The organism is Agrobacterium sp. 22094, assembly GCF_052046015.1.
GTDB lineage: Bacteria > Pseudomonadota > Alphaproteobacteria > Rhizobiales > Rhizobiaceae > Agrobacterium > Agrobacterium cavarae.
Genome location: NZ_JBQEPX010000001.1, coordinates 564,273 through 1,475,301 on the forward strand (window position 1 = coordinate 564,273; position 911,029 = coordinate 1,475,301).

At 58.0% G+C, this 911,029-nt stretch carries 856 protein-coding genes, 18 tRNA genes, 2 other RNA genes, 2 pseudogenes, 3 riboswitches and 1 other annotated feature (2 of these 882 only partly in view); of the genes and pseudogenes, 457 read left to right on the forward strand and 421 right to left on the reverse strand.

Translation table 11 applies throughout. From position 1 onward, the window contains the following. The 6 genes from ACTJK5_RS02710 to lgt form a co-directional block, all read right to left on the reverse strand. Positions 1-865, reverse strand: the 5' portion of a protein-coding gene (locus ACTJK5_RS02710) for a ribose-phosphate pyrophosphokinase (RefSeq protein WP_062426401.1). The gene continues 68 nt to the left of window position 1, outside the view; only the first 865 of its 933 coding nucleotides appear in the window; it begins with the start codon at positions 863-865; the stop codon falls past the left edge of the window. Positions 866-1,133: 268 nt separating this feature from the next. Next, a complete protein-coding gene (locus tag ACTJK5_RS02715) occupies positions 1,134-1,838 on the reverse strand; it encodes a hypothetical protein (RefSeq protein ID WP_343108638.1) in 705 nt (234 codons plus the stop codon). A 78-nt stretch (positions 1,839-1,916) separates the two neighbouring features. Further along, positions 1,917-3,068: a M24 family metallopeptidase gene (locus tag ACTJK5_RS02720; RefSeq protein ID WP_062598675.1), complete on the reverse strand. Its 1,152-nt coding sequence runs from the start codon at positions 3,066-3,068 to the stop codon at positions 1,917-1,919. A gap of 1 nt (position 3,069) precedes the next feature. After that, positions 3,070-3,864, reverse strand: a complete 795-nt coding sequence (pgeF, locus tag ACTJK5_RS02725) for a peptidoglycan editing factor PgeF (RefSeq protein WP_440611787.1) — start codon at positions 3,862-3,864, stop codon at positions 3,070-3,072. A 193-nt stretch (positions 3,865-4,057) separates the two neighbouring features. Further along, entirely contained in the window at positions 4,058-5,158 is a 1,101-nt protein-coding gene (locus ACTJK5_RS02730; protein ID WP_440611788.1) for a class I SAM-dependent methyltransferase, read from the reverse strand. 5 nt (positions 5,159-5,163) lie between these two features. Then, entirely contained in the window at positions 5,164-5,985 is an 822-nt protein-coding gene (lgt, locus tag ACTJK5_RS02735) for a prolipoprotein diacylglyceryl transferase (protein WP_112360350.1), read from the reverse strand. A 300-nt stretch (positions 5,986-6,285) separates the two neighbouring features. On the opposite strand from lgt, the gene ACTJK5_RS02740 reads away from it, so the two are divergent. The 4 genes from ACTJK5_RS02740 (at position 6,286) to ACTJK5_RS02755 (ending at position 8,795) form a co-directional block, all read left to right on the forward strand. Further along, the gene (locus ACTJK5_RS02740) at positions 6,286-6,549 is read left to right on the forward strand and encodes an accessory factor UbiK family protein (RefSeq protein ID WP_062426406.1); all 264 of its coding nucleotides are present in this window, start codon (positions 6,286-6,288) and stop codon (positions 6,547-6,549) included. Positions 6,550-7,011: 462 nt separating this feature from the next. Further along, positions 7,012-7,512 (forward strand): YbjN domain-containing protein, encoded by a 501-nt coding sequence (locus ACTJK5_RS02745; protein ID WP_062440311.1) that lies wholly within the window; start codon positions 7,012-7,014, stop codon positions 7,510-7,512. Between the two features lie 8 nt (positions 7,513-7,520). Next, entirely contained in the window at positions 7,521-8,336 is an 816-nt protein-coding gene (gene proC, locus ACTJK5_RS02750; protein WP_440612554.1) for a pyrroline-5-carboxylate reductase, read from the forward strand. 117 nt (positions 8,337-8,453) lie between these two features. Further along, the gene (locus tag ACTJK5_RS02755) at positions 8,454-8,795 is read left to right on the forward strand and encodes a tRNA-binding protein (RefSeq protein WP_112956711.1); all 342 of its coding nucleotides are present in this window, start codon (positions 8,454-8,456) and stop codon (positions 8,793-8,795) included. Between the two features lie 33 nt (positions 8,796-8,828). On the opposite strand, the gene ACTJK5_RS02760 is transcribed toward ACTJK5_RS02755, so the two are convergent. From ACTJK5_RS02760 to ACTJK5_RS02775, 4 genes are all read right to left on the reverse strand, one after another. Beyond that, positions 8,829-10,208: an ATP-binding protein gene (locus ACTJK5_RS02760; protein ID WP_333631788.1), complete on the reverse strand. Its 1,380-nt coding sequence runs from the start codon at positions 10,206-10,208 to the stop codon at positions 8,829-8,831. Positions 10,209-10,258: 50 nt separating this feature from the next. Beyond that, positions 10,259-10,969: a response regulator gene (locus tag ACTJK5_RS02765; protein WP_062426411.1), complete on the reverse strand. Its 711-nt coding sequence runs from the start codon at positions 10,967-10,969 to the stop codon at positions 10,259-10,261. Between the two features lie 2 nt (positions 10,970-10,971). Then, positions 10,972-11,469 (reverse strand): MarR family winged helix-turn-helix transcriptional regulator, encoded by a 498-nt coding sequence (locus ACTJK5_RS02770; RefSeq protein ID WP_440611789.1) that lies wholly within the window; start codon positions 11,467-11,469, stop codon positions 10,972-10,974. Positions 11,470-11,696: 227 nt separating this feature from the next. Further along, positions 11,697-12,299, reverse strand: coding sequence for a DUF1236 domain-containing protein (locus ACTJK5_RS02775; RefSeq protein ID WP_062426413.1), 603 nt, complete (start codon positions 12,297-12,299; stop codon positions 11,697-11,699). A gap of 234 nt (positions 12,300-12,533) precedes the next feature. Between ACTJK5_RS02775 and ACTJK5_RS02780 the strand changes: the two genes are divergently transcribed. Next, complete coding sequence (locus ACTJK5_RS02780; protein ID WP_440611790.1) at positions 12,534-13,232, forward strand: MBL fold metallo-hydrolase; 699 nt, start codon at positions 12,534-12,536, stop codon at positions 13,230-13,232. 90 nt (positions 13,233-13,322) lie between these two features. On the opposite strand, the gene ACTJK5_RS02785 is transcribed toward ACTJK5_RS02780, so the two are convergent. The 3 genes from ACTJK5_RS02785 to ACTJK5_RS02795 form a co-directional block, all read right to left on the reverse strand. Beyond that, positions 13,323-13,538: a cold-shock protein gene (locus ACTJK5_RS02785; protein WP_003494703.1), complete on the reverse strand. Its 216-nt coding sequence runs from the start codon at positions 13,536-13,538 to the stop codon at positions 13,323-13,325. A 429-nt stretch (positions 13,539-13,967) separates the two neighbouring features. Further along, positions 13,968-14,870 carry a DMT family transporter gene (locus ACTJK5_RS02790; protein WP_113227126.1) on the reverse strand — a complete coding sequence of 301 codons (903 nt, stop codon included), beginning with the start codon at positions 14,868-14,870 and terminating at the stop codon, positions 13,968-13,970. 240 nt (positions 14,871-15,110) lie between these two features. Further along, positions 15,111-15,374 carry a hypothetical protein gene (locus ACTJK5_RS02795; RefSeq protein WP_162686516.1) on the reverse strand — a complete coding sequence of 88 codons (264 nt, stop codon included), beginning with the start codon at positions 15,372-15,374 and terminating at the stop codon, positions 15,111-15,113. A gap of 447 nt (positions 15,375-15,821) precedes the next feature. On the opposite strand from ACTJK5_RS02795, the gene ACTJK5_RS02800 reads away from it, so the two are divergent. After that, a complete protein-coding gene (locus tag ACTJK5_RS02800; RefSeq protein WP_062426417.1) occupies positions 15,822-17,024 on the forward strand; it encodes a pyridoxal phosphate-dependent aminotransferase in 1,203 nt (400 codons plus the stop codon). Positions 17,025-17,072: 48 nt separating this feature from the next. Here ACTJK5_RS02800 and ACTJK5_RS02805 read toward each other — a convergent pair whose 3' ends face one another. Together ACTJK5_RS02805 and ACTJK5_RS02810 are read right to left on the reverse strand one after the other, a co-directional pair. After that, positions 17,073-17,576, reverse strand: a complete 504-nt coding sequence (locus tag ACTJK5_RS02805; RefSeq protein WP_440611791.1) for an N-acetyltransferase family protein — start codon at positions 17,574-17,576, stop codon at positions 17,073-17,075. A 33-nt stretch (positions 17,577-17,609) separates the two neighbouring features. Continuing rightward, positions 17,610-18,722 carry a calcium:proton antiporter gene (locus ACTJK5_RS02810; RefSeq protein ID WP_427928665.1) on the reverse strand — a complete coding sequence of 371 codons (1,113 nt, stop codon included), beginning with the start codon at positions 18,720-18,722 and terminating at the stop codon, positions 17,610-17,612. Positions 18,723-18,995: 273 nt separating this feature from the next. Between ACTJK5_RS02810 and ACTJK5_RS02815 the strand changes: the two genes are divergently transcribed. After that, positions 18,996-19,268 carry a DUF2188 domain-containing protein gene (locus ACTJK5_RS02815; protein WP_113178055.1) on the forward strand — a complete coding sequence of 91 codons (273 nt, stop codon included), beginning with the start codon at positions 18,996-18,998 and terminating at the stop codon, positions 19,266-19,268. Between the two features lie 122 nt (positions 19,269-19,390). Here ACTJK5_RS02815 and ACTJK5_RS02820 read toward each other — a convergent pair whose 3' ends face one another. Next, positions 19,391-20,335 carry a LysR family transcriptional regulator gene (locus tag ACTJK5_RS02820; RefSeq protein ID WP_062598664.1) on the reverse strand — a complete coding sequence of 315 codons (945 nt, stop codon included), beginning with the start codon at positions 20,333-20,335 and terminating at the stop codon, positions 19,391-19,393. 103 nt (positions 20,336-20,438) lie between these two features. Here ACTJK5_RS02820 and ACTJK5_RS02825 point away from each other — a divergent pair, with 103 nt between their 5' ends. Next, positions 20,439-21,464, forward strand: coding sequence for an NAD-dependent epimerase/dehydratase family protein (locus ACTJK5_RS02825; RefSeq protein WP_440611792.1), 1,026 nt, complete (start codon positions 20,439-20,441; stop codon positions 21,462-21,464). 23 nt (positions 21,465-21,487) lie between these two features. Here the strand turns inward: ACTJK5_RS02825 and ACTJK5_RS02830 are convergent, their stop codons facing one another. The 4 genes from ACTJK5_RS02830 to trxB form a co-directional block, all read right to left on the reverse strand. Further along, positions 21,488-22,600 (reverse strand): alkene reductase, encoded by a 1,113-nt coding sequence (locus ACTJK5_RS02830; protein ID WP_440611793.1) that lies wholly within the window; start codon positions 22,598-22,600, stop codon positions 21,488-21,490. A gap of 49 nt (positions 22,601-22,649) precedes the next feature. Continuing rightward, a complete protein-coding gene (locus ACTJK5_RS02835) occupies positions 22,650-22,940 on the reverse strand; it encodes an ArsR/SmtB family transcription factor (protein WP_062426423.1) in 291 nt (96 codons plus the stop codon). Positions 22,941-23,508: 568 nt separating this feature from the next. Beyond that, a complete protein-coding gene (locus ACTJK5_RS02840; RefSeq protein WP_062426425.1) occupies positions 23,509-24,405 on the reverse strand; it encodes a LysR family transcriptional regulator VtlR in 897 nt (298 codons plus the stop codon). 24 nt (positions 24,406-24,429) lie between these two features. After that, positions 24,430-25,404: a thioredoxin-disulfide reductase gene (gene trxB, locus ACTJK5_RS02845; protein ID WP_113178051.1), complete on the reverse strand. Its 975-nt coding sequence runs from the start codon at positions 25,402-25,404 to the stop codon at positions 24,430-24,432. Between the two features lie 238 nt (positions 25,405-25,642). Here trxB and ACTJK5_RS02850 point away from each other — a divergent pair, with 238 nt between their 5' ends. Beyond that, positions 25,643-26,110 (forward strand): Lrp/AsnC family transcriptional regulator, encoded by a 468-nt coding sequence (locus ACTJK5_RS02850; protein ID WP_062598662.1) that lies wholly within the window; start codon positions 25,643-25,645, stop codon positions 26,108-26,110. Between the two features lie 11 nt (positions 26,111-26,121). On the opposite strand, the gene ACTJK5_RS02855 is transcribed toward ACTJK5_RS02850, so the two are convergent. Further along, positions 26,122-26,859 (reverse strand): glycosyltransferase family A protein, encoded by a 738-nt coding sequence (locus ACTJK5_RS02855; RefSeq protein WP_113261762.1) that lies wholly within the window; start codon positions 26,857-26,859, stop codon positions 26,122-26,124. Positions 26,860-27,155: 296 nt separating this feature from the next. On the opposite strand from ACTJK5_RS02855, the gene ACTJK5_RS02860 reads away from it, so the two are divergent. Next, positions 27,156-28,388: a hypothetical protein gene (locus tag ACTJK5_RS02860; protein ID WP_440611794.1), complete on the forward strand. Its 1,233-nt coding sequence runs from the start codon at positions 27,156-27,158 to the stop codon at positions 28,386-28,388. Positions 28,389-28,416: 28 nt separating this feature from the next. Here the strand turns inward: ACTJK5_RS02860 and ACTJK5_RS02865 are convergent, their stop codons facing one another. Together ACTJK5_RS02865 and ACTJK5_RS02870 are read right to left on the reverse strand one after the other, a co-directional pair. After that, a complete protein-coding gene (locus tag ACTJK5_RS02865; protein WP_440611795.1) occupies positions 28,417-29,481 on the reverse strand; it encodes a glycosyltransferase family 61 protein in 1,065 nt (354 codons plus the stop codon). 78 nt (positions 29,482-29,559) lie between these two features. After that, positions 29,560-30,480, reverse strand: a complete 921-nt coding sequence (locus tag ACTJK5_RS02870; RefSeq protein WP_133178004.1) for a glycosyltransferase family 2 protein — start codon at positions 30,478-30,480, stop codon at positions 29,560-29,562. Positions 30,481-30,653: 173 nt separating this feature from the next. On the opposite strand from ACTJK5_RS02870, the gene ACTJK5_RS02875 reads away from it, so the two are divergent. From ACTJK5_RS02875 to ACTJK5_RS02895, 5 genes are all read left to right on the forward strand, one after another. Then, positions 30,654-31,613, forward strand: a complete 960-nt coding sequence (locus ACTJK5_RS02875; protein ID WP_112521333.1) for a UDP-glucuronic acid decarboxylase family protein — start codon at positions 30,654-30,656, stop codon at positions 31,611-31,613. Positions 31,614-31,655: 42 nt separating this feature from the next. Then, on the forward strand, positions 31,656-32,534 hold the full coding sequence (locus ACTJK5_RS02880) for a class I SAM-dependent methyltransferase (RefSeq protein ID WP_440611796.1): 879 nt from the start codon (positions 31,656-31,658) through the stop codon (positions 32,532-32,534). A 2-nt stretch (positions 32,535-32,536) separates the two neighbouring features. Next, entirely contained in the window at positions 32,537-33,331 is a 795-nt protein-coding gene (locus ACTJK5_RS02885; RefSeq protein ID WP_112521337.1) for a hypothetical protein, read from the forward strand. 78 nt (positions 33,332-33,409) lie between these two features. Then, a complete protein-coding gene (locus ACTJK5_RS02890; protein WP_112521339.1) occupies positions 33,410-34,165 on the forward strand; it encodes an FkbM family methyltransferase in 756 nt (251 codons plus the stop codon). A 4-nt stretch (positions 34,166-34,169) separates the two neighbouring features. Continuing rightward, positions 34,170-35,018 carry a hypothetical protein gene (locus ACTJK5_RS02895; RefSeq protein ID WP_112521341.1) on the forward strand — a complete coding sequence of 283 codons (849 nt, stop codon included), beginning with the start codon at positions 34,170-34,172 and terminating at the stop codon, positions 35,016-35,018. Between the two features lie 70 nt (positions 35,019-35,088). Here ACTJK5_RS02895 and fcl read toward each other — a convergent pair whose 3' ends face one another. Together fcl and gmd are read right to left on the reverse strand one after the other, a co-directional pair. Beyond that, a complete protein-coding gene (fcl, locus tag ACTJK5_RS02900) occupies positions 35,089-36,024 on the reverse strand; it encodes a GDP-L-fucose synthase (protein ID WP_440611797.1) in 936 nt (311 codons plus the stop codon). A gap of 2 nt (positions 36,025-36,026) precedes the next feature. After that, positions 36,027-37,097, reverse strand: coding sequence for a GDP-mannose 4,6-dehydratase (gene gmd / locus ACTJK5_RS02905; protein WP_440611798.1), 1,071 nt, complete (start codon positions 37,095-37,097; stop codon positions 36,027-36,029). A 234-nt stretch (positions 37,098-37,331) separates the two neighbouring features. Here gmd and ACTJK5_RS02910 point away from each other — a divergent pair, with 234 nt between their 5' ends. The 4 genes from ACTJK5_RS02910 (at position 37,332) to ACTJK5_RS02925 (ending at position 41,227) form a co-directional block, all read left to right on the forward strand. Continuing rightward, on the forward strand, positions 37,332-38,144 hold the full coding sequence (locus ACTJK5_RS02910; RefSeq protein ID WP_440611799.1) for a glycosyltransferase family 25 protein: 813 nt from the start codon (positions 37,332-37,334) through the stop codon (positions 38,142-38,144). 150 nt (positions 38,145-38,294) lie between these two features. Next, positions 38,295-39,329, forward strand: coding sequence for a glycosyltransferase (locus tag ACTJK5_RS02915; RefSeq protein WP_112360277.1), 1,035 nt, complete (start codon positions 38,295-38,297; stop codon positions 39,327-39,329). 10 nt (positions 39,330-39,339) lie between these two features. Further along, positions 39,340-40,131, forward strand: a complete 792-nt coding sequence (locus tag ACTJK5_RS02920) for a glycosyltransferase family 25 protein (RefSeq protein ID WP_440611800.1) — start codon at positions 39,340-39,342, stop codon at positions 40,129-40,131. Positions 40,132-40,183: 52 nt separating this feature from the next. Further along, the gene (locus ACTJK5_RS02925; RefSeq protein WP_440611801.1) at positions 40,184-41,227 is read left to right on the forward strand and encodes a glycosyltransferase; all 1,044 of its coding nucleotides are present in this window, start codon (positions 40,184-40,186) and stop codon (positions 41,225-41,227) included. Between the two features lie 76 nt (positions 41,228-41,303). Here the strand turns inward: ACTJK5_RS02925 and ACTJK5_RS02930 are convergent, their stop codons facing one another. Both ACTJK5_RS02930 and greA read right to left on the reverse strand, forming a co-directional pair. Continuing rightward, positions 41,304-42,353, reverse strand: a complete 1,050-nt coding sequence (locus ACTJK5_RS02930; RefSeq protein ID WP_440611802.1) for a glycosyltransferase family 4 protein — start codon at positions 42,351-42,353, stop codon at positions 41,304-41,306. A 32-nt stretch (positions 42,354-42,385) separates the two neighbouring features. Further along, entirely contained in the window at positions 42,386-42,862 is a 477-nt protein-coding gene (greA, locus tag ACTJK5_RS02935; RefSeq protein ID WP_062426441.1) for a transcription elongation factor GreA, read from the reverse strand. A gap of 221 nt (positions 42,863-43,083) precedes the next feature. Here greA and ACTJK5_RS02940 point away from each other — a divergent pair, with 221 nt between their 5' ends. From ACTJK5_RS02940 to ACTJK5_RS02950, 3 genes are all read left to right on the forward strand, one after another. Beyond that, positions 43,084-44,316 (forward strand): putative DNA modification/repair radical SAM protein, encoded by a 1,233-nt coding sequence (locus tag ACTJK5_RS02940; protein ID WP_440611803.1) that lies wholly within the window; start codon positions 43,084-43,086, stop codon positions 44,314-44,316. Then, entirely contained in the window at positions 44,316-45,767 is a 1,452-nt protein-coding gene (locus tag ACTJK5_RS02945; RefSeq protein WP_440611804.1) for a UdgX family uracil-DNA binding protein, read from the forward strand. Before ACTJK5_RS02940 ends, ACTJK5_RS02945 begins: the two co-directional genes overlap by 1 nt. A gap of 199 nt (positions 45,768-45,966) precedes the next feature. Then, positions 45,967-46,752: a YfdX family protein gene (locus tag ACTJK5_RS02950; RefSeq protein ID WP_440611805.1), complete on the forward strand. Its 786-nt coding sequence runs from the start codon at positions 45,967-45,969 to the stop codon at positions 46,750-46,752. A 90-nt stretch (positions 46,753-46,842) separates the two neighbouring features. On the opposite strand, the gene carB is transcribed toward ACTJK5_RS02950, so the two are convergent. Then, positions 46,843-50,328 (reverse strand): carbamoyl-phosphate synthase large subunit, encoded by a 3,486-nt coding sequence (gene carB, locus ACTJK5_RS02955; RefSeq protein ID WP_062440386.1) that lies wholly within the window; start codon positions 50,326-50,328, stop codon positions 46,843-46,845. Positions 50,329-50,587: 259 nt separating this feature from the next. Here carB and ACTJK5_RS02960 point away from each other — a divergent pair, with 259 nt between their 5' ends. Beyond that, positions 50,588-51,256 (forward strand): glutathione S-transferase, encoded by a 669-nt coding sequence (locus ACTJK5_RS02960; protein ID WP_440611806.1) that lies wholly within the window; start codon positions 50,588-50,590, stop codon positions 51,254-51,256. 74 nt (positions 51,257-51,330) lie between these two features. After that, positions 51,331-52,227 (forward strand): KPN_02809 family neutral zinc metallopeptidase, encoded by an 897-nt coding sequence (gene ypfJ, locus ACTJK5_RS02965; protein ID WP_111846866.1) that lies wholly within the window; start codon positions 51,331-51,333, stop codon positions 52,225-52,227. Positions 52,228-52,294: 67 nt separating this feature from the next. Here the strand turns inward: ypfJ and ACTJK5_RS02970 are convergent, their stop codons facing one another. Beyond that, on the reverse strand, positions 52,295-54,709 hold the full coding sequence (locus tag ACTJK5_RS02970; protein WP_440611807.1) for a YbcC family protein: 2,415 nt from the start codon (positions 54,707-54,709) through the stop codon (positions 52,295-52,297). 5 nt (positions 54,710-54,714) lie between these two features. Further along, entirely contained in the window at positions 54,715-56,295 is a 1,581-nt protein-coding gene (locus ACTJK5_RS02975; RefSeq protein ID WP_440611808.1) for a proton-conducting transporter transmembrane domain-containing protein, read from the reverse strand. A 124-nt stretch (positions 56,296-56,419) separates the two neighbouring features. Between ACTJK5_RS02975 and ACTJK5_RS02980 the strand changes: the two genes are divergently transcribed. After that, on the forward strand, positions 56,420-57,295 hold the full coding sequence (locus ACTJK5_RS02980; protein ID WP_440611809.1) for a LysR family transcriptional regulator: 876 nt from the start codon (positions 56,420-56,422) through the stop codon (positions 57,293-57,295). Here ACTJK5_RS02980 and ACTJK5_RS02985 read toward each other — a convergent pair. Both ACTJK5_RS02985 and mcpU read right to left on the reverse strand, forming a co-directional pair. Beyond that, positions 57,292-57,771, reverse strand: coding sequence for a DUF2938 domain-containing protein (locus ACTJK5_RS02985; RefSeq protein WP_130979058.1), 480 nt, complete (start codon positions 57,769-57,771; stop codon positions 57,292-57,294). The genes ACTJK5_RS02980 and ACTJK5_RS02985 overlap by 4 nt on opposite strands. Before the next feature lie 152 nt (positions 57,772-57,923). Then, the gene (gene mcpU, locus ACTJK5_RS02990) at positions 57,924-60,011 is read right to left on the reverse strand and encodes a methyl-accepting chemotaxis protein McpU (RefSeq protein ID WP_440611810.1); all 2,088 of its coding nucleotides are present in this window, start codon (positions 60,009-60,011) and stop codon (positions 57,924-57,926) included. Between the two features lie 317 nt (positions 60,012-60,328). Here mcpU and ACTJK5_RS02995 point away from each other — a divergent pair, with 317 nt between their 5' ends. Further along, on the forward strand, positions 60,329-61,732 hold the full coding sequence (locus ACTJK5_RS02995) for an MATE family efflux transporter (protein ID WP_440611811.1): 1,404 nt from the start codon (positions 60,329-60,331) through the stop codon (positions 61,730-61,732). 84 nt (positions 61,733-61,816) lie between these two features. On the opposite strand, the gene carA is transcribed toward ACTJK5_RS02995, so the two are convergent. After that, positions 61,817-63,022 (reverse strand): glutamine-hydrolyzing carbamoyl-phosphate synthase small subunit, encoded by a 1,206-nt coding sequence (gene carA, locus ACTJK5_RS03000; RefSeq protein ID WP_440611812.1) that lies wholly within the window; start codon positions 63,020-63,022, stop codon positions 61,817-61,819. A gap of 326 nt (positions 63,023-63,348) precedes the next feature. Between carA and ACTJK5_RS03005 the strand changes: the two genes are divergently transcribed. From ACTJK5_RS03005 to ACTJK5_RS03020, 4 genes are all read left to right on the forward strand, one after another. After that, positions 63,349-63,801 (forward strand): GatB/YqeY domain-containing protein, encoded by a 453-nt coding sequence (locus tag ACTJK5_RS03005; protein WP_062440409.1) that lies wholly within the window; start codon positions 63,349-63,351, stop codon positions 63,799-63,801. Positions 63,802-64,201: 400 nt separating this feature from the next. Next, on the forward strand, positions 64,202-66,187 hold the full coding sequence (dnaG, locus tag ACTJK5_RS03010; RefSeq protein ID WP_440611813.1) for a DNA primase: 1,986 nt from the start codon (positions 64,202-64,204) through the stop codon (positions 66,185-66,187). 494 nt (positions 66,188-66,681) lie between these two features. Then, complete coding sequence (rpoD, locus tag ACTJK5_RS03015; RefSeq protein WP_062426456.1) at positions 66,682-68,736, forward strand: RNA polymerase sigma factor RpoD; 2,055 nt, start codon at positions 66,682-66,684, stop codon at positions 68,734-68,736. Between the two features lie 96 nt (positions 68,737-68,832). Beyond that, complete coding sequence (locus ACTJK5_RS03020) at positions 68,833-69,837, forward strand: DUF930 domain-containing protein (protein ID WP_440611814.1); 1,005 nt, start codon at positions 68,833-68,835, stop codon at positions 69,835-69,837. A 34-nt stretch (positions 69,838-69,871) separates the two neighbouring features. Here ACTJK5_RS03020 and ACTJK5_RS03025 read toward each other — a convergent pair whose 3' ends face one another. Continuing rightward, complete coding sequence (locus tag ACTJK5_RS03025; RefSeq protein WP_440611815.1) at positions 69,872-72,424, reverse strand: HWE histidine kinase domain-containing protein; 2,553 nt, start codon at positions 72,422-72,424, stop codon at positions 69,872-69,874. A 298-nt stretch (positions 72,425-72,722) separates the two neighbouring features. Between ACTJK5_RS03025 and ACTJK5_RS03030 the strand changes: the two genes are divergently transcribed. Both ACTJK5_RS03030 and ACTJK5_RS03035 read left to right on the forward strand, forming a co-directional pair. Then, a complete protein-coding gene (locus tag ACTJK5_RS03030; protein ID WP_113266843.1) occupies positions 72,723-73,145 on the forward strand; it encodes a secondary thiamine-phosphate synthase enzyme YjbQ in 423 nt (140 codons plus the stop codon). 128 nt (positions 73,146-73,273) lie between these two features. After that, the gene (locus ACTJK5_RS03035; RefSeq protein ID WP_062426460.1) at positions 73,274-73,618 is read left to right on the forward strand and encodes a hypothetical protein; all 345 of its coding nucleotides are present in this window, start codon (positions 73,274-73,276) and stop codon (positions 73,616-73,618) included. 126 nt (positions 73,619-73,744) lie between these two features. On the opposite strand, the gene ACTJK5_RS03040 is transcribed toward ACTJK5_RS03035, so the two are convergent. Then, entirely contained in the window at positions 73,745-74,479 is a 735-nt protein-coding gene (locus tag ACTJK5_RS03040) for an SIMPL domain-containing protein (RefSeq protein WP_440611816.1), read from the reverse strand. 180 nt (positions 74,480-74,659) lie between these two features. Between ACTJK5_RS03040 and ACTJK5_RS03045 the strand changes: the two genes are divergently transcribed. The 4 genes from ACTJK5_RS03045 to ACTJK5_RS03060 all read left to right on the forward strand — a co-directional run bounded on the left by ACTJK5_RS03045 (position 74,660) and on the right by ACTJK5_RS03060 (position 78,402). Next, positions 74,660-74,735 (forward strand) — tRNA-Ile (locus tag ACTJK5_RS03045). 132 nt (positions 74,736-74,867) lie between these two features. Continuing rightward, on the forward strand, positions 74,868-76,163 hold the full coding sequence (locus tag ACTJK5_RS03050; protein ID WP_440611817.1) for an RDD family protein: 1,296 nt from the start codon (positions 74,868-74,870) through the stop codon (positions 76,161-76,163). Between the two features lie 220 nt (positions 76,164-76,383). Continuing rightward, complete coding sequence (locus ACTJK5_RS03055; protein WP_440611818.1) at positions 76,384-77,673, forward strand: RDD family protein; 1,290 nt, start codon at positions 76,384-76,386, stop codon at positions 77,671-77,673. Between the two features lie 276 nt (positions 77,674-77,949). Further along, on the forward strand, positions 77,950-78,402 hold the full coding sequence (locus ACTJK5_RS03060; protein WP_111846879.1) for a hypothetical protein: 453 nt from the start codon (positions 77,950-77,952) through the stop codon (positions 78,400-78,402). 164 nt (positions 78,403-78,566) lie between these two features. Here ACTJK5_RS03060 and ACTJK5_RS03065 read toward each other — a convergent pair whose 3' ends face one another. Further along, positions 78,567-79,814, reverse strand: coding sequence for an AGE family epimerase/isomerase (locus tag ACTJK5_RS03065; RefSeq protein WP_440611819.1), 1,248 nt, complete (start codon positions 79,812-79,814; stop codon positions 78,567-78,569). Between the two features lie 189 nt (positions 79,815-80,003). On the opposite strand from ACTJK5_RS03065, the gene metH reads away from it, so the two are divergent. Then, complete coding sequence (gene metH, locus ACTJK5_RS03070) at positions 80,004-83,777, forward strand: methionine synthase (RefSeq protein ID WP_440611820.1); 3,774 nt, start codon at positions 80,004-80,006, stop codon at positions 83,775-83,777. A 300-nt stretch (positions 83,778-84,077) separates the two neighbouring features. Here metH and ACTJK5_RS03075 read toward each other — a convergent pair whose 3' ends face one another. Both ACTJK5_RS03075 and ACTJK5_RS03080 read right to left on the reverse strand, forming a co-directional pair. Further along, positions 84,078-85,205, reverse strand: a complete 1,128-nt coding sequence (locus ACTJK5_RS03075; RefSeq protein ID WP_062440438.1) for an S-(hydroxymethyl)glutathione dehydrogenase/class III alcohol dehydrogenase — start codon at positions 85,203-85,205, stop codon at positions 84,078-84,080. Positions 85,206-85,293: 88 nt separating this feature from the next. After that, on the reverse strand, positions 85,294-86,232 hold the full coding sequence (locus ACTJK5_RS03080) for a DMT family transporter (RefSeq protein WP_440611821.1): 939 nt from the start codon (positions 86,230-86,232) through the stop codon (positions 85,294-85,296). A 203-nt stretch (positions 86,233-86,435) separates the two neighbouring features. Here ACTJK5_RS03080 and glmU point away from each other — a divergent pair, with 203 nt between their 5' ends. From glmU to ACTJK5_RS03110, 6 genes are all read left to right on the forward strand, one after another. Beyond that, positions 86,436-87,797: a bifunctional UDP-N-acetylglucosamine diphosphorylase/glucosamine-1-phosphate N-acetyltransferase GlmU gene (glmU, locus tag ACTJK5_RS03085; RefSeq protein WP_440611822.1), complete on the forward strand. Its 1,362-nt coding sequence runs from the start codon at positions 86,436-86,438 to the stop codon at positions 87,795-87,797. Between the two features lie 164 nt (positions 87,798-87,961). Continuing rightward, a complete protein-coding gene (gene glmS, locus ACTJK5_RS03090) occupies positions 87,962-89,788 on the forward strand; it encodes a glutamine--fructose-6-phosphate transaminase (isomerizing) (protein WP_440612555.1) in 1,827 nt (608 codons plus the stop codon). Next, positions 89,785-90,288, forward strand: coding sequence for a GNAT family N-acetyltransferase (locus tag ACTJK5_RS03095; RefSeq protein WP_440611823.1), 504 nt, complete (start codon positions 89,785-89,787; stop codon positions 90,286-90,288). The genes glmS and ACTJK5_RS03095 overlap by 4 nt, the downstream gene beginning before the upstream one ends. Before the next feature lie 115 nt (positions 90,289-90,403). Beyond that, the gene (locus ACTJK5_RS03100; RefSeq protein ID WP_062426471.1) at positions 90,404-91,072 is read left to right on the forward strand and encodes a DUF502 domain-containing protein; all 669 of its coding nucleotides are present in this window, start codon (positions 90,404-90,406) and stop codon (positions 91,070-91,072) included. Between the two features lie 73 nt (positions 91,073-91,145). After that, positions 91,146-91,304 (forward strand): hypothetical protein, encoded by a 159-nt coding sequence (locus ACTJK5_RS03105; protein ID WP_440611824.1) that lies wholly within the window; start codon positions 91,146-91,148, stop codon positions 91,302-91,304. A gap of 17 nt (positions 91,305-91,321) precedes the next feature. Next, positions 91,322-91,456, forward strand: a complete 135-nt coding sequence (locus ACTJK5_RS03110; protein ID WP_440611825.1) for a hypothetical protein — start codon at positions 91,322-91,324, stop codon at positions 91,454-91,456. Between the two features lie 48 nt (positions 91,457-91,504). Here ACTJK5_RS03110 and ACTJK5_RS03115 read toward each other — a convergent pair whose 3' ends face one another. From ACTJK5_RS03115 to ACTJK5_RS03150, 8 genes are all read right to left on the reverse strand, one after another. Next, a complete protein-coding gene (locus ACTJK5_RS03115; protein WP_062440447.1) occupies positions 91,505-92,839 on the reverse strand; it encodes an MFS transporter in 1,335 nt (444 codons plus the stop codon). A 198-nt stretch (positions 92,840-93,037) separates the two neighbouring features. Further along, entirely contained in the window at positions 93,038-93,898 is an 861-nt protein-coding gene (locus ACTJK5_RS03120) for a hypothetical protein (RefSeq protein WP_440611826.1), read from the reverse strand. A 5-nt stretch (positions 93,899-93,903) separates the two neighbouring features. Beyond that, the gene (locus ACTJK5_RS03125) at positions 93,904-94,947 is read right to left on the reverse strand and encodes a zinc-dependent alcohol dehydrogenase family protein (RefSeq protein ID WP_111846887.1); all 1,044 of its coding nucleotides are present in this window, start codon (positions 94,945-94,947) and stop codon (positions 93,904-93,906) included. Positions 94,948-95,003: 56 nt separating this feature from the next. Continuing rightward, the gene (locus tag ACTJK5_RS03130; protein WP_062440456.1) at positions 95,004-96,062 is read right to left on the reverse strand and encodes an ABC transporter ATP-binding protein; all 1,059 of its coding nucleotides are present in this window, start codon (positions 96,060-96,062) and stop codon (positions 95,004-95,006) included. A gap of 9 nt (positions 96,063-96,071) precedes the next feature. Beyond that, entirely contained in the window at positions 96,072-96,854 is a 783-nt protein-coding gene (locus tag ACTJK5_RS03135; protein ID WP_062426477.1) for an ABC transporter permease, read from the reverse strand. Beyond that, positions 96,851-97,741 carry an ABC transporter permease gene (locus ACTJK5_RS03140; RefSeq protein ID WP_062426478.1) on the reverse strand — a complete coding sequence of 297 codons (891 nt, stop codon included), beginning with the start codon at positions 97,739-97,741 and terminating at the stop codon, positions 96,851-96,853. The genes ACTJK5_RS03135 and ACTJK5_RS03140 overlap by 4 nt, the downstream gene beginning before the upstream one ends. A 96-nt stretch (positions 97,742-97,837) precedes the next feature. Continuing rightward, entirely contained in the window at positions 97,838-98,944 is a 1,107-nt protein-coding gene (locus ACTJK5_RS03145; protein ID WP_062440462.1) for an ABC transporter substrate-binding protein, read from the reverse strand. A 227-nt stretch (positions 98,945-99,171) separates the two neighbouring features. Then, the gene (locus ACTJK5_RS03150; RefSeq protein ID WP_062426480.1) at positions 99,172-100,053 is read right to left on the reverse strand and encodes a MurR/RpiR family transcriptional regulator; all 882 of its coding nucleotides are present in this window, start codon (positions 100,051-100,053) and stop codon (positions 99,172-99,174) included. Positions 100,054-100,230: 177 nt separating this feature from the next. Between ACTJK5_RS03150 and ACTJK5_RS03155 the strand changes: the two genes are divergently transcribed. The 7 genes from ACTJK5_RS03155 to ACTJK5_RS03185 all read left to right on the forward strand — a co-directional run bounded on the left by ACTJK5_RS03155 (position 100,231) and on the right by ACTJK5_RS03185 (position 108,167). Next, the gene (locus ACTJK5_RS03155) at positions 100,231-101,004 is read left to right on the forward strand and encodes an N-formylglutamate amidohydrolase (RefSeq protein WP_113177749.1); all 774 of its coding nucleotides are present in this window, start codon (positions 100,231-100,233) and stop codon (positions 101,002-101,004) included. A gap of 194 nt (positions 101,005-101,198) precedes the next feature. Continuing rightward, on the forward strand, positions 101,199-102,713 hold the full coding sequence (locus ACTJK5_RS03160; protein ID WP_113327969.1) for an amino acid permease: 1,515 nt from the start codon (positions 101,199-101,201) through the stop codon (positions 102,711-102,713). Between the two features lie 71 nt (positions 102,714-102,784). Next, entirely contained in the window at positions 102,785-104,152 is a 1,368-nt protein-coding gene (locus ACTJK5_RS03165; protein ID WP_062426482.1) for a glutamine synthetase family protein, read from the forward strand. Positions 104,153-104,169: 17 nt separating this feature from the next. Next, the gene (locus tag ACTJK5_RS03170; RefSeq protein WP_440611827.1) at positions 104,170-105,558 is read left to right on the forward strand and encodes an aldehyde dehydrogenase family protein; all 1,389 of its coding nucleotides are present in this window, start codon (positions 104,170-104,172) and stop codon (positions 105,556-105,558) included. After that, positions 105,555-106,700, forward strand: a complete 1,146-nt coding sequence (locus tag ACTJK5_RS03175) for an iron-containing alcohol dehydrogenase (RefSeq protein ID WP_130979021.1) — start codon at positions 105,555-105,557, stop codon at positions 106,698-106,700. Before ACTJK5_RS03170 ends, ACTJK5_RS03175 begins: the two co-directional genes overlap by 4 nt. A 127-nt stretch (positions 106,701-106,827) precedes the next feature. Next, entirely contained in the window at positions 106,828-107,304 is a 477-nt protein-coding gene (locus ACTJK5_RS03180; RefSeq protein ID WP_113177743.1) for a VOC family protein, read from the forward strand. 152 nt (positions 107,305-107,456) lie between these two features. After that, complete coding sequence (locus ACTJK5_RS03185; RefSeq protein ID WP_112956666.1) at positions 107,457-108,167, forward strand: ParA family protein; 711 nt, start codon at positions 107,457-107,459, stop codon at positions 108,165-108,167. A 90-nt stretch (positions 108,168-108,257) separates the two neighbouring features. Here the strand turns inward: ACTJK5_RS03185 and ACTJK5_RS03190 are convergent, their stop codons facing one another. Continuing rightward, entirely contained in the window at positions 108,258-108,653 is a 396-nt protein-coding gene (locus ACTJK5_RS03190; protein ID WP_113260356.1) for a helix-turn-helix domain-containing protein, read from the reverse strand. After that, entirely contained in the window at positions 108,653-108,949 is a 297-nt protein-coding gene (locus ACTJK5_RS03195) for a type II toxin-antitoxin system HigB family toxin (RefSeq protein WP_440611828.1), read from the reverse strand. Before ACTJK5_RS03195 ends, ACTJK5_RS03190 begins: the two co-directional genes overlap by 1 nt. A 166-nt stretch (positions 108,950-109,115) precedes the next feature. On the opposite strand from ACTJK5_RS03195, the gene ACTJK5_RS03200 reads away from it, so the two are divergent. Further along, positions 109,116-109,736 (forward strand): TetR/AcrR family transcriptional regulator, encoded by a 621-nt coding sequence (locus ACTJK5_RS03200; RefSeq protein WP_440611829.1) that lies wholly within the window; start codon positions 109,116-109,118, stop codon positions 109,734-109,736. 48 nt (positions 109,737-109,784) lie between these two features. Further along, a complete protein-coding gene (locus ACTJK5_RS03205; protein WP_440611830.1) occupies positions 109,785-111,014 on the forward strand; it encodes an MFS transporter in 1,230 nt (409 codons plus the stop codon). Between the two features lie 104 nt (positions 111,015-111,118). Here ACTJK5_RS03205 and ACTJK5_RS03210 read toward each other — a convergent pair whose 3' ends face one another. Next, entirely contained in the window at positions 111,119-112,573 is a 1,455-nt protein-coding gene (locus ACTJK5_RS03210) for a L,D-transpeptidase family protein (RefSeq protein WP_440611831.1), read from the reverse strand. 212 nt (positions 112,574-112,785) lie between these two features. Between ACTJK5_RS03210 and ACTJK5_RS03215 the strand changes: the two genes are divergently transcribed. The 3 genes from ACTJK5_RS03215 to ACTJK5_RS03225 all read left to right on the forward strand — a co-directional run bounded on the left by ACTJK5_RS03215 (position 112,786) and on the right by ACTJK5_RS03225 (position 114,469). Continuing rightward, positions 112,786-113,622: an aldose 1-epimerase family protein gene (locus ACTJK5_RS03215; protein ID WP_440611832.1), complete on the forward strand. Its 837-nt coding sequence runs from the start codon at positions 112,786-112,788 to the stop codon at positions 113,620-113,622. Positions 113,623-113,745: 123 nt separating this feature from the next. Continuing rightward, the gene (locus tag ACTJK5_RS03220; RefSeq protein WP_296015249.1) at positions 113,746-114,084 is read left to right on the forward strand and encodes a TIGR01244 family sulfur transferase; all 339 of its coding nucleotides are present in this window, start codon (positions 113,746-113,748) and stop codon (positions 114,082-114,084) included. Between the two features lie 43 nt (positions 114,085-114,127). After that, positions 114,128-114,469 (forward strand): RidA family protein, encoded by a 342-nt coding sequence (locus ACTJK5_RS03225; RefSeq protein ID WP_440611833.1) that lies wholly within the window; start codon positions 114,128-114,130, stop codon positions 114,467-114,469. A 105-nt stretch (positions 114,470-114,574) separates the two neighbouring features. On the opposite strand, the gene ACTJK5_RS03230 is transcribed toward ACTJK5_RS03225, so the two are convergent. The 4 genes from ACTJK5_RS03230 to ACTJK5_RS03245 form a co-directional block, all read right to left on the reverse strand. Further along, positions 114,575-115,339: a HugZ family protein gene (locus ACTJK5_RS03230; RefSeq protein WP_440611834.1), complete on the reverse strand. Its 765-nt coding sequence runs from the start codon at positions 115,337-115,339 to the stop codon at positions 114,575-114,577. Positions 115,340-115,834: 495 nt separating this feature from the next. Next, positions 115,835-117,499, reverse strand: a complete 1,665-nt coding sequence (locus ACTJK5_RS03235) for a thiamine pyrophosphate-binding protein (protein WP_440611835.1) — start codon at positions 117,497-117,499, stop codon at positions 115,835-115,837. Beyond that, the gene (locus ACTJK5_RS03240; RefSeq protein WP_296036190.1) at positions 117,496-118,701 is read right to left on the reverse strand and encodes a CaiB/BaiF CoA transferase family protein; all 1,206 of its coding nucleotides are present in this window, start codon (positions 118,699-118,701) and stop codon (positions 117,496-117,498) included. The genes ACTJK5_RS03235 and ACTJK5_RS03240 overlap by 4 nt, the downstream gene beginning before the upstream one ends. Positions 118,702-118,773: 72 nt before the next feature. Continuing rightward, entirely contained in the window at positions 118,774-119,739 is a 966-nt protein-coding gene (locus tag ACTJK5_RS03245) for a lysophospholipase (protein WP_440612556.1), read from the reverse strand. Positions 119,740-119,855: 116 nt separating this feature from the next. Here ACTJK5_RS03245 and ettA point away from each other — a divergent pair, with 116 nt between their 5' ends. Then, the gene (gene ettA / locus ACTJK5_RS03250) at positions 119,856-121,505 is read left to right on the forward strand and encodes an energy-dependent translational throttle protein EttA (RefSeq protein WP_440611836.1); all 1,650 of its coding nucleotides are present in this window, start codon (positions 119,856-119,858) and stop codon (positions 121,503-121,505) included. A 214-nt stretch (positions 121,506-121,719) separates the two neighbouring features. Next, a complete protein-coding gene (locus ACTJK5_RS03255) occupies positions 121,720-124,062 on the forward strand; it encodes a methyl-accepting chemotaxis protein (protein ID WP_440611837.1) in 2,343 nt (780 codons plus the stop codon). A 77-nt stretch (positions 124,063-124,139) separates the two neighbouring features. Here ACTJK5_RS03255 and ACTJK5_RS03260 read toward each other — a convergent pair whose 3' ends face one another. Continuing rightward, positions 124,140-124,610, reverse strand: coding sequence for a VOC family protein (locus ACTJK5_RS03260; RefSeq protein WP_440611838.1), 471 nt, complete (start codon positions 124,608-124,610; stop codon positions 124,140-124,142). 298 nt (positions 124,611-124,908) lie between these two features. On the opposite strand from ACTJK5_RS03260, the gene ACTJK5_RS03265 reads away from it, so the two are divergent. Then, complete coding sequence (locus tag ACTJK5_RS03265; protein ID WP_112360233.1) at positions 124,909-125,922, forward strand: ArsR/SmtB family transcription factor; 1,014 nt, start codon at positions 124,909-124,911, stop codon at positions 125,920-125,922. A 1-nt stretch (position 125,923) separates the two neighbouring features. Then, entirely contained in the window at positions 125,924-126,820 is an 897-nt protein-coding gene (gene metF / locus ACTJK5_RS03270) for a methylenetetrahydrofolate reductase [NAD(P)H] (RefSeq protein ID WP_062426501.1), read from the forward strand. A 422-nt stretch (positions 126,821-127,242) separates the two neighbouring features. Here the strand turns inward: metF and ACTJK5_RS03275 are convergent, their stop codons facing one another. From ACTJK5_RS03275 to ACTJK5_RS03305, 7 genes are all read right to left on the reverse strand, one after another. Then, entirely contained in the window at positions 127,243-128,469 is a 1,227-nt protein-coding gene (locus ACTJK5_RS03275) for a lytic murein transglycosylase (protein WP_113266815.1), read from the reverse strand. Between the two features lie 237 nt (positions 128,470-128,706). Beyond that, positions 128,707-129,498: a glycoside hydrolase family 25 protein gene (locus ACTJK5_RS03280; protein WP_116492215.1), complete on the reverse strand. Its 792-nt coding sequence runs from the start codon at positions 129,496-129,498 to the stop codon at positions 128,707-128,709. A gap of 155 nt (positions 129,499-129,653) precedes the next feature. Beyond that, positions 129,654-130,331: a class I SAM-dependent methyltransferase gene (locus ACTJK5_RS03285; RefSeq protein ID WP_440611839.1), complete on the reverse strand. Its 678-nt coding sequence runs from the start codon at positions 130,329-130,331 to the stop codon at positions 129,654-129,656. After that, a complete protein-coding gene (locus tag ACTJK5_RS03290; RefSeq protein WP_335322324.1) occupies positions 130,328-131,578 on the reverse strand; it encodes a DUF3419 family protein in 1,251 nt (416 codons plus the stop codon). The genes ACTJK5_RS03285 and ACTJK5_RS03290 overlap by 4 nt, the downstream gene beginning before the upstream one ends. A gap of 199 nt (positions 131,579-131,777) precedes the next feature. After that, a complete protein-coding gene (locus tag ACTJK5_RS03295) occupies positions 131,778-132,893 on the reverse strand; it encodes a lytic transglycosylase domain-containing protein (RefSeq protein WP_335322325.1) in 1,116 nt (371 codons plus the stop codon). A gap of 121 nt (positions 132,894-133,014) precedes the next feature. Beyond that, complete coding sequence (locus ACTJK5_RS03300; RefSeq protein ID WP_062426634.1) at positions 133,015-133,650, reverse strand: LysE family transporter; 636 nt, start codon at positions 133,648-133,650, stop codon at positions 133,015-133,017. 240 nt (positions 133,651-133,890) lie between these two features. Beyond that, positions 133,891-135,102 (reverse strand): pyrophosphate--fructose-6-phosphate 1-phosphotransferase, encoded by a 1,212-nt coding sequence (locus ACTJK5_RS03305; RefSeq protein ID WP_440611840.1) that lies wholly within the window; start codon positions 135,100-135,102, stop codon positions 133,891-133,893. A 309-nt stretch (positions 135,103-135,411) separates the two neighbouring features. On the opposite strand from ACTJK5_RS03305, the gene ACTJK5_RS03310 reads away from it, so the two are divergent. The 18 genes from ACTJK5_RS03310 (at position 135,412) to murB (ending at position 155,292) form a co-directional block, all read left to right on the forward strand. Continuing rightward, entirely contained in the window at positions 135,412-136,152 is a 741-nt protein-coding gene (locus ACTJK5_RS03310; protein WP_062426508.1) for a J domain-containing protein, read from the forward strand. Next, a complete protein-coding gene (locus ACTJK5_RS03315; protein WP_062426509.1) occupies positions 136,149-136,916 on the forward strand; it encodes an N-acetylmuramoyl-L-alanine amidase in 768 nt (255 codons plus the stop codon). The genes ACTJK5_RS03310 and ACTJK5_RS03315 overlap by 4 nt, the downstream gene beginning before the upstream one ends. 247 nt (positions 136,917-137,163) lie before the next feature. Further along, positions 137,164-137,700, forward strand: coding sequence for a lytic transglycosylase domain-containing protein (locus ACTJK5_RS03320; protein ID WP_062440532.1), 537 nt, complete (start codon positions 137,164-137,166; stop codon positions 137,698-137,700). A 177-nt stretch (positions 137,701-137,877) separates the two neighbouring features. Continuing rightward, positions 137,878-139,065, forward strand: coding sequence for an FAD-dependent oxidoreductase (locus tag ACTJK5_RS03325; RefSeq protein WP_111846918.1), 1,188 nt, complete (start codon positions 137,878-137,880; stop codon positions 139,063-139,065). A 114-nt stretch (positions 139,066-139,179) separates the two neighbouring features. Further along, entirely contained in the window at positions 139,180-140,373 is a 1,194-nt protein-coding gene (locus ACTJK5_RS03330) for an NAD(P)/FAD-dependent oxidoreductase (RefSeq protein ID WP_440611841.1), read from the forward strand. A gap of 84 nt (positions 140,374-140,457) precedes the next feature. Continuing rightward, positions 140,458-140,861, forward strand: an RNA gene (gene rnpB, locus ACTJK5_RS03335) — RNase P RNA component class A. A gap of 389 nt (positions 140,862-141,250) precedes the next feature. After that, positions 141,251-141,691, forward strand: coding sequence for a division/cell wall cluster transcriptional repressor MraZ (mraZ, locus tag ACTJK5_RS03340; protein ID WP_062426513.1), 441 nt, complete (start codon positions 141,251-141,253; stop codon positions 141,689-141,691). Positions 141,692-141,705: 14 nt separating this feature from the next. Beyond that, a complete protein-coding gene (gene rsmH, locus ACTJK5_RS03345) occupies positions 141,706-142,731 on the forward strand; it encodes a 16S rRNA (cytosine(1402)-N(4))-methyltransferase RsmH (protein ID WP_111846920.1) in 1,026 nt (341 codons plus the stop codon). A 1-nt stretch (position 142,732) separates the two neighbouring features. Beyond that, on the forward strand, positions 142,733-143,296 hold the full coding sequence (gene ftsL, locus ACTJK5_RS03350; RefSeq protein ID WP_062426515.1) for a cell division protein FtsL: 564 nt from the start codon (positions 142,733-142,735) through the stop codon (positions 143,294-143,296). Continuing rightward, positions 143,296-145,035 (forward strand): peptidoglycan D,D-transpeptidase FtsI family protein, encoded by a 1,740-nt coding sequence (locus tag ACTJK5_RS03355; protein ID WP_062426516.1) that lies wholly within the window; start codon positions 143,296-143,298, stop codon positions 145,033-145,035. The genes ftsL and ACTJK5_RS03355 overlap by 1 nt, the downstream gene beginning before the upstream one ends. A 58-nt stretch (positions 145,036-145,093) precedes the next feature. Further along, positions 145,094-146,554: a UDP-N-acetylmuramoyl-L-alanyl-D-glutamate--2,6-diaminopimelate ligase gene (locus tag ACTJK5_RS03360; RefSeq protein ID WP_440611842.1), complete on the forward strand. Its 1,461-nt coding sequence runs from the start codon at positions 145,094-145,096 to the stop codon at positions 146,552-146,554. Further along, positions 146,551-147,984 carry a UDP-N-acetylmuramoylalanyl-D-glutamyl-2,6-diaminopimelate--D-alanyl-D-alanine ligase gene (locus ACTJK5_RS03365; RefSeq protein WP_113327899.1) on the forward strand — a complete coding sequence of 478 codons (1,434 nt, stop codon included), beginning with the start codon at positions 146,551-146,553 and terminating at the stop codon, positions 147,982-147,984. Before ACTJK5_RS03360 ends, ACTJK5_RS03365 begins: the two co-directional genes overlap by 4 nt. Positions 147,985-148,101: 117 nt before the next feature. Continuing rightward, complete coding sequence (gene mraY, locus ACTJK5_RS03370; protein WP_062426519.1) at positions 148,102-149,202, forward strand: phospho-N-acetylmuramoyl-pentapeptide-transferase; 1,101 nt, start codon at positions 148,102-148,104, stop codon at positions 149,200-149,202. Between the two features lie 3 nt (positions 149,203-149,205). Beyond that, entirely contained in the window at positions 149,206-150,615 is a 1,410-nt protein-coding gene (gene murD, locus ACTJK5_RS03375; protein ID WP_440611843.1) for a UDP-N-acetylmuramoyl-L-alanine--D-glutamate ligase, read from the forward strand. Positions 150,616-150,619: 4 nt separating this feature from the next. Then, positions 150,620-151,774 (forward strand): putative lipid II flippase FtsW, encoded by a 1,155-nt coding sequence (ftsW, locus tag ACTJK5_RS03380; RefSeq protein ID WP_062426521.1) that lies wholly within the window; start codon positions 150,620-150,622, stop codon positions 151,772-151,774. Positions 151,775-151,781: 7 nt separating this feature from the next. Continuing rightward, positions 151,782-152,918: an undecaprenyldiphospho-muramoylpentapeptide beta-N-acetylglucosaminyltransferase gene (gene murG, locus ACTJK5_RS03385; RefSeq protein WP_062598587.1), complete on the forward strand. Its 1,137-nt coding sequence runs from the start codon at positions 151,782-151,784 to the stop codon at positions 152,916-152,918. Further along, positions 152,915-154,330, forward strand: coding sequence for a UDP-N-acetylmuramate--L-alanine ligase (gene murC, locus ACTJK5_RS03390; RefSeq protein WP_130979400.1), 1,416 nt, complete (start codon positions 152,915-152,917; stop codon positions 154,328-154,330). Before murG ends, murC begins: the two co-directional genes overlap by 4 nt. Continuing rightward, on the forward strand, positions 154,327-155,292 hold the full coding sequence (gene murB, locus ACTJK5_RS03395) for a UDP-N-acetylmuramate dehydrogenase (RefSeq protein ID WP_062426524.1): 966 nt from the start codon (positions 154,327-154,329) through the stop codon (positions 155,290-155,292). Before murC ends, murB begins: the two co-directional genes overlap by 4 nt. Positions 155,293-155,417: 125 nt before the next feature. Here murB and ACTJK5_RS03400 read toward each other — a convergent pair whose 3' ends face one another. Continuing rightward, entirely contained in the window at positions 155,418-156,722 is a 1,305-nt protein-coding gene (locus tag ACTJK5_RS03400; protein WP_062426525.1) for an MFS transporter, read from the reverse strand. Positions 156,723-157,248: 526 nt separating this feature from the next. On the opposite strand from ACTJK5_RS03400, the gene ACTJK5_RS03405 reads away from it, so the two are divergent. From ACTJK5_RS03405 to recN, 7 genes are all read left to right on the forward strand, one after another. After that, a complete protein-coding gene (locus ACTJK5_RS03405; protein ID WP_440611844.1) occupies positions 157,249-158,175 on the forward strand; it encodes a D-alanine--D-alanine ligase in 927 nt (308 codons plus the stop codon). After that, positions 158,163-159,092: a cell division protein FtsQ/DivIB gene (locus ACTJK5_RS03410; protein WP_313555313.1), complete on the forward strand. Its 930-nt coding sequence runs from the start codon at positions 158,163-158,165 to the stop codon at positions 159,090-159,092. Before ACTJK5_RS03405 ends, ACTJK5_RS03410 begins: the two co-directional genes overlap by 13 nt. After that, positions 159,089-160,423: a cell division protein FtsA gene (gene ftsA / locus ACTJK5_RS03415; RefSeq protein ID WP_062426528.1), complete on the forward strand. Its 1,335-nt coding sequence runs from the start codon at positions 159,089-159,091 to the stop codon at positions 160,421-160,423. Before ACTJK5_RS03410 ends, ftsA begins: the two co-directional genes overlap by 4 nt. Before the next feature lie 93 nt (positions 160,424-160,516). Further along, positions 160,517-162,277: a cell division protein FtsZ gene (ftsZ, locus tag ACTJK5_RS03420; RefSeq protein ID WP_062426529.1), complete on the forward strand. Its 1,761-nt coding sequence runs from the start codon at positions 160,517-160,519 to the stop codon at positions 162,275-162,277. 297 nt (positions 162,278-162,574) lie between these two features. Next, a complete protein-coding gene (gene lpxC / locus ACTJK5_RS03425; RefSeq protein WP_062440558.1) occupies positions 162,575-163,534 on the forward strand; it encodes a UDP-3-O-acyl-N-acetylglucosamine deacetylase in 960 nt (319 codons plus the stop codon). Positions 163,535-164,001: 467 nt separating this feature from the next. Then, a complete protein-coding gene (locus ACTJK5_RS03430; RefSeq protein WP_062426531.1) occupies positions 164,002-164,868 on the forward strand; it encodes an outer membrane protein assembly factor BamD in 867 nt (288 codons plus the stop codon). A 15-nt stretch (positions 164,869-164,883) separates the two neighbouring features. Then, complete coding sequence (gene recN / locus ACTJK5_RS03435) at positions 164,884-166,557, forward strand: DNA repair protein RecN (RefSeq protein ID WP_440611845.1); 1,674 nt, start codon at positions 164,884-164,886, stop codon at positions 166,555-166,557. Between the two features lie 26 nt (positions 166,558-166,583). Here recN and ACTJK5_RS03440 read toward each other — a convergent pair whose 3' ends face one another. The 3 genes from ACTJK5_RS03440 to ACTJK5_RS03450 form a co-directional block, all read right to left on the reverse strand. Beyond that, positions 166,584-167,351 (reverse strand): EAL domain-containing protein, encoded by a 768-nt coding sequence (locus tag ACTJK5_RS03440; protein ID WP_440611846.1) that lies wholly within the window; start codon positions 167,349-167,351, stop codon positions 166,584-166,586. A 110-nt stretch (positions 167,352-167,461) separates the two neighbouring features. Next, positions 167,462-167,824, reverse strand: coding sequence for a VOC family protein (locus ACTJK5_RS03445; RefSeq protein WP_440611847.1), 363 nt, complete (start codon positions 167,822-167,824; stop codon positions 167,462-167,464). Positions 167,825-167,840: 16 nt separating this feature from the next. Beyond that, positions 167,841-168,455 (reverse strand): LysE family translocator, encoded by a 615-nt coding sequence (locus ACTJK5_RS03450; RefSeq protein WP_333631556.1) that lies wholly within the window; start codon positions 168,453-168,455, stop codon positions 167,841-167,843. Positions 168,456-168,583: 128 nt separating this feature from the next. On the opposite strand from ACTJK5_RS03450, the gene ligA reads away from it, so the two are divergent. From ligA to ACTJK5_RS03470, 4 genes are all read left to right on the forward strand, one after another. Further along, complete coding sequence (gene ligA / locus ACTJK5_RS03455; protein ID WP_440611848.1) at positions 168,584-170,758, forward strand: NAD-dependent DNA ligase LigA; 2,175 nt, start codon at positions 168,584-168,586, stop codon at positions 170,756-170,758. Between the two features lie 48 nt (positions 170,759-170,806). After that, complete coding sequence (locus tag ACTJK5_RS03460; protein WP_335322347.1) at positions 170,807-171,709, forward strand: aminoglycoside phosphotransferase family protein; 903 nt, start codon at positions 170,807-170,809, stop codon at positions 171,707-171,709. A gap of 197 nt (positions 171,710-171,906) precedes the next feature. Continuing rightward, positions 171,907-172,959 (forward strand): sensor histidine kinase, encoded by a 1,053-nt coding sequence (locus ACTJK5_RS03465; RefSeq protein WP_440611849.1) that lies wholly within the window; start codon positions 171,907-171,909, stop codon positions 172,957-172,959. A gap of 67 nt (positions 172,960-173,026) precedes the next feature. Then, complete coding sequence (locus ACTJK5_RS03470) at positions 173,027-173,419, forward strand: response regulator (protein WP_335322349.1); 393 nt, start codon at positions 173,027-173,029, stop codon at positions 173,417-173,419. Between the two features lie 72 nt (positions 173,420-173,491). Here ACTJK5_RS03470 and ACTJK5_RS03475 read toward each other — a convergent pair whose 3' ends face one another. Next, positions 173,492-174,022: a GNAT family N-acetyltransferase gene (locus tag ACTJK5_RS03475; RefSeq protein ID WP_116492255.1), complete on the reverse strand. Its 531-nt coding sequence runs from the start codon at positions 174,020-174,022 to the stop codon at positions 173,492-173,494. A 206-nt stretch (positions 174,023-174,228) separates the two neighbouring features. Then, the gene (locus ACTJK5_RS03480; protein ID WP_440611850.1) at positions 174,229-175,146 is read right to left on the reverse strand and encodes a DMT family transporter; all 918 of its coding nucleotides are present in this window, start codon (positions 175,144-175,146) and stop codon (positions 174,229-174,231) included. Between the two features lie 129 nt (positions 175,147-175,275). Between ACTJK5_RS03480 and ACTJK5_RS03485 the strand changes: the two genes are divergently transcribed. Both ACTJK5_RS03485 and ACTJK5_RS03490 read left to right on the forward strand, forming a co-directional pair. After that, a complete protein-coding gene (locus tag ACTJK5_RS03485) occupies positions 175,276-175,866 on the forward strand; it encodes a 3'-5' exonuclease (protein WP_440611851.1) in 591 nt (196 codons plus the stop codon). Between the two features lie 64 nt (positions 175,867-175,930). Beyond that, positions 175,931-176,419: a CreA family protein gene (locus ACTJK5_RS03490; RefSeq protein ID WP_113226207.1), complete on the forward strand. Its 489-nt coding sequence runs from the start codon at positions 175,931-175,933 to the stop codon at positions 176,417-176,419. Between the two features lie 227 nt (positions 176,420-176,646). Here the strand turns inward: ACTJK5_RS03490 and ACTJK5_RS03495 are convergent, their stop codons facing one another. Then, positions 176,647-177,114 carry a chemotaxis protein CheW gene (locus tag ACTJK5_RS03495; protein ID WP_062426540.1) on the reverse strand — a complete coding sequence of 156 codons (468 nt, stop codon included), beginning with the start codon at positions 177,112-177,114 and terminating at the stop codon, positions 176,647-176,649. 219 nt (positions 177,115-177,333) lie between these two features. On the opposite strand from ACTJK5_RS03495, the gene ACTJK5_RS03500 reads away from it, so the two are divergent. From ACTJK5_RS03500 to ACTJK5_RS03510, 3 genes are all read left to right on the forward strand, one after another. Further along, entirely contained in the window at positions 177,334-177,492 is a 159-nt protein-coding gene (locus ACTJK5_RS03500; protein ID WP_162686510.1) for a hypothetical protein, read from the forward strand. A 151-nt stretch (positions 177,493-177,643) separates the two neighbouring features. Beyond that, positions 177,644-178,243, forward strand: a complete 600-nt coding sequence (locus tag ACTJK5_RS03505) for an SCO family protein (RefSeq protein WP_113226195.1) — start codon at positions 177,644-177,646, stop codon at positions 178,241-178,243. A gap of 188 nt (positions 178,244-178,431) precedes the next feature. Then, on the forward strand, positions 178,432-179,316 hold the full coding sequence (locus tag ACTJK5_RS03510) for a 50S ribosomal protein L11 methyltransferase (protein ID WP_113226208.1): 885 nt from the start codon (positions 178,432-178,434) through the stop codon (positions 179,314-179,316). A 137-nt stretch (positions 179,317-179,453) separates the two neighbouring features. On the opposite strand, the gene ACTJK5_RS03515 is transcribed toward ACTJK5_RS03510, so the two are convergent. Further along, positions 179,454-179,627: a hypothetical protein gene (locus ACTJK5_RS03515; protein WP_062426638.1), complete on the reverse strand. Its 174-nt coding sequence runs from the start codon at positions 179,625-179,627 to the stop codon at positions 179,454-179,456. A gap of 323 nt (positions 179,628-179,950) precedes the next feature. Between ACTJK5_RS03515 and ACTJK5_RS03520 the strand changes: the two genes are divergently transcribed. Further along, positions 179,951-181,780: an aminopeptidase P family protein gene (locus tag ACTJK5_RS03520; RefSeq protein WP_440611852.1), complete on the forward strand. Its 1,830-nt coding sequence runs from the start codon at positions 179,951-179,953 to the stop codon at positions 181,778-181,780. Positions 181,781-181,806: 26 nt separating this feature from the next. On the opposite strand, the gene ACTJK5_RS03525 is transcribed toward ACTJK5_RS03520, so the two are convergent. Together ACTJK5_RS03525 and ACTJK5_RS03530 are read right to left on the reverse strand one after the other, a co-directional pair. Continuing rightward, a complete protein-coding gene (locus ACTJK5_RS03525) occupies positions 181,807-182,121 on the reverse strand; it encodes an AzlD family protein (RefSeq protein WP_062426543.1) in 315 nt (104 codons plus the stop codon). Next, positions 182,118-182,834, reverse strand: a complete 717-nt coding sequence (locus tag ACTJK5_RS03530) for an AzlC family ABC transporter permease (protein ID WP_062426544.1) — start codon at positions 182,832-182,834, stop codon at positions 182,118-182,120. The genes ACTJK5_RS03525 and ACTJK5_RS03530 overlap by 4 nt, the downstream gene beginning before the upstream one ends. 198 nt (positions 182,835-183,032) lie before the next feature. Between ACTJK5_RS03530 and ACTJK5_RS03535 the strand changes: the two genes are divergently transcribed. After that, positions 183,033-183,281 carry a DUF2164 domain-containing protein gene (locus tag ACTJK5_RS03535; protein WP_440611853.1) on the forward strand — a complete coding sequence of 83 codons (249 nt, stop codon included), beginning with the start codon at positions 183,033-183,035 and terminating at the stop codon, positions 183,279-183,281. Positions 183,282-183,559: 278 nt separating this feature from the next. Here the strand turns inward: ACTJK5_RS03535 and pncA are convergent, their stop codons facing one another. Continuing rightward, the gene (gene pncA / locus ACTJK5_RS03540; protein ID WP_062440588.1) at positions 183,560-184,186 is read right to left on the reverse strand and encodes a bifunctional nicotinamidase/pyrazinamidase; all 627 of its coding nucleotides are present in this window, start codon (positions 184,184-184,186) and stop codon (positions 183,560-183,562) included. 424 nt (positions 184,187-184,610) lie between these two features. Here pncA and ACTJK5_RS03545 point away from each other — a divergent pair, with 424 nt between their 5' ends. After that, entirely contained in the window at positions 184,611-185,888 is a 1,278-nt protein-coding gene (locus tag ACTJK5_RS03545) for a DUF2778 domain-containing protein (RefSeq protein ID WP_440611854.1), read from the forward strand. A gap of 15 nt (positions 185,889-185,903) precedes the next feature. Here ACTJK5_RS03545 and ACTJK5_RS03550 read toward each other — a convergent pair whose 3' ends face one another. The 4 genes from ACTJK5_RS03550 to ACTJK5_RS03565 form a co-directional block, all read right to left on the reverse strand. Then, positions 185,904-186,326: a DMT family transporter gene (locus ACTJK5_RS03550; RefSeq protein ID WP_062426547.1), complete on the reverse strand. Its 423-nt coding sequence runs from the start codon at positions 186,324-186,326 to the stop codon at positions 185,904-185,906. Next, a complete protein-coding gene (locus ACTJK5_RS03555) occupies positions 186,323-186,796 on the reverse strand; it encodes a DMT family transporter (protein WP_111846941.1) in 474 nt (157 codons plus the stop codon). The genes ACTJK5_RS03550 and ACTJK5_RS03555 overlap by 4 nt, the downstream gene beginning before the upstream one ends. A 325-nt stretch (positions 186,797-187,121) precedes the next feature. Next, positions 187,122-188,030 carry a glycosyltransferase family 25 protein gene (locus ACTJK5_RS03560; RefSeq protein ID WP_440611855.1) on the reverse strand — a complete coding sequence of 303 codons (909 nt, stop codon included), beginning with the start codon at positions 188,028-188,030 and terminating at the stop codon, positions 187,122-187,124. 187 nt (positions 188,031-188,217) lie between these two features. Beyond that, complete coding sequence (locus ACTJK5_RS03565) at positions 188,218-190,692, reverse strand: UvrD-helicase domain-containing protein (protein WP_113226209.1); 2,475 nt, start codon at positions 190,690-190,692, stop codon at positions 188,218-188,220. A gap of 364 nt (positions 190,693-191,056) precedes the next feature. On the opposite strand from ACTJK5_RS03565, the gene ACTJK5_RS03570 reads away from it, so the two are divergent. The 4 genes from ACTJK5_RS03570 (at position 191,057) to ACTJK5_RS03585 (ending at position 200,704) form a co-directional block, all read left to right on the forward strand. Continuing rightward, positions 191,057-192,208, forward strand: coding sequence for an efflux RND transporter periplasmic adaptor subunit (locus ACTJK5_RS03570; protein WP_440611856.1), 1,152 nt, complete (start codon positions 191,057-191,059; stop codon positions 192,206-192,208). Then, positions 192,205-195,369 carry an efflux RND transporter permease subunit gene (locus ACTJK5_RS03575; RefSeq protein WP_440611857.1) on the forward strand — a complete coding sequence of 1,055 codons (3,165 nt, stop codon included), beginning with the start codon at positions 192,205-192,207 and terminating at the stop codon, positions 195,367-195,369. Before ACTJK5_RS03570 ends, ACTJK5_RS03575 begins: the two co-directional genes overlap by 4 nt. Before the next feature lie 122 nt (positions 195,370-195,491). Further along, positions 195,492-196,901, forward strand: a complete 1,410-nt coding sequence (locus tag ACTJK5_RS03580; protein ID WP_440611858.1) for an FAD-binding oxidoreductase — start codon at positions 195,492-195,494, stop codon at positions 196,899-196,901. A 95-nt stretch (positions 196,902-196,996) separates the two neighbouring features. Beyond that, complete coding sequence (locus ACTJK5_RS03585) at positions 196,997-200,704, forward strand: AsmA family protein (RefSeq protein WP_440611859.1); 3,708 nt, start codon at positions 196,997-196,999, stop codon at positions 200,702-200,704. Positions 200,705-200,757: 53 nt separating this feature from the next. Here ACTJK5_RS03585 and ACTJK5_RS03590 read toward each other — a convergent pair whose 3' ends face one another. The 4 genes from ACTJK5_RS03590 to ssrA form a co-directional block, all read right to left on the reverse strand. Then, positions 200,758-200,970, reverse strand: a complete 213-nt coding sequence (locus ACTJK5_RS03590) for a ribbon-helix-helix domain-containing protein (RefSeq protein ID WP_062426641.1) — start codon at positions 200,968-200,970, stop codon at positions 200,758-200,760. A gap of 475 nt (positions 200,971-201,445) precedes the next feature. After that, positions 201,446-201,643, reverse strand: coding sequence for a DUF4169 family protein (locus ACTJK5_RS03595; protein ID WP_335322358.1), 198 nt, complete (start codon positions 201,641-201,643; stop codon positions 201,446-201,448). Positions 201,644-201,690: 47 nt separating this feature from the next. Then, entirely contained in the window at positions 201,691-202,200 is a 510-nt protein-coding gene (locus tag ACTJK5_RS03600) for an SspB family protein (RefSeq protein ID WP_062426554.1), read from the reverse strand. Between the two features lie 190 nt (positions 202,201-202,390). Further along, positions 202,391-202,763: a transfer-messenger RNA gene (ssrA, locus tag ACTJK5_RS03605) on the reverse strand. Positions 202,764-202,897: 134 nt separating this feature from the next. Between ssrA and ACTJK5_RS03610 the strand changes: the two genes are divergently transcribed. From ACTJK5_RS03610 to ACTJK5_RS03660, 11 genes are all read left to right on the forward strand, one after another. Then, a complete protein-coding gene (locus ACTJK5_RS03610; protein WP_062441123.1) occupies positions 202,898-203,206 on the forward strand; it encodes a DUF2853 family protein in 309 nt (102 codons plus the stop codon). Positions 203,207-203,302: 96 nt separating this feature from the next. Then, the gene (locus ACTJK5_RS03615; RefSeq protein WP_335322359.1) at positions 203,303-204,097 is read left to right on the forward strand and encodes a thymidylate synthase; all 795 of its coding nucleotides are present in this window, start codon (positions 203,303-203,305) and stop codon (positions 204,095-204,097) included. Further along, positions 204,094-204,621, forward strand: a complete 528-nt coding sequence (locus ACTJK5_RS03620) for a dihydrofolate reductase (RefSeq protein WP_335322360.1) — start codon at positions 204,094-204,096, stop codon at positions 204,619-204,621. Before ACTJK5_RS03615 ends, ACTJK5_RS03620 begins: the two co-directional genes overlap by 4 nt. Positions 204,622-204,767: 146 nt before the next feature. After that, positions 204,768-205,916, forward strand: coding sequence for an FtsH protease activity modulator HflK (hflK, locus tag ACTJK5_RS03625; RefSeq protein WP_335322361.1), 1,149 nt, complete (start codon positions 204,768-204,770; stop codon positions 205,914-205,916). 1 nt (position 205,917) lies between these two features. Next, positions 205,918-206,868: a protease modulator HflC gene (gene hflC / locus ACTJK5_RS03630; protein WP_335322362.1), complete on the forward strand. Its 951-nt coding sequence runs from the start codon at positions 205,918-205,920 to the stop codon at positions 206,866-206,868. Between the two features lie 220 nt (positions 206,869-207,088). Beyond that, the gene (locus ACTJK5_RS03635; protein ID WP_062440619.1) at positions 207,089-208,636 is read left to right on the forward strand and encodes a Do family serine endopeptidase; all 1,548 of its coding nucleotides are present in this window, start codon (positions 207,089-207,091) and stop codon (positions 208,634-208,636) included. Positions 208,637-209,015: 379 nt separating this feature from the next. Next, the gene (locus ACTJK5_RS03640) at positions 209,016-210,368 is read left to right on the forward strand and encodes an LLM class flavin-dependent oxidoreductase (RefSeq protein ID WP_440611860.1); all 1,353 of its coding nucleotides are present in this window, start codon (positions 209,016-209,018) and stop codon (positions 210,366-210,368) included. 9 nt (positions 210,369-210,377) lie between these two features. Further along, positions 210,378-211,226, forward strand: a complete 849-nt coding sequence (locus tag ACTJK5_RS03645) for an ABC transporter permease (protein ID WP_440611861.1) — start codon at positions 210,378-210,380, stop codon at positions 211,224-211,226. 44 nt (positions 211,227-211,270) lie between these two features. Further along, on the forward strand, positions 211,271-212,251 hold the full coding sequence (locus ACTJK5_RS03650; protein ID WP_440611862.1) for an ABC transporter substrate-binding protein: 981 nt from the start codon (positions 211,271-211,273) through the stop codon (positions 212,249-212,251). A gap of 9 nt (positions 212,252-212,260) precedes the next feature. Continuing rightward, on the forward strand, positions 212,261-213,028 hold the full coding sequence (locus ACTJK5_RS03655) for an ABC transporter ATP-binding protein (protein WP_062598558.1): 768 nt from the start codon (positions 212,261-212,263) through the stop codon (positions 213,026-213,028). Positions 213,029-213,106: 78 nt separating this feature from the next. Beyond that, a complete protein-coding gene (locus ACTJK5_RS03660; RefSeq protein WP_112954307.1) occupies positions 213,107-213,853 on the forward strand; it encodes an SDR family oxidoreductase in 747 nt (248 codons plus the stop codon). A gap of 24 nt (positions 213,854-213,877) precedes the next feature. Here ACTJK5_RS03660 and ACTJK5_RS03665 read toward each other — a convergent pair whose 3' ends face one another. Continuing rightward, a complete protein-coding gene (locus tag ACTJK5_RS03665; protein WP_440611863.1) occupies positions 213,878-214,438 on the reverse strand; it encodes a GNAT family N-acetyltransferase in 561 nt (186 codons plus the stop codon). Beyond that, positions 214,435-215,325, reverse strand: a complete 891-nt coding sequence (serB, locus tag ACTJK5_RS03670) for a phosphoserine phosphatase SerB (RefSeq protein WP_440611864.1) — start codon at positions 215,323-215,325, stop codon at positions 214,435-214,437. The genes ACTJK5_RS03665 and serB overlap by 4 nt, the downstream gene beginning before the upstream one ends. On the opposite strand from serB, the gene miaA reads away from it, so the two are divergent. After that, positions 215,324-216,220, forward strand: a complete 897-nt coding sequence (gene miaA / locus ACTJK5_RS03675) for a tRNA (adenosine(37)-N6)-dimethylallyltransferase MiaA (protein WP_440611865.1) — start codon at positions 215,324-215,326, stop codon at positions 216,218-216,220. The two genes, serB and miaA, sit on opposite strands and share 2 nt — an antisense overlap. Positions 216,221-216,393: 173 nt before the next feature. On the opposite strand, the gene ACTJK5_RS03680 is transcribed toward miaA, so the two are convergent. Then, the gene (locus ACTJK5_RS03680; RefSeq protein WP_440611866.1) at positions 216,394-218,352 is read right to left on the reverse strand and encodes an ATP-binding protein; all 1,959 of its coding nucleotides are present in this window, start codon (positions 218,350-218,352) and stop codon (positions 216,394-216,396) included. Between the two features lie 387 nt (positions 218,353-218,739). Between ACTJK5_RS03680 and ACTJK5_RS03685 the strand changes: the two genes are divergently transcribed. From ACTJK5_RS03685 to ACTJK5_RS03695, 3 genes are all read left to right on the forward strand, one after another. Next, positions 218,740-220,533 carry an acetolactate synthase 3 large subunit gene (locus tag ACTJK5_RS03685; RefSeq protein WP_440611867.1) on the forward strand — a complete coding sequence of 598 codons (1,794 nt, stop codon included), beginning with the start codon at positions 218,740-218,742 and terminating at the stop codon, positions 220,531-220,533. A gap of 21 nt (positions 220,534-220,554) precedes the next feature. Continuing rightward, entirely contained in the window at positions 220,555-221,127 is a 573-nt protein-coding gene (gene ilvN / locus ACTJK5_RS03690) for an acetolactate synthase small subunit (protein ID WP_062426570.1), read from the forward strand. Between the two features lie 465 nt (positions 221,128-221,592). Further along, positions 221,593-223,515 carry a methyl-accepting chemotaxis protein gene (locus tag ACTJK5_RS03695; RefSeq protein WP_440611868.1) on the forward strand — a complete coding sequence of 641 codons (1,923 nt, stop codon included), beginning with the start codon at positions 221,593-221,595 and terminating at the stop codon, positions 223,513-223,515. Positions 223,516-223,642: 127 nt separating this feature from the next. On the opposite strand, the gene ACTJK5_RS03700 is transcribed toward ACTJK5_RS03695, so the two are convergent. Next, positions 223,643-224,488, reverse strand: coding sequence for an aldo/keto reductase (locus ACTJK5_RS03700; protein ID WP_440611869.1), 846 nt, complete (start codon positions 224,486-224,488; stop codon positions 223,643-223,645). Positions 224,489-224,630: 142 nt separating this feature from the next. Here ACTJK5_RS03700 and ACTJK5_RS03705 point away from each other — a divergent pair, with 142 nt between their 5' ends. Beyond that, positions 224,631-225,224, forward strand: coding sequence for a LysE family translocator (locus tag ACTJK5_RS03705; RefSeq protein ID WP_062598552.1), 594 nt, complete (start codon positions 224,631-224,633; stop codon positions 225,222-225,224). Between the two features lie 28 nt (positions 225,225-225,252). On the opposite strand, the gene ACTJK5_RS03710 is transcribed toward ACTJK5_RS03705, so the two are convergent. Both ACTJK5_RS03710 and ACTJK5_RS03715 read right to left on the reverse strand, forming a co-directional pair. Then, positions 225,253-225,738, reverse strand: coding sequence for a DUF2269 family protein (locus ACTJK5_RS03710; protein WP_440611870.1), 486 nt, complete (start codon positions 225,736-225,738; stop codon positions 225,253-225,255). A gap of 4 nt (positions 225,739-225,742) precedes the next feature. Next, entirely contained in the window at positions 225,743-227,023 is a 1,281-nt protein-coding gene (locus ACTJK5_RS03715; protein ID WP_440611871.1) for an SDR family oxidoreductase, read from the reverse strand. A 139-nt stretch (positions 227,024-227,162) separates the two neighbouring features. Between ACTJK5_RS03715 and ACTJK5_RS03720 the strand changes: the two genes are divergently transcribed. After that, positions 227,163-228,290: an ATP-dependent DNA helicase gene (locus ACTJK5_RS03720; RefSeq protein ID WP_062426576.1), complete on the forward strand. Its 1,128-nt coding sequence runs from the start codon at positions 227,163-227,165 to the stop codon at positions 228,288-228,290. A 25-nt stretch (positions 228,291-228,315) separates the two neighbouring features. On the opposite strand, the gene ACTJK5_RS03725 is transcribed toward ACTJK5_RS03720, so the two are convergent. After that, the gene (locus ACTJK5_RS03725) at positions 228,316-229,125 is read right to left on the reverse strand and encodes a MerR family transcriptional regulator (RefSeq protein ID WP_440611872.1); all 810 of its coding nucleotides are present in this window, start codon (positions 229,123-229,125) and stop codon (positions 228,316-228,318) included. Positions 229,126-229,327: 202 nt separating this feature from the next. On the opposite strand from ACTJK5_RS03725, the gene ACTJK5_RS03730 reads away from it, so the two are divergent. Together ACTJK5_RS03730 and ACTJK5_RS03735 are read left to right on the forward strand one after the other, a co-directional pair. Next, positions 229,328-230,083, forward strand: coding sequence for a pyridoxine 5'-phosphate synthase (locus tag ACTJK5_RS03730; protein ID WP_440611873.1), 756 nt, complete (start codon positions 229,328-229,330; stop codon positions 230,081-230,083). Positions 230,084-230,165: 82 nt separating this feature from the next. Then, on the forward strand, positions 230,166-231,452 hold the full coding sequence (locus ACTJK5_RS03735; protein ID WP_440611874.1) for an NAD(P)/FAD-dependent oxidoreductase: 1,287 nt from the start codon (positions 230,166-230,168) through the stop codon (positions 231,450-231,452). 63 nt (positions 231,453-231,515) lie between these two features. Here the strand turns inward: ACTJK5_RS03735 and ACTJK5_RS03740 are convergent, their stop codons facing one another. After that, positions 231,516-232,562: an NAD(P)-dependent alcohol dehydrogenase gene (locus ACTJK5_RS03740; protein ID WP_113177617.1), complete on the reverse strand. Its 1,047-nt coding sequence runs from the start codon at positions 232,560-232,562 to the stop codon at positions 231,516-231,518. A gap of 186 nt (positions 232,563-232,748) precedes the next feature. Here ACTJK5_RS03740 and ACTJK5_RS03745 point away from each other — a divergent pair, with 186 nt between their 5' ends. Further along, complete coding sequence (locus tag ACTJK5_RS03745) at positions 232,749-233,663, forward strand: AraC family transcriptional regulator N-terminal domain-containing protein (RefSeq protein ID WP_440611875.1); 915 nt, start codon at positions 232,749-232,751, stop codon at positions 233,661-233,663. A gap of 51 nt (positions 233,664-233,714) precedes the next feature. On the opposite strand, the gene ACTJK5_RS03750 is transcribed toward ACTJK5_RS03745, so the two are convergent. Next, positions 233,715-234,602: an SDR family oxidoreductase gene (locus tag ACTJK5_RS03750; protein WP_440612557.1), complete on the reverse strand. Its 888-nt coding sequence runs from the start codon at positions 234,600-234,602 to the stop codon at positions 233,715-233,717. Between the two features lie 110 nt (positions 234,603-234,712). On the opposite strand from ACTJK5_RS03750, the gene ACTJK5_RS03755 reads away from it, so the two are divergent. The 4 genes from ACTJK5_RS03755 (at position 234,713) to ACTJK5_RS03770 (ending at position 237,346) form a co-directional block, all read left to right on the forward strand. Further along, complete coding sequence (locus ACTJK5_RS03755; protein ID WP_313059074.1) at positions 234,713-235,141, forward strand: winged helix-turn-helix transcriptional regulator; 429 nt, start codon at positions 234,713-234,715, stop codon at positions 235,139-235,141. Between the two features lie 155 nt (positions 235,142-235,296). Next, positions 235,297-235,950 (forward strand): TetR/AcrR family transcriptional regulator, encoded by a 654-nt coding sequence (locus tag ACTJK5_RS03760; protein ID WP_062441132.1) that lies wholly within the window; start codon positions 235,297-235,299, stop codon positions 235,948-235,950. Positions 235,951-235,994: 44 nt separating this feature from the next. After that, the gene (gene ilvC, locus ACTJK5_RS03765; RefSeq protein WP_062440673.1) at positions 235,995-237,014 is read left to right on the forward strand and encodes a ketol-acid reductoisomerase; all 1,020 of its coding nucleotides are present in this window, start codon (positions 235,995-235,997) and stop codon (positions 237,012-237,014) included. A 134-nt stretch (positions 237,015-237,148) separates the two neighbouring features. Beyond that, complete coding sequence (locus ACTJK5_RS03770; RefSeq protein ID WP_440611876.1) at positions 237,149-237,346, forward strand: hypothetical protein; 198 nt, start codon at positions 237,149-237,151, stop codon at positions 237,344-237,346. A gap of 48 nt (positions 237,347-237,394) precedes the next feature. Here ACTJK5_RS03770 and ACTJK5_RS03775 read toward each other — a convergent pair whose 3' ends face one another. Then, positions 237,395-237,847: an RbsD/FucU family protein gene (locus ACTJK5_RS03775; protein ID WP_062440687.1), complete on the reverse strand. Its 453-nt coding sequence runs from the start codon at positions 237,845-237,847 to the stop codon at positions 237,395-237,397. A 241-nt stretch (positions 237,848-238,088) separates the two neighbouring features. Between ACTJK5_RS03775 and ACTJK5_RS03780 the strand changes: the two genes are divergently transcribed. The 6 genes from ACTJK5_RS03780 to ACTJK5_RS03805 all read left to right on the forward strand — a co-directional run bounded on the left by ACTJK5_RS03780 (position 238,089) and on the right by ACTJK5_RS03805 (position 245,299). Continuing rightward, a complete protein-coding gene (locus tag ACTJK5_RS03780) occupies positions 238,089-239,333 on the forward strand; it encodes an aminotransferase-like domain-containing protein (RefSeq protein ID WP_062440695.1) in 1,245 nt (414 codons plus the stop codon). Between the two features lie 165 nt (positions 239,334-239,498). Continuing rightward, the gene (locus ACTJK5_RS03785) at positions 239,499-240,332 is read left to right on the forward strand and encodes a PhzF family phenazine biosynthesis protein (protein ID WP_440611877.1); all 834 of its coding nucleotides are present in this window, start codon (positions 239,499-239,501) and stop codon (positions 240,330-240,332) included. 89 nt (positions 240,333-240,421) lie between these two features. Further along, entirely contained in the window at positions 240,422-241,408 is a 987-nt protein-coding gene (locus tag ACTJK5_RS03790) for an ABC transporter substrate-binding protein (protein WP_111846993.1), read from the forward strand. 9 nt (positions 241,409-241,417) lie between these two features. After that, positions 241,418-243,112, forward strand: a complete 1,695-nt coding sequence (locus ACTJK5_RS03795) for an ABC transporter permease (protein ID WP_440611878.1) — start codon at positions 241,418-241,420, stop codon at positions 243,110-243,112. Continuing rightward, positions 243,100-244,128 (forward strand): ABC transporter ATP-binding protein, encoded by a 1,029-nt coding sequence (locus ACTJK5_RS03800; RefSeq protein WP_440611879.1) that lies wholly within the window; start codon positions 243,100-243,102, stop codon positions 244,126-244,128. The genes ACTJK5_RS03795 and ACTJK5_RS03800 overlap by 13 nt, the downstream gene beginning before the upstream one ends. A gap of 61 nt (positions 244,129-244,189) precedes the next feature. Beyond that, positions 244,190-245,299, forward strand: coding sequence for an endonuclease/exonuclease/phosphatase family protein (locus tag ACTJK5_RS03805; protein ID WP_440611880.1), 1,110 nt, complete (start codon positions 244,190-244,192; stop codon positions 245,297-245,299). A gap of 49 nt (positions 245,300-245,348) precedes the next feature. Here ACTJK5_RS03805 and ACTJK5_RS03810 read toward each other — a convergent pair whose 3' ends face one another. Both ACTJK5_RS03810 and ACTJK5_RS03815 read right to left on the reverse strand, forming a co-directional pair. Continuing rightward, entirely contained in the window at positions 245,349-245,909 is a 561-nt protein-coding gene (locus tag ACTJK5_RS03810; RefSeq protein ID WP_440611881.1) for a DUF4269 domain-containing protein, read from the reverse strand. A gap of 95 nt (positions 245,910-246,004) precedes the next feature. Next, positions 246,005-246,238 (reverse strand): hypothetical protein, encoded by a 234-nt coding sequence (locus ACTJK5_RS03815; RefSeq protein WP_062599008.1) that lies wholly within the window; start codon positions 246,236-246,238, stop codon positions 246,005-246,007. A gap of 226 nt (positions 246,239-246,464) precedes the next feature. Between ACTJK5_RS03815 and ACTJK5_RS03820 the strand changes: the two genes are divergently transcribed. The 4 genes from ACTJK5_RS03820 (at position 246,465) to ACTJK5_RS03835 (ending at position 248,767) form a co-directional block, all read left to right on the forward strand. Beyond that, a tRNA-Thr gene (locus ACTJK5_RS03820) sits at positions 246,465-246,540 on the forward strand. A gap of 331 nt (positions 246,541-246,871) precedes the next feature. Continuing rightward, positions 246,872-247,354, forward strand: a complete 483-nt coding sequence (locus tag ACTJK5_RS03825) for a hypothetical protein (RefSeq protein WP_440611882.1) — start codon at positions 246,872-246,874, stop codon at positions 247,352-247,354. A gap of 195 nt (positions 247,355-247,549) precedes the next feature. Next, on the forward strand, positions 247,550-247,849 hold the full coding sequence (locus ACTJK5_RS03830; RefSeq protein ID WP_440611883.1) for a hypothetical protein: 300 nt from the start codon (positions 247,550-247,552) through the stop codon (positions 247,847-247,849). Positions 247,850-248,164: 315 nt separating this feature from the next. After that, a complete protein-coding gene (locus tag ACTJK5_RS03835) occupies positions 248,165-248,767 on the forward strand; it encodes a J domain-containing protein (RefSeq protein ID WP_062426650.1) in 603 nt (200 codons plus the stop codon). A gap of 105 nt (positions 248,768-248,872) precedes the next feature. On the opposite strand, the gene ACTJK5_RS03840 is transcribed toward ACTJK5_RS03835, so the two are convergent. Both ACTJK5_RS03840 and ACTJK5_RS03845 read right to left on the reverse strand, forming a co-directional pair. Continuing rightward, positions 248,873-249,424, reverse strand: a complete 552-nt coding sequence (locus ACTJK5_RS03840) for a DUF922 domain-containing Zn-dependent protease (protein WP_245495355.1) — start codon at positions 249,422-249,424, stop codon at positions 248,873-248,875. Between the two features lie 440 nt (positions 249,425-249,864). Further along, positions 249,865-250,341, reverse strand: coding sequence for a PRC-barrel domain-containing protein (locus tag ACTJK5_RS03845; protein ID WP_062440716.1), 477 nt, complete (start codon positions 250,339-250,341; stop codon positions 249,865-249,867). A gap of 441 nt (positions 250,342-250,782) precedes the next feature. Between ACTJK5_RS03845 and ACTJK5_RS03850 the strand changes: the two genes are divergently transcribed. Then, positions 250,783-252,252 (forward strand): hypothetical protein, encoded by a 1,470-nt coding sequence (locus tag ACTJK5_RS03850; protein ID WP_440611884.1) that lies wholly within the window; start codon positions 250,783-250,785, stop codon positions 252,250-252,252. Between the two features lie 43 nt (positions 252,253-252,295). Here the strand turns inward: ACTJK5_RS03850 and ACTJK5_RS03855 are convergent, their stop codons facing one another. The 3 genes from ACTJK5_RS03855 to ACTJK5_RS03865 all read right to left on the reverse strand — a co-directional run bounded on the left by ACTJK5_RS03855 (position 252,296) and on the right by ACTJK5_RS03865 (position 256,752). Beyond that, positions 252,296-253,249: an alpha/beta hydrolase gene (locus ACTJK5_RS03855; protein WP_440611885.1), complete on the reverse strand. Its 954-nt coding sequence runs from the start codon at positions 253,247-253,249 to the stop codon at positions 252,296-252,298. A gap of 82 nt (positions 253,250-253,331) precedes the next feature. Next, a complete protein-coding gene (uvrB, locus tag ACTJK5_RS03860; protein ID WP_112521554.1) occupies positions 253,332-256,322 on the reverse strand; it encodes an excinuclease ABC subunit UvrB in 2,991 nt (996 codons plus the stop codon). 307 nt (positions 256,323-256,629) lie between these two features. After that, entirely contained in the window at positions 256,630-256,752 is a 123-nt protein-coding gene (locus ACTJK5_RS03865; RefSeq protein WP_312930852.1) for a hypothetical protein, read from the reverse strand. Here ACTJK5_RS03865 and ACTJK5_RS03870 point away from each other — a divergent pair. Further along, positions 256,751-257,215: an N-acetyltransferase family protein gene (locus tag ACTJK5_RS03870; protein WP_440611886.1), complete on the forward strand. Its 465-nt coding sequence runs from the start codon at positions 256,751-256,753 to the stop codon at positions 257,213-257,215. The genes ACTJK5_RS03865 and ACTJK5_RS03870 overlap by 2 nt on opposite strands. Before the next feature lie 33 nt (positions 257,216-257,248). Here ACTJK5_RS03870 and ACTJK5_RS03875 read toward each other — a convergent pair whose 3' ends face one another. The 3 genes from ACTJK5_RS03875 to ACTJK5_RS03885 form a co-directional block, all read right to left on the reverse strand. Then, positions 257,249-258,697, reverse strand: a complete 1,449-nt coding sequence (locus tag ACTJK5_RS03875) for a PepSY-associated TM helix domain-containing protein (protein ID WP_440611887.1) — start codon at positions 258,695-258,697, stop codon at positions 257,249-257,251. A gap of 193 nt (positions 258,698-258,890) precedes the next feature. Next, positions 258,891-259,295, reverse strand: a complete 405-nt coding sequence (locus ACTJK5_RS03880) for a DUF2946 family protein (protein ID WP_440611888.1) — start codon at positions 259,293-259,295, stop codon at positions 258,891-258,893. Positions 259,296-260,017: 722 nt separating this feature from the next. Beyond that, positions 260,018-260,809, reverse strand: a complete 792-nt coding sequence (locus ACTJK5_RS03885) for a hypothetical protein (RefSeq protein ID WP_440611889.1) — start codon at positions 260,807-260,809, stop codon at positions 260,018-260,020. A 394-nt stretch (positions 260,810-261,203) separates the two neighbouring features. On the opposite strand from ACTJK5_RS03885, the gene ACTJK5_RS03890 reads away from it, so the two are divergent. Then, a complete protein-coding gene (locus ACTJK5_RS03890; protein ID WP_440611890.1) occupies positions 261,204-262,781 on the forward strand; it encodes a DUF1800 domain-containing protein in 1,578 nt (525 codons plus the stop codon). Positions 262,782-262,784: 3 nt separating this feature from the next. Then, on the forward strand, positions 262,785-263,966 hold the full coding sequence (locus tag ACTJK5_RS03895) for a DUF1501 domain-containing protein (protein ID WP_116492350.1): 1,182 nt from the start codon (positions 262,785-262,787) through the stop codon (positions 263,964-263,966). Between the two features lie 26 nt (positions 263,967-263,992). On the opposite strand, the gene mntR is transcribed toward ACTJK5_RS03895, so the two are convergent. The 4 genes from mntR to ACTJK5_RS03915 form a co-directional block, all read right to left on the reverse strand. Continuing rightward, positions 263,993-264,442: a manganese-binding transcriptional regulator MntR gene (mntR, locus tag ACTJK5_RS03900; protein WP_440611891.1), complete on the reverse strand. Its 450-nt coding sequence runs from the start codon at positions 264,440-264,442 to the stop codon at positions 263,993-263,995. A 240-nt stretch (positions 264,443-264,682) separates the two neighbouring features. Next, positions 264,683-265,987 carry an Nramp family divalent metal transporter gene (locus ACTJK5_RS03905; protein WP_440611892.1) on the reverse strand — a complete coding sequence of 435 codons (1,305 nt, stop codon included), beginning with the start codon at positions 265,985-265,987 and terminating at the stop codon, positions 264,683-264,685. Positions 265,988-266,209: 222 nt separating this feature from the next. Next, positions 266,210-266,620, reverse strand: a complete 411-nt coding sequence (locus ACTJK5_RS03910; RefSeq protein ID WP_062598528.1) for an acyl-CoA thioesterase — start codon at positions 266,618-266,620, stop codon at positions 266,210-266,212. Between the two features lie 50 nt (positions 266,621-266,670). Further along, positions 266,671-267,552, reverse strand: coding sequence for a TrmH family RNA methyltransferase (locus tag ACTJK5_RS03915; RefSeq protein ID WP_440611893.1), 882 nt, complete (start codon positions 267,550-267,552; stop codon positions 266,671-266,673). 223 nt (positions 267,553-267,775) lie between these two features. Here ACTJK5_RS03915 and ACTJK5_RS03920 point away from each other — a divergent pair. Beyond that, positions 267,776-267,860: transfer RNA gene (locus ACTJK5_RS03920), tRNA-Tyr, on the forward strand. A 25-nt stretch (positions 267,861-267,885) separates the two neighbouring features. Next, positions 267,886-267,959 (forward strand) — tRNA-Gly (locus ACTJK5_RS03925). 549 nt (positions 267,960-268,508) lie between these two features. Here ACTJK5_RS03925 and ACTJK5_RS03930 read toward each other — a convergent pair. Both ACTJK5_RS03930 and ACTJK5_RS03935 read right to left on the reverse strand, forming a co-directional pair. Beyond that, complete coding sequence (locus ACTJK5_RS03930) at positions 268,509-268,631, reverse strand: hypothetical protein (RefSeq protein ID WP_312809601.1); 123 nt, start codon at positions 268,629-268,631, stop codon at positions 268,509-268,511. Between the two features lie 245 nt (positions 268,632-268,876). Further along, on the reverse strand, positions 268,877-269,509 hold the full coding sequence (locus ACTJK5_RS03935) for a TerC family protein (protein WP_062426609.1): 633 nt from the start codon (positions 269,507-269,509) through the stop codon (positions 268,877-268,879). A 350-nt stretch (positions 269,510-269,859) separates the two neighbouring features. Here ACTJK5_RS03935 and tuf (ACTJK5_RS03940) point away from each other — a divergent pair, with 350 nt between their 5' ends. Then, positions 269,860-271,035 (forward strand): elongation factor Tu, encoded by a 1,176-nt coding sequence (gene tuf / locus ACTJK5_RS03940; RefSeq protein WP_111851116.1) that lies wholly within the window; start codon positions 269,860-269,862, stop codon positions 271,033-271,035. Positions 271,036-271,275: 240 nt separating this feature from the next. On the opposite strand, the gene ACTJK5_RS03945 is transcribed toward tuf (ACTJK5_RS03940), so the two are convergent. Continuing rightward, a complete protein-coding gene (locus ACTJK5_RS03945) occupies positions 271,276-273,291 on the reverse strand; it encodes a methyl-accepting chemotaxis protein (protein ID WP_440611894.1) in 2,016 nt (671 codons plus the stop codon). Positions 273,292-273,751: 460 nt separating this feature from the next. Between ACTJK5_RS03945 and ACTJK5_RS03950 the strand changes: the two genes are divergently transcribed. From ACTJK5_RS03950 to ACTJK5_RS03995, 10 genes are all read left to right on the forward strand, one after another. Next, positions 273,752-273,827 (forward strand) — tRNA-Trp (locus tag ACTJK5_RS03950). 187 nt (positions 273,828-274,014) lie between these two features. After that, complete coding sequence (secE, locus tag ACTJK5_RS03955; RefSeq protein ID WP_003523719.1) at positions 274,015-274,215, forward strand: preprotein translocase subunit SecE; 201 nt, start codon at positions 274,015-274,017, stop codon at positions 274,213-274,215. A 21-nt stretch (positions 274,216-274,236) separates the two neighbouring features. After that, positions 274,237-274,767, forward strand: coding sequence for a transcription termination/antitermination protein NusG (gene nusG, locus ACTJK5_RS03960; protein ID WP_062425174.1), 531 nt, complete (start codon positions 274,237-274,239; stop codon positions 274,765-274,767). Between the two features lie 217 nt (positions 274,768-274,984). Beyond that, the gene (gene rplK / locus ACTJK5_RS03965; protein WP_006316435.1) at positions 274,985-275,416 is read left to right on the forward strand and encodes a 50S ribosomal protein L11; all 432 of its coding nucleotides are present in this window, start codon (positions 274,985-274,987) and stop codon (positions 275,414-275,416) included. A gap of 2 nt (positions 275,417-275,418) precedes the next feature. Next, positions 275,419-276,114 (forward strand): 50S ribosomal protein L1, encoded by a 696-nt coding sequence (gene rplA / locus ACTJK5_RS03970; RefSeq protein WP_062425173.1) that lies wholly within the window; start codon positions 275,419-275,421, stop codon positions 276,112-276,114. Positions 276,115-276,474: 360 nt separating this feature from the next. Continuing rightward, positions 276,475-276,993: a 50S ribosomal protein L10 gene (gene rplJ / locus ACTJK5_RS03975; RefSeq protein ID WP_062425172.1), complete on the forward strand. Its 519-nt coding sequence runs from the start codon at positions 276,475-276,477 to the stop codon at positions 276,991-276,993. 58 nt (positions 276,994-277,051) lie between these two features. After that, complete coding sequence (gene rplL, locus ACTJK5_RS03980) at positions 277,052-277,429, forward strand: 50S ribosomal protein L7/L12 (protein ID WP_062425171.1); 378 nt, start codon at positions 277,052-277,054, stop codon at positions 277,427-277,429. Positions 277,430-277,688: 259 nt separating this feature from the next. Then, entirely contained in the window at positions 277,689-281,828 is a 4,140-nt protein-coding gene (gene rpoB, locus ACTJK5_RS03985; protein ID WP_062439234.1) for a DNA-directed RNA polymerase subunit beta, read from the forward strand. A 183-nt stretch (positions 281,829-282,011) separates the two neighbouring features. Continuing rightward, the gene (gene rpoC / locus ACTJK5_RS03990) at positions 282,012-286,220 is read left to right on the forward strand and encodes a DNA-directed RNA polymerase subunit beta' (RefSeq protein WP_062439232.1); all 4,209 of its coding nucleotides are present in this window, start codon (positions 282,012-282,014) and stop codon (positions 286,218-286,220) included. A gap of 259 nt (positions 286,221-286,479) precedes the next feature. Then, positions 286,480-288,063, forward strand: a complete 1,584-nt coding sequence (locus ACTJK5_RS03995; protein ID WP_440611895.1) for an ABC-F family ATP-binding cassette domain-containing protein — start codon at positions 286,480-286,482, stop codon at positions 288,061-288,063. Between the two features lie 114 nt (positions 288,064-288,177). On the opposite strand, the gene ACTJK5_RS04000 is transcribed toward ACTJK5_RS03995, so the two are convergent. Continuing rightward, on the reverse strand, positions 288,178-289,056 hold the full coding sequence (locus ACTJK5_RS04000; RefSeq protein WP_335322390.1) for a LysR family transcriptional regulator: 879 nt from the start codon (positions 289,054-289,056) through the stop codon (positions 288,178-288,180). Positions 289,057-289,154: 98 nt separating this feature from the next. Here ACTJK5_RS04000 and ACTJK5_RS04005 point away from each other — a divergent pair, with 98 nt between their 5' ends. Continuing rightward, positions 289,155-289,904: a sulfite exporter TauE/SafE family protein gene (locus ACTJK5_RS04005; RefSeq protein WP_335322391.1), complete on the forward strand. Its 750-nt coding sequence runs from the start codon at positions 289,155-289,157 to the stop codon at positions 289,902-289,904. Between the two features lie 47 nt (positions 289,905-289,951). Here ACTJK5_RS04005 and ACTJK5_RS04010 read toward each other — a convergent pair whose 3' ends face one another. Beyond that, entirely contained in the window at positions 289,952-290,245 is a 294-nt protein-coding gene (locus ACTJK5_RS04010) for a hypothetical protein (RefSeq protein WP_062425175.1), read from the reverse strand. A 558-nt stretch (positions 290,246-290,803) separates the two neighbouring features. Between ACTJK5_RS04010 and rpsL the strand changes: the two genes are divergently transcribed. From rpsL to rplQ, 31 genes are all read left to right on the forward strand, one after another. Beyond that, positions 290,804-291,175: a 30S ribosomal protein S12 gene (rpsL, locus tag ACTJK5_RS04015; RefSeq protein WP_003507760.1), complete on the forward strand. Its 372-nt coding sequence runs from the start codon at positions 290,804-290,806 to the stop codon at positions 291,173-291,175. Positions 291,176-291,251: 76 nt separating this feature from the next. Continuing rightward, positions 291,252-291,722 (forward strand): 30S ribosomal protein S7, encoded by a 471-nt coding sequence (gene rpsG, locus ACTJK5_RS04020; RefSeq protein WP_062425165.1) that lies wholly within the window; start codon positions 291,252-291,254, stop codon positions 291,720-291,722. A 33-nt stretch (positions 291,723-291,755) separates the two neighbouring features. Next, a complete protein-coding gene (fusA, locus tag ACTJK5_RS04025; RefSeq protein ID WP_062425164.1) occupies positions 291,756-293,855 on the forward strand; it encodes an elongation factor G in 2,100 nt (699 codons plus the stop codon). A 65-nt stretch (positions 293,856-293,920) separates the two neighbouring features. Further along, positions 293,921-295,096, forward strand: coding sequence for an elongation factor Tu (gene tuf, locus ACTJK5_RS04030; protein WP_111851116.1), 1,176 nt, complete (start codon positions 293,921-293,923; stop codon positions 295,094-295,096). A 419-nt stretch (positions 295,097-295,515) separates the two neighbouring features. After that, on the forward strand, positions 295,516-295,824 hold the full coding sequence (rpsJ, locus tag ACTJK5_RS04035; protein WP_003507767.1) for a 30S ribosomal protein S10: 309 nt from the start codon (positions 295,516-295,518) through the stop codon (positions 295,822-295,824). A 171-nt stretch (positions 295,825-295,995) separates the two neighbouring features. Next, positions 295,996-296,637, forward strand: a complete 642-nt coding sequence (gene rplC / locus ACTJK5_RS04040) for a 50S ribosomal protein L3 (protein ID WP_062427536.1) — start codon at positions 295,996-295,998, stop codon at positions 296,635-296,637. Positions 296,638-296,649: 12 nt separating this feature from the next. Then, positions 296,650-297,270: a 50S ribosomal protein L4 gene (gene rplD / locus ACTJK5_RS04045; protein WP_062427535.1), complete on the forward strand. Its 621-nt coding sequence runs from the start codon at positions 296,650-296,652 to the stop codon at positions 297,268-297,270. Then, positions 297,267-297,560 carry a 50S ribosomal protein L23 gene (locus ACTJK5_RS04050; RefSeq protein ID WP_027677427.1) on the forward strand — a complete coding sequence of 98 codons (294 nt, stop codon included), beginning with the start codon at positions 297,267-297,269 and terminating at the stop codon, positions 297,558-297,560. The genes rplD and ACTJK5_RS04050 overlap by 4 nt, the downstream gene beginning before the upstream one ends. A 44-nt stretch (positions 297,561-297,604) precedes the next feature. Then, entirely contained in the window at positions 297,605-298,441 is an 837-nt protein-coding gene (gene rplB / locus ACTJK5_RS04055) for a 50S ribosomal protein L2 (RefSeq protein WP_062427534.1), read from the forward strand. A gap of 15 nt (positions 298,442-298,456) precedes the next feature. Next, positions 298,457-298,735, forward strand: coding sequence for a 30S ribosomal protein S19 (rpsS, locus tag ACTJK5_RS04060; protein ID WP_027677425.1), 279 nt, complete (start codon positions 298,457-298,459; stop codon positions 298,733-298,735). Between the two features lie 2 nt (positions 298,736-298,737). Then, positions 298,738-299,127, forward strand: a complete 390-nt coding sequence (gene rplV / locus ACTJK5_RS04065) for a 50S ribosomal protein L22 (RefSeq protein WP_062427533.1) — start codon at positions 298,738-298,740, stop codon at positions 299,125-299,127. Further along, positions 299,127-299,858, forward strand: coding sequence for a 30S ribosomal protein S3 (gene rpsC / locus ACTJK5_RS04070; protein WP_062427532.1), 732 nt, complete (start codon positions 299,127-299,129; stop codon positions 299,856-299,858). The genes rplV and rpsC overlap by 1 nt, the downstream gene beginning before the upstream one ends. Positions 299,859-299,896: 38 nt before the next feature. After that, positions 299,897-300,310: a 50S ribosomal protein L16 gene (rplP, locus tag ACTJK5_RS04075; protein WP_027677422.1), complete on the forward strand. Its 414-nt coding sequence runs from the start codon at positions 299,897-299,899 to the stop codon at positions 300,308-300,310. Between the two features lie 12 nt (positions 300,311-300,322). Then, the gene (gene rpmC, locus ACTJK5_RS04080) at positions 300,323-300,523 is read left to right on the forward strand and encodes a 50S ribosomal protein L29 (RefSeq protein ID WP_027677421.1); all 201 of its coding nucleotides are present in this window, start codon (positions 300,323-300,325) and stop codon (positions 300,521-300,523) included. Positions 300,524-300,534: 11 nt separating this feature from the next. Beyond that, a complete protein-coding gene (gene rpsQ / locus ACTJK5_RS04085; RefSeq protein WP_027677420.1) occupies positions 300,535-300,771 on the forward strand; it encodes a 30S ribosomal protein S17 in 237 nt (78 codons plus the stop codon). A gap of 235 nt (positions 300,772-301,006) precedes the next feature. Then, positions 301,007-301,375 (forward strand): 50S ribosomal protein L14, encoded by a 369-nt coding sequence (gene rplN, locus ACTJK5_RS04090; RefSeq protein ID WP_027677419.1) that lies wholly within the window; start codon positions 301,007-301,009, stop codon positions 301,373-301,375. A 12-nt stretch (positions 301,376-301,387) separates the two neighbouring features. After that, a complete protein-coding gene (gene rplX / locus ACTJK5_RS04095) occupies positions 301,388-301,696 on the forward strand; it encodes a 50S ribosomal protein L24 (protein WP_062427531.1) in 309 nt (102 codons plus the stop codon). Beyond that, the gene (gene rplE / locus ACTJK5_RS04100; protein ID WP_062427530.1) at positions 301,689-302,246 is read left to right on the forward strand and encodes a 50S ribosomal protein L5; all 558 of its coding nucleotides are present in this window, start codon (positions 301,689-301,691) and stop codon (positions 302,244-302,246) included. Before rplX ends, rplE begins: the two co-directional genes overlap by 8 nt. Positions 302,247-302,279: 33 nt before the next feature. Further along, positions 302,280-302,585 (forward strand): 30S ribosomal protein S14, encoded by a 306-nt coding sequence (gene rpsN / locus ACTJK5_RS04105; RefSeq protein ID WP_062427529.1) that lies wholly within the window; start codon positions 302,280-302,282, stop codon positions 302,583-302,585. A gap of 12 nt (positions 302,586-302,597) precedes the next feature. Beyond that, positions 302,598-302,996, forward strand: coding sequence for a 30S ribosomal protein S8 (gene rpsH, locus ACTJK5_RS04110; protein WP_062427528.1), 399 nt, complete (start codon positions 302,598-302,600; stop codon positions 302,994-302,996). A gap of 42 nt (positions 302,997-303,038) precedes the next feature. Continuing rightward, on the forward strand, positions 303,039-303,572 hold the full coding sequence (gene rplF, locus ACTJK5_RS04115; RefSeq protein WP_062427527.1) for a 50S ribosomal protein L6: 534 nt from the start codon (positions 303,039-303,041) through the stop codon (positions 303,570-303,572). A gap of 12 nt (positions 303,573-303,584) precedes the next feature. Beyond that, a complete protein-coding gene (gene rplR, locus ACTJK5_RS04120; protein WP_062427526.1) occupies positions 303,585-303,947 on the forward strand; it encodes a 50S ribosomal protein L18 in 363 nt (120 codons plus the stop codon). 128 nt (positions 303,948-304,075) lie between these two features. Further along, a complete protein-coding gene (gene rpsE, locus ACTJK5_RS04125) occupies positions 304,076-304,645 on the forward strand; it encodes a 30S ribosomal protein S5 (RefSeq protein WP_062427525.1) in 570 nt (189 codons plus the stop codon). Positions 304,646-304,656: 11 nt separating this feature from the next. Beyond that, complete coding sequence (gene rpmD / locus ACTJK5_RS04130) at positions 304,657-304,863, forward strand: 50S ribosomal protein L30 (RefSeq protein WP_062427524.1); 207 nt, start codon at positions 304,657-304,659, stop codon at positions 304,861-304,863. A gap of 16 nt (positions 304,864-304,879) precedes the next feature. Beyond that, entirely contained in the window at positions 304,880-305,359 is a 480-nt protein-coding gene (rplO, locus tag ACTJK5_RS04135) for a 50S ribosomal protein L15 (RefSeq protein ID WP_062427523.1), read from the forward strand. 358 nt (positions 305,360-305,717) lie between these two features. Then, positions 305,718-307,058: a preprotein translocase subunit SecY gene (secY, locus tag ACTJK5_RS04140; RefSeq protein WP_062427522.1), complete on the forward strand. Its 1,341-nt coding sequence runs from the start codon at positions 305,718-305,720 to the stop codon at positions 307,056-307,058. Next, on the forward strand, positions 307,055-307,669 hold the full coding sequence (locus ACTJK5_RS04145) for an adenylate kinase (protein WP_062427521.1): 615 nt from the start codon (positions 307,055-307,057) through the stop codon (positions 307,667-307,669). The genes secY and ACTJK5_RS04145 overlap by 4 nt, the downstream gene beginning before the upstream one ends. Before the next feature lie 224 nt (positions 307,670-307,893). Beyond that, entirely contained in the window at positions 307,894-308,262 is a 369-nt protein-coding gene (gene rpsM / locus ACTJK5_RS04150; protein WP_062427520.1) for a 30S ribosomal protein S13, read from the forward strand. A 137-nt stretch (positions 308,263-308,399) separates the two neighbouring features. Further along, positions 308,400-308,789 (forward strand): 30S ribosomal protein S11, encoded by a 390-nt coding sequence (rpsK, locus tag ACTJK5_RS04155; protein WP_062427519.1) that lies wholly within the window; start codon positions 308,400-308,402, stop codon positions 308,787-308,789. Positions 308,790-308,974: 185 nt separating this feature from the next. Further along, a complete protein-coding gene (locus ACTJK5_RS04160; RefSeq protein ID WP_003495228.1) occupies positions 308,975-309,985 on the forward strand; it encodes a DNA-directed RNA polymerase subunit alpha in 1,011 nt (336 codons plus the stop codon). A 117-nt stretch (positions 309,986-310,102) separates the two neighbouring features. After that, a complete protein-coding gene (gene rplQ / locus ACTJK5_RS04165) occupies positions 310,103-310,528 on the forward strand; it encodes a 50S ribosomal protein L17 (protein WP_062427518.1) in 426 nt (141 codons plus the stop codon). A 594-nt stretch (positions 310,529-311,122) separates the two neighbouring features. Here rplQ and ACTJK5_RS04170 read toward each other — a convergent pair. Both ACTJK5_RS04170 and ACTJK5_RS04175 read right to left on the reverse strand, forming a co-directional pair. Next, positions 311,123-311,500 (reverse strand): hypothetical protein, encoded by a 378-nt coding sequence (locus tag ACTJK5_RS04170; RefSeq protein ID WP_112955088.1) that lies wholly within the window; start codon positions 311,498-311,500, stop codon positions 311,123-311,125. A gap of 187 nt (positions 311,501-311,687) precedes the next feature. After that, entirely contained in the window at positions 311,688-312,545 is an 858-nt protein-coding gene (locus ACTJK5_RS04175; RefSeq protein WP_153311613.1) for a DUF817 domain-containing protein, read from the reverse strand. A gap of 80 nt (positions 312,546-312,625) precedes the next feature. Here ACTJK5_RS04175 and ACTJK5_RS04180 point away from each other — a divergent pair, with 80 nt between their 5' ends. Then, positions 312,626-313,033: a DUF2809 domain-containing protein gene (locus ACTJK5_RS04180; RefSeq protein ID WP_440612558.1), complete on the forward strand. Its 408-nt coding sequence runs from the start codon at positions 312,626-312,628 to the stop codon at positions 313,031-313,033. Here ACTJK5_RS04180 and msrQ read toward each other — a convergent pair. From msrQ to ACTJK5_RS04195, 3 genes are all read right to left on the reverse strand, one after another. Further along, complete coding sequence (msrQ, locus tag ACTJK5_RS04185) at positions 313,005-313,664, reverse strand: protein-methionine-sulfoxide reductase heme-binding subunit MsrQ (RefSeq protein ID WP_440611896.1); 660 nt, start codon at positions 313,662-313,664, stop codon at positions 313,005-313,007. The two genes, ACTJK5_RS04180 and msrQ, sit on opposite strands and share 29 nt — an antisense overlap. A gap of 1 nt (position 313,665) precedes the next feature. Further along, a complete protein-coding gene (gene msrP / locus ACTJK5_RS04190; protein WP_440611897.1) occupies positions 313,666-314,607 on the reverse strand; it encodes a protein-methionine-sulfoxide reductase catalytic subunit MsrP in 942 nt (313 codons plus the stop codon). Positions 314,608-314,798: 191 nt separating this feature from the next. Then, entirely contained in the window at positions 314,799-315,251 is a 453-nt protein-coding gene (locus ACTJK5_RS04195) for a hypothetical protein (RefSeq protein ID WP_440611898.1), read from the reverse strand. A gap of 260 nt (positions 315,252-315,511) precedes the next feature. On the opposite strand from ACTJK5_RS04195, the gene ilvD reads away from it, so the two are divergent. Beyond that, positions 315,512-317,347: a dihydroxy-acid dehydratase gene (gene ilvD, locus ACTJK5_RS04200; protein ID WP_062440763.1), complete on the forward strand. Its 1,836-nt coding sequence runs from the start codon at positions 315,512-315,514 to the stop codon at positions 317,345-317,347. Between the two features lie 155 nt (positions 317,348-317,502). Here the strand turns inward: ilvD and ACTJK5_RS04205 are convergent, their stop codons facing one another. Next, positions 317,503-318,039, reverse strand: coding sequence for a GNAT family N-acetyltransferase (locus ACTJK5_RS04205; RefSeq protein WP_440611899.1), 537 nt, complete (start codon positions 318,037-318,039; stop codon positions 317,503-317,505). A gap of 104 nt (positions 318,040-318,143) precedes the next feature. On the opposite strand from ACTJK5_RS04205, the gene ACTJK5_RS04210 reads away from it, so the two are divergent. Beyond that, the gene (locus tag ACTJK5_RS04210; protein ID WP_440611900.1) at positions 318,144-318,821 is read left to right on the forward strand and encodes an SDR family oxidoreductase; all 678 of its coding nucleotides are present in this window, start codon (positions 318,144-318,146) and stop codon (positions 318,819-318,821) included. Between the two features lie 161 nt (positions 318,822-318,982). Then, the gene (locus ACTJK5_RS04215; protein WP_440611901.1) at positions 318,983-319,984 is read left to right on the forward strand and encodes a serine hydrolase domain-containing protein; all 1,002 of its coding nucleotides are present in this window, start codon (positions 318,983-318,985) and stop codon (positions 319,982-319,984) included. Here the strand turns inward: ACTJK5_RS04215 and ACTJK5_RS04220 are convergent. Continuing rightward, positions 319,981-320,334 (reverse strand): lysozyme inhibitor LprI family protein, encoded by a 354-nt coding sequence (locus ACTJK5_RS04220; protein ID WP_062440774.1) that lies wholly within the window; start codon positions 320,332-320,334, stop codon positions 319,981-319,983. The genes ACTJK5_RS04215 and ACTJK5_RS04220 overlap by 4 nt on opposite strands. 172 nt (positions 320,335-320,506) lie before the next feature. On the opposite strand from ACTJK5_RS04220, the gene ACTJK5_RS04225 reads away from it, so the two are divergent. Beyond that, complete coding sequence (locus ACTJK5_RS04225) at positions 320,507-321,913, forward strand: DegQ family serine endoprotease (RefSeq protein WP_440611902.1); 1,407 nt, start codon at positions 320,507-320,509, stop codon at positions 321,911-321,913. Further along, a complete protein-coding gene (locus ACTJK5_RS04230; RefSeq protein WP_440611903.1) occupies positions 321,910-323,226 on the forward strand; it encodes a replication-associated recombination protein A in 1,317 nt (438 codons plus the stop codon). The genes ACTJK5_RS04225 and ACTJK5_RS04230 overlap by 4 nt, the downstream gene beginning before the upstream one ends. A 64-nt stretch (positions 323,227-323,290) precedes the next feature. Here ACTJK5_RS04230 and ACTJK5_RS04235 read toward each other — a convergent pair whose 3' ends face one another. Further along, positions 323,291-323,602, reverse strand: a complete 312-nt coding sequence (locus ACTJK5_RS04235) for a DUF1883 domain-containing protein (protein WP_062427504.1) — start codon at positions 323,600-323,602, stop codon at positions 323,291-323,293. A gap of 273 nt (positions 323,603-323,875) precedes the next feature. Between ACTJK5_RS04235 and ACTJK5_RS04240 the strand changes: the two genes are divergently transcribed. The 4 genes from ACTJK5_RS04240 (at position 323,876) to ACTJK5_RS04255 (ending at position 329,207) form a co-directional block, all read left to right on the forward strand. Continuing rightward, positions 323,876-325,693, forward strand: a complete 1,818-nt coding sequence (locus tag ACTJK5_RS04240; protein WP_440611904.1) for a methyl-accepting chemotaxis protein — start codon at positions 323,876-323,878, stop codon at positions 325,691-325,693. A 244-nt stretch (positions 325,694-325,937) separates the two neighbouring features. Next, on the forward strand, positions 325,938-327,107 hold the full coding sequence (locus ACTJK5_RS04245) for an extensin family protein (RefSeq protein WP_440611905.1): 1,170 nt from the start codon (positions 325,938-325,940) through the stop codon (positions 327,105-327,107). 403 nt (positions 327,108-327,510) lie between these two features. Beyond that, positions 327,511-328,449, forward strand: a complete 939-nt coding sequence (locus ACTJK5_RS04250) for an ATP-binding cassette domain-containing protein (RefSeq protein WP_112358250.1) — start codon at positions 327,511-327,513, stop codon at positions 328,447-328,449. Next, entirely contained in the window at positions 328,446-329,207 is a 762-nt protein-coding gene (locus ACTJK5_RS04255) for an ABC transporter permease (RefSeq protein ID WP_062427500.1), read from the forward strand. Before ACTJK5_RS04250 ends, ACTJK5_RS04255 begins: the two co-directional genes overlap by 4 nt. 6 nt (positions 329,208-329,213) lie before the next feature. Here the strand turns inward: ACTJK5_RS04255 and ACTJK5_RS04260 are convergent, their stop codons facing one another. From ACTJK5_RS04260 to cobS, 3 genes are read right to left on the reverse strand one after another with little or no spacing between them, the layout of a single operon-like run. Further along, complete coding sequence (locus ACTJK5_RS04260) at positions 329,214-329,921, reverse strand: retropepsin-like aspartic protease family protein (protein ID WP_440611906.1); 708 nt, start codon at positions 329,919-329,921, stop codon at positions 329,214-329,216. Then, complete coding sequence (locus tag ACTJK5_RS04265; RefSeq protein ID WP_440611907.1) at positions 329,918-330,106, reverse strand: DUF1289 domain-containing protein; 189 nt, start codon at positions 330,104-330,106, stop codon at positions 329,918-329,920. The genes ACTJK5_RS04260 and ACTJK5_RS04265 overlap by 4 nt, the downstream gene beginning before the upstream one ends. Positions 330,107-330,115: 9 nt before the next feature. Further along, positions 330,116-330,898 carry an adenosylcobinamide-GDP ribazoletransferase gene (cobS, locus tag ACTJK5_RS04270; RefSeq protein ID WP_440611908.1) on the reverse strand — a complete coding sequence of 261 codons (783 nt, stop codon included), beginning with the start codon at positions 330,896-330,898 and terminating at the stop codon, positions 330,116-330,118. A 191-nt stretch (positions 330,899-331,089) separates the two neighbouring features. On the opposite strand from cobS, the gene cobT reads away from it, so the two are divergent. After that, complete coding sequence (cobT, locus tag ACTJK5_RS04275) at positions 331,090-332,115, forward strand: nicotinate-nucleotide--dimethylbenzimidazole phosphoribosyltransferase (protein WP_112519215.1); 1,026 nt, start codon at positions 331,090-331,092, stop codon at positions 332,113-332,115. Positions 332,116-332,122: 7 nt separating this feature from the next. Then, complete coding sequence (locus ACTJK5_RS04280) at positions 332,123-332,542, forward strand: diacylglycerol kinase (RefSeq protein ID WP_440612559.1); 420 nt, start codon at positions 332,123-332,125, stop codon at positions 332,540-332,542. A gap of 1 nt (position 332,543) precedes the next feature. On the opposite strand, the gene ACTJK5_RS04285 is transcribed toward ACTJK5_RS04280, so the two are convergent. After that, on the reverse strand, positions 332,544-334,079 hold the full coding sequence (locus ACTJK5_RS04285) for a sensor histidine kinase (protein WP_062427496.1): 1,536 nt from the start codon (positions 334,077-334,079) through the stop codon (positions 332,544-332,546). 141 nt (positions 334,080-334,220) lie between these two features. On the opposite strand from ACTJK5_RS04285, the gene ACTJK5_RS04290 reads away from it, so the two are divergent. The 3 genes from ACTJK5_RS04290 (at position 334,221) to ACTJK5_RS04300 (ending at position 335,976) form a co-directional block, all read left to right on the forward strand. Continuing rightward, entirely contained in the window at positions 334,221-334,766 is a 546-nt protein-coding gene (locus ACTJK5_RS04290) for a thermonuclease family protein (protein ID WP_440611909.1), read from the forward strand. A 1-nt stretch (position 334,767) separates the two neighbouring features. Next, entirely contained in the window at positions 334,768-335,421 is a 654-nt protein-coding gene (locus tag ACTJK5_RS04295) for a uracil-DNA glycosylase family protein (RefSeq protein ID WP_440611910.1), read from the forward strand. A 66-nt stretch (positions 335,422-335,487) separates the two neighbouring features. Next, the gene (locus ACTJK5_RS04300) at positions 335,488-335,976 is read left to right on the forward strand and encodes an Lrp/AsnC family transcriptional regulator (protein WP_062427493.1); all 489 of its coding nucleotides are present in this window, start codon (positions 335,488-335,490) and stop codon (positions 335,974-335,976) included. A gap of 59 nt (positions 335,977-336,035) precedes the next feature. Here the strand turns inward: ACTJK5_RS04300 and ACTJK5_RS04305 are convergent, their stop codons facing one another. From ACTJK5_RS04305 to ACTJK5_RS04325, 5 genes are all read right to left on the reverse strand, one after another. Next, the gene (locus tag ACTJK5_RS04305) at positions 336,036-336,860 is read right to left on the reverse strand and encodes a methyltransferase domain-containing protein (protein WP_440612560.1); all 825 of its coding nucleotides are present in this window, start codon (positions 336,858-336,860) and stop codon (positions 336,036-336,038) included. A 117-nt stretch (positions 336,861-336,977) separates the two neighbouring features. Next, entirely contained in the window at positions 336,978-337,244 is a 267-nt protein-coding gene (locus ACTJK5_RS04310) for an usg protein (RefSeq protein WP_062440802.1), read from the reverse strand. Positions 337,245-337,403: 159 nt separating this feature from the next. Next, on the reverse strand, positions 337,404-338,234 hold the full coding sequence (locus tag ACTJK5_RS04315; protein WP_112955053.1) for an ABC transporter permease: 831 nt from the start codon (positions 338,232-338,234) through the stop codon (positions 337,404-337,406). Beyond that, the gene (locus ACTJK5_RS04320) at positions 338,231-339,031 is read right to left on the reverse strand and encodes an ABC transporter permease (RefSeq protein WP_062427557.1); all 801 of its coding nucleotides are present in this window, start codon (positions 339,029-339,031) and stop codon (positions 338,231-338,233) included. Before ACTJK5_RS04320 ends, ACTJK5_RS04315 begins: the two co-directional genes overlap by 4 nt. A gap of 115 nt (positions 339,032-339,146) precedes the next feature. Continuing rightward, complete coding sequence (locus tag ACTJK5_RS04325; RefSeq protein ID WP_062427490.1) at positions 339,147-339,920, reverse strand: ABC transporter substrate-binding protein; 774 nt, start codon at positions 339,918-339,920, stop codon at positions 339,147-339,149. Positions 339,921-340,250: 330 nt separating this feature from the next. Between ACTJK5_RS04325 and ACTJK5_RS04330 the strand changes: the two genes are divergently transcribed. Beyond that, positions 340,251-341,516, forward strand: coding sequence for an MFS transporter (locus ACTJK5_RS04330; RefSeq protein WP_113260529.1), 1,266 nt, complete (start codon positions 340,251-340,253; stop codon positions 341,514-341,516). 259 nt (positions 341,517-341,775) lie between these two features. After that, on the forward strand, positions 341,776-344,001 hold the full coding sequence (locus ACTJK5_RS04335; protein ID WP_113260530.1) for an OmpA family protein: 2,226 nt from the start codon (positions 341,776-341,778) through the stop codon (positions 343,999-344,001). A gap of 72 nt (positions 344,002-344,073) precedes the next feature. On the opposite strand, the gene ACTJK5_RS04340 is transcribed toward ACTJK5_RS04335, so the two are convergent. Then, a complete protein-coding gene (locus ACTJK5_RS04340; RefSeq protein WP_113260531.1) occupies positions 344,074-344,997 on the reverse strand; it encodes a pseudouridine-5'-phosphate glycosidase in 924 nt (307 codons plus the stop codon). A 30-nt stretch (positions 344,998-345,027) separates the two neighbouring features. Further along, positions 345,028-345,966, reverse strand: coding sequence for a carbohydrate kinase family protein (locus ACTJK5_RS04345; RefSeq protein ID WP_440611911.1), 939 nt, complete (start codon positions 345,964-345,966; stop codon positions 345,028-345,030). A gap of 245 nt (positions 345,967-346,211) precedes the next feature. Here ACTJK5_RS04345 and recA point away from each other — a divergent pair, with 245 nt between their 5' ends. The 3 genes from recA (at position 346,212) to ACTJK5_RS04360 (ending at position 350,894) form a co-directional block, all read left to right on the forward strand. Next, a complete protein-coding gene (gene recA, locus ACTJK5_RS04350; protein ID WP_062427486.1) occupies positions 346,212-347,300 on the forward strand; it encodes a recombinase RecA in 1,089 nt (362 codons plus the stop codon). Positions 347,301-347,505: 205 nt separating this feature from the next. After that, the gene (gene alaS / locus ACTJK5_RS04355; protein WP_062427485.1) at positions 347,506-350,169 is read left to right on the forward strand and encodes an alanine--tRNA ligase; all 2,664 of its coding nucleotides are present in this window, start codon (positions 347,506-347,508) and stop codon (positions 350,167-350,169) included. Positions 350,170-350,705: 536 nt separating this feature from the next. Then, a complete protein-coding gene (locus ACTJK5_RS04360; RefSeq protein WP_062427484.1) occupies positions 350,706-350,894 on the forward strand; it encodes a hypothetical protein in 189 nt (62 codons plus the stop codon). Positions 350,895-350,984: 90 nt separating this feature from the next. Here ACTJK5_RS04360 and ACTJK5_RS04365 read toward each other — a convergent pair. After that, positions 350,985-351,069, reverse strand: a tRNA-Leu gene (locus ACTJK5_RS04365). A gap of 188 nt (positions 351,070-351,257) precedes the next feature. On the opposite strand from ACTJK5_RS04365, the gene lipB reads away from it, so the two are divergent. Continuing rightward, the gene (lipB, locus tag ACTJK5_RS04370) at positions 351,258-351,992 is read left to right on the forward strand and encodes a lipoyl(octanoyl) transferase LipB (RefSeq protein WP_062427555.1); all 735 of its coding nucleotides are present in this window, start codon (positions 351,258-351,260) and stop codon (positions 351,990-351,992) included. A gap of 86 nt (positions 351,993-352,078) precedes the next feature. On the opposite strand, the gene ACTJK5_RS04375 is transcribed toward lipB, so the two are convergent. The 3 genes from ACTJK5_RS04375 to ACTJK5_RS04385 form a co-directional block, all read right to left on the reverse strand. After that, entirely contained in the window at positions 352,079-354,196 is a 2,118-nt protein-coding gene (locus ACTJK5_RS04375; protein WP_062427474.1) for a sensor domain-containing diguanylate cyclase, read from the reverse strand. A gap of 236 nt (positions 354,197-354,432) precedes the next feature. Next, complete coding sequence (locus ACTJK5_RS04380) at positions 354,433-355,056, reverse strand: glutathione S-transferase family protein (RefSeq protein WP_062427473.1); 624 nt, start codon at positions 355,054-355,056, stop codon at positions 354,433-354,435. Between the two features lie 126 nt (positions 355,057-355,182). Continuing rightward, positions 355,183-356,397 (reverse strand): NADP-dependent isocitrate dehydrogenase, encoded by a 1,215-nt coding sequence (locus tag ACTJK5_RS04385; RefSeq protein ID WP_062427554.1) that lies wholly within the window; start codon positions 356,395-356,397, stop codon positions 355,183-355,185. A 214-nt stretch (positions 356,398-356,611) separates the two neighbouring features. On the opposite strand from ACTJK5_RS04385, the gene ACTJK5_RS04390 reads away from it, so the two are divergent. The 3 genes from ACTJK5_RS04390 to murI all read left to right on the forward strand — a co-directional run bounded on the left by ACTJK5_RS04390 (position 356,612) and on the right by murI (position 358,852). After that, on the forward strand, positions 356,612-357,142 hold the full coding sequence (locus ACTJK5_RS04390) for a hypothetical protein (RefSeq protein WP_062427553.1): 531 nt from the start codon (positions 356,612-356,614) through the stop codon (positions 357,140-357,142). A 77-nt stretch (positions 357,143-357,219) separates the two neighbouring features. After that, a complete protein-coding gene (locus ACTJK5_RS04395; RefSeq protein WP_062427472.1) occupies positions 357,220-358,053 on the forward strand; it encodes an RNA methyltransferase in 834 nt (277 codons plus the stop codon). Then, positions 358,031-358,852: a glutamate racemase gene (murI, locus tag ACTJK5_RS04400; protein ID WP_116493821.1), complete on the forward strand. Its 822-nt coding sequence runs from the start codon at positions 358,031-358,033 to the stop codon at positions 358,850-358,852. The genes ACTJK5_RS04395 and murI overlap by 23 nt, the downstream gene beginning before the upstream one ends. A gap of 863 nt (positions 358,853-359,715) precedes the next feature. Here murI and ACTJK5_RS04405 read toward each other — a convergent pair. Next, positions 359,716-360,885 (reverse strand): DUF2865 domain-containing protein, encoded by a 1,170-nt coding sequence (locus ACTJK5_RS04405; RefSeq protein WP_440611912.1) that lies wholly within the window; start codon positions 360,883-360,885, stop codon positions 359,716-359,718. Between the two features lie 257 nt (positions 360,886-361,142). Further along, positions 361,143-363,458 (reverse strand): NADP-dependent malic enzyme, encoded by a 2,316-nt coding sequence (locus tag ACTJK5_RS04410; RefSeq protein ID WP_062427468.1) that lies wholly within the window; start codon positions 363,456-363,458, stop codon positions 361,143-361,145. A 233-nt stretch (positions 363,459-363,691) separates the two neighbouring features. Here ACTJK5_RS04410 and ACTJK5_RS04415 point away from each other — a divergent pair, with 233 nt between their 5' ends. Next, complete coding sequence (locus ACTJK5_RS04415; RefSeq protein WP_440611913.1) at positions 363,692-364,522, forward strand: UDP-2,3-diacylglucosamine diphosphatase; 831 nt, start codon at positions 363,692-363,694, stop codon at positions 364,520-364,522. 8 nt (positions 364,523-364,530) lie between these two features. Here ACTJK5_RS04415 and dgcA read toward each other — a convergent pair whose 3' ends face one another. Continuing rightward, positions 364,531-365,514, reverse strand: coding sequence for an N-acetyl-D-Glu racemase DgcA (gene dgcA / locus ACTJK5_RS04420; RefSeq protein WP_113260537.1), 984 nt, complete (start codon positions 365,512-365,514; stop codon positions 364,531-364,533). 145 nt (positions 365,515-365,659) lie between these two features. Here dgcA and ACTJK5_RS04425 point away from each other — a divergent pair, with 145 nt between their 5' ends. The 4 genes from ACTJK5_RS04425 to ACTJK5_RS04440 all read left to right on the forward strand — a co-directional run bounded on the left by ACTJK5_RS04425 (position 365,660) and on the right by ACTJK5_RS04440 (position 369,681). Continuing rightward, entirely contained in the window at positions 365,660-366,820 is a 1,161-nt protein-coding gene (locus ACTJK5_RS04425; RefSeq protein ID WP_113260538.1) for an ABC transporter permease, read from the forward strand. Positions 366,821-366,830: 10 nt separating this feature from the next. Beyond that, a complete protein-coding gene (locus ACTJK5_RS04430) occupies positions 366,831-367,670 on the forward strand; it encodes an ABC transporter ATP-binding protein (RefSeq protein WP_312930102.1) in 840 nt (279 codons plus the stop codon). Between the two features lie 2 nt (positions 367,671-367,672). Then, positions 367,673-369,043, forward strand: coding sequence for an MlaD family protein (locus tag ACTJK5_RS04435; protein WP_062427463.1), 1,371 nt, complete (start codon positions 367,673-367,675; stop codon positions 369,041-369,043). 74 nt (positions 369,044-369,117) lie between these two features. Next, on the forward strand, positions 369,118-369,681 hold the full coding sequence (locus tag ACTJK5_RS04440; protein ID WP_113260797.1) for an ABC-type transport auxiliary lipoprotein family protein: 564 nt from the start codon (positions 369,118-369,120) through the stop codon (positions 369,679-369,681). Positions 369,682-369,772: 91 nt separating this feature from the next. Here the strand turns inward: ACTJK5_RS04440 and ACTJK5_RS04445 are convergent, their stop codons facing one another. Together ACTJK5_RS04445 and gltA are read right to left on the reverse strand one after the other, a co-directional pair. Then, positions 369,773-370,210 carry a PACE efflux transporter gene (locus ACTJK5_RS04445; protein WP_062440844.1) on the reverse strand — a complete coding sequence of 146 codons (438 nt, stop codon included), beginning with the start codon at positions 370,208-370,210 and terminating at the stop codon, positions 369,773-369,775. A 203-nt stretch (positions 370,211-370,413) separates the two neighbouring features. Beyond that, on the reverse strand, positions 370,414-371,703 hold the full coding sequence (gltA, locus tag ACTJK5_RS04450) for a citrate synthase (RefSeq protein WP_062440847.1): 1,290 nt from the start codon (positions 371,701-371,703) through the stop codon (positions 370,414-370,416). 258 nt (positions 371,704-371,961) lie between these two features. Here gltA and ACTJK5_RS04455 point away from each other — a divergent pair, with 258 nt between their 5' ends. Beyond that, a complete protein-coding gene (locus ACTJK5_RS04455; RefSeq protein WP_312930098.1) occupies positions 371,962-374,442 on the forward strand; it encodes a ComEC/Rec2 family competence protein in 2,481 nt (826 codons plus the stop codon). Between the two features lie 10 nt (positions 374,443-374,452). On the opposite strand, the gene ACTJK5_RS04460 is transcribed toward ACTJK5_RS04455, so the two are convergent. Further along, entirely contained in the window at positions 374,453-375,142 is a 690-nt protein-coding gene (locus ACTJK5_RS04460) for a glutathione S-transferase family protein (RefSeq protein WP_113260540.1), read from the reverse strand. A 261-nt stretch (positions 375,143-375,403) separates the two neighbouring features. Here ACTJK5_RS04460 and ACTJK5_RS04465 point away from each other — a divergent pair, with 261 nt between their 5' ends. Together ACTJK5_RS04465 and ACTJK5_RS04470 are read left to right on the forward strand one after the other, a co-directional pair. Next, complete coding sequence (locus ACTJK5_RS04465; RefSeq protein WP_113260541.1) at positions 375,404-375,802, forward strand: GFA family protein; 399 nt, start codon at positions 375,404-375,406, stop codon at positions 375,800-375,802. A 91-nt stretch (positions 375,803-375,893) separates the two neighbouring features. Then, positions 375,894-376,151 (forward strand): hypothetical protein, encoded by a 258-nt coding sequence (locus ACTJK5_RS04470; RefSeq protein ID WP_440611914.1) that lies wholly within the window; start codon positions 375,894-375,896, stop codon positions 376,149-376,151. On the opposite strand, the gene lexA is transcribed toward ACTJK5_RS04470, so the two are convergent. Then, positions 376,145-376,870 (reverse strand): transcriptional repressor LexA, encoded by a 726-nt coding sequence (lexA, locus tag ACTJK5_RS04475; protein ID WP_113260799.1) that lies wholly within the window; start codon positions 376,868-376,870, stop codon positions 376,145-376,147. The two genes, ACTJK5_RS04470 and lexA, sit on opposite strands and share 7 nt — an antisense overlap. Before the next feature lie 356 nt (positions 376,871-377,226). On the opposite strand from lexA, the gene ACTJK5_RS04480 reads away from it, so the two are divergent. The 3 genes from ACTJK5_RS04480 (at position 377,227) to eno (ending at position 380,253) form a co-directional block, all read left to right on the forward strand. Continuing rightward, positions 377,227-377,790, forward strand: a complete 564-nt coding sequence (locus ACTJK5_RS04480; RefSeq protein ID WP_162741841.1) for a hypothetical protein — start codon at positions 377,227-377,229, stop codon at positions 377,788-377,790. Positions 377,791-377,912: 122 nt separating this feature from the next. After that, the gene (kdsA, locus tag ACTJK5_RS04485; protein ID WP_113260544.1) at positions 377,913-378,761 is read left to right on the forward strand and encodes a 3-deoxy-8-phosphooctulonate synthase; all 849 of its coding nucleotides are present in this window, start codon (positions 377,913-377,915) and stop codon (positions 378,759-378,761) included. Between the two features lie 217 nt (positions 378,762-378,978). Then, a complete protein-coding gene (gene eno, locus ACTJK5_RS04490; protein WP_062427456.1) occupies positions 378,979-380,253 on the forward strand; it encodes a phosphopyruvate hydratase in 1,275 nt (424 codons plus the stop codon). Between the two features lie 129 nt (positions 380,254-380,382). On the opposite strand, the gene ACTJK5_RS04495 is transcribed toward eno, so the two are convergent. Genes ACTJK5_RS04495 through ACTJK5_RS04510 form a run of 4 tightly spaced genes read right to left on the reverse strand, consistent with a single transcriptional unit; the run spans position 380,383 to position 383,219 of the window. Beyond that, the gene (locus ACTJK5_RS04495; protein ID WP_113260545.1) at positions 380,383-380,802 is read right to left on the reverse strand and encodes an HIT family protein; all 420 of its coding nucleotides are present in this window, start codon (positions 380,800-380,802) and stop codon (positions 380,383-380,385) included. Positions 380,803-380,821: 19 nt separating this feature from the next. Continuing rightward, complete coding sequence (locus ACTJK5_RS04500; protein ID WP_113260546.1) at positions 380,822-382,012, reverse strand: GNAT family N-acetyltransferase; 1,191 nt, start codon at positions 382,010-382,012, stop codon at positions 380,822-380,824. Next, positions 382,009-382,752, reverse strand: coding sequence for a glycerophosphodiester phosphodiesterase (locus ACTJK5_RS04505; protein ID WP_162741842.1), 744 nt, complete (start codon positions 382,750-382,752; stop codon positions 382,009-382,011). The genes ACTJK5_RS04500 and ACTJK5_RS04505 overlap by 4 nt, the downstream gene beginning before the upstream one ends. Beyond that, positions 382,749-383,219: a RidA family protein gene (locus ACTJK5_RS04510; protein ID WP_062440866.1), complete on the reverse strand. Its 471-nt coding sequence runs from the start codon at positions 383,217-383,219 to the stop codon at positions 382,749-382,751. The genes ACTJK5_RS04505 and ACTJK5_RS04510 overlap by 4 nt, the downstream gene beginning before the upstream one ends. A 117-nt stretch (positions 383,220-383,336) precedes the next feature. On the opposite strand from ACTJK5_RS04510, the gene ACTJK5_RS04515 reads away from it, so the two are divergent. The 14 genes from ACTJK5_RS04515 to lpxB all read left to right on the forward strand — a co-directional run bounded on the left by ACTJK5_RS04515 (position 383,337) and on the right by lpxB (position 397,666). Then, positions 383,337-384,176: a cell envelope integrity EipB family protein gene (locus tag ACTJK5_RS04515; protein ID WP_062427451.1), complete on the forward strand. Its 840-nt coding sequence runs from the start codon at positions 383,337-383,339 to the stop codon at positions 384,174-384,176. Positions 384,177-384,366: 190 nt separating this feature from the next. After that, positions 384,367-385,134 carry a 30S ribosomal protein S2 gene (rpsB, locus tag ACTJK5_RS04520; RefSeq protein ID WP_062427450.1) on the forward strand — a complete coding sequence of 256 codons (768 nt, stop codon included), beginning with the start codon at positions 384,367-384,369 and terminating at the stop codon, positions 385,132-385,134. A gap of 269 nt (positions 385,135-385,403) precedes the next feature. Then, entirely contained in the window at positions 385,404-386,330 is a 927-nt protein-coding gene (tsf, locus tag ACTJK5_RS04525; RefSeq protein ID WP_062440869.1) for a translation elongation factor Ts, read from the forward strand. A gap of 200 nt (positions 386,331-386,530) precedes the next feature. Then, positions 386,531-387,253, forward strand: coding sequence for a UMP kinase (pyrH, locus tag ACTJK5_RS04530; RefSeq protein ID WP_113227251.1), 723 nt, complete (start codon positions 386,531-386,533; stop codon positions 387,251-387,253). 70 nt (positions 387,254-387,323) lie between these two features. Continuing rightward, positions 387,324-387,881 carry a ribosome recycling factor gene (gene frr, locus ACTJK5_RS04535; RefSeq protein WP_062427448.1) on the forward strand — a complete coding sequence of 186 codons (558 nt, stop codon included), beginning with the start codon at positions 387,324-387,326 and terminating at the stop codon, positions 387,879-387,881. 66 nt (positions 387,882-387,947) lie between these two features. Next, positions 387,948-388,691, forward strand: a complete 744-nt coding sequence (locus tag ACTJK5_RS04540; protein ID WP_062427447.1) for an isoprenyl transferase — start codon at positions 387,948-387,950, stop codon at positions 388,689-388,691. Further along, a complete protein-coding gene (locus tag ACTJK5_RS04545) occupies positions 388,691-389,524 on the forward strand; it encodes a phosphatidate cytidylyltransferase (protein ID WP_062427446.1) in 834 nt (277 codons plus the stop codon). The genes ACTJK5_RS04540 and ACTJK5_RS04545 overlap by 1 nt, the downstream gene beginning before the upstream one ends. A gap of 61 nt (positions 389,525-389,585) precedes the next feature. Further along, positions 389,586-390,707 carry an RIP metalloprotease RseP gene (gene rseP / locus ACTJK5_RS04550; RefSeq protein ID WP_162236286.1) on the forward strand — a complete coding sequence of 374 codons (1,122 nt, stop codon included), beginning with the start codon at positions 389,586-389,588 and terminating at the stop codon, positions 390,705-390,707. A 199-nt stretch (positions 390,708-390,906) separates the two neighbouring features. Then, positions 390,907-393,231, forward strand: coding sequence for an outer membrane protein assembly factor BamA (gene bamA, locus ACTJK5_RS04555; RefSeq protein ID WP_113226105.1), 2,325 nt, complete (start codon positions 390,907-390,909; stop codon positions 393,229-393,231). Positions 393,232-393,280: 49 nt separating this feature from the next. Further along, positions 393,281-394,345 (forward strand): UDP-3-O-(3-hydroxymyristoyl)glucosamine N-acyltransferase, encoded by a 1,065-nt coding sequence (gene lpxD, locus ACTJK5_RS04560; RefSeq protein ID WP_113260547.1) that lies wholly within the window; start codon positions 393,281-393,283, stop codon positions 394,343-394,345. After that, positions 394,338-394,805 (forward strand): 3-hydroxyacyl-ACP dehydratase FabZ, encoded by a 468-nt coding sequence (gene fabZ / locus ACTJK5_RS04565; RefSeq protein ID WP_062427442.1) that lies wholly within the window; start codon positions 394,338-394,340, stop codon positions 394,803-394,805. Before lpxD ends, fabZ begins: the two co-directional genes overlap by 8 nt. Further along, positions 394,802-395,614, forward strand: a complete 813-nt coding sequence (lpxA, locus tag ACTJK5_RS04570) for an acyl-ACP--UDP-N-acetylglucosamine O-acyltransferase (protein ID WP_113226106.1) — start codon at positions 394,802-394,804, stop codon at positions 395,612-395,614. Before fabZ ends, lpxA begins: the two co-directional genes overlap by 4 nt. A gap of 10 nt (positions 395,615-395,624) precedes the next feature. Further along, on the forward strand, positions 395,625-396,485 hold the full coding sequence (locus ACTJK5_RS04575) for an LpxI family protein (RefSeq protein WP_113226107.1): 861 nt from the start codon (positions 395,625-395,627) through the stop codon (positions 396,483-396,485). Continuing rightward, positions 396,482-397,666, forward strand: coding sequence for a lipid-A-disaccharide synthase (gene lpxB, locus ACTJK5_RS04580; RefSeq protein ID WP_440611915.1), 1,185 nt, complete (start codon positions 396,482-396,484; stop codon positions 397,664-397,666). The genes ACTJK5_RS04575 and lpxB overlap by 4 nt, the downstream gene beginning before the upstream one ends. Positions 397,667-397,720: 54 nt before the next feature. On the opposite strand, the gene ACTJK5_RS04585 is transcribed toward lpxB, so the two are convergent. Beyond that, positions 397,721-398,341, reverse strand: a complete 621-nt coding sequence (locus ACTJK5_RS04585; RefSeq protein WP_335322433.1) for a LysR substrate-binding domain-containing protein — start codon at positions 398,339-398,341, stop codon at positions 397,721-397,723. Between ACTJK5_RS04585 and ACTJK5_RS04590 the strand changes: the two are divergent. Next, positions 398,321-398,494 (forward strand): annotated as a pseudogene (locus ACTJK5_RS04590) (aldo/keto reductase); the annotation flags it as partial. The gene ACTJK5_RS04585 and the pseudogene ACTJK5_RS04590 overlap by 21 nt on opposite strands. A gap of 109 nt (positions 398,495-398,603) precedes the next feature. Here ACTJK5_RS04590 and ACTJK5_RS04595 read toward each other — a convergent pair. Both ACTJK5_RS04595 and ACTJK5_RS04600 read right to left on the reverse strand, forming a co-directional pair. Further along, a complete protein-coding gene (locus ACTJK5_RS04595) occupies positions 398,604-399,515 on the reverse strand; it encodes an agmatinase (RefSeq protein ID WP_113260550.1) in 912 nt (303 codons plus the stop codon). A gap of 191 nt (positions 399,516-399,706) precedes the next feature. Further along, positions 399,707-402,637 (reverse strand): Rne/Rng family ribonuclease, encoded by a 2,931-nt coding sequence (locus ACTJK5_RS04600; RefSeq protein ID WP_062598473.1) that lies wholly within the window; start codon positions 402,635-402,637, stop codon positions 399,707-399,709. Positions 402,638-403,287: 650 nt separating this feature from the next. Between ACTJK5_RS04600 and ACTJK5_RS04605 the strand changes: the two genes are divergently transcribed. From ACTJK5_RS04605 to ACTJK5_RS04620, 4 genes are all read left to right on the forward strand, one after another. Further along, positions 403,288-404,553: an N-acetylmuramoyl-L-alanine amidase gene (locus tag ACTJK5_RS04605; protein WP_274102493.1), complete on the forward strand. Its 1,266-nt coding sequence runs from the start codon at positions 403,288-403,290 to the stop codon at positions 404,551-404,553. A gap of 305 nt (positions 404,554-404,858) precedes the next feature. Next, positions 404,859-407,294 carry a penicillin-binding protein 1A gene (locus ACTJK5_RS04610; RefSeq protein WP_062598471.1) on the forward strand — a complete coding sequence of 812 codons (2,436 nt, stop codon included), beginning with the start codon at positions 404,859-404,861 and terminating at the stop codon, positions 407,292-407,294. A gap of 98 nt (positions 407,295-407,392) precedes the next feature. Then, positions 407,393-408,524 (forward strand): peptide chain release factor 2 gene (prfB, locus tag ACTJK5_RS04615; protein ID WP_162743293.1). Its coding sequence is split into 2 segments (ribosomal slippage): positions 407,393-407,461 and positions 407,463-408,524, totalling 1,131 coding nucleotides; the frame shifts between segments, so codons are not numbered across the junction. Positions 408,525-408,679: 155 nt separating this feature from the next. Further along, positions 408,680-409,144, forward strand: coding sequence for a hydrolase (locus ACTJK5_RS04620; RefSeq protein WP_335322434.1), 465 nt, complete (start codon positions 408,680-408,682; stop codon positions 409,142-409,144). Between the two features lie 100 nt (positions 409,145-409,244). Here the strand turns inward: ACTJK5_RS04620 and ACTJK5_RS04625 are convergent, their stop codons facing one another. Further along, positions 409,245-409,745: a hypothetical protein gene (locus ACTJK5_RS04625; RefSeq protein WP_418884829.1), complete on the reverse strand. Its 501-nt coding sequence runs from the start codon at positions 409,743-409,745 to the stop codon at positions 409,245-409,247. A gap of 14 nt (positions 409,746-409,759) precedes the next feature. After that, positions 409,760-410,683, reverse strand: a complete 924-nt coding sequence (locus ACTJK5_RS04630; RefSeq protein WP_335322436.1) for an NAD kinase — start codon at positions 410,681-410,683, stop codon at positions 409,760-409,762. A gap of 314 nt (positions 410,684-410,997) precedes the next feature. Between ACTJK5_RS04630 and ACTJK5_RS04635 the strand changes: the two genes are divergently transcribed. Continuing rightward, entirely contained in the window at positions 410,998-411,252 is a 255-nt protein-coding gene (locus ACTJK5_RS04635) for a hypothetical protein (protein ID WP_144620734.1), read from the forward strand. Positions 411,253-411,509: 257 nt separating this feature from the next. Here ACTJK5_RS04635 and ACTJK5_RS04640 read toward each other — a convergent pair whose 3' ends face one another. Both ACTJK5_RS04640 and ACTJK5_RS04645 read right to left on the reverse strand, forming a co-directional pair. Then, a complete protein-coding gene (locus tag ACTJK5_RS04640; RefSeq protein WP_112358287.1) occupies positions 411,510-411,692 on the reverse strand; it encodes a hypothetical protein in 183 nt (60 codons plus the stop codon). A 239-nt stretch (positions 411,693-411,931) separates the two neighbouring features. Next, positions 411,932-412,144, reverse strand: a complete 213-nt coding sequence (locus ACTJK5_RS04645; protein WP_062427426.1) for a hypothetical protein — start codon at positions 412,142-412,144, stop codon at positions 411,932-411,934. A gap of 45 nt (positions 412,145-412,189) precedes the next feature. Between ACTJK5_RS04645 and ACTJK5_RS04650 the strand changes: the two genes are divergently transcribed. Together ACTJK5_RS04650 and ACTJK5_RS04655 are read left to right on the forward strand one after the other, a co-directional pair. Next, a complete protein-coding gene (locus tag ACTJK5_RS04650; protein WP_335322437.1) occupies positions 412,190-412,732 on the forward strand; it encodes a hypothetical protein in 543 nt (180 codons plus the stop codon). A 222-nt stretch (positions 412,733-412,954) separates the two neighbouring features. Further along, positions 412,955-413,758: an FkbM family methyltransferase gene (locus ACTJK5_RS04655; protein WP_162741845.1), complete on the forward strand. Its 804-nt coding sequence runs from the start codon at positions 412,955-412,957 to the stop codon at positions 413,756-413,758. A 439-nt stretch (positions 413,759-414,197) separates the two neighbouring features. Here ACTJK5_RS04655 and ACTJK5_RS04660 read toward each other — a convergent pair. Both ACTJK5_RS04660 and ACTJK5_RS04665 read right to left on the reverse strand, forming a co-directional pair. Next, a tRNA-Lys gene (locus tag ACTJK5_RS04660) sits at positions 414,198-414,273 on the reverse strand. A 161-nt stretch (positions 414,274-414,434) separates the two neighbouring features. Beyond that, positions 414,435-414,686: a GlsB/YeaQ/YmgE family stress response membrane protein gene (locus ACTJK5_RS04665; RefSeq protein WP_062427424.1), complete on the reverse strand. Its 252-nt coding sequence runs from the start codon at positions 414,684-414,686 to the stop codon at positions 414,435-414,437. Positions 414,687-414,854: 168 nt separating this feature from the next. Between ACTJK5_RS04665 and ACTJK5_RS04670 the strand changes: the two genes are divergently transcribed. Both ACTJK5_RS04670 and ACTJK5_RS04675 read left to right on the forward strand, forming a co-directional pair. Further along, positions 414,855-417,434, forward strand: a complete 2,580-nt coding sequence (locus ACTJK5_RS04670) for a mechanosensitive ion channel family protein (RefSeq protein WP_440598656.1) — start codon at positions 414,855-414,857, stop codon at positions 417,432-417,434. A 165-nt stretch (positions 417,435-417,599) separates the two neighbouring features. Further along, the gene (locus ACTJK5_RS04675; RefSeq protein ID WP_440612561.1) at positions 417,600-420,113 is read left to right on the forward strand and encodes a GcvT family protein; all 2,514 of its coding nucleotides are present in this window, start codon (positions 417,600-417,602) and stop codon (positions 420,111-420,113) included. Between the two features lie 199 nt (positions 420,114-420,312). On the opposite strand, the gene ACTJK5_RS04680 is transcribed toward ACTJK5_RS04675, so the two are convergent. From ACTJK5_RS04680 to ACTJK5_RS04710, 7 genes are all read right to left on the reverse strand, one after another. Continuing rightward, entirely contained in the window at positions 420,313-421,530 is a 1,218-nt protein-coding gene (locus tag ACTJK5_RS04680; RefSeq protein ID WP_440611916.1) for a molybdopterin molybdotransferase MoeA, read from the reverse strand. A 76-nt stretch (positions 421,531-421,606) separates the two neighbouring features. Further along, on the reverse strand, positions 421,607-422,086 hold the full coding sequence (gene moaC, locus ACTJK5_RS04685; protein WP_440611917.1) for a cyclic pyranopterin monophosphate synthase MoaC: 480 nt from the start codon (positions 422,084-422,086) through the stop codon (positions 421,607-421,609). Then, positions 422,083-422,898, reverse strand: coding sequence for an indole-3-glycerol phosphate synthase TrpC (trpC, locus tag ACTJK5_RS04690; protein WP_440611918.1), 816 nt, complete (start codon positions 422,896-422,898; stop codon positions 422,083-422,085). Before trpC ends, moaC begins: the two co-directional genes overlap by 4 nt. Before the next feature lie 7 nt (positions 422,899-422,905). Beyond that, complete coding sequence (trpD, locus tag ACTJK5_RS04695) at positions 422,906-423,919, reverse strand: anthranilate phosphoribosyltransferase (protein ID WP_062427419.1); 1,014 nt, start codon at positions 423,917-423,919, stop codon at positions 422,906-422,908. Positions 423,920-423,937: 18 nt separating this feature from the next. Further along, a complete protein-coding gene (locus ACTJK5_RS04700) occupies positions 423,938-425,830 on the reverse strand; it encodes a peptidyl-prolyl cis-trans isomerase (protein WP_440611919.1) in 1,893 nt (630 codons plus the stop codon). A 422-nt stretch (positions 425,831-426,252) separates the two neighbouring features. Continuing rightward, on the reverse strand, positions 426,253-426,390 hold the full coding sequence (locus ACTJK5_RS04705; RefSeq protein WP_153311501.1) for a hypothetical protein: 138 nt from the start codon (positions 426,388-426,390) through the stop codon (positions 426,253-426,255). 35 nt (positions 426,391-426,425) lie between these two features. Next, complete coding sequence (locus ACTJK5_RS04710; protein WP_062427417.1) at positions 426,426-426,605, reverse strand: hypothetical protein; 180 nt, start codon at positions 426,603-426,605, stop codon at positions 426,426-426,428. Between the two features lie 394 nt (positions 426,606-426,999). Between ACTJK5_RS04710 and coaD the strand changes: the two genes are divergently transcribed. The 7 genes from coaD (at position 427,000) to ACTJK5_RS04745 (ending at position 433,899) form a co-directional block, all read left to right on the forward strand. After that, complete coding sequence (coaD, locus tag ACTJK5_RS04715) at positions 427,000-427,494, forward strand: pantetheine-phosphate adenylyltransferase (RefSeq protein WP_440611920.1); 495 nt, start codon at positions 427,000-427,002, stop codon at positions 427,492-427,494. 28 nt (positions 427,495-427,522) lie between these two features. Further along, positions 427,523-428,092 (forward strand): peptidylprolyl isomerase, encoded by a 570-nt coding sequence (locus tag ACTJK5_RS04720; RefSeq protein ID WP_062427415.1) that lies wholly within the window; start codon positions 427,523-427,525, stop codon positions 428,090-428,092. A gap of 67 nt (positions 428,093-428,159) precedes the next feature. Next, the gene (locus ACTJK5_RS04725; protein WP_062427414.1) at positions 428,160-428,669 is read left to right on the forward strand and encodes a peptidylprolyl isomerase; all 510 of its coding nucleotides are present in this window, start codon (positions 428,160-428,162) and stop codon (positions 428,667-428,669) included. A gap of 189 nt (positions 428,670-428,858) precedes the next feature. Beyond that, complete coding sequence (queA, locus tag ACTJK5_RS04730) at positions 428,859-429,941, forward strand: tRNA preQ1(34) S-adenosylmethionine ribosyltransferase-isomerase QueA (RefSeq protein ID WP_062427413.1); 1,083 nt, start codon at positions 428,859-428,861, stop codon at positions 429,939-429,941. Further along, positions 429,941-431,071 carry a tRNA guanosine(34) transglycosylase Tgt gene (tgt, locus tag ACTJK5_RS04735; protein ID WP_062427412.1) on the forward strand — a complete coding sequence of 377 codons (1,131 nt, stop codon included), beginning with the start codon at positions 429,941-429,943 and terminating at the stop codon, positions 431,069-431,071. The genes queA and tgt overlap by 1 nt, the downstream gene beginning before the upstream one ends. 21 nt (positions 431,072-431,092) lie before the next feature. Next, positions 431,093-432,256, forward strand: coding sequence for an aminodeoxychorismate synthase component I (locus ACTJK5_RS04740; RefSeq protein ID WP_440611921.1), 1,164 nt, complete (start codon positions 431,093-431,095; stop codon positions 432,254-432,256). Positions 432,257-432,411: 155 nt separating this feature from the next. Next, the gene (locus ACTJK5_RS04745; protein WP_062427410.1) at positions 432,412-433,899 is read left to right on the forward strand and encodes an esterase-like activity of phytase family protein; all 1,488 of its coding nucleotides are present in this window, start codon (positions 432,412-432,414) and stop codon (positions 433,897-433,899) included. Positions 433,900-434,006: 107 nt separating this feature from the next. Here the strand turns inward: ACTJK5_RS04745 and ACTJK5_RS04750 are convergent, their stop codons facing one another. Together ACTJK5_RS04750 and recG are read right to left on the reverse strand one after the other, a co-directional pair. Continuing rightward, positions 434,007-434,273: a hypothetical protein gene (locus tag ACTJK5_RS04750; RefSeq protein WP_440611922.1), complete on the reverse strand. Its 267-nt coding sequence runs from the start codon at positions 434,271-434,273 to the stop codon at positions 434,007-434,009. A 7-nt stretch (positions 434,274-434,280) separates the two neighbouring features. Beyond that, the gene (gene recG, locus ACTJK5_RS04755) at positions 434,281-436,386 is read right to left on the reverse strand and encodes an ATP-dependent DNA helicase RecG (protein WP_440611923.1); all 2,106 of its coding nucleotides are present in this window, start codon (positions 436,384-436,386) and stop codon (positions 434,281-434,283) included. 190 nt (positions 436,387-436,576) lie between these two features. Here recG and ACTJK5_RS04760 point away from each other — a divergent pair, with 190 nt between their 5' ends. From ACTJK5_RS04760 to ACTJK5_RS04770, 3 genes are all read left to right on the forward strand, one after another. Next, complete coding sequence (locus ACTJK5_RS04760; protein ID WP_062427408.1) at positions 436,577-436,888, forward strand: FAD assembly factor SdhE; 312 nt, start codon at positions 436,577-436,579, stop codon at positions 436,886-436,888. Between the two features lie 3 nt (positions 436,889-436,891). Beyond that, on the forward strand, positions 436,892-440,401 hold the full coding sequence (mfd, locus tag ACTJK5_RS04765; protein ID WP_440611924.1) for a transcription-repair coupling factor: 3,510 nt from the start codon (positions 436,892-436,894) through the stop codon (positions 440,399-440,401). Positions 440,402-440,539: 138 nt separating this feature from the next. Continuing rightward, on the forward strand, positions 440,540-440,860 hold the full coding sequence (locus ACTJK5_RS04770) for a hypothetical protein (protein WP_062427406.1): 321 nt from the start codon (positions 440,540-440,542) through the stop codon (positions 440,858-440,860). Positions 440,861-440,953: 93 nt separating this feature from the next. Here the strand turns inward: ACTJK5_RS04770 and ACTJK5_RS04775 are convergent, their stop codons facing one another. The 3 genes from ACTJK5_RS04775 to ACTJK5_RS04785 form a co-directional block, all read right to left on the reverse strand. Next, the gene (locus ACTJK5_RS04775; protein WP_113260565.1) at positions 440,954-441,898 is read right to left on the reverse strand and encodes a DMT family transporter; all 945 of its coding nucleotides are present in this window, start codon (positions 441,896-441,898) and stop codon (positions 440,954-440,956) included. A 76-nt stretch (positions 441,899-441,974) separates the two neighbouring features. Next, a complete protein-coding gene (locus ACTJK5_RS04780) occupies positions 441,975-442,646 on the reverse strand; it encodes a DsbA family oxidoreductase (RefSeq protein ID WP_062598452.1) in 672 nt (223 codons plus the stop codon). Positions 442,647-442,758: 112 nt separating this feature from the next. Then, positions 442,759-444,585 (reverse strand): extracellular solute-binding protein, encoded by a 1,827-nt coding sequence (locus ACTJK5_RS04785; protein WP_113260566.1) that lies wholly within the window; start codon positions 444,583-444,585, stop codon positions 442,759-442,761. A gap of 318 nt (positions 444,586-444,903) precedes the next feature. Between ACTJK5_RS04785 and ACTJK5_RS04790 the strand changes: the two genes are divergently transcribed. Then, positions 444,904-445,551, forward strand: coding sequence for an invasion associated locus B family protein (locus ACTJK5_RS04790; RefSeq protein WP_113260567.1), 648 nt, complete (start codon positions 444,904-444,906; stop codon positions 445,549-445,551). 80 nt (positions 445,552-445,631) lie between these two features. On the opposite strand, the gene hspQ is transcribed toward ACTJK5_RS04790, so the two are convergent. From hspQ to ACTJK5_RS04810, 4 genes are all read right to left on the reverse strand, one after another. Continuing rightward, the gene (gene hspQ / locus ACTJK5_RS04795) at positions 445,632-445,961 is read right to left on the reverse strand and encodes a heat shock protein HspQ (RefSeq protein ID WP_062437371.1); all 330 of its coding nucleotides are present in this window, start codon (positions 445,959-445,961) and stop codon (positions 445,632-445,634) included. Positions 445,962-446,035: 74 nt separating this feature from the next. Beyond that, complete coding sequence (locus tag ACTJK5_RS04800) at positions 446,036-446,953, reverse strand: DMT family transporter (RefSeq protein ID WP_113260568.1); 918 nt, start codon at positions 446,951-446,953, stop codon at positions 446,036-446,038. A gap of 161 nt (positions 446,954-447,114) precedes the next feature. After that, positions 447,115-448,524 carry a type I glutamate--ammonia ligase gene (glnA, locus tag ACTJK5_RS04805; RefSeq protein ID WP_062437373.1) on the reverse strand — a complete coding sequence of 470 codons (1,410 nt, stop codon included), beginning with the start codon at positions 448,522-448,524 and terminating at the stop codon, positions 447,115-447,117. Positions 448,525-448,590: 66 nt separating this feature from the next. Further along, positions 448,591-448,929: a P-II family nitrogen regulator gene (locus tag ACTJK5_RS04810; RefSeq protein ID WP_007753933.1), complete on the reverse strand. Its 339-nt coding sequence runs from the start codon at positions 448,927-448,929 to the stop codon at positions 448,591-448,593. 349 nt (positions 448,930-449,278) lie between these two features. Between ACTJK5_RS04810 and ACTJK5_RS04815 the strand changes: the two genes are divergently transcribed. After that, entirely contained in the window at positions 449,279-450,793 is a 1,515-nt protein-coding gene (locus ACTJK5_RS04815; protein ID WP_440611925.1) for an NAD(P)H-hydrate dehydratase, read from the forward strand. Between the two features lie 9 nt (positions 450,794-450,802). Here ACTJK5_RS04815 and ACTJK5_RS04820 read toward each other — a convergent pair whose 3' ends face one another. After that, complete coding sequence (locus tag ACTJK5_RS04820; RefSeq protein WP_062427397.1) at positions 450,803-451,855, reverse strand: LacI family transcriptional regulator; 1,053 nt, start codon at positions 451,853-451,855, stop codon at positions 450,803-450,805. A gap of 476 nt (positions 451,856-452,331) precedes the next feature. On the opposite strand from ACTJK5_RS04820, the gene ACTJK5_RS04825 reads away from it, so the two are divergent. The 3 genes from ACTJK5_RS04825 (at position 452,332) to ACTJK5_RS04835 (ending at position 456,429) form a co-directional block, all read left to right on the forward strand. Beyond that, complete coding sequence (locus ACTJK5_RS04825) at positions 452,332-454,788, forward strand: beta-mannosidase (RefSeq protein WP_113260570.1); 2,457 nt, start codon at positions 452,332-452,334, stop codon at positions 454,786-454,788. Positions 454,789-454,874: 86 nt separating this feature from the next. Then, positions 454,875-455,909 carry an L-glyceraldehyde 3-phosphate reductase gene (gene mgrA, locus ACTJK5_RS04830; RefSeq protein WP_112358300.1) on the forward strand — a complete coding sequence of 345 codons (1,035 nt, stop codon included), beginning with the start codon at positions 454,875-454,877 and terminating at the stop codon, positions 455,907-455,909. 190 nt (positions 455,910-456,099) lie between these two features. Beyond that, positions 456,100-456,429 carry an RcnB family protein gene (locus ACTJK5_RS04835; RefSeq protein ID WP_062427394.1) on the forward strand — a complete coding sequence of 110 codons (330 nt, stop codon included), beginning with the start codon at positions 456,100-456,102 and terminating at the stop codon, positions 456,427-456,429. Between the two features lie 50 nt (positions 456,430-456,479). On the opposite strand, the gene ACTJK5_RS04840 is transcribed toward ACTJK5_RS04835, so the two are convergent. Together ACTJK5_RS04840 and ACTJK5_RS04845 are read right to left on the reverse strand one after the other, a co-directional pair. After that, positions 456,480-457,685, reverse strand: coding sequence for a GTP-binding protein (locus ACTJK5_RS04840; protein ID WP_440611926.1), 1,206 nt, complete (start codon positions 457,683-457,685; stop codon positions 456,480-456,482). An 80-nt stretch (positions 457,686-457,765) separates the two neighbouring features. After that, a complete protein-coding gene (locus ACTJK5_RS04845; protein WP_113179700.1) occupies positions 457,766-458,836 on the reverse strand; it encodes a zinc ABC transporter substrate-binding protein ZnuA in 1,071 nt (356 codons plus the stop codon). Between the two features lie 103 nt (positions 458,837-458,939). Here ACTJK5_RS04845 and ACTJK5_RS04850 point away from each other — a divergent pair, with 103 nt between their 5' ends. Genes ACTJK5_RS04850 through zur form a run of 3 tightly spaced genes read left to right on the forward strand, consistent with a single transcriptional unit; the run spans position 458,940 to position 461,108 of the window. Then, positions 458,940-459,884 (forward strand): metal ABC transporter ATP-binding protein, encoded by a 945-nt coding sequence (locus ACTJK5_RS04850; RefSeq protein WP_113179699.1) that lies wholly within the window; start codon positions 458,940-458,942, stop codon positions 459,882-459,884. Further along, complete coding sequence (znuB, locus tag ACTJK5_RS04855; protein WP_113179698.1) at positions 459,877-460,692, forward strand: zinc ABC transporter permease subunit ZnuB; 816 nt, start codon at positions 459,877-459,879, stop codon at positions 460,690-460,692. The genes ACTJK5_RS04850 and znuB overlap by 8 nt, the downstream gene beginning before the upstream one ends. Positions 460,693-460,697: 5 nt before the next feature. Beyond that, on the forward strand, positions 460,698-461,108 hold the full coding sequence (zur, locus tag ACTJK5_RS04860) for a zinc uptake transcriptional repressor Zur (protein ID WP_207774018.1): 411 nt from the start codon (positions 460,698-460,700) through the stop codon (positions 461,106-461,108). A 35-nt stretch (positions 461,109-461,143) separates the two neighbouring features. Here the strand turns inward: zur and ACTJK5_RS04865 are convergent, their stop codons facing one another. The 3 genes from ACTJK5_RS04865 to ACTJK5_RS04875 form a co-directional block, all read right to left on the reverse strand. After that, positions 461,144-461,671 (reverse strand): gamma carbonic anhydrase family protein, encoded by a 528-nt coding sequence (locus ACTJK5_RS04865; RefSeq protein ID WP_113179697.1) that lies wholly within the window; start codon positions 461,669-461,671, stop codon positions 461,144-461,146. Between the two features lie 28 nt (positions 461,672-461,699). Beyond that, on the reverse strand, positions 461,700-462,389 hold the full coding sequence (locus ACTJK5_RS04870) for a fumarylacetoacetate hydrolase family protein (RefSeq protein WP_113179696.1): 690 nt from the start codon (positions 462,387-462,389) through the stop codon (positions 461,700-461,702). Between the two features lie 80 nt (positions 462,390-462,469). After that, positions 462,470-462,613, reverse strand: a complete 144-nt coding sequence (locus ACTJK5_RS04875; protein WP_162727935.1) for a hypothetical protein — start codon at positions 462,611-462,613, stop codon at positions 462,470-462,472. 217 nt (positions 462,614-462,830) lie between these two features. On the opposite strand from ACTJK5_RS04875, the gene dusA reads away from it, so the two are divergent. Beyond that, entirely contained in the window at positions 462,831-463,859 is a 1,029-nt protein-coding gene (dusA, locus tag ACTJK5_RS04880; RefSeq protein ID WP_113179824.1) for a tRNA dihydrouridine(20/20a) synthase DusA, read from the forward strand. 12 nt (positions 463,860-463,871) lie between these two features. On the opposite strand, the gene ACTJK5_RS04885 is transcribed toward dusA, so the two are convergent. Further along, positions 463,872-464,672, reverse strand: a complete 801-nt coding sequence (locus tag ACTJK5_RS04885) for a DUF72 domain-containing protein (protein ID WP_113179695.1) — start codon at positions 464,670-464,672, stop codon at positions 463,872-463,874. A gap of 44 nt (positions 464,673-464,716) precedes the next feature. Next, positions 464,717-467,638, reverse strand: a complete 2,922-nt coding sequence (uvrA, locus tag ACTJK5_RS04890) for an excinuclease ABC subunit UvrA (protein WP_062598439.1) — start codon at positions 467,636-467,638, stop codon at positions 464,717-464,719. A gap of 322 nt (positions 467,639-467,960) precedes the next feature. Between uvrA and ACTJK5_RS04895 the strand changes: the two genes are divergently transcribed. Both ACTJK5_RS04895 and ACTJK5_RS04900 read left to right on the forward strand, forming a co-directional pair. Then, on the forward strand, positions 467,961-468,503 hold the full coding sequence (locus ACTJK5_RS04895) for a single-stranded DNA-binding protein (RefSeq protein ID WP_113179694.1): 543 nt from the start codon (positions 467,961-467,963) through the stop codon (positions 468,501-468,503). 111 nt (positions 468,504-468,614) lie between these two features. Beyond that, complete coding sequence (locus tag ACTJK5_RS04900; protein WP_113179693.1) at positions 468,615-468,872, forward strand: hypothetical protein; 258 nt, start codon at positions 468,615-468,617, stop codon at positions 468,870-468,872. 74 nt (positions 468,873-468,946) lie between these two features. Here ACTJK5_RS04900 and ACTJK5_RS04905 read toward each other — a convergent pair whose 3' ends face one another. Continuing rightward, on the reverse strand, positions 468,947-469,354 hold the full coding sequence (locus ACTJK5_RS04905) for a DUF2000 family protein (RefSeq protein ID WP_113179692.1): 408 nt from the start codon (positions 469,352-469,354) through the stop codon (positions 468,947-468,949). Here ACTJK5_RS04905 and ACTJK5_RS04910 point away from each other — a divergent pair. After that, the gene (locus ACTJK5_RS04910; protein ID WP_440611927.1) at positions 469,326-470,240 is read left to right on the forward strand and encodes an AraC family transcriptional regulator; all 915 of its coding nucleotides are present in this window, start codon (positions 469,326-469,328) and stop codon (positions 470,238-470,240) included. The two genes, ACTJK5_RS04905 and ACTJK5_RS04910, sit on opposite strands and share 29 nt — an antisense overlap. Before the next feature lie 7 nt (positions 470,241-470,247). Here the strand turns inward: ACTJK5_RS04910 and ACTJK5_RS04915 are convergent, their stop codons facing one another. After that, positions 470,248-471,384 carry a multidrug effflux MFS transporter gene (locus ACTJK5_RS04915; RefSeq protein WP_113179690.1) on the reverse strand — a complete coding sequence of 379 codons (1,137 nt, stop codon included), beginning with the start codon at positions 471,382-471,384 and terminating at the stop codon, positions 470,248-470,250. A 287-nt stretch (positions 471,385-471,671) separates the two neighbouring features. Here ACTJK5_RS04915 and ACTJK5_RS04920 point away from each other — a divergent pair, with 287 nt between their 5' ends. The 9 genes from ACTJK5_RS04920 to lipA all read left to right on the forward strand — a co-directional run bounded on the left by ACTJK5_RS04920 (position 471,672) and on the right by lipA (position 479,867). Beyond that, the gene (locus ACTJK5_RS04920; RefSeq protein ID WP_062427380.1) at positions 471,672-471,989 is read left to right on the forward strand and encodes an FtsB family cell division protein; all 318 of its coding nucleotides are present in this window, start codon (positions 471,672-471,674) and stop codon (positions 471,987-471,989) included. A 151-nt stretch (positions 471,990-472,140) separates the two neighbouring features. Continuing rightward, on the forward strand, positions 472,141-473,187 hold the full coding sequence (gene pdhA, locus ACTJK5_RS04925; RefSeq protein ID WP_062427379.1) for a pyruvate dehydrogenase (acetyl-transferring) E1 component subunit alpha: 1,047 nt from the start codon (positions 472,141-472,143) through the stop codon (positions 473,185-473,187). A gap of 17 nt (positions 473,188-473,204) precedes the next feature. Then, positions 473,205-474,632, forward strand: coding sequence for a pyruvate dehydrogenase complex E1 component subunit beta (locus ACTJK5_RS04930; RefSeq protein ID WP_111850712.1), 1,428 nt, complete (start codon positions 473,205-473,207; stop codon positions 474,630-474,632). Between the two features lie 15 nt (positions 474,633-474,647). Further along, positions 474,648-476,042 carry a pyruvate dehydrogenase complex dihydrolipoamide acetyltransferase gene (locus tag ACTJK5_RS04935; protein WP_440611928.1) on the forward strand — a complete coding sequence of 465 codons (1,395 nt, stop codon included), beginning with the start codon at positions 474,648-474,650 and terminating at the stop codon, positions 476,040-476,042. Positions 476,043-476,102: 60 nt separating this feature from the next. Beyond that, on the forward strand, positions 476,103-476,750 hold the full coding sequence (locus tag ACTJK5_RS04940) for an SGNH/GDSL hydrolase family protein (RefSeq protein WP_440611929.1): 648 nt from the start codon (positions 476,103-476,105) through the stop codon (positions 476,748-476,750). A gap of 63 nt (positions 476,751-476,813) precedes the next feature. Next, positions 476,814-478,259: a dihydrolipoyl dehydrogenase gene (gene lpdA, locus ACTJK5_RS04945; RefSeq protein WP_440611930.1), complete on the forward strand. Its 1,446-nt coding sequence runs from the start codon at positions 476,814-476,816 to the stop codon at positions 478,257-478,259. 55 nt (positions 478,260-478,314) lie between these two features. Next, complete coding sequence (locus ACTJK5_RS04950; RefSeq protein WP_062598429.1) at positions 478,315-478,569, forward strand: GlsB/YeaQ/YmgE family stress response membrane protein; 255 nt, start codon at positions 478,315-478,317, stop codon at positions 478,567-478,569. Positions 478,570-478,611: 42 nt separating this feature from the next. Beyond that, positions 478,612-478,860, forward strand: coding sequence for a GlsB/YeaQ/YmgE family stress response membrane protein (locus tag ACTJK5_RS04955; protein WP_112519123.1), 249 nt, complete (start codon positions 478,612-478,614; stop codon positions 478,858-478,860). A 32-nt stretch (positions 478,861-478,892) separates the two neighbouring features. Further along, positions 478,893-479,867 carry a lipoyl synthase gene (gene lipA / locus ACTJK5_RS04960; protein WP_062427372.1) on the forward strand — a complete coding sequence of 325 codons (975 nt, stop codon included), beginning with the start codon at positions 478,893-478,895 and terminating at the stop codon, positions 479,865-479,867. A 187-nt stretch (positions 479,868-480,054) separates the two neighbouring features. On the opposite strand, the gene parE is transcribed toward lipA, so the two are convergent. After that, positions 480,055-482,130, reverse strand: a complete 2,076-nt coding sequence (parE, locus tag ACTJK5_RS04965) for a DNA topoisomerase IV subunit B (protein WP_440611931.1) — start codon at positions 482,128-482,130, stop codon at positions 480,055-480,057. Positions 482,131-482,313: 183 nt separating this feature from the next. On the opposite strand from parE, the gene ACTJK5_RS04970 reads away from it, so the two are divergent. The 7 genes from ACTJK5_RS04970 (at position 482,314) to ACTJK5_RS05000 (ending at position 491,645) form a co-directional block, all read left to right on the forward strand. Next, positions 482,314-483,195 (forward strand): dienelactone hydrolase family protein, encoded by an 882-nt coding sequence (locus ACTJK5_RS04970; protein ID WP_440611932.1) that lies wholly within the window; start codon positions 482,314-482,316, stop codon positions 483,193-483,195. A gap of 139 nt (positions 483,196-483,334) precedes the next feature. Further along, complete coding sequence (tpiA, locus tag ACTJK5_RS04975) at positions 483,335-484,105, forward strand: triose-phosphate isomerase (protein ID WP_440611933.1); 771 nt, start codon at positions 483,335-483,337, stop codon at positions 484,103-484,105. 118 nt (positions 484,106-484,223) lie between these two features. Then, a complete protein-coding gene (secG, locus tag ACTJK5_RS04980; protein ID WP_440611934.1) occupies positions 484,224-484,724 on the forward strand; it encodes a preprotein translocase subunit SecG in 501 nt (166 codons plus the stop codon). 149 nt (positions 484,725-484,873) lie between these two features. Beyond that, on the forward strand, positions 484,874-486,511 hold the full coding sequence (locus ACTJK5_RS04985; RefSeq protein WP_082546511.1) for a CTP synthase: 1,638 nt from the start codon (positions 484,874-484,876) through the stop codon (positions 486,509-486,511). Between the two features lie 78 nt (positions 486,512-486,589). After that, the gene (locus ACTJK5_RS04990; RefSeq protein WP_440611935.1) at positions 486,590-487,228 is read left to right on the forward strand and encodes a VOC family protein; all 639 of its coding nucleotides are present in this window, start codon (positions 486,590-486,592) and stop codon (positions 487,226-487,228) included. A gap of 203 nt (positions 487,229-487,431) precedes the next feature. Then, complete coding sequence (locus ACTJK5_RS04995; protein WP_440611936.1) at positions 487,432-488,514, forward strand: efflux RND transporter periplasmic adaptor subunit; 1,083 nt, start codon at positions 487,432-487,434, stop codon at positions 488,512-488,514. Positions 488,515-488,516: 2 nt separating this feature from the next. Beyond that, positions 488,517-491,645 (forward strand): efflux RND transporter permease subunit, encoded by a 3,129-nt coding sequence (locus ACTJK5_RS05000; RefSeq protein ID WP_440611937.1) that lies wholly within the window; start codon positions 488,517-488,519, stop codon positions 491,643-491,645. Positions 491,646-491,816: 171 nt separating this feature from the next. On the opposite strand, the gene ACTJK5_RS05005 is transcribed toward ACTJK5_RS05000, so the two are convergent. Then, on the reverse strand, positions 491,817-493,235 hold the full coding sequence (locus ACTJK5_RS05005; RefSeq protein WP_440611938.1) for a flagellar biosynthetic protein FliO: 1,419 nt from the start codon (positions 493,233-493,235) through the stop codon (positions 491,817-491,819). A 488-nt stretch (positions 493,236-493,723) separates the two neighbouring features. Between ACTJK5_RS05005 and cckA the strand changes: the two genes are divergently transcribed. The 6 genes from cckA to ACTJK5_RS05035 all read left to right on the forward strand — a co-directional run bounded on the left by cckA (position 493,724) and on the right by ACTJK5_RS05035 (position 501,903). Continuing rightward, positions 493,724-496,333, forward strand: a complete 2,610-nt coding sequence (cckA, locus tag ACTJK5_RS05010) for a cell cycle histidine kinase CckA (protein WP_440611939.1) — start codon at positions 493,724-493,726, stop codon at positions 496,331-496,333. A gap of 303 nt (positions 496,334-496,636) precedes the next feature. Continuing rightward, positions 496,637-496,990, forward strand: a complete 354-nt coding sequence (gene clpS / locus ACTJK5_RS05015) for an ATP-dependent Clp protease adapter ClpS (protein ID WP_062427364.1) — start codon at positions 496,637-496,639, stop codon at positions 496,988-496,990. Between the two features lie 10 nt (positions 496,991-497,000). Continuing rightward, positions 497,001-499,499, forward strand: a complete 2,499-nt coding sequence (gene clpA, locus ACTJK5_RS05020; protein ID WP_335322475.1) for an ATP-dependent Clp protease ATP-binding subunit ClpA — start codon at positions 497,001-497,003, stop codon at positions 499,497-499,499. Positions 499,500-499,799: 300 nt separating this feature from the next. Continuing rightward, on the forward strand, positions 499,800-500,555 hold the full coding sequence (locus ACTJK5_RS05025) for an AzlC family ABC transporter permease (protein ID WP_062427362.1): 756 nt from the start codon (positions 499,800-499,802) through the stop codon (positions 500,553-500,555). Continuing rightward, positions 500,552-500,893 carry an AzlD domain-containing protein gene (locus ACTJK5_RS05030; RefSeq protein WP_335322477.1) on the forward strand — a complete coding sequence of 114 codons (342 nt, stop codon included), beginning with the start codon at positions 500,552-500,554 and terminating at the stop codon, positions 500,891-500,893. Before ACTJK5_RS05025 ends, ACTJK5_RS05030 begins: the two co-directional genes overlap by 4 nt. 59 nt (positions 500,894-500,952) lie before the next feature. Further along, positions 500,953-501,903, forward strand: coding sequence for a phosphatase PAP2 family protein (locus ACTJK5_RS05035; RefSeq protein ID WP_440612562.1), 951 nt, complete (start codon positions 500,953-500,955; stop codon positions 501,901-501,903). 51 nt (positions 501,904-501,954) lie between these two features. Here ACTJK5_RS05035 and ACTJK5_RS05040 read toward each other — a convergent pair whose 3' ends face one another. After that, positions 501,955-502,224 carry a DUF982 domain-containing protein gene (locus ACTJK5_RS05040; RefSeq protein ID WP_111850728.1) on the reverse strand — a complete coding sequence of 90 codons (270 nt, stop codon included), beginning with the start codon at positions 502,222-502,224 and terminating at the stop codon, positions 501,955-501,957. 189 nt (positions 502,225-502,413) lie between these two features. Here ACTJK5_RS05040 and ACTJK5_RS05045 point away from each other — a divergent pair, with 189 nt between their 5' ends. Continuing rightward, positions 502,414-502,662 carry a BON domain-containing protein gene (locus tag ACTJK5_RS05045; RefSeq protein ID WP_062427358.1) on the forward strand — a complete coding sequence of 83 codons (249 nt, stop codon included), beginning with the start codon at positions 502,414-502,416 and terminating at the stop codon, positions 502,660-502,662. 132 nt (positions 502,663-502,794) lie between these two features. Here the strand turns inward: ACTJK5_RS05045 and ACTJK5_RS05050 are convergent, their stop codons facing one another. Further along, the gene (locus tag ACTJK5_RS05050; RefSeq protein ID WP_116493756.1) at positions 502,795-503,268 is read right to left on the reverse strand and encodes a DUF192 domain-containing protein; all 474 of its coding nucleotides are present in this window, start codon (positions 503,266-503,268) and stop codon (positions 502,795-502,797) included. Beyond that, positions 503,268-503,846, reverse strand: a complete 579-nt coding sequence (locus ACTJK5_RS05055) for a cold-shock protein (protein ID WP_062427356.1) — start codon at positions 503,844-503,846, stop codon at positions 503,268-503,270. The genes ACTJK5_RS05050 and ACTJK5_RS05055 overlap by 1 nt, the downstream gene beginning before the upstream one ends. Before the next feature lie 229 nt (positions 503,847-504,075). Between ACTJK5_RS05055 and gloA the strand changes: the two genes are divergently transcribed. Beyond that, positions 504,076-504,516 carry a lactoylglutathione lyase gene (gene gloA, locus ACTJK5_RS05060; RefSeq protein ID WP_113265771.1) on the forward strand — a complete coding sequence of 147 codons (441 nt, stop codon included), beginning with the start codon at positions 504,076-504,078 and terminating at the stop codon, positions 504,514-504,516. Positions 504,517-504,667: 151 nt separating this feature from the next. Continuing rightward, the gene (locus ACTJK5_RS05065) at positions 504,668-505,870 is read left to right on the forward strand and encodes a D-Ala-D-Ala carboxypeptidase family metallohydrolase (protein WP_440611940.1); all 1,203 of its coding nucleotides are present in this window, start codon (positions 504,668-504,670) and stop codon (positions 505,868-505,870) included. 5 nt (positions 505,871-505,875) lie between these two features. Here ACTJK5_RS05065 and ACTJK5_RS05070 read toward each other — a convergent pair whose 3' ends face one another. Together ACTJK5_RS05070 and ACTJK5_RS05075 are read right to left on the reverse strand one after the other, a co-directional pair. Then, entirely contained in the window at positions 505,876-507,057 is a 1,182-nt protein-coding gene (locus ACTJK5_RS05070; RefSeq protein WP_112358320.1) for a CBS domain-containing protein, read from the reverse strand. An 82-nt stretch (positions 507,058-507,139) separates the two neighbouring features. After that, positions 507,140-507,769, reverse strand: coding sequence for a MarC family protein (locus ACTJK5_RS05075; protein ID WP_062437434.1), 630 nt, complete (start codon positions 507,767-507,769; stop codon positions 507,140-507,142). Positions 507,770-508,023: 254 nt separating this feature from the next. Between ACTJK5_RS05075 and gyrA the strand changes: the two genes are divergently transcribed. Continuing rightward, positions 508,024-510,825 carry a DNA gyrase subunit A gene (gene gyrA / locus ACTJK5_RS05080; protein WP_111850733.1) on the forward strand — a complete coding sequence of 934 codons (2,802 nt, stop codon included), beginning with the start codon at positions 508,024-508,026 and terminating at the stop codon, positions 510,823-510,825. Between the two features lie 128 nt (positions 510,826-510,953). Here gyrA and ACTJK5_RS05085 read toward each other — a convergent pair whose 3' ends face one another. Together ACTJK5_RS05085 and ACTJK5_RS05090 are read right to left on the reverse strand one after the other, a co-directional pair. After that, the gene (locus ACTJK5_RS05085) at positions 510,954-511,214 is read right to left on the reverse strand and encodes a hypothetical protein (RefSeq protein ID WP_062427349.1); all 261 of its coding nucleotides are present in this window, start codon (positions 511,212-511,214) and stop codon (positions 510,954-510,956) included. A gap of 90 nt (positions 511,215-511,304) precedes the next feature. After that, complete coding sequence (locus ACTJK5_RS05090; RefSeq protein ID WP_113265775.1) at positions 511,305-512,765, reverse strand: D-alanyl-D-alanine carboxypeptidase; 1,461 nt, start codon at positions 512,763-512,765, stop codon at positions 511,305-511,307. Positions 512,766-513,034: 269 nt separating this feature from the next. Between ACTJK5_RS05090 and ACTJK5_RS05095 the strand changes: the two genes are divergently transcribed. From ACTJK5_RS05095 to ACTJK5_RS05105, 3 genes are all read left to right on the forward strand, one after another. Then, complete coding sequence (locus ACTJK5_RS05095; RefSeq protein WP_440611941.1) at positions 513,035-513,301, forward strand: hypothetical protein; 267 nt, start codon at positions 513,035-513,037, stop codon at positions 513,299-513,301. Positions 513,302-513,345: 44 nt separating this feature from the next. Then, positions 513,346-513,594: a hypothetical protein gene (locus ACTJK5_RS05100; RefSeq protein WP_440611942.1), complete on the forward strand. Its 249-nt coding sequence runs from the start codon at positions 513,346-513,348 to the stop codon at positions 513,592-513,594. 657 nt (positions 513,595-514,251) lie between these two features. After that, on the forward strand, positions 514,252-514,620 hold the full coding sequence (locus ACTJK5_RS05105) for a hypothetical protein (RefSeq protein ID WP_440611943.1): 369 nt from the start codon (positions 514,252-514,254) through the stop codon (positions 514,618-514,620). A gap of 177 nt (positions 514,621-514,797) precedes the next feature. Here the strand turns inward: ACTJK5_RS05105 and ACTJK5_RS05110 are convergent, their stop codons facing one another. The 6 genes from ACTJK5_RS05110 to ACTJK5_RS05135 all read right to left on the reverse strand — a co-directional run bounded on the left by ACTJK5_RS05110 (position 514,798) and on the right by ACTJK5_RS05135 (position 521,332). Continuing rightward, positions 514,798-515,193 carry a response regulator gene (locus ACTJK5_RS05110; RefSeq protein ID WP_062598408.1) on the reverse strand — a complete coding sequence of 132 codons (396 nt, stop codon included), beginning with the start codon at positions 515,191-515,193 and terminating at the stop codon, positions 514,798-514,800. Continuing rightward, complete coding sequence (locus tag ACTJK5_RS05115) at positions 515,165-518,593, reverse strand: CheR family methyltransferase (RefSeq protein WP_440611944.1); 3,429 nt, start codon at positions 518,591-518,593, stop codon at positions 515,165-515,167. The genes ACTJK5_RS05110 and ACTJK5_RS05115 overlap by 29 nt, the downstream gene beginning before the upstream one ends. A 2-nt stretch (positions 518,594-518,595) precedes the next feature. Beyond that, positions 518,596-519,195, reverse strand: coding sequence for a PAS domain-containing protein (locus ACTJK5_RS05120; RefSeq protein ID WP_062427343.1), 600 nt, complete (start codon positions 519,193-519,195; stop codon positions 518,596-518,598). A gap of 149 nt (positions 519,196-519,344) precedes the next feature. Then, entirely contained in the window at positions 519,345-520,178 is an 834-nt protein-coding gene (gene fghA, locus ACTJK5_RS05125; RefSeq protein ID WP_335322485.1) for an S-formylglutathione hydrolase, read from the reverse strand. Between the two features lie 26 nt (positions 520,179-520,204). Beyond that, positions 520,205-520,879: a DUF1345 domain-containing protein gene (locus ACTJK5_RS05130; protein ID WP_111850739.1), complete on the reverse strand. Its 675-nt coding sequence runs from the start codon at positions 520,877-520,879 to the stop codon at positions 520,205-520,207. Positions 520,880-520,885: 6 nt separating this feature from the next. Beyond that, entirely contained in the window at positions 520,886-521,332 is a 447-nt protein-coding gene (locus tag ACTJK5_RS05135; protein ID WP_062427341.1) for a YaiI/YqxD family protein, read from the reverse strand. 162 nt (positions 521,333-521,494) lie between these two features. On the opposite strand from ACTJK5_RS05135, the gene ACTJK5_RS05140 reads away from it, so the two are divergent. The 4 genes from ACTJK5_RS05140 to ACTJK5_RS05155 all read left to right on the forward strand — a co-directional run bounded on the left by ACTJK5_RS05140 (position 521,495) and on the right by ACTJK5_RS05155 (position 524,155). Further along, entirely contained in the window at positions 521,495-522,979 is a 1,485-nt protein-coding gene (locus tag ACTJK5_RS05140) for a PAS domain S-box protein (RefSeq protein ID WP_440611945.1), read from the forward strand. 147 nt (positions 522,980-523,126) lie between these two features. Next, the gene (locus ACTJK5_RS05145; RefSeq protein WP_440611946.1) at positions 523,127-523,306 is read left to right on the forward strand and encodes a CsbD family protein; all 180 of its coding nucleotides are present in this window, start codon (positions 523,127-523,129) and stop codon (positions 523,304-523,306) included. A gap of 25 nt (positions 523,307-523,331) precedes the next feature. Continuing rightward, positions 523,332-523,655 (forward strand): BON domain-containing protein, encoded by a 324-nt coding sequence (locus ACTJK5_RS05150; RefSeq protein ID WP_062427538.1) that lies wholly within the window; start codon positions 523,332-523,334, stop codon positions 523,653-523,655. Further along, positions 523,652-524,155 carry a DUF992 domain-containing protein gene (locus ACTJK5_RS05155; RefSeq protein WP_116493749.1) on the forward strand — a complete coding sequence of 168 codons (504 nt, stop codon included), beginning with the start codon at positions 523,652-523,654 and terminating at the stop codon, positions 524,153-524,155. The genes ACTJK5_RS05150 and ACTJK5_RS05155 overlap by 4 nt, the downstream gene beginning before the upstream one ends. A gap of 96 nt (positions 524,156-524,251) precedes the next feature. Here the strand turns inward: ACTJK5_RS05155 and ACTJK5_RS05160 are convergent, their stop codons facing one another. Genes ACTJK5_RS05160 through poxB form a run of 3 tightly spaced genes read right to left on the reverse strand, consistent with a single transcriptional unit; the run spans position 524,252 to position 528,313 of the window. Then, positions 524,252-526,105: an FUSC family protein gene (locus ACTJK5_RS05160; RefSeq protein WP_440611947.1), complete on the reverse strand. Its 1,854-nt coding sequence runs from the start codon at positions 526,103-526,105 to the stop codon at positions 524,252-524,254. Then, on the reverse strand, positions 526,092-526,577 hold the full coding sequence (locus tag ACTJK5_RS05165) for an FUSC family protein (protein ID WP_440611948.1): 486 nt from the start codon (positions 526,575-526,577) through the stop codon (positions 526,092-526,094). The genes ACTJK5_RS05160 and ACTJK5_RS05165 overlap by 14 nt, the downstream gene beginning before the upstream one ends. An 11-nt stretch (positions 526,578-526,588) precedes the next feature. Then, complete coding sequence (gene poxB, locus ACTJK5_RS05170) at positions 526,589-528,313, reverse strand: ubiquinone-dependent pyruvate dehydrogenase (protein WP_440611949.1); 1,725 nt, start codon at positions 528,311-528,313, stop codon at positions 526,589-526,591. Between the two features lie 95 nt (positions 528,314-528,408). Between poxB and ACTJK5_RS05175 the strand changes: the two genes are divergently transcribed. Beyond that, complete coding sequence (locus ACTJK5_RS05175; protein WP_440611950.1) at positions 528,409-529,347, forward strand: LysR family transcriptional regulator; 939 nt, start codon at positions 528,409-528,411, stop codon at positions 529,345-529,347. Positions 529,348-529,443: 96 nt separating this feature from the next. Continuing rightward, complete coding sequence (locus ACTJK5_RS05180) at positions 529,444-530,547, forward strand: hypothetical protein (RefSeq protein ID WP_440611951.1); 1,104 nt, start codon at positions 529,444-529,446, stop codon at positions 530,545-530,547. Positions 530,548-530,986: 439 nt separating this feature from the next. Here ACTJK5_RS05180 and ACTJK5_RS05185 read toward each other — a convergent pair whose 3' ends face one another. Both ACTJK5_RS05185 and ACTJK5_RS05190 read right to left on the reverse strand, forming a co-directional pair. Further along, a complete protein-coding gene (locus ACTJK5_RS05185; RefSeq protein ID WP_112519110.1) occupies positions 530,987-531,235 on the reverse strand; it encodes a hypothetical protein in 249 nt (82 codons plus the stop codon). A gap of 233 nt (positions 531,236-531,468) precedes the next feature. Further along, positions 531,469-531,558: transfer RNA gene (locus ACTJK5_RS05190), tRNA-Ser, on the reverse strand. A 267-nt stretch (positions 531,559-531,825) separates the two neighbouring features. On the opposite strand from ACTJK5_RS05190, the gene ACTJK5_RS05195 reads away from it, so the two are divergent. From ACTJK5_RS05195 to ACTJK5_RS05230, 8 genes are all read left to right on the forward strand, one after another. Further along, complete coding sequence (locus tag ACTJK5_RS05195) at positions 531,826-532,881, forward strand: septal ring lytic transglycosylase RlpA family protein (protein ID WP_440611952.1); 1,056 nt, start codon at positions 531,826-531,828, stop codon at positions 532,879-532,881. 111 nt (positions 532,882-532,992) lie between these two features. Beyond that, positions 532,993-534,165: a D-alanyl-D-alanine carboxypeptidase family protein gene (locus tag ACTJK5_RS05200; protein WP_440611953.1), complete on the forward strand. Its 1,173-nt coding sequence runs from the start codon at positions 532,993-532,995 to the stop codon at positions 534,163-534,165. A 110-nt stretch (positions 534,166-534,275) separates the two neighbouring features. Then, positions 534,276-534,944 (forward strand): dTMP kinase, encoded by a 669-nt coding sequence (tmk, locus tag ACTJK5_RS05205; RefSeq protein ID WP_440611954.1) that lies wholly within the window; start codon positions 534,276-534,278, stop codon positions 534,942-534,944. After that, positions 534,941-535,966 carry a DNA polymerase III subunit delta' gene (locus tag ACTJK5_RS05210; protein ID WP_440611955.1) on the forward strand — a complete coding sequence of 342 codons (1,026 nt, stop codon included), beginning with the start codon at positions 534,941-534,943 and terminating at the stop codon, positions 535,964-535,966. The genes tmk and ACTJK5_RS05210 overlap by 4 nt, the downstream gene beginning before the upstream one ends. A gap of 94 nt (positions 535,967-536,060) precedes the next feature. After that, positions 536,061-537,611, forward strand: coding sequence for a methionine--tRNA ligase (gene metG / locus ACTJK5_RS05215; RefSeq protein ID WP_113274031.1), 1,551 nt, complete (start codon positions 536,061-536,063; stop codon positions 537,609-537,611). Positions 537,612-537,619: 8 nt separating this feature from the next. After that, the gene (locus ACTJK5_RS05220; RefSeq protein ID WP_440611956.1) at positions 537,620-538,402 is read left to right on the forward strand and encodes a TatD family hydrolase; all 783 of its coding nucleotides are present in this window, start codon (positions 537,620-537,622) and stop codon (positions 538,400-538,402) included. A 3-nt stretch (positions 538,403-538,405) separates the two neighbouring features. Continuing rightward, a complete protein-coding gene (locus tag ACTJK5_RS05225; protein WP_113179657.1) occupies positions 538,406-539,236 on the forward strand; it encodes an MBL fold metallo-hydrolase in 831 nt (276 codons plus the stop codon). 18 nt (positions 539,237-539,254) lie between these two features. Further along, complete coding sequence (locus ACTJK5_RS05230; protein WP_113179656.1) at positions 539,255-541,036, forward strand: chloride channel protein; 1,782 nt, start codon at positions 539,255-539,257, stop codon at positions 541,034-541,036. Between the two features lie 188 nt (positions 541,037-541,224). On the opposite strand, the gene ACTJK5_RS05235 is transcribed toward ACTJK5_RS05230, so the two are convergent. The 4 genes from ACTJK5_RS05235 to ACTJK5_RS05250 form a co-directional block, all read right to left on the reverse strand. Then, a complete protein-coding gene (locus tag ACTJK5_RS05235) occupies positions 541,225-541,650 on the reverse strand; it encodes a hypothetical protein (RefSeq protein WP_113179655.1) in 426 nt (141 codons plus the stop codon). Positions 541,651-541,827: 177 nt separating this feature from the next. After that, a complete protein-coding gene (locus ACTJK5_RS05240; RefSeq protein WP_111850663.1) occupies positions 541,828-542,847 on the reverse strand; it encodes a GlxA family transcriptional regulator in 1,020 nt (339 codons plus the stop codon). 140 nt (positions 542,848-542,987) lie between these two features. Then, positions 542,988-544,004 (reverse strand): NADP-dependent oxidoreductase, encoded by a 1,017-nt coding sequence (locus tag ACTJK5_RS05245; RefSeq protein WP_113179818.1) that lies wholly within the window; start codon positions 544,002-544,004, stop codon positions 542,988-542,990. 443 nt (positions 544,005-544,447) lie between these two features. After that, positions 544,448-545,371, reverse strand: a complete 924-nt coding sequence (locus tag ACTJK5_RS05250; RefSeq protein ID WP_440611957.1) for an NADP-dependent oxidoreductase — start codon at positions 545,369-545,371, stop codon at positions 544,448-544,450. 147 nt (positions 545,372-545,518) lie between these two features. Here ACTJK5_RS05250 and ACTJK5_RS05255 point away from each other — a divergent pair, with 147 nt between their 5' ends. Both ACTJK5_RS05255 and ACTJK5_RS05260 read left to right on the forward strand, forming a co-directional pair. Then, the gene (locus tag ACTJK5_RS05255; protein WP_312930001.1) at positions 545,519-546,223 is read left to right on the forward strand and encodes a helix-turn-helix domain-containing protein; all 705 of its coding nucleotides are present in this window, start codon (positions 545,519-545,521) and stop codon (positions 546,221-546,223) included. 158 nt (positions 546,224-546,381) lie between these two features. Continuing rightward, positions 546,382-547,587 (forward strand): multidrug effflux MFS transporter, encoded by a 1,206-nt coding sequence (locus ACTJK5_RS05260; RefSeq protein WP_113260608.1) that lies wholly within the window; start codon positions 546,382-546,384, stop codon positions 547,585-547,587. Between the two features lie 15 nt (positions 547,588-547,602). Here ACTJK5_RS05260 and ACTJK5_RS05265 read toward each other — a convergent pair whose 3' ends face one another. The 5 genes from ACTJK5_RS05265 to crcB all read right to left on the reverse strand — a co-directional run bounded on the left by ACTJK5_RS05265 (position 547,603) and on the right by crcB (position 551,067). Next, positions 547,603-548,100 carry a hypothetical protein gene (locus tag ACTJK5_RS05265; RefSeq protein ID WP_113226143.1) on the reverse strand — a complete coding sequence of 166 codons (498 nt, stop codon included), beginning with the start codon at positions 548,098-548,100 and terminating at the stop codon, positions 547,603-547,605. Positions 548,101-548,183: 83 nt separating this feature from the next. Continuing rightward, positions 548,184-548,969, reverse strand: coding sequence for an ATP12 family chaperone protein (locus ACTJK5_RS05270; protein ID WP_113260609.1), 786 nt, complete (start codon positions 548,967-548,969; stop codon positions 548,184-548,186). Positions 548,970-548,981: 12 nt separating this feature from the next. Next, a complete protein-coding gene (locus tag ACTJK5_RS05275; RefSeq protein WP_113260610.1) occupies positions 548,982-549,638 on the reverse strand; it encodes an HAD-IA family hydrolase in 657 nt (218 codons plus the stop codon). Then, positions 549,635-550,627 (reverse strand): RluA family pseudouridine synthase, encoded by a 993-nt coding sequence (locus ACTJK5_RS05280; RefSeq protein WP_062425328.1) that lies wholly within the window; start codon positions 550,625-550,627, stop codon positions 549,635-549,637. Before ACTJK5_RS05280 ends, ACTJK5_RS05275 begins: the two co-directional genes overlap by 4 nt. Positions 550,628-550,689: 62 nt before the next feature. Continuing rightward, positions 550,690-551,067 (reverse strand): fluoride efflux transporter CrcB, encoded by a 378-nt coding sequence (crcB, locus tag ACTJK5_RS05285; RefSeq protein ID WP_062598390.1) that lies wholly within the window; start codon positions 551,065-551,067, stop codon positions 550,690-550,692. 200 nt (positions 551,068-551,267) lie between these two features. On the opposite strand from crcB, the gene ACTJK5_RS05290 reads away from it, so the two are divergent. After that, positions 551,268-551,540: a hypothetical protein gene (locus ACTJK5_RS05290; RefSeq protein WP_440611958.1), complete on the forward strand. Its 273-nt coding sequence runs from the start codon at positions 551,268-551,270 to the stop codon at positions 551,538-551,540. Between the two features lie 189 nt (positions 551,541-551,729). Then, positions 551,730-552,158 carry a plastocyanin/azurin family copper-binding protein gene (locus tag ACTJK5_RS05295; protein ID WP_113260611.1) on the forward strand — a complete coding sequence of 143 codons (429 nt, stop codon included), beginning with the start codon at positions 551,730-551,732 and terminating at the stop codon, positions 552,156-552,158. A gap of 66 nt (positions 552,159-552,224) precedes the next feature. Here ACTJK5_RS05295 and ACTJK5_RS05300 read toward each other — a convergent pair whose 3' ends face one another. Further along, positions 552,225-553,226 carry a copper chaperone PCu(A)C gene (locus ACTJK5_RS05300; protein ID WP_113260612.1) on the reverse strand — a complete coding sequence of 334 codons (1,002 nt, stop codon included), beginning with the start codon at positions 553,224-553,226 and terminating at the stop codon, positions 552,225-552,227. 77 nt (positions 553,227-553,303) lie between these two features. Next, positions 553,304-553,711 (reverse strand): hypothetical protein, encoded by a 408-nt coding sequence (locus ACTJK5_RS05305; RefSeq protein WP_312929993.1) that lies wholly within the window; start codon positions 553,709-553,711, stop codon positions 553,304-553,306. A gap of 119 nt (positions 553,712-553,830) precedes the next feature. Here ACTJK5_RS05305 and ACTJK5_RS05310 point away from each other — a divergent pair, with 119 nt between their 5' ends. The 5 genes from ACTJK5_RS05310 to ACTJK5_RS05330 all read left to right on the forward strand — a co-directional run bounded on the left by ACTJK5_RS05310 (position 553,831) and on the right by ACTJK5_RS05330 (position 560,069). After that, positions 553,831-554,016: a DUF3008 family protein gene (locus tag ACTJK5_RS05310; RefSeq protein ID WP_062598387.1), complete on the forward strand. Its 186-nt coding sequence runs from the start codon at positions 553,831-553,833 to the stop codon at positions 554,014-554,016. A gap of 127 nt (positions 554,017-554,143) precedes the next feature. Beyond that, a riboswitch (glycine riboswitch) is annotated at positions 554,144-554,231 on the forward strand. Positions 554,232-554,386: 155 nt separating this feature from the next. Further along, on the forward strand, positions 554,387-555,526 hold the full coding sequence (gene gcvT, locus ACTJK5_RS05315) for a glycine cleavage system aminomethyltransferase GcvT (RefSeq protein WP_162741848.1): 1,140 nt from the start codon (positions 554,387-554,389) through the stop codon (positions 555,524-555,526). Between the two features lie 15 nt (positions 555,527-555,541). After that, on the forward strand, positions 555,542-555,904 hold the full coding sequence (gene gcvH / locus ACTJK5_RS05320; protein ID WP_062437495.1) for a glycine cleavage system protein GcvH: 363 nt from the start codon (positions 555,542-555,544) through the stop codon (positions 555,902-555,904). After that, entirely contained in the window at positions 555,904-558,768 is a 2,865-nt protein-coding gene (gene gcvP, locus ACTJK5_RS05325) for an aminomethyl-transferring glycine dehydrogenase (RefSeq protein ID WP_440611959.1), read from the forward strand. Before gcvH ends, gcvP begins: the two co-directional genes overlap by 1 nt. 164 nt (positions 558,769-558,932) lie before the next feature. Then, the gene (locus ACTJK5_RS05330) at positions 558,933-560,069 is read left to right on the forward strand and encodes a GGDEF domain-containing protein (protein WP_113260615.1); all 1,137 of its coding nucleotides are present in this window, start codon (positions 558,933-558,935) and stop codon (positions 560,067-560,069) included. A gap of 36 nt (positions 560,070-560,105) precedes the next feature. Here ACTJK5_RS05330 and ACTJK5_RS05335 read toward each other — a convergent pair whose 3' ends face one another. Continuing rightward, a complete protein-coding gene (locus ACTJK5_RS05335; protein WP_112519090.1) occupies positions 560,106-560,606 on the reverse strand; it encodes a hypothetical protein in 501 nt (166 codons plus the stop codon). A 137-nt stretch (positions 560,607-560,743) separates the two neighbouring features. Between ACTJK5_RS05335 and ACTJK5_RS05340 the strand changes: the two genes are divergently transcribed. Next, positions 560,744-562,003, forward strand: a complete 1,260-nt coding sequence (locus tag ACTJK5_RS05340; protein ID WP_113260616.1) for an MFS transporter — start codon at positions 560,744-560,746, stop codon at positions 562,001-562,003. 68 nt (positions 562,004-562,071) lie between these two features. On the opposite strand, the gene ACTJK5_RS05345 is transcribed toward ACTJK5_RS05340, so the two are convergent. The 5 genes from ACTJK5_RS05345 to cysG all read right to left on the reverse strand — a co-directional run bounded on the left by ACTJK5_RS05345 (position 562,072) and on the right by cysG (position 566,994). Further along, the gene (locus tag ACTJK5_RS05345; RefSeq protein WP_062425338.1) at positions 562,072-562,884 is read right to left on the reverse strand and encodes a ferredoxin--NADP reductase; all 813 of its coding nucleotides are present in this window, start codon (positions 562,882-562,884) and stop codon (positions 562,072-562,074) included. Positions 562,885-563,029: 145 nt separating this feature from the next. Next, positions 563,030-563,536, reverse strand: a complete 507-nt coding sequence (locus tag ACTJK5_RS05350; protein ID WP_335322566.1) for a DUF934 domain-containing protein — start codon at positions 563,534-563,536, stop codon at positions 563,030-563,032. Positions 563,537-563,547: 11 nt separating this feature from the next. After that, complete coding sequence (locus ACTJK5_RS05355) at positions 563,548-565,218, reverse strand: nitrite/sulfite reductase (RefSeq protein ID WP_335322567.1); 1,671 nt, start codon at positions 565,216-565,218, stop codon at positions 563,548-563,550. An 8-nt stretch (positions 565,219-565,226) separates the two neighbouring features. Continuing rightward, positions 565,227-565,541: a DUF2849 domain-containing protein gene (locus ACTJK5_RS05360; RefSeq protein WP_062437505.1), complete on the reverse strand. Its 315-nt coding sequence runs from the start codon at positions 565,539-565,541 to the stop codon at positions 565,227-565,229. After that, a complete protein-coding gene (gene cysG / locus ACTJK5_RS05365) occupies positions 565,534-566,994 on the reverse strand; it encodes a siroheme synthase CysG (RefSeq protein ID WP_335322568.1) in 1,461 nt (486 codons plus the stop codon). Before cysG ends, ACTJK5_RS05360 begins: the two co-directional genes overlap by 8 nt. A 234-nt stretch (positions 566,995-567,228) precedes the next feature. Here cysG and ACTJK5_RS05370 point away from each other — a divergent pair, with 234 nt between their 5' ends. Then, positions 567,229-567,816 carry a nucleoside deaminase gene (locus ACTJK5_RS05370; protein ID WP_313592107.1) on the forward strand — a complete coding sequence of 196 codons (588 nt, stop codon included), beginning with the start codon at positions 567,229-567,231 and terminating at the stop codon, positions 567,814-567,816. Positions 567,817-567,835: 19 nt separating this feature from the next. Next, a complete protein-coding gene (gene mazG / locus ACTJK5_RS05375; protein ID WP_313592108.1) occupies positions 567,836-568,669 on the forward strand; it encodes a nucleoside triphosphate pyrophosphohydrolase in 834 nt (277 codons plus the stop codon). 16 nt (positions 568,670-568,685) lie between these two features. Here the strand turns inward: mazG and ACTJK5_RS05380 are convergent, their stop codons facing one another. The 9 genes from ACTJK5_RS05380 to dusB form a co-directional block, all read right to left on the reverse strand. After that, positions 568,686-569,867: a GGDEF domain-containing protein gene (locus ACTJK5_RS05380; RefSeq protein WP_313592109.1), complete on the reverse strand. Its 1,182-nt coding sequence runs from the start codon at positions 569,865-569,867 to the stop codon at positions 568,686-568,688. Between the two features lie 240 nt (positions 569,868-570,107). Next, positions 570,108-571,436 (reverse strand): GTPase HflX, encoded by a 1,329-nt coding sequence (gene hflX / locus ACTJK5_RS05385; protein ID WP_062425343.1) that lies wholly within the window; start codon positions 571,434-571,436, stop codon positions 570,108-570,110. 198 nt (positions 571,437-571,634) lie between these two features. Beyond that, positions 571,635-571,877, reverse strand: coding sequence for an RNA chaperone Hfq (gene hfq, locus ACTJK5_RS05390; RefSeq protein ID WP_027673217.1), 243 nt, complete (start codon positions 571,875-571,877; stop codon positions 571,635-571,637). A gap of 187 nt (positions 571,878-572,064) precedes the next feature. Further along, entirely contained in the window at positions 572,065-573,441 is a 1,377-nt protein-coding gene (gene trkA, locus ACTJK5_RS05395; protein ID WP_062425344.1) for a Trk system potassium transporter TrkA, read from the reverse strand. 46 nt (positions 573,442-573,487) lie between these two features. Next, positions 573,488-574,852, reverse strand: a complete 1,365-nt coding sequence (ntrX, locus tag ACTJK5_RS05400) for a nitrogen assimilation response regulator NtrX (protein WP_062425345.1) — start codon at positions 574,850-574,852, stop codon at positions 573,488-573,490. Continuing rightward, positions 574,842-577,106, reverse strand: coding sequence for a sensor histidine kinase NtrY-like (locus ACTJK5_RS05405; RefSeq protein WP_112358361.1), 2,265 nt, complete (start codon positions 577,104-577,106; stop codon positions 574,842-574,844). Before ACTJK5_RS05405 ends, ntrX begins: the two co-directional genes overlap by 11 nt. Positions 577,107-577,254: 148 nt before the next feature. Next, positions 577,255-578,706 (reverse strand): nitrogen regulation protein NR(I), encoded by a 1,452-nt coding sequence (gene ntrC, locus ACTJK5_RS05410; RefSeq protein ID WP_062425347.1) that lies wholly within the window; start codon positions 578,704-578,706, stop codon positions 577,255-577,257. Continuing rightward, positions 578,703-579,848: a two-component system sensor histidine kinase NtrB gene (locus ACTJK5_RS05415; RefSeq protein WP_062425348.1), complete on the reverse strand. Its 1,146-nt coding sequence runs from the start codon at positions 579,846-579,848 to the stop codon at positions 578,703-578,705. Before ACTJK5_RS05415 ends, ntrC begins: the two co-directional genes overlap by 4 nt. Then, positions 579,845-580,861, reverse strand: a complete 1,017-nt coding sequence (gene dusB, locus ACTJK5_RS05420; RefSeq protein WP_113260623.1) for a tRNA dihydrouridine synthase DusB — start codon at positions 580,859-580,861, stop codon at positions 579,845-579,847. Before dusB ends, ACTJK5_RS05415 begins: the two co-directional genes overlap by 4 nt. Before the next feature lie 254 nt (positions 580,862-581,115). Between dusB and ACTJK5_RS05425 the strand changes: the two genes are divergently transcribed. Further along, the gene (locus ACTJK5_RS05425) at positions 581,116-582,303 is read left to right on the forward strand and encodes a bifunctional 2-C-methyl-D-erythritol 4-phosphate cytidylyltransferase/2-C-methyl-D-erythritol 2,4-cyclodiphosphate synthase (protein WP_113260624.1); all 1,188 of its coding nucleotides are present in this window, start codon (positions 581,116-581,118) and stop codon (positions 582,301-582,303) included. Next, entirely contained in the window at positions 582,300-582,803 is a 504-nt protein-coding gene (locus ACTJK5_RS05430) for a CinA family protein (protein WP_440611960.1), read from the forward strand. The genes ACTJK5_RS05425 and ACTJK5_RS05430 overlap by 4 nt, the downstream gene beginning before the upstream one ends. Here the strand turns inward: ACTJK5_RS05430 and ACTJK5_RS05435 are convergent. From ACTJK5_RS05435 to ACTJK5_RS05445, 3 genes are read right to left on the reverse strand one after another with little or no spacing between them, the layout of a single operon-like run. Then, the gene (locus ACTJK5_RS05435) at positions 582,791-583,240 is read right to left on the reverse strand and encodes a type II toxin-antitoxin system RatA family toxin (protein WP_113274056.1); all 450 of its coding nucleotides are present in this window, start codon (positions 583,238-583,240) and stop codon (positions 582,791-582,793) included. The two genes, ACTJK5_RS05430 and ACTJK5_RS05435, sit on opposite strands and share 13 nt — an antisense overlap. Before the next feature lie 9 nt (positions 583,241-583,249). Continuing rightward, complete coding sequence (locus ACTJK5_RS05440; RefSeq protein ID WP_440611961.1) at positions 583,250-583,822, reverse strand: AAA family ATPase; 573 nt, start codon at positions 583,820-583,822, stop codon at positions 583,250-583,252. Between the two features lie 14 nt (positions 583,823-583,836). Next, positions 583,837-584,421 carry an AAA family ATPase gene (locus ACTJK5_RS05445; RefSeq protein ID WP_440611962.1) on the reverse strand — a complete coding sequence of 195 codons (585 nt, stop codon included), beginning with the start codon at positions 584,419-584,421 and terminating at the stop codon, positions 583,837-583,839. A 190-nt stretch (positions 584,422-584,611) separates the two neighbouring features. Between ACTJK5_RS05445 and ACTJK5_RS05450 the strand changes: the two genes are divergently transcribed. The 3 genes from ACTJK5_RS05450 (at position 584,612) to ACTJK5_RS05460 (ending at position 586,716) form a co-directional block, all read left to right on the forward strand. Next, positions 584,612-584,794: a hypothetical protein gene (locus ACTJK5_RS05450; protein WP_062425355.1), complete on the forward strand. Its 183-nt coding sequence runs from the start codon at positions 584,612-584,614 to the stop codon at positions 584,792-584,794. Between the two features lie 79 nt (positions 584,795-584,873). Further along, on the forward strand, positions 584,874-585,605 hold the full coding sequence (locus ACTJK5_RS05455; RefSeq protein ID WP_440611963.1) for an AraC family transcriptional regulator: 732 nt from the start codon (positions 584,874-584,876) through the stop codon (positions 585,603-585,605). Between the two features lie 178 nt (positions 585,606-585,783). Continuing rightward, a complete protein-coding gene (locus tag ACTJK5_RS05460) occupies positions 585,784-586,716 on the forward strand; it encodes a DMT family transporter (protein WP_062425357.1) in 933 nt (310 codons plus the stop codon). A gap of 28 nt (positions 586,717-586,744) precedes the next feature. On the opposite strand, the gene ACTJK5_RS05465 is transcribed toward ACTJK5_RS05460, so the two are convergent. Further along, positions 586,745-588,472, reverse strand: coding sequence for an ABC transporter ATP-binding protein (locus ACTJK5_RS05465; RefSeq protein ID WP_440611964.1), 1,728 nt, complete (start codon positions 588,470-588,472; stop codon positions 586,745-586,747). A gap of 222 nt (positions 588,473-588,694) precedes the next feature. Here ACTJK5_RS05465 and ACTJK5_RS05470 point away from each other — a divergent pair, with 222 nt between their 5' ends. Next, positions 588,695-589,909, forward strand: coding sequence for an AI-2E family transporter (locus ACTJK5_RS05470; protein ID WP_062437529.1), 1,215 nt, complete (start codon positions 588,695-588,697; stop codon positions 589,907-589,909). A 9-nt stretch (positions 589,910-589,918) separates the two neighbouring features. Here the strand turns inward: ACTJK5_RS05470 and ACTJK5_RS05475 are convergent, their stop codons facing one another. After that, positions 589,919-590,374: a GNAT family N-acetyltransferase gene (locus ACTJK5_RS05475; protein WP_440611965.1), complete on the reverse strand. Its 456-nt coding sequence runs from the start codon at positions 590,372-590,374 to the stop codon at positions 589,919-589,921. 101 nt (positions 590,375-590,475) lie between these two features. Between ACTJK5_RS05475 and ACTJK5_RS05480 the strand changes: the two genes are divergently transcribed. Continuing rightward, complete coding sequence (locus ACTJK5_RS05480) at positions 590,476-590,874, forward strand: hypothetical protein (RefSeq protein ID WP_440611966.1); 399 nt, start codon at positions 590,476-590,478, stop codon at positions 590,872-590,874. Positions 590,875-591,028: 154 nt separating this feature from the next. Here the strand turns inward: ACTJK5_RS05480 and ACTJK5_RS05485 are convergent, their stop codons facing one another. The 3 genes from ACTJK5_RS05485 to ACTJK5_RS05495 form a co-directional block, all read right to left on the reverse strand. Continuing rightward, positions 591,029-592,165 (reverse strand): DUF2336 domain-containing protein, encoded by a 1,137-nt coding sequence (locus ACTJK5_RS05485; protein ID WP_062598367.1) that lies wholly within the window; start codon positions 592,163-592,165, stop codon positions 591,029-591,031. Between the two features lie 149 nt (positions 592,166-592,314). Next, positions 592,315-592,920 carry a flavin reductase family protein gene (locus tag ACTJK5_RS05490; protein WP_440611967.1) on the reverse strand — a complete coding sequence of 202 codons (606 nt, stop codon included), beginning with the start codon at positions 592,918-592,920 and terminating at the stop codon, positions 592,315-592,317. After that, positions 592,920-593,501, reverse strand: coding sequence for a nitroreductase family protein (locus ACTJK5_RS05495; protein ID WP_440611968.1), 582 nt, complete (start codon positions 593,499-593,501; stop codon positions 592,920-592,922). The genes ACTJK5_RS05490 and ACTJK5_RS05495 overlap by 1 nt, the downstream gene beginning before the upstream one ends. 108 nt (positions 593,502-593,609) lie before the next feature. Between ACTJK5_RS05495 and ACTJK5_RS05500 the strand changes: the two genes are divergently transcribed. Continuing rightward, positions 593,610-594,590 (forward strand): hypothetical protein, encoded by a 981-nt coding sequence (locus tag ACTJK5_RS05500; RefSeq protein ID WP_062598365.1) that lies wholly within the window; start codon positions 593,610-593,612, stop codon positions 594,588-594,590. 98 nt (positions 594,591-594,688) lie between these two features. Here ACTJK5_RS05500 and thrS read toward each other — a convergent pair whose 3' ends face one another. The 4 genes from thrS to ACTJK5_RS05520 form a co-directional block, all read right to left on the reverse strand. Further along, positions 594,689-596,698, reverse strand: coding sequence for a threonine--tRNA ligase (gene thrS / locus ACTJK5_RS05505; protein WP_062425364.1), 2,010 nt, complete (start codon positions 596,696-596,698; stop codon positions 594,689-594,691). A gap of 109 nt (positions 596,699-596,807) precedes the next feature. After that, positions 596,808-597,242 carry a DUF2267 domain-containing protein gene (locus ACTJK5_RS05510; protein WP_113260633.1) on the reverse strand — a complete coding sequence of 145 codons (435 nt, stop codon included), beginning with the start codon at positions 597,240-597,242 and terminating at the stop codon, positions 596,808-596,810. A 9-nt stretch (positions 597,243-597,251) separates the two neighbouring features. Beyond that, the gene (gene yidD / locus ACTJK5_RS05515) at positions 597,252-597,614 is read right to left on the reverse strand and encodes a membrane protein insertion efficiency factor YidD (protein ID WP_113260634.1); all 363 of its coding nucleotides are present in this window, start codon (positions 597,612-597,614) and stop codon (positions 597,252-597,254) included. A 4-nt stretch (positions 597,615-597,618) separates the two neighbouring features. Beyond that, positions 597,619-598,065: an iron-sulfur cluster assembly scaffold protein gene (locus tag ACTJK5_RS05520; RefSeq protein WP_440611969.1), complete on the reverse strand. Its 447-nt coding sequence runs from the start codon at positions 598,063-598,065 to the stop codon at positions 597,619-597,621. A gap of 273 nt (positions 598,066-598,338) precedes the next feature. Between ACTJK5_RS05520 and folE the strand changes: the two genes are divergently transcribed. The 3 genes from folE (at position 598,339) to ACTJK5_RS05535 (ending at position 600,513) form a co-directional block, all read left to right on the forward strand. After that, on the forward strand, positions 598,339-598,965 hold the full coding sequence (folE, locus tag ACTJK5_RS05525; RefSeq protein WP_062425368.1) for a GTP cyclohydrolase I FolE: 627 nt from the start codon (positions 598,339-598,341) through the stop codon (positions 598,963-598,965). 32 nt (positions 598,966-598,997) lie between these two features. Continuing rightward, entirely contained in the window at positions 598,998-599,459 is a 462-nt protein-coding gene (hisI, locus tag ACTJK5_RS05530) for a phosphoribosyl-AMP cyclohydrolase (protein ID WP_440611970.1), read from the forward strand. A 103-nt stretch (positions 599,460-599,562) separates the two neighbouring features. After that, positions 599,563-600,513, forward strand: a complete 951-nt coding sequence (locus tag ACTJK5_RS05535) for a patatin-like phospholipase family protein (protein ID WP_440611971.1) — start codon at positions 599,563-599,565, stop codon at positions 600,511-600,513. 59 nt (positions 600,514-600,572) lie between these two features. Here the strand turns inward: ACTJK5_RS05535 and ACTJK5_RS05540 are convergent, their stop codons facing one another. Both ACTJK5_RS05540 and ACTJK5_RS05545 read right to left on the reverse strand, forming a co-directional pair. Then, complete coding sequence (locus ACTJK5_RS05540; RefSeq protein WP_062425371.1) at positions 600,573-601,007, reverse strand: CBS domain-containing protein; 435 nt, start codon at positions 601,005-601,007, stop codon at positions 600,573-600,575. A 129-nt stretch (positions 601,008-601,136) separates the two neighbouring features. Continuing rightward, on the reverse strand, positions 601,137-601,901 hold the full coding sequence (locus tag ACTJK5_RS05545; protein WP_440611972.1) for a rhomboid family intramembrane serine protease: 765 nt from the start codon (positions 601,899-601,901) through the stop codon (positions 601,137-601,139). A gap of 310 nt (positions 601,902-602,211) precedes the next feature. Here ACTJK5_RS05545 and ACTJK5_RS05550 point away from each other — a divergent pair, with 310 nt between their 5' ends. Next, positions 602,212-602,817: a PilZ domain-containing protein gene (locus tag ACTJK5_RS05550; protein ID WP_062425373.1), complete on the forward strand. Its 606-nt coding sequence runs from the start codon at positions 602,212-602,214 to the stop codon at positions 602,815-602,817. Between the two features lie 211 nt (positions 602,818-603,028). On the opposite strand, the gene ACTJK5_RS05555 is transcribed toward ACTJK5_RS05550, so the two are convergent. After that, positions 603,029-603,202, reverse strand: a complete 174-nt coding sequence (locus tag ACTJK5_RS05555; protein ID WP_440611973.1) for a hypothetical protein — start codon at positions 603,200-603,202, stop codon at positions 603,029-603,031. Between the two features lie 242 nt (positions 603,203-603,444). Here ACTJK5_RS05555 and ACTJK5_RS05560 point away from each other — a divergent pair, with 242 nt between their 5' ends. Beyond that, positions 603,445-604,056, forward strand: a complete 612-nt coding sequence (locus tag ACTJK5_RS05560) for a transglutaminase-like cysteine peptidase (RefSeq protein ID WP_440611974.1) — start codon at positions 603,445-603,447, stop codon at positions 604,054-604,056. Positions 604,057-604,271: 215 nt separating this feature from the next. Here ACTJK5_RS05560 and ACTJK5_RS05565 read toward each other — a convergent pair whose 3' ends face one another. After that, on the reverse strand, positions 604,272-604,706 hold the full coding sequence (locus ACTJK5_RS05565; protein ID WP_112358390.1) for a DUF1489 family protein: 435 nt from the start codon (positions 604,704-604,706) through the stop codon (positions 604,272-604,274). Between the two features lie 64 nt (positions 604,707-604,770). Then, the gene (locus ACTJK5_RS05570; protein ID WP_112358392.1) at positions 604,771-606,174 is read right to left on the reverse strand and encodes an L-serine ammonia-lyase; all 1,404 of its coding nucleotides are present in this window, start codon (positions 606,172-606,174) and stop codon (positions 604,771-604,773) included. A 768-nt stretch (positions 606,175-606,942) separates the two neighbouring features. Between ACTJK5_RS05570 and ACTJK5_RS05575 the strand changes: the two genes are divergently transcribed. Next, positions 606,943-607,296 carry a hypothetical protein gene (locus ACTJK5_RS05575; RefSeq protein WP_112358394.1) on the forward strand — a complete coding sequence of 118 codons (354 nt, stop codon included), beginning with the start codon at positions 606,943-606,945 and terminating at the stop codon, positions 607,294-607,296. Here the strand turns inward: ACTJK5_RS05575 and ACTJK5_RS05580 are convergent. Next, positions 607,291-608,046 (reverse strand): phosphodiester glycosidase family protein, encoded by a 756-nt coding sequence (locus tag ACTJK5_RS05580; protein WP_112358396.1) that lies wholly within the window; start codon positions 608,044-608,046, stop codon positions 607,291-607,293. The genes ACTJK5_RS05575 and ACTJK5_RS05580 overlap by 6 nt on opposite strands. A 235-nt stretch (positions 608,047-608,281) precedes the next feature. On the opposite strand from ACTJK5_RS05580, the gene ACTJK5_RS05585 reads away from it, so the two are divergent. Beyond that, positions 608,282-609,019, forward strand: coding sequence for a ParA family protein (locus ACTJK5_RS05585; protein WP_112358397.1), 738 nt, complete (start codon positions 608,282-608,284; stop codon positions 609,017-609,019). Between the two features lie 203 nt (positions 609,020-609,222). Here ACTJK5_RS05585 and ACTJK5_RS05590 read toward each other — a convergent pair whose 3' ends face one another. Then, the gene (locus ACTJK5_RS05590) at positions 609,223-609,384 is read right to left on the reverse strand and encodes an entericidin A/B family lipoprotein (RefSeq protein ID WP_062425379.1); all 162 of its coding nucleotides are present in this window, start codon (positions 609,382-609,384) and stop codon (positions 609,223-609,225) included. Between the two features lie 116 nt (positions 609,385-609,500). Further along, on the reverse strand, positions 609,501-610,451 hold the full coding sequence (locus tag ACTJK5_RS05595; protein WP_440611975.1) for a LysR family transcriptional regulator: 951 nt from the start codon (positions 610,449-610,451) through the stop codon (positions 609,501-609,503). Between the two features lie 196 nt (positions 610,452-610,647). Here ACTJK5_RS05595 and ACTJK5_RS05600 point away from each other — a divergent pair, with 196 nt between their 5' ends. After that, positions 610,648-610,848, forward strand: coding sequence for a hypothetical protein (locus ACTJK5_RS05600; RefSeq protein WP_062598358.1), 201 nt, complete (start codon positions 610,648-610,650; stop codon positions 610,846-610,848). Positions 610,849-610,984: 136 nt separating this feature from the next. Beyond that, positions 610,985-613,060 carry a glycogen debranching protein GlgX gene (gene glgX / locus ACTJK5_RS05605; RefSeq protein WP_062437558.1) on the forward strand — a complete coding sequence of 692 codons (2,076 nt, stop codon included), beginning with the start codon at positions 610,985-610,987 and terminating at the stop codon, positions 613,058-613,060. A 107-nt stretch (positions 613,061-613,167) separates the two neighbouring features. On the opposite strand, the gene ACTJK5_RS05610 is transcribed toward glgX, so the two are convergent. Continuing rightward, positions 613,168-613,578 carry a response regulator gene (locus ACTJK5_RS05610; protein ID WP_245495348.1) on the reverse strand — a complete coding sequence of 137 codons (411 nt, stop codon included), beginning with the start codon at positions 613,576-613,578 and terminating at the stop codon, positions 613,168-613,170. 94 nt (positions 613,579-613,672) lie between these two features. On the opposite strand from ACTJK5_RS05610, the gene ACTJK5_RS05615 reads away from it, so the two are divergent. Next, a complete protein-coding gene (locus tag ACTJK5_RS05615) occupies positions 613,673-613,963 on the forward strand; it encodes a hypothetical protein (protein ID WP_440611976.1) in 291 nt (96 codons plus the stop codon). Further along, positions 613,960-614,994, forward strand: coding sequence for a GlxA family transcriptional regulator (locus ACTJK5_RS05620; protein WP_062426109.1), 1,035 nt, complete (start codon positions 613,960-613,962; stop codon positions 614,992-614,994). Before ACTJK5_RS05615 ends, ACTJK5_RS05620 begins: the two co-directional genes overlap by 4 nt. Before the next feature lie 208 nt (positions 614,995-615,202). On the opposite strand, the gene gndA is transcribed toward ACTJK5_RS05620, so the two are convergent. The 5 genes from gndA to ccoG form a co-directional block, all read right to left on the reverse strand. Beyond that, positions 615,203-616,639 (reverse strand): NADP-dependent phosphogluconate dehydrogenase, encoded by a 1,437-nt coding sequence (gndA, locus tag ACTJK5_RS05625; protein WP_440611977.1) that lies wholly within the window; start codon positions 616,637-616,639, stop codon positions 615,203-615,205. Positions 616,640-616,772: 133 nt separating this feature from the next. Next, a complete protein-coding gene (gene ccoS / locus ACTJK5_RS05630) occupies positions 616,773-616,928 on the reverse strand; it encodes a cbb3-type cytochrome oxidase assembly protein CcoS (RefSeq protein WP_062437559.1) in 156 nt (51 codons plus the stop codon). Further along, entirely contained in the window at positions 616,925-619,225 is a 2,301-nt protein-coding gene (locus tag ACTJK5_RS05635; RefSeq protein ID WP_440611978.1) for a cation-translocating P-type ATPase, read from the reverse strand. The genes ccoS and ACTJK5_RS05635 overlap by 4 nt, the downstream gene beginning before the upstream one ends. Continuing rightward, on the reverse strand, positions 619,222-619,722 hold the full coding sequence (locus tag ACTJK5_RS05640; protein WP_440611979.1) for a FixH family protein: 501 nt from the start codon (positions 619,720-619,722) through the stop codon (positions 619,222-619,224). Before ACTJK5_RS05640 ends, ACTJK5_RS05635 begins: the two co-directional genes overlap by 4 nt. Then, complete coding sequence (gene ccoG, locus ACTJK5_RS05645) at positions 619,719-621,302, reverse strand: cytochrome c oxidase accessory protein CcoG (protein ID WP_440611980.1); 1,584 nt, start codon at positions 621,300-621,302, stop codon at positions 619,719-619,721. Before ccoG ends, ACTJK5_RS05640 begins: the two co-directional genes overlap by 4 nt. A gap of 112 nt (positions 621,303-621,414) precedes the next feature. On the opposite strand from ccoG, the gene ACTJK5_RS05650 reads away from it, so the two are divergent. Further along, positions 621,415-621,816: an SRPBCC family protein gene (locus ACTJK5_RS05650; protein WP_313556373.1), complete on the forward strand. Its 402-nt coding sequence runs from the start codon at positions 621,415-621,417 to the stop codon at positions 621,814-621,816. Between the two features lie 42 nt (positions 621,817-621,858). On the opposite strand, the gene ccoP is transcribed toward ACTJK5_RS05650, so the two are convergent. The 6 genes from ccoP to cobU all read right to left on the reverse strand — a co-directional run bounded on the left by ccoP (position 621,859) and on the right by cobU (position 626,860). Then, positions 621,859-622,722: a cytochrome-c oxidase, cbb3-type subunit III gene (ccoP, locus tag ACTJK5_RS05655; protein WP_112519076.1), complete on the reverse strand. Its 864-nt coding sequence runs from the start codon at positions 622,720-622,722 to the stop codon at positions 621,859-621,861. 4 nt (positions 622,723-622,726) lie between these two features. After that, a complete protein-coding gene (locus ACTJK5_RS05660) occupies positions 622,727-622,879 on the reverse strand; it encodes a CcoQ/FixQ family Cbb3-type cytochrome c oxidase assembly chaperone (protein ID WP_062425388.1) in 153 nt (50 codons plus the stop codon). 12 nt (positions 622,880-622,891) lie between these two features. After that, positions 622,892-623,623 (reverse strand): cytochrome-c oxidase, cbb3-type subunit II, encoded by a 732-nt coding sequence (ccoO, locus tag ACTJK5_RS05665; RefSeq protein WP_112519075.1) that lies wholly within the window; start codon positions 623,621-623,623, stop codon positions 622,892-622,894. An 11-nt stretch (positions 623,624-623,634) separates the two neighbouring features. Continuing rightward, positions 623,635-625,257: a cytochrome-c oxidase, cbb3-type subunit I gene (ccoN, locus tag ACTJK5_RS05670; RefSeq protein WP_440611981.1), complete on the reverse strand. Its 1,623-nt coding sequence runs from the start codon at positions 625,255-625,257 to the stop codon at positions 623,635-623,637. Positions 625,258-625,423: 166 nt separating this feature from the next. After that, complete coding sequence (locus ACTJK5_RS05675; RefSeq protein WP_113260649.1) at positions 625,424-626,101, reverse strand: hypothetical protein; 678 nt, start codon at positions 626,099-626,101, stop codon at positions 625,424-625,426. A 234-nt stretch (positions 626,102-626,335) separates the two neighbouring features. Next, a complete protein-coding gene (gene cobU, locus ACTJK5_RS05680) occupies positions 626,336-626,860 on the reverse strand; it encodes a bifunctional adenosylcobinamide kinase/adenosylcobinamide-phosphate guanylyltransferase (protein WP_113260650.1) in 525 nt (174 codons plus the stop codon). Between the two features lie 541 nt (positions 626,861-627,401). On the opposite strand from cobU, the gene ACTJK5_RS05685 reads away from it, so the two are divergent. After that, on the forward strand, positions 627,402-628,088 hold the full coding sequence (locus ACTJK5_RS05685; RefSeq protein ID WP_113260651.1) for a DUF599 domain-containing protein: 687 nt from the start codon (positions 627,402-627,404) through the stop codon (positions 628,086-628,088). A 79-nt stretch (positions 628,089-628,167) separates the two neighbouring features. Next, entirely contained in the window at positions 628,168-629,127 is a 960-nt protein-coding gene (locus ACTJK5_RS05690; protein ID WP_116493696.1) for a heparan-alpha-glucosaminide N-acetyltransferase, read from the forward strand. Positions 629,128-629,151: 24 nt separating this feature from the next. Here the strand turns inward: ACTJK5_RS05690 and ACTJK5_RS05695 are convergent, their stop codons facing one another. The 3 genes from ACTJK5_RS05695 to mgtE form a co-directional block, all read right to left on the reverse strand. Then, positions 629,152-630,891 (reverse strand): bifunctional diguanylate cyclase/phosphodiesterase, encoded by a 1,740-nt coding sequence (locus ACTJK5_RS05695; protein WP_440611982.1) that lies wholly within the window; start codon positions 630,889-630,891, stop codon positions 629,152-629,154. 372 nt (positions 630,892-631,263) lie between these two features. Continuing rightward, on the reverse strand, positions 631,264-631,650 hold the full coding sequence (locus ACTJK5_RS05700) for a MerR family transcriptional regulator (protein WP_062426111.1): 387 nt from the start codon (positions 631,648-631,650) through the stop codon (positions 631,264-631,266). 66 nt (positions 631,651-631,716) lie between these two features. Further along, positions 631,717-633,087, reverse strand: coding sequence for a magnesium transporter (gene mgtE, locus ACTJK5_RS05705; protein WP_113266447.1), 1,371 nt, complete (start codon positions 633,085-633,087; stop codon positions 631,717-631,719). A 386-nt stretch (positions 633,088-633,473) separates the two neighbouring features. Between mgtE and ACTJK5_RS05710 the strand changes: the two genes are divergently transcribed. The 3 genes from ACTJK5_RS05710 to ACTJK5_RS05720 are packed head-to-tail and all read left to right on the forward strand — an operon-like array spanning position 633,474 to position 636,603. Continuing rightward, positions 633,474-635,780 carry an FdhF/YdeP family oxidoreductase gene (locus tag ACTJK5_RS05710; RefSeq protein WP_440611983.1) on the forward strand — a complete coding sequence of 769 codons (2,307 nt, stop codon included), beginning with the start codon at positions 633,474-633,476 and terminating at the stop codon, positions 635,778-635,780. Then, positions 635,780-636,115, forward strand: coding sequence for a hypothetical protein (locus ACTJK5_RS05715; RefSeq protein ID WP_440611984.1), 336 nt, complete (start codon positions 635,780-635,782; stop codon positions 636,113-636,115). Before ACTJK5_RS05710 ends, ACTJK5_RS05715 begins: the two co-directional genes overlap by 1 nt. After that, positions 636,112-636,603, forward strand: coding sequence for a peptide deformylase (locus tag ACTJK5_RS05720; protein ID WP_440611985.1), 492 nt, complete (start codon positions 636,112-636,114; stop codon positions 636,601-636,603). Before ACTJK5_RS05715 ends, ACTJK5_RS05720 begins: the two co-directional genes overlap by 4 nt. Before the next feature lie 28 nt (positions 636,604-636,631). Here the strand turns inward: ACTJK5_RS05720 and ACTJK5_RS05725 are convergent, their stop codons facing one another. Continuing rightward, positions 636,632-637,054, reverse strand: a complete 423-nt coding sequence (locus ACTJK5_RS05725; RefSeq protein WP_335322588.1) for an OsmC family protein — start codon at positions 637,052-637,054, stop codon at positions 636,632-636,634. Positions 637,055-637,286: 232 nt separating this feature from the next. Between ACTJK5_RS05725 and ACTJK5_RS05730 the strand changes: the two genes are divergently transcribed. Beyond that, entirely contained in the window at positions 637,287-637,454 is a 168-nt protein-coding gene (locus tag ACTJK5_RS05730; protein ID WP_111850603.1) for a Thivi_2564 family membrane protein, read from the forward strand. A 169-nt stretch (positions 637,455-637,623) separates the two neighbouring features. Here the strand turns inward: ACTJK5_RS05730 and ACTJK5_RS05735 are convergent, their stop codons facing one another. The 5 genes from ACTJK5_RS05735 to pcsA all read right to left on the reverse strand — a co-directional run bounded on the left by ACTJK5_RS05735 (position 637,624) and on the right by pcsA (position 643,220). Further along, positions 637,624-638,697 (reverse strand): BMP family ABC transporter substrate-binding protein, encoded by a 1,074-nt coding sequence (locus ACTJK5_RS05735; RefSeq protein WP_062425400.1) that lies wholly within the window; start codon positions 638,695-638,697, stop codon positions 637,624-637,626. Between the two features lie 37 nt (positions 638,698-638,734). Continuing rightward, positions 638,735-639,655 carry an ABC transporter permease gene (locus ACTJK5_RS05740; RefSeq protein ID WP_062598324.1) on the reverse strand — a complete coding sequence of 307 codons (921 nt, stop codon included), beginning with the start codon at positions 639,653-639,655 and terminating at the stop codon, positions 638,735-638,737. After that, positions 639,655-640,743: an ABC transporter permease gene (locus ACTJK5_RS05745; RefSeq protein ID WP_062425401.1), complete on the reverse strand. Its 1,089-nt coding sequence runs from the start codon at positions 640,741-640,743 to the stop codon at positions 639,655-639,657. Before ACTJK5_RS05745 ends, ACTJK5_RS05740 begins: the two co-directional genes overlap by 1 nt. Further along, positions 640,733-642,322 carry an ABC transporter ATP-binding protein gene (locus ACTJK5_RS05750; protein WP_440611986.1) on the reverse strand — a complete coding sequence of 530 codons (1,590 nt, stop codon included), beginning with the start codon at positions 642,320-642,322 and terminating at the stop codon, positions 640,733-640,735. The genes ACTJK5_RS05745 and ACTJK5_RS05750 overlap by 11 nt, the downstream gene beginning before the upstream one ends. Positions 642,323-642,488: 166 nt before the next feature. Then, positions 642,489-643,220, reverse strand: coding sequence for a phosphatidylcholine synthase (pcsA, locus tag ACTJK5_RS05755; protein ID WP_062598080.1), 732 nt, complete (start codon positions 643,218-643,220; stop codon positions 642,489-642,491). 207 nt (positions 643,221-643,427) lie between these two features. Here pcsA and ACTJK5_RS05760 point away from each other — a divergent pair, with 207 nt between their 5' ends. Beyond that, complete coding sequence (locus ACTJK5_RS05760; RefSeq protein ID WP_313592142.1) at positions 643,428-644,642, forward strand: UbiH/UbiF family hydroxylase; 1,215 nt, start codon at positions 643,428-643,430, stop codon at positions 644,640-644,642. Here ACTJK5_RS05760 and ACTJK5_RS05765 read toward each other — a convergent pair. Both ACTJK5_RS05765 and ACTJK5_RS05770 read right to left on the reverse strand, forming a co-directional pair. Then, positions 644,620-645,564 carry an AEC family transporter gene (locus ACTJK5_RS05765; protein ID WP_440611987.1) on the reverse strand — a complete coding sequence of 315 codons (945 nt, stop codon included), beginning with the start codon at positions 645,562-645,564 and terminating at the stop codon, positions 644,620-644,622. The genes ACTJK5_RS05760 and ACTJK5_RS05765 overlap by 23 nt on opposite strands. Positions 645,565-645,601: 37 nt before the next feature. Then, positions 645,602-646,348 (reverse strand): cytochrome c biogenesis CcdA family protein, encoded by a 747-nt coding sequence (locus ACTJK5_RS05770; protein ID WP_111850599.1) that lies wholly within the window; start codon positions 646,346-646,348, stop codon positions 645,602-645,604. A gap of 183 nt (positions 646,349-646,531) precedes the next feature. Between ACTJK5_RS05770 and ACTJK5_RS05775 the strand changes: the two genes are divergently transcribed. The 4 genes from ACTJK5_RS05775 to ACTJK5_RS05790 all read left to right on the forward strand — a co-directional run bounded on the left by ACTJK5_RS05775 (position 646,532) and on the right by ACTJK5_RS05790 (position 648,050). Continuing rightward, positions 646,532-646,607: transfer RNA gene (locus tag ACTJK5_RS05775), tRNA-Lys, on the forward strand. A gap of 478 nt (positions 646,608-647,085) precedes the next feature. After that, entirely contained in the window at positions 647,086-647,514 is a 429-nt protein-coding gene (locus tag ACTJK5_RS05780; protein WP_440611988.1) for a hypothetical protein, read from the forward strand. Positions 647,515-647,566: 52 nt separating this feature from the next. Further along, positions 647,567-647,893, forward strand: coding sequence for a hypothetical protein (locus tag ACTJK5_RS05785; RefSeq protein WP_440611989.1), 327 nt, complete (start codon positions 647,567-647,569; stop codon positions 647,891-647,893). 84 nt (positions 647,894-647,977) lie between these two features. Next, positions 647,978-648,050 (forward strand) — tRNA-Leu (locus ACTJK5_RS05790). 46 nt (positions 648,051-648,096) lie between these two features. On the opposite strand, the gene ACTJK5_RS05795 is transcribed toward ACTJK5_RS05790, so the two are convergent. Further along, positions 648,097-648,276, reverse strand: coding sequence for a hypothetical protein (locus tag ACTJK5_RS05795; RefSeq protein ID WP_335322595.1), 180 nt, complete (start codon positions 648,274-648,276; stop codon positions 648,097-648,099). Between the two features lie 190 nt (positions 648,277-648,466). Between ACTJK5_RS05795 and ACTJK5_RS05800 the strand changes: the two genes are divergently transcribed. From ACTJK5_RS05800 to ACTJK5_RS05810, 3 genes are all read left to right on the forward strand, one after another. After that, positions 648,467-649,828: a hypothetical protein gene (locus tag ACTJK5_RS05800; RefSeq protein WP_440611990.1), complete on the forward strand. Its 1,362-nt coding sequence runs from the start codon at positions 648,467-648,469 to the stop codon at positions 649,826-649,828. A 47-nt stretch (positions 649,829-649,875) separates the two neighbouring features. Beyond that, positions 649,876-651,465, forward strand: a complete 1,590-nt coding sequence (locus ACTJK5_RS05805) for a hypothetical protein (protein ID WP_440611991.1) — start codon at positions 649,876-649,878, stop codon at positions 651,463-651,465. A 90-nt stretch (positions 651,466-651,555) separates the two neighbouring features. Then, positions 651,556-651,789, forward strand: coding sequence for a hypothetical protein (locus ACTJK5_RS05810; RefSeq protein WP_335322598.1), 234 nt, complete (start codon positions 651,556-651,558; stop codon positions 651,787-651,789). A 228-nt stretch (positions 651,790-652,017) separates the two neighbouring features. Here the strand turns inward: ACTJK5_RS05810 and ACTJK5_RS05815 are convergent, their stop codons facing one another. From ACTJK5_RS05815 to ACTJK5_RS05825, 3 genes are all read right to left on the reverse strand, one after another. Then, entirely contained in the window at positions 652,018-653,328 is a 1,311-nt protein-coding gene (locus ACTJK5_RS05815) for a homoserine dehydrogenase (RefSeq protein ID WP_335322599.1), read from the reverse strand. Between the two features lie 65 nt (positions 653,329-653,393). After that, positions 653,394-654,614, reverse strand: coding sequence for an LL-diaminopimelate aminotransferase (locus ACTJK5_RS05820; RefSeq protein ID WP_062425410.1), 1,221 nt, complete (start codon positions 654,612-654,614; stop codon positions 653,394-653,396). A gap of 290 nt (positions 654,615-654,904) precedes the next feature. Further along, a complete protein-coding gene (locus ACTJK5_RS05825) occupies positions 654,905-655,864 on the reverse strand; it encodes a nucleoside hydrolase (RefSeq protein WP_440611992.1) in 960 nt (319 codons plus the stop codon). A 276-nt stretch (positions 655,865-656,140) separates the two neighbouring features. Between ACTJK5_RS05825 and ACTJK5_RS05830 the strand changes: the two genes are divergently transcribed. Then, positions 656,141-656,944, forward strand: a complete 804-nt coding sequence (locus tag ACTJK5_RS05830; RefSeq protein ID WP_113179806.1) for a TSUP family transporter — start codon at positions 656,141-656,143, stop codon at positions 656,942-656,944. Positions 656,945-656,977: 33 nt separating this feature from the next. On the opposite strand, the gene ACTJK5_RS05835 is transcribed toward ACTJK5_RS05830, so the two are convergent. From ACTJK5_RS05835 to hemN, 9 genes are all read right to left on the reverse strand, one after another. Further along, positions 656,978-657,706: a PAS domain-containing protein gene (locus ACTJK5_RS05835; RefSeq protein ID WP_062425413.1), complete on the reverse strand. Its 729-nt coding sequence runs from the start codon at positions 657,704-657,706 to the stop codon at positions 656,978-656,980. A 169-nt stretch (positions 657,707-657,875) separates the two neighbouring features. After that, positions 657,876-658,568, reverse strand: coding sequence for a PAS domain-containing protein (locus ACTJK5_RS05840; RefSeq protein WP_062426114.1), 693 nt, complete (start codon positions 658,566-658,568; stop codon positions 657,876-657,878). A gap of 304 nt (positions 658,569-658,872) precedes the next feature. Continuing rightward, entirely contained in the window at positions 658,873-659,814 is a 942-nt protein-coding gene (locus ACTJK5_RS05845) for a lipid A biosynthesis lauroyl acyltransferase (protein WP_062425414.1), read from the reverse strand. Between the two features lie 3 nt (positions 659,815-659,817). Then, the gene (locus ACTJK5_RS05850) at positions 659,818-660,846 is read right to left on the reverse strand and encodes a zinc-binding dehydrogenase (RefSeq protein WP_062425415.1); all 1,029 of its coding nucleotides are present in this window, start codon (positions 660,844-660,846) and stop codon (positions 659,818-659,820) included. Positions 660,847-660,983: 137 nt separating this feature from the next. Beyond that, positions 660,984-662,270 (reverse strand): beta-ketoacyl-ACP synthase, encoded by a 1,287-nt coding sequence (locus ACTJK5_RS05855; RefSeq protein WP_335321871.1) that lies wholly within the window; start codon positions 662,268-662,270, stop codon positions 660,984-660,986. Positions 662,271-662,282: 12 nt separating this feature from the next. Then, positions 662,283-663,479, reverse strand: a complete 1,197-nt coding sequence (locus ACTJK5_RS05860) for a beta-ketoacyl-ACP synthase (protein WP_440611993.1) — start codon at positions 663,477-663,479, stop codon at positions 662,283-662,285. Positions 663,480-663,661: 182 nt separating this feature from the next. Then, positions 663,662-664,141: a 3-hydroxyacyl-ACP dehydratase FabZ family protein gene (locus tag ACTJK5_RS05865; RefSeq protein ID WP_113179552.1), complete on the reverse strand. Its 480-nt coding sequence runs from the start codon at positions 664,139-664,141 to the stop codon at positions 663,662-663,664. Positions 664,142-664,291: 150 nt separating this feature from the next. Then, positions 664,292-664,570, reverse strand: coding sequence for an acyl carrier protein (locus ACTJK5_RS05870; protein ID WP_027675812.1), 279 nt, complete (start codon positions 664,568-664,570; stop codon positions 664,292-664,294). 133 nt (positions 664,571-664,703) lie between these two features. Then, entirely contained in the window at positions 664,704-666,053 is a 1,350-nt protein-coding gene (gene hemN / locus ACTJK5_RS05875; RefSeq protein ID WP_440611994.1) for an oxygen-independent coproporphyrinogen III oxidase, read from the reverse strand. A 200-nt stretch (positions 666,054-666,253) separates the two neighbouring features. Between hemN and fnrN the strand changes: the two genes are divergently transcribed. Then, positions 666,254-666,979: a transcriptional regulator FnrN gene (gene fnrN, locus ACTJK5_RS05880; RefSeq protein WP_112519264.1), complete on the forward strand. Its 726-nt coding sequence runs from the start codon at positions 666,254-666,256 to the stop codon at positions 666,977-666,979. A 350-nt stretch (positions 666,980-667,329) separates the two neighbouring features. Continuing rightward, positions 667,330-667,385 (forward strand) — a sequence feature (sul1 is cis-regulatory element that is thought to sense ions involved in sulfur or methionine metabolism; They are found in Alphaproteobacteria). Positions 667,386-667,460: 75 nt separating this feature from the next. Further along, positions 667,461-668,948 carry a SulP family inorganic anion transporter gene (locus tag ACTJK5_RS05885; protein ID WP_440611995.1) on the forward strand — a complete coding sequence of 496 codons (1,488 nt, stop codon included), beginning with the start codon at positions 667,461-667,463 and terminating at the stop codon, positions 668,946-668,948. A 79-nt stretch (positions 668,949-669,027) separates the two neighbouring features. On the opposite strand, the gene ACTJK5_RS05890 is transcribed toward ACTJK5_RS05885, so the two are convergent. Next, complete coding sequence (locus tag ACTJK5_RS05890; RefSeq protein ID WP_246666335.1) at positions 669,028-669,369, reverse strand: hypothetical protein; 342 nt, start codon at positions 669,367-669,369, stop codon at positions 669,028-669,030. Positions 669,370-669,550: 181 nt separating this feature from the next. On the opposite strand from ACTJK5_RS05890, the gene ACTJK5_RS05895 reads away from it, so the two are divergent. The 6 genes from ACTJK5_RS05895 (at position 669,551) to ACTJK5_RS05920 (ending at position 676,204) form a co-directional block, all read left to right on the forward strand. After that, positions 669,551-671,407 (forward strand): PHA/PHB synthase family protein, encoded by a 1,857-nt coding sequence (locus ACTJK5_RS05895; RefSeq protein ID WP_440611996.1) that lies wholly within the window; start codon positions 669,551-669,553, stop codon positions 671,405-671,407. Between the two features lie 27 nt (positions 671,408-671,434). After that, on the forward strand, positions 671,435-672,154 hold the full coding sequence (sfsA, locus tag ACTJK5_RS05900; RefSeq protein ID WP_440611997.1) for a DNA/RNA nuclease SfsA: 720 nt from the start codon (positions 671,435-671,437) through the stop codon (positions 672,152-672,154). Between the two features lie 32 nt (positions 672,155-672,186). After that, positions 672,187-673,017 (forward strand): type I methionyl aminopeptidase, encoded by an 831-nt coding sequence (gene map, locus ACTJK5_RS05905; RefSeq protein ID WP_062598095.1) that lies wholly within the window; start codon positions 672,187-672,189, stop codon positions 673,015-673,017. An 18-nt stretch (positions 673,018-673,035) separates the two neighbouring features. Further along, on the forward strand, positions 673,036-673,866 hold the full coding sequence (gene radC / locus ACTJK5_RS05910; RefSeq protein ID WP_440611998.1) for a RadC family protein: 831 nt from the start codon (positions 673,036-673,038) through the stop codon (positions 673,864-673,866). A 192-nt stretch (positions 673,867-674,058) separates the two neighbouring features. Further along, on the forward strand, positions 674,059-674,472 hold the full coding sequence (locus ACTJK5_RS05915) for a TadE/TadG family type IV pilus assembly protein (protein ID WP_062425425.1): 414 nt from the start codon (positions 674,059-674,061) through the stop codon (positions 674,470-674,472). A 1-nt stretch (position 674,473) separates the two neighbouring features. Further along, on the forward strand, positions 674,474-676,204 hold the full coding sequence (locus ACTJK5_RS05920) for a TadG family pilus assembly protein (protein WP_440611999.1): 1,731 nt from the start codon (positions 674,474-674,476) through the stop codon (positions 676,202-676,204). Positions 676,205-676,270: 66 nt separating this feature from the next. Here ACTJK5_RS05920 and ACTJK5_RS05925 read toward each other — a convergent pair whose 3' ends face one another. Further along, the gene (locus tag ACTJK5_RS05925) at positions 676,271-677,647 is read right to left on the reverse strand and encodes a class II 3-deoxy-7-phosphoheptulonate synthase (RefSeq protein ID WP_440612000.1); all 1,377 of its coding nucleotides are present in this window, start codon (positions 677,645-677,647) and stop codon (positions 676,271-676,273) included. Positions 677,648-678,146: 499 nt separating this feature from the next. On the opposite strand from ACTJK5_RS05925, the gene ACTJK5_RS05930 reads away from it, so the two are divergent. After that, complete coding sequence (locus tag ACTJK5_RS05930) at positions 678,147-679,055, forward strand: LysR family transcriptional regulator (RefSeq protein ID WP_440612001.1); 909 nt, start codon at positions 678,147-678,149, stop codon at positions 679,053-679,055. Here the strand turns inward: ACTJK5_RS05930 and gor are convergent. The 3 genes from gor to rpiA all read right to left on the reverse strand — a co-directional run bounded on the left by gor (position 679,033) and on the right by rpiA (position 681,945). After that, on the reverse strand, positions 679,033-680,421 hold the full coding sequence (gor, locus tag ACTJK5_RS05935) for a glutathione-disulfide reductase (protein WP_116493849.1): 1,389 nt from the start codon (positions 680,419-680,421) through the stop codon (positions 679,033-679,035). The two genes, ACTJK5_RS05930 and gor, sit on opposite strands and share 23 nt — an antisense overlap. A gap of 211 nt (positions 680,422-680,632) precedes the next feature. Further along, positions 680,633-681,229 (reverse strand): DUF2059 domain-containing protein, encoded by a 597-nt coding sequence (locus ACTJK5_RS05940; protein WP_062437632.1) that lies wholly within the window; start codon positions 681,227-681,229, stop codon positions 680,633-680,635. A 17-nt stretch (positions 681,230-681,246) separates the two neighbouring features. After that, positions 681,247-681,945 carry a ribose-5-phosphate isomerase RpiA gene (gene rpiA / locus ACTJK5_RS05945; RefSeq protein ID WP_113327085.1) on the reverse strand — a complete coding sequence of 233 codons (699 nt, stop codon included), beginning with the start codon at positions 681,943-681,945 and terminating at the stop codon, positions 681,247-681,249. Between the two features lie 347 nt (positions 681,946-682,292). On the opposite strand from rpiA, the gene gph reads away from it, so the two are divergent. Further along, the gene (gph, locus tag ACTJK5_RS05950) at positions 682,293-682,982 is read left to right on the forward strand and encodes a phosphoglycolate phosphatase (protein WP_440612002.1); all 690 of its coding nucleotides are present in this window, start codon (positions 682,293-682,295) and stop codon (positions 682,980-682,982) included. A 120-nt stretch (positions 682,983-683,102) separates the two neighbouring features. Here gph and rpsD read toward each other — a convergent pair whose 3' ends face one another. Then, positions 683,103-683,720, reverse strand: coding sequence for a 30S ribosomal protein S4 (rpsD, locus tag ACTJK5_RS05955; protein ID WP_062425433.1), 618 nt, complete (start codon positions 683,718-683,720; stop codon positions 683,103-683,105). 436 nt (positions 683,721-684,156) lie between these two features. Between rpsD and ACTJK5_RS05960 the strand changes: the two genes are divergently transcribed. Further along, complete coding sequence (locus tag ACTJK5_RS05960; protein WP_062437637.1) at positions 684,157-685,146, forward strand: TerC family protein; 990 nt, start codon at positions 684,157-684,159, stop codon at positions 685,144-685,146. A 95-nt stretch (positions 685,147-685,241) separates the two neighbouring features. On the opposite strand, the gene ACTJK5_RS05965 is transcribed toward ACTJK5_RS05960, so the two are convergent. The 6 genes from ACTJK5_RS05965 to ACTJK5_RS05990 form a co-directional block, all read right to left on the reverse strand. Next, complete coding sequence (locus tag ACTJK5_RS05965; protein WP_440612563.1) at positions 685,242-686,759, reverse strand: helicase HerA domain-containing protein; 1,518 nt, start codon at positions 686,757-686,759, stop codon at positions 685,242-685,244. A 128-nt stretch (positions 686,760-686,887) separates the two neighbouring features. Next, a complete protein-coding gene (locus ACTJK5_RS05970) occupies positions 686,888-687,775 on the reverse strand; it encodes an EamA family transporter (RefSeq protein WP_062425435.1) in 888 nt (295 codons plus the stop codon). A 42-nt stretch (positions 687,776-687,817) separates the two neighbouring features. Further along, positions 687,818-688,453: a LysE family translocator gene (locus ACTJK5_RS05975; protein WP_440612003.1), complete on the reverse strand. Its 636-nt coding sequence runs from the start codon at positions 688,451-688,453 to the stop codon at positions 687,818-687,820. Between the two features lie 107 nt (positions 688,454-688,560). Further along, the gene (gene bluB, locus ACTJK5_RS05980) at positions 688,561-689,247 is read right to left on the reverse strand and encodes a 5,6-dimethylbenzimidazole synthase (RefSeq protein WP_440612004.1); all 687 of its coding nucleotides are present in this window, start codon (positions 689,245-689,247) and stop codon (positions 688,561-688,563) included. 91 nt (positions 689,248-689,338) lie between these two features. Then, positions 689,339-689,517, reverse strand: a riboswitch (cobalamin riboswitch). Between the two features lie 33 nt (positions 689,518-689,550). After that, positions 689,551-690,381 carry a TolB family protein gene (locus ACTJK5_RS05985; RefSeq protein WP_440612005.1) on the reverse strand — a complete coding sequence of 277 codons (831 nt, stop codon included), beginning with the start codon at positions 690,379-690,381 and terminating at the stop codon, positions 689,551-689,553. Positions 690,382-690,419: 38 nt separating this feature from the next. Then, on the reverse strand, positions 690,420-692,099 hold the full coding sequence (locus ACTJK5_RS05990; RefSeq protein WP_440612006.1) for an NAD+ synthase: 1,680 nt from the start codon (positions 692,097-692,099) through the stop codon (positions 690,420-690,422). A gap of 283 nt (positions 692,100-692,382) precedes the next feature. Between ACTJK5_RS05990 and ACTJK5_RS05995 the strand changes: the two genes are divergently transcribed. The 3 genes from ACTJK5_RS05995 to sthA all read left to right on the forward strand — a co-directional run bounded on the left by ACTJK5_RS05995 (position 692,383) and on the right by sthA (position 696,562). After that, positions 692,383-694,278, forward strand: a complete 1,896-nt coding sequence (locus ACTJK5_RS05995) for an LTA synthase family protein (RefSeq protein ID WP_440612564.1) — start codon at positions 692,383-692,385, stop codon at positions 694,276-694,278. A gap of 82 nt (positions 694,279-694,360) precedes the next feature. Further along, positions 694,361-694,906: a DUF1003 domain-containing protein gene (locus ACTJK5_RS06000; protein ID WP_440612007.1), complete on the forward strand. Its 546-nt coding sequence runs from the start codon at positions 694,361-694,363 to the stop codon at positions 694,904-694,906. A gap of 237 nt (positions 694,907-695,143) precedes the next feature. Then, on the forward strand, positions 695,144-696,562 hold the full coding sequence (sthA, locus tag ACTJK5_RS06005; RefSeq protein WP_440612008.1) for a Si-specific NAD(P)(+) transhydrogenase: 1,419 nt from the start codon (positions 695,144-695,146) through the stop codon (positions 696,560-696,562). 6 nt (positions 696,563-696,568) lie between these two features. Here the strand turns inward: sthA and ACTJK5_RS06010 are convergent, their stop codons facing one another. The 4 genes from ACTJK5_RS06010 to ACTJK5_RS06025 form a co-directional block, all read right to left on the reverse strand. Continuing rightward, entirely contained in the window at positions 696,569-697,222 is a 654-nt protein-coding gene (locus tag ACTJK5_RS06010) for a hypothetical protein (RefSeq protein WP_440612009.1), read from the reverse strand. Between the two features lie 399 nt (positions 697,223-697,621). After that, positions 697,622-698,146, reverse strand: coding sequence for a nucleoside kinase (locus tag ACTJK5_RS06015; RefSeq protein WP_440612010.1), 525 nt, complete (start codon positions 698,144-698,146; stop codon positions 697,622-697,624). Between the two features lie 162 nt (positions 698,147-698,308). After that, positions 698,309-699,784: a trigger factor gene (gene tig / locus ACTJK5_RS06020; protein WP_440612011.1), complete on the reverse strand. Its 1,476-nt coding sequence runs from the start codon at positions 699,782-699,784 to the stop codon at positions 698,309-698,311. A gap of 188 nt (positions 699,785-699,972) precedes the next feature. After that, positions 699,973-700,057, reverse strand: a tRNA-Leu gene (locus ACTJK5_RS06025). A gap of 552 nt (positions 700,058-700,609) precedes the next feature. Here ACTJK5_RS06025 and ACTJK5_RS06030 point away from each other — a divergent pair. From ACTJK5_RS06030 to trmFO, 3 genes are all read left to right on the forward strand, one after another. Then, positions 700,610-700,756 (forward strand): DUF1127 domain-containing protein, encoded by a 147-nt coding sequence (locus tag ACTJK5_RS06030; protein WP_082447210.1) that lies wholly within the window; start codon positions 700,610-700,612, stop codon positions 700,754-700,756. A gap of 429 nt (positions 700,757-701,185) precedes the next feature. Further along, positions 701,186-701,329: a DUF1127 domain-containing protein gene (locus ACTJK5_RS06035; protein WP_082447266.1), complete on the forward strand. Its 144-nt coding sequence runs from the start codon at positions 701,186-701,188 to the stop codon at positions 701,327-701,329. 295 nt (positions 701,330-701,624) lie between these two features. Further along, the gene (gene trmFO / locus ACTJK5_RS06040) at positions 701,625-703,094 is read left to right on the forward strand and encodes a methylenetetrahydrofolate--tRNA-(uracil(54)-C(5))-methyltransferase (FADH(2)-oxidizing) TrmFO (protein WP_112358460.1); all 1,470 of its coding nucleotides are present in this window, start codon (positions 701,625-701,627) and stop codon (positions 703,092-703,094) included. On the opposite strand, the gene ACTJK5_RS06045 is transcribed toward trmFO, so the two are convergent. From ACTJK5_RS06045 to yajC, 5 genes are all read right to left on the reverse strand, one after another. Then, a complete protein-coding gene (locus ACTJK5_RS06045) occupies positions 703,046-703,528 on the reverse strand; it encodes a hypothetical protein (RefSeq protein WP_062437659.1) in 483 nt (160 codons plus the stop codon). The two genes, trmFO and ACTJK5_RS06045, sit on opposite strands and share 49 nt — an antisense overlap. Positions 703,529-703,782: 254 nt before the next feature. Further along, positions 703,783-704,631 carry a phytoene/squalene synthase family protein gene (locus ACTJK5_RS06050; protein WP_113179533.1) on the reverse strand — a complete coding sequence of 283 codons (849 nt, stop codon included), beginning with the start codon at positions 704,629-704,631 and terminating at the stop codon, positions 703,783-703,785. A 13-nt stretch (positions 704,632-704,644) separates the two neighbouring features. Continuing rightward, positions 704,645-705,037, reverse strand: coding sequence for an Mth938-like domain-containing protein (locus ACTJK5_RS06055; protein ID WP_113179532.1), 393 nt, complete (start codon positions 705,035-705,037; stop codon positions 704,645-704,647). Beyond that, on the reverse strand, positions 705,037-707,598 hold the full coding sequence (secDF, locus tag ACTJK5_RS06060; protein WP_313059339.1) for a protein translocase subunit SecDF: 2,562 nt from the start codon (positions 707,596-707,598) through the stop codon (positions 705,037-705,039). Before secDF ends, ACTJK5_RS06055 begins: the two co-directional genes overlap by 1 nt. Positions 707,599-707,661: 63 nt before the next feature. After that, on the reverse strand, positions 707,662-708,018 hold the full coding sequence (yajC, locus tag ACTJK5_RS06065; RefSeq protein WP_062425451.1) for a preprotein translocase subunit YajC: 357 nt from the start codon (positions 708,016-708,018) through the stop codon (positions 707,662-707,664). 234 nt (positions 708,019-708,252) lie between these two features. On the opposite strand from yajC, the gene ACTJK5_RS06070 reads away from it, so the two are divergent. Together ACTJK5_RS06070 and ACTJK5_RS06075 are read left to right on the forward strand one after the other, a co-directional pair. Then, complete coding sequence (locus ACTJK5_RS06070) at positions 708,253-709,128, forward strand: ATP-binding protein (protein ID WP_440612012.1); 876 nt, start codon at positions 708,253-708,255, stop codon at positions 709,126-709,128. A gap of 152 nt (positions 709,129-709,280) precedes the next feature. Continuing rightward, complete coding sequence (locus ACTJK5_RS06075) at positions 709,281-710,180, forward strand: hypothetical protein (protein ID WP_062437668.1); 900 nt, start codon at positions 709,281-709,283, stop codon at positions 710,178-710,180. Positions 710,181-710,298: 118 nt separating this feature from the next. On the opposite strand, the gene dksA is transcribed toward ACTJK5_RS06075, so the two are convergent. Next, a complete protein-coding gene (dksA, locus tag ACTJK5_RS06080; protein WP_062425454.1) occupies positions 710,299-710,718 on the reverse strand; it encodes an RNA polymerase-binding protein DksA in 420 nt (139 codons plus the stop codon). A gap of 268 nt (positions 710,719-710,986) precedes the next feature. Here dksA and ACTJK5_RS06085 point away from each other — a divergent pair, with 268 nt between their 5' ends. The 4 genes from ACTJK5_RS06085 (at position 710,987) to ACTJK5_RS06100 (ending at position 714,832) form a co-directional block, all read left to right on the forward strand. Further along, entirely contained in the window at positions 710,987-711,496 is a 510-nt protein-coding gene (locus tag ACTJK5_RS06085) for a SixA phosphatase family protein (protein WP_113179529.1), read from the forward strand. A gap of 101 nt (positions 711,497-711,597) precedes the next feature. Continuing rightward, positions 711,598-713,073 carry a YcjX family protein gene (locus tag ACTJK5_RS06090; RefSeq protein ID WP_113179528.1) on the forward strand — a complete coding sequence of 492 codons (1,476 nt, stop codon included), beginning with the start codon at positions 711,598-711,600 and terminating at the stop codon, positions 713,071-713,073. After that, positions 713,070-714,146, forward strand: a complete 1,077-nt coding sequence (locus tag ACTJK5_RS06095; protein WP_113179527.1) for a YcjF family protein — start codon at positions 713,070-713,072, stop codon at positions 714,144-714,146. The genes ACTJK5_RS06090 and ACTJK5_RS06095 overlap by 4 nt, the downstream gene beginning before the upstream one ends. Positions 714,147-714,274: 128 nt before the next feature. After that, positions 714,275-714,832 carry a hypothetical protein gene (locus ACTJK5_RS06100; protein WP_062425458.1) on the forward strand — a complete coding sequence of 186 codons (558 nt, stop codon included), beginning with the start codon at positions 714,275-714,277 and terminating at the stop codon, positions 714,830-714,832. 6 nt (positions 714,833-714,838) lie between these two features. On the opposite strand, the gene folK is transcribed toward ACTJK5_RS06100, so the two are convergent. The 3 genes from folK to folP are packed head-to-tail and all read right to left on the reverse strand — an operon-like array spanning position 714,839 to position 716,593. Beyond that, entirely contained in the window at positions 714,839-715,375 is a 537-nt protein-coding gene (folK, locus tag ACTJK5_RS06105) for a 2-amino-4-hydroxy-6-hydroxymethyldihydropteridine diphosphokinase (protein WP_440612013.1), read from the reverse strand. Continuing rightward, positions 715,368-715,733: a dihydroneopterin aldolase gene (folB, locus tag ACTJK5_RS06110; protein WP_113179525.1), complete on the reverse strand. Its 366-nt coding sequence runs from the start codon at positions 715,731-715,733 to the stop codon at positions 715,368-715,370. The genes folK and folB overlap by 8 nt, the downstream gene beginning before the upstream one ends. Further along, positions 715,730-716,593: a dihydropteroate synthase gene (folP, locus tag ACTJK5_RS06115; protein WP_440612014.1), complete on the reverse strand. Its 864-nt coding sequence runs from the start codon at positions 716,591-716,593 to the stop codon at positions 715,730-715,732. The genes folB and folP overlap by 4 nt, the downstream gene beginning before the upstream one ends. Before the next feature lie 208 nt (positions 716,594-716,801). Between folP and ACTJK5_RS06120 the strand changes: the two genes are divergently transcribed. Beyond that, the gene (locus tag ACTJK5_RS06120) at positions 716,802-717,431 is read left to right on the forward strand and encodes a DUF922 domain-containing Zn-dependent protease (protein WP_113260693.1); all 630 of its coding nucleotides are present in this window, start codon (positions 716,802-716,804) and stop codon (positions 717,429-717,431) included. Positions 717,432-717,730: 299 nt separating this feature from the next. Here ACTJK5_RS06120 and ACTJK5_RS06125 read toward each other — a convergent pair whose 3' ends face one another. Together ACTJK5_RS06125 and ACTJK5_RS06130 are read right to left on the reverse strand one after the other, a co-directional pair. Continuing rightward, positions 717,731-718,051, reverse strand: a complete 321-nt coding sequence (locus tag ACTJK5_RS06125) for a 2Fe-2S iron-sulfur cluster-binding protein (RefSeq protein WP_113260694.1) — start codon at positions 718,049-718,051, stop codon at positions 717,731-717,733. Between the two features lie 160 nt (positions 718,052-718,211). Beyond that, entirely contained in the window at positions 718,212-718,580 is a 369-nt protein-coding gene (locus ACTJK5_RS06130) for an Hpt domain-containing protein (RefSeq protein WP_113260695.1), read from the reverse strand. Between the two features lie 480 nt (positions 718,581-719,060). Here ACTJK5_RS06130 and ACTJK5_RS06135 point away from each other — a divergent pair, with 480 nt between their 5' ends. After that, positions 719,061-726,041 carry a hypothetical protein gene (locus ACTJK5_RS06135; RefSeq protein ID WP_440612015.1) on the forward strand — a complete coding sequence of 2,327 codons (6,981 nt, stop codon included), beginning with the start codon at positions 719,061-719,063 and terminating at the stop codon, positions 726,039-726,041. 645 nt (positions 726,042-726,686) lie between these two features. Here the strand turns inward: ACTJK5_RS06135 and ACTJK5_RS06140 are convergent. Both ACTJK5_RS06140 and ACTJK5_RS06145 read right to left on the reverse strand, forming a co-directional pair. Further along, positions 726,687-727,622: a PopZ family protein gene (locus ACTJK5_RS06140; protein WP_440612016.1), complete on the reverse strand. Its 936-nt coding sequence runs from the start codon at positions 727,620-727,622 to the stop codon at positions 726,687-726,689. A gap of 197 nt (positions 727,623-727,819) precedes the next feature. Next, on the reverse strand, positions 727,820-728,491 hold the full coding sequence (locus tag ACTJK5_RS06145; RefSeq protein ID WP_082447213.1) for a protein-L-isoaspartate O-methyltransferase family protein: 672 nt from the start codon (positions 728,489-728,491) through the stop codon (positions 727,820-727,822). Between the two features lie 243 nt (positions 728,492-728,734). On the opposite strand from ACTJK5_RS06145, the gene ACTJK5_RS06150 reads away from it, so the two are divergent. Next, complete coding sequence (locus tag ACTJK5_RS06150; protein ID WP_082447214.1) at positions 728,735-728,887, forward strand: DUF3309 family protein; 153 nt, start codon at positions 728,735-728,737, stop codon at positions 728,885-728,887. 145 nt (positions 728,888-729,032) lie between these two features. Here the strand turns inward: ACTJK5_RS06150 and ACTJK5_RS06155 are convergent. Beyond that, positions 729,033-729,106: transfer RNA gene (locus ACTJK5_RS06155), tRNA-Cys, on the reverse strand. Positions 729,107-729,307: 201 nt separating this feature from the next. Between ACTJK5_RS06155 and ACTJK5_RS06160 the strand changes: the two genes are divergently transcribed. The 3 genes from ACTJK5_RS06160 (at position 729,308) to ACTJK5_RS06170 (ending at position 730,183) form a co-directional block, all read left to right on the forward strand. Beyond that, positions 729,308-729,598, forward strand: a complete 291-nt coding sequence (locus ACTJK5_RS06160; protein ID WP_062437692.1) for a hypothetical protein — start codon at positions 729,308-729,310, stop codon at positions 729,596-729,598. Positions 729,599-729,670: 72 nt separating this feature from the next. After that, positions 729,671-729,916, forward strand: coding sequence for a DUF982 domain-containing protein (locus tag ACTJK5_RS06165; RefSeq protein WP_113227592.1), 246 nt, complete (start codon positions 729,671-729,673; stop codon positions 729,914-729,916). Positions 729,917-730,054: 138 nt separating this feature from the next. Beyond that, on the forward strand, positions 730,055-730,183 hold the full coding sequence (locus tag ACTJK5_RS06170; RefSeq protein WP_274103640.1) for a hypothetical protein: 129 nt from the start codon (positions 730,055-730,057) through the stop codon (positions 730,181-730,183). Positions 730,184-730,478: 295 nt separating this feature from the next. Here ACTJK5_RS06170 and wrbA read toward each other — a convergent pair whose 3' ends face one another. Next, positions 730,479-731,078: an NAD(P)H:quinone oxidoreductase type IV gene (wrbA, locus tag ACTJK5_RS06175; protein WP_113260698.1), complete on the reverse strand. Its 600-nt coding sequence runs from the start codon at positions 731,076-731,078 to the stop codon at positions 730,479-730,481. A 245-nt stretch (positions 731,079-731,323) separates the two neighbouring features. On the opposite strand from wrbA, the gene ACTJK5_RS06180 reads away from it, so the two are divergent. Next, complete coding sequence (locus ACTJK5_RS06180; protein ID WP_113260699.1) at positions 731,324-732,097, forward strand: competence/damage-inducible protein A; 774 nt, start codon at positions 731,324-731,326, stop codon at positions 732,095-732,097. A 119-nt stretch (positions 732,098-732,216) separates the two neighbouring features. Beyond that, the gene (locus ACTJK5_RS06185) at positions 732,217-733,062 is read left to right on the forward strand and encodes a universal stress protein (RefSeq protein ID WP_062425470.1); all 846 of its coding nucleotides are present in this window, start codon (positions 732,217-732,219) and stop codon (positions 733,060-733,062) included. A 71-nt stretch (positions 733,063-733,133) separates the two neighbouring features. Here ACTJK5_RS06185 and ACTJK5_RS06190 read toward each other — a convergent pair whose 3' ends face one another. The 4 genes from ACTJK5_RS06190 to ACTJK5_RS06205 form a co-directional block, all read right to left on the reverse strand. After that, positions 733,134-733,907 (reverse strand): amino acid ABC transporter ATP-binding protein, encoded by a 774-nt coding sequence (locus tag ACTJK5_RS06190; protein ID WP_062425471.1) that lies wholly within the window; start codon positions 733,905-733,907, stop codon positions 733,134-733,136. 11 nt (positions 733,908-733,918) lie between these two features. Next, positions 733,919-735,076 (reverse strand): amino acid ABC transporter permease, encoded by a 1,158-nt coding sequence (locus ACTJK5_RS06195; RefSeq protein ID WP_440612017.1) that lies wholly within the window; start codon positions 735,074-735,076, stop codon positions 733,919-733,921. A 5-nt stretch (positions 735,077-735,081) separates the two neighbouring features. Further along, the gene (locus ACTJK5_RS06200) at positions 735,082-736,278 is read right to left on the reverse strand and encodes an amino acid ABC transporter permease (RefSeq protein WP_062598128.1); all 1,197 of its coding nucleotides are present in this window, start codon (positions 736,276-736,278) and stop codon (positions 735,082-735,084) included. Positions 736,279-736,384: 106 nt separating this feature from the next. Continuing rightward, positions 736,385-737,407 carry an amino acid ABC transporter substrate-binding protein gene (locus ACTJK5_RS06205; protein WP_113227420.1) on the reverse strand — a complete coding sequence of 341 codons (1,023 nt, stop codon included), beginning with the start codon at positions 737,405-737,407 and terminating at the stop codon, positions 736,385-736,387. A 340-nt stretch (positions 737,408-737,747) separates the two neighbouring features. Here ACTJK5_RS06205 and ACTJK5_RS06210 point away from each other — a divergent pair, with 340 nt between their 5' ends. Next, positions 737,748-738,935 carry a cystathionine beta-lyase gene (locus ACTJK5_RS06210; protein WP_440612018.1) on the forward strand — a complete coding sequence of 396 codons (1,188 nt, stop codon included), beginning with the start codon at positions 737,748-737,750 and terminating at the stop codon, positions 738,933-738,935. On the opposite strand, the gene ACTJK5_RS06215 is transcribed toward ACTJK5_RS06210, so the two are convergent. Together ACTJK5_RS06215 and ACTJK5_RS06220 are read right to left on the reverse strand one after the other, a co-directional pair. Then, the gene (locus tag ACTJK5_RS06215; RefSeq protein WP_440612019.1) at positions 738,932-740,101 is read right to left on the reverse strand and encodes an FAD-dependent monooxygenase; all 1,170 of its coding nucleotides are present in this window, start codon (positions 740,099-740,101) and stop codon (positions 738,932-738,934) included. The two genes, ACTJK5_RS06210 and ACTJK5_RS06215, sit on opposite strands and share 4 nt — an antisense overlap. Before the next feature lie 23 nt (positions 740,102-740,124). Continuing rightward, on the reverse strand, positions 740,125-740,370 hold the full coding sequence (locus tag ACTJK5_RS06220) for a zinc-finger domain-containing protein (protein ID WP_062425477.1): 246 nt from the start codon (positions 740,368-740,370) through the stop codon (positions 740,125-740,127). 152 nt (positions 740,371-740,522) lie between these two features. On the opposite strand from ACTJK5_RS06220, the gene ACTJK5_RS06225 reads away from it, so the two are divergent. The 4 genes from ACTJK5_RS06225 to ACTJK5_RS06240 all read left to right on the forward strand — a co-directional run bounded on the left by ACTJK5_RS06225 (position 740,523) and on the right by ACTJK5_RS06240 (position 743,121). Then, a complete protein-coding gene (locus tag ACTJK5_RS06225; RefSeq protein WP_062437706.1) occupies positions 740,523-741,311 on the forward strand; it encodes an alpha/beta fold hydrolase in 789 nt (262 codons plus the stop codon). A 133-nt stretch (positions 741,312-741,444) separates the two neighbouring features. Beyond that, complete coding sequence (gene cysE, locus ACTJK5_RS06230; protein WP_062437708.1) at positions 741,445-742,269, forward strand: serine O-acetyltransferase; 825 nt, start codon at positions 741,445-741,447, stop codon at positions 742,267-742,269. A gap of 184 nt (positions 742,270-742,453) precedes the next feature. Continuing rightward, positions 742,454-742,657, forward strand: coding sequence for a DUF3126 family protein (locus ACTJK5_RS06235; RefSeq protein ID WP_062425480.1), 204 nt, complete (start codon positions 742,454-742,456; stop codon positions 742,655-742,657). A 389-nt stretch (positions 742,658-743,046) separates the two neighbouring features. After that, positions 743,047-743,121, forward strand: a tRNA-Glu gene (locus ACTJK5_RS06240). Positions 743,122-743,281: 160 nt separating this feature from the next. Here the strand turns inward: ACTJK5_RS06240 and ACTJK5_RS06245 are convergent. The 4 genes from ACTJK5_RS06245 to ACTJK5_RS06260 all read right to left on the reverse strand — a co-directional run bounded on the left by ACTJK5_RS06245 (position 743,282) and on the right by ACTJK5_RS06260 (position 748,126). After that, the gene (locus tag ACTJK5_RS06245) at positions 743,282-744,079 is read right to left on the reverse strand and encodes a hypothetical protein (protein WP_440612020.1); all 798 of its coding nucleotides are present in this window, start codon (positions 744,077-744,079) and stop codon (positions 743,282-743,284) included. 119 nt (positions 744,080-744,198) lie between these two features. Beyond that, entirely contained in the window at positions 744,199-746,001 is a 1,803-nt protein-coding gene (recJ, locus tag ACTJK5_RS06250; protein WP_440612565.1) for a single-stranded-DNA-specific exonuclease RecJ, read from the reverse strand. A 385-nt stretch (positions 746,002-746,386) separates the two neighbouring features. Beyond that, positions 746,387-746,827: a YqaA family protein gene (locus ACTJK5_RS06255; RefSeq protein WP_440612021.1), complete on the reverse strand. Its 441-nt coding sequence runs from the start codon at positions 746,825-746,827 to the stop codon at positions 746,387-746,389. 39 nt (positions 746,828-746,866) lie between these two features. Continuing rightward, a complete protein-coding gene (locus ACTJK5_RS06260; RefSeq protein WP_440612022.1) occupies positions 746,867-748,126 on the reverse strand; it encodes a glycerate kinase type-2 family protein in 1,260 nt (419 codons plus the stop codon). A 186-nt stretch (positions 748,127-748,312) separates the two neighbouring features. On the opposite strand from ACTJK5_RS06260, the gene ACTJK5_RS06265 reads away from it, so the two are divergent. After that, positions 748,313-748,546 (forward strand): hypothetical protein, encoded by a 234-nt coding sequence (locus tag ACTJK5_RS06265; RefSeq protein WP_062425485.1) that lies wholly within the window; start codon positions 748,313-748,315, stop codon positions 748,544-748,546. A 52-nt stretch (positions 748,547-748,598) separates the two neighbouring features. After that, a complete protein-coding gene (locus ACTJK5_RS06270) occupies positions 748,599-750,161 on the forward strand; it encodes a phospholipase D family protein (protein WP_440612566.1) in 1,563 nt (520 codons plus the stop codon). Positions 750,162-750,219: 58 nt separating this feature from the next. Here ACTJK5_RS06270 and ACTJK5_RS06275 read toward each other — a convergent pair whose 3' ends face one another. The 5 genes from ACTJK5_RS06275 to ACTJK5_RS06295 form a co-directional block, all read right to left on the reverse strand. After that, entirely contained in the window at positions 750,220-751,059 is an 840-nt protein-coding gene (locus ACTJK5_RS06275) for a response regulator (protein WP_062425487.1), read from the reverse strand. Between the two features lie 152 nt (positions 751,060-751,211). Next, the gene (locus tag ACTJK5_RS06280) at positions 751,212-751,589 is read right to left on the reverse strand and encodes a response regulator (protein WP_062425488.1); all 378 of its coding nucleotides are present in this window, start codon (positions 751,587-751,589) and stop codon (positions 751,212-751,214) included. A 3-nt stretch (positions 751,590-751,592) separates the two neighbouring features. Then, positions 751,593-753,611, reverse strand: coding sequence for a GAF domain-containing protein (locus tag ACTJK5_RS06285; protein ID WP_440612023.1), 2,019 nt, complete (start codon positions 753,609-753,611; stop codon positions 751,593-751,595). 145 nt (positions 753,612-753,756) lie between these two features. Then, positions 753,757-754,461, reverse strand: coding sequence for an SDR family oxidoreductase (locus tag ACTJK5_RS06290; RefSeq protein WP_113260827.1), 705 nt, complete (start codon positions 754,459-754,461; stop codon positions 753,757-753,759). 23 nt (positions 754,462-754,484) lie between these two features. Further along, complete coding sequence (locus tag ACTJK5_RS06295) at positions 754,485-755,654, reverse strand: pyridoxal phosphate-dependent aminotransferase (RefSeq protein ID WP_113260828.1); 1,170 nt, start codon at positions 755,652-755,654, stop codon at positions 754,485-754,487. 157 nt (positions 755,655-755,811) lie between these two features. Here ACTJK5_RS06295 and ACTJK5_RS06300 point away from each other — a divergent pair, with 157 nt between their 5' ends. From ACTJK5_RS06300 to aat, 5 genes are all read left to right on the forward strand, one after another. Beyond that, complete coding sequence (locus ACTJK5_RS06300; protein WP_113179505.1) at positions 755,812-756,579, forward strand: DsbA family protein; 768 nt, start codon at positions 755,812-755,814, stop codon at positions 756,577-756,579. A 146-nt stretch (positions 756,580-756,725) separates the two neighbouring features. Next, positions 756,726-757,163: a type II 3-dehydroquinate dehydratase gene (gene aroQ, locus ACTJK5_RS06305; RefSeq protein ID WP_113260710.1), complete on the forward strand. Its 438-nt coding sequence runs from the start codon at positions 756,726-756,728 to the stop codon at positions 757,161-757,163. 27 nt (positions 757,164-757,190) lie between these two features. Then, positions 757,191-757,673 (forward strand): acetyl-CoA carboxylase biotin carboxyl carrier protein, encoded by a 483-nt coding sequence (gene accB, locus ACTJK5_RS06310; RefSeq protein ID WP_062425492.1) that lies wholly within the window; start codon positions 757,191-757,193, stop codon positions 757,671-757,673. 11 nt (positions 757,674-757,684) lie between these two features. Beyond that, positions 757,685-759,028, forward strand: coding sequence for an acetyl-CoA carboxylase biotin carboxylase subunit (gene accC / locus ACTJK5_RS06315; RefSeq protein ID WP_062425493.1), 1,344 nt, complete (start codon positions 757,685-757,687; stop codon positions 759,026-759,028). Positions 759,029-759,031: 3 nt separating this feature from the next. Next, positions 759,032-759,643: a leucyl/phenylalanyl-tRNA--protein transferase gene (aat, locus tag ACTJK5_RS06320; RefSeq protein ID WP_113260711.1), complete on the forward strand. Its 612-nt coding sequence runs from the start codon at positions 759,032-759,034 to the stop codon at positions 759,641-759,643. 143 nt (positions 759,644-759,786) lie between these two features. Here aat and ACTJK5_RS06325 read toward each other — a convergent pair whose 3' ends face one another. The 5 genes from ACTJK5_RS06325 to gatB all read right to left on the reverse strand — a co-directional run bounded on the left by ACTJK5_RS06325 (position 759,787) and on the right by gatB (position 763,476). After that, complete coding sequence (locus tag ACTJK5_RS06325; protein WP_113260712.1) at positions 759,787-760,224, reverse strand: DUF2155 domain-containing protein; 438 nt, start codon at positions 760,222-760,224, stop codon at positions 759,787-759,789. A gap of 143 nt (positions 760,225-760,367) precedes the next feature. After that, positions 760,368-760,766: an NADH:ubiquinone oxidoreductase subunit NDUFA12 gene (locus ACTJK5_RS06330; protein ID WP_062425496.1), complete on the reverse strand. Its 399-nt coding sequence runs from the start codon at positions 760,764-760,766 to the stop codon at positions 760,368-760,370. Between the two features lie 105 nt (positions 760,767-760,871). Further along, complete coding sequence (locus ACTJK5_RS06335) at positions 760,872-761,333, reverse strand: GNAT family N-acetyltransferase (protein WP_113260713.1); 462 nt, start codon at positions 761,331-761,333, stop codon at positions 760,872-760,874. A 4-nt stretch (positions 761,334-761,337) separates the two neighbouring features. Next, positions 761,338-761,835 (reverse strand): GNAT family N-acetyltransferase, encoded by a 498-nt coding sequence (locus ACTJK5_RS06340; protein ID WP_113260829.1) that lies wholly within the window; start codon positions 761,833-761,835, stop codon positions 761,338-761,340. A gap of 138 nt (positions 761,836-761,973) precedes the next feature. After that, positions 761,974-763,476, reverse strand: a complete 1,503-nt coding sequence (gatB, locus tag ACTJK5_RS06345; protein ID WP_062437727.1) for an Asp-tRNA(Asn)/Glu-tRNA(Gln) amidotransferase subunit GatB — start codon at positions 763,474-763,476, stop codon at positions 761,974-761,976. Positions 763,477-763,627: 151 nt separating this feature from the next. On the opposite strand from gatB, the gene ACTJK5_RS06350 reads away from it, so the two are divergent. After that, positions 763,628-763,912 (forward strand): DUF1294 domain-containing protein, encoded by a 285-nt coding sequence (locus ACTJK5_RS06350; protein WP_113260715.1) that lies wholly within the window; start codon positions 763,628-763,630, stop codon positions 763,910-763,912. A 575-nt stretch (positions 763,913-764,487) separates the two neighbouring features. On the opposite strand, the gene ACTJK5_RS06355 is transcribed toward ACTJK5_RS06350, so the two are convergent. Next, positions 764,488-764,997, reverse strand: coding sequence for an N-acetyltransferase family protein (locus tag ACTJK5_RS06355; protein WP_440612024.1), 510 nt, complete (start codon positions 764,995-764,997; stop codon positions 764,488-764,490). A 283-nt stretch (positions 764,998-765,280) separates the two neighbouring features. On the opposite strand from ACTJK5_RS06355, the gene ACTJK5_RS06360 reads away from it, so the two are divergent. Continuing rightward, entirely contained in the window at positions 765,281-765,538 is a 258-nt protein-coding gene (locus tag ACTJK5_RS06360; RefSeq protein WP_062425499.1) for a YjhX family toxin, read from the forward strand. Positions 765,539-765,635: 97 nt separating this feature from the next. Here ACTJK5_RS06360 and ACTJK5_RS06365 read toward each other — a convergent pair whose 3' ends face one another. From ACTJK5_RS06365 to ACTJK5_RS06385, 5 genes are all read right to left on the reverse strand, one after another. Next, on the reverse strand, positions 765,636-766,106 hold the full coding sequence (locus ACTJK5_RS06365; protein ID WP_062425500.1) for an SRPBCC family protein: 471 nt from the start codon (positions 766,104-766,106) through the stop codon (positions 765,636-765,638). 64 nt (positions 766,107-766,170) lie between these two features. After that, a complete protein-coding gene (locus tag ACTJK5_RS06370) occupies positions 766,171-766,662 on the reverse strand; it encodes an N-acetyltransferase family protein (protein ID WP_440612025.1) in 492 nt (163 codons plus the stop codon). Then, a complete protein-coding gene (gatA, locus tag ACTJK5_RS06375) occupies positions 766,653-768,134 on the reverse strand; it encodes an Asp-tRNA(Asn)/Glu-tRNA(Gln) amidotransferase subunit GatA (RefSeq protein ID WP_440612026.1) in 1,482 nt (493 codons plus the stop codon). The genes ACTJK5_RS06370 and gatA overlap by 10 nt, the downstream gene beginning before the upstream one ends. 57 nt (positions 768,135-768,191) lie before the next feature. Continuing rightward, positions 768,192-768,479, reverse strand: coding sequence for an Asp-tRNA(Asn)/Glu-tRNA(Gln) amidotransferase subunit GatC (gene gatC, locus ACTJK5_RS06380; RefSeq protein ID WP_062425503.1), 288 nt, complete (start codon positions 768,477-768,479; stop codon positions 768,192-768,194). Between the two features lie 125 nt (positions 768,480-768,604). Then, a complete protein-coding gene (locus ACTJK5_RS06385) occupies positions 768,605-769,309 on the reverse strand; it encodes a metal-dependent hydrolase (protein WP_113179499.1) in 705 nt (234 codons plus the stop codon). A gap of 80 nt (positions 769,310-769,389) precedes the next feature. Here ACTJK5_RS06385 and ACTJK5_RS06390 point away from each other — a divergent pair, with 80 nt between their 5' ends. Together ACTJK5_RS06390 and ruvX are read left to right on the forward strand one after the other, a co-directional pair. Next, positions 769,390-769,692 carry a zinc ribbon domain-containing protein YjdM gene (locus ACTJK5_RS06390; protein WP_440612027.1) on the forward strand — a complete coding sequence of 101 codons (303 nt, stop codon included), beginning with the start codon at positions 769,390-769,392 and terminating at the stop codon, positions 769,690-769,692. 13 nt (positions 769,693-769,705) lie between these two features. Continuing rightward, complete coding sequence (gene ruvX / locus ACTJK5_RS06395) at positions 769,706-770,194, forward strand: Holliday junction resolvase RuvX (RefSeq protein WP_440612028.1); 489 nt, start codon at positions 769,706-769,708, stop codon at positions 770,192-770,194. Here the strand turns inward: ruvX and ACTJK5_RS06400 are convergent. The 5 genes from ACTJK5_RS06400 to ACTJK5_RS06420 all read right to left on the reverse strand — a co-directional run bounded on the left by ACTJK5_RS06400 (position 770,137) and on the right by ACTJK5_RS06420 (position 773,889). Further along, positions 770,137-770,463, reverse strand: coding sequence for a DUF6105 family protein (locus ACTJK5_RS06400; RefSeq protein ID WP_113274198.1), 327 nt, complete (start codon positions 770,461-770,463; stop codon positions 770,137-770,139). The genes ruvX and ACTJK5_RS06400 overlap by 58 nt on opposite strands. Next, positions 770,460-770,609 (reverse strand): hypothetical protein, encoded by a 150-nt coding sequence (locus ACTJK5_RS06405; RefSeq protein ID WP_440612029.1) that lies wholly within the window; start codon positions 770,607-770,609, stop codon positions 770,460-770,462. The genes ACTJK5_RS06400 and ACTJK5_RS06405 overlap by 4 nt, the downstream gene beginning before the upstream one ends. A 231-nt stretch (positions 770,610-770,840) precedes the next feature. Next, positions 770,841-771,491 (reverse strand): TetR/AcrR family transcriptional regulator, encoded by a 651-nt coding sequence (locus ACTJK5_RS06410; RefSeq protein ID WP_162743437.1) that lies wholly within the window; start codon positions 771,489-771,491, stop codon positions 770,841-770,843. 131 nt (positions 771,492-771,622) lie between these two features. Continuing rightward, positions 771,623-772,237 (reverse strand): GNAT family N-acetyltransferase, encoded by a 615-nt coding sequence (locus ACTJK5_RS06415; protein WP_440612030.1) that lies wholly within the window; start codon positions 772,235-772,237, stop codon positions 771,623-771,625. Beyond that, complete coding sequence (locus ACTJK5_RS06420; protein WP_440612031.1) at positions 772,237-773,889, reverse strand: acyl-CoA dehydrogenase family protein; 1,653 nt, start codon at positions 773,887-773,889, stop codon at positions 772,237-772,239. Before ACTJK5_RS06420 ends, ACTJK5_RS06415 begins: the two co-directional genes overlap by 1 nt. A gap of 129 nt (positions 773,890-774,018) precedes the next feature. On the opposite strand from ACTJK5_RS06420, the gene ACTJK5_RS06425 reads away from it, so the two are divergent. The 10 genes from ACTJK5_RS06425 (at position 774,019) to rpmG (ending at position 786,012) form a co-directional block, all read left to right on the forward strand. After that, positions 774,019-774,960, forward strand: a complete 942-nt coding sequence (locus ACTJK5_RS06425; protein ID WP_062425511.1) for an aspartate carbamoyltransferase catalytic subunit — start codon at positions 774,019-774,021, stop codon at positions 774,958-774,960. After that, positions 774,957-776,249, forward strand: coding sequence for a dihydroorotase (locus ACTJK5_RS06430; protein ID WP_440612032.1), 1,293 nt, complete (start codon positions 774,957-774,959; stop codon positions 776,247-776,249). Before ACTJK5_RS06425 ends, ACTJK5_RS06430 begins: the two co-directional genes overlap by 4 nt. Positions 776,250-776,292: 43 nt before the next feature. After that, positions 776,293-776,910 carry a glycerol-3-phosphate 1-O-acyltransferase PlsY gene (gene plsY, locus ACTJK5_RS06435; RefSeq protein ID WP_440612033.1) on the forward strand — a complete coding sequence of 206 codons (618 nt, stop codon included), beginning with the start codon at positions 776,293-776,295 and terminating at the stop codon, positions 776,908-776,910. A gap of 31 nt (positions 776,911-776,941) precedes the next feature. Continuing rightward, positions 776,942-778,096, forward strand: a complete 1,155-nt coding sequence (dprA, locus tag ACTJK5_RS06440; protein ID WP_440612034.1) for a DNA-processing protein DprA — start codon at positions 776,942-776,944, stop codon at positions 778,094-778,096. Positions 778,097-778,339: 243 nt separating this feature from the next. Next, positions 778,340-781,030, forward strand: coding sequence for a type I DNA topoisomerase (topA, locus tag ACTJK5_RS06445; protein ID WP_440612035.1), 2,691 nt, complete (start codon positions 778,340-778,342; stop codon positions 781,028-781,030). Further along, positions 781,027-783,381, forward strand: coding sequence for a ribonuclease R (rnr, locus tag ACTJK5_RS06450; protein WP_335322642.1), 2,355 nt, complete (start codon positions 781,027-781,029; stop codon positions 783,379-783,381). Before topA ends, rnr begins: the two co-directional genes overlap by 4 nt. 73 nt (positions 783,382-783,454) lie before the next feature. After that, on the forward strand, positions 783,455-783,889 hold the full coding sequence (locus ACTJK5_RS06455) for a DUF983 domain-containing protein (protein WP_335322643.1): 435 nt from the start codon (positions 783,455-783,457) through the stop codon (positions 783,887-783,889). Positions 783,890-783,895: 6 nt separating this feature from the next. Continuing rightward, positions 783,896-784,573 (forward strand): NUDIX hydrolase, encoded by a 678-nt coding sequence (locus ACTJK5_RS06460; RefSeq protein WP_418884851.1) that lies wholly within the window; start codon positions 783,896-783,898, stop codon positions 784,571-784,573. Positions 784,574-784,582: 9 nt separating this feature from the next. After that, complete coding sequence (locus ACTJK5_RS06465; RefSeq protein WP_062425518.1) at positions 784,583-785,755, forward strand: MFS transporter; 1,173 nt, start codon at positions 784,583-784,585, stop codon at positions 785,753-785,755. Between the two features lie 89 nt (positions 785,756-785,844). Further along, a complete protein-coding gene (rpmG, locus tag ACTJK5_RS06470; RefSeq protein WP_003496403.1) occupies positions 785,845-786,012 on the forward strand; it encodes a 50S ribosomal protein L33 in 168 nt (55 codons plus the stop codon). Positions 786,013-786,705: 693 nt separating this feature from the next. Here the strand turns inward: rpmG and ACTJK5_RS06475 are convergent. Both ACTJK5_RS06475 and ACTJK5_RS06480 read right to left on the reverse strand, forming a co-directional pair. Then, on the reverse strand, positions 786,706-788,073 hold the full coding sequence (locus tag ACTJK5_RS06475) for a PleD family two-component system response regulator (RefSeq protein WP_062598161.1): 1,368 nt from the start codon (positions 788,071-788,073) through the stop codon (positions 786,706-786,708). 18 nt (positions 788,074-788,091) lie between these two features. Continuing rightward, on the reverse strand, positions 788,092-788,463 hold the full coding sequence (locus tag ACTJK5_RS06480) for a response regulator (protein ID WP_062425520.1): 372 nt from the start codon (positions 788,461-788,463) through the stop codon (positions 788,092-788,094). 129 nt (positions 788,464-788,592) lie between these two features. Between ACTJK5_RS06480 and ACTJK5_RS06485 the strand changes: the two genes are divergently transcribed. The 4 genes from ACTJK5_RS06485 to ACTJK5_RS06500 all read left to right on the forward strand — a co-directional run bounded on the left by ACTJK5_RS06485 (position 788,593) and on the right by ACTJK5_RS06500 (position 792,085). Continuing rightward, the gene (locus ACTJK5_RS06485) at positions 788,593-788,901 is read left to right on the forward strand and encodes a DUF3572 domain-containing protein (protein WP_062425521.1); all 309 of its coding nucleotides are present in this window, start codon (positions 788,593-788,595) and stop codon (positions 788,899-788,901) included. Between the two features lie 82 nt (positions 788,902-788,983). Continuing rightward, positions 788,984-790,267: a DNA polymerase IV gene (locus ACTJK5_RS06490; RefSeq protein WP_113260729.1), complete on the forward strand. Its 1,284-nt coding sequence runs from the start codon at positions 788,984-788,986 to the stop codon at positions 790,265-790,267. 151 nt (positions 790,268-790,418) lie between these two features. Continuing rightward, on the forward strand, positions 790,419-791,639 hold the full coding sequence (locus ACTJK5_RS06495; protein ID WP_376782017.1) for a L,D-transpeptidase family protein: 1,221 nt from the start codon (positions 790,419-790,421) through the stop codon (positions 791,637-791,639). A gap of 155 nt (positions 791,640-791,794) precedes the next feature. Next, positions 791,795-792,085, forward strand: coding sequence for a hypothetical protein (locus ACTJK5_RS06500; RefSeq protein ID WP_062437760.1), 291 nt, complete (start codon positions 791,795-791,797; stop codon positions 792,083-792,085). A 140-nt stretch (positions 792,086-792,225) separates the two neighbouring features. Here ACTJK5_RS06500 and dnaE read toward each other — a convergent pair whose 3' ends face one another. From dnaE to ACTJK5_RS06625, 25 genes and pseudogenes are all read right to left on the reverse strand, one after another. After that, positions 792,226-795,723: a DNA polymerase III subunit alpha gene (gene dnaE / locus ACTJK5_RS06505; RefSeq protein WP_335322647.1), complete on the reverse strand. Its 3,498-nt coding sequence runs from the start codon at positions 795,721-795,723 to the stop codon at positions 792,226-792,228. Positions 795,724-796,186: 463 nt separating this feature from the next. Beyond that, complete coding sequence (locus ACTJK5_RS06510; RefSeq protein ID WP_062437763.1) at positions 796,187-796,870, reverse strand: ABC transporter ATP-binding protein; 684 nt, start codon at positions 796,868-796,870, stop codon at positions 796,187-796,189. 15 nt (positions 796,871-796,885) lie between these two features. Continuing rightward, positions 796,886-798,193 carry a lipoprotein-releasing ABC transporter permease subunit gene (locus ACTJK5_RS06515; protein ID WP_062437764.1) on the reverse strand — a complete coding sequence of 436 codons (1,308 nt, stop codon included), beginning with the start codon at positions 798,191-798,193 and terminating at the stop codon, positions 796,886-796,888. 20 nt (positions 798,194-798,213) lie between these two features. Continuing rightward, positions 798,214-799,536: a proline--tRNA ligase gene (gene proS / locus ACTJK5_RS06520; RefSeq protein WP_062437766.1), complete on the reverse strand. Its 1,323-nt coding sequence runs from the start codon at positions 799,534-799,536 to the stop codon at positions 798,214-798,216. Between the two features lie 598 nt (positions 799,537-800,134). Continuing rightward, positions 800,135-800,404, reverse strand: coding sequence for a DUF1467 family protein (locus ACTJK5_RS06525; RefSeq protein WP_111848044.1), 270 nt, complete (start codon positions 800,402-800,404; stop codon positions 800,135-800,137). 232 nt (positions 800,405-800,636) lie between these two features. Then, positions 800,637-801,041, reverse strand: coding sequence for a methylmalonyl-CoA epimerase (gene mce, locus ACTJK5_RS06530; protein ID WP_440612036.1), 405 nt, complete (start codon positions 801,039-801,041; stop codon positions 800,637-800,639). A gap of 103 nt (positions 801,042-801,144) precedes the next feature. Beyond that, complete coding sequence (locus ACTJK5_RS06535; RefSeq protein WP_062425529.1) at positions 801,145-802,812, reverse strand: ribonuclease J; 1,668 nt, start codon at positions 802,810-802,812, stop codon at positions 801,145-801,147. Positions 802,813-803,007: 195 nt separating this feature from the next. Continuing rightward, positions 803,008-803,748 (reverse strand): biotin--[acetyl-CoA-carboxylase] ligase, encoded by a 741-nt coding sequence (locus ACTJK5_RS06540; protein WP_440612567.1) that lies wholly within the window; start codon positions 803,746-803,748, stop codon positions 803,008-803,010. Positions 803,749-803,774: 26 nt separating this feature from the next. Next, positions 803,775-805,217 (reverse strand): NADH-quinone oxidoreductase subunit NuoN, encoded by a 1,443-nt coding sequence (gene nuoN / locus ACTJK5_RS06545; RefSeq protein ID WP_062426130.1) that lies wholly within the window; start codon positions 805,215-805,217, stop codon positions 803,775-803,777. Positions 805,218-805,235: 18 nt separating this feature from the next. After that, positions 805,236-806,747: an NADH-quinone oxidoreductase subunit M gene (locus ACTJK5_RS06550; protein WP_440612037.1), complete on the reverse strand. Its 1,512-nt coding sequence runs from the start codon at positions 806,745-806,747 to the stop codon at positions 805,236-805,238. Beyond that, positions 806,747-808,744: an NADH-quinone oxidoreductase subunit L gene (gene nuoL / locus ACTJK5_RS06555; protein ID WP_440612038.1), complete on the reverse strand. Its 1,998-nt coding sequence runs from the start codon at positions 808,742-808,744 to the stop codon at positions 806,747-806,749. The genes ACTJK5_RS06550 and nuoL overlap by 1 nt, the downstream gene beginning before the upstream one ends. 7 nt (positions 808,745-808,751) lie before the next feature. Continuing rightward, complete coding sequence (nuoK, locus tag ACTJK5_RS06560) at positions 808,752-809,060, reverse strand: NADH-quinone oxidoreductase subunit NuoK (RefSeq protein WP_062425532.1); 309 nt, start codon at positions 809,058-809,060, stop codon at positions 808,752-808,754. Between the two features lie 29 nt (positions 809,061-809,089). Beyond that, a complete protein-coding gene (locus tag ACTJK5_RS06565) occupies positions 809,090-809,704 on the reverse strand; it encodes an NADH-quinone oxidoreductase subunit J (protein ID WP_062425533.1) in 615 nt (204 codons plus the stop codon). 137 nt (positions 809,705-809,841) lie between these two features. Then, positions 809,842-810,333, reverse strand: a complete 492-nt coding sequence (gene nuoI / locus ACTJK5_RS06570) for an NADH-quinone oxidoreductase subunit NuoI (protein ID WP_003502385.1) — start codon at positions 810,331-810,333, stop codon at positions 809,842-809,844. A 39-nt stretch (positions 810,334-810,372) separates the two neighbouring features. Continuing rightward, positions 810,373-811,416, reverse strand: coding sequence for an NADH-quinone oxidoreductase subunit NuoH (gene nuoH, locus ACTJK5_RS06575; RefSeq protein ID WP_062425534.1), 1,044 nt, complete (start codon positions 811,414-811,416; stop codon positions 810,373-810,375). Positions 811,417-811,428: 12 nt separating this feature from the next. After that, the gene (gene nuoG / locus ACTJK5_RS06580) at positions 811,429-813,510 is read right to left on the reverse strand and encodes an NADH-quinone oxidoreductase subunit NuoG (RefSeq protein WP_440612039.1); all 2,082 of its coding nucleotides are present in this window, start codon (positions 813,508-813,510) and stop codon (positions 811,429-811,431) included. Between the two features lie 159 nt (positions 813,511-813,669). Next, complete coding sequence (nuoF, locus tag ACTJK5_RS06585; RefSeq protein WP_062425536.1) at positions 813,670-814,974, reverse strand: NADH-quinone oxidoreductase subunit NuoF; 1,305 nt, start codon at positions 814,972-814,974, stop codon at positions 813,670-813,672. Positions 814,975-814,991: 17 nt separating this feature from the next. Beyond that, a pseudogene (nuoE, locus tag ACTJK5_RS06590) lies at positions 814,992-815,798 on the reverse strand (NADH-quinone oxidoreductase subunit NuoE); the annotation flags it as partial. Between the two features lie 16 nt (positions 815,799-815,814). After that, on the reverse strand, positions 815,815-816,069 hold the full coding sequence (locus ACTJK5_RS06595) for a hypothetical protein (protein WP_062426132.1): 255 nt from the start codon (positions 816,067-816,069) through the stop codon (positions 815,815-815,817). Between the two features lie 2 nt (positions 816,070-816,071). After that, positions 816,072-817,262: an NADH-quinone oxidoreductase subunit D gene (locus tag ACTJK5_RS06600; protein WP_062425538.1), complete on the reverse strand. Its 1,191-nt coding sequence runs from the start codon at positions 817,260-817,262 to the stop codon at positions 816,072-816,074. Continuing rightward, positions 817,262-817,693 (reverse strand): GFA family protein, encoded by a 432-nt coding sequence (locus ACTJK5_RS06605; protein WP_440612040.1) that lies wholly within the window; start codon positions 817,691-817,693, stop codon positions 817,262-817,264. The genes ACTJK5_RS06600 and ACTJK5_RS06605 overlap by 1 nt, the downstream gene beginning before the upstream one ends. Next, positions 817,690-818,292, reverse strand: coding sequence for an NADH-quinone oxidoreductase subunit C (locus ACTJK5_RS06610; RefSeq protein WP_062437778.1), 603 nt, complete (start codon positions 818,290-818,292; stop codon positions 817,690-817,692). Before ACTJK5_RS06610 ends, ACTJK5_RS06605 begins: the two co-directional genes overlap by 4 nt. A gap of 17 nt (positions 818,293-818,309) precedes the next feature. Beyond that, positions 818,310-818,894 (reverse strand): NuoB/complex I 20 kDa subunit family protein, encoded by a 585-nt coding sequence (locus ACTJK5_RS06615; RefSeq protein ID WP_062437779.1) that lies wholly within the window; start codon positions 818,892-818,894, stop codon positions 818,310-818,312. Then, on the reverse strand, positions 818,885-819,250 hold the full coding sequence (locus tag ACTJK5_RS06620) for an NADH-quinone oxidoreductase subunit A (RefSeq protein ID WP_062425542.1): 366 nt from the start codon (positions 819,248-819,250) through the stop codon (positions 818,885-818,887). The genes ACTJK5_RS06615 and ACTJK5_RS06620 overlap by 10 nt, the downstream gene beginning before the upstream one ends. 421 nt (positions 819,251-819,671) lie before the next feature. Continuing rightward, a tRNA-Asp gene (locus ACTJK5_RS06625) sits at positions 819,672-819,748 on the reverse strand. Positions 819,749-820,400: 652 nt separating this feature from the next. Here ACTJK5_RS06625 and ACTJK5_RS06630 point away from each other — a divergent pair. After that, positions 820,401-820,476: transfer RNA gene (locus ACTJK5_RS06630), tRNA-Val, on the forward strand. Positions 820,477-821,205: 729 nt separating this feature from the next. On the opposite strand, the gene ACTJK5_RS06635 is transcribed toward ACTJK5_RS06630, so the two are convergent. From ACTJK5_RS06635 to clpP, 5 genes are all read right to left on the reverse strand, one after another. Then, the gene (locus ACTJK5_RS06635; protein ID WP_440612041.1) at positions 821,206-822,108 is read right to left on the reverse strand and encodes a DMT family transporter; all 903 of its coding nucleotides are present in this window, start codon (positions 822,106-822,108) and stop codon (positions 821,206-821,208) included. Positions 822,109-822,236: 128 nt separating this feature from the next. Next, a riboswitch (FMN riboswitch) is annotated at positions 822,237-822,385 on the reverse strand. 138 nt (positions 822,386-822,523) lie between these two features. Continuing rightward, the gene (hupB, locus tag ACTJK5_RS06640) at positions 822,524-822,799 is read right to left on the reverse strand and encodes a DNA-binding protein HupB (RefSeq protein WP_062425544.1); all 276 of its coding nucleotides are present in this window, start codon (positions 822,797-822,799) and stop codon (positions 822,524-822,526) included. A gap of 201 nt (positions 822,800-823,000) precedes the next feature. Further along, positions 823,001-825,418 (reverse strand): endopeptidase La, encoded by a 2,418-nt coding sequence (gene lon, locus ACTJK5_RS06645; protein WP_440612042.1) that lies wholly within the window; start codon positions 825,416-825,418, stop codon positions 823,001-823,003. Between the two features lie 413 nt (positions 825,419-825,831). Further along, positions 825,832-827,109: an ATP-dependent Clp protease ATP-binding subunit ClpX gene (gene clpX, locus ACTJK5_RS06650; protein ID WP_062425546.1), complete on the reverse strand. Its 1,278-nt coding sequence runs from the start codon at positions 827,107-827,109 to the stop codon at positions 825,832-825,834. 359 nt (positions 827,110-827,468) lie between these two features. Then, positions 827,469-828,101, reverse strand: coding sequence for an ATP-dependent Clp endopeptidase proteolytic subunit ClpP (gene clpP / locus ACTJK5_RS06655; RefSeq protein WP_335322654.1), 633 nt, complete (start codon positions 828,099-828,101; stop codon positions 827,469-827,471). A 416-nt stretch (positions 828,102-828,517) separates the two neighbouring features. Between clpP and ACTJK5_RS06660 the strand changes: the two genes are divergently transcribed. Further along, positions 828,518-829,765: a GGDEF domain-containing protein gene (locus ACTJK5_RS06660; protein WP_440612043.1), complete on the forward strand. Its 1,248-nt coding sequence runs from the start codon at positions 828,518-828,520 to the stop codon at positions 829,763-829,765. A gap of 163 nt (positions 829,766-829,928) precedes the next feature. After that, positions 829,929-831,176: a cytochrome P450 gene (locus ACTJK5_RS06665; RefSeq protein ID WP_440612044.1), complete on the forward strand. Its 1,248-nt coding sequence runs from the start codon at positions 829,929-829,931 to the stop codon at positions 831,174-831,176. Here the strand turns inward: ACTJK5_RS06665 and ACTJK5_RS06670 are convergent. Further along, positions 831,166-832,152: a helix-turn-helix transcriptional regulator gene (locus tag ACTJK5_RS06670; RefSeq protein ID WP_335322657.1), complete on the reverse strand. Its 987-nt coding sequence runs from the start codon at positions 832,150-832,152 to the stop codon at positions 831,166-831,168. The genes ACTJK5_RS06665 and ACTJK5_RS06670 overlap by 11 nt on opposite strands. Positions 832,153-832,269: 117 nt before the next feature. Here ACTJK5_RS06670 and ACTJK5_RS06675 point away from each other — a divergent pair, with 117 nt between their 5' ends. Next, positions 832,270-832,932 (forward strand): glutathione S-transferase family protein, encoded by a 663-nt coding sequence (locus ACTJK5_RS06675; protein WP_335322658.1) that lies wholly within the window; start codon positions 832,270-832,272, stop codon positions 832,930-832,932. Positions 832,933-832,967: 35 nt separating this feature from the next. On the opposite strand, the gene ACTJK5_RS06680 is transcribed toward ACTJK5_RS06675, so the two are convergent. The 4 genes from ACTJK5_RS06680 to ACTJK5_RS06695 form a co-directional block, all read right to left on the reverse strand. Next, positions 832,968-833,324, reverse strand: a complete 357-nt coding sequence (locus tag ACTJK5_RS06680; protein ID WP_130977420.1) for a cupin domain-containing protein — start codon at positions 833,322-833,324, stop codon at positions 832,968-832,970. Between the two features lie 47 nt (positions 833,325-833,371). Beyond that, the gene (locus ACTJK5_RS06685) at positions 833,372-834,655 is read right to left on the reverse strand and encodes an O-acetylhomoserine aminocarboxypropyltransferase (RefSeq protein ID WP_113272261.1); all 1,284 of its coding nucleotides are present in this window, start codon (positions 834,653-834,655) and stop codon (positions 833,372-833,374) included. An 84-nt stretch (positions 834,656-834,739) separates the two neighbouring features. After that, complete coding sequence (locus ACTJK5_RS06690; RefSeq protein ID WP_112952656.1) at positions 834,740-835,174, reverse strand: CoA-binding protein; 435 nt, start codon at positions 835,172-835,174, stop codon at positions 834,740-834,742. A gap of 484 nt (positions 835,175-835,658) precedes the next feature. Next, positions 835,659-836,552 (reverse strand): LysR family transcriptional regulator, encoded by an 894-nt coding sequence (locus tag ACTJK5_RS06695; protein ID WP_440612045.1) that lies wholly within the window; start codon positions 836,550-836,552, stop codon positions 835,659-835,661. A 63-nt stretch (positions 836,553-836,615) separates the two neighbouring features. On the opposite strand from ACTJK5_RS06695, the gene ACTJK5_RS06700 reads away from it, so the two are divergent. The 4 genes from ACTJK5_RS06700 to rpsI all read left to right on the forward strand — a co-directional run bounded on the left by ACTJK5_RS06700 (position 836,616) and on the right by rpsI (position 839,682). Next, positions 836,616-837,293 (forward strand): NADPH-dependent F420 reductase, encoded by a 678-nt coding sequence (locus ACTJK5_RS06700; RefSeq protein ID WP_440612568.1) that lies wholly within the window; start codon positions 836,616-836,618, stop codon positions 837,291-837,293. 367 nt (positions 837,294-837,660) lie between these two features. Then, a complete protein-coding gene (locus ACTJK5_RS06705; protein WP_111847862.1) occupies positions 837,661-838,497 on the forward strand; it encodes a DMT family transporter in 837 nt (278 codons plus the stop codon). Between the two features lie 250 nt (positions 838,498-838,747). Further along, positions 838,748-839,212: a 50S ribosomal protein L13 gene (gene rplM, locus ACTJK5_RS06710; RefSeq protein ID WP_062425555.1), complete on the forward strand. Its 465-nt coding sequence runs from the start codon at positions 838,748-838,750 to the stop codon at positions 839,210-839,212. Between the two features lie 2 nt (positions 839,213-839,214). Beyond that, positions 839,215-839,682, forward strand: coding sequence for a 30S ribosomal protein S9 (gene rpsI / locus ACTJK5_RS06715; RefSeq protein WP_045018729.1), 468 nt, complete (start codon positions 839,215-839,217; stop codon positions 839,680-839,682). Positions 839,683-839,773: 91 nt separating this feature from the next. Here the strand turns inward: rpsI and ACTJK5_RS06720 are convergent, their stop codons facing one another. Next, positions 839,774-841,729 carry an acyltransferase family protein gene (locus ACTJK5_RS06720; protein WP_440612046.1) on the reverse strand — a complete coding sequence of 652 codons (1,956 nt, stop codon included), beginning with the start codon at positions 841,727-841,729 and terminating at the stop codon, positions 839,774-839,776. 273 nt (positions 841,730-842,002) lie between these two features. On the opposite strand from ACTJK5_RS06720, the gene speB reads away from it, so the two are divergent. From speB to ACTJK5_RS06735, 3 genes are all read left to right on the forward strand, one after another. After that, entirely contained in the window at positions 842,003-842,956 is a 954-nt protein-coding gene (gene speB / locus ACTJK5_RS06725) for an agmatinase (protein WP_113179481.1), read from the forward strand. Between the two features lie 71 nt (positions 842,957-843,027). Further along, the gene (gene argC, locus ACTJK5_RS06730) at positions 843,028-843,954 is read left to right on the forward strand and encodes an N-acetyl-gamma-glutamyl-phosphate reductase (RefSeq protein WP_113179480.1); all 927 of its coding nucleotides are present in this window, start codon (positions 843,028-843,030) and stop codon (positions 843,952-843,954) included. Next, a complete protein-coding gene (locus ACTJK5_RS06735) occupies positions 843,951-844,826 on the forward strand; it encodes an aminoglycoside phosphotransferase family protein (RefSeq protein ID WP_440612047.1) in 876 nt (291 codons plus the stop codon). The genes argC and ACTJK5_RS06735 overlap by 4 nt, the downstream gene beginning before the upstream one ends. On the opposite strand, the gene ACTJK5_RS06740 is transcribed toward ACTJK5_RS06735, so the two are convergent. Next, positions 844,816-845,934, reverse strand: a complete 1,119-nt coding sequence (locus ACTJK5_RS06740; RefSeq protein ID WP_440612048.1) for a COX15/CtaA family protein — start codon at positions 845,932-845,934, stop codon at positions 844,816-844,818. The genes ACTJK5_RS06735 and ACTJK5_RS06740 overlap by 11 nt on opposite strands. Positions 845,935-846,107: 173 nt before the next feature. Here ACTJK5_RS06740 and ACTJK5_RS06745 point away from each other — a divergent pair, with 173 nt between their 5' ends. Continuing rightward, complete coding sequence (locus ACTJK5_RS06745; protein ID WP_440612569.1) at positions 846,108-846,320, forward strand: DUF2842 domain-containing protein; 213 nt, start codon at positions 846,108-846,110, stop codon at positions 846,318-846,320. Positions 846,321-846,379: 59 nt separating this feature from the next. On the opposite strand, the gene ACTJK5_RS06750 is transcribed toward ACTJK5_RS06745, so the two are convergent. Beyond that, on the reverse strand, positions 846,380-847,006 hold the full coding sequence (locus tag ACTJK5_RS06750) for a hypothetical protein (protein ID WP_440612049.1): 627 nt from the start codon (positions 847,004-847,006) through the stop codon (positions 846,380-846,382). A gap of 219 nt (positions 847,007-847,225) precedes the next feature. Here ACTJK5_RS06750 and ACTJK5_RS06755 point away from each other — a divergent pair, with 219 nt between their 5' ends. The 4 genes from ACTJK5_RS06755 to ACTJK5_RS06770 all read left to right on the forward strand — a co-directional run bounded on the left by ACTJK5_RS06755 (position 847,226) and on the right by ACTJK5_RS06770 (position 850,279). Then, entirely contained in the window at positions 847,226-847,798 is a 573-nt protein-coding gene (locus tag ACTJK5_RS06755; RefSeq protein ID WP_440612050.1) for a polysaccharide biosynthesis/export family protein, read from the forward strand. 513 nt (positions 847,799-848,311) lie between these two features. Next, positions 848,312-849,628 carry an undecaprenyl-phosphate glucose phosphotransferase gene (locus ACTJK5_RS06760; RefSeq protein ID WP_440612570.1) on the forward strand — a complete coding sequence of 439 codons (1,317 nt, stop codon included), beginning with the start codon at positions 848,312-848,314 and terminating at the stop codon, positions 849,626-849,628. Positions 849,629-849,721: 93 nt separating this feature from the next. Next, positions 849,722-849,871 (forward strand): hypothetical protein, encoded by a 150-nt coding sequence (locus ACTJK5_RS06765; RefSeq protein WP_111847855.1) that lies wholly within the window; start codon positions 849,722-849,724, stop codon positions 849,869-849,871. 30 nt (positions 849,872-849,901) lie between these two features. After that, positions 849,902-850,279, forward strand: coding sequence for a hypothetical protein (locus ACTJK5_RS06770; RefSeq protein ID WP_440612051.1), 378 nt, complete (start codon positions 849,902-849,904; stop codon positions 850,277-850,279). Here ACTJK5_RS06770 and ACTJK5_RS06775 read toward each other — a convergent pair. From ACTJK5_RS06775 to ACTJK5_RS06800, 6 genes are all read right to left on the reverse strand, one after another. Continuing rightward, a tRNA-Pro gene (locus tag ACTJK5_RS06775) sits at positions 850,258-850,334 on the reverse strand. The genes ACTJK5_RS06770 and ACTJK5_RS06775 overlap by 22 nt on opposite strands. Positions 850,335-850,514: 180 nt before the next feature. Next, on the reverse strand, positions 850,515-851,504 hold the full coding sequence (locus tag ACTJK5_RS06780) for a ParA family protein (RefSeq protein ID WP_440612052.1): 990 nt from the start codon (positions 851,502-851,504) through the stop codon (positions 850,515-850,517). Then, on the reverse strand, positions 851,501-852,685 hold the full coding sequence (locus ACTJK5_RS06785) for an ATP-binding protein (RefSeq protein ID WP_440612053.1): 1,185 nt from the start codon (positions 852,683-852,685) through the stop codon (positions 851,501-851,503). Before ACTJK5_RS06785 ends, ACTJK5_RS06780 begins: the two co-directional genes overlap by 4 nt. Positions 852,686-852,887: 202 nt before the next feature. After that, on the reverse strand, positions 852,888-854,273 hold the full coding sequence (locus ACTJK5_RS06790) for a glycoside hydrolase family 28 protein (protein WP_440612054.1): 1,386 nt from the start codon (positions 854,271-854,273) through the stop codon (positions 852,888-852,890). Between the two features lie 323 nt (positions 854,274-854,596). Further along, positions 854,597-855,124 carry a dual specificity protein phosphatase family protein gene (locus tag ACTJK5_RS06795; RefSeq protein ID WP_440612571.1) on the reverse strand — a complete coding sequence of 176 codons (528 nt, stop codon included), beginning with the start codon at positions 855,122-855,124 and terminating at the stop codon, positions 854,597-854,599. A gap of 132 nt (positions 855,125-855,256) precedes the next feature. Continuing rightward, positions 855,257-855,844 carry a YqaA family protein gene (locus ACTJK5_RS06800; RefSeq protein ID WP_062425564.1) on the reverse strand — a complete coding sequence of 196 codons (588 nt, stop codon included), beginning with the start codon at positions 855,842-855,844 and terminating at the stop codon, positions 855,257-855,259. A gap of 536 nt (positions 855,845-856,380) precedes the next feature. Here ACTJK5_RS06800 and ACTJK5_RS06805 point away from each other — a divergent pair. Then, a complete protein-coding gene (locus ACTJK5_RS06805; RefSeq protein ID WP_062425565.1) occupies positions 856,381-857,028 on the forward strand; it encodes an exopolysaccharide biosynthesis protein in 648 nt (215 codons plus the stop codon). Here ACTJK5_RS06805 and ACTJK5_RS06810 read toward each other — a convergent pair. After that, the gene (locus tag ACTJK5_RS06810; RefSeq protein ID WP_440612055.1) at positions 857,015-857,308 is read right to left on the reverse strand and encodes a PGPGW domain-containing protein; all 294 of its coding nucleotides are present in this window, start codon (positions 857,306-857,308) and stop codon (positions 857,015-857,017) included. The two genes, ACTJK5_RS06805 and ACTJK5_RS06810, sit on opposite strands and share 14 nt — an antisense overlap. 176 nt (positions 857,309-857,484) lie before the next feature. On the opposite strand from ACTJK5_RS06810, the gene ACTJK5_RS06815 reads away from it, so the two are divergent. From ACTJK5_RS06815 to ACTJK5_RS06825, 3 genes are all read left to right on the forward strand, one after another. Beyond that, positions 857,485-857,559 (forward strand) — tRNA-Asn (locus tag ACTJK5_RS06815). Between the two features lie 212 nt (positions 857,560-857,771). Continuing rightward, a complete protein-coding gene (locus ACTJK5_RS06820) occupies positions 857,772-858,062 on the forward strand; it encodes an XRE family transcriptional regulator (protein WP_440612056.1) in 291 nt (96 codons plus the stop codon). Position 858,063: 1 nt separating this feature from the next. After that, entirely contained in the window at positions 858,064-858,324 is a 261-nt protein-coding gene (locus ACTJK5_RS06825; protein WP_440612057.1) for a hypothetical protein, read from the forward strand. Positions 858,325-858,533: 209 nt separating this feature from the next. Here ACTJK5_RS06825 and ACTJK5_RS06830 read toward each other — a convergent pair whose 3' ends face one another. Further along, a complete protein-coding gene (locus ACTJK5_RS06830) occupies positions 858,534-858,857 on the reverse strand; it encodes a DUF2934 domain-containing protein (RefSeq protein WP_440612058.1) in 324 nt (107 codons plus the stop codon). A 170-nt stretch (positions 858,858-859,027) separates the two neighbouring features. On the opposite strand from ACTJK5_RS06830, the gene ACTJK5_RS06835 reads away from it, so the two are divergent. Continuing rightward, entirely contained in the window at positions 859,028-859,273 is a 246-nt protein-coding gene (locus ACTJK5_RS06835) for a hypothetical protein (protein ID WP_062425570.1), read from the forward strand. A 120-nt stretch (positions 859,274-859,393) separates the two neighbouring features. On the opposite strand, the gene ACTJK5_RS06840 is transcribed toward ACTJK5_RS06835, so the two are convergent. From ACTJK5_RS06840 to ACTJK5_RS06850, 3 genes are all read right to left on the reverse strand, one after another. Then, positions 859,394-859,837, reverse strand: coding sequence for a TIGR02594 family protein (locus ACTJK5_RS06840; RefSeq protein ID WP_111847849.1), 444 nt, complete (start codon positions 859,835-859,837; stop codon positions 859,394-859,396). A 207-nt stretch (positions 859,838-860,044) separates the two neighbouring features. Then, positions 860,045-860,602, reverse strand: a complete 558-nt coding sequence (locus ACTJK5_RS06845) for a methylated-DNA--[protein]-cysteine S-methyltransferase (RefSeq protein WP_440612059.1) — start codon at positions 860,600-860,602, stop codon at positions 860,045-860,047. A gap of 233 nt (positions 860,603-860,835) precedes the next feature. Further along, a complete protein-coding gene (locus ACTJK5_RS06850) occupies positions 860,836-861,102 on the reverse strand; it encodes a DUF982 domain-containing protein (protein WP_062425573.1) in 267 nt (88 codons plus the stop codon). A 189-nt stretch (positions 861,103-861,291) separates the two neighbouring features. On the opposite strand from ACTJK5_RS06850, the gene ACTJK5_RS06855 reads away from it, so the two are divergent. The 4 genes from ACTJK5_RS06855 to sseA all read left to right on the forward strand — a co-directional run bounded on the left by ACTJK5_RS06855 (position 861,292) and on the right by sseA (position 866,087). Beyond that, complete coding sequence (locus tag ACTJK5_RS06855) at positions 861,292-862,740, forward strand: cryptochrome/photolyase family protein (protein ID WP_440612060.1); 1,449 nt, start codon at positions 861,292-861,294, stop codon at positions 862,738-862,740. Between the two features lie 120 nt (positions 862,741-862,860). Further along, a complete protein-coding gene (locus ACTJK5_RS06860; protein ID WP_062437857.1) occupies positions 862,861-863,898 on the forward strand; it encodes a cysteine synthase A in 1,038 nt (345 codons plus the stop codon). 12 nt (positions 863,899-863,910) lie between these two features. Next, positions 863,911-864,648, forward strand: a complete 738-nt coding sequence (locus ACTJK5_RS06865; RefSeq protein ID WP_440612061.1) for an alanyl-tRNA editing protein — start codon at positions 863,911-863,913, stop codon at positions 864,646-864,648. A gap of 17 nt (positions 864,649-864,665) precedes the next feature. Continuing rightward, entirely contained in the window at positions 864,666-866,087 is a 1,422-nt protein-coding gene (gene sseA, locus ACTJK5_RS06870) for a 3-mercaptopyruvate sulfurtransferase (protein ID WP_440612062.1), read from the forward strand. 98 nt (positions 866,088-866,185) lie between these two features. Here sseA and ACTJK5_RS06875 read toward each other — a convergent pair whose 3' ends face one another. Continuing rightward, positions 866,186-867,028 carry a DUF4344 domain-containing metallopeptidase gene (locus ACTJK5_RS06875; protein WP_440612572.1) on the reverse strand — a complete coding sequence of 281 codons (843 nt, stop codon included), beginning with the start codon at positions 867,026-867,028 and terminating at the stop codon, positions 866,186-866,188. 202 nt (positions 867,029-867,230) lie between these two features. Between ACTJK5_RS06875 and ACTJK5_RS06880 the strand changes: the two genes are divergently transcribed. After that, on the forward strand, positions 867,231-867,698 hold the full coding sequence (locus tag ACTJK5_RS06880) for a DUF1203 domain-containing protein (protein WP_111847843.1): 468 nt from the start codon (positions 867,231-867,233) through the stop codon (positions 867,696-867,698). 160 nt (positions 867,699-867,858) lie between these two features. Next, entirely contained in the window at positions 867,859-869,850 is a 1,992-nt protein-coding gene (locus tag ACTJK5_RS06885) for a bifunctional 2',3'-cyclic-nucleotide 2'-phosphodiesterase/3'-nucleotidase (protein ID WP_440612063.1), read from the forward strand. Between the two features lie 81 nt (positions 869,851-869,931). Here the strand turns inward: ACTJK5_RS06885 and ACTJK5_RS06890 are convergent, their stop codons facing one another. Then, the gene (locus tag ACTJK5_RS06890) at positions 869,932-870,888 is read right to left on the reverse strand and encodes a LysR family transcriptional regulator (RefSeq protein WP_113265950.1); all 957 of its coding nucleotides are present in this window, start codon (positions 870,886-870,888) and stop codon (positions 869,932-869,934) included. 135 nt (positions 870,889-871,023) lie between these two features. Here ACTJK5_RS06890 and ACTJK5_RS06895 point away from each other — a divergent pair, with 135 nt between their 5' ends. Next, on the forward strand, positions 871,024-871,638 hold the full coding sequence (locus ACTJK5_RS06895; protein WP_062425581.1) for an FMN-dependent NADH-azoreductase: 615 nt from the start codon (positions 871,024-871,026) through the stop codon (positions 871,636-871,638). A gap of 62 nt (positions 871,639-871,700) precedes the next feature. On the opposite strand, the gene ACTJK5_RS06900 is transcribed toward ACTJK5_RS06895, so the two are convergent. Together ACTJK5_RS06900 and ilvA are read right to left on the reverse strand one after the other, a co-directional pair. Then, entirely contained in the window at positions 871,701-872,009 is a 309-nt protein-coding gene (locus ACTJK5_RS06900) for an HlyU family transcriptional regulator (protein WP_062425582.1), read from the reverse strand. A gap of 66 nt (positions 872,010-872,075) precedes the next feature. Beyond that, a complete protein-coding gene (gene ilvA, locus ACTJK5_RS06905) occupies positions 872,076-873,326 on the reverse strand; it encodes a threonine ammonia-lyase (RefSeq protein WP_062425583.1) in 1,251 nt (416 codons plus the stop codon). 114 nt (positions 873,327-873,440) lie between these two features. On the opposite strand from ilvA, the gene ACTJK5_RS06910 reads away from it, so the two are divergent. Next, a complete protein-coding gene (locus ACTJK5_RS06910) occupies positions 873,441-874,901 on the forward strand; it encodes a TrkH family potassium uptake protein (RefSeq protein ID WP_440612064.1) in 1,461 nt (486 codons plus the stop codon). A 5-nt stretch (positions 874,902-874,906) separates the two neighbouring features. On the opposite strand, the gene ACTJK5_RS06915 is transcribed toward ACTJK5_RS06910, so the two are convergent. From ACTJK5_RS06915 to ACTJK5_RS06950, 8 genes are all read right to left on the reverse strand, one after another. Then, positions 874,907-874,988 (reverse strand) — tRNA-Leu (locus ACTJK5_RS06915). A 62-nt stretch (positions 874,989-875,050) separates the two neighbouring features. Continuing rightward, a complete protein-coding gene (locus ACTJK5_RS06920) occupies positions 875,051-875,761 on the reverse strand; it encodes a nuclease (RefSeq protein ID WP_440612065.1) in 711 nt (236 codons plus the stop codon). A 186-nt stretch (positions 875,762-875,947) separates the two neighbouring features. Next, positions 875,948-876,487, reverse strand: coding sequence for a MerR family transcriptional regulator (locus ACTJK5_RS06925; RefSeq protein WP_062425585.1), 540 nt, complete (start codon positions 876,485-876,487; stop codon positions 875,948-875,950). Positions 876,488-876,652: 165 nt separating this feature from the next. Then, the gene (locus tag ACTJK5_RS06930; RefSeq protein ID WP_062425586.1) at positions 876,653-876,991 is read right to left on the reverse strand and encodes an integration host factor subunit alpha; all 339 of its coding nucleotides are present in this window, start codon (positions 876,989-876,991) and stop codon (positions 876,653-876,655) included. Positions 876,992-877,240: 249 nt separating this feature from the next. Further along, positions 877,241-878,212, reverse strand: a complete 972-nt coding sequence (locus ACTJK5_RS06935; RefSeq protein WP_062437872.1) for a beta-ketoacyl-ACP synthase III — start codon at positions 878,210-878,212, stop codon at positions 877,241-877,243. A gap of 3 nt (positions 878,213-878,215) precedes the next feature. After that, a complete protein-coding gene (gene plsX / locus ACTJK5_RS06940; protein WP_062425588.1) occupies positions 878,216-879,277 on the reverse strand; it encodes a phosphate acyltransferase PlsX in 1,062 nt (353 codons plus the stop codon). Between the two features lie 99 nt (positions 879,278-879,376). Further along, positions 879,377-879,940, reverse strand: coding sequence for a YceD family protein (locus tag ACTJK5_RS06945; RefSeq protein ID WP_062437873.1), 564 nt, complete (start codon positions 879,938-879,940; stop codon positions 879,377-879,379). A gap of 8 nt (positions 879,941-879,948) precedes the next feature. Next, on the reverse strand, positions 879,949-880,488 hold the full coding sequence (locus tag ACTJK5_RS06950) for a ubiquinol-cytochrome C chaperone family protein (protein ID WP_440612066.1): 540 nt from the start codon (positions 880,486-880,488) through the stop codon (positions 879,949-879,951). A gap of 274 nt (positions 880,489-880,762) precedes the next feature. On the opposite strand from ACTJK5_RS06950, the gene ACTJK5_RS06955 reads away from it, so the two are divergent. Continuing rightward, complete coding sequence (locus ACTJK5_RS06955; protein WP_062437877.1) at positions 880,763-881,293, forward strand: outer membrane protein assembly factor BamE; 531 nt, start codon at positions 880,763-880,765, stop codon at positions 881,291-881,293. Positions 881,294-881,371: 78 nt separating this feature from the next. Here ACTJK5_RS06955 and ACTJK5_RS06960 read toward each other — a convergent pair whose 3' ends face one another. Continuing rightward, a complete protein-coding gene (locus ACTJK5_RS06960) occupies positions 881,372-882,268 on the reverse strand; it encodes a branched-chain amino acid ABC transporter permease (RefSeq protein ID WP_440612067.1) in 897 nt (298 codons plus the stop codon). Positions 882,269-882,328: 60 nt separating this feature from the next. Here ACTJK5_RS06960 and ACTJK5_RS06965 point away from each other — a divergent pair, with 60 nt between their 5' ends. Together ACTJK5_RS06965 and ACTJK5_RS06970 are read left to right on the forward strand one after the other, a co-directional pair. After that, positions 882,329-882,880, forward strand: coding sequence for a CGNR zinc finger domain-containing protein (locus tag ACTJK5_RS06965; RefSeq protein WP_440612068.1), 552 nt, complete (start codon positions 882,329-882,331; stop codon positions 882,878-882,880). Continuing rightward, on the forward strand, positions 882,877-883,377 hold the full coding sequence (locus tag ACTJK5_RS06970) for a hypothetical protein (protein WP_153311240.1): 501 nt from the start codon (positions 882,877-882,879) through the stop codon (positions 883,375-883,377). Before ACTJK5_RS06965 ends, ACTJK5_RS06970 begins: the two co-directional genes overlap by 4 nt. 100 nt (positions 883,378-883,477) lie before the next feature. Here ACTJK5_RS06970 and ndk read toward each other — a convergent pair whose 3' ends face one another. The 3 genes from ndk to ACTJK5_RS06985 all read right to left on the reverse strand — a co-directional run bounded on the left by ndk (position 883,478) and on the right by ACTJK5_RS06985 (position 885,567). Beyond that, positions 883,478-883,900: a nucleoside-diphosphate kinase gene (gene ndk, locus ACTJK5_RS06975; RefSeq protein WP_062425595.1), complete on the reverse strand. Its 423-nt coding sequence runs from the start codon at positions 883,898-883,900 to the stop codon at positions 883,478-883,480. 102 nt (positions 883,901-884,002) lie between these two features. After that, positions 884,003-884,692: a glutathione S-transferase family protein gene (locus ACTJK5_RS06980; protein ID WP_162741854.1), complete on the reverse strand. Its 690-nt coding sequence runs from the start codon at positions 884,690-884,692 to the stop codon at positions 884,003-884,005. Between the two features lie 116 nt (positions 884,693-884,808). Next, entirely contained in the window at positions 884,809-885,567 is a 759-nt protein-coding gene (locus tag ACTJK5_RS06985) for a class I SAM-dependent methyltransferase (protein ID WP_113260766.1), read from the reverse strand. A 114-nt stretch (positions 885,568-885,681) separates the two neighbouring features. On the opposite strand from ACTJK5_RS06985, the gene ACTJK5_RS06990 reads away from it, so the two are divergent. The 3 genes from ACTJK5_RS06990 to ACTJK5_RS07000 all read left to right on the forward strand — a co-directional run bounded on the left by ACTJK5_RS06990 (position 885,682) and on the right by ACTJK5_RS07000 (position 889,530). Next, the gene (locus ACTJK5_RS06990) at positions 885,682-887,565 is read left to right on the forward strand and encodes an ABC-F family ATP-binding cassette domain-containing protein (RefSeq protein WP_113225468.1); all 1,884 of its coding nucleotides are present in this window, start codon (positions 885,682-885,684) and stop codon (positions 887,563-887,565) included. Positions 887,566-887,661: 96 nt separating this feature from the next. Further along, on the forward strand, positions 887,662-888,504 hold the full coding sequence (locus tag ACTJK5_RS06995) for a polysaccharide deacetylase family protein (RefSeq protein WP_113265960.1): 843 nt from the start codon (positions 887,662-887,664) through the stop codon (positions 888,502-888,504). Positions 888,505-888,603: 99 nt separating this feature from the next. Continuing rightward, positions 888,604-889,530: a Gfo/Idh/MocA family protein gene (locus ACTJK5_RS07000; protein ID WP_112518968.1), complete on the forward strand. Its 927-nt coding sequence runs from the start codon at positions 888,604-888,606 to the stop codon at positions 889,528-889,530. Between the two features lie 146 nt (positions 889,531-889,676). Here the strand turns inward: ACTJK5_RS07000 and ACTJK5_RS07005 are convergent, their stop codons facing one another. From ACTJK5_RS07005 to ACTJK5_RS07050, 10 genes are all read right to left on the reverse strand, one after another. Then, a complete protein-coding gene (locus tag ACTJK5_RS07005) occupies positions 889,677-890,387 on the reverse strand; it encodes a ribonuclease activity regulator RraA (RefSeq protein ID WP_062425600.1) in 711 nt (236 codons plus the stop codon). A 33-nt stretch (positions 890,388-890,420) separates the two neighbouring features. Beyond that, entirely contained in the window at positions 890,421-891,221 is an 801-nt protein-coding gene (locus tag ACTJK5_RS07010) for an NAD-dependent epimerase/dehydratase family protein (RefSeq protein WP_335322682.1), read from the reverse strand. A 12-nt stretch (positions 891,222-891,233) separates the two neighbouring features. Beyond that, on the reverse strand, positions 891,234-892,958 hold the full coding sequence (araD, locus tag ACTJK5_RS07015) for an L-arabinonate dehydratase (RefSeq protein WP_440612069.1): 1,725 nt from the start codon (positions 892,956-892,958) through the stop codon (positions 891,234-891,236). Between the two features lies 1 nt (position 892,959). Next, complete coding sequence (locus ACTJK5_RS07020) at positions 892,960-894,042, reverse strand: ABC transporter ATP-binding protein (protein ID WP_335322683.1); 1,083 nt, start codon at positions 894,040-894,042, stop codon at positions 892,960-892,962. 22 nt (positions 894,043-894,064) lie between these two features. Continuing rightward, on the reverse strand, positions 894,065-895,108 hold the full coding sequence (locus tag ACTJK5_RS07025; RefSeq protein ID WP_313060229.1) for a carbohydrate ABC transporter permease: 1,044 nt from the start codon (positions 895,106-895,108) through the stop codon (positions 894,065-894,067). Beyond that, positions 895,101-896,069, reverse strand: coding sequence for a carbohydrate ABC transporter permease (locus ACTJK5_RS07030; protein WP_062425605.1), 969 nt, complete (start codon positions 896,067-896,069; stop codon positions 895,101-895,103). The genes ACTJK5_RS07025 and ACTJK5_RS07030 overlap by 8 nt, the downstream gene beginning before the upstream one ends. A gap of 57 nt (positions 896,070-896,126) precedes the next feature. Next, a complete protein-coding gene (locus tag ACTJK5_RS07035) occupies positions 896,127-897,401 on the reverse strand; it encodes an ABC transporter substrate-binding protein (RefSeq protein WP_062598216.1) in 1,275 nt (424 codons plus the stop codon). A gap of 117 nt (positions 897,402-897,518) precedes the next feature. Beyond that, a complete protein-coding gene (locus ACTJK5_RS07040; protein ID WP_112952364.1) occupies positions 897,519-898,598 on the reverse strand; it encodes a Gfo/Idh/MocA family protein in 1,080 nt (359 codons plus the stop codon). Next, the gene (locus tag ACTJK5_RS07045) at positions 898,595-899,611 is read right to left on the reverse strand and encodes a Gfo/Idh/MocA family protein (protein ID WP_113179457.1); all 1,017 of its coding nucleotides are present in this window, start codon (positions 899,609-899,611) and stop codon (positions 898,595-898,597) included. Before ACTJK5_RS07045 ends, ACTJK5_RS07040 begins: the two co-directional genes overlap by 4 nt. Continuing rightward, positions 899,608-900,657 (reverse strand): Gfo/Idh/MocA family protein, encoded by a 1,050-nt coding sequence (locus ACTJK5_RS07050; protein ID WP_113260774.1) that lies wholly within the window; start codon positions 900,655-900,657, stop codon positions 899,608-899,610. The genes ACTJK5_RS07045 and ACTJK5_RS07050 overlap by 4 nt, the downstream gene beginning before the upstream one ends. Positions 900,658-900,761: 104 nt before the next feature. On the opposite strand from ACTJK5_RS07050, the gene ACTJK5_RS07055 reads away from it, so the two are divergent. Together ACTJK5_RS07055 and ACTJK5_RS07060 are read left to right on the forward strand one after the other, a co-directional pair. Further along, on the forward strand, positions 900,762-901,475 hold the full coding sequence (locus ACTJK5_RS07055) for a GntR family transcriptional regulator (RefSeq protein WP_162741855.1): 714 nt from the start codon (positions 900,762-900,764) through the stop codon (positions 901,473-901,475). Positions 901,476-901,508: 33 nt separating this feature from the next. Next, positions 901,509-902,435: an SMP-30/gluconolactonase/LRE family protein gene (locus ACTJK5_RS07060; protein ID WP_313591502.1), complete on the forward strand. Its 927-nt coding sequence runs from the start codon at positions 901,509-901,511 to the stop codon at positions 902,433-902,435. Positions 902,436-902,447: 12 nt separating this feature from the next. On the opposite strand, the gene ACTJK5_RS07065 is transcribed toward ACTJK5_RS07060, so the two are convergent. Both ACTJK5_RS07065 and ACTJK5_RS07070 read right to left on the reverse strand, forming a co-directional pair. Continuing rightward, positions 902,448-902,897, reverse strand: coding sequence for a DNA polymerase III subunit chi (locus tag ACTJK5_RS07065; RefSeq protein WP_062437913.1), 450 nt, complete (start codon positions 902,895-902,897; stop codon positions 902,448-902,450). A gap of 29 nt (positions 902,898-902,926) precedes the next feature. Further along, the gene (locus ACTJK5_RS07070; RefSeq protein ID WP_440612573.1) at positions 902,927-904,417 is read right to left on the reverse strand and encodes a leucyl aminopeptidase; all 1,491 of its coding nucleotides are present in this window, start codon (positions 904,415-904,417) and stop codon (positions 902,927-902,929) included. 295 nt (positions 904,418-904,712) lie between these two features. Here ACTJK5_RS07070 and ACTJK5_RS07075 point away from each other — a divergent pair, with 295 nt between their 5' ends. The 5 genes from ACTJK5_RS07075 to pdxA form a co-directional block, all read left to right on the forward strand. Continuing rightward, positions 904,713-905,882 carry an LptF/LptG family permease gene (locus ACTJK5_RS07075; protein ID WP_440612070.1) on the forward strand — a complete coding sequence of 390 codons (1,170 nt, stop codon included), beginning with the start codon at positions 904,713-904,715 and terminating at the stop codon, positions 905,880-905,882. After that, the gene (gene lptG, locus ACTJK5_RS07080; protein WP_062598222.1) at positions 905,879-906,967 is read left to right on the forward strand and encodes an LPS export ABC transporter permease LptG; all 1,089 of its coding nucleotides are present in this window, start codon (positions 905,879-905,881) and stop codon (positions 906,965-906,967) included. The genes ACTJK5_RS07075 and lptG overlap by 4 nt, the downstream gene beginning before the upstream one ends. Further along, positions 906,967-909,327: an LPS-assembly protein LptD gene (locus ACTJK5_RS07085; RefSeq protein ID WP_144620954.1), complete on the forward strand. Its 2,361-nt coding sequence runs from the start codon at positions 906,967-906,969 to the stop codon at positions 909,325-909,327. The genes lptG and ACTJK5_RS07085 overlap by 1 nt, the downstream gene beginning before the upstream one ends. A 324-nt stretch (positions 909,328-909,651) precedes the next feature. Further along, positions 909,652-910,593, forward strand: coding sequence for a peptidylprolyl isomerase (locus ACTJK5_RS07090; RefSeq protein WP_440612071.1), 942 nt, complete (start codon positions 909,652-909,654; stop codon positions 910,591-910,593). A 115-nt stretch (positions 910,594-910,708) separates the two neighbouring features. Continuing rightward, positions 910,709-911,029: the beginning of a 4-hydroxythreonine-4-phosphate dehydrogenase PdxA gene (gene pdxA / locus ACTJK5_RS07095; RefSeq protein ID WP_440612574.1), read on the forward strand. The gene runs 696 nt beyond the window's last position; only the first 321 of its 1,017 coding nucleotides appear in the window; the start codon lies at positions 910,709-910,711; the stop codon falls past the right edge of the window.

Sequence of the window (911,029 nt, forward strand, 5' to 3'; positions counted from 1 at the left end):
CGGTGGTGATCACGCGGATGTTGTGGGCGGACTGGACGCCGGTGGTCGGCTGGATGCTGTCGGTGATGACGAGTTCGCGCAGCTTGGAGGATGCCACGCGGGCGACGGCGCCGCCGGAGAGAACGCCGTGGGTGATGTAGGCGGTGACGCTGGTTGCGCCGTTTTTCAGCAGCGCTTCGGCGGCGTTGCAGAGCGTACCGCCGGAATCGACGATGTCGTCGATCAGAATGCAGTCTTTGCCGGAGACGTCACCGATGACGTTCATGACTTCCGACTCGCCTGGGCGATCGCGACGCTTGTCGACGATCGCGAGCAGACAGTCGAGACGCTTGGCAAGCGCGCGGGCGCGAACAACACCGCCGACGTCCGGCGAAACGACCATGACGTTATTGGTGTCGTAGTGTTCCTTGACGTCGCGGGCCAGAATTGGCGCGGCGAAAAGGTTGTCCGTCGGGATATCGAAGAAGCCCTGGATCTGGCCGGCGTGAAGATCGAGCGTCAGGACGCGATCGGCGCCGGCTTCGGTGATGAGATTGGCAACGAGTTTTGCCGAGATCGGTGTTCTTGGACCAGCCTTGCGGTCCTGGCGGGCGTAGCCGAAATAGGGGAGAACGGCTGTAATGCGCTTTGCCGAAGAGCGACGCATCGCGTCGATCATGATCAGCAGTTCCATCAGGTGGTCGTTGGCGGGAAAGGATGTGGACTGGACGAGGAAAACGTCCTCGCCGCGTACATTTTCACCGATTTCTACAAAGATTTCCTGGTCCGCAAACCGTTTTACTGTGGCATTTCCCAGGGGAACATTGAGATACTTGCAGATCGCTTCGGCCAGATGCCGGTTCGAATTGCCTGCGAAAACCTTCATGGGTGCCGCCTGTTTTCCATGCCATCGCTTGAGCCCGGGATTTTTAAAGTCTGTCCGCGGCCACTGCGTCGTTCAACGGGAAGGAATACCCGGCCCAGAAGGGCGCCGGACATGCCGTTTTGCCATGGGCGCCTTAATAGCGCTGTTGCCTGTGAATGCAATAGCCGGAACCGCGTTACCCATGATTTTCGTGAAAACTTTGTGACTCGGCTGTTTTCAATGTCGCTTCAATCGATTGGATCGGCGCAAGCGCTTTCGACCGAATGACTTATCCACGCCCGCTCTGCCGCCATGCCTGGTAATCATCCAGCGTCTTGGCTGCGATCTTCTGCATCACGCCATCGGTGACGGCCGACCATGGGTCGCTTCCGCGCGAGGCCACTGATTCCTGTCCCTGGAGGCGATGAAGCCGCGCGCCATTGGCATCGAGAATATCCCAGACATAGACGATCGTAACCTTGCTGCCATCTTCGAAGGCGGACAGGTATCCCTTCAGGATGTTGTTGGCCGAGGTATCGGCGGAAGGCAGGATCGTCAGGCCCTTGGCGCGGGCTTCGGCCCCCAGTTGCCTGGAGAGCGGCGTGACGGCCTGGACCGGCGCGCCGATGATCGGCAGGAAGCGAATGCTGGCGCCACCCGACGGCGCAAGCGCTGCGGTCTGCTGCTGCGGTTGGGACGGTGGCTGCTGAGCCTGCCGGCTGACGGGCTGCCCATACTGAACGCCGCTCGTCATCGCCTGGGCCTGCGCCTGAAGCGTGTTCTGTGGCGCATAGGCCGGCACTTGCGAAGCGACGCCAGAGCCGGAGCGATCAGCGGCTGCCGCCATCTGGTCGAGATCGCCCTGATTGACGGGGGTCGATGGCGTCTGGTTGTGCCCGACATTGACTTGCGGGGTAAGCGCATCGCTGGTGTTGCATGCAGAAAGAGCCATCACGAGGCCGGGAACTGCAAGGACCGCACCGAGCCTCTTCATGCCTTGTATCTCTTCATCATTGGCTCCGTCCTCCCCAGGATTGCTGTGATTTAAGGGTGGTTTGGCTTCGGAGTCAAATCAGGCGGTCAGCATATCGAGGCTGTGACGGGACAGCGATTGTGGGGCGCCCTCGGTCGTCACATAGGTCTGACCCAGCGTCATGGCGATGCCGGCATCGCTATCCATGATGATCATATGCACGAAGAGTGTCATGTTCGGCAGGATTTCCTGGGTGTTGCCGGCATAGAACATCTGATGCTCCATCCAGGAGGGGGAGAAGCGCGCACCAAGCGAGTAGCCGCAGGCGTTGAGGCGGTGGCGGGTCAAGCCGCGCTCATCCATGATCTTGGCGTGCACGTCGAACACATCGCCGAAGGTGTAGCCGGGACGAAGGACCTCTTCGATGGCACGGATGTTTTCCGCACAGGCGTTGTAGAGTTCCTTGTGGCGAAACTCCGGTTCGCCGATGACGACGGTGCGCATCATAGCCGCGTGGTAATGGGCGCTCGCACCTGCCCATTCGAGCGTGATCTGGTCCTTGGCATCGAGCTTGCGGCGGCCGGCCTTGTAGCGGCACAGAAGCGCATCAGGGCCTGAGCCGATGATGAATTCGTTGGCGGGATAATCGCCGCCGCCGGAAAAGACCGCCCCCTGCATGGCGGCCAGAATGTCGGCTTCATCCGCGCCTGGCTTGATCAGGGCGATGGCCGCATCGAGCGCGTCATCGGCAAGCTCTCCGGCGCGTTTGGCATAGGCAATTTCGGCTGGGCTTTTTACCAGGCGAAGCGTGCTGACGAGGTAGGAGGCATCGACGATCTGGCAGAAGCTTGCCAACTGATTGTCCAGCAGGCGCGCCACGCGCCCGGTCATGCCATGCGTATCGAACTCGATGCCGACGCGGCAACCGAGCAGATCCATTTCGCTCATCAGGTTCTTGAGATCAAGCGTCGGATCGGCGTTGAGGCGATCCACCCAGATGACGATGTTCTCGATATTCGACGTATGACGGGCCTGACGCAGATCTGCGGAGCGCGTCAAAAGCGACACCGAGCCATCGGCCTTGACGATCAGCGTCTGAAAGAAGCAATAGCCGAAGGTGTCGTAGCCGGTCAGCCAGTACATGCTCTCCTGGGCAAAGAGCAGCACCGCATCCAGCTTTTCCTCTGCCATCTTCTCGATCAGGCGGGCACGACGGGCCTCGAATTCGGCGGGTTCGAAGTGTAGAGCCATCTTACGTCTCCAAAATTGCTATTGCTGAGATCTGCCGCCCGTAATCCGGTTCGGACAGATGCGTGGTCCTGCGGAAGGAAAAGAAACGCTTGTCATCCGGATAGGTGCAGAGATTGAGATTTTCGGCCCGGATGCCTGCTTTGGCGAGGCGATCCATGGTCAGTTGCTTGAGGTCGAAATAGGCATGGCCCTCATTTTTCGAAGGGGCGAAGTAGTGTTCGTAGGTGGGGTCGAGCCGCTTGAGGTCTTCGATACGCTCCGGTCCCACCTCGTAATTCTCCTGCGCGATGGAGGGGCCGAGTGCGGCAACGATGTTTTCGCGGCGTGCGCCAAGCGCGACCATGCTGTCGATGGTGTTTTCCAGAACGCCATGGACCGCGCCCTTCCACCCCGCATGGGCCGCACCGACGACACCGGACTGGCTGTCGGCAAAAAGGATCGGCCCGCAATCGGCGCTCAACACGCCAATGATGACGCCGGGCGTCGCCGTCACCATGGCGTCGGCCTTGGGCCTGTCGCCATCATAGGCTTCATCGATCACGACCACGTTGGGGGAGTGGATCTGGTGGACGGTTGCAAGCCGCTCTTCTGGAAGACCGAACCATTTGGCGACGCGGCTGCGATTTTCCAGTACGGACTGACGCTCGTCTTGCGAGCCGAGACCGACATTCAGACCGCGATAGATGCCCTTCGAAACGCCGCCTTCACGGGTGAAGAAACCATGGCGTATGCCGTTTTCAGATGCCGCCTCAAGCAATGTGCTCTGAACGGGAAGCGGCAGCGTGTCGTCCTGCATGGGGTGTTCAATCCTTTGCGGTGTCGCCGATTTTTCAGTGATGATTCTGAGCGAGTGTTTCCGATGGGCGCATCTCAAAAAGATGCCGTGCGGCAGATGTGCTCTGCTTCGAATTGACCCAATGTTGGCCCAAGCGGACGGCCCGTGTCAATCTCCTCTCAGGCGTCCGGCACGTTTCCACTCGTCAGCGGGCTCAATCCAGCGCGCGAAATGGCAGCAAATGAAGGGCGGGGCTGGAGACTGCAAGCACCTTGAAAAGCTCGCCCATCTTGCCTGCACCTTCGCCTGCGAGACGGTTGATGGCTTCGGCAATCGCGAGCGTCTGATCCGGCGTCGCGGTGGCCGCCAAAGCCTGTCCGCGTTCCTTGAGTCCCAAGCCGTAGAGGAAATCGCCCTGGTGCAGGCAACCGTTGACGTGAACGCCATTTGCCGTTGCCGTCTTCACCAGGCTTTCGAAATCCACATGGCTGGTCAGATCGGCCTCGCCTGGATGGGCGAGCACGGGATCATATTCATGCATTCTGAGTGCCTGCATGGTGTCGCCATAACCGGAGACCATATGGCCGTAGTCGATGATCAGCGCGGTGCCGCTATTGGCTTGCAGCCTCTCACAGAGTGCGGCCATGACGGCCTCGCGCGCAGGCGAATATTCGAAGATCGTGCCGAGCGCCTGACGCTCAGGCTGTGGAGGAAGAAGGTCCGGATCAATGCCTGCGGCGCCTGCGGTGAAGATCAGTTCGTCATCCTCATCAAGGTTGACGACCCGTTCCCTGAAGCCCTGGGGCGTCTTGACGAACTGGCGGATGGGAATGGCATCGAAGAGCTCGTTGGCGGCAATCAGCAGGAAGCCCGCCGGCACGTCGTCGAAGCTTTCGTGCCAGCTGATCTTGCCCTCATGCGCGGCGAGCGTCTTCTGCTGCGTCTCGGTCAGCAGCGGGCTCGTTTCGATGAGATGCACGCTCATGGCGTCATAAAGGGGGGAGGCGATCCGCTGGATGACCCGCAGCATATCCGCCGTCATCGTCCCACGGCCAGGGCCGATCTCGACAAGCCGGACATTGGCGGGCAGGCCATGACGCTGCCAGGCATGGATCATGAAGACGCCGAGCATTTCACCGAAAAGCTGGCTGACTTCCGGTGCAGTGACGAAGTCGCCCGTCCGGCCAAAGGGCTGGCGTGTCTTGTAATAGCCATGCTCGGGATCTGCCAGGCACAGCGAAAAATAATCGGTGACGCTTAAGGGGCCGTTGAGCCGAATAAGAGACTTGATGCGACGGGCAAGGGGCGTTGGCATGTCACTTATCCGTTCTGGCGGGCACGGGCAGCAAAGCGTGCCCGCAGGATTGCCCAGACGCCGAGCGCGAACATGGGCGCGGAGAGAACCATTCCCATGGTCAGCCAGTTCCCTGCCAGATAGCCAATCTGCGCATCGGGTTCGCGGAAGAACTCCACGAAAATACGCGACAGCGCATATCCGGCAACGAAGGTGCCCGTCACGGTGCCGGGTGTCTTCAGTGCCTTGAAGGCCCAGATCAGTACGGAGAGAATGATCAGCAGCACGATGCCTTCCAGCCCGGCTTCGTAAAGCTGGCTTGGATGGCGGGCGAAGGGTCCGCCGGTCGGGAAGACGACGGCCCATGGAACATCCGTCAGACGACCCCACAATTCGCCATTGATGAAGTTGGCAATGCGGCCAAAGAACAGGCCGACGGGTGCAACAGCCGCGATGATGTCGAACATGCTCCAGACGGGAATGGCGTTGCGACGGGCAAAGAGGATCATCGCGATCGTGGTACCCAGGAGGCCACCATGGAAGGACATGCCGCCATTCCAGATTTCGAAGGCGCGAACGGGGTTCGCCATGACCGCAGGCAGATCATAGAAAAGCACGTAGCCGATACGCCCGCCCAGCACGATGCCGGCTGCAGCCCAGATGATGAAGTCATCCAGATGGACCGGTGTCACCGGCGATTTGTCGCCCGGCCACAGCCTGTCCGTCATGCTCAGTTTACGCGCGTAATACCAGCCAAGAAGGATGCCGACGACATAAGCGATGCCGTACCAATGAATCGAGATCGGGCCGATGGAAAAGGCGATCGGATCGATATTGGGAAACGGCATGATCGAAAGCGAGGCAAGCGGTGAAAACAAGTCGCGTATTCCATTCTCTTGTTGTTGTCGAAAACACCGGGTTTTCGCACGGCAGGCAGTATTGGCACGATCTTTCCCGCCGGGCGAAAATGGCGGGTGAAAAGGGAGCGGTCAAGGCGATTCTTTGGCGCTTTCACGACTGTCACAAGTAAGGTTACTGCCCGTCATAATCCCGTTTTTGCTTGCAACGCGCCGAGGGAGTGCCTACCTGAAATGCATGAGCCGGATAGAGCAATATGTTTCTCCGGATGAAGACGAGGACACCGCGCCATGAGCACAACCGGAACGAACCGCATTTTCGATGAATTCGCGAAGCTGATGACTGATGCCGCAGGGGCGGCGCAGGGTGTACGCAAGGAAGTGGAACAGGCTTTTCACGCGCAGGCCGATCGCTGGCTGAACAGTCTCGACGTGGTCAAGCGCGAGGAGTTCGATGCCGTGCGCGAAATGGCGATCAAGGCGCGCGATGAGAATGACGCTCTGCGTGCCAGGATCGAAGCGCTTGAGGCAAAGCTTTCCGGAAACGCTTCCTAAGCCAAATCCGATCTTTGATTTCGGACTTCTGTCAGACAGGCCGTGCCCTCAAAAGGGGCGCGGCCTTTTCAATTCGCGTGCTACCAACCCCCAACCTACGCGAGTGCGGATTCGTACCCAAAGAGCAAGCATTTTCATCAGCATTTTTTTTCACTCTGTGGACACATCCAAAAAGCGCAATCGGCAGAGTCGGTTATGACTCCCAACTGATCCGACGCGCCAAGAGATATCCACGGTTCTCCCCGGAAAATGGGACGACGGGGGGTGGCGCTCGGACTCGCTCGTTATAGACTGATTTTAAATGATGATTCGAAACGAACTCGGTAAGCTCCAGACAGGTTCACTGCGTTAATCTGGCGGCGTCGGGCAATCGTCCTAAATTGATGTACCGGCATTTGTATGTGCGTTTTTGTGCTTTCGTGTGCGAAACAGAACATTCATCTCCGGCTGAAAAGGTGCCGTATGAGCCTAATAGAATTCGAAGTTGAACGTCTCTCCAACCCGGTCGATATGATCGAGTTCGTGGCGGCCGCCAACGATTGGTCTTTCGAGCGCTCGGGCGAGGACGAAATTGCCATGACGGTGGAAGGCCGATGGGCCGACTATCATATTTCGTTTTCCTGGATGGAACAGTTCGAAGCGCTGCATCTCGCCTGCGCCTTCGACATCCGGGTGCCCGACCATCGCGTCAATGAAGTGATCAGGCTTCTCTCGCATGTCAACGGCCAGACGCTCATGGGGCATTTCGACCTGTGGCGCCAGGAAGATGTCATCATCTTCCGTCAGTCTTTGCTTCTGGCAGGCGGTGCCGAGCCGACAAACCAGCAGGTCGAGGTTCTGTTGTCCAGTGCGCTTGAAGCCTGCGAGCAATATTACCAGGCCTTCCAGTTCGTCGTCTGGTCGGGAATGGATGCCAAGGCTGCGATGGATGCAGCCCTGTTCGAGACAGTGGGCGAGGCCTGATACGCGTGCTGTCCTTCGGTTCCAACCCTATCGTTCTCGTCGGCGCCGGCAATATGGGCGGCGCCATGCTTTCTGGCTGGCTGAAGAAGGGCGTTTCCGGCTCTTCGGTGATCGTCATCGATCCTCGCCCTTCCGATGCCATGTCCTCGACACTCAGCAAGGCTGGCGCTCGCCACTGCGAGAGCGCACCGGATGGCGTAACGGCCAGCATTCTGTTTCTTGCCGTCAAGCCGCAATTGATGGATGCGGTGCTGCCGGGCCTGAAAGGTCTGGTCGGTGAAGAGACGGTCATCGTTTCGATCGCCGCAGGCAAGACACTGTCGTCCATCGAGAGCCATCTCGGTGAGGCGGCGACCGTGCGTGCCATGCCCAACACACCCGCCATGGTGGGGCGCGGCGTGACCGGTGCTTATGCCAATGAGCGCGTTTCTGCCGACCAGCGTCAGCTGGTGGAAGAGCTTCTGAAAGTCAGCGGCCCGGTGGAATGGGTTGCGACTGAAGGGGATATCGACGCCGTCACTGCCGTTTCCGGCAGTGGCCCCGCTTATGTTTTCTATCTCGTGGAATGCATGGCAGAGGCAGGTCGCAAAGCCGGCCTGCAGGCGGACCTTGCCATGCGTCTCGCGCGAGAAACCGTCGCGGGGGCTGGTGAGCTTCTTTACCAGTCCTCCGACGATGCATCCAGGCTGCGCCAGAATGTGACGTCTCCCGGCGGCACGACGGCAGCCGCGCTTTCGGTGCTGATGGCCGAAGACGGCATGCAGCCCTTGTTCGACAGGGCGATTGCCGCAGCCAAGACGCGGGCAGAAGAACTGGCGAACTAAAGCATGTCGCGCAAAAGTGGTCACCGGTTTTGCGATAACGACATGCGACAAAACAAGGACTTAAAGCGTAAGGAGCGAATCTGAAAGATCGCGACACGCTTTAAAAGAGGGACACGTATGAGCGCTGAGATCACCTATGCGGATTTCGAAAAGGTCGATATTCGTGTCGGCACCATTGTCGAAGCCGAAGCCTTTCCCGAAGCGCGCAAACCGGCCTTCAAGCTGAAGATCGATTTCGGTCCCGAGATCGGGATCAAGAAGTCGTCCGCCCAGATCACCGTTCACTACACGCTGGACAATCTCATCGGTCGACAGGTGCTTGCCGTCGTCAACTTCCCACCACGACAGATCGGGCCGTTTCGTTCGGAAGTTCTCACCCTCGGTTTTGCTGATGCCAATGGCGATATCGTGCTCGCTGCCGTCGAGCGCGATGTGCCGAACGGTGAGAAGATGTGCTGAGCCCGCATCGCCGCTAAGATCATTCTGACACGGTCAGGCTGGAATTTTCACGATCACCCGTAGCCCACCCAGCGGGCTATCATCCAGCGTCACGTCGCCGCCATGGCTTCTGGCGATATCTCTCACGATCGAAAGACCAAGCCCGGTGCCGGATGCATTGAGGTTTCGCGCTTCATCCAGCCGGAAGAAGGGCTTGAAAACATCCTCTCGGGATTCCGGCGGAATGCCCGGACCGTCATCATCGAAAACCAGGCTGACCGATCGGGGTGCGCGCCGCAGCTCAATGGACAGCGTCTGCGCGTAACGTTGGGCATTGGCGGACAGATTACCGATCAGCCGCGAAAAGGCGTTGGGGCGAACGGAAAGATGTGAGACGCCGTTGAGTTGAAACGTCATCGTCTTGCCGACCATGTGGAAATCGCTCTGCAGTTTCTGCAGCAATGGCTCCACTTCCAGTGTGCCGACATCCTCTTCCGCATCATCGCGGGCGAAGGCGAGATAGGCTTCCAGCATCGACTGCATGTCATCGACATCCTTGTCGAGGCCTTCCAGATCCGGATTGTCGCTCGCAAGTGCGAGTTGAAGCTTGAAGCGGGTGAGGATGGTGCGCAGATCGTGGCTCACACCGTTCAGCATTGCGGTGCGCTGCTCCATCTGCCGCTCAATGCGTTCTCGCATCAGAATGAAGGCGAGGCCCGCGCGTCTGACCTCATCGGCACCCTTGGGCGAATAGGCGGTTATTTTCTGGCCGCGGCCGAAGCTTTCGGCGGCTTTGGCCAGCGCCAGGATCGGTCGGATCTGGCCGCGCAGGAAGAGGATGGAAATGCCCAGCAGAACGAGCGATGCGCCGACCATCCACACAAGGAAGATATGGGTGTTGGATGCATAGGTCTGGTTGCGGCGCGTGAAGATGCGCAACGTCTTATCGTTCAACTGGATGCGGATTTCGACGAGCGATCCATTGCCATAGGTATCGATCCAGAAGGGCCTGCCGATCTGGGCTTTGATCTGATCGGCCAGGATGGAATCGAGGATGGAAAAGAAGGGTTGAGGCCGAGCAGGCGGCAGTTCCGTCTTCGGCTCGATATAGACGCTGAGATCCAGCTTCTCGCGAGCAATATTGATGACGCGCTGATAGTCGTCCTTTTCAGGATCCGTCTCGATCAGTTCGATGATGGCGGCAATGTCGCGCGTAACGGCAGCAGAGAGACGCTCCGTCACCAATTGCCAGTGTCTTTCCATGAAGACAGCCGCGACGACCGCCTGCAACAGAACCATGGGCAGAATGATGATCAGCAGCGAGCGGGTATAGAGCCCGGTGGGCAGCCAGTGCCGCAGCCACCGCACGAAGAAGCGCCACCCTCGTGCCGGGGCGCTGTTTCGGGCGAAACTCATGAAATCGAGGCTTGCCATAGATCACCTGTCCATCCGGCTCTTTTCCGGACGCGCCAGAAGGGTGTGGTTCAATCCACGCTCAGACGGTAGCCGATGCCGCGCACCGTCTGCAAATAGACCGGGTTGGCCGGATCGTCCTCGATCTTGCGCCGAAGGCGATTGATCTGCACGTCGATGGTGCGCTCCCCGACATCCGCGTCCGCATCCACCAGTTCGTGTCTGGGAATGGTATCGCCGGCGCGCAGCGCAAAGAGCATCATGATATCCAGTTCGCGGTCCGTCAGTCGGATCATCTCTGCACCGCGTCGAAGCTCCTTCTTGTGGAGGGAGAAGTTGAACGGCCCGAAGATGATCTGGTCGATTTTTGGCGTGTCCGGCGAGGTGTTGCGTCGCAGGATATTGTTGATGCGCAGCACGAGTTCGCGCGGATCGAAAGGCTTGGCGAGATAGTCGTCGGCGCCCGCCTCAAGGCCGGCAATCCGCGAATCCGCCTCGGAGCGAGCAGTCAGAAGAATGACCGGCACGGTCTTGTTTTCGTTGAGGGATTTCGTCAGCGACAGGCCATTTTCACCCGGCATCATCACGTCGAGGATGAGGAGATCGAACTGGATGCCCTGCATCTTGCGGCGCGCTTCGGCGGCGTCTGCCGCAGCGGTTATGCGGTAGCCCTTATCGCTCAAGAAACGCTGGAGAAGATCGCGGATACGGGCGTCGTCATCGACGATGAGAAGATGGGGGGCGTCGTCATCCGCCGGCTGTTTTGGTGTGGCTGTGGCCATCGTCATTCTGCTCCCGTCGGTTCGTCGTCGCGCATTCTGGCGAGAAATTCAAGAACGCAGGTCCTTGCTTCCGTCGACATGCCCTCCAAAGCCCGCGCGATGCGGCGCGATTGCGGATCGCTCAAGGCAAGCGCCAGTTCACGGCCGGTCAATGTTGGGTAGAGCCTGCGCTGGCGACGGTCTTCGGGTCCCGCCATCTGGCGGATATAGCCGTCGTCGATCAACTGCTTGAGGACCCGTGCGAGGCTCTGCTTGGTGATCTGCAGCGTATCGAGAAGATCGGCGACCGTCATGCCGGGGTTGCGGCAGACGAAATAGACCACACGGTGGTGGGCGCGCCCATAGCCGAGCTTCTCCAGAATGGCGTCAGGATCGGAGACAAAGTCCCGGTAGGCGAAGAAGAAGGCCTCAATCGTGTCGAAGTCGATCTTTGCATCATCGACATGGGGCAGGGCCGGAGCCTGTTTGACGGCAGCCTTTTTCAACGATTGGGCAGGCACTGTTCTTCCTTCACATTACCGAATGTGGACCATCATTATCACGAGATTGGCCCAAATGGTGTCCGACCCGGGCGTCTCTCGATCATTTTCTGTTGCGTTCGATAATATGCCGCAGGTTGAACATCAATGCCGAAGCTCGGCCAAGGCATAGGCAATTGCATGCAAGCAAAAGAGCGCGGACGGGCCGCGCTCTTCGCTACTCATATACGGTGGTACTCTACGCGACTTTACTCGTACACATACACCACGCGGCGCGTGCTTGGTTCAACCAGAACGCGGCGATCGTTGACGCGGACGTAGCTGTACTCGTAGTCAGGAATGGCGACGAGTTCCGCGCTGGCAGGAACGGTCGTGCCGATGGCGACATCGCCCTCGACGCGCACGACGTTGCCCGGATGCTGATCGATATAGGTGATGACCTGCTCCGGCGGGTTTACCTCACCGACGCGACCGAGGTTCGGATCGCCTGGGTTCGGCTCTTCCTGCTGCACGCTGGCCGTCTTCTCGTAGGTCACGACCGGAACTTCGATGTCGGCGCGACGCTCGTGCAGAATGACCGGCGAGCCTTCATACATGACATTCAGGTAATCGGCATTGGCCCAGCCGCGAACGCCGTTGACTTCAATACGGCACCAGGCGCTGCCTTCGAGGCATCCGTCAAGAACCGCATTGCTGCCGCGCGTGGCAAGGCCCACTTCCGGGTAATCTTCGCCCGGGCCGGATCGCACGGAAATGTCAGATGCCGTGGTCGCAACCATGGCTGCATTGGCATAACCGGCGATCAAAGCGAAAGCGCCGCCAGCAATCATCAGTTTCAGCTTCTTGTCCATCTGTCTCTCTCCTTTGAAGACTGGGGCAAGAACGCAGCTTTTGCTTTTCCGTTCCCGGAATCGTGAACACTATGTTTGAAAAAGCACTATGCAGTCTGTTGTAAGGCGCTGATTTACTTACTCCTTTAACATTGTCGACAATGCTTTCCAAGCTTTGCTTTTTTTCACATTTCATTGTGCTGTTGCGCATGGGAGTCTATAGGGAGGGCGGTTTTTTGAAAGCAGGAGGTCATCATGGGAAAATTGCAGGCAGGGATCATTCCGGTCACGCCATTCGAGCAGAACTGCACCATTCTTTTCGATGAAGACACGAAGGAGGGCGTCGTCGTCGATCCGGGCGGAGATGTGGATGTCATCGTTCAGACCGTTGCCGAAAACGGCATCACGCTGAAGGAAATCTGGCTGACCCACGGTCATCTGGATCACGCGGGTGGCGCAAAGGAATTAAAGGAACGTCTGTCGCTGACGATCACCGGCCCGCATGAGGACGATCGTCCGCTGCTCGAGCGGATTGAAACCCAGGCACAGAAATATGGGATCACTGGTCTACAGAACGTGCTTCCCGATCGCTGGCTGAAGGATGGGGATGTGGTGTCTTTCGGCGACCACAGTTTCGAAGTCTATCATTGCCCAGGCCATGCGCCCGGCCACGTCATCTACTATAATCGCGCGCAGAGCTTCGCCCATGTCGGCGACGTGCTGTTTAATGGTTCCGTCGGTCGTACGGACCTGCCCGGCGGAAACCACGAGCAGTTGCTCGCCTCCATCCGCGACAAGGTGCTGCCTCTTGGCGACAATGTGGGGTTCATCTGCGGCCATGGTCCGGGCGGGCGTTTCGGTGAAGAGCGGCGCTCGAACCCTTACCTGCAAAATCTCGGGCCGATCGGGGCTGCGCCTGCGGCTCCACACGCGACTGGGAAAAGCGCAAACTGAAGAGAGGCGAGGGCACCGCTTCTCGATCAGATCCATAAAAAAACCCGGCATTCCTGCCGGGCTTCAACTAGAAGAGAAAGTCGTTGTGGCTCAGCCAGCAATCTGAAGATTGACGGCCTTGGGGCCCTTGCCGCGACGATCCGGTTCCGTGTCGAAGCTCACTTTCTGGTTTTCTGAAAGACCGGACAGGCCGGAAGCCTGTACAGCAGAGATGTGAACAAAGATATCAGCGCCACCATTGTCTGGCTTGATGAAGCCGAAGCCCTTGTCGGTATTGAAGAATTTAACGGTGCCAGTCTCGGCCATGCATCAGGTCCTTTTCGCTCTGCCCGTGTTCAGCTCCAGGCAGCATTACAGTTTTGCCCGCTAGGGCGTACGGCAGGCAGTTCTTGATGTTTGAGAGATTGAACCATCGCCGTGGAAGTCTTGACGTTCTGATCAACGTTTTGTTGTTCCCACCGCTCGAAGTATTGTCTCCGATGCATCTATTTCTAGGTCTTCCCACGCTCGCAAATTGCCCGAACGGCGACAGAGTGATGTGTTTATTTAAAATTGGCAAGCAAAAGTTTTTAGGCGCCAACCACGGTCAATCGGGGGCGTTTTGACGCGTATAACGCGTGGCGCGGAATTTTTTCCCGTCAGGGCGTGGTTAAGAAAACAAAACCATCGTTAGCATTGGAATTTCCGGCAATTTTCGCTCACAGTGATGAAGACTTCATCAACACATGGCTGAGTTCAGGCCATTTCGCCAAGTTTTCGTTGGCGTCTTTTCGTAAGTTCCGGCACCAATTCCACCAGCAAAATGGCGGCAAAGATGATGGCGCAGCCAATGTAACCCGCCGTCGGGATGATCTCTCCCAGAAACAGGGATGCAAAGAGGGCACCGAACAGAGCCTCGGAGGACAGGAAGATCGCCGCTTGTGGCGCGGTGGTATAGCGCTGGCCGATGACCTGGAGAACGAAGGCAAGACCGGACGAGACGAGCCCCACATAGAGGATCTCGCGGATCGAAGCGGCGATCGCCTGTGTATTGATCGGCTCGAAGCCAGCGCCGATGATCATGCTGAGAATGGCGCAGACGGAAAACTGGGCGCAGGAAAGGGCAAGCGGTCGATTGCTGGCCATGACCGCACGCCCGGCAAGTGTGATCTGCACAGCCCAGAAGAAGGCGCAGGTGATGCTGAGGAAATCCCCTGTCGTCAGACCGCTGAAGGCGCCGCCCGAGAGGAGGAAGATGCCGATCAGCATCATCGTGGCGCCCGGCCAGACGACCCAGTGCGGATAACGCCGATAGATCAGAACGGCGATGACCGGCACGAAGATGACGTAGAGCGCCGTCAGAAAACTGGAATTGGTGACGGAGGTGGTCAGCAATCCCACCTGCTGGGTGGTTGCACCCATGAACAGTGCCAATCCCACCAAGCCGAAGGCGCGGTATTCCGCCTTGCTGGGTTTTGAGCCCATACGGCGCGTTTCCATGAGCGCGAAAGGCAGGACCGCAAGGGCCGCTACGGCGAAGCGCAAGCCGACGAACCAGAACGGACCGATGGATTCCATGGCCGTGGACTGGGCGACGAAACCGCCGCCCCAGATCGCGGCAGCAAGAAGCAGTACGAGGTTTGCCTGAATGCGCGTCATTCTTCACCATCAGAAGCAACTGTCCGTTGCTTCATCGTCTTGTCGAAAAGGCGATCCGTTACCCCTCAGGCCCGACAAGCAGAGGTGCTCGGTAAAACCGGCGGTGTTGCATGGAGCAGCAGATCTTGACCCTGAAGATGGCGGAGATATCGCTACGTATCGTAGCAGGTGCCTCGGACAGCCATTTCATCGGTGCTCTATCAGCAAGGGCGGGGTTCGGCAAGGCACGGGCAGGCGCGGTCAGTCACGGTCGCGGCGCAGACGGCTTTCGCGAATGCTGCTGAGCGTCAAGAGCACGCCGCCGACCGCCATGGTGCCAAAGCCGAGCACCACGAGGCCGGTGACGAAGATGCGATCCGATGCCTTTGAAATTGGTGCGCTGGCAATGGCCGATGTCGTCATGGGATCGACCGCTTCCGAAGCGTCGGAAGAGGTCGCAAGACCCGCTGCCATGGTGAGGATGACCATGATGGCCGCAAGCGCCATCCAAAGAGAGAACAGCATCTTTTGTATCTTCAGCCGATCTGCCAAATTCCGGTCATTCGTAAGCATCGCCGTGGTCCTTGTCTCTTCTGCCCGCGTGTCAAAAAGAGGCTTGGAAGTGGACCCCTTGGAGACCGAATTTCGTCAGTCCGGCGTATTTATTGTGGCGAAAAAAAGACACCAGTTAACGGGAGGTTAAGGCTGGTAAATCTGCCGATTTTTTTGGCGTCTGCCCGTTTGTGGCGTCATGACCGGGCTCGCGTCGACACGATATCTTTCAGGCATGGACGCGGTTTCATGTGGGCGGGGCCAATCGCCCATTCTGCAACAAAGTAAATACGACTCATCTTATCTTTTGATGGGTTTTGACCTTGAAAGACTTTCGGTCTTTCGACATACCACTTGCCGCAGAGGGCGGCGTTCCGCCTGCAACTTCTGTCGATGTCAACTTCAATAGGACCGATAAAAATGGCCTTCCTTGCCGACATTCTCTCCCGCGTAAAGCCATCCGCCACCATCGCCGTTTCGCAGAAAGCTCGCGAACTTCAGGCACAGGGTCGCGATGTGATTGGCCTTGGCGCCGGCGAGCCGGATTTCGATACGCCCGACAATATCAAGGAAGCAGCCATTGCCGCTATCAAAGCGGGCAAGACGAAATACACGCCTGTCTCCGGTATTCCGGAACTGCGCAAGGCGATTGCCGAGAAGTTCAAGCGCGAGAACGGTCTGGACTACAAGCCCGAGCAGACGATTGTCGGCACCGGTGGAAAGCAGATTCTTTTCAACGCCTTCATGGCAACCCTTAACCCGGGCGACGAAGTCGTTATTCCAGCACCTTACTGGGTGAGTTATCCGGAAATGGTGGCGATCTGCGGCGGTACGCCGGTTTTCGTCAACACCACGCTGGAAGACAACTTCAAACTGAAGCCGGAAGCACTTGAAAAGGCGATCACGCCGAAGACCAAGTGGTTCATCTTCAACTCGCCATCCAACCCGTCGGGCGCGGCCTACAGCCACGATGAGCTGAAGGCGTTGACCGACGTTCTCGTCAAGCATCCACATGTCTGGATCCTGACCGACGACATGTATGAGCACCTGACCTATGGCGACTTCAAGTTCGTGACGCCGGTGGAAGTGGAGCCTTCGCTCTATGACCGCACGCTGACGATGAACGGCGTTTCCAAGGCCTATGCCATGACCGGATGGCGTATCGGCTATGCAGCTGGTCCGCTGCAACTGATCAAGGCGATGGACATGATCCAGGGTCAGCAGACCTCGGGTGCCACGTCGATTGCCCAGTGGGCAGCCGTCGAGGCTCTGAACGGTAGCCAGGACTTCATTCCGGCCAACAAGAAGATCTTCGAAGGCCGTCGTGACCTCGTCGTCTCCATGCTGAACCAGGCCAAGGGCATCAATTGCCCGGTTCCAGAAGGCGCGTTCTACGTCTACCCATCCTGTGCCGGCCTGATCGGCAAGACGGCACCGTCCGGCAAGGTGATCGAGACCGACGAAGATTTCGTCACCGAGCTTCTTGAAACGGAAGGTGTCGCGGTCGTTCACGGCTCCGCCTTCGGTCTCGGTCCGAACTTCCGCATTTCCTACGCGACGTCGGAGAAGCTTCTGGAAGAGGCCTGCAACCGCATTCAGCGTTTCTGCGCCAATTGCCGCTAAGCCTTGAAGTGAACTCTGAAAAGAAACCCGGCAGCGATGCCGGGTTTTTTATTGCTCGATGAGCTGGTCGATGTCGTCCCAGGCATAGACGATATTGTCCGAGCGCCAGATCGGCCCGGGGTCGCGAAACTCTCCGATCTTGCGTGCGCGAAGCGCTTCGTAAAATCTGCAGGCGGGCTCATTTCCCTTGACGACACTGAGGGCAACGGCGCCGTAGCCGATCGTTTTGGCGTGAAGTGCCAGGTCCTTGAGAAGACGCTTACCGATCCCCTGCCGTTGGAAGCTGGAAAGGATGTAGAGGTTCTTGATCTCTGCGCGGGACCCGAAGACCGGGTCCGACGGCTGGCCGATCGCGCCGATGCCGACGACCTCGCCTTTTACCTCCGCCATCTGAACCAGTTGGTGCGGCTCTGCCTCGGACAGTTTCCTCGTCCAATAGCGAAGCCGGTGCTCCTCATTGAGCGCTGCGATGACGGAAGGGGAGGCCAGCTCCCGCATCGTCTCCCTCCAGACGTCGACATGGAGACGCGCGATGGCCTGCGCATCGCTCAATTGGGCCCTTCTGACGTCAAACAACCTACGTCCTCACAGCCCAAGAAACAGCAGCATGATGAAGGTGGCAAAGAGGATCAGATGCGTCATGCCTTCGATGGCATTGGTTTCACCGTCATTGAGGTTGATGGCAGCGACAATGAGGGTGATGAAGACCATGACCGTCTGGACCGGTGTCATCGCCATGATGAAGGGTTGGCCGGAATAGAGCGCGATCGCTTCCATGACCGGAACGGTGAGGATGACCGTCGAAAGCGAGGCGCCCATGGCAATATTGACGACGGGCTGCATGCGGTTGCGCAAGGCGGCACGCATGGCGGTGAGGATTTCCGGTGCCGCCGAAATGGTGGCAACGACAACAGCCATCAGGCCCTCCGGCGCGCCGCTTCCTTCCAGCCCATGGGTGAGGAAGGTGGCCATGAATTCCGCCAGAACGCCGATCAGCACCACGCCGACGAGAATGACGCCGATCGAATAGGCGGCCGAATTGTCCTCTTCACTGTCGCCATGCGCATTGCCTTCCGGGGCGGCCTTTTTACGATCTGCACGCGGGTAGCTGTAGCTGAAGAAATAGCTGTGCGGGCCGACCTGCATTTTGAGGAAGAGGCCGTAGAGCGCGATCATCGCGACAATGGTGAAGGCGGAATAGAGGTGCCACTTCGCTTCCGGTACGAATTCCGGCACGATCATCGAAATGCCCATGGCCGTCAGGATCATCACGCCATAAGTGCGACCGGAGTCGTCATTGTAGGGTTGCTCCCCATGACGAAGCCCGCCCAGCAGTGCGGCCAGACCAAGAATGCCATTGATGTCGATCATCACCGCCGAGTAGATCGTATCGCGCACCAGGGTAGGGGAACTCGACTCGCTCATGATGATGGCGAGGATCAGCACCTCGACCGCGACAGCGGACAGGGTAAGGATCATCGTGCCGTAGGGGTCTCCGACCTTTGCCGCGAGGATTTCCGCGTGATGGGCAACCCGCATGGACACCGCGACGATCACGGCAATCAGCGCCGCCGCAACGACGAAGGAGAGTGCCTTGCTTGCTTCCAGCACGCTATGTTCTGCCAGATAGGCGACAATCGCGACTGGAACGGCCAGCAACAGCATGCGCTCCTGCTTCAAAGTGGTGGCGACGGACATCTTTCCTCCAGATCTCAGAGCCGTTCGGGAATACCGGCTCTGTTGCTGCAACTTTTCGGTCCTGCACATTTTCACGCCCAACTGTGAGCAGGCGAAAATGTTTTGGGCCGATGATCTTTTCAGTGACAGGTCGAGAGGCGGGTTTGCACTCTTGGCCATTTGGTAGGATAGTGAGCGCGAGGACATGATAACGAAACCGCGATCTCAGTCCTGAAATGCCTGTTTGCGGTATTGGTTGTCAATCTTCTCCAAGCATAACAGGAGGATATGCGCATGACCAAGGTGTGTTATGAAATCGTCGAGCACGATGGCGGCTGGGCGTACCGAATGAACGGTGCCTATTCCGAAGCCTTCCCCACGCACTCCGACGCCGTCCAGGCTGCGAAGATCGCCGCTGCCGAACAGCAGGTTGGCGGTGAGGACGAGGAAATCAGCTACCAGGACGAACGCGGACGCTGGCACGAAGAGTTCAGTCAGGGCGGCGACAGGCCGGAAGCTGAAGTCGTCGATACCTATGTCCAACGACAGGCTGGCACCCCCGGTTGACTTCTCTCGGGGGGACTTAAAGCGTGTCGCGATCTTTCAGATTCGCTCCATACGCTTCAAGCCCTTGCTTTGTCGCATGTCGTTATCGCAAAACGGGTGACCACTTTTGTGCGGACCATGCCTTAGCGCTTGGATGATGGCGCTTCGGGATCAGTTGCTTTCAGATGTGCTTTCAGCCCATCCACCAACGCAGTGAAGACCGCACGGCAGCGTGGCGAGGTCCGAAGATTTTCGTGCATGGCAACCCAGGTGTGAAGTGCCACTTCGAACTCCGGCAGGATGTGCTTTAGCCTCTCATCGCGTTTGGCCAGTCCGATCTGGCACATGCCAATACCCGCACCCGCGCGCACCAGCGCAAGTTGGGCCAGATTGCTATCGGCGCGCGTGGCGAAAGGAATTTGATCGGCGTCGGGGATCGCCGGATTTTCTTTCTTCATGTTCTGAAGAATGGCTCTGATAAAGGGCGTCTTGCGATCGAAGCCGACCAGCCGGTGCTCCTCCAGATCCTCTTTCTTCATCGGCGTTCCCATTTTCTGCAGGTAACTGCTTGTCGCGTGGAAGCCGACGCGAAAATTGCCGACATAGCGCATGACGATTGCATCCTGGACCGGCTCGGTCATGCGAATGGCGATGTCCGCCTCCCGCCGCAGCAGATCCTCGATGGTGTCGGAGAGCGAAAGCTCGATTTCGAGCTTTGGATAGGTGTCCTGCATCGCGGCGATGATGGGTGGCAGGACCTCCACCCCAATCACATCCGAGGCGCTGATGCGCACGGCACCTTCGATCTTGCCGACCTCGCCGGAGGCGGCACGCACAAGCGCCGCTGCGGTGGCAGACAGATTTTCCGCATAGGGCTTCAAGGCAATAGCGGCATCGGTGGGAACAAGGCCGTGGGGCGAGCGGATGAAGAGCTGATAGCCGATCGCTTCTTCAAGAGCACCAATATGGCGACCGACGGTTGGTTGTGTGATGCCAAGTTCTCTTGCCGCCGCTGACAGCGAGCCGTCTCGCAGCACGCTGAGGAAGGTACGGTAGTAATCCCAACTGATTTCGCGATCGACGATCATAATTTTTGTATGGCCGGTAAACGTGTTTAGCTAATTCTGTATAGCAATCTTTTCATCCATGCTCCAGTCCAGAAACAATTGCTTAGAAAGATTGGAGTTCATCATGGCCGAGGAAAAAGAGCGCGAGCAGCAAACAGCATTGGTTCTTGGCGCCCGCGGTGGCATTGGCGGGCACATTACCGAAGCTCTGCTTGGACGCGGCTGGAAGGTACGGGCGCTCGTCAGGGATAAGGTGCTAAGCTCTCACCACCCGATGATCGAATGGTGCGTCGGTGACGTGATGATAGCGGAAGATGTAGTGCGGGCCGCGCGAGGTGTCTCGCTCATCGTTCATGCGGTCAACCCACCCGGTTATAGAAACTGGGAGACGCTTGTTCTCCCCATGCTCGATAGTGCCATCAATGCGGCGGAGACAGTCGGTGCGCGCATATTGCTGCCCGGCACCGTCTATAATTTCGGCCCCGATGCGTTTCCCTTGCTGAAGGAGGACAGCCCGCAGACGCCGACGACGCGCAAGGGAAAGATCCGTGTGGAGATGGAAGAGCGGCTGCGCGCGGCATCAACGTGCGGCGTGCCGGTGCTGATTGTTCGCGCCGGAGATTTCTTTGGACCGAAGGCGCGCAACAACTGGTTCAGCCAGGGTCTCATTCAGCCCGGAAAGCCTGTGCGCGCCATCTCCAATCCGGGAAGACCCGGGATCGGCCACCAATGGGCCTATCTTCCGGATGTGGCGGAAACGATGATGCGTCTGCTTGAGCGTGCCGATGAGCTACCACCCTTCGCTGTCTTTCACTTGGAAGGCTTCTGGGACGCGAACGGGCGCCACTTGCCCGCCGCTATCGAGCGCGTCGTCGGGCACCACGTTAAGATGAAGCGCGTTCCATGGTGGTTGTTTCGCATCTGCGCACCCTTCGTCCCGCTGTTCAAGGAAGTCCTGGAGATGCGTTATCTCTGGCAAAAGGAAGTGCGGATGAGCAACGAGAAGCTTGTGGCGTTTCTTGGCGACGAGCCGTGCACGCCAATCGATGCGGCCGTCTTTGCGACGCTTCAGGATTTGGATTGCCTTGGGCCATATCCTGCCGGCTCAGGGATGGACCTGGCCCGCAACGAAAGCCGCGCACCCGTTTGAGGTGCGCGGCGTTCAATCTATGATCAGGCAAGCGCCGGATAGTCGGTGTAGCCTTCTGCGCCGCCGCCGTAGAAGGTCTGCTGGTTCGGTTCGTTCAGCGGCGCATTATCCTTCAGGCGCTGAACGAGATCCGGATTGGCGATGAAGGCCTTGCCAAAGGCAATGGCATCGGCCTTGCCGCTGTCTACGGCTTCGATGGCGGATGCGCGGTCATAGCCATTATTGGCGATCCACAGTCCCTTGCCGCCGGCTTCAACATAAGCGGCTTTCAGGGCAGCGTAATCGAAAGGCTTGTCGCCCTGCTTGAAATCACGCGGGCCACCGGTTGCGCCTTCGATCACGTGGATGAAAGCAAGGCCTCGGGAGCCAAGCTCTTTTACGACGTAGTCGAAGAGTGGCTGCGGGTCGGTCTCGACAATGTCGTTGGCAGGCGTGACGGGAGACAGACGAATGCCGGTGCGGCCCGCACCAATCTCCTTGGCAACGATGTCCACCACTTCCAGCAGGAAGCGTGCACGGTTCTCAATCGAGCCGCCATAGTTATCGGTGCGCTGGTTGGTGCCGGACTTCAGGAACTGGTCGATCAGGTAGCCATTGGCGGCATGGATCTCGACGCCGTCGAAACCTGCCTCTATGGCAGCACGTGCGCCCTTGCGAAAATCTTCCAGGATGACGGGAATTTCAGCGGTGCCAAGTTCGCGCGGCTCGGAGGTTTCGGCGAAGGACCCGGTACCGTCATCGTTGATGATGTAGGTCTTGGACTTTGCCTTGATGGCAGACGGTGCGACGGGCTGGCCGCCATGCGGCTGCAGCGAGGTGTGCGAGATACGCCCGACATGCCAGATCTGCGCGACGATCTTGCCGCCCACTTTGTGAACGCCATCGGTGACCTTCTGCCAGCCTTCAATTGCTTCCTGCTTGTAGAGGCCGGGAACATCGGCATAGCCCTGGCCCTGCTGCGAGACGGGTGTGCCTTCGGTGATGATCAGGCCTGCGGTTGCCCGCTGCTCGTAATAGGTGGCGTTGAGGTTGTTCGGGATCGCACCCGGGGACCGATTGCGGGTAAGCGGCGCCATAACGATGCGGTTTGCCAGGGCGATATCGCCAGCCTGCGCGGGTTCGAACAGTTTGGTCATGGTGCTTTCTCTTCCTGTTGATAGGGAGCGCAGCGATTGCGCCAATACGTCAAAGGGTTTCGTTCAGATAGGCCAGAAACTTGGCGATGTTTTCTTCGTCACGTTCATAGAAATTCCACTGGCCAACCTTGCGCGAGCGGACGAGACCGGCCGCCTGCAAGGCTGCGAGATGGGACGAGACAGTGGACTGCGACAGACCACTGATTTCGAATTGATGTGCACATACGCCCATGCTGAAAGGGTGCGCCTGGTTGAAGTGGTTCTCAGGCTTTTTCAGCCAGTTGAGAAACTTCAGCCGCACCGGATGGGCGATGGCTTTCAATGCGTCTTCGGGGTTCATCTCATTCCTGCATATCTAAACATCATGATATTTATATCGAGAATTTTCGATATCAAGGAATGGTGGGAATTTATCTCAAAAAAAAGGCCGCTGGATTTCTCCGCGGCCGACAGTTTTGAAGGTAAAAACCTCCAGAGGGGAACAGCACCGGACAACTGGAAAGCGTCGGGTGCTGATCAAGATATGGAGGCGGAATACGCTGGAAACAAGGGCAATTTCCCTTAATAATGCATTCAAATCCAGAAAATTATTGCGGGTAAAAAAAGAGGGCCGCCGGATTGCTCCAGGGCCCTTGTAATTGTGAAGGTCAAAAAACCTCCAGAGGGGAACAGCTGATGCGGCGGAACTGGGAGGAAAAGCCGCCGTGTGCATCAGCTATGTGCGATATGATGCTTTTATGGGCAGGCTTCAACTCTTTTTTGTGCAAGACAGGCATGCGTGCTGTGCATTGCTTGCCTGTTTTGTCATATTTTCTTCGCAAGGCTGCCACTGCGCCGAGATGAAATTCGGCACTATGGTACCGCTCATCGCCTTGTATTGGTTCATCTTTCAGGCACTGAGTGACGCGTCAGAAGTTCCAGTTGCGGGCCTTTGCCACGATGAAGTCGCGGAAGGCTTTCAGCTTGGCGGCGTTCTTCATCTCATCCGGGTAGCAGAAATAGGTATCGAAGGATGGGATATCGGCCGGAAGCGACAGCTGAATAAGGCCTGGATCGCGTCCCACAATATAATCGGGAAGGCAGGCAATGCCGATTCCCAGCAGACAGGCGCGCTTGATCGAGGTCTGGCTGTTGATCTGCAGGTGGGCAAGCCGCGTGTTGTCGGATGAGCGCCCGGCATTTTCCAGCCAGTTCACGTCCAGCAGGTAGTTGGGTGCAGGTTCGCCAAACGAGATGATCTTGTGGTTGTCGAGATCCTCGATCGACTGCGGCTCTCCATATCGGTTGATATAGGAGGGTGCAGCATAGACGTGCATGTGCACGGTGAAGAGCTTACGCTGAATGAGATCCGACTGCTGTGGCTGGCGTAGGCGAATGGCGCAATCCGCATGGCGCATGTTCACGTCCAGCTCCTCATTGTCGAGGATGAGCTGGATCGCCATTTCCGGATAAAGCTGGAGAAACTCCTGCACCTTGTCCGTCAGCCAGCCCTGGCCGAGGCCAACGGTGGTGGTGACGCGCAGTTTGCCGCTTGGCTTTTCGGTCGTCTCCGTCAGTTGCATCTTGACGGTTTCGAGCTTCAGCAAAACGTCATGCGCAGTTCGATAGAGCAACTCGCCCTGTTCGGTGAGGATCAGGCCGCGCGCGTGGCGATGAAAGAGCTTGACGCCGACATCCTGCTCCAGCGCGCTGACCTGGCGGCTGATGGCGGACTGGGACAGATGCAGCTTGTCCGCTGCGTGGGTGAAGGATCCAGCTTCGGCAGCCGCATGAAATATGCGCAGTTTGTCCCAGTCCAATGGCATAGGCATGCGGTTTGGTGCCCTTCTTTATTCGGCTGCAACAGCCAGCGGCGCCTGTGCCGCGAGATAACGTTCGGCTTCAAGAGCCGCCATGCAGCCCATTCCGGCCGCAGTGATGGCTTGGCGATAGGTATCGTCGGTGACGTCGCCTGCGGCGAAAATGCCTTCGACATCGGTTGCTGTCGAATCCGGTGCTGTCCACATGTAGCCGTTTGGCTTCAGCTTCAGCTTGTCCTTGAACAGTTCGACCGCCGGTGCGTGACCGATCGCCACGAAGACCCCGTGGATCGGCATTTCAGTGATTTCGCCGCTCTTGGTGTTGCGCAGGCGTGCGCCCGTTACCGATGGCGGCATGGGTGGCTTGGCCGGCGTGCCGGTGATTTCGGCGACTTCGGTGTTCCACAGGATTTTCACGTTCTCCTTGGCGAAGAGGCGCTCCTGCAAAATCTTTTCCGAGCGGAAGCTGTCGCGACGATGCACGACGGTGACCGACTTGGCGATATTGGCGAGATAAAGTGCTTCTTCCACGGCGGAGTTACCGCCGCCGACCACGATCACGTCCCTGTTGCGATAGAAGAAGCCATCGCAGGTGGCGCAGGCGGAAACGCCAAAGCCCTGAAAGTGCTGTTCGCTTTCGATGCCCAGCCACTTCGCCTTGGCGCCGGTGGAAATGATCAGCGTGTCGGCTGTCCAGACCGCGCCGGAGTCGGTCTTGACGGTGAAGGGGCGGACAGTCGTCTCGACCTCAGTGACCAGATCGTTGACGATCTCCGCACCGACATGCTGTGCCTGCTTCAGCATCTGATCCATCAGGAACGGCCCCTGGATCGGGTCGGCATAACCTGGATAGTTTTCCACATCCGTGGTGATCATCAACTGGCCGCCCTGTTCCATGCCGGCAATCAGCACAGGCTCCAGCATGGCGCGAGCAGCATAGATGGCGGCGGTATAACCGGCGGGGCCGGAGCCGATGATCAAAACCTTTGTGTGGCGGGCGGACATGGGACGGTTCCTTTCAACAGGGTGCAGGCAGCCGGATTCGAAGGTGGCGCCAGGATAGATACCCTTCTTGCGCAGCATTTAAGGGTGTCCAGTGCCGATATTCAAGGGCAGCCTTGCATTACCAACAGGGCAGTTGCGATAGAACACGTAATTTTGTGTCGCGAGCACGACGGATTATTGCGAATCCCGTCGCGTGGAGTAGAAGGAAGCACGTAACCGCTGACGAAGGAATGCATGCGTGGCCAGCGTCGAACTCGATGCCATCGATCTCAAAATCTTGCGTGAACTGCAGCGCGACGGCCGCATGACGAATGTCGAGCTCGCCGACCGCGTCGGCATCTCCGCGCCGCCCTGCCTGCGCCGCGTGCGCAAGCTGGAAGAGGCCGGCATCATCGAAGGCTACCACGCGATGCTGAATGCCCCCAAGCTCGGCTTCGATCTCGTGGCCTTCTGCATGGTGGGCCTGAAGCGCCAGTCCGAAGCCAACCTCAAAGCCTTCGCCGCCGCCACCGACCGCTGGCCGCTGGTGCGCCAGGCCTGGATGGTCTCCGGCGACAGCGACTTCCTGCTTCATTGCGTCGCCGAAAACCTCACGCAGTTTCAGGATTTCGTCATCGAGGTGCTGACCGCCGACGAGCATGTGGAGACGGTGCGGACGATGTTGACCATCCGGCAGGTGAAGCGGCTGGGATTGGTTGAGGTTTGAGAGGGAGGCGGTCAGCCTTCCTTTTCCCAGTTGGAAACGCCATCAACATAGGTCTTGGTCAACTTCCGCTCATCGCGCCACTCGCGCCCGATATCCGTGATGATAAAGCGCTTTTTCGCCCCGAGCATGTAGTTCTTGTAAGGACGCACGAAGTCCTCCATGGCCGGATTGATACCGTCATAGAACTGCTTTTCGGGATCGTAGCGATCATCCATGAGTGATGCCGCGGTTCTGGCAAAATCGGTTCTCAAGAAGGATGGCGAGGTTGCGAATAGCGGGAATGGCTTGCCGACCTTGAAACGGATGCCGAGGATGGTCTTTCTGTCCCAGCGGCGATGGAAATGCCCGTATCTGAAATTCCAGTGCTTGTGGTAATGGTTCAAGGATAATTGCGCCACGTCCTTATCGGAAAAGATGCGAAAGACTTCAGCTGGATCGAGTTGCTCATCAAGCAGCCAATCATCTTCGAGATGAAACAGGATTTCGGATTGCGCCTGCTGCCAGAGGTATTTCACCGCCTTGCAGAAGCCTGGTTGCTCTGGCGTGTGGATGTGAGCGTTCGGGAAGAAGGAGCGAATGACCGCGACTGTCGCGGCTTCATCATCGGCGTCACCAAAAATCGGATCGATATTGGCGTAGAAATTGGCGATTTCAAAACGATCGAACATCGAGGCCTTAAAGCTCTTCAGCGTTCTCTCAAGGAGCTCTGGCCTGCGGCCGGCGACAAGGCAGATATCGATAGGCGGCATGGGGTTATCTCTTCATCGCGTACAAAGCTTATGTTCGCTGACGTCTACCCATTTCGGCCTGCGCTTTCAATGAAGTCGTTCGATCAGCGTGTCAGTATGCCCAATTTCAACGAAACTCTCTGTCCAACACCTATAAAGGTCGGCGTGATCGGAGCCTCCTCGTTAAACGGGAGGATTGGTGGGATTAAGAGTGAAACGGGTTGCACGTCGTTGTTTCTTCCGCCAGAAGAAGTGCCGCGCAGGTTCTGAAGCCATTTGCATTTCGGTGCGCAGGTATCGACTAAGAAGGCATCCAAGTGACCCAAGGCTCCAATCAAAATGTCTTCAAACTTCTCATTGTCGAGCGCAGTTTGATCTCCAATCGGGGGCATCACCATACGCAGATCGGTGCCCTAAAATCCGTTTTCCCACAGGCCGAGATTCATATTGTCGCGGGTGAGGGGTATGACGGTTTTCTTGGCGAGGCAGTTGGGTTGATACCCGACAAGAATTTCAAGCTATCCAGATTGCGCGCTAAACGTTTGCACGGCTCTCTAAGGCAACGACTTCGCATAAATTTGAAAATGTTGTTCGCGGGTCACAAACAACTCGCTACATCGGCTTATGGGCAAGAACTACTCGACATCTGTTCGCGCTTAAAGATGTCGCGGAAAGACATGATCATCATTCCCACGGCTGATCTCGACTCGCTTGAATCCGCAGTAGATTTCAGCGGGCGGATGGGTGGAGCAGCGCCGACCGTCGCGTTGCGATTCCTGTCCGCGACCATGGGGGAAAACAATCCTCGCTTTTTCGAAAGCCGCCTGAATTCCTTCGTTGCTGATCTTCCTCCAAACATGAAGCTGTTCACCGAGACGGAAGAAATGGCGGAATTTTTCAGCAGCAGCTACAGGCTCCCTGTCACAGGTGGTTTTTTTATGCCTTGTAGTGTTGGTTTTGCGGACGATGATCATCACGCTCGCCGTGACGGAGGCACGTTTCGTGTGGGTGTTCTCGGAGCGCCTCGCTCGGAAAAGGGAAGTCACCGTATTCCTTCGATCGTTCGCATCACTGCTGAGCGCTGCGCGGGAGAAGATTCAAATCCCATCGATTTTGTTGTCCAAGGCTCGGCAAAAGATTTTTCGCCTAGCGGGGTTTATGGCGGACTTGCCGATGTTACGGGTACCGTTCGCGTGGAAGCAGTGAGCGACCGATTGTCTCCCGACGAATTCAAGAAAATGTTTGAATCTGTTGATGCCGTGCTTCTTCCATATGATGTTTCCGTCTACGGTCTACAGGGTTCCGGCGTCATCCAGGACGCCGTGCTTGCCAAGAAATTTTTGATTCACTCCGACGGAATGGCGATGAAGAGCTTTTTGGGCCACGGCAATGCCCTTTCAGCGGTAACTGATCGGGAGTTTGCAGATGCTATAGTGGCCGCCGCCCAGGAGCCATCTCAGTGGGCAAACGGCGTTTCTCTTGCCTGGCACTACTATCGTGAACGTTTAAAAACGCTTCCGATATCAAATCACCACAATCTTCAAAAATGAACTTAGTTCTTGTGCATTCGACACCAAGCTAGTCACGGCACACTGCTTCGAGTTGCTCCTGCAGTTTGGCTGGATCGACAATCATGTTGTCCAGATGGGAAGGGAGCGTGCTCGAAGCGGTGTTCGCCAACATGTAAAAGTAAGAGTGGTGGAAGGCCGACGCCATCGTGAAGTAGCAATTGTTTATCTTCGTATCGGCAGGATGAATTTCAAGGACTTTCGAGCCTTCGGGCATGAACATCGTGTTGACGAATCCAGCTCCATGAGGACCCGCTACAATCGCGGAATCGCTGAAGAGTTTGACCTGCTCCGAAAAAGAGAGATTCTCGCAATGAACGATCTCGAAACCGAAGCGAGAGAGTATCGGTTTTATTTCCGTTTCATTCAATACGTTTCGTACGGGCGCTTTGCTGCGACTGACATAAATTCTCCGCCCTTTCGGTTGCGATATCCCATAGTAACGTCTGTATAAATCCCCGACCTCCCTGATCACGTCTTCATTATAGTTACCTGTGTCAGCCACACGCGTCGGGAGCAGTAGCTTCCTTATGAGCGCGCCTTGACCTTGGCCAATAATACGTACCGCTCCAAGTCCCATTGGCTGAAGTGACTCTTTCGCATAACTGATGGTGTCATACATCGCAGGCAGTAAAATCTCTAAATCGGGCCGACCTCGAGTTGCAAGGTACAGCTTCGGAATAGCGTCTGTGAGCCAATGATAGTAGTTGCGGCTCCAGTTATCCGTTATCCAAACGCCGCCCTCTATTTTCATGGCGTTTGGCCTGTGGATCGCGCGCTTTGCTAAGGCTTTCAGGCGACGATAAGGACTTGGGTATCGGACGTGGGTAAAACTCTCCTTGAGCAAAGTATAGTCCTTGTAGAGCCATCCATCAGAATAGGCGGTTACATTTTCAAGCTCAAGCAGGTGGCTGGCTTCTCCGTCGTACTGAAGAAACTGCTGAAACAGATGTCGATCTTTTTCTTGAAAGTTCCGGGGTAGCGTCCGAAGCGAGGTAGTAGCGAAAGTTAGTTGCTGAACATTTATGGAGTAACGACACGCAGACTCAAAAAACATATCGCTTCTATTAACCACCTGAATAATCCGCGTAGTGCTCCCTCATGGGAGCCATTTAGTGTATCCGTCTAAACTTGGGAGAGTATGTGGAAGGATTTAGCGTACATTCCTTAGGCGATGAAGAATGCGCCTTAGGCGATTTTTTCGTTTTCTAGGTTTACAATTTTGTGCGCGGTAATGCGAGTCTGCTCCAACGTCTTCGTTAAAATCTTTGGGATGGACCAACGGGAACTCAATAGCTCTCCGGCTCATATTTGCGAGCTTGTGCTCTTCCTTCGTGTGGGTCGCATCAGGTCTAAAGCCAACATTGCTTATTAAATTTGTAGATGGTTGTATCGTCAATTGTCGCTGTTGCCAGAGCGTGAAAACGAGTTGGTAGTCCCAGGTATCAAAGCTCTCTTCGAAGACGCGGTCGAACGCTTTTCTCCAATGCTCACGCTCATTGTCTTCAGCTATTCCTTCCAGCCAGCGGCTATTCCTGATTTCGCCCCAGTGTGGGATGTCGACATCGTAATTCTCCCACACCCGCCGCCACGTCGCCCATCCCCAAACTAGCGGGTACTTACTAAAGTAGTACGATGCCAGAGTGCTCTGCGCTGTATTGTCGATGTTTGTTCCTGATATGCATCCTATGCGAGTGTCAGTCTCATAATGCTCAAGCAACGTGGTGCAGTAATCAAAAAAGCTTTGATCCGGTAGGCAGTCGTCCTCTAGGATTATAGCTCTATCAACGCGCTGAAAGACCCAGTCGAGACCAGAGGCGATACGATTCCTACATCCGAGGTTCTCCTCAGAGTAGTTTCGGAAAACCTCGCATGGCCAGCGAATGTCCTCCGTTAACTTCCGAGCAGCCGCACATTTTTCGCTTTCCCCAATTTTATCTTTCCGAGGACCGTCAGCAATTACGAACAATTTTTCGGGTTTAGCATTTGCGATAGCGTTCATGACCTGGGACGTCAGATCGGGCCTGTTAAAAATGATAAGAACCATCGGAGCTGGTGAAATATGTTCTGCCATCAGCAAACCTTTTAAGCGCGCACTTCAACTCTGCTTATTTACGCCTTGCCTTCCCGCATAACAAGCCACATCAACAGATGCCGACGAACGGTTTCATTCGAGTGCAGTGGGATTTTGACATCCCCACTAAACTCCCTTACACGAGCACGTCCTTGTGAAGGTGGGGAAAACGGATGATGAACAGAAAAGTGTTGGTGACAGGCGGGTCGGGCTTCCTAGGATCCCATCTAGTCGAAAGATTGTTGGAGCGCGGCGATGAAGTTTTGTGTGTAGACAATTTCTACACGGGCACGCGCCGCAATGTCGAACATCTCATAGGGCACAAGCGTTTCGAGTTGATGCGACACGACGTCTGTTTGCCGCTTTATGTGGAAGTTGATGAAATATACAATCTGGCTTGCCCAGCCTCACCTGTTCACTATCAACATGACCCTGTTCAGACGACTAAGACTTCCGTTCTCGGCGCTATTAATATGCTCGGATTGGCGAAGCGAGTAAAAGCTAAGATTTTGCAGGCTTCTACATCGGAGGTTTATGGCGATCCCGCCATACATCCTCAAAGCGAGTCCTATTGGGGTAATGTTAATCCTATCGGTATTCGTTCATGCTACGACGAAGGAAAAAGATGTGCGGAAACACTATTTTTTGACTACTGGCGACAACATCAACTGAAAATCAAAGTTGTTAGAATATTTAACACTTATGGTCCGCGCATGCATCCAGACGACGGTCGCGTAGTATCGAATTTTATAGTGCAGGCGCTTAGAGGCGACGACATCACATTATACGGGGACGGAAATCAGACGAGGTCTTTTTGCTATTGTGACGATCTGGTTGATGCAATGATCCGCATGATGGACACACCGGATTCCAATGTGGGTCCGATAAATATTGGTAACTCTAATGAATTTACTATTCGTGAGTTGGCCGAGTTAGTAGTTGAACTAACGGGTTCCAAATCAAAGATGGTGTTCAGACCGCTGCCTCAGGACGATCCCATGCAACGCAAACCCGAATTAGCATTAGCGAGCCAATTGCTGAACTGGGCTCCATCAACCCAACTTAGAGAAGGCCTAACAAAAACTATTGAATATTTTGATTCGCTTCTAACACAGGGCGACGTCGTACGCTAAAAGCTGTTTGAGCTGCGGAGCAGTTGCAAAGGAGACTCTCGTTTGAGTGATATCCATATTATGAAATGCAAAATCTGCGGCGATGCCAGTAAATCTCTGTCCAAAGAACAGGTCTTGGGCAAGCATTTCACGAACTTGTATGAATGCCAGTCCTGTAACTTCATCTTCATGGACCCAATTTACTGGCTGGATGAAGCTTATCAGCGCCCGATCACAGCGCTCGATCTTGGATATGTGGAACGCAATCTTCGCTCGGCAGATTTTGTTGAGCAGCTACTGGCCCCACTTCCACCTTCGTTGCTGTTCGTTGATTATGGCGGTGGAACGGGGATGTTCGTCCGGATGATGAGGGATAGAGGCTTTCGGTTTCACATCGTCGAGCCTTATACGGAAACGACTTTCGCGAACAATTGTGAAGCGAATGTAGACCGGTTCGGCCGATATGGGGCATTGACAGCGATTGAGGTCTTTGAACACCTCCCTAATCCTATCGCTTCGTTCAAAGAGATGCTTACGTTCAGTTCGGCAATACTTTTTACCACTGAACTCTACCCGAACTCTCGCCCTGCCTTCGGCACCTGGTGGTACAGTGGTCTTGAACACGGCCAACATGTGTCTTTCCACTCAGAAAAATCGTTGGAGGCCCTGGGTAGGCAGTTTGGATTGAAGTATAAGCGTCTCTCCTCAAATTGGCATCTTATCGCACCTGCAGATCACGCACTAATGAATTCTCCAACTAAATGGGGTGTATCGAAGTGGCGTAGACGTGTTACGAAACTATCTCACAAGGTAAAATTTTTATTCTCGAAGCCTAAGCGTCGACCATCTTTGTTGCAAGAAGACTATCGGCTAATGAGGCAAGCGTTTCGAAGCGGCACTCCTGAGCATACTCATTTGGATCACATTTGGGAGGAAGGCTGATTATGCTTGGAGGACGGGCACTAATCGTAGGGGCGGCGCGCGATTGCGCGGTGGGCCTGCTTCCGACGCTTCAGCGATTGGAGAAGCTAAAACAAACTTTCGATGAGGTGCGATTTGTCTTCATTACGAACGATTGTCGAGATGAAACAGAGCTTGTTTTGGCTGACTGGGCTAGCGATAAAACTAACGTGGAACTCATAAACCTTGACCACCTGTCAAATAATGCCCCTCAAAGAACTGCTCGTCTCGCAATCATAAGAAATATATGCCTGTCGAAGCTTTCTCGGCAGGGGAAACTTCCAGACGATTATTTCGTGGTTGCTGATCTCGACGGGGTTAATGCTGGCTTGGTGGATGAGCCAGGTCTGTCTGTTGCAATTGCAAACGCTCCCGTTGACTGGTGCGGTCTATTCGCTAATCAGCGGACACACTACTATGATGTGTGGGCACTAAGGCATGACGAATGGTGTCCAGGAGACTGCTGGCAGGAAGTAAGAAATGCTTCTAAGGGTATTTTCAGGAGGAAGGCTAGGGGCAGGCGCGCTGTCTTGAAATATGTCAAGCAACGTCAAGCGCATATTCCAAAAGATACGCCACCCATCAGAGTTGATTCTGCATTTGGTGGTTTTGGTTTATATAGGGTGTCTTGTATTCAGGAAGCATTTTATGTTGGGCTGACTGAGGACGGAAGAGAAATTTGCGAGCATGTGTCTTTCAACAAAATGATTAGCTCCAATGATGGCGCTCTATACGTATTGCCTGAGCTGCTAAATGACGCGCCGTCTGGTCACGTTTAGCGACTAGCGGAAAGTGCGATACCGCCTAGCGCATGCCAATAAATCGATGTTGTGCGATTACTAGAGAAGAGTGTTTGGATGACAAAAATGGGATTTGGATGGCTTAAACACGCCAACAATGTTCGCAAAAATCGAAGACGTGCTGACAAGGTGCTTCGTAAGGCGATGGACGGAACCGTAGCATACGGGCAAGAAGGTGAAGACCTAGTCTTAGCATCTATTTTTTTTCGCCTCAACGGGATGAAGAAAAAGACGAAGGGTTTTTATGTAGATGTTGGAGCTCATCATCCCTTTACCTATTCCAATACTGCAGTGTTTTCCAGCATCGGCTGGACTGGTATTAATATCGAACCCTCGCCGGACGCTATCCGCTTGTTTGATAAGTACCGACCTTTAGATCTGAATGTCCAGTCCGGAGTCGGAATCCAACGCGGTGAGTTGGATTACTTTATGTTCGTTGAGGCGGCGCTAAATACTTTTGATGCTGAGGTCGCTGCCTACCACAAAAATACTGGAAGAAAATTTTTAGGCGTAAAGAGGATATCTGTTAGACCTCTCTCAGATATCCTTGAATCGGCCGTCGATGTCTCGCAACCAATAGATCTTCTCAATGTGGATGTTGAGGGGTTCGATCTTCAGGTTTTGCAGTCAAATAACTGGGAAAAATTCCAGCCGCGGGTGGTTGCGATAGAGCAGCACGCTCTTGGTCTGGAGGATGTGCTGAGGAGCGAAGTTGCTCTTTATTTGAAGGGCTTCGGTTACACGGCATGGGCTAAAACGGCGAGCACAATACTTTACGTTTCTCCCGCCGATGTTAGATTTTTGAGGCCCTGAGTGAATGACTGAACATCTCGATGCTATTTTATGTCTAGTCCATAATGGTGACGCGAGAGCGCGGTTGGCTTTAAGGCAGCTGGAAAAGTTGGCTTGTATCGGCGCAAACTTGGATGCAAAAATCATCCAGTTCTCGTTCCAGCCGGTAATCGTGCCTCACAGCAAGCGGCATGCTTGGCGAAGAACATTGATATATAGACGTTTGGCAGAAGAATGGTCGCGCTATCGCAATCTTCCTCGCCCCAAAAAAAGATTGAGAGAGAAACTATCGTTCTACCGTAGGGCGCTAAAATCGTGGCGTAGAGAACGAGATACAGTCACGGCGTGGCAGCGTAGAAGCGCTATAGAGGTTAATGTAACCGATAAACATATTAGAGCGTGGTATAGTTTTCTAGAAACAGGGGCTGATTTTATACTGGTGATGGAGGACGACGCAGTTTTTGAAGTCGATACGTTGCTGTTATTTAAGGACGTCTTGCAATTTGTAAGAGAAAGAGTTGTTGAAGATAAGCCTTTATACATAGATTTGGCTGGCGGGTGTAGTCTGCAAGATCTTGAAATAGATTTTTTGAGGGGAGAAAAGGTTCTAAATAGATTTCGTATCTACAAAAGGCCTGTGACAAACACGGCTTGCTGTTATCTATTATCTCGTAGTTTAGTTGAGAATTTTGTCGCTACACTTATCGATCATCCAGAATACAGGCTCATTGGGATTGATTGGATGATGAATCAGTTATTCATTGATCTTTGGGCAAAAAACGTTGTGGTAGATTGTGTTCATGCAGAGCCTCCGATCATCCGGCACGGATCTGTCACGGGCGACTTCATTTCTTGGCAGCAACACTATAAGTGAATAAAAGAAGCGTTATAGCCGTCAACAGCTATACGATTGGAAACAACAGTTCATTAAACCAATCACCGTGTCACGGAAATTGGTCTAGGCTATTGCATAACGTCTTGAGTCCATAAGAAAGCTTGGTGGTTGGTTGCCACCCTAACGCTGTCAACTTCTCTACGCTCATCAATTTACGCGGCGTCCCATCCGGCTTGCTGAGATCGTGCTTGATCTCACCTTTGAACCCAATGATCCTGCAAACAAGCTTTGCTAGTTCGAGGATAGAGATATCTTCTCCGCTGCCAACATTGACGTGGCTTTCGTCGGAGTAATTCTTCATCAAAAAAACAAGTGCGTCTGCGCAGTCGTCCGCGTGGAGAAACTCACGTCGTGGGGTTCCGGTGCCCCAGATGACGATTTCCTTGTCACCGCGTATTTTTGCCTCATGCGCCTTACGAAGAAGGGCAGGCAATACGTGGCTGGAGTTGAGATCGAAGTTATCGCCTGGGCCATAAAGGTTCGTAGGCATTGCTGAGATGAAGTCGCAGCCGTATTGTTTACGATAGGCTTGTGTCAGTTTGATGCCCGCGATTTTGGCGATCGCGTACCATTCATTGGTCGGTTCAAGCGAGCCAGTCAGGAGGGCTTCTTCCTTGATCGGTTGTTCCGCGTACTTCGGGTAGATGCAGGATGACCCAAGGAAGAGCAGCTTTTCGACGCCAGCGCGGTAGGATGCCTCGATGATATTGCTTTCGATCATCAAATTTTCATAGAGAAATTCGGCCGGACGCGTGTCGTTGGCAAGAATGCCGCCGACTTTTGCTGCCGCCAGAAAAACCGCTTGTGGGCGGTTTTCCATTATCCATTCGCTCGTTTGCGCCTGGTTCGCGAGATCGACGGTATCGCGACCGACGGTCAGGACCTCGCAGTCTTCCTGTTCAAGCCGCCTGACGATGGCCGAGCCGACCATCCCGCGGTGGCCGGCCACCCAGACGCGTTTTCCTTGAAGGTTATAGATGCTCATGGCTATACGCCTTTTGCGATGGTGTCGGACTGCATGAGCCGCAAGTCCTCGACAACCATTTCTCTGGCCAGCTCCCGAACACTCGTCTCGTGCTTCCAACCCAGCTTCTCATGTGCCTTCGTTGGGTCGCCGATCAGGAGATCGACTTCCGTTGGGCGGAAGTAGCGGGGGTCTACTTCGACCAGTACCTTGCCGGTTGCTGTATCGATGCCCTTTTCGTCGACGCCTTCGCCTTCCCATCTCAGGGTGAAGCCAGCGTCGGCGAAAGCCCATTCCACGAAGGTGCGGACGGGGGTGGTTTCCCCGGTGGCGAGAACGTAGTCGTCTGGCTCGTCCTGCTGCATCATCATCCACATGCCGCGGACATACTCCCTCGCATGGCCCCAGTCGCGCTTGGCGTCGAGATTGCCGAGGTAGAGCTTGTCCTGCCGGCCGAGCTTGATGGCGGCGGCTGCGCGGGTGATTTTGCGGGTGACGAAGGTTTCGCCGCGCAGCGGGCTTTCATGGTTGAATAGGATGCCGTTGGAGGCATGCAGGCCGTAGGCCTCGCGGTAATTCACCACGATCCAGTAGGCGTAGAGCTTGGCTGCGGCATAGGGGCTGCGGGGATAGAAGGGCGTGGTTTCTCGCTGCGGCACTTCCTGCACGAGGCCGTAAAGCTCGGAGGTGGAGGCCTGGTAGAAGCGGGTCTTCTTTTCGAGACCCAGAATTCGGATCGCCTCCAGCAGGCGAAGCGTGCCTATGCCGTCGGCATTTGCGGTGTATTCCGGCGTTTCGAAGGAAACCTGAACGTGGCTTTGGGCGGCGAGATTGTAGATTTCGTCCGGCTGGGTTTCCTGAACGATGCGAATGAGGTTGGTTGCGTCCGTCATGTCGCCGTAATGCAGGATGAAGCGTGGGTTTTCCTCGTGCGGATCCTGATAGATGTTTTCGATACGGCCCGTATTGAAGGACGAGGAGCGGCGCTTGATGCCATGGACGATGTAGCCCTTGTCGAGCAGCAGTTGAGCCAAGTAAGCACCATCCTGGCCGGTGACGCCGGTAATGAGGGCTACTTTTGCTTTTTCGGACATCGGCTTGCTTTCATCTTTTCTTCGCGCTGGCGCGTCGAGCAGAAGCAGGCGCGCGTTCACGCTGCGATACCGCAAGTCGTCGGCAAAATAAACCGGGAAGTTGATGCCGATGTCTTGAGAGTATCGAGACCGGACCTTGCCGGCGACACATCTTGTGCTGTGATCGTTGAAAAGCCTATAGAGTCGCTGAGCTGCGAAGGCCTTGTTGGACTTCAAGAGTTGGAAGAGTGCGACATGAACCAGGCCATTCCCGTTTTCGTCATCAACCTTGCGCGTCGCGAGGACAGGCTGGAGCGCGTGTCGCATCATCTGGAAGAACGTGGCGTGGCGTTTACCCGCGTCGATGCCTGCGATGCGACGAAGGTGGATGAGGCGGTTCTGGATGGCGTCATTACACCTGCGGGGCCACTCGGTGCGCTGGGCCTTGGCGACCGGTCCTGCACGGTGAGCCATACCTATGCCTGGGAAGCCTTTTTGCAGACGGGCGCGCGGTTCGGTTTGATGCTTGAGGACGATGTGTTTCTCTCGGGCGATGTCTCCAGTCTCTTGCGGGCGGATGACTGGATTCCTCCTCATGTCGAGGTGATCAAGCTGGAGAAGTTCGGCTCCGGCATCTCCAGGGTTCTTTTGGGAGACGCCGAGATCAAGGTTCCTGGCACGGAGCGCGCTCTGCACCGTATGTATTCACGGCATGTCGGGGGCGGGGCGTATATTCTGTCGCGCCGGGCTGCGCAGATAGCGCTGTCCTATCGAGGGCGGATGAGGGTTCCTATCGATCATTTTCTTTTCAACGATACGGTGTCGCCGGTCTTCCGGCAGTTGAAGCCTTTCATCGTCCAGCCGGCAATGGCGACACAGCGGCACTATGAGTACAACTCCGATATTGCCAAGTTCGGGAAGGCCGCTCGCCCCACGGGCTGGCGGCTGAAATTGAGAAAGCTGCGTCGGGGCTGGAACGAGATCAGCCAGATCCACCGGCAGCTCGTGGTTTTCTTGACCAAGCGCGGCGCCATCAGAGAGATTTTCTGGAAAGATTCCGCGCCCTGACGGTCATTTGGTCTGCGTAAGCTTCAGTTTCTGGCTACCTTTATTGTGCGCAAGGCCGCCAAGCACGCTTTTGCCCTATAAGTCACGTGGACTATTATCGGACGCGGTTATATAGCGCTTAAGCATTGGCCGGGTGCGGAGCGATATTGGATGAGTGCCGAAAGAATTCTTCACATGCATTTCGGCAAGGAGGGCGGTGCCGAGCGCTTCTTCGTCAATCTGGCAACGGCTTTTGGCGATCGTGGGATCGAGCAGCGCTTTATCGTGCGTCCGGGCCGCATCTGGCGTGACGAGATCGCGGCCCTTGGTCCCACCATCGAAAGCGAGTATCGCCGCATCTCGCCAAAGGCGCTTTGGCTTCGCTGGCAGGTGAACAAAATCATGCGCGAATGGAAGCCGGATGTCGTCATGGCCTGGATGTCGCGCTCCTCGCGGCTTGTTCCAGCACATGGCAACAGCGTGCGGCTGACGCGGCTTGGCGATTATCCCCGTCATTTGAAGAATTTTCGTAACAACGATCTTATTGTCGCCAATGCGCCCGGTATTGCCGAGGCCTGCGTGCAATTGGGCTGGACGAAGCCGGTCAAGGTCGTCTCCAATTTCGTTCGTGAGACCACCATCAAGCCGGTATCGCGTGCCAGCATGGGTACTCCGGAAGATGCCTTCCTCGTTGTGGGTACCGGACGGTTCATCCGGCGCAAGGGGTTCGATGTCCTGATCAAGGCCGTGGCGCAGATTCCCGATGCCTGGCTGTGGCTGATCGGCGAAGGCGACAAACGGGCCGAGATGGAGCAACTGGTGCAGGAATTGGGCATGGCAGACCGCACCCGCTTCACCGGCTGGGTCGAAGAGCCGATGGATTATGTTGCCGCGGGCTCGATCTTCGTTATGCCATCGCGCCATGAGCCGCTTGGCAATGTGGTGCTCGAAGCCTGGCAGGCGGATGTGCCGGTGGTCTCCACCCGTTCCGAAGGGCCGTCCTGGTTCATCCGGGATGGCGAAGATGCGCTCATGTGTGACATCGACGATGTGGATGGCACCCTTGCGGCGATCAATCGTATCCGCACAGACGATCAACTGGCGGCGAAACTGCGAGAGCAGGGCAGGGCAAGGCTCGACGCCGATTTCCGCAAGGATGCGGTGGTGGATGCCTATCTCGATCTGTTCAAGCAGATGAAACGATAGGACGTTATTGATGGTCTCCAACTCAAACGACATCGCGCTGAATGCCGATTTCTGCTGCTACGTCATCAATCTGGATGGCAGCACGGAGCGTTTCTCACAGGTGTCGGCGTCGCTTGAGAAAGCCGGTGTCGCATTCGAGCGTCTCTCGGCTTTCGATGGGCGCAAGCTGTCCCTCGATACTGTTGCCGATTATGATGCCGCGGCTGCCAGACGCTATATGGGCCGCGAGTTGGTTGGTGGCGAAATCGGCTGCTATTACAGTCACTTGAATGCGGCGAAGGCGTTTCTTCGGACGGACAGATCCTACTGCCTCGTGATCGAAGATGACGCCGCACCGCATGAAGCCCTGCAGGCGATCGTGACGGAAACGATCGGTTTTCTCAATGCGCATGATCCCGAGTGGCGGATCGTGAACATGGGCAATGAGAAGCTTAAAATCTTCCGTCCACTGAAGACCATGAGCTTCGGGAAAAATATATTTACTCTTTGCTCCGCACACTATTTTCCGATGACGACAGGCGCCATTCTCTGGTCGAGGAAAGGTGCGCAGGAGTTCGTCGATGGACACCGTGTGATCTTCGCGCCGGTTGATAACTTCTTCCGCCATTGGATCACCCGGGTTGGCGGCGGCTATTCTTTCTTTCCAAGGCCGGTGTCCACCACCGATGCGGTCAGCGATATTGCGCATCCCGGAAAGATATCGAGAAGCCGTAATGCCCGCAGCTTCCTTTATGGTCTGCGCAAACAGCGGCGGCTTATGGTGGACAAGCTGATCGCCACCAAGCGGAAGTATTTTTCGTGAGTTCGAGCCGTTACAGTCACCTTACAGTCCAAGCCCGAGAAAGTGCGTTACGATGAGCGTGAAGCGGATATTTCATCTGCAATTCGGCACGGATGGCGGCACCGAGCAGTTTTTCCTACGCCTCACCCGCGCTTTTCACGAGCGTGGCATAGAGCAGCAATTTGCAATCCGGCCGGGCGTGACATGGCGTCACGAACTTGACGATCGGGGGACGGTGCATGAGGGTTACTATCTTCGCCGCTGGCCCAACTGGTGGCTGCGCACGCAGTTGCTGAAGCGATCCATGAAGCAGTGGCCAACCGATGTGGTGATGGGGTGGCGTGCGCCGACGGCGCGGCTGATGCCGGACGCTGGTCACGCCATACGCGTTGTGCGTCTGGGAGACTATCCGCACCACGTCCGCTATTTCGGCAACACCGATGCTATCGTCGGCAATGCGCCCAACGTCATCGAACACTGCCGTACACTCGGCTGGCAGGGTAAGACGACGATTATTTCCAATTTTCCGGGCGAGGTCGGCACTTCCGTGGTCAAGCGGTCGGATTTTTCGACGCCGGACGATGTTCCTCTGGTTTGCGGTCTTGGCCGCTTCGTTCCGACCAAGGGTTTCGATACCTTGCTGCGCGCGGTCGCGGCGACGCCTCACCTCTGGCTCTGGCTGGTTGGAGATGGCCCCGATAGAGCCGATCTGGAGCGGTTGGTGCAAGAGCTTGGGATTCCCGATCGTGTCCGCTTCATCGGCTGGGTTTCGGAGCCGGCGGCCTATATCAAGGCGGCGGATATGTTCTGCGTGCCGAGCCGACAGGAGCCGCTTGGCAACGTGCTACTCGAAGGCTGGAAGGCGGAAGTGGCTGTGGTGTCCACCAAAACCGAAGGGCCGTCCTGGGCTGCGACGCATGAGGAAAGCGCTCTCTTCACCGAGATCGACGATGTCGAGGGTATGGCGCAGGCGCTCTTGCGTCTGCAAGGGTCGCCCGAGCTTCGAGCGAAGCTGGTTCAAGGTGGGCGAGAGCAATTGGCCGCACGCTTTTCCGCAGAGCGGATCGTCGATCAATATCTGGAATTCTTCGAGGAATTGCGTAGCGGCAGGCGATGAAGGCGGTCGCGCTGTTTCAGCTCAGGCTGGGACGGCGCTGTCCAGTGTTGCGATCGGAAAAGCGATATTCGGCTGTCTAAACGCGCGCATAGATGTCGCCGAGAGACCGGGCTTCACCTTCAAGCGCGAAATTCTCCACTGTCGTCCGGCGTGCAACTGCACTTCTATGCTGCATCATCTCTGTATCGCTTAAGAAGCCCTTGGTCGCTTCAACCATTGCATCGAGATCATCGCGGCCAATGACGGTGCCGGTTTCGCCTTCGCGCACCAATTCCGGAAAGGCGCCGACATCCGTGGCGATCACGGGTACACCCGTCGACATCGCTTCCAGAGGGGTGAGGCCAAATCCTTCCCAGCGCTGGGGGGCGATGAAGAGGTCGAGCGCGCGGTACCATTCGTTGATGTTGGTATGCTCTCCGACGAAGAGGATGCGGTCGGCAAGACCTGCGGCTCGCACTCTTTCCTTCAAGCCATTCTCGAAATCCACATGCGGACCTGTCGCGCGTCCTGCAACGATGGCCGACCATTGCGGGTGGTCTGGCAGAACGCGGATCATCGTGTCAACGAAGAGATCGGTACCCTTCTGATGCCGTGTACGGCCGAAGCAGCCGGCATATTTGCGCTGAGGATCGAGGCCGCGTGCGACCTTTGCTTCAGCCTTATCGGTGGGCGGGGAGAAGCGATCGGTGTCGATCCCGTGCATGATGACCGTGCTCGGTACGTCCAGATAGGAGGCCGTCTGGCTATTGGTGGCAATCACACCGTCCATTCTGGAAATCAGAAATTTGGTCCAACCGGTGTGCCTGCGCTGCGAGGCGGAGGTGAAGACGATCTTCAACTTCATGCGCAGAATGTCGCGCATGATGATGGCCGGCAGCATCTCTATATTGCGGCGCGCATGCCAGACCCGCGCTCTGCCTGCCGGACCGTTTTGCCAGAGCCGCCACAGATCGCGGAAGCGCACATATGGCAGGCTTTCGGGCAGGCCGGGGCCGATGACGGCGATCTTCTGCCCGAGCCGGTTCTGCACCGGCACGAGCTGAATGATCGTGGATGTCACGCCCGAGAGCCTGCGCTTGAAGTTTGGCGTAAGGACGCGGACATCTCTCAGATCGACATGGGGCAAGTCTTGAAGTCTCGCAACGGGAGCGGGGGATTTCAGTTCCAGTTGACGGACAGGATCTCGTAGCCGCGCGAGCCGCCAGGCGCATTCACTTCAATGCTGTCGCCCACTTCCTTGCCGATCAGGGCGCGGGCAATGGGAGAGGAAATCGAAATGCGACCTTCCTTCACGTCGGCTTCCTGATCGCCAACAATCTGATAGGTCTTTTCTTCATCGGTGTCTTCATCGATGAGCTTGACGGTGGCGCCAAACTTGATCTTGGAACCGGACATCTTGGAGAGATCGATGATCTCGGCGCGGGCGGTCAGATCTTCGAGCTCGGAGATGCGGCCTTCATTGTGGCTCTGCGCTTCCTTGGCGGCGTGATACTCGGCATTTTCCGACAGGTCGCCATGGGCGCGCGCTTCGGCGATCGCCTCGATGATGCGCGGGCGCTCTTCCTGCTGACGCCAGCGAAGTTCTTCCTGCAACTTGACGTAACCGCCCTGGGTCATCGGTACTTTTTCTACCATCTTTTTATTCCTTCACATTCGCACCGCGGTAGTCGCAGACACAAAAAGAAACAGGTTCCGGAGCAAAACTTCGGAACCATGTCAAAATCACAATTTGTCGGACTATATCAGAAGAGCATCCTGAAATGCCAGCAAATTAAAAGGCCCGTAAAAAACAAGCATTTTCAACGTGCTCCGCTTGTGATTTGACTTTCGTCATTGGAACATATAGAGAACATACTATGAAGAAGTCAATCAAAGAGCGGCTTGCAGTTCTCTCCGATGCAGCGAAGTATGACGCCTCCTGCGCGTCCAGCGGGACCTCGAGACGCAACTCGGCGCAAAGCGGCGGGCTGGGGTCGACGGAGGGTTCGGGCATCTGCCATGCCTATGCGCCGGATGGTCGTTGTATCTCGCTTTTAAAGATTCTTCTGACCAATTTCTGCATTTATGATTGTGCCTATTGCATCAATCGTTCGTCCAGCAATGTCGAACGCGCACGCTTTACCGTGGAAGAGGTCGTGTGGCTGACGCTGGAGTTTTACCGGCGAAACTACATCGAGGGTCTGTTTCTTTCTTCCGGCATCATTCGCTCTTCGGACCACACGATGGAGGAGCTGGTGCGCGTAGCAAAGGAGTTGCGCGTCACTCACGGCTTCCGGGGTTATATCCACCTGAAGTCCATCCCTGAAGCATCGCCGCATTTGATCGAAGAAGCGGGGCTTTATGCCGATCGTCTCTCGATCAATATCGAACTCCCGACCGATAGCGGAATTGGCAAGTTCGCGCCGGAAAAGCAGCCAGGCAATATTCGTCGCTCCATGGCGGATATTCGGCTGAAGATCGAAGAAGCGGGCGAGCCGACGCTGAAGACGAAGCGGGTCAAGACTTTCGCGCCAGCAGGGCAGAGCACGCAGATGATTGTCGGTGCCGATGGCGCTGACGACGGCACGATTCTCTCGACCAGCGCGCGGCTTTACGGAAGCTATGGCCTGCGGCGCGTCTATTACTCCGCCTTCAGCCCCATTCCCGATTCGTCGAAAAACCTGCCGCTCATCAAGCCGCCCTTGATGCGCGAGCACAGGCTGTATCAAGCCGATTGGCTCTACCGTTTCTACGGCTTCGACATTGGCGAGATTACTTCGACGCAGCAGAACGGCATGCTCGATCTCGATATCGATCCCAAGCTCGCCTGGGCGCTCGGCAACCGCCAGAAGTTTCCTGTCGATGTTAATTCGGGTGAGAGAGAGATGCTGCTGCGCGTGCCTGGGTTCGGCGTGAAGACGGTGAACTCCATCCTGTCCTCCCGCCGCTTTCGGAGGCTGCGCTTGGAAGATCTGGCGCGCTTTGGCGTATCGCTGAAAAAGGTGAAGGCGTTTGTCGTCGCGGATGGCTGGACGCCGGGCAAGTTGACCGAGCGGCCCGACCTGCGCGCCATGTTCACACCGCCACCGGAACAGTTGTCGTTGCTGTGATGTATGCGGTCGAGCTAGAAGGCAGGGGCAATTTCGGCGAATGGCGCGATGCCGCGCGTTCGCTTCTTGCGGCGAGTGTGGCACCGAGCGATGTGGATTGGCGCTTGAAGAGCGACCGCGGCACGCGTCTTGATTTCGAGCAGCAGGCCTCTCTACCGGTGGCGAAGACACCAGCGCAGATCACGGTTCCATCGGCCTTTCTGCCGTTGGCGGAAGCGATTATCTGCCACAGCGATCCGGCGCGCTTTTCTTTGCTGTATCGTCTCCTGTGGCGGCTGCAGCAGGACCGGGCGCTGTTGCAGATCAAGGCCGATCCGGATGTTCAAGCGGCCCGGCAGATGGAGAAATCCGTCCGTCGCGACAGTCACAAGATGACCGCCTTCGTCCGTTTCAAGGAAGTGCCGGGCGAGGGCGCGCAGGCACGGCGCTGCTTTATTGCGTGGTTCGAGCCGGATCATTTCATTGTCGAGCGAAAGGCGCCGTTCTTCCAGCGGCGCTTCAACGACATGGATTGGCTGATTGCAACCCCGAAAGGGTCTGCGCGGTGGAATGGTCAGTTGCTTGAGACGTCGCGAGAGCCGGCGGAGCGGCCGGATATTTCCGATGAAACGGATGAGTTGTGGCGCACATACTATGCCAATATCTTCAATCCGGCGCGGCTGAAGATCAAAGCCATGACGGCGGAAATGCCGAAGAAGTATTGGAAGAACCTGCCAGAGGCCGATCTTATCCCGGAACTTGTCATCGGCGCGGAGGCGCGCGTGCTTGGCATGGCGGCCAAGGCTGCGACCGAGCCGCAGATGTTTCACCATCGTATCCAGGCGGCGGCCGGAGCCAAGCCACAGGAAGTGCTGCTGGATGCAAATACGCTCGCTGGCGTGAAGCGCGAAGCTCAAAGCTGTCAGATGTGCCCGCTGCATTGTGCCGCAACGCAAACCGTCTTCGGCGAAGGGCCCGAGAAGGCGCAGGTGATGATCGTCGGAGAGCAGCCGGGAGATCACGAGGATTTAGCCGGGCGACCCTTTATCGGTCCAGCGGGTAGGGTGTTCGATCAGGTCCTGGGGGAGACTGGGATTGAGCGTCAATCGCTCTATGTGACGAACGCGGTCAAGCATTTCAAATATGAGGCGCGGGGCAAGAAACGCATTCACCAAAGACCCAATGCCGGTGAGGTTGAGCGTTGCCGTTGGTGGTTGACGCGGGAGATCGATCTCGTTCAGCCCAAGCTCATCGTCGCCATGGGGGCGACGGCGGTTTATGCTTTGACGGGGATGAAAGAGACGCTTTCGAGCGTTCGCAGCCGGCCGATCCCCATGGAGAATTCACGCATCCTCTTTGCCACGGTGCATCCATCCTACCTGCTTAGAATTCCCGACCCGGCACGTCAGGCGCAGGAGAGGGCGCTCTTCGTCGAAGACTTGCGCGCCGTGCGGCGATTGTCCGAAGCGTGAGGTGAAGCGTACCCGCGTTTGGTTCTTGCTGCCGCAGTAGAACAGTTCGTCCTTTTCGAAAATGCGCTGTTTCTAAACATTAAAAGCCGTTCATGAAGTAATTGTAATGCGACTATCTCCATTTTTGGGAGTTTAATCAGCATCAACATCCAACGATGGTTAGGATGTTGTATGTGGAATTCATAAAAGGATTTGTATCATGTATATTCGTAATAATCTTGCTGTTATTCTTGTTGCCGGTACTATGCTCGGCGGAATTGCTTACACTGCCGAAGCTGCATCGACAACTGCAGCGCAGACGGAAACCAAGGGCGCTGTTGTTCCGAATAAGGCCATCGACAAGGATGTTGGTCGTCTCTCCCAGGACGGCGCACAGGCCTTGGCCGACATTCAGGCAACACGCCTGGCAATCTTCAACGCGAAGCCGGATGAGGCCAAGACCTTTATCAACAAGGCGAAGGACGAGCTGCAGAAGGCCTCCAAGGACGAAGCAGTCTTCATGAAGGCTGAAGCGGATCTGACGAAACCGACCAAGGCACCCGTTGCCGGTGATGCGAAGGCGGATGCAAAGCCCGCATCTGCGACGCCCATCCAATGGCTGCCAGTCGACTCGCAGTTGACGCTCGGTGAGGACTTCAAGGCAACGCCTGAAAAGGTCGCGGCCATCACCGAAGCCAACAAGAGCCTGAAGACCTCCGATCGCCAGGGTGCGCTTGAGAAGCTCGCTGTCGCGGATGTCGATGTCGAGTTCATCACCGCCGCCCTACCGCTCAATCAGACGGTCACCGATGTTGGCAAGGCTGCCGACCTGATCAACCAGGGCAAGTTCTATGAAGCCAATGCGGTGCTGAAGGATGTGACGGATAATGCGATGCTTAACATCGTCGATATCTACGGTCAGCCTTACAAGGCAAAGGCAGAAAAGCCTGCCAATGCCGCAGCGGTCACGCCTTCGACGGACAAGGCCGCTGCTCCAAAGGGCTAATTGCCCTTCCACATACTGCAACGAAAATGGCCTCCCCGGTTGGGGAGGCCTTTGTTTTGAACACTTTACCTTTCGAACGGAAACGGTGCCTTAGAAATAGCTCTGCAGCGGCTTCACTTCGAGATTGCCGGCCTTCAGCGCCTTGATGGCAAGGGCTGCGGCTTCCGCACCGGCCATGGTGGTGTAGTAGGGCACCTTCTGCATCAGCGTTGCGCGGCGCAGCGACTTGGAGTCGGAGATCGCCTTGTTGCTGTCGGTGGTGTTGATGACCAGCTGGACCTGACGGTTGCGGATGCCATCCTCAATGTGCGGGCGACCTTCCTGCACCTTGTTGATCTTCTCGGCTGCGATGCCTTGCTCCGCGAGGAAACGCTGCGTGCCGCCGGTTGCCAGAACCTTGAAGCCTGCTTCCACCAGAATGCGGATCGCTGGCAGAACGCCTTCTTTGTCCTGATCGCGGACCGAGACGAACACCGTGCCGGAGCGCGGCAGGTCGACACCAGCACCCAACTGCGACTTGGCGAATGCTAGCGCGAAATCGGTGTCGAGACCGATGACTTCGCCGGTGGAACGCATTTCCGGTCCGAGCAGAATGTCAACGCCGGGGAAGCGGGCGAAGGGGAAGACGGCTTCCTTGACGGCGATGTGCTTCAGGTTGCGTGGATCGGGCTTCTCGCCGTAAGCGGCGATCGCCGCATCGAGCTTCTCACCCGCCATGACGCGGGCTGCGATCTTGGCAATCGGCGCGCCGATGGTCTTGGCGACGAAGGGCACGGTACGCGACGCGCGCGGGTTGACTTCCAGAACGTAGATGGTGCCGTCCTTGATGGCGTATTGCACGTTCATCAGGCCGCCGACCTTCAGCGCCTTGGCAAGTGCTGCCGTCTGGCGTTCCAGTTCATCCAGCGTTTCGGGCGAGAGCGAGCGTGCAGGCAGCGAGCAGGCAGAGTCGCCCGAGTGGATGCCGGCTTCCTCGATATGCTCCATGATGCCGGAGACGAAGACGCTTTCACCGTCGCACAGCGCATCCACGTCCACTTCGACAGCATTGGTCAGGTAGCTATCGAAGAGCAGCGGGTTCTTGCCGAGCAGTGTGTTGATCTGGCCGGTCTTGTCGTTCGGGTAGCGCTGCTTGATGTCTTCCGGCACGAGGCCTGGAACGGTATCGAGCAGATAGGTCTGCAGCTGGCCTTCCGAATGGATGATCTGCATGGCGCGGCCACCCAGAACGTAGGAGGGGCGAACGACCAGCGGGAAGCCGATTTCGGAGGCGACGAGACGCGCCTGTTCGACAGAGTAGGCGATGCCGTTGTTCGGCTGCGCCAGATCGAGCTTCATAAGCAGCTTCTGGAAGCGGTCGCGGTCTTCGGCAAGGTCGATCATGTCCGGCGCGGTGCCGAGGATCGGAATGCCGTTCTTTTCCAGCGCTTCTGCGAGCTTCAGCGGTGTCTGACCACCGAACTGCACGATGACGCCGACCAGTTCGCCCTTTTCCTGCTCCGCGCGCATGATCTCGATCACGTCTTCAGCGGTCAGAGGCTCGAAATAGAGGCGGTCGGAGGTGTCGTAGTCGGTGGAAACCGTCTCCGGGTTGCAGTTGATCATGATCGCTTCGAAGCCTGCATCCTTCAGCGCGAAGGCGGCATGGCAGCAGCAATAGTCGAATTCGATGCCCTGGCCGATACGGTTCGGACCGCCGCCGAGGATCACGACCTTCTTGCGGTCGGACACTTGCGCCTCGGAGCGCAGTGCACCGACGAAAGGCATCTCATAGGTGGAGTACATGTAGGCGGTCGGCGAGGCGAACTCGGCAGCGCAGGTATCGATGCGCTTGAAGACCGGACGCACATTCAGGCTGTTGCGCAGCTCAGCCACTTCCTTCGGGCGCTTACCGGTCAGCGAGGCGAGGCGGGCGTCGGAGAAGCCCATGGCCTTCAGCATGCGCAGGTTTTCGGCATCGGTCGGCAGGCCGTGTTCGCGCACGCGCGCTTCCATATCGACGATTGCCTTGAACTGGGCGATGAACCATGGATCGATCTTGGAGTTCTCGTGCACTTCGGCTTCGGACATGCCCGTGCGTAGTGCCTGGGCAACCATGCGCAGGCGATCCGGCGTCGGCGTGCCGATGGCAGCGCGGATGGCGTTCTTGGAGCCTTCGCCTTCTTCGTAACCGGGGATTTCGATCTCATCGAGACCGGTGAGGCCGGTTTCCATGCCGCGCAGCGCCTTCTGCAGCGATTCGGCAAATGTACGGCCAATTGCCATCACTTCACCGACGGACTTCATGGCGGTGGTGAGGATCGGCGAAGCGCCGGGGAATTTTTCGAAGGCAAAGCGTGGGATCTTCGTCACGACATAGTCGATGGACGGTTCGAAGGAGGCAGGCGTTGCGCCTCCCGTGATGTCGTTGTCGAGTTCGTCCAGCGTGTAGCCGATGGCAAGCTTGGCCGCGACCTTGGCGATCGGGAAGCCGGTTGCCTTGGAGGCAAGCGCGGATGAGCGCGACACGCGCGGGTTCATTTCGATGACGACGAGGCGGCCATCCTTCGGGTTGACGGCGAACTGCACGTTCGAGCCGCCGGTTTCGACGCCGATCTCACGCAGAACCGCAATCGAGGCGTTGCGCATGATCTGGTATTCTTTGTCCGTCAGCGTCAGGGCCGGAGCAACGGTGATCGAGTCGCCGGTGTGAACGCCCATCGGGTCGATGTTTTCGATCGAGCAGATGATGATGCAGTTGTCCGCCTTGTCGCGGACGACTTCCATTTCATATTCCTTCCAGCCGAGAACCGATTCTTCGACCAGAACTTCCGTCGTCGGCGAGGCATCGAGGCCGCCAGAGACGATATCGAAGAATTCCGAGCGGTTATAGGCAATGCCGCCGCCGGTGCCGCCAAGCGTAAAGGAAGGGCGAATGATGGCTGGCAGGCCAACATGGTCGATCGCCTGGGCGGCGATTGCCATGGCATGCGCCATGTAGCGCTGCTTGCGGTCCGTCTCGCCGAGGTTCCACTGGTTTTCCAGCTCATCCAGTGCCTTGTCGAGGTCGGCGCCGGAAAGCTTGCTCTTCACCTCTGCGCGGGCTGCCTCATGCTTCTTGCGGTCGGCATCCTTGATCTCGGTGGCGTTTGCCAGCATCGAGCGCGGGGTTTCGAGACCGATCTTCGCCATGGCTTCGCGGAAGAGGGCGCGGTCTTCGGCCTTGTCGATTGCTTCCGGCTTGGCACCGATCATCTCGACATTGTAGCGGTCGAGGACGCCCATGCGCTTCAAGGAGAGCGCGGTGTTGAGTGCCGTCTGGCCGCCCATGGTGGGCAGCAGCGCATCGGGGCGTTCCTTGGCAATGATCTTGGCAACCACTTCCGGCGTGATCGGTTCGACGTAGGTCGCGTCCGCAAGGCCAGGGTCGGTCATGATGGTGGCGGGGTTGGAGTTGACCAGGATGACCCGGTAACCTTCTTCCTTCAGCGCCTTACAGGCCTGGGTGCCGGAATAGTCGAATTCGCATGCCTGACCGATGACGATCGGTCCCGCGCCAATGATGAGGATGGATTTGATATCTTGGCGCTTTGGCATGGCTCTCGTTCCGCTTTCGTGTTGCGCAAAAAACGGCCATGGTGAAACTTCACCGGCCGGGGCGCGCAATTCCAAATCTTTTCAGGCTAGAAGCGGCTTATAGGCAAATGTTTTGGCGAACGGAACCCCGAATCTTCGCTTTCCGCCAGGAAAGTTCTCGCGCCGCAAAAGGATCATGCCGGGTGATCCTTCGCGCGTTGTCAAACGTAAGCTTCTTCAACCGCTTAAATCGTCGCCTCCAACCGGATGCAGGATAATCATGATCATCGTTCATTACCTGGAAAATTCCCGCGCGCACCGCATTCTCTGGCTGCTGGAGGAACTTGAACTTCCCTATGAGGTGAAAACTTACAAGCGTGGGTCCGACATGCGCGCGCCGAAGAGCCTCAAACAGGTCCATCCGCTCGGCAAGTCTCCGGTGATCGAGGATCGGAACACGGTCTATGCAGAGAGCGGCGCGATCATCGAATATCTTCTCGATACCTATGGCGAGGGCAGGTTCCGGCCCGAGAAAGGCACGGACGGCTATCGGCGCTATCTCTACTGGCTGCATTATGCCGAAGGATCGGCCATGCCGCTTCTGTTGCTCAAGCTTCTTTTCTCGCGCCTGCCGAGCCAGATGCCGTTTTTCTTAAGACCCGTGGCGGGTATGATCTCCAAGGGCGTGGCGGCAAAGCTCATCGATCCGCAACTGATCGATCATGTGGCGTACTGGGAGGCCGAACTTTCCAGGGACGGTTATTTTGCCGCAGACACGTTGACCGGCGCGGATATTGCCATGAGCTTTCCGGTCGAAGCGGCGATGACCCGTGCGGATGGCGTTGGCGAAACGAAAGCGATCAGGCGCTTTCTCGATACCATACGCGCACGGCCTGCTTACCAGCGCGCGCTTGAGAAAGGCGGAGCCTATATCTACGCGCGCAGCTGACACGAGTACTCCTCTTGCGGGAACGCTTTGCGGTAGTTAGCGTTTAGCGCAAGCATATTAAAGGGGAGATTGCCATGCAGTGGAGAGGGCGCCGCCAGTCGGACAACATCGAAGATAGACGCGGCATGTCGACCGGCGGCATGGGCGGCGGCGGTGGTTTTCGCCTACCGACCGGCGGTCGTGGTGGCGGGATTGGTATCGGCGGTCTCGTCGTTATTTTGCTGATCAGCTGGGCACTTGGCATCAACCCGCTCGCCTTGCTCTCCGGTGATATGTCGACGGATAGCGGCAGTCAGCAACAACAGACCGGGACGCGCCCGCAAGGCCAATCCAGTGATGAGACGACGGCGTTCGTCCGCACCATTCTGGCAGAGACCGAAGACACCTGGGGCAAGATCTTCCAGGCCTCCGGGGAAACCTATCAGAAGCCGACGCTGGTTCTGTTCTCCGGCCAGGTTCGCTCTGCCTGCGGCAACGCGACGTCGGCATCCGGCCCGTTCTACTGCCCGGTGGACCGCAAGGTCTATCTGGACACCGACTTCTTCCGCGAGCTTTCACAGCGTTTCGGCGCCTCCGGGGATTTTGCCCAGGCCTATGTGATTGCGCATGAGGTGGGCCATCACGTCCAGAACCTCACCGGCGTGCTTCCGGAATTCAACCAGCGTCGCCAGTCCATGAGCGAGAGCCAGGCCAACGCGCTTTCGGTGAAGGTGGAACTGCAGGCCGATTGCTATGCGGGCATCTGGGGCAAGTCCACCCAGCAGAAGGGCATCCTCGAAGCTGGCGATCTGGAAGAGGCGCTGAACGCCGCCCACCAGATTGGCGACGATACGCTGCAGAAGAAAACGCAGGGCTATGTCGTTCCCGACAGCTTCAATCACGGCACATCGGCGCAGCGAGTCGAATGGTTCCGCCGCGGGTTTGAGAGCGGGCGCGTCGAGGATTGCGATACGTTCTCTGCTGATATTTGAGGGGCTTTCGATAGCCACGCCGTCCTCGGGCTCAGCCCGAGGACGTGGGTGCAAATTTGACTGGCCTTCAACTCGCCAGCCTCTGCGACGGAGCGTCTTTTTCTCCGCCGTCCATCTTCTCCCAAGTTCCACCGTTCCTGTAGCGCCATGCAAGCTGGCCTTGATCGTCGATGGTGATGAGCGCAAGCCAGCCATTGTCAAACAGCGCGCTCACCTGCGGATGCCGCTGCAGGATGTCGGTGATCGCCTCCTTCGGGGCCTCCACGGTGACAGTCAGCCGCAGCGGTTCATGGACCAGTTTTTCGCCATCATGCACCGATTGCCAGGGTAGCCCGGCGCGCAGATTGCCGCCATTGCCTTCGACCACGCCGATGCCGCCGACGACATTGTGCAGCAGCTTGTTGCCCGCACCGAAGAGGGAGGGCGCAACTGCGGAGCCGAAATATTGCAGGCTGATCCAGCTTGCGACGACCACGGGCGCTGTCAGGATGAGTTCGAGAATCTTGAAGTCCTCGTCCTTCTGCCAGACGTAGTCATGCAGGAAGGCCTGTCCCTCCAGCGATTTGCCCGCCGTGCGTGACCGTGGGGCGGCGATGAAGGCGCGGCATCCGGCAAGGCCGAATTCAGGCCGGGTCTCCGACCAGTCGCGGCTTCGCGCATGCAGGTTGTCCCCTGTCGCCCGCGGGAGGTTGCGTGCGCGCTCTGCTCTCGTTAGGCGGCCGGCATCCGCCATCCATTTGCGCAGTTGAGCCAGATCTTTCGAAGCGATGTTGCTGTCCGGATCATCTTCGAAGAGTGTGACGGCGTCGGTCGTCGTGTCGTGCAGGCCTGCAAGGAAGACAGTGTCGTCCGGAATGGTGATCCCTTTTGTAGTGAGGGCCTCACGCACCGCCCGATCGTTGATGAGATCGGCCAGCAGCCGGGCATTGACGTCACCCGCATGGCCGCCGCAGGCGCCGCAATGCAGCGCGCTGGCGTAAGGATTGTTGACGACATTGGCGCCGTGACCGCAGATCAGCACGAAGCGGCCGAAGCCCTCGGTCAGCGACATGGCTTTCAGCACCCTTTCCGCCATGGCTGCCTTCGTTTCCAGGTCGAGGTTTTGGACAAAGCGGGGCTTTGCCTTGTCGGGCTTCGCACCCTTGGTGAAATGCCATCCGTCGCGCAGAAGCTTGCCCGCATAGACGGGCCCCATTGCCTCAACGAAAGCGAAGGAGGAGACGGCGGCGAGCTTGAACCGGCCCCAGGCGCGGATGGCGCGCGCACCGAAGCGGGCCTTCTGGTCAGCCTTCTGATTGTCATCGACAGCACTGCAGGTGAAGACAGATGGCTTCAGCAGCACCGGCAGCCGGTGTTCTGCGACATCGGAGGCAAAGCCGTGATGGCTCGCGCCAAGGCCGAAGAAGCCGGCGAAGCCGATCGTCCGGATGGACGGGTCCATGCTTTCGAGCGACCGCCGGAAGACTTCGGAACGGACATCGATGCAGAAGGCTGCCTGCAGTATCGGCCGCTGGTCTGCCACGGTGGCGGTCGAAGGCGCGGCGAGAGCGGCGGCGAGCTTCCTCTGGGCCGCGTGTTCGGCCGCAGACTGCAGAATGCTGTCGATCTGGATGTCACGATTGGCGACAACAGGCTCCACATGGGCGGTGCGGACCTTCCGCCACTCGGCCTCGATATCTGTCTTGTGCTGCAGGTATAGCGCTTCTTCGAACACCAGTCGGATTGCGAGAAGCTCAAGCGCTGTTGTGTCGACGCCGCCGTCGACTTCGGCCCTGAACTGGATGTGGCGGGCATATTGCGCCCAGCCACCAAGCGTCAGCAGCAGCTGGTGGAAATAGGTGCCTGGCTCTGCGCCAAGCCCAAGCGAAACGACAGCCCGTTCGATGGCGGCATGCGGCGTTTCGGGGGTGTCCGACACATGGATGCCGAAGCCTTTGAGACCGAGGATTTCCGGGGTGAGGTCATGGGTCGCGAAGGCCCGCCAGGCGGCGTAAAGGCCGTTGCGTCTCGATGCCGCCCAAAGGGCCTGGCCCTGATCGAAGAAGCCCGCAGCAAACGTTCCGATCCGATCCGAGATCAGGCCCGGCCAATCCTGATCCGTCGCCTTTGCAGCAAGATCGGCAACGGTCGGCAGAGCGCGGATCGGTGATGCTTCGTTCGAGAGGGCAGCCTTGATCGCAGCCAGATCGATGCTCGGGTCGGCGGTGTTCGTGAGCAGTGCTGCGAGGATGTCCTCGTCCGTCATGGCACCCGTGGCAATCTTGTCCGTAAAATGCTTGCGGGGCAGAGCAAGCCGTACGCCGCCGATGCGGGCCAGCAGTGCCGCGGTCTGATCAAAGGTCTCGTTTGCCTGGCCGAGGAAAGGGTTGACGGCAACGGTCGCCGTCAAGGGCCAGGCTGGCGGAATGGCCCGCACGGCCTGATCTGCAGCTTTTGCCTGAGCATCGCCGTGAAGTGTATCGACTGGGGTTATGGTGGTCATGAGACTTACTCCTTCACGGAAGCGGAGGTTGTGGTGGAGGCGGTGAGTTTCCAGCCGCCGAGCAGGCGATCGAAGAGGGCATTGACGTAAAGCCCGTTTGCGAGGTGGACGCGCAGACCCGCTGCTGCCGGATGGTACGCCCAGAGAGGAAACAGCGACTGGGCAACCGCTACAAGGCCGAAGGTGACGACGGCCAGCAGCATCAGCGTCCATTCCAGTGGGCCAGGCTGGGGCGGAGGCGGGAGCGTGCCGTGCATCAGCCCGTCAGCGATCTTCTGCAAGGCGAAATAGGCGGTTGCGGCCAGGACAGCGTAGAGCGAGGTGCGCCAGGTGAGCGCCCACGGAGCGGCATCCGCCAGACCCTGGGCGATCAGATAGGCCACGCCGAAGATCAGGATTGCGCCGAGTGCCAGTGCCTGCGGTGGTTTGTCGGCAAAGCCGAAGAGGAGGCCGATCACCGCGAAGATGGCAAGAGCCAGCAGGAAGGCGCGACCGACGGCCTTGGCATTGGGGATGGTGATTGGGCCGGGACGCCGGATCGAGGCCACGGTTTCGATTGCCGATCCGGACGCCAGGAATGAGTGGGCCTTGTAGAGCGAGTGGGCGACGATGTGCAGCAGGGCAATCGGGAAGAGTGCCAGGCCGCATTGCAGGATCATGAAGCCCATCTGCGCCACTGTCGACCAGGCGAGCGACGTCTTGACCGCAGATTGGGTCAGCATCACCACACTGCCGAAGATCGCAGTGAAGCCGCCGACCATGACCAGAGTCGCAAGGACGATGGGAGCCTGCAGCATGACATCGGCGAAGCGGATCAGCAGGAAGCCGCCGGCATTGACGACGCCCGCATGCAGAAGTGCAGAAACCGGAGTTGGCGTCTCCATGACTTCCGTCAGCCATCCATGGGTGGGGAACTGTGCGGACTTCAGGAGGGCAGCGACAGCCAGCAATGCTGCAGCGGCCATCGTCAGCGGCAGGCCATGTCCCTGTTGTGCTTCGAGAAGGATGGTGGCGATGTCACTGGTCTTGAAGGCGACAGCAAGCAGGGCAACGGCGCCGATCAGGGCGAGATCCCCAAGCCGCGAGACGAAGAACTTCTTGCGCGCAGCGCGCCTTGCAGCAATCCGCTCCGGATAGAAGATCAGCAACTGGTGAAGCAGAAGACTTGCCGCACACCAGCCGATGACGAGTTGCAGCAACGTGCCGGATTGCACGAGCAGCAGAACCGCGGCAAGCGTTGCCGTCATCCAGCCGGTAAAGGGTCCTTGCCGGGTTTCGCCATCAAGAAAGGTCCCGGCATAGCGCAGCACGACCCAGCCGATGAAGGAGACGAGCAGAAGCATCACCAGGCTGACGAGGTCGAGCCTCGAGGCGAGCGCCACGTAGCCATAGCCGATCATCGGGCTCGTGCCCGGTCCGTAGAGAGCGAGGACGAGGCCTGAGAGGAGAGCGACGAGAATGGATGCGAGGGCGGCAAGTTCTGCGAGGCGGATTGCCGCGCGCGGACGAAGACCCGGTGCCTTGAAGGCGTTATATGAGGCGTAGGCGAGAAGAAGCGGCGCGAGGAGCGGTAGAGCGTAGATCACGAGAGTTCTCCGGTCTGTGGCTGCTTGGGGAGGATGAGCAGCGGCGTGTGACAGACGGATTATCAGGAACCGAAGCCCTATAAAAATTCATTGTTTCTCTTGAAACGTTCTATAAAATAGAACGATGTCCGATCTGAACTATCACCACCTCCGCTATTTCCGCGCTGTCGCTCATGACGGAAATCTGACGCGCACGGCAAAACGGCTGAACCTGTCGCAGTCGGCATTATCCATTCAGATCAAGCAGTTGGAGGAGCGGCTCGGTCATGCGCTCTTCGAGCGGCGAGGGCGGCAGCTTTACCTGACCGAGGCCGGTCGCATTGCGCTTGATCGCGCCGACACGATCTTCGCCGCTGGTGAGGAACTGATCGAGACTTTGAAAGAGACAGGACGCAGCCGCCGCGCCATCCGCATTGGCGCGCTCGCCACGCTATCACGCAACTTCCAGATCGAGTTTCTGCGGCCGATCCTCGGCCGTTCGGATGTCGACATGATTCTGCGATCGGGCAGTACGAGCGAGCTTTTGGGCGCGCTGGAAACGCTGAACCTCGATATCGTTCTCCTGAACCAGCCGCCGATGGCGGATTCCGTCACACCCTTCATCGCCCAACATATCTATCAGCAGCGGGTCAGCCTTGTCGGCAGGCCGTCCTTCGGCAAGCCGGGAGCAACGCTCGCTGATCTTTTGGCCGAGCATCCTGTGATCCTGCCGACGCTCGAAAGCAGCGTGCGTACTCAGTTCGAGGCTCTGACCGCGCGCCTTGGCCTCAGCCCTCAGATCGCAGCCGAAGTCGATGACATGGCAATGATGCGTCTTCTGGCACGCGAGGGGGCAGGGCTTGCGGTTCTGCCACCCATCGTCGTCAAAGGAGAATTGGAGGCCGGTACGCTGGTGGAGTTCGATGCGCTGCCGGGCATGGTCGAATCGTTTTATGCGGTGACGATCAAGCGCCGTTTCCCCAACCCGCTGTTGAAGCCGCTTCTGCAGGGTGAGAGTTAGACGATCAGCAACGCAGTGACAAACATACCAAGCGCGAAGATCGTATGAGCAACGAGGTTGAGCGCGCGCACTTTGTTGGGGTTGGGCGTCTTGGAGGCAGCCCACCCGATGCCGAGACCGGGTTGGAGCAGGAACCAGCCGGCACCCACGGTAACGATGCCGACGACGAAGGGTAGCAGGAAGGTCGGGGCCGCAAACCAGCCCGGTGGCACGATCAACGCAAGGATAATGCCGTAGAGAATGCCGACTGCATAATGGGCAATCCAGCCAATCGCGACCTCATTGGCGTGCGGTTCGGCCTTTGCAATGCTGTCGTGGAAGACTTTGCCCTTGGGCAGGTGCCAGAACCAACGGCCGACGGGACCCCAATTGGCGGCCGATTGGCCGAAGGCGCGGTGGAGGATGATCGCCCAGATATCCATGAAGAGCGTACCGCCAATCCCCATTGCCGCGCCGCGCCAGAGAATCTCCCACATCCGTTATCCCTCCCGAATCGTGATGTGGAGAAGATGGCTCGCGCCTCACGGGGAGACAAGGGCAGGCAGACCCTCTGACGTCTGGGTAAAAGAAAAAGGCCCGAAAACCGCTCGCGGTTCTCGGGCCTCGTTTGTCTGGTCTGTGCCGACGATCAGGCGGCCTGGCCGTAGCTTCTGTACTGGCTTTCATTCTGGGAGAGCTTGAACTGGGCAAGCAGCGTCTTCAGGGCCGCGGCTTCTGTCGCGAGGCCGTGGCTCGCGGCCGTCTGTTCTTCCACCATCGCGGCGTTCTGCTGGGTTCCCTGGTCGATCGTGTTGATCGCGGTGTTGATCTCCTGCAGACCGGTGGACTGTTCGCGGGTTGCAAGCACGATGGCGTCGATGTGCTTGTTGATCTCCTGCACTTCCGCAACGATGGTTTCCAGCGCCTTGCCGGCATTGCCGACCAGCGTCACGCCGGATTCAACCTGAGTGGTAGACGTGCTGATCAAGGTCTTGATTTCCTTGGCGGCATTGGCAGAGCGCTGAGCGAGTTCGCGCACTTCCTGGGCAACGACAGCAAAGCCCTTGCCTGCTTCACCGGCACGGGCGGCTTCCACGCCTGCATTGAGGGCCAGCAGGTTGGTCTGGAACGCAATCTCGTCGATGACGCCGATGATCTTGGAGATTTCGGTGGAGGAGTGCTCGATGCCCTCCATGGCCTTCACCGCATCGCCGACGACGACACCGGATTGTTCTGCGTTCTGACGCGCACGCTCCACAAGACGACCGACCTCTTCGGCCCGCTTGGCCGAATCCTTGACGGTGGTGGTGATTTCCTCAAGCGCAGCCGCTGTCTCTTCGACGGAGGCTGCCTGCTGCTCGGTGCGCTTGGAGAGATCGTCCGCCGAGTGGCGGATTTCGCTCGCACCGGCATCGATGGCATTGGCATTGTGGCCGACATTGACGAGGGCCGCATTGAGCTTGGCGATGGAGGCGTTGAAGTCGGAACGCAGGCGATCGACACGCGCAACGAAGGGCGTATTGATGCGGTGGTTGAGGTTGCCATTGGAGAGATGGGTCAGGCCCTCGGCCAGCGCATCGACGGCGAACTGGATATCGGCGCTGTCCTTGGCGGATTGGCGCTCGCGTTCGGCACGCTCCTGTTCGGTCATGGTGCGGTTGCGCTCGGCATCGCCCTCCAGACGCTGGCGCTCCAGCGCATTGGTGCGGAAGACGGCAACGGCGCTGGCCATCGAGCCGATCTGGTCGGTGCGCTCCTGGCCGGGAATGGCGATGTTGAGATTGCCGGCGGCAAGCTGTTCCATGGCGAATGTCATGCGCGTCACCGGTGTGATGACCACGCGGCTTAGAAGCAGAACCAGGCAGCCGATCATGCCGGCAACCGCGAGAGCCGTGGCGATGATCGCGGCAACGCGGAAGGTCGAAACGGAGGCGAAAGCGGCCTTGCTGTCGACGACGAAGCCCAGGTGCCAGCTGACCGAGGGCAGACCCGGCACTGGAATGAAGCTGATGATCTTATCGGCACCGTTCAACTGCGTCTGGCTGAGCGCCGTGCTGATCTTCGGCGTGTCTGTCGGGAAGAGATCTGCAAGTGTCTTGGAAATCACGCCCGCATCCGGGTGGATCAGGATCGTCCCGTCATTATTGACGAGGAAGGCGTAGCCATCCGGGCCGGCATTGATCTTCTTGATCATCTCGACAAGGCTCGTCAGCGTGAAGTCGCTTGCGGCGACGCCTGCGAGCTTGCCGTTGCGCTTCACCGGAATGGCGGCGCTGACGACCAGTTCGCTGGTGGAGGAATCGATATAGGGCTCGGTCAGGATCGGCGCGTTGACCGCAACAGCCGCCTGGTACCAGGGGCGTTTGCGTGGATCGTAGCCTTCCGGCATCTTCTCGTTTGGCCAAGTGGTAAACACACCGGCCTCATCACCGAAATAGGTGGACTTGAATTCGCGCACCAGAACGTCGTTCTCGAGCGCCTTGTCAAGCGTGACTTGGTCGGCGCCCTTGCTCAGCGCCGAAGCAACCATCTCGGTCATGATGACGCGACCGTTCAGCCAGTTGGCAATGCTGAGCGCTGCTTCTTCACCGGTAGAGCTCACCTTGTCGGAGACAAAGCTGTTGGCGGCGCCGCGCTGGAGGCTGTCGATATAGAGGGAGAAGCCGGCAAAGGCAGCGACGACAAGGCAGGATGCGGAAATGACGATCCGCGTCATCAAGTTCGATTTCGTGGACAAGATATGGTCCTCGGATGGCCCGGCATGAAGCCGGATTGACTGGAAACATGCCACTGGCAATTGCGGCGCGCGTCATGCACCCGAGAATTGATTTTCGTCAGTTAAGAAGCGTTAGAGTGAAAACTGTAAACATAAGCTTAAGCTGATGTTTTCCATAGGGCTTCGCTGATCGATCGACTTGATCTTCCGTAACGGCAACGGAAAGCTTGATGTTGAGGATGTGCGCCTTTTTGTTGCGCAGTTCTGCCAAGTCTTTTATGCATAGCATCGACCGCTTCCAGCATACTCTGGAAGCGGTTTCAGTTTGAGGTGAGATCATGTCTTCGTCGGTAGCTGTCGGGAACGCGTCGCAGAGCGGCAGTTCATGGGCCGCGCATTTGCGCGCTACGCTTGCATTGGGTATTCCGCTCATCGGAGCGCAACTCGCGCAGCTTGGCATCCATACGACCGACATGATCATCGTCGGTCAGCTCGGTGCAGAAAAGCTTGCTGCCATGGTGCTGGCCGGTCAGTTCTTCTTCGTTGTCTTCATCTTCGGCTCCGGCTTTTCGGTCGCGGTCGTCCCCATGGTTGCCAATGCCTACGGGCAAGGGGATGCGACATCTGCCCGGCGCGCGCTTCGGATGGGCATGTGGGTGGCGATTGTCTATTGGCTGCTGGCGCTTGGCATTTTTCACAATGCGGAGCGCATTCTGGTGGCGCTTGGGCAAAATCCGAATGTGGCGAAGCTGACGGGCGATTATCTTGCCATTTCCAAGTTTGGCATGCTTCCGGGCCTGCTTTTTTATGTGATGCGCGGTCTGGTCAGCGCAATCGGGCGTGCGAGCATTGTTCTCTATGCCACCATCGCCATGCTGCTGATCAACGGCATTCTGGCCTATGGCCTCGTTCTCGGCCATTTCGGCCTGCCCGCCATGGGCATGAATGGCGCTGCCGTGGTGGCGGTCATCGTCAATCTTTTCAGCCTCGTATTTATCGTCGTCTATATTCAGACCCAGGAGGAAACACGCCAGTACGAGCTCTTCGTGCGCTTCTGGAAGCCAGATTGGAAGGCGCTTGGCGAGGTGTTACGTCTCGGTCTTCCCATCAGCATTACCATTCTGGCGGAAGTCACACTGTTTTCGGCCGCTTCCATTCTGATCGGCCAGATCGGCACGATCGAACTTGCGGCCCATGGTATTGCGCTGCAGCTGGCATCACTCGCTTTCATGATCCCGCTTGGGCTGTCGCAGGCCGCAACGGTGCGTGTTGGCGTTGCCCATGGCAGAGGCGATTATCCCAACCTGATCCGTGCGGCGATCACCGTCTATGCGGTCGCCTGCGTCATTGCGATTTGCGGCGGGATACTGTTCGCGGCGATGCCTGAAAGGCTCGGCAGCCTGTTTCTCGATGAGCGGCTGCCGGAAGCCCCACAGGTGCTGGCTTATGCGTCGACGCTGATCATCATGGCAGGTCTGTTCCAGCTTGTGGACGGTATCCAGGCCGTGGCCGCGGGCCTGTTGCGCGGGTTGAAGGATGCACGCGTGCCAGCTTTTCTGGCTCTGATTTCCTATTGGCCGATCGGCTTTGGCCTTGCCTGGACCATGGCCTTTCCACTCGGCTTCGGGGGCGTGGGCGTCTGGTCCGGCTTTGTTGTGGGGCTGAGTGCTGCGGCGATCATGCTCACCACGCGCTTCTATCTGCTGGTGAAGCGGGAAATGAAAGCGGCAGGTAAAGCGTGAAATGAAAGCGGCAGGTAAAGCGTGAAACGAAAACGGCCCGCTTTGAGGCGGGCCGAGCATTATCTGGAATAAAGCCGAGTCTTATCAGCGCTCTGCGAGGGCCGGTTCGCCCTTCTTCTCACGCAGCAGGTTGACGAAGCGGCGGAAGAGGTAGTGGCTGTCCTGCGGGCCGGGCGATGCTTCCGGGTGGTGCTGCACCGAGAAGACCGGCTTGCCGGTGATGCGCAGGCCGCAATTGGTCCCGTCGAAGAGTGACGTGTGAGTTTCTTCAATGCCTTCCGGCAGAGACTTCGCATCCACCGCAAAGCCGTGGTTCATGGACACGATTTCCACCTTGCCGGTGGTGAAGTCCTTCACCGGGTGGTTTGCGCCATGGTGGCCCTGGTGCATCTTCTCGGTCTTGGCGCCAACGGCAAGGCCGAGCATCTGGTGGCCGAGGCAGATGCCGAAGATCGGCAGATCGGTCTTGATCAGGTTCTGGATGACCGGAACGGCATAGGTGCCGGTTGCGGCAGGGTCTCCCGGGCCGTTGGAGAGGAAGACGCCATCCGGCTTCAGCGCCATGATGTCTTCGGCAGAGGTCTGTGCCGGAACGACGGTGACCTTGCAATCCAGACCGGCGAAGAGACGCAGGATGTTGCGTTTCACGCCGAAGTCGACGCAGACGACATGGTACTTGGCATCCTGCTCACCGAGCGTGCCGTAACCTTCGCCCCAAACCCACGGCGTTTCGCTCCAGACGGAGGACTGACCGGAGGTGGCTTCAATGGCGAGATCGAGACCGACGAGGCCGCTCCAGGCCTTTGCTTCAACCTTCAGCGCTTCGATGTCGAAAACGCCGTTCGGGTCATGGGCGATCACTGCGTTGGGTGCACCGTTTTCGCGGATCCAGGCGGTCAGCGCACGCGTGTCGATGCCGCACAGCCCGATGATGCCGCGGCTCTTCAGCCAGTCGTCGAGATGCTTGGCAGCGCGATAGTTGGACGGGTCGGTGATGTCGGCCTTGAAGATGACGCCAACCGCGCCGTGGCGAGCTGCCGGCGTCAGGTCTTCGATGTCTTCGTCATTGGTGCCGATATTGCCGATATGCGGGAAGGTGAAGGTGACGATCTGGCCGAGATAGGATGGATCGGTCAGGATTTCCTCATAGCCCGTCAGCGCGGTATTGAAGCAGACTTCCGCCTGAACCTTGCCTGTCGCGCCGATGCCGGTTCCCTCGATCACGGTGCCATCTGCAAGAACGAGCATGGCGGTCGGTTTGCGTGTTGTCCAGGGAGCTGTCTCGGTCATCTCGTTTTCCGTTTCTGCCGGTCCGGCCCGCCTCTTGAAAGGCAGGACGAAAGCGGTCATGTTTTCTCGCGGAGCAAGGACGCGCGAAAGCCTTCGCGTCGTAACCTTCGTTAAATTCTCGTGCAGGTGCCGGAAAATAACGGAAGCGGTCCGTGCGGTCAACCGCGGGGCCGGTGAATCCGCAGGAATTAAAAGCAAGCTTCTTCAAAGACTTGAGCAAAGGGTTTGCCGATTGACGCCTGCTCGTTTATGTCACCCGCACAATTGTTAAGGAAAGTCCTGGGCTCGAAATATCTTCACGTCCGGCTTTCCAAGGAGAAACTGAGATGATCCGCGATACATTCGCAAGCGCCCTGAAAGAAGCCATGAAGGCCAAGGATGCCCTTCGCCTGTCGACGATCCGTCTGGTGCAGACGGCCATCAAGGATCGCGATATCGCCAATCGCGGCGTCGGCAAGGAGCCTGTTTCGGATGAGGAAATCCTGCAGATTCTCGCCAAGATGATCAAGCAGCGCGAAGAATCCTCTTCCATCTATGAGAAAGCAGGACGCGAAGAGCTTGCCAAGCAGGAGCGTGACGAAATCGCCATCATCAAGTCCTTCATGCCGGAAGAAATTCCAGAGGCGGAGGTTCGTGGCATCATCGAAGGCGTGATTGCCGAAACTGGCGCATCGGGCCTGCGGGACATGGGCAAGGTGATGGCTGTTCTGAAGGAACGCTATCCGGGCCGTATCGATTTTGGCAAGGCATCGGGACAGATCAAGGATCTGCTGAAGTAAATCCAGCCACCTTTGTAAGACGATGAAAATAAGAAAGGCAGGGCCTATGTGGGAGCCCTGCCTTTCTTTTATCGGAAGGTGCGCCTGCGGACTGGCGACCTCTTATCGGGCGAGCGGTGGGGGGATTTCGCCCGGGCCTTCCGATGGTACTCATCACTCTCGACCTCATGTCGATGATGAGAGATTGCCACGCGTCTCCGTCCTCTTCAAATTACAAATAGGTAATTTGGGGCGGTTGGTTTCTGCCGCAATTTCGCCCGAAGTTTCGATAGAGCCCCTGCTTTGCGTTCAATGGCGGACACTGTGAATAACGTGTACGAGGTCGCGGCAGGCTTGGTATTTGGCAGCCGACAGGCTTATATAGAAGATCGCCGGATGGCCGGCTGAGATTTCAGGTACAATGCGCTTTTCAAACTCCTTCCTCGACGAGATACGCGACCGGGTGAACATCTCCGATGTCATCGGCAAACGCGTGACGTGGGACAGGAAGAAGAGCAACGCCTCGAAGGGCGACTTCTGGGCCTGCTGCCCTTTCCATGGCGAAAAGAGCCCGAGCTTCCACTGCGAGGATCGCAAGGGTCGTTACCATTGCTTTGGCTGTGGCGTTTCCGGCGATCATTTTCGCTTTCTGACGGACCTCGACGGCATGGCCTTCCCGGAGGCCGTGCAGCAGATTGCCGATATGGCGGGCGTTGCCATGCCGCAGCCGGATGTGCAGGCCGAGCGGCGCGAGCGGGAACGCGCGTCGCTTCAGGACGTCATGGAAATGGCGACCCTGTTTTTCCAGGATCAGCTGCAGACGGCGGCAGGGGCGAGAGCGCGTGCCTATCTGCGGGATCGAGGGCTTAGCGGACGCACCATCGAGACCTTCCGGCTGGGTTATGCGCCGGAAAGCCGCAATGCGCTGAAAGAGCATCTTGCGGCCAAGGGCATCACCAAGGAGCAGATGGAGGCCTGTGGCCTTGTCGTGCATGAGAACGTGCCGGTCTCCTATGATCGTTTCCGCGACCGCATCATGTTTCCTATCCTGTCGTCGCGCGAAAAGGTCATCGCCTTTGGTGGTCGCGCCATGGCGGCGGATGCGCTGGCGAAATATCTGAATTCGAACGAAACAGAACTCTTCCACAAGGGCAGCGTCCTTTACAATTTTGCCCGTGCGCGCCGCGCCACCCAATCCGCCGGCACGGTGATTGCGGTGGAAGGCTACATGGATGTGATTGCGCTTTATCAGGCGGGCGTCGAAAATGTCGTGGCACCACTTGGCACGGCGCTGACCGAAAACCAGCTTGAGCTCCTCTGGAAGATGGCGTCGCAGCCGGTTCTCTGCTTCGACGGTGACGGCGCCGGTATTCGCGCGGCCAATCGTGCGGCGGATCTGGCGCTGCCCTATATCAAGCCCGGACGCTCTGTCAGCTTCGCGCTGCTTCCCGACGGCAAGGACCCGGACGATCTCGTGCGCCACGAGGGCAGGGCGCCTTTCGACCGCGTGCTCTCCGAGGCAAAGCCGCTGGCTGCGATGATCTGGAGCCGTGAGACGAGCTCGACCGCTTTCGATACGCCGGAAAAACGCGCCGAGCTGGAAAACCGGCTCCGCCAGATCGTGTCGGTGATTGGTGACGAAAGCGTGCGCCGCTTTTACCAGCAGGATATGCGCGACCGGCTGAATGCGTTCTTCCAGCCGCAGTTTCAGCGCGGCGGCAACAACATGCCGAACCGCAACTTCGGTCGCGGTGCGCAGCCGAATGGCAGGAATGGACAACGCGGGCAGGGTGCAGCCTCTCCAGGCGGTGGCGGCCGGATTTCCGAGCGGCTCAGCCAATCCGGTCTGGTCAAAGGCTATCTGACGGCGCCGGCGCTTCGCGAGAGCGTTCTGGCACTGACCATCGTCAATCATCCGCAGCTGCTGTTGGAGGAATATGACGAGATTGCCGCCATCGACTACGAGAACCGCGATCTTCAGCGTCTGTGGTCGCAGGTGCTGACCTATGCGGCGGAGAATGGCGCGGAGCTGTCTCGCACCGGGTTGATGGAGCGGTTGGAAGCACATGGTTTCGACGCGATGGTGAAGGCGATGAACCAGCAGGTGCGCAATGCGCGGCTCTGGACCGCGACCGAGCAGGCAGCACCTGAGGATGCGCGTGAGTGTTATATTCAGGCGCTATCGCTGCACAAGCGTACCAAGGCTCTGCGCTGGCAGATGGTCGATCTCGAACGGGAAATTGCCGAGGCCATTGAGGCCGGAGATAGCGAACGCGTCACTCTACTGATGCGCGCCCTTTCCGAGGTGCAGCTTGAGATCGGCCGGATGGAAAACCAGGAGGCGATCATCGATGGCTTTGGTGTGATGTCGGGCAGGGTGAAGGGTCCGGCTTACGGGCATGGGTGAAGCGTGTTTCGATGGTGGAGTTCTGTCGCTCAGGCGCTAGCGTCTTGGGTTGTTGCCCGCCGTTACCGCAAAATCGCGTGACGCATTCGTGCAGCGTGCATTCGTTGTTTCGACGCGCTCAGGCTTGCCTTTTGTAATTATTGCCCTAAATAGGGGATAAGTTGGTGAAGGCCCGCAAAATGTTGCCGCTATGACGGCTTTTTCGGTTTTTAACCCTAGGTCTGGCCGGAAAGGCTTGACGTAACGGGAAATAGCGGGAATCACCATTTCAGGAAAAGTAAGGTGGAATGGACCTTGGCGGATCGAAACTGCATGAGCATGTATTTCCGAATGCACTGTCTTAAGGTTCCTCCGGTAAGTGCCGCGTTTAATCGGCAGTTAAAGATCATTCCGTTAGGTGTTTGACGTGATTCGGGGCTGTCGCCGGAAACCTTTCCAAGGTGGACGGCGTTGGCCCAAGGCGGATGTGAGCGTCAGGGAAAGCGACGAGATAGATGGCAACCAAAGTCAAAGAAAACGAAGAAGCTGAAAACGAACGCGATGGCGCGACGGATGGGCCGCTTCTCGATCTTTCGGATGACGCGGTCAAGAAAATGATCAAGGCCGCCAAGAAGCGCGGCTACGTCACCATGGATGAACTCAACGAAGTTCTGCCATCCGATCAGGTCGATCCCGATCGCATCGAAGACATCATGGCGATGCTCAGCGAAATGGGCATCAACGTGGTCGAGGACGAAGACGCCGAGGAAGCTTCCCCCGAGGCTGACAACGACGATTCCGACAGTGACGAGTCCGAAGGTGGCGAACTTGCGCCTTCGAGCGGCACGGCACTTGCGGCTGCCAAGAAGAAAGAGCCGACCGACCGCACCGACGACCCGGTGCGCATGTATCTGCGCGAAATGGGCTCGGTGGAGCTTCTGTCGCGCGAAGGCGAAATTGCCATCGCCAAGCGTATCGAGGCCGGCCGCGAGACGATGATCTCGGGGCTGTGCGAAAGCCCGCTGACCTTCCAGGCGCTGATCATCTGGCGCGACGAACTGAACGAAGGCACGACGCTGCTGCGCGAGATCATCGATCTCGAAACGACCTATTCGGGTCCGGAAGCCAAGGCTGCTCCGCAGTTCCAGAGCCCGGAAAAGATCGAGGCTGACCGCAAGGCTGCCGAAGAAAAGGAAAAGACCCGCCGTGCCCGTAACCCGGGTGGCGATGACGACGTGACCAATGTCGGCGGCGAAGGTCTGCCGCCGGAAGAGGAAGAAGAGGACGACGACGAGTCGAACCTGTCTCTTGCCGCCATGGAAGCGGAACTGCGTCCGCAGGTCATGGAAACGCTGGACACGATTGCCGATACCTACAAGAAGCTGCGCAAGCTTCAGGATCAGCAGGTCGAAGCGCGTCTTGCCTGCACGGGTACGCTGTCCACCGGTCAGGAGCGTCGCTACAAGGAACTGAAGGATCAGCTGATCACGGCGGTGAAGTCGCTGTCGCTGAACCAGAACCGTATCGACAGCCTTGTCGAGCAGCTCTACGACATTTCCAAGCGCCTGATGCAGAACGAAGGCCGTCTGTTGCGTCTTGCCGAATCCTACGGCGTGAAGCGCGACAGCTTCCTTGAGCAGTATCACGGTGCCGAACTCGATCCGAACTGGATGAAGTCGATCGCCAACCTTGCAGCCAAGGGCTGGAAGGAATTTGCGCGCGAAGAAAACAACACGATCCGCGACATTCGTCAGGAAATTCAGAACCTGGCGCAGGAAACGGGTATCTCGATTGCCGAATTCCGCCGCATCGTTTCCATGGTGCAGAAGGGTGAGCGCGAGGCGCGCATCGCCAAGAAGGAGATGGTGGAAGCCAATCTTCGTCTGGTGATCTCGATTGCCAAGAAGTACACCAACCGCGGCCTGCAGTTCCTCGATCTCATTCAGGAAGGCAATATCGGCCTGATGAAGGCGGTCGACAAGTTCGAATATCGTCGCGGCTACAAGTTCTCGACCTACGCCACATGGTGGATTCGTCAGGCGATCACCCGCTCGATTGCCGACCAGGCGCGCACGATCCGTATTCCGGTGCACATGATCGAGACGATCAACAAGATCGTTCGGACATCGCGCCAGATGCTGCACGAGATCGGTCGCGAACCGACACCGGAAGAACTGGCTGAAAAGCTGGCGATGCCGCTCGAAAAGGTTCGCAAGGTTCTGAAGATCGCCAAGGAGCCGATCTCGCTTGAAACGCCCGTGGGTGACGAAGAAGATTCCCATCTCGGCGACTTCATCGAGGATAAGAACGCGCTTCTGCCGATCGACGCCGCCATTCAGGCGAACCTTCGCGAAACCACGACCCGCGTCCTCGCATCGCTGACGCCACGCGAAGAGCGTGTGCTGCGCATGCGCTTCGGTATCGGCATGAACACCGACCATACGCTGGAAGAAGTCGGCCAGCAATTCTCGGTGACGCGCGAACGTATCCGCCAGATCGAGGCGAAGGCACTGCGCAAGCTGAAGCATCCGAGCCGCTCGCGCAAGCTTCGCTCGTTCCTCGACAGCTGATCGGCAGTCGCACAAGATTTAAAACCCGGTCAGACGATGGCCGGGTTTTTTGCTTTCAACGGGTCCGATCTTCATTCGGCCAAGATATCACCGCCTATGGAAAAGCCACTGACACAGACGACGCGGCAAAGGAGTTGGACCGTTCCAATCTCCGTGCTGCTGCATGTCGTGGTGATTGGCGTTCTTTATTTTCAATGGCTTGAAACACCGCTCAAGCCTGCCGAGCCCGACAGTGTCAGCGTGGAACTCGTGGAGCCGCCCAAGGAGGAGCCACCGCCAGAAGCTAAGAAAGCGGAGGAAGCGAAGAAGCCTGAGCCGCCTCCACCTCCACCGGTTCAAACGCCTCAGCAGCCTGCACTGCCTTCGGCGCCGTCGCCGGCGATGCTGCCACCAGTCGCGCTTCGCCCTGAAGAGACGCAAGTCGATGAGAAGGACCAGCCGGGACGGCAGGAGGACACGGGCGGGGAGGCGAAGCCGGAGCCCAGTCCATCCAAGCAATCAGAAGCGGACACGAAAGCCGATCAGCCGACGGTCGAACAGGACGATGCTAAAGATGATCCGTTAAAGGCAGCGATGGAAGGTGTTCCTCAAGCTGCCACGGGCGAAATTGCAGCGGCTGAGACGCAGAGTGGTCAAGTAGCCGCTGTCGTTCCGACTCCCAAGCCTGAGGTGGATGAGACGAAAAGCGAGACGCAGAAGAAAGCCCCCGGTTCTGGCGACCCCAAGCTGAAGCCAGCACGAAAGATACTGTCCGGCGCTACTCTAGCGGACCCCATGTCCAGACAATTTCTCGCTGAACTCCCACCTCAGAAACGACTTGTTCAATTATGCACGGCTGAGGCCCTGGCTCAAATCTTTGCGGCTCGCGCCGGTCAAAGAGGACCAGGAGGACTTACGCCCTACACCGGAAAGGGTAGGGTGATTACCGCTAATGTTCTGGACGCACGCGGAGGGGCATTTAACGTCGGAACCGAGTGGTATGCCTTTGATTTCCATTGTGAGGCGGATATCGACAATTATGCAGTGACAGGCTTCAGTTACAATATCGGGAGCAAGCTGTCTGCTTCAGAGGCGAAGCAGCGAGGACTGCCTGCCCTCTAAGGCAGGCGATCCGATCACACTTTGTCGTTCGAGATCAGGCGTTGACTTTCTTGCCAACAAGCTTGCCGATGGACGACAGTAAGGAATCCTCGTCATAGGGCTTGCGGATGATCGGCACGTGCGCCAGTTCGCCCGGTACCATGATGCCGTCGGCGTAGCCGGTGGCGAACATGAAGGGGATTTCGCGTCTCAGCAACTCGTAGGCCACCGGGATTGAGGTATCGCTGCCGAGATTAATGTCGAGAATGGCTATGTCCGGCTTGGCCGTCTTGAGCTTTTCCAGCGCCATTGCGGAAGATGTCGCGGTTTCGATGTCGGTAATGCCATGCTGTTCCAGCATGTACTCCACGTCCATGGCGATCAGCATCTGATCTTCAACGAGAAATACGTTCAACTTTTCCTCCGGGGAATAGGATGCGAAATCGACTTTTCCGCCGATCTGCGTGTCGTTGGTCGTCTCCACGACACTGACCGAGGCATGGCGCGCGGGGATGAGAATTTGTGCTTCCAAGCCATGGGGCAGATAGTCGATACGGCTTTTGCCGCCGAGGTCATAGGGAACGCTGCGGCTGATGAGTGCCGTTCCGAAGCCGGTTTTTGCCGGCGGCGTTATTCTGGTGCGGGCTTTTTCCTGCCAGTCGAGCACGACGTCACGCCGCTCGTTGAGGCGCCAAGAAACAGACAACTCCCCGCCGGCGTGGGCAAGCGCGCCGTATTTGGCGGCATTGGTGGCCAGCTCGTGCAGGACGAGTGCCATGACCGAAAAGGCGCGCGAATCCAGCACCACGGCCGGTCCATCGAGCGTAATCACAGTTTCCGGCGAGCGATGAGGAGAAAGCTCTGCCTCCAGCAGATCCTTCAACATGCCACCACCTTCGCCGCGCACGACCTGATCATGGGCGAAGGAGAGCGCCTGGATGCGTCCCTTGAGCGCTGTCACATATTCCTGCAGGGTGCGGCCTTCCTGGGTGGGGTTGCCCACCAGAGATTTGATGATGGCCAGCACGTTCTTGACGCGGTGGTTCAGCTCTTCGTTCAGCATACGCTGGCGCACTTCTGCCTGCGCTCTCTCGTCTGCCATCAACTCGCTATGGCGGAATGCCACTTCCACCAGCGCCACGCGGGCCGCTTCTGCAATCTGCCGGTCTTCATCCGTCCAGGGCTGGGCCTGTTTGTGAACGGTTTCCTTCCAGATGGCAAAGCTCTTGCGCGGTGTCAGACGGTCGCCCATCGGGCCTGTCTGGTAGGATTTTTCCGGATTGCCACCCCAGTTCAGCGTCTGGATCAACTCCTTGCGGAAGAACAGGAGATAATCATTCTTCACCTGCGAGAGCGAAACGGCCATCAGGCCGGCCGTCACGCCGCTATACTCCTCGGCCTCGGGCAAGTGGTTGAAGAGCGCATGGGTTGCCCACACCTTGCCCTCTGCCACGGAGTGCAGGAGCCTGCCGATGTGCGGAATAGCGGTATCCGGCGGCGTGCTGCCGACGCTATACCAATTGTCGTTCATCAACAGACCGACGCCATCGCAGGGCATCAGTGTTTTGAAGTCATGCAGGTTGTCCGCCAGAAGCTCTTCGATATTCGTCTGGTGGGTGGCAAGACGCAGGAATCGATCGAGTGCTGCGTGCGCGTCCTGCGCGGTCATCAGCTTTTTCTGCTGCTTGAGTGCCTGCAGGTGGAGGGAAAAGAACTCGCCGAACATTTCCGCCGCAATGCGCACCGGCATGGGCAGGATTCGCGGAGAATAATGGTGACAGGCAATCAGCCCCCACAGCTCGCCCTCGACAATGATGGAAATCGACATGGAGGCCGACACACCCATATTGCGAAGATATTCCAAGTGAATGGGCGAGACGCTGCGCAGATGGGCGTAGGAAAGATCGAGATGCTCTCCGGATGCGTCGAGACGCGGGATGACTGGGACCGTTTCACCCTCTGTGTTGGAAATGATGCGCAGCGTGTTCTTGAGATACAGCGCGCGCGCCTGCTGGGGAATGTCGCTTGCCGGAAAGTACTGGCCGAGGAAGCTCTCGAGCGCGGGCTGCTTTGCTTCCGATATGACCTTGCCGGCGCCATCCTGCTCGAAGCGGTAGATCATGACCCGGTCATAGCCAAGCATTGCCTTGATCAGACGGGATGTACGGGAAATCAGACTGTCGACATTGTCGGCTTCGCGAATGCGATCGATCATCAACTGAGCCGTGTGAAGAGGCTGTGCCTCATCGGTCGCTGTTTCCAGCTCTATGATCGTGACGGACTTATAGCGATGGATCGCAACATCATAGGCTCTGTTATTGCCCATGCGAACATTGGGCAGAAGGGCGGCACGGTTGCTGTTTGCCGTCACCGTCAAGGCATTGCGCAGATCGTGCACGGCCGTATTGCCGAAGATTTCTTCGGTCTGGCGCCCGGTCAGGTCGCCTGCTATGCCAAGGAAGGCCTCGCAGTTCTCTGAATAGCGAAGGACTGTGCGCATTGCGTTATCGCACACGATCAAACATCCATGCGGCTGAATGCTGCCTGGAATGTGAATCGGTTCTCTATCGCAGTTTGTGAGATCGACCTTCTCGTCTAAAGGCATCATGGGTCAGTGTTCCAAGCGCAGTGTTATGCTGGACTGCAGGTGGGCCGCTCTTTGAAGGGAAGAGTTGGGCCAGTGGAAATCCCTTGTTATCTCTCTCCCTAAAGGAGAGGGTGCAAAGGTCCCAGAGCCGTTGTCTTGCATTTCGTCAAAAGTGCATATTCCAAGTTCTTCTGCGCTTGCAAGGCAATTCATAGATCGTCTCGTCCGTGGGGTGTGCGTCCAGTACGCACCGACTTTGCCCATAGTGAGCAATAACGGCCAGCTTTTACTTTGGTTCCAGCAGTAGGAAAGAATAATTATGCCGCAAAAGACGATTGAACTGAGCACGCGGGGACAGGGTCTTTACGAGTTTACCGATGAAGCTGCCGCGTTTGTCAGGAATGCCGGGATGGAGGAGGGACTTTTGACGGTGTTCGTGCGGCACACTTCCTGCTCGCTGATCATTCAGGAGAATGCCGACCCGGATGTGCAGCGTGATCTCAAGACATTCTTCTCGCGCCTCGTGCCGCCCTCCAGCGATCCGACGATGCGCTGGGTCGTCCATACGATGGAAGGACCGGATGATATGCCGGCGCATATCAAGGCGGCGCTGACACAGGTCTCGATCGGCATTCCAGTGTCCGCAGGCCGGATGATGCTTGGCACGTGGCAGGGCATCTATCTTTTCGAGCATCGGGATCGTCCGCACCGGCGCGACGTGGTGTTGCACCTTTCCGTTTGAGAGTTTCCCTTGCCTGAACGATGGGTGAATGGCCGGTTCTGATCATGTTCAGCAGCCCTTGATTAGTGTCTGCTCAATCGGTCCGGCGCAAATGCCAGGCCACGGTTTTTAAAAACGGAGCAAGACCCATGATTGGCAACTTTGTAAAAGCAGGTTTGGCAGCCCTTATCGCACTCGGCGGCGTTTCCGCCACAGCCACCAGCGCCTCTGCCGATGGTTTCCGGTACGGCATGTATGTTCAGGATGGCTATCGCCATGGCGGCCACGGTGGCCCGGGTTGGGGTCGTCCGGATCGCGGCCGTGATCGCTGCTCGCCTTGGCTTGCAGAAGAGAAAGCAAGCCGCATGGGCATTCGTCGCGCTCGCGTTGTCGATGTTTCGCCGCGCCGAGTCGTTGTCGCCGGCTTCGATCGCTACGGCCGCGACCGCGTCGTGTTCGCCAATGTTCGTGGCTGCCCGGTCATCCGCCGCTAATTCCTGATCGCTGATCCGATCAGAACAATGCCCCCGTCATGAGAATGGCGGGGGCACTTTTGTTTTGGCCGATATTTCAGCACCGAGTTGGGGAAGGGCGCGCTTGGAAGGCGCGCCCTCTCTGATTTATTGCTCGATAGCGAATGTCACATTGACATTGATGACATAGGTGTTTTCGCCTGCGGCAATCGGCACGCTGTCTTCCTTTTGCATGGTGGCGCGCATCATCGGTGCGGGAACCGGCAATGGGCGAGGGCTGTTCTCGCTGATCTCAAGAACGCGTCCGACCTTCACACCGGCTGCTTCGGCCAGCGTCTTTGCCTTGGCAACGGCGTTCTCCACCGCCTTCTTGCGTGCATCGGTGAAGACCGCTTCCGGATTGTCGTTGGTGAAGGTGATATCGCCACCCTGGTTGATGCCGAGCTTTACCGACGTGTCGAGGATGCCGCCGAGCTTGGTCATGTCGCGCACCCGCACTGTCAGTCCGTTCGTCACCTGATATCCGGTGATTTCCGGCGGGATATAGACGCCATCCTTCGGTTCGAACTGCTTATAGACGGGCTGCACCGAAAAATTGGAAGTCTGCAGATCGCGGTCGGCAATGCCGGCCTTCTTCAACGCTGCCTGAACTTCCGTCATCGCCTTGTTGTTTTCGCTCAAGGCCTCGTCGGCCGTTTGCGCCTGCTTCAGGACACTGAAGGAAAGAACGGCCATATCGGGAGCGGTAGAGGCGTTGCCTTCGCCCGAAACCGTAATCGTCGCTTCGCGCGGCTTGGCGTCTTGCGCAACGGCTGCGAATGGCGCGAGCGCGGCAAGCGTGACGGAGCCAATAGCGATCGAACGAGCCAGTCTGGATACCATGAAAAAGTCCTCTGTTGATGTCCCTCTACATCCTATGGCTTTAGATTATGAGACTATTACGGCATAGATTGTGTCCGCCGATTTTCAACGGCTTGTCGCACCGGAAAAATTGCGTTAGAGCGAAACCCACGCACCGGCTGGACCATTGCAGCCCTGCGGATCGATGACGTTGGCATCGAAGGGCCTGTAGCTCAATGGTTAGAGCCGGCGGCTCATAACCGCTTGGTTGGGGGTTCGAGTCCCTCCGGGCCCACCATTTTTCTTTTGCTTCAACTGGATAGCGCAAGCATCCTCTCACGAGATGAGAGCTTTGTCGTAGCTATTCTCGCAGCTTTACGGGTTGCTGCCGCCTTGTTAAAGCTTGCTCGGGGAAGCGGGGCTTAGCAGCATGACGATCTGGTACTACACTGTTGGGCAGGAACGCGAAGGGCCTGTCAGCAAAGAGCAAGTCCGCGCGTTGATCGCAAGCGGCAAGATTGTCCGCGATGCCTATGTCTGGCGGGAGGGGATGGCGAACTGGGAGATTGTCGGGACGCATCCCGAGTTTGCAGACACGTTCGTGGCGCCGCTCTCGGTTAAACCACCACCTCTGCCCTTCGCATCCAAAGCGCCGGATGGTGAGCAGAACGCGATGCGTCCTTGGCGGCGCTTCTGGGCAAGACTTGTTGACATCATGCTTCTGGGGCCTTTGCTTGCCGCAGCGATTGCATTCACTCTGGCGGCATGGGCGCCATCCGTCTACATTTACATCTCCTCGATGGAAAGACCGATGCTGGACGTCCTGCTTCTGGTCGCACTATTGCCGATTACAGCGGTGGCGCTGGCACTATGCATGACTCTCTTCGATACAACTCCAGGAAAGGCGCTTGCTGGCGTCCAGGGTCGTGTTCCGCATGGGACGAACAGACTTTTCTTCTATCTCGCACGCGAGTTCAGAGTATGGTTTTCTGGCCTTGGAATGGGTATTCCCGTTTTCTTGCCAATCGCTCTTGTAGTTCAATACCGGAGATTGGTATCCTGTCGTGCAGCAAGTTATGATACAGCTTCTCAGCCGATTGCCGTCAATGCACGAAGGTCTCTCATTCCTGCAATCGCTCTTGCGGTCGTTCTTTTCGCTGGTCACGTTTTCCTTTGGAACGAAGGCGACCGTGCTGCCACTTACTTCATTGGAAAACAGGTTTGGGCCAATCCGATCAACGGTAAAGAAACTCTGCTACCATCGTTCTGGAATTTCCAGCCGTTAAACTCCTCAAGCGAGACAGAGATACAATTCGCAACAGATGACTTGTTGGCACTGGACGCCTCGGCAAGAGCCCGAGGCAAGCAACATGCGGATGACTCGAACGCAGACGTCGGAAGCAGGCTCGTTTTATCGGCTTTATTCGGCCATGATACGCTCGGTTGGGATGGTATTACTCCTGAAAAATACGCGAGTATCATTGATGGCATGGCAGGCAAGCTTTGGACCCGCTCCTCCGACTGGCGCCCAGTGGAAATAGAGGGTTTCAAAGCGCTTCGCGCTACCGGCTATTCTCGGGATCCGTCCAGGGTCGATGTCGAAACCACTCTCATCGTTCAAGGTAGAGACGCTTGGCAGGTTTCAGTATCGACGTACGATAACAGCCCCGATCAATTGAGGGAGAGGGATCGGTTCCTAAGCGCGTTGCTCCAAACGATTAAGTGAGCAATCCGTTTGACCGACTTGAAACACACTTTGGAAGTGTCGCTCGCAGTCAACGGGCGACGGCCTGAAGGCTCGTTACTGGATCAGGTGAATGTGCCCTCCAAGCCCTCACATTCGACCGCATCTTGGCGAAAACCGCCGATCCGAGTTCCGTCATACAAAATTATCGTCCTGCTACGGTCTGCGAAAACGCAGCCGGGAAAACGAGGCGTGAAACGGTATGGCTGACTGGTATTACACCATCGGGCCGAAGCGCGCAGGACCCGTCGACGAGGAGATTATTCGCAGGCTGATCGAGACTGGTCATGTCACCCGCGACGACTACCTCTGGCACGAACAGATGACGGACTGGGAGAAGGCCGGTCTCAATCGCGTTTTTGCCGATAGTTTTGCATCACTGGCCCTCGGGTCTGAGGAACAGCGTGTCGCGCCGAAACCGTTCTTTTTGCCCGCGCGTCCTTGGCGCCGCCTATGGGCAAGGCTTTTCGATCTATTGATGATGTCACCTTTGTTCACGATCGTCGGACACGACATCTTGGTTGCTGCTTACCTCTATTTCCATGGGAACCGACCCGGTCTTCTCCTCGCTGCACTCGTCCTGTATCTAATGCTGATCTCTCTCGCAGCTATGATACCCGCAATATGCATGGCTTTATTTGGCACCACGCCAGGCAAGGCCATATTCGGCGTATGGGTGTTTGCGCCTCACGAGAGTTTTTGGCCACGTTTCAGATTTTATTTCGGTCGCGAGTACAGGGTGTGGTTTTGGGGGTGTGCGATGGGCATCCCGCCGTTGTTCATTCTCACATTCCTTTTTCAGTACAGGCGACTGAAGGTCGATCTGAACGCGAGCTATGACAGGGAACGCTCGAGTGTGTTGGTGCTTCGGCCAAGCCGCATCGCAGCCTTGATCATGGTGCCGGTTATGCTGCTTCTCATCGGTTGCGCTATTGTAAATGTGAGCGACTATCGCTCCGACGAAAGGATTACTGCGAGCCATGGCGCTCTTCCCGTGCCATCTTACGAAAGTGTCCCCTTCGATCGGATGGTCGTACCGAATTTGACACCGACCGGCTCAACCAAAACATGGGTGAATCCCAGGTCGGGCAGGGGCGCCAGGATCAGCAAAATCTGGGAGCACCCTTATAATGACTCCTCTAAAGACACCTTCGTCTTCCGGGCGCCGACGCTGGGGATGACAGCACTGGTTTCCCACGAGCTTATTGGGAATGACGGCGTCGATCCGACGGCTTATCTGAAGGATCTGGAAAGACGCGTCGACCATATTATGAAACCGACCTCCGATTGGGGGGCAGCCTATGTCAACGGAGTGCAGATCATGCGGGTATCCGGAATTGCCACGACTGCATCGGAAACACGCGCAGAACTCACGGTTTTCATGAGGGGTGGAAATGCCTGGCTGGCCTTGATAGTGACGCCAGGAAATTCCGAACTGCAGTCGATCGAAAGAAAGAATTTTTTGAGTGCGATATTCGGAACAGTCAATTGAGTGGACGTCCGTTCCCGTTGGCTCCTGGTCGCCCGATCCTGTATGGCGAAGGAAATCCGCCAGTTGTCGCGGATTCAGGCAGTTACGCCTCATCGTGGCGATCAAGAGCTCAATGGTCTTTTCGGTTCGGAGTGCTCCTGTCACGCCGACTTTACTGCGTCTGCCTGTGCGGCTTCGCGTTTAGGGCTATAAGGGGAGCTTAGCATGCGTTTTGTCGACGGCCTTGGGAGAAGAAACACTGACTAACATCATGTCGTATATCGCGGAGCGTCGTTCATGATCGTCGGCATCGTTCTGACGGTCGCCTTGCTGTTGTTTCTGATCGCTTTCCCGCGACATCTGAAACCTGTTGTGGCGGCACTTGCCGTGGTGTGGGCCTGCCTCGGAGGCTGGGTTTTGTTTGACTGGGTCCGCTCTGGCGAAAGGCTTGAGAAAATCATTGCCACGGCGGCCTATGACCCGACCTGTCGGGATGAGAATGCGCCGATCCGGGTGAGCTTTCAGAATACCAATGATGTGGCGGTCGAGCGACTGACCTATACGCTGGAAGGTTTTGAGCCCGCCTTCCGTGCGCCGATTTCGCTCGAGGCCTATCAGCCAAACGAAAGGCGGTTGGGGCCGCATGAGAGCTACGCTGCGTGCCGGCCATTTCGGTTGCGCAGCAATGAGCAGGCCGATCCCGCGCGGCTGGAATGGCGTGTGACGGTGAACTCAGCAGATTTCGAGTGAGCTTCCTGATGGCGCGGCGATACAGCATCGGCCCGAGAATCGGACTCGATTTTCGGAAAGCACGATGCGTCGATTCAAAAAGCTAAAGCGTCCTTTGTGCGTCCAATAGGACGCACGGCGCTTTAGAGTCTCTGCGCTTCGCCGTGCCATTTGTCATGCTTCAATCAGAAGCGCGCGCCTTTTTCGGCGATCATCTTCGTCAGGCTGCCAGCCGCCGGGAAAAGCGGGATGAGGCAGGCTTGAAGGGCGTGGTAGATGTCTCCCTTGCCGGGGAAGAGGGTGTTGGCCGGAGCGAGGTCTTCCGTCAGCTCTTCATGCCAGCCGCCGAATTGATGGTCGAGGAAGGTGTTGGCGATCGTGCTCCAGATGCGGCGGTAGCTGTCTTCGTAGAACTCGTCGGCGGGCAGATGCTCGTTGAGGAAGTGGGCCGCACCGGCGGCTTCGCACATCGGCCACCAGAGCTTTTCCGTCTTGGCAGGCGTGTTGTCCCAGTCGAGCGTATAGAAGAAACCGCCTTTTTCGCGGTCCCAGCCGAGCGCCATGGACTGGACGAAGAGTGACTTGGCGGCGGTCGGCATCCAGTCGTGCTTGCGCTCACCCAGGATCCAGAGTTGCAGGATGAGGCGCGACCATTCCAGCCAGTGGCCGGGCGTTGAGCCTGAGGGGCGGAACATTTCGTTGCCGCGATAATCCTTGTCCAGCACCCAGTTCTCATCGAAATGCTCCGGCACGCGGAAGTCCAGCGCGCCAGCGGCGCGGCGGATGATGAGGTCGGCGATGCGTTCTGCCTTGATGAGATAGGACGTGTCGCCCGTGGCCTCGAAGGCGGCCATCAGGGCTTCGGTCAGATGCATATTGGAATTCTGGCCGCGATAGTTTTCGATCGGCGACCAGTCTCGGTGGAACTCTTCATTGATGGCGCCGTGCTTCTCTTCCCAGAAGCGAGTTTCGAGAACCTCGGTCACATCGGCCAGCATCGCATCGGCCAGCGGATGACCGACGACCTTGGCGGAGGAGGCGGCGAGAAGCACGAAGGCGTGGCCATAACCCTGCTTGGTGGCGTCGGCAGGGCCGTTGTCATCCACCTGCCAGAAGTAGCCGCCATGCTCCTTGTCGCGGTGCTTGTCCCATAGATAGGTCATGCCATGGTCGACGATATCGCCGCAGCCGGGGCGACCAAGAAGGTGGCCGATGGAGAAGCAATGGACCATGCGGGCAGACGCGTGGATGCCGCGCACCGGATTGTCGGAGGAGAGGGGAGCGCCTTTCCGGTCGAGATCGAAGAAGCCGCCTTTGGGATTGACCGCGCGATACTGGAAGAAGTCGAAGAGGCCTTCCGCCTGCTTTACCAGCCATTGGCGGTGCCAGGGCAGCGTGCTCCAATAGGCTTTCGTGCTTTCCGTCTCGGTCATCCGTTCCTCCTTTGATGCGCTGTTGGAGCATACCTATATCTTTGAGGCGCAAGGGTGTCATCCACGGTCGGAATTTCGTAGCTTCCTTTTTAGTTCAGAACCGCGAATGCCAGATGATATGTTGACATAAAGATATCTTTATGTGACTTGATATCTTGCTGATTTGCAAAGAATGAGGAGTAAGTGCCGATGTTGGACGATCTGTTTGGCCCCCTGGGCGGCAAACGCGACGGCGCGGAAATTCTCAAGGCGCTGAAACAGGCGGCTGAAGAGCGCATCCTCATTCTCGATGGCGCCATGGGCACGCAGATTCAGGGACTTGGATTTGACGAGGACCACTTCCGCGGTGATCGTTTCATTGGGTGTGCCTGTCACCAGAAGGGCAATAACGACCTTCTGATCCTGACGCAGCCGGATGCGATCGAGGATATCCATTTCCGCTACGCCATGGCGGGGGCGGATATTCTGGAGACCAACACGTTTTCGTCCACGCGCATCGCGCAGGCCGATTACGAGATGGAAGGCGCGGTCTATGACCTCAACCGCGAGGGCGCCTTCATCGTGCGTCGCGCCGCTCAACGCGCCGAGCGCGAGGATGGCCGCCGCCGTTTCGTGGCAGGTGCCATCGGCCCGACCAACCGCACCGCGTCGATCTCGCCGGATGTGAACAATCCCGGCTACCGTGCCGTCAGCTTCGATGATCTGCGTCTCGCCTATGGTGAGCAGATCGACGGTCTGATCGACGGCGGTGCCGACCTCATCCTTATTGAAACCATCTTCGACACGCTGAACGCCAAGGCCGCGATCTTCGCCTGCGAGGAGCGCTTTGCTGCCAAGGGCATTCATCTGCCAGTGATGATTTCCGGCACGATCACCGACCTTTCCGGCCGCACGCTGTCGGGTCAGACGCCGTCGGCCTTCTGGAACTCGGTGCGTCACGCCAACCCGTTTACCATCGGCCTTAACTGTGCGCTTGGCGCAAACGCTATGCGTCCGCATTTGCAGGAACTGTCGGATGTGGCCGATACCTTCATCTGCGCCTATCCGAATGCCGGCCTGCCGAACGAGTTCGGCCAGTATGACGAAACGCCGGAGATGATGGCCGCACAGGTTGCCGAGTTTGCCCGTGAGGGACTGGTCAATGTGGTGGGCGGTTGCTGCGGCTCGACGCCGGAGCATATTCGCGCCATTGCGGACGCCGTGAAGGGTTTTGAGCCGCGCAAGGTGCCGGAACACAAGTCCCTCATGTCGCTGTCCGGCCTCGAGCCCTTCGTGCTGACCAAGGACATTCCCTTCGTCAATGTCGGCGAGCGCACGAACGTGACGGGCTCTGCCAAGTTCCGCAAGCTGATCACCGCTGGTGACTATACCGCTGCACTTGCCGTCGCCCGCGATCAGGTGGAGAACGGCGCGCAGATCATCGACATCAACATGGATGAGGGCCTGATCGACAGCCAGAAGGCCATGGTCGAGTTCCTCAATCTGATTGCCGCCGAGCCGGATATCGCCCGCGTGCCGGTGATGATCGACAGTTCCAAATGGGAGATCATCGAGGCTGGCCTGAAATGCGTTCAGGGCAAATCGATCGTCAACTCCATCTCGTTGAAGGAAGGCGAGGAGAAGTTTCTCGAGCAGGCGCGTCTGGTGCGCAATTACGGCGCTGCTGTCGTCGTCATGGCGTTTGACGAAGTGGGGCAGGCCGATACTTACGAGCGCAAGGTCGAGATCTGTACGCGCGCCTACAAGCTGCTGACGGAGAAGGCCGGGATTCTGCCCGAAGACATTATCTTCGACCCGAATGTGTTCGCCGTTGCGACCGGTATCGAAGAGCACAATAATTACGGCGTGGACTTCATCCAGGCCACCAAGACCATCCGCGAAACCATGCCGCTCGTGCATATTTCCGGCGGCGTCTCGAACCTGTCCTTCTCCTTCCGCGGCAACGAGCCGGTGCGCGAGGCGATGCATGCCGTGTTCCTGTATCATGCGATCCAGGTCGGCATGGATATGGGCATCGTCAATGCGGGCCAGCTTGCGGTCTATGAGAGCATCGATGCTGAACTGCGCGAGGCCTGCGAGGACGTGGTGCTGAACCGCAACCCCAACGCGACCGAACGGCTGCTTGAAATTGCCGAGCGTTACCGGGGTACAGGTGCCAAGGAAGGCAAGGTTCAGGATCTGTCGTGGCGCGAACTCCCCGTTGAGAAGCGGCTGGAACATGCGCTGGTCAATGGCATCACCGAATATATCGATGCGGATACGGAAGAGGCGCGCCAGCAGGCGGCCCGTCCGCTGCATGTCATCGAAGGTCCGCTGATGGCGGGCATGAATGTGGTCGGCGATCTCTTCGGTTCAGGCAAGATGTTCCTGCCGCAGGTGGTCAAATCCGCCCGTGTGATGAAGCAGGCTGTTGCCGTTCTTCTTCCCTATATGGAAGAGGAAAAGCGCCTGAACGGCGGCGATCAGCGCAAGTCGGCCGGCAAGGTGCTGATGGCGACGGTGAAGGGCGATGTCCACGATATCGGCAAGAACATCGTCGGCGTCGTTCTCGCCTGCAACAATTACGAGATCATCGATCTCGGCGTGATGGTGCCGACCACCAAGATTCTCGAAACGGCTGTTGCGGAGAAGGTCGATGTCATCGGTCTTTCCGGCCTCATCACGCCGTCGCTGGATGAAATGGTGCATGTGGCCTCCGAGATGGAGCGCATGGGGCTCGACCTGCCGCTTCTGATCGGTGGGGCGACGACGAGCCGTGTTCATACGGCGGTGAAGATCCATCCGCGTTACGAGAAGGGCCAGGCAATCTATGTGACGGACGCCTCGCGCGCGGTCGGCGTGGTGTCTGCACTTCTGTCGGAAGATCAGAAGCCAGCCTATATTGACGGCATTCGCGCCGAATATGCCAAGGTTGCCGATGCGCATGCGCGCAATGAACGCGAAAAGCAGCGCCTGCCGCTGTCGCGTGCACGCGAAAACGCGCAGAAGGTGGATTGGACAGGCTATCAGCCGGTCAAGCCGCAATTCATCGGTACCAAGACATTCGAGGGCTACGATCTCGAAGAGCTGTCGCGCTATATCGATTGGACGCCTTTCTTCCAGACCTGGGAATTAAAGGGTCGTTTCCCGGCCATCCTCGAGGATGAGAAGCAGGGAGAGGCAGCGCGCCATCTCTATGCCGATGCGCAGGCCATGCTGAAGAAGATCATCGAGGAAAAGTGGTTCCGTCCGCGCGCGGTGATCGGCTTCTGGCCAGCCAATGCGGTGGGTGACGATATTCGTCTGTTCACCGATGAGAGCCGCACCTCGGAGCTCGAAACCTTCTACACGCTGCGTCAGCAGCTTTCCAAGCGCGATGGACGGCCCAATGTCGCACTCTCGGATTTCGTCGCGCCGAAGGACAGCGGCATTGCCGATTATGTCGGCGGCTTCGTGGTGACGGCGGGTATTGAGGAAGTGGCCATTGCCGAACGTTTCGAACGGGCCAATGACGACTATTCATCCATTCTGGTGAAGGCGCTGGCCGACCGTTTCGCGGAAGCCTTTGCCGAGCGTATGCACGAACGGGTGCGCAAGGAGTTCTGGGGTTATGCGCCGGATGAGCGCTTCAGCAGTGAGGACCTTGTTGGAGAGGCCTATGCCGGTATTCGCCCGGCACCTGGCTATCCGGCCCAGCCCGATCATACGGAAAAGGATACGCTCTTCCGCCTTCTGGATGCGACAAACCAGACGGGCGTGGTGCTGACGGAGAGCTATGCCATGTGGCCGGGATCGTCTGTCTCCGGTCTCTATATCGGCCATCCCGAGAGCTATTACTTTGGCGTTGCCAAGGTGGAGCGGGATCAGGTGGAAGACTATGCTCGGCGCAAGGGCATGCCCGTGAAGGATATTGAGCGCTGGCTTGGGCCAGTGCTGAATTATGTGCCGGTGGATGCGGCAAAGGATGTTGAGACGGCGGCTTGATGGGGTGGGTTTGGGTCTTACGTAAAGCGTGAGACGCGACACCCCCCTCTGTCCTGCCGGACATCTCCCCCTCAAGGGGGGAGATCGGATGCGGCAGCCACCCGGCCATCTCTAATGTCGCGAATGGATTGAGGAGCTGTCTTCTTTGCGATTTCCCCCTTGAGGGGGAGATGCCCGGCAGGACAGAAGGCGTATCCTTCCGTCATCTCTGACGTCGAAAAGAAAGAGGGGCCTCGCAGCCCCTCCAAAACCTTCCAGCGCGAAAACCCTTAGCCGACCCCGCGCCAGCCATTCCTCACATCAATAGACGACGACGCCGCGGATGCTTTCGCCCTTGTGCATCAGGTCGAAGCCCTTGTTGATGTCTTCAAGCGGCATGGTGTGGGTAATCATCGGGTCGATCTGGATCTTGCCTTCCATGTACCAGTCGACGATCTTCGGAACGTCGGTACGGCCGCGGGCGCCGCCGAAGGCGGTGCCCATCCAGTTGCGGCCGGTGACCAGCTGGAACGGGCGGGTGGAGATTTCCTGGCCAGCACCTGCAACGCCGATGATGACCGATTTGCCCCAGCCGCGATGCGAGGCTTCGAGCGCCTGGCGCATGACCTTGGTGTTGCCGGTGCAGTCGAAGGTGTAATCGGCGCCGCCGATCAGATCGCCATTGCGCTTTGTCATGTTGACGAGGTAGGGCACGATATCGTCGCCGACGTCCTTCGGGTTGACGAAGTGCGTCATGCCGAATTTTTCGCCCCAGGCCTTGCGGTCATTGTTGATATCGACGCCGATGATCATGTCCGCCCCGGCAAGGCGCAGGCCCTGAAGCACGTTGAGGCCGATACCGCCGAGACCGAAGACGATCGCCGTCGAGCCGATCTCGACCTTGGCCGTATTGATAACCGCGCCGATGCCGGTCGTCACGCCGCAGCCGATGTAGCAGACCTTGTCGAAGGGCGCGTCGGGGTTAATCTTGGCAACGGCAATTTCCGGCAAAACCGTGTAGTTGGCGAAGGTGGAGCAGCCCATATAGTGATGGATCTTGTCCTTGCCGATGGAGAAGCGGCTGGTGCCGTCCGGCATCACGCCCTGGCCTTGGGTGGAGCGGATCGCGGTGCAGAGGTTGGTCTTGCGCGATGTGCAGGAATAGCATTCGCGGCATTCCGGCGTGTAGAGCGGAATGACGTGGTCGCCCTTCTTGACCGAGGTGACGCCGGGGCCGACGTCGACGACGATACCGGCACCTTCATGGCCGAGGATCGCGGGAAAGAGACCTTCCGGATCGGCACCGGAGAGGGTGAAATCGTCCGTATGGCAGATGCCTGTCGCCTTGACCTCGATCAGCACTTCACCGGCGCGTGGGCCTTCCAGCTGAACGGTCATAACTTCCAATGGCTTGCCTGCCTGAACGGCGACTGCGGCGCGAACGTCCATCGTCTCGTCTCCTTCGTGTTTTTGTCATTCGTGGAAGCACTTTTTGCCCGACGCGGGCCTCATGAACAAGTGCAGTTGCGGCAATTCCTCAAACTTCCGCGACCTCTGTCATCTTGGGGCGGCGGGCGCTCAGCCTTTCGCGCCAGATGATGAAGAGGCCGGATGCCACGATGATGACGATGCCGAGCCATTTGGACGGCGTCGGGAAATCGGAAAACAGCAGGTATCCCAGAATTGTGGCGGAGATGATCTCGAAATACTGAAAGGGGGCAAGCAGCGACACTGGCGCAAGCCGAAAGGCCTTGACCACGAGCAGATGCATGTAGCCGGAAATCGAGCCGAGAAGGATCAGCAGAACGAGCCCATGATCCCAGCCGGGCAGGGACATCTCGAAATTGGCGTCTCCGAAACCGGTGCCGATCAACAGGGCGCCGCCCATGAAGATCGTTCCGGCGATGCCGGCCATGGTCTGCATCACCAGCGGGCTGTCGCCATCGCCGATCGCGCGGTTGAGGAAAAGATAGAGGGTGAAGAGGAAAGCGCAGGCGACCGGCAGAAGCGAGGTGAGGCCAAAAAGCTCGAAGCTTGGCTGGATGACGATCATCGCGCCGATGAAACCCACGGCAATGGCGCTCCAGCGCATCCAGCCGACACGCTCGCCAAGAAACAGCGCCGACATGATGGTGAGCAGGAAGGGCTCGACGAAATAGATGGCGAAGACGTCGGCCAGCGGCATGTATTTGACGGCGGCAAAAAATGTCAGGCTCGCGGCGGCATGTAGCACGCCACGCAGCAGGTTGAGCCAGGGGCGCTTGGCATGGACCAGCGACTTCGGCGACATGACGAGCAACAGCGGCAGGGTGCAGACCAGCTGGAAGAAGAAGCGGTAGAAGGTGACCTGGCCGGGAGACATGCCGGCATGGGCCATATATTTCGCAATCGCATCCATCACCGGCAGCACGATCATGCAGGCCGCCATGATGAGCATGCCGCGGACCGGCTGGCTGACGCTGTGCGAAGAGGACATGGGAGATTTCCGCATTTCGGGATGGGGTGGTCGCGGCAGATTAGAGGATTCTTTGGCGGTTGAAAGCGCGTTCTCGCCTTTCACTTGCCTAACCACGCCGCCATCACGTCGCTTTTCAAGCCGTCACGCAATTTCCATGGTGTCTTTATCGTCGAGCGGTTATAGCGGGCAAAAGACATCCGATGCTTGGAATGGAGATATCAGTGGAACGCACCTGTCTTGCCGTCATTCTCGCCGCCGGTGAAAGCACACGCATGAAATCCTCCATGTCGAAGGTTTTGCATCCGGTTGCTGGCCGTCCGATGATTGCGCATGTGATGCAGGCGGTTTCCGGTGCTGGCGTTTCCGCTGCTGCTCTCGTCGTAGGTCGTGATGCGGACAAGGTGGCGGATGCTGCGCGGGTGGCGGGTGTTTCCGTCGAGCCTTACTTGCAGAAAGAACGGCTTGGTACGGGCAACGCCGTGCTTGCGGCGCGCGAAGCCATCGAGAAGGGCTTCGACGACGTTCTCATCGCGTATGGTGACGTCCCACTGCTGACGGCGGAGACGCTGAACCGGGCGCGTCAGGCGCTGACCGACAATGTCGATGTCGTCGTCATCGGGTTTCACACTGACAAACCAACGGGTTATGGGCGTCTTCTGGTGCAGGATGGTGAGCTGGTCGCCATCCGCGAGGAGAAGGATGCGAGCGACGACGAGCGCAAGGTCACCTGGTGCAATAGCGGCCTGATGGCGATCAATGGTCGCCGGGCGCTGGATCTGCTCGACCGCATCGGCAACAACAATGCCAAGGGCGAGTATTATCTGACCGACATCGTCGAGATCGCCCGCGCAGAGGGCGGCAAGGCTGTGGCCGTCGATGCCCCCGAAACGGAAATGACCGGCTGCAACAACCGCGCCGAACTCGCCATCATCGAAAGGCTCTGGCAGGAGCGGGCGCGCCATCAGTTGATGATCGACGGCGTCTCGATGATCGCGCCGGAAACCGTTTTTCTGTCCTGGGATACCAAGATCGGTCAGGACACTCTGATCGAGCCCAACGTGGTGATTGGCCCCGGCGTCACCATCGAATCGGGCGCGATCATCCACGCCTTCTCGCATCTGGAAGGCGCGCATGTCAGCGCCGGGGCGACCGTTGGTCCTTATGCGCGGCTTCGTCCGGGCGCCAATCTGGCGGCGAAATCCAAGGTCGGCAATTTCTGCGAAATCAAGAAGGCCGAGATCGGCGAGGGCGCCAAGGTCAACCACCTGACCTATATCGGCGATGCCTTCGTCGGCGCGGGCAGCAATATCGGCGCGGGCACGATTACCTGCAATTATGACGGCATCAACAAGCACGAAACGCGGATCGGCAAAAATGCCTTCATCGGCTCCAACTCAGCACTCGTGGCACCCGTGACCATTGGTGATGACGCTTACGTCGCGTCCGGCAGTGTGATTACCGATGATGTTCCCGGCGATGCGCTGGCCTTCGGTCGGGCACGCCAGGAGGTCAAGGAAGGCCGCGCCAGTGTGCTTCGCGCCCGCGCCCAGGCGATCAAGGATGCCAAGAAGAAACCGGCGTAACCTTCTGACAAAGGTAACGAATAGACACTGAAAGTGACCGCGGTTGCGATTGCGGTTTTCGCGGAAATCGCTACGACTTCCGCCCATTGAAAAAGCATCCGGATGAAGAGCCGACTCGGTTTTCGGATCATCGGATGTTCACCAAAAAATCTTTGGAGACCTGTATGTGCGGCATCGTCGGAATTGTTGGAACGCAACCGGTTGCGGAGCGCCTTGTTGATGCGCTGAAGCGGCTGGAATATCGGGGCTATGACTCCGCAGGCGTTGCAACGATCCATGATGGCGCAATGGACCGCCGCCGCGCCGAGGGCAAGCTCTTCAATCTTGAGAAGAAACTCTCCGAAGAGCCGCTTCCCGGCATCACCGGCATTGCGCACACCCGCTGGGCAACGCATGGGGTTCCGAACGAAACCAATGCCCATCCGCATTTCGTCGATGGCGTCGCTGTCGTTCACAACGGCATCATCGAGAATTTCTCCGAGCTGCGTGAGGAGTTGAAGGCTGAGGGCGCGACCTTCACCACCCAGACCGATACGGAAGTGGTGGCGCAGCTGCTCGCCAAGTTCACCCGTGAGGGACTGTCGCATCGCGATGCGATGCTGACGATGCTGAACCGCGTGACCGGCGCCTTTGCGTTGGTGGTGATGTTCCAGGACGAGCCGGGCACGCTGCTGTCCGCCCGTTCCGGTCCGCCGCTTGCCGTCGGCCATGGACGCGGTGAGATGTTCCTTGGGTCGGATGCGATCGCGCTTTCTCCTTTCACCAACGAGATCACCTATCTGGTGGATGGCGATTGCGCCATCATCACCGCAGCCGGTGCCGAGATCATCGATTTTTCCGGCATGCCGGTGCAGCGCCAGCGGCAGATCTCCCAGGCGACGGCCTATGTGGTGGACAAGGGCAACCACCGGCACTTCATGGAAAAGGAAATCTACGAGCAGCCGGAAGTCATTTCCCATGCGCTCAGCCATTATGTGGATTTTGCCGACAAGCGGGTGAAGGATGTCGATCCGGCGATCGACTTTTCCAAGCTCACCGGCCTGGCGATCTCCGCCTGCGGAACGGCCTATCTGTCCGGCCTAATCGGCAAATACTGGTTCGAGCGTTATGCGCGCCTGCCAGTGGAGATCGATGTTGCCTCCGAGTTTCGCTACCGCGAAATGCCGTTATTGCCGACGCAGGCCGCACTCTTCATCTCCCAGTCGGGTGAGACGGCGGATACGCTCGCCTCGCTTCGCTACTGCAAGGAGAACGATCTGAAGATCGGCGCGGTCGTCAATGTGCGCGAATCGACCATTGCGCGTGAATCCGATGCGATCTTCCCCATTCTGGCTGGCCCCGAAATCGGCGTTGCCTCCACCAAGGCCTTCACCTGCCAGCTTGCCGTTCTGGCGTCGCTGGCGATCGCAGCCGGTAAGGCGCGCGGCACGCTGACGGCGGTGCAGGAAACCGAGCTTGTCCGTCATCTGATCGAGATGCCGCGGGTGATGAGCGAAGTGCTGAACGCCATCCAGCCGCAGATCGAAACCCTGTCGCGCGATCTCTCGCGTTTCAAGGACGTGCTTTATCTCGGTCGCGGCACATCCTTCCCGCTGGCGCTGGAAGGCGCGCTAAAGCTCAAGGAAATTTCCTACATTCACGCGGAAGGCTATGCCGCAGGCGAGTTGAAGCATGGACCGATTGCGCTGATCGACGAGAACATGCCGGTCATCGTCATTGCACCGCATGACCGCTTCTTTGAGAAGACCGTGTCAAACATGCAGGAGGTGGCAGCCCGCGGTGGGCGCATCATCTTCATCACCGATGCGAAGGGTGCAGCGGCCTCGTCGCTGGAAACCATGGCGACCATCGTGCTGCCGACCGTCGATGAACTCATTGCGCCGATGGTCTTCTCGCTGCCGATCCAGCTGCTGGCCTACCATACAGCGGTCTTCATGGGCACGGATGTGGACCAGCCGCGCAACCTGGCAAAGTCGGTCACGGTGGAATGATGATCCGTTCGGAACAGGTCGGCGATCTCGACGCAATCGGCGTCGTGACGCAGGCGGCGTTCCGGGATGTTCCCTATAGTGACCATAACGAGCACCTCGTCATCGAACGCTTGCGGCGGGCCGGTGCGCTCGCTGTTTCGCTTGTGGCCGAGGAGAATGGGGCGATCACTGGCCATATCGGCTTTTCGCCTGTCGGACTTTCTGCAAGCAGCGACATCTGGTTTGGCCTCGGTCCGCTTTCCGTGTCGCCGGAACGGCAGGGGCGGGGTGTCGGTTCGGCGCTCGTTCATCGCGGCCTCGACGCATTGCGCGAACTGAATGCCGGCGGGTGCGTCGTCATGGGCGATCCCGCCTATTACCGTCGCTTCGGTTTTCGCCACGATGAGCGACTGAAGGCCGAAGGCATTGATGACGAATATTTCATGATCCTGCCCTTGCAGGGCGGAACGCCGTCCTGCATTGTTCGTTATCATCAGGCATTCTTCGGTGACATCGCCTAGAGCATTCCGGTGATAACGGGACCACCTTCAATGCTCTCGGTCTCTGTTTTACCGCATTGTCCGACGCCAAAGCGATCACGCTTCGGCTGGAGATGCTCCAACATTCAGTGAGTTGATGACGGATCACCCAATCAGAATTTCCTTCGCCACACGCCTGCGTAACAGCTTTCTGACTGGCGTTCTCATTCTGGCGCCCGTCACGATCACGATGTGGCTGGTCTGGACCTTCCTGCAATGGGCCGATAGCTGGGTGAAGCCCTATATTCCGACGCGGTACGACCCGGAAGAATATTTCAACGTCGCCATTCCCGGTTTCGGCCTGCTGATTGCCGTGATCGGCATCACGGTCATCGGCTTTCTCGGCAACAATCTGATCGGCAAATGGATCGTCGGTGTCGGCGAATCCATCCTCAACCGCATGCCGCTGGTACGTCCGATCTACAAGAGCATCAAGCAGCTGTTTGAATCGGTGCTGAAGGAGCATTCCAATTCCTTCAAGCGCGTCGGCATGATCGAGTTTCCGTCGCCTGGCACCTGGGCCATGGTCTTCGTCGCATCCGAGGCCAAGGGCGAGCTTGCTTTCCGCTTCAATGAGTTAGGCCAGGAAATGGTGGCGGTGTTCCTGCCGCCAACGCCGGTTCCGACGGCGGGCTTTTTGCTGTTTGTGCCGAAGGACAAGATCATCATGCTCGACATGTCGCCGGAGGATGCCGCGAAGCTTTTGATTTCCGGCGGTCTCGTCGCCCCCGATTTCGAGCCGCCCAAGGCGCTTGCGCCCGTCTGAAACTGCCTGCATCCGTGGCTGGATCGAATCACGAATTTCCCTCAATGTTGCCTCGAACATTTGGGGGAAACATATGCGCTTTATTCGAAACGGGGTCATTCCGGTCTTCTCGACGATCATCTTCGCCTTCTTCGGTCTCCTGCTGACCGGGTTGCCGGGATACAATATCGTGACGACGCTTGACGGACAGCCTGTCGCCGGTGCTCCTACACCTGCGCAGGTCGTGCCATGATTTCGCAAGGAAAGAGGATGGACAGCCACGTCGATTTCTATGGCGTCGTGCTGCCCGGCGAGCCCCTGTTCTGGACGATCGGGATCATTCTGGTGGCAGCGTTCATCGGCTACAAGCTCGGCTCGGCTTTCAAGATCCCGGCTGCCACATGATTGGTGGGGAAGGGCGCCACGCGCGCCGTTTCCCTTTCTGTCGTGTTGTTACCGCGCCTTAAGCGTCGCCAGTTCTTCCACCCCTACATGGCTCTCTACGGCGCTGCCGCGAAGGTGAAGGTAAAGCCCGATGAAGAAGGCGAGCACTGCGATGAAGACCAGGTACCAGGCATGCGCCATGGGGTTGATCGCAAGCGCTGAACTGACCGCGATTGGCGTCAAGCCGCCGAAGACGGCATAGGAGACGTTGTAGGCGAAGGAGAGGCCTGAGAAGCGGACCGATGCCGGGAAGGCGCGGACCATTACATAGGGCACCGCACCCGCCATGCCGACGGAGAGACCCATCACCGCGTAAAGCGCGAACATGGTGGTGAGCGACGTTCCGGCATAGCTGTAAAAGGTGAAGGTGGCGACGCCGAAGAAGATGCTGGCCCCCATGAAGAAGATGCCACTGCCGATGCGGTCAATCAGCGCGCCGGCGATGATCACACCGAAGATCAGGAACAGCGTGCCGAAGCTCGTGCCTGCCAGGGCCTGCGTCGGCGTGTAGCCGTAGAGCTTCTGCAGGAAGGTTGCCGTCATCAACGTCGTGACGACGATGGCCGCGGACAGCACCCAGGTCAGCAGCGCCGAGACCACGACACCGCGCATATGGTTCTTCAGGACAAGGCTGAGCGGCAGCTTGTCCGAGAGCGATTTGGAGTTCTTCATCTGCGTGAAGATCGGCGTTTCTTCCAGCCAGCGGCGCAGATAGACGGCGATCAGGCCGAAGATACCGCCAATGAGGAAGGGGATACGCCAGGCATAGCCAGACACGTCTTCCGGCGTGAAGATGGTGTTGATGGCAAAGGCGATGAGCGAGCCGAGCATGATGCCGAAGGAGAGGCCGGAGGTCAGCAGGCCACATGCAAGGCCGACATAGCGGAAGGGAACGTGCTCAGACACGAAGGTCCAGGCGCCGGGAACCTCGCCGCCGATGGCCGCACCCTGGAGCATGCGCAGCACGATGAGCAGGATCGGGGCTGCAACGCCGATCGTCGCATAGGTCGGCATCAGCGCCATGCCGAGCGTCGAGAGCGCCATCAGCAGGATCGAGAAGGCGAAGACGCGCTTGCGGCCATAACGGTCGCCATAATGCGCCAGGATGATGCCGCCGATAGGACGCACCAGGTAGCCGGCAGCGAAGATGCCGAAGGTCTGGATCATCACCAGCCAGTCTGGCATATCCGGCGGGAAGAAGAGGTGGCCGATCACGGTCGCGAAGAAGACAAAGATGATGAAGTCGTAGAATTCCAGTGCGCCGCCAAGCGCGGAGAGGCCAAGCGTTCTGTAATCCTGCGCATTCAGCGCGCGGGCGGGAACCGGGGTCGTGGTGGGAGACATGAGCGGTTTCTTCTTTCAGGGATCGTTCCCTGTGCCATGCGGTATAGCCGCCGCTAATTCAAGTCTTTTGTCAGCAGATGTCACAGGGTCTTTTGAGGCGCGTCGTAATCTTCCAGATTCGCTCCTTGCGCTTTAGTTGGTCCTTTTACCGCACGTCGTTATCGCAAAACCGCTGCACACTTTTGGGTGGACCGTGCTTTAGGTGATCCTGCACAGGATGGCGGTGGTATCGTCCGATTGTTTAAGGCGCGGGTATTTCAGGCCTTCTGGATCGATCTCCCGCTCCAATTGGCGAAGCTCCTTGATCAAGCTTGGCAAACCCGCGGTGACGGCGCGGCGGATGAGGGAGCCCGGCGTGTATTGCCCGTATAGGCTTACAAGATCGGCCAGCCCATCGGAGCAGATAATGGCCGTAGCGCCGCCGGCGATGTTGATCGTCGCGGTGGCAATGTGGTCAGCCGTTTCAGGAACGAGGCTTAAGGACCAGACGGTGCCGTCCGCCGTATTCTGTCTTTCGCGGTTGCGCCGAAGATCGGCGAGCGTCTTTGGATCGCTGGTTGCCATACCCGCTGCACCGATGCCACCCAGACGCGCGATATGGGCACTGGCGGCGGCCTGCTCTCGCTCGAAGGCGTCGGGTAGCGCCATCAGGTTTTCCTCGCCACCGTCATCGTGAAGAATGTAGACGACGCTATCGCCGAGGCCTGTGAATTGCATTCCGTTTGGGGTGACGCGCAAGCCTGCGAGTGCGGCGACCGGCCAGGCGTAGCGCGGCTGATCGCCGGCCAAGGCCTCGAAGCTGATCCTTGCATCTTCCGAGATGCGGCGAATGATGTCTGCGAAATCAACCTCGGGCGTAACCTCGCTCATCAGGCGCTTGGCCGCGAACTCGGCAATCCATGCTGCGTCGGAGCCGAAACCCGTCATGAACTGCTGGTCGCCGAGGCCGGTTGCGCCATCGACGACGAATGCGCTGGAAGCATTCCACGCCAGACGATCTTCGTTGGCGCGCTCTGGCTTGCCGGGATCGCTGATGCTGTCGATGACGTCAATCTGCATGGGTCTCACTCGAAGCGGTTGATGATGCTGATGCCGCTATCCTTGAAGCTGTCCATGGCGGGTAGAGCGGTGACGGCATCGGTGAGCGAAATATGTTTGCCGATAAGCTTTTGCGGCGAAAGCTTGCCGGTGCGGATCATTGCCAGCATATCGTCATAGCGCCAGGCCTGCATGCCGTGGCTGCCATAGATTTCCAACTCATGGGCGATCACACGGGCCATCGGGATCTGCGGCATGGAATGATCGGCCAGCATCAGGCCCACTTGAACGTGGCGACCGCGGCGGCGGAGATTGCTGATGGAGTTGCAGCAGGTTTGCGGATGTCCGAGCGCATCGACGGATACATGCGCCCCGCCGCCGGTCGCATCGCGTACGGCTTCGGTCACATCGGCAACATTGCGGCTATTGATGGTGACGGTGGCGCCGAGTTCCTTCGCCAAGGCCAGCTTGTCGTCAGCAATATCGATCGCGACGATCTGCGCGCCAAGCCCGGCACCGATCATGATGGCCGAGAGGCCCACACCGCCGCAGCCGTGAACCGCGAGCCACTCGCCACCCTTCAGGCGGCCCTGATCGACAACGGCGCGGAAGGAGGTGGCAAAACGGCAGCCGAGGCTTGCCGCGGTATCGAAGCTCATCTCATCCGGCATATGGACGAGATTCTGATCGGCGTAATCGATCGCGACATATTCGGCGAAGGAGCCCCAATGGGTAAAGCCCGGCTGGAACTGCGTTTCGCAAACCTGCTGGTTGCCCGAGCGGCACTCCTGGCAGTGGCCGCAGCCGGAGACGAAGGGAACGGTGACGCGGTCACCGACCTTGAAGCGCATGACATTCTTGCCGACGGCGGAAATCACGCCTGCGAATTCGTGACCCGGCACATGGGGCAGGTGGATGTCGCTGTCGTGACCCATCCAGCCGTGCCAGTCGCTGCGGCACAGACCGGTTGCCTTGACTGAAATCACCACGCCGCCCGGCGTGGGTTCAGGGTCCGGTAGGCTCGCAATTTTCGGAGCTTCGCCAAACCGTTCGTAGAATAATGCGCGCATAGGTGCCTCCTGATCTGGCCCGGAGTTACCCGGTTTTTCGGCCCCGAAACAGTGCGCTACTCTGCTACAATCATCAAATCTTCTGATGCAAAGTGCAGCGTGATCCTCTCGCCTATGGCAGGTGGCGCCGTGCCGGGATCGTTGAACATGTCGAAGGAAAGCACGCTGCCGCCGACATCGAGACGGGTTCGGATGACCGAGCCGAGGAAGTGGCTTGAGGTAACGACGCCGGAAATGGCGACATCGCCCTTGGCGCTTTCTGCAAGTGATCCTGCCTCCGGACGAAGCGCAACGGTGACCTTCTCACCATTGGCTTTTGCAAGCGGTTTTTGCAGCGATACTTTCTGATCGCCGATCAGAATCGTGCTCGTCGTTGCATCGACAACGGTGGCATCGATCAGGTTCAGCGTGCCGACGAAGGAGGCCACGAAGCGGGTGGCGGGGTTGTTGTAGATCTCGAAGGGCGAGCCGATCTGGTCTGCGCGGCCGGCATTCATCACCACGATGCGGTCGGAAATTGACAGGGCTTCTTCCTGGTCATGGGTGACGAAGATGGTGGTGATTCCAAGTTTGCGCTGGATCTGACGGATTTCTTCGCGAAGCGACACGCGGATCTTGGCGTCGAGTGCGGAAAGCGGTTCATCGAGAAGCAGGACTTCCGGCTTTGGTGCCAGCGCGCGGGCAAGCGCAACGCGCTGCTGCTGACCACCGGACATCTGGAAGGGGTAACGGTCTGCCAGATGTTCGAGATGGATGAGCGCCAGCATTTCCTTCACGCGCGCATCGATTTCCGACCTTGGCTTGCCCGCAACCTTGAGGCCGAAGGCGACGTTTTCGCGGACATTCATGTTGGGAAACAGCGCATAGGCCTGGAACACCATGCCGATATTGCGCTGATTGGGACGAAGCGTTGTCTGGTCCTTGCCATTGATAACGATGGCGCCATCGCTTGGCGTCTCGAAGCCTGCGATCATGCGCAGGACCGTCGTCTTGCCGCAACCGGATGGGCCGAGGAAGGAAACGAATTCCCCCTTCTCGATGGCCATGTTGAAGTCATGCACGACCTGCACCGGACCAAAGGACTTCTTAATGTGCGTGAGTGTCAAAAAGCTCATGTAAAATCCTCAGGCCTTGGGAGGCGCGCCCTTCTGGTAGCGGGAGACGAGTTGGATGAGACCGAGGCAACCCCAGGTGATGCCGAAGGAGATGACGGCAAGGGCAGCGGGCTCGTAGGCTCTATTTGCGCCGAGAAGCTGCATATAGGGGCCGAAGGCCGGTCGGTTCAAAAGCGCTGCCATGGTGAATTCACCGATGACGATGGCAAAGGTCAGGAAGGCGCCAGAAAGAACAGCCACCAGCACGTTCGGCAAAATGATCCGGGCAAGAATGGTGGTCCAGCCAGCACCAAGGCTCTGCGCTGCTTCGGTGAGCGTGCCGATATCGATGGTGCGCAGACCCGTATCAACGGCGCGGTACATGTAGGGCAGCGCAAGCGTCGTGTAACCGAACATCAACAGCAGGTTGGTACCGGAGGTCGTACCCGTCAGAGGTAGCCAGCTGGAGGTGTTATAAAGGCGGATATAGCCAAAGACGATGACGATGGCGGGGATGACGAGAGGCAACAGCGTGATGAATTCGATCACGGGGCGCAGTGTCGGCAGTTTCAGCCGTACCCAATAGGCGGTTGGCACCACCAGCAGCACACCGAAGACGATGGTGACGAGCGCCATGATGACCGAGTAGGTGAAGGTCTCCTGAAAGCGCGGATCGCTCAGGACCACGGCATAGGCATCGAAGGAGTAGACGCCGCGCCGCATCTTCAGCGAGAAGTTGGTCATGCCGATCAGCGGCAAGGCAAAATAGAGGATGCCGAAGAGGAGGGCGCCCCAGGCAAAAATCCGCTTCATTTCAGCCACCTCTCACTGCGCGTGCGCATCCAGATGTAAAGCGTGTTGGCGATACAGGTGACGATGATCATGCCGAAGGCCAGCGCATAGCCGAGATTGGGGTTGCCGAGAACGTCACCGCGGATCTGGGCAAAGAGCAGGATCGGAACGATGTTGAGCGACGAGCCGGTGAGCGCAATCGCGGTTGCGACGGCGCCAAAGGCGTTGGCGAAGAGAAGCGAGAAGGTGCCGAGGATTGACGGCAGCAGGATGGGAAACGCCACCATGCGCCAATATTGCCAGCCGCTGGCGCCGAGAATTTCGGCCGCCTCGCGCCATTCGCGCTTCAGGCCGTCGAGGGCTGGCGTGATGATGAGGATCATCAGCGGGATCTGGAAGAACAGATAGGTAATCGTCAGGCCCCAGAAGGACAGGATGTTGAAGCCCATCACGCGCAGGTCGATGCCGAGCTGGGTCTTGAGAAACAGCGTCACGAGGCCGACCGGGCCGAGTGTGGCGATGAAGGCGAAGGCGAGAGGCACGCCTGCAAATTGCGACGCGACACCGGAAAAGGTCAAAAGCGGCGCACGGATTTTCTGCGGCAAGCCGCCCAACACGACGGCGGAGGCCACGGCAAAACCAATCAGACAGCCAAGCGCTGCGGAGGCAACGCTGATCTTGATCGATATCCAGTAGGCCGCGAGAATGGAGGGCGTGAAGAGCCCGATGATGTTGTCAAAGGTGAAGCTGCCGTCCGGGCTCTGAAACGCGCCGATGACGATCTTCATCGTCGGCATGATCAGGAAAAGCAGGACAAAAATGGCGAAAGGCAAAATGCCGAGCCATTCGAGCTTCGGCCGATAGCGCCGTTTCACCGGCAGTGCTGTGCCAGTATCTGCTGATGACATGCTGTCCCCAATGCCGCGATCATCGCGGTCTCGTTCTTTATATGCAGCAGGCCGCCCCGGAGTTTTCATGCCGGGGCAGCCATTGGTCTTTACGTTTTACTTGACGTTCGCGCCGACAACCTTGTCCCAGCCGCCGGTAACCGCTGCCTTGTTGGCATCGACATCTTCCAGCGTCGGGAAGGTGGCCTTTTCATAGGCTGCCGGAGGCGGCAGGGCGTCGAGAAGGTCCTTCGGGATCTTGTTGGCCTTGGCAAGCGCGTTGAAGCGGATCGGATGGCAGAAGCCCTTCAGCCAGCCGAGCTGACCGTCGTCAGAGTAGAGGTGCTCCATCCACAGCTTCGCAGCGTTCGGATGCGGCGCGTAGGCGGAGATGCCCTGCACGTAGACGCCAGCCAGGACGCCCTTTTCAGGAACGACGACTTCGGTCGGCGGGTTGCCGTTCAGGGTCTTTGCCCAGCCGAGAGCGTTGTAGTCCCAGGCGATCACGATTGGCGTCGCACCCTGTGCCAGCGTCCCGGCCTTGCCTATGACGGGAACGAAGTTGCCAGCCTTGTTGAGGTCGGCGAAGTACTTCAGACCGGCTTCACCAGCTTCCTTGCCGTCCTTGGCGCCCGTGGAGAGGCCAGCGGCGAGAACGCCGAGGATCGCCTGGTTGGAGGCGCGTGGGTCGCCAGCAAGCGCAACCTGTCCGGCATATTCCGGCTTCAGAAGATCGGACCAATCCTTCGGCGAATTGCTGACGAGGTCCTTGTTCACGAAGAAGGACATGACACCGTAATAGTCGCCATACCAGTAGCCTTCGGCATCCTTGACGTTGTCTGGAATTTCGTCCCAGGTGGAGACCTTGTAAGGCTGCAGAAGGCCTTCCTTCTTTGCCTGCGGACCGAAGGCCAGACCAACGTCGATCACGTCAGGCGCCTGTGGGCCCTTGTTGTCCTTGTTGGCCTTGATGGCTTCGATTTCGTCGGCCGAGCCCGCGTCCGGGTTCAGCTCGTTCACCTGAATTTCCGGGTACTTAGCCTTGAAAGACGCGATGACGTCGCCGTATCCACACCAGTCGTGCGGCAGGGCGATGGTCGTCAGCATGCCTTCTTTCTTGGCAGCTGCGATGAGTTCTTCGCTTGGTGCTGCCGTGGCGATTGCCGTGGTGGCAAGCACGATTGCGGTGGTAAGCGAAAGCAGTCGGCGGCTGTGCGAGATCACTTTGGTTCTCCTCTTCGTGTCTCATGCGTCGGCGGACGCTGTACGTGGCTTGCATGAATGTGATGTGACGGTTGTAAGGGTGCTCATCGCGGTCACGCTAGCCCCGTTTGGGCCTCCTCGCCATCATTACGTCACTTTTTTGTCATGTTGCGGTGTGTGCGACATTTGTCGTTCTGCTTGCGTCTTCTCCCTTTTGTCCTCTTAGTCGGTTTCGATCGTCCGGCTTGTCACCCTCGATCGGGTTTTCTGAACAGGCGTGTCTGCTCGAAAAGGCCTTCAAGCGCGTTCATGCGCTGGCGGGTCTCGTCCCATCCATTGCTCTGCACCGCCTCGATCAAAGCTTCGACGACGAAGAGCGTGACGACCGAGCTGTCCCATGCGGACGGCGCTTCGATCTTCACCCGGAAGGTGTGTTTGGCAAAGCGGGAGACTGGTGATGTCCACTGGTCGGTGAACAGAAGAATGCTGACATCGTTGTCATGCGCCACCTGGGCGAGCGTCACCATATCCTGCTCATAGCGACGGATATCGAAGATCACCAACACGTCGCCGGCGCTCATGTTCAGCATATATTGCGGCCATGAGCTGGAGTTGGATGACATCAGTGCCGTCTTCGGGCGGATGACCTGCATATGGGTGAAGAAATATTCCGCAATCGCGCCGGTGATGCGCCCGCCGACGAAATAGATGCCGCGCTTTCTGTCCGAGAGAAGTGCGGCCGCATTGTCGAAATCGGCCGTATCCAGATCGCTCAGCGTATCGCGCAGATTGTTGGTGATGGCAGCGGCGAAGCGGTTGAGGATATGCAGGCCAGGCGCGTTGCTCGCCCATCTGTCATGCTTGGCAATCGGGTTGGAAATGGTGGCTTCCAGCTCCTGGTGGAGGCTTGCCTGAAACTCAGGGTAACCCTTGTAGCCGAGCTTCTGCACCATGCGGGCAACGGTCGGGGTGGAGACGCCAGCATTTTCCGCAACAGTGGTGATACTGCCAAGGCCGGACACGGGGTAGTTCGCAAGCAGGCTCTCCGCGAGCTGCCTTTCGGCACGCGTCAAACCCTCATAATGGGTCTGGATAACCTCCGACACCGTCGCAGACGACGTGTTGCTCAAATTCTTCCCCTTTTCCGGTTTTGTCACCGGGTTTTGCGCAGGATTAAGATACGCAGTTGCGGCGGAGTCAATCGGAAAAATGAAGAGAAAATTTCAAAAATCCATTTGACACTTTGGCGTATGTGAAGAATTCTCTTCGCGTCGTTGGGGAACGGCAAAACCAGATGGGGTACGACCATGACGGTTCGTTCGCAATTTTTCCACGCCGACGAAGGTGACGCAGTCGCGGTGGAAAACGAAACGGGGAAAAGCCGGGTGCTGCTCGTCTGCGAGCACGCCTCGAAAACGCTTCCCGCCCGTTATGGCGATCTCGGTCTTGCCGAGGATGTCTTGTCGAGCCACATTGCCTGGGACCCTGGCGCGCTTTCGGTGGCGCGTCTTCTGTCTCAGAAGCTCGATGCAGCGCTCATCTTTCAGCGGTTTTCGCGACTGATCTATGACTGCAATCGTCCGCCGGAATCGGCCTCCGCCATGCCGGTCGTAAGCGAGATCTATAACATTCCGGGCAACGCCGATCTGGATGAGGCCGAACGGTTTCTCCGAACTGCCGCCCTCTACGTCCCGTTCCATGAAGCCGTTTCCAGCCTCGTGGAAAAGCGGAAGATCCTCGGCATCGAGAGCGTCATCGTGACCATTCACAGTTTTACGCCGGTCTATCATGGGCGGGTGCGTGAGGTGGAAATCGGCATCCTGCATGACAGGGACTCGCGTCTTGCCGATGCGATGCTCGCCGACCGGGGAGGGGCCTCTTTCAAGGTTGAGCGCAATGAGCCCTATGGGCCTGAGGACGGCGTAACCCACACGCTCCGTCTGCACGCGCTGCCGGAGGGTCTGTTGAATGTGATGATCGAAGTTCGCAACGATCTCATCGCAGACAAGGCGGGACAGCGTGCCGCTGCCGACTATTTAGGTGAAAGCCTCGAAAGAGCGCTTGCCAGCATAGGAGACTAGACTTGGATGTCGGCAGGTTACCCTGCCGAAGATAATGTGCCGTGTGGTCCAGAACGCCAAAAATGGCGCACGCCAGACGGGATAGGGAACAGCAGATGCATGCGGCCGGTGGGAAGGTCCCGCCAGCCGAACTGGGGCAAAATCGGCCAATCCGGCTGACTGCCTGCTTTTTTCTTGATCAGGAGAGACAAGGCATGGACAGTTCATCATCCGGCGTCAGCTATAAAAAGGCAGACGCATCCTATTTCGAAAAGCGTGGACTATCGCGTTATGCGGGCGTCTGGTCGCTGTGGGCGCTCGGCGTCGGCGCCGTCATTTCCGGACATTTTTCCGGCTGGAATTTCGGCTTTGCCACCGGCGGCTGGGGCGGCATGCTGGTGGCGGGTATTATCATCGCCATCATGTATCTGGGCCTGACCTTTTCCATTGCGGAAATGAGCCCGGCGTTGCCGCACACCGGTGCGGCTTATTCTTTTGCGCGTACTGCGATGGGGCCTTGGGGAGGCTTCATTACCGGGCTTTGCGAGAACGTCGAATATGTTCTGACCCCCGCCGTCATCGTCACTTTCATCACGGCCTATGTGAATTCCATTCTCGGGCTCGATCCAGTCTATTCGCCGCTTCTGTGGGTGTTGTTCTACATCATCTTCCTGGCGCTCAACGTCTTCGGGCTTGAGCTCTCCTTCAAGGTGACATTGGTCATCACGCTGATTTCGCTCGGCGTTCTGGTGTTCTTCTGGATCAGCGCCATTCCCAACATCGATTTCTCCCGCTGGGCACTGAATATCGGCGTCGGGCCGGACGGCAAGGCAGTGGAATTGCCGGAGGGCAATGGCTCCTTCTTCCCGTTCGGCATTTCCGGCGTTCTGGCGACACTTCCGTTTGCCGTCTGGCTGTTCCTGGCGATCGAACAGTTGCCGCTCGCAGCCGAGGAGTCGGTCGATCCCAAGCGCGACATGCCGAAGGGCATCATTCTCGGCATCATCACGCTGATGGTTTCCGCCTTCATGATCGTGCTGCTCAATCCATCGCTTCCCGGTGTCGGCGCGTTCCACCTCAGTTCGGCATTGGAGCCGCTGCTGGATGGCTTCAAGGCGGTCTATGGCGATAGCGGCGTGGTGTTGCTGGGTCTCGTGGCTTTGACCGGCCTCATCGCCAGCTTCCACACCATCCTTTATGCGCAAGGGCGGCAGATCTATTCGCTCTCGCGCGCTGGCTATTTCCCGACAGCATTGTCCATCACCCACTCCAAGTTCAAGACACCGCATGTCGCCATGTTGACGGGTGCGATCGTCGGCTTGGGTGTCATGATGATCATCTGGTTCGCCCTCGGTGCGGAGCAGGGCGGCAGCATCATCGGCAGCGTGTTGCTGAACATGGCCGTGTTCGGCGCGATGTTCTCCTACATCATGCAGGCGATCTCCTTCATTCTGCTGCGCAAGAACCTGCCGCATATCGAACGGCCGTTCCGTTCGCCACTTGGCGTTCCAGGTGCGGTGCTCACCATCATCATCGCCGTCGTGACACTGCTTTATCAGGTGCAAGACCCGAACTTCACCAAGGGTGTCTTGTGGGTGGCGATCTGGTTTGCCGTGGCGATCGCCTATTTCGCCATCATCGGTCGTCATCGCCTGATCCTCTCGCCGGAGGAAGAGTTTGCGATGGAGCACAAGCAGGCTGCACTCAAAGCGTCTGCCGCGAAGGCCTGAAGATCAAACGAGAAGGGCGGCGCTGTTAGGGCCGCCCTTTGACAAAAACCAACATAGGGAACAACGAGATCATGACGACCTACACATTCGACGAGTTGAAGAAGGATGTCGCCGAAGGGCGCATCGACACGGTTCTGGCGTGCCTCGTGGATATGCAGGGTCGCCTGATGGGCAAGCGGTTCCAGGGGCAGTTCTTTGTCGAGAGTGCGTATGATGAAACGCATTGCTGCAACTATCTGCTCGCCACCGACATGGAGATGGAGACCGTCCCCGGCTATAGAGCCACGAGCTGGGAGAAAGGCTACGGTGACTACACGCTGAAGCCGGACATGGCGACGCTGCGTCGGGTGCCTTGGCTGGAAGGAACAGCGCTCGTTATCTGCGATGCCTATGATCATCACACCCACGCCGAAGTGCCGCATTCGCCGCGTGCGATGCTGAAAAGCCAGGTGGCCCGGCTCGAGGCCATGGGGCTCAAAGCCTATATGGCAAGCGAGCTTGAGTTCTTCCTCTTCGACCAGAGCTTCGAGTCGGTACGTGCCAGCGGCTATCGCAACCTCAATCCGGCCAGCGCCTATAATGAGGATTACCACATCTTCCAGACCACCAAGGAGGAGGAGGTGATGCGCGCCATCCGCAACGGTCTGCAAGGGGCTGGCATTCCGGTGGAAAACACCAAGGGCGAAGCGTCCGCCGGTCAGGAAGAAATCAATGTGCGTTATGCCGACGCACTGACTATGGCTGACCGCCATGCCATCATCAAGAATGCCACCAAGGAGATCGCCTGGTCCAAAGGCAAGTCCGTGACCTTCCTTGCCAAGTGGAACTATAGCGCTGCTGGCAGCTCCTCGCACATTCACCAGTCACTCTGGAGCCTGGATGGCAAGACATCGAAGTTCTTCGATAAGGATGCTGATCACGGCATGTCTGAGATGATGAAGCATTATGTGGCGGGGCTTCTGGCGCATGCGAGCGAGATTACCTATTTCCTTGCGCCGTATATCAACTCCTACAAGCGTTACATGGCCGGCACATTTGCGCCGACCAAGGCAGTCTGGAGCATGGACAACCGTACGGCAGGGTATCGTCTGTGTGGCGATGGCACCAAGGGCATTCGCATCGAGTGCCGTGTAGGTGGCTCCGATCTCAATCCACATCTTGCCATGGCAGCACTGCTTGCGGCCGGCATTGACGGCATCGAGAAGAAGATGGAACTTGAGCCGCAATTCGTCGGCGACGCCTATGGCGGAAAGGAAGTCCGGGAGATCCCGAAAACGCTTCGCGACGCCACGGATCACCTGAACGGTTCCGCCATGCTGCGCGGGGCTTTCGGGGACGACGTGATCGACCACTATGTGCGTGCCGCAAAGTGGGAACAGGAAGAATATGATCGCCGCGTGACCGACTGGGAAGTCGCGCGCGGTTTCGAAAGAGCATAACAGGCTAGGAACATATCATGGTCATGATCCAGAATATCTCGCCGATCGACGGCTCGGTCTATGCCGAACGGGAGGCGATGTCGCTGGATGCGGCGCGCGGCGCCGTGTTGAAGGCGCGGGCTGCGCAAAAAGCGTGGGCACGCCGCCCTTTGGAAGAACGCGTTCAACTGGTTTTGAAGGGCGTGGCGCGCCTCAACGAAATGGTGGATGAGGTGGTACCGGAACTGGCCCACATGATGGGCCGCCCGGTTCGCTATGGCGGGGAGTTCAAAGGCTTCAACGAACGCTCGAATTACGTCGCCTCGATTGCCGCCGACGCACTGGCGCCGCTTGTGATCGAGGAGAGTGGCAATTTCGAACGCCGCATCGAGCGCGAAGCGCATGGCGTGGTCTTCGTCATCGCGCCTTGGAACTACCCCTATATGACGGCGATCAACACGGTGGCGCCAGCGCTGATGGCCGGCAATACCGTCGTCATCAAACATGCGGCGCAGACGCTTCTTGTCGGCGAGCGCATGGTGCGCGCTTTTGTCGAGGCGGGTGTTCCCGATGATGTGTTTGTGAATGTCTTCCTCGATCACCAGACAACGTCTGCACTGATCTCAGAAGGGCTGTTCAACTTCGTCAATTTCACCGGATCGGTGGAAGGCGGGCGCGCCATCGAGCGCGCGGCGGCTGGCACCTTTACCGGTCTTGGACTGGAGCTTGGCGGCAAGGACCCAGGCTATGTCATGGAAGATGCCGACCTCGATGCGGCGGTCGATACGCTGATGGATGGGGCGACCTATAATTCCGGCCAGTGCTGCTGCGGCATCGAGCGCATCTATGTCAACGAAGCGCTCTATGATGCCTTTGTCGAAAAGTCCGTGGCCTGGGTGTCCAACTACAAGCTTGGCAACCCGCTGGAGCAGGAAACGACGCTAGGCCCGATGGCCAACAAGCGTTTCGCCAAGGTGGTGCGCCAACAGGTGGCTGACGCTGTTGCGAAGGGCGCCAAGGCGCTCGTCGATCCGAAGCTCTTCGCCGCTGACGACGGCGAGAGTGCCTATGTTGCGCCGCAGGTGCTGATCGATGTCGATCACTCCATGGAGTTCATGACGGAAGAGACCTTTGGCCCAGCGGTCGGCATCATGAAGGCGAAGAATGACGAGGAAGCCATCCGGCTGATGAACGACAGCAGATACGGCCTGACCGCCTCGCTGTGGACCCAGGATGCCGGACGGGCAGGGCGCATCGGCCGCGAGATCGAAACGGGCACCGTCTTCATGAACCGTGCGGATTATCTCGATCCGGCGCTCTGCTGGACAGGCGTCAAGGAAACCGGACGCGGCGGTTCGCTCTCCGTCATCGGCTTCCAGAACCTGACTCGTCCAAAATCATACCATCTGAAGAAAGTCACGAAATGAACATCGTCGCAAACTGGAGCTATCCGACCCCCATCAAGCTCGGGCGTGGCCGCATCAAGGAACTGGCGGATGCCTGCAAGACGCTCGGCATCAAGAAGCCGCTTCTGGTCACGGATCGCGGTCTTGCCGGCATGGCGATCACCGGCCATGCGCTGGATATTCTTGACGAGGCGGGACTTGGCCGCGCGATCTTCTCCGACGTCGATCCGAACCCGAACGAGATCAATCTCGAGGCGGGTGTGAAGGCCTTCAAGGATGGCGGTCACGATGGCGTCGTGGCCTTCGGCGGCGGGTCGGGCCTTGATCTCGGCAAGGCTGTCGCCTTCATGGCGGGGCAGACGCGACCGGTTTGGGACTTTGAGGATGTTGGCGACTGGTGGACGCGCGCCAATTCCGATGGGATCGCACCGATTGTAGCGGTGCCGACGACGGCTGGAACGGGTTCTGAAGTGGGACGCGCCAGCGTCATTACCAACTCCAAGACCCATGTGAAGAAGATCATCTTCCATCCAAAATTCCTGCCGGGCGTCGTCATCTGCGACCCGGAACTGACCGTCGGCATGCCGAAGGTCATAACCGCAGGCACCGGCATGGATGCGTTCGCCCATTGCCTGGAAGCCTATTCCTCGCCCTTCTATCACCCGATGAGCCAGGGTATTGCCCTGGAAGGCATGCGGCTGATCAAGGAGTTCCTGCCTAGGGCTTACAAGGACGGCACGGATATCGAAGCGCGCACCAACATGATGGCGGCAGCCGCCATGGGTGCGGTCTCCTTCCAGAAGGGTCTCGGCGCGATCCATTCGCTGTCGCATCCGATCGGTGCCGTCTACAATACCCATCACGGCATGACGAATGCTGTGGTGATGCCTGCCGTGCTGCGCTTCAATCGCCCGGCGATCGAAGACAAGATCGCGCGTGCGGCGGCCTATCTCGGCATTGAGGGCGGGTTCGACGGCTTCTACGATTACGTGCTGGAGCTTCGCAAGGAACTTGGCGTGCCTGAGAGCCTCACGGCCATGGGCATCAAGCCGGATCGTATCGACGAGCTGACAGCTGAGGCGATCAAGGATCCGAGCTGCGGTGGCAACCCGGTCGAAATGACGCTGGAGAACACCAAGGCCTTGTTCGAGGCTTGTTTCTGATCGATGGAGGCGGGACGTGCCGCGTCCCGCCTTGTCCATTTCCGGTACCAGAGTGCAAGCTCCATCCTCCAATATCGCCATATTCTGATAAACGCGCTATGATCCTTTCTCCACGGGAGGAAGGATCATGAGCAAGAATACGATCTGCATCTGGTACGACAAAGACGCCGAGGCTGCGGCCCGGTTTTATGCCGAGACCTTTCCGGACAGTTCGGTTGGCGCGGTTACACGTGCGCCCGGCGATTATCCGAGTGGCAGCCAGGGTGACATTCTGGTGGTGGAATTCACTGTCGCAGGCATCCCCTGCATCGGACTGAATGGCGGCCCGACCTTCAAGCACAGCGAAGCGTTTTCCTTCCAGATCGCAACCGACGATCAGGAAGAGACCGACCGCTATTGGAACGCCATCGTCGGCAATGGCGGGCAGGAAAGCGAGTGCGGCTGGTGCAAGGACCGGTGGGGCATTTCCTGGCAAATCACGCCGCGCACGCTGCTCGAAGCGTTGGCTGCAGGCGGAGGGGAAGCCAAGCGTGCCTTCGCGGCGATGATGACGATGAAGAAAATCGATGTGGCAACGATCGAGGCTGCCCGGCGCGGCGACTGACCTGTGGCATAGGTATCGATTCTAGATGAGGCCGCGCTGCTTCAGAGGTGTTTCCAATTTGTTAACCATATTGGTTAACACTCTATCAAGCACCATGCTTCGGTGCATTCCAGAGCATCGCATTACAAAGGCTCTGACATCTCGGGGTCACCATGACAGTCATCACATTCGCCAACACAAAGGGTGGGGCCGGCAAGACCACTGCGGTTCTTCTGCTCGCAACGGAACTGGCCCGCACAGGCCACCGCGTCACCGTTCTCGATGCCGACCCGCAGCTTTGGATTTCGCACTGGTTTGAAATCTCCGGCTCGATCAACAATCTCAGTGTCATATCAAACGTGACGATGGCCTCGCTGGAAGGCCATATCCGTGAGAACCGGTCCAATACCGACTGTTTTATCATTGATCTGCCTGGCACCAAGAGCCCGCTCTTGACGATGGCGCTCGGCATTTCCGACCATGTCTTGATCCCTGTGCAGGGTTCGGCCATGGACGCCCGTGGGGCAGCGGAAGTGCTCGACCATCTGGCATTTCTCGACGCGAAGATGGGCCGCAAGATCGATCATTCCGTCGTGCTGACGCGCGTCAACGCCATGGTCAGCACGCGTGCGCTGCTTCAGGTGAAGATGCTGCTCGAAAGCCGCAACGTGCGTGTGCTCAACACACCGATTGCCGAACGTGCTGCCTTCCGCGACATCTTCGACCACGGCGGCACGATTGCTGCGCTCGACTGTCAGAAGGTCAGCAATGTCGACAAGGCGCTGGAGAATGTGCGCCTCTTCGCGGCCGAGGTGCTGGCTCTTCTCCCGGCACGCGTCGTTCGTTCGGGTCGGGATTTCAGGTTCGGCCGCAGGGCTGCTTGATCGGCACTGCGATGCAAGCCAGGGCGCTCACCGTCCTGGTTTGCGGTGCCCCCTGTATGATCGCTTCCACGACAACGGGGGTGCTCTGACTTACGCAACGTCCCTTTGCTGGGCTGCGAGATGATAGGGCTTCACCAGACAATCTGCGGGAATCCCCCATTCCTTATGAAGCTTATAGATCATGTCTACGGTCAGGGCGCGCTTCTTGTTCAGCACTTCAGATGCGCGAGAGCGGGAGCCGAAAAGCGCGCCGAGATCCGACTGTGTCCGGCCGGTCATCTCCATATGCGACCTTATTAACTCCACCGGTTCAGGCGCATCGATCGGGTAGTGCGTATCTTCATAGGCCTCTATGAGAGCCGCCAGAATATCGAAGCGTTCCCCTTCAGGCGTTCCCCGTTCCGGCGGATTATCGAAGTAGGGTGAGACCTCGGCAATGGCCCACGCGAGGTCATCATTGCTCCTGATGGCGCGAATGTTATCCATTACACTGTCTCCGGGTTGATCTTGTCATATTCCTTGTGGGTGCCGATGAATTTTATCAGGACCCGTTTATACGCATAAGCAACATGCACGATCAGTCGATATTTGTTTCCCGCGATGTCGAATATGATCCTGTTGTCCGAGACAAAATCGACCGTAGCACCAAATGCGGCCTTTACGTCGGAGGGGCCAGTCCAGTCCGCTTTGCTGACAATTGCATGCCACGTCCTCAGCGGAGTCTCAGCTTGAGAGTGGTGCTCCCAGAAAGCCTTTAACGTTGATTTGGCGATGATCTGCATACATCACCACGTAACACAAAGGGCACGCTCGGGCAAGAAAATTCCCAAATCGGGAACGTTCTGTGGCCTTTTTGATAAGGGGAATTCTCTGTGAGGAGGCCATTCCATGACAAAGGCTGAAAACTTTCGCTTGATTTGGAAACGATCATTTCCTATATCTCGATCCATGACAGAGATTGCGTCTTCAGCATTACCCAATCGCCAGCGCGGCCGACCGCGTGAATTCGATGTCGATGCCGCTATCGACAGGGCGATTGGTGTGTTTTCCGAGCGTGGCTTCCATGCGACCTCGGTGAGTGATCTGACGGAGGCGATGGAACTGACGCAGGGCAGTCTCTACAAGGCGTTCAAGGACAAGAAGGATATCTATATCGCTGCGGTCGAGCGCTATAAGCTGGTGCAGACGAAGCGGTTCGAGGCCAAGGTGCAGGCCGGTGAAAATGGCCGCGAGAGGCTGAGGGCGGCGATGGAGTTTTATGCCGGCAACTCGGCGGGCTCGTCCGGTGAGCAGGGCTGCCTGATCGTCGGGGCTGCCGCCGATCTGGCGTCGCTCGATGCCGACGTGGCGCGCGTGGTGAGGAGCGCCATCGAGGCGCGCGAGAAGATACTGGCCCGCCTTGTGCGGGAAGGGCAGGCGGATGGCTCTGTTATGGGTCGGGGCGACGCGGACGTTTTGGCCAAGACGGCACTCTGCCTGCTGTACGGAATGCGGGTAGTCGGCAAGACCGGCCCCTCACGGGAGGATATGTCTTCGGTCGTGGATGCCGCCATGCGCATTTTCGATTGATCTTTTGTTTAATTTGGAAATGTTTGTTTCCTAATTTGGAGTGACGTTATGGCTTTGAAAGCTGTCGACACGAATGAAGCGGTGGCAGAGACGATGTCGTCCGCCATGATCTTCTTGCTGGCGAGCGCCTGTGGGCTCGTGGCAGCGAACATCTATTATGCGCAGCCCTTGGCAGGCGTGATCGGCCCTGAACTCGGCCTGTCAGCGGCAGCGACTGGATTGATCGTGACGCTGACCCAGATCGGCTATGGTCTTGGCCTTCTGTTCGTCGTGCCTCTCGGCGATCTGGTGGAAAATCGCAAGCTGATCGTCGGTACCGTTGCGACAGCGGTTCTGGCGCTGATTGCCGCGGCGCTCGCGCCGCATGCCGGGCCCTTTCTGTTTGCAATGTTCCTCGTCGGCGTCAGTTCGGTGGCGGTACAGATGATCGTACCCTTTGCCGCGCATATGACGCCGGCTGCGATCCGCGGTCGGGTCGTCGGCAATGTCATGAGCGGCTTGATGGTCGGCATCATGCTGGCGCGCCCGGTCTCCAGTGTTCTCTCGGAGTTCGTCTCCTGGCGTGGCGTCTTCCTGGTCTCTGCTGTGGCGATGGGTATTCTGGCAATGGTGCTCTATCGTCAGCTGCCACGGCGCATGCCGGATGCGAAGCTGCCCTATCGTGCGCTTCTGGCATCCATGGCGGAGCTTGCGCGCACGACACCGATCCTGCAGCGGCGGTCTGCCTATCAGGCGGCGATGTTTGGCGCCTTCAGCCTGTTCTGGACGACCACGCCGCTTTATCTGAGCGGCCCGGCTTTCCAACTGACGCAGGGGCAAATTGCGCTCTTTGCCTTGGCGGGTGCGGCCGGTGCGATTGCGGCTCCCCTCGCCGGACGTGTCGCGGATCGCGGCTGGACATGGGGGGCAACGCTCTTTGCGCTCATCACTGCTGCGACGTCCTTCCTCGTCACCCATATCGCACCGGAAGGATCCCATCTGTCTCTGGCGCTGCTGGTTGTCGCCGCCATCATCCTGGACTTTGCCGTCACCACCAATCTGGTGCTGAGCCAGCGTGCCATCTTTGCGCTCGGCGCAGAGTTCCGCAGCCGCCTCAACGGCGTCTTCATGGCAACCTTCTTCATGGGCGGTGCGGTCGGATCGGCGCTTGGCGGCTGGGCCTATTCCCACGGACAGTGGACAGCGGCATCCTGGCTGGGTTTTGCCCTGCCGGTCATGGCTCTCGGCTTCTTCCTGACAGAGCGCAGAAGTGAACAGCGGGCAGTAAGAGTGGGCTGAGGCTTCGGCTGGTCTCGATCATCTGCTGAGTCAAACAAACCGCTCAAACGAAAAATCCCCGGCCATGACCTGGCCGGGGATTTTTGTTCAAAAGGGGCCGGATACTATTCGGCAAATTCTACCACGACACCGGGGCGGACCATCTTCGCCAATTCCGTTGCGTCCCAGTTGGTCAGGCGGATACAGCCATGGCTGTTGGTCTTGCCGATCTTGGAGGGCTCTGGCGTTCCATGGATGCCGTAGGTCGGCTTGGAGAGCGCAATCCAGACTGTTCCGACTGGGCCGTTCGGGCCTGGCGGGATTTGTAGGATCTGAGTGTTCTGGCCCTGCTGGAAGTTGATCTTCGGATTATAGGTGTAGCCCGGGTTCAGCGCGATGCGCTCAACAGTATGTGTGCCGCTTGGCGAGGGCGTGTCTGAAGAACCGATGGTCGCCGGATAGGCAGCGATCAGCGTGCCGCTTTCGTCATAGGCAAAGACCTGTTTGATACCCTTATGCGCTACGATGCGGGCAACTTGGCCCTTCTTCGGTTCACCGGGGTTTGCAACCTTGATGATGGTGCCAGGAACGGTGAAATCGACGCCGGGGTTGAGTTCCTTCAAATAGGTCTCATCCATGTGGAAGCGCTCGGCCAGGGCTTCCGTCGTGGACGTGTAGGACATGGCGGGGAGAGCGGCCTTGGCGGCGTAGTCGTCTGGAATAGAGGCGACGTAAGGGCCCGCTGCATCGGCTGCTGTAATCGTGTAATCCACGATCGCCAGACCGCCGCTGTTGCGCAGGCGCTCCAGAATGTCGTCGGTATTGTTGGGATCCAGCCTTTCGCCGGTCATCTCCTGCCAAGCCGCAATTGCCTTGTTGACGTTGTCGCCCATCTTGCCATCGATCACACCGGGAGAGATGCCTTCGCGGTCTAGAAACACTTGAAGGGCGACAATCTCCTGGCGCGAACGATTGACCGGTGCTGTGACAGGCTGGTTGCGTTCGATCAGATGGTCTGGCTGGGGCACGGCAGCGGTGGTGCTTTCACCCGGCATGGGCTGACTCAAAGGACCGCTTTCGACATCACCACGGCGCGGCTCGACAGAGCCGGTGTAGACCCCGTCGCTGTTGCCATCATTGCGAAACTCGCGATAGTCGCGGTACTGGCCTTGGCCCTGATAGCGTTGATTTCCCTGGTACCCATAGCTCCGCCGTGGCTGCTCCGGCTCGCGATAACGACCGGGTGGCGGTGGGTAGTAGGTGTCCGGCTCGCTGTAATAGGGGTCGCGCTGTGCCTGATAGGGATCACGCGGCGCCTGCGGCTGTTGCTGAGCGCCGCCGGGCATCTGCGTGCCGACGAGATTGCCGTAGCGATCGTAATAAACGGTGCGACCCATGCGGTCACGGCTGATGACCACATCGTTCGGGTTCGGCAGATAATCCAGAACGGTGCCGTCGGGTGCGACCAGAACGCCCTGGTCCTGAGTGACATAGCGCTGTTGTGCGGACGCGTTCGACGGTGCAAGCACCGGCGACGCTGCGACTGCGAGACAGAACACGGCGTTAAGAAAAAGTTTCACGTTCTTGCGATCCCTTGGGTTAGTCCCAATAAACACACGGTAATCTTGACCCTATTGTGAAAAAGGTGAATTCGCGGTTAATGCAATCTTAATTTTACGCGGCTGCGATAGCTTTTGCGTGAGCGATGCGTCAATTGCGTCACGGAAGTTCCGCATTCTCGCAGGAAAACCCTGGTCGAGTGCGCCGCAGACATGCCTGGGAGGAGCCGCTGATGAAAGAATTCAAAGCCGGAAAGTCGCCGTCCATCTTTCTCGACGACACCTCCATGCTCGATATCGGCCCTTGCATCTTCGATGGTGTGAATATCGCACCTGAACGCGCCATTCCCGATGACGGCGATCCGAGAATCGATCACTCGCTTGAGGGGTTCTTGTTCACCTGCGGTCCTGATCATATTCGCCATCCCCAACCGATTGCAGGCGATGCGAGTGGACGGAAATACCCGTTGCATGGCTCTTTCTCCTCTCATACTGCGGAGATCACCCGATGGTCTCTGACCGACGGTAATGCCGAAGCTGCGGCGCGGGTTCCGGTCGGGCTGGCTGACGGCGGCACGGCGCTGCTGGAACGGATTTGGCGAATCGATGGTGCGACCGGAGAGGTAAGCCTAGAGGACCGCGTGACCAATACCAGCGATCACACCCGTCCTACCTTCCTCATGTATCACATGAACGTCGCTGCGAAGCTCTTCGACGACGCCGTGCGGCTGGAGAGCGCATCCTTTGAAGGTGGCGGCTTTGGCTGGCGTTTCGGCGAGGAGCCCGGCAGCGTCTTTTGTGTCCCCGCGCAGGCGGAAAACGGCTGGTCATCGCTGACACTTGGGCCAATTGCGTCGATTGGCGGCCGCACCCTCAAGGTTTCTTTTCGCGCCGACACATTGCCCTATCTGCAGATGTGGCGAAACCAGAAGAGCCCCGCCAATGTGCTTGGCATAGAGCCTGTTTCGCACCGGTGGGTCGACCGGGCTGAGTTGGAGCGTGAGGGCGAGTTCAACATGCTGCAACCGGGCGAAAGCCGCACCTATGGTTTGCGCTTTTCTATTCTTTAAACCGCTGTTTAATTGGAAAGGCCTGTCATTGACGCATCCGGCTCAACCCCTTACATCGGAGGCAGAATTCGTGAAATGGCGGTCCTGGAGCGCTGCGAAGCCGTTACCCTCGGAGGATAGAAGATGGATATCAGACGCATTGATGACGATTACTCCGTAACCGGACAGATCAGCGTGGCCGATCTCGACGAGGTGAAGGCGCTTGGCTTCAAATCCATCGTATGCCACCGCCCGGATGACGAGGAGGAAGGCCAGCCGCGTTTTGCCGATATCGCCGAACGTGCTGAAGAGCTTGGCCTCACCATCATGCATGTGCCGGTCGGCCGCTTTGGCGTCGATCCCGATGCCGTGGCCGGCATGGTGGATGCGCTGGATGAATTGCAGCGCCCCATGCTTGGCTATTGCCGCTCCGGCGCACGCTCCACTGCCATCTACGAAAAGACCCATCATCTGCGGGGCTGATCCCGCACCTCTTATCTAAAGCCTACCAAACAGGAGTTTTACTATGAGCATCAAGCGCATCGAACCCGGCAAGCGCATGAGCGGCGCGGTCGTTCACGGCAACACCGTCTACCTCGCAGGTCAGGTCGGCGAAGGCGCCTCCGTGACCGAGCAGAGCAAGTCCGCGCTGGCTGAAGTCGATCGCCTGCTGGCTCTGGCAGGCTCCGACAAGTCGAAGATCCTGCAGACGATCATCTACCTCTCCGATATGTCCACCTTCGGTGAGATGAACACCGTCTGGGAAGGCTGGATCGACCCGGCGAACCCACCGGCGCGCGCTACCAGCGAAGCAGCCCTGGCAACGCCGGACTACAAGGTCGAGTTCATCGTCACCGCCGCGATCTGATCGTCAGGCGATAGCTGTTTTGAAAGCCGGTCTTTAGGGCCGGCTTTTTTGTTGCGGCGAATATGTGAAGCCACAAAATCGTTTAAACCGAATCTCTTACTGCGATCAGTTCGAAGACTGATTCAGTGCCTTGGCAAGTTGATTCAAGTCCGTGACCCGCTCGGCAAACCACAGTCTTGCCAGATCCTGTAACGAGGCCAGATTGACGCCGTCAGGATCGATCGAGGTGACCTTCCATGCCCCGGGCTTCCTACCGGCCATGACGGCGAGCCGTGAGGCTTGGCCCTTGATCGCGTTGATGCGGGAAATCTCGTCATCAACCGCAGCGATCAAACTGTCTGCGCCGCTCAGATCCGTGCGCAGGTCGTCGGCAGTGATGTTACTGGCGTTGCGCGCAGGGCCGCCATTGATCTGCACACCGTCGATTCTCATCCGGTAAAGCTGGGTGTCCGGCAAACCGAGGTAGAGCTTGGCCTTTGGGTAGCGTGCGATATAGCGCGCCTTGGCGAGTGGTGTTTCCGCGTCGCTCATAAGTTCCGCCCGGCCGACCAATGTCAGACGGGGCAAGGTAAGGGCGTCGCCCTTGTTGAAGGGAGCCAGCACCAGCGAGATGCGGGGATCGGCCTCGATGTTGCGGGCATGAAGCGCCAGGCGCGCGGCGAAGAAGAACGGCGTTCCATCCGGCTCGACGGCGATGTTGGTGGCGGTATTGTAGGGGTAGCCGCTTGCGGGATCGAGAGTTGCCAGACCGCAGGTTCGGGATGTCAGCAGCACATCGCGTGCCACCCGGATGGCTTCGAATGGCGCACCAGCCGCAGCTTCGATCTTGGCATTGCGGGGTGTGATGACCGGGATTTTGCTGTTGTGCATGGCAGTCCGTGACGTCCTGTGCTTGTGTCCTACGTTGGACCAGTCTTAAATTCTTATGCACTCTCTGCACAATTTGCATTCCCCGATCATACGCAAGAAGCGAAGCGAATGATAAGAAACACTACCCGCAAAATGCGCAATACGTTCAAGTGGTGAAGGACATGCCAACCTGGGTTGCAACTCTCTTAGCCTTAAATGCACTTGCGGGTCTAATGCCGTTTTTCTACGCGCGGAAGCTTGCCCGCGAAGAAGGTGCATTGGATGAGGCTATGCCGAGGTGGTTCGGAGGGTTCCGTGATTACCGTCGGGTGGCCAGCATGCTGCGGAAGCATTCCCAAGAGGGAGATCGCTGGGCGCTGACGGCCTACTGGATCTATTGCTGCAGCTTTGTCATTGGACCAGCTACGATCGCATTGCTTTTCATTCAGGACCAGTGGTCGCGCTGATCTTCTTGCAACGCGACCAATGTTTCGATCCCGACGAAAGCTATTGTCCTCAGCTCTTGTTCCTGATCTGCGTCAGCGTGCGGGCAGGGGTAATCGCTTCTGCGTCGAGCTTGATCTCGATGATGGCCGCTTTGCCGCTGGCGCGTGCGCGCTCAAAGGCAGGACCAAAGTCTTCGGTCTTTTCCACCAGTTCCCCATGGCCGCCGAAGGCTTGGGCATAGGCGACGAAGTCCGGATTGACGAGATCGGTGGCGCTGACGCGGCCGGGATATTCCCGTTCCTGGTGCATGCGGATCGTGCCATAGGTGCCGTTGTTGACGAGCACGGTGATGATCGGCAGGCCGTAGCGTACGGCTGTAATGAATTCCTGGCCGTGCATCATAAAGCAGCCATCACCGGCAAAGCAGATGACTTCACGCTCGGGGAAGAGATGCTTGGCCGCAACGGCTGCCGGCAGGCCATAGCCCATGGAGCCGGAGGTCGGGGCGGCTTGCGTGTTGAAGCGGCGGAAACGGTGGAAGCGGTGGACCCATGTGGCGTAGTTGCCGGCGCCATTGGTGAAGATCGCGTCATCCGGCACATTGGCTTCGATCCAGTCCATGATCGGCCCCATCTGCACGTTGCCGGGACCGGTCTTGGGTGGTGTGGACCATTTCAGATAGGCCTCGTGCATGGCAGAGGTGCGTTCTGCCCAGGCTGGGTTTGCATCCACTTTGAGCTCTCTCAGAGCTTTGACGAAGTCCTCAGGCGCAGCGCAGATGGCGAGATCCGGGCGATATATGCGGCCAAGCTCCTCGGCTTCCGGGAAGACGTGGACCAACGTTTGAGACGGATAGGGAATGTCGAGCATGGTGTAGCCGGAAGACGGCATTTCCGACATGCGGGCGCCGACAAGCACGATGAGATCGGACTCCTTGATCTCCTTCGATAGCGCCGGATTGATGCCGATGCCGACATCGCCAGCGTAAGCGGAACTCGTGTGATCGAAGAGCATCTGGCGGCGGAAGGAGCAGCCGACTGGCACCTTCAGGCTTTCAGCAAAATTCTTGAAGGACGCAACGGCCTCTTCCGACCAGCGCGTGCCGCCGAGGATGAACATCGGACGCTTGGCGCTTGCCAGCAGTTCAGCGACTTTCGCCATCTGTTTTGGACCGGGATGATTTTCGACCGGCGTGTAGGCTTTGGCTGCGGGAGCCTCTACCTCTTCCACCAGCATGTCTTCCGGCAGCGTCAGCACCACCGGGCCGGGGCGACCGGATGTCGCGACCGCAAAGGCGCGGGTGACGAACTCGGGGATGCGTCGGGCGTCGTCGATTTCGCCGACCCATTTGGCAAATTCGGTAAAGGCGCGGCGATACTCGACTTCCTGGAAGGCTTCGCGCTCGCGGGCATCGCGCTGCACCTGGCCGATGAACAGGATCATCGGGATTGAATCCTGTCTTGCGACATGCAGACCGGCAGAAGCATTGGTTGCGCCCGGGCCGCGTGTGACCATACAGATGCCGGGCTCTCCCGTCAGCCGGCCCCAGGTATCGGCCATCATGGCTGCTCCGCCTTCCTGGCGACAGACGATGGTTTCGATGCCGCTTTCATAAAGCGCATCGAGAACCGCCAGATAGCTTTCCCCGGGCACACAGGAGACGCGCGACACGCCATTGGCCTTCAGCGCTTCGACGATCAGTTGGCCGCCGGTTCTCTTTCCCAAAGTCGTCATTGCGCGATGTTCCTTTCGATATCGTCCAGTTCGGCCAGAACTTCGGCCTGATGTTCTCCAAGGCGCGGGCTTGGACGGTTGTAGCGTAGCGGCGTTTCAGAGAGCACTATGGGCGTGCGAACGCCGGGGATGACTGTTCCATCCGCGGCTTCCAGGTCTATACGAAGACCGCGTGCCTGAACTTGTGGATCGGCAAACATTTCTTCGATGGAGTTGATCGGACCTGCTGGGACTGCGTTGCTTTCGCAAGCCGTCAGCAAATCGCGCTTCATCCATTTGAGCGTTTCTGTGGAAACGATCTGGCGGACCTCCAGCTTGTGCGCAACGCGTGCCTTGTTGGTCGCATAACGCTCGTCTTCAGCGATCGCATCGACACCGAGGATCTTGCAGAGGCGCTTGAACTGACCGTCATTGCCAACGGCGAGGATCAGGAAACCATCGGCTGTCGGCACCACCTCATAGGGCGAGATGTTCGGATGGGCATTGCCGAGCCTGACGGGTGGCCTGCCGGAAATCAGGTAGTTCATGTTCTGGTTGGCCAGCACCGCGGACTGCACATCCAGAAGTGCCATATCGATGTGCTGACCCTCTCCAGTGCGGAGCGTGTGGATGAGCGCCGCTTGGATCGCTGTCACGGAATAGATGCCGGTGAAGATATCGGCAACGGCAACGCCTGCCTTCATCGGCTGGCCGTCCGGCTCGCCGGTAATCGACATGAAGCCGGACATGCCTTGAACGATGTAATCGTAACCGGCAAAATCCGCATAGGGGCCAGTCTGGCCGAAACCGGTGATGGAGCAGTAGATGAGCTTTGGATTTAGCGCGCGCAGGCTCTGGTAATCGAGGCCGTATTTCTCCAACCCGCCGCGCTTGAAATTCTCGATCACCACATCGGCGGTCTTAACCAGACGCCGCACGGTCTGGCGGCCTTCCTCAGTCTTCAGGTCGACAGTGATGGAGCGCTTGCCACGATTTGTCGAATGGTAATAGGCGGCCGAAAGATTGTCGCCATCCTTGCTCTCGACAAAGGGCGGTCCCCAGGCGCGCGTATCGTCGCCACCATCCGGGCTTTCAACCTTGATGACATCGGCCCCCATATCGGCCAGCATCTGGCCCGCCCATGGGCCTGCCAGAACCCGGGCGAGTTCGATGACACGGATGCCCTTGAGGGGCGGCTCTTTCGACGATGATGGTTCGACCATGAGTTACCTTGCGCTTTCCCCAGCCTTATAAACGGGTGGGTCAAAGCGCGCATGTGAATTTATCTCATGGGTTTATTCCGTTTGGGCAACGTCACTTTTCTTTCCGTCCGTCACTCTCGCAGCCCAGGCCGCGAAATCCGCTGCAGGCTTTTCCCAGCCGATCTCGTTCAGTGTTTCGTGGCGCATGCCCTTATAGATCGTGTTCTCAACATCCGAGAAACCGGCGTTGCGAAACCTCTCCGCCAGCCAGTGGATTTCCCGCCCGTTATTAGTGGCCGCATCCTCGTCACCACTGACGAGGAGGACGGGAAGCTGTTTGGGTAGGCGCTCCATCAGCTTCGGGCCGCGATAAGACATCTCGAAGACATCCTGCCACAGCGAAACACTGGCTTCGAACTGGCAGAGCGGGTCGCCCACATAGGCATCGACAGCTGCTTTGTCATGACTCAGCCAGTCGGCAGTTGTGCGCTTCTCCGGCATACGCGCGTTCCAGATGCGAAAGGTGGCCTGCGGCAGAACGGCGCTTGGCACGTCCGAGCCCTTCAGCATTTTTTCGATGCGCAGCACCGCTTGCGCGAGGCGACCCATCACGCCGGTGTTGAAATTGGAGTTCCAGATGGAGAGAGCGTCGAAACGATCCGGGTGGCTGACGGCAGTGTTGAGCGCAATCAACCCGCCCATGGAGTGACCGAAGAGGATAACCGGTAGGCCAGGATGACGTCTCGCGATGAGATCTCGCATGGCGATGACATCCTCTACGACCTTGTAAAGTCCATCCTTGGGCGCGAAGCGTCCGACGGGGGCGTCCGCAGAGCGCGTGCGGCCGTGGCCGCGATGGTCATGCGCATAGACCTGGAAACCGTGGCTGGCCATGAAATCGGCAAAGTGCCTGTAGCGCCCGGCATGGTCCACAAGCCCGTGCAAGATCATCAGGACGCCGCGCGGTTCGCTTCTGGCAGCCTCATGACGATAGGCGAGTGTGGCGCCGGAAAGGCTCTCCAGCCGCTCGATTTTACCGAACATCAGATCGTCGCCCATGCGCTGTTCCACTTGCTTATTATTGGCCAAGAGGTTGCTCCTCAGCCCCGTTTACCTTACATAGCGGCAAATTTCCCAATCCGAATTTTCAAATCCGACGCGGAGCATTCGCTACAATGGCACGCCAATTCATCTATCACATGTCCGGGCTGAACAAGTCCTATGGCGCGAAGAAGATTCTCGAGAACGTGAACCTCTCCTTCTACCCTGATGCCAAGATCGGTATTCTCGGTCCGAACGGCGCCGGTAAGTCCACGGTTCTGCGCATTATTGCCGGTCAGGACAAGGAATTCACGGGCGAAGCTTGGCTGGCCGAAGGCGCGACTGTCGGCTATCTGGAGCAGGAGCCGAAGCTCGATCCCAACAAGAATGCTTTCGAAAACGTCATGGAAGGCGTGGCCGACAAGCAGGCCGTTCTCGACCGCTACAACGAACTGATGATGAACTATTCCGACGAGACCGCCGACGAAGGCGCCAAGCTTCAGGATATCATCGACAGCCAGAGCCTCTGGGATCTGGAACAGCAGGTCGAAATGGCGATGGAAGCGCTGCGCTGCCCGCCGAAGGATGCCGATGTCACCGTGCTTTCGGGTGGTGAGCGTCGTCGTATTGCGCTTTGCCGTCTGCTGCTATCGCAGCCGGACCTGCTGCTGCTCGACGAACCGACCAACCACCTTGATGCTGAAACGATCGCCTGGCTCGAAAAGCACCTGCGCGATTACCCCGGCGCCGTCATGATGATCACCCACGATCGCTACTTCCTCGACAACGTCACGGGCTGGATCCTCGAGCTCGATCGTGGCCGTGGCATTCCCTACGAAGGCAACTACTCTGCCTATCTGACTGCCAAGGCCAAGCGCATGCAGCAGGAAGCGCGTGAAGAAGCCGGTCGCCAGAAGTCGCTCTCGCGCGAACAGGAGTGGATTGCTTCGAGCCCCAAGGCTCGTCAGGCAAAGTCCAAGGCGCGTATCAAGGCTTACGAACAGCTGGTTGATGCGGCCGAGAACATCCGTCCCGGTGATGCGCAGATCATCATTCCTGTCTCAGAACGTCTCGGACAGGTTGTTATCGAGCTTGAAGGGATCAAGAAAGGCTTCGAAGGCCGCACGCTGATCAACGACCTGTCGATCAAGCTGCCGCCAGGCGGTATCGTCGGTATTATTGGTCCCAACGGTGCCGGTAAGTCGACGCTGTTCAAGATGATAACCGGTCAGGAAAAGCCGGATGCCGGTTCGATCCGCGTCGGTGAAACGGTTCATCTCGGCTATGTCGACCAGAGCCGCGATGCGCTCGATGCCGACAAGACCGTCTGGGAAGAAATTTCGGGCGGTGCAGAAGTCATCAAACTCGGCAAGTTCGACATGAACAGCAGAGCCTATTGCGGCGCCTTCAACTTCAAGGGCGGCGATCAGCAGCAGAAGGTCGGCAATCTTTCCGGTGGTCAGCGCAACCGCGTTCACCTGGCCAAGATGCTGAAGGCCGGCGGCAACGTTCTTCTCCTCGACGAACCGACCAACGACCTCGATACCGAAACGCTGGGTGCGCTCGAAAGTGCGCTTGAAGCATTTGCCGGCTGCGCCATTATCATCAGCCACGATCGCATGTTCCTCGACCGTCTGGCCACACACATCCTCGCCTTCGAAGGCGATGGCCATGTGGAATGGTTCGAAGGCAACTTCGAAGATTACGAACAGGACAAGATCCGCCGTCTTGGCCCTGATGCGCTGAACCCGGGCAGCCAGGCTTACAAGCGCCTGACGCGCTAAGTTCGATTGATGCTCTACAATTAGAACGAGGCATCGGCGAAAGCCGGTGCCTTTTTTCTATTGATCTGCAACCCTCTGTTGCTGTCATTGCGAAACTCGACCCGAGTTTACCAAATTTTATGCCGCACTCGCTTAGGTTGGGAAAGCACAGCATCAACCTTTCCCGCGCGGTCAAGATTTTCCAAATCGTGCGGCTCCGCTTTTTGAGGGACCCATGTTTTCTATCAGGAATATTCTTGTCGGTGCCTTTTTGCTTGTGAGCATCATGCTCTGTGGCATCGTCGGTTCTTTGACCTATTCGGCATACTCGCAATATAAGGTCAGCCAGTCGGTCAACGAGTTGGCAGACCTCGATCGCGCCCTATTCAATGTTCTGTTGAACTTTCGCAGCGAGCGCGGCGATAGTGCGACTGCTTTGACGATGTCGCGCGCCGCGGGCGCCACATCTTACGAATCCGTTCAGAAGGCGCGGGCTAAGGTCGATGCCGCGATCTCTCAAGCATTGGCTGGTAGCGAAACCGTGGCAACGCCAGAAATCGGTAGCGCCATGGCGACCACTCGCTCCATGTATGATAGGCTCGTTGCTCATCGAAAGAAGATCGACCAGGCCATCACGCTTGAACTGGAGCAACGGGAAAAGGGCCTCGACAAGGTAACGCTCGATCTGGGTACGGAATTCCTCAATTCGCTTGAGGCGTCCTCGCTGGCAATCGAAGGTGAGATGCGCAATCTCGATCCAAGCTCGGTTGCGTTGATCCAGATCCGTGCCCAGGCGTGGGCTGCGCGTGCCCTGGGTGGTACCGGTACGGTGGTGATGAACGGCGCGATCGCCGCCAACCGTGGTTTGAACCCGGCCGAGGTCATCAGCGTCACATCGGCGGATGCAGGTGTCGATTTCGCCTGGAAGTCCGTTCGTGTCCTCATCAATCACCCCGATGTCGCTCAGACCTTGAAGGATGAGTTGGTCAAAGCCGACAACGGATATTTCAAGGGTGATTTTGCTGGCTGGCGTTCGGCAATCGTCAGCAAGCTGAAGGCCGGTGAGCCTGGTGGCGTCTCCATCGACGAATGGCGCCCGAAGGTCACGGCTGCGCTGGGCACGATTGCTTCGGTCGCTTCGCTTGCCATGGACGAACTGAACCGCGTCGCCATGGCGCATGAAGCAGCCTATCTGCAGTCGCTTATCTTCTACTCCGTGCTTCTTGTTGCTGCTGTGGCGATCGGCGTCGCTGGTATCGTCATCGTCGTCAGCCGTGTGACGAAGCCTGTCTCGGCCCTGACCCGCAGCATGCGCCAGCTTGCTAATGGCGACCTCTCTGTTACGATCGACGGTGCGAGCCGCAACGACGAGATCGGCGGCATGGCGAGCTCCGTGGCGGTCTTCCGCGAAGCTGCGATCCGTAACAAGCAGCTGGAAGCGGAGGCCGAAGCCAATCGTGTTCGTTCGGAGAACGAGCGCGTGGCGATGCAGCGGCAGGCGGAAGAAGAGGCCGAAGCACGACTGGTGCAGGCCACCGGCACCTTCGCTTCGGCCATGAAACGCCTCGCGGCGGGAGACATGCTCTGCGAAGTCAATGAGCCTCTCGCTGCACAGTTCGAGGGACTGCGCCACGATTTCAACACCTCGGTCCGCCAGTTGCGCGAAGCCCTGGTAAGCGTCGGGGGCTCTGTCGATACAGTCACCGGCGGCTCCAGGGAGATATCGGACGCGTCCGACGATCTTTCCAAGCGCACGGAACAGCAGGCTGCTTCTCTAGAGGAGACGGCCGCTGCGCTCGAAGAGATCACGGCGAATGTGACGGCGACATCCAGACGCACGAATGAAGCCCGCGACGTGGTGCTCGAGGCCCGCAAGAAGGCCGATCATTCCGGTGAGGTCGTCGGCAACGCCGTTGCTGCGATGGAGCGGATCGAAGGGTCTTCGAAGCAGATCGGCCAGATCATCAGCGTCATCGACGAGATCGCGTTCCAGACGAACCTTCTGGCGTTGAACGCCGGTGTTGAAGCGGCACGCGCCGGTGAAGCTGGTAAGGGCTTTGCGGTCGTCGCGCAGGAAGTGCGCGAATTGGCGCAACGCTCCGCCAGTGCGGCCAAGGAGATCAAGCAGCTGATCAGCAACTCCGCCGTCGCGGTCAGCGAAGGTGTTCGCCTCGTCAGCGACACCGGTTCAGGTCTTTCGCAAATTGCCGAGCTAGTACAGTCGGTCAATATCCACATGGACGCCATCGCCACTGCCGCGCAAGAGCAGTCTGTGGGGCTGGCCGAAGTCAATCACGCCGTCAACCACATGGATCAGGCTACCCAGCAGAACGCCGCGATGGTGGAGGAGATGAGTGCGTCTGGCGCCGCACTTGCGCAGGAAAGCATCAAGCTTAAGGAGCTTCTCTCGCAGTTCGAGCTTGGCCACGCCGCACGCCAATTGCGCGGCATGGGCGAAACGATGCGTCACGCAGCATCTTCACGACCGGTGCCGCAGCCACAAGCCGCTCGCATGCGCTCGGCGCCGATGACGCATGGCAACGCAGCCGCCGCTGCAAATGAGTGGACCGAGTTCTGAAAGCGGCTCACGTCCTAGGATAATGAGAGAGGCGGGAGATCATTCCGCCTCTCTTTTTTTGTGGAGCGGTCTCTGCTTTACGATCGGCCAGCGGCAATTTGCTTCCAATCGGAGAAGGTCAGCGTCCCGGGTATGTCTCTGCGGGGCTGATCTGGCAGGAGCGCGATATACTCCAGTGAGTGGCCATCGGGATCATCAAAGTAGACGCTGGCAGCGGGCATCCAGGGGAAGATGATGGGCTCTTCGATCTCCGATCCCGAACCGTCGCGTGGAGTGATGTCCTTGGAGCGCAGATAGTCGGAAGACTTCAGCAATTGCTCAAGGCTTGTTTGGAAAGCGATGTGCAGCCGGTTTCGCAGTGGAGAACTGTGTATGGACCACAGGCCGAGCATAGAGGTCTCACGGCCTGCAACCAAGAAAAACGCCACGTTCCTTTCGGGTATGACATGCGCCAGCTCCAACCCGACGACATCGCGGTAGAAATCGATGGATCGATCGAGGTTTGAGACGGTCAAATGGGTTTCGTAGAGACCTTTGAGGGAAATCATGAGCGTACTCCTGGTTATGCGCCTGCTTCGAGGCTGGCTTGTGAGTTGCCCGTGTTGGTACGACCTCAACCTTAGTTGAGGTCAAGGCATTCTTTGCAGATATTTCCAGTGGCGGAAAGCCGCGGATCTTGGTGGAAGAAATCGTTGATGGCCTGCCGAGAGGTGTTCGGTCGCGGACGGAATATTTGGTGCTTGCTCTCTTCCGTTGGTTTTCGACTTCGGATGCAAGTCCAGTCTTGCATCTCTTTGCTAATCGTATAAAGATATCTTTATATGTTGATTGGATGAGGTTGCGGCTTTGGCGCTCGGGTTGGATAATCTGGTGGATCTGTTGAAGGCAGCGGGGGAGCCGACGCGCTTTCGCTTGCTGGCGCTGCTGTCTGCCGGCGATTTGACGGTGACTGATCTGACCGAAATTCTCGGTCAGTCGCAGCCGCGCATCTCGCGTCACCTCAAGCTTCTGGCCGAAGAAGATCTGATCGACCGGTATCAGGAAGGTGCCTGGGCTTACTTCCGCCTGAAGCAGGATGGCAAGTCTGCCGAACTCGTCAAGCAGTTGCTGTCGCTTGCGTCTTCTGCCGACGCCGTTCTCTCGCGGGACAATGAGCGACTTGCGGCCGTCAAGCGCGTGCGCGCAACGCGCGCGCAGGAATATTTCAGCCGTAACGCCTCTGCCTGGGACGAGCTTCGCCGCCTGCATGTCAGCGATGAGGCCGTCGATGCGGCGCTTCTGAAGCTCATCGGCACGACACCGGTCGATTCGATGCTCGATCTCGGAACGGGTACGGGCCGTATCCTGCAGCTTCTTAGCGGCATTTATCGCCGTGCCATCGGCATCGATGCCAGTCGCGACATGCTGGCTGTTGCGCGCTCCAATCTGGACAAGGTGGGTGTGGCGCATGCCTCCGTGCGCCACGGCGATATTCTCAACCTGCCGCTCGAAGGCCAGGATTTCGATCTGGTGGTCGTCCACCAGGTTTTGCATTTTCTCGATCATCCGGAAATGGCGATTGCCGAGGCGGCGCGCATGCTGCGCCCCAATGGCCGTCTGGTGATCATCGATCTGGCGCCCCATTCGCTGGAATATCTGCGGGAAGAGCACGCGCATGTCCGCCTGGGATTTTCGAACCAGACCATGGAAGAGTGGCTGAAGAAGGCCGGTCTCTCGCCGGAAAAGTCGATGGACTTGCATTCCGGCAAGGCATCCGCCCAGTCGCTGGACGTCACCATCTGGGTTGCACGCGACCCGCGCCTGCTGATTGCCGGGGATCAATCGGCAGAGCCTCAATTCGTTTCCGCCGGGAGGGCATGACATGACCAAGACAGAGATCGACCGCAACCCTTCCAGCGACTTCAAGCTCTCCTTCGAGTTCTTCCCGCCGAAGAGCCCCGATATGGATGTGCAGCTTTGGGAAACGGTGGAAGACCTCTCGCGCTGGAACCCGGACTTCGTGTCCGTGACCTATGGGGCAGGGGGCACCACCAAGGCGCCGACACTGGAAGCAGTGCGCCGGATGATCTCGGTGGCAGGCTTGTCGACAGCGTCGCACCTGACCTGCGTGGATGCCAGCAAGCGCGAGACACACGAGGTTGTGGAAGAGCTGCGCAATGTGGGCGTCAAGCATTTCGTTGCGCTTCGCGGCGATCCTGCAACGGGAATTGGTACGGCCTACAAGCCGCACCCGGAAGGATACGAGAACGCCGCTGCCCTGGTGCGCGGCCTGAAGGAACTGGGCGATTTCGAGATTTCGGTGTCCTCCTATCCGGAAAAGCATCCGGAGAGCGAAAGCAATGCCGTCGATATCGAGATGCTGAAGCTCAAGGCGGATAACGGCGCAACGCGGGCGCTGACACAATTCTTCTTCGACAATGATATCTTCGAGCGTTACATGGAGCGCGTCACCAAAGCCGGTATCAAAATACCGGTCGTGCCGGGCATCATGCCGATCCAGAACCTCACACAGTTGAAGCGTTTTGCCGGTCGCTGCGGCACCAGCATTCCAGCTTTCCTCGATGAACGCTTTGCCGGTTATGATGATGATCCGGTCGGTCGTGCCAAGGTTGCCGCCGATGTGGCTGCCGAGCAGATCTTCGATCTGCAGCGTCGCGGCGTTAACGAATTCCATCTCTACACGATGAACCGCGCACCACTGGTCAATGCCGTTCTTGAGAATGTCGGCTTCCGACCGGCGCGCAAATCTGCCGCCTGATCGAGCCGCGATCAAATGGACATAAAAAAGCGCAGGTAGAAAAACCTGCGCTTTTTTAATGGCTTATGAGGATCAACTTGCGGCCGGGCGTCCTAAACCCCAACGCTTCGTCAGATGAAAAGCATCAATCCGACAAACGCAAACGCCACGCCGACTGCCAAGGCATTAAGAGAATTTGTAAGTCCCATGCTCTGCCTCCTGTTCGTTGACAGTAAGCATTATGACCCTTTTGTGTCTTTTGAAAAGCGCTTTTTATGATGCGCTGCACACCAAACAGGCCGCTTCTGGGTGAAATTGCGGCAGCAATCCATTGAAAAACAACTTATATTACACGGTGAAGATTTCGTTATTCCGACGGTAAAAAAAGTAAATGGCCGAGGTTTCCCCCGGCCATTTTCATCGAATCCGATCGTCTCAGATCATTAAAGCTTGTCGAGGAGCTCGCGGGTCGGCCAGCCATCGGCGGGGAGGCCCAGACGCTGCTGTTCGCGCTGAACGGCGATGCGAGTACCGGAGCCGAGAATGCCATCGATCTTGCCGACATCATGCGTCTTGGCATCCAGCTTTGTCTGCAGTTCCTTCATCTCGGCATCGTTGAGGCCGGGCTCCGGGTTACCCTTGTTGTAGACCGGAGCGCCCATCAGACGTGTGGCGAAATAGGCCGCAGAGGTCGTGTAGATGAAGGACTGGTTCCACTCGAGATAGATGTTGAAGTTCGGGTAGGTGAGGAAGGTCGGTCCCTTGCGGCCCTGCGGCATGATGAGCGCTGCCTGGAGATTGGCGAACTTCTTGTCGCCATCGCGCGGGGTTACGCCGAGATTGAACCAGTCACCAGCGGTCATGGTGCCGCCAAGGCCGGATTTGTCCCACGGCAGGTTTTCCGGTACCGAGACCTCCTGGATCCAAGGCTCGCCCTTCTTGAAGCCGAGATGCTGGATGAACTTCGCGGCCGTCAGGATCGCGTCCGGCGAGCTACCCTTGACGTTGACGTGGCCATCGCCATCACCATCAACGCCGAATGCAATAATGTCCTTCGGCAGCATCTGTACCTGGCCGATTTCGCCGGCCCATGCACCGGTGTTGGTCGCAGGGTCGAGATCGCCATGCTGGACCATTTCGGTGAGTGCGATCAGCTGCGGACGGAAGAGCTCTGGACGGCGGCAATCATGCGACAGCGTGACCAGCGCATTGCGGGTGTTGAAATCGCCCTGTACGGCGCCGAAATCGGTTTCCATCGCCCAGAAGGCGGCGATGACGCCAGCGGGCACACCGAACTCGTCCTCGGCGCGCTTGAAGGTGGAGGAATATTCCTGAAGCTTCTTGCGGCCCATGTCCAGACGACCCTGGCTGACGGTGCGCTGTGAGAATTCGAGGAAGGTCTGGCGGAAGACGCCTTGGGCGCGGTCTCGCGAAAGAACCTTCTGGTCGATCTGGGCGCCGGCGAGCGCCTTGTCGACAGCCTCTGCCGATACGCCCTTGCCGACGGCTTCGTCCTTCACGCCCTTGAGGAAGGTCGAAAGATCGCCACCGCAGGGAACCTGCTTCGGATCATCGGGGGAGACGGTTGGGGTCACGGCGAGCGCGGAACCGCAGGACAAGGCAAAAAGAGTGGCAGCAAGAACCAGGCTGCGTTGCGAGAAGCTGAACATCAGAATTCCTCAAATGTGCGATTGGCCCACTGGTTTCCTTCCCTTTGTGGCGGAAGCATGGGCAAGATCGTGAAAGACAATCGCCGAGGTTTTGTTTCGTCGCCCCTGCGATTATTTCGTCGCACATCTGCCTGTATTGGCTCAAAAAGCAAGTCCAAAGCAGGTCGCGCAGAAGTAGTATGCGCTTTTGTGGCAACTGAACCCGCTACCCACGGCGATCTGGCGTTTCGTTCGTCGTCAACTGCGGGCGTTGGAGGCAGACGCGACCCATGTGCGCCAGTTCTTCTCGCTTCCAGAGAAGACGTTGATGTCGGTGGGGGTGCTGATGCCCGGAATGACGCCCGTGCCGGTATATTGCCAGAAAGCCCATTGGCGCTGCGGATAGATTTCCGATGGATGGGCTGCGACCGAACGAACCCAGAAATGATAGTTCTTGAACTGGCCGACCAGGTTGTCCCGGTGGAAATCGACGCTGGTGTAGATGATCGGCCGCTTGCCGTAGTAGTTTTCGATACGGGTGAGGAAGCGCTGGATTTCGGAACGAACCACGTCGGGTGACGGGCGCGTCTTGCAGGTCGGGGAGGCGGGGTTCCACTCCACATCGAGTACCGGCGGCAGCTTCATCGATTCCTTCGGAACGTTGCGGATGAACCAGTCAGCCTGCGCATCGGCGGGCGCGCAGAAGTAATAGAAGTGATAAGGCGCGTGCGGCACACCGGCGGCGGCCGCGCCGCGCCAATATTCTTCGAATCGGGAATCGAGACGATCGGTGCCTTCGGTCGCCTTGATGAAGGCGAATGATACGCCGGACTTGCGCACGGTCGCCCACTCGATCTCGCCATTCCACTTGGAAACGTCGATGCCGTGGACCTCGTGTCTGTGTGGCGATTCGCGGCCGAAATCGTGCGGATCGTTATCCTTGAACTTTGGTCGTGCGACGGAGGCAGTCTCGAGGAAATCGTAACTGGTCGAGGTGCAGCCACTAAGGACCAGCAAGGTGCCAAGAAGAGCCGGAATGAGCCGCCGCATGATGTTCCCAGTTGAATGAGTTCCCGCCGATTGCGCGGCCGGCTCATTGGCCGACGCGGCATATCGTTAATCCGTATTTACCATAACAGGGTAAACAAGCGGTTATGACAAGTGGACGGATTAAGAATTCATTCCTGAGCGGTGAGGCGGCTTTCTCAAATTCTCGGCATCGTCAGCACAGCACGCCATGCATAGCCGCGGGCGAGCGGCTCGAACTCAAGGGATGCATTATGGCTTCCGGCAAGCGTCTCCAGTACGTAGCGGAGGTTTGAACGCGGTGTGACGTGGAACTTCGTCAGCCACGCCTGCAGCAGGCTGCGGAACCAGACGGGCAGGTGCTCCTGCTGGCCGAAATCGACGATATGCAGCGATCCGCCCGGTGCCAGCGACAGGAGGGCACGTTCCACGGCCTTTTCCCATTCGGGAATCATCGAGATCGCATAGGAAATCATGATGCGATCGAACCCTTCGCTACGACCGAACTCTCCCAGCCTAAAGGTGGTGGCGTCGGAAACGCGCAGCGTTGGACGCGCCACCTTGCCCGAGAAGTTCTCTGCCGCCGTACTCAGCATCTCGGCGGAGATATCGAGACCGTAGAGCTTGGCGAGCGGAAAATGACGGGCGGCGAGCAGGAGATTGCGGCCTGTGCCGCAGCCGACCTCCAGAAGGCTGCCGCCATGGGGAACATCCAGACGTTCAATCGTGCGGTCACGGCCGAGGAGATAGTATTTGCGGGTGATGTCGTAGATGTGCCGCTGATGGCGGTACATTCTGTCCATCAGGGTCGCATGCTGGGCGTCTGCGAGGCCGACGCTGTCTCCGATGCTCTTCATGCCGATGCCCTCTGATAGATGTGGAAGCCGCCATAGATGGCCGATCGGTCCTTCGCGTTGAGCTCAAGCGAGCGGTCTTCGAGATAGGACCATTGGGCACGGATATCGTCAGATAGGCGGCCCTCGATGACACTCTTTTCTGCCGCCGTGCGGAAGATCACACGTGCGTCGGGTGTCGCCGTGCGGCTGATCTGCGCCCATAGCTCGTTGATCTGCACGTCGCTCATCCAGTCCTGCGCATCAAGCAGCACATAACGATCCACCGACGAGGCGGGTTTGGACGCCAGAAGCTCGGTGAAGGTGGCGTGATGGACAGTGACGCGATCGGCATTCTTGCGAATGGCGTCGTAATATTCGGGTTTCAGATAATCCGGTAGTGTCCCTTCGCCGGCATCTGGGTAGCGGCGGGCAAAGGCCTGCCAGGCAAAGTAATTGTCTTTCAGGGAGAAGTCGCAGGCGAGCTTTTCCAAGCGTCTGCGCAAGACGGGCGCGATGGTGTTGCCGTCCGAGAGGCTGGCCAGTTCGTCATATTGGCGCGGTGGAATCCCGAGGCCGAAGAGCGAGCTCTTGCGCTTGGTCAGCCAGCGGATCATCGGCTTGTCGAAGAGAGGTGCCACCTTCTCGTCGAAGAACTGGCGCTGCTCTTCCATCGAGCGGGTCTTTGCAATGTCCTGGAGCTTGACGCCGTGCAGGCGCGCCAAGAGGTGTCCGGCGCCGATGAAGCGGCCGAGCAGTCCGGTACGGTAGATGTTGCGATCGAAAACGGAGATGCGACGGCGTCCTGCAATCGTGCGCTTCGACCAATAAGCGCGCGTCTGCGCATCGAGGTTCGGGGCGATGAAGCGGTCGTAGCCTTCGCTGTTGGAGCCGATATTGGCCTTGCCGAATTGGCGCACGACATCGCCATGGCTCGGCAGGTGGCAGAAGGCAGCGAGCTTCAGCCGATTGAGAGCGATGTGGTGGGGGTTGAGATCGACGACGTCGATGCTTTTCGGGCTCTGCGACAGGTAGGCCAGCGCATTGCAGCCACCCGAACCGATGGTCACGATGCTATGACCTTCGCAAAGCTCCATGGCCTGCATGTCGACATCCGGGTCCTCCCAGATCTGCGGATAGACGAGGCCGGAAAACAGCATGCCGAACAGCCGCTCCGACAGGCCGCTGGTCGAAAGCGCCTTGTGCTGGAGAAGGGCGGCCTTGAGCTTGGTATTCTTGCTGAAGCCGGTTTTGGGGGCAGCACTCGTCATATGATTCCACCTATCGTTCGGGTGACAGGCGTGTAGCGTCAGGACGCAACAGTTTAATGACGGGAGGAGCGGGAGGCAGTCGCTCCGCTAGCACGCGTTGATACAAACGGTGCCCGGAGCAATGCCGCAGAAGGCGTTCAACTGCCCTTTGTTCAAGGGCGGGTCAGACCATAGACAATTGAGGGAATAGAGCGTTCTGCTACTGACGCAGGACGTGGAGCATGTTCTTGCGCTTGGCGTCGTAATAATAGCCGCGGGCATAAAGACGCACAGCGCCGTCACGATCGTTCTCAGATACCTTCCACGCACCGCTCAGATATTTGACGGCATAGCGCAGATTTGTCTCTGCATCGAAAAGACCGGAGGCGGGGCCACTGAAACCCATGGAACGGGCGGTGGCATGCTTGATCTGCATCAGGCCAAAGTGGCCACGATTATATGCGCCGGGATTGTAGCGGCTTTCGCGCATGACGACGCGGTGCACCAGATCTTCAGGGACGCTATACATGGTGGCGTATTTGGAGATCAGACCGCTGAGCTTCTCGCGACCGACGGGCTGCGGCCCGGTGCTGAGACCCTCGCGCGTGCTGATCGCAGCCAGCGCTGCATTCTGCGGGGCAGAAGCGTAGGCGAGAACGGTGCTGTCAGGCTTGGGCAGCGGCACGATCGTTTGCGCGCGCACCATGTCTTCCGTCAACTGCACAGGGGCCGCCGATGGCGTACCGGGTGGTGGCGGGGCCGGTGGGAAGGAGCCCTTGACGGCGACGACCTGCGGCAGGGATGCGGTGGCGGAGGTGTTTGCTGCGGCCTGAAGGCCGGCTGCGTGATTGGTAGTCATCGCCGTTGCTGCAACAGGCGTTGCGCCAAGCGATGCTGCCGTTGTGGCCGATGCCATTTGTGGCGTGCCAGTCGGCGATTGCATCTGCGCGGAAATCGCGGCTGCGGCTGCAATTTCTGCTGCCGGGGGAAGAGCGACACGACCGCCTTTGATGGCTGGTGTGGAGGGCGTAGGGGTTGTCGCGGAATTGGATGCGACCTGAACCGGGGAGGCCGCATCGGCTGCTGTCGGCGCGTTGGTCGCTGCCGCTGCTACGGTGCCGGGCTGATGGCCCTCGGTCGTAGTTTGCGTGCCGGGCGCTACCGTACCTGGCGCCGTTGCCGGCGCTGCGACGGGTGCGGCCGCAATCTTCGGGGAATGAACGTTGGAATTCGCTGAATATTCGACGCTGGTGCATCCTGCCAAGGCCAGCGTCAATCCCATGGTGGACGACAAAAGTGACGCCGATTTACGGCGCAAATTGCCAGAAAATATCATGCTGCCGCCTCTACTTTGCCTGCCCGTTGATGCCCCCGTATCAAACGAAGCACGCAGTCTCCTGGGCGGATCATTAACCTATCGTAAGGATTCCGGCAAGACGGGAGGCGTCATATGTGTTTCAGGCGGCGATGCGCCGGTAGCCGGCGGAGACGGCGCGGCCTGTAATGAAGCGCGTTCCGCGGTTGTTTCGGACCTTTTTCGTCACCGATGCACGACGCACCATGGCGATCGTCGAGCGGGCAAAAGTGGCCTGCAGAGTGAGGCAGAGAAGGGACAGGACCAAGGTCGCGGCCTGCATCTGCGTCAATGTTTCCACCACGTCGCGGGAGCGATTGATGAACTGCGACAGGAAGGCGATGAAGAAGGCGAAGTAGCGCAGGCGCAGCGCCGCCAGCACGAAGCAATCGACAAAGATGGCGCCAAGTGTTCTGGCGCGCAGATTGTCATTCTCCGCCTGTGACTCGCGCGCGGCAGGCGTTGCGATCGTCCACAGGCCGAACAGCATCAACCAGCCGATTCCAGCCCATTGGATGACATCAAGAAAGGAAGAGGGCACATAGGACGCGCCGGCCACCACGACGGCAGCCGCGGTAAATGTCGTCATGACGCCAAGCGTCGCGCCGCTGACCGAAGCGATCATGGTGCGCTTGCCGCGCACCGCTGCATAATTTGCAACCTTGAAAGCAATTGGCGATGGCAGCGCAAAAAGAATGGCACAGGCTGTGCAGAACACCAGCCAGACTTGTGCGGACATGACGACCTCCTTGCCCTTCACATCTTTTTACCAAGCGATGAGGCGATAATAAAGCCTTCGTCACGTGGAGTTTGGAACAATGCGGGCTTTCCCGCGCTGCGTTGTGCGAAAGCCACGCATTCCTCCAGGAGAAGACCATAGGGGAATAAAGCATCGGCCCGGAAACCAAAACGGATTTCCGGGCCGATGGATGCATCACGTCAATCACGTCTTCCTAATTATTTAGGGAGACAGGAACTGTTACGCCGCTTTGAAGGGCTGGCCGATATGGTCCATCACCTCGGAGAACCAAGGCGTCGAGATATCGAAATGCTTGCCGCCCTTGATGCGCGGGAACTCGATGGTGCGCAGCTTGCCGCCCTGATCTTCGTCATGACCGGTGACGCCTGAGACCTTGTTCAGCGCGCTTTCGACTGCCAGATCCACCATGCTGTGGATCAAGCGCAGGTCTTCGCCATTGGCCGGGGCCGAACGCGCATAGTAGCCCGACTTCTGAACCATGGTGCGCTCGGCGCCGATTAGGCTTGCAAACTGCTTCTGGAACCAGCCGCCGACATTGATCGTGTCGATCTTCACATGGCCGAAGGCATCGCGCTTGACCGCTTCGCCGGCTGCTTCACGCTCCGCCACGATCGAATCAAGGCCTGCACCTTCGGAGACGAAGAGGGTGACGAAGCCATTCTTCTCCATGATTTTCCTCAGACGGTTCGCTTCCGCCTGGATGTCGAAGGCCATTTCCGGCAGGTAAAGACCGTCGATGCGCTTCAATTCTTCGCCCATCAGCAGGCCCTCGACATAGTCGTTGCCCTTGACCTTCTGGATATAGGCGCGTGCGGTGGCCGCCGTGAGCCAGCCGCAGTGACGCCCCATGACTTCGTGGATGACGAAGGTCTTGGGCGCTGCACTCTGTTCATTGCTGACATTGTCGAAGAAATTTGCGCCGACTTCGGCTGCCGTCCAGGCGCCAAGCGACTGCTTGATCGGGACCACGTCATTATCGACCGTCTTGGGAAGACCGACGACGGTCAGATTATAGCCATTAGCGCCGAGATAGGCGGCAAGGTCTGCCGCGGTCGTGTTGGTGTCGTCGCCGCCAATGGTGTGAAGAATGGTGACGCCATCCTTGGCGAGGCGATCGGCGGCAACCTGCAACGGGTTTTCGCCGTCCTTCACCAGCCCGCGCTTGGCGCAGTCGGCGGCATTGGTGAGCTTTACGCGGCTGTTGCCGATCGGAGAGCCGCCATAGCGATGCAGCAGGGGAGCCTTCTCGCGCATCTCTTTGGTGATGGCGACGCTGTCGCCAAGAAGCACGCCCTGATAGCCGGAGCGGTAGGCCACGATGTCGATCTCGGGAGCGATGTCGGTGTAACGCTCGATCAATCCGCCCACGGCAGACGAGAGGCAGGGCGCCAGTCCGCCTGCGGTCAACATTGCGACTTTCTGTTTGGCCATTGGGGCTCTCCTTTGTCGGTTCTCAATGCGTGTTGGGGCAAATGGATGCGACAGCCTGTTTTGCATGTAAAGTGAATTTCTCAAGAAAAACGGGTATTTCGCGGTATTTTCGAATATCGGTGAACTGCTTGGCGAATATAATCGTTTCAATGCCAAGAAGTGTCGACGACCTCGGAACCGGCTTGTGGAAAAGCTGTTACGACGGTGTCAGACGATCAGCATAAAGCGAAGCTAAGATGACGAAAACTTAATGATCTGCGACCTTTATGCGTCTTGCATTCACACCATGGAGCCGTCATGCTGAGAGACATGATGTTCGATTTCGCCTGTTTGCACATTTCATCCCTCTGGGAGCGGCTGCTCGGCGCGATCGGCGAAGCGGCAGGAAATGTGCTGGGTCGAGTCATCGAAGCGGTTCGAACCGTTTTCGAAGGCGATCCGGAAACCCGCCGCAAGGTCTCCTTCTCCGTCGCGATCATTGCTCTTTCCGCCAAGATGGCGAAGGCCGACGGTGTCGTGAACGATGCCGAGGTGCGCGCCTTTCGCCAGATATTCGATTTTCCGGAAGAGGAAGCCAAGAACGTCGCAAGGCTTTATAACCTCGCGCGTCAGGACGTTGCCGGTTACGAAGCCTATGCCGAGCGGCTTGCGGGTCTCTGCGGTACGGGCCGTGAAAACTGCGAGATGCTGGAAAGCGTGGTCGATGGTCTGTTCCACATTGCCAAGGCCGATGGCCTGATTCACGAGCGTGAAATGGCCTTTCTCGGACGGATCGCGGAAATCTTCCGGATCACCGAGGATCATTTCGAGACGATCATGGCGCGCCATGTCCACATGGACGGTCGCGATCCCTACCGCGTCCTTGGCGTTTCGCCATCCGACGACTTCTCCGATATCCGCAAGCGCTACCGTCTGCTGGTGGCCGAGCATCACCCCGACAAGCTCATTGCCCGTGGCGTTCCGATGGAATTGCATGCGGCTGCGAATGAGCGTATGGCGGCACTCAATGCCGCCTATGCGGCCATCGAGAGAGAACGCCGCGTCGCATGAGTGACTTTCTGCCGGATTATGCCGGTGCCAGCGTCCAGCCCTCGCCAAACCATGGCGAGCGGGTGGGGGTAAGCGCACCCGACTCCATCATTCTTCACTATACGGGCATGGAAAGCGCCGAGCGCGCGCTGTCATGGCTTTGCGAGCCGGAAAGCCAGGTTTCCAGTCATTATCTCGTTTTCGAAGACGGACATGTCATTCAGATGGTGCCGGAGAGCCGCCGCGCCTGGCATGCGGGCAAGAGCTTCTGGGCGGGCGAAATCGATCTGAACTCCCGCTCGATCGGGATCGAGATCGCCAATGGCGGCCACCCTGCGGGACTGCCGGATTTTCCTAAAGCCCAGATCGACGCCGTTGCCGAATTATGTCGTGACTGTGGCGCGCGGTGGTCGATTGCGCCCGAGCGGGTGCTCGCGCACTCCGATATTGCCCCTGTTCGCAAAGTGGATCCGGGCGAGAAGTTCCCGTGGGACATCCTGTCGCAGAAGGGCGTCGGCCATTGGGTCCAGCCCGCGCCAATCGGCGGCGGACGCTTCTTTCAGCGCGGCGATAGTGGACAACCGGTTGAGGCCTTGCAGTCCATGCTGTCGCTCTATGGCTACGGCGTTGAAATTTCGGGCAGTTATTGTGAAAAGACGGAAGGCGCAGTTGCAGCTTTCCAGCGTCATTTCCGGCCTGCGCTGGTGGATGGCATCGCCGATTTCTCCACCATCGACACGCTGCACCGGTTGATTTCGCAACTGCCGAAGTTCAAGCGCGCGTAGGCGTCGTCCTCGATAAAAGTGGCGTGACCGACGCTGGTCCAGATTGCGTTCTCGGGCCCTTGCCACAGTAAATCCTTATTGGCCGACTTTAAACGCCGCATCGAAATGCGGCTGCCTGGTTGTTGTCCTAGACGCCGTCAATATCAATGACGAAGATTTTCCGGAGGATCGTCCCCGTGACTTTCCCGATGCGTGCCCTCGCGCGTCCATTACTGGATGTCTTTGTGACTGGAGACTATTTCTACTGATGAGAAGAGTGATTGTTGCTGTCTCGGTCTGCACCTCGATGCTGGCCGCGCAGACCGGAATTGTTGTTGCCAAGGATGACGTGAAAACCAAGACCGTGACGCTGCAGACCTATTTCCGTAAACCCGGTTACCCCATCCCTGAGCGAACCCTTCCTGCGACGCTGAAGAACGATTACTCCGACCTCATCGTCAAATATGCCAAGCGCTACGGCGTACCGACGAACCTGGCGCATGCGGTCGTTTCGGTGGAAAGCCGGTTCAATCCCAAGGCCCGCGGAAGTGCCGGCGAAGTCGGGCTCATGCAGATCAAGCCCGCCACCGCGCGGATGATGGGCTATCGCGGCACGGTGAAGGCGCTCTACGATCCGGAAACCAATATCCGCTGGGGTATGCAGTATCTCGCCACGGCGCACCAACTCGGCGGCGGCGAAGTCTGCAGCACCATTTTGCGCTACAATGCAGGTCATGGCGCAACCCGCATGAACCCGGTGTCAAAGGCCTATTGCGGCAAGGTGCAGGCGCTGCTCCAGGGATGATCGTGTCGGTGCGGTTTGGGCTTCTTTCTGCCGGCAGATTTTGTTAGTCGAGAACGGCGGCAGCATAGGCCCGAAAATCGGATACGATTTTCGGCAAGCACGATGCGTCGAGTCAAAAAGGGAAAGCGTCCTTTGTGCGTCCAATAGGACGCACGGCGCTCTACGAGGGAGCGCAGGATGACCGACTTCAGATACATCGTGATCGGAGCTGGAATGATGGGGGCTGCTGCGGCACGCCATCTTTCTTCGCAGACGGACGGCGTGGCGCTGATTGGTCCTGCCGAACCCACAGACCGCAAGAGCCACTACGGCGTCTTTTCCAGCCATTATGATGAGGCGCGGATCACGCGCGGTTTTGACGGCGACCCGGTATGGGCGGAACTCGCGAAGCGCTCGATCGAACGATATGCCGAGATCGAGCGAAAGAGCGGCATCCGGTTTTACCACGAGGTGGGCTGCCTCTTCACCGGCAATGGCAATGGGCTGGGCGGTGATTATGTCTCGGGCGCCATGAGCAGGAAAGACGCGCTGGGTCTGACAGTCGAGACCTACGAGCCGGACGCGCTTTCCTCTCGTTTCCCAATGTTCTCTCTGCCGGGTGATCATCGTGGCTGGTTCGAGCCGCACAATGCCGGTTACGTCAATCCACGCGCCTTGGTGAAGGCTCAAATCACGATTGCCGGGCAACAGGGTGCCTCGATCCTTCGTCAGACGGTGGTGAAGGTCTTCGATGGCGGTTCAGGCGTCGAAATAGAGACCTTGGAGGGCCATCGATACACGGCGGAGAAGGTAATCGTCGCAGCGGGCGGCTTCACCAATATGGCCGACATTCTGCCTGTTAAAGTGGACATGACGGCAACAGGCCGCACCATCGCCTTCTTCGAACTGAACGAGGAGAAGCAGGAAGCCTTTGCCGGCATGCCCTCCACCATTGTGCTGGCGGCGAGCGAAGACGACATCGTCTACATCCTGCCACCCGTTCGATATCCGGATGGCAAGGTCTATTTGAAGATTGGCGGGGAGAGCGAAAAGGGCAGGCTGGAAACGCTCGATCAGGCGGTCCAGTGGTTCCATTCCGACGGGACCGCAAGTGAGGTGGATTTCCTTGTCCGTCGCGCCATCGAGTTGATGCCTGCTCTCGCAGGATGTCCCGTGACGTCCGGCTCCTGCGTTGCCTCCATTACCCGCACCGGCTATCCCTATATCGGCTACACGTCGTCTTCCAATATTGCGGTGCTGACAGGTGGCAATTTCGTTTCGGCGAAATCTTCCGATGAGATTGGCCGGCTGGGGGCGGTGCTTCTTCTTGAGGGGCAGTTGAGCGAGGACAATTTTGCAGCGCAGATGGCGCCGGTGTTCGTCTGACGGCCCATGTGTCCGGAGGTAGTCCTTCATCAAGACACTCAAATCCCTCTGGCAGTGAATCAGGAAGCCGCTACAAGTCTTTGACGCAGAATCTGAAATCGGTTGAGAGTAGTTATGGCAGCGCAGTTCAAATATATCGTCGTCGGTGCGGGCATGATGGGGGCTGCTGCTGCCCGGCATCTGTCTCTCGAATCGGATGGAGTGGCGCTGATCGGGCCGCATGAGCCAGCCGACATCCAAAATCATCAAGGCGTGTTTGCCAGCCATTACGATGCGGCGCGGATCACGCGGACCATCGATGACGATGCGGATTGGGCGCGGCTCGCCAATCGCTCGATTGAGCGCTACCGGGAGATCGAGCGCGAGAGCGGGATAGGCTTTTACCACGAGGTTGGTTGTCTGATCGTCGGCAAGGCGCGTGGCACGGGTGTACCCTATATCGAGAATGTCTGCGCTGCGGCCGAGACGCTTGGGGTGGATACCGACGTTTTTGGGGATGCCGAGCTGATCCAGCGCTTCCCGTATTTTTCCTTCGAAAGCGGTTGCGAAGGTGTCTTCGAACGGCGCAATGCCGGTCACATCAATCCACGCGAACTGGTGCGGGCGCAAATCCTGGCAGCGGAAAAGCGCGGTGTGACGCGCTATGACGATATTGTCGTTTCGGTTCGGGACGCGGGCGGTGTGGCGACTGTCACCACTGCCTCCGGCAAAAGCTACACGGCGGAAAAGGTGCTCGTGGCTGCGGGCGGATTTTCGATTGCGGAAGGGCTGTTGCCGCAGGCACTTTCGATGAAGGTGTATGCTCGCACCGTTGCATTCTTCGAGGTCGATGATGCCGATCTTCGAGGCTTTTCAGAAATGCCGTCGCTGATCTATGAGCCGAGTGACCCTACCAAGCATATCTATCTTCTGCCGCCGGTCGTCTATCCCGATGGCAAGGCCTATCTGAAGATTGGCGGCGATCCGGAAAATATTCTGCTCGGTACGGATGCGGAGATCCGCGCCTGGTTCCGGACTGGCGGAAAGCCTGAGGTGCGGAATAATTTCGCAGCAATCATAGAGATGCTTGTTCCCAGCATCGATGTGACACGACTGTCGATGGCGGCCTGCGTCACATCCTATACGCCAAGCGGCTATCCGGCGATCGGTTATTGCGGGTCGGAGCGGATTGCGGTTCTGACCGGCGGCTGTGGCGCAGCCGCAAAGAGTTCAGATGAGATCGGGCGGCTCGGCGCGTTGCTGTTGGCCCAAGGCCATATCGCGGGCGAAGGTTACGAGACGGATTTCGCACCGGTCTTTGCCTCGTAAGTCTGGCGGCTCCCTTTAACCGCAGCCCAACTTGTGGCGATTTTCCGTTGGCTTTTCATCTTGAACCCGTCTAAGGAGCGCGTGCCAGTTGGCCGGGCAGCCGCGCTTTACCAATGTCGAAAGACGGTAAGGTGAGGAAAGTCCGGGCTCCACGGAAACACGGTGCCGGATAACGTCCGGCGGGGGCGACCCTAGGGAAAGTGCCGCAGAGAGTAGACCGCCACCTTTCAGGTGGTAAGGGTGAAAGGGTGGGGTAAGAGCCCACCGCGCCGCTGGTAACAGGGGTGGCATGGTAAACCCCACCGGGAGCAAGACCGAATAGGGATGACGTGGGGTGCCGCGAAAGCAGCGCCTACAGCCTGTTTCTGGGCGAGTCATCCGGGTGGGTTGCGCGAGGCGGCATGCAAATGTCGTCCCAGATGAATGGCTGCCACGTTCCGGGTCAAACCGGGGCCATACAGAACCCGGCTTACAGGCCAACTGGCGATTTCTCTCTTTTTCACTCCTCATGCGAAGCCGATTCCGGCGACCGCAATAGGTCATTGTTATCGTTCAATTATTTTTCATTAAAACTTCCGTTACGGAAGGCAGAGATGCCGCGTGAAACGGTTGCCGGTAAACCATTCGTTAAACTTAACGGGATATGAATATTCGAATCCGAAGTCGGTTCGCGCCGCCTTCTCCCATTGACGCCCATAGTGTCCCATGGTATCCCAAATGCACACCACAAGGGGTCGTGTTTTTGACCCGCAATCGCTGAAACGGAGACAAGGCCTTTCCAAGGCTGCAGGACTTTTTGTTCTGCCGGTCAGCGATTTGTCGTGCGTATCGGTGTCGCCTGAGCATGCGGCTTCAGGCGTTTCTGGCGAGTTGTCATATGGGGCGCTTTTTATCGAACGTGACGAACAGGATCGACGCCAAGGGGCGCGTTTCGGTTCCATCCGCGTTTCGTTCGGTGCTGGCACAACGCGACATCCAGGAGCTTTATTGTCTTCAGGATTTCGCTTTTCCGGCCATCAGCATTGGCGGGCCGGACCTGTTGGATCGCTACGAGCGGCAGATCGCGTCGATGGATGCGTTTTCGCCGGAAGCCAATGCAATGTCGCTGCTGGTTCACGGTGGCGGCGTGTTCATGAAGCTCGACGGGGAAGGGCGGTTGATGGTCACGGATTTCATCCGGGACTTCACCGCTATCACCACCGAAGTGACCTTTGTCGGTCGGGCGGATCATTTTCAGTTGTGGCAGCCGGAAGCGTTTCACGAGGCGCAGACGGCGGCAAGAACGGGGCGCAGTTTTTCTGCTGTTCGTCCCGTATAAGGCGGGGACACGGAATGGCGGCGAATTCTGGCGGACGATCTTCTGATGCCGGTGGCGGACCTGTTCGCCACATTCCGGTTCTCCTTCGCGAAGTTCTAAGCGCGCTCGATCCCGCTGAAGGCAAGGTCATTCTCGACGGTACATTCGGCGCTGGCGGCTATACCCAGGCGATCCTCGAGCGCGGTGCGAATGTCATTGCTCTTGATCGTGATCCGACTGCCATCGCTGGCGGCCAGCCGATGGTTGCCGCCAATGGCGGGCGGCTCTCTCTTATTCAATCGCAGTTTTCCGATCTGGCAGCGCATGCGCCTGCACAAGGCCTCGATGGCGTCGTCTTGGATATCGGTGTCTCCTCCATGCAGATCGATGAGGCCGAGCGCGGCTTCTCCTTCCAGAAAAACGGACCGCTCGACATGCGCATGTCGGCATCCGGCGTCTCTGCGGCCGATGTCGTCAATCGCTGCAAGGTCGGCGATCTGATCCGGATCTTCGGTTTTCTGGGTGAAGAAAAGCAGTCAGGACGCATTGCCCGTGCCATTGAAAAGAAGCGCGCGGAAGAGCCCTTCCGCACGACGCGCGACCTTGCCGGGCTGATCGAAATCGTCACGCCGCGCAAGGCGAAGGACAAGATCCATCCGGCAACCCGCGTTTTCCAGGCGCTGCGCGTCTTCGTCAATGACGAGTTGGGCGAGCTGGCAAAGGCCTTGTTTGCGGCCGAACAGGTGTTGAAACCCGGCGGACGCCTCGTTGTCGTCACCTTCCACTCGCTGGAAGACCGTATCGTGAAGAAGTACTTCGCCGACCGTTCCGGTCGCGCGGCAGGGTCTCGCCACATGCCGATGGTGGAAGACAAGCCGGCGATCTTCGATTCGCTCGGCAAGCCGATGATTGCAGCCAGCGAGGAAGAGGCAGAGTTGAACCCGCGCGCCCGTTCCGCCAAGCTGCGCGCTGGCATTCGTACCACCGCTCCGGCGCGTCCGGCAGACATTTCCATTTTCGAACTTCCCGATCTCGCCAGCCTTGAAAAGATGGGAGGCTGACATGCTGCGCACACTCGACCTCATTCTCGTCGGCGTGATGGTGTCAGCGGCCGTCGTCACCTATTCCATCAAGCACCAGGCCGATCTCAAGCTTGAATCCGTCAAGAAGCTTGAAGCCGAAATCAAACTCGAGCGCGATACGATCGATCTTCTGCGCGCCGACTGGGCGCTTCTGACACAGCCGAACCGGTTGCATCGTCTGGTCAATGCCTATCAGGCCGATCTTCAATTGACGCCGACGCTGCCAACGCAACTCGCACAGCCGCAGGAGCTGCCCATGTTGCGTTCGCAACTGCCCCAGCCGCCAGAGCCGGAGGGCATGAGCGTCGAGGATGTGATTGCTGCTGCGGTCAACGGCTCGAAGCCGGGCGCCACACTTGGTGGTGCCAAGCCGAAATCGGCACCTGCCGGCCAGATCGTCGCCACTGGCGGTAAGCCTGTTCCGGCACCGGCACCGCGCTCGCATGTGGCCCGTGTGCCCAAGCAGCCAATGCCTGCTGCGAAAGCGCCGATTGGCGACGAGTCCGGCGAAATGGATGAAACGATAACAGGATCGGTGGACTGATGTCTTTTCTCTCTCGCGTCATGGTTTTGAAGAGCAAGGCCCATTTCTCCGCCAGCACGATCGGTGGGGCGGACCATGCTGCCTTCGAGGGCGCACGCAAGAAGCGCGCTTCGCAGGCCAAGAGCCGCGTTGGCCTGTTGATCTTCGGCTTCGTCTGCTTCTATGGCGTCATCGGCGGTCGTCTGGTGCAATACGGCTTGGCCCAGCAGGAAACCGTTTCCAGTATTGCGCCCGCCGACAGGCTGATGGCCTCGCGTCCAGATCTTCTGGATCGCAATGGCGAAGTGTTGGCCACCGATATCCGCACCGTGTCGCTGTTTGCCGAACCGCATCGCATCGTTGACGTGGATGAGGCGATCGAGAAGCTGCGCACCGTTCTGCCCGATCTCGACACGCGCGGCACCTATCAGAAGCTGACGAACAATTCGCGCTTCCAGTGGTTGCGCCGTCAGTTGACGCCGAAGCAGCAGAGCCAGATCCTGGCGCTTGGCATTCCCGGCATCGGTTTCCGTCCCGAAAAGCGCCGCTTCTATCCGGGTGGCCCGACGGCGGCCCACGTCGTCGGTCACGTGAACATCGACAACCGCGGCGTTGCCGGCATGGAGCGCTATCTCGACAGCCAGGGGCTGGCCGATCTGACAGCGCTTGGCATGACCTCCGACCAGCCACTTGAGCCGGTGAAGCTTTCCATCGATCTGCGCGTCCAGGCGATCGTGCGCGAAGTGGTGGTCAATGCCATTCAAAAGTTCCAGGCGATTGGCGCAGGCGCCGTTGTCATCAACGTGCATACGGGCGAAATCCTCGCCATGGCGTCGCTGCCGGACTACGATCCGAACAACCCGGCGGAAGGCGCCAAGGAAGGCTGGCTCAACCGCATGTCGAACGGTACGTTCGAAATGGGCTCGACCTTCAAGTCCTTCACCATCGCCATGGGTCTGGACGAAGGCGGCATCTCGCTCGGCTCCACCTTCGATGCGCGCTTCCCGATCCGCATCGGTGGCTTCACCATCAAGGACTTCCACGGCAAGGGACGCATCTTGTCGGTACCGGAAATCTTCCAGTACTCGTCCAACATCGGTACGGCGAAAATTGCCGATACGGTTGGGACCGAGGGGCATAAGGAGTTCCTGACGCGCCTTGGCCTGCTGTCCCGGATGCAGACGGAATTGCCGGAAGTGGCGATGCCGACACAGCCGCGCCAGTGGAAGAAGATCAACTCCATTACGATCTCCTTCGGCCACGGTGTATCGACCACGCCGCTGCAGACGGCGATTGCCGGTGCGGCCCTCGTCAATGGCGGCAAGCTGATCGAACCAACCTTCCTGCCACGCACCGTCGAACAGGCCGACCTTGTGGCGAAGCAGGTGATCAAGCCGACCACCAGCCGCGACATGCGCTTTCTGTTCGAATGGAACGGCGTCAATGGTTCTGGCCGCAACGCCCGCGTCGAAGGCTTCAACGTTGGCGGAAAGACCGGAACGGCCGACAAGGTGGTCAATGGCCGCTATGTCCACGACAAGAACTTCAACGCTTTCCTATCGGCCTTCCCGATGGATAAGCCCGAATATGTGGTTCTCTCCTTCATCGACGAACCGAAGACGGACAAGGGCAATGGTGCGGCACTTGCAGGCACGTCCGCGGCCCCGATGGTGCATGACATCATCACCCGCTCGGCTGCGATCCTCGGCGTCAAGCCGAAGTTCGGCAAGGATGGCTCGGCCTTGCTCGTGTCTTATTGATTGGTACAGCTTATGATGGACCGGCGATTCGCGTCGGGGGGACATGACGGACACATCAATGAATTTGCGAGATCTATCGGGACAGTCGTTTCCGGAACTGAATGAATTGCTTCGCGCAGATGCCGGAGCGCTGACCATCACCTCGATCACGGCGGACAGCCGCAAGGTCGAGCCGGGCGCGCTCTTCGTCGCCGTTTCCGGCAACAAGGCGGATGGCGCGATCTTCGTGCAGGACGCGGTTGCCAAGGGTGCTGCCGCAATCGTTTCGGGCCAGCCCGTTTCCGCAGATGTGCCGGTTCTCGTCGTTTCCGATCCAAGATTGTATCTCGCGCTCGCTGCTGCCCGCTTCTATGGGAAGCAGCCTGAGACGATGGTTGCCGTCACCGGCACGGCCGGCAAGACGTCGGTTGCGTCCTTCACCCGACAGATCTGGGCTTTCGCCGGTCATCCAGCCGCGCAGATCGGCACGACGGGCGTGATTGCGCCCGGCCGCGAAGAATATGGTTCGCTGACGACGCCCGACCCGGTTTCGCTGCATGCGCTTCTGGCCGAGTTGGCATCGGAAGGCGTGACCCATGCGGCAATGGAGGCATCCAGCCACGGTCTTGATCAGCGTCGTCTGGATGGCGTGAAACTTTCTGCTGCCGGTTTTACCAATCTCGGTCGCGACCATATGGATTACCATCCGACGGTCGAGGACTATATGGCCGCGAAGATGCGGCTGTTCGATACGCTGCTGCCGAAGGGCTCACCCGTCGTCATCTTTGCCGACGATCCATGGTCGGCTCAGGCGATTGAGGTGGCGACAAAGGCCGGTCACGATGTGCGCACGGTTGGCCGTAAGGGCGATTATCTGGCGTTGAAGCGTGTCGAGCACTTCCGCCACAAGCAGATGATCGAGGTGCATCACGAAGGCGCAATCCACGAGGTGGACATTCCGCTTGCGGGCGATTTCCAGGTTGCTAATGCGCTGGTTGCGGTGGGTCTTGCCATGTCGACCGGCGTGTCCGCACCGGTGGCCATGAAGGCGCTGGAAAAGCTGATCGGCGCTGCCGGTCGTCTCGAACTCGTCGGACAGACGAAGAACGGCGCGCTGGCTTATGTGGATTATGCCCATAAGCCCGATGCGCTGGAAAACGTGCTGACCTCTGTGCGTCCCTTCACCTCGGGCCGCATCATCACCGTGTTTGGATGCGGCGGTGATCGCGACAAGGGCAAGCGTCCGATCATGGGCGAGGTAGCTACCCGGCTTTCGGATGTGGTGATCGTGACGGACGACAATCCACGCTCCGAGGAGCCTGCCACCATTCGATCCGAGATCATGGCAGCGGCACCCGGTGCCGTGGAAATTGCAGACCGCGCAGAGGCGATCCGCCATGCCGTGTCGATGCTGGGGAATGGAGACACATTGATCGTTGCGGGCAAGGGGCACGAGGAAGGTCAGATCATCGGCGGCGTGACGCTGCCGTTTTCGGACCATGAACAGGTGCGTTCGGCGCTGGAAGGATTGAAGATTTGAACTGGTTATGGACAGTTGCGGACATGATTGCCGTTACGTCGGGACGTCCGGTCGGCAATCTGCCGCAAGGTATCACGGGAATTTCCATCGACAGCCGCACGGTGCAGCAGGGCGAAGCCTTCTTCGCCATCAAGGGCGACCGCGTCGACGGCCATGATTATGCAAGTTTTGCCGTTGCCAATGGCGCGAGCCTGATGGTCGTCGCCGAGGCCAAGCTGCCGGCACTTGGACGCCTGACGGTGCCGATGATCGTCGTCGATGACGTTCTCTCCGCCCTCGTCAAGCTTGGTGTTGCTGCGCGTGAAAGAACCTCGGCACGCATCATTGCGGTGACCGGCTCGGTGGGCAAGACGACGACCAAGGAAATGCTGCGGCAGGTGCTGGCCCCATCGGGCAAGGTGCATGCGGCGGTCTCGTCCTTCAATAATCACTGGGGCGTACCGCTGACGCTGGCGCGTATGCCCGCCGATACCGAATTCGGCGTGTTCGAAGTGGGCATGAACCATCCGAACGAAATCCGTCCGCTGGTAAAGCAGGTGAAGCCGCATGTGGCCATCATCACCACCATTGCGGCGGCGCATCTCGGCAACTTCAACAGTCTCGAAGAAATTGCCGACGCAAAGGCTGAAATTTTCGAGGGTGTTCTGCCCGGCGGTGCGGTGATCCTCAACCGCGACAATGCGCAATTCGAGCGGCTCGAGGCGGCAGCACTTCATGTCGGCATCGACCATATTCTGACTTTCGGCCAGCACGCCAAGGCCGACTTCCGGCTTGCTGATTTCGAAAGCACGCCGAACGGCTCGACCATTTGGGCGATCATCAATGGCGAGACCAGCGAACTGAATATCGGCACGCCGGGTCGTCATGTCGCAGAGAATGCCATGGCTGCCCTTGGCGTTGTCGCTGTGACCGGTGCCAATCTCGATCGTGCTTTCCATGCGCTTGGCGATCTTCGAGCCGTCAAGGGCAGGGGAGAGCGCCACCGCCTGTCGGTTGGCGATGGGTCGTTCCTTCTGATCGACGAGAGCTATAACGCCAACCCGGCCTCCATGCGCGCGGCGATTGCGCTTCTGGCGCAGTCGGAAGTGCGCGGCAACGGACGGCGCATTGCGGTTCTCGGCGACATGCTGGAGATGGGCGAGTTTACCGCGGAGGTGCATGAAGAGCTATCCGGCCCGATCCTGTCTGCCGGCATCGAACATGTGTGGCTTGCCGGAGAATCGATGGCGCATCTTCGCGATGCGCTTCCCGAAAGCGTCAATGTGTCCTGGTTCCCGACGACCGCTGAGCTGGCTGACTTCGTGTTGAAATGGGTGCAGCCGGGCGATGTGGTGATGATAAAATCGTCACTTGGCATCGGTTTTGGCAAGATTGTCTCGGCTCTTCTTGACAAGTATCCGGCATTCCCCGAGACGGAGCGCCAGAATTAGGAAGCCTGAAAGCCCGAAATCTTCGGCTTTCTGCGCTCGATACGGAAACAAGGACCTTGAAGCGGCGCTGGCCTTACCTCCCGCCCGCCGCTTCGACCGCCTTTCGAAAGGGCAAACATGCTGATCTGGCTCGTTGAACTGTCGGACAAAATTCAAATCTTCAACCTGTTCAGGTACATCACGTTCCGGGCGGGTGCAGCGCTCTTCACCTCCGCTCTCATCGTCTTCCTGTTTGGACCGGCCATTATCAATTCGCTGCGAATTCGCCAGGGCAAGGGTCAGCCGATCCGCGCCGATGGCCCGCAGACCCACTTCAAGAAGGCCGGTACGCCGACCATGGGCGGCTTGATGATCCTCGCAGGCATCCTCGGGGGCTCGTTGCTCTGGGGCGATCTGTCGAATGTCTATGTGGTTGCGGTTCTTCTGGTAACGCTCGGCTTTGGTGCCATTGGCTTTTATGACGACTACCTGAAGGTGACCAAGCAGAGCGACAAGGGTTTTTCCGGCAAGGCGCGTCTCGGCATCGAATTCGTTATTGCTGCCATCGCCACCTTCTTCATGATGAAGATTGCGCTTGCCACGGCACCGCATGGCGGAACGCTTGGAAGCTCGGTCGCCTTTCCCTTCTTCAAGGAATTCGTGATCAATCTCGGCTACTTCTTCGTTCTCTTCGGCGCTTTCGTCATCGTCGCGGCCGGTAACGCGGTCAACCTGACCGATGGTCTCGATGGTCTTGCCATCGTGCCGGTGATGATTGCGGCTGCGACCTTCGGCGTGATTTCCTATCTCGTCGGTAATGCGATCTTTGCGAACTACCTTCAGATCAACTTCGTGCCCGGAACCGGTGAGCTTGCGGTGATCGTCGGTGCCGTGATCGGTGCCGGTCTCGGCTTCCTCTGGTTCAATGCGCCGCCCGCGGCCATCTTCATGGGCGACACCGGTTCTCTGGCGCTTGGCGGCCTGATCGGCTCCATCGCCGTCGCGGTCAAGCATGAGATCGTGATGGTGATCGTCGGGGGTCTGTTCGTCATGGAGACGCTCTCGGTCATCATCCAGGTCTTCTGGTTCAAGCGCACCGGACGGCGCGTGTTTCTGATGGCGCCGATCCACCACCATTTCGAAAAGAAGGGCTGGACGGAAAGCCAAGTGGTCATCCGCTTCTGGATCATCTCCGTCGGTCTGGCCATGCTCGGCCTCGCGACACTGAAGCTGAGGTAAGTGATGATCCCCGTCACCTCACTTGCGGACAAGAAGGTTGCTCTCTTTGGTCTTGGTGGCTCCGGCCTCGTGACCGCCAAGGCCCTGGTCGCCGGCGGCGCCGATGTCGTTGCCTTTGATGACAACCCTGACAGTGTTGCTAAGGCGCAAAGCGAGGGTATTCCGACTGCTGACCTGCGCACGCTGGACTGGTCGAAGCTTGCCGTTTTCGTGCTGGCGCCGGGCGTGCCGTTGACACATCCGAAGCCGCACTGGTCTGTGGATCTTGCCAAGGCGGCGGACGTCGAGGTAATCGGCGATATCGAGCTTTTCGTTCGCGAACGCCGCGCGCATGCGTCGAATTGCCCATTCATTGCCATCACCGGCACCAATGGCAAATCCACCACGACGGCATTGATTGCGCATATTCTGAAATCGGCAGGTCGCGACACACAGCTTGGCGGCAATATCGGCACGGCTGTTCTCAGCCTCGACCCGCCGAAAGCAGAACGCTTCTATGTCGTCGAGTGCTCGTCCTATCAGATCGATCTCGCTCCGACATTGAACCCGACCGCTGGTATTCTGCTCAACCTGACGCCGGATCATCTCGATCGCCACGGCACGATGCAGCATTATGCCGATGTGAAGGAGCGTCTGGTTGCAGGAAGCGATACCGCCATCGTCGGTGTCGATGATAGCTACTGCACGCTGATTGCCGATCGCATAGAACGTGCTGGCGTGAACGTCACGCGGATCTCCAAGCGCAATGTCGTGGCGGAGGGGCTTTATGCCGAAGGCAGCCGGATCATGAAGGCCGCGGGTGGCACGTCGTCGCTGCTCGTCGATCTTGACGGCATCCAGACGCTGCGCGGCAGCCACAATGCCCAGAACGCGGCCGCTGCGATCGCGGCTTGCCTGGCGGTCGGCATCTCCGAAGATGAGGTGAGGGCAGGGTTGACATCGTTCCCGGGCCTGAAGCATCGCATGCAGCCCGTTGGGCGGCGTGGCAATGTCACCTTCATTAATGACAGCAAGGCGACCAATGCAGACGCTTCGGCACCGGCGCTCTCGAGCTACGACCGGATTTACTGGATTGCCGGCGGCTTGCCCAAGGCCGGCGGCATCACCAGCCTGTCACCGCTCTTTCCCCACATCGCCAAGGCCTATCTGATCGGCGAGGCGGCGGCGGAATTTGCTGCGACGCTGGGTGAGGCGGTGCCTTACGAGATCTCCGGTACGCTGGACAAGGCGGTACAGCATGCCGCGACCGATGCCCTTGCCGATGGTGCGAGCGGCAATGTCGTGGTGCTTTCCCCGGCTTGCGCAAGTTTCGATCAATATAAGAATTTTGAAATACGTGGTGATTCGTTCGTTTCCCACGTCGCTGCACTCGATGGTGTGACGATGCTGGTGGAAGTGCAAAAGGAGCACTGAAGACATGGTAAGCCGTACTGACCGCGGTCCAGTCGCGGAGTGGTTCTGGACAATCGACCGCTTTTTCCTGGCGGCCTTCATTGCTCTCATCGGCATTGGCCTGATGTTGTCCTTTGCTGCGTCCCCCGCAGTTGCCGAGCGCATCGGTCTCAACAGCTTCTTCTTCGTCGAGCGCCAGGCGATGTTCATCGTCCCGTCGCTGGCGATCATGATCGGTCTGTCGTTTCTGTCGCCGCGCCAGGTGCGGCGCGTCGCCATCGTGCTGTTGATCGCCTCACTGCTGATGATGATCTTCGCTCTGTTCTTCGGCATCGAGGTCAAGGGTGCTCGCCGCTGGATTTCAATCGGCAGCTTTTCCATCCAGCCATCCGAATTTATGAAGCCGGCCTTCGTCATCGTCTGCGCCTGGCTTTTTGCCGAGCGCGCTCGTCATCCGGAAATTCCTGGCAATCTTTTCGCCATCATCACCTTCGGCATTGTTGCAGCCCTTCTGATTGCACAGCCGGACTTCGGGCAGACGATTCTGACATCCGTCGTTTGGGGCGGCATGTTCTTCATGGCTGGTGTGCCGTGGTTCTGGATCATCATGCTTGGCGGTCTTGGCGTCGGCGGCATCGTCACCGCCTATCTGATGCTGCCGCACGTTGCGGGTCGTATCGACCGTTTCTGGACGGGTGAGGGCGACACGTTCCAGGTGGACACGGCGCGTGAAGCGATCATTCGCGGCGACTGGTTCGGCCAGGGACCGGGTGAAGGCATCGTCAAGCGCATCATTCCCGATAGCCATACCGACTTCATCTTCTCCGTTGCTGCGGAAGAGTTCGGCATCGTCTTCTGCATGGCCCTGGTTGCGATCTTCGCCTTCATCGTGCTGCGCGGCTTAAGCCACGCCTTCAAGGAAAAGGACGATTTCGTCCGCTTTGCGGTGGCTGGTCTGGTTCTCCAGATCGGTATCCAGTCGATGATCAATATCGGCGTTAATCTCGAACTCATGCCGGCCAAGGGCATGACGCTGCCGCTGATTTCCTATGGCGGTTCTTCGATGATGGCGATATGCGTGACGGCTGGCTTCCTGCTGGCGCTGACACGACACAGGCCCGAGAAGCGCGCACAGGAGCGCAGCTTCTTCCGCGTCGGCGCGGGTCTTCCTGCGGAGTAAAAGAGTGATGAGCAAGGGTATCGTTTTGCTTGCCGCCGGTGGAACCGGCGGCCATGTTTTTCCGGCGGAGGCACTTGCCTATGAGTTGAAGGCGCGCGGTTACTCCGTGCATCTGGTGACCGACAGCCGTGCCGAGCGCTATGCGGGCAAATTTCCTGCCGACGAAATTCACGTCGTGCCGTCTGCGACGATCGGCTCGAAGAACCCGATCCGCGTCATCAAGGCGCTTGCCACGCTCTGGACCGGTCTTCGCTCTGCGCGCAAGCTGATGACGCGCTTGAAGCCGGTTGCTGTCGTTGGTTTCGGCGGCTATCCGACAGTGCCGCCGCTTCTCGCCTCGACCGGCATGGGTGTTCCTTCGCTGCTGCATGAACAAAATGCCGTCATGGGCCGCGCCAACAAGGCGCTGGCGAAGCGGGTTAAGGCGATCGCCGGGGGCTTCCTGCCGGAGAACCAGGGCGAGTTCGGTGACAAGATCGTCATGACGGGCAACCCTGTTCGCCCTGCGGTGCTGTCTGCTGCCGAGATTGCCTATACGCCATCTCAGGCGGGTGAAGATTTCAACCTCGTGGTGTTTGGCGGAAGCCAGGGCGCGCAGTTTTTCTCGGCAGCCGTTCCGGCGGCGATCTGCCTTTTGCCCAACGATCTGCGCAACCGCATCAAACTGACCCAGCAGGCGCGCGTCGAGGACAAGGACAGCGTTGTCGAATCCTATAAGAAGCTTGGCGTGAAGGCGGATATCTCGCCCTTCTTTGGCGATATGGCCGAACGGATTGCGCAAGCCGATCTGGTGATCAGCCGATCCGGCGCTTCGACCGTCTCTGAGCTTTCCGTGATCGGACGGCCTTCGGTGCTCGTTCCCTATCCGCACGCTCTCGATCACGATCAGGCGGCCAATGCGGCGGCTCTTTCTGCCGCAGGCGGTGCCAGCGTCATCAAGCAGCCCGAGCTTTCGCCAAAAGCACTTTCTGCTCTGCTGGCGGATGCGATGAACGACCCGGCGCGACTGGAGAAGACTGCCGCTGCCGCCAAGGCAACCGGCAAGCCGGATGCCGCCAAGCGCCTTGCCGATCTTGTCGAGGCGATTGCCGCAGGGACAAGCGTTCAGCAATTCAAATCGAAGAATGAAGGAGTGCATCCATGAAGATGCCGAAAGCCATCGGTCTTGTCCATTTCATCGGAATTGGCGGCATCGGCATGAGCGGCATTGCCGAGGTGCTGCACAATCTCGGCCATCGCGTCCAAGGGTCCGATCAGGCGGACAGCGCCAATGTGCAGCGTCTGCGTGACAAGGGTATCGAGGTTTTCGTCGGTCACAAGGCCGAGAACCTGGGTGATGCGGAAGTGGTCGTCGTGTCGACCGCCATCAAGAAGAACAATCCGGAACTGGTTGCGGCGCGCGAAAAGCACCTGCCGATCGTTCGCCGGGCCGAAATGCTGGCCGAACTGATGCGCTTTCGCAATGCGATCGCCATTGGCGGGACGCATGGCAAGACCACGACGACCTCCATGGTGGCGACGCTCTTGGAAGCCGGCAATCTCGATCCGACCGTCATCAATGGCGGCATCATCAACGCCTATGGCACCAATGCCCGCATGGGCGAGGGTGAGTGGATGGTGGTGGAGGCCGATGAGTCCGATGGCACCTTCCTGAAGCTTCCCGCCGATGTGGCGGTCGTGACCAATATCGACCCGGAGCATCTCGACCATTACGGCAATTTCGAAGCCGTTCGCGAAGCCTTCCGCCAATTCGTGGAAAACGTGCCATTCTATGGCTTCGGCGTCATGTGCCTCGACCATCCAGAAGTACAGACTCTGGTCGGCAAGATCGAGGACCGCAAGGTCATCACCTATGGTGAGAACCCGCAGGCCGATGTGCGCTTCTCCAATGTCCGCATCGACGGGACAAAGTCCATCTTCGACGTGGAGATCCGCCGTCGCCGCACGGGCAAGGTGTTTTCCTTCAAGGATCTCGTCCTGCCGATGCCCGGCCGTCACAATATCTCGAACGCCACGGCGGCGATCGCCGTTGCCAACCGCCTTGGCATTTCAGAGGCCGATATCAAGAAGGGGCTCGGCTCCTTCGGTGGGGTCAAGCGTCGCTTCACGCTGACGGGGGAATCCAACGGCGTTCAGGTCTTCGACGATTACGGTCATCATCCGGTGGAAATCAAGGCGGTGTTGAAGGCCGCACGTGAGGCCTGCCAGGGCCGTATCATCGCCGTGCATCAGCCTCACCGCTTTACGCGCCTGTCGAGCCTTTTCGAGGATTTCGCCCATTGCTTCAACGATGCGGACACGATTCTTCTTGCTCCGGTTTATGCTGCGGGTGAAGATGCCATCGAGGGCGTGAACTCCGAGACGCTGGTTTCCGCAACCAGAGCTGCGGGACATCGCGATGCCCGATACCTCGCCTCGCGCGACGATCTGGCAAAGACGGTCGCAGCCATTGCGAATCCGGGTGATTTCGTGGTTCTCTTGGGGGCTGGTAATATTACGCAGTGGGCGGCGGCGCTGCCCTCGGAATTGGATAGCATTTCAGGAAAGTCTGCATGAGACAGGTGGATGGGGTAAAGTTGCTGGGAAGGCTCGGCGACGGAGTAAAGGAACTAAGAGGACGTGTGACGCCGGACTCGCCAATGGACCGCGTGACGTGGTTCAGGGCCGGTGGTCTTGCGGAATTGATGTTCCAGCCCCACGATACGGATGATCTCATCACCTTCCTCAAGCTTCTGCCGGACGATGTTCCGCTGACAGTCGTTGGTGTCGGTTCCAACTTGCTCGTGCGTGATGGCGGCATTCCAGGCGTGGTCGTACGTCTGTCCGCCAAGGGTTTCGGTCAGGTGGAGCTTGCGGGTGAGAACCGCATCAAGGCCGGTGCCATCTGCCCGGACAAGCATATCGCTGCCATGGCAATGGACAACAGCATTGGCGGCTTCCATTTCTACTACGGCATTCCAGGCTCCATCGGCGGTGCGCTGCGCATGAATGCCGGCGCCAATGGTGGCGAGACCCGCGATCGCGTTGTCGAAGTCTACGCATTGGATCGAAAGGGCAACAGCCATGTGCTCTCCAATGCCGATATGCAGTATAGCTACCGCCACTCGGGCGCGGACAAGGATCTGATCTTCACCGGTGCGCTGTTTGAGGGCTATCCGGAAGACCGTGCGAAGATCCGCGCCGACATGGACGCTGTGCGTCATCACCGCGAGACGGTTCAGCCGATCCGCGAACAGACGGGCGGCTCCACCTTCAAGAACCCGGAAGGTCATTCCGCCTGGGAACTGATCGACGAGGCGGGTGGTCGCGGCATGGTGATCGGCGGCGCACAGATGTCGTCGCTGCATTGCAACTTCATGATCAATACCGGCCACGCGACGGGCTACGATCTCGAATATCTCGGTGAAGCCGTGCGCAAGCGGGTCTTCGAAAATTCCGGCATTCGGCTGGAATGGGAAATCAAGCGCCTTGGGCTTTTCATGCCAGGCCGGGAAGTCGAGCCGTTTCTCGGCGCATAGGCGCCGTCATTAGCAATCAAAGAAAAGCCCGCGAAGTCAGAAACTTCGCGGGCTTTTTTGTGAGCTTGATTCAGGCTTCAAGCGGCGCACTATCGATGATGATGCGCCGCCCTTATCCGGATCGCTTATACTTCGTCCTTGCCGGAGGCGAGGATGCAGATCAGCGTGATGACGGCAGCAAGGCCCAGATAGTAGCCGACGGCTGCCATGCCGTAAGTCGTCTGCAGCCACGTCGCGATGTAAGGAGCGAGCGAGGCGCCGACGATGCCTGCGAAGTTGAAGGTCAGCGATGCGCCGGTGTAGCGCACGCTGGTGGGGAAGGGTGCCGCGAGTGCTGCACCGATCAGCGCATAGGTCATGCCCATAAGCGCCATCGCAGAAGCCGCGAAGATCGCAACGCCTGCTTCACCGCCGCCCAGCAGAACCGGAAGCAGGAAGGAGAAGGCAGCAATCAGGACCGTGATGACGATCAGCGACAGGCGACGACCGACCTTGTCACCGACGATGCCGGTCAGCGGAATGAAGATGCCGAAGACGACGGCGCTGAGAATCTGGATTTCCAGCGCGTCGAGGAAGGGGATCTTCAGAACCTTGACGTTGTAGGACAGCAGCCAGGCGGTTGCGATGTAGAACAGCACGAAGGTGACGAGTGCTACGAAGGTGCCGAGGAACAGGCTGCGCTTGTACTTGGTGAAGATCTCCTTGGCAGGCACCGCAACGCGCTCATGCTTGTCGATGGCCTTCTGGAAGGCAGGTGTTTCCGAGATGGAGAAACGGACCCACAGACCAACGGCGATCAGCAGCGTCGAGGCGATGAACGGAATACGCCAGCCCCAGGAGATCAGCGCTTCATTCGACATGACATGCAGCAGCAGCCAGAAGATGCCGGAGGACAGGAAGAGACCGACCGGTGCGCCAAGCTGCGGGAACATTGCGTACCAGTTGCGTTTGCCAGGAGGCGCGTTTTCCGTTGCCAGAAGAACGGCACCGCCCCATTCGCCGCCGAGGCCGAAGCCCTGACCGAAACGGCACAGTGCAAGCAGCAGCGGAGCGAGAACGCCGGCGGTCTCATAAGATGGCAGAAGGCCGATCACGACGGTGGAAATGCCCATCGTCAGAAGAGCCGCAACGAGCGTTGTCTTGCGGCCGACGCGGTCACCGTAATGGCCGAACACCAGCGCGCCGAGCGGACGGGCAAAGAAGGCGATCGAGAAGGTAGCGAAGGATGCAAGCAGCGCCGTCATCGGATCGCTGTTGGGGAAGAACAGCGTCGGAAACACGAGCACGGCTGCGGTCGCATAAACGTAGAAATCGAAGAATTCGATGGTCGTGCCGACCAGGCTGGCAGTGAGAACTCGTGCAGGCGAATTTGTCTTTACATCGTTCGGCTTGTCAGCTGTCGGCGATACAGGCGATATCGCGTCAGTCATTATATTCGTTCCATTGTTAAGTAGGACTTATGACCTTCAAGAGGCTGCGGTTGCGTTAACGCAATTTTCGATCCTTTGAAACGCTTAAAGCGCAATAAGCAGCAAAAAATACGAGGGAAGGCAGGGTGTTTCCGTTCGTGGCGACTTCAACCGGATTGTCGTTTGCCCGTGATCGGCGTGACGAACGGTGTCGCGAGGCGGTGTCAAAAACCCTGGGGACAAGCCGGCGATCTTAACGAATCGATCTTGCTTTCGATGCCGATGCTCAAACTCCGCGCAACGATTTTATTTGGTCCGGTTGAAATTCTGAATCTTGCATCGACCGCAACACTCTGATTCCAAGGAAGGAATCCGTGCCTCATGTGATTCTTTAACAAAAATCGCATCGCGGGCCGTCTCGGTTAAGGAAAGTAAACGCTTCGTTAACCTTAATGACGTTTAAGTGTCTCGTACGGGTCGGGCGAGAGAATCGCGAACCATTCCGGTTCCGGTGCCTCGTCTGAAATTTCAGGTGTTAGAGGTTTTTATGAGCGGCAAGCACGTAGCTGTTCTTATGGGTGGGTTTTCTGCGGAGCGGCCGGTCAGCCTCTCGTCGGGAGAGGCTTGCGCGTCCGCGCTGGAAGGCGAGGGCTATAAGGTCACGCGTGTGGATGTCGACCGTAACATCGCTGCCGTTCTTGCGGATATCAGGCCCGATGTCGCCTTCAATGCGCTGCATGGTCCATTCGGTGAAGACGGTACGATCCAGGGCATTTTGGAATATCTGGAAATTCCCTATACGCATTCGGGTGTCGCGGCGTCTTCTCTGGCGATGAACAAGTCGCAGTCCAAGAAGATTGCCGCTGCCGCTGGCATTCCTGTCGCTGCTGAAAAGCTGATGAACCGTTTCGATATCGGTTCAGAGCATCCGATGGCGACGCCTTACGTCGTCAAGCCGGTCCGCGAAGGCTCGAGCTTCGGTGTCGTCATCGTCAAGGAAGATCAATCTCATCCTCCGCAAGTGCTGGGCTCGACCGAATGGCGTTATGGTGATTCGGTCATGGTCGAGCGCTATGTTCATGGCCGTGAAATGACCTGCGGCGTGATGAATGGCGAAGCTCTCGGTGTCACGGAAGTGGTGCCGCTCGGCCATAATTTTTACGATTACGACGCGAAATACGCCAAGGGTGGCTCAAAGCATGTCATCCCGGCGGAAATTTCACCGAATATTTACCAAAAAATCCAATCATTGGCAGTCATGGCGCATCAGGTGATTGGCTGCCGTGGCGTGAGCCGTTCGGATTTTCGCTACGACGACCGTTTCTCAGAAGATGGCGAACTTATCTGGCTGGAAATCAATACCCAGCCGGGCATGACGCCAACCTCCCTCGTGCCCGAAATGGCGGCTCATCAGGGCCGTTCCTTTGGTGAGCTTGTCCGGTGGATGGTGGAGGACGCGTCGTGCTTGCGGTAAACGGCAAAAGATCGACAGCTAAAAAACGTGCGAACAGCGCATCGGTCAGTGCGGACGATCGCCTCGTCCTTCCGCGTCCGCTGCGTCGTGTGTTCCGTTTTTGCGCCAGCCTTGCGACGGGGCGCATTCACATTCCGGCTCACACCGGTACGGCATCGACGCTGGTATTTTTCTCTGCCGTTGGTCTCTATGGCATGTCGCTTGGTGGCCACACGGAACTGGTCGCTCAGGCGACGACCTCTGCTGCCGGTTTTGCCGTCGAAGACGTGAAAGTCTCCGGCAATCTGCAGACGTCGGAGATCGAAGTCTTTCAGCTTCTCGGTCTCGATGGCGCGACGTCGCTGATCGCGCTTGACGTCAATGCAGCCCGCAAGAAGCTGACCGAGCTTCCCTGGGTCGAAGATGTCGAAGTGCGCAAGGTCTATCCGAAGACGATCGAAGTTCGTCTGAAGGAGCGCCAGGCTTTCGGCATCTGGCAGCACGGTTCGGAACTCTCGCTGATCGAAAAGAGCGGCAGCGTGATCGCGCCGTTGCGGGACAACAAATATGCCGGCTTGCCGCTGTTCGTCGGTCGTGACGCCGAAACGGGTGCCGCAGGTTTCGTCGACGAGTTGGCCGACTGGCCGGAAATCCGCAACCGCGTTCGCGCTTATGTGCGCGTCGCCGGTCGCCGGTGGGATTTGCATCTCGACAACGGGATCGTCGTCAAGTTGCCGGAAGAAAATGTGCCGAAGGCGCTGCAGCTTCTTGCTCGCCTCGACATGGAGCAAAAAATCCTCTCGCGCGATGTCGCAGCAGTTGACCTGCGCCTTTCCGACCGCACCACGGTGCAGTTGACGGAAGGTGCGGCCGAGCGTCGCCAGACTGCCGTTGACGCCCGCAGCAAAGCCCTCAAGAAAGCGGAGAAGAGCACATGAGCTTATTCGGTTCTTCTCAGTTCGGTCTTCCGCGCCTGAAGCCCTTGTCGTCGAAGCGCAACCATGTGGTTTCGGTTCTCGATATCGGCTCCACCAAGGTGGTCTGCATGATCGGCCGCCTGACCCCGCGTCAGGAGAGTGAAGTTCTGCCCGGTCGCACCCATAAGGTGGATGTGATCGGCATTGGTCATCAGCGCTCGCGTGGCGTGAAATCCGGTGTGATCGCCGATCTCGATGCGCTGGAAGGCGTCATTCGTCTTGCCGTCGATGCGGCCGAGCGCATGGCGGGCCTGACAGTCGACAGCCTGATCGTCAATGTGTCGGCTGGCCGTCTGGCAAGCGATATCTACACTGCCTCCATCGATCTCGGCGGCCAGGAAGTGGAAGCCGGCGATCTGCGCAAGGTCCTGATTGCCGCAAGCCAGCAGTCGCTGCGCCAGGATCGCGCGATCCTGCATTCTCTACCGACGGGCTATTCTCTGGATGGCGAGCGTGGCATTCGCGATCCGCTTTCCATGTATGGCGACCTGCTTGGCGTGGACATGCATGTTGTCACTGCTGAGCGCACGGCGCTGAAGAACCTCGAGCTCTGCATCAACCGCGCACACCTGTCGGTCGAAGGCATTGTTGCCACTCCCTATGCCAGCGGTCTTGCGGCACTCGTGGATGACGAAGTCGAACTCGGTTGCGCTGCCATCGACATGGGCGGCGGCACCACGACGATTTCGGTTTTCGCCGAAGGTCGCCTGGTTCACACGGATGCTATCGGTCTTGGCGGTCATCACGTCACCACCGACCTCGCACGTGGTCTTTCCACGCGCATCGAGGACGCCGAGCGTCTGAAGGTCGTTCACGGTTCCTCGCTTGCCAATGGTGGCGTGGACGATCGCGAGATGATCGCCGTTCCGCCGATCGGCGAGGATGATCGCGATCAGCCATCGCAGGTTTCGAAGGCACTGGTCAGTCGCATCATTCGCGCTCGTATCGAAGAGACGCTCGAACTGATCCGCGACCGTATCCAGAAGTCCGGTTTCAGCCCGATCGTGGGCAAGCGCGTGGTGCTGACGGGTGGCGCAAGCCAGCTCACCGGTCTGCCGGAAACGGCGCGTCGCATTCTGGCTCGCAATGTGCGCATCGGTCGTCCGATGGGCGTGGCGGGCCTGCCGGTTGCGGCCAAGGGCCCGGCCTTTTCCACGGCTTGCGGATTGATGATCTATCCGCAGATCGCGGACATTGAAATTCACGCGGCGCAGAGCGGAATGTTCTCGCCGTTTGGAATGGGCAGCGGGCGGATCGCCCGTGTGGGGCAGTGGCTGAAAGAAAGTTTCTGATCCTTTTCCTGCGTATCACGGAAGAGGAATGAGTGAAGTTCAAAGAAATTGGCCAGCGGGGCGTTGCCGGCCATCAAAAGAAGGAATGGTAAAATGACGATACAGCTGCAAAAGCCGGATATCACCGAGCTGAAGCCACGCATCACCGTTTTCGGTGTTGGCGGCGGTGGCGGTAACGCTGTCAATAACATGATCACGGCAGGTCTGCAGGGCGTCGATTTCGTCGTCGCCAACACTGACGCGCAGGCCCTGACGATGACGAAGGCCGACCGGGTGATCCAGCTCGGCGTCAACGTCACCGAAGGTCTCGGCGCTGGCTCGCAGCCGGAAGTCGGTCGCGCTGCTGCCGAAGAGTGCATCGATGAAATCATCGACCACCTGAACGGCACCCACATGTGCTTCGTCACCGCTGGCATGGGCGGCGGCACGGGCACGGGTGCGGCTCCGGTCGTTGCACAGGCTGCCCGCAACAAGGGCATCCTGACGGTCGGCGTTGTTACCAAGCCGTTCCATTTTGAAGGTGGACGCCGCATGCGTCTGGCCGAACAGGGCATCGAAGAGCTGCAGAAGTCTGTCGATACGCTGATCGTCATTCCGAACCAGAACCTCTTCCGCATTGCCAACGACAAGACGACCTTCGCCGATGCCTTCGCAATGGCCGACCAGGTTCTCTATTCCGGCGTTGCCTGCATCACCGATCTGATGGTGAAGGAAGGTCTCATCAACCTCGACTTCGCCGACGTTCGCTCGGTCATGCGCGAAATGGGCCGCGCAATGATGGGTACGGGTGAAGCGTCCGGCGAAGGCCGCGCAATGCAGGCTGCGGAAGCGGCTATTGCCAACCCGCTGCTCGACGAAACCTCGATGAAGGGTGCACAGGGCCTCCTGATCTCCATCACCGGTGGTCGCGACCTGACCCTCTTCGAAGTCGACGAAGCTGCAACGCGTATTCGCGAAGAAGTCGATCCGGATGCCAACATCATCCTCGGCGCGACTTTCGACGAAGCGCTCGAAGGCCTCATCCGCGTTTCCGTCGTTGCCACCGGCATCGACCGTGTACCGGGCCAGATGGAAAAGAACATCGCCGAAATGCGTGCAGCCGCCGCTGCAGCAGCAAAGCCCGTTATCCGTCCCTCCGCGGCCGTTGCATCCGCTCCGGCCGCAGTTCAGCCTGCCCCAGTTATGCAGGCACCAAAGTCCGTAGATCCGATTGCTCAGACCATCCGCGCTGCGGAAGTCGATATGGAGCGCGAACTGGCTCTGGCCGCTGCTGAACAGCAGTTGCGCCAGGCACAGGCAGAAGCCGAGTTCCGCCCACAGAGCAAGCTGTTCGCATCTGCTCCGGCCGAATCGCCGGTCGTTGCTCGCCCCGCAGCACCGGTTCAGGCTGCTCCGGCACCTGTATACCACGCTCCGGAGCAGGTCGCAGCGCCGGCTCCGCGCATGGCACAGCCACAGGCTCAGGTTTATCATGAACCAGCTCCTGTCGCGCGCCAGCCGGAGCCGGTTCGCATGCCAAAGGTCGAGGACTTTCCGCCAGTGGTGAAGGCTGAAATGGATCACCGTGCACAGGTTGCTCACGCAGCGCCTGAAGAGCGCGGCCCGATGGGTCTGCTGAAGCGAATTACAAATTCGCTCGGCCGTCGCGATGAAGAAGAAACTGTTCCTTCCGACATGATGGATGCTCCGAGCCTTGCTCCGCAGCAGCGCCGTCCGATGTCTCCGGAAGCGAGCATGTACGCACCGCGTCGCGGCAACCTGGATGACCACGGTCGCCAGTCGCCGGCTTCTTCCAGCCATCACGAAGACGATCAGCTCGAAATTCCGGCCTTCCTGCGCCGTCAGTCGAACTGATCGGATAGCCGGTCGGTGAACCGATCAGGCGATTCTGCGTTAAGCGAATACCCGGGTCTGAAAGGCCCGGGTATTTGTGTTTCACTGCCTCGGTGCAAGGGTGCTTCTCTCAATTCTTTCAAATGCTTGAGTCTGTAACAAAGCGAAATCAACAGTGATTTGTGATGGCGCTGCAGTGTGCGTATGTAAGAACATGGGAATGGGAAATAACGTCTCCGTGAGCGCATCATTTCCCCTCTTTTGACTTCGGACCAAGCCGGCATTTCTGGCGGGGTCACATGAAAAGGCTTGATACGCATGACCATCGGATTGCTCGGTTTTCAGACAACTATCGCCAACCCTGTTCAACTCAAGGGTATCGGCGTGCATTCGGGCAACCCGGCTTCCATGACGTTTCAGCCGGCGGAAGCCGGTACCGGCATCGTCTTCAGCCGCACGCTGGAGAATGGTACCGTGGTGGAAGTGAAGGCGGTTTCTGCCAATGTCGGCAACACCGATCTTTGCACCGTGATCGGCCGTTCGCCCGCACAGTCCGTTGCTACCGTCGAACATGTCATGGCAGGCATCTACGCCATGGGCATCGACAACCTGATCGTTGAGGTCGACGGTCCGGAAGTGCCGATCATGGATGGCAGCTCCGCACCGTTCATCGAAGCGATCGAATCGGTTGGCATCGTCAATCTCGGCGTAAAGCGCCGCTACATCCGCGTCATCAAGCCGGTTCGTATCGATGCTGGCGCATCCTGGGCGGAGTTCCGTCCGTATGATGGTACGCGCTTCGAAGTCGAAATCGATTTCGATACGCCGCTGATCGGTCGCCAGACCTGGAAGGGCGACCTGACGGCTGAGACGTTCAAGAACGAGCTTTCGCGTGCTCGCACCTTTGGCTTCATGCGTGATGTGGAGCGCCTGTGGGCTGCCGGTTACGCGCTCGGCTCCTCGCTGGAAAATTCGGTTGTCATCTCCGACGACCATACGGTCATCAATATGGAAGGCCTGCGCTACGAGAAGGAAGAGTTCGTTCGTCACAAGACGCTCGACGCCGTTGGCGATCTGGCGCTGGCCGGCGCACAATTCATCGGCTGCTACCGCTCCTATCGCGGCGGTCACAAGGTCAATGCGAACGCGCTGAAGGCGCTTTTGAGCGACCCGACCGCCTATGAGATCGTCGAGGCGCCTGCCGCGCGTCAGCCGGTCGTTCGTGCGCGTGAATTCGTGGCGATCAACCAGCCGGAATTTGCGCCCTGGTCCGCATAAGATCATAATTCTATTCGACTTTTCATAAAGGCTGTCCTCCAGGCAGCCTTTTTTCTTTTGTCCGTGCTGAGGCGTGATCGAGTGCTGCCGAAGGGCGGTGGCGTTGCCAGCTGGAAGGCTGGCAAAAGCGATGATAATCGTCAGAGAGTTTCTTGAGGTGAAGGCGTTTTGACGGGAATTGTTTGCCGTGGCAAAGGTGAGCGGCTTTTCTGTACCTGTGGGTACGCTCTTCGACAATCACCTTCGGCGCAATGGAAATCTGCTCCGGCAGAACGCTTCCATTTAATAAGGAAACGCTCTAATAGGAGTTGCAAGGGTGGAGGCCGGGATTATCGCGTTTCATGCGTGAGCCTGCCATAAAAATGCGTTAATGCGTCATCATTGCGTTGCCCTGCTGGTGCTTTTGCGGCTAGAACCGCCTGCGAAAGCCTAAGCTCTGTAGTGACGCGGGAAGTGGGAACTGTCGAATGAAGCGTGTAGGGTCTGGTGCAATGAATGGAACGGTGCGGGTTGGGCTCGTATCGCTGATGCTGCTTGGCGCCGGAACGCTGGTCACTGCCTGCCAGTCCGATCCCGATATCGACATTACCAAGCTCGGCGTTGAAACCGATCCGCCGGATGTGCTTTACCGCCAGGCGCTTGCCAATATGAACAAGGGCAACATGACGGAAGCCGGTCGCAAGTTCACCGCGATCGACAAGCAGTACCCGTTCACAGAGTGGGGCCAGAAGGCTCTGGTGATGAACACCTTCATCGCCACGCGCCAGAACAAGAACGAAGCAGCGATCACATCCGGTCAGCGCTTCCTCAAGCAATATCCGCGCGCCAAAGACGCAGCCTACGTTCAGTACATGATCGGTCTTGCTTACTCCAAGCAGATCGCCGACGTGACGCAGGACCAGCGCGCCGCGCAGCGTACCATCGAAGCGATGAGCAAGGTGGTCAACGACTATCCGAATTCGGAATATGTCGCCGATGCGCAGGCGAAGATTCGCTTTGCACGCGACCAGCTTGCCGGTCGCGAAATGCAGGTCGGTCGCTATTACCTAGAGCGCAAGGAATATCTGGCTGCTGTGTCCCGCTTCCGCATCGTCGTGGAGCAGTACCAGAACACCAACCAGATCGAAGAGGCGCTCGCACGTCTCACAGAAGCCTATTACGCCATGGGACTGGTGGATGAAGCCCAGACGGCCGCTGCCGTTCTCGGCAACAACTACCCGGACAGCCAATGGTATGCCGATTCCTACAAGCTCTTGAAGGGCCAGGGTCTGGAGCCGCGTGAAAACCGCGAATCCTGGATTTCCCGCGCCGGCAAGAAGCTGATCGGAGCCTAAGGCAAAGGCGTTCCCATGCTGGTCCAGCTTTCGATCCGCGACATCGTTCTGATCGAACGGCTCGACCTTGGGTTCGAGGCCGGCCTCTCCGTGCTGACCGGCGAAACCGGCGCCGGTAAATCCATTCTTCTCGATAGCCTGTCGCTTGCCCTTGGTGGGCGTGGCGATGGCGGTCTCGTGCGCCATGGCGAAGATAAGGGGCAGGTGACGGCCACCTTCGAAGTTGGCATGGATCATCCTGCGCGCCTGCTGCTGCGCGAAAACGGTCTCGACGATGATGGCGATCTGATCTTTCGTCGCGTGCAATCCGCCGATGGGCGCACCAAGGCCTATGTGAACGATCAGGCCGTATCGGTGCAGATGATGCGCCAGCTTGGCCAGCATCTTGTGGAAATTCACGGGCAGCATGACGATCGGGCGCTGGTGGACACCAATGCGCACCGTGCGCTTCTCGATGCCTTTGCAGGCCTCAGCGATGAGGTTGTCTCCGTTCAAGGCCTCTACCGCACCTGGAAGGACGCCGAGCGCGGCTTGAAGGTGCACCGCGCCAAGGTGGAGGCGGCTGCCCGCGAGGCGGATTATCTGCGCTCGTCCGTCGAAGAGTTGGAAGCGCTTTCTCCCCGCGATGGCGAGGAGGAGGAACTGGCGGAACGCCGTTCTGTGATGCAGAAATCCGAACGCATTGCCGGCGATATCGCCGAGGCCAGCGAATTCCTGAACGGCAATGCCTCGCCTGTGCCGATCATCGCCTCGATGATGCGGCGGCTGGAGCGCAAGAGCCATGAGGCTCCGGGTCTGCTCGAAGACACCGTGCAACTGCTCGACGCCGCGCTCGACAATCTTTCCAATGCGCAGATGGAAGTGGAAGCGGCGCTTCGCCGGACGGAGTTCGACCCGCGCGAGCTGGAGCGCGTCGAAGAGCGTCTCTTTGCGCTTCGCGCTGCAGGCCGCAAATATTCCGTTCCCGTAAGCGATCTCCCAGCGCTGGCCGAGCGCATGGTGACGGATCTTGCCGACCTGGATGCCGGCGAAGAAAAGCTGGCGAAGCTCGAAGCGCAGCTTGGCGTCGTGAAGGCCGATTTCGACCGAGCGGCGCTGTCGCTCTCCGACAAGCGGCGCAATGCGGCGGCGGCGCTGTCAGACGCGGTGATGGCCGAACTTCCGGCCTTGAAGCTGGAGCGGGCGCGTTTCACCGTGGAGGTCACAAGCGATGCGTCGTCGGCGACGGCAGACGGTATCGATGTGGTAGAATTCCACGTTCAGACCAACCCCGGCACCCGACCCGGTCCGATCATGAAGGTGGCGTCCGGCGGCGAGCTTTCACGCTTCCTGCTGGCGTTGAAAGTGGCTCTTGCCGATCGCGGTTCTGCACCGACACTGGTCTTTGATGAAATCGACACGGGCGTGGGCGGTGCCGTGGCGGATGCCATTGGCCAGCGGCTGAAGCGGCTATCAAAGACAGTTCAGGTCTTGTCGGTGACCCATGCGCCACAGGTGGCGGCACGTGCCTCAACCCATCTGCTGATCGCCAAGGGGCCGGCAGGCGATGGCACCGAGCGGATCGCCACCCGCGTTGCGACCATGCAGCAGGAACATCGCACCGAAGAGATTGCGCGGATGCTCGCCGGTGCATCGGTGACGGATGAGGCGAGGGCGGCCGCTGCGCGGCTGCTGGCCGCGCAGGACTGAGCCCTCGATCGACGCTTTCTTTAAGATTATGCGGCAGGCGCCAGCACATCCGCGATCGTGCTGGGCACGGTTATGGATTCGAAGGCGGGCTTTGCCAGGAGATATCCCTGCATCAGGTTGACGCCAAGGTCGCGGAGTGCTGAAAGTTCGTCAGCTGTTTCGACGCCCTCGCAAAGTGGTGTGATGTTCAGATCGGCCAGCATGTTCAGCGTGTTGCGCAGGATCACGCGTCTTACCGGATCGCGGTCGATGCCGCGGATCAGGTCCATGTCGAGCTTGACGATATCGGGCTGGAAATGAGTGAGAAGGTTGAGGCCGGAATAGCCTGCGCCAAAATCGTCGATCGCTGTCATGAAGCCGATGTCCCGGTAGGTGCGCAGGATGTTCAGCACATGCACCGAGTCCAGCTTTTCGGTTTCGGTGAACTCGAAAATGATGCGGTTCAGCGGGAAGCCGGTCTTCATGGCGGTTGCCAGTGTCAGGCGGATGCAGGCGCGCGGCTCATAGACGGCGTTCGGCATGAAGTTGATGGAGAGCTTGGTGGTGTCCGTCGGATCGAATAGCCGCGCGGCAAGCTCAATTGCCTTGACCCGGCATTGCTGATCGAACGTATATCGGTTGCTCTCGTCGACCTTTGACAGAACCGTTCCCGCACCCTCGCCATTTGGGCCACGCACTAGCGCTTCATTGGCAAACACGACGCCGGTGTTGACGTCGAAGATAGGCTGAAATGCCATCGAGAATGGGAAGTCGAGTTCTTTGCCGTCGCGGCAACCTTCACATTTTGTCGACATGTCCGCCTTTTCTCCGTGATTTTTGCGGACAATCTAGCCGGGTAGTCTTAAGTATTCGTGTGAAGAAGATGCTATATCTGTGTACAAAAACGTACGGTTCGAGGGCGCTCTCAACCCTCTTCTTCGTGAGACAGGATATTGATCAGCCGGCCGAAGGGATCACGGAGGTAGAAGCGCCTCACGCCCCACGGCTCATGGGCAGGGCCATATTCGAGCTTCAGGCCTGCCGCTTTCACACGCCGAAGCACCTCCTCAAGATCGTCAACCTCAATCGACAAATCCGGGACGGGGGTTCCTGATCCGCCTTGCGTCGCGATGCTCACTTGAGGTCGCACCTCGATTATGGGCGCTGCGAAGGTGACGATCCAGCCATGGTCCATGACGAGGTCGAGGCCGAGGATATCGCCATAAAAGGCTTGGGCGGCTTTGACGTCCGGGGTGGAGATATTGGCGATGATCCTTTTGACGACCATGATCGCTTCGCCCTTTTCAGCGGCTGGCCGCAACAGCCACGCCGGAGCCGATCATCACTCCGCCCGCCACGCGGTTGACGCGGCGAACGATGCGTTCCGAGCGCAGCAGCTTTCGTGCTCTCACAGCAAGCAGCACGTGCCCGCCGATCACCACAACCTCGACGCAAAGAATGACGGCGGCGAGCGCTGCCAGATGATCGACGGTCAGCGATGCACCGACGATATTGGGCAGGAGCGCGACATAGAAGAGCGGCATTTTCGGATTGCCGAGATTGAGGACGAAGCCGGTGAGGAAGATGGAGAAAAGACCACGTCTCTCGCTCACGGGCTGAAGCTGCGGCACGACCGCCGGTGCAGTCCACATCTTCACCCCCATCCAGATCAGATAGGCCGCACCGCCATAGCGTAGAACCGTCATGGCAACGCCCATTTCCTGCGCGATCAGCGACAGACCGAAGGCGGCCAGCGTAAGAAAGATAAGAATGCCTGCAACGGTACCAAGCCCATAGGCGATGCCGGAGGGCGCGCCATGGGTGATGGTTCGCGCAACGATGGTCATATTGTCGGGGCCGGGACTGGCTGCGAAGACGAAGAAGGCAGCGGCAAAGGCAATCAGGGTCGTCATGTCCATGGGCGGCTCCGGAACAGAGGCATTATCCGGGTGTTCAGAGTAATCGATTCCGTCCTGATGAAAAGGGGCCGTTTCGCCTGCTCCAATAATTGGATAAAAGCTCAGGCAGATTCCCGAATGAGGCCGCCATGTCGAACGACCAGACACCCGTCGAAAACCTGACCGAGCTTGAAGCGTCTTCCGAGCTTGCATTTCTCGCGGCGGAAATTGCGCGGCACGATGCGCTCTATCACGGCAAGGATCAGCCGGAGGTTTCGGACGCAGAGTATGATGCGCTGAAACGGCGCAACGATGCGATCGAGGCGGCTTTCCCGGCACTGGTGCGCGCCGACAGCCCATCGAAAAAAGTGGGCTTTGCGCCGCTGCCGACTTTTGCGCCCATCGTCCATGCGCGCCCGATGCTCTCACTCGACAACACCTTTTCGGATGAGGATGTCGCCGACTTTGTCGCCTCGGTCTACCGCTTCCTCGGGCGACTGCCGGATGATTCGATTGCCTTCACCGCCGAGCCGAAAATCGATGGGCTTTCCATGTCCATTCGCTATGAACGGGGCAAACTGGTGACGGCGGCGACGCGTGGCGATGGCACGACGGGTGAGAATGTCACCGCCAATATCCGCACCATCAAGGAAATCCCAAACGAGCTTCCCGCTGGGGTTCCGGAAGTGGTGGAAGTGCGTGGCGAAGTCTATATGGCCAAGAGCGACTTTCTGGCGCTGAATGCGCAGATGGAGGCGGAGGGCAAGCAGACCTACGTCAATCCGCGCAACACGGCGTCCGGATCGTTGCGCCAGCTCGATCCGAATGTCACCGCACGGCGCAAGCTGAAGTTTTTCGCCTATGCGCTGGGCGAGGTCTCCAACGGCGGTCAGCCGACGCGCATTTCAGACACGCAGCATGGCATTGTCGAAAAGTTCCGCGACTGGGGTTTTCCCGTCAACCCGTTGATGAAGAGATTCACCTCCGCCCAGCAACTGCTTGAACACTATCATGAAATCGGTGTTGCCAGACCGGACCTCGATTACGACATCGACGGCGTCGTCTACAAGGTTGATGAGCTTGATCTGCAGGAACGTCTCGGCTTTCGCTCGCGCAGCCCCCGCTGGGCAACGGCGCATAAATTTCCTGCCGAGCAGGCTTTCACCACCGTCGAGGCGATCGACATTCAGGTCGGTCGTACCGGCGCGCTGACGCCCGTTGCGCGGCTGACGCCGATTACCGTTGGCGGTGTGGTGGTGACGAATGCCACGCTGCACAATGCTGATTACATCGAGGGGATCGGCAATCACGGTGAGCGTATCCGCCCCGAGGATCACGATATCCGCATTGGCGACACCGTCATCGTCCAGCGCGCTGGCGATGTCATTCCGCAGGTTCTGGATGTCGTTCTGGAACGGCGACCCGACAATCTGAAGCCTTATGAGTTTCCGAAAAAGTGCCCTGTCTGCGGCAGCCATGCGGTGCGCGAGCGCAATGAAAAGACCGGCAAGCTCGACTCGGTCACACGCTGCACCGGCGGCTTTGTCTGCCGGGCGCAGGCGGTGGAGCATCTCAAACACTTCGTCTCGCGCAATGCCTTTGACATTGAGGGGCTCGGCACCAAGCAGATCGAGTTCTTCTTCGAGAGCGAAGATCCCGCGCTGTCGATCAAGACCGCTCCCGATATCTTTACGCTGAAAGAACGGCAGGAGCAGAGCCACCTCACCAGGCTTGAGAATATCGATGGTTTCGGCAAGGTCAGCGTCAAGAAGCTGTTCGATGCCATCGATGCTCGCCGCGAAATCGATCTGCACCGGCTGATCTTTGCGCTCGGCATTCGCCACGTGGGGGAAACGACCGCGAAGCTTTTGGCCCGCAGCTATGGCACCTATGCGCATTTCGAGGAGTCGATGAAGGCTGCCGCTGATTCGTCCGGCGACGCCTGGAACGAACTGAACAGCATCGATGGCATCGGTGAAGTGGTGGCGCGCGCCATTGTGGAATTCTACAAGGAGCCCCGCAATCTCGATGTCATCGACCGGTTGATGAAGGAGCTTCGCCCGAAGGAGGCGGATAAGCCATCGACGGAGGGAAGCCCCGTTGCTGGAAAGACGGTGGTCTTCACCGGCTCGCTGGAAAAATTCACCCGCGACGAGGCCAAGGCGCGGGCGGAAAGCCTTGGCGCCAAGGTCGCAGGCTCGGTGTCGAAGAAGACGGATATTGTCGTGGCGGGTCCCGGTGCCGGATCGAAGCTCGACAAAGCGCGCGAGCTTGGCGTGCAGACCATGGATGAGGATGAGTGGTTGGCTTTGATCGGCGGGTGACGATGCTGACGTCATCCGGGCGGTCTGGCTAAAGACTTAGGGGGCCTTATGAGCGATCGGCTGGATGTATCGATCGAGACAGTGGTGCGGCTGATTGCCGAGCAGTTTCCGCAATGGGCCGACCAACCGGTCAGTCCTGTGCGCCATAGTGGCTGGGACAATCGCAGCTTCCGTTTGGGCGAGGCGATGCTGGTGCGCCTGCCGAGCGCTGCGGGCTACGTTCCTCAGGTGGAAAAGGAGCATCGCTGGCTGCCATATTTGGCAAAGCGCCTGCCGCTGCCCATCCCGGAGCCACTGGCAAAGGGCAAGCCATCGCAGGGCTATTCCTTTCCATGGTCCGTTTATCGCTGGCTGGACGGTGAGCCACTGGCGCTGCAATTGCCCGGTACTGATCTGGTGCAACTGGCCCGTGATGTCGCGGCATTCCTGAGCGTGCTCCATGCCGTCGATGCCAGCGACGGGCCGCCTGCGGGCGCACACAATTTCCACCGCGGCGGTTCACTGCTGGTCTATGACGCGGAAGCGCGGGCCGCGATTGAGGCGGTGAGCGATGAGGTGGATGCAGGCCTCGCGCGGGAGATATGGGAGGGCGCTCTCAAAAGCCACTGGCAGGGCAGGCCGGTCTGGGTGCATGGCGACCTCGCCGAGGGCAATCTTTTGATGCAGGACGGCAGGCTCTCTGCCGTCATTGACTTTGGCAGTTCAGGTGTTGGCGATCCCGCTTCCGATCTCATCATAGCCTGGAATGTGCTCGATGCCCAAAGCCGCGCCGTTTTCAGGCAGGCGCTTCCCCTCGATGCTGAGACATGGCAACGCGGTCGCGGCTGGGCGCTGTGGAAGGCGATGATCGTGCTTGCGGCAGAGCGGGGACGAGACGCGACACTGAGCGAATGGTCACGCAGGACCATTCGCGACGTGATGGCGGACCACCTGGAGCACAGTAGGTCTTAACGAAGCCTGGCCATCAGATAGCAATCGGCATAGATGGGCTAAACGGCTCGTGCCCCATCTCTTCCGCCGGCAGAATTGATGCAAGCCCACGGACAAGGCGTGTTACGATGCCAAGTCGAACTTGGCTTACCAGCTGTTCGACGCACCTGCCGAGTCATGACTTGCGCCGTGAGTCTTCGGCCCTCGGGGGCCTCTCTATGACACAGACACCAACAGTGCATTTCGAAGCGGCAAGCACACTTGCCGTGGTAACATCGTCCAACGAACCGCTGCTTTTTCTGTCCGATGATCTGAGGATCATCGCAGCGAGCGCATCCTTCTGCCGAGCATTCGAGATTGCCCCGGCCTCCGTCACAGGCAAGCGCCTCGGCGAACTCGGGCACGGGGAATGGGCGATGCCCAGGCTCGACTCCTTATTGACGGCGACGATTACCGGCAGTGTTAGAATCGATGCCTATCAGATCGATCTGAAGCGACCGGACCAGAAGACACGACAGTTGGTCATCAATGCGAGAAAGCTCGACGACGGCGACCTTGAGCATATTCGCCTGCTTGTCGCCATCACCGACGTGACCGACATGCGCGCTGAGGCTCGCCTGAAAGACGATCTGGTTCGCGACAAGGCCATCCTTCTGCAAGAAGTCCAGCACAGGGTCGCCAACAGCCTGCAGATCATTGCCAGCGTCCTGATGCAGAGTGCGCGTCGCGTTCAGTCGGAGGAGGTCCGCGGGCATCTCCATGACGCCCGTCACCGCATCATGTCGATTGCAGCCCTGCAGCGTCAGCTCTCCACCTCTGCCGGCGGCAGCGTTGCGCTGCGTGCCTATTTCACGCAGCTTTGCCAAAGTCTCGGCGCATCGATGATCGCGGACCCCGAGCGGCTGTCGATCCAGGTGACAGTCGAAGACAGTACTGTCCCGGCGGATGTCTCTATCAGTCTGGGTCTGCTCGTTACCGAACTCGTGATCAACGCGCTGAAGCATGCCTTCAGCGACGATCGGAACGGAACGATCGAGATCAACTATCTATCTTCGGGCAAGGACTGGACCCTTTCTATCTCCGACGACGGAATTGGAATGCCTATCGGTAAAGAAGCGCCCAAGGCCGGGTTAGGCACCGGTATCGTCGAGGCACTCGTCAAGAATCTCGAAGGTGAATTGACGGTAAGCGATGCTTCTCCAGGCACAGTCGTGACGATCAGGCATACGGAAAGGTCAGGCCTTCGGACCGACTTTTCGCCGGCGGCATAGGGATGCATCGGTTCTGGAAAAGCCCAGGGCTGCAGAACTGCAGCCATTCTCATACAGCGAGTGAACAATGAAGAACGGCAAATCCGTCGTCCTGATCGTGGAAGACAATACGATAATCCGCATGAGCGCAGTCGATCTCGTCTTGTCGGCGGGTTACGAAGCGCTGGAGGCTGGCGACGCCGACGAGGCGATCCGCGTTCTCGAAGGGCGCGAAGACATCGATCTCGTATTCACCGATGTCCAGATGCCAGGGACGATGGACGGCATCAAACTGTCCCACTACATCCGCGATCGGTGGCCACCCTTGAAACTGATTGTCGCTTCCGGTGCAGCCATCGTCGAAGAAAGCATGCTACCGGTCGGAAGCCGCTTCTTTTCCAAGCCCTATAACGACCTCACCATCACCGAAGCAATGGCGCGCCTGCTTGCGAGCGACGACCCGAAGGCCCTCTCGCTCTGAAGCTGCAACTTGCGAATGGCCACGCTGGACCATTCGCGACGTGGTGGCGGACCACCTGGAGCACAGTGGGTCTTAACGAAGCCTCGCCATCAGATAGCAGTCGGCATAGACGCCATTTCGAAGAGCGTATTGCCGCATCGTGCCTTCCTTCTCGAAACCGAACTTCTCGTAAAGCCGGATGGCGGGCGCGTTGTCGGTGAAGACGTTGAGTTCGATCCGTTTGAGATCGTGCCAGTTATCGGCCGCGTCCAGTAGGGTTTTGATGAAGAGCGTTCCAAGCCCCTTGCCGGTAAAGTCGTCATGGATGCCGAGCCCTAACGAAGCGGCATGGCGCCTGCGACCCCGCTCCGCGTGGAGGCCAGCATTGCCGATCAGTCGACCGCGCCATTCAGCAACGATCATGATATCGGCTGGTGTAAGGGATTCCATATATCGGCGAGTATGAGCAACGCTCTGAAACGGCTGGCGAAGGGTACCGTAGCGGACGCCCGGCATGTTCAGGACTTCTGTCAAGGCTTCCGCATCATCCGGACGGAAACCACGGATGATGACGTCATCGAGGGAAAAATCGGCGGGTGAGGGTGGTTCCTGGGATTGCGACATGCTGTTTCCTTTCAATCGGAAGAGCAGGTGCATTCTGTTGCCCTGCTGCTTCGGCAGGGCTTCGGTGGAATGATCGCGAGACCTATCGCGAAAAGGCTCCACACAAGGCTCCACCGTCCACCGGCGCGCCGGTGGTACCCACGGTAAGCATCATTGTGTTGGTCTTTGCGATCATTACCGCAGGATGCGGTGGCCGGTCGATGCTGTCAAGTCTTGAAGGACTTGCGGTGCAACAGCCGCCCGTCGATGGCGACAAGACCGGCGGCGATCATTGCCATGCCGATGAGGTGCTTCAGGGCCAGCTGTTCTCCCAGGACCAGCGAGCCGAGGACAATGGCGCTGACCGGAATGAGAAAGGTAACGAGTGCTAGGTTCGTCGCGCCCGCCGAAGAGAGAATGCGGAAGAAGATGAGATAGGCGAGTGCGGTGGAAAGAAGCGCAATGCCGAAGAGGGCGGCCCATGTTTCGCCGCTCGGCATGGTAAGCGTCCAGGGCTTGTCGACAAGGAGTGCAACGGGAATGAGAACGAGGCTTGAAGCGGAAATCTGGCCTGTGGCGGTTACCAGAGGCGGCACGCCCATGGCCTTGAAACGCCGTCCGAAAATGCCGGCGAAGGCGTAGGAGATGGCAGCACCGAGGATGGCAAGCTGACCCCAGAGGCTCGAGCGCTCACCTGTGAGTGCCGCAGGGCCGATCATGGTCGCGACGCCGACAAAACCGATGATGACGCCAGCAAGCTTGTTGGCGCTGAGCTTCTCATCCGTCGTCATCATATGGGCGACAAGCACGGTGAAGAGCGGCGTCGTGGCGTTGAGGATAGAGGCGACGCCGCTGGCAATATGGGTCTGCCCCCAGACGATCAAGGAGAAGGGGATAATGTTGTTGAGGAGGCCCATGATCAGGAACGCGCGCAGCACCTCCGGCTTTCGTGGCAGGCTGTAGCCGAGGACACGGCAGACAGTGAGAAGCGCGAGCGCGGCGATGGTGACCCGCAGCGTGACGATGGTGATCGGTGGCAGTTCCTTGACCGCGATGCCGACAAAGAAGAAGGAGCCGCCCCAGAGGATGGACAGCGCGACCAGCATTGCCCATTCCGTTGCATTCATTCGGCTGTGTACGCTCATCTCGATCACCCCCATCGCGTTATCGGGTTCTAAGCTGGGGAGGTTGTCGTTCCCACCCGTTTCTTGCCTGGTGGTTCATTTCCAAGCCATTTTGTTCTATGCCGTTTGCAACGCACCGGGAATCGCCTCTTGAAAACAATCGCCATCGATTTTGAAACCGCCAATGAAGAGCGTGGCAGCGCCTGTTCCGTCGGGCTGGCATGGATCGAGGATGGCGTGATCACGCGGGTGGAAGAGCGGCTGATTCGACCGAAGGACATGCGATTTTCCCACTTCAACATTGCGGTGCATGGAATTCGCCCGACCGATGTGGAAGATGCGCCTGAATTTCCCGAGGTCATGGACGAGTTCGTCGACGAGTTTCGTGAAGCGACGATGATTGCCCATAACGCGGCCTTTGACTTCAGCGTCATGCGCGCGAGCTTCGACAAGTACCGCCAGAGCTATCCGTCGCTCTCTTACTTCTGCAGCGTGAAGATGGCACAGCGCGTCTGGCCGTCGCTGCCGTCGCATAAGCTCAACATCATCGCCCATCACTTGCAGCTTCGTTTTGTCCACCACAATGCCGCGGAAGATGCCGTGGTCTGCGCCTCCGCGGCCATTGCCGCTGCGAAGTCGCTGGCCTTGCAGCATGTGCGCGACATACCGGCGAAGATCGGCATGGTGGCCGGGCGCCTGCACGCGATGGGTTATGAGCCCTGCACGATGAGAAAACGCTAACACGCCGATCTTGTTACGCTGACGCGCCATCCTATCTGTTGTCTCAGACATGGAGGTAAAGGCGATGACATCACAGAAACTTCGAGTGGCACTGGTTGCTGGACTGGCACTTTTCCCACTTGGCGCATTGGCGCAGGTGGTGGGCAAGGTCGGTGTCGACTGGACCGGCAATGATATCGTCGTGGAAGCCATCGCCGATCCCAAGGTGAAGGGTGTTACCTGCCACATCACCTATTTCGAGCGCGGCGTGATTGATCGCCTCAAGAACGGCAACTGGTTCGAAGACCCATCGAACAACGCCATTTCCTGCAGCCAGACAGGGCCGGTTGAAGTGGGCGATATCGATCTCTCAAAGGGCGGCGAAGAGGTCTTCCGCCAGGGCATGTCGCTGGTCTGGAAGAAAATGGTGGTCAACCGGATTTACGATAAGACCAACGACACGCTGGTCTACTTGGTCCATACGCGCGAACTGACGGACGGTTCGGCGAAGATGGCGATCTCGACCGTGCCGCTCTATGGGCAGACCGTGACGTGGAAGAACGGCAAGCCATAACATTCTATCCAATAATCGCGTTTGGTCGCCTGCAAGTGGTAATTTCTGCGTTTCCGGTGCGCACGTAGCGAAGTTCGCTGCGCTCCGGTTCTCGAAATTACCCTTTTCGGCAGACCAATCACAATTCTTGAACAGACTGTAGGTACGGGTGGGTATACAGGAAGTCGCCCAACGAAAAACGGCGGACCCGAGGCCCGCCGTTGTGGGAAAATCCAAAATGCTTGACGTTATGCGGCTTCGCGCGACAATTCGTCGGCAATGACCGTATCGAGGTTGAGGAAGCAAACCATGCTCTTTTCCAGCGCCACGATGCCGCGGCAGAAATTGCGCTGCTCTTCCGGAATGATTTCCGGGGCGGGCTGGAGGTCTTCGGAACGGATGGTCATCATGTCGGAAACCTGTTCGACCAGAAGGCCGACCAGCTTGCCGCCGATGTCTGTAACGATGATCGCGGAACGCTCGGAGGGTTCGGTCATCTTCATGCCGAGTCGGCATGCCATGTCGATAACCGGGATCACCGCACCGCGAAGGTTGATGAGGCCGAGAACGTAGGGCGGTGTGTGCGGCATCGGGGTCACCGGCGCCCAACCGCGGATTTCGCGGATCGCCATGATGTCGATGCAGAATTCCTGATCGCCGAGATGGAAGGAAACGATTTCGAGGTATGCGCCGGATTGTTTGATGGCGTTCGACATGGTCGTTGCTTGTCCTGGCGGCTCTCTGGCGGGCCGTGTGCTGGGAAGGATGAATGCGGCGTCCAGGTGAAATCCGGTGACATCATGTCGTGCGCTTGCGCGGACCGCTGGCGACGATGATGGCAAGAATCGTTTAAACTTTCACTAACGGATGTGAAAGCTCACGATCCAGGACGGTCCGCGCTTCTCCTTGGGGTCGCTGTGGAGTAAGGTAGGAAGATGAGCGCATTATTGTCCCACTCCGGCAAGCTTCTGCTAGCGGCTCTTGCCACGGGTGCTGTTCTTTTCGGCGTGATCGCCACCTTTGACGGCTGGCTTCGACACGGCACCGATATCTTTATTGCGTCTGTGCAGAATGGCATCGCCTGGTGCTTCTGACAGGCGGCTCTCGAAACTGTGGAATATTAAGGTATTGAGACAAAAGAGCGCGGTTGCGCTTTCCAGCCGTTCTTGATTTGCGCAACCTCAATGGCTTGGCTATCACTCGCATAGGGCGCCTGCCGCCAATTATCGCATGGTGAGGAACAGCATGAAATCGATCCGTCTCGCGCTCTGGGGTGCCGTCGTCGTTCTCTTGGGCGTCATGGGCTGGTTGACGATGGAATTGACCAAAAGCCGTGAGCAGATGGTGGAAGAAGCCTATGGCACGCCCTTCCAGCTCGTTGCCCAGAACGGTCAGCCGATCACCGAGAAAGCGTTTCAGGGCAAGCCGACAGCGCTGTTCTTCGGCTTCACCCATTGCCCTGAAGTCTGCCCTACCACGCTGTTCGAACTGAATGGCTGGATGGAGAAGGTCGACCCGGCGGGCGACAAGCTGCAAGCCTATTTCGTTTCGGTTGATCCCGAACGCGACACGCCCGAGGTGATGAACCAGTATATCTCCAACGTGTCCAAGCGGATTACTGGGATTACCGGCGCACCGGACAAGATCGCCGAAACGCTGAAGGGTTATCGCATCTATGCCAAGAAGGTGCCAGTCGATGAGAAGGACCCGAATGGCGATTACACGATGGACCATACGGCTTCGGTGATCCTGCTTCGCCCGGACGGTTCCTTCGGCGGCACCATTGCCTACGGCGAAAATCCTGATGTGGCCGTTCAGAAGCTGCAAAATCTCGTCAAGTCCTGACACGTCGGCGTAAGAAACACCTTCCGCTCCATTGGATTGCCGCGTGTTTTGTGGCAAAGGCTGACGCTTCAACCAGCTGAAGCGTGTGGCGATTGGTCCTCTTGCTTGAAGCCCTCGTTTCGTTGCATGTCATCATCGCAAGACCGCTTACCGGGATTGCGCAACATGCCTTAGGGAAAGCGTCTGTCGTGAGTGAAATCCGTCTCTATGTCACCACAACCGAAGTTCAGGCAGGCGACGTGCTTGATGTGATGTCGGAAGTCTTCGGCGAGGAAGATATCGCGATCGCGACCACCGAGGTCGATGAGAAGCGCGATATCTGGGAAGCATCGATCTACTTGCTTCTGGAGCAGGAAGACGAGATCACCGAGCGCTTTCAGACGCTGTTGCAGGCTTCCTTTCCGCACCTCACAATCGAGCGCGAAGTCATTCCCGATGTCGACTGGATCGCCAAGTCGCTGGAAGGACTGAAGCCCGTGCGGGCAGGGCGCTTCCTGGTGCATGGTTCGCATGACCGGGACAAGGTTCGTCCAAACGATCTGGCCATCGAAATCGAGGCCGGTCAGGCTTTCGGCACGGGGCATCACGGCACCACGTCAGGCTGCCTGGAGATGATCGAGGACGTGCTGCGTTCGCGCACAATCCGCAACGCGCTGGATCTCGGCACCGGCAGCGGTGTTTTGGCAATTGCGACGGCAAAGATGCGCAAGGTGCCGGTACTGGCCACCGATATCGATCCGATCGCCACGCGTGTCGCCAAGGAGAATGCGAAGTTGAACGGTATCGTCTCCGGCATTGCCTTCGAGACAGCGCCCGGTTTCCACTCGGATTCCTTCCGCCGTCATGGGCCATTCGATCTCATCATCGCCAATATTTTGGCACGTCCACTGATCAAGATGGCGCCGCAACTCGTGGCGCATCTGGCGCCCGGCGGCACGGTCATACTCTCGGGTATTCTTAGCACCCAGCGCTGGAAGGTTCTGTCGGCCTATAACGGCATGAAGCTAAGCCACATTCGCACCATCTGGCGCAACGGTTGGGTCACGATCCATCTTCGTCGCGACATGCTCTGACGACATGAAAAAGGCGACGCTTGCGCGCCGCCTTTTCAATCGGTCCTGCCGACCGAATCCGCGAGCCTTGGGAGGAGAGGCTCAAGCGGATAAACGTATTCCTTGTTCAGCGAGCCGGGAGGAAGCTCGCCTCACGATCAGAATACGTAAGTGGATTTCGCCTTGCGACGCAGTTCTTCGCGCGTGGTGCCGAAAGCGGCAATGGTGGTGTCGTCCAGGTTCAGCATTGCGCTGCTGACATAACGGTCTGCCTGCCGCTGACGGGCTTCGACGACGCGTTCAAAAGCGGTGCGAAAGATCGACTTCGACATGTTGGACATCCTTGTTCTGCGGGGTTTTTGTTGCCCCTTCGACGCTTTGGAATTTAAGACAGTGCAGCTCCGGACGCCATAGCCGCTTCGACATTCGTGCTATGCGTTAAATGCAATCCTCAGCGTGATCGCCCTTCAGATTTGCGCGATCTGCCTAACTATTGGGCGGATGGAGGCGCCGTGGGATGGCGTTCGCTTTGATCTGGACCTGCGAGAGGCTGCCGCGCTATTGTCGGCCAAAGATGCGTAGATTCCAAAAGATAGAGCGTCCTTTGTGCGTCCAATAAGACGCACGGCGCTCTGGACAATCCAGAAAGCATGCCATGTTCCAGTCCTTTGACAACAAGTCCACTCCGCAATTCGGCAAGGCCCGCGTGGAGGCGTTGCGCTCGACCTTCGATGCGCTCGGCATAGACGGGTTTCTCATTCCCCGCGCCGATGAATATCAAGGTGAGTACGTACCGGAATGTGCCGAGCGGATGGCATGGTTGACGGGTTTTACCGGTTCTGCCGGTGTGGTGCTGGTGATGCGGTCGCAAGCCATCGTGTTTGTCGATGGGCGCTATACGACGCAGCTTGCGTCACAGGTTGACCCGGCGGTGTTTACCGGCGGCGATCTGGTCGGCGCTCCGCCAGCAAAGTGGCTGGGTGAGCATGCGCCGAGCGGATTCCGTCTCGGTATCGACCCCTGGCTCCATACGAGCGCAGAGCTGCTGCGGCTGGAAAAGGCTCTTGCCGAGAAGGGTGGCTCCGTCGTGCTGCTGGCTGCCAACCCGCTCGATCCTCTGTGGGAAGGGCGCCCTGCGGAGCCTCTGGAGCCTGTCACGATCCAGCCGGACGCCTTTAGCGGCACGCCCGCGCGGCAGAAGATCGACAACATTGCCGAGGATGTGAAAGGTCGCAAGGCGGATGCGGTTCTCGTGACCGATCCATCGTCGATTGCGTGGATCTTCAACATCCGCGGCAACGACGTGCCGCACACGCCGCATCCGCTGGCTCGCGCGATTATCCATGCCGATGGAACAGCCGATCTGTTTGTGGATGAGCGGAAATTGAACGGTGAGGTGAAAGCGTATCTCAATGACCTCGTGAAGCGTCACGCGCCGACAGAAATCGAGCCGACCCTTCGCGGGCTTGCCGAGAAGGGCGAGTCGATCCTAGTGGATGCCGACGTGGTGCCTGTGGCGCTGACGCGTGTCATCAAGGACAATGGCGGCACGGTTATCGAGGCGATCGACCCCGTCAAGCTGCCGCGTGCCTGCAAGAACGAAGCGGAACTGGCCGGTTCCGCTGCCGCTCATGTTCAAGATGGCGCGGCGATGGTGGAATATCTGGCATGGCTCGATAGCCAGCAGCCCGGTACCGTCAGCGAAATCCAGGCGGTAACGAAGCTGGAGCAGGCACGGGCGCGCCTTGGCGAAGCGATGCAGAACCCGCTGAAGGACGTTTCCTTCGATACGATTTCCGGCTCCGGCCCGAATGCCGCAATCATCCATTACCGCGTGACCACCGATAGCGACCGCCGCCTGCAGGATGGCGAGATGTTCCTGGTGGACTCCGGTGCGCAATATGTGAACGGCACCACCGATATCACGCGTACCGTCGCCATCGGCAATGTGCCAGACGAGCAGAAGCGGTTCTTCACGCTGGTGCTGAAGGGCGTTATCGCCATCAGCGACGCGAAGTTTCCGAAAGGAACGCGCGGATGCGATCTCGATCCGCTGGCGCGCATCGCGCTTTGGAGGGCGGGCGCCGATTACGGCCACGGAACCGGCCACGGAGTCGGCTCCTATCTGTCAGTGCACGAAGGTCCGCAGCGCATTTCACGCGTGTCGCAGCAGGAGATCCTGCCGGGGATGATCCTGTCCAACGAGCCTGGCTATTACCGTCCCGGCGCTTTCGGCATCCGCATCGAGAACCTGATCTATGTGCGAGAGGCCGAGGCAATCGAAGGCGGTGATCAGCCGATGCTCTCCTTCGAGACGCTGACTTGGTGCCCGATCGACCGCAGACTCATTGTCGTTGCGCTGCTGACAGAAGACGAGCGCACCTGGCTGAACGACTATCACGCCAAGACACGCGAGAAGCTGATGCCGCTGATCAGCGATGAGAATGTAAAGCAGTGGCTGGTGGCTGCGACCGAAGCCCTTTGATATGAGCCTGTGACGGCATTTTCAATTCATGAGAGCTGAAAATGCCGGAGCGCCACGACCAGCGCCCAGCCGGCGAAGAGCATGATCAGGCCGGGGAAGCGCAGACCGACGATCAACGCGACGATCAAGCCGAGCTTCACATCATACCCGCCTTCGAAAAAGGCGGGTGCCACGAGCGTCGTCAGAACGGCGACGGGGACGGCATTCAACCCGGCTTCCACGCGCGGCGGGATGGATTTCATTCGCGTCATCAGCACGTAACCGCCGACGCGGGTGAGGTAGGTCGCAACAGCACCGGCAACGATGATGATCAGTGTCTGGAGGTGGAAGAACTCGCTCATGGGGTCTGCACCTCGGGCTCTTCGACGGGGTCACTCTTTGCAGGCGGCAGGATGACGGCGATGATGATACCGGTCATCGCGCCGATGCTGACATGCCAGGGCGAGCCGACGAAGTGGAAGGAAGCGATCGCGCCGATCGCGCTTGCCAGCATGACAGGGTAGAAGCTGTTGCGCTTGCGAAAGCCGAGCACCATGCCCATGAAATAGATCGGCAGCAGCACGTCGAAGCCAAGGGCTTTTGGATCGCCGACAAGATTGCCGAGCGAGGCGCCGACGACGGTGGAGATCATCCACAGCGCATAGACGACGAAGGCGTAGCCCATATAGAGCGAATAACGCACCTCGCCATGCATTTCCTTCTGCCGGACGGATTCGGCAAATTGCGGATCGACCAGGAAGAAGAAGCCGATGGCTTTGCGGGCAAAGGACCATTCCGGGACGATGCGGACCATAGCGGCGGAATAAAGCACATGCCGGAAGTTGACGGCAAAGATCGACAGCACCACGAGCCATGCAGGCAGATTTTGATTGAAAAGCTCAATGCCGACCAGCTGGCTGGCCCCGGCATAGATGATGCCGCTCATCAGCGTCGCTTCATAGATGGTCATGCCGTTGTCGATGGCGACGGCACCAAACAGCGCGCCGAAGGGCAAGACGGCAAGGGCAACGGGGAGGCCAAGGCGGATGCCCGACCTGAAGGGTGACTGTGTCATGGGGTAGCCGGTCCTGTACCGGAGAACATGGGATGTTCGTCTCCTACAGTCTCGGGCGTATGCGCACAAACAAAAATAAGGAATAGCTTGATTGATTTATTTGAAGCTTGGCTTACCCTTCCACTTTTTGTTCTGCCGCATATCGTTGTCGCACAGTCGCTTTATGCTTTGCACGATCGGCAAGAGGAGGGCCGCATCTTGGAACTGAAAATCGACAAGCAGCAGAAAGCAGAGCTGGCCAAGGCAGTCCAGGATTATCTGGTGAATGAGCTGGATTTCGATGTCAGCGGGCTGCAATGCGAGATGTTGCTGGACCACGTGGCGGAGGTGATCGGTCCGGCATTCTACAATCAGGGACTGCGGGACGCGCAGGCCGTGATCTCACGTCGAATGGACGACGCGGCTGCTGATATCGACGTGCTGGAGCAGCCATTGAACGGCCGCTGAAAGGGGGTAGAGCGTTTCCTTGCTAAATAGAAACGTTCTGCCGGAGCAGGTTTTCGTCAGGGCAAAGGCGATTGGCGAAGGGCATACCCAAGGGTACGGTCGAGCCGATCGCCTTTGAGCCTGGCGGAAAGATGCCCGGCCCTTCGGGTTGGTTGAAACGGGCCACCTGCTTGCCCGGACGGCTTGGCCGTATGCTTTGGCTACGGCACGCGCCGCCCGGACAATCAGTCGATCCCGTTTGAACCAACAGAACTGTTTCTATTTAGCAAGGAAACGCTCTAAGCTTTCAGAATATCGCTGCTGTTGACCACCGCAATGCCCTTGGCGCGCATGGCGGCAATCGCGGCCTTGATGCCTTCCGGGTCGATTCCGCGGCTGGCATCTTCGATGAAGCGCACTTTCACATCCGGCAGCATGTCGCGCGCATCGAGTGCGGAGAAACTGACGCAGTAATCCGTTGCAAGCCCGCAAATATCCAGAACAGTTACGCCCTGGCGATTGAGGTAATCGGCAAGGCCCGTTGTTGCCGACTGATCGTTATCGCGGAAGGCCGAGTAGCTATCGACGGCTGGGTTCTCGCCCTTTTGCTGGACGTGATCGAAGGCTTGAGTATTGAGATCTGGATGGAAGTCCGCATCCGGCGTTTCCTGAACGCAGTGATCCGGCCACATGACCTGCGGCTTGCCCGACAGTTCGCCCATCTCGAAAGGCTGCTTACCGGGGTGTTGAGATGCGAAGCTGCCATGATTGGCGGGGTGCCAATCCTGCGAGGCGACGATCAGGTCGTAACCACCATTTTCGATCAGCGCATTGGCAATCGGCACGATCTTGTCGCCATCGGCCACAGGAAGATTTCCGCCGGGGCAAAAGCCGTTCTGGATGTCGATCAGCAGCAGCGCCTTCATTTGTCGTTCCTTCAAGTCAATCGCTTGTGGCCGAGCTTAGAAGGTTTTCGTCAAAATGAAAACGACGGGATGACCGAGGCCGCCGCCATCGCCGCATTTTAGGCAAAGTCGAAAGATACAGGCTTTGCCCAGAAGAGGGGACGCCGACTCAGCCATATGGGTGCTGCACGGACAGCCTTGCTCTTCGGTTTCGACGCCCGAAAAACAATGGGGCGCGAACATCGGATCTTACCTGCATGAACATGGCTTGCGCTTTTAGGGACAGCGTTTTCAGGGGACTCGTAAAGACTTTGGTTACCATAATTCGGCATGCTTCGAACCTGTTCGCTTCGAGGATGGTGCGATTCGCATCTGACGATCGAGGCCAACGCCAAGTCGCCGGCGATAAGCCGGTTTTGCGTAAACGGTTCGAGTAACGAGTATCATGGCGTCATCAGTCGTGACCTATCAGGGCGTGCCCATGCGCGGTGCAGCCCATGCAAAAAAACGTGCTGGCCTGTCGTCAGGCGGCCTCTCCGCTCTTCTGGGCGGCGGGATCCTTGCCAGCGTCTGTGCTGTGGCGGCTTTTGCTTCGCTGCATGGTATGGCGCAGGCGTCGCATGGCACTCAACGTTTTGACAAGATGCTGCTGGCTCAGCTGGATCGGCCCGTGGGCGAGGCGCCCGATGACGTGCAGCCCACCATTCACGTCCATAAGTTCTCGCGCCTTTCGGCCAATCCCGAAGGCCACCAGAAGATGACGCGCCTGGCAGCAGAGCACCATCTCAATGCCAAGCTCTTTGCAGCGCGCTTCGGCACGGCAGCGGCCATCGACGCTCAAGGCCAGGCGACCGTCAAGGAGCTGGCAGCGCTTCGCCCATCGGCGATCGTCGATTCAGCGCTTGGACGCGGGCCTGAGACCGCGATGCTGGAAACGCAGGAAGCAAAAGAGCATCCTGCGTTTGAAGCAGCACTCGGACGCCCGCAGGCGAAGGCCGATGAAGAGATCGATCTTCTGCCGGAGACCGTCCCGCTCCCGAATTTCCGCCCGGAGATCGCAAAAGCTTTCGAGGTCGAGCCGGCACCGCGTCCTGCCAGCCCATCTGTCGTCGAGAAGGAGATCGCTGCGCAAGCGACCGTTCCGACGCCCGCTAGACCACCGGTGCAGCAGCCCGCGACATCGACGATGGTTGCCTTCGCGCGGCCCGACAATCCGATGCGCGAAACGAAAATGGACGCCGTCGTTCCGTGGCCGGATCGCGGCAATGGCACCGCCATCTATGATATTTCTGCAGGTGTCGTGCATCTTCCAAGCGGCGAGAAGCTTGAGGCCCATTCGGGTATCGGCAAGATGCGTGACAATCCCGATTTCGTCCACGTCAAGATGCGCGGCGCGACGCCGCCGTCAAGCTACCGCCTGACCATGCGCGAATCGCTCTTCCACGGCGTGGAAGCCATTCGCCTGACGCCAGAAAGCGGCGTCAATCCGCATGGCCGTAACGGGCTTCTGGCGCATACCTATATGCTGGCAAAGCGCGGTGAATCGAATGGCTGCGTCGTCTTCAAGGAATATCCAAAGTTCCTGGCGGCCTTCAAGCGCGGTGAGGTGAAGCGTCTCATCGTTGTGCCGAAGCTGAACGGTCGTCCTTCCGCTGTCGCAGCCAGCAGCAGTGGAAAGAGCGGCGGTAAGACATTGTTCGGCAGCCTGTTCGGCAAGAGCTGAGGTCGCGGACCAGATTTAACGGCGGCGTTGGGTCAGTACCATGCCGCCGAGAATGAAGATAACGCCGAGCGCAGTCGCCCAGATTTTCGGCGGCTGGTCGCTGAAGAAATCCAAGACGACGCCTGAGACCATCTGGCCGCTGATGACGAGGAGTGCCGTGTTGACGGCACCGATGCGCGCGATCAGCCAGCTGCCGGAGGCGATGAAGACAACGCCGATCGGCCCGCCGATAAAGGCGTACCATGGCGCATCACTCGCACCTGGCGGGAAAAGACCGCCAATGGCAAGTCCCACCAGCGTCAGCACGACCAATCCGACAAAGTGATTCCAGAAGGATGCGGTTAGCGGTGACGTGGACAGGCTGAGGCGGCCATTGATCTGGCGGCTGAGCGAAACGAAGACGCCGCCGACAAAGGCCATTGCGATCCAGACGATCATGTCGCTCTCCCGACCAGAATGATAAGAGCGCTGCCGCCGAGGATGAGGGCGATTGCGAGAATGTCCTGTCCCTGTGGGCGACGCTTGGGAAAGCCGAACAGTCCCCAGAAATCCGCCGCGAGGCTGAAGATGACCTGCCCAGCCAGTCCAAGGGCGATCGTGCCCGAGAGGGCCAGAGGCGAATTCACCGCTGTGGAGGTCAGCATGACCAGGACAGCGCCGATCATACCGCCCATATAGGCCCAGAGGGGTGCCTTGGGTTTTGCCGGCTGTCCCGGCTCCGGTTTGCGGTAGAGCAGCCCCATGACGATGATTGCCGCGACCGTTCCTGTGGCGTGAGCCGTCCAGGAGGAAAACAGCGCATTGCCATAATGAGCGAGCATTCCGTTGAAATGCACCATCAAGGTCAAAAGACCGCCGCTGGCGAAAGCGGCCGCCAGGTGAAGCGGATTGGAACGTGTCGGCGTCATGGGAAACTTTGTCTGTTTGAGAATGGCCCTGAAGAACTCATCTGGCTTTAGAACTTTACTGCATAAAAACAAAACGAAATGCGTTGATGGGTCCGGCCATTTGCAGTGATGGGTGAGGAATCACCGCAGCGCCACGCGTCCATTTCTACACACAAGGGACGCTTCATCTCTTTTGAGACGACGTAATCGTGCTTCCGATGTTTTAGGGAACAAAATCAGCGCAAAGCTGTTGTTTGCGCATGAAGAAAACGACACGTAAACCACTAAGCCGGATGACGATCTTCGTCATCTCGATCTTTATCATCGCCGCTATCGTTGCTGCAGTTTACCTGATCGGGTTTACGCCGGGCGAGACGACCGCGTGAACCGGTGCCGGGTCGTAGGAGGCCGGGTGGGTCGACACTGATGTGCCCGAAGAATCACTCTTCCTCTTTGCAGATGGCAGTGCGCGCGGCGTGCGCATATTTCCCGCATAGCCCAAAACAAGCCTCGCCCCTCTGAACACGAAGCGGGTCACCTCCAGATATGCGCGGAAGGGCAGGACGGTGAAGTACCGCCAGCGGGGCAGCTTGTAAGCGCGAGCGACGCTTTGAATAGAGCTGGTGTTGTCTGCATCCTGCGAGGCGCAGAGAGGATAGATGAAGGCCGACTTGAGGCCTGCCAGATATTCCAGATCATAGGCGATATCATAGGCCAGCCGCATCGGGACCAGCTTTTCTGCGATCCACTTGGCCGCTTTGCGATTGACGATATAGGCACCCGAGCCTTTTTCGCGAGTCAGAGCTATGCTCAAGGAGCGATCAGCCGTCAGCTTGCGGAAGGCATGTTTTTTCCCGTGGCTGACTGTCGACAGCCGCAGAATATCCCAATCGTTTCGATGATCGATTGCCGCCTCGACCGATTCCATGAAACCCTGCTTGAAGACCACATCGTCCTCGAGGATCAGCGCAAACTCGGCCGCGCTTCGCAGCAGCCGGCGTGCGCATTCCACGTGGCTCAGATAGCAGCCGATTTCCGGAGGACAGGTCCGCCGACCGTGCATGAGCTTGTAGGAAAGCTCGCTGAATTCCGGGATCGGAAATGTCAGGGCTCTGCCATCGACCGCTTCGACACGCTCTGCCGTGAGCCCGATGCCTGAGAGCTTGTCGATCATGGCCTGCTTGCGTTGCTGTGCATTGGCCATGTTGATGAGGTAAACTGCAAGTATTGAATTAGAATTCTCGAATATATGCAATTTAACCTCAGGAGGACGACTCTGCGAAACCATGTGGTTATTGCTGAGAATCGCCCCGAGGGGAATAGTCGAAGCTGGCAGTTACTCAAAAATACGAGGTGAAAACTTAGGGGGCAGCGCGCCTTTTTTGGGCGCATGAGGCACGCTTATCTTCTTTAAGCTGGCGCGGCTTCTTTATGTTTGGGAATCAGGCCTTTTCCACGAAGCCGTCGAGCACGCGTTTCTGGCCCGCTCGGTCGAAATCGATCGTCAGCTTGTTGCCTTCGACGGTCGCGACATTGCCGTTTCCGAACTTGATATGGAAGACGCGATCTCCGACCGCAAATTTCGAGGGCGCATCGGCCACCGACTTCGCAACCAGCTCTCCATCGATGGTCCGGGCACGCGGACCGCTCTCACCATAGCCGATCCGCTCTACCGCGTGTCCAGACCGGCTGCCCCAGTTGTCGCGCGTCGCATCCGACCTGTTGGCTTGAGCGCGCTTCCAGCCGGGCGTGGCGTAATTATTGGCAAAGGGTTCGGCCTTGTCGAAGCGGGACTGGCCGTAGCCGCCGCGACCGCCATAGCCACCATAGCTGCTTTCTGATGCCGTGACTTCGACATGGGATGCCGGCAGCTCATCCAGAAAGCGTGAGGGCAGGGTGGATTGCCAGAGACCGTGTATACGGCGGTTGGAGACGAACCAGATGTGGCAGCGGCGCTTGGCGCGGGTAATGCCGACATAGGCAAGGCGTCGTTCTTCCTCCAGACCGGAGCGTCCGCCCTCATCCAGAGAGCGCTGATGTGGGAACAGACCTTCTTCCCATCCGGGCAGGAAGACGGTTTCGAATTCCAGGCCCTTGGCGGAGTGCAATGTCATGATCGAGACGGCATCGAGCTCTTCATTCTGCTCGGCATCCATGACGAGCGCCACATGCTCCAGGAAGCCGCGCATGCTCTCGAAGGAGTCCATCGAGCGAATGAGTTCCTTCAGGTTTTCAAGGCGTCCCGGCGCTTCTGCGGTCTTGTCGGCCTGCCACATGGCGGTGTAGCCGCTTTCATCCAGGATCTGTTCCGCGAGCACCGTATGTTCGGTGTTTTCCAGCAGCCCTTGCCAACGGCGAAAATCCTGCACCACATCGAAGAGCGCCTTGCGCGCCCTGGGCTTCAACTCGTCGGTCTCGATAATATCTGCGGCGGCCGCCAGCATGGGGATATCGCGGGCGCGGGCATAGTCATGCAGCGTGCGAATGGTCGTGTCGCCAAGCCCGCGCTTCGGCGTGTTGACGATACGCTCGAAGGCCAGATCGTCCGCCGGTTGGCAGACGAGGCGGAAATAGGCCATGGCATCGCGGATTTCCATGCGCTCATAGAAGCGCGGGCCGCCGATGACGCGGTAGTTGAGACCAAGCGTGACGAAGCGATCTTCGAATTCTCGCATCTGGAACGAGGCGCGAACGAGGATCGCCATGTCGTTGAGATTGTGCTTCGTGTTGCGTTGAAGCGCCTCGATCTCTTCGCCGACGGCACGGGCTTCCTCTTCGGAATCCCACGCAGCATGCACCACGACCTTTTCGTCGTTCGGGTCGACGCGATCGGTGAAGAGCGTCTTGCCCAAGCGACCTTCATTATGGGCGATCAGGTGACCGGCGGCGCCGAGAATATGTTCGGTGGAGCGATAGTTGCGCTCGAGCTTGATGACCTTGGAGCCGGGAAAATCCTTGTCGAAGCGCAGGATATTGTCCACTTCGGCACCGCGCCAGCCATAGATGGACTGATCGTCGTCGCCAACGCAGCAGACGTTTTGCGGCTCGCCCTTTGCGCGCTGTGCCAGAAGCCGCAGCCACATATATTGGCAGGTGTTGGTATCCTGATACTCGTCCACCAGAATGTAGCGGAAGCGCTGGTGATAATCCTTGAGGATATCGCCATGGCGGCGGAATATGGTGATCGGGTGCAGGAGAAGATCGCCGAAGTCGCAGGCGTTCAGCGTCTTTAGTCTTGCCTGATAGGCTGCATAAAGCTCGCGTCCCTTGCCATTGGCAAAGGCGCGGCTGTCGCCTTCTGGAATATCGGGCGGTGTCAGCCCCTTGTTCTTCCAGTTGTCGATCATCCCGGCGAACTGCTTGGCCGGCCAGCGCTTGTCGTCCAGACCTTCGGCCTGGATCAACTGCTTGATGAGCCGCACCACGTCATCGGTATCGAGAATCGTGAAGTCCGATTTCAGCCCGACGAGTTCGGCGTGCCGACGCAGAAGCTTGACGCCGATGGAGTGGAAGGTGCCAAGCCATGGCATGCCTTCGACCGCACCGCCGACAAGAACGCCGATACGTTCCTTCATTTCGCGCGCGGCCTTGTTGGTGAAGGTCACGGCGAGGATCTGGCTTGGATAGGCCTTGTTGGTTGCGAGAATGTGGGCGATGCGTGTCGTCAGCACGCGGGTCTTGCCGGTGCCGGCACCGGCGAGAACCAGCACTGGACCATCCACCGTTTCGACCGCCTCCCGCTGCTCCGGATTGAGACCGGAGAGATAATCGGGCGTGCCACGCGCCTGATCGCGCGCCGCCATGGCGCGCGCGGCAATGCCCAGGCCACCGGGGGCGGGAGCTGCGTTTGGGGCCGGACGGCGCGGCTCGTTTGGTTCTTCGTCGAAGAACGGCATATCGTCGAAACTATTGCTCATGCGGCTCAATGTAGTGATTCGGGATATAAACGCTAGAACGTCGTTCTGCTTTTATTCCCGTATTCACGGTGATCGCGACCAATAGAAGGCAAAATGCCAGTTTTATGCATGCCCGCGGCCTCTCTGCCATGTGCGTGCGATGCTGAGCCGAGGACGGTTTCAAAGCGGAATTACAACTGGCGATAAAGTATATCGGTGATTTTTCGATGTCTTGCCGCAAAATTTTCGCAAATTACAATTCGGTAAGAAACGAAATGTTGCGTTGCGTTGTTAAGCAGCAGCAAAGATACTGCCCCAAATCATTCGCCTGCCTGTCCGCGCTGCGGCACGGCTGCGGTTGTGGATGGATCACACGGAGAATTGCATGCGGGTTTGGAAGCAGGTTGGTGTCAGTCTGGCGGTCGTCGGGGCTGGTTTCTTTTTGTGGGCGTTCAATTCGTCCACAGGGCAGAACCTGCTGGCGAAGGCTGGCATCGTCGCGATGGGAGAGCCTGCCGCAAACAATGCCGCCAGTGCTTCGTCCAGACCCGCAGGCCAAGGTGGCGGGGGCGGGCGCAGCAATGCCACGCTGGTGATTACCGCGCCTGCCAAGACCGGCACAGTTAACGATCGCCTCAATGCCATCGGCAACGGTGAGGCGATCCAGACCGTCGTCGTGACACCTCAGGCGTCCGGATTGATTTCCGAGATCCTCGTGTCGTCCGGTCAGAAGGTGAAGAAGGGCGATGTGCTGGCGAGGCTTGATGATGACGAGCAACTGATCGAGCGCGACAAGGCGCAGGTGTCGCTCAAAAGTGCGGTTGAAAAGTCGTCTTCTTACAAAAATCTTCAGTCGGTGGCCCGTCTCGATGTTCTCGACGCGCAGATTGCCGAGGAGTCTGCCAAGCTTGCGGTCAGCACCGCCGAGCTCAATCTGAAACGGCGCAATATCGTCGCGCCGATCGACGGCATTGCCGGCATCGTCGCCATCAATGTCGGCGATAATGCCACGACACAGACCAGCATCGTCAGCATTGACGATCGCTCGAAGATTCTCGTCAACTTCTGGGCACCGGAACGATTTGCCACGGCGATCAAGGTCGGCATGCCGGTGGAAGCGACCTCGATTGCCCGCCCGGGTGAAACCTTCACGGGCCAGGTGGAGGCGGTCGACAATCGCGTGGACGAAGCAAGCCGCACCGTTCGTGTGCGCGCCGTTTTCGATAACGCCAAGGATGAGCTGCGCGCCGGCATGTCGTTTAGCGTCACCATGAAGTTCGAAGGCGAAACCTATCCATCGGTCGATCCGCTGGCCGTGCAGTGGGATGCCGACGGTTCCTATGTGTGGCGCGTGAAGGACAACAAGTCGAACAAGGTCCGCGTTCAGGTGGTGCAGCGCAACCCTGACGCTGTTCTGGTGAAGGCCGAGCTTTCGCCCAATGACCTCCTGGTGACGGAAGGTCTGCAGCGCGTGCGTGAGGGCGGCGCTGTGCGCATCGGCAACGAACCGAAAGCACCGGAGGTCGCCAGCCAATGAGCGGTTCATCAACTGGACAGACGCCGCCCGCAGGGCAAGACTCGAAGCTTGCCTTTACCGCGCTCTTCGTAAGACGGCCGATCCTTGCTGCGGTGATCAACACGTTGCTGGTGGTCGCCGGATTGGCGGCCCTTGTCGGCGTAGAGGTCCGTGAATTGCCGGATGTGGACCGTCCGGTCATCTCCGTGCGCACGACCTATGACGGCGCATCGCCGCAGACGATCGACCAGGAGGTGACGCAGACGATCGAAGGTGCTGTCGCCCGTGTCAGTGGGGTCAAGTCCATCTCGTCGGCGTCACAGTTTGGTACCAGCCGTGTGACGCTGGAATTTGGCGACAATATCGATCTCGCAGTTGCCGCCAATGATGTGCGCGACGCGATCGGACGTGTCACCAATCAAATGCCGGAAGATGCCGATGAACCGCAGATCATCAAGGCCGATTCCGACAGCCAGCCGATCATGCGTCTTGCTGTCACGTCCTCCACGCTCAGCATGGAAGACCTGACAAAGCTTGTCGAGGATGAGGTTGTCGACCGTCTGGCTGCCGTCGATGGCGTTGCCGATGTGGAGCTTTACGGCGACCAGGAGAAGGTGTTCCGGATCGATCTCGATCAGGCAGCGCTCGCAAGCCGTGGTCTTACCGTAACCGATGTATCCAACGCGCTGGCAACCGCAGCACTGGACGTTCCGGCGGGCTCGCTGAAAAGCTCCACGCAGGACATCGTGGTGCGCGCTACCGCCAATCTCACAACACCTGCCGAATTCGAAAATCTGCTGATTAAGGACAAGGTGCGTCTTCGCGATGTGGCGAGCGTGCAGCTTGGCGCAGATGATGAAAGTACCTCTCTGCGTTCCAACGGCGTGCAGGGCGTCGGCCTTGGTGTGATCCGTCAGGCACAGTCCAACACGCTGAATATCTCGACCGGCGTCAAGGCGGCTGTCGATGCGATGACGCCGAACCTGCCGGAGGGCACACGGATCGTCGTTACCAGCGACGATGCGGTCTTCATCGAAGGCGCGCTTCACGAGGTGGAACTGGCGCTTGGTCTTTCCGCACTGATCGTCGTCGTGGTTCTCTATCTCTTCTTGCGCGACTGGCGCGCCACGCTTATTCCAGCCATCACCATGCCGGTCGCGCTGATCGGCACGCTGGTGGCCATCTACATGGTTGGCTTTTCCATCAACATCCTGACGCTGCTTGCCATCGTGTTGGCGACGGGTCTTGTGGTGGATGATGCGATCGTGGTTCTGGAAAACATCGTGCGCCGCAGAGCCGAAGGCATGGGGCCGCGTGCCGCCGCCGTGCTTGGGACGCAAGAGGTGTTCTTCGCGGTTCTCGCGACGACCGCGACGCTTGCCGCTGTCTTCATTCCGCTGTCCTTCCTGCCCGGCCAGTTGGGCGGCCTGTTCCGTGAGTTCGGCTTCGTGCTGGCCTTTGCCGTTGGCTTGTCCTCGATTGTGGCGCTGACCCTCTGCCCGATGCTCGCATCACGCATGTTGAAGAAGACTGTCGAGCATAAGACCGGTCCGCTTGCATGGTTCGGCAACCTCTTCGCCAGCACCTACAAGAACACGCTGTCGAGCTGTCTCAACAATCCGCTGATCGTCATCGTCGTGTCGATTGCCTTTGCAGGGGTCTCCTGGGTGGCCTTTGGCATCGTGCAGAACGAATTGACGCCGCGCGAGGACCGCTCGTCGATCTTCCTGCGGGTGACTGCGCCGCAGGGCGTCAGCCTGGAATATACGCGCGATCAGTTGCAGCGCATCGAAGAGAACCTGATGCCGCTGCGCGAAAGCGGGGAAATCCGTAACGTCTATTCGATCACCGGGATGAATGGCTCGTCCAATACGGGCTTCATGGTGCTGACGCTGGCACCATGGGCGGATCGTGACCGCACGCAGAACCAGATCGCTCAGGATATCAATGCCGCCGCGCAAAAGGTGCCGGCGCTTCGCGGCACGGCGCAGCAGCCGAACAGCCTGCGCATTCGCGGCGCGGGCAATGGTCTCAGCATGGCGATGGTCGGCTCCAACTATCAGGCGCTGACCGAGTCCACGCAAAAGCTGCTGTTGTCGATGGAAGAAACCGGCATGTTCGACACGCCGCGCTTCGATAATGAGCCGAACCAGGCCCAGCTTTCCGTTTCCATCGATCGTGAACGGGCATCCGATCTCGGCATAGACATTACCGGACTGTCGCGCGCCATGCAGTCGCTTCTCGAAGGCCGCTCCATCGTCGACGTCTTTGTGAATGGCGACGCGATCCCTGTTCGTCTTCTTGCCTCCACCCGGCCGATCAACGATCCGACGGATCTTGAGAACATTTTCTTGAAGACAGACGACGGCAAGATCGTGCCGATGTCAGTGATTGCTTCACTGAAGGAAAATGCGGTTGCGCCGCAGTTGAACCGCGAGCAGCAGCTGCCATCGGTTGGCTTCTCCGCCAACCTGCGCGAGGGTGTTTCGCTGGGTGATGCGGTTGCCAAGGTCAATGAACTCGCGGGCCAGATCATGCCATCCGGTGCCCGGCTGATCCCGCTCGGTGAAGCCGCCACGCTTCAGGAAAATTCCAGCGGCATGTTGCTGACCTTCGGCTTTGCCATTGCGATCATCTTCCTGGTGCTGGCAGCGCAGTTCGAAAGTGTCCTGAGTTCGTTGATCATCATGACGACGGTGCCGCTCGGTCTTGCCTGCGCGGTAATCGCGCTGCTCGTTACCGGATCAAGCCTCAATGTCTACAGTCAGATCGGCCTCGTGCTTCTGGTCGGTGTGATGGCGAAGAACGGCATTCTGATCGTGGAATTCGCCAACCATCTGCGTGATCAGGGCGCGAGCGTGCGCGAAGCCATCGAGAAGGCTTGCAGCATCCGCCTGCGCCCGGTGATGATGACGATGATCGCCACCATTCTCGGCGGTGTGCCGCTGGTGCTGGCACAGGGTGCGGGTGCTGAAGCCCGTATCGCGCTGGGTTGGGTCATCGTCGGTGGTCTCGGCTTTGCGACGCTGGTGACGCTCTACATCACCCCGGTTTCGTACCTGCTCCTGGCGCGCTTCGCCAAGCCGCAGGCGGATGAAGAAATTCGTCTGCATCGCGAACTGGAGACCGCCATTCGCCGCCGCGCCCTGGAGGAGGAAAAGCCACTTCTCGCCGCGGAATGATTTGGCGTCAAACACCGGACAGTCGCAAAGCCCGCGCTGGACAAAGTGAGAGCCTTGTCACATACCACGCCGTGGCCCGCGCGCGACGCGGGCTAAAAACTTGCAGCGTGGTGGAGCATGTCATGGCTTTGAAGGATGTCGTATCGGGAACACGAAACGAGGCTGGCATTGCCGCTGTTCTGACGATGCTGAAGCGCGATCTCGGCGAAAAATTCCAGACGGGCCAGTCTTTCCGCGAACAGCACGCCCACACCACGACCTATCTGACGACCCAGCTTCCCGATGGTGTTGCCTTCGTTGAAACCGCCGATGACGTGAAGACGGTGGTGAACGCCTGCGCGGAGCACAAGGTGCCGGTCATTCCCTTCGGCATAGGTTCTTCGCTGGAGGGCCAGGTCAACGCGCCATCCGGTGGCATTTCCATCGATTTCAGCCGGATGAACCGCATCATCGAGGTCAATGCCGAGGATTTGGACGTGACGGTGGAGCCCGGTGTCAACCGCGAGCAGCTGAACACCTATCTGCGCGATACCGGGCTTTTCTTTCCGATCGATCCGGGCGCCAATGCGTCGATTGGCGGAATGGCATCGACGCGCGCATCCGGCACGAACGCGGTGCGCTATGGGACGATGAAGGATAATGTTCTGGCCGTTACCGCTGTCACTGCCAATGGTGAGGAAATCCGTACCGGCAGGCGGGCTCGCAAATCCTCTGCCGGCTACGATCTGACGCGGCTTTTCGTCGGTGCGGAGGGCACACTCGGTGTGCTCACATCCGTTACGCTTCGTCTTCAGGGCATTCCGGAGAAGATCGCCGGCGGTGTCTGCACTTTCGAAACGATCAAGGTTGCCTGCGATGCGGTGATCATGACGATCCAGATCGGTATTCCGGTGGCTCGTATCGAGCTGCTGGACGAGGTCCAGATCCGTGCCTGCAACGCCTATTCCGGTCTTGGATACGAGGAGAAGCCGACGCTCTTCGTCGAATTTCACGGGACGGAAGAAACGACTGCGTTGCAATCGCAGCAATTTGCCGAAATTGTTGCCGAGTTCGGCAGCACGGATTTCAAATGGACCGGTGACGCGCAGGAGCGCAACAAGCTGTGGAAAGCCCGCCATGATGCCTATTGGGCATCGCGTGCGCTCGCGCCGCATCTCGACGGCCTTTCGACCGATGTCTGCGTTCCGATCTCCCGCCTTGCCGATTGCGTCGTGGAAACGCAGCGCGACATCATGGAAAACAATATGCTGGCGCCGATCGTCGGGCATGCGGGCGATGGCAACTTCCATGTTCTCGTGCTTTTCGACGGCAAGGATCCAGACAGTGTGGCGAAAACCGAAGCCTTTGTGGCGCGGCTCAATCGTCGTGCGCTGTCCATGGATGGTACCTGCACCGGAGAACACGGCGTGGGGCAGGGTAAGATGAGTTTTCTGGAAGAAGAGGCCGGTCCCGCACTCGATACGATGCGCGCCATCAAGCGGTCTCTTGATCCGGATAATATTTTCAATCCGGGCAAGCTCTTTCGTCTTTGATCTGGTTAGAGAGCAAAGGGCTTTCGACCAAATGATGCTTGCCCTAGGGCGAAAAACCGCTAGTTTTCAGCGGTGATTATGGGAGACGACGGGTCGTGCTCGGACGCATATTGGTTTTTCTGGGCGGACTGCTGGTTGTGGCGCTCTTTGCGGCGCTTCTGATTCCCTATTTCATCGACTGGACCGACTTCCGTCGCGACTTCGAGGATCAGGCAAGCCGCATTCTGGGCAAGAAGGTCGTTGTCCACGGACCGGTCGAAGCCCGGCTTCTACCGTTTCCATCGGTGACATTGCATGACGTCAGAGCAGGCACCGACGCCGATGGCTCGCCCCTCATTCAGGTGGCACGTTTTTCCATGGATGCCGAACTCGCGCCGTTTCTCTCAGGAGAAGCGCGCATTTTCGATATGCGTATCGAAGAGCCAAAAGCGAAAATCCGGCTGCTGAAGGATGGCACGCTGGACTGGATGCGTGGTGGTCGCGTCGAGATTCCGGCCCGCACCGTGGTGCTTGAAAGCGTCAACATCGAAGACGGGCAGATAGAGTTCATCGACGAGCAATCCGGTCGCAACCGCACCATCACCGGGCTGAATGCGGCGATGTCGGCGAAATCACTGGCTGGCCCGTGGCGGGCAGAAGGCCGGGCCGCGATTGATGGCCACGCCGGATCGTTTTCGCTTTCAAGCGGCGAGCCGGATCCAACCGTCGGCCGCATGGGACTTCGCCTGCGGCTGCAGCCGGATGAGTATCCCGTCGAGATCGATCTCGATGGCGGCATCGGCGCGACGGCTGGCCGCCCTGTCTATAGCGGCTCCTTCGCCTTCAATTTCCGCCGTGACGACAATCAACAGCAAAAAGCGCAGCAGAAGCAGGATCAGTCGATCTTCTCCGCCCCACGCACACGCGGCAGCTTCGAACTGACCAACGGGCGCCTTCGCATTCCAAGCTACCGCATGGAGCTGGGCGCCATCGATAATCCCTATATCGTCACCGGCGAAGCCACGCTCGATACGGGTGCGGCGCCCGAATTCCTGCTGACCGCCGACGGGCAGCAGATCGATTTCAACCGCTTGACACCGGTTCCGGTCCCGTCCAGCGGCAAGACATCCCGCGTACCGACAGTGTCGGTGCGGCAGCGTATCGAGGCTTTTGCCGATCTGATTGCGCGCATTCCGGTGCCGCAGGTGCCGGGTAAGGCCAGCATCAGTCTGCCCGCACTCATCTCCGACGACACAACCATTCGCGATATTCGGCTCGATGTGCGACCGGACGGGGCAGGGTGGCAGGTGGTGAATGCCGTTGCCGTGCTGCCAGGCCGCACACAGTTCGAGGCCAAGGGCTCGCTGACGCTGACGGACGGCCCCGCCTTTAATGGCGATCTTCTGGTGGCTTCCAACCAGCCGTCCGGCCTTGCCAATTGGCTGACGGGCAGCGTCGATCCGGCCATTCGCCAGCTCAACGCTGCCGGCTTCTCATCCAAGGTCTCGCTGACGACCAAGGCTCAGCGCTTCAACGATCTCGAACTTGCCATCGGCCGGGCATCTCTGCGCGGCAGCCTGCTGCGTCAGACGACGGATAAGGGGGCAAGCATCGATGTCGATCTTGCCGGCGATGAGATCGATCTCGACGCGCTGAAGGCGCTTGGGAGCCTTGTGCTTGGCGATCCGAATGGCGCCTCCGTCTTCGATGAGCGGATCAATGCGAAGTTCAAGGCCGACCGCTTCAACATGGCGGGTGTAACTGCGAACAAGGTCGAGACCGCCTTTACGGTGTCGGACGGCGTTCTCTCGCTCGATACGATGACGGCCGGTGACATTGCCGGTGCCGAGGTGCATGCCAAGGGACAGCTACAAGGAACGCTGCTGAAATATGGCGGCAAGGGCACCGTCAATCTGCGCGCCGCAGACATGCAGCCGGTGCTTGAACTGATCCGCCAGAAACTGCCGCATCATCCGCTGCTGGATCGTCTGGTGAGAAGCGCGCCCTGGTACGCCAATTCGGATGTCACCGTCGATCTTTCCGTCGATAGCAACAGTGGCGGTGCCAATGCTGCCGTCTCCGGCACGATCAATGGCAGCCGTCTCTCGGCGGTTGCCAAGCTGCCGGACTTCTTCTCGATCACGGACGATACCGCGCTGACGCTGGAAGCGGTTCTCAAGAACCAGTCGACTGCGATCCTCTTCGGCCAGGCGGGGCTTGATCCGCTGCCCTTCGATGCCGATGGCGAAGGTCTGCTTTCGGTCAAGCTCAATGGCAGCCTTGGCTCCGCGATGCAGACGGATTTCCGTTTCTCGACGGAACGCACCCACTTTACCGCCGGCGGCAGCTTTTCGCTCGCGCCTGAGACCTTCGGTGAAGGCAGCGCCGATCTCGCGCTCGAAAGCGCGGATATCGAGCCTTATCTTATCATGAACGCCGTTGGCTTGCCGCAGCTTGGTGGCGGGATGTCGACCAAGGCGAATGCCAAGCTTTCCGTCGATAAGGAAAAGGCCACTTTTGCCAATCTGACTGGCCAGGCCGGCGGCAACGCCTTTTCCGGCAATGTCGCACTATCGCGCGCCGCGCCTTACAAGGTGACGGGCGATGTCTCGCTTGCGAGCGTCGATATGGCGTGGCTGGGCGACGCGATGTATGGACCGGTCATCGATCCGGAAAGTGGCGGGCTGAACGCCAAGCCGGTCGCGCTTCCGTCCTTCCCGAAGATCGAGGCGGCACTGTCCGTCAAGGCGGCGAAATTCGAGGTTGGCCCCTTCGGCACCGTTACCGGATCGTCCTTCTCGATGACCCATGGAAACGGCACGCTGTCGCTCGATAATATCGCGGGCGACTGGATGGGCGGCAAACTGTCCGGAAGAATGGCGATGGCGACGGGCGAGGGGGCTGGAATCTTCCGTACCAAGCTCGCCATCTCCGGGGCCAATCCGGAAGGCATCATCTGGAAGAGCGGTAACAGTCCGGTGGCGACGGGTCGCTATGCGGCTGATCTGACGGCCGAAGCAACCGGCAAGAGTGTCCGCGAATTGCTGACATCCGCCAGCGGCTCAGGTGAAATCCGCACCAATGATCTGGTTCTGCGTGGCATCAACCCGAATGCCTTCCAGCCCTGGCTTCAGGCGGCTGCTGGCCTGCAGGGCAATATCGACGCGGCAAAAGTTCGGCCATTGGTGGATCAGCAACTCTGGCAAGGCGACGTGACGCTGGGTCAGATCTCCATGCCGTTCACCATCAGCGATGGTAGCCTGAAGATGCAGAATGTCACGGCATCCACAGACCAGTTGTTACTCAAAGGCGATCTGTCGCTGAACATTGCCGATGAAACACTGACCGGAGGTCTCGAGCTCGACTACAAGCCGGGCATCGAGGAGCTTGCCGGCGCCACGCCTTCCATCCGGCTGAACTATGTCGGTCCTCTGGCAAAGCCAGCTTTGACGACAGATGTTTCCGGTCTCACCGGCTATCTCTCTCTTCGCGCCTTCGAAAAGGAGCGCCGCCGTGTGGAAGCGCTACAGGCGAGCGTTCTGGAAAAACAGCGGCTACGACGCGAGGTTGCGCTTTATCGCTTCCAGGCGGCGGAGCGGCAGGCGGCAAAGGAACGGGCAGAGGCGGAAGAAAGAGCAAGAAAGGCGGAGGAGGAGCGGCTGCGGGTTTTGGCGCAGGAGCGTCTGCAGGCAGAGAAGGAGCAGCAGGAGCGGTTGCAGCGCCAGCAGAAGACACCTGAGGCAACACCGACGCTGAGAATTCCGCCGACGCAGGATGTGATCAGGCAGTTTTCCGATCCGTCGAACGCATCCCCACCTCAATAAGGAGGTGACGCCTGCTGACACGCGTCAGTGTTGGGCGAAGTGGGGTGGCTCGTCTACTTCTGGCTCTTGAGCCAGATCAGAACATAGACCCTAAGCGCAGATGACAGGTTGCTGCTTTCCGATCTGTTGTCGTCTATCTCCGCCAACAGGGACGCGAAGCTCATCTTTCGCTTTTCCGCTATGGCGCGGAGTTCGTCCCAAAACGCATCCTCCAATGAGATGCTTGTGCGGTGACCATGAAGAGTCGTGGAGTGCTTGCGTATCAAGGTCGCTGCTTTCCAAGCCGATTCAAGAGGGTGCCAATCTGATTCATTTTCTGCCTGCAAGTCCATGAAATGTATAGGAGCTTGCGTTCGATAACGTTGTTATGTGTCCTCGGTTCCACCACTTCTCATGCAGGATGAGCGATATCGAAAGAGAGGCCGAAAAAAAGTCCGATGCCGTCGACACGATCCGGAATGTCGGGTGGGATGCGTGCTTTGGTGTGTGGTGAGAAGCTCGGCCCCATACGCGCCCTAGCAGAAGGCACCAGAGCTTCGCGATCAAGAGGGCAGGCAGCATACTGCCTTCAATGAACCAGGTGCTTAAAGCGCCTTGCGTTTCTGCATCGACGCGTCGTGCCTTCCGAAAATCGAGTCCGATTTTCGGGCCGATGCTGTAGACCCGAGTTTAAGAATTGAAGGCGGCAAAGCGTTTGGAGGAACGTTGCTGTGAGGTGGGCGATGATCTTGGCTGCAGGCCCTATTCGGACTCGCCATCCTGACGATCGAGCTTGCCCTGATCGAGCTGGCGCTCAGCCTTGTCATTCAAGGCTGTCGTCAGAGACTTTTCGGATTTCGTTCTGCCGAATGACAGGCGGTTTTGCTCCGCCTGTTTTTCCTTTTCGGAGCGCACCTTCTGCTTGCGAAACTGGCGCAGGTTGACGACATCACCCGTCATGAGGCCCTCTCATTGGTCAGCACCGCGTTGAGGACAGCGCCAGCGCCTTACTTGTTCTTGCGGAAAGCATCCAGGGATACGACCGAGCCGGCCTTCTTTTCTTCGTCCGTCTTCTTCTCTTCAGAAGGCTGAACCTTGGCCTCAGCGGGTGCAGGATAGGCAGTGATTTCCGCCTCCTGAACTTCTTCCTCTTCGGCCAAAGGCACGTCGAATTCGAGTTCGAAGTTGACCGACGGGTCGTAGAAGCCACGGATGGCGTTGAAGGGGATGACGAGCTTTTCAGGCGTGTCGGAGAAGGACAGACCGATCTCGAAAAGGGTCTCGGTCACCTTCAGGTCCCAGAACTGATGCTGAATGACGATCGTCATCTGCTCGGCATACTTCGCCTTGAGATGCTGCGAAATCCGCACACCCGGCGCGCCGGTCAGGAACGTGATGAAGAAGTGGTGATCGCCCGGCAGCCGGCCAGTGGCCGCAACCTCGCTCAGAACCTTGCGGATAACGCCGCGAAGGGCATCCTGTGCGAGAATGTCGTAACGGATATGATCCTGCCCCATACGGTCCTGTCTTTCCTTATTCGAACGTCTTTTACCTGAGTATACGCAATGTCTTAGTGCGCAGCAACGAAAAAGCCTTCATCGCCTGCAGCATGTTTTAGCCTTCAACCGCGGCAAATATATGCGCGATCTCAAGCGTACCAGAAGCGAGTCAGGCGCACCATATAGCGAATTTCAAGAGAGGGGAGAAGGTGGAGGTTTCTGTTGCCAGGTACCTCCGAACCCCGCCTTACGGGGCTAACCGTAAGGACTTAGAGCGGAATTCCCGCACCGCCATTAGGCAGCGAGAGCGTATTCCTTAGCGTTGTTGTCATTTGCAACTACACTTGTGACCCGATAACGGCGGTATCATGCCGAGCAAAAGTTCGATCTTTACGCCCTTGTCGATCCTATTTCGCCCCCATCAAAAGCCGGCCTTTTCTCAAGAAGCCGCCGGTTTTTGGTGGAGGCGCCGGGTACCGCCCCCGGGTCCAATAGGTTTATTCCATCGACCGTTTATCGCCATAGCCGGATTTGCATCCGGCAGAGGTCATATAGGCATTTCCGCGCGCTGAGGAAAGAGGCCTTGTGACATTTCGGTAAAGGACTGACACGCAGACGGTTGCATGAGATTCTTGACGCGGTTGCAGGCTTGGCACATCTTCTCCCTGAAGTGGCCGTGGATGCGATCCGGCTGCTCAACATGGAGGATGAGGACATGACGGACTATCTTGCAGATGTGAAGAAGTACGATGCCGATGCCGATGAAGGTGTGGTGAATAAGATCGTCAAATATTTGGGTATTGCACTTCGCAATCGCGACTCGGCGCTGGTGTCGTCGTCGGACCCTGAGGAGCTTGCGCGGGTCAAGAGCGGATGGTGCGCCAAGAAGCTCGGCGTCGATGGCGCAGAGGCGGATGCCGCGATCGACGCAACCGCCAAGGCGATGGCAGCAGACCGCAGCAAATCCCGTGTGACCTTCTACTACCTCGTGGCCAAGCATCTCGGAAAGCTGGAGACAGTCTAGCCGCCCAAAGCTTTTGGGGATTTCGCCCCTCTATCGATTGGTTCCGCTGCCGGGAAGGGGTATAACAACCCCATAGAGACTCGGTGGCGGAACGACATGAAGCAATATCTCGATCTTCTTCGGCATGTGATGGAAACGGGCAGCGATCGTGGCGATCGCACCGGTACGGGCACCCGCTCTGTCTTCGGCTACCAGATGCGTTTCGATCTTTCAGAAGGCTTCCCGGTGCTGACCACCAAGAAGCTTCATCTGCGCTCCATCATCCATGAGCTGCTGTGGTTCCTGAATGGCGACACGAACATTGCCTATCTCAAGGAACACGGCGTGAGCATCTGGGACGAATGGGCCGATGAGAAGGGCGATCTTGGGCCTGTCTACGGCGCGCAGTGGCGCTCGTGGCCCGCACCGGATGGTCGCCATATCGACCAGATCCAGCTTTTGATCGAAGGCCTGAAGACCAATCCCAATTCGCGCCGTCACATCGTTTCGGCCTGGAATCCGGCGCTGGTGGACGAGATGGCGCTTCCGCCATGCCACTGCCTGTTCCAGTTCTATGTTTCGGATGGCAAGCTCTCCTGCCAGCTCTACCAGCGCTCGGCCGACATCTTCCTTGGCGTGCCGTTCAACATTGCCTCCTACGCCCTGTTGACGCTGATGGTGGCGCAGGTCACGGGTTTGAAGCCTGGTGATTTCGTTCATACGCTGGGTGACGCCCATATCTATGCGAACCACTTCGAACAGGCAAAGCTGCAGATGACGCGGACGCCGAAGGCCTTGCCGACCATGCGGCTCAATCCGGACGTGCGGGATCTGTTTACCTTTAAGTTCGAAGACTTTACGCTGGAGAACTACGAAGCTGATTCAAGCATCAAGGCGCCGATTGCGGTATGAGTGAACCCCGCATCATTCTGATCGCTGCCGTGTCCCGCAACAATGTTATCGGGCGCGAGCTGGACATGCCCTGGAAGCTGTCTTCCGATCTCAAGCGCTTCAAGGCTGAGACCATGGGCAAGCCGATGATCATGGGGCGCAAGACGTTTCTCTCCGTCGGCGAGCGGCCGTTGCCCGGTCGTCCACATATCATCATCAGCCGCAACCCGGATTATCGCCCCGATGGCGTGGAGGTCGTTTCCTCGCTAGAGGAAGCGCTGTCTCGAGCAAAATCCAAAGCTCGAGAGCTTGGTGTGGAGGCGGTTTATGTGGCCGGTGGAGGCGAAATGTACCGCCAGGCTATGCCCTTCGCCGATCAACTTTCCGTCACCCATGTGGAGGTTGAACTGGATGGCGACACGTTTTTCCCGGAAATCGATCCGGCCGTTTTTGAGAAAACCGACGAAACTGCCCTGCCAGCTGGGGAAAAAGACGATTACGCCGTGCGTTTCGCAACCTATCAGCGCCACGGTGCGGCAAAGTGAACTATTTGGGTCTATCTGGTACTAAGTTACCGCCCCTGCGTTGAAACAGACGCTTCGCCTTCTTATAACGAGGACGATATTCCCGCCGGCATCGCAAAAGCGCGTTGGAGAGGGAGCGGGAAAGTTTTTATAACAAAGAGGTATGAATGCCCTGGAGCAATCAGAATGGCGGCGGTGGCCCTTGGGGCGGCGGCGGCGGTAATAGTGGCGGCGGCGGAGGAAACAACCAGGGTGGACCTTGGGGACAAGGGCCAAACCGGCCACGCGGCGGTGGCGGAGGCGGAGGCGGCGGTAACGGCAATGGCGGCCCGCCCGATCTGGAAGAAATCATCCGTCGCAGTCAGGATCGCTTCAAGCGCATGCTGCCGGGCGGCTTCAATGGTGGCGTCGTGGCCATCCTTGTTCTCGTGGTTCTTGCCTTTATCGGCATTCAGTCCATCTACACCGTCCAGCCGGACGAGCGCGGCGTAGAACTTCGTTTCGGCAAGCCGAAGAACGAGGTGTCGATGCCCGGTCTGCATTATCACTTCTGGCCGATCGAGACTGTCGAGATCGTCAAGGTGACCGAGCAGCAACAGAACATCGGTGCACGCGCGACGTCGTCGTCGGCTGCCACCGGCGTGATGCTGACTGGCGACCAGAATATCGTCAACGTCCAGTTCTCGGTTCTCTATACGGTCTCCGATCCGAAATCCTATCTCTTCAACGTCGATACGCCGGCTGAAACCCTTCAGCAGGTGTCTGAAAGCGCGATGCGCGAAGTCGTTGGTCGCCGTCCGGCGCAGGATATTTTCCGTGACAATCGTCAGGCGATTGCCGCCGATGTTCGCTCCATCATCCAGGCGACGATGGACAGCTACGGTGCCGGTATCTCCATCAATGCGGTTGCGATCGAGGATGCGGCACCGCCGCGCGAAGTCGCCGATGCCTTCGATGAAGTGCAGCGTGCCGAGCAGGATGAAGATCGTTTCGTGCAGGAAGCCAACCAGTATGCCAACCAGAAGCTTGGTGCGGCACGCGGTCAGGCAGCCCAGATCGTCGAAGAGGCGAACGCTTACAAGAGCCGTGTCGTCAACGAATCTCAGGGTGAGGCTCAGCGCTTCATCTCGATCTACGACCAGTACCAAACGGCACCGGAAGTGACTCGCGAGCGCATGTTCATCGAAACGATGGAGCAGGTCCTCAAGGGTTCGAACAAGATCATCATCGATGAAAAGCAGGGCGTGGTGCCATATCTGCCTCTGAATGAAATGATGCGCGGCAATACCGGCGCAGCACAGCAGGGAGGCAACTGATATGAGCAATCGTCTTACGGCAATTCTCGTTGGCCTCGCGATCCTGTTCTTCCTCGTCTACTCCTCGGTCTTCGTCGTGAATGAGCGGCAGCAGGCAATCGTCGTCCGCTTCGGCCAGATCCAGGATGTGAAGACGCAGCCGGGCCTATACTTCAAGCTGCCATTCGCCTTCATGGATGCCGATCGCGTTCAGTATATCGAAAACCGCGCGCTGCGCTTCGACCACGACAACATTCGTGTTCAGGTTTCGGGCGGCAAGTTCTACGAAGTCGATGCTTTCGTGGTCTATCGCATCACCGATGCACGTCGCTTCCGCGAAACCGTGTCGGGCGATCAGCTCTCTGCTGAAACGCGTCTGCGCACGCGTCTCGATGCATCGCTTCGCCGGGTCTACGGTCTGCGTGGCTTCGAATCCGCGCTGTCGGATGCCCGCGCATCGATGATGCAGGAAGTGCGCGACGATCTGCGTCCTGACGCCGAGTCGCTCGGTATCAGCATTGTCGACGTCCGCATCCGTCGTACGGACCTGACGCAGGAGGTCTCACAGCAGACCTTCGAGCGCATGAAGTCTGAGCGTCTGGCGGAAGCCGAACTGATCCGCGCCCGCGGTAACGAGGAAGGCCAGCGTCGTCGCGCTATCGCCGATCGTCAGGTCGTCGAGCTCGAATCCGACGCTCAGCGCCAGTCCGAAGTGCTGCGCGGTGAGGGTGATGCCGAACGGAACCGCATCTTCGGTGAAGCCTTCCAGCGTGACCCGGCCTTCTTCGAGTTCTACCGCTCGATGACCGCCTATACCAACGCGCTGACGGGTAACGGTACGACCCTGGTTCTTTCACCAGATTCGACCTTCTTCCGCTATTTCAACAACATCAACGGCACGCAGCCGCAGGGTGCAGCACCTGCAGTTCCGCCAGCGCCTCCCACGGCGCCGGCACAGGCGCCAGCGAACTGATTGTTGGATATATGAGTTTGAAAAGGCCGCCACGAGCGGCCTTTTCTTATGGAAGAAAATACGTGTGATGGTCGTGGCTTTACGATAGGCCTTCATTTGCAGTGGAAGGAGCGCGAAGATTCGCGTGCTCTTCACGAAAAGGTTTTTCACACTTCATCATTCCGCCTTATGCTTGGCTACTAAAGCTTGAGGCTACTATTTGCAGATGCGAGGACGCTTGATGCCCGTGACCCGATTTTCGCCCTTCCGCAGCAGCGTTGCCGGTCTGGCCGCCTTTGCCATTGTGACCGGTGGTGTGGCTGTGCCTGTGGGTGCGATGGCGCAGACCAACGGTCCAGCTTCCGTGGCTGATCTCGCCGCGCCGCTTCTCGATGCGGTGGTGAATATTTCGACATCGCAAAGCGTGAAGGCGGAGGGCAAGGGTCCGACGCCACCGCGTATCCCGGATGGTTCGCCATTCCAGGAGTTCTTCAAGGACTATTTTGACAACCAGAAGCCCGAGAGCGGGGAGAAGGTCAATTCGCTCGGCTCCGGCTTCGTCATCGATCCGGCCGGTTACGTCGTCACCAACAATCACGTCATCGAAGGCGCTGACGATATCGAGGTGATCTTCCCCAATGGTACCAAGCTCAAGGCCAAGCTCGTGGGCACCGATACTAAGACGGACTTGTCCGTTCTGAAGGTCGAGCCGAAAGCGCCGCTGAAGGCGGTGAAGTTCGGCGATTCCCGCACCATGCGCATCGGCGATTGGGTGATGGCGATCGGCAATCCTTTCGGCCTCGGTGGCTCGCTGACCGTCGGTGTGGTCTCAGCCCGCGGCCGCAACATCAATGCCGGTCCCTATGACAACTTCATTCAGACTGATGCCGCCATCAACAAGGGCAACTCCGGTGGTCCGCTCTTCAACATGAAGGGTGAAGTCATCGGCATCAATACGGCGATCATTTCGCCGAGCGGTGGCTCGATCGGTATCGGCTTTGCCGTACCAACCGAGCTTGCGCAAAACATCGTGCAGCAGCTGATCGAGTTCGGCGAAACCCGCCGCGGCTGGCTTGGCGTGCGCGTTCAGCCCGTCACCGACGATATTGCCTCCAGCCTTGGCATGGATACCGCCAAGGGCGCGCTGATTTCAGGCGTTGTGAAGGGCGGACCGGTTGAGAACGGGCCGATCAAGCCGGGTGATGTGGTGCTGAATTTCGATGGCAAGCCGATCCAGGAGATGCGCGACCTGCCGCGGATCGTGGCCGAGAGCCCGGTGGGCAAGGAAGTCGATGTCGTTGTGCTACGCGACGGCAAGGAGGAGACGGTCAAGGTCAAGCTCGGTCAGTTGCAGGATAGTGCCGAAGATCAGCAGCCCGGCGCTGGCAGCGACGACGCCATGCCTGAAGATGGTGAGGGTGGCGAAATGACCGCGCCTGAGCAGAAGAACGGCGAAACCGAGCAGCAGGCGCCCGATACACGCGAGGCAGCGCAGACGGTGCTCGGCATGAACCTCGTGACGCTCACCGACGAGTTGAAGACCGAGAAGGGCGTGGCCGAAAGCGTCGAGGGCGTCTATGTGGCAAGCGTTGCGCCCGGTTCCATTGCAGAGCAGAAGGGCGTCAAGGCGGGCGATGTGATCGTCGAAGTCGGCCAGGATTTCATGGAAGTCCCCGGCGACGTGATGGTGCGCGTCAATGGCCTGAAGTCTGCTGGACGCAAGAATGCGCATATGATGATTGCCGACGCGCAAGGCAATCTGCGTTTTGTCGCGATACCGCTGGAATAGTCGGCTCCACGCCAAGCGTTGTGCTTGGTGAGCTTGAATTATACCGGCCGTCTTTTTTGTTGGCGGCTTACAAATTGAAGGCCGGAACATCGGATATGATGTTCCGGCCTTTTTTGTCTTGAGGTTGGCTGCCACGCCGTTGACACGGAGTTGCATGAGCTCCTCCATTGCCGAACATATTTTGCGCTCGTTCTGCCTCTGCGCTCAAGAACAGAAATATTTTTGCTCAGGATGCGCAACAGAGCAATCTCCTTTCTATATAAAAATAGTAGACAATGTAGGGTTCTTCTCAAGCGGCACGTGGTGAACGGGTGCTGCAGCTGGATGGTCGCTTCTCTGCCTGAAGGCAGACGCGGCAAAGCTTCAAAGCGAGGAACCAATGGCACGCAAGATTAGACTGGGCGCATTCCTGCCGGGCGGTGGACAGCATATCGCATCATGGCGTCATCCCGATCAGCCGGTGGATGGCGCGGTGAGCTTCGAGTTTCATAAGCAGCTGGCGCAAACCGCCGAACGCGGATTGTTCGACGCCTATTTCCTGGCAGACAATCTGGCTGTCGGCTTTGGTGGGGCGCGGGAAGGTGGCAATGCAAGGGTGGCGGGTTTCGAACCGACGACGCTTTTTTCGGCACTCGCGCCCTTCACCAAGAACCTCGGCTTCATCGCTACCTCGTCAACCACCTATGAAGAGCCCTATCTGACCGCGCGCAAGTTTGCGTCTCTGGATCTGATTTCCGGCGGCAGGGCAGGGTGGAACGTGGTGACGACCACTGGCGATCCCGCCGCACAGAACTTCAATCTGGACACCCAACTGCCCCATGCCAGCCGCTACAAGCGCGCTGCCGAGCATGTGGATGTCGTCAAGGCGCTGTGGGACAGTTTCGAGGATGATGCTTTTGTCCGCGATGTCGAAAGCGGCGTCTTCTACGACAAGTCCAAGCTGCACGAGACCAATCATCGCGGCGAGCATTTTCAGGTGCGCGGTCCGCTGAACGTGCCGCGCTCGCCGCAGGGGCACCCTGTTATCGTTCAGGCGGGTCAGTCCGAAGATGGTCGCGATCTGGCGGCCGCAACCGCCGAGGTGATCTTTACCGCCCACCAGCATCTCGAGACGGCCCAGGAGTTTTATCGCGACATCAAGACGCGCGCTCGCCGTCTCGGCCGCGATCCAAACCATATTCTCGTCATGCCGGGCGTGTCGCCCTTCGTGGGAAGAACCCTGGCGGAAGCGCAGGAGAAATATGAACGGCTGACCTCGCTCATCCTCGAAGAGGACGGCGTCGGTCTTTTGAACGGTCTGACGGGCGGTACGCTGGACCTCAAAGGCTACGATCTCGATGGACCGCTCCCTGTCGCGCCACTGACGGAAGGGATGAAGAGCCGGCAGGCGCTGCTGCGTCAGATTGCCGACGAGAACAACTTCACCATCCGCCAACTCTATCAGTGGGTCGCTTCTGCACGTGGTCACTTCACGATCGTCGGCACGCCGGAAACCATCGTCGACACGCTGCAGGAGTGGTTCGAGAACGAAGCCGCCGACGGTTTCAATATCCTGCCGCCATGGCTTCCGACAGCGCTCGACGATTTCGTCGATCTCGTTATTCCAGAGCTGCAGCGTCGCGGCCTCTTCAGGACCGAATACGAAGGCACCACGCTTCGCGAGAATCTCGGCCTGCCCTATCCCGTCAATCGCTGGTCCGTAGAGCAGCCAGTTGCCCAGGCAGCGGAGTGAGGTGTGATCATGTCCTATGACGAGGTAAAGTCCACGCATTCAGGGGTTCTGGATTATCGGGGCGAGAAGCGAACGCCCGTCGCTCTACAGGTGGCGAACCGCTATGTCGCGCCGTTCCTCGCCCGCTACGGGCTGGTGCTTGCCTTTCTGGCAGCCTGGCAAATTTCGAGCACGCAGGGGTGGATCAACCCGGCGGTCTTTCCACGGCTCGACACCATCGTCGCCGCTCTGTGGAAGGGCATTGTCGGCGGGGCGCTGATCGATGATATCGCGATCAGCCTCCAGAGATCCGGCATTGCCTTTGCGGCGGCCGTCGCCATCGGCATTCCGCTCGGCCTTTTCATGGGGCAAGTGGCGGCCGTTGAGCGCGCGCTCGACCCGCTGCTGCAATTCTTCCGCCAGACCTCGGCGCTCGCCCTCTATCCTGTCTTCATTCTGATGCTGGGGCTGGGTGAAGCATCCAAGGTCTTCGTCATCTTCTGGGCAACGCTCTTTCCGATCCTGCTGTCCACCATTGGCGGCGTGAAGGAAGTGGATCGCAAGCTGATCGAAATGGCGCGCACCTATGGCGTAGGACCGATCGCGATTTTCCGTCGTGTGGTGTTGCCTGCTTCCGTTCCGGCGATTTTCGTCGGCTTGCGTCTTTCCGCCACCACCGCGCTCCTTCTGCTCATCGCTGCCGAGATGATCGGTGCGAATAAGGGTGTCGGCTTCCAGGTGATGAATGCCCAGTACAATTTCCAGATTCCGCTGATGTATGCGTCGATCCTTCTTCTGGCGCTTCTCGGGCTCGCGGCCAATGCCGGGCTCGTGCTGCTCCAGCGCAAGCTTTGCCGCTGGTCTGCGCCGTCCCATTGATCCACGCATCGATCCCCGTTTTTGCAAATTCAAAGGATAAGACCATGACCTTCCATTCCCGCAAGCTGCTGCTCTCGGCAGCCATCCTTTTCGGCCTGACCAACATCGCTTCGGCGGAAGAGGTGAAGCTGCGCTATCTCGCGAGCCAGGGCGGTCTTGCCGCGCATGAGCTTGCCGAAAAGCTCGGCTATTTCAAAGGCACCGGTGTAAGCTTTGAAAATGTCGGCTATGCCCAAGGCGGTCCGGCTTCGCTCTTTGCCCTTGCTTCCGGCGATGTCGAAATCGGCAGCGCTGCGACATCCGCCGTGTTGAACTCGATTGCCGGCGGAAACGACTTCGTCGCCGCCTATCCATCGAACGGCATCAACGATCAGGTTCAGTCGGTCTTCTACGTTCTCGAGGATAGCCCGATCAAATCTATCAAGGACATCGCAGGCAAGACGATTGCAGTGAATACGCTTGGCGCCCATCTGGACTATACGATCCGCGAGGCGCTGCATTCGCAGGGTCTGCCGGTCGATGCGGCAAAGCCGGTGGTCGTGCCGGGACCGCAGCTGGAGCAAGTGCTTCGCTCCAACCAGGTGGATATTGCTGCCTTCGGCTACTGGCAGACGACCTTCGAAGGGCTAGCAAAGACGCATGGCGGTATCAGGCCGGTTTTCGATGACACGGATGTTCTCGGCGATATTGCCGGCGGCTTCGTGGTCTTGCGCCGCGATTTCATCAAGGCGCATCCAGAAGCGGCAAAGACATTCGTCGAACAGTCTCAACGCGCGCTTGATTACGCGCGCGAACATCCGGAGGAAACCAAGGCAATATTCGCCAAGGCCCTGGAAGAGCGCGGCGAAAATCCCGAACTGGCGAAATATTTCCTCGGTTATGGCGTCCGTCCCGGCGGCAAGGCTGTCGATCGCGACCTGCAGTTCTGGATCGACGTGCTGACGCGCGAAGGCAAGGTAGAGCAGGGCCAGCTCGTGACGGAGAAGATCCTCTATTCGCCTGAAACCGCGACCGCCAGCAATTGAGGTGATGTGATGAGTGCCGTGCAATCTCTACGGGGAGAGGTGGCGATCCGCCACCTCTCCAAATCCTACCAGTTGAATGGCAAGCCGTTCCAGGTGCTGAAAGACCTGAATCTGACGATCCGATCCGGCGAGAGCCTGGCGATCGTCGGTGCCAGTGGCTCCGGCAAGACGACGCTGCTGAGGGTGCTGGCTGGGCTTGAAGAGGCCGATCGTGGTGATGTGCTGATCGATGGAAACGCAGTGCGTGGCGTCGGTCGTGAGAGGGCGGTGATTTTTCAGGAGCCGCGGCTTCTGCCCTGGTTGACCGTGCTAGACAATGTTGCCTTTGGGCTCGAGACGCAAGGATTGAGCCGGGAAGAAGCACGCAGCCGCGCCCGTCGCTACATCAACCTCGTGGGCCTGCAGCAGTTCGAAAGTGCCTATCCGCGGCAGCTCTCCGGCGGCATGGCGCAACGTGTAGGCATTGCGCGCGCTCTCGCCGTCCAGCCGGAAATCCTGCTTCTGGACGAGCCGCTCGGCGCGCTGGATGCGATGACGAAGATCGGCATGCAGCAGGAGTTGGCGAGGATCTGGCGGGAGGAAGACGTGACCACGGTTCTCGTGACGCATGATCTCGAAGAGGCGATCTATCTTGCTGACCGGATTCTGATCCTGCCGCGTGAAAAGGGTGCTGCGCCACGATTGATCGATGTCGATCTTCCGCGCCCGCGTGATCGGAGTTCAGCTGCCTTCGTTCGCCAGCGCGAGGAGCTGCTGCACGTCTTTGGCCTGCATTAGCGCAAGTGCATGAAACGGGTGGCTGTCAATCAAGCTGCCCTCTAACCCTTGGCCTTCATTAAATGGAGGCCCAAGGCTGTGACACTGCTGAATAACAAAGTCGCAATTATCACTGGCGCATCATCCGGTATTGGCCGGGCGACCGCGCTGCTCTTCGCCACAGAAGGTGCTGCGGTCGTCATCAATGCGCGTGGCGAGCGGGCGCTGAATGAGGTTGCCGAAACAATTGCCGATCTGGGCGGCCGGGTGCATGCGGTGGTCGGCGATGTCGGACTTGCGCAGACCCATGAGCGATTGGTTCAGGCGGCGGATCGGTTCGGTGGTCTTGATATTGCCGTCAACAATGCAGGCGCTGTGGGCGCGATCAAGCCGCTTGCCGAACTCTCGCTCGAAGAATGGCATCACACATTGAACGCCAATCTGACCTCAGCCTTTCTCGGTGCCCGTTTCCAGGTGCCATTGATGTTGGCGCGCGGCGGCGGGGCGATTGTCTTCACCTCCAGCTTTGTCGGCACGAGTGTTGGCCTGCCCGGAATGGCCGCCTATGGCGCGGCAAAGGCGGCGCTCATGGGACTGGTGAAAGGTCTGACCGCCGACTATGCTGTGAAAGGCATTCGCGCCAATGCCCTGCTGCCCGGTGGCGTGGATACGGCAATGGCTGGAGACGACGCACAAAAAGAATGGGCCGCCGGTCTTCACGCGATGAAGCGCATCGCAAACCCTGAGGAATTGGCGCAGGCAGCGCTTTTCTTGGCAAGTCCGATGGCGAGCTTCGTTGCCGGATCCGCCCTGTATGCCGATGGTGGTAATGCCGCGGTCAAATGAAATGTTCGGCAGCGGCATGGGATGTTATCGCGCCCGCCATTCCTCCAGCGTCAGCGCGTAGGTGACGTGGGGCCTAAGATGCGGATGTGTGTCTTCCGGCACGCGCGGATGATCGAAATCACGTGAGGGGTCACGCTTCAGGCCTATGCGCTTCATCACCGCGGTGGAGCGATGGTTGTTGTGGACGGCGAAAGAGACGATCTCGGTAAGACGCTTGTCGTCGAATGCCATGGCCAGCAGCGCTTTCGCCGCCTCGGTCACATAGCCCTTTCCCCAGTATCGGGTGGCAAGCCGCCAGCCGATTTCCATGGTGCCGGGCGCAAAGACGTCGTCGACCGTGACGGGGGCGACGCCGCAAAAGCCCATAGGCTCGCCGGTCTCGCGATTTTCCATTGCATAGAAACCGAAGCCGGTGGCGTGGATCATGGCGTTGATCCGCTCCATCATGGCGTCGGATTCTTCATCGCTTCGACGAACGGCAAAGAACTCCATCACCTCGGGATCGGCATTGATCTCGCGGAAGAGGGCGCGGTCGCTGTCCTTCCAGTCGCGCAGGATGAGGCGCGGTGTGCCGTGGATGATCATGCGGTAACGAAATCCGATTTGCGATAGCCCTGGAGATAAAGAAGGGCGGTCAGATCGCCATGATCGATGCGGATCTTCGCTTCGGCTGCGACGGCGGGCTTGGCATGGAGTGCCACGCCGCTGCCGGCAAGGTGAAGCATGCCGAGATCGTTTGCGCCATCGCCAACGGCCAGCGCGTCATCCGGTGAGATACCAAGCGTGTCGGCAATATCGATCAGGGCGTCGACCTTGGCCTGCTTGCCGAGGATGGGTTCGGCCACGGTGCCGTCCAGTTGTCCGTCCTGCTCACCCAGAATGTTGGCACGATTTTCCTGGAAACCGATCATGTCCGCGACGCGTGTCGTGAACACGGTGAAGCCACCGGAAACGAGCGCGGTATAGTAGCCCTTCGCCCTCATCGTCGCCACGAGTTCCTTGCCACCTGGGGTCAGCGTGATGCGTTTTTCGATCACCTCATCGATGACAGAGACGGGCAGGCCCTTCAGCAGCGCGACGCGCTCGCGCAGTGCGGGCTCGAAAGCGATCTCGCCATTCATTGCACGCGCGGTGATCGCCGAGACCTTGTCCTTCAATCCGACTTCGGCAGCCAGTTCATCAATGCATTCCTGGCCGATCATGGTGGAATCCATATCGGCGATCAGGATTTTCTTGCGGCGTGTATCCTGATCCTGAATGACGATATCGATCGGCAGGCCGGCTATCGTGGAGGACAGCGTCTTGTGCGCGGCTTCCGTATCGGCGCCTTGCGGCAGCACGATATCGCAGGCAATACCGTCTGCCAGCCAATAGAGCCCGGAGGCGCCAACGGCCTGCGCCGCAGTTTCCCCAAGGGCTGCGGCAAGAACAGGATTTGACGGATTGGCGATAAGCGTGGCAACGAAAGCCATGATGAAAAACCTTGATGAACCATTCGATGCGATCCTGATAACCGGCCCGACGGCAAGCGGCAAGTCCGCGCTTGCGCTTCGTCTTGCGCGCGAACACGGCGGCGTCGTCATCAATGCAGACAGCATGCAGGTTTACGACACATTGCAGGTGCTGACGGCCCGGCCTTCGGTGGAGGAGATGGAGGGGGTGCCGCATTATCTTTACGGTCACGTCCCCGCCAACGCGCTCTATTCGACAGGTGAATGGTTGCGGGACATAACGTCACGTCTCGATGAGGTAAGGGGAAAGGGGCAGCTCCCTGTGATTGTGGGAGGCACCGGGCTCTACTTCAAGGCATTGACCGGCGGGTTGTCGGACATGCCGACGATCCCTGCGGATATAAGGGAAGGGTATCGGCAGCGGCTGTTGGACGAGGGAAGCGCTGCTCTCTACCGCGAACTGGAAGCGCGAGATCCGGAGATGGCAGGGACGCTGACACCGACGGATGGCCAACGGATCGTGCGCGCGCTGGAGGTTTTGGAGACGACCGGGCAATCAATCCGGTCGTTTCAAACGGCGACGGGTCCGATGATCGTCAATCCCGAACGTGCGCGCAAGATCGTGGTTCTGCCGGAGCGCAGCGTTTTGCATGATCGCATCAACCGCCGTTTTGCCGGCATGATGCAAAGCGGTGCCGTTGAGGAGGTCAAGGCGCTTCTTGCTCTTGCGCTTCCCGCGGACTCGACTGCCATGAAGGCGATCGGCGTGTCGCAGATTGCCGAGATGCTGGACGGTCGCATGAGTGAGGCCGAGGTCATCGAGAAAGCCGCAGCGGCGACCCGTCAATATGCCAAGCGGCAAATGACCTGGTTTCGCAATCAGATGGGGCCGGACTGGCAGCGCATCATCCCGTGAGCCTCTTACCGCATCGGCCCGTAAGTCGGTGTCGATTTTCGGAAAGCAGGATGCGTCGATCAAAGAAGAGAGAGCGTCTCGCGATCTCTCAGATTTGCTTCCTGCGCTATAGTCTCTGTTGTGTCGCATGTCGTTGTCGCAAAACCGCTGCACAGTTTTGCGTGGACCATGCTTCAGTCCTTCTTGTAGAGGCTTCCCAGAGGTTTCTTCAGCAAGGTCTCGCGAATGGAAGAGCGCGTCTCATTGGTGAAGAACGGGCGGGTGGTGTCCGGCGCTTGAGAGAGTGGTGGCTCTGGTTCCGGCTTCGGTGTTGTGGCTTTGTTGATACGCGGAAGCATGTCGGGTCGGTAGGGTTCGCAGTCGCCGCCGTTGGTCTCGGACGAGTCATAGGTCCAGCCCCCCATCTCGATCTCGCCGACATCCTTGGCAACCGTCGCCTCATAGCTTTGCCTGAAGCCGGAGATATCCGGGCCCGAGATTGCGCGCATCCTTTTGACGATGGAGCGCAGGTCCACATTGTCCGGCACATCTTCATGGTGGTGGCTGATGATGCCATTTGCCTTTGGCAGCATGTGTGGCGGCAGCCGGTTGAAGCGCATACGCATCGGTACGTTGATCGCTTCGCCGAAGGCAATCGCTTCGCCATTGCCAAGCGAGGACAGGAAGCTGATCGTCGACGTCGATGAGTTCGAAATCGCCGAGCGGATGATCTCCTGGTCGTTGTCGTTGGACAGGCGCATGGCAAAGACCGTAGAGCACTGCGACAGGATCGTCTGGTCGAGTTCACCGGGGCGCTGTGTGATGATGCCAAGCGAGACGCCGTATTTGCGGCCTTCCTTGGCGATGCGGGCGATGGCCTGGCGCGTTGGGAAGAAGCCAAGTCCCGGATTGGCCGGAACGTAGCGGTGCGCCTCTTCGCAGACCACCAGCGTATGGATCGAGCCTTGACCCCAAAGCGCCAGTTCGAAGGCCATACGGCAGAGAACCGAGGCGACGGAGTTGACGACTTCAGACGGGATGCCGGCGAGCTGGAATACCGAAATCGGCTTGCCATCTCCCGGTACGCGGAAGATATGCGCCACCGTCTCCATGATCGTGTCACTGATGGTGCTGTTGGAGAACATGAAGTGGTAGCGCGGATCGTTGATCGCCGCCATGATGCGCAGCTTGAGGGTGCGAAGGACAGGCTTTTCTCCACGCCCCTCCAGCCGTCCGATGCGCTCGTCTATCAGCGCCAGAAGATCGGCAATACGGTATGGGACAGGCGTGTCGGCGGTCAGCGCGGTTTTTTCCGAGGCACGACGCATGGTCGACGCGTCGGTTCCGCGGAAAGCGCGCTTGGCTTCCGGGATGAGATCGCGCAGGACATCCAATTCGTCGGCAGGCGGCTCTTGCCCACGAAACAACACTTCGGTGAACTCTTCGAGCTTCATCAGCCAGAAGGGCAGATCCAGCGTATCGGTATCGATGACAACGGAGGTGTTGGGAAAGGCCGCGGCAAATTCATTATGCGGATCGAGGACCAGCACCCGCAGCTTGGGGTCCTTCTCGATGGCTTTGTTGAGAAGCAGAGTGACGGCTGTCGTTTTGCCGACGCCGGTGGAGCCGACCACTGCGAAGTGCTTGGAGAGCATTTCCGGAATATTGACGATGGCATCGACGCTCTGATCCTGGCTCAGATGACCGATGATGCAGCTGCCTCTCGCGCTATTTTCATAGATGCGGACGAGGTCGCTTGAGCGGATGCGGTGCGCGATGGCGCCGAGATACGGATAACGGGTAATGCCGCTTGTAAATTGTTCGATGCCTTCGGGCGTCGAGTAGATTTCACCGAGCAGTTCGACATCGATGAGCAGCGTGTTCGGTTCGCGTTCGGACCAGAGCGGGCCATCGACATTCATGGCATAGGTGAGGGCCGCGACACGGGTTTCACCGAGATCGATGGAGATGAGGCGCCCGACCGACCACAACTGAGCAAAGCTTGGATTGGCGCTATCGGTGGTGACGGAGATTCTGGCTTTCGAGCCGCTGCAGAAGATCACGCGCCCGAGCATGCGGTTGCCCGCTGTCTGAGCGTCGCGGCGGTCGTGATTTCCAGCTTTCGCCGATGTCTGCAGATCTTCGTTAAACACGTGTTGTCCCTGCCAGGTCGATGCCGATGTCTTCACAAGGCCGTCTTTTTCTTGTCGGCAGGTTATAGACCTTGTGGCTTTAACAAGTGGTGTAATGCCTGCGTATTTTTATTGCGTTGGCGGGCGGTCCGCGGCAATAAAGTTAAGAACCGGTGCATTTTCTCGGCATTTTGCGTTGACGCCAATCCGGTTTCTGTCTAACACTCCGCTCCATGAAAAATCTTAACGTACTTATCGTGGTGGGACGGCGCATGGGCAGGATGGTGTAACCATCCGGCGAAAGCACCCATGCGCTGAACGAGGCTCCTCTAGGAGCCTTTTTTTATGTCTCCACTTGGGCGGTCACGCCCAGCGATATCCAAAAGCCAAATCGGGATGGAACAGGCAATGACGGATAAGGATACTACGGACAACAGCAATCGCATGACCGGCGCGGAAATCGTTTTGCGCGCGCTCAAGGACAATGGCGTCGAGCATATTTTCGGCTATCCGGGCGGTGCAGTTCTCCCGATCTATGACGAGATTTTCCAGCAGGAAGAAATCCAGCACATCCTGGTTCGTCACGAACAGGGTGCTGGCCATGCTGCGGAAGGTTACGCACGCTCTACCGGCAAGGTTGGCGTCATGCTTGTTACGTCCGGTCCAGGTGCGACGAATGCGGTTACGCCGTTGCAGGATGCGCTGATGGACAGCATTCCACTCGTTTGCATTTCCGGCCAGGTTCCCACCACGCTGATCGGCTCCGATGCCTTCCAGGAATGCGATACCGTCGGCATTACGCGCCCCTGCACCAAGCACAACTGGCTGGTCAAGGACGTCAACGAGCTGGCGGGCATCATTCATGAGGCCTTCCGCATCGCTCAGACGGGTCGCCCGGGCCCTGTCGTCGTCGACGTTCCGAAAGATATCCAGTTCGCCACCGGCACCTATACGCCGCCATCCGCTGCCATTCAGCAGAAGAGCTATACGCCGAAGATTCAGGGTGATTTGAACGCCATCCACGCGGCGATCGAACTGATGTCGAAGGCGAGACGCCCGGTTTTCTATACCGGCGGGGGTGTCGTCAATTCCGGTCCGGAAGCCACGCGCCTCCTGCGCGAGCTGGTCGAGCTGACCGGCTTCCCGATCACGTCCACCCTGATGGGTCTCGGCTCCTATCCGGCCTCCGGGGACAAGTGGCTGGGCATGCTCGGCATGCATGGTTCTTACGAAGCCAACATGACCATGCATGATTGTGACGTCATGGTCTGTATCGGCGCGCGTTTCGACGACCGTATTACCGGCCGTCTGAATGCCTTTTCGCCCAACTCCAAGAAGATCCACATCGATATCGATCCGTCCTCGATCAACAAGAATGTTCGCGTCGACGTTCCGATCATCGGCGATGTCGGTCGTGTTCTGGAAGATATGGTTCGGCTGTGGCGGGCACTGCCTGTCAAGCCTGAAAAGGCGCAGACGGCGGAGTGGCACAGCCAGATCGCACGCTGGCGGGCGCGCAATTCGTTTGCCTACAAGAGTTCCAACGACGTCATCATGCCGCAATATGCGCTGGAGCGTCTGTCGGAAGCGACCAAGGGGCATGATACCTACATCACCACCGAAGTCGGCCAGCACCAGATGTGGGCGGCACAGTTCCTCGGCTTCGAACAGCCGAACCGCTGGATGACCTCCGGTGGCCTCGGCACGATGGGTTACGGCTTCCCGGCCGCCATCGGCGTTCAGGTCGCTCATCCGGATGCGCTGGTTATCGATGTTGCCGGTGACGCCTCGATCCAGATGTGCATTCAGGAAATGTCCTGCGCCATCCAGTACAATCTGCCGGTCAAGATCTTCATTCTGAACAACCAGTATATGGGCATGGTCCGCCAGTGGCAGCAGCTGCTGCACGGCAACCGTCTGTCGAACTCCTATACCGAAGCGATGCCGGATTTCGTCAAGCTGGCGGAAGCCTATGGCGCCGTCGGCATGTATTGCGACGATCCGAAGGAGCTGGATGACAAGATTGCCGAGATGATTGCGGTGAAGAGGCCGGTGATCTTCGATTGCCGCGTTGCCAATCTCGCCAATTGCTTCCCGATGATCCCGTCTGGTAAGGCACATAACGAGATGCTGCTGCCGGATGAAGCAACGGACGAAGCCGTCGCCAATGCCATCGATGCCAAGGGCCGCCAGCTCGTCTAAGCGTGGGAAGAGGATAAAGACATGAACGCACACCTACAGCCCACCGGCTCCGCATACTTCATCCAGACGGAAACGGCGATGGTTGAAAACCACACGCTTTCCGTTCTCGTCAACAACGAGCCGGGCGTCCTCGCTCGCGTAATCGGCCTGTTTTCTGGCCGTGGCTACAATATTGAGAGCCTGACGGTTTCGGAGACCGAGCATGAGGCGCATCTGTCGCGCATTACCATCGTGACGCGCGGTACGCCCGGTGTCCTGGAGCAGATCAAGGCGCAGCTTGAGCGGATCGTTCCGGTTCACCGCGTGGTGGATCTGACGGTGCGTGCCCGCCAGGCCGGGCAGGAGCGTCCAATCGAACGCGAAGTGGCCCTTATCAAGGTTGCAGGACGCGGCGAAGATCGCGCGGAGACATTGCGACTTGCGGATGCCTTCCATGCCAAGGTGGTGGATGCGACGCTCGATCACTTCATTTTCGAGATCACCGGCAAGTCCTCCAAGATCGATCAGTTCGTTTCGATCATCAAGCCGCTCGGCCTGATCGAGATTTGCCGTACCGGCATTGCGGCGATGAACCGCGGTCCGGAGGGTATGTAAGCTCTTTTGATTTTCGATCGAATGCTGAGGAAGGTCCCACTTCGTGGGGCCTTCTTTTTTGCTTGTTGCCTCGCCAGTCGGAGCGTGATGCGCCTAAGTGCCTGTCTGTCATGTGGAGGCGCATCGCTCGAGAACGACCTGTCGCCGTGCGCCCTAACATCTTCCGGTGTAAATATGGAGGGCAGAGCTCTGGTGTGAATGTAGGGCAGGCGAGGACCTGCTGCTGTTGCGCCGATGCTCCTCACGTTACGTAAGCTTATGATGCATAACGGTTTTTTTTGAAATTTTTGGCGCAACGCGGGTCGATTAAACTTTTATACATTTGTTCTTTCGCATAGTAGCGGCCGTTCTTCGCGCCATGACGGTGCGTTTCATCATGATAGACAAAGCAATGATCCGTGGCCTCGGAGGGGTATCGGTTGGCGGTCGCTATTGTCATCTGCAGCCTGATTTAAGCGAGGACAAATGTCGTTTTTCGACAACGCAAAAATTCGCACCAAGATACTGAGCCTGATACTCCCGGTTTCCCTGGTTGGTCTGGGTGGTGTGGGCGCTGTTGCTATCAACTACAAGAATGCCGACACCGCCTATTCCGACCTCATTTCAAAGAATAGCGCCGCCACGACTGAGCTATTTCGTGCAAATACATCTCTTGTGGCCCTAGGTTACGATACGACGCTTGGTTTATTGCAAGCGGAGCAAGGCCGTAAGCCAGCCGAAATCCAGGATGATTACAAGAAAGACGTTGGTGCGCTTTTTGCCAGGCTTGAGGCAGCGCCTAAGCTTCTTCCAGAAATCAACTCCTCCCTGTCTGGCATCACCGATCGGGCACGCGCCATCGTGAAGGCCACTGATGAAGTCTGGGTGATGATGAAGAATGGCGATTTCCTGACCGCTCGCCGTAAGCTGACTGACGTCAACGCGCAAATTGCCGATTGGCGAGCCGATATCCGGGCGTTGAATGAGAATTCTCTGAAGGAGGTCGTTGATCAGTCTAACACTCTGTCTGCCCTCACCAATTCCACCATACTTTACTCTCTTATTACGCTCGGGTTGCTGTTCTCATCCGCTGTAGCCATCTCATTGCTGGTATCGTCCCGCGGAATTACCGGCCCGATCGCTCGGCTTTCCACACGCATGGTCTCTCTCGCCGGTGGTGAGACGCGCGAAGAGATCGACGGTGTCAACCGCAAGGACGAGGTTGGTCAGATGGCGCAAGCCGTTGCCGTCTTCCGCGAGAATGCACTTGAGCGCATCCGTCTGGAACAGGAAGCAGATGCCAATCGCAGCCTGTCGGAGAAAGAGCGCATTGCCCGCGACGAGCAGAAGGCCAGGGAAGCCGCAGACACGCAGTTTGCCGTCGAAAATCTCGCCAACGGGTTGTCACGCCTGTCGGATGGCGATGTCTCTTACCGTATCAGCCAGCCTTTCGTTGCCCATCTCGATACGGTTCGCGAGAACTTCAACGCTTCTGCCGAGAAGCTTCAATCCGCTCTGACCCGCGTGGCCGAGAATGCCCGTGGCATCGATGCCGGGGCAAACGAAATCCGTGCCGCGGCAGACGATCTTGCCAAGCGCACCGAACAGCAGGCGGCATCGGTCGAAGAAACCGCAGCGGCGCTGGAAGAAATCACCACCACGGTGAAGGACTCCACCCGTCGTGCCCAGGAAGCCGGTCATCTGGTTGCCAAGGCCCGCACCGGTGCCGAACAATCGGGTGAGGTCGTTCGCAAGGCTGTCGTTGCCATGGAGCGGATCGAAAAGTCGTCGGGTGAGATTTCCAACATCATCAGCGTCATCGATGAGATCGCCTTCCAGACCAACCTTCTGGCGCTGAATGCCGGTGTCGAAGCTGCCCGTGCCGGTGAAGCGGGCAAGGGCTTTGCTGTCGTTGCCCAGGAAGTGCGTGAACTGGCACAGCGTTCTGCCAGTGCCGCCAAGGACATCAAGGGTCTGATCTCCACCTCCAACACTCAGGTTCAGGAAGGCGTTGAGCTTGTTGGCGAGACCGGCCGTGCGCTGGAAACCATCGTGGCTGAAGTGCAGGAGATCAACCGCCACGTCATGGCGATCGTGGAAGCGGCACAGGAGCAGTCCTCCGGTCTGCAGCAGATCAACACGGCTGTGAACCAGATGGACCAGGACACGCAGAAGAATGCGGCGATGGTGGAAGAGACGACGGCAGCCAGCCATGGTCTCGCCCGCGAAGCCTCTTCGCTGAACCAGCTTCTCGGTCAGTTCAAGCTGTCTGCCACCTTCGAAGCGCCGATCCGAGCCGCAACACCTGCCGAACGTCCGGCAGCGTCCCCCGCCCGCGCGCTTGGTCGCAAGCTTGCAACCGCCTTCAACGGCAATGCAGCCGTCAAGCAGGACTGGGAAGAGTTCTGAGAACACCCAAAAGACAGGTTCAAATGATGAAGCCGGGCGTCAAGAACACCCGGCTTTTTTGTTTCGTCTCTATGCTGCGAGCCTCAGAAACTGAATCCGAAAACGGCGTTAAGCCGATGAAATGGAATCACAACATCGCTAGCGACGTCTTTCTTGTCGGCGGCGGAAAAGCAGCATCGAGCGATGCCCAGTCCTCATCGCTGATATCGAGATCGGTCGCGCCGCGATTTTCTTCGACGCGTTCCGGCTTGGCGCTTTTGGGGATGGCAAGCACGCCGTCACGTTCCAGAAGGAAGGCGAGTGCCACCTGAGCCGGTGTCGCCTGGTAGGCCTTCGCGATGCGGATCAGCTCCTGATTGTTGAGAATGCGGCCCTGTTCGATGGGGGAATAGGCCATGAGTGGCAGGCTCTTCTCCTGGCACCAGGGCAGGAGGTCATATTCCACGCCACGCCTGGACAGGTTGTAAAGGACTTGGTTGACCGCGCAGTTGCGACCGTTCTCAACCTCGAACAATTCCTCCATGTCGTCCGTATCGAAATTCGACACGCCCCAGTCCCTGATCTTCCCCGACTGCTTGAGCTTTTCAAATGCCGCGACCGTTTCCTCCAGTGGGTGGGAGCCACGCCAGTGGAGAAGGTAGAGATCCAGGTGATCGACACCGAGACGCTTCAGGCTGCGTTCGCAGGCTTCGATCGTTCCCGTCGCATTGGCGTTGAAGGGATAGACTTTGCTGACGAGGAATACCTCATCGCGCAGATCCGCAATTGCCTTCCCAACGATCTCTTCCGATCGCCCGTCGGCATACATTTCCGCCGTATCGACAACCATCATGCCGAGCTCGACTGCTTTGCGGATGCTTGCCACCTCCTGGGCCTCTTCGGCGTGGCTCTCGCCCATGTTCCAGGTGCCGATGCCGAGAGCGGGAATGTCTCTCCCCGAGGGTAAGGTCAGCGTTGGGATATCGTCATACATGAAGGCCTCCTCCTATGTTTCTCAGATAATAAACCAGAAGCGATCTCTCTCGATCCATCAAAACTTGTGCGACATGCCATTCGTGCCGATTACTGGTTTTCCCCCTGGCTGGTGAATAGGATGACGCTTCAAGGGGATATTCATGACGATCGAGACTTTCATCGCGCTTCTGGTATTTGCATTCACCACATCGATCACGCCAGGGCCGAACAATATGATGCTGTTTGCGTCCGGTGTGAATTTCGGCTTTCGCCGGACTATTCCGCACATGCTTGGTATTGGCGTGGGTTTCCTGTCGTTGCTGATCGGCGTGGGGCTTGGACTAGGCGCGCTGCTGCACTCGATCCCGGTGCTCTACACCGCTTTGAAATTTGCCGGCGGCGCCTATCTCGTCTGGATTGCTTGGAAGATTGGAACGTCTCGCAGCCTGGGTGACGGAAAGGTCGGTGCCAGGCCCATGACATTTTTCGGTGCGGCTGCGTTTCAGTGGGTCAACCCGAAAGCGTGGGTGATGGCCGTCGCCGCAATGGCGACCTACACGGATGAGAGCCAGTATATGCTGACGGTCCTGCTTGTCGGTCTTGCCTTTGCGGCTGTGAACCTTCCGAGCGTTTCGACATGGGCGGGGTTCGGCTCTGTGCTGCGCGAATGGCTCTCCGTTCCGGCGCGGTTGAAATGGTTCAACATCACCATGGCGGTGCTGTTGGTGCTCAGCCTCTGGCCGATGTTGAAGTGAAGCTCAAGGGCCGGCTAAGCCTCTCGCTTCATCCAATTCCGAAAGGAAGATCGGGCTTCGTCAGCATCAGCCAAACGATCGCGATGACAGCGAAGAAGGCCGGGAAGCCGCAGGCAAACCAGATTCGGTACAGTTTGAACCATTGAGGCGGAAGAGCCGAACCGGCATCTGCCGAGGCCCTGGCAATATCGCGCAGCCTGATCTGAATCCAGACAACCGGAAGCCAGAAGAGGCCGACGAAGACGTAGAGTAGGAGCGAGAGCCAGATCCACCCCTGCGTCAGCGGCCAGCCTATCAGGCGTGCCAGAAGATAGCCGGTGATCGGTTGAAGGATGGCAGCTGTTGCCGTGAAGATCGTATCGGCAATCACCACCGTTTCTGCAACATGGGCAATCAGAGTCGGGTTCTCGCTCCGACGCGCCATGACCATGAAGAAGGCGATGCCCGCCCCGGTTCCGAGCAGCACCGTGGCGCCGATGACATGAGCGAGGCGGAGCATGTCTTCCAGCGTCATGCGCCTACCGTTCTTCCAGCGTCGCCAGCGCCGCCAGAGTGAGAACGATCGATGGCAGCACCTTCATAAGTGGCCCGAGCGGATCGAGCCAGAGCGACGGCTCAAAGACCGCTGCACCAAGAAGATAGAGTGCGGTCACCACCAGCATTCCTTGCATGGCTCTTCTGGAAAAGCGCTTGATCAGGACGGCAAGGCCGAGGCCGATGTCGAGTACACAGGTTGCAAGTGTGAGGGCGGTGGCCGCAGAGGGTGGCAGAAAGGTTTGGAAGTGGCTTGCAGCACCCTCGAGATTTGCCAGCGGAACGAGGCCGGACAGCAGCCAGAAGAGCGACAGGCAGAGAATGACGATCGGTTTCAGCAGATAGAGGCGAGCGAACCAGAGGTCCTGCACGGCGGATGGATGGCGGGCCAGCGTCTCGGCGGCCGTTGCGACCGAGAGCGTGTTTGTCTGCGCCTGGGTCGACACGCCTTCCGACATCACCGCCATGGCCGTGGATCGAAGCGGCGAGCGCCAGCCGAGATAGCCTGCAATATCCGCCAACACGCTGACAGGCTTGGCAATGGCGGGTGAGAGGGAGAGAAACCTAGCAGGTGGGAGGCCGAGCCACTGGCGATGGAGCGCGACGAGGTCTTTCAGCGTCACAGTCTCATCGGCTGCCAGGTGCAGGTCGCTTCCCGGCGCGATATGGCCACTGACGGCGCGCGATACCGCCGAGGCGACATCGTTGACCGAGACCACGCGAACGGGGCTCTCCGCATGCGCGAGAGGAACGACGCGGGGAAGACCGGCGAGTGCCCGAATGAGTGCCGTGCCGCCATGGGCGTTGCGACCGATGACGAGGGCTGGGCGGAAGATGACGTGTGGCAAACCACTCGCAGCAAGGGCTTCGTCGGCGCCGCGTTTGGTCGCCAGGAACGGCAGGTTTGCAGCGGTACCGGAGGTTTGCGCCGAAATTTGAACGATGAGCCTGCCGCGTGCCAGAATGCAGGCTTCATAGAGCGCCAGCATCGCGTCCAGCTGCGTGGCGGAGAGATTGTCTGCCAGACCATCTTGAAGTGCACCTGCGCAATTGACGATGACCTCATGGTCCGCCACCAGTTCTGTCCAACTGTCGGCATCCTTCATCCGCGCAAGATCACCATCGATCCAGTTGGCGAGAGGGAATTTCCGGCGGGCCGTGATGGTGTTGCGCGCCAGACCGGTGACGACATGGCCGTCATTGTGCAACCTGCGAAGAATGTCCGAGCCGATGAAGCCGCTTGCACCAAGAATCAATATCTTCATGCATCTATCTAATCAAATGTGACGTGGGATGCCATTGCCTGCCTCCGCCAGTTGCGTCTTCCCGGCCCTTCCGGGCGGAACATTCTTCTTTCGTTCTTTTTCTGTTGCGCTTGCGGCTCGAATCCTGCGAAGAGGATGGATGCAATTTTCTCCGCAACAGGATGAAGCCCTCAAGGCTGTTTCGCGCTGGTTGAAGGAAGGCCGTTCGCCGGTATTCCGTCTCTTCGGCTATGCCGGCACGGGCAAGACCACGCTCGCCAAGCACTTTGCCGAGCATGTCGATGGCGAGGTACTGTTTGCCGCCTTCACCGGCAAGGCCGCACAGGTTCTGCGTTCGCGTGGCGCTTCCAATGCCCGCACCATCCACTCGCTTATTTACCGGCCGCGTGGCGAGGAAGCCGTCGAAGACGAGGAAACCGGCAAGACATCGATTGCGCCGATGTTCACCATCAATCGCCAAAGCCCGCTTGCCAAGGCCGCGCTCATCATCATCGATGAATGCTCGATGGTGGATGAGCAACTCGGCAAGGACCTGATGAGCTTCGGCACGCCCGTTTTGGTGCTGGGCGATCCCGGGCAGTTGCCGCCGGTTTCAGGCGGTGGTTACTTCACCGAGCAGGAGCCGGATTATCTGCTGTCGGAAATCCATCGTCAGGCGAAGGACAACCCGATTATCCAGCTTGCCATGGATGTGCGAGAGGGACGCGAGATCATGCGTGGCGACTACGGCACTGCCCAGGTGATTTCCAAGTCTGAGGTCACCCAGTCTTTGGTGCTGGACGCGGATCAGGTTCTGGTCGGAACGAACCGGACGCGCAAGCGGTACAATCAGCGGCTTCGCGAGTTGAAGGGCTTTTCGGCGGAATACCCGCAATCCGGCGACAAGTTGGTATGCCTGCGCAACGACCCGGCCAAGGGTCTGCTCAATGGGTCTCTCTGGCAGGTGATGAGTTCGTCTCGGGAGACGGTCAAGCCGGGCATCAATCTGATGATCAGGCCGGAAGACGACGATATGGATCGCGGTGCGGCGAAGATCAAATTGCTTAAAGCGGCCTTCGAGGAGACGGATACGGAAATTCCGTGGTCGACGCGCAAGCGCTATGACGAGTTCGACTACGGCTATGCGCTGACGGTGCACAAGGCGCAGGGTTCGCAGTGGAACAATGTCGTGCTCTTCGATGAGAGCTACGCGTTTCGCGACACGCGCGAACGCTGGCTTTACACCGCGGTGACCCGCGCGGCGGAGACACTGACCATCGTCCGGTAGGTTTTGTTGGGCTTATCAGTGCGTTTCAGTGCTCGATGATGCCCATTGTCAGCGCTTTTGCGACCACCTGAAAGCGGTTGTTGACGCCGAACTTTCCAAGAAGGCCTTCTTCCAGCCCGCTCAGCTCATCTGCCGACATGCCGAGGGTGCGGCTGAGGCGTGTCGATGAATAGCCTTCCGCCATCAATTCGAGGCAGTACTTTTCCTGCTCCGTCAGATTGGAAACCGTGTCGTAGACAGGCTCGGGATAGGTCTCGTCGGACACGTCCATCAGGTTGCTGATCTGGTCGATCTGGCGATGAACGGTGGAAATCTCCAGCGTCAATTCGCGCTTGCGGGTTTCAAGCGCAGTCTGGAAAATGTCGTCTGCTGCTTCCTGGGAGGGTGCATGATCAAGCCTGCCCATAATCTCCTGAATGACCGCAACTGCCACGCCGATATCGCGCAGCAGGTTGATGACGGCCATGCGGCGAACGTCCTGGTGCGAATAGATGCGCATCAGCCCCATGCGGCGGGAGGAGAGGATTTTCTTCTCTTCATAAAAATGCAGAGTTCTGTGCGTGACCCCGAACAGATTTGCCATGTCTGCGATGACGACGGGCTCGGGTGGGAGGGACGATGGGACCTTGACGTCCGGTAGAAAGCCCTTTGAGATTTTGGATCCCGGCGCTGCGGTTGTCTCGGTTACCTTCTTCATGGATTTTCTGCTCCATGACCCGGTGGTGAGAACGACCGTATCGCGGCCATCCTGGCCCGGCATGGTCATATCCCGGACATCCAGCTCCGGCATGGCGGCTGCGCCCATATCAGTAGCGAAAGCGGCGTCTAAACTCAAATCGATATGAGAGTCTTCTAATGAAAATGATTGCGTCATGTCGGTCCCCGATCCTTAGGGGCGAAAATGCGCGCGCGCGAAGATGGTTCCACGAAAATTTCGATTTTTTTTGGTGGCTTGCAAAATGATGCGATAAGGGGAGAGATGACGTCCGATCGGGGTCGTCATGCAGCGCCCTTCACCATGAACGCCGGGGAATGAAATGCCGACCAAACTGTCTGTCAATTTGAACGCGATTGCCATGCTGCGTAACCGGCGCGACTTGCCCTGGCCGGATGTGGCGTCATTCGGACGTATCGCGCTGCAGGCGGGGGCTAGCGGACTGACGGTTCATCCACGACCGGACCAGCGCCACATCCGCTTTCTGGACCTGCCGCTGCTTCGGGCGTTGATCGATGACGAGTTTCCGCAAGCCGAGTTCAACATGGAAGGCTATCCCACCGAGGATTTCCTTCTGCTCTGCGAAGAAAATGAGCCGGAGCAGGTGACGCTGGTACCGGACGACCCATCGCAGGCGACCTCCGATCATGGTTGGGATTTTCGCAAGCATGGTGATTTTCTCAAGCATGTCACCTCTCGTCTTAAAGCAGGCGGCATGCGGGTTTCCCTCTTCGCCGATGGCGATGCCGACCGTTCCGTGATGGAAATGGCAGCAGCCACGGGCGCTGCGCGGATCGAGCTTTACACCGGTCCCTATGGCGGCTGCTACGATGACCCGGAAGCGGCTGAACGTTGGATTGAAAAACTCGGACAGACGGCTGATTTTGCGAAGGAATTCGGACTTGACGTCAATGCCGGACACGATCTTACCGTGGACAATCTTCCGGCGCTGGTGAAGCGCATTCCTCATCTCGCTGAGGCATCGATCGGCCACGGCCTGACGGCGGATGCTCTCGAATACGGCATGGCCGAAACGGTTCGGCGTTTTTGCCGGGCCTGCGGTCAGGCTATTTCATAACTCACGTCAATTTTTGCCCCTACAATGAAACCGCGTACAACCTGCGCGGTTTGATTTTCTGATTGTAATGAGGGCAAGTCTTATGCAGGAACATCATGTCGTCGTCGTTGGGGGAGGCTTCGGCGGTCTACAAACTGTCCATGGTCTGAAGGGTGTGCCGACACGGATCACCCTGATCGATCGCCGCAACCACCATCTTTTTCAGCCGCTTCTTTATCAGGTCGCAACGACGGCACTCTCGACATCGGAGATCGCCTGGCCCATCCGCCACCTGTTTCGCGACAGGCCGGAAGTCTCGACCATGCTTGCCGAGGTATCGGGCGTTGATCGGACCAATCGCACCGTTCATCTGACCCATGGTGAGACGGTCTCCTTCGATACGCTGGTGCTCGCGACCGGTGCGCGCCACGCCTATTTCGGCAATGACGCCTGGGAAAAACATGCCCCTGGTCTGAAGACCTTGGAGGATGCGACGACCATCCGCAGGCGGTTGCTTCTTGCCTTCGAGCGCGCCGAGTTGGAGAAGACGGAGGAGGTCAAGCAGGCCTATCTCACCTTCGTCGTCATCGGCGCGGGTCCCACTGGCGTCGAAATGGCGGGCATGATCGCCGATCTTGCCAAGAAGGTTCTGCCGCCGGAGTTTCGCAATATCGATACGCGCAAGACGCGCATCATCCTCGTCGAGGCGGGCAAGCGCGTGCTGCCTGCTTTCACCGAGGAGCTATCGGAGTACAGCAAACGCGCGCTGGACAAACTCGGCGTCGAAGTGATGCTCGGAACGCCCGTCTCGGATTGCACCGAAGAGGGCGTCAAGGTCGGCGATCATTTCATTCCCGCACGGACCATCATCTGGGGTGCTGGCGTACAGGCCTCTCCGGCTGCGCAATGGCTCGGTGTCAAGGCGGACCGCGCCGGGCGCACCGAGGTTGGTCCTCATCTCCACATTCCAGAGGACCCGAACATCTTCGTCATCGGCGATACGGCATCCGTTCAGCAGGCAGACGGCAAGACGGTGCCTGGCATCGCGCCTGCGGCCAAGCAACAGGGAGACCATGTCGCCAAGGTCATCAAGGCGCGACTGACGGGGAAGGCGGAGCCCGCGCCGTTCAAATATGTGCATAAGGGGAACCTTGCCACGATCGGCAAGCGAGCTGCGGTCATCGATTTCGGCAAAATCAAGCTGAAGGGCGTCATCGCCTGGTGGATATGGGGCCTTGCCCATATCTACTTCCTCATCGGCACACGCTCGAGGCTTGCCGTCGCCTGGAGTTGGCTGTGGATCTACCTCAGCGGCCAGCACAGTGCGCGTTTGATTACCCAGCGTGACACGCTGAAGGATGAGGCGCAGCCTGTGGGAAAGGCTCTCTAACGAAAAGAGGCGGGTCCTGATCAGGTCCCGCCTCGGATTTGTCTACGTGCTGTGACGCTTGGATCAGGCGTCGAGCGTCGCCATGTCGATGACGAAGCGGTAGCGCACATCGCTCTTCAGCACGCGCTCATAGGCTTCGTTGACGTCCTTGATGTCGATCTTCTCGATCTCGGAGACGATGTTGTGTTCACCGCAGAAATCCAGCATTTCCTGGGTTTCCTTGATCGAACCGATCATCGAGCCGGACAGGCTCTTGCGGCCTGGGATCAGTGAGAAGGCATGGACGGGAATCGCGTTTTCGGGCGCCCCGACTACCACCATGGAGCCATTGACCTTGAGCAGGCCGAGATAGGCGTTCCAGTCGATTTCTGCCGATACGGTGCAGATGATGAGATCGAAGGTGCCGGCGAGCTTCTCGAAGGTCGAGGCATCGCTTGTCGCGTAGTAATCCTTTGCACCGAGCTTCATGCCGTCTTCCTTCTTGGAAAGCGACTGAGATAGCACGGTGACATCCGCGCCCATGGCAGCACCGATCTTCACGCCCATGTGGCCAAGACCGCCCATGCCGACGATGGCGACCTTCTTGCCGGGACCGGCATTCCAGTGCTTGAGGGGCGAATAAAGTGTGATACCGGCGCACAGCAGTGGGGCAGACGCGTCGAGCGGCAGGTTGCCCGGGATGGACAGGACGTAGCCTTCCTTGACGACGATGTGGTCGGAGTAACCGCCCTGGGTCGCCGTCTTGCCATCACGCTCGACCGAGTTGTAGGTCTGGACGAGGCCCGGCATGTATTGCTCGTTGTCGACGTCACGGCTTGCGCAGCCAACGCAGCTATCGACGAAGCAGCCGACACCGACGTGATCGCCAACCTTGAAGCGGGTGACCTTGGAGCCGACGGCCGTCACGACACCAGCAATCTCGTGACCGGGGACGATCGGATACACCGCATTCTTCCATTCGTTGCGAACGGTATGGATGTCCGAATGGCAGATGCCTGCATATTTGATGTCGATGACGACATCGTCCTCGTTCGGCTCGCGGCGTTCGAAGGTGAACGGCGTAAGCGGCTTGGATGCGTCTGTTGCAGCATAACCTCTTGCAGTGGCCATCTGAAGTTCCTTTCAACTGGGAAATGGGATGGTCGATCATGCGCCCGGAACACGAAAGAGCGTTAGAGCGATCCTCCGAGCTTCTTGCATAATTCTACAAATTTGCGGTGCGCCCTCTTTGCGAAGAGGGGAAGGCATTTTAGATATGTCTCAACGGAATTGCCGTTTGCCCCAAGGTTTTCGCCCATGACGCTGCCTTTCAGCCCTTATCAGGAAATCGTCTCGATTGTTGCCCGCTATTCCAAGGCCGAGGGGGAAGTGACGACCGACATCGATGCCTTGCGGCTCAGCAAACGCTCAAGCCCGAGTGCGCCTTGCCACGGCAGCTATCATCCCTGTTTCGCCATGGTCATTCAGGGCGCCAAGAGCCTACAACTCGGCACCGACACCATCAATTACGGGGCAGGGGATTACCTGCTGACCTCCTTCGATCTGCCGGTGGCGTGGCGTGTGGTGGAGGCAAGCCACGAGGTGCCGCATTTTTGCATTTCGATTGCGATCAACAGTGAGAAGCTTCTCGACGTGATGAGCCGGGCGCAGATCGCCCGCCCGCCAACGGCCGTTCTCCGCCAGCGTGGCATCGTGGTGAATGCCGCAACGCCCGAGCTTCTGGATGCGACGACGCGGCTTTTGCGCTTGCTCGATCGTCCAGCCGATATTCCTGCCATGGCGCCTTTGATCGAGCAGGAGATTCTCTACCGCATTCTGACAGGTCCTGCAGGTGGACAGTTGATGAGCATTCTGGCGGCAGACAGCCATGGCAACCGGATTGCCCGTGCAATCGCATGGCTTCGTGAGAACTACGCCCGCCCGATCCGTATCGAGGATGTGGCAGAACGGGTCGGCATGAGCGTCTCTTCCTTCCACCAGCATTTCAAGGCGGTGACGGCGATGACGCCGGTGCAGTATCAGAAGCAGTTGCGTCTCCACGAGGCGCGCCGACTGATGCTGTTGGAACGGCTAGACGCGGGCACCGCCAGTCACCGGGTGGGTTACCAGAGCCCATCGCAGTTCAGCCGGGAATATGCCCGCGTCTATGGACTGTCGCCAGCGCGCGATGTGGAAGCGTCGCGTGAGAGCATGAGCACTGCTGCAGAGTGACCCGGCTTCCCATACCCCGGCTCTGCGCCGGAGTATGAGTGGCTAAAAGGGTTAGCCGATCAGAGCGGCTTTGTGGGCCTTGAAGAACTCCGCGGAGGTCTGCGGCTTCTTGCCCGTCAGCGTTTCGTAGTCATTGGTCAGGATTTCGAAATTGCCGGCTGCGATATTGGCATCCGCCGAGGCCAGCATTGCAGCGACAAAACCGGGAAGGCCAGCACCTTCGATGCCCTTCTGAAGGTCTTCGGGTGAGACCTTGACCGCTGTGAGCGGCTTGCCGGTTGCCTCGGAGACGAGGGCGGCAATCTGGTCTGCATTGAGCAGTTCCGGTCCCGTCAGCGTGTAGGTCTTGTTTTCCGCCTTGCTCTTGGCGAGGGCGGCTGCGGCTGCGCGGGCGCAGTCGTCCCGCGAGATGTTGGAGACCTTGCCGTTGCCCGACGCCGTGAACCACTGACCACCTGCCAGATTATGCGGCATGCCGTGAAGGTAATTGTCGAGATACCAGGCGTTTCGGATGATCGTGTAGGGCAGACCGCTTGCCTTGACGGCCTCTTCCGTTCCCAGATGGTCAGGGGCAAAGGTGACGAGCGATTTGTCCGGGTTCGGCATCGACGTGTAGGCAAGATGCTTGACGCCGGCCTTGATCGCGGCGGCAACGGCTGCCTTGTGCTGCTTCAGGCGCTGGCCTGGAACGGCAAGAGCGTCGGTGGAAATGATGAGTAGCGTGTCGATCCCCTGGAATGCCTTCTCAAGCGAGGATGCATCGTCGAAATCGGCAGCGCGTGTCTCCACACCCTTTGCGGCGAGACCGGCGAGCTTGCTCGTATCGCGGCTGGCGGCAACGATGCTGGCCGCTGGAACCTCATAGGTTTCCAGCAGATGACGGATGATAGACTGGCCGAGATGACCAGAGGCGCCGGTCACGAGAATCTTGCTCATAATGTCTGTCCTTTGTTGGTCTCAAAAAGAGAGTAGCTCTAAAATAAGAATTGACCCGTTGCTGTAAAGAAGGCATTTCTGACGCCCTAAGTTACCAGAAGGGAACCACCGCCATGGGCGCGACAGTTTCACGGTTGAAGCCGACAGCAGCGAGTGCTTCCGCGCAGGTCTCAGCGCCTCTCCCAGATTTCGCCAATCTCGATTTCGACAATTGCCCCGTGCGCGATCTGCTCAATCATATCGGCGGTAAATGGTCGACGCTGCTGTTGCAGGCGCTCGCCGAGCGCCCCTATCGCTTCGGTGAATTGCGGCGCATGGTGCCCGATATCTCACAACGTATGCTGACCCAGACGCTACGTGATCTGCAACGTGATGGCTATATTCACCGCGAGGTGTTTCCGACCAAGCCGCCCAGCGTGGAATATAGCATGACACCGCTGGGACGATCTCTCTATCTGCCTTTGTCGCAGGTCATCAATTGGGCGCTCGATCATCATGATGCGGTGAAGCAGGCGCGCGTGACGTTCGACACCACTGCGTAACACTTTGTTCCATCTATAGATTTCAGCGGACCTTATATTGCGGCGCGTCAATTCGCACCATGGGTTCAAAAATCCTCTTGACCCTGAGAAGCGCTCCGCTTAAATGTCGCTCGAACCGTACCGTACGGTACATAATTGAGAGTGGAGTGGACAAGGTGGGGACCGATCCGATCACAGCGCAGGAATTTTCGCCGCGACAGAACGCCGTTCTGGAGCAGGCATTGCGTCTTCTGGTCGAGGGTGGAGAAAAAGCGCTGACGACGTCCGGTCTGGCACGCGCTGCCAATTGCTCCAAGGAAAGCCTCTACAAGTGGTTTGGCGACCGCGACGGTCTTTTGGCAGCCATGATCAGCTTCCAGCAGAGCAAGGTTCGCACCTTTGAAAAGGCTGGCGATCGCGTCACCGCGCCGCAGCTTGTCGATCACCTCGAAGTCTTTGCCCATGATCTGCTCGACGTTCTGGCTGGCGACGTGTCGCTGGCGCTCAACCGTCTGGCCATCGGGCAAGCGAGCCGCGATGGCTCGAAGCTCGGCAATCTTCTGCTGGAACGTGGTCGCCGTCAGATCGACAAGCGTGCCCGTGGTTTGATCGAAGCCGGTCGCCGTTGCGGCTACCTGCGCTTTGACGATCTGGAAGATGCCTATCGCAGTTTTTACGGCCTGATCGTTTCCGATCTGCATGTGCGCATGCTGCTCGGTGAGGCGCAGACCAAGGATTTTTCTGCCCGGGCGAGGAAGGCGGTTGCCGCCTTCCTGACGCTTTACGGGACGGAAAAGGTACATTCGGAAAAGGGCGGCAAAACCGCCTGAGTTCCGGTTCAATCATCTGGTTTTGAATAGGGAAGGACCAAGAAATGCGCGTTTATTACGATCGTGATGCCGATCTCAATCTCATCAAGGCGAAGAATGTCGCCATCGTCGGTTACGGTTCGCAGGGCCGCGCGCATGCGCTGAACCTGAAGGACAGCGGCTCCAACAACGTCGTTATTGCTCTGAAGGCCGGTTCGCCGACCATCAAGAAGGCAGAAGCCGACGGCTTCAAGGTCATGACCGTTGCCGAAGCTGCCAAGTGGGCCGACCTGTTGATGATGGCAACGCCTGACGAACTCCAGGCCGACATCTACAAGGCTGAAATTGCCGGCAACATCCGCGATGGCGCTGCGATTGCTTTTGCCCACGGCCTCAACGTTCACTTCGGCCTCATCGAGCCGAAGGCTTCGGTCGACGTCGTCATGATCGCACCGAAGGGCCCAGGCCATACGGTTCGCGGCGAATACCAGAAGGGCGGCGGCGTTCCTTGCCTCGTGGCCGTTCACCAGAACGCGTCCGGCAACGCTCTTGAAGTTGCACTCTCCTACGCCTGTGGCGTTGGCGGCGGTCGCTCCGGCATCATCGAAACCAACTTCAAGGAAGAGTGTGAAACCGACCTCTTCGGCGAACAGGTCGTTCTGTGCGGCGGTCTCGTCGAGCTGATCCGCGCCGGTTTCGAAACGCTGGTCGAAGGTGGCTACGCGCCTGAAATGGCCTATTTCGAGTGCCTGCACGAAGTGAAGCTGATCGTCGACCTGATCTATGAAGGCGGTATCGCCAACATGAACTACTCGATCTCCAACACGGCCGAGTGGGGCGAATACGTCACCGGTCCGCGCATCATCACTGCCGAAACCAAGGCTGAAATGAAGCGCGTTCTGCACGACATCCAGACCGGCAAGTTCACCTCTGACTGGATGCAGGAATACCGTTCGGGTGCTGCCCGCTTCAAGGGTATCCGTCGCATGAACGACGTTCACCAGATCGAAGAAGTCGGCGCGAAGCTGCGCGGCATGATGCCCTGGATCGGCAAGAACAAGCTGGTCGACAAGGCTGTCAACTAAGACGGTTTGGAGCCTGCGCTGTCAGGCCAAGCACACGGAAAATGCGAGGGCGCGGAGGGAAACTTCCGCGCCCTTTTTCTTGCTGATATCAAAGAAAGCTGGTTCCATGTGCGGGAATTGGGAAGGGCGATATCATGCATGAACACGACGCATCATCCTCTGTGCCTGATCAGGATAGCACGCGAAAGCTGGAAGGGGGGACGCCCGTTGGCGTCAATCTGGATGAAACATCCCACCTGTTGTCCAGTGAAGCCAATAGAAAAAGACTGCGCGAGTCCATCGCGCAACTCGAGAACGGTGATCTGATTGAGCGAGAACTGCCCCAGGCCTAACGGTTCGCTAAGCCGGAATTCTCAGTTCACGCTGCGTTCGCGGTCAAATCACGCCGCGGGATAGATAACGCCCTTGGTCAGAATGAAGCAGCCGTAGAAGCGGAGCTCACCCGTGGTGATGACGCAATAAGCGTCCTTGGCCTTTTCGTAGAACGCAAAGCGCTCAATGCCGTACATCGGTGCCGACTTGCCTTCGGCAGCGTCGATCTCAGCCTGGACTTCGCGCTGAACCGGCTCGATTTGATCCGGTGCGCCCATGACTTCCATGCGGCCGACAGAGGGCTGCAGCGGTGTGTCGAGCGGGAAGACCGAGAGGATCGCCTTGATCGCCTGGGCGGAGGTTAGGTTTTCCATACGCAGCACTTGGCCGACGGCGGTGTGCTGGGCAATGCTGTCGGATGGGAAGTTGGTGTCGGTCACGACGAGCGTGTCGGCGTGGCCCATGGCGCGCAGCGCGTGCAGTACATCGGCGTTCAGCGCAGGGTGGATATTCTTGAGCATTTCGTCTCCTCCGGACAGCAAATCAATCGGGGCGCAATCCATCCTTAAATTTGCCGCCCGTCAATCCATTGCCGAGCAGATTGTGAAGTCGTCGAAGAGATTGTATGGGAAGTCCGCAACTTGGGAGAGGACGCAAAAAATCTCGAAAAACCGTACCGAAAACTGATAAGTCAGTATTGCTGACCTATCGATGTTTTTGTACATGTTTGCGTCATAAAACGAAATATGAGGAAACAGACCCATGCTCGATTGGGAACAAATCTTCGCCACCCGCTCGTCGCGGATGAAAGCGTCCGAAATCCGGGAACTTCTCAAGCTTCTGGACCAACCGGACATCATTTCCTTTGCGGGCGGTATTCCCGATCCGGCACTGTTTCCCGATGCGGAATTCAAGGAAGCCTATGCGGACATCTTCTCCGGCCCCCAGGTCAATTCAGCGCTGCAGTATTCGGTGAGCGAAGGCTACAAGCCGCTGCGCGAATGGATCGTCAAGGACATGGCGAAGATCGGCATCGAATGCTCGGTCGATAACGTCTTCATTACGTCCGGTTCGCAGCAGGCGCTGGATTATCTCGGCAAGCTGTTCCTGTCGCCGAACGATACGGCACTGGTCACATGGCCGACCTATCTCGGCGCGCTGTCTGCCTTCAACGCCTATGAGCCGAACTACGACCAGCTGAACCCGGGCGGCAATCGCACGCCTGAGACCTATCGCGACAACGCGACCAAGGCGGGTGGTTCGGTCAAGTTCGCCTATCTTTCTGCCGATTTCTCCAACCCGACGGGTGAGACAGTCGATCTGGCAGGTCGCAAGAAACTGCTGGAACTCGCCGATGAGCTCGATATCGCGGTCATCGAAGATGGGGCCTATCAGAACCTGCGTTTCGACGGTCAGCCTGTTACACCGATCATGGCGCTGGACATCGAGCGCAATGGCGGCATCGAAAAAACCCGTACCATCTATTCCGGCAGCTTCTCCAAGACGCTGGCGCCGGGCCTTCGCGTCGGCTTCGTCGTTGCTGCGATGCCTGTCATCCGCAAGCTGGTTCTGATGAAGCAGGCTGCCGACCTGCATTCCTCCACCATCAACCAGATGGCGATCGAGCATGTCGCATCCCGCGGTTTCGACGGTCAGGTCGCCAAGATCAAGGCTGCCTATAGCGCACGTCGCGATGCCATGCTGACCGCGCTCGACAAATACATGCCGAAGACGGCACGCTGGACGAAGCCGGAAGGCGGCATGTTCGTCTGGGTGACGCTGCCGGAAGGTCTCGACGGTGCGGAGCTTCTGGCGCAATCGCTCTCCAGCGAGCGCGTGGCCTTCGTTCCAGGTAAGGCCTTCTTTGCCGATGGTTCGGGCAGCAACACGCTGCGCATCAGCTTCTCCTGCGCCAACGAGCAGATGATCGACGAGGGGATCAAGCGCCTCGGCCGCCTGATCGCCAATGCCGAGACCACGACCAGAGCGACGATGCCGATCGTGTGAGGTCAGGGAAGGGCGCTGTCCCTTCTCACGATGACAGACTGATGCTGGCCGACTTTAAGAGCGGCCAGCATTCGAAGCGAGCCTTCGCTCCATCATCTTAAGGATCTTTGCGCTGGTGCCACGCATCATGCAACACGTCCGCTTTCCATTTGAAGGATATGCGCCATGGCCAGAACCTACCCCTTCCATCAAGTCGATGTCTTTTCCGCCAAACCCCTGAAGGGCAATCCGCTTGCTGTGGTCTGCGATGCCGACGGCTGGTCGGACGAGGAGATGGCTGCATTTGCCAACTGGACCAATCTCAGCGAGACGACCTTCCTGATGAAGCCGACGGTTGAGGGTGCGGACTACCGCGTGCGGATTTTTACGCCGGTGGGCGAGTTGCCCTTTGCCGGTCATCCCACACTCGGCACCTGCCATGTCTATCGTTCGCATTCCGGGCAGACCGGCAAAGACGAGATCGTGCAGCAATGCGAGGCAGGTCTGATCAAGATTAGGATCACCGGCGAAAGGCTAGCTTTTGCGGCTCCGCCGTTGCGAAAGTTCGGCGCGGTCGATCCAACATCTATTTCGCAGGTCGCAGCGGCACTGGGGCTCACGCCTGAGGTGATCCTGGATGCAAGCTGGACGGATAATGGTCCGGGTTGGGTGTCGCTGCTTCTAAAGAGCCGCGCCGATGTTCTTGCCATCAAGCCGAATTTCTCTGCAATCGGTGGCTTCAAAGTCGGTGTCGTCGCGCGCTGCAAAGCGGAGGACGGGATCGATGCGGACTTCGAAGTGCGAGCCTTCTTTGAAGGTGGCGAAGATCCGGTGACCGGTAGCCTCAATGCTGGCCTTGCGCAGTGGCTGATCGGCGCTGGTGTGGCGCCTGATCGCTATGTCGCCAGCCAAGGGACTGCTCTTGGTCGGGCAGGGCGCGTCAGCGTCGACAAGATCGGCGACGACATCTGGGTCGGCGGGCAGGTGACGACTTTGATCGAAGGAAAGGTTACGCTTTAACCCCGAATGTGACAGTCAAATCCTGTCTGTCACATACATGTTATGCAGGTGTGTTTTAGCGGTCCCAGCTTCAAACAGGGACCGCACTCATGAAAACGCTTCTTTCAGCCTTCACTGCCATCGTGTCGCTCGGTCTTCTCATGGGCAGCGCAAATGCTGCCGATCTGGTGCTCTACACCAGCCAGCCAAATGAGGATGCCCAAGCGACCGTCGATGGCTTCAAGGCCGCCAATCCCGGTATCGATGTCGAGTGGGTGCGCGACGGAACGCCGAAGATCATGGCGAAGCTGATGGCCGAGATCGAGGCGGGCAATCCGGTTGCCGACGTTCTGTTGATCGCCGATACCGTGACGCTGGAACGCATGAAGCAGGCCGGACAGCTGATGGCCTACAAGTCGCCGGAAGCGGCCCATTATGACGCCACGCTGTTCGATGCGGACGGCTATTATTACTCCACCAAGCTCATCACCACCGGCATCATGTATAACACGCAAGCCGCGATGAAGCCGACGAGCTGGAAAGACCTTGAGAAGCCGGAAGCCAAGGGCCTCGTGACCATGCCGAGCCCGCTCACCTCCGGTGCGGCCCTGATCCATGCGCAGACGCTTGCCGCCGTTCCGGGCCTTGGCTGGGATTACTACAAGGCGCTGAAGGACAATGGCGCGATTGCTGCTGGTGGCAACGGCGCGGTTCTGAAATCCGTCGCGTCTGGCGAGAAGGCTTATGGCGTCGTTGTCGATTACATGCCGATCCGTGAAAAGGCCAAGGGCGCGCCGATCGAGTTCGTCTTCCCGAGCGAAGGTGTGTCTGCCGTGACCGAGCCGGTTGGCATCCTTGCCCACACCAAGCATGCGGATGCGGCCAAGAAGTTCGTTGACTATGTGCTTTCCACCAAGGGACAGGAAGGCTTCGTCAAGCTGGGCTATATTCCTGCGCGCAACGATGTCGCTCTGCCGGCTGGCTTCCCCGCCCGCGACCAGATCAAGGTGCTGCCGCTGAACCCGGCAGAAGCGCTGAAGAATTCCGAAAAGGACCTCAAGACCTTTTCCGATATCTTCGGCGGCTCCAAGGGCTGATCCTTCTTTATGCCAGCCTCTTCAACTCATGTAAGCAGCCAGCCACGCTGGCTGTTTCCTTTTGTCGTCACGGTCGTCTTTATGCTCAGCGCATTGCCGCTGGGGCGACTGGCCTATACCGGCATCATCTCGTCACTCAAGGGTGACATGTGGCCGTTGCTGAGCGATCCGGCTTTGTGGCAGGCCGTGGTCAACACGCTCTCCACCTCATTCTTTGGCATGCTGATCTCGCTCGCGATTGGCGGCGGTTTTGCGCTGGCGCTGACGCTTTGCAATATCCGCGGCAAGTCTCTGCTGAGCTTCCTCTTCATGCTGCCGATGATGATCCCGCCGCAGGTGACGGCGCTCTCCTGGATCGGGATGACCGGGCCTTCCAGCACGCTGTTGAAGGCAATCGGTCTGGCGCCGCCGCTCGGCTCTGTCCAGCCGCTCTATTCGATCTTCGGCATTTCGCTGCTGCTTGGCGTCCAGCACGCGCCGCTCGTCTATCTCTCGCTGCGGTCCGGATTGCTGGCGCTGCCGCAGGACGGGATCGAGGCGGCGAAGCTCTCGGGTGCTTCCTCCTGGCGGGTGCTCAAGGATATCATCCTGCCGCTCTCCATGCCGGGGCTGATTGCCGGTGCCGCGATTGCCTTTGTCTCCGGTGTCGGCAACTTCGGCATATCGGCCATTCTCGGCATACCCGCGTCGATCTTCACCCTGCCGACGCTGATCTACAGCCGCTTCTCCAGTTTCGGTAGCAGCACCTTTGGCGATATCGCCATGCTGTCCGGCATGATCGCGATCATCTCGGTTCTCGGCCTCGCAATCCAGGAACGGGCTATGAAGGGGCGCGATTATCGCATCATCGGGCTTTCCGGCAAGGCGGCCACCTTCCAGCTTGGGACATGGCGTCTGATCGTCGAGGCCCTTCTGTGGCTCTCCATCCTCATCATTCTCGTCGCGCCTTTGACGGCGCTCGTCGCAAGCTCACTTGCTCCGGCCTACGGTGTGCCGCTGACGCTGAACACGGCGACGATCCATGCGTATGAGGAAATCCTGTTTCGGCAGGCCGTGACCCGCACGGCCTTCATCAATTCGCTTTTTCTGGCGACAGTCACCTCCTTGTGTCTCCTGCTGGTGACTGTGCTGACGGCCTATTTCCTTGTGCGTGGCAAAAGCCGGTTCATGTTCCTGCTGTCAGCGTTGGTGGATATTCCCTATGCGCTGCCGGGCGTGGTCATTTCCGTGTCCTATGTGTTGCTGTTCGCGGCCCCGATCCCGCTTGTCGGCATCACGCTTTACGGCACGCTGTGGATCATTCTGCTGGCCTATTTCTCCTCCTTCTTCGCCGTGAGCCTCAAGCCGATGGTCAGTGCCTTCACCCAGTTCGATCCGGTGCTGGAAGAGGCGGCAAGGCTTTCGGGGGCCGGTTTCTGGAGACGGATGAAGGATATCATCCTGCCGCTCGTCGGCCCCGCTGCGGGCGCCTCCGTCATTCTGGTCTTTCTGATTGCCTGCAATGAATTGACCGTCTCCGCGCTGCTCTGGTCTGCGGGCACGCAGACCCTCGGCGTGGTGATTTATAATCTCGATGACAGCGGCAGTTTCGATCTCGCCTCGGCGCTCTCGGTGCTGGTGGTGGCGATGGTGATCGTGCTGATGCTGCTGCTTGAACTGCTCGGCCGCAAGCTGCCGAAGGGAGTTGTGCCTTGGCGAAACTGATCCTCAACCGCCTGTCGAAAAGCTTTGGTGGTGGCAAGCCTGCGGTCGATGATGTGTCGATGACGATCCGCGAAGGCGGCTTTCTGGCGCTGCTTGGTCCTTCCGGCTGCGGCAAGACGACGGTGCTGCGGATGATCGCAGGCTTCGAACAGCCGAGCGACGGGGCGATCCTTCTCGGCGAGCGGGTGCTGGCGGATGCTGGCAGCATGGTGCCGCCGGAGCGGCGCAACATGGCGATGGTCTTCCAGTCCTACGCATTATGGCCGCATATGACGGTGGCGGAAAATACCGGCTATCCGCTGAAGGTGCGCGGCATTACAGGCGAGCGCTATCGCCGCAAGGTGATGGACGCGCTGGCAACCGTGCGGCTCGACGCTTACGCCGAGCGTCGCCCATCGGAGCTTTCGGGCGGGCAGCGTCAGCGCGTCGCGCTTGCGCGCTGCCTTGTGACCGAACCCGACGTCGTGCTTCTGGACGAGCCGCTTGCCAATCTCGACCGGCATCTGCGCCAGGAGATGGAAGAGACATTTCGCGAGTTTCACGCTACCTCCGGCGCGACGATGGTTTATGTGACGCATGATCAGGCCGAAGCCATGGCGCTTGCGACAGATGTTGCAGTGATGTCGGAAGGCAGGCTGTTGCAGATGGCGCCTCCGGCGGAGCTTTACGCACGACCGGAAGGACGGCTCGTCGGATCGCTGGTGGGGCAGGGCGCCATTGTCTCGCTCAAGCTCCCGGAGGCTGCGCCGCGGGCGCTGGATTGGGAGATGCTGAAAACAGCCATGCAGGCTGAAGAGGGGATATCTCCGGCAGGTGATATTCTTGTCCGCCCGCAGGACGTGCTCCAAGACGCCGAGGGTATCGCCTGCCGGGTGAGCAGCATTTTGTATGAGGGCGAGCGCTATGCGCTGCGCCTCACCTTGCCGGATGGGCAGGCACTGCGTGCCTATTCTCGGGAGCCCGCAGCCCTCGGGGCGATCTATCCCATCGCTATCCGCTCGGCCTGGCGATTATAACGCGGGTCACTTGGCTTCCAGTCAGAAGCGACTAAGTTGGGCATTCATTCGGGAATGATTCATGTCGCTGCGGCTTGCCACCTTCAATATCGAGAACCTGATGACCCGGTTCGATTTCACCGGGTTTCGCAACCAGACCCGTCGGGATCGAGCCATGCAGCTCTTCGATGTGCGCGACGAGGCGACCTATAATGCGCTGGAAAGTGCGCGCATGCTGGCTTCGACCGATGACACGCGCCAGCTTTCGGCACTCGCCATTGCCGATGCGGATGCCGACATCCTTTGCCTGCAGGAAGTCGATAACATGGCGGCCCTGCAGGCCTTCGAATATGGCTATCTCTACCGCATGGTCGGCAATGGCTATCGCCACAAATATCTCGTGGAAGGCAATGACAGCCGTGGCATCGATGTAGCGGTGGTCATGCGTGACGAGACGCTGGATGGCGAGAAGATCGAGCTTGTCGATATTCGCAGCCATGCAGCACTCACCTATCGCAATCTCGACCTGTTCAACGACGAACTGGCGCTGACCAATGCCATCGATGACAAGATCTTCAAGCGCGATTGCCTGGAGCTTGAGCTGAAGATCGGCGGCAAGCCTTTCTCTCTCTTCGTCACCCACCTGAAATCCATGAGCAATGCCCGCGAGTCCACCGATGCGCGGCTTGGCACCATGCCGATCCGTGAGGCGGAAGTGCGCGCGATCCGTCGCATCATCGAGAATCGCTTCGGTCTGGATCAGGTACGCCACAGCAATTTCGCCATCTGCGGCGACATGAACGATTATCAGGAGCGAGTCGTCATCGCCGGCAACCGCCGGACCGGCCACAGCTTCACGCCGGTGACGGAGGCGCGCAGCGCGCTCGATCTCCTGACCAAGGATGGCTTTGCCATCAACCCCATGCAGCGCCGTGACGTGATGGATCGCTGGACGCTGTATCATTCCAGAGGCCCGCAGGAGCAGCATCTTTGCCAGTTGGACTACATCCTACTGTCGCAAAGCCTTGCCGAGCGGAATGCGGCACGCGTGCCGGAAATCATTCGCGGCGGGCAGCCTTACCGCACCGTCTTCCCGCCAGGGCATGAGGTGGAGCGCTATCCACGCACCGGCTGGGATCGGCCGAAGGCATCGGACCACTGCCCGGTGGTGATGACGCTGGATTTGGGGTGAGGCGACCCGCAGGCATTCGCCTTTGGATATTCAGCGATCGGTAAAAGCTCTAGTTGTCTGAAACACAATAGCCTCGGCCGAAGCCTAAGCGAGCCAGTTTCTCGCGAAGCGCATCGTCCGTTTCGGCCTCGAGCGACAGCAGGCCTGTATAGGGATCGCCGGATTGTTTCAGGGCCGACCAGAAAGCCGGCTCAGTCTTCAGCCCCTGTTGCCGCAAAAGCTTGATCGCCTCTTTGAAACTCTGACCGCCGATAGCAAGAAGCCGTCTTTCGATCTCGAAGTGGCGCCAGCCATTTTGGAGCGCAACCGGCTGCGGGCTTGCGAAGATCTCGAAGTCCCAGCCATGCGCATGAAACATCACGATGATCGGCCGGTCTTTGGATATCCACTGCCATATCCGCAGGTCGCTCATCGTGCCGTAAGCGTTCTGAACATCCGTCAAAAACGCGTTGGGGTCCGGCGCATGGCAGAGAATGTCGATATCGCTCTTCTCTGTCTCAACGCCCAGAGGCGGCGTCCCGGCGACCCTGGGGTCGTAGGCTATCAAGGCTTTCAGGATGCCAAGTTGTTGAAGGGCGATTTCGAAATGAGGTCGCGTTATCTGCATCATCCCCGCAGCGAACATAACGGCTTATGGATGTCCGGGCCGAACCCGATCATCGGGACCTTGAGGTTGCAGGCAGTGACGAGCGAGCGTAAGGCGCTTTACACGCCTTCGAACTTCACCGTCACGCCGCGCTGGCGGAAATAGGCCTGCATCAACTTCCGCCCGGAGCGGTTGTTGTGCGAAAGCTTGGATGCGTCGAAGGTCGCCTCCTTCAAGCCCTCGTGCTTCAGCGCCGCCTTCAGGTTGGCGATGTGCAGATCGATATCGGCATTGTCTGCGCGCAGCGATTCGTAAATGCGATCTGTCGCGTCCGCTACCGTCAATTCGCTCATCGTCATGCTCCTGTTCGTTCCGGCTGATGCTCAGCCTCAGTGCGGTTTTCAGAGCCACACTTTTTTCAGCAGCGCAAGCTTTTTGCCTGGAGAACCGGTGGAGGCTCTTTTGGGTGAGAAGGTTTGTCCGGCCCATCTATCAAACAGAGCGCTTCCCTTTTTGACCGGACGAACAAATTTCTTCTTTACATAGAGGGGGAATCTGATAATTCGGCGGCACTGGTTTGCCCTTGTAGCTCAGTTGGTAGAGCACCTGATTTGTAATCAGGGGGTCGCGGGTTCGAACCCTGCCGGGGGCACCAGTAAAATCAAAGGCTTGGAGCCGCTTCTTCCCTAAAATATGTCGCATTGTGTTGCAAAGCAGACCTCTACGTTTGCGGGGCGTTGGCGTCTGCCCACGGCTGTTGCACGCAACATGGACTGCGACATGCAACAGGAAAACGAATCATCCTGCATTCATTTTGCTGTCGTGCGCGCTCGGGATAGGCACGCTGCAGAGCCACTATTACGGCGCCGATAAGAGCAGCGCTTGCTTCGACACTTCGGCCTCGCTCACGCCCATCGCCCAGGCGAGGGATCCTTTCATTGTCTCTTCATATGCCCTATCGTCACTCATCTCATGAGGGCTGAGTGATGGGCGAATTTCTGGTTTTTCTTGCGGGTTTGCCGAGCATTGCATTGAGCGCAATTTTCGGCGCCCTCTTTGGACTGGTTGGTGGTCTGCTCGGTGTGATTCTGAAGCGATGGGGGTTTACGAATGCGTGGAGGTACGTGGCTGGGATTGCGGTTGCGGTTTCTGTCCCCCTGACAAGCAATCTAATTAAACCCGCGATTCAGAACGCGGCTTTAAACGATGGCCTGCCGAAAAAGCTTGATGACTTCACCATCCACGAGGCTACGAAAATCGTACCTGGTGGTGTCGAGTACCGATTCAGATTGGTTGGTGCCATCCCGCCAGACTTCAAAGTCTCCGCGGTGAAGCAAAAGAACTTGCAAGGGCTTTGCCAGATCTGGAAGCCGGATTTAGACGCGGGCCGAGCAACCAAGATTGTCTATTCGTACACATGGGACGGTGGCGCCGATGCCTATTCCGTTGTGCCAGGGGATTGCAAATAAGCGACAGAACCCGAGCCAGAAAGGCATATCCGGCTGACTTGGCATTTTCTCGCATTTGGCGGTCTGGCGTGCTGCACGCCATCCGCGAGTTCAACGAAAGAGAGGCCGAACTCGGCAATTCCTCGTACGCCTCTGGCCGGATGTTTCAATCGCAGGCATAGAATAGGCCGCGCTGTCGTCGCCTGGAGGAAGAGAATGTTCGAAGCCGCTTTCGTGATCGTTTGGGGAATGATTTACCTGGCCTGCTGGCTGCTGCCTTTTCAGCTGTCAAAGCGTATCGCGATGCACCGCTATGCGGGATGGCTCCGTTTCCTCGTGATTCTCCTATGTTCGGTGCTGGCGATCGCCATCTGTTTTGTCAGCACCATCACCGTATTCGCGTACCAGATTGCGCCCGCCGGGACCTTTATGGAAACGCTGTTTGTCGGGATCGGGCTTTCTATCTGGGCGACCATGCGAGGCAAAAAGCGCGTGCCTGCCAGTGTTTTCGAATGAGCGTCTGCAATTTGGCCCATCAGACTTCATCCTTGCGTCGCCGTTCCCGTTGCCCCTGATTTCTTTATTGCCGGGCTTTCCACAATTTTGTCCCTCCTTCGCCTATCATGGTCACGCGCCGGACAAATTTGCGGGTGATGGGCTTCGGCGCGCCGTTTCAGTTACCGCACGCTCTTCGGTGGATTTGGCGTTTTACGTTCAAAACCACAGGCGAGGGGTGCCGTGGCTGGTGAAAATTGCGTATGATCCCGCCAGCCCTTATGCGTGGTATCACCCGCAAAGGCGGATTTCGGTAATGCGAGTACAGGTGTTTCGGTGATCGATCCTTATGTTTTGCTGGGTGTTGAGCGCGAGGCCGATGAGGCTGCGATCAAGGCTGCCTATCGCAAGGCGGCGAAGAATGCCCATCCGGACAGCGGCGGGGATGCCGACCAGTTCGCCAAGCTGCAACTGGCCTATGATCTGTTGAAGGACCCGGTGCGACGCAAGGTGTTCGACGATACCGGCTATGATCCGCAACTGGCCGATCCTAAGGATCTGAAGGGCCTGTTGATGCTGGAAACGCTGGTGAACGAGTTCATTCTTGATGAGCGTGAGCCGGGCAGTTTCGATCCCGTTGCGGCCATGCGGCGCAAGCTGACCGACGATATTCTCAAGAGCCGCTTCCATATTCTCGAGCTCGAACGCCATCGCACCCGCGTGCGCAAGCACATGGACCGGCTTGGCATGAAGCCGGAAACGGATGTGCTTGGCTCCATGCTGCGCGCGCGCAGCCAGTCGCTTGCCGAAGCGATCCGCAACGCCGAGCACCAGATCGAGGTCATCGAACAGGCCTATACGATGCTGGAAGGCTATTCCTATGAACTGGAACGGGCGATCTTGGCCGAGCCGGTGCTGAAGGGCGAGGCGGCGGAGTAACGTCGTTCGCTCAAGCGCAGTGGTGCCATGTCCAGCCACATGGATGCCTGCGGTCTGCGATTCATGTTCAGATTTGAAACATGACCGGCCTACGCCGGACGTTCCTCAGGGACCGTTGACCAGTGCGAGAATGAGCTGATGCACCGCACCGCCATTGGTGAGTTCGACCTTGTCGAAATCCCGCCCGCGCTGGCGCTGCTCGTCGGAAAGCTCCTTCAGCCGCTGCTGTAAGACGGCGCGCACCTTCTGGCACTTCGGGTCGTCTTCCGCTCGCAGGCCGACGCTATAGGCCTCGATCTTCTTCACCATGTCGAGAATATGCTCGCCATGCACGCGTTCGTGTTTTTCCACGCCGGCAATGAAGCGCTGCCAGCTGGCCGCAACATCCGCTGGCAGTTTCGCCGGTGCCTTGGGCCATGTGTAGATGATCGTCAGGTTGGGTCGCGCGGTCGCCAATATGCAGGCGCCGTCCGGCTGTGGGCGGTAATCGCGCCGCCAGGTTAGCTTGAAGGTCGTGTGGGCAACGGCCTGGACACCGGCCTGTGGCCCACGTTCGCCGATGGATCGATAGAGCTCGATGCCGGAACTGCCGGATATGGCATAGGTCTTGATCTGTTCGGAGGGTTGCCAGTTCGCGGTTTGGGCTTGCGCCGCCATGGGTATCAGAGATGCCAGGAAAAAGCCCGCAAGGGCGGCGAGGGGGCGGAAACTGGGCAAGCGGAAAGTCCTGTTGATCATGCACGGGACGATAAGCGAAGTGATGGTCAGCGGGCAAGCGGCTTGCGGATGCGCTTGGTGCTAAAGTGCCGTGCGTCCGATTGGAGGCACAAAGAACGCGTTTCTTTTGAATCGACGCATCGTGTTTTCTGAAAATCGAGTCCGATTTTCGGGCCGACGCTTTACGTGGTTTGCTCTCGCACACCGCATGTGACTCTCGAGCTGATCTCGCTCCACGGAAGCCCGAAACAACGGGTACGCCGCAATGCATGGAACGCGATCATCACGTCATACTCGATGCCTCAACCGCGCATGAAAAAGGCCCCTGCGCGTAGAGCGCAGGGGCCGTTGATCGATCGCCCGAGGGCGCGTGCGATCAATCAATCGTCGAGCTTGTCGTAGTCCAGCTTCGGCGCGTTCTGCAGCGCTTCCTTGGTGGTGTCGACGTGAGCCTTCCACGTGCCATTGTCGTTGTTGATGGCAACGGAGGTCGGGTCGAGAACGACATAGCTCTCATTGATGCCGAGGAAGCCGCCGACGCTGGCGACGATACCGATGACGGCCTTGCCGTCGCCGATGACCACGTCTTCGATTTCGCCGATCTCTTCGTTTTGGGCATTGTAGATGTTCATGCCTTCGAGCTGATCAGCGGTCAGGTCGGTCTTCTGCACGTTGACAAACTTCAGCGGGCCAGCTGGCTTCGTACCCATGGTGAAACCTGGACCAGACATCATCGCATCAGCGCCAGCAGCGGCTGGTGCAGTTGCAGCCGGAGCGGCAGGTGCAGCAGTCTGGGCGAAAGCGACGGAGGAGGTCAGAGCTGCAACGGCAGCGAGTGCGAAAACCTTGTTTTTCATGAATGTTTCTTCCCTTTTGTATGCTGAACATTTTGTTCGGGGGAAGAACGGGTGGGGGCGATTTTGGTTCCAGCGGTCTTGCGAGCAATAATTTGTGGAATTGGTTGCGTAGCGTACTACCACGACTTGAAAGAGAATAAGCTAGATGCAATATAAGCATCATGGGGGTTCCCAGACGGAAGAGAGGAGTAATCCGATCCCGGATCACAGTAACGTGTGAGTCTAGTGTTTACACTGTCAATCGGGAAGGCGGTTAAGATCAATGCGATCATGGGAATGACTCCTATGGCAGCTTGGCTTTCGAAGCGCTTCCGGAACATGCCGGCAACGGACATGGCCTTGATGACAGTATACACCAAGTCGTTTATAAAGGACTTGAGTGGCGCGAATGCCATGCTGCATCGGCGGAGGCAATAATACTATCCATGCCTGTTGGAGTTGTTGCCTCCACTCGGTCCCTATTGGGAGCCGCAAGATAAAGACCTAAAGCATTATTTTCATTTTGATCGATTTATCGACTCTAAACTTGCTACTCGAATAGCCAATGATCCTGCGCTAGTTTCTAAGCACTCATTCTTTCCCCTGATACGGTTTTACGAGAGTTGGACGAGGTTCAGGGAGAAAGGGGCTCCGAAGAAGATCAAAGTCAGGCCACTGCGATACGCTGCCCACTTAGATGCGATTATATATGCGCGCTATCGATCACTTCTAGCCGAACTTTACGAGGAGGAACTCCGTAAGCGAGAACTCACAGAGGTACCGGTTGCGTACCGCCGCCTTATCGACACTGCTGGACACGCGAAGAGTAATATCGAGATATCCCGCGATGTTTTTGCTTGTGTCAAAAACATCGGTGACTGCATAGTTACCGTTGTCGACATCAAGTCATACTTTGAGAGCCTTGATCACGCTAACATCTTGAAGCAATGGGCGATGCTTGTTGGTGAACTCCTTCCTAAAGACCATACAGCTGTTTTAACAGCGGTCACCAAATACTCTGTGGTAGATTACGAAAAGGTCGCGACCCGTTTAGAGCTACGTGAGCGCGACACTTCTGCAAATACTAGGAAGCTTCGTAGGCGACGTAAGATAGATCACCTTCGAAAAACTGGTAATAAACAGCTCTGCTCACCGAAGCAATTTCGCGAGTTAGTAGCTGGGGCCAGTCCGACCAAACCTAGTCTAATTCAAAAAAATGGTTTTGATTTCGGTATTCCTCAAGGCACGCCGATTTCGGATTTAATTGCAAATTTTTATCTGATCGATTTCGACGAAGACATCAATCGGTGGGCAATGCAGAGAGGTGGCATCTATCGGAGATACTCTGATGACATCATCATTGTTCTTCCAAAAACATCGATGTCAGCTTCTCACGAAGCAAAAAATTATTTGCAGGATCAGATTCAACTTCATGGACGTCGACTGAGAATTCAGGATAAAAAAGTTTGTATCTGCGAGTTTTCGAGCACACTAGGTGCTATCGATTTCCGTCACGTTTATGGCTCTTCCTCGAAGAACGGACTTGAATATCTGGGTTTTGAATACGACGGGCGTCGAGTAAAGATAAGAAACGCTACGATGTCAAACGCTTGGCGGAAAATGAAAAAGCAAGCTTATGGGCACGCCTTCTTCTTCGTTAAACGCTATCGCGACAAAGGAGAGATATGGATCAGAGCGAATTATCCCTCTCATCAGCTTGAGAAGACAATTCTGCAGGATGTTACCTATCACCAAGACAAAGGATACGAGACATGGACGTTCGTAAAGTATGCACGTCGCGCGAGCCGTGCATTTGTGGGCATGAACGCAATTTTTTCCTCTCAAACACGTCGATACAGATACTTTACTAGGACGATGATCCAAGATGGCCTGGACATAGCGGTCAAAAAAATTGGGACTAAAATGCCCTAGCTGAACAAAGAAAAGGTCTAATTCACAGCGCTTCGTTGAGCAGCTACTTCGAAAGTTCACCATCCACAAACTTCAACGCATCGACAATAGACACCTTCCACAGCGACCAAACGTGATCGCCATCGGTAATGCGCAATTCCGATTTGCGATTGTCGGCTTGTAGCGTTTCGTGAAGGGCGACTGCGCCGCGCCAGAGGTAGAAGCCGTCGTCGTCTCCCACGGTCAGGTAGGTGGCCGGGAGGTCCTGGGACTCGGCGATGTGCTGGGCGACGAGGGTGAAGATGTTCTTTTCGTTGAAAAGTCTTGCATCGAAGGGCGTGCCGAAAGCGCCGGAGAAGTGGTCGCCGGTGGAGGGCAGGACGATGCCGCTTGTGACGGTGGTGCGATCGACGCGGTGGAAGAAGGCGCTGTCCTGAATGAGTTTCAACTCCGCCGGGGTCTTGTCGAGATCGGAGGCGGGAACATTCTGCCATATGGCGCCCGACAGGCTGGCGACTGCAGCGTAGAGGTCTTCGTGGGCGTAGGCCAGGTGCAGCGCGCCGAAGCCGCCCATGGAGAGGCCTGCAATGGCGCGGCCTTGCCTGTCCTTGCGCACCGGTAACGTCTTTTCGACATGGACGCGCAGATCGCCGGTGAGAGCGGTTTCGTAATCGCCGGGGCCATCAACGGCGGCGGAATCGACATACCAGCTGTTCTTTACGCCCGGCATGACGACGACCAGCGGGCGGATCGTGCCGGCGGCGATCATTCCGTCCAGCGTCTTTTCGATATTGCCAAGATCGCGCCAGCTGTTCTGGTCGCCATCATGGCCGTGCAGCAGATAAAGCACCGGCCAGCCATTTTCCGGCGGTCCGCCATCCGGGCGATAGATGTTCACCGGGAGATCGGCGTTCAGCGCATTGCTGTGAAAGGTGGCGTCGGTCAGTGCGCCGGCGAGGGCGGGTGAGGCGAAGCAGGTGAGAGCCAGGGCCGAAAGAGCAAGGTGGTGCAGCCGCATGGCGCTTCTCCTTCCGTTTCATTGCGCGCAACGGGAATGCCGTCGCGCGCTTGAAAGTTCCCGCGTTCTGTCCGCGTGTGGACTATTGCCCGGGTCTGCCCGTCTTGCCCTTGGTGCGGCCCTTGCGCTTTTGTTCGCCGGGGTCTTCATAGGAGCCGACGCCGACCTTGCCGCGTTTGAGCGGGCGTGGATCGTCCTTGTCGCCGGTTGCGCGTTCCGGCTGACCTTCCAGAAGCGGCGAAAAGCGTTTGCCGGATTCGGTTGTCGGTTTTTCCGGCGTCGCGCCGCGGACGGGTTTTTCCGTGCGGCCGACGGTCATTTCATCCAGCGTGTTCTTGCGGAAGAGCGGCTTCACCATGTCTGTGCCAGGGCCCATGTCGTCCAGCGAGGGTTTGGCGAAGAGGGATTTTTCCGGGGTGCTCGGGTTGTCCCCCTCTGTGCTGCCGGACATCTGCCCCTCAACAGGGGAGATCGACCCGCGGCTGGCACTCGATCCAGTTTTTCTGGACCTGTTTCCGCTCTCTTGGGATCTTGCCTCGTCTTTCGCAATGGGATCATCCATCGCGGCGAGTTCGGCGGCTTTGAGGCGCTTGATTTCGTCGCGCAGGCGAGCGGCCTTCTCGAAGTCGAGATCGGCTGCGGCATCGCGCATCTGTTTTTCCATGGCGTTGAGATGCGCCTGGAGATTGTTGCCGACGAGGTGGCCGCCATCGGCGAAGCCCTTGCCAGAAACGCCAGAAATATCAGCCCTTACGTGGTCGCGTTCATAAACCGAATCAAGAATATCGGAGATCTTCGCCTTGACCGATTCCGGCGTGATACCGTGTTCTTCATTATAGGCCATCTGCTTTTCACGGCGGCGGCTTGTCTCTTCCATCGCCCGCTTCATCGAACCGGTGATGTTGTCCGCATAGAGGATGACCTTGCCATCGACGTTACGCGCGGCGCGGCCGATCGTTTGGACGAGCGAGGTTTCGGAACGCAGGAAGCCTTCCTTGTCCGCATCCAGAATGGCAACGAAGGCGCATTCTGGAATGTCCAGACCTTCGCGCAACAGGTTGATGCCCACCAGCACGTCGAAGGCGCCGAGACGCAGGTCGCGGATAATTTCGATACGCTCGAGCGTGTCGATGTCCGAGTGCATGTAGCGCACACGAACGCCCTGTTCATGCAGATATTCGGTCAGGTCTTCCGCCATGCGCTTGGTCAGCACGGTGCAGAGCGTGCGGTAGCCCTTGGCGGCGGTCTCGCGGATTTCGCCGAGAACGTCGTCCACCTGCGAGCGTGCGGAGCGCACTTCCACCGGCGGATCGATAAGACCCGTCGGGCGGATGACCTGTTCTGCAAAGACGCCGCCGGATTGTTCCAACTCCCAGCCGCCGGGCGTGGCGGAGACGGAGACCGTCTGCGGACGCATGGCGTCCCACTCCTCGAAGCGCAGTGGGCGGTTGTCCATGCAGGAGGGCAGGCGGAAGCCGTATTCGGCCAGCGTCGCCTTGCGGCGGAAGTCGCCCCGATACATGCCGCCGATCTGCGGAATGGTGACGTGGGATTCGTCGATGAAGATCAGGGCATTGTCCGGAATATATTCGAACAGGGTCGGCGGCGGCTCGCCGGGGGTGCGGCCCGTCAGGTAGCGCGAATAGTTTTCGATGCCGTTGCAGGAGCCGGTAGCTTCCAGCATTTCGATATCATAGCGGGTGCGCTGTTCCAGGCGCTGCGCTTCCAAAAGACGGCCCGCCTTTTCCAACTCGGCCAGACGATGCTTCAACTCTTCCTTGATCGACTTGATTGCGCCGTTCAGCGTCGGACGAGGGGTCACATAGTGCGAGTTGGCATAGATCTTCACCGATTGCAGATCGCCGGTCTTCTGGCCGGTCAGCGGATCGAATTCGGTGATGCTCTCGATTTCGTCTCCCCACATGGAAATGCGCCAGGCGGCATCTTCCAAGTGGGCGGGGAAAAGCTCGATCGTATCGCCGCGCACGCGGAAGGAGCCGCGCTGGAAATCCATGTCGCGCCGCTTGTATTGCTGTGCCACGAGATCGGCCAGCAGTTGGCGCTGGTCCAGCTTGTCGCCCACCTGCATCTGGAAGGTCATGGCGGTGTAGGTTTCCACCGAACCGATACCGTAAATGCAGGAGACGGAGGCGACGATGATACAGTCGTCTCGTTCCAGAATGGCGCGGGTGGCGGCGTGGCGCATCCGGTCGATCTGCTCGTTGATCGAGGATTCCTTCTCGATATAGGTGTCGGAGCGCGGGACATAGGCTTCCGGCTGGTAGTAGTCGTAGTAGGAGACGAAGTACTCGACCGCGTTGTTGGGGAAGAAGTTCTTGAACTCGGAATAGAGCTGCGCGGCCAGCGTCTTGTTCGGCGCCAGGATGACCGCCGGGCGCTGCGTCGCCTCGATGACCTTGGCCATGGTGAAGGTCTTGCCCGAGCCGGTGACGCCGAGCAGCACCTGAGAGCGGTCGCCGGAATTGATGCCCTCCACCAGATCGGCGATCGCGGTGGGCTGGTCACCGGAGGGCTTGTACTCCGTGACCATTTCGATGGCGATGCCGCCTTCGGATTTCGGCGGGCGGACAGGACGGTGCGGCGTCCACAGCTTGCCGTCCTTGAACAGCGGATTGCCGCTTTCGATCAGCTTGGAGAGCGCGTCCACCGTGGCCGTCACCGCACCGGGCGCCAGCGACTTGGCGTCTTCCAGCGAGACATCCATGCCGGCCACCGGGTTGAGGCCAGCGGCGGCGCGCGTCTTCGGATCGGATGAGCCGCCGATGGAAACGCCGCGCGAGGTCTTGGACGCCGTCGGCATCTTGCTTGCCTTGGCGGCAGCCTTTTCCGCTTCCTTGCGCGCTTCGATCTCGATCTTCTTACGGTGCTTGCCTGCCTTGGACGCAACTTCGCGCTGGGTCTCCACGGACGTCGCTTCGGCTTCCGCTTCCAGCTGCTTCACCCAATCGGCAACAGAGCCGGAGAGGGGAGCGCCTTCGAAGGACGCTTGGGGCATCTCTTCAAAACCATTGGAGCGGGAGCTTTCGGAGGATTTTTTCGGTGATCTGGCCATGGGCAGAATATGGAGCGCTTAAACCCCAAAAGGAAGAGGTGCGCGTGAAAAAATGAGTACAAAAAGGCAACGATACCCTGTTGGAACAAGATGCTGGCTTCCGCGTTTTCTGCGGCTTTGAAGCACCTTTTTGAGGTGCGTCACATTTGTGTTCCGCTTTGTTCAAAGATGCACAAAGCAGACATCTCAAATCGGAACAGGCGACCGCCACCAAGCAAGAAGGGTGGTACACCTTAAGACAACCGCATTGGGACGTGTCGCCATCCGACTGCAAGCACCTCCCGATCCTGGCTTTTCCTTTTTCCTTTTACCAGCGCTTCATGCCATATGTCGGCTTGCGCACGAGCAATCCGTGCTTGCTCTGGCGGTCGTCTTCGGAACGCGCCCGCGCGCACAGGTCCATAAGCTTGCAGAAAAGAGGTAGTGCCATGATCACCCGTCCCGCAACGATAGACGATGCCGAGGGAATGGCGGCGGTGCAGAACGAGATTTTTGCGGCGGGGCTGCGCAAGACGCCGACGGATGTCGAGACTGTCACGAACACCTATATTTTGGATCCCGACCGGATCGCCTGTACGGTCGCCATCGATGAGGACGGGCGCATTCTCGGCTTCCAGTCGCTGAGGCTCGCCACCGCTGCCGGCAATCCATACGGCGTGGCGGAAGGCTGGGGCATTATCGGCACGCATGTCAGCCCGTTCGCGGCGCGAAAGGGTGCCGGTAAGGCGCTGTTCAGGGCAACGCTCGAGGCTGCGGAGGCGTTCGGTCTCAAGGATATCGACGCCAGTATTGGCGCCGATAATGATATGGGGCAGGCCTATTACGAAGCCATCGGGTTTCGCACCTATCGCACGACGGAAGATCGTGTCTGCAAGGCCTATCGGCTCGGATGACGCATATCAGTCGTCACTCAAGCCGGTGTCGGTTCAGGATGCTGAGGCGGTTTTTCTTCGCTGTCCGAGTTTCTGGACCGCGAGATCCAAGAGAAGCATGACGATCAGGCTCGCGCCGACCAGCGGGAAGATGATCCCGCCCACTGCGAGCATTGCGGCAAGCCCGTAAAGTGTGCCTTTGCTTTGCGGCATGGGTGGAACACCGAGCGAGCCCTTCGGGCGGCGCTTCCACCACATGACGCCGCCGGACACGGCGAGCAGGATGATGGCGAGGCAGGCAAGCGCCAGTACGATCTGGTTCGCAAGGCCGAACTGCTGGCCCATATGCACATTGATGCCCCATTCCAGCCCGCGGCCAAGCGGCCCGTAATCGGCGTAGCGCATGTCGATCAGTGGCTTCCCGCTATATTGATCCAGATGGATGACCCGCTGGTTGGAAAGGTCATCAGGGTAAACCGATCCGCTATAGACGCCCTCCGGCTTCGTCGGGAGCGCCACGGCATAACCGGCAGCGAGGCCGAGTTCATCGAAGCGGGCGACGGCCTTGTCGATGCCGATGGGGGCTGGCATCTGGTTGACCTGATCGTGGTTCATGGCCGTGTGATCCATGGGCATGGCGGGCGAGGGCTCCATGTGCTGACCATGGTCGTGACCTTCGGAGGTCGGTATCTTTGCCTGCTCCAGCGACCATGAGGTTTTCGACACATCGTTGAGCCGATTGCCCGACATCGGCACATCGACACGCACGCCTGCCGGATAACCGAAATTGTTGCCATTGGCCCATTCATTGACCTTCGCGCCCCAGACGCCCGACCACGGCATGCCGGTGATGGCGAGGAAGACGATGAAGGAGCCGACGAAGATGCCGGTAACGGCGTGCATATCCCGCCAGAAGACCCGCTTCTTCGGCGTTCCGCGAACCGACACCACGCCGCCGGTCTGGTTGCGCGGCCACCAGAGATAGATGCCGGTGGCAACCAGCAGGATTGACCAGCCTGCGGCGATCTCGATCAGATAGCGGGCATAGGTGCCGAAATATTTGAGGCTGTGGAGGGTGCGGATCGTCCACATGACGGTGCCGCGATCCGGCAGGGAGCCAAGGACTTCTCCTGTGTAGCCATTCACATAGACGGCGCGCTTGCCCTCCGGCGTGCTGATGGTGACCTCTGTCGACGCACCGGGATCGGCGGGTTTGGTGAGTTTGACGGCGGTGCCGGGTACAGCAGCCACAGCGTTGGCGATGATGGTGGAGGGCAGGGCAGCGGTGGTGTTCTCCACCACGTCCACCCGTTTCAGGTTGGCATGGATGGCGTTATCCAGCTCATCCTTGAAGAGGTAAAGCCCGCCGGTGATGGCGAGCGTGATCATGAATGGCAGGACGAAGAGACCGGCGTAAAAATGCCAGCGCCAGACGGCGCGATAAAGATTGAGCGATGAGGGCGCGCTCACGCGGTCACCCACAGAAGTGGTGCTGATGGACATTATTGGCTCCGCAAACGGTGCAGGCAGTCGCATCTATCCTGTCGGCGACGTACCCGCTGGAGATTTCAACACAGAGGTCGGATCGCAAAAATCGCCGTGAGCATTTGAGGCAATTTCGGCGCGATACGCCCGTAGCCAGCAAGGAGGCTGATTGTGCTCCGCGCCTTCCCCTGTTCGGGAGAAGCCCGCCGGATCATGCGTGAGACAAAGAGGGAGGGCCGCGTGGCTGCTGCTCGCGCGTCGGCGGCGAAGCGATCTTGTTTTCAGTCCAGCGCCACAAGGTGACGTGAACATGCGGAACGATGCGCCCGGCAATCTCGGTCGGGCTTGCGAGCAGGGCGGTAAAAGATGTGGAGGCAAGGCGGCAGAGTGTGCCGCAGCAGCTATTGGCGAGCTTCTCCGCAGGCGACTGCTTCTGCGTACCGGCATCCGGCATATGAGCGGCGCAGATGATGTCATCGGCGGCAAGGACCGTGGCCGCCATGCTGCCATGGGCAACGCCATTCGCAAGGCCTTGCAGCAGAAAAAGCAGCAGGGCCAGCACTGCGACAGCGCCAGCCGAACTGCGATCCTGCATGATCCTGCGAATAAGCTTCATGGCAAATCCAGTGGCACAGTTTCGCCACGATGTCACTGCGACAAAGGCGGCAGGGGAATACGTGTCTCAGGCCTCGTGCGGACGGGTTAATGTCGGCTAGCCACGCCAAATCCGTCAGACATCAAGCGCCCCTTGGCTTCCTTACTATTATATGTAGGGGCGGAAACATGACACAGGTTTAGTCTGAAGTTCGCGATCGATTGCGCTCGCATATCGATCAGGTGATGGAATGAGATCACTCCGTTTGACTGCTGCAACGCATCTTTGGGTATCACCATTCCGGCAGAGGCGAAGCAGCTCGCGAGACTTGCCGCTCTCTGACAGACGTTTGTAAGTGATCCGGCCGCTGGTTACATCGATGTAGATGGGATCGGGTTGTGCGGCGAACTCGCGCACTATTATGTCCAGGTTCATCTTAGCGCTGCGGTCGGCAGCGTAGATGGCTAGAACCAGCGCATGAGACTGTTTTTTGGCGGACCTGCCACTGCGGGGGTCGGGTCCAAGTGGATCCAAGAGACCGATTAAGAACTCGCTTGAGAGTCTTTCTAGTGCGGCAGGGTCACCCTGCTTGGCCTTTCGCCAGGCGTCATTCCAAATCGTACCACATGACTCTGCCAGTCTTGCCTTATCGGTGCACCCAGCGAGCGGACCTACCAATAATAGATAAAGAACAGGGAGAGTGAGGAAAGCGGAACGTCCCCTTTTTGAGTCGTGCCGGACTTTCATTCTGCCACCATTCCATTATTCGCCGCTTTGCGCCAGCGATGAGCGAGTTCGTAGGCCGCGTCGATATTTTCGCGCCATCGGGGTAGGTCTAAGAGGGAAAATTGCACAGTTAGGCCGAGGTTTTCCATACTCCACCACACGTGACCGAAACAGATAGGGTTTGGCACGCGCTCGGCCTTAGCGCACTGCAAGATTACCGACGGCTCGCTGCCGGAGAAAAAGTGATCAAATGGTGCTTCCTCTGATCCGTCATAGTAATTGAGGTCATATTTCGTGCCAGAGAACTCGGCACCGAGGTTCTTCTTGGTGTTTTCAAGGCGCTCCGCTGGGAGACGGTCTCTCAGTGGAGACGTGGAAAGAGGCAACCATGGGTTTTCGATTGAAGCAATGACGATGAACTCGCCATCCTCCGGCATCTTCCTTCCATTCTCGCAGAAGCGCGAGGACGCTATTGAGAGCGTGTCCCTTTCTGGCCAGCGCAATGTCGGCATCCAGAAGGCGTAGCTGATCCCTGTACCCATACGCTTTTCACTAGCACCCGGCGTTGCGGGCGTGATGTCCTCCAAAGGGGCACCATACCACGGGCTTAGGTGGCCCAGCGGCACTTTGAGCCAAGTTCCTGACGCGTTGAAGAAGTATTCTTTGGATAGCTCGCGACCCCGATAATCCCTTTGATTGATCGGATTGCTCGGCTTGATTGATGGCGGGCACGTAACGTTATCCGCGTAGGCGAGGGAAAAAAAAGTTAGTTTTGCCGCTAGGCACAAGAGACCGAACTTCACTGCCATCGCGTTGCGCTTCTTCGCCTTGTTGTTGATCGCGCTGTTTGGACCGCCCTTGCGCCCTCGCTTCAGCGATTCTCCACCTTCGCCGAAGTCTGGTCAAGCCGCATTCAACCTGTGAGCCTCACCCCTGAAACCGCTTCTAGTTCCAACGTCACCGTTGTCGATTCACTGCGCGGCGCAGGTGACAATAGTATCGGCGCGCGGTGTTTTGTCTAAGTAGACGGTGAGGGGCAGGTCTCTTCAGGCCGAATGCGTCGTTGAGCAATCCTGCGCCAATGCTACTGCCTTGGCACGGATTACAAATTGTCCATGTCGGCAAAATGCCGCCGTTCTGCACGTTTTTTGCCCGAATTGACGGGGATTCTGCTGCTCTCGATAGTTGGCAGGAGTGGCAGGCATGGCTCCGTTTTCTCCAACGATGGCGGCGATCCGCTATGGTTACGGTCTTGCGCCGGACCAGATACTCAGCCGAAACACGGACGATCTGCTGGTGCAGCTCGTGGATGCGCCTTTGAAGGAAAGCTTCTTTCCCATCGGCGGTGCTTTCGATGCGCGGCAAAGAGTTGACGACCTCGCCAAGGGGTTTGAGGCGCTGAAGATCGCCAAGAAAAACAATGATGCCGAGACTGATCGCGCGGCGCGCCAGCAATTGCAGCGCAAGGCCGAGCAGAGCTTTCAGCGCGATAGTCTTGCCCGGGTGCTTCAGGCGGCCTTCTCACCCTATGGGTTTCACGAGCGGCTGGCCGCCTTCTGGTTCGACCATTTCTCCGTCAATGCGCACAAATCCTTCCCGATGCGAATGATCACGCCGCTCTACGAGGTCGAAGCCATTCGCCCGCATCTTGCGGGATCGTTTCGCGATCTGTTGCAGGCATCGGTTCTGCATCCGGCTATGCTGATCTATCTCGATCAGTCGCAATCGACTGGCCCGCAGTCGGCAGCGGCGACAAATCGGAAGAAGGGTCTGAATGAAAATCTCGGGCGCGAGCTGATCGAGCTGCACACCATGGGCGCCGGCAGCGGCTATACGCAGACCGATGTGCGCTCTGCGGCGCTGGTGCTGACGGGCATGACCGTGGACGATCATTACGAGATGATGTTTCGCCCCCGCATGGCAGAACCGGGAGAGATCAAGGTGCTCGGCGTCAACTACGGTGGCGACCCCAGGTCGGCTGATGACTGTCTCGTCATGCTGGATGATCTGGCAAGCCGACCGGAAACGGCGCAGCATATCTGCCGCAAACTCGTGGCCCACTTCATCGCCGACAATCCGCCGCCGGATGTGATCGCCGCGATGGTCAAAGAGTGGAAGGCGAGCGACGGCAATCTGGCGAAGGTCTATGCCGCCATGCTCAACCATCCGCGCGCCTGGCAGGAGCCAGGTGCCAAGATGAAGCTGCCTTTCGACTATGTCGTCTCCGGACTTCGCGCTTTTGGCATCACCAGGAAGAACTGGCGTGAGCGCATGTCTCCGGATGGTGACGATAGCTACACGCCCTTCGATACTCCGGTGGCGGCTGCAGCGCAGCAGGCATTGAAGAGCGCAAGCGATGACATGGCACCTGCCATGCAAGGCGATGGCGCGCAGATGGCGATGGAGAAGCCGCCAACAGATATGAAAACGGCGATGCCTTCCGATCCGGCGCAATTGCCAAAGCCGAAGGCCAGTCTTGCCCGGACGCTGACCGTGGCAGCCCTTCGCCGCATGGGCCAGCCGGTGTGGCAGCCCCCGAGCCCCGCGGGCTTCGAGGAGGGCGTTGCCTCGTGGCTTTCGCCCAGCCAGATGAGCGAACGCATTCTGTGGGCGCGTAAGGCATCCGGCGCGCTCGGCAAGGATATGGAGCCGAAAAAGCTTCTTGAAGTGTCGCTGGCCGATCAGGCGCGCGACGACACGATCCGTGTGGTTGGACAGGCGCCAAACAGGGTCAGCGGTTTGACGCTGGCGCTGTCTTCCCCCGAATTCAACAGGAGATAGGACATGGCCTTCTCTCAGGATATGATGTTGAGCCGCCGCGGCTTCTTGATGACCGCTTGCTGTGCGGCGGCTGTGCCCGCCTTCTCTCCGGTCAGCTTTGCCGCAATGCCGGGCGAAAACCGCTTCGTGACGATCGTTCTGCGCGGTGCAATGGACGGGCTCGATCTGGTGCAGCCCTATGGCGACCCCGCCTTTGCCCAATTTCGCCCGACATTGGCGCTGAAGCCCGATGACGGTCTGATCGATCTCGACGGGCATTTCGGCCTGAACCCTGCGGCAGAGGCGCTGATGCCGATGTGGCAGGCGAAGGAGTTGGCCTTCGTCCATGCGGTGTCGACGCCCTATCGCGACCAGCGCAGCCATTTCGATGGGCAGGACATGCTCGAAAGCGGCGCGGAGGCGGTGCACGGCGAACGCACCGGATGGCTGAACCGGGCGCTGTCTGCCATCCCTCGATCCGAAGATCGCAAGGCAATCGATATCAACACATCGATGGAGCTCATTCTGTCGGGGCCGAACGAGGCGGATGTCTGGGCCTCCAGTTCCAACATGACCATGGCGGCCGATGAAGTCGGTTTCTTCAAGCGGCTCTATGCCAATGACGCAGAGTTCAGCCGGGTGCTGGCCGAAGCGCTGCGCACCGATATGGCGGCCGAGCAATTGTTTCAGGATGAGAAGCGCGGGCAGGGCATTCGTGATATTGCCAAGCTTGCTGGCGGCATGCTGCGCGAGGACTACCGCATCGCCAGCTTTTCTGTCGATGGCTGGGACACGCATGCGGGACAGAAGGCGCAATTCGCCCGCACGGTGAAGGACCTGACCATTGCATTGACGACGCTGAAAGATGCGCTTGGGCCCGATGTGTGGAAGAAGACAACGGTCCTTGCAATGACGGAATTTGGCCGCACGGCGAGGGAGAATGGAACTGGTGGAACCGACCATGGCACGGGCGGCGTCGCCATTCTCGCAGGCGGCGGCATTCAGGGCGGTCGTGTTCTTGGCAAATGGCCGGGCCTCGGTGACGGCAAGTTGCTGGACGATCGCGACCTGATGCCGACGGGCGACGTGCGCGAAGTTGCTGCCGCCATGCTCTATCGTCAGTTCGATGTCGGTAGCGAAGCCCTGACCAATGGTATTTTTCCGGGACTGTCTTTCGACAGATCGTCGGCTTACCTCAAGATATGAGCGGTGTTCTATAGGATCAGGGGTCTCTACTCTTTTTCGAGAAAGCGTTGGAACGCCTTCAACGTCTTTTCGCTGACGTGGTGCTCAATTCCTTCGGCATCGGCCCGTGCCGTGTCCGGATCGACACCAAGCCGGCATAGGAACGCTTCGACGATCTCGTGGCGCCGTCTCGTCTGCTCGGCCAATTGCTGGCCCTCTTCGGTGAGGAAGATGCCGCGATAGCGCCGCTGCGTGATCAGTCCTTCTTCAGCGAGGCGCTTCAGCATCTTGGCGGCGGTTGGCTGCTTGACGCCGAGACGTTGGGCAATATCGATCTGACGTGCCTCACCGGAATGCTCGATCAGGTCAGCGATCAGCTCGACATAGTCTTCCATGAGTTCGCTGCGACGTGCCTCCCGGCTTTTCTGAAAAGCTTCGGCATGCGTTTCCACCCCGGTGGAAGACAGTCGGCTTTCGTTGAAGGTAGGCTGCTTCATCGGTCGAGACTCTTCACGCTTCCGTTCTTTGTTTTGTCGCGTGTCCTTATCGCAAAACCGGTGAGCACTTTTGCGCGACATGCTTTGAAGCGTGTCGCGATCCTTCAGATTCGCGCCTTACGCTTCCGTTCTTTGTTCTGTCGCATCTCGTCATCGCAAAACCGCTGCACACTTTTGCGCGAGATGCTTTATGATCATCTCATATAGCCTGTGAATTTCCAGAGTATTGATGAAATGCTCTCAGCCCAGGCCTGGGACCGGAACGCCGAAGGTCTGAAGCAGCAGCACTGCGTTAAGGCACAGGATGATGACGGTGCCTACGATCGCTGCGATGTCGAGCAACCACTTGTTGGCGAAGTTGCCCATGATCGCGGGATTGCGGGTGAACATGACGAGCGCGATCATTGGAATCGGCAGGGCGAAGGACAGCACGACCTGACTGTAGATCAGCGCATCGGTGGTGTTGACGCCCATCAGCACGACGACAAATGCCGGCAGCATGGTAACAAGGCGGCGCAGCCAGATTGGGATATGGAAACCGACGAAACCTTGCATGATCATCTGCCCCGCCATGGTGCCGACGGCGGAAGACGACATGCCCGACGCCATCAGCGAAATGAGAAATACCGTTGCCGCAGCACCGCCCAGCAATGGCGTGAGCGTGTGATAGGCCGTTTCGATCTCGGCGACATCCGTATGGCCGGCATGGAAAGCCGCCGCCGCCATGATCACCATCGCCATGTTGACCATCCCTGCGACGGCAAGGGCGATGACGCATTCCCAGTTGGAAAAGCGCATGAGTGTCTTTCGCTCGGCGTCGTTGCGGGCCGTGGCACGATGCTGTGTGAGGCCGGAATGGAGATAGAGCGCGTGGGGCATGACCGTCGCTCCGATAATGCCGACCGAGATCGTCAGCGCCGCTGCATCCGGCATGGAGGGGGTAATCACGCCAAGACCGGCTGCGGCCCAGTCAACCGGTGCGATGAACATCTCGATGACATAGCAAATGCCGATGACGGAGACCAAAGCCCCGATGACCAGCTCCATGGGGCGGAAACCGCGCCCATCGAAAAGAAGAATACCATAGGTGACGACGGCCGTGACCGCCATGCCGGCAAGCAGCGGCATGCCGAAGAGCAACGACAGACCGATCGCACCGCCAAGGAACTCCGCCAGATCGGTCGCCATGGCTGCGATTTCGCTGACGATCCACATGACGATCCTGACCGGTGTGGAGAACTGGTCGTGGCACATCTCCGCCAGATTGCGTCCGGTGACGATGCCGAGTTTGGCCGACAGGGCCTGGAACATCATGGCGATCAGATTCGCCATCAGAACGACCCATAGCAGCGAATAGCCATAGCCGGAGCCCGCCTGGATGTTCGTCGCGAAATTGCCGGGATCCATATAGGCGATTGAGGCAACGACAGCCGGTCCAGCAAAGAGCAGCAGCGAGCCGACACCGCGCCGCTGTCCGGTCAGAACTTCTCGTATTTTTGCATCGGTTCGTTCCGACAGGGTCGGTCGCGTCACTGTGTCCGTCATCAGGCTCTCCACGTCGCTGCACTGCAACATAGCAAAGGCTAATTCTCTGTCAATGAGCTATGATTGGGAGATAAGGCGAATTGAAAACATCGTCCCTTCGGGCTCGATAGCGAGTCTCCGAAAGGAAGATGCGAAGATCGGCAATGGGCTGCTAAGGCGTGCCGGGAGGCGAGATCGAGCTATCCCGTGGCTATTCCAAAATGGTCAGGGGGGCAGTGGGTCTCAGACCTCGATAGTTTCGACCGAATTCAGCGGCGGAAGCGGTGTTGGCGTGCCGTTTTCATCCATGGCAACCATGATGAAGGTGCCAGCCGTGACTTTCTCCAGCTTGTCGTAACGTGAGCGCTGCGCCCATGCCTCGACGCAAAGGGTGATCGAGGTACGTCCGGTGCGAGTGATATCGGTATAGATGGACAGCGTGTCACCGATCTTGACGGGAAGCTCGAAGGCCATTTCCTTCACCGCCGCCGTCACTACGCGACAGCGCGCCCGTTCGGCAGCACGAATGCCGCTTGCCAAGTCCATCTGAGACATGACCCAGCCCCCAAAAATATCCCCTGCCGGGTTGGCATCGGCCGGCATGGCCAGCGTGCGAAGCGTCAGTTCACCGGTGGGCTTGGGGGCTTGGTTCATTGGGTTGTCTCTCCATGGATATCTGAGTTCTTGTGAATCACGCGATGGCCCTATGCCTTCGCCAAAAACTGCCGCGTTGCATAAAGCGCAATGGCAGCCGCATTCGAGACGTTCAGCGACTTGATTTCGCCGGGCATGTCGAGGCGCGCCAGATGCGTGACCGTTTCGCGCGTCTTCTGGCGCAGGCCTTTGCCTTCGGCGCCCAGAACCAAGGCAATCTTGTCGCCGCTGAAGGCCTGCTCGATGGGGGCGGGGCCTTCGGAGTCGAGGCCGATGGAGGTGAAGCCGAGCTTGTGCAGTTCACCCAGCGCATCGGCGAGATTGGTGATCTGGATATAGGGGATCATTTCCAGCGCGCCGGAGGCGGATTTTGCCAGCACGCCGGATTCGGTCGGGCTGTGGCGCATGGTGGTGATCAGGGCCCCAGCGTTAAAGGCGACGGCCGAGCGCATGATGGCGCCGACATTGTGCGGATCGGTGACCTGATCGAGAACCAGGATCAGCGGGCTGTCCTTCAGCGCCGAAAGCTTGCGCACCGGCAGCGGCCGGGTTTCCAGCATCACGCCCTGGTGGATGGCGTCAGGACCAAGGACCTTATCGATGTCCTGCGGCGCAACCATCTCGACCGGGAAGGGCTGGGCGGCGGCTTCGCCGATTTCCAGTCGTGCGAACGCGTTTTGCGTCACGGACAGCTTGATGATCTGCCGTTCCTTATTGGCAAGGGCGGCACGCACCGTATGCAGGCCGTAGAGATAGACCTGGTCGGCGCCAAGCTGCGGCGGCTTCCAGTCGTCTGCGCCCTTGTTGCGGCGCTTTTGCTGCGGCGGCGTGGGGATTTCTCCGCGCTCACGCTTACCGTCGCGCACCGCGCGTCGGAGGTTGGCATAGTGCGTGTCGCGGGTGGATTTATCGTTGGGATCGTCTTTGCTCATGTCGCCTTATATCGCTGCCGGGTCATCCGCACCAGTCCCCACCGCATGAGCTGGCGCCATCCACAGGGCTTTGACACTGCTCGAATTTTTTCCTGAAATTTCGACACGCATCGTGTTGACAGAACGATGAAGGGCCGTCATATACGCGGCCACAGACGACGAACGGCGCAGCGCCGAACGGACATCTGGACTAAGCTTGGTCGCTTGATCCTCGCAGAATACTGGAGGGATGCCCGAGTGGTTAAAGGGGACGGACTGTAAATCCGTTGGCTCAGCCTACGTTGGTTCAAATCCAACTCCCTCCACCATTCTGCACGGATCGAAATCACCGCCGCGGGTATAGCTCAATGGTAGAGCAGCAGCCTTCCAAGCTGAATACGCGGGTTCGATTCCCGCTACCCGCTCCAAACATGCTTCCCCAAAATACGTGCGTTTGACTTCAATGTTTTGCGTTGAGGCGTTCTGCGATTCGATCTTCAATCTCGAGACATCGTCTGCCTGATTCCTCGTCTCTCTGTGAGACTGGATCAGCGACCACCGCAGAATCACCGACCGCCGATCGCGATTTCGGTGAAGTCAGTTTAGATGACGATCCGCACCATGAACTGACGTGGCTGCTGACCGCTGCACTGACCGGATGATCTCAACCCTTCGCAGCCTGTCATCCATGCCTGACTTCGAAGAGGTCACGGTGGAGCGCCCCGAGTGGGGTCTATCCTCCTGAAATTTCAAGGCCTGAGGAAATGTGAGGAGAGTGTGTGACTCGACGTCTCCCTAGCTGCTTCGGCAGGTGCAGAGGCTTTGGGATTAGACGTGCTGCTCGATATGTGCTGTTCGGGTGCAGGAACTGCGGCACTGCCAGGATATAGAAGGCTCTTTCGAGCGCTTGGACAAACGTACGTCTGGCTGGGATGGGCTGCGGTCTTGCCGAAGGCCGCAGCATTTTCTTCGGGGGTTTAGCTCGCGGTGTAGTAGACGAACTGCGCAACCAATGCGGCCAACAGCATGAAGGTGAGTGCTGCGCCAATCTTTAACTGTCGAGAGCGCCGTGTGCGGCCGCCGGACCAGTCATAGGCCATGGGTTCAGACATCCTTTTGGTTATTCGTTATGTCTAAAGTAGTGGTCTTCTATGCTTGCGTGAAGCTGACGGCAATCACCAGAAGGGACAGGCGAGTTCTTTGGCTTGTTTTAGAGCCGCTTTACGCGGCCGCGAAGAATCAACTTGGCGGATACAGTCCTGGTATCCTTCGCTTTCGATGGAGATGAGAAGCCCGAAAGATTCGGTTTCGGGCTCCTTATTATTAAGAGAGCGGTCCTGCTCGCTTAGCTGAAGTAGGGCTGGACGTAAGGCCAGACTTCGACAGCGCCATGATAGAGCATGTTGAGTGCGACGTAGACGATGACGGCGAGGCCGACATAGGAGATCCAGCGATAGCGGTGGAGCAGCTTGGCAACGAAGTTGGCGGCAAGGCCCATCAGCGCGATCGACACGACGAGGCCGATGATGAGGACAGTCACGTGGTCCTGTGCGGCACCGGCAACGGCCAGAACGTTGTCCAGCGACATGGAGACGTCGGCAATGACGATCTGGGTTGCGGCCTGGAAGAACGTCTTGTGACCCTTGGTCAGATCGGCTTCCGCATCGGTGACCGTGTCTCCTGCAGACGCGTTTTGTTCGCGAAGTTCGCTCCACATCTTCCAGCACACCCAGACGAGCAGGAGCCCGCCGAAAAGCTGGAGGCCGACGATTGCAAGCAACTGAACTGTCAGCGCCGCAAAGGCGATGCGCAGCACGGTTGCGGCGATGATGCCGACGAGGATCGCCTTGCGGCGCAGATGAGCGGGAAGGCCTGCGGCGGCCAGACCGATGACGATGGCGTTATCACCTGCGAGAACCAGGTCGATCGCGATGACCTGTAGAAAGGCGGTGAAGCCAGCTGCTGTAAAGATTTCCATTCTATATCCCGAAGCGTAGGCAAAGGGCCGCGCGAAAAGCGACGCCGAAGTGATGTGTGAAGAGCGCTAGAGCGTGTTTCAATCGCCGTTTCCCCCTGGCGATTTCGGCTGGCAATATGACAGGAATTGGATCGAGGTAAAGAGTAACGGACCTTCAGCCGCGTCACGGGCTCCTTAAAGTGGTTGATAACGCGGTGAAACATCCCCATATGCCGGCAATCGCGCTGCTTTTGGCTGCCGATTCCACGCGTCGACAATTAAGTCTTGCGCATTCGGTTACAAAGCCTTAAACGGCGACACCAAACCGGTTCGCCGGGAAAACTACTTCACGTTCACAGGAAGCAATTCACATGGCAAAGAGCAAGTTTGAGCGGAATAAGCCGCACGTCAACATCGGCACGATCGGTCACGTTGACCACGGCAAGACGTCTTTGACTGCCGCGATCACGAAGTACTTCGGCGAGTTCAAGGCGTACGACCAGATCGACGCGGCTCCTGAAGAGAAGGCTCGTGGTATCACGATTTCGACGGCACACGTTGAGTATGAGACGCCGAACCGTCACTACGCTCACGTTGACTGCCCCGGCCACGCCGACTACGTGAAGAACATGATCACCGGTGCTGCGCAGATGGACGGCGCGATCCTGGTTTGCTCTGCTGCTGACGGCCCGATGCCGCAGACGCGCGAGCACATCCTGCTTGCTCGCCAGGTCGGCGTTCCGGCGATCGTCGTGTTCCTCAACAAGGTCGACCAGGTTGACGACGCAGAACTTCTGGAGCTCGTCGAGCTTGAAGTTCGCGAACTTCTGTCGTCCTACGACTTCCCAGGCGACGACATTCCGATCGTCAAGGGTTCGGCACTTGCTGCTCTTGAAGATTCCGACAAGAAGATCGGCGAAGACGCCATCCGCGAGCTGATGGCTCAGGTTGACGCCTACATCCCGACGCCTGAGCGTCCGATCGACCAGCCGTTCCTGATGCCGATCGAAGACGTGTTCTCGATCTCTGGTCGTGGTACGGTTGTGACCGGCCGCGTTGAGCGTGGTATCGTCAAGGTTGGTGAAGAAGTCGAAATCGTCGGCATTCGTGCGACGTCGAAGACGACTGTTACCGGCGTTGAAATGTTCCGCAAGCTGCTCGATCAGGGCCAGGCTGGCGACAACATCGGTGCACTGGTTCGTGGCGTACAGCGCGATGGCGTTGAGCGTGGTCAGATCCTTTGCAAGCCAGGTTCGGTCAAGCCGCACAAGAAGTTCATGGCAGAAGCCTACATCCTGACGAAGGAAGAAGGCGGCCGTCATACGCCGTTCTTCACGAACTACCGTCCGCAGTTCTATTTCCGTACGACTGACGTTACCGGTATCGTTTCGCTTCCAGAAGGCACGGAAATGGTTATGCCTGGCGACAACGTCACGGTTGAAGTCGAGCTGATCGTTCCGATCGCGATGGAAGAAAAGCTGCGCTTCGCGATCCGCGAAGGCGGCCGTACCGTCGGCGCCGGCATCGTTGCTTCGATCATCGAGTAATCTTTTCCCGCAAGGGATTTGACAAAGCCCCGCTGGCGACAGCGGGGCTTTTGCTTTTTGGGGTACTTGGCATCTGTCACTACCGGATGTGACGGCTGACCATCCCCATCGCCATCCGCGTCGCACTTTGCATTCAAACAAAAACGCCCGGTGGGAGGGCCACCGGGCGTTTGTCGAAAAACCCATTCTGTCAGCACCGCCAGTCCGCTTTGTTGCGGACCAGCGTTGCTACTATCGTTTTCAGAACTCTTCCCACTGACCTGGAGCAGCAGCAACAGCTGTTCTTCCGCCAAACGCTTTGGTCAACCTGCCGCTCAGAGCGCGGGCGGGAGAAAGGACCGGCGTTGCATCGTGCGATGCGGCGCGCAGGGCAGGGGCCGTATCGTCCAGCTTGAAGCGGGTGATGAGGCGGGCGAGGTTGGATGCCTCATCGGCCAGACGATTGGACGAGGCCGTCGACTCCTCCACCATGGCGGCATTCTGCTGCGTCATCTGGTCCATATGGTTGACGGCGGTGTTGACCTCCGACAGTCCAGTGGACTGCTCCCGAGCTGCGGTGGCGATCGAGTGGACGTGCTCGTTGATCTTGACCACATGATTCTGGATCTGACCGAGGGCTTCGCCCGTCGCCGTAACCAGCTTGACGCCAGACTGAACCTCATCGCCGGAGCGGGAGATCAGCGTCTTTATTTCCTTCGCAGCGTTGGCGGAGCGTTGCGCCAGCTCGCGCACCTCCTGAGCGACGACGGCAAAGCCCTTGCCGGCGTCGCCAGCGCGCGCCGCTTCGACGCCCGCGTTGAGCGCCAGCAGATTTGTCTGGAAGGCAATCTCATCGATAACGTTGATGATCTGGCCAATCTCACCAGACGCCTGTTCGATGCGGCCCATGGCGGAGACAGCATTCTGCACCACGGCGCTGGACTGTTCGGTCGAACGGCGTGCCTCGTCGACCATATGGCTGGCCTCGGTGGCGCGTTCGGTGGAGTTCTTCACCGCTGCGGTGATTTCTTCGAGCGCCGCGGAGGTCTCTTCGAGAGAGGCAGCCTGCTGCTCGGTGCGCTTGGACAACTCGCCGGAGGCTGTGCGCATCTCGCCTGCGCCACCATTGATGGTTTCGATTGCGACGCGAACCTGACCGAGAAGGTGGCGAAGGTTTGCCATGGTGTGGTTGACATTGTCTCGCAGTTCAGCAAACGCACCCTGGAAGTCACCATGCATGCCAGCCGTCAGATCGCCGTCCGAAAGGGCGGAGATGACGCGGCGGGTTTCTGCAACACCGCGATCGACGGAGGCGACCAACTCGTTGACCTGAGCTGCGAACCTGTCGAGATCGACATTGTTGTAGTTCTTGGTGATGCGCTTGGTGAAGTCGCCGGCTACTGCTGCCGAGACCACCTCACCGATATTGGATTGCAGATCTGCGCTCTTTGCCTGCAGCGCTGCCTCCTGGGCGTTCATCTCACGCACCTTGATGGCGTTCTGCTTGAAGACCTCGACAGCACGCGCCATCTCGCCGAGCTCGTTCTTCAGTTCGGTGAAGGGGACATCCACGTCGAGATCGCCTTCGGCGAGCTTACGCATAACAGCCGTGGAACTGCCAACGGGTTCGGCAATGCCCCGATAGAGAGCGAAGCCACCAAACAGAGCGAAACCCGTAAGGCCGATCAGACCGGCAAGGTTCACCCAGTCTGAATTGGTAACCGCCGCATCGCCCTCTGCGTTTCGTGTCGTCATCAGGGCTCGCTCAGTTTCCTGAATGGCCCCAATGGTGCTGCGGATATTGTCCATGTAAGATTTGCCCGCACCTTGAGCCTCGAGCGCTCTTGCCTCCTCGGCGGTGGCCGCATTGCGCATCAGCGCAATCTCTTTTTCTGCAATGTTTGTGCGCCAAGCCTTGGCCTGTTCGTCAAGTGCCGCAAGCCTTTGCTGCTGGACGGGGTTGTCCGCGGTCAATTCCTTTACCTTGGCTAGTCCAGCTTCGTAGTCCTTGATCCCGCCACGATAGGGATCGAGGAACTCGTCCTTGCCGGCGATGAGATAGCCGCGCAATCCCGTTTCCTGATTGACGATAGCAACGAGAATGCTGTTCGTCGCCCGGTAGACTTCATTGGTGTGTTGGATCCAGCCATTCGTCTTGTCGATGAAATGAATGCTGCGATAATTAAGAAAGCTGACCGTTGCCGCGACAACGATGAGGATCGCGAAGGTGATCGTGATCTTGAGAGAGGTCTTCATATGTTGCAGTTGATTTATCATGTCTCTTAGCCGCAGATGAACGAGGAGCACTAATGCGACCGACCAGCATGACTGGACACCCGCACCGCCGGAAAGCGCGCGGGAAGCCATCATATCTTCCTGCAGCAGAATAAAATCTGAAGCGCCGCTACAACTCATTCGAGCGACGTTTGTCTCGCGGCCTAAAGACAGACGTAACAAGACGATGCCATAACGAGGCAATACTCGGTTTGGTTCACGCCGATATTCAAAAATTTCTGTCCAAGCGCGTTTATATTTTGTAAATACTCTGTTAATATTTTAGTAATTCAAATTATACGCATGCGACGGCGCGTTTTCACACGTCTTCTTCCTGAGCCTGCCTGTGGATCGTGGGATCGAGGAAAAAAGCAAAAATACCCTTGCCAATCTTGGCGCATCGCCTTAAAGGAGGCGCACACCGCACGGGCGAGGCGTAAAGCTGAGTCTGGGCTGGTCTTAAAGGGGTATAGCTCAGTTGGTAGAGCGGCGGTCTCCAAAACCGCAGGTCGGGGGTTCGAGCCCCTCTGCCCCTGCCACTTCCTCACTCGCAAGCGCGCAACTTCGCTGCATGGCGGATGGGGTGCCGGTTATCCGGCGAATTCGCCGAATGTCGATTTCCTCTTGTTAAAATGGGAATCGGCGTTTATGTAGGGTCAAAACAGACACGCGGTGCGTGGGGCTGATTAGTATCGGCTTTACGCGCCGTAATTGCGTGGGCAGTCAATGGCATCCAAAACCAATCCGTTTACGTTTCTGCAGCAGGTGCGCGCCGAAGCGTCGAAGATCACATGGCCATCGCGCCGCGAGACCATGATTTCCACGGCAATGGTGCTGGTTATGGTCATTTTTGCGGCTCTGTTCTTCTTTGCGGCAGATCAGCTCATCGGCTGGTTGCTCAGCCTCGTGCTGAACGTCGGCCGCTAACGAATCGAACGGAGAACTATAATGGCAGCGCGTTGGTATATCGTTCAGGCCTACTCGAATTTCGAGAAGAAGGTGGCTGAATCGATCGAAGAAAAGGTTCGCCAGAAGGGTCTGGACCATTTGTTCGAGAGAATCCTCGTTCCGACTGAAAAGGTGGTCGAGGTGCGTCGCGGTCGCAAGGTCGATAGCGAACGTAAGTTCTTTCCAGGTTACGTGCTTGTGCGCGCCAACCTGACGGATGAGGCCTATCACCTCATCAAGAATACGCCGAAAGTCACCGGCTTCCTCGGTTCCGACAACAAGCCGGTTCCGATCCCCGACTCCGAGGCCGACCGTATTCTCGGTCAGGTTCAGGAGGGTGTCGAGCGTCCGAAGTCTTCGGTATCGTTCGAAATCGGCGAGCAGGTTCGCGTCTCCGACGGTCCGTTTGCATCGTTCAACGGTGTTGTTCAGGACGTCGATGAAGAGCGCTCGCGCCTTAAGGTCGAAGTCTCGATCTTCGGTCGCGCTACTCCGGTGGAACTGGAGTACAATCAGGTCGAAAAGGTCTGATCAGGTTTCGAGGGGCTTTCGTGCCCTTCACCAGATACATCAGGAATGTCGAGCAAGTTGTTGCTTTAAAAGCCTGATGGAATGCGACCATGGTCGCAGAACGCGTGGAAGATCGTCTGGCTCTTAGCCGGGGCAGGGATCGAACCACGCAACCGCAGCCGCCGGATTTTCCGGCATATGGGCCGGGCAACCGGTTCGATTTGAAAGGCAGAGAGAAATGGCTAAGAAAGTTGCAGGCCAGCTCAAGTTGCAGGTAAAGGCAGGATCGGCCAACCCGTCCCCGCCAATCGGACCTGCGCTTGGTCAGCGTGGCATTAACATCATGGAATTCTGCAAGGCGTTCAATGCCGCCACGCAGGAAATGGAAAAGGGTATGCCGATCCCGGTCGTCATCACCTATTACCAGGACAAGTCCTTCACCTTCGCAATGAAGCAGCCGCCGATGACCTATTGGCTGAAGAAGGAAGCTAAGATCACCTCCGGTTCCAAGACGCCTGGCAAGGGCGCCAAGGTCGGCTCCATCACCAAGGCTCAGGTCAAGACGATCGCAGAAGCCAAGATGAAGGATCTGAACGCAGCCGATATCGAAGGCGCAATGGCAATGGTTGAGGGCTCCGCCCGCGCCATGGGCCTGGAAGTGGTAGGTTGATCATGGCTAAGCTTGCAAAGCGCGTACAGAAGATCCGTGAAGGTGTTGACCCGAACAAGCTCTACGGCCTGACCGATGCCATTTCGATGGTTAAGGAACGGGCTGTCGCCAAGTTCGACGAAACCATCGAAGTTGCAATGAACCTCGGCGTTGACCCGCGTCACGCCGACCAGATGGTTCGTGGCGTTGTCAACCTGCCGAACGGCACAGGCCGCGACGTTCGCGTTGCTGTCTTTGCTCGTGGCGCCAAGGCTGACGAAGCCAAGGCTGCTGGTGCAGACATCGTTGGTGCCGAAGACCTGCTGGAAACGGTTCAGGGCGGCAAGATCGATTTCGACCGCGTTATCGCCACCCCTGACATGATGCCGCTCGTCGGTCGTCTCGGCAAGGTTCTCGGCCCGCGCGGCATGATGCCGAACCCGAAGGTCGGTACGGTTACGATGGATGTCGCTGGTGCCGTCAAGGCTTCCAAGGGCGGCGCTGTCGAGTTCCGCGTCGAAAAGGCCGGTATCGTTCACGCTGGCGTTGGCAAGGCTTCGTTCGATGCCAAGGCGCTGGAAGAAAACATCAAGGCTTTTGCTGACGCCGTCATCAAGGCCAAGCCTACGGGTGCAAAGGGCAACTACGTCAAGCGCGTAGCCATCTCCTCCACCATGGGCCCAGGCTTCAAGATCGACCCTTCGTCGGTTACGGCCTAATCCATTCGCCGCGCTTCGTAATGAGGCGCGGCAACACAGATTTCCGGCTCGCAAGGGCCGGAAATTTCCGGGGCAACCCGGAATTCCTGTCCGAGATTGCAGGTGGTCGGTATCTTTCGGGATATTGGCCTTAATCATTCAACCTGCATGAGACGGGTAAGAGCCCGGATTTTCGCATCGAGACGATGCTAAATAATCCGGTTCGAACCTGATGTGCCTGTGCCTGAAGCCGTTTGCGGCGACAGAGCGGGGGACAGGATCCTCAAGCGTCGCTTGGGATTTCGGCAACGAAATTCCTTGAGGCAAAGGCAAACCCGATGGGTGCACATTCAATGTGTAGTCATCTACTGGAGACAGACAGTGGAAAGAGCGGAAAAACGCGAATTCGTCACGGAGCTGAACGAAGTCTTCAAGGCTTCCGGTTCAGTTGTCGTGGCCCACTATGCTGGTGTCACAGTTGCGCAGATGAACGATTTTCGTTCGAAAATGCGTGCTGCTGGCGGCACCGTCAAGGTCGCGAAGAACCGCCTGGCCAAGATCGCTCTTCAGGGTACGGAGTCGGAAGGGATGTCAGATCTCTTCAAGGGACAGACGCTGATTGCATACAGCACTGACCCTATGATTGCTCCGAAAGTCGTCATGGACTTCGCCAAGACCAACGACAAGGTCGTTGTACTGGGCGGCGCCATGGGCGCAACCACGCTGACAGCAGATGCAGTCAAGTCGCTTGCGACCCTGCCTTCGCTGGACGAGCTGCGTGCAAAGCTGCTGGGCCTTCTCAATGCCCCGGCAACGCGCATCGCAACGGTTGTGGCAGCACCGGCAAGCCAGCTTGCTCGTGTGTTCTCGGCTTACTCCAAGAAGGACGAAGCCGCTTAAGGCGGTTTTTCGCTGTAAATATTCAAACCGGTTCGAACCGAATTAAAGGAACTGAAAAATGGCTGATCTCGCAAAGATCGTAGAAGACCTCTCCTCGCTGACCGTTCTGGAAGCTGCTGAGCTTTCCAAGCTGCTCGAAGAGAAGTGGGGCGTTTCGGCTGCTGCTCCTGTAGCAGTTGCTGCTGCTGGCGGCGGTGCTGCTGCTGCTGCTCCTGAAGAAGAAAAGACCGAGTTCGACGTTATCCTGGTTGACGCTGGCGCCAACAAGATCAACGTCATCAAGGAAGTCCGCGCTATCACCGGCCTCGGCCTGAAGGAAGCTAAGGACCTCGTTGAAGGCGCTCCGAAGCCTGTCAAGGAAGCTGTTTCCAAGGCTGAAGCTGCTGACCTCAAGAAGAAGCTCGAAGACGCCGGCGCTAAGGTCGACGTTAAGTAATCTTGCGATTGCTGGCGGGAGAAGGAAAATCCTTCTCCCGTTGTCGCTCTGTTTGAAACCGATTACCCAAGAACCGCCTGAAAACGGATCTTGGGTAATGGGTTCTTCAAGAGAATGGTTCCGAACCGGCTCATCAGGCAATCCGGCCTGATCGATCCGGGAAGTGGAACGAGATTGATTTTACCCATTATTCGACGGGGTCGACTGGCCATCGGTTCCCGTCCGTTGCAGGCCCGGATGCAATTTTAAAGGAGCGACGATGGCTCAGACCCTTTCGTTTAACGGTCGTAGGCGCGTACGCAAGTTTTTCGGCAGAATTCCAGAAGTAGCGGAAATGCCGAACCTCATCGAGGTTCAGAAGGCTTCGTATGACCAATTCCTCATGGTTGACGAGCCCAAGGGCGGACGTCCCGACGAGGGATTGAATGCCGTATTCAAATCCGTATTCCCGATCACCGACTTCTCCGGCGCGTCCATGCTGGAATTCGTATCTTACGAATTCGAGGCACCGAAGTTCGACGTCGAGGAATGCCGTCAGCGCGATCTGACCTACGCAGCGCCGCTCAAGGTGACGCTGCGCCTCATCGTGTTCGATATCGACGAGGATACAGGCGCGAAGTCCATCAAGGACATCAAGGAACAGTCCGTCTACATGGGCGACATGCCGCTCATGACCAATAACGGCACGTTCATCGTCAACGGTACCGAGCGCGTTATCGTGTCTCAGATGCACCGTTCGCCGGGCGTCTTCTTCGACCATGACAAGGGCAAGAGCCACTCTTCCGGCAAGCTGCTCTTTGCTGCGCGCGTCATCCCTTATCGCGGTTCCTGGCTCGATATCGAATTCGACGCCAAGGATGTCGTGTTCGCTCGTATCGACCGTCGCCGCAAGCTTCCCGTCACGTCGCTGCTCATGGCGCTTGGCATGGATGGCGAAGAAATCCTGTCGACGTTCTACACCAAGGCGACTTACACTCGCGAAGCTGACGGCTGGCGCATTCCTTTCCAGCCCGAGACGCTGAAGAACGCCAAGGTCATCACCGACATGATCGACGCCGATACCGGCGAAGTCGTTGTTGAAGGTGGCAAGAAGCTGACCCCGCGCCTGCTGCGTCAGCTGACGGACAAGGGCCTGAAGGCCCTCAAGGCCAGCGACGAAGACCTGTACGGCAACTTCCTTGCCGAAGACATCGTCAACTACGAGACGGGTGAAATCTATCTCGAAGCCGGCGACGAAATCGACGACAAGTCGCTGACCGTCATTCTCGGCCATGGCTTCGACGAGATCTCCGTCCTCAACATCGATCACGTCAATGTTGGCGCTTATATCCGCAACACGCTTGCTGCAGACAAGAACGAGAACCGTCAGGACGCTCTGTTCGATATCTACCGCGTGATGCGTCCAGGTGAACCGCCGACCATGGATTCTGCGGAAGCCATGTTCAACTCGCTGTTCTTCGACTCCGAGCGTTACGACCTTTCTGCCGTCGGTCGCGTCAAGATGAACATGCGTCTCGATCTCGACGTGGAAGACACCGTGCGCACGCTGCGCAAGGACGACATCCTGGCCGTGGTCAAGATGCTGGTCGAGCTGCGCGACGGCAAGGGCGAAATCGACGACATCGACAACCTCGGCAACCGCCGTGTTCGTTCCGTCGGTGAGTTGATGGAGAACCAGTATCGTCTGGGTCTTCTGCGCATGGAACGCGCGATCAAGGAACGTATGTCCTCGATCGAAATCGACACCGTGATGCCGCAGGATCTGATCAATGCGAAGCCGGCAGCTGCTGCCGTTCGTGAATTCTTCGGTTCCTCGCAGCTGTCGCAGTTTATGGACCAGGTGAACCCGCTTTCGGAAATCACCCACAAGCGCCGTCTTTCGGCTCTTGGACCGGGCGGTCTGACCCGCGAGCGCGCAGGCTTCGAAGTCCGCGACGTTCACCCGACCCACTACGGCCGTATTTGCCCGATCGAAACGCCGGAAGGCCCGAACATCGGTCTGATCAACAGCCTGGCGACCTTTGCCCGCGTCAACAAGTACGGCTTCATCGAAAGTCCGTACCGCAAGATCGTGGACGGCAAGGTCACCACCGACGTGATCTACCTCTCCGCAATGGAAGAGGCGAAGTATTACGTTGCACAGGCCAATGCCGAGCTCGACGCTGAAGGCGCATTCACGGAAGAATTCGTGGTTTGCCGTCATGCGGGCGAAGTTATGCTGGCCCCGCGTGACAACATCAACCTGATGGACGTTTCGCCGAAGCAGCTGGTTTCGGTCGCCGCGGCTCTCATTCCGTTCCTGGAGAACGACGACGCCAACCGCGCTCTGATGGGCTCGAACATGCAGCGTCAGGCCGTTCCGCTCCTGCGCGCCGAAGCACCGTTCGTCGGTACCGGCATGGAGCCGATCGTTGCCCGTGACTCCGGCGCTGCTATCGCAGCCCGTCGTGGCGGCGTGGTCGACCAGGTGGATGCGACCCGTATCGTTATCCGCGCAACGGAAGATCTCGATGCTGGCAAGTCCGGTGTTGACATCTACCGCCTGCAGAAGTTCCAGCGTTCCAACCAGAACACCTGCGTCAACCAGCGTCCGCTGGTTTCCGTCGGCGACGTTCTGAACAAGGGCGACATCATCGCGGACGGTCCTTCGACCGATCTCGGTGACCTGGCACTTGGCCGCAATGCGCTCGTCGCGTTCATGCCGTGGAACGGCTACAACTACGAAGACTCGATCCTGATGTCCGAGCGCATCGTCTCCGACGACGTGTTCACCTCCATCCACATCGAAGAATTCGAAGTGATGGCCCGCGACACCAAGCTTGGTCCGGAAGAAATCACGCGCGACATCCCGAACGTTTCGGAAGAAGCGCTGAAGAACCTCGACGAAGCCGGTATCGTCTACATCGGTGCGGAAGTTCAGCCTGGCGATATCCTCGTCGGCAAGATCACGCCGAAGGGCGAAAGCCCGATGACGCCGGAAGAAAAGCTTCTGCGCGCCATCTTCGGTGAAAAGGCTTCCGACGTTCGCGACACCTCCATGCGCATGCCTCCGGGCACGTTCGGTACGGTCGTCGAAGTTCGCGTGTTCAACCGTCACGGCGTCGAAAAGGACGAACGTGCAATGGCTATCGAGCGCGAGGAAATCGAGCGCCTTGCCAAGGACCGCGACGACGAACAGGCCATCCTGGACCGTAACGTCTATGGCCGTCTGGTCGACATGCTGCGCGGTCAGGTTTCGATTGCCGGTCCGAAGGGCTTCAAGAAGGGCGTTGAACTTTCCAACGCCGTCGTCTCCGAATATCCCCGCTCGCAGTGGTGGATGTTCGCGGTCGAGGACGAGAAGGTTCAGTCCGAGATCGAAGCTCTGCGTGGTCAGTACGACGAGTCCAAGTCGCGCCTTGAACAGCGCTTCATGGACAAGGTCGAGAAGGTCCAGCGCGGCGACGAAATGCCTCCGGGCGTCATGAAGATGGTCAAGGTCTTCGTTGCTGTGAAGCGCAAGATCCAGCCGGGCGACAAGATGGCTGGCCGTCACGGTAACAAGGGCGTTGTCTCGCGTATCGTGCCTGTCGAAGACATGCCGTTCCTGGAAGACGGTACGCATGTCGACATCTGCTTGAACCCGCTGGGCGTGCCTTCGCGCATGAACGTCGGTCAGATTCTCGAAACGCACCTCGCATGGGCTTGCGCCGGTATGGGCAAGAAGATCGGCGATCTGCTCGACGAGTATCGCAAGACGATGGACATCACCGACCTGAAGAAGGAACTGACGGAAGTCTACGCCTCCGAAGCAAAGGATGAAGTATCATCCTTTGACGACGATGCGCTGCTGCGCCTGGCAGAACAGTCCCGCAAGGGCGTCTCCATCGCAACGCCGGTCTTCGACGGAGCGCATGAGCCTGACGTTGCTTCCATGCTGAAGCGCGCCGGTCTGAATGAGTCCGGTCAGTCGGTTCTCTATGACGGACGTACGGGTGAGGCTTTCGACCGCAAGGTGACTGTCGGCTACATGTACATGATCAAGCTGAACCACCTTGTCGACGACAAGATACACGCTCGCTCGATCGGTCCTTACTCGCTCGTTACCCAGCAGCCACTGGGCGGCAAGGCGCAGTTCGGCGGTCAGCGCTTCGGGGAAATGGAAGTCTGGGCTCTGGAAGCTTACGGCGCCGCCTACACGCTGCAGGAAATGCTCACCGTCAAGTCGGACGACGTGGCGGGCCGCACCAAGGTTTACGAAGCGATCGTCCGTGGCGACGACACCTTCGAAGCCGGTATTCCGGAGAGCTTCAACGTTCTCGTCAAGGAAATGCGGTCTCTGGGTCTCTCCGTCGAGCTGGAGAACTCCAAGCTCGAAGAGCAGCAGGCTGCCGATCAGCTGCCTGACGCGGCGGAATAAGATCAGAAAAGGCAGGCGCTTCGAAACGAGCGCCTGCCAGCTTCGCTCACGGATGCGTGTTCGTGGGCGGACACTTTCGCCGCATTTTGCGGATAGATCCATGTTTGAAGCACTGGCCGGTCAGCCCGGGAAAGATCGCGCCAGATGCAAGCAAGGGGCTCCATCCCCTTAAGGAGACAAGGCATGAACCAAGAGGTCATGAATCTTTTCAACCCGCAGGTGCCCGCGCAGCATTTCGATTCCATCCGGATTTCGATCGCTTCGCCGGAAAAAATCCTGTCGTGGTCTTACGGCGAGATCAAGAAGCCTGAAACCATCAACTACCGTACGTTCAAGCCTGAGCGTGATGGCCTGTTCTGCGCGCGCATTTTCGGACCGATCAAGGACTATGAGTGCCTGTGCGGTAAGTACAAGCGCATGAAGTACAAGGGCATCATCTGCGAAAAGTGCGGCGTGGAAGTGACGCTGTCGCGCGTTCGTCGTGAGCGCATGGGCCATATCGAGCTTGCTGCTCCCGTTGCCCATATCTGGTTCCTGAAGTCGCTGCCTTCGCGTATCTCGACGCTTCTCGACATGACGCTGAAGGATGTAGAGCGCGTTCTCTACTTCGAAAACTACATCGTGACCGAGCCAGGCCTGACTTCGATGAAGCAGAACCAGCTTCTGTCCGAAGAAGAGTACATGATTGCCGTCGATGAATTCGGTGAAGACCAGTTCACGGCCATGATTGGTGCTGAAGCGATCTATGAAATGCTCGCTTCGATGAACCTCGAAAAGATCGCCGGCGATCTGCGTTCCGATCTTGCTGAGACCACCTCGGATCTCAAGCAGAAGAAGCTGATGAAGCGCCTGAAGATCGTCGAGAACTTCATGGAATCCGGCAACCGTCCGGAATGGATGATCATGAAGGTCGTTCCGGTCATCCCGCCGGACCTGCGTCCGCTGGTTCCGCTGGATGGCGGTCGCTTTGCGACGTCTGACCTCAACGATCTCTATCGTCGCGTCATCAACCGTAACAACCGTCTGAAGCGCCTGATCGAGCTTCGCGCACCGGGCATCATCATCCGCAACGAAAAGCGTATGTTGCAGGAATCCGTTGATGCGCTGTTCGACAACGGCCGTCGTGGCCGTGTCATCACGGGTGCCAACAAGCGTCCGCTGAAGTCGCTGTCCGACATGCTCAAGGGCAAGCAGGGCCGCTTCCGCCAGAACCTTCTCGGCAAGCGCGTCGACTATTCCGGCCGTTCGGTTATCGTGACCGGTCCGGAACTGAAGCTGCATCAGTGCGGCCTGCCGAAGAAGATGGCGCTCGAGCTGTTCAAGCCGTTCATCTATGCCCGCCTTGACGCCAAGGGTTACTCCTCCACCGTCAAGCAGGCCAAGAAGCTGGTTGAAAAGGAAAAGCCGGAAGTCTGGGATATCCTCGACGAGGTCATTCGCGAGCATCCGGTTCTTCTGAACCGCGCACCGACGCTGCACCGTCTGGGCATCCAGGCTTTCGAACCCACGCTGGTCGAAGGCAAGGCCATTCAGCTGCATCCGCTCGTCTGCACGGCGTTCAACGCCGACTTCGACGGTGACCAGATGGCCGTGCACGTTCCGCTGTCGCTTGAAGCGCAGCTGGAAGCACGCGTGCTGATGATGTCGACCAACAACATTCTGCACCCGGCAAACGGCGCACCGATCATCGTTCCTTCGCAGGACATGGTTCTCGGCCTTTACTACCTCTCGATCATGAATGAGCGCGAGCCAGGCGAAGGCATGGCCTTCTCCGACATGGGCGAACTGCATCATGCTCTGGAAAACAAGGTCGTGACGCTGCATGCCAAGATCCGTGGCCGCTTCAAGACCATGGATGCCGACGGCAAGTTGGTGTCCAAGATCTACGAAACGACGCCTGGACGCATGATCATCGGCGAACTTCTGCCGAAGAACGTCAACGTGCCTTTCGAGACCTGCAACCAGGAAATGACCAAGAAGAACATCTCCAAGATGATCGACACGGTCTACCGTCATTGCGGCCAGAAGGACACGGTCATTTTCTGTGACCGCATCATGCAGCTCGGCTTCACCCATGCTTGCCGCGCCGGCATTTCGTTCGGCAAGGACGACATGATCATTCCGGACACCAAGGCAAAGATCGTTGGCGATACCGAATCCCTGGTGAAGGAATACGAGCAGCAGTACAATGACGGCCTCATCACCCAGGGCGAAAAGTACAACAAGGTTGTCGACGCCTGGGGCAAGGCGACTGAAAAGGTCGCCGAAGAAATGATGGCCCGCATTAAGGCTGTTGAGTTCGACGAGGAAACCGGTCGTCAAAAGCCGATGAACTCCATCTACATGATGAGCCACTCGGGTGCCCGTGGTTCACCGAACCAGATGCGTCAGCTTGGTGGTATGCGCGGCCTTATGGCCAAGCCATCGGGCGAGATCATCGAAACGCCGATCATCTCGAACTTCAAAGAAGGCCTGACCGTTAACGAGTACTTCAACTCGACCCACGGTGCCCGTAAGGGTCTTGCAGACACCGCCTTGAAGACGGCGAACTCCGGTTACCTGACACGTCGTCTCGTCGACGTTGCGCAGGACTGCATCGTCAACTCTCGTGATTGCGGCACCGACAAGGGCCTCACCATGACTGCCATCGTCGATGCCGGTCAGGTCGTTGCTTCGCTCGGCGCCCGTATTCTCGGTCGTACATCGCTCGACGACATCGACAACCCGGTTACTGGCGAGAACATCGTCAAGGCCGGCACGCTGATCGATGAAGCCGACGTTGCCGTTATCGAAAAGGCTGGCATCCAGTCCGTTCGTATCCGTTCGGCTTTGACCTGCGAAATCCAGGTTGGCGTCTGCGGCGTCTGCTACGGTCGTGACCTTGCACGCGGTACGCCTGTCAACATGGGCGAAGCCGTGGGCGTTATCGCCGCTCAGTCGATCGGTGAGCCAGGCACGCAGTTGACCATGCGTACGTTCCACCTTGGTGGTACGGCCAACGTGGTCGACCAGTCGTTCCTGGAAGCGTCCTACGAAGGCACGATCCAGATCAAGAACCGCAACATCCTCCGCTCGTCGGAAGGTGTTCTCATCGCCATGGGCCGCAACATGTCGGTTACCATTCTCGATGAGCGTGGCGTCGAGCGTTCTTCGCAGCGCGTCGCCTACGGTTCGAAGCTGTTCGTGGATGATGGCGACAAGGTCAAGCGCGGTCAGCGTCTGGCAGAGTGGGACCCTTACACCCGTCCAATGATGACGGAAGTGGAAGGTACTGTTCACTTCGAAGATCTGGTCGATGGTCTCTCCGTTCTCGAAGCGACCGACGAATCCACCGGTATCACCAAGCGTCAGGTTATCGACTGGCGTTCGACACCACGTGGTTCGGATCTGAAGCCTTCGATCGTGATCAAGGATGCGTCCGGCGCAGTTGCCAAGCTGTCTCGTGGCGGCGAAGCCCGCTTCCAGCTCTCCGTGGATGCCATTCTGTCGGTCGAGCCTGGTCAGAAGGTCTTCCAGGGTGACGTGCTTGCACGTTCGCCGCTGGAAAGCGCCAAGACCAAGGACATCACCGGTGGTCTGCCGCGCGTTGCCGAACTCTTCGAAGCGCGTCGTCCGAAGGATCACGCTATCATCGCTGAAATCGATGGTACGATCCGTCTCGGCCGCGACTACAAGAACAAGCGCCGTGTTCAGATCGAGCCTGCGGAAGACGGCGTCGAGCCAGTCGAGTACCTGATCCCGAAGGGCAAGCCCTTCCATCTTCAGGAAGGCGACTACATCGAGAAGGGCGAGTACATTCTCGACGGCAACCCGGCACCGCACGACATTCTGGCGATCAAGGGCGTGGAAGCACTCGCTTCCTACCTCGTGAACGAAATCCAGGAAGTCTATCGTCTGCAGGGCGTTGTCATCAACGACAAGCACATCGAAGTCATCGTTCGTCAGATGCTGCAGAAGGTTGAGATCACGGATGCCGGCGACAGCCAGTACATCGTGGGCGACAACGTCGACCGCATCGAGATGGAAGACAACAACGATCGCCTGATCGAAGAAGGCAAGAAGCCTGCCTATGGCGAACCGGTTCTTCTCGGTATCACCAAGGCATCGCTGCAGACGCCGTCCTTCATCTCGGCTGCTTCGTTCCAGGAAACCACAAAGGTTCTCACGGAAGCTGCAATTGCCGGCAAGACGGACACGCTGCAGGGCCTCAAGGAAAACGTCATCGTCGGCCGCCTCATCCCGGCTGGTACCGGCGGCACCATGACGCAGATCCGCCGCATCGCGACGACCCGCGACGACCTCATCATTGAGGAGCGCAAGAAGAGCACTGGCTCTGCTTCCGCAAACCAGATGCTGCAGGACATGACGGACAAGGCACCGGCTGCCGAGTAAGGCAGTCAGCGCAGGCACCTCGTGAGAGGGTCTCGCTCGTGGAGATACAAACGCCCGGAGCAATCCGGGCGTTTTTTGTTTTTGCACGGTGGCCGGAGATCGCCGGATTCCTCCTTGGAGGGCGCGCAAATTGATGTGACTTGAACGATCGGGTTAACGGCCCTATCTTGAGGGCACTTCAATAGAGGAGACATGACGACGATGGATTTGACACTCGCAACCACTTTCCCCTTGGTTCTGCAGCGAGATGTTCTGTCCCATGGCTTCGTCGATTTCTCTTTCCGGTCTGTCCTGCATCAAATCTGACGGCAAACCGCTTTTCACCAACATCGACTTCAGTTTTACCTGTGAGCGCATCGGGCTTGTCGGGCGCAACGGCGTGGGCAAAACGACGCTTTTGCACGTGATCGCCGGCGACGTGATGCCCTATGCCGGTCGCGTCGCCGTGTCCGGCACGGTTGCGCTGATGCGCCAGAACGGGATAACGCGGCCCGACGCGACGCTTGCGGACCTCTTCGGTTTGCGGGAGGCGCTGGCGCTGCTCGACCGTGCGGCCGCGGGGCAGGCGAGTGTCGACGAACTGGCCGAAGCGGACTGGACGGCTGGCGCCAGGATGGAGGCGGCGCTCGAGCACTACGGTCTTCGCGCGGCTCCAGATACGCCGCTTGCCACGCTTTCAGGCGGGCAGCGCGTGCGGGCGGCACTCGCGGCGATCACCATGGCCGAGCCGGATTTTCTTCTGCTTGACGAGCCGACCAACAACCTCGACCGGGCAGGGCGGGACATGGTGATCGAGCTTGTGCGTCACTGGCGGCGCGGCGCCATCGTCGTCAGCCATGATCGTGAATTGCTGGAAGAGATGGATGCGATCGCCGAACTGACGACGCTCGGCATGTCCCGTTATGGCGGGAATTACAGCGCATATCGTGCGCTCAAGCAATTGGAACTGGATGCCGCGACACATGACCTCTCGCATGCGGAAAGGGCAGGTCGTGAGGCGGCGCAACGCGCGCAGCAAGCAGCCGAGCGGAAGGCACGCAAGGACAGTGCCGGGGCAAAGAGCCGGAGCAGAGGCGATCAGCCGAAGATATTGATGGATGCCGCGAAGGGTCGGGCTGAAGCGTCCGGTGCAGCAGGCACGCGCTTGCGCGACGCTCGACGTGAGGCGGCGGAGGCAGCGCTATCGTCCGCACGGTCCCGAATAGAGGTGCTTCAGCCGATCCGGATGGACATCCCCTCAACCGGCCTAGTCGCGGGCAGGATCGTCTTGCGGCTCGACGGCGTCACCGGCGGATACGATCGATCGCAGCCCGTCATCCGCGGCCTCTCCTTTTCCATCACCGGGCCGGAACGCGTCGTGCTTACAGGACCGAATGGAAGCGGGAAGACCACACTGCTGAAGATGATCTGTGGCGAGATGGCACCATTCGAGGGCGTGGTGGACATGCGGGTGCCGTTTGCCGTTTTGGACCAGCATGTCCAGTCTATTCGCGATGATCTGACCTTGCTTGAGAATTTCCGCCGGACGCACGCATCCGCGCTCGATGAAGAGGCTTATGCGGCTCTCGCCCGGTTCAAATTTCGCGCGGACGATGCGTTACGCAAGGCCGCCAATTTGAGTGGCGGCGAACGCTTGCGGGCGGGGCTCGCCTGCACGCTTGGCGCCGTGACACCGCCGCAACTGCTGATCCTCGACGAGCCGACCAATCATCTCGACCTGGATGGGATCGCAGCGCTTGAGGCGGCTCTGGCAGCCTATGACGGAGCCATCCTGGCCGTCAGTCACGATGAGGCGTTCGTGAGGGCGCTTTCGCCGGATAGAGTCATCCAGTTGGATCGATAGAGCGCCGTGGGTCATCTCGGATGCACAAGGATGTTCCATCTCCTAGACTCTACGCATCGTGCTTTGAGAAAATCGGCACTGATTTTCAAATCGGTGCTGTCGCGTCTTTGCGCTTCATGCGGCCAGATGCTCGAACAGGTCTCGGACCAGCGGCGTCTGCTCTGCGTCCCTGACAATACAGACCACGAGATTGCGTCGCGCCCATGCGTCCGCCAACGGCGTGACGGACAAGGGGTAACTGCGTTTGCAATGATGAGCGATGGTGGATGGGACGATGGCGATGCCGAGGCCGGCGCTTGCGGCATGGCAGATGCTTTCGAAGGTGCGCAGGCTGATACGGTAGCGCAAACGCGCGCCGATCTTTTCCGCCTGGGCCTCGATATGGGCCTGCAAGGCTCCGTCCTTCAGCCCGATGAAATAGTCGTTGGTCAGGCTCTCGAAGCGGACCTGCTTTTCGTTTGCCAGCCTGTGAGACTTGGCGCCGACAATGGCGAGTTGACTGGTAGCGAAGGGTTTGAAAACAAGCGCCTCGTGTGCTGCGACGTCGGATAAGATACCGATATCGGCAAAGCCTGCCGTGACGCTGCGGGCAATCTCATGGCTTTGACGTTCGCGAAGATCGATATCGACCTGCGGATGGTCCGCTAGCCATGGTGTCAGGCGCTGCGGCAGGGTGTCCACCATGGCCGCCGTATTGGCGGCCATGCGGATCGTTGCCCGCAGGCCCTTGGCGAATTGACCGAGATCGGCGCGCATCAGCGCAACGTGGCCGATGATCTGGCGGGCGTGATGGGAAAGCGTCTCGCCAGCTTCCGTCAGCCGGATGCCGCGCCAACCTCTTTCCAACAGTGAAACGCCGCCCGCAAGCTCCATCTCGCGCAACCGGTCGCTTGCTGCAGCCAGAGAGAGTCCGATCTCCTGCGCGCCGCGGGTGATGCTGCCAGCGTCGGCAACGGCAAGGAACAGGCGAAGATCGGTGAGGTCAAAGCGCATAAAGAGAAGCTTACGGATAAATCAGCCTTCGGTCCAGCCGAAGGCTGGTTAAGGCAATGCCGCATTGTGGAAGCTGGAGCCTGGGCTATGACGAAGCAATGAGCGACTACTCCGTTTCGATATTGTTTGTCATTGCAGCCACCTTCTTCTCTGCTGGTCTCGTCAAGGGCGTGACAGGGATGGGCCTCCCGACTGTTGCGATGGGAATCCTCGGTGGATTGCTATCTCCATTGGCCGCCGCATCGCTGCTAATCGTTCCATCATTGCTCACCAATGTGTGGCAGTTGATGGCCGGCATGAATGTGATGCCGATCTTGCGCCGTCTGTGGACGATGATGGCGGGGGTTCTGGTCGGCACGGTTGCCACGGCCTCGATGTTGACGGGTGAGGGCGCTGGATGGAGCACGCTCGCACTCGGTGCGGCGCTGACCATCTATGCGATCTACACGCTGCTGGCTAAACCCAATCGCGTTCAGCCTGCGCATGAGCCGTGGCTTTCGCCTCTGGTGGGGATCATGACGGGACTGATTACCGGCGCAACGGGCGTGTTCGTCATTCCTGCCGTTCCGTATCTGCAATCGCTTGGCTTTGAAAAGGACGATCTGGTTCAGGCTCTCGGCCTGGCTTTCACCGTCTCCACGATTGCACTGACGATCGGGCTCGTCTCGCACGGCGCATTTCAAGTGGGAGAGGCGGGCCTGTCGGCTCTGGCCGTCTTGCCGGCGCTGCTCGGCATGGTGGCTGGACAACGGCTCAGAAAGGCGTTCAACCCGGCGACCTTCAAGCGCTGCTTTTTGGTGATGCTGGTCTTGCTCGGTCTGGAGATGATGCTGCGAAGCGTCATTTGAGTGCAGGCAGAGAGAAAAGGGGCGCGGTGTTGCGCGCCCCGCTCAATTCAAGCAAAGCGGATAATTGAGACTTCGCCTTCCAGCGCGCCCTGATAGGCAGACGCATGCGGTTCTTCGTCCGGTACTTCGGTGATCATGCCGATCTGGTCTAGGTCGGCTTCGAGGAAGCCTTCTTCCGACAGCGCATTCAAGGCTTCGCGCACGGCGGTGTCGTCGTCCGGCGCCTGAAGGATGACGTGGATGTCGATGCCGTCTTCGCCTTCGCGCTCATAGGCCTTGCCGATGATGACGAAGACCATAGCCTCGTCGCGTCCATTGTCGTTGTCGGGTTCGGTGATCATGACGCGATTCCTTTTGTCTTTGGTGGAGGAGGTGCCTGAGGCCAATCCATCTAACCTCCACGCCTGCCACATGTTGCAACCAGCAGGGCCCTGATCGTGGGACAGGCGGTGCTTCAGGGAATCAATAGACGGCTTTTGTGAAAAGCCAAAGGGCGGAAGGTGAAAAACAATGGTGAGGGAAGGGGCTTTGTGATAAAAGGCTTTCAATATCCCGTAATGCAAGGCGTTCACGCCTGCCGCGCGGGGACAAAATTCGGATTTACCCTTGACGACAGCGGGTTAAGACAGTAGTACGCCCGCCATCGGAGCCGATGTGAAGTCTGGCCATCTGGGACGACTCGTCCTGGAGATCACTTCAAACAGGGGTCCAAAACACGTACGAGACACGATTGTTGCACGCAAGACGTATGTCTTTACGTCCTCTGCTCTTGGTGGTCCATCCGTGGAAACCGGATCGGGCCACGTTTTGCGCATGAGGATATGCGTGCTTCGTTGCCGGAAACGGCGTAGCCGCCACCCGAAAGGGTGGCTAAAGTAGTTTTTGCAAGGGATGGTTATATGCCTACCGTAAACCAGCTGATCCGTAAGCCGCGTCAGGCACAGGTAAAGCGCAATAAGGTTCCTGCTCTGCAGGAAAACCCACAGAAGCGTGGCGTTTGCACCCGCGTTTACACGACGACCCCAAAGAAGCCGAACTCGGCTCTTCGTAAGGTTGCCAAGATCCGCCTCACCAACGGCTTCGAAGTCATCGGTTACATTCCTGGTGAAGGTCACAACCTTCAGGAGCACTCCGTTGTCATGATCCGTGGCGGCCGCGTCAAGGACTTGCCGGGCGTTCGTTACCACATCATCCGCGGTGTTCTCGATACCCAGGGCGTCAAGAACCGCAAGCAGCGCCGTTCGAAGTATGGTGCAAAGCGTCCGAAGTAATTCGGCAATAACAATTCGGCGCTGCGCGAGGTTCTCCGCGTGGTTTAGCGTCAATAACATATGAGAGACAAAGAGTATGTCCCGTCGCCATAGTGCAGAAAAGCGTGAGATCAATCCGGACCCGAAGTTCGGCGATCTGGTCGTCACCAAGTTCATGAATGCCATCATGCTTCACGGCAAGAAGTCTGTTGCCGAAAGCATCGTTTACGGCGCGTTCGACGCCGTGCAGGGCAAGACGAAGCAGGAGCCGCTTGGCGTGTTCCATTCCGCTCTCGACAACGTCGCCCCGCATGTTGAAGTCCGTTCTCGCCGCGTTGGTGGTGCGACATACCAGGTTCCGGTCGACGTTCGTCCGGAGCGCCGCCAGGCTCTCGCCATCCGTTGGCTGATCGCTGCTGCGCGCAAGCGCAACGAAACGACCATGGTCGATCGCCTCTCCGGCGAACTCATGGACGCTGCGAACAACCGCGGATCTGCTGTCAAGAAGCGTGAAGACACGCACAAGATGGCTGATGCTAACCGCGCATTCTCGCACTACCGCTGGTAATCTCAACGGTCGAAGATCGAAAGGCAGTCCATTATGGCTCGCGAATATAAAATCGAAGATTACCGTAACTTCGGTATCATGGCGCATATCGACGCCGGTAAGACGACCACCACCGAGCGTATCCTCTATTACACCGGTAAGTCGCACAAGATCGGTGAAGTTCACGATGGCGCAGCCACGATGGACTGGATGGAGCAGGAGCAGGAGCGTGGCATCACGATCACCTCTGCTGCGACCACGACCTTCTGGAAGGGTCGCGATGGCAAGATGCGTCGTTTCAACATCATCGACACCCCCGGCCACGTCGACTTCACCATCGAAGTCGAGCGTTCTCTGCGCGTTCTCGACGGCGCTATCGCGCTGCTCGATGCCAACGCCGGTGTTGAGCCGCAGACGGAAACCGTCTGGCGTCAGGCAGAGAAGTACAACGTTCCGCGTATGATCTTCTGCAACAAGATGGACAAGACGGGCGCTGACTTCTACCGCTCGGTAGAAATGATCAAGACCCGCCTCGGTGCCACTGCCGTCGTCATGCAGCTGCCGATCGGCGCTGAAACGGAATTCAAGGGCGTTATCGACCTGATCGAGATGAATGCTCTGATCTGGCGTGATGAATCGCTCGGCGCCCAGTGGGACGTCGTCGAAATTCCGGAAGACATGAAGGCCAAGGCTGAAGAATATCGCGAAAAGCTGATCGAGACTGTTGTAGAGATCGACGAAGAAGCGATGGAAGCCTACCTCGAAGGCAACTACCCGGACAACGAGAAGATCCGTTCGCTCGTTCGCCGCGGCACCATCGACGTGAAGTTCCACCCGATGTTCTGCGGTACCGCGTTCAAGAACAAGGGCGTACAGCCGCTTCTCGACGCTGTTGTCGACTACCTGCCTTCTCCGCTGGACATTCCGGCGATCAAGGGCATCGACTTCAAGACGGAAGCTGAAATCGAGCGTCACGCTGACGACTCCGAGCCGCTTTCCATGCTCGCGTTCAAGATCATGAACGACCCCTTCGTCGGTTCGCTCACCTTCGCACGTATCTACTCGGGCAAGCTCGAAAAGGGCACATCTGTCATCAACACGGTCAAGGACAAGCGCGAGCGCGTCGGCCGTATGCTTCAGATGCACTCCAACAGCCGTGAAGACATCGAAGAAGCCTTTGCAGGCGACATCGTTGCTCTGGCTGGCCTCAAGGAAACCACGACGGGCGACACGCTTTGCGATCCGTTGAAGCCGGTTATCCTCGAGCGCATGGAATTCCCTGAGCCGGTCATCCAGATCGCGATCGAACCGAAGACCAAGGGCGACCAGGAAAAGATGGGCCTCGCGCTCAACCGCCTGGCTGCTGAAGATCCTTCGTTCCGCGTCAAGACGGACGAAGAATCCGGTCAGACGATCATTGCTGGCATGGGCGAACTTCACCTGGACATTCTCGTCGACCGTATGCGTCGCGAGTTCAAGGTTGAAGCCACCGTCGGTGCTCCGCAGGTTGCTTACCGCGAAACGATCACGAAGCTGCACGAAGAAGATTACACCCACAAGAAGCAGTCCGGTGGTACCGGTCAGTTCGCTCGTGTCAAGATCATCTTCGAACCGAACCCAGACGGCGAAGACTTCAAGTTCGAGTCCAAGATCGTTGGTGGTGCTGTTCCGAAGGAATACATCCCAGGCGTTCAGAAGGGTATCGAAAGCGTTCTGTCTTCCGGTCCTCTGGCTGGCTTCCCGATGCTGGGTGTCAAGGCAACTCTCATCGATGGTGCTTACCACGATGTTGACTCGTCTGTTCTGGCGTTCGAAATCGCATCGCGTGCCTGCTTCCGTGAAGCAGCAAAGAAGGCTGGCGCACAGCTTCTCGAGCCGATGATGAAGGTCGAAGTCGTGACCCCTGAAGATTACGTCGGTGACGTGATCGGCGATCTGAACTCGCGTCGCGGTCAGATCCAGGGTCAGGAGTCGCGTGGCATCACCATCGTGATCAGCGCTCACGTTCCGCTGGCCAACATGTTCAAGTACGTCGACAACCTTCGTTCGATGTCTCAGGGCCGTGCACAGTACTCGATGACCTTCGATCACTATGCGCCGGTTCCAAGCAACGTTGCTGCCGACATCCAGGCAAAGTACTCCGGTCAGAAGTGATCGGGGTACGCCCCAAACGAGATTTAGAGTTTATTCCCGCTTAGGGACAAGATGGAGAGCCACTAATGGCAAAGAGCAAGTTTGAGCGGAATAAGCCGCACGTCAACATCGGCACGATCGGTCACGTTGACCACGGCAAGACGTCTTTGACTGCCGCGATCACGAAGTACTTCGGCGAGTTCAAGGCGTACGACCAGATCGACGCGGCTCCTGAAGAGAAGGCTCGTGGTATCACGATTTCGACGGCACACGTTGAGTATGAGACGCCGAACCGTCACTACGCTCACGTTGACTGCCCCGGCCACGCCGACTACGTGAAGAACATGATCACCGGTGCTGCGCAGATGGACGGCGCGATCCTGGTTTGCTCTGCTGCTGACGGCCCGATGCCGCAGACGCGCGAGCACATCCTGCTTGCTCGCCAGGTCGGCGTTCCGGCGATCGTCGTGTTCCTCAACAAGGTCGACCAGGTTGACGACGCAGAACTTCTGGAGCTCGTCGAGCTTGAAGTTCGCGAACTTCTGTCGTCCTACGACTTCCCAGGCGACGACATTCCGATCGTCAAGGGTTCGGCACTTGCTGCTCTTGAAGATTCCGACAAGAAGATCGGCGAAGACGCCATCCGCGAGCTGATGGCTCAGGTTGACGCCTACATCCCGACGCCTGAGCGTCCGATCGACCAGCCGTTCCTGATGCCGATCGAAGACGTGTTCTCGATCTCTGGTCGTGGTACGGTTGTGACCGGCCGCGTTGAGCGTGGTATCGTCAAGGTTGGTGAAGAAGTCGAAATCGTCGGCATTCGTGCGACGTCGAAGACGACTGTTACCGGCGTTGAAATGTTCCGCAAGCTGCTCGATCAGGGCCAGGCTGGCGACAACATCGGTGCACTGGTTCGTGGCGTACAGCGCGATGGCGTTGAGCGTGGTCAGATCCTTTGCAAGCCAGGTTCGGTCAAGCCGCACAAGAAGTTCATGGCAGAAGCCTACATCCTGACGAAGGAAGAAGGCGGCCGTCATACGCCGTTCTTCACGAACTACCGTCCGCAGTTCTATTTCCGTACGACTGACGTTACCGGTATCGTTTCGCTTCCAGAAGGCACGGAAATGGTTATGCCTGGCGACAACGTCACGGTTGAAGTCGAGCTGATCGTTCCGATCGCGATGGAAGAAAAGCTGCGCTTCGCGATCCGCGAAGGCGGCCGTACCGTCGGCGCCGGCATCGTTGCCTCGATCATCGAGTAATCGACGACCGACGATGCCGTAAGCTTGCCGACGGCACTTAAGATTGCAAATGGCGCGCAAGCGCGATCTGCAGGCGGCGTCGGCATCGTTGCCTCGATCGTCGGGGAATCTCGACGTCTGAAATTCTAATTGACGGCGGTGCAAACACACCGCCGTCAGTTGTTTGATGAAAAAGCGTATCGGCGCTGCACTTTTAGTGCTTGAAAATTTCGGTGAAAGCGCGTAAACGCGCACTCACGTTCACCGCTGGATTCGCAATGCGTTGCGAAGCTGGGTGATTTCGCAATACAGACTACTGAAATGATTGGGGTGCGCCCTTCGCATTCCTCTCGATTTTTGAAAATCTGCGGCGCCACGATTAACTAGGTTCATGTATTTCCGCGTGCGGAAATCAATAATAAAGAACAAGGACAAGACGAATGAACGGCCAGAATATCCGTATCCGCCTCAAGGCGTTTGACCACCGGATCCTCGATGCCTCCACCCGTGAAATCGTGTCGACCGCCAAGCGCACCGGCGCCAGCGTTCGCGGCCCGGTTCCGCTGCCGACCCGCATTGAAAAATTTACTGTTAACCGCTCTCCCCACGTGGACAAGAAGAGCCGTGAGCAGTTCGAAATGCGGACGCACAAGCGTCTTCTCGACATCGTTGACCCCACCCCGCAGACTGTTGACGCGCTGATGAAGCTCGACCTCGCTGCTGGCGTTGACGTGGAAATCAAGCTCTAAGACCTCGGCCTGACCTTGCGAAAGTAAGGGCCGATATAACAAGGAAGGTACGTGGAGCAATCCAACGTCTTCCAATCCGGAGACCGGAAACATCGTGAGATGTCGAAGGGAACTCCCTAACAAAGGCCGAGCAAGGGTTTTCCCTTCAAGGCTCGCAAGAGGATTGAACCAATGCGTTCAGGTGTGATTGCACAGAAAGTGGGAATGACCCGCGTCTACAACGACGCTGGTGAGCATATTCCCGTAACGGTCCTGCGTATGGACAACGTACAAGTCGTTGCCCAGCGTACGGAAGACAAGAATGGCTATACCGCAGTTCAGCTCGGTGCCGGCCAGTCCAAGGTCAAGAACACGACAAAGGCGCTTCGCGGCCATTTTGCTGCTGCCAATGTCGAGCCGAAAGCAAAGCTCGTCGAATTCAAGGTCTCCAGCGAGAACCTGATCGACGTCGGTGCAACACTGACCGCAAATCATTTTCAAGCCGGCCAACTGGTCGACGTCACCGGAACAACGATCGGTAAGGGTTTTGCCGGTTCGATGAAGCGTCACAACTTCGGTGGTGGCCGCGCATCGCACGGTAACTCGATCTCTCACCGTGCGCACGGTTCGACGGGTTCCAACCAGGATCCTGGTCGCGTGTGGAAGGGTAAGCGCATGGCTGGTCATATGGGCCAGACCCGCGTCACCACCCAGAATCTGGAAGTGGTTTCGACCGATGAGGATCGCGGTTTGATCCTCGTGAAGGGCGCCGTTCCCGGTTCCAAGGGTTCCTGGATCATCGTCCGCGACGCCGTCAAGTCGGCTGCGAAGTAAGGGAGCCTTATCATGGAATTGAACGTCACAACCCTCGAGGGAAAAGACGCCGGCAAGGTAGCCCTGTCGGACGCAATCTTCGGCCTCGATCCACGCCAGGACATCCTGGCCCGCGTTGTGCGCTGGCAGCTTGCTAAGAAGCAGCAGGGCACGCACAAGACCAAGAACCGTTCGGAAGTTTCCCGCACGGGTGCAAAGATGTACAAGCAGAAGGGTACGGGCCGCGCTCGTCACCATTCGGCTCGCGCACCGCAGTTCCGCGGCGGCGGCAAGGCCCACGGCCCAGTCGTTCGCAGCCACGCTCACGACCTTCCCAAGAAGGTTCGCGCGCTCGGCCTGCGTCTCGCCCTGTCTGCAAAGGCAAAGGCTGAAGAACTGATCATCGTCGATCAGCTGATTGCATCGGACGCAAAGACAAAGGCTCTGCTGGGCAACTTCGCTTCGCTCGGCCTGACCAACGCTCTCGTTATTGGCGGCGCAGAACTTGATGGCAACTTCAAGCTCGCAGCTCAGAACATTCCGAATGTGGACGTTCTGCCGGTACAGGGCATCAATGTTTACGACATCCTGCGCCGTGGCAAGCTCGTGCTTTCCAAGGCTGCTGTAGAGGCTCTGGAGGAGCGGTTCAAATGACGGATCTTCGCCACTACGATGTGATCGTATCTCCCTCGATCACGGAAAAGTCGACGCTGGTATCCGAACAGAACCAGGTCGTATTCAACGTCGCCAAGGACGCTTCCAAGCCTGAAATCAAGGCTGCCGTGGAAGCTCTCTTCGGCGTCAAGGTCACGGGTGTGAACACGCTTATCCGCAAGGGTAAGACGCGCCGTTTCCGTGGATTCGCTGGCAAGCAGAAGGACGTCAAGAAGGCGATCGTGACACTTGCTGAAGGTCAATCCATCGACGTGTCCACCGGACTCTAAAGGTTAGGCCCAAGCGGGCAAAGACCCAAAAGGGAACAAATACAATGGCATTGAAAAGTTTCAATCCGACCACACCTAGCCAGCGTCAGCTGGTTATTGTGGACCGCGCTTCGCTCTACAAGGGCAAGCCGGTAAAGGCTCTTACACAGGGCCTCAGCTCGAAGGGTGGCCGTAACAACCAGGGCCGGATCACCGTTCGTTTCCAGGGCGGCGGTCACAAGCGGACCTACCGTCTGGTTGACTTCAAGCGTCGTAAGTTCGACGTTGAAGGTACGGTTGAACGTCTGGAATATGACCCTAACCGCACCGCATTCATCGCGCTCGTGACATACACGGACGGCGAACAGGCTTACATTCTCGCGCCACAGCGTCTTGCTGCCGGTGACAAGGTGATCGCCTCCGACAAGGCAGTGGACGTAAAGCCCGGCAACACCATGCCGCTGCAGTTCATTCCGGTCGGCTCGATCATCCATAACGTCGAGATGAAGCCGGGCAAGGGCGGTCAGATCGCTCGCTCCGCCGGTACCTATGCACAGCTCGTTGGCCGCGATGCCGGTATGGCGATCCTGCGTCTCAACTCCGGTGAACAGCGTTTGGTGCATGGCTCCTGCCTGGCATCGATCGGCGCTGTTTCCAACGCTGACCACGGCAACATCAACGACGGCAAGGCCGGTCGTTCGCGTTGGCGCGGCAAGCGTCCGCATGTTCGCGGCGTTGTCATGAACCCGGTCGACCACCCGCACGGTGGTGGTGAAGGTCGCACGTCCGGTGGTCGTCATCCTGTGACGCCATGGGGCAAGCCTACCAAGGGCAAGCGTACCCGCTCGAACAAGTCGACTGACAAGTTCATCATGCGTTCGCGCCATCAGCGCAAGAAGTAAGAGAGGAAGTCTCAAGTGGCTCGTTCAGTATGGAAAGGTCCGTTTGTTGACGGCTATCTTCTCGCTAAGGCTGAGAAGGTGCGCGCAGGCGGACGCAGTGAAGTAATCAAGATCTGGAGCCGTCGCTCCACGATCCTGCCGCAGTTCGTTGGTCTGACCTTCGGCGTTTACAACGGCAGCAAGCATGTGCCCGTCTCTGTCAACGAAGACATGGTCGGTCACAAGTTCGGTGAATTCTCTCCGACCCGGACCTATTACGGTCATGGCGCGGACAAGAAGGCAAAGAGGAAGTAATCATGGCGAAGGCTAAGACCGAACGCCGGCTGAAGGACAACGAGGCTCAGGCCGTTGCCCGTACGCTTCGCGTCAGCCCCCAGAAACTGAACCTGGTTGCCGCTCTTATCCGTGGCAAGAAGGTTGATCGCGCTCTCGCCGAGCTCGAGTTCTCGCGCAAGCGTATCGCTTCCACCGTCAAGAAGACGCTGGAATCGGCTATCGCGAACGCCGAAAACAACCATGACCTCGACGTCGACGCTCTCGTCGTCGCCGAGGCCTATGTTGGCAAGTCCATCACCATGAAGCGTTTCCACGCTCGTGGCCGTGGTCGTGCATCGCGCATCGAAAAGCCGTTCTCGCACCTCACGATCGTTGTTCGTGAAGCCGAGGAAAAAGGGGAGGCCGCATAATGGGTCAGAAAATCAATCCAATCGGCTTCCGCCTGGGCATCAACCGTACGTGGGACAGCCGTTGGTACGCTGACACTTCCGAGTACGGCAACCTCCTGCATGAAGACCTCGCTATCCGTGCCTACCTCGTGAAGGAACTGAAGCAGGCCGGTATTGCAAAGGTCGTTATCGAGCGCCCACACAAGAAGTGCCGCGTTACGATCCACTCCGCTCGTCCGGGCCTCATCATCGGCAAGAAGGGTGCTGACATCGAGAAGCTTCGCAAGAAGATCTCCGAGATGACCAGCTCCGAAACGCACCTCAACATCGTTGAAGTGCGCAAGCCGGAAGTCGACGCAACGCTCGTTGCACAGTCGATTGCCCAGCAGCTGGAACGCCGCGTGGCTTTCCGTCGCGCCATGAAGCGCGCCGTACAGTCCGCTCTGCGCCTTGGCGCAGAAGGCATCAAGATCACCTGCGCAGGCCGTCTCGGCGGCGCGGAAATCGCTCGTACCGAATGGTACCGCGAAGGCCGCGTTCCGCTTCACACGCTGCGTGCAGACATCGACTACGGTACGGCTGAAGCCGAAACCGCATTCGGCATCTGCGGCATCAAGGTCTGGATCTTCAAGGGCGAAATCCTTGAGCACGATCCTATGGCTTCCGAGCGTCGTGCGCTCGAAGGCGATGCTCAGGGTCCTGCAAGCCGTGAGCGTGGCGATCGCAACGATCGTCGTCGCGAAAACGCTTGATTGACGCTGGCGAAAGATAAGCTCGGAGAAGTAAGAAAATGTTGCAGCCAAAGCGTACAAAGTACCGCAAGCAGTTCAAGGGACGCATCAAGGGCGTTGCCAAGGGCGGCTTTGACCTGGCATTCGGTGAATTCGGCTTGAAGTCGCAGGAACCGAACCGCGTGAATGCACGCGAGATCGAAGCGGCCCGCCGCGCGATCACGCGTTACATGAAGCGCGCAGGTCGCGTTTGGATCCGTGTATTCCCCGATACTCCGGTTACGGCTAAGCCGACCGAAGTTCGTATGGGTAAGGGCAAGGGTTCGGTTGATTACTGGGCATGCAAGGTCAAGCCCGGTCGTATGATGTTCGAGATCGACGGTGTTTCCGAGGAGATCGCCCGCGAGGCGCTTCGTCTCGGCGCTGCCAAGCTCTCGGTCAAGACGCGCTTCGTACAGCGCATCGCAGAGTAAGGAGCAAGGCAAATGAAAGCCGAAGATATTCGCGGCCTCAGCGCCGACCAGCTCAAGGACAAGTTGGCTGACCTGAAGAAGGAACAGTTCAACCTGCGTTTCCAGAAGGCCACCGGCCAGCTGGAAAAGTCCTCGCGCATCAACGAAGTCCGTAAGGACATCGCCCGGATCAAAACCATTGCTGCCCAAAAGGCCGCAGAAGCCAAGGCCTAAGGAAGAATACTATGCCTAAACGCATTCTCCAGGGCGTCGTTGTATCCGACAAGAACGAGAAGACTGTCGTAGTCCGTGTTGAGCGCCGATTCGCTCACCCGTTGCTGCAGAAGACCGTTCGTCGTTCTAAGAAGTACAAGGCGCACGACGAAAACAACCAGTACAAGGTCGGCGATGTGGTTTCCATTGAGGAATGCGCACCGATCTCCAAGGATAAGCGCTGGACGGTTGTTGCCGCTCACGCTTAATTTCAACGGAATCGCGCCAGGTGTCTTGCACTTGGCGCGAAAATCTGTATGAAGCAGCGCAAGGACGCTCGTAACCCGAGCGTCTTTTGCTTTGATGCGCACGGAAGGTCCCTTTGGGAAACCACCCTGGCAAGATTTCTTCCGCGCAAAGACAGAGATTTCATAAGCTGGAACAGGGGGCAGCATCCATGATGTATGCCCAACCGGTCCGGTAACAACAAGAAGGCGACCTGACATGATTCAGATGCAAACAAACCTCGACGTGGCGGATAATTCCGGCGCACGTCGTGTCATGTGCATCAAGGTGCTGGGCGGCTCCAAGCGCAAGTACGCTTCCGTGGGCGACATTATCGTCGTTTCCATCAAGGAAGCTATTCCGCGCGGCCGCGTCAAGAAGGGCGACGTGATGAAGGCGGTTGTTGTGCGTACCGCCAAGGACATCCGCCGCGCCGACGGCAGCGTCATCCGTTTCGATAACAACGCAGCTGTTCTTATCGACAACAAGAAAGAGCCGATCGGCACCCGTATCTTCGGACCGGTTCCTCGCGAGCTTCGCGGCAAGAACCACATGAAGATCATCTCGCTGGCTCCAGAAGTACTGTAAGGAGCACGAGCGATGCAGAAGATTCGTAAAGGCGACAAAGTTGTCGTATTGACCGGTAAGGACAAGGGCCGTACCGGCGAAGTAATCCAGGTAATGCCGAAGGAAGACCGTGCTGTTGTGCGTGGCGTCAACATGGTGAAGCGTCACCAGCGCCAGACCCAGAGCCAGGAAGCCGGCATTATCAACAAGGAAGCATCCTTGCACATCTCCAACATTGCCATCGCCGATAAGGATGGCAAGCCGACTCGCGTTGGCTTCAAGGTTGTAGAAGGCAAGAAGGTCCGTGTGGCCAAGCGTTCGGGAGAAGTCATCGATGGCTGAGACCAAGTACGAACCGCGTCTCAAAACGGAATACGTAAACCGTATCCGCGGCGCCATGCAGGAGAAGTTCTCCTACGCTAACGTCATGATGATCCCGAAGCTGGACAAGATCGTGATCAACATGGGTGTGGGTGAGGCGACTGCCGACTCCAAGAAGCCCACGGTTGCTGCAGGCGATCTGGCTGCTATTGCAGGTCAGAAGCCGGTCGTAACCCGCGCCCGCAACTCGATTGCTGGCTTCAAGGTTCGCGAAGGCATGCCAATCGGTGCGAAGGTTACTCTTCGTGGCGCACGCATGTACGAATTCCTTGATCGTCTGGTCAACATCGCGCTTCCGCGCGTTCGCGACTTCCGGGGCCTGAACCCGAAGAGCTTTGACGGCCGTGGCAACTTCGCCATGGGCATCAAGGAGCACATTGTGTTCCCAGAAATCAACTACGACAAGGTTGATCAGATGTGGGGCATGGACATCATCGTTTGCACGACGGCGCCGACCGACGACGAAGCACGGGCTCTTTTGACAGAGTTCAACTTCCCGTTCCGTCAGTAACCGTAACGACGAGCGTAGAAAAGGAACTCCGATATGGCGAAAACAAGCGCAGTTGAAAAGAACAAGCGCCGCCGCAAGACAGTTGCCTCCCAGGCCGGCAAGCGTGCCGCCCTCAAGGCCATCGTCATGAACCAGTCCCTTCCGATCGAAGAGCGGTTCCAGGCAACTCTGAAGCTCGCTTCGCTGCCGCGTGACGGCTCGAAGACGCGTATCCGCAACCGCTGCGAAGTAACGGGCCGTCCGCGCGCGTTCTATCGCAAGCTCAAGATGTCGCGTATTGCGCTTCGTGAGCTGGGCAATTCCGGCAAGGTGCCGGGCATTGTCAAGTCGAGCTGGTAAGGAGACGGGCACATGACCATGACTGATCCTTTGGGTGATATGCTCACCCGCATCCGCAATGGTGCTTCCCGTCGCAAGTCTTCGGTTAGCACACCTGCTTCCAGCCTCCGCGCACGCGTTCTCGACGTGCTGCAGGCTGAAGGCTACATCCGCGGTTATTCCAAGGTCGATTTTGAAAACGGCAAGTCCGAATTCACCATCGAGCTGAAGTACTACGAAGGTGCGTCGGTGATCCGTGAGATCGGCCGCGTATCCAAGCCGGGCCGCCGAGTTTATGTCTCGGTCAAGTCCATTCCGCAGGTCGCGAACGGCCTCGGCATCACCATCCTTTCGACCCCGAAGGGTGTGATGGCCGATCACCAGGCTCGCGAACAGAACGTTGGTGGCGAGGTTCTCTGCTCGGTCTTCTAAGGCCGAGTAAGGATCTCCGTAACGGACAGACAGGATAGAAATATGTCTCGTATCGGTAAAAAGCCCGTTCAGGTTCCCGCAGGTGTGACGGCCAACGTTGAAGGCCAGAAGATTACTGCCAAGGGTCCGAAGGGCGAACTGTTCTTCGTCGCAAATGACGATATCCAGCTCAAGCTGGAAGACAACGGCGTTTCGGTACAGCCGTCCAACAACACCAAGGAAGCTCGTTCCAAGTGGGGCATGTCCCGCACGATGATCGAGAACATCTTCAAGGGTGTGAAGGATGGCTACGAGCGCAAGCTCGAAATCAACGGCGTCGGTTACCGTGCCGCCATGCAGGGCAAGAACCTGCAGTTGGCTCTCGGTTTCTCGCATGACGTCGTTTACGAGCCGCCGCAGGGTATCACCATCGCCGTGCCGAAGCCGACGGAAATCATCGTTTCCGGCATCAACAAGCAGCAGGTCGGTCAGGTTGCCGCGGAAATCCGCGAATACCGTGGTCCCGAGCCCTACAAGGGCAAAGGCGTCAAGTACGCTGAAGAACGGATCGTCCGCAAAGAAGGCAAGAAGAAGTAAGGAACTCGCGAAATGGCTAGCAGGAAAGAAGCACTTGCACGTCGTGCGAACCGTGTACGCCGCCAGCTCAAGGCGGTTGCTAACGGTCGCCCGCGCCTGTCGGTTCATCGCTCGTCGAAGAACATCTACGCTCAGATCATCGATGATGTTGCAGGCAAGACGCTCGCGTCTGCCTCCACGCTCGAAGCTGATCTGCGCTCGTCGCTGAAGACCGGCGCTGACGTTGCGGCTGCTGCCGTCGTTGGCAAGCTGGTTGCCGAGCGCGCTGGCAAGGCTGGCGTCAAGGATGTCGTATTCGACCGTGGCGCATTCATCTATCACGGCCGTGTAAAGGCCTTGGCAGATGCTGCCCGCGAAGGCGGTCTGAACTTCTAAGACTTTATCCACCCGGGCGCATGTCGCACCGGGTGGATTTTCACCGGGCCAACCGGACTTCAGAAATGGAGCCGGAGGGCCTACTTTCGTTTGCCGTTCGATACCGGAAAAGAAAAAGGAAAAGGACAATGGCACAGGAAAAAAGAGGTTCTCGCGACGATCGCCAGAACCGCGAAGAGCGCGATAGCGAATTCGTCGACAAGCTGGTCGCTATCAACCGCGTTGCTAAGGTTGTTAAGGGTGGCCGTCGTTTCGGCTTCGCAGCTCTCGTCGTCGTCGGCGACCAGAAGGGCCGCGTTGGCTTTGGTCACGGCAAGGCTCGTGAAGTTCCAGAAGCAATCCGCAAGGCAACTGAAGCTGCCAAGCGCGATCTGATCTTCGTTCCGCTGCGCGATGGCCGCACGCTGCACCACGACGTTAACGGTCGCCATGGCGCCGGCAAGGTTCTGCTGCGCTCCGCCAAGGCTGGTACCGGTATCATCGCCGGTGGCCCAATGCGCGCTGTTTTCGAAACGCTCGGTGTTCACGACGTTGTTGCCAAGTCCACGGGCTCTTCGAACCCGTACAACATGGTCCGTGCAACGTTCGACGCTCTGAAGCATCAGGTTCATCCGAAGGACATCGCTGCTCAGCGCGGTCTCAAGTATGCAACCCTTCAGTCACGTCGCGTCGCATCCGGCGTCGCTTCTGAAGAGTAAGGATCTGGATCATGGCCAAGAGCACTACTGAAGCCAAGAAGACTGTTACGGTCGAACAGATCGGCAGCCCAAATCGCCGCCCGGAGATCCAGCGTCAGACGCTGATCGGCCTGGGTCTTAACAAGATGCACCGTCAGCGCACGCTGGAAGATACGCCTTCTGTTCGTGGCATGATTCGTGCGGTCCAGCATCTCGTTCGCGTCGTAGACGAGAAGTGAGACGGAGGAACCTATCATGAAACTCAATGAAATCAGAGACAACGAAGGCGCCACCAAGGACCGTATCCGCGTAGGTCGCGGTATCGGCTCCGGCAAGGGCAAGACCGGTGGTCGCGGCGTCAAGGGTCAGAAGGCTCGTTCGGGCGTTGCCATCAACGGCTTCGAAGGCGGTCAGATGCCAATCTACCGTCGTCTGCCGAAGCGCGGCTTCACCAACATCTTCGCTTCCGAATACGTGACCGTTTCGCTCGGCCGCGTTCAGGCTGCGATCGATGCCGGCAAGCTCGACGCCAAGGCAACGGTTGATGCCGCTGCTCTCAAGGCTGCTGGCGTGATCCGTCGTCCGAAGGACGGCGTACGCATCCTGGCCGACGGTGAGCTGACGGCAAAGGTGGCTTTCGAAGTCGCCGGCGCTTCCAAGCCTGCGCTTGAAAAAATCGAGAAGGCTGGTGGCTCCATCAAGCTCCTCGTTGTTGCGCCGGAAGCTTCCGAGTAATATATGATCTCTGAACGCCCGGGGTGTTTCGCCCCGGGCGTTTCTCTTTACGCTACGTAAGTCTTTGAAAATCTAATCGATTTGACGGAAATGCGCAGCGACTCATTGCGATCTCGCATGTCTCGCGCTCAAAATGCCGCAGCGTGCAGCGCAAGTGAGTGCCTCACAGTCCTTGAACTCCCTTTGACCTTGAACTCGGTAGGGGGAGGGGATAGGACATACGAAAACAAGGGTGAGGCATGATTGCGACGTTACAGTCGCTTTCCGTCCGAAGCCCGGTTTTTGAACCAGTATCTTTATGGACCCTGCCGGAGACGCCGTTCACCGTGCTGCTGGATAGGGTCATGCGGAGAATTTTATGGCTTCAGCAGCGGAACAACTGGCCTCAAACCTGAATTTTTCGACCTTCGCCAAGGCTGAAGATCTGAAAAAGCGCCTCTGGTTTACCCTTGCCGCACTTCTCGTCTATCGCCTCGGTACGCATATTCCGCTTCCCGGTCTGAACCCGGAAGCCTATGCCCAGGCATTTCGCGGTCAGGCGAACGGCATTCTCGGTCTCTTCAACATGTTTGCGGGCGGCGCTGTCGAGCGCATGGCGATCTTCGCGCTCGGCATCATGCCCTACATCTCCGCTTCGATCATCGTTCAGCTGATGACATCGGTCGTGCCGTCGCTGGAATCATTGAAGAAGGAAGGCGAAGCTGGCCGCAAGATCATCAACCAGTACACGCGCTATGGCACGGTGCTGCTCGGTACGCTGCAGGCCTACGGCATTTCCGTCGGGCTCGAGAGCGGTGCTGGCCTCGTTGTCGATCCAGGTCTGTTCTTCCGCGTTTCCACGGTCCTCACGCTGCTTGGCGGCACAATGTTCCTGATGTGGCTTGGCGAGCAGATCACCTCGCGCGGTATCGGTAACGGTATTTCGCTGATCATCTTTGCGGGTATCGCTGCAGGTCTGCCGAAGGCTTTGGCCGGTACGCTGGAGCTTGGCCGCACTGGCGCGCTGTCCACGACGCTGATTCTCACCGTGGTCATCGTGGCCATCCTGGTAATTGCGTTGATCGTCTTCGTCGAACGCGCCCAGCGCCGGCTTCTGATCCAATATCCGAAGCGTCAGGTCGGCAACCGCATGTTCCAGGGCGACACCTCGCACCTGCCGCTGAAGCTGAACACTGCGGGTGTTATCCCTGCGATCTTCGCGTCCTCGCTGCTGCTCCTGCCGGCAACGGCTGCGGGCTTTACCAACAGCACCAACCTTCCTTCCTGGGCGACGACGATCATTGCGTCTCTCCAGCACGGCCAGCCGCTCTTCATGCTGTTCTACGGCCTGCTGATTGCATTCTTTGCCTTCTTCTACACGGCGATCGTGTTCAATCCAAAGGACACGGCGGACAATCTGAAGAAGCATGGCGGCTTCATTCCCGGCATTCGCCCCGGCGAGCGCACCGCAGAGTACATTGACTACGTGCTGACACGCATCACGGTTGTCGGCGCCATTTATCTTGTCTTCGTCTGTATCCTTCCTGAGACACTTATTGCCCGTACAGGCATACCGTTAGCCCTTGGTGGTACTTCGCTTTTGATCGTAGTCAGTGTAACTCTGGATACTGTTGCGCAAATCCAGGGCCACCTGATTGCTCAGCAATATGAGGGGCTGATCAAGAAATCGAAACTGCGTGGAGGAAAGAGGGGACGATGAGACTGATATTTTTGGGACCGCCAGGTGCAGGCAAGGGAACACAGGCCAAGCGTCTGACGGACAAGTACGGCATTCCGCAGCTTTCCACCGGCGATATGCTGCGTGCGGCTGTGACTGCTGGAACGGACATCGGCAAGCGCGCCAAGGCGGTGATGGATGCCGGTGGTCTCGTGTCGGACGATATCGTCAACCAGATCGTGTCCGAACGGATCGAGCAGGCTGACTGTGCGAACGGCTTCATTCTCGATGGCTACCCGCGGACGGTACCGCAGGCCAAGGCTCTGAGTGAGAATCTTCAGCAGAAGAACATTCAGCTGGATGCGGTCATCGAGCTCAAGGTCGACGAAGAGGCGCTGGTGCGCCGAATCGAGAATCGTGTGGCTGAGACGATCGCTGCTGGCGGAACCGTTCGGTCGGACGACAATCCGGAAGCCTTCCGCAAGCGCCTCTCCGAGTATCGTGAGAAGACTGCGCCGCTTTCCGAATATTACCGCGAGCAGGGCGAGCTCGTCGTGTTGGACGGCATGGCCGATGTGGATGCGGTGACCGCCGCAATCGCTGGCGCCCTGGAAAAAGACAACAGCCCGGCGGCCTCTGCTGCGCGGATCTAAAGAATCTTGGCGGGGCCGGTTGCTTTTTTGAACCGATTCCGTTAAACACCGCGCCAACTCGCGACAACCCAAGCGACTGGCGCGGATTTTCCTTTAGGGAAGGAAAGTCCGGGTTCGGTCGTTTTGACTTGTGACGAACAGGAATTTGAACTGGCGGCAGCATCGTGCCGCTCAAATGGAAGCACCACTTGCCGGATGGCAACTGGAACGCAAGGAGAATAGACGTGGCACGTATCGCTGGCGTCAACATCCCGACGGCTAAGCGCGTTGTTATCGCTTTGACCTATATTCACGGGATCGGTCCGAAATTCGCGCAGGAAATCATGAACAAGGTTGGTCTCTCGGCCGACAAGCGCGTTCATCAGCTGACGGACGCTGAAGTCCTTCAGATCCGCGAAACCATCGACCGCGATTACCAGGTCGAAGGCGATCTTCGTCGCGAAACCGCGATGAACATCAAGCGCCTCATGGACCTCGGTTGCTACCGTGGCCTGCGCCACCGCCGTGGCCTTCCGGTTCGCGGTCAGCGCACGCACACCAACGCTCGTACCCGTAAGGGTCCAGCGAAGGCCATCGCGGGCAAGAAGAAGTAATTTTCCGTTTATGCGGAAGAGGAGGCTGGTGCGAACCGCGCCAGCCTTTCTGAGTTTGGCGCAATGCCCGCAAGCGGGCGGCGCGCCGGTGTAGCCGCTGGTGTTACGGCGGTGAAGAGATCAATGAAAGGACTATCATGGCCAAGGAAGCCGCACGCGTACGCCGTCGCGAACGCAAAAATATCACGTCGGGTGTAGCGCACGTCAACTCGACCTTCAACAACACGATGATCACCATCACCGACGCACAGGGCAACGCGATTGCCTGGTCGTCTGCTGGTGCCAAGGGCTTCAAGGGTTCGCGTAAGTCGACACCGTTCGCTGCCCAGATCGCTGCTGAAGATTGCGCCAAGAAGGCTCAGGAACACGGCATGAAGTCGCTTGAGGTCGAGGTTTGCGGTCCGGGTTCGGGTCGTGAGTCCGCGCTTCGCGCTCTGCAGGCTGCCGGTTTCCTCATCACTTCCATCCGCGACGTGACGCCGATCCCGCACAACGGTTGCCGCCCGCGCAAGAAGCGCCGCGTCTAACGCGTTCTGTCTGGAGGTTCCGCCTTTCCATCGGTTTGGCGGAATTTTCGCGTAATCGGCGTGTGGTTGCCGGCGTGGCCGGTGTGCTTACGCTTGAAACCCTCCGATGAACCTTTGCGGTTCCTCTCGGTGATCATGCTCGGTCCGCCACGATTGGATGGTGGCGGCGAACGGAAGGTTTAAAGATGATTCAAAAGAATTGGCAGGAACTGATCAAGCCGAACAAGGTCGAGTTCACGTCCTCCAGCCGCACCAAGGCAACGCTTGTTGCCGAGCCGCTGGAGCGTGGTTTCGGTCTGACGCTCGGCAACGCGCTGCGTCGCGTGCTCCTGTCGTCTCTGCGTGGCGCCGCTGTGACTGCCGTGCAGATCGACGGCGTCCTGCACGAGTTCTCCTCCATCCCCGGCGTTCGGGAAGATGTGACGGATATCGTGCTCAACATCAAGGAAATCGCCATCAAGATGGACGGCGATGACTCCAAGCGCATGGTCGTGCGCAAGCAGGGCCCTGGTGCCGTTACCGCTGGCGATATCCAGACGGTTGGCGACATCGAGATCCTGAACCCCGACCATGTCATCTGCACGCTCGACGACGGCGCTGAAATCCGCATGGAATTCACCGTCAACAACGGCAAGGGCTATGTGCCTGCAGAGCGTAACCGCGCGGAAGATGCCCCGATTGGCCTCATCCCTGTGGACAGCCTTTATTCTCCGGTCAAGAAAGTGTCCTACAAGGTGGAAAACACCCGTGAAGGTCAGGTTCTCGACTATGACAAGCTGATCATGACGATCGAGACCAACGGTTCGGTTTCCGGCGAAGACGCCGTTGCCTTCGCCGCTCGTATTCTTCAGGACCAACTTGGCGTGTTCGTCAACTTCGACGAGCCGCAGAAGGAAGCAGAAGAAGAATCGGTTACGGAACTGGCGTTCAACCCGGCACTTCTCAAGAAGGTCGACGAGCTCGAGCTGTCCGTTCGTTCGGCAAACTGCCTGAAGAACGACAACATCGTCTATATCGGCGACCTGATCCAGAAGACCGAAGCCGAAATGCTTCGCACGCCGAACTTCGGTCGCAAGTCGCTCAACGAAATCAAGGAAGTTCTCGCTTCCATGGGTCTGCATCTCGGCATGGAAGTGCCCGCATGGCCACCAGAGAACATCGAAGATCTCGCTAAGCGTTACGAAGACCAGTACTAACAAAGAAAAGGCAGGCCCTCAAAGACTGCCTTTCCCCGTCAAACAGCAGACCACTCGTCTGCATGTGCCAGGAAACGGCAGGACCGGATAGGGAACCTGCACTAAAGGAGAATAGCAATGCGCCACGGAAATTCAGGCCGCAAGCTCAATAGAACCGCCAGCCACCGCAAGGCAATGTTTGCCAACATGGCGGCTTCGCTCATCACCCATGAGCAGATCGTCACCACTCTGCCGAAGGCGAAGGAAATTCGCCCGATCGTAGAAAAGCTGGTTACGCTCGGCAAGCGCGGCGACCTGCACGCTCGTCGTCAGGCCATCTCGCAGATCAAGGACCAGGACGCTGTCCGTAAGCTCTTTGACGCGATTGCAGCTCGTTACGCAAACCGTAACGGCGGCTACATCCGCATCATGAAGGCTGGCTTCCGTCAGGGCGACAACGCGGCTATGGCTGTCGTTGAATTCGTCGAGCGCGACGTTGACGCCAAGGGCGCAGCCGACAAGGCTCGCGTTGCTGCTGAGACGGCTGCTGCCGAAGCTGCATAAGCTTCACGCTTAAGCATCAAGACTTGAGAAGCCGGGTGAGCGATCACCCGGCTTTTTTGCGTTCTTGTATGGTCGTGCTGGTGGTCCGGCATGGTGGGGAAGCGGTTGGATGACCGGTGTCGAAATGTCTAGAGCGTGATGCGCCCTATTGGACGACCAAAGGACGGTCCATCTTCTTTGATCTAAGCATCGTGCTTTGCGAAAATCGATTTCGATTTTCGGGCCGATGCTGTCAGAACCTACCGGTTCATGCATTGATGTCTCAAGTCGCGGTGTGGCCAGCACTGTGACACCAACGCGGTTTGTATCGGCCGACACAGGCTAGTGCAGGGACACTTTGAAGCGTCGCGGCTTTCTTGCCCAATAGTGGTCGAAAATGCCGATCGATTTTTCCGGACGTGGTTTTCTCTGGCTATACGGTTAAACGACGTCGGCGGGTGTAGGCTGACGCCTCTCGCTATCAGTTCTGCTCGTTGCTGCTTCGGGACAACGCCGCAACATCCTATGGGTGTTGCTCGAACGGCGCACCTTCGTTGTGCGAATGACGCCATTGCGAGATACTCCGGCGTCCGTCCATGAGAGGGTTTGACCGGCCTACTGTTTTTCCGGGAAACGCGCGTCGCAAAGCGTGACGAAGCGCTTCATGGAGTCGGGGTCTTTGGCAAAGATCGCGGACATCGTGTCGACGTGCTTCTGCAGGTAGGTCCGGGCTTCCGACTTCGACATTCTGTTCTCTTCGAAAGACGCTTCCGCCATCGCAGCGAGTTTGTTGAACCTGCTTTCGTAAGCCTGCGCCTGCGCTCTCGCCTTGGCGGATTTTGGACCATCCTGCAACGCGTGGGCGTTGATGATGAAGGTCGCTCCACACTGGAACATGTAATCCGTCTGGGAGGGGCCAGGCTTGACGGTGGAGGCGGCTAAAGCCGGAGTGCTGGACAGGCTTGCCAGAAGAATGAAGATACCAATACGCAACGCCGGTTCCTTTCAAGAGAGGCAGAACGTTTCGTGGTCATCACGCAGATCTTCACGACGTCATGTCGGCGGCCGTTATCCGGCATAAGACTTGAAAATAGGCCTCATCTGAAAGTCTGTAAATTGTGGTTTCTCGTACGATTTTTGGGAGTGAAACCAAACCTTTAGGTGTGTTTATAGTCGGTCTCTACTCCGGGATGAAGATTCTGTGTTTGATATGCTTCAAATGGCAGACGATGGTGAAGGTCATGATGACGAGCAGCGACCATGAACTCCATTTGCCGAGGCTCACTGCGGACCATGCGCCGAGTTGGTTGGGGTAGCTCCAGATGGCAAAGAAGGTAGAGATGTTTTCCGCCAGCCAAACGAAGAAGCCGATGAGGATGAAGGAAAGAAGCAGTGGCATCTCACGATCCCTGTCATAGGGGCGGTAGGTCACTGTGGTGCGGGCATAAAGGCCCAGCGCGCAGGCGGCGATGTACCAGCGATAGTCGCCAATATAGTGGTGTGTGAAGAAGTTGGCGTAGATCGCAAGCGCGATCAGCGTTGCCATCCAGTAAGGGGGATGATGGCGAATTCTCAAATCGAATAGCCGCCACGCTTGAATGATGTAGCTGCCGACGGCCGCGTACATAAAGCCGGAAAACAGAGGCACACCAAAGACTTTGCTGTAAGCGAAGTCCTGGTAGGACCATGACTGGATGGTGCCGGATGTCTTGAACAATTCCAGCGCGAAGCCGACGATATGAAACAGGAAGATCGCCTTCGCCTCATCGAGCGTCTCGAGCTTGCTCCAGATCATGAAGATCTGGATCGTCAACGCAATGACGAGGAGAACGTCGTAGCGCGGCAGGCCGAAGAGGCCGGCCCGCGGCACCAGAAAGATGGACAGGAAGAACAGCCCGGCAAATAGGCAGGCTCTGGCATTCTTGATACCGAAGTAGAGGAATTCAACGGCAAAGCGCCTGATGCCGCTCAAGCCTCCCCAAGGCCGCGCGTCGCAAAGATAATGATCAAGGAATGACAGACGGGTCGCCGGAAACATTGTATCGGATACCAAGGTCTATGCTCCTGTTTACCGGCGTCGCGAAATGGGTGAGGGAATCGACGTAAGGCAGGATGATGATGATCGATAGCGGCAAATTTTATGCGTCCCGAGTGCTGATCCTGTCAGGCCTTATCCTTGTCATTCTGGCGGGACTGGCGCTGCGGCGTTACGGATACACGATCGGACTGCCATTCCTCATCGTCAAATATGGCGGTTCGGTGTTGTGGGGCGCGATGGTCTATCTCCTGTCGGCGCTGCTATTCGTGAACCACAGGACGCAGCTTTTCATCGTCGCCGCCACATGCTGCTTCGCTATCGCTGTGGAGTTGTTGAGATTGGTGCATTTCCCGGCGCTGGATACATTCCGCGACACGCCGACCGGCACCTTGCTGCTTGGCCGCGTGTTCTCGCCGTGGAATATCCTTTGCTATTTCGCCGGTATCGGAATGGCTGCCGCTATCGCGCGGCAGTTCGCGAAGCGGTAGCGGCTCTGCGGGCTCTGCGCCGCGCCATGATGGTTGGCCGGATCAGGCGATAGCCGAGGAGCAGGATCGTGAGGGTGATGTAGACAGCCGGTTCCAAGGTCAGGCTCTTGCGCGCCAGAACGAAGTGAAGAACGGCGACGATGAGCACCGGATAGGCGAGCTTATGGAGCGTGTTCCATCGCGAGCCGAGCTTGCGGATCGACCAACGGTTCGAGGTTAATGCCAAGGGCAGAAGCATCGCCAGTCCCGCCATGCCGAACATGATGTAGGGGCGTCTCAGAACATCGCCGATGATGGAGCTGAAGACCAAACCGCGATCGAGCGTCAAATAGACCGCAAAGTGCGCCAGCACATAATAGAAAGCCAAGAGGCCGAGGGCGCGTCGATAGGCAATCAGGTTGATGTTGAACAGATCGCGCAGTGGGGTCACCAGCAGCCCGAGGCAGAGGAAGCGCAGAGCCCAGATGCCCAGAAGATGCTCGAAATCCTTGACGGGATTAAAGCCAAGCCCACCTGTCGCGGCCAGGTAAAAATACCAGAGGCCGGGACAGAGGCCGAGAATGTAGAGTGCCCAGATGGCGGCGGGCTGGTAGCGTTTGGGCAATGAGGGCAGGGGCAGGGCGAATGCCATGTCAATAATTCGCCTTCAAGTCCAAGCCGGTATAGAGGCTAGCAACGTCTTCATAGCCGTTGAACATCAGCGTCGGCCGGTTCTTGACGCTGAAGAAGCCGCCTTCGCCGATGCGCTGCTCGGTGGCCTGGCTCCAGCGGGGATGATCGACGTTAGGATTGACGTTGGAATAGAAGCCGTATTCCCGCGCGTTGGAGTTTTTCCACGTGGTTTCGGGCTGTTTCTCGACCAGCGAAATGCGCACGATCGACTTGATGCCCTTGAAACCGTATTTCCAGGGAACCACGAGGCGGATCGGCGCGCCGTTCTGGTTCAGCAACGTCTCGCCATAGAGGCCGACAGCCAGAATGGTGAGGGGATGACGGGCCTCGTCGAGGCGTAGGCCTTCGACATAGGGCCAGTTGAGCGGCTGGAAAAGCCCGCTTTGACCCGGCATCTCATCGGGGCGAACGACGGTCTCGAAGGAAACGAATTTTGCACTGCCAAGCGGCTCTACCTTGTCGAGAAGGCTTGCCAGGGGGAAGCCGATCCACGGGATCGCCATCGACCAGCCTTCGACGCAGCGCATGCGGTAAGGACGTTCCTCAAGGTCGAACTTCATCAGCTCTTCGAGCCCGAACTCTTTTGGCTTGCCAACAAGACCGTCGACCTTCACGGTCCAGGGCGTCGGTTTGAACTTGCCGGAGTTTTCTTTCGGGTCGGATTTGCCGACGCCGAATTCATAGAAGTTGTTGTAGCTGGTGACGGCATCAAGCGGCGTCAGTTGTTCATCCAGCTTGTAGGCGCCCGGCTTCGCCGTCAGGGGCGCTGCGACCGCCTCGCGACCCGTCAGGCCAATGGCTGCGAGCCCCGCCGCCGTGCCGAGAAAGCGACGCCTGGAGAGATAAACATCGCGCGGCGTGATTTCGCTGGAGGCGATACGGGGTGGGCGATAGACGGGCATCGAAATCTCCTGAGAAACAGGTGCTGCACCGGACGTGCATGATGAGGCAGGTCCATATGATATGATCCTGGTTTACGGCAAACAACAGGCGTCGGTTCACTTAATCGCGCGAAAGTGAAAACGCGATGCGATATGTTCGTCTGCTATGACGAGCGAGCGCCCTTCTTTGTAAAACAAGGTCTAGATTCTGGTCAGATAGGTGGACGAAGGATTGGTTCGCTGGGTACTGTAATGACGGAGATTTCGCCGATTTTTTTCCTCGGGCGCTGGACGAGATAGTGCATGACGCCGGGGGACTCGCCCTCGAAAAGATTGAAGGTTTCCTGGCCCCTAAAGGCGATACGCGCTTGACCTGTATGGAACGAGCAGGGCGACGCGCAGGCAACGGTCAGTGTGTTTGCGTCGATACCGTTTGCCTGACCTAACTCGATACCCACCGTAATGCCGAGCTTTGGTTCCGAAATGATGGCGCAGTTCCTGCCGCTTTCGCAGGCTGCTGTCGCGATGAGCGGCTCATTGGAGGCGTCAAGGAGAACTGCTACCTGAACCTGTTGGACTTTTACTTCGGCTGCCTGGGACAAGCAGGGCAACGCCAACAGCGATGCTGGTGCTATTCTGAGTGTCCGCAGAAGCATCGCGATCATTGAAATCCCCAACCCTGGATCGTCCTCACAGACAGTCGCGTCAACTGGCACCTATGCGTGTGACGCAACGTATCACGCTGATTACAGGTGAGAAACAACTGAATTGGCGTACCGTACCGCACCGTACTGTTTTGCGGCAAGGTGACAGTGACAGGAGTTTGCGAATGGAGTAGAAGACGCGTCAGATTTTAAGCGGGTAGGGCGCTTCGATGTGCCTGGGAGATATGCCCGCGAGTTTGAGAGAACCGAGGAATAACGAGATGCCTGTCTATCGCTCCAGAACGACAACCCATGGCCGCAACATGGCGGGTGCGCGTGGCCTTTGGCGCGCCACCGGCATGAAGGATGGCGATTTCGGTAAGCCGATCATTGCGGTGGTGAACTCCTTCACGCAGTTCGTGCCCGGTCACGTTCACCTGAAGGATCTTGGTCAGCTCGTCGCACGCGAGATCGAGGCGGCTGGTGGTGTTGCCAAGGAATTCAATACGATCGCCGTGGATGATGGTATCGCCATGGGTCACGATGGCATGCTCTATTCGCTGCCGTCGCGCGAGATCATCGCGGACTCGGTCGAATATATGGTCAATGCGCATTGCGCCGATGCTATGGTTTGCATCTCCAACTGCGACAAGATCACGCCCGGCATGCTGAATGCCGCGATGCGTCTCAACATTCCTGCGGTGTTTGTTTCCGGCGGCCCGATGGAAGCCGGTAAGGTCGTTCTGCATGGCAAGACCGTTGCGCTCGATCTGGTCGATGCCATGGTCGCGGCTGCCGATGACAAGGTTTCCGATGAAGACGTGAAGATCATCGAGCGCTCCGCCTGTCCGACCTGCGGTTCGTGCTCGGGCATGTTCACGGCCAACTCGATGAACTGCTTGACGGAGGCGCTCGGCCTGTCTCTGCCCGGCAACGGCTCGACGCTCGCGACCCACTCCGATCGCAAGCGTCTCTTCGTTGAAGCCGGTCACCTGATCGTCGATCTGGCGCGTCGCTATTACGAGCAGGATGACGAGACTGTGCTGCCGCGCACCATCGCTTCCAAGGCTGCATTCGAGAACGCCATGTCGCTCGATATCGCCATGGGCGGCTCCACCAATACGGTTCTGCATATTCTGGCAGCGGCGCATGAAGGCGGCATCGAATTTACGATGGAAGACATCGACCGGCTTTCGCGCAAGGTTCCTTGCCTCTCCAAGGTCGCGCCTGCCAAGCAGGACGTGCACATGGAAGACGTGCACCGCGCCGGCGGCATCATGCGTATTCTCGGTGAACTCGACCGCGGCGGTCTTATCAATCGCGATTGCCATACTGTTCATGAGCCCACGCTGGGTGACGCCATCGACCGCTGGGATATTACCCGCACCAATTCCGAAACAGTACGCGAGTTCTTCAAGGCGGCACCTGGTGGCGTGCCGACCCAGGTTGCCTTCAGCCAGTCTTCGCGCTGGGACGATCTCGATACCGACAGCGAAAACGGCGTTATCCGCTCAGTCGAAAAGCCCTTCTCGAAGGACGGCGGCCTTGCCGTTCTTTACGGCAACATTGCGCTGGATGGCTGCATCGTAAAGACGGCTGGCGTGGACGAGAGCATCTTAAAGTTCAATGGCAGCGCTGTCGTCTATGAAAGCCAGGACGCTGCGGTGAAGGGCATTCTCTCCAACGAGGTCAAGGCGGGCGATGTCGTCGTCATCCGTTACGAAGGCCCGAAGGGCGGCCCCGGCATGCAGGAAATGCTCTATCCGACGAGCTATCTGAAATCCAAGGGTCTCGGCAAAGCCTGCGCCTTGATCACCGATGGTCGTTTCTCCGGCGGCACGTCAGGCCTCTCCATCGGTCACGCCTCTCCGGAAGCGGCCCAGGGCGGCGCCATCGGCCTCGTACGTCAGGGCGATCCCATCGAGATCGACATCCCCAACCGCACGATCAACCTCAAGGTTTCGGACGCCGAACTTGCGGCCCGTCGCGCAGAGCAGGACCAGCTTGGCTGGAAGCCGGCGGAGTTCCGCAAGCGCAACGTCACCACCGCGCTGAAGGCCTATGCCGCCTTTGCATCCAGTGCAGATAAGGGTGCTGTTCGCATTCTGCCGGAGTGAGTTTTCTCCCGGTCTCAGCATGATCTTGTTTAAAAAGAAAACGCCCTGACACGGGCGTTTTTTCATTTTCTTCAAAGGATTGGGAGGTTTGGTTATGAGATTGAATCAGGTCCTGATCACCATGCCGCTTCTGGATAAGGGCTGAGACTTCACCTTCATCTTCGGTCGCGGCTTTGAGCTTTTTCCCATGTCAGCCGCTTAAGCTTGTAACGGATAAGGGGCACGACCTTGCTACGCTGACAGCAAAAGGCTCTGGCGACGCCGTTCCTTTCAAACCCCAGCTTTTCCAGCAGATGACGAGATGCTTTGTTGTCCGCGATCGGGCTGGCATGAAGCGTGTCGATCTCCAGGCACTCGAAAGCATGGTTGATGACAAGACGTGCTGCCTCAGAGGCAAAGCCTCTGCCCCAAGCGCTGCGGCCTAGCCAATAGCCGAATTCACCCGCAAGGCCGATCAGACCGACGAGTTGACCGGTGTCGATGGCCCAAACCGGGCTCTTCTTTTTTCGGGCTCGTAAGATCAGTTCTCTTGCATCGGCGGTGGTAAAAGGCATTGCGGTTTTAAGTAGATTGCGTGTGACAAGTGGATCGTTTGTGATCCGCGCGAGCCCTGTAGCGTCCGCAATTTTCAGCGGCCGCAGCAGGAGCCGTCTCGACGTCAGCACGACAGGATAGGTGGCGACCTTGCTCATGGACCTCATCATGCGTGAGACGTTCGTCGACGCAACCCTTCTTTCAGCATCGGAACAACCAGCCAATCGGAAACGTTGCCGCATGAATTGCTAGGGAGAAAATCATGAAGCGGGCAGTTGTGACCGGCGGCGGTGGCTTGATCGGGACGGGAATTATCGAGGCTTTGTTGGACGACGGCTGGACCGTTGCGTGCTTCGACATCAAGGACACCAAGACAGCGGCGCGCAACATTCTGTGTGACGTGGGAAATGAGACCTCAGTGCTTGCCGCCTTCGATCAGCTTGGCTGGAAAGGCCTTGAACTGCTCGTCAACAACGCCGGAATTGCAAGCCCGGTGAATGGGCCGATCCATGAGCTGTCGCTTGCCGACTGGCGCAAGGTCACCGATAGCCATTTGACGGGCGCCTTCCTGATGACAAGGTCCGCCGTGCCGCTGATGGGCGAGGGTGCCACAATCGTCAATATGGTCTCGACGCGCGCTTTCATGTCCGAGCCGGAAACCGAGGCCTATGCCGCGTCCAAGGGTGGGCTTGTTGCCTTGACCCATGCGCTGGCCGCCAGTCTCGGGCCAAAGATACGCGTCAATGCGATCGCGCCGGGTTGGGTGACTGATGAAGCCGATCTCCGCAAAAAGGACCATGCGCAGCATCCGGTAGGGCGCGTTGGCAGGCCAAAGGATATTGCCGACGGTGTGCTCTATCTGACGAGTGCTGGCTTCATGACGGGTCAGGTTCTGGTGCTGGATGGTGGGATGACCCGGAAGATGATCTACGAGGAATAGCGTTCGTGTTTCTTCAAAAAATGAATCAGGGCGTTGAGATTTTGATTCAGGAAAGTGCTGAAACACATTGTTTCGAGAATCCTTTTCGCGATCGAAGCTGTGCGAGTCACAAGGTGGTGATGCTGCTTCCTTTGATCGTGGCAGCGCTTACCTAGGTAAACATGAAACGTCGCACAGCACTCGCACTCCTCGCCTCCCTGCCTTTTGCCACAGCGGTTCGCGCTCAATCATCAGGCACAGGCGCCAAATTCAATCCCATCCTGGAAGGTGCGGGTTCTCTCCAGACGCTGAAGGCGGTGATCGTCAGCCTCGATGGTGAGGAGGTCGCCTCGCGCGCCTATAATGGTTCATCGCTCACCGGATCGACCAATATCAAGTCCGCGTCCAAGTCGATCGTCTCGGCACTTGTTGGCATGGCAATCGATCGCAAGATTTTAGAGGGTGCCGATCAGCCGATCGCCTCCGTACTGAGAGCCGACTTTCCCGCGAACTCCGATCCGCGACTGGAACGCGTCACGATCGGCAATCTGCTTTCGATGCAGTCTGGTCTCGCACGCATGTCCGGTCCGAATTACGGACGCTGGGTCGCGAGCCGCAACTGGGTTAGCACGGCTCTCGGCTCGGGCTTCGATGGCGAGCCGGGCGGTGGCATGCTCTATTCGACGGCCTCGACGCATCTCCTCTCGGCCATTTTGACCAAAGCCTCCGGCCGCCCGACGCTGGCGCTTGCCCGAGACTGGTTCAAGCCGCTCGATGGGTTTGCCATCGGCAGCTGGGAACGTGATCCGCAGGGCATTTATCTGGGCGGTAATCAGATGGCGATGACCGCGCGTTCGCTCTTGTCCTTTGGAGAATTGTATAGGCGTGGTGGCGTTACCGCCAATGGCGAGCGCATCCTCTCGCAATCATGGATCGACCAGTCCTGGACGCAGAGAACGAACTCGGTATTCAATGGCGACGGTTATGGCTATTGCTGGTTCATCAAGGAGATGGCGGGAGAGAACGTCTTCTACGCCTGGGGCTATGGCGGGCAGATGCTCTATATCGTGCCGTCGAAAAAGCTCTCTGTGGTCATGACGTCCCGGGAAGATGCGCCCTCGGCGTGGACCGGTTACCGGGATGCGTTGCATGGTTTGATGACGAATATCATCACGGCGAGTTAGAGTGGGCGGTTGATGCTCTGGAATGCTTCGCCAAGCTTGACCATGCGCTCGTCATAAGCCTTGGTCAGGCAGGCGACATCCGCTTCACAGGTCTGGCGACGCTTCAGCCATTCGCTCTGTTCGGTTTTCAGTGCATCACGAGACCCCATGGCCATGAGCTGCGTGAGAATGTCGAAAGTGGTGGCCATTTTCACGTCCTGATCATTCAGGGCGCGGTTCTCGCAGATGGTCTTCTCATCTGCCGCGAGATCAGTCTTGCTGCAATCGAAGCTTGCGGCTCCGACGGGCGATCCATGCGAATAGGAGGCGCAAACAATAAACAGGGCCAGAGCGTGTTTTCGAAACTGCATTTTTCTGTCTCATCTTTCATCATATCTTGGCGGTTCAATTCTCAGACATCGAAACCAGTTCCAAAGAAAGTAAAGCGCTCGCTTGTAAAGCCGTGCGTCATGATATTGCCGCCCTTTGATTTATAGGCTGAGACGCTATAACTGCATCCTATTGATGAAGATGAGGAATCACATGCAGCGCGTGTTGAAATTCATGGCCCACGGCTTTCTTGCTGCGTTGCTTCTTGCGCCCTTGGGTGCGCAGGCGCAGGACGCTAAAGCGGTGCCGGCCAGCCGCATGGACATGCAGCTGTCCTTTGCTCCGCTGGTCAAGCGCACATCCGGTGCCGTGGTGAACGTCTATGCCGAGCGCATCGTCCAGCGCCGTGCCTCGCCCTTTGCCGGCGACCCGTTCTTTGAACAGTTTTTTGGCCAGCAATTGCCGAACCGCACGGAAAAGCAATCTTCGCTGGGCTCCGGCGTGATCGTTTCGGCCAGCGGGCTGGTGGTGACGAACAACCACGTCATCGAAGGCGCCGACGATATCAAGGTCGCGCTGGCAGATGGTCGTGAATTTCCCTCCAAGGTTTTGTTGAAGGACGACCGTGTCGATCTCGCGGTGCTGCAGATCGATGCAAAGGAACAGTTCCCCGTGCTGCCGCTTGGCAATTCGGACGCCACGGAAGTCGGCGATCTGGTGCTCGCCATCGGTAACCCGTTCGGTGTGGGCCAGACCGTCACCAGCGGTATCGTCTCAGCCTTGGCGCGCAATCAGGTGACGCAAGGCGATTTCGGCTTCTTCATCCAGACGGATGCCTCGATCAATCCCGGCAACTCCGGTGGCGCACTGATGAACATGAACGGCGAGCTGATCGGCATCAATACGGCGATCTTTTCGCGCGGCGGTGGCTCCAACGGTATTGGCTTTGCCATCCCTGCAAACCTGGTCAAGGTGTTCCTGGCCGCGGCTGAAAAGGGCGACAAGAGCTTTCAGCGGCCATATGTCGGTGCAACATTCGATCCTGTTACCTCCGAAGTCGCGGAAGCTCTTGGGCTGAAGCGCGCGCGCGGCGCACTCGTCGTCAGCGTTGTGAAGGGTGGCCCTGCGGAAAAGGCGGGCATCGAGCCTGGCCAGGTGGTCACTGCCGTGAACGGCATCGAGGTGGAGCATCCGGATGCGTTGGGTTATCGCCTGACGACGGCAGGTATCGGCAAATCCGCCAAGATCGCACTCATCGACAAGGGCAAGGAAAAGACCGTCACCATCGCGCTCGATACTGCGCCGGAAACGGCACCGCGTGACGAGCGCCTGCTGGAGGGTCGCAATCCATTTGCCGGTGCCACCGTCGCCAATCTTTCGCCGAAGCTTGCCGATGAGTTGCGTATGGTTGGAACACCCTCCGGTGTCGTGATCGTCGATGTCGCGCGCGGTTCGCCCGCTTCGCGTGTCGGCTTCCAGCCAAAGGATATCATCGTGTCGTTGAATGGTTCCGATATCACCTCCAGTGCCCAGATGGAGGAAGCGCTGCACGATGATCCGGGCTTCTGGCGTCTTGAGATCATTCGCGATGGTCAGCGCCTGCGGCAGTTCCTGCGATGAGCGGAGACCTATTTGCACCTCAGATTCCAGCGGAGGTCGCCAACCGGCGGCCTCTGGCAGACAGGCTGCGGCCGACCACGATCGCACAGGTCACGGGTCAGTCGCATCTGACGGGCGAAGAGGGTGTTCTGCGCCGTATGATCGAAAGCGGTTCACTGGGCTCGATGATCTTCTGGGGGCCGCCGGGCACCGGCAAGACGACCGTCGCGCGGCTACTTTCGGGTGAAGCCGGTCTCGCCTTCGAGCAGATTTCCGCAATCTTCTCCGGCGTGGCCGACTTGAAGAAGGTGTTCGAAGCTGCGAGGACGCGGCGGATGAACGGGCGGCAAACGCTGCTCTTCGTCGACGAAATCCATCGCTTCAACCGGGCTCAGCAGGACAGCTTTTTGCCGGTGATGGAAGATGGGACCATCATCCTTGTCGGTGCAACGACCGAAAACCCGTCCTTTGAACTGAATGCGGCTTTGCTATCGCGTGCCCGCGTTCTGACCTTCAAGCCGCATGACGAAGAGAGCCTGATTGAGCTTTTGAATCGCGCCGAGGAGGCGGAAGCCAAGCCGCTGCCGCTCGACGAAGACGCGCGGCTCTCCCTGCTTCGCATGGCCGATGGTGACGGTCGCGCCGTGCTGACGCTCGCCGAGGAAGTCTGGCGTGCGGCGCGGGAAGGCGAGGTGTTCGATACGGAAGCGCTGACCCGCATCGTTCAGCGTCGGGCGCCGGTCTATGACAAGGGCCAGGACGGGCATTATAATCTGATCTCCGCACTGCATAAGTCGGTGCGCGGCTCCGATCCCGATGCAGCGCTTTATTATCTGGCGCGGATGCTCGATGCCGGCGAAGATCCGCTTTATCTCGGCAGACGCCTGGTGCGTATGGCAGTCGAAGATATCGGGCTTGCCGACCCGCAGGCGCTCGTCATCTGCAATGCGGCAAAAGATGCTTATGATTATCTCGGCTCGCCGGAAGGGGAACTGGCGCTGGCGCATGCCTGCGTCTATCTGGCAACGGCGCCGAAATCCAATGCGGTCTATACGGCCTACAAGAGCGCGATGCGGGCGGCCAAGGAGAACGGATCGCTGCTGCCTCCCAAGCATATTCTCAATGCGCCGACCAAGCTGATGAAGGGCGAGGGTTATGGTGATGGCTATCGCTATGATCACGACGAACCAGATGCCTTCTCAGGCCAGGATTACTTCCCGGAAAAGATGGGGCGCACTACCTTCTACGATCCGCCCGACCGGGGTTTTGAACGCGACATTCGCAAGCGCCTGGATTGGTGGTCTAAGCTGAGACGGGAACGCAACCCTCGCTGAAGCGCAAGACCAGCTTTGGGGCTGGCTGTCTGCGCTTCGCTTCTGGGTCCTGCTGGACGGTTGATCAGGCGCTCTTGCGCTGGGCGGCGGCCGGGTTTGCCGGCAGCATCTTCACAGACGACTCCGCCAAGCCATTGTGACCTTCACCATCGACGATGACATGCCAATGGCCGGTTTCGGGGATCGCCAGACGCAGCGGTGATTTTCGCGCAACGCCGCCGACATATTTGAAATCCAGAAGCTCTGTGAATCTTTGGAAATTTCCGGCCGTCATCAAGCGTACGTTGGCGACCGCGTTGAGAGATACTTCAATAATGGTACCAGTACGGATCTCCTTGAGATCGTAGTGGGTGTAGCGAAAATTAGGTTTTGGCATATCGATCTCGTCGTTTTATTCGGCGCAGAGATCATGATTCTGATTTCTTAATTCGAAATTACTTGATGTGTATTCTGTGCGAACTTTTTTAGGCTTGTGGAAGGCAAACTCCCAAAGCTACTGCGAGCTACAAACAGTACGCTGATATCTCAAACGTGTTGGCTGAGCCGTTACCTTCCAAATTGTATTTCCACCTACCACTGCGTGCACCTTATGCTTTTGTCAATTTTTTAAGATTACCAATAATTGATCACATTCGGGGGAATTTGACGTATGAAACATCTCACCATTTCCACGCGGCTTTATGCGCTGGTCGCGTTGTTTCTGGCGATACTGGCGGCGGCGCTGACGTCAAGCCTGTTCGGTGGCTATGGCGGGATGGAGAGGGAGCGCAAGGCGGGGCTGGAAGCGTTGACGCATTCGGCTGTCGGCATTCTCGATCAATATTATCGTCTGGAGCAGAGCGGGACGCTGACCCGGGAGGTCGCTCAGCAACAGGCGAAGGCTTCTATTTCGGCGATGCGCTATGACAATGGCAATGGCTATTTCTGGATCAACGATATGGGTCCGAAAATGGTCATGCATCCGGTGAAGCCGGAGCTGAACGGTGCCGATCTGACAAAGAATAAGGATCCGAACGGCAAGTTCCTCTTTGTCGAATTCGTCAATACCGTGAAGGCAAGCGGGAAGGGCTTTGTTGATTATCAATGGCCGAAGCCCGGCGCGCCTGATCCTGTGGGCAAGTTCTCTTATGTTGAAGGCTTTGCCCCCTGGGGCTGGATCGTCGGCACAGGTGTCTATGTTGACGATCTGAACGCCATGTTCTGGCGCGAGGCAACCCTCTATGTCGGCATTTGCCTGATCAGCGCGCTCGTCGTTCTTGCCGTCGCCACCGCGGTTGTGCGCAGCGTATCAGGCCCGATCGGCAAGCTGAAGACGAGCATGTCGAGTATCGCTGATGGAAACGCCGAGGCGGAGGTGCCGTTCGTCGAACGTCGCAACGAGATCGGCGCCATGGCCAAGACGCTGCTCGTTCTTCGCAACTCCGTCAATGAGCGCAGTCAGTTGCAGCTTCGCGAAGCCGAGCAACAGAAGGCGATCGAGAATACGCGCCGGGAAAGCGAGGACGTGCTTCGCTCCGCCTCCGAGCGCCAAGCCCATTCCATGGACTCGCTCGGCCAGGCTATGGAAAACCTCGCGCGCGGTGATCTTACCGTTCAGGTGGGGCAGGTGGGTGCCGAATATGACAAGCTGCGCGCCGACTTCAACAGCGCCGTTGGCGTCCTTCGGGACGTGATCGCAACGATTTCGCGCAGCAGTGATGTCGTCAACGCCAGCGCCTCCGATATCAGCGAGGCGACGGGTAATCTTTCCCGCCGTACCGAACAGCAGGCAGCGGCCTTGGAAGAGACCGCAGCTGCACTCGATGAGATCACGGCAACGGTTCGCACAGCCTCCGAGCGCGCAAACGAGGCGCGGCAGATGGTAACGGAGACGAAGCAAAGCGCGGGTCGCTCCGGTGATATCGTCCGCAGCGCAGTGGAGGCCATGAACCGGATCGAGGAGTCTTCCCGCAAGATCGGTCAGATCATCGTCGTCATCGATGAAATCGCTTTCCAGACAAACCTGCTCGCCTTGAACGCTGGTGTCGAAGCCGCACGTGCCGGTGAGGCCGGTCGTGGCTTTGCCGTCGTGGCGCAGGAGGTTCGAGAACTTGCTCAGCGTTCCGCCAATGCTGCAAAGGAAATCAAGACGCTGATCAACAGCTCGGCAGAGCAGGTGAGTGGCGGTGTGACACTGGTTCGCTCCACCGGAGAAGCACTGGAGGAGATCGTCTCGCTGGTCAATCGCGTCGACGGCCACGTGAACTCGATTGCCACGGCTGCGCGTGAGCAGGCGACGGGACTGCAGGAGATCAACACCTCCGTCAACCATATGGATCAGATGACCCAGCAGAATGCCGCAATGGTGGAGGAAACCACGGCGGCGAGCGAGACGCTGGCAGAAGAGAGCCGCAAGCTGCATTCGCTGCTGGCGCGGTTCCAGCTTGGAAGCTTTTCTGCTGGAAGCTCAATGTCGCGGGCGGCGTGACTTTCGCTTCCATACCGATAGAGGGGCGTCGCTTGCGGCGCCCTTTTCGTTTTCGCATATGGATGCAACGCTTCGGTCGCAGCTACGAGTGTGCGGATTTCGGGAGCCTGCTGTTTCGTTTCAGAACATACAAGCCTTTGTCGGTCACTTTCTTTGCGTCGACACAAAGGGTTCGTTTACCAGATTTCTTTAGAATTTGATCTGATCGCTGCGTGTTGCGGTCGCTGAAGGTACAGGTTCTGGTATGGCGTATGTTTCCCTTCCGCGTCGTCTTGCGGCGTTGATGACAATGTCGGCGGTGATCGTGTCGTGCTCAGCGGAGGGGCTTGTGCCCCCCGCTGAGGTCGATGGCGCGACACGCGTCAGTTCCATTCGCTCCTCCAGCCGGCAGAATTACAGTGCGCCGCCCGCACCTGTCAGCCAGGATCTTCCCTTCAACGACCATTCCGCCCTGTCGCAGCCGCTGCCGGAGGCGCCGGTATCGCGTGATCCGCTGCTAAGCTCCAGCGGGCAGGGCTACTCGACGCTCGATGCGCAGGCGAGCCGCCTTGCGCCCGTTCAGCCGCAGTCAACCCACATGCCGTCGCAGATGGCGGAGGGTGACGAGGGCGTGAACATGGATGCAGGACTGGGCGTGGCGCCGGGACGGAGCCTTGCGGAGGAACAGGATATGCAGGTGTCCGCTCCTGACAGTGCCGCTTCTCAGCCACCGCAAGCACCGCGTGGGCTTGCCAATCAATCCCGCCTTATTCCGGCGCCGCCAAGCGGTCAGCGTCAGGCGCAGCCCGTGGAAGAGGTGGCGATGCTGATGCCGGACAATCCGGCGCAGGAGCGGCGCATGTCGCAGCCGCCCGGCATGATGCCACCCTCCGAAGTGGCCTGTCGCACCGAGCTTCGCAGATTGGGTGTCGCCTTCCGCGATGTTGCGCGCATTGCCGATGGTCCGACCTGCGGTATCGATTACCCGATAGAGCTTAGCGGTCTCGACAGTGGCGTTGCGATCCGACCGGCTGTGAAGCTGAACTGCCAAGTGACGCTTGCCTTCGCCAAATGGGTGAAGTTCGAACTCGTGCCGTCTTCTCGCTTCCGTTACTTTTCCGGCGTCGGCCGCATCACCCCGATGGGTGGCTACTCCTGCCGCAAGATGAATTCCAGGGCGAGCAACCCCTGGTCTGAGCATGCGCGCGGTAACGCCATCGACATTGGAACGATCACGCTGAAGAACGGCAAGGAGATCGACGTTCGCAAGAAGAGCTTCTTTGCCTTCCGTGAGAAAGGCTTGCTCAAGGCCGTTCGCTCCGACAGCTGCAAGTATTTCTCCACCGTGCTCGGACCGGGTAGCGACCCCAACCATTGGAACCACTTCCACTTCGATCTGCGCACACGCAAGTCCGGTTATCGCCACTGCGATTGATGGCCTTGCTCTTCGATCGGATGGTGGATGTCGACTGCCCAAAAATAGGGCCAAAAAAACAGAGCAGAGTGCGGGGGTAGCCTCTGCCCAAAATAATGTTTTTCAATATGACTGCCGTATGTCTCAAAATGTCGAGCGGTGCTGAAAACCGGACGGGCGCCCTGTGGTGAACAGTCCGCTACCCGTCATGCCGGTTTCTACGACATCAGCATCACATCTTCATGACAGGGACGATAGGAAGATGAGGCCGTTGGTGAAATTTGCGGAACTGCAACCGACGTGTGGTGTTTCCGCTCTCTCCAGCTGACTTTTTGTCTTGATCCCTTTCCGGATGCAAAACGGACAACACTTTTGCTGGAAATGCTTTATATGAGCAGTTCAAGAACGTGCCGAAAGATCATTCATGACGCCTTCCCGCAAACCCATCGTTTCCATCCGCAATCTGACGAAATCTTACGCCAACGGCTTTCAGGCGCTGAAAGGCGTCACCCTTGATATCTACGAGGGCGAGATCCTCGCGTTGTTAGGCCCCAATGGTGCCGGCAAGACGACGTTGATTTCGATCATCTGTGGTCTCGTCAATCCGGGCGAGGGCAGCGTGCTCGTCGGCGGCAGTGATGTCGTCAAGGATTTTCGCAAGACACGCGCTTTGATCGGGCTCGTGCCACAGGAATTGACGACCGACCAGTTCGAGACGGTGTGGAACACGGTGTCGTTTTCCCGCGGATTGCATGGCTATCGTAAAGACCCTCAACTGATCGAGCGCGTTTTGAAATCCCTGTCGCTCTGGGACAAGAAGGACAACATGCTGCGTGAGCTTTCCGGTGGCATGAAGCGCCGCGTGCTGATCGCCAAGGCGCTGGCGCATGAGCCGAAGGTTCTGTTTCTCGACGAGCCGACGGCCGGTGTCGATGTGGCGCTGCGGCGCGACATGTGGAAGGTTGTCGAAGAGCTGCGGTCCGCTGGCGTCACCATCATTCTGACCACCCATTACATCGAAGAGGCCGAGGAAATCGCCGATCGCGTCGGGGTGATCAATGGCGGCGAACTTCTGTTGGTGGAAGAAAAGACTGCGCTGATGCGCAAGCTGGGCCGCAAGCAGCTTTCACTGGAACTCACGACGCCGGTCACCACGCTTCCCGAAAGCCTGTCGCCTTTCCATCTGCAACTCTCCGAAGAGGGTACCTGCCTGACCTATGAGTATGACGGCAATGGAGAGCAGGGGCGGATCGCCGAGCTTTTGTCAGCGCTTGCCGGTGAGGGCATTCATTTCAAGGATATCTCGACACGGCAGAGCTCGCTCGAGGATATTTTCGTCGCATTGGTAGGAGGACAGAAATGAATTTCGAAGCCATCAAGTCCATCTACCTTTTCGAAATGGCACGCACGCGCCGCACGCTTTTGCAAAGCGTGATCTCGCCGGTCATCTCGACATCGCTCTATTTCATCGTCTTCGGCACCGCGATCGGCTCGCGCATCCAGGAGGTCGAGGGCGTTTCCTATGGGGCCTTCATTACGCCGGGCCTCATCATGCTGACCCTGCTGACGCAGTGCGTCAGCAACGGCTCCTTCGGCATCTACTTCCCGAAATTCACCGGCACCGTTTATGAAATTCTCTCCGCCCCGATCTCGATGACGGAGATATTGGCAGGCTATGTCGGAGCAGCGGCGACCAAAGGTCTGATGATCGGTACCATCATCCTGATCACGGCGTCCTTCTTTGTCGATATTTCGATTGCCCATCCGTTCATGATGGTCCTGTTCTTCGTGCTGACGGCCGTCAGCTTCAGCCTGTTCGGCTTCATCATCGGTATGTGGGCGTCGAATTTCGAGCAGCTCAACCTCATTCCGATGCTGGTTGTTCCGCCCTTGACCTTCCTCGGCGGCAGCTTCTACTCGATCAACATGCTGCCGCCCTTCTGGCAGACGGTTAGCCATTTCAATCCGGTGCTTTATCTGATCAGTGGCTTTCGCTGGAGCTTCTACGAGATCGCCGACGTCAATCCGCTGATCAGCATCGTGATGATCATCGGGTTTTTGACCGTGTGCCTCGCCATCGTCAGCTGGATGTTCAGGACGGGTTACAAGCTGCGCAACTGACCGGCCTTACCGATCTCTGAGCGTCAGCTGGTCTGTCTGCATCTGCAACGATCCGAGGGTCGAGAGGAAGGTCATGCCGAGCAGGCTTTGATCCAGCTGACCCTTCTGCGCTACGAGGGCAGGGACATTGCGCCGAACAATCGGACCGACCCCGATCTCCGAAAGACGCACGGGGGCTGCCGATGTGCGTCCATTGGCAGTCATCACCGAGACGGTATAATTCAGATTGTCCGGATTGATGCCGATTGCCTCGGCGTCGGCATTGGATAGGACGACGGAGCTTGCACCGGTATCCACCAGCATATGGACAGAGACACCGTTGATCGTGGCATCGGCCTCGAAATGGCCGCCCATGGATTTGCTGAGGATGACTTCCTGGACACCGTCGGATGTCGTCGTCACCACGGCGCGACCGGGAATGAGGCCTGCCATCAGCCTGTCGCCGAAACGCTGCAGGTCTCCCCGGTAAAGATAACCTGCGGCCAGCCCCAAGATGATGACGAGCCAGATGGCCAGTTGTCGAAGCACCGTAGGCAGGTTGCCGCGACTGCCTGCCAGAATGCCGGCCGCTAGAAGAACGGCAATCGGCGTCAGATAGAGCGCGCTGGCGAATCGATCATTTTCGATGCCGAAGGTCTGTCCGCTGCTGTTGTTGATCAAGAGAAGTGCCAAACCGATGCCAAGGATGAGAAGAACCAAAGTCAGCCTGTTCATGCATTCTCCATTCCTGTCGCCTTCGTGGTCCTGCGTCTGTGTAACTCACTCATGATCCTGTGCCTTTCAGCGGCGGTAAAGCCGCTCCAGCCGGTGATTTCAGCGATTGTCCGGTGGCAACCGGTGCAAAGACCTTCAGGGCTGAGCTGGCAGACGTGAATGCAAGGTGTTTCCATCGTTTTCATATCTGTTCTTTAGGCAAGGAGAGCAAGAGCGACCAGCATCACGATCTCGGTGATTTGCTGTGTTGCGCCAATCGTATCGCCGGTATGCCCGTCGATCTTGCGGAGGCACAGGTGTTTGAAGAGGTGCGTGGCCGCGAAAGAGGCGGCGATCGCGACGATTGCGGCGACTATGGTGTATGACAAAAACAGCACCACGCAGGCGATGCCGATGCCGTAGGCAAGAGCGTGGTTTCGATCGATTGGTCCTGGCTGGCCAATGGAGGCTGCGACGCCAGCTTGGCGGGCAGGTGGAAGACCATGCCAGTGGCACACCATCATGGCACGGCTGAAGCTTGCCACGGCGATCAGGGAGGACGCACTTGCAGGCCATGGCAGCTCGCGGATCAGGACGGCAATGGCCGCAACTCTCACCATGAAGGAAAGGATCAGCGCGATGGCGCCATAACTTCCGAGGCGGCTGTCCTTCATGATGGTGAGGGACCGCTCCTTGTCCGCCCCGCCGCCAAAACCATCCGCGGTGTCTGCCAGCCCGTCCTCATGCAAGGCGCCTGTGAGAGCCGTAGCAACCGCCAAAGCCAATGTCGCGGTCAGCAACGGGTCGGCGTGCGCGTGATAGAGGACGGAGACGAGAATGGCGGATGGCAGGGCGATCAGCACCCCGGCTATGGGGAAGACACCGGTGGCGGCCAGCATGTCTACCTTGCGACCTTGAAAGAAGCTGTCATGGACAGGGATGCGACTGAGAAAGCTGAGTGCGTGCATGACCCGTGTCAGAAAACCGTCCAGGATCAATCCGCTCTCCCGCATTTCGAAAGACCAATGTTGCGCTGTCGACGAGCGTCATAGTATCGCAAAACCGTGTCCTTGGTTTGCGCCGCATGCTTTAGAGGTTGTCCCTCTGCCCGTCCCCGATTATGAGAGGCGCAACAAAGACCGATTTGCCGGAAAACACAAGTCTTCGGCATGAGAGAAAGATCGATACCATGAGCGTGAGCGGCCTGCCTTTCGACGATTTTCGTGTTCTTTTGCGTGACCTGCCGGGACCGGATACGTACGCGCTGGTTGCCGCCAAGGAGCGCAATGCGCAGTTGACCAAGCCTGCCGGTTCGCTGGGTCGTCTGGAAGAGATTGCCATGTGGCTTGCCGCCTGGTCGGGTCGCGCACCCGCCGTCAACCGTCCGCTTGTCGCGATTTTTGCCGGCAACCACGGTGTGACCCGCAACGGCGTGACGCCTTATCCATCCTCCGTGACGCAGCAGATGGTGGAGAACTTCGCGGCAGGCGGTGCCGCGATCAACCAGATCTGCGTAACCCACGATCTCGGTCTCAAGATTTTCGACCTTGCCCTCGATTACCCAACCGGTGACATCACCTGCGAGGCAGCACTCTCCGAGCGGGATTGCGCCGCCACCATGGCCTTCGGTATGGAAGCGATCGCAGGCGGTACCGATCTTCTCTGCATCGGGGAAATGGGCATCGGTAACACGACGATTGCTGCTGCCATCAATCTGGCGCTTTATGGCGGTACGGCTGAAGAGTGGACCGGTCCTGGCACGGGCTCTCAAGGTGAAGTCATGGAGCGGAAGATCGCCGCTGTGAAGGCGGCCGTGGAGTTCCACAAGGATCATCTCTCCGACCCACTGGAAATTATGCGCAGACTGGGCGGTCGCGAAATCGCCGCCATGGCCGGCGCGATCCTGGCAGCCCGTGTGGAAAAGATACCTGTCCTGATCGACGGCTATGTGGCAACCGCCGCTGCCGCTCTTCTGAAAGCCGCAAACCCCGCGGCCCTCGATCACTGCCTGATCGGCCATGTGTCCGGCGAGCCGGGCCACATGGCGGCGGTGGAGCGGCTGGGCAAAACGCCACTTCTCGCACTTGGCATGCGTCTTGGTGAGGGAACCGGTGCTGCACTTGCAGCCGGTATCGTCAAGGCTGCTGCTGCCTGCCACTCCGGCATGGCGACCTTTGCGCAGGCCGGCGTCGATACCGGTGCTGCGCACCATTGAGGCGATGATGGACAACCTTCCCAAGAGCCCAGTGTCAGAGCCAGTCTTCCGCAAGGAAACCGGCTTTCGCCATCTGCTTGCCGCCGCACGCTATTCGCTGCAAGGGCTTCAGCGCCTCTGGCAAGAGGCGGCGTTTCGTCATGAAGTGATTGCCTTGGGTGCAGGACTTGTTTTCCTGGCAGCCATCAACGCACCTCTGGTGCATGATCTGATCTTCATCCTGCTGATGCTGCTGCTTTTCTGTGTGGAAGCGCTCAATACGGCGATCGAGGAAATCGTCGATCGCGTTTCGCCGGAGTTTTCCAGCGCTGCCCGCAACGCCAAGGATCTGGGTTCCTTTGCGGTCTTCTGCCTTCTGCTCGCCAATGGCGGTTTTGTTCTCTACTCGTTGATTTCAACGGTGTTCTTCAGCGTCAGCGCGCTCTGATTCAGGCAAAAGACCGCTTGCGTGGCTGCACCGCCTGCACGTCTTCAACGGCGGGCACGGTTTGCAGGATACGCTTGGCCGGCAGGATCGCGATTGTTTCCGTCCCCTCGCGCAGTTTCGATTTCAGCACGAACTGACCATCATGCTTCGAGAGAATGGCCTGAACGATCGGCAGGCCAAGACCTGTCCCTTGCTCTGCACTCTTGATCGCAATCGATCCCTGGCCGAAGGCAGAGAGCACCACTGGAATTTCTTCTTCCGGAATGCCCGGACCATTGTCCTTGATCGAGACATATTGGCCGCCACGCGCGGTCCAACCGGCCTTGATTGAAATCTCGCCGCCCTGCGGAGTGAATTTGACGGCATTGGACAGGAGGTTGAGGATCACTTGGCGGAGCGCCTTTTCATCCGCCCACACGCTCGGCAGGCTGCGCTCGAACTGCTGGACGATGCGGATATTCTTGCCGCGTGCGCGCAGCTGTATCATGCCGACGCAGTCTTCGGCGATCTCTAGGAGTGAGACGGCCTCTTCCTGCAACTCGTACCGGCCTGCCTCGATACGCGAAAGATCGAGAATCTCGTTGATCAGATCAAGCAGGTGCTGGCCGGAGCGGTGGATATCGCCTGAATATTCCTTGTAGAGCGGGTTGTTGAGCGGCCCGAGGATTTCCGATGCCATGACTTCGGAAAAGCCGAGGATGGCGTTGAGCGGTGTGCGCAGCTCATGCGACATGGATGCCAGAAAGCGGGACTTCGCGAGATTGGCTTCCTCAGCCCGGCGCCTTGCCTCGTCCGACATGGACTTTGCCACTTCCAGCTCGGCGATCAGGTCGTCCTTTTCTGACTGGAAAGACAGGAGCTTGATGCTGGAATTGTGCAGACGCCTGGTGATGTAATGGCAAAACAGCATGGCCATGAAAAACATCAGCGCCATGCCGATTGCCATCGGATCCTGCGAGGTGGCGGCATTGATGCCCAGTGCCATCAGCACTGGAAGAAAAGTCATCAAGATCGCCCGCCGCAACATGAAGTTGGACATGGCGGTGATGGAAAGCGCGATGAGCAGCGTGGCGCCTTTGTAGAACATCGGCAAGGCCGCGTCCTTGGCACCCATCGGGTAGCCAGCAAAAAGCGCCCAGATCAGGCCAATGATGATCTGCACGGCAAGGAATGTGCTGACCCAGCGGTTGACGTTTGCGGGCGTGATGGTCTGCTTTTGAGCCTTGCGGGCAAAGATCAGCGCGAGGGCGTGGCCGCTCAGCGCCAGAAGGGTCCAGCCAACAATCTCGATGTCGCGGGTAATGTAGACGCCGATGCCGGTTGCCAGCAGGATGAAGAGCGGCATGATGGTTGCGCCGTACAGCGTCTCTGCGATATGCATCTGCAGCATTTCGCACTCGAAGGCCACGGTGCCGACACCGCCATATTGCAGCCGCTCGCGCGTCGACTTCACAGCATCGAACACGGCTTTGTTACGCCGCGTGCGAGACCGATCGACGATGTTCTTGTCGGCTATGTTGCTGGCGCTTTTACTCATCTACTGAACGAAACCGATGCGAGATGTTTGCACGTTACCGGTAAAGTCTTAAGAAGATGCTGCCGCGAAAGGATTTGTTTGCCATTTCTGCAAAGGGTTTGTTGGGATATGAGACGAAAGTCAGGCAGGAGATTTTCTCCGGTGAAGGACGGAATCATTCTGCTTTTGCTGATCGTTCTGGGGGCCTTGATCATGGCGAAGGTCGATGGTCTCAATGATCGGCAGTTCTCCGGTAGCTTCGTCGCGATTGACGGAGATACGCTTGCGCTCGGTGCTTCCCGTTATCGGTTGGTCGGGATCGATGCGCCTGAGCTTCGTCAGGATTGCGGAGCGGGTGATGGAACCTGGGCATGTGGACATGCGGCTAAGGATTTCGTCAGAGAGGTTCTGGAGACAAGCGAGGTCGAGTGTGCCGGCGGTAGCAAAGATCGGTATTCCCGTTTTCTCGTCCGCTGTTCCGTCAATGGTGCAGACCTGGGCAGCCTCATCGTCTCTGAAGGTCTGGCTGTGACCACGGAATATTTCCTCTACGCCAAGGAGGAGGACCATGCGCGGGAGGAAAAGCTTGGCCTCTGGAGTGGAGCATTCGAAAACCCCAGGGACTGGCGACGGGAGCAGAAGACAATGGAAGCCGATGCGCCGCGGGCAGGGCCTTTGACGGTGCTGCGCCATGCCTTCGGCTGGTGACATGAGCGTGACTGTGGAGGGGGATATCCAGGAGGCATTGATCGAGCGATTGCGCGACAGCATCGCGCGATGTCGGATCTGCCGGGACACGCCGCTGAAGGGCGAAGGCGACCGGTTGCCGCATGAGCCCAGACCGGTCGCTGTCATCTCGGCCAAGGCTAAAATCTTGATTGCCGGGCAGGCGCCTGGACTTCGTGTGCATGAAAGCGGTCTGCCATTCAATGATGCCTCCGGCGACCGACTGCGCACGTGGCTGAATGTCGACCGGGACATGTTTTACGATGCGGATCGGTTCGCCATTGTGCCGATGGGCTCTTGCTTTCCCGGATATGACGAGCGCGGCAGCGACCTGCCGCCCCGGCGGGAATGCGCACCGCGCTGGCGCGATGAGGCGATGTCCGCCATGCCCCAGATCGAGCTTGTGCTGGCGATTGGCCAATATGCGCAAGCCTATCATCTTGGCGGCCGCCGCAAGAAAAGCATGACGGAAACTGTGCAGAACTGGCGAAACTATCTGCAAACCAATACGGGCATTCCCGTGCTGCCTCTACCGCATCCGAGTTGGCGCAATACCTCCTGGTTGCGAAAGAACCCTTGGTTCGAGCAGGAGATACTGCCGACCCTCCGTCAGCATGTGGAAATTCTCACGCGATGAAACAAATTTCTTTTTCTTCGTTTTTTTTAGTGTAAATAGAGGAAAATAATTCCGTAGGAGAGAAGATTGGACCGTCTCGACCGTAAAATTCTGCGTATTCTGCAAGAGGATTCCACACTGGCTGTTGCCGACCTTGCAAAGAAGGTCGGGCTTTCCACGACGCCCTGTTGGCGGCGTATTCAGAAGATGGAAGAGGATGGCGTCATCCGTCGTCGCGTGGCGATTCTGGATGCGGCGAAGGTCAATACCAAGGTCACGGTTTTCGTTTCCATCCGCACCGCGTCTCACTCCATCGAGTGGCTGAAGCGCTTTTCGGAGGTTGTTTCCGAGTTTCCGGAAGTGGTCGAATTCTACCGTATGAGCGGTGACGTGGATTATCTGTTGCGCGTCGTCGTACCGGATATCGCTGCTTATGATGCCTTCTACAAGCGGATGATCGCCAAGATCGAAATTCGCGACGTGTCATCGGTATTTGCCATGGAGCAGATCAAGTACACGACGGAACTGCCGCTCGATTACATGATCCTGGACAATCCAAAGTCTGGCGAAGAGTGATCGGCCGTTTCAACTGATACTCATTCCCGCGCTGATCGCGGGAATGAGTAGAGACACGCTCAGCCCTTGAACTTCGCGATGACCAGATGGCCGGGTGTCGGCTCGCCATCCTGCATGCGCACGTTGATGTCGGTGACCTCGATCACATCAAAGCCCGTCGCGGTCAGGCGTTCGCGCACGTAGGTTTCCGCGTGGGCAAAACGCTGATGCGCGCCGACGATGTAGGGTCTGCCAGCCATTTTATCGTCGGGGAGGGTCTCTGACGAAAAGACCAAGATGCCGCCTTTCACCATGTTTTCTGCGGCTCCGAAGAACAACGGTTCGAGGGCGCCGAGATAGGGCAGCACGTCCGTTGCGGTGATCAGATCGAAAGCTTCGTCGTCATTGTCTTCGAGGAAATCCTCGACTTCGGCGACGTAGAGCGTCTCGTAGACATCCTTTTCATGGGCGATTTCAACCATGTTTTCGGAGATGTCTATGCCGGTGATGTCGTCGGCCATGTCTCGAAGCGCTTCGCCTGTGAGGCCGGTGCCGCAACCAAGATCGAGCATGCGCTTGAAGGGACCGAGTTCAAGCGTCTGCAATCGCTGACGCACCATCATTGGGGCGGCATAGCCAAGCTGTTCGACCAGAATGTCTTCAAAGGCTTCCGCGTGCTGATCGAAGAGCGTTTCGACATAGGCGTCCGGTGCCTTGGGCGGCGCTTCGCCTCTTCCCATCGATGCGATGCGCACGGCGGCACCGCCATGATCTTCGGGATCGATTGCAAGAACCTCTTCGTAAGCCTTCACCGCGGCGTCGATATCACCCGCCTTTTCGAGCGCGAGCGCGCGGTTATAGGCTTCTGCAAGAGCCTCTTCATCGATCTTGGCGTTCTTGGTCATGGCGTTCATCAGGCTCCGCTTCGTTGGAAGCCTGATTAAGCCGCAACGCTTTTGCGCGCAATGTTTTGTTTCACGGTCCTGTTCGACGCCGAAGGCACATCCGTGCGGACATTTATGTCAGTGCAGGATGAATTCGCCCTTCAACGAGCGCCATTCCTGGGCCGATATCAGCTTGCGGTGGACGTAGCGCACCGAGTGCAGTGGGCCGTCCAGCTTTTCCTGCCAGAATTTCAGGAAGCCGTGCATTTCCGGAAAGTCGGGTGCGAGATCATAGTTCTGCCAGAGATAGCTCTGAAGGACGGAAGGGTGATCCGGCATGCGATAAAGGATTTCGGCTGTGGTGAGACCATAGCCTTTCAGCATCATTTCCATGTCTTGGTTCATGTGGCTGTTCCCATTCTATTGATCGCCGACACACCGAGGTGTCATCGACAATGGGAACATGACATGGTTAATCAAAGCTTGCCAAGAAACCGAGATGTCACAAATTATTTATATTTCTCAGTGTGTTAGCATCCTGCCCCTGTGAGTGCTGCCAATCTCTCATCGCTTAAGGTGGCGTGTCAACCGCGCTTCCACGCCTGCCCAGACATGGCGCAGGATTTCCACCATCGAGAGGTAGAAGATCGCTGCCCAGAGATAGGCCTGGAAGTCGAATGTGCGGGAATAGGCGTATCGGGTCTGACCCATCAGGTCGAAGACAGTGACGATGGAAACGACCGCCGAGCCTTTGATCATCAGAATGATTTCGTTGCCGTAGGGGCGAAGCGCCACGATCAATGCCTGCGGCAGAACGACCTTCCAGAATGTCACCGGCTTGGAAATGCCAAGCGATGCGGCGCCCTCATGCTGGCCTCGCGGAACGCTTTGGACTGCGCCGCGCAGGATCTCGGCCTGATAGGCGGCGGTGTTCAGCGTCAATGAAAGAAGCCCACAATACCACGCGTCGCGGAAGAACCACCACAGGCCGACGGCCTCAAGCTCGGTACGAAAGCCACCGAGGCCGTAATAGATGAGGAAAAGCTGCGCCAGAAGTGGCGTGCTGCGAAAGAGATAGACATAGGCGAACGCAATGGCGCTTACGATCCTATTCTTCGACATGCGGGCGAAAGCAATCGGAGCAGACAGGACAGCGCCAAGGATCAAAGCAAGGCCGACGAGGCTGACCGTCGTCCACAATCCATCGATATAGCGCCAGCCATAGCGCGCGATCTTATCCGGGTCCCAGTCCAGGATTAGCGAAAGCACCAGACCGACGAACAGCATGGCCCAGAGAGTGACGATGACATAGCCCGCGATCCGCGCGAATGAGAAACGCCGCGCAGGAGCGGGTGGTGCGGGTCTTGCCTCAATCAAATGGTCGATATGGCTCATCTCTGCACCTCCGAGCGGCGCGCCCAGCGGTCGATATAGCCAATGCCTATCGAGGAAATGAGAGCGAGAATGAGGTAGAGCAGGCAGGCAATGCCGTAAAACAGAAACGCATCCTTGGTCACCCGTGCGGCGATACCGGTCTGGCGCACGATATCCGCCAACCCAATGATCGAGACGTAGGACGTGTCCTTCAACAGAATGACCCAGAGATTCGTCATGCCGGGAAGGGCGATACGCACGAGCTGCGGGATGATGATGAGAACCATGGTGCGGCCGCGCGACAGGCCAAGCGCATCACCCGCCTCATATTGCCCCTTGGGAATGGCGCGAAACGCAGATAGCAGCACTTCGGACGAGTAGGACGAGAAGACGACCGAAAGCGCAATCATGCCCGCAACGAAGGCGTTGATCTCGATGGGGCCGGTAAAGCCGAGATAACCGCCGATCGTCTGGAGCAGGATCTGCATGCCGTAATAGACGATGAAGAGGGTCAGGAGCTCGGGTAGACCACGGAAGATCGTGGTGTAGATGCCGACGGCGAGACGGAGGGATTTCTCCTGCGATTGCGCGGCTAGCGCGATCAGGAAACCCAGGAACAGCCCGACGGGAAGCGTGGCGAGGGCCACGGAAATTGTCACCTTCACACCGAACGCAATTTCGTCGCCCCAGCCATCGCCACAGGCGAGAAGGGTGCCGTTGCCAAAGAGTGAGAAGATACCGACCGGACCACAGAACGGGTCGAACAGATATGTGAGATAGGTCCAGAACGAACCTATGGCGGAAAACACTCCGCTCATGCCAACTTCCCCCGCGGTCTGCGCCGCTTTCATATTTGTTTTATGAAGGTGTTCTCAAACAAAAATGGCGGAAGGGCAACCCTCCCGCCACGATATTTCAACATGAGAAACAGGCTTACTGGCCGTAGACGTCGAAATCGAAGTACTTGTCGTTGATCTCTTTGTACTTGCCATTGGCGCGGATGGCCTTGATCGCCGCACTGAACTTGTCGGCGAGAGCCTTGTCGCCCTTGCGAACGGCAATGCCCGCGCCCTTGCCGTTGATCTGTTCATCGACAGGCATAGCCGTCAGGATCTTGCAGCATGCGCCAGCGTCCGACTTCACCCACTGCGACAGAACCACGATATCGTCGATGACGCCATCGATGCGGCCATTGGTGATGTCGAGCTTGTACTCGTCAGCCGTTGGATAGAGCTTCAGCTCGGAATCAGCCAGGTGCTTTTCAGCATAGTTGGCGTGCGTGGTGGAGCCCTGCGCGCCGATTGTCTTGCCCTTCAGGTCCTCAACGGACTTGATCGGCGAGTCCTTCGGTACGGCGATCGCCGGAGGCGTGTTGTAGTACTTCTCGGAGAAGTCCACCTTTTCAAGGCGCTCAGGCGTGATCGACATGGAGGCAACGATGGCGTCGAATTTCTTCGCCTGAAGGGCCGGAATGATACCGTCCCAGTCATTGGTGACGAAGGTGCATTCGGCCTTCATCTGTTCGCAGAGCGCCTTGGCGATATCGATATCGAAGCCGGTCAGCTTTCCGTCAGCCTCCAGAACGTTGAATGGCGGATAGGCGCCTTCCGTGCCGATGACGATCTTGTCCTGCGCCATGGCGGAGCCAGCAAACAGCGACAAGGCTGCAATGGAAGCTGCAGCAAACAGACGGGTGGGGTTCAGCATTTAGATCCTCTCTTTCGGCGATACGACGCACGCCTCATTTATGTTCTGCGTGCGTGAAGATTTTGGCACTCCGCGCGCGGTCGAGGCCGGTTGCGGATGCTTGCCGGGATACTCATCCCGTTGCAAAAAAAATGCAACATCATTGTTTTGCGCTGCGACAGCCTCCTCAATAAATCGATTTGAATTGCCGCCACATGCTTAAAATTCAGGGAACAAAATATGGCGCTTATGCGTAGTAAGGAAGCCTTATAATTTCAGGCGACAATTCATTTTTTTCAGACGACGGTTCCCGATTTTCGGCCTCCGCCTCCACCTCCAGGAGGAATTTTCATGGGTATCACGCACAGCATTCAGGCGCTCACACCTGCGCAGCGCAACACCGTCATCGCCAGCTTCCTCGGCTGGACTCTCGACGCCTTCGATTTCTTCATCCTTGTTTTTGTCATCAAGGATATCGCGAAGGAGTTCAATACAAGCATCCCTGCGGTCTCGATCGCAATTTTCCTGACGCTTGCCATGCGGCCGATCGGCGCGCTCATCTTTGGCCTTGCATCCGACCGTTACGGTCGCCGCATCACGCTCATGGTCGACGTCCTTCTTTATTCGGCCCTTGAGCTTCTCTCCGGCTTCTCGACCGGGCTTACGATGTTCATCGTCCTGCGTCTGCTCTATGGCATCGCCATGGGCGGCGAATGGGGTGTCGGCGCGTCACTGACCATGGAAACGGTGCCGCCGCAAGCGCGTGGCTTCGTCTCCGGCCTGCTCCAGGCGGGCTACCCGGCTGGCTACTTGCTGGCATCGATCGTCTTCTTTCTGCTCTACCCGATCATTGGCTGGAGAGGCATGTTCTTCGTCGGCGCTCTGCCCGCGCTGATCGTTCTCTACATCCGGCGCAGCGTCGAGGAATCCCCCGCGTTCCTTCAACGCAAGAGCCGACCTCAGCAACCATTCATGACTGTCTTGAAGAAGAATACTCCACTCTTCATCTGGACTGTGATCCTGATGACGGCGTTCAATTTCCTCAGCCACGGCACGCAGGACATCTACCCAACCTTCCTGGAAACGCAGCGGGGTTATGACAGCCACACCACAGGCGCCATTGCGATCGTTTACAACATCGGGGCGATTTGCGGTGGTCTGTTCTTCGGCGCTCTTTCGCAACGAATTGGCCGCCGAAAGGCAATTGTGATTGCTGCGCTTCTGGCCATTCCGGCCGCTTGGTTCTGGGTTTATGCTCCCGGCGCCGTCCTGCTTGCCATCGGTGCTTTCGTGCTGCAGTTCTTCGTCCAGGGTGCATGGGGCGTTATCCCCGTTCACTTGAACGAACTCTCGCCGGACGAAGTGCGTGGCACATTCCCAGGCTTTGCCTACCAGCTTGGAAACCTGCTGGCCTCTGGCAACGCAACCCTGCAGACTACACTGGCCGCCCACTGGCAGGGGGAGTACGCTCTGGCGCTGTTCAGCGTTGCCGTTGTCGTTGCCTGCGCGGTCGCCCTGCTGGCCGGGTTCGGATATGAAAAGCGCAACGTCCAGTTTGGCGTTCCAGATGACCAACCGGTTGGACCTGCGCCGTCAGCGCGGCGAAGAACGGCTTGAAATTTGCGCTGGACGACGGCGGGTTCATCTCCGCCGTCGTTGCGATGTGATGGGCATGGCGGCTGTTGCCATAAGCCAGTTCTTTCAATCATGGCAGTCCTCCCAGAAAATGCCTTTATTTGTTCATTCCCCGTACAGGCCGGCATCTTCATCATTGGAACAAGACGGCATGCCGGGCGTTGTTTAGCGCCACGATGTGCAGACTGTGCCCCAATGCCGCAGGGCAGACGCAAATGAAGACGGCAGATGAGGAAGCGCCATGCTGAATAAGAATAAATTGATGACCGGGGTCGTTTTTCCCCTGATGTCGATTGCCATTGCAGTCGAGCCGGCTCTTGTGGCCACCGTTGCGCATGCAGCGCCGATGGCGCAGGTTGAGCAACAGGGAACCCTTTCCAACGGCAACGGAGCCATCATTCTTGCGCAGGCCGAAGCGCCGCCGAACCCAGAAGAAGAATTGTTGAAGCGCCGCCAGCGCGAGCAGCAGGGCGAGCCCCAGGCTGAGCCGAAGCGCGAGCCTGAGCAGAAGCGTGAGGAAGCCCCGCAGCGTCCGAAGCGCGAAGCAGCACCTGAACCGCAGGCCGAGCAGCCACAGGAGCGTCCACGCCGCGAAGCAGCGCCAGAAGGTGAAGCACGCCCAGAGCGCCCACGCCGTGAAGCCGCTCCAGAGTCAGCGCCGCAGGCCGAGCCTGAGCAGCAGCAGGAACGTCCGCGCCGCAAGCCCGCCGCAGAGGCTCAGCCTGAAGCCGAAGGCCAGGCACGTCCAGAGCGTCCGCGCCGCGACGCTGCTCCCGAAGCCGCGCCACAGGCCGATCCCGAGCAGCAGCAGGAACGCCCGCGCCGCAAGCCCGCTGCCGAAGCGCAGCCTGAAGCCGAAGGCAAGCAGCCGCCGAAGCCGGACGCGCCGGCAGCAAAGCCCGAAGCCCCGGCCGCTAAGCCTGCGAATGAACCCGCAGCCAATGAAGCTGCACCGGAAAAGCCTGCGAAGCCTGCAAAGCGTCCGGCAGCTCCAGAACCTGCCGAGGGCGCCGCACCGGTGCCTGCGGAACCGCCGACACCTGGTCGCGCTCCTGCACCGACAGAGCAGCCGAACCCGGCCCCAGGCCAGCAGCCATCCGAGCAGCCACGCCCGCCGCGCGCGCAAAACGGCGAACCTGCGCCGGCCCCTGTTCCGGGTGCGCCAGCAGCACCGCTTGACGGCGCAGCGACTGGCCAGGCACCAGCCGGTGAGCCGGTTCCAGCCCAGGTCGCAGCGCCTCAGACAGAAGCGCCTACGACGACCAAGGAACAGCTGGACAAGGCCCGCGCGATAGCCAAGGACCCGTCCAAGTCGGCTGATACCGTCGTGCTGCCCGTGGACAAGGGAGCTGCCGTTCTCGACAGCGACAAGGAAGTCTATCGCAGCGGCAACGAGCAGCTTCGCGAACAGCGTCGTCGTGAACGCGAGCAGGGGCAGGACTTCAAGGTTCCGACCTCGGATGCCGAAGCCCAGGCGGGTGGACGCCGTGACGGACAGCCCGCACCGCAGATCAATATTCAGAACATCACCAATATCCAGGGTGAGCGCATCGACCGCCGTCCGCAGTTCGACCGTCCCGACGGTGTGCGCGAATGGCGTCCCCGCGACATGCCGCGCGACCGCGACATGGGCGACCGCGTGTTCCTGCAGTTCGGTGACCGCGTCGTTGTGCGTGGCAGTGATGACGACCGCTTCGTCAGCGAAGGCGCGAAGCCCTATTATGAGCGCCTTCCTGACGATCGCTACCGCGAAACGATCGAGCGATCCGACGGAACGCAGGTGGTGACGATCCGCAATCGCTATGGTGACGTCATTCAGCGGTCCCGTATCGACGCCCGCGGTCGCGAATATGTGCTGTTCTACGCACCGGAGCTGGCCGATGAACCTGACCGCGAATACGTCTATCGCGACCCTGGTCTCGACCTGCCGCCACTGCGTCTGCGCATCCCCGTCAACGAATATATCATCGATACGTCGTCCGACGATGACCGCGACTATTATCGCTTCCTGGAACAGCCTCCGGTAGAGCCCGTCCAGCGCGTTTACTCCATGGATGAGGTCCGCTACTCGGCTCGTGTGCGTGACATGGTGCGTCGTATCGACCTTGACACCATCACCTTTGCGACCGGCAGTGCCGAAATTCCCATGAGCCAGGCACGCTCGCTGCGCAAGGTTGCCGATGCGATGAACAAGGTGCTGGAAAAGAACCCGGCTGAAACCTTCTTGATCGAAGGCCATACCGATGCCGTGGGTTCGGATGAAAGCAACCTTGTTCTCTCTGACGAACGCGCAGAGTCGGTCGCCAAGGTCTTGACCGAAGTTTACGGCATCCCGCCGGAAAACCTGACGACGCAGGGCTATGGCGAGCGCTACCTGAAGGTCCAAACGCTTGGTCCGAACCAGGAGAACCGTCGCGTTACCATCCGCCGCATCACGCCGCTGGTGCGCCCGGTCGCGCAGAACTAAAATTCCTACCGGTCAATAAGAAGGCCCGGAAGCCATCAGCTTCCGGGCCTTTTCTTGTGTCTTCGCAGTTATTCAGACGAGTGCGACGGCGATCTCGGCTGCGAGGCGGGCATTGTTGCGCACGAGCGAGATATTGGTGTCGAGGCTGCGCCCTTCGGTGATCTCGAAAATCTTTGCCAGCAGATAGGGCGTGACCGCCTTGCCGGTGATGTTGTCTTCCTCGGCTGCCGAAAGCGCGCGCTCGATGTAGATCTCCATCTCTTCACGGCCGATTTCGTCTTCTTCCGGCACCGGGTTGGCGATCAGCATGCCACCTTCGAGGCCGAACTGTTCGCGGGTGGTCTGGAAGTTGGCAATTGCGGCGGGGCTGTTGAGCGTCAGCGGGCTCTTGAGGCCCGACGCGCGCGACCAGAAGGCCGGGAATTCTTGCGAGCCGTAGGTAACGACCGGAACGCCGTTGGTTTCCAGAACTTCAAGCGTCTTCGGCACATCGAGGATCGCCTTAGCGCCAGCGCAGACGACGATGACGCCGGTGCGTGCAAGCTCGGTCAGGTCGGCCGAGATGTCGAAGCTTTCTTCCGCCCCACGGTGTACGCCGCCGATTCCGCCGGTCGCGAAGACCTTGATCCCGGCATGTTCAGCCGCAATCATGGTGGCGGCAACCGTGGTTGCACCTGTCCGACGCTCGGCAATCGCGAAAGCGATGTCGGCGCGTGAGACCTTCATGGCATCCTTGGTCTGTGCCAGCGCTTCCAACTGATCCTTTTCGAGACCGATATGCAGCGTGCCGTGAATGACGGCAATGGTGGCCGGAACCGCGCCATTGTCGCGGATCAGTTTCTCCACGCCTTCAGCCATGCGGATATTGCCCGGATAGGGCATGCCGTGGGTGATGATCGTGGATTCAAGCGCAACGATCGGCGCGCCGCGCTGCTTGGCGGCGGCAACTTCTTCCGAATAGACGATCGGCAGGAGCGGGGAGGTGGTCTTGGTCATGGTCTCTTCCAGTTTAATTAAGCGATCTCTTCACACCATTTCAGCCTGCGGCACAAGCGCCAGTGCGGCGGCAAGCGTCTCCGCATTCAATTCACTGGCCGTTGCAAAAGAAGACTGGACGGTAATGGCAGCTGCGGCGGCACCATGGCGCAAGGCTTCGGTGATGGGTTTGCCGCTGGCAATGGCCGACAGGTAGCCGGATGCCATGGCGTCGCCCGCACCGGTCACATCTTTAACATCCTCGATCAACGGTGGTGTCAGCACGGCGGTGCCGTTATGGTCAAAGGCGACGACGCGTTTGGCGCCACTGGTGATGACGCCGCCGCGTAGGCCGGCCTCTCTTAGCAAAGTCGGCCATTGTCTCACGTCGGTGACAGTCTGGCCTGTCAGCGCGCGCGCTTCTGCTTCGTTCATGAACAGCATGTCGATCTCGGCCAATGCGGGCTTCATACGCACGACTTTGGCTGGCGAAATGGCAATGGCGGCGAGACGCTTTTCGCAGGCACGCGCCGCCATGCCGATCGCGCTCAGCGTATCCTCAGGCAGGTTAGCATCGCAAAGAATGATGTCGGTGGTCTTGATCGCTTCGCGCACGGCGCGCACTTTGAGGCGACGCGGCGTGAAGAGCTTGTAGAGATCCATATCGGCAATGGCGATGACCAGATTGCCGTCGCGCTCCAGGATTGCCGTGTAACTTGGGGTGCTGCGGTCTAGGAAGGTGAAAGGCGTATCCTCGACCCCTGCATCCCGCGCTGCTGCGGCAACCGTCGCACCATTGCCGTCACCGCCACGCGGCGCGATGAGCCTCACCTGGAATCCCAGCCGGGAAAGGTTACGGGCCGCATTGAAACCGCCGCCGCCGGCCTCCTCCATCCAGGAACCGGGGTTGCTCGCGCCTTGCACCGTTTCCGTCTCGATCATGCCGCGCCGGTCGATATGCGCGCCGCCCAGAACGAGTATTTTCTTCACGCTGGCCAATCCTTCTTCACGCGACAAACTGCCAAATCCGATTCGGTGTTTTTCGGCTCTTTCCAACTGACCCCTTGGCAGTGGAAAATCCTTCAACAAAGAAAAACAAAAGCAGAACGAACGGCTTATCGTTATTTGTTTTCAACGGGCTGATGCGCTGTTGTGGAATGAGAACAAAAAGAGTACATACAGTCTACACACTGCTTCGTTGCCTGTGCGGCTTCAATAACCTAAAGGTGGTTCAGATGGCACAAAATTCTTTGCGTCTTGTAGAGGACAATTCGGTGGATAAAAGCAAGGCACTGGAAGCGGCGCTCTCCCAGATCGAACGTTCGTTCGGCAAGGGATCGATCATGAAGCTCGGTTCCAATGAAAACGTCATCGAGGTCGAGACCGTTTCGACGGGATCTCTCAGCCTTGATATTGCGCTCGGCATCGGCGGTCTGCCGAAGGGGCGTATCGTTGAAATTTACGGGCCGGAAAGCTCGGGTAAAACGACCCTGGCACTGCAGACCATTGCAGAAGCCCAGAAGAAGGGCGGCATCTGCGCCTTCGTGGACGCCGAGCACGCGCTCGATCCGGTCTATGCCCGCAAGCTTGGCGTCGATCTTCACAACCTTCTGATTTCGCAGCCCGACACGGGCGAGCAGGCGCTTGAAATTACCGACACGCTGGTGCGCTCCGGTGCCGTGGACGTACTGGTGGTCGACTCCGTCGCTGCTCTGACACCACGTGCTGAAATCGAAGGTGAGATGGGCGACAGCCTGCCGGGTCTCCAGGCCCGTCTGATGAGCCAGGCGCTGCGCAAGCTGACCGCATCCATTTCCAAGTCGAAGACCATGGTGATCTTTATCAACCAGATCCGCATGAAGATCGGTGTGATGTTCGGTTCGCCGGAAACGACGACGGGCGGCAACGCGCTGAAGTTCTACGCCTCGGTTCGTCTCGACATCCGCCGTATCGGCTCGGTCAAGGAGCGTGAAGAGGTTGTTGGTAACCAGACGCGCGTCAAGGTCGTCAAGAACAAGATGGCCCCTCCCTTCAAGCAGGTCGAGTTCGACATCATGTATGGCGAAGGCGTTTCCAAGACGGGCGAACTTGTGGATCTCGGCGTGAAGGCCGGCATCGTCGAGAAGTCTGGTGCCTGGTTCTCCTATAACAGCCAGAGGCTGGGGCAGGGGCGTGAAAACGCCAAGTCTTTCCTGCGCGACAATCCCGCTGTCGCCAACGAAATCGAAATGGCGCTTCGTCAGAATGCCGGCCTGATCGCCGATCGGTTCCTTGAGAACGGCGGACCCGAAGCCGATGCGGATGGTGTAGAACCGGACGCATGATTAAACGCTGCCGGGCTTTCGCCGGCATCGTTGCCCATCGTTGATTGATCCAAGGTCGTGCGATCCCGTCGCGCGGCCTTCGTCATTTTGCTGCCTCATTCTGGCAGAGCCCGGCGCTCTTTGGCTGGACAGGCAGGGTGGCGGACGATAAAAGCCTGTGACTTTTTTATTATCGCTGCGTGAGCGTGGCAATGAAGGACTTCGTATGAGCGGTGTGAATGAAATCCGGTCGACTTTCCTCGACTACTTCAAGAAGAACGGCCATGAAATTGTGCCATCCAGCCCGCTGGTGCCGCGCAACGACCCGACCCTGATGTTCACCAATGCGGGTATGGTCCAGTTCAAGAACGTCTTCACCGGTCTTGAGAGCCGTCCTTATTCGAAGGCCGCTTCGTCGCAAAAGTGCGTTCGCGCGGGCGGCAAGCATAACGACCTCGACAATGTCGGTTACACCGCGCGCCACCACACCTTCTTCGAAATGCTCGGCAACTTTTCGTTCGGTGACTATTTCAAGGAAGAGGCGATCACGCACGCCTGGAACCTGATCACCAAGGAATTCGGCATCGACAAGAACCGTCTTCTGGTGACGGTCTATCATACCGATGACGAAGCTTTCGACCTTTGGAAGAGGATTGCCGGTTTTTCCGATGATCGCATCATCCGCATTCCGACGAGCGATAACTTCTGGGCCATGGGCGACACCGGTCCTTGCGGTCCTTGCTCGGAAATCTTCTACGACCACGGCGATCACATATGGGGCGGACCTCCCGGCTCTGCCGATGAGGATGGCGACCGGTTCATCGAAATCTGGAACCTCGTCTTCATGCAGTATGAGCAGGTGACGAAGGAAGAGCGCATCAACCTGCCGCGTCCATCCATCGACACGGGCATGGGCCTTGAGCGCATCTCTGCATTGCTGCAGGGCAAGCATGACAACTACGATACCGACCTTTTCCGCGCGCTGATCTCGGCCTCCGTCGAAGCGACCGGCGTTCCGGCTGAAGGCGAGAAGCGCGCGAGCCACCGCGTGATTGCCGATCACCTGCGTTCTTCCGCATTTCTGATTGCCGATGGCGTTCTGCCGTCGAATGAAGGCCGCGGTTACGTTCTGCGCCGCATCATGCGTCGCGCCATGCGTCATTCCGAGCTTCTGGGCTCCAAGGAACCGTTGATCTGGAAACTTCTGCCGACGCTTGTCCAGCAGATGGGCCGCGCCTATCCGGAACTCGTGCGCGCCGAAGCCTTGATCTCCGAGACGCTGAAGCTCGAAGAAACCCGCTTCCGCAAGACGCTGGAGCGTGGTCTTTCGCTTCTGTCCGACGCCACGTCCGACCTTTCCAAGGGCGGCATGCTGGACGGCGAAACCGCCTTCAAGCTTTACGATACCTATGGCTTCCCGCTCGATCTGACCCAGGACGCACTACGCGCCCGCGAAATCGGCGTGGACATTGCCGGCTTCACCGATGCCATGGAACGCCAGAAGGCGGAGGCCCGCTCGCACTGGGCCGGTTCCGGCGACAAGGCAACCGAGACCGTCTGGTTCGAGCTGAAGGAAAAGTTCGGCGCGACCGAGTTTCTTGGCTACGACACCGAGACCGCCGAGGGTGTGGTTCAGGCGATCGTCAAGGATGGCAAGTCGGTCGACGCTGCAGCCGAAGGCGAGACTGTCCAGATCGTCGTCAACCAGACGCCGTTCTACGGAGAGTCCGGCGGTCAGATGGGCGACACCGGTGTCATCTCCTCCGACAATGGCAGCGTCACGGTCACCGATACGCAGAAGAAGGGCGAGGGTCTCTTCGTCCATATCGGCAAGGTCGCCAAGGGCGGCGTGAAGCTCGGCGACGCCGTTCAATTGACGGTCGATCATGATCGCCGATCGCGCCTGCGTGCCAACCACTCCGCAACCCACCTGCTGCACGAAGCGCTTCGCGAGGTTCTCGGAACCCATGTGGCCCAGAAGGGCTCGCTTGTGGCACCGGAACGTCTGCGCTTCGACGTGTCGCATCCAAAGCCGATGACGGCGGAAGAGCTCAAGGTCGTCGAGGAGATGGCGAACGAGATCATTCTCCAGAACTCGCCGGTCGTCACGCGCTTGATGAGCGTGGACGATGCGATTGCAGAAGGCGCGATGGCGCTCTTTGGCGAAAAATATGGCGATGAAGTGCGCGTCGTCTCCATGGGCACCGGTATCCATGGCGCCAAGGCCAACCGGCCTTATTCAGTCGAACTTTGTGGCGGTACGCATGTCTCCGCTACGGGACAGATTGGCCTCGTGCGTATTCTTGGCGAAAGTGCCGTTGGTGCGGGCGTGCGCCGCGTTGAAGCGGTCACGGGACCGGGTGCGCTTGCCTATCTTGCGGAGCAGGATGACCGGGTGAAAACACTTGCCTCGTCGCTGCGCGTGCAGCCAGGCGATGTTATCTCGCGCGTCGAGGGTCTGCTGGATGAGCGCAAGAAGCTGGAGCGCGAACTGGCTGACGCTCGCCGCAAGCTCGCCATGGGCGGCGGTTCGGCGGAAGGCTCGGCCGGCGATACCAGAGAGGTCGCTGGCGTGAAGTTCATGGCAAAGGCCATGTCCGGCATCGACGCCAAGGATCTGAAGGGTCTCGCAGACGATGCCAAGACCAATCTGGGCTCTGGCGTGGTGCTGCTGATTGCCGTATCCGAGGACGGAAAGGCCAGTGCCGTTGCAGCGGTCACCGAAGACCTGACGTCGCGTTTCAGCGCGGTCGATCTGGTGCGTACGGCGTCGGCTGCTCTCGGCGGCAAGGGTGGCGGTGGACGTCCGGATATGGCGCAGGCTGGTGGCCCCGATGGATCGAAGGCTGATGAAGCCATTGAAGCAGTTGCAGCGTCGCTCGCGAGCTGATCTTGTTCAACGTCGTGGGAAAGCAGCTGAGCTGCCCTGCGTTTGATTGCTGACATTCAAGGGCCGGAACTTCGAAGATGAGGTTCCGGCCCTCTTTGTTTCAGTCATGGGTTCACGACGCTATAATGACAGCGTGATAGCGTACTGGTAGCTTTCGAGTGATTGCGTCGTCGTGCGTTTGTGGTGGAGGGCAGGATGAGACGTCGACGTGTTTTGTTTCGCTCTCACAGGCCGCTTCAGAGCGTCGTAACCGTCCAACCGCATCCGCGTTGCAGTCCGATCATCGTGCGCTGGGTGACGACGCAGGGGAACTGAATGTATCTATGACGGTTCGATGGCTTGGCAGCTGACAGGCTACCCGCATGATGCTGTCTTCTCCAACCTGACCCTCCCTCGCGGGAGGGTTTTTTTTGGCTTGGAGATCCGTGCGTCCTATTGGAGGCACAAATGACGCTCTGTCTTCTTTGATCTACGCATCGTGCTTTAGGAACCGGTGCGATGCCATCCGCATTGTCTCCTTAACAAAGGAGACGACCATGGAAAATTATGCAGAACTTCGGGAGCAGATCGCGCAGGATCTCGATACGCTCAGCCGCACCGAAAGCCCGAAATCCATCTTTGAAATTGCCGATGATTATCTGCTGGGAAATCCGTCGCTGAAACGCGAACTGGTCGAGGATATCATCAAGGAAGAGGCGGATAAGCGAAACATCCCTATCCATTGAACGGATCGCAAATCGCTCACACGGAAGCTTCAGGGAATTCGCTTAGATAACTGAAGACAAAGAAAAACCCGCCGAAGCGGGTTTTTCTTTTGGTGCGGTCGAGAAGACTCGAACTTCCACGGGTTGCCCCACAGCGACCTCAACGCTGCGCGTCTACCAATTCCGCCACGACCGCATCGTGGTAGGGTCGACTTGCGCCGACGGGGGTGCATGTAGCAAAAGGATTTTGGGTGCACAAGAGCGCCGTGACAGTTTTTTGAAATTAAAAACAGGCCTTTGCCTTCCTATATGGAAGAAGCCCGCAAACGCTGGGCTTGCAGCCTCTATTTCATTCTGCCAGAAGGCTGTGGAAAGGACATTTTCATGCTCACACGCACCGATCTTACCTCCACGATGTACCCGAGCGCCGGTTCTCCTGCCGTACGCTGGCGAATCTCTGACGGGCTGGTGCCCTACGAGCAGGCGATCGAGGAGATGGAGCGTGAGGTCGCAGCCATCGCTGCCGGCGAAGCGGACGAGCTTGTATGGCTCCTGGAGCATCCACCGCTTTACACGGCGGGCACGAGTGCCGATTCGTCGGACCTGATCGAGCCGGACCGCTTTCCCGTCTTCGCAACCGGACGGGGCGGGGAGTACACCTATCATGGCCCAGGCCAGCGGGTGGTCTATGTGATGCTCGATCTCAAGCGCAGACGCCAGGATGTGCGCGCCTATGTGGCGGCACTGGAGGAGGTCATCATCCGCACGCTCGACAAGATGAACGTCAAGGGCGAGCGGCGTGAAGATCGGGTCGGCGTGTGGGTTCGCCGGCCGGAAAAGCCACTGCTGCCGGATGGCTCCATGTCGGAGGACAAGATCGCAGCGCTCGGCATTCGCCTGCGCAAGTGGGTGAGCTTTCATGGCCTGTCGATTAATGTCGATCCCGACCTGACCCACTTCGGCGGCATCGTCCCCTGCGGCATCACTCAATACGGCGTCACCAGCCTCGTCGATCTCGGCCTCTTGGTGATGATCAACGATGTGGATGTCTTCCTGCGGGAGGCCTTCGAGGAGGTCTTTGGCGATACCGCGAATGAGGGCGCAGGGGCGGCGTCTTAATTCGGGTTTGCTACGCCCATTGTGTTTCTGAGAGCCAGCTCCGCATCATGTCGGATAACAGACAGTCTTCCAGCCTTCGCCAGATTTCAACTGTCTGTGCCTGTCCTTCCAACAGCAACTTCAGATAGGCCGAAAGGGTCATGAATGACCGTTCTCGGCAAAGGGAGCGGTCGCTCGATGATACGCAAGCGGCCCGTCGCAAGAATCTGATCAAGTGACGCCGGCCGGCCGAGCAGGTAGCCCTGTGCTTCCCCGCATCCTTCCGATTCCAGAAGGGAGAGCTGTTCCCTTGTTTCCACCCCTTCCGCCAATACCGGAATTTTAAGGCCCTTGCCGAGAGCCAAGACTGTGCGGATAATGGTCAGCGCTTCCTGACTGCTGTGGCTTTCGTCGATGAAGGAGCGGTCGAGCTTGATCTTGCTGAAAGGGAAAGACCGCAGCGTGTCTATCGAAGAATAGCCAACGCCGAAGTCGTCCAGCGCAATGGAAACTCCATAGGATTTGATTTGGCGAAGCATGTGAAAGGCACGCTCGCGATCCTTCAGGATGGCGGTCTCGGTAAGTTCAAGCTCCAGTCGATGCGGAGGGAGACCGGTTTCGAGAAGGATGCTCATGACGAGCTTCGGCAGATCGCCGGCTGCAAACTGAACGGCAGAGAGGTTGACGGCAACCTTGCAGGCTGGCTCCCAGGAGGCCGCGGCTGCGCATGCGGTGCGCAGCACCCACTCGCCAAGTTGCAGGATAAGGCCGGTTTCCTCCGCCAGCGGAATGAAATCTGATGGCGGGATGAAACCACGTTCCGGATGGTGCCACCGCAGCAGTGCTTCGTAGCCCGTGATCTCGCCAGTCGAAACGGAGGTCTGTACCTGGTAGTGGATCGAGAGTTCATCGCGGGAGAGTGCCTTGCGCAAATCAGCCGCCATGCAGCGCCTTGCTTTGACGGCCTTGTCCATGCCCGCCTCATAGAAGCAGACACGCTTTTCGGTGAGCTGCGACTTGGCGCGGTACATGGCGAGGTCCGCGTTACTGACAAGCGTTTCCTTAGTGGTTGCGTCGTCGGGGTAGAGGGCGACACCGAAGCTTGCGCCAGCAACAATTTGGGCTTCGTCGATATTGATCGGAGTGAACATCACCATTTCAAGACGTTTCAGAAATCGGTTTATGCCGACCATTTGGTCGTCCTGAATACGGAATAGAGCGGCGAACTCATCTCCGCCAACGCGGGCAACGAACTCGCCCTTGTCCTCCCGAACCAAATTCTTGAGCCGCAGACCAAGGTCGGTCAACACGTCATCGCCGACATGGTGGCCACGGGTGTCGTTGATCTCCTTGAACCGGTTGAGATCGATGCCGATCATGGCTAGCCGGCCCTTTTGCGCATCGGCGAGCGCGAGCTCTTCCTCCAGCCTCTCGTTGAAGTTGGCGCGATTGGGAAGGCCGGTTAGCGCGTCGTATAACGCCATTTGACGAAGATGCGCTATGGTCTCGGCGCGTGTGCCATTGTCTATGAGGTAGCTCACCAGACCGCAGGCAACGATGACGAAAGCCATGCCGGAAATCGCGATGGCCAGCGTCCAGAGCGAGTCCGGGTTGGAGAAGGATCCATCGACATACATCGGTTCGACCTGGAATGCAGTCATTCCTGTGAAGTGCAAGACGGCAATTGCAAGCGTGAGGACCACGGCCATGACGTTGCTGCCTTTGCGCATGCCAAAATGCAGCGCAGCCGATGAAAGACCTACGGAAAGAACGATCGAGGCGACGAGGTAAGTCCTGTCCCAGGATACGATCCCCTGAACCCGGTAAGCCATCATACCGGTATAGTGCATTGTGGAAATGGCGAGACCGACGATCGCGCCGCCCAAGGCGGGCATGATGGGATGACGGTTGCTGACTGCCACGGCAAAACCGATCGCATTGCCGAACAGGACGACCGAAAGCGAAGCAACCGTCAACGACAAATCGAAGCCGATGGGCACGCCTGCGTCATAGCCAAGCATGGCGACGAAATGTGTGCACCAGATCGCCACGCCTGCAGAAAGCGCCGTCATGGCCTGCCAGCCGATGCGCTGCTTCCCGGTCGCGGTCGTCGTTTTACTGAAAAGCCGGGATGTCACCCACGAACCGGTGCCGCAGAGTATCACTGCCACAAGCACGAGCCAGATGTTGTGTTCGTAGACGATGCATCCCAGCACAGTCATCATTACAGTCGCCCCTTTTAGGAAGGCACTGCATCAGAGCAAACGCAGCAGCCGTTTACTGCGTTCGCAGGCCGGGTGAATGGCAATGTGATGGTTTACTACACAACGAGTTAATAATTTATATGGCCTACAACAAAATTCTACAACATTCACAATGGCTTAGATCAATCCTAGGTAGGTTTTGAGGGTTGTCTGACGCATCTTTTGATAGAATGAGATGCGCCAAAGACGCTGCGACGTCAGGCTGTCTGCATTTTTTTTATGATGGAATCGTCGATCTCCTGAGCACGCAGGAAAGCCGGGCGCTGACCGAGGCGACCGAGATAATCGGCGAAGGACTTGCGCTTCTCGATCGAACCGAATTGCAGACCCCATCCAATATGCGAGCCCACATAGACGTCGGCGGCGGTGAAGCTGTCGCCAGCAATGAAAGGGTTCTGCGTCACGGCGTACTCGAGGGTGTCCATCAGGTCTTCGAAGCGTCCGCATCCGGCCATGCGATACTTGTCTTCCGGAATCACAAGACCCATTGCGCGGTTGCTGACACCCATTTCCAGAGGTCCGGCCGCAAAGAAGAGCCAGCGATAGTAAAGGCCACGATGGTTGGTCGGAGGGGCAAGACCCTTTTCCGGAAAGGCGTCGGCCAGATAGGCGCAGATGGCTGCGCATTCCGTCACGACGACGTCGCCGTGTTTGATCGCGGGCACCTTGCCCATAGGATTGATCGCCTTGTACTCGCCAGCCTTCATGTCGCTGTCGAAGCCGATAATTCTGGTGTCGTAAGATGCGCCCACTTCCTCCAGCATCCAGCGGATGATGCGTCCGCGTGACATGGGATGGGTGTAGAATGTCAGATCGCTCATGTCTCTCTCCCTTGTTGAGCAGAGTTTGCTCCGGCAGCATGACCTAATCAAGACATCGATTGGGGGCAAAAGAAAACCCGGCGCGAAGGCCGGGTTTTCGAAGGTCTCTAAAGGGTTAGATGCCGATCAGGCAGCCATGGCCTTCTTGAGGTTTTCGTCGATCTTGTCGAGGAAAGCGGTGGTGGAGAGCCAAGGCTGATCCGGACCGATGAGGAGCGCGAGGTCCTTGGTCATGTAGCCGGCTTCGACGGTGTCGACGCAGACGGTTTCAAGCGTCGTGGCGAACTTTGCCAGTTCAGCATTGTCGTCCAGCTTGGCGCGGTGGGCGAGGCCACGGGTCCATGCGAAGATCGATGCGATCGAGTTGGTCGAGGTTTCCTGACCCTTCTGGTGCTGGCGGTAGTGGCGCGTCACCGTGCCGTGCGCCGCTTCTGCTTCGACCGTGCGGCCATCCGGAGACAGGAGAACCGAGGTCATCAGGCCGAGCGAGCCGAAGCCCTGTGCCACGGTATCCGACTGAACGTCGCCGTCATAGTTCTTGCAGGCCCAGATGTAGCCGCCGGACCACTTCAGCGCGGAAGCGACCATGTCGTCGATGAGGCGGTGCTCGTAGGTGATGCCGGCTTCGTCGAACTGCGCCTTGAATTCGCTCTGGTAGACTTCTTCGAAGATGTCCTTGAAGCGACCGTCATAGGCCTTCAGGATGGTGTTCTTCGTGGAGAGGTAAACCGGCCACTTGCGCATCAGGCCGTAGTTCATCGATGCACGGGCGAATTCGCGGATGGAATCGTCGAGGTTGTACATGGCAAGAGCCACGCCAGCGCTCGGAGCGTCGAACACGTCCTTCTCGATGACCTGGCCATCTTCGCCAACGAACTTGATTGTCAGCTTGCCCTTGCCGGGGAACTTGAAATCGGTTGCCTTGTACTGGTCGCCGAAAGCGTGACGGCCGACAACGATCGGCTGGGTCCAGCCTGGAACCAGGCGCGGAACGTTCTTGCAGATGATCGGCTCGCGGAAGATGACGCCGCCCAGAATGTTGCGGATCGTGCCGTTCGGGCTCTTCCACATCTGCTTGAGGTTGAATTCTTCCACGCGGGCTTCGTCCGGCGTGATGGTCGCGCACTTGATGCCGACGCCATGCTTCTTGATGGCGTGTGCCGCATCAACGGTTACCTGGTCGTTGGTAGCGTCGCGGTTTTCAACGGAAAGATCGTAATATTCGATATCGAGATCGAGGTATGGCAGGATCAGCTTGTCCTTGATGAGCTGCCAGATGATACGGGTCATTTCGTCGCCGTCGAGATCGACGACCGGATTGGCTACCTTGATCTTTGTCATGAATTCCTCACCTTCGAGAACGGTTGCGCCCAATCGAGCGCCATAAGGGTCAATATCCCGTGGCGCTATAGCATTGCGAGCGGCAGAGGCAAAGCCATCGGTCAGCTTTTTTGGCCTTTCTAAAAGCCTTGTTACCGGATTGCCAAAACACATTCGCGGATTAGATTCAGGCGAATCGCTTACGTTGGGTAAGCTGAAGTTTCAGGACGTCATCATGCAGAAAGTTCTGCTCGCCATTGCCGCACTATTCCTTTCCTCCAGCGCCTTTGCCGCCGATCCCACCGAGCCGGTGAAGAAGGTCATGGATATTACGGTGAAGAACTGGTCCGGCGAGGCCGATGACTGGAAGTATATTTTCGACGAAGATCTGCTGACGACGCTCTTCAGCAAGGCGTTCATCGCCCAATATCGCGAAGCCTCGAAGAAGCCCGCCTATGAGGCAGAGGCAGGCGAGAAGGGCGACCCCTTCGGTTACGACGTGGTCACCAATTCGCAGGACGGCTGCCCGCTGCAGGACGTCAACATCTCGGCAGCGCCGCCCAAGGATGGCGTGAGCGACGTCACCGTCAAGTTCAAGCTCTGGGCCTGCATGGATGAGGCCGAGATGAAGGCGACCGTCGATCAGGTCAATTTCGATGTGATCGAAGAAGACGGCAAGCCGGTCATCAATGACATTCATCGTGTTGGCGATGAGGGCCGCGATTCCGTGCAGCAAGAGATGGCAAACATCATCAAGGGCGAATAAGCCGCGCGTAACACACGCCTTGCCTTTGATTTGCGCGGAAAACTGTGCCAGTGAAGCCTAAAAATTGGAAGGCGACTATGGCAGGTACAAACAGCGATCTTGAACTCATTGCCGAAGGCCCGGCGATCATTCTGGTCGAGCCTCAGCTTGGCGAAAATATCGGTATGGTAGCACGCGCCATGGCGAATTTCGGGCTGGCAGAGCTGCGTCTGGTCAATCCGCGCGATGGCTGGCCGAGCGAGAAAGCACGCGCGGCCGCCTCCAAGGCCGATCATGTCATTGATGCCACCAAGGTCTACGAAACGCTGGAGGATGCGGTTCGCGATCTAAACTTCGTCTATGCGACGACGGCACGCGAGCGTTACGGCTTCAAGCCGGTGCGCGCGCCTGTCACTGCGACCGAAACCCTGCGCGCCAAGTTCAAGGCAGGCGAAAGGACCGGCATCATGTTCGGTCGCGAGCGCTGGGGCCTGACGAACGAGGAAGTGGCGCTGGCCGACGAGATCGTGACGTTCCCCGTCAACCCGGCCTTCGCATCGCTCAACATCGCACAGGCTGTGCTGTTGATGTCTTATGAGTGGATGAAATCCGGCATGGAGGACCTTGCCGAGACTGCGTTCCAGTCGGTGCAGCAACGTCCTTCCACCAAGGAACAGGTTTTCGGCCTGTTCGACCAGATCGAAGAGGCGCTGGATGCGCGTGGATATTTCCACCCGGCTGAAAAAAAGCCCAAAATGGTCGACAATCTGCGCGCTGTTCTGTCACGACGGGGATTTACGGAGCAGGAGATCAGCGTGTTTCGCGGCGTGATCAAGTCGCTGGACGCGTTTCCGCGCCGCTGGCCGAAACGGACAGAGAAAAGCGCCGAAGGCGAGGGGACACCGACGAATGGCTCTGGCGACAACGACTGATCTTCCCGTCTCAAAGCCGGTTCTCGTCTTCGATTCCGGCATCGGCGGGTTGACGGTCTTGCGCGAGGCGCGGGTTTTGATGCCCGAGCGTGGCTTCATCTATGTCGCAGACGATGCGGGTTTCCCTTATGGCGGATGGGAAGAGGATGGGTTGCGCCAGCGCATACTGTCGCTGTTTGCCCAATTGCTCGACACCTACCAACCGGAAATCTGCATCATCGCCTGCAATACGGCTTTCACGCTCGCCGGTGCTGACCTGCGGGCCGCTTTTCCCGACATGACCTTCGTCGGAACGGTACCCGCCATCAAGCCCGCGGCGGAACGCACCCGCTCAGGCCTTGTGTCTGTGCTGGCGACGCCTGGTACGGTGAAGCGGGCCTATACGCGCGACCTCATCCAGTCTTTCGCCTCGCAATGTCACGTGCGCCTCGTCGGCTCGGAAAATCTGGCGCGCATGGCAGAAAGCTGGATCAGGGGTGAGAGCGTCTCGGATGATGCCGTGCTGGCCGAAATTTCGCCGTGCTTCATCGAGGATCAGGGCCGGCGCACCGACATCGTGGTGCTTGCCTGTACGCATTATCCGTTCATGGCGAATGTGTTCCGCAGGCTCGCGCCGTGGCCGGTAGACTGGCTCGATCCGGCAGAGGCAATTGCCCGGCAGGCACGCCGCAAGGTCGAGGTGCTACAGGGTGCCGAGCATCCTGAGGGTTTTGATTTCGCGATCTTTACCTCAGGTCAGCCGGATTTCACGACGAGAAGACTGATGCAGGGCTTTGGTTTGAAGATCGAGCAAGACTGAGCGCCGAGCTCAGGAAGTAGGACGCGTCGATCAAAGAAGATAACGCGTCCTTTGTGCGCCCGGTTAAACGCACGGCGTTCTAAGTCCATTGTGACATTTTTGCACTGATGAAAGCTCATTGATGCAATTCGAGATTGAACCTCTTGCGGGCGAATCGAAGATGTGTCAAAAAAATCGGGCCCGCAACTCAAGAAACAGGAGGCGTTAGATGACTACATTTAAGCATTTTTGCCTCTCTGGTATGGTTATGTCCGTAGCTCCGGCGATGTCCGGAATGATGCTTCGCGCATACCGACGTGGAATCGCTATCTAAGCTTTTCCCTGCCTTTGCAGGCGTTTTCACTATACATCACGGTGTGTCGATAGTCTTTTGACCTCGCAGTCTGTTGCTGCGCAGAACGTTTCCGCACGCCTTTTTCCATCACAAGAGGACCTGGTTGCTATCTTGCGCCGGGACGGATGACCTATGTCTAAACAACAATCTTTGAGTGTAAATGATCTTTCCAGGACCGTCGACGAGTTGGTTCGCCGCTTCGGTGCCTGGGCCACACTGAGGGCGGCAGTTCTGGGTGCAATGAAGCATCGGCAGACGAGAAACCATGCCACTCATCTCAGCGATCGGCTTCGGCGGGATGCCGGCCTTCCGGTGCGCGAACCGATGCTTGGCCAGCCGCTGGTGCCGCCCTGGTTTCCTCGGTTCTAAAGCATGGTCCACGCAAAAGTGTGCAGCGGTTTTGCGATAACGACGTGCGAGAAAACGAAGAGCGAAAGCGTAATAAGCGAATCCCAAAGATTGCGACACGCTTTCGAGACCAAGCGTAATCCACCGCTGCGCCATGCGTTATCGGTTTGCCGCAGCGGTTTTATTCCTGCTGAGGCTGTGCCCCTTTCAAGGCAGGATTTTTCAGGTCGATGCGACTTGTCTCTTCCGGCAGAAACTGTGGGCCGACGATGCGCACCTTGCTGTTCTTCGGATCGTATTCTCTTTCAGGGACGGGGGATGCCTTGGCCTCGACCTGCGGAGCGGGTTCGGGCGACGCTGGTGTGGGGTTTTCCGTCTTCGGGGCAGGGATCCGGGTGATGCCGGAATAGGATTGATCGGGAGAGGATTGTGGCGCTCTCGCTTGCTCTTCCTGCTTCCTCATCTCCTGATGATAGGCCGCCATGTTGCAGGAACATGATGGTGAGCGCGTCGAGGGTGAGCCGTTGCGATAGGCAAAAGCGGTTGGCATCGACTTGTATGGCTGGCCGGTCTTGGCCGAGACCATATCGGAACTCTCTTGCCCCACCATGGAATGGTAGAAGAGTTCCGTCTCGGTGCCCGGGCACATCCGCTCGCACTGGGCAGCTTGAGCACTGAAATCCATCGGCGTCGCATTGGAGGATATGGGGAAGAAGGCTCCGTCGCAAGTGCGCACGCAAAGCGTCCTCAAGCCACCCTCGGCCGGCATATCTGGTGTCGGGCCGTAATTGCCAATGTCCCTTTGATTGTCATTGAAGGGGTCGGTGTAGCCACGGGGCTGGGCATCCAGGCCTGGGTCCGTCGATGCGTAATCGGGTGGCCGACGGTCGAGGCAGCCCTCCGCATCCAGCGCTGCCATGATCCGATCCCACCGGTCGGCGGCTTCGGTGCGACGGCTCGCAAGCATACGATTGCGGTCTTCAGCGATCATGTCCCGTTCGGCTTCCGCTTGCGCCAGTGCATCCGCGATATCACCGCAGATTTGCGCATTGGGATTTCCATAGACAGTCACGCTACCCGATGAGCAGCCGTAGCTTCGCAGATCGTTCTTGATACGGCGGATCACGAGGTTCTGCTGTGCCAGCGCATTGGCAAATTGCCGGACCTGCGCTGTGGTGCCGATAACCTCAGTGGACTCTGCCGGTTGTCTCAGCTGTGCTTCGAGGGTTTCGCAGATGTCCTGCGCCTGTACGGCAACGGGTGCGACGAGGAGGGCGGCCAATAGGGAACCGATGAGACGGTTGCGGCGCGGCGCCGGGCGCCCATTCGTTTTCTGCAGGCCCGTCAGCATTCAGTCGGCATCCCTTTCAACATCAATCACCAACGCTCGCGGCAGGATTAAGTTCAGGATAGCATAGGGCTGTGCCGCAATGCGGCAACAGCAGTTTCAAAATTGCGTTAATTCGAAGTGACGCAATAACGTCAGGCTTGAAGCGTGTCGCGATCGTCCAGATTCGCTCCTTACGATTTAGGTCCTTGTTTCGCCGCGTGGTGTCATCGCAAAACCGCTGCACAATTTTGCTTGGACCATGCTCTAAACACAGGCCATCACATCGAAGGGTGCGATGCCTGGACGGCGGCAAGCGCTGCCATGTTGACCACGCCGCGCGAAGTGACGGTGGGCGACAGGATATGTGCGGGCAGGGCAGTGCCAAGCAGGATCGGCCCGACATGCAGACCTTCCGTCATGGTGCGCACGACGCCGAGGGAAATATTGGCCGAGTCCAGGTTCGGGAAGACCAAGAGGTTCGCCTCACCGGACAAAGCGCTGTTGGGCATGGCGCGCTTGCGCAACATTTCCGACAGCGCCGAACCACCCTGCATTTCGCCGTCGATTTCCAAATGAGGCGCCCTGTCGCGAACGAGTTGAAGGGCTGCGCGCATCTTTCGGGCGCTGACGGAATCACGCGAACCGAAGTTCGAATGGCTTGCGAGCGCGATCTTCGGGGTGATGCCGAAACGCTTGATTTCCTTCGCGGCAAGGATCGCCATTTCTGCGACGTCTTCCGAGCTCGGGTCGTAATTGACGAAGGTATCGGTCATGAAGAGCGCGCCACGCTGGGTAATCAGTAGGCTGAGGCCGCCGAACGACTGAACACCTTCGCGCTTGCCGATGATCTGGTTGACATCGCGCAGGTGACGGTCAAACCGACCTTCCAGACCGCAGATCAGGGCATCGGCCTCACCGCGCTTGACGGAGAGCGCGCCGATGACGGTGGTGTTGGTACGAACGATCGTGCGTGCCGCTTCCGGGTTGATGCCGGCACGGCCGACCAGCGCGAAGTAGTCATCGACATAGTCGCGGTAGCGTGGATCGTCTTCCGGGTTGACCACGGCGAAATCGGTATTCGGGCGAATGCGCAGGCCGAAGCGCTTCAGGCGCGTTTCGATGATCTGCGGACGACCGATAAGGATCGGGATGCCGGTGCCTTCTTCCAAAAGTACCTGAGCGGCGCGCAGCACGCGCTCGTCTTCGCCTTCGGCAAAGATGATACGCTTCTTTTCTGCGCTCTTGGCACTGTTGAAGATCGGCTTCATGATGAAGCCGGAACGCCAGACGAAGCGGTTCAACTGATCGAGATAGGCATCGAAATCGGTGATGGGTCGCGATGCGACGCCACTTGCGGCGGCAGCGCGCGCGACGGCGGGCGCAATGCGCAGGATGAGGCGTGGATCGAAAGGCGAGGGGATCAGGTAGTTCGGGCCGAAGACCGGCGTCTCTTCGCTATAGGCCTTGGCAGCGACTTCGGAGACTTCCTCGCGCGCCAGTTCGGCAATCGCGCGGACCGCCGCCATCTTCATCTCTTCATTGATGCTGGTTGCGCCGCAATCGAGCGCACCGCGGAAGATGTAAGGGAAGCAGAGAACGTTGTTGACCTGGTTCGGGAAGTCCGAGCGACCCGTGCAGATCATTGCATCCGGGCGTGCAGCGCGTGCTTCTTCCGGCATGATTTCAGGCTTGGGGTTCGCCAGTGCCAGGATCAATGGCTTTTCCGCCATCTTTGCCAGAAGCTCGGGCTTAAGAACGCCTGCGGCCGAGAGACCGAGGAAGACGTCTGCGCCCTCGATGGATTCGGCCAGGACGCGCTTGTCGGTCTTCTGCGCGTAGATTTCCTTCCATTCGTCCATCAACGTGTTGCGGCCATCATAGACGAGGCCTTCAATGTCGTGGACCCAGATGTTTTCGCGCTTAGCGCCCATCTCCACCAGCAGGTTGAGGCAGGCGAGAGCCGCTGCACCGGCACCGGATGCGACGATCTTGACGTCCGACAAGGCCTTGCCGGCGAGTTCCAGCGCATTGGTGACGGCTGCGGCAACGATGATTGCTGTTCCGTGCTGATCGTCGTGGAAGACCGGGATGTTCATCTTGGCGCGCAGCTGGCGCTCGACTTCGAAACATTCGGGCGCCTTGATGTCTTCGAGATTGATGCCGCCGAAGGTGGGCTCGAGTGCCGAAATGGTGGAGACCATATCGTTGATGCCGGGCGCGTCGATTTCGATATCGAAGACGTCGATATTGGCGAATTTCTTGAAGAGGACGGCTTTGCCTTCCATGACCGGCTTCGACGCCAGCGGGCCAATATTGCCGAGACCGAGAACGGCGGTGCCGTTGGAAATCACAGCCACAAGGTTTGCGCGTGCAGTATATTGCGCCGCCGTTTCCGGATTTTCATGAATGGCAAGGCAGGGGGCGGCGACACCCGGTGAATAGGCGAGCGCCAGGTCGCGCTGGTTGCCGAGCGGCTTGGACGCCTGGATCTCAAGTTTACCCGGGCGAGGATAGCGATGGTAGAAGAGCGCCTGCTCATCCAGATCCGCATTGCTGCTCTTGTTTTGCGTCGTGCCCTTGTCCTGAGAACTCATCTTTTTCACCGCTTTATTTCAATTGTCACGAAGGTCTTTGCATACAGCAAACAGTTCGACCGTACAGCCGTTTATTTGGCGGGTGGCATGCAAAAGCGAGAAAGGCGATATTCGCAAAAAGACCAGCGTCAGACCATGGAAGTGCCGCTTTGTCATCTTGCTGAAACACGAGTCTGGTTTTCCCAAGGGTGAAAGATTTCCAAACGCCTTTCATGAGACGAGGGGACGAGACCATGGCCACGCAGACCGAAACCAGACACTTCAGGACGCTTTTCATTTCCGACGTGCATCTTGGCTCGAAAGCGGCCAAGACGGATTTTCTGCTGGACTTTCTGAAGTATCACGAAGCGGACACGATCGTGCTCGTTGGTGATATCATCGATGGTTGGCGCCTTCGCCGCAGCTGGTACTGGCCGCAGGGCTGCAACGACGTGGTGCAGAAGCTTTTACGCAAGGCACGCAAGGGCGCGCGCATCGTCTACATCCCCGGAAATCACGACGAATTCTTACGCGAATTTCCCGGCACGCATTTCGGCGGCATCGAAGTGGCCGAGCGCATGATCCATGAGGCAGCGGACGGCAAGAAATATCTCGTGCTGCATGGCGACGAGTTCGACGTCGTCGTGCGCAATGCACGCCTTCTCGCTTACCTTGGTGACTGGGCCTACGATGCGGCGATTGCCGTCAACGTCGCGATCGCGGCGGTTCGCCGCCGTATCGGCCTGCCTTACTGGTCTTTTTCCGCCTGGGCGAAACTCCAGGTAAAGCATGCCGTCAACTTCATCGGCGAGTTCCAGCGTGTGGTGGCCGATGAGGCCCGGCGCAACAAGGTGGATGGCGTGATCTGCGGCCATATTCACCATGCGGTGGTGGAGGATATCGACGGTATTCGCTACATCAATACCGGCGACTGGGTGGAAAGCTGCACGGCCATTGTCGAAAACCTTGACGGCTCGTTCGAGCTGATCACCTGGATGCAGACCAGCGATAGCGCGGAAGAGCCAACGGTGCGCCAGCTGGAGCCGGTGATGTTTCCCAAGCTCGTTGATACAAAAGCGGCCTGAGGATGTCTTTATCCCCACAGCTCCGGCTGTGGCGGATGAACGAGCGAACCGTCATAGACAAGGCCCGGCTCCCGGTCTCGCGCCAGGAGTAGCGGGCCATCAAGATCGGCAAAGGCCACGTCTTGCGCCAGTAGCACAGCGGGTGCCATGGCAAGCGACGTTCCCAGCATGCACCCCACCATGATCTGATAGCCGAGACGCTCGGCTTCCTGCTTCATCACCAAGGCCTCGGTAAGGCCACCTGTCTTGTCGAGCTTGATGTTGATCGCATCGTAACGATCGCGAAGGGATGCAAGGTCTCTTGTGAGGTGGACGCTCTCATCCGCGCAGATTGCCACGGGTCGCTTAATCGTCGCCAGAAACGCATCGTTGCCGGCTGGGAGAGGCTGCTCGATCAAGGAGATCCCGAGCTCCGCGGCAACGGCCATGTGATGCTCGATATTGTCTTCACGCCATCCCTCATTGGCATCGACGATGATTGCGGCATCTGGTGCTGCCGCACGAACGGCGCGTAGGCGCTCTTCGTCGTCCTCTGTTCCCGTCTTTATCTTCAAGAGCGGACGGTGGGCGTTTTCCCTTGTCTTCGCCGCCATCGTCTGCGCATCGGCGAGCGAAATCGTGTAGGCCGTCATCAAGGGTTTTGGAGCAGACGGCAGAAAATGAGCAAAGGCGGGTCTCCCGGAGAGCTTCGCTTCCAGATCCCATAAGGCGCAGTCGACGGCGTTGCGCGCAGCACCCGGCTTCATGGCCTGCTGAAGATGCTCCCGGTCGAGCCCCGAAGCGATTGCCTTCGCGGCTGCGTCAATATCTGCCAGGACGCCTTCGATCGTTTCTCCATAGCGCGCGTAGGGGACGCACTCTCCCTGACCTTGAACGCCATCGTAGGAAATCGTGCAGGTCACCACATGGATTTCTGTGCGGCTTCCCCGCGAAATGGTGAAGCTTCCTGCAACCGGGAAGATTTGCGCTGTGGCTTCGAGGTAACGGCTCATCAAAATTGCCCTATAGTTGGGGGTAAAACCATGGAACCTGCAAAATATGTATCCATTTACGGTGCACCGCTGTGGCTTGCTGGTCCGGCAAAAGATATGAATCGTTAAGAGAATCTTTCAGTAAGCTGCATTCACGCGGAGAAATATGCAAGAACAGGAACCAGGCAAGCGGGTGGAACAGGCTGCAATCTCGCCGGATGAGAACGCGGAGCGCGGCGGCGCGCGCTACGTGCTCTCCGGTTCCTGGCGCAACGCGAACATCTCTCCCGTTCTGCCAGAACTCGACAAGATCGAAAAATCGGGTGCATCCGGGCCCATCACGATCGACCTGTCAGGTATCGACCATATCGATACGACCGGTGCATGGATCCTCCACAGCCTGAGAAGCCGCCTGGAGAAGTCCGGCTCGAATGTGAGCTTCGAGGGCAATGAGAAGGTCGAGGAGATCATCACCTCGCTTCCCGATGAAGCGCCGCTGCCGCCGAAGGATACACAAAAACAGGGTATTTTAAGCCGCATCTTCGAGCCCGTCGGACGGAATGTCGTCCAGGCAGGGTCCGACTTTATGGCCGGCATGTTTATTTTGGGCTCTGCCGTTCGTGGCGCGCAGATGAAGCTCGGCCGAGGGCGCGGCGTGTCGCCTGCCGCCATCGTCAACCAGGTCGATCACATGGGCGTGCGCGCGGTGCCCATCATTACGCTGATGTCGTTCCTCATCGGTGCGATCATCGCGCAGCAGGGCGCGTTCCAGCTCAGATATTTCGGCGCGGAAGTTTTTGTGGTCGACCTCGTCGGCATTCTCCAATTGCGTGAGATCGGCGTTCTCCTGACGGCTATTATGATCGCTGGCCGGTCCGGCAGCGCGATTACCGCCGAAATCGGTTCGATGAAGATGCGCGAGGAAATCGATGCGCTCAAGGTCATCGGCCTCAACCCTGTCGGCGTCCTGGTCTTCCCGCGTCTGGTGGCGCTCACCATCGCCTTGCCGCTTCTCACCATCATCGCCAATTTTTCGGCATTGTTCGGCGCTGCGATCGTCTCGCTTATTTATTCGGGTATCACGTTTGAGGTGTTTCTCTCGCGGCTTCATAGTGCCGTGGAAGGTTCGACGATCGCGTCCGGCATGATCAAGGCGCCGTTCATGGCCCTGATCATCGGCATTGTGGCATCCGTCGAGGGAATGAAGGTTGGCGGGAGCGCGGAATCGCTTGGTCAACACGTGACGGCCTCGGTGGTCAAGTCGATCTTTGTCGTGATCCTCGTCGATGCGCTTTTCGCCATCTTCTATTCAGCCATCGATTTTTAAGGAGAGGGCTGTGGATCAAGGACAAGCAGTCGAGGACAAAAGAGACAGCAAGACCGATCGCGAAGTCGTGCTTTCGGTGGAGGGCGTGACTGTCGGCTTTGGCGACAAGCTCGTGCTCGACAATCTCGATCTCGATGTCTATCGCGGTGAAATTCTGGGCTTTATCGGTCCGTCCGGTGCCGGTAAATCGGTGCTGATGCGCACGGTGCTGCGGCTCTTGCCGCGCCAGGGCGGTTCGATCAAGATCCTTGGGACTGACTATGACAAGGCCTCGGACGAAGAACGCATGGCGTTGGACACGCGTCTTGGTGTGCTCTTCCAGCAGGGCGCTCTCTTCTCCGGTCTGACTGTGAAAGAGAATATTCAGCTGCCGATGCGCGAATATCTCGATCTGCCGCAAAAGCTGATGGATGAGCTCGCGGCCTTGAAGATCGAAATGGTGGGTTTGAAGCCGGATGCCGGCGACAAGTTTCCGTCCGAACTTTCAGGCGGCATGATCAAGCGCGCAGCATTGGCGCGCGCTCTGGCGCTCGATCCGGACCTCGTCTTCCTGGACGAGCCGACATCTGGTCTCGATCCGATCGGGGCTGCAGAGTTTGATATGCTGATTGCGCGCTTGCGTGATTCGATGGGTTTGACCGTCTACATGGTGACCCACGATCTCGACAGCCTGTTTTCAGTCTGCGACCGCATTGCCGTTCTCGGCAACAAGAAGGTGGCAGTCGAAGGTACACTCGAGGATATGTTCAATAACGACGATCCCTGGGTCCAATCATATTTCCGCGGAAAGCGGGCTCGCGCCGTCGTCCTTCCGGATGGCACGCAACAGATTCCGGGGAGTAACGGATAGGCATGGAAACCAAGGCGAATTACACCATTGTCGGTATTTTTACGCTCATCGTGGTCGCGGCGGCATTCGGCTTCGTTTACTGGATGGCCGAGTTCGGACGCGGCGGGCCAGTGGCACAGCTGACGATCCGTATTCCAGGGTCGGCCAATGGTCTGTCTGTCGGCTCGCCGGTACGGTTCAACGGCATACCGGTCGGTACGGTTCGTGGTCTTTCGATCGATCAGCAGGATCCCGCTTACTCGATTGCCTATACGGAAGTGCAGGCGGATGCCCCGGTCTTCCCGTCCACTCGCGCGGTTCTGGAAATCCAGGGCCTGACGGGCGCTGCCTATGTGGAGCTCTCGGGTGGGCGCAGCAATGAGGAACGCATTCTCCAGAAGTCCTTCGAAACCGGCGTGCCGGCTGAGCTGACGGCTGATTTGTCCAGTGTGACGAACCTGCTTGCGACCGCCGACAAGATTCTGAAGCGCGCGGATGGTGCGATCGGAGAGCTGCAGGGCTTCGTGCAGGATGCGCGTGGACCGCTGACGGAAACCGTTCGCAATGCCGAGAAATTCTCTGCAGCGCTCGCCTCCAACTCCGATGGCATCGAAAACTTCCTCGAGAGCCTGAGCTCATTGTCGACAACCGTTCAGTCGGTTTCGGTTCGCCTCGATGGAACGCTGACGGCCGTTGAAGATCTGGTCAAGGCGGTGGATTCGCAGAAGATCGACTCCATTCTTACCAATGTCGACAAGGTGACGTCCGACGTGGCGGCCTCTTCCAGCGGCATTCAAGCGGTTATGGAGAACGTGCAGCGCACCTCGCGTAACTTCGAACAGGCAAGTTCGGACGCTCAAAACGTGTTGAAGCGCGCCGATGAGCTTCTGGCTTCGGTCGATACCGCGAAGGTGAGCAATACGGTTGAAGATGTGTCGGCAGCGACCGCCGACGCTCGCCAGGCGATTTCCACCTTCCGCCAGATCGCCGATGACGTTGGAACGCGCCGTCAGGATATCGATCAAGCAATTGCCGACTTCACCGACATGTCTCGCAAGCTGAACATGGCGTCGAGCCGCGTCGACGGCATTCTGGCGAAAGTGGACGGCATGCTGGGAACCGATGACGCGGATTCGCTTTTTGCCAAGGCCCGTGAGACTCTCAACTCCTTCAAGGCGGTTGCGGACAATCTCAACGGACGTATTGGCCCGATTGCCGACAACCTCACTCGCTTCTCGAATTCGGGCCTGAGGGATCTCCAGGCGCTGATCAGCAGCACCCGTGATACGGTCAACAATCTCAACAATACGATCACCAATTTCGATCGCGATCCGCAGCGCCTGATCTTCGGCGGCGAAAATGTAAAACAATATGATGGCCGGACACGGCGTTGATGGAGGTTCCTGGTTTCATGATTTTGCAGATACCACGGCGGAAAATATCCGCGGTCTCCACGAAGTTTGCTGTGATGCTGCCCTTGCTTGGTGCGATCCTGGCAGGCTGCGGCGGTGGCGCTAAGAACGATACGTTCGATCTTTCCGTTTCACCCGCGCCGGTGACGCAGGCACGATCCCTCAAGGGACGCCAGCTTCTGGTCGCGGAACCGACCGCGCTGAAGGCGCTCGATAGCGAGAACATCGTGGTACGGCTTTCCAACTCGGAAGTGCAGTATCTTGCGAACTCGCAGTGGAGCGACCGCCTGCCGCGCATGGTGCAGTCGAAGCTGGTTGAAGCCTTCCAGGATACGGGCCGCCTCGGCGGTGTTGGGCGTCCGGGGCAGGGTCTGGCGATCGACTATCAGGTCGTCACCGATATTCGCGCCTTCGAGGTCGACACCAAGAACAATGTCGCCAACATCGAGATTTCGGTACAGTTGCTGAACGATCGCAACGGCACCGTTCGGGCACAGGACGTGTTCCGTGCAAGCGCGCGCGTGAGCGGTTCCGGCAACGCCAATTTCGTCAAAGCACTCGATTCGGCGTTTGCGGCTGCCTCTCGCGAGATTGTGGCCTGGACGTTGAAGGCGCTCTGATCGCCATCCACGATGTAAAATCAAACGCCGCGACATCATTCGATGCGCGGCGTTTTTCTTTGCGATCACCTGTGGGTTTAATCTGGTAGCCTTACTCGGCTGCTGCTTCCTTCTGCCATTCCGGCAGTGGGAAGATCGCGTCATAGGCCCAGTTGAAGACAAAGGCGTAGACGACGTAGAAGAGTGCAAACGAGATGTCCATGATCAGTGCGTGGATCAGGCCGATGCCGAGATACCATGCAATGAACGGCATCAGTACGATCAGAAGTCCAAGCTCAAACAGAACCGCGTGAGCCACACGGATCGCCGGTGTCTTGAGCGTGGTGCCGCGCAGGCGCTGCAGGGTGTGGTCGAAGCCGAGATTGTAGAGATAATTCCACGCCGTCGCGACGGTGGCGCTGACGACGCCGACGATGCCGATGTCGCTCATCGGCATGGCAAAGACGACAGTGCCGAGTGGAATGACCAAAGCGAGGCCAATAATTTCAAAGCTGAGAGCGTGGCGGATACGATCGCCTATGCTGCGCATGGGAAACTCCCGAGATAACCAAATCGGGCCGTCCCGAATGCTGTCGCCGCCATGGCCGAGGTCGTCCTCGCAAGGACGATATAAGCGGAAGCGGCTTTTGCTTCAAGTCTTCGGGTATCGCGAGGATGGATCGCCGAAAAAACTGCGCATAAAAAAGCGCCTCGAAAGAGACGCTTTTTTTGTCTGGATGTCTCGGCCGCGGACTAGCGCTTGGAAACCGGAACGTAGTCGCGCTTTGCAGCGCCGGTGTAGAGCTGGCGCGGACGACCGATACGCTGCTGCGGATCTTCGATCATTTCGTTCCACTGGGCGATCCAGCCGACGGTGCGGGCAAGAGCGAAGAGAACGGTGAACATGGTCGTGGGGAAGCCGAGCGCCTTCAGCGTGATGCCGGAGTAGAAGTCGACATTCGGGTAGAGCTTCTTCTCGACAAAGTAAGGATCCGAAAGGGCGATCTTTTCCAGTTCGAGCGCAACCTGCATGATCGGATCGTCGGAGTTGCCGGTCGCTTCCAGCACTTCGTACATCGTCTTCTGCATGATCTTGGCGCGCGGGTCGTAGTTCTTGTAGACGCGGTGGCCAAAGCCCATAAGGCGGAACGGATCGTTCTTGTCCTTGGCGCGTGCGATGTATTCAGGAATACGATCGACGGTGCCGATCTCGTTCAGCATGTTGAGCGCTGCTTCGTTGGCGCCGCCATGGGCGGGGCCCCAGAGGCAGGCGATGCCGGCTGCGATACATGCGAACGGGTTTGCGCCCGAGGAACCGGCCAGGCGAACGGTCGAGGTGGACGCGTTCTGCTCATGGTCGGCGTGAAGGATGAAGATGCGATCCATGGCGCGGGCCAGAACCGGGTCCACCTTGTACTCTTCGCACGGAACGGCAAAGCACATGTGCAGGAAGTTCGATGCGTAATCGAGATCGTTCTTTGGGTAAACGAAGGGCTGGCCGATATGGTACTTGTAGGCCATGGCCGCGATCGTCGGCATCTTGGCGATCATGCGCAGAGACGCGACCATGCGCTGGTGCGGATCGGTGATGTCGGTCGAGTCGTGGTAGAAGGCGGAGAGGGCGCCGACCGTACCGCACATGACAGCCATTGGGTGGGCGTCGCGACGATAGCCGGTGAAGAAGCGGCTCATCTGTTCATGCACCATGGTGTGACGCGTCACACGGGTGTCGAAGTCCTTCTTCTGCGCGGTCGTCGGCAGTTCGCCGTAAAGCAGCAGGTAGCAGGTCTCGAGGAAGTCGCCCTGTTCGGCAAGCTGCTCGATCGGATAACCGCGGTGCAGCAGAACGCCTTCGTCACCATCGATATAGGTGATTTTGGATTCGCACGAAGCGGTCGAGGTGAAACCGGGGTCGTAGGTGAAGGAGCCGGTGTGTTTGTACAGGGTGCCGATATCGACGACGCGCGGGCCAATCGTACCTTCTCGTACAGGAAGATCGACCGTCTTGTCGCCGAGGGTCACTGTAGCGCTTTTTTCCGTCATACCATACCTCCGAATATGCAGGCGATGCGGGTTGACGCATCGGCCAATTAAGCGTCACGGATTTAGCTATATGATCCGCGCGACGATGCCAAGCTATCCAAAAGGCAAATTGTGCATCGCAGAATTGGAATAAGCCGTTCTGATCGGTTTTGCCACTTTACTGTTTCGTTTTAAGTCAATGCTTCCTTAATCTGCGCGCTGGATTGCAATCCGAATCGCAAGGCTGCAAATTGGCCCTAAGGGACCGAGGGGCGGCACTTGAACGACTACGGGGAACGGCAGCAGTTCCGCTTGCTGGAGACGGGCACGCCTGTGAAGGTGGAGCTCGACGGCATCAATGCGCCCGCTGCTCTTACCAATACGGATGTCCTACTCTTTGCTCCACCGAGTCCTGCGCCTCAAGGCTTTGCGCAGCGATTGCAATCGACCTTATCGCGTTGCGTCACCGAGGAGCTTCAATACCGGCAGGACTTCCTTTTCATCCCCGTGCTGGTCGGCGCGGGCGCGGCACTGTGGTTTTCTCTCGCCTCTCCGCCATCCGATGTCGTTCTGCTTGTGTTTGGCCTTTGCGTCATCCCGGTCGCCATCATCACGCGGCACCGACAGAACGCACTGTCCTTCGTGTTGGCAACGCTTGCACTTCTGCTGCTCGGCATGTTGCTGGCAAATTGGGAGACGCGCCGCGTTGGGACCACAGTCTTGGACAGTGCCGTGACGACGACAATCACCGGCAAAGTGGAGCGGCGGGAGGTGGATGCCAAGGGCTACTGGCGCTACACGATCGCCCTGACTTCGACGAGTGGACCTTCGCTGACACGTCTGCCAAATCGGATATCCGTCCTCTCGCGCAGTCGCGGACAACCGATCGCTGTCGGTTCAGGCATCACCGGCAAGGCGCGCCTTTCGCCACCATCCGGGCCGGCATTGCCGGGCCTCAACGACTTTGCCTTTTCCGCGTATTTCGATGGGATCGGTGCGACAGGATTTTTCTACAGCGCGCCAAAGGCTCTACCGACGCAGGCCGCAACGACGGACGAAGCGGGCTGGCTCGAAACAGCGGGTTCGCGGCTCTACGCACTGCGCTCCGCTATTGCCGAACGAATCCGCAGCGTCATTGGCGGCGATGCGGGTGCTTTTGCGGCTTCGATCATCACGGATGAGCGGCGCGCGATCTCCAGCGAGACGATGGAAGCTTTGCGCGTGTCGGGGCTCGCCCATATCGTTGCCATTTCCGGGCTAAACATGGCACTGGCATCGGGCATCTTCTTCGTCGGTATGCGTATGGTGTTCAGCCTGTTTCCAGGGTTTTCGCAGCGCTATCCCGTCAAGAAGATCTCCGCCTTTGCCGCGCTGTTGATGACATTCGCCTATTATCTGATTTCAGGCTTTGCCGTCTCTGCCGAGCGGGCATGGTTGATGATGTCGATCATGCTGGCAGCTGTTCTCGTCAACCGGCCGTCGATCAGTCTGCGCAATGTCGCCCTTGCCGCAATCGTCATCATCGCGGTTTCGCCACATGAAATCATGGGTCCGAGTTTCCAGATGTCCTTTGCCGCAACGCTGGCACTGGTTGCGGCCTATTCCTTCTGGAGCAGATGCCGGGCCAATCGTGAGCGCCTCTTCATCGCGCGCCCGCCCTTATGGATCGTGGCCTCGTCGAAAGCGAGTGCCGTGATCGGCGGTGTCGTCATCACCTCGTTGATTGGGGGTGTCTCGACTGCGATCTACTCGATCGAGCATTTCCACCGCATCACCACCTACGGACTGGCCGCCAATCTTGCCGCAATGCCCGTCATGTCGATCATCGTCATGCCGTCTGCACTGATTGCCATGCTTCTCATGCCTTTTGGCCTGGATGCACCCTTCCTGAAGCTGATGGGTTACGGCATGGCGATGGTGATCGACATTGCCAACACCGTCTCCAGTTGGGGCGGAGATGCCACGATCGGGCGGCAGCACCCATGGTTTCTGGCCGTCTCGACGGTCGGATTTCTTCTTCTCACCTTGCTACGGACCCACCTCGCGCTCTTGGGGCTTCCCCTGATTCTGGCTGGTCTCCTTCTGGTGCCGCTTGAGCAGAACAAAGCAAAGCCGGATTTATTGATCTACGAGGATGGTGTCCTCGTCGCATTTCGCACGGATCAATTCGTTGCGACGACCAAGCGCCAGGCGAAGGGTTTCGTGGTTGAGCAGTGGGCGAGGGCGGTGCCGCTGCCGGATAAGCATGTGGCCCCTGTCATGCTGGATGACGACAAGGCGGGTGAGCGCGAGGACACGGCAGAGCCAAGGTCACGCCGCCCGGCTGTTCTCACCGATCAGCAGAAGCAAGAAGCTCGCGACAAGATGATTCTGGCTTTCGAGCGGACGAATGGCTTCTCTTGCCAGAAAAATGCCTGGTGTGCTGGACGTCATCAGAGCGGCGTCAAAGTCGCGGTCATTTCTAATACGGCGTTGACCGGTACAGCCTGCGATCTGGCGGACATCGTCGTGACGTCGCGTTTCGTGCCGTTTTCAAACTGTCGCTCGGGCGCGCTGCTGATCAGCGCCACAACATTGCGAAAGACAGGCTCGCTGGAACTCTGGTTGAATGAGGCCGGAGCGCCCGTCGCAACTGCGCGCGCGGCGATGCAAGACGTTGCCAGACCCTGGTCGATTCACCGCGCCTATGACTGGCGCAGCAAGACCTCCGACGGCGCGATGCCGCCGCATATCGAGACGATGCTGGCGGCCGGGCAGTAAGTCTTTTGCTTCAATCTGCTGCGGAGCGGCGGTCTTCGATAATCTCGCCAGACGCCCGCGCTTCCTCTTCATGCTCCAAGTCGCGCCACGGCTCCCGGATCGCTGCCTCCTCCCACTCCCTGATCGCCGGCAAGCCAAGGAGTTGGGTCTTGTAAGCCTCCGCCGCTGGCGAGAGTGCTGTGCCGTAAGTCTGGAAGCGAAACGCGACGGGGCAGAAGAACGCGTCGACGGCGGTGAAATTGATGCCGGCCAGAAACGGCCCGCCGAAGGTGTCGAGGCCCTGCTGCCATAGCGCGTCGATACGCGCGATATCCTTGCGGAGCGCCTCGGTTGCCGGAACCGGTCTGATCCGCAAACCTACACTCATCGGGTGTAGATTGCGCAGCGATTGGAAGCCGGAATGCATCTCCGCGGATGCCGAGCGCGACCAAGCCCGCGCTTTGGCATCCTCAGCCCAAACACCATCATGCCGTTCCGCCAGGTACTCGATGATTGCAAGCGAGTCCCAGATGGTGACATCGCCATCCACGAGGCAGGGCACCTTGCCTGTGGGGGAGAAGTGCGTGAAGCCATGCTTGGGATCGGGATCGTTGAACGGGACGAGATTCTCTTTGAAGGGAATCTCCAATGTCCGCATCAGCACCCAAGGCCGGAGAGACCAGGAGGAGTAGTTCTTGTTGGCGATGTAAAGATCGTACATGTTGTCTCCTTCTGGTGATACGGCCACTTGAATCGCATGCGATCAGCAAAAGCGTCCATGCGGTGCAAAAGTGCGAATGTTATTTCTCTGTCCATCGTCCTAACGCATGAGCGAGAGGACATACAGGCCGAGTCTGTCATGTCAGATATCATATGAATTGATGCGTTCGCCGCTCTCACCTTTCCGAAAACAGAAGCAGAATGAACTTCATCGGTTCGTCGCGGTTTGATGGGAAGGCGTCAAGCAAATGGAGCGGTCGAGATGAACATGAAATCTGGCGGTTGTGCCTGCGGCAGCGTGAGGCTTTCGATAGTCGGTGAGCCCTATCGTATCGGGATTTGTCACTGCATGGATTGTCGCAAGCACCACGGCGCGCTCTTCCACGCATCCGCCATCTTCCCGCAGGATGCCGTGACCATCGAAGGAGAAATACGCAGCTATAATGGCCGCTTCTTCTGTCCCAACTGCGGATCGCCGGTCTTCGGAAAAAGCGACGACGAAATCGAGGTCAATCTCGGTTCTCTGGATTCACCAGATCAGTTCGAGCCGACCTACGAGCTTTGGACGGTCCGCCGTGAGGCTTGGCTGCCGGATTTCCCGGCATTGCGCCAATATGAGCGGGACCGGGAATCGACAGGCAGAACGGAAAAGGGGCGGTGAGACTGTCCACCTTGTCGGATGGTAGCCGCGAGGTGGATTAGCCGCGTCTGTAAGTCCTGCTCTTAGAAGCGACGGGCGAGGGCGCTTGTCGGTGGCACTGAAAGATTGCCGCCGTTCGAAGGCCATGATCGGCATGCACCCGACCATCCGCCAATCTTTTCCTCATCCTCGGATCGAGAATGAGGATAACGAGAAAGACGAAGACGAAGACGAAGACGAAGAGAACCAGCGTCGAGACCTCGGCGCGATCAGAGGCAGCACATCGCCGCATCTGCCAACGAGGTCTGCGCGTCTTGCCTCTGCAAGAGCACAGGCAGCCAGTCTGAGCCGACTATCGTTCGCTCAGTGATAGCGACGAATGAGACCGACCAGCTTGCCCTGAATCTTTACCCGATCCGGTCCGAAGATGCGGGTCTCATAGGCTGGGTTCGCGGCCTCCAGGGCGATGGAAGCACCCTTGCGGCGGAAGCGCTTCAAGGTGGCTTCTTCATCATCCACCAGTGCGACGATGATATCGCCGGGGTTGGCGGTGCTGCCGTTGCGGATGATGACGGTGTCACCATCGAAGATGCCAGCCTCGATCATCGAGTCACCCTTGACCTCAAGCGCATAATGCTCGCCCGTGCCCAGCATATCGACGGGTACGACAACATCGTGGGTGTTGTTCTGGATAGCGGAGATCGGCACACCGGCGGCGATGCGTCCCATCACAGGAACGGTGACAGCGGAGGAGATCTGATCGTTTGCTGGCTTCGGCGCGGGAGCCGGCTCAGGCGGTTTGGCTTTTCCGAGGCTGCCCTCGATCACGCTTGGCGAAAAACCGCGCGGCGGCTTCTGTGCGGGTGCGGAATAGGCTTCCGGAAGCTTGATGACTTCCAGGGCTCTTGCCCTGTTCGGCAAGCGGCGGATGAAGCCGCGTTCTTCCAAAGCGGTAATCAGCCGATGGATGCCGGATTTCGAGGCGAGGTCGAGGGCATCTTTCATCTCATCGAAAGATGGCGGCACGCCGGACTCTTTCATTCGCTCATGAATGAAAAGAAGCAGTTCCTGCTGTTTGCGCGTGAGCATGAAGAAAACCCTTGGAATACGTGGCGAAGATTCGCGAAACAAATACAGAACGAACACTATATGTTCCATATGTGTTCTGCAATCCCTTAAAATTCCGCAAACGTCTCCGCCTCATCAATTCGCAGTCCTGTTATCCGCGCAATGGTAGAAGTTCATAGCTTCTTTACGGTGTTGGGCGTCTTTTTCCTCTCCAGGTTGATGATTTCATTTTTGCGGGTATCTACAAGCTGCTTCGAGGATCACACGATCCGGTCATCCTGTGGTATGAAGGCCAAGCCATTCGAAGCATTATCAACAAAGTTATCGTAGCTCTACGGCGCTGCCTTGCAGCGTTTTTTCGGGGCAGGGACATTTTTATGAAGCTCGTTAGATTTACCCTTATCGGAATGCTGATTGCGCTGGCCGGTTGCCAGACCCTCGATCCCAATTCACCGGAAGCTTTGAAGCGCAAGGAGTATGACCGGTTGCTGCTGAACACGACGATGGCCAATTGCAAGCTCATCGTTCAACTCAATCAGAAGCGCGTTTCGCAGAACAAGGAGCCGACGCGCGACAATAACTGTGCACGGATCCTGAAAAATCACGCGCTTGGCGGCGTTCATCCGGCGAGCTTCATCCCCGATCTTGCGGTGAACGGCATTCCCATTCCGATCGGTGGACTGATCAAGCTTGCAATCGTTGCCGACCGAAACCAGCGTGAGAAGAAGGCCTGGGAGGCATCGCTACCGGCTTGGGTTTCCGCCGGTGGTGAGAACAGCGAGAACGTTTATCGCATGTTGCTGACTCAAGGCTTCAAGCCCGAAGAATTGGAAGGGCTGAAGGGAAGTGCTGGATTTTCCGACGCGGTGCGCGCAGTCGGGCCGTTCGTGCAGTCTTCCGAGGCCAATCCCGATGTCGTCCGGAAGGCGAATGCCGGCTAAAGGGCAAGCGGTTGGTGCTCCCTCATCTCGTGACACATGGCGCGCTTGCTGCTAATGCCTGTGCAACATCGCAAATTAAGCGGTTGCCGGCGATGTCCGGCGCATGTGTCGTGAGGAATGAGATGACTTTGAAGAACAATTTGAAAGTGGTCGCTGGCGAAGGCAAAGGCGCTGTCGCCTTCTCCAACACAGAGCGGTTTTCGCTGATCGCCGGTCCGTGCCAGATGGAAAGCCGCGACCACGCTTTCATGATTGCCGGCACGCTGCATGAGCTTTGCGGCAAGCTCGGCATCGGGCTTGTCTATAAGTCATCCTTCGACAAGGCCAACCGCACATCGCTCTCCGGACAGCGTGGCATCGGTCTCGACAAGGCCATGGAGATCTTTGCCGATCTCAAGAAGGAATATGGCTTCCCTGTCCTGACCGACATCCATACGGAAGAGCAGTGCGCCATTGTCGCCGAAACCGTCGATGTCCTGCAAATCCCGGCCTTCCTCAGTCGCCAGACCGATCTTCTGATCGCCGCCGCAAAGACCGGTCGCGTGATCAATGTGAAGAAAGGCCAGTTCCTGGCGCCCTGGGACATGAAGAACGTGCTGGCAAAGCTCAACGAGAGCGGCAATCCGAACGTTCTGCTCTGCGAACGCGGCGCATCTTTCGGCTATAACACGCTTGTCTCCGACATGCGCTCGTTGCCGATTATGGCCTCGCTCGGTGCGCCGGTGGTGTTCGATGCGACGCATTCCGTGCAGCAGCCAGGCGGGCAGGGTGGGTCGACGGGTGGTCAGCGCGAATTCGTCGAGACATTGTCGCGCGCAGCCGTGGCCGTCGGCATTGCCGGACTGTTTGTCGAGACCCATGAAGACCCGGACAATGCCCCTTCCGACGGCCCCAACATGGTTCATCTGAAGGATATGCCGAAGCTTCTGGAGAAGCTTCTGGCGTTTGACGCTATCGCCAAGGCCGCCTGATTTTGGCCTAATCGATTTTTATAGGTTGGGCGACGCCTGATGCTGGGCGTCGTCATTGTAATTTCTCACGCTTCGTCTACAGCGAAGTTGCAATGACCTTTCACACTTTTCAGAATCGCTTATCCGCCGTCCGGCTCGAAAACGGCTTCACAGTTTTGCCGATGCGCTCTAAGACAAGCGACTGAAATTCATCTGTTCCAGTCCCAAGGGAGAGACCATGACAGCCATTACCGACATCATCGCACGCGAAATCCTCGATAGCCGTGGCAACCCCACGGTCGAGGTCGACGTGTACCTCGAAGACGGCTCCTTCGGTCGCGCTGCCGTTCCATCGGGCGCATCCACCGGCGCTCACGAGGCAGTCGAGCTGCGCGATGGCGGACAGCGCTATGGCGGCAAGGGCGTTGAAAAGGCCGTCGAGGCCGTCAACACCGAGATCTTTGATGCGCTTGGCGGCTTCGACGCCGAAAGCCAGATCCACATCGACCAGACGCTGATTGCGCTTGATGGGACGCCGAACAAGTCTCGCCTCGGCGCAAACGCCATCCTCGGCGTATCTCTGGCCGTTGCCAAGGCTGCTGCCGAAACAACCGGCCTGCCACTCTATCGGTATGTCGGTGGCCCGAACGCCCACCTGCTGCCCGTTCCGATGATGAACATCATCAATGGCGGCGCGCATGCCGACAACCCGATCGATTTCCAGGAATTCATGATCATGCCAGTCGGCGCGGAAAGCATTCGTGACGCGGTGCGCATCGGCGCTGAAATCTTCCATGTGCTGAAGAAGGAACTGGCAGCGCAGGGTCACAACACCAATGTCGGCGACGAAGGCGGTTTCGCGCCAGGCCTGAAGAGCGCGCCGGAAGCGCTGGACTTCATCATGAAGTCGGTTGAAAAGGCAGGCTACAAGCCGGGCGATGACGTCGCTCTTGCTCTCGACTGCGCCTCGACCGAGTTCTTCAAGAACGGCAAGTACGAGATGGAAGGCGAAGGCCGCACGCTCGAGCCGGAAGCCATGGCTGATTACCTCGCGGAACTCGCGGGCAAGTACCCGATCATTTCCATCGAAGACGGCATGGCAGAAGACGATTGGGAAGGCTGGAAGTACCTGACTGACAAGATCGGCTCCAAGGTACAGCTCGTCGGCGACGACCTCTTCGTTACCAACTCCGCGCGTCTGCGTGACGGCATCAAGATGGGCGTTGCCAACTCCATCCTCGTCAAGGTCAACCAGATCGGTTCTCTGACCGAGACGCTCGACGCTGTCGAGACGGCGCACAAGGCACGCTACACGGCGGTCATGTCTCACCGTTCGGGTGAAACGGAAGACTCCACGATTGCCGATCTCGCGGTTGCCACCAACTGCGGTCAGATCAAGACCGGCTCGCTGTCGCGCTCCGACCGTCTGGCGAAGTACAACCAGCTGATCCGTATCGAAGAGATGCTGGGTCCGCAGGCTGCTTACGCTGGCCGCTCCATTCTTCGCAGCTGATTTGAGCTGTGATATTTTGGGGGCTTTCCATAGGCCCTAATAATAGAAAACCCGCCGATGGCCTCGGCGGGTTTTTTGTGTCAGCGATGCGGTATTTGTTCTCGACGGTCGACGGGTCGGGAGCGCGCCTTACAGGGCCTGTTTGATCTTCTCTGCGTGAGCCTTCAGCATCTCCAAATCCGCCATCGCGCCGCTATGGGGCTTCAAAGGCTCTCCGTCCTTGCGCGGTACGATGTGGAAGTGCAGGTGGAACACCGTCTGGCCAGCGGCGGGCTCGTTGAACTGCGCTACGTAGATGCCATCAGCATCGAAGGCTTCCTTGGCGGCGACGGCGAGCTTCTGGACGACGGGGATCGTCTTTGTCAGCACGTCTGGATCGGCATCGAGAATATTGCGCGAGCCGGTCTTCGGGATCACCAGCAGGTGACCCGGGGCCTGGGGCATCACGTCCATGAAGGCCAGTGTATGGTCGTCTTCGTAGACCTTGACGCACGGGATTTCACCCCGGAGGATTTTTGCGAAGATGTTGTTGTCATCGTAGGCTGTCACGGGCTGCTCCCTCAAAACTTTAGTCGTCGTCTTCCTGCCGTTCGCCTTTGCGAAACGGGCTATGGTCTTCAAGATAGTCGTTGATCTGTTCGACTTCGCTGCGTTCCCGCTCCAGATAATCGGCGATGGCGTGGCGAAGGCCGGGATGGGCAATGTAATGAGCGGAATGAGTGGTCACCGGTGTGTAGCCGCGTGCCAGCTTATGCTCGCCCTGAGCGCCGGCCTCCACACGCTTCAAGCCCTTCGAAAGCGCAAAATCGATCGCCTGATGGTAGCAGACTTCAAAATGCAGGAAGGGATGGTCCTCGATGCAGCCCCAGTGCCTGCCGTACAATGCGTCGCCGCCGATGAAGTTGATGGCGCCGGCAATATATTTACCCTCACGCTTTGCCATCACCAGCAGGATATCGTCTGCCATGCGCTCGCCGATCAGGGAGTAGAAGGCGCGGGTGAGGTAAGGCTTGCCCCATTTGCGGCTGCCGGTATCCATGTAGAAGGTGAAGAACTGATCCCAGATATCTTCGGTCAAATCGCTGCCGGTCAGCCAGTCGATCTCGATACCGTTTTCCAGCGCTGAACGTCGTTCCTTCTTCAGGGTCTTGCGCTTGCGCGATGACAGGGCGTCGAGGAAATCGCTGTGATCACGATAGCCTTCATTGATAAAATGAAACTGCTGATCGGTGCGATGCAGAAAACCCTCATCCTCCAGGGCTTCAATCTCTTCTTCATTTGCAAAGGTCACATGTGCCGAAGAGATGCCGAGCTTCTCTGTCACCTGCTGGAGACCTGAGGCGAGGACCTGCTGGAGGGCCGCAGCGTCCAGTCCCGTCGTCAACAGGCGCGGACCCGTCGCAGGCGTGAAGGGAACCGAGCATTGAAGCTTGGGATAATATCGGCCGCCTGCGCGTTCGAACGCGTCCGCCCATCCCTGGTCGAAGACATATTCGCCGCGGCTGTGGTTCTTGAGGTAGCCAGGAACCGCCCCCATCAATCTCCCGTCGCTGCGCTCCAGCAAGAGATGCTGGCCGAGCCAGCCGGTCTTTGCCGTGGCCGATCCGGACTCTTCCAGCGCGGACAGAAAGGCGTGCGAAATGAAGGGATTGTATGGCGTGGCCGACGGTAGTCTGGATGCTCCGGAAAGGCTGTTCCAGCTTTCCGGAGCGATGTCCTTGAAGGACTGTGCAACGCGAATGGTGTATTCGTCGCTCATGCGGTGGCTGACTGGTCCTTGCTGTTGGGGACAAACCCCTCGAACGTTATCTGGTCAGCATATGTATAGGACTTCTCCAAGGCATTTTCATCCCGCACGGTCCAGGTAATCACCGGGACGCCAAGTTTTCTCTGCGCTTCGATGAAGCTGTTGGGCAGGTGACCCCAGAAGTAGGAGATGAAATCGAGGCCGATCTGCATCGCTTCATCGTGCTTGAAGAAATCTTCCGGATCGGCGCCTTCTGCGGTCAGACCCAACGGCCAGGGAGAGCGTGCCGCCTTCAAATCCTTTAGGAGATGATGATCGAAGCTCATCAGTGCCACATGGCCCTGATAGCCCTCCAGCTCTTCCAGAACCGCTTCGGCGAAGCCGTCATCGACGCCTTCGCCCTCACGTCCCTTGAGCTCGATAACGAGCGGCACCTTGCCGGCGCAGAGCTTCAACAGTTGCTTCAGTGTCGGAACGCGATCCTTGGTCTGCCCGATCGACAGCATCCCAAGTTCGGCAGATGTGCGCTCACGCACATCGCCTTTGATGCCGGTGAGGCGGGTCATCTCGTCATCGTGAAAGACTACGGGAACGCTATCGGCCGCCAGCTGCACATCGCATTCGATGGCATAGCCAGCTTCGATGGCGCGGGTAAAAGCCGAGAGCGTGTTTTCCCAAACCGCCTTATTGAGATCGTGATAGCCACGATGGGCGACGGGTTGGGCCGTCAGCCAGGATAGTTTCAATGTCATGCGTCGATTTCCACGATGGCATCGATTTCGACGGCGGCGTTGAACGGAAGCGACGCCATGCCGACGGCGGCACGTGCATGCTTTCCGGCATCACCCAGGACATTGGCAATGAGGTTCGATGCACCGTTGATGACGAGGTGCTGCTCGGTGAATTCCGGGACGGAGGCGACGAAGCCGTTGAGCTTCAGCACGCGGCGCACCTTGGAGAGATCGCCGTTCAAGGCTGCCTTGACTTGCGCCAGAATGTTGACGGCGCAAAGCTCGGCCGCCTTTTGCGCGGTTGCGACATCGACATCGCGACCGACATGGCCCGTCACCGCAATCTTGCCGGATTCCATCGGCAGTTGTCCGGAAATATAAAGCAGATTGCCGCTGATCGTGAAGGGAACATAGTTGGCAGCAGGGGCTGCTGCGGCGGGAAGAGTGTATCCGAGTTCCTTGAGGCGAGCTTCGATGGCGTCTGACATTTTTCCGTTTCCGCTTTGGTTGTAAATCTTTCAAAAATCCGGCATTCAGGTCATGATGTCGAAAAGCCGGACGGTTGCTTGTACAGTATGAGCGATGAGTCCAACAGGAGTTATTGAATGATCGTCAGGAACCTCGCTCTCGTTCTTGCCGCTGGCGTGGGCCTCATGCCGTGCATCGCAAGTGCCGTGCCTGCCAGCGTTCCCAATCTGATCTCCCACCGCGCCGTCTACGATCTCGAACTCAAGGATGCGTCGGATCGCTCCGGCATCGAGGGCATGACCGGACGCATGGTCTATGAGTTCACCGGCTCGTCCTGCAAGGGTTACAAGACCGATTTCCGTTTCGTCACGCAGATCAATACCGGCGATGCGGTGCGGATGACCGATCAACAGACCACGACATTCGAAGATGCCGTCTCGAAGAAATTCACCTTCGAGACCAAATCCTTCACCGATGACAAGCTCGACAAGGAAGTCATCGGCTCTGCCGCAGACGTCGATGGCAAGATGAAGGTGGATTTGACGAAGCCCGATCCGCGGGAAATCGATCTTGTTCCTGGCGAATTTCCGACCGAGCACATGTATCAGGTCATCGAAAACGCCAAGCTCGGCAAGCGCATCTTCGAGTCGCGCGTGTTCGATGGCTCGGATGACGGCGATGAGAGCCTGATCACATCGACGCTGGTTGGCAAGCAGCAGGCACCGAAGGATGGCGACGCCGAAGCGAGTGTTGCCGGCGATTTCGCCAAGGCACCATTCTGGCCGGTGACCATCGCCTATTACAACGACAAGACCGGGACGGATTCTCTGCCGATCTATCGCATGTCATTCAAGCTTTACGAGAACGGAATCACCCGAGATCTGACGATGGATTACGGCGACTTCGTTCTGACAGGCAAGCTGGCCAAGCTCGATGTTCTCAAGCCTGAGACGTGTGAAGCGCCGCCTGTACGCTGAAATGTGACGATATCGGCGTTTTTTGACGCCGCGTGCTTGCAATTTGGCGAAGGCCGCTGTATGCGGCACACCATTCCACACGCGAAGCTTGGGGTGTTCCGGGAGAAATCCGGTTCATTCCGCCCGGTGGTACCGGTCAAACGGTGCTGTTCGCTTCGCGGGGGTTCAACCGGAAAAGGAGTAACAAGGCATGGCATTGCCCGATTTTTCTATGCGCCAGCTTCTGGAAGCTGGTGTTCACTTCGGCCACCAGACACACCGCTGGAACCCGAAGATGAAGCCGTACATTTTTGGCGATCGTAACAACATCCACATCATCGACCTGGCTCAGACCGTTCCGATGCTGTCGCGCGCGCTTCAGGTCGTTTCCGACACCGTTGCTCGTGGTGGCCGCGTTCTGTTCGTTGGTACGAAGCGTCAGGCTTCCGAAATCATCGCAGACAGCGCAAAGCGCTCCGCTCAGTACTATGTCAACTCGCGTTGGCTCGGCGGCATGATGACCAACTGGAAGACGATTTCGAACTCGATCCAGCGTCTTCGCAAGGTCGACGAAATTCTGAACTCGGATGCTTCCGGCTACTCCAAGAAGGAGCGTCTGAACCTTGAGCGCGAGCGCGAAAAGCTTGAAAAGGCTCTCGGCGGTATCCGCGATATGGGTGGCGTTCCGGACCTGATGTTCATCATCGACACCAACAAGGAAAAGATCGCGATCGAAGAAGCCAAGCGTCTTGGCATTCCGGTTGTCGCCATCATCGACTCCAACTGCGATCCGGACCACATCGATTTCCCGATCCCGGGTAACGACGACGCTTCGCGCGCCATTTCGCTTTACTGCGATCTGATTGCCCGCGCTGCCATCGACGGTATCGCACGTCAGCAGGGCGCTTCCGGCCGTGACCTCGGCGCTTCCGAAGAAGCTCCGGTCGAGCCTGCTCTCGAAGACGAAGCCAACGCCTGATATTGGCCTTTCGGCGGCGCGATCGCGCCGCCTTTTCCATCAGGATAAGACAAGGCCGTTCTGGACTGCACGTTCGACGGCCTTGTTCGTTTCAAGCCGCAGCACCCCGTCGATCCAGCGATCGGCGCCAACGGGAACAGCGGCTGGTTTCTCAAGTTTCGTGGCGGCTGTTTCATCAGCCTGTCACAGTTCCGGGTACATTCGTTCCCACAATCCGATTTCGGCCTGGCAAGACTGCCGTGACCGACCGAACCGACAAGAGGCACACAATGAGCGAAATCACCGCCGCAATGGTAAAGGAACTGCGCGAAAAGTCTGGCGCAGGCATGATGGATTGCAAAAAGGCGCTGGCTGAAACCAACGGCGACATGGAAGCGGCAATCGACTGGCTGCGCGCCAAGGGTATCGCCAAGGCTGACAAGAAGTCGGGCCGTACCGCTGCTGAAGGTCTCATCGGTATCGCGTCTGCCGGCCACAAGGCTGTCGTCGTTGAAATCAACTCCGAAACCGACTTCGTTGCCCGTAACGACGCCTTCCAGGACATCGTCCGTGGCGTTGCTTCGGTTGCGCTGACGACCAATGGTTCTGTCGACGCGATCGCTGCTGCGACCTATCCGGCAACCGGCAAGTCGGTTGCCGACACCATCAAGGACGCAATCGCCACGATCGGTGAAAACATGGCTCTGCGTCGCGCCGCTCTGCTAGAAGTCGAGCACGGCGTTGTTGCGACCTACGTCCACAACGCAGCTGGCGATGGCATCGGCAAGCTCGGTGTTCTGGTTGCCCTGAAGTCCGTAGGCGACAAGGCCGTTCTGACCTCGATCGGTCGCCAGGTTGCCATGCACGTTGCTGCGACCAACCCGCTTGCTATCCGCGCCGAAGAAGTCGATGCTGCTGTTGCAGAACGCGAACGCAACGTCTTCATCGAACAGGCTCGCGAATCCGGCAAGCCGGAAGCCATCATCGAAAAGATGGTCGATGGCCGCATGCGCAAGTTCTTCGAAGAAGTTGCTCTCCTGTCCCAGGCTTTCGTTATCAATCCCGACCTGACGGTTGAGGCTGCTATCAAGGAAGCCGAAAAGGAAGCCGGCGCCAAGATCGAAGTTGTCGGCATGGCTCGCCTGCTTCTCGGCGAAGGCATCGAGAAGGAAGAAAGCGATTTCGCTGCAGAAGTTGCAGCTGTCGCAAAGGGCTGATCCCTTTACCCAAATATTGGAAAACTCCGGGGCATCGCGTGACAACGCGGTGCCCTTCGTGTATCCGCGTTCCGGTTACAATTCGCATTGCCCGGAAAAAGTTTGCAGATGTTCTTGCAGCTCCGGACTTTTTATGTTTCGCCTGCCATTGCTGCAAAGCCGATCCCGGATCTTTGCGCGACCTGCTTAAAGGAGTCATGATGTCTTCCAAGCCGCTCTATAAACGTGTTCTGCTCAAGGCGTCCGGCGAAGCCCTCATGGGCGATCAGGGGTTCGGCATCGATGTCGCCGTCGCTGACCGTATTGCCTCCGATATTGCCGAAGCGCGGGCCATGGGCGTCGAAGTTGGCGTCGTTGTCGGCGGCGGGAATATCTTCCGCGGTGTGGCCGTTGCTTCCAAGGGCGGCGATCGCGTGACCGGCGACCACATGGGCATGCTGGCGACCGTCATCAATGCGCTGGCGCTTGCAACCTCTCTGCGCAAGCTGCAGATCGATACGGTTGTTCTCTCTGCCATCGCTATGCCGGAAATCTGCGAGAGCTTCTCGCAGCGCGCTGCCATCCATCATCTGTCGCAGGGCAGGGTGGTGATCTTCGCTGGTGGTACCGGCAACCCGTTCTTCACCACCGATTCCGCCGCAGCCCTTCGCGCCGCCGAAATGGGTGCGGAAGCCATCTTCAAGGGAACGCAGGTCGATGGCATCTATTCGGCTGATCCGAAGAAGGATCCGGCCGCAACCCGCTTCGACGAATTGACCCATTCCGAAGTGCTGGCCAAGGGGCTTGCCGTGATGGACGTGGCAGCGGTTGCGCTTGCGCGCGAAAACCATATTCCGATCATTGTGTTCTCGATCCATGAGAAGGGCGGATTCGCCCAAATATTGACGGGCGGCGGTCTCAAGACCATCGTGCACGACGCATAATCACCGGCGGCTCGAAAGGCGCCGGTCAAGATAATGGGCCGCCAAGGCCAGAACGAAATGGAGTATCAAGATGAGTGGTGTTGACCTCAATGACATCAAGCGGCGCATGGACGGTGCCATCAACGCGTTCAAGAGCGACATTGCATCGCTGCGGACCGGACGCGCCTCTGCCAACATTCTCGATCCCGTCACGGTCGACGCCTATGGTTCTCGCGTGCCGCTTTCGCAGGTTGCCAACATCACCGTTCCCGAGCCGCGCATGCTCGGTGTGAACATCTGGGACAAGTCCATGGTCGGCGCTGTGGACCGCGCTATTCGCGAGTCCAATCTCGGTCTCAATCCGATCGTCGATGGCCAGAACCTGCGTATCCCATTGCCTGAACTCAACGAAGAGCGCCGAAAGTCGCTCGTCAAGGTTGCTCACGACTACGCCGAAAAGTCCAAGGTTGCCATTCGCCATGTTCGTCGTGACGGCATGGAAGGTCTAAAAAAGGCCGAAAAGGACGGTGACATCGGTCAGGATGAAAGCCGTGGCAAGTCTGACAAAGTTCAGAAGATGACGGACGACACGATTTCTGAAATTGATCGCTTGCTCGCTGAGAAAGAAAAGGAAATCATGCAGGTATAATTGGCGTATCGCCGAGCCTCGCATTGATTTAGCTTGTTGAACTCCGCACTGCCTGAATGGATTGAGATGTCGGAAACCGCACCTTCCCTGTTGCCTGAACATGTCGCCATCATCATGGATGGTAACGGTCGCTGGGCCAAGCAACGCGGCTTGCCGCGCATCATGGGCCATCGGCGGGGCGTGGAGGCCGTGCGTGAGACCGTTCGGACTGCGGGCGAATGCGGCTTGAAATATCTGACACTCTTTGCGTTTTCTTCGGAAAACTGGCGCCGGCCGCAATCGGAGGTTTCAGATCTTCTCGGTCTCCTCAAGGCTTTTATTCGCCGCGACCTGGCCGAGCTTCACAAGGAGAATGTGCGCGTTCGCGTGATTGGCGACAGGGTCGGGCTCAAGGATGATATCCGCGCTCTGCTGGAAGAGGCAGAGCAGACGACGCGCGACAACACGGCGCTCACACTCATCATAGCGTTCAACTACGGTGCGCGGGATGAAATTGCGCGCGCAGCTGCGTCGCTGGCCCGCGATGTTGCCGAGGGTCGGATCGATGCGTCTGCGATCACGCCAGACGCGATTTCCGCGCGTCTGGACACGGCAGGCATTCCTGATCCTGACCTCATTATCCGCACCAGCGGTGAGGAGCGTCTGTCGAACTTCCTGTTGTGGCAAGCGGCCTATTCCGAATTCCTGTTCATTCCCGACTACTGGCCTGATTTCAATCGCCAGACTCTCGTGGCTGCGATCGATCAGTATATGACGAGAGATCGTCGCTTTGGTGGCCTGTCCACTCAAGTTGCGATGGCAGGCGCCTGATGAGCCGCGAATTAAAGCTGCGGATCATTTCGGGCATCGTGATGGCCGCGGTCATCCTGACTGCGACCTGGTATGGCGGGATCATGTTCCGCGCCATCGCCGGCCTTCTGTCGCTCCTCATTTATTATGAGTGGAGCACGATCACCAAGCTCTCCGACACCAATCCGACGGGTTATGCCTGGGGCTGGTTCTCTGTTGCCGTGATGAGCGGCAACACGATCTTTGGTGAGAGCTCTCTCGATCTCCCGCTGCTTTCCGGTTTTGCCATCACCGCAGCGCTGTTTCCGATTCTTCGCGGTCCAAACTGGTGGCTCGTTGGCGGGATCGTCTATTCGGCGCTGAGCGGCATTTCGCTTGCGGCCATTCGCGGCGAAGAATCAACCGGCCTTGTGGCCATGCTCTTTGTCTTCGCGATCGTCTGGGCAACGGATATTCTGGCTTATTTCGTCGGCCGCGCGATCGGTGGTCCAAAGCTTGCGCCTTCGATCTCGCCGGGCAAGACCTGGTCCGGCGCTGCCGGGGGTACGTTTTTCGGCCTGGTTGCGGGTGGCGCCGTCACGCTTGCCTATCATGGAAGCATCTCGCTGACGGTATTGTTGCTGGCGCTGGCGCTCTCCATTTTCAGCCAGATCGGCGACCTGTTCGAATCCTTCATCAAGCGCAGGTTCGGAGTGAAGGATTCCAGTAATCTCATCCCAGGCCATGGCGGGTTCATGGACCGGGTTGACGGTCTTGTTTTCGCCTGCTTTACCGTATTCCTGATTGCAGTGGTTCACGCGGCAGTAACCGGTGATGTGCCAGGATCGGGCGATGGTATCTTGCTCGGCTTCTGATCTGAGCAGATAGATGACGAGAGACGCGACATAGGGAATCGGGAATAATATGGACACTGTGATGGCTGCGGTTAATTTTCTGACCGGTTATATGGTGCCATTTATCCTCGTGATCTCGCTGCTGGTCTTCGTCCATGAGATGGGGCACTACCTCGTTGGGCGCTGGTGTGGCATTCGCTCCACTGCATTTTCCGTGGGCTTCGGCCCGGAATTGATCGGTTTTACCGACAAACGTGGGACGCGCTGGAAGATCTCGGCCGTGCCACTTGGCGGCTACGTCAAATTCTTCGGCGATGAGGATGTCTCCAGCAAGCCGGACAGCGATGGCCTTTCCGGGCTGACGCTGGAAGAGAGGTCGCACACGCTCGCTGGTGCCAAGCTCTGGAAACGGGCGGCGACCGTCGCTGCAGGCCCCATAGCCAACTTCATCCTGGCGATCCTGATCTTCACGGTGCTCTTCACGATCTATGGCCGGATGATTTCCGATCCTGTCGTGTCTGAGGTGCGTCCTGACAGCGCTGCCCAGACGGCTGGTATTCTGCCGGGTGACCGTCTGATCGCGATAGACGGGGAAAAGGTGCAGACGTTTGAAGACGTCCGTCGCTATGTTTCCATCCGTCCAGGCACGCAGATCAATGTCACCGTGGAGAGAGATGGCCGCGATCTGTCGCTGCCTATGGTGCCGACACGCACGGAAACGACGGACCAGTTCGGCAACAAAATCGAGCTTGGGATCATCGGCATCACCACCGACCAGACGCGGGGCAATTTCCGCCATGTGAGCTACACGCCGGTGGAGGCGCTGGTTGAGGGGGTGCGGGAAACCGGCCATGTCATTACGGGAACGTTCAACTATATCGGCAACCTCGTCACGGGACGGATGAATGCCGATCAGCTGGGCGGACCGGTGCGTGTGGCGCAGGCATCGGGGCAGGTGGCAACGCTTGGCGTCGGCGCGCTGATCCAGCTTGCCGCCGTTCTTTCAATTTCCATTGGACTACTGAACTTGATGCCCGTTCCCATTCTGGACGGCGGCCATCTGGTGTTTTATGCGATAGAGGCGGTGCGCGGCAGACCGGTCGGGTCGGGCGCACAGGAGGTTGCATTCCGCATCGGCCTGGCGATGATTTTCAGCCTGATGGTTTTTGCGACTTGGAACGATATCAGCAGCTTGATCGGCTAAAGGGGCGTTTCGAGCTGTTTTTTTAAGAGGGCGTTTACCTTGTTTTGAAGCCAAAGTGGCGATTGGGCCACGGTGGCTTGCGAAGTAAACAGAAATTAACGGTCGGGCTTGCTTGTAGAGGAAAAGCAGGTAAAACGACGCAGATGGCCGGAGTCGGGTTCCGCCCGCTGAGGGACAACGGGAAAAGGTAAGATTTGAAATGAAGGCTGGTTCAAAGTTTTTGAACGCGGTATCGGCGGTTGCGCTGTCTGCTGGTGTTTCTTCGATTGCAGCTTTGGGGGTGCTTGCTTCTGCCGGTGTTGCCAATGCAGCTGTCGTCAGCAGAATCGATGTTCGCGGTGCTGAACGCTCCGGTGCGGATGCTGTTCGTTCCAACATTACGATCGCTCCCGGTCGCAATTTTTCCAATTCCGATATCGATGAATCGGTAAAGCGTCTTTACGCAACGGGCTATTTCTCCAACGTCAGCATGCGCGTGGCAGGCAATGCCCTCGTGGTGACGGTGAGCGAGAACAACCTCGTCAATCAGGTGGTCTTCAACGGCAACCGTAAGATCAAGGACGACAAGCTTCAGGCGATCGTCCAGACGCAGTCTCTCGGCCCGTATGATCAGACGATTGTGACGGCGGATATCGCTCGCATCAAGGAAGCCTACGCAAATATCGGCCGCAGCGACGTGCAGGTTACGACCCAGGTCGTGCCGGTTGGTCAGGGTCGCGTCAACCTTGCTTTCCAGATCAATGAAGGTGAGCGCACCAAGATCGCGCGCATCGACTTCGTCGGTAACAATGCCTACAGCGATGGGCGTCTGGCTGCCGTCATCAACACCAAGAAGTCCAACATGCTGTCGTTCCTGACACGCAAGGACGTCTACAATGAAGACAAGCTGCGCGCCGACGAAGAGTCGCTGCGCCAGTTCTACTACAACCGTGGCTACGCCGATTTCCGCGTCGTGTCCTCGAATGCCGTCCTCGACGAGGCGACCAACGAGTACACTGTCACCATTACGGTGGACGAAGGCCAGCGTTACGACTTCGGCAATGTGGCCGTTGAATCCACGGTGCCTGGCATTGATGGCTCGCAGCTCCAGGGCCTTGTCTACACGAAGTCCGGCTCTTACTACAGCGCCAAGGAAGTGCAGCAGAGCATGGAAGCGATTTCCAAGCGCGTTGCGGCGGAAGGTTATCCTTTTGCCCGTGTGACGCCGCGCGGTGACCGCGACCTGGCTGGCAACACGATTGGCTTGACCTACATCGTCGATCAGGGCGAGCGCGCTTACGTCGAGCGCATCGAAATCCGTGGTAACACACGTACACGTGACTACGTCATTCGTCGCGAGTTCGACATCAGCGAAGGTGACGCGTTCAACCAGACGGTGATCAGCGCTGCTAAACGCCGTCTCGAAGCGCTTGGTTACTTCTCCAAGGTCAACATCAGCACCTCGCAGGGTAGCGCTCCTGACCGCGTCGTGATCGTTGTGGATGTCGAAGATCAGCCGACAGGCTCCTTCGGTATCGGTGCGGGTTACTCACAGAACGACGGCGCGCTGCTGGAAGCCTCGATCGAAGAAAAGAACTTCCTCGGTCGCGGTCAGTACATCCGCGTTGCAGCTGGTGCCGGTCAGGATGACGCGCGTAGCTACACGCTGTCCTTCACCGAACCATACTTCCTCGGCTATCGTCTTGCAGCTGGTTTTGACATCTTCAAGAGCCAGAGCAGCAAGGAAGAGTTCTACAATTACGACGAACAGGGTTTCTCGCTCCGCGTGACCGCGCCGATTACGGAAAACCTCGGTACGACTTTCAAATACACCTATAAGCAGTTCAGCTATGACGGTAAGGGCGACTGGAACAATCCAGCAAATCTTGCCGCTCCTTATCGTGACCTGATCGCAGGTGGTGATTGGAGTCAGTCGATTATTTCGAACACGCTGAACTACAACACGCTGGACGACCGCAACATGCCACGCGAAGGCTGGCAGGCTGCATTGACCAACGAGTTTGCAGGTCTCGGTGGCGATTCCGAATACTACAAGATCTACGGTAAGGTCCGTTACTACCATTCGCTGTCGGATGAATATGACATCATTGGCTCGCTGACAGGTCAGGCCGGTTACGTCGTTCCAACGGGTGACAATCTCTACGTCTTCGATCAGTTCAAGATCGGTGGCCGTGTGATCCGTGGCTTCAAGAACGATGGTATCGGTCCGCGTATCGGCTCCGACGCGATCGGCGGCACAACTTACTTCGCGGCTTCGGCTGAAGTCACCGCACCTATGCCGCTCGTTCCGGAAGATGTTGGCCTGCGTCTTGCTGGCTTCGTCGATGCCGGCACGCTCTATGGCAACAAGGTTGCGAATTCGGCTGGCGTTCAGGACGATAGCTCGATCCGTGCATCTGCCGGTATCGGCATCATGTGGGCGTCTCCGTTCGGTCCGCTGCGCGTCGACTACGCTGTTCCGATTGCCAAGGAAAGCTACGACGAGGAACAGCGTTTCCGGTTTGGCATGTCCAACACTTTCTGATATCGGCAGTCCAGAACTGCGAGTTTGAATGTTCTGGAGTATCCGTTTGATGGACTACAATGCTTTTTTTCCGCCCCACGAAGGCCTGCGATTGAAAGAGATCGCGGTCCGTCTTGGGGCGGAACTGTCTGATGAGGCCTTTGGCGATCGATTGGTGAGGTCGATTGCGCCCGTCTCGCGCGCCAAGCAGGACCAGCTCTGCTATATCCTGTCTCGCAAGAACCGGGATGAGTTGCTGACATGTGATGCGGCCGCCGTCATCTGTGACGAGTCGCTGAAAAGCATCGTTCCGGATCATATTCCTGCTCTCATCTGCAAGAACCCGCACACGATCTTTGCGCAGGCCGGTGAGCTTCTGCACCCCTCAGCCATGCGCCCTTCCGCCGTCACGCCTGGAGAGACGGGGATATCGGCTTCGGCGCATGTCGATCCCACCGCAAAGCTCGAAGCCGGCGTCATCGTTGAGCCATTCGCCGTTATAGGAGCGAACGTTCACATCGGTTCCGGCACGCGGATTGGACCCGGCGCTATCATAGGTGCTGAGGTTCAGATCGGGCGTGACTGTACGATTGCCGGCGGCGCGAGCGTTCTCTCGGCTCTTATCGGAAATGGCGTCATTATCCACAACGGTGTGCGTATCGGCCAGGATGGTTTCGGCTATGCACCTGGACCGCGCGGCATGATCAAGATCGTCCAGATCGGTCGTGTGATCATTCAAGACCATGTCGAGATCGGCGCGAATACCACGGTCGATCGCGGGACGATGGATGATACCGTGATCGGCGAAGGCACGAAGATCGATAACCAGGTCCAGATTGGCCATAATGTCCGCATCGGTCGTCATTGCGGTATCGTCAGCAAGGTCGGCATCGCCGGAAGCACGCGCATTGGCGACGGCGTGATGATTGGCGGCGCGGCTGGGATCAACGGCCATATCACCATTGGTGACGGTGCACAGATCGCGGCCATGAGCGGTGTGGTGTCAGACGTGCCGGCAGGCGCGAAGGTCGGTGGGACGCCGGCGCGCCCGATAAAACATTTCCTGCGTGATATGGCCGATATTCTCGCCCGCGCAGAAGAACGCGATAGGAAAACAGGAGACAAGAATGTCTGAAGAGACGAAAACGACGCTTGGCGCGGCTGACATCCTTGAGGTGATGAAGCTGCTGCCGCATCGTTATCCCTTTTTGCTGATCGACAAGATCATCGACATTGACGGCGATAATTCTGCGATCGGCATCAAGAATGTGACGGTCAACGAGCCGCATTTCACCGGTCATTTTCCTGACCGTCCGATCATGCCTGGCGTTTTGATCGTAGAGGCGATGGCGCAGACGGCAGGTGCGATCTGCGCTCGTAACAAAGATGGCGGTGGATATCTCGTCTATTTCATGACGATCGACAATGCGCGCTTCCGCAAGCCCGTCGTGCCTGGTGACCGACTGGAAATCCATGTCGTCAAGCAGCGTCAGCGCGGCAATGTCTGGAAGTTCCACTGCGAGGCCAAGGTCGATGGCTCTCTCGTTGCCGAGGCGGATGTCGGCGCGATGATGATCCCAGAGGATCAGCAATGAGCGCGGTTGCGGCCTCAGCCAAGATCCACCCCATGGCCGTCGTGGAGGATGGCGCGATTATCGGCGAGAATGTCGAGATCGGCGCGTTCGCTCATGTCGGCGCGAAGGTGAGTTTGCGCGATGGCGTCAAGCTGTTGAACCATGCAGTGGTGACCGGTCGTACGGTGGTGGGTGAGGGGACCGTCATCCACCCCATGGCGGTCATCGGCGGTCAGCCGCAGGCGATCCGTCACGACGGTTCCGAAACGACACTCGATATCGGCGCGCGCTGCACGATCCGTGAAGGCGTGACGATCAATACGGGCAGCTCGGATGGCGGCGGCAGAACGGTTGTCGGCGATGACAACCTCTTTCTCGCCAATTCGCATGTGGCGCACGATTGCATTCTTGGCAGCGAGATCATCCTGTCGAACAATGTCATGCTTGCCGGCCATGTGCGCATCGAGGACAAGGCTATTCTCGGCGGCGGCTGCGCGGTGCACCAGTTCACCCGCATCGGTCGCCAGGCCTTCATCGGCGGGCTTTCGGCTGTCAGCTACGATGTCATTCCCTATGGAATGCTGAATGGCAATCCCGGCATCTTGAGTGGGCTTAACGTAGTCGGCATGACGCGTGCAGGCATTGAGCGGGCCGATATCCACACCGTCCGCCGGGCCTACAAGCAGATCTTCGAGAGCGAAGGCAATGTGCGCGCCAATGCGGCCGCCATTCGCGAAGACTATCTGGAATGCCCACAAGCGCTTGAGATCATCGATTTCATCGCGGCGGCCAATGACCGGGCGATCTCTTCGCCGAACCGCGGCAAGTAGCGCGTTGGCGATGGGTGACCAGCGTCTGGCGATCATCGCCGGCAGTGGTTCTCTTCCCCTTTATGTGGCGCTTGCCGCACGATCGGCGGGAGAGGACCCGCTGATCATCCGCTTGAAGAACGAAGCCGATCTCGATTGGTCAGAGTTCGAAAATGCCTCGATCAGTGTCGGCGATGTCAAAGGCCTGGGCCTGCTTCTCAGTGCGCATGGCATCGATCGCGTGGTTCTTTCCGGTGGCGTGGCGCGCCGTCCCGAATGGCGGGAAATCCGCCCGAACCTGAAGATGATCGCCAAAATGCCGTCGATCATCCGCACGCTTTTGTCGGGTGGTGACGACACCGTACTGCAAATGGTGATTGGCCTGATCGAAGCGCAGGGCGCTCGCGTCATCGGCGCGCATGAAATTGCGCCTGGACTTCTTGCAACCACCGGCCCGCTCGGCAAGATCAAGCCAAGTGATGAGGATCGTAGAGACATCGCAAAAGCGGCTCAAGCGGCGTTGGCGCTTGGCGTGCTGGATGTCGGACAAGGGGCTGTTTCCGTCGGTGGACGCATCGTTGCGCTGGAAGGCGTTGAGGGGACTGATGGCATGCTGGAGCGGGTTGCTGCCCTTCGTGCTGCCGGACGCATCTCGCAGCGCCGCAAGGGCGTTCTCGTCAAGCTCTGCAAACCGCAACAGGATATTCGCGCCGATCTTCCCACCATAGGCCCTTCCACTGTCGAGAACGCGGCGAAGGCCGGTCTTGCCGGAATAGCCATTGAGGCGGGCAGGGCGTTTGTTCTCGATCGTGACGCGATGTTGAGAGCTGCCGATGCGGCGGGCCTGTTCGTTTGCGGCATCGACACCGCGCTTGAGGGAGACATGATGTGAAGGAAGGCGTGCTGAAACTTGCTGTCGTGGCCGGTGAAGTCTCCGGCGATCTCTTGGGCGCTGACCTTGTTCGTGCGCTCAAGACACAATATCCGGGGCAGGTGGAGCTCTTTGGTGTTGGCGGTGAACAGCTGACGGCTGAGGGCCTGAACTCTCTGTTCGACTACTCCGAATTGTCGATCATGGGCTTCACCCAGGTTCTGAAGAAACTGCCGCAACTGATTTCCCGCATCAAGGAAACGGCGAATGCCATCATCGCCTACCAGCCGGATGCACTGCTGATCATCGACAGTCCCGATTTCACCCACCGTGTTGCAAAGCGCGTGCGAAAGGCACTGCCAGACCTACCGGTGGTGAACTACGTTTGCCCCAGCGTCTGGGCGTGGAAAGAGTACCGTGCGACGGCGATGCTTTCCTATGTCGATCATGTGCTGGCACTGTTGCCTTTCGAACCGGAGGCAATGCAGCGCCTTGGCGGGCCGGCGACAACCTTTGTCGGACACCGCCTCAGTGTCGATCCGGACGTTCTGGCGGTGCGCGCACAACGTGCTTTGCGTCCTGTGCCGGCTGCCGGTGATGCACGGACGATCCTTCTTCTGCCGGGCTCGCGCTCGACAGAAACGACACGCCTGATGGAGCCGTTCGAGCAGGCTGCTAGCGCATTCGTGGAGCGGAACGGGCCAACGCGGTTCCTACTGCCGACAGTGCCGCGACAGGAGCAGCGAATCAGGGAACTTGCCGCCGCCTGGCCTGAGGCGATCCGACCGGAGATCGGCACCGACACGGCGTTCAAGTGGCGTTGTTTTGCCGAGGCGGATGCGGCGATCGCGGCTTCCGGCACAGTCATCCTGGAACTTGCGCTCTGCCATGTTCCGGTGGTTTCTGTTTACAAGACCGACTGGATTTTCACCATGCTGAGCAAGCGGGTGAAGACTTGGACCGGCGCGCTCCCCAATTTGATCGCCGATTATGCCTTGGTGCCGGAATACTTCAATGAAGTGGTCCGTTCAGGCTCCATGTTGCGCTGTGCCGAGAGATTGTCGTCAGATACCATTCAGCGCCGCGCCATGCTGGAGGGGTTTGAGCTGGTGCAGAAAAGGCTACAGACGGAAATCCCCCCAGGGGAGCAGGGTGCTGCGATCTTGCTGCAAACGATCAGGATGAAGATGGGCAAACGATAGGCCTGCTGCTTTGCCGCAGCTGCACGCGATTTCCATTATCCAGCTTGTTGGTGATCATCGAACTTTTCCATGTTCGGACAGAAAATCCAAGACGACTCTGATGCGCGCAGGGAGCGGGCCTCCTTCCCCAATATAGACTGCGTAAAAGACCTCTGTGTCTCCCGTGTTGCAGTGAGACAGGACCGGCGCAAGTCGTCCGGCAGCGACGTCGTTGCGCACTGTAAAGTCAGCCAGCATGGCCAGGCCAGCACCTGCCACAGCGAGCCTTCGAACGCCTTCTCCATCGCTGATCTGGACATGTCCGGCCACTGGCACCACGACGGAGTGATGATCTTCGCTAAGCATCCAGCCCGGCTCTGACCGTACATAGCTGAAACCCAGCAAGTTGTGGCTTTTCAGGTCCGCCACATGACGTGGTTGGCCATATTGTTCGAGATAAGATGGAGCGGCCACAATTGTCCGAGCCGTTTCTTCCAGCTTGCGAGCAATCAGGCTGGATGTTTTCAAGGGCCCTGTTCGAATGGCTATGTCGGTGCGCTCCGCCAAGAGATCAACCAATGTATCGGTGAGCGAGATGTCCAGAGTGACAGCAGGATAGAGAGCTATGAACTGTGGCACTTTGGGTGCCAGCACGTGATTGAAGTATGAAGCACTGGTGCTAGAAACGAAGCTCAACTCAAGGACAATCTCGGCGCGGTCGGTTGGAGCCTAACACGTGAGCAAATTGCAGCTCTCGATCAAGCCAGTGCCGTGTCCGCTCCCTATCCCCATTTTCCCTATCGGCAACAGGCAGGCTTTGCGCGGCTTGATCCACCTCTTGTCGGCTAAAGGATCAAGGTGTGCCGGCCTTGAGTCTTTTTGAAAACAGAGTACTGAGTTTTCAAGCGTTCGGTACAATTCCAAAGGCTCAGGATTTTACTGCTACGATGATAGTGCCTCAGATCTGGCGGATCACCGCTCCGATCGTGTTGACGAGTACGCGGGACGCTGTGAGGGCCGATAACCCGTCAATGTCGGCGGGCGGGTAAAACTCGACGAGGTTAAACCCGGCGATTTTCGCCTTGCCGGCAACACCAGAAATCAGATCGATAATCTGGGTGTAGGTGAGACCGCCCGGCGTTCTTGCGGCGACGCCCGGCATGATACTTGGATCGAGGCTGTCGCAGTCAAGCGTGATGACGACTTGAGCATCCTCTGGAATAGCACGAAGAGCCGCAGCCACGCCGTCAGCGTGAATTTCTCTCGCCGTAACAAAGTGGCTTCCGTAGCCTCGTGCCGCATCGACATCGGCTTTCCTCGCGCTACCGACACTTCGAAGTCCGACCTGCACCATGCCGACCACGTGCGCCATCTCGCTCGCTCGGCGCATGGAGCTTGAATATCCGTAGCGTTCTCCCTCAATCTCGTCGCGCCAGTCGATATGCGCGTCGATCTGCAAGACCCAGACAGGTCCCGAGGTCTCGAACGCAGTAAGAAACGGAAAGGTGACGGAGCAGTCGCCGCCGATGAGGATGGGAACAGCATTCGAGGCCAGGATCTCTTGCGTCTTCGCTTCTATGCGATGTCGATTGCCTTCATTGTCACGCATCACAGTTTTGATGTTGCCAACATCGATGCAGTTTATCGGACCGCCGTTGAAGAGTGGGCCACCGAGATCGAAATCCCAGTGCGCGATCAACGGAGCATCTTCCTGGCTTGCCGCTCTGATCTGATCGGCCGCTGTTTCATGACCACTGCTGTCTTGATCCGGATAGGCGCTGCCATGTGCCACGCCGAAGACTACCATGCGTGCGGGACTGCCGTCTGCGAGTTCTGGAGGGAGCCCAAGAAACGAATTTGCAGCGCTCATTCTGTGACCAATCCTGCTCAAGTTGTCGCCAATGCGGCGATGATGTCTCGCGACGAATACGGTGTCAAAGCGTGGGAGCCAATCTGGATGATCGCGACACGTGCCCACCATTATCTTCGAACAGAAAACGAAAACCCCGAGACTGGACATCCAATCTCGGGGTCTTGATTCTCATAGCTGTAGTTCAGGGCTTAGAAGAAACCCTTGCGCTGCCACCAGCCGCCCTTGCGGGGCTTTGGCTCTTCGCCATCGGGGCTGTCGTTCTTGCCGGAGGAGGTAACGACCGGTTCGGACGATGAAACGTTATCGCCGCGGTTGGCGCGGGTCGGCTTTGCAGCATCGTCCGCTTCCTCTTGCGTCGCCTCAACGGCAGCTTCAGCAGCCTGCGGAGCAGGGGTTGGCGCAGCAGGCGCTACGTCAGCGGGCGCTTCTTCCTGCGGAGCAGGGGCGGCGTCCGCCACTGGTGCCGCAACGACCGGTGCTTCCGCTTCAACCGTTGCCTCGACAACCGTTTCAGCCTTCTCCTTGGCCTTGCGGGTGCGACGGGGCTTCTTCGGCTTTTCGGCCTCTTCAACCTGCGGCGTTTCAGCCTCGACAGCGGCCGCCGGCTCTACGCCTTCGGCTGCATCCGCTACGTCGCCATCGTCAACGCCGTCATCGGCATCGCCCTGATCACCGTCGCCATTTTCGGCGTCCAGCAGGTTGCCATTTTCGTCACGGTTGCGACGGCCGCCACGCTTGCCACGACGACGGCGCTTGCGCTTGCCTTCGTCCTGACCGGCATTGTCGCCTTCAGCGCGTGGCTCTGTGGCGTCAGCCTGATCTTCGGTGGCGTCGTCGCCATCTTCCTCATCGCCTTCGCCGGATGCGTCGTCATTGGCATCTGCCTGAACGTCGCCGTTCTGGCCGTTGCCCTTGCCACGACGGCGACGACGACGCTTGCGCTTGCGCTTGCCGTCTTCACCATTTTCAGCCTGGGGCTGGCGTGGCTCGCTAGTCTGCGCCTTCGCTACGACTTCTTCTTCGTCTTCTTCGTCCTCCTCGGCTTCGATGACGATATCGTCTTCGTCTTCCTCGAAGGTCGGGAGAGCCTGCAGAAGGTTTTCGATTTTCACCGGATTTTCGACGGCTTCACCACGGTCGATGGCGAAGTGCTGAGCACCGACGCTGGCGTCCGCCGCGATGATGATCGAAACGCCGAAGCGTTCTTCATAATCAACAATGGTGCCACGCTTGTGGTTGAGCAGGTAGAGCGCCGTTTCAGGCGTCGTGCGCACCGTGATGTTGTGCGTCGTGTTGCGCAGCAGGTATTCTTCGACACCACGCAGCACGTGCAGCGCGATGGAGGATTCCGAGCGCACATGGCCCGTGCCACCGCAATGCGAGCAGATCTGAGTGGTGGATTCGAGAACCGAAGCGCGGATGCGCTGGCGCGACATTTCCAGAAGGCCGAAATGCGAAATACGGCCAACCTGAATGCGAGCGCGGTCGTTCTTGAGGCAATCCTTCAGCTTCTTTTCGACAGAGCGGTTGTTCCGCTTTTCTTCCATGTCGATGAAGTCGATGACGACCAGACCAGCAAGGTCACGCAGGCGAAGCTGACGGGCGACTTCTTCCGCAGCCTCGAGATTGGTTGCGAGTGCCGTCTCTTCGATCGAATGTTCGCGGGTCGAGCGACCGGAGTTCACGTCGATCGAAACCAGGGCTTCGGTCTGATTGATGATCAGATAGCCACCGGATTTCAGCGTAACCTGCGGCTGAAGCATGCGGTCGAGCTGCGCTTCGATGCCGGAGCGCGAGAAGATCGGATGAATGTCGCGGTAGGGCTGAACCACCTTGGCGTGGCTCGGCATCAGCATCTTCATGAAGTCTTTCGCTTCACGATAACCTTCTTCACCGGACACGATGATCTCGCTGATGTCCTTGTTGTAGAGATCGCGGATCGAACGCTTGATCAGCGAGCCTTCCTCGTACACGAGGCAAGGTGCTGTGGAGTTCAGCGTCAGCGTGCGAACGTTCTCCCACAGACGCATCAGATATTCGAAGTCGCGCTTGATTTCGACGCGGGTGCGGTTGGCACCGGCGGTGCGCAGAATAACGCCCATGCCGTTCGGCACTTCGAGATCGCGGGCAATCTCCTTCAGGCGCTTGCGGTCGGCTGGCTGGGTGATCTTGCGGGAAATACCGCCGCCACGTGCCGTGTTCGGCATCAGAACGGAGTAACGTCCGGCGAGTGACAGATAGGTCGTCAGTGCTGCGCCCTTGTTACCACGCTCTTCCTTGGCAACCTGAACGAGCAGGATCTGGCGACGCTTGATGACTTCCTGAATGCGGTACTGCTTGCGCGGCTTGCGCATGGCGCGGTCTGGAACTTCTTCCATCGCGTCTTCGGCGCCGACCGACTCGATGACTTCCTTCTCATGATGATCGTCGTCGTCATCATCATCGTCATCGCCGACACGCTCAACGTCTTCGGAAATCGAGTCGGTGTCGACCATGGCTGCCATTTCGCCGCCCTTGGAGCCATCCTCGTCGGCGGCTTCATCGGCAGACGCTTCGGCCGTAGCCTCTTCAGCCTCGGTTTTCTTCTTTGCGCGGGGACGGCGCGTGCGCTTCTTCGGCTTTTCTTCTTCCGCAGGCTGCTCTTCGGCAACCGCTTCTTCCGTAATAGCGACGGTTTCCTCGGAGGCTACGACCTGTTCGGAAGCAGCTGTGTCTTCAGCCTTCTCCTCAGATGTCGGCACAATGCCGATATCCGGCTGGTCGGCCTTGGAAAGATCGACTGCGGGTTCGTTAGGGGCGTCAGCCGGTTCGAAGTCATCGCCACGGCGATGCTCTTCGGCTTCCGCCTTTAGAAGCGCCTGCCGATCGGCCAGCGGAATCTGGTAATAGTCGGGGTGAATTTCGGCAAAGGCCAAAAATCCATGGCGGTTGCCGCCGTAATCCACGAAGGCTGCCTGAAGCGACGGTTCGACGCGTGTCACCTTCGCCAGATAGATATTGCCGCGTATCTGTTTTTTATGTTCGGACTCGAAATCGAATTCTTCAATGCGATTTCCACGAACAACGACTACGCGCGTCTCCTCTTCGTGGGAGGCGTCGATAAGCATTTTGTCTGCCATGTAAGCTGTGCTCCTCGGCGCAGCCTTGTCATATACGAGAATAGGCCCGCCGCAGGGACAGGCCTTTCATCTTTTTCCAAGGGTGTGCCGGAAATGAAGTGTTCCGCCCGACGCATGTAAACTGGCAGCATCCGGACAACGTGCAAGGCAACTTGCCTGCTCCCTGTATCCGGTTCGTATGAAAGCTGCTGCAACGACATCATTGGCCAAGCGAGAACGACTATAATAAATAGACTCCTGAGAGTCCGATGAAAATGCTCTCCTCAGAGCGAGCGGTGGCATGCCACCGGGTATGTCTCCGGCCACAGCCGGATTGATCCAGTTTCAGGATAAAAATGAAGCGACGGCAGATGATTGCCCGAAATTCAGCGCCAGAGTCATTCTCGATTGGCAGCCGGCGGGAATCTATCCCGTCAACATTTTTAACCCTCAATCGTGTTGTATGGTTTCTCCGTCATAATAGCAATAGGCAGGCTAAATATGTCATATCATTGATGGAATTTCGCGGTTAAGAAATGCTTCATCAAGGCTTGCGAATGTTGCAGCCAAGCGCGAATAAGGCCATCTTCATCAGGGGAAGACGGCAATTTCGGCTGAGAAGCCGATGATTTTCGCATAAACGACATAAAACTTAAAAGATATTGGCGACCATGAAAACTCAGGCGCGGGCGGCAGGGACATCAACTAGGCGAGCTTTGTTTTCGCGAATCACTCGTTATGCGCGAGCAGCTTTCCCCGTCCTGTTCCTTGCTTTTGTCGCAGGCGAACAGGCTCATGCGGCGCCTCAGCTCGTTGCGAACGCCGCTCGCATCATCGGCGACGAGGCGCGTACACGCGTCGTGCTCGATTTCAACGCTGAGCCTGAATTCGAGGTGCACTATCTCGATTCGCCAGCGCGGATCGTGGTGGACTTGCCCGCTGTCAGCTTTGCCTTTCCCACAAACGATCTGAAGGCGACCGGGCTTTTCAGCGACATCCGCTTCGGTAGCATGGGCGAGGGGAGCGCGCGTCTGGTGTTGACCGCAAAGAAACCTGTTCAGGTGGCCATCGCCAAGGTTCAGCCCGAAGAAGGCGGCAAAATCTTCCGCTTCGTTCTCGACACCGAAATCGCGTCCAAACAGAAATTCGCCGATCTTTTGAAGAACCAGGATTGGCAGGCGCTCGCACCGGCGACCACCGCATCGGTTACACCCGATATCATCCAGACCTCGCCGCGCCAGTCCGATTTCGTCATTGCCGTGGATGCCGGCCATGGCGGTATCGATGCGGGCGCGAAGGGCGGCGTCAGCGGCACGGATGAAAAGGTCATCACGCTTTCTTTCGCCAAGCAACTGACAGATCGTCTCAACCGTCTGCCTGGAATCAAGGCCTTTCTGACGCGCGATGACGACACGTTCCTGGCGCTTTCCGAACGCGTAACGATTGCGCGCCAGCACAGCGCCAATCTTTTCATTTCCGTTCATGCGGACACGCTGAGCCAGAAAGGCATCCGGGGCGCGACGGTTTATACGATCTCAGACCGCGCATCGGACCGCATGGCGCAGAATCTTGCGGAGCGTGAAAACCTCTCCGACCAGATCGCAGGTGTGACGGTCTCCAATGCGCAGCCGGAAGTGGCCGATATCCTGCTCGATTTGACGCGACGGGAGACGCAGGCCTTCTCCGTGACGCTTGCGGAAAACATCGTTTCCTCCTTCGAGGGGCAGGTGGGTCTGATCAACAATCCGCATCGTTATGCCGGTTTCCAGGTGCTGCGCGCCCATGATGTGCCGTCGGTGCTCTTGGAACTCGGTTTTCTCTCTAATCCGGAGGATGAAAAGCTGCTTCTCGATGAAAGTTGGCGCGACAAGGTGGCTGAACGTCTGGCCGAGGCGGTGACCAAGTATCGCGCCCAGGCTCTAGCCAATGGCGGCTGAGCTATAAGTGCTGTGATGCTTTTGCGACGGTCGTCAAAAAGCGGAGCAACTTGATCGCTCCGCATTCGCATTTGATGGGCAAAGCCCTATTTTACTCACATTCAACGCGTTACTCGGCATCAGGATTCGGCAGCAGAGCGGGACTCGCTTGCGATTGCGCGGACACTATCTCTCGATAACATGAGCGGGAATGCTTAATCCCCGACTTGTCATCGGTTAAGCGGTGTGCAAAACGGCACGCTACATGTAAAATTGCGCGCCTACGGGCAGGTGCAAAGTGCGATTCGAAGTATCGGTAGCCTCATATGATCAGACTGATTGGATATTTCTTCGGCTTGGCGAGCACGCTTTTTCTCGTGGTCGCGGCTGGCGTTGCCCTTTACCTGGTAACGATCACGAAGGATCTGCCTGACTATGCGGTTCTGAACAGCTACGAGCCGCCAGTGACGACCCGCGTTCACGCCGGCAATGGCGCGCTGATGACGGAATATGCCGAACAGCGACGCCTGTTCCTGCCGATCCAGGCTATCCCGGATCGCGTCAAGGCCGCATTCCTTTCGGCGGAAGACAAGAATTTCTATCAGCATCCCGGCATCGACGTGACCGGCTTTGCGCGTGCGGCCCTTGCCTATGTGACGGGCGGCCCGACGCAGGGCGGCTCGACCATCACCCAGCAGGTGGCGAAGAACTTCCTGCTGACGAACGAGCAGACGATGGAGCGCAAGGCGAAGGAAGCCATTCTTTCATTCCGCATCGAGCAGGCATACAGCAAGGACAAGATTCTAGAGCTTTACCTCAACGAAATCTTCTTCGGGCTGAATTCCTACGGTATTGCCAGCGCCTCGCTGACCTATTTCAACAAGTCCGTTACCGAACTGACTATTGCCGAGACGGCCTATCTCGCAGCGCTGCCGAAGGGTCCGGCGAACTACCATCCGTTCCGTCGCGAGAAGGCCGCTGTCGAACGCCGCAACTGGGTGATCGATCGCATGGCCGAGAACGGCTACATCACCAAGGCGGATGCCGAAGAGGCCAAGCAGCAGCCGCTAGGTGTGAACGTTCGCCGCGGTGGTCCACAGCTTGCCGGTTCGGATTATTTCGCCGAAGAAGTGCGCCGCCAGATCGTCGATCAGTTCGGCGCAGACAAGCTGCTCAAGGGCGGTCTTTCCGTGCGCACGTCGTTCGATCCGGAAATCCAGATGGAAGCGCGCAAGGCGCTACAGGATGGTCTCATCGATTATGATGAGCGCCGCGGTTTCCATGGCCCAATCGATCAGATCGACATCAACGGCGACTGGGCAGCGGCGCTTTCCAAGTTGAAGCCTTTGCGTGATGTGCCCGAGTGGCGCATGGCCGTGGTGCTGGCCGCAGCGGCGGATGGCGTTGATGTCGGTCTTCGTCCGGACGCGGACAGCGATGCTGGCGATAAAAATGCGCGCGGCCGGATCAAGCCGGACGATATGAAATGGGCTTATCGCGACTCCAAGGGGCAGCGCAGCACGGCCAAGTCTCCGGCTGGCGTGCTGAAGGCCGGCGATGTCGTCTATGTCGAGCAAATCTCTGGCCAGGGTAATTCCTACCGCCTTCGCCAGCCGCCGAAAGTGCAGGGCGGCATGGTGGTGATGGATCCGCATACTGGTCGTGTTCTTGCGATCGTCGGCGGCTTTTCCTACGCGCAGTCTGAATTTAACCGCGCGACGCAGGCCATGCGTCAGCCCGGTTCGTCCTTCAAGCCGTTCATCTACGCGGCAGCGCTCGACAATGGCTATACGCCGGCTTCGGTCGTCATGGATGCGCCGCTTGAGGTTGTTTCCGGTGGTGAAGTCTGGCGGCCGCAGAACTACGGTGGCGAGGTCGCAGGTCCGTCCACGCTTCGTCTCGGCATCGAAAAGTCTCGCAACCTGATGACGGTGCGTCTGGCGCAGGACATGGGCATGAACCTGGTGGCGGAATATGCCGACAGCTTCGGTATCTACGACAAGATGCCGCCGCTGCTCGCCATGTCGCTCGGTTCGGGCGAAACCACCGTCATGCGCATGGTCTCGGCCTATTCCGTGATTGCCAATGGCGGCAAGCAGATCAAGCCGACCGTGATCGACCGTATTCAGGACCGCTACGGCAAGACTATCTTCCGTCACGAGGACCGCGCCTGCGAAGGCTGTAATGCGACGGTGTGGCAGAACCAGAACGAGCCGACCATTGTCGACAAGCGCGAACAGGTTCTCGACCCGATGACCGCTTATCAGGTCACGTCCATGATGGAAGGCGTCGTTCAGCGCGGTACGGCTGCCGGTAAGATCAAGGTTGATCTGCCTGTTGCTGGCAAGACCGGTACCACCAATGACGAGAAGGATGCCTGGTTCGTCGGTTACACGCCGGATCTCGTGGCAGGGCTTTACATCGGCTTCGATAGCCCGGCACCTCTCGGCCGTGGCGGCACCGGCGGTTCGCTCGCAGCACCGATCTTCGGCGAGTTCATTTCCCAGGCAGCAAAGCATCTGCCGCACAGCAAGTTCATCGTACCGAACGGCATGAATTTCGTCGCTGTCAACCGCAAGACGGGCATGGCGGCGATGGAAGGCGAGCCTGACACGATCATGGAAGCCTTCAAGCCTGGTACCGGTCCTGCATCGAGCTTCAATGTCATCGGTATGGATGGCAACATGTCTCAGGAAGACATTTTGCGGGAGTCCCCGCAGGCGCAGCAGGCCATCACTGGCGGCGGCGGCGGCCTCTACTAAATCAAATCAACACGAGGCGAGGGGCGCGGGTCTTTACATCCGCGCCCCTCGCATTTATTCACCCAAGCAGTTTTTCAAGAAGGCGAAGAATCTGCGAAATGCGCAATGAAATCGTAAACGTAGTCGACGAAATCAAGCAGGCCATAAGCCTGCTGAGGAGGCATCTTTGACTGGGACCAGGCGATAAGACGACTGGACTGGTTGAACAACAAGGCAGAGGATCCGAACCTCTGGAACGATGCCGGCGAAGCGCAGAAGCTGATGCGCGAACGCCAGCAACTGGATGAATCCATCAATGGTGTCCGATCGCTCGAGCAGCAGGTCAACGACAATATCGAATTGATCGAGATGGGTGAGGCCGAAGGCGACGAGGAAATCGTGCGCGAGGCCGAAGAGGCGCTGAAGGCGCTGCGCAGCGAAGCAAACCGCCGTCAGGTGGAAGCCATGCTTTCTGGCGAAGCCGATTCCAACGACACCTATGTCGAAGTGCATTCAGGCGCCGGCGGTACGGAAAGCCAGGACTGGGCGAGCATGCTTTTGCGCATGTATACCCGCTGGGCCGAGCGTCAGGGCTTCAAGGTGGAAGTTCTTGAAGTGCATGACGGCGAAGAGGCCGGCATCAAGTCTGCGACCATTCTGGTGAAGGGCCACAATGCCTTCGGCTGGATGAAGACCGAATCCGGTGTTCACCGCCTGGTGCGCATCTCGCCCTATGACAGCAATGCCCGTCGTCATACGTCGTTCTCGTCCATCTGGGTTTATCCCGTCGTAGACGACTCGATCCAGATCGACATCAACGAAAGCGATTGCCGCATCGATACCTATCGCTCGTCCGGTGCGGGCGGTCAGCACGTCAACACGACTGACTCGGCGGTGCGTATCACGCATATCCCGACCGGTATTGCGGTTGCCTGCCAGCAGGAGCGCTCGCAGCACAAGAACCGCGCCAAAGCGTGGGAAATGCTACGCTCGCGCCTATATGAGCTGGAGTTGCAGAAGCGCGAAGAGGCTGCCAATGCGCAGGCCGCGTCCAAGACGGATATTGGCTGGGGTCATCAGATCCGCTCTTACGTTCTGCAACCGTATCAGCTGGTCAAGGACCTGCGCACTGGCGTGGAAAGCACCTCGCCAAGCAGCGTCCTCGATGGCGATCTGAACGAATTCATGGAGGCAGCCCTTGCTCACCGCATCAGCGGCGGGGCCGGCGTGGAAGTCTCCGACATCGATTGATGGCGGCCGCACCAATTTCGATAACAGAACCTCCCGTGGCGCTTGCTGCGGGAGGTTTTTCATTTACAGCATCGGCCCGAAAATCAGACTCGATTTTCGGGCCTATGTGTCGATTGAAAAAGCTTTAGTGCCATTCTAGGCTTGAGGAGATTGCGGTGAAACAGGCTCTCTATATTGTCGATGTGCAACCGAGCTTCAATCCGCCGCCACGCCTTGTCGAGGAGATCGCAACACTCGCCATCAGGATGCCGAGCATAGCGAGCGTCGAGCGGCATGATGAGAGCATCACGCCTTTCGAACGGCAACTGGGGTGGACGCCCGGCAAGAATGACGAGTCGCTTGTGGCGGCGGACCGGGTCTTCATCAAATATGGCTATGCACCGCCGAGGGAAGCTGTCGATTATCTTCTGTCGCTGCAGCTCGATCGGGTTCTCGTTTGCGGGATACAGGCGGATACCTGTGTCCTCGCCGCCGGCTTTACCTTCTTCGATGCGGGGCTCTCTCCCACGCTGCTGCCCTGGCTGACGGTGGGATCTAGTCTCGACCGAACGGGCGCGCTTGGTGCTCGTCTCTGGAAGCATCACTTTGGCGCGATGCTGAGTCGGGCAGACGAGATTTGAGGCACGCCGGAGAGGGTGGGGGCGAGAATAGCTATCTAGCTGTGCTGATGCTCTTGCCAGCCCGTTTGAGGAAGAGACGCCGAGGCACGGCGCCTTAGGTCTAGTTCGACGCTTTCTCGATTTTCATGTCGCCCAACTCATCGATGAGAATGGTCCATGCGTCCGGCTCCTTTTGAGCCGGGTCGGTCTTCAGATGGACGGTGACGAATAGACCGGGAAGACTGGACGCGCCGGCCGAGCTTTCAGGGCGGATATCCGTCACATAGGCCTTCATCTGCGTGAATTCTTCAAGCTCGAGGGTCTCGACGAGGGAAGGGCCATCTGCAGTATAGGCGATCTGCTGGAGATAGATTTTAGCTGTGCCATCCGGCTGGCGCATGGCGACGACCTTGTAATAGCCGCGCGTGGGCTCTGGACGCGTCGACGCGCCCGTATCCGTCGTCTGTGAGGACTTTGCTGTGTCCTCCACGGCCTCGCGTTCCCACATGCCGTTGCTGGTAACAAAGATGGTCGACACGGGCAGCGCATCAATGCCCGGCATCTGCGAGAAGGCCTGACTGACGCTACCAAGCAATAGGGCCGCGGCAAGGAGGGCTTTCATGGTCATGTCCTTCATCAGTTGGTGAACTGTTCGGCGAGAATTCGGTCCGACCAGGAGCGATCCGGATCAGAGAGAATTCTGGCCGTCCGATCCTGCGAAAGCGCGATCTTGACGCTGCGCACGGATTTCACCTCGCGGTGATCGGCAACGGCGTTTACTGGGCGCTTTTCGCCTTCTTGAACGTGGATGTCGACGGTCACCTTATTGGGCAGGAGTGCGCCGCGCCACCGCCGCGGGCGGAAGGGGCTGACAGGTGTCAGCGCAAGAAGCGGGGATTCCAGCGGCAGGATCGGGCCATGGGCTGAAAAGTTGTAAGCCGTAGAGCCAGCGGGCGTCGCCACCATCACGCCGTCGCAGATCAATTCCTCCAACCGCGTCTTGCCGTCGATGTCGACACGAAGCTTTGCTGCCTGGTGAGACTGGCGAAAGAGGCTGACCTCGTTCATCGCAAGGGCGGAGACTTCGTTGCCGTCCTCGTCCACCGTCGTCATTCTGAGTGGATGGAAATCATTGCCGGTGGCCACCGCGATGCGTTCATGCAGCCGCCCCAGCCTGTAATCGTTCATCAGGAAACCGACGGAGCCGCGGTTCATGCCGTAGACACGCTTTCCAAGATTCATCGTCTCATTCAAGACCTGGAGCATGAAGCCATCGCCACCGAGCGCAACGATCACATCCGCTTCGTCGAACGAGGCATTGCCATATTCGCGGATCAATTCTTCTCTCGCGGCCTGCGCGTGGTCTGCGGACGAAGCGACGAAGGAAATTTTATGCACTGAACGCGACATGCGGCCATCCCGATTGATGATCTCTGGTACATGAAGAGACACCTGATGGACAAGCTCTTTCGAGGCGCAAGCGGTTACCGGCCTCTTTGCGCGGGCCCTTCGCGGCACGGCCCGAGCCGCCAGAGGCAGCCTGATTCGCATTCGCGCCATAATTATTAACAACCGACCCGCGAAGGCCGGAACAAAAGCAAACTCTCCCCGTTCTTTCAGCACAATGGAGATTGTAACATGACCTCGCAAGGTACTTCTGGTCGCCGAAGAATTCTTGAGGCCGCGAACAAGGCCTCCATTACCACATACAAACCCATTATCGTCCCTCTTACAGGTACCTATGTGGCAATGATCTTCCGCAGGGGTCTTAAGAGTGCGTCTAAACTGGCAAAGACTTAGTCGAAACCTGGCGTGACTTGACGCTGCCGATGACCGGTAGCCGGAACGCCATAGAGATAGCGAAGGGGAATGACATGAAGAAAGTTCTCATCATCGCCGCTGCCATGGTCGTTTCCGCAGGCGCAGCGTTCGCAGAATGTGTAAAGGGCATCGAAACAACGGCCGCCGCTCCAGGCGTCGACCGGGAGTTCAAGACGGCAAGCATCGCGCCGCCAACCGAGCCCGCTCAGAAACCAGTCCTGGTTTTGAGAAAAATGGACAGGCTGCCAGGCAATGTGGAAACCGCCGTTGTTGCCTCTCCTGAGAGCGCATTGGCGCGGATGCAGTGATACGCCTTATTACAGCGCCGTGCGTCCTGTAGGACGCCCAAAGGACGCTTCTGGCTTCTTTGATCTACGCATCGTGCTTGATACATCCCGCGTCCAAAGACATTTGGCGCGGGATTTTTATGTGTGGGGCTATTAATTGGCTCCAGCTCTCGGCGGGCACCACATCAAACTGCGATCGCTTGCGTCTCTCTCAAGACAAGATATCGCTGCCTATCCCACGCACAACCTTTCACGGCCCACGCGTCTCCGAGCGTCTCCTAGGAGTCGAGCTTCAGAGAAAGCTGCCGACCGCCATTCTTTTTGAGAATGTAAAGTGGCTTGGCAATCATCTCCGTCTTGCGACGCAAATCGCGGCGACGCGCTTCAGCACGTTCTCTCAAATTTCTGGATTGAGCAACAAGAGCGAGTGCCTGCTCAATGGATCTCTCTGACGTCGTCATCGTGAACTCCTGTTTGTTCCCTTTATGTTCTCATTTCGAGCCAGGATTGTCAAGGGATTCCGATTCGTGGACGCGTATGCCCAAATGGAGGCCGGGATCAATGTGAGAATTAGGATATCGTTTGCGAAGCGGCGACGATGAGTAAAGGTCGCGACTTCGAACCCGACCGTTCGAGGTGAAAAAGAAAAAGGCCCGGCGTCTGGCCGGACCTTTCATCTTTCACACTGCAACTTTCCATTTCAGGAGAGGGCGCGGTCTTCCAAGAAACTGTCTTCGGACAGGCGACCGCTTGCCAGCGCAACAATAGCAAGAGCTGCGTGTTGACGATCCCAGCCCGCACTTTCGGCAACCTCAAGCAGTCCATTGATGGAAGGCTCGAGAGCGAACTGGCATTCAGCCTGGTAATCCATAGTGTCGATCTTGAGCGACGGTGGATTGATCAAAGCGCGCATTCAGCACTCCATTCTGGCGCATATCCCACTGCCCGATGTAGGGACATGCGTGAAATTCACAAGCTTTTGAAGCTCAACGTCGTAACGACGTCAAGCGATATCAAGCCACGAATCCCCCAGCGCGACGGACAGTCTTTTATATTAGAGATTCTGTCAACCTCGGGCAGCAGGTTATGCGTCGCCCCTGCTTTGTCGAAAGGGGCGCTTTCGCCAAATGAGAAGGGCCATCACATAGAGCGCGAAGGTGACGAACCAGGCGAGCGGAAAAGCAAGAAATACAGCGGCATATCCACATCCGCCATCAAAGCAGGTGCCGAAGGTGGCGGTCTGCACGACAGTCCTTGCCACAAAGAAGGAGACGAAGCCGGTTCCCGCAACGCCCGCAAGCAACAACACGATATTGGTAAACAGTCTCATGTTGGCGGAGTATGGATAAGAATAAGACGTCTTTGCGGACATCAGAGAAGAAGCTGGTGTGGCTCGGATATTTTCTTGCTGAATGCGTCATATTTCTCGGCGCAGTGGCGGAAGGCAGCCTTACGTAATGCGCTGACGGTGCGAGTGGCAGCCTCACTGGCTGAAGAATAACTGCTAGTTATCGGTCGGTCGGCGACTGCAGTCTTTTGACCTTTACGGACAGCAATTTTTGGAGCGGCGGGACACGTGCCCAGCCGTGGTAACCTTAAATCCTGTTATTCGAATATTCGTTGTCAGCTTAGGCTATAGGTGGGTCGTTAAGTCAATTTCCAGAAGAAGTTTAAGGAGCAATTGTCTTGTTCAGGTCAGCAAGCGGTTTCTCAGGGGGCAATTTTGAAGAGATATATTCGATTTCTGATCTATGTTGTCAGAAACTTTGTTATAGCGAATAGAAGATTTGTTCGCCTATCACCTTTTGAACGGGGAAAGATCCCGTTCTACGATAAGCAAACCAAGCGGTTTTTGTACGTGTCGGTTCGAGATCACATCGATTCGATCACCGCGGATCAGGTTTTTACCGACAGTGATTACGAATTGCGCTTTCTGAGCCGCTACGACGAGTTGGTGGCGTTTTATGAGCGAACCCTCTCCCAAAATAAAACTCCTTTGATCATCGACTGCGGCGCCAATATTGGCTGTTCCGCCTTATTTTTTGCTCGAGAGTTTCCAGCCGCAAAGCTCGTGGCTGTTGAGCCCGAGCGTAATAATGTCGAGATGATTAGAAAAAACTGCGCCTCGCTGAACAACGTCATCGCGGTCAACAAGGCGGTTGGCTCGGTAGATGGCCTCGTGACGATTGCTGATCCGCATTGCGATAACAACGCCTTCAGGATGACTCGCGAGCCGGATGGCACGGGTGACATCCCCGTTACATCAATAGGGAGCCTCCTATCCGATTACGATCAGTATGTGCCCTTCATCATCAAAATCGACATTGAAGGTTTCGAAGATGACCTGTTTTCGGCAAATACCGGTTGGCTCCAAAAATTTCCCCTGATGATCATAGAAACGCATGACTGGTTGCTCCCGCGCCAGGCAAATTCCAGCAACTTTCTCAAAGTCATCAGCGCAACGGGACGGGATTTCGTGCATAGAAGTGCCAATGTCTTTTCCATCTCCAACACGATCGAGATGTGAAGCCTGTCGCGATCTTTCAGATTCGCTCCTTGCGCTTAGGTCCATGTTCGCGAGCGCGACTTGCGTTGAGTCACAGCGGTTCTTCGCCGATGTTTAAGGCGCAGCGCCTTGAACGGCTCTCATTTCATCACGGACATCGAAAGCCGCTGGCAGTTAGACATTGGGTCGTTGGGTCATCATATCGAACCGAACGCTGCGTGCCTTCGCGCACGTTCTGACTTCCTCTATCGTACGGTGACGATGTTGGCGGCGTGCGGATGATCCGCCGTGTGACGTTGCATTGGGCCGACAGTTGTCGTTCTCACGATGCGTGGGGGAGGAAGAGTGCAAGAACGAACAGCGCGAACAGAAACTGTCTGCAACGCGCCTGAAACTTCGTCTTATTTATCGAAAGGTTTTGCAAAATTGTCTGAAACGTCAGACACTTGCGAAGAGAAAATGGTGGGTGATGTAGGGCTCGAACCTACGACCCGCTGATTAAGAGTCAGCTGCTCTACCAACTGAGCTAATCACCCGACCGGCACCGTGTGGCGGTGTGAGGGGGCGTATAAAGGGGTTCATTTCCCTTGTCTAGCGCCAATGATGAAATATTCCGATTTTTCTTTTGAGTGGCATATCATTTTCAGAAAAAAGCCCGGAAATCCGGGCTTCTTTCATCAGAGATTTTTTTGGCGACCTAGCGTCTTATTGCTCGCGCCACGGCGATCAGGATGCAGGCGCCGATGAAGCCAGCGATCAAGTATCCAATCCAGCCGCCCAAAACGATTCCGAACACCGACAGGATGGCGTTGGCGATCACTGCGCCGACGATCCCGAGAATGATGTTCATCAAAACACCCATATTGCTCTTCATGAACTGCTCTGCGAGCCAACCGGCGATGCCACCGATAATGATTGCTGCGAGCCAACCGATACCTGCTGATTCCATGATTACCCTCCATCTATGGACACTATTTGCTTGTGCGCACTTTAATGGTTGAGACGAAAAGAAGTTCCACGGCTTGAGTATGATGCTGCTGTTGAATTGCCTTATACGGCGATTATGAAGGCCAGAAGATTCGGCAGAAGCAAAAGGGTAGGTTTGATGACGTTTTCTATGAGTGAGAACAAATGGCTGCGTTCTCTGCTTCTGCTTCCGCTGATCTGCATGCTGCTGTCCTCCTTCGCTTTTGCGCAGCAAGACCCTGCCCAGGCACCGGCTGCTGCAACCATGCCGGTCGTGGAGCGGTCGACGAAGGAACTCGATAAGTACAAGGCCACACTTTCCGATATCACCCGTCAATTGGAGGATGGAGGCAGAGACGATACCCGGCTCGTCGATCTCAAGGGTAAGGCGGATGATCTGTCGACCTCCGTCAACAGCGTCGTCTCCACTCTGCGTGCGCGGCTGGATGAGATCAACGGTCGCATCACCTCCCTCGGCGAGCCGCCCAAGGAGGGCGCGCCGCCGGAAGCCAGCGTTGTGACCGACGAGCGCAACAGGCTGAACTCGGAGAAGTCGCAGATTAACGCTGTGCTGGGCGATGCCGAGGCTGTTGCCGGGCGCGCCACATCCCTGTCGAACAACATCACCTCCATTCGCCGCGCGCTGTTTGCCGCCACGCTGTTCAAGCGCACGGAGATTTCTCTGCCCGTGCTGGCCGAAGCGGGCCGGGAGTTCATCGACGAGGTCTCGACGCTCAGCAGCTCGCTGACTGGCTGGTCGGTCTTCGTCTGGAATTACAAACGGCTTTCGATGTTCGGTGCCGTCTCGCTTTCGGTTCTGGCAGCTCTTCTGTTCCTGGTCGGCGGGTACCGCCTTCTCGGACACCGCATGGAGCGGCGGGCCTTTTCAGGTGAGCCATCCTATCTGCGTCGCTTGTCCGTCGCCTTCTGGTCAACGACGGTGCAATCCATGTCGGTCTTCCTGTTCATGGTCACCTCGGGCTTCTTTCTGGATAATTTCGGCGTCTTGCGGCCGGATATTGCGCCGATCGTCTATGTCGCGATGTCGGTCATCGCGTTTGTGTATTTCGTCTCGCGCCTGACCTATGCGATCTTTGCGCCGACGCAGCCGGAATGGCGCCTCCTGCATGTCTCCAATAGCGGCGCGCATACCATCTCGTCCGCCATGTTGATCATGGCGATCGTCAATGGTCTGGATTACCTGTTCAGCACCATCAGCGAGACGCTGAATTCCCCTCTGATCTTGACCGTGGCAAAGAGCTTCGTGGCCTCGATCATCATCGGGGTCATCTTACTTGCCCTTTCGTTCCTCAAGCCGGTCATAGGCGAGGGCGAGGACGCCGAGAGCGGCCACAAGCGCATGCCGCGCTGGCTTGCCATTCTGCTGCGTGTGGGTGGCCTGTTGCTCATCGGTGCTTGCCTGACAGGCTATGTGGGGCTTGCGCGCTTCCTCGCGACACAGGTCATTGCAACAGGCGCTGTGGTGGCCACCGTCTATATCGGTATTCTGTCCGGCAAAGCGATCTCGCGTCAGGGCGCTTTCGGCGAAACGCTGGCCGGTCGTTATCTCGGACGGCGCTTTGGGCTTGGACCGGTGGCGCTCGACCAGGCCGGCCTCGCCGCTGGTCTCGGCATCTACGCCATCGCGCTTGCCTTCGGCATACCGCTGGTTCTCTTCTCCTGGGGCTTTCAGCCCGGCGACATCGAGAACTGGGCATATAGCCTGCTGACGGGTTTCAAGGTCGGCAATACGTCGATTTCGCTCATCAGCATCTTTAGCGGCATTCTGGTCTTCATCGTCGGTTACGCGGTGACGCGCTGGTTTCAGAAATGGCTCGATCGCAACGTCATGGCGCGCGGTCAGGTGGATGCCGGCGTTCGAAACTCGGTCGGCACTGGTATCGGCTATCTCGGCATCGTCGTTGCGGCGATCTTCGGCATCTCCTCGGCCGGTCTTGATCTTTCCAGCCTGGCACTCGTGGCTTCAGCCCTCTCGGTTGGTATCGGTTTTGGCCTGCAGAACATCGTCTCGAACTTTGTGTCCGGTCTGATCCTGCTGGTCGAGCGCCCGTTCAAGGTGGGTGACTGGGTGGTGACTGGCGCAGTCGAGGGCACCGTCAAGCGGCTGTCGGTGCGCGCGACCGAGATCGAGACCTTCCGGGGGCAATCAATCATCGTGCCGAATTCGGAATTCATCAACTCGTCCGTCGGTAACTGGACGCACCGAAACCGCATCCAGCGTGCCGAAATTCCGGTGTCGGTTGCCTATGAAACCGATCCGCAGAAGGTCATGGATATCCTGCTGGAACTGGTGAAGAAGCAGACGCCGGTGTTGAGAAACCCCGAGCCGCACGTGGAATTCCTGCGCTTCGGTGATTTCTCGCTCGACTTCGAACTCCGCTTCCACCTTGCCGATCTCTCCCATGGGCTGACCGTCAAGAACAATCTGCGGATGGAGATTCTGAAGCGTTTCCGTGAAGAAGGCATCAGCATCCCGATGCCGCAGCGCAATCTGAACATTCACATGGAAGGCGAGACAAACCCGCAAATCCTCGCGGCACTTCTTTCGGAGGAGGGCGACAAGGCCGTCGTCTCCCATACCGGCGCCGCGGCTGCGCCAAAGCAAGAGGCGGCGAAGTCCGAGGTTTCCAAGCCGCAAGGCGAGGAAGAAAAACTCTCAGAGGTAAAGGCGGAGGAGCCGAAAGCACCAGCCGCGAAGCAGCGAAAATGAGCATTCGCGTTACATGAAAATCGTCAAAAGGCTTGCCGTCGCGGCGAGCCTTTTGCATGTCGTAATCAGGCGTTTGGGCGACGATGCGACATTGCATAGTCTGCGCCATAGGTTCGGAAAAAGCCGCGTTCATGCGGATGACATGCCTCAAGGGGAACTATGACTATGAAGACAAATGCGCGGGCAGTGGTTATCGGTGGTGGCGTTGTCGGCGTTTCGACGCTCTACCATCTCGCCAAGAAGGGCTGGACCGATTCTGTTCTGATCGAGCGCAAGGAGCTGACATCCGGCTCCACGTGGCATGCCGCTGGCCTGCTTCCGCTGTTCAACATGAGCTATTCGGTTGGTCAGATCCACAAATACTCGGTCAAGTTCTACGAAGAGCTGCAGCAGGAGACCGGCATGAATGTCGGCTTCTCCAAGGTTTCCAATATTCGTCTCGCCCGCACGAAGGATCGCTGGGACGAATACATGTATTATACCGGCATTGCTGAAACCATCGGTGTCAACGTCAAGCTTCTGACGCCGGAAGAGGTAAAGGAAGTCTGGCCGCTCTGCGAGACCGACGGTCTGCTCGGCGCAATCCAGCATCCGGACGATGGCTATATCCAGCCGGCGGATCTGACCCAGGCACTGGCAAAGGGCGCGCGCGACAAGGGTGCGACGATCTATAGAAACACCACCGTGACCGCCATCGAGCAGACGGAAGACGGTCACTGGAAGGTGACGACCGACAAGGGCGAAATCATCGCCGAGCACGTCATCTCCTGTACGGGCTCGTTTGCGCGCAAGACGGGCGAAATGGTCGGCATCAATATTCCGGTCATTCCTGTCGAGCACCAGTACATTGTGACCGAGCCGCATCCGGACATTCTGGAGCGTCGCAAGCAGGGTCTGCCTGAAATGGGCGTTCTGCGCGAGTCGGACAGCGCATGGTATATGCGCGAGGAGGCCGGTGGTCTGATCCTCGGCCCCTATGAGGTCGGCGCGCCGGTCTGTTATGTCGACGGTCCTTCGGCCGACAGCGAATATGAACTCTTCCAGGAAGAGCTTGACCGTCTGATGCCGCATATCGAAAGCGCCATCGCGCGCGTTCCAGCCTTCGGCGAAGTCGGCATCAAGAAGGTCTATAATGGCGCGATCGCCTACACGCCGGATGGCAACCCGATCGTTGGACCGGCTCCAGGCCTCAAGAATTTCTGGCTGAACGAAGGTCACTCCTTCGGCATCACCGCGGCCGGCGGTGCCGGCTGGCAGCTGGCGGAATGGATCGTCGACGGCGAACCGACGCTCGACCTCACCGGCGTCGATCCGCGCCGCTTCGGCCCTTACGCGACCGAAGGCTATCTGATTGCCAAGAACGAAGAAGCCTATGCCAACGTCTTCACCATGCACTACCCGGATGAGGAGCGCTCCGCTGCCCGTCCGCTGAAGACGACGCCTATTTACGATCGCCTGAAGAAGCTCGGCGGTGTCTTCGGGTCCGTCTATGGCTGGGAGCGTGCCAACTGGTATGCTCCGGAAGGCTATGCGCTGAAGGAAGAAGAGCTCGGCGTTGGTGCCGACGTCATCACCAACCACAATCACGCGCCAGCGCTGGAAGACGGCCGTATTGTCGAGAAGTGGTCGTTCCGCCGCTCCAACTATTTCGAGCACGTCGGCAACGAGGTGAAGAACGTCAACCAGAATGTCGGCGTTCTCGATATGTCGGCCTTCGCCAAGATGGAAGTCTCCGGCCCTGGCGCGCGCGCCTGGCTCGAATCCATCCTGGCCAATGCCATTCCGAAGAAGCGTGGCCGTATTGCGCTGACGCATCTTCTAACGCCGAATGGCGGCGTGAAGGCCGAGTTCACCGTCTATGAATGGGCACCGGGCCGGTTCTACCTGGTTTCTGCCGGTGGCCTGGAATCTGTCGATCACGACACGCTTCGCCGTCTTGCGCCAACGGATGGCTCCGTCACTCTCCAGCCGATCACGCAGAAATACGGCGTTCTGGCTCTGGCCGGTCCGAAGTCGAGGGAGGTGCTGAAGAAGCTCACGCGCACCAGCCTCGAAAACAAGGACTTCCCATGGTTGACCGCCAAGGAAATCTCGGTCGGCGTGGCGACCGCGCATGCGCTGCGCGTCAACTTCGTCGGTGAACTCGGATGGGAACTGCATCACCCGATTGAAATGCAGAACTACATCTTCGATCGTCTGATGGAGGCTGGTGCCGAATTCGGCATCAAGCCCTTCGGCATTCGCGCCATGGTGTCCATGTCGCTTGAGAAATCCTACCGCAACATGGGCCGTGAACTCTCCGTCGAGTACAACGCCTATTCGTCGGGTCTCGACCGCTTCATCAAACCAGAGAAGCAGTTCATCGGCCGCGATGCGGTTGTAGCTGGCAAGGAGAAGGGTCTGCCCTGGATCTTCTCTACGCTGATCGTCAGCGGTAACACCACCGTCGACGCACGTGGTTCGGAAGCTATTCTGAACGACGCAGGTGAAGTCGCTGGCCGCGCAACGAGCGGCGGCTTCGGCTGGCGTATCGGCAAGTCCGTAGCACTTGCGATGCTTGCGCCTGACTATGCGACGATCGGCACCAAGCTGAAAATCAAGATCCTTGGCGATCTCTATGATGCGGAAGTCGTCGGCGAAAGCCCGTTTGATCCCGACAATGCGGTACTGCGCGCTTAAGGCGTGGTGCTTAGGTGAAATAAAACGAGGGGGCTCTGTTCGCGCGGAGCCCTTCGACGTTTGGGGGAGATCTCGACGTCTCCTTTGGGGGACCCGGTGTTTGAACCGGGCGTCCATGATATTTTCAGAGTGAGAGAGATTTTGGGGACTCCTGGTCTAAAACGACGCGGAGCGCTCACGCTTCTGTTCAAGCCGGTGGTCAGTCTCTCAATCGAATGGCCTTGCACTCTGCGCCAGCGGGCAGTTCAGGCGCATGGGGCGGGCGGATGATGAGGCAGTCGGATTTTGCCATAATCTTCATCATCGACGAGTCCTGCTTCGTGAAGGCCTCCGCAATCGGCCTGCCATCTTCCTCACCGACAAAGCGGGCGCGGAGATAATCCTGGCGCACGTCATTGGCTTTGAGGGCTGTGGCCGTCCTGACGGTGATCTCGCGGGCACGCGGCGCTTGGTGGCCAAGCGTGTGGATCAGGGGTTTCAGGAACAGCAGGCTGCAGACAAGGCTCGCGACCGGGTTTCCAGGCAGGCCCAACACCTGCATCGGACCGATACTCCCCACCATGAGCGGCTTGCCGGGTCGCATGGCAATGCGCCAGAAGTCCAGCGCCATGCCTTCTGACTTCAGTGCCGCTTGGACGAGGTCGTGATCGCCAACCGATGCCCCGCCGAGTGTCACGAGAACATCGGCTTCGGCAGCGATGGCGTTGCCGATTGCCGCACGGATCAGTCTATCGTCATCCTGAACGATACCGAGATCCAGAATATCTGCGCCAGCCTGGCGGGCGAGGGCGGCGACACCGAATGTGTTCGACGCGATGATTTGCGCGACCTGCGGTTCTCCGCCGGGTGGGACGAGTTCATCGCCGGTGGCCAGGATCGCAACCAGAGGCTTGCGATAGACGGCAAGCTCGGCATGGTTCATCGCGGCCGCGACGGTCAGATCGGCGAAACTCAAGCGCGTACCGGCATCGAGTACGGTTTCATCGCGCATGAAATCTTGCCCGCGGGGTCGAATGTGTCGCCCCTGAGTGACATTGAAGGCGGTGCGGATGCGGTTGTCGTCTAAAACCTCTGCGTCTTCCTGGATGAGTACGCTGTCGGCGCCCTCCGGCACGGGCGCCCCGGTAAAGATGCGGACTGCCTCACGCGCTCCGACCTTGCCCTCGAAGGCATGTCCGGCAGAGGCTGTGCCGATCACCGTCAATTCAGAGCCGATTGCTGGCGCGTCAGCGGCGCGCAGCGCGTAGCCGTCCATGGCCGAGGCGTTGAACGGCGGCTGTGTGATCTGCGCCTTAAGGTCGAAGGCGAGCACCCTGTCAGCTGCGGCAGCGAGACCAATGCGTTCGACCGTGGAAACGGGCTGTGCGGCATCCAGCAGGCTTTGAAGGGCGTCGGCGACGGGGAGAAGGGGTTTCATGGTCGTCCTCTTCGGTGGCTCGGATAAAGACCTTGCTGCTTACCCATGACGATCATGGAGAACCCCGTCTGCGGTCTCACGCCTTGTAGTCGCCAGACTTGCCGCCGCTTTTTTCCAGGAGCCTGATAGAGCCGATCTCCATGCCCTTGTCGGCGGCCTTCGCCATGTCGTAGATCGTCAGGCAAGCAATGGAGACGGCAGTCAGCGCTTCCATCTCAACGCCGGTCTTGCCGGAAAGCTTTACGGTTGCCTGAACTCTCAAGCCGGGCAGGGCGGCATCTTCGGAGATATCGACCGACACTTTGGTCAGCATCAGCGGGTGGCAAAGCGGGATGAGGTTGGACGTCTGCTTGGCGGCCATGATGCCTGCGAGACGCGCGGTGCCGATCACGTCACCCTTCTTGGCGTTGCCCTCGCGGATCAAGGCCAACGTCTCCGGCTTCATTCTGACGAACCCTTCGGCAATCGCGGTTCTGACCGTGTCGAGCTTGTCGCCGACATCGACCATGTGGGCTTCGCCGGAGGCACCGATATGGGTAAGTTTCTGGGTGCTCATTCCGCGGCCAGAACGCCGCTCTGGCCTGTGAGAAGTGCCCGCGTCGCAGCCGTGACGTCGTCTTTGCGCATCAGGCTTTCGCCCACCAGGAAGGTGCTGATATTGCATGTCTTCAGCCGCAGGCAATCCTCATGGGTGAAGATGCCGCTTTCGCCGACCAAAAGCTTGTCGGATGGGACGAGCTTTGCCAGGCGCTCACTGTTTTCGAGGCTGACCTCGAAGGTCCGCAGGTTGCGGTTGTTCACGCCGAGCATGGGTGAGGCAAGCTTCAGCGCACGCTCTGTTTCCTCTTCGTCATGCACTTCGATCAGCACGTCCATACCAAGCGCAAAGGCCTCGTCCTCAAGACGTTTTGCCTCGTCGTCGGAAAGGGATGCCATGATCAGCAGGATGCAGTCTGCGCCCCAGGCGCGCGCTTCATGCACCTGATAGGTTTCGAACATGAAATCCTTGCGCAGAGCGGGCAGGGCGCAGGCATTGCGGGCGGCGGTCAGGAATTCGGGCGCGCCCTGGAAGCTTGGCGTATCTGTCAGGACCGATAGGCAGGCCGCACCTCCGGCTTCATAGGCTTTCGCGAGCGACGGTGGATCGAAATCAGGACGGATAAGACCCTTGGAGGGGCTTGCTTTCTTGATCTCGGCGATCAGGCCAAAGACGCCTTCAGTCTGCTTGCGCTTCAGCGCATTATAGAAACCGCGAGGGGCGGTCTGATCTGCCGCCATGGCCTTCAGATCGGCAAGAGAAACCTTTGCCTTTGCGGCTGCGATTTCCTCGCGCTTATAGGCTTCGATCTTTCTGAGAATATCGCTCATCTTCGCCTTACTCTTCGTTGGAGACTGCAACCAGCCTGTCGAGCGCTGCCGCAGCCTTGCCTTCATCCAGCGAGGCGCTGGCAATCTTCATGCCTTCGCTCAGCGTTTCGGCTTTGCCGGCAACGACGAGTGCTGCTGCCGCATTGCAAAGAGAGACATCGCGATAGGCATTTTTATGACCGGAGAGAACACCGCGAAGCGCCTTGGCATTGAAGATGCCGTCTCCGCCCTTCAAGTCGTCAATGGTCGCGGAAGAAACTCCAAAATCCTTTGGCGTCAGGTCGAATGTGCGGATCTTGCCATTTTCGAGCGCCGCGACATGGGTCACACCCGTTGTGGTGATCTCATCCATACCGTCGCCGTGGACGACCCAGATCGATTCCGAGCCGAGATCGCGCAGTACTTCGGCAATCGGCTGCAGCCACCGCGGTGAAAAGACGCCGAGCAACTGACGTTTCGCGCCTGCGGGGTTCGAGAGAGGGCCAAGCAGGTTGAAAATCGTCCGGGTGCCGAGTTCGACCCGGGTCGGGCCGACATGGCGCATGGCGGAGTGGTGCAGTTGCGCGAACATGAAGCCAAGCCCGGCTTCATTGATGCAGCGGCTGATCAGCTCAGGACCGATGTCGAGTTTCACACCGAGGGCTGAAAGGGCGTCCGCGGTACCGGATTTCGAGCTGAGCGCCTTGTTGCCATGCTTTGCCACTGGAAGGCCTGTGCCTGCAACGATGATCGCGGCGAGAGTCGAAATGTTATAGGTGCCAAGACCATCGCCGCCTGTTCCGACGATATCCACAGCATGCTCAGGAGCGGACACGGGCAGCATGCGCGCGCGCATCGAAGAAACGGCGCCAACGATTTCATCGACGGTTTCGCCGCGCACACGCAGCGCCATGAGAAAACCGCCGATCTGGGACGGCGTGGCCTCGCCGGACATCAGAATGTCGAAGGCCTGGCGGGCCTCCTCCCGGTTCAGACTTTCGCCATTCGCCACCTTGGCAATCAGCGGCTTCAGTTCGGCCATGTCCCGTCCCCTAGTCTATCAGTATGCAGTCATCGCCTGATCTGCGAGAGCCTGATTGATGCTGACACCGTAATCATTCTGAAGACGAGTGACCATCTGATCGAGCATGTCGTCGCCAGCGGCCTTTGCCATGGCGGTGATCTGACGATCGTCATTGTTCAGCGCATCGGCAGGCGCATTGGTGTTGACTTCGGTCACCTTGAACAGGATGCGGGCCGAGCCATCGGCGTTGACGGCCGTGCCGACAAGGCCCTCAGCTCCAGCAAAGACTGCCGAAACCGCCTGTTGGCCAAAGAGAGCGTCGTCGCTATTGCGGCGCAGACCCATCTTGGTTTCGACGGCCAGCCCCATGTCGCTTGCGATCGTCTGCAAGGAATCGCCCTTCTCGACGCGGTTCTTCAACTCTTCTGCCTTGGCGGTCAAAGCATTGCGCTGCTGTTCTGCGGTCCAGTCGGCGACGACGCGGTCGCGAACTTCATCCAGCGTACGGTCACGCGGCGGGATGATCTGATCGACGTCGAACCAGACATAGCCTTCACGGCCAATATTGACGGCGGGCGCCTCCGTGCCGGGCTCCGTCTTGAAAACTTCCGTCAACAGGGCAGGGGTGGGCAGGCCCTCGACCGGATTACCCTTGTCGTCTTCACCGTTGGCGTCGATGGCGTTGATCGTCACCGGCTTCAGGTTCAACTGGGTTGCGGCATCGGCAAGCGGGGAGCCGCCGCCACGCAGATCTTCATAGCGGTCGTGCACGCTGTTCAATTGTTCCGCAGCATTGGCGGTGGCAAGTTCCGTGCGAATCTCTTCCTTGGCCTCATCCAGCGTCTTCATGCTGTCACCCTTGATGCCGGTGACGCGCAGGATGACGGGGCCAAACGCACCGTCGATCACAGGTGAAATGCCTCCGTCTTTCTGAACGGCAAACACGGCATCAGCGATGGAGGGGTCGGGCATGGTTTCCTTGGTGAACTCACCAAGAAGCACGTCGGCCGGCTGCCTGCCCTGGTCCTTGACGACCTGATCATAGGTCGTCGTGCCTGCGCGGATCTGCGTTGCGGCGGCCTCGGCCATTTCCTTGTTCGGGAAGACCAGTTGCTCGACGGTGCGACGGCCGGCAGTGCGGAACTTGTCCTTGTTCTTCTCGTAGTAGTCAGCAACCTGGGCATCGGTGATGGCGCTCTGGTTGGCGATATCGGAGGGCTCAAGCTTTACATAGGTGAACTTGCGATACTCAGGCGCGCGGTACTGCGCCTTGTGGCTTTCGAACCATGCGGCGAGCACGTCGTCTGCGGGTGCCTTGACCGGATCGATATTGGCGTTGGACAGCAGTAGATATTCTATGGAGCGCTGTTCGTTACGATACTGCTTCAACGCATCGACCAGAACCTGCGGTGGTGTAAAACCATCCGAGATGGCGTCGACAATCTGGCTGCGGACAGCGACCTTGCTGCGTTCCTTGACATAATCGTCTTCGTTGAAGCCGGCGCCGCGCAGACGCTGGCTGAAGAGCTGGCGGTCGAACTGGCCCCCAGGAGACTTGAAAGCGGGATCTTCGGCGATGAGGTTGACCAAGCGGTCCTCGGAAAGGCCGAGTTTCATGTTTTCAGCCAGTTGATCGAGAGATGCTCCGGCTGCAAGCTGAGTGAAGACCTGACGATCGATGCCGAAGGCTCTTGCTTGTTCCGTTGTCAGGCGAGTGCCGAACTGCTGGCCGATCTCTGCCATCTGCCGCTGATAGGCGAAGCGAAACTGGTTGGGCGTCACTGTCTGATCGCCAACGGTCATCACGGCGTGAGAATTGCTTGAGACGAGTGATGCCGACACACCCCAGATGCCGAACGAAACGACAAGAAGAAGAAGGAGCAGCTTTGCCGCCAGGGTTCTGGAAGCGTTTCTCAGGGAATCGAGCATCGTTATGCAAACCTCACACTATGCGCCCGTTATGCCGGGTCTATCGGGGTTCCTTAGAGCGTTTTATTGGTAAATGGAAGCAGTTCTGTTGGTGCGGACGAGTCAACTGATTGTGCGAACTGAACCACGCCACCCAAAGTCTACAGACTGGCTGCCTCTTGAATTGGACGGGGCGCTTTTGCCGTTAACGAGTGGGCCAACCAAGAGTGCGCAGCGGTTTTGCAATAACGACATGCGATAAAACAAGGACCCAAAGCGTATGAGCGAATCTGAGATCGCGACGTGGTTTGGGCTGCAGACAGGCGCCTATAGTCACGCTGTCACTACCGATTCGATCACGGTGCGCTTGCGTGCAGACATTAAAAAAAGCCGCCTCGTGTGAGACGGCTTTCCATGACAGTTACAAAGTGATTGGTTGCTGATCAGAACGCCTTGCTGCGTTCCATCACTTCCTTGAACTCCTCGTCCTCTTTCCGAAGTTCGGAAACAACCGAGACCACCGATGCGACGAACATGACGCTTATCAAAGCGGATAGGACTGTCAAAACGGTGATCATCATTTGTTACTCCGGTCTGTTCGAGTTTCCCCGATGGATCAATAGTAGTTCGTGTACTGGTAGCGAGATGTCAGCTGAGGGAAGCTTGCTTCCTGTTGCTGTGGCTTCTGCGCATAGAGGCTGAACGTTGTTGCAACCATCGCGATGAGAAGCATTGTCCAGGCAGTGCTGATGACGCCGATCTTCGCTGAGGTAGACCGATTTTCTTTTGCAAACATGTGATTGTTCCTTTGCCTGCGAACTGAACGCCTGACATCGAGTCGGGTTCCGAAATACTGTTAAAAATCGATTAGCATTGCGCCTCTGAAGCTTCCTTGAATGTCGCGTTCATCTGGCGTTCAGAAAATTGGCAGTCCACGTCAATCCATAAAGACCTGCTCGACCACAAAGGACGTGGCGACTGTGAGGATCACCATGAATGCCAGCATTTCCATCTCCACTTGGGCGTCGGGCCCGGTGCGCTATCGATGCTTGACGTTATAGAGCATCGCTTTGAAGCTGCGCTGAATGCTGTATTCATCCGCTATTCACCTGACGTTTGACTGCATCAGTCTTGCAGATGCGATGCTGACGTGACAAAAGGCCCACAAAGACGGAAGTATCGAGAGCGGTATGACGATTGCCTTTTATCCCGGATCTTTCGATCCGATGACCAACGGACATCTGGATGTTCTCATCCAGTCATTGAATGTTGCGTCTGACGTGATCGTCGCCATCGGCGTTCATCCGGGCAAGGTGCCGATGTTCAGCTTTGATGAACGGGCCGATCTGATCCGCCAATCCCTGAACAATGTGCTGCCTGCAGCGAAAGACCGGCTGAAGGTCGTTTCCTTCAGCAATCTCGTTGTCGATGCGGCCAGGGAGCACGGCGCGACACTTCTCGTTCGAGGCCTGAGAGACGGAACCGATCTCGATTATGAAATGCAGATGGCAGGCATGAACCGGCAAATGGCGTCGGATATCCAGACGGTGTTCTTACCCGCGGGAACCGCGTCCCGGCCCATTACCGCCACATTGGTCCGTCAGATCGCAGCCATGGGCGGCAATGTCGAGGCCTTCGTGCCCAAAGTCGTGCTTGAAGCCCTTAACACAAAGCTGAAACGCTAGTTTCGGCACATAGGTGGAGCCAGTCCGAATGAAATTGCTGAAGTTTGCCTTTGCAGGCGCCATGTTCGTCAGCGCGATTGCCGCAAGCACGATCGCGTCTGCTGCCGATCTTCTGACCATCCAGTTGAAAGACGGCCCGGTCGTCATCCAGCTTATGCCGGACGTCGCGCCGAAGCATGTGGCGCAGATCGAGGCTCTTGCCAAGAAGGGCGCCTATGATGGCGTTGCTTTCCATCGTGTCATCGATGGCTTCATGGCGCAGACCGGCGACGTGCAGTATGGCAACATGAACAAGGGCTTTGATGCGCGCCGCGCAGGCACCGGCGGTTCCGACCTGCCCGATATCCCAGCCGAATTCTCCAAGGTTCCCTTCGAGCGTGGCACGGTCGGCATGGCCCGTTCGCAAAATCCCAACTCCGCAAATTCGCAGTTCTTCATCATGTTCGACCAGGGACCCTTCCTCAACGGCCAGTATACCGTGGTCGGCAAGGTCGTCTCGGGCATGGAGTTCGTCGACAAGATCAAGCGTGGCGCCGGCGGAAACGGTGAAGTCTCCGACCCTGACCGTATGGTCAAGGTGACGGTGACGAAGAAGTAACGTCGGGAAGTTCACGTCAAACGGGCGTTCTGCCCCCTCAAGCCTACCCCTAGCAAGGAGAGATAACATGGCCGAGATCAAGGATCCGGAAAACACCCTCATCATGGAAACGACGACCGGTAAGGTTGTCATCCAGCTTCTGCCGGACGTCGCTCCTGGCCACGTGGCTCGCATCAAGGAACTGGTGTCCGAGCAGGCTTATGACGGCGTTGTTTTTCACCGCGTGATCGCCGACTTCATGGCGCAGACCGGTGACGTGAAGTTCGGCAAGAAGAGTTCTGCCGATTTCAACCCGGCGCGTGCCGGCATGGGCGGCTCCGAGAAGCCAGACCTGAAGGCTGAATTCTCTGCCATTCCGCATGTCCGAGGCACCTGCTCCATGGCTCGCTCGCAGAGCCCGAATTCCGCCAACTCGCAGTTCTTCATCTGCTTTACGGATTCTCCGTGGCTCAACAAGCAGTACACCGTCTGGGGCCAGGTGATCGAGGGCATGGACGCCATCGACAAGATCAAGAAGGGCGAGCCCGTCAAGGATCCCGATTCGATCGTGTCGATCCGTCTGGCATCTGCCGCCTGACCAATGTGAAGTCTCCCGCCTTGCTGACTGGCAGGGCGGGATGACGTTTGCCGAGTGCAGCACGGCTGCATTTTTGCCAACCATGACCCGCCGGCAGTCTCTGCGAGGCGGGTTTTGATATTCTGCTCGTTTCGCTGCCCATCTGGCAGGGCAATGCGAGCCGATCGAGACACTTGATAAGAGCCCTTCATGCGCGTTGACCTGTTCGATTTCGATCTCCCCGAGGAGAATATTGCGCTGCGCCCAGCCAGTCCGCGCGATAGTGCGCGCCTGCTTGTCGTGGATCCCAATACGGATCGCATGACCGATCATCAGGTTTTCGATCTTCCGAGCTTCCTGAAGCCCGGCGATGCCTTGGTTTTCAACGATACGCGGGTCATTCCTGCCCAACTCGAAGGTGTGCGGTTGCGCGATGGCGCGCAGGAGACACCGGTTTCGGCAACGCTTCACATGCGTGCCGACGCCAGCCGATGGAAGGCCTTTGCGCGGCCGGGCAAGCGCATCAAGGCAGGCGACCGCATCCGCTTCGGCTATGAGCGCGACAATGGCTGCGGTCTCGCTTTCCTGGAAGCGACGGTCGAGGAAAAGGGCGACGAGGGCGAAATCACGCTGCTCTTCGACGTCTCCGGACCTGTGCTGGATGAGGCCATTGCTTCTGTCGGCCATATCCCGCTGCCGCCCTACATCGCCGCGAAACGCGCCGAAGATGCGCAGGACCAGACGGATTACCAGACCATCTATGCCCGCGAAAAAGGCGCCGTTGCCGCACCGACCGCGGGTCTGCATTTCACCCCGGCACTCTTCGACGCGCTGGATAAGGCTGGGGTCGAGCGCCATTTCGTCACACTGCATGTCGGAGCGGGGACGTTCTTGCCGGTCAAGGCAGATGATACCAATGATCACAAGATGCATCTGGAGATCGGTTATGTCTCGGATGAGACCGCGCAGAAGCTGAACGCGGTGAAGGCAAGGGGCGGGCGCATCGTCTGTGTCGGCACCACATCGCTGCGGCTGATCGAGAGTGCGGCTGGTGATGACGGGCAGATACGTCCATGGTCCGGCGCCACCGGTATCTTCATCACGCCCGGCTACCGCTTCAAAGCGGTCGATAATTTGATGACCAATTTTCACCTGCCGAAATCCACGCTCTTCATGCTGGTTTCGGCCTTCTGCGGGCTAGAGACGATGAGGGCTGCCTATGCTCACGCCATCGAAACCGGTTACCGCTTCTATTCCTATGGCGATTCCAGCCTGCTGTTCCGGAAAGTCTGATGCACGAGAACTTCACCTTCACCCTTAAAGCAACCAGCGGCGGCGCACGTCTCGGCGAAGTGGCGATGCCGCGCGGCGTCATCCGCACGCCTGCCTTCATGCCGGTTGGCACCGTCGGTACCGTCAAGGCCATGTACCTCGATCAGGTCCGCGAGCTTGGCGCCGATATCATTCTCGGCAACACCTACCACCTGATGCTGCGGCCCGGCCCGGAACGTGTGGCGCGCCTGGGTGGCCTGCATGAGCTGATTCGCTGGCCGCATCCGATCCTGACAGACAGTGGCGGCTTCCAGGTGATGTCGCTGTCTGGCCTGCGCAAGCTGGATGAGAAGGGCGTGACGTTCAAGAGCCATGTCGATGGCTCGCTTCACCACATGTCGCCGGAGCGCTCTATCGAGATCCAGGGGTTGCTCGATTCGGATATCCAGATGCAGCTCGATGAATGCGTGGCACTTCCTGCCGAGCGCAAGGAAATCGAACGCGCGATGGAAATGTCCTTGCGCTGGGCGGAACGCTGCCGGGTTGCATTCGGCGAGCAGCCGGGTAAGGCGATGTTCGGCATCGTCCAGGGTGGCGACCAGCCGGACCTGCGTATTCGCTCAGCCGAAGGGCTAAAAGAGCTCGATCTCAAGGGCTATGCCGTGGGCGGTCTTGCGGTGGGCGAGCCGCAGGACGTGATGCTTGCCATGCTCGATACGACGCTGCCGGTTCTGCCGACGGAAAAGCCGCGCTACCTGATGGGCGTCGGCACGCCGGATGATATTTTGAAATCCGTGGCACGCGGCATCGACATGTTCGATTGCGTGATGCCGACCCGATCCGGTCGTCATGGCCTTGCCTTTACCCGCAGAGGCAGGGTGAATATCCGCAACGCCCGCCACGCGGAAGACATGCGTCCGTTGGATGAGCAGTCCAACTGCCCGGCATCGCGCGATTATTCGCGCGCCTATCTGCACCACTTGGTTCGGTCCAACGAAGCGCTCGGCGGCATGCTTCTGTCCTGGCACAATCTCGCCTATTATCAGGAGTTGATGCAGGGGATTCGCAAATCGATCGAAGAAGGTCGCTTTCCGGATTTCTATGCGGAGACCATTGAAATGTGGGCGAAAGGCGATATCGATCCGGTGTGACAACCATCATCGGATAGCTGAATGCTGAACGCGCCTTACGTTCTTTTTCGTGACGATACGACCGGCACCGTGACGCTGTTTACGGAGCCGGAGGAGATTATCGTTGCGCATGAGGCCAGCGACGTCTTTCCAGCGCTTGAAAGAATGCAGGCCGCCAGAGCAAGCGGAAAATATTTAGCCGGCTATATGTCCTATGAGGCAGGATACCTTTTCGAGCCCAAGCTAAGGCCTCTCGCAGAGCAAGATCGGGCTTGCCCGCTATTGTGCTTCGGTGTGTTTTCGTCACCATCCAGTGATACGAGTGCGGCATCCAAGCCATTGAAACTTATGGCGCCTGACGATTTTTTGAGCGATCTCACAGCGTCATGGACCTTTGCTGACTACGAGATAAGGTTCAATCGACTGCATCAGCATCTCCGCCAAGGAGATTGTTACCAGGCTAACCTTACCATGCTTGTCACTGGTCGGTGGCATGGCGATCCGCTTCTCGCCTTCTGGTCTCTGATCGAGCGGCAGCCAGTCAAATACGGAGCGCTGGTTCAACTGGATGGTCCTATCATTCTGTCACGCTCGCCGGAACTCTTCTTCTCCGTCGATGTGGATGGCTGGATCGAGACCCATCCTATGAAGGGTACGGTCAAGCGCGGATCGTCGGCTGATGAGGACGCAGCGATCATTTCCGCTATGGGCAAGGACGAGAAGACGCTCGCCGAAAACCGCATGATCGTCGATCTGCTGCGCAACGACATTTCGCGGATCACACAAGTCGGCAGTCTGGATGTGCCGAAGCTCTTCGAAATCGAGACCTATCCGACCGTGCACCAGATGGTCAGCCATGTGCGCGCAAAGCTCCTGCCGGACATGGCGATCGCCGATATTTTTGCGGCACTCTTTCCCTGCGGCTCGGTAACAGGAGCACCGAAGATGCGGGCGATGGAGATATTGCATGACCTGGAGGTCGGGCCGCGCGACGTCTATTGCGGCGCGATCGGCATGATTTCCCCAAAGGGTGACATGCGGTTTTCGGTCGCGATCCGCACTATCACCCTTTTTGACGATGGCCGCGCGACTTTCAATGTCGGTGGCGGGATTGTCTTCGATTCCACCGCGCAGTCCGAATATGACGAATGCCTTCTCAAGGCAAAGTTTGCGGCCGGCGACCGAAAGCTCGTCTACGCTCGCTAACGCCATAAACCTCAGCCGTCATGCAAGTGTCATGGATCGATCTTAGAGACAGGTACCAGGGAGCAGGCTTCTTCACGAACCGGAACACGGTGCGCCCGCGCTACATGGTGTGTCGAAGACTTCGTCTTTCTTTGTTTTCTCAAGGATACCGTTCCATGACATCACTCCGTTTCTCTGCCTCTCGCCGGCTTGCTGCCGCCCTGGCGGCATCGATCTTCATGTTTCCTGCTGCCGTGATGGCTGAAACCACCGCTGCTGCAAACGGCGTCAGCTACGCGAGCAAGGGCTTGGTCGCCGTTGGTCGTATTCCCGCCGGCCAGCGCGACAAGTTCGGCGAAACCTTTGGCTCCGGCTCGGGCATGGCGATCGATGTCACCAGCTGGAAGAAGGAAGGCGATGGCTATCGCGGTTCTCTCTGGCTGCTGCCGGACCGTGGCTACAACGTCGAAGGAACGACGGATTACAATGCCCGCATCAACAAGATCGACGTGACGCTGATGCCCGCAAAGGGCGGTGATGTGGCTGCGGACAAGCAGCAGACGGGGGTTCAGGCAACGCTTGCCGATACGCTGCTTTTGACCGATGAGCAGGGCAAGAACATGACGGGCCTCGATCCTGAGGCCGGTACCCGTCCGGCTATCGGCGCGACGCCAGTGCTGCCTTTTGCCTCTACCGGTAAGGTCTCTCTCGATGCCGAGGCGGTGGTGCGTCTGGCGGACGGCTCGTTCCTGATCAGCGACGAGTACGGCCCCTATATCTATCACTTCTCTGCCGACGGTAAGATGATCTCGGCCACGCAGCCGCCCAAGGCGCTGCTGCCGATGCGCAAGGGTGAGATCAACTTCTCTTCCAACAATGTTGGCGAAGGCGGTAAGAAGCCCGATCCGAAGGACCCCGAAACCGGGCGCCAGAACAATCAGGGTCTGGAAGGCATGTCGCTGACCCCGGATGGCAAATACCTCATCGCCGTTCTGCAATCGGCAACCCGTCAGGATGGCGGCGATTCCTCATCGACCCGCGATCACACCCGGGCACTGGTCTATGATGCGAGCGATGTCGATCACCTGAAGCTCGTGCATGAATATGTCGTGCCGCTGCCTAAGTTCGAGGGCAAGGACAAGAAGCTCGTCGCAGCACAGAGCGAGATCCTGGCTTTGTCGGACAAGGCATTCCTGATGCTGGCGCGTGACAGCAACAATGGTCAGGGCATGAAGGGCGATACGTCGGTCTACCGCAGAATAGAACTCGTGGATCTCTCCGGCGCGACGGACATCGCCGGTGGCGAATTCGACGATGTGAAGCCGGTTGCGCCCAAGGGTGTCCTGGATAGCGCCATCAAGCCAGCCGCTCTGCACGACTTCATCGATCTCAACGACGCCAAGGACCTTGCCCGCTTCGGCCTGCACAATGGCGCCCCGAACGACAAGAACAACCTGTCAGAGAAGTGGGAGGCTATGTCGATTGCAAGCGTCCTCGATGCTTCCGCACCGGATGATTATTTCCTCTTCGTCGCCAATGACAACGACTTCCTGACGCAGGACGGTTTCCAGGTTGGGAAGTCTTACAAGGCGGAAGGTGATGCGGATGTGGACACCATGTTCCAGGTGTTCCGCGTGACGCTGCCGGGCGTTGCCAAGCGCTAAAGCGCCGTGCGTCCTAATTGGACGCACGAAGGACGCTTTCCCTTCTTGAATCTGTTCATCGTGAGAGCCGTGCCGAAAACATTCGGCACGGCTCTTTATTACGCATATCAATCGTCGTCGATCTCTTGGAATTCCTGCGCGCCGGACGTGGTGGAATGAAACACGGGCACGAAGAGGCGCATATAGACGAGCCTGACGCTCCAGCCCTGTTCCAGAGCCTCCGCCCAGGCCTGCTTGCGACCGGGCTTCTTGAAGCCTTTTGCGATCGCCTTCTTCTCGCTCTTGGCGAAGGTTTTCGGTTGGAGAATGTTTTCAGGCGAACACAGGGCAAAGCCCTTCTGGAAGGCCGGTGGCGGGTTGGGTGTGATTGTCATGAGTGTATCAGCCTGCGTGGAGGAAGCGGATGGCTTCATCCCTGCGATGGAGATAAAGCAGGGTTCTGAGGTTCTTGCCGCGCTCGCTCACAAGCTCGGCGTCTTTTTCTATCATATAGGCTGCATCCTTGCGGGCGATCTCTAGCAAATCGGCATGCGCCTCGAGGCTCGCTATGCGAAAGCCAGGCGTGCCGGATTGGCGGGTGCCGAGGAGTTCTCCTTCGCCGCGTAGCTTCAGATCCTCTTCGGCAATCAGGAAGCCGTCTTCGCTATCGCGCAGGATGGAAAGCCGCGCCTTGCCGTTCTCGCTGAGCGGACCCTTGTACAGCAATATGCAGGTGGAGGCCTCGTCGCCACGTCCGACACGACCGCGCAGCTGGTGAAGCTGTGCAAGACCGAAACGCTCGGCGTGCTCGATGACCATGATCGTGGCATCCGGCACATCCACGCCCACTTCGACGACAGTGGTTGCCACAAGCAGGCGCGTTTCGCCACTTTTGAAGGCGAGCATTGCGGCATCCTTTTCAGGCCCGCTCATCCGGCCGTGAATGAGGCCGATATTGGCGCGCAAGGATTGTGACAGCACCGCATGTCGTTCCTCTGCCGACATGAGATCCGATTCCTCCGATTCCTCGACCAGAGGGCAAATCCAGTAGGCCTTCTTGCCCTCCGCCAGAGCGCCGCGCAGTCGGTCGACGATGTCACCGATCCGCTCATTGGGAATGGTCACGGTCTGAATCGGCTTTCGGCCTGCGGGCTTTTCCGTCAGCTTGGAGACATCCATGTCGCCGAAGGCGGCGAGAACCAGCGTGCGGGGAATGGGCGTTGCCGTCATCACCAGCATATGCGGCGTGATGCCCTTGGCGGTGAGACGAAGGCGTTGATGCACGCCGAAGCGATGCTGCTCATCCACCACCGCAAGAACGAGGTTCTTGTAGGACACGCCGTCCTGAAACAGAGCGTGTGTGCCGATGACAATCTGCGCCTCTCCCGAGGCAATCCGCTCTTCGATCTCGCGGCGCTCCTTGCCCTTGGTTCTGCCCGTCAGAACCTCGCAGGAGATGCCAGCGGCTGCCGCGTACTTCGTCATCGTTGCAAAATGCTGGCGCGCCAGAATTTCCGTCGGCGCCATCAGTACGGCCTGGCCACCGGCTTCCACAGCCGTTGCCATCGCCATCAGCGCAACCAGCGTCTTGCCCGCGCCGACATCGCCCTGAAGCAGGCGGAGCATGCGGTCTTCGCCCGCCATGTCGGTCAGAATATCCTTCACCGCAGCGTTCTGGCTTGCGGTGAGCGAAAAGGGCAGGCCCGCGAGAATGCGCGCTGCATAATCTCCCTTGGCGCGGATCGGCTGACCAGCGACCTTCCGCAGCCTCTGGCGGACCAGCGCCAGCGAAAGCTGTCCGGCCAGGAACTCGTCATAGGCAAGCCTGCGGCGGGCAGGGGCCTGCGGATCGATATCGACAGCGTCGCGTGGATCGTGCAACTCGCGGAAGGCATCGGCCACATGCGGGAAGCTCTGGCGTGTGGCAAGCGTCTCGTCGATCCATTCGGGAAAGACTGGAAGGCGTTGCAACGCGGTATCGATGGAACGCTTCAATATCTTGGGCGAAAGACCGGCCGTCATCGGATAGACGGCTTCGACCAGCGGCAGATTGTCGGCCTCCGAGACTTTCACCATGAAATCCGGATGAACCATGGAGGCGCGACCGTTGAACCAGTCGATCTTGCCGCTGACCATCACCTCTTCATCGACAGGGAGCGCCTTTGACAGCCAGTCGCCGCGTGCGCGGAAGAAGGTCAGCGCCAGTTCGCCTGTCTCGTCATGCAGAAAGACACGATAGGGCGCGGAGCGATTGCCGGGTGGTGCAGGCTGGTGCCGGTCGATACGTCCCTGAATGGTGACAATGGCGCCCTGCGGTGCAAGCGCGATGCCCGGGCGGTTACGCCGGTCGATGATGTTGGACGGCGCATGAAACAGCAGATCGATGACGCGTGTGTCATCGGCGTTCTCGCGGCCCAAAAGTTTCGCCAACAGATCGGCAAGCTTCGGCCCGACGCCGGCAAGCGAAGAGACTGTGGCAAAGAGGGGATCGAGTATGGCGGGACGCATGGGCTGCAAAATCGGGGAAGGCTGTCCCCATTGCAATAGCGCCACACCGATAAAGCGCGTTTATCACCGGCAGTTTTTATGCCCTGTGCCGCATATTTGCACAAATAGCGGTTCCCAAGCGTTCCTGTCCTGTTCTATAGGAGAACGAAAATCAACAATTTGTTGAATTTCCAACAAACAGGTGACTGCGATGACTGGACTGGTGCGCACGAGTGCCGACCTCGAACCGAGACGCCGGCGGATTCTCTATCGCTGTTGGCACCGCGGCATTCGCGAAATGGATCTGGTTCTGGGTCAGTTCGCAGAAGACAATATCGGCGATCTTTCAGACGCGGAACTCGACGAGCTGGAAGTGATCATGGCTGAGGAGGATAACGACCTCGTCAAGATGGTCACGGGCGCTTTGCCGATCCCTGAAAAATTCCAGACGCCTCTCTTCATGAAAATCGCCTCTTATCGCCCGGACTTCGATCCGGTCACATCCGAGACAACGAAAGCCTGATTTATGATCGCCGGGATTGATGTGAAGCTGGTGGCATCGGCCGATACGCCGCTGACCATTGGAAATGTGCCGTCCGGAGTGGAGGCGCTTCTCCTGGCGGATATGGCGCGCGGCGGAACATCCGTTGCCTATGTCGTGTCTGACGGACACCGCGTTGCCGATCTCGAGCAAATCCTTGGGTTCGTCGCCCCAGACATTCCTGTTCTGACGCTGCCTGCGTGGGACTGCCTTCCCTACGACCGCGTGTCCCCGAGTGCGGATACTTCCGCGCGCCGGCTGGCAGCGCTTTCCGGTCTCATCCAGCATCAAAAGAAGCCTCATCCGGCCATCGTGCTCGTCACCGTCAATGCGATGCTGCAGAAGATGGCGCCGCGCGATGTCATCGAGAGTCTGGCTTTTTCCGCCAAGCCGGGTAATCAGATCCGCATGGAAGAGATCGCCGCGCGTCTGGAGCGTAACGGTTTCGACCGTGTTGCGACGGTTCGCGAGGTCGGTGAATTTGCCGTGCGCGGCGGTATTCTCGATGTCTTCGTTCCTGGCACGGAAGAGCCGGTGCGTCTGGATTTCTTCGGCGATACGCTGGAAAGCATCCGTACCTTCGATCCCGCCAGCCAGCGCACCATTGGCCAGGCCCGCTCGCTTGATCTCAGCCCCATGAGCGAAGTGACGCTGACGCCGGATACGATCAGCCGCTTTCGCAAGAATTACCTTTCACTCTTCGGCGCTGCCACCAGGGACGATTCACTTTATCAGGCTGTCTCGGAAGGCCGACGTTATGCCGGCATGGAGCACTGGCTGCCGCTCTTCTACGAGAAGCTGGAAACTGCTTTCGATTATCTGCAGGGCTTCCGCATCGTCACCGATCACAACGCGCGCGAGGCGGCTGTCGAGCGCTCCAAGCTCGTGCATGATTACTTCGAGGCGCGGCGCAATTCCGGCCAGACAAAAGGTGCCACGCAGGGCGCGCCATACAAGCCTGTTTCACCCAGCCAGCTCTATCTCGGTGGCAAGAGCTTCGATGAGACGCTGAACGCCGTCAATGCCGTGCGCCTGACGCCCTTCAATGAGCAGGACTCCAACGACAGGCCGGTGGCCACTCTCGATGCGCATGTGGGTCCCCGCTGGGCAAAGCCTCCGGCGGAGGGTGGCAGCGAAGACCGCGTCAATGTCTTTGATCTGGCAGTCAAGCACATTGCCGAGCGTCGCTCCAAGGGCTGGAGGGTTCTGATCACGGGCTGGTCGGAAGGGTCGCTGGACCGCCTCTTGCAGGTTTTGAACGAGCATGGTCTCGAGAAAATCAGGCCGATCTCGTCTCTCAAGGAGATCGAGAAACTCGCAAAGGGTGAGGCAGCATCGGCGGTTCTCAGCCTCGAAGCCGGTTTTGAGACGACCCTCGGTACGAGCAATCTCGCCATTATCGGCGAACAGGACATCCTTGGCGACCGAATGGTCCGCCGCTCCAAACGCCGCAAGCGCGGTGCCGACTTCATCTCCGAAGTCGCGGGACTCGATGAAGGGTCACTCGTCGTTCATGCCGAACATGGTATCGGTCGCTTCGTCGGGCTCCGCACCATCGAGGCCGCCGGTGCACCGCGTGACTGCCTGGAACTGCACTACGCCGACGATGCCAAGCTGTTCCTACCTGTCGAGAATATCGATCTTCTATCCCGCTATGGCTCGGACGCGGCGGAAGCCCAGCTCGACAAGCTTGGCGGCGGCGCATGGCAGATGCGCAAGGCGAAGCTCAAGAAGCGCCTGTTGGATATGGCGGGCGATCTTATCCGGATTGCTGCTGCCCGCCTTGTACGCCAGGCGCCGGTTTTGACGGCACCCGATGGCCTCTACGACGAGTTTGCCGCGCGTTTCCCCTATGAGGAAACCGAAGACCAGATGAATGCCATCGACTCGATCCGCGACGATCTTGGTGCCGGCCGGCCCATGGACCGCCTGATCTGCGGCGATGTGGGCTTCGGCAAGACGGAAGTGGCGCTGCGCGCGGCCTTCCTTGCGGCCATGAATGGTGTTCAGGTCGCCGTCGTCGTGCCGACAACGCTTCTGGCACGTCAGCATTTCCGCACCTTCTCAGAGCGTTTCCGTGGGCTTCCGATCCGCGTGCAGCAGGCGTCGCGCCTCGTCGGCGCCAAGGAGCTCAATCTCGTCAAGAAAGAAGTGTCGGAAGGCAAGACCGATATCGTTGTCGGCACGCATGCGCTTCTGGGGCAGGGGATCACCTTTGCCAATCTCGGCCTACTGATCATCGACGAAGAGCAGCATTTTGGCGTCAAGCACAAGGAGCGGCTGAAGGAGCTAAAGAGCGACGTTCACGTTCTGACACTGTCCGCAACGCCGATCCCCCGCACCTTGCAGTTGGCGATGACGGGTGTGCGTGAACTGTCGCTGATCACCACGCCGCCGGTCGATCGCATGGCGGTGCGCACCTTTATTTCGCCTTTCGATCCGCTTGTCATCCGCGAAACATTGATGCGCGAGCATTATCGCGGCGGGCAGAGCTTCTATGTCTGCCCGCGTCTGGCCGATCTCGCCGATATCCACGCCTTCCTGCAGTCCGACGTGCCGGAGCTGAAGGTCGCAGTTGCCCATGGGCAGATGCCAGCGGGTGAATTGGAAGACATCATGAACGCCTTCTATGACGGCAAATATGATGTTCTTCTGTCCACCACCATCGTCGAATCCGGCCTCGATGTACCGACCGCCAATACGCTGATCGTCCACCGCGCGGATATGTTCGGTCTTGCACAGCTCTATCAGCTGCGTGGTCGTGTCGGGCGTTCCAAGGTTCGCGCCTTTGCGCTCTTCACGCTGCCGGTCAACAAGGTGCTGACAACGATGGCCGAGCGCCGGTTGAAGGTGCTGCAGTCGCTCGACACTCTCGGTGCCGGCTTCCAGCTTGCCAGCCACGATCTCGATATTCGCGGTGCCGGCAATCTGCTTGGCGAAGAGCAATCCGGCCATATTAAGGAAGTCGGTTTCGAGCTTTACCAGCAAATGCTGGAAGAAGCGGTTGCTGAGGTGAAGGGCGAGGACGACGTTATCGACACCGGCTGGTCGCCACAAATCTCCGTCGGTACCTCCGTGATGATACCTGAAAGCTATGTGCCTGATCTCCACCTGCGCATGGGGCTTTACCGTCGCCTCGGCGAACTGACGGACCTCAACGAGATCGACGGCTTCGGCGCGGAGATGATCGACCGTTTCGGACCGCTGCCGAAGGAAGTGCAGCATCTGTTGAAGATCGTTTACGTCAAGTCGCTCTGCCGGACCGCCAATGTCGAGAAACTGGATGCCGGTCCGAAGGGTGTTGTCGTGCAGTTCCGCAACAAGGAGTTTCCGAACCCGGCGGCCCTCGTTGGCTACATCGCCAAGCAGGGCTCTATGGCAAAGATCAGGCCCGACCACAGCGTGTTCCTCACCCGCGATCTGCCGACGCCCGAAAAGCGCCTGGCAGGCGCGGCGATGATCATGACGCAGCTTGCGGAACTGGCGAAATCCTGACGCAGGTAAGAAAAATCGCGTCCTTGAGATTCCTTACAAGGAATTAATCAAACGGACATGTATCGGTAGTCTTCCGGGGCGTAGTCTCATCCTCATCAGCACAGGACGATGTGCTGACAGATTTTTAGGAGCAGGACTATGTGGACATTGAAGAACAGATTTGTCACCGCTGGTCTGGTTGCTTTGACAATTGCGGGCACCACAATTGCCACCACCAGCCAAGCTGAAGCACGCAACAATTTCGGCCGCGGCCTTGCCGCCGGTATTGCTGGTACACTCGTAGGCGGCGCATTGCTGTCTGCGGCGCATGACAGGCCGGTTTACGGCACGCCTGTTTACGCCGAACCGACCTATTACGGCCCGCCCCCTGTCGTTTACGAGCCCGTCTACCCCCGTTGCCATGTTGCATGGCGTCAGGACGGATTTGGCGACATGTATCGCGTCCGTGTCTGTGATTGATGTGAAATGATATTGCTATTGATGTGAGCTGATATTGTAAGACGAAAACAAATAAAATTTTTCAATGACGTGTTTTTAAACGGGGCGGGCCGATTATCGGTCCGCCTCCGTTTTTTCATCCGGCAGCATAACGGCGGTTACATTCTGATCTGATGCAGCAACAGAGTTTGGCAACGGCACGTTACGCTGCTTTTCGCGCATCAGCGTCAGTAGGCCAGACCCCACGATCAGTGCGATGCCGACGAGCATCCAGCCGTCTATCCTGTCGCCGAAGATCAGGTACCCGAAAAGGATGGCCCAGAGCATCTGGCTGTACTGCGTCGGGCCGATCACCGCTGCAGGCGCATATTGCGCGGCATACATGATGAGGACATTGGCGAGCGCCGCCAGTAGGCCGTAGCCAGCCAGCATCAGCCACTGTTCGGCGTTCGGAAGCGTGAAGGTGGGAATCATCAACACGCCGCAGACCGCAAGGCAGCCAAGCAGGCCCGCGCCATAGAGCGAGATGTTCTTTTCCCGTGGCCCGATCGCGCGGAAGATGACGATGGAGATCGCTCCGCCCATCCCGCCAATAATAGCGCCGAGATGACCGATGGATAGTTCGCGGAAGCCCGGTCTCAGGATGATGAGAACGCCGGCGAAGCCGATGATGACTGCCGACCACCGCTTGATGCCGACCTGCTCCTTCAGAAAGATGACCGACATGATGGTGACGAAGGAGGGCAGGAGGAAGATCAGGGCAAAGGCTTCCGCCATGGCAAGATGGGTAAATGCGACGACGCTGCCGATGGTGCTGGCACCGGTGGCAAAGAACCGCAAAAGCCACAGAGACCGGTTCGTCGTGCGGACGATATCTGTCCAGGCATCGTTACGCTTGCGGATGAAGGGGAGCGCGAGCAGCCCGAAGAACGCTCCGAAGAACCCCGATTCGACGGGCGGGAGTTGCCCGTCGATAAGTTTCACGCTCGCATCGCTGAAAGCATAGGCCGCGAAGGCGGCAAAGGCGAGCAATATGCCCTTCAACCTACTGTCTGGCACGAAATCACCGCTGAATTACTGGGTCGAAAACCGCAGCGGCGACGAGGCGTTACTCACGCCATTTCGGGCGCTGCGATCAGTTCATTGCCCTATGCTCTTCCGCTTTCATTTTGGCAATATCCCGCAGTGCATTAATAAGCACGTCAGGCGTTTGTGCGCCGCTAACGGCATATTTCTGATCCAGGATAAAGAACGGGACGCCGGAAACGCCCATTTGCTGCGCCGCATCAATCTCGGCCTTGATCGTATCCTTATCTGCATCCGATGCCAGTAGGCGGGATACGAGTTCACGGTCCATACCGCATTCACCGGCGACGTCAATCAGCACGGCATGATCGCCAATATTGCGGCCTTCCTCGAAGTTTGCCTTGAACAGTGCCGTGACGATTCTGTCCTGAAGCGCGCGGTCCTCGGCGTGCGCCCAGAGCGAAAGCCGGTGTGCATCAAGCGTGTTCGGACCGATTTTGATCGCGTCGAAATCATAGGCAATACCGACTTCACGACCGAGTTCGGTGAGCATCTTATGGGCCTGTTCGACGCGATCCTTGCCGCCGAGTTTCTTTTCCAACTCGACCTTCTGATCCACGCCTTCCGGCGGATAATCCGGGTTCAGCTGGTATGGACGCCAGTTGATGTCGACGCTGACTTCGTCCTGAACTTCAGCCAGGGCCAGATCAAGACGCGCCTTTCCGAGATAGCACCAGGGACACACCATGTCCGAGACGATGTCGATGACAATGCGTTGCATGGTGCTGTTCCTTCCTGTGTTTGAATAACGCCTCATCTAGATAGTCTGTGCTTGCGGCACAAGGCGTTACCAAAAGGGAACTAACTGTCACTGGTGCAGCGGTGCAAGTCTTCTACTGCGCGCGCGCGTCCCACCATGTCTGCTTCTGGTTCCCGGTGAGCGGGGTTTTCTCCGGGCGGTCGATGTATTTCCAGCGGGCGACCCATTGTGCACCGATATAGTAGAGCGGAATCACATAGTGGCCGGCCGTCAGAAGGCGATCGTAGGCGCGCACGGCAACCTCGAAATCTTCCGTCTCACGGGCCTGCAGCAAGGCCTCGATCATCCGGTCGACATCCGGGTCCGCAACGCCGGCATAATTGAAACTGCCATTGGCATTTTTGGAGACCGAGCCCCAGCGATTGATCTGTTCTGCACCTGGTGACAAGGATGACGGGAAGGAGCGGATGATCATGTCATAATCGAAGCTATTGGAGCGGGATTGATACTGCCCGTCATCCACTGAGCGGATTGCCATATCGACACCGATCAGCTTCAGCGAACGCTGATAGGCAAGCGCAATACGCTCCTGCGCCGGGTTTTGCGTCATGAGCTCGAAGCTCAGCGGCCTGCCGTCCTTATCCACCATCTTGCCGTTCCTGATGGTCAAGCCAGCCTCGCCGAGCTTGGAGACGGCTTTCTTCAGGACGGTGCGATCTGCGCCCGTTCCGTCGGTCGTCGGCATTTCGTAGGTGCCTGCCAGGATCTCCGGCGGCAGACGCTTTGCGGCGTCGCCGAGCAGCGCCAATTCCTTCTCGTTGGCCGGGTTTCCATAGGCACCGAGCTTGGAGTTCTGCCAGTAGCTTTGGGTTCGCTTGAAGGCGCCACCGAGAATGTTTCGGTTCATCCACTCGAAATCGAGAACGTAGGACAGTCCCTCGCGCACCTTCTCGTCGGCAAACGTCGGTCGACGGGTGTTGAAGACCAGACCGAACATGCCAGACGGTAGGCCCGGTTCGAAAACATCCTTGGAGATGTCGCCCCGCTGAACCGCCGGAAAATTATAAGCCTGGCCCCAGTGGGAGGTGTCGGAGGTGCCGTTGATTGCATCGCCTTCCGGATAGATGTCGATATCACCCTTCTTGAAGGCTTCGAACATCGTCGTCACCTGCAGGAAGTAGGTCACGCTGATCTCGTCGTAATTGTCGAAACCGATCTTGGAGGGAATGTCCTCGCCCCAATAATTCTTGTCCCGTTCCCAGACGATCTGTTCGCCAGGTCGCAAGGTTTTGATTCGATAGGGACCGGAGCCGATCACCGGCCCGAGGCCTGCCTGCTCGAAGGTTTTGGCATCGATGGCGTGGGCGGGCAGGATCGGCGTGGAGGACGCCAGGATCAGAGGCGTCTCGCGATTGGCTTTTTCATTGAAGGTAAAGCGGACGCTGCGCTCGCCCACTTTTTCCATCTTGGCGACGCCGTTCAGGCGGCTGTCGAAAGGCGGGCGACCTTTTTCCTTCAAGAGATTGAAGCTGAAGATCACATCTTCCGGCGTGACGGGCTTGCCATCCTGCCAGTGGGCTTTCGGATTGAGGTTGAACTGGATGTAGGTTCGCTCATCATCCCATTCGGCGCTTTCCGCCAGCAGGCCGTATAGCGTGAACGGCTCGTCATGTGAGCGCTGCATCAGCGGTTCATAGAGGAGATTGCCGAATTCCGGGTCCCAAACTCCGCGCGCGGTGGTGCGCATACCCTTCAAAACGAAGGGATTGAGCGCATCGAATGTGCCGACGACGCCATAGGAGACGCGGCCGCCCTTCTTGACGTCCGGATTGACATAAGGAAGGTTCTTGAAGTCCGCCGGCAGGGCGGGTTTGCCATGCATCGAAATGCCGTGAAGCGGTTCAGCCATCGCCATGCCGGAGATAAGAAGGGCGGGAATGAGCGCCAAAAGGCTTCGCATGTCACTATCCTGTCGCATTCGGGCGCTTGATTCCAAGGTCGTGGGACCTGAACTCAAACCGCCTGTCTTGTTTGATTCCCGCGCAAATCTATCACAGCGGGCAGGGGCATCCGATCACGGAAATCTTGTCGGATACAAGGAAAAAGTAAAAGAAATGCTGGATATCAGGTCGATCGGGATGTAACAGGAGTCCCGAAACACTCGGGTCACGCATTTGCCTCATTTAAACGACAGTGGAACGGGCAGACGGATACCGGCGATGTTGAGCGGTGCTCACATGAAGCGCTGCTTCGCATAAATTCAGGAGACGGAACTCTTATGATGCAAACTGCAAACACACTCACCCGGGCGGCCCTGTCTGCTCTCGTTCTTTCTCTGGGCGCCGTGTCTGCACCGGCTGTTTCTCAGGCTCAGCAGGCTGCCGCTCCGGCCGGCGCTCCGCCTTTGGGCTGGTTCAAGACCTGCAGCAAGCAGGAAGACAATGATGTTTGCGTCGTGCAGAATATCGTTCTTGCCCAGAACGGCCAGATGATCACCGCCGTTGGCCTGATCAGCGTCGAAGGCAAGGTCAACCGTAAGATCCTTCAGGTGTCCGTCCCGACTGCACGTCTTCTGCCTCCGGGCGTCGTCATGCAGATCGATGGCGGCAAGGGCCAGAAGCTCGACTACGCCGTCTGCCTTCCAGACAAGTGCACCGCTGAAGTCCAGTTGACGGATGCGATGATTGCAAGCCTGAAGAAGGGCAACGAAGTCGTCTTCACCTCGATCAACTTCCGTCGCGCGCCGAACCCGATCAAGATTGCGCTGAACGGCTTCACCGGCGCTTATGACGGCCAGCCGATCAGCCAGTCTCAGCTTGCCGAAAGCCAGCGTTCGCTGCAGGAAGGCATGCAGAAGAAGGCTGAAGAAGCCCGCAAGAAGCTGGAAGCAGCACAGGACGCCGCCAAGGCCAAGCCTGCCAACTAATCTGATCTGTAGAGATCAAAAAAAGAACCGGCTTCGTTTGAGGCCGGTTTTTTCATGTCTGGCTTCTGGAGCTTGCAGGCTCAGTGCGTCATGGCCGACTTTGGCCTGAGTTCACCATTGGGAGTGGTGTCGAATATGCGGGTGATATTCGGATTACGCAAAGGCTGCTCGCTCTCGTCGTGCACAAGGTTCTGCTCAGAGACGTATGCGACGTATTCAGTCTCATCATTTTCCGCCAGCAGGTGGTAGAACGGCTGGTCGCGGTCAGGGCGGATCTCAGCCGGTATCGCGTTCCACCATTCCTCGGTATTTGCGTATTCGGGATCAACGTCGAATATCACACCGCGGAACGGAAACACCTTGTGGCGAACGACTTCGCCGATGGTAAATTTTGCGTTTCGTTGTTTCATGGCATGTCATCCTTTCCCCGTATAATTTGGGGTATGATGCGGAAATATCAAGATGTAGCGGTCTCAGGCGCCTATCAGCGGATTTTTCCCAAAGGTGCCGTTGCGAGAACCACGCCTCCTGTCACAAGTATAATGCCTACCGCATGATATGGTTCGAATGTCTCGCCAAGAAACAACACGGCCATGACGATGGATACTGGCGGCATCATGTAAAGCGTAATGCCGGCTGTGACCGGTCCGAAGACGCGGACCGTATGCGTGAAGCAGTAGAAGGCCGCAATCGACGCAAAGAGAATGATACCACCAATCTTTGCCCAGGCCGTCGGCGTCGAGGGTAACAGGCCGCCGTTGAAGACTTCCATGCCAGCGAGTGGCGCCAGAACGAGGGCGCCGGAAAAAGCGATCGTGCCGAAGAGGCTCAGCGATGCGAGGTCGCGCGCGGCGGGATCACGCAGCAGCAGGGAGTAGATTGCGAAGGCGATGGCGCCGCTCAATATTGCGAGATCGCCAATGTTGAAATTCAATGCCCATAGTTGCGAGATATCTCCCTTGAGAACGATCTCCGCCACGCCGGCAAAGGCAATGAGCATACCAATGAGTTCAAGCCGTCTGATCGGTCGCGCCTGGAAGATGCGCTGGAAGATGATGATGAAGAGCGAGGATGTCGTATAAATCAGCGTGCCGTTGGCGGCCGAGGTTTTTGTCAGCCCCCAATAGACAACGCCACCACACACCGCCATGCCAAGCGCGCCGAGCACAAACCAGAGCATTGTCTTCTTGCGGATGAAGGTGACGCAGGCGCGCCAGTCGCCCAGAATGAAGGGCAGCACGAAAAGGGTGGATAGCGACCAACGCAGAAAGGCGGTGGTGAAGGGTGAGACTTCGCCGCTGATGCCGCGCCCGAATATCACATTGCTGGAGAAGAAGAAGGGAACGGCCAGAAAGATCAGCCAGTCACGCAGGCGGAGGGACGGGGCGGGGCTCATGGGCATTTCCAGTTTTCGCATGTGAGCAGACTACTCATCGGCGACCTGTTCCTTGAAAAGAGAAAGGCGCCCCGCAGGGCGCCTCAAGTCGTTCGATGGGCATATGTTCCTGCCTGTATGGCACAGGTTTGAGAGAAGCGTTCCGAAGAGCGCCCCACGCCAACCCTTTAAGCCGAGTAGTACATGTCGAATTCGACCGGATGTGGGGTCATTTCGAAACGCATGACTTCCTGCATCTTCAGTTCGATGAAGGCATCGATCTGGTCGTCGTCGAACACGCCACCGGCGGTCAGGAACTTGCGGTCCCTGTCGAGGCTTTCGAGCGCTTCGCGCAGGCTGCCGCAGACCGTTGGGATCTTCTTCAGTTCCTTTGGCGGCAGGTCGTAAAGATCCTTGTCCATCGGCTTGCCGGGATGGATCTTGTTCTTGATGCCGTCGAGGCCTGCCATCAGCATGGCAGCGAAGCCGAGATAGGGGTTCTGGGTCGGGTCCGGGAAGCGGACTTCGACGCGCTTTGCTTTCGGGTTGGAGCCGAACGGAATGCGGCACGATGCCGAGCGGTTGCGTGCCGAGTAGGCGAGCAGAACCGGTGCCTCATAGCCCGGGACCAGACGCTTGTAGGAGTTGGTCGTCGGGTTGGTGAAGGCGTTGATCGCCTTGGCATGCTTGATGATGCCGCCGATGTAATAGAGGCAGGTCTCGGAGAGGCCGGCATATTCATCGCCTGCGAAGGTTGGCTTGCCGCCCTTCCAGATGGACTGGTGGACGTGCATGCCCGAACCGTTGTCGCCATAGATGGGCTTCGGCATGAAGGTTGCCGTCTTGCCGTAGGCGTTTGCGACCTGGTGGACCACATACTTGTAGATCTGCATCTTGTCGGCGCTGGAGACCAGCGTGTCGAACTTGACGCCGAGTTCGTGCTGCGCAGAGGCGACTTCGTGGTGGTGCTTTTCAACGACCACGCCCATTTCGCCAAGAACCGTCAGCATCTCGGAACGCATATCCTGGAGGCTGTCGACCGGCGGTACTGGGAAGTAGCCACCCTTGACGCGCGGACGGTGACCGAGGTTGCCGGTCTCGTAATCCGTATCGTCGTTGGACGGCAGTTCGGACGAGTCGAGCTTGAAGCCGGTGTTGTAGGGATCGGCCTTGTACTTCACGTCGTCGAAGACGAAGAATTCAGGCTCGGGACCAACGAAAACCGTGTCACCAATACCCGATGCCTTGAGATAGGCTTCAGCCTTCTTGGCCGTGCCGCGCGGGTCGCGGTTGTAGGATTCGCCTGAGATCGGATCGAGAATATCGCAGATGATGACCATGGTGGACTGCGCGAAGAACGGGTCCATATGAACGGTGGCCGGATCCGGCATCAGCACCATGTCGGACTCGTTGATGGCTTTCCATCCTCCGATGGAGGAGCCGTCGAACATGACGCCATCGGCAAACATGTCCTCGTCCACACAGGCCACGTCCATGGTGACGTGCTGCAGCTTGCCCTTTGGGTCTGTAAAGCGCAGGTCGACGAATTTTACATCGTTGTCCTTGATCTGCTTCAAGATATCATTGGCGGTGGTCATAGCAATTTTCCTTGAGTGGTAATGTTCAACCCGGTGAAGCATGAGCCTTTTTCGGCTCGTCTTTTTTTAAATGGCGTCAACACCCGTTTCACCCGTACGAATACGGATAACTTCTTCCACATTCGAGACGAAAATCTTTCCGTCGCCGATGCGCCCTGTCTGAGCGGCATTGCGAATCGCTTCGATCACAGCGTCCGCATTTTCATCTGCAAGCACCACCTCGACCTTCACCTTCGGCAGAAAGTCGACGACATATTCTGCGCCGCGATAAAGTTCGGTATGGCCTTTTTGACGACCAAAGCCCTTGGCTTCCGTAACCGTTATTCCCTGGAGTCCGACTTCCTGAAGGGCTTCCTTCACTTCATCGAGCTTGAAAGGCTTAATGATCGCTTCGATCTTTTTCATGAGAAAATATCTCTCCGCTTCTCCCGTTAAAGCGGTCTGTCCGCTCCGCCACAAGAATGCACGTATCGTGCCAGATCGGAAGCCGCTTTGGATAAAAAATCTGCGAAATCTGACCTTGAAGGGAACAATTCCGCGCGGTCTGAGCATCTTTACTCCACAACATGGTCACCAACCGCGCCAAATATGGCAGAATTCCCGGGAAGCGGCCACAATTACAATTCGTTAGCCGACACGCCCCGATGTCGTGTTGTTGCTAACAAAATGATCATTTGACTTATTTTTAGTCTTTCTTTCTTGCCTTAAAAAGCGCCGGTTGCGTTTCGTCGCATTTTCCGATGAGGTGCGAATTATGACTCATTCCGTTCAATATCGTCTCGTCGATCCGGTTGCTATGAGCCGCATCGATGCCGCCGCTGAAGCCAGCGGGCTTTCCATCATCTCGTTGATGGAGCGCGCGGGGCAATCGGTCGCGGCTTGCGCATTGCGGCACTATCCTGAAGCCCGCCGATACGCTGTGCTTTGTGGAGCAGGCAACAATGGCGGCGACGGTTTTGTTGCCGCCCGCGCGCTCCGCGACGCGGGGGCGGATGTCGCGGTTTTCGTGTTTGGCGATGTGGTCAACCTCAAAGGTGCTGCAAGGCAGGCTCATGAGGCGTGGATCCAAGTTTCGGGCGATATCGGCCATCAATCGCTCGCTGCGTTTACGCCGCGCGATGGCGATGTGGTCATCGACGGGATTTTCGGGGCAGGGCTTTCGCGCGATGTTCCGCCGGAAGTTGCTGCGGTCATTCGCGCTGTGGGGCACGCAGGAACACCGGTCGTTGCGATTGATCTTCCCTCGGGGCTCTGCGGCCGCCGGGGTGTTGCCCTCGGCTCTGCATTCAAGGCTGCCCGGACAGTCACCTTCGTGGCGAAGAAGCCGGGACATGTGCTGATGCCGGGACGAGAGTTTTGCGGTGCGCTGGAGGTGTTCGATATCGGTATTCCTCGACGCATCGTCGAAGCGAATGTCGGAGCTCTATGGGAAAACTCCCCCGACCTCTGGAAGAGTTATCTTGTCCATGATGATGTGGAGACGCACAAGTTCAAACGCGGTCATCTGACGGTCTTCGCAGGTCCTTCACATTCGACCGGTGCTGCTCGAATGACGGCGATGTCCGGCTTGCGGGCGGGCGCCGGGATCGTAACGATCGCGGCTCCAGAAGAGGCGATCCCCGTTCTTTCGGCGACACTCACGGCGGTGATGGTGACACCGATCGACGATCGAGACGCTCTCGGGGATTGGGCTGAAGACGAACGCCATGGGACTTATGTTCTGGGGCCTGGTTTTGGCGATCTGGAAAAAGCCAGAGCGTTCGTGGCGCTCCTCAAGGATCGCGCGCTCGTGCTCGATGCCGATGGCATCACGGCCTTCAAGGATGATACTCTCAAGCTCTTCTCGCTCTTCGCCGAAGACGCACCGAGGATCATGACGCCGCATGAGGGCGAGTTTGCACGACTGTTCCCAGATATTCATGCGGATGACACACTAAGCAAAATCGAAAAAGCGCAAGCCGCTGCCAAATGCAGCAATGCCGTCATCATCTACAAGGGGGCCGATACGGTGATTGCAGCCCCCGACGGTCGGGCAAGCGTCAACACCAACGCACCCTCATCGCTGGCAACCGCAGGATCTGGCGATGTGCTGGCCGGTATCTGCGGCGCGCTTTTGGCGCAGCAGATGCCGGTATTCGAAGCCGCCGCTGCGGCCGTTTGGTTGCATGGGGAGATGGGGCAGAGGCTTGGTCCGGGCTTGATAGCCGAAGATCTGGCATCGGCAGTACGGCCATTCGAGGCTTTCGAGGCGAGGGCCAGGGCAGGCTGACGATCGTGGTTACAGCTTGGGCGTATGGCTGGACCAGACGGGCTTGCTGATCGTCTGAAGTTCTGACGTCGGCCTGCCTTCGATGCGTGCCAGGACGGCACGGGCAAGTTCGCGACCCGCCAGCTTGATATCCTCGTTCATCGTATGGATTTCCGGTCGGAGCCAGTTGAGGAAGTCGGCGGATTGTTTCGACACGATATCCACATCCGTTCCGATCTTCTTGCCACTCGCTTCGATCCCGGCCACGATCGCAATCGTCGAACTGCCGCTGATCGACACGATGCCATCCGGCACATCGCTGCCGCTCATCAACCGTGCGGTTTCCTGCTTCAGCTCTTCCAACGGGGTGTCGTTGTTGATGTTGGGCAGAGCGAATTCGGTGATTCCAAAGTCTTTCAATCCACGCTCAAATCCGCGACGGGCAAAGTCGTGATAGGAGAACTGGCTTTGCGGCAGCAGCACGGCCACGCGTTTCCTGCCGCATTGCGCCAGACGCTTCATCGCCTCGTAGACATAGGCTTCGTTATCGAAGTCATGAAATGGGTGGTCGATGCCCATGCTGCTTCTGCCATGGGTGGCAAAGGGCATGTTGCGCTCGGTCATCAAGCGCACGCGGGGATCTTCCGGGCGTACCTTGGAAATGATGACGCCGTCTGCCGATCCCGTCTCCAGAATGTAGCGGATTGGGGTCATCGTGTCCTTGGCATGCGTGTGGGGTGTCACCACCAGATGGTAGGGTGTGTTGGTCAAAACCTCGGTGATGCCGAAGACCATCTGCGAGGTAAAACCCATCAACTCTTCATCGACGCTGAGAACCAGCGCAATGACATTGGTCTTGCCGGTGCGGAGGCGAACGCCGGCACGGTTTGGCTGATAACCGATCTGGCGGGCGACACGCCGCACGCGCTCCTTGGTATCCGCCCCGATATCGGGTGCGTCTTTCAAGGCGCGGGAGACTGTAGTGATGCCGAGACCCGTCATATAGGCAATGGTCTTCAGCGTCGGGCGTTCATTGGACGAAAGCGCTTGGCCGCCTGCTTCTATGTCCGTGCTATCGTTCATTTGCCGCCGCCTCCCATAACCGGACGGGCATCGTAGTGCGGTTTTATTCCATTGCAAAGCTCAAGGTGTCGTAACCGGTACGGCTTGTGACTTGGAGTGTCTGAAACGATGCAGGTTGGATGGCGTGGGAGAGGTTGAAACGTGGGTATAGGGGAGCGCGATAGCTGGACATAGGGATGCCAGCGCCGGCTTGATTGGTTTCTAAATGAACTTAAGAAATTCTTCGAAGTATATGGTATTTATAACATATTTTGATTTATCATATCTGATGTCGGCTGACGTAAATCCCGATGTGTGTTGATCGAACTTTTCGGGCGTGACGGTCATAGTTTTTTACGATAACGTTTCTGCCCGGAGGAATTCTCGATCTGATTTTTCATGGCTGCGGAAGGAGCGACGACTCGTTTTTACCGCATTGCTGACAGTGGATGGAGTCGCAACGCCAAGGCCGTTGCGTAATAAGCAGGGCAGTGAAAATGGCATCAACTTACGCAAGCGATCTCGTTATCGATCTTTCGGGCCAGTGGCGGCTGGCATCGGCCGAGGGTGATCATGCAACCACCATGACGATCCCGGGTGACGTCCATACGGCGCTCCATGAGGCATCGATCATTCCCGATCCCTACTTTGGCCGCAACGAGAACGACGTGCAGTGGGTGGCGCATCGCGACTGGATCATCGAGCGCCGTTTTACGGTCGATGAGGTCGATGCAGACTGGTATCTCGATATCAACAATCTCGACACGGTGGCCGTCGTCTTCGTCAATGATGTGCCGGTGCTTGCAGCCGACAATTGTTTCCGTCGCTACCGACCGGACGTGTCCTCGGCTCTCCAGCCGGGTGAAAACGTCATCCGCATCCATTTCCATTCAAGCATCAAGGCAGGCGCCGATCGTCAGGCGGCTCAGCCTTTTTATGTGCCGTATCACCCTGGCAACTCACCCATCCCCAATGGCAATCTTCTGCGTAAACCGCAGTGCCATTTCGGCTGGGATTGGAACATCGCGATAGCGCCACTCGGCCTTTATGGAAACATCATGCTGCGCCGGCTTGAGACAGCGCGCATTGAGCATGTCACGACCACACAGCATCACAAGGGTGGCGGTGTTGAGCTGCATGTCGAAGTCACACTTCATGCTGCTCAGCCTGCCAGCCTGCCCGTGCATCTGTCGTTCGGCGATGAACGGCTACGCCTCGATTGTGGCGTCTCCGCCGGTGAAACTGTCATCCGCCACGTGTTCTTCGTCGAGAATCCCAAGCTCTGGTGGCCGGCAGGCAGCGGCGAGCAGGCGCTCTATACGCTGAGCGTCGAATTGCCAGACGAGGTGATGACCCGCCAGATCGGCTTGCGCACAGTTGAGCTTCTGACCGACAAGGATGAGGCCGGCAGCCGTTTTGCGCTTCGCATCAATGGCCGCGAGATATTCTGCCGCGGTGCCAACTGGATCCCCTCGGACGCGCTGTTTTCACTCTCAAGTGCAGAGAAGACGGAAGACCTGCTTCTGTCGGCCGTCGAAGCCAATATGAATATGATCCGCGTCTGGGGCGGTGGCTTCTACGAGCCCGACTGGTTCTATGATCTTTGTGACCGGTTGGGCCTGATGGTCTGGCAGGATTTCATGTTTGCCTGCAATCTTTACCCTTGCACCGAAGACTTCCTCGACAACGTCGAGCTTGAGGTCGACTATCAGGTAAAGCGGCTGGCCTCGCATCCTTCGATCGCGCTCTGGTGCGGCGACAATGAACTCGTTGGCGCTCTGAACTGGTTCGAAGAATCGCGCAACAATCGCGACCGCTATCTCGTCGCCTATGATCGCCTCAACCGTACCATCGAGCGTGCCCTGAAGAAAGCGGCCCCGTCGTCCATCTGGTGGCCGTCAAGCCCGGCCTCCGGCTATCTGGATTATGGCGATGCCTGGCACGCGGATGGTTCGGGCGACATGCATTACTGGTCCGTCTGGCACGAGAACAAATCCTTCGACGATTATCGGACGGTGCGTCCGCGGTTCTGCTCGGAGTTCGGTTTCCAGTCCTATACGTCCATGCCGATTATCCGCACCTATGCGGACAACAAGGACATGAACATCGCGTCGCCTGTGATCGAGCTCCATCAGAAGAATGCGGGCGGCAATGAGCGCATTGCCGGAACGATGTTCCGCTATTTCCGCTTCCCGAAGGACTTCGAGAACTTCGTCTATGTCAGCCAGGTGCAACAGGCGCTCGCGATCAAGACGGCCGTCGAATATTGGCGTTCGCTCAAACCTCATTGCATGGGCACGCTCTATTGGCAGCTCAACGACACCTGGCCCGTCGCCTCGTGGTCGAGCCTCGACTATGGCGGTAGCTGGAAAGCCCTTCATTATGCGGCAAGGCGCTTCTTCCAGCCGGTCGCCGTGTCAGCCGTTCCGTGTGAAGACGGTAAGTCCGTTCGCTTCTCCATGGTCAACGATACGTTGGAAGACGTCGAAATCGACATGAACATCTTCGCGCTGGCGCTCGATGGCGTTCGGATTCCGCTGAAATCCGCCAATGGCACCTGCGGACCGGATGCCGCATCGGTTCTGACCGAGATCGACCTGGATCAAATTCCAGCCGGCGCGCTGCTCTCCTGGAATTTCATCGCCTCCAACGGCATGTTGGGCGAGGGGCATCACGCGCGAGATACCTACAAGGCGCTCGATCTGTGGCCATCGGGTCTCAGCCATCAGGTGACGGCGCTGGACAATGGGGACTTCGAGGTGGAGGTTCAGGCGCAAGGCCTTGCACTCTTCGTCATGGTGGAAGCCGATATCGCCGGGCGCTATTCGGACAACCTCTTCGATCTGGCTGCGGGAGAAAGCCGTCGCATCGTCTTCTCGCCAAGCGACAAATCGCGGACGGGCAAGCCGTCGTTTAAGCTCTTCGATCTCTACACCTCGCAGTCGCAGGCTTGAAAGCCGACTATGATCTTCTAATCTAACTGCACCACAATCCGCCGCCTTCGCGGCGGATCAGCGATTCCACACAAGGGAGGAAAACCATGGCCTGGCAACCGGCTGAAAACCGCTACGCATCCATGAAGTACAATCATTGCGGCCGCACCGGCCTCAAGCTTCCGGCCATATCGCTCGGCCTCTGGCACAATTTCGGCAACGATTTCTCCCACAAGACGAAGCAGGAGATTTGCCGCAAAGCCTTCGATCTCGGCATCACCCATTTCGATCTTGCGAACAATTACGGTCCGCCTCCAGGCAGCGCCGAGAGCGCCTTCGGCGAAATCCTCAAAACCGATTTTGCCGGTTATCGCGATGAGCTGATCATCTCCTCCAAGGCGGGCTACAATATGTGGCCCGGTCCTTATGGCGAATGGGGTAGCCGCAAATATCTGATCTCGTCCTGCGACCAGAGCCTGAAGCGCATGGGTCTCGACTATGTCGATATCTTCTATTCCCACCGCTTCGATCCGGACACGCCACTGGAAGAGACCTGCGGTGCGCTCGATCACATCGTGCGGTCGGGCCGGGCGCTCTATGTCGGCATCTCGTCGTATAATTCGCAGCGCACCCGTGAGGCTGCGGCGATCCTGAAAGATCTCGGCACGCCCTGCATCATCCATCAGCCGAGCTATTCGATGATCAACCGCTGGATCGAGGAGGACGGCCTTGTCGATACGCTGGAAGAACTCGGCATCGGCTCCATCGTCTTCTCTCCGCTGGCACAGGGCATGCTGACGACGAAGTATCTGAACGGCGTGCCGGATGCGAGCCGCGCCAGCCAGAACAAGTCGCTCAACCCTGCCTTCCTCAATGATCGCAACATCGAGAATATACGCGGGCTGAACGCCATCGCCGAACGGCGTGGACAGACGCTGGCGCAGATGGCGATTGCCTGGGTTCTGCGCGGCGGTCACATCACCTCTGCACTGATCGGCGCAAGCCGACCTGAGCAGGTAGAGGATTGCGTGAAGGCTCTCGAGAAGCCGGACTTCACCGCGGACGAACTGGCGGAAATCGATCGCTATGCACGCGATGCGGATATCAACCTCTGGGCCAAATCTGCCGAACTGAAAAAGTAAGGGAAGTACACCGCTCGGGCAATTTAGCCCGAGCGGCCACTGTCGATTTGCTCGTAACATTAGAAGTCATGAACTTTAATTTCTTCCTCTAAGCCATGGTCAACATTACGATATTGTAATTTCGTGCTTCAGTTTCCATTCATCCTCGGCGCGGTAGGGTCATCCCATCAGAACAGGAAAGGAAACACCCATGAAAAAGCTCGTCACCGTTTTTCTGGCTGCGACAATTCTCGCAGCGCCGATGGCCCAGGCGCAGGGTCGCCATGACTACGGGCATGACCGCCGTGGGGTTCACGAACGGACTGTCACGACCAAGAAGGTGATCATCAAGAAGCACCGCTGGGACCGCGGTCAGCGTCTGACGCCGGCCGAGCGCCGTCACTTCGTCGACCGTCGTGAATATCGCCGCTATCACCTCAGAGAACCGCGCCGCAATGAGCGCTGGGTGCGCGTCGACAACCAGTTCCTGTTGATCAATGCCGTCAGCGGCCTGATCATCGGCCTCGCCGCAGCACGGTAAGCAATGAACAGGAAAGCGGGCGCAGCGAGCGCCCGCTTTCTTTTGCAGGGTCAGGCTGCCTGTCTGTTCCAATCGGGGAATGGATCGTTCAGCGTCTGCCAGGCGTCCGGCGTAAAGCTTTTGGCGTCTACAAGGCAGGCATCGAGTTCATGGCGCAGTGCTGCCTCGCTCATGGGGTCGGCGCCGATGAAGACGATCTCTTGTCGCCTGTCTCCCCAGATAGTGTCTATGTAAGGTGCCAGCATCTTCTCGAAGCTCGGATCATCCGGCCAACGTGTTTTTGGCACGGAGGACCACCAGAGCCCCATCTTGCCGGTTTTCACCAAGGCTCCTGCCTGGCTGATTTCGCCAACATGGTTGGGCCGCGTGGCCAGCCAGAAGAAGCCCTTGGCGCGGATGACACCCGGCCAGTCGCGGTTGATGAAGGCATGGAAGCGAGCGGGGTCGAAGGGCCTCTTTGCCCGATAAACGAAGGAGCGGATACCGTATTCTTCCGTTTCCGGTATGTGGCCCTTGAAGCCATGCAACTCCTTGAACCAGAGCGGATGCGTTTCCGCCTTGGCAAAATCGAAAAGGCCAGTGCCGAGTATCACTGCTGACTCGACTTGTCCGAAATCGGCCTCGACAAGACGGGCGTCGGGATTTAGGCCGACGACGATTTTGCGGGCAGCATCAAGCTCTGCGGGGCTGGCGGCAGAGACCTTGTTCAGCACCACGACATTGGCGAATTCAATTTGCTCGACCAGGAGATCGACGAGCGTGCGATTGTCACCTTCGCCTGCCGTTTCGCCGCGATCCGCCAGAAAGTCAGCCGAGCCGTAGTCCTTGAGCAGATTGGCGCAATCGACCACGGTGACCATGGTGTCAAGCTGCGCGACATCCGACAGGCTGTCACCCTTGTCGTCGCGGAAGTCGAATGTGGCCGCAACCGGCAGCGGTTCGGCAATGCCGGTGGACTCGATCAGCAGGTAATCGAAACGATCCTGCTCAGCCAATTGCCTGACCTCGTTCAACAGGTCGTCTCTCAGCGTGCAACAGATGCAGCCATTGGTCATCTCGACCAGCTGCTCCTGCGTGCGCGACAGGTTTGCCCCGCCATCGCGAACAAGAGCCGCATCGATGTTGACCTCGCTCATATCGTTGACGATCACCGCGACCCGCAGTCCCTCGCGATTACCGAGAATATGATTGAGAAGGGTGGTTTTGCCGGCTCCGAGAAAGCCGGAAAGAACTGTGACAGGCAGCTTCTTTTTCATATCACAACCTCATTTGTTATAACATTACATTGATGGTTCGAAAGAAGGGCGGTCCGTGCCGCCCTTTGTCTCCCGTCAGATCACGACAGGCAGTTCTTCAACGAATTGGCGATGCCGCGCATCAGCTTGAAATAGAGATCGGGTCCCGCTTCCAGCGTGCCGGCCTCCGGGTCCAGCGTACCAGATTTGGCGTTGGTGCCTTCGATCACGACGTTGACCAGTTTCGGCTCGAATTGCGGTTCGGCAAATACGCAGGTCGCGTTGAGTTCCTTGACCTTGGCCTGGATCTGCTTGATGCGGTCCGCACCCGGCATGTTTTCAGGGCTGACGGTGATGGAGCCTGCCGTCTTCACACCGTAACGGTGTTCGAAATACTGGTAGGCATCATGGAAAACGATGAAGGGCTTGTCCTTGATCGGCGCGACGGTTGCCGCAAGCTCCTTGTCGAGCGCGTCGAGATTATCGACCAGCTTTTTGGTGTTTTCCTGGTAGGTCTTGGCATTGGCGGGATCGGCGGTCATCAGCGTCTTTTCGATTTCCGTCGCCATGGCCCTTGCATTGGCAGGATCCAGCCAAAGATGCATGTCGTATTCGCCGTGGTCGTGTCCGTCCTCATGCGCGTGCTCACCCTCATGCGCGTGGTCGTGACCCTTTTCGCCTTCATGCGCATGATCATGCCCCTCATGATCGTGCCCATCATGGTCGTGCTTATCGTCGCCCTCATGGGCATGGTCGTGACCTTCGGCCTCCGCATGGGCATGACCTTCATGGTCGCCATGGTCATGGGCTTCGAAGGGGCCGCCTTCACGGAAACTCAGCTTTTCGATGCCGGGCGCGTCGTCCAGTTCGATAACTGTTGCCTTTCCGGCCAGCGATTCCAGCGGCTTTTCCAGAAACTTTTCCAGTCCGTCACCGACCCAAAACACAACATCTGCATTTTCGAGCGCCTTGGCATTGGACGGCTTGAGGCTATAGGTGTGGGGTGACGCACCGCCATCGACGATGACCTGGGGCACTGCGACGCCTTCCATGATGGCTGCCACCAGCGAGTGGATCGGCTTGATCGACACAACGACATTGGGCGCGGCCATGGCATTCGAAGCGCCGATCATGGCGGCAGAGGCGAGGAGGAGGGCGGCGAGTGACTTCATAGGGTATGCTCCACTTGTATCAAAGTGTAATGTTATTACATAAGTTGCGTAACGCTATAACGTATGCCATAGCCATGTGCAACAGCCGCAATCGGAAAATCCCATGCTTCATTCTCCGGCCAAAAACGACGGAAATCTCGTCTCCCTGTCCAGTGCAGGCGTGAGACGCAGCGGGCGTTGGCTGGTGCGCGGCGTCGACTTTTCCGTCCGTCGCGGCGAGATTGTGACGCTGATTGGACCGAACGGATCTGGCAAGTCCACGAGTGCCAAGATGGCGATTGGCGTGATGAAGCCGGATGAAGGAAAGGTCGAGCGTTTGGCTGGCCTGAAGGTTGGCTATGTGCCGCAAAAGCTTTCCGTCGACTGGACGATGCCCTTGACCGTCTGGCGGCTGATGACGCTGACCGGAGCCCTGCCGCCACGGGAAATCGACGCGGCGTTGAATGCCACCGGCATTGCGCATCTCGCCAAGGCCGAGGTCCAGCATCTGTCGGGTGGAGAGTTCCAACGTGCGCTTCTGGCGCGTGCGATTGCCCGCAAGCCCGATCTGCTCGTTCTGGATGAGCCGGTTCAGGGTGTGGATTTTTCCGGCGAGATTGCGCTTTATGATCTTATCAAGACCATTCGCAATTCCACGGGCTGCGGCATTCTCCTGATCTCGCACGATCTGCACGTGGTGATGGCGGAGACCGATACGGTCATCTGCCTGAATGGCCATGTGTGCTGCCGCGGCACACCACAGGCCGTGAGCCAGAGCCCGGAATATATGCGCCTCTTCGGCGGTGCGGCTGCCAAGGGGCTGGCAGTCTATAGCCACCACCATGATCACACCCATCTGCCGGATGGACGCGTCATGCATTCCGACGGCTCGGTGACGGACCATTGCCATCCCGATGACGGGCATCATCATGAGCATGATCACACCCATGATTATGTCCACGCTCATAATCATTCCCATGACGAACAAGAAGATGCCTGCGGCTGCGGTCATCACCATGATCATCACTCCGATGACACCACCCATGCGCCCGGAGTGAAACATGTTTGACGACTTCTTCATCCGCGCCATCTTTGCAGGCGTCGGCGTCGCGCTGACCGCCGGGCCGCTTGGCTGCTTCGTGGTCTGGCGGCGCATGGCCTATTTCGGCGATACCATGGCGCATTCGGCGCTGCTCGGTGTGGCGCTCTCGCTGCTGCTTCAGCTGAACCTGATCGTCAGCGTCTTTCTTGTTGCCGCCGCCGTGTCTCTGCTGTTGCTCTTGCTGCAACGGCGTCAGGCGCTCTCGGCGGATGCGCTGCTGGGTATTCTGTCGCATTCTGCACTTGCCTTCGGTCTCGTTATCGTTGCCTTCATGACATGGGTGCGGATTGATCTCGTCGCCTTTCTGTTCGGCGACATTCTCGCGGTCTCTGTCACCGATATTCAGATGGTCTGGGGCGGCGGCATCCTTGTGCTGCTGGCGATCGTCTATCTCTGGAAGCCGCTTCTGGCCTCGACGGTCAATGCCGAATTGGCAGAGGCGGAAGGACTGCGGCCGGAACGTTCGAAGCTTCTCTTCATGTTGCTGATGGCGCTCGTCATTGCTATCGCCATGAAGATCGTCGGCATCATGCTGATCACATCGCTGCTGATCATTCCAGCAGCAACGGCCAGACGCTTCTCGTCGACACCGGAAATCATGGCGGTGCTGGCGTCGCTCATCGGTGCCGTCGCCGTCATCGGCGGACTGATGGGATCGCTGCAATACGACACGCCGTCCGGCCCGTCGATTGTCGTTGCCGCCGTCTTGCTTTTCGTCTTGAGTCTTTTGCCTGTGCCGGGACGGTCGCGCAGTGCCGAGCAGGGAGTGAACTGATGAACATGAACACGAATGCGAAGAACCTCACGCGCAACCAGTCGTTGGTCTACGACGCGCTGTCCCGCTCGCAGGCGCCGCTCAGTGCCTATGTGATCCTCGACAAGCTGAGGGACAGCGGCTTTCGCGCGCCCTTGCAGGTTTATCGCGCGCTGGAAAAGCTGATAGAGTTCGGGCTCGTCCACCGGTTGGAGAGCCTGAACGCGTTCGTAGCCTGCTCGCACACAAGCGCAGATTGCTGCACCCATCACCATGGTACGGTGGCCTTCGCCATCTGCAACGCCTGCGGCCAGGTGACGGAGTTTCACGATCACGAGATCGATCATCGCCTCGGCGATTGGGTCAAGGGACAGAAGTTCAAGGCTGAAAAGACGACGATCGAGATCCGTGGTCTTTGCGAGGCCTGTGCGGCCTAGTCTCAAAAGTACGGGCTGGGAGGTATGCGGGCAGCCTAGACAGGCTTCAGTTCTTCGGCAAAGCGCTTCCAGTTGGCCACATATTTTTCTGCCGACTTTTTGATGCCCTCGGCGGCTTTTTCATCCAGCGTGCGGACGACGCGGGCAGGGGAACCGACGATCAGGGAATTGTCGGGGAATTCCTTGCCCTCGGTGACGAGCGCATTGGCGCCGACGAGGCAGTTTTTGCCGATCTTCGCACCGTTCAGGATTGTCGCTCCCATGCCGATCAGGGTGTTGTTGCCGATCGTGCAGCCGTGGATGATAGCGTGGTGGCCGATGGTGCAGTCCTCGCCGATCGTTGCGGGGAATCCTGGATCGCTGTGGACCATCACGCCTTCCTGAATGTTCGTACCGCGACCAACCGTCATTGGCTCGTTATCGCCGCGCAACGTCGCGCCGAACCAGATGCCGACATCGTCACCCAGGGTGACGGAGCCGATGACATTGGCATCCGGCGCGATCCAGTATCGATCCGCTGCTGGCAGGTGGGGCACTCTCGTTCCGAGGCGATAGACTGGCATAGGCGGATCTCCGATTTCTGTTCGGGTGTCAGACGACCTTGACCGTCAAAGTGCCGACGCCATCCACGCCGCACTCCATGATATCGCCTTTGACGACTGGGCCGACGCCAGCCGGCGTGCCGGTCATGATCACGTCGCCAGCGGCCAGCGCGAAGACCTTCGACAGTTCGGCGATGATTTCCGCTGTTTTCCAGATCATCTGATCGAGATCGCCGGATTGCTTGCGCGCGCCATTCACATCGAGCCACACCGCACCCTTGTTCGGATGTCCGATCTTCGAGGCCGGAACGAGTGGCGAGATCGGTGCGGAGAATTCAAAGGCCTTGGCGCCTTCCCAGGATCTGCCCATCTTTTTCAGTCCGTCCTGCATGTCGCGGCGGGTCATGTCGATACCGACACCATAGCCCCAGACGTGATCAAGCGCGTTCTCGACCGCGATGTTCGAGCCGCCGCTTTTCAGTGCCACAACACATTCCACTTCGTAATGAACGTTGGAAGAGAGGGCCGGGTAGGGAAAGTCTTGGCCAGCGGGCAGCAGGTTGTCCGGGTTCTTCTGGAAGAAGAAGGGGGGCTCGCGGGATGGATCATGGCCCATCTCGATAGCGTGGTCCGCGTAGTTGCGCCCAACGCAATAGACCCGCCGCACGGGGAAGGTTTCGTTCGTGCCTTCGACGGGCAGGAGAACGGGTTGGGGGGCGGGGATCACTGTTGCGGACATAATGGCACTCCTTCTTGGGAGTGGTGTTGTCCCGCAATTTCAAGGTGATTTCCAGTCCAATCTTTCTGCAATATTCGCCGTCAGGATAAGAGCCACACGACACAGCCCCCTACGACAATGAGGGCGACGATGACCGCGAGCAACCTGCCAACACCCGCATTGGTGTTGCTGTCGGCGCCGACGATGCTCCAGTAGAGAGACTTCTCGTCGCTCTTCTCGCTCATCATGATCTCCTCAAAATCTTGTGACACCGTGCTTCACAAATCTTTTCGATCATTGAGGGTTCCGCTTCGTGCATCGCGGATTTGAAAAGACGCGGGTAGATCGCTCAGCCATTCCGCCTTATATGGACCCGAAACGCCGTTCCTCTGAGCCTTCGATACGTCGATGTCACGCGAAGGAGACGAGGCGGCAATCAAGGATTGGCCGACGATTATGACGATGACTTCTCAACGCAAGGATAGCGCGTCGCATTACGCGCGAGGAAAGGTCTTCGCCGTCGCGCCGATGATCGACTGGACCGATACGCGTTGCCGCTTCCTGCATCGCCAGCTTTCGCAGCATGCGCTTCTCTATACGGAGATGATCGTGGCTGATGCCATCATTCATGGCAAGCGCGACAAGCTGCTTGAGTATCACCCTCAAGAACATCCCGTGGCGTTGCAACTTGGCGGCTCCGATCCCGGAAAGCTTGCCGAGGCTGTCAAGATTGCCTCGGACTATGGATATGACGAGATCAATCTCAATGTCGGCTGTCCCTCCGACCGCGTTCAGTCCGGCACCTTCGGCGCGTGCCTGATGCGCGAGCCTGAGACCGTTGCGGCTTGCGTCGAGGCGATGAAGGCCGTGGCGCGTGTGCCTGTCACCGTGAAGTGCCGCATCGGCGTGGATGACCAGGAGCCGGACGCTATTCTTCCAGACTTCATCGCACGTATGGTCGCCGCAGGGGCGGATGCCGTCTGGATACACGCCCGCAAGGCATGGCTTCAGGGACTGTCACCCAAGGAGAACCGCGAAGTGCCGCCGCTGGATTATCAGTTGGCTTATCGCATGAAGCAGGAATTTCCCGATCTCTTCATCGGCATCAATGGTGGGATTACCGATCTCGATCAGTCGGACGAGCATTTGAAGCATATGGATGGGGTCATGCTGGGGCGTGCTGCCTATCATAACAGCTCGATGCTTGCGGAGGTGGATCACCGCATCTATGGCGCGCCGTCCCGCGATCTCGATCCAGGCGTCTTGCGCGACGCGATGATGGCCTATGCGGAAGATTATATTGCCAAGGGCGGCCGCCTGAACCACGTCACCCGACATATGGTCGGTCTGTTTCAGGGATTGCCCGGCGCACGGCGCTTCCGGCAAATCCTCTCCAGCGATGCGACAAAGCCCGGCGCCGGCTGCGAAGTCATTGCCGCCGCCTTCGACGCCATCGACTTCGAGCGAGCGCCAGCGGCGATCGACGCATAATCGAGCGTAGGGTCAGACGAGGGTCTGCAGCAGCTGCGCGCCGTTCGGCGCGTTGACCTTGCCGCCGGTAATGAAGAAGGCGAAAACATCGCGCGGCGTCTTCTCGGCCTTTCGGTCGGGCGCGATCATCGGAAGATCGTCGGACGCGCCGCCAGCTGCATAGGTCTTCAGGCGCTCGCTCCACGCCTTCACATCTTTCTCCGGATAGCAGGTCCCTATATCGTCCTCACCCTTTTGCAGCCGGCAATAGACGAAATCCGCCGTCACATCCGGCAGCATTGGATAGTCGTGATGATCGGCGCAGACCACAGCGACATTGTGCTTGGTCAGCAACTCGATGAATTCCGGTACCTGGAAGCTGTCGTTGCGCACCTCAACGACATGCTGCAATTTTAACCCGTCCTGCTTTTCCGGCAATAGGGCCAGGAAGGCGGCAAAGTCGTCCGGCTCGAATTTCTTCGTCGGCGCGAATTGCCAGAGGATCGGGCCGAGATGATCGCCAAGCTCGGTCAGCCCCTGCGTCAGGAACTTCGTCATCGATTCCTCTGCCTCGGCCAGAACCTTGCGATTGGTGACAAAACGGCTGGCCTTCAACGAGAAAATGAAACCATCGGGCACCTCGGACGCCCACTTGGCGAAGGTCGCGGGTTTCTGGCTGCCATAATAGGTGCCGTTCACCTCGATCGCCTTCAACTTGGAGCTTGCATATTCCAACTGGCGCTTCTTGGTGAGCTTCTCAGGATAGAACGTGCCTTCCCAAGGCTCGAAGGTCCAGCCGCCGATACCGGCGCGGATCGTTCCCGACTTGCTCATCCGTCTCTCCAATCAACGCGAAATTGCCATGTGAAGGGGGCGGATCACTCCGCCGCCTGAATATTCTTTTCCGGATGGCGCTCCAGCAGTTCCTTGAGGAACTGACCGGTATAGGAGCGCTTCTCCTTGACGATCTGCTCCGGAGTTCCGGCAGCCACGACCTCACCACCGCCGGTGCCGCCTTCGGGACCGATATCGATGATGTAGTCGGCCGTCTTGATGACCTCGAGATTGTGCTCGATGACCACGACAGAGTTGCCCTGATTGACCAGTTCATGCAGCATTTCCAGAAGCTTCTTCACGTCGTGGAAATGCAGGCCGGTCGTCGGTTCATCGAGGATATAGAGTGTCCGGCCGGTCGAGCGTTTGGACAGCTCCTTGGCAAGCTTGACGCGCTGCGCTTCGCCGCCTGACAGCGTATTAGCTTGCTGGCCGACCTTGATGTAGCCGAGCCCAACATCGAAAAGCGATTGCAGCTTGTCGCGCACGGCAGGCACGGCGGCAAAGAACTCGACGCCTTCTTCCACTGTCATGTCCAGCACGTCGGCAATCGACTTGCTCTTGAAGGTTACGTCCAGGGTCTCGCGGTTGTAGCGCTTGCCGTGGCAGACATCGCAGGTGACATAGACATCCGGCAGGAAGTGCATCTCGATCTTGATCACGCCATCGCCCTGGCAGGCTTCGCAACGCCCGCCCTTGACGTTGAAGGAGAAACGGCCCGGTGCGTATCCACGGGCTTTCGCCTCCGGCAGACCGGCGAACCAGTCACGAATAGGCGTAAAGGCGCCGGTATAGGTGGCTGGGTTGGAGCGTGGTGTACGACCGATCGGCGACTGGTCGATGTCGATGACCTTGTCGATGAATTCGAAGCCATCGATGCGATCGTGTTCTGCCGGAATCTCGCGCGCGCCCATGACGCGGCGTGCGGCAGACTTGTAGAGCGTTTCGATCAGGAAGGTGGACTTGCCGCCACCCGATACGCCGGTAACAGCTGTGAAGACGCCGAGCGGTACGGAGGCTGTGACGTTCTTCAGATTGTTGCCACGCGCGCCAACGACCTTGATCTCCTTGCCCTTCTTTGGCTTGCGCCGTTCGGCTGGAACAGGAACGCCCATTTCGCCGGAAAGGTACTTGCCCGTCAGCGAGTTCGGGTTGGCCATCACTTCCTGCGGCGTGCCTTCGGCAATGACCTGGCCGCCATGGATGCCGGCAGCCGGGCCAATATCGACCACGTAGTCGGCCGTGAGAATGGCGTCCTCGTCATGCTCGACGACGATGACGGTATTTCCGATATCGCGAAGATGCTTCAGCGTTTCCAGCAGGCGAGCATTATCGCGCTGGTGCAGGCCGATGGACGGTTCGTCCAAAACGTAAAGAACGCCGGTCAGGCCGGAGCCGATCTGCGACGCAAGCCTGATACGCTGGCTTTCGCCGCCAGACAACGTGCCGGAATTGCGCGACAGGCTAAGATAATCGAGACCGACGTCGTTCAGGAAGCGTAGACGTTCGCGAATTTCTTTCAGAATGCGAACGGCGATTTCATTCTGCTTGGCGTTAAGCTTTTCCGGCAGGCCTTCGAACCAGTCGCGAGCGACCTTGATCGACATCTGCGTGACTTCGCCGATATGCAGCGTGTTGATTTTGACCGCGAGCGCTTCGGGCTTCAGGCGATAACCGGCGCAGGCCGGGCAGGGGGCTGCCGACATGTAACGCTCGATCTCTTCACGCGCCCAGGCGCTGTCCGTTTCCTTCCAGCGGCGTTCGAGGTTGGGCACGATGCCCTCGAAATTCTTCACCGTCTTGTAGGAGCGGGCACCATCCTGATACTGGAACTCGATCTTCTCGTCGGTACCTTTCAGGATTGCCTTCTTCGCGGCATCTGTCAGGTCGCTCCAGCGGCTGGAGAGCTTGAAGCCGAAGGCTTTGCCAAGCGCTTCCAGCGTTTGGTTGTAATAGGGCGAGGAGGACTTGGCCCACGGCGCAATAGCGCCATCTTTCAGCGTGCGCGCAGGCTCCGGCACGATCAGCGCCTCATCCACTTTCTGCTGCGAACCCAGACCGTCGCAGGTCGGGCAGGCACCGAAAGGGTTGTTGAAGGAGAAGAGCCTCGGCTCGATCTCGGGAATGGTGAAGCCGGATACCGGGCAGGCGAATTTTTCCGAAAACAGCACGCGTTCGTGCGTTTCGTTGAGCGACTTGTTGGCGGAACCGCCGGCGGACGTTTCTTCCGCAGGCAGCGGCTTGTCGGCAAATTCGGCAACGGCCAGACCGTCCGCGAGCTTCAGGCAGGTCTCCAGGCTGTCGGCCAGGCGCGCGGCCATGTCCGGACGCACTACGGCGCGATCCACCACCACATCGATATCGTGCTTGTACTTCTTGTCGAGGGCAGGAACGTCGGCAATCTCGTAGAACTGGCCATCCACCTTGACGCGCTGGAAGCCCTTCTTCATCAGCTCGGCGAGTTCCTTCTTGTACTCGCCCTTACGGCCGCGCACGATGGGTGCGAGAATGTAGAGACGCGTGCCCTCCTCGAACGCAAGAATGCGGTCGACCATCTGGCTCACGGTCTGGCTCTCGATCGGCAGACCGGTCACGGGCGAATAGGGAACGCCGACGCGCGCGAAGAGAAGGCGCATATAGTCGTAGATTTCCGTCACCGTGCCGACTGTCGAACGCGGGTTGCGCGAAGTCGTTTTCTGCTCGATGGAGATCGCCGGTGACAGACCCTCGATCTGGTCGACATCCGGCTTCTGCATCATCTCCAGAAACTGGCGCGCATAGGCCGAAAGGCTCTCCACATAGCGGCGCTGCCCCTCGGCGTAGATGGTGTCAAAGGCCAGCGACGACTTGCCGGAACCGGACAGGCCCGTCATGACGATCAGCTTATTGCGCGGCAAATCAAGGTCGATGCCCTTGAGATTGTGCTCGCGCGCGCCGCGGATGGAAATCGTCTTCAATTCACTCATGACAAGGCTCTGGATTTCAGCTGTTTGGACGGATCGGTTCTTATGTCATCATCTGGAACGGCGTGTCGAGACGATTGACGCTCCAATATGGTCTTGCCCGGCGCGTTCTCGCCTGGGAATGCTTCTGGATATGATTGACTCACTCACCACGCCTTAATAGAACAAAAAAGGAACATATTGCAACTATGCCCGTTGGCAAGAACATTCCTTGTGGATTGTCGTTCCACTCGCTGCCCATCGCGACGAGGGATGGTCTATGGTGCGCGGGACTTTTGAACAGGAAAAATGCCGTTCATGACGTTCGGCAGACAGGAAGATAAATATGGCTGGCAGCGTAAACAAGGTTATTCTGGTCGGAAATGTCGGCGCTGATCCGGAAATTCGCCGCACGCAGGATGGCCGACCAATCGCCAACCTGCGCATTGCGACGTCGGAAAGCTGGCGTGACCGCAATTCGGGCGAGCGCAAGGAAAAGACCGAATGGCACACGGTCGTTGTCTTCAATGAAGGCCTCTGCAAAGTCGTTGAGCAGTACGTCAAGAAGGGCGCCAAGCTCTACATCGAAGGCGCGCTGCAGACCCGCAAATGGCAGGACCAGAACGGCAATGATCGTTATTCGACGGAAATCGTTCTCCAGGGTTTCAACTCGACGCTGACCATGCTTGACGGTCGCGGCGAAGGCGGCGGCGGTGGTCGTGGCGGAGACTTTGGTGGCGGTGGCGATTATGCTGGCGGCGGCTCCTATGGTGGGGGCAGCGGTGGCGGTTACGAGCAGCAGCCCGCGCGTGGCGGCGGTGCGTCGCGCGGTGGCCAGCCCTCCGGCGGCAACTTCTCCAACGATCTGGATGACGATATCCCGTTTTGATGACGGCTGTTGAGGCACGCGTTGTTTTGCGCTCATGCCAATTGATAAGACAATATGAAGGGGTGGCGGTTACGCTGCCCCTTATTTCTTTAATCATTGAAGGATACGCATATGCCAGACCAGACATCACCTTCCCCGCAACCCGCCACCTGGCGGATCGTCCTGGCCTTCATCCTCGATTTTTTTACGGCGTTCTGGGTGCTGGGCTTCCTCGTCGCGTCGATCCTGGGCGGCCGCACGGAAAACGGCTTCGAGCTGAATGGCCTATCGGCCATCGTCTTCTTCGCCTCCATCGTCGCCTATTTTGTTGTGTTTAACAAATATCTCGGTGGAACGATCTGGAAGCGTTTGCTGAAGGCGAGGCGGTGAGCGCATTTTCTCCTGTGAATCCTGTGCGCGCTTGATCATCGCATATCACCGAGCGGCGACTTTCACGGGAGTTATCAGGGATGCATCTTTGCACCCTTGCAAATCTTGTCGACGATCTTCTTATCGGACCGCAACGCGAGACCAACGAGCTTGGCATTGTCCGGAGTGAACCTAGCAAAGACCTCTCGATTGGCCGCATCGTGACCCGTTGCGAACATCTCTTCGATGTAGGCTGATGCCGTGACATTTCGCTCCAGCGTTCGCCGGTGGATGGTTCTCAGTGTCTCTTGGTCAGCGGTCAGAACCACGATAGGCTGGATGGACATCGGATTGTAGACATTATCAGCGGCATCCCGATATGCTTCGCCGATGATCGCGGGCGATTGAGCGATGATACCGCTTGTCAGAAAAGCGGTGACGTTTAGCTTTTGCCACGTAGCAAGGTCATCGCGAATGATGATCGCGATTTTGGTGTCGAACATGTCTTACTCCTTTGAAGGTATCGAGGACATCGAGCAACTAGCGGTGCAGCGGGCGCTGGGTCTTGAACGTTCGTGCGTGGAATTTCAGCCCGGCGTGCGCGTGGTGGCGGAAAGTAGAGGGATCGAGCGGACCGAGGTGCGCTTCCACGGCAATGGGTTTACACCGCATCGGCATGACACCTACGCATTGGGGCTGACCTTGCACGGCGTGCAAACCTTTCGCTATCGCGGCGTCGAGCGGTTCAGCATGCCCGGAAATGTGATCGTGCTGCATCCGGACGAGGTTCACGACGGGGCTGCTGGAACGGATGCAGGGCTGATCTATCGCATGATCTACATGCCGCCTGAGTTGATCGGCGCCATCGACGGTTACTCTCGCTCCTTGCCATTCGTGCCGGATCCCGTTGTCGCCAATGCCGAGTTGTCTCGTACGCTTGCCTACATTCTGTCGGACCTCGATCACGAACCCGATGATCTTGCCAAGGATGATGCGATCCAGAGGATCGGGACGATTCTCTCTCGTGAAGCAGAAGCACCGCGCAAACGGGTTACCAAGGTCGCGCAATCGGCCGTCTTGCGGGCGCGGGATTTTCTTCTCAGCCATAGTGATGAGCCCGTGCGATCCGCGACGCTCGAGGACATTACAGGGCTGGACCGGTATGCCTTGGCGCGGCATTTCAGGCAGTTGCTTGGCACCAGCCCGCACCGCTATCTCGTGATGCGTCGACTCAGCCGAGCAAAGCAATTGCTGTTGGCGGGGAGCAGCCTGGCGGGCGCGGCAGTCGAAGCAGGCTTTGCAGATCAAGCTCACCTCACGCGGCATTTTCGCGATGCCTTCGGCATCACGCCGGGCCGGTGGTTGGCATTGCAAGGTGGCCGAACCTGAAAGCGTTTCACTGTCTTGGAGACTTTCCAGCCCAGAACGCTGAGGCAAGCGCGATTGCCCCCAGGAGAAACGATCCCCAGAGCAATGCACGCGGCGTTCCATCATAGCATTGGCCGATGATCGAGCCGAGCAAGGTAGCACCCAATTGCTGGATCGCACCAAATGCCGATGCGGCCGTGCCGGCAATCTTCCCGAGATTAGCCATGGAGAGGGCGCCGAGCGTTGCGTCTGCCCAGGTGAACATCGTCATCATCGCGGTAATGATGAGGAGGAGCAGCCAGAACGGCAGCGCATCGAGATAAAGCATGACCAACGCGACAGCAGCAAAGCCGACATATGTCGCGAGCCCGGTCATTCCTACAGCCTGCGAGCCGAACCGTGGAATGAGGCGCGAGCAGGCAAAGGCTGCGATTGACTGGACGATCGCTGTTCCCGCCATGGCGAGCGCGAAGTGATCTCCCAGTCCATAAGCTTGACCATAAAGCGGTTGGGCAGTTGCGATGAAGCCGTATAGGGTACCGAGCAGCAGCATAGCGGCTAGGCCATATCCGATCGCGCTCCGGTCTGCGGCAATCATAGCCAGCCCAGACCAGACCGAGCCGAAGCTTAGCGGCCGCCTATTCGCCGGGGAGAGCGTCTCCGGCAATCTCCACCAGGTCCAGACCAGCACGACAAGCCCAAATACGGCCATTGTAAAAAAGATGGCGCGCCAACCGCCGACCATCAAAATAGCTTGGCCCATCAGAGGCGCTAGAACCGGCATGATGAGGAATACCGTCAACACGAGCGACATGGCTCGTGCCATCTCGCTTCCGGAATAGCGATCTCGCAAGATGGCTTGAGACAGGCGAGTCGTGCCAACTCCCGCTCCTTGAATGAACCGAAGAACAAGCATCATTTCCAGGCTCTTGGCAAAAAGCGCGACGAGCGAGGCCGCGACGAACACGAGAAGCCCACACAAGATCGGTAGACGGCGGCCATAATGATCAGCGACTGGGCCGACGACAAAGGATGAGATTGCCGCCCCAAGGAGAAATGCGCCGACAGCTAATTGCGCAAGATTGGACGATGAGGCCGCCAATGCCAGACCGATGTCGGGCAGAGCAGGGAGCATGATATCGAGGGAAATCGAGCTAAGCCCCATAAGGGCTGCAACGAGAAGGACGAGTTCGCTTCGTCCGAGGGCAGTGATTCTAGATAATTTGTGCACCCACCGGTAACGACATGACCGTCCAGATCACTCCAGGAGCGTGCGGACGTTACCCAGTCAACATCTCATAAGACGATCAGATGGGCAATAAGCAGGGGGATTCTTGTTGGTCAGCTACCCCGATGACCCAGAGGATGCATCAACCAAACACGGTCAACGGATGGTTAAGCAAATGCGGCTATTGTGATTCCAGTAGCGCGTTTGAAGGCTGTTTTTAGAGTATGTGGACGAAGCATCATAAGAAAAGACGGTTCGGCCGTCTTGTTGTTCCAGCGATCACGGTCGCCTTTCTTTCCTATTTCGGCTATCATTCCATTCATGGCGATTTCGGGCTGGAAGCCATGGAGCGCCTGGAGCGCCAGCGCATTGCCAGAACCGCTGAGCGGGACAAGATCGTCAAGACCCGCGTGGCGCTGGAGCGTCAGGTGGAGTTGATGAGCGATGGGTCGCTTGAGCGGGATATGATCGACGAGATTTCGCGTTATCAGTTGAACATGTCGAAACCGGACGAAATCGTCATCATGAACGGATATATGTGATTAACCTAATTTCGGTTAATCATGGAATTTATTTTTAAATACAGTCGTTTACTTAGAATATGTGCCATGCGTTTATGGCATTGCTGTGGCGACCTTTCTTGCATATGTTACGCGCCGATCCAACCATTCTAATTCAACTAGGGAGGGATGAATGGCGCCGCGCAAAAACGCGTCTGTATCCGGCCGTAAGACAACGGCAAAGACGCCTGCCAAGGAATTCACCGGCAAGAACGCCCCGGATTTCGGCAAGGACGAAGAACTCCACGCGTATCGCGAGATGCTGCTCATCCGTCGCTTCGAGGAAAAGGCCGGCCAGCTTTATGGCATGGGCTTCATCGGCGGTTTCTGTCACCTCTACATCGGCCAGGAAGCCGTTGTCGTTGGCATGCAGATGTCGCAGAAGGAAGGCGATCAGGTCATCACCGCCTATCGTGACCACGGCCATATGCTGGCTGCCGGCATGAGCCCACGCGGTGTTATGGCGGAACTGACCGGACGTCGCGGCGGCCTTTCCAAGGGTAAGGGCGGCTCGATGCATATGTTCTCCAAGGAGAAGCATTTTTACGGCGGCCACGGCATCGTCGGTGCGCAGGTTTCGCTCGGTACGGGTCTGGCCTTCGCAAACAAGTATCGCGGCAACGACAATGTGTCGGTGACCTATTTCGGTGACGGTGCGGCCAACCAGGGTCAGGTCTATGAGAGCTTCAACATGGCTGCTCTCTGGAAACTGCCCATCATCTACATCGTCGAAAACAACCGCTACGCCATGGGCACCTCGACCAGCCGTGCCACGGCGCAGTCGAACTATTCGCTTCGCGGTTCCGGCTTCGGCATCCCCGGCGTTCAGGTGGATGGCATGGACGTTCGCGCCGTCAAGGCTGCTGCGGACGAAGCTCTCGAGCATTGCCGCTCCGGCAAGGGTCCGATCATTCTGGAAATGCTGACCTACCGCTATCGCGGTCACTCCATGTCTGACCCGGCCAAGTATCGTTCCAAGGACGAAGTGCAGAAGATGCGCTCCGAGCATGACCCGATCGAGCAGGTCAAGGCGCGGCTCATGGAGCAGGGCTGGGCGAGCGAAGACGAGTTGAAGGCGATCGACAAGGATGTCCGTGACATCGTGGCCGACAGCGCCGACTTTGCCCAGAACGATCCAGAGCCGGATGTATCCGAGCTTTACACCGACATTCTGCTCTGATCGGGAAAGGGAAAACAATGCCAGTAGAAATTCTTATGCCCGCCCTTTCCCCCACCATGGAGGAAGGCACGCTTTCCAAGTGGTTGAAGAAAGAGGGTGACAAGGTCACCTCCGGCGACGTGATCGCAGAAATCGAAACCGACAAGGCGACGATGGAAGTCGAAGCCGTCGATGAAGGCGTCATCGGCAAGATCCTGATCGATGCCGGTACCGAAAACGTCAAGGTGAATACGGCGATTGCCGTTCTCCTTCAGGAAGGCGAAAGCGCAGAAGACCTGTCGTCTTCCGCTGCACCGAAGAAGGAAGAGCCGAAGGCCGAGGCCGCAGGCTCCGGTTCTGATGCCGCCGGCGGCAAGGCCCGCGAAGCCAGCGAAGAACCATCCGCTTCGAAAGAGACGGCGAAGGCACCGGCTGCACCGAAGATCGAAGTTGCTGCCGATCCGGATATTCCGGAAGGCACCGAGTTCGTCAGCCAGACCGTGCGCGAAGCGCTTCGCGATGCCATGGCTGAAGAAATGCGCTCCGACGAAAAAGTCTTCGTCATGGGCGAAGAGGTTGCCGAGTACCAGGGTGCCTACAAGATCACCCAGGGTCTCCTGCAGGAATTCGGCGCCAAGCGCGTGATCGATACGCCGATCACCGAGCACGGCTTTGCCGGTATCGGTGTTGGCGCTGCCATGACCGGCCTGAAGCCGATCGTCGAATTCATGACCTTCAACTTCGCCATGCAGGCGATCGACCAGATCGTCAACTCTGCTGCCAAGACGCTCTATATGTCTGGCGGTCAGATGGGCGCACCGATGGTGTTCCGTGGTCCGTCGGGTGCTGCTGCCCGCGTGGCTGCTCAGCACTCGCAGTGCTATGCCGCATGGTACAGCCATATCCCAGGCCTCAAGGTCGTCATGCCTTACACGGCAGCCGACGCCAAGGGTCTTTTGAAGGCTGCGATCCGCGATCCGAACCCGGTCATCTTCCTCGAAAACGAAATCCTTTACGGTCAGAGCTTCGACGTGCCGAAGCTGGATGATTTCGTCCTGCCGATCGGCAAGGCGCGCATTCACCGCAAGGGCAAGGATGCAACCATCGTATCCTTCGGTATCGGCATGACCTATGCGGTCAAGGCTGTCGCCGAACTGGAAAAGGAAGGCATCGATGTCGAGCTGATCGACCTTCGCACCATCCGCCCGATGGATCTTCCGACGGTGATCGAATCCGTCAAGAAGACCGGCCGCCTGGTCACTGTCGAAGAAGGCTTCCCGCAGTCATCGGTCGGTGACTTCATCTCCAACCAGGTTCAGCGCGCTGCTTTCGATTATCTCGATGCACCGATCCTGACCATTGCCGGTAAAGACGTTCCAATGCCTTACGCCGCAAACCTGGAGAAGCTGGCTCTGCCAAACGTTGACGAAGTCATCCAGGCTGTCAAAGCCGTCTGCTACAAGTAAGGGGAGGGCGTTTCGATGCCTATCAACATCACCATGCCTGCCCTTTCTCCGACGATGGAAGAGGGCAATCTGGCCAAGTGGCTGGTCAAGGAAGGCGACAAGGTTGCTCCCGGCGACGTGATTGCCGAAATCGAGACCGACAAGGCGACCATGGAAGTGGAAGCCGTGGACGAGGGCACGGTCGCCAAGATCGTGGTTCCGGCCGGCACCGAAGCGGTCAAGGTGAATGCCTTGATCGCCATCCTCGCAGGCGAAGGCGAAGACGTGGCTGAAGCGGCAAAGGGTGGCGATGCTGCTCCTGCCAAATCAGAGGCGAAAGCTGAAGCTCCCAAGCAGGAAGCCAAGGCCGAGGCCCCGAAGGAAGAGAAGTCTGAAGCGGCACCCAAGGCTGACAAGCCGGTTGCAGATCAGGCTGCTGCGCCTTCTACGCCAGCACCTGTGTCCAAGTCCGGCGAGCGCCTTTTTGCCTCGCCATTGGCACGCCGCATGGCAAAGGATGCCGGTCTTGATCTTTCCGCTGTGTCCGGCTCCGGCCCGCATGGCCGTATCGTCAAGTCTGACGTCGAAAAGGCAGTTGCTTCCGGTGGCGCGAAGGCTGCGCCTGCCGCGGCACAGGCACCTTCATCGTCTGCTGCTCCGGCTCCGGCCGCTGCCAAGGGTCCGTCGGATGACAGCGTCCTCAAGCTGTTTGCCGAAGGCTCCTACGAGCTTCTGCCGCATGACGGCATGCGCAAGACGATTGCCTCACGCCTGACCGAGTCGACCCAGACGGTTCCGTCCTACACGGTGTCTATGGAATGCGAACTCGATGCGATGCTAAAGCTTCGTGCCGAGATCAATGCGTCCGCGCCGGTGAAGAAGACCGAGAAGGGCGAGGTTCCGGCCTTCAAGCTCTCCGTCAACGACTTCATCATCAAGGCCATGGCGCTTGCACTGCGCGATGTTCCGATGGCGAATGCTTCCTGGACATCGACAGCCCGTGTTCTTCACAAGCACGCCGATGTCGGTGTGGCTGTGTCGATCCCGGATGGCCTGATCACGCCGATTGTTCGCAAGGCCGAGGAGAAGTCGCTTTCGGCCATCTCCAACGAGGTCAAGGATCTCGCCAAGCGTGCCCGCGACAAGAAGCTCAAGCCCGAAGAATACCAGGGTGGGACGACATCCGTCTCGAACCTCGGCATGTTCGGCGTTTCGTCCTTCACGTCGATCGTCAACCTGCCGCAGGCTTCGATCGTGTCGATCGGCGCTGGCGTCGAAAAGCCGGTCGTTCGCGGCGGCAAGATCGAAGTCGGTACGGTGATGACGGCGACCTTTGCCTTCGACCACCGCGTTATCGATGGCGCGCTTGGTGCGGAGCTTGCTTCCGCCTTCAAGCGCTACATCGAAAGCCCGATGTCGATGCTGGTCTGATAAAATGGTCGAGCCGGATGCTGGTGTCAGCCTTCGGCTCTTCTCCTTATGGAGGCGGATGTGACGAAGACCGTTCTTTGCTATGGCGACAGCCTGACATGGGGATATGACGCCGAGAATCTCCGGCGTCACGCCTTTGACGATCGCTGGCCGAGCGTGCTGCAGAAGGCGCTGGGCAGTGAGGTCAATGTCATTGCCGAGGGATTGAACGGGCGCACCACCGCCTATGATGATCATCTGGCGGATTGCGACCGCAATGGTGCGACGCTGCTTCCGACGATCCTTCACAGCCATGCGCCGCTTGATCTCGTCATCATCATGCTCGGCACCAACGACCTGAAGCGCGGTATCGGTGCAGGCTCTGCGGTCGGTGCGGTCAAGGGCGTGGAGCGGCTGGTCAGTCTCGTCCGTCATCATGCGTGGTCTTTTGAGGATCATGACGAGCCGGAGATCCTGATCGTTTCGCCGCCGCATATTTGCGAAACGGCAAACGATATGTTTGCGGCGATGTATGCGGGTGCCATCGAGCAGTCGAAGATGATGGGTTCGCTCTATCGCGATCTGGCAGACGACAAGGGCTGCGCCTTCTTCGACGCGGCCTCCGTTGCGGTGACGACGCCGCTCGATGGCGTTCACCTGGACGCTGAAAACACACGTGCGTTGGGACGTGGGCTTGAGCCCGTGGTGCGCATGTTGCTTGGAATTTGATGTGAATTCGATTGACGCAGCGGCGCAGAAGTCGCCGTCAAAAAGATAAAGGCAGGATATAGAATGGCTCAATCCTACGACGTTATCGTCATTGGCTCCGGTCCAGGTGGTTATATTGCCGCCATTCGCGCAGCTCAGCTGGGCATGAAGGTTGCCGTCGTCGAGCGTGAACATCTCGCGGGCATCTGCTCAAACTGGGGCTGCATTCCCACCAAGGCATTGTTGCGTACGGCCGATGTGATGCACACGGCCACCCATGCGAAGGATTACGGCCTGACGCTGGAAGGCTCGATCAAGCCGGACGTCAAGGCGATCGTCGCGCGCTCTCGCGGCATCGCTGCCCGCATGAATAATGGCGTCGGCTTCCTGTTCAAGAAGAACAAGGTCGATATTATCTGGGGCGAAGCCAAGATCACCAAGCCGGGTGAGATCGTCGTCGGCAAGTCGACCAAGCCTGTGGTTCAGCCGCAGGGCCCAGTGCCGAAGAACACGCTGGGCGAGGGAACCTACACCGCCAAGCATATCATCGTGGCCACCGGTGCCCGTCCGCGCGCGCTGCCCGGCATCGAGCCGGATGGCAAGCTGATCTGGACCTATTTTGAAGCAATGAAGCCGGAAGAGCTGCCGAAGTCGCTGCTGGTCATGGGTTCGGGCGCGATCGGTATTGAGTTCGCCAGCTTCTATCGCACCATGGGCGTCGAGGTTACCGTTGTGGAAATCATGAGCCAGGTTATGCCGGTCGAGGATGCGGAAATTTCCGCCTTCGCGAAAAAGCAGCTGGAAAAGCAGGGCATCAAGATCCACCTCGAGGCAAAGGTAGCGAAGGTCGAAAAGGGTGCAAACTCGATTACGGCGACCGTCGAGATGAAGGACGGCTCTTCGCAGAAGATCACAGCGGATCGGATGATTTCCGCCGTTGGCGTCCAGGCCAATATCGAAAATATCGGCCTTGAGGCTGCTGGCGTTAAGACCGAGCGCGGCTTCATCGTCATCGATGGCTATGGCAAGACCAGTGTTCCTGGCATCTACGCCATTGGTGATGTTGCCGGAGGTCCGCTTCTCGCACACAAGGCCGAGCACGAAGCTGTCATCTGCGTTGAGAAGATTGCCGGAGTTCCGAATGTTCACCCGATGGACAAGAGCAAGATCCCGGGCTGCACCTATTGCAATCCGCAGGTTGCGTCCGTCGGTCTGACGGAAGCCAAGGCGAAAGAGCAGGGCCGCGAGATTCGCGTGGGTCGCTTCTCCTTTGCTGCCAATGGCAAGGCCGTGGCTCTCGGTGAAGATCAGGGCATGGTCAAGACCATTTTCGACAAGAAGACGGGCGAACTGATCGGTGCGCATATGGTCGGCGCGGAAGTGACCGAGCTCATTCAGGGCTTCGTTGTCGCCATGAACCTTGAGACGACCGAAGAAGAACTGATGCACACCATCTTCCCGCATCCGACCCTGTCGGAGTCGATGAAAGAGAGCGTTCTGGACGCTTACGGACGTGTCCTGAACGCTTGATAATTGGCTTGATCGCTCCCACTCTTGAAGGGAGCGACGTCAAAGGAGAGCCGGCATGTCTATTGCAACAGAAGCCTGGATTGTTTTTCTGCTGATCGGTCTGGTGGCCGGTTTTCTCGCCAGCCTCATCGTTGGTGGCGGCGGGTTGATCGGATGCCTTCTGAGCGGCGTGATCGGCGCATTTGTCGGTGGCTATCTGTTCAATGCTCTCGGCATTTCGCTTGGTATTGAAAATGCGCTGGTGGTGCAGATCATCCACGCGACGGTGGGTGCGATAATCGTGACGCTGATTGCCAGGTTGATCGCTTAGCTAGCATCAGGCGAAGCGGCGGGTTAAAGAAAGGGATCACGGATGGAAAGTGTAGGCTGGATTGCGGCCATCATCATCGGCGGCCTTGCGGGCTGGCTCGCGGGCAAGCTCATGGATATGCGCTTTGGCATCTTCATGAACATCGTTCTCGGCATTGTCGGCTCGGTGGTGGCAGTGGCTCTGTTGCGTACATTCGATGTCTTTGTTGAAGACAGCCGCCTCGGCTACTTCGTCACGTCTTTCCTGGGCGCAAGCCTTCTGTTATTCCTCGCCAAGCTCGTCAGGCGTTAGAGCCGCTTATCAGCGGTAGAAGCAGGTTTCTTATGGTCACTATTCTCGACAGGATGTCCCAGCCGGAAGAGAAGCGCATCCGCCATCCGGAGAAGGCACACAAGCCGGATACGGAAGTGGCGCGCAAGCCGGAATGGATCCGCGTCAAGGCGCCCACGTCCAAGGGCTACCACGAGACGCGCGAACTTGTACGCAGCCACAAGCTGGTGACGGTGTGCGAAGAGGCTGGCTGTCCGAATATCGGCGAATGCTGGGAAAAGAAGCACGCGACCTTCATGATCATGGGCGAGATCTGCACGCGCGCCTGCGCCTTCTGCAACGTCTCGACCGGTAAGCCCAATCCGCTCGATCTCAACGAACCGGAAAATGTTGCCAAGGCCGTCAAGCAGATGGGCCTCAGCCACGTCGTCATTACCTCGGTGGACCGCGACGATCTCGCCGACGGTGGTGCCGAGCATTTTGAAAAGGTGATCTGGGCAATCCGCGCTGCGTCTCCGAACACGACCATCGAAATCCTGACGCCAGACTTCCTCAAGAAGCCGGGTGCTCTGGAGCGTGTCGTTGCGGCCAAGCCCGATGTGTTCAACCACAACATGGAAACCGTTCCTGGCAACTACCTGACGGTCCGTCCCGGCGCGCGCTACTTCCACTCCGTTCGCCTGTTGCAGCGGGTGAAGGAACTGGACCCCACCATGTTCACCAAGTCCGGCATCATGGTCGGTCTTGGCGAAGAGCGTAACGAAGTGCTGCAGTTGATGGACGATCTTCGCAGCGCCGATGTCGACTTCCTGACCATCGGCCAGTATCTGCAGCCGACCCGCAAGCACCACAAGGTGGAACGCTTCGTAACCCCGGAAGAGTTCAAGTCCTACGAGACGGTTGCCTATACCAAGGGCTTCCTCATGGTCTCGTCCAGCCCGCTGACACGCTCGTCGCACCATGCCGGTGACGATTTCGAACGGTTGCGCGCCAATCGTGAGAAGAAGCTTCTGGCTGCTGCGGAGTGATTGGTTGGCGCTCCAAAGCGCTTGACCATGAGCTTTGTGAGGTTGACCCGAAGTTTCAATTCGGTTTTGACAGTTAAAGCGCCGTGCGTCTTATTGGACGCATGGCGCTTTACCTTTTGAAGCTACGCATCGTGTTTTCCGAAAATCGAGTCTGATTCTCGGACCGATTCTGTAGCCCCTACACCAATCAGATATCCAGGTTTTCCGCAAAGGCGGCTCTGTCCTGGATGAAGCGGAAGCGGGCGTCTGCCTTGGTGCCCATCAGATTATCGACCGCTTCGCGCGTGCCCTCAAAATCCACGTCGTCGATTTCCACGCGCAGCAATGTGCGTTTGGAGGGATCCATCGTGGTTTCCTTCAACTGCGCAGGCAGCATTTCGCCTAGACCCTTGAAGCGGCTGATTTCGATCTTGCCGCGGCCCTTGAACTCGGTCTCCATCAGCTCAGCGCGATGGATGTCGTCACGCGCATAGGCAGACTTCGACCCTTGCGTGATCTTGTAGAGTGGCGGAACGGCAAGATAGAGGTGGCTGCCCCGGATCAGTTCAGGCATTTCCTGATAGAAGAAGGTGATCAGCAGAGAAGCGATATGGGCGCCGTCGACGTCGGCATCGGTCATGATGATGATGCGTTCGTAACGGAGATCCTCGTCGCGGTACTTCGTGCGTGTGCCGCAGCCAAGCGCCTGAATGAGATCGGCGATCTGCTGGTTGGCAGAGAGCTTTTCGCGGCTGGCGCTGCCGACGTTCAGGATCTTACCGCGTAGTGGCAGGATGGCCTGGTTGGCGCGATTGCGTGCCTGCTTGGCAGAACCACCAGCCGAGTCACCCTCGACGATGAAGAGTTCCGCGCCTTCGGCGGTGTTCTGAGAACAATCGGCGAGCTTGCCCGGCAGGCGCAACTTGCGGACCGCAGTCTTGCGGTTGACCTCTTTTTCCTTGCGACGGCGCAGACGCTCCTCACAGCGCTCGATCACCCATTCCAGAAGCTTTGCCGCTTCTGCGGGATTGCCGGTGAGATAATGATCGAACGGATCGCGCAGCGCGTTTTCGACGATGCGTTGAGCTTCGACGGTCGCGAGTTTGTCCTTGGTCTGGCCGACAAATTCCGGCTCGCGAATGAAGACGGAGAGCATGCCGACAGCCGAGATCATCACGTCATCGGTGGTGATCTCGCGTGCGCGCTTGTTCTGCGTCAGCTCGGCGTAGTTCTTCAAGCCCTTGGTCAAGGCGATGCGAAGACCAGCTTCGTGTGTGCCGCCTTCGGGCGTCGGGATGGTGTTACAATAGGAATGAACTTGGCTGTCGCCGCCATACCAGGTGACCGCCCATTCCAGCGCACCGTGGCCGCCGGTCTTTTCCGTTCTGCCTGAGAAGATTTCGCGGGTGACGGTAAAGTCCTTGCCAAGCGTGGCCGAGAGGTAATCCTTCAAGCCGCCAGGAAAATGGAAGACGGCCTTTTCAGGGATTTCGCCGCCCACGGGCACGAGGCCCGGATCGCAGCTCCAGCGGATTTCAACGCCGCCAAAGAGATAGGCCTTGGAGCGCGCCATACGGAAAATGCGGGCAGCGTCGAATTTGGCATGGTCGCCGAAAATCTGCGCATCCGGATGGAAGCGCACGCGGGTTCCGCGTCGGTTATGAACATCGCCCAACTCTTCCAGCGGACCTTGCGGAATACCCCGCGAGAAGCGCTGGCGATAGAGCTTGCGATTACGTGCGACTTCCACTTCCAGCACGTCGGAAAGCGCGTTGACGACGGACACGCCCACACCATGCAGACCGCCGGAGGTCTCGTAAGCCTTGCCGTCGAACTTGCCGCCCGCATGCAGCTTGGTCATGATGACTTCAAGCGTGGACTTGCCCGGTACCTGCGGATGGTTTTCAACAGGGATACCGCGACCGTTATCGCTCACCGTCAGGAAACCCTCGGTATCGAGATGCACTTCGATGAAGTTTGCATGACCTGCGACCGCTTCGTCCATCGAGTTATCGATGACTTCGGCAAAGAGGTGGTGCAGGGCTTTCTCGTCGGTACCGCCAATATACATGCCGGGACGCATGCGCACCGGCTCCAGACCTTCCAGAACACGGATAGACGAGGCGCCGTAATCATCGCCCGACGACGTGACAGGTGCCGGAGCGGCTTTCGGCTGCACGGCCGCCTTGGCAACTGGTTCTACAACAGGTGCGGTTTCTCGCGGTTCTGCTTCAGCGCGAGTGGCTGCGGGAAGGCCGGAAAAAAGATCGTTGCTATCGTCCATAGGTCCAGTTCAATCAGATTTTGCCCGGATTTTGTCCATGCGAGCAGACAGGATTCAGACATCGATACCGGTGTCAGGCTACTCTAGCAGGGTACAAAGGGCTTGATGCTTTACCGCGAAGGATTGCGTTGCAGCAGCCCGGATGGCAAGACTTGTGGCGCAAATCAAACGGTTCCTCAAGGCATGTCCACAGCTCTTTTCACCTTTTGTACTCTTTTCTGCCTGTCTGTTGCAGCGATGCCCGCTCACGCTCAGACCAGCGGCGGACCACTGAAGCCCTTCAAGGATGATCTGTTCTCAAGTCAGACAGTGCTTTCCACGGGGGATGGCGGTGCCTCGCAGGTGATCGACTACCAGGAATTGCGTGACATCAACGGGCGCGATGAGATTCCTGAGCAGCGGGTGAAACGGCAATATGTCGATCTCGCACCGAAACGTGTGCAGGAGATGGAGACCATCTCCGCCGGCGGACGGTCCATCGATGTGGGGCGCGTCGGTCCAGCGAACGGGCAGGCCTTTACCGTGATCTTCATCCATGGACGAGGTGGGGACCGCCGGCTTGGAATGAAAGATTATACATTCGGCGGCAACTTCAATCGGCTGAAAAACCTAGCTGTGGAAAACGGCGGGACGTATTATGCGCCCAGCGTGAAGAGTTTCGATCAAAACGGGGTTGCGGATATTGCCGCGCTGATCGCGGACGCCAAGGTGAAATCCGGTGGCAAGCCTGTCATTCTAACCTGTGCGTCCATGGGCAGCTTCATCTGTTACGGCATAAGCCGCGATGCCGCTGCGGTCGCCAATCTCAAGGGGATGGCCATTCTCGGTGGTGCGGTCGATCCCGATTTTCCAAAGAGTGCATTTATAAAGGCGAAGAAGCCCGTCTATTTTACCCATGGAAGTGCGGATAAGGTCTACTCGGCCGATCAGCAGGCCGCGACATTCCGAGGGCTTTTGAAGGCCGGTGTTCCCACACGCTTCACGCTGTTTGAAACCGGCACACACGGGACGCCGGTTCGCATGACCGACTGGCGCGCGGTTCTTAATTGGATTTTGACCCGATAGCTCGGAAAACCCTGTCACTCACGAGAGGTTTTGTACGAAATTCACCAAATTTCGAACCAAAACCTTGCTTTTTCGTCCGAATTCCTGTCGCTGTCTCTTTGAGAAGACACAGCCATCAATAAAGAGGAATGATCGCTCAATGACCCCTGATATTCGCCCGCTCGTCGCTGGAAACTGGAAGATGAACGGAACGCGCGCCTCGCTCGATCAGATCAAGGCGATGGCTGAGGGGGTCAAGGGACCGCTTGCAGAAAAGGTCGTGTCGCTGATCTGCCCGCCTTCGACGCTTCTCTATGTCGCGACCGCGCTTTGCGAGGACAGCCCGCTCATGATCGGCGCGCAGGATTGCCACCAGAAAGCATCGGGCGCGCATACGGGCGATATTTCCGCCGAGATGATTGCCGACTGCTTCGGCACGCATGTGATTGTCGGACACTCCGAGCGCCGCACCGATCATGCGGAAACGGATCACCTCGTGCGGGCAAAGGCGAGTGCTGCCTATGCGGCCGATCTCATCGCCATCATCTGCATCGGCGAGACGGCGGAGCAACGCGAGTCCGGCCAGACGCTTGACGTGCTCAAGCGCCAGCTCGATGGATCCTTGCCAGACGAGGCGACCGCCGCCAACACGGTCATCGCCTATGAGCCCGTATGGGCGATCGGCACAGGCCTGACGCCGACCGTCGAGGACGTCCGTGAAGCCCATGCCTTCATGCGCGAAGAGCTGGTCAAGCGATTTGGCGGCGAGGGCAGGGGGATGCGCATTCTCTATGGTGGCTCGGTCAAGCCGTCCAACGCCACAGAGCTCATGGCGATCGAGAATGTCGACGGTGCCCTCATCGGCGGCGCGAGCTTGAAAGCCTCCGACTTCCTGTCCATCTATGCAGCTTACGAGAAATTGACGGCCTGATTTTTTAGGAAAAGCAGCCGGGCTTTCGATCCTTGGGGGCTTGGAATACGCTTTCGCCTCATGTAAAGAGCCGCAAACTTCTTCATTGTGCTCCTGATGGGGCATGGAATGGATTGTCATGCAGAACGTACTGATTGTTATTCACCTCATGATCGTGCTGGCGCTTGTCGGCGTGGTCCTGATCCAGCGTTCCGAAGGCGGCGGCCTCGGTATTGGCGGCGGCTCTGGCTTCATGTCCGCACGCGGCACCGCAAATGCCCTGACCCGCACGACAGCGATCCTCGCGGCTCTGTTCTTTGCGACGTCCCTTGGCCTTGGTCTCCTGACCCGCTACGAATCGCGTCCAACGGACATCCTGGACCGCATTCCGGCACAGCAGGGGCAGGGTAACGGCATCCTCGATACGCTCGGCCCGTCCTCGACGACGCCTTCGCAGGCTCCAGCGACCAATGGCGTTCCGTCCACCACGAATGGTGCGACCAACCAGGCGCCTGCGACGACGACCCCAGCCGCGACGACGACGCCAGCGGCACCGGCTGAAGGTGGCGCTGCCGCTCCGGCCGCACCTGCTCCGCAGCAGGCTCCCGCCAACACCAATGGTGTTCCCACCGGCCAATAAGGCGCAGGTGACGACTAACACTCCGGCAGGCCAAAAGCCTGCCGGTTTTCTTTTGTTTACATTCCGACTGAGCTTCCACGCGTCATCAACATATGATTTCGCGATCAATGAATTTGGGGCTGGCGGAATCATCTATTAAAGGGTAAGCGGTGACTCCCATGGCGCGATATGTATTCATCACAGGCGGCGTGGTATCCTCCCTTGGGAAGGGCATTGCGGCCGCGGCACTCGGAGCGTTGTTGCAGTCCCGTGGATATCGGGTGCGGCTTCGCAAACTCGACCCCTACCTCAATGTCGACCCCGGCACCATGAGCCCCACCCAGCACGGTGAGGTTTTCGTGACCGATGACGGCGCGGAGACGGATCTCGATCTTGGTCACTATGAACGCTTTACCGGGCGTTCCGCAACCAAGACCGACAACATCACCACGGGTCGTATCTACAAGAACATCATCGATAAGGAACGCCGCGGCGATTATCTCGGCGCGACGGTTCAGGTCATTCCGCATGTGACCAACGAGATCAAGGATTTCGTTACCGAAGGCAATGACGACTATGATTTCGTCATCTGCGAAATTGGCGGCACGGTCGGCGACATCGAGGCAATGCCTTTCATGGAAGCCATCCGCCAGCTTGGCAACGACCTGCCGCGTGGTACAGCGATCTATCTCCACCTGACGCTGATGCCTTACATTCCGGCGGCTGGCGAGTTGAAGACGAAGCCCACACAGCACTCCGTCAAGGAACTGCAGGCGCTGGGTATCCACCCGGACATTCTGCTGGTTCGCGCGGATCGCGAGATTCCGGAAGCGGAACGCCGCAAGCTTTCGCTGTTCTGCAACGTGCGCCAGTCTGCCGTTATCCAGGCGCTGGATGTCGCGAACATCTATGACGTGCCGACGGCCTACCACAAGGAAGGCCTCGACAACGAAGTGCTGGCCGCCTTTGGCATCGAGCCTGCTCCCAAGCCCCGTCTTGAGCAGTGGGAAGAAGTCTGCAACCGCATTCATACGCCTGAAGGCGAAGTCACGATCGCCATCGTTGGCAAGTACACCGGCCTCAAGGATGCCTACAAGTCGCTCATCGAAGCGCTGCATCACGGCGGTATTGCCAACCGGGTGAAGGTGAAGCTCGAGTGGATCGAGTCGGAAGTCTTCGAAAAGGAAGATCCGGCGCCCTATCTCGAGAAGGTCAATGCAATCCTCGTTCCAGGCGGTTTTGGTGAGCGCGGTTCTGAAGGCAAGATCCGTGCAGCTCAGTTTGCCCGCGAACGTCAGGTTCCGTATTTCGGTATCTGCTTTGGCATGCAGATGGCTGTCGTGGAAGCGGCTCGTCATCTCGCTGGTATCGAGAAAGCATCCTCCACCGAATTCGGTCCGACACAGGAGCCCGTCGTTGGTCTGATGACCGAGTGGGTTAAGGGCAACGAGCTTGAGAAGCGCAATTCGAAGGGTGATCTCGGCGGTACCATGCGTCTTGGCGCCTACAAGGCGGCGCTGAAAAAGGATACCAAGATCGCCGACATCTATGGCTCGACCGATATTTCTGAGCGCCACCGTCACCGCTACGAGGTGAACGTGGAATACAAGGATCGTCTGGAAAGCTGCGGTCTGGTGTTCTCCGGCATGTCGCCGGATGGTCTTCTGCCGGAAACGGTCGAGTATCCGGATCATCCTTGGTTCATCGGTGTGCAGTACCACCCGGAACTGAAGAGCCGCCCACTCGATCCGCATCCGCTTTTTGCAAGCTTCATCGAAGCGGCATTGGTTCGGAGCCGTCTGGTTTGATCGGCCGGCTACCACAGGAATAGAGATTGAAGGGCCGCAGCAATGCGGCCTTTTGTTTTTCAAGCGATGGAGTGCGTGATGTTGAAACTGGATCACCTGGCGATTATCGCACCGTCGCTTGAGGTCGGCGCCGACTATGTGCGTGATACGCTCGGCATCGACATGCCGAAAGGCGGCAAGCATCCGCAGATGGGAACGCACAATCTTCTGCTGCGGCTCGGCGGGGATGTCTTTCTGGAAGTCATTGCCGTCGATCCAGAGGCAGAGCGGCCTAAGCGACGACGCTGGTTCGGGCTCGATGATCCGGAGGCCGTTCAGGCGGCGTGGGACCAGGGGCGACGGCTGCGCGCCTGGGTGGCGCGGACCAGCGATTTTGCCAGCGTGCTCACGCGGCATGGCGATCTGCTGGGACGTCAAGAGGAGGTGTCACGTGGAGATCGTGAGTGGCTGTTCGCGGTCGCCGACGATGGATCTCTGCCGTGCGGCGGCGTTGCACCTTCGGTGATGGACTGGGGAGCGCGGGGAACTCCCGCGCCATCCATGCCGGATTTTGGCTTTCGGCTAAAGAGCTTCCGGATCGAACATCCCGAGGCGGATCGCGTTCGAGAATTCTATGCTGATCTCGAGATTATCGATCCTCCGACTGTGATCAAGGCCAAGAATTTCCGCTACATCGCGGAGATAGAAACGCCCCGTGGCGTCGTGCTTATCAGTTAGGATCGAGGCCTGTCGCTTTATTTTAGTGGTCAATAATGCGCAAAGCCGGAAAAGTAGTTCCTAATATTAGTATCACATCAGAACAAAAATTCGTGATCCGAGTTTACTGCTGAATTTGAACTCCAGCGCGCGAGATCAGCAGCATGGTCGTCAGAGCCTTTCCTTTTTATGTGCTCCCTTTAATTTATGTGGGGGGCGCAGCGTTGGCGTTGCAGCCCGACATCGTCCGCGCCCAAGACGCGCCTGCCGTTCCCGTCACGGTCTATAAGGCGAAGGTCGAAGAGATCGACAAGGTGATCAACGGTATCGGTACCGTGGACCCATTACAGAGCGTCACGGTCAGACCGCGGATCGACGGGCAGGTGACCGATATCCGGTTCACTGAAGGTCAGATGATTGAAAAAGGAAGCGTCTTGCTGACGCTGGATGACCGTGAGCTTTCATCCGCGCTCACCTCCGCCAAGGCTAAGAAGGCGCAGGACGAGGCACAGTATAATAGTGCCAAGACCGAAGCGCAGCGCTATGCGTCGCTCGCCGAGAAGGGTGTGGCATCCGCCTCGACACTTGAACAGAAGAATGCGTTGAGCGAGCAATATGCCGCGGCAGTCCAGTATGATGATGCCATGATCAAGAGTGCGGAAACGCAACTCGGCTTCGCAACCGTGATCGCCCCGATCTCCGGACGCACGGGTTTCAAGCAGGTCGATTTGGGTAGCGTGGTCAGCGCAAGCTCAACCGATGGCATCGTGACAATCACCCAGATGGATCCAATTGCCGTGTCCTTTGTCGCGCCGGGCGACAGGTTCGGCGAGATTCGCCAAGCGCTTAGCGAGAAGATCGCGGCAGTGACCCTGATCACGACCGATGGAAGTCGCGTCCTGGCAAAGGGCCAGTTGACGACGATGGACAACTCGGTCGACGCCTCCAACGGCTCTATTCATCTCAAGGCGCTCTTCGACAATGGCAACGGCGCTCTTTGGCCCGGGCTTCCGGTCGCAACGACACTGACAGTGGAGCACAAGAGCGGGGTGGTCGTTCCTGACAAGGCTTTGGCGAGAGGGCGTAACGGGCTCTATGCCTATGTGGTTTCTAAAGACAACAAGGTGGAACAGCGGAACGTGAAGACCGCCTTCGTGACCGGCGCAAGAGCGCTGGTGACGGAGGGGATACAAGAGGGCGAAGACGTCGTCATGGACGGCCAGTCGCGGATCGGCAATGGCGCGACCGTGACCGCTACTCCTTGGACAGGGTCGCCGACAGGCGAACTCGCCGAGAAGGCGAACTGACCATGAAAAACGATCAGGACCAAAACCGTAAGTCCAGTTTCTTCGACTTCTTTATCCTGCATCCGGTGGCGACCGGGCTGCTGATGACCGGCATCTTTCTGGTCGGCGCGATCTGCTATCCATTCATGCCAGTTTCGGCCCTTCCGCAAATCGATTTTCCGACGATCCAGATCGCTGCCAATCTCCCCGGTGCTTCGCCGGAGACGATGGCCTCCAGCGTCGCGCAACCCATTGAACAGGCGCTCTCACGCGTCAGCGGCATTACCGAAATGACATCGAACAGTTCGCTCGGCATCACGTCGATAACTGTGCAGTTCGATCTGGACAAGAATATCGAGACTGCTGCAAGCGATGTACAGACGGCAATCAGCGAAGCGGCGGGTGAACTTCCGAAGGACATGACCTCGCTTCCCACAGTGCATAAGGCGAACCCTGCCGATGCGCCGATCATGCAGCTTTCGGCGACCTCCGATACGCTGACACTGCCGCAACTCGATGAGTATATCGAACGCAACGTCGCTTCGAAAATCGGTCAGGTCTCAGGCGTGGCCTTCGTCAACATTGGCGGGAAGCAGAAACCGGCCATTCGCATCGCCGTCGATCCAGGTCGCCTGGCCCAGGCCGACGTGACGATGGAGGACGTGCGCAACGCCATCGGCAACCTCAGCCTCAGCGCGCCGAAGGGGAACATCGACGACCCGACCCGCACATTTCCGATCTATACGAACGACCAGATTTCCAGCAGCGCGGAATGGAACGACGCCGTCATCGCCTATCGAAACGGCGGGCCGGTGCGCATTCGCGATATCGGGCAGGCGACGGATGGTGCGGAAGATAGAAAGATGGCGCACTGGACCAATGGAGAGCGAGGGATCGCGCTCGACGTTTTTCGTCAGCCCGGTGCCAATGTGATAGCAGTCGTCAACGCGGTGAAAGAGCAATTGCCCGCACTCCAGGCCTCGTTGCCGCGTTCGGTCAAGCTGGAACTCGTCACTGACCGGACGACGACGATCAGAGCGTCCGTGACGGATATTCAGTTTACCCTGATGCTGACCATCGGCCTCGTCGTTGTCGTGATCTTCCTTTTCCTGCGAAACCTGCGCGCGACACTCATCCCCGTCGTGACACTTCCGATTGCTCTGGCCGGATCGCTGGCACCCATGTGGCTCTTGGGCTTCAGTCTGGACAATCTGTCGCTCATGGCGCTGGTCGTCGCCGTCGGCTTCGTCGTCGACGATGCCATCGTCATGCTGGAGAACATCACCCGCCATATCGAAGACGGGGTCGAGCCGAGGCAGGCGGCGCTTCAAGGCACGCGAGAGATCGGTTTCACGATTGTTTCCATCAGTCTCTCGCTGATTGCAGTCTTGATCCCGATCCTGTTGATGGGTGGCATCATCGGGCGCCTGTTTCGGGAATTTGCCGTGACGCTGACTGTCGCGATCGTCATTTCCGCCATCGTGTCGCTGACGTTGACGCCGATGCTGGCATCGAAATTCATCCGCCCCATCGAGAAGGATCAGCGCAGCCGTTTTTATCTGGCGGGAGAGGCATTCTTCGACGGATTGACAGCACTTTATATCCGCAGCCTCAAGCCCGTCATCCGGCATCGCTTTTTGACGCTCTTCGTTTTTCTCGCGACCATTGCGGCAACCGGCTATCTGTTCGTCGTCGCGCCCAAGGGATTTTTTCCGGAGCAGGATACCGGTTTCATTGCTGGTCTCTCGCAGGCTTCTCCCGACATTTCCTTTACCGAGATGGCGAAGCTTCAGGAACGCGTCAGCGAGATCATCATGAAAGATCCCGCCGTCTATAGCGTTTTCATGGATATCGGTGGCGGTAACGGTGGCAATGCGCTCAATCAGGGCCACGTCAACATCACGCTGAAACCTCTGGAGGAACGCGATGTGAGTGCCAAGCAGGTGATCGACCGGTTGGGCACGGCACTCAATGCGCAGCAGGGCATCAAGCTCTTCATGCAGTCGGCACAGGATATCAATATCGGTGCGCGGCCGGCGAAAACGCAATATCAGTTCACACTTCAGGATGCCGATATCGCGGAACTCAGCGACTGGTCGGATAAGATCACCAGCAAGCTTTCCGGGCTGCCGGAACTGCGCGATGTCGGAAGCGATCAGCAAGCTGAAGCGCCCAATCTGACGATCAAGATCGACCGCGCCGCCGCGACGCTCTATGGCGTCCTTCCTTCCACCATCGACGAGACGCTTTATGACGCCTTTGGTCAGCGCCAGGTAGCCTCCTTCTCCAGTCAGACCGACACCTTCCGCGTCATTCTTGAGGTGTTGCCGGATCTACAGCGAGACATCGCCACGCTTGACCGCCTCTCGGTCAGAGCAAGCAATGGAACGCTTGTCCCGCTTTCGGTGGTGGCGAAGTGGACGACGGATGGCACCTCACCGGTATCGATTGCGCATCAGGGCCAATCGCCGGCTGTGACCATCTCGTTCAACCTGGCGCCCGATGTCGCTCTGGGGAACGCCACTGCCGTCATCGAAAATGCCGTGTCCAACATGCATCCTCCGGGGTCGCTGCAGACATCGTTTTCCGGCAGCGCGAAGGCGTTCAAGGATTCGCTTGGAACCATCCCGCTGCTCATCCTGGCGTCGCTTGTCGTCGTCTACATCATTCTCGGCGTGCTCTACGAAAGCCTTATCCATCCGCTGACGATCCTGTCGACCTTGCCTTCGGCGGGCCTTGGCGCGCTTCTGGCTCTGCAGGTGGCCGGCTTCGACTTCGGGCTCGTGGCAATGATCGGTGTCATTCTGTTGATCGGTATCGTCAAGAAGAATGGCATCATGCTCGTGGATTTCGCCATCCAGGCAGAGCGGGAGGAAGGCTTGTCGAGCGAAGAGGCGATCGTCAAAGCCGCTCAGATGCGTTTCAGACCGATCCTGATGACGACGATGGCCGCTCTTTTGGGTGGGATACCACTGGCGCTTGGTCACGGGTCCGGTGCTGAACTGCGTCAACCTTTGGGCTATGCGATCGTCGGCGGACTCATGGTCAGCCAGGTCCTGACACTCTATACGACCCCCGTCATCTACCTTTTGCTCGACGAGCTTCGGCGCGGAAAGGATATGCCCGCTCGGGTGCAGGTGGCGGCTGCATGATGATCAAGATTAGGCGCAGGGCAAACCGTAATATATCTTGTGCTGGTCGAAGAATGAGGCGCAGTCAGGAGCCAGAAGGTCGTCAGGAACGGCGATGAAGATGGCTACACCCGCCGCGACACGATAGCTTTGAGGCTTTCTGTGTCGCGCGGGCGTTGCTTTCAATCGTCCCTATCGGTCGCGGGTGACCGACATCTCACCGAAGATGCGAGCCATTTCCTTTTGAACGTCTCGTTCAGCATCCGCAGGGGCTTCCGAAAACTTTGGATCGGGTTGCGGGTCAGGTGTCGTTGTGTCGAGGTTCACCGGCGGCGCCACGGCAAGCGGGCGCGGCAGATCGGTGGTGGCATTAGCACTTTTGGCAATCTCGGCTTCAAGGAAGCTCTCGAAATCACTGGTCAACTGGTCGCCGAAGACGGGACCATTGTCACTTGGGGCAAGCGGTTCCGGTTTTGCGACAAGCGGCGCCACAGGCGTTGCGGATGCGGTGGTAACGGACGGTGTAGCGCTGTAGGCGGGAAGCACGCGGTCGCGGGCAGCGTCGAGAAAATCGACTGCATTTCGCTCCGCTATCGCTGGCTCGCTCTGCCCAACCGGCTCTGACTTTTCTTTCAACGTAGGCTCTGCCGTGAGCTTAGGCTCTGCGAATCTTCGGTCGTAGGTCGTGGATACGACCGGTGTGACAACCGGAGGAACGCTAGTGGCCTGTGAAGGAAGAGGCGATCGTGGAGCGACAGGCGCTTCGGAGGCCACGGGAGCTTGAGGAGCCGGTGCAGCAGACAGGTTCATGTCCTCATCCTGCTGCATGATGGCGGCGGCAACCAACGGCGGTACGACTGGAATGGACGGAGCGACGGGCTCGCGGGCCAACGTTCTGGGTGCTTGTGGTACGACCGCTTCAGGCGCCTCCCGGCTTGGAGCCGAAGCCGAGGGTGCGACAGTCGAAACGGGAGGTGTCGCCGGCGTGGGCTGTGGCTTTCGGGCTGCGGGCTGCGGGGGAACTGGTGGCGCAGCAGGAATGGGTCTGGACGCAACGGCGGGTGCTGGCGAAGGTGAGGCGGCTGGCTGAGGCTTCACCGGCGCGGTGCTCGCCGTTGGCTTCCTGGGTTCCTCGGGAGCCTCGGCCTTCATTTCGGGAGCGGTGAATGCGGCTGCAGGGCGAACATCCTCTTGTGGTGCCTGCGCGAGCGTGCGCTGTCGGTCTGCAGATACACTGCGGTCAGCATCACGTGCAATCAGGGCGTCTTCCTGTGGATCGCGCACATCCTTCATGAACGGGATGGCGCCAATACCGCTTTCGATGACGATGTCCGTCGGCCCGCCAATCATCACCAGATGCTCGACATTGTCACGGCGCACGAGAACGAGACGCCGCCTTGCGTCGACGGCTGTCGCGTCCAGAACCTGCAGGCGAGGCTGACGGTTTCGTCCGCCACGGATGAACGGGGCAGAGCCACTGCGTCTGCGAATGAACCACAGGACGATGGCAAGCAGCAGGAGTGCCGCACCCACACCAACCACTGCAATGATCAGGCGATTGCCATATGTGCCAATGAAATCTTCCATAACGGAGCCGGTCCCTTCAGCCATTTCGTGCAGCGGAAATGTACCCGCATTACATTTGTTCACAGAACGTGACGGGAAAAGACGATTTTTTTTCGCCCCGCACAAGAATTTATCCTGTTCGTCCACGAATTTGCTGCAAGTTTGACGAAAGGGCCCGACTATAGAGCTTGTCTCAAAGCGCAAAGAGGGCCGATATCGTTATTGGTTGTGCATGGGTGGTGCTTATAGATGGACGGAGCTTTTTGATATTTATGCGAATTGCTACAAGGAAATAGAAGCGATTCCGTCCGGCGCGGCTGTTTTCGGCATGCCGCAACAGTTAGTGGTCTGATTTTGACATTTGCTACCGCTGGCAGAGGACTCGAGAGCAAATGTCAGAATCTTCAAGACCACTAGTAAGTTTTTGTTTCTAGTGGAATTTACGAATTTGACATTTGATTCTCGAGATCTCCGCATGTGGGCATCAAATGTCAAATTCATTCCACTAGCAGAACTGCAAGGGTAAAACCTCGATGACCAAGGTGCGTCAATCCACTGATAACGACTTCCCCTTGGTGGACAGGCGTGGGCGCTCCGCCACCGTGCTTCGTATTCTATTGCTGGCACTTGTGCTCGTCGCCGCTGCCATTGCTTTCGTGTACTTCAAGGACTCTCTTGAAAACGAGATCGTGCTCGGGATCCTCGGCGTTCTTGCCATGCTTGGGATTTTCTTCCTCGTCTCGTCCGTGATCGGTTTCATCGAGGTCATGCCGCAGTCTCAATCCGACGGGATGGCGCGGCGGTTTCTCTCGTCCCATCCTGAAGGCACGTTGATTACTGACACCAAGGGGCGGCTGGTTTATGCCAACGCTACCTATTGCCAGATGACCGGCGCGACCCGTGCGACGGACATTCAAAGCCTCGAACAGCTTCTGTCGCGAGACCGGGAATCGACTGAGGCACTCTACCGCCTGATCAACGGACTGCGAGAGGGACGGGATGGTTACGAGGAATTTCGTCTTCTCAAACCTCTGAGCCAGTCGGCCGTCAGTCAGCCCGGTCCACGCTGGTTCCGGCTGAAGGCGCGGTTGCTGAAGGAGGTGAACGGGCAGGACCTGTACGTCTTCCAGATCGCCGACATTACCGCTGAACGCGAGGACCAGGAACGTTTCTTCCGCGAATTGCAGAACGCTATCGATTATCTCGATCACGCACCCGCTGGCTTCTTCGCCGCAGGACGCAAGGGCGATATCGTTTATCTCAACGCCACGCTGTCGGAATGGCTTGGCATCGATCTCGCGCAGTTTTCTCCGGGCTCTTTGAATGTTTCCGATATCGTCGCAGGCGAGGGTATGGCGCTGATTGAATCGGTTCAGCCGCATGCGGGCAGCAACCGAACGGAAATGCTCGATCTCGACATGCGCCGGGTCAACGGCCAGAGCATGCCGGCCCGCCTCGTTCATCAGGTAACGGCGGCGCGTGACGGTGCGCCCGGTGAAACCCGGACACTCGTTCTCATGCGTCCCAAGGGGCAGGAGAACGCAGAATCCTCGTCTGCGATGCGGTTCACCCGCTTCTTCAACAACACGCCGATGGCTATCGCATCGCTGGATGGCGAGGGACGCATCCTGCGCACCAATGCGCCGTTCCTGAAGCTGTTTTCTGGTGTCGTCAGCCGCGATGACATCGACAGCGCCGTCGCGTTCGAAACCGTGCTGCACGACAATGAGAAAGCCAAGCTCGCGCAGGCCATGAGTGCCGCGAAGGATCGCCAGGGCGATATTCCGCCTTTCGATTCTCGCCATCCGAAGGACGAGACGCGCCACTTCCGTTTCTACGTCAATGCCGTCATCGACCAGAATGACGAGGCGCCTGAAGAGGTGGCGATCGTCTATGCCATCGAGGTGACCGAGCAGAAGGCGCTTGAAACCCAGATGGCGCAAACGCAGAAGATGAACGCCGTCGGCACGCTTGCAGGCGGCATCGCGCATGATTTCAACAATGTGCTCACCGCTATTCTGCTGTCGTCAGACCATTTGCTGCTGCAGGCGCGGCCTGCGGATGCAAGCTTTGCAGACCTGATGGAAATCAAGCGCAATGCGAACCGTGCCGCTGTTCTGGTGCGGCAGTTGCTGGCGTTTTCGCGCAAGCAGACGATGCGTCCTGCCGTTCTCAATCTGACCGACGTGATCGGCGATCTGCGCATGCTGGTCGACCGGCTGATTTCCGGCACCAACGTCAAGTTGGAGGTGGATTATGGCCGCGATCTCTGGCCGGTGAAAACCGACCTGTCCCAGTTCGAACAGGTGATGATCAATCTCTGCGTCAACGCTCGCGATGCCATGCCGCAGGGCGGCAAGATCAAGGTGACGACCCGCAACTTGCCAGCTGCCGAGGTCGCCGCATTCGGCAAGTCGGAGCTTCCGGCTGAAGACATGGTGATGGTCGAAGTCGCCGATAACGGTACAGGCATTCCGCCGGAGATCATGGACAAGATCTTCGAACCCTTCTTCACCACCAAGGAGGTGGGCAAGGGCACGGGACTTGGACTTTCCATGGTCTATGGCATCGTCAAACAGTCCGGCGGCTTCATCTACCCGGAATCGGAAGTGGGCAAGGGAACGGCGTTTCGCATTCTGTTGCCGCGCCATATCGTCGAGCCGGTACAGCCTGTACCCGTCGTTCCTGGCGAAGAGGGTCGGACTACGGCTGCGGCGGCCGTTGCTGTCAAACCTGAAGCCAAGGATGAGCCGCTTGATCTGACCGGTAAGTCTGCCGTGGTGCTGCTGGTAGAAGACGAAGAGGCGGTGCGGCGCGGCGGCAAGCGCATGCTGGAAACGCGCGGCTACACTGTCTACGAAGCTGGCTCCGGCACGGAAGCCCTGGAGGTAATGGAAGAGCTGGAAGGAAAGGTCGATATCGTCGTCTCCGACGTGGTCATGCCTGAAATGGACGGCCCTTCTTTGCTGCGTGAATTGCGCAAGTCCTATCCCGATCTCAAATTCATCTTCGTGTCCGGTTATGCCGAAGATGCTTTCGCCAAGAACCTGCCGGCGGAAGCCAAATTCGGCTTCCTGCCCAAGCCATTTTCGCTGAAGCAACTGGCTGTTGCCGTGCGCGAAATGCTCGATAGTGAGGATTGAAGCGCCGCTTTTGCGGGCTTCAATCTGCGGCTTAAACCATCTTCTTGTGAACGCGCGGCGACAGAATGCCGCGTAACTTTCGCACAACTTCCCCGCTGTAGCGTGAAACATGGGAGAAAGGCTCAGCTTTGAGCCTTACGCCTTCTGTCGTCCTACTACTTTTCGCCGGACGCCAACAGATTATTGATTGCAGTGCCGCGCGAGGGGCTTAAAATCGACTGAGACAGACCTAAATAAGAAGAGGCGAAATTCTTGCTCGCACCCTTCATTGCTTGCGAGTTTGATTTTGGAGAATGATGAAAAATGATCGTTAAGTCGATCTACATGCAAGGCGACAGCGAAGGGGAGGACGGCGGAACGAACCGCGGAACGTCTGTTATCACCCGCACCAAGCCTAAGACAAAACGACCGAATTTGTACCGTGTTCTTCTCCTGAACGACGATTACACTCCCATGGAGTTCGTCATTCATATTCTGGAGCGTTTTTTCCAGAAGGACAGGGACGCCGCCACTCGTATCATGCTGCATGTCCATCAGCATGGTGTCGGTGAATGCGGGGTCTTTACTTACGAGGTCGCAGAGACAAAAGTAAGCCAGGTCATGGATTTCGCCCGACAGCACCAGCATCCGCTACAGTGCGTCATGGAAAAGAAATGAGGATCGCAACGTGCCAACTTTTTCCCCAAGTCTCGAGAAGGCGCTGCACCAGGCACTGACCTTTGCCAATGAGCGTCACCACGAATATGCGACGCTCGAACATCTGCTTCTCGCTCTGCTCGACGACGTTGACGCAGCGGCCGTCATGGGCGCGTGCAATGTCGATCTCGACACGTTGCGCAAGACGGTGATCGACTATGTCGATAACGAACTTTCCAATCTCGTGACAGGATATGACGAGGATTCCAAGCCGACGTCCGGCTTTCAGCGCGTCATTCAGCGCGCCGTCATTCATGTCCAGTCGTCCGGCCGCGAAGAAGTGACCGGTGCCAATGTGCTGGTCGCGATCTTTGCCGAGCGCGAGAGCCACGCCGCCTACTTCCTGCAGGAGCAGGAAATGACTCGTTACGACGCGGTGAACTACATTTCTCACGGTATCGGCAAGCGTCCTGGCTCCTCCCAGACCCGTACGCCGCGCGGTGCGGACGAGGGCGAGAATGAACCGAAGGCTGCCCGCAATGGTGGCGCGGAAGAGGATGCGGCTGGCGCCAAGAAGCAGCCGGACGCGCTCAAAGCCTATTGCGTCAACCTCAACGACAAGGCCAGAACCGGCCGTATCGATCCGCTGATCGGTCGTCATGAAGAGGTCAATCGTACCATTCAGGTTCTTTGCCGCCGCTCGAAGAACAACCCGCTTTATGTCGGCGATCCCGGCGTTGGCAAGACGGCGATCGCCGAAGGTTTGGCAAAGCGCATCGTCGAGGGCAAGGTGCCTGAAGCGCTGATCAACGACACGATCTTCTCGCTCGACATGGGCACGCTGCTGGCCGGTACGCGCTATCGCGGTGACTTTGAAGAACGCCTGAAGCAGGTCGTCAAGGAACTGGAAGAATATCCGGGTGCCGTGCTGTTCATCGACGAAATCCATACGGTGATTGGCGCAGGCGCAACATCCGGCGGCGCCATGGATGCGTCCAACCTTCTGAAGCCTGCTTTGTCTTCCGGCGCCATCCGTTGCATCGGATCGACAACCTATAAGGAATACCGGCAGTTCTTCGAAAAGGACCGCGCGCTTGTGCGTCGCTTCCAGAAGATCGACGTCAACGAGCCATCCATCGATGATGCTATCGAGATCATGAAGGGCCTCAAGCCCTATTTCGAAGAATATCACCACCTTCGCTACACCAATGACGCCATCAAGGCTGCCGTGGAACTGTCGGCACGCTACATCTCCGACCGCAAGCTTCCCGATAAGGCGATCGACGTGATCGACGAGACCGGGGCTGCTCAGATGCTTCTTCCGGCATCGAAGCGCCGCAAGCTGATCACTGAGAAGGAAATCGAAGTAACGATCGCGACCATGGCACGCATTCCGCCAAAAACGGTCTCGAAGGACGACGAGATGGTTCTTGCCAATCTCGAGCAGGAACTGCGCTCGGTGGTCTACGGTCAGGACACGGCAATCGAAGCACTCTCCACGGCCATCAAACTGGCGCGTGCTGGTCTTCGCGAACCCAACAAGCCCATCGGTTCTTATGTCTTCTCCGGTCCAACCGGCGTCGGCAAGACCGAGGTCGCCAAGCAGCTTGCGTCGTCTCTGGGCGTGGAAATGCTGCGCTTCGACATGTCCGAGTATATGGAGCGTCATACGGTCTCACGCCTGCTCGGTGCACCTCCCGGTTATGTCGGTTTCGACCAGGGCGGTCTTTTGACAGACGGTGTCGATCAGCACCCGCATTCCGTGGTTCTGCTGGACGAAATCGAAAAGGCCCATCCGGACATCTACAACATTCTGTTGCAGGTCATGGATCATGGCTCGCTGACCGACCATAACGGCAAGAAGATCGACTTCCGCAACGTCATCCTGATCATGACGACCAATGCGGGCGCTTCTGAAATGGCGAAGTCTGCGATCGGCTTTGGTTCGTCCAAGCGGTCTGGTGAAGACGAAGAGGCATTGAACCGCCTGTTCACCCCGGAATTCCGCAACCGTCTGGATGCGATCATTCCGTTCTCGCCACTGCCGACTGCGGTCATCCACAAGGTGGTCCAGAAGTTTGTCATGCAGCTTGAAACACAGCTATCCGAGCGTAACGTGACCTTTGATCTGCACGACGATGCGGTCGCTTGGCTGGCTGAGAAGGGCTATGATGAAAAGATGGGCGCTCGTCCGCTTGGTCGTGTCATCCAGGAACACATCAAGAAGCCACTGGCGAACGAGATCCTCTTCGGCAAGCTGAAGAAGGGTGGCGTCGTCAGTGTCAGCCTCGACAAGAAGGAAGACCGCACGGATGGCCTCAAGCTGGATGTGTTGCCTGAGACGGCGCCCGTCAAGCCAAAGCCGGAGGCCGAACTGAAGGCCGCGAAGTCTCCTGGCAAATCGAAAGCCAAGACTTCAAAGGCTGAAGAACAGGCTGAGGTTTTGGTGGCAGAGACCGACAAGAAGGACGAGGATGCCAAGCCACGTCGCAAGGGCAACACCGTTCCGAAGGTTCCGAAGAAAAAGTAAGAGGCGTTCGCTAGAACGCCCGGATACATGGCGGCGGAGATCACTCTCCGCCGCCTTTTCTTTTGTCCAACTCTCTGCGCTACGTGCTTGATCGCGAGGATGTATTGATTTCGACTTTTGGGCCGGTGCTCTAAGCGTGTCGTGATCATAAAGCGGCTGCACGCTTTTGCGCGGTATCCCTTTGCGTCATTTTAGACGCGCAGATTTCGAAAAGCGTGCTAGACAAGCGTCGGCTTGTGCCGAAGCGTCTGGTACTTCGGTCATGGCCCCAGCGATTTGTCTATTCTTCCGGAACGACTGATGTCTGCACATGGTGACACCCATTCTCTTCCTCTCTGGTTTGCCAGGGGAATGATGGGAATATTCTCGCTTCCTTCTCTCATTCTGATGACGTCTTTTGTCGGGTTCAGTGCCTTTGCTTTGGAGTCCGGCGTCACGCGCGGCGAGGCCGTGTTCATGACGCTGACCATCTGGGCCTTGCCGGCCAAGATGATATTGATCGGCTCCATGGTGAGCGGGGCAGGGATGGCCGCCTGTTTTCTGGCGGTGACATTGTCATCGATCCGAATGATGCCGATGGTGGCATCTATCGTGCCGGATATGCGGACAGCGAAGACCCCTACATGGCTGCTGCTGTTTCTCTCGCACTTCGTTGCGATAACGGCGTGGGTCTACGCAACCCAGAACCTAACGAAGGTGCCTCGCGAAGCGCGTGTCGCATGGTTTGCAGGTTTCGGCATCACTCTCACGCTTATCAATACCGCAATCGTCGCAATCTGCTACGGCGTGGTTGCTGCCTTTCCGCCGCTTGTCGCTGGCGTCCTGTTCTTCCTGACGCCGGTTTACTTCATCTCTTCCATATGGGCCTCTGCGCGACACTCCGTCGTCAAGGTGGCCTTTATCATCGGGGTGATCGGCGGACCACTGTTCGCCTTGATCGAGCCCGAGTTCGATATTCTCTATGCCGGGATCGGTGGAGGAACACTCGCCTATCTGATCGACCGCTTCTGGTTTCGTCGCAAAATTGTCCCATCGTCGACGGAGGGCGAGCCATGACCGATGCCTGGTGGGCACCTTATCTTTTCATCGCGCTTGCTGGCTGGATCGCTACCGATATCTGGCGATGGCTTGGTGTTGTGGCAGGAAACAAGCTGAAGGAAGAATCGGAGGCATTGCATTGGGTGAGGGCAGTTGCCACAGCGCTGGTGATGGCAGTGACAGCGAAACTCATCGTCTTCCCGACGGGCGCGCTGTCGCATTCGCCGATGGAGCTTAGGATCGCCGCTGCCGTCATCGGCTTCATTGCGTTTCTGGCAAGCGGTCAGCGTGTCATTGTCGGGGTGATTGTTCCGATCGTTGTCCTGGCAAGCGGTCTCCTCATCCTTGGCCTATAGAGGATATTAAGTCTGCCGCCCTAATATCTTGCTTGGTATCTCCAGCAAGGATCTTTCGCTTGTATTTCTTAAGGGCAGAACGCTTTGTCTTTTTGATCATATGCGCGCTGTTTGCCGTCGATCTCGTTTTAGTCGCGGTGAAAGGCATTGGTGCCGATATTGCCGGCTACTGCCTGTCACTCGCAATCGGCGGTGGACTGCTCTGTCTTGGCCAAATCTATCGATGGAGGAAGCGAGAGGAGAGGATGGCTGCCGCACTGATTTCGGCAGGCTTGTTCATCCTGTTTTCCACCTGCGGCTCCATTTTCAATTATATGTTTCTGCCGATCCAATATCCGACGATCGACCACGCCCTTATTCATATCGATAGCGTGTTTGGATATGAATGGCGCAGAGCTGTAGAACTGGTAGCGCACTTCCCGTTCATCGGGACGGTACTCTTCATCGTATACGCGACGTCGCTCCCGCAGCTTTTGCTGACGATCATCATCTTGGGCTTCCAGGGTAACTATCGACGGCTCCACCACTTCCTGCTCACGGGCGTGCTCGGCGCTCTCACAGCCATCATGTTCTGGATATTTTTTCCGACTTTCGGTCCAAGTGCCTATCAAGATTTACCCAGATGGGTTCTTGAGGCTATTCCTCTCGCCGTTACGCCCGACTACGGCAAGGAGTTGATCCAACTCGGCGGTGAAGGCCCAACTTATCTCAGTCCAGCCTCCGCCCTCGGCTTGATCGGATTTCCATCGTTTCACATTTTCATGGCGGCCATGTCGGTGTGGTTCGTTCCCCGTTATCGCCTCCTGATAGCGGTTTCCATTACCGTCAATCTGATTATGATCCCGGCTGTGCTGATCCAAGGCGGTCACCACCTTTGTGATGTTTTTGGCGGAGCGCTCGCCTTCGCACTGATCTGCCCGTTTGCTCGTTGGCTCCTTGATCGGATGGAAGCCAATGGCCATGGCAGCGGGCGTCTTTCGTTGGGCGTTGAGACGCAAGCGCCAAACTAAAAAGGGAGCGTTTAAGGCGCTCCCTCAAATTGGATGTCTTCCTGCCATTCTTTAGTGAACGGTCAAGACATGCGCGTGGCTGCTCGCGAGCATGAATGCTTCCCTGGCTGCTTCCAGATCGCAACGTCCTGCGACCGCATCCAGGCATTGCTTTTTGGCTGCTTCGTATTCCGGACCGTGTTCCTCGGGCCAGCGATATGTGAGCATCTCCAGCGCTACGAGCGGGCTGTATATTTCAACGGCCGGGCACATGGGCAGATGGACTGCCACAGGCTTGCACCACTGTGCGTGATGGCAAGGTTCTGAGTTGTGAATAAGCATCGCATTCTCCTTTCTCACCGCGCACGAATAACCCCAGCCTCACGCTTCGGTTCCTGATCACGAAAAAAGTGAACACATTAGGGGTATCTTTTTTGTAAGATGAATGGAAAATGAACAAACACATGAACCGGAGATGAACAAACAATCTGTTCGCGCGTTAACACTGCTCTAAATGAAGGAGGCCCGATTATGTTCAATCTGTCTGGAATTCAGGAAAGCTTTTTCGGCGACCGCATGGCTGGCGTTTGCCAGGCCATTACATCTGCTCTGGCCTTCGAATCGGGCCTCGAGAAATCAAACATCTCAGCAACGGCTGAAAACGACGTGATCTACCTGCAGGGGACTGCTGATTCCGTCGAAGCGATCGAAACAGCGATCAGTCTGGCATCGTCTATTTCGAACTGCCGCATCCTTAGCCATGTAGAGCCAGTCTACTGAGAATCAAGAGCCGGGCCTCAAGCGCCCGGCTTGATCTTGCCGATGTCTGCTCACGCGGGCTGATTGCATGTTCTCGGCCAATCTAGCCTGTCTACAGTGAGTGACAACGCTCAGCGCGATGATCCGAAGGATCTATTTTATCTGCGCTGCCTTTACCGCGTCGCCGACGGCCAATCCTAGCTTTTTTGCAGCGCCGCCATTCAATTCCAGAACGTAGCGTACCTGTCCGTTTGAACTGATGATGTCCTCGGAATGAGGCACCGCATCCGGGTGGATGTGCGTGATTTTCCCAGCCTTGGAAATAAAGAGCATATCGAGAGGGATGAAGGTATTCTTCATCCACATCATCACATCTCTGTCCTCTTTGAAATCGAACAGCATCCCTCGGTCGTCGCCCATGGATTTGCGAAACATCAGCCCCTGCTGACGCTGACCGTCGCTGCTTGCCACTTCCACAGTAAATGCGTGTGTTTTGCCTGAGGTGCTAACGATTTCGAGCTTCTCGCTGGGAAACGTTTCCTGAGCCACAGCGCCTGCGTGAGACGCCACAAAAAAGAGAAGCGCCACGAAGGCGCTTGCGACGGTACGAATGTCAAAGCGGTTCATCAGTGCGCCATTCCAATTCTAGCTGGATTGTCGGGATGCACCTCAGCGGCCATCAAGCCCTTGTCGCCGTCACCATAGCGAACCAGAACGACCTGACCCGGGCGGAGTTCCGCAAGGCCGAAGCGGCGCAGCGTTTCCATGTGAATGAAGATGTCTTCCGTGCCTTCGCCGCGCGTCAGGAAGCCGAAGCCCTTGGTTCGGTTGAACCACTTGACGATGGCGCGCTCCAAGCCACTGTGAGGCGTTACCTGAACATGGGTACGCACCGGCGGCATCTGCGATGGGTGAACGGCTGTCGACTGATCCATCGACAGAATGCGGAAGGCCTGATAGCCCCGGTCGCGACGCTGAATGAGTGCAACGATCCGCGTGCCTTCCAGAATGGTCTGGTAGCCGTCGCGGCGCAGGCAGGAGACGTGCAGAAGAACGTCCTGCATGCCGTTATCCGGCACGATGAACCCGAAACCTTTTGCCACGTCGAACCATTTAACGATGCCGGTGATCTCGATCAGGTCAACGGCATCGCCAGAAAAATCTTCGAATTCGGCGATGCTCTTCGACGACATTCTATCAGCCATTTTGCCCAGCCCCTCAATACGCACCACTACCGGTCAACTGATTCCCTACTAAGAGATTAACATTGCAGTAACGGTTGTACGCAAGTCTTAGTTTTCAGTTTCCAGACCGGTTTTTAATGATCAGGGCTTGCTCAAGGCTGACTGGCATCGTCTAAAACGTTTCCGTCTTCGGGCCAAAGGCTTTAGAGTCTGCGCTCAAGCCGAATGCTACACATGAGAGGAATACATAATGCGTTATCTGCACACCATGGTTCGGGTCAAAGACCTGAAGGCGTCGCTCGAATTCTATTCTGATATTTTCGGCTTGCAGGAGATCCGCCGCATCGAAAACGAGAAGGGGCGGTTTACGCTCGTGTTCCTCGCTGCGCGCGACGACGTCAAGGCGGCGACGGAAAACAAGGCGCCTGCTCTTGAGCTGACCTATAACTGGGATAGCGAAGATTACACGGGCGGACGCAACTTCGGCCATCTGGCCTATGAGGTGGACGATATCTACGAGATCTGCGCCAAGCTGCAGGCCGCTGGCGTGACCATCAATCGTCCGCCGCGTGACGGGCATATGGCGTTCGTTCGCTCGCCCGATGGCATCTCCATCGAGATATTGCAGAAGGGCGCAAGCCTGGCACCAGCCGAGCCGTGGATATCTATGGAAAATACCGGCTCCTGGTAAGGCCTTAGGCTTAAGCGCGTTCTCCGCGCTTCGTCTTGATCGCCCCATGAGCCGCTCATGTTTCGGGCTCGGCGCTGTGCTTTGCTCGAACTTACGGTTTCTGGTGCAGTCGAGGCGCAAGACGCGGAGGTTTTTCCTTTTGAAGATAGAGATGGGTCAGCAGCGACGACGATCGCGCGACGCAGCAGCGGCCGCGTCATCAATCGTTTTTGCGCTTCTGATGCTTTCTGGCTGCGTTTCAGCAAAGCCCGAGGGCAAGGATGTGGCAGCCGTTCTCGATCCCGCAGCGCTCGCGGATGGGGAGGGCGCCGATGGGGCTAAAACCCAGGCCGCGGCGCCTAATGGCGTGCAACCCCCTCAGCCGGGCTATGTCGATCCGAGAATGGTATCGGCGGCTAACGGCAAGTCGGCAGCCAACACCATGCCAAGCGGGGCGCCACAGGCCCCGCAAGTGCTGGCAGCAGGGAACGGTGCGGACCAGCCGAATGGCGGCTATGCCATGCAGGCGACCGGGGTTGCCGCCGGATCTCACAGCATTTTCTCCAGCGGCACGACGTCAACGGGCCAAGCGGATATGGACAGTGTCCCTGCCTATGCTCCCACGCGGCGGATCGTGCCCGCGTTGAACAGTGTCTATTCTACCCAAGGCCACGCGCCTTCGGAACCCGTGCCCCAGCCCTCCCAAGATCAATCGTCCAACGCGGTTCCAGGCGCTTCCAGTCCCGCGCCCACAAACGCGCTTGCAAGTGGCAAGTCATCAACCAACGAAGAGCCGTCGCAGGGTCCGCAGAATATCCCAATGGCCGCAGCCTTATTTGCCGGCGTTCCCAAAAAGCGCGGGACGACCGGACAGGATGCTGCAGCGGCTCTGGGTGGCATGGCACAACCCGCCGTGGCCTCCCTCGGAAAGGCGGCTCCGTCTTTTGATGAAAGCCACTTGGACGACGAGGACGATAAGCCGACGGGCTTGATGAAACTTGTCTCCATGCCGGGATTGACGCGCATCGCGCCCAATGGGCTCGTCTTGCAGACGAGCCAGGTGAACGTAGGCTGCCTGAAGCCTGAGTTGGTGCATCGCATCAAGGAGCTTGAATCCCATTATCGCAAACCAGCAATCATCACCTCCGGCTACCGCCCGCCCAAGGGCGTGACGCATGGCTCCAAGCACTTCACCTGTGAGGCCGTGGACATACAGATCAAGGGTGTGTCCAAGTGGGATCTTGCAGACTATCTGCGATCTCTGCCCGGAAGAGGCGGCGTCGGCACCTATTGCCATACGGAATCGGTTCATATGGACATTGGTGAGAGCCGCGACTGGAACTGGCCGTGCCGCAAGACGGGTACCAGCAGCTGACCCCGTCAACGAATTGTGTCAGAGGCACCGGTATCACTGTTCGACGCTACCTTGTCGGCCAGCATTCCCACCAGCACATCCGATTGCGAAATAATCCCCGTCAGCTTCTGATTGGCATCTACGACCGGTAAGTAGTGCAGACCCTGCTCGGCGAAGATAATGATGGCATCCTCGATTGCCGTCGTCGGCGAGATCGTCTGTACCGGAGACGTCATGATATCCTTGACCGTATCGTTGGGTGCCTGTTTGCCTGTTGCAATCAGACGCAGCCTTTGGAGGAAGCCGATGCGCGGACGGCCATGGGTCCACGTGGCCTTGTCGAGAAAGTCCGTCTGCGTGACGATGCCCACTACTTCCGCCACATCATTCGTCACCGGCAACGCTTTGATATGGTGGTTGCGCATCAGGCTATAGGCGTTCTTCAGCGAATCGTCCGGCGCTACACCGATGACGTCGCGCGACATGATATTGGCGCAGTCGAGATGGGTGGCGCGCCGACGATAGGAGCGGAGTTCAGTGCGGCGCAGAATCGTTTCGAGATCGTCACGGTCGATGTCGAGAACCTGGTCGAATTCCTTCAGCACGTCATCCAGGTCGGCAGAGGAAAAGCCAATCCGCTCGACGGGCGCTGGATCCTTCGTTCCATGACCTGCCGCTTGCGGACGGATGGCATGGGGGTAGGGCCGTCCAGTGAAATTGTTATAGACCACCGCAAGCGCCAGGAGAGCCACCGAATTGCCCAGCACCGGCCAGACAATGAACCCATAGCCGAGGTCGTGGATCGCTGGACCACCCAGAACGGCGGTGAGCGCGACGGCCCCGCTCGGCGGGTGGAGGCATCGCAGGGTGATCATCGCAGCGATCGAAACGGCAATTGCCAAAGCGGCAGCAAGGAAAGGCTGTGGCACGAGAAGGCCGATGGTGACGCCGATGACTGCGGCAACGGTGTTTCCGCCAAGGATCGACCAGGGCTGCGCAAGCGGGCTGGAGGGAACGGCGAAGAGCAAGACGGCCGAGGCGCCCATGGGCGCGATCAGGGCGGGCAGCGCCAGACCCGCGTCGATGGCGATGTATCCGATCAGGCCTGTGACCAGAATGCCGATCCATGCGCCTGCGGCTGCGCGTAAGCGCTCCTTGTAGCTGACGGGCGTTGCCTCTGGCACGACGAACCGCAACAGGTTTTTCATAGTCTTTCCAAATACAGATGGCCTTTAGAGGCGGCTTCTATGCGGGAATGAAAATCCTGTCATGGGTCGATGTGTTCAGGACTCACATGTTCATGACAGATTTTATGCCGTCGACCACGAACTGGACGGAGAGCGCTGCGAGCAGCACGCCGAGCAGGCGCGTGAGAATGGCGCGGCCGGTATTGCCCAGGAAGCGGTCCAGTCGATCGGCTGCAAGTAGTGCGGCGAAGACGATCAGCATGCTGAAGGCAAGCAGCAATATGAAGAGAGCTTTATCGAAGCCCGTCTCCATCGTGCCGGAAATCAGCACAGTCGCAGAAATCGCGCCTGGACCGGCGATGAGAGGCAATGCCAATGGAAACACGGCGATGTTCTGGATGTGATCCTGAGTGACCGCGACTTCGGACGTCTTCTCCTTGCGCTCCTGACGCTTCTCAAAAATCATCTCGAAGGAAATCCAGAAGAGCAAAAGGCCACCGGATATCCGGAACGCGCCAAGCGATATGCCAAGCAGTTCGAGGATAGACGCGCCGAAAAGCGCGAACATGGCGAGAATGCCAAAACCGATCAGCGAACCGCGCAAGGCGACCTGGCCGCGCTGAGCGCGGGTCATGCCGATGGTCAGCGCCAGAAAGACCGGCGCCAGTCCAGGAGGGTCGAGCGTGACGAGCATCGTCGTCAGGGCATTGATAAAGATTTCTGCGCTTGCCATACCGTCCCCGTTCTTATGCCGCCCCCGTTGGTGGCGTTCACAGGTATCTGGCGACCTGTTTTGCGATGATGTTAGGCAAGAGGGAGCACTATTGGAACCCCGTGCTCCGGCTTTTGCCCTGACGCCTGCAGAAAACTGTGTATCGTCTTGTAAATGACGTAAAAGACTGTTCAAAACCGGCGCAGAAATTGGCGTGCGGACGCCGTTTCCGCTATAAAAATCCATCCGATTCTTAACAGAGAATGTGATCCGTTTTGACTGACCAGAGCCCCCCAGGCGGCGGAAAGCTTCCGCCAGGCATTGAACCAATTTCCATCATGGAGGAAATGCAGCGGTCGTATCTCGATTACGCCATGAGCGTTATCGTTTCGCGAGCGCTGCCGGATGTCCGTGACGGGTTGAAGCCAGTTCATCGCCGTATTCTTTATGGCATGTCCGAACTCGGCATCGACTGGAATAAAAAATACGTCAAATGCGCCCGTGTCACCGGTGACGTGATGGGTAAATACCATCCGCACGGTAACGCTGCGATTTATGATGCCTTGGCACGTATGGCGCAGGATTGGTCCTTGCGCCTGCCGCTGATCGACGGTCAGGGTAACTTCGGCTCGATCGATGGCGATCCGCCGGCAGCCGAACGCTACACCGAATGCCGCCTGCAGAAGGCCGCGCATTCCCTGCTCGACGATCTGGACAAGGAAACCGTCGATTTCCGCGAGAACTATGACGGCACCTTGCATGAGCCAGTCGTGGTGCCTGCGAAGTTCCCGAACCTTCTGGTCAACGGGGCAGGCGGCATTGCTGTCGGCATGGCGACGAACATTCCACCACATAACCTTTCCGAGGTGATCGAGGGCTGCATCGCGCTGATCGACAGGCCGGAAATCGAATTGCCGGAACTGATGCAGATCATTCCAGGCCCGGACTTCCCGACTGGCGCGTTCATCATGGGCCGCTCCGGCATTCGCTCGGCCTACGAGACCGGTCGTGGCTCCGTCATCATGCGCGGACGCGCCACCATCGAGCCGATGCGTGGCGACCGCGAGCAGATCATCATCACCGAAGTTCCCTTCCAGGTGAACAAGGCGTCGATGATCGAGAAGATGGCCGAGCTGGTCAAGGAAAAGCGCATCGAAGGCATTTCCGACCTGCGCGACGAATCCGACCGTCAGGGCTACCGCGTCGTCGTTGAACTGAAGCGTGATGCCAATGCGGAAGTGATCCTCAACCAGCTTTATCGCTACACGCCGCTGCAGACCTCCTTTGGCTGCAACATGGTGGCACTGAACGGCGGCAAGCCGGAGCAGATGACGCTGCTCGACATGCTGCGTGCCTTCGTCTCTTTCCGTGAAGATGTCGTCAGCCGCCGCACCAAGTACCTGCTTCGCAAGGCGCGCGATCGTGCGCATGTGTTGGTGGGTCTCGCCATCGCTGTTGCCAACATCGATGAAGTCATTCGCGTGATCCGTCAGGCGCCGGACCCAGCCTCTGCCCGTGAAGAGCTGATGACGCGTCGTTGGCCTGCGACCGAAGTGGAAAGCCTGATCCTGCTGATCGACGATCCGCGTCACCGCATCAACGAGGACGGCACCTATAATCTGTCGGAAGAGCAGGCCCGCGCCATCCTTGAACTGCGTCTGGCACGCCTGACTGCTCTCGGACGCGATGAAATCGGTGACGAGCTGAACAAGATCGGTGCCGAGATCAGCGAATATCTCGATATCCTTTCCTCGCGCATCCGCATCCAGCAGATCGTCAAGGACGAGCTTGCCGCCATCCGCGAAGAATTCGGCACGCCGCGCCGCTCGGAGATCATCGAGGGCGGCCCGGACATGGACGATGAAGACCTCATCGCCCGTGAAGACATGGTCGTGACCGTGTCGCATCTGGGCTACATCAAGCGCGTGCCGTTGACGACCTATAAGGCGCAGCGTCGCGGCGGCAAGGGTCGCTCCGGCATGGCAACGCGTGACGAGGACTTCGTCAATCGGCTCTTCGTTGCCAATACCCACACGCCGGTTCTGTTCTTCTCCTCGCGTGGCATCGTCTACAAGGAGAAGGTCTGGCGTCTGCCGATTGGCACGCCGCAGTCCAAGGGCAAGGCGCTGATCAACATGCTTCCGCTGGAAGCAGGTGAGCGCATCACCACGATCATGCCGCTGCCTGAAGACGAGACGACGTGGGAAAAGCTCGACGTGATGTTCTCCACCACACGTGGAACGGTTCGTCGCAACAAGCTCTCCGACTTCGTTCAGGTCAACCGCAACGGCAAGATTGCGATGAAGCTGGACGAGGAGGGCGATGAAATCCTCTCCGTCGAGACCTGTACCGACCGTGACGACGTGCTGCTGACAACAGCGCTTGGCCAGTGCATCCGCTTCCCGGTCGACGACGTGCGCGTCTTTGCAGGCCGCAACTCCGTCGGCGTGCGTGGCATCAATATGGGTGAGGGCGACCGGATCATTTCGATGACCATTGTCGGCAGCAGTGATGCCGAGCCTTGGGAGCGCGCAGCCTATCTCAAGCGGTCCGCAGCAGAGCGCCGTGCCGCCGGTGTCGATGAAGAAGACATCGCACTTGTGGGCGAAGAAGTAACGGAAGAGGGCGAACTGAGCGAAGCCCGCTATCAGGAACTCAAGAGCCGCGAGCAGTTCGTTCTGACTGTCTCCGAGAAGGGTTACGGCAAGCGTTCGTCGTCCTACGATTTCCGCACTTCAGGACGTGGGGGCAAGGGTATCCGCGCCACCGATACGTCGAAGACCACGGAAATCGGCGCACTTGTTGCGGCCTTCCCCGTCGAAGATACCGACCAGATCATGCTGGTATCCGATGGTGGTCAGCTGATCCGCGTACCCGTCAACGGTATTCGTATCGCCAGCCGCGCGACCAAGGGCGTCACCATCTTCTCCACTGCCAAGGATGAGAAGGTTGTCTCCGTCGAGCGCATCAACGAGCCGGAAGGCGAAGATGAAGTCGAGGCGCTGATCGAAGGCGCTGAGGATCTGACCAGTGGCGATGCGGCTCCTGCGTCCGACACGGACGGTTCTGCCGAGTAAGCTGTGGGGTGTGGCGCCAGCCGCCACATCCTTTTTCAAACGGTCGCTCTAGGATCGAACCCGTAAATGAAAAAACCCTGCGAAACGAAGGTTTCGCAGGGTTTCTTTTTGAGTTGAGCCGCCGTTTCTCAACGAAGACGGAGATGCACAGGCGCCCGGCCGGATGGTCCATCGATATGAAGATGGATCTTGGCCTCAGGCTGGTTGCTGCGCCAGGCACGTGCGCCATGGCAAAGCAGAAGATTGACCAGATCGCGGGTCTTATGCCGGGATCTGTTGAGCCCAATGTCGGCAATTTTCATTGCCGCTTCGTGGATTGGATGAAGCACCGACGCCGACTGGCTTCTGCCTTTGGGGGCGATGTCCAAGTAGTTTTCATTGATTGCCATCTGTAAAGCCTCGCTACTCAATACAATTCGAGGAGTGGGCAGGCCGTGTTTTACAAAACGCGACGGCCTGTCCTGGAACAGTCTGTTGGCCTACTGGAGCGAAGCCCAGCAGCTGACACCTTTCTTCTTCAGAGCATTGCATGCATTGACTGCATCATTCTGACCGTTGAAGCCGCCGAAACGGGCGCGGTACATCTGGGCGCCGTCCTTGGTGAAGGCGACCGTAAATGGCTTGGCGGTACGCAGTGCATTGCCGCCCTTATCCTGCGCAGCCTGAAGCAGGTTGCGCGCGGAATTCTCGTCCGGGGAGGCGCCGATCTGGATCACCCAACCTGCGCCGGCAGACGGTGCGGCTGCGCTGGACGGCGACGTGGAGGCGGTCACGATGTTGTCGACCTTGGTGGAGTTGGTCACCACGGAACGATCCGGCTTCATGCTGACGGGAGGAATAGGCTTTACCGGAGCGCGCGGACGTGTTGCGACATCCATGGCAGCAACAGCTGCATTGGCCTGCGCCGGCGCGAATGCGGAGACCGGGGCCTCGTCGCCGTAACGCTGCTGCGGAACAGGACCGGCATTCGGAAGACCGGAGGTGGGTGTGGTAGCGGCCACGACAGCGACGGGTTCTTCGATCGGCGCCGAAGGCGTTGCTGCAATCAGGTTGCTGTTTCCGCCACGCGAGGCTTTCGGCAGATATTCCGCAACCAGCTTGCGCATGGTGGCGTCACGAGCGGCGCTCGAACGGCCACCGAGAACGACAGCAACGATAGAGCGGCCATCGAGCTGCGCCGAGGTTGCGAGGTTGCTACCGGCCGCACGGGTGTAACCGGTCTTGATGCCATCAACGCCGCGAACCGTACCGACCAAACGATTGTGGTTGCCGATCACCTGCTTACCGAAGGTGAAGGTGCGGGTATTGAAGTAACCATAATATTGCGGGAAGTGCTGGCGCAGCGCGACGCCAAGACGAGCTTGATCGCGGGCCGTCGTCATCTGCGCGGTATTGGGAAGGCCGTTGGCATTGCGATAGGTGGTGCGTGTCATGCCAAGAGCACGAGCCTTTGCCGTCATCATCCGTGCGAAACGCTCTTCCGAACCGCCCAGATGCTCACCGAGTGCCGTTGCCATATCGTTGGCGGAACGGGTGACGAGGGCGAGAATGGCCTGTTCGACGGTGACTGAACCACCGGCGCGCACGCCAAGCTTGGACGGAGGCTCCTTGGCGGCGTTCGCCGAAACCGGAACTTTGGAGTCGAGGGTGATGCGCCCGGCGCTCAACGCTTCGAAAGTGAGGTAAAGCGTCATCATCTTCGTCAACGAAGCGGGATAGCGCAGGCCATCAGGATCTTCACCGTAGAGCACCTTACCCGTTTTGGCATCGATGACGATGCCAGCATATTTCGGGTCTGCCTTCGCCACTTGCGTAGCGGAAACGGTGGTTGTCGCCACGGCTGCTGCAAACAGCAGAGCCTTCACAAAAGAGGTCGCGCCTACTGCGCGACCAAGCGCCTCAGATAGTTTTTTCAACACTGTTGAACTCTTCAATCGCATGCCACAGATCCGTCCGACACGCCCCGCCAGACAATTTCACGTTTCGAAATTTAGGTGAATGACGTTACCAAGTGGTTTATGAATCGTATTCGCGAACCATAAAATGCGGCATTTCCGGCATTCGCCTTTTTCAAACAGAGTGAATCTTTTCAGAATCTTAGCGCCACGTGCGATCGCTCTCGAGAGCCAAGGGAAATGTCAGGCGTGTGCGTCACTATTGAATCGCCCGCGTGCCGCTGCTACCTGATGCTGAAATCAAAGGACGAAGAATGGCCTCTCGCGATCGATACTCCCGGAAACTCGAATGCTCGCGCTGCGGGCATAGCGGATTTGCCGAAGCGTCTGAGATAGATGAAAAAGATTCTGCTCACGTGGATTTTCGTATTGATGAAATGCCCCGTGGTTTCAGAGCAGAGCGTCCTTCGACGAACCCGGCGGATTACATGATCCGTTGTGCTCAGTGCGGCAATATTTTTCGCTTTCAGCAGAAGACAGCTTACGCGCCCGGAGGCGAGCCTCGCGACAGGAGGGCCTGAGTTGATCTTCATCCTTATAGAAGACCTTGCCCAAGGAGTTCGATGTGAGTCTCGACGCGCAGAGTGAAAAAAGTGAGCCGCCGCGCAAGCCGCTCTGGCCATGGCTTCTACTGCTCGTGCTGACGCTGCTTGCCATCTATGGGTATCATTGGTTTACCCAGATGGTTGATGATCTGATCGTCAACATGCCGACGGCCATTGTCGAACTGCTGGACCAGCTTCTTGGCGAGGAGTCCCGTCGCGATCGTCCTTTACGGGACCAAAACTGGCGGGTCGTCGCACCGTCCCCCTGATGAGGGCACAAAAAAGCCCCGCAAATTGGCGGGGCAGGTTGTTCGCTCGGGGAAAGTTGGGCAATGCCCGGGAGCGATGGTGGAAAGCTAACGCTGAAAGAGGGCGCCTGCGAGGTCATATCGCGGCTCATCGGTACGCTTGCCCAAAAAATGTCAGTAAGCGCGACCTATTTCCCAAAAAGAAACCCGCACGAGGCGGGTTGTCAGTCGAGAGGGGAACTAGAGACTGGGAGTCTCAGCCAAATAACGGGGGGCCGCCAAAAAAGTTGCGATAGAAAACAGATTTTCATTGAATGATCGCGTCGCATAGAAGATGGTGCGCTTCCATCCGGGCAGGCGCCTCGCTTAAGGCAGCGAAGAAAAAAGCCCCACCTTCTAGGCGGGGCGAGGTGTTACCTGATTGGCTCTCAGGACTTGGGAGCTCCCCTGAAATAAGAGGAACGATGACTGGATTAGCGCGGCGGCAGTCGCTGCGAAAGGTCAATGCGCCGGAGATCGGTACGCTGCCTCAAAAGAATTGACCGGACATGTTTTGTCGGCGTCGGTAGAGGTCTTGCTATGGGCTTCAGCATTCATCGCGTGTTCAGAGCTTCTATGGCAGATTGATCCTGCGTTGACTGGCAAGCTTCTGTGCCAGTTCACCTGGAGATTTCTGCCATGAAGAAAGTTATGCTTTCGATCCTTGCTGCTGTGCTGACGACTGGAACTCTGTTCGCCAGCGTTCAGACGGCTTCCGCGCAATATTACGACGGGCCTTATCGCTACGAACGCCGCGGCCCTCCGCCTCCGCCATATCGCGACCCTCCACGCAGGCATCGCCATAATGATACGGGCGCCGTCATTGCCGGCGGCATTGCAGCCGGTCTTCTTGGTGGCATCATCAGCGGCGCTATCGCCAATGACAGCGGTCCGCGCTACGTCGAGCCTCCGCCACCACCGCCACCCCGCTGCTGGTTGGAAGATCGCCGGGTGCCAAACTCTTATGATGGTGGTTGGCATATGGAGAGTTGCCGGGTCTGCCAGTGACCTGAAGCATCGTCCACGCAAAACTGTGCTGCGGTTTTTTGATAATGACCTGCGATAAAGCAAAGAGCTAAGAGCAGGAAGCAAATCTGAAAGATCGCGACATTCCTTGAATTTATCAAAGAAAAAGCCGGCTGAAACGCCGGCTTTTTTGCATCGATCTGACAGGAGGAGAACGGTTTACGCGCTTGCTCGAACTTCTTCAGAACTCTTTGGATCAGCGCGGTCCGACAGTTTCTCCAACTCGTTCAAGAGTTTTCCAGGCAGGCATGGTTTCTGGCAAAAAGCAGAAGCCTCGTAACGTTGCGCCAGTTGCCGGCCATCAGCATGGCCGGAATGGAAAACGAAAGGGATATTGCGTTCGGACAGGACGTCTGCGACGGGGAACACTTCGCCATCGATCAGGCGCACATCGAGGACTGCGCAGGTTGGCGTGTGATCCTTGAGATAGAGCGATGATTGCTCGATGCTGGCAAAAGGCCCTGCGACGTCCCATCCAGCCTCTTCAAAGGTCATTTGGAGGTCCAGGGCAACGAAGATTTCGTCTTCAACGATGAGTACCGATTTGCGTGTCATTTAATACCGAACGTGGCAGAGTCAGAATGTGGTGGAGTTCGGAGCCTTCGAGCTTGGTGTCAATCGCGCCTCCCAATTGCCGTGCGGCGCTTGACAGCAGAAGAGTCCCAAATCCTTTTTCCCCGAATGCTACAACGGGCTTTCCTATTGTTTCGTTCCATAGCAGATAAATATTTTCGTTATCTTCGTTCCAGCTCACATTCAGCTTGCCCTGGCTTTGGCCGAGGGCTCCGTATTTCAGCGCGTTCGTCGACCATTCATGCAGGATGAGAGTCAACGGCGTGATGCATTTTGCAGGAATCGGTAGGGATCCTTGCGAGATTTTTATGCCGCCCTTCTGCTCATAGGGTGCAAGGATTGTCTTGACCAGTTCGGCAATCTCGACCGGACCAGTGCGCTTCTGGTTCGATGCAAGCGAATGGGCGTTGCCCAGCGCCAGAATGCGGCCTTCGACATCTGCAACCAGGCTTTGCACCGTGTCATGCTTTCGTGCCGCCATGCGCAGAATGCCGCCGATCATGGCGAAGAGGTTCTTCACCCGGTGATTCATCTCGTTCAACATCAGCTCGCGCGTTTCGGCAAGCCGATACTCGGCCGTCACATCGACGGTGACACCGATGATCCGCGGGGAATCCGTATCGCCGACATAACGTCCGAACACCTTGATCCAGCAAGACCCTTGCGCGGAGGCAAGTTCGGTCGTCAGGTCGAAACCGCCATGGTCTTTTTCGGCTTGCTGGAGGGCTTCGAGCACCTGGATCCGATCATCTTGCCGGATTTTCGCAAGGAAATCTTGCTTGCTGAGGTGGTCGCTCTGTGCTTGCAGCAACTCCCTTGTGGACCCACCGAGAAGAAACTCCTGCCGTTCCGGCAGATACTCCCACACGCCGATTCCTGCCGCTTCGACGGCAAGCTCATGCCGGTTCTGCTCTCGCTGCAACTGGGTTTCGACGCTGACCGCATGCGAGATGTCGGTCATGACAATGGTTGCGCCGGTGATGGTGCCATCCGTGGTTTTGTAGGGCAGGATTCTGAGCGTGAATGTCTTTCGCGTTTCTTCGTGCCAGACGGTATCCTGGTAATCCACGCCTTCGTCCATGACATGACGGACATGATCGAGATAGTCCGGGGTCAAGAGGCGCGTGGTGACATCCGAAATCGGGCGACCGCGATCAGATGCCTGCAGCGGGAAGATTTCGGTGGCCGCGCGTGTGAAGGACCGCACACGCAGGTTTCGGTCCAAAACGATGATGGCGAGGTTGGTGGAATCGAAGAAGTTACGAAGATCGGTATTGGCGATCGTCAGCTGCTCGATCTTGTTTTTCAGCTCGTCATTGACCGTGGTGAGCTCTTCGTTCGTCGACTGAAGCTCTTCGTTCATCGACATCATTTCTTCGTTGGAGCTCTTCAGTTCCTCATTGGCTGTCTCAAGCTCTTCGGTTGCGGAGCGAAGGCGATGCTTGGCCGAACGCAATTCGCGCTCGAGGGCTTCGACATGCCCGTTGCTTGGTTCAAGGCTGATAAGGTCGCTTTCTTCCAGCGGCGTGAACTGCCCGGCATCCTGAAACACCAGGAGGAACCTGTCGTCGTCCACCGGATCACAGATGATGTCTGTCGTCAGCGAGCCAAATTCTGTGATGACCTCAACCTTGCTGGATATGACACGCTTCTTCGCTGAATGGGCTTGACGCAGCAGAGGTCCGATCTGCTCCTTGACTCCGGGACGGGCAAGCGAGGCAGCGCTGGTCTCGTTGGAGCGGGACACCGGAAAATCGAAAAAGCGGCTCAGCTTGCCGAAGGCTGCCATGATCTGACCCTCCTGGTCCAGAAGCATGCTGGCAGGCACGTATCTTTCAAGCAGACGCGACACGACGGTTTCGTCGTCGCTTCTGGCTGCGTCATGCTGAACATCGGAGCCGCCCGGTCGGCGACCCTGATCCTGGCGTCCTCCGGGAAGCGGAATGGGATAAGTCGGAAGACCCGGCAGTCTTTCGAAAAGCCGCGCCTTCTGGTCGATGCTAGCGAAAACCGTCTCGAACCGACCAACGCTTTCGGAGGGACCAAGGAAGAGAAACCCGCCCGGTCGCAACGCATAGTGGAAGAGCGGCATGATCGTCTTCTGCAGCTTGTCATCAAAATAAATGAGCAGGTTGCGGCAGGAGATCAGGTCGATCTTCGAAAAGGGCGGATCCTTTACAAGGCTGTGACCGGAGAAACGGATCATGTCCCGAATCTGGCCGACGAAGTTGAAGCGGTCCTTGTGCGGAATAATGTAGCGCTCGTGCAACGCGGCTGGAATGTCGGCCAGTGCGGCATTCGGATAAGAGCCAGACCGGGCGATCTGCAGCATGCTCTCATCGATATCGGTCGCGAAGATTTGGACATCGCATAGAATCTGTAACTCGCGGGCTGCTTCGGCAAACAGCATGGCGATGGAATAGGCCTCTTCGCCACTCGAACAGCCGGGCACCCAGACGCGCACGCCTCCGTCGCGTGCTTCCTGGCTTTGGAGGAGAGGCCGGATCGCCCGATCGCGCAGAACGTCGAAAAACTCCCGGTCGCGGAAAAATCGCGTGACGTTGATCAGCAGATCGCGAAACAGCGCTTCGCATTCATCCTGATCGCGTTGCAGCCGGTGTAGATATTCCCTCGCGCGTTCGATGCCGAGAACATGCATTCTGCGTTCGATACGGCGAACGAAGGTGGTCTTCTTGTAGCCGGAAAAATCGTGCCCGACTGAGCTTCTCAGCGTCTTGCACAACTCGTCTATATGATCCTCGACCAGCGAAGGCTGCTCATCGGCAAGCACCTTTGTGCGCCGGAAGAAGAAGCCGGCGATGCAGGCAAGAATCTTGTCAGGCGGCTGGATGAAATCCACGAGGCCGGTGCCAGCGGCAGCAAGCGGCATGCCGTCATATTTTGCCGTTTCCGGCTCCTGGGCGACGCACAGGCCGCCATTTTCCTTGACCGCGCGAAGACCTGTGGAGCCGTCCGCGCCCGTGCCGGACAGAATGACGCAGGCGGCATTGCCGTTCTGGTCATTGGCAAGCGAGACGAAAAAGTCGTCGATCGGGCGACGCAATCCGCGGGGCTGAGCGAAATTCGTCAGCTCGAGCGTTCCGTTGGAAATCGACAGACCGTGTCCCGGCGGAATGATAAAGACGGTGTCCGGCTGGATACGCTCTCCGCCCTGACATTGTTTCACGGAAAGTGCCGTGTGCCTTCCGATCAATTCTGCCAGCATGCTTTCATGGTGCGGATCGAGATGCTGCACGACGACAAAGGCGAGGCCGGTCGGGACTTCAGCAGAGCTGAACATCTCGCGAAGAGCCTCCAGTCCTCCTGCAGATGATCCGATGCCGACGACGGGCACATCCTGGGCTTCTGCACGTTGGTCCAAACTCAATCCCTCAGGGTCCGACCAGACTGGCTCTGGTCGCTCTTATCAAGCTCGGCCAAGGTCACTTTTGCCTGCGCAATCGTAGTGGCGGAGCTTGCAATCGTTGCCAGGCTGCCTTCGATGATGACGTTATGGCCCTCAAGCATGGGCTGAATACGCGTGAGGGTCGTGCCTAGATCAGTATTGTATTTGTCGAGCAGGTCGGGTCTCGTCCGGCTGATATCGAACTGCGATGCGAATATGTATTGGACGTCGCCGGATGAGGAACTCAGCTTCGACATGAACAGCAAGTTGACGAACGGGCGGCCATCCTTGCGGAAATTGACGATTGGTGTGCGTATCACCGACGAGGTTGGCCGAGAGAGGAAGGAGTGAATCTTCGCTCGCGCCTCTTCGTTCGAAGCGCGCTCACCGCCTGCGCCTTGCTGTAGCATCCGGCAATTCTTGCCTAGAACATCGGCGTCGTCATAGCCGGTAAGGGTTTTGAAGTGCTGATTGACGAGGACGAGTGCGTTGTCTCCTTTCGCTTCGGCGAGCGCCAGGGCAACTGTTGCGTTATCGAAAAACTCCCGGAGGGGAGGCAGAACAAATGACTTCGGCATTATCTCATCAACTCAATGTATTGCTTATCTAATTAAGGTAGATTTCTTGTTTTGATAAGGGCAAGGCGCGAGAAAGATCACTCGCATAACGAAAACTTGCCCTCAATCATGACCTTGATGTCGATGACGACCGACGCAATCCAGACGGTTTAGAGAAGACGTTCCGCGTGCCACTTCAGGTGATCGTCCATGAAGGTGGAGATGAAATAGTAAGAGTGATCGTAACGGTCGTGAAGGCGTAGCGTGAGGCCGATATCGGTTCCTTTTATGGCCTCTTCGAAGAGCCATGGGCGCAAGCCGCTTTCCAGGAAACTGTCTGCTTTTCCCTGGTCGATCAGAAACTCAGGAAAGCGCGCACCATCTTCCACCAGGGCGCAGGCATCGTAGGCACGCCGAGCGGCTTGATCTTCGCCGAGATATTTTTCGAGAGCCGGTCGCGACCAGTCCGCAGACGAGGGCGCGACGATGGGGGCAAAGGCGGAGCAGCTCTTGAAGCGATCCGGGTTCTTCAGCGCAATCGTCATGGCGCCATGACCGCCCATCGAGTGGCCGAAAATGCCCTGTCGGCTCATATCGGCGCGGAAGTGCCGACCGATAAGGGCAGGAAGCTCTTCCGTGATGTAGCTATACATCTGATAATGCTCGGCCCAGGGCGCCTCTGTGGCATCGAGGTAGAAGCCGGCGCCTTTGCCCATCTGCCAGTTCGTCAACTCGTCGGCGACGTCATTGCCGCGCGGGCTGGTATCCGGGCAGACGATGATGAGGCCAAGCTCTGCAGCAAGCCTTCGATACTCACCCTTTTCCATGACGTTGGCATGGCTGCAGGTCAGGCCGGAAAGGTACCAAAGAACGGGGCAGGGCTCGTTGATCGCCTTTGGCGGCACGAAAACGGCGAAGGTCATCTCGCATTTGCATGTCTCGGACTCATGCGCATAGACACCCTGCATGCCGCCAAAAGCCGTGTTCTGAGAAATTACCTTCATGGTCTGCATCCTTTATAAAAGCGGTATCAACCTGCCAGCGACACCGCGGCGTTGACCGCCGCTGCCACCAGCACAGTGTTGAAGAAGAACGACACGATCGAGTGGACGAGCGTGACCTTGCGCATGGCCGTTGTGGTGACGGCAACGTCGGAGGTCTGCGCCGTCATACCGATGACGACGGAGAAATAGAGGAATTCGTAAATACCGGGCGAGGCGGTATCGGGAAAGTCCATGCCGCCCTTCGGCTCCCGCTTTCCGCCATCAGCAGATGGGCGCCAGAACAGGTGGGCATAATGGACCGCGGCCATGGTGTGGATCGTGAGCCACCCCAGAATGACCGATAGAAAGGAAAGTGTCAGAGACAGCGCGGTTTCGCCGGAATGATTGAGCGCCATGAACAGCGACACCACAGCAACAACGACGGCAAACAGCGTGATGAAGATGATGGCTATCGCTGGAAGATCGTCACGATCGGCATGGGCCTTGAGATGGGCTGCCGTCAGATAGGGAAGCCGGAGGGCGAGCAGGAAGAGATAGGTCAGAAAAAACGCAACGGCGGCAGATTCGATGGCGAGCTTCGGTATGAGCATGAGCATTGCTGCCAACACCGCGCCCCCTAAGACGGCGGCAATTAGAAATGGCCGATGGCGTGCGTAGAGACTGATCTTTGTCTGTTCTTTTGTCTTGGGTGCGATCGCCATGCTCGATTACTTCTTTATCCGGCGGCAAAGCCGGTCAAGGGTTTCCAGGAATTGCGAACGGTCACGTGGGGAGAAGGCGGCATTGTAGCCCTTGCTTTCACCCGTTTCACGCAAATGCGCGCCAAGGTCACGCATGGCGGTGGCCATGCCGATATTGGCTTGATCGAAAACGCGGCCAGTCGGACCCGTGACCATGGCGCCATTTGCCACGCAGCGACCGGCCAGCGGAACATCCGCGGTGATGACGATATCGCCTTCGCCGGCACGCTCCGCAATCCAATCATCAGCCGCGTCGAAACCGTTCGAGACGATGACGTTTTTCACCTTGGGATCGCGGGAGGGTCGCAGCCCTGAATTGGCGACGAAAGTGACGTCGAGATCATGCCGTTCTGCGACTTTCAGTATTTCCGGCTTTACCGGGCACGCATCGGCATCGACATAAATCTGCGGCATTGAAAAGGCTCGTCCTTTTGGATCGTTCGTCGTGCAATCGCTCGGGTGCCCATTTGAGCTTTTTTCCGCCCCTGCGCAACATGTTTGCGCTTGCCCGCGTTTCACCGGACTATCGTCTTCGATCCATTTCAAATCATTCATAAACGAAAGAGATTGCCCCTCATGAGCGACATCGAGCAGTCCCCGAAGATCAACCGTCTCGTTCTGCAGCACGTCATTGCTGGCTTGAGTGACGGTCTCATTCTGGTGGAGCCGGATGGCACAATCTCCTGGGCGAACAAATCCGCGCTTGAGATGCACCGGGTCGAGACGCTCGAGCAGCTCGGCACGGACATCGCGGCTTACCGGAAGAACTTCACGCTTCGCTATCGCAACAATCATCTGCTCGACGAGGGGCAGTATCCCCTGGAGCGGCTGGTGGCCGGCGAGGAGGTTGACGATGTGACCGTTGAAATCTCGCCGGCATCCGACCTCGACTTGACGTGGGTTCACACCATCCGGGGTTTGACGATCGAGGATTCGGGTGCGAAGCCGGACGTCACTGTTCTGATCATGCGTGACGAGACGCCGCTTTACGAGGCGGAAGAGCGCTTTGAGAGAGCCTTCAACGCCAACCCGGCGCCGGGCCTGATCTGCCGCATGGAGGACAAGCGCTTCATTCGCGTCAATCAGGGTTTTATGGAGATGACGGGGTTTACCCGAGAAGAGATCATCGGCCGCAGTGTTGAAGAACTTGGTCTCTTCTCCAATTGCGAAACCGGACAGGACGCGCTTGATCGGCTTGAGGACGGACGCATCATTCGCCACCGGGAAGCGTTGATCCCCATCCCGGAGGGTGACCGACTGGTGATCGTTGCTGGCGAGGTGATCGCTGTCGGCGAAGAGCCCTGCATGCTTTTCACCTTCGCCGATCTCGACGGGCGCAGAAAAGCGCAGAATGCCTTGCGCCAAAGCGAGGAGCGCTTTTTCAAATCCTTCCGCCTTTCTCCGGCTCCGACGGCGATTTCGCGGCTCGAAGACTTTGTCTTTACCGAAGTCAACGACGCGTTTCTGGAGCTGTGCGGTCGCAAGGAACAGGAAGTCATCGGCAAGACAGCGAGCGAGTTGAAACTGTGGGATGACGTGAATGCACGCAGAGACGTGGAACGCCGCCTGAAGGGCAATGTGCCGATCCGCGAAGAGCCACTCAGGATGAACCTGAAGGATGGTGACAGCGCTGAATGCGTTGTCTCTGCTGAACGCGTCGAGATCAACGACCAGCAATGCGTCATCTGGGCGCTTCAGGATGTGACGGAACGTCGCCGCTCCGAGGACGAGTTGATCGAAGCGATCGAAACCGTCATGGCGGATACGTCGTGGTTCAGCCGCACCGTTGTCGAGAGGCTGGCGGGCCTGCGCCAGACATCGAGGGGAACGGCATCAACGGCGTCGCTCAGCGATCTCACCGAGCGCGAGGAAGATATTCTGACGTTGATCTGCGAAGGTTGCAGCGACAAGGAGATGAGCGACAGACTCAATCTCTCCAAACACACAATCCGCAATCACATTGCCTCTCTCTATGGCAAGATCGGCGTCAACCGCCGTGCAGCCGCCGTCATCTGGGCCCGCGAGCGAGGCTTCAGCGGGCGCAAACTGCGCAAGGTTTAAATTCTGCTGCTGATTTTATTGAAAAAAGGCCAGTTTGTACCAGTAGGACTAGTAGTTTTCTCTCTGATGCGGAGGCTTTCCTCGCTCTATCTTTTCACCATGGCGCCAATGACGGCGACATCATGATGAGAAGGAAGGAGTTCTAAAATGGATAACAACCGCATCGAAGGCGCAGTTCGCCAAGTCAAGGGCTCGATCAAGGAAGCCGTCGGCAAGATTGCCGGCAACACGCACATGCAGGCTGAAGGCCGCGCCGAAAAGGTCGCAGGCGAAGTGCAAAGCAAATACGGCGAGTCCAAGGACACCGTTCGCAAGACCCTCAAGTAAAGCCTTCGGCCAGGAGTTGATCGAGATGATGATTTCTTCCGACGAGGCACTCGCGCCCGCCGCCAACCCCCAGGACTGCAGCCTCTGCGCCGCACTTCAGGCAATCATCGCCTATGCGGATGGGCAGGAAGGTAGCCGTATCACGGTGTCCATGGAGAATGGCAGGGTCATGCTGACGGGTGAGGTGGAAACACTTGCCTCACTCGAATGCGCGGTCTTCATCGCGGAGTGCTTTGCCTCGCGCCCGATCATCGCCGATCTCTCGATCAAGCCGACCATTCAATACCTGGCGCCTCCGCGCCTGACCAAACCAAACCTCTATATCAACGACAACAGGAGTCCACTATGAAGAAGATCGTTCTTGCCACCGCAATTGCCGCTCTTGCCGTTGCACCCGTCGCCCATGCCGAAGCAAAGCGCTCGCACAAGCAGATGGAAACCGCACAAAAGGAGCGCGTCGGTACGCTGTCTTGTGAAATCGAAGGCGGTATCGGTCTGGTGATCGGTTCCAGCAAGGCGGTGTCCTGCGAATTCCGTCAGCGCTCGGGCAACGTCGAACGCTACACTGGCACGATCGGCAAGATCGGCCTCGACGTTGGCGTGACCGGCAAGCAATATTTGAGCTGGATCGTCTTCAATACGGCTGAATCCCGCGTCGGCGATGGCGCGCTGAGCGGTAACTATGTCGGTGCTTCCGCCTCTGCCGCTGTTGGAGTTGGTCTCGGCGCCAATGCTCTGATTGGCGGTAACGCCAAGAACTTCGCGCTGCAGCCCTTGAGCGCCCAGGCTGGCACGGGCGTCAACCTGGCCGCTGGTATCGCTAATCTGCGGTTGAAGTCTGCCGGTTAATCCGGTTTGCCAGAACGCCGAAAAGCGCGTTAGCGCATCACAGAATTGCGGGGCGGTGGGATTTCCACCGCCCCGTTTCTGGTTGACTGAATGGCTTCACGTCACATGGTCCTTTACAAGCCGCCTGTGCCAGGCTGCCGCTGCCTCTCCTGCAAGGTTGCGCATCTCACGCAGAGCCGACTGGTCATTTTCGTTCAGTCGATGGCGGCGGTATCGCAAGCCGCTAAGATCGTGCAGCGCAACTTCGACATCGATGCTTGCCAGGCCTGCGGAACGCTGTGCGGTGCGCACATCCAGTACAGGTCTTCCGGTCGTGACACTTTCCAGGTAGTCGCGATTTGCTTCCCGGCCTTTCACGATCAACGTGTGGAGCGGCGGTCCAAAATCCGGCCAGAGAACCAGCACGGCCACCAGTGCTGCGATGCTGCCAAGCAGGTTGTCCACCACACGCGCTGCTGCAACACCGCTCCCCGGATGCATCATATCGGTGACGATGATGAAGAGCATGGTCAGGACGACGACGAAGATGGAATAATTGACCGCCCGCAGCGAAATCGTGACGCTGGCAAGCAGGATTGCCAGCACGCACAAGATGACGGGGTGCTGCGTGACGGAGAGCAGCGCCAGAGCCAGAAAGCCACCGAGCAGGGAACCGAAAATGCGTTCGAGCGATCGCGCCCATGTCACGCGAGCGCCGCCCTGAAGGCAGACAATCAGTGCCATTGTTGCCCAGTAGGGATAACCCAGCTGAAAGATGATGGCGATGTAGTAGACGCCAATGACACCCGAGGCCTGGCGTAAGCCCAGCCGCAGCGCACCCCTCATGCGGTCCTTCCAGTTTGGAGCGACCTGATGCTGCGGTGTTGCCAAAGCCTCGTTGGACTGCTCCGGATTTTCAAGCAAGCGCAACGCGTTCTTAAGCGCCAGCACGCAGCCGATCATGAGATCATCTGTTAGATGTTCGGCTGTCCTGTCCAGCCGCTCGATGCCGCGGCGAAGGAGGTTCTTCTTACGGACATCGTCTCGCAGAGAGAGGCGGACCCCGAGCAGGGCGGTGGCGAACGCACGCGCTGTTGCCGTGCGCTCCGTTGTCGGCCCCAATCTGTGGATATAGGCGTGGTCCAAGGCGACGAGGGCGCCGAAGATGATCTCTGTTGCCCCGAGCGCATTGTGGTATTGATGTGCGTCTGCCGGGTGCCGAGCCAGCACCGTTCTCAATCGTTCCATCGACATGCGCACGGCGCGTCTGTGCTCGGCATGTTCACTGTGCCACTGCGCGTCTCGATGGCCGCGATCACCAATCGAGGCCAGATCTGCTGCCATATCGAACAGCCGCGCAATGACCGCGCCCGCGTTGCGGTCGAGCGATGCCGTTGGATCGATCCGCCAGACCAGATTGATGAGCAGAAAGGCCCAGCTTCCCCCGGCCAGAAATGTCAGCGACTGCGCTGCGGCGGCGGGAGCCGGGTGCGGAAAGCCAACGGCAACAACGGCGACCACAGCGAGCAGCGTCCCCAGCAAACCGTCGAGCGAAAAGGCAGCACCAGCCAGTATGGCGGCGAAGACAAGAGCAGGGCCGACGGCGAGAGCAGCTTCCATCCCCGCCGATGCGCCCCAAGATCCGGCAAAGGCGAGGACGGTGCCGATCAGGACGAAAAGTCCAAGGGTGCGGCGGCGCATGCTATGAGGGCCTGGCCCGTCGCACAGGCATGTCCAGAACGCAGCGAAGACCGCCCAGCCGAGTGCGGGCTGACCGGTTGTCAGCGCGATTGTCAACGGCGCTCCGACGACGAGTGCTGCGCGCGCACCTTCTTCGCCGCTGAATTGCTCGGGGAGCAGGCCGACGGCACGCAATTCCAGCCGGCGGGCGGCCCGTCGAAGATGAGGTAGCGCCCATCTGCTCTTCAAACGGATATTAGCGCGGCGTCTTTGCTGTTCAGCGTCGGCCATAACGCATCCAGATAATCTGTTCCGCGATGGCATGTAGCGCTGCACCGACAGCGCTCCCCAGCAAAACCTCCGCGCCTCGATACATGCCAACTTCCCAAAGAGGCGTCTCCGCCGTGGTTGTCAGGAAAACGATGGGACAGGTCCACATACAAACCTTCAAAGATGGATAGCGTCGCACGATGACGGCTGCGAGCGCGACGGCAACGGCGATTTCCGCTACAGCACCGATGCCAAAGCCTTGCGCCGCCGTTCCAATGACAACGGCGATGATCACGCCGAGCAGAGTACCGGCAAACCGCCCGATGGTGGCCTGGCGCGTATCGCCAAGCTTTTCCTGACCGACGATGATGCCCGACATCGCGGCCCAGACGGGATGAGGAAGCCCGGCCGCCTCTGCCAGAATATAGGACAGCGTCGCGGCCCCTGAGCAGCGCAGGACAAAAGCCAGGTCGCGGACGCGTGTCTCATTCACCGTCGTCTTCCTTACCTTAGCAGATTGGTACGTGCGAGTTCGACCACCTCAGCGCCGCGGCCGCTGATGATGGCCTTCAGCATATAGAGGCTGAAGCCCTTGGCCTGTTCGGCCTTGATCTTCGGCGGCATGACGAGTTCCTGTTTCGCGGTCACGACATCCACCAGCACGGGTCCTGGATGGGCGAAGGCTGAGCTCAAAGCCCAATCGACATCGACGGATTCTTCCACCCGGATGCCTTTGATGCCCATGGCGTTGGCCATCGCGGCAAAATTCGGGTTTTCGAGGTCTGTGCCGGTATCGATATAGCCGGCCGCTTTCATTTCCATCGCCACGAAGCCGAGCGAGCCATTGTTGAAGACGACGATTTTGACCGGTAGTTTAAGTTGTGCCAGCGTGATGAAGTCGCCCATCATCATCGTGAAACCGCCGTCACCTGAGAGTGACACGACCTGCCGGTTGGGGGCTGCAGCCTGGGCGCCGATGGCCTGAAGCATGGCATTTGCCATCGAGCCGTGGTTGAAGGAGCCCAGCAGACGCCGCTTGCCATTCATCGCCAGATAGCGTGCCGCCCAGACAGTGGGGGTACCGACATCGGCGGTAAAGATCGCGTCTTCTGCCGCAAGTTCGCTGATGCGTTGCGCCAGATATTGCGGATGGATCGGTTGGCCGGCCCCAGAGGGTTTTGCCAGATCATCCAGTCCTTCGCGCGCCTTGAGATAATTGGCGCGGGCAGCGTCGAGAAAATGCGCGTCGCTGCGAGGCTTTAAGTGCGGCATAAGAGCTGAGATTGTCTCGCCAACGTCGCCGACCAGGCCTTGCGTCAGCGTCGCGCGCTTTCCCAGCGCGCCCGCATCGCGGTCGATCTGAATGATCCGCGCCTTCGTCGGATAGAAGGCGCGATAGGGGAAATCGGTGCCGAGCATCACCAGCGTGTCGGCATTTTCCATGGCGTGATAACCGGACGAAAAGCCGATCAGACCGGTCATGCCGACATCGAAGGGATTGTCCCATTCGACATGTTCCTTGCCGCGCAGCGCATGAACCACCGGGGCTTTCAGCGCATTCGCAAGCGCCACAACGGCATCGTGATGGCCAGCGCAGCCGCTGCCCGCGAGAATGGTGATCGCCTTGCCCTCATTCAGCAGATTGGCAAGGCGGCTGATTTCCTCCTCGCGTGGAAGGATGCGGGGTAGGGCTGGAACGGCCTGAGGCGGGACTGTCGAAACGGGCGCATCGGCGAGAGCGACATCGCCCGGAATGACAAGCACGGCAACGCCGTTCTGGCCGATTGCCGTATTCAGCGCGCGGTTGAGGACGCCCGGCATCTGTGCGGGATTGGAGACGAGCTCGACAAAATCCGCGCATTCGCGAAACAGTTCCTGCGGATGGGTTTCCTGAAAATAGCCAAGACCAATTTCGGAGGAGGGGATGTGAGCCGCGATCGCCAGCACGGGAACGTGGTTGCGCTTGCAGTCAAACAATCCATTGATCAAATGCAGGTTGCCCGGGCCGCAACTTCCGGCGCAGACGGCGAGCTTGCCTGTTACCGCTGCTTCGGCGCCAGCTGCAAAGGCAGCGGTCTCTTCATGACGCACATGCATCCATTCTATTTTTCCAAGCCGCCTCAGGCTGTCGTTCAGCCCGTTGAGGCTGTCACCAGTGACGCCCCAGATGCGTTCGACACCAATATCGGCGAGGGTTTCTGCCAGTAGATCAGCGACGGTCATGGTCATGGATATCTCCTTCTCTGCTTTGCATCGGTGTCTGCCTTGAAAGCTGGGAGCATTTCGATCTAATTTCCAATATATAAACAGAGGCTTTTTCATATATGATATTAGATGACATCGATATTCGGCGGCTTCGCTATTTCCTTGTCGTGGCGGAGCAGAAGCACTTTACCCGCGCGGCAGATAAGATCGGCATTCGCCAGCCGCCGCTCAGCATGCAGATTCGTCAGCTTGAGGAAACGGTGGGCGCACAGCTTTTCACCCGACACGCCAAGGGCGTGGAGTTGACGGCAGCGGGGAGGGTGTTTCAGGAGACTGCGCTGGATATCGTCGCGCGCTTCGAGGACGCACTCACTCAGGTGCGGCGCCACGCGGCGGGCCAAACGGGACGCCTCCGTCTAGGCTTTGCAGGTGCCACCTATTTTCATCCGGCAATTCCGCTCATCATTCGCGCCTATCGTTCAGCCTATCCAGATGTTGTGCTGTCGCCGGAGCAGAGCAATACGCCCGCTCTTCTTGCGGGCCTGCGGGAAGGGAGGCTGGATGTGGCCTTCATCCGCCCGCCGGTCCTTGAGGATGGGTTGCTCTCCGTTCGCGCCTGTCTGGATGAAGACATGGTGATCGCGCTGCCCGCTGATCACGCCTTGCGTGACCATGACGCGGTGCCGCTCGAGGCGATTGCCGGTGAGAATCTGATTCTCTTTCCCCGAGACATTGGACCTGGCCTCTATGACAGCATCGTTTCCGCCTGCAACGAGGCAGGTGTCAGCCCCAAGCTCGGCCAGGAGGCGTCGCAGATCGTTTCCATCATCCCGCTGGTTGCCGCAGGCTTTGGTGTTTCGATCGTGCCGCGCTCGGTTGGTTCGATCAAAAGCGACGGTGCCGTCTATCGTCCGATCGCCGGGCAATCACCGCGCGCACCGATCGCCATCGCGACCAGAACGGATGACCGTGCGAAACTTGTGACATCTTTTTTGATGAGCGCAATTCAAACCGCCCGGCGCACTACCCCATCTAATGCCGCCAGCGCATCCGGATAAGGTTGGACCTGTGGAAGTGGCTTGTCGCGGTTGTTTAGTCATCTCTGATAAACTATTGATGCCGCGCTTGTGATCAGAAACTGCGCAAAGGCCATCATGACAATCCCCGACATCAAGCTTCCTCCGCGCCCTTTAAAACTAAAGCGCGGCGTGTTGTCCATACCATTCGCCTACTACTTCTCTCCGCTGATTCTGCTGGCACTCGCCGTCTTCATGCTGTGGGCTGAAGGACCTGGAATCATACGGGACTACAAGATCAGCCAGAACCCGGTGGAGATCGAGGACGGCGATCTCAACGGCAGCTGCAAAACACGAAAGGCTGTCTTCACCACCTGCATCGCCAAGGTCTCCTACGACTATGAGGGCAAGCACTACAACAGTGACGTGGAGGTGATGTTCGTCGATATGCACTCCGGCGACTATGAGGCAGGTCTTTTCATCTCGGGCTCTGATCCGCAGCTTGCGACCATCTCGCTCGGTCTCGACATGCTGTGGAACCGGATTATCACCCTGGCAATCCTTTTTGTTCTTCTCGGCTTCGGCGGGATCGCCCTGCTTTTTGCACTCGTTCGATTTTTCCGGGCAAAGGCCAAGCTCAGCGAAGCTCAGCCACTGACGCTGTTGCCGGTCGCGCTCACGAATGTCACGAAAAAACGCGGTGGCCTTTTCCTAACCTATTCGGACACGATCCGCGACGACAAAACCAAACGGCAGTCCTTTTCGCTGATGGGTAGGGACGAGGTTCCGTTCATCATCGGACAATCCGAAAAACACGATATCGCGCTTGCCGCCTGGCAGGAGAACAGTCCGCTGCCAGTCCTTCTGGACGATCGGTTGGAGCGGATCGAATTGACCGATGCGGAAAGGGCACAGGCGCTGTCAGCTGTCGCTGCCAATACACCCGTGTCGGAAGGCGCGCGGGCGACAGGAACCCAGCCTCAAAAATCCGCTGGCGCTTCCACCCTGCAGGGACTCAAGGCATTCGGCATCATCATCCTGCTGATGATCGTCGGACTCGGGGGCTATTGGCTTTGGTACGTTACCGCCGCGCCGTCACAATTCACGTCACCGGCGATGGACATCAACAACCTCATGCCGGGTCCAATCAACAAGTGGGGATGCGCCCAATTGCAAAAACGCTTCGGCGATCAAAACGCACCATTTGGTTGCACGGCTGGAGATTATCGAAGCTGGAAGTGACCCACCTCGATGAGCCTGAACTGTCATCCGGTTTCGGCTCATTTTGCCGCTCATCCTTGGCGGCGGACGTCGAGGTGCGACGGATGAACAACCTAAATCTGGGGGCGAATTGCGGGTAGGCTCCAAGCTTGTGGGGCACGACCGGAGATGTGGTCCATGCCATGGCTTGAGGGTGCTGCAGATGCCGCCGACTGCTTAGTCTGATCGCCTCACGAAAGGACTGAACGACTCAAAATTGCAGAATAGAGATCGTGTGTGGAAAGCATCAGCCTGGTGCTGTTAAAGCCCTTTGGATAATGGCAAATGGCCGGGGAGGCGATTGATCAGATCGCATCTCCGGCCATCTAGCGTTTGCTACTCCGCGAAGCGCGCTATCAGCGCCGATGTCTAAAGGCTTGTATTCTGCTGAGACGTCTGAAACTGCAACAGTCTGTACAGTTTACCTGACTATAACGCCGTATTCTTGGGTGCCGCCATAAACCGGTGGGCGGTAGCGGTAGTCACGGCGCGGGCCGCGGCGATCACGCCACTCGCGGCGGTCGTAGTTGCGGTAGTATCGATCCCTTTCATAGGATCGGTCGTAAACGCCCGCCGAATAGTAGCCGCCGCTGCGGTAACCGCGGTCATCCACGCATCCACTCAGAATTCCGACAGAAACGAGGCAGATCGCTGCGCTTAAAAGTTTCATGATTTCTCTCCCAATGCCGGACATTAACATATGCCGATGCACAAGGTTCCACCGCGCTTGAAGGCGGTCATTCGAGACCACGAAGAAGAACGGTTCGGATCACCAACTTCCAACACAAGCCAAGGCGTCGCTACGCCAGCATGTGGAGCCTAGCCGCTGTGAAAGCACTGATTAGAAGACTGCAGACGCTAAACACCTTGGGTGATACAGCAAGTATTTGATTTTTTTGAAAGTGGCGGATGGGGTGGGATTCGAACCCACGGTACGGTCTCCCGCACGCCGGTTTTCAAGACCGGTTCCTTAAACCACTCGGACACCCATCCTCGCCTGCCGCGGGTTTATAAACATTTGGGCCAGCGCGTCAATTGCCTCAAAAGCCTTATTTATCAGTCGCTCTCGCCAGATCAGATTTAACCATTGCTTAACCACGTTGATTACAATTTTAGCTTTCCGGATCATATCGTTCGCATTTTCGCCATGTTGCGGGCAAGATTAGGCATCCGTTAAGTGCTTCGATGTGATGGGCGTGATCATCGAGGTGTGAGAGGGGCCGTGCACAGGCGCGGTCTAAAGCAGCACGGGGCAAGAATTTGAAGTCTACCGTTACGAAGCTTGGCGTCAGCGTCAAATGGGTCGGCATTGCCGTTCTCTGCGCCGCGACCGCATCATGTTCGACGACGTCGGAAACAAAAACGAAGCCGAAGCGCAGCAAGGAATATTTCGCCGAGTCGGAATATGGCGTGAAGGCAAGTCCGCGTATCGCAGAAGGTGCCAACGTCCCCAAAGGCGGTGGCCGGTTCCTCGTCGGCAATGCCTACACGGTCAAGGGCCGCCGGTACTTCCCGAAGGAAGATCCGGGCTACGACAAGTCAGGCCTGGCATCCTGGTATGGTTCCGCCTTTCACGGCCGCATGACGGCTAATGGTGAAGCCTACGACAAGGAACATCTTTCTGCCGCCCATCCGACATTCCCGCTTCCAAGCTACGCCCGCGTGACCAACCTCGAAAACGGCTCCTCTGTCGTGGTGCGCGTCAACGATCGCGGCCCGTTCCACGAGGGTCGCCTGATCGACGTCTCCAGCAAGACAGCCGATCTGCTCGACATGAAGGGTACGGGCACTGCCAAGGTTCGCGTGCAGTATGTCGGTCGCGCACCGCTTGACGGTCACGACATGCCATTCCTCATGGCGTCCTATATCCCCAAGGGCTCGCGTTCTCCGGGCGTCAATCCTGAAGGTCAGATTGCAAGCGGCGTGATGGTTGCCTCTGCATCGAAAAGCAATATTCCAATCCCGTCCAACCCTGCTTACGGCGGCTCGGCGCAGACCGCGCTGGTTAGCACGAAGAAGAACAATGCGCTCCAGGCTATGCCGTTGGTCGAAGGTGCTGCTCCGGCCTCCTTTGGAGGGCAGGGCAACGTTCAGTTCATCGCGCTTCCAGAGATCGGTCCGTTTATCAACGAGCGTCCGGAAGGCAACTTCCTGCGCGTTCCAGGCGCATCGCCGCGCTACGCTTCTGCCTATTCCGAAGCAGCGCCGGCATCCAAGGCTGCTCACGTTTTCGACGCCGTTCTTGTCGAGCGTGGCGAGCTGACGGAACAGTCCATTCTTAACTACTTGAAGAACAAGCAGAACAAGGCCCGTTGAGCTTTGCCTCGGCGGCCTTGTGGCCCATAATCGCTGTGTCTGAGGACGATTCCATTTTACGGATCGTCCGGCGGGCGTGAAGCAGTAAAACAGACGGCGGGCCGGCGTTTCATGGTGACTTTGATACCAAAAATCTTCCGGCGTCTCAGCCTCGTTGCGCTGGCGCTTGCCTGCAGCGTGGGGACTGCATCTGCCCAATCCGGTGGTCTCGCCGTCAAGGCGCAGCAGGCCTATATGATCGATGCCGAGACGGGCACGGTTCTGCTATCGCTCAATGAAAACACCCAATTTCCACCTGCCTCTCTTGCCAAGCTGATGACGGTTGAAACCGTTCTGGATGCGCTGAAGAGTGGGCGCGTGACGCCGGAGACGGCTTATCCTGTCTCAGAATATGCCTGGCGAACGGGTGGCGCTCCGTCTCGAACGTCCACCATGTTTGCAGCACTGAAATCCTCCGTCAGCATCAATGATCTTCTGACAGGCATCGTGGTTCAAAATGCCAATGATGGCTGCATCATTCTGGCGGAAGGCATGACTGGCTCCGACGCGGCCTTCGCCAAGATGATGACGGAACGGGCGAAAGCGCTTGGTCTGACGGCAAGCGTCTTTGCCAATTCCACCGGTCTTCCCGACCCGGCCAACAAGACGACCGCTAAAGACATGGTGACGCTGGCCAAGCATATTCGCGACACCTATCCGGATCGCTATAGTCTGTTCACCAAGCCGGATTTCGAGTGGAACCGCATCTTTCAACGCAACAAGAATACGCTTCTTGCCCCTGATCTCGGCATCGATGGTCTCGGGCTCGGCTTTGCCGAGGGCCATGGCTATTCCGCTGTCATCTCCGCCGAACGAGACGGCCGCCGTATCTACCTGACGCTTGCAGGGATGGAAGACGACAAGACGCGGCAGGAAGAAGCCCGTCGCGTCGTGGAGTGGGGACTGACGGCGTTTCAAAAGCGCGAGCTGTTTCAAAAGAACGAGACCGTCGGCACTGTCAGCGTCTATGGCGGTGCCGCTTCGGCCATCGATCTTGCGGTGCATGAGACGGTAAGCGTGCTCGTGCCGCTCAACAACCCCGATCGGCTATCGGGACGGATCGTCTACAACTGGCCGCTCAATGCGCCACTTGAGCCGGGTTTCAACGCTGCTACGCTTCGAATCTTCTCCGGTGAACGATTGTTACGGGAAGTGCCACTTTATACGACGGCGGCCGTTGCGCCCGGTACGCTTACCCAGAATGCGGCAGGCGCCCTGAAAGAACTGCTGTTTTTCTGGCTATAGAAAAAGCCGGCGGTACGCCTGAAAAGGATGCGCAGCGTCGCCGAAGCGGTTTCGCGCCTCAGCGATATCGTCTAATAAGAAGCAAAAGCTGAGACCATCAGGAAGAGACATTGCCCCAAAAAGGACTGTTCATAAGCTTTGAAGGCGGCGAGGGCGCTGGCAAGTCCACGCAGATCCGTATTCTGGCGGAAACGCTGCGCAGCCGCGGGCTTGACGTTGTCGTCACACGCGAGCCAGGCGGTTCACCAGGGGCAGAAGCCATTCGTCACGTGCTGCTCTCCGGGGCTGCGGAAGCATTTGGTGTGCGCATGGAAGCGATGCTGTTTGCTGCAGCACGCAGTGACCATGTCGAAGAGGTGATCCGTCCGGCGCTGGAGAGCGGTGCGGTGGTTCTGTGCGATCGTTTTCTCGATTCGTCACGTGTTTATCAGGGGACCACTGGAAACCTGGAGACGGATTTCATCGAGACGCTGCAGCGTATCGCGGTGGACGGCACCATGCCTGATCTCACGCTGATCTTCGATATTCCGGCTGTGGATGGTCTGGCGCGGGCACGCAAGCGCGCCGATGATGGCGCGGCACCTGATCGGTTCGAGAAGGAAGAGCTGGAAACGCATGAAAAGCGGCGCGAAGCCTATCTCGATATTGCGCTGAACGAGCCCCGGCGTTGCCGGATCGTAGATGCCAGGCACCCGCAAGAGAGGGTGACGGAAGACGTTCTGTCCATGGTCGAGCCGTTGCTCGAACGTTTTGATCATCTTCCGGATGTGGCGCAATGAGTGAGACGCCCGGCGTTCTTGATGGTGCCATTGCCCCTCAGGACAATACGCGCCTTTTCGGTCATGAAGAGGCGGAGCAATTTCTGGCGCAGTCCTATCGCTCTGGCAAAGGGCACCATGCCGTCCTGATCGAAGGTCCGGAAGGGATCGGCAAGGCAACGCTCGCCTTTCGCTTCGCCAATCATGTTCTCACCCATCCCGATCCGGCTGAGGCGCCCGACCAGATTGTCGATCCTGAGCCATCTTCTTTCGTCAGCCGGCAGATTTCATCGGGCGCATCGCACAACCTCCTGCACCTGACGCGGCCAGTCGACGAAAAAACCGGAAAGACGAAGTCTGCCATCACTGTGGATGAGGTGAGGCGGGCAGGGCACTTCTTCTCGCAGACGTCGGGCACTGGCAACTGGCGGATCGTCATCATCGACCCGGCGGATGATCTCAACCGCAACGCTGCCAATGCGATCCTGAAAATCCTGGAAGAGCCGCCGAAACGGGCAATGTTCCTGGTGCTGTCCCATGCGCCCGGCAAACTTCTGCCGACCATACGATCGCGCTGCATGCCCCTGCGTCTCCAGCCTTTGGCTGACAGCGCCATGGAGCTTGCACTTGATAATCTGGGGCTGAGTGTCGCGGCCGAGAAGCGCGAGGCGTTGCTACAAGCCTCCAAAGGCAGCGTGGCGCAAGCGCTAAAGCTCGTCAATTATGGCGGCTCCGATATCGTCGACGTCTTCAACGCCGTGATGAGTGCGGAAGGGCCTTCGGCACGCAAGCAGATGCACAAGCTGGCCGATGCTTTGGCGCAGAAGGATGGCGATATCATCCTCGGATTTTTCATGGAACACGCCACCGAAGAACTGATGCACCGCGCCAAAGCCGCGGCCATCGCCGGTGATCTGAGGGGCGCAGAGCGCCAGGCGCGCCTGTCATCGTCGCTCTCCGAGCGTATTACGATTGCGCAGGCCTACAATCTCGACAAGAAGCAGATGGTGCTTTCCATTCTGGAAGACATGCGCTCGGTTTGATCGTACGAAATGTACGGCTTTTGCTTTCGCTTGTGCGAACAATAGGCTAAAGCGGTCTAACTCAAAAATCAGACCGTAAAGCCGATCGAGCGTCATGACAGACAAGACCCCTTTTTACATCACCACCGCGATTTCCTACCCAAACGGCAAGCCGCATATCGGCCATGCCTATGAGCTGATCGCGACGGATGCCATGGCGCGGTTTCAGCGTCTGGATGGGCGGGATGTGTTCTTTCTGACGGGTACTGACGAGCACGGGCAGAAGATGCAGCAGACGGCGCGCGCGGAAGGCATTTCGCCGGAAGAACTGGCGCAGCGCAATTCCGATCAGTTTCGCGAAATGGGCAAGCTATTGAATGCCTCCAACGACGATTTCATCCGTACCACGGAAGAGCGCCACCACGAGACGTCGCGCAACATTTGGAACCTGATGTCAAATGCCGGTGACATCTACAAGGATAGCTACGCCGGATGGTACTCGGTCCGCGACGAGGCCTATTACGCCGAGGACGAAACCGAGGTGCGCGCCGATGGCGTTCGCTATGGGCCGCAAGGCACGCCGGTGGAGTGGGTCGAGGAGGAAAGCTACTTCTTCAAGCTCTCCGAGTACCAGGACAAGCTTTTGAAGCACTATGAGGAGAATCCCGATTTCATTGGTCCGGCCGAGCGCCGCAATGAAATCATCTCCTTCGTCAAATCGGGTCTGAAGGATCTTTCCGTTTCGCGCACGACCTTCGACTGGGGCATCAAGGTGCCGAACGATCCGAAGCATGTGATGTATGTGTGGGTGGATGCGCTGACCAACTACATTACCGCGACCGGCTATATTGAAGACAAGAACGGCCCGCGGGCAAAATACTGGCCGGCTGATGTGCACATCATCGGCAAGGACATTATCCGTTTCCACGCTGTCTACTGGCCAGCTTTCCTGATGAGCGCGGGGCTGCCGCTGCCAAAGCGCGTATATGCTCACGGCTTCCTGCTCAACAAGGGCGAGAAGATGTCGAAGTCGCTCGGCAATGTGGTCGATCCGGTCAATCTGGTGAACCATTTCGGCCTTGATCAGGTACGCTATTTCTTCCTGCGCGAAGTCTCGTTCGGCCAGGATGGCAGCTACAGCGAGGAGGGGATTGCGACCCGCATCAATGCCGATTTGGCAAATGGTATCGGCAACCTCGCCAGCCGTTCGCTTTCCATGATCGTCAAGAACTGCGATGGGCAAATCCCAACACCAGGCGCTTTCACCGATGAAGACAAGGCCATGCTTGCTGCGGCCGATGCGCTTTTGGCGAGCTGCCGCGACGAGATGAACAAGCAGATGATCCACAAGGCGCTGGCCTCGATCATCGCTGTCGTCTCCGAAACGGACCGCTATTTCGCCAGCCAGGAACCATGGGCGCTAAAGAAGACCGATCCGGAGCGCATGGGCACCGTGCTTTATGTGACGGCGGAAGTCGTGCGCCAGATCGGCATTTTGCTGCAGCCCTTCATGCCGGCTTCCTGCGAGAAGCTTCTCGATCTTGTGGCCTCACCTGCAGACAAGCGGGATTTTGCGGCGCTTGGAGAAGCTGGCCGTCTGGTGCCCGGTACGCCGCTTGAGGCGCCAAAGCCGGTCTTCCCGCGTTATGTGGCGCCGGAGGCGTGAAGCACAGCATGCTGATCGATACCCATTGCCATCTGGACTTTGCCGATTTTGATGCCGAGCGCGACGACATCATCGCGCGCGCCCATGCGTCGGGCGTTGCCCAGATGGTGACGATCTCGACCCGTGTTCGGCGTCTGCCGGAACTGCTTAAGATCGTAGACGCATATCCGTCCGTTTTCTGTTCGGTCGGTACGCATCCGAACAATGCCGACGAAGAGTTGGATATTTCAACGGACGACCTCGTGCGGCTTGCCAACAGCCATGACAAGATCGTGGCGATCGGCGAGGCGGGTCTAGATTACTTCTATGACACGCAGAAGCCGGAAGACCAGAAAACCGGCCTGCAGCGCCACATCGAAGCGGCGCGCATCACCAAGCTTCCGCTCGTCATTCACAGCCGCAGCGCCGATGATGACATGATCGCAATCCTGCGCGAGGAGAGCGGGAAGGGGCCCTTTCCGTTCATTCTCCATTGCTTCTCAGCAGGTCCCGATCTTGCAAAGGCTGGTGTCGAGCTTGGCGGCTACGTGTCCTTTTCCGGCATTCTGACCTTTCCGAAGTCGCAGGACATCCGCGATATCGCCGCGACAGTTCCCCTGGACCGGCTGCTGGTGGAAACGGATGCGCCGTATCTTGCGCCAAAGCGCTGGCGCGGGAAGCGCAACGAGCCATCCTACGTCGTCAACACGGCTGAGGTGCTCGCCGAGGTTCACGGCCTCTCTTACGAGAAAATGGCCGAGATCACCACGGACAATGCGTTTCGCTGTTTTTCGAAAATGACAAAGGTCTGATCCTTGGCATTATACCGGCGTCGCTTCACCATTCTTGGCTGCTCGTCTTCTCCTGGCGTCCCGCGCATCAATGGAGACTGGGGTGCCTGCGACCCGACCAACCCGAAAAACAGACGCACCCGTGCCGCGTTCCTGATCGAGCAGATCGCGCCAGACGGCGGTGTAACGACGGTCGTTGTCGATACCGGTCCGGATTTTCGCGAGCAAATGATTGCTGCCGGGGTCAAGACGATCGACGCCGTGATTTACACCCATCATCACGCAGATCATCTGCATGGTATCGATGATCTGCGCGGCTACTTCATCACCTCTGGAAGCCGGATACCGATCTATGCCGAGCCGGACACGATGCAACGCATTCGCGACGGTTTTCCTTACTGTCTTGAGACGCCCGTCGGCAGCAACTATCCGCCGATTATTGAACCCCATCTGATCGAGGATCTGGATCAGGACATCGTTATCGACGGCGAGGGTGGTCGTCTGCGGATCACGCCGCACCTGCAGCAACATGGCGATATCATCTCGCTTGGATTTCGCATCGGGGATGTGGCCTACTGCACCGATGTCAGTGATTTTCCACCAGAATCCGTGGCAAAACTTCAAAATCTCGACACGATTGTCATCGACACGTTGCAGTATCGCTATCACCCCAGCCATCTTTCGCTTGAGCAGTCGCTCGCATGGATCGAAAAGCTTGGCGCCAAGCACGCGATATTGACGCATATGCACACGCCGCTGGATTATGAAACCGTCTTGCGCGAAACGCCGGACTATGTCGAACCCGGCTATGATCAGATGCGTTTCGAAGTGGAATTGGCGGACGAGCGCCTATAGCTGCAACAGAGGAATGCAATGTCGACCAAGCCCTTCCGCGCCCCCAGCATGGCGAGCTTTTTCGACAATATCCGCAGCGGTCGACTGCGTGCTCTGTTCCGTCGCGGCGAACTTGCGCTCGTCATTCTCGCGATCCTCGTTGGTGCCGCCGCAGGTCTGCTCGTTGCTTTGATTGGCGCGCTGAGCACGGCGCTTCACGTTTTCGTCTTCGGGGTCGAGAGGCTGAGCAGCAGCAATCTCACCGGTTGGATCGTGCTGGCCGGGCCAGTCGTCGGTGGTGCGGTTCTTGGCTTGATCCTCTTCATTCTCTCTCGAACCCGCAAGAAGCCGATGGTCGACCCGATCGAGGCCAATGCGCTGCATGGCGGGCGTCTGTCCTTGACCGACAGTATCATCGTCTGCGTGCAGAACATCGTCTCCAACGGCTTTGGCGCCTCTGTCGGCCTTGAGGCCGGCTATACGCAGGTCGCCAGTGGCGTCGCGTCGAAGCTCGGTCTTAATTTGAAGCTGAGGCGAGGGGACATGCGCATCCTTGTTGGATGCGGCGCCGCCGGCGCCATTGCTGCCGCCTTCAACGCGCCGTTGACGGGTACGTTCTACGCCATCGAGTTGATTATCGGCACCTATACGATCGTCACGCTTGCACCGCTGATCGTCTCAGCTCTGGTGGCGAATATCGTGGCAGGTCTCGTTTCGCATCACGGTATCAATATCGATGTTGTCGGCTCCAGTACGGTGACGCCGACGGACTATGTGCCTGCCATCTTCCTCGGCGTCGTGTGCGCAGGCATCGGCATCGTTCTGATGCAAGCCGTATCCTTCATCGAGGAGACCGCACGCAAAAGCGCCATTCCACTTTGGCTTCGTCCAACACTCGGTGGTCTCGTGGTTGGCGCATTGGCATTGATTTCACCGCAGGTGCTGTCCAGCGGCCATGGCGCGCTGCATCTCAATCTCGATGCGAATATTACACTGTTTGGCCTTGTGGGGCTGTTTCTGCTCAAGGCGACGGCCAGTGCGGTCTCCATCGGATCGAGCTTCCGCGGTGGCCTGTTTTTCGCGTCGCTCTTCATGGGCTCGCTACTGGGCAAGATTTTTGCAATCTGCGCACCGTATATCGGCTATGGCGCCACGCAACCGGTCGTCTACGCCGTCATCGGCATGAGCGCCTTTGCTGCTGCTATCATCGGTGGCCCTTTGACCATGACGTTTCTTGCCCTGGAACTGACCGGTGATTTCCAGATCACCGCGCTTGTGCTGGCCGCCGTGATCACCACATCGCTCGTGGTGCGAACCACCTTCGGCTACTCCTTCGCCACATGGCGTTTTCACCTGCGCGGAGAAAGCATTCGCAGCGCGCATGACATCGGCTGGATCCGCGATCTGACCGTTGGCAAGATGATGCGCGCCGATATCCGCAAAGCCAACCTCAGCATGGGCCTGGAAGCCTTCAAGGAAAAGTTTCCGCTCGGCTCGACCCAACGCGTCATCATGACCCACGACGACGGCCGCTATGCAGGCATGATTCTCGTGCCAGAAATCTACGCCGACCCGATGGAGCGCGACGCTTCGAAGATCGGTCTGGAGACATATCTGCATTACAAGAACGACGTTCTTCTGCCGACCATGAACGCGCGCCAGGCCGCGGCCGCCTTCGACAACACCGAAAGCGAAGCACTGGCCGTCGTCAATGACAAGGTGGAGAACCGGCCGGTGGGACTGCTGACTGAAAGCCACACGTTACGCCGCTACAGCGAAGAACTGGAGATGCGACGCCGTGAGGCTTCGGGTGAGATTTGAGGAGCAACTTCGTCAATTGGGCAGAACCTCGCGCTTGCCGGCCAATCATATGAAATTAGTTCCATAATCTATATTATGCGATCTTTGTGTGTGGCGCCCATCTTGGTAATGCGACAGTTGGACCGGACAGAAATCCAATAGTCCCCTCTCACTCACGTCGACCAACTCTTCTCTTTATGCGATCGGGGCTAAATTTCGGTGATTGGTGACAGAGTAGGATTTTGCGTCAGATATTCGCTAAGTTCTGGGTCTTCCACGTACCTGATTTGCTCGTCACGTATCTCGTATTGATTGCCGAGTTCAACGCGCAGGATCGCTAGTAAACGGTCCACGTCATCATTAAATCGGTCACAAAGCGCTTGGCTCCACAAGCTTGGATCAGGCGGATATAGAGGGTTGAGGTAGCGGGAGTGCTGGAAGTCCAACCGATCCCGAAGAGTTTGAGCGACTTCCGAAAGCTCTAGCGACGGACGTACACTAACTCTTCCTTCGAGGTCGAAAGTTGATGCATCAACTGGCCCTACATCTAGACGAGCAAGCGTCGCTTCATCACCAGCCCACAGACAGCCACCAGCACCATAATCGAAGAAGAACCGTAGCACGCCTTTAGACATAGATTTCCTATCGTGAGCTTTATCGATGCCCAGGAAAAAGGTGACTCCGTTTAGCTCGTATCGGACCGTCACCGGTTCTGTTGTAGTTTAGAACTGGGATTGAGCGGCAATCACGGGATCTAACGTCGCCTTGGGATTTCGGTCTCCGGATCAATTCCCAGTCTTACAATTTGCTTCTCAGTTACCCTGCTCCTCACCTTTCGCCCCTCGCCTCGCCCTCGCGCTCGATGGCGTCTCGCCGAACGCGAGTTTGAACGACTTGGTGAAATGCGACGGGTTGACGTATCCGACGTCGAAGGCGACTTCGGTGATTTCGCGGTCTGTGTTCGTCAGAAGCTCAAAGGCTCGCTCGAGGCGCAGTTGGCGGTAAGCGGCTGCTGGCGGCATTCCTATGGTTATCTCGAAGAGACGCTCCAATTGTCTGCGGGAGAGACCGACGGACTTGGCGAGCCGTTCGGTGTTTATATCGCCGGAGAGGTGCTGCTCCATCGTAATCAGCGAGGCGAGGACACGCGGCTCCTTGACCTGCATCTTCAGGGGCTGACGGGATTGCGGCGCGTTTGAGCTTCGCACCCTATCCATCTGGAGAACCTCCAGTGCATTGCGGGCAGCGTCGCGGCCGATGTGACGCTCGACGATGACGTTTGCAAGATCCGCGGAGCTGCTGCCGCCGGCGCAGGACCCTCTTCGGCCTTCAAGATGAAACAAGCGATCGGGTCGCACGATGAGATGCGGGAAACGCTCCTGAAAGGCCTGGTAATGGAGCCAGCTGACGCAGACTTCGTGGCCGTCAAGCAACCCTGCTTCGGCCAGAATGAAAGAGCCGGTGCAAACACCGATCATTCTCACGCTTTTGGCTGCTGCAGATTTCAGGAAGGTCATGGTGGCGTGATCGACGGGTTCTGGCACGCGCAGCAAGCCGCCCACCACGACGATGTAATCAAAGTTGGACGGGTCGATGAAGTCGCTTGTCGGTGCGATCTGGACACCGCAGCTTGAGGTGATGAGATGTCTGGTGCTTCCGAGAACATGCCAGTCGGCAAAGACGCGGCCCGAATGGTCCGTCTCGTCACTTGCCAGCCGCAGCGTGTCGATGAACAACGCAAATGGTGAAAGCGTGAAGGATTTGGCCAGAACAAAGCCCACCTTCAACCGCTTCGCTGGCAAATTATCTTGACGATTTGGGAGGTGTTTCATCTTTGATCCTCCGAAATATTGTCACATGATCTGAAAGGCCCGTGCAAGCAAATAGTGATGCTGCGCAAGGCGCGGGGCTGCCAACGGGACTAAGGTGTTCTGGCACCGTGCACCTCGGCACGCGGTGCCAGAACGGGCTGTCATTCGGCAATCTTGACCAGCAGCTTGCCAAAATTGCCACCGGAGAGCATGGCGATAAAGGCTTCGGGCGCCTTCTCCAGGCCCTCCACAATGTCTTCGCGGTAATGGATTTCGCCAGCGGCCACACGAGGACCGATCTCGGCCAGAAACTCGTCGAAATGGTCCTTCGCGAATTCGATCTGAATGAAGCCACGCACGAGGATGCTCTGGCGAAGGATGGTCGACATTGTGGCAGGGAGGCGATCCTTATCGCCAGCGCCGGCGCCATTATAGTGTGCGACGAGCCCGCAGACGGGGACGCGCGCAAACTGGTTGAGAAGTGGAAGCACGCCATCCCAGACACGACCGCCGACATTTTCGAAATAGACATCAATGCCATCGGGGCACGCGGCTTTCAGGTCCGCTTCGAAGTTCTCCGAGCGGTGATCGACAACAGCGTCAAACCCAAGCTCGTTTTTCACGAATGCGCACTTCTCCTTTCCGCCAGCGATACCGACGGCTCGGGCACCGGCAAGCTTTGCTAATTGTCCGACCATGGAGCCCACCGGTCCCGACGCTGCTGCAACGACGACCGTTTCACCTGCTTTCGGCTGCCCAATGAACTTCAGTCCGGCCCATGCGGTAAAGCCTGGCATGCCAAGCGCGCCCAGCGATGTGGTTATTGGTGCGCCGTGGGTTTCGACGCGGCGGAGTTGGTCGCCATTGATGACCGCGTGACTGCTCCAGCCTGTCCTGCCGCGGACGATATCTCCCGGTGAAAAATCGTTGTGTCTGGATTTGACGACCTCGGAGATCGCCTCGCCCTCCATGACGCCGCCGACGGGAACCGGTGCTGCATAGGATTTCGCGTCGCTCATGCGACCACGCATATAGGGATCGAGGGAAAGATAGAGAGCCTTGACGGTGACGTCCCCCTCTCCTGCCTCGGGAAGTTCAAACGCCTCGGTGCGGAAATTATCAGATCCTGGTTGCCCAGCGGGTCTGCTTGCGAGAACGATACGGCGTGCAGAAGTCATCTGATGCTCCTCTTGTTCAGCATCAGACTTATCTAGGAAGCCCTGCAGCGTTTCCAAGTCGGGGCATAGCGAGCGAGCCCGCGATTGCTCAATATCGGCGCAGCGCGCGCCAGATGCTTCTGCAGAGCGGGATCGCCAAGAGAACGCCGATCGTGGCCATAACTCCTGCGAACACCACCACAAACTTTGCGTCGTAACAGTCGTTTCCATCGGGGCACTGAGATTGTGCCGCAGAGTATGCGGCAAGGCCAACAACACCAAACAAGCATAGCAATGACACGCCCGCCAATGCAGCAATAATGACAATTAACTTTGGCATGGGTCCTGCAGCACAACCATCTTCAGACTATATCAATGACCATACCGTGTCCCGCCCAGTTCGCCGATATTAAAATGGGCGGGATCGGATCGAACTCAAGCGCCAACACAAGGGACGAAACCGGTCACTCCGGGACTGTAAGAACGATCTTGCCGCGGGTGCGACCGGCCTCCGATATTGCAAGTGCGTCTCGAACGTCCGCAAAAGGCAAGACCGTATCGACATGTGGCGTAATTTTCCCGGCCTCAACCAAGCGGCTGATTTCGCTCAAACTTTCAGCATTGGGAACGGTGAAGGACCGTTTCGCACTGACGCCGTATCGCTCGGCCTCGTCCTGGGGAAATGCCACGACGGTGATCATCTTGCCGCCCTTCTTCAGGGTTCGCAATGCCCGATGGTAAACCTCACCGCCCATCGTATCGAGAACGACATCCATGTTGGTGGCAATGTCTTCCAAGTCCTGGCGGGTATAGTCGATGAAGTGATCGGCGCCCAAGTCACGCACAAATTTTTCGTTGCGACCAGATGCGACTGCGGTCACCTGAGCGCCGCGGGCCTTGGCGAATTGAATAGCGAGAGAGCCGACGCCACCTGAGCTGTTGGTGATCAGCAGTCGTTGGCCTGACAAGAGTTTCGCCTCGTCGAACAGTGCTTGCCAGGCGGTTGTCCCGGCCAGCGGGATTCCTGCGGCCTCAATGAAGCTCAAGTTTTTCGGTTTGAGCACCAAGTGATCTGCCTTGATAACAGCGCATTGCGAAAAGCCGCCAGATGGTACCATACCGAATACTGCATCATCCTTTTGAAATTGACTGACGCCGGCTCCGCAGGTTTCGATCGTGCCGACGACTTCGCTGCCCAGCCGTATGGGTAGCGTCATTCCCATCCGTTCGCCGGCGCCGCCACGGATTTTCCAGTCGATCGGATTGACGCCCGCAGCGTGTACTTTGACCAACACTTCGCCCGCCCCCGGTTCTGGCCGGAGAACGTCTATGACCTCTACGACATCATTGGAGCCGTATTCCCGGATCAGGACAGTTTTCATTTCCATCTATCAAGCCTTGCCTTGATTGCCTTGCATTCCTCATGTTAGCCAACTTCTTCTTCGATGTGGCGCCAAACGGCATCGCGCAAAGGCCAAACACACGTGCAGCAGCTCTTCACGATTCACCGCGCTTCAAAGCCAAGAGGCGCTGGCTTGCCGCTTCATACGCATGACGAAGCGCAACTGATATTTGCTGCCTCCGGCATGGTGCAGGTGCATACGGAACGGGGTGTTTGGTTGGTGCCGCCGCAGCTTGTCGGGTGGATCCCTGGGGGTGTGTCTCATCGGCTCGACATCCTCAGCGATGCAGAGCTTTGGTTGGTGCTATTGCATAAGCAGGCATTGCAGGATTGGGCGCCCTCGTCTTTCCCCGATCGCGCCTTTGTTTCGCGTATTGCACCTTTGCTTCGCGCCCTGCTTGATGAGGCCGTCGCTATCGACCCGGCTTCGGACAAGGCAAAGCTCGTCGTCAGGCTGATATTGTATGAACTGACCGCAATGCAGGATGCCCCAACCTTCTTGCCTCTTCCACAAAGTGCTCTGGGTCGGCGACTGGCTGAGATTGCGATTGCGGATCATCGAAACGCTCTTGGTCTGAGCGACCTGGCATCGCGCGCTGCGACGTCTGTGCGCTCCGCCAGCAGACTATTTCCAACGGAAACGGGGATGACGCTCAAGGCGTGGCGACAGAGGGTGCGGATCGTCTGGGCGATGGAGCAGCTTTCTCGTGGCGAGTCGATTGCGCGCGTGGCAACACAGGCCGGCTTTGCCAGCACTGCAGCATTTTCGGCCGCTTTCAGGCAGGTCACAGCGATGACGCCGACGGCCTTTCTCGGAGATCCGACGCCCGCCTCGTGACGGACCCTTGCGAAACGTCACCGCAGGTCGAAAGCGGCTTTTGTTGCTTCTACCGTCGCTTACGTCCGCCGAACAAATCTCCGGGATACTGGCGTTGCGCCTCTGGTCAAGCGCGCTATGGTGGCCTCCCATTCCCTTATGAAACTCCACTCGATCCGATGACATTCCGCAGCCGCCTGATTCTCTACGCCTTGCTGACCTCCCTCACCTCGCTCAGCATCGATGCTTTGCTGCCGGGGCTGAGGCAGATCGGACTGGAGCTTGGCGTGGCGCCGCCACTCTCCACGCATCACGTGATCTCGCTGTTCATCTTCGGCATGGCCTTTGGCGAACTTGTCATCGGCCCTCTCTCGGATGCGTTCGGGCGCAAACAAGCACTCCTCGGCGGACTTTGCGTCTATCTCCTCGGAACAGTCGTCGCGCTTTTTGCCCAGTCTCTGGAAATGGTGCTCATTGGCCGGTTCCTGCAAGGTATAGGTGTCTCCGGTCCGAAGATCGCGACCCGCGCCATGATCCGTGACCAGTTCGAGGGCGATGCCATGGCGCGTGTCATGTCCTTCATGTTCACGCTGTTTATTCTGGTCCCAATGCTGGCTCCCGCTCTGGCGCAGGGGCTTATCGCGATGGCCGGCTGGCGCAGTGTGTTTTTCGCCTATTTCGTCATCGCCGTGGTGCTCGGAGCTTGGGTTGCTGCTCGGCATCCCGAAACGCTGCCAATGGCACGGCGTATTCCATTTCGGCCGCGCCTGCTGTTCCTGAACGCGCGGCGCATTCTCTCCAGCCCTCGCGTGACGCTTCTGATCGTGGCAACCGGACTCGTTTTCGGGGCGCAGCTCCTCTATCTCAGCACGGCTGCGGATCTTTTCTTTGAGGCCTACGGCGTGACTGAGAGCTTCCCGCTGTACTTCGCGGCTCTGGCTATCGCGATGGGCCTTGCCTCCTTCATCAATGCGAGGCTGGTCCAGCGCCTTGGCGTGGTCGCGATGGCGCGTGCCGGGTTTATTGGTCTAACGGCGGTGTCTCTGTTGATGGTGATTGCGACCTTGGGCGCAGAGGATGTGTTGCCCTTCGCGGTATTCTTGACGCTGCTGTCCCTCGCCTTCTTTGCGATCGGCATCCTTTTCGGCAATCTCAACGCCCTCGCCATGCAGACGCTTGGAAACGTGGCGGGGTTTGGGGCATCTTTGATCGCGTCGGGGTCGAGCCTGGTTGCCACACTGTTTGCAGTTGGCTTCGGCGGCTTTTACAGCGGCGACACAACTTATCTCGCGGTCGGATTCTTTGCAGCCGGACTGTCTTCACTCGTCCTTGCCGAGATCGCCATCAGAAGAAGCGAGTCGCCGGTCGTTGGCGTCACCCTATGACGCGTCGTAACGGGCTTACCGGCTCCCAGGAAACAAGGCGGTCGCAAGCGTCGATGGTGCGGTTCGGTTCAGCTTGAACTCGGATATCACCCGCTCCGCGACGCCGAAGGCCAGATCCCGCTCTATCGACGAGGCATCGATGCCGATTGCCGTGACGGTGAATTTCGCCTCGGCGATGACTTCGCCTGTCTGCACCGCCGCTGCGCGCACCACGGCCTTCACCGAGGCACGTTGGCCTAGAAGCAAGGAGCCTCTGGTATAGGATTCGAGCCTGATGGTCAGCACGACGCGGGGTCGCGCACGCACCCTCACCGTGTCGTTGATGGCATTGGCGACCTGATAATGGATCGACTGCATAAGCTCAGGCGAGACATCCGGCCGGGCGGCAACGAAAGCGCCCCGCACGTCATAGATCAGCCGGTCTCGCTCGCCCGTTTCAGGTCCGAGCCTGAAAGACATGAGTGCGAGCGACGCCAGCAAAATCATGCCGAAACGCTTCAGTTGCCGATACAAGAAAGACGCCTCCCCTAAGGTAACCCTCAGGGTGCATCTTCATCCATCGTGGTTAAAAATGCTCTAAGTCGTGACGGCGACCTTTACCGCGCTGCAGCAAGAACACGGGCGGCTGCGCGCATGTCGGTAAAGCGCACGGCGCGGCGCTGCTGCGCCTCTTCGTCCTCGCCCCACTGTTCGGCAGTCCAGTCTTCGTCGAGATGAGCGAGTGCCCAGACCTCTTCGAGGGATTTCTCCCCTTCGGCCAAGGCGAGCGCAAGGAGCGCCGATCCGGTGAGCGTGGTCATGGTGTGGAGAGCCGCAAGCTCGATCGGCGTATCGTATTTGCGCAGAGTGACGGCAAAGGCCGCCACAGCCTCACGCGGTTGTTCCTGGTGCATCACGCCTTCGATCAGGATGAAGCGTGCTCCGAGCGTATTCGCAGCCCAGTCGATGACTTGGTCCCACTGCTCGCTCTGTCGTTCGACAAGGGCTTCCGGCTCGCCTGCGCGGTAGCACAGCAGGTCGCTGGAAGAGAAACGAAGAATATCTTCGAAGACCGCCTGCGGATCATTGGCAATGCCATCAATCGCCGTATTGATGTGACGGGAGACCGGCATGGTCGCCGGGTCTATCACCTCCGCTTGCAAATCCCACTCGTAGCGCATCAAGACGGCAAGCGCTTTCGTCGGTACGGAGAGTGCATGTTTCGCTGGTGTGCGCAACGTCTTGCCGTCGAGACGGATTGTAAACGCTCCGTCGTCCAGCTCTTCAACGGTGACGTCCTTGTAGAAACGCTTGGGTAGCGGCTTCTGCATCTGAATTTGCGCCCGGCGGATCGGGTCTGGATGGCTCAAGCCCTCCGAAAGATCGTTCAGCAAATCACGCATCTTTTGTCCTTATCAGCCCGGAATGTGGCCGGGAATTTCGCTTGGATGGTTGACGATCGCATCCGCACCCGCAGCCCAGAGCGCGTCGACGGAGGCATAGCCCCAGGCAACGCCGATCGCCTTGGCACCCGCAGCTTTTGCCATCTGCATATCGTAGATCGCATCGCCGATGACGATCGTATCGGCCGGAACCATGCCGGTCTCGTTGCAGCATTCGCTGACCATGGCCGGATGGGGCTTCGAGGGGCAGTCATCGGCCGTGCGCGACACGATGAAATGTTTGCGAAAGCCGTGCGTGTCCATGATGAGGTTGAGGCCGCGCCGGGATTTGCCGGTCACAGCACCCATCAAGAGTTCTTTCCGCTCGGAGAGCTTCGCGATCATCGCCATGATACCGTCGAAGACCGGTTCCTGAAAGCCAGCTTCAGCGCGCGTCTCCGCAAAGATCGCCTTATAATGCGCCGTCATGGCCGTCGCCTCGTCATCCACATGCGTCTTGCCCTGCATGCGGGCAATCGCGATGTCGAGCGTCAGGCCGATGATGGACTTCGTCAGCGACACCTCAGGGCGTGGAAATCCAAAATGCACAAAGGTGCGCGCCATGACTTCATGGATGAGACCAACACTATCGACCAGCGTGCCATCGCAATCGAAAAGAACAAGCTTCATTGGTCGTCCCTGTCACCATCGGCGACGTCGAGGCCGAGAAGATTCCACGTCTGCACCATGTGCGGCGGCAAAGGCGCGCTGACCCGGAGGCGTCCGCCTGACGGATGGGGAATGTCGATGTGGCGCGCGTGGAGATGCAAGCGCTTCTGGATGCCGCCGGGGAAATCCCAGTTCGGGTCTTCGATATAGTATTTGGGATCGCCGATAATCGGATGGCCCATATGCAGCGCATGGACGCGCAGCTGGTGGGTACGGCCGGTATAGGGCTCCATCTCCAGCCACGCGAGGTTCTGCGCTGCGGTATCGATCACCCGGTAGTAGGAGATGGCGTGGTCGGCACCCTCCTCGCCGTGTTTGGCAATGCGCATACGGTCGCCATCCGGCGTCTGCTCTTTGACCAGCCAGCTTGAGATCTTGTCCTGGTGTTTGCGAGGCACGCCTTTGACCAGCGACCAATAGGTCTTCTTGGTATCGCGCTCACGAAAGGCCGCAGTCAGCTTCTGTGCCGCGCCCCGTGTGCGGGCGACGACGAGAACGCCCGACGTATCGCGGTCGAGGCGATGCACGAGACGGGGCTTTTCGCCCTTCTGGCTCGTCCAGGCTTCCAGAAGACCGTCGATGTGGCGGTTTACGCCCGAGCCGCCCTGCACTGCGATGCCGGCTGGCTTGTTGAAGACGAAAACCTTGTCGTCTTCATGCAGCAACATGCGCTTAAGGAGATCGCCGTCTTCCGAATGCTTCAAATCCTTGGAGCCGATGGGACCGCTCTTGACCTTGGCATCGACATCGAGCGGCGGTACGCGGACCATCTGCCCCGGTTGAACGCGAGCGTCGGTCTTGACCCGTCCACCATCCACACGAACCTGGCCGGATCGCATCAGCTTCTGCAGCTGGCCGAACCCCAGTCCCGGATAGTGGATCTTGAACCAGCGGTCGAGACGCATTCCGGCCTCGTCGGCCTCTACCTTGATGTGCTCGATACCTGCCATGGCAATTCCAGTCTTTCTTTTCTGATCTGCCGCCTCGTTCCTGTGCGGCCTTTGCCTTGCCTTTAAAACAAAGCGCGGCCCAAGGCCAGCCCGGCGAAGATCGCAGCAAAAGAAACCAGCAGGCTGGCCAGGAGATACAGCGCCGACAGGCCGACTTCACCACGCTCGAACAACACCATCGTGTCCAGCGTGAAGGACGACCATGTGGTGAAGCCTCCAAGAATACCGGTGACGATGAAGGCTCGCATCTCATTGGAAGCGTCGAAACGGCGCGCGACCATTTCGACGAGAAGGCCGATCGCAAATGCGCCAACGACGTTCACAGTCAGCGTGCCCCAAGGGAAATTCGGCCCGGCAAGACGCGTCGCCCAAAGCCCGACCAGATAGCGGCCGACTGAACCAATGGCGCCGCCGATTGCGACGAGAAGAATGTTCGACATGCAAAGACGCTCCGGTCCTAATGCTAAACGCTGATGACCCGTCAGCTTTAAGTCATGGCGATGGATTTAGAAATACGCTGGCGACAGTCGTCCGGCCCCAGTGATGATTAAAATGCGTATCAAATTCAACCTGAAGGTTTAGCCGAAGATAAATCTCGCCTTGTTACATTGCTGTCCATTATTACTATCGAGGTCTGGCAATGTGGCAGGTTTGGTCGGTTTCCGCGAATATCGCGGCGTATGCGTCTGAGGGCGCAAAATCTCCGCAACGCGCTTCGCGCAAAGCGGAGGTCGAAAAGGCTGCCAAGGAATTGAAGCAGATCACGCGCAACGATGGGTCGGAACACACATTGATGAACCTGACAGCCGCGGCGCTGTCCCTTTCCCTCTTCACATCCGGGCGACAAAACCCTCAGGCGACATTGGAGCAGGCTCGCCATGCCTATGAGGAGGATTGGGACACGTCCGACTAAGGCCTATCGCGATCTTTCAGATTGGCTCAGACGCTTTAGGTCCTTGTTTTATCGCAAGCCCATGTCGCAAGATCGCTGCACGCTTTTGTGTGGACCATGCTTTAAGCTTCGGCCTTGTTGACGACGTTCAGATTCCTGTCAGGCAAATCACCCAACCTCTTTTCGAAATCACTGAAACAGAGGTTAATCATGAAGACCCTAGCAAAATTGACAATGGCAGCGGTCGCTGCCTTTACGCTCGCAGCTCCAGCATTTGCCGCAACCGCAATCATGGTCCATGAAGGCGGCGAAGGCGGGCAGCCGATGACGCTGACACTCGATAAGCCCAGCGTCAAAGCGGGAGAAGCCGTCTTCATGGTTCACAACGACGCCGTCTCGGAAGATCACGAGATGGTTCTCGTCAAGCTGAAGTCGCCCGACGAGGCGATCCCGCTTGACACGGCAAAACATCGCATCGATGAAAAGAAGCTGAAGAGCCTTGGCGAAGTGGCGGATTTGAAACCCGGCAAGGACGGTCAGTTGAAAGCCAAGCTGACGCCCGGCACCTACCTGCTCTTTTGCAATATCAAGGGCCACTACGAGGCCGGAATGCAGGCAAAGCTCACGGTTACGAAGTAAGAACGATTTGAGTGTTGACGGCCGTCGAGATGCCGATGCATCCCGGCGGCCATCGTTTGAGAGCCGTCAATTGTGATTGTGCTTCGCCTCACCCGGATTGGCAGGACCGACGGGAAGCTCGATCGAGACCTCTCCGGCCTTCTCGAAAGTCAGGGTCACGGGAACCTTGTCGCCTTCGGCGAACGGCTTCTTGACGTTGAAGAACATGAAATGGAGACCGCCCGGCGAAAGCTCCACCGTCTGACCGGCCGGCACGACGATACCGTCATTCAGCTTGCGCATCTTCATGACGTCATTAGCCATGGCCATTTCGTGAATTTCGGCGCGACCTGCCAGGGGTGAGGAGACCGAAACAAGCCGATCGTCAGAGGTGCCCGTGTTGCGGATGGTGACAAAGCCGCCGCCGACCGGCTGTCCGGGCAACATGGCTTTGGTGGATGCTTGAGACAGTTCCAGATCCCCCGCTTTGACCACGCCAGCGGAAGCGCTCGTATCCACCATGGCGCCGTGATCATGGTGCGCATGCCCCTCGCCTTCGCCATTCTGCTTGGCCGTGATGCGGATGACCGGTGCGGGATTGTCCAGTGAATGAGGGTCCTGGCCCTCTGCGGCGATCTGATCCCAGCTTGCGGTGCCCTTGTCGCTGCAGAGCTGCTTTACCTTGAAGGGAAGTGCCTTGCCTGCCGCAACACCTGCCACCTTCCCTTGGATGTTGAAGGTGTCATAGAAATCATCCGGCAGGTTGCCGCCTTTCCAGCGAATTTCGACTGGCCCGCTCTTCACGTCTTTTCCGTGGTTCTTGTAAGTCTTCTGGTAGTCGCCCTTGATGATCTCAAGCTCCCAGCCGGCTTTCGGCTGCGGCTTGGCGGAAATGAAGCCCTCGGGCAGAACGACCTGAACCTCTGTCGTCGCAAGACCGCCTTCGCAGCCATGCGGCACCTGAAGGGCTGAGACGATAGTGCTGTCTTCTTCCGCCGTGCCGTTGACGAAGCTCGTATGGGCGAAGGCGGAGGTGGCCGAGAGGGCAGCTGCGAAAGCTGCGAATGCGGCGTGCTTGATGATTGTCATCTTTCGATCCTTGCGGCTGCTTTATCTGGCAGTCCGTCTTTTTGAGGTGCCGCGCTGCGGCATTGTTTGCGAAGGGATCAGAAAGCTGAGGATGGCGGTCCGCGAGCGCGGTTGGTGCGCAGCTCTGAAAGCGTGAGCGCTTCTTGCTGTTGCGGAAGCGCATTTTCGAGCGACGCCGGATTGGGATTGAGGCCATCATCTGCAAATGGCGTTGGCAGAAGGATAGAGGATGCCAGCAGGCAAGCCTCGCAAAAGAGGATCGCACCGCCTTCGTGCTTGCCATGCTGCGATTGATTTTGCGGCAGATGCTCGGAGCATATCTCGGCAAAGGTGCCATCCGGCAATCGATAGGCTTCATCCAGTGCAGCGGCGGGAGCAGCCTGAACCGGCTTATGCGCGAGGCCGAGAGACAGCATCAGTACGGCGCAGACCATGCGCAGCACAGACTCGATTGTCTTTGCCCTGTTGCTTTCGAACACCCTCATGGTCATTCCGATACCGCGCTTTGATCCAAAATCAAAGGGCCACTCGGCGTGTCGCGGAACAGCTCCCCAAGGCTGGCGTTTGATCTGCAGAACGCAACGCATCACCGAGGAGTTTAAACATGCCAGCAAAATCCAAAGCCCAGCAGAAAGCCGCAGGCGCGGCCCTTGCCGCAAAGCGCGGCGACATGCCGAAATCTCGTTTACAAGGTGCTTCAAAAAGCATGGCTAAGTCCATGACAGAAAAAGAACTTGAAGATATGGCCTCGACGAAGCGCAAGAAGCTTCCGGAGAAAAAGGACGCCTAAGTTTCGGCCCGCCTTGAGACACGGCGTGGTCAACCGGATGACAAGCAAATGACGCAGGTTGAACAAAAAACTGTTCACCTGCGTCATTTCGTCCTTGCCAATCTGAGAGCTTCACAGATAATGAGCTTCCATACCGTTGGGAGAAACCGCTTCGATGCGGTGCCGAAGGAGCAACCGCCCCGGAAACTCTCAGGCAAAAGGACCAACGGTCGAACGGAACTCTGGAGAGAAGCCTCCTTGCACTTATAAGGGCAGGCTCGCCGAAGGGATAACAATCTCAGGCGACAAGGACAGAGGGGGCTCTTGAACCCGACGCTCGCAGAGTGTCACGAACATGAGCCCGCGCGAACGCGCTACCCCGGAGGCATCCTTGGCCGATACAGCCGAGCTGAAAGTCACCCCACTCCATTCCCTGCATCTTTCCCTTGGTGCCCGCATGGTGCCCTTTGCGGGCTACGACATGCCTGTGCAATATCCGGCGGGCGTTCTGAAGGAACATCTTCATACCCGTGCGTCGGCCGGTCTCTTCGATGTCTCCCACATGGGCCAGGTCATCGTGAAGGCCAAGTCTGGCAAGGTGGACGATGCCGCCCTTGCTTTAGAAAAGCTGGTGCCGGTCGATATCCTCAACCTCAAGGCTGGTCGCCAGCGCTATGGCTTCTTCACCGATGAGAATGGCTGCATCCTTGACGACCTGATGATCACCAATCTTGGCGACCATCTGTTCGTTGTCGTCAACGCCTCCTGTAAGGATGCCGATCTCGCGCATATGAAGGCGCATCTTTCCGACAGCTGCGAGATCACGTTGCTTGACGATCGGGCGCTAATCGCGCTTCAGGGTCCGCGTGCAGAGGCTGTTCTCGCGGAACTCTGGGCGGGCGTCTCCGATATGAAGTTCATGGATGTGCGCGAAATTCCGCTGCATGACGTTCCCTGCATTGTGTCGCGCTCCGGTTATTCCGGTGAGGACGGTTTCGAAATCTCCGTTCCTGCTGACAAGGCCGAGGAAATTGCCAAAGCCCTGCTCGAACATCCCGACTGCGAAGCCATCGGCCTTGGTGCGCGCGACAGTCTTCGGCTCGAAGCCGGTCTTTGCCTCTATGGCAACGACATCGACACCACAACGTCACCGATCGAAGCATCGTTGGAATGGGCCATCCAGAAGGCGCGTCGTGCCGGCGGTGACCGCGAAGGCGGCTTTCCAGGTGCCGATCGCATTCTCGGTGAACTTGGCAACGGCACGAGCCGTCGCCGTGTCGGCCTGAGGCCCGCAGGCAAGGCGCCGGTGCGCGGTCATTCCAAGCTGTTTGCCGATGCCGAAGGCAAGACTGAGATCGGTGAGGTTACCTCTGGCGGCTTCGGCCCCACTGTGGAAGGCCCCGTTGCCATGGGTTACGTGCCCACCGACTACACGACACCTGGAACGGCGATCTTCGCCGAGGTGCGCGGCAAGTACCTGCCGGTCACTGTCGCTGCCCTGCCCTTTATCACACCCACCTATAAGCGCTAATCTGCGGAGAAACCCATGCTGAAATTTACCCAGGAACACGAGTGGCTGAAGATCGAAGGCGACGTCGCCACCGTCGGGATTACCACGCACGCCGCAGAACAACTCGGCGATCTGGTTTTCGTTGAACTGCCGGACGTCGGCGCGACCTTCTCCAAGAACGGCGAAGCCGCAACCGTTGAAAGCGTGAAGGCAGCGTCGGATGTCTATTGTCCACTGGACGGCGAGATCGTCGAGATCAATCAGGCGATCGTCGACGATCCGTCGCTCGTCAACTCCGACCCGCAAGGTGCCGGCTGGTTCTTCAAGCTGAAGCTTTCCAACGCCGCCGATGCCGATGCGCTGCTCGATGAAGCCGCCTATAAGGAGCTGGTCGCGTAATGAACACGCCCACTGAATTTCATTTCACCGACTACCAGCCCTATGACTTCGCCAATCGCCGTCATATCGGTCCGTCGCCGGCGGAAATGGAGGAGATGATCAAGGTCGTTGGCTATAAGAGCCTCGACGCGCTCATTGACGCGACTGTGCCTTCCTCCATCCGTCAGAAGGACCCGCTTGCCTGGGGTGCTGCGCTGACCGAACGCGAAGCACTCGACCGCATGCGCGAGACGGCGAACAAGAACAAGGTTCTGACCTCGCTGATCGGCCAGGGCTACTACGGCACGATCACGCCGCCGGTCATCCAGCGCAACATTCTGGAAAACCCCGCCTGGTACACGGCCTACACGCCCTATCAGCCGGAAATCTCGCAGGGTCGTCTTGAAGCGCTCCTGAACTTCCAGACGATGATCTCCGACCTGACTGGCCTCGACGTTGCCAACGCCTCGCTTCTCGATGAAGCCACCGCTGCTGCCGAAGCCATGTCCATGTGCCAGCGCGTCGCGAAGTCCAAGGCGAACGCCTTCTTCGTCGACGCCAATTGCCACCCGCAGACTATCGCACTGATCGAAACGCGCGCCGCGCCGCTCGGCTGGAAAGTCGTCATCGGCAATCCGTTCACCGATCTCGATCCGGTCGACGTCTTCGGCGCAATCTTCCAGTATCCCGGTACGCACGGCCACGTCAGCGATTTCTCAGGCCTGATCTCCCGCCTGCACCAGACAGGTGCTATCGCGGCCGTTGCCTGCGACCTGCTGGCGCTGACGCTTCTGAAGTCTCCGGGTGAAATGGGCGCGGATATTGCGATCGGCTCTTCGCAGCGCTTCGGCGTTCCGGTCGGTTACGGCGGGCCGCATGCGGCCTTCATGGCGGTCAAGGATGCCCACAAGCGCTCCATGCCTGGTCGCCTTGTCGGCGTGTCTGTCGACGCCCGAGGCAACCGTGCCTATCGCCTGTCGCTGCAAACCCGTGAGCAGCACATCCGCCGCGAGAAGGCGACCTCCAACATCTGCACTGCCCAGGTGCTGCTTGCCGTCATGGCATCGATGTATGGCGTCTTCCACGGTCCGCAGGGCATCAAGGCAATCGCCCAGCAGACGCACCAGAAGGCGGTGCTGATGGCCAAGGGTCTGGAGAAGCTTGGCTACAAGATAGAGCCGGATACCTTCTTCGACACGATCACGGTCGAGGTCGGCCACATGCAGGCGCTGATCCTGCGGGCCGCGGTTGCCGAAGGTGTGAACCTTCGCAAGGTGAGCTCCACCAAGATCGGCATGAGCCTTGATGAGCGCACGCGCCCGGCAACGCTGGAAGCGGTCTGGCGCGCCTTTGGCGGCAACTTCTCGATTTCCGACTTCGAGCCGGAGTACCGACTTCCGAAAGATCTATTGCGTACAAGTGCTTACATGACGCATCCGATCTTCCACATGAACCGCGCCGAAAGCGAGATGACGCGTTACATCCGTCGTCTTTCGGACCGTGATCTGGCTCTCGACCGGGCGATGATCCCGCTCGGTTCCTGCACGATGAAGCTGAACGCAACCGCGGAAATGCTGCCGATCACCTGGCCGGAATTCTCCGACATCCATCCTTTCGTCCCGGCCGACCAAGCGCTGGGCTACAAGGAAATGATCGACGATCTCTCCGCGAAGCTCTGCGCTGTGACCGGATACGACGCCTTCTCCATGCAGCCAAATTCCGGCGCGCAGGGCGAGTATGCGGGTCTGCTGACGATCCGCAATTACCATCTGGCTCGTGGCGACGCGCATCGCGATGTCTGCCTTATCCCAACGTCTGCACATGGCACCAACCCTGCCTCCGCACAGATGGTCGGCATGAAGGTCGTTCCGGTCAGGGCGAAGGAAAACGGTGACGTCGATATCGACGATTTCCGTGCAAAAGCAGAGCAGTATGCGGAAAACCTCTCGTGCTGCATGATCACCTATCCATCCACCCACGGCGTGTTTGAAGAGACGGTTCGCGAAATCTGCGACATCGTTCATAAGCATGGCGGACAGGTCTATCTGGACGGCGCCAACATGAACGCCATGGTCGGGCTTTCCCGTCCTGGTGATATCGGTTCCGACGTCAGCCATCTCAACCTGCATAAGACCTTCTGCATTCCGCATGGTGGTGGTGGCCCCGGCATGGGACCGATCGGCGTCAAGGCGCACCTTGCGCCTTACCTTCCCGGTCACCCGGTAAGCGACGGTCGCTCTGGTGCGGTGTCTGCCGCACCGTTCGGCTCCCCGTCGATCCTGCCGATCTCCTGGAGCTACTGCCTGATGATGGGTGGCGAAGGGCTGACGCAGGCGACCAAGGTGGCGATCCTCAACGCCAACTATATCGCTGCCCGTCTGAAGGGCGCCTATGACGTCCTCTACAAGTCAGAGGCTGGCCGCGTGGCGCATGAGTGCATCATCGACACGCGCCCGCTCAATGACAGCTGCGGTGTGACCGTGGATGATGTCGCAAAGCGCCTCATCGACTGCGGCTTCCACGCGCCGACCATGAGCTGGCCGGTCGCTGGTACGCTGATGATCGAGCCGACGGAGTCAGAGACCAAGGCTGAAATCGACCGCTTCTGCGACGCCATGCTGACGATCCGTCAGGAAGCCCGCGACATCGAGGAAGGCCGTGCTGACAAACTCAACAACCCGTTGAAGAACGCCCCGCATACTGTCGAAGACCTCGTCGGCGAATGGGATCGCCCCTACAGCCGCGAACAGGGTTGCTTCCCGCCCGGCTCCTTCCGCGTGGACAAGTACTGGTCGCCGGTCAACCGTATCGACAATGTCTATGGCGACCGTAACCTCGTCTGCACCTGCCCGCCAATGAGCGAGTATCAGGAAGCAGCGGAGTAAAATCGACTGACGAAGCCCGGAGCGATCCGGGCTTCTTTCGTTAGAGCCCGCCATGATTCACGATTTGATAGCCGTCGTTTCAACATGTCGGGCACAGCCGTTGTGCGGATCACGCCATAGGTCGTATAGAAGCAGTCGACATCTGTTTCTTTAAAAATTTGGCTATGCTCTCTCCTATCGCCACATCGCTCAGCATTGTCTTCGTCAGCCTGTTTTTCGGCACGGCCCTGCTCGTGGCATGGCGGCGTTTTGGAGTGCAATTCCACGCTGTTTTCTGGGCGTTGTCTTTCATGTTTTCAGCGGTCGGCCATGGCGTCCGGGTGTTTGGCGTCATCTGGCCGGATTATCAAAGCATGATGGCGATGCTTGCTTGTCAGGCTTCCATCGGCAGTTTCGCGCTTCTGGCAATCGGGTTCCGTTCCCGTGCCAATCTCGATCATCGTTTGATCTCTCTGCTATGGGCATTGTCTGCTGTCGCCATTGTGGTATTCTGGAGCGGGCAGCCATTCGAGTGGCGAATGGCGTCGCGGATGATGACGTCAGCGGCCGATGCGCTCTTCGTTGGAATGATCGTCTTCCTGCCTAGAAACCCAAAAGGTCTGTCATCACCGGTTCGCTTGGCTCTGGCATTCTTTGGGCTCTACATCCTGTCGGTCGGCATTGCGGCTTGGATGGCCAGACCGGATGGTGAAATAGCCGAGGCGTCTTTCATCATCGTCCTGTCGCTCGGCACGCCGACGGGCATGATGGCGACGGGGATCTTGACGCTTTTTATCCTGGCGGCGGATCTCGCGGGAGAGCTGCAGAAGCAAGCAAAGTACGACTACCTGTCCGATCTGCTCAACCGACGGGGCTTTGAGGAGCGGCTCGCTTCTCAGCGCTTGGCATCGAATGAAGCCGGCTTTATCGTCGCAACCGATCTCGACCGTTTCAAATCCATCAATGACAGGCTTGGTCATGCAGCCGGCGACGAGGTCATCCGTCGCTTTGCCCGCCATCTGCAGGCCGCGACAAGTGATAACGATCTTACCGGCAGAATGGGTGGTGAGGAGTTTGCGCTTTTCATTGCTTCCAGCGACGGGAGAGAGGCGCTCGAGCGCGTTGAGCGCCTGCGCATAGGCGTGTCCTCTCTCTACCCAGACATTGATCTAGAGGCCCCGGTGACGGCGAGCTTTGGTGTCGTGCGGCTGAAGCCAGAGGAAAGCTTTCATCAGGCTTATGCCCGCGCGGACGCAGCCCTCTACGCATCGAAAGGTGCAGGCAGAAACACGACGGTCGCGGATCTCGACGAAGCCGCCTGAGGCTCTCGCTATCCCGTAGCATGTTCGCGCCGTACTTTATCGCGTCAGCCTGATGTCCGCAGTGGTGACGGTGGGCCCATTGGCACCGTCCTTATCCGTCGTGCGCAGTCTCAAGCCGTCGCGCCCAAGCTTGCTGATGGTCATGCCCGCCACGCGGTCGCCATTGATGTCACGGTTCCAGCGGACAGTCAGGTTGATATTGTCGCCCCGACGGCTACCGCTGAGGGCAGATGGGCGCCCCGACGGGCCGACATAGTTTCCGCTGTATCGCGTGCCACGAGCAGTCAAGTCGGCGGAGATTGATCGGCGCACGACAACGAAGCCACGGCAGGTGCCGTTCATCTGTAGCGATGGTCCGGATGCTGTCGTCTGGAAGGTGCAGTTGACATTGACCGGGCGAGAGCCGATGCGCGTCGTGACCGTGCCGCTGCCTTTCCAGCTTCCACCAAGCGAGGATAGAAACGCAGTTTCGTCCGCCGCGGCGGGTGTGGAGATCATTGCAGCAAAGGCAAAAAGGCAGGCTGTCTTCAGTTTCATGGTGATCGCTCCCTATCGAGGAATGCGAACGGTAAAGACATCCATAGAGTTCCTAATTTAGATCGTTATGGTCCATAGCAACCAATAACGTTTTCGTGCGTTCTGGGCTCGCTTCATCTCCATCTGGAAACGCGCCGATGACATCCCTCACCTCTTCTGCCCCGGACCGAGCCTCTTTTGGCCGATCCAGGGGTATCAGCGACCGTGCATTATTCGCCCTCGCCGTGTTGAACTTCTTCCTGGCAGATGCGCGCGATGGGCTAGGCCCGTTCCTCGACGCGTTTCTGGCAACCAATGGCTGGTCGCCGATGCAGTTGGGAATCATTGCAACCGTTGGCGGCCTTGTTGGTCTTGCCGCAACACCACTTTGCGGTGCGCTGGTCGATGGAACCACCTGGAAGCGGGCGCTCATTGCCGGGCCGGTCATTCTCGTGACCGCGGGCGCGCTTTTGACATTGCTCTTCCCGACTGAGACCATCGTCTGGGGTGGTCAGATCATGACGGCGGTTGTCGGCGCGACTGTCGGTCCAGCGCTTGCTGGTTTGACGCTCGGCCTCGTTGGAGAGAAGCTGTTCTCCAAGCAAATCTCGCGCAACGAATTCTGGAACCATGGTGGCAATTTTGCCTCGTTGTTTGCCACTTATGTCGCCGTCTCCTATTTCGGCATTTCCGGCGTCATTGGCCTGATGGTCATTACCGCCATCGGAACGCTGATTGCCGTCACGGCAATCGACCCCAACCAGATCGACCACAAGGTGGCGCGTGGTCTAGGTCACGATGAGGGTGAGCCCGGGCCTTCCGGATTTGGCGTGTTGTGGCACGAGCGAGGGCTCATCCTGCTTGCCATCATTCTGCTGATCTTCCATTTCGGCAATGCCCCGATGGGTCGACTGATTGCTCAGGATTTTGCCGTCGAACTCAACTCGCCTTTCAAGACAACGGCGATCATCACGGGCGTTGCCCAGTTCGCCATGATCTTTGTAGCAGCGCTCGCCCCATGGCTGATCCGCCGCTTCGGGCTTTCTGCCGTGTTCCTGATCGCACTCGCGGCCCTACCCATACGCGGACTGCTGGCAGCGTCCTTCGAACAGTTCTGGGTCGTCTATCCAGTCCAGCTCCTGGATGGCATCGGTGCTGGCCTTCTTGGCATTGCGACGCCGGTTGCCGTGGAGCGAATTTTGAAGGGCACCGGACGCTTCAATGTCGGCCTGGCAAGCGTGATGACAGTTCAGGGTATCGGTGCGTCGCTCAGCAACGGTGTTGCCGGATGGCTGACGACTGAGGGCGGGTTTGCGCTCTCGCATCTGGTCGGCGGTGGTGTCGCGGCAATTGCCATTCTGCTCTTTATTTTTTACCGGCGAGACATCGTCCCCGATAATGACCCCGAGGACGCCTGAGTCCAGACAACGCTGAAGCCAAAAAAGGAGGCACGTGGCCTCCTTTTTCTCAAGATATCAAAACGGTATCAGCCGACAAAAGCACGCTCGATAACGAACTCAGCGGGCTTGTTATTGGCGCCTTCGGTCAGGCCGGCCTTTTCCAGAAGCTCTTTGGTGTCTTTCAACATGGCCGACGAGCCGCAGATCATTCCACGGTCAATCGCCGGATCGAGAGCTGGAACACCAAGGTCGGCGAACATCTTTCCATTTGCAATCAGATCGGTGATACGGCCCTTGAAGGGATATTCCTCACGCGTCACCGTCGCATAATGCTTGAGCTTGTCGCCGGCAATCTCGCTCAGGAACTCATGGTTCTTGATCTCTTCCACAAGGTCGAAGCCATATTTCAGTTCGGCGACATCGCGGCAGGTGTGGGTGAGGATCACTTCCTCGAATTTTTCGTAGGTCTCGGGATCACGAATGAGGCTTGCGAAAGGCGCAATGCCCGTGCCGGTCGAGAACATATAGAGGCGCTTGCCAGGGGTCAGTGCGTCAAGGACCAGCGTCCCTGTCGGCTTCTTCCGCATCAGCACGGTATCGCCGGGCTTGATCGCCTGCAGGTGGGAGGTGAGCGGCCCATCCGGCACCTTGATGGAGAAGAATTCAAGCTCTTCATCCCAGGCCGGGCTGGCGATCGAATAAGCGCGATAAATCGGCTTATCGCCAACCATCAGCCCGATCATGGCGAACTCTCCAGAGCGGAAGCGGAAGCCAGCCGGGCGCGTCATACGGAAGCGGAACAGGTGGTCGGTGTAATGCTCAACCGAAAGAACCGTTTCGGCGTAGACGCCGTCCGGGATCTTGACCGCAAATTCTTCCGTTTTGGCAGGAGCGTTCATTCTTCTTCCGTCCATTTCACAAAAAGCCAGACATTCTTCAGGCGGGGAGATACACCATCCGCACTGCATTTTGAAGGTACAGGAACGTCATTGGAGCTATGCAGGTAGAAATATGTATCAATAACTCATGTTTCGGCGCAAGACTTCAAACTGCAGCACGCCGCCGCCAGCTATAGGTCTCACCCTCCGCAGCAGGTTTCGCCGTCGGCTGGTAATAGACATCGATGCCCGGCAAACGGTTTTCCGACAGGCGACGGATCGCCGTCTCGTTCGTGACTGCGAAGCTGGTGAAACCGGTTCTCAGCATCAATGGCACCTGGTCGATCAATACGTCACCAACAGCCCGCAACTCGCCTTGGTAGTTCAAGCGCGTGCGCAGGAGCGACGCATGGCTGAAGCCTCGCCCGTCGTTAAAGGCGGGGAAGCTGACAGCAACAAGCGCGATGCGATCGATAAAGGGGGCCAGTTTCGTCACATCGTCCGCCGGCGTGATGAGAACGCCGAGCCCGACATCATTGCTCTCAGCTGCTCGCGTCAGAAAGGCATCGAGCGACAGGACCGCATTCTGCCCCTCGCCCGCCTTCACATCGTCGCTCTCGATAATCCAAGGATCGTTGTCAACGAAGCCTTGTTCGCTCCAGATTTTCGTCATTTCCATAGTCCTCAAGCAGCTTCTGCGGCTGCAGGATAAAGGGCATCTTTGAAAGGCTGCGGTCCAACCCGGCGGTAGGCTTCGAGGAAAGTCTCTTCCTTCGATAAGCGCAGGCCAAGATAGGTGTCGACAATCGTCTCCACCGCATCCGTCACCTTCTCCGGCTCGAAGCCACGACCGATGATTTCGCCGATCGACGAATTCTCATCACCCGAACCACCCAGCGTAATCTGGTAAAGTTCGGCACCTTTCTTCTCCACGCCCAGCAGGCCGATATGGCCAACATGGTGGTGACCACAGGCGTTGATGCAGCCGGAAATCTTGATCTTCAGCTCACCGATTTCAGCCTGACGCTCTGGAGAACCGAAACGTCTGGAGATTTTCTGCGAGACAGGGATGGAGCGCGCATTGGCGAGCGCGCAGTAGTCCAAGCCAGGACAGGCAATGATATCGGTGATGAGACCGGCATTGGCGGTTGCCAGACCTGCGCCCTGAAGCGCGCGGTAGACAGGCTCCAGATCGGCAAGTGCGACATGCGGCAGGATGATATTCTGCTCATGGCTGATGCGGATTTCATCGAAGGCATATTCTGCCGCGATATCTGCGACAACATCCATCTGCCCGTCGGATGCATCGCCCGGAATGCCGCCGATCGGCTTCAGCGAGATCGTCACCATGCCGTAGTCGGGGTGCTTGTGTGGCTGGACGTTTTGATCCACCCAGCGCGCGAAATCCGCGTCCGCCTTCTTCCAGCGCGCGAGGCTTTCCCAGCTTTCTGGACGGTCCTTCAACTGCGGCGGCGCGAAGTAAGTGGTGATCGCAGCGATATCCGCGTCGGGAAGTTTCAGCTCACCGTTCTTCAGGTGAACGAACTCCGTCTCGACCTGACGCGCCAGTTCTTCCGCACCTGTTTCATGCACGAGGATCTTGATGCGCGCCTTGTACTTGTTGTCGCGGCGACCATGAAGGTTGTACACGCGCATGATGGCGGTAGTGTAGGACAGAAGGTCCTCTTCGGGCAGGAAGTCGCGGATCTTCTTGGCGATCATAGGCGTTCTGCCCTGCCCGCCTCCGACATAAACCGCAAAGCCGATGTCGCCCTTGTCGTTCTTTTTGAGATGCAGACCGATATCGTGAACCTGAATGGCGGCGCGATCGCGCTCCGCGCCTGTTACGGCAATCTTGAACTTGCGTGGCAGGAAGGAGAATTCCGGATGCACCGACGACCATTGGCGCAAGATTTCCGCATAGGGGCGTGGGTCGGCGACTTCGTCTGCCGCAGCACCTGCAAAGTGGTCGGCGGTGACGTTGCGAATGCAATTTCCGGAGGTCTGTAGCGCGTGCATCTCGACGCTTGCCAGTTCTTCCAGGATAGCAGGCGTATCGGCAAGGCGCGGCCAGTTGTACTGGATGTTCTGACGGGTGGTGAAGTGGCCATAGCCACGATCGTACTTGCGGGCAATATGAGCCAGCATCCGCATCTGCTTCGAGTTTAGCGTTCCATAGGGGATTGCAACGCGCAGCATGTAGGCATGCAGCTGGAGATAAACGCCGTTCATCAGACGCAATGGCTTGAACGCATCTTCGGCCAGCTCACCGGACAGGCGGCGCTCCACCTGATCGCGAAACTGCTCCACGCGACCTTTTACGAAAGCGTGGTCGAACTCGTCATAACGGTACATGATCTTCCTCAGACTGCGATAAATGCTGCGTCAGCAGGCTTGTAGCCTGTGGCGTATTCGATGGTGGGGCCTGCCGCACGGATGCGTTCGCGCAGACGCGTCGGCCACAGGCGGCCGTCTTCTTCAGCCACGTCTATTATGTTGACGTCCACGACCTTGTTGGCGGAGAAATCTCGCTTGCCGATTTCTTCCAGCGACGCGACGGCTTCCGCATGACGCGCGACAAGCGAGGACTGCAGATCCTCGTTCCATTGTCCGTTCGCGTCGAGCCAGACAGCAATGCCATCGCTCAGACGATTGGCGGTCAGTACCTTATCAACCATTTGCATACTCCTGTCCGATCGGGGCGCTGAGCGGCGAAACCGCCAGCGCTTCGGACCTTTCGAAATTCGCACCGGCGACCGCGTCGCCGATGATTACCATGACCGGACCGGTCAACTCATCGCGGTACTCGAGATCCGGCAAATCCTTCAACGTGCCGTGCATCAGGCGGCGATAGCTGCGGCTGGCATTCTCGATGACGGCAACCGTCGTGTCGGCGTTCAGGCCCGCACTCATCAGTCTTGTCGCAACGGAGGCCGCGACGCTACGGCCCATATAGACGGCAATGGTCGCACCTGAGACCGCAAGACGCGCCCAGTCCGGCAGGATATCGCCTGCGAGATCATGGCCGGTGGTAAAGATCAGCGACGATGCGACGCCGCGCAGTGTCAAAGGCAACTCGAAGTCGGCCGCCGCGGCAAAGGCCGAGGTGATGCCAGGCACGATCTCATAGCCGATGCCCGCTTCGCGCAGTGCCGCCATTTCTTCGGCCGCGCGGCCATAGACCAGTGGATCGCCCGACTTCAGACGAACGACGCGCTTACCTTCCTGGCCGAGAGAAACCAACAGCTTGTTGATGTCTTCCTGTGACTTGGAATGACAGCCCTTGCGCTTGCCGACCGAGAGACGCTCGGCGTCCCTGCGACCCATATTGACGATCTCCTGCGGCACAAGCGCATCGTAGACGATGACATCCGCCTGCATCAGAACGCGCTGGGCACGCAGCGTCAGCAGATCTTCCGCTCCCGGCCCTGCACCCACCAGCCAGACATAGCCTTCCGGGCTTTCGGGCGAGAGAAGAAGCTTCTCCGCTGCGGCGTGAGCGGCATCGACATCGTTCAGTGCGACAGCATCTGCCACGCTGCCGGAGAAAAAGCGACGCCAGAAGTTACGGCGGAGCGCGCCTTTCGGAATGCTGGCTTCCGCAGCATCGCGATATTCCACCGCGAGGCGGGCTAGACGACCGAGCGAAGGCGCCAGCATCTGATCGATGCGCGCGCGAACGATCTGTCCCAGCACAGGTCCCGCACCTTCCGTGCAGATGGCGACGGCAAGAGGTGCGCGCGATACGAGGCCAGGCGTGTAGAAATCGCAGTAACCCGGCTGGTCGACGGCGTTGGCGGGAATGGACTTTGCGCGCGCCGCATCTACGATCTGACGGTCAAGCGCTTCATCGCCCGTGGCAGCAAAGACCAGCGTCATGCCCTCCACCTGATGTACGGCGAATGCTTCTGCGACCACCTTGATCTGCTCTTTGTCGAGGAAGGCCGCGTAGTCGGACTGTGGATCGTCGGAGAAGGCAACGATCAGCGCATTGGTATTTGAAAGAAGCCGCGCCTTGGCGTAAGCCTCATCGCCATTGCCGAAGACAGCAACGTGCTTGCCCTCAACCTTGAAGAAGGCGGGGAAGGTCGTCAGACGGTTTTCGGTGCGGGAAGCGGTTGTCTCAAACATGGTCGCAATATCGCCGATCGATTAAAAAGGTTGAAGGCACGAAAATTCCAACATCATAATGCCGTAGATTATTATTTCTCGGCAAGCGACGTTTTTGAGGAAAAGCAACCGTAGGGACCAAGCGGCCACACCGTGCCTAAAGGATGGTATTTTCTATCAAAATTCTATATTTCTCCGTTGTTTCTGGCTGAAATCAGCCAGGAACCTGACTGCCACAGAATAAGGGTGCATATCTTGACAGAGCAATCTTTGGCCTCCCGCCTTCTCGACGTGATCGAACATGACATTTTGCCCCTCACGAGCCGGGGTGTTGCGCTGGGGAACAAAGTCTTCGGGGCCGCTATTCTGCGCAAGTCCGATCTGTCGCTGGTGGTCGCCGAAACGAATAACGAGCTCGACAACCCATTGTGGCACGGCGAGGTTCACACCCTGAAGCGTTTCTATGAACTTGGCGAGAAGCCGGATACGAAAGACCTGATTTTCCTTTCCACGCATGAACCCTGCACTATGTGCATGTCAGCGATCACCTGGGCGGGCTTCGACAATTTCTACTCCTTCTTCAGCCATGAAGATTCCCGCGACGCTTTCGCCATTCCGCACGATCTGAAGATCCTGAAAGAAGTCTTCGGTCTGGAGCCCGGCGGCTATCGGCGCAGCAACGCGTTCTGGCACTCCTATTTCATAGCCGATTTGGTAGCAGCGGAGGACGACCCGTTGAAAACGAAGCTGCAGGAGCAGACGGCGCGGATCAAAACGGTCTATAACAACCTCTCCAACAGCTACCAGTCGGGCAAGTCCGACAACAATATCCCCTTGAACTGACAGTCCGGAAAGCATCGCCATGGAAGCCTCCACAGATATCTCCCGTCTCATCGAGATCATGGAGGCGTTGCGAGCGCCTGAGACAGGATGTCCTTGGGATATCGTCCAGACATTCGAGACGATCAAACCCTATACGATCGAGGAAGCCTACGAGGTGGCGGATGCGATTGAGCGCAACGACATGGATGATCTTTGCGAAGAGCTTGGAGATCTCCTGCTGCAGGTCGTCTTCCATTCGCGCATTGCCGAGGAGATGGGAGCATTCTCGTTTGGCGATGTCGTCCACGCCGTGACCTCGAAGATGATCCGCCGTCATCCGCATGTCTTTGCTGTTTCTGACGCCGACACCCCGGAATCGGTAAAGCTGCAATGGGATCAGATCAAGGCTGCCGAAAAGCGGGAGCGGCTCGAAAGACGCGCCTTGCGCGGCGTCAGCGAAGATCCGAAGGCAGGTTTTCTGGGCTCGGTTCAGCGCAGCCAGCCGGCGCTGACCGAGGCGCTAAAGCTTCAGGAACAGGCGGCGCGCGTGGGTTTCGACTGGTCTGCGGCAGAGCCGATCCTCGACAAGATCGAAGAAGAGATCGGGGAACTGAGACAGGCGCTTGCCGAAGGCCAGTCCGAGAGTATCAGTGATGAGTTGGGCGACCTGATCTTCGCCATGGTCAATATCGGCCGCCATGTCAAAGTCGATGCCGAAAACGCGCTTCGTGGCACCAACACCAAGTTTCGCCGCCGGTTTCGTCACATTGAAACCTCGCTTGCCGCCTCCGGGGAAACGCTTGAGGCAGCAAGCCTTGAGCGAATGGAGGAGTTGTGGCAGGCGGCGAAAGCGATCGAGCGACAGCTCGGATGATCGTCGGACTGGCGCGTCAGGTGTCGTTGTTTCTCCGCATAAACTGCTCGTTGACGAAGTCTTCGGCGCGATAGAGCGTCAAACAGTTACGGCCGGCGGCCTTCGATGCGTAAAGCGCCATGTCTGCCTTCTTGAGAAGCGACATTGCGGTGCTTGTCTTCTCATCGCCCACCGCGATGCCCATGCTTAACGTCGCCGTCACGGTTTGATCGTCCATCACGTGCGTGATCGAGCTTACGACCTTCTGGAGCGAGTCAGCAAACGCCAGCGCCTCTTCCTTGCCAATATCCGGCTGATAAAGGATGAACTCCTCACCGCCAAAGCGGGCAAAGCTGTCCACCGGGCGGATACGGGTGAAGAGTTCTCTTGCCACGCGCGCCAGAATCTCATCGCCGGCGAGATGGCCGAATGTATCATTGATCCGCTTGAAGTGGTCGATGTCGATCATCACGATGGCATCGCCATAGCGAATGGTCTCTGGAAGCCGCGAACGGAAAGAGTGCCGGTTCGGCACGCCCGTCAGAACGTCAAGCCCGACCAGACCTCTCAGCCGCTCTTCGGTTCGTTCTTTCACGAGTGCCATGACGAAGAACGCAATGGCGAAATGGCAAATGATGGAGGCGAAAAATGCGTTTCTTGCAATGTTCATCGCTTTCAGAGGAAAGGCGATCCCGACCGCTACGAGCAGTGTAAGAACAGCGGCGATGAGGATCGACATCGCCAGGGGCTTTCTAACGGGGAGCGGCTCTGTAAGGTTGTCGGCACGAACCGTAAGTGCAGAGGCGAAAAGCAAGGCTGCGGCCGTAGTCTGGAACGCGATCGTTCTGCTACGTGGCAAATCATAGAGGCCTGCGGCGATTATCAACAGGCAGATGACGACCGGCAGAACCAGAACCAGCCATTCGCGATTTCTTTTCCTCTGTCTGCTGATGCGGCACATGCCAAGCCAGAAGACGGCATATCCGACAAGGCCTGCAAGCATTCCCGCCATTGCGAAAACATAAGCGCGCGCCTGCAAAAGCGATCCAGCCCCAACAAGGATCGACGCCAGCGCAACAAGAAAGAAGCCCACCGCCAAAAGGCCAAGACCAACGCTTTCGCGGGATTGAGAGCGAACGTAGATGAAGCAGAGACCAGCAACGACAAATGAAAGCTTGTGGAGAATGAGGACAGTTGGAAGATCTAATTCCGGCAACATCAATATCCGCTCACATCATATTCGCCACGCGACTATCAGCTAATGGACATTCCCAACCTTAAGGCCTCGCAAAACGCGACCGTGGCTGAGGACATAGTTGATATGCGATGCTGCTATCGATTCTAAAACGTGCCGCGATCTTTCATGTTCACGTCCACGCTTCAAGTTGTTGTTTCGCCCTGCTCCCCCATCGCATATTGGCGTCACACTTTGTTGGAACGGTTTCAGCGAATATCGCCGTCACCGCTCCCAGTCTTCCGATTGCGTCTTGGCACCGAGACCGAGCTTCCGCTCAAGGGCTGCCCCCTGCTCTCCCGAAAGCCGAATGTCGAGCGCAACCGAACCGTCTTCGCGGTCTTCGCGGCCATCGACGATGGCATTGTCGTAAACCCATGAGAGCAGCTGCAGCTGATCGACGCTCAACACGATTGTGGTTTCCGTCAGGACGCCCGACAGACGAACAGAAACATCGTCCATCAATGCATCGACACCCTCGCCTGTCAGTGCAGAGACAGCGCGGACATTCGCCCTTCCCTCGGCCTTCTGCATGATGGCGTCATGGGCTTCCGGCTCCAGCCGGTCCACCTTATTCCAGACCTCGATGATCCGTTCCTCGGCAACCTTTTCGTCAATGCCAAGATCGCCAAGAATGCGCATGACGTCACCTGCCTGTGCGGCGTTATCGGGATCCGACATATCGCGCACATGCAAAACGAGATCGGCTTCCAGCACCTCTTCCAGTGTCGCGCGGAAGGCGGCGACCAGGTGGGTCGGCAGATCGGAGATGAAACCGACCGTGTCAGAGAGGATAACCGTGCGCCCATGCGGCAGCTTCATACGGCGAAGCGTGGGATCGAGCGTGGCAAACAGCATGTCTTCTGCCAGCACGCCCGCACCGGTAATCCGGTTAAACAGCGTCGATTTACCGGCGTTGGTGTAGCCAACCAGCGCTACGATCGGATGGGGCACCTTACGGCGTTTGGCGCGGTGGAGTTGGCGGGTCCGCACCACCTGCTCCAGTTCACGCTCGAGACGCACGATACGGTCTTGGAGAAGACGTCTATCCGCTTCGATCTGCGTTTCACCCGGACCACCCATGAAGCCCGCACCACCGCGCTGACGCTCAAGGTGGGTCCAGCTTCTGACGAGGCGGCCTTTCTGGTAATTGAGATGGGCAAGATCGACCTGCAGTGTGCCTTCCTTTGTGGAGGCACGGCGTCCGAAGATCTCAAGGATAAGACCGGTCCGGTCGATGACCTTGGAGTTCCACTGCTTTTCAAGATTGCGTTGCTGAACCGGCGTCAAAGGGTGATCGACGATCACGAGACCCGCATCCGTTTCATCAAGCAGATGACCGATCTCTTCGATCTTACCAGTGCCGAATAGGGTCGCTGGACGCGGCTGGCTGACGGGGACGATCAGGCCTTGTGTGACGGTGAGGTCAATGGCGAGAGCCAGACCTTTGGCTTCTTCGAGCTTGGCCTCCATCGACCGCAGAGGCGCTGTCGCTGTCGCCTCGCGATGGTCACGCTGCTGCTTCAGCTGCGGGACGAGGACGACCGCGCGCATGTCGTCGCGCCGCTTTTCGAGCTCGGGAATGATGGATTCGTTCGACGTATCGCGTGTAGAAATGTGCTGGCCCTTTCAATTGCTGGTGCCAGTTTAAAATATAGGCAGCTACACGACAAAAACAACGGAGCTCGATCGTGAGTTCCGTTGTCGATCGCTGCAGGACCGGGAGATTGGGTCTGTCTCAGAAGCGGTGAATCAGGCCGCGCCTTCTTCGGTCTCGAACATCTGCATGGGCTGGCCAGGCATGATGGTAGAGATCGCATGCTTGTAGACGAGCTGCGAATGTCCATCGCGGCGCAGAAGCACGCAGAAGTTGTCGAAAGACGTGACGACACCGGTCAGCTTAACGCCGTTGATGAGGAAAATCGTCAACGAAATCTTCTGCTTACGAACGGTGTTTAGAAAGAGATCCTGTAGGTTTTGAGAACGTTCCGCCATGGCGCCGCTTCTTTCTTTTTTGCCCGGATGGGAGACCGGGAAATCAAACTATCAATAATGCAATCCCGCTGGCCGTGCCCCCTGCCAATGGGTGAAACTCTGGTATCAAATCACGCTCTGTTCCGCAATGTCGAAAAACTCATGCTACTTTTTGGCGGCCTGCCGACATAGTGCGTTTGTCGATAAATTAGAAATATTGCAACGACACCCTGAAAAGTTGTTCCACATCGCGCACGGAATCTGCCGACGCGAAGAGAATGACCCGGTCCTTCGCCTTGATCTTCATATTGCCATCCGGGCGCAAAACGGTCTTGTCGCGATAGACCGCGCCGATGCGGATCCCCTCGGGAAGATCGATTTCGCGAAGCGCTTGGCCGACGAGCGGAGAGGTCTCCAGCGCTTCCGCCTCGATGATTTCGCCATTGCCGCGCTGCACCGCATAGACGGAGCGAATGCGGCCCTTGCGCACATGCTGCAACACGCGTGAAATCGTCACGGCCCGCGGGTTGATATAGGCGTCCAGTGCCAGCGATTTTGCCGCATCGTGGAAGGACGTGGCATTTAGCAAAGCTAGGTTCGACTTGCAGCCCATCTGCTTTGCCATCACCGCGCCCAGAATATTGGTCTGATCGTTGTTGGTCAGCGTCACAATCAGGTCAGCGTCCTGGATGTCGGCCTGGTGAAGAATTTTCTGGTCGAGAACCGACCCGTGCAGCACGATCGTGGAATTCAGGTTCTCCGAGGCCGCAATCGCCTTGTCGCGATCGAACTCGATGATCTTGACCCGGGTCTTCGGCTGCAATTCCTCGATGGAACGCGCGACATACTGGCCGATATTGCCGCCGCCGGCGATCACGATACGGCTCGCCTCTTTCTCCACGTGGCCGAAAAGTCCAAGCGTGCGGCGGGCGTGCTGGCGTTGACAGATGACATAGGCAAGGTCGCCGGTCCGCAATTGTTCGGAGGAATCGACCGACTTCAGGTGACCGTTGCGGAAAACACCGACCACAGTCGCCACCAGATCAGGAAAGAGCTGGCTCAACTGCTGCAGCGGCGTGTTGACGACCGGGCAGTCCTCCATGCACTCGATCGCCAGCATCGAGACATTGTCATCGGCAAAGCGCACCACATCGGTAGCGCCCGGGAATGCAATGCGACGAAGCACCATCTTGCCGACCTCGATCTCTGGAGAGATCGTCACATCGATCGACATGTTCTCGCGGCTGAACAGGTCACCATATTCGGGCGCCAGATAGCTTTGATCGCGGATGCGGGCAATCTTGGTGGGCACGCTGAACAGGGCATGCGCCACCTCGCAGGCAACGATGTTGATCTCGTCATAGAGCGTGACGGCAATGATCATGTCGGCCTGATCGGCACCAGCCTTTGCCAGCACGTCCGGGTGCGAGCCGTGGCCGACATAGCCGCGCACGTCGAGCGTTTCGGTGATCGCCGAAATCAGGGCTGCTGAGGTATCGATGACCGAAACCTCATTGTCTTCGCGCGACAGCTGTTCGGCAATGCCGTAACCCACCTGCCCCGCGCCACAAATGATAACCCTCATGCGCCCTCTCCGAGCCTATTTCTAAACCCTGCCGAGCACATGCCCATCAGACGCCGAGAGATTTGAGCTTGCGGTGGAGCGCGGAGCGTTCCATGCCGACGAATTCAGCCGTGCGGGAGATATTGCCGCCGAAGCGGTTGATCTGTGCCACGAGATAATCGCGCTCGAACATTTCGCGCGCCTCGCGAAGCGGAAGTGTCATGATGTGTTGATCGCCCTGTGCGGCAATCTTCGGCAGCATGTCGCCAATATCGGAGGGCAGCATGTCGGCGGTAATGGACGTGTCGCCGCCTTCCGGACGGGTCAGGATCATCAAGCGTTCGATGTTGTTGCGAAGCTGGCGGATGTTGCCCGGCCAATCATGCGTCTGCAGCACGGCCATGGCGTCATCGCCGATCTTGCGCGGACGAATGCCAGCCTGTTCCGAAATCTGGCGGATGAACATGTCTACCAAGAAGGGAATATCCTCTCGGCGCTCGGACAGTGCGGGAACCTTGACCGGGACAACGGCGAGACGGTGGTAGAGATCCTCGCGAAACAGCCCCTCGGAAATCAGGTTCTCAAGATTGAGCGCCGTGGAGGAGATGATGCGGACATCGACCTTGACCCGCTTGCCGCCGCCCACACGCTCGAACTGCTGGTCGACAAGCACGCGCAGGATCTTGTTCTGCGTCTCGCGCGGCATTTCGCCGACTTCATCGAGATAAAGAACGCCGCGATGCGCCTCTTCCAGCGCACCGACCTTGCGTGGTTGCCCCGGTAGCCCCTCGGTGCCGAAAAGCGCGATCTCCATGCGTTCCGGTGTAATCGTAGCCGCATTCAGCGCAACGAAAGGCCCGGTAGCGCGCGACGACTTCTTGTGAATCATACGCGCCACAAGCTCCTTGCCGGAGCCGGAGGGGCCAAGGATCATGATGCGGCTGTTGGTCGGTGCTACGCGATCAATCGTCTGACGAAGCTGCGAAACGGCGAGAGACGCGCCGATGAGCTCAACAGCATCGCCAGTCCGCTTCTTCAGCTCCTGAACCTCGCGCTTCAGCTTAGAGTTTTCCAGCGCACGTTCGGCAATCAGAATGAGACGGTCGGCCTTGAACGGCTTTTCGATGAAGTCGAAGGCGCCGCGCTTGATGGCATTGACCGCGGTCTCGATGTTGCCGTGACCGGAAATCATCACGACCGGCAAGTCAGGGTGACGGTTCTTGATTTCATCGAGAAGCGCCAGACCATCCAGCTTGCTTCCCTGCATCCAGATATCGAGAAAGATCAGCCGCGGCACGCGCTCCGAAATGGCAGCGAGCGCGCTGTCGCTGTCATGCGCCATGCGGGTTTCGTGACCCTCATCAGACAGAATGCCCGCAACGATCTCACGGATGTCGGCCTCGTCGTCGACGACCAGAATATCAGATGCCATATGCAACTTCCTTGTCAGTTTCGCTGCCGACGACCTCAACACGCGGTAGCAGCACCCTGATCATGGCACCGTGGCCATGATCGAAATCGGCGGGTGCATCATGCAACTCGAGATGACCGCCGTGTTCTTCAATGATCTTCTTGACGATGGCGAGACCAAGCCCAGTGCCCTTATCTCGCATCGTCATGTAGGGCTCGAGGATGCGGTGACGGTTTTCGACCGGCAGACCTCTGCCATTGTCGATGACATCCACCACGAACCGGTTGTTTGATTCGTCAAAATCCGCACGGACCAGGATACGGCCCTCGCGACCTTCGGCAGGATCGACCGACTCGATTGCCTCCGTGGCGTTCTTGATAAGGTTACCGAATGCCTGGCCGAGCATGCGGGCATCGAACATGCCTTCCAGCGGCCTATCGCCAAGCTCGGTTTTGAAGCTCACATGGCTTGCACCCATCTCTCTGAGGAAGGTGGCATCTTTGAGGACGGTGCGCAGGTCGGAGCGCTCCTTGGTCGGCTTCGGCATGCGGGCGAAGGCGGAAAACTCATCCACCATACGGCCAATATCGCCGACCTGACGAACGATGGTGTCAGTACACTGATCGAAAACCGCGCGATCGCTGTCATCGATCTGCTTGCCGAAGCGGCGCTTGAGGCGCTCTGCCGAGAGCTGGATCGGCGTCAGAGGGTTCTTGATCTCGTGCGCAATACGTCGTGCCACATCCGACCAGGCGGTCGAGCGCTGGGCAATGACGAGATCGGTGATATCGTCCAAAGTGATGACATGGGACTCGCGGCCATCGCGGGCATCCTCACGCGTGACCTGAACGCTCAAGGTGCGCTCCTTGCCGCGACGCATGATGTTGATCTGCTGACGAAAATCTGCGCGACCGGATGCCGACGCTTCCGCCAGCACATGCTCGATCTCGGGTGCTGCCACGGAGAGCGGCGAACCGACGAGTTCGGAGGAAGGAAGAGCGAGAAACTCTTCTGCCGACGGATTGACGATGGTGATCACTCGGCTCTCATCGACGCCGATGACGGCGGCCGTGACGCCGGAGAGCACCGCTTCGATAAAGCGACGGCGATCATCGATATCGTCCTTCGCCTCGATGATCTCTTCCTGCTGGCTGCGGATTTCCGAAATCATCTTGTTAAAGGTTCGCGACAGACGACCGACGTCGCCATCGATGGCGCGCACCGGTACCAGCACATGCAGGTTGCCGGTTGCGACACTGTCGGCGGCGCTGATCAGAAGACGGATCGGGCGAACGATACGGTCGGCGACCGCGATCGCCGTCCAGATTGCGGCGAGAAGCACGATCAGCGCAAAGCCGAGATAGAGAATGGCAAAGGCGATCTGAAGCGGCGCACGACCGGATTCCATTGCCTTGTATTCCGCGCGGTTCTCCTCCATCAGCCGCATGGCCGACATGACCTTGGGATCGACGGCGCGCACCGTATAGAGGAACGTTCCGCCGATGCCCTCCAGCTTGATGATGGCGCCCACAAGGTTGGTCACACCTGGGGGAATGAGCGTTGGCTGGCCTGCTGCGGCCTTTTCAAGTGCATCTGCCGGGATTGCCGGTAGAGGGCGTTCCGTGGCGATATCGGCCTGCACGACCGCGTCACCATCCGCCTGGACGAGGAAGGCGCCAAGCATGCCACGACCTTTGGCCTGGCGCGTCATCAGATCGACGAATCCAGTGCGGTCGAGATAGAAGAGCGCGCGGTTGCGGTCGAGGTCGGTCGCCATGGAGAGCGTCTGACCCTGCAAATAACCGGCATTTTCCAGCATATAGGCCTGGGCGATATTGCTGGAGGAATCAACGATCGCCTGGGTACGCAGTGCGAACCAGCGGTCCAGTCCGACATTCAGCGTCAAACTGGCAAAAATCGCCACGAGAACAGCCGGCGTGATCGCGACGATCGAAAACAGCACGACAATGCGCACATGCAGGCGAGCCGCAGCCCTTCCCTTGCGGCGTGCCTTCAACAGCCGGCTGATTTCCCGGCCGATGAGATACATCAAGCCGATGACGAAGATGGAATTGATGACCACCGAAGCGATGACGACGTTGGAGGTCGGCGCGATCGGCGTCAGCCCCAGCAGCACGATCAGCGTGACGATGGCGCAGATCAGCGCTACGCCGGCGAGAACGAGACCTGGCAGCGCAAACGACATGCGGCGGTCGGCAATCAACATGCCCGCCGCTTGCTCGTCGGCTTTTCCTTCGACGACAGGTTTACGCATCGATCATCATTCCCAAGCCGCCATGATAGGCAGAGACGCCACAGCCAAACGTCATTCGTCGCGGATTGCGAATCTATGACGTCACAGTGTTTTTCAAGCAACAGTTTGTGGCGAAAATGCAACGACGATCGTCGTATTGTCAATATCCTCAGGTGGTACGAGAGCTGCGATACACGGAAACGCCGAGTTCGCGGATCTTTTTCCTAAGCGTATTACGATTGAGGCCGAGCAGATCTGCCGCCTTGATCTGATTGCCGCGCGTGGCGGTCAATGCTGCAAGGATCAACGGATACTCCATTTCGTGAAGTACGCGATCATAGAGGCCGGGTGGCGGCAGGTTCTCGCCGAAGCTCGAGAAATACTCCCGCATATTCTCTTCCACCGCCTGCGAGATCGTCAGGTTACCGCTGCGAACGGTCGTGCGGTCGATCGGGCTGTCTGGAACATCCGACTGGAGTTCCTGCTCGATGATCTCGCGGGTAATGACTTCCTGTGGATAAAGCGCCATCAGGCGGCGGATCAGGTTCTCAAGTTCGCGGACGTTGCCCGGCCAGGCGTAGGCCTTCATCAGTTCCAGCGCCTCACCCTCGAAGCGCTTGCCCTCAAGACCCTCCTTCTCACCCGTCTGGATGAAGTGACGGACGAGATCGGGAATGTCCTCGGCGCGGTCACGAAGCGGTGGCAGGCGCAGTGGAACGACGTTCAAACGGTAGTAGAGGTCTTCGCGGAAAAGACCCTGATTGATCGACTGCTTCAAATCCTTGTTCGTCGCAGCGACGATGCGGACATCGGTGCGGATCGGCGTGCGGCCGCCCACAGTCGTGTATTCGCCCTGCTGCAGGACGCGCAGCAAACGGGTCTGTGCATCCATCGGCATGTCGCCGATTTCGTCAAGGAACAGCGTGCCGCCTTCTGCCTGTTCGAAACGGCCGGTCGAGCGGTTCTGTGCGCCTGTGAAGGCCCCCTTCTCGTGGCCGAAAAGTTCCGATTCGATCAGATCACGTGGAATGGCGGCCATGTTGATGGCAACGAAGGGACCGTTGCGGCGCTTGCCATAGTCGTGCAGCGCACGCGCCACGAGTTCCTTGCCGGTACCAGACTCGCCCGTGATCATCAGCGTCAGGTCGGTCTGCATGAGACGCGCCAACACGCGGTAAATCTCCTGCATTGCTGCGGATCGACCGACGAGCGGCATGCCATCCTGCATGTCGTCATCGAGCTTGGCAGGCTTGCGCTTCGGCTCCGACAGAGCGCGACCGATGATGGCGATCAATTCCGTCAGATCGAAGGGCTTGGGCAGGTAGTCGTAAGCGCCCTTTTCCGACGCCTTTATGGCGGTCATGAAGGTGTTCTGCGCGCTCATCACGAGAACCGGAAGCTCGGGACGAGCCTTCTTGATCCTTGGCAGGAGATCGAAGGCGTTCTCATCCGGCATGACCACATCGGTGATGACGAGGTCACCCTCACCCGCCGAGACCCAGCGCCACAGCGTTGCAGCATTGGACGTGATGCGCACATCGTAACCGGCGCGGCTCAGCGCCTGGTTCAGAACGGTGCGGATAGCCGCATCATCATCGGCCACGAGAATCGTTGCTGTCATGGATTGGACCCTGTGTTCGGTATAATGCTGTCGTCCGGTGCAACTTCAGGCGAAACCGGCATCAGGACGCGAAATGTTGTGCGATGGTTCTGGCTGTCGCACTCAACGATGCCGCCATGCGCGCCGATCAGCTTTGCCACCAGCGCCAGCCCCAGGCCGGAGCCATTGGTCTTGGTGGTGATGAAGGGATCGAAGAGATGCGGCAGAAGATCGGATGGTACGCCCGGGCCATTATCGTGGACGCAGAATTCGAGCGGCAGAGAGATGCGCTCGCGGCTGCCCGCCACTGATAGGCGAATGCCCGGACGATAGGCTGTGGTCAGAATAATCTCGCCGTCCGTCTGGTTGCCGACTGCTTCGGCCGCATTCTTCACCAGATTGAGGAAGACCTGCACCAGCTGATCGCGGTTGGCATAGACCGGCGGCAGGGACGGATCGTAGTTTTCGGTGATCTTGATGTTGCGTGCGAAGCCGGCCTTTGCAACGGCTTTGACGTGGTCGAGGACCGAGTGGATGTTGACCGGAAAGCGGTCCACTGGACGCTCGTCGGAAAAAATCTCCATGCGGTCGACCAGAGAAACGATGCGATCGGTTTCGTCGCAGATCAGGCGGGTCAGCGCTCTGTCCTCATCCGGAACCGATGATTCGAGCAGCTGTGCCGCACCTCTGATGCCGGACAGCGGATTTTTGATTTCGTGCGCCAGCATCGACGCAAGGCCCGTGACGGAGCGCGCCGCCGCGCGATGGGTCAATTGACGGTCGATTTTGTCCGCCATCGACCGTTCCTGGAACACAACGACGACCGAGCCCGGCTCGCTGACAACAGGAGCGACATACAGATCGACGAGCTTGTCCTGGCCAAGGCGTGGGGAGGACAGATCGACACGATACTCATTGACGGGAGCGCGGCGTTCTCGGACCTGATCGATCAATGCCAAAAGCGGGCTGCCAAAAGGAATGAAGGTGGAAATCCGATAGCGCGCCAGATGGGCGGCACTGGCACCGAAGAAGGCCTCAGCCTCCCAGTTGGCGAAAGCAACGAAGCCTTCGGCATCCACCAGAATGACGGGGTTCTGGACGGCGTTCAGAACGGCCATTGCCAAGGCGTTGCCCCCCGGCGCAGAGGAATTTCCAGCGCTCATGCGGCCTTCCTTGAAGCATCTTCATTTGCGCCGCGTTCAAGTGCGCCGCGCATCACAGCGATGACTTCGTTGGTGTTCTTTGATGTCATGATTTGCACCTTCTCCTCCACCGTGGTCGAGGGAGCGAAGCGATCGAGATACCAGCCGAGATGCTTGCGCGCATGACGCAGGCCTGCCTCCAGACCGTAAAAGTCAAGCATCATCTCGTAATGCTCAACCGCGATATTGGCGATCTCTTGCCGCGCAGGTGCTGCGTGACCGGCAAGAACAGCCGGCAACCAGGGCTGCCCCTGCGCCCCACGTCCCACCATCACCGCATCGGCACCCGAGCGGCGCAATATCTCGGCGACATCGCTTTGCGTTTCCACATCACCATTGGCGATCAGCGGTATGGAAATGGCGTCGCGGACTGCGCGGATTGCGTCCCAATCCGCCTTGCCTTCGTAAAACTGCATGCGCGTGCGACCGTGGATGGTGATCAGCTCTACACCTGCGGCTTCAGCCCGCGCCGCAATTTCCGGAGCATTCAGGGAGTTTGCGTCCCAACCCAACCGCATCTTCACCGTAACCGGAACATCGACCGCCTTCACGGTGGCTTCGATGAGGGTTAGAGCATGATCGGGATCGCGCATCAGTGCGGAGCCGGAATAGCCGCCGGTTACCTTCTTTGCTGGACACCCCATATTGATGTCGATGATATCGGCGCCGTTATCGGCGGCGATTTTTGCAGCCTCGGCCATCCAGTGGGCTTCGCGTCCGGCAAGCTGAACCATATGCGGCGTCATGCCCGCATTCTTGAGACGAGCCCAGGACTCGCCCTTGTTTGCGACAAGCTCACGGCTTGCGACCATCTCGGTCACAACGAGGCCTGCACCAAAGCGCCAGGCGAGCTGACGGAAAGGAAGATCGGTTACCCCGGACATAGGGGCAAGCACCGCCCGGTTACGAACAGCCACACCACCGATCTGAAATGAGTCTGATAGCGCCGGGAGATGCAATTGGCGATCTTTCATGCAGATAGAAAAGTTGCATTATTTTTAGACAGCGTTTTCGCACTTGCCAAGCACCCACGCTGCTTTTTTGCGTGTTTTTTCATGAAACTTCATTGCGTAAGAGCAAGCCATGTTCAAATGACAAAGCAATAGGCGAATTTCAGCTCATGGCAGGTGCCAATCACGGCTGGTCATTCGGCTTTTGAAACGTTAGATCACGCATGTCAATTTGCAACAGCAGCACATGCGGCATAGGGGAAATGCGGAAATCCAATATGAAAATCGGTGTCGTCATTGTCGCAGCAGGTCGCGGGGAACGCGCAGGCTCACCGGAAGAGGGTCCAAAACAGTATCGGTTGATCGGCGGCAAACCCGTTATCGAGCACACGCTGAGGACGTTCCTTGGCTGGCAGAAAGCCGCAAAGATAGCCGTCGTCATTCACCGCGATGATGTTGCTCTCTATGAGCCGATCGCGGCTCGTCTGTCTGCGCCTGAACGGATGCTCGTTGTCACCGGCGGTGCAACCCGCCAGCAATCGGTTCTTGCAGGGCTCGAAGCGCTTGGCGCAGATGACGTCACGCATGTGATGATCCATGACGCAGTCCGACCCTTCATCGATGCCGACCTTCTGGAACGGGTAGCTGCGCGTCTCGAGAGCGGAGCCGATGCGGTGCTGCCGGCCCTTGCGGTCACAGACACGTTGAAGCGCGGCGAGGCATCTCTGGTGCGGGAGACCGTATCCCGCAGCGGCCTGTTTGCCGCCCAGACCCCACAGGCCTTCCAATACAGCGCTATCCTTGCAGCGCACCGTGATGCGGCCTCATCGGGCCGGGACGATTTCACTGACGACGCCTCGATTGCGGAATGGGCCGGACTGCCCGTCAGCCTCGTCGAAGGATCTGTCGATAATGTCAAACTAACCTTGAAGCGGGATGTTGCCATGGCTGACGAAAAACTCTCTGCCGCACTTCCGGATGTGCGGACCGGCAATGGATATGATGTCCATCAGTTGGAAGAGGGCGACGGTGTCATCCTTTGCGGCATCTTCATTGCCCATGATCAAAAGCTCAAGGGCCATTCCGATGCGGATGTGGCGCTTCATGCGCTGACCGATGCCCTGCTCGCCACGTGTGGAGCCGGCGATATCGGCGATCATTTTCCGCCATCGGATCCGCAATGGAAGGGTGCCGCCTCGCGGATTTTCCTCGAACACGCGGCAAAGGTCGTGCGCGGCAATGGCGGCACGATCATGAATGCGGATGTGTCGCTGATTGCGGAAGCGCCACGCATCGGACCGCATCGCCAGGCCATGCGCGAGAACCTGGCAGAGATTCTCGGGATCTCGCTCGACCGTTGCTCAGTCAAGGCAACCACCAACGAGATGATCGGCTTTGTTGGGCGGCGTGAAGGTATTGCAGCGATCGCGACTGCGACGGTGGTTTATCAGCAGAGGCCGGTATGAGCATCTTCCCAGCGGATATCGAGGAACAGGCCCGTCACATCATCGCAGGCTTCTCCGAGGCAGGACAGATGATATCGACCGCGGAGAGTTGCACAGGCGGTTTGATCGCTGGTGCCCTCACCGAGATCTCCGGCTCCTCGGCCGTCGTCGACCGCGGCTTCGTCACTTACACGAACGAGGCGAAGATGGACATGCTGGGCGTCTTGGAGCCGACCTTGAAAGCCTATGGCGCGGTCTCCAGAGAAACTGCGCTCCAGATGGCGCATGGCGCGCTATTTCGCTCCCGTGCACATGTCTCCGTCGCGGTCACGGGCATTGCTGGCCCCGGTGGCGGCTCTGCCGCAAAACCGGTTGGCCTGGTGCATCTGGCAGCAAAGAGCCGCGATGGCAGGCTCATTCATCGTGAAATGCGTTACGGCAATATTGGCCGCGATCAGGTCCGTCTTTCAACCGTCAAAACGGCTTTAGAGATGGTTTTGGAGCTATCTCATTCCGCATAGATACGGTCGGCGCGGGCTTCGAAAGCTTCGGCGAACATACGGAACGCACGATCGAACATCGACCCCATCAAAGCGCCGAGAAGTCGGTTCTTGAACTCGTAGTCGATGAAGAAATAGACCGAGCATCCGTCATCATCGGTCGGCTCGAAGCGCCAACGATTGTCCAGATAGCGGAACGGCCCGTCGAGGTATTTGACATCGATAGCACGTTCTTCCGGCTTCAAAAGTACCTGCGTGGTGAAGGTCTCGCGGATGGCCTTGTAGCCAACCGTCATATCCGCCACCAGCAGCGTCTTGCCGTCACGCTCTTTCTTGGAGCGCACGGTCAGCCCGTCACAAAGGGGCAGAAATTCCGGATATTTCTCCACATCGGCGACGAGATCGTACATCCGGTCGGGAGAATGTTTGACAAGGCGGCGTGTTTCAAATTGCGGCATGAGCCGGAATTAATGTGCACTCCGCATAAGATCAAGGAGGCGGTCCGCCTCACGTCGAGATTTCACCTGAAATATCGGGACCTCTGGACCGTAAAGATCGAAATTGCGTTCGAAAAGCGGTGCGTGACGTTGCTCGAATGTCCAGATATAGGTCAGGAATTCGAGATTGGGCAACGGTTCAGCGCAACCGTCAGCCATATCTGGTCGAACGCGCCCATAGTTGCGCATGACACGACGCCCAATACCGGCCAAACAGGTGAGGCGGGAAAGGCGCATCCAGATCACGACATCGGTCCTGGGCAAGCGAATATCGAAGGTGGAAGGATTGCTTCCGTCCAACACCCAGCGATTATGAGCAACGATATCTCGGATGATGCGATGCTGCTCTCCTTGTTCGCGTTGCGTCCAATTTGGTAGCCAGCGCACATCTCGGTCAATCGAGAAGTATTCGGCTTGAAGGTGATGCGCGACCTGCCGCGAGAGCGTTGTCTTTCCGCCACCGGACGAGCCGACCACCAGCACGCGGGAAGCACGTCCCAATAATCTCGCGGCCTCCACGATATCAGAAATATAATTCGGCATCCCTGCCCCCCGCTCTACCGCTTCAGTTCACCGTCAATCGCCGAGTCGAGATCACTGAGCAGGCGATTCGTATCCTGGTAGCTTGTGAGAATGATGACCGGTAAATCCCTCCGGGCAGCCTCGATATGCTGAACGATCTCAGGCGACTCAGCCTTTTCGAAATTCCAGATATAGGAGAGAAATTTCGCGTCGATCTTTTCCGGGCACCCTTCGGCCATGTCCGGTCGCACTTTGCCACGGTAACGAAGCCAGCGCTTCACAACGCTGGTCAAAGACATCCAGCGGGGAAAGCGCAACCAGATGACAGCCTCCGTCCGCGGCAGGCGAAGAGGCAGCGTGCCGGGGCTGTTGCCATCGATAATCCAGCGGTCTTCGGCTGCAAAGGCGGTCATGCGCTCAACAATCTCCGGCCTCGGTCTCAGCTTCCAGCCCGGCAGCCAGAAGATGTCGCGGTCACATGATATGTGTGGCAGTCCGAGCCGTTCGGACAGCTGGTTGCTCAGCGTGCTTTTGCCGTTGCCGGAGCACCCCATGACAAGAAGACGGCGGGAGTTCTTGATGATTTCAGCGGCTTCTTTAGTGTCATTGACGATGATCATCCTCATCACCCCTGCATAGCAGTTCTTAGAAAATCGCTATTGCAACCCTGCTGGGTGGATTGCTATTAAATTAGAAGATTGTTTGCAGCCATGAGATGCAACCGAGCCAAGATGATCATTTTTGGCGCGGTTTCGTGTCTGGCGCATTTTTCAACCATAAACAGGACCTAGGGTCCAGCCGAGAGATACGATGGACGACTTTGCCAACATCATCAACCTTCTCGAATCCGCCAAGCAACTCGCCTCGATGAACAGTATGCCGGTATTGGCTTACCTTATCGATGTAGCAAAGTGTGAAGCGCGCGAGAACAAGCCGGTTCTGCGCAAGCGCAAGCGCGGCGAATCGACGGTGAAGCAGGAGACCGAGGCCTGAACTACTGTTCAGTCCTTCATGCTTCATGTTAGAAAGTGGCCGCGAGGCCACTTTTTTTGTTTGAGGGAAGGAGAACGCCATGCAAGCCGCATCTGTCGATCTTCGTTCCTATTCAAAGGAATGGCCAGAGGAACGCCATGCCTTTGTCCAGATCGTCGTGCCACTGCAAGGCAGCATGGACATTGAGGTTGGCGGGTTGCAGCAGCGCCTCTCGACCTCCAAGTCCGTTCTGATTACCGGCAATATCAAGCACAGTATCGTCACATCGGACAACAACCGCTCCCTGATCGTCGATCTCGACGAGCGATACGTCCCAGAGGCGACGCTGGAGAGATTCTGCAACAGGCCGTTCATCGACCTCACCAATCGATCGTCTTCTATCGCGCGCCATATGCGACGATCCATCCACGATGGCGAACATGACGCATCCTCAACGAGGCTGTGGGCAGAGCTTCTGGTCGGAAGCTTCACGGACGAAGGGGCCGACGTCGCATCTCGACTGATGACGCTCAAAGCATTGATCGAGATCGATCCGTTTCAACCCTGGACGGTGGAGCGCATGGCGTCCGAGGTGGAGATCAGCACCAGCCGTCTGCACGCCCTGTTTCTCGATTACTTTGATGCCAGGCCGCACGCTCTGCTCGCAGATATCCGGATGAAGAAAATCTGCGCGCTTCTTTCAGGCTCGTCCTTACCGATTGCCGAGATTGCGACACGGGCGGGCTTCTCCGATCAGACGGCCTTGACGCGCGCAATGAAGAAGTCGCTTGGCACCACGCCTGCCGCCTATCGGCGCAACGCCATTTCGTGAACCGTAAGAGTTTATGTCAAGACAGGCATTTCCTGCGCATGGCACATAGAGCGCCACGCGGCCTATTGGCCGTGCCGAGGACGCTCTATCTTTTTGAATCTACGCATCGTGCTTTTCCGAAAATCGATGCCGATTTTCAGGCCGATGCTGTAGAGCGCCATAGACGTGAGGGCATGACATGAACAAGACCGGGTTGGGGCTATTTTACGGAATGCTGGCGGGCGCGCTGTGGGGCGGGATTTTTCTTGCACCGAAGCTCATCCCGGCAGGCTTCACACCGTTGCAACTCTCCACCGCCCGCTATCTGACCTTTGGCGTTATCGCGCTTGTGCTGATTGCGCCGAAGATCAAACGTGTCTCGGCGCAGTTCGGCCGTGCAGAGTGGATAGCCCTCCTGTGGCTTAGCCTTGTTGGCAATTTGCTCTACTATGTGTTCATCTCGACCGCGGTTCAATTGAGTGGGGTCGCCTTCACCTCCATCATCATCGGCTTTCTGCCGGTCGCCGTCACCATCATTGGCAGCATGGACCATGGCGCCGTCTCGTTGAAGCGGCTCTGGCCATCCCTCTTCTTTGGCGCGGTCGGTATCATCGGCATCTCATGGCAGTCGCTGATGCATGACGGGACACCAATGGATGCGCGCAAGCTCATAGGGCTTGCAGCTGCCATCGGCGCGCTGGCATCGTGGACGGCATTTGCGGTCGGCAACGCGCGTTGGCTCGTTCGCTTGCATGCTGTCAGTGCGGATGAATGGAACCTGATGACCGGCGTCGTCACAGGCGGCATTGCACTTGTTCTTGCTGTCCCTGCTTTCGCCTTTGGCGGTGTTGCCCATCCCGCGTCGGACTGGATGCAGTTTACCATGGTTGCCGTCGGTCTTGGCATTTCGGCGTCGATCTTCGGCAACGCGCTTTGGAACCGTATGAGCCGGCTCCTGCCACTTACGATGGTCGGGCAGATGATCCTGTTCGAAACGCTGTTTGCCCTGCTCTATGGCTTCCTATGGGAAGGCCGTGGACCGACGCTGATCGAAAGCGTCGCGATCGTCTCTGTTGTTCTCAGCGTTTTGCTGTGCATGCAGGCGCATCGGCCGCGTAAGGTGCATGGTTGAGGGCACAGCCCTCAACCAGTTCGAACTGTCACGCAATCAGGCCAGCGCCGAACTGTGCTTCATAGAGCCGGCTGTAGGGTCCTTTCGCGGCAAGAAGCTCCTGATGGTTTCCGCTTTCGACGATGCCGTTGGCATCGACTACGACAATGCGCGACGCATCTCTGATGGTTGCCAGACGATGGGCGATGATGAGCGTCGTGCGGCCTTCGGCAAGTTCACCAAGCGATTGCTGAATGGCGCGTTCGGTTTCGGTGTCGAGTGCGGATGTCGCCTCATCGAGAATGAGGATTGGCGGGTTCTTCAGGAACATGCGGGCAATCGCGAGACGCTGCTTCTGGCCACCCGAGAGCTTGACGCCACGCTCGCCAATCACCGTCTCCATGCCGTCTGGCATGGCTTCGATGACCTGGTCGAGCCGCGCGCGCATCGCTGCAATCCAGATATCCTCATCGCTTGCGCCAAGACGTCCGTACTCGATGTTCTCCCGCACGGTACCACCGAACATGAAGACGTCCTGTTGCACGATGCCGATCTGACTGCGCAGCGATGCCAGCGTCATGTTGCGAATATCGATGCCGTCGATGGTAATGGCGCCGTCCGTGACCTCGTAGAAACGCGGTAGCAGCGAGCAAAGGGTCGTCTTTCCGGCCCCTGAAGGCCCGACGAAGGCGACGGTTTCGCCGGCATCAATCGTCAGATCAATGTTGGACAAGACGCGCTTGCCGTCGGCATAGCCAAAGCTGACGTTCCTGTAGGCGATGTCTCCACGAAGCGACGGAGCCGTGATCGCATCCGGCGCGTCGGCGATATCCGGCTCGGTATCGATCAACTCGGTAAAACGACGGAACCCGGCGATGCCCTTGGGGTAGGTTTCGATCACGGAATTGATCTTTTCGATCGGGCGGAAGAAGACGTTGACCAGCAAGAGGAAGCTGACGAAGCCACCATTGGTCAGATCGCCATGAAGGACGAGCCAGGCGCCGCAGATCATGATGACCATCTGCGTCAGGCGCATGCTCATATAGCTGAGCGACGTACTGGCGGTCATGATCTTGTAGGCGTCGAGCTTGGTGCGGCGATAGCGCTGATTGTCCTTTTCGAACAAAGCGCGTTCGTGATCCTCATTGGCGAAAGCCTGGACCACCCGCATGCCGCCGACATTCTCCTCGATGCGGGCATTGAAGGCGCCGACGCGATTGTAGAGCGAGCGGAAATTGTTGGTCATGCGCGTGCCATACCGGCTGGTGACCCAGGCCGTCAGCGGCACAATCACAGCTGTGATCAGCGCGAGAGGCACATTGACCCAAAGCATCAGCAGGAAAGCGCCGATGAAGGTCATGATCGCGATGAAAAGATCTTCCGGTCCGTGATGCGCAACCTCACCTATCTCCTCCAGATCCTTGGTCAGGCGGCCGACAAGATGGCCGGTCTTCTGATTATCGAAAAAGCGGAAAGAGAGTTTCTGCAGATGGTCGAAAGCGGCACGGCGCATATCGGTTTCGATATTGATGCCGAGCATGTGTCCCCAGTAGGTGACGGTCGCCATCAGGCCAGTATTGAAGACATAGATAACCAGCAGGCCGAAGGATGCGGCCATGATGACCGGCCAGTTCGATGACGGCAGAAGAACATCGACAAGAAGCTTCACCGCCATGGGAAAACCGAGTTCGAGAAGACCCGAGAGCACGGCGCAGGAGAAGTCGAGAACGAAGAGCCCCCGATATGGGCGGTAGTAAGCAAAGAATCGGCGCAGCATGATCAATAGCCCAGAACGGAGCAGGAAACCTCAGAGGTTGTAAAAGTGCCTGTTCATTCTCACATTCATGTCAGAAGTCCAAGCTTGTTGCTCAATTTTTACCAAATTCGTTCAATATGTTTTGCGACAACATAAAAGCGAAATAACGGGGGAATAGATTGCACCCCATATCTCACCTGTGACAGTGTGACCCGCTGCTCCGGGAATGCGAAAGAGACTAGAGTGAATAAAGCCGACAATCATCATCCGGATGGAGAACCCCGGTGGCTGGGTGCTGCTACCCACGCCCGCATTGCCTTGGTCCCCTCTATTTCGGCGGCGCGCTGGCTTCTGCTTTTGATTGTCGCAGCCGGGATCTACTTCTTCTACGGCTTTCTCGTTCCGGTTCTTGCCGCTCTCGTCATCGGCTTTGCAAGCTGGCCGATCTATCGGCGCCTGCTGACCCGTGTGGGCGGCAACAATACGATCGGGGCGACGGTCGCAATCCTGCTGATCATCACCTTCCTCATCGTGCCGATCGTGATTGCTGCGTCCTATACGGCCGGTGAGATTCGCGAATGGTTCGGCTGGGCCGTCGAGGTCAACAAGACGGGCGCGCCCGTTCCACAGTGGATTGCAGCGCTTCCGGGTGTCGGCGTCTGGATGAGCGAACAGTGGACACGCTATGTCGGAACCCCTGGCGCCATCGGCGAAGTGATCCAGCTCGTCAGCGGCGCCAATATCGGCAACATCTATCGCGCGATCGTGGCGGCAGGTAACGGAGCATTCCACCTTGTCCTGACGCTGCTCTTCATGCTGATTGCGCTGTTTTTCGTCTATCGCAATGGTGTGGGCTTTGCCCGCCAGGTTGACCTTGTTGGCGAACGCATCCTGCCAAACCGCTGGGAGCGCATCTCGCGCGTCGTTCCTGCGACAATCAGCTCCACTGTGACAGGCATGACGCTGATCGCTATCGGCGAAGGCATCATTCTCGGTATCGCCTACTGGATTGCCGGCGTCCCCTCCCCGGTCACGCTTGGTGTGTTGACCGGCGTCATGGCGCTCATCCCAGGTGGTGCGCCGCTTTCCTTCACGCTGGTCTCGCTCTATCTCCTCGCAAGCGGCTCGCCCGCGGCTGGTATCGGCCTCTTCATCTGGGGCTCGGTCGAACTCTTCATCGTCGACAAGACGATCCGTCCGCGCCTTGTTGGCGGCCCCATCAAGCTTCCTTTCCTGCCAACCTTCTTCGGCCTTGTCGGCGGCGTGAAGACCATGGGTTTCCTTGGTCTCTTCATCGGTCCCGTGCTGATGGCGCTGCTGGTTGCCGTCTGGCGCGAATGGGTGCGCGAAGCCGAAATATCGGCGGGCGAACCCGTGATCGTCCACGACGTTCTTGAGGAGGAGATAGAGCTGGTGGAGGAACCTCCAAGGCCGCGGAAGGCCGCCAGCTCCGTTTAGGCGCGCCGCTTAAAGACGAAGTTCCATGAACATGCTGAGCGGATCCGGCTTGTAAGGCGGGAATGGCTCGATCTCGACAAATCCGGCCTTGCGATAAAGGCCGATCGCCTCCGGCTGACTGATGCCGGTTTCGAGGCGAATGGCTGAAAGCTTGAGCGCCTGTGCGCGTTCGATCAGCGCCGTCATCATACGTTTGCCGATCTGAAGACCTCTCGCTTCGGGATCGACGAACATGCGCTTGATCTCCGCCGTGCCGTCTCCAGCCTCCACCAGCGCACAACAACCGACAATGGCTCCGTCATTTCGCGCGACCAGGAATGAGACAGTGGGCTTTTCAAGCACCTCGAGATCGACGAGGTGGTTGCTTTCGGCGGGATAAAGCGAGGCCATATAGGCATTCGATAAATCCATGAGGCGGGCGATTTCTGGCTGACGGGGTGATTCCGGATTGATTTCAACTGGCATGCTATTTCCATAAAAATTGAGCGGCTTCAGCCGCAATAAGACTGCAATCATATTGAATGACACGCTGAGTAAACCAGCTCTTTCGTCCGGAGAAAAGTGAAATGCGAACCGCGATCGTCTTGATGACAATCCTCGGCTGCGACGACACGGCATCCGATTGCCGCTACATCGCGACAATGCAACAGCGTTGGACGAGCGTTGAACTCTGCGACGCCGAGTCGGAAAAGCAGCTCGGCCAATTCACCAATGTCTCTTATCCGGTCGTCGTTGCCGTGTGTCAGATGCCGGACGCTCCCGTCGAGCAGGCAACGACCGGGCAGGATACTCCAAAGCAAACGCCGCAAACCGAGGAGCAAGAGGAGGAGAACCTTGCGCAGCGAGCAATTGGCCGCGTACGAAAAATCCTTCCCTCGACGGAAGGTGTAAGGGAGGTTCTGGGTAAACCGGTGCGCATGGTCGAAGACAGCTATTCCTGGATTGCCAGACGCCTATCCAAGTAAGGCTTGCCACGCGTCCGTGGGACTAAAGCATGTCGCACAAACGCGTGGCGCGGTTTTGCGATAACCACATGCGATGAAACGAGGACATAGAGCCAATAAGCGAATCCGAAAGATCGCGACACGCTTTAAGCGTCGTAGCTGCCTGTTCCGAAGATCAGGCGGCCTCGGCGATCAGTTCCTCGGCGAAGGAGCGTGCTCTCTGACGTTGGTCGACGATCAGAAGCTTTTCAATCATCGACATCATTTCGTAGACGCTTGCATCGCTCTCAGTATTTGAGAACGTCTCGAGGAGCCTTTCGGCGACCCGCTGCACCGCTCCACCATATGGCATCTCGGCCGCCTGTCGCCACAGACGAGTCGCCTCGATAAAAACCTCAAGGGCGCGGCCGGAGAGACCGGTCGATTGATAGAGCGCCTTGACCGCATGGTTTCTGCCTGTTGCAAGGATCGAGCGCACACGTCGCTCCTCAAGCCCGGAGAGGTTGGACATAGCCTCGGAGAAGAAGTCGAGCTTTCCGGTGCAAAGAAGATGCAGAAGAAAGGAAGGCGTCAGCTGTCGGTGCTGGCGCAGATGCTCGACCAGATATGATCTTTCCTGACCGGACGCCTCGCCGGCAATGAGCGTAACGGCTGCGTCCGACGCATCCTGAACGATCTGACGAGCGCGTGCCACGGTGATGACCTGACCCACGATTCCAGCAGAGGCCAGCGCCTCTCCAACCAGAAGGACCAGGGTGTGGCGCACATCGGCGGGGAGATCGTTGCGATCCAGCAGGAGATTGCGGATTTCGGACTCTTCTCCGAAACGCTCAGAGACACGCCGCAGTGTGAAGGGTGTGATCTGGGCTGAAAGGTTTTCCAGCATGATCATCACTTCACATTCGCTGCCGATTTCCGCCATGGCGGCGCAAACGCCGGCGCTCAGATCAGCACGTGCCGCAATCAGCGCTCTTGTGGTCGACGATCCTCGGCCGATCAGATCCACAAGATCCGATTCCCGAAGCACCGGGGAATTGATAATCACCGGACAGGCAATCTCGGCCTGGTCTTCAGCCAGTGCGATAATGATAGGACGAGGAGCATCGTCAGAGCAGGCAAGCGCGTCTGCAAGCGCCTGACGGACTTTGGGCGATGGATCGTCCAGAAGGTAGGACATCGCCATATAGGCGCCTGCCTGTTTGTCTTTGGGCAAGGATGAGGTGACATAGGCTGCCCCCAAGGCCTTCGCAGCCTTGGCTCTATCGCCAGCACGCGCCTTATCCGTCCAGCTGAGAAATGCCTCTACGACCACCCTGCACCCCAAGAAATGTTCTTATGACCCCGCGGAGGTTATCGCGACTCGCTACCGAGCCGGCGATCACCTCCCATGGGTGAAACCTAGGGGGAAAAGGTTTACGATTGGTTCACCATGCTCCTTAACCATGGCGTAAATGGAGGCTATTAGGCCTTCGGGCGGGCCAGCTGGAAGACATCCGCGCCGCCGTCGGCGTAGTCCATATAGCCCATCCGGGCTACCGGCCGCGCAAGGCCCATATCGATCCGGCCATCGCGGATAATCGATTCATCGATATGAATGCCCATCACCTGCCCGAAGACCACCCAGGAGTCGGCCGCCTTGCCGTCGATATCCTGCGGCTGCACGATCTGCGTGACACGGCACTCCAGCGCGGCAAGAGCCTCCGCCACATAGGGCGCATCGACCACCTCGCCCGCACGTGCGGTCAGGCCAGCCAGTGCAAACTCGTTGACGGCGTAATCGACAGGTGCCGACGAGGCGTTCATCCGGTCTACGAGATGGCGGCTTACGAGGCTTGCGGTGAAGACACCGCTTTCGCGAACATTGCGCAGGCTGTCCTTTTGTCCGCTCGATGAGAACATCACCAGTTTGGGCTTGTCCGCGATGGCGTTGAAGAAAGAATAAGGGGCAAGATTCAGCGTTCCATCGCTCCCCTTGGAACCGATCCAACCAATGGGTCGCGGCGCGACGACCGCCTTGAAGGGATCGTGCGCCATGCCATGCTGGTTCGTGTCTGTGGTGTAGAACATCACGCTTCACCGACCCAGGTCACAACGTCGGTCAGTTCCGGGCGCGGACGCTCGACAGGCGGGAATGTCGTCGATCCGATGTAGATAAGCCCAGCCACCTTCTCTCCATCCTTCACGCCCAACTCAGGCAAAAACTCAGGATCGTAGGACACCCATTCCGTCAGCCAGTTGGCAGCATAACCAAGCGCGTTCGATGCCATCAGCAGGTTGAGGCATACGGCGCCTGCCGACATCACCTGTTCCCATTCGGGGATTTTCACGTGAGGACCAGCCTTGCTGACCACGGCGATGACGACCGGTGCTCTGGTGAAGCGGGTTCTTTCCACCGATAGGAAATCGGCGCTCAAGTCAGGGTTCTTTTTCAGCGCAAGTGCCAATGCGGCTTCGCCCAATCTCACCCTTTCTTCGCCTCGGATCACGATGAAGCGCCAGGGTGCAATCTTGCCATGGTCTGGAACGCGGACCGTCAGGCGAAGAATCTCCTCGAGCTCTTCACGGCTCGGGCCCGGCTCCGTCAATTGCGGCGCGGGGGTCGAGCGTCGTACATTCAGATAGTCGATGAGCTTGATGTCAGTTGTCATGGTCGCACCGTTCCATTCGCATGCAATGTAAAGACAGGCCTTGAAATAGCCTTGCGGTTCGGATTGAAGTGGTCCCACAAAAACAAGAAGTCAATCCGGTCGAGAGAAATGACGTTTACCAAAATCGGAGCAGGTCTGTGCATCGCGCTCGTCTCGGCTAGCGCGCTACCCGGTATTGCCATCTCGCAGGATGCCTTCAAGGAATTCAAACAGCTTGGCGGCACGCCTAAAATGCCGAAGCTGAACGCTTTCTCCGTTCCCTCGCCCAGCGAGCCGGAGCCAGCCAAATCCCGTGATATCGTGCTGGAAGCAAAGCTGACCCAGCAGGGGGAGCCGATGATGGAGGGGCTGGCCTGGCGGGTCTTCAGCCCTATTCCGGGCGCCGATGGCAAGCTGCCGATGCTGGCGAGCTCTGAAGGCGGTTCAGCCGAGTTTCACCTCGAGCCGGGAGATTACTTCGTCAACGTCGCCTTCGGTCGCGCCGGCGTCACCAAGAAGCTCAGCGTTCCGGAAACCGGCAAGATCGACAAGCAGGTTCTCATTCTCGATGCTGGTGGCTTCGTCCTCAATGCCGTTGCCGGCAACGACAAGACCATTTCGGCCAATCAGTTGAAGTTTTCCATCTACGCCTCTGAAGCCTCCGAAAACGGAGAGCGGAAGCTGGTCATGACGGATGTGAAGCCGAACACCATCGTCCGTCTCAATGCCGGAACCTACCATGTCGTATCGGAATACGGGTCGGTCAATGCGGTGGTTCGCGCCGATATCCAGGTTGAGGCCGGCAAGCTGACCGAAGCAACGCTGCAGCACCATGCGGCACAAGTGACGCTGAAACTCGTCTCCGAGCATGGCGGCGAGGCGATCGCCGATACGGCCTGGTCTGTGCTGACGGGCGCCGGCGACGTGGTGAATGAGAGCGTCAGCGCCTTTTCCACCATGGTGCTGGCCGATGGCGAGTACACCGCGATCGCCCGTAACAAGGACAAGGTGTACCAGCGCAATTTCAGGGTGAAGGCCGGACAGGATTCCGATGTCGAAGTGCTGATGAAGGACCAGGCACCGGAAGACGCGACGGGCGATTTCGAATAGCCGTCTCCCCACAGATCCGCTCCGCTGCGGTAGTCCCCAACAAGCCCCACAGCAGCATCTTATGAAAACGGCGCCCGAAGGCGCCGTTTTCTTTGAGATCAAGCAAGCTTGGCTTTCGCCTTTGCAGCGCGCTTGCGCTTGACGTCAGGCGGCGTCGCCTCGTCAACCAGATTGGCAATCGCCTCATCCAGAGCAAACGAGGTCTGGGCCTGCGAACCGAGGCGGCGGATGTTGACCGTGCGTTCTTCGGCTTCCTTCTTGCCGCAGACGACGATGACCGGAACCTTGGTGACCGAGTGCTCGCGGATCTTGTAGTTGATCTTCTCGTTGCGAAAATCGGTTTCCACCGAGAGACCGGCCTCCCGAAGCGCTTCAGCGACTTCACGACCATAATCGTCGGCATCCGAGGTAATCGTGGCAACGACAACCTGAAGTGGCGCGAACCACAACGGCATGTGGCCAGCGAAGTTCTCGATCAGAATGCCCAGGAAGCGTTCCATCGAACCACAGATCGCGCGGTGGATCATCACCGGCTGACGCTTTTCAGACGCCTGGTCGATATAGAAGGCACCGAACCGCTCCGGCAGATTGAAGTCCACCTGGGTGGTGCCGCACTGCCATTCGCGGCCGATCGCATCCTTCAGGGTGTATTCGAACTTCGGACCGTAGAAAGCGCCCTCGCCCGGCAGAATGCCGGTCTTGATACGTCCGCCAGATTGATCCTCGATGGTCTTCAAGACCTCGGTCATCACGCTCTCGGCGCGATCCCAAAGGTCGTCCGAACCGACGCGCTTTTCAGGGCGCGTGGACAGCTTGACCACAATCTCGTCGAAGCCGAAATCCTGATAGACCGACAGGATCAGATCGTTGATGCGCAGGCATTCCGCTGCCATCTGCTCTTCAGTGCAAAAGACGTGGGCGTCGTCCTGGGTAAAGCCACGAACGCGCATCAAGCCGTGCAGAGCACCCGACGCTTCATAGCGGTGGACAGTACCGAACTCTGCAAGTCGAACAGGCAGTTCTCGGTAAGACTTCAACCCATGCTTGAAGATCTGAACGTGACCGGGGCAGTTCATCGGCTTCAGGGCGAAGACGCGATTGTCCGCTTCCTTGTCCTCCGGATGGGTGAAGGCATAGGCGGATTTTACCGCGAACATGTTTTCCTGGTACCAGCCCCAGTGACCGGAGGTCTCCCAGAGCGAAGCGTCCAGAACCTGCGGTGCGTTCACTTCCTGATAGGTGCCTTCCAAATGGCGGCGCATATAGGCAGTCAGGGTCTGGAACATGCGCCAGCCCTTGCCGTGCCAGAACACCACGCCCGGGCCTTCTTCCTGGAAATGAAACAGGTCCATTTCGCGGCCAAGGCGGCGGTGGTCGCGCTTCTCGGCTTCCGCCAGGATGTGCAGATACTGATCCAGCTGTTCCTGCGTGGCCCAGGCCGTGCCGTAGATGCGCGTCAGCATGGGGTTATTGCTATCACCACGCCAATATGCACCGGCAACCTTCATCAGCTTGAAGGCCGTACCGATCTGCCCCGTATTGGCCATGTGCGGGCCGCGGCAAAGGTCGAACCAGTCGCCCTGATAATAGATCTTGAGATCCTGACCTTCAGGAATCGCATCGACGAGCTCGACCTTGTAGTTCTCGCCCTTGGCGGCAAAGACTTGCTTGGCCTTCTCTCGCGACCAGATTTCGCGCGTAAAGGGCTTCGAACGGCCGATGATCTCTTTCATCTTCTTTTCGATCTTCGGCAGATCGTCCGGGGTGAAAGGCTCGTTCTTGGCGAAGTCGTAATAGAAGCCGTTTTCGATCACAGGACCGATCGTCACCTGCGTGCCGGGCCACAGTTCCTGCACGGCTTCGGCCATGACGTGAGCGGCATCGTGGCGGATAAGCTCAAGCGCACGCTTGTCATCACGGGTGACGATCTCGATTGCGCCATTGGCAATCGTATCGGAAAGGTCGCGCAATTGACCGTCCAGCGCGATGGCGACGGCCTTCTTTGCAAGCGACTTGGAAATGGATTCGGCAACATCACGTCCGGTCGTACCCGCGGGATACTGACGAACGGAGCCATCTGGAAATGTAAGGGAAACGGCGTCTGACACTTTGAATTCTCCTGTCCAGTCCCGCCAACGAATGCGGGTGGGGTAACGGTCAGCCGAAAGGACTGACAATGCAGCGCGTGGATACTGAAATTTGCCTGTTCAGTAAAGTCTATTCAATTTCGGTCGAAAAACCCCAGAAAGAGAGTGCATCCGGTGAAACGGATTTGAGAAAGCTCTTCAACTTCTCCTCGTCCATGTGGAGACGCAACGCTTCCGTCACATCTTGGATAGCTGTGTCTGGTGAAAGATTATGGTCTCGCCTGAACGACATGACCTCCTCTTGCATTTTGGACATCGTGGCGAAAGGAACGACGGGCTCGTCCATCGTCCAGTCAGCGACGAAAAGCGCTCGCACGCCCGTTTTCAGCAACCCGGCGAACGCCAGGCTTTGATCTGCCGTGAGACGCCGCCGGAAAACACGAAGCACCGCCTCAAGTGTCGTGAAGGCACGGTGCGTCGTGCTGACCAAGGCTTTGTCGCGAATATCGACAAGGACAACTTCAAAATCTCGCGATGCCTGAATGTATTCCTGGGGTACCGTCATAAACCAGCGTCACCCTTTGTGTTTTCCGACAGTCCAGAGTTTCCAGAGCTGCCAGGACCGGACCGATCGGAGACTTTCTGGCACACCATCATATCCGCTCGTTCCACCCGGTCCGCAACGTGCGACGCGAAACAGGCTCAGCCAACCGCCAGACCACAGGCCGTGACGGGCAATCGCTTCATATCCATATTCCGAACAGGTCGGAATGTGACGGCAAGAATTTCCGATAAAGCCGGAAAGCGTCAGTTGATAGAGCCGAACAAGGCCCATGCCGAGTAGCCTGCCCGGGGTCTTTCTAAACGGGCCAGCCCAATTGCGGGAGCGGCTTACAGGCTTGTCCGATTTATGATGACAACCGGGTTGTCCGCACATGAGATCAACTCGCTGCGGACAGAGGCTGCTTCGCCTCCAACTGATCCAGGCAATCACAGACCGCCTCGAAGGTGAGGAGAGTGGAGGCGTGGCGGGCCTTGTAATCCTTGACCGGCTTTAGCACCCGCATATCCTCGAAGCGTCCCTCAGGCCCCTCGCCGTTCGCCGTCAGCATGTCGATCATGTCCTGGCGCGCCTTGCGGATTTCTGCCCGGCTGGCGCCCACCACATGATGCGCCATGATCGAGGAGGATGCCTGACCGAGCGCACATGCGCGCACTTCGTGCGAGAAGTCGCAGACCTGGTCGCCATCCATCTTGATGTAGACCTTGACCTTGGAACCGCAGAGCTTGGAGTGCTTCTCCGCTTGCGCATCGGCATCCACCATGCCGCCAGCGAGCGGAATATTGCCGGCGAATTCCAGGATGCGGTTATTATAGATGTCGTCCATGGTCGATATTCCAGGTAAAGGCGCGGGCGTGAGGTTCTAGCGCTGTCATTATTTTCTAAACGATGTGTCGCTCTGGGAAAAGCTTTCCTGCATTTGGCCACCGTAATATGTTAACTCATTAACCGTACATCAAGGTTTGATAAAATAATGGAGGCGAGACGCGCAAACTCTTGCCAAAAATCAGAAAAACAACCAGATAGCAGCAACGTGGCGCGCAAGCGTCGTTGCAGGGCGTGTTCAGGTGTGGCCTTGAACCATACCGGGAGATAAAAAATGGATGCAATCGTGAAGAATTTTCCTGGCGCAGGCGCGACGGACGATGTGACAAAGGCACGGCCAACGCAGGCTGAAGCCGAGGATGCCGTGCGCGTCCTTCTGAGTTGGGCTGGCGACGATCCAACCCGTGAAGGTCTGCTCGATACACCGAAGCGCGTGGCCAAAGCCTATCGTGAACTCTTCTCCGGCTATGACCTTGATGCCAAGGACGTCCTCGGCACCTTCTTCGAAGAGGTCGGCGGCTATGACGACATCATTCTCGTGCGCGATATTCCGTTCTTCTCCCATTGCGAACACCATATGGTGCCGATCATCGGCAAGGCGCATGTCGCCTATCTGCCGAATGGACGCGTTCTCGGCCTGTCCAAGATCGCTCGCGTCGTCGAGATCTTCGGTCGTCGCCTGCAGACCCAGGAAACGATGACGGCGCAGATCGCCTCCGCTATCGAAACCACGTTGAAGCCACGCGGCGTCGCCGTGATGATCGACGCCGAACATATGTGCATGTCCATGCGCGGTGTGCAAAAGCAGGGCTCGACGACGTTGACGACGAGTTTCACCGGCGCGTTCAAGAAGGACCCTGCCGAGCAGGCCCGCTTCATGTCCATGGTGCGCAGCCGCTGAACCGGCTGCCTCCCTCTCACCCAGGGGATCTCATGTCCGCCATTTTCCCGGTCGCGCCATCCGACAAGACGGCGCTGGAAGCATCTGGGCCGTTCACGCCGAAGTTCGACGCGAACGGTCTCGTTACTGCAGTCGTCACCGACATCAAGGACGGTGAGTTGCTGATGGTGGCGCATATGAATGCGGAGGCGCTGAAGCTCACGCTTGAAACGGGCATTGCCCACTACTACAGCCGCTCGCGAGGCAAAATCTGGAAAAAGGGGGAAACCTCCGGCAATCTCCAGACGGTTCGTGAGTTTCGCACCGATTGCGACCAGGATGCCGTGTGGCTCAAAGTCTCCGTCGCCGGACATGACGCCACCTGCCACACCGGCCGCCGTTCTTGCTTCTATCGCACCGTGACGATGGAAGACGGCAAAGCGGTTAATACCATCACCGACGACACGCGGCATTTCGACCCCGAAACCACCTATGGCTCATCCTCTTCGCCTTGATGAAGAGCTCAATCTTTTCGATTTCTTTGCCTTTTGCTACGATCATGCGACGAAGCCTTGAGGAGACTCACGGTTCTCGAGATATGCAAGTGGGAGGCGTCGAATGCTTGGATGGGGAATGAACCGCGATAATTCATCGTCCGCAACGACACTCGGCACCCTGGAGAAAATCGCGCCCGCACCCAAACCGCAGCTCCCACCGAACCGCATCGCTCTGGCGCTTGGCGGAGGTGCTGCTCGTGGCTGGGCGCATATTGGCGTCCTAAGGGCGCTTGACGAAGCCGGAGTGAAGATCGGCATGATTGCTGGGACGTCGATCGGCGCGCTCGTCGGCGGCTGCTATCTCGCAGGCAAGCTCGACGAGCTGGAAGAGTTTGCCCGCTCGCTGACGATGCGCCGCATTGCCGGACTTTTGGACCTGACGATTGGCGGTAGCGGCCTGTTCGGCGGCATGCGTCTAACCAAGCGCATGCAGGAGCATCTTGAAGGTCTCAACATCGAAGATCTCGAGCATCCGTTCATCGCGGTTGCGACCGAACTGCGCACTGGCCACGAGGTTTGGGTTCACCAGGGCAATCTGATCACGGCGCTGCGCTCGTCCTATGCCCTGCCCGGCATTTTCGAGCCCGTGCGCTGCAACGGCAGAACGCTGATCGATGGGGCTCTTGTCAATCCGGTACCGGTGTCGGTTTGCCGCGCCTATGAGCAGGCTCTGGTCGTTGCGGTAAACCTCAACTACGATATTTTCGGTCGCTCGGCCGTGGTCAAGCACGGTGCGGGTGCCGGCAGCAAAAGCGAAGCCGAAACGCCGATCAAGGCTACCTCGCGCATGGGGCTGCCAGGTGTGATGGTTCAGGCCTTCAACATCATTCAGGACCGAATTTCGCGCGCAAGATTGGCGGGTGATCCGCCGGATCTCACGCTGCATCCTCGCATCAGCCATATCGGCCTCTCGGAATTTCACCGGGCGGCCGAGGCAATCGACCAGGGCTATGAGGAAACACGGTCTAGAATTCCGGAATTGAAGCGCATGCAGCAGGTGTTTCAACCCTGATAGCGTGAAGGCAGGCTGGGGGCCTGCCCTCCTTCTACCTGCTCAAGGCGGACCGCCGATCAGCCGGCAATATAGGCCTTGATGTGCTCGGCTTCCGTCTCGATCTCGCTGATGCGGGCCTTGACCACGTCACCGATGGAAATGATACCCGCCAAACGCCCATTGGTCTCTACCGGCAAATGACGGAACCTGCCGCCCGTCATGATCTCCATCAGATCGTCTGTCGTGGTTTCCTCGTTGCAGCGGGTCACACTCTTGGTCATCACGTCGGAGACCCTGGTCTCCAAGGCTGCGGAGCCTTTGGCGGCCACGGCACGCACAAGATCGCGCTCTGTAAAGATGCCCAGGACTGCGTCCATATGGTCGGTCACGACAACAGCACCAATCCGATGCTCATAGAGCGTCACGGCAGCATCGGCAATCGACATGCCGGGATCGACCGTCACGACCTCCCTACCCTTGATATCGAGAATTTCCTTTACAAAAATCGGCATGCGTACCTCCCTTGTCCGTTGCAGCCCGGCTATCGCACCCAAGTCTCCTCCCTGAGAACGAAGCACCGTCTTCAAATTTTTGCGCTCCCTCGAAAGGGAAAGCAACAGGATTTGAGGTTCGATCAAACTTCAATCGATTGAGGCAGCATTCTCTCCCGAGGCGACTTTGGGATCGAACAGGCCGAAGAAAAGGAAGCCGAAGAAGAAGCCGAAGATGTGAGCGTCCCACGCCACTTCCCCGCCGACATCACCGAATAGCGGGAAGCCCACGGCAATCAGCGCATTACCCGCGAGCCACGCGATCGTGAAGATCAAAACCGTTTTATTGGTCAGCGCCTGGACAATTCCCTGGCGCGGGAGAAGGTGGCCGAAGGAAGGATGATAACGCTGCCCGCGGGGCGGAAAGGCGAAGCGGCAAGCTGCACCCATCAGGGCTGAGACGACGCCGGACGCACCAATCAGAACCGTGATGCTGCTCCAATCAAGCGCCGCATGACCGAACGCGGAAATCGCCGACGAAATTATCCAGAAGAGAATAAATCGTGTCGTGCCGATGCGGCGCGCCACAGGCGCACCAAACGCCATCAGCCACAGCCCGTTGAACAGGATGTGCTCAACACCACCATGCAGGAAGGAATAGGTCACTGGCGTCCAGAGCCATTCCAGGCCCTGCTGCGCCAGGGGAATGGTATAGCGCGCCGGGATGAAGCCGAAGGTGAAGAGGAAGGCTTCATAAGTCGTATCCGACATCAGGTAGGCCGAACCGACCTGGATGGCGATCATGAAGCCAAGGACAGCGACGATGATAAAGGGAAGGTTGAACATCGGTTGCTTCTGCGGCGGGGGGCGATCGTCTCGCGGCTCTTGCAATTCACCGCCGTCATGATGCGTCATTTCATTTCCATTTCATATCGTTCGACCCAGTTTCAGCCATATAGGAAGGGTCGACCAAATAAAAGCAGCCGCGAGATGCCAACACGGTCGATAAGGCTCTTTTTCAAAATCGCTCGACCCGCCAACGAGACGATGAAAACCGGCATATTTTCCGCCTACAACAGTTTTGCTTCACAATGAGACAGTGGAGCAGAAGCTTTCGCTGATATCGCGTAATTCTCCTCAAATATTGCTGTACGACAAAACAGTCTGTTAACCCGCGCGTAGTAAATAGGGCTTGTCCTTTTCTTCATGCAACATAGCGCAGGCCATGTTTTCATCACATCTCGCACACGCCCACGTTTCGAAGTCAGTCGACACCGCCGAACCGCCGGTTACCGTTGGTCTTTCCGGACGTCTTATGTTACCGACTGAAGATGAGTTTGACTGTACTGCCACAGAAATGACGGCGGAAAGTGCGCGGCTGACGTGCTTTGCCAGACCGAACCGGAATGACCGGATCATCATCTATCTGCAGCATATCGGTCGCGTCGAAGGCAAGGTCACGCATCTCACTGGCGACGGTTTTTCGATCGCTATTGCGGCGACAGAACGCAAGCGCGAGAAACTCGCCGCTCAACTGGCGTGGATTGCAAAGCGCCAGGCGCTCGGCCTGCCTGAGGACCGGCGGCATGATCGTCTCACTCCGCGCAACCCAAATGCCTCGCTTCTGCTGAATGACGGCAATACAGTGGGCTGCCGCATCATCGACCTTTCACTCTCCGGTGCCGCTATCGAGATCGAACCTCGGCCAGCGCTCGGCACCACCGTCCGCCTCGGCAATATGGGTGGGCGCATCGTTCGCCACTTCATGGAAGGCGTTGCGATCGAGTTCGACAGTGTTCAGTCCAAGGACGCCCTGATCGAGTTTCTCTGACACTTTTCACCATCGAGTTTCACGACCGGCGACGCTAAGCGTTCGCCGGTTTTTTATTGCCTTTCGGCCGGCAGTTTCCGCTGCAGATCTTGCACATCAGTGTGACAGGCTGTCAGCATCTCGTGAGGCGCGAGCCTTAGCACGATTTATTGGTCCAACTCCCTTCAGGCAACGTGACCTTGCTCGGCCAAAGACCTCCCAGAGGCTGAGATCAGCCTGTTCCAAAGCGGGATTCAAAAGAAATTTCAGAAAAAAGCGCAGAAAAAGACGGTTGAAGGACGATTTTTTCTGCAATCATAACAGGAATTTTCGCCGCTTTCAGCCGTTTTGAGCGCGCTTTCACCTCCAAAACAAAGTGAACGAATGGTTGAGTGTTGATCAACACTGGCTGAAATCACCCTGCCCGTTAACCCTGCTTCATTCACAGGGTGCCGGAATGTGGGCGGTTTGCAGCCTTCGGTCGACTGATGAGCTAATCGGATCGATAAAATTCTATTCAAATTCCATTCAAATTCGAATCAAATAAGCCGTTGTTTTTGCTTAATTTAAGCTCGAATTTGAGCGCGCTTTTTTGCATGCGATCAAAGTGTCGCTGGCATTGTCCTCCTCACAACGGGGAGACAAGAAATGAAAAAACACAGCCGTTTGGGACTGATCATCGCAGCGCTGGCAATTGGCGCATTCGCCTCGCAGGCAGAAGCATCGCCAGGAGCAGCAATGCGCATCATCGGAAAGGCCAATCCTCCGATTGGGCATTACGAATTCTGCCAGACCTACCAGAGCGAATGCCAGCCAACCTCGGCCGATATGGGCCCGCTTCGGTTGACGGAAGAAACCTGGAAGATGATGCTGGACGTGAACTACACGGTCAACACCACCATCACTCCAGCGACCGATATGGAGATTTACGGCGTGGAGGAGCGCTGGGCCTATCCAACAACAGCAGGCGACTGTGAAGACTTCGTGCTCTTGAAGCGCAAGATGCTGATGAACAAAGGCATCTCTGCCTCCAACCTGTTGATCACCGTCGTGCTGCAGCCGAATGGCTCGGGCCATGCGGTGCTGACGGTGCGGACCGACCGCGGCGACCTTATTCTCGACAACCTCCGCAACAAGGTCATGGACTGGTCGGATACCGAATACACCTATCTCAAGCGCCAGGATTCGAACAATCCAGGCCGCTGGGTCAAGGTTCAGGATGGCCGCAACGTCAGCGCCGTCGCCGGGATCAAGAACTGATTGCAAGGGACTGAGCGCCGGAACGCCTCCCCGCAGCCCGGCGCAGTTCAAGAAGCAGAAATTGTGACGGCAGCGACGTTCGTTGCAAGTGCTTCCAAGGTTTAGGCAGGTCGCTCTACCCCGTGTCGATCCTGCCGCAGAACCGGTTCCGTTGCCCCCGGAGCCGGTTTTTCTATTTTGACATGTGCCGGCGCTTAAGAACTGCGAGGGTCGTGCTAAAGAAGTCCGAGTTCCGCAAGTTCCCGTCGGAGATCGGAGGGCATGTCGTCCGCAAGGCCTGAGCCGCCCAGATCGCGCGGGGCTTCCTCATCTTTAAGATAACGCCAGCCCTGGAAGGGACGCTTTGGCGCAGGCGAAGTCTCGATGACTTCCGGTCCCAAAACCAGATCACACCGCGTGATGCCATCGCCACCGGTAAAGGAGCGAATATCGAGAAGCTTTTGGCGCGCCTGTACCTGTCCCTTGATCACCCAATAGAGAGAGCCACCGTCGAGCAACTCTTCCATGCGCTTCGGGATCATGCGAGTAGTGTGGACGCTGTGCGGTTCCAGGCCAGCCGCCATAGCGGTTAGCGAACGTTGGGACACCCATTCGCGCAGATCGTCAATGGAATCCGCGCCGACGCAAAGCTTGATCAGATGTAGAGCCATGGCGCTATCAATGCCGTTTCGACGGACGCGTCAAGCGCCCGTCAAACAATAGCGCCATCAAATATCAACATTCCACGACATTGACGGCGAGGCCGCCGGTGGAGGTTTCCTTGTATTTCTCGCTCATGTCATTGCCGGTCTGGCGCATGGTTTCGATACAGGCGTCGAGCGGCACAAAATGTTCTCCATCCCCCTTCAACGCGAGCGAGGCAGCCGTCACGGCTTTCACTGCGCCAAGCGCGTTGCGTTCGATGCAGGGCACCTGCACCAGACCAGCAACCGGATCGCATGTCATGCCAAGATGGTGCTCAAGCGCGATCTCAGCAGCATTTTCCACCTGTGCGGGCGAGCCGCCCATCACCGCAGCAAGACCCGCCGCCGCCATAGCCGCCGCGGAGCCCACCTCCCCCTGACAGCCCACTTCTGCGCCGGAAATCGACGCATTGTGCTTGATGATCCCGCCGATCGCCGCTGCCGTCAGCAGGAAGTCACGAACGTCGTCGACCGAGGCATCCTCGTGGAAGTGGCGGAAATAGCGAACGGTGGCGGGCACGACACCTGCCGCTCCATTGGTCGGAGCGGTCACGACACGACCGCCGACTGCGTTTTCTTCGTTCACCGCCATGGCGTAAACGCTCAGCCAGTCGTTGGCGAGAACCGGGTTCAGCCGGTTGCTGCGCCATTCGGCGTTCAGTTTGTCGTGGATAGAGCGCGCGCGGCGGCGGACCTTGAGCCCGCCCGGCATGATGCCTTCGCCTTTCAGGCCGCGCTCGATACAGCCGTTCATGGCATCCCAGATTTGGTCAAGCCGGCTATTCAGCACATCGCGGCTCATAACCGTCTCTTCATTGGCGCGCTTCATCTGGGCAATGGTGCGGCCAGAGCGCGCTGCCATGTCCAACATCTCTTTTGCGGTGGCAAAGGGATAAGGCACCTTGGGACCGTTATCGACCGTCTTTCCGCGCTGGCGCATGGCGTCGAGTTCGGTGTCCGTGACAACGAAGCCGCCGCCGACGGAGTAATAGATGCGCTTCAAAAGCATCCTGCCCTGATTGTCATAGGCGGAGAAGGTCATGCCATTGGCGTGGCCGGGAAGCGGGTTCTTCTTGTCGAATACGAGATCTTCGTTCGGACGAAAGGCGTAGGACGGATGACCTGCCGGCTTCACAAGGCCCGTGAGCTCTACCTCAGCGATAATCCCGTCCATGGCATCCGGATCGACCTGATCCGGCTTCTCGCCCGTCAGGCCCAAGACAACAGCCTTGCCCGATCCATGGCCGATGCCCGTGAAGGCAAGCGAGCCGTGCAGGCTGACCTTGATGGCAGATACTGCTGCGCCTGAAGGCCTGGGCCAGTCATCCGACAGGATCAGTTCAAGAAAGCGGTTGGCAGCCGACATGGGTCCCATTGTGTGGGAGCTAGAAGGTCCGATGCCGATTTTGAACACGTCGAAGACGGAAAGAAACATTCTGGGGTGCCCTATGTATAGACCTATTGGTGCGACTCTATCGGAAGCGCACGGCACGAGCCATATCAAAAAGCGGCCAAAACTGTGTCGGTAGCGCTGTGGCAACGACAGCATCGACGCGAAATCGGGACCGATTTCGGGAAAGCGCGACGCGTGGAGTCTAGAACGATGAAGCGTCCTCTGTGCGTCCAAAGGAACACACGGCGCTCAAGCGGTATCGCCAGACGAAAACAACGCGGCTCTTGGGAGAGGCCGCGCTGTTTTGCGAAAAAACTTTTTAAAAAGTGAGATGCTTACGGTGTACCAAAAAGATAGGTCAATGCGAGAAAAGCAGCGAAGCCTGCAAGTGCGCGTAACGTAACACCCCAGCAGGATTTCTGAGCGGTTTCTTCCATGATGACTCCAGCGTGTTCACTCTTCGGGCGGCTCTTGCAGCGCGTCCCGTGGCGCAACCATTTATTAAAAATGTATGACGAACGCAAATGCAAAAAGAGGCTAAACCAAGGCGAATCCTGTGACCTGCCATACGTCCAGCGCATAGGTATATGAAAAAACAAACGCTTAAGAGACGATGGCCAGCGAGGTGCTGTCAGCTTTGTGACCTCAATTCGGACACGAGTGTAAATACTGCAAGACACGCCTTACTTTGGAAGCTGATCTGTCGTTGAAGAGGTGCTAGGCTTGGCGCACTGCACGAGGTCGCAAAGACCGCTTGAAAAGCATCTATCTCTGCACTACCGGAAGGACACTCAAGCAGAGCGGGGAATCATGCAGAGCGCGTCATCAGCCTTTCCAGACCGGGATACCGTGGCCTCGAAGATTTCGACGCTGAGCGCAGACGACCAGGCCTGGTTGCGACTTCTCTTAGAAAATCCACAGCAGGACGAAGCGCTGCTGGAAGGCCTTCTCGTCTTTTTAGACAAGGAATCTCAGTCGCGCTTTCTGAATGCTCTGAAGCTGGAAAAGTGCGGCAGATGGTTTGGTGACAATGCCCCTGCCCGCCTGCAGATCCGCCTCCACGAGGTTGCCAAGAGCAGCCAGCACCCCGCCTATAATGCGTTTAAAAGCGGGCTCGCCAAATCCGGCGGGCTTGAAAAAGCCTACCCCAAGTCACCTCTATAAGTCCGGTACCCGTTCCACGACAGCGATGATCGGCCCCATAGGGAAAAGACTATCGCGCCTGCCCGCCGCGGGAATATCGACGCTGGAGATCGTGCCATCCAGATAGAGAGCGTTATCGGTCTTCAATCTGTCGCGGAACAGCGTGGCGAAATCATAGAAGCGCACAGGGTCTTCCGAGATGACGAAATGAACGATGCCGTCGGATGAGACGCCGACGCCGTTTCGGCGTTTGAAACTGTCGCTGTCGGCAAGGAAGCGCGGATGGAGTTTTCCATCGATGACGAGCATCGGGCCTGATTGCGTGGCAAGATCGGGTTTGAGATTGGCATTCAGGTAAGCGCTGGTTTCGCGCACGCCGGCTTTGCCGTCGGCAATGAAGAAAACGCCATTCGGCTGCATGTGGAAATTACCCCAGCCCCCGGCAGTGCTGATCGGCGTCTTCTCGATCTTGTTGTCTATGTAGAGCCCGACTGGCGAGAGATCGCGGTGGTACATGCCGCCATTCATGGCGAAGACGATGAATTGATGCTGCCGCCACAGGGCCGACGACAATGCAGCAAAGCCGCCATAGGAGGCGCCCGTGACGTCGTCATGGCTAAAAAGCCGGATATCGGCTTTGCTCGGGTCAAAGCTGCAAACCGTATAAGCCGCGCCGGCGTGTTCCATTCTGAGACAGTAGGAAGGTAATTCACTACCGCGTACTTGTGTTGCGAAAAGCAATGACAAAAAATATATTACAAAGCGGCGCATATTTCCCCTTGGCGGAAGTAAAGAATCATCGTTTCTATTGGGTGGGCGCCGGTGCGCCGCATAAGCAAGATTCAAAAGATCTGAGACGAGGCCACCTTCTTTCCAGATGGACTTTCCGCCTGAATTGAGGCCGCAGCACTACGATCAAATAAGAAAACACGTTCCGTTTTATGAGAAAGCGGTTGTCGATTGCGGGCGATGATACGGCTCGAACACAAGATCAGGGGTTCAGACAGTGCCAGTCATTACATTTGCAAATACCAAAGGCGGAGCTGGAAAAACGACGGCTGCCGTCATCATTGCCAGCGAGCTTGCGCGACTGGGACACCGCGTCACGTTGCTGGATGCGGATCCGCAACAGTGGACGTCCAGGTGGTACGGGCTGACGAAAGCCCAGAAAAACCTTTCGGTCATTTCGGACGTGAGCGATGATACCATCGAAGGCCATATCAAGGGCAGCAAGAAGCGCGGCGGTTATGTTATCGTCGATCTTCCCGGCGGGCGGTCACCGCTTATGGCGAAGGCCATCGGTTTCGCCAACCACGTGCTTATTCCTGTTCAGGGCTGCGCCATGGATGCTGTGGGCGGCGCCGAAGTTCTCGGTCTTCTGAAGGACCTCGCCGATCGTTGTGACATCCATATTCCGCATTCGGTCATTCTGACGCGCATCAGCCCAATCATCACCACCCGCTCCATGCAGGCTGTGAAGTCTTTGCTGGCGGAGAAGATGGTGCACGTGATGGGAACGCCTTTGGTAGAACGTGCTGCCTATCGCGATATGTTCGTGACCGGCGGTGCCCCGCACATGATGGATCCCGAGCGCGTCAGCAACCTCGACAAGGCGTGTGAGAATGCGCAGGCGCTTGCTCTCGACGTCCTAAGCATCGTTCCTGCAAAGACCGCTGCGGCCAAATCCGCCAAGGCTGCGGGTGCAAAGGCCGTCGCTCCGAAGCCGGCTAAGAAAGCGGCCTAAAGTAAGTCGCGCAAGAGCGCGAAGCGGTCTTGCGATAACGACATGCGACAATACAGGAATCGAAAGCGTGAGGAGCGAATCTGAAAGATCGCGACACGCTTGAAAAGCCAGCTTGGTACTTGTTGAAAACATAAAAGCCGACGATTGCTCGTCGGCTTCATCATTTTCGTCAACCTAAGGCACGCGGCGGTGCCATGATCGTGTCAACGGCGCGCTGCGCGGTCCACGCTGCGTCCTGCATCCTGCGTTGCATCCACGGCATTCGCTGTGTCACGGCCGACGCCGCGAATTGTGTTGCCGCAAGAGCTAAGGCTAGCGACCGTAACGAGAATGGCAGCAACGGTTGCGAGTGCACGTGTCGTCATATTTCAAAACTCCCCTTGAGCCTGCACCTGCAGGCGTGATCCGTGACGCACGAAAAACGTCGCAAACTTGTTCAGGTTCCACACGTTTTCAAAAAAACGTGAGGGCGCAACCTATTTCACCCACGATCTGCACCGACCTGCGCGACATCGCGAAATGCATTGCGAATACTGTCTGCAACGGCCTGGATCGGACGGGACACCTTGTCGTTCATGATCAGGCGGATATCGAAACTGCCAAGCGGCGGCAGTCCCTCCTTCTCTCCAAGAATGACCATGTCGTTATGAACATAGGAGCGCGGAAGCGGCGCAATCGCCAGATCGGCTTCGATTGCCGCTCTTTGTGCCATCGTGTGACCGCTGAGATAGGCAACCCGGTACGGACGATTGCGCTTATCCAGCGCGTTGATCGCCTCCGAGCGCCAGATGCAGCCATCCTCCCAGATCGAGATCGGCAATGGCTCGCGCAAATGCGCGGTGCCGCATTTCGCACCCGCCCAGACCAGCCGTTCCCGCATTAAGACTTCGCCGGTATCGCGCAAGGGATGGGAGGCGCAATTGACCAGCGCCAGATCAAGCCGCTGCTCATCGATGCGCTTGTAGAGTTGCGAACTGGAGTCGATCGTGACGTCCACCATGATTGCAGGAAAAGCTTCCGCGAAGCGCTTGAGGATTCCGGGCAGCAATCCGCGCTGACCGAGATCATCTGGCGCACCCAGCTTCACGACGCCGGACAGCTCCGGCATGACGAAGCGAGACACGGCCTCGTTCGACAGCGCGATCATTCGTCTGGCATAGGTCAGCAGGGTCTCGCCATGTGCGGTGAGCGTCACTGAACGTGCATCACGCAGGAAGAGCGTCGTTTTCAACTGCTCTTCGAGTTTCTTGATCTGCATGGACACTGCGGAGGGCGTTCGAAAAACCGCCTCGGCAGCCGTCGAAAAATTCCCCGTCTCAGCGATCGCGACGAAAGTGCGGAGGATATCGTTATCGAGCAAGGGAAGAGGCTGGCGAAATGAAACAGTCATGACCGTGTCCGTCAATTTTTCTGAATGATAGATCGATATCATTTCGTTTGATTGAATGTCAAGTGACGTCCATTCTTCCTCACATGCAGAAACGATCGCACCTGCCATCGGAATAAAGCAACACAAAATGTCATGGATGCCATCACCGTCATTCGATTGATTGATGATTTTGGCAAGCGCATAGGTGTCGTGTCGCATTCACGACAGACGCTGAAACAAAAAGGAAGGAGCGTTAAAAATGACTATGATAATCGTGCATGAGGAGACCGGTAGCTGGCTTCGGCTACGCCCGCCATCCTGGATATCCCGCGTGGTCACCGCTGGGTTCGAGCTTCGTGCTTCCTGGCAACGCAGACGCAACCTGCGCATTCTCGAGAGCCTGCCCGCAGACACATTGAAGGACATTGGATGGCCTGCCAACGACACCATCCGCAAGTGACCCGATGCTGTAGACGCTGCGTCGAGATAAATGAGTAAATGGCTCGCCAGGATATTCCGGCGGGCCATTTTTTTGCGATGCGGAACAAACCACAGACAAGCCAGTTTCACTCGGTCACTTCATCAAGAGGAAACCCATGTCCAAGTTCGGCTCTAGCATTCAGCCCGGCGATTTCACGCGTCTGGGCGCCAATTTCGATGGCGACGGCGTAAATTTTGCAATCTTCAGCGCATGTGCACAACGGGTCGAACTTTGTCTTTTCGATGAGACGGGCAACACCGAAATCGAGCGCATCACTCTGCCTGAGTTCACCAACGAAATCTGGCACGGCTATGTTCCGGGACTGAAGCCCGGCGCCCTTTACGGATATCGCGTCCACGGCCCCTATGATCCGGAAAACGGCCACCGCTTCAACCCCAACAAGCTGCTGGTCGACCCTTACGCGCGCGAACTGGTGGGCGACATCCAATGGGGCCAGGAGCAGTTCGGCTACGACCTGAACAGCGAGGACAAGGATCTGTCCTATAACGAGGCCGACAGCGCCTCCAAGATGCCCAAGTGCCGCGTGATCGATCCCAAGGATTACGACTGGAGCGGTGACAAGCGCCCGAACATTCCGTGGTCGAAGACCATCTTCTACGAAACGCACGTCAAGGGCTTCACCAAGCTTCACCCTGCCCTGCCCGAGGAGCTCAAGGGCACCTATGAAGGGCTCGGCCACAAGGATGTCGTTTCCTACATCAAAAGCCTCGGCATCACGTCGATCGAGCTTCTTCCGATCCACTACTTCCCCGACGATTCGCATCTGCTCGACAAGGGGCTGAAGAACTTCTGGGGATACAACTCTCTTGCCTTCTTTGCACCGGCTTCGCGTTACTACGGCCCGCGTGCCATGGCAGGCTTCCGTGATATGGTGCGGGCCTTCCACGATGGCGGCATCGAAGTCATTCTCGACGTGGTCTATAACCACACGGCAGAAGGCAATGAGCTTGGACCGACCCTCTCCTTCAAGGGGATCGACAACTTCTCCTATTACCGCACCCTGCCCGATCAGCCCCGCTATTATATCAACGACACGGGAACGGGAAACACCGTCAATACCTCTCACCCGCGCGTGCTGCAGATGGTGACGGACTCGCTGCGCTACTGGGCCGAAGATATGCATGTCGACGGCTTCCGCTTCGACCTTGGCACTATTCTGGGTCGCGAGCCGGAAGGGTTCGATCAGCGAAGCGGTTTCTTCGATGCTGTCGGCCAGGATCCGGTGCTGTCTCGCCTGAAGCTCGTGGGTGAGCCCTGGGACATCGGCCCTGGCGGTTATCAGGTCGGCGGCTTCCCGCCCGGCTGGGCGGAATGGAACGACAAGTATCGCGACACGGTGCGCGAATACTGGAAGGATGAGGATGGCACGGCCGGCGATTTTGCCGCGCGCGTTCTTGGTTCCGGCGATGTCTACGATCTTCGCGGCCGCAAGACCTGGGCAAGTGTGAACTTCATCACTGCGCATGACGGCTTCACCCTGAACGACCTCGTCTCCTACAACGAGAAGCACAACGAGGCGAATGGCGAAGACAACAAGGACGGCCACAGCGACAATCGTAGCTTCAACTATGGCGTCGAAGGCCCGACGGATGACGAAGGCATCACCGCCGTTCGTGATCGCCAGAAGCGCAATTTCCTGGCCACCCTTCTGCTTTCTCACGGCACGCCGATGATCCTTGCCGGCGACGAGTTCGGCCGCAGCCAGATGGGCAACAATAACGGCTATTGCCAGGACAGCGATCTGAGTTGGGTGCACTGGGAAGGTCTGCCGGAAAGTGCCGAGACGTTGCGCGAGTTCACTCGCCGCCTGATCGAACTGAGGCAGACCCATTCCGTGCTTCGTCGCGACAGCTGGCATGACGGCACGCATGTGACCTGGCTGAACCCAGGCGGTGGAGAGCAGACGCCGGAACACTGGGCGGACGCGGGAAGCACATCGCTCGGCCTTAGGATGACCCGAGAAGGCGGCCCGGAAGGTGACGAATGGAATGATGTCCTCATTCTCTTCAATCCGCATGAGGGCGATGTCGAGTTCAAGCTTCCCGAAGTCGAGCACGGCTGGACGACGGAGCTGACCACAGCCGACCCAACCGTGACCGGCAACCAGATTGCCAATGCGCAGAACTATACGATGGAAGCCCGCAGCCTGGTCTTGCTGCGTGCCGCGTAATCATCGATCACAGCGTCTGATGTGAGAATGGAAGCCGGAGTGACCCTCCGGCTTTTTCTATACGGGTAGAACCGGCCGTTCGCCGACCGGCGCGGCACCTTTAAGGGTCAGCGTGCCGCGGCGCCGACGAGGCGCAAACCGCGACGCTTCTTCAACAGCTTTGCCTTGGCGGCGATAGTGGAGCGCACGGCAAACAGAATGTCGTCGAAATGATAGGGCTTGCTGAAGAAGCGGGCATCTGCCGGAAGGTCCAAGCTTTCAGATGCATGTCCCCCGGAGGTGACGACGACTGCAATGTGATGTTGAGACTTGTCTAGTGTCTCGACGAGATCAAGGCCGGACAAACCGCCCGGCATGTCGATATCCGTCACCACAGCAGCGATCTGCTCGTTCTTGCCGATCACACCCACGGCTTCCAGCACATTGGATGCTTCCAAAACGCGGTAGCCCTTCTCTTCCAGGGCATCCACAAGGGCAAATCGAATGATTGGTTCGTCTTCGACAACCAATACCGTCACGCCAGCTTCCTGCATACGCAATACTCCGCTTTAAGCCTTGACCGCCAGACACAAGAATTGGCGGTTCACGTGCTGTGGCACCCGATGGGTGGCGGTGGCTTCGACGTCCGCCATTCCATCTTTCCAACAGAACGCGCAATTCGGCGACATTGATGAGAGCATGCGGGACAAAATTGAAAACAATATTAATAAAATGCAAAATATCTCGAAACGGCATGTCGCAAATCAGATATTGCTGTTTGTCAAGCCGGTCTCACGGATTGTTTTTTTGACGTGGACGAACCCGCGTCGTATTTCTCCTTCAGGCCGTCGCATTCAGAACATACAGATGATAGTTTCCAAGCAAGAAATTGCTTTTCCGCAAAATGGGGCATGGCCGTCATGAGCAAAACTCCCAAGAAACGTTCAATCGTATTTTTTATGGTTCCTCAGTTCACCATGCTTCCGTTTACGGCGGCGGTGGAAACGTTGCGTATCGCCAACCGTATGCTCGGCTACGATGCCTATGAATGGCGCCTTGCTTCCATTGACGGCCTCAAGGTGACCTCCTCCAGCGGTATCGCGCTCGAGGCAAACACCTCTCTTGCTGAAGAGCGCAAATGCATCGGCGGCGAGAACCGCCCGAGCATGGTGCTGGTCTGTTCCGGGATCGACATCGATCAATATGTGAACAAGTCGGTCAATGCCTGGCTGCGTGAAGTCAACAATCGCGGCATTGCTGTCGGTAGTCTCTGTACGGGCGCACATGTGCTTGCCCAGGCGGGACTGCTGAATGGCAAGCGCTGTGCGATCCACTGGGAAAATCTCCCAGGTTTTTCCGAGGCTTTCCCGCAGGTCGAAGTCTATGCCGATCTCTACGAAGTGGACGGCAACATCTATACCTGTGCCGGCGGAACGGCTTCGCTCGACATGATGCTGAACCTGATCGGTCAGGATTTCGGCGAAAACCTCGTGAACCGCGTGTGCGAACAGCAGTTGACGGACCGTGTGCGCAATCCACACGATCGCCAGCGCCTGCCGCTCCGCGCCCGTCTTGGCGTGCAGAACGACAAGGTTCTCTCGATCATCGAGCTGATGGAAAGCAATCTCTCCGAGCCGCTCTCACTTCTCGATATTGCCGAAGGTGCCGACCTCTCCCGCAGGCAGGTGGAGCGACTGTTCCGCCAGGAAATGGGCCGATCACCCGCGCGCTACTATCTTGAGATCAGGCTGGACCGGGCGCGTCACCTTCTGGTGCAATCGGCCATGCCGGTCGTGGAAGTCGCGGTCGCCTGTGGCTTCGTCTCGGCCTCGCACTTTTCCAAGTGTTATCGCGAAATCTACAACCGCACGCCGCAACAGGAGCGAGCAGAGCGCAAACTCGTGATCAGCGCGTCGAGAATGCTGGCAGCCAGCCAGGGCAAAGCCGCACATTGAATTTGCCGTTAGCACGCGCCGCGCTACGTCAGCGCGGGCGTTGTCGGTCGCTTCCAAAATGTAAGACAGCCCAAATTATCGACCGCGTGTCGGGACCGGCAATCCATTGAAAGCTCGATGGTCGGGCCAACCCCGGCCATGATGCCTGAGAGCGCGTCAACCGTTCATCGCCCCGAAAAAAAGGCCCGCCGAAGCGAGCCTTTGTTCGTTATTTCGAGAAGATATCGAGGCCGCTACCCCACGGGCCGTGCGGTTTGTCGACGCCGTCGGTCCGCTCAAAGCCATGCGCGCCGAAGAAGTCGCGCTGCGCCTGAATGAGGTTGGCCGTGCCACGGCCGCGGCGGTAGGCGTCGAAATAACCGAGTGCGGAGGCAAGAGCCGGAACCGGCAGGCCAGACAGGATGGCGTGCGAAACGACATGGCGCAGCGGTGCGTCCGTGTCCTGAACCATCTTGGAGAAGGCAGGCGTCACGATCAGGTTTGCCACATGCGGATCCTTGGTGAAGGCCGAGGTGATTTCATCGAGGAACTGCGAGCGGATGATGCAACCAGCGCGCCAGATGCGGGCGATGGTGGGCATCGGCAGGTCCCAGTTGAACTCCTTGGAAGCCGCAGCCATCACGGCGAAGCCTTGCGCATAGGCGCCGATCTTTGCAGCAAGAAGTGCGTTTTCCAGATCGTCGATGAAGCCCTGCTTGTCCGCGGGAGCGGCAAGTGCCTTCGGAACGCCAAAGATCTTCTCAGCAGCTTCGCGCTCGTCCTTCTGCGACGAAAGAATACGGGCAGCGACGGCAGCTTCGATAGCCGTTGCCGCGACACCCATATTCTGTGCCTCGATAACGGACCACTTGCCAGTGCCCTTCTGACCTGCCTTGTCGAGGATCAGATCCACCATCGGCTTGCCGGTAACGGGATCGGCGGCGCGCAGCACCTTCTCGGTGATCTCGATCAGATAGGAATTCAGGCGGCCCTTGTTCCACGTGCCGAAGACATCGGCAATTTCCCCGGCGCTGAGCTTAAGACCGTCGCGCAAGATGCCGTAGATTTCGGCGATCATCTGCATATCGGCATATTCGATGCCGTTATGGATCGTCTTGACGAAGTGTCCCGCGCCATCATTGCCGAGCCAGGCAACGCAAGGGTCGTTATCATATTTGGCCGAGATCGATGTCAGCACCTTTTCGACGCGCTTCCAGCTCTCTTCGGTGCCGCCGACCATGATGGACGGACCATGGCGAGCGCCCTCTTCTCCGCCGGAAACACCCATGCCAATGAAGGTCAGGCCGCTGTCTTTCAGAGTGTCGAAACGACGGATCGTGTCACGGAAGTTGGCGTTGCCCGCATCGATCATGATGTCGCCGTTTTCCAGATAGGGCTTGAGAATTTCCATCTGCTGATCGACGGGATCGCCGGCCTTGATCATGATGATGATCGGGCGCGGCGGGCGAATGGCGGCAACGAAGTCTTCAATGGTTTCGCAAGGGATCATCTGTCCCTGCAGTTCGCCGGCGTCGGCGTAAAATTTCTTCGTCGCTTCCGGGGTTCGGTTGAAAACGGCAATCTTGTTGCCTTTTTCCGCGATGTTGAGCGCCAGGTTCGAGCCCATGACGCCAAGACCGATCAAACCGATTTCTGCCTGTTCCACGGATGTGTCTCCATTTTGCATCTGATGGCGCCTGTTTTGGCACTCCCGCCTTCAAACGGCAAGGTGAGACCCAATTGAAACGGTTAAATTTTGATGACAGCGGTCACCTTTGGCGTCGCCGTCCCCAAAACCGTCAAGCGGACGGTTTGTCGTCACCATCCTCCAGCGCCCGCCAGGCGGAGCCATCCATATCCTCATACTGACCGCTTTTCAGCGACCAGAGAAAGGCGAACAGACCGAGCGCACCGAGAAGCAACGCGACGGGTATGAGGAACACCAGCATGTTCATGCGATCTGCGCTCCAGTTGCCATCCCAATTTCGGCGGACCGCTGCTCAAGCTTCCGTGTCGCTTTCCGTTCGAAGCCACTGAGGCGAAGCGCGTTGGTGACCACGATGATCGAGGACGTAGACATGGCAATGGCTGCGATCATGGGCGTGGCGAGACCTGCGAGCGCAATCGGAACAGCGATGATGTTATAGCCAATCGCCAGCGCAAAATTCTGTCGGATGAGCCGCCCTGCCCGTCGCGAAATATCGACAGCAAAGGCCACGGACCTTAGATCCTCTCGCACGAAGACGAAGTCCGCGGCCTGGCGGCCAATGTCGGCTGCCGATGCCGGAGCAATGGACACATGGGCTGCGGCCAGCGCCGGGGCGTCGTTGATCCCGTCGCCCACCATCAGCACCTTGCGACCTTCGGCGGCAAGCTGCTCGCAGCGCCGCGCCTTGTCCACTGGGGTGAAGCCGCCGTTCCAGCTTTCGAGCCCGAGCTTGCCTGCCAACGCCTTGACGGCGGATGGTCTGTCTCCGGAGACGATCTCTGCGCTGAACCCGAAACCCTGCAAGGTTTTGATCGCCTGGCACGTGCCGGGCCTCGTCTGGTCCTCGAAGCGGAAGCAGGCAACTTCTTCACCCTCCAGTGACAACACCACCTCCGACGCGGTGTCTCCCTCGCTTCGCGGCGCCTCCGTCGGGCAGCAAAAGCGTCTGTTGCCCAGCCGGTAGATGCCTTTCTCTGTCCTCGCCTCCACGCCGCATCCGGGTATCTCGCTGACAGCATCGAACACTGGGAGCGCGCCGCGAACCGAGCCGTAGAGCGCTTGGGAAAGAGGGTGACGAGAATTGGCGGCAAGGCCTGCGGCAAGCAGCAAGGCATCTTCCGGCACATCCGCCATATCGAGCAGACGGGGCTCGCCGAGCGTCAATGTACCGGTCTTGTCGAAGAGCACAGTATCGGCCTCGGCAAGCCGCTCCGTTGCCGAGCCATCCTTGACCATGACACCGTTCTTGAACAGTTCCCCCGCTGCAACAACTTGTACGACGGGAACAGCAAGACCCAATGCACACGGGCAGGTGATGATCAGAACGGCAATTGCGATCAGCATCGCCTGTTTCCAGTCTCCGCCAAATATGCCCCAGGCAACGAAGGATATGAGCGCCAGGAGGTGAACCACAGGCGAATAGTACTGCGCAGCGCGATCTGCCAGGCGCCGGTAACGCGCCCTGCCCCCTTCGGCCGCTTCCATCAAGCCAATGATCTCCGCCAGGAAGGACTCACGCGCAAGCGCCGTTGCCCTGATGGTCAGTGGACCGGTGAGGTTTAGGGTACCCGCCTGAATACTCTCGCCTGGCTGGACAATGCGGGTGGCGCTCTCACCGTTGACGATGGACATGTCCAGGTCGCTGGTGCCCGCTATGATCACGCCATCCACCGGCACCCTTTCGCCCGCTGCAACAAGGATGGTATCTCCCGGAACCAACTCGGCAATTGCCCGGTATTCGCGCGCTCCACCGTTGAGGAGAACCATGGCACCGTGCGGTGACAGTCTGGCAAGACCGGCAACGGCTGACCGGGCGCGGTCGCGCATGACGTGATCGAGCGTGCGGCCGATCAGCAGAAAGAACAGCAGCGAGACGGTCGCATCGAACCAGGCATGGCTGCCGCTATGCATCGTTTCCCAAATCGAGACGGCATAGGACAGCGTGATTGCAAGGGCGATCGGCACATCCATGTTGGTTCGGCCGTGCTTCAGAGCGCGATAAGCAGACTGATAGAAGAACCGGCCACCATAGATCAGCGCAGGTGCCGCGATCAGGGCGGATATCCAGTGAAACATGTCGCGCGTGGAAGCATCCGCGCCGGACCAGACCGACACGGACAGCAGCATGATGTTCGCGGCTGCAAAACCCGTCAGACCGACCGCCCGGATCAACTGGTTCCTGAGTTCGTCGGAGGCTTCTTCGGCACTGGTAAAGAGATGGGTGTCGTATCCCGTCGAGGCGACTGCCTTGGCAAGGATGCCCGGATCGGTGCGAACGTCGGCGACTTCCTCCCGCCAAACGATGGATACTCGTTTCGAGGAGAGGTTGACGCGGGCGCGCTCAACCTCGGGCAGTCTTTTCAAACAGGTTTCGATCGTGGTGATGCAGGTGCCGCAATAGACGCCGGGCACCGAGAGATCGATCTGTCGTAACCCCTGCCCGAGATCACGACTGGCGAGCATCATCTCTTCCGACGACGGCAAAGCCTTTCTCAATCCCGCATGGTCGAGAGCACTTTCGGTGCCAGGCGCGCAGCAACTCATCTGACGCCCCCGGCGATATCGATGCGGGTGCCTTCATGAACGATGATCTTGCCATCCTTGACGGCGACGGCCTCGACGATCCAGTCTCCTGGTGCAAGCTGATGGTGGGCCGCAAACCCATTCACCGATTGTTTTTCCAGAACCAGAGAGAAATCCTGTTTCTCCCCAACCGGGCGGCGAAAATTGAGCGTCACGACATCGGTCTCGACAGGCCCCTGGATGGGGTGGGTCACCTCGTAAGCGATGGTATCGCCATCGAGCTTGAGCTTGCCGACGATGCCGCTTGCAGCCCGCGCCTTGGCGGCTTCCGCCTTGCCGTTGAACTGCTGGCTGGCAACATAGGTGTTTTGCACCACAAGCCCGCTCCAACTCGAAACCGCATTCCACGCCATGGTGACATTGACCGCAATCACGGTGCCGAAGAACAGCACCATGATGGTGAGCATGTGCCAGCCGGTGAAGACAAAACCTGGCTTTTCCTGTCGCTCGATCGTCATTTCTTTGCTCCCGGCCCATTGAAGACGGCCTTGTAGTGCGCGGTCTCTGAGTTTTCAGCGTCCGACGCGAGGAAGGTGAAATCGCTTGCTGTTTTGGTGGCACCGGCGGGCGTGGTGACGAAGAGCTTGAGGCTTGTGACTTCGTCGGGCTTGACCTTGATGTCGAAGCTTCGCGCAGGCTCATCGACCAGACCGTTGATCTTCATCACGGCGCCTGGCAACCCTTCCAGCGACAAGGTGATGGTGCGCGGCTGCGCGATCATGTTGAGAAGCCGGACGGTATATCCGTTGCGGATCGAGCCATCCGATTCCAGCACATATTGCGGATTGCGATCGTGAATGACGTTGACCGCAAGGCGCTCGCGGGTGGCCAGCGTCACCAGCATGACGACACCGACAAGGCACCAGACTGTCATGTAAAAGATCGTGCGCGGACGCAAAATGATCCGCCAATTGAAATGGCGTATGGCATTGACGAAGCTGCCATCGGGATTGCGGACTGCACTCGGCTGAATGACATGCGCGCCATTGCCTGTCGCCAGAGCCATGTTTGCATCGTATTCCTGAAGCGTGGCATAGGCGATCAGGCCGCGCGGCTTACCGACCTTGTCCATGACGCCATCGCAGGCGTCGATGCAAAGGGCGCAGGTGATGCACTCCATCTGCTGCCCGTCGCGGATATCGATGCCCATGGGACAGACGGCGACACAGGCATTGCAATCGACGCAGTCGCCCACCGGCTCACCTGCGGCAACCGCCTTTTTGGTGTGACGCGAGCGGGGTTCGCCGCGCCAGTCATTATAGGTCACCACCAGCGAATGCTCGTCCAGCATCGCGCCCTGGATGCGGGGCCAGGGGCACATATAGGTGCACACCTGCTCGCGCATCAGACCGCCAAAGACGTACGTCGTCGCCGTCAGGATCGCCACGGTGTAATAGGCGACCATCGGCGCCTCGCCCGTCACGAACTGCTTCAGCAGGGTTGGAGCATCGGCGAAGTAGAATATCCAGGCACCGCCCGTCATCACACCGATCGCCAGCCAGATGAGATGCTTGGAGACGCGCTTTCGCAGCTTGTCCAAGCTCCACGGCGCGGCGTCGAGCTTCATGCGCGCGTTTCGGTCGCCCTCGATGGCGCGCTCTACCACGAGGAAGAGATCGACCCATACCGTTTGAGGACAGGTATAGCCGCACCAGGCGCGGCCGATTGCTGACGTGATGAGGAAGAGGCCGAAACCTGCCATGACCAGAAGCCCGGCAACATAGTAGAATTCCTGCGGCCATATCTCGATGAAGAAGAAGTAGAAACGCCTGCTGGCGATATCGACGAGCACCGCCTGATCGGGCGCATAGGGACCACGGTCCCATCGGATCCAGGGTGTCAGATAGTATATGCCCAGCGTGATCAGCATCACGATCCATTTGAAACGACGAAACTGCCCCTCCGCCCGCTTCGGGAAAATCTTCTTGCGCGCCTCGTAAAGCGGCTTCCTGTTTTTCGCAGAATTGACCGGTTCGGCATTCAATCTCTCGACAGGCTCGGAGCCATTGCCGAGGTCGCGGGCGGTATAAAGGTTCATGATCGCAAGGTCCGTTTCTGTCCTTGCGTTTTGACATCTTGGGGGTTCATCATCCTTGACTTAGGTCAAGTCGGGACAATGTGGCGCAGGCGCTGCGGACGGGAGAAGAATGATGGCAACGATGATCTCGAGGATCGCGCACCTGGCAATCGATCGGCCATGGCAGGAGGTCTACGCCTTTGCTTCAGATCCCAACAGGATGCCGCGCTGGGCGGCGGGTCTGGCAAGTGGATTGCGGCAGGATGATGTGGACTGGATCGCTTCAGGGCCACTCGGAGACGTCCGCGTGCGCTTTGCTGAGCCGAATGATTTTGGCGTCGTCGACCACGTGGTGACGCTGCCCGATGGGATGCAAGTCTACAATGCGCTTCGGGTGACACCGAATGGTGACGGGGCGGAAATCGCCTTCACCGTTCTACGACTGCCGGGCATGACGGAAGAGGATCACGACCGGGATGCCGCCGCCGTGTTGGCGGATCTGAAGACTTTGAAGGGCCTTCTGGAGCATCAATGAAAAGGGCCGCACGACGCGGCCCCTATTGCCCTTTAAGTCGCCCTATTCACCGCCACCCAGCGAGTGGACGAAGAGCGCCAGTTGCTTGACTGTGGTATCTCCCAGACGCTCGCCCCAGGCGGGCATGACACCATGCTTGGGTGCCCGGATCTGGGCGACGACGCCCTCTTCGCCGTGTGCCTTCAGCCAGATTGCGTCAGCGAGGTTTGGAGCGCCCATATCGCGGTTGCCCCTGGCATCTTCACCGTGACACGAGGCGCAGTTGTCGGCGAATATCTGCTTGCCCGCATCAATCATGGCCGGATCATGCGGCGTTCCTGTCAGGCTGACAACATAGGCCGCGACGGCACGGATTTCATCGCTCTTCAGCACATCGGCAAAAGCCGGCATTTCCGACACGCGCGTTTCCGGATCCTCGGTGAAGCGTATGCCGTGGGTGATGGTCGTGTAGACATCCTCCGCCTTACCGCCCCACAGCCAGTCATCATCGTTGAGGTTGGGATAGCCGTTGCCGCCCTCAGCACCAGAGCCGTGGCACTGGATGCAGTTGACCTTGAAGGCCGCAGCACCACCGGCAACGGCAAACTGCATGAGTTCGCTGTCGGCCTGGATATCCTCCAGTGACAAGGATGCGATCTTGTCGAGGTAGGCGTTCTGGCCTGCCTTGGCATTGGCCATCTCGGTTGCCACAGTGGCGCGGCTGCTCCAGCCGAGAACGCCACGCGTCGCACCGCTGATCAGTGGCCACGCTGGAAAGGCAATCGTGTAGCCGATGGCCCAGATGATGGTGGCGTAGAACGTCCACACCCACCAGCGGGGCATGGGGTTGTTCAGCTCTCGAATGCCATCCCACTCGTGGCCGGTGGTTTCGACGCCGCTGATCTGGTCTATGTGTTTGTCCGACATGGTATCAATCCTCCTTGAGAGGAATCTTGGCGGCGTCGCTGGCGGCCTTTCCGCCACCGGGACGCAAGGTGAAAAGGACGACGCAGAGGAAGAAGAGCGTCATGACGAGCAGGCCCCAGCTATCGGCGAAGTGGCGCATGGCGGTGTAGGTTTCCATCTCGTGCTCCTCCTATCGGTAACCGGCCGCGTCGTCATAGGTCGAAAAATCGACCAACGTGCCGAGCATCTGCAAATAGGCAACCAGCGCGTCCATTTCGGTCAGCTTCGCCGGATCGCCGTCGAAATCTCCGATCTTTGCCTTGGGATAACGCGCCTCCAGGGCCGTCGTGTCGGCGTTCGGATCTGCCTGCGCCTTCATGTCGGCCTCAGCGTTCTGCAGCATGTCGTCGCTATAGGGCACGCCGACGGCTCGGTTGGCTTTCAGCTCCATCGCCACATTCGTCACCTGCAGGGGGGTCGTCTTCAGGAAGGCATAGCTTGGCATGACCGATTCCGGCACGACGGAGCGCGGCGCGCTCAAATGCTGGACATGCCATTCGTTCGAATAGCGATCCCCCACACGCGCGAGATCCGGTCCGGTTCTTTTCGATCCCCACTGGAACGGATGGTCGTACATGCTTTCCGCCGCAAGGCTGTAATGGCCGTAGCGCTCCACCTCATCGCGGAAGGGGCGGATCATCTGGCTGTGGCAGACATAGCATCCTTCGCGGATGTAGATGTTACGCCCCATAAGCTCCAGCGGCGAGTAAGGCCGCATGCCCTCTACCTTCTCGATCGTATTTTCGAGGTAGAAGAGCGGCGCGATCTCCACGATGCCGCCAATCGAGACGACCGCCAGCGATCCGACGAGAAGCAAGGTGGCGTTGCGCTCGATAATGCCGTGTTTGTCCAGAATAGACATGATCGATCTCCTTACTCGGCCGGTTGCAGCTTGGGCGCTGCAGCCTTGCCGGTATTCTCTTCGCGCATATGGCCGAGAATGGTTCTGGTGATGTTGTAGGCCATGACGATTGCGCCACTGAGGAACAGCAGGCCGCCCATTGCGCGCAGCAGATAGTATGGGAACATGGCAGCGACGGTTTCGGCGAAGGAATAGACGAGGAAACCCTGCGCATCATACTCACGCCACATCAGGCCCTGCTGGATGCCGGCAACCCACATGGAAGCGGCGTAGACGACGATACCGAGCGTGGCGAGCCAGAAGTGCCAGTTGACCAGCGCCAGGCTGTAGAGCCGTTCGCGATGCCACAGCTTCGGGACGAGGAAATAGACCGCGCCGAAGGTGATCATGCCGTTCCATCCAAGCGCACCTGAATGCACGTGGCCGATGGTCCAGTCCGTATAGTGGCTGAGGGAATTGACGGCCTTGATCGACATCATCGGCCCTTCGAAGGTCGCCATGCCGTAGAAGGCAACGGCCATGATCATCATGCGCAGGATCGGGTCGGTGCGCAGCTTGTCCCATGCGCCAGAGAGCGTCATCAGACCGTTGATCATGCCGCCCCATGAGGGCATCCAAAGCATGATCGAAAACACCATGCCAAGCGTCTGTGCCCAGTCGGGAAGCGCTGTGTAATGCAGGTGGTGCGGACCAGCCCAGATATACATGAAGATCAGCGCCCAGAAGTGGATGATCGACAGGCGGTAGGAATAGACCGGGCGGTTCACCTGCTTGGGGATGAAGTAATACATCATCCCTAAGAAGCCGGCGGTCAGGAAGAAGCCGACGGCATTGTGGCCATACCACCATTGCGTCAACGCGTCCTGGACGCCCGAGAAGACCGAATAGCTCTTCACGCCAAGGAACGATACCGGCACCGCCAGATTGTTGACGATGTGGAGCATCGCGATGGTAACGATGAAGGAAAGGTAGAACCAGTTCGCCACATAGATATGCGGCTCCTTGCGCACGAAAATAGTGCCAAGGAAGGTAATCAGATAGGCCACCCAGACGATGGTGAGCCAGATATCGACATACCATTCAGGCTCGGCATATTCCCTGCCCTGCATGATGCCGAGCAGGTAACCGGTCGCTGCCATGACGATGAAGAGATTGTAGCCCCAGAAGACGAACCAGCCGAGATCGCCGCCGAACAGTCTGGCGCGACAGGTGCGCTGCACCACGTAAAAGGAGGTTGCGATCAGCGCATTGCCACCAAAGGCAAAGATGACGGCGGAGGTATGTAGCGGACGGACGCGGCCGAAATTGAACCATGGCTGGATGTTCAAATCCGGATAGGCAAGTTGAAGCGCAACGATGACGCCCACAAGAAAACCGACCACACCCCAGAAGACCGTGGCGATCACCCCATAGCGGATCACGTCATCGAAATACTCGGTCTTCCTGCGTGCCTGGACTGCCGGATCGACAGGCGCGAAGGAAACGCGGCGCAGCATCACGACTGTGCCGACCAGGAGCACGAAGAACAGCACCCACATATGGGCGGCGAAAAGATTGTCGTGAGCGAAGGCCGCCCCGAGCAAAGCGAGAAAGGCCCCTGCGGCCACCATCGCTATTCCTAAAGTAGAGTTCATTGTTGGCTTCCCCCAACGTCACATCAGATATGACGCGGAGCGAAGGAACCGGAATCACAGCGGCAAACATGCTTTCGCGTCGTCTGCAGCTTTGCCACCCGCAACGGCAAGCGACCTTGATCCAAATCAAGACTTGGGCCCTAAAGGACGGCGCGAGGTCGCCCGATCAGCGAGCGATAGCGGGCGGCGGGAAGCTCAGGAGCGCGGCCTTGTAGTTCTCGATGACGAAGCTGATCGCGGTCCCATCCGGCTTTGTAAGAACGGCTTCATTGGTGATCAGAGTTTGAGGGATATCCAGTGCGGCGCTGTGGCCGGGCGCGATTGCCTGTCCCATTTCCCAATGCTCTGGAAGAGGCTGCCAGATCAGCCGGGAGGACACGGTGTGGCGCTGGAAATGAAGCGGTAGCACGACCTTGCCGAAGGGCGTATCCGTGGTGTCCAGCGTCTGATTCATGTCCGTCGTCAACCGATCCGGCACATACCAGTTATCCGCTTCCGAAAGCACCAGATCGCCGCATTTCAGCATAACGTGCCGGTAGCCGAGCGGGTCGGAGGCGGAAACGTTCAATTGGTGGCGCACCTCATCCGGCGCTGTCTTGGTGTCCTTAAGGCGGACCGCCGAGATTTTCGCGGGTTCGGCGAGCTTATGGTCGGCGCACCAGTGCTCCAGCGTCAACGTCGCGCTGTCCTGGCTGAGCAGCTGAACGCTCAGATCCTGCACGGTGGCCAGCGCCGCGAGACGGCCGACAGGCGTGTCCGGCCAACTCGCTTGCGCGGCAAGGGCTTTCCCGGAGATGGAGATGGCTAGGGCGCAGAGAAGGGCTTTGAAGGCGGAGGATGACATGTACTGCTGGCTCCGTATTGATTTGATTGGGTAAAATCGCATCAAGCAGTCGGCATCAAAACGATGCAGACGCAGCAAATCACGATGCCTCTGTGGCGGATTTGTGGGAGGCTGAGAGGGATACCACAGCATAGGCCCGAAAACAGAACTCGATTTTCGGATCAGCACGACGCTTAGATTTAAAGAGTTGGAGGGCCGCGCTGCGAAGCAAACCAATGGCGCGCGATGGGCGACCTACCCTTTCATCTTCAAAGGCAAGCCGGCAGCGATGAAATAAACCTCCGAGGCAACGGCAGCGATCCTTTGATGCAGCCGGCCAGCGTGATCCCGAAAGTCTCGAGCCATGCGATTCTCGGGCACGATGCCGAGGCCTACCTCGTTCGAAACGAACACGATCTTCGCTTTGGCTTTTGCCACATGTTCAACGAGTGGAGGAAAAGCTGCTTCAACGTCCCGCCCCTCTTCCATCATCAGGTTCGTGACCCAAAGGGTCAAGCAATCAACGAGGATGGTGTTGGACGCGTCATCCAGTCGTTCCAGCGTGTCGACCAGATGCACCGGTTCCTCATGCGTGATCCATTGATCCCCGCGCTGAAGACGATGGTTGGCGATACGAGATTTCATTTCCTCATCCCAGGCGCGGCCCGTTGCCACGTAATGAGCGACACCCTCAGACGATAGCACCAGCCGTTCAGCAAAAGCGGACTTGCCCGAGCGTGCGCCGCCAAGCACCAGGACGGCACGAGATATGTCGCTCATTCAGAACCTGCAGGGAGAAAAATTGAGAGCGATCCGACCGCCAGTTCGGACTGTGCCGAAAGCCTTGAGGCGCCAGACATGAAAAGAGAACGATTCGTAGATATGGAGGCGTTCTCCCGGTCGATCATGCTGGATCGTCGCGGTAACCGTCATAAAAGACTGATGCCCGTCCGCGCTGCGCGGTCAAGTCGACATCGGCTCTCATGGGGAAAGCGTCGGATCGCTGAAATGAAGGTAAGATGCGATGCGGCTCTTGTCAAATTTCGAGAGAGGAAAAAGCCGCTGAAGACACGCTTTCCGCTCTCGGAATGAAGGGAAACAAGAAGAAGAGGCCCGGTACTCAATACCCGCTCCGGAGCCCCGCCGATCTGTCTAATGGTATAAGCTTACCGGATGGTTAGCGCGGGCTAAAATGGATTGGATTTTTCCGCCAGCATGTCTCGATTGCCTTGCAATGATTTCTTGGTATGACAACCTTCGAAAACACGCCAGGTCGTTGCCTGGCGGAAAAGGCGAGAAGCGGATTACGGGCGGGACCGACATGACGATAATGGACTACATCGCGTTCGTCATATTCCTGGTTCTGTGGGTGTCCTACGCCTATATCACGACCGCACGATCGCCCTTTGGCAGAACCAGCCTTAATCGAGCCATGGCCGACCGCCGCAGACGGTGGATCTACAACTCTCTTTCGCGCGATCTGAAGATGATCGATACGCAGATCATGGCAGGCCTTCAAAATGGCACGGCCTTCTTCGCATCGACCTCCATCTTCGCGATCGGCGGGTGCTTCGCGCTCCTCGGCGCCACCGACCGGGTCGAATCGGTGTTTCGCGACATGCCATTCGTCTACTATGGCGGACGAACCGCTTTCGAGTTGAAGGTTATCGGGCTGACCTGTCTTTTCGGCTATGCCTTCTTCAAGTTCGGCTGGTCGTACCGGCTGTTCAACTATTGCACCATTCTCTTCGGTGGAATGCCGATGATGCATGAGGCAAATGCGGATAGAAAAGCGGCCGAGCGCGCGGCGGAAAACGTCATCCGCATGAATGTCATTGCAGCGAAGAATTTCAATGATGGCCTCAGGACCTTTTTCCTGTCGATCGGTTATCTTGGCTGGTTCATCAACGCCTATGTCTTCATCGTCATGACCGTCATCATCATCGTCGCGCTGTTGAGACGTCAATTCTACTCGGAAGCGCGTCTCGCCATCATGGACGATCATTAATCGCCTGTCATGAAATCGCCCCACTTTGCGGGCGAAGCGCAGGCAAAGCCCCCCTCACCGTTGCGAAGGAAATCACAGAATGAATGAGGCAACCGCAACGGTTACCAAGTCCGGCCGTATCGGCTTTCTCGACACATGGCGCGGCATCGCGCTCATCGCCATGGCGAGTTACCACTTCACCTGGGATCTTGCGATGTTCGGCTATATCCCGCCGGAAACGCCGACCGAGGGTTTGTGGCGTCTCTATGCGCGGGCGATTGCCAGTTCGTTTCTGTTTCTCGCAGGTTTCAGCCTGTTCCTGGCCCATCGAAAGGGCATAAACTGGCCGGCCTTCGGCAAGCGGTTTGCGATGGTCGCGGGTGCAGCGTTACTGATCTCGGTTGCGACATTCTTTGCCGTTCCGGGTGGCTGGATCTTCTTCGGCATTCTCCACAATATTGCCGTCGCGAGCCTGATCGGTCTCATATTTCTGCGCTTGCCTGCGGTCGTGACGTTTGCCGTCGCTGTTCTCGCCTTCCTCTCGCCGATCTATTTCTCCTCGGACGCCTTCAACTCGATCTGGCTGTCCTGGATCGGATTTGCCACAGCACCTCCCCGCTCCAACGACTATGTGCCGGTGTTACCGTTCCTTGCGCCGTTTCTCGCCGGTCTTGGTGTCGCGCAAATCGCCGTGCCGCGCGGGTGGCTGGATCGGTATCGCAAGCCTAGCGGCAATCGCAACCTGCTTGCCTTCTTCGGCCGCCACAGCCTGTCCTTCTACCTCATTCACCAGCCGGTGCTGATCGCGCTGGTCTATCTGGGATCGATCACTTTCCCGCCGCCGCCGGTGGATCAGGTCGAGGCTTACAAGAAGAGCTGCGAAGCGAGCTGCATGCAGACCCAAAACAACCTTGATCTCTGCCAAAGCTTTTGTGGCTGCACCTTGGAGAAACTGCACAGCGAGAACGTCTTCGACGCGATGATGGCAAATACAGCCAGTATCGAGCAGCAGAGCAAGATCAGGGATGTCGCAGCCCAGTGCTCGGCGGAGGTTCAATAATCCGTAACGAGCTCAGGGTCGCAGTCAGGCGCTGATCGCTTCAAGACGGTAATGCTGGGCAGTGTGACACTCCGACATCCAACGGATGAGAGCGTCCGCAGCAATCGGCTTTGACAACCAGTAGCCCTGGAGCTCATCGCATCCCATGACGGTCAGCAGTTCGGCTTGCTCGCGCGTCTCCACACCTTCCGCCACGACCTCGTAACCGAGCGAGTGGCAGAGCGTGATCATGGACTGGACGAGGACGCGCTCTCGGTTGCCTTCCTGCATATCGTTGATGAAGCTGCGATCAATCTTGACGGTTTTGACCGGCAGCTTTTGCAGATAAGATAGGCTGCTGTAACCTGTGCCGAAGTCGTCAATTGATAGCTGAATTCCCGATGCGGCAAGCGTTTCGAGCAGGTCCTGCGACCCTTTCGTCTCCATCATCATCGCCGTCTCGGTTATTTCGAATTCGATCTGGTCGTGATCGACGCCGAAGCGAGCCAGATCGACGCTCAGCCGATCCCAGAAGTCGGCCTCCTGAAGATTGGTGGCTGACAGGTTGATGGAAAGCTTGATGGGAAAACCTTTGGAATTCCATTCGGAAAGTTGCTGGAGGGATGTCGCGATGACCCACATGGTCAATTCACGAGCATAGGCTGACGCTTCGATAACCGGAATGAATTCGGCAGGCGAAATTGGGCCAAGCTCTGGATGGGTCCAGCGCAACAGAACTTCCGCACTCTTGAAAAGACCACTGGCGGCGTCCACCCGTGGCTGAAATACGAGCGACAGCTGCGCGTCGTCGATAATCGCCCGTGGAAACTCGCGCTGGATCATGAAGTTGCGTTGATGCTGCACATCGAGAGATGGGCAAAAAAAGGCGATTTTCGATGGATGAATACGCGCGTCCTGCACTGCACTTTGCAACGACCGTAAAATTTCCTCGGCACTGGTCTCGCCAGGGCGGAAAACCATCGAGCCGATGGACGGCGTCATGGTGATCTGGAACTCGACCTCATTATAAAGCGCACGCATGATCTGCTCTAGAAACGGTCGATAGTCTTCGACCTTCGTACCCCTGGAGACAATGAATGCGAATTGCGTCGGGCCAATATGATAGGCGAATGTTCCCCCATCCAGCTGCTCCCTTAGAATGCGCGCCACCTTGGTCATCAGACCATCGAGATAGGAAATGCCGACGACGCGCATCATTCGGTCGAACTGCGTTGTCTGTGCAAGGTCAATCAGGCTGATGATCTGCTCTGAACCTTTTTCATGAATAGCAAGGTCAGATAGATCGCTCATCAACTGGTGACGGTTTGGCAATCCGCTCGACGGATCAATCCGTCCCATCGAATGGTGCAACTCAATCTGATCCATGACCATAGCAGCGAGATCGGAGAGGGTCGCCATCTGTTCATCGGTGACTTCGAAAGGCTCGATCCCCAAGACACAGAGTGCACCAAGGCCGTAGCCATCCGGTGTTACAAGTGGCACGCCGCAATAGAAACGAATTCCGGCCTGACCTAGCGTGCTGTCGGCATAATAATCGTCTTTCTGCAAATCCTTCACGACCACGGGACGCTTGTGTTCCGCTACCTGCGAACAAGGCGCTTTGTGCCGAGGTATCTCGTTGTGGTCGACGCCCACTTTCGACTTGAACCATTGGCGGTCCTTGTCCGTCAACGAGATGGCTGCAATCGGCAAACCAAAGTAATTTGCCACCAGTCGCGTGATACGATCGAAGTTCTCGCTCGGCATAGTATCGAGTAAGCGCATATTCTTAAGCGCGGAAATACGCGCATGCTCGTCCAACATAAATCTATATACCCATGCCACGCACGAGGATGGCGCGGCGTCGCCGTTGATCAGGGAAACATTTTTTATCAGCCGTGCTTCACGCGAACCGAGAGACACAGTCGGTTGCAGTCACCATTGCGAGCATCATGCCCTGGCTTGAAGATGTGATTTAAAACTAACGCTATAAAACAGTTATATGACTTAACCGTTCCAAAGGGTCTTCAAGCGTGGTTAGCAAAGGATTAATTACGACTGTGGGGATCATGAAGCTAGAATGAAGTTGGGCGCCAGATTGGCGCTACTGAAAGATTTCAGTGCCCAATTCTCAACAGCAAAAGGCGAAACGGTCCGTCAGGTTCCAACGCCGATTTCTGCCAATCGTGTGAGGCAGGCTTCCTCAACATTGTCGAGCTCGGCAAGCGTCTCTTCAATGTCGCGGCGCTTCTGTCGAAGGTCGGCGCGCTTCTCATCGACCTTCTTCATCAGAAGCTCGAGCTGGCCGGATTCACCCGGCGGCTCCTTGTAAACCTGGATGATCTCGCGAATTTCGGCGATCGTAAAGCCGATGCGGCGGCCACGGAGGATTTCCTGAATGAGCCTGCGATCGGCGGCGCGGAACAAGCGCGTACGGCCACGGCGTTCCGGATGGATCAGGCCCTCATCCTCGTAAAAACGAAGAGTGCGGGTGGATACACCGAATTCGCGCGTCAGTTCCGTAATGCTATAATACTTATTCAAGGCTTTGTCCGATTCTGGCTGCCGGACATTATGTTTGACCTTCACGTAAAAGTCAATTTTCGATCATCATCCTGATATGCCGAACCACCAGGTTGCCAGGCCGAGAAATGAGAAGAAGCCGACGATATCGGTCACTGCCGTGACGAAAACGGCGGAAGAAACGGCCGGATCGGCGCCAAACTTATCGAGGAACAGCGGAATAAGAATGCCGGCCAGAGCTGCTGCAAGCATGTTGATCAGCATGGCTGTTGCGATGATGCCGCCGATATTCACGTCGTGGAACCAGATGCCGGCGATAATGCCGATCGCGCAGCCGAAGAGCGCGCCGTTCAACAGGCCCACACCCGCCTCACGTCGGATGATGCGCGCCGCATTATGGATATCGAGGTTCTTGGTGGCGAGAGCGCGCACCGAAACGGTCATCGTCTGCGAGCCGGCATTTCCGCCCATGCCCGCGACGATCGGCATCAGGATCGCAAGTGCCACGACCTGCTGAATCGTGGCGTCGAAAAGTTCGATCACCGAGGCTGCCAGAAAAGCCGTCATCAGATTGATGCCAAGCCACGGCACACGCGATTTGGACGTGCTGGCGATACTGTCGGACAATTCTTCATCGCCGACGCCGCCGAGGCGAAGCAAGTCCTCCTCCGCCTCTTCCTGGATCACGTCCACCACGTCATCGATGGTGAGCACGCCGACGAGGCGACCGTTGCTATCCACGACAGCCGCAGACAGAAGGTCATATTGCTCGAAGAGCTGGGCTGCCTCTTCCTGGTCCATCTCCGCTGGGATGGGATGGTTTGTTTCGTGCATGATGGTTTCGATCTTCACCTGCCGCTTTGAGCGCAGCAGCCGATCGAGATCGAGAGCGCCGACAAGCTTGAAGGTGGGGTCGATAACGAAAATCTGAGAGAAGGATTCGGGCAATTCCTCCTCTTCTCGCAGGTAGTCGATCGTCTGGCCGACCGTCCAGAATGGCGGCACGGCGACGAACTCGGTCTGCATACGGCGACCGGCAGAGCTTTCCGGGTAGTCCAGCGCCCGCATCAGCCTGACACGTTCGGTGAACGGCATCTGCGAGAGAATGTCTTCGCGGTCCTCGCGGTCGAGGTCTTCCAGAATGTAGACGGCGTCGTCCGAATCGAGTTCGCCGATACCGGCAGCGATCTGCTCGTTCGGCATCTGCTCGACGATATCGAGGCGGATTGCTTCATCCACCTCGGTCAGTGCCGTCATGTCGAAGTCGGTGCCCAGCAGGCGCACAAGTGCGTGGCGCTGCTCCGGCTGGATCGATTCCAGCAGGTCGCCCAGTTCGGATTCATGCAGGCGGGCGACGTTTTCGCGCAGGAACAGCACGTCGCGATCGGCGATCGCAGCGCCGACCATGGCGAGAAAATCTGACCGGATCGAGCCGTCTTCGGCATAGATGTCGGCCATCACTTCCGGACGCTTGGCCTCTTCCGTTGCGGGATGATCGTGGTCGGCTTGTGTCAACTTGCGCCCCCTTCTCCGGTCATTGGCCTGCTTTGCAAACGGGCTGGAGATTGTCGTTTAGAACAACAATGTCAACAACCCGTTAGGCAAGAACTGGTTTCATCTTCTTCCTCCCCATCATCGCACCGCAGCGACGGGTGGCTCGATGTCGTCAACGCGCGGACAGGGTGTCGCTAATGGGAAAACGAAACGCGCATCCGTGCAACGCAGAGAATTGATATATGCTAGGTAAGCGCCTATCTGAACAGTTATGCTGCAGTGCAAACTAAGGGTCGGGTGAGTCTTTCTCGGCACCGATCGAGACGAAGCCTTCAAGGAGAGACGTTATAATGGGCAAGATGGATTTCATCGGCAAGCCCTCATCCGCGGCCGGCGGCTGGGGTGCGCTGAAAAGCGTTGGCAAGCGCCTGCTGGAATCCGGAGCACCCCTCTCCAATGCGAAGGCGCTTCTTAAGACCAATCAGCCCGATGGCTTCGATTGCCCCGGCTGCGCCTGGGGCGACCCGGCGCATGGCTCATCCTTCGAATTTTGCGAAAACGGTGTGAAGGCCGTGTCCTGGGAAGCCACGGAGGCACGCGTTCCGCCGAAGTTTTTCGCCGTCCATACGGTGTCCGCGCTGAGCCAATGGTCGGATTACGAACTTGAGAAACAAGGCCGCCTGACGAACCCTCTGCGTTACGATCGTTCGTCCGACCGGTACGTGCGCGTGTCCTGGGACGATGCATTTCGCGAGATCGGCACCATCTTGCGCGGACTCGACAGCCCGGATCGCGCCGAGTTCTACACATCCGGTCGGGCCTCCAATGAAGCTGCCTTCCTCTATCAGTTGATGGTCCGACTTTATGGCACGAACAATTTTCCAGACTGCTCCAACATGTGCCATGAAGCGAGCGGCGTCGGTCTGAAGGCCTCGATCGGTGTCGGCAAAGGAACCGTGCTTCTGGAGGATTTCGAGAAGACCGATGCGATCTTCGTCATCGGCCAGAACCCCGGCACCAACCATCCCCGCATGCTGGGTGATCTGAGGCGAGCGGCACTTCGCGGCGCGCGCATTGCCGTCTTCAATCCGATCAAGGAAAAGGGTCTGCAGCGCTTCAGCGATCCGCAGGACAAGCTGGAGATGATCACCGGCAGTAACACCAAGATTGCTACCAATTACTACCAGCCACGCCAGGGCGGTGACATGGCCGCTATTCGCGGTATCAGCAAGGTGGTGTTCGCGGCCGATGAGGCGGCGCGTGCCGCGGGTCAACCAGCCATCATCGATTACGACTTCCTCACTGGCCATGCCGTGGAGTTCGAGGCATACCGCGCTGCCGTGGATGCAACGAGCTGGGACACCATTCTCGACCAGTCGGGTCTGACACGTGAGGCGATCGAGGAAGCGGCCTCCATCTACATGAATGCCAGTTCCGTCATTGCCACCTGGGCGATGGGCGTCACTCAGCACAAGCACTCCGTCGCTATCGTTCGCGAGATCACCAATCTCATGCTGCTGCGGGGCAATGTCGGGCGCCCCGGTGCCGGCCTCTGCCCGGTCCGCGGCCATTCGAACGTACAGGGCGATCGCACCGTTGGCATCGACGAGAAGGCACCGCCTGCCCTGATTGATGCGCTCGAAAAGGAACTCGGCGTAATGATGCCGCGCAACCGTGGGCACAACACGGTGGAAGCGATCAGCGCCATGCTGGATGGCAAGGCGCAGGCGTTCATCGCGCTCGGTGGCAACTTCCTGCGCGCCACGCCCGACAGCCCGCTGATCATCGAGGCGTTCAAAAAGCAGAAGCTGACCGTCAACATCGCGACCAAGCTCAACCATTCGCATCTTGTGCCAGGAGAAACCTCGTTCATCCTGCCATGTCTTGGCCGCACCGAGATCGATCGCAATTCCGCCGGCCTGCCGCAGATCGTCACGGTTGAGGATTCCATGAGCATGGTCCATGGTTCTGGCGGCATAAACGAGCCGGCATCGCCTGAACTGCGTTCCGAAGTCGCCATCATTGCCGGTATTGCGGAGGCCACGCTTGGCAGTGACCGCGTCAACTGGAACGCCCTTTCGGATGATTACGATCTGATTCGAGACATGATCGAGCGGGTTATTCCAGGCTTCCACGAGTTCAATGAGCGCGTGCGGGTGCCGCGCGGCTTCCATCTGCGCAACGCGGCAGCTGAGCGTGAGTGGCATACACCGGAAAAGAAAGCGGTCTTCTTTACCGGCCCTCTGCCGGAAATGACGGAGCATCAGGAAGCATTGTCGAACGATGGTCTTTTCGTGCTCCAGACCTTCCGCAGCCACGACCAGTACAACACCACCATCTACGGCCTCGATGACCGCTACCGCGGCGTTTACGGCGAACGTCAGGTGATCTTTATGAACCCGAAGGATATGGAGACGCTCGGCGCCCACGCCAAACAGCGGGTCGATGTGATCGGCGAATATGGCGATGGCGTCGAACGGATCGCGAAGGATTTCCGTCTGGTGCCGTACGACATACCGCAGGGCAGCGTCGGCGGTTACTACCCAGAGCTCAACGTTCTCGTGCCGCTACACAGTTATGGCGAAGGCAGCTTCACCCCAACCTCCAAATCCGTGCTGGTGTCGGTGCGACTGCGGGGCGAGGCCGCGGTGGCATAATGGACGAGGAAGACACTGCAACGCGCTTCATGGCCGCGGTGGAAGAACTGCTCCAAATCGCGCCCGCCGGACTTCAACCGACAGGCGCTGCGCTCATTGTCGCGGTCCATATCGGTCTCGGCAGTGACAGTCGCAGCCTTTCAAACAAACTTGGTATTGCCCATGCTTTGGCGCTACGGGAGATCAGCGCACTTTCCGGCACAATGCTCCATATCGTCCGCCGCGAAGCCCGAACACAGCGGACCTTCGTAGAATTGACGGAAGAGGCGAAAGCGCTGGCGAGCACCGCATCCAACGCTTTGAAGGCTTCATCTTTGAATTCCGAGACGTCATGACCGTTCGTACCATCGTCCGATACCCAGCCCCTGCCCTTGCCACCCCATGCGAGCCGGTCGCGACGTTTGGCCCCGACCTCGCCACCCTACAGCAGGACCTTGTCGATACCATGCGTGCAGCACCCGGTGTCGGGATCACGGCGGCCCATATCGGCGTCTTTCAAAGGGTCTTCGTGCTGGAGCTTGAGCCCGGCAAGATTCTAACCTACGTCAATCCCGAGATCATCAAGAGTTCGACAGAGACGATGCGCCATGTCGAGGGCAGCGTTTCCATGCCGGGCATCACCGAGGAACTGGAACGTCCCCCGCAGGTGACGTTACGGTTTCAGGATTTGACGGGCGCCGAGCGGGAGGAGACCGCAGATGGTTTTCACGCCGTCTGCATTCAGCATGAGATCGATCAACTCGACGGCATCTTCTGGATCAAGCGCCTATCGAAGCTCAAGCGCGACCGGCTGATCCGCAAATGGGAAAAGACGCAGCGCTGATTGATCGCCAGCGCAGTTCGGAACGGTATCAGGCGATAGACAGATGAAAGGCCGCCTCGCTGCGCAGCGTATTGCTGACGGTGCAAATTCTCTCCGCTTCATGGGCAATTGCCTGCTTCATCGCCTCGTCAAAATCACCGCTGATCTTCAGCCGCATGTCGAAGCGGAGAATGCGGGCGGGTTCCCCCTCAGACTTTTCTCCCGTCACCTTCGCCTCGACCGCCTCGAACCTATCGAGAACGCCCATGCGGCTTGCGGCAATGCGCGCGCTCAAGGCCAGGCAAGCGGCGAGCGAGGAATAGAGAAGGTCGAGCGGATTGAAGCCAGGTTCGGACGCTGCCGTCACCACGGAGAGATTTCCGCCGGTCGGTGTTGCAATTTGCGGATGACCATTGCGTCCCAAAAGGGCTCTTGCGCCGACGTCCCGCTTCTTAACCCGTAGCTCGCTCACACCATACTCCTTATGCGGTGTTATGATCTTTCAGATTCGCTTCCACCGCTTCCATCTGTGTCCTGTCGCATGTTGGTATCGAAAGACCGCGCAGAACTTTTGCCCGACGTGCTCTCAATCTCCATTTCCCGCAAATTCATTTTGCACAATGGAACCAAATTCTAAATTGCGGCTTTTACTCACGCAACGGTGATCGGGCCGTTCATCGAAACGGAAATAGGAGCTGGGACATATGGTTACCTCGACGCTAGTCAGCATTCTGATCACCTTTCTGGTCATCGTACTGGTGCTGTGGCTTATCGCACGCCTGCCGGTTGGCGGCAGCGCAAAGCAGATCGCTCAGGTCATCGTGATCATCATCGGTATTATCTCGCTGCTGAAGTATCTCGCAGTCTTCTGATAACGATTTTGTCCGATCCGCAGCATCCATATGCGCGGTCAAGACTTGAAAAAGCCCGTCGCTCCATCGGCGGGCTTTTGCTTTTCGGCATGAGCTTCGAGTAAGACGCCTCAATAAGAAAGGGCGCGCAAAACGGATTGCGCGCCCTTTCTCGTGTGAAAACTTCGACTTACTGCGGAAGCTTGTCGTCTACGCCTTCAACGTAGAAGTTCAGACCGAGCAGAACGCCGTCTTCAGCCTTCTCGCCCGCCTTAAGCCACTCCGTGCCATCCTGCTTCTTCACAGGACCGGTAAAGGGGTGAAGTTCGCCGGACTTGATCTTCGCCTCGGTGTCCTCAGCCATCTTCTTCACGTCGTCCGGCATGTTGGTGTAAGGCGCCATCGTCAGAATGCCGTCTTTCAGACCATCCCAAACCGACTCCGACTTCCAGGTGCCATCAAGAAGCGCCTGCGTGCGCTTGATGTAATAGGCGCCCCAGGTGTCGACGATCGCGGTCAGCTGTGTCTTGGGGCCAGCCTTGATCATGTCGGAGGCCTGGCCGAACGCCTTGATGCCGCGTTCTGCAGCAACCTGCATCGGCGCCGTCGTGTCGGTGTGCTGCGTCAGGATGTCGACGCCCTGGTCGATCAGAGCCTTGGCTGCATCGGCTTCCTTGCCGGGGTCGAACCATGTGTTGGCCCAGACGACCTTGACCTTGAAGTCCGGGTTGACGGAACGTGCGCCGAGCAGGAAGGCGTCGATGCCCATCACGACTTCCGGGATCGGGAAGGAGGCGATGTAGCCAGCGACACCCTTCTGCGACATCTTCGCAGCGATCTGGCCCTGAATGTAACGGCCTTCATAGAAACGAGAGTTATAGGTTGCGAGGTTCGCCGCCGTCTTGAAGCCGGTCGCATGTTCGAACTTCACCTTCGGGAACTTCTGCGCAACCTTGACCGTGGCATCCATGAAGCCAAACGACGTGGTGAAGATCAGGTCGCAGCCTGAACGGGCCATGCGCTCGATGGCGCGTTCGGCATCAGGGCCTTCCGGAACGCTTTCGAGGAACGGCGTCTCGATCTTGTCGCCGAAATGCTTCTGCAATTCCTGACGGCCGATATCATGCGCCTGCGTCCAGCCGCCATCCGTGCGCGTACCGACGTAGACGAAGCAGACTTTCTTGGCGTCGGCAGCTTGCGCTGCGGGAACGACCCCGATGATAGCCGCGGCGGACGCGGCCAGTGCGATGATGAGTCTTTTCATTTTTACCCCTGCTTGGTTAGGCATGACTTTCGGATTTTTAGCGATCCGGCACGAACGGTTTGCCGAGCGATGCCGGTGTATTGATCAGCGTCGTGCGCCGATTATGGGAGATGATAATCAACACCACAATAGTTGCTACATAAGGAAGCGCTGAAAGTAGCTGTGACGGCACCCCAATGCCGAAGGCCTGTGCATGCAACTGGCCGATCGTCACTGCGCCGAAGAGATAGCCGCCCGCCAGCACCCGCCATGGCCGCCAGGACGCGAAGACGACGAGTGCCAGCGCAATCCAGCCACGACCGGCAGACATGTTTTCCACCCATTGCGGCGTGTAGACGAGCGAGAGCTGCGCGCCTGCGAGACCCGCACATGCGCCGCCGAACATCACGGCAAAATAGCGCGTGCGGATAACGTTGATGCCAAGCGCATGGGCTGACGAATGGCTGTCACCGATCGCGCGGATTTTCAGCCCGGTGCGGCTTTTGAACAGGAACCAGCTGATACCGAAGACGAGCGCAATCGAGATGTAGAAGATCAGATCCTGGCGGAAGAGGATCGGGCCGATGAATGGAATATCCGAAAGCACAGGAAAGACGATGTTCGGCAGCTTGACGCCTGGCACGCCAACGAAGCTTTCTCCCAACATGCCGGAGACGCCAAGACCGAGAATGGTGAGCGCGAGGCCGGTCGCCACCTGGTTGGTGACAAGCGTGAGCGTCAGGAAACCGAAGAGCAGCGAGAACAGTGCACCCGCCGCGATCCCGGCGAGAATGCCGATATAGGGCGAACCACTCAGATGCGCGGCGGCGAAGGCGCAGACCGCACCGATGACGATCATGCCTTCGACACCGAGATTGAGGACACCGGCGCGCTCAGTGACGAGTTCGCCAAGCGCCGCAATGACCAGCGGCGTTGCGGCGGTAATGACGGTGAGAAGGATCGCCTGAAACATATCCATCATGCGGCTCCTTCACGGGCAGCGCTGCGCGACCAGCGGATGCGGATTTTGTAGAGGATCAGCGTGTCGCAGGACAGGACAAAGAAGAGCAGCAGTCCCTGGAAGACCCGCACGACTTTGTCGGAAATCTGCAGCGACATCTGCACCGCCTCACCACCGAGATAGGTCAGCGAGAGAACCAGCCCTGAGGCGATAATGCCGAGTGGGTTCAATCTGCCGAGAAAGGCAACGATGATGGCGGTGAAGCCGTAGCCCGGTGAAATCGAGGGCTGCAGATGACCGATGGAGCCGGAGACTTCCGAAATCCCGGCAAGGCCTGCCAGTGCGCCGGACAGGAGCAGCGAGAACCACACCATGCCGCGAGAGGAAAAACCGGCAAAGCGCCCTGCCCGCGCCGATTGGCCGAGCACGGTTACCTCGAAGCCCTTCAGCATGTAGCGCATCATGAACCAGAGCGCGACGGCGGCGACGAGCGCAAAGACGACGCCCCAATGGGCACGCCCCGAATCCAGTAGTTCAGGCAGAACGGCGCTTTCGTTGAAAGGCTTGGTCTGCGGGAAGTTGTAACCCTGTGGATCGCGCCAGGCGCCGCGCACCAGCCAGTCGAGAAAGAGCTGCGCGACATAGACCAGCATGAGGCTGGTCAAGATCTCGTTGGTGTTGAACCGCGTCTTCAAAAGCGCTGGAATACCGGCGTAGAGTGCGCCGCCTGCGGCTCCCATGACAAGCATCAGCGGCAGGATCATGGGAGACTGCCAATCGGGGTTCATCACAGGCAGGATGGAGCCGGTGATTGCGCCGATGGTGAACTGACCTTCTGCGCCGATATTCCAGTTGTTCGACCGATAACAAATGGCAAGCCCGACCGCGATCAGAATCAGCGGCGCGGCCTTGACCGCGAGTTCATGCAGGGACCAGACTTCCAGCAACGGCTCGATGAAGAAGCTGTAAAGTGCTCCGACGGGCTCTTTGCCAAGCGCTGCAAAGATGATGGCGCCAACGATAAGCGTCAGCACCAGAGCCAGGAGCGGCGAGAGAATGGCAAAGAGCTTGGAGACCCCTGCGCGTTTTTCCAGTTCAATGCGCATGAACGACCTGCTCCGTATGCCCTGCCTGCCCTGTGCTTCCTGCGTGTACGCCGCCCATCAACAGGCCGATCTTCTCACGCGTCATCTCCTTTGCCGGATAGGCGCTTGAGAGCTGCCCGTCGGAAATAACGGCGATGCTTGATGCCACCTCGAAGATTTCGTCCAGATCCTGGCTGATCACGATGACAGCGGATCCGGCCTTCGCCATGTCCACGAGCGCCTGGCGAATACGGCTTGCCGCCCCCGCATCCACACCCCATGTCGGTTGATTGACGACGAGAACCGATGGCTGTCGATCGAGCTCCCGACCGACGATGAATTTCTGCAGATTGCCGCCGGAAAGCGAACCGGCGAGCGGGTCTTCGCCGCTCTTGCGCACATCCATGTGTTCCGAGATGCGCTTGGCGGCGTTCTTGATCACCGAATGACGGACGACTTTCAGGAAACCGCCGGTGAGGAATGCCTTCTTGTCGGATCGACAGCGCGCCAGGAGAAGATTGTCGGAGAGGCTCATATTCGGCACGGCGGCATGGCCATGGCGCTCTTCCGGGACGAATCCTGCCCCCAGCAACCGGCGGCCATTAACGCCCATGCGACCGACAGGCTTGCCACGCAGGAAAATCGCGTCGTCCTTCGAAACGGGATATTCACCGGACAGCGCGTCGAACAACTCGCCCTGCCCGTTGCCGGCAATACCCGCGATGGCAAGCACCTCGCCCGCGCGCACCTTCATGGCGATATTTTTGAGTGACACGGCAAAGGGCGTGCGTGCCGGAACAGAGAGACCGATGATTTCGACGGCCACGTCACCAATGGTGCATTCGTCGTCGCGCTGAATGCCAGCGACATCGGAGCCAACCATCATGCGCGCCAGAGAGGCGGGCGTTTCCTGGCGCGGGTCGCAGGCCCCCGTCACCTTGCCGTGGCGCAATACAGTGGCGCGATCGCAGATGCGCTGCACCTCTTCCAGACGATGGCTAATGTAAAGCACCGAACGCCCTTCGGCTTTCAGCTTCTCCAGCGTCTCGAACAGGCGGTCCGCCTCCTGCGGTGTCAGCACAGAGGTCGGTTCATCCAGAATGATAAGCCTTGGGTTCTGCAAAAGAGCGCGAACGATCTCGATGCGCTGGCGCTCGCCTACCGAAAGATCGGCAACATGGGCGTAAGGGTCGAGCGGCAGGCCGTATGCCTTGGAGAGTGTTTCAGCTTCCCGCGCAATTTCCTTCAGAGAAATCTTGGGATCGAGCGAGAGCGCGATGTTTTCAGCGACGGTCAGCGCTTCGAAGAGGGAGAAATGCTGGAATACCATGCCGATGCCCAGCTTGCGGGCTTCTCCCGGCGAACCGATCCGAACAGAATTTCCGTTCCAGACGATCTCTCCGCTGGAAGGTTCCAGCACGCCAAAAAGCATTTTGACAAGGGTGGATTTTCCGGCACCATTTTCACCGAGAAGAGCGTGAATTTCACCAGGTGCAATATCGAGATCGATCGCATTGCATGCGGCGAATGTTCCAAACAGCTTGGTCAGCTGGCGCACGGACAAGAGGGGCAAAGCCCCAGACGCAACCGTTTCCGTCACCTGTTCCCCTTTTCACCGATCGCCGCACTTCTATGAGGCTTAACGAGCGGATCGACACCCTTGCACTAAAATTGAGCACTGCTCTTTATGCGTACTAAATCCTTTTTTGTGACGCTGTACAACTGAAAAACAACGATCCAGGGATGGTTTTAAACCACTGTTTTTCTCAGCGGGTTTTCGCCCCAAGAGACGGAGCGAACTGCATAATACCGCCAATGCAATAGAGGTAGATGCCCGTGATCACGACCCCGGCAACAAGCCAGTCCGGCGACTGAAAATGCAGCAGAAGCGAGTATCCACTCAGCACGCACCAGAGCAGGAAAACCGCCATGTTCAGCCACCGGAGCCGCTTCACCCTCACCGGATGCAGGAAGTTGATCGGCAGGAAAGTCAGGATCACCGACACCGTCACGATGATCATGGCGGTGGTGGCGCTGGCATCGATGACGAAGAGCGTGAACACCACCATGTTCCAGACGACCGGGAAGCCCGAAAAGAAGTACTCATCGGTTTTCATGCCCATATCGGCATAATATATCGCGCTGGAGACCACGATCATGCCGGCGGCGACGAAGGACCATGGCTCCCCGATCATGCCACTCTGATAGAGAGCGAACGCAGGAAGCAACACATAGGTGACGTAGTCGATGATGTTATCCAGCGTGTCACCGGACCAGTTGGGAAGGACTTCCTTGACCTGCACCTTGCGGGCGATCGGCCCGTCGATGCCATCGACGAGCAGCGCGAGACCGAGCCACCAGAACATGTCGACGAAACGATGTTCAGCGGCGGCGACGACACCAAGAAAGGCAAGAAAGGAACCGGAGGCTGTTAGGATGTGAACGGAGAAGGCCCGGATTTCGGCATAGGGTACGCGTCTGTAGTTGAAGATCTTCATGACAGCGTAACGGCCCCGCTCTTATTCATTCTCTCTATCCGATATGCGACCATTCACCGCTCTTTGCAACCATGTGAGAATGCTTATCCTCGAACTTAATCAGCATCCGGCTGCGCCGATATGGCAATCTCTGACCAGATGGCTTCTGGATTCAACCGCGCAAAGCCACTATGTGTTGAGCCTCGACTGCAGGAATGGAACAGGACGATGAAGAACTTCGAAGTTGCCGTTGTCGGCGCTGGACTTGCAGGACAAATCGCGGCTTTGGCCATTGCCCGTGCTGGCCGAAACGTCGCGCTCGTTGCGCCTCAATCCGAGAGAGCCGACCGCCGCACGACGGCTCTGATGGATCAGTCCATCCGCTTTCTTGACCGGCTTGGGGTTTGGTCCAAAATCGAACCATCCGCTGCGCGGCTCGCTACGATGCAGATCATCGATGGCACGGACCGTTTGCTGCGCGCGCCGACGGTCGCCTTCCGCTCGTCGGAGATCGGGCTTGCCGCCTTCGGCTGGAATATGCCGAATAGCGCACTGCTCAGCGTTCTTTCGCAAGCTGTTGCGCAGGAGAACAACATCACCCTCGTCGATGCAAGTGTCGATACGGTGGAGGTCGGATCTCATGACGTCTCACTTATGCTGACAAACGGAGAGACGGTTTCGAGCACCTTTGTCATCGGCGCGGATGGCAGACATTCCAAGGTTCGCGAGGCGGCAGGGATCGGAGTTCGAAGCTGGTCCTACCCGCAGACTGCCGTCGTTCTCAATTTCTCGCACACCCGCCCACATGGCAACATCTCAACAGAGTTCCATACCCCGACCGGACCCTTTACCCAGGTTCCACTACCCGGCGATCGCTCCAGCCTCGTCTGGGTCGTCAAACCAGAGCAGGCAGCCGAACTTGCAGCCTTGCCGCTGGAAGCTTTAAGCGAGCGCGTCGAGGAGCGCATGCAGTCCATGCTCGGCACGGTTTCTGTCGAAGAGGGCGTGCAGACATGGCCGCTTTCCAGCATGACGGCCCGCGCCTTCGGCAAGGGACGCGTGGCGCTCATTGGCGAGGCTGGGCACGGCTTTCCGCCGATTGGCGCGCAGGGGCTCAATCTCAGCCTTCGCGACATCATCGTCTTGACCGACATGCTCGGCACATTGACCGGTGGCGCGATCCCGGCAGACGCCGGCGCGACATTCGATCGCCGCCGTCGCGCCGACGTGTTCAGCCGCACGCTGAGTGTCGATCTTCTCAACCGGTCACTTCTGTCCGGCATGCTGCCGATGCAGATGGCCCGTGCGGCGGGACTGCATGTTCTCGGTAATGTCGGTCCGCTCCGCGGTCTCGTGATGCGCGAGGGCATCGAGCCGGGCCGCGGTATCAAGGCCCTGCCCTCGCTGATTATGGGAAGCCTCAGACGCTCGTTGCGCGAATGACATAAAGCACAAGCGAGACGGTGAAGACGGAGAGCACGGTGGAGATCAGAATGGTCGCCGATGCGCGTTCCTGCCACACCTGATAATGCTGGCCGATGACGAAGACATTCGTGGCCGTCGGCAGTGCTGCCAGAAGAACCGCCGTTGACACCCAGATTGGGTCGAAGTTGCCAAAGGATGACATCAGAACGTAAGCCAGCAGCGGATGCAGGATCAGTTTGGCCGGCACGATATAGCTGATCTCTATCGGTACCCGCTTGAGCGGCCGGAGCGCCAACGTCACGCCCATGGCAAAGAGTGCGCAGGGTGCTGCCGATTGTGCCAGATAATCCACCAGTTGCTGCACCGGCTGAGGCGGTTGCCAGGCAAAGATGGCAGCGACGAAACCGACAATTACCGAGATGATGAAAGGGTGCGTCAGCACCTTGCGGGCGACATCGCCTGCAAGTTTCAAGCGGGATCGCTTGTCGTCGCCGGCAATGGCCATCAGAGCCGGTGCGGCAATGAAATGCGCGGCATTTTCGAGACAGACAATAAGCGCGACAGGAACAGCCGCGCGCTCTCCAAGTGCCAGCAAAGCAAGCCCCGGGCCCATATATCCGATATTGCCGTAGGCGCCTGCGAAGCTCTGTATGGTGCAATCGGCAAAACTGTTGCGCCGTACATAGTAGCCGATGAGGAAGATGCAGAGAAAGATCGTGTAGGTGGCGGCGAGGCTCAGCACGACAAAATCCATCCGCGCCAGTTGATCGACGGGTGTGCGGGCAACAAGCTTGAAGAACAGTGCTGGAAGTGCAGCATAAATGATGAAGGTGTTCAGCCAACCGAGTGCTTCGGCGGGTTGGCGTGTAACCCGCGCCGCTACATAGCCGATCAGGATCAGCCCGAAGAACGGAAACAGCAATCCAGCGATTTCAGCCATGGCCCCCTCGCCGTGCAGCTCGTCTTCCTTAGAGGGTCTAGCCGATTTTCATCAGGATTGGAAAGCTCTCCTGAAACCAGATCGCCACATTGGTGATGAAGCCGGACATGAAGGCGATACCAGTCAGGATCAGCAGGACACCCATGACCTTTTCAACAAGCCCCAGATGGCGGCGGAAACGAGCGAGAAAGCGCATGAAACTGCCGGAAAAGGCAGCTGCTATCCAGAAGGGGATGGCAAGACCCGCGGAGTAGACGGCAAGCAGCATCGCGCCTTCGCCGACCGTGTTGCGCGAGGCCGCGACACCCAGGATCGCACCAAGTACAGGACCGATGCATGGCGTCCAGCCAAAGGCAAAAGCCAATCCCATGACATAGGCGCCGGAAAGCGTGGCGGGCTTGCCGCCGCTTTGGAAACGCGCCTCGCGCGAGAAGACGCCAATCCGAAAAACGCCGAGGAAGTTAAGACCCATCAGGATGATGATCAGACCTCCGATCTTGGCGAGAATGTCGAGATTTTGGCGCAGCACCATTCCAATGGTGGACGCACCAGCACCGAGCGCCACAAAGACCGTGGCGAAACCCAACGTGAAGAACAGCGCCGCCAGAAGCACCGCCTTGCGAACCTGCGGCTTTGCCTCGAAGCGCTCATCCCTGAACTGCTCCACCGAGATGCCCGCCATGTAGCAAAGATAAGGCGGCACGAGCGGCAGCACGCAAGGAGACAGGAACGACAAAGCACCGGCGAAAAGCGCTGTGAGGAGGGAAATATCGGCGATGGACAATGCGGCACTCCGGACGGTTCACGATGCCTTGTAGCCCCACCAAACCCTTGCCACCAATCACCTTTTCGCGGTTGCGGCAAAAAAACGCGGAAAGATGAAATAATCCTGTTTTTTTGGGTTGACCGCAAACGTGCCTCTACCTATGTTCCGCCCACTTCCGAGGGGCGCTTTGCCCCCATTTGGGAGAGCGTAGCTCAGCCGGTAGAGCAACTGACTTTTAATCAGTAGGTCCAGGGTTCGAATCCCTGCGCTCTCACCACCGAAGTACTTGATTATATTGAAAAATTTGGCATTTTAACCGGCATTCATATGATGGTCGGTTTGCGTAGTTTGCTGTCAGTTTGCAAAAGTCGTTCTGCGGACGTTCAGGTAGTGCAACTTTTTGGCGACCAAGCTCTTGCGCATGTCTGTCGCAACGACCATCTGTTGTTCAACTTGGAACAGCCGCGCATGATGGGTGCCACCTGGCTGTTCAAACTGGAAACACCCTCAAAAAGTCTGGCGGGCGATACGCGGTTCATCAAGGACTTCGCCCAGAGATATAGAAGCTCCTTATGGATGCATCTTTGCTTCTCGAAGCCAGTCAGTCCGAACGGTCGTTTAGGTTGAAGCTTGACCTGAAGGTCAGTGTGGCTTTGATCTTCGGCTGGGTTGGCCTGTAATGCAGAAGCCTCTCCTGCTCGCGCAGGGGAGGCTTTTTGACGCTCAGTATAGAACAATTAACGACGGGGCGACCCTTGGACAATGAATTTTCCCATCGTAAAGGTTTGACCTTCGAGCAGGCTGAGGGTGCCGCGCCGCTGCCGTCGCAGTTGAAACTCAAAGAAGTGTCTGACGATCTAAAGGCGAAGATGTGGCAAGTTTTTCACATGAGTATTGATGAAGGCGGAGGTGAATTCATTGTCGATCCGTGGGACAGCATATTGCGCAATCATCACGTTGAGCGTCTATTAAAACCGGTCGACACATTCAGTAAGTGGAAACCCGACGTATTCTCAGAGGTCAAAAAAGATCTATTTAGTAATAATTATCTCTTCTTTTTTGGTTTCATTCAGCACGTCTTACGTGATCGGCGTTGCCCCGAGTTCATCAAGCAGGCCGTACGGGGACACCATCGCTCCATTTGCCACTCAAGAAGAAGGCGCTACTGCACAAAAGGCACTTGATGAATTGAAAGCTGCCAAAATGGATGGCGCTCGATCTCACTTGCGAAACGCTATGAGCAGTCTTACGGCAGGATCTTGGGCTGATTCTATTCGAGAGAGCATCCATGCTGTCGAGTCAGTTGCCAGAACGATAGCGGCCGGCACAAGCACTCTCGGTCCCGCTTTAACGGAAATTGAAAAGCAACTCGGCATGCATCCAGCACTGAAATCTGGCTTTGGATCCATTTATGGCTTCACAAGCGACGATAGTGGTATCCGTCATGCGCTTTTAGATAAGGGAGATGCAAAGGTCGACGAAGTAGACGCGATGTTTATGCTCGGCGCCTGTTCGGCTTTTGTAACCTATCTTGTTCAGAAAAAAAGAGCCGCCGGCATTTAGCGCTATCCTTTCCAGAGGCAGAAAGCCCCTCTTGCTTGCGCTGGAGGGGTGTGTTTTGATCGGCTTGTCGAAAAATCGCCATCAGAGCGTAGCGCAGTTTGGTTAGCGCACTGAATTTAGACTTCAGGGGTCGTGGGTTCGAGTCCAACCGCTCCCTGTCTACGCCGCATGTCCGAACCGAAGACATAGGTAACAGTTTGCACCTAAGACATATGTGACAATCTCGTGCCGAACGGATTGTCGATGGCTTGAAGCGTTCTCTGTTCCAGGTCGATGTATCCCAGATCATAATGCATGCAGCTGACGAGCCAAATGCCGTCTTCCACCTCCTTTAATCCCAGTTTCTGCCCGGCCAGCACGGTCGAGATGTTTATCTTCTTCATTTTCAAGCCTGTCTGAAGCCGCATATTTGGTTGGCACTGAGACCATCCAGCAGATCTGACATCTGATCCTGTCCCCACTTTTCATCACCAGAACCCTCTAAAATACTCGCAAAACGTGTTTCAGGTTGCGTATTTACAATCCCAAATTCTTCACCTTACATCAACCTCCCGTCCGTCCGCTGGAGACTCAATGATGAAAGCACGCCTCCTTAGTTTCGCTCTTCTTTTCTTCCCGGCCTCCGTCGCGTTGGCTGACTGTCCGGCGCCTGCAGATAGCAGCTTTGCAGCCGCCGCAAAGGCCAAGTTCGACTGTTCCAGCAGCCTGCCGCTGAAGGGGCACGAGAGGGATCGCAAGTTTCAAATCCATTATGATTTTCCCAAGACATTGCCCGACAACAGCAAGCTCCCCTGGTTGGCAGTCGATCCGTTCAAGAATCCTGCGGACTATATGCAGTCGATCCTCAACTACGTCATCAAGGTCAATGCGCGGCCGGATGTGGATTGGCGGATTGAGGACAATAAGGAAGAGCAGTGGTGTGATGCGCCGTGGTTCTTCATGTTGCGCGAGCCCCTGCGTGGGATGACGACCGAGCGGTGGTCTCGGCCGAAGGAACTTCACGCGCTACAAATGGACTGGGAGCGCAATTTTGCGGTCGGCATCTATAATGATGTGGCCTGCTATGGCTTCGGTCAGATCTGGGGTGATCCCGCCTTCCCCAAAACCCGGGGTTTTGCATTTGCGGAAGGTGCGGTGTCGGCGAAAATGCTGTTCACCACCGCCACACCCTCCAGCGTTCCTTATCTTGCGGGCTCGAAAGAATGGGATGTCGCCGGGCAGAAGGATGGTGGGGTGATGACCATGCGCCTTCTCCAGCTGGACCTCTCTGTCAAGGACAAGCGCTCGCCGAACGGCTGGTTCTTCGGGACCTTCATGTACAATGCCATGCAGCCAGGCAACACGCCTTATGAGCGATTGGTGCCTGTCGGACTGATCTGGGGCAGCGACCCGGGGCTCAATGCCAAGGCTTATCTGGAGCAGGCAGCGACGCCTAAGGAAAGCTGGGTCAATCCGGATGTCGCCTCCACGTTCTACGCCCTTCCCCGCCAGAACCTTGGACTCTTCGGTCGCGCAAATGGCCCTGTCGATAATCCCACCTCGGCATGCATCACCTGCCACCAGCGTGCCAATGACTGGGGCACGGCCGTGCTGCCGGATACGCCGGAAGCGACCCAAGCGGCAGCACTTTTGCCTGATGTGCCAGCCAACCCTTACGACGACGCAGCGATTGCCGCCTACTTCCGCAACATCGGAACGAACTCGCCGGTCGCGAACACGCAGTCGCTCGACTACGTGCTGCAGGTCTCAAAGGGAATTGCGGCATTTCGCAACTGGGTAAAGACCGATTTCCCCGATTACGCTGCCTCGACGACCGATGTCACACCCTACCCGTTCAAGCCGGCTGAAGCGCACCTGTTGGCACCAGCAGATGCCAACACCGCACGGCCGGACGAAAATGAGCAGGATCCAACGGGAAGGCTTTTCCTTCGCTAATATGACCTGATATGCATAGGTGTGATTTGCCTTCGGAGGGCGCGCCTATGCTGTCGTTAAACGTCTTTGGTCGATTCCGGATCACTGATCCGGATGGGAATGACCGGGGTCCGCGATCAGCCAAGGCTCGCGGCCTCCTCGTTCTTCTGGCGACGGCGCCGCATTACTCCAGAAGCCGTGTATCGCTGCAGGACAAGTTGTGGAGCGATCGCGACGCCAAAAAGGGTTCGGACAGTTTGCGTCAAACGCTTGTCGAAATTCGAAAGGCGTTCGGGCCCTATCAAGACATCTTGCAGGCCGACCGCGAAAAGGTCGCGCTCGACTCGTCACGGTTCAAAGTCAGTTACCGCCTTGTCGAGTCACCGGGCGATTGGAGTGACGAGCAGGACGCCTTCGCCGATATCGACGTCCCAGATCCGGAGTTCGAGGAATGGATTCGCGATACCCGATCGTCACTTGCTAAAAAGGCCAAAGTCAGTGCTTTTGAGGCGCCGCGTCAATCAGCACCGCCGAAGCCAGCTATCTTCTTTCAGTTTCACTCCGACAATCAGTCGGCGAGCGAGTTGATCAACGCCCGCATGATGACGCTGACGACGGCGTCGCTTCATGACTTGGACGACTTTCAAATCTTTCCCCATATCCCGCATGCATCGCCGGCTGTCGCGCGTCAACCTGTCAGCGGTCTTGCCGTCTCCATCCGGACCGCGACGATGGGGCGGCATAGCCATATCACCTTCACGATCGGCCATGCGGAGACCGGCAGGCTCTATGCTTCCCGTACTGAAAAGCTCGTCATTTCCTCGGAAGAGGCGTTGCATCATTGGTGCGGAACGTTGGTTCAGGCCATTCTCATCACCTTGCGCGAAAGGAAAGATGACCTCGCCATCTCGAACTGCGCAGCGCTCCTGGCAAGCAACGCTCGCAACCTCATCTTCCGCTTCGACCGTCAAAGCCTGTCTGAGGCGGACAGGCATCTGAGCTATGCCTATGAGCGCGATCCTCGTCCGCAATATGTCGCGTGGCGGGCTTTTCTGCGCAACATGGCGCAATTCCAGCATCGCAGCACGGCATTCCTGGGTGACGAAATCACCTCCACGGAACTAGTACAGGAGGCATTGCGCCAAGATGGCAATAGCCCGGGCATCCTCAGTATCGGTGCCCACCTGGAATATCTGGGTGGAGGATCCAGCCGCGGATCTCTGAAGCTCGCTGAGCGGGCCGCTGAGCTTGATCCGCTCAACCCGATCAACATGGCGATCCTATCCAATGCCGAACTCGTACTCGACAAGTTGAAGGCAAGCCGCAGGTCTGCAACAAAGGCGCTGGAATTGACCGGAGGTGGGGAACATCGGGCATTCGTCGAGTTCTTCTGCTGCATGTCAGCCGCTGCTGTCATTGATTATGATGCAGCCATCGGCCATGCGGAGGCCGCGCTCATTCTGCGACCCGCCTTCCGCGCGCCCTTGCGCTACCTGATTGCCCTTTACATCCAAAAGGGGATGACGGCGCATGCGGCACGAGCGATCGATCAGTTGCGCTTGCTTGAGCCAGACTTTACGCCAGCTCGCTTTCTTGACAACGATTATCCTGTCACCACGATGCGGCGCATCCGATTGATCGACACTATTCCCGTGTAAGCTCACATACCCCTGACACCCTTGGTTGATTCACGCTGCAATCACGATGATGCGCTAATTTTAGCGCGTTAAGACATATGAGGGCAGACTATGAGTGACACCAATATCGTGATGGACCATTTGCGCGCAGCCTTGCTTGCCACGCCGAAGGAGAGCACGTTTCTCACCTATCTCATTCAGATGGCGCTGATCGAGGGAGGAACCCTCTCCCAGGGTCGTGTCGCAAACCAGAGCATCGCTTTGAATGATGAGGCAGACGCCAGCCGCAGAACATACCCGATTGCGTCGGACCCAAGCTATCGCGCTCCAGCCTACGCGTCGTAAGCAGACGGCGACGCTGACCTGAATCAATCTTGGCGATCAAATTTCGCCAAGATCTTTTCGGTTGATATCTTCATAGCTGAGCGACAAGGCGCAGGCGTGCGCGCTTTTCTCATCCTCCGAAGCCACTTGTATGAAATAGAGAAAGCCCGGGGAGCACATGCACCCGGGCTTTTTATCAAAAATGTCTGTATTACCGACACAACCTTAGCCAAGCCAAGGCGCTAAGCCTCACGTGCGCTCGATGCGGATCACCTGCGGTTCGCTGACCAGATACTTTTCGCTCTTGATCGCTTTGACCGCCTTGCGGATCGCATCTTCCATAGTCGCATGGGTGACGAGGATGATGGTCTGAGCCCCCTCCTCCGTCGGCACCTGAGAGCGCTGAACGATCGATTCGAGCGAGATATTGTTTTCCGCCATGCGGGTCGCAATGGAAGCAAACACGCCGGCCTTGTCCTTGACCGTCAGACGGATGAAGTAGCCGCCTTCGTGGCTCTTCATCTTGGCACGACGATAATCCGTCAGTGACTTGGCTGGTCGACCGAGAACCGGCACCTGCTGGGCACCTGGGCGGCTCTTGGCGATATCGGCGACATCACCCAGCACCGCAGATGCCGTCGCATTGCCGCCAGCACCTGGACCAACCATCAGCAATTCGCCGAGAATATCGGATTCCACCGCAACAGCATTGGTGACGCCATCGACCTGAGCGATGACGGAATCGAGCGGCACCATGGTCGGGTGGACGCGCTGCTCGATGCCGGACTCGGTCAGTTGCGCGACACCAAGAAGCTTGATGCGATAGCCAAGATCGGCAGCGGCCTGAATATCCTCAATCGAGATATTGGTGATGCCTTCAAGATAGATATCGTCGGCGGCAATCTTGGAGCCGAAGGCGAGCGTCGTCAGGATCGCAAGCTTATGCGCCGTGTCGTTGCCTTCGATATCGAAAGCCGGGTCCGCCTCCGCGTAGCCAAGCCGCTGCGCTTCCTTCAGGCAGACTTCGAAGGACAGGCCTTCCTTCTCCATCTTGGTCAGGATGTAGTTGCAGGTGCCGTTCATGATGCCGTAGATGCGCGATACGTGGTTACCGGTCAGGGATTCACGCAGTGCCTTGATGATGGGGATCCCGCCTGCAACGGCCGCTTCGAAGTTGAGCAGAGCGCCCTTTTCTTCGGCCATCTTTGCCAGTTCGACGCCATGCTTTGCCAGCAGCGCCTTGTTTGCTGTCACCACATGGAGACCGCGAGAGAGAGCCGCCCGAACGGCTTTTTCCGCAGCACCTGAGGCGCCACCGACCAGCTCGACGAAGACATCGATATCGGCCTTCTCGGCCATGTCTTCCGGCGTATCGAACCAGGTAATACCCGAGATATCAATGCCGCGGTTGCGCGAACGGTCGCGCGCGGAAACAGCAATAATCTCAATTGCGCGTCCGCAGGTAATCGCAAGTTCGTTGCTTCTCTGCTGGAGGATGCGCACGAGCGAAGAGCCGACTGTGCCGAGTCCCGCTATGCCGATTCTCAATGAATCTGCCATGGGTATATTCCTGATTTGCTTTAATGAAAGAGGTGGCCGGAACCGGCCACCTTGGCGGGTTGCCCTTATCTGTGGGCGTTGAGCGAGACGACGTTGTGCAACGTATCGTCCGCAGTCGACAGGAAGCGCTTGAGATTGCGCGCGGCCTGACGAATTCTGTGCTCGTTCTCGACGAGCGCGAGGCGAACGTAATCGTCACCCATCTCACCGAAGCCGACACCCGGAGCAACCGCAATGTCGGCCTTCTCGATCAACAGCTTGGAAAATTCAAGCGAACCGAGATGACGGAATTTCTCCGGGATTTTCGCCCAGGCGAACATGGTGGCAGCCGGAGGCGGAACCTCGAAGCCGGCCTTGCCGAATGTATCGACCATGACGTCGCGACGGCGACGATAGACATTGCGCACTTCTGCAATATCAGAACCATCGCCGTTCAGAGCATGCGTGGCTGCAACCTGGATCGGCGTGAAGGCGCCGTAATCGAGGTAAGACTTTACGCGCGTCAGTGCAGCAATCAAACGTTCGTTGCCGACAGCAAAGCCCATACGCCAGCCGGGCATGGAGAAGGTCTTCGACATGGAGGTGAATTCCACCGATACATCCATGGCACCCGGCACTTCCAGGACCGATGGCGGCGGGTTCTTCTCATCGAAATAGATTTCCGAATAGGCAAGGTCGGACAGCACGATCAGATCGTGTTTCTTCGCAAAGGCGATCACGTCCTTGTAGAAATCCAGAGACGCCACATGTGCCGTCGGGTTGGATGGGTAGTTGATGATCAGTGCCAGCGGTTTGGGGATCGAATGGCGCACGGCGCGCTCAAGCGGGCCGAAGAAGGTTTCATCCGGCTCGACATTCATCGAACGAATGACGCCGCCTGCCATCAGGAAGCCGAAGGCATGGATCGGATAGGTCGGGTTCGGACACAGGATCACGTCGCCGGGCGCGGTGATTGCCTGCGCCATATTGGCGAAGCCTTCCTTTGAACCAAGCGTGGCGACAACCTGTGTATCCGGGTTCAGCTTCACACCAAAACGGCGCGCATAATAAGCGGCCTGGGCGCGGCGAAGGCCTGGAATGCCCTTGGAAGAGGAGTAACGATGCGTACGTGGGTCCTGGACGACTTCGCAAAGCTTGTCGACGATTGCCTTGGGTGTCGGCAGATCTGGATTGCCCATGCCAAGGTCAATGATATCCGCGCCACCCGCTCGCGCGCTCGCTTTCAAACGGTTGACCTGTTCGAAGACGTATTGCGGCAGACGCTTGACCTTGTGAAACTCTTCCATCTCTTTCCTCATGGAAATGGACCGGATCGTCCGGCCCACAGTAGCGTTCGTTTTTTGGTTTGAAACATAAGCCGACACGAACAAATCGGACCTGTGCTGTTTATTGTAGCGCAAGCGCCGGAAAACACGAATTGGTTTTCCCGAAACGCCACGCGATCACCGTGCTTCGCCGAAACATTTGTCGTGACGAGTTTGGCGCAGAACGCGGCTTGCGCCAGTCGTGCTTGCATAACGCCAGATTCTGATAAAATGCAAGGCAAAGCCGCCGCGCGAACGGCGGCTCAATTCAATCAGCCACGTTCACCCCGCACAATTGCAGAGCGAATGACCGACAGCACACGATCCGGCTCGATCCTGGTGCAGACTTTCTGGCTTGGATAACCGTCCCATTTGCCCGGTGGGAAGGTGACGCCGTCCGGCTTCTGGATGGTCTGTCCGTCCGCAAGACCGCCACAAACAACACGGATTGCGCCGCTTCGTGTTTCGAACAGCTCAGGATTCGTCAGATAGACGCAGGCACAGGAATCGTGAACCACCATGCCGTCGCCGGTGCGCATGTTGTAGAAGTTGATATAGAACTGCGAGAGATCCGACAGAAGCTGCACAGCCGCGCCATTCTCCTTGACCATATCCGCCAGGAAACCGGACGTCATCACGGTTTTCGTCGTGACGTCCAGGCCGATGACGGTAACCGGCCAGGCTGCGGTGAAGACGAGATCAGCCGCCTCCGGATCACCGTGAATATTCGCCTCTGCAGCAGGGCTGACATTGCCATTGATGTCGAAGGCGCCCCCCATGATGATAACCTCTTTCACCAGGGCAGCGAAATCGGGATCGGTCTTCAGGGCGAGCGCCAGATTGGTCATGCGGCCGACCGCAATCAGCGTCACTTCACCGGGATTGGCCTTCACCGTATCAATGATGAAATGGTGGGCCGCGCGCGGATCGAGCGGCACATCGACCGTTTCAGGCACGCCGATATTGCCAAGCCCATCATCGCCGTGGATGAAGGTGGGGAAGTGGCCGTCCGGACGCGAGGGATCGAACGTCTTGCCGGCGCCCTGTGCCACCGGCGCATCAATCATCCATTGCTGTTTGAGGAACTGCGCATTGCGAGTGGTAATCTCGATCGGCGCGTTGCCGAAAACCGTCGTGACGCCGATAAGATCGATATCAGGGTGGCGGTGCAGAAAAAGCAGCGCCATTGCATCGTCAATACCCGGATCCGTGTCGAAAATTACTTTATGCATATGTGTCCTCATTCAAATGCGTCGGCATGCTTCGCGTTAGCGTTCGGCGCACAATAGCTTCCTGCGCGGCCTGCGCAATCATTTCCATTCGCTCAATAGAGCGCTGCGCATCCTATTGGACGCACGGCGCTTTATATTTTTGAATCCACGCATCGTGCTTTCCGAAAATCGAGTCGGATTTTCGGGCCGATGCTGTAGCCTTGCCTGCAAAAGCGGTTGCGGGGCAAGGCATTCGGTGCCACAAGCGGCCAGCAAAACCCTCCGGATCCCTCCCCAGTGCAAGACGTCGCTCTCCAGCTTTTCATCATACTGTTCTTTGTTGCCGTCTTCGCCGGCTTCGTCGATTCTATTGCCGGCGGCGGAGGGTTGATCGTGCTGCCGGCCATGCTGATCATGGGCATACCGCCGCTGGAAGCGCTCGGGACCAATAAGCTACAGGCTCAGTTCGGCTCCGCCTCGGCAACCATCGCCTATGCGCGCAAGGGCCACGTCAATATCAGAGAACAATTTCCGATGGCGTTGATGGCCCTGCTCGGGGGGATGGCTGGAGCATTTACCGCATCCTTTGTTCCGGCCGACGTTTTGAGGGCAATCATGCCGTTCCTGCTCGTCGCCATCGCCATCTACTTCGCCTTCAAGCCAAACCTCAGCGACATTGATAGCCAGCGCCGTATCACGCCGTTTGTCTTCGGTCTGACGGTGGTTCCATTGATTGGTTTTTACGATGGCATTTTCGGTCCAGGAGCTGGTTCCTTCTATATGCTGTCATTCGTCGCGCTTGCCGGCTTCGGCATGCTGAAGGCAACCGCGCATACAAAGCTCTTGAACCTCGGCTCGAATTTCGGTGGCTTCCTGGTGTTCACACTGAATGGCGCGATTCTTTGGAAGCTCGGGCTGGTCATGGGATTTGGGCAGTTCCTGGGAGCCCAGATCGGGTCCAGACTGGCGATGAGGAATGGTGCAAAGATCATTCGCCCGCTACTGGTGATATCCTGCCTTGCCATGGCGGCCAGACTCATTCTGGATACGAATGCGCCCTACTCGCTCGGCTGGATCATCGGTAAGCTCAGCGGCGCGTGATAACGACGCAGGGCGAGGGCTCAGGGCCCTATCTCAACCACATTCCAGTGTCGCCATCTCATCGATATTCCTTAACACCACAACGGCACCCATGACGTGATTTTTGGGTCCGCGCAGCGGCGTCATCCTGCATCGGGTGGCAAATCTCTGTCCGTCCCGGTACGCATGATGAATGTAGCCGATCTCCTCACCGGCAAAGCAACGATCAAGGGCGGGCTTTGCCTGGAGGTAAAACCCATCTTCACCAATGAACTCGGTGACATGGCAACCGATCAGCGATAAGCGGGTCCGGTTCTTCAATTTTGCGTAGGCATTATTGGTATAAAGATACCGATAATCGTTTGTGACGACGATGATCTGATCATCCAGACTATCGAGGATTGCTTCGTTAAAAAGCGGCTGCTCATAATAGGCCGGTGCTGGAGCCCTGGCTGGTCGCGCGATTGCCGGAGACAAATCCACATCGGACGAATCCGAGTGATCACGGAAATATCGGTCGATCAGCCCGGACATCATCACGCTTCGGCGCACAACCGCCAGCCGGTCGTCGGCTTCGTCACGAACCAGCGTGCAGAGAAACTGGAATTGTCTGTAGAGCTCTTCGCGGTTAGACGCCTGGTAGGCCAGAATGTCGTTGACGATCGCCTGGAGCTCCCTGTCAAACAACTGAACCAGCTCATCCTCACTTTGGTTGATGGCGTATCGCAATTGACTGCTTTTGATCGCAAAAGCTTGAAAAAAATCCTGGAGCACAGTGTCCATCCACGCTTACTCCGAAAAACCGGAACTATCCCCCGGCCAACCTCAGGCCGTACAACTACGGTACACCAGTACCGAGTGTTTCTCCGCCGTCAATATACGATTTATAGTAGTGCCGCGATAAAAAGCGCATTGTGGACTGCAATGCGGCATTCGCGGCACATCTTGTGCGTTACGCAACCACGCGTGTACGACGATCTTCCAACTCCTTGACCACCACAATAGCGCCAACAAGTTTGTAGGAGGGAGAATAGCACGGCGACATCTCGAAAGACTTCACCACCGTATGCCCAAGGGCATCCTCGGCATAGGTATACTTCTCAGCCTCTCCCTTGAAGCACGCGTCGAGCTTCTCGCGAAATGCCTGCTGGAAGTGATGGATACCGACAAACTCGGCAATATGCTTGCCGATGATCTCACTGCGATCCGAATGGAGTGACGCGGCATTGGCGGAATTGGTATAGTTGATGCGGTAACCGGGAGACACGACGACGACGCGATCGTCCAGGTCTTCCAACCGGTCTTCATCCAGAATGATGTAGGGGCTCCACGGCGCGTCTTCGCCATCCGGAGTGCTGCCGTCGCGCGGAAGGCCAGCGCCGATGTAGCGATCGACAAGCTTACGCAGGACGTCGGCGTTTCGCTGGACACAGCCGATGTCCTCGGCTTCCTCGTTCAGGAGGTCGATGGCGAAACGAAACTGTTCGAGAATTTCCGACGACGAAGCGTTCTTTCTGCCGATAATGCTATCAAGCAGAGTTTCGAGCTCTTTATCAAGAGCGGCAACCTTGGGCGCTTCATTGCGAATGACTGCGCTTTTCAGTTCCGCATAGTTCTGCCAGAACAATTCGATTTTTCTTTTCAACCCAAACACTCCCGAGACGCAGGCATTGCAGTTGCCCAATCCTCCCCGGGCGCATGCGTGACTATCTGCACGATGTGCCCGTAAAGCATGATGTAAGGAGTTGCAAGATCACCACACCAGCACATTCACCCATATCACAATCGGCTATGTTATTACAAATCCGAGAAATAGTAAGGAAGAATAAGCACGGTATTGTCTCGCGACACGCCGACTAAATCATCACATCACGTCAACCGGCCGGTATTTTGTGGTTTAATAATACCCCACCGATCGATCAAAGTTATTAAAATTGACCGTTTAGTCTTCAACCGTCCGTCTTGACCTGGTCCTTGATATGCCAACGGTCGTGGTACCACAACCACTGGCCGGGATATTCGCGCACCCAGCTCTCGACCTTGTCATTCAAAAGCTGTGCGGTCTTTTGGATATCGACACTGCCTTTTTCATTGAGCGGTATCTCGACCTTGGGTTCGATTTCCAGACGGTAGCGATTGTCCGGCAGGCGGATGCATCTTGCAGGATAGACGTCGCAGCCAAACTGGCGCACCAGCTTGGCGAGCAGAGGATTGGTCTGGACATTATGTCCGAAGAACTTGGTGAGGAGACCCTTACGGAACTTCTGATCGACCAGCACACCGACGCCCGCACCACGTTCCAACTGCCGCGCAAGCGCGAAAGACGAGCCCGCATGCGACGGAACGAGCTTGCCCATGCGCTCCTTGCGGAAATTGTAGATCTTCTCTGCCACGTAAGGATTGTTAGGCGGGCGGAACAGCACCGTCACATCGAGGCCGAAGGCAGATCCTGCCACAGGCAGAAGCTCGAAGTTTCCGGTATGGGCCGTAAAGACGATGAATGGACGCGGATTGTCGCGCAGCTCCAGAAAGTTGTCGATGCCGACGACTTCGATACGACCGGGCTTCGTCTGCTCCGGGTCGTAATCGAACAGGCGGTCGAGGAAAACATATTCTGCGGCGAGACGCCCCATGTTTCCCCAGCTGTCGAGCGCGATTTCCAGGCGCTCTTCTTCGGTCTTTTCTGGATAGGCGCGAGCGAGGTTGAAAAGCATCAGCTTATGACGCGGCGTCTTGGGGCCGAGTTTACGCGCAAGGCGATCTGCAAAGTGAATTGCTGGATCGGCCGGCAACAATTTCAGCATGTTCAGAAAGCCGAACGCAATGGTCGCGTTCAGCCACTGGCGAAAGTTCTCAAGCGCCAGCACAATGCGCGTAATAAAAAGCTTCACTGATCAATCCATTCGCAGAACGATCTTACCGAAGACCTGACGGGTCTCCATGCGTTCCAGAGCCTTGTCGATATCGTCGAAGGTTACTTCGGTATCGATCACCGGATGTACAAGACCGCGCGCCATTTTCTGCATCGCATCGGCCATGTTCTGCATGCGGCAGCCAAAAGAGCCGAGCAACTTGAGCTGCTGCTGGAAAAGCATCATCAGGTTGATTTCGGTCGAGACACCGGACGTCGAGCCGCAGGTGACGAGGCGACCGCCGCGCTTCAGCGAGAACATGGAACCCGCCCAGGTATCTTTGCCGACATGCTCGAAAACGACATCGACACCCTTTTTCTTGGTAATCTTGCGCACAACGCCCTCGAAGCGGTCCACGCGGTAGTTGATGACGTGATCTGCACCCAACGCCTTGGCGCGTTCGATCTTGTCGTCCGAACCGACCGTGGTGATGACCGTGCAGCCCATCTTCTTCGCCAGCTGAATGGCGGCGGAGCCGATCCCGGAACCGCCGGCATGGACAAGAATCGTTTCACCGGGCTGAAGTTTGGCATTGTCGAAAAGCATGTGCTCGACGGTGCCGAAGGTCACAGGTGCAAGGGCGGCCGCCACGGCATCGACGCCGGGCGGGGCTAGTACCAGCTGGCGGGCCGGAATGTTGATCTTTTCCTGAGCAAATCCATCCAGGTGGAAACCATGAACGCCGCCTACATTCTCACAAAGGTTGTCGCGACCAGCGACACAATGGTGGCAACGACCACAGATGCGCGCGCCGTAAATGGAAACAAGCTGACCGGGAAGAACGTTGGAGACACCAGGACCGATGGCTTCCACCACGCCCGAGGCTTCGGCACCAATCGTCAAAGGCATCTTGCGCTTGGCAAAGGCCATGCCGCGCCAGCCCCAAACGTCGATGTGGTTCAGCGCAACGGCTTTCACGCGCAGCGTGACCTCACCCGGTGCCGGCGCTTCTGGCTCCGGCAGATCCACTTTCTCGAGCTTACGGTCGTCGACGAGTTGAAGAGCGCGCATAATAGAAGTCCTTCGCCCGAAGGCGTTAAAGCGTTTTCGATTGAGAGCGCCGCTCATCCAACTGGGACACGCGAAAACGGCTCTCCTTCACTCAAATAGACATCGCCCACTTGCGGACAGATGCGTTGGGGAACCGCTTAAGCCGGTTCCCGCGTCATGACAAGGCTTGCATTCTGGCCACCAAAGCCGAAGGAGTTGGACAGCACGGCGCTGACCTGAGCATCACGCTTCACATTCGGCACGACATCCAGCGCGATGGTCGGATCTGGATTGGTGTAGTTGATCGTTGGCGGAAGGGTGCCGGTCAGCATGGTCTGCAATGAGAACACGGCTTCGACCGCACCTGCTGCTGTCAGCGTGTGGCCGATCATCGACTTGTTGGAGGAGACCGGGATCGCCTTCAGACCTTCACCGAAGACGGCCAGCATGGAGCTGTACTCCATCTTGTCGTTTTCCGGCGTGGATGTACCATGTGCGTTGACATAGCCGATATCGCTTTCGGAGAAGCCAGCATCGGCAAGCGCTGCGCGGATGGTTGCGATCGCTGGGCCGCCATCGGGCGACGAGCGCGTGCGGTGGAAGCTGTCTGCCTTTTCGCCCGCGCCCTTGATAATGCCGAGCACCTTTGCACCGCGGGCTACCGCTGCTTCCAGCGATTCCAGAACCAGGGTGGCCGCACCCTCTGCAATCACGAAGCCATCGCGGTCCTTGCTGAAGGGCTTGGACGCCTTTTCGGGCGGATCGTTCTGTGTGGACAAGGCAGACAGAAGCGAAAAGCGGATCAGCGCTTCGGCGCTGACGGATCCGTCCGTCGCAACGGTCAATGCGCGATCGGTGCGGCCCTGGCGGATGGCTTCAACACCAAGTTGGATGGCCGTCGCGCCCGAAGCACAGGCCGTCGAAAGCGTGACCGGGAGGCCGCGTGTACCGAACTGATCGGATAGACGCTCCGAGATTGCACCAAAGAGCGCGGCCTCCTGAAAGGCTGGGTCGGGGCGCTGACGAAGAGCAGCCATGAAGCGATCATAGGCGTCGCCCGGCTTTGCAGCAGGTGGAGACCGATCGGCAAGCTCGAAGCGGGCGCTCCATTCCGGCTCGATCGGCGGCGCAGCGAGAAACAGCGGACCGTTGAAATCGCCGGATAGTCCGGCTTGAGCCAAAGCTTCGATCGTGGTTTCGCGCGCAAATGCAAAGGACCGCTCGACGGAATTGGGAACAGGGATATCGATGAAATCGACCGTGCCGCAGATCTTGGTCGAGAGATTGTCGGTCGGGAACCGGGTGATCTTGTGGATACCGGATTTCCCGGAGGTCAAAGCCGCCCAGTTATCCGAGAGCCCCTGCCCGAGCGAGGTTATGATGCCCATACCGGTGACGGCAACGATGGGGCGTCCAAGGTGATCCTTGAAATTGCTGGATGCCATGGTCTGAACTCCTCAAGCGTCTTTGGAAAGAACGGCGACACCTTCGCCGCGCACATGGCCAACCGTGGTCACGACCGCTTCCGTCGCGGCAGCCGCCATCGGTTTTTCGACAGCGCTGTCAAAGGCCGGAACCGTCGCACCGCTTTCAAGCGCAAGGGCTGCAAGCGCAAGACCCAGCGGAAACTGCGCTTCCAAGCCATGGCCGGTAACACCGCCAAAGCCGCGAATTGCAGCATGTGGCAAGGTCTTTTCGAGAATGTCCTTTTCGCGGGACGTCAGGCCGTCATAACCGCTGGCGCCGGAGAAGACGACGGTTTCAGCCGCATCCTTGGCAGGCGCGAGGAGGCGTTCGAGACGCGCCTCAAACTTGCCATCGTCGCGGTTGCCACGATCGCCTTCGATCGCGTCGATACGCGCGTAAATCTTCGCGCCACGCGCTTCGGCGCGCTTGCGCGATTCCAGCACGAGGAAGGCGCCGACGGATCCGGTGATCATGCCGCCGCCCTCGCCTTGCGCGCGCGACCAAAGCGGCTGCCAGCCACCTTGAGCATGCGCGCCAACGGCTTCGAAAAGCAGCGTCATGTCCGGACGTTCGGCCGCAAATGCACCGCCCACGAGGGCATGGCTCGATTCGCCTGAGCGAATACGATAAAATGCGGTCTCGACAGCCGAGATACCGGCACCTTCTTCACCCATGAAGGTGCGTGAGGAGCCGGTGACCTTATGCACGATCGAAATATTGCCAGCCATCAGGTTGGAAAGCTGGGCGAGAAACAGCGTCGGGCGAAGCTCCGTCGTCAGCTTTTCATTGAGCATTACTTCGCGGTCGTTGCGCTTGAGGCCTTCGTCGACAATCAGCGTATCGACATTGATGTCGCGTTCGCCGCCACCAGCAGCCACGATCATGTCCATCGTCCCACAGGCTTCCGCGTCTTCCTTCAAACCAGCATCGTCCAGCGCCAGACCGGCTGCAAACACGCCGAGGCGCTGCCAGTTTTCCATCTGGCGCTGATCCTTGCGACCGATTTGCGCAGACCAGTCAATCTCCGGCAGCGGATGAATGGGATAAGGCGCAAACTTTTCCGTCTCAACGATCGCCTCTGGCGTCGTGGTGCTGGAGAGCAGCGCAATATGGGCATCTTTACCGACACCATGACAGGTCACGATACCGACCCCGGTAATCACCACATCATTGTCAGACTTCATCATCCGTGATCCTTCGTCGCTTTTTCGGAACGCAGTCCCGGGCCAGCTTTCAAAAACGGCAGGGACGCCGCACTTGCCATGCGGAATAATGCGCGCGATGCGGCTTTGCAATGGCGAAAGCCTATCGGACCTTCCGCACCACATGACTTTTCAGCATTTTAAACGCGAAGATAGCGCTTTTTCGATCAGGTGGAGGTATCGGCAGCGATCGCCGCCATAAGGCCTACTTCCTCGGCGCGCTTCTTGACGATCGGCGCAAGCGGAATTTCAGAGAAAGGCATGGTGCGAAGCTTCAGTTGCGCGTCGCAGACCTTCTTGCCGCCTGAGGTAATCTTTGCCTTGGTGACGGCAAAGCCCGATCCGTCATGCTCGAGATAGGCCTCGATATCGAGAACGGCATTTGGCTCGACAAAGGTCCGCATCTTGGCACTGTCGACCGACATCAGGAATGGCATGGCGGCAAAATCCGTCATGGCGAGAACCAGCATGCCGGACGTCTGCGCCATGGTCTCGATCAACAGCACGCCTGGCACCAGCGGCATGCCCGGAAAATGCCCCTCGAAAACCGGGCTCTTGTCCGGCACGACCGATCGCGCCTTCAGGATGCGGGCTGATCTGTCGATAGACTCGATTCGGTCCACCATCTGGAAATATTCGAGAAGCATATCTTGTCCGTGAAATAGGCCAGGCTGTTTCGCCCCAAGACAGCGTCAGATGGGCAAACGTCCTCAGGCAAATCCTGAGGATCGAGCTCTGTCAAAAAGCAGCATGCAGGTCCCATTTTGCTGGAACCCGCAGAAGCGGAACGAAAAAGATCAGCCCTTGGCTGCCTTCAACTCGTCAATTTTGGCGCAGAGGTTCTTCAGAACGAAGTATTCTTCGGTCGAAACCTTGCCTTCGTTGACTTCCTGCGTCCACTGCTCGAGCGGGATCTTGATGCCGAATTCCTTGTCGATGGCGAAAACGATATCGAGGAAGTCGAGGCTGTCGATGCCGAGGTCGTCAATCGTATGGCTTTCCGGCGTAATGGTTTCGCGATCGATTTCGCTGGTATCAGCGATGATGTCGGCAACCTTATCGAATGTAGCTGTCACGCCCGTAATCCTTTGTGTTCTTAATTATAAAGGTCTCTTCAGACGCACCACATAGGGAAGTTGCACCAAAAAGCCAATGCTTTCGTGATGCTTCGCTCTATTTTGGGCGATGTGTGTTGCCTACACCCTACACTCAAACCGCCAGAGAATGACGCCCTCGCCCGTTGGAGAGATAGGTATCAAAGGTTGCGGCAATGCTGCGAGCAAACGGCTTGCCCGTTTCCGTCAGGGCAAAACGACCGGCCTCGAGATGGACAAGCCCGTCGCGATCACCCTCTGCAAATTGCTGGGCCTCTTCAACGGCGTGAAGAGACGCCGGACCGAAGAGCGCGGCGAGCGCCGACAGATCGAGCGAGAAATCGCACATGATCCTTTCGATCACGAAGGCCCTCACCCGGTCTTCGACAGAAAGTGCGATGCCACGAGCGATACAGAGACCATCGGCTTCAGCCATGCGTTCATACTCCCCCGTCGCAACCATGTTCTGGACGTAGCCTTGCGGCAACTTGCCAATGGACGAGGCACCAAGCCCGATCAGGGCGTCGGCGCTGTCATCGGTATAGCCCTGGAAATTGCGGCGAAGCTCTCCCTCTTCCATCGCTTTCGCCAGTGTGTCACCTGGCTTGGCGAAGTGATCGATGCCGACCGCCTCATAACCCGCCTGCACCAGCATTTCGCCTGCGGTTTTCATCTGCCTATATCGCGCAATCGCGTCCGGCAGCGCCTCTTGCGGGATCATCGTCTGGTGCTTCTTCATCCACGGCACATGGGCGTATCCAAAGAGAGCCACACGATCCGGGTCCAAAGAGATGATCTTGTCGACGGTATCGCGCAGCGTCTCGAGCGTTTGATACGGCAGGCCATACAGCACGTCGCAATTGACAGAGTGCACGCCACGCGTCCTGACCGCATCCACCACCGATCTCGTCTGTTCTAAGGTCTGTATGCGGTTGATTGTCTTCTGCACCTTCCGGTCAAAGTCCTGCACGCCGAGGCTTGCCCGCGTCATGCCGATTGCGGCCAGGGCATCGTAGCGCCCCTGATCGAGATCGTTCGGGTCCATCTCGACGCTGATTTCGGCGCCGTCCGAAAATGAGAACGTCGAGCGCAGCGCGTCCATCAGCGCAATCAGGTCCTGCGGCCTGACCATCGTTGGCGACCCCCCACCAAAATGCACGGCGGTAACGCGGACGTCTTTCGACACAAGCCGCCCGACCGCTTGAATTTCGCAGTGCAGCGCTTTCAGATAAGCGGCAATCGGCTCGTAACGAAGCGTGTGTTTGGTGTGGCAGGCACAGAACCAACAGAGCCGGTCGCAATAGGGAATATGGATGTAAAGCGAGAGGCGATGCTGCGAATCAAGGGCCTGCAGCCAAGAGGAATATTCTCCGGCTCCTATACCCAGATGGAAGTGAGGCGCCGTTGGATAACTCGTGTAGCGGGGAACGGCCGCGGAATATTTCTTCAACAAATGCTCAGCCATCGCGCTCGCTTCCTGACATGTATCAATTCTGCGACTTAGGGATACATGCTGCGACAGTTTGCAACTTTGACTTCGATCAAATTAGCTAATAAACAAAGGTATCAGAAGCGATGTGGGGACATGGGCTTCGGGGGCTTGATTTGACGGGGATTTTTGAGATCGCGCCTGCGATCGGACCCGTTCGACTTGGACGTGACGCGATGGACACGCTGCAGAGAACTATCCACAATTCGGACATGCCCGTCGTGTGCCGTTCCTGTGAGGCGCGCCATGGCGGCCTTTGCGGAGTTCTTACGCCAGCGCAGCTTCTGGAGCTCAACCGTCAGTCCAGCCGCAAGAGGTTCGAGACCGGCAACGAACTGCTTGGCCAGGGCGAACTCGTGCCCTACTACGCCAATATTCTCAGTGGCGTCATCAAGCTGTCGAAGATGATGTCGGACGGTCGTCAGCAGATCGTCGGCCTGCAGTTCGCACCTGATTTTCTCGGGCGCCCTTTCAATGCCGAAAGCAGCATGACCGCCGAAGCCGCCACCGATGTGGAGATCTGCCTGTTTCCACGGCGTGTGGTGGACCGGATGATTGGCGAAGTGCCGAACATGGAGCGCAAGCTTCACGGCCAATCACTGAAGGAACTGGACGAAGCGCGGGACTGGATGCTGACGCTCGGCCGTAAATCCGCGCAGGAAAAGGTCGCAAGCTTTCTGCATCTCATCGCCACGCACATCGATCCTGAAAAGGGTGACGTGTCCTGCTTCGACCTGCCCCTGTCACGCGCCGATATTGCGGACTTCCTTGGCCTTACGATCGAGACCGTCAGCCGTCAGATGACCAAGCTGAAAAAAGAGGGCATCATTCAGATCGAAAACAACCGCCATATCACCGTGCCCGATCTCGACGCGCTTAACGACGCCGCGGGTAACGACTGACGGGCCTTACTTATCCCAGTGCAAATGTGTCAGCGAGGCGCCAAACATGTAAGGCGCCTTGGCTTCTGCTGGTGTAAACACCGTAGCGGTCAGGATCAAAACTACAAATAAGCACTTCATCATCACGCTCCCCAGCGCCTGCCATCAAGTGGCCTCCCTGGAAACACGTTTTAGACGATAAGATACTCTTTTCGTTTAAGAAAATGGGTTATCGTCAGATTGGCGGGATGGGTCAAAAACAGCAGATCCAAGTAGGATTTCGTTAACGGACAGCCATGGTGCTTCAGGCGTTTCAGCAAAACGATGCCGGTTGCAGCACATCGACATCTCGATTATAGAACAGTTATCCACAAGGACCCGGTGAAAATCCGGGTGGCTCTTCTGGCCGCCGATCCGCCAGACAACACAGCAACGCAACCTGTTTCATCTTTTGAGGACCGAGTTCTGCTCGGCCCGTTGCATCAACTGTGGTAACTCATCCATGCGAACTTTCTCACACTACCGTCAGGAGTGGTTCTCCAATATTCGTGGAGACGTGCTCTCCGGCATCGTCGTCGCGCTTGCGCTGATTCCCGAAGCGATCGGTTTTTCCGTCATCGCCGGCGTCGATCCCAAAGTCGGGCTCTACGCCTCGTTTGCGATTGCCTGCGTCGCAGCTTTCGTCGGGGGACGTCCCGGCATGATCTCCGCTGCAACGGCTGCGACAGCCGTCGTCATGGTATCGCTCGTCAAGGACCATGGGCTTCAATATCTTTTCGCCGCAACCATCCTGATGGGCCTGATCCAGATCGTTGCAGGCTGGCTGAAAGTCGGACGCATCATGCGCTTCGTCTCTCGCTCGGTCATTACCGGCTTCGTCAATGCACTCGCCATCCTCATCTTCATGGCGCAGTTGCCCGAACTGATAGGCGTTCCGGCATTGACCTATGTGATGATCGCGGCGGGCCTCGCCATCATCTATCTCTTTCCCTACGTCACGAAGGCGATCCCCTCGCCGCTCGTTGCCATTGCCGTGCTGACTGCGATCGCATGGTGGACGGGCATCGAGCTTCGCACTGTCGGAGACCTTGGCGAGTTGCCATCGACCTTTCCAGTGCTGATGATTCCGCAGGTTCCCCTGACATGGGAAACGCTGCAGATCATCTTTCCTTATTCCGTCACGCTCGCAGCCGTCGGTCTTCTTGAGTCCCTTCTCACGGCTCAAATCGTCGATGATATGACAGATACGCCAAGCAATAAGAGCCAGGAATGCGTCGGCCAGGGTGCCGGCAACATCGCCTCCGCCCTGATCGGCGGCATGGGTGGCTGCGCCATGATCGGCCAGTCGGTGATCAACGTCACGTCCGGTGGTCGCGGGCGGCTCTCGACTTTCGTCGCCGGTGCGTTCTTGCTGTTCCTTATTGTCGTGCTGGACGACCTCGTTCGCAACATTCCGATGGCCGCACTCGTCGCGGTGATGATCATGGTGTCGATCGGCACCTTTTCCTGGCGCTCTATCCTCGATCTAAGACGCAATCCGCTGCCCTCGTCTGTCGTCATGCTGGCAACGGTCGTCACCGTCGTGGCAACCCATGACCTTGCCAAGGGCGTTATCGTCGGCGTGCTGCTGTCGGGCATCTTCTTCGCGGGCAAGGTCTCCAAGCTCTTCCGCGTCACGCGAAGCGAGGATGTGGGCGCGAAGACGGTTACTTATGTTGTCGAGGGTCAGATCTTCTTTGCCTCAGCGGAAAACCTGATCGGTGCGTTCGATTTCGCCGAGCAGGCAGAGAAGATCGTCATCGACGTTTCGTCCGCGCATCTCTGGGATATCACCGCAGTGGGCGCTCTGGACAAGGTCATCCTGAAGTATCGCAAGGCGGGCGTCGAGGTCGAGGTCATGGGCTTCAACAAGGCGAGCGCCGACATGATCGACAAGTTTGCGCTCCACGACAGACAGGAACGTCTGGCGGCAAGTGCATCGCTGCATTGATCGGTGATGGGGCCGTGGCAACGCAGCGGCCCCTTCTCATCTGCGGCTAGACGCGACGAAGAATGTTGATTTCGTTCGCTTACTGGGAGGCGGCAGGCGTTGCCGTCGGCTGCTGCTGCGCTGAAAGCGCGCGAAGCTCTGCGACGCGGCGCTTGTATTCCGCCTCGGTGATCTGACCACGGCGACGGGCAGCGCCAAGGGCAGTCAGGTTCTGCTCCATGGTCGAGGCTTCGTTTTCTTCCATCTGCGGCATGGCAGCCGTCATCGGCTTGGCAAAGGTCGGAAAGTTGCCGGTATCACGCTTCTGCAAAGGGCCGCTGCTGACCGGCTGCGGGCCGACGATCTGCGCCTTGGGTCGCTCCATATGGGCAGGATTGACGAGAGGCTTGGGCGTGGTGCAGGCAGCCAAAGGAAGGACCAAGCCGCAAACCAACAGCATAGATGCTGTTTTTACGCTTCCCGAATGCTTGCCCATTTTCCTGCCCCACCTGTAAGGTATCTATCGCGTGTCGAACGCACTGTCCCGGCGCCCGTGTTGCTGGAACTTGTATTCGTTTTCGTACAGAATGTGCAAATACAAAAATTGCCGCGGAGGAGAACGTATGGCCGGCAGTCGAAGCGGACCCGACGATGCTGAGGACAAAGGGTTCAGTTTCGATCCCAAATCTGCCGATGCCTATATTCTCCGCGATCCGCAGGCCTTTGCCATGAACATTGCCAGGGCTGTGGAAAATCTCGGCAAGGCTGCTTCCGAGTGGCTCGCTCCCAGAGAGCGCGGCGAGATTCCGCAGACGAGCCCAACTCCAATAAGCGATGTCTTCCAGACGTTGTCTGACGTGGCCGAATATTGGATGGCGGAGCCGCAGCGCTCCGTCGAGGCGCAGACCCACCTTCTGTCGAATTACTTCGCGATATGGCAAGAATCGGTAATGCGGCTGTCCGAGCAACAGACCAAAACAGGCGCGGAAAAATCACACACCGAAACCCGAAGCGCCCATAAACGGTTTGCCGATAGTGACTGGCAGGCGAACCCCTTTTTCGATTTTCTGCAGAAGGTCTATTTCGCCACCGCCGACTGGGCGGAAAAGATGGTCACGGAGGCCGAGGGGCTGGATGAGCGGACCCGCGAGAAGGCGCGCTTTTATATGCGGCAGGTGACGGAGGCGATCTCACCAGCCAACTTCGCCTTCACCAATCCCCAGGTATTTCGCGAGACGGTTGCTACCAGCGGGGCGAACCTCGTCAAAGGCATGGCACAGCTGGCGGAAGACATGGCGGCTGGCAACGGACACTTAAGGCTTCGCCACACCGACTACAGCCAGTTCGTCATCGGCCAGAATATAGCGGTCTCTCCAGGCAAGGTGATTGCCCGCAGCGCGCTCTGCGAGGTTATCCAATACGCCCCTTCAACGGAAATGGTATTCAAGCGCCCTCTTCTCATCATCCCGCCATGGATCAACAAGTTCTACATTCTCGATCTCAATGCGCGAAAATCCTTCGTCAAATGGTGCGTCGATCAAGGCCACAGCGTCTTCATGATCTCCTGGGTCAATCCCGACGCGCGCCATGCGGAAAAAGGTTGGGACGACTATATTCGTGAGGGCATCGATTTTGCGCTTGGCGCGATCGAAGAAGCGACGGGAGAACGGGACATCAATGCGGTGGGTTACTGCATTGGCGGTACCCTTCTTGCTGCCACCCTCGCCCTTCACGTCCAGGAAAAACACGATCGCATCCGCAGTGCCACGCTGCTTGCCGCACAAACCGACTTTACCCATGCAGGCGATCTGAAGATCTTCATCGATGAGCCTCAGCTTGCTGCGCTCGATGTGCATATGAAAGCAGTCGGATACCTCGATGGCGCGATCATGGCGAGTGTCTTCAACATGCTGCGCGCGTCTGATCTGATCTGGCCCTATATGGTGGACAACTATCTGCGCGGCACCCAGCCTCCACCTTTCGATCTGCTCTACTGGAACTCCGATTCCACCCGCGTCGCCGCGGCCGTTCATTCCTTCTATCTGCGCAACTGCTATCTGGAAAACAATCTGGCCGAAGGGCGAATGGTGGTGGATGGCAAGGTGCTGAACCTCGGGGACGTCACTATTCCGATCTATGATCTCGCCACGCGCGACGACCATATTGCTCCGGCAAAATCGGTATTCGAGGGTGCAAAGACGTTCGGCGCGCCGGTCGAATTCGTGCTGGGTGGTTCGGGGCACATAGCAGGTGTGGTGAACCCGCCTGACGCTGGCAAGTATCAATATCTGACGGGGGCATCACCTGCCGGTGACTTTGACGACTGGCAGCGGGAAAGCAGCGTTCATCCCGGCTCCTGGTGGCCGCATTGGCAGAATTGGCTTGAACGACAGAGCAAAGACATGGTCGGAGCGCGCATTCCAGGAGATGGTGGGCTCACCCCGCTCTGCGATGCACCAGGCACCTATGTGCTTGAATGACCGACGCCATGGGAAGACACTTGCGCCATGCGCTTTGATTCTCCTCTCGTGCCCGCCACGCTCGTCTCCCGCTATAAACGCTTCCTCTTCGACGCCGTTCTGGATGACGGAACGGCGATCACCGGATCATGCCCGAATACGGGCTCCATGCGTGGACTGACGACCCCCGGGTCTAGGATTTGGCTGTCCGAGCATGACAGCCCGACGCGCAAATATCGTCACATGCTGGAAATGGTGGAAGCGGATCAGACGGTGGTGGGCATCAATACAGGGATGCCGAACCGGCTTGCGGAAGAGGCGATCCTTGCAAATCGAATTCCGTCACTGCGCGGCTACGAAGTGCTGAAACGCGAGCAGCGGTATGGCATCAATTCTCGCATCGATTTCCTGCTCTCTGCGCCTGGAAGACCGGATGCCTATGTTGAGGTCAAGAACGTGCATTTCATGCGAGAGGCCGGGCTCGCGGAGTTTCCGGACACAGCGACGAAGCGCGGTGCCAAACATCTTGAAGAACTGGGTGATGCGGCAGAAGCCGGTTACCGCGCCGTCATGCTCTATCTGATCCAGCGTTCCGATTGCCATCAGATGCGAATCTGCTCCGATCTCGACCCGGTTTATGCTGTCGCGTTTCAACGTGCGATGCGGCGTGGTGTGGAGGCCTATGCCATAGCTTGCGAGGTCTCGCCGACGGAAATCGTCGCGAACCGGATGGTTGCAATAGACGACTGGCCTCCTGCTGCTTTATGAACGCAGGTGAAAGTAAGACAGAAAGCGATAGAATGGTCACCTATATCGAAGCGGCATCCGCCCCCATGAAGAACACGGGCGTCATCCGCCTCTATAATGCCGAAGACTTCGAGGGCATGCGCAAGGCAAGTCAGTTGACGGCACGTTGCCTCGATGCGCTTGCCGACATGGTCAAGCCAGGGATCACGACCAACGCAATCGACCGCTTCGTCTTCGAATTCGGGGCCGATCACGGTGCGCTCCCCGCGACGCTGAATTACCGCGGCTATACAAAATCGGTCTGCACCTCGATCAACCACGTGGTCTGCCACGGAATTCCAGACGACAAGCCGCTGCGTGAAGGCGACATCGTCAATATCGACGTGACCTATCTGCTCGATGGCTGGTATGGCGATTCGAGCCGCATGTATCCCGTTGGACAGATCAAGCGGTCCGCCGAGCGCCTGCTCGAAGTCACTTACGAGTGCCTGATGCGCGGCATTGCAGCGGTGAGACCCGGCGTGCGGACCGGCGCCATCGGTGCTGCCATCCAGGCCTATGCTGAAGCGGAACGCTGCTCGGTGGTGACGGATTTCTGCGGCCACGGCGTCGGGCGCCTTTTCCACGATACGCCGAATATTCTGCATTACGGCAAGGAAAGCGATGGCCCGGAAATTCGTGAGGGCATGATCTTCACCATCGAGCCGATGATCAACCTCGGTAAGCCGCATGTGAAGGTTCTCTCGGACGGATGGACGGCGGTGACGCGTGACAGATCGCTGTCCGCCCAATATGAGCATGCCGTTGGCGTGACGGCGACAGGCTGCGAAGTCTTCACCTTGTCGCCGGGCGGCTTCGACCGGCCCGGTCTACCACCGCTCTAACGGGAGAGTTATCGCCAGATGGCAAAAGGTCCCTCGCCCGACACCGGAAAAGCATCAGCATTTGGCGAAACCTCTGGGGCGGGTGACCTGTTTGGCACCTCGGTAGACCTTGGCCTTCCCAGCGAGACCTCTCCTGCCCCAAAGTCCGCCAAGACGAAGGCCAGAGGCGGTGAGGAGATCGCGCATTATCACGGTCACCGAGAACGACTACGAGCAAAATATCGCGATATTGGCGATGTGGCGCTCGCCGACTACGAACTCCTTGAGCTTCTGCTCTTCAGGCTCATTCCGCGCCGCGATACAAAGCCGATCGCCAAGGCGCTGATCACCCGGTTCGGCACGCTTGGCGGCGTTCTCGGCGCACCGCCAGCGCTTCTGCAGGAGGTCAGCGGCGTCGGAGAGGCTGTGGCACTGGATCTGAAACTCGTCGCGTCGGTCTCACAGAGAATGCTGAAAAGCGAAATCCGCAACAAGCAGGTGCTCGGTTCGTGGTCGTCGGTTATCGATTACTGCCATGCCGCCATGGCCTACGAAACGCGAGAGCAGTTTCGCATTCTCTTTCTCGACAAGCGCAACGTGCTCATTGCTGATGAAGTGCAAGGCTATGGCACGGTGGACCACACGCCCGTCTATCCACGCGAGCTCGTGCGGCGCGCACTGGAGCTTTCCTCAACGGCGATTATCCTCGTCCACAATCATCCCAGTGGAGACCCGACACCCTCCAAGGCCGATATCGATATGACGAAGACCATCATCGATACAGCAAAGCCGCTTGGAATTGTCGTGCATGATCATATCATTATCGGCAAGGACGGGCATGTGAGTTTCAGAGGCCTGCGGCTTATCTGAAGACGACGACAGATTTCCGCCTGTTATGCCGGATAACCGTTACCCATCATCTTCGCTACTTATGAAGGCATATTGGGACCATCCCAAAGTGACACACAACCCAAAGCTTTGCCATTAAGAAAAAAACAACCCGCTTGAATTAGCATATCCGAAAATAACGCAACAAGCGTATCGGAGGGTGCCGTGGGACTTATGGCAAGAATGCTTCGTAATCGTGCTGGCTCATCCGCCGTCGAATTTGCGATTATTGCCCCTATCTTTCTGCTGGTTCTGCTGACCATGATTGCCTACGGCATCTATCTGATGACCGCCTATTCCGTGCAGCAGGTGGCAGCCGATGCCGCCAGAACCGCCATTGCCGGATTGAACAACAACGAACGCGAGGCGCTGGCAAAGGACTTCGTGTCCAGAAGCGCTCTCGGCTACGCCTTCATGGACAAGCGCTATTTCCATGTGACGGTCGGCAGCGATCTCAGCAATAGCAATCAGTTCACCGTGACCGTGGAGTATGATGCGACGGAGCTACCGATCTGGAGCCTGTATTCCTACGCCCTTCCGGAAAAAACCATCAAGCGTTTCTCGACAATCCGGATTGGAGGGGTCTGACATGGACAAAGCAGGATTTCGGCAATCGCGTTTCTGGCAAAACACATCTGGCAACATTGCCATCATGGCCGGGCTCACCGCACCGCTCTTTGCCGGCATTCTGGCACTCGGCGTCGATTACGGGGCGCTGACGCTGCAAAAGCGGGAGCTTCAACAGACGGCGGATCTTGCCGCTATTTCTGCTGCCGGCGCTCCCAATCCGGAACAAGCGGTGTTGCAGCACTTCAAGCTCAACGGCAAAAAGCTGGGCGTCAAAGTTCCGGCCGGCGTGCTGACGGATACGGGAATCGTGCCTCCCGATATAAACGGTGAAGTGCCTGGGATGGATGGCTATGCCGAGATTACCAAGGGTCGTTATGTGCCTGACCCGAATACTGAGGTCGGCCAGCGGTTTGTTGCAAATGCTACACCGCCCAATGCGGTGAAGGTCGAGATAGTTGAACGAGGGGCGCTCTTTTTTGCGTCGAGCTTCACCACGCCACCCAAGGTTTCGGCAGTCGGAACGGCGGCCGCACAGCGCGTAGCGGCCTTCTCCGTAGGGTCGCGTCTGCTGTCACTCAATGAAGGCATCCTCAATTCGCTTCTCAGTGGACTTTTGGGTTCCTCCGTCAGTCTCAAGCTGATGGATTATCAGGCGCTCGTCAGCGCCGACGTCAATTTGTTGAAGGCCATCGATGTCCTGGCGGTCGACCTCGGCTTGCAGGCTGGCACCTATCGCGAGGTGCTCGCCACGGATGTGACCGTCAGCAAGTTTCTCAGCGCCCTTGGGCGCACCAGCGGCCTGTCGCCCTCCGTCGCGGCTGCCATCAAGACCCTGGAGCGGACGGCAAACAAAAGCAGCATCAGCCTTCCTCTTGAAAAGATCGTCAATCTCGGTCCATTTCTGGACTCGATGGTCGGAAACAGCGAAAACCTCAAGGTCACGGCAGGTGTCTTCGACTTGATCTCCGCTGCAGCCGTTGCCGGCAACGGAAGCAAGCAGATTGCGATCAATGCGGGCGCGTCCGTTCCGGGGCTTGCGGGAACCAAAATCACGCTTGCCGTGGGCGAGCCTCCGGTCAGCACCCCGCCCTTGGCCGTTGGCGCATCTGGCACCGTCGTACGCACGGCACAGACACGCCTAGCCGTCGATACTTCCGTGGTAGGATTGAAAGCACTTCTCGGCCTGCAGGTTCAAATCCCTCTTTATGTCGAGGTGGCGAATGCGGAGGCACGGCTTGCCGACATCCGTTGCATGACGCCCGGTAATGGCGCGGTGGATATCGATGTGGTCCCGGGTCTTGCTGAGATCTCGCTCGGCACTGTCGACACCAGTGCATTCAACAATTTCGGGCGCACGCCACGCGTTACCAAAGCGTCGATCGTCGATTCTGCCGTGGTCAGGATCAACGGCATGGCGCAGATCAACAGCGGCAACATGACGAAAAGCCGACTGACCTTCTATCAATCGGAAATCCAGCTCGGCAAAATCAAGCAGGTCTCGACGAAGGATGTCACCACATCGCTCGTCACCTCGCTTCTGAAGAAGCTCGATCTCGATATCAACGTGCTGTTCCTGACGATTGGCTCACCCACGGTTCTCCAGGCCGCGCTTGCCGATACGCTGGGTGCTGCGACGAAACCGATCGATGAGCTGCTCTACAACACCTTGCTCGTGATGGGCGTGAAGATTGGTGAAGCGGATGTGCGGGTGACGGATCTGCGCTGCATGCAGCCTGTTTTGGTTCAATAACTCTGCTTAAACAAGAAAGCCGCCGGATCGCTCCGGCGGCTTTTGTATGTCTGCCTGTCAACGAGATCAGGCGTTGGCGACGGCCAAGCGCTTTTCGTCGCGACCGCTCTTCATCCGCTCGGACAGGAGGAACGCCAGTTCCAGAGCCTGGTCTGCATTGAGGCGCGGGTCGCAGTGTGTGTGGTAGCGATCGGACAGCGAGTCGGCGGTCACGGCGCGCGCACCGCCGGTGCATTCCGTGACGTCCTTGCCGGTCATCTCGATGTGGATGCCGCCTGGATGTGTGCCTTCAGCGCGGTGGATCTGGAAGAAGCTTTCCACTTCCGACAGAATGCGCTCGAATGGACGCGTCTTGTAATGGTTGAGCGTGATGGTGTTGCCGTGCATCGGGTCGCAGGACCAGATGACCTTGCGACCTTCCTTCTCAACGGCGCGGATGAGCTTTGGCAGATGGTCGGCGACCTTGTCATGGCCAAAGCGGCAAATCAGCGTCAGGCGTCCTGCTTCGTTGGCAGGGTTCAGCGCGTCGATCAGCTGGATCAGATTGTCCGGCTGCAGCGACGGGCCGCACTTCAGACCGATCGGGTTCTTGATGCCGCGGAAGTACTCCACATGCGCGTGATCGAGCTGGCGCGTACGGTCACCGATCCACAGCATGTGGCCGGAGGTCGCGTACCAATCGCCCGACGTCGAGTCGATACGGGTGAATGCTTCTTCATAGCCGAGAAGCAGCGCTTCGTGGCTGGTGAAGAAGTCCGTTTCGCGAAGGCTCGGATTGTTTTCGGCGCTGATGCCGATCGCCTTCATGAAGTCCATGGTTTCGGAGATGCGACCAGCAAGCTTGCGGTAACGATCCGCCTGCGGGGAATCCTTGACGAAGCCGAGCATCCACTGATGCACGTTTTCCAGATTGGCATAGCCGCCCATGGCGAAAGCGCGAAGCAGGTTCAGCGTGGCAGCCGACTGGCGGTAGGCGTCCAGCTGGCGCTCGGGGTTGGGAATGCGCGAGGCTTCGTTGAACTCGATACCGTTGATGATGTCACCACGGTAGGACGGCAGTTCCACGCCATTTTGCGCTTCGATGTTGGAGGAGCGCGGCTTGGCAAACTGACCGGCGATGCGGCCGACCTTCACGACAGGCAGTTGCGCGCCATAGGTCAGGACAACGGCCATCTGCAGGAAGGCACGGAAGAAGTCACGAATGTTGTCGGCGCCATGTTCCAAGAAGCTTTCGGCGCAATCTCCACCCTGCAGCAGGAAGGCTTCGCCTTCGGCAACGCTGGCGAGCTGCTTCTTCAGGCGGCGTGCTTCGCCGGCAAAAACCAGCGGGGGATAGCTTGCAAGCTGGGCTTCCGTTGCTGCAAGCGCAGCAGCGTCCGGATATTGCGGAACCTGCTGGATGGGCTTCTGTCTCCAGCTCCCGGGCGTCCAATTCTGTGCCATTCTACTCACCTGTCTCCCCGCCCGAAAAATTGCGCGGGCGTGCGCACCTTTAAAAATTGAGCGGCTTATAAACCTTTGCAGGGAGCTTGCCTAGTCAATTACCGACGCTTTTGGACCTGCGGAAAGTGCTTGGAATTCTGGATTATCCTAGAATTGAGGCCCGTGTGCTTCACGTCGTTGTTTCTGCTGCTAATCGCGACTGCACAACCGCTGCACGACGCGCCAGAGAAACAAGCCGAAATGGTCGAGACCGGTCGATGGCCATGTCTCCCATCGGTGATCATCGCCACTTTTCCTCTCTTTGACCTGGTTACGCGTCATCCTCTCCATTGCAAACATCGTTTCTGGCAACATGATTTTTCTCCTGTGTTCCCGACAGGAGGTAAGGCAGAGGCTGCGACGGGCGTAGATGCAGGAATGAAAGGCTCGTTTCACCGGCAAACGATGCAAAGCCAGATGGATCCGGCTATAAATGCCCCTATCAGCCGGAGAGCCTTCCATGACAGACGTAAACTGGGACGATCTGAAACTCTTCCATATCGTTGCGACCGAGGGTGGTCTTGCAGGCGCGGCAAGCCTGACCGGCATCAGCGCGCCGACGATCGGCCGAAAGATGCTCTTTCTTGAACGGACGATGGGACGCACGCTCTTTATCCGCAGCCAGCAGGGCTACAAGCTGGCGCCCGACGGCGTGATCCTGTTTGAACGCGTTCAACATATGAGGCGGACGGCAGCAGAGATCAGCCAGTGGCACGGCGATGCCTTTTCGCTACCGATCGTTTCGATTTCCTCCAACATCTGGCTCATGGGTTTCATCGCAGAAAACACGAGCGCCATTCGCGGACCGGATGATGCCTTTAGACTTTGCTGCAAGCATTTCGGTCCCGACGATGATCTGACCTACCGACGCGGAATGATCGGGGTCTTTGACGCATCCCCGCAGCATGGCAATTTCGCGGTGCGCAAGTCCGTCACGGTCAATTACTACGCCTACCGGTCGGACGGACTGGCGCCGACTGCATCGACGCCCTGGATTTCAATCGGCACGGAAGTCGCGGCGTCGGATGCGGAGAAGTGGGTGTTTCGCAATCGGGAGCAGATGATCCACACATGGACAAATGCGCCAGCGCTCTTGCCGCGCCTGATCCACAGCGGGGCCGGCAAGGGCGTGTTGCCCGCCTATATCGGCGACACTCTGCCAGGCGTGGTGCGAGACGGTGAGATCATTGAGGAACTCGCTCACAACCTGTGGATCACCGTCAACGACGATGATCGCCACACAGCGGAAATGCGGGTTGCCATCGACAGGCTCGCTGCGCTTTTAAAGCGCAACGAGCGACTATTCGAAGGCATGCAAGCCGAGCCTGTCGACCGGCAGAGCCCGGTTATACTCTTTCCCCGTTCTTGATGCGGTAGCTTGGCGAATACATCGTCACCAGTTCCTCGGCAGCCGTCGGGTGGACGGCCATGGTGGCGTCGAAGTCGTCCTTGGTGCAACCCGCCTTCAGCGTGATGCCTAGAAGCTGCGCCATCTCACCGGCCTCATGCCCCAGTATATGCGCGCCGACGACCTTTCGATCGGCAGCGTTCACAAGAAGCTTCATGATCGTCTTTTCCTGACGACCGGAAAGCGTTGCCTTCATCGGGCGGAATTGCGCGCGGTACACCTCGACCTCTTCGAACTTCGAAGCCGCCTGCTCTTCCGAAAGCCCGACCGTGCCGATTTCGGGCTGGGAGAAGACTGCAGTCGCAATCAGATGATGATCGGGCTTTGTCGGGTTGTTCTTGAATTCCGTCTCGATGAAGCACATCGCCTCATGGATGGCGACTGGCGTCAGCTGTACCCGATCGGTGACGTCGCCGAGTGCGTAGATGTGCGGGACGTTGGTGCGCGAATAGTCATCGACAATGATCGCGCCCTTCTCATTGATCTCGACTCCTGCCTTTTCAAGCCCGAGCCCCTTGGTGTTGGGATCGCGACCAAGCGCCAGCATGACGAGACCAACATGAACCGACGCGCCCTGCTTGGTGCGGGCCACGAAGCCGCCTGCCCCATCCTTGCTCACCTCCTGGATCACGTCTTCCAGGATGATGCGGATGCCCTTGGCTTCCATCGCTTCATGCAGGCCCTTGCGCATGTCGCCATCGAAGCCGTTCAGGATTTCCTTGCCGCGATAGATCAGCGTCGTTTCGACCCCAAGGCCATGGAAGATATTGGCAAATTCAACGGCGATATAACCGCCACCAGCAATCAGGATGGATTTCGGCAGCTCTTCCAGATGAAACGCTTCGTTGGAGGAAATTGTCAGTTCATGGCCTGGCAAGGAGGTGTGAGCATTTGGCGTGCCGCCGACGGCAATGACGATGCGCTCTGCCGTCACCGTCTGTCCGGTGCTGAGAAGCTTCACCGTGTGTGCATCGACAAGCTCTGCACGGCTATCGAAGATCTCGGCCTTGGCGTTTTCCAGACCCTTGCGGTAAAGACCCTCCAGGCGCTCGATTTCCTTGTCCTTGGCAGCAATCAGCTTTTTCCAGTCGAAGGTGCTTTCGCCGACAGTCCAGCCAAAGCCTTTGGCATCTTCAAAATGCTCAGGATATTGCGACGCGTAGACGAAAAGCTTCTTCGGCACGCAGCCTCTGATCACGCAGGTGCCGCCATAGCGATACTCCTCGGCAATGCCGACACGCTTGCCAAGCGACGCCGCCACGCGGGCGCTGCGCACGCCGCCGGAGCCGCCGCCAATAACAAAAAGATCGTAATCATAGGACGTCATCATAAACCCCTGTCATCGGCCGAGCCGCTCGAACGACGTACATTATCGACTGTCGCAGCATGGAAAATCAGCCTGTTAAGCGAAGCTGAGCGCCTTATGAGCGCGCGATGCCGAGGCATCTTCCTGATGCTCATATAGGTGCCGGTAGCGGCAAAAGAAAAGCCCGGAATCTCTTCCGGGCTTTGAAAAATACTGAACGATCAGCCAGCGATCATGGCTTTGGCGCAGGAGCCGCAGGGGGAGCAGTCGTCGCTCCAGGAGCGCCGCCAATGTTGGATGCATTTGCAGGAAGTGGCTGCAGATCAGCGCCGGCGACCTTCTGAAGCTCCGCCATGCTGGAGGCGTTGAGATCGCGGTTGATACCAGCTGCCCAGATGTCGGCGGCCTTCATCAGCTCACGCGTGGCGATCGGTCCATCCTTGAGGAGTTTCTTGCCGGCATCGCTGCTGTAGAAGGTGGAAATGGCCTTCAGCTCTTCGACCGAGAAGGCGCGCGCATAGGTGAGCGCCGCTTCGCGTTCCAGGTCGGCACGGCGTGGTGCGAGTTCCAGCGCCTTGGCGTCGACCGTTGCAGTGATCTGGTCTTCGACGTTTGGCGACGACTGAATGAGTTCAGACTTCAGACGCTCAGCAAGACCCGGCAGAATGTTGTCGAAGCGATCGGTCACGCCCAGTGCCGTGATTGCCTGCTTTGCAGCAGCGATATGCTCTGCAGAAATTTCCTGCGCACGTGCGGCAGTGCCGAACACGAGGCCGGAAATAAGGATCGAAGCAGCGGCAGCTTTGCCCAGTCCCGCTATTTTACCCATGAACTCTCTCGCTCCTATTATATTTTCGCCTGCATAACGCGGGCGCCATCCGGCCCTGCTATGATGGCAAGCGATGCCAAATTAATGAAAAGTCCGTGCTCGACGACCCCGGGAATCGTATTCAGCTGACGTGCCAGCGCTTCTGCATCAGGAATACGGCCAAATGATGCGTCGAAAATGAGATGACCACCATCGGTTTTGAACGGTCCGTCCTCGGAAGAACGCAGCTTCAACTCGCCCGAAAGACCCATTTTGGAAGCCAGTTTCTCGATTGCGATACGGGTTGCAATCTGGCCGAAGGCATTGATTTCGATGGGAAGCGGAAAGGCTCCCAGCGTCTCGACCACCTTCGTCTGATCCGCAATCACGATCATGCGGGCCGAAGCGGCCGCGACGATCTTTTCGCGTAGCAAAGCACCGCCGCCGCCCTTGATCAGACGAAGACCGTGATCGACCTCGTCGGCGCCATCGATCGTCAGATCGAGTTCTGGCAGTTCATCCAGAGATTTCAGCGGAACACCAAGCTCGACGCACAGACGCGCGGTGCGTTCCGATGTCGGGACGCCCTGGACTTTCAAACCGTTCGATACTTTTTCGGCAAGCAGGCGGACAAACTCTTCCGCGGTGGACCCTGTACCGATGCCAAGACGCATGCCGTCTTCAACATGGGCAAGGGCAGCCTCTGCTGCCTTGATCTTCATTTCGCGGGCATCCATACGCCTGCAACTCCGATTGACTCATGGGCTGCGCGGTGACTATCCGCACCAATTCGCCCTGGTGGTTGTGCGTCGGAGAGGACAGATGACTGGCCTCACTTTTGCGACTGCGTGTGTTTACACGTCTAGAAACTCAAACGAAAGCCCCTTTTGCTGCTTCGAAATGGACCATTCAAGGGTTTCGTTCGAAACGAGATTACCTCCTGCACTGGATCGTCGAGAGACAGTCCCAAAGCTCTGTTCAGACCTTGAAACGACACATCGTGCTTTTCCGAAAATCGGTTACGATTTTCGGGCCGATGCTGTAGGTTCTCGCAATATTGACACAGACAGACGAGGTTTCCTCTTTGACTTCACCCCTTGTTATTTTCGATCTCGACGGCACACTGGTCGACACCGCCCCCGACCTGATCGACAGCCTGAACCACACGATCGCGGCCGCAGGCCTTATGCCCGTCACCTTCAACGACCTTACGCATCTCGTCGGCCAAGGCGTTCGTGTCATGGTCCAACGCGCCTTTGCGCTGAGGAACAAGGAGTTGCCAAAGGAAGACGTGGAGCCGCTGCACCAACGGTTCATTGCCCATTACAAAGAAGAGATGCCGGGTCAGAGCAAGCCTTATCCCGGTGTTCCCGAGGCTTTGGATCGGCTGACTGCGTCAGGTTTCCGACTTGCCGTCTGCACCAATAAGACGTCTGATCTGGCCCTTCCCCTGCTCGAAAAACTCGGACTGAAGGACCGCTTCGAGACGATGACCTGCGGAGACACCTTCGAGTGGCGCAAGCCGGATGCCCGGCATATCCTCGGAACCATCGAGAAAGCCGGTGGCGATGTGACCCGTAGCGTGATGGTGGGCGACAGCGTCAACGATATCCTTGCGGCCAAAAATGCCAAGATCCCTTCCATCGGCGTGACCTTCGGCTACACCGATGTTCCGATGGCAGAGCTTGGACCGGATGTGACGATCGATCGCTATGACACGCTGGATGCAGCACTTGTCGAAAGACTTCTGGCGCAGCGCGTCGCCGCGGCCTGAAGGCGCGGCATACCGTGAAAGTCCTTGGCCTCGCGCCAAGGACTGAAATTTCCTCATCAAAAAATGCGCACAAAAAAGCCGGCCACAGGGACCGGCTTTTTTGCTGAACTTGAACGCGGATTAACGCGAGTAGAATTCGACGACCAGATGCGGTTCCATGATGACGGCGTAAGGCACGTCAGCGAGAGCCGGTACGCGAGCAAACGTCGCGGTCATCTTGTTGTGATCGACTTCGATGTAGTCCGGAACATCGCGCTCTGCGAGCTGAACAGCTTCGAGAACGATTGCGAGCTGCTTGGACTTCTGGCGAACTTCGATAACGTCGCCAACCTTGCAGCGGTAAGAACCGATGTTGACGCGAACGCCGTTAACCGTGACATGGCCATGGTTGATGAACTGGCGAGCCGCGAAAACGGTCGGTACGAACTTGGCGCGGTAGACGATGGCGTCCAGACGCGACTCGAGCAGACCGATCAGGTTCTCGGAGGTGTCGCCCTTGCGGCGGTTAGCCTCGTCGTAGGTTGCACGGAACTGCTTTTCGCGGATTTCGCCGTAGTAACCCTTCAGCTTCTGCTTGGCGCGCAGCTGCGTGCCGAAGTCGGACATCTTGCCCTTGCGGCGCTGGCCGTGCTGGCCGGGGCCGTATTCGCGACGGTTAACCGGGGACTTCGGACGACCCCAGATGTTTTCGCCCATGCGGCGGTCAATTTTGTACTTGGACGATTCGCGCTTGCTCATCGTATTTCCTTCTCAACAGTTTATACCGATCTGTTGCCAGATCGGATTAAGGAAACACGCCCTCCTCTGAGGTTCTGTTGAAGAACCTCTGACAGGCTTCTCACATGCGATATGGAGAGACCACGGGACATGTCGGTGATGTTGACCGCCGAACGTCAGCTATTTACTGCAAGGCAGTCAACGAAACACACCGGGCATTGCTACCCGGCGTTGGAGCGGCTTCTAGGGGCGCTTCATAAAAATGTCAACGATAAAACGATAAAAGCCTCTTGAAACCTGCGCCGCGCCTCCCATTTCATCCTGGTGATCAGGACTCGGGCCCCTCTGGCGTATTACCGGACAATACGCGATGTCGAGTCTCCAAGGTTGGGGCGTCGTCTATTTCTCATCACGTTCCCGACCATTGAGCCAACCTCGTCCGGACAAAGGTTGACTGATGGACTTTCTGTTTACGGATTTTCTCGGTACCCCCACATGGATGTGGGGCATTTTCATCACTCTCGTTTTAGGCCTCCTGGCGCTCGATCTTGGCGTTCTGCATAAGAACTCCAAGGAAATCGGCATCAAGGAAAGCCTGCTGATGTCAGGCTTCTACATCGCCATCGGCTTGGCTTTCGGCGGCTGGATCTGGTTCCAGTCCGGTCAGCAGCCGGCGATGGAATATGTCACGGGCTTCGTGGTGGAAAAAAGCCTGGCGATGGACAATATCTTCATCATCGCCATGATTTTTTCCTACTTCTCGATCCCTCGTCAGTACCAGCACCGCGTGCTGCTATGGGGTATTCTCGGCGTGATCGTCCTGCGCGGTATCATGATTGCCGCCGGTGCTGCGATCGTCGAAAACTTCCACTGGGTTCTCTACCTCTTCGCCGCCTTCCTGGTGTTCACGGGCATCAAGATGCTGTTTTCGGCAGATCACGAGGAACAGGACATTGGCAAGAACCCGATCCTGAAGTTCCTGCGCTCGCGCCTGCCTGTCACCGAAAAGCTTCATGAGGAGCGTTTCTTCGTCAAGCAGCCCGACCCCAAGACTGGCCGGTTGAAGACCTTCGTCACGCCGCTTTTCCTGGCGCTTATCATGGTCGAAATCGCCGACCTGATCTTTGCGGTGGACTCGATTCCGGCGATCTTCGCGATCACCACCGATCCGTTCATCGTCTACACGTCGAACATCTTCGCGATCCTTGGACTGCGCGCCCTCTACTTCGCACTTGCCGCCCTGATCCACCGCTTCGCATACCTCAAATATGCCCTGGCTGCGGTTCTGGTCTTCGTCGGCTCGAAGATTTTCCTGGCGGACATGCTGGGCATCGCAAAGATCCCGCCGTCCATTTCGCTCGGTATCACCGTTGCGATCCTTCTGACAGGCATCGTTGGCTCGCTGTTTGCCACGAGAAACGACAAGAAGGTCATCGACGAAGTCTAAAAGACTTCACCTTCAAGACTTGGAAAGGCGGTTCGACCCGCCTTTTTCTATGGGTGGATGAGAGTTTAGCGATTTGGAGATTGACGAGATCGACGTTATTCCGCGGCCAGGCTCACATCGCCGTCGGGCGCATCTGCGTCGCCGGGCGCGGTCTTGGCGTCAAGCTCGGGGAAAGCCACGATGCGCTTGCCGGAAAAGTCCGCATGCACCACGACCAGTTCCTTTTCCTCGAAGTATCCAAGCAGTCGTCTTGCGCGACGCGCCGAATGGGTGCCGTATGCGCGCGCAATCCGCGCATCCGAGGGGCATGGCTCTTCGGCAAGAGCTGCCTTCACCAGAAGCAGGAAGACGCCTTGCAGGTCATCCGAGACGCTGCGGGACAGCTCCAGAGCTTTCTGCCAATTTTCGCTTGCTGCCATCTCCACATCGACACCCGAGCGCGTAATCGCGATCTGGCGACGGAACTCCGATAGCGCCATGGGCGTGCCGGGAATACGGCGCATGCGGGCGCGAACGAGAAAGTCCTGATAGAGGACGGCATCGGTGCGATAGGCCGATTGCGGGTCATCGAGGATTTCAGTCAGAACAGCCGTGATCTTTTCTTCACGCTCTTCCGGCGTCAGTTCCGGCTGGCTCGAACGCGAAGGTTGTTCGGAGGCTGATGCGATGGCCGCTGGTGTCGAGCGCGAGAGTTCGGCGAGAATATCGGTCGTCGGCCGCGGCGCTGGCGGCGTGCGACGGACGACAGGACGATTGAACTCTTCCGGGTCTGGCGTGAAGATCAAATCCTCCACATCCTGCGGCGCGTCCGGCAGCGGCATGAGCTTCGGCGACGAGGAGCGCGCCGAGGTCTCCACCGGGCCGATAACGATCGGCAGCGGACGCCGCGACAGAGCCGGTCCGAGGGCGACGAAATTGCCGCGCTGAAGATCGCGGAACATTTCCGCCTGACGACGATCCATGCCGAGAAGATCGGCGGCGCGCGCCATGTCGATATCGAGGAAGGTGCGGCCCATGAGGAAGTTGGAGGCTTCCGCCGCAACGTTCTTGGCAAGCTTTGCCAATCGCTGCGTGGCGATCACACCGGCAAGACCGCGTTTACGCCCGCGGCACATGAGGTTGGTCATCGCGCCGAGCGAGGCCTTACGCGCATCTTCGGTGACTTCGCCACCGACGGAGGGCGCGAACATCTGCGCCTCATCCACGACGACCAGAACCGGGTACCAATATTCGCGATCGGCATCGAACATGCCATTGAGGAAGGCGGCGGCGGCGCGCATCTGCTGCTCGATATCGAGACCCTCCAGCGTGAGCACGCAGGAGACACGGTGCTGGCGAATGCGGTTGGCAATGCCTGTAAGTTCGGCTTCGGTGCGCTCCCCATCCACCACAACGTGACCGAACTTGTCGGCCAGCGTAACGAAATCACCTTCGGGATCGATGATGACCTGTTGCACCCAAGGGGCCGATTGCTCCAGCAAACGGCGTAGCAGATGCGACTTTCCGGAACCGGAATTGCCCTGAACCAGCAAACGCGTGGCGAGCAGTTCCTCAATATCGAGCTTGGCACTTTGCCCGCCCGAAAGCGTTCCCATGTCGATACCGACCTGCACGTTGACCCGTCCCTGCACTGCAATGATCAAAAGCGCCGCTTTATCGCGCGACGAACACTCTCTTTACCAAAGTTTTCCACAAATGCCCCGCTGCATCGCAACAATGCACAGGGAATTGCAGATCGCTCTCACGCGTTGCCGGATGGCGCACGACCGAAAGACAGCCGGCGACCGAACACGTTGAGTGCCAGACCAGCAACGACGAGCGCACTGCCGACGATTTCCAGCGTGGTGATGTGTTCGGCAAAGGCAAAGTAGGCGCCGAGGAAGCCGACGATCGGCACCAGCAGAGAAAACGGCGCGACGGTTCCTGCCGGATAACGCAGCAGAAGAAAGCTCCAGATCCCTGCCCCAACAATCGTCGCGCCGTAGGCCATATAGGCAACGACGGCGACCGTCATCATGTTGGCATTTGCCAAACCCTCGCCAATCGCCTGCGGGCCTTCGAGCAGCAGCGAAAGCGCGATCAACGGCAGAACCGGCGCGAGACTTGTCCAGGCGACGAAGGAGATCGCGTTGACCCGTCCGACCTTGCGATTGACGATATTGCCGATGGCCCAGCTAAAAGCAGCACCAACGCACATGAGGAGAGGCACAAGAGCGGTCAGTTCAAGACGTTCAAGGCCGATCACTGCGAGACCGGAAAAGGCAACGGCTGCACCGGCGATATGAGACTTCAGCGGAATTTCACCGAGCATCGTCACGGCCAGCGCCATGGTGAAAAACGCCTGCGACTGCATGACGAGCGAGGCAAGCCCTGCAGGCAGGCCCCACTTGATCGCCGTATAGAGCAGGCCGAATTGCGCGCAGCCCATGACCATGCCGTAGACGACCATGTGCTTCCACGGAACCTTCGGGCGCGGCAGAAAGAAGATCAGCGGCACGGCTGCGAAGAGGTAACGCAAGGCTGTGAGAAACAGCGGCGGCATATCCATGACGCCGACCTTGATCACCACGAAGTTGAAGCCCCAGAGGAAGACGGTGACCAAGGCAAGAAGGATGTGCGGCACTGACATTGATATATTCCAGAACTCGGCGCCGCACGGAATGGCGACGGTTTAGGCGACGGCTTTCTTCCAGCCCGCCGCGAGCAGTCCGGCACCGATCAATAGCCCGCCACCGGTGCGATTGACGACGCGCTGGACGGAGGGCTTGCGGATGGTGTTACGGGCCGCACTTGCCAGCAACCCATAAAGAGCGGCGTTGCAAGTCGCAAGCACAAGAAAAGTAACTTCGAAAATAAGCACCTGCGGCCAGAAAGGCGGGGTCGGCACCAGGAACTGCGGCAGGAAGGCAACGAAGAAGATGATGCTCTTCGGGTTCAGCGCCGTGACGATGTAGGTGTGAAGGAAGATCTTCAGCGGACGCTCACGACCCGTCACGTCACCCTCGCCTTGCGTCGACGTGCCGACAGGCGCGCGCCAGAGCTTGATTCCGAGATAGATCAGATAGGCAGCACCCACCCACTTCAAGACAGTGAAGAGAGCGGCGGAGGTCGCGAGCAGTGCACCAAGACCCAGCATGGACGCCGTCATGGCGGTAAAGTCGCCAAGCGCTACACCGGCGACGGTCGCGCTGCTTGCCTTGCGACCGTGACCAAGTGCGTAGGATATGACCAGCAAGATCGTCGGTCCTGGAATGGCGAGCATAATGGCGGATGCGGCAACGAATGCCAGCCAGTTTTCAATCGGCATAATATGATCCCCTCTCGAAATGAGAGTGAACTAAGCCACCGGTCATGAGGACTGGCAAGTGGATTTTTGGCTGCCAAGCAAAGCAAGCTCCACACGGAGGAACCTCCCTATTTCTCGCCCCACCGGTCTTTGAAAATCAGTTCGTCCAGCGGCAAACGCTGACGCCAGCCCTTCAACGCGAGTTCCGGTTCGGCATAGAGTTCCGAGACAAAGCCGACGCAGAGCCACGCGACGATTTCGATATGGTCAGGGATACCCAGGATCTTTCGAATATCGTCGTCATGGAAGATGCTGACCCAACCGACGCCGACGCCTTCGGCGCGTGCCGCCAGCCAGAGGTTCTGAACGGCGCAGACGGTCGAGTAGACATCCATGCGCGGATTGTGCGTCCGCCCGAGCACGACATCGCCACCTCTTGTCGGATCGCAGGTGACGCAGATGGAGAGCGGTGCCTTCCTGATGCCTTCCAGCTTGAGGCTTCGGTAGAGTGACTGCTTATCGTCGGGAAACATCAAGGCCGCTTCCTGATTGGCGCGGCTGAAAGCCTGCCACACGGCGTTTTTGATGTCTGCACCGCTGACGAGGGTAAAATTCCATGGCTGCATGAAACCCACCGAGGGGGCGGCGTGCGCTGCGGAAAGCAGCTTGTTGATCAGTTCATCCGAGAGCGGGTCCGGGAGAAACTCGTTGCGGACATCGCGGCGGGTTTCGATGGCGCGGTAGACCGCAGCCTTTTCGTGCTCGGCAAATTCAAAAGCCGGCATCAGGCTGTGCCGGGTATCATCAGGTCGCATCGTCAATCCCCAACAATGCAGAAAGACCACGTGCGCGCCTGTCAGGCAGGGCACAAACGCTCTTCCTCACAACCTGCCGCCGTCCGCGCGGACTGGTCTATCGTGTCAGGCCGGTCTTCTGACTTGGCTTCGTCTGCCGTTGCCGCCTTCCCGATTGCTCAGTGGCCTATGGCAACAGGCATCCGCCTTACAGCGTTGGGCACGTTGCGGTCTTGCACCGCATTCCCGATTCTCCTGCCAAAGGCAGGCACCTGACGACGTTGCGTATGGGCAATTGCCGATCAGAAGGCAAGCGCTGCAGGTCTACCCAACCGGAAAATATCGCACATAGGCGAATTCGTCACCGTCCGGTGACCAGTTGGGCGAGTTCATCGTTCCTTGCCCGCCAAAGAGATCGAAGAGCGTTTCGACGTTGCCACCGTCCGGGTCCATCAGTCGCACACGAACATCGAGATCACGCGGGTGGTCGAAGACGTCGCCGTCATAGGAAATGAAAACGACCTTGTCTCCCTTGGGAGAGGGGTGCGGAAACCAGTCGCCATATGGGCTATCGGTAATGCGCTCCACGCCCGATCCATCCGGTCTCACCCGCCAGATTTGCATCTGTCCTGTGCGGCTGGAGTTGAAGTAGATCCACTGACCATCGGGCGAATAATCCGGACCGTCATTTCGCCCCTCGCCATGGGTCAGGCGTGTTTCGGTGCCGGTTTCGATGTCCATGGCATAAATATCGAAAACCTGATCCCTGATCCCGCAATAGGCAAAGCTTTTGCCGTCTGGCGCCCAACCATGCCAGTAGGAAGGCAGGTTCCGCGTCATCAGTTTCGGGGTGCCGCCGATGGGTGGAAGCAGATAGATCGCACTTTTGCCGAACTCGACCTTGTCGGAAATGGCATAAAGAGACCCGTCGGGCGAGATGCCGTGGTCGTTGTTGCACTGAACCGCGAAGCCGGTGTCTACCTTATCGACCGAGATGTCTCCGGTAAGGGACAGGCGGTAGAGCATGCCATCGCTGTTGAGCAGCAGATATTGCCCATCTGGAGACCAGTTCGGCGCTTCGAACAGCGTCTCGGTCTGCCAAACGATCCGATTTTCACGGGTACGGATATTGAATATCTCGACTGAACTTCGCATCGTTCCTCCCGTTGCGATTGCCCATTGACCAGTCGGACCTACCTGTCGCGGAACCGATTGGTAATAGGATAGCGGCGATCGCGCCCAAAATTCTTTTTGGTGATCTTCACGCCCGGTGCAGACTGCCGGCGCTTGTATTCGGCCAGATACAGCAGATGCTCGATGCGATGAACCGTTGCGACGTCGTGACCGCGCGCCACGATTTCGTCGACGGACATTTCCTGCTCCACCAGGCACTCGAGAATATCGTCGAGAACCGGATAGGGCGGAAGCGAATCCTGGTCGGTCTGGTTGGGCCGCAATTCGGCGGATGGGGCCTTGGAAATGATGTTGGCGGGGATGACTTCGCCCGAAGGCCCAAGCGCGCCAGGCGGCACATGGGCGTTGCGCCATTTGGAGATGGCATAGACCTGCATCTTGTAGAGGTCCTTAATGGGGTTGAAGCCACCGTTCATATCGCCGTAGAGCGTGGCATAGCCGACAGACATTTCCGACTTGTTGCCGGTGGTTACCACCATCGAGCCGAACTTGTTGGAAACGCCCATCAGGATCGTCCCGCGCGCGCGGCTCTGCAGGTTTTCCTCGGTGATGCCCTCTTCCGTTCCTTCGAACAGATCCGACAGCGCCGTCATGAAGCCATCGACAGGTTCGGCAATCGGAACGATGTCATAGCGGCAGCCGAGCGCCCTGGCGCAATCGGCGGCGTCCTTCAGCGATTCGTCCGAGGTATAGCGGTAGGGCAGCATGATGCAGCGCACCCGCTCCTCGCCCAGCGCATCGACCGCGATTGCTGCGCAGATGGCCGAATCGATGCCGCCGGATAGGCCGAGGACGACGCTCTTGAAGCCATTCTTGTTGACGTAGTCGCGGAAGCCCAGCATGCAGGCCCGGTAATCGGCCTCCTCGCCTTCGGGAATATGGGAAACCGGACCATGGCTGCAGTGCCAGCCATTCTCCGTGCGCTTCCAATCCGTCACCGCCAGCGTCGCTTCGAACTGGCTCATCTGGAAGGCAAGCGTCTTGTCGGCATTGAAACCGAAGCTCGCGCCATCGAACACAAGCTCATCCTGGCCACCGAGTTGGTTGACGAAGACCAGAGGCAGACCACTTTCAATGACCTGGCGGAGGGCGACCTGATGACGGACATCGACCTTGCCGCGATAATAGGGCGAGCCGTTTGGCACCAGCAAGATTTCGGCGCCAGCCTCGGCCAGCGTCTCGCAGACGCCAAAATCGTTCCAGATTTCTTCGCAAATCGGAATGCCGATGCGAATGCCCCTGAAATTATAGGGGCCGGAGATAGAGCCTTCGCTGAAGACGCGCTTTTCGTCGAACTCGCCGTAATTTGGCAGGTCCACCTTGTCGCGCAGCGCAACGATCTTACCGCCGTCGAGCAGAGCTACCGAATTGTGCCTGCCCTTCTCGCCTTGGCGCGGGAAGCCGATAATGACGCCCGGCCCACCATCCTCAGTGTCCGCGGCCAACTCCTCCACGGCCCTGAGGCAGGATTTCAAAAAGGCCGGTTTCAGCACCAAATCTTCTGGTGGGTAGCCGGAGATGAAAAGCTCCGTCAGCAAAAGCAGGTCGGCGCCTTGCGCTGCCGCATCGGCTCTTGCCTCGCGCGCTTTGGCAAGGTTGCCTGCGACATCGCCGACGGTCGGGTTGAATTGTCCAACCGCAATCCGGAACGTGTGGGGAATGGTCTGTCCTGTGCTCATGCCTTCCTCATTATCGTGCCGGCTCTTACAGTGCAACGCGCCGCATAAACTGTTTCAAAACAACGTCCCGTCAACAAGGTTCTGGCGGCTGCATTCGCGAAATAAACGGCTCACGCGATGGTTATCCTCCAGACCTGTGAATTTTGCATAGTTCATGTCGCGTTCATTGCGCGCATGTGACAGTTAGATGACGCTTATATGACAGGTGATTCACACCTGCTTTCGAGACTGCCGGAGTAGAAACGTGACGAAATCGGTGCCTAGAACAACGGTTGCCGAAAGGATGAAGCTCGTCCTTTCAAAGCCGTGGACACGGTCCCCTGCCCGCCTCGCAAACGATGCACAAACGCTGGCCAATCTGGTCCTCGCATCGGTCCTGCTCGTCGTTTGCATGGAATGGATTGCGCGCGGCACGTTGCATGATGTCGGCTCCTTTTTGCTGTCACCTGCACGACCTGGGCTCACGACGGTCGTCGCAGTCATTATCGGCCTCATGGCGCTTGATGCCGTCTTCGGGCGTCATTATCAGTCGCTTCTGGTTGCCGTCCCGCTTCTGATCCTGCCGGCCTTCATCTCGAGCCAGAAGCAGCTTTACCTTTCCGATCCACTCTATCCTTCCGACCTGCTGTTCGGTCGCCAGATCCTTCAGCTGTTGCCTGCCATGCTGAAGGCTCAGCCGGTAACGGCACTCGCCCTTGCGGCTGCACTTTCGCTCGCTGCCTTTGCCATCGTGATGCTGTGGCGCCTTTCGCGGCATGCCATGCCTGCAATGTCGTTCAAAGCAAGGATGTGGCGGCTAGCGCTTGCCGTTCCACTCTTCGTCAGCTTTGGCTCGATGATGGAATATTCCAGCTATTCCTGGATTAGAGACCGCCTCAGCATCATTCCGATGATGTGGGATCAAAAGGAAAACTATCGCCACAACGGCTTCCTCATGGCCTTCGCCTTCAATATTCCGATGGCGAAAGTAACAGCACCTTATGGCTATGGCGAGGCGACGATCGCGGACATTGCGTCCGACAGTTCCGCCTTCGCGGTCAACCACAGCAGGCGTCCCGATGTCATCATGATCATGAGTGAGTCGCTTTGGGATCCGACGCGCCTGGAGAATGTCACGTTCTCGAAGGATCCGATGCCGCGCATCCGTGCCATGCAGTCAGGCCATGTGTTTTCGCCCGAGTTCGGCGGCATGACGGCAAATGTCGAATTCGAAGCGCTGACCGGCTTCAGCAATGCGTTCCTGCCCTATGGCAGCATCCCTTATCAGCAATATGTGCGCCGCCCTGTTCCTTCACTTGCGACCTTCTTTCGCTCGGAGGGATATTCCGCAGTCGCCGTCCACCCATTCCAGGAGTGGTTCTGGAATCGTCGTGAGGTCTACAAGCATTTTGGCTTTGAGGAATTTCGCTCCGAAGAAACCTTGCCGCCGATGGAAAAGCGTGGGGCCTTCGCCTCGGATGCGGCGCTGACGAACGAAATCATCCAAACGGTTGATGCAGCCGAAAAGCCGCAGTTTCTCTTTGCCGTCACGCTTCAGGGACACGGCCCCTATGAAGCGAACCGCTATGCTGAGAAAGCCGTCTCCGTCAGCGGTGACTTTTCCGACAATGCACGCGATGCGCTCGCCACCTACGCGCAGGGCGTTTCGGAAGCCGACGACAGCTTTGCAAAGCTCATCGCCTGGGCAAAGGGTCGCGAGAGGGAAACCGTCATCGTGCTTTTTGGCGATCATCTGCCACCGCTCGGGCAGGCCTTTGTCGAAAGCGGCTATATGCCGGGCATGGTGGCGACACGCCGCGCGCCGCTTGCCACGATGAAGACGGAGCATGAGACGCCTCTCGTGGTCTGGTCTTCAAAGGCCGGATTGCAGAACCGGATCGGCACGATCAGCCCCTCGCTGCTGCCCTATCACATCTTGAAAACCGCAGGCTTTGACGATCCCTTCTACACCGGCGTGCTGGGCGAGGTGCATGCGTCCTACTCCGTCATCGATCGCCACATGCTGATGCAGCGAAACGGTTCGGGAGTGCCGGACTGGTCGATTGCGCCTGCGACTCTACCGTCGGCACTCAGCGAATATCGGCAACTGCAGTTCGACATGATGTTTGGCGACCAATTCGGTAAAGAGCGATTCTTCCCCGGCTTCAACTGGATCCATGAAACCACACCATCCAGTTAACACGCCTTAGAACCCGCGATTTCGTTTGAACTTGCCTGCACCTTGGGCTTATCTCCAGCCAACGCATTGCCGGAGATGAATCATGTCTGCCATTCCAGATTACGTCCTGTCCCACTTCAAGCGATCCTCCAGACAGATCGGTGAGGTCGAAAAGCGGATTCTGGAGGTGGCGCATCAGAAGCGACTGATTTCCACTGACACGAATGCTGAGTTTTCGAAGGGATCCACAGTCGGCGAGAGGCTGGCGGACAGCATTGCCCGCGTCGGTGGCTCATGGGGCTTCATCATCAGCTTCCTGGTGTTTCTGGTCGTATGGGCCGTCATCAATACAATTGTTCTGGCGACAAGGGCATTCGACCCCTATCCCTTCGTGTTCCTCAACCTCATTCTGTCCATGCTGGCCGCCATCCAGGCACCCATCATCATGATGTCCCAGAACCGGCAGGCGGAACGCGATCGCTTTGAGGCAGCCAAGGACTACGAGGTGAACCTCAAGTCCGAGCTTGAAGTTCTCTCTCTTCATGAAAAGATCGATCTCAAGGTTCTGGCCGAACTCGCCGCATTGCGAGAAGAAATCGCAAAGCTGCACCAGCATCAGACCCAGCAAAGCGACCGCCCCTCGTCCTGATCGATCGATAGCCGATTTGCGGCTTTTTCTGTGCAGGTTACGAATCCGTCAGATTTCTGCGCTACAGATTGACGCAGGCATTTGTTGCATTGCACTCTGCAGTCTCACGACATCCGGATGTGCGAATGCGGAGATCATTTCCGCAAGCTGAGAGCATCACGCTTTTCGCGGCAAATCCTCACATCGGATATTCACACATCCCGGCATTTTACCGGGTTTACGTCCAGAGGCTTTTTCATGAACCAGTATGATCTCATTGTTGTTGGCAGCGGTCCCGCCGGCAGACGTGCTGCCATCCAGGCGGCAAAGCTCGACAAGAAGGTCCTGGTCATCGAAAAGGGCAGCCGTGTTGGCGGTGTCTCGGTTCATACCGGCACCATCCCGTCCAAGACGATGCGCGAGACGGCGCTCAATCTTTCCGGATGGCGCGAGCGCGGCTTTTACGGCCAGTCCTATCGCGTCAAGCAGGAAATCAGCGCCGAAGATTTGCGCCAACGCCTGCTGATCACTCTCAACCACGAAGTCGAAGTGCTTGAGCATCAGTTTGCCCGTAACCGCGTGCAGCACGTGCGCGGCAAGGCAAGCTTCCTCGCGCGTGATACGCTTCAGATCACCAAAGACGACGGCGAAGTGATGCATGTGTTGGGCAAGAGCATTCTGCTCGCCGTCGGCACTCGCCCATTCAGGCCGGACTACATGCCGTTTGATGGCAAGACCGTCATCGACAGCGATGAATTGCTGCAGATGGAGAGGCTACCGCGCTCCCTGGTGGTTATCGGTGCCGGCGTCATTGGCATCGAATATGCGACGATTTTCAGCGCTCTCGATACCGCCGTCACGCTGATCGATCCCAAATCCACAATGCTCGATTTCATCGACAAGGAAATCGTCGAAGATTTCACCTACCAGCTCCGCGACCGTAACATGAAGCTGCTTCTCGGCCAGAAGGCCGAGAAAGTGGAACACACGCCGGAAGGCAAGGTGTCGATCACACTGGATAATGGCCGCAAGATCGTTACCGAAATGGTGCTTTTTGCCGCAGGCAGAATGGGCGCGACCGACACGCTGAACCTCGCGGCAGCCGGCCTCGAGGCCGACAGCCGTGGCCGTCTGTCCGTCAATCCGGAAACCTTCGAAACCTCCGTACCGGGGATTTTCGCCGCGGGCGACGTTATAGGCTTCCCGAGCCTTGCCTCCACCTCCATGGAACAGGGCCGTATTGCCGCTCGCGTCGCGGTCGGCGCCATTGGCATGGAGCCGCAGAAATATTTCCCATACGGCATCTATGCCGTCCCTGAAATCTCCACCTGCGGCCTGACGGAAGAAGAAATGAAGGAGCGCGGCATTCCTTACGAATGCGGAATTGCCCGCTTCCGGGAAACCTCGCGCGGCCACATCATGGGTCTTGATACTGGTCTTCTGAAGCTGATCTTCTCATTGAAGACGCGCCGGCTTCTCGGCGTTCACATCGTCGGCGAAGGCGCGACCGAACTGGTTCACATCGGTCAGGCTGTGTTGAACCTCAAGGGTACGGTGGAGTATTTCGTTGAAAATACCTTCAACTACCCGACACTTGCCGAGGCCTACAAGATTGCCGGGCTGGATGCATGGAACCGCATGGGTGACATCAAGAACAGGAATGAAGCGGTCAAGTGAGCCGCTTCACCACCTGATCTTGTAGTTTGCATGCACCGCCGGGCGGAAACGATCTTCAAAGCCCCGGTCGAAACTGCCTGTTACGGTCAGATTGTCGGAGAGCTTCTGTTCGAGCGCGACGCTGGAACTGAACTCGTCAAATGTCTCGCGGCTTGCGCCCGTTAAAACGAAGGCAGTGCCGGTCGCAGAGCGCGTCAGACGCAGGGACTGCGACACATCGAGCCCACTCCACTTCTGGCTAGGGCCGTCATAGCGCAGCGTGACATTTCGGTTCGATTCCACATCGAAATCGGCTGTGGCGACACGCTTTTGCGTCATCGTCATCGTCACGGCGGCCGAGCCCGTCAGCGCGTTCATCAGAATGCCGACGTCTCTGGCGATCTTGGCGCCCGGCAGATTGGTGGACATCAGCGTCATATCACCCCAGAACTTTACAGGCGTATCGACCACCGCACCGCCTTCAGACGCGCTCATGCCCATCTCAAGGCCGGCGCGCAGCGGCGTTTCCGTCGGTAGCTTCGCACCCAGACGCGCCGAATAGGAGCGGTCGGAATTCTTGGTGGGCGCCCAGATCAATCCCCGCTCCTGCGCCTTCACCTCGACTGGAGACAAAAGGATGAGCGAGGCAGCGGCGAGCGTGCCCAATATCTTGACCAACATGTCATTTCCTCAAGCTTTAAAAAGACCAGCCGCTCTTGGGAGGAAAACAGCAGGTCTCGTTTCGGCTTGGGCGATCCAAAAAACGGAGATCACCCGGATTCAATTCTGCCGGCGCTCGGCGCCGGACTTGACCGCGCTCGCTTACAGGCGACGCGAATCGGCAAGCGCGACATCACACCCGCGCTCGAAAGAGAGATGAAACTGAAGGCGTAAAGCCAAGCCGCGTTTGGCGGCGGATCGCTCTCGACGCACAAGTGCGTCCGGCAAATCACTCCCAAAGGGTGCCAGATGAACGGGAGATGAACAAGAGCAGCTACAGCAAAAAGTCATTGTGCACTGCATTGTGATCGTCAGAGCACAGTCGGTTGAAGTGGTGGTCCGTTGGACATGCCGGAAGCGCTACGCTTTGGTGTGGGATAACAACTCCGCAACAACCGCTTCGACGGGCTGGGTAGAATCGATCGCGATACCTTCCTTCGGAACGTCATGCCCCCTCTCATGGAGCGCCAGGATGAACGCCCGCTCCTCAGGCTTGCCACCGAACTCATCTTCTGGCCTCGCTGACAGGCGCTTCTCCAAGGTGGCTCCGTCGAGCTTGAGAATGAACACGGCGTCAAAGAGGCTGATGAAAGCGGAAATGTTGCGGGCGCCCCCGCAAAAGAAGGTGGCAGTATGGCTTTGATCGGCTGCCAGATCTTTTACTCTGTCGACACACCAGAGGTGATGACGGTGAGCAAAAGCTACATCCGTGGCCCACGCGCCACCCGGCCGCCCTCTCAAAGGTAAGCCGGTCTTAGGGTCACCTTTATAGGCGAGTTCCCTGTCGCCATGAATGACATGATAACCTTGTCGCTGAAGCTCTGTTGCCACGGACGTTTTGCCCGAACAGGACACACCTTCAACGAGGTAGTTTTTGACGCCCATGAGCCTCTACTTTCGGCAAGATGCAGCAAAGGTCGCTCATATACTCTTCGGATGACGACAGGATGTCTTTTCGGCGTGAACGCAAACGCCTCTCAACATTCCTAAATGAAAAGGCCGCAGCTTTCGCCGCGGCCTCTCCGAAACAAATATGAGAAGATCAGATTACTCTGCGTCGCCTTCGGCTGCCTTCTTCTTGGCAGGAGCCTTCTTCTTCGGAGCGGCTTCTTCGCCTTCAGCGGCGTCAGCCTTGGCTGCAGCCTTCTTCTTGGCAGGAGCCTTCTTCTTGGTTTCTTCGCCTTCTTCGGCGTCGTCAGCCAGAAGCTCTTCCTTGGAAACCGTCTTATCGGTGACGGAGACTTCGGTCAGCAGCTTGTCGATGACCTTTTCTTCGAAGATCGGAGCACGCAGCGAAGCGGAAGCGCCAGGCGTGTTGCGGAAGTAATCGAGGATTTCCTTCTGCTGGCCTGGGAACTGCTGCAACTGCTGGAACAGAGCGCGCTGCATTTCGTCTTCGGTGACTTCAACGCCAGCCTTCTCGCCGATTTCGGAGAGAACGAGGCCGAGGCGAACGCGGCGCTCAGCGAGCTTCCGGTATTCTTCGCGCGCTTCTTCTTCGGTCGTGTCTTCGTCAGCGAAGGTCTTGCCGGACTGTGCGAGATCGGTGTTGATCTGGCGCCAGATGTTGTCGAACTCGGCATCAACGAGACCGGCAGGCGTGTCGAACTTGTAGAGTTCGTCCAGCTGGTCGAGGATCTGACGCTTGACCTTCTGACGGGTCACGTTGCCGTACTGGCTTTCGATCTGGCCGCGAACGATTTCCTTCAGCTTCTCGGCCGATTCGAGACCGAGCTTGGTTGCCAGTTCGTCGTTGATCTCAACGTCGGCGGCGGCAGCAACTTCCTTGACGGTGATGTCGAAGGTCGCTTCCTTGCCAGCCAGCTCAGCAGCCGGATATTCGCTCGGGAAGGTAACGGTGATGGTCTTCTCGTCGCCAGCCTTGACGCCAACGAGCTGGTCTTCGAAGCCTGGGATAAAGCGGCCAGAGCCGATAACCAGCTCTGCATCTTCAGCAGCGCCGCCATCGAAGGCTACGCCATCGACCTTGCCGAGGTAGTTCATGGTGACGCGGTCGCCTTCAGCGGCCTTGCCCTTCTTCGTCTCGTAGCTACGAGCGCTTTCGGCGATCTTGAGGATCTGCTCGTTGATTTCGTCTTCGGTCACTTCAACGACTTCGCGCGTGACCTTGATGCCGTCATTCGACTTCAGTTCGATCGGCGGGATGACTTCGTAAGCAATGTTAAATTCGAAATCGGTTTCGGCGGCCAGAATCTTGTCGGCTTCCTTCTCGTCTTCCGTCATGGAGATGGAAGGCTGAGTCGCAGACTTTTCGCCGCGGCTGGAAATGATCTCGGAAGGCTTTTCGCGAACCAGCTCGTTGACGAGATCAGCCATGATCGACTTGCCATACATCTTCTTCAGATGAGCGGCAGGGACCTTGCCGGGACGGAAGCCGTTGATACGAACCTTATCCTTGGCTTCGGCGAGGCGCTCGTCAAGGCGAGCCTTCATGTCAGCGGCCGGAATAACGACCTTGATTTCGCGCTTCAGCCCTTCAGCGAGCGTTTCGATAACCTGCATTTTCATACCTTCACATCATGGCGGCAGTGCTCAGACAGCCGTCGGTTTACTTTCGAGCACAGCGCCGGAATCTGAATTCACCGGCCGTGACTATAAAACTTGCATGCACAGGCGCGTTGCGGAGCAATTATGCCTGAGCCAGGGAAAGGGCAAAACGAAACGCTTTACCTGGCTTTCCCGGCGATTTGTGGTGCGGGTAGAGGGACTCGAACCCCCACAACTCTCGTCGCCAGAACCTAAATCTGGTGCGTCTACCAATTCCGCCATACCCGCGCTCTTTAAATCCTGCATAAACAACATCTGGCACATGAGGCCTTCCGGAGCGCGGCGTCTCTATATCATCCGTTTTCAGGAGCGCAAAGGAAAAATGACGCCGTACAAGCCCTATTTCCATGGGTTTTGAGGACTCTATGACAATCGCGAGCAGGCCATCTGCGGGAATCACGAGGCTCGCGGTCCACGCAGTTCGATTTCAGTGGACCGCCCATGAAAGCCCCTCCCGGATGGAATGCCATACCAACGTGCTCACCTCTCGCCGCGACCATTGACGAGAGTTTGTGAGGCCGGTTGAGATTTGGAGGGCCCGGGGACGGGCTTGAGAGCGTGACTGCTGCTGTCTGAGCCAGAAAATCAGCTTCGAATGCTGTCAAATTATGCATTTGTTAAGGAAGTAGGCGCCGATTCGGAGCTTGCCCTGCGTTACGCGCATAGGTGTCATCCTTCTTTGTCTGTTTTTGAAGCGCGGCGAAAGGCATATATTCAGTTTCAGAAAACGAAGCTGAGTTGATCCCAAGCAACCGGCGAACCGAAACGAGGAATAAGACCATGAACATTGCACGCTCGCTGAACAACTGGCGCAAGTATCGTCAGACCGTAACTGAACTGGACCGCATGAGCGATCGCGAACTGAGCGATCTCGGCATCGGCCGCACCGACATCCGTCGCGTTGCTCGCACTGCAGTCGGTATGTAATAGATCGATAACACCGGCTGACGATCCTTCGTCTGCCCGATGTGTTACCCTCAAAAGGCCCTGAGCACCCGCTCCGGGCCTTTTCTTTTTGCGCTCAACGCCCCTGCCCGCCCTGCAGCATCGGCCTGAAAACCGGAACCGATCTTCGAAAACACGATGCTTGAATGCAGCGTCCTCTGTGTGCCTGAAAAGACGGACGGCATCGTAACAGCGCCTCATGGATTTCCGCTCAAATAATGCGCATATCGACCCACAAGCTGCAAAAATAGACGACACATTGCACAAATGCATGGCAGTCGCTCAAAATCTGCACTCCAAATCATCGCTATGAATATGTATATACCACTCAACAGCCGAGAGCGCAGATGACCAGCGGCCCGGCGTACTGAATTTTAAAGATCACACACATCAAAGATTGAGGAAACAACCATGAACCCGCTTCGCATCGCAAAGAACTGGATCAGCTATCGCCGTACGCTCAACGAACTGGGCAGCCTCTCCAACCAGGCTCTCAGCGATATCGGCCTGACCCGTTACGACATCCGTAACGTCGCATCCCGTTCGTTCCGCTAATCAGCGTACAAGGTCATCAGCAAGAGCCGACCTCCCACGGCACCGGATGGCTGAGCGACAGGCAAAAAAACGGCGCCACGAGCGCCGTTTTTTGATTCTTGCGGGTCGCTCACGATCGTCGCATGAATCTGCTTCTCCTGACGTCGCAGGCTCGCAAGCTTTCGAAAAAGTTTGGCGGTCCGCACTGCTCGTGATACTGCATCGGGCAAATGCCTCCTCAGAGTGAGGCTAAGCCAATCAAGAAACATGGTCGACCCGCAGCACCCTTGGTGCCGGTTGGCAACGTGAGCGCGCGATGCAAGACAATATGAACTCTCCCATCCACGTCATTGGCGGCGGCCTTGCCGGCTCGGAAGCGGCCTGGCAGATCGCCCAGGCTGGCATTCCCGTCATCCTGCATGAAATGCGCGGCGTTCGCGGCACGGATGCTCACAAGGGTGACAGTCTTGCGGAGCTCGTCTGCTCCAACTCTTTCCGTTCCGACGATGCGACGGCCAACGCCGTCGGTGTCATTCATGCGGAAATGCGTCTGGCGGGCTCGCTCATTATGGCCTGCGCCGACAAGCACAAGGTTCCGGCCGGCGGTGCTCTCGCCGTCGACCGCGATGGCTTTGCCGAAGCGGTTACGGCGCAACTTGAGGCGCATCCACTTATCACCATTGTTCGCGAAGTTGTGCCGGGCCTCCCGCCGAAGGAATGGGGCAACACGATCATCGCCACAGGCCCGCTCACCGCGCCCGAGCTTGCCGCCGCCATCCAGGCGGAGACAGGCGAAGATGCGCTGGCGTTTTTCGACGCAATCGCACCGATCGTCCATCGCGACAGCATCAATATGGATATCTGCTGGTATCAGTCCCGCTACGACAAGGTGGGACCTGGTGGCAACGGCAAGGACTACATCAACTGCCCAATGGATGAGGCGCAGTATCACACCTTCATCGATGCGCTGATCGCCGGCGATACGGTCGGCTTCAAGGAATGGGAAGGCACCCCCTATTTCGATGGCTGTCTGCCAATCGAGATCATGGCGGAACGCGGACGCGAAACACTTCGTCACGGCCCGATGAAGCCGATGGGTCTGACCAATGCCCACAACCCGACGGTCAAGCCCTATGCGGTGGTACAGCTGCGTCAGGACAACGCCCTTGGCACGCTCTACAATATGGTCGGCTTCCAGACGAAGCTCAAATATGGCGCGCAGGCGGACGTCTTCCGTATGATTCCGGGCCTGGAAAACGCCGAGTTTGCGCGTCTCGGTGGCCTGCACCGCAACACCTATATCGATTCGCCGCGGCTGCTCGATCCGTCGCTGAAGCTGAAATCCCGTCCGGACATTCGTTTTGCCGGCCAGATTACCGGCTGCGAAGGCTATGTGGAGAGTGCGTCCATCGGGCTGCTTTGCGGTCGGTTCGCCAGTGCCGAGCATAAGGGCGAGCCGGTCCGCCTGCCGCCTGCGACGACTGCGCTTGGCGCTCTGCTCAACCACATTACAGGCGGGCATCTTTCCACCGACGAGGAACCGGGCAAGCGTTCATTTCAGCCGATGAATGTCAATTTCGGCCTGTTTCCTGAGCTTGCGCCGGGCTCGATCGTCAAGCCCGAAGGCGTGAAGCGCTTCCGCGGCAAGGACAAGACCATCATGAAGCGTCAGTTGATGTGCGCCCGCGCGCTACAAGATTGCGCGACATGGCTTGGCGTCGAAGCGCCGGTTCTTAATCAGGTCGCGGAGGAAGGTGAGGAGCTGGCGTCAGCTTCCTTAGGCTGATCAGGCTCTGCATCCGCTGCTTCCAGATAGCTGCCAAGCAACCAGAGAGACACTTCTGCGGCCTCCCCAACCGTCTTGAAACGATAGGCACCGCTATATTTGGGCGTGTCGATGAAGGTGACGACAAAACCGTCGCCGCTTTCCAGATGTTCCACCGTGATGCGCTCCGGATTCAGCATCATGCAGGCATTGTGCTTGCCCATGTTGCGCATGAAGCCAGCCTTGTTGTCATGCAACCGAACGAAAACGGCGTTGCCGTCGGCGGTCATATGCAGGCTGCGGATCGCCTCATTGGGAAAGGCCCGGGCGAAATCCAAAATGGCCTGCCCCGTATCGTAGCTGCTTTCGCCTTCCGAGAAACGCTTCAGGCGCCAGAGATAGATCGCGACCGCGATCAAAAGCGCGAGGATGATGATCCAAATGGTGAGGCTCATCTCTGTCACTCCTTGGAGCGTCGTCAGCCCTTCGGGACCTACAAGACACGCTCAGACTTCTCGAAATCATGTATTGGACAATGCTGTCGTCCATACCAGCTCATCAAGCGGCTTAGCAACCAAGACTTGCGCGGAGGTGAAGCGCGCTTTCAGCATCGTGCTGAGATTTCAAAAAGGTGGAGCGCCCAAAAGACCCACTGCGCTTTGAAGGCATGTCGTTATCGCAAAGCCGCTGCGGCTTTGCGTGCCACGCTCTAGAACCGCTTCAGATAGGCGGCCTTAGCGAGCAGCCACTGGCGACGGAGCAATGAGAGCTGGATGCCGTTTTCAACAACGTCCGCGCCAGCGCGACGTGCCGCCTTCAACACAGCCTCGACCTGTGCCACGGGCAAGAAAGCGGGAACGACCGCTTTAGGCAGGGACGTCTGGCGCGCCCTGTTCAGATGATCCTGAGCATGCGCGCAGAATATCTCGATCGCCGCACCGACCTTTTTACGGTCCTTGCCTTCCAGAAAACTCTCGCGGTTCAATCCGGCTGCCGACAGAACGTCCTGCGGGACATATACCTGACCTCGACGGCGATGCAGCGGCATCAACAGCAGCATGCCAGCCATGGCCTGGGCAACGCCTGCGTGGCCCGCGGTCTCGGCGTTTCTCGCTGCATCATCCGGCGAAAGCACGATGCTGGAGAGCTGTATCAATGCAGACGCCGTCTCGCCCGCATAACCCTCGAGAGCGTTGCGATTCTCGAAGACGTCATCGTAGAGATCGAAGATGCGCGCTTCGATCATGTCGATCAAAGTCTGCCGCGGCAGATTATGCGTGGTGATCGCGTTGAGCAGTGCTGCGGCAACAGGATGGCCGACGCTGTCCCCATGCGGATTTCCCTCCAGGAGATCGCGCCACCACTGCATGCGCACTTCGCCTGGAAGCGGCTCACGAACGATATCGCGGATACGGGCAATCTCGGCGTTGAAAGCGTAAAGGGCCGCGAGATCACCGCGCTTGTCTTCCGGCGCAAGAAGGCATGCGAGATATCGGTCGCGATCCATGTCACGCAGCATCGTCAGGCACGCGCCCTTATCCGCCGACAGATCTGTCATCGATAACCGTTCTTCAGCCTTCGACCGCAATCAGGGCGGCAGCCACTGCCCGCGATTCGGAAAGCATGATGTTGTATGTTCTGACCGCGGCACCCGTGCTCATCGGATCGACAGAGATGCCAGCCTCTTTCAAGGCGGCCTTCAACTCTCTCGGGACGACCCGCATGGAGTCGCCCATGCCGATCAATAGAAACTCAATGTCGGCCGCTTGTTCCAGAACCTTGGTGAAGTTTTCGACCGAAAGCTGCGAGGGATCGGTCACGTCCCATCCGTGAATGCCGGAAGGAAGGCAGAGAAGCGAGCCGCGATGCGACATCTCGGCGAAGCGAAAACCGCCATTTCCATAAGCATCGATAGGCGCCCGGCCAGGAAAATGGGCCGGGCGTATTTCGAGTCCGCCAGCCATCAGACTGCCGGTTTGCCGCTGATCGAATTCGCCTTCTGCTCGTCCTTGTCATCGGCATCCGTGCTGGTCGGACGTAGATTGAAGGCGATCAGAACAGGAGCCGCGATGTAGATCGACGAGAACACACCGATACCGACACCGAAGAGCATGGCGAAGGTGAAGGAGCGAATGACTTCACCACCGAAGAGATAGAGCGACAGCAGTGCGAGCATGACGGTCAGGCCGGTCAAGATCGTACGCGACAGCGTCTGGTTCAGAGAGACGTCGATGATCATGGACAGCGGCATTTTCTTGTAGCGCCGCAGGTTCTCTCGAATTCGGTCATAAATGACCACCGTATCGTTCAGCGAGTAACCGATAATGGTCAATATCGCCGCGATACTGGTGAGGTTGAACTCGATCCCCAGGAAGACGAAGAGGCCTATGGTGAAGACCACGTCGTGCACCATGGAGATGATCGCACCGAGCGCAAACTGCCACTCGAAGCGGAACCAGATGTAGATCATGATCGCGATCATGGCGAGCGCGATGCCGATGGTCGAGGTGACGGTGAGATCGCCCGAGACGGCCGGTCCCACGACTTCCACGCGGCGGAAGTCATACTTATCCTGCAACTCGCCGCGGATCATCGTGATTGCAGACTGCTCGGCATTCTCGCCGCCTTCCTGCGCCTGGATGCGGATGAGTACGTCCTGCGGAGAACCGAAGCTCTGCGCCTGGATTTCACCGAGGTTCAACTGGCTGAGACGGTCACGAATATCTGCGAGATCGGCATCGCCGCTCTTCGACCGAACTTCGATGATGGATCCGCCCTGGAAGTCGATGCCGAGGTTCAAGCCCTTTGTCATGAAGCCGCCGACGCAGGCAAGCATGATAACGGCGGTAAGGCCGAAGACGAACCGACGATACTTCATGAACGGAATATCTCTTCCGTCGAACATACCCGTGCGCACGCCCTTCGGCAGATGTTTAGGACGGCTACGGCGAACCCAGGCACCGAAGAGCCAGGCTGTCAGCGTATAGGCCGTGAATACCGTCGTGACGATACCGACGGCAAGCGTCACCGCGAAGCCCTTCACGGGACCTGTGCCCATATAGAAGAGCACGCAAGCCACAATGAATGTCGTGAGGTTAGCGTCGATGATGGTGGCGAAGGCGCGGGTAAACCCGTTCTCAAGCGATGATATCAACGGTTTGCCGCTTTTGACTTCCTCGCGAATTCGCTCGTAGATCAGAACGTTCGAGTCCACTGCCATACCGATCGTCAAGACGATACCGGCAATCCCCGGCAAGGTCAGTGTCGATCCGATAACGCTTAGGAGCGCCAGGAGCATCACGATATTGATGACAAGCGCGATATTCGCCAGCAGGCCGAAGAAGCCATAGAAGATAAACATGAAAAGGACGACGCCGATGGCGCCGATGGCACTCGCGGTCAGGCCGGCATTGATGGAGTCACTACCAAGGCTTGGACCGACGGTACGCTCTTCGACAACCGTCAATGTTGCAGGCAGAGCACCGGCGCGCAGCAGCACGGCGAGATCGTTCGCGCCCTGAACAGTAAAATTACCGGAAATTTGGCCGGAACCGCCGATGATTGGCTCGCGGATCACGGGTGCAGAAATAACGTTATTATCGAGGACGATGGCGAAAGGCTTACCGACATTCTGCTGGGTGGCCTGGGCGAAACGCTGCGCACCGCGGCTGTCGAAGCGGAATGTCACAACAGGCTCATTCGTCTGCTGATTGAAGCTTGCCTGCGCATCGACAAGATTGTCGCCCGAGACCAGCGCACGGCGCTCGACGAGATAAGGAACCGGCGGGTCGTCCTGCGAATAGAGGATCTCATCGGTCGCAGGTGGGCGTCCGTTCAACGCTTCCTGAACAGGCATGGATGTATCCACCATGCGGAAGGAGAGCTTGGCGGTCTGGTTCAACAGCGACTTAAGGCGCTGTGGGTCCTGGAGGCCGGGAACCTGAACGATGATACGGTCATTGCCCTGGCGCACGATCAGCGGTTCGGTCGTGCCGAGTTCGTCGACACGACGACGCACCACTTCAATCGACTGGGAAACGGCAGAAGACAGGCGATAATCGATGCCTGCATCGGTGAGGTTCAGGCGCAGGAGATTGTCGCCGCCGTCACTCATCGTCACTTCCTGCACCGAGCCACCGGTCAGCGTACCGACGGAGACTGGCAGCGTCAGATCTTTCAACGCATTCTTGGCCGCCTCATACTGAGCCGGATCGGTGATACGAACCTGGATCTGCTGGCCGTTACCGGCCAGACCGGAATAGCGGATATTGGCGTCGCGCAACTGGGCGCGGACGTCGCCGACGATGGTTTCGAGACGTTCCTTGACGATGTCGGAACGCTCGACTTTGAGCATGATGTAGGAACCGCCCTGAAGGTCGAGACCAAGCGTCACCTTGTTGTGCTTGTACCAGTTAGGCATTCCCTCCAGCTGCTTGTCCGTGAACAGGTTGGGGGAAGCGATGACGGCGCTTATCAGCACGATCAACCAGATGAAGACTGTTTTCCAGCGGGAAAAATGAAGCATTTCGGTCTCGGTCAGGGTTGGGTTAGAAAACCCAGGCCGCGTCGATGCGCAGCCTGCTTATTGTTACTTCGCGTTAGCAGGAGCTTCGGTCTTGACCGGCTCACCCTTGACACGAACCTCGGCGATATAGGTGCGCGATGCGCGGACCTTGACGCCTTCGGCAATTTCGACTTCAAGTTCGTTATCGTCGATAACCTTGGTCACCTTGCCGACAATGCCGCCGCCCAACACAACCTGATCGCCACGACGAATGTTGGTAAGCGTCTCCTGACGCTTCTTCATTTGCGCGCGCTGCGGACGGATCAGGAAAAAGTACCACACGACCATGAGCGGGGCGAAAAGGAAAAGCATTTCCAGGCCGGACCCGAAAGCCGATGGTGCGCCTGCTGCATCCTGAGCAAAGGCTTGGCTAATGAACATAAAAAACTCCTCAGATTTCAGGCACAGTCTTAAGCCACTGGCCAGCTTTCAAGCCGCCGGAATATAGTTGCGATCCCCTAGAATGCAACAGAAAGACTTCGACCCCCGTACCGTTTCCACGGCTCATACTCTTTCGGGGCATGAAACACCATGCTAGGCCGCGCAAATTCCACGTCTGTTCCGGCATTTGACCGGGTTCAACGAGCAGCGGAAAGTCGACAAGGAGCATCGATCATGACGTCAGAAGAAACCAGCGCACTCCTGCTTCTCGAACTTCGCCGTCTTGCCGACGCCGTGGAGCGGCTCGCAGGCCCCGCACCTGCGTCAAATGACTGGAATAGTGCCGATTGTTTCGTCTGGACGCCTGGCAATGCATGGCTGCAGCCCGTCCCGCGTCCGAACCGAATTGCGCTGACGCTGATCCGCGGTGTGGACCACGTCCGGGATATCCTGCATGAGAACACGCTGCGCTTCGCAGAAGGCTTTGCTGCCAACAATGTGCTGCTTTGGGGCGCGCGCGGTATGGGCAAATCATCGCTGGTGAAGGCGGTTCACGAAGACGTGCGCACAGCAAGCGGTACGTCGTTGAAGCTCGTCGAGGTGCACCGCGAAGACATTCACACCTTGCCCGTCCTCCTCGATATTCTGAAAGCCGCTCCGCACAGAATCATCCTCTTCTGCGACGATCTATCCTTCGACCATGACGATACGGCCTATAAGTCTCTGAAGGCGGCACTGGATGGCGGTATTGAGGGCCGCCCTGAGAATGTGCTGTTCTACGCGACCTCCAACCGCCGTCATCTCCTGCCGAGACACATGATGGAAAATGAACAGTCGACTGCCATCAATCCATCTGAAGCGGTCGAGGAAAAAGTCTCGCTGTCCGATCGCTTCGGCCTATGGCTTGGGTTCCATAAATGCAGCCAGGATGACTACCTGGCGATGATCGATGGCTATGCGGACCATTTCGACCTCGGTCGCGCGCGCGATGTCCTCCACCGCGAAGCGCTGGAATGGGCGACGACACGTGGCGGCAGATCCGGTCGCGTGGCCTGGCAATATATCCAGGATGCAGCCGGGCGTCTGCGCAAGCCTCTGGACCAGCGATAGACAGATAAGTGATTGATCACAACCATAGCGATAGGCGGCAAATCAGAGACACTTCAGTATCCGCGATAACTTAGTGCGCAATGGAACAAACGGATGGAAAGGCCGTTGCTCGGCATGCGCAACCATCGCGCGATACATTAGGAGAGTCTCAAATGGCCGATCAGGTCCGCTATGCAACATCGACGGTGGCCGCGCGCAGCGCAGTCTTGCCGGAAGCCGTGACACGTATTTCCTGGGGTGGCGTTTTTGCCGGTGTCGCCGTGGCACTGACGCTTCAGCTGGTTCTCAACATTCTCGGCGCCGCCATAGGTGCTGGCGTAATCGACCCTGCTCGTAACGATACGCCATCGGCAATGTCGCTTTCGACCGGCTCCGTTATCTGGATCATCGCCAGCGGCATCATCTCGTCCTTCGTCGGTGGCTATGTCGCAAGCCGCCTGTCTGGCCGCGCGGTCCGTTCCACTGGCGCCCTTCATGGCCTGACCACCTGGGCCGTAACCACGCTGATCGTCTTCTATATGCTGACCACCTCGGTTGGAGCGTTGATCGGCGGCGCATTCACTGGTGTGACGAGCGTCTTCTCCGGCGCAGGCTCGACAATCGCAACCGCTGCGACGACTGCAGCCCCTGCGCTTGCCAACACATCCGATCCACTGGCGGGTATCGAGCAGCGCATTCGCGATGCGAGCGGTGGAAACGATCCGCAGGCGCTGCGTGATACAGCCGTCAGCGCCGTCCGCGCCGTGCTGACTGGCGACCAGGCTCAGGCTGAAGATGCACGCAACCGTGCCGCCGACGCCCTTGCCCGCGCACAGAATATCCCGGTCGATCAGGCCCGCCAGCAGGTCACAGATTACGAAAATCAGTACCGTCAGGCTGTAGAGCAGGCCAAGGTTCGTGCGACCGAAGCTGCTCAGGCAACTGCGACCGCCGTGTCGACAGCCTCTTACGTTGCCTTTGGCGCGCTCCTGGTCGGTGCGGTTGCCGCTCTCTTCGGCGGCAGCGTTGGCACAAGCCGCGCTTACCGCGAGGGCGACGTCGTCGTCGAATAATATCGATCGAAAGATTGTCTGGAATGCCCGCGCAAGTCGCGGGCATTTTTTTGAGGGCATGAAAAAGGCCGCCTCATTTCTGAGGCAGCCTTCCGATCATCATATCTGATAGGACTGACTACTCGTCACGGTACACTTTTTCGCGACGCTCGTGACGCTCCTGCGCCTCGATCGACAGCGTTGCGATCGGGCGAGCATCCAGACGCTTGATACCGATCGGCTCGCCTGTTTCCTCGCAGTAGCCGTAGGTTCCGTCCTCGATGCGCTGAAGGGCGGCGTCGATCTTGGAAATCAGCTTGCGCTGACGATCGCGGGCTCGAAGTTCGATGGCTCTGTCGGTTTCGGATGAAGCGCGGTCAGCCAGATCAGGGTGATTGGCACTTTCCTCTGCGAGATGACCAAGTGTCTCGCGCGCTTCTCGCAAAATGTCGTTTTTCCAACCGATCAGCTTGGCCCTGAAATAGGCGCGCTGGTTGGCATTCATGAACTCATCGTTTTCCGAGAGCACATAGTTACTAAGATCGATCTTCTCACTCAACGCGATTCTCCTCGAAGAACATCTCATATGGCGGGGGTATACTCCAATGCCGTGTAGCCATTCAAGTCTGGAGATTCGTTTTTAGGCATTTTTAAATCTGTCATAAAAATCATCTAAACGACTATTTTTTATACATTATTGCGACGTCACGGATTATTTCTTCAATCACTTTATCTAGACTTGCTTCGCGATCGACGCCTCTTGCGAGTTTGCCCCCTCCTCCTGTAAACATCGTTCTCCCTCTTTGATTGCATTAGGATGCTCCGGAATGGCGCCGTCTCAACAGCAAACTTTCCGGCTTTATCTGTTGCGTCACGCCCAGGCAGGATGGGCGGAACCCGGCGAACGCGATTTCGATAGAAGACTAACCGAGGAGGGCAAGGCCGAGGCCGCTCTCATCGGCAAATCCGCCGCGGAAAAAAACTATCGCCCGGAGCTCGTGATCAGCTCCGCCGCCACCCGATGTCGCGAAACCACGCGGATTTTCCTGCATTCATTCGGGGGAGCCATTGCAGCGTCCTATCTGGACGAAATGTATAATGCGCAGGCTGAAACCTATCTCAATCTCGCGCTTGCACGGGACGAGGTTTCCTCCCTCATGCTTGTGGGACATAATCCGACAATGGAGGCCGTTGCTGAAGCTTTGCTCGGCCGCGACATCCTCGAATCGTCGCTGCCGCACGGGTTTCCCACGGCCGGGCTCGCGGTGCTGGACTGCGCGTCTAGGGACAAAGCCAAGCGCGACTCCTGGCGCCTCATCGACTTTCTGACGCCATAGCCAAGATCGAAGGCCGCGCAAAACTTTCTTCGGCGCTTCTTTTTTGAGCATGCGACAACCCTATATATTTTCGGGAAACCGATTATTTTTAGGAAGAGTCATTGCCACCATCCCTGACATCCTTCACCGACAGTGCATTGATCGCCCTCGACAACCTTGCCGACCGGGCAAATGCGCTTGCCAATCCAACATTGCGGCTCGGTGTGACGGGACTTTCGCGCGCGGGCAAGACGGTGTTCATCTCGTCGCTCGTCCATAATCTCCTGAATGGTGGACGCCTGCCACTCTTCGAGGCAACCCGGTCCGGCCGGGTCTCGAATGTGCGCCTGGAGCCGCAACCCGATGACGCCATTCCGCGCTTCCAATACGAAGATCACATCCAGGCACTGGTGCGAGACCGTGTCTGGCCGGACTCCACGCGTGCGATTTCGGAGCTGCGCATCACGCTGGATTACCAGAGCGCGAGCGGCTGGGGACGGTGGTTTTCACCGGGCAGGCTGTCCATCGATATCGTTGATTATCCGGGGGAATGGCTGCTCGATCTGCCACTGCTGGCACAGGATTACAAGACCTTCAGCGACAACACGGTCTCGCTGGCGCAGACAGGTGTGCGCGCCGAGCTTGCCCGCGATTGGCTGGAGATTGCGTCCTCTCTCGATATCGATGCACCTGCCGACGAGATGACCGCCAAGCGCCTGGCAGAAAGCTTCGCGGCCTATCTCAAGGCCTGCAAATCCGATGAACGTTCGCTTTCGACACTGCCGCCCGGCCGCTTCCTGATGCCGGGCGATCTCGAGGGCTCTCCTGCCCTCACCTTTTCACCTCTTCCCGGTATCGGCACCGAGAAGGCTGCTAAAGGATCGCTCCGCGCCATGATGGAGCGGCGCTTTGAGGCGTATAAGTCGATCGTGGTGAAGCCGTTCTTCCGCGAGCATTTCGCCCGTCTCGACAGGCAGATCGTCCTCATCGACGCGCTGCAGGCGGTCAATCGCGGACCGGAAGCAGTACAGGATCTGGAGCGCGCGCTTGGCGATGTGCTTGCCTGTTTCCGCCCTGGCAAGAACAGTCTGCTCTCGTCACTCGTGGGACGGCGAATCGACAAGGTGCTGGTGGCCGCGACCAAGGCGGATCATCTGCACCACGAAAGTCATGATCGGCTGGAAAATCTCACAGCGCGTCTGGTCGATCGCGCCGTGACGGCGATCGGCATGAGTGGGGCGGGTATCGAAGTCATGGCGCTTGCCTCAGTGCGCGCGACGAAGGAAGCAAGCGTGCGCCAGGACGGCGCGTCATTGCCGGTCATCGTCGGGACGCCGATTGCCGGCGAGACGATCAATGGTGAGGTCTTCGATGGCAATCGCAGCACTGCAATCTTTCCCGGCGATCTGCCGGAAGACCCCGAGCCGCTGTTTCGCCAGATCGACGCGCAGGGCGCTTCGGCAGACCTGCCGGACGTCAACGTCATCCGCTTTCGTCCGCCGAAGCTCGAAGAGACGGCTGGCGGCATCAAGCTCTCGGTTCCGCATATCCGGCTCGACCGCGCCATGCAGTTCCTGTTTGGAGACAAGCTCGCATGAAAGACGACACTAACGGCTCTTCCCGCAGACCCGCCGCTTTCACGCTGGAAACGGAAGCGAGACAAGACGCGCCGACGGCTTTGCCACGGCGTCAGCCGCGCAGCTTCGATAGCGATGTGTCCATGGTGCCGGATGAAGAGGATCCATTCCTGGCACCGGAAGAGATCGATGCAGCACGGCTTCCCGTGGCTGAACCGCGTCGTCACCGCTTTTCCTTCGGCAAGCTTGCTCTCGGCGCAGTTGGCGTTCTGCTGGCACTTGCCTTCGGGCTGTGGGCGGACCAGCTGATCCGCGACCTGTTTTCGCGCTCTGACTGGTTGGGTTATACCGCGAGCATTGCCCTCATCGTTGCCGTCTTCGCCGTCCTTGTGCTTGTCGGGCGAGAAGTCTTCGGAATCATGCGGTTGAATGCGGTGCAGTCACTGAAAGCCGATGCGCAAGACGCTGCCAGCCAAAAGAAGGCGTCTGCCGCGCGCTCGGTTATCACAAAGCTGACGGCTGTCCTTTCTCACCGGGCGGAGACAGCAAAAGGTCGTGCTGCGCTGAAGGATACCGAAAACGACGTGATCGACGGCCCGCATCTGATGGAGCTTGCCGAAAGGGAGCTTTTGACCCCGCTTGACCGGCAGGCGCGTGCGCTGATTCTCAACTCTTCGAAGCGCGTCTCCGTCGTGACTGCCGTCAGCCCGCGGGCGGTCGTCGATCTGGCCTATGTTCTGTTTGAAGTGACCCGGCTGGTTCGCGCCATGGCAGAACTTTATGGCGGACGTCCCGGAACGCTCGGCATGATCCGGCTGCTGCGCGATGTGATTGCTCATTTGGCGGTGACAGGCTCGATTGCGGTGGGTGATGGGCTTGCTCAGCAGGTGCTTGGACATGGTCTCGCCTCGCGCCTTTCGGCCCGTCTCGGCGAAGGTGTCATCAACGGACTGATGACCGCACGGATCGGTATTGCCGCAATGGACCTCTGCCGCCCGCTTCCTTTCCGGGCTCTCAAACGGCCTGGCATCAGCGACTTCATGTCCGATCTCACACCGGATCTGAAAGGTGGTTTAAAGACGGAAAAGCCCTGATTTCAGGGCTCTTCAGGACGAAATGGTTACAATTCGTTATCCTTATTTCGGCGAAATATACCAAGCGTTAACCATTCGCGACATAGATTGCTCCCACACAAAGCGACCTACTCGCCAGGGAAAGTATCATGTTTTCGCGCTTCTTTTCGCTTCTGGGCGGGCTTGCCGCCGTTATGTCCGTGAGCAGCGGGCTCGCAGTTTCCGACGTTCAAGCCGCATCGCGTGACGATGTCTTTTTCGGATCGGTCGCCGGCACGTGGTCCGGCCCAGGCGAGATCGTCGCGGGCAAGTACAAGGGCACCAAGTTCAATTGCGATCTCACCGGCGAACCGCTGGGTGAAAAAGAGACCGGCATCAAGCTTGGCGGCACCTGCCGCGTTGGCGTCTTCAAGCAGCCCATGTCCGCCATCATTGCCAAGAAGGGTAGTGGCTATGAGGGCAAGTTCCTCGATGGCTCCGAGGGCAAGGGACTGGACGTCACCTCCGGACAGGTCAGTGGCGACAAGGTGGTGCTCGGCATCAACCGTGCGAAGCTCAACGGCGCCATGGTTGCCCGTGTGATGGAAGACAACAAGTCGATGAACATCACGATCTCGGTAAAGGTCGCAGACCAGATGATTCCCGTGATCGGCCTGACGTTGGCGCGCAATGTCGACTCGATGGCGGTCGGCTCGATCAAGCCGTAAAGCGCCTCAATCCAATTCTGATCGTGAAGCGGGAGTGGCCCACCATTCCCGCTTTTCGTTTGCGCGCACGATGCCGGTCTTATCCGCGTCTGCCAGCCACTCGATCACCCGCCTGCCCTTCACCACCAGATCCGGCGCGATATCGGCAAGCGGCATCAAGACGAAGGCTCGCTCCGTCATTCTGGGATGGGGAATTTCGACACGCTCCGTCAGGATCTCAGCGTCGCCATAGGTCAGCACATCGATATCGATGGTGCGCGGTCCCCAGCGCTCAAGGCGAACGCGTTTCATCCCGCGTTCAATATCAAGGCAGAGATCGAGCAAGGCCTCTGCAGGCAGCACCGTTTCGATCAAAGCGCAGCAGTTGAAGAAATCGGCCTGATCGGTCCTGCCCCAGGGTGGTGTGCGGTAAAGCTCGGACACGGACACAAGGCGGCAATCGCTACGGTCGCTCAAAGCAGCGAGCGCTTTTGCCATGGCTGCCCTCGGATCACCGATATTGCCGCCGAGACCGAGTGTTGCGGAGGTCCACATCTCAGGCATGCTGCTCGACGCAGACCTGAGCGTAATCGAGAATGCCTGGAACAGGCGCCGAGGGTTTACGCACGGTGATCTTGACCCGCACGATTTGCGGGTAACGCTGCCGAAGCGCCGTGGCGATATCGTTGGCCAAAGCTTCGATCAGATAGCGCCGTTGGCCGACGACGATCTTTTCGATGACGGCGAAGGCCACACCGTAATCCACGGTGTTGCCGATCTCGTCCGTCTCGAGTGCACCTCCGGCCTCGACATCCATTTCGGCGTCGACGAAGAAGCGCTGGCCCAGAACCTCTTCCTGCTCCAACAGGCCATGACGAGCAAAGAACGAACAGTTTTTCAATAGGATCGTGTAACGGCTCAAGCGCGTGTCTCCTGTCGCTTCTTCTGGTCGAGGACAGCATCGGCGACAGCCAAGGCATCCCTTGTCATGGACACGTTATGAACGCGGAAAATGACCGCGCCTGCAAGACGTAAGATCGTGGTTGTTGCCGCCGTTCCCACATCGCGCTCATCCGCTGCTTCCCGCCCGGTCAGCGCGCCGATGAAGCGCTTGCGGGACGTCCCAGCCAGCATAGGCAGGCGGAACGCTGCAAGCTCATCGAAACGCGACATTAGTGCGACATTTTCGTCCACATCCTTGGCAAAGCCGAAGCCGGGATCAAGCACGATACGATCGCGCGCAATGCCGGCAGCATCGGCGATCGCAAGAGAGTGGTTCAAAAAAACGATTTGGTCGGCGACGACGTCGTCCAGCTTCTGACGCTCTCGGCCGGTGTGCATGATGCAGACGCCTGCCCCGGAGCCCGCTACGACATTGGCCATATCAGGATCTTTCTGCAGGCCGAAGACGTCGTTGACGATGTGAGCCCCCGCCTCGATCGCCAGGCGCGCCGTCGATGCACGGTAGGTATCGACGGAGATCAGCGCATCCGTTTCCCGCGACAGCCGTTCGATCACCGGAAGAACGCGATCCTGTTCCTCCGCATCCGTGACACTTGCAGCCCCTGGACGGGTCGATTCACCGCCGATATCAACGATGTGCGCGCCGTCTTTGACGCAGGCCAAGGCGTGCTGGACGGCCTGGTCCACGTTCGCAAAGCGTCCCCCATCGGAGAAAGAATCCGGCGTGGCGTTGACGATCGCCATGATAAGGCCATGTCCATCAAGTTTCAGGAAGCGGCCATGGGCCGCTTGCCACAGATTACTGCTGGCTGTTATCAAGTAACATACGCCTTTCCGAATTCGTGGAGTGCCTTGCCATCTATACCGATCCCGCTCCGTTTTCCGCATCGGTCGTTGTCAGACCGGTATCGACTTTCTCCAGGCGCGGTACGTTTTGCGAAGGATTGAAGGGTCGTGTTAACACTTCTTCGGCCACCTTGGGCTCTATGCCGCAATCCTCCGGCAAGTTCAACATGAAGGCCGGAAAATGAAGCAGCTTTCACCCGTCTGCCGCGCGCTCCTCGCGGGCGCCCTGTTGCTCTCATGTCTGGACCGTCCGGCTCTCGCCGAGGCCATCAGCACCAAGACCTATTCCTATTTCACCATTGGCGGGAAGACGGCTGAAGATCTGGATCGCGAGCTTTCGCAGCGCGGCCCGGTCACCATGTCTACGGGCTTCCGTCATCCGGGTGCGACAGAAATCAAGTTCGGTGGTGAACTCACCTACGTGGAGAAGAATGGACAGTGCGGCGTGGGCACAGTGAAGGTCACGCTGCACACGAAGATACTTCTGCCGCGCTGGTCGAACCGGCGTCGCACCAATGCGGATCTGGCACTGATCTGGGATACGCTTGCCGCCGACATAAAGCGCCATGAGGAACGGCATGCCGAGATTGCCCGCGGCTACGCGCGCGATCTCGATCAGAAGCTGCGCGCGCTTCGTCCGCAAGCCGATTGCGAGACCATTCAGAAGATGGTCGCGGAAGTCAGCCAGGAGGTCATGGATGCGCATGACAAGGATCAGGTGCGGTTCGACAAGATCGAGTCCAAGAACTTCGACGCCAGAATGACGCGGCTTCTCAAGAACCGCATTCAACAACGTGCAGGCTCACGTTGACGACGGCATGAATCACATGGCGCTTGCGTCAACCATGTCATCAACCAAAAGGTTTTGCCGGATAATCACCGTTGATTTCTTGCCATGGCCGCCTGAGGCAGACTCACGTATTGGTGAAAGCACTAGATAACAGACATATTCGAAGACTTGAAATTCACGATCGCACGGGCTCTCCCGGTGCGTATGAAGCCGCAGGTGTCTTCCTCTCCGCCTGCAGGTAACGCGCCCAACTGGAGCGGCAGGTGGAGTGACTATGGCCACCGCCGCTCAATCTTTTCAAAGACTTCCGGTAATTTTGATCAGCCCTGGCGCTCAGGCACGTGAACGACCAAACCGTTGAGGTCGTCGGTCATCTTGATCTGACAGGAAAGACGCGAGGTCGGACGGACGTCGAAAGCGAAATCGAGCATGTCCTCCTCCATCGGCTCGGGCGGCCCTACCCGCTCCGTCCATTGATCATCCACATAGACATGACAGGTGGCACAGGCACAGGCACCACCGCATTCAGCATCAATGCCGGGAACGGAATTGCGAACAGCGTTCTCCATCACGGTGGAGCCGTTGCTGACGTCAAGTTCATGGGACGTGCCGTCGAAAGCAACGATAGTCAGTTTGGTCATTTCAAAAGATCCAGGCAGAGTGTTTGAGAATTCTTCTAAACACATAGAAAGGCCGGCTGCGATTGGCAACCCGTCAATGTGGTTGCGAACCGAACCGGCCCTCGTCAGCTGTTGTGTTCCGGGCGCAAATTTGCCCGGATGCCATCCGTTTCGCTGAAGATTATCGGCAGAGCTTCAGAATGAAGTTTTCGGCTTCCAGAACGGAGGCTGCCAGCTTTGCAAGCGACGCACCGTCATGCTGGCCGTTTTCGAGGGCTTCGGCGGCAGCGGAGACGTTAAAGGCGCCAACTGCATCGGCAGAGCCCTTAAGGCGAACCGCAATGGTGCGCGCCGAGGGCTTATCGGCAAAGGCAAGCTCCTGCAGAATGGACCGCGCATGCCGCGAGAAGAGCTGAAGAACAGCGATTTCAAGGTCCTTGTCACCCTTCGTCTGAGCGGCAAGGAGAGCGAAATCGATCGGTTTCTTTCCAGTAGCGGTGTTGCCGCCATGATTGTCCGGCGCTTCGAACGCGATACTCAGCGCAGCCATTTCCGTTATCCTTCATTATCTATGGGTAGACGTTGCTTGAATGTGTTTCACATCAAAGCAGGCTATTGTCGCTTTCCGCTAAAAATGCGGCGCCTATAACGGGAAAATCTTTCGCTATGGTTAATTTATGTTAAACTTCTCATAATTCAGGGTTTCCAGGCCTTTTACGGGTTTAAAAACTGTTAACAAGCAGGCACTTGGACTGCCTTCCCCGCCCGTGTTAATTGTTTAAAAGCTGCAAATGTGTCACTACCGTTATTCGGTGCCGCATCACCTCTTTCCCGGTTTTGCGGATTCGGCAAGCTGATGTATTTTTTGCCTTAAAGCTGGGTGACCACTTTCAGGTGTTAGTAAGGAACAGGCCACCGGGCAACCATGATGGTTCAAGGTGTCTTGCAGGCATGATGGCGGATATTCGTTTGCAGGCGGCGGGCGAATGAACGGCATGAGCCGGGCGTATATGTAACGAGGCGTAACCGCATGGCGAACAACAAGTTTAGCGACTCGATCGACGAGACTGCGTATCAGGCACTTGAAGATGCTTTGCAGCTCGGCGCATACGAAAACCAGCCGGAGCCTCGTAGAAGGTCCACTCCTAAGCCCGCGGAGGCAAGAGTGCCAGAACAGAATAGACCGCGTAAGAACGACCAGCAGGCACAGTCTTCGGCTCAAGCAGCGGCAGCGCGTGCGGCGAGCGAGCAGCAGTCGCGAGCCGGAGGGCTTGAGGCTGCCAATGACGGCACCAAGCGTAGCCCGGCCATGATCCTGCGATCGCTGGAGGCCGGCTCCATGACGGGCGCCATCCGCAATGCATCGATCGTATCGGTCTTCTGGGCGATTGCCGGCGTCGGTCTTGCACATGCCATCTATGGCGGCCAGATCTGGAATGTAGGCTCGGTTGCACAGCTTTTCGCGATTCCCGGCCTGATGGCGATCATGGTCGGCATTGTCGTTCCGATCATGCTCTTCTTCGCCTTCGCCATCATGATGGCGCGTGCCAAGGATCTGCGCAATGCCGCACGCTCCATGGCAGAAGTCGCGCTGCGTCTCGCAGAGCCGGAAACGATCGCGTCCGAGCGGATCATGTCGGTTGGCCAGGCGGTTCGCCGCGAAGTGTCCGCCATGAATGACGGCATCGAGCGCACCATTGCCCGCGCGACCGAGCTTGAGACGCTGGTTCATTCGGAGGTCAATGCGCTCGAGCGCAGCTATGCCGACAACGAACTGCGCGTGCGCGGTCTCGTTCACGAACTGACCGCAGAACGTGACGCCATTATCAGCCATGCGGAACGTATCCGCTCCTCCATCTTCGGCGCCCAGGAGCAGCTCAAGGAAGAACTGTCACTGGTTGGTGAAGAGCTTTCCATGCGTCTTGCCACAAGTGGCGAGGCGTTCGCGTCGATGATCGACACACGCTCCGCAGCGCTTCTTGAGAAATCCCGCGTTTCGACGGAAGCGATGGGTACGCTGATTGCAGCGAAGACCGAGAATCTGCTGAATGCTCTGAACAGCTCTGGAGCGGCGCTCAACAACGAATTCGATCTGCGCCTCCACGATCTCTCCAATACGTTCGACGAGCGTGGAAATGCTCTGATCGAGAAATTCGCAACGCATGCCACCGCTCTTTCGAGCGGCACGGAAACGCTCAACCAGTCCATGGACGAGCATACCCGCCTGCTCAACGACACACTGACCAAGCGCACGCAGGAACTGTCGCAGAATATCAGCCGCGGCCAACAGGTCATCGACGGGTCTCTCGACACGGTGCTCGGCAAGCTCTCCGCGACGTTGGAAGAGAAGGGCATGTCCTTCCGCCAGAGCCTGCAGAGCACGGCAGACGATGCGATCATGGATCTCGATCTGCGTTCGGGCCTCTTCGAAGAGAAGCTTCAGACGACCGTCGGTCTCGTGAACACGGCGTTCGACGCCCATGTTGCAGAGTTTGCCAGCGCCTTCGATAAGCGCGCCGGTACGCTCGACAGCAAGCTGATGGAGAGCCTCGCCCGTATCAACGAGACGGTTGCAGGCGGCACGGATTCGCTCAGTGGCATTCTCAGTTCCAATATCGATCGCCTGAATAGCACCCTCACCGACCAGTCCCTGGCTCTCGCGACCTCGCTCGGCGCTGGCCAGGAAATGCTGGAGAGCTCGCTCGAAACGCGCACCCGCGAACTGACGGACGCCTTGAGCGCCCGCACCAACGAGATTTCCAGCGCGATCGTCGGTACACATGAGAAGATCGATGCGGTTCTTGCCGAGCGTAGCGCCCAGCTTTTCGGCGCGCTGACCGAAAGCCAGAACCGTTTCGACAGCGCGCTTGCAAGCCGCTCGGAAGCCATCACCGGATCGGTTGCCGGTACCGCCGAACACCTTGCCGCACTGCTGGATGAGCGAGCCGCCGCCATCAACAACGTCGTCGCCGATGTCGAGCGTCGCCTGGCCGAAACGCTGGATAGCCGCGCTGCTGCCATTACGGGTGCCGTCTCCGGCGTTGAAGACCGCATCGCCGACACGTTGGACAGCCGCACCGCAGCGCTCAGCCACGTCGTTGCCGGCGTTGAAGAACGTATCGCCGATACGCTCGATAGCCGCACCATGGCCCTCGACATGGCGTTCTCAACCGCTGAAGAGCGCATTGCCGAGACACTCGATACGCGGACCTCTGCTCTGACGACCATGGTGAACGATGTCGACAGCCGTCTGGCGGAGACACTGGACAGCCGCACGTCTGCACTTGGCACTGTCGTTGCCGGTGTGGAAGAGCGCATCACCGATGCACTCGATAGCCGCACCATGGCGCTCGACATGGCATTCTCCACCGCTGAAGAGCGGATTGCTGAAACGCTGGATACCCGCACGTCCAACTTGACCAACCTCGTCAGCGGTGTCGAAGGCCGTTTGGCCGATACGCTGGACAGCCGCACGTCTGCCTTGGGCAATGTCGTTGCGGGCGTTGAAGAACGCATTGCCGATGCCCTCGACAGCCGCACTATGGCGCTCGACATGGCATTCTCCAGTGCTGAAGAGCGGATTGCCGAAACGCTGGATACCCGCACGTCCAACCTGACCAACCTCGTCAGTGGTGCCGAAGGCCGTTTGGCCGATACGCTGGACAGCCGTACATCAGCTTTGGGCAATGTCGTTGCGGGCGTTGAAGACCGTATCGCCGATGCCCTCGACAGCCGCACCATGGCGCTCGACATGGCATTCTCTACAGCCGAAGAGCGGATTGCGGAAACGCTGGATACCCGCGCGTCGAACCTCACCAACATCGTCAGCGATGTCGAAGGCCGTTTGGCCGATACGCTGGACAGCCGCACCTTGGCGCTCAACAGCGTCGTTGCAGGTGTGGAAGAGCGCATCGCCGATACACTCGACAGCCGCACTATGGCCATCGACATGGCATTCTCGTCCGCTGAAGAGCGGATTGCAGAAACGCTCGACAGCCGCGCAGCCTCGTTGACGTCGGCCGTTTCAGGTATCGAGACCCGTATTGCCGATACGTTGGAGAGCCGCACTCAAGCACTGAACGATGCCGTCAATGGCGTCGAAGGCCGCATCGCCGACACGTTGGATAGCCGGACGATGGCGATCAACATCGCCTTCTCCAGTGCTGAAGAGCGTCTGGCCGAAACTCTGGATGGCCGCACCAACGCCCTCACCTCGGTTGTGTCCGGCGTGGAGGAACGTCTCACCGATACGCTTGATAGCCGCACCATGGCCATCGACATGGCATTCTCCTCTGCCGAAGAGCGTCTTGCTGAAACCCTGGATGGCCGCACCAGCGCCCTCACCTCCGTGGTGTCCGGCGTGGAAGAGCGTCTTACCGATACGCTTGATAGCCGCACCATGGCCATCGACATGGCCTTCTCCTCTGCCGAAGAGCGTCTTGCCGAGACCCTGGATGGCCGCACCAGCGCCCTGACTTCCGTCGTGTCCGGCGTCGAAGAACGTCTCACAGATACGCTCGACAGCCGCACCATGGCCATCGACATGGCCTTCTCTTCTGCTGAAGAGCGTCTTGCCGAAACTTTGGATGGCCGCACCAGCGCCCTTACCTCGATCGTGTCCGGCGTCGAAGAACGTTTGGCCGATACGCTCGACAGCCGCACCATGGCTATCGACATGGCGTTCTCGTCGGCCGAAGAACGTCTGGCCGGAACTTTGGATGGCCGGACGGGTGCCCTGACCTCGGTGGTGTCCGGCGTGGAAGAACGTCTTGCCGATACACTCGACAGCCGCACCATCGCCATCGACATGGCGATCTCTTCGGCCGAAGAGCGCCTTGCTTCTGCTCTCGATGGCCGCGCTGCGAGCCTAGCCCGTACGGTCTCGGATGCCGAAGAACGACTGACATCGACGACATCCGCCATGGAAGAAGCACTATCGGTCGGCCATCTGCGTCTCGACACGATGCTTGGCACGCAGGCCTACACCATCAGCCGGACCGTCGAGCGCAACAGCGAGTTGATCGAGCAGACGGTTGCTTCCGCAGCGACGCGCATCGAAACCGCAGTCGAATCCGGTGCTGGCAACTTCGCCAACACGATGGAAACCGGCGTACAGCGCCTGGAAGACAATCTTCAGACATCGCACGACGCCATCCGCACCACTTTGGATCAGCATCATTCCGCTCTTTCAGAGACACTTGGCTCTGCCAGGGAGCAGCTCGGCGATCTTCTGTCTGACCAGACCATGTCGCTTGCAACCACCGTTGCCTCCAGCACCAGCATGCTGGAGATGTCTTTCGAAACGCAGCAGGAAGTTCTACAGCGGACGATCGACACGGCGTCGGAATCGCTGACCTCGCGTATCGAAAACTCCGTCAACACGGTCTCCAACCGTCTCGGTGAAACCGGCACGCGACTGGAAAACAATATCGGAGCTCTGCATGGCAAGCTCCAGTCCGATCTGACAAACGTCAATGCAACGCTTGACGACGCCACGCAGAAGCTCGAGGGCGTGTTCGTGACCGGTACGGCTCGGATCGACGAGCGTCTCGGCACGATGGATCGCGCGCTTAATGTCGGGCTTGAAAACGTCAACCGCACGATCGAAGGCAAGGCTTCCGGCCTTGCTCGCACGCTTCGCGATGCCGTGGCTGACGCCGCCCAGACCATCGATCACGAGGCGGTGCGCTCGACCGAGTTCATCAGCAAGACCGGCCTTGAGTTTGCAGACCAGATCAAGTCCCGCAACGACGAGTTCACCCGCACCATCGAACAGCGCTCAGATGAGATCGTTGGCCGGATTTCCGATGCGCAGAGCAGGCTTTCGGGCCAAGCCGCTGCGGTTGCACAGACCTTCTCCGATGCTGGCAACGCCATCGTCAACAAGGTTGCCGAAGCAGAAGCTGTCGTCCGCACCCAGGTCGGCGCCATCTCCGAGACGTTGACCAATGTCGAAAGCGCGCTCGATGCCCGTGGTGAGTCTATCCGCCATACGCTCGACAGCCGCACCCGCGAACTCAACTCCATGCTGGCAAGCCGTTCTGCCGAATTGTCTCGCCTCATCGAGGAGAAGGCAAAGCCGATCGTCAACGAATATGCTGTCGTCGGCCAGGATGCGGCTGAGAAGATCGTTACTGCTGCTCAGCAGAGCGCAAACCTTCTGTCGGAAACCAATAGCGGCATGGTCGGCATGGTCGAGCAGGCCATCGACGATTACGCTCGCGCCAGCAGCGATGCTGCCAACAAGCTGGTTTCGGCGACGCGTCAGAGCACCGACATGCTGTCACACAGCCATTCGAGCATGACGGACGTGGTCAATGGCGCTACCGACAGCCTGAATGTGGCCGTGGCACGTGCGACGCAGGAATTCAAGCAAGCCGACGTGGCTCTCAACAGCGCCACCACAAGCTTCTCGGAATCCGCATCACGCGCATCCGACCTGATCACCACCTCCAGCCGCCTGCTGGAGAGCAAGGTCGATCGTCTGGCCAACGTGTCCGGCACCACGCTGTCTCAGGTCGCCGGCATCGTGGCACGCTTCGACGAGCACACTTCGGTTCTGTCGCAGGCAGGCGAGCTTCTGACCTCCGCGCAGGCCAACCTCGTGGGCACGCTGGAAGAACGTCAGGAAGCGCTTCGTTCGCTCTCCGTCGGGCTGTTGCAGCGCTCCGAGGAAATCGAAAACTCCATGCGCGGCGTCATGTCGGTCGTGGAGCAGACCTTGGGCGAGGCCGAGCAGCGCTCCACCAAAGTGGCGGGCAACCTGCGCGAAAACCTCAACTCCTCCTTCGACGATATTGGTCGCTCGCTGGACGAGACCGAACAGCGGGCGCGCAGTGCGGCGCAGAACATGCGTGGCGCGCTTCTGGCAGCCAGCCAGGAAGCGGCACGTGCGATCGAAGGCACCATGTCCGAGACACAGAAGTATTCGGACGAGCTTGCAGGTCGTCTGCGCAACGGTGTCGCCTCGTCGCTGTCCGACGTCGACAAGCTGATCAATACCGCCACCGACAAGTCGAATGCGGCGGCCACGGTCATGCGCGAAACATTGCGTGAAGCGGTGCAGGAAGCGGTCAATCGCTTCTCCGGCGCGACGGAAGAGATCCGCCGCTCCAGCCAGGATATCCGCCAGGAGCTCGATGCCACCCGCGCCGAATTGAAGCGTGGTGCATTCGACCTGCCGGAAGAAGCCAAGGAAAGTGCCGCCGCCATGCGTCGCGCCGTTTCCGAGCAGATAAAGGCACTGCAGGATATTTCGCAGCTGGTGGGTCGATCCACGCAGCAGTTTGAAATCTCCGAGCCAGCAGCACGGGCGATCGCGGCTACCAAGCCCGCCGCCCCGCAGCCTCAACAGGCGCGCGCAGAGCCACGCCCGCAACAGCAGCCGCTGCCTACACCGGCAGCAACAGCAGCTCCCGTGCAGCAGCAGCCAGCCGCACCGGTCATCCGCAACGTCGCTCCCGTCGAGCAACGTCCAGCGCCTTCGCAGCCTGGTCTTTCGGCACCGCTTCAGCGCCGTGAAGAAGGCGGTGGGTGGATTAGCGATCTGTTGCGCGGCGCCTCTCGCGACGCTCAGGACGGCGCAGCACCGATGGCACCTGCCCCGTCTGCAGCCCGGCCTGCAGCCGAACAACAGACGCGTGCCGCCGACAGCCGCAACCCGCGCCATGTCGTTGAGTCACTGAATTCGCTTTCCGTGGATATCGCACGGGCCATCGATCACGATGCGTCTGTGGAGTTGTGGGGCCGCTATCAGCGCGGCGAGCGCGACGTCTTCACGCGTCGCCTCTACACTTTGAAGGGCCAGCAGACCTTCGACGAGATCAAGCGCAAATATGAGCGTGAGTCGGAGTTCCGTACCGCGGTCGATCGATACATCTCCGATTTCGAAAAGCTTCTGGCGGATGTTGCCCGCACGGATCGCGACCGCACGGTGACACAATCCTACCTGACGTCCGATACCGGCAAGGTTTACACCATGCTGGCCCACGCAGCCGGGCGCTTCAGCTAAGCAAGTGCTTCGATAAGCTTTAGGAAAACGCCCTCGCCACCGCGGGGGCGTTTTTGTTTGATGGACGCGCCTTGGATCTCGGCTGACATGTCTTCACACGACGCTGAGCGGAACGCCGCACAAGCAAAGCGTTCGCGACAATTCAGGCAGAGTGAATGAATGGCTGAAGCGATGTGCGTCCTACTGGGCGCACGGCGCTTTACTTTTGGATCTACGCATCGTGCTTTCTGAAAATCGGGTCCGACTTTTAGGCCGATGCCGTGGTCAACACGTCATCATCTTGCGACTCGGAGTTTGACCCAACTCTGAGGTCGATCCATATCGCGTCGTGGTTTTCCTCTTCGCCTTTCTGCGGAGTCGAGTACAAAGATCACTTATTGTCGGAACCGAAATAGACAGTCTCTGGAACTTTGCAGGAGGCACGGTTGAATAAGCTTCGCTGTACAGCCGTGATGACGCGCCCTGAAAAACGACGCTGCGGCAGATGGCGTTAAGCGTCCGCGCAAACGAAGCATGTAAAAGCGAAAGCCGCTGAGGAGATTATCTCCACAGCGGCTTTCTGTATCAACGAAAGGTCATCATGACCTCAAGGTGACCCCGTCTCGGCACGATCAGGAGAAAGGTGCAGCCTTCCTCCAATGTGCATCAACGACGAGGACCACGCGCAACGCGCTCGATTTCTTCACGAACCATACGCTCGACGATCGTCGGCAGGTTGTCTTCCAGCCATTCCTGCAGCATTGGACGCAGCATGTCCTGAGCGACAGTCTCGATGGTCGGGTTACGCACGCCGTCAAATACTTCAGCGAGTGCGCCGAAGGACCGGGCGATCTGGGCACCGGCTTCGGCGGATACAAGGTTCACTGGTAGATCGAGCTTGGGCTCGCTCTTCTGAACGACAGGTTCGGCTATAGGCTCCTGGCGAACGTCGACAGCGCGAGATACAGGCTTCTCTTCTTCCACCGCGCCGCGCAACTGCATCGTTTCCCAAACGGGGAAAGGCTGTGGTGCGGGCGCAGGTGCCGCGGCTTGCGGCGGAGGATTGAACGTCGGCATTTCCCGGAGCGGCTGAGGTGCTGTGGCGGCCAACAACGGACGCACATCCGTAGGGCGCGCAGGCTGTGCTACCTGTGGGCGCTCAGCCTCCAGAGAGGATTGCGTTGGCGCTGGTGCAGCGGTAGGCGCCGGCGTCACGCCCTGCCCATGAGCCGGGCTGCCCTGAGGCCCAAGCGTTGCATTACGATCTGCGGCTGCGCGAACCCGTGCTGCTACATCGGCGAGCGACATCGACTTCTCGGCGACAGGCTCTTCTCTTTCGACGACAGGCGCGAAATCGTTGAACTGGCGCGCGCCATAGCCCTGATTGGCAGCCGGAGGAACATGGGCCGGCGGGCTCGGGATCTCTGCTGAGATATCCTCGGCAAAATCCCCATCCAGCTCCACCTCTCCAAGCTCGAACTCGGTAGCCGGCTGACCTGGAAATCCATTCGACGGCGCAGGTTCGTTGCTTTCGATGATCCTGCGGATCGATGCCAGAATCTCTTCCATGGATGGTTCACGCGCTACACTCGGCTGAGCCATTTTTATCCCCGATTTTCACATTCAAGACGGGCCGGAGCAGAATACGCATGCTCCGAATCATCTTGAGTGTAGGGCACGAGCGCTCAGAAGAGAATCCATGCGGGTGGCTGAATTGCGCGATACACAGCTTTATTTACAAACAAAAATGGCCCGGCATTCGCCGAGCCATCTGTTAACCATCTGCTTTTGCAACCGATTTAGAAAACAAATTCCTTAGCCTTGGCAAAGCCCGGGAGCGGCTTCAGCGATGCATTGAAGAAGGTCGCCGCCGACACCCCCTTGCCATCCCGGCGATAAACGCTGGCTTTGGCTGCATTGCCATAACCCACGACGGCAATCAAACGACCACCATCGGCGAGCTGGTCGAGAAGCGCCTGCGGCACCTCTTCAACAGCGCCATTGATGAAGATCACATCGTAGGGTGCCTGGGCGGCATGTCCCTGCTCCAGCGGGCCAGCAACCGTGACCACATTGACGTAACCAAGTGCGGCAAGCGTTTCGGTCGCCTTCGCAGACAGTTCAGGATCGCTTTCCAGCGAAACAACGGAGCCTGCGAGTTCCGAGAGGATTGCGGAGACGTAACCCGTAGCACCACCAACTTCCAGCACCAAATCATCTTTGGTGACGGCCACGAGCTGCAGCATCTTGGCAATGGGCGAAGCCTTTAACAGGTAACGCGCCGCAAGCCCATCTTTGGCAGGACAGATCTGCAGATCTTCGTCCATGTAGGCGACCTGCTTGACGTTGTCTGGAACGAAGGCCTCACGCGGTACGGAAAGAAACGCCTTGAGCACCGAATGGGACGTTACATCGGTCGTACGCACCTGGCCGTCCACCATTTTCGCGCGTGCGGTTTCAAAATCCATCATGTCGTGCTTGCCTCGAGTAAAAGCCTAGCAGACACAGCTGTGTCCGCATTTTGCTAATCGTCTTAATGGGCTCCGCCCGTGCTTTCAAGCACAAGCATGCATCAGTGGACTAAAAAGAAACGCTCGCGCGCCTCGGCATATTCGGCCGCCAAAACTACATCCCCTGATACCGCGTTCGGGAACTTTTTTATCCGCCTAATCATTATTGCGTTACTAAGGCATCATCAACGGCTGGAGGCAAACATGCTCGGCACAATCCTCGTCATCCTTTTGATTCTGTTCCTCGTCGGAGCACTTCCAAATTGGGGCTACCACAACTACGGATGGGGCCCTTCGGGCGGCCTTGGTCTAGTGCTGGTAATCGTCCTGATCCTCGTTCTACTCGGACGAATTTGAACGAATAAACCATAGCCCCGCTGAGATCATTCGGTCCGGCGGGGCTTTTTTTGCGAAAATCAGCTGCCCAACGAGCATACGCAGAAGCGCCAAAAACGCATGCTCTGGCTGCAGGGATTCGATATCTAATATGTGGAGGATTTTATGGAGGCCTCGCCCGGAATTGAACCGGGGTACAAGGATTTGCAGTCCTCTGCGTCACCACTCCGCCACGAGGCCTCACACGCTCTGTAACGTCGAGCGATGGCGGGGATTTAGAACGAATCCATTTTCCGCGCAATAGGTAAGTTTCAAAAACTCGGATAAGATATTCTGCTCACGTTTCCACTTGCTCAGCGTTGTGGAACCTGTGCACCGGCCCAATGTTTATTCCGATCACCCACTGCGACGACATAGCATCTGATCCAAAAGGAATGTATCATGAAAGCCAAGTCCCTCATCGCAGTTTCCGTTCTGGCTCTGGCGCTTGCAGGCTGTACGACGGGAATTTCGAATGCCAATCTCGAACCAATTCCAGGCAGCATTACCTATAATGGCCAGCCGCGCACCAAGCTGACCAAATCCCCTGTTGGCAGCACCTTCACGCACAATTTCAGGCGCTGGAACGGCGATCGTGTGATCGAAACCTATCAGATCCAGCCGGATCGCTCGATCAAGATCATAGACCGTCGCATCATTCGCGACTGGCTGATGTTTGGGCGCGACGACTGATCCACACCGTTGATTGATGCACGCTCTCGGGTTAGAGGCATCTTTTGATCGAATGGGGCGGCGAACGCGAAGATGAATACGAAATGGAGCAAGCCGGTTCTTGTCGCGCTCGAAGAGCCGGGCAATTACACCAGCATTGAAACGACCCAGGCCGCGTCCTGGGCGATGATCGAAGACTGGCCTGTGGAAGAGGGTGACGCGCTCGATCACGCTCTGCTCGTCTTCGCCGCTGTCGGCGCTGGTAAGAAGAAGCCAGAGGATGCCAGGCGCGCCTTTGTCGCGGCCGCGCTCGAAGCGGGCGTCGACATCAAGGCATAATGTCGCAATTGCGCAGATATGGGTTATCGCGCGCTGTTCTGGTGTGTAGAAGATGTCGACCGGTTCATCCACAGCATGTCGTGCCAGGCATCGAATGTGCGATGCCGACGTATTTCAGCACGAGAACTTGAAGTCGATATGATGGATTATCAAACGCCTTGGAAAGTGCAAAAGACGATGAAGAAGCCCCTGCTCCTGCTTTTGATGACCTGCCTAGTGGTAGGTATCGTCGGCCATCTGATCATCGCCTTCGTCATTACCGGCTGACCAAAACACGGGATAAGAGATTTTCTTTACCGTCCATTAAGATTCGCATCGTTGTTGCGGAACTACGTTATGTATTCCACGTTTTCCTGGTACGGAAATCTGGAGGGTAATGAGATGCGTGACGGCCTAAACAGTTTGCTCGAAATATCGCTTCTGGGATTTGTGGTTGTGACCTGCCTGATCATGGTCAACCCGCTGGTCTGAAGCTCGTAAACAGTTCGATATCTCAGCTGCCCCTCACGGCAGTTATGAAAATGCGGCCTCACGGGCCGCATTTTCGTTTTGTCTATGAGGCTTAGGCCGACAGCTTGGCTGCGAGCTTGGCGACATGCGCGCCCTGGAACTTTGCGCCTTCCAGCTCGACTGCCGAAGGCTGGCGCGAGCCGTCACCATCGGTGATGGTCGATGCGCCGTAAGGCGAGCCGCCCTTGACTTCGTCCACGCCCATTTGACCCTGGAAGGCATAAGGCAGACCTGCGACGACCATGCCGTGGTGCAGGAAAGTCGGGATGAAGCCGAGGATGGTGGATTCCTGGCCGCCGTGCTGCGTCGCCGTGGAGGTGAAGGCCGAGCCCACCTTGCCTACCAGCTTGCCGCTGAACCACAGGCTACCCGTCTGATCCCAGAAGTTACGCATCTGCGAGGCAACGGTGCCGAAGCGTGTGCCGGCGCCAACGATGATCGCGTCGTAATCTGCAAGCTCTTCGACGGTCGCGATCGGTGCCTGCTGATCCAGCTTGAAGTGAGAGGACTTCGCGACGTCTTCCGGAACGAGTTCGGGAACGCGCTTCACGACGACGTCGGCGCCTGCAGACTTTGCACCTTCTGCAACGGCGTAAGCCATTGTTTCCACATGACCGTAGGACGAGTAATAGAGCACCAGAACTTTTGCCATCGTTGGTCTTTCCTCATTGTTTGTTGTTCAGCATCAGGATCGCGGACGATTTCTACGCCGCTGATGTAACAAGACGCTAACAGAGGAATAGGGCGAGAGCGAGAGGTGCGGAAAGGACGCACCGTTCTCGATTTGCGAACGACGGCAGTACGTCGGTATACAGTCCTATTTTATGACCTAGCATATTGCATTCGCCGCTGGCGGGTTTAACGTCTGCGCACATCGTCTCGCGTGAGTATCCTTCCATGTCTTCTGCCTCTCCCTCCTCCCCGGTTACGGCCGCCATGCTCGCCATCGGCGATGAGCTCTTGTCGGGTCGCACCAAAGACAAGAATATCGGGCACCTTGCCGATGTCCTCACAATGTCTGGCATCGACCTGAAGGAAGTGCGGATCGTCGCCGATGATGAGCCAGCCATTGTCGAAGCTTTAAACGCACTTCGTGCTCGCTACGATTACGTGTTCACCTCGGGCGGGATCGGCCCGACGCATGACGACATTACGGCCGATGCCGTGTCCGTCGCATTCACCCTGCCCTGTGAGCATGATGCGGATGCCTTGCGGATTCTCGCAGACATGTATCGCGCCCGGGAGATGGAGTTTACCGAGGCGCGCAAACGCATGGCACGCATGCCGCGCGGCGCACAGCACATCGCCAATCCTGTCTCGGTCGCGCCAGGCTTCATCGTCGAGAATGTCTACGTCATGGCGGGCGTGCCGCAGGTTTTCCAAGCCATGCTCGACAATGTCGTGCCGACCCTCAAAACGGGCGCGAAGATGATGTCCCAGTCGGTGACATCGCAATTTGGGGAAGGCGACATCGGAACGCCTCTGAGCGAAATCCAGAAGGCTCACCCTCAGACCAGCATCGGTTCCTATCCAAAATATGACGGGCAGCGTTTCTCTACCGAAATCGTGGTCCGCGCGCGCGATGCACACCTGTTGGAGGCAGCAGCAAGAGACGTGGCGGCGATGATTGAAAACATTGCGAAAGCGAAGGCGTCCTCCACGTTTGCGTGAACTCCTTTGGGCGCAATACGTTTAATCTGTGCAGGTTTCGTCTTGATAAGGATCAAGGCGACGAGCGAATGACAGGTTCATCTTGGATCTGTCATTGATGCGTCACAAGGAGAATGGCCATGGGCTACAGAACGATCCTCGCTGTTGTCGACACCGCTGAAAACACGCGTCATCTGGACGCGTTCGTGGCTCAGCTGGCGCAACAATTCTCTTCACACGTAATAGGGCTTCATATGGAAATGCTGGCGGCCGTTCCGCTTGTCGCGCCTATGGAAATTCCCGATCCCGCCACCGTGCAGGCGGTACAGGATGTGGCCCATAAGGAAACCGAAGAGTCTCAAAGAGTCTTTGCCGAAGGCATGACAGCGAACGGTATTTCCAGCGAATGGCGCAGCTTCGCCTCTTCGGTCGGTTACTCGGCCAAGTCCTCGCTTCAAAGCGCGCGCTGCGCCGATCTGATCGTCGCACGACAGCATGCTTCGTTTGCCTTGTCGGATAGCCGCGCCGATATCGACAATTTTCTCTATGAGAGCGGTCGTCCTGTCCTTCTCATCCCGAACATTTTGACCGAGCCGAAACCGATCCGCCGGGTGCTGATCGCGTGGAATGGATCCCGGGAAGCAACACGCGCTACCTTTGACGCCCTGCCCTTCCTTAAGGCAGCAGAGAGCGTCGAAGTGTTCTCCGTCGACATGGAAGACAATGATTCGCAGACCGCAGCCCTGGCGGGTTCTGAGATCGCCGCAACGCTTGCGCGCCATGGCATCAATGTGACTGTGACCTCGCAGGAAAAGATTCAAGGTGTCGCGCCCCATACGGCAATCGAGAACCGGCTGGCGGATACCAGCATCGATCTGCTGGTGATGGGTGCCTATGGTCATTCCCGCTGGTGGGAAATGCTGTTTGGCGGCGTGACCCGCACGCTTCTCGACTCGATGACAGCGATGACCTTGATGTCCCGCTGAAGCGAAACATCCTCCAAAAAGAAACCCGCCGGGCGACCGGCGGGTTTTTTGTTTCTTTAGTCGCAAGGGGACTAGTGCAGGATCTGACTCAGGAAGAGCTTGGTGCGCTCATGCTGCGGATTGTCGAAGAACTCCTGTGGGGCGTTCTGTTCGACGATCTGGCCCTGGTCCATGAAGATCACGCGATTGGCCACCTGGCGGGCAAAGCCCATTTCGTGGGTCACGCAGAGCATCGTCATGCCGTCTTCTGCAAGGCTCACCATGGTGTCGAGCACTTCCTTGACCATTTCTGGGTCAAGTGCCGATGTCGGCTCGTCGAAGAGCATGATTTTGGGCTTCATGCACAGCGAGCGAGCAATCGCCACACGCTGCTGCTGGCCACCGGAAAGCTGGCCGGGATATTTATGCGCCTGCTCAGGGATCTTGACGCGCTTCAGATAATGCATCGCGATCTCTTCGGCCTCCTTCTTGGGCATCTTGCGAACCCAGATCGGTGCCAGCGTGCAGTTCTCCAGAATGGTCAAATGCGGGAAGAGGTTGAAGTGCTGGAACACCATGCCGACTTCACGGCGTACTTCATCGATTTTCTTCAGGTCGTTGGTCAGTTCGATGCCATCGACGACGATGCTGCCCGACTGGTGCTCTTCCAGGCGGTTGATACAGCGAATCATCGTCGATTTGCCGGAACCTGATGGCCCGGCGATGACGATGCGCTCGCCCTTCATGACCTTGAGGTTGATATCGCGCAGCACGTGAAAATCGCCGTACCACTTGTTCATGCCAGTGATTTCGATCGCGACATCCGTCGCCGAAACTTCGAGCTTCTTTGCTTGGGTTTCTGCCATGAGATTTTCCCTTACTTTCTATGTCCGGTGTCGAGATGGCGCTCCATGAACAGGGAATAGCGCGACATGCCGAAGCAGAATATCCAGAATACGAACCCGGCAAACACATAACCGGTGACAGGTGTCACCGGTGTTGCCCAGTTCGCATCCGACTGGTTGAGGTTGACGATACCCAGGAGGTCGAACATGCCAATGATCGACACGAGCGACGTATCCTTGAAGAGACCGATAAAGGTGTTGACGATGCCGGGAATGACGAGCTTCAGCGCCTGCGGCAAAACGATCAGACGAGTCTTCTGCCAATAATTCAGGCCAAGCGAATCCGCACCTTCGTACTGCCCCTTCGGAATGGCTTGAAGTCCACCGCGAATAACTTCCGCCATATAAGCGGATGCAAACAGCGACACCCCGACCAGAGCACGCATGAACTTGTCGAACGTCACGCCTTCGGGCAGAAACAGCGGCAGCATGATGCTGGCGAAGAACAGGACAGTGATCAGAGGAATGCCGCGAATGACCTCTATGAAGGTCACGCACAGTGTCTTGATCACGGGCATCGTTGAACGACGACCAAGCGCCAGGAGAATGCCAAGCGGCAGCGATACGGTGATTCCGAAAAAGGACAGGATCAGCGTGACCATCAGCCCGCCCCAGAGCTGCGTTTCCACCCGCGGCAAGCCAAAATAACCGCCAATCAGCAGGAAGAAGGAGACGAAAGGCAGCACGAGGAAAAGCAACACGGCATTGGCCGTCTTGAAGGGTGCCTTCGGGATCAGCATCGGGATGAGCAGAATGACAAACATTGCTGCGACAAGAAGCGGACGCCAGCGTTCATCAAACGGATAACGTCCGAACATGAACTGTTGGAACTTGGCCCCAACGAAGGCCCAACAGGCTCCGGCCTGGCCATCCGGCAGAGCGCCGCCCTGCGCGACGGTCAGGCAAGCCAAGCGATCGGTGCCGGTCCAGACAGCATCGACGAACAAGAACTGCACCAGAGGCGGAAGGATGTAGGCGAGCAGTGCGATGGACAGCACCGTCATCACGACATCCTTCGGCGTGGCGAAGAGTTTCGTTTTGAGCCAATGCGCGACACCGACCTGGCTGGATGGCGCCGGCTGAGCCGGCACCAATTCGCGGCGGATATAGGAAACGGAAGTACTTGTCATATCGCTTATCTCTCCACCAATGCCATCTTCGCGTTGAACCAGTTCATGAACAACGCCGTTGTGATGGACAGCGACAGATAGACGATCATCCAGATCGCCACGACTTCGACAGCCTGACCCGTCTGATTGAGGATGGTACCGCCAACCGCCACGAGATCCGAGAAGCCAACGGCAACAGCGAGCGACGAGTTCTTCGTCAAATTGAGATATTGGCTGGTAAGCGGCGGGATGATGATGCGCATAGCCTGTGGAACGACGATGAGGCGCGTCGTGGTGCTGGAACGGAGGCCGAGTGCCTCGGCCGCTTCCGTCTGCCCCTTCGCGACGGCCTTGATGCCGCCACGGACGATTTCAGCGATGAAGGATGCGGTGTAGAAGGAGAGCGCCAGATAGAGCGACATGAATTCCGGTGCAATAACCGAGCCGCCGGCCAGATTGAAGCGACCAAGAACGGGCACGTCAAAAGTCAACGGTGCGCCAAGCGCCAGAAAGGTCAAGATTGGCAAGCCGATGATGACCACAGTGCCGACCAGACCGGTACGGAACGGCTGCCCGGTGCGCATTTGGCGGGCCTTTGCCCAGCGATAGACGAAGAAGGTAATGATGATACCGACGAGGAATGCTACAGGAACCATCCAGGCACCCTCACCCCAGACGAACTTGGGGTAAAAGAAACCGCGATTGTTCAAATAGGTATCGAGTGGGAGAGCAAGCGATTCACGGGCCTGCGGAAGAATCGTGATGACGCCCTTGTACCAGAAGAAAATGACGAGAAGCGGCGGCAGATTGCGGAAGATTTCCACATAGGCCTGTGCAAGTTTCGAGACCAGCCAGTTTTTGGACAGGCGTGCAATTCCGACGAGGAAACCGATGATCGAGGCCGTAATGATGCCCAGCACTGCCACCTGCAAGGTGTTCAATATACCGACGATCAGTGCGCGACCAAACGTGTTGTCATTGTTGTAGTCGATCAGCGTCTGACCGATATCGAAACCGGCTCTTCCGTTCAGGAAGCCAAAGCCAGAGGCGATGTTGGCTCTCTGAAGATTCTGGATGGTGTTGTTGGTGATGAACCAGACGGCCAGCACCAGGATGATGAGCGTCACGGTCTGATAGAAGATGGACCGCATGCGCGGATCGTTGATCATGGACGTCGCGCCGGATGCGCCGGACGGTCCAGAACGGATCGTCTTGCCTGCCATAGGCACCTTTCCCTCTATATGCTCTTTTCGAGCTTATTTTATGAAGAAGAAGGAGGCAGAGATGATTATCCCCGCCTCCTGCACAAGCTTTTAGGCTTTAAAGCAATCAGCGAACCGGAGGCGCGTACTGCAGGCCGCCCTTGTTCCACAGAGAGTTCAGGCCGCGCTCGATCTTGAGCGGAGAGCCAGGACCGACGTTGCGGTCGAAGACTTCGCCGTAGTTGCCGACAGTCTTGATGATGTTGTAGGCCCACTCGTTGGTGACGCCGAGATCGGTACCGATCTTGGTGCCTTCTTCAGTGCCGAGAAGACGCTTTACGTCCGGGTTGGCAGAAGCCTTCTGCTCGTCGACGTTCTTGGAGGTGATGCCAAGCTCTTCAGCATTGATCATGGCGTAGTGAACCCAGCTGACAAGGTCGAACCACTGGTCGTCACCTTGACGAACCGCAGGTCCGAGAGGCTCCTTGGAGATGATTTCAGGGAGAACCATGTTTTCATCAGGGTTCTTCATCTTCAGACGGATTGCGTAAAGGCCGGACTGGTCCGTGGTGTAGACGTCGCAACGACCGGAGTCGTAAGCGGAGGTCGCGTCGGATTCCTTTTCAAACACAACCGGGTTGTACTGAAGGTTGTTGGTCTTGAAGTAGTCGGCGAGGTTGAGCTCGGTCGTCGTGCCCTGCTGAACGCAGACGGCAGCGCCGGAGAGCTCCAGAGCAGACTTCACGTTCAGGCTCTTCTTAACAATGAAGCCCTGGCCGTCGTAGTAGTTAACGGTGCGGAAGTTGAAGCCGAGCGACGTATCGCGGCTGATCGTCCAGGTGGTGTTACGTGTCAAAACGTCGACTTCGCCGGATTGGAGCGCAGGGAAACGATCCTTCGATGTCAGCGGAACGTACTTGGCCTTGGTCGGATCACCGAAGACAGCAGCAGCGATACCGCGGCAATAGTCAACGTCGATACCAGACCATTCGCCCTTGTCGTCGGGGTTCGAGAAACCCGGAATGCCAGAGCTGACGCCGCAGGTGACGAAGCCCTTTGCCTTAACATCCTGAAGAGTAGCGGCAGATGCAGCCGTTGCAGCTCCCAATACTGCTGCGCCAATAGCGGCTGACAGAAGTGCCTTTTTCATTTTTCCCAACCTTTGTCTCTTTTTTCTCGATTGGAGATGACCGACGCATGCCATGCGCTCGCGACAGTCTCTCCGCTTCACCTCCCGGTGTGCGCCCCTATCACAATCACAATTGCCGCCATGGTCAAGACTTTCGCTAAGCAATTGTGTCTAAAAAACGGAATTTTCAAATTTTCGGCTTTTAAGTAAGCATATGACTATTTTTTGCGCGAAAATAGCTCAAAATCTGTTCATCCTGTCTGACAGATAGACTGGTTTTTCCCCTGCTCACATAAGTGGCTTGACCGCAAGCGCAATTCTTCGGCATCTTCCCGCATCACATTAATGAGAGACTTCCAGCATGAAAAACAAGAACGAGATCCTAGGCGCCTCGGGAGTGAATACGCGCCTTGCCCATCTCGGTAACGAGCCGTTCGACTTTTTCGGCTTCGTCAATCCTCCGATCGCCCGTGGTTCGACCGTTCTTTTCCCGGATGCTGCAACGTTGATGTCGGGTGACCAGCCATACACTTATGGCACTCATGGTACGCCGACGACGGACGCGCTGTGCAAGATGATCGACGAGCTGGAAGGGTCGGCTGGAACCATCCTCCTGTCGTCCGGCCTTGCTGCCGTGACCGTTCCATTTCTTGCTTATCTCTCCGCCGGAGACCACGCGCTGATCGTCGATTCGGTGTATTTTCCGACCCGCCGCTTCTGCAATACGATGCTCAAACAATATGGTGTCGAGGTCGAATATTATGATCCCGCGATCGGGGCTGGCATCGAGGCTTTCATCCGCCCGAATACGCGGCTCGTCCATCTGGAAGCGCCCGGCTCGAACACTTTCGAAATGCAGGACGTGAAGCTGATTTCGTCCATCGCGCATCGTTACGACTGCGTCGTTACCATGGATAATACCTGGGCGACGCCGCTCTTTTTCCGCCCGCTCGATCATGGCGTGGACGTCTCCATCCATGCTGCGACGAAATATCCGGCAGGCCATTCCGACGTGCTGATGGGCTTCGTATCCGCCAATGAAAAGCACTGGAAGAAACTTTGGGACGCCAATACCAATCTCGGCATGTGCGTGACGTCCGACGATGCTTATCAAGTGCTGCGCGGGATGCGCACAATGGGAATCAGGCTGGAACACCACCAGAAAAGCGCGCTTGAGATCGCTCAATGGCTTGAAACGCGCGACGACGTCGCCAGCGTCCTGCACCCCGCCCTGCCCAGTTTCCCGACACACCATATCTGGAAACGCGATTTCAAGGGATCCAGCGGCGTATTCTCGTTTGTCCTGAAGGCCGATCCGGAAAAGTTCAAAGACAAGGCCCATGCCTTCCTTGATGCCCTGTCCATTTTCGGGCTTGGTTTTTCATGGGGCGGCTATGAATCTCTGGCCGTCCTCGTCAATCTCGCCGATCGGACGGTAGCGGCTGGCCCGAGCGGAGGACCGGTTATCCGGCTTCAGATCGGGCTTGAGGATGTTGCGGATATCAAGCGCGATCTGGAAGCAGGGTTTGCCGCGGCGGCGAAAGCCTAAAGCCCTTCTGCGCGGTAGCCATAAAGCCAGTCGAAGTCCGCAAGGAATTTTTCCGGCGGACGCAAAGACAGCAGAACATCGCGTCCGATCCGCAGAGGGCCTCGGGCGTGATAGGCAAAGCTGTTCAGCTTTGCGCGTCTGCGCGCCTGCTCGACGCGTGGCATGCGATGCGCCTCAAAGCTCTCAAGCGATGAGCCCAGCGCATCTCCTTGCGCAACGAAAGTGGCCAGTTCAAAGGCATCCTCGATTGCCATTGCCGCTCCTTGAGCGGCGAAGGGCATCATCGCATGGGCTGCATCGCCGATGAGAACCGTGTCCCGCCCGTTTTGCCAGCGGCCAGGGCCAGCCTGGAAGAGCGGCCAGAATGTCGGTGTGCTGGGACGCTCCAATGCGCTCCAAAAAGCCGGCTTCCAACGGCGAAACTGTTGGATGAGAAATGCCTTCTGCTGACCTTGCGCTTCCGCCTTCCAGGTGTCTCCAGGATTTGCGCCAACTGCAATTGCGACGATGTTGAAGCCGCCCGTTTCTGCCAGCGGATAGGCCACGACATGCGCGGATGGGCCGAGGAACGCCGTAACGGCAGTACGGTTGAGAAACTCAGGCGCGTCATCGCCAGACAGCGTGAAGCGCCAGGCGATGTTGCCCGAGAAGGTCGCGACGGGGCTGTTCGGTACGGCGTAGCGCGTGCTCGACCAAACGCCGTCGGCGCCGATGATCAGATCCGGCTCGGTGAAGATTGTCTTCGCAATCTCGGATTTGCTGGCGCTCTCCAGCCTTTTTCCAAGATGCAATCGGCACAGAGGATTGTTTCTGACGGTCGCAAGAAGTGCCTGCTGCAGGCTCGCCCGATGCAGCACGCCGTAGGGTGCGTGCCAACGGCTTCTTGCCACACTCTTCATCGGCAGAGACACGAGCGTTTTGAGCGAAAGGCCGGACGCCAGATCGACCGTCTCGGGCTCGATCCACGTCTCTTCAATCAGCGGCAGGACATCGAGGGCGGACAAGATATGGGCGGCATTGGGCGAGATTTGCAGCCCGGCGCCGACCTCTGCGAGTTCGGACGCCTGCTCGACGATGTCACTTGCAATGCCATGACGGGCAAAAGAAAGGGCGGCGGTGAGACCGGCTATACCGGCACCGACAATCGCCACGGATTTAATGGGCATGGAGAGCCCCGATATTTATGGGGTTACGCTGCCTTCACGTGGAAGACGCAGCCGGGAGGATTGGTCTGCGTGGCCTTCAGCGACGGATCGTAGCGATAGAGCGTGGAACAGTAGGAGCAGACCTTCTCGTTCTCGTCGCCCATATCGATGAAGATATGCGGGTGATCGAAAGGAACGGATGCCCCCGTGCACATGAATTCCTTGACGCCGATCTCGATCATGCGGTGTCCGCCGTCGTTCTGGAAGTGAGGAATTGTGTGGCCGGCCATGTTCGTCTCCAAATGCAAATTCGTCTCTGAGCCAACGCTCGTATTCTTCGAGTATGTAGCGTTAAATCACTCCAACCTCCATAGAAAAGAGCGTTGAATATTCCCAACACCACTATTTCCTGACATATGGTCGGCAAAAAAGGAGGTCCTTGATGAATCTCAACCTGCCGCAATTTTTGTCCTTCCAGCGCGATGGACTTCAACTCGCCTATTTCGACGACGGCGACCCGTCTGGCGTACCGGTTCTTCTCATTCACGGATTTGCGTCCAGTGCGGCAGTGAACTGGGTTCATCCCGGCTGGGTGAAGACACTCGGCGACGCCGGCTATCGTGTGATTGCACTCGATAATCGCGGCCATGGGGCCAGCGACAAACCGCATGACCCGAATGCCTACTATCCGGCCGTGATGGCTGAAGACGCGGTTGGTCTGCTCAACCACCTTGGCATCCCTGAAGCGCATGTGATGGGTTACTCCATGGGCGCGCGTATCTCCGCTTTCGTGGCGATGGCACACCCCGATCGTGTCCGCTCGCTGGTGTTCGGCGGCCTTGGCATCGGCATGGTGGACGGCGTTGGGGACTGGGATCCGATTGCGGATGCGCTTCGCGCGCCATCGCTCGATGTCGTCACCCATGAACGCGGGCGCATGTTCCGCGCTTTTGCCGAGCAGACGAAAAGCGATCGCGTCGCGCTTGCCGCCTGTATCGAGACATCGCGCGTTCTGGTCACCCGCGAAGAAGCAGCCAAGATCGAGGCACCGACGCTGATTGCCGTCGGAACGAAGGACGATATTGCAGGGTCGGGCCAGGAGCTCGCCGATCTGATGCCGCATGCAAAGGCCATCGACATTCCCAACCGCGATCACATGTTGGCGGTGGGAGATCGCGTCTTCAAGGCGGCGGTATTGGAATTCTACGGCGAACTCGACCGATCGGCGTGATCAAGACATGCCGTTCCACAAAGCTGTCAGAAAAACTGATGCTTTGCCACCTTTAACGCTGCTCGCGCATACCCATTTCTGTGCAACGCATTTTTCTGTATACTGAAGCAAACCGGTTTTAAGGACAGCTGACATGGTCGCACTGATAGAGACCCGCCAGAATGATCAGATCACCGTCGTCGATCCGATCTGGGGCAGCCTGTTGAACGAAGCGCGCACAGCCGCCGCGCAGGATCCCCTGCTCTCGGCGTTCTTCTATTCCACAATCCTCAATCACCATTCGCTGGAAGAAAGCGTCATCTATCGCATCTGCGAGTTGCTCGACCATCCGGACATGCAAGCCGTTCTGTTGCGCCAGACATTTTCAGAGATGCTTCACGACTGGCCGGAATGGGGCGCAATTCTGCGCGTCGATATCCAGGCTGTCTATGACCGCGACCCAGCCTGCACGCGCTTTATCGAGCCTATTCTTTACTTCAAGGGTTTTCACGCCATCCAGACCCACCGTCTGGCCCACTGGCTGTGGTCGAAGGGACGGAAGGATTTTGCACTCTATTTGCAGAGCCGGTCCTCGAGCGTTTTCCAGACCGACATTAACCCGCAGGCCAAGGTTGGCAAAGGCCTGTTCCTTGATCATGCCACCGGGCTCGTCGTCGGCTCGACTGCGGTCATCGGCGACAACGTCTCCATTCTTCAGGGTGTCACGCTTGGCGGTACTGGCAAGGAAACGGGAGACCGTCACCCGAAAATCCGAAGCGGCGTGCTGATTGGCGCAGGCGCCAAAATTCTTGGCAATATCGAGGTCGGAAGCTGCTCTCGCGTGGCGGCTGGCTCGGTGGTCTTGAAGCCCGTTCCCCCCAATACCACGGTTGCCGGCGTGCCCGCCCGGATCGTTGGCGAAGGCGGCTGCAACGAGCCTTCCCGCATCATGGACCAGATCATCGGCGCGGATATCTGATCAACCTCAATGCGATAAAATTGCCCGTGTGGATCACGTAGTGGACCGCATGGGTGATTTGCCTCTTTGACTTTACTTTGGCCTTTAAGCCGTGCCACAAGCGGCGCAGATTGAAAATCGCGATGTCCGAACAACGCGCCTTCAAGGACGATGGACGACGTGAGAACCGCACAGGAGAAGACTGGTGAAAGCCGACGAAATCAAAAAGCTCGACGCCTATTTCAAGCGTACTTTCAACGACAAGATGGCCGTCAAGGCACGTCCGCGTAAGGATGATTCCGCTGAAGTCTACATGGGTGAAGAGTTCCTCGGCGTCGTCTATATCGACGACGAAGATGGCGATCGTTCCTACAACTTCTCCATGGCGATCCTCGACGTCGATCTTTGATTGCGTCATACAAATTGCATGATATCAGCCGCCCAAGACAATGGTCTTCGGGCGGTTTTTTGTTGCTGCAAGAGGTGGCACGATGACCGGCAAAGCGATTTTTTGTCGTCCACCTCACAAGGCTGGAACCAAATTGTTAACCGCTCGTTTTTTCGCTGTCCCCCCGATGAAGCGTGAGGCGGCGATCAAAACGGGAAGCCCCTGATCCCGAGCCACCTCACGCTTCCCCTTCCTTCCCTCGCAATTCGTTCATAGCCATAGGTGTGGATTCGGCTTGTCCACAGGGCGCCCGCTCCCTCGACAAAAAACATCGTCTAAAATCAAAAAAATCGAAATTGCCGCTTGCGGAGAATCCGCGGCCTGACTATAAGGCCCCCACCACAGCGCACGCGCCCTTCGTCTATCGGTTAGGACGTCAGATTTTCATTCTGAAAAGAGGGGTTCGACTCCCCTAGGGCGTGCCATTTCTCTTATTTTCATTAGATTACAGTGACTTATAAGGAAAGCTCTCTCGCTCTACTGGAAAGTAGAGATGGCGCTCGGACGATACGTTTATTCATGCAAGTAAGGCTTTAATGCCAAACGAGCAGCAGTCGTCTGACAAGTCTTGTCCACTTAACAAAGTCATTCTTCTTGGTGATCGGCCCACCGAATGAGTTCATCTGTCACCTGTAGAGGACGCTTGTCCGACATTTCGGCGATCTTTTTAAGTCTCTCAATTCTGACCTCATCAAATTCGACCTCTACGTCAAATTCCTCGTGAAAACGCAGTCTGCCTACCCTAGCAACTTCGAGCATCATTTTTGCTAGATTTCCGGTTCTGCATGCCTCAAGTGGCTGATCTACATGAAGCTTAATAGAATTTAACCGTTCTTGCTTCTCGAAATTTTGTGCCAGATCAGTTTCACTAACAATCTGATTTGATACTACGAGTCGAGCAGCGTCTAGAGGATTGCGAACTACGCCATAGAGATTCATGCACATATCAAATATGAACATATCTTCGACAGCCTTACGAAGATCAGTGAAGTCATAATCAACACCTGGGATTGGCTTTCTGCTGGTCAACTCATTGAACAGTTTCCATCGAGCGCCCCAAGCCCCGCCATCATCCCAACGCCCTTGCATGACACTGTTCATTACAATCTCAGATGTATACGTCTTAAACAGATCAATAAGGTCCGCCGCTTCTTGCTGCTTTTCCTCCCAAAGTTCGGCTTCGAAACCAAGGCCCTTGAATTTTTTGAAGCGCGTGAGATTGGAGAACACAAGACACATGATGGCGATGGTCGCGATGCCGCCCGCCTCCAGAACTCTATCATCATTGACCTTGATCAAAGCAAAGGCCAGGAAAGCCAACCCGACGATAAAAAGCACCCAACGTTCGAACTGAATTTTATCCAAGCTTCCCTCACCACTCATCGATGCTTCCGACTTTATTGCGCTCTAATTTGGAACTCAAAGTCCGGCACAGGAGCGCAAGTTTGCTTTCCGCACGTTCACCAATGGAATCGACTTGAGCTTGCCTATGTTCAGATGTGCTACGGCGCAAAGGCTGCGTCCAGAACGCGCAACTGCACCCGCTTCTGTCCCTGCCAGTGCTCAGCCCCCAAGGTGCCTGCGACATGGATCTGGCGGCCGCGGGCTGCCATCAACATCTGGCCGAGAGGCGCATCCGCAGCACGGAAGGCAATACCGTCGAGGCGCGAGCCATCCAGAGCTTCCAACGTAATCTTGATGTGCGAGGTACCGACGATACGCACATCGCGCAGCCGGTGCGCCGGCACGGCGAAGATCGGCTGGGAATGGCCCGATCCATAGGGGCCCGCCTGCTCCAATTGGTCAACCAGCGCCACCGTTGCACCGGACGCACCTATGGCACCGTCGATTTTCAGTACGCTGTTTTCGACAAGCTGCGACACCGTCTTTTGTGCGGCCTCTTCGAAGAAGGTACGCAAGCGCCCGAGATTGGCGCGCTCCACGGTGAGGCCGGCTGCCATGACGTGGCCGCCGCCCTTGATCAGCAGACCGGCGTCGACGGCATTGCGCACCATCCGCCCCATGTCGAAGCCATTGATGGAGCGCCCGGAGCCGGTTCCTCGTCCTTGCGAATCGAAAGCAATGGCGAAGGCAGGACGGCGAAAGCGATCCTTCAGCCGTGAGGCGAGAAGCCCGACGATGCCCGGATGCCAATTCTCTCGGGCAGTCACGATGACACCGGCACCGGAGCCATCACCATATTCGAAGAGCGCTTCCGCTTCGGCCTCGGCAAGCATCGCCGCTTCCATTGCCTGGCGCTCGCGGTTCAACTCGTCCAGCTTCTCCGCAATCACGTCAGCCTGCGTGCTGTCATCCAGTGTCAGGAGACGACTTCCAAGGGCCGCGTCCCCGATACGTCCGCCGGCATTGATGCGGGGGCCGATCAGAAAGCCGAAATGATAGGGTGTGACAGGCCCCCCAAGCCCCGCCTTCTTGAAAAGGGCCGCCAGCCCGACATTGTTCATATGGCGTGCGGCAACCAGTCCCTTGACCACATAAGCGCGGTTCAGGCCCTTCAGCGGCACAACATCACAGACCGTCGCCAGCGCCACAATGTCGAGATAGGTTAGAAGATCAAGCAGGAAGGCCTGGCGGTTGTGCCGCTCTTTCAGCACCCGAAGCGTTGCCACCAGCACAAGGAACACCACGCCCGCGGCGCAGAGATGCCCCTGCCCCGACAGATCGTCCTCGCGGTTTGGATTGACCAAGGCGACTGCGGGCGGAAGCTCGGTTCCGACCTGATGGTGGTCGATGACGAGCACATCGGTTCCGGCAGCGCGCGCTGCTTCGAGCGATTCATGGCTGGTCGAGCCGCAATCGACGGTGATGATCAGCGTTGCACCATTGGCGGCGAGTTGCTGCATGGCGGCGGGGTTCGGACCGTAGCCTTCGAAGATGCGATCTGGAATATAGATTTCAGGCTCGAGACCGAAATGGTGGAGGAAGCGGTACATCAGCGCCGAGGATGCGGCACCGTCCACATCGTAATCGCCAAAGATGGCAATTTTCTCGCGCTTTTCGATCGCGTCGGCAATGCGCTTTGCGGCGTTCTCGCAATCCGTCAGCGTGTGGGGATCGGGCATCAGCGAGCGAATTGTTGGATCGAGAAAAGCAAGCGCGTCATCCACGCCGACATTGCGGCCCGCCAGCACGCGGGCGATCAGCTCCGGGATACCATGGACCTGCGACATGGCGAGCGCACGGTTCTGCCCGGCCTGATCAAGCCGCGACATCCATCGCTGGTCCGTTGCCGATCGCTCCACCCCGAGGAAGGCCCTCGGAACGGCATCGACCGTTTCAATCATTACCATAGTCAGCCCGTACCGCCGTTCATGCTCTGCTTAACGGGCTAACGACCGATCCGGTCTTTTTCAAGCTAAAACCGGCGCTTGTGTCCCCTGTTACCAAAGCGGCAGGAAGATGAAGGCAGAAAGCCCACATATGATCGCACCGACAAGACAGAAGAGACGCCAGTCTCGCTCTTGACCCGTGGTCTCGAATTCCAGGCTCGGGACATTGTCATTTGCGCCGACGCGAGGAATTTTGCGGCGGGATACCAGACCCCGCGGATGATCATCTCTGAAGAGCATTTTCGATTTCACGGCAGCGCCTCCCTTCGCTTAGGTGAATTCTGACAGGATCATATCATCAGAGCCGAAGCTTTTGCAAAGCCTACGCGTGATGCAAGGGTTAGAGAAGGCCTTGGGTGACCAAAGCCAAAAGCACATAGCGTCCTGCCTTGGCGAGGGTCACGATGGCGACGAAGGATGGCAGAGGTTCACGCATCACGCCTGCGACCACCGTCAAGGGATCCCCCACGATAGGAAGCCAGCTTGCCAGCAAAGACCATCGTCCGTAGCGGGCGTACCAGCCTTGCGCCTTTCCGAGCTTGTCAGGGGAAACCGGAAACCAGCGCCGATCACGATAGTGCTCGATGCCTCGCCCCAGATACCAGTTGAGGATGGATCCCAAGACGTTGCCAAGGCTTGCGACAGCGACAAGCAATACAATGGAATAGTGTCCAGTCGTGATCAAATAGACGAGGACCGATTCCGATTGAGCAGGGATCAGCGTTGCCGCAAGAAAAGCAGACGCGAAGAGGCTGAGATAGGCTCCGATGTCACCGCTCATATCGTGGCCGCTAGCGTGACGTCAGAACCACCTTCGCGCTTATTGCAGCAGAAAAGCGCGGAAATCATTGACATTGGTGCCCGTCGGACCGGGTGCAAAGAGGTCGCCCGCCAGGGAAAAAGCCGACCACGCATCGTGGCCCGAAAGAAACGAACGTGCATCGCCCCCGGCGGCACGGATGCGCGCCACGGTTTGTCCGTCACAAAAGGCGCCGGCATTATCTTCCGATCCATCAATTCCGTCCGTGTCCGCTGCGAGCGCCGTTATATCCTCGCTACCCTGCAAGTCGAGAGCAGCCGAAAGCAGCAGCTCGGAATTTCGACCGCCCTTTCCATATGTACCGCCGCCGATCGTCACCGTTGTTTCGCCGCCGGAGAGAAGCACCATGGATTTGCCTGCTGACGCGCGGCTTGCAAACTCCCGCGCCAAGGCAGCATGCATTCTGCCGATGTCCTTCGCCTCCCCTTCGATGCAGTCTGAAAGGATGAGCGGTTCCACGCCCCGTTTCACAGCAAGCTTCGCAGCCGCTTCCAGAGAAACACGGGCTGAAGCAATGACATGCACCTCGTGTCCAGCAAAGGTTGCGTCCGAAGGTTTCGGTGTCACCTCTCGGTGAATAAAGTCGACGATCTTCTGCGGCAGCGCGATTTTGTAGTCGCGGATCGCTCGCAACGCTTCGGAGGCGTCGCCTTCGTCCGGCACCGTCGGACCGGAGGCGACGAAGGCCGGATTGTCTCCCGGCACGTCCGAAACGATCAGGCTGACGACGCGCGCCGGATAGGCAAGAGCAGCTAACCTCCCCCCTTTGATGCGGGAGAAATGCTTGCGCACCAAATTCATGGCGGAGATCGGCGCCCCGGAAGCGAGCAGCGCCTCGTTAAGCGCAATCTCGTCTGCAAGCGAGAATCCCTCTGGCGGTGCAGGCAGCAGCGCCGAGCCACCACCGGAAACAAGAGCGATGACGAGATCATCCTTTGTCAGGCCATGGACGGCGTCGATCAGTGCTGCAGACGCGGCAAGGCCGGCCTCATCAGGAACGGGATGGGCCGACTGCAATACCTTGAAGGTCTGACAGGCAGCCACAGGTCCATGACGCGCGACCACGACGCCTTCGAATGGGTGGGGCCACAGCCGTTCGAAGGCTTCTGCCATCTGGCTTGCCGCCTTCCCGGCACCGATCACCACGGTCCGGCCTTTTGGTCTTTGCGGAAGATGTGCCCGGATTGCCTCATAGGGGTCTGCTGCGCGAACGGCTGCGAAAAACAAATCTTCCAGAAATGTGCGCGGGTCGGCAATCACGACTCTCTCCCAAGAGCAACAGAAACACTCTCACCCAGCATGTCGTGTGCGACGACCCGCGACAAGGTCACTTCACGGCAAAAACACCAGGAGAGCTTCATTCGTGTGTCCTGATGAAACCAGCGATGCGGTTGAAGCGTTCGATGGGTGACAGCCATAAATTTCAACAGGCGCGGGAGAGCCACCATGACAAACACGGAAAATCTCGGTCCAGAATATCAACACCACCACAATAAGAACCGGTTGCTTCACCGCCGCTTCGTCTGGTCTCGCCGCAAGTCCAAGCCATGGGGCCTGACGATTGCGGTGATCGGCACGCTGATCGTCGCTGCCGGTATCGTCGCCGTCACCTATCTGGTGACATCGCATCCCGGCATGCCTGAGCCTAATCCGGGCATCGAAACGCAGGCGATGCGATAGGCTTGATGATTGACACTGGCCGGCGGCCAAAGAACGAGGGATGGGAGCCATTGTGACGGGGATCATCATTACGACGCTGCTCGTGCTCGTCTCCGTCATCGCTGCGCTCGTTGCTCTGTCGCGCCGGCAGGAGCGGGCTATCACGAAGATTGCCTCCACAGCACTTCCCAAATCCGACGACGCCACGCCGCTAGACCGGCACTGGGCGGGTATTCGCAAGGGTGACGATGACGCGAGACTGACGGCACTGGCGCTGGTGCAGTCCAACATGGGTGCTTTTGCCGTCCGCGTCGCAACCGCTCGCGCTGCCGGCCGCAGTCTCGATCTCATGTACTACATGTGGAATGCCGATCTCACCGGTCGGCTGATGATGCGGGAGGTTCTTGCCGCGGCGGACCGAGGTGTTCGCGTGCGGCTCCTGTTGGACGATCTCGGCGTCACCATGTCGGACAGAATTTTCCACGCAATTGATAGCCATCCCAATATCGAGTTGCGCCTGTTCAATCCGACGAAGGCGCGGGAGAACATGTTCCGGCGTGGTATCGAGCTTGTCCTGCGTTTCCGCAGCGTCAACCGACGAATGCACAACAAGGCCTGGATTGCAGATGGTCGCGCGCTGATCATCGGTGGACGCAATATTGGCGACGCCTATTTCGGGGCGGCAGAGGCTGCGAATTTTCGGGACTTCGACGTGCTTGCCCATGGCAAAGCGGTCAGCGATGCCGAAGAGATCTTTGACGACTACTGGAACAGCGCCGTTGCCATACCGGTGCGTTCACTGCTCGCCAAACGACCAAGCAGACTTGCCAGGCTGCGGCGCAAGCTCGATCGTCTTGCAACAAGCGACGCTGCACGGCCCTATCTTCAAAAGGTCGAAAGCCTTCATCACGACGGCCAGTTCCTGATGGCCGACCGACTTCGCACCGTATCGTCGGCAACCGTTTTGGCGGACCCACCAGAGAAAGCCGCCGGCAAGCGCCGCAGCGGGCATAACTACCTGATGGAAAACCTGCTGCCGGTTCTGGAAGGCGCCAAACATAAGCTCAAGATTACCTCGCCCTATTTCATTCCTGGGCAGAAAGGTGTCGAGACGCTCTCACGCCTCTCGGCCAGTGGGGTCTGTGTTTCTGTGTTGACCAATTCGCTCGCCGCCACGGATGTCGCCGCAGTGCATGCTGGCTACGCACGCTACCGCCGCCCTCTCCTATTGAATGGCGTCAAAATCCACGAGCTGAGGTCGCTTGCCGACCAGCATAATTCGTTGTCTCTTCGAGGTTCAGGACAGGCGAGCCTGCACACCAAGGCCTTCACCCGTGATGGAGAGACCGGTTTTATCGGATCGCTCAATTTCGACCCGCGCTCTATGTCGCTGAATACCGAAATGGGTGTGCTGTTCAATTCGCCGGAACTGGCGAGCGCAATGGACGACATATTCAAACAGGAAACCAGCCGCGAGATGAGCTTCGAGTTGGCACTCAACCCTAAGAGACGGCTGATCTGGACCGGGCTTGTCAAAGGCAGGCCCCGTCTTTACGGCAACGAGCCCTATGCCAGCTTGTCGAGGCGCGGGATCGCGCTCATCATGGGCATTCTTCCGCTTGAGTCCCAGCTTTAAAATGAAAAGCCGCCCTTGATGCAAGGACGGCTTAGAATGATTGTGATGCGCGCGCGCCTCAGGCCGCTGCGGCTTTCTGGCCATTGCCCCGGGCCGTTTTGATCTGCACAAGGGTGTCGAGGTTCTGATTCACGCGGCAGTAGAACTCCTCCTCAATGAAGGGACGCAGCATGAAGTCATTGCCGCCGGCCTTCAAGAAGCGTGCGGAGAGCAGACGATTGGTCGAAGACGACACACCAATGATGCGCAGCTCGTGCGAGCCACGCATGGTGCGAATGCGGCGGGTCAGTTCGAAGCCATCAATGTCGGGCATGTTATAGTCGGTGACGACCAGACCGATGTCCGGGTTGTTGCGAAGAATTTCGAGCGCCTTTGCGCCGCTATCGGCGAGGCTAACGCGAAAATTATAGCGCTTCAAACGACTGGACAGCAGCGCACGCGCAGTTGGACTATCGTCGACGATCAGCACGTGGTGACGATGGTTGGTCAGGAAGCGGCAGACCGATTCCGTCAGCATGTCGACAGCAAAGACATTGTCCTTGAGGATATAGTCGACCACTTCCTTGGTGATCAGCTTCTCTCGCGTATCTTCATGGAAGGTGCTGGTGAAGACGATCGTGGGGATCGACAGATCCACCAGATATTCCAAGGCCTCGCCGTTTTCCGCACCTGGCAAATTGATGTTGGAGATGGCGAGCGTTACCTCTTCGCTGGAGTGCTCGTAGCACTCTTGCAGCTCTTCGAAATTGCGGCAGACTTCGACGGTCAGCCCAAGCAACTCCTTCAAACGCGCTCCGATCATCTGAGTAAAGACGTTTGAATCTTCCGCGAGCAATATTCGCGTATCGTGGAATGGAACGCCGGAATATTGCATACCTGTAATGCCGAGAAAATTCATGTAGTCCCCCAGAGCCAAATCTTGGAGAGACAATAGAAAATTTTATTTTCTGAAAAATTAATGCGAATTTTCGACGATTATCTTGGTTTATAACCCGTGAATTTCGATGCGTTGCGTCCACATGTTCTAAAGTTTCGACAGGGACAGCGCCCTCAAGCCGCAAACTTCCGCAATACCTCCGTCACGATGTTGAGGTCGTATGGCTTGGGGAAGAAAACGCTGCGCGGTGGCAGGGTTTCCTGGTCAAGACGATGGTGTCCGGAGGTCAACAGAATGCTGATCGGCCTGTCGGTCTGGCAGGCGAGATGCGCAAGTTGCACGCCATCCATGCTGCCTGGCATGTCGATATCGGTAAAGAGCACGCCAACATCGGTCCGCGCCTGCAGGATTTCCAGTGCCTCGTCGGCCCCACCGGCCTCGATTGCACTAAAACCCGCATCTTCGACCATATCGACTGCCATCATTCGCAGGAGTGGATCATCCTCCACGACCAGTACGACGTGTTTGGCGAATGGCTGCTTCTGTCCCATCGTTTACGCTACCTGTTGCAGTTGAACTAGAGACGCTGTCATTTCGACCTCTAGTCCTTGATCTAAGTAACGCGTCGATACACCGCCGGTTCCTAATAGCCCCATCGAAATGAGGCGCGAGCCAAAGCCCTTTGATTGCGGCTGGACAACAGGCGGCCCGCCCATCTCCCTCCAGATCAAACGGAGGACGGCATCTTCCCTTTCGCCTTGAACATCCCAGGATACCAAGACCCTGCCATGAACTGACGAGAGACTTCCGTATTTTACCGCATTCGTCGTCAGCTCGTGCAAAAGCAGCGACAGGGACAGCGCACCCTTGGGGTTGACCGAAATATCCTTGCCCCGGATCTCCACCTGCTCTGTCATTCCAAGCGTATCGACAACACGCAGAAGCGCCGTGCGCACATCGGCATTTGCCCAGTTGTTGCCGAGCAGAATGTCGTGGGCGGAACTCAGCGCCTGGAGCCGCTGCTCGAAGTTCAACACCGGTCCCCGGTCCTGAACGGGTCGCAAGGTCTGCTTTGCAAGCGCCTGCACCATGGCGAAGGCGTTCTTCAGCCGGTGGCCGATTTCTCGGTTGAGCATGTTCTGCTCCGCTTCCGCCCGCAAGCGGCCGATCGCGCTCTGGATGCGGTCGCCAAAACTCCTGACAAAGGCCAGATCGTCTTCCATCCATTCGAAGAGATCGCAATGGTGGACGAAAACGACGAGGGCGAATTTCCCTTGGTCGAAGATTGGGACGTTGACGAGTTGACGAATGCCAAGTGACAGCAGTGCGTCGGCTTTGTCCCTGGTTCTCGCATCGGTGGTCACATCTGAAATGACGACGCTCATGCCGCCCTTCAAGTCATCGATATAGGAGCCGTAGTCGCGAAAATAGTGCTTGCCCGACAGTGACGAGACGCCTGGCGCGCGCCATTCCGGCTGCATCATTACCGTCTCGCGAACGGGATCGACAACGCCGAAGCCGGCGCGCGTCGCATCCAACGCGTGCGCCATCAGTTCTGCGGCGGTCAAGGCGATCTCTTCGACGTCGTTCAAATCGCGAAGCCTGTCGCCCAACTCCAAGAGAGTCCTGATGCGTTGGGTCGCACGCCTTTGCTGTGTGATATCCTGGACAGTGCCCAGCAGCTTGAGAGGCTTACCACTTTCATCCCGCTCGAAGGTCGCTTGGCGGTACACCCAACGGACACCGCGCGAGGCAGTGACGATGCGATAGTCAACCGTGGTGACCGCCGTACCGTTCTTGCGCGTCTCTTCTGATGATTCGCGCCCGCGATCGTCGGGATGGAGCATCTTTTCGAAATCGCGCGCATGATAGCGGCCGGCGGGCGGCACGTCGAAAATTCGGCAAAATTCTGCCGAGACCTTGATATTTCCCGTTTCGATATCGAGTTCGAAGGTGCCGATGCGTCCGGCTTCCTGCGCCGTGAGCGCTGTGCGAACGCTATCGCGCATCATCGCGTTGATCTGTTTTTGACGCTCAAGGAGTTCGCGCTGACGGTTTGCGACGCGGCGAAGTTCGAGATGAGCGGAAATCTGTCCGGCGAGAGCCTTCAACACGGAGCGCTGCTCCTGCGTCAGGCCCTCCGGGCGCGGCACATGGTCGATAACGCAGAGCGCGCCTACCGCGACGCCATCCGATAGAATGAGCCGTGCACCTGCATAAAATCTGATGAAAGGGGCTTGAGTGACCAAGGTATTGTTAGAGGTGCGAGGATCTTTCGTCAGATCAGGAATGATCAGCAGATCCTCGGAGTTCAGAGAATAGCGGCAGACCGATTGATCGATCGGAGTCTCGGTGGGTGGGAAGCCGATACGCGCCTTGAACCACTGACGCTCTTCCTGAACGAAGCTGATGAGGGCAACTGGCGCTTTGCAAACAGTGCTCGCGATTTGCACGACATCATCGAAAACCGGCTCTGGTCCGCTATCTATGATCTGGAGCTCTTCCAGAGCCTCCAGACGCTCCAGATCCGACGCCGAGAATACGGACACTTCCGGCTCAGAATCGCGAATCATGTGAACCAAGTCCATTCCCCAATTCATCAAAGGGCGTGGCGTCCATCAACTCGCGACGTCCATGTGGCATCGAAAACAAAAAGGACACTCCCCCGCGTCGCTACAACGCTGTGGAAGAAGATCGGTTCCCGGGCCGAGAAAAAAGTTACACGGAGCGCGTCAGGCCACCATCGACCTTCAGGTTTTGCCCGGTGATGTAGCCTGCGCCCGTAGACGCCAAAAAGGCGACGGTGGCCGCAATTTCCTCGCTTGTGCCATAGCGCTGCATCGGCACCATTTCACGGCGCTGCTCGGTTGCTGGAAGACTATCGATCCAGCCCGGCAGAACATTGTTCATGCGGACATTGTCGGCGGCGTATGTGTCGGCAAAGATCTTGGTATAGGCGGCAAGACCAGCACGGAAGACCGCGGAGGTTGGGAACATGTCACTGGGCTCGAAGGCCCATGCCGTCGAGATATTGATGATGGCTCCGCCCTTCTGTGCGACCATCAAGGGGGCGATGATCCGGGTCGGACGGATGACATTCATCAGGTAGACGTCGAGACCCGTGTGCCACTGTTCGTCGGTGATGTCGAGGATCGGCGCGCGAGGGCCGTGCCCAGCGCTGTTGACCAATACATCGATGCGGCCGAATTTTTCCAGCGTGAGATCGGTGAGCTTCTGGATATCGTCGTTGGACTGGTTGGAGCCGGTCACGCCCACGCCGCCGAGTTCAGTTGCCAGTGCCTCGCCCTTACCGGACGACGACAGGATCGCCACCTTGTAACCGTCCTGCGCGAAGCGCTTTGCAACGGCGGCACCCATGCCGCTTCCTCCCGCCGTCACGATCGCCACCTTATCCATCGTCATCTCCTCTCTCACGCGCTTGCGCGTCAATCCTGTTTCAGCCAGGCCGCAATGCGGCCCACCGCCTCGGCAATGTCCGAGACAGAACCCGCATAGGAAAACCGCATGGCACGATGCCCTTCCAGCGGATCGAAATCCAGTCCCGGCGTCGCGGCCACATCGATTTCCGCCAGCATGCGCTTGGCAAACTCCATACTGTCATTGGAATAGCGGCTGGTATCGACATAGGCGTAGAAGGCGCCGTCCATGGGCGAGGCAAGTGGCAGGCCGAGTTCCGGCAGGCGGCTCATCAGAAAGTCGCGGTTGGTGCGATAGCTTTCCTTGTAAATATCGAGCTCCGCTTGTGCGGAAAACGCCGCAGCCGCAGCAAGCTGGGAAAGTTCGGGTGCCGAAATATACATGCTTTGCGCCAGACATTCGACAGGCCGGATCAGCTCTTCCGGCAGCACCATCCAGCCGACTCGCCAACCTGTCATGCAGTAATATTTGGAGAAGGAATTGATGATGATGGCCTTGTCGGTGACTTCGACAGCGCTGGTCTCATCGCCGACAAATGTCAGACCGTGGTAGATCTCGTCCGAAATGAAAGCAATATCGCGGCTGTCGCAATAGGTCGCAAGCCGCTTCAGCGCGTCTTGGCCGGTGACTGTACCGGTCGGGTTGGCGGGGCTTGCAAGCAGCACGCCCTTCAGCTTGCAGCCCGCCTTGGTCTCGGCCCGCTCCAGGCTGGCCGGCGTCAGCGTGTAGCCCGTTTCAGCAGTGACCGGCACTTCCACCACATTGAGCCCAAGCGCCTTCAAGATGTTGCGGTAGGCGGGATAGCCGGGTCTTGCGATCGCGACCGCATCACCGGCATCGAACAGCGCCAGGAAGGCAAGGTTGAAGGCTGCGGAAGAGCCGGTCGTCACCGCAATCCGGGCCGGATCGATGATTACCTGATGCTGCAGCCGGTACTGGGCGGAAATCGCCTCTCGCAACTCGCGAAGACCAAGCGCATCCGTGTAGCCGATACGGCCATGTTTCAACGCAGTCTCAGCCGCTTCCAGCGCGGCCTTTGGGGCGGGATGGGAAGGCTGCCCCACTGCCATGGAAATCACAGGCCGCCCCGCCTGTCTTCGCCGGTTGGCCTCTGCCAGGATATCCATGGCATGGAAAGGCTCGACGGCGCTTCGCTTGGACAGTGTGATCAAAGGCATGGTCTTTCTATATGCTGTGACGGAGATTTGCCGCATTGTTGCGCTCTTCACAATGACGAGAGAGCAACGAACGCAATTTATTTGCGATATGGCAATTCCTTTAAATTACGGTAATTGGCTGCACCATGAACCACGACCGAACCCAGTGAGGACCGCAATGGCACTTTCCATCCGATCAGCAACGCTTGCCTGTGTCACGGCCCTTGCCACCCTTGGCGCAAGCCTCCCTGCTCACGCGCTTGATGCCGACCAGAAGAAGGAGATCGGCGCTTTCATCAAGGAATATCTGGTCGAGAATCCTGAAATCATGCTTGAGGTCCAGGATGCTCTGGAAAAGAAGCAATATGCGGCCCGCAACACCAAAGCAGCCGAAGCTGTCGCCGACAACACCAAAGCGATCTTCGGCTCCAAATACGATCTCGCAATCGGCAATCCTGACGGCGATGTGACGCTGGTCGAGTTCTTCGACTACAATTGCGGCTACTGCAAGCGCGCCATGGCCGACATGGACAAGATCCTCAAGGAGGACAAGAACGTCCGTGTGGTGCTGAAAGAGTTCCCGATCCTCGGACCGGAATCGGTCGAGGCGCACAAGGTGTCCAATGCGGTGAAACTGCTTGCGCCAAAGAAATATCCTGAGTTCCAGCGCACGCTGCTCGGCAGCCGCGGACGCGCCAATGAGGCCAAGGCAATGGAGGTGGCGACATCGCTCGGGCTCAAGGAAGCCGACATCCGCAAATCCATGGCGGACAACCCGAATGATGCGCAGGTCCAGGAAGCCTATACGCTTGCCAGCAATCTCGGGATCTCCGGTACGCCTTCCTACGTGATCGGCAACGAGGCGGTCTTTGGTGCGGTCGGCGCCGAACCGTTGAAGGAAAAGATCGCCAATATGCGCAATTGCGGCAAGGCAAGCTGCTCATAAGAGACGCGCTTCAGCCGGGTAGAAAGCCCAAAAGCCGCTGAATAACTTCGACTTACGCTGCCTCCGGCCCTCTTTCGAGGCTCCGGGGGCTTTTCCTTGACGGTCGCGCAGTCTATAGGTGGCGCTGATTTTTGACGGAACCGCGAATGAGCAACACGATCTTCGTCCTGAACGGCCCCAATCTCAATATGCTGGGAAAACGGGAGCCGGGCATTTACGGCGGCAAGACGCTGAAGGATATCGAGAACGACTGCGTGGTGGCTGGTGAAGGGCTTGGCTTTTCTGTCGAGTGCCATCAGTCCAATCATGAAGGCGTTCTTGTAGATCTGTTGCATGAGGCGGGCGAACGCGCCGCCGGTATCGTCATCAATCCCGGTGCCTATGGCCATACATCGATTGCTCTGCATGATGCCATCCGCGCCATTTCCGTTCCCGTCGTGGAAGTTCACATCTCCAACATCCACGCCCGCGAAGAATTCCGCCACAAATCGATGATAGCGCCCGCTGCAAAAGGCATGGTCTGCGGCTTCGGGCCTTACGGCTACATCATGGCGCTCAACGCCTTGAAGAACATCACGGCATAAAAAGAAACAATCAGAATAGGGTTTGTCATGTCTGAAAAGAAAAACGGTATCGACAAGGAACTGATCCGCGACCTCGCGAACATCCTCAACGACACCGATCTTTCCGAGATCGAAGTCGAGCAGGACGATCTGCGCATCCGCGTGTCGCGCTCCGCACCGCCTGCAACCGTCTATGCCGCGGCTCCCCAGTATGCCCCTGCACCTGCCGCAGCGCCTGCGGCCCCCGCAGCAGCACCTGCCGCCGCCGCTGCACCGGCTGCTCCGGCACGCAACCCTGCAAACACCGTCACCTCCCCGATGGTCGGCACTGTTTACCTGTCGCCGGCACCAGGCGCACGCGCCTTTGTTGAAGTCGGCGCCACCGTCAAGGAAGGCCAGACCATTCTCATCGTTGAAGCCATGAAGACCATGAACCAGATTCCGGCTCCGAAATCCGGCAAGGTCACGGAAATCATTGTCAATGACGCGCAGCCCGTGGAGTATGGTGAAGCCCTCGTGGTCATCGAATAAGGGCAGCTCACATGGTTTCCAAGATCCTCATTGCCAACCGCGGCGAAATCGCCCTTCGCGTGCTTCGTGCCGCCAAGGAACTCGGTATCCCGACGGTTGCCGTTCATTCCACGGCTGACGCGGATGCCATGCATGTGCGCCTCGCCGATGAGAGCGTGTGCATAGGCCCGCCGCCATCGCGTGACAGCTACCTCAACATTCATCAGATCGTTGCGGCCTGCGAAATCACCGGTGCGGACGCGGTTCACCCTGGCTACGGCTTCCTTTCGGAAAACGCCAAGTTTGCCGATATCCTCGACGCGCACGGCATCACCTTCATCGGGCCGACCGCCGAGCACATCCGCATCATGGGCGACAAGATCACCGCCAAGCAGACCGCTCAGGAACTCGGCATCCCGGTCGTTCCAGGCTCCGATGGCGAGGTAAAGCCTGAAAACGCGATGGAAATCGCGCGTTCGATCGGCTTCCCCGTTCTGATCAAGGCCACAGCAGGTGGTGGCGGTCGCGGCATGAAGGTTGCCAAGACCGAAGCCGATCTCGACGAGGCCGTCTCGACCGCTCGTTCCGAAGCGCTTGCCGCTTTCGGCAACGACGCTGTTTACATGGAAAAGTATCTCGGCAAGCCGCGCCATATCGAGGTGCAGGTGTTCGGCGATGGCGAAGGAAAGGCAATCCACCTTGGCGAACGCGACTGCTCGCTGCAGCGTCGTCACCAGAAGGTGCTGGAAGAGGCCAACTCCCCTGCTCTCACCGTGGAACAGCGCATGGAGATCGGCGAGATTTGTGCCAGCGCCATGCGCAAGCTCAAATATCGCGGTGCCGGCACCATCGAATTCCTCTACGAAAACGGCGAGTTCTATTTCATCGAAATGAACACCCGTCTTCAGGTGGAGCATCCGGTCACGGAAGCGATCACGGGCATGGACCTCGTGCAGGAGCAGATTCGCGTTGCTTCCGGCCAGGGCCTTTCCGTTACGCAGGCCGATATCGAATTCCATGGCCACGCCATCGAATGCCGTATCAATGCCGAAGACCCGCGGACTTTCGTCCCCTCTCCCGGAACGCTGACCTATTTCCACACGCCCGGCGGTCTCGGCGTTCGTGTGGATTCGGGTGCCTATCAGGGCTACAAGATCCCACCTTACTACGACAGCATGATCGGCAAGCTCATCGTCCACGGTCGAGACCGTGACGAGTGCATTCGCCGCCTGCGCCGTGCACTCGACGAGTTCGTCGTCGATGGCATCAAGACCACGCTTCCGCTGTTCCAGGATCTGCTTCAGAACGAAGACATTCTGAACGGCAATTACGACATTCACTGGCTGGAAAAATATCTGGCCGGCGACGCGCACTAGGGAATGGGGCGGCGCAGCAGGGATAGCGATATTACTGTCGATATGCTGCTGCGCGCCTATTCAATCGGCCTCTTCCCGATGGCCGAGGCGGCTGATGATCCCGAGCTATTCTGGGTCGAGCCGGACCTGCGGGGCATCATCCCGCTGAACGATTTTCACGTCTCAAAAAGTCTCGCAAAAGCCATTCGAAAAAAGCCTTTCGATATTCGCTTCGATACGGCCTTCAGCGCCGTCATGGCCGGATGCGCCGCTGAGGCACCGGATCGCCCAAACACCTGGATCAACGAGACGATCCGCAAGCTCTATACCGAGTTGCATGAGATCGGCCACGCGCATAGCGTGGAGGCGTGGGAGGGTGATGAACTGGTCGGCGGTCTTTACGGCGTGTCGCTGGGCGCTGCCTTCTTCGGCGAGAGCATGTTCTCCCGCCGCACCAATGCCTCGAAAATCTGCCTCGTCCACCTGGTGGAGCGACTGTGCACGCAAGGCTTCATGCTGCTGGATACGCAGTTTACCACCGAACACCTGAAGACCTTTGGCGCGATCGACGTTCCCAAGGACGAGTATGCAAAGATGCTGGATCTGGCTGTGAACCAGGCGGATTTGGAATTCTGATTTCGCGATAAAGAGATTCGCTTGCATGCGGGATCATTGCGGTTCAACTCGCCGCAAACCAGCAGTCCAGGTCAGACCACACATGCATCAAGCCCAACGTCGGCAACGCATAGAAACGCTCGTCTGCGCCGAATCAGGCTCTTTTACTTACTGGCTGTGGATGGCGGCGGAACGTCGGAGTCCTGCTTGCAGCCGGTGAGCCAGACGTCGTAGATCGGGTGCTCGACGGCGTTGAGGCCAGGGCTGTCGGCGAACATCCAGCCGGTGAAGATGCGGCGAATCTTGCGGTCGAGGGTGATTTCATCCACTTCGACGAAGGAATCGATCTTCTGAGCTTCGGTGTCGTCACGCGAATAGCAGACCTTTGGCGTGACCTGCAGCGCACCGAACTGCACTGTTTCGTTGATGTAGACGTCGAAAGAGGTAATGCGGCCGGTGATCTTGTCGATCCCGGAGAAGACGGCGACCTTGTTTTCGAGGCGGGCGGCGGAAGCTGGAGACACGAGACCCACTGCCGGAAGAAGCGCCAGAAGCGAAACCACCAGTGCACGCAAAGATACATCTCGCGTGAATGTTCTCATATCAAACCATCTCCAGAAAACTGCCCCGCTTTTCGAAGCGCCCATCACGCCTAATGATCGAATGTGGCAAAAGCGGGTGGCGGCCATGATGAAACGGCCGCCCTTTTTCGCCCCGATGCACACGGAGCCTCGGGTGAAGTTGATCAGCCGCCTGGCGTCCAGGCGTCGTAGTCGCCGGTGACGCGTGGGCGCTCGCCTGGAACAGCGATCGAACCCTGAGGACGGTAAGCCTGGGCGGAACCGGTCAGGTTTGGCTGGTGCTGCTTCTGCCAGTCGCGTGCGACATAGCTTTCTTTGCTCGGCGGCGTGTCGGTGCGGTAATGCATCCAGCCGTGCCAGCCGGGCGGAATTGCCGACGCTTCGGCATAGCCCTTGTAAATCACCCAACGGCGCGGCATGCCCCAGGAGGTGGTGCCACCTTCGTAATAGGTGTTGCCGAACTCGTCCTGCCCCACCTTCTTGCCGAAGCGCCAGGTATGGAAGCGCGTTCCGATTGTCTGGCCGTTCCACCATGTGAAGATTTGCAGCAGAAGAGTCTTCATTATCCGTTCCTCGGGCTTTTCACATGCGTCGCTTTCGCATTCGCACAGCCAGAAGCTTATGACGTTGTCACCAACGATTGTCCAGCTTTTCCAACGTTGCGACGATTATTTCAGCTTCAGCCTGAAGCCGAAATGACGCTTCTCGAAGCCTAGCTTCTCATAAAAGCGATGGGCATCGATCCGCGCCATATTGGAGGTCAGTTGCACGCCCGAGAGACCACGTTTCTCAGCCTCAGCGATGCAGTATCGGATCATCGTCGCGCCAATGCCGCGACCGCGCATATCCTCTCTGGTCTGCACCCCTTCCACCACCATCCAGACCGCGCCACGGCCAGCAAGCTTGGTGAGAATCACCGTCTGGAAGGTGCCGATCACTTGGCCGTCGAACTCAGCGACGTAAAGCGTTTCGAGGGTCGACATGGCAATCGCCCTGAAGGCCGCAAGATAATCTGGCATCGCTACTTCGTCGGTGGTGTCGCCATGCCCGCCCACATCATCGGCGGCGAACATCGCAGCGATTGCCGCGACATCCCCTTCGCGTGCTTCGCGAATGATCAGACCATCCATTCTCTTACCGCCTCAAACTCTTTTCCATCACGATTCCAGGCATCCCCTCGACGCCTGCCATGCGCTCGATTCGATCCACCTCGGAGAAGCCGACGCCTTCATAGAAGGCAATTGCGACAGTATTTTTAGGCTCAACCTCAAGGCGCATGATTTCCGCGTCGGGAAAGCAGGTTTCCAGTTCGGCAAAGAGATCACGCCCCACCCCCTGACGCTGGAACTGAGGATCGACATAGAGCTGATAAAGAAGTGCTGTTTTCGCCATGCTGGTCGACATGAGAGCATAGGCCATGCCGCCGATGCGCTTGCCATCATCGGCAACCAGAAACTCGCCACCCTTTTTCTCGACGCGCTCCTTCAAGGCCTTTGGCGTATGCCACTGAGCGATCATCTCGTTGACCTTGTCTGCGCCATAGATTGGATCATAGGTCGCGTGCCAGGTCTTCGTCAGCAAAGACCGGACAGGCTCGATATCGCGCTCGCTTGCGGTGCGAATGAAGAACACCATCATTACTCCCATCAAAACAGAAACGCCGGGAGGGATCCCGGCATTGCTTGTAGTCTCTTGTCGTCACTTCGGATTCACAGGACGGTGACGAGGCAAAGGGTCGCGGGCCTCTTCTGCAAAAAGCCCGAAAGCGACTTATTCCTCGATACCGAGCTTGGCTTTCACCAACTCCTGCACGGCCTGTGGATTTGCCTTGCCGCCTGTCGCCTTCATCACCTGGCCGACGAACCAGCCGGCAAGTGTGGGCTTTGCCTTGACCTTTTCCACTTGGTCCGGATTCGCAGCGATGATTTCGTCGACGGCCTTTTCGATGGCGCCGGTGTCGGTCACCTGCTTCATGCCGCGGCTTTCGACGATCTCTGCCGGGTTGCCGCCCTCATTCCAGACGATCTCGAACAGATCCTTGGCAATCTTGCCGGAGATCGTGCCCGCCTTGATGAGATCAATGATGCCGCCGAGCTGGTCGGGCGAAACAGGCGTTTCCTCGATGGACTTGCTGGACTTGTTCAGCGCGCCGAGCAGATCGTTGATAACCCAGTTGGCAGCCGCCTTCGGATCGCGTCCGGCAGCCACGGCCTCGTAATAATCGGCGATCGCCTTTTCCGATACGAGGATAGAGGCATCGTAGACAGACAGGCCAAGCTCCGAAACAAAACGGGCCTTCTTGTCGTCGGGCAGTTCCGGCAGACCGACCTTCAGGCTTTCCACGAAGGCGTCGTCGAATTCCAGTGGCAGCAGGTCGGGATCGGGGAAGTAGCGATAATCATGCGCATCTTCCTTGGAGCGCATGGAGCGCGTCTCGCCCTTGCCAGGATCGAAGAGACGGGTTTCCTGGTCGATGACGCCGCCATCTTCTAGGATAGCGATCTGGCGGCGTGCTTCATATTCGATGGCCTGGCCGACGAAGCGGATGGAGTTGACGTTCTTGATCTCGCAACGCGTGCCAAAACCCTCGCCTGGGCGACGTACCGAGACGTTGACGTCGGCGCGCATGGAGCCTTCGTCCATGTTGCCGTCGCAGGTGCCGAGATAGCGAACGATGGAGCGCAGCTTGGTCAGATAGGCCTTTGCCTCATCGGACGAGCGCATGTCCGGCTTGGAAACGATTTCCATCAACGCGACGCCGGAGCGGTTCAGGTCGACGAAGGACATGGTCGGATGCTGGTCGTGCATGGACTTGCCGGCGTCCTGCTCGAGATGCAGACGTTCGATGCCGATCTCGATGTCCTCGAAATTGCCCTGACGGTCCGGACCAAGCGAAATCGTGATGGTGCCCTCGCCCACGATCGGATCCTTGAACTGCGAGATCTGATAGCCCTGCGGCAGGTCGGGATAGAAATAGTTCTTGCGGTCGAAGATGGAACGGTTGTTGATCTTGGCCTTGAGACCAAGCCCGGTACGAACCGCCTGCGCCACGCATTCTTCGTTGATGACCGGCAGCATGCCAGGCATGGCCGCATCGACGAGCGACACGTTGGAATTGGGCGCATTGCCGAAGGTCGTGGAAGCGCCGGAGAAGAGCTTCGAATTGGACAGAACCTGCGCGTGGACCTCCATGCCGATGACGATTTCCCAGTCGCCAGTGGCGCCGGGGATAAAACGCTTCGGGTCGGGTGTGCGAACGTCTACAAGGGTCATATCAAGCTCATAAGATACGGAATTTCTATCCGTGGTGAGGTAGAGCAAATGGTCCGGAGGTGCAAGACTTCTAAGGCGCTTACGGACAAAGGCCTACCTTTTTCGCGATCCGGAATGCCAAGCGAGCGGGATTTGGATTATAGAGCCCATCATGACATTCATCCCCGCGGCTCTCGGCCTCTATACCGTTCTCAATATCATAACCTTCTTTCTCTTCTGGTGGGACAAGCGGGCCGCCACGCAAGGCGACAGACGCATTCGCGAAAGGACGTTGCTCCTCTTCGCTCTCATGGGCGGAAGTCTCGGCGCGGTGACAGCGCAACATATGTTGCGCCACAAGACACGCAAGCAGCCGTTTCGCGGACTGCTTTTGGCTATCGTTTTTCTTCAGCTCGCAACGGTGTTCGTGTGGGCGTTATTTGCCGGAACAGTGTAACCATCTCCATCAGCGAAACTCCGGGCCGGAAATTGGTGGCGAGTTTGCAGCCGCTGCTCCTCGCGATATGCTGGGTCCATGATAACCACACCGTGCCCCATTTATGTTTTTAGAAGTGCCAGATTCGCTTCCTCAGGCGACACAGTCGTCAGCGTGGCGCCGCAAGAGCATGTTGCCTCCGTGTATGGTGCCGGCGGAGACCTCGGTGAGGATGGTCTGTCGTCGGCCTTTGGAGGATCGGTGATTTTCAAGAATGACCAGACTGGGGAACGCTTTGTCGGTGTGTGGGGAGCCAGGAATGCCTCACGCTTTCGCAGCGATATTAGAGCGCAGATGCTAGTCGTCATTCACAAGCGAGAACCAAATGCTCGGCTTTATGTATGGAACACAAAGAGGAAGCGTTCTCGACGGAATGTACGCGGTGAGGTCAAGTAGGTGCTGACCCTCATGTTGCCTGCAGCCGGCAAAACAAACCCTATAGAGTGCTCAAGGGCCAAAGCGCGGTCCGAGCAGAAAGGCGATTTTGCGACAACGACATAGAGCGTATGAGCGAATCTGAAAGATCGCGACACGCTTTAGAAAGAAGGGCCATAGGTCGTCGTGTCGAACTCTTTCAGTCCTTTGCGCAGGCCGATGGTCTGGACTTCGCGGTCGAGCTTTCGCGCGTATTTCATCGACAGCCAACTGACATTGTAGCCATGCTTGCGAAAGAAGGAGAGCGCCCGCTCGTTGCTGGCGTGGCTTTCAAGCCTGATCGAGTAGAAACCAGCCGCGAGCACCTGCTCCTCGACCGCACTGAGAAGCTCGCCGCCCAGGCCTTGCCGATGAAGGCGCGGATCGATCCAGAAGTCCGAGATCATATCGTCGGAGTTTTCGCGCGCCGCCCATCCTGCGGGCATGCCGTGTCTTTCGACAACGAGGATGCGATGCCAGAAGGATTGCGTGAAACCTGCAAAGGCTTCTGCCGCGTTCGTTTCCAGGACAGCCGTCAGCCCCAGCGCAGAGCTTGCGACCCGCCATGCCTGCAGGCCGAGGGCCGAAAGATGGGGCGCATCCTGTTCATTTGCGTTGCGAATGACGATCACGTTCTGGTCCCTATGACCCGACGAGATAAAGCATCGGCCCAGCGATTCTTCCAGGCGTATCGGAAATGACCGGGTGGATTTGGCCGATGCTTGACTGAAAGGCAGCAAGCTCTTAATCAGGAACGACCAACTTTGGAGTTTTGATGTTCTCTCAATCGGAGTCCCGGTAAAGGCCCTGCCCGCAAGTCTCTTGCGTGCCGGGCCATGTTGAAACCGAGCCGGATGCCAGTGGCACCCGGGTTTGTTTTCACGCGTCCATATGGACGCAAGCCGGATTCCAACAATGGACATTTCACGCGCAGAACAGCGCATCCTCCACCTGCTCGCGCAGGGTGGCAAAATTGAACTGACACGAGACGAGAACCACAAGATCGAGAAAGTCGTGCTTTACACGCGCGACGGCTGGGTTTTCAGCGGGCTTGACCTCATCACCTTCCGCAAACTGAAGAGCAAAAGAGCAATCTCCTCCTCCAGAAGCCAGCCTTATCGCATTACCACGCGTGGGCTGGAACTGGTGAGAGGCGAACTCGACAATCGCTGAGAGAACCCGGAGCGGCGGTCAGACACCCGCCGCTCCTATCAAAGCCTCGCGTCGTCATGCGCTGGACGACAAGCAACGTGGCTTCGGAGGCCTCATGCTAGATAGTCGCAACGAGTGCTGCGAGTTGATCTGTGGCAGCGCCCCAGCCTTCATGAAAGCCCATGGCCTCATGCGTCTTCTTGTCTTCTTCCGTCCAGTGGCGTGCCATGGCTGTGTACTTGGTCTTGCCATCGCCCAGCGGTTCAAGAAGGACAATGCCGGTCATGAACGGCTTTTCGGACGGTATCCAGGCGGTCTTGAAAGCGTCGGTAAAGACGATCTTCTCATTCGGCACGACTTCCAGATAAACGCCACGGTTGTCGACCACCTCGCCGTTTGGTCCGGTCATGACGATGACGCTTGAGCCTCCTGTGCGAACGTCAAGTTCAGCGTGAGACACGCCCCAGGGCTTTGGACAGAACCATTGTTTCAAAAGCTCCGGATCGGTCCAGGCGCGAAAAATCTTCTCCCGCGGCGCGTCGATTTCGCGCATCAAAACGAGTTCATGCCTTGCTGTTTCAGATGACATCATTGCCTCCCGTGATGATCTGCCCCGCAGCATAGCAGAGGATCACTGGAGAAGAAGGCGGCTCTTAAAGAGGTTTTTCTAGCCGCACCTTCTGAAGCTCCACCTTCATGCTCTCCGACCACTGAGTGCCCTGCCAGACGATGGCAAAACCACAACGTTCGTAGGCGCGGATGGCATTGACGTTCCTGGCATGCGTGGCGATTTTTGCGGTCGAAATATCTGCGCTGCGCATCTCTTCCAGAAAATGCTCAATCAAGGAACGACCAATGCCTCTGCCTTGGTGCTCAGGGTCAATCCAGATATCGGATATATAGTCTGGCTCTCCAGCGCGCGCGCCCCAGCCGACGATCGTGCCGTCGATCTCTGCAACCACGAGATCGCAGTTGGTCTCCTTGGCAAAGACTTCAAACTCGCCGCGCACCCGTTCGATTACAACGGGATCGAGATAGGTATCTTCAAATGCGCTGCTCGATTGCCAAGCGCGAAAACCGATGAGGCCGATCGCATCGCGATCGGCCTCTGTCATGGCTCGAATGATGAGGCCGCTTACCACCACTTGGCGGGCGTGAACTTGCCCGCTGCCTGCTCGATGGCATGCGCCGTCTTGAACAGCGTTTCTTCCTCGAAAGGCTTGCCGATCAACTGAAGGCCGAGAGGCAGGCCCTTGCCGTCAAGGCCGGCCGGAACCGAAAGACCAGGCAGTCCCGCCATATTGACGGTGATGGTGAAAACATCCTGCAGGTACATCTTCACGGGATCGGAGGCGAGTTCCTTGTCGCCGATCTCGAAGGCCGAGGATGGCGTGATCGGAGCGAGAACAGCGTCGACGCCTTCGTGGAAGACGTTTTCGAAGTCGCGCTTGATCAGCGTGCGGACCTTCTGCGCCTTGAGGTAATAGGCGTCGTAATAGCCAGCAGACAGAACATAGGTGCCGACCATGATACGGCGCTTGACTTCCGAGCCAAAACCGGCAGCACGGCTCTTCTCGTACATGTCGGCAATATCCTTGCCATCGACGCGAAGGCCGTAGCGGACGCCGTCATAGCGAGCAAGGTTGGATGACGCCTCGGCGGGTGCCACGATGTAATAGGCCGGCAGCGCGTATTTGGTATGCGGCAGCGAAATATCCACGACCTCGGCACCGGCGTCCTTCAGCCAGGCAACGCCCTGTGCCCAAAGCTTTTCGATTTCTTCCGGCATGCCATCTACGCGGTACTCCTTCGGAATGCCGATCTTGAGACCCTTAAGAGACTGGCCGATGGCCTTCTCATAATCCGGCACCGGCAGATCGACCGACGTCGTATCCTTTGCATCGACGCTTGCCATGGACTTGAGCAGGATCGCAGCATCGCGCACATCGCGAGCAATCGGGCCGGCCTGATCGAGCGAGGACGCGTAAGCCACGATGCCCCAGCGCGAGCAGCGGCCGTAGGTCGGCTTGATGCCGACGGTGCCGGTGAAGGCCGCGGGCTGGCGGATGGAGCCGCCGGTGTCGGTTGCCGTTGCACCGGCGCAGAGATGCGCGGCGACGGCTGCGGCCGAACCGCCGGAAGAACCGCCAGGAACGAGGCTCTTGTCAGAACCCTGCGCGCGCCAGGGGTTTACGACGGGGCCGTAATAGGAGCTCTCATTCGACGAGCCCATTGCGAATTCGTCCATGTTGAGTTTGCCGAGAAGCACAGCGCCGGCATCCCACAGGTTCTGGGTCACGGTGGATTCATATCTGGGCTTGAAGCCATCCAGCACATGCGAGCAGGCCTGGGTGTGAATGTCGCGGGTGGCGAACAGATCCTTCACGCCAAGCGGAATACCCTCCAGCGCGCCACCGTTTCCAGCGCCAAGCCTCTCATCCGATGCCTTGGCCATCTCGCGCGCCTTGTCATGCGTCGTCACGACATAGGTATTGAGCTTATCGTTGGCGGCATCGATGGCATTCAGATAGGCATCCGTCAGTTCGACGGCGGAAAATTCCTTGGCCTTCAGTCTGTCACGCACTTCGGCAATGGTGAGGCTGGTCAGTTCGGTCATATCGGCAACAGCTTTCGAAACTTTTGAATTTTCAACGTGGGAGCAAGCGGGCAGCGCTTACTCGACCACTTTCGGCACCATGAAGAAATTGCGGTCGGTGGCCGGCGCATTTGCAACGATGTCATCGGCTTTGTCGCCATCCGTCACCACGTCGGCGCGCTTCTTCATCGCAACCGGCGTCACCGAGGTCATGGGCTCGACGCCATCCACATTCACTTCCGACAGTTGCTCCACGAAGCCGAGAATGCCGTTCAACTGGCCAAGCATGGTGTTGGCTTCGTCTTCGCTAACGGCAATGCGGGACAGGCGCGCGACGCGCTTCACGGTGGCAAGATCGACGGACATGGTTCTACTCCGGTCAAGAATTTTCTACCCGCTATAATGACCATGCCCGTCCTTCGCAACGGTAGAAAGCGTGTCGCGGCCCTCTGCGGCGCAGTTTTGGGCCAAGACACGCCGATGCCGGGTCATCAGAATGTCAGGACTTGACCAACCTTCGGTACGTCCACCCGTGTCTGCGAACCATCCATACCCGAGACGAACTTGTCCGCCGTCTGGTCGACGATCGGGAATGAGCCGTAGTGGCAGGGAATGGCGTGGCGGAACTTGAAGAAGCGCTGGCAGGCAAGTGCAGCTACAGCGCCACCCATGGTGAAGCGATCGCCGATGGGAACGAGGCCGACATCCGGCTCGTGCAACTCGTTGATCAGCCCCATGTCGGAGAAAATATCCGTGTCGCCCATGTGATAGACCGACGGGCCGTCTTCGAAATGCAGCATCAGGCCATTGGCATTGCCGAGTGCGTGCGACACACCGTCCTCGGTGATCTGCGCGGAGGAGTGCAGCGCATTGGTGAAGGTGACGGAAAAGCCGTCGAAGCCCACCGTACCGCCGGTATTACCCATCTCAAGCTTTTGGACACCCTTGGAGCCGAGCCAGGCGGCAAGATCGGCATTGGCGAGCACTGTTGCCCCCGTTTCTGCCGCCAGCTTCACGGTATCACCCACATGATCGCCGTGGCCGTGGGTCAGGAGAATATGGGTGATGCCGCTAGCCGCATCCTTGGCGTCCTGTCCGGCAAAGCCTGGATTTCCGGTGAAAAACGGATCGATCAGGATCTTTGCGTGGCCTGTTTCAAGACGGAAAGCGGAATGGCCTAGCCAGGTGATTTTCATCGAAGTTCTCCTTTGTGTTCCTGCCATCTTATGAGATAGGACGACCCATAAAACCCAAAACCTTACTTTGGAGTGATAAGATGGCCGCAGATAATGACGACTATGTGTATGACGAAGCGACCGGCGACTGGCGCCCTGCCTCGGAAGTCGCAGCCGCGGCCGCCAAGGCCACTGAGGTTCGCGATGCCGCAGGCAACCTGCTTGCAGATGGTGATTCCGTCACGCTGATCAAGGACTTGAAGGTCAAGGGTACGAGCACCACGCTGAAGCAGGGAACCGTGATCAAGTCGATCCGTCTGACCGACAATCCAGAAGAGATCGATTGCAAAAGCGATGCGGTCAAGGGTTTGGTGCTGCGCACGGAATTTGTCCGCAAGAGATAAAAAGGGTCACCGCATGGCGACGCTGACGATAGAGGAACTGGCTGAGACCCTGGGGCCAGGACAGGCGATAGCCGGTCTTGATCTCGGCACCAAGACGATCGGTCTTGCGATGTCGGACCTGTCACGACGATTTGCCACCCCTCGCCCGGTGCTGAAGCGGATCAAGTTTACCCAGGATGCAGCGCTGCTTCTGGATTTTGCCGCGAAGGAAAAGGTCGCCGCCTTCGTCATCGGTCTGCCGATGAACATGGATGGCTCTGCCGGTCCGCGCGTTCAGGCGACTCGCGCCTTCGTTCGCTCCATGAGCGAGAAGACCGATATCCCCTTCGTCTTCTGGGATGAGAGGCTTTCCACAGTCGCGGCCGAAAGAGCACTTCTGGAAATGGATGTCTCGCGGGCAAAACGCGCCGAACGCATCGATTCCGCCGCCGCAAGTTTCATTCTTCAGGGTGCCTTGGATCGGCTTTCGATGCTGGCGAGAGATGCGTCCATAGAAGGCTGACGCGCACGCCACCATGCGGCAATTGCCTTGCGCTTGCGAAATCCGATGATCGCGAAAACGAGCAGGCTGTCCACCGCGATTGCGCGCGCCACAAGCGGCGGAATCGTCTCGGGAGGAATGCCGAGCACATTGCCATAGATCTGGAAGACCAGATCATGCGCCTGCCGCGTCAGCATGAAAAAGCCGAAGCTCATGTCGTAGTAGGACAGGAAGTACCAGCTGCCGAGCAGTAGGACGGGACCCGCCCACAAAATCAGAAACCACTTCATGCCATCCGCTCCCCTGCCAGAGCCGCTCCAGCCGTCTGCTCGTCAGGCAGCGCTGCGATGACAGCCCAGCGCAGTAACCCCATGATGCACAGGTTCAGCGTCGGCGCATTCAGATCAAGTGGTAGCAGGGCGAAAAACGTCATCATGACGCTCAAAGGTATCCAGCGGCTCACAGCGCTTCCTTCTCATCCAGCTCTTAATTCGTAGTTAACAAATCGTTAACACCATGAACTCACGGTTAACGCGGAGCAAACGAAACCTGCATTTATGGTTAACGCGGGACGCAGGCTGTGGACAAAGTGCAGCGGTATTGCCGCCATCGGCACAGCCAACGGCGTCTGTTCGATCAACAGTGGAGCGATTAAGTGCGGGCCGGATCAGCCGTAAAGGGCGCGAACGATGCGCTTGACCGCGACGGCGATCTTGTCCCAATCCTTGTCACTCTTCAGCGACACGCCTGAGAACTGGCCATTGGTTGCGCCGGCAATCACCAGATGCTGGATGGAGGCGAAGAGGAGAGCATTGAGCACCACAGGGTCGGCGCCTTTCGGCGGCTGCAAGGATCCACGCATGCGGTCGATCCATTTGACCAGCGCCTTCGAGCGCGCGTCAGCCAGTTGCTTGACCTGCTCCGTTTGTTCGGAGAGTTCCCAGGCAATGATCTTGCAGACCAACGGATCGGCGCGAAGCGCATCGAGATAGGAGAGCATAAGCCGCTCCATCAGGTCGCCATAGGTCAGAAGGAACATGCCGCCTGTATCTTCCGGAATACGGTCCTGCACCCAGGAGCCAAGATCCTCGCCGATTGCTGAAACCAGGCCTTCGAGACCGCCGAAGTAACGATAGATCAGCTGCTTGTCGCAACCGGCGCGACGCGCCACGGCATTGATGCCGAAACCCTGGAAGCCCTCCTCCGCCAAGAGCGACTTCGCCGCAGCAAAGATCGCCTTCTCCGTCGCAGCGCGATCCTTGATGCGCTTTTCCGGCGCGGGCGACATGAGGGCGGCAGTGCCATCAATGGCGAGCATGGCTTTTCCGAATCTCCGATTGGTGACGTATAATGCGCAGTTAGCAAAGAGTTAACAACGCGACAATCGAGACGAAGCCTAGCAACCCTGGCTTTCCTGTGGATGGTGGAAAAGACGGCTTTCTTTTGGGCTCAGGCACCCAAAGACATGCCGAACCATGCGGTGCCGGCAGGCATCCCGGCAAGCGGCGAGAAGCCACGCGATTGCCAGAAAGCGATACCATTATGGTTTTCAGGATTGGCACCGAGATGGATGCCCGGAATCCCTTTGCTGCGCGCCGTCTCCACCCACATCGACAACAGCCGAGAACCGCCGCCGGTACCGCGAGCGCGAGAGAGGAGGTTCATATGGATATGGGCGGGGTAATTCTGAAGCACTGCAGCGGGCATGGGCGACGGCTGGTGAATGAAGGCAACGCGCTTGCGGTGTTCTTCGGGCAGAGCTTTGGCCTCGTCTTCCACGAGCGGATAAAGCTCGCGCAGCTTCGGCCACCAAGCCTGTTCCAGCCGTTCTTGGTAAGCTGCGGTATCGGTGGCGCCGACGATGTAGCCGCAGATGCCTTCTCCGTCTTCGGCAACAAAAGCGCTATCTGGACAAAGATGGAGATAGGGAACCGCATAGATATTACCGACGAGCTTTTCGTCGGCGTAGCGATGCGAGGCGTCCTTGCCAGCATCGCCCGTTGCAAGGCAGATGGCGTAAAGCGCCTCCTCGTCCTGTGGAACGGCTCTGCGAAAAGTCAGCATTACGACACCGGCGGATAAAGCAGATCGATGATGTAGGTGGGATCGAAGCGGCTATCGAGCATGCCGTAGGTGTGGCGCCAGCCGCCCGCCAGGCGGGTTTCAAGGAAGGCATCGGCGATGCGCCCTGCCCCGATGCGGCAGAGTTCGGCAGCGGCGGCGGCGAGAGCAAACTGCTCCACCAGCAGACGGGCAGCGCCCTCGTCACGCTCACAAAGAGCAATCGCGGCGCGCAGCACATCGGTGGTCTTCTTGCCGGATGGGCCGAGGTCGCGTTCCAGCGTTTCGAAGACGAGATCGAACAGATCCTTACCACGCTGCAGCACGCGCAGCACATCGAGCGCCATGACGTTGCCCGAGCCTTCCCAGATGGCGTTGACCGGGGCTTCGCGATAGTGACGCGCAATCGGGCGCTCTTCGACGTAGCCGTTGCCGCCAAGGCTTTCCATCGCTTCGTAGATCAGGGCCGGCGCAATCTTGCAGCACCAGTATTTGACGATCGGCGTCATCACGCGTGCGTAAGCCGCTTCCGCCGGGTTGCTGCGGGCGCTGTCGAAGGCTGTTGCCAGGCGGAAGGACAAGGCGGTTGAAGCAGCGACATCCAGCGCCATGTCCGCCAGCACGCGCGTCATCACCGGCTGATTGACGAGCGGCTTGCCGAAGACTGAACGACCGCGGGCGAAATGAACCGCTTCCGCGAGCGAGGCGCGCATCATGCCAGACGACGCCAGCGCGCAGTCGAGCCGCGTCAATGTCACCATGTCGAGAATGGTCCGAATGCCGGCACCGGGGTCACCTAGCAGATAACCGAAGGCATCGCTGAATTCGACTTCGGCCGACGCATTGGAACGGTTGCCGAGCTTGTCTTTCAGCCGCTGGAAATGCAGGCCGTTGGCCGAGCCGTCTTCCAGAAAGCGCGGTACGAGGAAACAGCCCATGCCATCGCCCATCTGCGCCAGCATGACGAAGCCGTCGCTCATGGGCGCCGAAAGGAACCACTTGTGGCCGGAGAGCCGATAGATGCCCTCACCCACGCGCTCGGCAGTGGTGCGGTTGGCGCGCACATCCGTGCCGCCCTGCTTCTCGGTCATGCCCATGCCGATGGTGACGGCCGTCTTCTGCATGGCGGGCTTTTGCGAGGAATCATATTTGCGCGAGAGGATTTTCGGCGCCCATTCGTTCTGAACGCGCGGCGAAGCCATCAACGCTGCAACCGAGGCATGGGTCATGGTGAGCGGGCACAGATGGCCTGCTTCGAGCTGCGCCGTCAGATAGAATTTCGTCGCGCGGGCTTTATGTTCGCTGCCGCGCGTATCAGCGGAATTTTCCCAAGCGGCACTGTGCAGGCCGGACGACATTGAGCGGCGCATCAGAGCATGCCAGGCGGGGTGAAACTCCACCTGATCCAGACGCTCTCCGCGCGGGCCATGGGTGTGAAGCTGCGGCGTGCTGCGGTTTGCCATACGCGCCAGTTCCTGGGCTTCGGCAGAGGTGACATAGCGCCCGATCTGGTCCAGCTCGTCGCGAAGCGGACGCGAGAGATTGGAGGTCAGATCGACGATGAGCGGATCGGACCGGTAGGCATTGATCCCGGACCAGAGGCTCGGCTGGTTCAGTTCGGCAAGCTGTTCTTCAGTCCGGTTCATATCTGTCATCGTGTACTTTTATCGGGATTCGCAATTAAATGCCTATATAGGCTCGTTCCCGGCTTATCCCATGCTTGCCGACAAAGCCACCTGTCTTTATAGACCGCGACTGACTATTCCGGCCCGGAGGACAGTTCCATGGTCTATTTTCCCCACCGCCATCTTCTTGGTATCAAGGGGCTTTCCCATCAGGATATCACGCTTCTTCTCGACAAGGCTGACGAGGCCGTGAAGATCAGCCGCCAGCGTGAAAAGAAGACGTCGACGCTTCGCGGTCTGACACAGATCAACCTGTTCTTCGAAGCCTCGACCCGCACGCAATCCTCCTTCGAACTGGCCGGCAAACGACTGGGCGCGGACGTGATGAACATGTCGGTCGGTAACTCTTCGGTGAAGAAGGGCGAAACGCTGATCGACACCGCAATGACATTGAATGCCATGCGCCCTGACGTTTTGATCGTGCGCCATTCATCCGCCGGTGCGGCAGCGCTTCTGGCGCAGAAGGTTGCCTGCTCGGTTGTCAATGCCGGCGACGGCCAGCATGAGCATCCGACGCAAGCGCTCCTCGATGCGCTGACGATCCGCCGCGCGAAGGGCAGTATCTCTGGTATCACGGTAGCCATTTGCGGTGACGTGCTGCATTCGCGCGTTGCCCGCTCCAACATCATCCTCCTGAACCAGATGGGCGCGCGGGTGCGTGTCGTTGCTCCGCCGACGCTGCTGCCCTCCGGCATCGCCGACATGAGCGTCGAAGTCTTCCACGACATGAAGGAAGGCCTGAAGGGCGCCGATGTGGTGATGATGCTGCGCCTGCAGCGTGAGCGCATGGCGGGATCCTTCGTGCCGTCGGTGCGCGAGTATTTCCATTATTACGGCCTCGATGCGGAAAAGCTCAAAGCCGCCAAGGAAGATGCACTCGTCATGCATCCCGGTCCGATGAACCGCGGCGTGGAAATTTCCTCGGAAGTGGCCGATGGACCGCAGAGCGTCATCGAAGCCCAGGTGGAGATGGGCGTCGCCGTGCGCATGGCGGTGATGGAAACCCTTCTCCTTTCTCAGAACATGGGAGAGCGCGTATGAGTGCCGCGACCGTCCTCAACAATGTGCGTATCATCGACCCGTCGCGCAATCTCGACGAGACCGGAACGATCATCATCGGCGCTGATGGAACGATCCTCGCGGCTGGCAAGGATGCGCAGAACCAAGGCACGCCGGACGGCGCGACGGTGCGCGATGCGAAGGGGCTGGTCGCCGTTCCAGGCCTTGTGGATGCGCGCGTCTTTGTCGGAGAGCCCGGCGCAGAGCACCGCGAAACAATCGAGTCCGCCTCGCGTGCGGCAGCCGCAGGCGGCGTGACCAGCTTCATCATGATGCCGGATATGGATCCGGTCATCGATGACATTGCGCTGGTCGAGTATGTGAAGAAGACTGCGCGAGACAAGGCCGTCGTCAACGTGCATCCGGCGGCGGCTCTGACAAAGGGTCTGCTGGGCGAGGAGATGACCGAGTTCGGCATGCTGAAGGAAGCCGGTGCGGTTGCCTTTACCAATGGCCGCAAGGCGCTGTCCGATACGCTGGTGCTCCGCCGCGCCATGACCTATGCGCGTGAGCTCGGGGCCGTCATCTCGCTTGAGACGCGCGACAAATATATCGGCAATGGCGATATGAATGAGGGGCTGCTGGCAAGCTGGCTTGGCCTTCCCGGTATCCCCAAGGAAGCCGAGATCATTCCGCTCGAACGCGACCTGCGCATCACGGCACTGACGCGCGCCAACTACCATGCCGCCAAGATTTCCGTGCCGGAATCGGCAGAGGCCATCAAGCTTGCGAGAGCACGCGGCGTGAAGGCCACCTGCGGCATTTCGATCAATCATTTGACGCTCAACGAAAACGACATCGGCGAATACCGCACCTTCTTCAAACTCTCGCCACCGCTGCGGTCGGAAGACGATCGCGTCGCTATGGTCGAAGCATTGAAGCAAGGGACGATCGATATCATCGTCTCGTCGCATGATCCGCAGGATGTCGACACCAAGCGCCTGCCCTTCTCCGATGCGGCAAGCGGCGCGATCGGCCTGGAGACCATGTTGGCCGCAGCGCTTCGGCTGTATCACAGCGATCAGGTGCCGCTGATGCGCCTGATCGACGCGCTGTCGACGCGACCGGCGCAAATCTTCGGACTGGATGCCGGAACGCTGAAGCCCGGCGCCAAGGCCGATATCACCCTGATCGATCTCGATGAGCCATGGCTGGTTTCTGAAAAGAAGCTGGTATCGCGCTCGAAGAACACACCATTCGAGGATGCACGTTTCAGCGGTCGCGCGGTCAGTACATATGTTGCGGGCAAGCTTGTTCATTCACTGCAGTAAAAATGGTGGTGCGCGAAGACGCACCTGAAGAGGGGACACAAACATGACTGCATTGACCGTTTGGGAGACAGCGCCGGCATTTCTCTTGGCTGCGGCTGTTATCGGCTACCTGCTCGGCTCCATTCCCTTCGGCCTGCTTCTGACGCGGGCGGCGGGTCTTGGCGACGTGCGCCAGATCGGCTCGGGGAACATTGGCGCGACCAACGTGCTGCGGACGGGCAACAAGAAGCTCGCCGCGGCAACCCTTCTCTGCGATGCTTTCAAGGGCACGGCAGCAGTGCTGATCGCCAATACGCTCTGGGGATATGAGGCCTCGCTGGTGGCGGGCTTCTTCGCCTTTCTCGGCCACCTCTTCCCGGTCTGGCTCGGCTTCAAGGGCGGCAAGGGTGTGGCGACCTATATCGGCGTGCTGCTCGGCGCCGCTCCGCTGATGATGCTGCTTTTCGCCGCCATCTGGCTGATCACCGCCTTCGTTACCAAATATTCCTCTTTGTCGGCGCTGGTCGCAATGCTCGTCATCCCGATCGTCCTGTGGATTGCGGGACCGGAAAAGACCGCGCTTCTGGTTACCGTTCTCAGCATCATTTCCTGGTACATGCACCGCGAAAACATCAAGCGGCTCTTGGCAGGCACGGAAAGCAAGATCGGCAAGAAGGGCTGAGACGGGTTACTCTCCATGACCGGGGGCAGCTATGCCGTATGAAGGCGAAAATAAAAACGGTATTACCCTGACGGAAAAGCAGAAGCTTTCCTGGTTGCGGCTGATCCGCAGCGACAATATCGGTCCCGTCACCTTCCGCGATCTGATCAATCACTTCGGCAGTGCTGAAGCGGCGCTGGATGCCCTGCCCGATCTTTCCCGTCGCGGCGGCGCGGCGCGCAGCCCACGCATCGCGACACTTGCTCAGGTCGAGCGCGAGATGGAAACCGCAACACGGTTTGGCGCCCGCTTCGTCGGCATCGGCGAGCCGGACTATCCGCCCGCTTTGCGAGAGATAGACGGCGCACCGCCCCTGATTGCGATGAAGGGTTCGAGTGCCACCGTCATCCGACCGTCGCTTGGAATCGTCGGCTCCCGCAACGCCTCGATCAACGGCGCGAAGTTTGCGGCAATGCTGGCACGGCAATGCGGACAGGCGGGCTACACCATTGCTTCCGGTCTTGCGCGCGGCATCGACGCCGCCGCTCACGCCGCCAGCCTTTCGACCGGTACCGTCGCCATGCTGGCTGGTGGACTCGACAAGCCCTACCCGCCCGAGAATTTCCGCCTGCTGGACGATATCTACGCCAATGGCGGTGCGACCATCAGCGAAATGCCGTTTGGCTGGGAGCCGCGTGCGCGCGATTTTCCACGGCGCAACAGATTGATTGCAGGCGTGTCCCTCGGCGTGCTGATCGTGGAGGCGGCTGAACGCTCCGGCTCTCTCATCACCGCGCGGCTGGCTGGAGATTTTGGCCGGCTCGTTTTTGCGGTGCCCGGCTCGCCGCTCGATTCTCGCTGCCATGGCACCAACCGGTTGATCAAGGATGGCGCCACACTGGTGACGGAAGCGGCCGATATTCTCGATGCACTCTCGCCGATGATGGAGCCGCGACTCGACCTGCAGCACGTCGTCCGAGAAGGCACCGGGGATCAACCCATCTCTCAAACCGGAGACCGCGCAGGAGACAAGGAGCGCGCCATCCTTGCGGAGGCGCTCGGTCCCTCGCCGGTTGAAACCGACGACATCATCCGCCACACGGGTTTGCCTGCGGCAACCGTCTATCTTCTGCTTCTCGAGCTCGATATTGCCGGAAAATTGAACCGGCATTCCGGTGGACGAATTTCGATGATCATGGCGGATTGAGACGCCAAGGGGTCGCTCAAGGGAAGCGTGCGGATGATGGCGGACGGGAGCATTCCGCCAATCAAAAATTGTCTTCCCATCAGAAAAATTCCAGAAGTTGCATATGGGCGTGAAGACAGAAAAACAGGCGTTCCCCCTTGACCGCAGCGCATTACCTGTCCATGTCGAAATAAAAGGAAGGCGTTGTTGCGTGCGGAATCAGCGACGATGCCGGTTAACGGACATGTTTCCAGAGAAAAAAATATGAATGTCGTCGTCGTAGAGTCTCCGGCAAAAGCCAAGACGATCAACAAGTATCTTGGCCCCGGCTATAAGGTTCTTGCATCGTTCGGCCACGTTCGGGATCTTCCCGCCAAGGATGGTTCTGTTCTTCCCGACCAGGATTTCGAAATGTCCTGGGAGGTCGATCCTGCCTCACAGAAACGCATGAAAGATATCGCCGATGCCGTAAAGGCATCCGACGGCCTGTTTCTCGCAACCGACCCTGATCGCGAAGGAGAGGCGATTTCCTGGCACGTTCTCGATCTTCTCAAAAAGAAGAAGGTTCTGGGCGACAAGCCGGTCAAGCGCGTGGTGTTCAATGCCATCACCAAGAAGGCCGTTCTGGATGCGATGGCGGAACCGCGCGACATCGACATTCCGCTCGTCGATGCCTATCTCGCCCGCCGCGCACTCGATTATCTGGTCGGCTTCAATCTCTCACCGGTTCTCTGGCGCAAGCTGCCTGGTGCCCGCTCGGCTGGACGTGTGCAGTCCGTGGCGCTCCGCCTGGTCTGCGACCGTGAATCGGAGATCGAGCGCTTCGTATCGGAAGAATACTGGAACATCTCAGCCCTTTTGAAGACACCGCGTGGTGACGAGTTCGAAGCAAAGCTCGTTTCGGCAGACGGCAAGCGACTGCAGGGCAAGTCCATCAAGACCGGCGACGAGGCGACCCGGCTAAAGACGTTGCTCGAAGGCGCAAGCTATGTTGTCGACACGGTCGAGGCAAAGCCCGTCAAGCGCAATCCCGGCCCGCCCTTCACCACCTCTACGCTGCAGCAGGCAGCGTCTTCGCGCCTCGGTTTCTCCGCCTCGCGGACCATGCAGGTGGCGCAGAGACTTTATGAGGGTATCGATATCGGTGGCGAGACCGTCGGTCTGATCACCTATATGCGTACCGACGGTGTGCAGATGGCGCCGGAAGCGATCGACGCTGCACGCAGCGCCATCGGCGACCAGTTCGGCGATCGCTACGTGCCGGAGAAGGCGCGTTTCTATTCGACCAAGGCCAAGAATGCCCAGGAAGCCCACGAGGCTATCCGCCCGACGGACTTCAATCGGTCGCCGGACAAGGTGAAGCGTTACCTCGATTCTGATCAGCTTCGTCTCTACGACCTGGTCTGGAAGCGCGGCATCGCGAGCCAGATGGCTTCGGCCGAGATCGAGCGCACGACCGTTGAAATCCTAGCCGATAACAAGGGCGAGAAGGCTGGTCTTCGCGCCGTCGGCTCCGTCATCCGTTTCGATGGCTTCATCGCCGCCTACACGGACCAGAAGGAAGACGGCGAACAGAGCGACGATAGCGAAGACGGTGGACGTCTGCCGCAGATCAATGCTCGCGAGAACCTAGCCAAACAGAAGATCAATGCGAGCCAGCACTTCACTGAGCCGCCACCACGCTATTCCGAAGCATCGCTCATCAAGAAGATGGAAGAGCTCGGCATCGGCCGCCCTTCCACCTATGCCGCGACGCTGAAGACACTGAGCGACCGCGAATATATCATCGTCGACAAGCGCAAGCTGATCCCGCATTCGCGCGGTCGGCTGGTGACAGCTTTCCTCGAAAGCTTCTTCACCCGCTATGTGGAATATGATTTCACGGCCGACCTGGAAGAGAAGCTCGACCGGATTTCGGCCGGCGAACTCGATTGGAAGCAGGTTCTTCGCGACTTCTGGAAGGACTTCTTCGCCCAGATCGAAGACACCAAGGAACTGCGCGTCACCAACGTTCTCGATGCGTTGAACGAAGTGCTTGCACCGCTGGTGTTTCCAAAGCGCGAAGACGGCTCCGATCCGCGCATCTGCCAGGTCTGCGGTACCGGCAACCTGTCGCTGAAGCTCGGCAAATACGGTGCCTTCGTCGGTTGCTCGAACTATCCGGACTGCAACTACACCCGCCAGCTGACCTCGGATGGCGCCGAATCCGAAGCCGCAGCGCTGAACGAGCCGAAGGCGCTTGGCGCCGATCCGATGACGGGCGAAGAGTTGACGCTGCGCTCCGGTCGCTTCGGGCCCTATATCCAGCGCGGCGACGGCAAGGAAGCCAAGCGCGCCTCCCTGCCCAAGGGCTGGAAGCCGGAAGAGATCGATCACGAGAAGGCGCTGGCGCTGATCAACCTGCCACGCGACATCGGCAAGCATCCGGAAACCGGCAAGATGATTTCCGCCGGCATCGGCCGCTATGGTCCTTTCCTGATGCATGACGGCGGTTATGCCAATCTGGAGAGCGTGGAAGACGTCTTCTCCATCGGCCTCAACCGCGCCGTAACAGTGATTGCCGAGAAGAAGGCCGCACCCGGTCGTGGACGCTCCTCCACGCCTGCTGCGCTCAAGTCGCTTGGTGACCATCCCGATGGCGGCGCCATTACCGTTCGCGACGGTCGTTTCGGTCCTTATGTGAACTGGGGCAAGGTCAATGCGACGATCCCCAAGGCGCAAGCTCCCGATACGGTGACGCTGGACGAAGCGCTGGTGCTGATTGCAGAGCGCATTGCCAAGACCGGCGGCAAGCCAGTCAAGGCCAAGAAGGCTCCGGCAAAGAAGAAGACCGAAGACGATGCAGACGCCAAGCCGACAAAGGCAAAAGCGGCAAGCAAGACCAAGGCTGCGGCCAAGCCCAAGGCAGCGGCCAAGCCCAAGACAGCAGCAAAAACCAAGAAGGCAGCATCGTGAGCAAAACACCGCGTCAGAAACAGAATTCCGCCAATGACGGTTTCGGACGCACCGCTCGCTCAAAACGCGTGAACCAAGGCGAAGGCATCATCCATGGAGAAGTGCCTTCGCGCGAAGTGCTGCTGAAGTTCATTGCCGAACATCCGCAACAGGCCTCCAAACGCGAGATCGCCAAGGCCTTTGGCCTGAAGGGCGACAGCCGCGTGGTGCTGAAAGCGCTGTTGAAGGAACTTGAAGTTGACGGCATGGTGCAGAAGAACCGCAAGTCGCTGATGCGACCAGGCGGCCTGCCGCCTGTCACGGTTCTCGATATCACCACGCGTGACAAGGATGGCGAATTGATCGGCCGCCCTGCAGAGTGGCCGGAAGATCAGGGTGCGGCACCCGCCGTCCTTATCCGCCAGTCATCGCAGGACCGCGGCAAAAAGGGGCCGGCGGCCGGTTTGAATGACCGCGTGCTTGCCAAGATTTTCCCCTCCAAGGATCGTACCGGACCGGCCTATACCGCCCGCGTCATCAAGCTTATCGATCGTCGCCAGACCGCGCTGATCGGTGTCTTCAAAGAAAACCCGGGCGGCGGTGGTCGTTTGATGCCGGTGGACCGGCGCGGCGAAGAACTGGTGATCGACCCCGATGGCGTCAACGAGGCCAAGGATGGCGATCTGATCGAAGTCGAAGTCTCGCGCAACAGCGGGCGCTACGGTCTGAAGCGTGCCCAGGTGCTTTCCGTCATCGGCTCGGTCGCGTCGGAAAAAGCCATTTCGATGATCGCCATCTATGGGCACGGCATTCCGCATATCTTCCCGCAGGATGTTCTGGCAGAAGCTGATAAGGCGAAGCCCGCCAGCATGGCGCATCGGGAAGACTGGCGCGATCTGCCGCTCATCACCATCGACCCGGCGGATGCCAAGGACCATGACGACGCCGTCTATGCGGAGCCCGATCCGTCGCCGGACAACCCCGATGGCGTGATCGTCACCGTTGCGATTGCCGATGTGTCTTACTATGTGCGCTCGGGTGCGCCGCTCGATCGCGAAGCGCTGAAGCGCGGCAACTCCGTCTACTTCCCCGACCGCGTCGTACCGATGCTGCCAGAGCGGATTTCCAACGATCTCTGCTCACTGAAGGAAGGTGTCGATCGGCCAGCGCTCGCGGTGCGCATGGTGTTTTCGAAGGAAGGCCGCAAGGCGTCTCACACGTTCCATCGCATCATGATGAAGAGTGCGGCTAAGCTTTCCTATCAGCAGGCGCAGGCGGCCATCGATGGCAAGCCTGATGACAAGACGGGCCCGATGCTTGAGCCGATCCTGAAGCCTCTCTGGCATGCCTATGAGGTGATGAAGCGCGGGCGCGACCGTCGCCAGCCGCTCGAACTCGACATGCCCGAGCGCAAAATTCTGCTGCGTGCCGACGGCACCGTGGACAAGGTCATCATTCCCGAACGTCTCGACGCCCATAAGCTGATCGAAGAAATGATGATCCAGGCCAACGTCGCAGCCGCAGAAACGTTGGAAAAGAAGAAACAGCCCCTCGTCTACCGCATTCATGATGCCCCCACGCTTGCCAAACAGGAGACGTTGCGCGAGTTCCTCGCGACGCTCGGTATCTCCATGGCCAAGGGCGGAGAGGTTCGCGCCAATTCCTTCAACGGAATTCTGGCGCGCGCGCAAGACACTGAACATCAGATCATGGTCAACGAGATGGTGTTGCGCTCCCAGAGCCAGGCGATCTATAGCCCCGAGAATATCGGGCACTTCGGTCTGAACCTGATGAAGTACGCCCACTTCACCTCTCCCATTCGCCGTTATGCCGATCTGATCGTCCATCGTGCGCTCGTCGGGTCTCTGGGACTTGGCGAAGGCGGCATCACGCCACAGGAAGAGGCAACGCTCGACGATATCGCCGCCGAGATTTCCACCTTCGAGCGCCGCGCCATGGCGGCCGAACGCGACACAATCAACCGTCTGATCGCGCACCATCTTTCCGAGCGCGTGGGGGAAGAGTTCGAAGGGCGCATTGGGGGTGTCACCAAGGCGGGACTATTTGTCGCGCTTCCGCAATTTGGCGCAGACGGCTTCGTTCCTATATCTACGATTGGGACCGATTACTTTATCTATGACGAAGCGCATCAGGCACTGACGGGTGAGAAGACCGGTCTCGGCTTCCAGCTTGGCGACACGGTTCAGGTTCGTCTGGCAGAAGCCGTACCGCTGGCAGGCGCGCTCCGCTTTGAGATGTTGAGCGAGGGGCGCAAGATGCCCACAGCAACACGATCCTTCCACAAGACGGCGCGCCGGGGTGGAGGGCGCACGGCGACACCGGGAACGAGGCCGCCGCGCAGGAAACGCTGAACGAGCTTCGTAGCGAGATCGAGCAGAATCTTGCAGCGATGCTTCAGCGCCGCAATCATTTGGAGGAACGGGCATGAGCGAGACGCAGACAGTGCAATATGGCGGCGAGAAGCAGGAACGTCCGCTGGGACGCTCGATCATGCGCGGCATCTCGTGCAGATGCCCCGCCTGCGGCAGCGGTCGGTTGTTCAAGGCCTGGCTGAAGCCGGTGGATCAATGCGCCTCCTGCGGCGAAGACCTCCATCACCAGCGATCTGACGATCTGCCGCCCTATATCTCGATCATGATTCTCGGACACGTGGCGGTGGGCGGCTTTTTGATGACCGACCTGATCCTCATAGTGCCAATGTGGGTACATTTTGCCATCTGGGTGCCGATCACGATTCTCGTGGCTTTGCTGACGATCCAGCCGATCAAGGGTGGCGTCATTGGCCTACAATGGGCGCTGAGAATGCACGGCTTCAGCAATGAGCCTGAGAAGACGCAGATCGACGGGTCATCCCACTGACAGGCGATCACTCCCTTGCCTGCTGAATCCCAAGCTGAAAAATCACCCTATCTGCGTCCGAGGGATGCGGCCTGCCTGATCCTGGTCGATCGTTCGAACGGTTCTGCGCGTGTGCTCGTAGGCAAGCGCAGCAGCGGCCATGTCTTCATGCCGGACGTCTATGTGTTTCCCGGTGGCAGGCGCGACCCACGCGATCACGCCCTGCCCTTTGGTGCCGACCTTAATCCTCTCGTCATCGACAAGCTCAGGCGCTCTGCCTCGCGTGCCATGACGGTTGCAGGGGCGCGGGCCTTGGCTCTGGCGGCAGTGCGCGAATTGGAAGAAGAGACGGGGCTTTGCTTTCGAATTGAACGGGCGCAACAAGGACCGGACCTCTCGGCGCTGCGTTATGTCGCGCGTGCGATCACGCCGCCAGGGCGCATCAGGCGATTCGACACGCGATTCTTTTTCTGCTTCACCGACGACGTCGGCATTGAGCCGGCAAATATAAAAGACTCTGCCGAGCTGCAAGACCTTCAATGGCTTGACATGCGCGACAGTTCCGGTGTGAACATGGCGGCGATTACACGGATGGTTCTCGAAGATGTCACAAACTTCATGATAGGTGATCAGCCACTACAATTTGAAAGCCGGGTGCGACTTTACTTCGAGCGTCGCGGCACATTCATTCGCGGCTTTCTGTAAAAGGTCTCCATGTCACATCCCAACTGCGACGCCGACAATATCCACTGGCCATCGCTTATCGCCGCCATATCTGCCATCAGCGCCGTAGGCATCGCCATCGGTCTTGGCTTGCCGCTCTTGAGCCTCATCCTCGAGCGTCGGGGCATTTCGTCCAGCATGATCGGATTGAACTCGGCCATGGCCGGTGTTGCTGCCATGATTGCAGCGCCCATCACCAGCAAGCTTGCGCATGATTTCGGCGTTGCCCGGACCATGTTGACGGCGGTGGTCATCTCCTCCGTCAGCGCCATGGGCTTTTATTATGCCGCGGACTTCTGGATGTGGTTTCCGCTCAGAATCGTCTTTCATGGCGCGACGACCACGCTTTTCATCCTGTCGGAATTCTGGATCAATGCCGCAGCGCCGCCGCGCAAACGCGGGCTCGTGCTTGGCGTGTATGCGACAGGGCTCGCAGTCGGCTTTGCAGTCGGACCCCTTCTCTTTTCCACCGTGGGAAGTGAGGGCATCACACCGTTTCTCGTCGGCTGTGCCATCATCCTCCTAGCTGCAATTCCAATTTTTCTGGCGCGCAAGGAAAGCCCAGCGCTGGACGAAAAACCTGCCCACCATTTCGTACGCTATATCTGGCTGGTGCCCATGGCCTCTGCTGCCGCCTTCGTTTTCGGCGCGGTACAGGCTGGTGGTCTATCGCTCTTCCCGATCTACGCCACGCGTGAAGGCTTCAATGAATCGCAAGCAGCGCTTCTCCTGACCGTCATGGCAATCGGCAACATGACCTTCCAGATCCCGATCGGCCTGCTCTCCGACCGCATTACCAATCGCCGTCTGCTCCTCGGCGTCATGGCCTTTATCGGCCTTTGCGGCACGCTTGCGCTACCGCTCCTCGTCAACAACTGGATTATGGTCGCGGTACTACTGCTACTGTGGGGCGGCCTCGTCTCGGGCATGTATACGGTCGGCCTGACGCACCTCGGTTCGCGACTCACTGGGTCCGACCTTGTCGCCGCCAATGCAGCCTTCATATTTTGCTATGCGACGGGCACGATTGCCGGCCCACAGACGGTTGGTATTGCGATGGATATATCCGGAAGCCACGGCTTTGCCTGGGCATTGGCGCTGTTTTTCGGCTTCTATGTCGTTCTTTCCATTGGGCGTTCGGTTTTCGGCTCAAAACAGACTTGACTTTTCGGGCGCGATCCGTAGTTTCGCGCCAGATTTAGCCGGGATCGAACAGGTCCGCGGCTCACTTACTTGTTAAAGGCAGGACGACCATGGCGAAAGCTACAACAATCAAGATCAAGCTGCTGTCGACGGCCGACACAGGTACTTTCTACGTCACCACGAAGAACAGCCGTACATTCACGGACAAGATGACGAAGACCAAGTACGATCCGGTCGTTCGCAAGCACGTCGAATTCAAGGAAACCAAGATCAAGTAATCAACTTGATTTTGTCCTTAAAGAACGCGCCCTTGAGGCGCGTTTTTTTGTTTGGGCGGTCGTTTAAAGGATCGACCTAAAGCCTGTCGCGATCTTTCAGAATTGCTCCTTACGCTTCAGGTCCTTGTTTTGTGGCATGTCGTTATCGCAAAACTGCTGCACAGTTTTGCGTTGACCGTTCTTTAAGTGCGAACGGATTTTCAGGCGATCCTTGAATGCGAGACCTGGCCACGGCTATCGGACGCGCGTCAAGAGAAGCCGCGCAACGCAGACGGTCGAGTTGTACTACATGTAGCTTGAGAGATCGTGATGGCGTGGGGTCGGCCGGGATAACCACGATAGCACGAGGAACCATCAATTGGCATCGCCGGCCGACCGACCCCAAGACCCAGGAGATGCGGCGGACCTGAGCATCAAGGGGTATTTCGTGCACGGCTCCCTAAAAAAATGGAACCGCGCGGTCTGTTAAAGTCCTAGTGCCTTCTATCAACTGATATGTTGGCATAAAGTTATTTGTATGAACAAAGTTTCGCTCAAGACGCCTAAAAGTTCAACACTTTATTAAGGTGCAGCCATTCTTGCTGTGAAATATGGTTAAGTGTGCCATGCCGGGACAGAGACTCAAAGCTAGCTTAGCGGCAGCAACGCGCTACTGAAGAAGCCTCAAGGGTCGGTCAGTCTATGGAACTTTACTCAGGCTGCGGCAGCAACGACGCGGTTTCGGCCGCTTCTCTTCGCCTCATAGAGTGCCCGATCTGCCTGTCGCATCAACTGCTCTGGACTTTCGACGCCCGTTGCATTCGAAGCGATGCCGAGCGACGCGGTAATCTTCAAGGATTGCCCCGAGCGCAGCACAAAAGCGGTGTCCTCAATGATCGAGCGCAGGGACTCGGCCACCACCGAGGCAGCCTCAACCGAGGTGTCCGGCATCACCACCACGAACTCTTCACCGCCGTAACGGCAGGCGAGATCCGCACCGCGCACCGTGGAGCGCAACCGGGCGGCAAATTCCTGCAGCACTTCGTCGCCGGCCTCGTGGCCGTAGAGATCATTGACCTGCTTGAAGCGGTCGATATCCGTCATGCAGACGGACAGATGACGGCCTCTGAGGGCCGCACGGTTGAACAAGGTCTTTAGATGAAGATCGAGATAGCGGCGGTTGTTGAGGCCGGTGAGCCCATCGATAACCGCAAGCTCCATGGTCTGAGCCAGATTCTCGCGCAGCCTGTCATTGAAGCGCTTGCGCTTGATCTGGGAGAGCGTGCGCGCCACCAGCTCATTGGGATCGATCGGACGAATGATGTAATCATTGACGCCGAGATCCAGCGCCCGGACAACCATGGCATCATCGTTCTGCTCGGTGATGATCAGAAGCGGCAGGAAACGCGTTCTCTCGAGCGAGCGCAATTGCGAACAAAGCCTTAGAGGATCGCAATCATCGAAGTTGGAATTGATGATGACGAGGTCATAGGCGTTTTCCGCGGCCTCGAAAATGACGTTGGCAGGATCGCTCCAGGCGATCACCTCGCCAACCGGCTTCAACGCCTTGACGATACGCTCCTGCGAGCTGGCCCTGCCATCGACGAGTAGAACGCGACCAGGCTTTTCGATATGGCCGTCGACTCCGATCGATTCCTGGATGCCCATGGTTTCTGCGGTCATCATACGACCGCGTAGCTCGTCGCTCATGGTCTTGAGACGCGCAAGGCTCTTGACCCTCGAAATGAGTTGGAGGTCGTTCACGGGCTTTGTCAGAAAATCATCCGCGCCAGCCTTTAATCCGCGGACGCGATCGGCCGGCTGATCGAGCGCCGTGACCATGACGACGGGAATGTGGGCTGTCGCCGGGTTTGCCTTCAGGCGCTCGCAGACCTCGAAGCCATCCATTTCCGGCATCATGATATCGAGAAGAATGACATCGACCTGACCATCCGCGCAGATTGCCAGCGCATCACGGCCATTGTCCGCGCAAACGACGTCGAAGTATTCGGCCAGCAAACGGGCTTCCAGAAACTTCACATTGGCTACAATGTCATCGACGACCAGGATTCTAGCAGTCATTCGGTCGCCCCTATTACCTTAAGCATCGCCCAAATATGTCTTGATCGTCTCGATAAACTTCGGAACAGATATTGGCTTGGAAACATAAGCTTCGCAACCACCTTGGCGGATGCGCTCTTCGTCTCCCTTCATAGCAAAGGCTGTGACGGCAATCACGGGAATCACATGAAGTTCATCATCTTCCTTGAGCCATCGGGTAACTTCAAGTCCAGATACTTCAGGTAGTTGAATATCCATAAGAATAAGGTCGGGTCTATGCTTACGAGCAAGCTCAAGGGCTTCCATACCATTGCGTGTCTGTATGGTCGTGTAACCGGATGCCTCAATCAGATCACGAAAGAGCTTCATGTTCAGCTCATTGTCTTCAACTATCATGACCTGTTTGGGCATGGCGGCAGTCCTTGTTACGCTTTGAAACCGTCCGCCTGACATATAAGTTGCCGAAGAACCGATTCCATTATCCCCTGTTGAGGGAGGTTAAAGCGATTTGGTTGAAAAATAGGTAACTTCCGGCAAGAAATGCGGTGTGAGATGAAATACGGCAAACCAGTCGTCAAAGACCCCGAAGAAACCGTTGCCGCCATTCTCGGATGGTTGGCAAACGAACCGGATATTCTCGCCCGCTTTCTGGCACTCTCCGGACTACAGCCGAACATGCTACGCGCGGCCATACAGGACACCGGCTTTCTGGCAGGGCTTACGGATTTCATCATGAACCACGAGCCAGACCTCATGGCGTTTTGTGAAGCCTCCGGGTTCAAGCCGGAAGACGTGCAGGCTGCGTGGCATAAATATTCGGGCCCCGGCCTCGATTCCGGAGTCTACTAAGATGTATAGCATCAAGTCGTGCTCTTGAGCGACTTCTGATTTACCACTATGGTCACGGTCGTTCTCTTTTTGTTTCTTGGCCATGGCTGCAATGTCAAACGACCATCCCGGTTTCTGTCGTGACTGTCTGGCTGGCCAGCCGGAGGGAACAAAACGATGCCGTCGGTGCGGCAGCCCTCGCCTCCTCTACCATGATGAACTCTACGACCTCAGCATCGCCCATATCGACTGCGATGCCTTCTATGCCTCGGTGGAAAAACGCGACAATCCGGACCTCATCGACAAGCCGTTGATTATCGGTGGCGGCAAGCGTGGCGTCGTGTCCACGGCCTGCTACATTGCCCGTATCCATGGCGTTCGCTCCGCCATGCCGATGTTCAAGGCGCTCGAAGCCTGCCCGGACGCGGTGGTCATCAAGCCGAACATGGAGAAGTACAGCCAGGTCGGGCGCCAGGTTCGAACGATGATGCAGGATCTGACGCCACTGGTGCAGCCGATTTCGATCGATGAGGCCTTTCTTGATCTGTCCGGTACCGAGCGACTACACCACGATCCGCCGGCACGGGTGCTGGCGCAGTTTGCACGCCGGGTGGAGAAGGAAATCGGCATCACGGTTTCCGTCGGCCTCTCCTACTGTAAGTTTCTGGCAAAGGTCGCGTCCGACCTGCAAAAGCCGCGGGGCTTCTCTGTGATTGGTGAAAGAGAGGCCACCCGTTTTCTTGCGACGCGTCCTGTCACCACCATCTGGGGCGTCGGTAAGGCCTTTGCGGCTACGCTTGAGGCCGACGGCATCCGCATCATTTCCCAGTTGCAGGAGATGGAGGAAACGGACCTGATGCGCCGTTACGGAACGATGGGGCAGCGTCTCTATCGGCTTTCGCGCGGTATCGATGACCGTGAGGTTCACACCAATGATCCGGCAAAAAGTGTTTCTGCCGAAACGACCTTCTTCAACGACATCTCACGTTATGAAGATCTTGTGCCTGTCTTGCGCTCCCTGTCCGAGAAGGTCGCGTGGAGGCTGAAGAAGAACGCCACAGCCGGGCAGACAGTGGTGCTGAAGATGAAGACCGCAGACTTCAAGTCCCGCACGCGTAACAAGAGGCTGGAAGATCCGACCCAGCTGGCAGACCGAATTTTTCGGACAGGCCTTTCGCTTCTGGAAAGAGAAACGGACGGGACGAAATTTCGCCTGATCGGCATTGGCGTGACCGATCTGTGCGATCCGGCCCAGGCGGATCCTCCCGATCTTGTGGACAAAACGGCTGGCAGAAGGGCCGCAGCGGAAGCGGCGATGGACAGGCTGAGAGAAAAGTTCGGCAAGGGCACGGTGGAAACCGGCTTCACATTCGGCGCGAAAAAATGAGTGATCACACGGCTTCGTGACCGCATTTAAAAGCTTCCTTAAATAGCCAAGCCTATGCTCGGCCTTCTGACTGGCGCGGTTTCAAGCGCGCCGTAAGTCTCCCTTGCCGCTGCCTCCTTGGCGGCATGTTGTGTATCGCGTTGGAGCAAACATGATGTTGCGTAGCTTTGTGGGAGCCTGTCTCCTTTCCACCTCCGTTCTCGTGCAAGCGGCAATCGCCGGTGATGCGCGCAGTCTGCAGGTCGTCGTCTCGAAGAACGACCAGTCGCTGTCCCTTTATGAAGATGGAGAGGTCGTCGCCACATCGCGCGTTTCCACAGGCAAGTCCGGCCACGAGACGCCGAGCGGCATCTTCTCGATTCTGGATAAGCGCAAATATCACGAGTCGAATATCTATTCTGCGGCCCCCATGCCGTTCATGCAGCGGCTGACCTGGTCCGGCATCGCTCTGCATGAGGGAAATGTCCCGAATTATCCGGCCTCGCATGGCTGCATTCGCCTGCCCGCAAAATTCGCAAAGTCGCTTTACGGCATGACGAGCCGCGGCGTTCACGTGATCATTTCGAGCGCGGATGTCTCTCTGCAGCGCATCGACCACCCCACCCTTCTTCAACCCAAGGCAGCTGACGAAGGCCGCCTGCTTTCCGACATCGAGATGCGGCCCGCCACCTTCGATGCATCGCTGAAGCTGGTGGAAGTCGCAGTCAATGAGAAGACCAGCTCCGTTCCCGCCAAGGTCGCGTCCAAGGTGACAGGTGCGCCATTGCGGATCCTGATTACCCGGCGTGGCGAAAGGGAGAAGATCATGGATGTTCAGCGTCTGTTGACCAGCATCGGCTTCGACGCGGGTGTGGCCGATGGCTATTCGGGTCAGATGACGATCAATGCCGTCAACGGCTACAAGCGCTGGAAGGGCATCAAGACCACCGGCCCGCTCGTCACCGACGAGTTCCTCAACGCGCTTTATGCATCCACCGGCGCCGACGCACCGCCCAATGGGCAACTCATGGTGCGACAGAATTTCAAACCGCTCTTCGAGGCACCGATCCATATCAAAGACCCGCAGGTGGCGCTCGGTACGCATTTCTTCGAAGTCATCGACGTTGAAGGCGACAGGGCAGAGTGGAACGGACTGACACTGGAAAACCACATTCCAATTGCTGCACGAAAGCGTCTCGGGATCGACGTTGCGGATGCCCCAGGCGGTTATGATCAGTTGCGCGAAGTGCTTGATCGTATCGACATTCCGGCAGACGTCCGTGAACGACTTGAGGAGCAGCTTGCTGTCGGAAGCTCGATCACCGTTTCCGATCTCAGCCACGGCTTGGAAACCGGTCAAGGCACTGACTTCGTCACCATCACGCGCGACTGAGGCTTCGATACAGAAAGCAGTGGTGGTATCTGGGCATCGTGCCTCTCGAGGATCGGTGCCGACCTCGGGCCGATGATACAGACGCGGCCGCGCAAGGAACCACTGCGCTGCGGTAACGTTTAAAGGCTCATCAAGCTTGTTTGGGGAGCCTGCCTATGAACGTGAAATATCTTGGCGCCGCTGTCGTTGCGCTTGCCTGTGTGTCTGCTGCTGAAGCACCGAAAAACTACAGCGTCTATGGCGGCCCGGCCGTCGATAGCGACCCCGTCATTTTGAACGTGTTCGATCACGCGCTTGCGCGGTGCAACGTCGAGGCGAGCGTGCCACCACGGGGCACGACATTCACCAATTCCTATTATCATAATGCGGCACTGCGCGCCTGCCTGTCGCGTCACGGCTTCATCGATAACGGTGCTTACGCCTACCCGGCAAACAGCCTGTTCTAAAGCTTCGCGATCTTTCAGATTCGCGCCTTACGCCTGAGCTCTTCGCTTTATCGTACGTCGTTCTCGCAAAGCCGCTGCCTAGGGCTTATTCAACATACAATAATCGCGGTGCGGGTGAACCACGTTCACCCGCCCACCAATCAAACAAGTTCGACGTCAACAACGCCGGGAGCGGAGCGAAGCGCGGCTGCGATCTCTGGTGAGATGCGGTATTTCTCCGTCAGTTCTACTTCGATCTCGCGCTGCCCATCATCTTTGATAACGACGAAATACACCGAGCCGTCGCCCTTGGCATTCAGATGTCGCGCAACAGTTTTCAGAGGACCGGAATCGCGGACATAGACGCGGAGCGCCTTCTGCATCTGTACGGATTTCTCTTCGAGCGACTGGGCTGTCTGGATGCGCAGACCGATCCCCTCAGGCCGCTCTTCCGCCTGGACCGTAATGACCAGCGACTTGCCGACTTCGAGCAGGTCGCGATATTGCCCGAGCCCTTCTGAAAAAAGAACGGCCTCATACTGGCCCGACGCGTCCGAAAAGGTCACGATACCCATCTTGTTACCGGTGCGGGTCTTGCGCTCCTGCTTGCCGGTCACCGTGCCGGCCAGGCGTCCGACAGTTGCCCCCTGCTTCACCGCCGCGGAGAAATCGGCAAAGCTTTGCACGCGAAGCTTGTCGAGTACGGCGCGATAGGTGTCGAGCGGATGAGCCGTGAGATAGAAGCCAAGCACTTGATACTCGCGCAGTAGCTTTTCCGAGGCGAGCCAAGGCTGATAGGCAGGCAGAACAAGCTTTTCCGGCCCAGTCGCGGCACCTGAGCCGAACATGTCGTGCTGGCCGGTCACGCGGCTTTCCTGCGCACGCTGGGAATATCCGATGATACGATCGAGGCCGCCGATCAGCTCGGAACGGTCCCTGCCGAAGCTATCGAACGCACCGGCATTGATAAGGCTTTCCAGAACGCGGCGGTTGACCTGCTTCGGATCGATCCGCTGGCAGAAATCCTCAAGGCTGGCGAAAGGTTTGTCGCCGCGCACCTCAACGATGTGATCGACCGCACCTTCACCGACGCCCTTCAAGGCAGCCAGCGAATAATAGATGCGGTTCTCACCGGTTTCGAAACGCCGGAAGGATGTCTGTACCGAAGGCGCGACAATCTCGATCCCCATACGCGCCGCATCCTGGCGGAAGTCGTTGACCTTTTCGGTGTTCGCCATATCGAGCGTCATCGACGCAGCGAGGAATTCCACCGGGTAATGCGCCTTCATATAGGCCGTCTGGTAGGAGACGATCGCATAGGCCGCGGCATGAGACTTGTTGAAGCCGTAATTGGCGAACTTGGCCAGAAGATCGAAGATCGTGTCGGACTGGGCCTTGGACACGTTGTTGCGGATCGCGCCTTCAACGAAGCGCTCGCGCTGCTTGTCCATTTCCTCCTTGATCTTCTTGCCCATGGCGCGGCGCAGAAGATCGGCTTCGCCGAGCGAATAGCCGGACAGAACCTGGGCGATCTGCATCACCTGTTCCTGATAAACGATAACGCCCTGCGTCTCCTTCAGGAGGTGGTCGATCGTCGGATGGATCGACTCGATTTCCTCTTCGCCATGCTTGCGGGCATTGTAGACCGGGATGTTCTCCATAGGGCCCGGACGGTAGAGCGCCACCAGCGCGATAATGTCCTCGATGCAGTCTGGACGCATGCCGATCAGCGCCTTGCGCATGCCGGCACTTTCCACCTGGAAGACGCCGATGGTCTCGCCACGCGATAGCATCTCATACGTCTTTTGATCGTCCAGCGGAATGGCGGCAAGATCGACATGGATGCCGCGCTTGGCAACGAAGTCGACCGCGACCTTTAGTACCGTCAAGGTTTTGAGGCCGAGGAAGTCGAACTTGACCAGACCGGCGCTTTCAACCCATTTCATGTTGAATTGGGTGACCGGCATGTCGGAGCGCGGATCGCGGTACATCGGCACGAGCTTCGACAGCGGGCGGTCGCCGATGACGATACCGGCGGCGTGTGTCGAGGCGTGGCGATAAAGACCTTCGATCTTCTGGGCAATATCCAGGAGCCGAGCGACGACCGGTTCCTTGTCCGCCTCTTCCTGAAGACGTGGCTCTTCTTCGATGGCCTTGGAGAGCGGGGTGGGGTTGGCCGGATTGTTCGGCACCAGCTTACAGATGCGGTCCACCTGGCCATAGGGCATTTCCAGCACGCGGCCCACGTCACGCAAGGCAGCGCGCGCCTGCAGCGAACCAAAGGTGATGATCTGAGCCACCTGTTCGCGGCCATACTTGCGCTGGACGTAACGGATCACCTCTTCACGACGATCCTGGCAGAAGTCGATATCGAAGTCGGGCATCGACACGCGTTCCGGGTTGAGGAAGCGTTCGAAGAGCAGCGAGAAGCGTAGCGGATCGACATCGGTAATCGTCAGCGCGTAGGCGACCAGCGATCCCGCACCCGAACCACGACCAGGGCCGACCGGAATATCATGCTGCTTTGCCCATTTGATGAAGTCGGCAACGATCAGGAAGTAGCCGGGAAACTTCATGCGCTCGATGACGCTAAGTTCGAAATCCAGACGATCCCGATACTCCTGCTCGGTGTAGCCCGGGGCCATACCGAGAGCGGCAAGGCGCATATCCAGACCTTCGACAGCCTGGCGTCGCAACTCCAGCGACTCGGCGCGTTCTGCCTCTTCCGGGTCGTCACTCGCACCGGTAAAGCGCGGCAGAATGGGGCCCCGCTTTTTCAGGACGTAGGAGCAGCGCTGGGCGATCTCCACGGTATTTTCGATCGCCTCGGGAATGTCCTTGAAGAGCGCCACCATCTCGTCGCGGCTTTTCAGATAATGGTCAGGCGTCAGACGGAAGCGGCTGTCATCCGAAACCATGGCGTTGTGCGCCACCGCCATCAGAGCGTCGTGCGCCTCATAATCTGACCTGGATGGAAAGAAGGCTTCATTGGTTGCGACGAGTGGAATGTCGTGCTCATAAGCAAGCGCAATCATGCGGCGTTCATGGGCACGGTCAAAATTGCCCTGGCGCTGCAACTCGATATAGAGCCGATCCCCAAATATGTCCTTCAGCGCAAGAAGTCGGCTCTTTGCCTGAGCCGCATGTCCTTCTCTCAGTGCCATATCGACGGGGCCGCCGGACGCGCCGGTCAATGCGATCAATCCAGCATTGCTGGCCTCTTCCAGCCAGGACTTGGCAATGTTGACGGCGTGACCACTGCCCTCGCCATCGAGATAGGCGCGGCTGATCAGATCGACCAGGCGCTCATAGCCTTCTGGATCTGCGGCAAGCAGAACGATGGAAGGAAGCTTGGAGAGATTGTTGCCGCCTCGCCTGTCCTCGACGGCATCTTGCATGTCGATCGAAAGCTGGCAACCGATGATCGGCTGCAGCCCCTCTTCTCGCGCTTTCTCCGAGAATTCCAGCGCAACGAAAAGATTGTTGGTGTCAGTGATGGCGATGGCAGGCTGGGAATCGCCGACAGCCTTCGCCATGATCTTCTTAAGAGGAAGCGCCCCCTCAAGCAGGGAATAGGCGGAATGTACGCGCAGGTGCACATAGCCGGGAGATTTCAAGAGCATGCCCGAGTGGTTTTGCTCCGTACGATGATCGCCCATTGTGCTGCATTCCCGTCATTCTGAATCGGGCTGATTTTGATCCCTTCGAGCAGCAAAGTCCACCGGCAAAGGATGCCTGTGCACCGCTATCGCCGGGAAGACCGAAGGGTCTCAAGTCACATGGATGTGAGGATTACAGAGAAGCTCGCAACAAAGAGAGCGATGGAGGCAAAGGCGGCAAGGTCACGGATAAAATCGGTCATTTGTCTCTCCTTACTTGTTATGTTCCAACTTTGTTCTCATTTTGTTTCCGTGTCAACAGCTTTTTTGGGCTGGCATATTGCCAACGTGACGCGACTCAATCCGGTTCCTTAGTTCAGCCTCAAGCGAATCAACGCATAAACAAAACCCCGCCTGGCGGGCCAGACGGGGTTGATGGGATAAGGGTACTTAAAGCGCCGTGCGTTCTATTGGACGCACAAGGGACCCTTTACATTTTTGGATCAACGCGTTGTGCGATCAATCAGAACTCGACGATCTTGCCTTCGGACAGCGTCACGCGACGGTCCATGCGTGCTGCCAGATCGTGATTATGGGTCGCGATGAGGGCAGCAAGGCCCGACTGGCGCACCAGCGCTTCCAAGGCATCGAAAACATAGGATGCGGTTTCGGGGTCGAGATTGCCGGTCGGTTCGTCTGCCAGAAGCAGAAGCGGTGCATTGGCAACGGCTCTTGCAATCGCCACGCGCTGCTGCTCACCGCCGGACAGTTCCGCCGGACGATGATCGCCTCTGTGGCCAATGCGCATATAATCCAGCAACGCCTTGGCCCGCACCTGTGCTTCCTTTGGCGCGAGACCAGCGATCATCTGTGGCATCATGATATTCTCAAGTGCCGAGAACTCCGGAAGCAGATGGTGAAACTGGTAGACGAAGCCGATATCGCTGCGGCGAATGGAGGTTCGCTCCTCATCGGAAAGCGTACCGCAGGGCTTGCCACTGATGAACACCTCGCCCGCGTCCGGATGCTCCAGCAGTCCCGCCAGATGCAGCAGTGTCGACTTGCCCGTGCCGGATGGCGCGACAAGCGCGACGATCTCGCCGCTTCTCAATTCGAAATTCGCGTCTTTCAGAATGGAAAGGCTCGTTTCGCCCTGACCATAGGTCCGTTCCACGCCGGTAAGCTGTAGAGCCATTTTCTTTGCCATGGTGTGAAGCGGGTCCTATTCGTATCTCAGGGCCTGGACGGGGTCGAGCTTCGACGCACGCCAGGCGGGGAAGATCGTTGCCAGGAAGGACAGGGTCAGTGCCATGACGATGACGGTGATCGTTTCGCTCAAATCCATCTCCGCCGGCAGCTGGCTCAGGAAATAGAGCTGCGGATCGAAGAGCACGGTTCCGGTAATCCAGGAGAAGAACTGGCGGATCGATTCCACATTCAGACAGACGAGAACGCCAAGTGCCACGCCCGCAAATGTGCCGACGATGCCGATCGCAGCCCCGGTCATGAAGAAGATGCGCATGACAGCGCCGGAGGTTGCACCCATGGTGCGCAGAATGGCGATGTCGCTACCCTTGTCCTTCACCAGCATGATGAGGCCGGAAATGATGTTGAGCGCGGCGACCAGAACGATCAGCGTCAGGATCATGAACATGACGTTGCGCTCCACCTGAAGCGCGGAGAAGAAGGTCTGGTTGCGCTGTCTCCAGTCGGTGATATAGACCTGCCGCCCTGCCGCGGTTTCCACCAGCGGACGAATGCTATCGACATCGTCAGGATGGCTGACGAAGAGCTCGATGGATTGGACGATGCCCTCGGAATTGAAATAGAGCTGCGCTTCGGTAAGCGGCATGTAGATCATCGACGCGTCATATTCAGACATGCCAATCTCGAAGACACCGGAGATCGGGTAGGACTTCACCCGCGGATTGACGCCCATGGGCGTCACGTCACCCTCCGGTGAAATGAGGGTGATCTGATCTCCCACCGTCACGCCGAGCTGTGCTGCGAGCCTTGAGCCGACCAGAACACCCTGCCCCGACATGAAGCCGACAAGATCGCCGGCTTTGACGTTGCTGGATATCTCCTTGATCTTTTCGAGATCTTCAGGACGCACGCCACGCACGAGAGCACCGCTGCCTGCGCCGTTGCGTCCGGAGGCGAGCGTCTGGCCTTCCACGAGCGGTAAGGCCATCGTCACGCCGGGAATAGCGCCAAACTTCTTCGCCAGTTCATCGTAATTGTTGAAGGGCTGATCGATCGGCTGAACGATCATATGACCGTTGATGCCGAGAATTCGGGAAATCAGTTCGGTGCGGAAACCGTTCATCACCGCCATGACGATGATGAGCGTCGCCACACCCAGCATGATGCCGACGAACGAGAAGCCTGCGATGACCGATATGAAGGCTTCCTTGCGGCGCGACCGCAGGTAGCGCCAAGCCACCATGCGTTCGAAAGCCGAAAACGGCCGTGCCGCCCCATCCTTCACGGATGCAACTGCACCGTTGTCAGCCTCGGCTTTTGCCATGTCCACTCCTTGTCGGCTTTTCAGCCGAGAACCCTGTTCATTGCCGCTTCGACCGTGACGTTCTCACGTGCGCCCGTCTTGCGGTCCTTCACCTCGACTTCACCGGCAGCAATGCTGCGCGGTCCGACGATGATCTGCATAGGCACGCCGATGAGATCGGCCGTCGCGAACTTCTGACCTGCGCGGTCATCGGTATCGTCGTAGAGAACATCCTTGCCGGCGTTGGACAGCGAGTAATAAAGCTTCTCGCATGCCGCGTCGCAGGCAGCATCGCCAGCCTTCATGTTGATGATGACGACATCGAAAGGAGCAACCGACGCCGGCCAGATGATTCCGTTCTCGTCATGCGAGGCTTCAATGATGGCGGGAACAAGGCGTGTCGGACCAATGCCATAGGATCCCATGTGGACGGGATGTTCCTTGCCATCGGGACCCTGAACCTTTGCACCCATCGGCTCGGAATACTTCGTGCCGAAATAGAAGATGTGACCGACTTCGATACCGCGCGCGGAAAGACGGTCACCCTCGGGAATCGCGTTGAAGGCAGCCTCGTCGTGCATTTCAGACGTCGCGGCGTAGTCCGCGGTCCATGTATCGAAAATGCCCTGCAGACCGGCAACGTCGTCGAAATTGGTGTCGTCGCCGGGAATGCCCTGCTCCAGGAAGCTCTTGTGGCAGAAGACTTCCGATTCACCCGTATCGGCCAGAATGATGAATTCGTGGCTGTGATTGCCACCGATCGGTCCAGTATCGGCGCGCATCGGAATGGCGCGCAGGCCAAGACGAGAGAAGGTACGCAGGTAGGCAGCGAACATCTTGTTATAGGAATGGATCGCAGCTTCCTTCGTCAGGTCGAAGGAATAGGCATCCTTCATCAGGAACTCGCGCGAGCGCATCGTGCCGAAACGCGGACGCACTTCGTCGCGGAACTTCAGCTGGATATGATAGAGGTTCAGCGGCAGGTTCTTGTAGGACTTCACGTAGGAGCGGAAGATGTCAGTGATCATCTCCTCGTTCGTCGGGCCGTAGAGCATCTGACGGTCCTGGCGGTCTTTGATGCGCAGCATCTCCTTGCCATAATCGTCATAACGGCCGCTTTCCTGCCAAAGCTCCGCCGATTGCAGCGTCGGCATCAGAAGCTCGATCGCGCCGGAACGGTCCTGCTCTTCCCGGATGATGCGGTTCACCTTGTCCATCACGCGCTTGCCGAGCGGCAGCCAGGAGTAGATGCCCTGGCTCTGCTGACGGATCATGCCCGCACGCAGCATGAGGCGGTGAGAGACGATTTCAGCTTCCTTGGGATTTTCCTTCAGGATGGGCAAAAAATAACGGCTGAGACGCATGACTATGTCCTGAGTGCGACGACTCGCCATCTACCGGGAATCGCCAGAATTAAAGGATATTTGCGCCGTACATAACCGTTTCTCCTGCAGAAGGAAACCCGCACGATGGGCGTCCCAAAAACGCCATTCACATCCGCGTGAGAACAGGACGTTCGCTCCTGAACGGTTTCAGGAGAAATAATTTTGCGGGGCACCTGCGACATAATGTTCATGAGGAAATTTTTTGCTGACTGTAACAAAAATGCAAAAAACGTGGTGACAAAGTGGAATCTTTGGGCTAGTTTTAGCCCACAAAAGAGGCAGGGAGTTTAAATTTCTGCCGTCTTCGCGGTCAGTCTTGGGAGGATGAGATCTTAGGCGCGCTTGTTCGCAGCCCCGGAAACGGAAACAGATCACGCGAAACTGAAAAACAAGGCTTAATCGCCTTGTTTTTTTTTGCCCTGAAATCGGTTTTCTTTCAGTGGGTTGGCGGAAGACAGCGTATCCATCCGCGTCCCGCTTGTGGCCGACAAGCGAATCACCGTCTATCCAAATGCAACATTCTTATGACGGAAAATGACTCCACGGCGCGTGGGCGCGGCCCGTCCGCCTGCTCAACTCAGTCATAAACCGGGATAATACGGGGCAGATCATCGAGGCTGACACCGAAGTACCAGGTGGCACCGTACCAGATCGCGCAGAGCAATATCGAGATCAGCGTGGTGGCGATCAGGATTTTCGCACCCTGAAAACGCGTTGGCGCGCTCGCCACGGTTCCGAGCGCCACGTCGCCGTCGTCCATTTGCGTTCTGAGCCCAATCGGCAGCACGACAAACAGAACCGTCCACCAGACGATGAAAAAAACGGCAACAACCGACAGCCACTGCATGTAGAACCTCCCCGAGCAGAACCCGCAACTCCTGTCTCATTCAGGGCTTGGAGAAGCGCGAAAGAAAAAGACCGAGCAGCGGGCAAACGATTCCTACAGCATCGGCTCGAAAATCGGAATCGATTTTCGGAAGGCACGATGCTTAGATCAACGCAGATGGCATACTTTGTGCGTCCAATGAGACGCATGGTGCTCTAAGCAAAGACGCGCGCCTTAGAAACACGACCCGCGATCAAATCTCTTCCAACTCCACCAGCGTGCCGCAGAAATCTTTCGGATGGAGGAAAAGCACCGGCTTTCCATGGGCGCCGATCTTCGGCTCTCCATCGCCAAGTATGCGTGCGCCGGCGGCTTTCAAACTGTCGCGAGCAGAGATGATGTCCTCCACCTCGTAACAGATATGATGCATGCCGCCGGACGGATTATTTTCGAGAAAGGCCGCGATCGGGGAATTGCCATCCAGCGGCTCAAGCAGTTCGACCTTGCTGTTTGGCAGGTTGACGAACACCACCCTCACCCCGTGGTCCGGCAGGGTCTGCACTTGCGAGACCGCAGCACCGAGCACATCGCGATAGGTGGCAGTCGCTGCCGCAAGGTCGGGCACAGCAATGGCGATATGATTGATCCGTCTAAGCATGGTCATCCTCCCAATTTCTCAGCCGAAGACAGCGACGTATCGCGCAGGACGAAGCGTCTTCGGTACTGCACCTATGCTGATACGTGCAGTACCGAACCTATCGTCAAATCTTCGTCACGAATACCGTGACGATCGGCTTTTTGCCCCAGGTCTGGTTGGCGGCAGCACGAACGGCGCGGCGGACCGCTTCGCGCAGCAGGTCAAGATCCTTGCGGCGCGCGCGCGGGATGCTTTCAATGGCGCCGAGAACGGCGTCATAGAGCGTGTCCTCCATTGCCTCGCCCTCGTCGTCGAATTCCGGCAGACCGAAGGGTACGACATCCGGATCGCCGTGGAAGTCGTAACGGCTGTCCAGCACGACATTGACCGAGACGTGACCAGCAAAGGAGAGCTTGCGGCGGTCACCGATGCCCATTTCTTCGAAATCGCCAACCAGACGGCCATCCTTGAAGACGCGGCCGTGCGGGGCATCGTCGATGACTTCGGCAGGGCCAGGCGCCAGACGCAGGACGTTGCCGTTGCGGACCTTGGGGACCTGCTTGATCCCGGCCTGCTCGGCCAGTTCCTTCTGCGCCACGAGATGCGCTGCTTCGCCATGCACGGGCACGAGGATTTGCGGCTTGGTCCACTCATACATGCGCAGCAGCTCGTTGCGGCGTGGGTGGCCGGAAACGTGCACCAGGGCTTCATTGTCGGTGATGATGTGGATGCCCTGCTCGATCAGGCCGTTCTTGATATCGAGAATGGCCTTTTCGTTGCCTGGAATGGCGCGCGAGGAAAAGACCACCGTGTCGCCCTTGGCGAGCGCCACATTACGCATCTCATCGCGCGACAGTTTCGCAAGTGCCGCACGCGGCTCTCCCTGCGAGCCGGTGAGAATGACCACCACCTTGTCGCGGGGAATGTAGCCATACTCATCTTCGGCCAGGAATGGCTTGATGCCTTCCATGATGCCGAGATCCTGCGAGACGTTGACGACACGCTTCAGCGACGAGCCGAGCAGCAGCACTTCGCGACCCGCGCGCTCCGCAGCTTGGGCGATGGAGCGGATACGGCCGACATTGGACGAGAAGGTGGTGATCGCCACACGCCCTTCGGCATTTTCGATGATCTGGCGCAGCCCCTCGGAAACCTGTTCCTCCGACGGAGATACACCATCGCGCACGGCGTTGGTGCTGTCGCACAGAAGCGCCAGAACGCCTTCCTCGCCAACGGCGCGGAAGCGTGCCTCATCTGTCAGCGGCCCCAGGGACGGCGCGTCATCGATCTTCCAGTCGCCTGTGTGGACGACATTGCCAAGCGGCGTGCGGATGACAAGCGACATGGGTTCAGGGATCGAGTGGTTGACGCCGATGGCCTCGATCTCGAACGGGCCGAGATTGATGCGATCGCCCGCCTTGAATGGCGAAATCGGGATCTCGGCGCGCGTGCCCTCATAGTTGCGCTTGGCTTCCAGCATGCCAGCAGTGAAGCCGGACGCATAGACCGGCACATTGAGGCCAGGCCAAAGATCGTTCAGCGCGCCGTAATGGTCCTCATGGGCATGGGTGATGATGATACCCTTGAGGTTCTGGCGCTGGGCTTCGATGAAACGAATATCGGGCAGAACGAGATCGACGCCGGGCAGATCGAGGCCCGCGAAGGTGACGCCGCAATCCACCATGATCCATTGCCGCTTGGCGGCAGGACCATAACCATAGAGCGCAAGGTTCATACCGATTTCGCCGACGCCACCAAGCGGCAGGAAGACCAGTTCATCTTGTTGAGACATGTCATTATCCAATCTGCAACGGGCAATGGCCGCGCGCTTGCGCCACGCTCCACCATTGCCTTCAACCGCGCCGGACTTGATGAAACGCCGAGATGCCGGGCCGACGCGGACCGGATGGACGCCCTGATTCTACGAGCAGCAGGGATGCTCCAAACTCAAAAGCCGAGGCCGCGCAGGTCGATCGCGCGAGAGGCTTCAGCCGAAGAAAACGTCGCCGGCGGCGATCGCCTGTCTCGGGCCGTCATCCTCATCCAGCAACAGAAAACCGTGATCGTCTATCCCGGCAAAGCGTCCGCCGATGGAGCGATCTGGAAAGTTCACGGTGATATGCTCACCAATACCGCAGGCGGCTGCACGCCAGTCCCTCATGACATCGCTCACGCCCCTGCCCTCGTTCCAGACCGAGAGAACCTCGGCTGTCTCGCGATAAAGATGAGCAAAGAGTTCGTCCGGTCCGCAGGACGCGCCATGCTCCGACAGCATGGTGACGGGATAGAGCGGATTGTCAGGCTTGTGGGCGATGTTGATGCCGATGCCGATGACGATCGCGCGGCGCCCATCGGCAAGTTGCTCCGCTTCCATTAGAATGCCGCAGGTCTTCATTCTGCCGATGAGAATATCATTAGGCCACTTGATTTCCAGTGGCGCACCACCGAAGGGCAGCACGGCGCGGATTGCGCGGTAGACGGCAAGCGCAAATGCAAGAGGTAAGGAACCAAGACGGTCCGCCGGTGCGGGATCAATCAGAAGAAGAGAGGCGTAAAGATTGCCGGGCTCGGAGACCCATGGCCTGCCTCGGCGGCCCTTGCCACCGGTCTGACGGACTGCGGTCATCCAGAGATTGCCGCTATCGCCGGAACGCGCCCGGGCGAGGCATTCGACATTGGTGGAGGATGTCTCCACCAATGCCTCGTGCCGGAAGTCATCCAGAGACATCCGGCGCTGTTTCATGGCGTTTTCGCTCAAAAGAACGTCTTTGCCGCAGCTGTCACGGCGTTGCCGAGCATGCCACCGAAGAAGATGAAGGCGATGACGAAGAGGCCGGAGAGTGCGTAAACGATCCGCAACTCGCCAGCGGCCTTTTCAAAGCCACCCTTGGCATCATCGAACCACATGAGCTTGACGATGCGCAGGTAGTAGTAGGCACCGACGACCGATGCGACCACACCGATAACTGCCAGCGCATAGAGCTTGGCTTCGATGGCCGCGAGGAAGACATAATACTTGGCGAAGAAGCCTGCGAGCGGCGGAATACCAGCCAGCGAGAACATCAGAGCCGTCAAAACCAGCGCCATGAAGGGGTTGGTCGAAGAAAGCCCGGCCAGATCATCGACATTCTCGACATTGCCGACTTCCTTGCGACGCATTGCAAGAATGCAGGCAAAGGTGCCGAGCGTCATGCCCATGTAAACGGCCATGTAAATCAGCACGCCGGCGACGCCAGATTCGTTTCCGGCAGCGAGGCCGACAAGGGCGTAACCCATGTGACCGATCGATGAATAGGCCATCAGGCGCTTTATGTTCTTCTGACCGATTGCGGCAAAGGAGCCGAGCAGCATGGATGCGATCGACACGAAAACGACGATCTGCTGCCAATCGGCGAAGACAGGCTGAAATGCGTCGACAACGACGCGAACGAAAATCGCCATGGCGCCGATCTTCGGTGCTGCTGCAAGGAAGGCGGTGACCGGGGTCGGCGCGCCTTCATAGACGTCCGGCGTCCACATGTGGAAAGGAACGGCGGAAATCTTGAATGCCAGACCGGCCAACACGAAGACCAGACCAAAGACGACACCAAGCGAACGGGTTTCGGCGGACAGTACGGCCGCGATTTCCTGGAAGCCAGTATTACCGGTGAAGCCGTAGATCAGCGACATGCCGTAAAGCAGCATGCCCGAAGACAGTGCACCAAGAACGAAATACTTCAGACCGGCTTCGGTCGAGCGCAGGCTCTCACGGTTGATCGCGCAGATGACGTAGAGTGCCAGCGACTGCAGCTCGAGCGCCATGTAAAGCGAGATCAGGTTGTTGGCGGAGATCATCAGCAGAATGCCGAGTGTCGCCAGAACCAGAAGCACCGGATATTCGAAACGACCGATCGGCTCCACACGGCTATGGCCAACCGCGAGGATCATGGCGACGATGGAACCGATCAGCGCCAGGATCTTCATGAAGTTGCCGAAGGCATCGGCGACGTAAACGCCACCAAAGGCTTCTCCGCTTGCCGGAGCGAAGATGATCCACAGGCCGACGACGACCAAAAGCGCGACGGCAAGACCCGTCACAGTGTTGGTCGACTTGTCGCCGGAGAAGACGCCGATCATGAGCAGCGCCAGCGCACCGACCGCAAGGATCAGCTCGGGCGTCGCGATGCGCAGACTGGCAAAAAGAAGTTCAGCGGTCATATCCAACGGGTCCTGTCGTCAGTTCAGCGAGAGCGCAACATTCTGCGCTGCCTGCAATGCGGCGGTATAATTATTGATCACGAGATCCACCGATGCCGCCGTCGCATCGAAGACCGGTGCCGGGTAGACGCCGAAGAAGATCGTCAGCACCACCAGCGGATAAAGGATGACCTTTTCACGGGTGTTGAGATCGAGCATCGCCTTCAGGCTTTCCTTCTCAAGCGCACCGAAAATCACGCGGCGATAGAGCCACAGCGCGTAGGATGCCGAGAGAATGACGCCCGTTGCGGCAAAGAGGGCCACCCAGGTGTTGGCGCGGAAAACGCCGATGATGGTCAGAAATTCCCCGACGAAGCCCGAGGTGCCGGGCAGGCCGACATTGGCCATGGTGAAGACCATGAAAGCCACGGCGTATTTCGGCATGTTGTTGACCAGGCCACCATAGGCCGCAATCTCACGGGTGTGGAGGCGGTCATAGACAACGCCGACGCAGAGGAAGAGTGCACTCGACACGATGCCGTGAGACAGCATCTGGAAGATAGCGCCCTGCAGACCCTGCACGTTGGCCGCGAAGATACCCATCGTTACGTAACCCATATGGGCAACCGAGGAATAGGCAATCAGCTTCTTGATGTCTTCCTGCATCATCGCCACCAGCGAAGTGTAGATGATGGCAAGCACCGACAGCGTGAAGACGAAGGGCGCGAAATGCTCGGACGCCAGTGGGAACATCGACAGCGAGAAACGGATGAAACCGTAACCACCGAGCTTCAGCATGACGCCCGCCAGAATGACCGAACCTGCGGTCGGAGCCTGAACGTGTGCATCCGGAAGCCAGGTATGAACCGGCCACATTGGCATCTTGACGGCAAAGGCCGCGAAGCAGGCAAGCCAGAGCCAGGTCTGCATGCCAGCCGGGAAGCCGTGCTTGAGAAGCTCGGTCATATCCGTCGTGCCAGCCTGCCAGTACATCGCCATGATGGCGAGCATGGTCAGAACCGAGCCGAGAAGCGTGTAGAGGAAGAACTTGTAGGATGCGTAGACGCGATCCTTGCCACCCCAGACGCCGATGATGATGAACATCGGGATCAGCGTCGCTTCGAAGAAGACGTAGAAGAGAACGGTGTCGAGCGCGACAAACACGCCGACCATGACGACTTCCAGAAGGAGGAAGGCGATCATGTATTCCTTCAGGCGCTTCTGGACGGAATCCCAGCTTGCGAGAACGCAAAACGGCATGAGGAACGTCGTCAGGATGACGAAGAGCATGGAGATGCCATCGACGCCCAGATGATAGGCGGCGATGCTACCGAACCAGTTGTGCTTCTCGATCATCTGGAAGCCGGGGTTCGAATTGTCGAAGCCGATCCAGATGAAGAGCGAGACGATGAAGGTAAACACCGTCGTCAGAAGCGAGACATTGAGAATGTTGCGGCGCCCAAAGGGGCCGTTCTCATTCGTCAGAAGCAGGAGCACCACGCCGACGAGCGGCAGGAAGGTGACCGTGGAAAGAATGGGCCAATCGGTCATCAGAGGGCACTCCCGAGCATCATCCAGGTGACTAGTGCTGCGATGCCGATCAGCATCGCGAAGGCATAGTGATAAAGGTAACCGGACTGCAGACGGACGACACGGTTGGTCACATCAACCACGCGCGCTGCAATACCATTGGGGCCATAGGCGTCGATGACGGCCACGTCGCCCTTCTTCCACAGGAAGCGACCGAGCGCCTTTGCGGAACGAACGAAGAGGAAGTCGTAGAGTTCGTCGAAGTACCACTTGTTCAAGAGGAACTGGTAGAGGCCGCGGTGGGTCTCTGCCAGACGCTCCGGCGTTTCCGGCGACTTGATGTAGAAATACCAGGCGGTGACGAAACCGAGAACCATGGCGATGAATGGGCTCCACTTAACCCAAAGCGGCACGTGGTGGAACTCTTCAAGGATTTCATTGGAGGGAAGCGTGAAGAGCGCACCCTTCCAGAATTCCGCATATTCATGGCCGAAGAAGTAGCCTTCGAACACGACACCGGCAAAGATCGCACCAATCGTCAGGACGAAAAGCGGGATCAGCATCACCATCGGCGATTCATGGACGTGGTGCATGACATCGGCGGAAGCGCGCGGCTTGCCGAAGAAGGTCATGAACGCCAAGCGCCAGGAATAGAAGCTGGTGAACAGCGCTGCGACGACCAGCATTGTGAACGCAAAACCTGCGAGCGGGCTATGCGACGCAAACGACGACTCGATGATCACGTCCTTAGAGAAGAAGCCGGCAAAGCCGATCATCGTTCCAGGGATACCGACGCCTGTCAGTGCCAGATTGCCAACGGTCATCGTCCAGAAGGTGATCGGGATATGCTTGCGCAGACCACCCATGTGACGCATGTCCTGCTCGCCATCCACCGCGTGGATAACGGAACCGGCGCAAAGGAACAGCAAAGCCTTGAAAAAGGCGTGCGTGAAGAGGTGGAAAATAGCCGCGCCATAAGCGCCGACGCCGAGCGCCACGAACATGTAACCGAGCTGCGAGCAGGTCGAATAGGCAATGACGCGCTTGATGTCGTTCTGCACCAGACCAACGGTTGCCGCAAAGAAGGCCGTGATGGCACCGATCAGTGTGACGAACATCAAAGCGTTCGGCGACAGTTCGAAGACCGGCGACATGCGCGCGACCAGGAACACGCCAGCCGTCACCATGGTTGCGGCATGGATCAGCGCCGACACAGGCGTCGGGCCTTCCATGGCGTCCGGCAGCCATGTGTGCAGCAGGAACTGCGCCGACTTACCCATCGAGCCCATGAAAAGCAGCAGGCAGACCGCCGTCAGTGCATGCGCCTTGTCGAGCTGCATGCCGAAGAGGTTGATGACCGCTTCGGTAGAGGCTGCGCCGTCGGCAGGCAGGTAGGAACCAGCAGCCGCGAAGATCGTTTCGAAGTTGATCGAGCCGAACAGGACGAAGAGACCGGAAATACCGAGAATGAAGCCGAAGTCGCCGACACGGTTGACGATGAAGGCCTTCATGGCTGCAGCCGACGCGGATGGCTTCTTGAACCAGAAGCCGATCAGCAGATAGGACGCCAGACCAACGCCTTCCCAGCCGAAGAACATCTGCAGCAAGTTGTCGGAGGTCACCAGCATCAGCATGGCGAAGGTGAAGAGCGAGAGATAGGCGAAGAAGCGCGGACGATGCGGATCGTGATGCATGTACCCGATGGAGTACAGATGCACGAGACAGGACACCGTGTTGACCACGACGAACATGACCGCGGTCAGCGTGTCGATGCGGAACGCCCACTCGACGTCGATGCCGCCGGACTGGATCCAGCGCAGCACCGGCACCTTGATGACCTCACCAGCCTCATGGGTCAGAAGCGCGACGTCGAAGAACACGATCCATGACAGGATCGCCACCACGACCATAAGGCCGGTGGTGACATATTCCGAGGCCTTGGCGCCGATGGACCGGCCAAAGAGACCAGCGATCAGGAAGCCGATCAGCGGAAGAAAGACGATAGCCTTGTAGATCATAGCCTTATCAGCCCTTCATCATATTGACGTCTTCCACGGCGATCGATCCGCGGTTGCGGTAGAAGACTACGAGTATTGCAAGACCGATGGCCGCTTCTGCAGCAGCAACAGTCAGAATGAACAGGGCGAAGACCTGACCCACCATGTCGTTGAGCACCCATGAGAAGGCGACGAGGTTGAGGTTCACCGCCAGAAGGATGAGTTCGATCGACATGAGGATGACGATGACATTCTTCCGGTTGAGGAAGATACCGAAGATGCCGATCGTGAAGAGGATCGCGCTGACCGTCAGGTAATGGGAAAGACCGATTTCCATATTCTATGTTCCTTGGATCCGTTCGCGCCTCAGAGGCCCTGACCCGGCTTGACCTTGACCGTCGTAACAGCGGTCTTCGGATCGCGGGCGACCTGCGTTGAAATGTCCTGACGCTTGATGTCCGTGCGGTGACGCAGCGTCAGCACGATGGCGCCGATCATGGCCACAAGCAGCACGAGACCTGCCAGCTGGAAGAAGTAGACGTAGTTCGTATAGAGGACGTCACCCAGAGCGGCAGTGTTGGCGCGTTCGACCGGGTTCGGGATCGGCATCGTGATCGACTTCGCCGCCTCCGGGTTCAGCACGCTGCCGCCAATGACGACGATCAGTTCCGCCGCCAGGATGACCCCGATCAAGGCACCGATCGGCGCATATTGCAGCACACCGGAACGCAACTCGGCAAAATCCACATCCAGCATCATGACGACGAAGAGGAACAACACCGCCACAGCGCCGACATAAACAACCAGCAGGATCATGCCGAGGAACTCGGCGCCCGTCAGCAGGAAGAGCGCCGCCGCGTTGAAGAAGGTCAGGATCAGGAACAGAACCGAGTGAACCGGGTTCTTGGATGCAATGACCAGAAACGCAGACGCCACGGCGACGAAAGCGAAGATGTAGAAGAATACAGCGTGCAGACCCATGTTGGTGCCTTTTTGTCCTCACCGGACAAAAGCGGCCTTCAGACCGCCCTGCCCGTTTCGTTCCCGCCAGCGATCGCCGACAGGCATTTCATCTTTTTTGATCCCCGGAGAGAAGCTCCGAAGACATGGAGTGAGCCTTAACGATAAGGCGCATCCAGAGCGAGGTTACGCGCGATTTCACGCTCCCAGCGATCGCCATTGTCGAGAAGCTTCTGCTTGTCGAAATAGAGTTCTTCTCGGGTTTCCGTCGCAAACTCGAAATTCGGGCCTTCGACAATCGCGTCAACTGGGCAGGCTTCCTGGCAGAAGCCGCAATAGATGCACTTCACCATGTCGATGTCGTAACGAACCGTGCGGCGTGTGCCATCGTTGCGGCGCGGGCCGGCTTCGATGGTGATCGCCTGAGCGGGACAGATCGCCTCGCACAGCTTGCAGGCGATGCAGCGCTCTTCGCCGTTCGGATAGCGACGCAGAGCGTGCTCACCACGGAAGCGCGGGCTGACCGGGCCTTTTTCGAAAGGATAGTTCACCGTTGCCTTCTGTTTGAAGAAGTGGCGCATGGTCAAAAAGATCGCGCCGACGAATTCCTTGAGGAACAGCGAATTGACGGCTTGGGAAAGACTGGCCATCTCAACCTCCAAATCTGCAAGCGCGGAGTTCGGACATCATCATGCCCCTGCCGTCAGCTTGAGTACGAATGCAACAATCACGACCATGGCAAGCGACAGCGGAAGGAAGACCTTCCAGCCGAGACGCATCAGCTGGTCGTAGCGGTAACGCGGGACGAATGCCTTCACCAGACCGAACATGAAGAACACCATGACGCCCTTCAGCACGAACCAGACAATGCCCGGAACCCAGTTCAGGAACCACACATCGACAATCGGCAGCCAGCCGCCAAGGAACAGAATGGTCGTCAGGCAGCACATCAGAACGATGGCAGCATATTCGCCCAGCATGAACATCATGTACGGGGTGGAGCCATACTCCACCATGTGACCGGCCACAAGTTCCGATTCCGCTTCCGGCAGATCGAAGGGCGGACGGTTGGTCTCAGCCAGCGACGAAATGAAGAAGACGATGAACATCGGGAAGAGCGGCAGCCAGTGCCAGTCGAGGAACGATGCCGGCAGACCGAGCGATGTACCGATACCCGAATGCTGGGCATTGACGATATCCGTCAGGTTCAACGAGCCAACGCACAGCAGAACGGTAACGATGACCAGACCGATCGAGACTTCGTAGGAGACCATCTGCGCGGCGGAACGAAGCGCGCCGAGGAACGGGTACTTCGAGTTGGACGCCCAGCCCCCCATGATGATGCCGTACACTTCGAGCGACGAAATCGCAAAGATGTAGAGAATCCCGACATTGATGTTGGCAATCACCCAGCCCTGGTTGAACGGGATGACGGCGTAAGTGGCTAGGGCGAGCGTCACTGCGACGAGTGGCGCAAGCAGGAAGACTGCCTTGTTGGCACCGGACGGAATGACCGGCTCCTTGAGGATGAACTTCAACAAGTCGGCAAAGGACTGGAAGAGACCGAAGGGACCAACGACGTTCGGGCCACGGCGCAGCTGAACGGCAGCCCAGATCTTGCGGTCCGCCAGAAGCAGGAACGCAATCGCGACCAGAAGTATAACGAGAAGCAGCAGAGACTGGCCGACAATAATCAGCGCTGGCCAGACATAGCTCCAGAAAAACGAGTCCATAATCCCCTACCCTTACTCTGCCGCAGCCTTGAAATTGTTGCGGGCCAATGCGGAGCATTCGGCCATCACGGCGGACGCTCTCGCAATCGGGTTCGTCAAATAGAAATCCTTAACCGGCGTTGCAAAACCCGCCTTGTTAAGAGCGCCGGTCTTGCCGGAGAGTGCAGTTAGGTCGTGGACGTTGCCCGCAGCAATCTCATCGGTATCGGCAAAATGCGGATGTGCGATGTAAAGCTGTGCGCGCAGGCCAGACAGGCTGTCGAATGGCAGCTTCTTGCCGAGAACATCGGAAAGAGCACGCAGGATCGCCCAGTCTTCACGCGCTTCGCCAGGAGCAAAGCCCGCGCGGTTACCGAGCTGAACGCGGCCCTCGGTGTTCACCCAGATACCGGATTTTTCGGTATAGGCAGCACCCGGCAGGATCACGTCGGCATTCATCGCGCCATTGTCGCCATGCGAACCGATATAGACGGTGAGCTTTGCAGCCTTGGCCGAAAGATCGATCTCATCGGCGCCGAGCAGGAAGAGCACGTCGGAGGAGGCAACGATCGAAGCGGCGTTTGCGGACTTGTCCGCCGGAACGAAGCCAAGATCGAGACCGCCGACGCGCGATGCTGCCGTGTGCAGAACGGAGAAACCGTTCCAGGCTTCCGAGACCGCGCCGATGTTTCCAGCAAGCTTTGCCGCATCGGCCAGAATTGCTGCGCCGTCTTCGCGCGTCAAAGCGCCTTGGCCGACGATGATCATCGGGTTCTTAGCCAGCTTCAGCTTCTCAAGGAAGCTTCCCGAGCCATTGACCAGATCGGTCAGCGTATCGGTGCCAGCACCGAGATATTCGTAGTCGTAACGCAGTTCGCCTGCTTCGCCGATCACGCCGATCGGGAAGCCGCCACGGCGCCAGCGCTTGCGGATGCGAGCGTTGAGGACAGCCGCTTCGAAGCGCGGGTTGGAACCGATGACCAGCAGCGCATCGGCCTTTTCGATGCCTTGGATGGTCGTATTGAAGATGTAGCTTGCACGACCGAGCGACGGATCGAGTGCTGCACCGTCCTGACGGCAATCGACATTGCTCGAGCCGAGCGAAGCGAGAAGCGACTTCAGCGCAAACATTTCCTCGACGGAGGCAAGATCGCCGGCAATGGCGCCGATCTTTTCGCCAGACGTCGCCGAAACGGCAGCCTTGATCGCACCAAAGGCTTCGCCCCAGGTGGCAGGCTGCAGACGTCCATCCTTGCGGACATAAGGACGATCGAGACGCTGCGCCTTCAAGCCGTCCCAGATGAAGCGGCTCTTGTCGGAAATCCACTCTTCATTGATCGATTCGTTGACGCGCGGCATGATGCGCATGACTTCACGACCGCGAGTATCCACACGGATTGCAGAGCCGAGCGCATCCATCACATCGATGGTTTCGGTCTTGCCGAGTTCCCATGGACGCGCCGTGAAGGCGAAGGGCTTGGAGGTCAAGGCGCCGACCGGGCAGAGGTCAACGACGTTGCCCTGCAGCTCGGAGGTCATGGCCTGCTCAAGATAGGTGGTGATCTCGGCATCCTCGCCGCGACCGATCAGGCCGAGTTCGGAAATGCCGGCAACTTCCGTGGTGAAACGAACGCAGCGCGTGCAGTGAATGCAGCGGTTCATAACTGTCTTGACGAGCGGGCCGATATATTTGTCTTCAACCGCACGCTTGTTTTCAGAGTAGCGCGAACCGGCGATACCGAAGGCCATAGCCTGGTCCTGGAGGTCGCACTCACCGCCCTGGTCGCAGATCGGGCAATCCAGCGGGTGGTTGATGAGCAGGAATTCCATCACGCCTTCGCGGGCCTTCTTGACCATCGGCGTGTTGGTGAACACTTCCGGCAGTTCGCCATTCGGGCCGCCGCGAATATCGCGCACACCCATGGCGCAGGAGGCTGCGGGCTTGGGCGGTCCGCCCTTCACCTCGATCAGACACATGCGGCAGTTACCGGCTACCGACAAACGCTCATGAAAACAAAAGCGCGGAACTTCGGCACCAGCCTCCTCACACGCCTGAAGCAGCGTGAAATGATCCGGAACCTCGATCTCTTTACCGTCAACCTTGAGCTTTGTCATGGTTCTACTTACGTCCTGTTGCCTGTCCGTCCCGCCAAAACCGCGGTCCACGACAAATCCCGATCGCATCTTGCCGCATCATTGAGATTCGACCGGATGCTTAAATGATTTTCGGGATCGGTGAAACCCGGTCCCTGGCCTTGTCAGCCGCCGTACACGTTACTCGGCAGCTTCCATTACAGCGCCATCATCCATGGCTCTGTAGGTATATTGGTCGATGCGCTTTTCGATTTCCGGACGGAAATTGCGGATCAGCGCCTGAACCGGCCACGCGGCCGCATCGCCAAGCGCGCAGATGGTGTGGCCTTCGATCTGCTTCGTCACTTCGAACAGCATGTCGATTTCGCGCTTCTGTGCGTTGCCCTTGACCATGCGCTCGAGAACACGCCACATCCAGCCTGTGCCTTCACGGCAAGGGGTGCACTGGCCGCAGCTCTCATGCTTGAAGAAGGCCGCGATGCGGGCAATCGCCTTGATGACATCGGTCGACTTGTCCATGACGATCATGCCGCCGGTACCGAAGGACGACTTCACTTCGCGCATGCCGTCGAAGTCCATGATGGCGTCCTTCATGTCCTCACCGCGAACGATGGGGCAGGATGCGCCGCCTGGAATAACGCCGAGAAGATTGTCCCAGCCACCGCGAATACCGCCACAGTGACGCTCGATCAGTTCCTTGAAGGACACACCCAGCGCATCCTCGAAGGTGCATGGGCGCTCGACATGGCCGGAGACCATGAACAGCTTGGTGCCGACATTGTTCGGACGACCGATCGACGAGAACCAGGAGGCACCGCGACGCAGGATCGTTGGCGCAACGGCAATCGATTCGACGTTGTTGACCGTTGTCGGGCAGCCGTAGAGACCCATATTCGCCGGGAATGGTGGCTTCAGGCGCGGCTGGCCCTTCTTGCCTTCCAGGCTTTCGAGCAGTGCGGTTTCCTCGCCGCAGATATAGGCACCTGCGCCGTGGTGAACGTAGATATCGAAATCCCAGCCGTTCTTGTTGTTTACGCCAAGCAAGCCGGCGTCATAGCACTCGTCGATGGCTGCCTGCAGCGCTTCGCGCTCACGCATATATTCGCCGCGCACATAGATATAGGCCGTGTGGGCACCCATGGCGAAACCGGCAATCACGCAGCCTTCGATCAGCGTATGCGGATCGTGGCGCAGGATTTCGCGGTCCTTACAGGTGCCGGGCTCGGACTCGTCAGCGTTGACGACGAGGTAATGCGGGCGACCATCGCTTTCCTTCGGCATGAAGGACCACTTCAAGCCGGTCGGGAAGCCTGCACCACCACGACCACGAAGGCCAGAAGCCTTCATCTCGTTGATGATCCAGTCGCGGCCCTTTTCGATGATCTGCTTTGTGCCATCCCAATGGCCACGCGCCATGTTGCCCTTAAGCGACTTGTCCTTAAGGCCGTAGAGATTGGTGAAGATACGATCTTGATCTTTCAGCATGGTTCAACCTCTCACTGCGACTTCTTGGCATCGCTATTGGTGTCGGCAGCCTTGGCATTTTCCGCTGCAGCCTTAGGCTCCGTCGCAGGTGTCTTCAGCTTCGGATCTGTTTCCGGCGTATCCGTCTTCGGCTTAGCGGCGTTGGAAGGCGGCGTTTGCGCAGCGTCTGGCGCGGGCTCGTCCTTCTTGTCGAGATTGGAGCGATCCGGCTTGGTCTCTTCCGTCAGCGTCGTCAGCGCACCAACGGGTGCCGACAGATGACGGTCGATCTGCGGACCGGGCGTTACGGTATCGCCCTTGCCTGCTTCGAAGGCATCGATGATCTCTTCCAGGCGATGAGGCGTCAGATCCTCATAGGCGTCCTTGAAGATCATGACCATCGGCGCGTTGACGCAGGCGCCCTGACATTCCACTTCTTCCCAAGAGAGCGTGCCGCTTTCATTGGTGTGCAGCGGATCGTGGTGGATCTTGTGGCGGCAGACATCCATCAGCGCTTCAGAGCCACGCAGCATGCAAGGCGTCGTGCCACAGACCTGGATATGAGCCTTGGTGCCCACCGGCTTGATCTGGAACTGCGTATAGAATGTCGCCACTTCGAGGACGCGGATATAAGCCATATCCAGCATCTCGGCGACCTTCTCGATGGCGGCGCGGGTGACCCAGCCGTCCTGCTCCTGGGCGCGCATCAGCAGCGGGATGACCGCAGACTGCTGGCGTCCTTCCGGATATTTCTTGATCGTCTTTTCCGCCCACGTCGTGTTCTCCGCATTGAATGCGAAGCTTGCGGGCTGGACCTGATCTTCGGCTAGTCGACGAACGGACATACTTCCTCACGCCTCATCAATTTAACGACTCACACCGCGATCTCGCCACCGTGACGAACTCGCAAGCATAAGCCGCTTTGTCTTTTTGCATAAACACAATGAATTTGCTGCCGTTGGGAAGCGAGGACTTGATTTCGTATCCCAGATCCAGCAGCTGCTTGATGGTGGAACTGCCGCCGCTTGCGCCTGACGAAACCTCGTTCGTCGCCGTTTGGGCGAAGAGCGGTCCCGTGGCTGCAAGCAAAGCCGATATGGCGAGCGGCAGACGCATCATCAGCGATCGACCTCCCCGAACACGATGTCGAGAGAGCCGAGAACGGCGGTCACGTCAGCGAGCTGGTGGCCCTTGCAGAGGAAGTCCATCGCCTGCAGGTGGGCATAGCCCGGAGCGCGGATCTTGCAACGATAGGGCTTGTTGGTGCCATCGGCCACAACATAGACGCCAAATTCGCCCTTCGGCGCTTCGACGGCCGCATACACTTCGCCGGCCGGAACGTGATAGCCTTCGGTATAGAGCTTGAAGTGATGGATCAGTGCTTCCATCGAACGCTTCATCTCACCACGCTTCGGCGGCACGACCTTCCCGTCGAGCGACGAAACCGCACCGATGCGATGCTTGCCGGAAAGAAGCTCAACGCACTGCTTCATGATCTTCACCGATTCGCGCATTTCCTGCATGCGGATCAGGTAACGGTCGTAGCAGTCGCCATTTTTGCCGACCGGAATATCGAAGTCGAGATCGGAATAGCACTCATAGGGCTGCGCACGGCGCAGATCCCAGGCAGCACCCGAACCACGAACCATGACGCCGGTAAAGCCCCAGGCGAACGCATCTTCGAGCGACACGACGCCGATATCGACGTTACGCTGCTTGTAGATACGGTTGTCGGTGAGCAGGCCCTCGATGTTGTCGAGAACCGTGATGAATGGATCGCACCACTTGCCGATATCATCGACTAGTTCCTGCGGAATGTCCTGGTGGACGCCGCCTGGACGGAAATAGGCAGCGTGCATGCGCGCACCCGAAGCACGCTCATAGAACACCATCAGCTTTTCGCGCTCCTCGAAGCCCCAGACCGGCGGCGTCATGGCACCAACGTCCATGGCCTGAGTCGTGACGTTCATGATGTGCGACAGGATGCGGCCGATTTCGGAATAGAGAACGCGGATCAACTGACCGCGCATCGGGATTTCAAGCCCGAGCAGCCGTTCGACAGCAAGCGCAAAGGCGTGCTCCTGGTTCATCGGCGCGACGTAGTCGAGGCGGTCGAAGTAAGGGACAGCCTGAAGATAGGTCTTGGCTTCGATCAGCTTTTCCGTGCCGCGATGCAGCAGGCCGATATGCGGATCGACGCGCTCAACGATTTCGCCGTCGAGTTCCAGAACGAGACGCAGCACGCCGTGCGCGGACGGATGTTCCGGACCGAAGTTGATCGTAAAATTGCGAACATTATGTTCAGTCATCAGTGTTGCTCCGCCGACGTGATCATGGCGATGAATTCGGGGCCGGTCATTTTATTAGTGGCCTCGGCGAACGAATAGCTTGTCGGCTTTTCGTCAATGAAGATCTCGGATGCCAGCGTGAAGCTGGACGGATCGTTGAAGAGCTGGGCGGAAACGGCAAAATGCGCGCCATCCTTGGAGCGCCACATCACCGTGCTGCCGCATGTCTTGCAGAAGCAACGCTCGCCCCATTCGGACGACGAATAGACGCCGAGCGCCTCGGCATTCTCTACAGAGACGGACTTGCATTCAACAGCGAGGAAAACACCGCCGGACCAGCGACGGCACATGGAGCAATGGCATGCACCCATATCCCGGGCGCCGATCGTTGCTTGCATGCGAACGGCGCCGCAAAGACATTGTCCCTGCTCTGTGGAAACTGCTTCGCTCATTGCTTGGCCTTTTCATCACCCGGAAGAACGTAATCCGTTCCTTCCCAAGGCGAGAGGAAATCGAAGCTGCGGAATTCCTGCTTCAACTCCACGGGCTCGTAAAGAACGCGCTTTTGGACGTCATCGTAGCGCACTTCGACGAAACCGGTGAGCGGAAAATCCTTGCGAAGCGGATGACCTTCGAAGCCATAATCCGTCAGGATACGACGAAGATCGGAATGGCCTTCAAACGGAATACCATACATGTCCCAGGCTTCGCGCTCGAACCACTCAGCGCCGTAGAAAACGGACGTCGCAGACGGTACGCCTTCGTCTTCGGCCACTTGAAGCTTGATGCGAACGCGCAGGTTCTGGCGCGGAGACAGCAGATGATAGACGACATCGAAGCGCTTTTCGCGCTGCGGCCAGTCAACGCCACAGATATCGATGATGTTGACGAACCCGCACTGCACATCGTCACGCAGGAAAGTCAGAAGCGCGATGATGTTTTCCGGCGTCGTGTTCAGCGTCAACTCGCCGTAAGCGATGGCATGCGACTCGATAAGAGAGCCGCGCGCTTCCTGCACATAGGCCGCGAAATCGTTAAGAGCTTCGCTCATTCTTCAGTCCTCTGCCCTTAACGCTCGATCGTGCCTGTGCGGCGGATTTTCTTCTGCAGCAGAAGCACGCCGTAAAGCAGTGCTTCCGCCGTGGGGGGACAGCCCGGCACGTAAATATCGACTGGCACGACACGGTCGCAACCGCGAACGACGGCGTAGGAATAGTGATAGTAGCCGCCGCCATTGGCGCAGGAGCCCATGGAGATAACGTAGCGCGGCTCCGGCATCTGGTCATAGACCTTGCGCAGTGCGGGCGCCATCTTGTTGGTGAGCGTGCCGGCAACGATCATGACGTCCGACTGGCGCGGTGAGGCGCGCGGGGCAACGCCGAAGCGTTCCATGTCGTAACGCGGACCGGAGGCCTGCATCAGACCTTCGACGGCGCAGCAGGCCAGACCGAACTGCATCCACATCAGCGAGCCGGTGCGCGCCCATGTGATGAGCTCGTCGGTCGAAGTGACGAGAAAGCCCTTGTCGGCCAATTCGTCATTAATTTCGCTGAAGTAAGCGTCATCGCTACCGACCGGCTTGCCGGTCGATGGATCGATAATGCCCTTGGGCTTTTGCGCGACAAGCGTCGAGTCGTTTTGAACTACGCCCATTCCAGCGCTCCCTTCTTCCATTCATAGATGAAGCCGATGGTCAGAACGGCCAGAAACACCATCATGGACCAGAAACCGAACCAGCCGATTTCACCGAAGGAGACTGCCCACGGGAACAGGAAGGCGACTTCCAGGTCGAAGATGATGAAAAGGATCGAAACGAGATAGAATCGAATGTCGAACTTCATGCGAGCGTCGTCAAACGCGTTGAAGCCGCATTCGAATGCGGAAAGCTTCTCAGGATCGGGATTCTTGTAAGCAACCGCGAAAGGCGCGATCAACAGCGCCAGGCCGATGACGAGTGCGATACCGATGAAGATTGCGATCGGAATATAGGAACTGAGGAGTTCAGTCATTGTCTCTTCCTTGCCCGACCGAGCGTCGGGCACCCATTTGGAACTGACGTTCCGCAGGGCCGAATTGTGTTGCAACGCCGCAGTGGTTAGCGCAGCCGCGCCATCTCTGCAAGGGTTTAAGCACCTTTTCGCGCCAATCCCGCCACGGATTAGACACGGTAATGTCAAACAGCCGATGCTCTGGCCATTCGACATATAGCTAAATACTTAAGAAACATCGACAAAAATCGTTTAAACCGCTCTTTTAAATCGTCACATATTTTTGTGCCGTGCGGTAACGTTTTATGACACCGAGGAAGAGCGAAAACTGGACTTTCCGGCGGAACAATTCGACCGGTTGAGTAAGGCGAAATTGACTAAATCTTGCGGTGCAAACCGCGCCCTGCTGATCGCAGATATAGCAATGGAGGTAGAAAAAAAGTGGCGCGAGTGACGGGGCTCGAACCCGCGACCTCCGGCGTGACAGGCCGGCACTCTAACCGACTGAGCTACACCCGCATCTCCTGACAGGAGGCTTCCACCTCGCTGCACGAACCGCCTCGGCTGTTCGTTGAGCGGCTAACTAAGGCGTTCGTGTGGGGGTGTCAAGCAGCTTTCACGACAAAAGGATAAGCTTGTGCATTTTGCCATGGGACCAGCTTCCAAAAGCCCAGCTTTCCGGGCCATCGACGAAGCAACCGCAATTGTGCAACTCAAACATCTTATCCACAGACCGCACTATTACTCTTGGAGACCATTCTCGAGTCGCCTCCTTTGACGCGAATCCATGACGAGGGCTCCTCCCCTTTTCTCCTCCAAACATTGTGCCGTTTCGGACCTTAGCGCGTCCCGATTGTCTTGGGCCTGACTCGTCATCGCGCGGAAAAGAAAGATAGGTCCATCCGAGGATAGAGTGGTGGCTCCGCTATCGCAGGCTTCGTAGGTCACTGGCGTCGGGCGGTTGGGTTTATCAGAAACACCTGGTTGGTCCCTGGACGGTAAACAGCTGATATAGCGTAGGAAATTTGCGTGGCCGCCAAATCACTCGCCTTTCGCACCGCGACAAAAAAACGGAAAAAACAAAAAAACTTCACAAAGGCTCTTGCGGTTTCCATCCGATCCGAATAGATCACGGCCACCGACGCGGCAGACACGATCTGCAAGACGCGAAGGGCGATTAGCTCAGTTGGTAGAGCGCCTCGTTTACACCGAGGATGTCGGGAGTTCGAGTCTCTCATCGCCCACCATTTTCTTCCCAGATGTCACGACTTAAACTTAAATGGCTGTCTCTTCGACAGCCCTGATCTCGCACTACCTTTGTCGAGCTCTGCTGGTGCTGGTGTGTGTCGCTCGCTGATGATCCGAGCAACCGGCGATGCTTGAGCCAGCTCAGTTTGACTCCGCGTTTGTTGCTCCACGCCCTGTCCCAGAATCGGACAGTCCGCTCATTGAGCGATTCAAGAATTATAAAGAGGTTTCGCACCATAAGTATCTCGTCGTCCTCATGATGAAGACGCGAGTAATGGGATGAACCATGTCAGTACACACGCTCGCCACCCTGGCGCTTATTGCCTTGCCGATTTATTTCTTTTTCCGATGGGTTCAGTACGATTCGGAGAATCAGGACAAGCAGCGATGAGCTTATGAAACTCACCTCACTTTAAAAAACGACGCCCTTTCCTACAGACGTTTTCGCACTGATCGAAGGTCATTCGCATGTGCCTTGTGGACGGCTTGCTGCCGCTCATGTCCTATGCGTGCTCTCCCCTCGGCGAATCCCATCGGAGAAGAGCACCTTCGACGCCTGACGAGCGGTTGGCGCGACATGCGTCCTATGGGGCGCACAGAGGACGCGTCTCAGTCTTTGACTTTATGCATCGTGCTTTTCCGAACATCGATTTCGATGTTCGGGTCGATGCCTTAGGCGTTTGGCCATGGCACCGGGCGTAGCGCGCCCGGTGTGGTTGCATTTTCCGTCACGAGATGGGCACCGCTTCCTTGCTGGCTTCACGCAGCATGAGGAAGAGTGACGCGAAGAGGATAAGAGTAGCACCCAGCCAGAGATAGCCGCTCGGTGCGTAGCCAAACACCAGCCAGCCTGCAAGAACGTTCAACGGTAGCTTCAGATCATCAAAGGGCTGCACGTAGGCCGCATCAGCCGCGTTGTAAGCGAGCGTCAGGAGATATTGCCCAAGCGCCGTCAGCAGCCCTGCCGCAAGCAGCAGCCAGAGCGCAAGACCCTCCGGAACAGCAAAGCCAGAGGCTGCGGCAAGGCCCGCATTGATGGGCGTCAGCAGGACGAGGAGCCAGACGGTCACCGTCTCGGGCGGCTCGTGATGCGTGAGGTTCTTCATGATCAATGACGATCCACCCCACAGCAATGCCGAAAGCACAGGCAGCAGCGCGGCCTTGGTAAAGCTGTCCGACCATGGCTGCAGGATGATCATCGCGCCAATGAAACCCGTGAGTGTTGCAAGCCATCTGTCGCGGCCGACGGTTTCACCCAGGAAGAGCCGAGCGCCGATGATGATGAAGAAGGGCGAGGTCATGACAAGCGCGATCGCCTGCCAGATCGGCACTGTCACCAGTCCCGTCACCCAGGCCTGAACACCGAAAGCAGCAAGCAGGACACGGAAGATGTGCCGGAAGGGATAATCGGTCTTCATTGCGCGCAGGCCTAGCCGAACCAGCAAGGGCAGCGAGAGGATGAGCGCGAAACCATATTGCCAGAAAGCTGTGGACGCCGGCGGAAAGCCGAGCGTCATGGCAAGTTCCTGGGTGACGACGTTGAGTGCGGCGAAAGCGATACCCGCCAGAACCATAAAACCGGCGCCGAGAACGGCCCGGGAGCGGAAGAGCGAAACAGTGCTCTGATTCATGTCATGTTTCCTTTTCCAAAGGACCAACACAAATCAGGACAGATGAGGACGACGGAAACCGCATCGGCAAGGACACGATGAAACGCGCACTGCCTCCCCCTGCTTTCGCAGATGAGAGCGCAGCCTGACCTCATTCTCTTTCATCCGGACTATACCGTCGGCTCCGGAGTTGCACCGGATCTGCTGACCCTGCCCTCTTTCGAAGAACAGGCGCTCGCGGGCTTGAGGTTTCCCTCTCACCGCCGGTGGGGAATTACACCCCGCCCTGAGAACGAATGCCGGAAGGACCGGCGAAATAGAAATATGGTACGCCAAGCCACAACGCAAGATGGTCAAAAAGAAAGCCCGGCGCGGAGGCCGGGCTTGCAGGATATCGAATTGTCATTGACCTCATGCGAGATGAGGTCGGGACGGATCAGCTGTTGACCGCGTCCTTCAGGCCCTTGCCTGCAGAGAACTTCGGGACGTTGCGAGCAGGAATATCGACCTCTTCGCGGGTCGCCGGGTTGCGGCCCTTGGTTGCCTTGCGGTGGCTGACGCTGAAGCTACCGAAGCCAGCGAGACGGATGTCGCCACCAGCCTTCAGTTCGTTCTGTACAGTTTCAAATACGGCGTCAACGGCAGAAGCGGCATCAGCCTTGGACAGGCCAGCCTTCTCGGCAACTGCGGAAACGAGCTCGTTCTTGTTCATGTTTCCATCCCTTTCAGTGGTATGAAACGACTCAAAATCAGGTCCGCGCAGAATAGAGTTCTATTCGCGCACCGCCACCCAAAAGCGATGGAATCGCCTGAAAAACAAGAGGTCTCGTGGTTTTTTCACAAAAAAGGCCGGCATTTCCGCCGGCCTTCCAGAAGTTCTGTGCTAATTTAGCACCATAGATCGCTCAAAATCTTAATGGGCGATCGTCTGGCCGCCGTCATCAACACCTTCAACAGTCGCAATCACCGGCGTTTCGATGCTGCCGTCCCACTCGATCGGCTCCGGTTTACGGGTCAGAGCATGCTCAAGAACCTCACCCATGCGGGACACTGGAATGATCTCCATGCCGTTCTTCACATTGTCCGGAATGTCCGCCAGATCCTTGGCGTTTTCTTCTGGGATCAGCACCTTCTTGATGCCGCCGCGAAGTGCTGCAAGCAGCTTTTCCTTCAATCCACCGATCGGCAGGACACGACCGCGAAGCGTAATCTCGCCCGTCATCGCCACGTCCTTCGAGACAGGAATACCTGTCATGATGGAGACGATGGCCGTTGCCATGGCGACACCTGCAGACGGACCGTCCTTCGGCGTTGCGCCTTCCGGCACGTGCACGTGGATGTCGCTCTTGTCGAAGCGTGGAGGCTCGATGCCGAAATCGACCGCGCGCGAACGGACATAGGATGCCGCCGCCGAGATAGACTCCTTCATCACTTCCTTCAGGTTACCGGTCACGGTCATACGACCCTTGCCCGGCATCATCACTCCTTCGATGGTGAGCAACTCGCCCCCCACTTCTGTCCAGGCCAGACCCGTGACGACACCGACCTGATCCTCACGCTCGGCCTCGCCGTGACGGAAGCGCGGCACACCCAGATAGTCGTTGATGTTTTCAGCCGTGACTTCGACCGACTTGGTCTTGCCCTTGATGATCTCGGTGACGGCCTTGCGGGCAAGCTTCATCAGCTCACGTTCGAAGTTACGAACACCGGCTTCGCGGGTGTATTGCTGAATGATGGCCATCAAGGCGCCATCCGTCACGGAGAACTCCTCCGGACGCAGGGCATGCTCCTTGATTGCCTTAGGCAGCAGGTGCCGCTTGGCGATCTCGCGCTTTTCGTCTTCGGTGTAACCGGCAATACGGATCACTTCCATACGGTCCATCAGCGGACCAGGAATGTTAAGCGTGTTGGCGGTCGTCACGAACATGACGTCGGACAGATCGTATTCCACTTCCAGGTAGTGATCCATGAAGGTGGAGTTCTGTTCCGGATCCAGCACCTCGAGCAGAGCCGACGATGGGTCGCCACGGAAATCCATGCCCATCTTGTCGATTTCATCGAGCAGGAAGAGCGGGTTCGCCCTCTTAGCCTTCTTCATCGACTGGACGATCTTGCCCGGCATGGAGCCGATATAGGTCCGGCGGTGACCGCGAATTTCCGCTTCGTCACGGACGCCACCAAGCGCCATGCGAACATATTCGCGACCAGTTGCCTTGGCGATGGACTTCGCAAGCGAGGTCTTACCGACGCCTGGAGGGCCGACGAGGCATAGGATCGGTCCGCGGATCTTCGTGGCACGGGCCTGTACGGCCAGATATTCGACGATACGTTCCTTGACCTTGTCGAGACCAAAGTGGTCCAGATCCAGAACCTGCTCGGCAGCGTTCAGATCAACCTTGACCTTGGACTTCTTGCCCCATGGCAGACCGAGCAGCCAGTCCAGATAGTTGCGCACGACGGTGGCTTCCGCCGACATCGGGCTCATCTGGCGAAGCTTCTTCATCTCCGCTTCGGCCTTTTCCTTGGCTTCCTTGGAGAGCTTGGTCTTGGCGACGCGTTCTTCCAGTTCGGCCATCTCGTCACGGCCGTCTTCGCCGTCGCCGAGTTCCTTCTGGATCGCCTTCATCTGCTCGTTCAGGTAATATTCGCGCTGGGTCTTCTCCATCTGGCGCTTGACGCGCGAGCGGATGCGCTTCTCAACCTGCAGAACGGAAATTTCGCCTTCCATGAAGCCGAGAGCCTTTTCCAGGCGCTGCTTGACGCTCACCGTTTCGAGCATTTCCTGCTTTTCGGTGATCTTGATGGAGAGGTGCGAGGCAACCGTATCGGCGAGCTTGGAATAGTCGTCGATTTGTCCAGCTGCGCCAACCACTTCCGGCGAAATCTTCTTGTTGAGCTTTACGTAGCTTTCGAACTCGGACACGACGGAACGAGACAAAGCCTCGATCTCAACGGCATCTTCTTCCGGCTCGTGCAGGATCGTTGCGGTTGCTTCGTAGAAGTCTTCGCGGCCGGTGTATTCTTCGATCTGCGCGCGGCCCTTGCCCTCGACAAGAACCTTGACGGTACCGTCGGGCAGCTTCAGCAACTGAAGAACGTTGGCAACCGTGCCCACTTTGTGAATCGCAGACGGATCCGGATCGTCATCGCTCGCGTTGATCTGCGTGACAAGCATGATCTGTCTGTCGGAGCCCATGACCTCTTCCAGTGCGCGAATGGACTTTTCGCGTCCGACAAACAATGGAACGATCATATGTGGGAAAACGACAATGTCGCGCAGAGGAAGTACGGGATAGGTACCGCCAGATGCAGCAGACGTGATGTTCGTCATATCATTTCCTTTCCATGGTCCCTATTCGGGACGCTTGCCGGACGTCTTGGGAAGTTTCCGGCATATTCTTATTCGTGACTGAAAGTGGAGTTTCGCACTGTCATTTTCAAGTCACGGAAACCAGCAACCCGCTGTCTATCGTGGGGCCGCATACCTTTGAAAAAACGATGGGCGTGAATACGCTTTTTACTCTCCACCCCTGCCGGGCCCCGCGAAGGTGGATTCGATGAGCGACCTTCACCAAAACGTCACGCCATCACACAAATCACTGGTAAGACTCTATCAGCAAAGCATAATCCGCTCCAACTCAAAATCGGACACGGGCACGGTTATTCGCTATTTCGAGGCTTAAAACGGAAAAAAGGCCCGCCAATGGCGAGCCTTTTCCATTTGATTGCGATCAGCCCTGGTAATCAGGCCGACACATTCGCTTTCTCGTCCTGACGATCGGCGTAGATGTAGAGCGGGCGAGCGAGACCGCTGACGACCTCGTCCGAAATCACCACTTCGCGGACGCCTTCCAGCGTCGGCAGGTCGAACATGGTGTCGAGCAGGATCTTTTCCATGATCGAGCGCAGACCGCGAGCACCGGTCTTACGGGTGATGGCCCGACGGGCGATTTCACGAAGCGCGTCCTCGTGGAATGTCAGTTCAACATCTTCCATCTCGAACAGGCGCTGGTACTGCTTGACGAGAGCGTTCTTCGGTTCGGACAGGATCTGGATCAGCGCATCCTCGTCGAGATCCTCGAGCGTTGCCAGAACCGGCAGACGACCAATGAATTCGGGGATGAGACCGAACTTGACCAGGTCTTCAGGTTCCAGTTCACGCAGCACTTCGCCAACGCGGCGATCGTCTTCTGCCTTGACCGTCGCGCCGAAGCCGATGGATGTCTTCTCGCCGCGGGCAGAGATGATCTTGTCGAGGCCAGCAAATGCGCCGCCGCAGATGAAGAGAATGTTGGTCGTATCCACCTGCAGGAATTCCTGCTGCGGATGCTTGCGACCACCCTGCGGAGGAACGGATGCGACCGTGCCTTCCATGATCTTCAGAAGTGCCTGCTGAACGCCTTCGCCCGATACGTCGCGCGTGATGGACGGATTGTCCGACTTGCGGGAAATCTTGTCCACTTCGTCGATATAGACGATACCGCGCTGGGCGCGCTCGACATTGTAGTCGGCAGCCTGGAGCAGCTTCAGAATGATGTTTTCGACGTCTTCACCGACATAACCGGCTTCGGTCAGCGTCGTTGCATCCGCCATGGTGAAGGGAACATCGATGATGCGCGCCAGCGTCTGGGCAAGATAGGTCTTGCCGCAACCGGTCGGGCCAACCAGCATGATGTTCGATTTCGCCAGTTCCACATCGCCGTTCTTGGAGGCATGCGCGAGGCGCTTGTAATGGTTATGAACGGCAACAGACAGGATCTTCTTCGCCTGTTTCTGGCCGATGACGTATTCGTCGAGGATCTTGATGATGTCCTGCGGGGTGGGAACACCCTCACGCGACTTCACCATCGAACTCTTGTTCTCCTCGCGGATGATGTCCATGCACAATTCGACGCATTCATCGCAGATGAACACTGTCGGCCCGGCAATCAGCTTCCGGACTTCGTGCTGGCTCTTGCCGCAGAATGAACAATAGAGTGTATTTTTCGAGTCGCCGCCGTTGCTGCCGCTGACTTTGCTCATATCTCTTTCCTTCCAGCACGCCGCAGGTCCGCAAAGCGGATCGCGGTCAACTTACCGCCTGCAAATGCGACCGCCATTTCGGGCCTTCGCATCCGCTTCGTTCCCGGGGTACTAGCCGTATCAGATATATGAACTGACGCACGGCGGCAACGAATTCCCCTTAAAACCCCGGAACACGCGTGCTCCGGTATGTCTTCCGATGCCCTCCCTCAAAGCTTTACGTCGTTCGGGAGAGCTTGGTTCAGACTACGTCATAAAAATTCAACATAGCCTTAATATGTACTATTATCGCTTTATTCGCCGGTTTAAAGCCCAGAATTACGATCAGGCCAATAAACCGGCATCGTCAAGCAGTCGCTTTAATTCACGGAAATGCCTTCGATTTCCTGGCGGGAAGTGAGGATCTTGTCGATCACGCCCCAGTCCTTCGCTTCTCCGGCATCCATAAAATGGTCGCGATCGAGCGTCTTTTCAACGTCTTCCAACGTACGGCCGGTGTGTTTCACATAGACTTCGTTCAGGCGACGCTTCATCTTGATGATGTCTCGGGCATGACGCTCGATGTCGGATGCCTGGCCCTGGAAGCCGCCGGACGGCTGGTGAACCATGATGCGGGCGTTGGGCGTTGCAAAGCGCATTCCCTTTTCGCCGGCTGCCAGAAGCAGCGAGCCCATCGAAGCCGCCTGGCCAACGCAAAGAGTGGAGACGGCGGGACGGATGAACTGCATCGTGTCATAGATCGCCATGCCGGCTGTTACGACACCACCCGGGGAATTGATGTAGAGCGCGATTTCCTTCTTCGGGTTTTCGGCCTCGAGGAACAGAAGCTGGGCGCAAACGAGCGAAGCCATGTGATCTTCGACAGGACCTGTCAGGAAGATGATGCGCTCTTTGAGAAGACGGGAGTAGATGTCATAGGAGCGCTCACCGCGGTTGGTTTGCTCCACGACCATCGGCACCAGAGCCATGGCGGTATCAACTGGATTTGTCATGTCCGTCCTTTATCCAATTCTAGCCCGGAAGCTCCGAGCGCCCGGAATCATTATTCGTCAACTCACTACATAGAGTGTCCTTGGTCGGCACTTCAAGACTGAGGCAGCGGATATCCTTAATAGCGAGGACAATTCTTCCACCGCTTTAAAGATGAAATCCCTTGCCGACCAGCCTCTCGTGGCTTGCGTCGCTTCCTCATCAACGACGAACAGCCGGACTGGTCAACAAGCGGTTAAGCGGAACGAGGGGTGACGAATTCTTTACGTAACGTGAGGAAGATACTTTGCGTGAGAGTTTTTCGTTGAAAGTTGCCTTTCGCAGGACTACACGTCGAAGTGGCGTTCTCGACCTTACTCCTCGATCACACTCGACGGTCAGACGAAGCGACTCATTGAAATTTAACTAGGATTGCGCTGTGTTCCAGGCCCAAACAGGCATGCTTCTCTGGTCGTTGGAAACATCGACTCTCGCTGCATTGCTGGCCGTGCTCTGGCTTCATTCGTCCTCCAAGAAACATCACCTGTTTTTCGCCTGCGGCTTTGCAGCGGTGGGCGCCGGTTCTGCGCTCGTAGCGCAACGGGGTTATCTCGCTGATTTCTGGACGATCACCGTTGGCAACACGCTTGCGCTTTCGGCCTTCGGCTTCTGGCTCGCCGGCCTGCTTCGCCTTGAGCAGCGGAAAATCGAGGGGTGGATTTTCATTCCACCGCTTTTGTGGCTGGCCTTCATGTTTCTGCCGGCGGTGTACGACAGCATGCTGGCACGTGTCCTCGTTTATCATGCCTGCGCGGCAGTCGGTTACTTCACCATCACCGGCGTCGTGCTGACCTCCAAAGAGCCGGTCTCAACGACGCGCAAGATCTTTGCCGTAGCCCTCGTCGTGCACGCGCTGATCGGTCCTCTGACCGCAGCCCTGATCATTCCCTACGATTCGCTTGCCGGCCAGACGCTGCCGCTGACCGCACCGGTCGCCTACTCGGCCGCTTTCAGCTTCGTCGTGCTGATGATGATTGCCTTGAAGATGTTCATGGAGGACAACGAGCGGCGACTACACCGTCTTTCAATCACCGATCATCTGACAGGCGTTTTCAACAGGCGCGGACTGATGGAAGCCTATTCTGAGATCAGGAAGGCGCCGGAACATCGTTCATCACAACTCCTGCTTGCTTTGTTCGACATAGATCATTTCAAAAAGATCAACGACCGCCATGGTCACCAGTGCGGCGACGAGGTGCTGGTTCAATTCTGCGATCTCGTCAATCGCATCGTCGGCAGCAAGGGCATCTTCGTGCGCATGGGTGGCGAAGAGTTTGCCTATCTGTTGCCCCATGACGATCTGAACGCTGCGCTGAGGATAGTCGATGGCGTGCGTGTCTATTTCGCTCGTCTTTCCACCGAGGGGAGAGAGGAAAGCTTTACCTCCACGGTGAGTATCGGCATCTACTCCGCCCCGATCGCGGAGGCGGAACTGGATCTGATGCTGAAGATGGCGGACCGGGCGCTCTATGCAGCGAAATCCGCAGGCCGCAATCGCACGGTCGTCAATGACGGCATTGCCAATGTCGTGCTCCCGGCCGACGACCGCGGCGAAGACCCGCATGACAACAATGCCGACCGGCAGGTCGCGGCACTCAACCGCATCGCGGCTATGGGTAGCAACTGACTGTCTATTCTCAGCCTTGCCTCCCTTTCCCGTCGGCTTTGTTTTCGCTAGAGCGCCGTGCGTCCTTTAGGACGCACAAAGGACGCTCTAACTTTTTGAATCTACGCATCGTGCTTTCCGAAAATCGATTCCGATTTTCGGGCCGATGCTGTAGAGGTTGGGCATGAACACCATGCCCGACTTTATCCACATCGACGCGCAAGCGCGTTCCGTTTCGCTAGACGCCCGTAACCCGGCGTTTTATGGCAATCCAAACGCCACATACGCTCTTCTCCACGCACACTGTCCAACCTTCTACTGGGAGGAACAGAAGCAATGGTTCTTCACCGGCTATGATCACGTCAACGCGCTGTTGCGTGACCGTCGCTTCGGGCGGCAGATCCTCCACATTGCCACACGAGAAGAACTTGGCCTGCCCGAGCCGCTCGAACACACTCAGAATTTCGATGCGGCAGAGCGTCATTCCCTGCTCGAGATCGAGCCACCGGAGCACACCCGGCTGCGCACCCTGGTGAACCGTGCCTTCGTCTCCCGCCACGTGGAGAAGATGAAGCCTGAGATCGAGACGCTGGCCCACGGGCTTATCGACCGCTTCGAAAAGGACGGTCAGACGGAGCTGCTGTCCTCTTTCGCCGATATCATTCCGGTAACGATGATTGCCCGGATGATCGGGATCCCTGAAGAAATGGGGCCGCAGCTACTCAAATGGTCGCATGCCTATGTCGGCATGTACATGTTCAAGCGCAGCCGCGAAGATGAGCTTGCCGCCGACCGCGCGGCCAAGGAATTCGCCGATTATGTGCGTATCGTGATTGCCGAACGCCGGGCCGAGCCGAAGGACGATCTGCTCAGCCACATGATCCATACGGAGCATAAGGGCCAGTTTTTGACCGATGATGAACTCATCTCCACAACGATCGTCCTTCTCAACGCCGGGCATGAAGCAACCGTCCACCAGATCGGCAACTCGGTGCGCGTCATTCTGGAAAGCGGGCTCAACCCAAAATCGCTCTTCGGCGACGAGAAAACGACCGAACGGACCGTGGAAGAGACGCTTCGCGTCGGTGCACCCGTCCATATCTTTCAGCGCTGGGCTCTGGAGCCGGTGGAAATCGATGGCGTAAAATTCGAGCGGGGCGACAAGGTCAGCCTCATTCTTGCCGCCGCCAATCTCGATCCGCTAAAATTCAGCGATCCCCTCACCTTCAAGCCGGATCGTGCCGAGGCGCCGAATCTCTCCTTTGGTGCGGGCATCCATTTCTGCATCGGCGCGCCGCTGGCGCGGCTGGAACTGAATATCGTCCTGCCTCTTCTCTTCCAGCGCTTGCCACATCTCAAGCTGGCGAGACAGCCGAAGGTCAAGGACGTCTATCATTTTCACGGTCTGGAACGGCTCGACCTCACTTGGTGAGGTCGTCTGCTCCCTGCGCATAACGGTGCATCAGCGTTTCGATCGCTTGACGCATGGCGTCTCGCAATTCCGGTGGGTCGATCACCTCCACCTCCGGCCCCAGTTTCAACATTTCATGGACGGCCATACGCCTATGCGCCACCGGCAGCCGCACCGTCTGCCACCCAGCCTCGTCGGCCTCTCCGACAAAACCGATATTGGCGCGGACGTAAGGTGGAGCGGTATGCTCGATCTCTTTCAAGCCGTGGGGTGAAATTCGTATCGTCGCCCAGTTCGGATAAAGATCGAGCTCGAGCCTTCTGGTGTTCTCGTTCCAATAGTCCGCCAGGTCGAAACCCTTCGGCCAGTCGAAGCCTTCATCGGTCACGATGAGGTCGAGGACGCGGGATATGCGGTAGGTGCGAGGTGTGTTGTCAACGCGTGCGACGACGTACCAGGCACCACCTTTCATGACGATGCCAAGCGGTTCTGCGACCCGGTTTTTTTCAGCTGTCCATGACCGATAGCGGATGCGGATGCGCTTGGAACTCCAGACGGCACCGGCGATGGCTTGCAGATAATGCGGCTGCTCACCTTCGGCGAGCCAAGTTGGTGCATCAAGATAGAATTTCGTCTGCAGGCGTCGCGCGCTTTCACGCAAATCCTCCGGCAAGGCGGCCGTCAGTTTCTTCTGCGCGCCCGCCATCAGCGCCCCCAAGCCGAGATCGGCGGCAGCGCCGGGAATACCCGACAGAAACATGGCCTCCGCCTCGGACGGTGTCAGCCCATTGAGGCGCACACGATAACCATCAAGAAGACGATACCCACCATCCGAGCCTCGTTCGCTGTAGACTGGGACACCTGAGAGCGAAAGCGCATCGATGTCGCGATAGATCGTTCGCATAGAGACATCGTTCTCCGCAGCCAGCACCTCAGCCGTCACCAGCCCTTTCGCTTGAAGGGTGGTGAGGATGTTGATCAGCCGGCTCGCACGCATCGAAAAATCCTGTTTCTCGATCTATGTCTAATCCAACCTGACATGATCTGACAGGTATGGAAGCGCAATCTCTCGTCATCGCGAAATCGCGAGATTAATCAGCACGGGAGACGACCGGTGACGACGAACCAAGAAATCACACTCTTCTACTCGCCGCAGACACGTGCCACCGGTACCCGCATCTTGCTGGAGGAGTTGAACGTGCCTTATGAGCTGCACGTCCTGAACATGAAGGCAGGCGAACAAAGACGGTCGGAGTATTTGACCATCAACCCGTTCGGCAAGGTACCGGCGGTGCGCGCCGGTGATACGCTGATCACCGAACAGGGCGCGATCTATCTCTATCTGGCCGACCTCTTCCCACAAGCCGGGCTTGCCCCTTCCCTCACCGACCCGGATCGTGGCGCCTATGTCCGTTGGCTGTTCATCTATGGCAGCTGCTTTGAACCGGCCATCTATGACCGCTACATGAAACGCGAGCCGGGCTCTCTCAATGAAACACCCTATGCGAGTTACGACTCGCTGATCGACATGCTGGAAGTGCAGCTGGAGAAGGGACCCTACCTGCTCGGCGAGCGATTCACGGCCGCCGATCTTCTGTGGGGGATCGCGCTTACCTGGACGACGATGTTCGGCCTCGTGGAGGCCCGGCCCGCATTTCAGCGCTACATGGATCGCATCGGGGCTCGTCAGAGCGTGCAGACAGTAACCGCCGAGGACGCCACTATGGCCGCAGAGCATGAAGCTGCGGCCGCTGCGCTGAGCAAGCCAATGTCGTGATGAGCAAGGGAGACGATGTGTGTGGCGCGGCTGGTCTAGAGCCGGACCACATAGTCCTTTCGCGTCGTCTCCACCACTTCCCATGTGCCTTTAAAGCCGGGACGGATGATCTGGCGATCGCCTGCTTTCAGGTGGATAGGCTCTCCACCATCCACCGTCAGAATCGAGTGACCCTCCAGAATGTTGAAGTACTCCCACTCATCATATTCTACCCGCCACTTGCCGGGTGTCGATTGCCAGATGCCGGCATAGAGACCGCCTTCGGCCTCCTCCAGGTTCCAGCTGGTGAATTTCGGATCGCCAGCAATTAGCCTGTCGGGCGCCGGAGCGCCCTCCTCCGGCTGAATGGTGGAAAGATCGCCGTCAGGCTTGAAATTCAGGGTTAGGGCCATGGGCGATCTTGTCCTCTCGTGTTGTGGCTTCTCAAGTTTTTCGGTCGTCAGATTTTCGCCAGCGACTGTTCCAGGTCAGCGATGATGTCTTTCACATCCTCGATGCCGATAGAGAGACGCACCACGTCTGGACCCGCACCCGCCGCAACCTGCTGCTCGGGCGTTAGCTGAGCATGGGTCGTCGATGCAGGGTGGATGACGAGAGAGCGGGTATCGCCGATATTGGCAAGGTGTGAAAAGAGCTGCAATCCTTCCACCAGCGATTTACCGGCCTGGTATCCGCCTTTCACACCGAAGGTGAAGACGGACCCCGCGCCTTTTGGTGAATAGCGTTGTTGCAGAGCATGGTTGTCGCTGTCTTCCAGCCCCGCATAATGCACCCAGCCGATCTTCGGATGCGCCTTCAGCCATTTGGCGACCGCAAGCGCATTGTCGGAGTGGCGCTGGACGCGCAGCGGCAGCGTTTCGATACCGGTGAGAATCAGGAAGGCGTTGAAGGGGGAAATCGAAGGGCCGAGATCGCGAAGGCCGAGGACGCGGGTGGCAATGGCAAAGGCGAAGTTGCCGAAGGTCTGGTGCAGGACGACACCCGAATATTCCGGACGCGGCTGCGATAGAGCCGGAAACTTGTCCGATGCGGACCAGTCGAACGTGCCGCCATCGACGATGATGCCGCCCATGGAGTTGCCATGGCCTCCGAGAAACTTCGTGAGCGAATGAACGACGATGTCGGCACCGTGTTCGATCGGCCGAATGAGATAGGGGCTCGCCATTGTGTTGTCGACGATCAGCGGCAGCCCATGCCTGTGCGCCACCTCCGCAATGGCCGAGATATCGACAAATGTGCCGCCGGGATTGGCAAGGCTCTCGATGAAGATCGCCTTCGTCTTCCCATCGATTTGGGCTTCGAAGTTCGCAGGATCAGCGGCATCCGCCCAGCGCACCTGCCAGCCGAAGTTTTGGAAGGAGTGGCCGAACTGGTTGATCGAGCCGCCATAAAGCTGGCGGGCGGCCACGAAGTTGTCTCCGGATTGCAGCAGAGTGTGAAAGACCAGCAACTGTGCTGCGTGGCCCGACGCCACGGCGAGCGCCGCGGTTCCGCCCTCAAGGGCTGCAACGCGCTCTTCAAGAACCGCCTGCGTTGGGTTCATGATGCGCGTATAGATGTTGCCGAACTCCTTCAGGCCGAAAAGCGCTGCCGCATGGTCGGAATCACGGAACGCGTAAGCCGTGGTCTGGTAGATCGGCGTGGCGCGCGCGCCAGTGGTCGGGTCTGGCTGCGCACCGGCGTGGATAGCAAGGGTAGAAAAGCCCGGCGTATGGTCTGACATGGTGTCCCTCCGACTGTCTTTTTAAACGAGCACAGAAAGGATCATATCGCTTCGACGGCGAAAGATAAGTGCGAACTATCCTAACTATCGTCCGATATTGAGACGAGGATGCTCAATGGCCGGGCAGCGATCCATGATCACTTCCACGCCGTAATGCTCCCCCTTCGCCGCGGCATCATAATCTTTCACGCCCAATTGTGCCCAGACGACCTTGGGGCGGGGTGACATGTGGATCACCTCTTCCATGACGCTGGAGAGATATTCCGATGCGCGGAACACATCGACCATGTCGACGGGCTCAGGAATATCAGCGAGCTTGGCGTAGACCTTTTGCCCAAGGATTTCCTTGCCCTCATGGCCTGGATTGACCGGGAAAACCTTGTAGCCCTTTGAAAGAAGAAACGACATGACGCCATGGCTGGGGCGTGCGGAATTTGGAGAAGCGCCAACCAGCGCGATCGTTGTCGTGTCGGTCAAAATGCGACGGATGTCCTCGTCGGCATAATTGTCGTGATCCATGATCGTCATCCTCCCTTTGGTGGCTGATCCAACTCTAGATCGAGATGGTAATGGATAAAGCATGAATTCCCTGGCGCAGAAAAGGATGCGTAAATTTGCATCTCGCGCTGCCCTTTTATGCGGCAACAGGGCAAATGCCCGATCGTACCGCCTTTGTTCGAACTTCGTTCACCATCACTTTAGAAACTACTTATAGTTACATTAGCAATTTACGTCGCGTCTATAACAAATCCCAATCTGAAACGTTTGAGCTTCAATAAAAACAAAGTTTTAGTGACGATCTTACTTTTTTGGATGTTTGATGAAGTACTTCATGCATTCTTGGGTTGTATAATCTGCGCGTGTCGATGATGCCCGCGGCTTTTCAAAACACGACGTTTTCCCCAGATTACCGGCTGTCTTGGCTCATAATTCCAGCAATTCCCTTCAGCAGATATGCGGCTTCATTTATCGGATGACGAAGGGATCGTCGCGATCGACGACCTCATTTCAAACCGAATTCGTCAACAATGGCGTCAACGAAGCTCTTCACTTTTACTGTGGGACGACGCCCTGCGGGATAGAGAACATGCATGGGGCGGGAGGGGCCCTCGTAATCGGGCAGGACTCTCACAAGCCGGCCAGCCGCGATTTCGCCGCTGAGGACGCCCTCCGGTCCGAGCGTGATGCCATAGCCCTCCACTGCAGCATGCAGAAGCATTTTCCAGTCGTTGCTACGGATCCTCCCTGTCGCCTGAATTTCCTCGACCTGCCCTGCGCGCGTAAACTGCCATCGGCAAGGGATGGAGGGCGACCAGTAGGCATAGGCCAGACAATCGTGGTGCTGAAATTCAGATGGTGTTCGCGGCGTCCCGCGTTTGGCTAGATAGTCCGGCGACGCGCAAGCAATCAACCGATAGGGCGCCAGTGCATGTGCAACAAGAGAGGTGTCCTCGACCTCCCCGATCCGCACCATCACCTCGAAGCCTTCTTCCAGGGGATCGACGAACCGGTCGTTGAGTGTCAGATCGATTTGCATCTGCGGATATCGCCTGAGATAGCGCGTCACGAAGGGTGCCAGGCTAAAAGCACCAAAGGTCATCGGCGCATTGATCCGCAAGACGCCGCTCGGCAGAGACCGCATGTCCTGGGCCAGCGTTTCCGCCGCCTCGGCCTCTGCCAGAACCAGCTTGCAGCGGTCGTAATAGACGCGACCGACGTCCGTCAGGCTCTGCCGTCGCGTCGTGCGGTGGAGAAGCGTTGTGCCGAGCCTGTCTTCGAGAAAGACGACATGCTTGGCAACCATTTGCGGTGACATGCCCATCGCATCTGCTGCGGCGGCGAAGGACCCGACTTCCGACGCCTTGACGAACACCGCCATGCTGGTGAGCCTATCCATGATTGCCTCTTACTGGTTGGGAATGTCCTCTCATCATGGTGATTTATCGCATATCCGACGTGAATTAAACCTCGCTCACCATCAACACGGAGACGAGATATGAAAATCGGAATCATCGGTGCGGGCTTTGTCGGCAGAGCCATCGGCAAGCTAGCCGTTCGCGCGGGCCATCAGGTGATGTTGAGCAACTCACGCGGACCGCACACCTTGTTCAGTATGCGTCACGCCGTGGGTTGCGAGGTCGGAACGGTCGATGAGGCAGCGGCATTCGGCGACATTGTCGTCATCGCCATTCCCCTTGCGGCCTACCGCTCGGTGCCCGTCGCAGTTCTCAACGGCAAGGTGGTCATAGACACAGACAATTATTATCCCGATCGTGATGGGCAGATCGTCGAACTCGACGACGGCAAGATCACAACGAGCGAATTGCTTGCACGGCATCTGCCGCAATCCCGGATCATCAAGGCCTTCAATGCCATCACCATGAACGATCTGGAAAAGGACGGCCTGCCTGCGGGGGCTGGCGAGCGTAGGGCTCTGCCTCTCGCCGGTGACGATGAAGAGGGAAAGACGATCGCCAAAACGCTCTATAACCAGTTCGGATTCGATTCAGTGGATGCAGGTGGTTTGGCTGAAGGCTGGCGTTTTGAACGCGGCACACCAGCCTATTGCGTGCGAATGACCGCAGCCGAGCTAGAAACCGCTCTCGCGAAGGTGGAGCGTCACATCGTGGACGCGTGACGCCATCTACTGCAACGGCATCCGCCGTTGAAATCGAAATCGATTGTCGGAAAGCACGATGCATCGTTTCAACGGTCAAGAACGTCTTTGTGCGTCCCGGAACGAAACCCTCTCGGCGGTCATCAACTCTGTTGAGGACCACCGAGAGGTTCAACCTTGTCGCAACGTCGTGCGGAAGCAGACCTCCCTCACCCCGTTTGACAGCGTAGATGGCCAAGGAATCATAGGCGTCGCTCGCTGTTTTCCGCTTCGCTTTGTAAGCTTTAGCGCCTTGTTTTGTCGCATCTCATCATCGCAAAACCGCGTAACACTTTCGCGCCACATGCTCTAATGTCGGATTTCCATCCAGACGCTTCATGAGTCGCCCGTGTCCCTCGATGTCCTGCTTCTTGTCCTCTTCGGCGCCCTTCTGCATGCCTCGTGGAACGCCCTTGTCAAATCCGGATCGGACAAGGCGCTGGATGCGTCGTTGATCGCTGCGGGTGCCGCTATCTGTTGTGTTCCCTTCTTGCCGTTCCTGCCCCTTCCCGGGTTCGTCGCGCTGCCCTTTCTGGTGGCGTCCGCCTTCCTGCAGTTTGCTTACTTCCGGCTGGTCGCCGCAGCCTATACGGTCGGTGATATCGGCCTCGTCTATCCCGTCATGCGCGGCGTTGCGCCTCTGATCGTGGCAGCGAGCAGCAGCCTGTTTCTCGATGAAAGGCTGGGCACCGCTGCCTTCGCCGGCATTGCTGTCATTTCGGCGGGCATCCTCACCCTTGCCTTCGAGGCACGCCGTGGCGGTCGAAAGGCCATTTTGCTGGCGCTCGCCAATGCAGTGGTCATTGCAGGCTACACATTCGTCGATGGCGTTGGTGCGCGGACCTCGGGCAATGCCATTTCCTATACGCTTTGGATGTCCCTGCTCCCGCCTGTCCTGCTCTTCTCCTATGCCTTCTATCAACGTGGTTATCTGCCGGTCGTGCAGCATGTCAGGCGCAACTGGTGGCGAGGTCTTGCCGGTGGCGGCGGCTCGATTTTGTCCTACGGCCTTGCATTATGGGCAATGACGCAGGCGCCGGTGGCGGTGGTCGCAGCCCTGCGCGAAACCTCCATTCTATTTGCGATCCTGATCTCGGTTTTCCTGCTCAAGGAGAAGGCCAGCCTCTGGCGCTATGTCGCCGGCGGCATCATCGCGATGGGCGTTCTCATCATGCGCTTGGGCTAAGAACGCCATGATTTTGTGTGGTATTATAAAACCACATCATTAACCCTCTGATTTTTATACGTTATTTTTGAAGGTTGCGTTTTTGCGCCTGTTGACGGCTTACGGCACACCGCTTATAAGCGCGCCAGACTGAATTCTCCTGGAATACATGTCTTCCGGCACGCGCAAATGCGGCCAAATCAAGCAACAAGAAACGCCCGCATCCAATCTGGCAACAGCCGGATGACGGGTCCTAAAGAAAGTGAAAAGAATGTCTACTTTCGTTCAGAAGCCCGCTGAGGTGGAGAAGAAGTGGGTCATCATCGACGCCGAAGGCCTCGTTGTTGGTCGTCTCGCCACCCTCGTTGCTACCCGCCTGCGCGGCAAGCACAAGGCAACCTACACCCCCCACGTCGATGATGGCGACAACGTCATCATCATCAATGCGGAAAAGGTTGTCTTCACCGGCAAGAAGTATTCCGACAAGAAGTACTACTGGCACACCGGTTACCCGGGTGGCATCAAGGAGCGTACGGCTCGCCAGATCATCGAAGGTCGCTTCCCGGAGCGCGTCGTTGAAAAGGCTGTCGAGCGCATGATCCCGCGTGGTCCGCTCGGTCGTCGCCAGATGAAGAACCTTCGCGTTTACGCTGGTTCGAACCACCCGCACGAAGCACAGCAGCCTGTCGCTCTCGACGTTGCATCGCTGAACAAGAAGAACGTAAGGAGCGCCTGATAATGGCCGATCTTTCCTCCCTGAAAGACCTCGCCCCGGCATCGGAAGCTTCGGCTCCCGTACACGTCCGCAAGGTTGACACTCTCGGTCGCTCCTACGCGACCGGCAAGCGCAAGAACGCCGTAGCCCGCGTATGGGTCAAGGCTGGTTCCGGCAAGATCATCATCAACGGCCGTGACTTCACTGCCTATTTCGCACGTCCGGTTCTGCAGATGATCCTGCAGCAGCCGCTCGTTGCAGCAGCACGTGCAGGTCAGTTTGACATCATCGCGACTGTTGCCGGTGGTGGTCTCTCCGGTCAGGCCGGTGCCGTTCGTCACGGTGTTTCCAAGGCTCTCACCTACTTCGAACCGGGCCTGCGCCCCGTTCTGAAGAAGGGTGGCTTCCTGACCCGCGACAGCCGCGTTGTTGAACGTAAGAAGTACGGTAAGGCCAAGGCTCGCCGTAGCTTCCAGTTCTCCAAGCGCTAATCGCTTCTGGAATACAGAAATCGAAAAGGCGGGGCCTCGGCTCCGCCTTTTTCTATTGGTGCTTGTCTCTTAACAGTGATGAGACAGGCTGTCAGTTGAGCGGCAGCGGGATGGATCCGGTTATGCCATCGGCACCAAACAATTCGTCCGCGACCGCGGCGGCAATCCGTTCGGCCCCTGCCCTGGTGTAATGTCCTTTGTCTGCGATATAGGCCACACCGTCCAGGCCAAAGTAACAGCCACCCTTTGAAGTAGGATCACAGAAGAGCTGCTCCGGCAGCACCTTGCTGACGTCCTGAGGCAGACCCGAGTTCAGGAATTGGTACGCGCGACCGGTGTTCGCCTCGAAATCGGCTTTCGAAAACTCGAAGCTTGGCGCAGGGTCGCCCCGCAATATACGCGAGGCCATAAGGTCGACCACCGGCTTATCGAAACGCGGAGCCGGATAGACGATCACCACCTGTTTTCCGGTCGCTTCCAGCCGCTGGACAGTCTCACGAAGATTGTCGGCAATCGACTGAAGCGGGATCGCTCCATTGGCGTATACTTCGCTGTCGATCTGCATATAGGGTGCCGCGAGGAAGCTGACCCACGAGGCCGACAGGATGACGGTTTCGACATTGCTGGCCGCCAGATAATCCAATGCGCGCCGGTTGAACTCTTCACAATTGGCAGCGCCTTCGTCTCTTGCAACAGAGACGCCAAGGATAGGCGCGCAGAAGCCATGGGTCAGCTGCACCATACCGATGTTGCGGCGCTTGAACTCCTCGTGCAAGGCTGGAGAAATCGACGCGCCGATAGAATCGCCCCAGACGGCAATCGTCCGGCCGCTGCCGATATTGAACATGCACTCCATGCTCGGCAGTGCAGGAATGCCGTCCTCCCTCTGGAAAAGACAGTTGTCGTTCCAAGTAGTGCGATCGACGAATTCCCTGACATTGTTGGGCAGCCTGGAGGGTAAGCCCTCTTTCACATCGCCCCAGGCGCCGAAGCCCACCAGCCCGACAGCCAGGGCGGAGGCCGCCCATGCGAGTTTGGCAAAGCGCACCCGTTGGCCACGAAATGGCTGTTCGACGAAATACCAGCTCAGGGCCGAGAGTAGCAGAACAAGACCTATCAATCCGCACATGACGATCGTTGATGGCGGTTCGGGGCTGCGAATGCGCCAGAACGCAAAGACGGGTTGATGCCAGAGATAGGCACTGAAACTGATCCGGCCGAGCCAAACCAAAGGAGACAGGGCAAGGATGCGCCCGACGACGCTGGTCTGCGAGGCAAACAGCAAAATCAGAGCTGTGCCTCCCGTGGGGAGCAGAGCCACCAGCGAAGGAATATTGAGCGAAGGATCGAACAGAAAGATCGATAGAATGACGAGGGACAGGCCCGCTGCCGCCAGAACATCGTTCGTACGCCGGTCTTTGCCAAAGATCTGGAATGCACAGATCGAGCCGAGAAGAATCTCCCAGACCCGGGTCGGCAACAAATAGTAATTGGCGACGGGAAAAAAGCGCGAGCCGGCTTCGCTCAAGAGCAGGCTGCCCAAGGCAAGAGCGAGCACAACGGAGAAGATCGTCCTGATCTTCAGCCGGAACAGAAAGAGCAGCGGGAAAAGCAGATAGAACTGCTCTTCAAGACCGAGGCTCCATGTGTGGATCAGCGGGACTTCCGCCGTCTCGGGGGAGAAGTATCCGGTATTTCTAAGGAAGTAGATGTTGGAAAGTGAAAGCGTCGCCGCCATCAGGCTCTTGGAAAACTGCTCATAGGCGTCCGGCAGCAACCATATCCAGGCAAAGGGTACTGTACAGAGGAGGACGAAGAATAGCGCAGGAAGAATTCGGCGGACGCGGCGCGCATAAAAACGGCCGATCGAAAAACGCCCCTCCGCATATTCGCGCAGAATCACCTTGGTAATCAGATAACCGCTGATGACAAAGAAGATATCGACACCGATATAGCCGCCGTCAAAGGCTGCGAAACCCGCATGGGCAAAAATGACGGCCAGCAATCCCAAGGCGCGCAAACCGTCAATTTCGGGTCGATAGTTCATAAAAACCACATGTCACGTTGCGTATAGCTAGCCTTCGAGAAGCGGCGGTCACAGAGTCAGGCGCAGTTCCGACCCCCTGAAGCGCCAGGGTGATCGGCAACGACGCATGGCTTGCTGGAAATGCCGGGGACAAAAAGACCCGAACACGACGGTGAAGCTGTCGGATATACTATCAGATTAGGTGTTTACGAGGTGTTTACCACGAGGCAATCTTATCCCGAACTGCTTAATGCGATATTGAATATTCTCGATATTTCCACTGAAGGATGAGCAATGGCTAAAAAGACGATCGATCACGCCTTCACGGCCCCTTCTCTCACCTCGGCGGCCAGCGATCCGACCCATGCAGGCGTGCTCTCCTTCATGCGTCGTCGCTACAGCAAGAACCTGGAAGGCGCTTCCACCGTGGTCTGGGGCATTCCTTTCGATGCTGCCACATCCAACCGGCCCGGCGCTCGTTTCGGACCTCAGGCGATCCGTCGCGCTTCAGCCATTTTCGACAATGATCCGCAGTATCCCTTCGCACGTGATCTCTTCGAGTCCATGCCGACCATCGACTATGGAGACTGCCTGCTGGATTACGGCAATCATTGGCAGACACCGGAGACCATCGAGCAGGAGGCGCGCAAGATCATCACCGATAGCGACTATCTGCTGACGCTTGGCGGCGACCACTTCATAACCTGGCCGCTGTTAAAAGCGCATGTGGCCAAACACGGTCCTTTGGCGCTGGTGCAGTTCGACGCCCATCAGGATACATGGTTCGATGATAGCAAGCGGATCGATCACGGCTCCTTCGTCGTGCGCGCGGTACGAGATGGGTTGATCGACCCGGATCGCTCGATCCAGATCGGTATTCGCACGCATGCGCCCGAAGATTGCGGCATCAAGATCCTCTATGGCTACGAGCTTGAGGATATGCGCGCCGCCGACATCGCGTCACTGATCGTCAGGCACACGGGTGGCCTGCCGACCTATCTGACCTTCGATATAGATTGCCTCGACCCAGCCTTTGCGCCTGGCACTGGCACGCCCGTGGCTGGTGGGCCATCCAGCGCGAAAATCCTCTCTGTCCTACGCGGCCTCGGGCAACTCGACATTCGCGGTTCCGATGTGGTGGAGGTGGCGCCGGCCTACGATCATGCGGATATCACCGCCATTGCCGGGGCAACGGTTGCGATGTATATGCTTGGGCTGCGTGCCGAGCGGCTTGCAAGATCAACCTGATCCGCATCCCACGCGCTAACAAATCGAGTCTGAAAACTCCCACAACACATTGAAAATGTAAGGTTAAGGACATGGCAGCGAAAATCTTCATCGATGGCGAACACGGCACTACAGGCTTGCAGATCCGCACGCGCCTGGCCGACCGCCGCGATATCGAGCTGCTGTCGATTCCTGAAGCCGAGCGCCGCAATGCATCCATGCGCGAGGATATGCTGAACAGTGCCGATATCTCGATCCTCTGCCTGCCGGATGATGCGTCCAAGGAAGCTGTTTCCATGGTGTCCGGCAACAACAAGGTTCGGATCATCGATACCTCTACCGCTTTCCGTATCCACCCGGACTGGGCCTACGGCTTTGCCGAAATGGACAAGGATCAGGCGGAAAAGGTTCGCTCCGCCCGCTTCGTCGCCAATCCCGGCTGCTACCCCACCGGTGCCATCGCCCTCATCCGTCCCTTGCGTGCCGCAGGCATTCTGCCGGACGGCTATCCCGTGAGCGTCAACGCCGTTTCCGGTTATACCGGCGGCGGCAAGCAGATGATTGCGCAGATGGAAGACCAAAGCCGCGAGGATGCGATCAGTGCCAACAACTTCCTTTACGGCCTGACCCTGAAGCACAAGCATGTGCCGGAAATGAAGAACCATGGGCTTCTGGACCGCGCACCGATCTTTTCGCCATCGGTCGGTCGCTTCCCGCAGGGCATGATCGTCCAGGTTCCGCTGTTTGCCGCCAACCTCAAGGACGGCACGACTGTGGAAACGGTTCACGCCGCCCTCACGCAGCATTATGCCGGACAGGACATCGTCAAGGTCGTGCCTCTGGAAGAGAGCAAGTCGATCGCGCGTATCGATGCGGAAGAACTCGCAAACCAGGATATCATGAAGCTCCACGTCTTCGGCAATGCAGAGCACATCAACCTCGTCGCGGTTCTCGATAACCTCGGCAAGGGCGCATCAGGTGCGGCCGTTCAAAACATGGAGCTGATGCTGTCGGCATGAGCGAGAGCGTCCTCACGTCAGACATTCCGGATGAGATCAAAAGGCGGTGGAGCATTTCCTCCGCCTTTTTTCTTGCCGATACGGCCAGCAGCATTGTCCACCGGGTTGGTTTGACAGATGGCTCCTCAGCGATCTTGAAGCGATTGAAGGCGCGGGGAATGGGCGAGCTTCCCGGCATGACCTTCCTGGAGTGGCGACAGGGCCAAGGTGCCGTGCGTCTCCTGCAGAAAGGGGGCACAGAATGCCTGCTGGAAGATGCGGGTGATCTGACGCTTCGCGCTTACCGTTTTCAGCATGGGGAAGACGCTTCGAATGCAATCATCTGCAAGGTTCTCCAGAGACTTCACGCGCCAGGCGGAGCACCTCCCGGCGGGCTCACGACGTTGGACCAGCATTTCCGCTCTCTCTTTGCCCGGGCCGAGACGGAAAGCGATGAGCGCCTGCGTGAGCCTTTGCAGTACTGTGCCGAGATCGTTCGGGAATTGCTCGCTCATCAGCAGATGGTAAAGCCGCTGCATGGAGACCTGCACCACGACAACATCATCACGGGTGGCCCACGCGGCTGGTTGGCAATCGATCCTCAGGGGCTTGTCGGTGATCCCGCCTATGATGTCGCAAACATCTTCGGCAACCCGCTGAACGCCCTGCCGAATATCGTCGATCCGCAACGGATCAGACGGCTTTGTGCCATTTTTTCAAAAACGCTAGACTGCTCGCAAGAAAGAATTCTCCGCTATGCCATTGCGCATGCGGGGGCATCGATCTGCTGGTCCCTCGAGGATGATGGTCGCCTCGATGAAAGCGAGAACGCTTTGGAGCGTCTCGCCTTCCTGACGGTTGCGCGCGGCCTATTGAACGATCTCAGTCCCTGACTTCGACGGATACGGGCGCAGGGTATTCCCCGATGAAACCGCGCCAGTGGGCGATGGCGAAACCAAGGACGATCAGCGCCATGCCCTGATGGGCGAGCGCCACATGGATATCCACATGGGTGAGAAGCGTGGTGATGCCGAGGCACGCCTGCACACAGACCAGAACAAAGAACAGCACGGAACGTCTCGCATGTGGCGTGTTCGGCAATCTGCGGCAGAGGCTTACCATGTGCCAGAGTGTGGCGGCAAACAGCGTATAGGCACCCAGTCGGTGGACAAATTGCACCGTTTTCGGGTTCTCGAAGAGATTGATCCACCACGGTTGCTGGATGAAGAGATCGCCCGGGATCAGTGAACCATCCATCAGCGGCCATGTGTTGTAGGAAAGACCGGCATTGAGGCCGGCAACGAGTGCGCCGAGATAGATCTGGACGAGACAGAGCACGGCCAAAAGGGCCGCAAATCCCCTGCCCTCGCGCTCGTGCGATGCCTCTGGAGAATGATAGGAAAGACCGCGCAATATCCACATGCAGCCAGCAAAAATCAGGCAGGCGATCGTCAGATGGGTCGCGAGCCGATACTGGGACACGTCCGTGCGGTTAACAAGGCCGGACGAGACCATCCACCAGCCGACGAAGCCCTGAAAACCTCCAAGCGCCAGAAGACCGATCAGTGGCAGGCGCAATCGTTTCTCGATGCGCCCCGTGAGCCAGAAATAGGCAAGCGGCAGAGCAAAGATCAAACCGATGGCCCGCGCCAGCAGACGATGCGCCCATTCCCACCAGAAGATGGTCTTGAACTCGTCCAGCGACATGCCGCGATTGATTTCCTGATATTGCGGAATGCGCTTGTAGAGCTGGAATTCTTCTTCCCATTCGGCAACCGTCAAGGGCGGGATGGCGCCGTGGATCGGCTTCCATTCGGTGATCGACAGACCCGATTCGGTCAGGCGTGTGGCACCACCCACGAGGACGAGACAGAACAGCGTAAACAGCACCACGCGCAGCCAAATGCGCAGAAGCTTGCGGTTGCTCTCCTGCTGCTGCAAAGCCGTTTTCACCCGTTTTTCGACAGAGGCATCCGCCGTCGCCAGCGTATCGGATCGCATTCTTGACACTCCACAATTCCTAACATTGGTTTGCCTCAAGCGGCTGGGCAAAACAAGGGGTTAGCCTTTGCGGCATCGGGTCGCGGCAAATCCGCTTGCGAAAAGCGATACCGTTTTTGACGGGCGCTGCTATAGAGGAATCCCAGGAACACGTGACGGACGAGACATCACCCATGCATCCCCGCCTTAGATCATTCATCGGCACTATCATCATCATTCTGCTGGTCGTGACCTATGCGGTTTTTGCCACAGCCTTCGCCTCGGCAACGCTGGCAAACTCGCCGTGGTGGGTTCACCTCGGCTATTTCGTGCTGTCCGGTCTTCTGTGGATCTTGCCGGCCATGCTGATCATCAAATGGATGGCAGGTCCGAAACGGCAGAAATAATTCGTTCCGCTGGAAGCGTGAAAAACGATGCGTTTCAGGCTGTCAGTGTTGCGGTCTGGTCAGGCCCTCGCTGCCGATACCATCGGAATGATCTGGCTGTGTCCGCTCGCGCGGAACGCCGTCTCTGCCTCACGAAGCACCTCAGCATCACCATCCGGAACGGAAAGGACGATATCCGCATCGACATATTTCAGGATGCGCGAGATTTCAGCAGGATTGGCTGCGCCGAACTCAAGCAGCACAGTATCGTAACTCCCCGACAATGCACCGAGCACCATCACGAGCCGCTCGAGTACGCCGCTGACGCGATGTCCCGAGCCCACGCCTTGCGGCACGATATGCGCCGTGGAGAGCCTGTCACGATGGATGGTTTCGCCGAAGGCTGCATCCCCCGTCAGGAGATCCATGATGCCCGGGAGCGATTCGTCCGACACCATCAGCCGCGAAGCAGCCCCCGTCGCGGTCATGTCCACAAGCACAACGGATCGCGCCAGCTCGGCAATCGCTCTTGCCAGCATGACGGTCGCTGTCGATCCATCCGCCCCACTGGGTGACGCAACAACCGCAACGGGCTTGGCGCCTGGCATGACGAGAAGATCCGCAACATAGGCTATCGGAAGCCCCGCTTCCGCAGAGGCGGGATCAAGATCATCCTGTGGTTCGGTCGCATTGTCGTTCGCGGTCATGGCGCCTTCATTTTCTCATCGCCGGCAGCTTTTGCTCGCACGGCCACCGTTCTTCCCTTCTAACCGCGTCGCAGTAACCCAAGCGTTAAACAGTCGACGCCACGCGGAACTTCCGACGGTCTTAAGGGAAATTCTTCCAAAAAAAGTTTTCTTTACCCGGAATTAACCATGACGAACGGATAACTGGGGTCAAGAAATGTCCCCGGAGCATGATTGCGAATGAATTTCGCCATCCCACGTTTGATATCAGCTTTTGCCCTCGCCGCGACGATGACGCTTGGTGGTTGCGCTGCCTATCAACCCGCGCCCTCCGCCATCAATGCCGCTGCCCTCCAGCCCTATCGTCTGGATAGCGGCGACAGGTTGCGCGTTACCGTTTTCGATCAAGCCGGCCTCACCAACACCTACACTGTCGACCAGGCGGGCTACATCGCCTTCCCGCTCGTCGGGCAAATTCCGGCACGCGGCCGAACGGCCAAGCAGGTTGAAGCAGCGCTCGCCGCCCAGCTCCGCAAAGGCTATTTGCGCAATCCCGATGTCAGCATCGAGGTCGATCGCTATCGCCCGATCTTCGTCATGGGTGAAGTGGGCAGACCGGGGCAATATTCCTACGTCCCCGGCATGACGATCCAGAACGCCATTGCCATTGCGGGCGGCTTCACCTCACGCGCAAACCAGCGCGACGTCGATGTGACGCGTAAACTCAATGCAGACGTCAGCACCGGACGCGTGTTGATCTCAGCACCTGTGCTGGGGGGCGACACCATCTATGTGCGGGAACGTTTCTTTTGAGGAAACTGCGTCGTAGCGCTCCCTGGCTTCACCAAAGCTAAAGCCAGAAATTCAAGTTCAGCGGCAGAAGCGGCAGGCGCCGATCCGGCAGCCTAAGCCTCTGTCCATAGTTGCGGGTAAACTGGTATTGCGTATCCCGCCCCCTTTACTGCTGTAGCGGCCTGATACTTCTTGTCAGCGCTTCAGTGAAATCAAAAGTGTGAAGCGATTCCTTGCATGGCAGTCGTCAACGCTTCTTTTAGTATCTATGGCTTATCTGTATCTGAAAAATGATGACGGGATAAGTCTATGGGCGATCAAGAAAGAGACGGACGAAGCTCCGATCTCGATGTCGTGCGGTTGCAGCTCTCTCAGAAAGCGGCAGGCGACGGCAATAAGCCGACCCTCAATCCCCTCGCCCGGCAGGTCGCCAATCAACTTCGCGATACTAGCCACTCACCGAATATGGTGATCGGTCAGCTGCGCCTTTTCGAGTTCGTCGGCCTTTCGATCATTGCGCTCGTCCTCAACGGCATGGAAATCTCCGGCAGCTGGAGGGTTCATCTGGCGCTTGTCGTCACCTGCCTCTTTAACGCAGGTTTCACCGCTCTTCTGCTTCAGCTGACCGATACCTACCAGCTCCCCTCACTGCGCCGCCCTCTAGCCATGGCCGCGCGCATCGTCGGTTCATACGTCACCGCATGCGCCGTGACAGCTGGCGCAATGTACATGTTGTTACGGGAGGATGGCTACTCCTGGGCAGGCTTTGCCTGGTGGGTCGCCGCGGGATCAGTCTTTCTTCTTCTGGAACGATCGATCGTCGGGCTCGCTATCCGGCACTGGGGCCGCAACGGGGTCATGGAACGCCGCGCCGTCATCGTCGGCGGGGGTCAGGCAGCCAAAGATCTGATCCGCTCTCTGGAACGCCACGATAACGATATCCGTATCTGCGGTATTTTCGACGACCGCACCGGTAACCGCTCGCCCGATATCGTCGCAGGTTACCCGAAGCTTGGCACGTTCGGAGAACTAGTCGAGTTCGCGCGACTGACGAAACTCGATATGCTGATCATCGCGCTACCCATCAGCGCCGAAGCGCGCATCATGGAGCTTCTTCGAACGCTTTGGGTGCTGCCCGTCGATATTCGCATTGCGGCCCATGCCAACAAGCTGCGTTTCAGACCCCGTTCCTATTCCCGCGATGGCGGCGTGCCTATGCTCGACGTCGTGGACAAGCCCATTCGGGACTGGGACGGCGTGGCGAAACGGATGTTCGACATTCTCTTCAGCGTCATCGCTCTGCTTCTGCTCTGGCCGGTGATGATCGGAGCCGCGATCGCGGTTAAATCAACGTCGAAAGGTCCGGTGTTCTTCAGGCAGAAGCGCCACGGCTTCAATAACGAGACCATCAACGTCTGGAAGTTCCGGTCGATGTATACCGAAATGAGCGATCCGAGCGCTGTCAAGGCGGTGACCAAGAATGACCCGCGCGTCACGCCGGTGGGACGTTTCCTACGCAAGTCCTCGCTGGACGAACTGCCTCAGTTTTTCAACGTGTTGGCGGGAGATCTGTCCCTCGTCGGTCCCCGGCCACACGCCGTCCATGCCCAGACGGGCGACCTGAAATATACCGAGGTCGTGGAACACTATTTCGCCCGTCACAAGGTCAAGCCAGGCGTTACAGGTTGGGCACAGATCAACGGCTGGCGCGGCGAAATCGACAACAGCGACAAGATCAAGCAGCGCACCGCTTTCGATCTCTACTATATTGAAAACTGGTCTCTTTGGCTTGACCTCAAGATTCTTTTCCTGACACCGATCCGCCTGTTGAAGTCAGAAAACGCATACTGACGGACCTGTAGCCGATTACCACCTACCCGGTGGAACCGGGCAGGATTTTCCGCGTTGTTCAGCCGTACATCTTCATTTTCAGGGGAAATCCGAATGACGCGGTCTAACAATCTCTACTTCATCATTGGCGCGCTGGTCGTACTCGTCGCCGCTCTTGGCATCTATGTGTGGCACGAAGAGTCGAAGCCTAAGGGTATCGAAATGAATATCGGACCAAACGGCGTGTCCGTTCAGGAAAACTGATCGTCTTCGGGAGGGGCGCAGCACACTATCTTGCTGCGCTACCTCGCGCGCATCGGCGCCTCATACAAATTAGAGACGCCTGTCCTGTCAGGCCAAGCCTACGAAAGACAGGATCATGCCAACGACTACAACCAGACCGACAATATAGATAATGCTGTTCATTTCTCTCTCCATCTCTTTCGAAGCATCCCCAGCGACACCTCGTCTTGTTACGATGGACTAACACGTCGCCCGCTTGAGCGTTCCATTAGAAAATTCAAAAATGAACGGTTCAGTGGATTGATGGGTGACAATAAAGAGCCGCGCCATCTCCATGCGAAGATGGTCAAAGGGCTGATCCTAAGGTATTTCTCAGAAAAATCGAGGCTTGGGGAGAACCTCAAAAATGGTCGGAGCGACAGGACTTGAACCTGCGACCCCTTGACCCCCAGTCAAGTGCGCTACCGGGCTGCGCTACGCTCCGACGTGCCGTAAAGGCATGCACCACTTAGACTTTCGGCATTCTGGAAGCAAGCCCCCTGAAAAGAAAAAGAGAACAAATCAGCAAAAATATCCCACCGGTGGGACTTTCCCTGCGCGAAGTCCCACCAAGTTTCTTATCTGTTCTCTTCCTGAAAATGGCGATCCTTAGATATCAATAATTTCAAATCAGGTCTTCGTTCCCGATCTTCGTAACGATCGATGAAGCAAGGTCGTGAAAGTCGTCATATGACCCCGTGACTGCCGATTGGTGACCTCCAATGGCCCCGTCTGAAGGTTTTAATCTGAAGATAGGCTTATTGGCTTCCATAGCCATAGGCATTAGTGACCGATAGTCTTTGAGCCAAGCGAGTTTCGCGGGGTCATCGTCAATTGTGCCTGAATAGTTGGTACTGTCGCGGAGAACCTCTCCGTGAAAAATCCGGGGCACTCGATCAATCCACCTTCGAAAATGTATCGCACGCTCTCCAGCATAAATGGAGAAGCGAGAAACGACGTACCCTAGCGGGTCCATTTCACCAACTGGCCAATCGCCCTTAGGAGCGTTTTCTCTGCGGCGGAGCCACCCCTTTCGCCATTCCATTAAACCTTTCCCGACGTTACTGAGACCTTTCAGAGAGAAGACGTCTGGAGCGACCGGAACGATAACGAAATCTGCTAGCAGCAGTGCCGACCGATTAATTGCACCTAGATTAGGCCCTACATCGAGCAGCACGTAGTCGGCATCGTAATCTTCGGCTGAGACTTTTACCGTTCTTGCCAATGAGGTCGTAACAGCGAACGCCCTTTCACGATCAAGTGCACTATCAGATAAACACTGCGTCCATTCGCGGGAAAGCGCGTCCTCAATGTTCGATAGCTCTAAATCGCCAGGTATGAGAGCTAGATTCTCGGTAACTTCGATGTAGACAGGAAATACGTCACTACCTGAAGCAATCACCGGCGCCACGCTATCGTAAATTGTATTGACTTGATCGTCTTCAATCAAAACGAGATCAGATACGGTCAACGACATTGCTGTCAAATTTGACTGAGGGTCAAGGTCTGCCATGACAACCCTATATCCCTGATCTGCTAGCATGTGACCAACATGATAAATGAGGGTTGTTTTACCCACTCCACCTTTGTTGTTGAAAAACGCGATTACCTTCATTGCCCATGCCTTATGGTTACGTTCGTGTACGTGTCGTTTACTTCGAAAATGAGTTCACCGGCCCCTGTCTGTGAAAGAGCCTCTCTCGCCAGAGGAATACCAATTCCGAAACGCTCCACAAATCCGTATGATTTAAACGCTTGGGCTATGGTTGGATTTCGATAGTCTGTCGCACCTTGTCCAAAGTTTTCTCTCGTTACCGCGCCGTAGGGCCCTCCGGGGCTAAGTATTTCGACTTTGTCGGTATACCAAGTCACTCGGATGGGTGCGTTTGTGGCCTCATAATTGCGGTGCATTATTGCGTTCCGGACAAGTTGCTGCAACGTTCTTGATGGCAGCGTCTCTCGTCTAGTGTGCCTATCATCCTCCAACGCCAAGGCGCTTTTATTGGTCGCGGATATCAATTCCTCTATGCGACGAACTTGATCGAACAACGAGCCGCTAATTTCTTTTGTATCCACGGTCTCATCTGTCGCCGATGTTCCCCTTACAACTCTCCAATCGATATATGCGCCAGGAAAATAGGCTCGCGGGTCCTTGCCGAGTAAAAGTATCCCAGCCACAGTTGGGAGGCCATCTTGTCCACATACACGCGTAGCCACAAGTTCTTGTTGCTGATCGCGGCCTTCCCGATCAAGATGCTCTCTCGATACCACGCTCGGCAAATATTCATTTTGAAATCGAACCAAATCGATATCTGCAACAGTGGCTCGAGGAACCTGATGAAGGTCATAGGGCAGATTACCCCAGCGGCGCTTCTCAACTAGACGGCGCTCCTGTTCAGGTGTTGCTAACCCCCTCGTCGGCCCCACCCTTATGCGAATTTCTCCCCCGTGCCTAAGTGGCGGGTTGTCGCTAGGTTCTACTATCACCGCAGCTACTGTGCATCCCCCTAATTCGACAGCACGAATAGTAACGCTGGGAATTGGCATAATGTTACCGGACGTGCTCCAAGAGCTAAGCTTCAGCAGTAAAGCATCATCTATCTCTAATCCAGAGCAAGAAAGATCATCATTTTGACCAACGAACAAAACGCCCGGCCTACGATAATTAGGAAGATCGTTGCCAAAAGCGCATATAGCATCGCGTATTTTTTTGCCGTCTGCGGCACTGGCTTTCCGCTCTACACGGTCACTCTCTCGGAGGAAGTACAACTCCGTCAAATCTTCGTCGGTTAGCATCTGGATCCTCCACATATGTTAAATCTTAAGTTGCCAGTGACATCTCAATTAGTCCACCCGTTGTACAGACCCTAACTTGCTATCTGAAGAAAATTCGTTTGCAAAAATACCGGTTTAAGTTTGTCTCGCTGGGCCTTGCCCCAATGAGATATTCTCGATCTGCTCAACTGCGATCTCGATAGAGTTAGGTAAGGCTGGCCCGTCAGTTCGGCGAGGGGAAATCCAGCCAGCGTGTCGCGCAATTCGGCGGCAATGCTCTTCCGGGTGTTGCCGAAGCTGACGTGACAGGCGACAGGGTTACGGGGGGGTGGGGTATGAGGCCACCCGGGCCAACCGATAAGGTGGCGTTGTCGATCTGCCAGCTTGCTGTGGGATCGAAGCGCACACCGTCAAACGTCACTTCGAGCGCGTGGGCAGCATCATAGCCTCGGAGAACCAGCGTTCCTGTCTCGCCGGTTACACTGCGCAGCAGAATGTCTCGGTAAACCGGTATCTCCGAGCCGTGAGCCTGTTTGTCGTAACGCGTGTCGAAGTCGATCGGGCGCAGATTTCCGCGCAGGCACACATTCTCATATTGGATGCCAGTGACGAGCCCACCCCGACTGATATCGCTCTTGATACGCAGTCCCGACGTCGCGCCGTCGATCGTGACGTTTTGGACGAGGACGTTGCTCACACCCGATTCGGTCTCGCTGCCAATCGACAGGCCATGGCCCCAGTAGAGGTGACTGTCTATAATCGAGACGTATCGTGTCGGAGCGCTCCCGCCCTTGATGGCGATATTGTCGTCCCCGGCACGGATGAAGCTGTGAGCGATGGTCACATCCTGCGAACCGGCAGGATCGATGCCATCCGTATTGCGTGCGTCGGCGGGTGTATCGATGCGCACGCCCCAAAGCGTGGCGCCCTTCACACGGTTCAGTATAATGTGAAAATTCGGTGCGTTGCGTAGCGTCACGCGGTAGAAAACGATGTCTGCGCCGTCATCGACCTGGATCAGCCGGGGATTGTTCTGCTTGCCGCCCTGGCTTTGGGCTCTGCGCGCAAGTTGCCACCAGGTCTCCTTGCCGCCGGCCATGACCTCCCCACCTTGACCATCGATGAGGCCGTCACCGACCAGAGCCGCGCCTTGCGTCTTCTCAAACAGAAGGAAGGGGCGGCAGCCATCCCCTTTCGTATCGATCGTTCCGCACGTGCCGCTGCCGCGGTCATAGGCTTGAGGATCAGCGACTGCGGCCAATACGACGCCCTTGTCGAGCCAGAGGGTGACACCGGAGAGAATTGTCAGCGGGCCGCTGACGAATCGGCCGCCAGCATTACCGGCGACCAGCTTGATGGCCTGACCTGCGGGGCATGCATCGATTGCCGCCTGAAGCCGCTGTGTATCTAGCACCTGTTGCGCCGGTGCACTTTGCGCCGCTGGTTGCGGTGAAAGCGTGGCGCAGAGTTGGGTGGGCAAGGTCGGTTCCGATATCACGCGGCGATCGCCGGTCACGGCCGCACCAGCCGCCGAGCTCATCACAAGGGTCAGCCCAACAGCAAGGCAAGCGGCAGTGGGGCGTAAGGCGGGTATCTGAGACTTGGTCATGGGCGCATCCTGTTTGGCAAGACCTCTATTCGAGGATCGTTGCGTCACGTCATGTCGCACATTTTTATGATTGGATGCCAAACCTGCAAGACTAACCCGGCTTTCCGCGACAGAATGTTCGCGCAATCTACCACGCTTGGCTTAGGAAGGTGCTTCAGCGAAAGACGGGTAAAGGACGAATAGACCCGCCACTTGAAGGCTTTGTCTTGGCGAAAGCCTTCCCAGACACGGGATGAGTCCCGCTTTTGAAAAAGGCGCAAAAGCGAGATGTGAAATTTATGGAGGTCAACCGATCGCAGCGATGGCACTATGCGTCGTTGCAGTTACATTTGCGCCAAACCATTTTCGATCCGCTCCCAGCTCTCATCCATAGGATAGGCGGCGGAAATGACCGGCACACCCAGATGGCCATAGCGAATGGACAATTGCTTTTCCGCGGTTTCAGGATCGACACCGGCGATCTTGCCCAGATAGATCGCGGAGGCGAGGCCTGTGCGGTCGGAGCCGGAGCGACAATGAATTAGGATCGGTTTTGGCGATGTGCGCATGATTTCGACGAGCGCTTCGGCCTTGTCCATCGATAGCGTCTCACGCGCCGACATCGCGAAATCGACATGGTTTACGCCGAGCGCTTTAGACTCGGAAACCTCGTCCTTGTACCAGGTCGAGCCATCATTCTTACCGCGCAAATTGATGACGGTCTTGATGTTATGCTGCTTCACATAAAGCGCCAGTTGCTCGGCGCTGGGCTGGTTCGAACGATAGAGTTCGCCGGCCAACACCTCATGAAAATTCCCGGAAAGCTGTAGGAAGCCGAGATAGCCGAAGAAGCTCAGCAGCGAGACCGCCAAGGCGCTCCCAAGCGTGATCATTTTTTTGCGCATTCTATCCATCTTCCAACTGCTATTGACGGAAGGGATAGATGCTGAGGCTGACATCAAGATGAACGTTTCTGACCTGCGAGCACGCAGGCGCAGACGATGTCACCGCACGAAGATATAGACGGCGTAGACGGCAATCAGGGCGCTGGCAACGAGTGCTGCGATCATGCCAAGGCGCTTCTCGATGAAGTGCCGGATGCTTTCGCCGTAACGCTGCAGAAGACCCGCCAGAATGAAGAAGCGTGCACCGCGCGTCACGATAGCCGTCACGATGAAAAGCCCAAGGCTGATATTTGCGGCACCGGAAAGGATCGTCACCACCTTGATCGGCGGGAGGTGTGCAAGTCCGGAGGTGATCAATAGGAGGACGATCGTTTCATAATCGACCGAGGCCTTCAGATGCTCGAACGCATCCAGCTTGCCGTAGAACTCCAGGAGCGGACGAGCAACGCTTTCGAAGGCGTAATGGCCGAGATACCACCCGGCGATCCCGCCGAGAACCGATGCGACCGTCGCGACCGTCGCATAGAACATCGCCTTGCGTGGCTTTGCCAGAACCATGGGCAGAAACAGGACATCTGCTGGCAGGAAGAAGATGGAGCTCTCGACAAAGGCAATGATGGCCAGCCACCAGACGGCGGTTTTGCGCGCCGCAAGGTTCATCGCCCAGGCATAAAGACCCTTCAGCATTTTCTTCTCCGTTCAATCCAGCGATTTTTGCATCGGGTCGGCCCAACCACGGCCTGCGCTTTTCGCCGCTGCGACTTCGCAGGGCTTTCGTGCCTGCCTTACCGATCAAATGCACGAATGGCAAATGATGCAGCGCAGCATCATCATGCTCGATATACAAAATTGCTGCGGCGCGAAAGGTCAAAATGCTTTCATTTATCGATATCTGCGGCGGCCCTTGCTGCAGCGCAGTATCAATTCCTTTTATTCTGGCGCTTCCGCCGATTCGGCGTAGAATGGAGGGGCGAGGACATACTGAGGAGGAGACAGTTATGGACTACGTTAATTTCTTTACTTCACTGAACCCGTTTATTCTCGGCATCTTGATGGTTGTTCTTCTATTGGGTGCTTACAACAAGTGGGTTTCTCACTGACGAATTAAGTCGTCCATTGCCGTAAGTGTGACGCTGACCGCTTATGCCTTGAGCATTTGCGGATAGTCACTTGTGGGCTCGAATGCTATCAATCCCGGAGTTCAATTGATTTCGGGAGAAGGCATGACGCAGGACTTCGCGTTCAAAGATACGTCTGAAAATCTCAGTTCCGTTTTGCAAAAGCTGATCAATCAGCTTGGCGGAAAGACGATCACTTTGCGGGAATTGATGGAGGCCATCGGGGAACAGGGCCTCCTTCTCATGTGCGCCATCGCCTCCCTACCCTTCCTCATCCCCGTTTCCATTCCAGGCGTCAGCACGGTGTTTGGGGCAGCCATCATCATGATTAGCCTCGCCATCATTCTGAACCGGCTGCCATGGTTGCCCAAACGCATTCTGGATCGGCAGATGGAGACGGCGCGCCTTGTACCGGCGCTGCAAAAGGGCATCAATATCGTGTCCTGGCTGGATAAGTATATTCGCCCACGCCTGCTTTCCTTGACGACCGGTGCGATCATGAACCGGGTGAACGGTATCGCCATCATGGTGGCAGGCCTGTTGCTAATGATGCCGCTTGGCTTTATCCCCTTCTCGAACACCCTGCCGGGGGTCGCCATCCTGCTGTTCTCCGCGGGCATGATCCAGCGTGACGGAGCGACCGTGCTTGGTGGCTACCTGTTTCTCGCGCTGACGACGATTTACTTCGCAGCATTGGCCTATGCGGCGGTGTGGGCCGGCCAGGGCCTCAGCAACTCGCTTACGGGCGCTTGATGCCTTCAGCGTCTTCGCGGCGCGCCTGGCGGGCGCGCTTGCGATATTCCCACCAGATCGCCAACTGACGACGCTTGCGGCGAACGAAGCGCAGATCCTGAGACAGGACCAAAAGGCCGAGCGGAACCATCCAGAAGCCGAGGACTGGCAAGAAGCCGAGAAGGCCGCCAATCACGAGCACCGTGCCGATAACGATGCGCCCGATACGAGAGCGCGGCATCGCCACGCTCCATTTGCCCATGTGAAGCCGCCCCGTTTTGGGGTGAATACCGAAATTCACGCCAGATCACCTCAGCTCGACAGGGGTTGGGGAAATTTTTTCAACATCGTCATGCCCGGAAACGTGGGGCCTTCGGTGGATAAAACAAGAGGAATTCATTTTTTTTGAAAAAAGCGCTTGGCAAATCGTCAAAGCGTTTGTATTACCCCGCTCACGCCACGCCAAGCGGCGCACGTTCCCTGGTAGCTCAGCGGTAGAGCATTCGACTGTTAATCGACAGGTCGCCGGTTCGAATCCGGCCCGGGGAGCCATTTTTACAATCGTCCGCGTTGTAAGCAAGATATCTCTCCAAAATACCGCTGAAAAATCTCTGACCACAAACGTCTGGAGCGTACACATCGTTGCGACGCGATCGCATATTCGTTACGACGAATAAGGATCAAGGCAGCCGCTTCGGTCATCTGTCGCAATGGAGACTGCGGATATGTCGATTACCGCTTCGCAATGCAGAGCCGCGCGCGCAATGCTTGAATGGTCCCCGGAAAAGCTCGGCGAAGCTGCGGGGATAGATCTAGCGGATCTGGCGTCTTTTGAGAGCGGCCAAAGCGGATCTGATCCTGAATTGAGCGACAGGCTTCGTGCTGCTTTGGAGAAGGCCGGAATTTCCTTCATCGACAACAATCAGACATCTGCAGCCGGCGGTCCGGGTCTACGTCTTCTGAAGTCGCCCGGCGAATTCGATACCAACCAGTCTGAGACAGTCCAATATAAAGAACATCTGGCGCCCGATGCGCCGACCGGAGCGGGAGGCTGATATGTCCAAAAAACAAAAGTTGGAACACTCTGAATTTTCGGGAGAGTTCGAGGATGACGGCATCACCGTGCTCGTGGATATCTTCCGCCCTGCTGGAACGCAGCAGGACTGGCAGCTTGAGGTCATCTCCGAAGAGGACGACGTGACGACCTGGGACGAGCCCTTCGCCACTGACAAGGACGCCTGGGAAGAATTTCTCGCAACTTGCGAACGGGATGGCATCAGTAGCTTTCTTGGGGATGAGGAGCCGGCCGTCCACTGAGGCGTGTCGCGATCTTTCGGATTCGCTTCTTCCATCTTAGGTCCTAGTTATCGCATTTCGCTATCGCAAAACCGCGACACGCTTTTGCGCGGCCATGCCTTAGGACACCTTAGTCGCCGGGAGGTGTCTGATCGCACACGAAAAAGGCGACCGCCGTGGCGATCGCCTTAATACTTCGGACATCCAGCTTTGATCGAAACCAGTTGGTTTCAACGCTTGCCAGCACGGCCGGAAACCGCTGTGGATGTGGCGGAGACCGGGTCGCTCGCCGGGAAGGTGTCTTCCAGACCTTCTTCAAGCTCGTCATCGGACTTACCATTGTCTTGCGACTGCTCACGGTTCAGAGAGACGACGGCAGGCGATTGACCCGATGCGTCTTCATCTTCCACGCCCAACACAGATGTGTTGCGTGTCGCATCGATTTCCAATTCTGCCTCTTGCCAGTGGCGCTCGTGGTCGCCATCGCGTCGACCTTCGCTTTCCCACTTCTCATAGGCCTTGTTGCGTATTTCGGATTCACGATCGACTTGCATGGTGCTTCTCCCGTTTTTGATATCGGGAAAACAATCGGCACTCTTATTTGGTTCCTGCGCTGCTGCTCTGACTGGCTTGTCATACGGGGTGGAGTGGTCACAAAAAGGAACGAAGAAGCGCCCTGCCCGTTTCCCTCCCGACAACCATTCAATATCGATGGGAGCGTACCATGACCGACGATAAATCGACGATCGACAAGAAGAATCACCTCGACATCAAAGACGAAGATGTCGCGCGTTTCGAAACGGAAGGCGACCTGACGCAACATCAGCAGGAGTTGGACCCTGACGAGCTGACCAGCCTCAGAGCACGTCGGCAGGCAGCACGCCAGCACGAAGATGCTTTTATCGTTGCGACGGATCTGGAAGATGACGACCAGCGCGATGCCGCTCCAGGCACACGCGAACAGCCGTAGTCCGCGTGCCGACAGGGAATCTAGGGTGACGTCAAACCCACCATAGATTCTCTTGTCAGCGCCGTGCTGCAACCCACGCTTTCGTGGGTGTGCCTGGGCACATATTAGCCTGAAGCTCGATCAGCGACGAACAGAGACGATGGACTTGCGGCTGAAGTTGGAGACCTGCACGCGGCCGGACTGGTTGCCGCCGAGGATTTGAGCAGTGGCACCACTCATGCTCTTAAGGATGCCTGCGTGATATCGCTTGCCGCTCCTGACCACCACAACGTCACCGGGTTTGGCGGCACCGACCGGGACGGCGTAACCGAAGGATTTCCAGGATTTGGCGAAACCGGAGGATTTCGGCGGGGTACGTCCTGATTTCTCGGCAACAACGCTGAGGAAGTGGCCGCACCACGGAGTTTTACGAGGGTTGACGCCCAAAATTGCTTTCAGCGTCTTGTTGTTCTTGCCTTCATGAAGGCCGGCATATTGCTCGGCTTGGTTCAACATGCCCGCCGAGGCGGGCGTTATGACCGCGGCACACAGACCCACAGCCAGAAGAAACGCAGATACTCTCACTCTCTTGCCCTTTAAAAGCACAGGACAACTTGGCTCCAGCCCGCGCCGAAGTGTCCTTGCGCACATTCAAAGTAGGGCAGTCTTAGCAGCGAAACTTCTCGCTCACGACGACTGCTGTTGAGCCGTCTATGCTCCGAATCTAGCCAGAATTTGACGAGACATGGGCGATTATGGGTATGTTATGCCCCAAAATCGCCCTTGGAGTTATCAAAATAGTGAAGCCTGTTCGGGTTTTGGCTGAATTTTGAAAAGACCTTCCAAAGCCAGCATTTGCAGCTTTGTCTTCACGCCGCCTTCAGCCGAAAAGCCACCCGGCTTACCGCCAGCGGCAAGAACCCGATGGCATGGGATCAGAAGCGGCAGCGGATTTTTTGCCATCGCCTGCCCAACGATCTGAGCAGCTTGCGGGGGAGCATTCAATTCCTTGGCGATCTCACCATAGGTTTTCGATGTTCCCCACGGCATAGCCCGAACGATTTCATAAACCGTTGAAAAGAAATCACTTTGAGGGCCGACATCAAGTTGGATATCCAGAAATTCGACCGGTTGACCTGTGAAATAGGCTCTCACCTTTTCCAACAGATCACTTGCTTGCGCACTCGGGTCGGAATGTTCGGCGTCGGGCAGACGGCGTTGTAGATAGGCTCTGGCATCATCTTCCAAATCAACGGGCAACTGGAAACGGCAGATGCCGCCTTCATGCCATGCGAAGGCGCAAAACCCCATGGCAGTAGAGAAGGTTGAGTAGCGGATTTTGCGCGTCATCGGCCTGCCCCATTTCAGTCCCATTCGGCCAAACGAGCGTCGGCGTTAACGTTTCAGCAACCATTTTTTTGAGGTTAAGTCGAGGCTTGATCAAAGATTTTCAGGCGAAGATGTGTCCGCAGAGGGCTGTCTCACCCCGACATCGAAGTGATAGAGCGCAGCAAAAAGCCACCCGGCGGGAACGCGGCGGGTGGCTGAAAAGGTCTTCTTAATCTGAAGATCGAACGGGTCGCTTACGATGCGAGCTTAGGCATCTCCACGAGGCGGTTTGCATCCCGGCTCGCCTCAACGAAAGCGGTCCGTGCGATCTCGCCGGAAACGCTTCCCAGAAGCGACGCCCTGCAAAGGCGCAACGCCTGCTCATACGCCTTGCCATGGCGGCTGGGCCACTCGTGTTGGAGAAAATCAAAGGCTTCATAAACGCCGTTGAAGGTGCGAGGCGCGCCGTTCTCAAGAGAGATCACAACAGGCGCATCCCATTTTACTTCATTCAGCATCATTGGTGGGTCTTCCATACTCAATTCACGTGCCTCCAACGTCACTTCCGGCATATGGTTCCACCTGTTTTGATTTAAACCCGACAAAATTTACCCTTCAAAAACCATAGGTATCGCACCACCGTATTACCCTCGTTGCAGGGGAGCAAAACACCCTTACGCGCGTTACAAATGAAAGCAGAAGGAAAGCCAATGACGAAGCAGGAAAGCCCCATAATTCTTTGGTTTCGCAAGGACTTGCGCCTTTCTGACAATCGTGCCCTTGCAGCCGCGCGGGAGCATGGCGGAGCGATCATTCCTCTCTATATACGCGAGGATCAGAAGGGCTCAAACGGCCCCTTGGGTGGCGCGCAGGAGTGGTGGCTTCATCACTCACTGAAAGCCCTTTCCGACCAGTTGGAAAAGCTTGAAAGTCGCCTGATCCTGCGCAGTGGAGACCCTAGCAAAATCCTGAAATCACTTATCGGTGACGTCGGTGCGGGTGCCGTATTTTGGAACCGTCGCTACGACCCTGATGGTATGGAGATCGACAGCCACCTCAAGAAGCAGCTTCGCGATGATGGATATGAGGTCGAGAGTTTCTCGGGCCATCTCCTGCACGAACCATCCAAGGTGAAGACCAAGAGTGGCGGACCATACCGAGTCTACACGCCTTTCTGGCGCGCCATCGAAGGCGGAGACGAGCCGCCAGAGCCCACGGGTAAGCCGCGCCAGATCCCAGCGCCTTCCAGTTGGCCGACGTCGGAAAAGCTGGACAGCTGGAAGCTCCTGCCGACAAAACCGGATTGGGCAAAGGATTTCTCGGACGTCTGGACGCCGGGCGAAGCGGGAGCCAAAGAGCGGCTGGACGATTTCATCGATAGCGCGCTCAAGGGCTATGAGAAGGGTCGTGACTTCCCAGCACAGCCTGCAACCTCGATGCTCTCTCCGCACCTCGCCCACGGGGAGATCACGCCTGCCCAGCTCTGGCACGCCACCAGAGGCCTTTCCTCCCACATCGCCTCGAACGACATCAGCCGGTTTCGCAAGGAGATCGTTTGGCGCGAGTTCTGCTACCATCTTCTCTTCCACTTCCCCAAACTCGACGAGAAGAACTGGAACGACAGCTTCGATGCGTTCGAATGGAAAACGGACACGGCAAAGTTCAACGCCTGGAAGAAGGGCATGACCGGCTACCCGATCGTCGATGCCGGCATGCGGCAGTTGTGGAAGCACGGCGTCATGCACAACCGCGTGCGGATGATCACGGCGTCCTTTATGATCAAGCATCTGCTGATCGACTGGCGAAAGGGAGAGAAGTGGTTTCGTGATACGCTTGTGGACGCCGACCCTGCCTCGAATGCCGGCAATTGGCAGTGGGTGGCCGGATCAGGCGCGGATGCCTCGCCGTTTTTCCGCATCTTCAATCCTATCATTCAGGGCGAGAAGTTCGATCCCGACGGAGACTATGTCAAAACTTTCGTGCCGGAGCTTTCGAAGCTCGATGCCAAGTACATTCACAAGCCGTTCGATGCGCCAAAGCAGGTGCTGGACAAGGCCGGGATAGAATTGGGCAAGACCTATCCAAAGCCCGTCGTCGATCACAATGAGGCACGCCAGCGTGCGCTTGAGGCCTACTCCCATATCAAGAAGAGTGAATAACCGGGTCATCAGCAAGATTTTGCGCTGGAACCCTCTTCGCCAGAAGATAATTTCTTGTCACAAGGCCGGTAGATAACGACATAACGGCTTTGAATCGCTGACTGGACAGAAGGCCTGATCATGACCATCCATTCTTCCGTGCTGACCGCAATTGGGAACACCCCGCTCATCCGCCTCAAGGCAGCATCCGAGGCCACGGGCTGCGAAATTCTGGGCAAGGCCGAGTTCATGAATCCGGGCCAGTCGGTCAAGGATCGTGCTGCTCTGTTCATCATCCGCGACGCGGAACGACGCGGGCTCCTACGTCCCGGCGGCACGATTGTGGAAGGTACGGCCGGCAACACCGGCATCGGCCTTGCGCTGGTTGCCAACGCGCTCGGCTACAAGACGGTGATCGTCATTCCCGAGACCCAGAGCCAGGAGAAGAAGGACGCGCTGAAGCTTCTCGGCGCACAGCTTGTCGAAGTGCCGGCCGCCCCCTACTCCAACCCCAACAACTATGTGAAGGTCTCCGGTCGTCTGGCAAAGCAGCTTGCGGCAACCGACCCGAACGGTGCGATCTGGGCAAACCAGTTCGACAATATCGCCAACCGTCAGGCGCATATCGAAACCACGGCGCCGGAAATCTGGGACCAGACGGATGGCAAGGTGGACGGTTTCATCTGCGCCGTCGGTTCCGGCGGGACGCTAGCCGGCGTCGCGGACGGTCTTCGCGATTTCAACCCCGATATCAAGATCGGCCTTGCCGATCCGGAAGGGGCAGCGCTTTATGAATTCTACAAAAATGGCGTCCTGAAGTCGGAAGGATCCTCCATTACCGAAGGCATCGGCCAAGGTCGCATCACGGCCAATCTGGAAGGCTTCACACCGGATTTCGCCTATCGGATCTCGGACGCGGAAGCTCTTCCGATCATCTTCGAACTGATCACCAAGGACGGCCTGTGCCTCGGCGGCTCATCGGGCATCAACATTGCCGGCGCAATTCGGCTTGCTCGCGACCTCGGACCCGGGCATACAATCGTCACGATACTTTGTGACTACGGTAACCGTTACCAGTCCAAGCTCTTCAACCCCGACTTCCTGCGCTCCAAGGGGCTACCCCTTCCGGCCTGGTTGACGGAGAAGAAAGAGATTTCGGTTCCGTACGAAACCGTCTGAGGTCAATGCAATATGCCTGTGAATGCCCTGTTTCGTGATGATTTTTATCTTTCAACTTGCGAAGCGGTGGTCACGGCAGTGCATGAAGATGGTGGCATAGAGCTGGATCAGACCTGCTTCTATGCCACGTCCGGCGGCCAGCCCGGCGATACGGGCTTTCTCGAACGGGCCGATGGCTCGAAGATCGAACTCGGCGTAACGCGCCATGGCGCGGACAAGAGCGTCATCATTCACGTGCCCCTGGACGGTCAGCCCTCCCCGGACATCGGCGAAAAGCTGACCCTTCATATCGACTGGCAGCGACGCTACAAGCTGATGCGGATGCACACCGCCTGTCATCTCCTATCGGTGGTCTGCTCCTGGCCGATCACCGGTGCTGCCGTTGGCGAGGATGAATCGCGGGTGGATTTCGATATGTCGGAGACGATCGACAAGGATGCGATCACCGCCAAGCTGATGGAACTGGTCGAGCAGAATCACCCCATCTACCTGCAATGGATCACCGACGAGGAGCTGGCGGCCAATCCTGGCATCGTCAAGTCCAAGCATGTCCGGCCGCCCGTCGGGCTTGGCCGTGTCAGCCTCGTCTGCATCGGCGAGAATTCTTCGGTTGACAGTCAGCCCTGCGGCGGCACTCATGTGTCGGAAACGCAGGAAGTCGGCGAGATTTACATCGCCAAGATCGAAAAGAAAGGCAAGGAAAACCGCCGTTTCCGCATTCGCTTCGGCAAACCCGCCGACGCCGCCTGATTTCTGGGAGAAACATCGTGAGCACCGATAAAAGCCGTTTCGTCGTTTCGGCGGATTGGGTCGAGCAGCAGCTTGGAACACCGCACTTCCGCATCGTCGATGCGTCCTGGTATCTGCCGGCACATAAACGCGACGGAAAGCAGGAATATGCCAGCGGCCACATTCCAGGCGCCGTCTTCTTCGATCAGGACGCAATTGCCGATCATGATACGGGCCTTCCGCACTCCCTGCCCTCCCCGGATTTTTTTGCCGAGGAAGTCGGCAAGCTTGGGATTACCGACACCGATACGATCGTGGTTTATGATGGTCCCGGCTTCTTCTCCGCGCCGCGCGTCTGGTGGATGCTGCGCGTCATGGGTGCTGAAACGGTTTATGTGCTGGATGGCGGCCTTGACGGCTGGAAGGCTGCCGGCAAACCGCTCGAGACGGAAGCTCCGCAGATCGAGCCGGCAGAGTTTCACGCCGAGTTCAAAGCGAACCGTGTGATCTCGTTCTCCGATATGCGCGCTGTCGTCGAGACAGGCGAAAAGCAGGTGGCGGATGCCAGAGGCGCTGGCCGCTTTACCGGAGACGAGGCCGAACCCCGCGCCGGCATGCGGTCCGGCCATATGCCTGGTGCCCGCAGTCTGCCTGCCACTGCCTTTTCGGAAAACGGCCACTTCAAGGATCTGCCAACCATCCGCAAGATGATTGCAGAGGCCGGCATCGATCTGTCCAAGCCGGTTGTCACCAGTTGCGGCTCCGGCGTGACGGCCGCCGTTGTGACGCTGGCGCTCGAGTCGCTCGGCCATTCGGACAATTCGCTTTATGACGGCTCATGGTCGGAGTGGGGATCGAAAGAGGACACGGCGATCGTGACTGGCCCTGCGGACCCCCTGCAGACGGAGCCACACGGTCCGCTCAAAGCCCATGTCACACAGCTTGAAATGACATCGGCGCCAAAGGTCAGTCTGGCGGTGCCGGTCAATATCCAGACGGCGATCATGCGAACGCATGACATCCCACTGCATTTCTATCGCTATCTCTACTGGCGCGTCGGCAAGCGCTGGCACTGGCAAAAGCGCATGCGCATGAGCGATGCCGAGCTTACCGCCGTGCTGCGCGACCCAAAGAACTGCGTAACAGTGCTCTATCTCAACGGTTCGCCGGCTGGCTTCTTCGAGTTCAACAGAGGCAATGACGACGTCACAGAACTATCCTACTTCGGTCTGATGGAAGAGGCGATCGGCGCTGGTGTCGGAAAATGGTTCCTGCTTCAGGCGCTTTACTCGATCTGGCAGGACAACCCCAAGAAGGTCACCGTCTCCACCAATACGCTGGACCACCCGCGCGCCTTGCAGCTCTACCAGATGATGGGCTTCTCCCCCGTCAGCACCTATGAAGCCTGGGTGGAGCCACTGACCGACAGCGAATATCTCGAAATTTCGCGCCGCGGCTGAACGGCCGGGCTGGCGTCCGCCTCTCCTGGATCGGATGAGGCGGGCTCATTAAGCGTGGCATTACTTCGCCTTCGCTGTACGAGATCGCCCCTCAGCTCTTAAAGCTCTTGGCCGAGATTGACGGCGGTCGGGATTTCTTTCGCAGGCGCGTCTCCGCGGTCGCCATTGGTCGCGAGAAGATGGGCAGCGATCAACTCGCCGTGAAACCTTGCAAGCTCATAGCAATAGGTGATCTCGCGCCGTTCCTCGGACCAGTAGGCATCCGGCCGCCCGCAGCTTCTGGCCGTCAGCTTTACCGTGCCCTTGAGCTCATAAGCACTAAATTCGCGGGCGATGAGATCGAGAACCTTCGATTCCTTCACCATCGTCGCATAGATATCCAGAAACGGATCGCGCGCGGGCTCATATCGTATGTCGAATTTCGTCGTGCCCGGCGTCTTCACATGGGATTTGAGTAAGTCGCTCCAGCGCGCCACGGTCTGCGGATAGGCCACTTCGCAGGCCTTCCACTCATCCTTTGGCAGCCCCATCAATTCTGCAAGATCGCCGTAGCCCTCGTTGTCCTTGCCGACCATGAGGCACGCCATCTGACGGTCGCGGGCGACATTCGGGACAAGAACGCTATAGAGCGGCGCATTATGCTCGGGAAGCTCTCCTGAGCTACGCGCGAGATACCAGCTATCGGTTGCATTGACGATGGCCGTATCCAGCCACTCCTGGTTGGCTTCCAGCATGATCGTGCCAGCAAGCTGGTCTGCGGTATTGCGACCGTCGTCCGCATCGGGAAGGCCGAAATCGGAGATCAGCATCTTGGCGGCTTCGTGATAGACGCCGAATACGGCATTGCCGATGACGAAGTTGACCGTCTGCTGCAACTGCTCGTCGGAAAGATCGTCCAGTGCGGGCGCAACCTGCGCATGCGCAGACGGCAAGGCGGACACTAAAAAAGCGACCGAAAGAACGGTTCGAAACCTTCGCAGCATTGACGTCAACTTTCCAGAACGAGGACGCAGCATAGATCGCTAAACAGAACGGTCCACGCAATGGGTTGGTTTCGCTTACCGACAAGAAACGGGTGGATAGAGATTTGTTTGGCAGCCATAGCGACAAAGAAGCAACTGAACGAGGTCGCAAGGAGCCAACATGACCGCCATCCTATTCACCGCATTGCCCAAAGACCATGTCGACGCCATCAGGCTTGGAGAACGAGATTCGAACGGCCAAGTGCCTGAACGAATGATCGCCTCAGCAGATCTGCCCTGCCGCGCCTGTCTCGGTCTGATCAAGAGTGGCGAGTCGGCCCTGCTAATCTCCTACCGGCCCTTTCGTCATCTGCAGCCTTACGCCGAGACCGGGCCGATTTTCATTCATGCGGAAGACTGCGGGTCTTGTGATTCCGCACAGGTACCACCTCCAATGCTGAACAGTTCGGACTACATTGTCCGGGGCTACGATGCGGGTGACCGCATCGTCTACGGCACGGGTGCGGTCACACCCACGGCCGAAATCGTGTCGCGCGCGCAGGAACTGCTTGAAAGGCCGGACATCGCCTATGTGCATGTACGCTCGGCACGCAACAACTGCTTTCAGTGCCGCATCGACAGAGCATGAGGCAGGACGAGGCCGGTGTGGGATACATTAAATTTCGCTCATGCGACCGTCGGGATGGGTTGCGTCATACACGCGTCATTTTGCTGGTAGACTCCTCAGCAATTCGTTTTACCTTGTCGCCGTTGAGACAGGTCATCGTATTTTGAGATCAGGAGTTTCCATGTCTTCCCTTATCGGCCTTCACCCTATCACGCGCCGTTCGCTTCTCAGCGGCATTGCGGCTTCGTCCGCCTTCGTCATGCTGCATCCTTTTGCGGCGCGTGCTGCGGGCAACCAGGCGCATCTGCGCATAATGGAAACCACCGATATCCACGTCCACGTCTTCCCTTACGACTACTATGCCGACAAGCCGAACGACACGCTGGGTCTGGCGCGCACGGCATCGCTGATCGATGCCGTGCGCGCCGAAGCCGGCAACTCCATGCTGGTCGATAATGGCGACTTTCTTCAGGGCAACCCGCTTGGCGATTACATCGCCTATGAGCGCGGCATGAAAGCGGGCGACAAGCACCCGGTCATCAATGCCATGAACGTGCTCGGTTATGATTGCGGCACACTTGGCAATCACGAGTTCAATTACGGCCTCGATTTCATGTTCAACACGCTGGGCGGGGCGAAATTCCCCTATGTCTGCGCCAACTTGACCAAGGGTCAACTGGCGTCCGACCCGAAGCAGGACGAGCTCTACTTCAAGCCCTATGTAATCCTGGAAAAGCAGATCCGCGATGGGTCCGGCGCGACAAGCCCGATCAAGGTCGGCATCATCGGCTTTGTACCGCCGCAGATCATGATGTGGGATGCGAAGAACCTTGAAGGCAAGGCGCAGACGCGCGACATCGTCGATGCTGCAAAGGCCTGGGTGCCGGTGATGAAGGAACAGGGCGCCGATATCGTCATTGCGCTTTCCCACTCCGGTATCGAGGGCAAAGGCCAGAGCGAGCGTATGGAAAATGCGTCCCTTTATCTCGCAGGCGTTCAAGGGATCGATGCGGTCTTTACCGGTCACCAGCATCTGGTCTTCCCCGGCCCGAAGACATGGGATGGCATCGAGGGCGCCGATCCCGTCAAGGGCACGCTGATGGGCAAGCCCGCCGTCATGGCGGGCTTCTGGGGCTCGCATATGGGCCTCATCGATCTCCTGCTCGAAAAGGACGGCAAGAGCTGGAAGATCGTCGACTTCACCTCGGAAGCCCGTCCCATCTACCACCGCGACGACAACCGCAAGATCGTGGCCGATGTGAAGGACAAGCCCGAGGTGATCGAAGCGGTCAAGACTGATCACGAGGGAGCACTCGCCTATGTGCGTCGTCCCGTCGGCAAGAGCTCTGCGCCGCTCTATTCCTATTTCGCGCTGGTGGCGGACGATCCGTCCGTACAGATCGTCTCCAATGCACAGACCTGGTACATCAAGGATATGCTGAAGGAAGGCCAGTACAAGGACCTGCCGGTACTTTCCGCAGCCGCGCCCTTCAAGTCTGGCGGTCGTGGCGGCGCCGACTATTATACGGATGTCCCTGCCGGTGACATTGCGATCAAGAATGTCGCCGACTTGTATCTTTATCCAAACACGGTGCAGGCCGTCCTCATCAACGGCGCACAGGTCAAGGACTGGCTGGAAATGTCGGCTGGCATGTTCAACACCGTCAAGGCCGGTTCCAAGGACGCTCCCCTGCTGAGCAGCGACTTCCCGTCCTACAATTTCGACGTGATTGATGGTGTCACCTACCAGATCGATGTGTCGAAGCCTGCGAAGTTCGACAAGGATGGCAAGGCGGTCAATCCGGACAGCAGCCGCATCGTCAATCTGCAGTTCCAGGGTAAGCCGATTGACCCGGAACAGAAATTCGTTGTTGCCACGAACAATTACCGCGCCAGCGGTGGCGGCAAGTTCCCGGCGATCGGCAGCGACAAGATCATCTTCGTCGCCCCTGATACCAACCGTGATGTGATCGTGCGCTACATCATGAATCAGGGCACGATCAATCCATCGGCTGACGACAACTGGTCTTTCGCAAAGGTGGCGGATACGACAGCCATTTTCGAGACAGGCCCGAAGGGCCGTCAATATGCCAAGGAGGTGAAGGGTGCCAAGATCGAGGACGCCGGCGACGGCGCCGAAGGCTTCGCCAAGTTCCGTCTGATGCTCGGCTAATCGTCGTGGCGGCGGCAGTTTTGTCGCCGCCACTTCTCGACGCTGTGGAGCTTCGATTTTCTGCTGAGCAAGGAGAAGCCTCTACTCGGCGGCGTCTTTCAAGGGCACGGGGCGGACGATGTTCAGGAAGCTCTTATTGTCCGGGCATTTCGACAGGCGCTTTTCAAAGCCCTCGATCAGCCACTGGCTTGCCGGACCGGCAGGTGTATCAGCCTTTCGCAAAGAATAGAGCGGATATTCGCCGAGTTCGTAGGCGTCGAGGTCGAGCACCTTGAGGCTGCCATTCATGATGTCGGTCCTGACCAGCGATGCGGGCAGCCCACCCCAACCAAGACCACCCTTGATCAGCTGGTATTTTGTCGCGATGTCGCTGACCCGCCATGTCTTGTAGGACAGGACATTGAAGTCGCGGCCGTTGGTCAGCCCCGACATGTCCATCACCACCATCTGCACCTCTTCACGGACATCGGCGAGTGTCACCGAGCGGTGCAGTTTCGCCAGGGCGTGGTCACTGGCCGCGACGGGTACCATGAAGGAGTGGCCGATCTTTTCCAGCACAAGACCATCATCCTGCTGCGAGACCGCCCCACCAATGCCGATCAGCGCTCTACGGCTTCTCACCATCTCCATGACCATGCCCAACTCACCGACATTGAGGGTGAGCGATACGGTCGGGAATTCCTCCCGGAATTCGCGAAGAACCTCAACCACGGCCTCGGCTGGAACCATGGTGCTGAGAACGAGGGAGACCTCCGCCTCCAGGCCCTGCTTCAGCCCTTTGGCGCGTGATCGCATTTCCTGCAATCCGGCAACGATTCTGCGCGCATCCTCCAGCATGGCGCGGCCCTCGTCGGTCAGTTTCGACTGGCGGCCGCTGCGCTCGAAAAGGCTGACCTCAAGCTGCGCCTCGAGATTGGCAATGGTGTAGCTGACCACCGATTGCGCGCGGTTGAGCACACGCGAAGCGGCTGAAAAGCTTCCGGTTTCGGCGACGGTCAAGAAGACCTGCAACTGGTCAAGCGTCGGGTTGGCGTCCATGTCCCATCCATTTTATCGATAGATAGATTTCAGATTATCACAGTTTTCTAGATGGCAAAACTGGCCGATAACCCAGTCAACCAAGCGGGGCCGCGCCCCGCACCTTCCTCCCAAGACTGACCAAGAGGCACCAAAATGTCGAAGATCCTGCTCGTCACTTCCAGCCCGCGTGGCAATGAATCGCTCTCCAACAAGTTCGCATCCGATCTTGCCGAGAAGATCAACGCACAGTCGAACGGCCAAATCACCCATCTCGATCTCGGCCAGAACCCGATCCCGCATCTCGACTCCGTCACAACCTCTGCCATTCGCAAGCCTGCCGAACAGCGCACGCCGGAAGAGGCCTCCGCTGCCGATTACTCCGACAAGCGCGTGGCTGAATTGATGGAAGCCGACACCGTCATCATCGGCACCGGCCTCATCAACTTCTCGATCTATTCGGGTCTGAAGTCCTGGATCGACAATATCGCGCGCGCCGGTATGACCTTCAAATACACCGAATCCGGCCCGATCGGCCTTGCGACCGGCAAGAAGGTCTACATCGTTCTATCCGCTGCCGGCGTGTATTCCGAAGGCCCTGCCGCTTCGCTCGAGCACGCCGTGCCTTATCTGAAGACGGTTCTCGGCTTCATGGGCATGACGGATGTCGAAGTCATTCGTATCGAAGGTCTGGCATTCGGTCCGGAAGCTGCCGAAAAGGCCATTGCTGCTGCCAACGCCAAGGTCGAAGAACTGGCGAAGGCCGCATAAAAAAGCGGCCGCTCCGGCCGCTTCTTTTCGAAAGATACCGACGGTCGCGCTTGTCGCGGCCGTTATTTTTTGTCGGCAAACAGGTTCGGACCGTTCTGGTCGATGATCAGCTTGCCCTTGCGCACCGTGCATTCCACCGCATCATCCATGCTGGTGAACACGTCGGCGCGAACGAATTCATGAACAAGCACCTCGTCTCCGACGGTCTTTTCGATGCGGCCTGCCAAGCGGTACTGGGCACCTTCCTTCATCGGCGTGGCGTAGATGGTGTATTCGCCATGCTGATGCGGTTCGGACGTCTCCGCCTTCTTTGGCGCATCCGACTGGCCGGAGCCGAAGCCGGAAAAGAGTTTCGAGAAGAACGAGGCCATGCTTTACCCTTCCTGTTGTCGTTGCGCCGAGCGCTTGTACCGCCCCCGGCGTAATGATGCGTTCGATCAGATAATGAGATTCGCGAGGATTTCGTTCTCGGTTATATCCTCATAGCCAAGCCCTGCCGCCTCGAAACGCTCGAACAGAGTGGTAAAATTGTCGCGAGACGTGGTTTCGATGCCGATGAGGATCGAGCCAAAGTTGCGGGCCGATTTCTTCAGATACTCGAAGCGCGCAACGTCATCATCTGGACCGAGCATATTGAGGAAGTCGCGAAGCGCGCCGGGACGCTGCGGAAGACGCAGGATGAAGTACTTCTTCACCCCGGTAAAGCGCATGGCGCGTTCCTTCACGTCCGGGAGACGCTCGAAGTCGAAATTGCCGCCGGAGACGACACAGATCACGCGCTTGCCCTCCAGCCTTTCACGGCCGAGCTTTTCCAGAGCAGCAATCGACAACGCGCCCGCTGGCTCAAGCACCACACCTTCGAGATTGAGCATGTCGATGATGGTGACGCAGATGGCGTTTTCCGGGATCAGTTCGACCTGCTCCGATGGGAAATCTTTAAGCGCCTGGAAGTTGAGGTCGCCGATGCGTGCAACAGCTGCCCCATCGACGAAGTTGTCGACCTTGTTCAGCGTGACGGCTTCGCCCGCTTCGATGCTCTTCTTCAGGCTTGGCGCACCTTCCGGTTCGCAGAAGACAAAGTTGTTTCGCGCGACCGTACCGGCAAAATATCCGGTGAGACCCGCAGCTAGGCCGCCACCGCCGACCGGCATGACGACCAGATCGGGCTTTGCGCCATCGGGAAGCTGGTCCATCACCTCAGCGGCAACGGTTGCCTGACCTTCGATGATATCCTGATGGTCGAAGGGCGGCACCATGTAGCCGTCATTCTCTTCGACATAGGCACGTGCTGCTGCATAGCACTGGTCGAAAATATCGCCGATCAGCTTGATGGTGATGAACTCGGCACCGAAAATGCGCGTCTTGTCGATCTTCTGCTGCGGTGTGGTGACCGGCATGAAGACCACACCCTTCACGCCGAAATGGCGGCAGGCGAAAGCAAAACCCTGGGCATGATTGCCGGCTGACGCACAGACAAAGATCTTCTCCTTGCCGGCACCGGCAACGGCCTTGCGCAGGAAATTGAATGCGCCTCTAATCTTGTAGGAACGAACAGGCGTGAGGTCTTCACGCTTCAGCCAAATCTCGGCTCCGTACCGACGGCTGAGATGTTCATTCAACTGCAACGGCGTCTCGGGAAAGATTTCCCGAACTTCTCGCCGTGCGGCTTCTACAAGCAGTTTGTCCACGATTTTCAATCCATTGAAATTCCAGATGGCACCCGCTATGCCATAGGAACAAGCCCGACACAAAGACTCTTTGCGCCACTTCGGTACGCGTTACTCGATCAAGGTTTGATTTTTTTGAACGCCAATCTCCTGCGCGCCGTCGTCTATATTACGTCGATCTTCGGCCTCTACATGGCAACCTCCATGGTCGTGCCGGCCATGACGGACCTTTACTACGGAAATAACGACTGGATCGTTTTTGCCGCCTCCGGCTTCATGTGCGGCGGGCTTGCTCTTGCCTGTGCGCTTGCCACACGCGGACCGATGCCGACCTTCAACAAGCGCTTCGGCTTCCTGCTTGTGAATGTCTTATGGCTGGTCTTCTCGCTCGTCGGTGCCATCCCGCTCTATCTCTCGGAACTCAACCTCTCCTTTGCGCAGGCCCTGTTCGAATCCATCTCCGCGATCACGACCACAGGCTCAACGGTCATCTCCGGTCTCGACAAGGCACCACAGGGAATTTTGATCTGGCGCTCGCTTCTTTGCTGGCTCGGCGGCATCGGTATCGTGGCGCTTGGTCTCTTCATCCTGCCACTGCTGCGCGTGGGCGGCATGACCTTCTTTCGCATGGAATCCTCAGACACCGCCAGCGACAGGCCTTTCGCACGACTGGCGAGCTTTACCCGCGCCTTTGTCGCCATCTATGTGGTGATGACGATTGCCTGTACCATCGCCTTCGATTTTGCCGGCATGACCCATTTCGATGCGGTCAATCACGCCATGTCGGCGGTGGCGACGGGCGGCTTCTCCACCCATGACGCCTCCTTCGGCTATTTCGGCGACAATGTCGCGCTGCTGTGGATCGCGACGTTCTTCCTGATCCTCGGCAGCCTGCCCTTTTCGGTCATGATCCTGCTCGCCGTGCGCGGCAGGATGGATATTCTCTATGACCCGCAGATCCGCGTGTTCATCGGCTATCTCTGCGCGATTTCGCTGGCGGTCGGCATCTACCATCACATCCATAGTGGCGTGTCGCTTCACATTGCGCTCAGCCATTCCTTCTTCAACATGACGTCGATCCTGTCGACCGGCGGTTTTGCCAGCGACGACTATACGCTCTGGGGTCCGTTTGTCGTGGTCGTCGCCTTCTTCGCCACCTTCATGGGCGGCTGCTCCGGCTCAACGGCTGGCGGTATCAAGGCCTACCGCTTCGTCATCGTCTATAATGTGGTGAAGACCGGTCTGCGGAAGCTGATTTATCCGGACGCCGTCTATCCGGTGCGTTATGGCGTGCAGGTCGTCGATGCCGAAACCATTCGCAACGTCTTTCTGTTTCTCAGCTGTTTCATAGCCCTGTGGATCGCCGGCAGCCTGGCGATGAGCGCGATGGGCTACGACTTCCTGACCGCGACATCGGGTGTGGCCACATCGCTTGCCAATGTCGGCCCAGGTGTCGGTCCGATTATCGGCCCGGCCGGCAACTTCTCCACCATCAGCGATCCCGCACTCTATCTGCTGTCGCTGATGATGCTGCTCGGCCGTCTGGAAATCCTGACCGTGCTGGTGTTGCTGATGCCGCTGTTCTGGAGAAGCTGAGGATTTGGTACGGGCGGCGGGACTCGAACCCGCACGCTTTCGCTCCGGATTTTAAGTCCGGTATGTCTACCATTCCATCACGCCCGCTTGCATTTCCATCTACACAGCGTCACCGCATCCGGTCAACTGCATGTCTATGGGGAATTGAATTAACCGCACCAGGATGGGCTTGGGGAACCAGCGCGACGTGCAAGCCCTTCGCGAACCAGCTGGTCGGCAAAGGACATGCCTGACCTGGACACTGCCTTTACTTCGGCACCCTGCCCGCCAGCCGCCACCTGGAAGCTGCCGGAATTGAGCATATCGCGCAGCCGCACCTTGGCGGTGAAGCCACGGGCACGCTCTTCCATGCAGCGCGCCTGATCCGTCTGCGGCACCTCGATGCCGGCAAGCTTCATCCTCACGCCCTTCATCCAGAAGGTGCTGCCATCCATGACGCAGTTGTTGAGGCCGGAGCGTCCGCAAAAGGCAAATGTGCTGGCCTTTGCGCCAAGCGAAACATTTTCCACCTGCGGCTTTGGCGAAGGCAGCGTTGCGGGTGGCAATTGACCGGCCCCTACCGGCGAACCCACCATCGCGATCGAGCGTGGTGGAACGGGTGCGCCAGATGATGGCAGGGCGACGGTTTGCGTCGGCTTCTGCGCGGACGGAGGCTTGGCAGAAGCCGTTTCGCGGGTTGCAGGTGCGCTACTCTTGGACGTCGAGGCAACGACGTTCTTCATCTTCGGCAACAGGGTGTCGCGATGCTCATAGGCCTGAATCCCGCCGACGGCCACGCCAAACAGGATCAACCAGGACCAGACGCTTCCACCCTTGGACTTGGATGAGGCGCGGCGGCTTGAAGGTTTTCTCTTGCTCACAGAACAACTCCTTTTCAGGCGGGCATTATCCGCTGAAGGAGTTTCCGAAAGGTTGGCATTTGAGATAAATTCGATCTGTGATCGCAAGCCGCCGCTTTATCCACAACTCTCTCACAAGCCCAAACTGAGACGTCTGCGGCCGCGGTTGTCACGGAGAACGCCGCTCTCCATCCGTCCCCTCGCCGTTCAACGCACCTGATCGAGCAGGCGCTTGCACTCCAGAAGGTCGAAGAGCGCCTCCTGCAGCAGGGCGCGATCATCCTTGCTGATGCTGGATTTGCCGATGGAAATTTCCGGCGTGTCGTCGGATGATCCTCCGCCAAAGCCGAAGAAGCGGCCGCTGGGCCTCGCCTTGGGACGCCCGACGACTTCGTCTTCGTCCGGCTGCACGACGCGCGGCTCGGCGGTCTGCTTCTCTCCGCTGGCAGCCATGATGGCTTCCATGGTCGCCATGTCGCCAGACGCGATGGCCGCAACGAAGCGGTTGCCATTGGTCTTGAGGAGTTTCTGCACGCCCTTGATCGTGTATCCATGATCGTAAAGCAGATGCCGGATGCCCTTCAGGAGATCGACATCGTCCGGGCGATAGTAGCGTCGCCCGCCGCCGCGCTTCATCGGCTTGATCTGGGGAAAGCGGGTTTCCCAGAAACGCAGCACGTGCTGCGGCAGATCAAGATCGTCCGCAACTTCACTGATCGTTCTAAAGGCGTCTGGACTCTTATCCACGCTTAACTCCCACCCGACGAAATGACAGGTTTGCAAAACACACGATAAGGTATGATGCGAATCGTCTTTATTTCAACGGCTTGACGGTTGAAATTCAAGTATGTTCACAGGAAGAAAAGCAGTGAGGTATCAGAATGGGCGTGGATAGCGTCGAAAGAAGCCTCTTTATGAGCCGGGCTTCTGGGTCTTCTGCTTCGCCTTGCGCGATGCGTGGGCCTTGAGGATACGCTGTTTCAGAACGTTGGAGGCCTTGAAGGTCATGACGCGACGCGGCGAAATCGGCACTTCTTCGCCGGTCTTGGGATTGCGACCGATACGCTCGTTCTTTTCACGGATCTGGAAGGTTGCGAAGGAGGAGAGCTTCACCACCTCGCCACGGGTGATGGCATTACAGATCTCGTCAATGACGGTTTCGACCAGCTCGGCGGATTCAGTCCGGGACAACCCCACCTTGCGAAACACAGACTCGGCCAAATCCGCACGTGTCACAGTTTTACCGGCCATTTTTCCCCGCGCTTATCTCTGTTGTGTTCTGGAAACCGCCTGAGACTATTGCCGTTGACGGCAGCGGTCAAGGAATGTTTCCAGAATCGTTTAGGGATTTACGGCAATGATGGCAAGGGTTTACGTTAAAGCGCCGTGCGTCCTGTAGGACGCACAAGGGACGCCTTTACCTTTTTGAATCCACACATCGTGCTTTTCCGAAAATCGATTTCGACTTTCGGGCCGATGCGGTCGATCGTCACCGAAACGTTACCAGCGCAGAAGCACCGAGCCCCAGGTAAAGCCGCCGCCCATCGCTTCCAGCATAACGAGGTCGCCCTGCTTGATGCGCCCGTCGGCAGCAGCGGTTGCGAGCGCCAGCGGAATGGAGGCCGCAGAGGTGTTCCCGTGCAGATCGACCGTGACGACAACCTTCTCCAGCGGAATGCCAAGCTTCTTCGCCGAGCCATCGATGATACGGCGATTGGCCTGGTGTGGAACGAGCCAATCGAGATCCTCTGCCGTGGTGCCGGTTGCTTCAAAGGCTGCCTCGATCACGTCCGTGATCATGCCGACGGCATGCTTGAAGACTTCGCGGCCTTCCATGCGCAAGTGGCCGACAGTGCCGGTCGTCGATGGCCCACCATCAACGTAAAGCTTTTCCTTGTGCGCGCCATCCGAACGCAGGTGGGAGGTCAGCACGCCCCGGTCGGAGGTCTTGCCTTCGCCCTCACCTGCTTCCAGGATGACAGCACCGGCGCCATCGCCGAAAAGAACGCAGGTGGTGCGATCCTTCCAGTCGAGAATGCGCGAGAAGGTTTCGGCACCAATGACCAGAACGCGCTTTGCCATGCCGCCACGAATGTAGAGATCGGCCGTCGCCATCGCATAGACGAAGCCGGAGCAAACGGCCTGAACGTCAAAGGCAAAGCCGCCAGTGATGCCAAGGCGGTTCTGGATGTTCACTGCGGTTGCCGGAAACGTATTGTCGGGTGTGGATGTGGCAACGATGATGAGATCGATGTCTTCGGGCTTCAGCCCGCCATTGTCCAAGGCCGCGCGGGCCGCAGCCTCGCCGAGCGACGCCGATGTCTCGCCCTCGCCTGCAATGTAGCGCTGCTTGATGCCGGTGCGCTGAACGATCCATTCGTCCGAGGTCTCGACGATGCCTTCGATTTCCTGGTTCGTCACAACCCGCTTCGGCAGCGCCGCTCCGAAGCCACGTACAATAGAGCGGATCATTGGTTATTCCTCATCAACCACGAGAGCTTCAGGCGCCGGAGGCGGAAGTCTTCTTGCGTGGTATGCTTTCAAATCATTTTCGATCTTGGCGGTCAGGCCATTATGCACCATGTCATAGCCGACATCGATGGCGGAGGCGAAGCCGAGCGCATCCGTGCCGCCGTGGCTCTTGATGACGATGCCGTTCAGCCCCAGGAACACGCCGCCATTGACCTTGCGGGGATCCATCTTCTCACGCAGCACATCGAATGCGCTCTTGGCCAGAAGATAGCCGATCTTCGCGATGAAGCTGCGGGAAATCGCTTCGCGCAGCAAAGTCGTGATCTGGCGTGCGGTGCCTTCTGCGGCCTTCAGTGCAATATTGCCGGTAAACCCTTCGGTAACGACGACATCGACCGTACCCTTGCCGATATCGTCGCCTTCGACGAAACCGCGGTAGTCGATGGTGGCGAGATCGGCTTCACGAATGAGGCGACCGGCTTCGCGGACCTCTTCCTGTCCCTTGACCTCTTCGACACCGACATTGAGGAGGCCGACAGTCGGGCGATCGACATCGAACAGCGCACGCGCCATGGCACCGCCCATCAGGGCAAAATCCAGAAGCTGCTGGGAGTCCGCACCAATGGTCGCGCCGATATCGAGAACGATGCTCTCGCCGCGCAGCGTGGGCCAGATGCCGGCAATCGCCGGACGTTCAATCCGCGCCATGGTGCGCAAACAGAATTTCGCCATCGCCATCAGCGCACCGGTGTTGCCGGCAGAAACGGCAACATCCGCCTCGCCCACCTTGACCGCTTCAATGGCGCGCCACATGCTGGAGACGTAACGACCGCGACGAAGCGCCTGGCTCGGCTTTTCATCCATGGCAACCGAGACTTCGCAGTCGAAGAACTCGGACTTCTCCATCAGACGAGGATATTGCGCCAGAATAGGGTCGCACTTGCTCTTCTGCCCATAGAGCAGGAATGTCACGTCGTTGTGCCGCTCGAGTGCCTTTGCAGCACCGGGTATGACAACATCAGGGCCGTGGTCCCCACCCATGACGTCAATTGCTATTCTGATCACTCGTCCCTGATCCTTCTGACCGCCGCGCGGTAATTTTCGGGCGAAAATACCGTTTCCGCCCAGCCTTACAACTGAATTGTTCGCTTCTTACGAAGGCATTCAGTCTTTTTTCCAATCTTTCAACACCGCGAAGGGCGAAGGTTTTTTGTCTTCCATCGGCGTCTTCTCGCCGTATCCGTCGAAATCGATACCGTCTTTTCGCGGATAGGGATCAATCGCCAGAGCGGCAAATTCCGCAACGACCACGCCGACATCGATCGTGTCACCGACAAACTGATCGGGAATATCCGGACCGTCCGGATCGAGCACGATCTCACCGTCTTCATTCGTCGTCATGCGCGCGAGCTTCGAACCTTCCGGCACGAAAATCTGCTCGACTTTTTCGTCGATCACGCTCGGGACGGGCTCAAGCGTTACCACACAAGCCTGCGTGATACCGGCCTGCACCTGACCCTTGATCCTGATCCCGTCCCTTTTCCAACGGGTGACCTGCAATTCGCTTTTGAGATAGTCCACCGACAGGACATCCCAGAATTTTGCGAGCGCCTTCAGCTCTTCCGGGCTTGCCTCGAGACCAATCCTGACCGGATTGGCAGAAATATGACCTACCTTGACGGGATAGGAAAAGGGCGCGTCATCATTGGCCGCATGGGGCGATTTCATTGAAAACCTCACAAATCCGGTGAAGGCAGCGTGACAGTTCCCGTCGCTACAGCGTCTTCCGGCTGCGCAGACAGCATCTCCGACGCCCACATCATCCATTTCGAAAGCGCGCGCATATCCGGCGCGGCCTCATCTGCCTGGGGATATATATTGCGACGGAGCGCTGCCGCAAGTGCATCGGCATCCGCACCGTCGATTGCAGCGGCATAGGATTCCAGCCTGCCATAAAACATGCCTGCAAATTTCTTCATCCGCTTCGGCACGCCCTGGTCGCCGATCCCCAGTTCCCGCATAGAATGATCGAGATCCTGGAAGAAGGCATCGACGATCTCCTGGGCGATTTCCTGACCGCTGACCGATGCGCCTTTGGTGCGGCGAAAATACAGAATCATCACAACCGCCAGCATTTCAAAACGGCCCATGACCGTGTCCGGAACGCCCATGTGCAGATAGAAGCCCGGCTGGCGAGCGGCCTGCGTCAATATAGAATATTGGCGATCAACGATGGCGCGATTGTTGTTTTTCTTTCTGAAAAGCCCAAAAACCATCGAAAAATCCGAATATCGACCGACGAAATCGTGTCTCGCCCATCGCACTTGTTGCATGATTGTCAAAGCTGGTTTACCGAAGCATCCGAGAATTGCAATGCCGTGTCAGTCACGTTCATCATCGTGCTGAAACAGTCAAGGATAGGCGCCAGGAGGCGGTGCCGGTTTCTGAAACATGTTGCATTCCATGGTGAAACGGGGAATTCCTGTCCCCGGATTGACATAATCGTGTGTACAGAAGCGGTACGACACGCAATGCCGGAAGGTGCCATTCATGATCGCAGTCGGGGAAACGCAGGTGAACAAGCAGAAGTCGGCCGGAAAGACCAAGTTTCTGAGCAAAGCCGCCATCGCCGTTGTTGTTGCCTCGAGCCTGCTGACGGCCTGCTCCAGCACCACGGACGTTTTCCATAACGGCTATGTGCTGGACGAACAGTCGCTGCAGCTGATCCCCGTCGGCTCGAGCCGCGAACAGGTGCTGCTGACCATGGGTACGCCGTCGACGACGGCAACGTTCGGCAATGAGGTGTTCTACTACATCTCGCAAAAGCGTGTTCGCAGGGCAGCTTTCATGAAACCGCAGCTCGTCGAGCAGAACATTCTTGCGATCTATTTCGACAAGAACGGAGTCGTCTCTCAGAAGGCGAACTACACGCTTCAGGACGGCAAGGTCTTCGACAGCATCTCGCGCACCACGCCGACGGGCGGCAAGGACCTCACCTTCCTGCAGCAGCTGCTTTCCGGTGGCCCTGCGGGTGCCGGCATCGCCAAGAGCATCCTCGGTGGCAACAACAGCGCCTTCTGACGCGAGACATACCGATAGTTTCGAAAAGGCCGGCGCCAAATGGACGCTGGCCTTTTTCATGTCCGATAATAATCCCTATTACGGTAAAGGACGTTCGCTGCGCGCTGCGATCAGCCACAGGATCAGCATGAGGAGGACGCCGGCATCGCGCAAGGTGACGGCTCCGTAGGCCGACCAGAACGTCTCCCCGACACCGACCGCGGCAGCGCCTGCTGCAGATTTGAGTGGACTCGAATATCCGCCAGCAGCCGAGATCAAGACGACTTTCAAGCCGAAGGTGAGACCCGCGCCGAAATCCATATTGCCGTAATAAAAGGTGGCGAGCACCCCGCAAACCGAGGCGACAAACGCTGCGGCACAATATGACAGCAAAAACACCCTGCCCGCATTCACCCCCATCAGTTTTGCTGCAAAGTCATCTTCGGAAACGGCCCTCCACTGCCTGCCGAACTGAGACGAGCGAAGGAACAGCCAGCCAGCCGTGATCAGAGCGCAAAAGCAGGCAGAGTTCAAAATCTGGATCGGCGTCGTCGTGACGAGGAAATCTCCCTGTTGCCAGAGCAATACACGATCGTTGAAGAGCGGAGGCAACCAGAGCGAACGGGTGTCGGCTGCAAGTCTTGCACTCTCCATCAGTGCAATCAGCGCCCCGATCGATGCCACCGTGACCGCGTTGGGCGTGGCCGGGGCGAGAGGCCGCATCACGGCGCGGCCGATCAGAAAGCCTGCCCATATCCCGCCAAAAAGGCCAGCGACCGCCCCGAAGGCCAATGTGGCAGCAAGGGTCAACCAAAGCCGGTTCCAGCCAAAATCGGCAAAGAGCAGACAGGTCAGTCCGGCAAAAGCAAAAATTCCCCCGAAGGTGACATCGGCACGCTTGGTGATGGCAAAGGCGATGGCATAGCCGAAGGCCAGCGCGGCATAGAGAGCTGCAATCGGAACGGCGTTCAGAATCTGCTGCAGAAAATAGGCCATCTCAGCCCTCCCACCGCCAATCTAACTGGTAAAATTGATTTTACCAGTTATAATTGTCTCATGACCTTCACCTGGACACCGCATCGATTTTCCGGCGGAGCGCTCGCTCTGGATATCGCCAACACCGTTATTCTACGCGGTGATGCCGACCGCTCGATCGACCGTTTCGCCAGCAGCAAGCAGATCGAGAGCTTTTGCGAGGCGGCCGTTGCGATGTGTGCCGAAAGAGAAGGCATGCCAACTGCCTTACGACCGCCGCCTGTGGAATCGGAAGATGTGCTGATTGATCTGAGAGAGGCGACAGATCGCTACTTCCGCACGGCGATTGCGACGGGGGCGGAAGACAATGCGCTGCTTGCCGATCTTCTGAGCGCTTGCGCCGCGGCGCTGAGGACGGCGAAAGCGGACGACCTCTCCGCGGCAATGGCCCATTCCGTGCTGCACTTGATTCACGGCCCTGATCGCAGTCACATGCGCATTTGCACCAATTGCGGCTGGCTGTTTCTCGACCGCAGCAAGAACCGCAGCCGGATCTGGTGCGACATGGCGGTCTGCGGCAACCGGCGCAAGGCGAGCCGCCATTACAAGCGCAAGAAGGAGACCGCAGAATGAGATGGTTGACCCTATCCTTCATTCTGCTTGCGCTTGCAGGATGCCAGCGTGAAGAGCAAAGGGATGTCGCGAAAATTTCCGGGCGCATGTTCGTCTTCAACTACCGCGTCGCGGTGGCAACCTATCTCGTCACGCTTCAAGCACAGGTGCCGATAGAAGAAGGAAGCGTGATAGAGGCGGAGTTCGAGAACCCGCGTGGCGGCGAAGCACTGACGGTCTCCGAACGGCTTTTTCCTAAAAATTCGAAGATTGTTCTTCAAAGCCCACCGGTGGAATGCGTCAGGCAGGACCGGCCCTACAAGGTAACGATCCGATTGAGAGCGCCCGATGGGCATGTGATGCAGACACTCGAAACCAAGGTGACCTCCGACACGGATCAATCGCTGCTTCCGGCAAAGCCGCTTGTGGTCGGCCCCCTCTACACGCCGAACCCAGAGGTGTTTCGCAGTGACGGCACGACGGACATGAAGCCGGTTCAAAACTGCCCGGCGTCCTAGAATTGGCCCGATCAGCATCTGCGGCAGAGAACGAAAACAAAAAAAACGGGGCCGTTGCGGGCCCCGTTTTCAGAAACACTCAGCCTTGCAGCCGATAGGATCAGCCGACGATTTCGGTTTCAGCGAACCAGTAAGCGATTTCCTGGGCAGCGGTTTCCGGAGCATCCGAACCGTGGACCGAGTTCTCACCGATGGAGAGAGCGAAGGTCTTGCGGATGGTGCCTTCGGCAGCCTGCGCAGGGTTGGTTGCGCCCATGATTTCGCGGTTCTTGAGGATGGCGTTTTCGCCTTCCAGAACCTGAACGATGGTCGGGCCGGAGGTCATGCCTTCAACCAGTTCGCCGAAGAAAGGACGTTCCTTGTGAACAGCGTAGAAGCCTTCTGCTTCGCGCTTGCTCATCCAGACGCGCTTGGATGCGATAACGCGCAGGCCGTTTTCTTCAAAAACCTTGGTGATGGCGCCAGTGAGGTTACGCTTCGTTGCGTCCGGCTTGATCATCGAGAATGTGCGTTCAATCGCCATTATTGCGGTTCCTTGTCATAGAAAGAAAGTGGGCGGTGTTTACCCGCCCAAACGCCCGAAAACAAGGGGGCTTTCCGTAATTGGCATGCGCCGGACGACATTTCACGCCGCTGTCACACTGCGCCCCTTCGCGCCGTGCAGATCGAGGCAGCGCTCGAACCAGTCGCGAACCGGATCCTTGGCGGCGAAGAGGTCAACGCCGCTTGCGACCCTCGACCACTGAAGCGCGCCGAAGACGATGTAGTCGGCAAAGAGCGGGCTTTCACCACCAAGGAACGGCTGGCGGCCGAGCATCTTGCGAATGGGTTCAAGGCGAGAAGGAAACGCAGCAATCTCTGCCTCGCGCTCGGCAATCACCTCTTCCAGCGCGGCACCCAGCGCTTTGGTCCGGCTCTCGCGGAAATAGGCCTGGTCCTGATCATCCAGCATGTCGTGAATATCGAGAAGCGCGATCCTGACGATGGCCGGATGGAGCTGCGTCTGCGACCAGCTTTCGACGAACCGAGACAATGCCTTGCCGCCCTCCCCGTTGAACAGCGATGGCTGATCGGGATAGGCCTCATCGAGATAGACCGCGATTTCGAAGCTATCCTTTACGAGCCTGTCTCCGTCACGCAGGACAGGCACGGTTTTCGAAAAACCGTTTTCGATGCCGGGTATGGCGGTGAAGGCGAGCGGACGCTCTTCGAAATCCAGCCCCTTATGCGCCAGCGACAAAACGGTTTTCCAGCAATGGGGCGAGAACGGACGGCTGATGTCACGGCCGCAGAGCGTGTAAAGCGTAATCGACATGGTCACTCCTGTTTTGATGACCCCATTGAACAGGCTGATGCGGCGAAAATCAAACCACGAGTCTTCATGCCAGCCATCACGGAGTTTGAAGAGACGTTGTTCTCATGAAGCGAAGGTCAGAACCTGTAGAGGAAAAGCCTCGTGCGACGAGCATCATCGACCTCCAGGATCGTGACTGGCGCGACACCCGGGACCTCGAAACTGTTGGAGACCAGGATCGTTCCCGGACGCATCGCCGCCTTTGCCTTTTCGTAAAGGCCGGGCATCGGTACGGGCGACAGGAAGCAGTAGACCACATCATATTGGGAAAGATCCGCATCCCACAGGCTCTCATAGAGGATCGCCGCATTGGGACGGCGGATGAACGCTACCCAGAGCTTGGAGACCAATGTCAGAAGCGGTGCCGTCTCATAACCGTCCACCTGAACGGTGGGATGATGCTTCGCCAAGAAGGTAACGATGCCGCCGGCACCACTGCCCAGATCGGCGACGCGGCGGGCATTTTCCCGCGCCACAAGATCACCGATCGCCTTCCAGGTCTGGCGATTGGTCATGTAGAACGGCACCTGCTCCTTCGCACCATTCCAGAAGACCAGCACGCAGGCGATGAAAGCGAGACCATAGGCCCAGGCCGGGACGACGTCATTGTAGACGACGGCGAAGGGCAGAAGGATTTGCACCGGCATCCAGAACCACCAGAGACCAAGGAGCCGCCCGATCAGCGCCGACAGAACGCCCTGTATCAGCAGGATTTCGAAAAGCCCAAGCGGCAGCCGCCAGCCCATGCGCTGCACAAGAACGAAACCACCGAGCACGATCGCCTGAGAGAGAACGAGCCTGACAAGGTTCAAGATGGGCTGGAGAATTCGGCTCATGAATGGGTTCTTCGTGACGGCATGGCAACCTCCCCTGTCTAGAAGGCCATGATGGCGCGGGGCTTGCCTCTCTCCCATCTTGCAAGCGCCAGGAAACTCGGCCAAAAGGCTGGCATGATCACGATTACCGACCTTTCCGCCCGTATCGCAGGCCGCCTGCTTCTCGACAATGCCAGCGTCTCGCTGCCGGACGGCGTGAAGGCCGGTCTGGTGGGGCGCAATGGCGCTGGGAAATCGACGCTGTTTCGCGTCATCACCGGCGATCTCGGCTCTGAAAGTGGCAGCGTCACCATTCCAAAGCATGCGCGCATTGGACAGGTAGCGCAGGAAGCACCGGGGACGGAAGATTCGCTGATCTCCATCGTACTTGCGGCCGACAAGGAGCGGGCAGCGCTGCTGCAGGAATCCGAAACGGCGACGGATCCGAACAGGATTGCGGAAATCCAGATGCGACTTGTCGATATCGACGCGCATTCGGCAGAGGCGCGCGCGTCGGCCATTCTCGCCGGTCTCGGTTTTGATCAGGAGGCGCAGTTGCGCCCCGCCTCTTCTTTCTCCGGCGGCTGGCGCATGCGCGTGGCACTCGCCTCGGTTCTCTTCGCCGAGCCCGATCTTCTGCTGCTCGACGAACCGACCAACTATCTCGACCTTGAAGGCACGCTGTGGCTGGAAGACTATATCCGCCGCTATCCTCACACCGTCATCATCATCAGCCACGACCGCGATCTTTTGAACAATGCCGTCAATTCGATCATCCATCTGGATCAGAAGAAGCTGACCTTCTATCGCGGCGGCTATGATTCCTTCGAGCGGCAGAAGGCGGAAGCCGACGAGTTGCAGATGAAGGCGAAGGTGAAGAGCGATGCCGCGCGCAAGCATCTGCAAAGCTATATTGACCGTTTCCGCTACAAGGCCTCCAAGGCCAAGCAGGCGCAAAGCCGCATCAAGGCGCTGGAGCGGATGGGCACCGTTGCCGCCGTTATCGAGGATCACGTTCAGCCCATCACCTTTCCGGAGCCGGAAAAGCAGCCCGCCTCGCCGATTGTCGCGATCCAGAGCGGTGTCGTCGGTTACGAACCGGGCAAGCCGATCCTCAAAGGTCTGAACTTGCGCATCGACAATGACGACCGTATCGCCCTGCTCGGCTCCAACGGTAACGGCAAATCCACCTTCGCCAAGTTCATTTCCGGCCGCCTGCCAGCACAGGCGGGCGATCTGCGTATCGCGCCGGGCCTGAAGATCGGCTTCTTTGCCCAGCACCAGCTGGACGATCTGGTGCCCAACGAAACGCCGGTTGAGCATGTGCGCAAGCTGATGCCGCAGGCGGCGGAAGCGCAGGTGCGCTCACGCGTTGCGCAGATGGGCCTTGCGACGGAAAAGATGTCGACCGCTGCCAAGGATTTGTCGGGTGGTGAGAAAGCCCGTCTGCTGATGGGGCTTGCGGCCTTCCACGCGCCGAACCTGCTGATCCTCGACGAGCCGACCAACCATCTCGATATCGACAGCCGTCGCGCGCTGATCGAGGCCCTGAATGATTACGATGGTGCCGTGATCCTGATTTCGCACGACAGGCATCTCATCGAAGCCACCGTGGACCGTCTCTGGCTGGTCAACAACGGCACGGTGACGAGCTTCGAAGGCGATATGGAAGAGTATCGCGACATCGTCATCGCCTCCGGCAAGAAGAAGGATGAGAAGGTCGAAACCGCAAGTGATCAGGCGTCCAAGGCGGATCAGCGCAAAGCCAATGCCGAAAAGCGCGCGCAGCTTGCGCCGCTGAAGAAAAAGATCAACGAAATCGAATCCTTGACGGCAAAGCTTGAGAAACAGATTCAAGCGCTCGACACGGAGCTTGCCGATCCGACGCTGTATGAAAAGGCGCCGGCCAAAGCAGCAGAAAAGGTCAAGCAGCGCGGTGAAGCGGCGGCCAAACTTTCCGCGGCAGAAGAACAGTGGCTGTTGTTGTCCAGCGAATATGAAGAAGCCATGGCTGGATAAATCAAACGTTACTTTCCAGCAAGGTAAGTAACGCGCCGTTAACCATAATCATAGAAAGCTCGGCAACAACGTCACCCCTGATTTGCCGAGCTTTTCATGCGCTTCTCCCCACTCTTCGTGTCCGCAGCCATTGCGCTGTGCCTTTCCAGTTGCGCAGGTAAGCCGCAGGCCGAAGGGTCGCTGAAAAGCTCCTTCGCCGCTACCATGCCCGACAATCCCGCGGCAGGTGCACATGATCCGATCGCGCTATCGCCAGCGGCATGGATGCGTCCTCGCAATCCGATGGGCCTAGCCGGTCGCGACATCGAGGTGTCATCGCTGAAAGACATCGCGCTTGCCAATAAGGAAGTCGTGCTGAGTTTCGACGATGGCCCGGTGCCGGGTAAAACAGAGCGGATTCTTGCGACACTGAACGAGTTCGGCGTGAAGGCCACTTTCCTGATGGTTGGCGAAATGGCGCAACACTATCCCGACATCGCCAAGAAGGTCGTGGCCGAAGGCCACACGATCGGCAGCCACACCTTTAGCCATCCCAACCTGCGCAACCTGACCTTCGATCGGGCGCTGGCGGAAGTGGCAAAGGGTGAAAAGGCCGTGGCGAAGGCGACGGATACGGATGCGATGTTCTTCCGCTTCCCCTACCTATCGGATAACCGCAACCTGCGACACATGGTGTCCGAGCGCGGTCTCGTCATCATGGACGTCCAGGTGGATTCCAAGGACTATTTCTCCGATACACCTGCGCTCGTCGCGTCGCGCACGATTGCTGCCCTTCGCCATCGCGGCAGCGGTATCATCCTGATGCATGACATTCACAAGCGGACAGCCACCATGCTGCCCGCGCTGCTGACCCAATTGAAAGCCGAGGGCTACAAGGTGGTGCATCTGGTCTACAAGAAGCCGGCCCACAAGCCGCTGCTTGTTGCATCCGCCAGCTGATTTTGAGCTGGCAGCGCCGAGCAACGGCTTGCCCGGCCGCACGTTTCTGATACAAGGCATAAAGTATTATTTTTAGAGCATCACACGGGTCTTAAAAGCATGTCAGCCATCAAGCTTGCCATCGTCGGCGTCGGCAAAATCGTTCGCGACCAGCATCTTCCAGCCATCGCCGCCAATGCGGATTTCGACCTTGTCGCAACGGCCAGCCGTCATGGTACCGTGGAAGGCGTGCCGTCCCACCACACGATCGAAGAGCTGATCGCAGCCGTGCCGGAAGTGACTGCGGTGTCGCTCTGCATGCCGCCGCAATATCGCTACGAGGCAGCCTATACGGCGCTCAACGCCGGCAAGCATGTCTTCCTTGAAAAGCCACCCGGCGCAACCCTGTCTGAAGTGCAGGATCTTGTTCGCCTGGCGGATTCCAAAGGCCTGTCGCTGTTTGCAAGCTGGCATTCGCGCTACGCACCGGCCGTCGAAGCAGCAAAGAGCTTCCTGGCCTCCACCAAGATCAACAGCGTTCACGTCATCTGGAAGGAAGATGTGCGCCACTGGCACCCGAACCAGGAATGGATCTGGCAGGCCGGCGGTCTCGGTGTCTTCGACCCCGGCATCAATGCGCTGTCGATCATCACCCATATCCTGCCGCGCGCGCTGTTCATCACCAAGGCGACGCTGGAATTCCCGGAAAACCGCGACGCGCCGATTGCCGCCGACATCCACTTCTCCGACGTGACGAAGATGCCGGTGCATGCCGAGTTCGACTGGCGCCAGACGGGCAAGCAGAGCTGGGATATCGTCGCCGAGACCGAAGCCGGTCAGATGGTGCTCTCCGAAGGCGGCGCAAAGCTTTCGATCAATGGCGAACTGAAATTTGCCGAGCCGGAGCGCGAATACCCTGCCCTTTACGAGCGCTTTGCCGAGATCATCAAGGCCAAGACGTCCGACGTCGATCTCGCACCGCTGACCCACGTCGCCGATGCGTTTCTGCTCGGTCGCCACAAGTTCGTGGATTCCTTCTACGACTGATTGCGGTCGTCGACGAGTTTAGCCGATGGACAAATGGCCGGGACGAACCCGGCCATTTTCTTTATGAATGATCTTGCTTAGAGCGCCGCGCTTTCCGAAAATCGACTTCGATTTTCGGGCCGACACTGTAGGGCCTTGCCCTATGGTCAGCGACCGTTTTCCTTGCGCCATGCTGCAAAAGCGGTCTGGTGCTCGTCCTTGGTGCAGGGGTAGAGGCCGATAATCGTTTCGCCTGCCTTGACGCGTTCCACGACAAAGTCCTCGTAAGCGGTCATTTCGACGGCTTCGGTCGCAATTTCATCGGCAATACCGGCGGGGATGACGATGACGCAATCCGCATCGCCAACGATGATGTCGCCAGGGAAGACCGGCGCGTCGCCGCAGCCGATCGGGCCGTTGATCTCAATTGCTTCATGCTTGGTGAGGTTCGTTGGGCTGGACGGGCGGGTGTGGTAGGCCGGGATATCCAGCTCGGCAATGGTTGCCGCGTCGCGGAAACCGCCGTCGGAGACGATACCGGCACCGCCGCGCACCATCAAACGCGTGACAAGAATATCGCCAGCGGAGGCAGCACTTGCGTCCTTGCGGCTATCCATGACCAGCACGTGGCCCGGAGGGCAGGTCTCGATCGCCACGCGCTGCGGATGGGCAGGGTTGCGGAATTCGACGAGTTGATTGCGGTCTTCACGGGCCGGCATGTAGCGCAGGGTAAAGGCCGGGCCTACCATGTTCTTGCCCTTGTAACCAAGCGGGCGCACACCCTGGATGACCTGATTGCGCAAGCCGCGCTTATAAAGCGCCGTTGCCAGTGTCGCGACGGAAATCGTCGATAGTTTTTCGCGGGTTTCGCTGTTCATAGTGTTCTCCTCGTCGTGACGGATGAAGGTTTTTCACGCCTTGTGAATGGGTTCGTCGATGAAGACGCCACCCTGATATTTCGCGATGGCCGCCTCCAGATCAGGGCGCGGCACGGTCCGTTCGATTTCCTCGCGGAACCGCGCGGCATTGTCGCGCCGCTGCCAGCCGAGAAAATCGACATGAGAGTTGTCCCACCAGGCATCATCATTGGCAGACACACCCCAGATCACCGGGCAACCAAGCTTTCGCACGCGGAAAACGGCCTCGATCAGCGAGACAAAATCGTCATGGCTGAGCCAGGTGGAGAGCATGCGCCAATCCATCGGCTTTTCGGTGCAGGAACCGATCCGGACGATCGCCGTCTCCTGGCCAAACTTGGAATGATAGAGGCTCGCCATCGCCTCGCCGAAAATCTTCGAGACACCGTAAAGCCCATCCGGCAGGAAGGGCATGTCTGCAGTGAGCTGAGTGCCTTGGGGATAATAGCCGATCGTGTGATTGGTCGAGGCGAAGAGAATGCGTGGCTTGCCGTTCGCCCGCGCCGCTTCATAGAGATTGTAGACTCCGCGCAGATTGGCGTCCTCGATCGGATCGTATGCCTTCTCGACCGAAATGCCGCCCAGATGAACGATGCCATCGCAATCCTTCACCAGATCGTGGACGGCCTCAGCATCCTCCAGCGCGCAGCGCACCACTTCCTCATGCGGTCCGGCGGGCGGGGCAATCTTCGCCACATCCGAAAGGCGGACGATTTCGGCAACCTGGCCGAGACGCCCGCGCAGCATTCTGCCAAGCTGGCCGCCGGCACCTGTGATCAGCAAACGCTTCATCATCGACCCAATCCTTTAGTAGATGTCCGGCTCGCCAGCGCTGCGGCCGAAATCCGTCTGGAGGAAGTCGAAGTCGCAGCCCTCATCCGCCTGTGTCACGTGCTTGGAGAAGAGATAGCCATAGCCACGCTCATAACGCGGCGCTGGCGGCTGCCAAGCGGCACGGCGGCTTTCGATCTCCTCTTCGCTGACCAGCATATCGAGGCGACGTGCGGGCAGATCGAGGCGGACGATATCACCTGTCTTCAGAAGCGCGAGCGGGCCGCCAACAAAGCTTTCCGGCGCGACATGCAGCACGCAGGCGCCATAGGACGTGCCGGACATGCGGGCGTCGGAAATGCGCACCATGTCGCGGTGGCCCTTCTTGATCAGAGCTTTGGGGATGGGCAACATGCCCCATTCCGGAAAGCCGGGGCCACCCAGTGGTCCTGCATTGCGCAGCACCAGAACATGATCAGGGGTAACGTCAAGATTTTCATCGTCGATCGCCGCCTTCATTTCGGGATAGCTATCGAAGACGAGCGCTGGACCTTCATGGACATGGAACTTGGGATCGCTGGCCGCAGGCTTGATCACGGCACCATCCGGGCAGAGATTGCCACGAAGGACAGCAAGCGAGCCCTCGGCGTAGACGGGATTGTCGAGCGAGCGAATGACATCGTCATTATAGACCTTGGCGCCTTCCAGGTTTTCACCCATGCTGCGGCCCGTCACCGTCAAGGCTGAACAATCAAGACGGCTTTCGATCTGCTTCATAAGAGCGCGCAGACCACCGGCAAAGTAGAAGTCCTCCATCAGATAGTCTTTGCCCGAGGGACGGACATTGGCGATCAGCGGGGTGATGCGGCCGAGCGCATCCAATTCGTCCAGCGTCATCGGCACGCCGGCGCGCCTAGCCATGGCGATCAGATGCACGACCGCATTGGTGGAGCAGCCGGTTGCCATGGCAACGATCGCCGCATTGCGGAAGGCTGCCGCACTCAAAATCTTGTTCGGCGTCAGATCTTCGGCCACCATTTCCACGATGCGACGGCCGCAGGCAGCCGACATGCGCAGATGAGCTGAGTCCACGGCAGGGATCGAAGATGCACCCGGCAGCGTCAGACCGAGCGCATCGGTGATCGCGGTCATGGTGGAGGCCGTGCCCATGGTCATGCAGACGCCGGCGGAGCGCGCGATGCCGCCCTGGACGCCGCTCCACTCTTCATCGGTAACATTGCCTGCGCGGCGTTCGTCCCAGTATTTCCAGGCGTCGGAGCCGGAACCGAGTGTCTTGCCGGCATAATTGCCACTCAGCATCGGGCCTGCGGGCAGATAGATCATCGGCACGCCAGCGGAGATCGCACCCATGACGAGACCGGGCGTGGTCTTGTCACAGCCGCCCATCAGCACGACGCCATCGAGCGGATGAGAGCGGATCATCTCTTCCGTCTCCATCGCCAGCATGTTGCGGTAAAGCATGGAGGTCGGCTTGGTAAAGCTCTCATCGACGGAGAGGGATGGCATCTCGACGGGGAAGCCGCCAGCCTGAAGAACGCCGCGCTTCACATCCTTCACCCGTTCGGGAAAATGCGAGTGACAGGTGTTGAGCTCCGACCATGTATTGAGGATGCCGATAACCGGCTTGCCGGCAAAATCCTCTTCGGAATAGCCAAGCTGCATCATGCGCGAGCGGTGGCCGAAACTGCGCAGGTCGTCGGGTGCAAACCAGCGGGCGGAGCGAAGCTTCTTCTCAGTCATGTCAAACGTCCTGCTTGAGCGTCAAGCCGCTCGTCGTATCGAAAAGATGAACGTGCTCGAGCGGCGCGGCCATGCGGATCACCTCACCGGCAGCAGTGGAGGTTTGCCCGGACAGATGCAGCGTCACGGGCGTACCATCGCCCAGATTGCCGTAGAGATAGGATTCTCCACCGAGCTGTTCGGCTGTGCGCACCGACATGGTGAGCGGTCCCTCACTGCCGTGCTTCACATGGTTGGGGCGAATGCCGAGCGTGACCTTCTGGCCGGGCGCATAGGAAAAACCGGTCTGCGGCAGCGGGATCAGTTCTCCCGTCACGATCTTCAACTGCGGCGTCGGTCCGGAAATCACCTCGCCAGCGAAGAAGTTCATCTTTGGCGACCCGATGAAGCCTGCGACGAAGAGATTGGCAGGGCGATTGTAAAGATCAAGCGGGACGCCGAACTGCTCCAGCTTGCCGGCACGCAGCACGGCGATCTTGTCGGCCATGGTCATGGCTTCCACCTGGTCGTGGGTGACGTAGATCATCGTATTGCCAAGCCGCTTGTGCAGAGCGGAGATTTCGCCGCGCATATCGACGCGAAGTTCTGCGTCGAGGTTGGAAAGCGGCTCATCGAAAAGGAAGACGCGCGGTTCACGCACGACGGCGCGACCGATGGCAACGCGCTGGCGCTGTCCGCCCGACAGATCCTTGGGGCGGCGCTCCAGAAGCTGGTCGATCTGCAGCATCTTGGAAACCTGAGCGATCTTTTCGGCGATCGCCTTCTTCGGCGTGCCGATGTTTTCAAGGCCGAAGGAGAGGTTCTCGCGCACCGTCATATGCGGGTAAAGCGCGTAGGACTGGAACACCATGGCAAGACCGCGGTCGGCGGCTGGCACCGTGTTGACAACATCGCCACCGATGACGATATCGCCATCGGTCAGGGCTTCCAGGCCTGAAATCATGCGCAGAAGCGTTGACTTGCCACAGCCGGACGGTCCGACGAATACGCAGAATTCGCCGTGCTTGATATCGAGATCGATACCCTTGATCACATCGAGGGCGCCATATGTCTTTTTGACCTGACGAAGCTCAATACTTGCCATTGTCTTGTCTCCTCCCGAAGGATTATTTGCCGCCCGTCGATGCAATGCCGGTGGCGATGTATTTTTGTAGGAACATGAAGACCAGCGCGATGGGCGCGAGCGTCAGCACGGTCATGGCGAGCAGGTTGCTCCACTCCGTCGACATCTCTCCCTGGAAGGAATTCAGTGCCAGTTGCAGGGTGAAATTGTCGTTGCGGGTCAGCACGATCAGCGGCCAGAGGAAGTCGTTCCAGCGCCACATGACCGCGAGAATCGCAAGCACCGCAAGTGCCGGTGCAGAGAGCGGCAAGATGATGCGCCAGTAGATCTTCCACTCGCTGGCCTTATCCATGCGTGCCGCGTCGAGGATCTCATCGGGGATCGTCAGCATATATTGGCGCAGCAGGAACACGCCGGTCGGCGTGGCGGCACCGGGAATGATCACGCCCCAGAGACTGTTGATCATGCCAAGCTGGCTGGTGATGAGAAAGAGCGGCACGAGCACGACCGTCTGCGGGATCATCAAAGTGCCGACGACCATGGCCAGGACGGCACCCCTGCCCTTGAACTGATATTTCGACAGGGCAAAGGCCGCCATGGAATTGACGATCAGCATGATGACGGTGGACGTCACCGTGATGAAGACCGAGTTCCAAAAGTAGAGCGGGAAGTTGAAGCGCTGGAAAAGCTCGGTGTAGTTCTCCGTCGCCAGCGACACGCGCTCAGCCGGCTTCAACTCGTTGAACGGCATTTTTTGGATTTCAGTCGGCTTGGCTGGGTCGATGACCTGCGCCACAAGGCCGATACGCCGCACCATGCCCACCGTCTGGCCATCCTTGGTAGTGTAGACTGGAAGTGGCGCTTGCTGTCCCTCCACCACGACCGTCTCCTGCGAATAGGGCAGGAAACGCGGAGGAAAGCGCTGAAGGTCCGCTTCCGTCTTGAAGGACGACAGAACAAGCCAGACGACCGGGCCGAACATGATCAGAACGGCCATGCCGAGATAGGCGTAGGACAGCCAGTCGGTCCAGTGCAGCTTGCCATTGCGGCCGCGCGTGCGGGTCAGAAATGCACCAATCCTAGCCATCGACCTTGCTCCTGTTTGCCCGGAATTGCAGAGCGGTCAGCACCACGAGAACGACAGCGAGAAGCAGCGAGGCTGCGGCTGCAAGGCCGAAATTGCGGGGCGTTCCGGCAAAACCGGTCTGATAGATGTATTGAATGATGAAGGTCGTTGCCGAGCCTGGACCACCGCCGGTGAAGGCGAAGATTTCGTCGAAGGTCTGTACGCCCTTGATCAGCGACAGAACCAGCACGACGAGCATGGTCGGCGCCAGAAGCGGCATGGTGATGCGGCGGAAGATGCGCCAGGGGTTGGCCTTGTCGAGTTCTGCGGCCTCATAGACATCGCGCGGGATCGCCTGCAGACCGGCAAGCAGGATGAGCGTGTAAAAGCCCATATGCGCCCAGACCGAGAGAAAGACCGACCAGCCGAAGGCCAGGTTTGCTTCCAGCATCCAGTCGACAGAGCTCAAGCCCATCCCTTCCATCGCGGCATTCAGAACGCCGAAGCGCTGCAAGATCCACTTCCAGATCAGCGCCACGACGACGGGCGACAGAAGCACGGGGAAGAAGAACACGGCGCGGAAGAAACCACGGGCGCGGATATCGCGATTGAGGATGATGGCGGTGATCAGCGAGAAGCCGACCATGAAGCCCACCTGCAGCACGACGAAGAGCAGCGTGTTCCATACCGAGCGCCAGAAAAGATCCTGCTGACAGGAATTCGGGTCGAGATAATTGCCGCAGGACATCAGCGCTGAGAAATTACCACCGCCGACGAAGGGGCGATCGGCAAGCATGATCTGCTCGGTGCCGGTCACCGAATAGGCGACGTTCAGCAGGATCGGCAGAAATGCGAAAACAGCAAAGAGTAACAGGTTGGGGGTGAGAAACACCCAGGCGATCCGTCGATGGCCGAGAACCTTCTGCAGGAAGGCGAATGGCAGTTCGACGATGCCCATCACTGGCGCAATAAATTTATACATGGGGCTCCTCCTTCGATCCGGCGCGGCGCGGGATGCGCCGCGCCGGAAGGCGATGGATCACTTCGCCTGTTTCAACATTTCCTCAACGTCCGTCTTGGCGCGTGCCATCGCTTCATCGACCGTGAGTTCGCCGACGATGGCCTGCGTGATACGCTGGACAGAGATGTTGAACATGGCGCGATTGTTCTTGTAACCCTGGTAGGCGTAAGCAATCGGGCTGATGCCGGGGATCTGGTCGAGCCAGGCATTCATGGCCTTCTGCGTGGCAGGGGTCGCACCGGTGTAGGTCACGCCCTTTTCCGCGATGGACTTCTTGGCCGGAACGTTGCGGGTGCGAACCGTGAAATCGAGATAGTTCTCGTCTTCAGCAAGGAAGTTCAGGATATCGGCAACGATCTTCGGGTTTTTGGTCTGCTTGAAACCGACAATGCCGGTGCCACCTGGCATACCGGTGCAGGCAGCACCACCACAAGGCTGCGGTACGACTTCCCAGTCGAAGGCATCGCCCACCTGGCTGTCGAAGCGCGCAGTCTGCCAGCTGCCGGAATAGTAGTAGGCGAGCTGGCCGTTGATGAATTCCTGTGCGGCATCGCGATAGGTGTTGCCGCCCTGCCCGGCCCAGACGTCACGCGCCATGGTGCCGTCCTTGTTCCACTCAACGAACTTCTTCACAAAGGTCGTAAAGCCTTCATCGACCAGGATCGGTTTGCCTTCAGCGTCGAAAATCTTGGCGCCATAGGAAATGGCCGGGCCGGCAATACGGTGGCCGGAGCGGTCGATCGCCATCGGGTAAGGCGTGCTGGTGGCCTTGGCAACGGCAGTCGCAGCCTTTGCCCAATCGTCCATCGTCGCGTCCTTGCCGGGTACGGCAACATTGGCCTGATCGAACAAGGTGCGATTGATGAAGGCGCCGGTGATGGTCAACTGCGTATGCATGCCGTAGATGCCCTTGTCTTCAGGGCCACTGCGGTACCATTTCAGCACGTTGGAGAAATTGTCTTCCCAGTTCTTCGCGTCCACATAGGGCGTGAGATCGAGGTAATAACGGTTAAGGCCACCAAGGTCGGTGACGGTGGCGAAATCCGGACCGCTGCCGCCGGCGAGCTGAACGGGCAGACCTTCCAGCAGTGCCTTGTAGGGAACCACGTCGGTCACGATCTTCACGTCGGGATGCTGCTTTTCATAGCGTGCGAGAATGTCCTTCAGGATTTCGCAGCCATTGCCGTCATAGGCGCAGGTGAAGCGAACTTCCTGGGCAGCCTGAGCGCCACCCGCGAAAGACGCTGTGCCCAAGGCCAACGCCGCGAATGCGATTTTGTATTGACTGATCATCTGGTTTCCTCCCGTTCGATGATTATGCTTTAGAGCGCCGAGCGTCCTTTGGGACGCACAAAGGACGCTCTACGCTTCAGATTTACGCATCGTGCATTCCGAAAATCGCTCCGATTCTCAGGCCGATGCTGCAGCTGGTGCTGGCTGTGGAGCCCAACCCTTGATCCACTGACCTTCCGCCGCTTCTGCCAGACGCACCAACTTGCCTTCCCGCGCCGAGCGATAGATGGCCGTGACGAGTTCGATCGATTGCAGACCGTCCGTTACGGTGACTTCCTTGCCGCCGCGTCCCTCCATGGCGTCGGCGATCGCCTCGACAAAACCGGTGAAACCGTTTTCGCCGTCGCCAACCGTCGCAAGAACCGCGTCGATCTGAGCTTGAGTCGTTGGCGCACGGGCGATAAAGCGCCATTTGTCTTCCGCAGGACGATAGGGCAGCGAGCCGCTTTCGGCAGTGAACCCTTCAAAGCAGAAGCGTAGACGCGACGTATCTTCGGCAGCACCGAGCGTGACAGAACTTGTTGCCAACGCGCCGTTCTTCATGCGGAAGCTGAGGGCCGCGCAGTCTTCGGTTTCGATCGTGTTGACCCGGGTATCGGCCATGGTGAAGACTTCGTCGACCGGCCCAAGCACGTAGCAGATCAGATCATGCGCATGGATCGCATGGCCGAGGATCGCGCCACCGCATTCGCCCTTCCAGGTGCCGCGCCATGGAATGTCGTAATAACCCTTGCCACGGTTCCAGTGGACTTCCGAGCTTGCAACATAGGCCTTACCAGCAAGCCCGGCATCGATTAGCGCACGAAGCTGGCGCATGGCCGGACCAAAGCGATACTGGAAAACGGGGAAGATGCTGCGGCCGGTTGTCTTGACGGATTCGAGAAGCGCATTTGCCTCTTCCAGCGAACGCACGAGCGGCTTCTCGCAGACCACGTCCTTACCGGCGGCATGCGCCTTCAGCGTGATCGGAAAATGCAAGTGCGGCGGCAGGCAGACGTCGATGAGCTGGATGCTCGGATCCGCCAGAACCTCATCCAGATCGGCCGTGACGTGGATGGACGTGCCATTGGCAACGCCACGCGCGCGTTCCACGTCGAGATCGCAGATCGCCTTGACGGCGAACCGCTCCGGCAAAGCGAGATACCCCTTCAGATGCTCGGCACCAATACCGGCACCGACAATGGCGACGCCTATCATGCCTTTGCTCCTTCAGCCTTGGCCTGTGCCTGAAGCGACAGATCGCAAACCTTGAAGACATGCTCCTGCGTCATCGCCGTTTCGGTGCGGTTGCGGATGTCGTCGCATACGCGTCCGAAATATGGGAGGCCAGCGTCGGAGGCATCGATATATTCGCAGCGATCGCCATTGACGAGGATCAGGCGGTCGGTGCCTTCGCTGTTGCCGACATCGACGTATTTGCGCAGTTCGATATAGCCCTCGGTGCCGAGGATCGTCAGGCGGCCATCACCCCAGGTGGGCAGCGCATCCGGCGTATACCAATCGACGCGGATGTAGCCGTGGCCCTTGTCGCCGCGCAGCAGCACTTCGCCAAAATCCTGCAGGCCCGGGTCGCCCGGGTTGGCGTAATTGGCAACCGAAGCAGACACGATTTCCACCTCGGTGGAGCCGGTGAAGAACATGAACTGGTCAATCTGGTGGCTGGCGATGTCGGTGATGATGCCGCCGTATGCTTCACGCTCGAAGAACCACTTTGGACGGATCTGGCGGTTCAGACGATGCGGACCCATGCCGATCGTCTGGACGACGCGGCCGATGGCGCCTGCGGCGACCAGCTCGGCAGCCTTGGTGACGCTCGGCACTTCGAAGCGCTCGGAGAAATCGACTGTCCAGATGCGGTTGGTCTTCTTGACCGTCTGGCGAATGCGCTCAAGCTGTTCGAATGTGGTGCAGCCCGGCTTGTCGGTCATGACGTCCTTGCCAGCTTCCATCGAGGCGACCGCAAGGTCTGCGCGCTTGGATGGGATATCGGCAATGACGACGAGATCAACGCTGTCATCCGCCAGAAGCGCTTCCTTGGTGGCCGAACGCGGCACGTCGGGAAAACGCTTGACGAAGCCTTCGACCACGTCGGGCTCGCCTTCCGTCCACCAGCCGACGAACTCCGCACCGGCATCCATCAGGTTCTGTGCCATGCCAAAAATGTGGCGGTGCTCTATGCCCAGAGCGACGAACTTAATTGCTTTAGTCATTGTTGCAGTTCCACTTCCTTGCCGGTTTCGGCCGAGTTAATGATCGCGTCGATCAATCTGTGAGACAAAAGAGCCGCTTCGCCCGTGACAACCGGTGGACGTTCTGCGGTTATGCTATCTGCGAAATCCTCGAAGACGCCTTGGTGCCATTCATGGGTAAACGCCATCGGATCGGCGCCGCCGCCAGTGCCGGAAGCCGCCCCACCAAAGACCTCCTGGCGTCCGTCGCGCCAATCGACATGCAGGAGACCGGAAGCGATCCGGAGGCTGGCATTGTCGAAGTGCAGGACGATCGATTCCGCCGAGCCGGGAAAACTTGCCGTGCTCGCGACAAGCGAGCCGACCGCGCCATTCGCAAAGCGAAGGCCCGCAGCAACGTAGTCTTCGGTTTCCATGCGATGGAAACGAGTCGTTGCCGCCATCGCTTGAACGCGCGACACAGGACCTGTGAGGCTGAGGGCAAGATCGATGGTGTGAATGGCCTGGGAAATCAGAACGCCGCCACCGTCACGCGCCAAAGTGCCGCGACCGGGCTCGTCATAATAGGACTGGGCGCGCCACCACGGCACGGAAATCTCGCAGAGACCGAGTGCTCCAAGCGTTCCGCCGTCAACAAATGCACGCGCCTTCTGTGATGCAGCCCGCATGCGGTGCTGGAAGATGATACCGAGCGTGATGCCAGCGTCCCGACAGAGAGCAACCAGATGCTCCGCCTCATCGGTGTTGCGAGCAACCGGCTTTTCCATCAGAATATCTTTGCCGGCGCGGGCGAAAGCTTCGACGATATCGAGGCGGGCGTTCGGCGGCGTGGCGATGATGGCGAAATCGACATCCTTATCATGCGCCGCCGCTTCCACCGAGGAATAGACCGTAACGTCATATCCTGCATGCTTCGACGCTTCCTCGGCCAGCGCCTTGGCGCGGCCGGAACCGCTGTCGACGATACCCTTCAATCGAATTTTGTCAGGACTTGCTGCACAGGCGAGCACGTGGGTCTTCGCCACCATTCCGGCGCCAATAATGACGCAGGTCTTGATCTTCTGCATTTCGGGGAGCCTCCCTTCCCAATTCGACGTAAATTGCATACCGGTATGCCGGTTGTCAACTGACTCGTGTTCCGGTATACCGGTTTAAAATTGCTGGAGTGCAAATGCCAAAAATCCCGATGACAGGCGGCTCTGTCCCGACTATGGAACGGCTGGATCTGAACCGCCCGGTAGTGGATCAGATTTATTCGGCGTTGAAATCCGCCATTTTGTCGCGAGAGCTTTTTCCCGGGCAGGCGGTGTCTGAAAATGAGATCGGGCTATCATTCAATTCCAGTCGCACGCCGGTGCGGGAAGCCTTGAGCCGTCTGCGAGACGACGGCCTGATCGTGACCCTTCCCAGCCGCGGCACCTATGTCTCCAAGCTTTCTGAAAAAAGTATCCGCAGTTCGCAGTTCATTCGTGAAGCGCTTGAGGTCGCAGCGGTCGAGAAGCTGTGCGAGATCGGTCTTTCGGCGGAAGCCGAGCAAGAAATCGAGCATACGCTGAACGGTCAGCGCAAGGCGATGCAGCGCGCGGACCGCAAGGCCTTTCGTATGCATGACGACCAGTTTCACAGCGCCCTTGCTGCGGCCACCGGCATGGAAAGGCTAGAAACGCTGCTCATCCGCGAAAAGGCAGGCCTGGATCGTCTGCGGGCTCTTGCCATTACCGATGAGGCGCATATGGCTGGGCTGCTTGCCGAACACGAGGCAGTCTATGCAGCGATTCAGGATGGCAATGAAGCTCTTGCGGCGGAGGAACTGCGCAAACATCTGCGCCGCGTTCTTGGCATTCTGGCGCAGGTCTTCTCCAACCATCAGGATTATTTCGAGTAAATCCGCGGCACCACCGACACTGGATACCCCATCATGACGACTGCACACTCCGGATCGCTGCCTGCCGAAACGCTTGGCATGTCAGAGGCAGAGCTTCTCTGCGACACAATCAGCACTCTCGCCGAATCGCCCGTTTGGGACGAAAAGCGCCAAGTGCTGTTCTGGTGCGATATTCTCGGCAAGACGGTGCGCTCTGCCGCGCTGACGCCGGGCCAGTACCGTGAATGGTCTTTCCCAAGCACGGTGTCCAGCCTTGGGCTTTGCGACAATGGTGACCTCATCATCGCCTGCGGCATGGATATTGTTTTCCTCGATCCGGAAAGTGGCGCCACCCATACGCTTTGCAGCATTCCGGCGCCGGAAGGCGCAGCTTTCCGTCTGAATGACGGACGGATCGGGCCAGACGGTGCATTCTGGGTCGGCACGATGCATAACGTGCCATTGGCGCAGATGGAGGCGCGCGGCGAACTTTGGCGCGTCACGGCGAGTGGCGCCGAACGGATGCAGACCGGCCTCACCTGCCCCAATGGGCTTGCCTTCTCGCAAGATGGTTCGGTCATGTGGCAGAGCGATTCCGTCCAGAGATGGATCCGTCGCCGCGCTTTCGACAAGAGCCGCGGCACTTTCGATGAAGGCATTCTGGTTGCGCAGATGACAGAGGAAACGGGCAGGCCCGATGGCGGCTGCGTCGATCGTTCTGGCGTTTATTGGAGCGCTGGCGTTTCTGCCGGACTGATCAATGCGTTTTCGCCCAACGGTACGCATCTTGGTGCGACTGAGGCGCCCGTCCCGCACCCCACCATGGGCTGCTTCGGTGGGCCGGACTTCAGCACGCTTTTCCTGACGTCCCACCGTCACAACATGTCCGACGAGCGGTTGCAGAAGGCGCCATCATCGGGCGGTGTGTGGATGATCCCGACCAAGACGACCGGCTTTGCCGGTTTTCGTTTTCGTCGTTGATGCGCTGGAGGCTCACGCCTTTTTCTGCCAGCGGCCTTCAGGCGATTGCTGCCAATAGGTAAGTGCATGGCCCTCGCCTTTCAGCTTCTTCCACTGCGCGCGTGCCGCTTCCAGCTGCCCGGCGTCATAGCCATCGAACATGAAGACGATGCGCTCATAGGCATCGAGTGCCGGCGGCTGCGCGCCATCAACGAGAAAGCGCACCGTCGCCTGGTTGGCATTGCCATCACTTGAGGTGAGCAGCACCGGCTGTGCGGCAGATGTTACGGCGGCATCGGTGGCGTGCGGCAGAAAGCTGTCGTCGCGGAACGTCCAGAGAAGCACGTCGAGCGCATCGCGCTTCTCATCACTTCCCGTCTGGACCGCGACCTTCCAGCCGCGCTCCAGCGATTTTTCCAGAAGCGGCGGCAAGGCATCCTCCAGCTTGGATTCCGTCAGATGATAAAACAGAACTTCCGTCATCGGGAGATTGCCACCTTCATGCTTCTCTCTCAATCCTCGTAGTGCGCGCGAACCAACTCGTCCAGAAGGCGCACGCCATAGCCGGAGCCCCAGGACTGGTTGATCTCAGTCAGCGGCGAGCCCATGGCCGTACCGGCAATATCCAAATGCGCCCATGGCGTCTCACCGACGAAGCGCTTGAGGAACTGGGCCGCCGTGACCGAGCCCGCCAAGCGGCCAGCGCTGTTCTTCATGTCGGCAAACTTCGAATCGATGATCTTGTCGTAGTCCTTGCCAAGCGGCATGCGCCAGAGCTTCTCCTGTGTCGTGTCGCCCGCCTCGACCAATTGACCGGCCAGTTCGTCGTCATTGGAGAAGAGGCCTGCCTGAAGATTACCAAGCGCAACTGTGATTGCACCGGTGAGCGTGGCAAGATTGATCATGAATTTCGGCTTGAAGCGATCGTTCGTGTACCAGAGCGCATCCGCCAGAACGAGGCGACCTTCGGCGTCCGTATTGATGATCTCGATGGTCTGGCCGGACATGGAGGTGACGATATCGCCAGGCCGCTGGGCATTGCCATCCGGCATGTTTTCGACGAGCCCGATAACGCCGATCACATTGGCCTTTGCCTTGCGGGCCGCAAGCGTGTGCATGAGACCGGTCACGGCAGCAGCGCCGCCCATGTCGCCCTTCATGTCTTCCATGCCGGCACCTGGCTTCAGAGAAATACCGCCGGTGTCGAACACCACGCCCTTGCCGACGAAGGCGATCGGCTCGTCTTTCTTGGAGCCGCCATTCCACTGCATGATGGCAAGCCGTGGCGGGCGAACCGAGCCTTGCGCGACGCCGAGAAGTGCGCCCATGCCGAGCTTCTTCATTTCCTTTTCGCCAAGGATTTCAACCTCTACGCCGAGTTTCTTCAAGCCCTCAGCCTTCTCGGCGAATTCGACCGGACCAAGCACATTCGGCGGCAGATTGACGAGATCGCGCGCCAGAATGACGCCATCGGCGACGGCCTGAGCAGCCTCGAACGCCTTTTCTGCCTCCTTGTGGCCAACCGTCACAATCGTCACATCGACACGTTTGGGCTTCTTCTCTTCGTCGGACGGCTTCTTGGTCTTGTAGGCATCGAAGCTATAGGCGCGCAGCAGAAGCCCCAGGGCGAAGTCGGCGGCGGTATTGCCATTTACATCGAGGCCCGGAACATCGAGATAGACGACGACCTTTTCCGCCTTCTTGAAATTGGCGGCAGCGGTGCCGCCTGCCCTCAGCCAATCATGCGCGGTGAGCTTCGTGGCCTTGCCAAGGCCGATGACCGTGATGCGATCTGCCTCAGAACCCTGGGGCGTCAGAACATCGAGAACGCTCATCGACTTTGCCGAAAAGCCTGCCACCTTGGCGGCCTTTTCCAGCACGCCAGCCGGATCCACATGCGCCTGACCCGCCGCCCCTTCGTCGCCGGAAGCGCGCAGAAGAATGGCCGTGGCATTTTCACATGAGGCGGAAGCGGCGAAGGAAATATCGAAACTGGCGGACATCTTGATGCTCATCTTGCTGTTTTTTAAAGGGTGTGCGGATCATGGGCCTTTCCGCCCGCGACGCAACCCCGGCATGGCGACTCGCAGTGTCAAATTTGTGGATGGTCGCGGTAACGACTGAGGTTCGACGAAAAGTTTTTTCGCCAGCTCTCCACAAAAAGCCACAGCCGCAGGAAAAATGACTGCGCGAAAGAAATTTGTGGTCCATCGAGAGTCGCCAAGCGGGATCGATGCGATTACATAGGGCCGGTTCCCTGCACGGGAAAAAAGAATGAAAAACGTTACCAGGGACTAAATGGCGCTTCTCGAACGGTACATATTGCGACGCACGACGCAGATGGTTCTCGTCGCGCTGATGCCCGTGCTGGCAATCATCTGGACGATCCAGGTTCTGCAAAGAATCAACCTCGTCACGGATAGCGGCCAGTCCATGGGCTCGTTCATGACGCTCGCAACCATGCTATTGCCGACGCTCATTCCCGTCGTTCTACCCTTTGCGCTTGTCATTGGCGTGACGCAGACGCTCACCGCGATGAACACCGACTCGGAGCTCGCCATCATCGATGCCTCGGGCGCGCGCCGCACGATCATCTACAAGCCTGTCCTCATTCTCGGCGCGGTGCTGAGCCTTGTCTCCTTCGGCATCACCAATTTTGCCGAGCCGCCGGCACGTGCCGCTGCGCGCCAGATGGTCGCTGCAGCCTATGCCGACCTCCTCTCCTCGGTGATCGAAGAGAAGACCTTCCGCACTATTCAGGATGGACTTTATGTGCAAATCGGCCAGCGTCAGGGCCGAATCCTTCGTGGACTCTTCGTTGCCGACCGTCGCGATCCGAATTACGACCTTATTTATTATGCCAAGGAAGGCATGATCGACGAAGGTGGTACCTCGCTCACCATGCGTGACGGCGAGGTTCAGCAGAAGACGCCTGACGGCAAGGTTTCGGTCGTCAAGTTCCTGTCCTACGCCTTCGATCTCTCGACCATGTCGGAGAAGTCCGATAATGAGCCGTCGCTGTCTGCCAGCGATGCCAGCCTCGCTTTCCTGCTATCTCCAGACGAGAACCTGGAAAGTTACAAGAAAAATCCTGGAAGCTTCCGTTCGGAACTGCACCGGCGTCTCGTCGACTGGATGTTCCCCTTCGTGTTCGCTTTAATCTCGCTGGTCGTCGCAGGGGACGCACGCTCTCATCGCGAGGCACGGCTACATCCCATGGTGGTTGCGCTGGTCACGGCCTTCATGCTGCGCTGGCTGGGTTTCTATTTCACCAATCAGGTGAAGCAGAGCGCTGCCTTCATTCCCTTCGTCTATGCAGTTCCGGTGGTGAGCGGCCTCATTGCCGCCTATCTGCTGACGACGGGCCGCAAGCTGCATATGCCGGCCTTCCTTCATACCGCAACCCAGGCGCTCCAGCACCGCGTCAGCCGGCCAAAGGCGAACGGTAACGGGGGACAGAGCGCATGATGTTCGGCACACTCGCCCGCTATTTTCTTCGTCGCTATGCCATGACGACCTTCTGGTTTCTGCTTGGCGTCTCGTCGATCATCTTTCTGGCCGATTTTAGCGAAACAGCGCGACGCATGTCCGGCCTTCCCGGATATTCCGTGCCGGCTGCACTGGGACTGACGGCACTTCGACTGCCGCTCATTCTGCAGCAGACGGTTCCTTTCGTTGCCCTCTTCGTCGGCATGACGACGCTGATCTCGCTGAACCGCCGCTACGAGCTTGTGGTGACGCGCGCGGCGGGCATTTCCGTCTGGCAGTTCATGCTGCCTTTCATCACCGGCGCGATTCTACTCGGCATCCTCTGCGTCGCGGCGCTCAATCCGCTCGCCGCCTGGGGCGAAAGCAAATCGCTCTCCGTCGAGGCGGGATGGCGTAACGATGGCAGCGGCCCGCGCCAGCAGCAGGTGATTCCATGGCTGCGCCAAAGCAGCGGTGGAGAGGACACGATCATCGGAGCAAAGAGCTTCGAGGATAACGGCGCGCTGCTGAAAGATGTGGTGCTGATTCACCTCGACAAGAACGGCAACATCCTTTTCCGACAGGACGCCGCCTCGGCGAAGTTGGAAGATGGTTACTGGCTTCTTAACAACGTTTCGGAGATTCGGCCGGGTCACGTCCCCACCCATCAGGCGACGGCCAGAATCAGTACCAATTTGAGACAGGAATTCGTTCAAGAGCGTCTGACTCAGCCGGAAACCGTTGCTTTCTTTGATCTTTCTCGAAAAATCGAAGTGGCGAAATCCTTCGGCCTGTCATCCAAGGCACTCGAGACGCAATATCACTTTCTGCTCTCCATGCCATTTCTGCTGGTGGCGATGACGTTCATTGCGGCAACTGTTTCTCTAAAGTTCAGCCGTTTTGCACAGTCCCGTTCAGTGATTCTGGGTGGAATCCTTTCCGGCTTCGTGCTTTATGTGGTAACCGTGCTCGTAAGGGCATTCGGGAGTAGCGGCGTTGTTCCGCCCTTCGTTGCGGTCTGGATTCCAGTCGTCGTAGCGTTGGCATTGGGGGCAACCATTCTGCTTCATCAGGAGGACGGCTAGTGGCGGTATTTGACCGCGGGAATATCAGACGGCTTGCGGCAGCCCTTCTGACAGGGGCTTCTGTGTGCGCATACGTAGCTACCGCATCCAGCGCTTTCGCTGATGACGGGGTGATTGTGGGCGACGCTCAAGACCAATCAAAACTCCTGCTTACAGCAAATGAACTCACCTATAATCGTGACGCTCAAGAAGTGATCGCGACGGGTGGCGTGCGCTTGAAATATTCGGGCTACCGCATGGTGGCCCAACGCATTGAATATAATCAGGGCACCGGCCGCGTCGTTGCCCGCGGAAACATCGAACTCATCGAACCAAGCGGCAACCGCATCTACGCCGATGAGTTGGACGTGACCGACAATTTCTCGCAGGGCTTCGTCAATGCCCTGCGCGTGGAAACCACCGACAACACGCGCATTGCCGGCGAAAGTGCTGAACGCGTCAATGAGGATGTCATGATCCTCAACAACGGCGTTTATACGGCCTGCCTTCCCTGCGCCGAGCGTCCGGACAAGCCGCCGCTTTGGCAGGTCAAGGCTGAGCGTGTCATTCAGGATGGCAAGAGCCAGACAGTTCGGTTGGAGAAGGCTCGTTTCGAGCTTTTCGGCAAGCCGATCGCCTATCTTCCGTTCCTCACCGTTCCCGACAACAGGGTAAAGCGCAAATCGGGCTTTTTGTTCCCTCAGATGAGCATAACCGACAAGCTCGGTTTCGGTATCGGCGTGCCCTATTATCAGGTGCTTGGCGATAGCGCGGATCTGACGGTTACACCGACCTTCTACACGGCCCAGGGGCTTCTGCTTCACGGTGAACTGCGCAACCGTTTCGAGATGGGAACGCACACGCTGACATTTGCCGGCATCGACCAGCGCGACCCGGAACGATTCGACGCCGGCACCAGCGACGCGCTGAACGACCGTCGCGGCATGGTTGCCAGCAAGGGTGACTTCAAGATCAATCCCCGCTGGTCATTCGGCTGGGACGTCATGGTGCAGTCCGACAACAACTTCGCCCGCACCTATGACCTCAAGGGCTATAAGAGCGAAACCCAGACCAACAAGCTTTACCTCACCGGCCTCGGTGATCGTAACAGCTTCGATGCCAATGCCTACTACTTCAACGTCCAGGACAAGGACGACTTCGAGTTGGAAGAGCGCAGGCAGGCGATTGTCCATCCAGCCGTTGACTATCGTTACTTCCTTCCCGATCCCGTCTATGGCGGCGAGCTTTCGCTGACGACGAACCTCACGAGCCTGACGCGCCGCAATCAAGATGCCTACGCGCTCGGAACCTCCAACCGCTTCCCGGGTCTTGAAGGCACCTATACGCGCCTGACGACGGAAGCCGAGTGGAAGAGAACCTACACCTTCGACAGCGGCCTTCAGCTGACACCGCTCGGCGCCCTTCGTGGAGACATCTTCTCCACCGATATGGCGACACAGGGTCTCACCTATGGCAGTTCGATCGACGATGACGCGGCCTTCCGCGGCATGGCGACGCTTGGTCTCGAGGCACGCTACCCGATTTTGTTTACGGCGCAGAACAGCAGCCACGTGATCGAACCGATCGCTCAGGTATTCCTGCGTCCGGATGAGCAATTCGCCGGTCGCCTTCCAAACGAGGATTCGCAGGCCTTCGTCTTCGATGCGACCAACCTGTTCGAACGCGACAAGTTCACGGGCTTCGACCGTGTCGAAGGCGGTACGCGTGCCAATCTCGGTTTCCGCTATAACGGCACCTTCGACAATGGCTACGGCATCCGTGCGATCGCGGGTCAGTCCTTCCATCTGGCCGGAGAGAATTCTTTCGCGTCGCCGGATCTGGTCAATGCCGGTGCCGATTCCGGACTGGAATCAGACCGCTCCGACTACGTGACGATGGCGGCGATCGATGCGCCGATCGGTCTGTCCTTCTCCAACAGCTTGCGTCTGGACAAGGATAACTTCGAGATCAACCGGATGGAGAACAGCGTCCACTACACGGACAACCGTTTTACCGGCAAGGTCAGCTATACGCAGGTCAAGGCACAGCCGAATTACGGCTATGACCGTGATCGTGACATCATCCAGACGTCGGGCAAGATCCGTCTCGACGACAATTGGGCTCTGTTCGGCGCGATCAACTACGACTTGAACAATAAGTTCTCGAGCGAGCGCCGTATCGGTGTTCTCTATCAGGACGAGTGCACCATCTTTACCGTCAGCTACTCGGATGAGGGTAACCTCAGCACCGTTCGCGAGGCGGCAAATGACTGGTCGATCAATGCCCGCCTCGCCTTCCGCACACTCGGCGACATCAGCGTCGGCTCGGCTGCGGAAGACTGGGACAAGGCCGATATTGGCTGGCAGCCAAATAACTACTGATAGCCTACACCCTATAAAACAACGGCGGGATTTTCCCGCCGTTTTCGTTTGACGCGACACCTCTACTGGGTGTGGCGCTCGATGTGATGTGATCGACAGACTGCCGTTAAGGTCACGCTTTTGCCGCAGATATCGACGATCTGGTTGTGACGGACGATTGCGGTGGTAATCATTCCAGTGATATACACGGGCGCGTTCATATTTAGGATCGCGGCGGAAGGCGGAGCATCACCGTGAGGTGAGCACATAAACTTCACGCTGCGAGAGTTTCAAAAGCAATGCCGTGGAACCGGTCCACTGGCTTGCCGAGAGGGAGAGACCAGGATGAACTTCGGAAAGAAGGCGATGCGCAGCGTCGCGTTTGCCTTTGCGATCTTCGCAGTTCCCATGATTGTCACGCCGCAGGCGAATGTCGCTTTTGCCGACAGCGCGGTGAAGATCGTCGTCAACAAGACACCGATTACCTCTGACGATATTGCACGCCGCGTGGCTTTCCTGAAGCTGCAGCGCCAGTCTGGCAATCTCAACGAGAAGGCCCGCGAACAGCTGATCGAGGAGGCTTTGAAGCGCGAGGAAATCGCCCGCGTCAAGGCTTCGGTCAGCACCGCAGATGTCGATGCCGCCTTCGGCCGCTTTGCTGCCAGCAACAAGTTGACGAAAGATCAACTGACCAAGGTGCTGACACAGGCTGGCGTGGGTGCCGACCACTTCAAATCCTTCATCGCAATACAGATGAGCTGGCCACGCCTGGTCAATGCGCGCTATGGCGGCAAGAACCGCATGTCGACACAGGACTTCATCACGCGCCTCAAGGAGCGCGGCCAAAAGCCTGTGACGTCGGAATACTTCCTGCAGCAGATTATTTTCGTCGTACCGGAATCCAAGAAGTCCATCATCGGCAAACGCAAGAGCGAAGCGGAAGCGTCCCGCAAGCGTTATCCCGGTTGCGAACAGGCCAAGACCTTCGCAGCCACGATGCTGGATGTTTCGATCAAGGACCTTGGCCGGATTCTCGAACCGGAACTTCCCACGGAGTGGAAAGACCTGGTTACCAAGACACCTGAGGGCGGCACCACAGCCACGCGCGTGACCGAGAAGGGCGTCGAGTACCTGGCTGTGTGCAAGAAGCAGCAGGTTTCCGATGACTATGCAGCGGAAGTGGTCTTTCGTGCCGAAGACCTGAGCAAGGCGGAAAAGGGTGAGAACCCGAACGAGAAGAAGTATCTGGACGAGCTTCGCAGCAAGGCACAGATCACTCAAACCTGATCCTGGTGCCGCACCCTGATGCGGTGCCGCTATGGTTTCCAAGATATCAAAATGCCGCTGATCGGCAGGGTCGCACCTTTCGAGACCAGCGCAACAGGTGAAAGATCCGAACGTCGTGACGTCGCTTGAACTGCCTCTCGCTTTGACACAGGGCGATCCCGCCGGCATCGGTCCCGATATCGCGCTTGCAGCCTGGGCAAGACGTGATGAACTCAGTGTTCCGCCATTTCTCTTCGTCGGTGATCCAGACGTGCTGACGAGCCGGGCAAATATTCTTGACATTCCGGTCAACATCGTCACCTGCGAGGCTGAAGAAGCAGTTTCTGCATTCACCACCGGCCTGCCCGTTTTGCCTGTTCCTGTCGGTTTTGACGTACAGGCAGGCCAACCTCATGTCGGCACAGCCATCTCCACCATCAAGGCCATCGAGACCGCT

Excerpts from the sequence above, each read along its gene's own strand:
- ACTJK5_RS03795 (WP_440611878.1), top strand. The coding sequence starts at position 241,418 with ATGCCAGCCTCTTCAACTCATGTAAGCAGCCAGCCACGCTGGCTGTTT.
- ACTJK5_RS03890 (WP_440611890.1), top strand. The coding sequence starts at position 261,204 with ATGGCTCCGTTTTCTCCAACGATGGCGGCGATCCGCTATGGTTACGGT.
- ACTJK5_RS03065 (WP_440611819.1), bottom strand. The coding sequence starts at position 79,814 with ATGACCGAGACGGAAAGCACGAAAGCCTATTGGAGCACGCTGCCCTGG.
- ACTJK5_RS05175 (WP_440611950.1), top strand. The coding sequence starts at position 528,409 with ATGATATTAGATGACATCGATATTCGGCGGCTTCGCTATTTCCTTGTC.
- ACTJK5_RS05240 (WP_111850663.1), bottom strand. The coding sequence starts at position 542,847 with ATGAAACACCTCCCAAATCGTCAAGATAATTTGCCAGCGAAGCGGTTG.
- ACTJK5_RS04710 (WP_062427417.1), bottom strand. The coding sequence starts at position 426,605 with ATGTTTGCAAAAGAAAATCGGTCTACCTCAGCGAAGATCGGCGTCATC.
- ACTJK5_RS07075 (WP_440612070.1), top strand. The coding sequence starts at position 904,713 with ATGGCGCTTCTCGAACGGTACATATTGCGACGCACGACGCAGATGGTT.
- rplQ (WP_062427518.1), top strand. The coding sequence starts at position 310,103 with ATGCGCCACGGAAATTCAGGCCGCAAGCTCAATAGAACCGCCAGCCAC.
- ACTJK5_RS03255 (WP_440611837.1), top strand. The coding sequence starts at position 121,720 with ATGTTTTCTATCAGGAATATTCTTGTCGGTGCCTTTTTGCTTGTGAGC.
- ACTJK5_RS06280 (WP_062425488.1), bottom strand. The coding sequence starts at position 751,589 with ATGGGACAGAAGCAGCCATTCGCCAAACACGTCGTACTGGTCGTGGAG.
- ACTJK5_RS03460 (WP_335322347.1), top strand. The coding sequence starts at position 170,807 with ATGAGCGATCGGCTGGATGTATCGATCGAGACAGTGGTGCGGCTGATT.
- ACTJK5_RS03155 (WP_113177749.1), top strand. The coding sequence starts at position 100,231 with ATGACGGTTCGTTCGCAATTTTTCCACGCCGACGAAGGTGACGCAGTC.
- ACTJK5_RS02800 (WP_062426417.1), top strand. The coding sequence starts at position 15,822 with ATGGCCTTCCTTGCCGACATTCTCTCCCGCGTAAAGCCATCCGCCACC.
- ACTJK5_RS04815 (WP_440611925.1), top strand. The coding sequence starts at position 449,279 with ATGACTCATTCCGTTCAATATCGTCTCGTCGATCCGGTTGCTATGAGC.
- ACTJK5_RS02730 (WP_440611788.1), bottom strand. The coding sequence starts at position 5,158 with ATGCCAACGCCCCTTGCCCGTCGCATCAAGTCTCTTATTCGGCTCAAC.
- hflK (WP_335322361.1), top strand. The coding sequence starts at position 204,768 with ATGCCCTGGAGCAATCAGAATGGCGGCGGTGGCCCTTGGGGCGGCGGC.
- ACTJK5_RS03895 (WP_116492350.1), top strand. The coding sequence starts at position 262,785 with ATGGCCTTCTCTCAGGATATGATGTTGAGCCGCCGCGGCTTCTTGATG.
- ACTJK5_RS02980 (WP_440611809.1), top strand. The coding sequence starts at position 56,420 with ATGTCCGATCTGAACTATCACCACCTCCGCTATTTCCGCGCTGTCGCT.
- ACTJK5_RS06035 (WP_082447266.1), top strand. The coding sequence starts at position 701,186 with ATGAACCCGCTTCGCATCGCAAAGAACTGGATCAGCTATCGCCGTACG.
- ACTJK5_RS04950 (WP_062598429.1), top strand. The coding sequence starts at position 478,315 with ATGTCTATTGCAACAGAAGCCTGGATTGTTTTTCTGCTGATCGGTCTG.
- ACTJK5_RS02950 (WP_440611805.1), top strand. The coding sequence starts at position 45,967 with ATGTATATTCGTAATAATCTTGCTGTTATTCTTGTTGCCGGTACTATG.
- ACTJK5_RS06475 (WP_062598161.1), bottom strand. The coding sequence starts at position 788,073 with ATGACTGCTAGAATCCTGGTCGTCGATGACATTGTAGCCAATGTGAAG.
- ACTJK5_RS05235 (WP_113179655.1), bottom strand. The coding sequence starts at position 541,650 with ATGTCTAAAGGCGTGCTACGGTTCTTCTTCGATTATGGTGCTGGTGGC.
- ccoO (WP_112519075.1), bottom strand. The coding sequence starts at position 623,623 with ATGTCTATTCTGGACAAACACGGCATTATCGAGCGCAACGCCACCTTG.
- ftsL (WP_062426515.1), top strand. The coding sequence starts at position 142,733 with ATGCTGCGCACACTCGACCTCATTCTCGTCGGCGTGATGGTGTCAGCG.
- ACTJK5_RS04415 (WP_440611913.1), top strand. The coding sequence starts at position 363,692 with ATGGCCACGCAGACCGAAACCAGACACTTCAGGACGCTTTTCATTTCC.
- dgcA (WP_113260537.1), bottom strand. The coding sequence starts at position 365,514 with ATGAGCCGTTACCTCGAAGCCACAGCGCAAATCTTCCCGGTTGCAGGA.
- ACTJK5_RS03195 (WP_440611828.1), bottom strand. The coding sequence starts at position 108,949 with ATGCAGATCATCGCCAAATCAACGTTAAAGGCTTTCTGGGAGCACCAC.
- trpC (WP_440611918.1), bottom strand. The coding sequence starts at position 422,898 with ATGAGCGATATTCTCAGAAAGATCGAAGCCTATAAGCGCGAGGAAATC.
- ACTJK5_RS04785 (WP_113260566.1), bottom strand. The coding sequence starts at position 444,585 with ATGCGAAGCCTTTTGGCGCTCATTCCCGCCCTTCTTATCTCCGGCATG.
- ACTJK5_RS04625 (WP_418884829.1), bottom strand. The coding sequence starts at position 409,745 with ATGAAAGCCCTCCTTGCCGCGGCCCTATTGCTTGGTAGCGTCAGTCAG.
- ACTJK5_RS05070 (WP_112358320.1), bottom strand. The coding sequence starts at position 507,057 with ATGAAAAACCTGTTGCGGTTCGTCGTGCCAGAGGCAACGCCCGTCAGC.
- zur (WP_207774018.1), top strand. The coding sequence starts at position 460,698 with ATGAACACGAATGCGAAGAACCTCACGCGCAACCAGTCGTTGGTCTAC.
- ACTJK5_RS06360 (WP_062425499.1), top strand. The coding sequence starts at position 765,281 with ATGGACATTTCACGCGCAGAACAGCGCATCCTCCACCTGCTCGCGCAG.
- cckA (WP_440611939.1), top strand. The coding sequence starts at position 493,724 with ATGACCAAGGTGCGTCAATCCACTGATAACGACTTCCCCTTGGTGGAC.
- lpxA (WP_113226106.1), top strand. The coding sequence starts at position 394,802 with ATGAGCGCGGTTGCGGCCTCAGCCAAGATCCACCCCATGGCCGTCGTG.
- ACTJK5_RS03830 (WP_440611883.1), top strand. The coding sequence starts at position 247,550 with ATGTTCGAAGCCGCTTTCGTGATCGTTTGGGGAATGATTTACCTGGCC.
- ACTJK5_RS06825 (WP_440612057.1), top strand. The coding sequence starts at position 858,064 with ATGTCCAAAAAACAAAAGTTGGAACACTCTGAATTTTCGGGAGAGTTC.
- ilvC (WP_062440673.1), top strand. The coding sequence starts at position 235,995 with ATGCGCGTTTATTACGATCGTGATGCCGATCTCAATCTCATCAAGGCG.
- ACTJK5_RS03530 (WP_062426544.1), bottom strand. The coding sequence starts at position 182,834 with ATGACACAGTCACCCTTCAGGTCGGGCATCCGCCTTGGCCTCCCCGTT.
- clpX (WP_062425546.1), bottom strand. The coding sequence starts at position 827,109 with ATGAGCAAAGTCAGCGGCAGCAACGGCGGCGACTCGAAAAATACACTC.
- ACTJK5_RS04215 (WP_440611901.1), top strand. The coding sequence starts at position 318,983 with ATGAAACGTCGCACAGCACTCGCACTCCTCGCCTCCCTGCCTTTTGCC.
- ACTJK5_RS04460 (WP_113260540.1), bottom strand. The coding sequence starts at position 375,142 with ATGTACGATCTTTACATCGCCAACAAGAACTACTCCTCCTGGTCTCTC.
- ACTJK5_RS04330 (WP_113260529.1), top strand. The coding sequence starts at position 340,251 with ATGGGTATCACGCACAGCATTCAGGCGCTCACACCTGCGCAGCGCAAC.
- ACTJK5_RS06095 (WP_113179527.1), top strand. The coding sequence starts at position 713,070 with ATGAAAGACGACACTAACGGCTCTTCCCGCAGACCCGCCGCTTTCACG.
- ACTJK5_RS03200 (WP_440611829.1), top strand. The coding sequence starts at position 109,116 with ATGACAGAGATTGCGTCTTCAGCATTACCCAATCGCCAGCGCGGCCGA.
- tsf (WP_062440869.1), top strand. The coding sequence starts at position 385,404 with ATGAGCGAAATCACCGCCGCAATGGTAAAGGAACTGCGCGAAAAGTCT.
- ACTJK5_RS06665 (WP_440612044.1), top strand. The coding sequence starts at position 829,929 with ATGAACACCATGCCCGACTTTATCCACATCGACGCGCAAGCGCGTTCC.
- ACTJK5_RS04600 (WP_062598473.1), bottom strand. The coding sequence starts at position 402,637 with ATGGCAGACAAAATGCTTATCGACGCCTCCCACGAAGAGGAGACGCGC.
- ACTJK5_RS02855 (WP_113261762.1), bottom strand. The coding sequence starts at position 26,859 with ATGCCGCCTATCGATATCTGCCTTGTCGCCGGCCGCAGGCCAGAGCTC.
- ACTJK5_RS05760 (WP_313592142.1), top strand. The coding sequence starts at position 643,428 with ATGAAGAACTTCGAAGTTGCCGTTGTCGGCGCTGGACTTGCAGGACAA.
- ACTJK5_RS04840 (WP_440611926.1), bottom strand. The coding sequence starts at position 457,685 with ATGAAAAAGAAGCTGCCTGTCACAGTTCTTTCCGGCTTTCTCGGAGCC.
- gatB (WP_062437727.1), bottom strand. The coding sequence starts at position 763,476 with ATGACCCTTGTAGACGTTCGCACACCCGACCCGAAGCGTTTTATCCCC.
- ACTJK5_RS04935 (WP_440611928.1), top strand. The coding sequence starts at position 474,648 with ATGCCTATCAACATCACCATGCCTGCCCTTTCTCCGACGATGGAAGAG.
- ACTJK5_RS02995 (WP_440611811.1), top strand. The coding sequence starts at position 60,329 with ATGTCTTCGTCGGTAGCTGTCGGGAACGCGTCGCAGAGCGGCAGTTCA.
- ACTJK5_RS04160 (WP_003495228.1), top strand. The coding sequence starts at position 308,975 with ATGATTCAAAAGAATTGGCAGGAACTGATCAAGCCGAACAAGGTCGAG.
- ACTJK5_RS04180 (WP_440612558.1), top strand. The coding sequence starts at position 312,626 with ATGATCGATAGCGGCAAATTTTATGCGTCCCGAGTGCTGATCCTGTCA.
- ACTJK5_RS03115 (WP_062440447.1), bottom strand. The coding sequence starts at position 92,839 with ATGTCTCCCACCACGACCCCGGTTCCCGCCCGCGCGCTGAATGCGCAG.
- ACTJK5_RS03285 (WP_440611839.1), bottom strand. The coding sequence starts at position 130,331 with ATGAAGAGCATCGGAGACAGCGTCGGCCTCGCAGACGCCCAGCATGCG.
- ACTJK5_RS06735 (WP_440612047.1), top strand. The coding sequence starts at position 843,951 with ATGAGCGAGAGCGTCCTCACGTCAGACATTCCGGATGAGATCAAAAGG.
- ACTJK5_RS05405 (WP_112358361.1), bottom strand. The coding sequence starts at position 577,106 with ATGCGTAAACCTGTCGTCGAAGGAAAAGCCGACGAGCAAGCGGCGGGC.
- ACTJK5_RS06255 (WP_440612021.1), bottom strand. The coding sequence starts at position 746,827 with ATGAGCGGTGACATCGGAGCCTATCTCAGCCTCTTCGCGTCTGCTTTT.
- mntR (WP_440611891.1), bottom strand. The coding sequence starts at position 264,442 with ATGAAGCAGCCTACCTTCAACGAAAGCCGACTGTCTTCCACCGGGGTG.
- lexA (WP_113260799.1), bottom strand. The coding sequence starts at position 376,870 with ATGCTCACGCGCAAACAGCAGGAACTGCTTCTTTTCATTCATGAGCGA.
- rpsB (WP_062427450.1), top strand. The coding sequence starts at position 384,367 with ATGGCATTGCCCGATTTTTCTATGCGCCAGCTTCTGGAAGCTGGTGTT.
- ccoG (WP_440611980.1), bottom strand. The coding sequence starts at position 621,302 with ATGAACCTTTATACCGCCCGCGACCTCGGCAATGGCTCCGAGCCTGTC.
- ACTJK5_RS06600 (WP_062425538.1), bottom strand. The coding sequence starts at position 817,262 with ATGACTGAACATAATGTTCGCAATTTTACGATCAACTTCGGTCCGGAA.
- ACTJK5_RS04435 (WP_062427463.1), top strand. The coding sequence starts at position 367,673 with ATGGAAACCAAGGCGAATTACACCATTGTCGGTATTTTTACGCTCATC.
- rplK (WP_006316435.1), top strand. The coding sequence starts at position 274,985 with ATGGCTAAGAAAGTTGCAGGCCAGCTCAAGTTGCAGGTAAAGGCAGGA.
- recA (WP_062427486.1), top strand. The coding sequence starts at position 346,212 with ATGGCACAAAATTCTTTGCGTCTTGTAGAGGACAATTCGGTGGATAAA.
- rplA (WP_062425173.1), top strand. The coding sequence starts at position 275,419 with ATGGCTAAGCTTGCAAAGCGCGTACAGAAGATCCGTGAAGGTGTTGAC.
- ACTJK5_RS03170 (WP_440611827.1), top strand. The coding sequence starts at position 104,170 with ATGGTCATGATCCAGAATATCTCGCCGATCGACGGCTCGGTCTATGCC.
- araD (WP_440612069.1), bottom strand. The coding sequence starts at position 892,958 with ATGACTGAGAAGAAGCTTCGCTCCGCCCGCTGGTTTGCACCCGACGAC.
- ACTJK5_RS05715 (WP_440611984.1), top strand. The coding sequence starts at position 635,780 with ATGGACGAGGAAGACACTGCAACGCGCTTCATGGCCGCGGTGGAAGAA.
- ACTJK5_RS05005 (WP_440611938.1), bottom strand. The coding sequence starts at position 493,235 with ATGGCTGAAGGGACCGGCTCCGTTATGGAAGATTTCATTGGCACATAT.
- ACTJK5_RS03020 (WP_440611814.1), top strand. The coding sequence starts at position 68,833 with ATGGAAAAGCCACTGACACAGACGACGCGGCAAAGGAGTTGGACCGTT.
- ACTJK5_RS06595 (WP_062426132.1), bottom strand. The coding sequence starts at position 816,069 with ATGCGTCTGCCGCTCGCCATATCGGCTTTGCTTGCAGCCACGGGACCG.
- gmd (WP_440611798.1), bottom strand. The coding sequence starts at position 37,097 with ATGTCCGAAAAAGCAAAAGTAGCCCTCATTACCGGCGTCACCGGCCAG.
- ACTJK5_RS06880 (WP_111847843.1), top strand. The coding sequence starts at position 867,231 with ATGACCGCCATCCTATTCACCGCATTGCCCAAAGACCATGTCGACGCC.
- ACTJK5_RS02720 (WP_062598675.1), bottom strand. The coding sequence starts at position 3,068 with ATGGCTCTACACTTCGAACCCGCCGAATTCGAGGCCCGTCGTGCCCGC.
- ACTJK5_RS04790 (WP_113260567.1), top strand. The coding sequence starts at position 444,904 with ATGATGCAAACTGCAAACACACTCACCCGGGCGGCCCTGTCTGCTCTC.
- ACTJK5_RS05155 (WP_116493749.1), top strand. The coding sequence starts at position 523,652 with ATGAAGAAGATCGTTCTTGCCACCGCAATTGCCGCTCTTGCCGTTGCA.
- crcB (WP_062598390.1), bottom strand. The coding sequence starts at position 551,067 with ATGTCGAACATTCTTCTCGTCGCAATCGGCGGCGCCATTGGTTCAGTC.
- ACTJK5_RS03870 (WP_440611886.1), top strand. The coding sequence starts at position 256,751 with ATGATCACCCGTCCCGCAACGATAGACGATGCCGAGGGAATGGCGGCG.
- ACTJK5_RS04850 (WP_113179699.1), top strand. The coding sequence starts at position 458,940 with ATGCTTCATTCTCCGGCCAAAAACGACGGAAATCTCGTCTCCCTGTCC.
- ACTJK5_RS05220 (WP_440611956.1), top strand. The coding sequence starts at position 537,620 with ATGCTGATCGATACCCATTGCCATCTGGACTTTGCCGATTTTGATGCC.
- ACTJK5_RS04425 (WP_113260538.1), top strand. The coding sequence starts at position 365,660 with ATGCAAGAACAGGAACCAGGCAAGCGGGTGGAACAGGCTGCAATCTCG.
- ACTJK5_RS05570 (WP_112358392.1), bottom strand. The coding sequence starts at position 606,174 with ATGTTTCTTTCCGTCTTCGACGTGTTCAAAATCGGCATCGGACCTTCT.
- ACTJK5_RS06220 (WP_062425477.1), bottom strand. The coding sequence starts at position 740,370 with ATGGCCGGCCACACAATTCCTCACTTCCAGAACGACGGCGGACACCGC.
- ACTJK5_RS03230 (WP_440611834.1), bottom strand. The coding sequence starts at position 115,339 with ATGCACAACAGCAAAATCCCGGTCATCACACCCCGCAATGCCAAGATC.
- ACTJK5_RS04895 (WP_113179694.1), top strand. The coding sequence starts at position 467,961 with ATGGCTGGCAGCGTAAACAAGGTTATTCTGGTCGGAAATGTCGGCGCT.
- murB (WP_062426524.1), top strand. The coding sequence starts at position 154,327 with ATGAGACAGGTGGATGGGGTAAAGTTGCTGGGAAGGCTCGGCGACGGA.
- ACTJK5_RS05660 (WP_062425388.1), bottom strand. The coding sequence starts at position 622,879 with ATGGAAACCTACACCGCCATGCGCCACTTCGCCGATAGCTGGGGCCTG.
- ACTJK5_RS06290 (WP_113260827.1), bottom strand. The coding sequence starts at position 754,461 with ATGACGATGGATAAGGTGGCGATCGTGACGGCGGGAGGAAGCGGCATG.
- ACTJK5_RS05145 (WP_440611946.1), top strand. The coding sequence starts at position 523,127 with ATGGATAACAACCGCATCGAAGGCGCAGTTCGCCAAGTCAAGGGCTCG.
- ACTJK5_RS05930 (WP_440612001.1), top strand. The coding sequence starts at position 678,147 with ATGACAGACGTAAACTGGGACGATCTGAAACTCTTCCATATCGTTGCG.
- ACTJK5_RS05940 (WP_062437632.1), bottom strand. The coding sequence starts at position 681,229 with ATGGGTAAAATAGCGGGACTGGGCAAAGCTGCCGCTGCTTCGATCCTT.
- ACTJK5_RS03695 (WP_440611868.1), top strand. The coding sequence starts at position 221,593 with ATGTCGTTTTTCGACAACGCAAAAATTCGCACCAAGATACTGAGCCTG.
- ACTJK5_RS06550 (WP_440612037.1), bottom strand. The coding sequence starts at position 806,747 with ATGACCGATTGGCCCATTCTTTCCACGGTCACCTTCCTGCCGCTCGTC.
- ACTJK5_RS06820 (WP_440612056.1), top strand. The coding sequence starts at position 857,772 with ATGCTTGAATGGTCCCCGGAAAAGCTCGGCGAAGCTGCGGGGATAGAT.
- ACTJK5_RS05825 (WP_440611992.1), bottom strand. The coding sequence starts at position 655,864 with ATGCATAAAGTAATTTTCGACACGGATCCGGGTATTGACGATGCAATG.
- ACTJK5_RS04325 (WP_062427490.1), bottom strand. The coding sequence starts at position 339,920 with ATGCTGAACCCCACCCGTCTGTTTGCTGCAGCTTCCATTGCAGCCTTG.
- pcsA (WP_062598080.1), bottom strand. The coding sequence starts at position 643,220 with ATGAAGATCTTCAACTACAGACGCGTACCCTATGCCGAAATCCGGGCC.
- ACTJK5_RS03755 (WP_313059074.1), top strand. The coding sequence starts at position 234,713 with ATGGGCGCGACAGTTTCACGGTTGAAGCCGACAGCAGCGAGTGCTTCC.
- aroQ (WP_113260710.1), top strand. The coding sequence starts at position 756,726 with ATGAGCAACACGATCTTCGTCCTGAACGGCCCCAATCTCAATATGCTG.
- ACTJK5_RS03180 (WP_113177743.1), top strand. The coding sequence starts at position 106,828 with ATGAGCAAGAATACGATCTGCATCTGGTACGACAAAGACGCCGAGGCT.
- ACTJK5_RS03275 (WP_113266815.1), bottom strand. The coding sequence starts at position 128,469 with ATGTTCAGCTTCTCGCAACGCAGCCTGGTTCTTGCTGCCACTCTTTTT.
- ACTJK5_RS03615 (WP_335322359.1), top strand. The coding sequence starts at position 203,303 with ATGAAGCAATATCTCGATCTTCTTCGGCATGTGATGGAAACGGGCAGC.
- ACTJK5_RS07030 (WP_062425605.1), bottom strand. The coding sequence starts at position 896,069 with ATGTATAAATTTATTGCGCCAGTGATGGGCATCGTCGAACTGCCATTC.
- ACTJK5_RS06180 (WP_113260699.1), top strand. The coding sequence starts at position 731,324 with ATGTCTTCTGCCTCTCCCTCCTCCCCGGTTACGGCCGCCATGCTCGCC.
- recG (WP_440611923.1), bottom strand. The coding sequence starts at position 436,386 with ATGCGTCCCGCCATACTCGATCCCCTCTTTGCCACAGTCTCTTCGCTT.
- ACTJK5_RS03305 (WP_440611840.1), bottom strand. The coding sequence starts at position 135,102 with ATGGCCAAACAGAAAGTCGCAATGTTGACCGCAGGCGGACTGGCGCCC.
- rpsH (WP_062427528.1), top strand. The coding sequence starts at position 302,598 with ATGACCATGACTGATCCTTTGGGTGATATGCTCACCCGCATCCGCAAT.
- ACTJK5_RS04000 (WP_335322390.1), bottom strand. The coding sequence starts at position 289,056 with ATGCGCTTTGACCTCACCGATCTTCGCCTGTTCCTTGCCGTTGCCGAC.
- ACTJK5_RS06425 (WP_062425511.1), top strand. The coding sequence starts at position 774,019 with ATGGTCTATTTTCCCCACCGCCATCTTCTTGGTATCAAGGGGCTTTCC.
- hspQ (WP_062437371.1), bottom strand. The coding sequence starts at position 445,961 with ATGAAACAACGAAACGCAAAATTTACCATCGGCGAAGTCGTTCGCCAC.
- ACTJK5_RS06350 (WP_113260715.1), top strand. The coding sequence starts at position 763,628 with ATGACATTCATCCCCGCGGCTCTCGGCCTCTATACCGTTCTCAATATC.
- secY (WP_062427522.1), top strand. The coding sequence starts at position 305,718 with ATGGCTTCAGCAGCGGAACAACTGGCCTCAAACCTGAATTTTTCGACC.
- ACTJK5_RS03185 (WP_112956666.1), top strand. The coding sequence starts at position 107,457 with ATGACAGTCATCACATTCGCCAACACAAAGGGTGGGGCCGGCAAGACC.
- ACTJK5_RS03405 (WP_440611844.1), top strand. The coding sequence starts at position 157,249 with ATGAGCGGCAAGCACGTAGCTGTTCTTATGGGTGGGTTTTCTGCGGAG.
- ACTJK5_RS06495 (WP_376782017.1), top strand. The coding sequence starts at position 790,419 with ATGATGTTGCGTAGCTTTGTGGGAGCCTGTCTCCTTTCCACCTCCGTT.
- ACTJK5_RS06690 (WP_112952656.1), bottom strand. The coding sequence starts at position 835,174 with ATGGATCACGACAATTATGCCGACGAGGACATCCGTCGCATTTTGACC.
- ACTJK5_RS06745 (WP_440612569.1), top strand. The coding sequence starts at position 846,108 with ATGCATCCCCGCCTTAGATCATTCATCGGCACTATCATCATCATTCTG.
- ACTJK5_RS03655 (WP_062598558.1), top strand. The coding sequence starts at position 212,261 with ATGAGTGCCGTGCAATCTCTACGGGGAGAGGTGGCGATCCGCCACCTC.
- ACTJK5_RS02870 (WP_133178004.1), bottom strand. The coding sequence starts at position 30,480 with ATGGCAGAACATATTTCACCAGCTCCGATGGTTCTTATCATTTTTAAC.
- ACTJK5_RS02810 (WP_427928665.1), bottom strand. The coding sequence starts at position 18,722 with ATGTCCGTCGCCACCACTTTGAAGCAGGAGCGCATGCTGTTGCTGGCC.
- ACTJK5_RS05685 (WP_113260651.1), top strand. The coding sequence starts at position 627,402 with ATGACGATAATGGACTACATCGCGTTCGTCATATTCCTGGTTCTGTGG.
- pgeF (WP_440611787.1), bottom strand. The coding sequence starts at position 3,864 with ATGCAGGACGACACGCTGCCGCTTCCCGTTCAGAGCACATTGCTTGAG.
- rplR (WP_062427526.1), top strand. The coding sequence starts at position 303,585 with ATGGCTAGCAGGAAAGAAGCACTTGCACGTCGTGCGAACCGTGTACGC.
- secDF (WP_313059339.1), bottom strand. The coding sequence starts at position 707,598 with ATGCTTCATTTTTCCCGCTGGAAAACAGTCTTCATCTGGTTGATCGTG.
- ACTJK5_RS06465 (WP_062425518.1), top strand. The coding sequence starts at position 784,583 with ATGTCACATCCCAACTGCGACGCCGACAATATCCACTGGCCATCGCTT.
- dnaG (WP_440611813.1), top strand. The coding sequence starts at position 64,202 with ATGCGCTTTTCAAACTCCTTCCTCGACGAGATACGCGACCGGGTGAAC.
- ACTJK5_RS07050 (WP_113260774.1), bottom strand. The coding sequence starts at position 900,657 with ATGCAGAAGATCAAGACCTGCGTCATTATTGGCGCCGGAATGGTGGCG.
- murC (WP_130979400.1), top strand. The coding sequence starts at position 152,915 with ATGAAGATGCCGAAAGCCATCGGTCTTGTCCATTTCATCGGAATTGGC.
- ACTJK5_RS04255 (WP_062427500.1), top strand. The coding sequence starts at position 328,446 with ATGAATTTCGAAGCCATCAAGTCCATCTACCTTTTCGAAATGGCACGC.
- ACTJK5_RS03930 (WP_312809601.1), bottom strand. The coding sequence starts at position 268,631 with ATGGCCTATGACTGGTCCGGCGGCCGCACACGGCGCTCTCGACAGTTA.
- clpS (WP_062427364.1), top strand. The coding sequence starts at position 496,637 with ATGATCGTTAAGTCGATCTACATGCAAGGCGACAGCGAAGGGGAGGAC.
- ACTJK5_RS03060 (WP_111846879.1), top strand. The coding sequence starts at position 77,950 with ATGATCGTCGGCATCGTTCTGACGGTCGCCTTGCTGTTGTTTCTGATC.
- ACTJK5_RS05025 (WP_062427362.1), top strand. The coding sequence starts at position 499,800 with ATGTCTGCACATGGTGACACCCATTCTCTTCCTCTCTGGTTTGCCAGG.
- ACTJK5_RS05535 (WP_440611971.1), top strand. The coding sequence starts at position 599,563 with ATGCTTGGATGGGGAATGAACCGCGATAATTCATCGTCCGCAACGACA.
- ACTJK5_RS04725 (WP_062427414.1), top strand. The coding sequence starts at position 428,160 with ATGGCCGAGATCAAGGATCCGGAAAACACCCTCATCATGGAAACGACG.
- cobT (WP_112519215.1), top strand. The coding sequence starts at position 331,090 with ATGAGCGTGAGCGGCCTGCCTTTCGACGATTTTCGTGTTCTTTTGCGT.
- bluB (WP_440612004.1), bottom strand. The coding sequence starts at position 689,247 with ATGCGACCTGATGATACCCGGCACAGCCTGATGCCGGCTTTTGAATTT.
- ACTJK5_RS05160 (WP_440611947.1), bottom strand. The coding sequence starts at position 526,105 with ATGGCCGACGCTGAACAGCAAAGACGCCGCGCTAATATCCGTTTGAAG.
- ACTJK5_RS05455 (WP_440611963.1), top strand. The coding sequence starts at position 584,874 with ATGCAAGCCGCATCTGTCGATCTTCGTTCCTATTCAAAGGAATGGCCA.
- ACTJK5_RS05985 (WP_440612005.1), bottom strand. The coding sequence starts at position 690,381 with ATGCGAAGTTCAGTCGAGATATTCAATATCCGTACCCGTGAAAATCGG.
- ACTJK5_RS03490 (WP_113226207.1), top strand. The coding sequence starts at position 175,931 with ATGACATCACAGAAACTTCGAGTGGCACTGGTTGCTGGACTGGCACTT.
- greA (WP_062426441.1), bottom strand. The coding sequence starts at position 42,862 with ATGGTAGAAAAAGTACCGATGACCCAGGGCGGTTACGTCAAGTTGCAG.
- rpsI (WP_045018729.1), top strand. The coding sequence starts at position 839,215 with ATGGCCGATCTTTCCTCCCTGAAAGACCTCGCCCCGGCATCGGAAGCT.
- ACTJK5_RS05335 (WP_112519090.1), bottom strand. The coding sequence starts at position 560,606 with ATGAAACTGAAGACAGCCTGCCTTTTTGCCTTTGCTGCAATGATCTCC.
- ACTJK5_RS05465 (WP_440611964.1), bottom strand. The coding sequence starts at position 588,472 with ATGCTGCGCCGATTCTTTGCTTACTACCGCCCATATCGGGGGCTCTTC.
- ACTJK5_RS02745 (WP_062440311.1), top strand. The coding sequence starts at position 7,012 with ATGAGCCTAATAGAATTCGAAGTTGAACGTCTCTCCAACCCGGTCGAT.
- glmS (WP_440612555.1), top strand. The coding sequence starts at position 87,962 with ATGTGCGGCATCGTCGGAATTGTTGGAACGCAACCGGTTGCGGAGCGC.
- ACTJK5_RS06765 (WP_111847855.1), top strand. The coding sequence starts at position 849,722 with ATGACGCGGTCTAACAATCTCTACTTCATCATTGGCGCGCTGGTCGTA.
- ACTJK5_RS05800 (WP_440611990.1), top strand. The coding sequence starts at position 648,467 with ATGATGAAAGCACGCCTCCTTAGTTTCGCTCTTCTTTTCTTCCCGGCC.
- secG (WP_440611934.1), top strand. The coding sequence starts at position 484,224 with ATGCAGAACGTACTGATTGTTATTCACCTCATGATCGTGCTGGCGCTT.
- ACTJK5_RS04905 (WP_113179692.1), bottom strand. The coding sequence starts at position 469,354 with ATGTTCGACACCAAAATCGCGATCATCATTCGCGATGACCTTGCTACG.
- rplL (WP_062425171.1), top strand. The coding sequence starts at position 277,052 with ATGGCTGATCTCGCAAAGATCGTAGAAGACCTCTCCTCGCTGACCGTT.
- ACTJK5_RS03120 (WP_440611826.1), bottom strand. The coding sequence starts at position 93,898 with ATGCAGATTGACGTCATCGACAGCATCAGCGATCCCGGCAAGCCAGAG.
- ACTJK5_RS05885 (WP_440611995.1), top strand. The coding sequence starts at position 667,461 with ATGCGAACTTTCTCACACTACCGTCAGGAGTGGTTCTCCAATATTCGT.
- ACTJK5_RS03740 (WP_113177617.1), bottom strand. The coding sequence starts at position 232,562 with ATGGCCACTGCAAGAGGTTATGCTGCAACAGACGCATCCAAGCCGCTT.
- hflX (WP_062425343.1), bottom strand. The coding sequence starts at position 571,436 with ATGCGCGCGGTCGTCCTCGTCCCGCAGCTGAAGCAGCAGCGTGACCAT.
- ACTJK5_RS05050 (WP_116493756.1), bottom strand. The coding sequence starts at position 503,268 with ATGAACCGCTTTGACATTCGTACCGTCGCAAGCGCCTTCGTGGCGCTT.
- ACTJK5_RS02820 (WP_062598664.1), bottom strand. The coding sequence starts at position 20,335 with ATGATCGTCGATCGCGAAATCAGTTGGGATTACTACCGTACCTTCCTC.
- ACTJK5_RS02885 (WP_112521337.1), top strand. The coding sequence starts at position 32,537 with ATGCTTGGAGGACGGGCACTAATCGTAGGGGCGGCGCGCGATTGCGCG.
- ACTJK5_RS05735 (WP_062425400.1), bottom strand. The coding sequence starts at position 638,697 with ATGAAAAGACTCATCATCGCACTGGCCGCGTCCGCCGCGGCTATCATC.
- ACTJK5_RS06950 (WP_440612066.1), bottom strand. The coding sequence starts at position 880,488 with ATGGTTTTTGGGCTTTTCAGAAAGAAAAACAACAATCGCGCCATCGTT.
- ACTJK5_RS05230 (WP_113179656.1), top strand. The coding sequence starts at position 539,255 with ATGTCGACCAAGCCCTTCCGCGCCCCCAGCATGGCGAGCTTTTTCGAC.
- nuoI (WP_003502385.1), bottom strand. The coding sequence starts at position 810,333 with ATGGCCAGTCTTTCCCAAGCCGTCAATTCGCTGTTCCTCAAGGAATTC.
- mfd (WP_440611924.1), top strand. The coding sequence starts at position 436,892 with ATGATCGCCGGGATTGATGTGAAGCTGGTGGCATCGGCCGATACGCCG.
- rplP (WP_027677422.1), top strand. The coding sequence starts at position 299,897 with ATGTTGCAGCCAAAGCGTACAAAGTACCGCAAGCAGTTCAAGGGACGC.
- ACTJK5_RS03165 (WP_062426482.1), top strand. The coding sequence starts at position 102,785 with ATGACGACCTACACATTCGACGAGTTGAAGAAGGATGTCGCCGAAGGG.
- ACTJK5_RS03025 (WP_440611815.1), bottom strand. The coding sequence starts at position 72,424 with ATGATGCCTTTAGACGAGAAGGTCGATCTCACAAACTGCGATAGAGAA.
- ACTJK5_RS06415 (WP_440612030.1), bottom strand. The coding sequence starts at position 772,237 with ATGCTGACTTTTCGCAGAGCCGTTCCACAGGACGAGGAGGCGCTTTAC.
- tpiA (WP_440611933.1), top strand. The coding sequence starts at position 483,335 with ATGACCCCTGATATTCGCCCGCTCGTCGCTGGAAACTGGAAGATGAAC.
- ACTJK5_RS05960 (WP_062437637.1), top strand. The coding sequence starts at position 684,157 with ATGGACTTTCTGTTTACGGATTTTCTCGGTACCCCCACATGGATGTGG.
- poxB (WP_440611949.1), bottom strand. The coding sequence starts at position 528,313 with ATGACCATGACCGTCGCTGATCTACTGGCAGAAACCCTCGCCGATATT.
- ACTJK5_RS03635 (WP_062440619.1), top strand. The coding sequence starts at position 207,089 with ATGCCCGTGACCCGATTTTCGCCCTTCCGCAGCAGCGTTGCCGGTCTG.
- fabZ (WP_062427442.1), top strand. The coding sequence starts at position 394,338 with ATGTCTGAAGAGACGAAAACGACGCTTGGCGCGGCTGACATCCTTGAG.
- accC (WP_062425493.1), top strand. The coding sequence starts at position 757,685 with ATGGTTTCCAAGATCCTCATTGCCAACCGCGGCGAAATCGCCCTTCGC.
- ACTJK5_RS02755 (WP_112956711.1), top strand. The coding sequence starts at position 8,454 with ATGAGCGCTGAGATCACCTATGCGGATTTCGAAAAGGTCGATATTCGT.
- ACTJK5_RS06960 (WP_440612067.1), bottom strand. The coding sequence starts at position 882,268 with ATGGCCTATTTTCTGCAGCAGATTCTGAACGCCGTTCCGATTGCAGCT.
- lipA (WP_062427372.1), top strand. The coding sequence starts at position 478,893 with ATGGTCACTATTCTCGACAGGATGTCCCAGCCGGAAGAGAAGCGCATC.
- rpiA (WP_113327085.1), bottom strand. The coding sequence starts at position 681,945 with ATGGATGCCCGCGAAATGAAGATCAAGGCAGCAGAGGCTGCCCTTGCC.
- ACTJK5_RS03225 (WP_440611833.1), top strand. The coding sequence starts at position 114,128 with ATGAGCATCAAGCGCATCGAACCCGGCAAGCGCATGAGCGGCGCGGTC.
- ACTJK5_RS03325 (WP_111846918.1), top strand. The coding sequence starts at position 137,878 with ATGACCGACTTCAGATACATCGTGATCGGAGCTGGAATGATGGGGGCT.
- cobU (WP_113260650.1), bottom strand. The coding sequence starts at position 626,860 with ATGAGCGACATATCTCGTGCCGTCCTGGTGCTTGGCGGCGCACGCTCG.
- ACTJK5_RS06335 (WP_113260713.1), bottom strand. The coding sequence starts at position 761,333 with ATGGATGGTCTGATCATTCGCGAAGCACGCGAAGGGGATGTCGCGGCA.
- ACTJK5_RS05520 (WP_440611969.1), bottom strand. The coding sequence starts at position 598,065 with ATGGACGACATCTATAATAACCGCATCCTGGAATTCGCCGGCAATATT.
- ACTJK5_RS04635 (WP_144620734.1), top strand. The coding sequence starts at position 410,998 with ATGAAGAAAGTTCTCATCATCGCCGCTGCCATGGTCGTTTCCGCAGGC.
- ACTJK5_RS06480 (WP_062425520.1), bottom strand. The coding sequence starts at position 788,463 with ATGCCCAAACAGGTCATGATAGTTGAAGACAATGAGCTGAACATGAAG.
- ACTJK5_RS06635 (WP_440612041.1), bottom strand. The coding sequence starts at position 822,108 with ATGAATCAGAGCACTGTTTCGCTCTTCCGCTCCCGGGCCGTTCTCGGC.
- ACTJK5_RS03575 (WP_440611857.1), top strand. The coding sequence starts at position 192,205 with ATGAGCGGTTCATCAACTGGACAGACGCCGCCCGCAGGGCAAGACTCG.
- ACTJK5_RS05305 (WP_312929993.1), bottom strand. The coding sequence starts at position 553,711 with ATGAGGGTGTTCGAAAGCAACAGGGCAAAGACAATCGAGTCTGTGCTG.
- mce (WP_440612036.1), bottom strand. The coding sequence starts at position 801,041 with ATGCTTAGACGGATCAATCATATCGCCATTGCTGTGCCCGACCTTGCG.
- tuf (WP_111851116.1), top strand. The coding sequence starts at position 293,921 with ATGGCAAAGAGCAAGTTTGAGCGGAATAAGCCGCACGTCAACATCGGC.
- ACTJK5_RS03645 (WP_440611861.1), top strand. The coding sequence starts at position 210,378 with ATGTCCTATGACGAGGTAAAGTCCACGCATTCAGGGGTTCTGGATTAT.
- carA (WP_440611812.1), bottom strand. The coding sequence starts at position 63,022 with ATGACCGAGACAGCTCCCTGGACAACACGCAAACCGACCGCCATGCTC.
- ACTJK5_RS05995 (WP_440612564.1), top strand. The coding sequence starts at position 692,383 with ATGAAGCTCGTCCTTTCAAAGCCGTGGACACGGTCCCCTGCCCGCCTC.
- ACTJK5_RS03570 (WP_440611856.1), top strand. The coding sequence starts at position 191,057 with ATGCGGGTTTGGAAGCAGGTTGGTGTCAGTCTGGCGGTCGTCGGGGCT.
- ACTJK5_RS02775 (WP_062426413.1), bottom strand. The coding sequence starts at position 12,299 with ATGGACAAGAAGCTGAAACTGATGATTGCTGGCGGCGCTTTCGCTTTG.
- ACTJK5_RS05075 (WP_062437434.1), bottom strand. The coding sequence starts at position 507,769 with ATGGCAAGCGCAGAAATCTTTATCAATGCCCTGACGACGATGCTCGTC.
- ACTJK5_RS03495 (WP_062426540.1), bottom strand. The coding sequence starts at position 177,114 with ATGTCGAACGCCATCAAACAATCCGGCGCATACCTCGAAATCGTTTCC.
- ACTJK5_RS02835 (WP_062426423.1), bottom strand. The coding sequence starts at position 22,940 with ATGAACCCCGAAGACGCATTGAAAGCCATCGCCCATCCGGTGCGGCTG.
- ACTJK5_RS05600 (WP_062598358.1), top strand. The coding sequence starts at position 610,648 with ATGACTATGATAATCGTGCATGAGGAGACCGGTAGCTGGCTTCGGCTA.
- ACTJK5_RS06245 (WP_440612020.1), bottom strand. The coding sequence starts at position 744,079 with ATGAGTGGTGAGGGAAGCTTGGATAAAATTCAGTTCGAACGTTGGGTG.
- ACTJK5_RS03640 (WP_440611860.1), top strand. The coding sequence starts at position 209,016 with ATGGCACGCAAGATTAGACTGGGCGCATTCCTGCCGGGCGGTGGACAG.
- ACTJK5_RS06860 (WP_062437857.1), top strand. The coding sequence starts at position 862,861 with ATGACCATCCATTCTTCCGTGCTGACCGCAATTGGGAACACCCCGCTC.
- nusG (WP_062425174.1), top strand. The coding sequence starts at position 274,237 with ATGGCAGCGCGTTGGTATATCGTTCAGGCCTACTCGAATTTCGAGAAG.
- speB (WP_113179481.1), top strand. The coding sequence starts at position 842,003 with ATGGCTAAAAAGACGATCGATCACGCCTTCACGGCCCCTTCTCTCACC.
- ACTJK5_RS03160 (WP_113327969.1), top strand. The coding sequence starts at position 101,199 with ATGGACAGTTCATCATCCGGCGTCAGCTATAAAAAGGCAGACGCATCC.
- ACTJK5_RS04680 (WP_440611916.1), bottom strand. The coding sequence starts at position 421,530 with ATGAAACCCCTTCTCCCCGTCGCCGACGCCCTTCAAAGCCTGCTGGAT.
- ACTJK5_RS06525 (WP_111848044.1), bottom strand. The coding sequence starts at position 800,404 with ATGCAGTGGCTGTCGGTTGTTGCCGTTTTTTTCATCGTCTGGTGGACG.
- dusB (WP_113260623.1), bottom strand. The coding sequence starts at position 580,861 with ATGAAAGATCGCCAATTGCATCTCCCGGCGCTATCAGACTCATTTCAG.
- recJ (WP_440612565.1), bottom strand. The coding sequence starts at position 746,001 with ATGATTGAAACGGTCGATGCCGTTCCGAGGGCCTTCCTCGGGGTGGAG.
- ACTJK5_RS04865 (WP_113179697.1), bottom strand. The coding sequence starts at position 461,671 with ATGCCAGTCTATCGCCTCGGAACGAGAGTGCCCCACCTGCCAGCAGCG.
- recN (WP_440611845.1), top strand. The coding sequence starts at position 164,884 with ATGCTGGTCCAGCTTTCGATCCGCGACATCGTTCTGATCGAACGGCTC.
- ACTJK5_RS06000 (WP_440612007.1), top strand. The coding sequence starts at position 694,361 with ATGTCTGCCATTCCAGATTACGTCCTGTCCCACTTCAAGCGATCCTCC.
- ACTJK5_RS03030 (WP_113266843.1), top strand. The coding sequence starts at position 72,723 with ATGCCGCAAAAGACGATTGAACTGAGCACGCGGGGACAGGGTCTTTAC.
- kdsA (WP_113260544.1), top strand. The coding sequence starts at position 377,913 with ATGACTTTGAAGAACAATTTGAAAGTGGTCGCTGGCGAAGGCAAAGGC.
- ACTJK5_RS06160 (WP_062437692.1), top strand. The coding sequence starts at position 729,308 with ATGAAAGCCAAGTCCCTCATCGCAGTTTCCGTTCTGGCTCTGGCGCTT.
- ACTJK5_RS06195 (WP_440612017.1), bottom strand. The coding sequence starts at position 735,076 with ATGACAAGTACTTCCGTTTCCTATATCCGCCGCGAATTGGTGCCGGCT.
- metF (WP_062426501.1), top strand. The coding sequence starts at position 125,924 with ATGACCAAGACAGAGATCGACCGCAACCCTTCCAGCGACTTCAAGCTC.
- ACTJK5_RS06760 (WP_440612570.1), top strand. The coding sequence starts at position 848,312 with ATGGAAATCTCCGGCAGCTGGAGGGTTCATCTGGCGCTTGTCGTCACC.
- ACTJK5_RS05435 (WP_113274056.1), bottom strand. The coding sequence starts at position 583,240 with ATGCCGCAATTTGAAACACGCCGCCTTGTCAAACATTCTCCCGACCGG.
- ACTJK5_RS03600 (WP_062426554.1), bottom strand. The coding sequence starts at position 202,200 with ATGGGGCAGGATCATATCCGTTACGACATTCTCGCACAGGATGCCCTT.
- bamA (WP_113226105.1), top strand. The coding sequence starts at position 390,907 with ATGAAGGCTGGTTCAAAGTTTTTGAACGCGGTATCGGCGGTTGCGCTG.
- ACTJK5_RS06995 (WP_113265960.1), top strand. The coding sequence starts at position 887,662 with ATGCGCTTCTCCCCACTCTTCGTGTCCGCAGCCATTGCGCTGTGCCTT.
- ACTJK5_RS03845 (WP_062440716.1), bottom strand. The coding sequence starts at position 250,341 with ATGAAAAACAAGGTTTTCGCACTCGCTGCCGTTGCAGCTCTGACCTCC.
- ACTJK5_RS03190 (WP_113260356.1), bottom strand. The coding sequence starts at position 108,653 with ATGGATAACATTCGCGCCATCAGGAGCAATGATGACCTCGCGTGGGCC.
- ACTJK5_RS03235 (WP_440611835.1), bottom strand. The coding sequence starts at position 117,499 with ATGACGACTTTGGGAAAGAGAACCGGCGGCCAACTGATCGTCGAAGCG.
- dusA (WP_113179824.1), top strand. The coding sequence starts at position 462,831 with ATGACTTCTCAACGCAAGGATAGCGCGTCGCATTACGCGCGAGGAAAG.
- ACTJK5_RS04210 (WP_440611900.1), top strand. The coding sequence starts at position 318,144 with ATGAAGCGGGCAGTTGTGACCGGCGGCGGTGGCTTGATCGGGACGGGA.
- ACTJK5_RS02785 (WP_003494703.1), bottom strand. The coding sequence starts at position 13,538 with ATGGCCGAGACTGGCACCGTTAAATTCTTCAATACCGACAAGGGCTTC.
- ACTJK5_RS06140 (WP_440612016.1), bottom strand. The coding sequence starts at position 727,622 with ATGGCTCAGCCGAGTGTAGCGCGTGAACCATCCATGGAAGAGATTCTG.
- ACTJK5_RS03260 (WP_440611838.1), bottom strand. The coding sequence starts at position 124,610 with ATGATTTCCCTCAAAGGTCTCTACGAAACCCATTTGACCGTCTCAAAC.
- plsY (WP_440612033.1), top strand. The coding sequence starts at position 776,293 with ATGACTGCATTGACCGTTTGGGAGACAGCGCCGGCATTTCTCTTGGCT.
- ACTJK5_RS05345 (WP_062425338.1), bottom strand. The coding sequence starts at position 562,884 with ATGAACGCTCCTGCCAAAACGGAAGAATTTGCGGTCAAGATCCCGGAC.
- ACTJK5_RS05745 (WP_062425401.1), bottom strand. The coding sequence starts at position 640,743 with ATGCGCATTGAACTGGAAAAACGCGCAGGGGTCTCCAAGCTCTTTGCC.
- ACTJK5_RS03055 (WP_440611818.1), top strand. The coding sequence starts at position 76,384 with ATGGCTGACTGGTATTACACCATCGGGCCGAAGCGCGCAGGACCCGTC.
- ACTJK5_RS07070 (WP_440612573.1), bottom strand. The coding sequence starts at position 904,417 with ATGTCCGCCAGTTTCGATATTTCCTTCGCCGCTTCCGCCTCATGTGAA.
- glnA (WP_062437373.1), bottom strand. The coding sequence starts at position 448,524 with ATGACCACCGCCAATGATATCTTGAAGCAGATCAAGGACAACGATGTA.
- ACTJK5_RS03080 (WP_440611821.1), bottom strand. The coding sequence starts at position 86,232 with ATGTCCTCTTCGCACAGCGTCAGCCAGCCGGTCCGCGGCATGCTCATC.
- ACTJK5_RS05250 (WP_440611957.1), bottom strand. The coding sequence starts at position 545,371 with ATGGAAATGAAAACTGTCCTGATCCGGGAATACGGCTCCAATGATGTC.
- ACTJK5_RS05785 (WP_440611989.1), top strand. The coding sequence starts at position 647,567 with ATGAGCAGTCTTACGGCAGGATCTTGGGCTGATTCTATTCGAGAGAGC.
- ACTJK5_RS03095 (WP_440611823.1), top strand. The coding sequence starts at position 89,785 with ATGATGATCCGTTCGGAACAGGTCGGCGATCTCGACGCAATCGGCGTC.
- ACTJK5_RS05440 (WP_440611961.1), bottom strand. The coding sequence starts at position 583,822 with ATGCCGAATTATATTTCTGATATCGTGGAGGCCGCGAGATTATTGGGA.
- ACTJK5_RS03665 (WP_440611863.1), bottom strand. The coding sequence starts at position 214,438 with ATGATCATCCACGGCACACCGCGCCTCATCCTGCGCGACTGGAAGGAC.
- ACTJK5_RS07035 (WP_062598216.1), bottom strand. The coding sequence starts at position 897,401 with ATGATCAGTCAATACAAAATCGCATTCGCGGCGTTGGCCTTGGGCACA.
- ACTJK5_RS06780 (WP_440612052.1), bottom strand. The coding sequence starts at position 851,504 with ATGAAGGTAATCGCGTTTTTCAACAACAAAGGTGGAGTGGGTAAAACA.
- ACTJK5_RS04315 (WP_112955053.1), bottom strand. The coding sequence starts at position 338,234 with ATGAGCCATATCGACCATTTGATTGAGGCAAGACCCGCACCACCCGCT.
- carB (WP_062440386.1), bottom strand. The coding sequence starts at position 50,328 with ATGCCAAAGCGCCAAGATATCAAATCCATCCTCATCATTGGCGCGGGA.
- ACTJK5_RS06455 (WP_335322643.1), top strand. The coding sequence starts at position 783,455 with ATGAGCGAGACGCAGACAGTGCAATATGGCGGCGAGAAGCAGGAACGT.
- ACTJK5_RS05640 (WP_440611979.1), bottom strand. The coding sequence starts at position 619,722 with ATGACGATCGAGCGACAGGAAAAGCCAGGTTTTGTCTTCACCGGCTGG.
- ACTJK5_RS02895 (WP_112521341.1), top strand. The coding sequence starts at position 34,170 with ATGACTGAACATCTCGATGCTATTTTATGTCTAGTCCATAATGGTGAC.
- ACTJK5_RS02760 (WP_333631788.1), bottom strand. The coding sequence starts at position 10,208 with ATGGCAAGCCTCGATTTCATGAGTTTCGCCCGAAACAGCGCCCCGGCA.
- ACTJK5_RS03905 (WP_440611892.1), bottom strand. The coding sequence starts at position 265,987 with ATGACGGACACAGTGACGCGACCGACCCTGTCGGAACGAACCGATGCA.
- ACTJK5_RS06190 (WP_062425471.1), bottom strand. The coding sequence starts at position 733,907 with ATGGCAGAAACCCAAGCAAAGAAGCTCGAAGTTTCGGCGACGGATGTC.
- ACTJK5_RS05990 (WP_440612006.1), bottom strand. The coding sequence starts at position 692,099 with ATGAGCACAGGACAGACCATTCCCCACACGTTCCGGATTGCGGTTGGA.
- rpsG (WP_062425165.1), top strand. The coding sequence starts at position 291,252 with ATGTCCCGTCGCCATAGTGCAGAAAAGCGTGAGATCAATCCGGACCCG.
- ACTJK5_RS06100 (WP_062425458.1), top strand. The coding sequence starts at position 714,275 with ATGTTTTCGCGCTTCTTTTCGCTTCTGGGCGGGCTTGCCGCCGTTATG.
- trxB (WP_113178051.1), bottom strand. The coding sequence starts at position 25,404 with ATGTCCGCCCGCCACACAAAGGTTTTGATCATCGGCTCCGGCCCCGCC.
- ACTJK5_RS05560 (WP_440611974.1), top strand. The coding sequence starts at position 603,445 with ATGAAAAAACACAGCCGTTTGGGACTGATCATCGCAGCGCTGGCAATT.
- ACTJK5_RS03705 (WP_062598552.1), top strand. The coding sequence starts at position 224,631 with ATGACGATCGAGACTTTCATCGCGCTTCTGGTATTTGCATTCACCACA.
- ACTJK5_RS06055 (WP_113179532.1), bottom strand. The coding sequence starts at position 705,037 with ATGGCTGGCGGACTCGAAATACGCCCGGCCCATTTTCCTGGCCGGGCG.
- ACTJK5_RS03730 (WP_440611873.1), top strand. The coding sequence starts at position 229,328 with ATGCCGACCAAACTGTCTGTCAATTTGAACGCGATTGCCATGCTGCGT.
- ACTJK5_RS04760 (WP_062427408.1), top strand. The coding sequence starts at position 436,577 with ATGACTGGACTGGTGCGCACGAGTGCCGACCTCGAACCGAGACGCCGG.
- ACTJK5_RS05545 (WP_440611972.1), bottom strand. The coding sequence starts at position 601,901 with ATGACGCATCATGACGGCGGTGAATTGCAAGAGCCGCGAGACGATCGC.
- ACTJK5_RS05650 (WP_313556373.1), top strand. The coding sequence starts at position 621,415 with ATGGCAACGATGATCTCGAGGATCGCGCACCTGGCAATCGATCGGCCA.
- ACTJK5_RS04835 (WP_062427394.1), top strand. The coding sequence starts at position 456,100 with ATGAAAAAGCTCGTCACCGTTTTTCTGGCTGCGACAATTCTCGCAGCG.
- ACTJK5_RS05310 (WP_062598387.1), top strand. The coding sequence starts at position 553,831 with ATGCCAGCAAAATCCAAAGCCCAGCAGAAAGCCGCAGGCGCGGCCCTT.
- ACTJK5_RS03040 (WP_440611816.1), bottom strand. The coding sequence starts at position 74,479 with ATGGTATCCAGACTGGCTCGTTCGATCGCTATTGGCTCCGTCACGCTT.
- ACTJK5_RS03840 (WP_245495355.1), bottom strand. The coding sequence starts at position 249,424 with ATGGCGGCGCAAGCCCAAACCGCGAACTGGCAACCCTCCGAACAGATC.
- ACTJK5_RS03995 (WP_440611895.1), top strand. The coding sequence starts at position 286,480 with ATGGCTTCGTCGATTTCTCTTTCCGGTCTGTCCTGCATCAAATCTGAC.
- ACTJK5_RS04360 (WP_062427484.1), top strand. The coding sequence starts at position 350,706 with ATGGAAAATTATGCAGAACTTCGGGAGCAGATCGCGCAGGATCTCGAT.
- ACTJK5_RS06170 (WP_274103640.1), top strand. The coding sequence starts at position 730,055 with ATGATGGATTATCAAACGCCTTGGAAAGTGCAAAAGACGATGAAGAAG.
- ACTJK5_RS04295 (WP_440611910.1), top strand. The coding sequence starts at position 334,768 with ATGAGCGTGACTGTGGAGGGGGATATCCAGGAGGCATTGATCGAGCGA.
- gcvH (WP_062437495.1), top strand. The coding sequence starts at position 555,542 with ATGCTGAAATTTACCCAGGAACACGAGTGGCTGAAGATCGAAGGCGAC.
- ACTJK5_RS06965 (WP_440612068.1), top strand. The coding sequence starts at position 882,329 with ATGACCTTCACCTGGACACCGCATCGATTTTCCGGCGGAGCGCTCGCT.
- ACTJK5_RS02840 (WP_062426425.1), bottom strand. The coding sequence starts at position 24,405 with ATGCCATTGGACTGGGACAAACTGCGCATATTTCATGCGGCTGCCGAA.
- nuoL (WP_440612038.1), bottom strand. The coding sequence starts at position 808,744 with ATGATCTACAAGGCTATCGTCTTTCTTCCGCTGATCGGCTTCCTGATC.
- ACTJK5_RS05500 (WP_062598365.1), top strand. The coding sequence starts at position 593,610 with ATGACGTTTACCAAAATCGGAGCAGGTCTGTGCATCGCGCTCGTCTCG.
- ACTJK5_RS04225 (WP_440611902.1), top strand. The coding sequence starts at position 320,507 with ATGCAGCGCGTGTTGAAATTCATGGCCCACGGCTTTCTTGCTGCGTTG.
- ACTJK5_RS02925 (WP_440611801.1), top strand. The coding sequence starts at position 40,184 with ATGAGCGTGAAGCGGATATTTCATCTGCAATTCGGCACGGATGGCGGC.
- ACTJK5_RS04740 (WP_440611921.1), top strand. The coding sequence starts at position 431,093 with ATGCTGAACGCGCCTTACGTTCTTTTTCGTGACGATACGACCGGCACC.
- ACTJK5_RS05360 (WP_062437505.1), bottom strand. The coding sequence starts at position 565,541 with ATGGTTGATAAGGTACTGACCGCCAATCGTCTGAGCGATGGCATTGCT.
- ACTJK5_RS06285 (WP_440612023.1), bottom strand. The coding sequence starts at position 753,611 with ATGATTCGCGATTCTGAGCCGGAAGTGTCCGTATTCTCGGCGTCGGAT.
- ACTJK5_RS03470 (WP_335322349.1), top strand. The coding sequence starts at position 173,027 with ATGAAGAACGGCAAATCCGTCGTCCTGATCGTGGAAGACAATACGATA.
- ACTJK5_RS06390 (WP_440612027.1), top strand. The coding sequence starts at position 769,390 with ATGGCCGCAGATAATGACGACTATGTGTATGACGAAGCGACCGGCGAC.
- ACTJK5_RS06855 (WP_440612060.1), top strand. The coding sequence starts at position 861,292 with ATGACGAAGCAGGAAAGCCCCATAATTCTTTGGTTTCGCAAGGACTTG.
- ACTJK5_RS06535 (WP_062425529.1), bottom strand. The coding sequence starts at position 802,812 with ATGTCTCAACAAGATGAACTGGTCTTCCTGCCGCTTGGTGGCGTCGGC.
- lpxD (WP_113260547.1), top strand. The coding sequence starts at position 393,281 with ATGGACTACAATGCTTTTTTTCCGCCCCACGAAGGCCTGCGATTGAAA.
- ACTJK5_RS03215 (WP_440611832.1), top strand. The coding sequence starts at position 112,786 with ATGAAAGAATTCAAAGCCGGAAAGTCGCCGTCCATCTTTCTCGACGAC.
- ACTJK5_RS03110 (WP_440611825.1), top strand. The coding sequence starts at position 91,322 with ATGGACAGCCACGTCGATTTCTATGGCGTCGTGCTGCCCGGCGAGCCC.
- ACTJK5_RS03880 (WP_440611888.1), bottom strand. The coding sequence starts at position 259,295 with ATGAAGCTTATTCGCAGGATCATGCAGGATCGCAGTTCGGCTGGCGCT.
- ACTJK5_RS03175 (WP_130979021.1), top strand. The coding sequence starts at position 105,555 with ATGAACATCGTCGCAAACTGGAGCTATCCGACCCCCATCAAGCTCGGG.
- ACTJK5_RS05275 (WP_113260610.1), bottom strand. The coding sequence starts at position 549,638 with ATGAAGCTTGTTCTTTTCGATTGCGATGGCACGCTGGTCGATAGTGTT.
- ACTJK5_RS06980 (WP_162741854.1), bottom strand. The coding sequence starts at position 884,692 with ATGTCGATTACGCTTTACACGCTCTGCGGCCGTGACATCAGCCGTCCG.
- rplO (WP_062427523.1), top strand. The coding sequence starts at position 304,880 with ATGAAACTCAATGAAATCAGAGACAACGAAGGCGCCACCAAGGACCGT.
- ACTJK5_RS02875 (WP_112521333.1), top strand. The coding sequence starts at position 30,654 with ATGATGAACAGAAAAGTGTTGGTGACAGGCGGGTCGGGCTTCCTAGGA.
- ACTJK5_RS05300 (WP_113260612.1), bottom strand. The coding sequence starts at position 553,226 with ATGACAATCATCAAGCACGCCGCATTCGCAGCTTTCGCAGCTGCCCTC.
- ACTJK5_RS04340 (WP_113260531.1), bottom strand. The coding sequence starts at position 344,997 with ATGACCAAGACCACCTCCCCGCTCCTGCCGATCGTCTATTCGGAAGAA.
- ACTJK5_RS05140 (WP_440611945.1), top strand. The coding sequence starts at position 521,495 with ATGAGCGACATCGAGCAGTCCCCGAAGATCAACCGTCTCGTTCTGCAG.
- ACTJK5_RS04645 (WP_062427426.1), bottom strand. The coding sequence starts at position 412,144 with ATGCGCGCTTTGATCAATCCACCGTCGCTCAAGATCGACACTATGGAT.
- ACTJK5_RS03565 (WP_113226209.1), bottom strand. The coding sequence starts at position 190,692 with ATGAGCAATAGTTTCGACGATATGCCGTTCTTCGACGAAGAACCAAAC.
- ACTJK5_RS04465 (WP_113260541.1), top strand. The coding sequence starts at position 375,404 with ATGAACATGAAATCTGGCGGTTGTGCCTGCGGCAGCGTGAGGCTTTCG.
- ACTJK5_RS04930 (WP_111850712.1), top strand. The coding sequence starts at position 473,205 with ATGCCAGTAGAAATTCTTATGCCCGCCCTTTCCCCCACCATGGAGGAA.
- ACTJK5_RS05055 (WP_062427356.1), bottom strand. The coding sequence starts at position 503,846 with ATGGCTGATAGAATGTCGTCGAAGAGCATCGCCGAATTCGAAGATTTT.
- ACTJK5_RS05810 (WP_335322598.1), top strand. The coding sequence starts at position 651,556 with ATGAGTGACACCAATATCGTGATGGACCATTTGCGCGCAGCCTTGCTT.
- hfq (WP_027673217.1), bottom strand. The coding sequence starts at position 571,877 with ATGGCGGAACGTTCTCAAAACCTACAGGATCTCTTTCTAAACACCGTT.
- ACTJK5_RS03475 (WP_116492255.1), bottom strand. The coding sequence starts at position 174,022 with ATGTCGCAATCCCAGGAACCACCCTCACCCGCCGATTTTTCCCTCGAT.
- ACTJK5_RS03135 (WP_062426477.1), bottom strand. The coding sequence starts at position 96,854 with ATGAAGCGGATTTTTGCCTGGGGCGCCCTCCTCTTCGGCATCCTCTAT.
- ACTJK5_RS05690 (WP_116493696.1), top strand. The coding sequence starts at position 628,168 with ATGAATGAGGCAACCGCAACGGTTACCAAGTCCGGCCGTATCGGCTTT.
- ACTJK5_RS04810 (WP_007753933.1), bottom strand. The coding sequence starts at position 448,929 with ATGAAAAAGATCGAAGCGATCATTAAGCCTTTCAAGCTCGATGAAGTG.
- ACTJK5_RS05445 (WP_440611962.1), bottom strand. The coding sequence starts at position 584,421 with ATGATCATCGTCAATGACACTAAAGAAGCCGCTGAAATCATCAAGAAC.
- ACTJK5_RS03280 (WP_116492215.1), bottom strand. The coding sequence starts at position 129,498 with ATGCGGCGGCTCATTCCGGCTCTTCTTGGCACCTTGCTGGTCCTTAGT.
- msrQ (WP_440611896.1), bottom strand. The coding sequence starts at position 313,664 with ATGGCATTCGCCCTGCCCCTGCCCTCATTGCCCAAACGCTACCAGCCC.
- ACTJK5_RS04390 (WP_062427553.1), top strand. The coding sequence starts at position 356,612 with ATGCAGAAAGTTCTGCTCGCCATTGCCGCACTATTCCTTTCCTCCAGC.
- ACTJK5_RS05425 (WP_113260624.1), top strand. The coding sequence starts at position 581,116 with ATGAAAATCGGTGTCGTCATTGTCGCAGCAGGTCGCGGGGAACGCGCA.
- ACTJK5_RS04220 (WP_062440774.1), bottom strand. The coding sequence starts at position 320,334 with ATGCAGTTTCGAAAACACGCTCTGGCCCTGTTTATTGTTTGCGCCTCC.
- rseP (WP_162236286.1), top strand. The coding sequence starts at position 389,586 with ATGGCTGCGGTTAATTTTCTGACCGGTTATATGGTGCCATTTATCCTC.
- ACTJK5_RS06540 (WP_440612567.1), bottom strand. The coding sequence starts at position 803,748 with ATGTCTCTGGATGACTTCCGGCACGAGGCATTGGTGGAGACATCCTCC.
- ACTJK5_RS04900 (WP_113179693.1), top strand. The coding sequence starts at position 468,615 with ATGCCAGACCAGACATCACCTTCCCCGCAACCCGCCACCTGGCGGATC.
- ACTJK5_RS03650 (WP_440611862.1), top strand. The coding sequence starts at position 211,271 with ATGACCTTCCATTCCCGCAAGCTGCTGCTCTCGGCAGCCATCCTTTTC.
- ndk (WP_062425595.1), bottom strand. The coding sequence starts at position 883,900 with ATGGCGATTGAACGCACATTCTCGATGATCAAGCCGGACGCAACGAAG.
- ACTJK5_RS04920 (WP_062427380.1), top strand. The coding sequence starts at position 471,672 with ATGTGGACGAAGCATCATAAGAAAAGACGGTTCGGCCGTCTTGTTGTT.
- ACTJK5_RS06275 (WP_062425487.1), bottom strand. The coding sequence starts at position 751,059 with ATGAATTTTCTCGGCATTACAGGTATGCAATATTCCGGCGTTCCATTC.
- ACTJK5_RS06420 (WP_440612031.1), bottom strand. The coding sequence starts at position 773,889 with ATGACAGATATGAACCGGACTGAAGAACAGCTTGCCGAACTGAACCAG.
- ACTJK5_RS04440 (WP_113260797.1), top strand. The coding sequence starts at position 369,118 with ATGCTGCCCTTGCTTGGTGCGATCCTGGCAGGCTGCGGCGGTGGCGCT.
- ACTJK5_RS04500 (WP_113260546.1), bottom strand. The coding sequence starts at position 382,012 with ATGAGCGACGAATACACCATTCGCGTTGCACAGTCCTTCAAGGACATC.
- ACTJK5_RS07005 (WP_062425600.1), bottom strand. The coding sequence starts at position 890,387 with ATGAACAGCGAAACCCGCGAAAAACTATCGACGATTTCCGTCGCGACA.
- ruvX (WP_440612028.1), top strand. The coding sequence starts at position 769,706 with ATGGCGACGCTGACGATAGAGGAACTGGCTGAGACCCTGGGGCCAGGA.
- fusA (WP_062425164.1), top strand. The coding sequence starts at position 291,756 with ATGGCTCGCGAATATAAAATCGAAGATTACCGTAACTTCGGTATCATG.
- ACTJK5_RS06615 (WP_062437779.1), bottom strand. The coding sequence starts at position 818,894 with ATGGGCGTAGTTCAAAACGACTCGACGCTTGTCGCGCAAAAGCCCAAG.
- radC (WP_440611998.1), top strand. The coding sequence starts at position 673,036 with ATGGCAAAAGGTCCCTCGCCCGACACCGGAAAAGCATCAGCATTTGGC.
- ACTJK5_RS05815 (WP_335322599.1), bottom strand. The coding sequence starts at position 653,328 with ATGGCAGATTCATTGAGAATCGGCATAGCGGGACTCGGCACAGTCGGC.
- ACTJK5_RS06510 (WP_062437763.1), bottom strand. The coding sequence starts at position 796,870 with ATGGCAAAGAAAATGGCTCTACAGCTTACCGGCGTGGAACGGACCTAT.
- rplD (WP_062427535.1), top strand. The coding sequence starts at position 296,650 with ATGGAATTGAACGTCACAACCCTCGAGGGAAAAGACGCCGGCAAGGTA.
- folE (WP_062425368.1), top strand. The coding sequence starts at position 598,339 with ATGGATGCAATCGTGAAGAATTTTCCTGGCGCAGGCGCGACGGACGAT.
- ACTJK5_RS04540 (WP_062427447.1), top strand. The coding sequence starts at position 387,948 with ATGTCGGAAACCGCACCTTCCCTGTTGCCTGAACATGTCGCCATCATC.
- ACTJK5_RS03935 (WP_062426609.1), bottom strand. The coding sequence starts at position 269,509 with ATGGAAATCTTTACAGCAGCTGGCTTCACCGCCTTTCTACAGGTCATC.
- rplV (WP_062427533.1), top strand. The coding sequence starts at position 298,738 with ATGGCGAAGGCTAAGACCGAACGCCGGCTGAAGGACAACGAGGCTCAG.
- ACTJK5_RS06085 (WP_113179529.1), top strand. The coding sequence starts at position 710,987 with ATGGCGCCGTCTCAACAGCAAACTTTCCGGCTTTATCTGTTGCGTCAC.
- ACTJK5_RS05710 (WP_440611983.1), top strand. The coding sequence starts at position 633,474 with ATGGGCAAGATGGATTTCATCGGCAAGCCCTCATCCGCGGCCGGCGGC.
- rpsL (WP_003507760.1), top strand. The coding sequence starts at position 290,804 with ATGCCTACCGTAAACCAGCTGATCCGTAAGCCGCGTCAGGCACAGGTA.
- ACTJK5_RS05045 (WP_062427358.1), top strand. The coding sequence starts at position 502,414 with ATGTTCAATCTGTCTGGAATTCAGGAAAGCTTTTTCGGCGACCGCATG.
- ACTJK5_RS06515 (WP_062437764.1), bottom strand. The coding sequence starts at position 798,193 with ATGGCAAAAGCCGAGGCTGACAACGGTGCAGTTGCATCCGTGAAGGAT.
- ACTJK5_RS05855 (WP_335321871.1), bottom strand. The coding sequence starts at position 662,270 with ATGGCATCCAGCAATTTCAAGGATCACCTTGGACGCCCCATCGTTGCC.
- ACTJK5_RS05260 (WP_113260608.1), top strand. The coding sequence starts at position 546,382 with ATGACATTCCGCAGCCGCCTGATTCTCTACGCCTTGCTGACCTCCCTC.
- ACTJK5_RS04640 (WP_112358287.1), bottom strand. The coding sequence starts at position 411,692 with ATGACGACGTCAGAGAGATCCATTGAGCAGGCACTCGCTCTTGTTGCT.
- ACTJK5_RS05185 (WP_112519110.1), bottom strand. The coding sequence starts at position 531,235 with ATGAAACTTTTAAGCGCAGCGATCTGCCTCGTTTCTGTCGGAATTCTG.
- rplN (WP_027677419.1), top strand. The coding sequence starts at position 301,007 with ATGATTCAGATGCAAACAAACCTCGACGTGGCGGATAATTCCGGCGCA.
- ACTJK5_RS05355 (WP_335322567.1), bottom strand. The coding sequence starts at position 565,218 with ATGTACCGTTATGACGAGTTCGACCACGCTTTCGTAAAAGGTCGCGTG.
- ACTJK5_RS04970 (WP_440611932.1), top strand. The coding sequence starts at position 482,314 with ATGTCCACAGCTCTTTTCACCTTTTGTACTCTTTTCTGCCTGTCTGTT.
- ACTJK5_RS04750 (WP_440611922.1), bottom strand. The coding sequence starts at position 434,273 with ATGACAATCACACCCAACCCGCCACCGGCCTTCCAGAAGGGCTTTGCC.
- ACTJK5_RS04245 (WP_440611905.1), top strand. The coding sequence starts at position 325,938 with ATGGCGTATGTTTCCCTTCCGCGTCGTCTTGCGGCGTTGATGACAATG.
- ccoN (WP_440611981.1), bottom strand. The coding sequence starts at position 625,257 with ATGAACTCTACTTTAGGAATAGCGATGGTGGCCGCAGGGGCCTTTCTC.
- ACTJK5_RS03205 (WP_440611830.1), top strand. The coding sequence starts at position 109,785 with ATGGCTTTGAAAGCTGTCGACACGAATGAAGCGGTGGCAGAGACGATG.
- ACTJK5_RS06330 (WP_062425496.1), bottom strand. The coding sequence starts at position 760,766 with ATGAAGACTCTTCTGCTGCAAATCTTCACATGGTGGAACGGCCAGACA.
- ACTJK5_RS05135 (WP_062427341.1), bottom strand. The coding sequence starts at position 521,332 with ATGCCGCAGATTTATGTCGATGCCGATGCGTGCCCGGTAAAGCCGGAA.
- pdhA (WP_062427379.1), top strand. The coding sequence starts at position 472,141 with ATGGCGCCGCGCAAAAACGCGTCTGTATCCGGCCGTAAGACAACGGCA.
- ACTJK5_RS05740 (WP_062598324.1), bottom strand. The coding sequence starts at position 639,655 with ATGGATATGTTTCAGGCGATCCTTCTCACCGTCATTACCGCCGCAACG.
- gcvP (WP_440611959.1), top strand. The coding sequence starts at position 555,904 with ATGAACACGCCCACTGAATTTCATTTCACCGACTACCAGCCCTATGAC.
- wrbA (WP_113260698.1), bottom strand. The coding sequence starts at position 731,078 with ATGGCAAAAGTTCTGGTGCTCTATTACTCGTCCTACGGTCATGTGGAA.
- ACTJK5_RS07025 (WP_313060229.1), bottom strand. The coding sequence starts at position 895,108 with ATGGCTAGGATTGGTGCATTTCTGACCCGCACGCGCGGCCGCAATGGC.
- ACTJK5_RS03290 (WP_335322324.1), bottom strand. The coding sequence starts at position 131,578 with ATGACGAGTGCTGCCCCCAAAACCGGCTTCAGCAAGAATACCAAGCTC.
- ACTJK5_RS05030 (WP_335322477.1), top strand. The coding sequence starts at position 500,552 with ATGACCGATGCCTGGTGGGCACCTTATCTTTTCATCGCGCTTGCTGGC.
- dnaE (WP_335322647.1), bottom strand. The coding sequence starts at position 795,723 with ATGGGCGATCATCGTACGGAGCAAAACCACTCGGGCATGCTCTTGAAA.
- ACTJK5_RS02920 (WP_440611800.1), top strand. The coding sequence starts at position 39,340 with ATGGTCTCCAACTCAAACGACATCGCGCTGAATGCCGATTTCTGCTGC.
- ACTJK5_RS06620 (WP_062425542.1), bottom strand. The coding sequence starts at position 819,250 with ATGACTGAACTCCTCAGTTCCTATATTCCGATCGCAATCTTCATCGGT.
- ACTJK5_RS04705 (WP_153311501.1), bottom strand. The coding sequence starts at position 426,390 with ATGATGATCACCGTTTTGACAGTCCTATCCGCTTTGATAAGCGTCATG.
- ACTJK5_RS07090 (WP_440612071.1), top strand. The coding sequence starts at position 909,652 with ATGAACTTCGGAAAGAAGGCGATGCGCAGCGTCGCGTTTGCCTTTGCG.
- ACTJK5_RS02740 (WP_062426406.1), top strand. The coding sequence starts at position 6,286 with ATGAGCACAACCGGAACGAACCGCATTTTCGATGAATTCGCGAAGCTG.
- ACTJK5_RS03330 (WP_440611841.1), top strand. The coding sequence starts at position 139,180 with ATGGCAGCGCAGTTCAAATATATCGTCGTCGGTGCGGGCATGATGGGG.
- ACTJK5_RS06805 (WP_062425565.1), top strand. The coding sequence starts at position 856,381 with ATGACGCAGGACTTCGCGTTCAAAGATACGTCTGAAAATCTCAGTTCC.
- ACTJK5_RS06680 (WP_130977420.1), bottom strand. The coding sequence starts at position 833,324 with ATGGCCCTAACCCTGAATTTCAAGCCTGACGGCGATCTTTCCACCATT.
- ACTJK5_RS06845 (WP_440612059.1), bottom strand. The coding sequence starts at position 860,602 with ATGACGCGCAAAATCCGCTACTCAACCTTCTCTACTGCCATGGGGTTT.
- ACTJK5_RS06790 (WP_440612054.1), bottom strand. The coding sequence starts at position 854,273 with ATGACCAAGTCTCAGATACCCGCCTTACGCCCCACTGCCGCTTGCCTT.
- ACTJK5_RS05805 (WP_440611991.1), top strand. The coding sequence starts at position 649,876 with ATGCTGTCGTTAAACGTCTTTGGTCGATTCCGGATCACTGATCCGGAT.
- ACTJK5_RS03945 (WP_440611894.1), bottom strand. The coding sequence starts at position 273,291 with ATGATAAATCAACTGCAACATATGAAGACCTCTCTCAAGATCACGATC.
- ACTJK5_RS05270 (WP_113260609.1), bottom strand. The coding sequence starts at position 548,969 with ATGCGTGATTTGCTGAACGATCTTTCGGAGGGCTTGAGCCATCCAGAC.
- ACTJK5_RS05695 (WP_440611982.1), bottom strand. The coding sequence starts at position 630,891 with ATGCGCTTACTCGATACTATGCCGAGCGAGAACTTCGATCGTATCACG.
- ACTJK5_RS03805 (WP_440611880.1), top strand. The coding sequence starts at position 244,190 with ATGTCGCTGCGGCTTGCCACCTTCAATATCGAGAACCTGATGACCCGG.
- ACTJK5_RS07040 (WP_112952364.1), bottom strand. The coding sequence starts at position 898,598 with ATGATAGGCGTCGCCATTGTCGGTGCCGGTATTGGTGCCGAGCATCTG.
- ligA (WP_440611848.1), top strand. The coding sequence starts at position 168,584 with ATGTCGAACGACCAGACACCCGTCGAAAACCTGACCGAGCTTGAAGCG.
- rplX (WP_062427531.1), top strand. The coding sequence starts at position 301,388 with ATGCAGAAGATTCGTAAAGGCGACAAAGTTGTCGTATTGACCGGTAAG.
- ACTJK5_RS06300 (WP_113179505.1), top strand. The coding sequence starts at position 755,812 with ATGGCACTTTCCATCCGATCAGCAACGCTTGCCTGTGTCACGGCCCTT.
- ACTJK5_RS05495 (WP_440611968.1), bottom strand. The coding sequence starts at position 593,501 with ATGACAACTGACATCAAGCTCATCGACTATCTGAATGTACGACGCTCG.
- ACTJK5_RS07045 (WP_113179457.1), bottom strand. The coding sequence starts at position 899,611 with ATGACTAAAGCAATTAAGTTCGTCGCTCTGGGCATAGAGCACCGCCAC.
- ACTJK5_RS04235 (WP_062427504.1), bottom strand. The coding sequence starts at position 323,602 with ATGCCAAAACCTAATTTTCGCTACACCCACTACGATCTCAAGGAGATC.
- ftsZ (WP_062426529.1), top strand. The coding sequence starts at position 160,517 with ATGACGATACAGCTGCAAAAGCCGGATATCACCGAGCTGAAGCCACGC.
- pyrH (WP_113227251.1), top strand. The coding sequence starts at position 386,531 with ATGTCTTCCAAGCCGCTCTATAAACGTGTTCTGCTCAAGGCGTCCGGC.
- ACTJK5_RS05280 (WP_062425328.1), bottom strand. The coding sequence starts at position 550,627 with ATGGCAGGTATCGAGCACATCAAGGTAGAGGCCGACGAGGCCGGAATG.
- ACTJK5_RS06830 (WP_440612058.1), bottom strand. The coding sequence starts at position 858,857 with ATGCAAGTCGATCGTGAATCCGAAATACGCAACAAGGCCTATGAGAAG.
- ACTJK5_RS06385 (WP_113179499.1), bottom strand. The coding sequence starts at position 769,309 with ATGAAAATCACCTGGCTAGGCCATTCCGCTTTCCGTCTTGAAACAGGC.
- ACTJK5_RS05085 (WP_062427349.1), bottom strand. The coding sequence starts at position 511,214 with ATGGCAATCAATGAAAACTACTTGGACATCGCCCCCAAAGGCAGAAGC.
- rpsC (WP_062427532.1), top strand. The coding sequence starts at position 299,127 with ATGGGTCAGAAAATCAATCCAATCGGCTTCCGCCTGGGCATCAACCGT.
- ACTJK5_RS06485 (WP_062425521.1), top strand. The coding sequence starts at position 788,593 with ATGCGGTGTGAGATGAAATACGGCAAACCAGTCGTCAAAGACCCCGAA.
- ACTJK5_RS06125 (WP_113260694.1), bottom strand. The coding sequence starts at position 718,051 with ATGACCAAACTGACTATCGTTGCTTTCGACGGCACGTCCCATGAACTT.
- ACTJK5_RS06405 (WP_440612029.1), bottom strand. The coding sequence starts at position 770,609 with ATGATGACGTTTTTCGCCCTGCTACCACTTGATCTGAATGCGCCGACG.
- nuoF (WP_062425536.1), bottom strand. The coding sequence starts at position 814,974 with ATGCTGAAAGATCAAGATCGTATCTTCACCAATCTCTACGGCCTTAAG.
- ACTJK5_RS05380 (WP_313592109.1), bottom strand. The coding sequence starts at position 569,867 with ATGTTGCCGGAATTAGATCTTCCAACTGTCCTCATTCTCCACAAGCTT.
- tgt (WP_062427412.1), top strand. The coding sequence starts at position 429,941 with ATGCACGAGAACTTCACCTTCACCCTTAAAGCAACCAGCGGCGGCGCA.
- ACTJK5_RS02970 (WP_440611807.1), bottom strand. The coding sequence starts at position 54,709 with ATGACCACCATAACCCCAGTCGATACACTTCACGGCGATGCTCAGGCA.
- ACTJK5_RS06565 (WP_062425533.1), bottom strand. The coding sequence starts at position 809,704 with ATGGGTCTGCACGCTGTATTCTTCTACATCTTCGCTTTCGTCGCCGTG.
- ACTJK5_RS06800 (WP_062425564.1), bottom strand. The coding sequence starts at position 855,844 with ATGCTGAAGGGTCTTTATGCCTGGGCGATGAACCTTGCGGCGCGCAAA.
- ACTJK5_RS03465 (WP_440611849.1), top strand. The coding sequence starts at position 171,907 with ATGACACAGACACCAACAGTGCATTTCGAAGCGGCAAGCACACTTGCC.
- ACTJK5_RS05475 (WP_440611965.1), bottom strand. The coding sequence starts at position 590,374 with ATGCCAGTTGAAATCAATCCGGAATCACCCCGTCAGCCAGAAATCGCC.
- ACTJK5_RS04745 (WP_062427410.1), top strand. The coding sequence starts at position 432,412 with ATGACATCACTCCGTTTCTCTGCCTCTCGCCGGCTTGCTGCCGCCCTG.
- ACTJK5_RS05460 (WP_062425357.1), top strand. The coding sequence starts at position 585,784 with ATGAACAAGACCGGGTTGGGGCTATTTTACGGAATGCTGGCGGGCGCG.
- ACTJK5_RS05480 (WP_440611966.1), top strand. The coding sequence starts at position 590,476 with ATGCGAACCGCGATCGTCTTGATGACAATCCTCGGCTGCGACGACACG.
- ACTJK5_RS03505 (WP_113226195.1), top strand. The coding sequence starts at position 177,644 with ATGAAATCGATCCGTCTCGCGCTCTGGGGTGCCGTCGTCGTTCTCTTG.
- ACTJK5_RS03745 (WP_440611875.1), top strand. The coding sequence starts at position 232,749 with ATGACGCTGCCTTTCAGCCCTTATCAGGAAATCGTCTCGATTGTTGCC.
- ACTJK5_RS04405 (WP_440611912.1), bottom strand. The coding sequence starts at position 360,885 with ATGCTGACGGGCCTGCAGAAAACGAATGGGCGCCCGGCGCCGCGCCGC.
- ilvD (WP_062440763.1), top strand. The coding sequence starts at position 315,512 with ATGCCTGTCTATCGCTCCAGAACGACAACCCATGGCCGCAACATGGCG.
- ACTJK5_RS03865 (WP_312930852.1), bottom strand. The coding sequence starts at position 256,752 with ATGGCACTACCTCTTTTCTGCAAGCTTATGGACCTGTGCGCGCGGGCG.
- nuoG (WP_440612039.1), bottom strand. The coding sequence starts at position 813,510 with ATGACAAAGCTCAAGGTTGACGGTAAAGAGATCGAGGTTCCGGATCAT.
- fnrN (WP_112519264.1), top strand. The coding sequence starts at position 666,254 with ATGGACACGCTGCAGAGAACTATCCACAATTCGGACATGCCCGTCGTG.
- rplB (WP_062427534.1), top strand. The coding sequence starts at position 297,605 with ATGGCATTGAAAAGTTTCAATCCGACCACACCTAGCCAGCGTCAGCTG.
- ACTJK5_RS03245 (WP_440612556.1), bottom strand. The coding sequence starts at position 119,739 with ATGGGCGACGATCTGATGTTCGGTAAAATCGAGCGGCTGGAGAGCCTT.
- nuoH (WP_062425534.1), bottom strand. The coding sequence starts at position 811,416 with ATGGACTCGTTTTTCTGGAGCTATGTCTGGCCAGCGCTGATTATTGTC.
- ACTJK5_RS04670 (WP_440598656.1), top strand. The coding sequence starts at position 414,855 with ATGAGTGAGAACAAATGGCTGCGTTCTCTGCTTCTGCTTCCGCTGATC.
- ACTJK5_RS03300 (WP_062426634.1), bottom strand. The coding sequence starts at position 133,650 with ATGTCCGCACAAGTCTGGCTGGTGTTCTGCACAGCCTGTGCCATTCTT.
- map (WP_062598095.1), top strand. The coding sequence starts at position 672,187 with ATGGTCACCTATATCGAAGCGGCATCCGCCCCCATGAAGAACACGGGC.
- znuB (WP_113179698.1), top strand. The coding sequence starts at position 459,877 with ATGTTTGACGACTTCTTCATCCGCGCCATCTTTGCAGGCGTCGGCGTC.
- ACTJK5_RS04175 (WP_153311613.1), bottom strand. The coding sequence starts at position 312,545 with ATGTTTCCGGCGACCCGTCTGTCATTCCTTGATCATTATCTTTGCGAC.
- ccoP (WP_112519076.1), bottom strand. The coding sequence starts at position 622,722 with ATGTCGGACAAACACATAGACCAGATCAGCGGCGTCGAAACCACCGGC.
- ACTJK5_RS05720 (WP_440611985.1), top strand. The coding sequence starts at position 636,112 with ATGACCGTTCGTACCATCGTCCGATACCCAGCCCCTGCCCTTGCCACC.
- ACTJK5_RS06410 (WP_162743437.1), bottom strand. The coding sequence starts at position 771,491 with ATGCTCGCCATTGATGGCACTGCCGCCCTCATGTCGCCCGCGCCGGAA.
- ACTJK5_RS02960 (WP_440611806.1), top strand. The coding sequence starts at position 50,588 with ATGATCATCGTTCATTACCTGGAAAATTCCCGCGCGCACCGCATTCTC.
- ACTJK5_RS03550 (WP_062426547.1), bottom strand. The coding sequence starts at position 186,326 with ATGATCGTCTGGATCGCAATGGCCTTTGTCGGCGGCGTCTTCGTTTCG.
- ACTJK5_RS04545 (WP_062427446.1), top strand. The coding sequence starts at position 388,691 with ATGAGCCGCGAATTAAAGCTGCGGATCATTTCGGGCATCGTGATGGCC.
- ACTJK5_RS04380 (WP_062427473.1), bottom strand. The coding sequence starts at position 355,056 with ATGAGCGATCTGACATTCTACACCCATCCCATGTCACGCGGACGCATC.
- ettA (WP_440611836.1), top strand. The coding sequence starts at position 119,856 with ATGGCACGCCAATTCATCTATCACATGTCCGGGCTGAACAAGTCCTAT.
- trkA (WP_062425344.1), bottom strand. The coding sequence starts at position 573,441 with ATGAGGGTTATCATTTGTGGCGCGGGGCAGGTGGGTTACGGCATTGCC.
- coaD (WP_440611920.1), top strand. The coding sequence starts at position 427,000 with ATGACGATTGCCTTTTATCCCGGATCTTTCGATCCGATGACCAACGGA.
- rpsK (WP_062427519.1), top strand. The coding sequence starts at position 308,400 with ATGGCCAAGGAAGCCGCACGCGTACGCCGTCGCGAACGCAAAAATATC.
- lpxC (WP_062440558.1), top strand. The coding sequence starts at position 162,575 with ATGACCATCGGATTGCTCGGTTTTCAGACAACTATCGCCAACCCTGTT.
- ACTJK5_RS03910 (WP_062598528.1), bottom strand. The coding sequence starts at position 266,620 with ATGAACCAAGCCCCCAAGCCCACCGGTGAACTGACGCTTCGCACGCTG.
- ACTJK5_RS05340 (WP_113260616.1), top strand. The coding sequence starts at position 560,744 with ATGACATCCCTCACCTCTTCTGCCCCGGACCGAGCCTCTTTTGGCCGA.
- lptG (WP_062598222.1), top strand. The coding sequence starts at position 905,879 with ATGATGTTCGGCACACTCGCCCGCTATTTTCTTCGTCGCTATGCCATG.
- ACTJK5_RS04820 (WP_062427397.1), bottom strand. The coding sequence starts at position 451,855 with ATGAACGATAGCACGGACATAGAAGCAGGCGGCCAAGCGCTTTCGTCC.
- ACTJK5_RS04675 (WP_440612561.1), top strand. The coding sequence starts at position 417,600 with ATGAAGACAAATGCGCGGGCAGTGGTTATCGGTGGTGGCGTTGTCGGC.
- ACTJK5_RS05675 (WP_113260649.1), bottom strand. The coding sequence starts at position 626,101 with ATGTCATCCTCCGCCTTCAAAGCCCTTCTCTGCGCCCTAGCCATCTCC.
- ACTJK5_RS06970 (WP_153311240.1), top strand. The coding sequence starts at position 882,877 with ATGAGATGGTTGACCCTATCCTTCATTCTGCTTGCGCTTGCAGGATGC.
- rplF (WP_062427527.1), top strand. The coding sequence starts at position 303,039 with ATGTCTCGTATCGGTAAAAAGCCCGTTCAGGTTCCCGCAGGTGTGACG.
- ntrC (WP_062425347.1), bottom strand. The coding sequence starts at position 578,706 with ATGACAGCAACGATTCTCGTGGCCGATGATGATGCGGCTATCCGCACC.
- ACTJK5_RS06400 (WP_113274198.1), bottom strand. The coding sequence starts at position 770,463 with ATGAAGTGGTTTCTGATTTTGTGGGCGGGTCCCGTCCTACTGCTCGGC.
- ACTJK5_RS02915 (WP_112360277.1), top strand. The coding sequence starts at position 38,295 with ATGAGTGCCGAAAGAATTCTTCACATGCATTTCGGCAAGGAGGGCGGT.
- ACTJK5_RS02780 (WP_440611790.1), top strand. The coding sequence starts at position 12,534 with ATGGGAAAATTGCAGGCAGGGATCATTCCGGTCACGCCATTCGAGCAG.
- rsmH (WP_111846920.1), top strand. The coding sequence starts at position 141,706 with ATGGCGGCGAATTCTGGCGGACGATCTTCTGATGCCGGTGGCGGACCT.
- ACTJK5_RS06210 (WP_440612018.1), top strand. The coding sequence starts at position 737,748 with ATGAAAAACAAGAACGAGATCCTAGGCGCCTCGGGAGTGAATACGCGC.
- pncA (WP_062440588.1), bottom strand. The coding sequence starts at position 184,186 with ATGAAGGCGCTGCTGCTGATCGACATCCAGAACGGCTTTTGCCCCGGC.
- ACTJK5_RS03295 (WP_335322325.1), bottom strand. The coding sequence starts at position 132,893 with ATGATATTTTCTGGCAATTTGCGCCGTAAATCGGCGTCACTTTTGTCG.
- glgX (WP_062437558.1), top strand. The coding sequence starts at position 610,985 with ATGTCCAAGTTCGGCTCTAGCATTCAGCCCGGCGATTTCACGCGTCTG.
- ACTJK5_RS04910 (WP_440611927.1), top strand. The coding sequence starts at position 469,326 with ATGATGATCGCGATTTTGGTGTCGAACATGTCTTACTCCTTTGAAGGT.
- ACTJK5_RS05330 (WP_113260615.1), top strand. The coding sequence starts at position 558,933 with ATGCTCTCTCCTATCGCCACATCGCTCAGCATTGTCTTCGTCAGCCTG.
- ACTJK5_RS04320 (WP_062427557.1), bottom strand. The coding sequence starts at position 339,031 with ATGAGCGGAGTGTTTTCCGCCATAGGTTCGTTCTGGACCTATCTCACA.
- ACTJK5_RS04885 (WP_113179695.1), bottom strand. The coding sequence starts at position 464,672 with ATGAGCAAGTCGGGAACGATCCGCGCCGGTATCGGCGGCTGGACCTTC.
- ACTJK5_RS06325 (WP_113260712.1), bottom strand. The coding sequence starts at position 760,224 with ATGAGAACATTCACGCGAGATGTATCTTTGCGTGCACTGGTGGTTTCG.
- ACTJK5_RS03310 (WP_062426508.1), top strand. The coding sequence starts at position 135,412 with ATGATGTTCGATTTCGCCTGTTTGCACATTTCATCCCTCTGGGAGCGG.
- ftsA (WP_062426528.1), top strand. The coding sequence starts at position 159,089 with ATGAGCTTATTCGGTTCTTCTCAGTTCGGTCTTCCGCGCCTGAAGCCC.
- ACTJK5_RS06215 (WP_440612019.1), bottom strand. The coding sequence starts at position 740,101 with ATGCCCATTAAATCCGTGGCGATTGTCGGTGCCGGTATAGCCGGTCTC.
- ACTJK5_RS04915 (WP_113179690.1), bottom strand. The coding sequence starts at position 471,384 with ATGGGGCTTAGCTCGATTTCCCTCGATATCATGCTCCCTGCTCTGCCC.
- ACTJK5_RS06605 (WP_440612040.1), bottom strand. The coding sequence starts at position 817,693 with ATGAGCGAAGCAGTTTCCACAGAGCAGGGACAATGTCTTTGCGGCGCC.
- ACTJK5_RS06165 (WP_113227592.1), top strand. The coding sequence starts at position 729,671 with ATGAATACGAAATGGAGCAAGCCGGTTCTTGTCGCGCTCGAAGAGCCG.
- ACTJK5_RS04285 (WP_062427496.1), bottom strand. The coding sequence starts at position 334,079 with ATGAGTAAAAGCGCCAGCAACATAGCCGACAAGAACATCGTCGATCGG.
- rpoB (WP_062439234.1), top strand. The coding sequence starts at position 277,689 with ATGGCTCAGACCCTTTCGTTTAACGGTCGTAGGCGCGTACGCAAGTTT.
- ACTJK5_RS06695 (WP_440612045.1), bottom strand. The coding sequence starts at position 836,552 with ATGGATAGGCTCACCAGCATGGCGGTGTTCGTCAAGGCGTCGGAAGTC.
- ACTJK5_RS05865 (WP_113179552.1), bottom strand. The coding sequence starts at position 664,141 with ATGCTTCTCGAATATTTCCAGATGGTGGACCGAATCGAGTCTATCGAC.
- ACTJK5_RS05510 (WP_113260633.1), bottom strand. The coding sequence starts at position 597,242 with ATGACGGTACCCCAGGAATACATTCAGGCATCGCGAGATTTTGAAGTT.
- ACTJK5_RS04250 (WP_112358250.1), top strand. The coding sequence starts at position 327,511 with ATGACGCCTTCCCGCAAACCCATCGTTTCCATCCGCAATCTGACGAAA.
- ACTJK5_RS05540 (WP_062425371.1), bottom strand. The coding sequence starts at position 601,007 with ATGCCGATTTTTGTAAAGGAAATTCTCGATATCAAGGGTAGGGAGGTC.
- ACTJK5_RS04845 (WP_113179700.1), bottom strand. The coding sequence starts at position 458,836 with ATGAAGTCACTCGCCGCCCTCCTCCTCGCCTCTGCCGCCATGATCGGC.
- ACTJK5_RS07065 (WP_062437913.1), bottom strand. The coding sequence starts at position 902,897 with ATGACGGAAGTTCTGTTTTATCATCTGACGGAATCCAAGCTGGAGGAT.
- mraY (WP_062426519.1), top strand. The coding sequence starts at position 148,102 with ATGCTGATCTGGCTCGTTGAACTGTCGGACAAAATTCAAATCTTCAAC.
- ACTJK5_RS03105 (WP_440611824.1), top strand. The coding sequence starts at position 91,146 with ATGCGCTTTATTCGAAACGGGGTCATTCCGGTCTTCTCGACGATCATC.
- ACTJK5_RS06145 (WP_082447213.1), bottom strand. The coding sequence starts at position 728,491 with ATGATGGATTTTGAAACCGCACGCGCGAAAATGGTGGACGGCCAGGTG.
- cysE (WP_062437708.1), top strand. The coding sequence starts at position 741,445 with ATGGTCGCACTGATAGAGACCCGCCAGAATGATCAGATCACCGTCGTC.
- ACTJK5_RS05130 (WP_111850739.1), bottom strand. The coding sequence starts at position 520,879 with ATGGCGATCGCACCCAAGACAAAAGAACAGACAAAGATCAGTCTCTAC.
- ACTJK5_RS02815 (WP_113178055.1), top strand. The coding sequence starts at position 18,996 with ATGACCAAGGTGTGTTATGAAATCGTCGAGCACGATGGCGGCTGGGCG.
- lipB (WP_062427555.1), top strand. The coding sequence starts at position 351,258 with ATGCTCACACGCACCGATCTTACCTCCACGATGTACCCGAGCGCCGGT.
- ACTJK5_RS06015 (WP_440612010.1), bottom strand. The coding sequence starts at position 698,146 with ATGGGCGTCAAAAACTACCTCGTTGAAGGTGTGTCCTGTTCGGGCAAA.
- ACTJK5_RS05180 (WP_440611951.1), top strand. The coding sequence starts at position 529,444 with ATGACAATCCCCGACATCAAGCTTCCTCCGCGCCCTTTAAAACTAAAG.
- alaS (WP_062427485.1), top strand. The coding sequence starts at position 347,506 with ATGAGCGGTGTGAATGAAATCCGGTCGACTTTCCTCGACTACTTCAAG.
- rpsN (WP_062427529.1), top strand. The coding sequence starts at position 302,280 with ATGGCGAAAACAAGCGCAGTTGAAAAGAACAAGCGCCGCCGCAAGACA.
- ACTJK5_RS06225 (WP_062437706.1), top strand. The coding sequence starts at position 740,523 with ATGAATCTCAACCTGCCGCAATTTTTGTCCTTCCAGCGCGATGGACTT.
- ACTJK5_RS06835 (WP_062425570.1), top strand. The coding sequence starts at position 859,028 with ATGACCGACGATAAATCGACGATCGACAAGAAGAATCACCTCGACATC.
- ACTJK5_RS03125 (WP_111846887.1), bottom strand. The coding sequence starts at position 94,947 with ATGCGCGCATTATTCTACGAACGGTTTGGCGAAGCTCCGAAAATTGCG.
- ACTJK5_RS04505 (WP_162741842.1), bottom strand. The coding sequence starts at position 382,752 with ATGACATTGAAACTATCCTGGCTGACGGCCCAACCCGTCGCCCATCGT.
- ACTJK5_RS06850 (WP_062425573.1), bottom strand. The coding sequence starts at position 861,102 with ATGATGCTGAATGAAGTAAAATGGGATGCGCCTGTTGTGATCTCTCTT.
- ACTJK5_RS03915 (WP_440611893.1), bottom strand. The coding sequence starts at position 267,552 with ATGAGCAAAGACGATCCCAACGATAAATCCACCCGCGACACGCACTAT.
- ntrX (WP_062425345.1), bottom strand. The coding sequence starts at position 574,852 with ATGGCATCTGATATTCTGGTCGTCGACGACGAGGCCGACATCCGTGAG.
- hflC (WP_335322362.1), top strand. The coding sequence starts at position 205,918 with ATGAGCAATCGTCTTACGGCAATTCTCGTTGGCCTCGCGATCCTGTTC.
- ACTJK5_RS05415 (WP_062425348.1), bottom strand. The coding sequence starts at position 579,848 with ATGAGCGCTGGAAATTCCTCTGCGCCGGGGGGCAACGCCTTGGCAATG.
- ACTJK5_RS06295 (WP_113260828.1), bottom strand. The coding sequence starts at position 755,654 with ATGCCTTTGATCACACTGTCCAAGCGAAGCGCCGTCGAGCCTTTCCAT.
- ACTJK5_RS02910 (WP_440611799.1), top strand. The coding sequence starts at position 37,332 with ATGAACCAGGCCATTCCCGTTTTCGTCATCAACCTTGCGCGTCGCGAG.
- metH (WP_440611820.1), top strand. The coding sequence starts at position 80,004 with ATGTTGGACGATCTGTTTGGCCCCCTGGGCGGCAAACGCGACGGCGCG.
- ACTJK5_RS04050 (WP_027677427.1), top strand. The coding sequence starts at position 297,267 with ATGACGGATCTTCGCCACTACGATGTGATCGTATCTCCCTCGATCACG.
- ACTJK5_RS06120 (WP_113260693.1), top strand. The coding sequence starts at position 716,802 with ATGAAGCAGCTTTCACCCGTCTGCCGCGCGCTCCTCGCGGGCGCCCTG.
- ACTJK5_RS03440 (WP_440611846.1), bottom strand. The coding sequence starts at position 167,351 with ATGTCGACAAAATGTGAAGGTTGCCGCGACGGCAAAGAACTCGACTTC.
- ACTJK5_RS06670 (WP_335322657.1), bottom strand. The coding sequence starts at position 832,152 with ATGCGTGCGAGCCGGCTGATCAACATCCTCACCACCCTTCAAGCGAAA.
- mgrA (WP_112358300.1), top strand. The coding sequence starts at position 454,875 with ATGGCCTGGCAACCGGCTGAAAACCGCTACGCATCCATGAAGTACAAT.
- ACTJK5_RS05970 (WP_062425435.1), bottom strand. The coding sequence starts at position 687,775 with ATGTCAGTGCCGCACATCCTTCTTGCCTTGGTCACCGTCTTCCTCTGG.
- ACTJK5_RS06720 (WP_440612046.1), bottom strand. The coding sequence starts at position 841,729 with ATGAACTATCGACCCGAAATTGACGGTTTGCGCGCCTTGGGATTGCTG.
- ACTJK5_RS03735 (WP_440611874.1), top strand. The coding sequence starts at position 230,166 with ATGCAGGAACATCATGTCGTCGTCGTTGGGGGAGGCTTCGGCGGTCTA.
- ACTJK5_RS03710 (WP_440611870.1), bottom strand. The coding sequence starts at position 225,738 with ATGACGCTGGAAGACATGCTCCGCCTCGCTCATGTCATCGGCGCCACG.
- ACTJK5_RS04870 (WP_113179696.1), bottom strand. The coding sequence starts at position 462,389 with ATGTCCGCAACAGTGATCCCCGCCCCCCAACCCGTTCTCCTGCCCGTC.
- ACTJK5_RS04990 (WP_440611935.1), top strand. The coding sequence starts at position 486,590 with ATGTTGAAACTGGATCACCTGGCGATTATCGCACCGTCGCTTGAGGTC.
- hisI (WP_440611970.1), top strand. The coding sequence starts at position 598,998 with ATGTCCGCCATTTTCCCGGTCGCGCCATCCGACAAGACGGCGCTGGAA.
- ACTJK5_RS04395 (WP_062427472.1), top strand. The coding sequence starts at position 357,220 with ATGGCAGGTACAAACAGCGATCTTGAACTCATTGCCGAAGGCCCGGCG.
- gatC (WP_062425503.1), bottom strand. The coding sequence starts at position 768,479 with ATGTCCGTCGATCTTGCCACCGTGAAGCGCGTCGCGCGCCTGTCCCGC.
- ACTJK5_RS05850 (WP_062425415.1), bottom strand. The coding sequence starts at position 660,846 with ATGCGCGCTCTTCAACTCGTCGACGACCGTAAGCTCGAGAAAGTGGAT.
- sthA (WP_440612008.1), top strand. The coding sequence starts at position 695,144 with ATGAACCAGTATGATCTCATTGTTGTTGGCAGCGGTCCCGCCGGCAGA.
- yidD (WP_113260634.1), bottom strand. The coding sequence starts at position 597,614 with ATGTGCGGACAACCCGGTTGTCATCATAAATCGGACAAGCCTGTAAGC.
- ACTJK5_RS03360 (WP_440611842.1), top strand. The coding sequence starts at position 145,094 with ATGAATTTGCGAGATCTATCGGGACAGTCGTTTCCGGAACTGAATGAA.
- ACTJK5_RS06785 (WP_440612053.1), bottom strand. The coding sequence starts at position 852,685 with ATGCTAACCGACGAAGATTTGACGGAGTTGTACTTCCTCCGAGAGAGT.
- ACTJK5_RS05090 (WP_113265775.1), bottom strand. The coding sequence starts at position 512,765 with ATGCGATTGAAGAGTTCAACAGTGTTGAAAAAACTATCTGAGGCGCTT.
- ACTJK5_RS04260 (WP_440611906.1), bottom strand. The coding sequence starts at position 329,921 with ATGAACAGGCTGACTTTGGTTCTTCTCATCCTTGGCATCGGTTTGGCA.
- ACTJK5_RS02825 (WP_440611792.1), top strand. The coding sequence starts at position 20,439 with ATGGCCGAGGAAAAAGAGCGCGAGCAGCAAACAGCATTGGTTCTTGGC.
- ACTJK5_RS05730 (WP_111850603.1), top strand. The coding sequence starts at position 637,287 with ATGGTTACCTCGACGCTAGTCAGCATTCTGATCACCTTTCTGGTCATC.
- fcl (WP_440611797.1), bottom strand. The coding sequence starts at position 36,024 with ATGAGCATCTATAACCTTCAAGGAAAACGCGTCTGGGTGGCCGGCCAC.
- ACTJK5_RS03130 (WP_062440456.1), bottom strand. The coding sequence starts at position 96,062 with ATGAGCTTTTTGACACTCACGCACATTAAGAAGTCCTTTGGTCCGGTG.
- rplE (WP_062427530.1), top strand. The coding sequence starts at position 301,689 with ATGGCTGAGACCAAGTACGAACCGCGTCTCAAAACGGAATACGTAAAC.
- serB (WP_440611864.1), bottom strand. The coding sequence starts at position 215,325 with ATGGCTTTCGTTGCCACGCTTATCGCCAATCCGTCAAATCCTGTTCTT.
- uvrA (WP_062598439.1), bottom strand. The coding sequence starts at position 467,638 with ATGAGTGAATTGAAGACGATTTCCATCCGCGGCGCGCGCGAGCACAAT.
- ACTJK5_RS02890 (WP_112521339.1), top strand. The coding sequence starts at position 33,410 with ATGACAAAAATGGGATTTGGATGGCTTAAACACGCCAACAATGTTCGC.
- uvrB (WP_112521554.1), bottom strand. The coding sequence starts at position 256,322 with ATGGCCAGATCACCGAAAAAATCCTCCGAAAGCTCCCGCTCCAATGGT.
- ACTJK5_RS06150 (WP_082447214.1), top strand. The coding sequence starts at position 728,735 with ATGCTCGGCACAATCCTCGTCATCCTTTTGATTCTGTTCCTCGTCGGA.
- ACTJK5_RS04700 (WP_440611919.1), bottom strand. The coding sequence starts at position 425,830 with ATGCTCGATTCCCTGAGAAACGCTTCCAGAACCCTGGCGGCAAAGCTG.
- ACTJK5_RS04240 (WP_440611904.1), top strand. The coding sequence starts at position 323,876 with ATGAAACATCTCACCATTTCCACGCGGCTTTATGCGCTGGTCGCGTTG.
- ACTJK5_RS04480 (WP_162741841.1), top strand. The coding sequence starts at position 377,227 with ATGAAGCTCGTTAGATTTACCCTTATCGGAATGCTGATTGCGCTGGCC.
- rpsE (WP_062427525.1), top strand. The coding sequence starts at position 304,076 with ATGGCACAGGAAAAAAGAGGTTCTCGCGACGATCGCCAGAACCGCGAA.
- ACTJK5_RS03780 (WP_062440695.1), top strand. The coding sequence starts at position 238,089 with ATGCTCGATTGGGAACAAATCTTCGCCACCCGCTCGTCGCGGATGAAA.
- ACTJK5_RS05065 (WP_440611940.1), top strand. The coding sequence starts at position 504,668 with ATGGGTCAGCAGCGACGACGATCGCGCGACGCAGCAGCGGCCGCGTCA.
- ACTJK5_RS06500 (WP_062437760.1), top strand. The coding sequence starts at position 791,795 with ATGAACGTGAAATATCTTGGCGCCGCTGTCGTTGCGCTTGCCTGTGTG.
- gloA (WP_113265771.1), top strand. The coding sequence starts at position 504,076 with ATGCGTTATCTGCACACCATGGTTCGGGTCAAAGACCTGAAGGCGTCG.
- murI (WP_116493821.1), top strand. The coding sequence starts at position 358,031 with ATGGCTCTGGCGACAACGACTGATCTTCCCGTCTCAAAGCCGGTTCTC.
- ACTJK5_RS06070 (WP_440612012.1), top strand. The coding sequence starts at position 708,253 with ATGACGTCAGAAGAAACCAGCGCACTCCTGCTTCTCGAACTTCGCCGT.
- ACTJK5_RS03555 (WP_111846941.1), bottom strand. The coding sequence starts at position 186,796 with ATGACGCCGACACGTTCCAATCCGCTTCACCTGGCGGCCGCTTTCGCC.
- msrP (WP_440611897.1), bottom strand. The coding sequence starts at position 314,607 with ATGCCCGTCTATCGCCCACCCCGTATCGCCTCCAGCGAAATCACGCCG.
- sfsA (WP_440611997.1), top strand. The coding sequence starts at position 671,435 with ATGCGCTTTGATTCTCCTCTCGTGCCCGCCACGCTCGTCTCCCGCTAT.
- ACTJK5_RS05620 (WP_062426109.1), top strand. The coding sequence starts at position 613,960 with ATGAGCAAAACTCCCAAGAAACGTTCAATCGTATTTTTTATGGTTCCT.
- ACTJK5_RS02765 (WP_062426411.1), bottom strand. The coding sequence starts at position 10,969 with ATGGCCACAGCCACACCAAAACAGCCGGCGGATGACGACGCCCCCCAT.
- ACTJK5_RS05095 (WP_440611941.1), top strand. The coding sequence starts at position 513,035 with ATGGCCTCTCGCGATCGATACTCCCGGAAACTCGAATGCTCGCGCTGC.
- ACTJK5_RS04650 (WP_335322437.1), top strand. The coding sequence starts at position 412,190 with ATGCGTGAAATTCACAAGCTTTTGAAGCTCAACGTCGTAACGACGTCA.
- cysG (WP_335322568.1), bottom strand. The coding sequence starts at position 566,994 with ATGTTTGAGACAACCGCTTCCCGCACCGAAAACCGTCTGACGACCTTC.
- ACTJK5_RS06750 (WP_440612049.1), bottom strand. The coding sequence starts at position 847,006 with ATGACCGCGAACGACAATGCGACCGAACCACAGGATGATCTTGATCCC.
- ACTJK5_RS03685 (WP_440611867.1), top strand. The coding sequence starts at position 218,740 with ATGACGGATAAGGATACTACGGACAACAGCAATCGCATGACCGGCGCG.
- hemN (WP_440611994.1), bottom strand. The coding sequence starts at position 666,053 with ATGGCTGAGCATTTGTTGAAGAAATATTCCGCGGCCGTTCCCCGCTAC.
- rpmG (WP_003496403.1), top strand. The coding sequence starts at position 785,845 with ATGGCGAAAGCTACAACAATCAAGATCAAGCTGCTGTCGACGGCCGAC.
- ACTJK5_RS05450 (WP_062425355.1), top strand. The coding sequence starts at position 584,612 with ATGGACGACTTTGCCAACATCATCAACCTTCTCGAATCCGCCAAGCAA.
- murG (WP_062598587.1), top strand. The coding sequence starts at position 151,782 with ATGAGCAAGGGTATCGTTTTGCTTGCCGCCGGTGGAACCGGCGGCCAT.
- dprA (WP_440612034.1), top strand. The coding sequence starts at position 776,942 with ATGCCGTATGAAGGCGAAAATAAAAACGGTATTACCCTGACGGAAAAG.
- ACTJK5_RS04800 (WP_113260568.1), bottom strand. The coding sequence starts at position 446,953 with ATGCCCATGAGCCCCGCCCCGTCCCTCCGCCTGCGTGACTGGCTGATC.
- rpsD (WP_062425433.1), bottom strand. The coding sequence starts at position 683,720 with ATGAGCAAGCGCGAATCGTCCAAGTACAAAATTGACCGCCGCATGGGC.
- ACTJK5_RS07020 (WP_335322683.1), bottom strand. The coding sequence starts at position 894,042 with ATGGCAAGTATTGAGCTTCGTCAGGTCAAAAAGACATATGGCGCCCTC.
- ACTJK5_RS04305 (WP_440612560.1), bottom strand. The coding sequence starts at position 336,860 with ATGACCAAGAACGCCAAGATCGATGAAGAGGCTCTTGCAGAAGCCTAT.
- ACTJK5_RS03050 (WP_440611817.1), top strand. The coding sequence starts at position 74,868 with ATGACGATCTGGTACTACACTGTTGGGCAGGAACGCGAAGGGCCTGTC.
- ACTJK5_RS03620 (WP_335322360.1), top strand. The coding sequence starts at position 204,094 with ATGAGTGAACCCCGCATCATTCTGATCGCTGCCGTGTCCCGCAACAAT.
- ACTJK5_RS06050 (WP_113179533.1), bottom strand. The coding sequence starts at position 704,631 with ATGACAGATCTGTCGGCGGATAAGGGCGCGTGCCTGACGATGCTGCGT.
- fghA (WP_335322485.1), bottom strand. The coding sequence starts at position 520,178 with ATGAAGGTAATTTCTCAGAACACGGCTTTTGGCGGCATGCAGGGTGTC.
- ACTJK5_RS05920 (WP_440611999.1), top strand. The coding sequence starts at position 674,474 with ATGGACAAAGCAGGATTTCGGCAATCGCGTTTCTGGCAAAACACATCT.
- ACTJK5_RS05635 (WP_440611978.1), bottom strand. The coding sequence starts at position 619,225 with ATGAGTTGCTGCGCGCCTGGCACCGAAAGTGCTCTCGACCATGCGGGA.
- ACTJK5_RS03445 (WP_440611847.1), bottom strand. The coding sequence starts at position 167,824 with ATGGTCGTCAAAAGGATCATCGCCAATATCTCCACCCCGGACGTCAAA.
- ACTJK5_RS06865 (WP_440612061.1), top strand. The coding sequence starts at position 863,911 with ATGCCTGTGAATGCCCTGTTTCGTGATGATTTTTATCTTTCAACTTGC.
- ACTJK5_RS04385 (WP_062427554.1), bottom strand. The coding sequence starts at position 356,397 with ATGACAAAGATCAAGGTAGCCAATCCGGTCGTCGATCTCGACGGCGAC.
- ACTJK5_RS02940 (WP_440611803.1), top strand. The coding sequence starts at position 43,084 with ATGAAGAAGTCAATCAAAGAGCGGCTTGCAGTTCTCTCCGATGCAGCG.
- ACTJK5_RS06740 (WP_440612048.1), bottom strand. The coding sequence starts at position 845,934 with ATGCGATCCGATACGCTGGCGACGGCGGATGCCTCTGTCGAAAAACGG.
- ACTJK5_RS07010 (WP_335322682.1), bottom strand. The coding sequence starts at position 891,221 with ATGATGAAGCGTTTGCTGATCACAGGTGCCGGCGGCCAGCTTGGCAGA.
- moaC (WP_440611917.1), bottom strand. The coding sequence starts at position 422,086 with ATGAGCACCCAGAAACTTACCCATATCGGTGCCTCCGGCGAAGCCCAC.
- rpmC (WP_027677421.1), top strand. The coding sequence starts at position 300,323 with ATGAAAGCCGAAGATATTCGCGGCCTCAGCGCCGACCAGCTCAAGGAC.
- gor (WP_116493849.1), bottom strand. The coding sequence starts at position 680,421 with ATGACGTCCTATGATTACGATCTTTTTGTTATTGGCGGCGGCTCCGGC.
- secE (WP_003523719.1), top strand. The coding sequence starts at position 274,015 with ATGGCATCCAAAACCAATCCGTTTACGTTTCTGCAGCAGGTGCGCGCC.
- ACTJK5_RS02985 (WP_130979058.1), bottom strand. The coding sequence starts at position 57,771 with ATGTGGGAGATTCTCTGGCGCGGCGCGGCAATGGGGATTGGCGGTACG.
- ACTJK5_RS06010 (WP_440612009.1), bottom strand. The coding sequence starts at position 697,222 with ATGTTGGTCAAGATATTGGGCACGCTCGCCGCTGCCTCGCTCATCCTT.
- tuf (WP_111851116.1), top strand. The coding sequence starts at position 269,860 with ATGGCAAAGAGCAAGTTTGAGCGGAATAAGCCGCACGTCAACATCGGC.
- ACTJK5_RS03580 (WP_440611858.1), top strand. The coding sequence starts at position 195,492 with ATGGCTTTGAAGGATGTCGTATCGGGAACACGAAACGAGGCTGGCATT.
- aat (WP_113260711.1), top strand. The coding sequence starts at position 759,032 with ATGGGGCGGCGCAGCAGGGATAGCGATATTACTGTCGATATGCTGCTG.
- ACTJK5_RS04335 (WP_113260530.1), top strand. The coding sequence starts at position 341,776 with ATGCTGAATAAGAATAAATTGATGACCGGGGTCGTTTTTCCCCTGATG.
- ACTJK5_RS04310 (WP_062440802.1), bottom strand. The coding sequence starts at position 337,244 with ATGAACCAAGACATGGAAATGATGCTGAAAGGCTATGGTCTCACCACA.
- trpD (WP_062427419.1), bottom strand. The coding sequence starts at position 423,919 with ATGGCCGAACTGAAGCCGCTGATTGCCAAGGTGGCGAATGGCGAAAGT.
- ACTJK5_RS04410 (WP_062427468.1), bottom strand. The coding sequence starts at position 363,458 with ATGAGTTCTCAGGACAAGGGCACGACGCAAAACAAGAGCAGCAATGCG.
- ACTJK5_RS03355 (WP_062426516.1), top strand. The coding sequence starts at position 143,296 with ATGTCTTTTCTCTCTCGCGTCATGGTTTTGAAGAGCAAGGCCCATTTC.
- ACTJK5_RS05490 (WP_440611967.1), bottom strand. The coding sequence starts at position 592,920 with ATGTTCTACACCACAGACACGAACCAGCATGGCATGGCGCACGATCCC.
- ACTJK5_RS06990 (WP_113225468.1), top strand. The coding sequence starts at position 885,682 with ATGATCACGATTACCGACCTTTCCGCCCGTATCGCAGGCCGCCTGCTT.
- ACTJK5_RS03785 (WP_440611877.1), top strand. The coding sequence starts at position 239,499 with ATGGCCAGAACCTACCCCTTCCATCAAGTCGATGTCTTTTCCGCCAAA.
- rpsJ (WP_003507767.1), top strand. The coding sequence starts at position 295,516 with ATGAACGGCCAGAATATCCGTATCCGCCTCAAGGCGTTTGACCACCGG.
- ACTJK5_RS05595 (WP_440611975.1), bottom strand. The coding sequence starts at position 610,451 with ATGATATCGATCTATCATTCAGAAAAATTGACGGACACGGTCATGACT.
- ACTJK5_RS04630 (WP_335322436.1), bottom strand. The coding sequence starts at position 410,683 with ATGGCGCGAATGCGAATCAGGCTGCCTCTGGCGGCTCGGGCCGTGCCG.
- ACTJK5_RS05245 (WP_113179818.1), bottom strand. The coding sequence starts at position 544,004 with ATGACTTCTGCACGCCGTATCGTTCTCGCAAGCAGACCCGCTGGGCAA.
- ACTJK5_RS05565 (WP_112358390.1), bottom strand. The coding sequence starts at position 604,706 with ATGGCTCTACATCTGATCAAGCTTTGCGTCGGCGCGGATTCCATTGAC.
- ypfJ (WP_111846866.1), top strand. The coding sequence starts at position 51,331 with ATGCAGTGGAGAGGGCGCCGCCAGTCGGACAACATCGAAGATAGACGC.
- gltA (WP_062440847.1), bottom strand. The coding sequence starts at position 371,703 with ATGACGGAAAAAAGCGCTACAGTGACCCTCGGCGACAAGACGGTCGAT.
- ACTJK5_RS03810 (WP_440611881.1), bottom strand. The coding sequence starts at position 245,909 with ATGATGCAGATAACGCGACCTCATTTCGAAATCGCCCTTCAACAACTT.
- ACTJK5_RS05430 (WP_440611960.1), top strand. The coding sequence starts at position 582,300 with ATGAGCATCTTCCCAGCGGATATCGAGGAACAGGCCCGTCACATCATC.
- ACTJK5_RS05040 (WP_111850728.1), bottom strand. The coding sequence starts at position 502,224 with ATGCTTATTCACAACTCAGAACCTTGCCATCACGCACAGTGGTGCAAG.
- ACTJK5_RS03220 (WP_296015249.1), top strand. The coding sequence starts at position 113,746 with ATGGATATCAGACGCATTGATGACGATTACTCCGTAACCGGACAGATC.
- ACTJK5_RS04230 (WP_440611903.1), top strand. The coding sequence starts at position 321,910 with ATGAGCGGAGACCTATTTGCACCTCAGATTCCAGCGGAGGTCGCCAAC.
- ACTJK5_RS03700 (WP_440611869.1), bottom strand. The coding sequence starts at position 224,488 with ATGTATGACGATATCCCAACGCTGACCTTACCCTCGGGGAGAGACATT.
- eno (WP_062427456.1), top strand. The coding sequence starts at position 378,979 with ATGACAGCCATTACCGACATCATCGCACGCGAAATCCTCGATAGCCGT.
- ACTJK5_RS04605 (WP_274102493.1), top strand. The coding sequence starts at position 403,288 with ATGAAAACTCAGGCGCGGGCGGCAGGGACATCAACTAGGCGAGCTTTG.
- ACTJK5_RS06755 (WP_440612050.1), top strand. The coding sequence starts at position 847,226 with ATGAATTTCGCCATCCCACGTTTGATATCAGCTTTTGCCCTCGCCGCG.
- ACTJK5_RS04770 (WP_062427406.1), top strand. The coding sequence starts at position 440,540 with ATGTGGACATTGAAGAACAGATTTGTCACCGCTGGTCTGGTTGCTTTG.
- ACTJK5_RS05765 (WP_440611987.1), bottom strand. The coding sequence starts at position 645,564 with ATGGCTGAAATCGCTGGATTGCTGTTTCCGTTCTTCGGGCTGATCCTG.
- ACTJK5_RS05210 (WP_440611955.1), top strand. The coding sequence starts at position 534,941 with ATGAGTGAGACGCCCGGCGTTCTTGATGGTGCCATTGCCCCTCAGGAC.
- ACTJK5_RS03720 (WP_062426576.1), top strand. The coding sequence starts at position 227,163 with ATGCAATTTTCTCCGCAACAGGATGAAGCCCTCAAGGCTGTTTCGCGC.
- rpoC (WP_062439232.1), top strand. The coding sequence starts at position 282,012 with ATGAACCAAGAGGTCATGAATCTTTTCAACCCGCAGGTGCCCGCGCAG.
- rpsQ (WP_027677420.1), top strand. The coding sequence starts at position 300,535 with ATGCCTAAACGCATTCTCCAGGGCGTCGTTGTATCCGACAAGAACGAG.
- ACTJK5_RS06200 (WP_062598128.1), bottom strand. The coding sequence starts at position 736,278 with ATGGCAGGCAAGACGATCCGTTCTGGACCGTCCGGCGCATCCGGCGCG.
- ACTJK5_RS07060 (WP_313591502.1), top strand. The coding sequence starts at position 901,509 with ATGACGACTGCACACTCCGGATCGCTGCCTGCCGAAACGCTTGGCATG.
- ACTJK5_RS03100 (WP_062426471.1), top strand. The coding sequence starts at position 90,404 with ATGACGGATCACCCAATCAGAATTTCCTTCGCCACACGCCTGCGTAAC.
- nuoN (WP_062426130.1), bottom strand. The coding sequence starts at position 805,217 with ATGACCGCTGAACTTCTTTTTGCCAGTCTGCGCATCGCGACGCCCGAG.
- ACTJK5_RS03515 (WP_062426638.1), bottom strand. The coding sequence starts at position 179,627 with ATGTCGAAGTCGATCTTTCGCACCGCTTTTGAACGCGTCGTCGAAGCC.
- accB (WP_062425492.1), top strand. The coding sequence starts at position 757,191 with ATGTCTGAAAAGAAAAACGGTATCGACAAGGAACTGATCCGCGACCTC.
- ACTJK5_RS03545 (WP_440611854.1), top strand. The coding sequence starts at position 184,611 with ATGGCGTCATCAGTCGTGACCTATCAGGGCGTGCCCATGCGCGGTGCA.
- ACTJK5_RS06930 (WP_062425586.1), bottom strand. The coding sequence starts at position 876,991 with ATGGCCGGTAAAACTGTGACACGTGCGGATTTGGCCGAGTCTGTGTTT.
- ACTJK5_RS04265 (WP_440611907.1), bottom strand. The coding sequence starts at position 330,106 with ATGAAAACGATGGAAACACCTTGCATTCACGTCTGCCAGCTCAGCCCT.
- clpP (WP_335322654.1), bottom strand. The coding sequence starts at position 828,101 with ATGACAAATCCAGTTGATACCGCCATGGCTCTGGTGCCGATGGTCGTG.
- ACTJK5_RS06130 (WP_113260695.1), bottom strand. The coding sequence starts at position 718,580 with ATGGCTGCGCTGAGTATCGCGTTCGAAGCGCCGGACAATCATGGCGGC.
- ACTJK5_RS05000 (WP_440611937.1), top strand. The coding sequence starts at position 488,517 with ATGAAAAACGATCAGGACCAAAACCGTAAGTCCAGTTTCTTCGACTTC.
- topA (WP_440612035.1), top strand. The coding sequence starts at position 778,340 with ATGAATGTCGTCGTCGTAGAGTCTCCGGCAAAAGCCAAGACGATCAAC.
- ACTJK5_RS05575 (WP_112358394.1), top strand. The coding sequence starts at position 606,943 with ATGCAGAGCGCGTCATCAGCCTTTCCAGACCGGGATACCGTGGCCTCG.
- ACTJK5_RS03595 (WP_335322358.1), bottom strand. The coding sequence starts at position 201,643 with ATGACGGGTGATGTCGTCAACCTGCGCCAGTTTCGCAAGCAGAAGGTG.
- ACTJK5_RS04195 (WP_440611898.1), bottom strand. The coding sequence starts at position 315,251 with ATGATCGCGATGCTTCTGCGGACACTCAGAATAGCACCAGCATCGCTG.
- gatA (WP_440612026.1), bottom strand. The coding sequence starts at position 768,134 with ATGACCGAACTGACCAGCCTCACCATTGCCGAAGTGCGTGACAGACTG.
- ACTJK5_RS06265 (WP_062425485.1), top strand. The coding sequence starts at position 748,313 with ATGACAAACACGGAAAATCTCGGTCCAGAATATCAACACCACCACAAT.
- trmFO (WP_112358460.1), top strand. The coding sequence starts at position 701,625 with ATGCAAGACAATATGAACTCTCCCATCCACGTCATTGGCGGCGGCCTT.
- ACTJK5_RS04780 (WP_062598452.1), bottom strand. The coding sequence starts at position 442,646 with ATGCAACGCATTGTCATCGACATCGTCTCGGACATGGTGTGTCCCTGG.
- ACTJK5_RS05820 (WP_062425410.1), bottom strand. The coding sequence starts at position 654,614 with ATGGAAGAGTTTCACAAGGTCAAGCGTCTGCCGCAATACGTCTTCGAA.
- ACTJK5_RS04610 (WP_062598471.1), top strand. The coding sequence starts at position 404,859 with ATGATCAGACTGATTGGATATTTCTTCGGCTTGGCGAGCACGCTTTTT.
- argC (WP_113179480.1), top strand. The coding sequence starts at position 843,028 with ATGGCAGCGAAAATCTTCATCGATGGCGAACACGGCACTACAGGCTTG.
- ACTJK5_RS07000 (WP_112518968.1), top strand. The coding sequence starts at position 888,604 with ATGTCAGCCATCAAGCTTGCCATCGTCGGCGTCGGCAAAATCGTTCGC.
- ACTJK5_RS04145 (WP_062427521.1), top strand. The coding sequence starts at position 307,055 with ATGAGACTGATATTTTTGGGACCGCCAGGTGCAGGCAAGGGAACACAG.
- ACTJK5_RS06075 (WP_062437668.1), top strand. The coding sequence starts at position 709,281 with ATGGCCGATCAGGTCCGCTATGCAACATCGACGGTGGCCGCGCGCAGC.
- ACTJK5_RS05590 (WP_062425379.1), bottom strand. The coding sequence starts at position 609,384 with ATGACGACACGTGCACTCGCAACCGTTGCTGCCATTCTCGTTACGGTC.
- ACTJK5_RS06135 (WP_440612015.1), top strand. The coding sequence starts at position 719,061 with ATGGCGAACAACAAGTTTAGCGACTCGATCGACGAGACTGCGTATCAG.
- ACTJK5_RS05200 (WP_440611953.1), top strand. The coding sequence starts at position 532,993 with ATGGTGACTTTGATACCAAAAATCTTCCGGCGTCTCAGCCTCGTTGCG.
- ACTJK5_RS02830 (WP_440611793.1), bottom strand. The coding sequence starts at position 22,600 with ATGACCAAACTGTTCGAACCCGCGCAGGCTGGCGATATCGCCCTGGCA.
- ACTJK5_RS06185 (WP_062425470.1), top strand. The coding sequence starts at position 732,217 with ATGGGCTACAGAACGATCCTCGCTGTTGTCGACACCGCTGAAAACACG.
- ACTJK5_RS04005 (WP_335322391.1), top strand. The coding sequence starts at position 289,155 with ATGAGCGACTACTCCGTTTCGATATTGTTTGTCATTGCAGCCACCTTC.
- hupB (WP_062425544.1), bottom strand. The coding sequence starts at position 822,799 with ATGAACAAGAACGAGCTCGTTTCCGCAGTTGCCGAGAAGGCTGGCCTG.
- ACTJK5_RS03855 (WP_440611885.1), bottom strand. The coding sequence starts at position 253,249 with ATGCGGCTGCACCACCTTGCTCTTTCGGCCCTGGCTCTCACCTGCTTC.
- ACTJK5_RS04375 (WP_062427474.1), bottom strand. The coding sequence starts at position 354,196 with ATGATGACTGTGCTGGGATGCATCGTCTACGAACACAACATCTGGCTC.
- ACTJK5_RS05835 (WP_062425413.1), bottom strand. The coding sequence starts at position 657,706 with ATGGACACTGTGCTCCAGGATTTTTTTCAAGCTTTTGCGATCAAAAGC.
- ACTJK5_RS06610 (WP_062437778.1), bottom strand. The coding sequence starts at position 818,292 with ATGAGCGAAGCTCTTAACGATTTCGCGGCCTATGTGCAGGAAGCGCGC.
- ccoS (WP_062437559.1), bottom strand. The coding sequence starts at position 616,928 with ATGAACATGCTGGTGTTCCTCATACCCGTCGCGTTGCTTCTCGGTGCG.
- ACTJK5_RS03775 (WP_062440687.1), bottom strand. The coding sequence starts at position 237,847 with ATGCTCAAGAATATCCACCCTGCGCTGAACGCCGATGTACTGCACGCG.
- ACTJK5_RS03885 (WP_440611889.1), bottom strand. The coding sequence starts at position 260,809 with ATGGCAGTGAAGTTCGGTCTCTTGTGCCTAGCGGCAAAACTAACTTTT.
- mazG (WP_313592108.1), top strand. The coding sequence starts at position 567,836 with ATGGAAGCCTCCACAGATATCTCCCGTCTCATCGAGATCATGGAGGCG.
- metG (WP_113274031.1), top strand. The coding sequence starts at position 536,061 with ATGACAGACAAGACCCCTTTTTACATCACCACCGCGATTTCCTACCCA.
- mraZ (WP_062426513.1), top strand. The coding sequence starts at position 141,251 with ATGGGGCGCTTTTTATCGAACGTGACGAACAGGATCGACGCCAAGGGG.
- ACTJK5_RS04575 (WP_113226107.1), top strand. The coding sequence starts at position 395,625 with ATGGGTGACCAGCGTCTGGCGATCATCGCCGGCAGTGGTTCTCTTCCC.
- parE (WP_440611931.1), bottom strand. The coding sequence starts at position 482,130 with ATGGACGATAGCAACGATCTTTTTTCCGGCCTTCCCGCAGCCACTCGC.
- ACTJK5_RS04720 (WP_062427415.1), top strand. The coding sequence starts at position 427,523 with ATGAAATTGCTGAAGTTTGCCTTTGCAGGCGCCATGTTCGTCAGCGCG.
- ACTJK5_RS05110 (WP_062598408.1), bottom strand. The coding sequence starts at position 515,193 with ATGACACGCAAATCGGTACTCATCGTTGAAGACGAAATCTTCGTTGCC.
- ACTJK5_RS06890 (WP_113265950.1), bottom strand. The coding sequence starts at position 870,888 with ATGGACGCCAACCCGACGCTTGACCAGTTGCAGGTCTTCTTGACCGTC.
- rplC (WP_062427536.1), top strand. The coding sequence starts at position 295,996 with ATGCGTTCAGGTGTGATTGCACAGAAAGTGGGAATGACCCGCGTCTAC.
- tig (WP_440612011.1), bottom strand. The coding sequence starts at position 699,784 with ATGCAGGTTATCGAAACGCTCGCTGAAGGGCTGAAGCGCGAAATCAAG.
- ACTJK5_RS06365 (WP_062425500.1), bottom strand. The coding sequence starts at position 766,106 with ATGTCATCTGAAACAGCAAGGCATGAACTCGTTTTGATGCGCGAAATC.
- ACTJK5_RS05860 (WP_440611993.1), bottom strand. The coding sequence starts at position 663,479 with ATGATGAAGTCTGACAATGATGTGGTGATTACCGGGGTCGGTATCGTG.
- lpdA (WP_440611930.1), top strand. The coding sequence starts at position 476,814 with ATGGCTCAATCCTACGACGTTATCGTCATTGGCTCCGGTCCAGGTGGT.
- ACTJK5_RS05975 (WP_440612003.1), bottom strand. The coding sequence starts at position 688,453 with ATGCCGATTGAAAACTGGCTGGCATTCGTTGCCGCATCCGCCATTATG.
- ACTJK5_RS03500 (WP_162686510.1), top strand. The coding sequence starts at position 177,334 with ATGAGCGCATTATTGTCCCACTCCGGCAAGCTTCTGCTAGCGGCTCTT.
- nuoK (WP_062425532.1), bottom strand. The coding sequence starts at position 809,060 with ATGGAAATCGGTCTTTCCCATTACCTGACGGTCAGCGCGATCCTCTTC.
- ACTJK5_RS03525 (WP_062426543.1), bottom strand. The coding sequence starts at position 182,121 with ATGAGCGAGTTCTTCCACCTCCAGACACTGATCATCATCGTTGCCGGT.
- ACTJK5_RS03075 (WP_062440438.1), bottom strand. The coding sequence starts at position 85,205 with ATGGACGTTCGCGCCGCAGTCGCCGTTCAGGCAGGCAAGCCATTGGAA.
- ACTJK5_RS05350 (WP_335322566.1), bottom strand. The coding sequence starts at position 563,536 with ATGACGAAAATCTGGAGCGAACAAGGCTTCGTTGACAACGATCCTTGG.
- ACTJK5_RS05580 (WP_112358396.1), bottom strand. The coding sequence starts at position 608,046 with ATGCGCCGCTTTGTAATATATTTTTTGTCATTGCTTTTCGCAACACAA.
- ACTJK5_RS06895 (WP_062425581.1), top strand. The coding sequence starts at position 871,024 with ATGTCGAAGATCCTGCTCGTCACTTCCAGCCCGCGTGGCAATGAATCG.
- ACTJK5_RS05895 (WP_440611996.1), top strand. The coding sequence starts at position 669,551 with ATGGCCGGCAGTCGAAGCGGACCCGACGATGCTGAGGACAAAGGGTTC.
- ACTJK5_RS03815 (WP_062599008.1), bottom strand. The coding sequence starts at position 246,238 with ATGAGCGAATTGACGGTAGCGGACGCGACAGATCGCATTTACGAATCG.
- ACTJK5_RS05295 (WP_113260611.1), top strand. The coding sequence starts at position 551,730 with ATGAAGACCCTAGCAAAATTGACAATGGCAGCGGTCGCTGCCTTTACG.
- ACTJK5_RS03140 (WP_062426478.1), bottom strand. The coding sequence starts at position 97,741 with ATGTCATCAGCAGATACTGGCACAGCACTGCCGGTGAAACGGCGCTAT.
- ilvN (WP_062426570.1), top strand. The coding sequence starts at position 220,555 with ATGAACGCACACCTACAGCCCACCGGCTCCGCATACTTCATCCAGACG.
- murD (WP_440611843.1), top strand. The coding sequence starts at position 149,206 with ATGATCCCCGTCACCTCACTTGCGGACAAGAAGGTTGCTCTCTTTGGT.
- ACTJK5_RS03875 (WP_440611887.1), bottom strand. The coding sequence starts at position 258,697 with ATGTCCATCAGCACCACTTCTGTGGGTGACCGCGTGAGCGCGCCCTCA.
- ACTJK5_RS04010 (WP_062425175.1), bottom strand. The coding sequence starts at position 290,245 with ATGATCACCGAACCCGACAACGACAATGGACGCGACGAGGCTATGGTC.
- ACTJK5_RS04825 (WP_113260570.1), top strand. The coding sequence starts at position 452,332 with ATGGCATCAACTTACGCAAGCGATCTCGTTATCGATCTTTCGGGCCAG.
- ACTJK5_RS03005 (WP_062440409.1), top strand. The coding sequence starts at position 63,349 with ATGATCCGCGATACATTCGCAAGCGCCCTGAAAGAAGCCATGAAGGCC.
- ACTJK5_RS06685 (WP_113272261.1), bottom strand. The coding sequence starts at position 834,655 with ATGTCAGACCATACGCCGGGCTTTTCTACCCTTGCTATCCACGCCGGT.
- ACTJK5_RS02945 (WP_440611804.1), top strand. The coding sequence starts at position 44,316 with ATGTATGCGGTCGAGCTAGAAGGCAGGGGCAATTTCGGCGAATGGCGC.
- frr (WP_062427448.1), top strand. The coding sequence starts at position 387,324 with ATGAGTGGTGTTGACCTCAATGACATCAAGCGGCGCATGGACGGTGCC.
- ACTJK5_RS02790 (WP_113227126.1), bottom strand. The coding sequence starts at position 14,870 with ATGACGCGCATTCAGGCAAACCTCGTACTGCTTCTTGCTGCCGCGATC.
- ACTJK5_RS05105 (WP_440611943.1), top strand. The coding sequence starts at position 514,252 with ATGAAGAAAGTTATGCTTTCGATCCTTGCTGCTGTGCTGACGACTGGA.
- queA (WP_062427413.1), top strand. The coding sequence starts at position 428,859 with ATGCGCGTTGACCTGTTCGATTTCGATCTCCCCGAGGAGAATATTGCG.
- ACTJK5_RS06430 (WP_440612032.1), top strand. The coding sequence starts at position 774,957 with ATGAGTGCCGCGACCGTCCTCAACAATGTGCGTATCATCGACCCGTCG.
- ACTJK5_RS02795 (WP_162686516.1), bottom strand. The coding sequence starts at position 15,374 with ATGCTGTTCTCTCTTTGGATGGCGCTTGCGGCCATCATGGTCATCCTC.
- ACTJK5_RS03315 (WP_062426509.1), top strand. The coding sequence starts at position 136,149 with ATGAGTGACTTTCTGCCGGATTATGCCGGTGCCAGCGTCCAGCCCTCG.
- ACTJK5_RS04595 (WP_113260550.1), bottom strand. The coding sequence starts at position 399,515 with ATGAGCGCTGCAAATTCGTTTCTTGGGCTCCCTCCAGAACTCGCAGAC.
- ACTJK5_RS06045 (WP_062437659.1), bottom strand. The coding sequence starts at position 703,528 with ATGAGCCTCACCATTTGGATCATCATCCTCGCGCTTTTGATCGCGGTC.
- ACTJK5_RS04205 (WP_440611899.1), bottom strand. The coding sequence starts at position 318,039 with ATGAGCAAGGTCGCCACCTATCCTGTCGTGCTGACGTCGAGACGGCTC.
- ACTJK5_RS06955 (WP_062437877.1), top strand. The coding sequence starts at position 880,763 with ATGATCGCAGTCGGGGAAACGCAGGTGAACAAGCAGAAGTCGGCCGGA.
- ACTJK5_RS04875 (WP_162727935.1), bottom strand. The coding sequence starts at position 462,613 with ATGAGCGAGAAGAGCGACGAGAAGTCTCTCTACTGGAGCATCGTCGGC.
- ACTJK5_RS06985 (WP_113260766.1), bottom strand. The coding sequence starts at position 885,567 with ATGAGCCGAATTCTCCAGCCCATCTTGAACCTTGTCAGGCTCGTTCTC.
- ACTJK5_RS03825 (WP_440611882.1), top strand. The coding sequence starts at position 246,872 with ATGGGCGAATTTCTGGTTTTTCTTGCGGGTTTGCCGAGCATTGCATTG.
- rpmD (WP_062427524.1), top strand. The coding sequence starts at position 304,657 with ATGGCCAAGAGCACTACTGAAGCCAAGAAGACTGTTACGGTCGAACAG.
- ACTJK5_RS03480 (WP_440611850.1), bottom strand. The coding sequence starts at position 175,146 with ATGAGCGTACACAGCCGAATGAATGCAACGGAATGGGCAATGCTGGTC.
- ACTJK5_RS05290 (WP_440611958.1), top strand. The coding sequence starts at position 551,268 with ATGTGGCAGGTTTGGTCGGTTTCCGCGAATATCGCGGCGTATGCGTCT.
- ACTJK5_RS06030 (WP_082447210.1), top strand. The coding sequence starts at position 700,610 with ATGAACATTGCACGCTCGCTGAACAACTGGCGCAAGTATCGTCAGACC.
- ACTJK5_RS04665 (WP_062427424.1), bottom strand. The coding sequence starts at position 414,686 with ATGGAATCAGCAGGTATCGGTTGGCTCGCAGCAATCATTATCGGTGGC.
- rpoD (WP_062426456.1), top strand. The coding sequence starts at position 66,682 with ATGGCAACCAAAGTCAAAGAAAACGAAGAAGCTGAAAACGAACGCGAT.
- ACTJK5_RS03400 (WP_062426525.1), bottom strand. The coding sequence starts at position 156,722 with ATGACTGACGCGATATCGCCTGTATCGCCGACAGCTGACAAGCCGAAC.
- ACTJK5_RS06900 (WP_062425582.1), bottom strand. The coding sequence starts at position 872,009 with ATGGCCTCGTTCTTCTCGAAACTCTTTTCCGGCTTCGGCTCCGGCCAG.
- ACTJK5_RS03770 (WP_440611876.1), top strand. The coding sequence starts at position 237,149 with ATGCATGAACACGACGCATCATCCTCTGTGCCTGATCAGGATAGCACG.
- ACTJK5_RS04955 (WP_112519123.1), top strand. The coding sequence starts at position 478,612 with ATGGAAAGTGTAGGCTGGATTGCGGCCATCATCATCGGCGGCCTTGCG.
- ACTJK5_RS05795 (WP_335322595.1), bottom strand. The coding sequence starts at position 648,276 with ATGAAGAAGATAAACATCTCGACCGTGCTGGCCGGGCAGAAACTGGGA.
- proS (WP_062437766.1), bottom strand. The coding sequence starts at position 799,536 with ATGCGTCTCAGCCGTTATTTTTTGCCCATCCTGAAGGAAAATCCCAAG.
- ACTJK5_RS05925 (WP_440612000.1), bottom strand. The coding sequence starts at position 677,647 with ATGGCACAGAATTGGACGCCCGGGAGCTGGAGACAGAAGCCCATCCAG.
- rplM (WP_062425555.1), top strand. The coding sequence starts at position 838,748 with ATGTCTACTTTCGTTCAGAAGCCCGCTGAGGTGGAGAAGAAGTGGGTC.
- ACTJK5_RS03450 (WP_333631556.1), bottom strand. The coding sequence starts at position 168,455 with ATGGACATGACGACCCTGATTGCCTTTGCCGCTGCCTTCTTCGTCTTC.
- ACTJK5_RS05550 (WP_062425373.1), top strand. The coding sequence starts at position 602,212 with ATGTTTTCATCACATCTCGCACACGCCCACGTTTCGAAGTCAGTCGAC.
- ACTJK5_RS06205 (WP_113227420.1), bottom strand. The coding sequence starts at position 737,407 with ATGAAAAAGGCACTTCTGTCAGCCGCTATTGGCGCAGCAGTATTGGGA.
- ACTJK5_RS04280 (WP_440612559.1), top strand. The coding sequence starts at position 332,123 with ATGGACAACCTTCCCAAGAGCCCAGTGTCAGAGCCAGTCTTCCGCAAG.
- ACTJK5_RS05150 (WP_062427538.1), top strand. The coding sequence starts at position 523,332 with ATGATGATTTCTTCCGACGAGGCACTCGCGCCCGCCGCCAACCCCCAG.
- ACTJK5_RS03240 (WP_296036190.1), bottom strand. The coding sequence starts at position 118,701 with ATGGTCGAACCATCATCGTCGAAAGAGCCGCCCCTCAAGGGCATCCGT.
- ACTJK5_RS05915 (WP_062425425.1), top strand. The coding sequence starts at position 674,059 with ATGGCAAGAATGCTTCGTAATCGTGCTGGCTCATCCGCCGTCGAATTT.
- ACTJK5_RS03035 (WP_062426460.1), top strand. The coding sequence starts at position 73,274 with ATGATTGGCAACTTTGTAAAAGCAGGTTTGGCAGCCCTTATCGCACTC.
- ACTJK5_RS03430 (WP_062426531.1), top strand. The coding sequence starts at position 164,002 with ATGAAGCGTGTAGGGTCTGGTGCAATGAATGGAACGGTGCGGGTTGGG.
- ACTJK5_RS03790 (WP_111846993.1), top strand. The coding sequence starts at position 240,422 with ATGAAAACGCTTCTTTCAGCCTTCACTGCCATCGTGTCGCTCGGTCTT.
- ACTJK5_RS06935 (WP_062437872.1), bottom strand. The coding sequence starts at position 878,212 with ATGATCCGCTCTATTGTACGTGGCTTCGGAGCGGCGCTGCCGAAGCGG.
- ACTJK5_RS04510 (WP_062440866.1), bottom strand. The coding sequence starts at position 383,219 with ATGTCAGACGCCATCGAAGCTCGCCTCAAGGAACTCGGATACACTCTT.
- ftsW (WP_062426521.1), top strand. The coding sequence starts at position 150,620 with ATGGTAAGCCGTACTGACCGCGGTCCAGTCGCGGAGTGGTTCTGGACA.
- ACTJK5_RS06945 (WP_062437873.1), bottom strand. The coding sequence starts at position 879,940 with ATGAAATCGCCCCATGCGGCCAATGATGACGCGCCCTTTTCCTATCCC.
- ACTJK5_RS03320 (WP_062440532.1), top strand. The coding sequence starts at position 137,164 with ATGAGAAGAGTGATTGTTGCTGTCTCGGTCTGCACCTCGATGCTGGCC.
- ACTJK5_RS06490 (WP_113260729.1), top strand. The coding sequence starts at position 788,984 with ATGGCTGCAATGTCAAACGACCATCCCGGTTTCTGTCGTGACTGTCTG.
- miaA (WP_440611865.1), top strand. The coding sequence starts at position 215,324 with ATGATGAAAAACCTTGATGAACCATTCGATGCGATCCTGATAACCGGC.
- mgtE (WP_113266447.1), bottom strand. The coding sequence starts at position 633,087 with ATGGCCGACATCTATGCCGAAGACGGCTCGATCCGGTCAGATTTTCTC.
- ACTJK5_RS06885 (WP_440612063.1), top strand. The coding sequence starts at position 867,859 with ATGTCTTCCCTTATCGGCCTTCACCCTATCACGCGCCGTTCGCTTCTC.
- ACTJK5_RS02715 (WP_343108638.1), bottom strand. The coding sequence starts at position 1,838 with ATGAAGAGGCTCGGTGCGGTCCTTGCAGTTCCCGGCCTCGTGATGGCT.
- ACTJK5_RS03715 (WP_440611871.1), bottom strand. The coding sequence starts at position 227,023 with ATGAAGATATTGATTCTTGGTGCAAGCGGCTTCATCGGCTCGGACATT.
- folK (WP_440612013.1), bottom strand. The coding sequence starts at position 715,375 with ATGCCTGAGATGTGGACCTCCGCAACACTCGGTCTCGGCGGCAATATC.
- ACTJK5_RS04445 (WP_062440844.1), bottom strand. The coding sequence starts at position 370,210 with ATGCGCAGCATAGGCGATCGTATCCGCCACGCTCTCAGCTTTGAAATT.
- lon (WP_440612042.1), bottom strand. The coding sequence starts at position 825,418 with ATGACGAACATCACGTCTGCTGCATCTGGCGGTACCTATCCCGTACTT.
- ACTJK5_RS03520 (WP_440611852.1), top strand. The coding sequence starts at position 179,951 with ATGTTCCAGTCCTTTGACAACAAGTCCACTCCGCAATTCGGCAAGGCC.
- ACTJK5_RS07055 (WP_162741855.1), top strand. The coding sequence starts at position 900,762 with ATGCCAAAAATCCCGATGACAGGCGGCTCTGTCCCGACTATGGAACGG.
- ACTJK5_RS03610 (WP_062441123.1), top strand. The coding sequence starts at position 202,898 with ATGACGGACTATCTTGCAGATGTGAAGAAGTACGATGCCGATGCCGAT.
- lgt (WP_112360350.1), bottom strand. The coding sequence starts at position 5,985 with ATGCCGTTTCCCAATATCGATCCGATCGCCTTTTCCATCGGCCCGATC.
- ACTJK5_RS05120 (WP_062427343.1), bottom strand. The coding sequence starts at position 519,195 with ATGCCGAAGTCATTTGTTCTGCCTCCCCTCCGGGAGTTTTTCGATAAC.
- yajC (WP_062425451.1), bottom strand. The coding sequence starts at position 708,018 with ATGTTCATTAGCCAAGCCTTTGCTCAGGATGCAGCAGGCGCACCATCG.
- ACTJK5_RS04515 (WP_062427451.1), top strand. The coding sequence starts at position 383,337 with ATGATCGTCAGGAACCTCGCTCTCGTTCTTGCCGCTGGCGTGGGCCTC.